The organism is Halocatena salina (assembly GCF_023115355.1).
Lineage (GTDB): Archaea > Halobacteriota > Halobacteria > Halobacteriales > Haloarculaceae > Halocatena > Halocatena salina.
In genome coordinates this window covers 1,711,561-2,527,185 of sequence record NZ_CP096019.1, presented here as the reverse complement: position 1 = coordinate 2,527,185, position 815,625 = coordinate 1,711,561, and the positions used below count along the sequence as shown (strand labels likewise).

835 protein-coding genes, 12 tRNA genes, 1 other RNA gene, 8 pseudogenes and 1 CRISPR repeat array are annotated in these 815,625 nt (G+C 59.0%); of the genes and pseudogenes, 420 read left to right on the top strand and 436 right to left on the bottom strand.

Annotation, left to right across the window (positions count from 1 at the left end):
- Positions 1 to 56: 56 nt before the first annotated feature.
- Positions 57 to 191, top strand: coding sequence for a DUF7128 family protein (locus tag MW046_RS19455; protein ID WP_282190214.1), 135 nt, complete (start codon positions 57 to 59; stop codon positions 189 to 191).
- Positions 192 to 331: 140 nt separating this feature from the next.
- Positions 332 to 438: transfer RNA gene (locus tag MW046_RS12965), tRNA-Glu, on the top strand.
- Between the two features lie 275 nt (positions 439 to 713).
- On the opposite strand, the gene MW046_RS12960 is transcribed toward MW046_RS12965, so the two are convergent.
- The 3 genes from MW046_RS12960 to MW046_RS12950 form a co-directional block, all read right to left on the bottom strand.
- Positions 714 to 965, bottom strand: a complete 252-nt coding sequence (locus MW046_RS12960) for an MTH865 family protein (RefSeq protein WP_247993524.1) — start codon at positions 963 to 965, stop codon at positions 714 to 716.
- Positions 966 to 1,105: 140 nt separating this feature from the next.
- A complete protein-coding gene (locus tag MW046_RS12955; protein WP_247993523.1) occupies positions 1,106 to 1,291 on the bottom strand; it encodes a hypothetical protein in 186 nt (61 codons plus the stop codon).
- Positions 1,292 to 1,378: 87 nt separating this feature from the next.
- A complete protein-coding gene (locus tag MW046_RS12950) occupies positions 1,379 to 1,933 on the bottom strand; it encodes an NUDIX hydrolase (RefSeq protein WP_247993522.1) in 555 nt (184 codons plus the stop codon).
- A gap of 163 nt (positions 1,934 to 2,096) precedes the next feature.
- On the opposite strand from MW046_RS12950, the gene trkA (MW046_RS12945) reads away from it, so the two are divergent.
- Positions 2,097 to 3,425, top strand: a complete 1,329-nt coding sequence (gene trkA / locus MW046_RS12945; protein ID WP_247993521.1) for a Trk system potassium transporter TrkA — start codon at positions 2,097 to 2,099, stop codon at positions 3,423 to 3,425.
- The gene (locus tag MW046_RS12940; protein WP_247993520.1) at positions 3,422 to 4,993 is read left to right on the top strand and encodes a TrkH family potassium uptake protein; all 1,572 of its coding nucleotides are present in this window, start codon (positions 3,422 to 3,424) and stop codon (positions 4,991 to 4,993) included. The genes trkA (MW046_RS12945) and MW046_RS12940 overlap by 4 nt, the downstream gene beginning before the upstream one ends.
- 6 nt (positions 4,994 to 4,999) lie before the next feature.
- Here MW046_RS12940 and MW046_RS12935 read toward each other — a convergent pair whose 3' ends face one another.
- The 5 genes from MW046_RS12935 to MW046_RS12915 all read right to left on the bottom strand — a co-directional run bounded on the left by MW046_RS12935 (position 5,000) and on the right by MW046_RS12915 (position 10,638).
- On the bottom strand, positions 5,000 to 5,740 hold the full coding sequence (locus MW046_RS12935) for a superoxide dismutase (RefSeq protein ID WP_247993519.1): 741 nt from the start codon (positions 5,738 to 5,740) through the stop codon (positions 5,000 to 5,002).
- 105 nt (positions 5,741 to 5,845) lie between these two features.
- Positions 5,846 to 6,685: an ABC transporter permease gene (locus MW046_RS12930; RefSeq protein ID WP_247993518.1), complete on the bottom strand. Its 840-nt coding sequence runs from the start codon at positions 6,683 to 6,685 to the stop codon at positions 5,846 to 5,848.
- The gene (locus MW046_RS12925; RefSeq protein WP_247993517.1) at positions 6,682 to 7,626 is read right to left on the bottom strand and encodes an ABC transporter ATP-binding protein; all 945 of its coding nucleotides are present in this window, start codon (positions 7,624 to 7,626) and stop codon (positions 6,682 to 6,684) included. The genes MW046_RS12930 and MW046_RS12925 overlap by 4 nt, the downstream gene beginning before the upstream one ends.
- A gap of 793 nt (positions 7,627 to 8,419) precedes the next feature.
- Positions 8,420 to 9,487: a D-xylose 1-dehydrogenase Gfo6 gene (gene gfo6 / locus MW046_RS12920; protein ID WP_247993516.1), complete on the bottom strand. Its 1,068-nt coding sequence runs from the start codon at positions 9,485 to 9,487 to the stop codon at positions 8,420 to 8,422.
- Between the two features lie 107 nt (positions 9,488 to 9,594).
- Positions 9,595 to 10,638, bottom strand: coding sequence for a zinc-dependent alcohol dehydrogenase (locus MW046_RS12915; RefSeq protein ID WP_368411335.1), 1,044 nt, complete (start codon positions 10,636 to 10,638; stop codon positions 9,595 to 9,597).
- A gap of 96 nt (positions 10,639 to 10,734) precedes the next feature.
- On the opposite strand from MW046_RS12915, the gene MW046_RS12910 reads away from it, so the two are divergent.
- Entirely contained in the window at positions 10,735 to 11,508 is a 774-nt protein-coding gene (locus MW046_RS12910) for an SDR family NAD(P)-dependent oxidoreductase (protein ID WP_247993514.1), read from the top strand.
- Between the two features lie 32 nt (positions 11,509 to 11,540).
- On the opposite strand, the gene MW046_RS12905 is transcribed toward MW046_RS12910, so the two are convergent.
- The 5 genes from MW046_RS12905 to MW046_RS12885 form a co-directional block, all read right to left on the bottom strand.
- Positions 11,541 to 12,704 carry an ABC transporter ATP-binding protein gene (locus MW046_RS12905; protein WP_247993513.1) on the bottom strand — a complete coding sequence of 388 codons (1,164 nt, stop codon included), beginning with the start codon at positions 12,702 to 12,704 and terminating at the stop codon, positions 11,541 to 11,543.
- Positions 12,705 to 12,739: 35 nt separating this feature from the next.
- A complete protein-coding gene (locus MW046_RS12900) occupies positions 12,740 to 13,666 on the bottom strand; it encodes a carbohydrate ABC transporter permease (RefSeq protein WP_247993512.1) in 927 nt (308 codons plus the stop codon).
- 2 nt (positions 13,667 to 13,668) lie between these two features.
- Positions 13,669 to 14,613, bottom strand: coding sequence for a carbohydrate ABC transporter permease (locus MW046_RS12895; RefSeq protein ID WP_247993511.1), 945 nt, complete (start codon positions 14,611 to 14,613; stop codon positions 13,669 to 13,671).
- Positions 14,614 to 14,651: 38 nt separating this feature from the next.
- Positions 14,652 to 15,962: an ABC transporter substrate-binding protein gene (locus MW046_RS12890; RefSeq protein WP_247993510.1), complete on the bottom strand. Its 1,311-nt coding sequence runs from the start codon at positions 15,960 to 15,962 to the stop codon at positions 14,652 to 14,654.
- 486 nt (positions 15,963 to 16,448) lie between these two features.
- A complete protein-coding gene (locus MW046_RS12885) occupies positions 16,449 to 17,681 on the bottom strand; it encodes a mandelate racemase/muconate lactonizing enzyme family protein (RefSeq protein WP_247993509.1) in 1,233 nt (410 codons plus the stop codon).
- A 371-nt stretch (positions 17,682 to 18,052) separates the two neighbouring features.
- Between MW046_RS12885 and MW046_RS12880 the strand changes: the two genes are divergently transcribed.
- Complete coding sequence (locus MW046_RS12880) at positions 18,053 to 18,808, top strand: IclR family transcriptional regulator (protein WP_247993508.1); 756 nt, start codon at positions 18,053 to 18,055, stop codon at positions 18,806 to 18,808.
- A 157-nt stretch (positions 18,809 to 18,965) separates the two neighbouring features.
- On the opposite strand, the gene MW046_RS12875 is transcribed toward MW046_RS12880, so the two are convergent.
- The 3 genes from MW046_RS12875 to MW046_RS12865 all read right to left on the bottom strand — a co-directional run bounded on the left by MW046_RS12875 (position 18,966) and on the right by MW046_RS12865 (position 21,895).
- Complete coding sequence (locus tag MW046_RS12875) at positions 18,966 to 19,610, bottom strand: halocyanin domain-containing protein (RefSeq protein ID WP_368411334.1); 645 nt, start codon at positions 19,608 to 19,610, stop codon at positions 18,966 to 18,968.
- Positions 19,611 to 20,127: 517 nt separating this feature from the next.
- Positions 20,128 to 20,646 carry an Lrp/AsnC family transcriptional regulator gene (locus MW046_RS12870; RefSeq protein ID WP_247993507.1) on the bottom strand — a complete coding sequence of 173 codons (519 nt, stop codon included), beginning with the start codon at positions 20,644 to 20,646 and terminating at the stop codon, positions 20,128 to 20,130.
- Positions 20,647 to 20,869: 223 nt separating this feature from the next.
- Entirely contained in the window at positions 20,870 to 21,895 is a 1,026-nt protein-coding gene (locus MW046_RS12865; protein ID WP_247993506.1) for a CapA family protein, read from the bottom strand.
- 167 nt (positions 21,896 to 22,062) lie between these two features.
- Here MW046_RS12865 and MW046_RS12860 point away from each other — a divergent pair, with 167 nt between their 5' ends.
- From MW046_RS12860 to MW046_RS12850, 3 genes are all read left to right on the top strand, one after another.
- Entirely contained in the window at positions 22,063 to 22,518 is a 456-nt protein-coding gene (locus MW046_RS12860; RefSeq protein WP_247993505.1) for a YbhB/YbcL family Raf kinase inhibitor-like protein, read from the top strand.
- Positions 22,519 to 22,609: 91 nt separating this feature from the next.
- Positions 22,610 to 24,007, top strand: a complete 1,398-nt coding sequence (locus MW046_RS12855; RefSeq protein ID WP_247993504.1) for a TIGR00341 family protein — start codon at positions 22,610 to 22,612, stop codon at positions 24,005 to 24,007.
- Between the two features lie 234 nt (positions 24,008 to 24,241).
- Entirely contained in the window at positions 24,242 to 25,207 is a 966-nt protein-coding gene (locus MW046_RS12850; RefSeq protein ID WP_247993503.1) for a transcription initiation factor IIB, read from the top strand.
- Between the two features lie 321 nt (positions 25,208 to 25,528).
- On the opposite strand, the gene MW046_RS12845 is transcribed toward MW046_RS12850, so the two are convergent.
- Both MW046_RS12845 and MW046_RS12840 read right to left on the bottom strand, forming a co-directional pair.
- A complete protein-coding gene (locus tag MW046_RS12845; RefSeq protein WP_247993502.1) occupies positions 25,529 to 26,395 on the bottom strand; it encodes a hypothetical protein in 867 nt (288 codons plus the stop codon).
- A 100-nt stretch (positions 26,396 to 26,495) separates the two neighbouring features.
- A complete protein-coding gene (locus MW046_RS12840) occupies positions 26,496 to 28,832 on the bottom strand; it encodes an AAA domain-containing protein (protein WP_247993501.1) in 2,337 nt (778 codons plus the stop codon).
- A gap of 197 nt (positions 28,833 to 29,029) precedes the next feature.
- Between MW046_RS12840 and MW046_RS12835 the strand changes: the two genes are divergently transcribed.
- Entirely contained in the window at positions 29,030 to 29,335 is a 306-nt protein-coding gene (locus MW046_RS12835; protein WP_247993500.1) for a MazG nucleotide pyrophosphohydrolase domain-containing protein, read from the top strand.
- A 1-nt stretch (position 29,336) separates the two neighbouring features.
- Here the strand turns inward: MW046_RS12835 and MW046_RS12830 are convergent, their stop codons facing one another.
- Positions 29,337 to 30,635: a cobyrinic acid a,c-diamide synthase gene (locus MW046_RS12830; protein ID WP_247993499.1), complete on the bottom strand. Its 1,299-nt coding sequence runs from the start codon at positions 30,633 to 30,635 to the stop codon at positions 29,337 to 29,339.
- On the bottom strand, positions 30,632 to 31,633 hold the full coding sequence (gene cobT / locus MW046_RS12825) for a nicotinate mononucleotide-dependent phosphoribosyltransferase CobT (RefSeq protein ID WP_247993498.1): 1,002 nt from the start codon (positions 31,631 to 31,633) through the stop codon (positions 30,632 to 30,634). Before cobT ends, MW046_RS12830 begins: the two co-directional genes overlap by 4 nt.
- A 267-nt stretch (positions 31,634 to 31,900) precedes the next feature.
- Between cobT and MW046_RS12820 the strand changes: the two genes are divergently transcribed.
- The gene (locus MW046_RS12820; protein WP_247993497.1) at positions 31,901 to 32,671 is read left to right on the top strand and encodes a CbiX/SirB N-terminal domain-containing protein; all 771 of its coding nucleotides are present in this window, start codon (positions 31,901 to 31,903) and stop codon (positions 32,669 to 32,671) included.
- A gap of 13 nt (positions 32,672 to 32,684) precedes the next feature.
- On the opposite strand, the gene MW046_RS12815 is transcribed toward MW046_RS12820, so the two are convergent.
- Genes MW046_RS12815 through cobN form a run of 3 tightly spaced genes read right to left on the bottom strand, consistent with a single transcriptional unit; the run spans position 32,685 to position 37,988 of the window.
- Positions 32,685 to 33,452, bottom strand: coding sequence for a cobalt-precorrin-7 (C(5))-methyltransferase (locus tag MW046_RS12815; RefSeq protein ID WP_247993496.1), 768 nt, complete (start codon positions 33,450 to 33,452; stop codon positions 32,685 to 32,687).
- The gene (locus MW046_RS12810; RefSeq protein WP_247993495.1) at positions 33,449 to 34,138 is read right to left on the bottom strand and encodes a precorrin-8X methylmutase; all 690 of its coding nucleotides are present in this window, start codon (positions 34,136 to 34,138) and stop codon (positions 33,449 to 33,451) included. The genes MW046_RS12815 and MW046_RS12810 overlap by 4 nt, the downstream gene beginning before the upstream one ends.
- Entirely contained in the window at positions 34,128 to 37,988 is a 3,861-nt protein-coding gene (gene cobN, locus MW046_RS12805) for a cobaltochelatase subunit CobN (protein ID WP_247993494.1), read from the bottom strand. Before cobN ends, MW046_RS12810 begins: the two co-directional genes overlap by 11 nt.
- Before the next feature lie 34 nt (positions 37,989 to 38,022).
- Here cobN and MW046_RS12800 point away from each other — a divergent pair, with 34 nt between their 5' ends.
- The 7 genes from MW046_RS12800 to MW046_RS12770 all read left to right on the top strand — a co-directional run bounded on the left by MW046_RS12800 (position 38,023) and on the right by MW046_RS12770 (position 43,264).
- Positions 38,023 to 40,089 (top strand): VWA domain-containing protein, encoded by a 2,067-nt coding sequence (locus MW046_RS12800; protein ID WP_247993493.1) that lies wholly within the window; start codon positions 38,023 to 38,025, stop codon positions 40,087 to 40,089.
- A gap of 52 nt (positions 40,090 to 40,141) precedes the next feature.
- Positions 40,142 to 40,324: a CbtB domain-containing protein gene (locus MW046_RS12795; RefSeq protein WP_247993492.1), complete on the top strand. Its 183-nt coding sequence runs from the start codon at positions 40,142 to 40,144 to the stop codon at positions 40,322 to 40,324.
- A gap of 5 nt (positions 40,325 to 40,329) precedes the next feature.
- Positions 40,330 to 41,061, top strand: coding sequence for a CbtA family protein (locus tag MW046_RS12790; protein WP_247993491.1), 732 nt, complete (start codon positions 40,330 to 40,332; stop codon positions 41,059 to 41,061).
- Positions 41,058 to 41,420 (top strand): (2Fe-2S) ferredoxin domain-containing protein, encoded by a 363-nt coding sequence (locus tag MW046_RS12785; RefSeq protein ID WP_247993490.1) that lies wholly within the window; start codon positions 41,058 to 41,060, stop codon positions 41,418 to 41,420. Before MW046_RS12790 ends, MW046_RS12785 begins: the two co-directional genes overlap by 4 nt.
- Before the next feature lie 8 nt (positions 41,421 to 41,428).
- Positions 41,429 to 42,070, top strand: a complete 642-nt coding sequence (locus tag MW046_RS12780) for a methyltransferase family protein (RefSeq protein WP_247993489.1) — start codon at positions 41,429 to 41,431, stop codon at positions 42,068 to 42,070.
- Positions 42,071 to 42,137: 67 nt separating this feature from the next.
- Positions 42,138 to 42,695: a DUF8108 domain-containing protein gene (locus MW046_RS12775; RefSeq protein ID WP_247993488.1), complete on the top strand. Its 558-nt coding sequence runs from the start codon at positions 42,138 to 42,140 to the stop codon at positions 42,693 to 42,695.
- A gap of 68 nt (positions 42,696 to 42,763) precedes the next feature.
- Positions 42,764 to 43,264: a DUF8108 domain-containing protein gene (locus MW046_RS12770; RefSeq protein WP_247993487.1), complete on the top strand. Its 501-nt coding sequence runs from the start codon at positions 42,764 to 42,766 to the stop codon at positions 43,262 to 43,264.
- Between the two features lie 27 nt (positions 43,265 to 43,291).
- On the opposite strand, the gene MW046_RS12765 is transcribed toward MW046_RS12770, so the two are convergent.
- The 11 genes from MW046_RS12765 to cbiT are packed head-to-tail and all read right to left on the bottom strand — an operon-like array spanning position 43,292 to position 52,008.
- Positions 43,292 to 44,509, bottom strand: coding sequence for an outer membrane protein assembly factor BamB family protein (locus MW046_RS12765; protein WP_247993486.1), 1,218 nt, complete (start codon positions 44,507 to 44,509; stop codon positions 43,292 to 43,294).
- A complete protein-coding gene (locus tag MW046_RS12760) occupies positions 44,502 to 44,873 on the bottom strand; it encodes a DUF3209 family protein (protein ID WP_247993485.1) in 372 nt (123 codons plus the stop codon). The genes MW046_RS12765 and MW046_RS12760 overlap by 8 nt, the downstream gene beginning before the upstream one ends.
- Complete coding sequence (locus tag MW046_RS12755) at positions 44,870 to 46,102, bottom strand: CbiX/SirB N-terminal domain-containing protein (RefSeq protein WP_247993484.1); 1,233 nt, start codon at positions 46,100 to 46,102, stop codon at positions 44,870 to 44,872. The genes MW046_RS12760 and MW046_RS12755 overlap by 4 nt, the downstream gene beginning before the upstream one ends.
- Positions 46,099 to 46,827 (bottom strand): cobalamin biosynthesis protein, encoded by a 729-nt coding sequence (locus MW046_RS12750; protein ID WP_247993483.1) that lies wholly within the window; start codon positions 46,825 to 46,827, stop codon positions 46,099 to 46,101. Before MW046_RS12750 ends, MW046_RS12755 begins: the two co-directional genes overlap by 4 nt.
- Positions 46,820 to 47,065: a ferredoxin gene (locus MW046_RS12745; RefSeq protein WP_247993482.1), complete on the bottom strand. Its 246-nt coding sequence runs from the start codon at positions 47,063 to 47,065 to the stop codon at positions 46,820 to 46,822. The genes MW046_RS12750 and MW046_RS12745 overlap by 8 nt, the downstream gene beginning before the upstream one ends.
- Complete coding sequence (gene cobJ / locus MW046_RS12740) at positions 47,055 to 47,981, bottom strand: precorrin-3B C(17)-methyltransferase (protein ID WP_247993481.1); 927 nt, start codon at positions 47,979 to 47,981, stop codon at positions 47,055 to 47,057. The genes MW046_RS12745 and cobJ overlap by 11 nt, the downstream gene beginning before the upstream one ends.
- A 5-nt stretch (positions 47,982 to 47,986) precedes the next feature.
- On the bottom strand, positions 47,987 to 48,856 hold the full coding sequence (locus tag MW046_RS12735; protein ID WP_247993480.1) for a precorrin-3B C(17)-methyltransferase: 870 nt from the start codon (positions 48,854 to 48,856) through the stop codon (positions 47,987 to 47,989).
- Positions 48,857 to 48,862: 6 nt separating this feature from the next.
- Complete coding sequence (gene cbiG, locus MW046_RS12730; protein WP_247993479.1) at positions 48,863 to 49,834, bottom strand: cobalt-precorrin 5A hydrolase; 972 nt, start codon at positions 49,832 to 49,834, stop codon at positions 48,863 to 48,865.
- Positions 49,835 to 49,866: 32 nt separating this feature from the next.
- Positions 49,867 to 50,724 carry a cobalt-precorrin-4/precorrin-4 C(11)-methyltransferase gene (locus MW046_RS12725; RefSeq protein ID WP_247993478.1) on the bottom strand — a complete coding sequence of 286 codons (858 nt, stop codon included), beginning with the start codon at positions 50,722 to 50,724 and terminating at the stop codon, positions 49,867 to 49,869.
- Complete coding sequence (locus MW046_RS12720) at positions 50,717 to 51,445, bottom strand: cobalt-factor II C(20)-methyltransferase (protein WP_247993477.1); 729 nt, start codon at positions 51,443 to 51,445, stop codon at positions 50,717 to 50,719. Before MW046_RS12720 ends, MW046_RS12725 begins: the two co-directional genes overlap by 8 nt.
- Positions 51,442 to 52,008, bottom strand: coding sequence for a precorrin-6Y C5,15-methyltransferase (decarboxylating) subunit CbiT (gene cbiT / locus MW046_RS12715; protein WP_247993476.1), 567 nt, complete (start codon positions 52,006 to 52,008; stop codon positions 51,442 to 51,444). The genes MW046_RS12720 and cbiT overlap by 4 nt, the downstream gene beginning before the upstream one ends.
- A 147-nt stretch (positions 52,009 to 52,155) precedes the next feature.
- Between cbiT and MW046_RS12710 the strand changes: the two genes are divergently transcribed.
- The 3 genes from MW046_RS12710 to MW046_RS12700 all read left to right on the top strand — a co-directional run bounded on the left by MW046_RS12710 (position 52,156) and on the right by MW046_RS12700 (position 55,412).
- Positions 52,156 to 52,971 carry a DUF7839 domain-containing protein gene (locus MW046_RS12710; protein WP_247993475.1) on the top strand — a complete coding sequence of 272 codons (816 nt, stop codon included), beginning with the start codon at positions 52,156 to 52,158 and terminating at the stop codon, positions 52,969 to 52,971.
- A 79-nt stretch (positions 52,972 to 53,050) separates the two neighbouring features.
- The gene (locus tag MW046_RS12705) at positions 53,051 to 54,358 is read left to right on the top strand and encodes an APC family permease (protein WP_247993474.1); all 1,308 of its coding nucleotides are present in this window, start codon (positions 53,051 to 53,053) and stop codon (positions 54,356 to 54,358) included.
- Positions 54,359 to 54,398: 40 nt separating this feature from the next.
- Complete coding sequence (locus MW046_RS12700; protein WP_247993473.1) at positions 54,399 to 55,412, top strand: LLM class flavin-dependent oxidoreductase; 1,014 nt, start codon at positions 54,399 to 54,401, stop codon at positions 55,410 to 55,412.
- Positions 55,413 to 55,433: 21 nt separating this feature from the next.
- Here MW046_RS12700 and MW046_RS12695 read toward each other — a convergent pair whose 3' ends face one another.
- The 3 genes from MW046_RS12695 to gatD are packed head-to-tail and all read right to left on the bottom strand — an operon-like array spanning position 55,434 to position 58,018.
- On the bottom strand, positions 55,434 to 55,817 hold the full coding sequence (locus MW046_RS12695; protein ID WP_247993472.1) for a PaaI family thioesterase: 384 nt from the start codon (positions 55,815 to 55,817) through the stop codon (positions 55,434 to 55,436).
- Between the two features lie 51 nt (positions 55,818 to 55,868).
- Positions 55,869 to 56,786 (bottom strand): GNAT family N-acetyltransferase, encoded by a 918-nt coding sequence (locus MW046_RS12690; RefSeq protein ID WP_247993471.1) that lies wholly within the window; start codon positions 56,784 to 56,786, stop codon positions 55,869 to 55,871.
- Positions 56,777 to 58,018 (bottom strand): Glu-tRNA(Gln) amidotransferase subunit GatD, encoded by a 1,242-nt coding sequence (gatD, locus tag MW046_RS12685; RefSeq protein ID WP_247993470.1) that lies wholly within the window; start codon positions 58,016 to 58,018, stop codon positions 56,777 to 56,779. Before gatD ends, MW046_RS12690 begins: the two co-directional genes overlap by 10 nt.
- A gap of 432 nt (positions 58,019 to 58,450) precedes the next feature.
- Between gatD and MW046_RS12680 the strand changes: the two genes are divergently transcribed.
- A complete protein-coding gene (locus tag MW046_RS12680; RefSeq protein WP_247993469.1) occupies positions 58,451 to 58,906 on the top strand; it encodes a DUF8526 domain-containing protein in 456 nt (151 codons plus the stop codon).
- A gap of 5 nt (positions 58,907 to 58,911) precedes the next feature.
- Here MW046_RS12680 and MW046_RS12675 read toward each other — a convergent pair whose 3' ends face one another.
- The 3 genes from MW046_RS12675 to MW046_RS12665 form a co-directional block, all read right to left on the bottom strand.
- Positions 58,912 to 59,595 carry an ArsR/SmtB family transcription factor gene (locus MW046_RS12675; RefSeq protein ID WP_247993468.1) on the bottom strand — a complete coding sequence of 228 codons (684 nt, stop codon included), beginning with the start codon at positions 59,593 to 59,595 and terminating at the stop codon, positions 58,912 to 58,914.
- A 79-nt stretch (positions 59,596 to 59,674) separates the two neighbouring features.
- Positions 59,675 to 60,562: a RodZ family helix-turn-helix domain-containing protein gene (locus MW046_RS12670; protein ID WP_247993467.1), complete on the bottom strand. Its 888-nt coding sequence runs from the start codon at positions 60,560 to 60,562 to the stop codon at positions 59,675 to 59,677.
- Between the two features lie 90 nt (positions 60,563 to 60,652).
- Positions 60,653 to 61,315 carry a DUF1405 domain-containing protein gene (locus tag MW046_RS12665; protein WP_247993466.1) on the bottom strand — a complete coding sequence of 221 codons (663 nt, stop codon included), beginning with the start codon at positions 61,313 to 61,315 and terminating at the stop codon, positions 60,653 to 60,655.
- Positions 61,316 to 61,454: 139 nt separating this feature from the next.
- Between MW046_RS12665 and MW046_RS12660 the strand changes: the two genes are divergently transcribed.
- The 5 genes from MW046_RS12660 (at position 61,455) to MW046_RS12640 (ending at position 65,355) form a co-directional block, all read left to right on the top strand.
- Complete coding sequence (locus tag MW046_RS12660; protein WP_247994780.1) at positions 61,455 to 61,799, top strand: DUF5802 family protein; 345 nt, start codon at positions 61,455 to 61,457, stop codon at positions 61,797 to 61,799.
- 60 nt (positions 61,800 to 61,859) lie between these two features.
- A complete protein-coding gene (locus MW046_RS12655) occupies positions 61,860 to 62,876 on the top strand; it encodes an N-acetyltransferase DgcN family protein (protein ID WP_247993465.1) in 1,017 nt (338 codons plus the stop codon).
- The gene (locus tag MW046_RS12650; RefSeq protein ID WP_247993464.1) at positions 62,873 to 63,922 is read left to right on the top strand and encodes a dipeptide epimerase; all 1,050 of its coding nucleotides are present in this window, start codon (positions 62,873 to 62,875) and stop codon (positions 63,920 to 63,922) included. Before MW046_RS12655 ends, MW046_RS12650 begins: the two co-directional genes overlap by 4 nt.
- 196 nt (positions 63,923 to 64,118) lie before the next feature.
- A complete protein-coding gene (locus tag MW046_RS12645) occupies positions 64,119 to 64,619 on the top strand; it encodes an HTH domain-containing protein (protein WP_247993463.1) in 501 nt (166 codons plus the stop codon).
- Positions 64,620 to 64,713: 94 nt separating this feature from the next.
- A complete protein-coding gene (locus tag MW046_RS12640) occupies positions 64,714 to 65,355 on the top strand; it encodes a hypothetical protein (protein WP_247993462.1) in 642 nt (213 codons plus the stop codon).
- A gap of 1 nt (position 65,356) precedes the next feature.
- Here the strand turns inward: MW046_RS12640 and MW046_RS19450 are convergent, their stop codons facing one another.
- Positions 65,357 to 65,491 (bottom strand): hypothetical protein, encoded by a 135-nt coding sequence (locus MW046_RS19450; RefSeq protein WP_282190213.1) that lies wholly within the window; start codon positions 65,489 to 65,491, stop codon positions 65,357 to 65,359.
- A gap of 33 nt (positions 65,492 to 65,524) precedes the next feature.
- Complete coding sequence (locus tag MW046_RS12635; protein ID WP_247994779.1) at positions 65,525 to 65,602, bottom strand: hypothetical protein; 78 nt, start codon at positions 65,600 to 65,602, stop codon at positions 65,525 to 65,527.
- Positions 65,603 to 65,712: 110 nt separating this feature from the next.
- Here MW046_RS12635 and thrS point away from each other — a divergent pair, with 110 nt between their 5' ends.
- The gene (thrS, locus tag MW046_RS12630) at positions 65,713 to 67,653 is read left to right on the top strand and encodes a threonine--tRNA ligase (RefSeq protein ID WP_247993461.1); all 1,941 of its coding nucleotides are present in this window, start codon (positions 65,713 to 65,715) and stop codon (positions 67,651 to 67,653) included.
- Positions 67,654 to 67,776: 123 nt separating this feature from the next.
- On the opposite strand, the gene MW046_RS12625 is transcribed toward thrS, so the two are convergent.
- Positions 67,777 to 68,628, bottom strand: a complete 852-nt coding sequence (locus MW046_RS12625) for a PspA/IM30 family protein (protein WP_247993460.1) — start codon at positions 68,626 to 68,628, stop codon at positions 67,777 to 67,779.
- A gap of 53 nt (positions 68,629 to 68,681) precedes the next feature.
- On the opposite strand from MW046_RS12625, the gene MW046_RS12620 reads away from it, so the two are divergent.
- The 4 genes from MW046_RS12620 (at position 68,682) to MW046_RS12605 (ending at position 72,289) form a co-directional block, all read left to right on the top strand.
- Positions 68,682 to 69,314, top strand: coding sequence for an alpha/beta hydrolase (locus MW046_RS12620; protein WP_247993459.1), 633 nt, complete (start codon positions 68,682 to 68,684; stop codon positions 69,312 to 69,314).
- Positions 69,315 to 69,405: 91 nt separating this feature from the next.
- Complete coding sequence (gene pyrG, locus MW046_RS12615; protein WP_247993458.1) at positions 69,406 to 71,052, top strand: glutamine hydrolyzing CTP synthase; 1,647 nt, start codon at positions 69,406 to 69,408, stop codon at positions 71,050 to 71,052.
- Positions 71,052 to 71,969: a glutamine-hydrolyzing GMP synthase gene (guaA, locus tag MW046_RS12610; protein WP_247993457.1), complete on the top strand. Its 918-nt coding sequence runs from the start codon at positions 71,052 to 71,054 to the stop codon at positions 71,967 to 71,969. Before pyrG ends, guaA begins: the two co-directional genes overlap by 1 nt.
- Positions 71,969 to 72,289 (top strand): DUF7126 family protein, encoded by a 321-nt coding sequence (locus tag MW046_RS12605; protein ID WP_247993456.1) that lies wholly within the window; start codon positions 71,969 to 71,971, stop codon positions 72,287 to 72,289. The genes guaA and MW046_RS12605 overlap by 1 nt, the downstream gene beginning before the upstream one ends.
- A gap of 238 nt (positions 72,290 to 72,527) precedes the next feature.
- On the opposite strand, the gene MW046_RS12600 is transcribed toward MW046_RS12605, so the two are convergent.
- Together MW046_RS12600 and MW046_RS12595 are read right to left on the bottom strand one after the other, a co-directional pair.
- Positions 72,528 to 72,674 carry a hypothetical protein gene (locus MW046_RS12600; RefSeq protein WP_247993455.1) on the bottom strand — a complete coding sequence of 49 codons (147 nt, stop codon included), beginning with the start codon at positions 72,672 to 72,674 and terminating at the stop codon, positions 72,528 to 72,530.
- A 13-nt stretch (positions 72,675 to 72,687) separates the two neighbouring features.
- Positions 72,688 to 73,404, bottom strand: coding sequence for an MBL fold metallo-hydrolase (locus tag MW046_RS12595; RefSeq protein WP_247993454.1), 717 nt, complete (start codon positions 73,402 to 73,404; stop codon positions 72,688 to 72,690).
- Between the two features lie 237 nt (positions 73,405 to 73,641).
- Between MW046_RS12595 and MW046_RS12590 the strand changes: the two genes are divergently transcribed.
- Positions 73,642 to 73,824: a hypothetical protein gene (locus MW046_RS12590; RefSeq protein WP_247993453.1), complete on the top strand. Its 183-nt coding sequence runs from the start codon at positions 73,642 to 73,644 to the stop codon at positions 73,822 to 73,824.
- Positions 73,825 to 73,852: 28 nt separating this feature from the next.
- On the opposite strand, the gene MW046_RS12585 is transcribed toward MW046_RS12590, so the two are convergent.
- Positions 73,853 to 74,263 carry an SPW repeat protein gene (locus tag MW046_RS12585; RefSeq protein ID WP_247993452.1) on the bottom strand — a complete coding sequence of 137 codons (411 nt, stop codon included), beginning with the start codon at positions 74,261 to 74,263 and terminating at the stop codon, positions 73,853 to 73,855.
- Positions 74,264 to 74,441: 178 nt separating this feature from the next.
- Positions 74,442 to 75,284 carry an aldo/keto reductase gene (locus tag MW046_RS12580; RefSeq protein ID WP_247993451.1) on the bottom strand — a complete coding sequence of 281 codons (843 nt, stop codon included), beginning with the start codon at positions 75,282 to 75,284 and terminating at the stop codon, positions 74,442 to 74,444.
- Between the two features lie 311 nt (positions 75,285 to 75,595).
- Between MW046_RS12580 and MW046_RS12575 the strand changes: the two are divergent.
- From MW046_RS12575 to MW046_RS12540, 8 genes and pseudogenes are all read left to right on the top strand, one after another.
- A pseudogene (locus tag MW046_RS12575) lies at positions 75,596 to 76,801 on the top strand (LeuA family protein); the annotation flags it as partial.
- Positions 76,802 to 77,069: 268 nt separating this feature from the next.
- A complete protein-coding gene (gene ilvB / locus MW046_RS12570; protein WP_247993450.1) occupies positions 77,070 to 78,842 on the top strand; it encodes a biosynthetic-type acetolactate synthase large subunit in 1,773 nt (590 codons plus the stop codon).
- The gene (ilvN, locus tag MW046_RS12565; protein WP_247993449.1) at positions 78,839 to 79,459 is read left to right on the top strand and encodes an acetolactate synthase small subunit; all 621 of its coding nucleotides are present in this window, start codon (positions 78,839 to 78,841) and stop codon (positions 79,457 to 79,459) included. Before ilvB ends, ilvN begins: the two co-directional genes overlap by 4 nt.
- A gap of 19 nt (positions 79,460 to 79,478) precedes the next feature.
- The gene (ilvC, locus tag MW046_RS12560; RefSeq protein WP_247993448.1) at positions 79,479 to 80,525 is read left to right on the top strand and encodes a ketol-acid reductoisomerase; all 1,047 of its coding nucleotides are present in this window, start codon (positions 79,479 to 79,481) and stop codon (positions 80,523 to 80,525) included.
- Positions 80,526 to 80,533: 8 nt separating this feature from the next.
- Positions 80,534 to 80,821, top strand: coding sequence for a DUF7989 family protein (locus tag MW046_RS12555; RefSeq protein WP_247993447.1), 288 nt, complete (start codon positions 80,534 to 80,536; stop codon positions 80,819 to 80,821).
- The gene (leuC, locus tag MW046_RS12550) at positions 80,818 to 82,239 is read left to right on the top strand and encodes a 3-isopropylmalate dehydratase large subunit (RefSeq protein ID WP_247993446.1); all 1,422 of its coding nucleotides are present in this window, start codon (positions 80,818 to 80,820) and stop codon (positions 82,237 to 82,239) included. Before MW046_RS12555 ends, leuC begins: the two co-directional genes overlap by 4 nt.
- The gene (gene leuD / locus MW046_RS12545; protein WP_247993445.1) at positions 82,236 to 82,868 is read left to right on the top strand and encodes a 3-isopropylmalate dehydratase small subunit; all 633 of its coding nucleotides are present in this window, start codon (positions 82,236 to 82,238) and stop codon (positions 82,866 to 82,868) included. The genes leuC and leuD overlap by 4 nt, the downstream gene beginning before the upstream one ends.
- Positions 82,865 to 83,842 carry an isocitrate/isopropylmalate family dehydrogenase gene (locus MW046_RS12540; protein ID WP_247993444.1) on the top strand — a complete coding sequence of 326 codons (978 nt, stop codon included), beginning with the start codon at positions 82,865 to 82,867 and terminating at the stop codon, positions 83,840 to 83,842. The genes leuD and MW046_RS12540 overlap by 4 nt, the downstream gene beginning before the upstream one ends.
- A gap of 6 nt (positions 83,843 to 83,848) precedes the next feature.
- Here the strand turns inward: MW046_RS12540 and MW046_RS12535 are convergent, their stop codons facing one another.
- The 4 genes from MW046_RS12535 to MW046_RS19570 form a co-directional block, all read right to left on the bottom strand.
- A complete protein-coding gene (locus tag MW046_RS12535; protein WP_247993443.1) occupies positions 83,849 to 84,505 on the bottom strand; it encodes a DUF2238 domain-containing protein in 657 nt (218 codons plus the stop codon).
- A complete protein-coding gene (locus MW046_RS12530) occupies positions 84,502 to 85,086 on the bottom strand; it encodes a hypothetical protein (protein WP_247993442.1) in 585 nt (194 codons plus the stop codon). The genes MW046_RS12535 and MW046_RS12530 overlap by 4 nt, the downstream gene beginning before the upstream one ends.
- Before the next feature lie 92 nt (positions 85,087 to 85,178).
- Entirely contained in the window at positions 85,179 to 85,496 is a 318-nt protein-coding gene (locus MW046_RS12525; protein WP_247993441.1) for a DUF7116 family protein, read from the bottom strand.
- Between the two features lie 106 nt (positions 85,497 to 85,602).
- Entirely contained in the window at positions 85,603 to 85,935 is a 333-nt protein-coding gene (locus tag MW046_RS19570; protein ID WP_368411411.1) for a hypothetical protein, read from the bottom strand.
- Here MW046_RS19570 and MW046_RS12520 point away from each other — a divergent pair.
- From MW046_RS12520 to dpsA, 7 genes are all read left to right on the top strand, one after another.
- Complete coding sequence (locus tag MW046_RS12520; protein WP_247993440.1) at positions 85,934 to 86,077, top strand: hypothetical protein; 144 nt, start codon at positions 85,934 to 85,936, stop codon at positions 86,075 to 86,077. The two genes, MW046_RS19570 and MW046_RS12520, sit on opposite strands and share 2 nt — an antisense overlap.
- A gap of 175 nt (positions 86,078 to 86,252) precedes the next feature.
- Positions 86,253 to 87,362, top strand: coding sequence for a biotin synthase BioB (gene bioB, locus MW046_RS12515; protein ID WP_247993439.1), 1,110 nt, complete (start codon positions 86,253 to 86,255; stop codon positions 87,360 to 87,362).
- 28 nt (positions 87,363 to 87,390) lie between these two features.
- Entirely contained in the window at positions 87,391 to 88,446 is a 1,056-nt protein-coding gene (gene bioU / locus MW046_RS12510; RefSeq protein WP_247993438.1) for a (S)-8-amino-7-oxononanoate synthase BioU, read from the top strand.
- Positions 88,447 to 88,460: 14 nt separating this feature from the next.
- Complete coding sequence (locus tag MW046_RS12505; RefSeq protein WP_247993437.1) at positions 88,461 to 89,693, top strand: aminotransferase class I/II-fold pyridoxal phosphate-dependent enzyme; 1,233 nt, start codon at positions 88,461 to 88,463, stop codon at positions 89,691 to 89,693.
- Positions 89,690 to 90,364 carry a dethiobiotin synthase gene (gene bioD, locus MW046_RS12500; protein ID WP_247993436.1) on the top strand — a complete coding sequence of 225 codons (675 nt, stop codon included), beginning with the start codon at positions 89,690 to 89,692 and terminating at the stop codon, positions 90,362 to 90,364. The genes MW046_RS12505 and bioD overlap by 4 nt, the downstream gene beginning before the upstream one ends.
- Positions 90,365 to 90,462: 98 nt before the next feature.
- Entirely contained in the window at positions 90,463 to 90,948 is a 486-nt protein-coding gene (locus tag MW046_RS12495; RefSeq protein WP_247993435.1) for a hypothetical protein, read from the top strand.
- A 195-nt stretch (positions 90,949 to 91,143) separates the two neighbouring features.
- Positions 91,144 to 91,692 carry a DNA starvation/stationary phase protection protein DpsA gene (gene dpsA / locus MW046_RS12490; RefSeq protein ID WP_247993434.1) on the top strand — a complete coding sequence of 183 codons (549 nt, stop codon included), beginning with the start codon at positions 91,144 to 91,146 and terminating at the stop codon, positions 91,690 to 91,692.
- A gap of 116 nt (positions 91,693 to 91,808) precedes the next feature.
- Here the strand turns inward: dpsA and MW046_RS12485 are convergent, their stop codons facing one another.
- On the bottom strand, positions 91,809 to 91,952 hold the full coding sequence (locus MW046_RS12485) for a hypothetical protein (protein ID WP_247993433.1): 144 nt from the start codon (positions 91,950 to 91,952) through the stop codon (positions 91,809 to 91,811).
- Between the two features lie 45 nt (positions 91,953 to 91,997).
- Positions 91,998 to 92,630, bottom strand: a complete 633-nt coding sequence (locus tag MW046_RS12480) for a DUF7504 family protein (RefSeq protein ID WP_247993432.1) — start codon at positions 92,628 to 92,630, stop codon at positions 91,998 to 92,000.
- Positions 92,631 to 92,732: 102 nt separating this feature from the next.
- Between MW046_RS12480 and MW046_RS12475 the strand changes: the two genes are divergently transcribed.
- The 6 genes from MW046_RS12475 to MW046_RS19445 all read left to right on the top strand — a co-directional run bounded on the left by MW046_RS12475 (position 92,733) and on the right by MW046_RS19445 (position 99,626).
- Positions 92,733 to 93,356 carry a DUF7547 family protein gene (locus MW046_RS12475; RefSeq protein WP_247993431.1) on the top strand — a complete coding sequence of 208 codons (624 nt, stop codon included), beginning with the start codon at positions 92,733 to 92,735 and terminating at the stop codon, positions 93,354 to 93,356.
- A gap of 153 nt (positions 93,357 to 93,509) precedes the next feature.
- The gene (locus MW046_RS12470; protein WP_247993430.1) at positions 93,510 to 94,904 is read left to right on the top strand and encodes an arylsulfotransferase family protein; all 1,395 of its coding nucleotides are present in this window, start codon (positions 93,510 to 93,512) and stop codon (positions 94,902 to 94,904) included.
- A gap of 94 nt (positions 94,905 to 94,998) precedes the next feature.
- Entirely contained in the window at positions 94,999 to 95,973 is a 975-nt protein-coding gene (locus MW046_RS12465; RefSeq protein ID WP_247993429.1) for a TAXI family TRAP transporter solute-binding subunit, read from the top strand.
- A 20-nt stretch (positions 95,974 to 95,993) separates the two neighbouring features.
- Positions 95,994 to 96,509 carry a DUF1850 domain-containing protein gene (locus MW046_RS12460; RefSeq protein ID WP_247993428.1) on the top strand — a complete coding sequence of 172 codons (516 nt, stop codon included), beginning with the start codon at positions 95,994 to 95,996 and terminating at the stop codon, positions 96,507 to 96,509.
- Positions 96,510 to 96,524: 15 nt separating this feature from the next.
- On the top strand, positions 96,525 to 99,230 hold the full coding sequence (locus MW046_RS12455) for a TRAP transporter permease (RefSeq protein WP_247993427.1): 2,706 nt from the start codon (positions 96,525 to 96,527) through the stop codon (positions 99,228 to 99,230).
- 264 nt (positions 99,231 to 99,494) lie between these two features.
- Entirely contained in the window at positions 99,495 to 99,626 is a 132-nt protein-coding gene (locus MW046_RS19445) for a DUF7503 family protein (protein WP_282190212.1), read from the top strand.
- Between the two features lie 33 nt (positions 99,627 to 99,659).
- On the opposite strand, the gene MW046_RS12450 is transcribed toward MW046_RS19445, so the two are convergent.
- Both MW046_RS12450 and MW046_RS12445 read right to left on the bottom strand, forming a co-directional pair.
- The gene (locus tag MW046_RS12450) at positions 99,660 to 101,849 is read right to left on the bottom strand and encodes a CHAT domain-containing protein (RefSeq protein WP_247993426.1); all 2,190 of its coding nucleotides are present in this window, start codon (positions 101,847 to 101,849) and stop codon (positions 99,660 to 99,662) included.
- Positions 101,846 to 102,559 (bottom strand): DUF7504 family protein, encoded by a 714-nt coding sequence (locus MW046_RS12445; protein ID WP_247993425.1) that lies wholly within the window; start codon positions 102,557 to 102,559, stop codon positions 101,846 to 101,848. Before MW046_RS12445 ends, MW046_RS12450 begins: the two co-directional genes overlap by 4 nt.
- Positions 102,560 to 102,707: 148 nt before the next feature.
- On the opposite strand from MW046_RS12445, the gene MW046_RS12440 reads away from it, so the two are divergent.
- Positions 102,708 to 103,778, top strand: coding sequence for a TrmB family transcriptional regulator (locus MW046_RS12440; protein WP_247993424.1), 1,071 nt, complete (start codon positions 102,708 to 102,710; stop codon positions 103,776 to 103,778).
- 24 nt (positions 103,779 to 103,802) lie between these two features.
- Here the strand turns inward: MW046_RS12440 and MW046_RS12435 are convergent, their stop codons facing one another.
- Positions 103,803 to 105,086 (bottom strand): MFS transporter, encoded by a 1,284-nt coding sequence (locus MW046_RS12435; protein WP_247993423.1) that lies wholly within the window; start codon positions 105,084 to 105,086, stop codon positions 103,803 to 103,805.
- A gap of 258 nt (positions 105,087 to 105,344) precedes the next feature.
- Between MW046_RS12435 and MW046_RS12430 the strand changes: the two genes are divergently transcribed.
- The gene (locus MW046_RS12430) at positions 105,345 to 105,704 is read left to right on the top strand and encodes a DUF7475 family protein (protein WP_247993422.1); all 360 of its coding nucleotides are present in this window, start codon (positions 105,345 to 105,347) and stop codon (positions 105,702 to 105,704) included.
- 41 nt (positions 105,705 to 105,745) lie between these two features.
- On the opposite strand, the gene MW046_RS12425 is transcribed toward MW046_RS12430, so the two are convergent.
- Genes MW046_RS12425 through MW046_RS12395 form a run of 7 tightly spaced genes read right to left on the bottom strand, consistent with a single transcriptional unit; the run spans position 105,746 to position 111,488 of the window.
- Entirely contained in the window at positions 105,746 to 106,294 is a 549-nt protein-coding gene (locus MW046_RS12425) for a metal-dependent hydrolase (protein ID WP_247993421.1), read from the bottom strand.
- On the bottom strand, positions 106,294 to 107,151 hold the full coding sequence (locus MW046_RS12420) for a class I SAM-dependent methyltransferase (RefSeq protein ID WP_247993420.1): 858 nt from the start codon (positions 107,149 to 107,151) through the stop codon (positions 106,294 to 106,296). Before MW046_RS12420 ends, MW046_RS12425 begins: the two co-directional genes overlap by 1 nt.
- On the bottom strand, positions 107,118 to 107,519 hold the full coding sequence (locus MW046_RS12415; RefSeq protein WP_247993419.1) for a 6-pyruvoyl trahydropterin synthase family protein: 402 nt from the start codon (positions 107,517 to 107,519) through the stop codon (positions 107,118 to 107,120). The genes MW046_RS12420 and MW046_RS12415 overlap by 34 nt, the downstream gene beginning before the upstream one ends.
- Complete coding sequence (locus MW046_RS12410) at positions 107,516 to 108,514, bottom strand: zinc-dependent alcohol dehydrogenase (RefSeq protein ID WP_247993418.1); 999 nt, start codon at positions 108,512 to 108,514, stop codon at positions 107,516 to 107,518. The genes MW046_RS12415 and MW046_RS12410 overlap by 4 nt, the downstream gene beginning before the upstream one ends.
- On the bottom strand, positions 108,511 to 108,717 hold the full coding sequence (locus MW046_RS12405) for a hypothetical protein (RefSeq protein WP_247993417.1): 207 nt from the start codon (positions 108,715 to 108,717) through the stop codon (positions 108,511 to 108,513). Before MW046_RS12405 ends, MW046_RS12410 begins: the two co-directional genes overlap by 4 nt.
- Positions 108,718 to 108,729: 12 nt before the next feature.
- Positions 108,730 to 109,506 carry a CDP-alcohol phosphatidyltransferase family protein gene (locus MW046_RS12400; protein WP_247993416.1) on the bottom strand — a complete coding sequence of 259 codons (777 nt, stop codon included), beginning with the start codon at positions 109,504 to 109,506 and terminating at the stop codon, positions 108,730 to 108,732.
- The gene (locus MW046_RS12395; protein ID WP_247993415.1) at positions 109,503 to 111,488 is read right to left on the bottom strand and encodes an aldo/keto reductase; all 1,986 of its coding nucleotides are present in this window, start codon (positions 111,486 to 111,488) and stop codon (positions 109,503 to 109,505) included. Before MW046_RS12395 ends, MW046_RS12400 begins: the two co-directional genes overlap by 4 nt.
- Before the next feature lie 73 nt (positions 111,489 to 111,561).
- Between MW046_RS12395 and MW046_RS12390 the strand changes: the two genes are divergently transcribed.
- The gene (locus tag MW046_RS12390) at positions 111,562 to 112,683 is read left to right on the top strand and encodes a glycosyltransferase (RefSeq protein WP_247993414.1); all 1,122 of its coding nucleotides are present in this window, start codon (positions 111,562 to 111,564) and stop codon (positions 112,681 to 112,683) included.
- Between the two features lie 37 nt (positions 112,684 to 112,720).
- Here the strand turns inward: MW046_RS12390 and MW046_RS12385 are convergent, their stop codons facing one another.
- From MW046_RS12385 to MW046_RS12370, 4 genes are all read right to left on the bottom strand, one after another.
- Positions 112,721 to 114,514, bottom strand: a complete 1,794-nt coding sequence (locus MW046_RS12385) for a ribosome biogenesis/translation initiation ATPase RLI (RefSeq protein ID WP_247993413.1) — start codon at positions 114,512 to 114,514, stop codon at positions 112,721 to 112,723.
- Between the two features lie 82 nt (positions 114,515 to 114,596).
- The gene (locus MW046_RS12380; RefSeq protein WP_247993412.1) at positions 114,597 to 114,986 is read right to left on the bottom strand and encodes a DUF2267 domain-containing protein; all 390 of its coding nucleotides are present in this window, start codon (positions 114,984 to 114,986) and stop codon (positions 114,597 to 114,599) included.
- Between the two features lie 72 nt (positions 114,987 to 115,058).
- Positions 115,059 to 115,799 carry a helix-turn-helix domain-containing protein gene (locus MW046_RS12375; RefSeq protein WP_247993411.1) on the bottom strand — a complete coding sequence of 247 codons (741 nt, stop codon included), beginning with the start codon at positions 115,797 to 115,799 and terminating at the stop codon, positions 115,059 to 115,061.
- A 134-nt stretch (positions 115,800 to 115,933) separates the two neighbouring features.
- Complete coding sequence (locus MW046_RS12370; protein WP_247993410.1) at positions 115,934 to 116,611, bottom strand: helix-turn-helix domain-containing protein; 678 nt, start codon at positions 116,609 to 116,611, stop codon at positions 115,934 to 115,936.
- 227 nt (positions 116,612 to 116,838) lie between these two features.
- On the opposite strand from MW046_RS12370, the gene MW046_RS12365 reads away from it, so the two are divergent.
- The 3 genes from MW046_RS12365 (at position 116,839) to MW046_RS12355 (ending at position 120,112) form a co-directional block, all read left to right on the top strand.
- Entirely contained in the window at positions 116,839 to 117,270 is a 432-nt protein-coding gene (locus MW046_RS12365) for a universal stress protein (RefSeq protein ID WP_247993409.1), read from the top strand.
- A 75-nt stretch (positions 117,271 to 117,345) separates the two neighbouring features.
- Positions 117,346 to 118,440: a putative sulfate/molybdate transporter gene (locus tag MW046_RS12360; protein WP_247993408.1), complete on the top strand. Its 1,095-nt coding sequence runs from the start codon at positions 117,346 to 117,348 to the stop codon at positions 118,438 to 118,440.
- A gap of 439 nt (positions 118,441 to 118,879) precedes the next feature.
- Positions 118,880 to 120,112, top strand: a complete 1,233-nt coding sequence (locus tag MW046_RS12355) for a CBS domain-containing protein (protein ID WP_247993407.1) — start codon at positions 118,880 to 118,882, stop codon at positions 120,110 to 120,112.
- A gap of 22 nt (positions 120,113 to 120,134) precedes the next feature.
- Here the strand turns inward: MW046_RS12355 and MW046_RS12350 are convergent, their stop codons facing one another.
- The 4 genes from MW046_RS12350 to MW046_RS12335 form a co-directional block, all read right to left on the bottom strand.
- Positions 120,135 to 120,401: a hypothetical protein gene (locus tag MW046_RS12350; protein WP_247993406.1), complete on the bottom strand. Its 267-nt coding sequence runs from the start codon at positions 120,399 to 120,401 to the stop codon at positions 120,135 to 120,137.
- Positions 120,402 to 120,451: 50 nt separating this feature from the next.
- A complete protein-coding gene (locus MW046_RS12345; RefSeq protein ID WP_247993405.1) occupies positions 120,452 to 120,724 on the bottom strand; it encodes a hypothetical protein in 273 nt (90 codons plus the stop codon).
- A 73-nt stretch (positions 120,725 to 120,797) separates the two neighbouring features.
- Positions 120,798 to 121,337 (bottom strand): hypothetical protein, encoded by a 540-nt coding sequence (locus MW046_RS12340; RefSeq protein ID WP_247993404.1) that lies wholly within the window; start codon positions 121,335 to 121,337, stop codon positions 120,798 to 120,800.
- Between the two features lie 192 nt (positions 121,338 to 121,529).
- Complete coding sequence (locus MW046_RS12335) at positions 121,530 to 121,889, bottom strand: hypothetical protein (RefSeq protein ID WP_247993403.1); 360 nt, start codon at positions 121,887 to 121,889, stop codon at positions 121,530 to 121,532.
- Positions 121,890 to 122,292: 403 nt separating this feature from the next.
- Here MW046_RS12335 and MW046_RS12330 point away from each other — a divergent pair, with 403 nt between their 5' ends.
- Complete coding sequence (locus MW046_RS12330) at positions 122,293 to 122,505, top strand: hypothetical protein (RefSeq protein WP_247993402.1); 213 nt, start codon at positions 122,293 to 122,295, stop codon at positions 122,503 to 122,505.
- A gap of 11 nt (positions 122,506 to 122,516) precedes the next feature.
- Here MW046_RS12330 and MW046_RS12325 read toward each other — a convergent pair whose 3' ends face one another.
- From MW046_RS12325 to MW046_RS12315, 3 genes are all read right to left on the bottom strand, one after another.
- Positions 122,517 to 123,830 (bottom strand): TIGR00341 family protein, encoded by a 1,314-nt coding sequence (locus MW046_RS12325; protein WP_247993401.1) that lies wholly within the window; start codon positions 123,828 to 123,830, stop codon positions 122,517 to 122,519.
- A gap of 55 nt (positions 123,831 to 123,885) precedes the next feature.
- Positions 123,886 to 124,440: a uracil-DNA glycosylase gene (locus tag MW046_RS12320; protein WP_247993400.1), complete on the bottom strand. Its 555-nt coding sequence runs from the start codon at positions 124,438 to 124,440 to the stop codon at positions 123,886 to 123,888.
- 146 nt (positions 124,441 to 124,586) lie between these two features.
- Complete coding sequence (locus MW046_RS12315) at positions 124,587 to 126,152, bottom strand: FAD-dependent oxidoreductase (protein ID WP_247993399.1); 1,566 nt, start codon at positions 126,150 to 126,152, stop codon at positions 124,587 to 124,589.
- Positions 126,153 to 126,406: 254 nt separating this feature from the next.
- Here MW046_RS12315 and MW046_RS12310 point away from each other — a divergent pair, with 254 nt between their 5' ends.
- The 3 genes from MW046_RS12310 (at position 126,407) to MW046_RS12300 (ending at position 129,375) form a co-directional block, all read left to right on the top strand.
- Positions 126,407 to 127,738, top strand: a complete 1,332-nt coding sequence (locus tag MW046_RS12310; protein ID WP_247993398.1) for a cation:proton antiporter — start codon at positions 126,407 to 126,409, stop codon at positions 127,736 to 127,738.
- Between the two features lie 70 nt (positions 127,739 to 127,808).
- Positions 127,809 to 128,087 (top strand): DUF8593 domain-containing protein, encoded by a 279-nt coding sequence (locus tag MW046_RS12305; RefSeq protein ID WP_247993397.1) that lies wholly within the window; start codon positions 127,809 to 127,811, stop codon positions 128,085 to 128,087.
- A 340-nt stretch (positions 128,088 to 128,427) separates the two neighbouring features.
- Positions 128,428 to 129,375, top strand: coding sequence for a TIGR03557 family F420-dependent LLM class oxidoreductase (locus MW046_RS12300; protein ID WP_247993396.1), 948 nt, complete (start codon positions 128,428 to 128,430; stop codon positions 129,373 to 129,375).
- A gap of 39 nt (positions 129,376 to 129,414) precedes the next feature.
- Here the strand turns inward: MW046_RS12300 and MW046_RS12295 are convergent, their stop codons facing one another.
- Positions 129,415 to 130,104: a YqjF family protein gene (locus MW046_RS12295; protein WP_247993395.1), complete on the bottom strand. Its 690-nt coding sequence runs from the start codon at positions 130,102 to 130,104 to the stop codon at positions 129,415 to 129,417.
- Between the two features lie 171 nt (positions 130,105 to 130,275).
- Between MW046_RS12295 and MW046_RS12290 the strand changes: the two genes are divergently transcribed.
- Complete coding sequence (locus tag MW046_RS12290) at positions 130,276 to 130,584, top strand: DUF7553 family protein (RefSeq protein ID WP_247993394.1); 309 nt, start codon at positions 130,276 to 130,278, stop codon at positions 130,582 to 130,584.
- Positions 130,585 to 130,630: 46 nt separating this feature from the next.
- A pseudogene (locus tag MW046_RS12285) lies at positions 130,631 to 130,870 on the top strand (DUF892 family protein); the annotation flags it as partial.
- A gap of 148 nt (positions 130,871 to 131,018) precedes the next feature.
- On the opposite strand, the gene MW046_RS12280 reads toward MW046_RS12285, so the two are convergent.
- Positions 131,019 to 131,354: a DUF5789 family protein gene (locus tag MW046_RS12280; RefSeq protein WP_247993393.1), complete on the bottom strand. Its 336-nt coding sequence runs from the start codon at positions 131,352 to 131,354 to the stop codon at positions 131,019 to 131,021.
- A 107-nt stretch (positions 131,355 to 131,461) separates the two neighbouring features.
- Between MW046_RS12280 and MW046_RS12275 the strand changes: the two genes are divergently transcribed.
- Positions 131,462 to 131,794, top strand: coding sequence for a DUF7130 family rubredoxin-like protein (locus MW046_RS12275; RefSeq protein WP_247993392.1), 333 nt, complete (start codon positions 131,462 to 131,464; stop codon positions 131,792 to 131,794).
- Positions 131,795 to 131,887: 93 nt separating this feature from the next.
- On the top strand, positions 131,888 to 132,307 hold the full coding sequence (locus MW046_RS12270; protein WP_247993391.1) for a CBS domain-containing protein: 420 nt from the start codon (positions 131,888 to 131,890) through the stop codon (positions 132,305 to 132,307).
- A 15-nt stretch (positions 132,308 to 132,322) separates the two neighbouring features.
- Here MW046_RS12270 and MW046_RS12265 read toward each other — a convergent pair whose 3' ends face one another.
- Positions 132,323 to 133,132 carry a succinate dehydrogenase/fumarate reductase iron-sulfur subunit gene (locus tag MW046_RS12265; protein WP_247994777.1) on the bottom strand — a complete coding sequence of 270 codons (810 nt, stop codon included), beginning with the start codon at positions 133,130 to 133,132 and terminating at the stop codon, positions 132,323 to 132,325.
- 215 nt (positions 133,133 to 133,347) lie between these two features.
- Here MW046_RS12265 and MW046_RS12260 point away from each other — a divergent pair, with 215 nt between their 5' ends.
- The 3 genes from MW046_RS12260 (at position 133,348) to MW046_RS12250 (ending at position 136,018) form a co-directional block, all read left to right on the top strand.
- Positions 133,348 to 133,845, top strand: coding sequence for a hypothetical protein (locus MW046_RS12260; protein WP_247993390.1), 498 nt, complete (start codon positions 133,348 to 133,350; stop codon positions 133,843 to 133,845).
- Between the two features lie 492 nt (positions 133,846 to 134,337).
- On the top strand, positions 134,338 to 135,153 hold the full coding sequence (locus MW046_RS12255; RefSeq protein ID WP_247993389.1) for a manganese catalase family protein: 816 nt from the start codon (positions 134,338 to 134,340) through the stop codon (positions 135,151 to 135,153).
- A 1-nt stretch (position 135,154) separates the two neighbouring features.
- A complete protein-coding gene (locus tag MW046_RS12250; protein WP_247993388.1) occupies positions 135,155 to 136,018 on the top strand; it encodes a type 2 periplasmic-binding domain-containing protein in 864 nt (287 codons plus the stop codon).
- A gap of 64 nt (positions 136,019 to 136,082) precedes the next feature.
- Here the strand turns inward: MW046_RS12250 and MW046_RS12245 are convergent, their stop codons facing one another.
- From MW046_RS12245 to MW046_RS12235, 3 genes and pseudogenes are all read right to left on the bottom strand, one after another.
- Positions 136,083 to 136,439 carry a four-helix bundle copper-binding protein gene (locus MW046_RS12245; protein ID WP_247993387.1) on the bottom strand — a complete coding sequence of 119 codons (357 nt, stop codon included), beginning with the start codon at positions 136,437 to 136,439 and terminating at the stop codon, positions 136,083 to 136,085.
- 79 nt (positions 136,440 to 136,518) lie between these two features.
- Positions 136,519 to 137,466 (bottom strand): ring-cleaving dioxygenase, encoded by a 948-nt coding sequence (locus MW046_RS12240; protein ID WP_247993386.1) that lies wholly within the window; start codon positions 137,464 to 137,466, stop codon positions 136,519 to 136,521.
- 133 nt (positions 137,467 to 137,599) lie between these two features.
- Positions 137,600 to 138,263: pseudogene (locus MW046_RS12235) on the bottom strand (alpha/beta hydrolase).
- 921 nt (positions 138,264 to 139,184) lie between these two features.
- On the opposite strand from MW046_RS12235, the gene MW046_RS12230 reads away from it, so the two are divergent.
- The gene (locus MW046_RS12230; RefSeq protein WP_368411331.1) at positions 139,185 to 141,506 is read left to right on the top strand and encodes a glycoside hydrolase family 3 N-terminal domain-containing protein; all 2,322 of its coding nucleotides are present in this window, start codon (positions 139,185 to 139,187) and stop codon (positions 141,504 to 141,506) included.
- 12 nt (positions 141,507 to 141,518) lie between these two features.
- Here MW046_RS12230 and MW046_RS12225 read toward each other — a convergent pair whose 3' ends face one another.
- A complete protein-coding gene (locus MW046_RS12225; RefSeq protein ID WP_247993385.1) occupies positions 141,519 to 142,403 on the bottom strand; it encodes a fumarylacetoacetate hydrolase family protein in 885 nt (294 codons plus the stop codon).
- 148 nt (positions 142,404 to 142,551) lie between these two features.
- Here MW046_RS12225 and MW046_RS12220 point away from each other — a divergent pair, with 148 nt between their 5' ends.
- Positions 142,552 to 143,457, top strand: coding sequence for a HEAT repeat domain-containing protein (locus tag MW046_RS12220; protein ID WP_247993384.1), 906 nt, complete (start codon positions 142,552 to 142,554; stop codon positions 143,455 to 143,457).
- Between the two features lie 21 nt (positions 143,458 to 143,478).
- On the opposite strand, the gene MW046_RS12215 is transcribed toward MW046_RS12220, so the two are convergent.
- Together MW046_RS12215 and MW046_RS12210 are read right to left on the bottom strand one after the other, a co-directional pair.
- Positions 143,479 to 143,712, bottom strand: a complete 234-nt coding sequence (locus tag MW046_RS12215) for a hypothetical protein (RefSeq protein ID WP_247993383.1) — start codon at positions 143,710 to 143,712, stop codon at positions 143,479 to 143,481.
- A 55-nt stretch (positions 143,713 to 143,767) separates the two neighbouring features.
- Positions 143,768 to 145,837, bottom strand: a complete 2,070-nt coding sequence (locus MW046_RS12210) for an alpha-glucuronidase family glycosyl hydrolase (RefSeq protein WP_247993382.1) — start codon at positions 145,835 to 145,837, stop codon at positions 143,768 to 143,770.
- 237 nt (positions 145,838 to 146,074) lie between these two features.
- Between MW046_RS12210 and MW046_RS12205 the strand changes: the two genes are divergently transcribed.
- The 5 genes from MW046_RS12205 (at position 146,075) to MW046_RS12185 (ending at position 152,426) form a co-directional block, all read left to right on the top strand.
- Positions 146,075 to 147,757 carry an ABC transporter substrate-binding protein gene (locus MW046_RS12205; protein ID WP_368411410.1) on the top strand — a complete coding sequence of 561 codons (1,683 nt, stop codon included), beginning with the start codon at positions 146,075 to 146,077 and terminating at the stop codon, positions 147,755 to 147,757.
- A 37-nt stretch (positions 147,758 to 147,794) separates the two neighbouring features.
- Positions 147,795 to 148,793 (top strand): ABC transporter permease, encoded by a 999-nt coding sequence (locus tag MW046_RS12200; protein ID WP_247993380.1) that lies wholly within the window; start codon positions 147,795 to 147,797, stop codon positions 148,791 to 148,793.
- Positions 148,783 to 149,796: an ABC transporter permease gene (locus MW046_RS12195; RefSeq protein WP_247993379.1), complete on the top strand. Its 1,014-nt coding sequence runs from the start codon at positions 148,783 to 148,785 to the stop codon at positions 149,794 to 149,796. Before MW046_RS12200 ends, MW046_RS12195 begins: the two co-directional genes overlap by 11 nt.
- The gene (locus MW046_RS12190) at positions 149,797 to 152,010 is read left to right on the top strand and encodes an ABC transporter ATP-binding protein (protein ID WP_247993378.1); all 2,214 of its coding nucleotides are present in this window, start codon (positions 149,797 to 149,799) and stop codon (positions 152,008 to 152,010) included.
- 65 nt (positions 152,011 to 152,075) lie between these two features.
- On the top strand, positions 152,076 to 152,426 hold the full coding sequence (locus MW046_RS12185) for a hypothetical protein (protein ID WP_247993377.1): 351 nt from the start codon (positions 152,076 to 152,078) through the stop codon (positions 152,424 to 152,426).
- A 27-nt stretch (positions 152,427 to 152,453) separates the two neighbouring features.
- Here the strand turns inward: MW046_RS12185 and gfo6 (MW046_RS12180) are convergent, their stop codons facing one another.
- On the bottom strand, positions 152,454 to 153,545 hold the full coding sequence (gfo6, locus tag MW046_RS12180; RefSeq protein ID WP_247993376.1) for a D-xylose 1-dehydrogenase Gfo6: 1,092 nt from the start codon (positions 153,543 to 153,545) through the stop codon (positions 152,454 to 152,456).
- Between the two features lie 103 nt (positions 153,546 to 153,648).
- Here gfo6 (MW046_RS12180) and xacF point away from each other — a divergent pair, with 103 nt between their 5' ends.
- Positions 153,649 to 155,091: a 2,5-dioxovalerate dehydrogenase gene (gene xacF / locus MW046_RS12175; RefSeq protein ID WP_247993375.1), complete on the top strand. Its 1,443-nt coding sequence runs from the start codon at positions 153,649 to 153,651 to the stop codon at positions 155,089 to 155,091.
- A 231-nt stretch (positions 155,092 to 155,322) separates the two neighbouring features.
- Here xacF and xacR read toward each other — a convergent pair whose 3' ends face one another.
- On the bottom strand, positions 155,323 to 156,078 hold the full coding sequence (xacR, locus tag MW046_RS12170) for an HTH-type transcriptional regulator XacR (RefSeq protein WP_247993374.1): 756 nt from the start codon (positions 156,076 to 156,078) through the stop codon (positions 155,323 to 155,325).
- 382 nt (positions 156,079 to 156,460) lie between these two features.
- A complete protein-coding gene (locus tag MW046_RS12165; protein WP_247993373.1) occupies positions 156,461 to 158,164 on the bottom strand; it encodes a glycosyl hydrolase family 18 protein in 1,704 nt (567 codons plus the stop codon).
- Positions 158,165 to 159,333: 1,169 nt separating this feature from the next.
- Between MW046_RS12165 and MW046_RS12160 the strand changes: the two genes are divergently transcribed.
- The gene (locus tag MW046_RS12160; protein ID WP_247993372.1) at positions 159,334 to 160,647 is read left to right on the top strand and encodes a polysaccharide deacetylase family protein; all 1,314 of its coding nucleotides are present in this window, start codon (positions 159,334 to 159,336) and stop codon (positions 160,645 to 160,647) included.
- A 203-nt stretch (positions 160,648 to 160,850) separates the two neighbouring features.
- On the opposite strand, the gene MW046_RS12155 is transcribed toward MW046_RS12160, so the two are convergent.
- From MW046_RS12155 to MW046_RS12125, 7 genes are all read right to left on the bottom strand, one after another.
- Complete coding sequence (locus MW046_RS12155) at positions 160,851 to 161,132, bottom strand: PadR family transcriptional regulator (protein ID WP_247993371.1); 282 nt, start codon at positions 161,130 to 161,132, stop codon at positions 160,851 to 160,853.
- Between the two features lie 237 nt (positions 161,133 to 161,369).
- Entirely contained in the window at positions 161,370 to 161,519 is a 150-nt protein-coding gene (locus MW046_RS12150) for a DUF7557 family protein (protein WP_247993370.1), read from the bottom strand.
- A 216-nt stretch (positions 161,520 to 161,735) separates the two neighbouring features.
- Positions 161,736 to 162,413, bottom strand: a complete 678-nt coding sequence (phoU, locus tag MW046_RS12145; protein ID WP_247993369.1) for a phosphate signaling complex protein PhoU — start codon at positions 162,411 to 162,413, stop codon at positions 161,736 to 161,738.
- A gap of 5 nt (positions 162,414 to 162,418) precedes the next feature.
- Positions 162,419 to 163,255 (bottom strand): phosphate ABC transporter ATP-binding protein PstB, encoded by an 837-nt coding sequence (pstB, locus tag MW046_RS12140; RefSeq protein ID WP_247993368.1) that lies wholly within the window; start codon positions 163,253 to 163,255, stop codon positions 162,419 to 162,421.
- Positions 163,248 to 164,876: a phosphate ABC transporter permease PstA gene (pstA, locus tag MW046_RS12135; RefSeq protein WP_247993367.1), complete on the bottom strand. Its 1,629-nt coding sequence runs from the start codon at positions 164,874 to 164,876 to the stop codon at positions 163,248 to 163,250. The genes pstB and pstA overlap by 8 nt, the downstream gene beginning before the upstream one ends.
- Complete coding sequence (pstC, locus tag MW046_RS12130; RefSeq protein ID WP_247993366.1) at positions 164,876 to 165,925, bottom strand: phosphate ABC transporter permease subunit PstC; 1,050 nt, start codon at positions 165,923 to 165,925, stop codon at positions 164,876 to 164,878. The genes pstA and pstC overlap by 1 nt, the downstream gene beginning before the upstream one ends.
- A gap of 35 nt (positions 165,926 to 165,960) precedes the next feature.
- A complete protein-coding gene (locus tag MW046_RS12125; protein WP_247993365.1) occupies positions 165,961 to 166,983 on the bottom strand; it encodes a PstS family phosphate ABC transporter substrate-binding protein in 1,023 nt (340 codons plus the stop codon).
- Between the two features lie 353 nt (positions 166,984 to 167,336).
- Between MW046_RS12125 and MW046_RS12120 the strand changes: the two genes are divergently transcribed.
- The 3 genes from MW046_RS12120 (at position 167,337) to MW046_RS12110 (ending at position 169,441) form a co-directional block, all read left to right on the top strand.
- The gene (locus tag MW046_RS12120) at positions 167,337 to 168,302 is read left to right on the top strand and encodes an ABC transporter ATP-binding protein (RefSeq protein ID WP_247993364.1); all 966 of its coding nucleotides are present in this window, start codon (positions 167,337 to 167,339) and stop codon (positions 168,300 to 168,302) included.
- The gene (locus MW046_RS12115; protein WP_247993363.1) at positions 168,299 to 169,087 is read left to right on the top strand and encodes an ABC transporter permease; all 789 of its coding nucleotides are present in this window, start codon (positions 168,299 to 168,301) and stop codon (positions 169,085 to 169,087) included. The genes MW046_RS12120 and MW046_RS12115 overlap by 4 nt, the downstream gene beginning before the upstream one ends.
- A 78-nt stretch (positions 169,088 to 169,165) precedes the next feature.
- Positions 169,166 to 169,441 (top strand): ArsR family transcriptional regulator, encoded by a 276-nt coding sequence (locus tag MW046_RS12110; protein WP_247993362.1) that lies wholly within the window; start codon positions 169,166 to 169,168, stop codon positions 169,439 to 169,441.
- Between the two features lie 76 nt (positions 169,442 to 169,517).
- On the opposite strand, the gene fer is transcribed toward MW046_RS12110, so the two are convergent.
- Entirely contained in the window at positions 169,518 to 170,144 is a 627-nt protein-coding gene (gene fer, locus MW046_RS12105; RefSeq protein ID WP_247993361.1) for a ferredoxin Fer, read from the bottom strand.
- Positions 170,145 to 170,292: 148 nt separating this feature from the next.
- Between fer and MW046_RS12100 the strand changes: the two genes are divergently transcribed.
- The 3 genes from MW046_RS12100 to cofH all read left to right on the top strand — a co-directional run bounded on the left by MW046_RS12100 (position 170,293) and on the right by cofH (position 173,051).
- Positions 170,293 to 170,478, top strand: a complete 186-nt coding sequence (locus MW046_RS12100; protein ID WP_247993360.1) for a hypothetical protein — start codon at positions 170,293 to 170,295, stop codon at positions 170,476 to 170,478.
- A 131-nt stretch (positions 170,479 to 170,609) separates the two neighbouring features.
- Positions 170,610 to 171,584 carry a formyltetrahydrofolate deformylase gene (locus tag MW046_RS12095; protein ID WP_247993359.1) on the top strand — a complete coding sequence of 325 codons (975 nt, stop codon included), beginning with the start codon at positions 170,610 to 170,612 and terminating at the stop codon, positions 171,582 to 171,584.
- A 102-nt stretch (positions 171,585 to 171,686) separates the two neighbouring features.
- Complete coding sequence (cofH, locus tag MW046_RS12090) at positions 171,687 to 173,051, top strand: 7,8-didemethyl-8-hydroxy-5-deazariboflavin synthase subunit CofH (protein WP_247993358.1); 1,365 nt, start codon at positions 171,687 to 171,689, stop codon at positions 173,049 to 173,051.
- 49 nt (positions 173,052 to 173,100) lie between these two features.
- Here the strand turns inward: cofH and MW046_RS12085 are convergent, their stop codons facing one another.
- Both MW046_RS12085 and MW046_RS12080 read right to left on the bottom strand, forming a co-directional pair.
- Complete coding sequence (locus MW046_RS12085) at positions 173,101 to 173,697, bottom strand: rhomboid family intramembrane serine protease (RefSeq protein ID WP_368411330.1); 597 nt, start codon at positions 173,695 to 173,697, stop codon at positions 173,101 to 173,103.
- Positions 173,698 to 173,934: 237 nt separating this feature from the next.
- A complete protein-coding gene (locus tag MW046_RS12080; protein WP_247993357.1) occupies positions 173,935 to 174,081 on the bottom strand; it encodes a hypothetical protein in 147 nt (48 codons plus the stop codon).
- A 244-nt stretch (positions 174,082 to 174,325) separates the two neighbouring features.
- On the opposite strand from MW046_RS12080, the gene MW046_RS12075 reads away from it, so the two are divergent.
- The 6 genes from MW046_RS12075 (at position 174,326) to MW046_RS12050 (ending at position 180,666) form a co-directional block, all read left to right on the top strand.
- Positions 174,326 to 175,321, top strand: coding sequence for a cell surface glycoprotein related protein (locus MW046_RS12075; protein ID WP_247993356.1), 996 nt, complete (start codon positions 174,326 to 174,328; stop codon positions 175,319 to 175,321).
- 122 nt (positions 175,322 to 175,443) lie between these two features.
- The gene (locus MW046_RS12070; protein ID WP_247993355.1) at positions 175,444 to 175,935 is read left to right on the top strand and encodes a GNAT family N-acetyltransferase; all 492 of its coding nucleotides are present in this window, start codon (positions 175,444 to 175,446) and stop codon (positions 175,933 to 175,935) included.
- 313 nt (positions 175,936 to 176,248) lie between these two features.
- A complete protein-coding gene (locus tag MW046_RS12065; RefSeq protein WP_247993354.1) occupies positions 176,249 to 177,010 on the top strand; it encodes an IclR family transcriptional regulator in 762 nt (253 codons plus the stop codon).
- A 74-nt stretch (positions 177,011 to 177,084) separates the two neighbouring features.
- Positions 177,085 to 177,939, top strand: a complete 855-nt coding sequence (locus tag MW046_RS12060) for a fumarylacetoacetate hydrolase family protein (protein ID WP_247993353.1) — start codon at positions 177,085 to 177,087, stop codon at positions 177,937 to 177,939.
- A 27-nt stretch (positions 177,940 to 177,966) separates the two neighbouring features.
- Positions 177,967 to 178,467, top strand: a complete 501-nt coding sequence (locus MW046_RS12055; protein ID WP_247993352.1) for an LUD domain-containing protein — start codon at positions 177,967 to 177,969, stop codon at positions 178,465 to 178,467.
- 33 nt (positions 178,468 to 178,500) lie between these two features.
- Positions 178,501 to 180,666 (top strand): LUD domain-containing protein, encoded by a 2,166-nt coding sequence (locus tag MW046_RS12050; protein ID WP_368411409.1) that lies wholly within the window; start codon positions 178,501 to 178,503, stop codon positions 180,664 to 180,666.
- A gap of 25 nt (positions 180,667 to 180,691) precedes the next feature.
- On the opposite strand, the gene MW046_RS12045 is transcribed toward MW046_RS12050, so the two are convergent.
- The 3 genes from MW046_RS12045 to MW046_RS12035 form a co-directional block, all read right to left on the bottom strand.
- Positions 180,692 to 181,717: an LLM class flavin-dependent oxidoreductase gene (locus tag MW046_RS12045; protein WP_247993350.1), complete on the bottom strand. Its 1,026-nt coding sequence runs from the start codon at positions 181,715 to 181,717 to the stop codon at positions 180,692 to 180,694.
- Positions 181,718 to 181,719: 2 nt separating this feature from the next.
- Positions 181,720 to 182,925 (bottom strand): enolase C-terminal domain-like protein, encoded by a 1,206-nt coding sequence (locus MW046_RS12040; RefSeq protein WP_247993349.1) that lies wholly within the window; start codon positions 182,923 to 182,925, stop codon positions 181,720 to 181,722.
- A gap of 90 nt (positions 182,926 to 183,015) precedes the next feature.
- Positions 183,016 to 183,885, bottom strand: a complete 870-nt coding sequence (locus MW046_RS12035) for an amidohydrolase family protein (RefSeq protein WP_247993348.1) — start codon at positions 183,883 to 183,885, stop codon at positions 183,016 to 183,018.
- Between the two features lie 92 nt (positions 183,886 to 183,977).
- On the opposite strand from MW046_RS12035, the gene MW046_RS12030 reads away from it, so the two are divergent.
- Complete coding sequence (locus MW046_RS12030) at positions 183,978 to 184,280, top strand: L-rhamnose mutarotase (RefSeq protein ID WP_247993347.1); 303 nt, start codon at positions 183,978 to 183,980, stop codon at positions 184,278 to 184,280.
- Between the two features lie 892 nt (positions 184,281 to 185,172).
- Here MW046_RS12030 and MW046_RS12025 read toward each other — a convergent pair.
- Entirely contained in the window at positions 185,173 to 185,814 is a 642-nt protein-coding gene (locus MW046_RS12025) for a helix-turn-helix domain-containing protein (protein WP_247993346.1), read from the bottom strand.
- A gap of 84 nt (positions 185,815 to 185,898) precedes the next feature.
- Here MW046_RS12025 and hutU point away from each other — a divergent pair, with 84 nt between their 5' ends.
- The 4 genes from hutU to hutH are packed head-to-tail and all read left to right on the top strand — an operon-like array spanning position 185,899 to position 191,360.
- Positions 185,899 to 187,665, top strand: a complete 1,767-nt coding sequence (gene hutU / locus MW046_RS12020) for a urocanate hydratase (RefSeq protein ID WP_247993345.1) — start codon at positions 185,899 to 185,901, stop codon at positions 187,663 to 187,665.
- Positions 187,662 to 188,591, top strand: coding sequence for a formimidoylglutamase (hutG, locus tag MW046_RS12015; protein ID WP_247993344.1), 930 nt, complete (start codon positions 187,662 to 187,664; stop codon positions 188,589 to 188,591). The genes hutU and hutG overlap by 4 nt, the downstream gene beginning before the upstream one ends.
- Positions 188,588 to 189,811: an imidazolonepropionase gene (gene hutI, locus MW046_RS12010; RefSeq protein ID WP_247993343.1), complete on the top strand. Its 1,224-nt coding sequence runs from the start codon at positions 188,588 to 188,590 to the stop codon at positions 189,809 to 189,811. Before hutG ends, hutI begins: the two co-directional genes overlap by 4 nt.
- On the top strand, positions 189,801 to 191,360 hold the full coding sequence (hutH, locus tag MW046_RS12005) for a histidine ammonia-lyase (RefSeq protein WP_247993342.1): 1,560 nt from the start codon (positions 189,801 to 189,803) through the stop codon (positions 191,358 to 191,360). Before hutI ends, hutH begins: the two co-directional genes overlap by 11 nt.
- An 11-nt stretch (positions 191,361 to 191,371) precedes the next feature.
- On the opposite strand, the gene MW046_RS12000 is transcribed toward hutH, so the two are convergent.
- Positions 191,372 to 191,722: a PIN domain-containing protein gene (locus MW046_RS12000; RefSeq protein WP_247993341.1), complete on the bottom strand. Its 351-nt coding sequence runs from the start codon at positions 191,720 to 191,722 to the stop codon at positions 191,372 to 191,374.
- Between the two features lie 79 nt (positions 191,723 to 191,801).
- Complete coding sequence (locus MW046_RS11995; protein WP_247993340.1) at positions 191,802 to 191,966, bottom strand: hypothetical protein; 165 nt, start codon at positions 191,964 to 191,966, stop codon at positions 191,802 to 191,804.
- Positions 191,967 to 192,221: 255 nt separating this feature from the next.
- Between MW046_RS11995 and MW046_RS11990 the strand changes: the two genes are divergently transcribed.
- A complete protein-coding gene (locus tag MW046_RS11990; RefSeq protein ID WP_247993339.1) occupies positions 192,222 to 193,517 on the top strand; it encodes an MFS transporter in 1,296 nt (431 codons plus the stop codon).
- 187 nt (positions 193,518 to 193,704) lie between these two features.
- Positions 193,705 to 194,022, top strand: coding sequence for a hypothetical protein (locus MW046_RS11985; protein WP_247993338.1), 318 nt, complete (start codon positions 193,705 to 193,707; stop codon positions 194,020 to 194,022).
- A 75-nt stretch (positions 194,023 to 194,097) separates the two neighbouring features.
- Here the strand turns inward: MW046_RS11985 and MW046_RS11980 are convergent, their stop codons facing one another.
- Positions 194,098 to 194,760 (bottom strand): DUF3054 domain-containing protein, encoded by a 663-nt coding sequence (locus MW046_RS11980; RefSeq protein ID WP_247993337.1) that lies wholly within the window; start codon positions 194,758 to 194,760, stop codon positions 194,098 to 194,100.
- A gap of 25 nt (positions 194,761 to 194,785) precedes the next feature.
- On the opposite strand from MW046_RS11980, the gene MW046_RS11975 reads away from it, so the two are divergent.
- Together MW046_RS11975 and MW046_RS11970 are read left to right on the top strand one after the other, a co-directional pair.
- Entirely contained in the window at positions 194,786 to 196,378 is a 1,593-nt protein-coding gene (locus tag MW046_RS11975; protein ID WP_247993336.1) for a DUF255 domain-containing protein, read from the top strand.
- Between the two features lie 44 nt (positions 196,379 to 196,422).
- Positions 196,423 to 197,226: a TrmB family transcriptional regulator gene (locus tag MW046_RS11970; protein WP_247993335.1), complete on the top strand. Its 804-nt coding sequence runs from the start codon at positions 196,423 to 196,425 to the stop codon at positions 197,224 to 197,226.
- 52 nt (positions 197,227 to 197,278) lie between these two features.
- On the opposite strand, the gene mptA is transcribed toward MW046_RS11970, so the two are convergent.
- Positions 197,279 to 198,214: a GTP cyclohydrolase MptA gene (mptA, locus tag MW046_RS11965; protein ID WP_247993334.1), complete on the bottom strand. Its 936-nt coding sequence runs from the start codon at positions 198,212 to 198,214 to the stop codon at positions 197,279 to 197,281.
- 70 nt (positions 198,215 to 198,284) lie between these two features.
- The gene (locus tag MW046_RS11960; protein WP_247993333.1) at positions 198,285 to 199,103 is read right to left on the bottom strand and encodes an NAD(+)/NADH kinase; all 819 of its coding nucleotides are present in this window, start codon (positions 199,101 to 199,103) and stop codon (positions 198,285 to 198,287) included.
- 167 nt (positions 199,104 to 199,270) lie between these two features.
- Here MW046_RS11960 and MW046_RS11955 point away from each other — a divergent pair, with 167 nt between their 5' ends.
- The 3 genes from MW046_RS11955 to MW046_RS11945 all read left to right on the top strand — a co-directional run bounded on the left by MW046_RS11955 (position 199,271) and on the right by MW046_RS11945 (position 201,546).
- On the top strand, positions 199,271 to 199,684 hold the full coding sequence (locus MW046_RS11955; protein WP_247993332.1) for a hypothetical protein: 414 nt from the start codon (positions 199,271 to 199,273) through the stop codon (positions 199,682 to 199,684).
- A gap of 148 nt (positions 199,685 to 199,832) precedes the next feature.
- On the top strand, positions 199,833 to 200,327 hold the full coding sequence (locus tag MW046_RS11950; protein ID WP_247993331.1) for a cation:proton antiporter regulatory subunit: 495 nt from the start codon (positions 199,833 to 199,835) through the stop codon (positions 200,325 to 200,327).
- A 10-nt stretch (positions 200,328 to 200,337) separates the two neighbouring features.
- Positions 200,338 to 201,546: a cation:proton antiporter gene (locus tag MW046_RS11945; RefSeq protein ID WP_247993330.1), complete on the top strand. Its 1,209-nt coding sequence runs from the start codon at positions 200,338 to 200,340 to the stop codon at positions 201,544 to 201,546.
- Positions 201,547 to 201,567: 21 nt separating this feature from the next.
- Here the strand turns inward: MW046_RS11945 and MW046_RS11940 are convergent, their stop codons facing one another.
- The 5 genes from MW046_RS11940 to MW046_RS11920 form a co-directional block, all read right to left on the bottom strand.
- Entirely contained in the window at positions 201,568 to 202,656 is a 1,089-nt protein-coding gene (locus tag MW046_RS11940; RefSeq protein WP_247993329.1) for a PHA/PHB synthase family protein, read from the bottom strand.
- Between the two features lie 122 nt (positions 202,657 to 202,778).
- Positions 202,779 to 203,666, bottom strand: a complete 888-nt coding sequence (locus MW046_RS11935; protein WP_247994774.1) for a ribonucleotide-diphosphate reductase subunit beta — start codon at positions 203,664 to 203,666, stop codon at positions 202,779 to 202,781.
- 58 nt (positions 203,667 to 203,724) lie between these two features.
- Complete coding sequence (locus MW046_RS11930) at positions 203,725 to 204,375, bottom strand: helix-turn-helix domain-containing protein (RefSeq protein WP_247993328.1); 651 nt, start codon at positions 204,373 to 204,375, stop codon at positions 203,725 to 203,727.
- A gap of 92 nt (positions 204,376 to 204,467) precedes the next feature.
- Positions 204,468 to 204,551: transfer RNA gene (locus MW046_RS11925), tRNA-Ser, on the bottom strand.
- Between the two features lie 42 nt (positions 204,552 to 204,593).
- On the bottom strand, positions 204,594 to 205,355 hold the full coding sequence (locus MW046_RS11920) for a hypothetical protein (protein WP_247993327.1): 762 nt from the start codon (positions 205,353 to 205,355) through the stop codon (positions 204,594 to 204,596).
- Positions 205,356 to 205,413: 58 nt separating this feature from the next.
- Here MW046_RS11920 and MW046_RS11915 point away from each other — a divergent pair, with 58 nt between their 5' ends.
- Positions 205,414 to 205,626: a hypothetical protein gene (locus MW046_RS11915; RefSeq protein ID WP_247993326.1), complete on the top strand. Its 213-nt coding sequence runs from the start codon at positions 205,414 to 205,416 to the stop codon at positions 205,624 to 205,626.
- A 6-nt stretch (positions 205,627 to 205,632) separates the two neighbouring features.
- Here the strand turns inward: MW046_RS11915 and aroC are convergent, their stop codons facing one another.
- Together aroC and MW046_RS11905 are read right to left on the bottom strand one after the other, a co-directional pair.
- Complete coding sequence (gene aroC, locus MW046_RS11910; protein WP_247993325.1) at positions 205,633 to 206,796, bottom strand: chorismate synthase; 1,164 nt, start codon at positions 206,794 to 206,796, stop codon at positions 205,633 to 205,635.
- Positions 206,797 to 206,884: 88 nt separating this feature from the next.
- Positions 206,885 to 207,553, bottom strand: a complete 669-nt coding sequence (locus tag MW046_RS11905) for a sulfite exporter TauE/SafE family protein (RefSeq protein WP_247993324.1) — start codon at positions 207,551 to 207,553, stop codon at positions 206,885 to 206,887.
- 100 nt (positions 207,554 to 207,653) lie between these two features.
- Between MW046_RS11905 and MW046_RS11900 the strand changes: the two genes are divergently transcribed.
- Together MW046_RS11900 and MW046_RS11895 are read left to right on the top strand one after the other, a co-directional pair.
- On the top strand, positions 207,654 to 208,055 hold the full coding sequence (locus MW046_RS11900; RefSeq protein ID WP_247993323.1) for a CopG family ribbon-helix-helix protein: 402 nt from the start codon (positions 207,654 to 207,656) through the stop codon (positions 208,053 to 208,055).
- A 126-nt stretch (positions 208,056 to 208,181) separates the two neighbouring features.
- Complete coding sequence (locus MW046_RS11895) at positions 208,182 to 209,117, top strand: branched-chain amino acid transaminase (protein ID WP_247993322.1); 936 nt, start codon at positions 208,182 to 208,184, stop codon at positions 209,115 to 209,117.
- Positions 209,118 to 209,126: 9 nt separating this feature from the next.
- On the opposite strand, the gene MW046_RS11890 is transcribed toward MW046_RS11895, so the two are convergent.
- Positions 209,127 to 209,723, bottom strand: coding sequence for a GNAT family N-acetyltransferase (locus tag MW046_RS11890; RefSeq protein WP_368411408.1), 597 nt, complete (start codon positions 209,721 to 209,723; stop codon positions 209,127 to 209,129).
- Between the two features lie 169 nt (positions 209,724 to 209,892).
- Between MW046_RS11890 and MW046_RS11885 the strand changes: the two genes are divergently transcribed.
- Positions 209,893 to 210,051, top strand: coding sequence for a hypothetical protein (locus MW046_RS11885; RefSeq protein WP_247993321.1), 159 nt, complete (start codon positions 209,893 to 209,895; stop codon positions 210,049 to 210,051).
- Between the two features lie 142 nt (positions 210,052 to 210,193).
- On the opposite strand, the gene MW046_RS11880 is transcribed toward MW046_RS11885, so the two are convergent.
- The 4 genes from MW046_RS11880 to MW046_RS11865 all read right to left on the bottom strand — a co-directional run bounded on the left by MW046_RS11880 (position 210,194) and on the right by MW046_RS11865 (position 213,311).
- The gene (locus MW046_RS11880; RefSeq protein WP_247993320.1) at positions 210,194 to 210,619 is read right to left on the bottom strand and encodes a type II toxin-antitoxin system VapC family toxin; all 426 of its coding nucleotides are present in this window, start codon (positions 210,617 to 210,619) and stop codon (positions 210,194 to 210,196) included.
- Entirely contained in the window at positions 210,619 to 210,873 is a 255-nt protein-coding gene (locus MW046_RS11875; RefSeq protein ID WP_247993319.1) for an AbrB/MazE/SpoVT family DNA-binding domain-containing protein, read from the bottom strand. The genes MW046_RS11880 and MW046_RS11875 overlap by 1 nt, the downstream gene beginning before the upstream one ends.
- Before the next feature lie 68 nt (positions 210,874 to 210,941).
- A complete protein-coding gene (locus MW046_RS11870) occupies positions 210,942 to 212,117 on the bottom strand; it encodes a M24 family metallopeptidase (protein WP_247993318.1) in 1,176 nt (391 codons plus the stop codon).
- Positions 212,118 to 212,687: 570 nt separating this feature from the next.
- Positions 212,688 to 213,311, bottom strand: a complete 624-nt coding sequence (locus tag MW046_RS11865; RefSeq protein WP_247993317.1) for a helix-turn-helix domain-containing protein — start codon at positions 213,309 to 213,311, stop codon at positions 212,688 to 212,690.
- 160 nt (positions 213,312 to 213,471) lie between these two features.
- On the opposite strand from MW046_RS11865, the gene MW046_RS11860 reads away from it, so the two are divergent.
- Positions 213,472 to 214,860, top strand: a complete 1,389-nt coding sequence (locus MW046_RS11860; RefSeq protein ID WP_247993316.1) for a cytochrome P450 — start codon at positions 213,472 to 213,474, stop codon at positions 214,858 to 214,860.
- Here MW046_RS11860 and MW046_RS11855 read toward each other — a convergent pair.
- Positions 214,849 to 215,304, bottom strand: a complete 456-nt coding sequence (locus MW046_RS11855) for a DUF2240 family protein (RefSeq protein ID WP_247993315.1) — start codon at positions 215,302 to 215,304, stop codon at positions 214,849 to 214,851. The two genes, MW046_RS11860 and MW046_RS11855, sit on opposite strands and share 12 nt — an antisense overlap.
- A 95-nt stretch (positions 215,305 to 215,399) precedes the next feature.
- On the opposite strand from MW046_RS11855, the gene MW046_RS11850 reads away from it, so the two are divergent.
- Complete coding sequence (locus MW046_RS11850) at positions 215,400 to 215,774, top strand: 30S ribosomal protein S8e (RefSeq protein WP_247993314.1); 375 nt, start codon at positions 215,400 to 215,402, stop codon at positions 215,772 to 215,774.
- A 15-nt stretch (positions 215,775 to 215,789) separates the two neighbouring features.
- On the opposite strand, the gene MW046_RS11845 is transcribed toward MW046_RS11850, so the two are convergent.
- Complete coding sequence (locus MW046_RS11845; RefSeq protein WP_247993313.1) at positions 215,790 to 216,785, bottom strand: phosphate signaling complex PhoU family protein; 996 nt, start codon at positions 216,783 to 216,785, stop codon at positions 215,790 to 215,792.
- A 298-nt stretch (positions 216,786 to 217,083) separates the two neighbouring features.
- On the opposite strand from MW046_RS11845, the gene phoU (MW046_RS11840) reads away from it, so the two are divergent.
- The gene (phoU, locus tag MW046_RS11840; RefSeq protein WP_247993312.1) at positions 217,084 to 217,764 is read left to right on the top strand and encodes a phosphate signaling complex protein PhoU; all 681 of its coding nucleotides are present in this window, start codon (positions 217,084 to 217,086) and stop codon (positions 217,762 to 217,764) included.
- Positions 217,765 to 217,779: 15 nt separating this feature from the next.
- Here phoU (MW046_RS11840) and MW046_RS11835 read toward each other — a convergent pair whose 3' ends face one another.
- From MW046_RS11835 to MW046_RS11825, 3 genes are all read right to left on the bottom strand, one after another.
- On the bottom strand, positions 217,780 to 219,606 hold the full coding sequence (locus tag MW046_RS11835; RefSeq protein WP_247993311.1) for a hypothetical protein: 1,827 nt from the start codon (positions 219,604 to 219,606) through the stop codon (positions 217,780 to 217,782).
- Between the two features lie 166 nt (positions 219,607 to 219,772).
- On the bottom strand, positions 219,773 to 221,044 hold the full coding sequence (gene hisD, locus MW046_RS11830) for a histidinol dehydrogenase (protein WP_247993310.1): 1,272 nt from the start codon (positions 221,042 to 221,044) through the stop codon (positions 219,773 to 219,775).
- Positions 221,045 to 221,303: 259 nt separating this feature from the next.
- On the bottom strand, positions 221,304 to 222,008 hold the full coding sequence (locus tag MW046_RS11825) for an SOS response-associated peptidase (protein WP_247993309.1): 705 nt from the start codon (positions 222,006 to 222,008) through the stop codon (positions 221,304 to 221,306).
- Between the two features lie 121 nt (positions 222,009 to 222,129).
- On the opposite strand from MW046_RS11825, the gene MW046_RS11820 reads away from it, so the two are divergent.
- The 3 genes from MW046_RS11820 (at position 222,130) to MW046_RS11810 (ending at position 224,784) form a co-directional block, all read left to right on the top strand.
- Complete coding sequence (locus MW046_RS11820; RefSeq protein ID WP_247993308.1) at positions 222,130 to 222,504, top strand: hypothetical protein; 375 nt, start codon at positions 222,130 to 222,132, stop codon at positions 222,502 to 222,504.
- A gap of 76 nt (positions 222,505 to 222,580) precedes the next feature.
- Complete coding sequence (locus MW046_RS11815; RefSeq protein ID WP_247993307.1) at positions 222,581 to 223,819, top strand: ornithine cyclodeaminase, nickel-pincer nucleotide-dependent; 1,239 nt, start codon at positions 222,581 to 222,583, stop codon at positions 223,817 to 223,819.
- A gap of 101 nt (positions 223,820 to 223,920) precedes the next feature.
- A complete protein-coding gene (locus MW046_RS11810; protein WP_247993306.1) occupies positions 223,921 to 224,784 on the top strand; it encodes a ZIP family metal transporter in 864 nt (287 codons plus the stop codon).
- A gap of 84 nt (positions 224,785 to 224,868) precedes the next feature.
- On the opposite strand, the gene MW046_RS11805 is transcribed toward MW046_RS11810, so the two are convergent.
- The 8 genes from MW046_RS11805 to MW046_RS11770 all read right to left on the bottom strand — a co-directional run bounded on the left by MW046_RS11805 (position 224,869) and on the right by MW046_RS11770 (position 230,442).
- Positions 224,869 to 225,375 carry a hypothetical protein gene (locus MW046_RS11805; protein WP_247993305.1) on the bottom strand — a complete coding sequence of 169 codons (507 nt, stop codon included), beginning with the start codon at positions 225,373 to 225,375 and terminating at the stop codon, positions 224,869 to 224,871.
- A gap of 58 nt (positions 225,376 to 225,433) precedes the next feature.
- Positions 225,434 to 225,760 carry a transcription factor S gene (locus MW046_RS11800; RefSeq protein ID WP_247993304.1) on the bottom strand — a complete coding sequence of 109 codons (327 nt, stop codon included), beginning with the start codon at positions 225,758 to 225,760 and terminating at the stop codon, positions 225,434 to 225,436.
- 41 nt (positions 225,761 to 225,801) lie between these two features.
- Positions 225,802 to 226,761, bottom strand: a complete 960-nt coding sequence (locus tag MW046_RS11795; protein WP_247993303.1) for a beta-ribofuranosylaminobenzene 5'-phosphate synthase family protein — start codon at positions 226,759 to 226,761, stop codon at positions 225,802 to 225,804.
- Positions 226,762 to 226,866: 105 nt separating this feature from the next.
- Positions 226,867 to 227,076 (bottom strand): hypothetical protein, encoded by a 210-nt coding sequence (locus tag MW046_RS11790; RefSeq protein ID WP_247993302.1) that lies wholly within the window; start codon positions 227,074 to 227,076, stop codon positions 226,867 to 226,869.
- A complete protein-coding gene (locus tag MW046_RS11785) occupies positions 227,073 to 228,608 on the bottom strand; it encodes a TrkH family potassium uptake protein (RefSeq protein WP_247993301.1) in 1,536 nt (511 codons plus the stop codon). Before MW046_RS11785 ends, MW046_RS11790 begins: the two co-directional genes overlap by 4 nt.
- Positions 228,609 to 228,708: 100 nt before the next feature.
- Entirely contained in the window at positions 228,709 to 229,410 is a 702-nt protein-coding gene (locus MW046_RS11780; RefSeq protein ID WP_247993300.1) for a potassium channel family protein, read from the bottom strand.
- A gap of 38 nt (positions 229,411 to 229,448) precedes the next feature.
- Positions 229,449 to 229,796: a DUF7975 family protein gene (locus MW046_RS11775; protein WP_247993299.1), complete on the bottom strand. Its 348-nt coding sequence runs from the start codon at positions 229,794 to 229,796 to the stop codon at positions 229,449 to 229,451.
- Positions 229,797 to 229,857: 61 nt separating this feature from the next.
- Positions 229,858 to 230,442 (bottom strand): class I SAM-dependent methyltransferase, encoded by a 585-nt coding sequence (locus MW046_RS11770; protein ID WP_247993298.1) that lies wholly within the window; start codon positions 230,440 to 230,442, stop codon positions 229,858 to 229,860.
- A gap of 72 nt (positions 230,443 to 230,514) precedes the next feature.
- On the opposite strand from MW046_RS11770, the gene MW046_RS11765 reads away from it, so the two are divergent.
- The 6 genes from MW046_RS11765 to MW046_RS11740 all read left to right on the top strand — a co-directional run bounded on the left by MW046_RS11765 (position 230,515) and on the right by MW046_RS11740 (position 234,423).
- Positions 230,515 to 231,156 (top strand): adenylate kinase, encoded by a 642-nt coding sequence (locus MW046_RS11765; protein ID WP_247993297.1) that lies wholly within the window; start codon positions 230,515 to 230,517, stop codon positions 231,154 to 231,156.
- 102 nt (positions 231,157 to 231,258) lie between these two features.
- Entirely contained in the window at positions 231,259 to 232,161 is a 903-nt protein-coding gene (locus tag MW046_RS11760; RefSeq protein ID WP_247993296.1) for a DUF106 domain-containing protein, read from the top strand.
- Positions 232,162 to 232,200: 39 nt separating this feature from the next.
- Positions 232,201 to 232,779, top strand: coding sequence for a (d)CMP kinase (gene cmk / locus MW046_RS11755; protein WP_247993295.1), 579 nt, complete (start codon positions 232,201 to 232,203; stop codon positions 232,777 to 232,779).
- A 4-nt stretch (positions 232,780 to 232,783) separates the two neighbouring features.
- Positions 232,784 to 233,650, top strand: a complete 867-nt coding sequence (locus MW046_RS11750) for an RNA-guided pseudouridylation complex pseudouridine synthase subunit Cbf5 (protein WP_247993294.1) — start codon at positions 232,784 to 232,786, stop codon at positions 233,648 to 233,650.
- Positions 233,651 to 233,738: 88 nt separating this feature from the next.
- A tRNA-Pro gene (locus MW046_RS11745) sits at positions 233,739 to 233,809 on the top strand.
- Between the two features lie 455 nt (positions 233,810 to 234,264).
- A complete protein-coding gene (locus tag MW046_RS11740; protein WP_247993293.1) occupies positions 234,265 to 234,423 on the top strand; it encodes a hypothetical protein in 159 nt (52 codons plus the stop codon).
- A gap of 263 nt (positions 234,424 to 234,686) precedes the next feature.
- Here MW046_RS11740 and MW046_RS11735 read toward each other — a convergent pair whose 3' ends face one another.
- Entirely contained in the window at positions 234,687 to 234,911 is a 225-nt protein-coding gene (locus MW046_RS11735; protein ID WP_247993292.1) for a hypothetical protein, read from the bottom strand.
- Positions 234,912 to 235,074: 163 nt separating this feature from the next.
- Here MW046_RS11735 and MW046_RS11730 point away from each other — a divergent pair, with 163 nt between their 5' ends.
- The 3 genes from MW046_RS11730 to MW046_RS11720 all read left to right on the top strand — a co-directional run bounded on the left by MW046_RS11730 (position 235,075) and on the right by MW046_RS11720 (position 237,464).
- Positions 235,075 to 235,356: a hypothetical protein gene (locus MW046_RS11730; RefSeq protein ID WP_247993291.1), complete on the top strand. Its 282-nt coding sequence runs from the start codon at positions 235,075 to 235,077 to the stop codon at positions 235,354 to 235,356.
- A gap of 604 nt (positions 235,357 to 235,960) precedes the next feature.
- Positions 235,961 to 236,149, top strand: a complete 189-nt coding sequence (locus MW046_RS11725; RefSeq protein ID WP_247993290.1) for a hypothetical protein — start codon at positions 235,961 to 235,963, stop codon at positions 236,147 to 236,149.
- Positions 236,118 to 237,464 (top strand): AI-2E family transporter, encoded by a 1,347-nt coding sequence (locus tag MW046_RS11720; RefSeq protein ID WP_247993289.1) that lies wholly within the window; start codon positions 236,118 to 236,120, stop codon positions 237,462 to 237,464. The genes MW046_RS11725 and MW046_RS11720 overlap by 32 nt, the downstream gene beginning before the upstream one ends.
- Positions 237,465 to 237,493: 29 nt before the next feature.
- Here MW046_RS11720 and ilvD read toward each other — a convergent pair whose 3' ends face one another.
- Positions 237,494 to 239,218 (bottom strand): dihydroxy-acid dehydratase, encoded by a 1,725-nt coding sequence (gene ilvD / locus MW046_RS11715; protein ID WP_247993288.1) that lies wholly within the window; start codon positions 239,216 to 239,218, stop codon positions 237,494 to 237,496.
- Positions 239,219 to 239,412: 194 nt separating this feature from the next.
- Here ilvD and MW046_RS11710 point away from each other — a divergent pair, with 194 nt between their 5' ends.
- The 7 genes from MW046_RS11710 (at position 239,413) to MW046_RS11680 (ending at position 246,012) form a co-directional block, all read left to right on the top strand.
- Positions 239,413 to 240,387, top strand: coding sequence for a glycosyltransferase (locus tag MW046_RS11710; protein ID WP_247993287.1), 975 nt, complete (start codon positions 239,413 to 239,415; stop codon positions 240,385 to 240,387).
- A gap of 152 nt (positions 240,388 to 240,539) precedes the next feature.
- On the top strand, positions 240,540 to 242,054 hold the full coding sequence (locus MW046_RS11705) for a flavodoxin family protein (RefSeq protein WP_247993286.1): 1,515 nt from the start codon (positions 240,540 to 240,542) through the stop codon (positions 242,052 to 242,054).
- Positions 242,055 to 242,081: 27 nt separating this feature from the next.
- A complete protein-coding gene (locus MW046_RS11700) occupies positions 242,082 to 242,795 on the top strand; it encodes a phosphoadenosine phosphosulfate reductase family protein (protein ID WP_247993285.1) in 714 nt (237 codons plus the stop codon).
- 51 nt (positions 242,796 to 242,846) lie between these two features.
- Positions 242,847 to 243,257, top strand: a complete 411-nt coding sequence (locus tag MW046_RS11695; RefSeq protein ID WP_247993284.1) for a hypothetical protein — start codon at positions 242,847 to 242,849, stop codon at positions 243,255 to 243,257.
- Between the two features lie 294 nt (positions 243,258 to 243,551).
- On the top strand, positions 243,552 to 245,027 hold the full coding sequence (locus MW046_RS11690; protein ID WP_247993283.1) for a sodium:solute symporter family transporter: 1,476 nt from the start codon (positions 243,552 to 243,554) through the stop codon (positions 245,025 to 245,027).
- Positions 245,020 to 245,169 (top strand): hypothetical protein, encoded by a 150-nt coding sequence (locus MW046_RS11685; protein WP_247993282.1) that lies wholly within the window; start codon positions 245,020 to 245,022, stop codon positions 245,167 to 245,169. The genes MW046_RS11690 and MW046_RS11685 overlap by 8 nt, the downstream gene beginning before the upstream one ends.
- Before the next feature lie 60 nt (positions 245,170 to 245,229).
- The gene (locus tag MW046_RS11680; RefSeq protein ID WP_247993281.1) at positions 245,230 to 246,012 is read left to right on the top strand and encodes an MBL fold metallo-hydrolase; all 783 of its coding nucleotides are present in this window, start codon (positions 245,230 to 245,232) and stop codon (positions 246,010 to 246,012) included.
- Positions 246,013 to 246,016: 4 nt separating this feature from the next.
- Here the strand turns inward: MW046_RS11680 and MW046_RS11675 are convergent, their stop codons facing one another.
- On the bottom strand, positions 246,017 to 247,090 hold the full coding sequence (locus MW046_RS11675) for an mRNA surveillance protein pelota (protein ID WP_247993280.1): 1,074 nt from the start codon (positions 247,088 to 247,090) through the stop codon (positions 246,017 to 246,019).
- 65 nt (positions 247,091 to 247,155) lie between these two features.
- A complete protein-coding gene (locus tag MW046_RS11670; RefSeq protein ID WP_247993279.1) occupies positions 247,156 to 247,914 on the bottom strand; it encodes a DUF4013 domain-containing protein in 759 nt (252 codons plus the stop codon).
- A gap of 118 nt (positions 247,915 to 248,032) precedes the next feature.
- Between MW046_RS11670 and MW046_RS11665 the strand changes: the two genes are divergently transcribed.
- Positions 248,033 to 248,719 carry a VOC family protein gene (locus tag MW046_RS11665; protein ID WP_247993278.1) on the top strand — a complete coding sequence of 229 codons (687 nt, stop codon included), beginning with the start codon at positions 248,033 to 248,035 and terminating at the stop codon, positions 248,717 to 248,719.
- 83 nt (positions 248,720 to 248,802) lie between these two features.
- Here MW046_RS11665 and MW046_RS11660 read toward each other — a convergent pair whose 3' ends face one another.
- A complete protein-coding gene (locus tag MW046_RS11660) occupies positions 248,803 to 249,090 on the bottom strand; it encodes a DUF5779 family protein (protein WP_247993277.1) in 288 nt (95 codons plus the stop codon).
- 235 nt (positions 249,091 to 249,325) lie between these two features.
- Here MW046_RS11660 and MW046_RS11655 point away from each other — a divergent pair, with 235 nt between their 5' ends.
- A complete protein-coding gene (locus MW046_RS11655; protein ID WP_247993276.1) occupies positions 249,326 to 249,469 on the top strand; it encodes a rubrerythrin-like domain-containing protein in 144 nt (47 codons plus the stop codon).
- 2 nt (positions 249,470 to 249,471) lie between these two features.
- The gene (gene gdhB, locus MW046_RS11650) at positions 249,472 to 250,770 is read left to right on the top strand and encodes a glutamate dehydrogenase GdhB (protein WP_247993275.1); all 1,299 of its coding nucleotides are present in this window, start codon (positions 249,472 to 249,474) and stop codon (positions 250,768 to 250,770) included.
- A gap of 61 nt (positions 250,771 to 250,831) precedes the next feature.
- Here the strand turns inward: gdhB and tuf are convergent, their stop codons facing one another.
- Positions 250,832 to 252,097, bottom strand: coding sequence for a translation elongation factor EF-1 subunit alpha (tuf, locus tag MW046_RS11645; protein WP_247993274.1), 1,266 nt, complete (start codon positions 252,095 to 252,097; stop codon positions 250,832 to 250,834).
- A 183-nt stretch (positions 252,098 to 252,280) separates the two neighbouring features.
- Here tuf and MW046_RS11640 point away from each other — a divergent pair, with 183 nt between their 5' ends.
- The gene (locus tag MW046_RS11640) at positions 252,281 to 252,706 is read left to right on the top strand and encodes an SHOCT domain-containing protein (RefSeq protein ID WP_247993273.1); all 426 of its coding nucleotides are present in this window, start codon (positions 252,281 to 252,283) and stop codon (positions 252,704 to 252,706) included.
- Positions 252,707 to 252,910: 204 nt separating this feature from the next.
- The gene (locus MW046_RS11635) at positions 252,911 to 253,561 is read left to right on the top strand and encodes a DUF7095 family protein (protein ID WP_247993272.1); all 651 of its coding nucleotides are present in this window, start codon (positions 252,911 to 252,913) and stop codon (positions 253,559 to 253,561) included.
- Between the two features lie 57 nt (positions 253,562 to 253,618).
- On the opposite strand, the gene MW046_RS11630 is transcribed toward MW046_RS11635, so the two are convergent.
- A complete protein-coding gene (locus tag MW046_RS11630) occupies positions 253,619 to 254,473 on the bottom strand; it encodes a sulfurtransferase (protein WP_247993271.1) in 855 nt (284 codons plus the stop codon).
- A 235-nt stretch (positions 254,474 to 254,708) separates the two neighbouring features.
- On the opposite strand from MW046_RS11630, the gene MW046_RS11625 reads away from it, so the two are divergent.
- Entirely contained in the window at positions 254,709 to 255,545 is an 837-nt protein-coding gene (locus tag MW046_RS11625) for a sulfurtransferase (protein ID WP_438268190.1), read from the top strand.
- On the opposite strand, the gene MW046_RS11620 is transcribed toward MW046_RS11625, so the two are convergent.
- From MW046_RS11620 to MW046_RS11610, 3 genes are all read right to left on the bottom strand, one after another.
- Positions 255,546 to 255,980, bottom strand: a complete 435-nt coding sequence (locus tag MW046_RS11620) for a hypothetical protein (RefSeq protein WP_247993269.1) — start codon at positions 255,978 to 255,980, stop codon at positions 255,546 to 255,548. It abuts the gene before it with no gap.
- Between the two features lie 115 nt (positions 255,981 to 256,095).
- A complete protein-coding gene (locus MW046_RS11615) occupies positions 256,096 to 258,243 on the bottom strand; it encodes a heterodisulfide reductase-related iron-sulfur binding cluster (protein WP_247993268.1) in 2,148 nt (715 codons plus the stop codon).
- Between the two features lie 95 nt (positions 258,244 to 258,338).
- The gene (locus tag MW046_RS11610) at positions 258,339 to 259,022 is read right to left on the bottom strand and encodes a helix-turn-helix domain-containing protein (protein ID WP_247993267.1); all 684 of its coding nucleotides are present in this window, start codon (positions 259,020 to 259,022) and stop codon (positions 258,339 to 258,341) included.
- 395 nt (positions 259,023 to 259,417) lie between these two features.
- Between MW046_RS11610 and MW046_RS11605 the strand changes: the two genes are divergently transcribed.
- The 3 genes from MW046_RS11605 (at position 259,418) to MW046_RS11595 (ending at position 261,087) form a co-directional block, all read left to right on the top strand.
- Positions 259,418 to 260,014 carry a hypothetical protein gene (locus tag MW046_RS11605; protein WP_247993266.1) on the top strand — a complete coding sequence of 199 codons (597 nt, stop codon included), beginning with the start codon at positions 259,418 to 259,420 and terminating at the stop codon, positions 260,012 to 260,014.
- Between the two features lie 125 nt (positions 260,015 to 260,139).
- Positions 260,140 to 260,385, top strand: a complete 246-nt coding sequence (locus tag MW046_RS11600; protein ID WP_247993265.1) for a hypothetical protein — start codon at positions 260,140 to 260,142, stop codon at positions 260,383 to 260,385.
- 51 nt (positions 260,386 to 260,436) lie between these two features.
- On the top strand, positions 260,437 to 261,087 hold the full coding sequence (locus tag MW046_RS11595) for a CRISPR-associated protein Cas4 (RefSeq protein WP_247993264.1): 651 nt from the start codon (positions 260,437 to 260,439) through the stop codon (positions 261,085 to 261,087).
- Here the strand turns inward: MW046_RS11595 and MW046_RS11590 are convergent.
- From MW046_RS11590 to MW046_RS11580, 3 genes are read right to left on the bottom strand one after another with little or no spacing between them, the layout of a single operon-like run.
- Positions 261,070 to 261,657 (bottom strand): L-threonylcarbamoyladenylate synthase, encoded by a 588-nt coding sequence (locus MW046_RS11590; protein WP_247993263.1) that lies wholly within the window; start codon positions 261,655 to 261,657, stop codon positions 261,070 to 261,072. The genes MW046_RS11595 and MW046_RS11590 overlap by 18 nt on opposite strands.
- The gene (locus MW046_RS11585) at positions 261,654 to 262,166 is read right to left on the bottom strand and encodes a redoxin domain-containing protein (RefSeq protein WP_247993262.1); all 513 of its coding nucleotides are present in this window, start codon (positions 262,164 to 262,166) and stop codon (positions 261,654 to 261,656) included. Before MW046_RS11585 ends, MW046_RS11590 begins: the two co-directional genes overlap by 4 nt.
- A 2-nt stretch (positions 262,167 to 262,168) precedes the next feature.
- Positions 262,169 to 262,438, bottom strand: a complete 270-nt coding sequence (locus tag MW046_RS11580; RefSeq protein WP_247993261.1) for a glutathione S-transferase N-terminal domain-containing protein — start codon at positions 262,436 to 262,438, stop codon at positions 262,169 to 262,171.
- 83 nt (positions 262,439 to 262,521) lie between these two features.
- On the opposite strand from MW046_RS11580, the gene MW046_RS11575 reads away from it, so the two are divergent.
- The 3 genes from MW046_RS11575 to MW046_RS11565 all read left to right on the top strand — a co-directional run bounded on the left by MW046_RS11575 (position 262,522) and on the right by MW046_RS11565 (position 266,224).
- Positions 262,522 to 263,916 carry a hemolysin family protein gene (locus MW046_RS11575; RefSeq protein ID WP_438268189.1) on the top strand — a complete coding sequence of 465 codons (1,395 nt, stop codon included), beginning with the start codon at positions 262,522 to 262,524 and terminating at the stop codon, positions 263,914 to 263,916.
- A gap of 170 nt (positions 263,917 to 264,086) precedes the next feature.
- The gene (locus MW046_RS11570; protein WP_247993259.1) at positions 264,087 to 265,568 is read left to right on the top strand and encodes a TraB/GumN family protein; all 1,482 of its coding nucleotides are present in this window, start codon (positions 264,087 to 264,089) and stop codon (positions 265,566 to 265,568) included.
- Positions 265,568 to 266,224 carry a zinc metalloprotease gene (locus MW046_RS11565; RefSeq protein ID WP_247993258.1) on the top strand — a complete coding sequence of 219 codons (657 nt, stop codon included), beginning with the start codon at positions 265,568 to 265,570 and terminating at the stop codon, positions 266,222 to 266,224. Before MW046_RS11570 ends, MW046_RS11565 begins: the two co-directional genes overlap by 1 nt.
- A gap of 18 nt (positions 266,225 to 266,242) precedes the next feature.
- On the opposite strand, the gene MW046_RS11560 is transcribed toward MW046_RS11565, so the two are convergent.
- On the bottom strand, positions 266,243 to 267,277 hold the full coding sequence (locus tag MW046_RS11560; protein ID WP_247993257.1) for a phosphate signaling complex PhoU family protein: 1,035 nt from the start codon (positions 267,275 to 267,277) through the stop codon (positions 266,243 to 266,245).
- A 108-nt stretch (positions 267,278 to 267,385) separates the two neighbouring features.
- Complete coding sequence (locus tag MW046_RS11555; RefSeq protein ID WP_247994772.1) at positions 267,386 to 268,468, bottom strand: ATP-NAD kinase family protein; 1,083 nt, start codon at positions 268,466 to 268,468, stop codon at positions 267,386 to 267,388.
- A gap of 113 nt (positions 268,469 to 268,581) precedes the next feature.
- Between MW046_RS11555 and MW046_RS19440 the strand changes: the two genes are divergently transcribed.
- Positions 268,582 to 268,713 carry a hypothetical protein gene (locus MW046_RS19440; protein ID WP_282190211.1) on the top strand — a complete coding sequence of 44 codons (132 nt, stop codon included), beginning with the start codon at positions 268,582 to 268,584 and terminating at the stop codon, positions 268,711 to 268,713.
- Here MW046_RS19440 and MW046_RS11550 read toward each other — a convergent pair.
- Positions 268,688 to 269,374, bottom strand: a complete 687-nt coding sequence (locus tag MW046_RS11550) for a competence/damage-inducible protein A (RefSeq protein ID WP_247993256.1) — start codon at positions 269,372 to 269,374, stop codon at positions 268,688 to 268,690. The two genes, MW046_RS19440 and MW046_RS11550, sit on opposite strands and share 26 nt — an antisense overlap.
- A 174-nt stretch (positions 269,375 to 269,548) precedes the next feature.
- Here MW046_RS11550 and MW046_RS11545 point away from each other — a divergent pair, with 174 nt between their 5' ends.
- The gene (locus tag MW046_RS11545) at positions 269,549 to 270,592 is read left to right on the top strand and encodes a CNNM domain-containing protein (RefSeq protein ID WP_247993255.1); all 1,044 of its coding nucleotides are present in this window, start codon (positions 269,549 to 269,551) and stop codon (positions 270,590 to 270,592) included.
- Positions 270,593 to 270,783: 191 nt separating this feature from the next.
- On the opposite strand, the gene argS is transcribed toward MW046_RS11545, so the two are convergent.
- Complete coding sequence (argS, locus tag MW046_RS11540) at positions 270,784 to 272,607, bottom strand: arginine--tRNA ligase (protein ID WP_247993254.1); 1,824 nt, start codon at positions 272,605 to 272,607, stop codon at positions 270,784 to 270,786.
- 130 nt (positions 272,608 to 272,737) lie between these two features.
- Between argS and folP the strand changes: the two genes are divergently transcribed.
- Positions 272,738 to 275,158 (top strand): dihydropteroate synthase, encoded by a 2,421-nt coding sequence (gene folP, locus MW046_RS11535; protein ID WP_247993253.1) that lies wholly within the window; start codon positions 272,738 to 272,740, stop codon positions 275,156 to 275,158.
- A 44-nt stretch (positions 275,159 to 275,202) separates the two neighbouring features.
- Here the strand turns inward: folP and MW046_RS11530 are convergent, their stop codons facing one another.
- Positions 275,203 to 276,630, bottom strand: coding sequence for an aryl-sulfate sulfotransferase (locus MW046_RS11530; protein ID WP_247993252.1), 1,428 nt, complete (start codon positions 276,628 to 276,630; stop codon positions 275,203 to 275,205).
- A 167-nt stretch (positions 276,631 to 276,797) separates the two neighbouring features.
- Here MW046_RS11530 and MW046_RS11525 point away from each other — a divergent pair, with 167 nt between their 5' ends.
- Positions 276,798 to 277,811 carry a lysylphosphatidylglycerol synthase transmembrane domain-containing protein gene (locus MW046_RS11525; RefSeq protein WP_247993251.1) on the top strand — a complete coding sequence of 338 codons (1,014 nt, stop codon included), beginning with the start codon at positions 276,798 to 276,800 and terminating at the stop codon, positions 277,809 to 277,811.
- Between the two features lie 4 nt (positions 277,812 to 277,815).
- Here the strand turns inward: MW046_RS11525 and MW046_RS11520 are convergent, their stop codons facing one another.
- Positions 277,816 to 278,805, bottom strand: a complete 990-nt coding sequence (locus MW046_RS11520) for a TackOD1 domain-containing metal-binding protein (RefSeq protein ID WP_247993250.1) — start codon at positions 278,803 to 278,805, stop codon at positions 277,816 to 277,818.
- 149 nt (positions 278,806 to 278,954) lie between these two features.
- Here MW046_RS11520 and MW046_RS11515 point away from each other — a divergent pair, with 149 nt between their 5' ends.
- Positions 278,955 to 279,971, top strand: a complete 1,017-nt coding sequence (locus MW046_RS11515) for a glycosyltransferase (protein WP_247993249.1) — start codon at positions 278,955 to 278,957, stop codon at positions 279,969 to 279,971.
- 1 nt (position 279,972) lies between these two features.
- On the opposite strand, the gene MW046_RS11510 is transcribed toward MW046_RS11515, so the two are convergent.
- Positions 279,973 to 280,971: a glycosyltransferase gene (locus MW046_RS11510; RefSeq protein ID WP_247993248.1), complete on the bottom strand. Its 999-nt coding sequence runs from the start codon at positions 280,969 to 280,971 to the stop codon at positions 279,973 to 279,975.
- Positions 280,972 to 281,073: 102 nt separating this feature from the next.
- Between MW046_RS11510 and MW046_RS11505 the strand changes: the two genes are divergently transcribed.
- The 4 genes from MW046_RS11505 (at position 281,074) to MW046_RS11490 (ending at position 288,895) form a co-directional block, all read left to right on the top strand.
- Positions 281,074 to 282,609, top strand: coding sequence for a flippase (locus tag MW046_RS11505; RefSeq protein WP_247993247.1), 1,536 nt, complete (start codon positions 281,074 to 281,076; stop codon positions 282,607 to 282,609).
- 51 nt (positions 282,610 to 282,660) lie between these two features.
- Complete coding sequence (locus MW046_RS11500; RefSeq protein ID WP_247993246.1) at positions 282,661 to 283,692, top strand: AIR synthase family protein; 1,032 nt, start codon at positions 282,661 to 282,663, stop codon at positions 283,690 to 283,692.
- Positions 283,689 to 285,056: a bifunctional hydroxymethylpyrimidine kinase/phosphomethylpyrimidine kinase gene (thiD, locus tag MW046_RS11495; protein ID WP_247993245.1), complete on the top strand. Its 1,368-nt coding sequence runs from the start codon at positions 283,689 to 283,691 to the stop codon at positions 285,054 to 285,056. Before MW046_RS11500 ends, thiD begins: the two co-directional genes overlap by 4 nt.
- Before the next feature lie 281 nt (positions 285,057 to 285,337).
- Positions 285,338 to 288,895, top strand: a complete 3,558-nt coding sequence (locus MW046_RS11490) for a HEAT repeat domain-containing protein (protein WP_247993244.1) — start codon at positions 285,338 to 285,340, stop codon at positions 288,893 to 288,895.
- A 66-nt stretch (positions 288,896 to 288,961) separates the two neighbouring features.
- Here the strand turns inward: MW046_RS11490 and psmB are convergent, their stop codons facing one another.
- Together psmB and MW046_RS11480 are read right to left on the bottom strand one after the other, a co-directional pair.
- Positions 288,962 to 289,693, bottom strand: coding sequence for an archaeal proteasome endopeptidase complex subunit beta (gene psmB, locus MW046_RS11485; RefSeq protein WP_247993243.1), 732 nt, complete (start codon positions 289,691 to 289,693; stop codon positions 288,962 to 288,964).
- A gap of 50 nt (positions 289,694 to 289,743) precedes the next feature.
- Positions 289,744 to 289,917, bottom strand: coding sequence for a hypothetical protein (locus MW046_RS11480; protein WP_247993242.1), 174 nt, complete (start codon positions 289,915 to 289,917; stop codon positions 289,744 to 289,746).
- Between the two features lie 413 nt (positions 289,918 to 290,330).
- On the opposite strand from MW046_RS11480, the gene MW046_RS11475 reads away from it, so the two are divergent.
- Positions 290,331 to 290,699 carry a DUF555 domain-containing protein gene (locus MW046_RS11475; protein ID WP_247993241.1) on the top strand — a complete coding sequence of 123 codons (369 nt, stop codon included), beginning with the start codon at positions 290,331 to 290,333 and terminating at the stop codon, positions 290,697 to 290,699.
- Between the two features lie 53 nt (positions 290,700 to 290,752).
- Positions 290,753 to 291,298 carry a CBS domain-containing protein gene (locus MW046_RS11470; protein ID WP_247993240.1) on the top strand — a complete coding sequence of 182 codons (546 nt, stop codon included), beginning with the start codon at positions 290,753 to 290,755 and terminating at the stop codon, positions 291,296 to 291,298.
- A gap of 158 nt (positions 291,299 to 291,456) precedes the next feature.
- Here the strand turns inward: MW046_RS11470 and purM are convergent, their stop codons facing one another.
- The 3 genes from purM to MW046_RS11455 form a co-directional block, all read right to left on the bottom strand.
- Positions 291,457 to 292,470, bottom strand: coding sequence for a phosphoribosylformylglycinamidine cyclo-ligase (gene purM / locus MW046_RS11465; protein ID WP_247993239.1), 1,014 nt, complete (start codon positions 292,468 to 292,470; stop codon positions 291,457 to 291,459).
- A gap of 67 nt (positions 292,471 to 292,537) precedes the next feature.
- The gene (locus MW046_RS11460) at positions 292,538 to 293,647 is read right to left on the bottom strand and encodes a glycosyltransferase (protein WP_247993238.1); all 1,110 of its coding nucleotides are present in this window, start codon (positions 293,645 to 293,647) and stop codon (positions 292,538 to 292,540) included.
- A 26-nt stretch (positions 293,648 to 293,673) separates the two neighbouring features.
- A complete protein-coding gene (locus tag MW046_RS11455; RefSeq protein ID WP_247993237.1) occupies positions 293,674 to 294,726 on the bottom strand; it encodes a glycosyltransferase family 4 protein in 1,053 nt (350 codons plus the stop codon).
- A gap of 135 nt (positions 294,727 to 294,861) precedes the next feature.
- Here MW046_RS11455 and MW046_RS11450 point away from each other — a divergent pair, with 135 nt between their 5' ends.
- From MW046_RS11450 to MW046_RS11440, 3 genes are all read left to right on the top strand, one after another.
- Positions 294,862 to 297,708, top strand: a complete 2,847-nt coding sequence (locus MW046_RS11450) for a bacterio-opsin activator domain-containing protein (RefSeq protein ID WP_247993236.1) — start codon at positions 294,862 to 294,864, stop codon at positions 297,706 to 297,708.
- Positions 297,709 to 297,802: 94 nt separating this feature from the next.
- Positions 297,803 to 299,140 carry a Trk system potassium transporter TrkA gene (gene trkA, locus MW046_RS11445; protein WP_247993235.1) on the top strand — a complete coding sequence of 446 codons (1,338 nt, stop codon included), beginning with the start codon at positions 297,803 to 297,805 and terminating at the stop codon, positions 299,138 to 299,140.
- 83 nt (positions 299,141 to 299,223) lie between these two features.
- On the top strand, positions 299,224 to 300,729 hold the full coding sequence (locus tag MW046_RS11440) for a TrkH family potassium uptake protein (protein ID WP_247993234.1): 1,506 nt from the start codon (positions 299,224 to 299,226) through the stop codon (positions 300,727 to 300,729).
- A gap of 12 nt (positions 300,730 to 300,741) precedes the next feature.
- Here MW046_RS11440 and uvrA read toward each other — a convergent pair whose 3' ends face one another.
- Positions 300,742 to 303,699 (bottom strand): excinuclease ABC subunit UvrA, encoded by a 2,958-nt coding sequence (gene uvrA, locus MW046_RS11435; protein ID WP_247993233.1) that lies wholly within the window; start codon positions 303,697 to 303,699, stop codon positions 300,742 to 300,744.
- A 232-nt stretch (positions 303,700 to 303,931) separates the two neighbouring features.
- Here uvrA and MW046_RS11430 point away from each other — a divergent pair, with 232 nt between their 5' ends.
- Both MW046_RS11430 and MW046_RS11425 read left to right on the top strand, forming a co-directional pair.
- On the top strand, positions 303,932 to 304,522 hold the full coding sequence (locus tag MW046_RS11430; RefSeq protein ID WP_247993232.1) for an LURP-one-related/scramblase family protein: 591 nt from the start codon (positions 303,932 to 303,934) through the stop codon (positions 304,520 to 304,522).
- A gap of 78 nt (positions 304,523 to 304,600) precedes the next feature.
- Positions 304,601 to 304,861 carry a DUF7533 family protein gene (locus MW046_RS11425; RefSeq protein ID WP_247993231.1) on the top strand — a complete coding sequence of 87 codons (261 nt, stop codon included), beginning with the start codon at positions 304,601 to 304,603 and terminating at the stop codon, positions 304,859 to 304,861.
- A 5-nt stretch (positions 304,862 to 304,866) separates the two neighbouring features.
- Here MW046_RS11425 and MW046_RS11420 read toward each other — a convergent pair whose 3' ends face one another.
- Together MW046_RS11420 and MW046_RS11415 are read right to left on the bottom strand one after the other, a co-directional pair.
- Entirely contained in the window at positions 304,867 to 306,696 is a 1,830-nt protein-coding gene (locus MW046_RS11420) for a UvrD-helicase domain-containing protein (protein ID WP_247993230.1), read from the bottom strand.
- Positions 306,697 to 306,758: 62 nt separating this feature from the next.
- A complete protein-coding gene (locus MW046_RS11415) occupies positions 306,759 to 308,138 on the bottom strand; it encodes an NAD-dependent succinate-semialdehyde dehydrogenase (protein ID WP_247993229.1) in 1,380 nt (459 codons plus the stop codon).
- 155 nt (positions 308,139 to 308,293) lie between these two features.
- Between MW046_RS11415 and coxB the strand changes: the two genes are divergently transcribed.
- The 5 genes from coxB (at position 308,294) to MW046_RS11390 (ending at position 313,929) form a co-directional block, all read left to right on the top strand.
- Entirely contained in the window at positions 308,294 to 309,127 is an 834-nt protein-coding gene (gene coxB / locus MW046_RS11410) for a cytochrome c oxidase subunit II (RefSeq protein WP_438268188.1), read from the top strand.
- Complete coding sequence (locus tag MW046_RS11405) at positions 309,124 to 311,634, top strand: cbb3-type cytochrome c oxidase subunit I (RefSeq protein WP_247993227.1); 2,511 nt, start codon at positions 309,124 to 309,126, stop codon at positions 311,632 to 311,634. Before coxB ends, MW046_RS11405 begins: the two co-directional genes overlap by 4 nt.
- Before the next feature lie 4 nt (positions 311,635 to 311,638).
- The gene (locus MW046_RS11400) at positions 311,639 to 311,902 is read left to right on the top strand and encodes a cytochrome C oxidase subunit IV family protein (RefSeq protein WP_247993226.1); all 264 of its coding nucleotides are present in this window, start codon (positions 311,639 to 311,641) and stop codon (positions 311,900 to 311,902) included.
- A 94-nt stretch (positions 311,903 to 311,996) separates the two neighbouring features.
- Entirely contained in the window at positions 311,997 to 312,242 is a 246-nt protein-coding gene (locus MW046_RS11395; protein WP_247993225.1) for a DUF8599 family protein, read from the top strand.
- Positions 312,243 to 312,315: 73 nt separating this feature from the next.
- On the top strand, positions 312,316 to 313,929 hold the full coding sequence (locus MW046_RS11390; protein WP_247993224.1) for an SLC13 family permease: 1,614 nt from the start codon (positions 312,316 to 312,318) through the stop codon (positions 313,927 to 313,929).
- A gap of 10 nt (positions 313,930 to 313,939) precedes the next feature.
- Here the strand turns inward: MW046_RS11390 and MW046_RS11385 are convergent, their stop codons facing one another.
- The 6 genes from MW046_RS11385 to MW046_RS11360 form a co-directional block, all read right to left on the bottom strand.
- Positions 313,940 to 314,284, bottom strand: coding sequence for a DUF7410 domain-containing protein (locus MW046_RS11385; RefSeq protein WP_247993223.1), 345 nt, complete (start codon positions 314,282 to 314,284; stop codon positions 313,940 to 313,942).
- A 2-nt stretch (positions 314,285 to 314,286) separates the two neighbouring features.
- Positions 314,287 to 315,681 (bottom strand): hypothetical protein, encoded by a 1,395-nt coding sequence (locus MW046_RS11380; protein WP_247993222.1) that lies wholly within the window; start codon positions 315,679 to 315,681, stop codon positions 314,287 to 314,289.
- Positions 315,682 to 315,684: 3 nt separating this feature from the next.
- Positions 315,685 to 316,167: a hypothetical protein gene (locus tag MW046_RS11375; RefSeq protein WP_247993221.1), complete on the bottom strand. Its 483-nt coding sequence runs from the start codon at positions 316,165 to 316,167 to the stop codon at positions 315,685 to 315,687.
- A 141-nt stretch (positions 316,168 to 316,308) separates the two neighbouring features.
- On the bottom strand, positions 316,309 to 316,968 hold the full coding sequence (locus MW046_RS11370; RefSeq protein ID WP_247993220.1) for a Yip1 family protein: 660 nt from the start codon (positions 316,966 to 316,968) through the stop codon (positions 316,309 to 316,311).
- Positions 316,969 to 317,045: 77 nt separating this feature from the next.
- Positions 317,046 to 317,630, bottom strand: a complete 585-nt coding sequence (locus MW046_RS11365) for an NUDIX hydrolase (protein WP_247993219.1) — start codon at positions 317,628 to 317,630, stop codon at positions 317,046 to 317,048.
- Positions 317,631 to 317,683: 53 nt separating this feature from the next.
- Complete coding sequence (locus MW046_RS11360; RefSeq protein ID WP_247994771.1) at positions 317,684 to 318,097, bottom strand: Lrp/AsnC family transcriptional regulator; 414 nt, start codon at positions 318,095 to 318,097, stop codon at positions 317,684 to 317,686.
- A 108-nt stretch (positions 318,098 to 318,205) separates the two neighbouring features.
- Here MW046_RS11360 and carA point away from each other — a divergent pair, with 108 nt between their 5' ends.
- Entirely contained in the window at positions 318,206 to 319,270 is a 1,065-nt protein-coding gene (gene carA / locus MW046_RS11355) for a glutamine-hydrolyzing carbamoyl-phosphate synthase small subunit (protein ID WP_247993218.1), read from the top strand.
- Between the two features lie 306 nt (positions 319,271 to 319,576).
- Positions 319,577 to 319,756 carry a hypothetical protein gene (locus tag MW046_RS11350; RefSeq protein ID WP_247993217.1) on the top strand — a complete coding sequence of 60 codons (180 nt, stop codon included), beginning with the start codon at positions 319,577 to 319,579 and terminating at the stop codon, positions 319,754 to 319,756.
- Between the two features lie 525 nt (positions 319,757 to 320,281).
- On the opposite strand, the gene secY is transcribed toward MW046_RS11350, so the two are convergent.
- The 25 genes and pseudogenes from secY to MW046_RS11225 form a co-directional block, all read right to left on the bottom strand.
- Positions 320,282 to 321,754, bottom strand: a complete 1,473-nt coding sequence (gene secY / locus MW046_RS11345) for a preprotein translocase subunit SecY (protein WP_247993216.1) — start codon at positions 321,752 to 321,754, stop codon at positions 320,282 to 320,284.
- Positions 321,754 to 322,245 carry an uL15m family ribosomal protein gene (locus tag MW046_RS11340; protein ID WP_247993215.1) on the bottom strand — a complete coding sequence of 164 codons (492 nt, stop codon included), beginning with the start codon at positions 322,243 to 322,245 and terminating at the stop codon, positions 321,754 to 321,756. Before MW046_RS11340 ends, secY begins: the two co-directional genes overlap by 1 nt.
- The gene (locus tag MW046_RS11335) at positions 322,242 to 322,703 is read right to left on the bottom strand and encodes a 50S ribosomal protein L30 (protein WP_247993214.1); all 462 of its coding nucleotides are present in this window, start codon (positions 322,701 to 322,703) and stop codon (positions 322,242 to 322,244) included. The genes MW046_RS11340 and MW046_RS11335 overlap by 4 nt, the downstream gene beginning before the upstream one ends.
- A complete protein-coding gene (locus MW046_RS11330) occupies positions 322,703 to 323,329 on the bottom strand; it encodes a 30S ribosomal protein S5 (RefSeq protein WP_247993213.1) in 627 nt (208 codons plus the stop codon). Before MW046_RS11330 ends, MW046_RS11335 begins: the two co-directional genes overlap by 1 nt.
- Complete coding sequence (locus MW046_RS11325; protein WP_247993212.1) at positions 323,326 to 323,880, bottom strand: 50S ribosomal protein L18; 555 nt, start codon at positions 323,878 to 323,880, stop codon at positions 323,326 to 323,328. Before MW046_RS11325 ends, MW046_RS11330 begins: the two co-directional genes overlap by 4 nt.
- A gap of 2 nt (positions 323,881 to 323,882) precedes the next feature.
- A complete protein-coding gene (locus MW046_RS11320; RefSeq protein WP_247993211.1) occupies positions 323,883 to 324,326 on the bottom strand; it encodes a 50S ribosomal protein L19e in 444 nt (147 codons plus the stop codon).
- Positions 324,319 to 325,044, bottom strand: a complete 726-nt coding sequence (locus tag MW046_RS11315; RefSeq protein ID WP_247993210.1) for a 50S ribosomal protein L32e — start codon at positions 325,042 to 325,044, stop codon at positions 324,319 to 324,321. The genes MW046_RS11320 and MW046_RS11315 overlap by 8 nt, the downstream gene beginning before the upstream one ends.
- A complete protein-coding gene (locus MW046_RS11310; protein ID WP_247993209.1) occupies positions 325,044 to 325,583 on the bottom strand; it encodes a 50S ribosomal protein L6 in 540 nt (179 codons plus the stop codon). Before MW046_RS11310 ends, MW046_RS11315 begins: the two co-directional genes overlap by 1 nt.
- A gap of 5 nt (positions 325,584 to 325,588) precedes the next feature.
- Positions 325,589 to 325,981, bottom strand: a complete 393-nt coding sequence (locus tag MW046_RS11305; protein WP_247993208.1) for a 30S ribosomal protein S8 — start codon at positions 325,979 to 325,981, stop codon at positions 325,589 to 325,591.
- Between the two features lie 3 nt (positions 325,982 to 325,984).
- Positions 325,985 to 326,173: a 30S ribosomal protein S14 gene (locus tag MW046_RS11300; protein ID WP_247993207.1), complete on the bottom strand. Its 189-nt coding sequence runs from the start codon at positions 326,171 to 326,173 to the stop codon at positions 325,985 to 325,987.
- Positions 326,174 to 326,176: 3 nt separating this feature from the next.
- Positions 326,177 to 326,707 (bottom strand): 50S ribosomal protein L5, encoded by a 531-nt coding sequence (locus MW046_RS11295; RefSeq protein WP_247993206.1) that lies wholly within the window; start codon positions 326,705 to 326,707, stop codon positions 326,177 to 326,179.
- Positions 326,704 to 327,441, bottom strand: a complete 738-nt coding sequence (locus MW046_RS11290) for a 30S ribosomal protein S4e (RefSeq protein WP_247993205.1) — start codon at positions 327,439 to 327,441, stop codon at positions 326,704 to 326,706. Before MW046_RS11290 ends, MW046_RS11295 begins: the two co-directional genes overlap by 4 nt.
- Positions 327,434 to 327,793, bottom strand: coding sequence for a 50S ribosomal protein L24 (rplX, locus tag MW046_RS11285; protein WP_247993204.1), 360 nt, complete (start codon positions 327,791 to 327,793; stop codon positions 327,434 to 327,436). The genes MW046_RS11290 and rplX overlap by 8 nt, the downstream gene beginning before the upstream one ends.
- Positions 327,794 to 327,799: 6 nt before the next feature.
- Positions 327,800 to 328,198: a 50S ribosomal protein L14 gene (locus MW046_RS11280; protein WP_247993203.1), complete on the bottom strand. Its 399-nt coding sequence runs from the start codon at positions 328,196 to 328,198 to the stop codon at positions 327,800 to 327,802.
- 14 nt (positions 328,199 to 328,212) lie between these two features.
- Positions 328,213 to 328,548: pseudogene (locus tag MW046_RS11275) on the bottom strand (30S ribosomal protein S17); the annotation flags it as partial.
- Positions 328,539 to 328,823, bottom strand: a complete 285-nt coding sequence (locus MW046_RS11270; RefSeq protein WP_247993201.1) for a ribonuclease P protein component 1 — start codon at positions 328,821 to 328,823, stop codon at positions 328,539 to 328,541. The gene MW046_RS11270 and the pseudogene MW046_RS11275, both read right to left, overlap by 10 nt.
- 6 nt (positions 328,824 to 328,829) lie before the next feature.
- Positions 328,830 to 329,045: a 50S ribosomal protein L29 gene (rpmC, locus tag MW046_RS11265; protein WP_247993200.1), complete on the bottom strand. Its 216-nt coding sequence runs from the start codon at positions 329,043 to 329,045 to the stop codon at positions 328,830 to 328,832.
- Positions 329,046 to 329,978: a 30S ribosomal protein S3 gene (locus MW046_RS11260; protein WP_247993199.1), complete on the bottom strand. Its 933-nt coding sequence runs from the start codon at positions 329,976 to 329,978 to the stop codon at positions 329,046 to 329,048.
- Positions 329,978 to 330,439, bottom strand: coding sequence for a 50S ribosomal protein L22 (locus MW046_RS11255; protein ID WP_247993198.1), 462 nt, complete (start codon positions 330,437 to 330,439; stop codon positions 329,978 to 329,980). Before MW046_RS11255 ends, MW046_RS11260 begins: the two co-directional genes overlap by 1 nt.
- A 1-nt stretch (position 330,440) precedes the next feature.
- Positions 330,441 to 330,872 carry a 30S ribosomal protein S19 gene (locus MW046_RS11250; RefSeq protein ID WP_247993197.1) on the bottom strand — a complete coding sequence of 144 codons (432 nt, stop codon included), beginning with the start codon at positions 330,870 to 330,872 and terminating at the stop codon, positions 330,441 to 330,443.
- A 5-nt stretch (positions 330,873 to 330,877) separates the two neighbouring features.
- Positions 330,878 to 331,606 carry a 50S ribosomal protein L2 gene (locus tag MW046_RS11245; protein ID WP_247993196.1) on the bottom strand — a complete coding sequence of 243 codons (729 nt, stop codon included), beginning with the start codon at positions 331,604 to 331,606 and terminating at the stop codon, positions 330,878 to 330,880.
- Between the two features lie 2 nt (positions 331,607 to 331,608).
- Positions 331,609 to 331,872, bottom strand: a complete 264-nt coding sequence (locus tag MW046_RS11240; protein ID WP_247993195.1) for a 50S ribosomal protein L23 — start codon at positions 331,870 to 331,872, stop codon at positions 331,609 to 331,611.
- Positions 331,869 to 332,612: a 50S ribosomal protein L4 gene (gene rpl4p, locus MW046_RS11235; RefSeq protein ID WP_247993194.1), complete on the bottom strand. Its 744-nt coding sequence runs from the start codon at positions 332,610 to 332,612 to the stop codon at positions 331,869 to 331,871. Before rpl4p ends, MW046_RS11240 begins: the two co-directional genes overlap by 4 nt.
- Positions 332,609 to 333,625 (bottom strand): 50S ribosomal protein L3, encoded by a 1,017-nt coding sequence (locus MW046_RS11230; protein WP_247993193.1) that lies wholly within the window; start codon positions 333,623 to 333,625, stop codon positions 332,609 to 332,611. Before MW046_RS11230 ends, rpl4p begins: the two co-directional genes overlap by 4 nt.
- Before the next feature lie 10 nt (positions 333,626 to 333,635).
- A complete protein-coding gene (locus MW046_RS11225; RefSeq protein WP_247993192.1) occupies positions 333,636 to 334,574 on the bottom strand; it encodes a putative RNA uridine N3 methyltransferase in 939 nt (312 codons plus the stop codon).
- 196 nt (positions 334,575 to 334,770) lie between these two features.
- Between MW046_RS11225 and MW046_RS11220 the strand changes: the two genes are divergently transcribed.
- Positions 334,771 to 334,841: transfer RNA gene (locus MW046_RS11220), tRNA-Gly, on the top strand.
- Between the two features lie 98 nt (positions 334,842 to 334,939).
- Here the strand turns inward: MW046_RS11220 and MW046_RS11215 are convergent.
- The gene (locus MW046_RS11215; protein WP_247993191.1) at positions 334,940 to 335,758 is read right to left on the bottom strand and encodes a DUF4349 domain-containing protein; all 819 of its coding nucleotides are present in this window, start codon (positions 335,756 to 335,758) and stop codon (positions 334,940 to 334,942) included.
- Between the two features lie 209 nt (positions 335,759 to 335,967).
- Here MW046_RS11215 and MW046_RS11210 point away from each other — a divergent pair, with 209 nt between their 5' ends.
- Genes MW046_RS11210 through MW046_RS11195 form a run of 4 tightly spaced genes read left to right on the top strand, consistent with a single transcriptional unit; the run spans position 335,968 to position 338,471 of the window.
- On the top strand, positions 335,968 to 336,279 hold the full coding sequence (locus tag MW046_RS11210) for an MTH1187 family thiamine-binding protein (protein ID WP_247993190.1): 312 nt from the start codon (positions 335,968 to 335,970) through the stop codon (positions 336,277 to 336,279).
- 50 nt (positions 336,280 to 336,329) lie between these two features.
- Complete coding sequence (gene mch, locus MW046_RS11205; protein WP_247993189.1) at positions 336,330 to 337,298, top strand: methenyltetrahydromethanopterin cyclohydrolase; 969 nt, start codon at positions 336,330 to 336,332, stop codon at positions 337,296 to 337,298.
- The gene (locus tag MW046_RS11200; protein ID WP_247993188.1) at positions 337,295 to 337,768 is read left to right on the top strand and encodes a double winged helix-containing putative transcriptional regulator; all 474 of its coding nucleotides are present in this window, start codon (positions 337,295 to 337,297) and stop codon (positions 337,766 to 337,768) included. Before mch ends, MW046_RS11200 begins: the two co-directional genes overlap by 4 nt.
- A gap of 28 nt (positions 337,769 to 337,796) precedes the next feature.
- Positions 337,797 to 338,471 (top strand): HAD family hydrolase, encoded by a 675-nt coding sequence (locus MW046_RS11195; RefSeq protein ID WP_247993187.1) that lies wholly within the window; start codon positions 337,797 to 337,799, stop codon positions 338,469 to 338,471.
- 38 nt (positions 338,472 to 338,509) lie between these two features.
- Here the strand turns inward: MW046_RS11195 and MW046_RS11190 are convergent, their stop codons facing one another.
- The 5 genes from MW046_RS11190 to MW046_RS11170 form a co-directional block, all read right to left on the bottom strand.
- On the bottom strand, positions 338,510 to 340,498 hold the full coding sequence (locus MW046_RS11190) for an AMP-dependent synthetase/ligase (protein ID WP_247993186.1): 1,989 nt from the start codon (positions 340,496 to 340,498) through the stop codon (positions 338,510 to 338,512).
- A gap of 145 nt (positions 340,499 to 340,643) precedes the next feature.
- A complete protein-coding gene (locus MW046_RS11185) occupies positions 340,644 to 341,492 on the bottom strand; it encodes a helix-turn-helix domain-containing protein (protein WP_247993185.1) in 849 nt (282 codons plus the stop codon).
- Positions 341,493 to 341,772: 280 nt separating this feature from the next.
- Entirely contained in the window at positions 341,773 to 343,374 is a 1,602-nt protein-coding gene (locus MW046_RS11180; protein ID WP_247993184.1) for a GTPBP1 family GTP-binding protein, read from the bottom strand.
- A 65-nt stretch (positions 343,375 to 343,439) separates the two neighbouring features.
- Positions 343,440 to 344,111: a phosphoglycolate phosphatase gene (locus MW046_RS11175; protein WP_247993183.1), complete on the bottom strand. Its 672-nt coding sequence runs from the start codon at positions 344,109 to 344,111 to the stop codon at positions 343,440 to 343,442.
- A gap of 45 nt (positions 344,112 to 344,156) precedes the next feature.
- A complete protein-coding gene (locus MW046_RS11170) occupies positions 344,157 to 344,729 on the bottom strand; it encodes a J domain-containing protein (protein ID WP_247993182.1) in 573 nt (190 codons plus the stop codon).
- 83 nt (positions 344,730 to 344,812) lie between these two features.
- Between MW046_RS11170 and MW046_RS11165 the strand changes: the two genes are divergently transcribed.
- A complete protein-coding gene (locus MW046_RS11165) occupies positions 344,813 to 345,004 on the top strand; it encodes a hypothetical protein (RefSeq protein WP_247993181.1) in 192 nt (63 codons plus the stop codon).
- A gap of 10 nt (positions 345,005 to 345,014) precedes the next feature.
- Here the strand turns inward: MW046_RS11165 and pyrF are convergent, their stop codons facing one another.
- From pyrF to MW046_RS11140, 5 genes are all read right to left on the bottom strand, one after another.
- Entirely contained in the window at positions 345,015 to 345,803 is a 789-nt protein-coding gene (gene pyrF / locus MW046_RS11160; protein ID WP_247993180.1) for an orotidine-5'-phosphate decarboxylase, read from the bottom strand.
- 59 nt (positions 345,804 to 345,862) lie between these two features.
- Positions 345,863 to 346,234 (bottom strand): DUF7993 family protein, encoded by a 372-nt coding sequence (locus tag MW046_RS11155; RefSeq protein ID WP_247993179.1) that lies wholly within the window; start codon positions 346,232 to 346,234, stop codon positions 345,863 to 345,865.
- 36 nt (positions 346,235 to 346,270) lie between these two features.
- Positions 346,271 to 346,984: a hypothetical protein gene (locus MW046_RS11150; RefSeq protein ID WP_247993178.1), complete on the bottom strand. Its 714-nt coding sequence runs from the start codon at positions 346,982 to 346,984 to the stop codon at positions 346,271 to 346,273.
- 68 nt (positions 346,985 to 347,052) lie between these two features.
- Complete coding sequence (locus MW046_RS11145; RefSeq protein ID WP_124955008.1) at positions 347,053 to 347,331, bottom strand: UPF0058 family protein; 279 nt, start codon at positions 347,329 to 347,331, stop codon at positions 347,053 to 347,055.
- 98 nt (positions 347,332 to 347,429) lie between these two features.
- Positions 347,430 to 347,642 (bottom strand): ribbon-helix-helix domain-containing protein, encoded by a 213-nt coding sequence (locus MW046_RS11140; RefSeq protein WP_124955007.1) that lies wholly within the window; start codon positions 347,640 to 347,642, stop codon positions 347,430 to 347,432.
- 200 nt (positions 347,643 to 347,842) lie between these two features.
- On the opposite strand from MW046_RS11140, the gene MW046_RS11135 reads away from it, so the two are divergent.
- From MW046_RS11135 to menD, 3 genes are all read left to right on the top strand, one after another.
- Complete coding sequence (locus tag MW046_RS11135; protein WP_247993177.1) at positions 347,843 to 348,439, top strand: sulfite oxidase-like oxidoreductase; 597 nt, start codon at positions 347,843 to 347,845, stop codon at positions 348,437 to 348,439.
- Between the two features lie 101 nt (positions 348,440 to 348,540).
- Positions 348,541 to 349,902: an isochorismate synthase gene (locus MW046_RS11130; RefSeq protein WP_247993176.1), complete on the top strand. Its 1,362-nt coding sequence runs from the start codon at positions 348,541 to 348,543 to the stop codon at positions 349,900 to 349,902.
- Between the two features lie 14 nt (positions 349,903 to 349,916).
- Positions 349,917 to 351,656: a 2-succinyl-5-enolpyruvyl-6-hydroxy-3-cyclohexene-1-carboxylic-acid synthase gene (menD, locus tag MW046_RS11125; RefSeq protein ID WP_247993175.1), complete on the top strand. Its 1,740-nt coding sequence runs from the start codon at positions 349,917 to 349,919 to the stop codon at positions 351,654 to 351,656.
- 14 nt (positions 351,657 to 351,670) lie between these two features.
- Here menD and MW046_RS11120 read toward each other — a convergent pair whose 3' ends face one another.
- Entirely contained in the window at positions 351,671 to 351,904 is a 234-nt protein-coding gene (locus MW046_RS11120; protein WP_247993174.1) for a DUF8066 domain-containing protein, read from the bottom strand.
- Positions 351,905 to 352,014: 110 nt separating this feature from the next.
- Between MW046_RS11120 and MW046_RS11115 the strand changes: the two genes are divergently transcribed.
- Genes MW046_RS11115 through MW046_RS11095 form a run of 5 tightly spaced genes read left to right on the top strand, consistent with a single transcriptional unit; the run spans position 352,015 to position 357,185 of the window.
- Entirely contained in the window at positions 352,015 to 352,902 is an 888-nt protein-coding gene (locus MW046_RS11115) for a 1,4-dihydroxy-2-naphthoyl-CoA synthase (RefSeq protein WP_247993173.1), read from the top strand.
- 1 nt (position 352,903) lies between these two features.
- Positions 352,904 to 353,833 (top strand): 1,4-dihydroxy-2-naphthoate polyprenyltransferase, encoded by a 930-nt coding sequence (locus MW046_RS11110; RefSeq protein WP_247993172.1) that lies wholly within the window; start codon positions 352,904 to 352,906, stop codon positions 353,831 to 353,833.
- A 4-nt stretch (positions 353,834 to 353,837) separates the two neighbouring features.
- A complete protein-coding gene (locus MW046_RS11105; protein WP_247993171.1) occupies positions 353,838 to 354,944 on the top strand; it encodes a mandelate racemase/muconate lactonizing enzyme family protein in 1,107 nt (368 codons plus the stop codon).
- Positions 354,937 to 356,403 carry a class I adenylate-forming enzyme family protein gene (locus MW046_RS11100; protein WP_247993170.1) on the top strand — a complete coding sequence of 489 codons (1,467 nt, stop codon included), beginning with the start codon at positions 354,937 to 354,939 and terminating at the stop codon, positions 356,401 to 356,403. Before MW046_RS11105 ends, MW046_RS11100 begins: the two co-directional genes overlap by 8 nt.
- A gap of 23 nt (positions 356,404 to 356,426) precedes the next feature.
- Complete coding sequence (locus tag MW046_RS11095) at positions 356,427 to 357,185, top strand: NRDE family protein (RefSeq protein WP_247993169.1); 759 nt, start codon at positions 356,427 to 356,429, stop codon at positions 357,183 to 357,185.
- 44 nt (positions 357,186 to 357,229) lie between these two features.
- On the opposite strand, the gene lipP1 is transcribed toward MW046_RS11095, so the two are convergent.
- Positions 357,230 to 358,168: a LipP1 family hormone-sensitive lipase gene (gene lipP1, locus MW046_RS11090; RefSeq protein ID WP_247993168.1), complete on the bottom strand. Its 939-nt coding sequence runs from the start codon at positions 358,166 to 358,168 to the stop codon at positions 357,230 to 357,232.
- 439 nt (positions 358,169 to 358,607) lie between these two features.
- Between lipP1 and MW046_RS11085 the strand changes: the two genes are divergently transcribed.
- Positions 358,608 to 358,955, top strand: coding sequence for a helix-turn-helix transcriptional regulator (locus MW046_RS11085; protein WP_247993167.1), 348 nt, complete (start codon positions 358,608 to 358,610; stop codon positions 358,953 to 358,955).
- Positions 358,956 to 358,969: 14 nt separating this feature from the next.
- Here the strand turns inward: MW046_RS11085 and MW046_RS11080 are convergent, their stop codons facing one another.
- Entirely contained in the window at positions 358,970 to 359,569 is a 600-nt protein-coding gene (locus MW046_RS11080) for a hypothetical protein (protein ID WP_247993166.1), read from the bottom strand.
- Between the two features lie 34 nt (positions 359,570 to 359,603).
- On the opposite strand from MW046_RS11080, the gene MW046_RS11075 reads away from it, so the two are divergent.
- The 3 genes from MW046_RS11075 to MW046_RS11065 are packed head-to-tail and all read left to right on the top strand — an operon-like array spanning position 359,604 to position 361,551.
- The gene (locus MW046_RS11075) at positions 359,604 to 360,269 is read left to right on the top strand and encodes an SCO family protein (protein WP_247993165.1); all 666 of its coding nucleotides are present in this window, start codon (positions 359,604 to 359,606) and stop codon (positions 360,267 to 360,269) included.
- Between the two features lie 7 nt (positions 360,270 to 360,276).
- Positions 360,277 to 360,840: a TlpA family protein disulfide reductase gene (locus MW046_RS11070; RefSeq protein WP_247993164.1), complete on the top strand. Its 564-nt coding sequence runs from the start codon at positions 360,277 to 360,279 to the stop codon at positions 360,838 to 360,840.
- A gap of 15 nt (positions 360,841 to 360,855) precedes the next feature.
- Positions 360,856 to 361,551, top strand: coding sequence for a cytochrome c biogenesis CcdA family protein (locus MW046_RS11065; protein WP_247993163.1), 696 nt, complete (start codon positions 360,856 to 360,858; stop codon positions 361,549 to 361,551).
- A 532-nt stretch (positions 361,552 to 362,083) separates the two neighbouring features.
- Here the strand turns inward: MW046_RS11065 and MW046_RS11060 are convergent.
- Complete coding sequence (locus MW046_RS11060) at positions 362,084 to 362,824, bottom strand: HFX_2341 family transcriptional regulator domain-containing protein (RefSeq protein WP_247993162.1); 741 nt, start codon at positions 362,822 to 362,824, stop codon at positions 362,084 to 362,086.
- Positions 362,825 to 362,970: 146 nt separating this feature from the next.
- Entirely contained in the window at positions 362,971 to 363,675 is a 705-nt protein-coding gene (locus MW046_RS11055; RefSeq protein WP_247993161.1) for a helix-turn-helix domain-containing protein, read from the bottom strand.
- Between the two features lie 86 nt (positions 363,676 to 363,761).
- Here MW046_RS11055 and radB point away from each other — a divergent pair, with 86 nt between their 5' ends.
- Positions 363,762 to 364,499 carry a DNA repair and recombination protein RadB gene (radB, locus tag MW046_RS11050; RefSeq protein WP_247993160.1) on the top strand — a complete coding sequence of 246 codons (738 nt, stop codon included), beginning with the start codon at positions 363,762 to 363,764 and terminating at the stop codon, positions 364,497 to 364,499.
- A gap of 60 nt (positions 364,500 to 364,559) precedes the next feature.
- On the top strand, positions 364,560 to 365,285 hold the full coding sequence (locus tag MW046_RS11045; RefSeq protein WP_247993159.1) for a hypothetical protein: 726 nt from the start codon (positions 364,560 to 364,562) through the stop codon (positions 365,283 to 365,285).
- A 9-nt stretch (positions 365,286 to 365,294) separates the two neighbouring features.
- Here the strand turns inward: MW046_RS11045 and larC are convergent, their stop codons facing one another.
- Positions 365,295 to 366,656 carry a nickel pincer cofactor biosynthesis protein LarC gene (gene larC, locus MW046_RS11040; protein WP_247993158.1) on the bottom strand — a complete coding sequence of 454 codons (1,362 nt, stop codon included), beginning with the start codon at positions 366,654 to 366,656 and terminating at the stop codon, positions 365,295 to 365,297.
- Positions 366,657 to 366,821: 165 nt separating this feature from the next.
- Between larC and MW046_RS11035 the strand changes: the two genes are divergently transcribed.
- Positions 366,822 to 369,041: a CDC48 family AAA ATPase gene (locus MW046_RS11035; protein WP_247993157.1), complete on the top strand. Its 2,220-nt coding sequence runs from the start codon at positions 366,822 to 366,824 to the stop codon at positions 369,039 to 369,041.
- Here MW046_RS11035 and cas6 read toward each other — a convergent pair whose 3' ends face one another.
- Positions 369,042 to 369,773, bottom strand: a complete 732-nt coding sequence (gene cas6, locus MW046_RS11030) for a CRISPR-associated endoribonuclease Cas6 (RefSeq protein ID WP_247993156.1) — start codon at positions 369,771 to 369,773, stop codon at positions 369,042 to 369,044. It abuts the gene before it with no gap.
- A gap of 55 nt (positions 369,774 to 369,828) precedes the next feature.
- Here cas6 and MW046_RS11025 point away from each other — a divergent pair, with 55 nt between their 5' ends.
- From MW046_RS11025 to MW046_RS10990, 8 genes are all read left to right on the top strand, one after another.
- A complete protein-coding gene (locus MW046_RS11025) occupies positions 369,829 to 371,055 on the top strand; it encodes a TM1812 family CRISPR-associated protein (RefSeq protein WP_247993155.1) in 1,227 nt (408 codons plus the stop codon).
- The gene (gene cas10 / locus MW046_RS11020) at positions 371,052 to 373,508 is read left to right on the top strand and encodes a type III-A CRISPR-associated protein Cas10/Csm1 (protein WP_247993154.1); all 2,457 of its coding nucleotides are present in this window, start codon (positions 371,052 to 371,054) and stop codon (positions 373,506 to 373,508) included. The genes MW046_RS11025 and cas10 overlap by 4 nt, the downstream gene beginning before the upstream one ends.
- 7 nt (positions 373,509 to 373,515) lie before the next feature.
- Positions 373,516 to 373,944, top strand: a complete 429-nt coding sequence (gene csm2, locus MW046_RS11015; RefSeq protein WP_247993153.1) for a type III-A CRISPR-associated protein Csm2 — start codon at positions 373,516 to 373,518, stop codon at positions 373,942 to 373,944.
- Positions 373,941 to 374,696: a type III-A CRISPR-associated RAMP protein Csm3 gene (csm3, locus tag MW046_RS11010; RefSeq protein ID WP_247993152.1), complete on the top strand. Its 756-nt coding sequence runs from the start codon at positions 373,941 to 373,943 to the stop codon at positions 374,694 to 374,696. Before csm2 ends, csm3 begins: the two co-directional genes overlap by 4 nt.
- A 6-nt stretch (positions 374,697 to 374,702) precedes the next feature.
- Complete coding sequence (csm4, locus tag MW046_RS11005) at positions 374,703 to 375,809, top strand: type III-A CRISPR-associated RAMP protein Csm4 (protein WP_247993151.1); 1,107 nt, start codon at positions 374,703 to 374,705, stop codon at positions 375,807 to 375,809.
- Positions 375,806 to 377,119 (top strand): type III-A CRISPR-associated RAMP protein Csm5, encoded by a 1,314-nt coding sequence (gene csm5 / locus MW046_RS11000; protein WP_247993150.1) that lies wholly within the window; start codon positions 375,806 to 375,808, stop codon positions 377,117 to 377,119. The genes csm4 and csm5 overlap by 4 nt, the downstream gene beginning before the upstream one ends.
- Positions 377,120 to 377,879: 760 nt before the next feature.
- Entirely contained in the window at positions 377,880 to 378,119 is a 240-nt protein-coding gene (locus MW046_RS10995) for a hypothetical protein (protein ID WP_247993149.1), read from the top strand.
- A gap of 675 nt (positions 378,120 to 378,794) precedes the next feature.
- Positions 378,795 to 378,962 carry a hypothetical protein gene (locus MW046_RS10990; RefSeq protein WP_247993148.1) on the top strand — a complete coding sequence of 56 codons (168 nt, stop codon included), beginning with the start codon at positions 378,795 to 378,797 and terminating at the stop codon, positions 378,960 to 378,962.
- Between the two features lie 141 nt (positions 378,963 to 379,103).
- On the opposite strand, the gene MW046_RS10985 is transcribed toward MW046_RS10990, so the two are convergent.
- Positions 379,104 to 380,198: a DR2241 family protein gene (locus MW046_RS10985; protein WP_247993147.1), complete on the bottom strand. Its 1,095-nt coding sequence runs from the start codon at positions 380,196 to 380,198 to the stop codon at positions 379,104 to 379,106.
- A gap of 121 nt (positions 380,199 to 380,319) precedes the next feature.
- The gene (locus MW046_RS10980; RefSeq protein ID WP_247993146.1) at positions 380,320 to 381,240 is read right to left on the bottom strand and encodes a CbiX/SirB N-terminal domain-containing protein; all 921 of its coding nucleotides are present in this window, start codon (positions 381,238 to 381,240) and stop codon (positions 380,320 to 380,322) included.
- Between the two features lie 328 nt (positions 381,241 to 381,568).
- On the opposite strand from MW046_RS10980, the gene cysS reads away from it, so the two are divergent.
- Complete coding sequence (cysS, locus tag MW046_RS10975) at positions 381,569 to 383,059, top strand: cysteine--tRNA ligase (RefSeq protein WP_247993145.1); 1,491 nt, start codon at positions 381,569 to 381,571, stop codon at positions 383,057 to 383,059.
- A 95-nt stretch (positions 383,060 to 383,154) separates the two neighbouring features.
- Entirely contained in the window at positions 383,155 to 383,892 is a 738-nt protein-coding gene (locus tag MW046_RS10970) for a DUF6517 family protein (protein WP_247993144.1), read from the top strand.
- Here MW046_RS10970 and MW046_RS10965 read toward each other — a convergent pair whose 3' ends face one another.
- From MW046_RS10965 to MW046_RS10935, 7 genes are all read right to left on the bottom strand, one after another.
- On the bottom strand, positions 383,893 to 385,128 hold the full coding sequence (locus MW046_RS10965; protein ID WP_247993143.1) for a tripartite tricarboxylate transporter permease: 1,236 nt from the start codon (positions 385,126 to 385,128) through the stop codon (positions 383,893 to 383,895).
- Between the two features lie 83 nt (positions 385,129 to 385,211).
- Positions 385,212 to 385,547 carry a 50S ribosomal protein P1 gene (rpl12p, locus tag MW046_RS10960; protein ID WP_247993142.1) on the bottom strand — a complete coding sequence of 112 codons (336 nt, stop codon included), beginning with the start codon at positions 385,545 to 385,547 and terminating at the stop codon, positions 385,212 to 385,214.
- Positions 385,548 to 385,588: 41 nt separating this feature from the next.
- The gene (locus tag MW046_RS10955; RefSeq protein ID WP_247993141.1) at positions 385,589 to 386,635 is read right to left on the bottom strand and encodes a 50S ribosomal protein L10; all 1,047 of its coding nucleotides are present in this window, start codon (positions 386,633 to 386,635) and stop codon (positions 385,589 to 385,591) included.
- A 1-nt stretch (position 386,636) separates the two neighbouring features.
- Complete coding sequence (locus MW046_RS10950) at positions 386,637 to 387,275, bottom strand: 50S ribosomal protein L1 (protein WP_247993140.1); 639 nt, start codon at positions 387,273 to 387,275, stop codon at positions 386,637 to 386,639.
- Between the two features lie 151 nt (positions 387,276 to 387,426).
- A complete protein-coding gene (locus MW046_RS10945) occupies positions 387,427 to 387,912 on the bottom strand; it encodes a 50S ribosomal protein L11 (protein ID WP_247993139.1) in 486 nt (161 codons plus the stop codon).
- 172 nt (positions 387,913 to 388,084) lie between these two features.
- The gene (locus tag MW046_RS10940; RefSeq protein ID WP_247993138.1) at positions 388,085 to 388,285 is read right to left on the bottom strand and encodes a VNG_1110C family protein; all 201 of its coding nucleotides are present in this window, start codon (positions 388,283 to 388,285) and stop codon (positions 388,085 to 388,087) included.
- Positions 388,286 to 388,552: 267 nt separating this feature from the next.
- Positions 388,553 to 389,827 carry a dicarboxylate/amino acid:cation symporter gene (locus tag MW046_RS10935; RefSeq protein ID WP_247993137.1) on the bottom strand — a complete coding sequence of 425 codons (1,275 nt, stop codon included), beginning with the start codon at positions 389,825 to 389,827 and terminating at the stop codon, positions 388,553 to 388,555.
- A 197-nt stretch (positions 389,828 to 390,024) separates the two neighbouring features.
- Between MW046_RS10935 and MW046_RS10930 the strand changes: the two genes are divergently transcribed.
- Both MW046_RS10930 and MW046_RS10925 read left to right on the top strand, forming a co-directional pair.
- The gene (locus MW046_RS10930) at positions 390,025 to 391,134 is read left to right on the top strand and encodes an OBG GTPase family GTP-binding protein (RefSeq protein WP_247993136.1); all 1,110 of its coding nucleotides are present in this window, start codon (positions 390,025 to 390,027) and stop codon (positions 391,132 to 391,134) included.
- Positions 391,131 to 391,556 (top strand): TIGR04206 family protein, encoded by a 426-nt coding sequence (locus MW046_RS10925; protein WP_247993135.1) that lies wholly within the window; start codon positions 391,131 to 391,133, stop codon positions 391,554 to 391,556. The genes MW046_RS10930 and MW046_RS10925 overlap by 4 nt, the downstream gene beginning before the upstream one ends.
- Before the next feature lie 11 nt (positions 391,557 to 391,567).
- On the opposite strand, the gene MW046_RS10920 is transcribed toward MW046_RS10925, so the two are convergent.
- Together MW046_RS10920 and MW046_RS10915 are read right to left on the bottom strand one after the other, a co-directional pair.
- Positions 391,568 to 392,476: a MinD/ParA family ATP-binding protein gene (locus MW046_RS10920; RefSeq protein ID WP_247993134.1), complete on the bottom strand. Its 909-nt coding sequence runs from the start codon at positions 392,474 to 392,476 to the stop codon at positions 391,568 to 391,570.
- A gap of 128 nt (positions 392,477 to 392,604) precedes the next feature.
- Positions 392,605 to 394,041 carry an NCS2 family permease gene (locus tag MW046_RS10915; protein WP_247994770.1) on the bottom strand — a complete coding sequence of 479 codons (1,437 nt, stop codon included), beginning with the start codon at positions 394,039 to 394,041 and terminating at the stop codon, positions 392,605 to 392,607.
- Positions 394,042 to 394,302: 261 nt separating this feature from the next.
- Between MW046_RS10915 and MW046_RS10910 the strand changes: the two genes are divergently transcribed.
- The gene (locus tag MW046_RS10910; protein ID WP_247993133.1) at positions 394,303 to 395,055 is read left to right on the top strand and encodes a VOC family protein; all 753 of its coding nucleotides are present in this window, start codon (positions 394,303 to 394,305) and stop codon (positions 395,053 to 395,055) included.
- Here the strand turns inward: MW046_RS10910 and MW046_RS10905 are convergent.
- Complete coding sequence (locus MW046_RS10905) at positions 395,052 to 396,275, bottom strand: HAD family hydrolase (RefSeq protein ID WP_247993132.1); 1,224 nt, start codon at positions 396,273 to 396,275, stop codon at positions 395,052 to 395,054. The genes MW046_RS10910 and MW046_RS10905 overlap by 4 nt on opposite strands.
- Before the next feature lie 64 nt (positions 396,276 to 396,339).
- Entirely contained in the window at positions 396,340 to 397,389 is a 1,050-nt protein-coding gene (trmB, locus tag MW046_RS10900) for an HTH-type sugar sensing transcriptional regulator TrmB (protein ID WP_247993131.1), read from the bottom strand.
- Positions 397,390 to 397,613: 224 nt separating this feature from the next.
- On the opposite strand from trmB, the gene MW046_RS10895 reads away from it, so the two are divergent.
- Both MW046_RS10895 and ncsA read left to right on the top strand, forming a co-directional pair.
- Positions 397,614 to 398,573 carry a sugar kinase gene (locus MW046_RS10895; RefSeq protein ID WP_247993130.1) on the top strand — a complete coding sequence of 320 codons (960 nt, stop codon included), beginning with the start codon at positions 397,614 to 397,616 and terminating at the stop codon, positions 398,571 to 398,573.
- 61 nt (positions 398,574 to 398,634) lie between these two features.
- Complete coding sequence (gene ncsA / locus MW046_RS10890) at positions 398,635 to 399,624, top strand: tRNA 2-thiolation protein NcsA (protein ID WP_247993129.1); 990 nt, start codon at positions 398,635 to 398,637, stop codon at positions 399,622 to 399,624.
- A 125-nt stretch (positions 399,625 to 399,749) separates the two neighbouring features.
- Here ncsA and ftsZ (MW046_RS10885) read toward each other — a convergent pair whose 3' ends face one another.
- From ftsZ (MW046_RS10885) to MW046_RS10875, 3 genes are all read right to left on the bottom strand, one after another.
- The gene (gene ftsZ / locus MW046_RS10885) at positions 399,750 to 400,913 is read right to left on the bottom strand and encodes a cell division protein FtsZ (protein WP_247993128.1); all 1,164 of its coding nucleotides are present in this window, start codon (positions 400,911 to 400,913) and stop codon (positions 399,750 to 399,752) included.
- Positions 400,914 to 400,915: 2 nt separating this feature from the next.
- Entirely contained in the window at positions 400,916 to 401,095 is a 180-nt protein-coding gene (cdrS, locus tag MW046_RS10880; protein WP_124954958.1) for a transcriptional regulator CdrS, read from the bottom strand.
- A 264-nt stretch (positions 401,096 to 401,359) separates the two neighbouring features.
- Entirely contained in the window at positions 401,360 to 401,911 is a 552-nt protein-coding gene (locus tag MW046_RS10875) for a double zinc ribbon domain-containing protein (protein WP_247993127.1), read from the bottom strand.
- 130 nt (positions 401,912 to 402,041) lie between these two features.
- On the opposite strand from MW046_RS10875, the gene MW046_RS10870 reads away from it, so the two are divergent.
- The 3 genes from MW046_RS10870 to MW046_RS10860 all read left to right on the top strand — a co-directional run bounded on the left by MW046_RS10870 (position 402,042) and on the right by MW046_RS10860 (position 404,871).
- A tRNA-Tyr gene (locus MW046_RS10870) sits at positions 402,042 to 402,115 on the top strand.
- Positions 402,116 to 402,379: 264 nt separating this feature from the next.
- Complete coding sequence (locus MW046_RS10865) at positions 402,380 to 403,921, top strand: outer membrane protein assembly factor BamB family protein (RefSeq protein WP_247993126.1); 1,542 nt, start codon at positions 402,380 to 402,382, stop codon at positions 403,919 to 403,921.
- Positions 403,922 to 404,394: 473 nt separating this feature from the next.
- A complete protein-coding gene (locus MW046_RS10860) occupies positions 404,395 to 404,871 on the top strand; it encodes a metal-dependent hydrolase (RefSeq protein ID WP_247993125.1) in 477 nt (158 codons plus the stop codon).
- A gap of 13 nt (positions 404,872 to 404,884) precedes the next feature.
- Here MW046_RS10860 and MW046_RS10855 read toward each other — a convergent pair whose 3' ends face one another.
- The 5 genes from MW046_RS10855 to MW046_RS10835 all read right to left on the bottom strand — a co-directional run bounded on the left by MW046_RS10855 (position 404,885) and on the right by MW046_RS10835 (position 409,057).
- Positions 404,885 to 405,649, bottom strand: coding sequence for a PHP-associated domain-containing protein (locus tag MW046_RS10855; RefSeq protein ID WP_247993124.1), 765 nt, complete (start codon positions 405,647 to 405,649; stop codon positions 404,885 to 404,887).
- Between the two features lie 80 nt (positions 405,650 to 405,729).
- Entirely contained in the window at positions 405,730 to 406,167 is a 438-nt protein-coding gene (locus MW046_RS10850) for a transcription elongation factor Spt5 (RefSeq protein ID WP_247993123.1), read from the bottom strand.
- A complete protein-coding gene (locus MW046_RS10845) occupies positions 406,167 to 406,340 on the bottom strand; it encodes a protein translocase SEC61 complex subunit gamma (protein WP_247993122.1) in 174 nt (57 codons plus the stop codon). Before MW046_RS10845 ends, MW046_RS10850 begins: the two co-directional genes overlap by 1 nt.
- Before the next feature lie 112 nt (positions 406,341 to 406,452).
- The gene (gene ftsZ, locus MW046_RS10840) at positions 406,453 to 407,634 is read right to left on the bottom strand and encodes a cell division protein FtsZ (protein WP_247993121.1); all 1,182 of its coding nucleotides are present in this window, start codon (positions 407,632 to 407,634) and stop codon (positions 406,453 to 406,455) included.
- 67 nt (positions 407,635 to 407,701) lie between these two features.
- The gene (locus MW046_RS10835; RefSeq protein WP_247993120.1) at positions 407,702 to 409,057 is read right to left on the bottom strand and encodes a D-aminoacyl-tRNA deacylase; all 1,356 of its coding nucleotides are present in this window, start codon (positions 409,055 to 409,057) and stop codon (positions 407,702 to 407,704) included.
- A gap of 83 nt (positions 409,058 to 409,140) precedes the next feature.
- On the opposite strand from MW046_RS10835, the gene MW046_RS10830 reads away from it, so the two are divergent.
- The 5 genes from MW046_RS10830 to MW046_RS10810 all read left to right on the top strand — a co-directional run bounded on the left by MW046_RS10830 (position 409,141) and on the right by MW046_RS10810 (position 413,562).
- The gene (locus MW046_RS10830) at positions 409,141 to 409,932 is read left to right on the top strand and encodes a shikimate dehydrogenase (RefSeq protein WP_247993119.1); all 792 of its coding nucleotides are present in this window, start codon (positions 409,141 to 409,143) and stop codon (positions 409,930 to 409,932) included.
- A gap of 63 nt (positions 409,933 to 409,995) precedes the next feature.
- A complete protein-coding gene (locus MW046_RS10825; protein WP_247993118.1) occupies positions 409,996 to 410,610 on the top strand; it encodes a helix-hairpin-helix domain-containing protein in 615 nt (204 codons plus the stop codon).
- A complete protein-coding gene (pabB, locus tag MW046_RS10820; protein WP_247993117.1) occupies positions 410,610 to 412,067 on the top strand; it encodes an aminodeoxychorismate synthase, component I in 1,458 nt (485 codons plus the stop codon). The genes MW046_RS10825 and pabB overlap by 1 nt, the downstream gene beginning before the upstream one ends.
- A gap of 26 nt (positions 412,068 to 412,093) precedes the next feature.
- Positions 412,094 to 412,711: an anthranilate synthase component II gene (locus tag MW046_RS10815; protein ID WP_247994769.1), complete on the top strand. Its 618-nt coding sequence runs from the start codon at positions 412,094 to 412,096 to the stop codon at positions 412,709 to 412,711.
- Complete coding sequence (locus MW046_RS10810) at positions 412,696 to 413,562, top strand: aminotransferase class IV (protein ID WP_247993116.1); 867 nt, start codon at positions 412,696 to 412,698, stop codon at positions 413,560 to 413,562. Before MW046_RS10815 ends, MW046_RS10810 begins: the two co-directional genes overlap by 16 nt.
- Here the strand turns inward: MW046_RS10810 and MW046_RS10805 are convergent.
- The gene (locus tag MW046_RS10805; RefSeq protein ID WP_247993115.1) at positions 413,556 to 414,635 is read right to left on the bottom strand and encodes a saccharopine dehydrogenase family protein; all 1,080 of its coding nucleotides are present in this window, start codon (positions 414,633 to 414,635) and stop codon (positions 413,556 to 413,558) included. The genes MW046_RS10810 and MW046_RS10805 overlap by 7 nt on opposite strands.
- 202 nt (positions 414,636 to 414,837) lie before the next feature.
- Between MW046_RS10805 and MW046_RS10800 the strand changes: the two genes are divergently transcribed.
- On the top strand, positions 414,838 to 414,993 hold the full coding sequence (locus MW046_RS10800; protein ID WP_247993114.1) for a DUF7559 family protein: 156 nt from the start codon (positions 414,838 to 414,840) through the stop codon (positions 414,991 to 414,993).
- A gap of 46 nt (positions 414,994 to 415,039) precedes the next feature.
- Positions 415,040 to 415,516 (top strand): Hsp20 family protein, encoded by a 477-nt coding sequence (locus MW046_RS10795; RefSeq protein WP_247993113.1) that lies wholly within the window; start codon positions 415,040 to 415,042, stop codon positions 415,514 to 415,516.
- Here the strand turns inward: MW046_RS10795 and MW046_RS10790 are convergent.
- Positions 415,483 to 416,283 (bottom strand): DUF7388 family protein, encoded by an 801-nt coding sequence (locus MW046_RS10790; RefSeq protein WP_247993112.1) that lies wholly within the window; start codon positions 416,281 to 416,283, stop codon positions 415,483 to 415,485. The genes MW046_RS10795 and MW046_RS10790 overlap by 34 nt on opposite strands.
- Positions 416,284 to 416,464: 181 nt before the next feature.
- Here MW046_RS10790 and MW046_RS10785 point away from each other — a divergent pair, with 181 nt between their 5' ends.
- A complete protein-coding gene (locus MW046_RS10785) occupies positions 416,465 to 417,136 on the top strand; it encodes a DNA methyltransferase (protein WP_247993111.1) in 672 nt (223 codons plus the stop codon).
- A gap of 19 nt (positions 417,137 to 417,155) precedes the next feature.
- Here MW046_RS10785 and MW046_RS10780 read toward each other — a convergent pair whose 3' ends face one another.
- The 6 genes from MW046_RS10780 to MW046_RS10755 all read right to left on the bottom strand — a co-directional run bounded on the left by MW046_RS10780 (position 417,156) and on the right by MW046_RS10755 (position 422,651).
- Positions 417,156 to 417,755, bottom strand: coding sequence for an NUDIX hydrolase (locus MW046_RS10780; RefSeq protein ID WP_247993110.1), 600 nt, complete (start codon positions 417,753 to 417,755; stop codon positions 417,156 to 417,158).
- A gap of 91 nt (positions 417,756 to 417,846) precedes the next feature.
- Positions 417,847 to 418,290: a DUF7109 family protein gene (locus tag MW046_RS10775; protein WP_247993109.1), complete on the bottom strand. Its 444-nt coding sequence runs from the start codon at positions 418,288 to 418,290 to the stop codon at positions 417,847 to 417,849.
- On the bottom strand, positions 418,287 to 419,459 hold the full coding sequence (locus tag MW046_RS10770; protein WP_247993108.1) for a glycosyltransferase family protein: 1,173 nt from the start codon (positions 419,457 to 419,459) through the stop codon (positions 418,287 to 418,289). The genes MW046_RS10775 and MW046_RS10770 overlap by 4 nt, the downstream gene beginning before the upstream one ends.
- Positions 419,460 to 419,490: 31 nt before the next feature.
- A complete protein-coding gene (locus MW046_RS10765) occupies positions 419,491 to 420,651 on the bottom strand; it encodes an MFS transporter (protein ID WP_247993107.1) in 1,161 nt (386 codons plus the stop codon).
- A 104-nt stretch (positions 420,652 to 420,755) separates the two neighbouring features.
- Positions 420,756 to 421,847 carry an aldo/keto reductase gene (locus MW046_RS10760; protein ID WP_247993106.1) on the bottom strand — a complete coding sequence of 364 codons (1,092 nt, stop codon included), beginning with the start codon at positions 421,845 to 421,847 and terminating at the stop codon, positions 420,756 to 420,758.
- Positions 421,848 to 422,099: 252 nt separating this feature from the next.
- Positions 422,100 to 422,651 carry a hypothetical protein gene (locus MW046_RS10755; protein WP_247993105.1) on the bottom strand — a complete coding sequence of 184 codons (552 nt, stop codon included), beginning with the start codon at positions 422,649 to 422,651 and terminating at the stop codon, positions 422,100 to 422,102.
- 435 nt (positions 422,652 to 423,086) lie between these two features.
- Between MW046_RS10755 and MW046_RS10750 the strand changes: the two genes are divergently transcribed.
- On the top strand, positions 423,087 to 423,296 hold the full coding sequence (locus MW046_RS10750; protein ID WP_247993104.1) for a hypothetical protein: 210 nt from the start codon (positions 423,087 to 423,089) through the stop codon (positions 423,294 to 423,296).
- Between the two features lie 173 nt (positions 423,297 to 423,469).
- Here the strand turns inward: MW046_RS10750 and MW046_RS10745 are convergent, their stop codons facing one another.
- The 3 genes from MW046_RS10745 to MW046_RS10735 all read right to left on the bottom strand — a co-directional run bounded on the left by MW046_RS10745 (position 423,470) and on the right by MW046_RS10735 (position 425,981).
- Positions 423,470 to 424,396, bottom strand: coding sequence for an NAD-dependent epimerase/dehydratase family protein (locus MW046_RS10745; protein ID WP_247993103.1), 927 nt, complete (start codon positions 424,394 to 424,396; stop codon positions 423,470 to 423,472).
- The gene (locus MW046_RS10740) at positions 424,393 to 424,818 is read right to left on the bottom strand and encodes a DUF5791 family protein (RefSeq protein WP_247993102.1); all 426 of its coding nucleotides are present in this window, start codon (positions 424,816 to 424,818) and stop codon (positions 424,393 to 424,395) included. Before MW046_RS10740 ends, MW046_RS10745 begins: the two co-directional genes overlap by 4 nt.
- 77 nt (positions 424,819 to 424,895) lie before the next feature.
- Entirely contained in the window at positions 424,896 to 425,981 is a 1,086-nt protein-coding gene (locus tag MW046_RS10735) for an NAD-dependent epimerase/dehydratase family protein (protein WP_247993101.1), read from the bottom strand.
- 61 nt (positions 425,982 to 426,042) lie between these two features.
- Here MW046_RS10735 and MW046_RS10730 point away from each other — a divergent pair, with 61 nt between their 5' ends.
- The 3 genes from MW046_RS10730 to MW046_RS10720 are packed head-to-tail and all read left to right on the top strand — an operon-like array spanning position 426,043 to position 428,674.
- The gene (locus MW046_RS10730) at positions 426,043 to 426,951 is read left to right on the top strand and encodes a UbiA prenyltransferase family protein (protein ID WP_247993100.1); all 909 of its coding nucleotides are present in this window, start codon (positions 426,043 to 426,045) and stop codon (positions 426,949 to 426,951) included.
- A gap of 2 nt (positions 426,952 to 426,953) precedes the next feature.
- Positions 426,954 to 427,643: a PHP domain-containing protein gene (locus MW046_RS10725; RefSeq protein ID WP_247993099.1), complete on the top strand. Its 690-nt coding sequence runs from the start codon at positions 426,954 to 426,956 to the stop codon at positions 427,641 to 427,643.
- Positions 427,640 to 428,674, top strand: coding sequence for a lysylphosphatidylglycerol synthase transmembrane domain-containing protein (locus MW046_RS10720; protein WP_247993098.1), 1,035 nt, complete (start codon positions 427,640 to 427,642; stop codon positions 428,672 to 428,674). The genes MW046_RS10725 and MW046_RS10720 overlap by 4 nt, the downstream gene beginning before the upstream one ends.
- Positions 428,675 to 428,691: 17 nt before the next feature.
- Here MW046_RS10720 and MW046_RS10715 read toward each other — a convergent pair whose 3' ends face one another.
- From MW046_RS10715 to MW046_RS10705, 4 genes are all read right to left on the bottom strand, one after another.
- Positions 428,692 to 430,503 carry a phospholipid carrier-dependent glycosyltransferase gene (locus MW046_RS10715; protein WP_247993097.1) on the bottom strand — a complete coding sequence of 604 codons (1,812 nt, stop codon included), beginning with the start codon at positions 430,501 to 430,503 and terminating at the stop codon, positions 428,692 to 428,694.
- A gap of 91 nt (positions 430,504 to 430,594) precedes the next feature.
- A complete protein-coding gene (locus tag MW046_RS10710; protein ID WP_247993096.1) occupies positions 430,595 to 431,938 on the bottom strand; it encodes an alkaline phosphatase family protein in 1,344 nt (447 codons plus the stop codon).
- Positions 431,939 to 431,986: 48 nt separating this feature from the next.
- Positions 431,987 to 432,109, bottom strand: a complete 123-nt coding sequence (locus MW046_RS19435; RefSeq protein WP_282190209.1) for a hypothetical protein — start codon at positions 432,107 to 432,109, stop codon at positions 431,987 to 431,989.
- A 155-nt stretch (positions 432,110 to 432,264) separates the two neighbouring features.
- Positions 432,265 to 432,798, bottom strand: coding sequence for an inorganic diphosphatase (locus MW046_RS10705; RefSeq protein WP_247993095.1), 534 nt, complete (start codon positions 432,796 to 432,798; stop codon positions 432,265 to 432,267).
- 221 nt (positions 432,799 to 433,019) lie between these two features.
- On the opposite strand from MW046_RS10705, the gene MW046_RS10700 reads away from it, so the two are divergent.
- Positions 433,020 to 433,385, top strand: coding sequence for a PadR family transcriptional regulator (locus MW046_RS10700; protein ID WP_247993094.1), 366 nt, complete (start codon positions 433,020 to 433,022; stop codon positions 433,383 to 433,385).
- A gap of 13 nt (positions 433,386 to 433,398) precedes the next feature.
- Here MW046_RS10700 and MW046_RS10695 read toward each other — a convergent pair whose 3' ends face one another.
- Entirely contained in the window at positions 433,399 to 433,920 is a 522-nt protein-coding gene (locus tag MW046_RS10695) for a DUF7108 family protein (protein WP_247993093.1), read from the bottom strand.
- On the bottom strand, positions 433,910 to 434,506 hold the full coding sequence (gene rnhA, locus MW046_RS10690) for a ribonuclease HI (RefSeq protein ID WP_247993092.1): 597 nt from the start codon (positions 434,504 to 434,506) through the stop codon (positions 433,910 to 433,912). The genes MW046_RS10695 and rnhA overlap by 11 nt, the downstream gene beginning before the upstream one ends.
- Positions 434,507 to 434,672: 166 nt before the next feature.
- On the opposite strand from rnhA, the gene MW046_RS10685 reads away from it, so the two are divergent.
- Complete coding sequence (locus MW046_RS10685; RefSeq protein ID WP_124955822.1) at positions 434,673 to 435,629, top strand: transcription initiation factor IIB; 957 nt, start codon at positions 434,673 to 434,675, stop codon at positions 435,627 to 435,629.
- Positions 435,630 to 435,781: 152 nt separating this feature from the next.
- Positions 435,782 to 437,050 (top strand): DNA repair protein NreA, encoded by a 1,269-nt coding sequence (gene nreA, locus MW046_RS10680; RefSeq protein WP_247993091.1) that lies wholly within the window; start codon positions 435,782 to 435,784, stop codon positions 437,048 to 437,050.
- A gap of 12 nt (positions 437,051 to 437,062) precedes the next feature.
- Here nreA and MW046_RS10675 read toward each other — a convergent pair whose 3' ends face one another.
- The gene (locus MW046_RS10675) at positions 437,063 to 437,347 is read right to left on the bottom strand and encodes a DUF5789 family protein (protein WP_247993090.1); all 285 of its coding nucleotides are present in this window, start codon (positions 437,345 to 437,347) and stop codon (positions 437,063 to 437,065) included.
- Positions 437,348 to 437,662: 315 nt separating this feature from the next.
- On the opposite strand from MW046_RS10675, the gene MW046_RS10670 reads away from it, so the two are divergent.
- The 7 genes from MW046_RS10670 (at position 437,663) to MW046_RS10640 (ending at position 444,630) form a co-directional block, all read left to right on the top strand.
- Positions 437,663 to 438,322: a hypothetical protein gene (locus MW046_RS10670; protein ID WP_247993089.1), complete on the top strand. Its 660-nt coding sequence runs from the start codon at positions 437,663 to 437,665 to the stop codon at positions 438,320 to 438,322.
- Positions 438,319 to 439,905: a hypothetical protein gene (locus MW046_RS10665; RefSeq protein ID WP_247993088.1), complete on the top strand. Its 1,587-nt coding sequence runs from the start codon at positions 438,319 to 438,321 to the stop codon at positions 439,903 to 439,905. The genes MW046_RS10670 and MW046_RS10665 overlap by 4 nt, the downstream gene beginning before the upstream one ends.
- Before the next feature lie 58 nt (positions 439,906 to 439,963).
- Entirely contained in the window at positions 439,964 to 440,401 is a 438-nt protein-coding gene (locus MW046_RS10660) for a DUF5788 family protein (protein WP_247993087.1), read from the top strand.
- Positions 440,338 to 442,146, top strand: coding sequence for a DNA polymerase/3'-5' exonuclease PolX (gene polX, locus MW046_RS10655; protein WP_438268173.1), 1,809 nt, complete (start codon positions 440,338 to 440,340; stop codon positions 442,144 to 442,146). The genes MW046_RS10660 and polX overlap by 64 nt, the downstream gene beginning before the upstream one ends.
- Positions 442,143 to 442,580 (top strand): Mut7-C RNAse domain-containing protein, encoded by a 438-nt coding sequence (locus MW046_RS10650; RefSeq protein WP_247993086.1) that lies wholly within the window; start codon positions 442,143 to 442,145, stop codon positions 442,578 to 442,580. Before polX ends, MW046_RS10650 begins: the two co-directional genes overlap by 4 nt.
- A gap of 213 nt (positions 442,581 to 442,793) precedes the next feature.
- The gene (locus tag MW046_RS10645; RefSeq protein ID WP_247993085.1) at positions 442,794 to 443,225 is read left to right on the top strand and encodes a hypothetical protein; all 432 of its coding nucleotides are present in this window, start codon (positions 442,794 to 442,796) and stop codon (positions 443,223 to 443,225) included.
- Positions 443,226 to 443,598: 373 nt separating this feature from the next.
- Positions 443,599 to 444,630: a hypothetical protein gene (locus MW046_RS10640; RefSeq protein WP_247993084.1), complete on the top strand. Its 1,032-nt coding sequence runs from the start codon at positions 443,599 to 443,601 to the stop codon at positions 444,628 to 444,630.
- A gap of 10 nt (positions 444,631 to 444,640) precedes the next feature.
- Here MW046_RS10640 and MW046_RS10635 read toward each other — a convergent pair whose 3' ends face one another.
- Both MW046_RS10635 and lonB read right to left on the bottom strand, forming a co-directional pair.
- Positions 444,641 to 445,447: a CPBP family intramembrane glutamic endopeptidase gene (locus tag MW046_RS10635; RefSeq protein ID WP_247993083.1), complete on the bottom strand. Its 807-nt coding sequence runs from the start codon at positions 445,445 to 445,447 to the stop codon at positions 444,641 to 444,643.
- A gap of 1 nt (position 445,448) precedes the next feature.
- On the bottom strand, positions 445,449 to 447,476 hold the full coding sequence (gene lonB, locus MW046_RS10630; protein WP_247993082.1) for an ATP-dependent protease LonB: 2,028 nt from the start codon (positions 447,474 to 447,476) through the stop codon (positions 445,449 to 445,451).
- A 164-nt stretch (positions 447,477 to 447,640) separates the two neighbouring features.
- Between lonB and MW046_RS10625 the strand changes: the two genes are divergently transcribed.
- Positions 447,641 to 448,156: a nicotinamide-nucleotide adenylyltransferase gene (locus tag MW046_RS10625; RefSeq protein WP_247993081.1), complete on the top strand. Its 516-nt coding sequence runs from the start codon at positions 447,641 to 447,643 to the stop codon at positions 448,154 to 448,156.
- A 65-nt stretch (positions 448,157 to 448,221) separates the two neighbouring features.
- Positions 448,222 to 448,983 carry an SAM hydrolase/SAM-dependent halogenase family protein gene (locus MW046_RS10620; protein ID WP_247993080.1) on the top strand — a complete coding sequence of 254 codons (762 nt, stop codon included), beginning with the start codon at positions 448,222 to 448,224 and terminating at the stop codon, positions 448,981 to 448,983.
- Positions 448,984 to 449,021: 38 nt separating this feature from the next.
- Here the strand turns inward: MW046_RS10620 and thsA are convergent, their stop codons facing one another.
- The 3 genes from thsA to MW046_RS10605 form a co-directional block, all read right to left on the bottom strand.
- Positions 449,022 to 450,593 carry a thermosome subunit alpha gene (gene thsA, locus MW046_RS10615; RefSeq protein ID WP_247993079.1) on the bottom strand — a complete coding sequence of 524 codons (1,572 nt, stop codon included), beginning with the start codon at positions 450,591 to 450,593 and terminating at the stop codon, positions 449,022 to 449,024.
- Positions 450,594 to 450,736: 143 nt separating this feature from the next.
- Positions 450,737 to 451,738, bottom strand: a complete 1,002-nt coding sequence (locus MW046_RS10610; RefSeq protein WP_247993078.1) for a glycosyltransferase family 2 protein — start codon at positions 451,736 to 451,738, stop codon at positions 450,737 to 450,739.
- Between the two features lie 146 nt (positions 451,739 to 451,884).
- On the bottom strand, positions 451,885 to 452,592 hold the full coding sequence (locus MW046_RS10605; protein WP_247993077.1) for a class I SAM-dependent methyltransferase: 708 nt from the start codon (positions 452,590 to 452,592) through the stop codon (positions 451,885 to 451,887).
- 552 nt (positions 452,593 to 453,144) lie between these two features.
- Between MW046_RS10605 and MW046_RS10600 the strand changes: the two genes are divergently transcribed.
- The 3 genes from MW046_RS10600 (at position 453,145) to MW046_RS10590 (ending at position 455,091) form a co-directional block, all read left to right on the top strand.
- Positions 453,145 to 453,417 carry a MarR family transcriptional regulator gene (locus MW046_RS10600; protein WP_247993076.1) on the top strand — a complete coding sequence of 91 codons (273 nt, stop codon included), beginning with the start codon at positions 453,145 to 453,147 and terminating at the stop codon, positions 453,415 to 453,417.
- A gap of 145 nt (positions 453,418 to 453,562) precedes the next feature.
- Positions 453,563 to 454,345, top strand: a complete 783-nt coding sequence (locus tag MW046_RS10595; RefSeq protein WP_247993075.1) for an MBL fold metallo-hydrolase — start codon at positions 453,563 to 453,565, stop codon at positions 454,343 to 454,345.
- A gap of 47 nt (positions 454,346 to 454,392) precedes the next feature.
- Entirely contained in the window at positions 454,393 to 455,091 is a 699-nt protein-coding gene (locus tag MW046_RS10590; RefSeq protein ID WP_247994767.1) for a YkgJ family cysteine cluster protein, read from the top strand.
- Positions 455,092 to 455,106: 15 nt separating this feature from the next.
- Here MW046_RS10590 and MW046_RS10585 read toward each other — a convergent pair whose 3' ends face one another.
- Positions 455,107 to 455,865 (bottom strand): protein sorting system archaetidylserine synthase, encoded by a 759-nt coding sequence (locus MW046_RS10585; RefSeq protein WP_247993074.1) that lies wholly within the window; start codon positions 455,863 to 455,865, stop codon positions 455,107 to 455,109.
- A gap of 177 nt (positions 455,866 to 456,042) precedes the next feature.
- On the opposite strand from MW046_RS10585, the gene MW046_RS10580 reads away from it, so the two are divergent.
- A complete protein-coding gene (locus MW046_RS10580) occupies positions 456,043 to 456,429 on the top strand; it encodes a TRAM domain-containing protein (protein ID WP_247993073.1) in 387 nt (128 codons plus the stop codon).
- 583 nt (positions 456,430 to 457,012) lie between these two features.
- Positions 457,013 to 457,282, top strand: coding sequence for a DUF7123 family protein (locus MW046_RS10575; RefSeq protein WP_247993072.1), 270 nt, complete (start codon positions 457,013 to 457,015; stop codon positions 457,280 to 457,282).
- 9 nt (positions 457,283 to 457,291) lie between these two features.
- On the opposite strand, the gene MW046_RS10570 is transcribed toward MW046_RS10575, so the two are convergent.
- The 10 genes from MW046_RS10570 to MW046_RS10525 all read right to left on the bottom strand — a co-directional run bounded on the left by MW046_RS10570 (position 457,292) and on the right by MW046_RS10525 (position 466,732).
- Positions 457,292 to 457,915 carry a winged helix-turn-helix transcriptional regulator gene (locus MW046_RS10570; protein ID WP_247993071.1) on the bottom strand — a complete coding sequence of 208 codons (624 nt, stop codon included), beginning with the start codon at positions 457,913 to 457,915 and terminating at the stop codon, positions 457,292 to 457,294.
- Between the two features lie 100 nt (positions 457,916 to 458,015).
- The gene (locus MW046_RS10565; RefSeq protein ID WP_247993070.1) at positions 458,016 to 459,146 is read right to left on the bottom strand and encodes an SPFH domain-containing protein; all 1,131 of its coding nucleotides are present in this window, start codon (positions 459,144 to 459,146) and stop codon (positions 458,016 to 458,018) included.
- Positions 459,147 to 459,326: 180 nt separating this feature from the next.
- Positions 459,327 to 459,908 carry an NfeD family protein gene (locus tag MW046_RS10560; RefSeq protein WP_247993069.1) on the bottom strand — a complete coding sequence of 194 codons (582 nt, stop codon included), beginning with the start codon at positions 459,906 to 459,908 and terminating at the stop codon, positions 459,327 to 459,329.
- A gap of 43 nt (positions 459,909 to 459,951) precedes the next feature.
- Complete coding sequence (locus MW046_RS10555; RefSeq protein WP_247993068.1) at positions 459,952 to 460,152, bottom strand: DUF7312 domain-containing protein; 201 nt, start codon at positions 460,150 to 460,152, stop codon at positions 459,952 to 459,954.
- Positions 460,153 to 460,210: 58 nt separating this feature from the next.
- Positions 460,211 to 462,277: a methionine--tRNA ligase gene (gene metG / locus MW046_RS10550; RefSeq protein WP_247993067.1), complete on the bottom strand. Its 2,067-nt coding sequence runs from the start codon at positions 462,275 to 462,277 to the stop codon at positions 460,211 to 460,213.
- Between the two features lie 145 nt (positions 462,278 to 462,422).
- The gene (locus tag MW046_RS10545) at positions 462,423 to 462,992 is read right to left on the bottom strand and encodes a YqaA family protein (protein ID WP_247993066.1); all 570 of its coding nucleotides are present in this window, start codon (positions 462,990 to 462,992) and stop codon (positions 462,423 to 462,425) included.
- 43 nt (positions 462,993 to 463,035) lie between these two features.
- Positions 463,036 to 464,220, bottom strand: coding sequence for a matrixin family metalloprotease (locus MW046_RS10540; RefSeq protein WP_247993065.1), 1,185 nt, complete (start codon positions 464,218 to 464,220; stop codon positions 463,036 to 463,038).
- A 137-nt stretch (positions 464,221 to 464,357) separates the two neighbouring features.
- An RNA gene (gene rnpB / locus MW046_RS10535) (RNase P RNA component) lies at positions 464,358 to 464,669 on the bottom strand.
- A gap of 39 nt (positions 464,670 to 464,708) precedes the next feature.
- Entirely contained in the window at positions 464,709 to 465,503 is a 795-nt protein-coding gene (locus tag MW046_RS10530; RefSeq protein WP_247993064.1) for a hypothetical protein, read from the bottom strand.
- Positions 465,504 to 465,595: 92 nt separating this feature from the next.
- Positions 465,596 to 466,732: a nicotinate phosphoribosyltransferase gene (locus MW046_RS10525; protein ID WP_247993063.1), complete on the bottom strand. Its 1,137-nt coding sequence runs from the start codon at positions 466,730 to 466,732 to the stop codon at positions 465,596 to 465,598.
- A gap of 95 nt (positions 466,733 to 466,827) precedes the next feature.
- Between MW046_RS10525 and MW046_RS10520 the strand changes: the two genes are divergently transcribed.
- A complete protein-coding gene (locus MW046_RS10520; protein WP_247993062.1) occupies positions 466,828 to 467,694 on the top strand; it encodes a DUF5518 domain-containing protein in 867 nt (288 codons plus the stop codon).
- On the opposite strand, the gene arcD is transcribed toward MW046_RS10520, so the two are convergent.
- The 3 genes from arcD to MW046_RS10505 all read right to left on the bottom strand — a co-directional run bounded on the left by arcD (position 467,691) and on the right by MW046_RS10505 (position 472,078).
- Positions 467,691 to 469,163 carry an arginine/ornithine antiporter ArcD gene (gene arcD / locus MW046_RS10515; protein ID WP_247993061.1) on the bottom strand — a complete coding sequence of 491 codons (1,473 nt, stop codon included), beginning with the start codon at positions 469,161 to 469,163 and terminating at the stop codon, positions 467,691 to 467,693. The two genes, MW046_RS10520 and arcD, sit on opposite strands and share 4 nt — an antisense overlap.
- Positions 469,164 to 469,344: 181 nt before the next feature.
- Positions 469,345 to 470,628 carry an Hvo_1808 family surface protein gene (locus MW046_RS10510; protein WP_247993060.1) on the bottom strand — a complete coding sequence of 428 codons (1,284 nt, stop codon included), beginning with the start codon at positions 470,626 to 470,628 and terminating at the stop codon, positions 469,345 to 469,347.
- Positions 470,621 to 472,078 carry an Hvo_1808 family surface protein gene (locus tag MW046_RS10505; RefSeq protein ID WP_247993059.1) on the bottom strand — a complete coding sequence of 486 codons (1,458 nt, stop codon included), beginning with the start codon at positions 472,076 to 472,078 and terminating at the stop codon, positions 470,621 to 470,623. Before MW046_RS10505 ends, MW046_RS10510 begins: the two co-directional genes overlap by 8 nt.
- 74 nt (positions 472,079 to 472,152) lie before the next feature.
- Between MW046_RS10505 and MW046_RS10500 the strand changes: the two genes are divergently transcribed.
- Complete coding sequence (locus MW046_RS10500) at positions 472,153 to 472,725, top strand: cysteine hydrolase family protein (RefSeq protein ID WP_247993058.1); 573 nt, start codon at positions 472,153 to 472,155, stop codon at positions 472,723 to 472,725.
- A 21-nt stretch (positions 472,726 to 472,746) separates the two neighbouring features.
- Here the strand turns inward: MW046_RS10500 and MW046_RS10495 are convergent, their stop codons facing one another.
- Positions 472,747 to 473,193 carry a PaaI family thioesterase gene (locus MW046_RS10495; RefSeq protein ID WP_247993057.1) on the bottom strand — a complete coding sequence of 149 codons (447 nt, stop codon included), beginning with the start codon at positions 473,191 to 473,193 and terminating at the stop codon, positions 472,747 to 472,749.
- Positions 473,194 to 473,371: 178 nt separating this feature from the next.
- On the opposite strand from MW046_RS10495, the gene MW046_RS10490 reads away from it, so the two are divergent.
- The gene (locus MW046_RS10490) at positions 473,372 to 474,385 is read left to right on the top strand and encodes a zinc-dependent alcohol dehydrogenase family protein (RefSeq protein WP_247993056.1); all 1,014 of its coding nucleotides are present in this window, start codon (positions 473,372 to 473,374) and stop codon (positions 474,383 to 474,385) included.
- Between the two features lie 9 nt (positions 474,386 to 474,394).
- On the opposite strand, the gene MW046_RS10485 is transcribed toward MW046_RS10490, so the two are convergent.
- Positions 474,395 to 475,249, bottom strand: a complete 855-nt coding sequence (locus tag MW046_RS10485) for a DUF8155 domain-containing protein (RefSeq protein WP_247993055.1) — start codon at positions 475,247 to 475,249, stop codon at positions 474,395 to 474,397.
- Positions 475,250 to 475,301: 52 nt separating this feature from the next.
- On the opposite strand from MW046_RS10485, the gene MW046_RS10480 reads away from it, so the two are divergent.
- Entirely contained in the window at positions 475,302 to 475,979 is a 678-nt protein-coding gene (locus tag MW046_RS10480; RefSeq protein WP_247993054.1) for a lipoyl protein ligase domain-containing protein, read from the top strand.
- 62 nt (positions 475,980 to 476,041) lie between these two features.
- Positions 476,042 to 477,319: a dihydroorotase gene (locus MW046_RS10475; protein ID WP_247994766.1), complete on the top strand. Its 1,278-nt coding sequence runs from the start codon at positions 476,042 to 476,044 to the stop codon at positions 477,317 to 477,319.
- Between the two features lie 3 nt (positions 477,320 to 477,322).
- On the opposite strand, the gene MW046_RS10470 is transcribed toward MW046_RS10475, so the two are convergent.
- From MW046_RS10470 to MW046_RS10415, 11 genes and pseudogenes are all read right to left on the bottom strand, one after another.
- On the bottom strand, positions 477,323 to 479,032 hold the full coding sequence (locus MW046_RS10470) for a PQQ-dependent sugar dehydrogenase (protein WP_247993053.1): 1,710 nt from the start codon (positions 479,030 to 479,032) through the stop codon (positions 477,323 to 477,325).
- Between the two features lie 142 nt (positions 479,033 to 479,174).
- Positions 479,175 to 479,555, bottom strand: coding sequence for a DUF7268 family protein (locus MW046_RS10465; RefSeq protein ID WP_247993052.1), 381 nt, complete (start codon positions 479,553 to 479,555; stop codon positions 479,175 to 479,177).
- Between the two features lie 6 nt (positions 479,556 to 479,561).
- Positions 479,562 to 480,512, bottom strand: coding sequence for an ABC transporter permease (locus tag MW046_RS10460; protein WP_247993051.1), 951 nt, complete (start codon positions 480,510 to 480,512; stop codon positions 479,562 to 479,564).
- 2 nt (positions 480,513 to 480,514) lie between these two features.
- Entirely contained in the window at positions 480,515 to 481,558 is a 1,044-nt protein-coding gene (locus MW046_RS10455; RefSeq protein WP_247993050.1) for an ABC transporter permease, read from the bottom strand.
- 231 nt (positions 481,559 to 481,789) lie between these two features.
- Positions 481,790 to 483,445 (bottom strand): ABC transporter substrate-binding protein, encoded by a 1,656-nt coding sequence (locus tag MW046_RS10450; protein ID WP_247993049.1) that lies wholly within the window; start codon positions 483,443 to 483,445, stop codon positions 481,790 to 481,792.
- A gap of 53 nt (positions 483,446 to 483,498) precedes the next feature.
- Entirely contained in the window at positions 483,499 to 486,342 is a 2,844-nt protein-coding gene (locus MW046_RS19430) for an ABC transporter ATP-binding protein (RefSeq protein WP_282190208.1), read from the bottom strand.
- Between the two features lie 127 nt (positions 486,343 to 486,469).
- Positions 486,470 to 486,994, bottom strand: a complete 525-nt coding sequence (locus tag MW046_RS10435; RefSeq protein ID WP_247994764.1) for a CinA family protein — start codon at positions 486,992 to 486,994, stop codon at positions 486,470 to 486,472.
- Positions 486,995 to 487,035: 41 nt separating this feature from the next.
- Positions 487,036 to 487,470 (bottom strand): type II toxin-antitoxin system RelE family toxin, encoded by a 435-nt coding sequence (locus MW046_RS10430; protein ID WP_247993048.1) that lies wholly within the window; start codon positions 487,468 to 487,470, stop codon positions 487,036 to 487,038.
- A pseudogene (locus MW046_RS10425) lies at positions 487,467 to 487,751 on the bottom strand (ribbon-helix-helix domain-containing protein). The gene MW046_RS10430 and the pseudogene MW046_RS10425 overlap by 4 nt, the downstream one beginning before the upstream one ends.
- Positions 487,752 to 487,836: 85 nt before the next feature.
- A complete protein-coding gene (locus MW046_RS10420; protein WP_247993046.1) occupies positions 487,837 to 488,592 on the bottom strand; it encodes an alpha/beta fold hydrolase in 756 nt (251 codons plus the stop codon).
- A 45-nt stretch (positions 488,593 to 488,637) separates the two neighbouring features.
- Entirely contained in the window at positions 488,638 to 489,330 is a 693-nt protein-coding gene (locus tag MW046_RS10415; RefSeq protein WP_247993045.1) for a helix-turn-helix domain-containing protein, read from the bottom strand.
- A 174-nt stretch (positions 489,331 to 489,504) separates the two neighbouring features.
- Here MW046_RS10415 and MW046_RS10410 point away from each other — a divergent pair, with 174 nt between their 5' ends.
- Both MW046_RS10410 and MW046_RS10405 read left to right on the top strand, forming a co-directional pair.
- Positions 489,505 to 490,617, top strand: coding sequence for a pyridoxal phosphate-dependent aminotransferase (locus MW046_RS10410; protein WP_247993044.1), 1,113 nt, complete (start codon positions 489,505 to 489,507; stop codon positions 490,615 to 490,617).
- A 44-nt stretch (positions 490,618 to 490,661) separates the two neighbouring features.
- The gene (locus MW046_RS10405) at positions 490,662 to 491,765 is read left to right on the top strand and encodes an ArsA family ATPase (RefSeq protein WP_247993043.1); all 1,104 of its coding nucleotides are present in this window, start codon (positions 490,662 to 490,664) and stop codon (positions 491,763 to 491,765) included.
- Positions 491,766 to 491,879: 114 nt separating this feature from the next.
- Here MW046_RS10405 and MW046_RS10400 read toward each other — a convergent pair whose 3' ends face one another.
- From MW046_RS10400 to MW046_RS10390, 3 genes are all read right to left on the bottom strand, one after another.
- Positions 491,880 to 492,701 carry an SDR family oxidoreductase gene (locus MW046_RS10400; protein ID WP_247993042.1) on the bottom strand — a complete coding sequence of 274 codons (822 nt, stop codon included), beginning with the start codon at positions 492,699 to 492,701 and terminating at the stop codon, positions 491,880 to 491,882.
- 77 nt (positions 492,702 to 492,778) lie between these two features.
- Positions 492,779 to 493,534, bottom strand: coding sequence for an endonuclease V (locus tag MW046_RS10395; protein WP_247993041.1), 756 nt, complete (start codon positions 493,532 to 493,534; stop codon positions 492,779 to 492,781).
- 2 nt (positions 493,535 to 493,536) lie between these two features.
- On the bottom strand, positions 493,537 to 494,424 hold the full coding sequence (locus MW046_RS10390; RefSeq protein ID WP_247993040.1) for a rhomboid family intramembrane serine protease: 888 nt from the start codon (positions 494,422 to 494,424) through the stop codon (positions 493,537 to 493,539).
- A 448-nt stretch (positions 494,425 to 494,872) separates the two neighbouring features.
- Between MW046_RS10390 and MW046_RS10385 the strand changes: the two genes are divergently transcribed.
- A complete protein-coding gene (locus tag MW046_RS10385; protein ID WP_247993039.1) occupies positions 494,873 to 495,094 on the top strand; it encodes a hypothetical protein in 222 nt (73 codons plus the stop codon).
- 95 nt (positions 495,095 to 495,189) lie between these two features.
- Here MW046_RS10385 and MW046_RS10380 read toward each other — a convergent pair whose 3' ends face one another.
- Positions 495,190 to 495,687 (bottom strand): MGMT family protein, encoded by a 498-nt coding sequence (locus tag MW046_RS10380; RefSeq protein ID WP_247993038.1) that lies wholly within the window; start codon positions 495,685 to 495,687, stop codon positions 495,190 to 495,192.
- 93 nt (positions 495,688 to 495,780) lie between these two features.
- Here MW046_RS10380 and trpC point away from each other — a divergent pair, with 93 nt between their 5' ends.
- The 4 genes from trpC to MW046_RS10360 are packed head-to-tail and all read left to right on the top strand — an operon-like array spanning position 495,781 to position 499,444.
- Positions 495,781 to 496,548 (top strand): indole-3-glycerol phosphate synthase, encoded by a 768-nt coding sequence (gene trpC, locus MW046_RS10375; RefSeq protein WP_247993037.1) that lies wholly within the window; start codon positions 495,781 to 495,783, stop codon positions 496,546 to 496,548.
- A complete protein-coding gene (gene trpB / locus MW046_RS10370) occupies positions 496,545 to 497,795 on the top strand; it encodes a tryptophan synthase subunit beta (RefSeq protein ID WP_247993036.1) in 1,251 nt (416 codons plus the stop codon). The genes trpC and trpB overlap by 4 nt, the downstream gene beginning before the upstream one ends.
- Positions 497,788 to 498,621 (top strand): tryptophan synthase subunit alpha, encoded by an 834-nt coding sequence (trpA, locus tag MW046_RS10365; protein WP_247993035.1) that lies wholly within the window; start codon positions 497,788 to 497,790, stop codon positions 498,619 to 498,621. Before trpB ends, trpA begins: the two co-directional genes overlap by 8 nt.
- A 28-nt stretch (positions 498,622 to 498,649) precedes the next feature.
- A complete protein-coding gene (locus tag MW046_RS10360) occupies positions 498,650 to 499,444 on the top strand; it encodes a 2-amino-3,7-dideoxy-D-threo-hept-6-ulosonate synthase (protein WP_247993034.1) in 795 nt (264 codons plus the stop codon).
- Between the two features lie 14 nt (positions 499,445 to 499,458).
- Here the strand turns inward: MW046_RS10360 and MW046_RS10355 are convergent, their stop codons facing one another.
- Positions 499,459 to 500,142, bottom strand: coding sequence for an HAD family hydrolase (locus MW046_RS10355; protein ID WP_247993033.1), 684 nt, complete (start codon positions 500,140 to 500,142; stop codon positions 499,459 to 499,461).
- Between the two features lie 101 nt (positions 500,143 to 500,243).
- Here MW046_RS10355 and MW046_RS10350 point away from each other — a divergent pair, with 101 nt between their 5' ends.
- A complete protein-coding gene (locus MW046_RS10350; RefSeq protein ID WP_247993032.1) occupies positions 500,244 to 501,416 on the top strand; it encodes a 3-dehydroquinate synthase II in 1,173 nt (390 codons plus the stop codon).
- A gap of 6 nt (positions 501,417 to 501,422) precedes the next feature.
- Here MW046_RS10350 and MW046_RS10345 read toward each other — a convergent pair whose 3' ends face one another.
- Both MW046_RS10345 and MW046_RS10340 read right to left on the bottom strand, forming a co-directional pair.
- Positions 501,423 to 502,238 (bottom strand): endonuclease III domain-containing protein, encoded by an 816-nt coding sequence (locus tag MW046_RS10345; RefSeq protein WP_247993031.1) that lies wholly within the window; start codon positions 502,236 to 502,238, stop codon positions 501,423 to 501,425.
- A 29-nt stretch (positions 502,239 to 502,267) separates the two neighbouring features.
- A complete protein-coding gene (locus MW046_RS10340) occupies positions 502,268 to 502,717 on the bottom strand; it encodes a DUF371 domain-containing protein (RefSeq protein ID WP_247993030.1) in 450 nt (149 codons plus the stop codon).
- A 319-nt stretch (positions 502,718 to 503,036) separates the two neighbouring features.
- Between MW046_RS10340 and MW046_RS10335 the strand changes: the two genes are divergently transcribed.
- Positions 503,037 to 503,927 carry a coiled-coil protein gene (locus MW046_RS10335; RefSeq protein WP_247993029.1) on the top strand — a complete coding sequence of 297 codons (891 nt, stop codon included), beginning with the start codon at positions 503,037 to 503,039 and terminating at the stop codon, positions 503,925 to 503,927.
- Between the two features lie 40 nt (positions 503,928 to 503,967).
- On the opposite strand, the gene ygfZ is transcribed toward MW046_RS10335, so the two are convergent.
- The gene (ygfZ, locus tag MW046_RS10330) at positions 503,968 to 505,059 is read right to left on the bottom strand and encodes a CAF17-like 4Fe-4S cluster assembly/insertion protein YgfZ (RefSeq protein ID WP_247993028.1); all 1,092 of its coding nucleotides are present in this window, start codon (positions 505,057 to 505,059) and stop codon (positions 503,968 to 503,970) included.
- Between the two features lie 51 nt (positions 505,060 to 505,110).
- On the bottom strand, positions 505,111 to 505,425 hold the full coding sequence (locus MW046_RS10325) for a DUF6432 family protein (RefSeq protein WP_247993027.1): 315 nt from the start codon (positions 505,423 to 505,425) through the stop codon (positions 505,111 to 505,113).
- Between the two features lie 176 nt (positions 505,426 to 505,601).
- Here MW046_RS10325 and MW046_RS10320 point away from each other — a divergent pair, with 176 nt between their 5' ends.
- Both MW046_RS10320 and MW046_RS10315 read left to right on the top strand, forming a co-directional pair.
- Entirely contained in the window at positions 505,602 to 506,420 is an 819-nt protein-coding gene (locus MW046_RS10320) for a DUF7093 family protein (RefSeq protein WP_247993026.1), read from the top strand.
- 37 nt (positions 506,421 to 506,457) lie between these two features.
- Positions 506,458 to 506,847 carry a DUF5611 family protein gene (locus MW046_RS10315; RefSeq protein ID WP_247993025.1) on the top strand — a complete coding sequence of 130 codons (390 nt, stop codon included), beginning with the start codon at positions 506,458 to 506,460 and terminating at the stop codon, positions 506,845 to 506,847.
- 93 nt (positions 506,848 to 506,940) lie between these two features.
- On the opposite strand, the gene MW046_RS10310 is transcribed toward MW046_RS10315, so the two are convergent.
- The 4 genes from MW046_RS10310 to MW046_RS10295 form a co-directional block, all read right to left on the bottom strand.
- Positions 506,941 to 507,309 carry a cell division protein SepF gene (locus MW046_RS10310; protein WP_247993024.1) on the bottom strand — a complete coding sequence of 123 codons (369 nt, stop codon included), beginning with the start codon at positions 507,307 to 507,309 and terminating at the stop codon, positions 506,941 to 506,943.
- Positions 507,310 to 507,373: 64 nt separating this feature from the next.
- The gene (locus tag MW046_RS10305; protein ID WP_247993023.1) at positions 507,374 to 507,961 is read right to left on the bottom strand and encodes a DUF6663 family protein; all 588 of its coding nucleotides are present in this window, start codon (positions 507,959 to 507,961) and stop codon (positions 507,374 to 507,376) included.
- 45 nt (positions 507,962 to 508,006) lie between these two features.
- Positions 508,007 to 508,357, bottom strand: coding sequence for a YkvA family protein (locus tag MW046_RS10300; RefSeq protein WP_247993022.1), 351 nt, complete (start codon positions 508,355 to 508,357; stop codon positions 508,007 to 508,009).
- Between the two features lie 92 nt (positions 508,358 to 508,449).
- The gene (locus MW046_RS10295) at positions 508,450 to 509,892 is read right to left on the bottom strand and encodes a sugar porter family MFS transporter (RefSeq protein ID WP_247993021.1); all 1,443 of its coding nucleotides are present in this window, start codon (positions 509,890 to 509,892) and stop codon (positions 508,450 to 508,452) included.
- 325 nt (positions 509,893 to 510,217) lie between these two features.
- Between MW046_RS10295 and MW046_RS10290 the strand changes: the two genes are divergently transcribed.
- From MW046_RS10290 to MW046_RS10265, 6 genes are all read left to right on the top strand, one after another.
- Entirely contained in the window at positions 510,218 to 511,126 is a 909-nt protein-coding gene (locus MW046_RS10290; protein ID WP_247993020.1) for a cobalamin-binding protein, read from the top strand.
- Positions 511,127 to 511,204: 78 nt separating this feature from the next.
- A complete protein-coding gene (locus MW046_RS10285; protein WP_438268186.1) occupies positions 511,205 to 511,915 on the top strand; it encodes a helix-turn-helix domain-containing protein in 711 nt (236 codons plus the stop codon).
- Positions 511,916 to 512,004: 89 nt separating this feature from the next.
- Complete coding sequence (locus tag MW046_RS10280; protein WP_247993018.1) at positions 512,005 to 513,951, top strand: ABC transporter substrate-binding protein; 1,947 nt, start codon at positions 512,005 to 512,007, stop codon at positions 513,949 to 513,951.
- Positions 513,948 to 514,940: an ABC transporter permease gene (locus tag MW046_RS10275; RefSeq protein ID WP_247993017.1), complete on the top strand. Its 993-nt coding sequence runs from the start codon at positions 513,948 to 513,950 to the stop codon at positions 514,938 to 514,940. The genes MW046_RS10280 and MW046_RS10275 overlap by 4 nt, the downstream gene beginning before the upstream one ends.
- A complete protein-coding gene (locus MW046_RS10270) occupies positions 514,940 to 515,848 on the top strand; it encodes an ABC transporter permease (protein ID WP_247993016.1) in 909 nt (302 codons plus the stop codon). The genes MW046_RS10275 and MW046_RS10270 overlap by 1 nt, the downstream gene beginning before the upstream one ends.
- Complete coding sequence (locus tag MW046_RS10265) at positions 515,845 to 517,938, top strand: dipeptide ABC transporter ATP-binding protein (RefSeq protein ID WP_247993015.1); 2,094 nt, start codon at positions 515,845 to 515,847, stop codon at positions 517,936 to 517,938. The genes MW046_RS10270 and MW046_RS10265 overlap by 4 nt, the downstream gene beginning before the upstream one ends.
- A gap of 7 nt (positions 517,939 to 517,945) precedes the next feature.
- Here the strand turns inward: MW046_RS10265 and ubaA are convergent, their stop codons facing one another.
- Positions 517,946 to 518,758, bottom strand: a complete 813-nt coding sequence (gene ubaA / locus MW046_RS10260) for an SAMP-activating enzyme E1 (protein WP_247993014.1) — start codon at positions 518,756 to 518,758, stop codon at positions 517,946 to 517,948.
- Between the two features lie 125 nt (positions 518,759 to 518,883).
- Here ubaA and MW046_RS10255 point away from each other — a divergent pair, with 125 nt between their 5' ends.
- On the top strand, positions 518,884 to 519,981 hold the full coding sequence (locus MW046_RS10255; protein WP_247993013.1) for an aminopeptidase: 1,098 nt from the start codon (positions 518,884 to 518,886) through the stop codon (positions 519,979 to 519,981).
- A 125-nt stretch (positions 519,982 to 520,106) separates the two neighbouring features.
- Here the strand turns inward: MW046_RS10255 and MW046_RS10250 are convergent, their stop codons facing one another.
- On the bottom strand, positions 520,107 to 520,493 hold the full coding sequence (locus MW046_RS10250; protein WP_247993012.1) for an Hsp20/alpha crystallin family protein: 387 nt from the start codon (positions 520,491 to 520,493) through the stop codon (positions 520,107 to 520,109).
- A gap of 164 nt (positions 520,494 to 520,657) precedes the next feature.
- Positions 520,658 to 521,671: a type II glyceraldehyde-3-phosphate dehydrogenase gene (locus MW046_RS10245; RefSeq protein ID WP_247993011.1), complete on the bottom strand. Its 1,014-nt coding sequence runs from the start codon at positions 521,669 to 521,671 to the stop codon at positions 520,658 to 520,660.
- 152 nt (positions 521,672 to 521,823) lie between these two features.
- Between MW046_RS10245 and MW046_RS10240 the strand changes: the two genes are divergently transcribed.
- From MW046_RS10240 to MW046_RS10230, 3 genes are all read left to right on the top strand, one after another.
- Entirely contained in the window at positions 521,824 to 522,810 is a 987-nt protein-coding gene (locus tag MW046_RS10240) for an aminopeptidase (protein WP_247993010.1), read from the top strand.
- Positions 522,811 to 522,943: 133 nt separating this feature from the next.
- Positions 522,944 to 523,594 carry an HVO_0476 family zinc finger protein gene (locus MW046_RS10235; protein ID WP_247993009.1) on the top strand — a complete coding sequence of 217 codons (651 nt, stop codon included), beginning with the start codon at positions 522,944 to 522,946 and terminating at the stop codon, positions 523,592 to 523,594.
- Between the two features lie 9 nt (positions 523,595 to 523,603).
- The gene (locus MW046_RS10230; protein ID WP_247993008.1) at positions 523,604 to 524,227 is read left to right on the top strand and encodes a protein-L-isoaspartate(D-aspartate) O-methyltransferase; all 624 of its coding nucleotides are present in this window, start codon (positions 523,604 to 523,606) and stop codon (positions 524,225 to 524,227) included.
- Positions 524,228 to 524,257: 30 nt separating this feature from the next.
- Here the strand turns inward: MW046_RS10230 and MW046_RS10225 are convergent, their stop codons facing one another.
- A complete protein-coding gene (locus MW046_RS10225; protein ID WP_247993007.1) occupies positions 524,258 to 525,652 on the bottom strand; it encodes a DolP-mannose mannosyltransferase in 1,395 nt (464 codons plus the stop codon).
- Between the two features lie 356 nt (positions 525,653 to 526,008).
- Here MW046_RS10225 and MW046_RS10220 point away from each other — a divergent pair, with 356 nt between their 5' ends.
- Complete coding sequence (locus MW046_RS10220; protein WP_247993006.1) at positions 526,009 to 527,541, top strand: aldehyde dehydrogenase family protein; 1,533 nt, start codon at positions 526,009 to 526,011, stop codon at positions 527,539 to 527,541.
- 457 nt (positions 527,542 to 527,998) lie between these two features.
- On the top strand, positions 527,999 to 529,486 hold the full coding sequence (locus tag MW046_RS10215; RefSeq protein ID WP_247993005.1) for an MATE family efflux transporter: 1,488 nt from the start codon (positions 527,999 to 528,001) through the stop codon (positions 529,484 to 529,486).
- Between the two features lie 11 nt (positions 529,487 to 529,497).
- Here MW046_RS10215 and MW046_RS10210 read toward each other — a convergent pair whose 3' ends face one another.
- On the bottom strand, positions 529,498 to 530,295 hold the full coding sequence (locus MW046_RS10210; protein WP_247993004.1) for a carbon-nitrogen family hydrolase: 798 nt from the start codon (positions 530,293 to 530,295) through the stop codon (positions 529,498 to 529,500).
- Between the two features lie 55 nt (positions 530,296 to 530,350).
- Here MW046_RS10210 and MW046_RS10205 point away from each other — a divergent pair, with 55 nt between their 5' ends.
- Positions 530,351 to 530,536 (top strand): hypothetical protein, encoded by a 186-nt coding sequence (locus MW046_RS10205; protein WP_247993003.1) that lies wholly within the window; start codon positions 530,351 to 530,353, stop codon positions 530,534 to 530,536.
- A gap of 23 nt (positions 530,537 to 530,559) precedes the next feature.
- Here the strand turns inward: MW046_RS10205 and MW046_RS10200 are convergent, their stop codons facing one another.
- The 3 genes from MW046_RS10200 to MW046_RS10190 are packed head-to-tail and all read right to left on the bottom strand — an operon-like array spanning position 530,560 to position 531,480.
- Positions 530,560 to 530,988 (bottom strand): SRPBCC family protein, encoded by a 429-nt coding sequence (locus MW046_RS10200; RefSeq protein WP_247993002.1) that lies wholly within the window; start codon positions 530,986 to 530,988, stop codon positions 530,560 to 530,562.
- 33 nt (positions 530,989 to 531,021) lie between these two features.
- Positions 531,022 to 531,246: a DUF7123 family protein gene (locus MW046_RS10195; protein WP_247993001.1), complete on the bottom strand. Its 225-nt coding sequence runs from the start codon at positions 531,244 to 531,246 to the stop codon at positions 531,022 to 531,024.
- Between the two features lie 18 nt (positions 531,247 to 531,264).
- On the bottom strand, positions 531,265 to 531,480 hold the full coding sequence (locus tag MW046_RS10190) for a DUF7525 family protein (RefSeq protein WP_124955998.1): 216 nt from the start codon (positions 531,478 to 531,480) through the stop codon (positions 531,265 to 531,267).
- A 137-nt stretch (positions 531,481 to 531,617) separates the two neighbouring features.
- Between MW046_RS10190 and MW046_RS10185 the strand changes: the two genes are divergently transcribed.
- On the top strand, positions 531,618 to 532,067 hold the full coding sequence (locus MW046_RS10185) for a hypothetical protein (RefSeq protein WP_247993000.1): 450 nt from the start codon (positions 531,618 to 531,620) through the stop codon (positions 532,065 to 532,067).
- 6 nt (positions 532,068 to 532,073) lie between these two features.
- Here the strand turns inward: MW046_RS10185 and MW046_RS10180 are convergent, their stop codons facing one another.
- Complete coding sequence (locus MW046_RS10180; RefSeq protein ID WP_247992999.1) at positions 532,074 to 532,817, bottom strand: DUF2797 domain-containing protein; 744 nt, start codon at positions 532,815 to 532,817, stop codon at positions 532,074 to 532,076.
- A 142-nt stretch (positions 532,818 to 532,959) separates the two neighbouring features.
- Between MW046_RS10180 and MW046_RS10175 the strand changes: the two genes are divergently transcribed.
- From MW046_RS10175 to MW046_RS10160, 4 genes are all read left to right on the top strand, one after another.
- Complete coding sequence (locus MW046_RS10175; protein WP_247992998.1) at positions 532,960 to 533,376, top strand: hypothetical protein; 417 nt, start codon at positions 532,960 to 532,962, stop codon at positions 533,374 to 533,376.
- Between the two features lie 494 nt (positions 533,377 to 533,870).
- Positions 533,871 to 535,421 (top strand): alpha,alpha-trehalose-phosphate synthase (UDP-forming), encoded by a 1,551-nt coding sequence (locus MW046_RS10170; RefSeq protein ID WP_247992997.1) that lies wholly within the window; start codon positions 533,871 to 533,873, stop codon positions 535,419 to 535,421.
- A 6-nt stretch (positions 535,422 to 535,427) separates the two neighbouring features.
- Positions 535,428 to 536,270 carry a trehalose-phosphatase gene (gene otsB / locus MW046_RS10165; protein WP_247992996.1) on the top strand — a complete coding sequence of 281 codons (843 nt, stop codon included), beginning with the start codon at positions 535,428 to 535,430 and terminating at the stop codon, positions 536,268 to 536,270.
- Between the two features lie 160 nt (positions 536,271 to 536,430).
- Positions 536,431 to 537,891: an RtcB family protein gene (locus tag MW046_RS10160; RefSeq protein WP_247992995.1), complete on the top strand. Its 1,461-nt coding sequence runs from the start codon at positions 536,431 to 536,433 to the stop codon at positions 537,889 to 537,891.
- Here the strand turns inward: MW046_RS10160 and MW046_RS10155 are convergent.
- The 4 genes from MW046_RS10155 to MW046_RS10140 form a co-directional block, all read right to left on the bottom strand.
- Entirely contained in the window at positions 537,881 to 538,585 is a 705-nt protein-coding gene (locus MW046_RS10155; RefSeq protein WP_247992994.1) for a class I SAM-dependent methyltransferase, read from the bottom strand. The genes MW046_RS10160 and MW046_RS10155 overlap by 11 nt on opposite strands.
- Positions 538,586 to 538,688: 103 nt before the next feature.
- Positions 538,689 to 540,413 carry an NADH-quinone oxidoreductase subunit D gene (locus MW046_RS10150; protein WP_247992993.1) on the bottom strand — a complete coding sequence of 575 codons (1,725 nt, stop codon included), beginning with the start codon at positions 540,411 to 540,413 and terminating at the stop codon, positions 538,689 to 538,691.
- A gap of 5 nt (positions 540,414 to 540,418) precedes the next feature.
- Entirely contained in the window at positions 540,419 to 540,652 is a 234-nt protein-coding gene (locus MW046_RS10145) for a DUF6684 family protein (protein WP_247992992.1), read from the bottom strand.
- 95 nt (positions 540,653 to 540,747) lie between these two features.
- Positions 540,748 to 541,377 (bottom strand): phosphoribosyltransferase, encoded by a 630-nt coding sequence (locus tag MW046_RS10140; protein WP_247992991.1) that lies wholly within the window; start codon positions 541,375 to 541,377, stop codon positions 540,748 to 540,750.
- A gap of 149 nt (positions 541,378 to 541,526) precedes the next feature.
- Here MW046_RS10140 and MW046_RS10135 point away from each other — a divergent pair, with 149 nt between their 5' ends.
- On the top strand, positions 541,527 to 542,273 hold the full coding sequence (locus MW046_RS10135) for a CPBP family intramembrane glutamic endopeptidase (RefSeq protein ID WP_247992990.1): 747 nt from the start codon (positions 541,527 to 541,529) through the stop codon (positions 542,271 to 542,273).
- 20 nt (positions 542,274 to 542,293) lie between these two features.
- Here MW046_RS10135 and MW046_RS10130 read toward each other — a convergent pair whose 3' ends face one another.
- The 4 genes and pseudogenes from MW046_RS10130 to MW046_RS10115 all read right to left on the bottom strand — a co-directional run.
- Positions 542,294 to 543,799: an MATE family efflux transporter gene (locus tag MW046_RS10130; protein WP_247992989.1), complete on the bottom strand. Its 1,506-nt coding sequence runs from the start codon at positions 543,797 to 543,799 to the stop codon at positions 542,294 to 542,296.
- The gene (locus MW046_RS10125; protein ID WP_247992988.1) at positions 543,796 to 544,074 is read right to left on the bottom strand and encodes a hypothetical protein; all 279 of its coding nucleotides are present in this window, start codon (positions 544,072 to 544,074) and stop codon (positions 543,796 to 543,798) included. The genes MW046_RS10130 and MW046_RS10125 overlap by 4 nt, the downstream gene beginning before the upstream one ends.
- 260 nt (positions 544,075 to 544,334) lie before the next feature.
- Positions 544,335 to 544,871: a tRNA (cytidine(56)-2'-O)-methyltransferase gene (locus tag MW046_RS10120; protein ID WP_247992987.1), complete on the bottom strand. Its 537-nt coding sequence runs from the start codon at positions 544,869 to 544,871 to the stop codon at positions 544,335 to 544,337.
- A 270-nt stretch (positions 544,872 to 545,141) separates the two neighbouring features.
- Positions 545,142 to 545,905: direct repeats of the CRISPR family, unit length 37 nt; unit sequence CTTTCAACTGTGCCAGCAGCGACCAAGGCATTGAAAC.
- A gap of 54 nt (positions 545,906 to 545,959) precedes the next feature.
- Positions 545,960 to 546,187: pseudogene (locus MW046_RS10115) on the bottom strand (helix-turn-helix domain-containing protein); the annotation flags it as partial.
- A gap of 231 nt (positions 546,188 to 546,418) precedes the next feature.
- Between MW046_RS10115 and MW046_RS10110 the strand changes: the two are divergent.
- Both MW046_RS10110 and MW046_RS10105 read left to right on the top strand, forming a co-directional pair.
- Positions 546,419 to 546,982, top strand: a complete 564-nt coding sequence (locus MW046_RS10110; RefSeq protein WP_282190207.1) for an HNH endonuclease — start codon at positions 546,419 to 546,421, stop codon at positions 546,980 to 546,982.
- Positions 546,983 to 547,370: 388 nt separating this feature from the next.
- Positions 547,371 to 547,754 carry a hypothetical protein gene (locus tag MW046_RS10105; protein WP_247992984.1) on the top strand — a complete coding sequence of 128 codons (384 nt, stop codon included), beginning with the start codon at positions 547,371 to 547,373 and terminating at the stop codon, positions 547,752 to 547,754.
- Between the two features lie 132 nt (positions 547,755 to 547,886).
- Here the strand turns inward: MW046_RS10105 and MW046_RS10100 are convergent, their stop codons facing one another.
- Together MW046_RS10100 and MW046_RS10095 are read right to left on the bottom strand one after the other, a co-directional pair.
- Positions 547,887 to 548,501, bottom strand: coding sequence for an SAM-dependent methyltransferase (locus MW046_RS10100; RefSeq protein ID WP_247992983.1), 615 nt, complete (start codon positions 548,499 to 548,501; stop codon positions 547,887 to 547,889).
- A 417-nt stretch (positions 548,502 to 548,918) separates the two neighbouring features.
- Positions 548,919 to 549,578, bottom strand: a complete 660-nt coding sequence (locus MW046_RS10095; protein WP_247992982.1) for a hypothetical protein — start codon at positions 549,576 to 549,578, stop codon at positions 548,919 to 548,921.
- A 203-nt stretch (positions 549,579 to 549,781) separates the two neighbouring features.
- Here MW046_RS10095 and MW046_RS10090 point away from each other — a divergent pair, with 203 nt between their 5' ends.
- The 9 genes from MW046_RS10090 (at position 549,782) to MW046_RS10050 (ending at position 557,414) form a co-directional block, all read left to right on the top strand.
- Positions 549,782 to 550,540, top strand: coding sequence for a CPBP family intramembrane glutamic endopeptidase (locus MW046_RS10090; RefSeq protein ID WP_247992981.1), 759 nt, complete (start codon positions 549,782 to 549,784; stop codon positions 550,538 to 550,540).
- Positions 550,541 to 550,998: 458 nt separating this feature from the next.
- Positions 550,999 to 551,637: a hypothetical protein gene (locus MW046_RS10085; RefSeq protein ID WP_247992980.1), complete on the top strand. Its 639-nt coding sequence runs from the start codon at positions 550,999 to 551,001 to the stop codon at positions 551,635 to 551,637.
- Positions 551,638 to 551,898: 261 nt separating this feature from the next.
- Complete coding sequence (locus tag MW046_RS10080) at positions 551,899 to 552,573, top strand: hypothetical protein (protein WP_247992979.1); 675 nt, start codon at positions 551,899 to 551,901, stop codon at positions 552,571 to 552,573.
- 619 nt (positions 552,574 to 553,192) lie between these two features.
- Positions 553,193 to 553,489 (top strand): toxin-antitoxin system TumE family protein, encoded by a 297-nt coding sequence (locus MW046_RS10075; protein WP_247992978.1) that lies wholly within the window; start codon positions 553,193 to 553,195, stop codon positions 553,487 to 553,489.
- 76 nt (positions 553,490 to 553,565) lie between these two features.
- Positions 553,566 to 553,967 (top strand): HVO_A0114 family putative DNA-binding protein, encoded by a 402-nt coding sequence (locus tag MW046_RS10070; protein WP_247992977.1) that lies wholly within the window; start codon positions 553,566 to 553,568, stop codon positions 553,965 to 553,967.
- Between the two features lie 458 nt (positions 553,968 to 554,425).
- A complete protein-coding gene (locus MW046_RS10065) occupies positions 554,426 to 554,710 on the top strand; it encodes a hypothetical protein (RefSeq protein ID WP_247992976.1) in 285 nt (94 codons plus the stop codon).
- A 99-nt stretch (positions 554,711 to 554,809) separates the two neighbouring features.
- Positions 554,810 to 555,397 (top strand): NADPH-dependent FMN reductase, encoded by a 588-nt coding sequence (locus MW046_RS10060; protein ID WP_247992975.1) that lies wholly within the window; start codon positions 554,810 to 554,812, stop codon positions 555,395 to 555,397.
- Between the two features lie 105 nt (positions 555,398 to 555,502).
- Positions 555,503 to 556,435: an NAD-dependent epimerase/dehydratase family protein gene (locus tag MW046_RS10055; RefSeq protein WP_247992974.1), complete on the top strand. Its 933-nt coding sequence runs from the start codon at positions 555,503 to 555,505 to the stop codon at positions 556,433 to 556,435.
- 58 nt (positions 556,436 to 556,493) lie between these two features.
- The gene (locus tag MW046_RS10050) at positions 556,494 to 557,414 is read left to right on the top strand and encodes a DMT family transporter (protein ID WP_247992973.1); all 921 of its coding nucleotides are present in this window, start codon (positions 556,494 to 556,496) and stop codon (positions 557,412 to 557,414) included.
- A gap of 11 nt (positions 557,415 to 557,425) precedes the next feature.
- Here MW046_RS10050 and MW046_RS10045 read toward each other — a convergent pair whose 3' ends face one another.
- A complete protein-coding gene (locus MW046_RS10045; protein WP_247992972.1) occupies positions 557,426 to 557,758 on the bottom strand; it encodes a BsuPI-related putative proteinase inhibitor in 333 nt (110 codons plus the stop codon).
- 796 nt (positions 557,759 to 558,554) lie between these two features.
- Between MW046_RS10045 and MW046_RS10040 the strand changes: the two genes are divergently transcribed.
- Positions 558,555 to 558,794, top strand: a complete 240-nt coding sequence (locus tag MW046_RS10040; RefSeq protein WP_247992971.1) for a hypothetical protein — start codon at positions 558,555 to 558,557, stop codon at positions 558,792 to 558,794.
- Between the two features lie 7 nt (positions 558,795 to 558,801).
- Here the strand turns inward: MW046_RS10040 and ddh are convergent, their stop codons facing one another.
- The gene (ddh, locus tag MW046_RS10035; RefSeq protein ID WP_247992970.1) at positions 558,802 to 559,719 is read right to left on the bottom strand and encodes a D-2-hydroxyacid dehydrogenase; all 918 of its coding nucleotides are present in this window, start codon (positions 559,717 to 559,719) and stop codon (positions 558,802 to 558,804) included.
- Between the two features lie 324 nt (positions 559,720 to 560,043).
- Here ddh and MW046_RS10030 point away from each other — a divergent pair, with 324 nt between their 5' ends.
- Positions 560,044 to 561,486, top strand: a complete 1,443-nt coding sequence (locus tag MW046_RS10030) for an MATE family efflux transporter (protein ID WP_247992969.1) — start codon at positions 560,044 to 560,046, stop codon at positions 561,484 to 561,486.
- Here MW046_RS10030 and MW046_RS10025 read toward each other — a convergent pair whose 3' ends face one another.
- Together MW046_RS10025 and MW046_RS10020 are read right to left on the bottom strand one after the other, a co-directional pair.
- Entirely contained in the window at positions 561,487 to 563,250 is a 1,764-nt protein-coding gene (locus MW046_RS10025) for an ArnT family glycosyltransferase (protein ID WP_247992968.1), read from the bottom strand.
- 119 nt (positions 563,251 to 563,369) lie between these two features.
- The gene (locus MW046_RS10020; RefSeq protein ID WP_247992967.1) at positions 563,370 to 564,629 is read right to left on the bottom strand and encodes an eIF2B alpha/beta/delta subunit family protein; all 1,260 of its coding nucleotides are present in this window, start codon (positions 564,627 to 564,629) and stop codon (positions 563,370 to 563,372) included.
- Positions 564,630 to 564,735: 106 nt separating this feature from the next.
- On the opposite strand from MW046_RS10020, the gene MW046_RS10015 reads away from it, so the two are divergent.
- Genes MW046_RS10015 through MW046_RS10005 form a run of 3 tightly spaced genes read left to right on the top strand, consistent with a single transcriptional unit; the run spans position 564,736 to position 567,002 of the window.
- On the top strand, positions 564,736 to 565,224 hold the full coding sequence (locus MW046_RS10015) for a metallophosphoesterase family protein (RefSeq protein ID WP_247992966.1): 489 nt from the start codon (positions 564,736 to 564,738) through the stop codon (positions 565,222 to 565,224).
- A 51-nt stretch (positions 565,225 to 565,275) separates the two neighbouring features.
- Positions 565,276 to 566,028, top strand: a complete 753-nt coding sequence (locus MW046_RS10010) for a coenzyme F420-0:L-glutamate ligase (protein ID WP_247992965.1) — start codon at positions 565,276 to 565,278, stop codon at positions 566,026 to 566,028.
- Positions 566,025 to 567,002 (top strand): 5,10-methylenetetrahydromethanopterin reductase, encoded by a 978-nt coding sequence (locus MW046_RS10005; protein WP_247992964.1) that lies wholly within the window; start codon positions 566,025 to 566,027, stop codon positions 567,000 to 567,002. The genes MW046_RS10010 and MW046_RS10005 overlap by 4 nt, the downstream gene beginning before the upstream one ends.
- A gap of 12 nt (positions 567,003 to 567,014) precedes the next feature.
- On the opposite strand, the gene MW046_RS10000 is transcribed toward MW046_RS10005, so the two are convergent.
- On the bottom strand, positions 567,015 to 567,227 hold the full coding sequence (locus tag MW046_RS10000) for a DUF8024 family protein (RefSeq protein ID WP_247992963.1): 213 nt from the start codon (positions 567,225 to 567,227) through the stop codon (positions 567,015 to 567,017).
- 75 nt (positions 567,228 to 567,302) lie between these two features.
- Here MW046_RS10000 and MW046_RS09995 point away from each other — a divergent pair, with 75 nt between their 5' ends.
- Positions 567,303 to 567,521, top strand: a complete 219-nt coding sequence (locus tag MW046_RS09995; RefSeq protein WP_247992962.1) for a DUF7573 domain-containing protein — start codon at positions 567,303 to 567,305, stop codon at positions 567,519 to 567,521.
- Between the two features lie 10 nt (positions 567,522 to 567,531).
- Here MW046_RS09995 and MW046_RS09990 read toward each other — a convergent pair whose 3' ends face one another.
- A complete protein-coding gene (locus tag MW046_RS09990; protein ID WP_247992961.1) occupies positions 567,532 to 568,320 on the bottom strand; it encodes a winged helix-turn-helix transcriptional regulator in 789 nt (262 codons plus the stop codon).
- Positions 568,321 to 568,483: 163 nt separating this feature from the next.
- Here MW046_RS09990 and MW046_RS09985 point away from each other — a divergent pair, with 163 nt between their 5' ends.
- The gene (locus MW046_RS09985) at positions 568,484 to 569,317 is read left to right on the top strand and encodes an HpcH/HpaI aldolase/citrate lyase family protein (protein ID WP_247992960.1); all 834 of its coding nucleotides are present in this window, start codon (positions 568,484 to 568,486) and stop codon (positions 569,315 to 569,317) included.
- 76 nt (positions 569,318 to 569,393) lie between these two features.
- Positions 569,394 to 570,656: a Glu/Leu/Phe/Val family dehydrogenase gene (locus MW046_RS09980; RefSeq protein ID WP_247992959.1), complete on the top strand. Its 1,263-nt coding sequence runs from the start codon at positions 569,394 to 569,396 to the stop codon at positions 570,654 to 570,656.
- A 33-nt stretch (positions 570,657 to 570,689) separates the two neighbouring features.
- Here the strand turns inward: MW046_RS09980 and hmgB are convergent, their stop codons facing one another.
- From hmgB to MW046_RS09965, 3 genes and pseudogenes are all read right to left on the bottom strand, one after another.
- A complete protein-coding gene (gene hmgB, locus MW046_RS09975; RefSeq protein ID WP_247992958.1) occupies positions 570,690 to 572,027 on the bottom strand; it encodes a hydroxymethylglutaryl-CoA synthase in 1,338 nt (445 codons plus the stop codon).
- Positions 572,028 to 572,253: 226 nt separating this feature from the next.
- Positions 572,254 to 572,326: transfer RNA gene (locus tag MW046_RS09970), tRNA-Arg, on the bottom strand.
- Between the two features lie 409 nt (positions 572,327 to 572,735).
- Positions 572,736 to 572,928, bottom strand: a pseudogene (locus tag MW046_RS09965) (twin-arginine translocase TatA/TatE family subunit); the annotation flags it as partial.
- A 155-nt stretch (positions 572,929 to 573,083) separates the two neighbouring features.
- Between MW046_RS09965 and MW046_RS09960 the strand changes: the two are divergent.
- The gene (locus MW046_RS09960) at positions 573,084 to 573,566 is read left to right on the top strand and encodes a redoxin domain-containing protein (protein ID WP_247992957.1); all 483 of its coding nucleotides are present in this window, start codon (positions 573,084 to 573,086) and stop codon (positions 573,564 to 573,566) included.
- Positions 573,567 to 573,602: 36 nt separating this feature from the next.
- On the opposite strand, the gene MW046_RS09955 is transcribed toward MW046_RS09960, so the two are convergent.
- Positions 573,603 to 574,025, bottom strand: coding sequence for a DUF5789 family protein (locus MW046_RS09955; protein WP_247992956.1), 423 nt, complete (start codon positions 574,023 to 574,025; stop codon positions 573,603 to 573,605).
- Positions 574,026 to 574,124: 99 nt separating this feature from the next.
- On the opposite strand from MW046_RS09955, the gene MW046_RS09950 reads away from it, so the two are divergent.
- Positions 574,125 to 574,931: an HD domain-containing protein gene (locus MW046_RS09950; protein WP_247992955.1), complete on the top strand. Its 807-nt coding sequence runs from the start codon at positions 574,125 to 574,127 to the stop codon at positions 574,929 to 574,931.
- 231 nt (positions 574,932 to 575,162) lie between these two features.
- Here the strand turns inward: MW046_RS09950 and MW046_RS09945 are convergent, their stop codons facing one another.
- Complete coding sequence (locus MW046_RS09945) at positions 575,163 to 575,855, bottom strand: hypothetical protein (protein WP_247992954.1); 693 nt, start codon at positions 575,853 to 575,855, stop codon at positions 575,163 to 575,165.
- Positions 575,856 to 576,174: 319 nt separating this feature from the next.
- Here MW046_RS09945 and MW046_RS09940 point away from each other — a divergent pair, with 319 nt between their 5' ends.
- The 3 genes from MW046_RS09940 (at position 576,175) to MW046_RS09930 (ending at position 578,482) form a co-directional block, all read left to right on the top strand.
- Positions 576,175 to 576,786, top strand: coding sequence for a DUF7437 domain-containing protein (locus MW046_RS09940; protein WP_247992953.1), 612 nt, complete (start codon positions 576,175 to 576,177; stop codon positions 576,784 to 576,786).
- Positions 576,783 to 577,361: a PIN domain-containing protein gene (locus MW046_RS09935; protein ID WP_247992952.1), complete on the top strand. Its 579-nt coding sequence runs from the start codon at positions 576,783 to 576,785 to the stop codon at positions 577,359 to 577,361. Before MW046_RS09940 ends, MW046_RS09935 begins: the two co-directional genes overlap by 4 nt.
- A 128-nt stretch (positions 577,362 to 577,489) precedes the next feature.
- The gene (locus MW046_RS09930; protein ID WP_247992951.1) at positions 577,490 to 578,482 is read left to right on the top strand and encodes an aldo/keto reductase; all 993 of its coding nucleotides are present in this window, start codon (positions 577,490 to 577,492) and stop codon (positions 578,480 to 578,482) included.
- Between the two features lie 86 nt (positions 578,483 to 578,568).
- Here MW046_RS09930 and MW046_RS09925 read toward each other — a convergent pair whose 3' ends face one another.
- A complete protein-coding gene (locus tag MW046_RS09925) occupies positions 578,569 to 579,390 on the bottom strand; it encodes an MBL fold metallo-hydrolase (RefSeq protein WP_247992950.1) in 822 nt (273 codons plus the stop codon).
- On the bottom strand, positions 579,390 to 580,820 hold the full coding sequence (locus MW046_RS09920) for an ATP-binding protein (RefSeq protein WP_247992949.1): 1,431 nt from the start codon (positions 580,818 to 580,820) through the stop codon (positions 579,390 to 579,392). The genes MW046_RS09925 and MW046_RS09920 overlap by 1 nt, the downstream gene beginning before the upstream one ends.
- Positions 580,821 to 580,991: 171 nt before the next feature.
- Between MW046_RS09920 and MW046_RS09915 the strand changes: the two genes are divergently transcribed.
- The 4 genes from MW046_RS09915 to MW046_RS09900 all read left to right on the top strand — a co-directional run bounded on the left by MW046_RS09915 (position 580,992) and on the right by MW046_RS09900 (position 585,090).
- Complete coding sequence (locus tag MW046_RS09915; RefSeq protein WP_368411405.1) at positions 580,992 to 582,125, top strand: thiolase family protein; 1,134 nt, start codon at positions 580,992 to 580,994, stop codon at positions 582,123 to 582,125.
- Positions 582,126 to 582,216: 91 nt separating this feature from the next.
- A complete protein-coding gene (locus tag MW046_RS09910; RefSeq protein WP_247992947.1) occupies positions 582,217 to 583,209 on the top strand; it encodes a BtrH N-terminal domain-containing protein in 993 nt (330 codons plus the stop codon).
- A gap of 61 nt (positions 583,210 to 583,270) precedes the next feature.
- Positions 583,271 to 583,537 carry a hypothetical protein gene (locus tag MW046_RS09905; RefSeq protein WP_247992946.1) on the top strand — a complete coding sequence of 89 codons (267 nt, stop codon included), beginning with the start codon at positions 583,271 to 583,273 and terminating at the stop codon, positions 583,535 to 583,537.
- Between the two features lie 65 nt (positions 583,538 to 583,602).
- Positions 583,603 to 585,090 (top strand): glycosyltransferase, encoded by a 1,488-nt coding sequence (locus MW046_RS09900; protein ID WP_247992945.1) that lies wholly within the window; start codon positions 583,603 to 583,605, stop codon positions 585,088 to 585,090.
- A 37-nt stretch (positions 585,091 to 585,127) separates the two neighbouring features.
- Here MW046_RS09900 and MW046_RS09895 read toward each other — a convergent pair whose 3' ends face one another.
- From MW046_RS09895 to MW046_RS09875, 5 genes and pseudogenes are all read right to left on the bottom strand, one after another.
- Positions 585,128 to 585,877 (bottom strand): hypothetical protein, encoded by a 750-nt coding sequence (locus MW046_RS09895; protein ID WP_247992944.1) that lies wholly within the window; start codon positions 585,875 to 585,877, stop codon positions 585,128 to 585,130.
- 147 nt (positions 585,878 to 586,024) lie between these two features.
- Positions 586,025 to 587,752, bottom strand: coding sequence for an asparagine synthetase B family protein (locus MW046_RS09890; protein ID WP_247992943.1), 1,728 nt, complete (start codon positions 587,750 to 587,752; stop codon positions 586,025 to 586,027).
- A 5-nt stretch (positions 587,753 to 587,757) separates the two neighbouring features.
- The gene (locus tag MW046_RS09885) at positions 587,758 to 589,677 is read right to left on the bottom strand and encodes an asparagine synthase-related protein (protein WP_247992942.1); all 1,920 of its coding nucleotides are present in this window, start codon (positions 589,675 to 589,677) and stop codon (positions 587,758 to 587,760) included.
- Between the two features lie 76 nt (positions 589,678 to 589,753).
- Positions 589,754 to 589,909 (bottom strand): hypothetical protein, encoded by a 156-nt coding sequence (locus MW046_RS09880; RefSeq protein ID WP_247992941.1) that lies wholly within the window; start codon positions 589,907 to 589,909, stop codon positions 589,754 to 589,756.
- Between the two features lie 367 nt (positions 589,910 to 590,276).
- Positions 590,277 to 590,657 (bottom strand): annotated as a pseudogene (locus tag MW046_RS09875) (hypothetical protein); the annotation flags it as partial.
- 196 nt (positions 590,658 to 590,853) lie between these two features.
- Here MW046_RS09875 and MW046_RS09870 point away from each other — a divergent pair.
- The 6 genes from MW046_RS09870 to glmS all read left to right on the top strand — a co-directional run bounded on the left by MW046_RS09870 (position 590,854) and on the right by glmS (position 595,805).
- The gene (locus tag MW046_RS09870; RefSeq protein WP_247992939.1) at positions 590,854 to 591,255 is read left to right on the top strand and encodes a fluoride efflux transporter FluC; all 402 of its coding nucleotides are present in this window, start codon (positions 590,854 to 590,856) and stop codon (positions 591,253 to 591,255) included.
- The gene (crcB, locus tag MW046_RS09865) at positions 591,252 to 591,608 is read left to right on the top strand and encodes a fluoride efflux transporter CrcB (protein WP_247992938.1); all 357 of its coding nucleotides are present in this window, start codon (positions 591,252 to 591,254) and stop codon (positions 591,606 to 591,608) included. Before MW046_RS09870 ends, crcB begins: the two co-directional genes overlap by 4 nt.
- Before the next feature lie 44 nt (positions 591,609 to 591,652).
- A complete protein-coding gene (locus MW046_RS09860) occupies positions 591,653 to 591,880 on the top strand; it encodes a DUF8007 family protein (protein WP_497007298.1) in 228 nt (75 codons plus the stop codon).
- A gap of 81 nt (positions 591,881 to 591,961) precedes the next feature.
- On the top strand, positions 591,962 to 592,639 hold the full coding sequence (locus MW046_RS09855; protein ID WP_247992936.1) for a DUF5828 family protein: 678 nt from the start codon (positions 591,962 to 591,964) through the stop codon (positions 592,637 to 592,639).
- A 146-nt stretch (positions 592,640 to 592,785) separates the two neighbouring features.
- Entirely contained in the window at positions 592,786 to 593,973 is a 1,188-nt protein-coding gene (gene glmU / locus MW046_RS09850; protein ID WP_247992935.1) for a bifunctional sugar-1-phosphate nucleotidylyltransferase/acetyltransferase, read from the top strand.
- Complete coding sequence (gene glmS, locus MW046_RS09845) at positions 593,973 to 595,805, top strand: glutamine--fructose-6-phosphate transaminase (isomerizing) (RefSeq protein ID WP_247992934.1); 1,833 nt, start codon at positions 593,973 to 593,975, stop codon at positions 595,803 to 595,805. The genes glmU and glmS overlap by 1 nt, the downstream gene beginning before the upstream one ends.
- 156 nt (positions 595,806 to 595,961) lie before the next feature.
- On the opposite strand, the gene MW046_RS09840 is transcribed toward glmS, so the two are convergent.
- Together MW046_RS09840 and MW046_RS09835 are read right to left on the bottom strand one after the other, a co-directional pair.
- Positions 595,962 to 597,092: a hypothetical protein gene (locus tag MW046_RS09840; protein ID WP_247992933.1), complete on the bottom strand. Its 1,131-nt coding sequence runs from the start codon at positions 597,090 to 597,092 to the stop codon at positions 595,962 to 595,964.
- Positions 597,093 to 597,161: 69 nt separating this feature from the next.
- The gene (locus MW046_RS09835; RefSeq protein ID WP_247992932.1) at positions 597,162 to 597,605 is read right to left on the bottom strand and encodes an NUDIX hydrolase; all 444 of its coding nucleotides are present in this window, start codon (positions 597,603 to 597,605) and stop codon (positions 597,162 to 597,164) included.
- 189 nt (positions 597,606 to 597,794) lie between these two features.
- On the opposite strand from MW046_RS09835, the gene mutS reads away from it, so the two are divergent.
- On the top strand, positions 597,795 to 600,470 hold the full coding sequence (mutS, locus tag MW046_RS09830) for a DNA mismatch repair protein MutS (RefSeq protein WP_247992931.1): 2,676 nt from the start codon (positions 597,795 to 597,797) through the stop codon (positions 600,468 to 600,470).
- A complete protein-coding gene (mutL, locus tag MW046_RS09825; protein ID WP_247992930.1) occupies positions 600,457 to 602,094 on the top strand; it encodes a DNA mismatch repair endonuclease MutL in 1,638 nt (545 codons plus the stop codon). The genes mutS and mutL overlap by 14 nt, the downstream gene beginning before the upstream one ends.
- Positions 602,095 to 602,177: 83 nt before the next feature.
- Here mutL and MW046_RS09820 read toward each other — a convergent pair whose 3' ends face one another.
- From MW046_RS09820 to MW046_RS09805, 4 genes are all read right to left on the bottom strand, one after another.
- Positions 602,178 to 603,488 carry an APC family permease gene (locus MW046_RS09820; RefSeq protein WP_247992929.1) on the bottom strand — a complete coding sequence of 437 codons (1,311 nt, stop codon included), beginning with the start codon at positions 603,486 to 603,488 and terminating at the stop codon, positions 602,178 to 602,180.
- A 116-nt stretch (positions 603,489 to 603,604) separates the two neighbouring features.
- A complete protein-coding gene (locus MW046_RS09815; RefSeq protein WP_247992928.1) occupies positions 603,605 to 604,123 on the bottom strand; it encodes a peptidylprolyl isomerase in 519 nt (172 codons plus the stop codon).
- Positions 604,124 to 604,189: 66 nt separating this feature from the next.
- The gene (locus MW046_RS09810; RefSeq protein WP_247992927.1) at positions 604,190 to 605,248 is read right to left on the bottom strand and encodes an anthranilate phosphoribosyltransferase; all 1,059 of its coding nucleotides are present in this window, start codon (positions 605,246 to 605,248) and stop codon (positions 604,190 to 604,192) included.
- Between the two features lie 83 nt (positions 605,249 to 605,331).
- On the bottom strand, positions 605,332 to 605,850 hold the full coding sequence (locus MW046_RS09805; protein ID WP_247992926.1) for a PH domain-containing protein: 519 nt from the start codon (positions 605,848 to 605,850) through the stop codon (positions 605,332 to 605,334).
- A gap of 262 nt (positions 605,851 to 606,112) precedes the next feature.
- Between MW046_RS09805 and ahbB the strand changes: the two genes are divergently transcribed.
- Entirely contained in the window at positions 606,113 to 607,147 is a 1,035-nt protein-coding gene (gene ahbB, locus MW046_RS09800) for a siroheme decarboxylase subunit beta (RefSeq protein ID WP_247992925.1), read from the top strand.
- Positions 607,148 to 607,186: 39 nt separating this feature from the next.
- Here ahbB and MW046_RS09795 read toward each other — a convergent pair whose 3' ends face one another.
- Positions 607,187 to 607,447 carry a DUF8006 family protein gene (locus MW046_RS09795; protein ID WP_247992924.1) on the bottom strand — a complete coding sequence of 87 codons (261 nt, stop codon included), beginning with the start codon at positions 607,445 to 607,447 and terminating at the stop codon, positions 607,187 to 607,189.
- A gap of 66 nt (positions 607,448 to 607,513) precedes the next feature.
- Positions 607,514 to 607,837 carry a DUF7996 family protein gene (locus tag MW046_RS09790; RefSeq protein WP_247992923.1) on the bottom strand — a complete coding sequence of 108 codons (324 nt, stop codon included), beginning with the start codon at positions 607,835 to 607,837 and terminating at the stop codon, positions 607,514 to 607,516.
- A 94-nt stretch (positions 607,838 to 607,931) separates the two neighbouring features.
- On the opposite strand from MW046_RS09790, the gene MW046_RS09785 reads away from it, so the two are divergent.
- Entirely contained in the window at positions 607,932 to 610,487 is a 2,556-nt protein-coding gene (locus tag MW046_RS09785) for an ATP-dependent DNA helicase (protein WP_247992922.1), read from the top strand.
- Between the two features lies 1 nt (position 610,488).
- On the opposite strand, the gene MW046_RS09780 is transcribed toward MW046_RS09785, so the two are convergent.
- The 3 genes from MW046_RS09780 to MW046_RS09770 all read right to left on the bottom strand — a co-directional run bounded on the left by MW046_RS09780 (position 610,489) and on the right by MW046_RS09770 (position 614,534).
- Complete coding sequence (locus tag MW046_RS09780; protein ID WP_247992921.1) at positions 610,489 to 610,896, bottom strand: acyl-CoA thioesterase; 408 nt, start codon at positions 610,894 to 610,896, stop codon at positions 610,489 to 610,491.
- A 492-nt stretch (positions 610,897 to 611,388) separates the two neighbouring features.
- A complete protein-coding gene (locus MW046_RS09775) occupies positions 611,389 to 612,912 on the bottom strand; it encodes an aldehyde dehydrogenase family protein (protein WP_247992920.1) in 1,524 nt (507 codons plus the stop codon).
- Between the two features lie 68 nt (positions 612,913 to 612,980).
- Entirely contained in the window at positions 612,981 to 614,534 is a 1,554-nt protein-coding gene (locus MW046_RS09770) for an aldehyde dehydrogenase family protein (RefSeq protein WP_247992919.1), read from the bottom strand.
- 208 nt (positions 614,535 to 614,742) lie between these two features.
- On the opposite strand from MW046_RS09770, the gene MW046_RS09765 reads away from it, so the two are divergent.
- Genes MW046_RS09765 through MW046_RS09755 form a run of 3 tightly spaced genes read left to right on the top strand, consistent with a single transcriptional unit; the run spans position 614,743 to position 617,759 of the window.
- Entirely contained in the window at positions 614,743 to 615,495 is a 753-nt protein-coding gene (locus MW046_RS09765; protein WP_247992918.1) for an ABC transporter ATP-binding protein, read from the top strand.
- Entirely contained in the window at positions 615,492 to 617,099 is a 1,608-nt protein-coding gene (locus tag MW046_RS09760; protein WP_247992917.1) for a hypothetical protein, read from the top strand. The genes MW046_RS09765 and MW046_RS09760 overlap by 4 nt, the downstream gene beginning before the upstream one ends.
- A 45-nt stretch (positions 617,100 to 617,144) precedes the next feature.
- Entirely contained in the window at positions 617,145 to 617,759 is a 615-nt protein-coding gene (locus tag MW046_RS09755; RefSeq protein WP_247992916.1) for a DUF8052 family protein, read from the top strand.
- A 176-nt stretch (positions 617,760 to 617,935) separates the two neighbouring features.
- On the opposite strand, the gene MW046_RS09750 is transcribed toward MW046_RS09755, so the two are convergent.
- From MW046_RS09750 to MW046_RS09730, 5 genes are all read right to left on the bottom strand, one after another.
- Positions 617,936 to 619,792, bottom strand: coding sequence for a carbon starvation CstA family protein (locus MW046_RS09750; protein ID WP_247992915.1), 1,857 nt, complete (start codon positions 619,790 to 619,792; stop codon positions 617,936 to 617,938).
- 139 nt (positions 619,793 to 619,931) lie between these two features.
- Positions 619,932 to 620,381, bottom strand: coding sequence for a GtrA family protein (locus tag MW046_RS09745; RefSeq protein ID WP_247992914.1), 450 nt, complete (start codon positions 620,379 to 620,381; stop codon positions 619,932 to 619,934).
- On the bottom strand, positions 620,378 to 622,006 hold the full coding sequence (locus MW046_RS09740; protein WP_247992913.1) for an ArnT family glycosyltransferase: 1,629 nt from the start codon (positions 622,004 to 622,006) through the stop codon (positions 620,378 to 620,380). Before MW046_RS09740 ends, MW046_RS09745 begins: the two co-directional genes overlap by 4 nt.
- A 286-nt stretch (positions 622,007 to 622,292) precedes the next feature.
- Positions 622,293 to 623,240: an ArsA family ATPase gene (locus MW046_RS09735; protein ID WP_247992912.1), complete on the bottom strand. Its 948-nt coding sequence runs from the start codon at positions 623,238 to 623,240 to the stop codon at positions 622,293 to 622,295.
- Complete coding sequence (locus tag MW046_RS09730; protein WP_247992911.1) at positions 623,240 to 623,536, bottom strand: DUF7990 family protein; 297 nt, start codon at positions 623,534 to 623,536, stop codon at positions 623,240 to 623,242. Before MW046_RS09730 ends, MW046_RS09735 begins: the two co-directional genes overlap by 1 nt.
- Before the next feature lie 180 nt (positions 623,537 to 623,716).
- On the opposite strand from MW046_RS09730, the gene upp reads away from it, so the two are divergent.
- Complete coding sequence (gene upp, locus MW046_RS09725) at positions 623,717 to 624,394, top strand: uracil phosphoribosyltransferase (RefSeq protein ID WP_247992910.1); 678 nt, start codon at positions 623,717 to 623,719, stop codon at positions 624,392 to 624,394.
- Between the two features lie 152 nt (positions 624,395 to 624,546).
- Here upp and MW046_RS09720 read toward each other — a convergent pair whose 3' ends face one another.
- From MW046_RS09720 to MW046_RS09710, 3 genes are read right to left on the bottom strand one after another with little or no spacing between them, the layout of a single operon-like run.
- The gene (locus tag MW046_RS09720) at positions 624,547 to 625,200 is read right to left on the bottom strand and encodes an IMPACT family protein (RefSeq protein ID WP_247992909.1); all 654 of its coding nucleotides are present in this window, start codon (positions 625,198 to 625,200) and stop codon (positions 624,547 to 624,549) included.
- On the bottom strand, positions 625,166 to 625,462 hold the full coding sequence (locus MW046_RS09715; RefSeq protein WP_247992908.1) for a DUF424 domain-containing protein: 297 nt from the start codon (positions 625,460 to 625,462) through the stop codon (positions 625,166 to 625,168). The genes MW046_RS09720 and MW046_RS09715 overlap by 35 nt, the downstream gene beginning before the upstream one ends.
- Positions 625,463 to 625,464: 2 nt before the next feature.
- Positions 625,465 to 626,193 (bottom strand): tetratricopeptide repeat protein, encoded by a 729-nt coding sequence (locus MW046_RS09710; protein WP_247992907.1) that lies wholly within the window; start codon positions 626,191 to 626,193, stop codon positions 625,465 to 625,467.
- Positions 626,194 to 626,244: 51 nt separating this feature from the next.
- Between MW046_RS09710 and thpR the strand changes: the two genes are divergently transcribed.
- The 9 genes from thpR to MW046_RS09665 all read left to right on the top strand — a co-directional run bounded on the left by thpR (position 626,245) and on the right by MW046_RS09665 (position 631,035).
- Positions 626,245 to 626,793 (top strand): RNA 2',3'-cyclic phosphodiesterase, encoded by a 549-nt coding sequence (gene thpR, locus MW046_RS09705; protein ID WP_247992906.1) that lies wholly within the window; start codon positions 626,245 to 626,247, stop codon positions 626,791 to 626,793.
- 47 nt (positions 626,794 to 626,840) lie between these two features.
- The gene (locus tag MW046_RS09700; protein ID WP_247992905.1) at positions 626,841 to 626,993 is read left to right on the top strand and encodes a 50S ribosomal protein L39e; all 153 of its coding nucleotides are present in this window, start codon (positions 626,841 to 626,843) and stop codon (positions 626,991 to 626,993) included.
- A 3-nt stretch (positions 626,994 to 626,996) separates the two neighbouring features.
- Entirely contained in the window at positions 626,997 to 627,272 is a 276-nt protein-coding gene (locus MW046_RS09695) for a 50S ribosomal protein L31e (protein WP_247992904.1), read from the top strand.
- 3 nt (positions 627,273 to 627,275) lie between these two features.
- Positions 627,276 to 627,941: a translation initiation factor IF-6 gene (locus MW046_RS09690; protein ID WP_247992903.1), complete on the top strand. Its 666-nt coding sequence runs from the start codon at positions 627,276 to 627,278 to the stop codon at positions 627,939 to 627,941.
- A 35-nt stretch (positions 627,942 to 627,976) separates the two neighbouring features.
- Positions 627,977 to 628,150 (top strand): 50S ribosomal protein L18Ae, encoded by a 174-nt coding sequence (gene rpl18a / locus MW046_RS09685; protein WP_247992902.1) that lies wholly within the window; start codon positions 627,977 to 627,979, stop codon positions 628,148 to 628,150.
- A complete protein-coding gene (gene pfdA, locus MW046_RS09680) occupies positions 628,147 to 628,593 on the top strand; it encodes a prefoldin subunit alpha (RefSeq protein WP_247992901.1) in 447 nt (148 codons plus the stop codon). Before rpl18a ends, pfdA begins: the two co-directional genes overlap by 4 nt.
- Positions 628,594 to 628,603: 10 nt before the next feature.
- Positions 628,604 to 629,716, top strand: a complete 1,113-nt coding sequence (ftsY, locus tag MW046_RS09675) for a signal recognition particle-docking protein FtsY (RefSeq protein WP_247992900.1) — start codon at positions 628,604 to 628,606, stop codon at positions 629,714 to 629,716.
- A 391-nt stretch (positions 629,717 to 630,107) separates the two neighbouring features.
- Positions 630,108 to 630,563, top strand: coding sequence for a zinc ribbon domain-containing protein (locus MW046_RS09670; protein WP_247992899.1), 456 nt, complete (start codon positions 630,108 to 630,110; stop codon positions 630,561 to 630,563).
- 4 nt (positions 630,564 to 630,567) lie between these two features.
- On the top strand, positions 630,568 to 631,035 hold the full coding sequence (locus MW046_RS09665; RefSeq protein WP_247992898.1) for a hypothetical protein: 468 nt from the start codon (positions 630,568 to 630,570) through the stop codon (positions 631,033 to 631,035).
- Positions 631,036 to 631,045: 10 nt separating this feature from the next.
- On the opposite strand, the gene MW046_RS09660 is transcribed toward MW046_RS09665, so the two are convergent.
- Positions 631,046 to 631,116: transfer RNA gene (locus MW046_RS09660), tRNA-Gly, on the bottom strand.
- Positions 631,117 to 631,206: 90 nt separating this feature from the next.
- The gene (locus MW046_RS09655; RefSeq protein WP_247992897.1) at positions 631,207 to 631,848 is read right to left on the bottom strand and encodes a class I SAM-dependent methyltransferase; all 642 of its coding nucleotides are present in this window, start codon (positions 631,846 to 631,848) and stop codon (positions 631,207 to 631,209) included.
- Between the two features lie 104 nt (positions 631,849 to 631,952).
- Between MW046_RS09655 and MW046_RS09650 the strand changes: the two genes are divergently transcribed.
- Positions 631,953 to 632,582 carry a uracil-DNA glycosylase gene (locus MW046_RS09650; RefSeq protein WP_247994763.1) on the top strand — a complete coding sequence of 210 codons (630 nt, stop codon included), beginning with the start codon at positions 631,953 to 631,955 and terminating at the stop codon, positions 632,580 to 632,582.
- Positions 632,583 to 632,591: 9 nt separating this feature from the next.
- Here the strand turns inward: MW046_RS09650 and MW046_RS09645 are convergent, their stop codons facing one another.
- Positions 632,592 to 633,335 carry an SDR family oxidoreductase gene (locus MW046_RS09645; RefSeq protein ID WP_247992896.1) on the bottom strand — a complete coding sequence of 248 codons (744 nt, stop codon included), beginning with the start codon at positions 633,333 to 633,335 and terminating at the stop codon, positions 632,592 to 632,594.
- 172 nt (positions 633,336 to 633,507) lie between these two features.
- Between MW046_RS09645 and MW046_RS09640 the strand changes: the two genes are divergently transcribed.
- Positions 633,508 to 633,840, top strand: coding sequence for a hypothetical protein (locus MW046_RS09640; protein ID WP_247992895.1), 333 nt, complete (start codon positions 633,508 to 633,510; stop codon positions 633,838 to 633,840).
- A gap of 35 nt (positions 633,841 to 633,875) precedes the next feature.
- Here MW046_RS09640 and MW046_RS09635 read toward each other — a convergent pair whose 3' ends face one another.
- Entirely contained in the window at positions 633,876 to 634,271 is a 396-nt protein-coding gene (locus MW046_RS09635; RefSeq protein WP_247992894.1) for a universal stress protein, read from the bottom strand.
- A gap of 72 nt (positions 634,272 to 634,343) precedes the next feature.
- Here MW046_RS09635 and MW046_RS09630 point away from each other — a divergent pair, with 72 nt between their 5' ends.
- The 3 genes from MW046_RS09630 (at position 634,344) to MW046_RS09620 (ending at position 636,468) form a co-directional block, all read left to right on the top strand.
- Positions 634,344 to 634,790 (top strand): HIT family protein, encoded by a 447-nt coding sequence (locus MW046_RS09630; protein ID WP_282190206.1) that lies wholly within the window; start codon positions 634,344 to 634,346, stop codon positions 634,788 to 634,790.
- Between the two features lie 167 nt (positions 634,791 to 634,957).
- A complete protein-coding gene (locus MW046_RS09625) occupies positions 634,958 to 635,359 on the top strand; it encodes a carboxymuconolactone decarboxylase family protein (protein ID WP_247992892.1) in 402 nt (133 codons plus the stop codon).
- Between the two features lie 128 nt (positions 635,360 to 635,487).
- Positions 635,488 to 636,468, top strand: a complete 981-nt coding sequence (locus MW046_RS09620) for an AIR synthase family protein (protein WP_247992891.1) — start codon at positions 635,488 to 635,490, stop codon at positions 636,466 to 636,468.
- Position 636,469: 1 nt separating this feature from the next.
- Here the strand turns inward: MW046_RS09620 and MW046_RS09615 are convergent, their stop codons facing one another.
- Positions 636,470 to 637,567 (bottom strand): DNA topoisomerase IV subunit A, encoded by a 1,098-nt coding sequence (locus tag MW046_RS09615; protein ID WP_247992890.1) that lies wholly within the window; start codon positions 637,565 to 637,567, stop codon positions 636,470 to 636,472.
- Between the two features lie 5 nt (positions 637,568 to 637,572).
- A complete protein-coding gene (locus MW046_RS09610) occupies positions 637,573 to 639,945 on the bottom strand; it encodes a DNA topoisomerase VI subunit B (RefSeq protein ID WP_247992889.1) in 2,373 nt (790 codons plus the stop codon).
- 230 nt (positions 639,946 to 640,175) lie between these two features.
- Here MW046_RS09610 and gyrB point away from each other — a divergent pair, with 230 nt between their 5' ends.
- The 10 genes from gyrB to MW046_RS09560 all read left to right on the top strand — a co-directional run bounded on the left by gyrB (position 640,176) and on the right by MW046_RS09560 (position 653,153).
- Positions 640,176 to 642,092 (top strand): DNA topoisomerase (ATP-hydrolyzing) subunit B, encoded by a 1,917-nt coding sequence (gene gyrB / locus MW046_RS09605; protein ID WP_247992888.1) that lies wholly within the window; start codon positions 640,176 to 640,178, stop codon positions 642,090 to 642,092.
- 93 nt (positions 642,093 to 642,185) lie between these two features.
- A complete protein-coding gene (gyrA, locus tag MW046_RS09600) occupies positions 642,186 to 644,621 on the top strand; it encodes a DNA gyrase subunit A (RefSeq protein WP_282190205.1) in 2,436 nt (811 codons plus the stop codon).
- A 195-nt stretch (positions 644,622 to 644,816) separates the two neighbouring features.
- Positions 644,817 to 645,266 carry a DUF5793 family protein gene (locus MW046_RS09595; protein WP_247992887.1) on the top strand — a complete coding sequence of 150 codons (450 nt, stop codon included), beginning with the start codon at positions 644,817 to 644,819 and terminating at the stop codon, positions 645,264 to 645,266.
- Between the two features lie 157 nt (positions 645,267 to 645,423).
- Positions 645,424 to 646,863, top strand: coding sequence for a phosphohexomutase domain-containing protein (locus MW046_RS09590; RefSeq protein ID WP_247992886.1), 1,440 nt, complete (start codon positions 645,424 to 645,426; stop codon positions 646,861 to 646,863).
- A 67-nt stretch (positions 646,864 to 646,930) separates the two neighbouring features.
- Positions 646,931 to 648,007 carry a BMP family lipoprotein gene (locus MW046_RS09585; protein WP_247992885.1) on the top strand — a complete coding sequence of 359 codons (1,077 nt, stop codon included), beginning with the start codon at positions 646,931 to 646,933 and terminating at the stop codon, positions 648,005 to 648,007.
- A 55-nt stretch (positions 648,008 to 648,062) separates the two neighbouring features.
- Positions 648,063 to 649,601 (top strand): ABC transporter ATP-binding protein, encoded by a 1,539-nt coding sequence (locus MW046_RS09580; RefSeq protein WP_247992884.1) that lies wholly within the window; start codon positions 648,063 to 648,065, stop codon positions 649,599 to 649,601.
- Positions 649,594 to 650,868 carry an ABC transporter permease gene (locus MW046_RS09575; RefSeq protein ID WP_247992883.1) on the top strand — a complete coding sequence of 425 codons (1,275 nt, stop codon included), beginning with the start codon at positions 649,594 to 649,596 and terminating at the stop codon, positions 650,866 to 650,868. Before MW046_RS09580 ends, MW046_RS09575 begins: the two co-directional genes overlap by 8 nt.
- On the top strand, positions 650,861 to 651,856 hold the full coding sequence (locus MW046_RS09570) for an ABC transporter permease (protein WP_247992882.1): 996 nt from the start codon (positions 650,861 to 650,863) through the stop codon (positions 651,854 to 651,856). The genes MW046_RS09575 and MW046_RS09570 overlap by 8 nt, the downstream gene beginning before the upstream one ends.
- A gap of 36 nt (positions 651,857 to 651,892) precedes the next feature.
- Entirely contained in the window at positions 651,893 to 652,291 is a 399-nt protein-coding gene (gene cdd, locus MW046_RS09565; protein WP_247992881.1) for a cytidine deaminase, read from the top strand.
- Between the two features lie 46 nt (positions 652,292 to 652,337).
- Positions 652,338 to 653,153 carry a nucleoside phosphorylase gene (locus tag MW046_RS09560; RefSeq protein WP_247992880.1) on the top strand — a complete coding sequence of 272 codons (816 nt, stop codon included), beginning with the start codon at positions 652,338 to 652,340 and terminating at the stop codon, positions 653,151 to 653,153.
- A gap of 3 nt (positions 653,154 to 653,156) precedes the next feature.
- On the opposite strand, the gene MW046_RS09555 is transcribed toward MW046_RS09560, so the two are convergent.
- From MW046_RS09555 to MW046_RS09540, 4 genes are all read right to left on the bottom strand, one after another.
- Complete coding sequence (locus MW046_RS09555; protein ID WP_247992879.1) at positions 653,157 to 653,909, bottom strand: class I SAM-dependent methyltransferase; 753 nt, start codon at positions 653,907 to 653,909, stop codon at positions 653,157 to 653,159.
- An 84-nt stretch (positions 653,910 to 653,993) separates the two neighbouring features.
- Positions 653,994 to 654,602, bottom strand: a complete 609-nt coding sequence (locus tag MW046_RS09550) for a class I SAM-dependent methyltransferase (RefSeq protein WP_247992878.1) — start codon at positions 654,600 to 654,602, stop codon at positions 653,994 to 653,996.
- Between the two features lie 135 nt (positions 654,603 to 654,737).
- A complete protein-coding gene (locus tag MW046_RS09545; protein WP_247992877.1) occupies positions 654,738 to 655,901 on the bottom strand; it encodes an NAD(P)/FAD-dependent oxidoreductase in 1,164 nt (387 codons plus the stop codon).
- Between the two features lie 180 nt (positions 655,902 to 656,081).
- Positions 656,082 to 656,612, bottom strand: a complete 531-nt coding sequence (locus MW046_RS09540) for an HTH domain-containing protein (RefSeq protein ID WP_247992876.1) — start codon at positions 656,610 to 656,612, stop codon at positions 656,082 to 656,084.
- A 176-nt stretch (positions 656,613 to 656,788) separates the two neighbouring features.
- On the opposite strand from MW046_RS09540, the gene MW046_RS09535 reads away from it, so the two are divergent.
- A complete protein-coding gene (locus MW046_RS09535) occupies positions 656,789 to 657,700 on the top strand; it encodes an NAD-dependent epimerase/dehydratase family protein (protein ID WP_247992875.1) in 912 nt (303 codons plus the stop codon).
- 64 nt (positions 657,701 to 657,764) lie between these two features.
- Entirely contained in the window at positions 657,765 to 658,664 is a 900-nt protein-coding gene (gene rocF / locus MW046_RS09530; RefSeq protein WP_247992874.1) for an arginase, read from the top strand.
- Positions 658,665 to 658,930: 266 nt separating this feature from the next.
- Here rocF and prs read toward each other — a convergent pair whose 3' ends face one another.
- The 3 genes from prs to MW046_RS09515 form a co-directional block, all read right to left on the bottom strand.
- Positions 658,931 to 659,776, bottom strand: coding sequence for a ribose-phosphate diphosphokinase (prs, locus tag MW046_RS09525; RefSeq protein WP_247992873.1), 846 nt, complete (start codon positions 659,774 to 659,776; stop codon positions 658,931 to 658,933).
- Between the two features lie 39 nt (positions 659,777 to 659,815).
- Entirely contained in the window at positions 659,816 to 660,664 is an 849-nt protein-coding gene (locus MW046_RS09520) for an HVO_0234 family beta-propeller protein (RefSeq protein WP_247992872.1), read from the bottom strand.
- Between the two features lie 681 nt (positions 660,665 to 661,345).
- Positions 661,346 to 661,519, bottom strand: coding sequence for a hypothetical protein (locus MW046_RS09515; RefSeq protein WP_247992871.1), 174 nt, complete (start codon positions 661,517 to 661,519; stop codon positions 661,346 to 661,348).
- 2 nt (positions 661,520 to 661,521) lie between these two features.
- Between MW046_RS09515 and MW046_RS09510 the strand changes: the two genes are divergently transcribed.
- Positions 661,522 to 663,732, top strand: a complete 2,211-nt coding sequence (locus MW046_RS09510) for a PAS domain S-box protein (RefSeq protein WP_247992870.1) — start codon at positions 661,522 to 661,524, stop codon at positions 663,730 to 663,732.
- 8 nt (positions 663,733 to 663,740) lie between these two features.
- Here MW046_RS09510 and MW046_RS09505 read toward each other — a convergent pair whose 3' ends face one another.
- Positions 663,741 to 664,616 carry a DUF7351 domain-containing protein gene (locus tag MW046_RS09505; protein ID WP_247992869.1) on the bottom strand — a complete coding sequence of 292 codons (876 nt, stop codon included), beginning with the start codon at positions 664,614 to 664,616 and terminating at the stop codon, positions 663,741 to 663,743.
- Between the two features lie 223 nt (positions 664,617 to 664,839).
- On the opposite strand from MW046_RS09505, the gene MW046_RS09500 reads away from it, so the two are divergent.
- A complete protein-coding gene (locus MW046_RS09500) occupies positions 664,840 to 665,430 on the top strand; it encodes a 50S ribosomal protein L15e (RefSeq protein WP_247992868.1) in 591 nt (196 codons plus the stop codon).
- A 139-nt stretch (positions 665,431 to 665,569) separates the two neighbouring features.
- On the opposite strand, the gene MW046_RS09495 is transcribed toward MW046_RS09500, so the two are convergent.
- The 4 genes from MW046_RS09495 to MW046_RS09480 form a co-directional block, all read right to left on the bottom strand.
- Entirely contained in the window at positions 665,570 to 666,148 is a 579-nt protein-coding gene (locus MW046_RS09495; RefSeq protein WP_247992867.1) for a hypothetical protein, read from the bottom strand.
- A 407-nt stretch (positions 666,149 to 666,555) separates the two neighbouring features.
- Positions 666,556 to 667,518: a transcription initiation factor IIB gene (locus MW046_RS09490; RefSeq protein WP_124954717.1), complete on the bottom strand. Its 963-nt coding sequence runs from the start codon at positions 667,516 to 667,518 to the stop codon at positions 666,556 to 666,558.
- Positions 667,519 to 667,748: 230 nt separating this feature from the next.
- The gene (locus tag MW046_RS09485; protein ID WP_247992866.1) at positions 667,749 to 669,542 is read right to left on the bottom strand and encodes a flippase-like domain-containing protein; all 1,794 of its coding nucleotides are present in this window, start codon (positions 669,540 to 669,542) and stop codon (positions 667,749 to 667,751) included.
- An 85-nt stretch (positions 669,543 to 669,627) separates the two neighbouring features.
- Positions 669,628 to 671,409 carry a radical SAM protein gene (locus MW046_RS09480; RefSeq protein ID WP_247992865.1) on the bottom strand — a complete coding sequence of 594 codons (1,782 nt, stop codon included), beginning with the start codon at positions 671,407 to 671,409 and terminating at the stop codon, positions 669,628 to 669,630.
- Between the two features lie 229 nt (positions 671,410 to 671,638).
- Between MW046_RS09480 and MW046_RS19820 the strand changes: the two genes are divergently transcribed.
- Both MW046_RS19820 and MW046_RS09475 read left to right on the top strand, forming a co-directional pair.
- Positions 671,639 to 672,184: a DUF8231 family protein gene (locus MW046_RS19820; protein ID WP_497007297.1), complete on the top strand. Its 546-nt coding sequence runs from the start codon at positions 671,639 to 671,641 to the stop codon at positions 672,182 to 672,184.
- A 437-nt stretch (positions 672,185 to 672,621) separates the two neighbouring features.
- Positions 672,622 to 673,155 (top strand): hypothetical protein, encoded by a 534-nt coding sequence (locus MW046_RS09475; RefSeq protein ID WP_247992864.1) that lies wholly within the window; start codon positions 672,622 to 672,624, stop codon positions 673,153 to 673,155.
- Between the two features lie 187 nt (positions 673,156 to 673,342).
- Here the strand turns inward: MW046_RS09475 and MW046_RS09470 are convergent, their stop codons facing one another.
- From MW046_RS09470 to MW046_RS09460, 3 genes are all read right to left on the bottom strand, one after another.
- Positions 673,343 to 674,245: an NAD(P)-binding protein gene (locus MW046_RS09470; protein WP_247992863.1), complete on the bottom strand. Its 903-nt coding sequence runs from the start codon at positions 674,243 to 674,245 to the stop codon at positions 673,343 to 673,345.
- A gap of 63 nt (positions 674,246 to 674,308) precedes the next feature.
- On the bottom strand, positions 674,309 to 675,271 hold the full coding sequence (locus tag MW046_RS09465; protein WP_247992862.1) for an ABC transporter ATP-binding protein: 963 nt from the start codon (positions 675,269 to 675,271) through the stop codon (positions 674,309 to 674,311).
- A 129-nt stretch (positions 675,272 to 675,400) separates the two neighbouring features.
- Positions 675,401 to 676,381: a DUF5787 family protein gene (locus MW046_RS09460; RefSeq protein WP_247992861.1), complete on the bottom strand. Its 981-nt coding sequence runs from the start codon at positions 676,379 to 676,381 to the stop codon at positions 675,401 to 675,403.
- A gap of 78 nt (positions 676,382 to 676,459) precedes the next feature.
- Here MW046_RS09460 and MW046_RS09455 point away from each other — a divergent pair, with 78 nt between their 5' ends.
- Positions 676,460 to 676,927, top strand: coding sequence for a hypothetical protein (locus MW046_RS09455; RefSeq protein ID WP_247992860.1), 468 nt, complete (start codon positions 676,460 to 676,462; stop codon positions 676,925 to 676,927).
- Positions 676,928 to 676,935: 8 nt separating this feature from the next.
- On the opposite strand, the gene MW046_RS09450 is transcribed toward MW046_RS09455, so the two are convergent.
- The gene (locus MW046_RS09450) at positions 676,936 to 677,376 is read right to left on the bottom strand and encodes a hypothetical protein (RefSeq protein WP_247992859.1); all 441 of its coding nucleotides are present in this window, start codon (positions 677,374 to 677,376) and stop codon (positions 676,936 to 676,938) included.
- Positions 677,377 to 677,523: 147 nt separating this feature from the next.
- Positions 677,524 to 677,784 (bottom strand): FaeA/PapI family transcriptional regulator, encoded by a 261-nt coding sequence (locus MW046_RS09445; protein ID WP_247992858.1) that lies wholly within the window; start codon positions 677,782 to 677,784, stop codon positions 677,524 to 677,526.
- Between the two features lie 274 nt (positions 677,785 to 678,058).
- On the opposite strand from MW046_RS09445, the gene MW046_RS09440 reads away from it, so the two are divergent.
- From MW046_RS09440 to MW046_RS09405, 8 genes are all read left to right on the top strand, one after another.
- Positions 678,059 to 679,285, top strand: coding sequence for a translation initiation factor IF-2 subunit gamma (locus MW046_RS09440; protein ID WP_247992857.1), 1,227 nt, complete (start codon positions 678,059 to 678,061; stop codon positions 679,283 to 679,285).
- 38 nt (positions 679,286 to 679,323) lie between these two features.
- Positions 679,324 to 679,689 (top strand): type II toxin-antitoxin system VapC family toxin, encoded by a 366-nt coding sequence (locus MW046_RS09435; RefSeq protein WP_247992856.1) that lies wholly within the window; start codon positions 679,324 to 679,326, stop codon positions 679,687 to 679,689.
- Between the two features lie 2 nt (positions 679,690 to 679,691).
- Complete coding sequence (locus tag MW046_RS09430) at positions 679,692 to 680,261, top strand: DNA-directed RNA polymerase (RefSeq protein ID WP_247992855.1); 570 nt, start codon at positions 679,692 to 679,694, stop codon at positions 680,259 to 680,261.
- A gap of 2 nt (positions 680,262 to 680,263) precedes the next feature.
- Entirely contained in the window at positions 680,264 to 680,461 is a 198-nt protein-coding gene (gene spt4 / locus MW046_RS09425) for a transcription elongation factor subunit Spt4 (RefSeq protein ID WP_124956939.1), read from the top strand.
- Position 680,462: 1 nt separating this feature from the next.
- A complete protein-coding gene (locus tag MW046_RS09420) occupies positions 680,463 to 681,011 on the top strand; it encodes a GTP-dependent dephospho-CoA kinase family protein (protein ID WP_247992854.1) in 549 nt (182 codons plus the stop codon).
- Between the two features lie 220 nt (positions 681,012 to 681,231).
- Positions 681,232 to 682,023: a hypothetical protein gene (locus MW046_RS09415; RefSeq protein ID WP_247992853.1), complete on the top strand. Its 792-nt coding sequence runs from the start codon at positions 681,232 to 681,234 to the stop codon at positions 682,021 to 682,023.
- Between the two features lie 577 nt (positions 682,024 to 682,600).
- Entirely contained in the window at positions 682,601 to 683,263 is a 663-nt protein-coding gene (locus MW046_RS09410) for an O-methyltransferase (protein ID WP_247992852.1), read from the top strand.
- Positions 683,264 to 683,363: 100 nt separating this feature from the next.
- Positions 683,364 to 684,518: an acyl-CoA dehydrogenase family protein gene (locus MW046_RS09405; protein WP_247994761.1), complete on the top strand. Its 1,155-nt coding sequence runs from the start codon at positions 683,364 to 683,366 to the stop codon at positions 684,516 to 684,518.
- A gap of 3 nt (positions 684,519 to 684,521) precedes the next feature.
- On the opposite strand, the gene MW046_RS09400 is transcribed toward MW046_RS09405, so the two are convergent.
- Positions 684,522 to 685,706 carry a GNAT family N-acetyltransferase gene (locus MW046_RS09400; protein WP_247992851.1) on the bottom strand — a complete coding sequence of 395 codons (1,185 nt, stop codon included), beginning with the start codon at positions 685,704 to 685,706 and terminating at the stop codon, positions 684,522 to 684,524.
- 197 nt (positions 685,707 to 685,903) lie between these two features.
- On the opposite strand from MW046_RS09400, the gene MW046_RS09395 reads away from it, so the two are divergent.
- Entirely contained in the window at positions 685,904 to 686,116 is a 213-nt protein-coding gene (locus tag MW046_RS09395; RefSeq protein ID WP_247992850.1) for a DUF8106 domain-containing protein, read from the top strand.
- Positions 686,117 to 686,128: 12 nt separating this feature from the next.
- On the opposite strand, the gene MW046_RS09390 is transcribed toward MW046_RS09395, so the two are convergent.
- The 3 genes from MW046_RS09390 to MW046_RS09380 form a co-directional block, all read right to left on the bottom strand.
- A complete protein-coding gene (locus MW046_RS09390; RefSeq protein WP_247992849.1) occupies positions 686,129 to 687,040 on the bottom strand; it encodes a hypothetical protein in 912 nt (303 codons plus the stop codon).
- Positions 687,037 to 688,221 (bottom strand): DNA primase small subunit PriS, encoded by a 1,185-nt coding sequence (gene priS, locus MW046_RS09385; RefSeq protein WP_247992848.1) that lies wholly within the window; start codon positions 688,219 to 688,221, stop codon positions 687,037 to 687,039. The genes MW046_RS09390 and priS overlap by 4 nt, the downstream gene beginning before the upstream one ends.
- A 74-nt stretch (positions 688,222 to 688,295) precedes the next feature.
- On the bottom strand, positions 688,296 to 688,784 hold the full coding sequence (locus tag MW046_RS09380; RefSeq protein WP_247992847.1) for a GNAT family N-acetyltransferase: 489 nt from the start codon (positions 688,782 to 688,784) through the stop codon (positions 688,296 to 688,298).
- Positions 688,785 to 688,902: 118 nt separating this feature from the next.
- On the opposite strand from MW046_RS09380, the gene MW046_RS09375 reads away from it, so the two are divergent.
- Both MW046_RS09375 and MW046_RS09370 read left to right on the top strand, forming a co-directional pair.
- The gene (locus MW046_RS09375) at positions 688,903 to 689,736 is read left to right on the top strand and encodes an eIF2B alpha/beta/delta subunit family protein (RefSeq protein WP_247992846.1); all 834 of its coding nucleotides are present in this window, start codon (positions 688,903 to 688,905) and stop codon (positions 689,734 to 689,736) included.
- A 339-nt stretch (positions 689,737 to 690,075) separates the two neighbouring features.
- Positions 690,076 to 690,510, top strand: a complete 435-nt coding sequence (locus MW046_RS09370; protein ID WP_247992845.1) for an NAD-binding protein — start codon at positions 690,076 to 690,078, stop codon at positions 690,508 to 690,510.
- Positions 690,511 to 690,684: 174 nt separating this feature from the next.
- On the opposite strand, the gene MW046_RS09365 is transcribed toward MW046_RS09370, so the two are convergent.
- Positions 690,685 to 690,759, bottom strand: a tRNA-Val gene (locus tag MW046_RS09365).
- Positions 690,760 to 690,941: 182 nt separating this feature from the next.
- On the opposite strand from MW046_RS09365, the gene trpD reads away from it, so the two are divergent.
- Genes trpD through trpG form a run of 4 tightly spaced genes read left to right on the top strand, consistent with a single transcriptional unit; the run spans position 690,942 to position 694,871 of the window.
- Positions 690,942 to 691,949 carry an anthranilate phosphoribosyltransferase gene (gene trpD, locus MW046_RS09360; RefSeq protein ID WP_247992844.1) on the top strand — a complete coding sequence of 336 codons (1,008 nt, stop codon included), beginning with the start codon at positions 690,942 to 690,944 and terminating at the stop codon, positions 691,947 to 691,949.
- Positions 691,946 to 692,617, top strand: coding sequence for a phosphoribosylanthranilate isomerase (locus MW046_RS09355; protein ID WP_247992843.1), 672 nt, complete (start codon positions 691,946 to 691,948; stop codon positions 692,615 to 692,617). Before trpD ends, MW046_RS09355 begins: the two co-directional genes overlap by 4 nt.
- Positions 692,614 to 694,263: an anthranilate synthase component I gene (trpE, locus tag MW046_RS09350; RefSeq protein ID WP_368411329.1), complete on the top strand. Its 1,650-nt coding sequence runs from the start codon at positions 692,614 to 692,616 to the stop codon at positions 694,261 to 694,263. The genes MW046_RS09355 and trpE overlap by 4 nt, the downstream gene beginning before the upstream one ends.
- Positions 694,260 to 694,871 carry an anthranilate synthase component II gene (trpG, locus tag MW046_RS09345; RefSeq protein WP_247992842.1) on the top strand — a complete coding sequence of 204 codons (612 nt, stop codon included), beginning with the start codon at positions 694,260 to 694,262 and terminating at the stop codon, positions 694,869 to 694,871. Before trpE ends, trpG begins: the two co-directional genes overlap by 4 nt.
- Here the strand turns inward: trpG and MW046_RS09340 are convergent.
- Positions 694,868 to 695,074, bottom strand: a complete 207-nt coding sequence (locus MW046_RS09340; RefSeq protein ID WP_247992841.1) for a DUF7835 family putative zinc beta-ribbon protein — start codon at positions 695,072 to 695,074, stop codon at positions 694,868 to 694,870. The two genes, trpG and MW046_RS09340, sit on opposite strands and share 4 nt — an antisense overlap.
- A gap of 245 nt (positions 695,075 to 695,319) precedes the next feature.
- Between MW046_RS09340 and MW046_RS09335 the strand changes: the two genes are divergently transcribed.
- Both MW046_RS09335 and MW046_RS09330 read left to right on the top strand, forming a co-directional pair.
- Positions 695,320 to 695,859 (top strand): HIT family protein, encoded by a 540-nt coding sequence (locus MW046_RS09335; RefSeq protein ID WP_247992840.1) that lies wholly within the window; start codon positions 695,320 to 695,322, stop codon positions 695,857 to 695,859.
- A gap of 32 nt (positions 695,860 to 695,891) precedes the next feature.
- Entirely contained in the window at positions 695,892 to 696,815 is a 924-nt protein-coding gene (locus MW046_RS09330) for a cation diffusion facilitator family transporter (protein WP_247992839.1), read from the top strand.
- Positions 696,816 to 696,870: 55 nt separating this feature from the next.
- Here the strand turns inward: MW046_RS09330 and MW046_RS09325 are convergent, their stop codons facing one another.
- A complete protein-coding gene (locus MW046_RS09325) occupies positions 696,871 to 698,133 on the bottom strand; it encodes a tRNA (N(6)-L-threonylcarbamoyladenosine(37)-C(2))-methylthiotransferase (protein WP_247992838.1) in 1,263 nt (420 codons plus the stop codon).
- An 88-nt stretch (positions 698,134 to 698,221) separates the two neighbouring features.
- Here MW046_RS09325 and MW046_RS09320 point away from each other — a divergent pair, with 88 nt between their 5' ends.
- The 6 genes from MW046_RS09320 (at position 698,222) to MW046_RS09295 (ending at position 702,951) form a co-directional block, all read left to right on the top strand.
- Positions 698,222 to 698,395, top strand: a complete 174-nt coding sequence (locus MW046_RS09320; RefSeq protein WP_247992837.1) for a DUF7838 family putative zinc beta-ribbon protein — start codon at positions 698,222 to 698,224, stop codon at positions 698,393 to 698,395.
- A 203-nt stretch (positions 698,396 to 698,598) separates the two neighbouring features.
- The gene (locus tag MW046_RS09315) at positions 698,599 to 698,757 is read left to right on the top strand and encodes a DUF7331 family protein (RefSeq protein WP_247992836.1); all 159 of its coding nucleotides are present in this window, start codon (positions 698,599 to 698,601) and stop codon (positions 698,755 to 698,757) included.
- A 79-nt stretch (positions 698,758 to 698,836) separates the two neighbouring features.
- Complete coding sequence (locus tag MW046_RS09310) at positions 698,837 to 700,264, top strand: dihydrolipoyl dehydrogenase family protein (RefSeq protein WP_247992835.1); 1,428 nt, start codon at positions 698,837 to 698,839, stop codon at positions 700,262 to 700,264.
- A gap of 84 nt (positions 700,265 to 700,348) precedes the next feature.
- Entirely contained in the window at positions 700,349 to 701,161 is an 813-nt protein-coding gene (gene dacZ / locus MW046_RS09305; RefSeq protein WP_247992834.1) for a diadenylate cyclase DacZ, read from the top strand.
- Between the two features lies 1 nt (position 701,162).
- Positions 701,163 to 701,948, top strand: a complete 786-nt coding sequence (locus tag MW046_RS09300) for a mechanosensitive ion channel domain-containing protein (RefSeq protein ID WP_247992833.1) — start codon at positions 701,163 to 701,165, stop codon at positions 701,946 to 701,948.
- Between the two features lie 109 nt (positions 701,949 to 702,057).
- Entirely contained in the window at positions 702,058 to 702,951 is an 894-nt protein-coding gene (locus MW046_RS09295) for an alpha/beta fold hydrolase (protein ID WP_247992832.1), read from the top strand.
- 22 nt (positions 702,952 to 702,973) lie between these two features.
- Here MW046_RS09295 and MW046_RS09290 read toward each other — a convergent pair whose 3' ends face one another.
- Positions 702,974 to 703,483, bottom strand: coding sequence for an acyltransferase (locus MW046_RS09290; protein WP_247992831.1), 510 nt, complete (start codon positions 703,481 to 703,483; stop codon positions 702,974 to 702,976).
- 26 nt (positions 703,484 to 703,509) lie between these two features.
- Positions 703,510 to 704,796, bottom strand: a complete 1,287-nt coding sequence (gene purD, locus MW046_RS09285) for a phosphoribosylamine--glycine ligase (RefSeq protein ID WP_247992830.1) — start codon at positions 704,794 to 704,796, stop codon at positions 703,510 to 703,512.
- 327 nt (positions 704,797 to 705,123) lie between these two features.
- On the opposite strand from purD, the gene MW046_RS09280 reads away from it, so the two are divergent.
- The 3 genes from MW046_RS09280 (at position 705,124) to MW046_RS09270 (ending at position 709,591) form a co-directional block, all read left to right on the top strand.
- Positions 705,124 to 705,993: a DUF7351 domain-containing protein gene (locus tag MW046_RS09280; protein WP_247992829.1), complete on the top strand. Its 870-nt coding sequence runs from the start codon at positions 705,124 to 705,126 to the stop codon at positions 705,991 to 705,993.
- 89 nt (positions 705,994 to 706,082) lie between these two features.
- Entirely contained in the window at positions 706,083 to 707,390 is a 1,308-nt protein-coding gene (locus tag MW046_RS09275; protein WP_247992828.1) for an MFS transporter, read from the top strand.
- Between the two features lie 83 nt (positions 707,391 to 707,473).
- The gene (locus tag MW046_RS09270; RefSeq protein WP_247992827.1) at positions 707,474 to 709,591 is read left to right on the top strand and encodes a thioredoxin domain-containing protein; all 2,118 of its coding nucleotides are present in this window, start codon (positions 707,474 to 707,476) and stop codon (positions 709,589 to 709,591) included.
- A 9-nt stretch (positions 709,592 to 709,600) separates the two neighbouring features.
- On the opposite strand, the gene MW046_RS09265 is transcribed toward MW046_RS09270, so the two are convergent.
- Entirely contained in the window at positions 709,601 to 709,960 is a 360-nt protein-coding gene (locus tag MW046_RS09265) for a thioredoxin family protein (RefSeq protein WP_247992826.1), read from the bottom strand.
- Positions 709,961 to 710,134: 174 nt separating this feature from the next.
- Here MW046_RS09265 and MW046_RS09260 point away from each other — a divergent pair, with 174 nt between their 5' ends.
- Genes MW046_RS09260 through MW046_RS09245 form a run of 4 tightly spaced genes read left to right on the top strand, consistent with a single transcriptional unit; the run spans position 710,135 to position 712,196 of the window.
- The gene (locus MW046_RS09260; protein ID WP_247992825.1) at positions 710,135 to 711,064 is read left to right on the top strand and encodes a PLP-dependent cysteine synthase family protein; all 930 of its coding nucleotides are present in this window, start codon (positions 710,135 to 710,137) and stop codon (positions 711,062 to 711,064) included.
- A gap of 58 nt (positions 711,065 to 711,122) precedes the next feature.
- Positions 711,123 to 711,569 carry an acyl-CoA thioesterase gene (locus tag MW046_RS09255; RefSeq protein ID WP_247992824.1) on the top strand — a complete coding sequence of 149 codons (447 nt, stop codon included), beginning with the start codon at positions 711,123 to 711,125 and terminating at the stop codon, positions 711,567 to 711,569.
- A 37-nt stretch (positions 711,570 to 711,606) separates the two neighbouring features.
- Positions 711,607 to 711,807: a ubiquitin-like small modifier protein SAMP2 gene (samp2, locus tag MW046_RS09250; RefSeq protein ID WP_247992823.1), complete on the top strand. Its 201-nt coding sequence runs from the start codon at positions 711,607 to 711,609 to the stop codon at positions 711,805 to 711,807.
- Entirely contained in the window at positions 711,807 to 712,196 is a 390-nt protein-coding gene (locus tag MW046_RS09245; protein WP_368411328.1) for a GNAT family N-acetyltransferase, read from the top strand. The genes samp2 and MW046_RS09245 overlap by 1 nt, the downstream gene beginning before the upstream one ends.
- On the opposite strand, the gene MW046_RS09240 is transcribed toward MW046_RS09245, so the two are convergent.
- From MW046_RS09240 to larB, 4 genes are all read right to left on the bottom strand, one after another.
- The gene (locus MW046_RS09240; protein WP_247992822.1) at positions 712,177 to 713,553 is read right to left on the bottom strand and encodes a phosphoglucomutase/phosphomannomutase family protein; all 1,377 of its coding nucleotides are present in this window, start codon (positions 713,551 to 713,553) and stop codon (positions 712,177 to 712,179) included. The genes MW046_RS09245 and MW046_RS09240 overlap by 20 nt on opposite strands.
- Before the next feature lie 56 nt (positions 713,554 to 713,609).
- Positions 713,610 to 713,903, bottom strand: coding sequence for a GIY-YIG nuclease family protein (locus tag MW046_RS09235; protein ID WP_368411404.1), 294 nt, complete (start codon positions 713,901 to 713,903; stop codon positions 713,610 to 713,612).
- 152 nt (positions 713,904 to 714,055) lie between these two features.
- Entirely contained in the window at positions 714,056 to 714,208 is a 153-nt protein-coding gene (locus tag MW046_RS09230) for a DUF7563 family protein (protein ID WP_247992821.1), read from the bottom strand.
- Positions 714,209 to 714,313: 105 nt separating this feature from the next.
- Positions 714,314 to 715,081: a nickel pincer cofactor biosynthesis protein LarB gene (gene larB / locus MW046_RS09225; RefSeq protein ID WP_247992820.1), complete on the bottom strand. Its 768-nt coding sequence runs from the start codon at positions 715,079 to 715,081 to the stop codon at positions 714,314 to 714,316.
- Between the two features lie 176 nt (positions 715,082 to 715,257).
- Between larB and MW046_RS09220 the strand changes: the two genes are divergently transcribed.
- Entirely contained in the window at positions 715,258 to 715,425 is a 168-nt protein-coding gene (locus MW046_RS09220; protein ID WP_124956230.1) for a DUF1931 family protein, read from the top strand.
- A gap of 50 nt (positions 715,426 to 715,475) precedes the next feature.
- Here the strand turns inward: MW046_RS09220 and rpiA are convergent, their stop codons facing one another.
- The gene (gene rpiA, locus MW046_RS09215) at positions 715,476 to 716,162 is read right to left on the bottom strand and encodes a ribose-5-phosphate isomerase RpiA (protein WP_247992819.1); all 687 of its coding nucleotides are present in this window, start codon (positions 716,160 to 716,162) and stop codon (positions 715,476 to 715,478) included.
- A 159-nt stretch (positions 716,163 to 716,321) separates the two neighbouring features.
- Between rpiA and glmM the strand changes: the two genes are divergently transcribed.
- A complete protein-coding gene (gene glmM / locus MW046_RS09210) occupies positions 716,322 to 717,623 on the top strand; it encodes a phosphoglucosamine mutase (RefSeq protein ID WP_247992818.1) in 1,302 nt (433 codons plus the stop codon).
- On the opposite strand, the gene MW046_RS19725 is transcribed toward glmM, so the two are convergent.
- Positions 717,620 to 717,778, bottom strand: coding sequence for a DUF7563 family protein (locus MW046_RS19725; protein ID WP_438268171.1), 159 nt, complete (start codon positions 717,776 to 717,778; stop codon positions 717,620 to 717,622). The genes glmM and MW046_RS19725 overlap by 4 nt on opposite strands.
- 303 nt (positions 717,779 to 718,081) lie before the next feature.
- On the opposite strand from MW046_RS19725, the gene MW046_RS09205 reads away from it, so the two are divergent.
- Positions 718,082 to 718,963, top strand: coding sequence for a ketopantoate reductase family protein (locus tag MW046_RS09205; RefSeq protein WP_247992817.1), 882 nt, complete (start codon positions 718,082 to 718,084; stop codon positions 718,961 to 718,963).
- A 7-nt stretch (positions 718,964 to 718,970) separates the two neighbouring features.
- Here MW046_RS09205 and MW046_RS09200 read toward each other — a convergent pair whose 3' ends face one another.
- Together MW046_RS09200 and MW046_RS09195 are read right to left on the bottom strand one after the other, a co-directional pair.
- Positions 718,971 to 719,324 (bottom strand): NifU family protein, encoded by a 354-nt coding sequence (locus tag MW046_RS09200; protein ID WP_247992816.1) that lies wholly within the window; start codon positions 719,322 to 719,324, stop codon positions 718,971 to 718,973.
- Positions 719,325 to 719,369: 45 nt separating this feature from the next.
- The gene (locus tag MW046_RS09195; protein ID WP_247992815.1) at positions 719,370 to 719,705 is read right to left on the bottom strand and encodes a DUF5783 family protein; all 336 of its coding nucleotides are present in this window, start codon (positions 719,703 to 719,705) and stop codon (positions 719,370 to 719,372) included.
- A gap of 690 nt (positions 719,706 to 720,395) precedes the next feature.
- Between MW046_RS09195 and rdfA the strand changes: the two genes are divergently transcribed.
- From rdfA to MW046_RS09180, 3 genes are all read left to right on the top strand, one after another.
- Positions 720,396 to 721,079, top strand: a complete 684-nt coding sequence (rdfA, locus tag MW046_RS09190; protein ID WP_247992814.1) for a rod-determining factor RdfA — start codon at positions 720,396 to 720,398, stop codon at positions 721,077 to 721,079.
- 99 nt (positions 721,080 to 721,178) lie between these two features.
- Entirely contained in the window at positions 721,179 to 723,134 is a 1,956-nt protein-coding gene (locus MW046_RS09185) for an archaea-specific SMC-related protein (RefSeq protein ID WP_368411327.1), read from the top strand.
- 131 nt (positions 723,135 to 723,265) lie between these two features.
- Positions 723,266 to 724,417, top strand: coding sequence for a hypothetical protein (locus tag MW046_RS09180; RefSeq protein WP_247992812.1), 1,152 nt, complete (start codon positions 723,266 to 723,268; stop codon positions 724,415 to 724,417).
- Between the two features lie 28 nt (positions 724,418 to 724,445).
- On the opposite strand, the gene solA is transcribed toward MW046_RS09180, so the two are convergent.
- Both solA and MW046_RS09170 read right to left on the bottom strand, forming a co-directional pair.
- Positions 724,446 to 725,576 (bottom strand): N-methyl-L-tryptophan oxidase, encoded by a 1,131-nt coding sequence (solA, locus tag MW046_RS09175; protein ID WP_247992811.1) that lies wholly within the window; start codon positions 725,574 to 725,576, stop codon positions 724,446 to 724,448.
- A 234-nt stretch (positions 725,577 to 725,810) separates the two neighbouring features.
- Complete coding sequence (locus tag MW046_RS09170; RefSeq protein WP_247992810.1) at positions 725,811 to 727,262, bottom strand: sulfatase-like hydrolase/transferase; 1,452 nt, start codon at positions 727,260 to 727,262, stop codon at positions 725,811 to 725,813.
- Positions 727,263 to 727,574: 312 nt separating this feature from the next.
- Here MW046_RS09170 and MW046_RS09165 point away from each other — a divergent pair, with 312 nt between their 5' ends.
- Positions 727,575 to 729,287 (top strand): alkaline phosphatase D family protein, encoded by a 1,713-nt coding sequence (locus tag MW046_RS09165; protein WP_247992809.1) that lies wholly within the window; start codon positions 727,575 to 727,577, stop codon positions 729,285 to 729,287.
- Here the strand turns inward: MW046_RS09165 and recJ are convergent.
- From recJ to MW046_RS09120, 9 genes are all read right to left on the bottom strand, one after another.
- On the bottom strand, positions 729,284 to 730,699 hold the full coding sequence (gene recJ, locus MW046_RS09160) for a RecJ family nuclease (protein WP_247992808.1): 1,416 nt from the start codon (positions 730,697 to 730,699) through the stop codon (positions 729,284 to 729,286). The two genes, MW046_RS09165 and recJ, sit on opposite strands and share 4 nt — an antisense overlap.
- Positions 730,696 to 731,427 (bottom strand): uroporphyrinogen-III synthase, encoded by a 732-nt coding sequence (locus MW046_RS09155; protein ID WP_247992807.1) that lies wholly within the window; start codon positions 731,425 to 731,427, stop codon positions 730,696 to 730,698. Before MW046_RS09155 ends, recJ begins: the two co-directional genes overlap by 4 nt.
- Positions 731,424 to 732,245, bottom strand: a complete 822-nt coding sequence (gene cobA / locus MW046_RS09150) for a uroporphyrinogen-III C-methyltransferase (protein WP_247992806.1) — start codon at positions 732,243 to 732,245, stop codon at positions 731,424 to 731,426. The genes MW046_RS09155 and cobA overlap by 4 nt, the downstream gene beginning before the upstream one ends.
- Positions 732,245 to 733,345 (bottom strand): hydroxymethylbilane synthase, encoded by a 1,101-nt coding sequence (hemC, locus tag MW046_RS09145; RefSeq protein ID WP_247992805.1) that lies wholly within the window; start codon positions 733,343 to 733,345, stop codon positions 732,245 to 732,247. Before hemC ends, cobA begins: the two co-directional genes overlap by 1 nt.
- A 67-nt stretch (positions 733,346 to 733,412) precedes the next feature.
- Positions 733,413 to 734,753 carry a glutamate-1-semialdehyde 2,1-aminomutase gene (gene hemL, locus MW046_RS09140; protein ID WP_247992804.1) on the bottom strand — a complete coding sequence of 447 codons (1,341 nt, stop codon included), beginning with the start codon at positions 734,751 to 734,753 and terminating at the stop codon, positions 733,413 to 733,415.
- A gap of 68 nt (positions 734,754 to 734,821) precedes the next feature.
- Positions 734,822 to 735,811 carry a porphobilinogen synthase gene (gene hemB, locus MW046_RS09135; RefSeq protein WP_247992803.1) on the bottom strand — a complete coding sequence of 330 codons (990 nt, stop codon included), beginning with the start codon at positions 735,809 to 735,811 and terminating at the stop codon, positions 734,822 to 734,824.
- A 58-nt stretch (positions 735,812 to 735,869) separates the two neighbouring features.
- Positions 735,870 to 736,814 carry a hypothetical protein gene (locus MW046_RS09130; RefSeq protein ID WP_247992802.1) on the bottom strand — a complete coding sequence of 315 codons (945 nt, stop codon included), beginning with the start codon at positions 736,812 to 736,814 and terminating at the stop codon, positions 735,870 to 735,872.
- Positions 736,815 to 737,020: 206 nt separating this feature from the next.
- Positions 737,021 to 738,058 (bottom strand): lipid II:glycine glycyltransferase FemX, encoded by a 1,038-nt coding sequence (locus MW046_RS09125; protein ID WP_247992801.1) that lies wholly within the window; start codon positions 738,056 to 738,058, stop codon positions 737,021 to 737,023.
- Positions 738,059 to 738,410: 352 nt separating this feature from the next.
- Positions 738,411 to 739,091: a class I SAM-dependent methyltransferase gene (locus MW046_RS09120; RefSeq protein ID WP_247992800.1), complete on the bottom strand. Its 681-nt coding sequence runs from the start codon at positions 739,089 to 739,091 to the stop codon at positions 738,411 to 738,413.
- Between the two features lie 74 nt (positions 739,092 to 739,165).
- On the opposite strand from MW046_RS09120, the gene MW046_RS09115 reads away from it, so the two are divergent.
- Entirely contained in the window at positions 739,166 to 739,585 is a 420-nt protein-coding gene (locus MW046_RS09115) for a DUF2391 family protein (protein WP_247992799.1), read from the top strand.
- A 92-nt stretch (positions 739,586 to 739,677) separates the two neighbouring features.
- On the top strand, positions 739,678 to 740,205 hold the full coding sequence (pyrE, locus tag MW046_RS09110; RefSeq protein WP_247992798.1) for an orotate phosphoribosyltransferase: 528 nt from the start codon (positions 739,678 to 739,680) through the stop codon (positions 740,203 to 740,205).
- 2 nt (positions 740,206 to 740,207) lie between these two features.
- Here the strand turns inward: pyrE and MW046_RS19565 are convergent, their stop codons facing one another.
- The 3 genes from MW046_RS19565 to MW046_RS19720 all read right to left on the bottom strand — a co-directional run bounded on the left by MW046_RS19565 (position 740,208) and on the right by MW046_RS19720 (position 743,170).
- The gene (locus tag MW046_RS19565; protein ID WP_368411326.1) at positions 740,208 to 740,408 is read right to left on the bottom strand and encodes a FaeA/PapI family transcriptional regulator; all 201 of its coding nucleotides are present in this window, start codon (positions 740,406 to 740,408) and stop codon (positions 740,208 to 740,210) included.
- Between the two features lie 517 nt (positions 740,409 to 740,925).
- On the bottom strand, positions 740,926 to 742,776 hold the full coding sequence (locus MW046_RS09105) for a DUF262 domain-containing protein (RefSeq protein ID WP_247992797.1): 1,851 nt from the start codon (positions 742,774 to 742,776) through the stop codon (positions 740,926 to 740,928).
- 148 nt (positions 742,777 to 742,924) lie between these two features.
- Positions 742,925 to 743,170, bottom strand: a complete 246-nt coding sequence (locus MW046_RS19720) for an AbrB/MazE/SpoVT family DNA-binding domain-containing protein (protein WP_438268185.1) — start codon at positions 743,168 to 743,170, stop codon at positions 742,925 to 742,927.
- 60 nt (positions 743,171 to 743,230) lie between these two features.
- On the opposite strand from MW046_RS19720, the gene MW046_RS09100 reads away from it, so the two are divergent.
- The 4 genes from MW046_RS09100 to MW046_RS09085 all read left to right on the top strand — a co-directional run bounded on the left by MW046_RS09100 (position 743,231) and on the right by MW046_RS09085 (position 746,997).
- Positions 743,231 to 743,944, top strand: coding sequence for a phosphoribosyltransferase family protein (locus tag MW046_RS09100; protein WP_247992796.1), 714 nt, complete (start codon positions 743,231 to 743,233; stop codon positions 743,942 to 743,944).
- Positions 743,945 to 744,031: 87 nt separating this feature from the next.
- The gene (locus MW046_RS09095; protein WP_247992795.1) at positions 744,032 to 745,504 is read left to right on the top strand and encodes an NCS2 family permease; all 1,473 of its coding nucleotides are present in this window, start codon (positions 744,032 to 744,034) and stop codon (positions 745,502 to 745,504) included.
- A gap of 66 nt (positions 745,505 to 745,570) precedes the next feature.
- A complete protein-coding gene (locus tag MW046_RS09090) occupies positions 745,571 to 745,825 on the top strand; it encodes a glutathione S-transferase N-terminal domain-containing protein (protein WP_247992794.1) in 255 nt (84 codons plus the stop codon).
- A 320-nt stretch (positions 745,826 to 746,145) separates the two neighbouring features.
- Positions 746,146 to 746,997: a glycosyltransferase gene (locus tag MW046_RS09085; RefSeq protein ID WP_247992793.1), complete on the top strand. Its 852-nt coding sequence runs from the start codon at positions 746,146 to 746,148 to the stop codon at positions 746,995 to 746,997.
- Between the two features lie 36 nt (positions 746,998 to 747,033).
- On the opposite strand, the gene MW046_RS09080 is transcribed toward MW046_RS09085, so the two are convergent.
- From MW046_RS09080 to MW046_RS09065, 3 genes are all read right to left on the bottom strand, one after another.
- Complete coding sequence (locus MW046_RS09080; protein ID WP_247992792.1) at positions 747,034 to 748,050, bottom strand: histone deacetylase family protein; 1,017 nt, start codon at positions 748,048 to 748,050, stop codon at positions 747,034 to 747,036.
- 247 nt (positions 748,051 to 748,297) lie between these two features.
- A complete protein-coding gene (locus MW046_RS19425) occupies positions 748,298 to 748,732 on the bottom strand; it encodes a histone (protein WP_282190204.1) in 435 nt (144 codons plus the stop codon).
- A gap of 96 nt (positions 748,733 to 748,828) precedes the next feature.
- On the bottom strand, positions 748,829 to 750,271 hold the full coding sequence (locus tag MW046_RS09065) for a single-stranded DNA binding protein (protein WP_247992791.1): 1,443 nt from the start codon (positions 750,269 to 750,271) through the stop codon (positions 748,829 to 748,831).
- A 164-nt stretch (positions 750,272 to 750,435) separates the two neighbouring features.
- On the opposite strand from MW046_RS09065, the gene MW046_RS09060 reads away from it, so the two are divergent.
- The 6 genes from MW046_RS09060 to ribB all read left to right on the top strand — a co-directional run bounded on the left by MW046_RS09060 (position 750,436) and on the right by ribB (position 755,625).
- Positions 750,436 to 750,508, top strand: a tRNA-Arg gene (locus MW046_RS09060).
- A gap of 103 nt (positions 750,509 to 750,611) precedes the next feature.
- Positions 750,612 to 752,696, top strand: coding sequence for a PH domain-containing protein (locus MW046_RS09055; protein WP_247992790.1), 2,085 nt, complete (start codon positions 750,612 to 750,614; stop codon positions 752,694 to 752,696).
- Between the two features lie 54 nt (positions 752,697 to 752,750).
- Positions 752,751 to 753,593, top strand: a complete 843-nt coding sequence (locus MW046_RS09050) for an ATP-grasp domain-containing protein (protein ID WP_247992789.1) — start codon at positions 752,751 to 752,753, stop codon at positions 753,591 to 753,593.
- Positions 753,594 to 753,664: 71 nt separating this feature from the next.
- Entirely contained in the window at positions 753,665 to 754,153 is a 489-nt protein-coding gene (locus MW046_RS09045; RefSeq protein ID WP_247992788.1) for an RNA-binding protein, read from the top strand.
- A gap of 118 nt (positions 754,154 to 754,271) precedes the next feature.
- A complete protein-coding gene (locus MW046_RS09040) occupies positions 754,272 to 754,970 on the top strand; it encodes a DUF120 domain-containing protein (protein WP_247992787.1) in 699 nt (232 codons plus the stop codon).
- On the top strand, positions 754,957 to 755,625 hold the full coding sequence (gene ribB / locus MW046_RS09035) for a 3,4-dihydroxy-2-butanone-4-phosphate synthase (protein WP_247992786.1): 669 nt from the start codon (positions 754,957 to 754,959) through the stop codon (positions 755,623 to 755,625). Before MW046_RS09040 ends, ribB begins: the two co-directional genes overlap by 14 nt.
- Positions 755,626 to 755,725: 100 nt before the next feature.
- On the opposite strand, the gene MW046_RS09030 is transcribed toward ribB, so the two are convergent.
- Both MW046_RS09030 and aroA read right to left on the bottom strand, forming a co-directional pair.
- Positions 755,726 to 756,340 (bottom strand): VOC family protein, encoded by a 615-nt coding sequence (locus tag MW046_RS09030; protein ID WP_247992785.1) that lies wholly within the window; start codon positions 756,338 to 756,340, stop codon positions 755,726 to 755,728.
- Positions 756,337 to 757,620, bottom strand: a complete 1,284-nt coding sequence (gene aroA, locus MW046_RS09025; RefSeq protein ID WP_247992784.1) for a 3-phosphoshikimate 1-carboxyvinyltransferase — start codon at positions 757,618 to 757,620, stop codon at positions 756,337 to 756,339. Before aroA ends, MW046_RS09030 begins: the two co-directional genes overlap by 4 nt.
- Before the next feature lie 217 nt (positions 757,621 to 757,837).
- Between aroA and MW046_RS09020 the strand changes: the two genes are divergently transcribed.
- The 4 genes from MW046_RS09020 (at position 757,838) to MW046_RS09005 (ending at position 760,099) form a co-directional block, all read left to right on the top strand.
- On the top strand, positions 757,838 to 758,047 hold the full coding sequence (locus tag MW046_RS09020) for a hypothetical protein (RefSeq protein ID WP_247992783.1): 210 nt from the start codon (positions 757,838 to 757,840) through the stop codon (positions 758,045 to 758,047).
- Positions 758,048 to 758,050: 3 nt separating this feature from the next.
- Positions 758,051 to 758,929 (top strand): DUF5794 domain-containing protein, encoded by an 879-nt coding sequence (locus MW046_RS09015; RefSeq protein WP_247992782.1) that lies wholly within the window; start codon positions 758,051 to 758,053, stop codon positions 758,927 to 758,929.
- Positions 758,930 to 758,969: 40 nt separating this feature from the next.
- A complete protein-coding gene (locus MW046_RS09010; RefSeq protein ID WP_247992781.1) occupies positions 758,970 to 759,245 on the top strand; it encodes a hypothetical protein in 276 nt (91 codons plus the stop codon).
- A gap of 143 nt (positions 759,246 to 759,388) precedes the next feature.
- Positions 759,389 to 760,099, top strand: a complete 711-nt coding sequence (locus MW046_RS09005) for a phenylalanine--tRNA ligase beta subunit-related protein (protein WP_247992780.1) — start codon at positions 759,389 to 759,391, stop codon at positions 760,097 to 760,099.
- On the opposite strand, the gene MW046_RS09000 is transcribed toward MW046_RS09005, so the two are convergent.
- Positions 760,096 to 761,025: a helix-turn-helix domain-containing protein gene (locus MW046_RS09000; RefSeq protein WP_247992779.1), complete on the bottom strand. Its 930-nt coding sequence runs from the start codon at positions 761,023 to 761,025 to the stop codon at positions 760,096 to 760,098. The two genes, MW046_RS09005 and MW046_RS09000, sit on opposite strands and share 4 nt — an antisense overlap.
- Before the next feature lie 564 nt (positions 761,026 to 761,589).
- On the opposite strand from MW046_RS09000, the gene MW046_RS08995 reads away from it, so the two are divergent.
- The 3 genes from MW046_RS08995 (at position 761,590) to MW046_RS08985 (ending at position 764,383) form a co-directional block, all read left to right on the top strand.
- The gene (locus MW046_RS08995) at positions 761,590 to 762,591 is read left to right on the top strand and encodes a transcription initiation factor IIB (protein WP_247992778.1); all 1,002 of its coding nucleotides are present in this window, start codon (positions 761,590 to 761,592) and stop codon (positions 762,589 to 762,591) included.
- 110 nt (positions 762,592 to 762,701) lie between these two features.
- Entirely contained in the window at positions 762,702 to 763,034 is a 333-nt protein-coding gene (locus MW046_RS08990) for an uS10/mL48 family ribosomal protein (RefSeq protein ID WP_247992777.1), read from the top strand.
- Between the two features lie 59 nt (positions 763,035 to 763,093).
- On the top strand, positions 763,094 to 764,383 hold the full coding sequence (locus tag MW046_RS08985) for an amidohydrolase (protein ID WP_247992776.1): 1,290 nt from the start codon (positions 763,094 to 763,096) through the stop codon (positions 764,381 to 764,383).
- A gap of 40 nt (positions 764,384 to 764,423) precedes the next feature.
- On the opposite strand, the gene MW046_RS08980 is transcribed toward MW046_RS08985, so the two are convergent.
- Genes MW046_RS08980 through MW046_RS08970 form a run of 3 tightly spaced genes read right to left on the bottom strand, consistent with a single transcriptional unit; the run spans position 764,424 to position 767,405 of the window.
- Positions 764,424 to 765,377 (bottom strand): electron transfer flavoprotein subunit alpha/FixB family protein, encoded by a 954-nt coding sequence (locus MW046_RS08980; RefSeq protein ID WP_247992775.1) that lies wholly within the window; start codon positions 765,375 to 765,377, stop codon positions 764,424 to 764,426.
- On the bottom strand, positions 765,374 to 766,168 hold the full coding sequence (locus MW046_RS08975; RefSeq protein WP_247992774.1) for an electron transfer flavoprotein subunit beta/FixA family protein: 795 nt from the start codon (positions 766,166 to 766,168) through the stop codon (positions 765,374 to 765,376). The genes MW046_RS08980 and MW046_RS08975 overlap by 4 nt, the downstream gene beginning before the upstream one ends.
- A gap of 49 nt (positions 766,169 to 766,217) precedes the next feature.
- Positions 766,218 to 767,405, bottom strand: coding sequence for a helix-turn-helix transcriptional regulator (locus tag MW046_RS08970; RefSeq protein ID WP_247992773.1), 1,188 nt, complete (start codon positions 767,403 to 767,405; stop codon positions 766,218 to 766,220).
- A gap of 173 nt (positions 767,406 to 767,578) precedes the next feature.
- Between MW046_RS08970 and MW046_RS08965 the strand changes: the two genes are divergently transcribed.
- Positions 767,579 to 768,814 (top strand): DUF7096 domain-containing protein, encoded by a 1,236-nt coding sequence (locus tag MW046_RS08965; protein ID WP_247992772.1) that lies wholly within the window; start codon positions 767,579 to 767,581, stop codon positions 768,812 to 768,814.
- 85 nt (positions 768,815 to 768,899) lie between these two features.
- Positions 768,900 to 769,358: a type IV pilin N-terminal domain-containing protein gene (locus MW046_RS08960; RefSeq protein ID WP_247992771.1), complete on the top strand. Its 459-nt coding sequence runs from the start codon at positions 768,900 to 768,902 to the stop codon at positions 769,356 to 769,358.
- A 5-nt stretch (positions 769,359 to 769,363) separates the two neighbouring features.
- Here MW046_RS08960 and MW046_RS08955 read toward each other — a convergent pair whose 3' ends face one another.
- Positions 769,364 to 770,017 (bottom strand): methyltransferase domain-containing protein, encoded by a 654-nt coding sequence (locus tag MW046_RS08955; RefSeq protein ID WP_282190230.1) that lies wholly within the window; start codon positions 770,015 to 770,017, stop codon positions 769,364 to 769,366.
- A gap of 107 nt (positions 770,018 to 770,124) precedes the next feature.
- On the opposite strand from MW046_RS08955, the gene ahaH reads away from it, so the two are divergent.
- The 9 genes from ahaH (at position 770,125) to MW046_RS08910 (ending at position 779,646) form a co-directional block, all read left to right on the top strand.
- Positions 770,125 to 770,457 (top strand): ATP synthase archaeal subunit H, encoded by a 333-nt coding sequence (gene ahaH, locus MW046_RS08950; protein WP_247992769.1) that lies wholly within the window; start codon positions 770,125 to 770,127, stop codon positions 770,455 to 770,457.
- Positions 770,444 to 772,687, top strand: coding sequence for a V-type ATP synthase subunit I (locus MW046_RS08945; RefSeq protein ID WP_368411325.1), 2,244 nt, complete (start codon positions 770,444 to 770,446; stop codon positions 772,685 to 772,687). Before ahaH ends, MW046_RS08945 begins: the two co-directional genes overlap by 14 nt.
- A 272-nt stretch (positions 772,688 to 772,959) precedes the next feature.
- Positions 772,960 to 773,226, top strand: coding sequence for an ATP synthase subunit C-like protein (locus MW046_RS08940; RefSeq protein WP_438268170.1), 267 nt, complete (start codon positions 772,960 to 772,962; stop codon positions 773,224 to 773,226).
- 27 nt (positions 773,227 to 773,253) lie between these two features.
- Complete coding sequence (locus MW046_RS08935) at positions 773,254 to 773,856, top strand: V-type ATP synthase subunit E (protein WP_247992766.1); 603 nt, start codon at positions 773,254 to 773,256, stop codon at positions 773,854 to 773,856.
- The gene (locus MW046_RS08930; protein WP_247992765.1) at positions 773,840 to 774,895 is read left to right on the top strand and encodes a V-type ATP synthase subunit C; all 1,056 of its coding nucleotides are present in this window, start codon (positions 773,840 to 773,842) and stop codon (positions 774,893 to 774,895) included. The genes MW046_RS08935 and MW046_RS08930 overlap by 17 nt, the downstream gene beginning before the upstream one ends.
- A complete protein-coding gene (locus tag MW046_RS08925) occupies positions 774,892 to 775,233 on the top strand; it encodes a V-type ATP synthase subunit F (protein WP_247992764.1) in 342 nt (113 codons plus the stop codon). The genes MW046_RS08930 and MW046_RS08925 overlap by 4 nt, the downstream gene beginning before the upstream one ends.
- A 159-nt stretch (positions 775,234 to 775,392) precedes the next feature.
- Entirely contained in the window at positions 775,393 to 777,159 is a 1,767-nt protein-coding gene (locus tag MW046_RS08920; RefSeq protein WP_247992763.1) for an ATP synthase subunit A, read from the top strand.
- A gap of 1 nt (position 777,160) precedes the next feature.
- Entirely contained in the window at positions 777,161 to 778,582 is a 1,422-nt protein-coding gene (locus MW046_RS08915; RefSeq protein WP_247992762.1) for an ATP synthase subunit B, read from the top strand.
- 68 nt (positions 778,583 to 778,650) lie between these two features.
- Complete coding sequence (locus tag MW046_RS08910; protein WP_247992761.1) at positions 778,651 to 779,646, top strand: M48 family metalloprotease; 996 nt, start codon at positions 778,651 to 778,653, stop codon at positions 779,644 to 779,646.
- A 64-nt stretch (positions 779,647 to 779,710) separates the two neighbouring features.
- Here the strand turns inward: MW046_RS08910 and MW046_RS08905 are convergent, their stop codons facing one another.
- The 4 genes from MW046_RS08905 to eif1A form a co-directional block, all read right to left on the bottom strand.
- Complete coding sequence (locus MW046_RS08905) at positions 779,711 to 780,172, bottom strand: MaoC/PaaZ C-terminal domain-containing protein (RefSeq protein WP_247992760.1); 462 nt, start codon at positions 780,170 to 780,172, stop codon at positions 779,711 to 779,713.
- Positions 780,173 to 781,002: 830 nt separating this feature from the next.
- Positions 781,003 to 781,551 (bottom strand): KH domain-containing protein, encoded by a 549-nt coding sequence (locus MW046_RS08900; protein WP_247992759.1) that lies wholly within the window; start codon positions 781,549 to 781,551, stop codon positions 781,003 to 781,005.
- Positions 781,552 to 781,718: 167 nt separating this feature from the next.
- Positions 781,719 to 782,597, bottom strand: coding sequence for a serine/threonine-protein kinase Rio1 (rio1, locus tag MW046_RS08895; RefSeq protein WP_247992758.1), 879 nt, complete (start codon positions 782,595 to 782,597; stop codon positions 781,719 to 781,721).
- Positions 782,598 to 782,764: 167 nt separating this feature from the next.
- Positions 782,765 to 783,055 (bottom strand): translation initiation factor eIF-1A, encoded by a 291-nt coding sequence (eif1A, locus tag MW046_RS08890; RefSeq protein WP_247992757.1) that lies wholly within the window; start codon positions 783,053 to 783,055, stop codon positions 782,765 to 782,767.
- 182 nt (positions 783,056 to 783,237) lie between these two features.
- Between eif1A and MW046_RS08885 the strand changes: the two genes are divergently transcribed.
- On the top strand, positions 783,238 to 784,305 hold the full coding sequence (locus tag MW046_RS08885) for a zinc-dependent alcohol dehydrogenase family protein (protein WP_247994756.1): 1,068 nt from the start codon (positions 783,238 to 783,240) through the stop codon (positions 784,303 to 784,305).
- A 60-nt stretch (positions 784,306 to 784,365) separates the two neighbouring features.
- Entirely contained in the window at positions 784,366 to 784,554 is a 189-nt protein-coding gene (locus MW046_RS08880; protein WP_247992756.1) for a DUF7470 family protein, read from the top strand.
- A gap of 3 nt (positions 784,555 to 784,557) precedes the next feature.
- Here MW046_RS08880 and MW046_RS08875 read toward each other — a convergent pair whose 3' ends face one another.
- The 6 genes from MW046_RS08875 to rnz form a co-directional block, all read right to left on the bottom strand.
- Complete coding sequence (locus MW046_RS08875) at positions 784,558 to 786,552, bottom strand: DUF460 domain-containing protein (RefSeq protein WP_247992755.1); 1,995 nt, start codon at positions 786,550 to 786,552, stop codon at positions 784,558 to 784,560.
- Positions 786,553 to 786,809: 257 nt separating this feature from the next.
- On the bottom strand, positions 786,810 to 789,281 hold the full coding sequence (locus tag MW046_RS08870; protein WP_247992754.1) for a heavy metal translocating P-type ATPase: 2,472 nt from the start codon (positions 789,279 to 789,281) through the stop codon (positions 786,810 to 786,812).
- Between the two features lie 8 nt (positions 789,282 to 789,289).
- Positions 789,290 to 790,102 (bottom strand): sulfite exporter TauE/SafE family protein, encoded by an 813-nt coding sequence (locus MW046_RS08865; protein WP_247994755.1) that lies wholly within the window; start codon positions 790,100 to 790,102, stop codon positions 789,290 to 789,292.
- Positions 790,103 to 790,387: 285 nt separating this feature from the next.
- Positions 790,388 to 790,828 carry a hypothetical protein gene (locus tag MW046_RS08860; RefSeq protein WP_247992753.1) on the bottom strand — a complete coding sequence of 147 codons (441 nt, stop codon included), beginning with the start codon at positions 790,826 to 790,828 and terminating at the stop codon, positions 790,388 to 790,390.
- A 754-nt stretch (positions 790,829 to 791,582) separates the two neighbouring features.
- Positions 791,583 to 792,440 carry a PhzF family phenazine biosynthesis protein gene (locus MW046_RS08855; protein WP_247992752.1) on the bottom strand — a complete coding sequence of 286 codons (858 nt, stop codon included), beginning with the start codon at positions 792,438 to 792,440 and terminating at the stop codon, positions 791,583 to 791,585.
- A 78-nt stretch (positions 792,441 to 792,518) separates the two neighbouring features.
- A complete protein-coding gene (gene rnz / locus MW046_RS08850; RefSeq protein ID WP_247992751.1) occupies positions 792,519 to 793,439 on the bottom strand; it encodes a ribonuclease Z in 921 nt (306 codons plus the stop codon).
- Between the two features lie 114 nt (positions 793,440 to 793,553).
- On the opposite strand from rnz, the gene MW046_RS08845 reads away from it, so the two are divergent.
- Complete coding sequence (locus MW046_RS08845; protein WP_247992750.1) at positions 793,554 to 794,558, top strand: AAA family ATPase; 1,005 nt, start codon at positions 793,554 to 793,556, stop codon at positions 794,556 to 794,558.
- A 34-nt stretch (positions 794,559 to 794,592) separates the two neighbouring features.
- Here MW046_RS08845 and MW046_RS08840 read toward each other — a convergent pair whose 3' ends face one another.
- From MW046_RS08840 to MW046_RS08830, 3 genes are all read right to left on the bottom strand, one after another.
- Positions 794,593 to 795,297, bottom strand: coding sequence for a hypothetical protein (locus MW046_RS08840; RefSeq protein WP_247992749.1), 705 nt, complete (start codon positions 795,295 to 795,297; stop codon positions 794,593 to 794,595).
- A gap of 161 nt (positions 795,298 to 795,458) precedes the next feature.
- Positions 795,459 to 795,533 (bottom strand) — tRNA-Ile (locus MW046_RS08835).
- A 49-nt stretch (positions 795,534 to 795,582) separates the two neighbouring features.
- Entirely contained in the window at positions 795,583 to 796,023 is a 441-nt protein-coding gene (locus MW046_RS08830; protein ID WP_247992748.1) for a MaoC family dehydratase, read from the bottom strand.
- Positions 796,024 to 796,113: 90 nt separating this feature from the next.
- On the opposite strand from MW046_RS08830, the gene MW046_RS08825 reads away from it, so the two are divergent.
- Entirely contained in the window at positions 796,114 to 796,803 is a 690-nt protein-coding gene (locus tag MW046_RS08825; protein ID WP_247992747.1) for a DUF309 domain-containing protein, read from the top strand.
- Positions 796,804 to 796,809: 6 nt separating this feature from the next.
- On the opposite strand, the gene azf is transcribed toward MW046_RS08825, so the two are convergent.
- Both azf and MW046_RS08815 read right to left on the bottom strand, forming a co-directional pair.
- Positions 796,810 to 797,601 (bottom strand): NAD-dependent glucose-6-phosphate dehydrogenase Azf, encoded by a 792-nt coding sequence (gene azf, locus MW046_RS08820; protein ID WP_247992746.1) that lies wholly within the window; start codon positions 797,599 to 797,601, stop codon positions 796,810 to 796,812.
- Positions 797,602 to 797,707: 106 nt separating this feature from the next.
- Complete coding sequence (locus MW046_RS08815) at positions 797,708 to 798,325, bottom strand: translation initiation factor IF-2 subunit beta (protein WP_247992745.1); 618 nt, start codon at positions 798,323 to 798,325, stop codon at positions 797,708 to 797,710.
- 133 nt (positions 798,326 to 798,458) lie between these two features.
- On the opposite strand from MW046_RS08815, the gene MW046_RS08810 reads away from it, so the two are divergent.
- On the top strand, positions 798,459 to 798,794 hold the full coding sequence (locus tag MW046_RS08810; RefSeq protein WP_247992744.1) for a dihydroneopterin aldolase family protein: 336 nt from the start codon (positions 798,459 to 798,461) through the stop codon (positions 798,792 to 798,794).
- Between the two features lie 106 nt (positions 798,795 to 798,900).
- Positions 798,901 to 799,317, top strand: a complete 417-nt coding sequence (locus MW046_RS08805) for a DUF5790 family protein (RefSeq protein WP_247992743.1) — start codon at positions 798,901 to 798,903, stop codon at positions 799,315 to 799,317.
- A gap of 67 nt (positions 799,318 to 799,384) precedes the next feature.
- Here MW046_RS08805 and MW046_RS08800 read toward each other — a convergent pair whose 3' ends face one another.
- Positions 799,385 to 800,113, bottom strand: a complete 729-nt coding sequence (locus tag MW046_RS08800; protein ID WP_247992742.1) for a creatininase family protein — start codon at positions 800,111 to 800,113, stop codon at positions 799,385 to 799,387.
- 196 nt (positions 800,114 to 800,309) lie between these two features.
- Between MW046_RS08800 and MW046_RS08795 the strand changes: the two genes are divergently transcribed.
- The gene (locus tag MW046_RS08795; RefSeq protein ID WP_247992741.1) at positions 800,310 to 800,744 is read left to right on the top strand and encodes a GNAT family N-acetyltransferase; all 435 of its coding nucleotides are present in this window, start codon (positions 800,310 to 800,312) and stop codon (positions 800,742 to 800,744) included.
- A gap of 7 nt (positions 800,745 to 800,751) precedes the next feature.
- On the opposite strand, the gene MW046_RS08790 is transcribed toward MW046_RS08795, so the two are convergent.
- Together MW046_RS08790 and MW046_RS08785 are read right to left on the bottom strand one after the other, a co-directional pair.
- Complete coding sequence (locus MW046_RS08790; RefSeq protein WP_247992740.1) at positions 800,752 to 802,680, bottom strand: ABC transporter ATP-binding protein; 1,929 nt, start codon at positions 802,678 to 802,680, stop codon at positions 800,752 to 800,754.
- A 99-nt stretch (positions 802,681 to 802,779) separates the two neighbouring features.
- The gene (locus tag MW046_RS08785) at positions 802,780 to 803,289 is read right to left on the bottom strand and encodes a DUF192 domain-containing protein (RefSeq protein ID WP_247992739.1); all 510 of its coding nucleotides are present in this window, start codon (positions 803,287 to 803,289) and stop codon (positions 802,780 to 802,782) included.
- A gap of 112 nt (positions 803,290 to 803,401) precedes the next feature.
- On the opposite strand from MW046_RS08785, the gene MW046_RS08780 reads away from it, so the two are divergent.
- From MW046_RS08780 to MW046_RS08770, 3 genes are all read left to right on the top strand, one after another.
- Positions 803,402 to 803,475 (top strand) — tRNA-Val (locus MW046_RS08780).
- Between the two features lie 91 nt (positions 803,476 to 803,566).
- Positions 803,567 to 803,640 (top strand) — tRNA-Phe (locus MW046_RS08775).
- 322 nt (positions 803,641 to 803,962) lie between these two features.
- Complete coding sequence (locus MW046_RS08770; RefSeq protein WP_247992738.1) at positions 803,963 to 804,784, top strand: hypothetical protein; 822 nt, start codon at positions 803,963 to 803,965, stop codon at positions 804,782 to 804,784.
- Between the two features lie 65 nt (positions 804,785 to 804,849).
- Here MW046_RS08770 and MW046_RS08765 read toward each other — a convergent pair whose 3' ends face one another.
- Genes MW046_RS08765 through MW046_RS08750 form a run of 4 tightly spaced genes read right to left on the bottom strand, consistent with a single transcriptional unit; the run spans position 804,850 to position 811,323 of the window.
- Entirely contained in the window at positions 804,850 to 805,572 is a 723-nt protein-coding gene (locus MW046_RS08765; protein WP_247992737.1) for a M48 family metallopeptidase, read from the bottom strand.
- Positions 805,565 to 808,534, bottom strand: a complete 2,970-nt coding sequence (locus tag MW046_RS08760; protein WP_247992736.1) for a type I restriction endonuclease subunit R — start codon at positions 808,532 to 808,534, stop codon at positions 805,565 to 805,567. The genes MW046_RS08765 and MW046_RS08760 overlap by 8 nt, the downstream gene beginning before the upstream one ends.
- Positions 808,527 to 809,834, bottom strand: coding sequence for a restriction endonuclease subunit S (locus MW046_RS08755; RefSeq protein ID WP_247992735.1), 1,308 nt, complete (start codon positions 809,832 to 809,834; stop codon positions 808,527 to 808,529). Before MW046_RS08755 ends, MW046_RS08760 begins: the two co-directional genes overlap by 8 nt.
- Positions 809,827 to 811,323: a type I restriction-modification system subunit M gene (locus MW046_RS08750; RefSeq protein WP_247992734.1), complete on the bottom strand. Its 1,497-nt coding sequence runs from the start codon at positions 811,321 to 811,323 to the stop codon at positions 809,827 to 809,829. The genes MW046_RS08755 and MW046_RS08750 overlap by 8 nt, the downstream gene beginning before the upstream one ends.
- A 111-nt stretch (positions 811,324 to 811,434) precedes the next feature.
- Here MW046_RS08750 and MW046_RS08745 point away from each other — a divergent pair, with 111 nt between their 5' ends.
- On the top strand, positions 811,435 to 812,667 hold the full coding sequence (locus tag MW046_RS08745; protein ID WP_247992733.1) for an MBL fold metallo-hydrolase: 1,233 nt from the start codon (positions 811,435 to 811,437) through the stop codon (positions 812,665 to 812,667).
- 21 nt (positions 812,668 to 812,688) lie between these two features.
- Here the strand turns inward: MW046_RS08745 and MW046_RS08740 are convergent, their stop codons facing one another.
- Complete coding sequence (locus tag MW046_RS08740) at positions 812,689 to 812,922, bottom strand: hypothetical protein (protein WP_247992732.1); 234 nt, start codon at positions 812,920 to 812,922, stop codon at positions 812,689 to 812,691.
- Positions 812,923 to 813,469: 547 nt separating this feature from the next.
- Here MW046_RS08740 and MW046_RS08735 point away from each other — a divergent pair.
- Complete coding sequence (locus MW046_RS08735) at positions 813,470 to 815,092, top strand: BCCT family transporter (RefSeq protein WP_368411324.1); 1,623 nt, start codon at positions 813,470 to 813,472, stop codon at positions 815,090 to 815,092.
- Positions 815,093 to 815,151: 59 nt separating this feature from the next.
- On the opposite strand, the gene MW046_RS08730 is transcribed toward MW046_RS08735, so the two are convergent.
- A complete protein-coding gene (locus MW046_RS08730; protein WP_247992730.1) occupies positions 815,152 to 815,391 on the bottom strand; it encodes a hypothetical protein in 240 nt (79 codons plus the stop codon).
- Positions 815,392 to 815,625: the final 234 nt, after the last annotated feature.

Genomic DNA, 815,625 nt, shown 5'->3' with positions numbered 1-815,625 from the left:
CGTCACTCTAACGCTACCCACGTAACTCCTTTATCGAAGAGCACCAATAGGGATGTATGGTCACACAGGTCGAGCGTGATGATACAACGTGGCACACCTGCGAGGCCTGCGGACTTATGTTCGACAACGAAAGCGAGGCGAAAGAACACGAAAAGCGGTGTGAGTCAGACGAACCGAACTACATACAGTGAAGGCGGCGGTTGACGGCGACCGATACCGTTCGTCATCACGATGCGGGTCGGTAGTGTGCCGTGGTGTAGCGTCCTATAGCAGGAAGAAAACGGAACCATTATACAGGACTCGCCCGGAATACTGAATACACGCGAGGTGGGCTCCGGTAGTGTAGTCCGGCCAATCATATTGCCCTCTCGCCCGTGCTCGCTTTCGGGCGTCGCGGGGGGATAGGCAATGACCGGGGTTCAAATCCCCGCCGGAGCAGTGTTTTTGTAGCTGAGTATACGCCGTGGAATTTCCCCAGTTTCTCAAGGCGACTTTCGCTCACGCAGTTACCCGTCGGTGGTGGGGGTGGAATCCTCGGCGGATGCACAGCAACCACCGAACCCACACTCTCCGCTGCTTTCATTGAGGAGTGCGGCGGTAATACCTTTTGGAGGTTCGGGTTCCATCCGGCAACCGTCGGCAGTTTGTGGCGCATTGTCGGATTCACGCCCGACCTAAACGGCGGGATTCTCTCCTTGAAAGAAGAGAGGATGTCAGAACTGGTCTTGCTCTTCCAGTTGCTCAAGCACGTCGTCGACGAAGTCCTCGGGCGTTTCGTATGGGAAATCTCCACTACCAAGTTTGGTGTTCAGTTCCATGGCCGTCATGGAGAAGTCGCCCGATTCGAACTTCGTCGACGGGCCGCTGGGAAGTGCAGGAACGAGATCCATTGGACTGTTGATCGGGTAGTCGGCACCACTGAACGCGTCGAGCATCTGTTCTCGGAGTTCGTCTTTATCTACCATGATACATTACCAATAAGCGTCGACGCTACCAAAAAGTTGCACGGAACTGTTGCAAAAAGAACCGGAGTTTATTTCTTCAAAAGCTACACGGGTAGCTGACACTAGTCACCAACAGTGGCGTAAACCGGATCGACACGATATTACTCGAACGTCATGTGGTTATTTCGTTTTCTACGTTGATAGGACCGGAAGCTCATCGCCACTCCATCGGTAATAACCGTCTCGTGGCCGGGGCCAGTGGTGGTCTCGGAGACCGCCGCTGGCGCATCGCTGATCTCGGTATCATCGAAGCGATCATAGACGTACGGAACGTCACTTCGTATCATGGGACTGCATTAGAAACAATACCATAAAAAATTTTCCCAGATTCTATAGGATAAGATCCGGTTTCGAAGTCGTCGTTTCTCACTCCGTCAGAACGCGTGTGCTCGCCAGGCGAGGAGATCCTCACGATCCCGGGTATCGTCGGGGAGTTCGGAGAACCAGCGTGCCCGACTGATTTCGCCGTCGGGATCACAGACATCGGGTTCGACCGTGTTCGCTCGGGCTGCGAACACCGGGATGACGCCCCATGTCCGGTAGTTTTCGTAGGTCACTTCCACTCGGGTGAGTGTAGCCAGTCCGTCGTACGTCACGTCGATTCCCGCTTCTTCCGCGAGTTCGCGCCGTGCGGCGTCGTAAAAGGATTCCTCGCCATCGAGTTGTCCGCCCGGGAGTACCCACATATCGACGCCTTCGTGGCGAACGAGAAGGAGCTTTCCAGTAGGTCGGTAGACGATCGTATGCGAACCGTAGGGGGCACCTGATCTGGAGATACGCTCTGCGAGCGTGCGAAATCGTAGTCGATCGACCGTCTTGGTTCGGGTGAATTCGAGCGGCTCGCCGTAGTCTTCTATCAGGTGGTGGTACGCCTTTTCAGCGCTCTGGGCGGCCCGATCGGCGAGAAACCAGAGATCATTGATCGTCATCGTTGTCGATCGCTGCGACACCTGAATTACCGACTATACCACACCCATGCCAATAAACTTCACCGGTAAAGGTATCGGATATGTGTTAAATGCGAAGATGGTCGAATAGCAATCCACTTGGTCGGTCATACATTCGTCTGGATATAGTGGGAGAGGAGTACGTATGCGCGTGATCATCACCGGCGCAGGACAGGTCGGATCGTCGATCGCAGCGAGTCTCGCGGACGACCACGAAGTCATCGTTATCGACACTGACGGTGAACGGGTTGAGGCACTCACCTACTCGCTTGACGTGCTCGCCATCAAGGGCGATGGAACGTCACTCTCGACGCTCAGAGAGACCGATATCGAAACTGCGGATCTGTTCATCGCTAGCACTGACGACGACGAGACGAACGTCGTGGCCTGCGCGACGGCGACAGCGGAGAGCAATCCATTCACCATCGCACGGGTGAAGCAAACGAACTACCTCGAAACGTGGAACCAAACCGGTGGTACGTTCGGTGTCGATTTCATGGTGTGTACCAACCTCCTGACGGCGGAGACGATCGTTCGGGTTATCGGACTGCCAGCCTCCCAAAACGTCGATGTCTTCGCCGATGGTCAGATACTGATGGCCGAATTCCGCGTGCCAAAGGGCAGTCCCGTGGCTGGTCAAACGGTGGCAGAAGTCGACAGATTCGTCGAGTTGACGTTTGCTGGCATTCTTCGGGGGGAGAGCGTGATCATCCCGGAGGGTGAAACAGTCATCAAAGCTGGTGATGAGTTGGTCGTAATCGGGAATCCAGAAAGCACACACGCGTTTGCCGGGACCATCGCTCCCGATCACACCGACGATCGACAGGACATCGTCATCGTCGGTGGCAGCCAGATCGGGGTTGAAACCGCTCGATTGCTCGAAGACCGGGGCCGCCATCCCAGACTGATCGAATACGACCACGACCGGGCACGCGAGCTGGCCGAGGAGCTTGTCGGGACGACGGTGATGGAAAGCGATGCCACCGATCGGGAGTTCCTCGACAGAGAGCACGTGGGCGATGCCGATGCCGTGGTCGCTACCCTCGGCTCCGATGAGAAGAACCTACTCGCGTCGCTGTTGGCAGAGCGGATCGGCGTCGACCGGACGATCGCAGTGGTCGAAACCACCGAATACACCGATCTCTTCGAGGCAGTTGGCGTCGGCGCAGCGGTCAATCCACGCGATGTAACCGCCGAGGAGACCATTCGCTTTACACACGGCACCGAGAAAGTGGCGCTCATCGAACACGGCTGTGCGGAAGTGCTCGAAATCGAGGTTAACGCCGACAGCATCCTCGAAAACCGGCCGATCAGTGAATCGATGGCGGATCTTCCACCTCAGGTCGTCGTGGGAGCGATCGCACGGAACAGTTCGGTCATCACCCCCCGCGGCGACACCGTCATCGAGACCGGTGACCACGTAGTGCTGTTCGCCGAAACGGCCGCCGCCGATAATATCGCAAAAATCATATGAACCGAGACTGGATCGGCAGCTGGGATCGGCTCCGCGTCGATTGGCGTGCGAGCGTCGGTCTCGTCGGTACCGTCGTCAAGTATCTCGCAGGGGCGTTTCTCATTCCGCTCGCTGTCGCGCTGTACTACGGTGAGGACGTTTTGACGTTCATCGCTTCCTTGGTGTTCGCTATCGTTGTCGGGGTGGCACTCGAACGTGCCGATCCCGACCCGGAGCTGGGTGCACGTGAAGGGTTTCTGATGGTAGCGCTCACGTGGCTCGTTGTCGCGTTCGTCGGAATGATGCCGTATCTGATCGCCGGGATCGTCGGCACTGAATCGACGCTTGCACGGCCCGAAAACGCGTTGTTCGAATCGATGAGCGGCTTCACAACCACTGGCGCGACCGTGATGGGAGACATCTCGTTCGATCGTCATTCCCACGCCCTATTGCTCTGGCGACAACTCACCCAATGGCTCGGTGGGATGGGTATCATCGTGCTCGCGGTCGCCATTCTTCCGGAACTATCAGTCGGTGGTGCGCAGCTGATGGATGCAGAGGCTCCCGGACCAGGCATTCAGAAACTCACGCCCCGTATCGCTAAAACCGCACGCGTCCTCTGGATCGCGTATCTAGGATTTACCCTGCTCGAAATGGTGTTGTTGTACGGACTCCATCTCCTCGGACTCGCGCCGAACATGGGACTGTACAACGCCGTTTCCCACGCGCTTACGACACTTCCGACCGGCGGGTTTTCCCCGGAGGCGCGATCGATCGAAGCGTTCTCCGCTGCGGTGCAATGGGTGATCATTCCGTTCATGGTCGTCGCAGGAACGAATTTTGCTCTGTTCTGGCACTGCGTTACGGATGGACCGAAACGACTGCTCAACGATACCGAGTTCCAAGCCTTTACCGGCATCATAGCCGCGCTTACCGCTATCGTCGCTGGACAGCTGTTTTTCGGCATCGGACTCCAAGCCATCCCAGTCGATGGATTCTCGTTTAGCGGCAAGCTCGAAGCCTCGGTTCGACACGCGGCGTTTCAGATCGTTTCGATCGTCACGACGACCGGATACGCCAGCATGGACTTCAACACCTGGAGCGCTCCAGCCAAGTACGTGCTGTTGTTCGGGATGTTCATCGGTGGATCGGCGGGGTCAACTGCTGGCGCGATCAAGGTCGTTCGCTGGGTCGTGGTCCTCAAATCACTCCGCAAAGAGCTGTTTACGACTGTCCATCCCGCGGCGGTCGCACCCGTTCGACTGAACGGTAATCCACTCGATGAACGGACGATCCGAGGCATCTACGCGTTCACTTTGCTGTATCTCGTGTTCTTTTTCGTCGGGGTTGTTCTCGTGATCGCGGACGCGTGGCGGGTTGGTCACTATCTGAGCGCGTTCGAGGCGATGAGTGCTGTCGCCGCTACTTTGGGTAACGTCGGGCCGGGATTCGGTTCGGTTGGGCCAATGAACAGCTATCTCGACTTCCCCCTGACGTCGAAGCTGTTCATGGTGTTTCTGATGTGGATCGGACGGCTCGAAATCCTCCCCGTGCTCGTCTTACTCACACCGGCTTACTGGCGGACGTGAGCGTCATCACTCCCACACGGCCGAGGACGTCACTGCCTCATACCGACTGCGGACGGTCTCCCAATCGACGACATCGAAGAACGCATCCACGTACGCTCCCCGGTCGTTCGTGTACTGAAGGTAGTAGGCGTGTTCCCACACGTCGAGGACGAGCAACGGTGTCGCACCCTGAACCGCGAGATCATTGTGCGCCTCCGCTTGGGTTACTAACAATCGATCCGCCAGATGATCGTAGACGAGCAACCCCCATCCGGAACTTTCCACCTTCTTGGCAGCAGCGCAGAACTCCGCGATAGCCCCGTCAACGGAGCCGAAATCCTCTTGGAGAGCGTCTGCCAACGTCCCCGATGGGCTTCCACCGCCGTCCGGCGACATACTCGTCCAAAAGATCGAATGTAAAACATGACCTGACAAATTGAATGATAGATCTCTTTTTACTGATTTTATATTATCAAATTCGTCTTTCTGTCTCATATCCGCTAGTTTGTCGAGAGCCTCGTTTGCTCCATCGACGTAGCCCTGATGATGTTTGTCGTGATGGAGTCGCATGATCTGCTCGTCGATGGCTGGCTCAAGCGCATCGTAGTCGTAGGGGAGTGACGGAAGCGTATATCGACCGTCGTCCGATGATTCCGACTGTAGTGCGAACGCATCTCCTACGCCGACTGTCGCGATCCCAGCGGTCGCTCCCAGTAGCTGTAACATCGTTCGTCGGGTCGTTCCGTCGTCGTTTGTGGACTCGTACACAGATATTGATCACTGGCCTTCCACAAAAAGATAGTGTTACCGTTCCATATCAACTACATAGTTGATTATTGATATGACAGAAACGTCGTGGTAGCGGTCGAACCGTCACCCGAGATCAGCGCGCTGGAACCGCCAGTATCCCAATAGGGGAGGGACGAGAAGCCATGCCACGAGGATTACCAGCATAAACCAGCCATCAAGGTAAAATGGAGCGTTCGGATCGATCCACGCGTCCTGTCCAGTCTGTTTGGCAACGGAGTCGGGAAACACCAACTGCATCGAATTCATGTACGCGCCGGTCGGGCTGAGCGACCAGACGAGATCCTTGAGGTTCTGTGAGACGGACGTTCCGAGCCGATTGGCAACGAACTCGATGATGGTGTTCGGATTGATCGGGAAGGCGTTCCAGAACACGTTCAGGAAAAACCACACTCCGATGGCCCCACCCATCGCTCTGGATCGAGTGCTAGTGGCAGCGGATAACCCCACAGCAATACTCACGTAGACGACGGCGTACAGCAGCGTCAATCCGACGAAAGCGATGAAATCACCGATGACGACGTCCGAATAGTAGTAGAGCGCTAACGCCAGTCCGACCGCGTAAGCGAATGTGATCGCACCACCAACGACGATCGAGCGGGCGATGAGTTTTCCGAGGACGACGTCACGACGGCTGTTCGGATACGATAGTAGGAATTTGAGATTGCCGCTTTGGCGCTCACCGGCCACTGAGAGATACGCTGCCACGAGTGCGATCAGGGGTACGATGAGGACGGCGATCGCGATCATCGACCACAACGAGAGATACATATCCGGATCCCCCGAGCTACCAGTTCCCCAGAAGAACAACACGGTGAAGGCGAGATACAACAGTCCGATCCCCCGGATGAGGTTGGATCGCCGGACATCTAGGAGGTCCTTCCGGACGACGCCGACGAAGCTCATGCGATCACCTCCGCGGAGGCTTCCGTTTCTCCGGACGCCCCTCGTTCACCGTTGGTGTACTCGTTAAACAGGTCTTCGAGCGACGTCTCCTCGACAACGATCCCGGTGACCGTTGCTACCCGATCTACGCGGCGAATCACGTCTACCTTCGCTTGGGGGGTCGTACAGACGGCATGGAGGTCAGTGCCGTCGATCGTAACATCTGAGACTCCCTCAAGTTGTCCGAGCGAGAGATCCTCGGGCACGGATTCGAGGGTGAGATCGACAATGCCACCCGAACCAGCGTGTTCTCGAAGGTTGTCGATCGTGTCGAGCGCCACGAGAGTTCCCTCGTTCATGATGCCCACCCGGTCACAAACCGCTTCGACTTCCGAGAGAACGTGACTCGAAAAGAAGATGGTCGTTCCCGATTCGGCCTCTGCACGGAGGAGTTCGCGGAACTCCTGAATGCCGTTAGGATCCAGTCCGGACGTCGGCTCGTCGAGAATGAGGAGATCTGGTGATCCGATCAACGCGATTCCCAGCGCGAGCCGCTGGGCCATTCCCTTCGAGAACCCACTCACCGGACGATCCCCGGCGTCGTTCAATCCAACACGATCCAACACGGCGTCGGGATCGTCAGCGGCGTCTTTCATCTGAACACACAGCTCAAGGTGCTCGCGGGCCGTGAGCCGGCCGTACAGCTCTATTCCCTCCGGAAGGACGCCTACCCGGCGTCGGATCGCGTCGGTTTCGTCCTGTGCATCGTATCCAAGCACGGTCGCTGATCCCGATGTCGGACGGTGAAAATCCAGTAGCATGTTGATCGTCGTCGATTTCCCGGCACCGTTCGGTCCGAGAAACCCGAATATCTCTCCTTCCTCGATCCGAAGATTCAACTCTTCAACAGCAGTGACATCTTCGAACTGCTTCGTGAGGGCCGTGGTTTCGATGGCGACCATTCGTATTCTCGACACGAGCACCACGGATGATAAATGTGGTGAAAACGATCGAGCACTACATTGTGACGTTTTGAACGTATCTGACGATATGTTAGTGAATATAATTGTAGTCACATATGCATTGTCATCAGCTAATAATAATGGGATGTCAACCGTTCATAACCATAAACGATTGGTGTACAATTAATTATAATCCGATAGTTGGAGATACGTTATGATGAGAAAAGATAAGAGCGAAGATAAGATACGTCTGTTCCTACAGAAGGCGATTAGACGTATGAACGTACGCTTTGACCGAGTTCATCGTTATCACAAACGTTAATAATGACATTTGGTACTATATATATCCCTAACGATAGAGTATAGTAATTGCACATTGATATCAACTGTATGATGGTAAGGCGAGGGAAAAACGTGCTAGTAGTCGTCCATCATCGTGGTGAGGACTGGTGTTCCTTACATGGGTACTGCTGTAAGCGGGTCGGCGTTCGCGATCATCGCCCAATCGGTGGATCGCTGGTCCGTAGCAACGGTGTTTGACGCCTCAGCCCCTACTGCTCCATCAGCATGTATCCACCATTGTCGGAACAGAGATACAGCACCGTTAACGGTAGGTATGAGCTGAACCCGACGAACGAGCGTAGATAGCATAGTTTTCCACGAATTACTCCGATCTCGGTGCGACCAACTGCTATCAGAAGTTCATCATTGTGGGAATTGTTATAGAGATATCCGTACCATCCATTGGCGGGTCGTTGCTCCGCTCAGGGCCCGTGAGACGCGATGTTGCGTGTTACAGCTCGATCACGTCTCCGGTTTCTCCGGCCTCGTAGATCGCCTCGATGATGCGCATATCCATGAGTCCGTGGCGGCCGTCGGGATAGATATCACCGTCGCTGAGCAGTCTGTCAGAGAAATACTCGAACAGTTCTGTCGTCTCCCGTTCGGCGTCGAACGTTTCGTGGGTCACATCGATCGAGAGATCGTTTCGGGAAAGATGTAATCCACACTCCCCGTGAAAGGCCGGCCTGAGTTCGATCTGTCCGTGCGTTCCGGTGATCGTGAGACGGGTATCCTCGTGAGCGTTCTGACTCGCGGTCGAGACCATCTCACAGTCCTCGAAAGCGAGGAGTGAGGCGGACCGTTCGTCGGGAACATCGTCGAACGCGTCGTGGGTCGAAGCCATTCGGGACTGGACGGCGATGGGGTCGCGGTCCAGCAGAAAGCGCGTCGTGTTGATCGAGTAGATCCCAAGATCCATCACCGTGGTTCCGTACCCGGTTCGGTCGGGATCGAGCCGCCACTGATCCGGGTCTGGAATCATTTCTAACAAAGGCTGGCTGTTGTGGCCGCGGACGGAAACCGGTTCCCCGAGAAATCCGTCTTCGATGAGTTCGCGCGCGCGTTGGACAGCTGGGTCGGTGTGCATCCGGTAGCCGATCATCAGTTCGGTGCCAGCGGCGGCACAGCTTTCGACCATCCGCTGGGCCCGTTCGACCGTGCTCTCCATCGGCTTCTCACAGAGCACGTCCTTTCCGTGTGCAGCCGCCGTTTCGACGTATTCGAGGTGGTACGCGTTCGGAGTTCCGACGTACACAGCGTCGTACGCGTCGGTTGCGACGCCGTCGTGGTACTCCTCGTAGCTGATGCCCCGAGGGACGTCGTTCTCCGCAGCGATTCGCTCGGCTTTGTCCGTAGAACTGCTCACGAGAACAGTCACCTCACCGAGCTCGGAGGCCGCGATCGCGGGCAGGGCGACATCGACGGTCCACCACCCGAGTCCCAACAGCGCGTATCGGACCGTTCCCTCCGTCGTCGACTGCCACCGGCGTGTCTCGTAGCTATCGATCCAATCGATCATCACCGTCCGGTACGGAAACCAACTACTAAAACACGATGCTTGTCGAGGATCGATACGAAACGCCGTCAGTCGTGGCTTCGTGTGATACTCCAGTCATGTGAGAGTGACTACTCCGCGAGTTGAGAGACGTCGAACACCGGTTTACACGTCTCTCCAGCGAGGAACGTCTCGAAGGCGTCATCGGCGTCGAGCAACGAAAACCGATCGTCGACGAACGTCTCACAGTCGACGTCCCCCGAGCGGATGAGCCGGAACGCCCGTTCGAAGTCCTCGTACATCGATGCATACGAACACTGGAGATCGATCTCAGAACGGACGAGCGGCGAGTACGGCATCGTCGTCTCTCCGGTTTGTCCGACGAGAACGATCTGTCCACCCTTTCGGACGGTGTCGACGGCCGACGGCAATCCCGAGGGGTGGCCGGTCGTATCGAACACGACATCGAATCCGACGTGATCGGTCAGCTCGTTGCACCGTTCTTCGAACGCCTCGGACTGGACGTTGATCGTTTCGAGACCCAACCGTTCGGCCAGCGGCAACCGGTACGTCCCATCTTGGTCGACCCCAGAGACGACGACAGTTCCACCCTGTGCGCGTGCTATCTGGGCAGTCAGTAGTCCGATCGGACCTGGCCCCTCGACCAACACCCGGTCACCGGGACTCACACGAGAGTTCTCGATCACTGCCCGGGCACCGATACTCGTTGGTTCGACGACGGCCGCGTGCATCGGATCGACGCCCTCCGGGACGGGATGTAACGCCCGCTCGGGAACCGCGATGAACTGTTCGTACGCTCCATCGTGATCGACGCCCGTAATCACCGCGTTTTGACAGACGTTTTCCTCGCCGATCGAACATTGATAACACTCGCCACATCCCCGAATCGGTCGCTCAACGACACGGTCCCCGACTGAGAACGCAGAAACGTCTTCGCCCGTTTCTACGATTCGCCCGGTGTATTCGTGTCCGATGACGGTCGGCAGTTCCATTCGCTCGAACGCCGATTCGAACTCGTAGATGCCAGCGTCGCTCCCACAGAGCCCTGCGTATTCGACTTCAACGAGCGCCTCGTTGGGGTCCGGCTTCGGTCGTTCTCGATCGACAAGTTCCATCGCACCGTTCGTCCGGCTCACTTTCGCCAATCCACGCATGGACGATGAGTACTGACAGTCCAGTAGTTATAATTCTACGGGATACTGCGAGACTGGTACCGAAACCATGATACGAGTTCCGATCGCACCCCCCGTATGGTTTCGTACGAACACACACCGGTGAGTGTCAGCGACAAGCGGGTCGTTGTCGTCGGTGGGACGAGCGGAATCGGACAGGCTATCGCTCTCGGGTTTGGAAGTGAAGGAGCTGACGTGATCGGGACCAGCCGAAGCGAGGACAAGGTCGATACTACCGCTGCAGCGCTCGAAGAGCGCGGTGTGACCACCACACGGGTCACGTGCGATGTCACCGAGACAGCAACGATCGAGCGGGTTCGTGAGGCGGCGATCGAAGAACTCGGCGGCATCGATGTGGTCGTCGTCTCACAGGGTGCGATCTCCCGGGAATCAGTTCTCGGGATCGATGACGACGACTGGGATCGAGTAACCGACGTCGCACTTGATGGCGTCCGGCGCGTCACACAAACGTTCGCACCCGCGATGACCGACGGCGGTGCCATCATCACTATCTCCTCGCTGACAGCCAGGCTTTCGATGGCGAAACTGCCAGCCTACTCCGCGGCGAAGGGCGGCGTCGAAGCGTTCACACGGGCGGCCGCAAAGGAATTGGCTCCGGAGCTTCGAGTCAACGCGATCGCTCCTGGCTTCGTCATCACGCCACAGAACGAGGAGACCTACGCCGAGGGGACCGAAAAACGCGACCGGATCGATCAGCGCACGCCGCTCAGCCGTGTCGCAGAGCGCGAGGAGATCGTCGGTGGAGCGGTCTTTCTCGCTAGCGATGCGGCGTCGTACATCACTGGCGAGATACTCACGATCGACGGAGGATTCGCCACGAGCGCCCTATAGAGCCGACAAAAGGACAAAATCTCTGTTCGTAATCAGATCTGAACTACCTTCCCTTCGTATTCGAGGCGTCGATTGTGGAGCGCGTCACCGGTCTCCGCATCGAACACGTGTATGGCTTCAGGTGGAATGTGAACGAGGATGTCGCTGTCCGTGTCGATCCGCCGCATTCCGTCAGCGACCGCGATGAGATCATCGGTTTCGCTCGAAGAGTGGGGGAACGTGAGATGGATCACGTTTTCGTTGCCCATCGGCTCTACCACAGTCACGTTCATTTCTGCCGTGTGGTTCTCATGGCTGGCCTCCCCCCGTGTTTCGCCATCAGGATCGTGCAGCTCGATATCTTCGGGCCGGATGCCTAACAGCAGTTCATCGCCGTCGGACCTCCTACCGAGGGCATCCGCGAGCCGGTCGTCGAACGGGTAGGTCAGCTGGTCGGAGACGAACGTCTCGTTCTCGTACGTTCCATCGAGGAAGTTCATCGATGGTTCGCCGATGAACTGGGCAACGAACGTGTTGGTCGGTTCGTGGTACAGTTCGAGGGGCTCCCCGACTTGCTGGAGGACGCCGTCGTTCATCACTACCATCCGATCGGACATCGTCATCGCTTCGGTCTGATCGTGTGTCACGTAGACGGTCGTCACGTCGAGTTGCTCTTGGAGCTGTTGGAGCTCCGTCCGCATCTGAGCGCGGAGCTTCGCATCCAGATTCGACAGCGGCTCGTCCATCAAAAACACCTCCGGATCGCGAACGATCGCCCGCCCGAGCGCCACACGCTGCTGTTGGCCCCCAGATAGCTCCTCGGGACGACGGTCGAGCAGCTCGGAGATGTCGAGCAGTTCCGCGACTTCTTCGACCCGCTGTTTGCGTTCTTCGTCCGTGAAGTCGGGTTCTTCTTCCAACCCGAACTTCATGTTACCGCGAACGGTCATGTGTGGATACAGGGCGTAGTCCTGAAACACCATCGCAACGTCCCTGTTTTGGGGCGTACGATAATTCATCAGGTCTCCGTCGAACTGTATCTGACCCTCTGAAGGCGTTTCCAATCCGGCAATCATCCGGAGCGTCGTCGTCTTGCCACACCCCGACGGACCGACGAGAACGATGAACTCTCCATCCTCGATGTCGACGTTCACGTCATCGACGGCGACAACGTCGTCAAAGCGTTTCGTGAGTGTTTCTATCGTTATGTTAGCCATGTTTACTGTTTGTGTCGTAGATATTCTGAAACCGATTATGCTCCGCCCGTTTGGAGTCCTTTCGCGAACTGTTCGGAAAACGCAATGTACAACACCAGGGTCGGAAGCGCGGCAAGAAACGCCGCAGCCATCCGAAGACCGTAATCGACGCCGGATATCGAGGCACCGATGCCGGACAGCACCAGCGTCATCGTCGCCGCTGTCGCGTTCGCGTACTTGATGATCGTCAACGAGAACAGGAACTCGTTGTAGATCTGCGTGAACTGGTAGATGAACACCACCCCGAACATCGGTTTCGACAGCGGAAGGACGATGTCCTTATAGATGCTCGTGAGGCTTTTGCCGTCGATCTTTGCGGCTTCGATGAACGATGTGGGCATACTCTGGTAGTATCCCCGAAACAGGACCGTGACGATCGGGATTCCGTATGCGATGTGGGTGATCGTCAACGGAACCAACTGCAGATGTCCGGGTTCGACGAGTTTCAACCGTGCGACTGGCTCGAGCATCTCAGCCAACGGGAAGACCTGATACCAGAACTTATCGATCGGAATGATGACCGCCTGGTAGGGCACGAACACGCCGATGAGGAACAACACGAGAATTCCGACCTGTCCCCGCCAGTCGATCATCGTAAGACCGTAAGCGGCCATGCTGGCGAACACGATAGTGATGAGCGTGGCCGGAATCGCCATCACGAGCGAATTGATGATGCTGCCGTATAACTGGTCGAAGGCGGTTCCAACGTTTTCGGCTGTCACTCCGTCGGCACCCGGCGGGAGAAACGGCACCGTCTGGGAGATCGATGCGTCGGTTTTGATCGCTGTCAGGATCCCCGCCTCCAGCGGCGCGAGGAAAAACGCGATGAACAGCGTCACCACGATGTAGATCCCGAGCCGCCGGGCATCCATCCCGTTTACGATTCCTGCAACGTCGATGTCAGCAAGTGATTCTCGTGCCATGGTTAGAGACTCCCCTGTTTGTGCTGGTAGTAGAGATACGGCGAAATGACGCCCAGAGCCATGATCAACAGCATAGTGGCGATCGCTGCTCCATACGCCCACTGGACGTTGTTGAACGCCTCTCGCATCATCAACGTCGCCAGTATGTCAGTGCCTTTCGGTGGCGTGTATCCCCCCGTCAGCGCGTACAGGAAGGTGAACGTCTTCAGCGCGAACACCATCAACACGACCGCCGCGCTCACCGATGCGGCCTTGAGCTGTGGGATGATGACGCGCAGGTAGATCCTGACTGTACTGGCGCCGTCGATCTGTGCGGCTTCGAACTGCGAGCCCGGGATCGATCGTAACCCGGCGAGATACACGATCATCGTGTAGCCGCTGAACTGCCAGATCAACGCGAAGATGATCGCAGCGAGTGAGAACGACGGGTTCCCGAGAAAGTTGATCGGATCGATCCCGAACAATCCAAGCACGACGTTGATGACACCGAACTCGGCGTCGTACATCCACACCCACAGTTTCGCTGTCACGACGAACGAGAGGCTCATCGGAAGCAAGTAGATCATCTGTATCTGTTCTTTGAACCGGAACTGCCTGTCGAGGAGTACCGCGAGGAACAGACCCAACACCAGACAGATTGCCGTGAACGCGACTAACAGAACGAACGTGTTCACGGCAGCCCGATGAACGGAGGGTTCGGATAACGCCTGACTGTACATCTCCAGATCCAGACTCGACCAGTCGACCGGCCCGATCCCGGCGGTGTCGGTTAACGAAATTGCGATGTTGTAGCCGATTCCACCGTAGACGGCGATCCCCATGATCACAAAGGGGATACCCCAGTAGGGAAGCGACCGAACGAAATCCCCATTGAGGACGTATCGGAGCTTCGTCCGCCATCCGACGGAGTCCGCTACCGACTCCCCGGTTGCTTCGTGTGTAGCCATAACAGATTACTTATTGTATGAATTATATTACCTATGAGTCAGTTCGAAACCGCTGATTCGAGGTCACTCGCGGCTGCCTCAACCTTGTAGGGACCCATGAAGTTCACCCGGAACGCCTCTTCACACGCCGTGAGCGTCTGCGGTGTGACCGCCAGTCCGTGTGCGATCGTGGGGGGCAACTGTTTCGCAGACCGGAGATCCTCGTACATCTGCTGAAGGTATTTCGGTAGTTTACTGGGATCCACGTCGGTTCGGAGCGGAACAGACCCCTTGTTCTTATTGAACGTGATCTGAGCTTTTTTCGATCCCACGAACCGGAGCCACTGTTTGGTCAGCTCCGGGGTTGGGTTGTTCGCAGGCGCCACGAACGAATCGAGGTGGAAGACGTACACTCCTTCCGTTCCGGGGAAGGGGATCCAGCCCCAATCCGTCTGATACTCCTGATCATTCCTGCGATACGCGCCGTACAGCCAGTTACCCTGATGGACACAGCCAGCAGTGCCGTTGATGATCTTCTCGTTCGCCTCGGTCATGCTCAGCGTCGAGGCGTTGTCAGGGATGTGGTTCTGGAGGATGTTTTTCGTCGCTTTGAGCGCTGATCGGATTGCGTTCCCGTCGGGATTCCCCTCGATGAAGTTGGTGTACGCCTCCACACCCGACTGACTCAGGAGGATCTGAGCGAACAGTTGGAGATTCGTCCATGGCCCGCTCATTGCCTGAGTCATGGGCACGGCATCGGTGTTCTGTCCGATCGTTTCGAACGCCGAGATCAGTGCATCGATCGAATCCAACGATTCGGGGTCAACCCCTGCCTCTTCGAACACCTGAACGTTGTAAAAGAGGTTGTTCATCCGGTGAGAACCGATCGGTACCGCAGGCATCTTATCGTTGAACGTACACTGCTCGACCGTCGCCTCGTGGATTGTGTCTTTGAGACCGGCCTCCTTCCAAACGTCTTTCTCGACGTTCATGAGGGCACCCTTGTACCGTTCGAGGTGTTTTCCGGGCCAGTTCGCAAACGATCCCATCAGATCATTGTTCTGTAATCTGTTTGCGATGACTGTGTTGAGATTGCTGTTGGCGTCACCTCCAGCACCGTTATAGTCAGTTGATATATCCGGATATTCCTCATTGAATGCTTTTTTGAGAGCATTCATCGCCGCTTGTCCGTCTCCCGAATTCCAGCCGTGGACAACTTCGAGCGTACCGCTTCCGCCACCGTCGTTAGAACCACTCCCCTCGTCCAAACAGCCGGCGATCCCCGTTGTTCCGACAGCACCGAGAGCGGCAAGTGTTTTCAAGTATCGACGTCGATCCCGATCGTCAACGTGGTCGATGTCAGTAGACATGGTACATCACTAAACTGCCTACCGTTCCGTGTCGTTGATCACTATTAAACATTTTCCATGGAGGTAGAATGTCCTTCCCATGGTAACGTCCGTCACAACTACGCGCTACGGGTATTTTACCTTGGAAAATAATATTGAAATATATAAATATATATGATAAATGAGCATCTATTCCAGACATCACTAGCAAGAGCGGAAATGTTATATAGCCACACTAATAAAATATATTTCATTATTCAGTGGGTGGTAATCGTCAGCATTCGAGCGAATAGGCATCATTTTCCGCGTTTTTCTCGAAGAGCCCCATGAAAATATCTCCAAAACGGATCGTTATCGCCAGCATTATGGATCTAATTTCGAATATACCGTACATCATGTTCTTTTGAAGGAAACACAGATCCGGTCGAGCGAGAACGAGGACGGCCGGTAGCGGTTCATCAGTCGGTCACAGACGCCAAACACGATGAGTTTCGGTCGTCGCCAAGCTCAAGCTTCGTCGAACATCGTTTCACCCTCGGCGAGGTGATCAGCGACGGCGTCGAGGTCGAGCGTCAGACCGAGTCCCGGCCGCTCAGGAATGGCCATGTAACCGTCCTGGATGAGGTCGTCCTCCTCGACGAGGTCTTCCCACCAGCCGAGTTCGTAGGAGTGATATTCGAGCGCCAGCGCGTTCGGGATCGCACTCCCCACGTGTGCAGAAGCCATCGTTCCGATCGGTGAGGAAACGTTGTGCATTGCAAGCGGCACGTAGTAGAGATCGGCGAGCGTTGCGATCTTCCGGGTTTCGCGCATTCCACCGACTTTCGGAACGTCGGGAGCGATGATGTCGAGCGCTTCCTCCTCGATAAGGCGGCGTTGGCCGTGCGTCCGGTAGACATTCTCTCCGACGGCGATCGGCGTCCCGGTCGATTGGGTTACGGTTCGTTGCACGTCGTGGTTCTCAGGTGGGACGGGATCTTCGAGCCACCAGACATCGTACGCTTCGAGCCGTCGTGCGAGTCGCCGAGCGCTGCCTGCGGAAAAGGCCCAGTGGCAGTCAAACGCTACATCGGCTCGGTCGCCCACGCGTTCGGTGACTCGTTCGACGATCTCTGCTTTGTGCTCGATCTCCGGCGTTCGAAGGTGACGGTTTGCACGGTCCTTCTCGTGACCGGACGGCACGTCGAGGTCGAACTTCAGCGCATCGTAGCCGAGTTCGTCGACCACCCGTTCGGCTTCCTCAGCGCATGCCTCGGGATCAGCCTCTTCCTCGGTGTGACAGTCACAGTACACCCGAATCGCGTCCCGGTACTTGCCTCCGAGTAACTGATAGGCGGGGACATCCAGTATCTTCCCGACGACATCGTGGAGCGCGAGTTCGATGCCGGAAATGGCGGCGATATCCTTTCCAGCGATCGATCCCTCTCCGGACATCTTCTGCACCATGTGTTCGTACAGCCGGTCGATATCGAGGGGATTTTCGCCGACCACGAAGGGCGTGAGTCGCTCGATAATCTCCGGCAGCGCGCCACCCCAGTACGCTTCACCGTTTCCGACGTGCCCGCTGTCCGTGTACACGCGGACGAGTGTCCAGGGGTAGTTCCCGTCTACGATCACCGTCTGGACATCGGTGATCTCTACATCACGGGGGCCCCGGTCCCGGTGTAATCCCATCGTCTCGCCCGAAAGATCACGCATCGTGTACTCTGCGTTCGGATCTCGCAACTGCCTGTAGTTCATACAACGTGTGAACATCAACGGTCGTTATGAAAACGTTTTCGGGATGAATGAACGGCATCACGTTCGTATCGTTATATTTAGTTTATATTATATATTTTCATACTATTTCATTCGGGAGAATCTATCCGTGGTACAGTGTATGCCGCAAGGAAGGAAATAATTCCCACAATGCTGTTATCGAACGTCATCATCCCGGAACAGAACGTTTCGAGGGGGAGTTCAGCCATCACAGACCGACCGGACAGGAGTCGATATCGAGAGAATTGGCTCGCCGGCGAACACCATCACCGTCGTTAGTGCTCGGAAGCGGCCGCGAATCGGGCACACCGAGATGGCAGTGGATTTATACTTGTTGGTGTGATCAATCCACTATGGGAAAAAATTCGATCAAATCGATCAAGACCACGTTCGAAATCGTGGGAACGATTCAAGAGCGGGGTGGAACGACGTTGACGGAGCTTTCTACGGCGCTCGACATCCCGACGAGCACGGCGTACAACTATCTACAAACGCTCGAAGAGGAGGAGTACGTCGTTTCGGAGGATGGAACCTACCACGTTGGACTTCGGTTTCTAGAGCACGGTGCACACGCCCGGAGTCGTATGAAACTGTTCGATGTCGCCGTCCCGGAAGTTGACAAGCTCGCGGATCAAACCAACGAACTCGCGAATCTGCTCGTGGAAGAACACGGACGAGGGATCTATCTCCATCGCGCCTACGGTGACGAGGCAGTGAAAGTAGAAGCGCACGTCGGTACCCGCGTGTATCTACACAGCACCGCTCTCGGAAAAGCGATCCTCGCCCACCTCCCCGAACAGCGACGGAAAGAGATCTTCGAGCGGCAAGGACTACCTAATCGTACTGACAAAACCGTGACCGATCCCGACAAACTAGCGGATCAGCTACAGCGGATCGAAGACCGCGGCTACGCGTTCGATAATGGGGAACGGATCAAGGGGCTCCGGTGTGTTGCTGCGCCCGTGTTGAGCACCTCGGGACGAGTGCTCGGAGCGGTCAGCGTTTCCGGTCCCGCCAACCGGTTTCGAAAACAACGCTTTCGGGAGGAGTTACCTACCAAGCTACTCGAAGTGGTTAACGTCATCGAACTCAACATCACTCATTCGTAGCCCGCTCACCGTACGATCTGTTTTTAGCCGCTTATCCCATATTGTGGGAACAGCGCCGTTGCCGGGGTTCGATGGGAGTTACAAAGGTAACGCTGTAATGGATTCCCTACGGGAGTCGAGAGATCCAAGACGGCCCCCGCGATCAGTTCTCCTATCATCACCGGCGTCCACCTTTCGTGTGAGCGCTTTCACCGTATTTGAGCAGATAAAAGACGAAGATGAGCGTGGAGGACATCATCAATAGGGCACTGATACCGACGTAGTGAGGTTGGAAGGGGACGCCGAGATCCTCCGGATCGGTTTCCTGCTGTGCGGCCGTCTCCCGCGGAACTGATCCGACAGCAACAGCTCCTTTCATTCCCTGACTCCGGTGAGGTTCACAGTAGTAGTTGATGATTCCATCGGCATCGAACGTCTGGGTGAACGTGGTACCTGCTTGGGCAACCGGACTCCCGCTGGTGAAACTGTCGTCCTCGGCGACGACGTTGTGAGCACCTCCACTTCCGGTCCATTCCCACGTGACTGTCGTACCAGGATCGATGTGGACAGCGACGGGATCAAACGAAAGCCCGCTGTTCGGGTCACCACCGACTGCGATCGTTATCATGCCCTGTCCCGTGAGATCGGCCGTCTGTTCGTCCCAGTATCCCACGTCGTCAAGCCAACCGCCGTAGTCGATCGAACCGCCACCCCCTTCCGTTTGGGCAGTCACCCCTCTGCTACCAGCCGCGCCACCGGCTGCTCCAGCTATCCCGCTGACGAACGCGCGCCGCGACATGCTGTGTTTGGTTTTCTCACCCATGATTATGATTCTCGTCTCCGAATAAAGAATCCTGTGATAGACTGATAGACATAAATTATTGTATTCTATTACGACTGATTCACATGCTGTATTCATGACCCATGCCGATCGAAGTACCCTGCACGCCCGGAATACAATCAAACATTACCTCACCATATCGGTATCAGTGCGCTATTTTTCCGTTTTCGGTGCTTTTCGGACTCTACCAGACGATCACATCACGCCCTCTAACGACGTATCTGACGCGATAGTCGAGACTAGACCACGTTCATCTCATTTCATACTGATCGAATACCATTCGTATATTTTTGTCGATCAGGAATTAGTGATTGACTGCACAGATCAAACCGATCGGTTTACTCAGCGGTGGTGATCATCGATCACGCTGTTGATCGAAAAAGATTGTACAGTTACTTCTATATCTATTCGTTGTTTGCGCTCGATCGAACCGACGCGAGACCGTGGCAAAACCGAGCAGTGGTCGACACGACTGATAACCGAAAGTCCGGGATATAGGTCACTGATCGTATAGGACTTCGAGAATTTCTGCGTCAGTTCTGAATTTCAGGACGTTGTGAACCACCGAATTTCGGATGTTCTGCACTGAATCGCCGTACTCTTTGTAGAAATCATGGATCCATTTCGATTCGGCGCGTCGGTTCGGGAACATCATGATCGACTTCCATTGATATTCGCCGTCTGAGAGGAACATAAACAGGGTGTTAGGAGAGCCACGAATCGCTTCAAGCGCTTCGCGCCACGTTTCTTCGAAATGTTCGGGGTTGAGTTTGAACTCGAACATGCCGAACAGGAAGTATGCGCCATTAGGGATGATCGCCTCCCGAAACACTCCTTCCTCTCGCATTCCCCGAATCGACTCGCTGACCGTCACATGCGAGATGTCGATGTCGTACTTCCGTTCGAGGATGTCCGCAAGTTCGCGTGAGGAGAGCTGTGGATCTTCCGAGAGTTCTCGCAGAATGTATACATCTCGTTCCTTGAAATCCCAGTTCGGTGCATCATCTGGATCGGTCATGCAGTATACTAGTATAATCGTGCTACCTGCGTGTTTCGATGGTTCATTTCGAGAGTGAACGGGAAGTCCACCCCGGGAGACAGAAAAACGGGAGCGGGTCCAGAGAGAGCACGGACAGCAGATAATGACCAGCCGTATGCCATCGACTGACGTGTGGTTCCGTATTCGCTGCCCATATGTAATTGAAAGGATCTATATAATAAGCTTTGTGGATGTAGATTCATTACCGATCGGTTCCAGAGTTTCGCTTCCTATCGAGCGAGATGAGGAGCTCGTCATCTTTCCGTTCGATTCGTGTTCCGAACGGTTCTGAGCGCTCGCGCAGTCGTCTGTGGCTCCAGTTTGTAGCTGTCTCGGATGCGGTGTGGACTGCACACTCGTAGATCTCCGTCGGGATGAGTCGTAACACATCGGGCGTTCCATCCCGCTGGACGTGGAGTTCAAACAGGAAGCCGCGATCGTTCCGAAGCGTTTCGTCGACCGCGTAGTCGTCGACGAAATCGCCGGTGTCGTATAGGATGGGACAGCCGTCGTGGATCTCGATCCCCTGAACGACGTGAGCACTGTGGCCGTGAACGAGCGTTACTCCCTGCTCGATCAGCCAGCGGCCGACGTCCTGAAACGCCGACGACGGTTCAGAGACCATGTTGGGACCCCAGTGAAGCGAAGCGATGAGGAGGTCCGGATTCGTTTTCTTCGCATCGTCTATCGTCGATACGAGGGTTCGGCGACTTTCCGCGTCGTCGAGATCGAACGACACGTACGCGACACCGGGCGAATCGGGACCAGCAGCGTACTCGGGAGTGTTGTCGGTGAACGCGAGAAGAGCGATCTCCGTGCCGTCGATCGACAGCCGTGCTGGCGCGTGGGCTGTTGCTTCCGTTCGACCCGCCCCGGCGTGGGCGATATCGGCACGATCGAGTCGATCGATCGTATCATACAGCGCGTCAACTTCATAATCTAGGGTGTGGTTGTTGGCGAGTGAGACCCAGTCGACACCTGCTCGTTCGAGGGCTGGAACAGCCCAGCGTGGGTCTGCTCGGAAGTGAAAAGGACGATATGTCCGACGCCACGGATGTCCCATCCGCGACAGAACACATTCGAGGTTGATGAACAGTCCATCGAGCGACTGCAACTCATCGAGGAGATCGCCCCATACGGCGTCGACAGAACGCGAGCGCTGTCGGCGGTCGACCAGTCGACCCAACATCACATCGCCCGTAAATCCGAGCCGAAGGGTCGAAGCCATAGCGGTAGTTGTATCGTGGGACACTAACGAGTTTCGTGGATGAAAAAATCGACGCACGGACCGATCTCGGAGGGATTTTTCACCGTGGCAGTCATACTCTTACAAGAGCACCGAAACGACACAAGGGACGTGTAGCTATCCAAACGAGAGGCGACCGATACCACACAATGAGTGTCCTCGAACTCACGAGCCCGGCGTTTGCCGACGGAGCCCCGATTCCAGAAGAGTACAGCTACACGGAACGGAACGTCAATCCACCCCTATCCATCGCTGGCGTTCCAGCCGAAAGCGAATCGCTGGCGCTCATCGTCGACGATCCGGACGCAACGGAGCCAGCGGGAAAGGTCTGGGACCACTGGATAGTATGGAACATCGATCCCGACCGAACCGAAATCCCAACGATGTGGGAGCCGACCGAAGCGACCGAAGGCAGGAACGATTACGGTGAGATCGGCTACGGTGGTCCCAACCCCCCTGACAAACGACACACCTACCGGTTCGAACTCTACGCGCTCGACAGGTCCCTCGATCTTCAGCCCGGGGTGACGAAGGCGGCGGTCGAAGACGCGATAGAGGGACACGTCATAGCACACGCGACGCTCACAGGAACCGCAGCTCCATGACAGTCCGGCAACGATATACTTCGTTCTCGGAGAGATACGCACACCGCTACCACTAACACCATCGCGGGCGAACCAGCAGCGACGGCAAACGATGCGTTTGGTTCAGATGGCAGTTCCCCCCGAGAAACACGATGTCGTTGTGGACCTGCTGGAAGATCGGGAACTCAACTACACCATCGCTGATGAAACTTCCAATCAGGGTGCAGAATCGATCGTCTCCGTCCCTATCGAGACCGGTGATGTCGAAGAGTTTCTCGATTCGTTGCGCGAGGTCGGTATCGAGCAGGGGGGGTATGCGATCATCACTGACGTCGAAGCGATCCTCGGCGAGCGGGAGAGTGGAACGGAACGGACAGCACAACCGGACACGACACCGCCGTTGGAACCCTTCACGAGCAACCGGATCTCGCGAGAAGAACTTCAAGATACAGTGACAGAGATGGCGGTGATAACGCCGAGTTACGTGTTTTTCACCGTTGTAAGTTCCATCGTTGCCTGCACTGGACTACTCACCAACAGTCCCGCCGTGATCGTGGGTAGTATGGTCATTGCACCGCTGCTCGGTCCGGCTGTCGGTGCAAGCGTCGGAAGCATCGTCAACGACGAGCAACTGTTCCGAACGAGCGTCCTTGCTCAGGGTCTCGGACTCGTTCTCGCGGTCGGTAGTGCCACGGTCTTTGCGTATCTCATCAAGTTCACGATCCTGTCGACTGTCGATCTTCACACGATAGACGAAGTGGTCTCGCGCATCAACCCCGGTGCGCTGTCTCTCATCGTTGCCCTCGGCTCCGGTGCGGTTGGGGCGTTCTCCGTCAGTTCCGGAGCCAGCGCACCGCTGGTCGGCGTGATGATCGCAGCGGCCCTGATACCACCCGCAGCGGCGGTTGGGCTCTCGATTGCCTACTGGTCCCCGGTCGTGCTTATCAGCGTTACCGTGCTCTTGATCGTCAACATCCTATCGATCAATTTCGCAAGCCTCGGTGTGCTCTGGATTCGAGGATACCGGCCGACTCACTGGGCCGAACAGGAGATCGCGAAACGAACGACCATGAAACGGATCGGGACGTTACTCATCGGGATATTGATCGTTTCCAGCTTCCTCATTACGACATCTATCAATATAAACCAAAACAATCAATTCGAAGAAGACGTGGATTCGATCGCCGCCGAAAGCGATGTTCGCATACTCTCGATCAATACCTCCTATGAGCTACAGCCGTTCACCCGAACTCCGACAGCTGTTACAGTCCACGCCGAAACCGATTCGAATCGATTCGCCGATCGATTCAGACACCGAATCAAAAACAGGACGGGAGCCGATGTCTCCGTCACCGTCGTTCAGGAAACTGTCGTGACATCGAACGTAACGTCTGGGACACCCACCCCGATGCAACGTTCCCCGGATGAACTCGATCCGGACAAATACCGTGCTGGAAACAACACCCATCGATATCCACTGCCTCGGACCATCTCGTCCCCACCTCGTTGATCCGCAGTCGTGTACGGTGCCGGTTGCAGTAGCACCCCCTATCGATTACGATCACGCTTTCGAGTGAGTCACGGGTTCGCTCTCGGAAATCGTTAGAACTCAATTTTATTTATATCTGTCATAGTAATATTTATATCCTAGTCGCTGATTACTACCACATCGTGATTCAAAACGGTATCAAGGACCGGAAGCGAGGTAGGGAGAAGACAGCGGGTGAACAGCATGGGTGACACGATGACGCGCACGAACGATCGACAGAGTGAACGGGACGATTCCACGTCGGTGACGCAGTCATCGGAGCTGGAGTGTCCGGAGTGTGGCTGTTCGACCGTTTACCGCAATCAAGAGCGAGGTGAACGATGTTGTAAGCGGTGTGGTCTCGTGATCGAGGGCTCGTTGATCGATACGGGTCCGGAGTGGCGTGCGTTCGATGCCTCCGAACGGGAGAAAAAGTCCCGCGTTGGCGCACCGGTGACGCGGACGCTACACGATAAGGGGCTGACGACAGCCATCAGCTGGCAAGACCGGGATGGCAACGGTCGTACGCTCTCTGCGAAGCGACGAGAGCAGATGCGTCGGCTCCGTACGTGGCACGAGCGCGCTCGCACGGCGAACAACAGAGAGCGGAACCTCCAGTTTGCCCTCTCGGAGATCGATCGCATGGCCAGCGCGCTCGGCGTTCCCCAGTCGATACGTGAGATCGCATCAGTGCTCTACCGACGAGCGCTAGACGAGGATCTCGTCCGTGGGCGGTCAATCGAAGGTATCGCCACCGCTACGCTGTATGCCGCCTGCCGACAGGAGGGCGTCCCCCGCAGCCTCGACGAACTGACGGAGGTATCGCGCGTCGACCGATCGGAGATCGCACGAACACACCGCTACGTCGCCCGGGAACTCTCACTCGCATTGGAACCCGCCGACCCACGCCAGTACATCCCGCGGTTCTGCTCGGCGCTCGATCTCTCTGAGGAGATCAAATCGAGGGCGATGGAGATCTGTAGCACCACGGCAAACGAGGGGCTGTTGTCGGGGAAATCACCCACAGGATACGCAGCGGCAGCCATCTACTCGGCGGCACGTCTCTGTGGCGCTGGAACGACCCAAAGCGACATCGCAAGCGTCGCGCAAGTGACCGAGGTTACGATCCGGAAACGATACCACGAACAACTCGACGCCATCGGTTGCACGATCGAAGGCTGACCGAACGCTACGGACGGCCGGCGTAGCTATGACTGATAGAAATCTACAACTGCTAAAACAGGTGTACGGACCTGTCCGAACCGCTGACCATGAAAATGCAGGAATGCCTGATGAGTAGACACGCGGACCGACGCTACAGCCAGTTCGGCCCACGGCCATGATTCACCCGTTGTGTCCTGGATTCATCCTCCCGGTGCGCTCATGCGCCACACTTCTATCCACCGACTACATCACTAAAAAAGTTTCCGAATCCATCTGGTATTTTATTACTATTCGGTCGTGAGGTGTGACATAAATTTCCTCCAATTGATATTTTGTTCCTCAGCAGTCGGAGCCGGACAGATGCGTTCCAAGCGCGTCAGTCACTCGATCGATTTCATTGATCTCGTCGGTGTCACAACGTATCGTCGGACGCCACCACTGTGCGGTGTGGAGATACAGTACGTCCTCAGAACGCGTGTAGCCGGTGAACGACGACCACAGACGGAGTCGACGGGAAAACGCGTGTTCGACGACAAGTCCAGCTTCAGACACCCGGTACGTCCGTCCGTGGGGCCGACCACGATCCGCTACCAAGGCCACTGTGAAGATCATCTGTCCGAGAATAAATCCCCATTCGTAGCCCCCCAGTTCTTCAGCAACGATTCCAGCCGGAACGCACAGACAGCCGACGACGGTGACCGCGTTGACGATTCGACGGCGACGGCGGGGGAGCCACCCTTCCCACTGCGCAGCATCGGTCAGGTCGGACAGTTGGGCGTTCGCATACCGGGTCCGGCTCATCATCATGAGGAGTCCACCGAGAAGCATTCCAGCAACCATTCCCAACAGCGACCAACCTACCACCGAGTCGACTGTCCACGGCGCGACACCAGTCTCGGCTCCCACGATCAGGGACATGAACAACACCCCAGGAGCGGCCCAAAGCGCCCACAAGCGTCTATGACGGCCGATCTCGACGGCAAGCCCGGAGATGCGGGCAGCAGCGCACCCAGCGACGGCCGTCACGACCGCGACGAGGGCGAAGCCACCGAACGTGAACACTGCGATGTCCGTAACACTCTCTGCCAGCGTGATGAGTCCCAGCGGTGCGAGGAGGGCACACGCGTACAGTCCGGCGACCAGTGCGTAGATAGGGTCCGGACGAGAACCGTTTCGTGATGCTCGGGAAACGGTAGTAGATGCCATATGGTATCATTCTCATAGGAATAAAAATGCTTTCTGTAAGGGATCAGTTGGGGCACGAACCGGCCGATGCGATCGGCCGATCGCGTTCACTCAGGTTACATCAATCATGATGTAGTGCGGAGAGATCAAGCAGCGTCGGGTCAACGGACTTCAGTCGGTTCGTGTCGGCAAGCTCGGCGTGTAACGACCGGTAGAGATCGGTGCAGTCGGTCGCCGCCGTCAGCGTCGACCAGTCTCCGATGATACCACAGAACCGCCGGGCACGTGTGAGTGCGACGTTCAGCCGCCGAGGACCGTCCGGACGGCGGTCTAGAAAGCCCAGTTCGCCGGTGGGGTTGCTTCGCACGAGCGAGATGACGATCGCGTCCCGTTCGCCTCCTTGAAACGAGTCGATCGTGTCGACAGTCACGTCGGTTCCCCGAGGAAGATGTGTGGCGAGTAAACTGTTGATGGTGGCAACCTGTGCGGTGTAGGGTGCTATCACGCCGATGTCGTCGTATCCGACGGCTGGAAGCGAGCGGAGTTGACCGACGAGGTAGGTGACCAACTCCGCTTCCGGTTCGTTGTAGAGAGAGTTCTCACGGAGAGACTCGCTGCCACCGATGTCGTATCCCATCAGGCTCGCTCCATTCCCGAGCACGCCGTTCGATTCGGTGACCAGCGGCTCGATGGCGTGTCCTTGACGGAGGCTTCGGTCGTAGAACCGTCGATTCGGGAACCGAGCGATATCACGGTGCATCCGATACTGTGTTCGGAGTTGGATGCCAACACCCTCATAGACACCGCCATCAGCGTACAGATGCTCGAACAGCGACATCCCGAACGCCGAATCGGGGGGTGAGTCAGATGCGCTGAACGGCGGCAGTTGCTTGTGATCGCCGGCGAGGACAACTTTCTCGGCGGCGACCATCGGTATGCACGTCGTGGTACAGGTTGCTTGCGTCGCCTCGTCGATGACCGCCAGATCGAACCGTCCATCGAGACGAGCGGCGCTACTGGCCGTCGTGACAACGACGTCGGGGATCCCCGACACGGAACTATACCAGTCGCTGATAGCCGGATGGGTGGATCGACGGGCGTTGTTTCGCTTGACGGTGAACTCCTCGGTCCCGTGTTGTGCGTGTGCGTGCAACGATCCGTCGTCGACGTCGGTAGAGGTACTATCACCGACGAGAATGTTGTCGATCGCTTGATTCGAGTCGGCACAGACCAACACTCTCTGTCCGGCGGTGGCTGCCCGTCGAACGATCTCCACTAGCGTTCGCGTTTTTCCCGTTCCCGGTGGTCCATGGATGCAAAACAGCGGATCAGCCAACAGCGCGTGCTCGACTGCGAGCTGTTGTTCTTGGTTGAGATCGTCATCGTGTTGGGTGCTTTCTATCGCACCCGTGTCCGAGAACGTAACTGGCACCTGACCGGTCATGAGTCCCCTGAACGTCCGATCCTCGTTCAGTTCGCGGATCGAGTCCGCCTGTCGGTCGTATGGAACGCCGTTCAACAGCAAGGCGAGTCCGAAGCCCCGTCGTTGTTGCCGGAGAAACGAATCCACTTCGTTGACGGCGTCGATCGTCTCCCAATCCACGGTGAGCACCACGTTTCGGTTACGTATCGTATCGACGGTGACAGCGAGGGGAAACGCCGATGGCGAGTGCTCGCGGTTCGGTGGCGAGAGCAACGCCTCGTTTCCCTCGTGGATGCCGAACTCCTGTTGGACGAACCGGTGGGGGAGTTCCGTTCGATCCGCTCGACCGTTCCCATCGGCGTCGTCGCTCGCGTGCTCGGTAGAAAGCGCCGAAGCGACAGCAGCATCGGACAGACGAAACGTGAATCGCTGTCCACGACCGTTTCCTGGATTGTCGAGAGACGGGATCGCAGCCCCACCGTCCTCGTAGATCTCCGTCGGCGATCGGGCATCGAGACGCGTGCGATGCTCGGTACGCCGGGCCTCGCGCTCGCGGTCGACGAACCCCAACAACTGGTCGAAAAACTCATCCGGATCCCCAACCGGGTTTCGAGGCGGTTCCGTGTCCGACAACGGAGAGCTGTAGTACGCTGGCTCGGTTTCGGGAACGTAATCCGAGTGCCAAAACCGGAGTCGACGAGCCAACGGTGTCGCGCCGAACGCCTCGGTCTGCACGAACGCGCGTTCACCGTCTTCCTCGTACACGAATATCTCGCCGTGTATCGGATGGTCGGTGTAAATAACGTACTCGTCGGAGAGGGTGGCGCTCGTCGGTTCGTGGAGCGGCACACAGACATCGTCCTCGTCATCGGGATGGACGAGCGATGGATGGCGTCTCGCGTGCTCGATGACGCCCGCGACTGGAATCGCCTCGTCACCCCGGTCGGCTGGCGTGACCGCTGATGCCGCCGGGCAAACTAACGTCGCGGTTTCGATGCTGAACGCATCGATCGCCGATTCGAAGACGAGCGACATTCACACCCTCCTCCGGCAATACCGACGGGATAGAGACAACGATGAAGATCGAAATTGAACCCTGATTTCCGTCATCCATTCACAGTAGCTGTTATTTTCACAAAATGAGTTTTGATTATATATTGCTTCCGGATCGAGTGCGATCAATTCCCGTACGGGATCGATGGTCCCAAGAATCTGCTCTTCGATCCGCGGTCATGAACGCCCAACAACGACGGGTAGCGTCGTTCATCGAGCGATACGATCTCCACGCACCGCCAGCGTATCGGCTGTTGGATCTCGTCTCGGAGGTCGGGGAAGTGGCAAAGGATGCCAACAGCTCAACGGGCTATGGAACTGCTCCCGGTGAACTCACGCTCAGCGAAGAAGAGATCGGTGACGTGCTGTTCGCGCTGTTCGCGCTCGCTGACAGCCAAGGAATCGACGCGGATAGAGCATTAGAAACAGCCATAGGAAAGTACGAACACCGGTTGACCGACGCGGAAACGCCGTCTTCGGAGTAGTTCACAACCGGTCGACGAACGCGTCGAACGCGCCGCTTTCGGGGTGGACGTGACAGTACGTCCCGAGCGTGTCGTACTCCACCAACCCCTCCCGTCCGTCGTCGATGCCGTCGCCGCGCTCGACGTCGAAGACGAATCGGGCGTCCGAATCCACGTCGGCAGTGGAGTAATGGAACTCGTGGCCTCGCACCGTTTCGCCCCCACTGGCGGTGAGTGTGTCGGTTCGGGCCTGCAACGCGACGTGGTCGAGCGCTTGATACCGATCGTGCATCCGTACGTGGGTCGGAAGGACGCCAGCCATCTCGTGGGTCTCGTCGGCGGCCGTGGTCAGCGTTTCCGAGAGCGCGATCAGCCCGCCACACTCCCCGAACACCGGGAGTCCATCGGCAGCCTGTTCAGCCACCTGTTCGAGGGCGGGGCTGTCCGCCAGCGCCTCGGCGTGTAGCTCGGGGTAGCCACCCGGGAGATAGACGCCGTCACAGTCGGGGAGGTCATCGCCAGCGACCGGCGCGAACGTACACACGTCGGCGCGCGCACGTAGCCGTTCTATCGTCGCCGGATAGCAGAACCGAAACGCCTCGTCCCGAGCAACGGCGATCCGTTTGTCCCGGATTGGCCGCTCGGGTGCCGGATCGGGTAGGGGCGGAGCGCGTGCGACGTCCACGAGCGCGTCGGTCCGGAGCTGTTTTCCGGCGCTTTCGAGCACCTCCTGAGGGAGCGGGGCTTCGTCGCCCATCTGTAACCCGAGGTGGCGGTCAGGGATGGTCAGCTCCTCGCGGGGTGGGATTCGTCCGTAGTAGGTGAGGTCCTCGGGAAGGGCCTCGCGGATCCCGCGCTCGTGGCGACCGCCGTGAGCGCGCTGGGCGATCACACCGGTGACGTCGATATCGCAGTGTATCGTCGACGCGTACCGTTCGAAACCCAGCGCTGTGGCGGCGACGCTTTCCATGCCGGCGCTCGCGTTGACGACGAGCACGACCGGCAGATCAAGCGCCTCAGCGACCATCGCGGTGCTCGATGCATCCCCGTCGTACAGCCCCATCACACCCTCGATGACGCAGAGATCACCCTCTCCCCGGTGGTAGTTTCGCCGAAGTCCATCATCGCCTTGGAGCCATCGGTCAAGCGTCCGCGAGCTCTGACCAGCGACGCGTTCGTGGTGGCTCGGATCGATGAAATCCGGGCCAGCTTTGGCGGGTTGGACCGACGTCCCCGACGTCTCAAGCGCGTGGATGACACAGAGCGTGGCGACTGTCTTCCCGACACCGGAGCGCGTTCCGGCGATAACGACCCCGTTCATCGGTCATTACCCCGGTCGAGGAGCCGATCGTACACCGCGATGACTTGCTCGCGCACGGCCGCCATCGTAGCGTCAGCTCGATCGGCGAGCGCCAGCGCACCTCCCATCCCGACACCCTCTTTGGCCTCGCCAGCGACGTAGGCGTTCATCGCCGGGTGATCGTGGGCGTCGAATCCCGGATCGGTAACCGTTACATCCACCGCCAGATCGTTCGCCAGTTCTTCGATTGCTGCCGACTCGTCTTCGAGGACGAACACCGTCGTGGCAAGCGAAAGCGCGTCGTCGATCCCAAAATGACGAACGAGAGCCGCTGCTGCCGCCATCTGTGTCCCACCAGCGAGCGTTACGTCCGTTCCCGATTCGGTGGCCCCCACGGCGAGCCCCGCTACTGTAGCCAGCACCGGATCCCCGACGCACTTGAGCGTTTTCACCGGTTCTCCAGCGGTGTCGCCGGGTGACAACTCGCTCACATCGAGGGCCATCTCGATCACTGCTTCTTTGAGTGCAAGGGGATTTTCCGGCAGCGACGAGGACACTGTGGGACGCTCGCCGAGCGCAGTGAGCACACCCAACGCGGTGGTCGTCCCCCCGGGAACGGTTTCACCGACCATGAGCCGCTCGTCCGGTAGCTGTCGGCCGAGACGGCGAGCCGTTTCGAACGCCTCGGCTGCACTCGGCAGGGGCGTGGCGTCCCGAACGTCCTGCCCGGGTCCCACGCCGATAGACACCGTGGGCGCGCTCGTGGAGCACGCGAGACCGCTATCGACTGCGAGCCGTTCGAATCCGAGTAGCTCGAACACGGCGCGGGTGACGACTGCGGGCGTTGGACATCCCGAGGGACTCACGGGCACTGTCCGCGTACTCACCGGTTGTCCGTACGTGACGATCTCGAGATCCGCGCTCGGCGTGTGAGCCATCCCCTCCGGCGTGGCACCCGCGGCGCTGATCCCGTCGATCCGTGCCGTCTCCGTGTTTCCCCCTACGAGAACGAACCTCATCGGTCTACCACTCCCACCTCACAGCACAACGGCCGATACGATGTCGATGCATGCCGAAATAACACCAATACAGTATCATTAGAACAAATAAACTTTAATTCTCCGGTGGTCCGAGTCCCGGGACGACACACCAGATACCACAGCCACAACAGTAAATAAAATTTTGATATATTTATTACCAAAAATTATTTGTCACCCCAAGCCAATCATCAAACCAAGCCTATTTGGGCTAGATAAGGTATACTTGTATAACCGCCGAATTCATCAATGTCATCCGAAACGCTCCTACTCATCGGCCGTGAGACGGCGCACACTCCGGAGGTGTTCGAAACACACGCAGATCGTCTCGCCCGGCGTGGTGTCGTCGAAGAGGTGTTCACTACGACCTACGAGAGCGAGCCGGTTCGTGAGCTTCGCAGTCAGCTACGGGAGATTCCGGGCGATCGGGTGTATGCGATACCGATGTGTGTCGCGCACACGTTCGATACGGTAAGGGATCTACCAGCAGCGCTGTCGTTCGTTTCCGGAAGCGTACAGTACTGTGAGCCGATAGGACGGATGCCGGCCGTCACCGACGTGATCGTCGAGCGCGCCACCGAGCAGGTACGCGCTGGCTCTGAGGTGTCGCTGGTCCTGGTCGGGTTCGGGAGCAGTTCGAAACCGTACCACCGCCAGATGGTCGAGTATCACGCGGCGCGGCTCGAGGAGGGGACGGAGTACGGCGAGGTACTGGCCTGTTATCTGGTGCAGGATCCGGCGGTCGAGTGCATCGGATATGAACTCTCAAACGACCGGGCGGTCGCGGTGCCGCTGTTTCTGTCCCGGTGTGAGGCGACCAAGCATCGGATTCCTGAACAGTTGGAATCGGACGGGATCGCGTACGCCGAACCGTTCGGGACCCACCCTCGAATCACGGACGCGATCCACGCGGAGCTCGAAAAACAGCGCGCGTTAGCCGATGATGGCTCGTTCTCGTTCGAAGATCGATTGACCGCCACTCGGCGCCCGGTTGCGACTGACGGAGAAGGTCCGGAGTGACGTGATAAGCGCACTACCCCTCGGCCCGCACGGCGAGTACGGAAAGATCCGAGAACGGCGTGTCGTCAGCGTCCGAGCCACCGGCATGAGCCGCGAGTTCACCGAGCGTCGTCCGCGTGATCGTTTCGTCGTCGTGGGTGAGCCGTTCGAAGACGATCGCAGTGAGCGATCCCGATGCTCCTGCTTCGAGGAGCGTTGCGGCGATATCACCGGGCATCCAGTCGTACGGACGGGGTAATACGAGCAGGTGTCGGTTGCCAACCTGCTCACACAGCCGAGCCAGATCGGGTGTGATCGCCCCGCTTTTGTGGAGAGTGACGAACGTCGTTGTCTCCATGGGAGTTCTCGCGCGGCTAGCGGCCACCTGCAGCGAGGAGATCCCCGGGATGATCCGAACCGCAGAATCGACGGCGGTCTGGACCTTGCCGACGAACTGGTAACCCGAATGGTTGGGATCGCCCATCAACACGGCGGTTCCAGTGGCACCGTTCGCCACCCGCTGGGCGAACAGATCGAGCGTTTCGGCTTCGTTCGCGTAGCCACACGCCAACAATTCGGCGTCGGTACAGTCCCGAACGAACTCGATCACCGTCTCGAAGCCGACGACGACGTCCGCTTGGCTGATCGCGCGCTTGCCACGGGGGGTGAGATACGTCGTATTTCCGGGACCGATACCGACGGCGAACACCGGCGTGGCGTCGTGGCTGCGTTCCGTCTCGGGAGTTGCAGCGGCGACGTTCGCCGGGTCGGGACCGACATCGAGATCGTACCCCGTGGTCATGGCTCCTCGGGGGTGAGATCCACAGCGTCGTCTCTGGCATCGCTTGCGACGTGGATCAACTCGTTGGTCAGCGCCGCCGCAAGTCCGCTTCCCCCACGTCGACCGACGTTTGTGACCGCTGGGACGTTGTGCTCTGCCGTGACCGTTCGGATCCGTTCACGGCTCGTTTCGGCTTTGACGAATCCCACAGGTGTTGCGATCACGACTGCGGGTCGGGTGCCGTTCTCGATGCAGTCGGCGAGCGCGAGCGCCGCCGTCGGTGCGTTTCCGACCACGGCGATCGCTCCCTCGTAGATCCCCTGACGGTCGAGTTCGAGCACCGATGCGGCCGTACGGGTCATCCCGGTCCGTTCGGCCAGCTCGCTGCCGTTGCCGATGGCTTTGTGGACCGGACAGGAATGCCCACGGCCGGTGATGCCCGCTTTGGCCATCGTGATGTCCGTGACGATGGACTGCCCATCGAGCACCGCCCGCGCGCCAGCACGGACGGGATTGCCGGTGAACCGCAGCAGGTGCTGGAACTCCGGGTCACCGGTCGCGTGGACCGCTTTCTGTCGCATGCGATCGGCCAACGTCTCGTCGGGAACGAACTCCCGTACCCGGTCCATGCTGGTCTCGGCGATCTCCATGGCGGATTCAGTAGTGGCACCGAGATCGGCGTACGGTTCAGCGTCCTCAGTCGTCATCGGCGGTCACCTCGCTGGACGCGCGGGCCTCGAGATCGCCATCCACCCGGAGATTGACGTCCCGTATCCGGTCTTCCATCGCGTCGTCGGCCTCGAACAGCCCGCGATCGATCGCTTCCAACAGTGTGTCAGTGATGCTCTCCAAGGCCCACGGGTTCACCTCGTGCAGCCACTGTTGGCGCTCGGGGTCGAGGGCGTACGCTTTCGCTACGTCAGTCCAGAGCCGATCGCTCACGACGCCCGTGGTGGCGTCCCAGCCGAGCACGACATCGACTGTCGTCGACAGATCTCCCGCCCCTTTGTAATCGTGGTCGGTCATGCTGTCGAGCCAGTCGGGATTGAGCACCCGGGCACGCATCGCCTTTCGCACCTTCTCTTCGTTGGTGTACACAGACACGTTGTCGGGGTCGGAGGAGTCGCCAACGTACGACGCCGGCTCATCATCTGCGATCTCGGAGACGGCGGTGATGAATCCACCGTGAAAGGCGTACCAGTCCGAGCTGTCGAACTCGTCCTGTTCTGCGGTGTCTTCGATCTTGACGGTGGCCTCGACGGTTCCGAGCCGGCGCTCGAACGCGTCGTGCGCCTCGGTGACGCGCCCGCGCTTGCCGAGCGCGTACCCACCCCACTGTACGTACACGTCGGCAAGGTCCGCGCTGTCCTCCCAGTTCCCTTCGTCGACGGCCTTGTTCGTTCCCGCGCCGTAGCCGCCGGGTCGCGTGGTGAACACGCGGTGTGTGACGGTTGGATCCTCGATGCCCTGCTCGCGCAGTCGTTCGGTTTCCTGCTCGACGTGTTTTTTGACGTAGTTCATCTCGTGTGGCTCGTCCAGCTCGACCACCGCCTCGACCGCGTCGTGGACAACGCTCGCAGCCTGTGGGAACGCATCCCGGAACAGCCCCGACACTCTGGTGGTCACGTCGATGCGCGGGCGATCCAACTCGGAAAGCGGGATCGGTACCACGCCGTCGATCCGCCCGGCGTCGGTCCACTCCGGTTCGACACCCATCAGCGCGAGCACCTGTGCGATCGTCTCACCACGCGTTCGAACCGTCGGTGTGCCCCACGCGACGACGCCGATCTCCTCGGGATACTCGTCCGCTTGCGAACGGTGTCGTTCGAGGACGCCCTCAGCGACTTCCTTGCCGACACGCCACGCGCTGTTCGCCGGCACTTTCCGCGGATCGAGCGTGTAGAAGTTCCGGGCAGTCGGCAGCAGATCGACGCCACCACGTGTTGGCGCGCCGCTGCCGCCCGGTGGGACGTACTCGCCAGCGAGGGCGTCTGCCGTCCGAGGGATCTCCGCGCTCGCGTCCCGAACGCGCGGCGTCACCTCCTCACAGATGAACGATAGCACCGTCCGAAGGTCCTCGTGTGCTCCAGCGGTCGCTCGTCCGCCGCCGAGTGGTTCGAGATCGACCACGAGGTGATCCATGGTCAGTTCGTCCGGCTCCGTGTCCGTCCCGGCTGTTGGAACGTCGAAACCGTGCTCGGCAAGCGTTTCTACGAGTTCGACACTCGTCTCGTACACCACGTCGGCGGCCTCAGCGTAGGTCATCCCGAGCGTCTCGTCGTACGCGCCGGGATCGTCGAGCATCCGCTCGTACTCGACACCGAGAACACCGGCAACGCTCTTTCGAAGACTCGGTGCCCCCGGGTTTTCGAGCCGGGTGAGTGCGACGAGATACTCGATGAGCCGCTCTCCGTCGGGGGATTCGCCCATCGTGTGCAACCCCATCCGGATCTGCGTCGTTTTCACATCGGTGAGATACTCGTGAATGCGTTCGACGAGTTCGTCGATACCGACGTCGTCGCCCGCTACTGTGCCCTCCGCGAGCGTCGATCCGGCCGCCTCGGGGCCACGAACGTCTGCCATATCGTCTATCTCACCAGCAACACCGAGCTCGACAGCGAGATCCAACTCGTCCACTGTCTCTCGGATGAGACGAGCGAGCTGCTCGCCGTCGTCGGAACGGGCCTCGACCGTGCCAGCCTCTCGGAACTGGTTGGCGAGCGCTTCCAGCTCGGACAGCTCGCCGTACGTGCCGGCAGAGCGCATCACCGGCGTCAGATAGTCCACGATGGCCGCATACGAACGGCGTTTCGCCTGTGTTCCTTCACCGGGATTGTTGATAATGTAGGGGTAGACGTTCGGAAGATCGGAGATCAGCTGGTCGGGAGCGCTCTCGCCGTTCAGCCCAACCGTTTTGCCCGGCAGCCATTCCAAACTCCCATGGGTCCCGAGATGAACGACGGCGTCAGCCTCGAACGCGTTCCGGAGCCACGCATAGAAAGCCACGTAATCGTGTGGCGGCTGGAGATCCGAGTCGTGGTACACCTTCGAGGGATCCATCCCGAACCCACGGGGTGGCTGGACGGTGACGAGTACGTTCCCGAACTCGACGCCCGGAATCGCAAAAGCTCGGTCGGGTTCCGGACCCCATTCCTCGGTGACGTTCTCACGAAACCGCTCGTCCATTCCCGTGAACCACGCGGCGTACTGCTCGGGAGCGACGGTGTCGACGCTCAGCTCGCGTACGTCCTCGGGGGCGACCCATCGGTCATCGAGCGTGAGTTGTGCGGTTAGTGCATCGATGAGCGTTTCTCCGCTGTCCGGACGCGTTCCGCCGAGATCGTAGCCGCGAGCCGCCAGCTCACGGAGTAGATTCACGGTACTCTCAGGACTGTCGAGTCCGAACGCGGTGCCGATGCCGTCGTCGCTCGGAGGATAGTTGTGCAAGATGATGGCGATCCGCCGCTCGGAAGGCGAAGTATGCCGTACTGTCGCCCAGTTGACTGCGAGCCGCGCGGCGTGGTCGACGCGATCTTCGATCGGGAAATGCTGTTTCGGTGCGCTCCCGATGCCGGCCACGTCGTCGGTTCGTTCCTTGCCGCTGATGGGATGGGTGATGATGTTGCCGTCGAACTCCGGTAGTGCGACCGACAGGGCGAGTTCGAACCCCATTACGCCCGTATCGCTTCCCTCGTACCGCTCGCGCGAGCGCATCGTCGTGATCGTCTGAATGACCGGCACACCCAACTGGTCGAGAAACACCTCGTTCGCACCCTCGTCGCTCGCGCTCCGTCCCCGTTCGTCCATCGACAACGAGAACATGAACGACGACAGCACACAATCCACGATCGGCGCGCCCATATCATCGGTGAGCCACGCGTCAGTCACCCACTCGGCGTCGCGTTGCTCGTCGCTATCGGTCGCCGGATTGCAGAAGATTGGGAGGGCATTCGCCCCCTGAGACTCGATCGCGCGCACTTGTGCGTCTACGTACCGGGTGTTCTCGTGGGTCCAGTGAGATTCATAGAACCAGACCGCAACCGTCGGTCGATCCGATGAGAACGTTGCCACGAGTTCCTCGTAGGTCGCGCCCGGGTGGTCCGGATGGTACACGCCTTCCGTGGGAAGCGCAACCGGATCATCGTACGCCCACCCGTCGTCTCCGTACTCGTCGGCCAGAAACCGCGCGCAGTTGGCGATGTTGCTGGTTCCTCCCCGCTCCAGATACGCGTACACCTGATCACGGACCGTCGCCGTGACGCTCGTGTCCTCCACAGCGTAGGCATCACCGGTCGATTTGACGACGAGAGGGATCCCCGCCTCATCCAACCGACCGATCGCGTGGTCGTATCCCGGCATGCTTTCTTCGGCCCCGTGTAACCAGAACACCACTGCCGCCGCGTCCGTCAGTTCCTCCACGAACGCATCGATCGCCGACTCATCGTCGAGATCGCTTTCGGAACGAACGACCAGATCGATGTCCGCCATCCGAGACCCTGCCTGTTGTACTGCCCCTAACTCGTTTTCCGTCGCCGTGTACAAACCGATCGTTGGCATAAGTTTGTTAAACCTCCTTTTCTCTAATACAAGTATGGTTGATTTGTGCGCGGATAAAAAAACTTTGCCCGAGGAAAGTGCGCCGTCGTTCGCCGAGATCGTCGGTCAGGAGGAGTTGAAGGAAGCACTGCTCGCCACCGTGGTGAACGACGGACTGGACGGGCTGTTGATCCGTGGGGAAAAGGGAACGGGAAAATCGACCACAGTGCGGGCGTTGTCCGAGCAACTTCCTTCGCAGTCGGTGATCACGGGCTGTCCGTACGGCTGTCCGCCAGACGTGCCCGAACGCCAATGTGAGGACTGTCGCGAGCGGACCGATCCGGAGACGACCGAGCGGTCGGTGCCCCTCGTGACGCTTCCGTTAGGGGCCACCCGCGAGCGTGTCGTGGGAACGCTGTCGGTGGCGGACGCGCTCGCGGGTGACTACGAGTTCGACGCCGGGGTGCTCGCTCGTGCGAACCGTGGTATCCTGTACATTGACGAGGTGAATCTCCTCAACGACCATCTAGTGGACGTGTTGCTCGATGTCGCCGCGAGCGGTGTCAACCGAGTCGAGCGGGACGGGATGAGTCTCACCCACCCGGCGGAGTTCACGCTCATCGGCACGATGAACCCCGAAGAAGGTGACCTCCGGCCACAGCTACGCGACCGATTTGCGCTCCAAGCAACCGTGACAGCGTGTGACGATCTCGATCAGCGAGTCACGATCATCAACCAGGCGATCGGACAGACGGACAAGGAGGAGAGATCGGCGCTCAACACGACGACGGTTCGGGACCGTGTGCGTACCGCCCGCGACCGCTTTCGAGACGTCTCATTACCCCGACCGATCGCAGAAACGATCGCCGAATGTTGTCGGGAATCGGGCGTCGAAGGGCATCGAGGAGACATCGCCACGGCACACGCTGCCATGACGTTCGCTGCGCTCGATGATCGGACGACAGTAACCGAGTCGGACGTTCAGCGTGCTGTGTCGTTCGCACTACCGCATCGCCTGCGGTCTCGACCGTTTGAGGACGCTCAAGACATCGAAGATGTCATCCAGGAGCAGTTCGACGAGGGAACCGAACCGGAAGATCGTGAAACCGAACCGAGCGAGGACAGTCCCGAGACCGATGCCGAGGCAGACGGAACGATGGACAGCGAATCGGACGACGGAGAACCGACTGCTCCATCACCGACGAAGGCGCGTTCAGACGACCTCTCCGACAGTGATCGATCAGCGGATCCGCACGAGGGAACTGATGGAGATCGAACGGACGAGGGTGATGAAGGTCGAACGGACGAGGGCGATGAAGCCACCCCGATCATTCCCGGTCAGGACCGAGCCGACATCGGTGCCGCCAACGCACCCGATCCGTCCGTTCCCGCCGTGTCCGATGAGGTCGACTCAGTGGATGGTGATCACGTCCGTATTTCTCCGCGCGTCGATGGAGCAGGAAGTCGGGTTCGGACGAGACGAGCGGCATCGACCGATCGTCAGCTTGACGCCGCCGCGTCCGTCCGAGCCGCCGCGTCCCGGGGTGCTCAGTCAGTGGCGTCGCGGGATCTGCGCCACTCGATTCGTCAGTCCGAGACCGCCGCCCTTGTGGTGTTCGTCGTAGACGCTAGCGCGTCGATGCGGCCTGCAATGGCTGTTGCGAAGGCAACCATGCTCGAACTTCTACAGGACACTTACCAACACCGCGATGAAGTCGCGTTCATCACCTTTTCGGGCGAGGATGCTGACGTGTTGCTCCCGCCGACCGACAGTGTCGCGCTCGCTGCCCGCCACCTCAAGGAGCTACCGACTGGGGACCGGACGCCGCTCCCGGCTGGCCTCCACACCGCTAGCGAACTACTCGAACGCGCCGATCCGGATGCGAGCCTCGTCGTAGCGGTCACCGACGGACGGGCGAACGTTCCGCGCGAACGTCCAGTGAGTGAAACGCGCACAGCGGCCACACGACTCGCCGAGACCGGTGCCCACACGCTCATCGTCGACGCTGGCGACGGCTCTGGACTCACGGAAACAATCGCTGAAACGACCGGTGGCGAGCGCGTACCCCTCGACGCGCTGTCGGCCGAACGTGTCGACACCGCCGTCTCAGCGATCGAGTAGCACACTCGAAAGATTTACAATCTGGGTTGATATTATACAAGTATAGTTTACTATGGCGACAGACACCGTTCACGGACGGATCGAACGCGTTCGGATCGAATTCACACTGACCCAGTTGGTGCTGGTGATGGCATCGATCGTCGCAGTCGGGTTCGCATTGTTGTTCGTGCAAGAACCGATGGTTCACGATTCGATGCACAATTTCCGTCACGCAGTCGGGGTTACTTGCCACTGAGCACGATGTTCACTGAATACGTCACTCGGGGGGCAAAGGCGGGGCTAGGCGGCGGCATCGCGCTCGGTCTGTTCATCGCGCTGGTCGGGAACCCGCTCATCGGGTACGCCGAGACGTTCGAACACAGCCACGAACATCCACCGGCGGTTTCGGAACCCGTCACGGCGGTGGTTAGCGTTGTTGGGGGCGTTCTGTTGGGCGTGTTGCTCGGGATCGTCGTGTTCGGCGTCATCTACTATCTCTTAGAGCCGGTGCTTCCCGGTCGTGGCTCCGTCGACATCGACAGTTACCTACTCGGCGGCGCTGGGTTCATCACTGTATCCGGCGCGCCGTGGCTTTTGTTTCCGCCCCAACCGCCGGGCGTGGAGCAGTCGCTCTCGGTCGACGTGCGGATCGCGTGGTACGCCTTCATGATGGGTGTGGGTGCGCTGTCGTGTGGGCTGGCCGGGCACGTGTATCGACGGTTCGCCGATCGGAGCCGGGCGATCGCGGCGTTCGGAACTGTCGCGGCGTTCGGACTGCTCCCGCTGGCTACCGTCGTTGCGCCGACGAATTCGGTCACGGGACCGATCCCAGCCGACTTGGCGACGGTGATACGGGCGATCACTGCGATGGGACAGGTCGGGTTCTGGTTCGTCCTCGCTACTGTCCATGCATGGTTGGTTCGACGCGACCGATCGACCCCTGAGCCGGAGACCGACCCGATCGACGCGCCGTCGATGACCGTCGAGCCATGAACGACCGGACAGCGGACGTTCTGGAGAACGGGTTCACCGATCACGTGTTAGTTTGCACGAACGACCGGGAGTCGGAGTACGCCTGTTGTGCCGATGCTGGCGCGAGCGACGTGTACGAGATGGTCAAAGGCTGGTTGCGCGATCGCGGCGTGTTCTGGTCGCACGTCCACGTTGCCCGAACGAGCTGTCTCGGGCTGTGTAGCGACGGGGGGACGGCGATCGTGATCCATCCACGCAACCGGTGGTACTCGGACGTTCGCCCCGACGACGTGCCCGATCTGCTTCATGAGGAGTTTGGACCTGATGCGTCGCGGCTGGGGATTGGATCGACAGACGAGTCCGGAGCCACGATCGAATAAACCACCTCATGCGTCCGGCTGTAGCGTCTTGGCCATCCGCCACGAACGTCGAAGCGGTGATGATTGCGCTGAACACCACGGTGGCAGCCTTTGCCGTCGGACTAGTCGCATCCGCCGGGATTTTTGCCATCCTGTTGGTAACGCTCACGACCGACCGCCAGCTGTGGCCGCCCGGCGAGAAAACACGGGCGTACTACCTTCATTGGACGCTCGTCTGGCTGTTCAACGGCTCGTTGGTGACCGTCGCCGTGTTGGACTGGAACGCGTGGCTACTGCCTCGCCCCGGAACGCTCTTCGCGGGCGTGGTGCTCGCCGTCGTCGGCACGGCAGTCTTCCTCCGGAGCGCGAGCGTGATGCGATCGGCGGAAATGACAGGCGTGACCGGGGAGCTGTACACAGGGGGGCCGTACGCGTACAGTAGAAATCCTCAGTACGTCGGGATGATCGTCGGGATCGTCGGAGCCGCATTGCTCGTCAATTCTGTGTGGGTAGCCGTGCTCGCGGCGGCCCACATCGGCTGGGTGGTACTGCTGCCCCGCGCCGAAGAACCGCATTTGCGCGCGGCGTACGGCGAGGCCTACGAACAGTACACGGCTCGAGTTCCTCGGTTCGTCGGTGATCACACCGTTCGCATGCTGATCGCCGACTGATCGGACTGATCGTCGGATGAGCAAACGATATTGGGATACCGACCATCAAAGACGAGTGGGTGGAAGAATGTCGAAAAAGTCCTCCAATGTGATCGCGCTCGCGGACACCGTTTCCGATCTGATGTACGGGATTGCTGGGTGGATGCTGGTGGGGCTGGGTGTAGCTGGAATCGTCGGTGCAGTCGGCGGTGTGACCCAGGATCCACGTAGCATCGGTATTGCCGCCGTCGTGTTTCTGCTCTCCGTGTGTTTCATCGTGTTCGGCACGCTCGTAAACCCCCGGTTCCGTCGGCGGCTGAACCGTCGTCATTCCCTCACACGGTTCGGGAGGGTACGGAGCGTCGATCGGCGCGTTCTGTGCGCGACTGAAGGTCAGTCCGAACGGTGTGTGCGATGTAGGACACGGATGACCGAAGGGTTGGTTCGTCGCTATCGTGAGGAGTTCGTCGTCGCTGGCGTTCCGGTGTACACCCGTTCGGAGGGAACGAACCACTACTGCCCGGACTGTGCCACGTCGGAGCTGACGAACTCGACCCATGAACGGGAGCCGCCGAGTAAATCTGTCGAGGAACAAGCGACACTGTCCGACGCTGAAACCGACCACTCCCAAGTCCGTCCACGATAGCGTGCTCGAAAACCCTTCCCGTTCGTCACAAGTTACAAAGTTTCACGTTGTGAATAGCTAGTAGCAGCATGTCGAAACGGCCGTCAAACTGGGAGGCGCTCGCGGCTACTGTGTCTGATCTCCGGAGCATCGTCGCGTGGACGCTGGTGGTGTTCGGTGGAATCGTATTCAGCGGCGCGGTACAGTCACTTGGGCAGTTGGACGGGACTGCTATCAGCTTGTTTTTCGCCACTCTGTGTTTCTTTCTGACAAGTGCATTTATTCATCCCCGATTCGGTCCGCAGCTGACCAAGGAGTACGCACTTACGGAGTTCGGCAGCGTACGGAGCGTCGACCGGCGTGTTCTGTATCCGAACGAAGGCCGATCGGAACGGTGTGCCGAGTGTGATACACAAACGACGAAGGGCGTGATCCGTCGGTATCGTGAGGAGTTCGTCGTCGCTGGCGTTCCGGTGTACACCCGTTCGGAAGGAACGAACCACTACTGTCTAGATTGTGTTTCATCTGAATTCGTTCACGGCGCGACAGCACGGCCACAAACGAGCGAACCAGCGGTCGAACGGTCCTGATGGATCGAGCGGGCGAGTGGGCCACGTTCAGAGCGAGCCGACGAGCAACCGATACGCACCCCGCCGTCGACCCTCATCGTGATACACCACGGGTTCCTCGACGGCTGCAACCGTCTCCCCCTCAAGCGCGACAGCGGTGGCAATGCCCGCGGTTTGGTGGCTGGTTATCGTGCCCGTTGCCACATCGAACGCGCTCAGACCGTGGACACCGGGATCCCGCGTCCGGAACTGCTGTGCGCTCGGAACCACCACCGTGTCAGCGGCGGTGGCGAGTTCGGCCGCAAAGCCGCCGACCGACGTCGACCACTCGCGGATGCCTTCGGGCGAGACGCCGACTGCCGTCTGTTCGTCGGGGTGGAGTACGGCCGTTTCTCGGCCCTCTTCTGGATACGTGTTGCCGGTGACGAACACCGCGCCGTCGTCGGTCGCGTGAACGTGGTTCGGGTACGCGTACACCGTCTCTCCGTCGATCTCCCGCGCAGTGGCGAGATCGATCCGCCACTCCGTGCCACCGGGACCGATCCGGTATCCACGGTAGTCGGCGTGGCTCGTGACCACTGCCCCGGTATCGAGCAGCGACACGTCACCCACCCGTCGCTGGCCGTCTGCCGGCGGATCCCACCGGTACCGGATCGTACCATCTTCGGTGTCAAGTACGACTAGCCCGTGGTGGTGCTCGCCGGGACACCGGTTGTACGCCACGGCCACTCGGCCGTCTCGAACGGCCACGCTGATGGGCGAAGCGTCCGTTTCGTAGGTCCATGCGATCGTGCCATCCGCATCGAACGCGTAGACGACGCTCGAAAACGATCGTCGATCACCATCGCGCTCATACCGCCGGGCTGCGGCGTACACACGATCATCATCGACGGCGAAATCCACGACGAACGGGAGGAAAAACCGCGTTCGCTGTTTCGGTGCTCCCACGTCGGTGGCCGTCGCGTATCGCCAGCGGACGGTTCCTGAATCGAGATCGTACGCACGGATGGCACCGGCCGCTCCGCGCTCCCCGATGACTACGCTGTCCGCAAGCGATGTGATCGACACAACCGCCGCCTCGGAGTCCGGCTCGACCCGCCAGCATTCGCCGAGCGTCCGCCGGTCGGAGGCGACGACGGCACCCATAGCAGTTCCGACCACGACGTACTCGTCAGTCAGGGTGACGGCCGAGCGCCGCCCCATCTGGCGCGATCGTGCGGGGTCGATATCGCCGTCGATATCGACGGTTCGCCACGCGTCACTCATCGATCGGAAAAGCTTCGTGGAGAAGGTCGTGGGCATCACCCAATCCGTCGAGCACGTTTTCCCCATGATCAGTCATGCGAGCGACCGTCTGCTCTGCGTCTCGAACAGCCACCAGCCGCCCCCGGAGATAGCCGTAGGACGGATCGTCGGCGTCGGTGGTAGCGATCTCGCTTTCAAGATTCACGAGTGCTGAATCGAGGTGTCGTTCGATCTCCGCGAGCGTTTCAGCGGTAGCGAGCGCCCCGATTGGACCGTCCATACGGCCATCGAGTTCGCGCTCAGCGTGTTGGCGCGCGCTCTCGTCTTCGGTTCCGAGGACGTTCATCAATCCGAGTCGTAACGCTTCGATTTCATAACAGCTCATGATGTGAGGGTTTGATCGACGAGTTCCGAAACGATACGATCCCGATCGAGATGGGACGAAACGATGCGTTCGGCATCCGCTCTCTCGACGCCGCCGTACCAGATGCCGTCAGGGTAGACGGCCACCATCGGACCCTCGCCACACCGACCGAGACACGACGAGCGAGTGATGAGTGTATCACACGCCTCGGAATCGCGGGCGTGCTGGCGCAACCGTTCCAAGACGGCGGGTGCGCCGTCGGCAGCGCACGTCTGGTTCGTACAGACTGCAACGTGTTTCTCTGGAGCGTCGTGGGCGTGGGGTTGGTCATCGATGTCGTCGCGGTCAGCGTGTTCGGCCTGGTGGGTGAGCGCCCGGAGCATCGCTCTTGCACCACCAACGTCTTCGGTGTAGCCATCGAGTTCGACCTTATACTTACACGTATCACAGGACATCTGGACGCTGTCGGTGCGCGCCTCCTGCCACCGATCGCCGAGCACGTCCAACAGGCGAGAATCAGTACCCAACGGGCCACCCGCGCCGACGGTGACGTACGGATACTCCTCGTCGAAGTCGGCGGTTCGATCTCGAACACGTTGCGTGAGCACGCCGTCACCGAGCATGTACGGGAGTACGACGACGGCGTCAGGACGGTGTTTCACTGTCGCATGAAGCGCATCGGTGAGCTCTGGTTCGGTCACGCCAACGAAACAGGTCTCGACCCGATCGAACGCGCGCCCCTCATACAGGAGGCGCGCCAGCTTTTGAGCGTCGCCGTTGGCATCCGGATCGCTGGATCCCCGAGCACAGAGCACGACGGTGACGGCATCGGTGTCGCGCTCGACGCCGAGCCGACGCTCGACGGCGCTGGCCCGCTCTTCGAGCAGATCGACGATTGCTGGATGGATGCCGAGATGGCTGCCGGTGTGGATGGTCATGTCGGAATGCTTGGCGCGAGCCTGTTCGATCGCCAACGGCACGTCAGCTTTGACGTGGCTCGCTGCGAACAGAGAGAGCTGTACCACCGTGATCGTCGACACCGCAGGAGCCAGTCCCGCGATCGCCTCGGAGATCGACGGTTCCGCGAGTTCGAGAAACCCCGCATCGACCGGAATCCCGAGTCGCCGTTCCAACTCGGCAGCAAGGGTTCGAACCTGTTCGTTCGATCTCTCCCGTCGCGATCCGTGACCGATCAGCAACACGGCTTCGTCCTCGATCGCGGCCGTGGATGGGGGCGTCTCCGTCGTCATCGTTCCGAGAACGAAAGTGAGTCCACACCACCACCCATCGCGCGTTCGACGCTCCGCCGGAGCTTTCGGCGTCTATCGGCCGCGTACAGCTCCGAGTCGTCGCTTCCGGCGTACACCCATCGCGCGAACGCCGCGGGGTCGGCGTCGGATGCAAGTCCGAACCAGTAGCCACCCGAGGAACTTTCGGACAGCTCTGCGGTAGGAATCTCGGGAGCCGCGTCGCCGAGCAGCGACCGAAGCGCTTCGAGCAGCCGTGCATCGTCGTGAACGAACGAGATGCCGACCGACGCAGAGGATTCACGAAAACAGACGGTACCACAGGCTTCGAGCAGTCCCCGCACCAGCTGTTGGCGGTGGTCGTCGAAGCCATCGAACCGACGATTCTCGGGCGCATCGGTTCCGGTCACCACGCCCACGTCAGTGGCGCGCTGGGCGAACGACGGTGACACCGGTATCCGGAGTTCGTACGCCTCTTCGTAGCGAACGACGGTCGCATCGTGGGCTGATTCGTGGGCTGCGACCGTGTGTTCGGTGTGCTCCCTGGCATCAGCGCCGACGATCCCGGCCACCGCGTCGAGTGCAGTTTCGTCGCCGACGCGCACAGTTACCCGATCGGTCGTGACCGTGCCGTCGCCGGCGACCCGACCCCAGAAGTACGCCGTCTCCGGCGTCGATGTGAGATGTCGGTCCGTCAACGGCGTTCTGTCCGAATCCCGATCACGCATCGTCGATCACCGCCACGTCGATGGCGTCGACTGGACACGCACGAGCCGCAAGGCGGGCGTCCTCAAGACGGTCGTCGTTAAAGCTGATACTCATCTTACCCGCCTCATCGGCGTCTCGGGGACCGTCGATCGTCACCAGTCCGTCCGGAGCTTCCTCGAACCGATCGTCACGGACGAGACACGCGAAGATACCCTCACAGGCGGTCCGATCGATCCGAACGCAGTACTCAGTACTCATATTTGGATTCATACCCCCGCGGGGTCACCATGCGGTCGTCCCAGACGTACGTCTCCTCGTTGCCGACGATGATGGTCGTCGTCATGTCGATAAGTTCCGTTTCGCCGAGTGCTTCTAGTTCCGCCAGTTCGACGATCTCCGTTCGTTCGTCCTCGCGGCCTGCGCCGTGAACGATTCCCACGGGCGTCTCCGGATCGCGGTGTTCGGTGAGGATCTCACAGCACCGCACGAAGTTCTCTCGACGCTTGCGACTCCACGGGTTGTAGATGGCGATCGTGAACCCTTCGGCTGCGACGGCGTGAAGCCGTGACTCGATCGTTTCCATCGGCGTCAGGTGATCCGACAGCGAGATGCTGACGCTGTCGTTCACCAACGGCGCACCCACGCGCGCACCACAGGATTGGGCTGCGGGCACGCCCGGCACGACCTCGAAGTCGACCATGCTTGCGGTCGCACCTTTCGATTCGAGGATCTCTAGGGCCAGCCCCGCGAGCGCGTACACGTTCGGGTCGCCGCTCCCGATGATAGTGACATCGTTGCCTGCGAGCGCGCGATCGACCGCCTCCTCCGTGCGGGATACTTCCCCACACATCGGCGTGTCGTACAGCTCGTCGGCCGATTTCGTGATCTCTTCGGGAAGGAGATCGATGTACGTCGTATACCCGACGATGTGCTCGGCGTCCAGGAGGGTAGCGCGGGCGCGCTGGGTCATCCCCTCGGGCTGTCCGGGACCGAGTCCCACCGCGAGCAGCCGACCGGGATCGGCGTCGAACGCTTCGACGGACGATCCGACCCGCTCGTCGGTCGCCGTCCGCTTCGAGCCGCCACACGCCGATTCCGATGTTGCCTCCGATTCTGATGTCGAACCGCCACACGTTCGTTGGTCTGTGCTCGTGTCGGTGTTGTCGCTACTCATAGTTGTTAGAAGTCCTCCACGTCACGCCCGCCGCGCGGGGTGTAGAGGTGTGTTCGATGGTCGTTCTCCCAAACCGTGGTTTCATCAGTGCCGACGAGGATCGACGTTCCCATGCCCCCGACCTCCTCGTCGTGGTCGGTGGCCGCCCCAAGCGTCGTGATGGTGTGGGTCTCACCGTCGACGTTTCGACCGGCGGCACCGCGACCGGCGTCGTTGAAGATACCGACCGGAACGTGGTCGGCGCGCTCCTCTCTGAGGATCCCGATCGCGCGCTGGTAGTTGCGCCAGCAGTTGTACAGCACAATGACAAATCCGCTGATCGCAGCCGCGCGCAGCTTTTCTTCGATCTCGTCCCACCCTCGCCACTTATCAGACAAGGAAACTGTACAGAAATCGTTACTGAGCGGCGCACCGAGATTCGCTGCACCACCAAGAGCAGCCGTCACACCCGGAATTACAGTGATCGGAACGTCGTAGGCATCCTCTTCTTCGGCCATCAGATAGATGAGATCACTTTTTCCGTACACGTTCGGGTCACCACCCGACACGTGAGCGACGGTCTGACCGTCACGCACTCGCTCGAACGCTTCCCGAGCGAGTTCGACCTGCCGACCCATCGAAGAACGGACGATCGTTTGGCGCGTGCCGTCAGACCGAACGACGACCGTCCCCTCGCCCGAATCGGTCGCTGACTCTGTGGCTGGTAACGTCCCATCTTCCCGGAGAAACGCCTGATAGAGGTTCGATGCGATGACACAGTCGGCGCTCGAAATCACCTCCTGAGCGCGTTGGGTCATCGTGTCGGGGAGTCCGGGTCCGATCCCAACGACGTACAGTCGGCCGCGGTCGCTATCGGAGGATTCAACGTCAGTCATGCTTTCTCACCGTCCCACCGCAACCGTCACTGCATCGTCGAAGCGGGCTTTCTCCTTGAGGAGTTCGTGGTTGCGCCCGCCAGCGATGGCCGACGCCTCTGCGATACCGGGCCAACCGATGAGCTCTTTCGATCGGGAGGGACTCGGACCTTCGAACTCTGTGAGCGTCTCCTTCCCGAAGAGCACGATCCCAACATCGACCTCCTGGGCCGCCTCGTACAACCCGGTTTCCTCTTCTTTCCGGGTGGCGGTAGCGACGAATTCGACGTCTTCGAACCCTAGCTCCAACGTTGACAGTGCGGTCTCCCACGCGGTGAGTACCTGCTCTTTTCGGACGCCGGAAACGGTGCCGGTGCCAAGAACCACGCCGTCTTTGTTCGGTTTGAGCACCGTCACGTCGTCATCAACGAGGACGGCACGAGGACCGTCGAGTCGGGCGACCGGTCCGAGTTCGTCGTTCAGAACGGCGAGATTCGTTGCGACCGTCGAATCACCGTTAACGACGTGTGCATCCAGGGCTTTGGCCTTGCTCTCGACGCCTTGCTTGCCGGCAGCCTCGCTCGCGGTTGTCATCGCCGGCACCGCGCCTAACTGCGCGAGATCGTTGGCGACTTGATTCGCGCCGTGGTGGCCGCCCGTGAGCGGGATCGCCCACGTGAGCTGTTCGTCGACGACCACAATGGCCGGATCGTCCCACTTGTCCGCAAGCAGCGGTGCGGCCTTGCGCAACGCAATCCCCGAGGCCATCAACCCGACGAAACAGTCGTATTCGTCCCACTGTTCGGCGAACACCTCGCCGTGGTATTCGATAACGTCAACTCGATCGTAGGCGTCTTCGATCTCCGCCTCGATCGTACGGGCGGTGTCGAGCTTGCGCTCGAAGCTGATGATAGCGATCTCTTCGGCCACCTCGCCGTCCGAATCCGGCGTCGAACAGTGGCTCGATCCATTCGATTCCGTGTTATCGTTCGAACTCATACATACCCATAGTGATCGTTCTCGTCCGTGTGTCAGTCACTAGTCTCTTCTTCTGCGGTGGTGCGGTTGGCCCATTCGCCGTACAGATACGAGCGTTCGTATCCCACTTTCTGCGCTGCGTCACCGATGATGACGAGCGCAGAGGCGCGATAACCGGCCGCTTCCATCCGGTCACCGATGGTAGCGATGGTTCCCTCGATGATGTCCTCGTCGGGCCAGGATGCGTGATAGACGACTGCAACCGGCGTTTCGGGGTCGTGGCCTGCCTCGAGAAGTCGGTCCATCGTATCGCCGATCGCGTGCGTCCCGAGATAGATGCAGGTCGTCACGTCACCCATCCCGACGAACTCGCCGATGTGGTCGTCATCCGGATCGAGCGTTGTCCCCTGCGGTCGGGTGAACGCGACGTGATTCGCCACACCGTTGAGTGTGAGTTGGGTCCGGAGGCTCGCACTGGCCGCAAACGCCGCCGTCACCCCCGGCACGAGATACGTCGGAACGCCTTCGTGTTCGAGGGCATCCATCTGTTCGAGCGCCGCTCCGTAGACGGCGGGATCGCCGCTGTGGAGTCGAACGACCGATCGGCCGGCCTCGTAGGCATCAACCATTAGCGGCACGAGTTCCTCCAGATCCTTTCCGATGCTCGACACCTGTTCGGCATCTGCGCAGTAGGTGGTGAGGAGTTCGCTGTTGACCAACGACCCCGCGTGCACCACGAGATCGGCGGCTTCAACCAGCTCTTTTCCCGTGACTGTGAGCAGTCCTGGATCACCCGGTCCGGCCCCGATGAACGGAATGCCTTCCTGGCGCTCGCCAGCAGTCCGTTCGTGAATGCGGGAATCGCGCTCGGCCGTGGCGGCCGCATCGATGGCTGTTTGCGGATCACTCATCGTGGTTGCCTCCACCGAGATCGGTGGCTCGTGTGTCAGTCCCCTCGAACGCCGCAGTCGGTGGGTCGTCGTCGATCCCGCGTTTTTCGGCGTAGGCGAGTGTGTAGTAATCACGATCGGCGACGGCTTGGGGGTCGTCAGTGACGACGGTCTCACCCGATTCCATGAACAGCCGACGACCGTACACGACGTCGTAGCCGCTCTCGATGAGTCCCTCGTGGGTCGACGGTACGTCGGTGACTTTGAACAGGATCATCCGGTCGGGGCCTGTCGGAGCCACACCACCGGCTGCCTCCCGCAGCGCGAGGCTCGAACCAGCCGTGATCTCGATCCCGAGCGCCGTCGTAAACGCCGTGACGGCGCTCACACCGGGCACGATCTCGATCTCGACCGAGTGAAACGCCTCGAGCGTCCGCCGGAGATGGCCGAACGTCGAATACACGTTGGGATCACCAAGCGTTACGAACGCCGTACAGCCCTCGCGTGCACGCGGGGCGATCTCCCCGGCAGCCGCCTTCCACGCCGTTCGGAGTTCGTCCGCGTCGTGGGTCATCGGGAAAGAGAGATCCGAAATCCGCGTGTCGGGTACGTGTTCGGAAGCGACCGATCGGGAGAGTCGACCGGGCGTGTACACCACGTCGGCCCGCTGGAGTGTCTGCTTGCCGCGTACGGTCACGAGATCCGCACGCCCCGGACCCAACCCGATGCCGTACAGCGTCATCGGCCACCTCTGGTGTCCGGTTCGTCAGTCGCGCCAACCACCATGTACACCGGGTTGTCCGAGTCGAAACTCGTCGCACCGGCCAGCTCGTAGCCGTGGCTCACCTGAAACTGAACGATCTCCTCGATCAACCCTCGCTCGCGGAACGCTTGAACAGCTTCACCCGCGATCTCGAGACGGGAGACGTTCATCACGATCCGGTCGATCCCGGTTTCGACCGCGTGATCGAGCACCGACTCGTAGTTGCGGCTGCCGCCGATGAACAACGCATCCCCGTCCTCCGGTAATCCTGCCGGTGCTTGTGCTTCCCGAAGCGTAACATCACCACGTACGTCGTTTGCAGACAGGTTCTTCCGCGTCACCGCCAACCGGTCGGGCTTGCGTTCGAGTGCGGTGACTCGTCCAGCGCGGCGTGCCGCCTCGATGGTAACGGCACCAGTACACGAACCGACCTCCACGAAATGGTCGGTCGCCGCAAGATCGAGTTTGCTCAACAGCACGGCCCGAACCTCCGCCTTGGTCGGCCCCGCCTTCGCGTCGTGTGGGAGCGATACGCGCGACATCAGCATCTACAACTCACGTGGTACGTAAAACAATTTTGGTTGTAGTAATACAATCGAGTTTGGTTATAACGCCAAACATGCCCGCTGAAGTCAAATTCGACGTTGTTAAAGCAAAAATACTTGAGCTATCGGTGCTGAGAACCACTAATGCCGAAGGACGTTGTGGGGACGGATGATTCCGGCGTTCTCCAGAGCAAACGGAACGCCACCCGATATCAGATCCTGGTACAGGTCGCAGAGCACCAACCAGCAGTAAGCCAACAGGAGATCGCGGATGCGATCGGAATCACGGCGCAGGCAGTGAGTGACTATCTTCGGGATCTAATCGAACAGGGATACGTCAACAAGCAGGGACGTGGTCGGTATGAGATCACCAAAGAGGGTGTCGATTGGCTCATCACCCAGACCGACGAGTTGCGCGGATTCGTCCAGCACGTCTCGGAGGACGTCATCGGGCAGGTCGACATCGAAACAGCGCTTGCGAGGACGGAAATCAGCGAGGGTGAGACCGTGACGCTCACAATGCAGGACGGTGTGTTGCGAGCGGTGGCGGGGGATATCGGGGGTGCAACTGCGGTTGCAGTGACGGAGGCCGATCCGGAACAGGACGTTGGCGTCACGAACTTCGAGGGCGTTCTCGATTACGATCTCGGAACGGTGACGATCGTAGCGGTACCGACGGTGCAAAACGGTGGGAGCATGGCGGTGGATCCGGACGCGATCCACCCGATCGAAGACGAGCACGATCTCGTCGCCGTTGCGGGCACCGAAGCTCTCGCCACGGTCCACCGTGCCAGTATCGATCCGGACATCCGGTTTGGTACCGAAGCGGCCGTCGAGGAAGCCGCAACGAAAGGCCAGTCGGTGCTGTTGCTCGCATCGACGGACGAACTGTCGACGCATACGGACCAGCTCCGCGAGGGGAACATCGGGTACGAAGTGATGGATCTCCGCGAGGAGTGACCTACTCGTCGCACATCCATGTCGGAAGCCTCGTGTGACCACCCAACGTACAAGGCGGAACCCGACCGATAGATACGGGATGGCAGACGAGAAGGTCGGCTTTGGAGAGACGGTGTCTATGGCCATCGGAGGAATGGTCGGTGGGGGAATCTTTGCTGCGCTTGGCATCGTTGCGGCGGCCGCGGATACGCTGACGTGGCTCGCGTTCGTCGTGGCCGGAGTGATCGCCCTCTGTAGTGGGTATTCGTTCGTCCGACTGAACCGCCTGATCGACGGCCGCGGCGGTCCGATGACTTACACCAACCGGCTCACGGGACGGACGACGCTGGCGGGAATGCTCGGATGGACATCCATCATCGGATACATCGGAACGATGGCGCTGTATGCGTTCGCGTTCGGGGGCTACTTCAGCTCGCTTTTCAATCTCACTACATGGGCGGGAATCCCGATCCGATCGGTGGTCTCTTTTCTCGTCGTCGCGGCGTTCGTCGGATTGAACACGGTGGGGGCGCACACCACCGGCCGGCTCGAAGACGTGCTCGTAGGACTGAAACTTCTCGTGTTGCTCGTGTTCGGCATCGCCGGCGTCTATTACGCGGGGACCCACGGCCAGTTGACGACGGGGTTCGCTCATCTGGGGATCGGACCGGTGATCGGAGCCGGCGTCGCGTTCGTCGCTTTCGAGGGGTGGGAGCTGTTGTTCTACGATCAGGACAGCATCCGAAACCCGGAGCGAACCGTCCCCAGAGGTGTATACGTCTCGATCGTCGCTGCCACGGTGTTGTACGTGCTCGTCGGGGTCGTGACCACGAATCTCCTGTCCGCATTGATGATCAAACGCCATGCCGATACGGCGTTGGCGATCGCTGCCGAGCCGTTTTTCGGTGTGACAGGTTTCGTGGTGATTTCGCTCGCGGCGCTGTTTTCCACCGCCAGCGCGCTCAATGCCACGCTGTTCAGTGCCGCGCGACTGTCGAAAAAGATGGTGAGGGACGACTTTCTGCCAAACAGACTGTCGAGCATCGACAACAGTGAGCCGATACGCCCGTTGCTCGTTCTCGGCGCGTTCACGGCTGCGTTGACCAGCCTTGGGACGCTGAACGCGATCAGCTCCTTCGCGTCGCTCGCGTTCATCACGATCTTCGGGGCGACCAGTGCGCTAGCAGTGACACGACGCGATTCGATGATGACGACGCTCGTTCCCGCGGTCGGGATGGTGGGATCAACGTCGGCCGCCATCGCTCTTCTCTATCACCTGTACACCAGCGAGTTTCCCACGTTCGTGTTGGTGATGCTCCTCGTGATCGGCGTGGTCGCCGTCGAATTGCTCTATTTCGAGCGCGACGTGATCGAACCGGAGTTCGAACACGTCGAAAAAGAGATGTAACGCCCCCGGGTTTGATTCGTCTCGGTGTCAGATGAGTGGTATGGAGATCGGAACCGGACTGTTCACCTGTCAACGCCGATCCGACGACGACCGATCGATGAGTGAGATCTACGAGGAGATGTTGGAGCTGGGCCGCGCGATCGACGACGCCGATCTTGCGAGCGCGTGGGTATCAGAACACCACTTCGAATCAGACGGCTATCTTTCGGCGACGATGCCCGCGCTCGGAGCACTGGCCACGGTCACGGAGACCGTCGAAATCGGCTCGTGTGTCGCACTCGCGCCGTTGTACGACCCCGTTCGGCTGGCCGAGGACGCCGCTACGGTCGATCTGCTCGCCGATGGTCGGCTCACGCTCGGGTTGGCGATCGGTTCGAACCCCAGAGAATTCGAGGCGTTCGGCGTGTCGGCAGACGAGCGCGTCGACCGGCTGACCGACGCGATGCAGGTGATACGTTCGTCGTGGTCAGACGGCCCGATCGACTACGAGTCGAAGTTTCACGACGTTGCGCCTGACGTGACCGTCACGCCAAAACCGGATAGGGAGATCCCGATCATGCTGGGCGGAGGATCGAAACCTGCCGTCCGTAGGGCGGCTCGGATCGGTGACGCGTGGTGTGCGCCGTCCGCGCTCTCACTCGAACAGGTACAAACGCGGGTGGATGACATCCGAGAGGTCCGTGAGAAAGAAGACATCGATGGTGAATTCACGATCTACGTGCTCCAACACGGGTTTGTCGGCGATCCGGCCGACGACAAAGCGACGGTGTGGGAGCGGATGAAAGACGGTTATCTCTACCTCCATCGCCGGTACGCCGAGATCTTCTCGGGCGACCCCGTCTCACAGCTCCCGGCCGAACGCCGATCTAAGCTGAAAGATCGAGCCATCTACGGCACCCCCGAGCAGGTCACTGAGGAACTCGAACGGTATCGAGTGGCGCTCGGTGACGACGTCCATTTCATCCTCCGCACGTATCACCCCGGGATCGGGACCGACGTCATGCGCGCGTGTATTGAGCGCCTCGGACGGGACGTCGCCCCGCGGTTTCAGTGACGAGCGCGAGTAGCCTCCGTTTCACCCCGTCTTGTACACGCCGCGCGCGTCTGCGAGGTGTGTATCGTCGTCGGCGAACACGTCCACGTCCACCACGCCGACGTGGCTGCCACACCGGACGACGTCGGCCTCCGCGTACAAGTCGCCGGTTCCGGCGCTCAGATAGTCGATCCGCATGTCGATCGTCGGAACGGGCTGGTCGATAAGCGAGACGAGCGCAGCCCCTCCGACCGTGTCGGCGAGCGTGAACGTCACACCGCCGTGGGCCATGACTCGGTCGGCGTTCCACGACAGTTCGTCGCGCATCTCGATCCATCCTTCGGCGTGGCCGTCGGCGGCGTCGGTCACTTCAACGCCGAGCAGGTCCGCAAACGGCATCTCCTCGAAGAACGATTCGGTGTCCATACCCACCGGTTCGATGACTGATACAATAAAACTGGGTGACGGCTCCGACTCTCACCGGTCGGTCAGGTCGGCAGCGAGAACGAAATCGGGATGATCGCTGACACCAGTACGAAGCCACGCGACATCGGAGACGTGTCGGGGAGTTTCCGGAACGAGTACCCGCGTTCGATCCGCCCCGACCTCGGCAGCGTCGGCTTTGATAGCGCGGAACAACACCCGTGCAGCGTCGATATCGTCCCACGCACCGACACCGTATTCGGCAACAGTTTCGGTCTGACCTGCGTCGGTCTCAGTGCTCCGAACGCCGGTCCGGAAGGTCATAGCACAAACGCCGTCATCGAGCACCGCAACGACGGCGGTTTCTTCGGCCGCCCGTTCGAGATCCGACGGCGTGAGTTCCGAGAGCGCCCACGACTCGACGCGATCGAGTGCCAATCCAGCCAACTGTTCGCGTGCCGAGCTGTCGGTCCAGTAGCGCCATGCCGTGGCGGGGTCGTTCGAAATGTCCAGTTCCGTCTCGTGAGGGTCGGATACCGGATCCGGCTGTGCCCACCGGAACTCGGTGACGGGTTCGAACCCCACAGCCCGCGAGCCGCCCAATCCAGCGACGTTCCATGAAAACACCATGTTCCGACAGACGGTCGCCCCGCGATCGCGCGCCCACTCGAACAGCGCGGCATTAAGGTCAGTACTGATCCCTTCACCCCGGTATGAGGGGTTGACGCGCATGCCTTGGGCCCACGCTTCGTGGGACGACAGCATGACGGCCTGACAGATGCCGGCGATCTCATCGCCAGTATCGGCGACGACCGTCCGCTTTCGGTCTCCGTCGCCCTCGATCCAGCCGTGATAGATCCGAGGGAGGTAGTCCGTCCCCTCCCGGTCGGGCCACGTGTTCCGCGTAAACGCCGCGACGGCCTCGTAGTCGTCGGGTCGGGCCGGTCTGATAGCGATCTGGGTCACGTCCATGGTACCGAGCGTTCGGTCACCTCGCCCGCGATCGGAGTTCGCATCGCTTTAGGGACTGTCGATCGGTTCGCCAGCGTCCACATTAACTTCACCGTCGCCGTCCCAGGGAGGATGTTCTCCCCTTCGATCACGCCTGCATCGAGCAGATCGCGCCCTGTGTCGTACACGCGATCGCAGATCCGTCCGTCCAAACACTGGCTAGTCATCACGACCGTCGTTCCGTCCTCGATCAACGTCTCGATGCGATCGATGAGGTCCGTACGAACGTGGCCCAGCCCCGTTCCTTCGATCACGACGCCAGCTTTCCCCGAACAGACATCGAGAAACGCCTCGTCCATTCCGGGGGTGACCTTGAGGAGTTCCACGTCGGTTTCGAGTTCCGGCGCGATGTCCAGTGTCGTGTCACCTCGCGGCTCGTAGGCCCGCCGGAACGACACCGCCTCAGTGTCGTAGTCGATCACCCCCAGCGGTTCGTTGCCGACCGTCTCGAAGGCGTCGCGCCGTGACGTGTGATTCTTCCGGACGCGGGTCCCCCGGTGAAGCGCGCACGTCGTGTCGTTTTCAGTTTCGTGCATGCAGACGAGCACCTCTGCACAGTCTGATTTTGCCGCTTCGACCGCACAAACGGCGTTCATTACGTTGTCGCTCGACGGTCGATCGGCCGAGCGCTGGCTTCCTGTGAAGACGATCGGAACGGGTGTATCGAGCATGAACGAGAGCGCAGAAGCCGTATACTGCATCGTATCCGTACCGTGCATGACGACCACGCCATCCGCTCCGGCATCGATCTCCTCGTACACTGCCCACGCGAGATCCTGCCACACTCCGGGAGTCATGTTCTCGCTCAGGATGTTCGTGACAACCCGTCCCCGGTAGTTGGCCCGGCCTGCGAGATCCGGCACTGCGCGCAACACGTCCTCGGCGTCGAACTGGGCTGTGACCGCGCCAGTCCGGTAATCCACCGTGGAGGCGATCGTCCCGCCCGTCGAGATCAGAGAGATCGTCGGAAGATCGGGATCGGTTTCCACGGCCGATTCATCGCTACTCGTTCCGGTATCGATGTCGTACACGTCCGGTTCAAGCAGTTCGATACTGCTTTTCTCGCGGTCGATGCCGACGTTGTACCCACCGTCAAGTTTCACGACGACCGTCTCCTCAGTCGAGGAAGGGAGACAGACACCCTCATACACTACATCACCGCGTTCGACCCGAATGCGATCCCCAGAGTCCATGTCGGGTCTACCAACACCGCATACTTCAACCCCACCTTTTTTGCGCTCGGGTGCGCGAAGCGCACCACTCGCCCCGCTCGCGGTGAGTGGACACACTGCTCACCGTCCTACACAGCGCCGCAACCGTCCCCCAGATTCGTAGATTCGTCTAGGGGTATCCGTGCCTGGCTGGGCACTCTCCGCATCAGACACGTCCGTCATGGCGGCCGATCCGTGACATCCTCCGAAGTAACCACGGATCACGTCACTATCGTGCCGTTCGTGGACACGCAGTCGTGCGCCCTCGCCACGACAATGCGCTTGATACAGGGACCGGTAGAGATAGTGTCTGCAGTTCGAAAGTGGCTTGCTACAATGGAAGTTACACTGGCCTCCCGAGAAAACCGGTAGTCCACAAGAAGATCAATATGGCACGGTTCCCTACATGTATGTATGAGTACTGACGAACTCCTCCGCGAGCGCGAGGAGACCGCCTCCCGCTCGGAATCACAGGCCAGTTCTCGGCGCGATCGTTTCGTCTCGAAGATTACCGGCGTGTTTTCCCCGCGGTATTTCCTGCTCGCGCTGGTGGTGCTTTCGATCGGACTGTTCGTACCCTCCTTCATCCCGATCATCTCGGCCCTTCCCGGTGTGGGTCTGGTCGGTCTTTTCGGCGCTGCATTCGCGCTCGGCGGTATCGGGGACACGCGCCAGTACCTCGAAATCGGTGCTGCGGGCGCGGTCGCTGTCGGCGTGAGTGTCCTCTCTCGATACATGACGATCGCTCTTGTCGGCTCTAACGTGACGGAATTCGCTACCGTCGGCTTCGGCGTCGGGATAGTGGTGGCAGTGCTCGGCTACTACTTCGGACGAGACCTCCGTGACGGTGTGACCCGAGACATCGAGTGAACCACTCAGTCCGCGGTGAGCGTCCACGTTCCATCGTTCTGTTCGACGACGCCGTGACGAGCGAGCGACTGGAGCGCATCCTCAACGAGATCCGGGGACGCATCGACCGACCGGCTGATCTGGTCGATTCGCTCCGAACCGTTCGCAAGCGCGGACAACACCTCGGCGTAAAAACGAGCGTCGTCCCCTTCACGGGCCCCGAGCGCAGAGTCCTCGTGAATCCGGCGTGAAATACCGTCCATCACATCCGTCAGCCGACCGTGAACCCACCGTTGAGCCATCGATAGCTCGTTCGAAAGCTCTTCTAACCGTTGTAACTCACGCGTGAGTTCTGTCAATTCTCCCACATGATCCGGGGATGTGATGTCGATGGTGAGGTATCGGCAGCGCGTCATATCTAATCCGCGACTGGCCGAATACGCGCTTTTAGCACCGAACCCGTACGGAGAGACGTTCACTTCCAAGCGGAGGTTCCGAGCGATCGAAAAATACTTTCTACGCTGATCGTCGACGCGGGATTCGACCAGTCCAGCCTGCTCCAGTTTGCGAAGATGGTCGATAACCGCTTTCGGACTGACTCCGAGATATTCGCTGATCTCAGTGACGTAACACGGTTTTCGCGCTAGTAGACGGAGGATGCGCCGACGGTTCTCGTTCCCCAATAGATCGAGCAGCGCGGCGGAATCCATTAACCTGAAGTAAGTGGTTCGACCTGAAAACCGTGACGCTCTCTTCGGGTCTCCTGGATCGACCGACCCCTCGGAATGATCAACCGAGCGGAGTACCGTACGTCGGCCTCATCAACCGATTGTTCTGGAGCGGAGATCCGAGTATCGTTCCCGAGTCGTTCGTCGTCTCGGTTTTCGTCGTGTTATTGCTAGGCTCTTGTGGCGTGCCAGTCGTGTTGTTACCTGGCTCTCGTGGTGTCTCTGTCGTGTTATTGCTAGGCTCTTGTGGTGTGTCAGTCGTGTTGTCACCAGGTTCGCTAGGTGCCTCCGTCGTATTGTCGCCGGGTGCACCCGGTACCTCCGTCGTGTTGTTGCCGGGGGCGGGTGGCGTGTCCGTGGTGGTGTTGTTCGACCCGTTGTCGGTGTCAGGAGGCGTGACCGTCGTGTTGTTATCTGGAATGTTTCCTGGGGTGTGGGACGGACACTGAAGATCCGTCCCATTCGAGGCAACCACGATCTCGGAGTGGTTAGAAACGGTCACGTTACACGCCTCTTTCCGAAGTGCCGAGAGCGTGCTCGAGCTCATGTTCGATTCGTTCGCGGTTTGGCTTGTGTTCCGGACGGACTGTCGAAGCTCCGTAACGTGAGCGTTGAGTGCATCGCTGTACGCCCGGGAGAGAGTTCCGTTCTCGAGCTGTTCTTGTTGAGCGTGAACCGCCGACAGATCTTCTGAGAGCTGTTCTGAGCGCTGTTCGATCAGTGCTGCTTTCTCAGACTCGTTTTCAGCACTTTCGAATGATGCTTCCCACATTTCCCGGTCAACAGTGCTATCAGCTTCCACAGCGCTGACCTGCATGAATGACGACACCGAGTGACCCATCGGGTCGTCGTCCTCCATCTGTGCGCTGCCGTTTGTGGCCGTCCCTGGCATCACACCGACAGCAAGCATTACGGCAGTTAAGAGCACGAGTGTGAGGTGACGATCCATTTAGCTGTTCCACTTTGCCCATACATAAAAGGACAGCTGTCCGTTCGGACTGTTTATGGCCTAAACGATCCGTGATAGCCGCGGTAGAAACTATTCACCGGGTTCAAACCGTTCGAACGATCGGGCTGCGAGCGTGACTGAACAGACTGAGAGCACAACGGTTAGGAGAGGAATAATCACACCAGGGTCAGCGCGCAAAGGTGGGTATAGATCACACCGACCCAACGGCTGACCGAGCAGACACACACCGACATCGGCGAGCCAATAATCGACGAAATCATTGCATAACAGCGCGCCAAGGGCAACCACGAGTGCCCCTCGCGTCGTGGCTCCGTACTGAGGAATGAGGAACGCCTCCACGACGAACAACAGATGGGTGATGATAATGCCGAAGTACGCCCATAGATCGGGATAGTACGAGGAAAACTCGAGATTAAGCACGAGCACCGTCCAGAGACCGTACTTCACGAGCCACACGAACGCAAGCGTGTGGAGATACGCGAGCGGACGGTTCATCGGTGCGTCATCGATCCGACGACCGAGATTCGGTAACAACGTCGTTATCGACAACGCTGCGAGCAACACGGCAGTCGGTGAATCCGCATACAACGGCCATGCAAACGTCGAGACAGCGGGCATCGTCTCGACGTAGTACCGAACGCCGACGAGCACACCCACCACGTTCGCCAGCAACAGCCAGACGAGACTCGGTCCGTTGCCCAGATAATACTGTGCCCACCGCTTTGGGATCATGACCGACTTCCTTCACTCCCAGAATAAAGCGGTGTCGACTTCACCACACGTCGCCACGATCAGATCTGATTGCACGCCAATATAAATCTACTGCCAAACCCTTATTCATGTGAATAGCTAACAAACACCTGTGGAAAGAATGTTCGAACCGTTCTCACGGGCGTACTATCTCGGCCGGTTGTACATAGAGCCACACCAAGGCGACCGGCCGGTGATGCACGACGAGCAACACGAGGCAGTCAACGAGCAGCTGTACGCCACCGGTGCGGGAATCGAGCGCCTCGACAATCCACTAGTTATGAAGCTCGGGAGCCGTCACCTCGCGGTTCACGGGGACGCTGGGGTGCCGGGTCGGACGTTGGCCGTTCCCGAGCCGATGCTTCCCGAGCGGCTGGATACGCCACCGACGCTTCGGGAAGTCCTCTTGGCGAAAGCCGACCGCGCTACACAGCTCGTCGAGATGGGGGTCGCGGCTGGTATCTGACGGCTCAGTCGGCCTACCCGACGTCGGGCCAGTTAACTACGTTCACTGCAAGTGGGATGTATGCGACTCGCGTTACTGGCCCACGGTCGGTTTCCATCGGGGGCCAAAACCGCCCAAGGATTGTTACGGTACGGCGACCACGACATCGTCGCTGTCATCGATCGTGAGACAGCCGGTAGCCGGGTAAGCGACCATCTGACGGACGTACAGGACGCACCGATCGTCGACACCATCGAGGCAGTCCCGGAGATGGACGTCCTCGTCGTTGGGATCGCACCGATCGGTGGAACGTTCGACGAAACGTGGCGTTCGGACATCGCTGGTGCGCTCGCCCGCGGAAGTGACGTGTGGTCCGGCCTGCATCAGTATCTCAGAGACGACGAGGAGTTCGCACAGTTCGCAGCGACACACGACTGTCGGATCTGGGACGTTCGTCGCCCACCGGAGGATCTCACGGTGAGCGACGGCGTGGCTCGTGACATCGACGCGACGGTGGTGCTCACCGTCGGGACGGACTGTTCGGTCGGAAAGATGACCACGACGATGGAGTTGGTCGAGGCCGCCCGCGACCGGGGACTCGACGCGGGAATGGTTCCGACCGGCCAGACGGGCGTGATGCTCGACGGCGACGGCATCGTCATCGACCGCGTCGTGAGCGATTTCGCGGCAGGAGCACTGGAGCGAATGTTACTCGAGCGGGAGCATCACGACTATCTCTTCGTCGAGGGACAAGGCTCGATCGTTCATCCCGCGTATTCGGGGGTAACGAGCAGCATCCTCCACGGCACGATGGCAGATGCCCTTGTTCTCTGTCACGAGGCTGGTCGAGACGTCGTTCACGGATACGAATCGTTCTCTCTTCCTCCAGTATCAGAGATCGCCGATCTGTACCAATCGCTCTCGGGGGCACTCACCCCGTGTTCGGTCGTCGGTGGCGCGCTCAACACGGCAGCACTCAACACGGCGGACGCACGGAAAGCCCTCGAAACCTACGGAAACGCCATCGACGCACCTGCGACCGATCCCATCCGGTTCGGGATCGAAGAGGTCGTAACGGCCATCGAGGAACGACCATGACGCAGAGCGTCGATCTTGAAGCCTCCTTCGAACGCGTTTCGTTGCCCCTCGACCAGCCGTTTACCATCTCACGGGGAACGACCGAAACGACTGAGAACGTCGTCGTTCGGATCGACGACGGCGAACGAACAGGCATCGGCGCGGCAGCACCGGATCCCTACTACGGCGAAACGCCAGCCACCGTGGAATCAGTGCTGCCCGATCTGTTCGATGCCCTCGAAACGGTCGGAGATCCGCTGAACCGGACCGCGATCACGCGAGAGATGGACGACCGCGTTAGGGGCAACGCCGCAGCGAAAGCTGCGGTTTCCATCGCGGTTCACGATCTCGTCGGGAAACGACTCGATCTCCCGTTGTATCGGCTTTTCGGTCTCGATCCATCTCGGTCGATCACCTCCTCGTTCACTGTCGGTCTCGACGATCCACAGACGATGGCCGACAACGCGCGCGATGCCGTCGATGAGGGCTACACGGTGCTGAAAATGAAACTGGGTTCCGACCGTGATCCTGAAATCGTCGAGGCCGTCCGTACCGCTGCCCCCGAGGCACGGATCCGCGTCGACGCCAACGAGGGATGGACGCCCCGAGAAGCGGTCGAAATGAGCAAAACGCTCGCCAAACACGACGTCGAATTCCTCGAACAGCCAGTTGCTGCCACTGACAGCGAGGGCCTCCGGTTCGTCTACGAACACGCTCGCCTCCCGATCGCCGTCGACGAGTCGTGTGTGGTACCATCTGACGTGCCGAACGTGGCCGACCGCTCCGACGTCGTCGTGGTCAAACTCATGAAGTGCGGCGGGCCACTCCAAGCGCTCCGGCTGATACATGCCGCCCGCGCGCACGACCTTGAGGTCATGCTCGGCTGTATGGTCGAGACGAACGCCGTCATCGCCAGCGCGTGCCACCTCACGCCGCTGGTCGACTACGCCGACCTGGATGGATCACTCCTCCTCGCAGAGGACCCCTACGACGGAATTCGGATGTCGGAGGGAACCATCGATCTGTCGACGGTCGACCGACCCGGAACTGGCGTGGAGCCGATATGAAGATAAACGCGAATGATCCACCAGGCCACCGACGTTCCTGTACCCCGTCACGTTAGTAGACCATAGCCACGACTGATACGTATCGACCAGTCCGGTCCTGTAAATATGTACATTTGTAATGTATTGCGGGATGGATTGTCACCGTAGGAAACGTAGCGAACGTTTTTGGTCGTTTACGCCGTGGTGTACAGACAAGATGTCCGACAATGCCAGATCGTCCACGAGAATAGAACTGTACGTTCGGTCACTTTCCTCGGGAACCGGGGTACAAGTGGAGACGATGATCGACCGTCTCGAGGCGTTCAGGACCGATGGGGAGATCGACGACTACACAGTCACGGTGTGGGGTTCGCGGGTAAGCACCGATCCCGCAGTCGCTCGTACGGACGCCGGGGCAACGATCCGAGAGCGAGTCGCCGAGTTCAAACAGTGGGCCACCGAGTGCGGTGCGACGCTCGAAGGCGGGTTCGACCGGGAGACCGTTCATTCGGCGATCACCGGCGAAACCCACGAGTTCATCTCGTTGCCGAGCGTGGCGATGGCCTGCCGGCGCAACGGGGAACTCGAATGGGTCGTCCCGTCCGCTACCGCCGAGGAAGCCCCCCCAACAACACCGATGGACCGGATCAGGACGCTCGCTAATGAGCGACAGGGATCCGAACCGGGCGAGCGTGCCACTATCCCGAGTGACGACTGAGATCGTCCGCTTGCACTTACCTGTGTGCTTTCAAATACATAACGATATACATCCATATCGAAATCATTTATAATCAATACTTTGATGTCCCGGTATGGATGAAACTGCGGCAACGCACCCTCGACGGGGATATCGTCGCATGGTTATTGTTGTCTGGGTAACGATTCTACTGCTTGCTGGACTACTGGGAGGAGGAATACATCTGTTCAGAACCGAAGGAGAGCTGTTTTGGATCATCTTCTCCCTGGAGGCTTCCGTCCTCGTCGTTCTCCCCGTTTTCACGGTCAAGGCGGAACTCCATTTCGTGACCGACCGCTCGGCTGTAGATGTCCGCGAGGAGTTCAAAAACGGTGATCATCCGATAGCCGCGTGGTCGGCCGCGCTCGCTGATGGTGATGGCACCGAAGCCCACGAGAATGGCGTAGCATACAAAACCTCAGCACTGTTTGGGCTGCGGACAGGGACGGTCAGCTACGAGACCGAACAGCAGTCGAACGGCGATCTGCTCGTTCGGACACGAAGGAACGGGAGCGAATCCGTTCGAAACACTGTCTCGATCGAAGCTACCGACGAGGGGGGTGCCATGCTAACCATGGCGGGCGGACCCGTGGATCGAAAACACATCTTCTGGCTGCTTCAGATGGTGGCTCGCGGAAGTTGCGTTCAGGCCTTGTTCGGGGAATTTGGATACGGAATCGTCGATGCGTCGCTGGATGTCGGCGTGCGAAAATCCTGATTCACCACGGACAGTGTCCAGCAAGGCGCTCACGCGAAATTCGGGTGATCGCTAACGTATCGGGAGAGATACCGCGGTTTGGCGGGTTTGTCGCCGACCCATCGAGCACCGTCACGGCGAGGGCGTCTATAGCCAACTCACATTGTCGTCTCGGCCGCGGATCGTTACGTCAAACACCGGATTCTCGAGCCCCCTGATCGCCCACGGCAGCATAATATGGAATCCAGTCAGTTTCTGTCGTGGCGATGTGTTTGCTGGTGGACTCGTTCCGATCGTCGATGTCTGTCCGGAGCTACCCCCTTGGAACCGTTCGCACGGTCTCAACACACTTATCCTCCGTCCTCGGTTTGCTGGTGTATGGACGCAATCACGGTCACGCTTCCGGACGGATCTGAGCTCACCGTCGAGGAGGACGCGACTGTCGCGGACGTCGCCTACGAGATCGGCACCGGTCTCGGGCGCGACACCGTGGCGGGCGTCGTCGACGGAGAGCTCGTGGACGCACAGACGCCGGTTCACGACGGTGCTCGCATCGAGATCGTCACCGAGGACAGTGACGAGTATCTCGATGTGCTCCGGCACTCGGCGGCCCACGTTTTCGCACAGGCATTGCTCCGACTCTACCCCGAGGCGAAGCTCACGATCGGTCCGTGGACTGACGACAAGTTCTACTACGACGTGTACAACGTGGATCTCGACGATGCGGCACTGGAGCAGATCGAAGACGAAGCCAGAGAGATCATCGCGGAAGACATCCCGATCGAGCGCGTCACCCACTCGCGGGAGGAAGCGTTCGAGATCTATCAGGACAACCCGTTCAAACGCGACATCCTCGAAACGGAGGCAGCCGACGAGGATCCGGTGTCGTTCTACGAACAAGCGGAGTTCAAAGACCTCTGTAAAGGACCACACGTCGACTCGACGGGAGAGATCGGCGGGTTCAAGCTGTTGTCGATCTCTTCTGCGTACTGGCGCGGCGAGGAGGACAACGAAAGTCTCACGCGAGTGTACGGAACGGCGTTCGAATCCCAATCGGAACTCGAGTCGTTCCTCGAACAGCGTGAGAAAGCCAAAGAGCGCGACCACCGCAAGATCGGTCAGGAACTCGATCTCTTCTCGGTACCCGACCACTCGCCGGGCTGTGTGCATTACCATCCCAACGGGATGACGATCCGGCGCGAACTCGAAGAGTACGTCCGGAACAAAAACGACGAGCTGGGCTACGAAGAGGTGTGGACGCCCGAACTCAACAAGGCCGAGCTCTGGAAACCGACGGGTCATTACGAAAACTTCACCGAGCAAGGTGAAATGTTCAATTGGGAACAGGACGGCACCGAGTACGGCCTGAAACCGATGAACTGCGCGAACCACGCCCACATCTACAGCCGGGACACCCACTCTTACCGGGACCTCCCGATCCGGTTCTCCGAGTTCGGAACGTGTTATAGAAACGAACAGTCTGGGGAGCTATCAGGTTTGTTCCGGGTTCGTGGATTCACCCAGGACGACGGCCACGCCTTCATCCGCCCCGATCAGATCCGCGGAGAGATCGTCGATGCCATTCAGGTCATCGAGGAGATCTACGGACACGTCGGTTTGGAGGTGGTGTACAAGCTCGAAACCCGTGGGGATAATGCGATCGGCAGCGAGGAGATCTGGACGAACGCCACCGATGCACTCCGGGACTCGCTGGAATCGGAAGATCTCGACTACGACGTGGAGGCGGGCGAAGCCGCCTTCTATGGCCCGAAGATCGGCATCAACGCCAAAGACGCACTCGGTCGGGAGTGGACGATCGGAACGGTACAGTTGGATTTCAACATCCCCGAGCGGTTGGGACTCACCTACATCGGTGAGGACAACGAGGAACACCGACCGGTAATGATCCACCGGGCGTTGTTGGGATCGTTCGAGCGATTCATGGGCGTCATTATCGAACATTTCAACGGTCGATTCCCGCTCTGGCTCGCCCCCGAGCAGGTCCGTATCCTGCCGATCACCGACGACCACATCGAGTACGCTGAGGCCGTCAAAGACGAGTTGGATTCGTTCCGTGTGACGATCGAGGATCGCTCATGGACCGTCGGGAAGAAGATTCAGGCTACCCACGACGACCGTGTTCCCTACATGTTGATCGTCGGTGACGACGAGGAGGCGACCGGGACAGTCTCGGTTCGAGACCGGAAGGAACAACAACGCGACGCTGTCGATGTCGAAGCGTTCCGTGGGTATCTTGAACGAGAACGGGATGAAAAGCTCATCGAACCGGATATCCAACGCGCGTCGTTGAGTGAATAGCGCTCAGTGGACGCCCACTGTGTACTGATCGACGGACGTCGTAGCGAGAATACAATACAATACAATACAATCTCCCATCCATGAGAGCGATCGGCTACCGAATGTATATCGGTAGATGAGGTGTCACTTCGACTTGTCGTCCTGAAGCTCTTCTAGTTCGCTCTCGATCTCGGAGTTCGAGTTAGATGAGGAGTTAGACGAGGAGGAGTTAGACGCGACATCCGTATCCGTCTCAGTCTCGGTCTCGGTCTTCGTGTCGTTGCTTTCGTTTTTGGACTCTTTGCCCATCTCCGAGCGGAGAGTGTCAAGTTCGGCCTCGACTTCGTTGTTGGCCGATATCTCATCGAGTTCGCGTTCGAGGCTGTCTTTGTCAGACAGCGAGCTTTCGAGTGCCCCCGTGTCTTCGAGTTCGTCGAGCGCCGCAGAGCGAGCTTCCATATCCTGAGTGCGCTCTTCGGCGCGGTCGATGGCTTGGGAGACGTTTTCCATCTCGTCGCCTGCCCCGGTCACGGCTTCGGAGACGCGAGCTGATGCTTCGGCAGCCTCGTAGCGGGCCTTCATCGACTCCTTTTTCGTGCGGAACTCCTCGATGCGGTTTTGGAGCTTATTCTTTTTCTCGACGAGCGAATCCTGTGTCTGTTGTAAATCGGCGATCTGTCCCTCGAGATCCTCGATCTGATTCATCTTCTGTTTTTTCTTCTCTAGAGCTTGACGAGCGAGATCCTCCCGATCCTGTTCGACCGCCGTACGTGCCTGCTCATTGTGCTTGTCGACGTTCTCCTCGAGGCGGCGTTTCTGCATTTCGAGGCGTTTTTTCTGTGTGGTGAGATCGGCAATCCCCTCTTTGACCTCCTGTAGCTCGTCTCGCATCTGTTCGTAGGAGTAATCGAGCGTTTCGGAGGGATCTTCAGTGCGATTGAGGAGGGCATTGATCTTCGAACGGATGACGTATGACGTCCGTGAAAGGATTCCCATAGTCGGACTATAACGACCCAGCCTATTAAAGGACATACTCACGAACACAACTTATGACTGACCACAACGGAACCGAAGCGGAGGATTCCTCCACGAACTCGGAGCCTGTTGTTCTGGAAGGCGCGAGAGACGTGCGAGGGACGGTGACTGCTCCAGAGGAACCCACGTGTGTCGTCGCTTGTCCACCCCATCCACAGATGGGTGGAACCCGAACGGATCGCCGGTTGACCGCGGTGACCGACGCGCTCGCTGCCACTGGGATCGCCTCGCTTCGGTTCGATTATGGCGAGTGGGACGAGGGGCGTGGTGAGTACACCGACACGCTGAACGCGATCGCGTGGGCCAGCGAACGGTACGAGCGGGTCGGCGTGTATGGGTTTAGCTTCGGGGGAACGCTCGCACTCGTGGCCGCAGGAAGCGCAGACGTTGACGTGGCGTGTATCTGTGCGCTCGCCCCCGATGCTCGGATCGGGGAGCTGGACGCCGTCGCAGCCCTCGGAACGGTCGGGTGTCCGACGCAGATCATCTACGGCAAACGCGATACGACCGCTGAGTGGGAACCGATCGTAGAGCGAGTGAACGAAACTGGCCACACTGCCCTCGAAATGAGTGCAGACCATTTCTTCGTCGGACAAACCGACAGCATTGCCGAACGAGTGACAACGTTCTTCCAGAACGAGCTGTGAGCGAACACGAATGGGGCATCACGGTGCGCCATCGGTTCACTCATCGGCTCGCGCCCGAAACGGTTTTCACCGACAGTAGCCCACCCACAGTATGCCGACGGAGCCGACAGACTACGACCCAACATTGGGGAATAAGTTTATTTTCGTCACTGGCGGCGTGATGTCTGGGCTCGGCAAGGGGATCACGGCCGCGAGCACCGGCCGACTGCTCGCCAACGCCGGCTTCGATGTCACTGCTGTCAAGATCGACCCGTATCTGAACGTTGACGCGGGAACGATGAACCCCTTTCAACACGGAGAGGTGTACGTGTTAAAAGACGGTGGTGAAGTCGATCTAGATCTGGGGAACTACGAGCGCTTCCTCGACATCGATATGACGTCCGATCACAACATCACGACAGGAAAAACCTACCAGCACGTGATCGAGAAAGAACGTTCCGGAGATTATCTGGGGAAAACGGTCCAGATCATTCCGCACATCACCGACGACATCAAACGCCGGATTCGAGAGGCTGCATCGGGCCACGACGTGTGTATCGTCGAGATCGGTGGAACGGTCGGTGACATCGAGGGGATGCCGTTTCTCGAAGCGATCCGGCAGTTCGTTCACGAGCAACCGCCAGAGGATTTCCTTCTCACGCACGTGACGCTCGTTCCCTACTCGAAAAACGGCGAGCAGAAGACCAAGCCGACCCAACACAGCGTCAAGGAACTCCGAAGCATCGGTCTCCAGCCGGACGTGCTCGTCGGTCGGTGTGACGACCGGCTGTATCCCGAAACGAAAGAAAAGATCGCACTGTTCTGTGACGTGCCGACGCAGGCGGTGTTTTCGAATCCAGACGTCGACGATATCTATCACGTGCCGCTGATGGTCGAAGACGAAGGACTCGACGAGTACGTGATGGAACAGCTTGGACTACAGGAGTCGGCTATACCGAAAGACGAGCGTGACAACGGCTGGCGGGAGATCGTCACCCGCGAGGCCGATGGAGAGGTCAATATTGCTCTCGTCGGGAAATACGCGCTCGAAGATGCTTATCTCTCGGTCCACGAAGCGCTCAAGCACGCCGGACTGGACCACCGCGTCAACGTGAACGTCAGCTGGGTCAACTCCGAGGAGATGAACGCAAAACACAAACAGCGACTCGAATCTGCCGATGGAATCGTCGTTCCCGGTGGCTTCGGCGTTCGAGGCACCCAAGGCAAGATCGACGCGATCCGGTATGCACGCGAAAACGGGGTCCCGTATCTCGGGTTGTGTCTGGGCTTTCAGCTCGCGGTCGTGGAGTACGCCCGCAACGTTCTCGGTCTCGACGCCGCTCATTCTCGGGAGTTCGAGGAGGAGACACCCAACCCCGTGATCGATCTGTTGCCCGATCAGTCGGATCTCGACGAGATGGGTGGAACGATGCGGCTCGGATCCTATGAAACGGAGCTCCAGTCCGACACCCTTGCCGCCCAGCTGTACGATGGGCCGTGTGTCGAGCGCCACCGTCACCGGTATGAGGTGAATCCAAACTACATCGCCCAATTAGAGGAAAACGGGCTGCGCTTTTCGGGCCGTGTCGGCAACCGGATGGAGATCCTCGAACTGCCCGATCATCCGTATTTCCTCGGCACGCAGTTCCATCCGGAGTTCCGGTCTCGACCCGGACGTGCGAGTCCGCCATTCATCGGATTAATCGACGCCGTCATCAAGCAGTGTGAAACCGACCGAGCTGAGGAGGTGGCCCGATAATGGTCGAAACGGACCAATTCATCGAGGACGCCGTCGCCGAAATCCGCGAAGAGATCGGATCGGCGAACGCGATCATCGCCCTGTCGGGTGGTGTGGATTCCTCGGTTGCGGCGGCGCTCGCCCACGAAGCCGTTGGCGACCAGCTCGTCCCAGTGTACGTCGACACAGGACTGATGCGGAAAGGGGAAACCGACGAGATCCGGGAGACGTTCGCGTATATGGACCGTCTCAGGATCGTTTCCGCACAGGATCGGTTTCTCGAAGCATTGACGGGCGTCACCGATCCCGAGGAAAAACGCCACGTGATCGGCGAACAGTTCATTCGCGAGTTCGAGCGTGAAGCTCACAGTAGCGATGCCGAGTATCTCGTCCAAGGGACGATCTATCCCGATCGCATCGAAAGCGATGGCAACATCAAATCCCACCACAACGTCGGTGGTCTGCCCGATGTCGTCGATTTCGAGGGAATCGTCGAACCGGTTCGAGAGCTGTACAAAGACGAAGTTCGAGAGGTAGCCCGTGCGCTTGGTCTCGAATCGGTCGTCTCCGAACGGATGCCGTTCCCCGGTCCGGGTCTCGCCGTTCGTATTATTGGCGAGGTGACTGAAGAAAAGGTCGAAATCGCTAGGGAGGCGACCGCCGTCGTGGAGGACGAACTCGAAGCGTACGAACCGTGGCAGGCGTTCGCGGCTGTGCTCGGCAAGGCGACCGGTGTGAAAGGCGACAACCGGGTTCACGGTCACGTGGTCGCCGTCCGGTCGGTCGAAAGCCGTGATGGGATGACCGCCCGCGCACAGCCGCTAGACTGGGAGGTCCTCCAGCGAATCCAGAGTCGGATCACGGGGACACTCCCGAACGTTTCGCGCGTGTTGTATGACGTTACACACAAACCCCCGGCGACCATCGAGTACGAGTGATGAACGCTGTCGTTATCGGACCCGACGACGAGGGGCTAGGTGACGCACTCGAAGCCGCTGGTGTCGACACCACTCACGCCGAAGGGACGGCCTCGCGCGAGCAACTCCTCGATGCGGACGCCGAAACCGCCGAACTGCTGATCGTAACCGACTCCACGCTTGCGACCTCGATCCCGATCGCAAACGAGATCAACTCCCAACTACGGGTCGTCGTCTACATCCACGACTCGCTCCCCGAGTTCGCGCGCACCTCCGCAGAGCTCATCCTCGATCCCGAACTGATGGATCCCGAAACCGTCGCCGAGGAACTCACCGCCTGATCACCTCGCTACCGAAGGACTCCCGCGTGGCTGGTGGACAGACAGAGCGAGGAGGAAGGGCTCAGTGATCCGGACATTCCTTGCATCGCTCGATCATACGGCCGGTGAACGCAGTCGTGATACTTCCTTGGGGGTTCGCTACTGCTCGGTGTTTGATCGTTCCGAGGACCCACGGGGAACAGTACGACGTTTTTCGTCCGAGTGCTCTCCATCGCTGTCGAACGTGCTTCTCGGGGCATCACTCTGTTCGGGTCCACCCCGCGACCGTCCCAGCGTGTTCGGAGAACGGAATCGTGATCTGGCCCGCACGACCGATCACCGTACCCAGTCGGTACTGAGCGTAGTACGCCTCAGTACTGGCGAGCAGGTCGTGGTCACTCGACACGAGACGCCGCGACTCACGCGATCGATCGGCCGAGTTCGGCCAGTCGGACACTCCCGTTTTTGAGGAACGGCACGCCGTGCCCGACGCCGATCGTCTCGACCGGCGGCTGTCGATCGGCGAGGTCGTGGATGCTGTCGGCGACCTGATCGGCGTCGTAGCTCAGATACCACGGGGATGGCACTAGTTCTCCCTTGCGTTCGATGACGAGATCCCCGAGAAAGCCGATCGAAAGGGACTCACTGAGATACGCCATGTGTCCCGGCGTGTGTCCGGGTGTGTGGTACGCCGTGAAGCTGCCGATCTCATCACCATCCTCGACAGTTTCGATCACGCGGTCACGATCGCGGAGAAACGGACCGACGACGCGGTGTAACACCCCTTTGGGCGTCGACAAGGATGGCCGTTCCCGCCCGGTGAGAAACCCCCGATCTGGCATCCCGAGATACACCGGCACATCGAGGTCCAACCCACCGAGACCGCCCACGTGATCGATATCGTAATGGGTGAGCAACACGCGGTCAATGTCGCTGACAGCGTGTCCCGTCCGTTCGATCTCACGGACGAGCCTCGAGACACCCCACGGCGTTCCCGTGTCAACGAGTGTTACCGTTCCATCGGCGACGAGAAACGCGTTCACACCGATCAGATCGAGCTGCCACGCGGTCGCCGAGCTGCGCCCGGCTGCTTGAGGAGCTTCGCTCCTCTCTGTCTCTGTGAGTTCGAACACCATACAGGTAGTACGGTGCGAAGTATGAAACATCCGATGGTTCACCCGGTGAACAGACCGACATCGATCTACAGCCAATCAGTGGCGATTGATAGCGTAATCGGGTCCACCACTGGATGGATCCAAAACAGTTATTCACACTGTATCACGGAAATACCGTCAGAAATGCAGCGGAAGAGACCGAACACCGATGACGTTTCTATATCTGATATGTTCTGGTGCCTCCCCGTAAGGAGCTGTTTGTTCACCGTCGGGCCGTTCGTTCTTGCGATCGCACAACTAGCGAACAGCGCTTTTAACGGATTGTCGGTGACGTATGCGGTAGCGTTCGCCGCCGTGATGCTCGGCTTTTCGGTGCTTATTACGCGATACCACCTGATCAAATTTCGGCTACAGCGGCTTGAAGCCGCGGTCGAATACTAAGAAACCCACCCACCACGGCAGGGGTGTATCACGTGCCTGTCGCCATCGTTTGCTGGGTTTTGCGCTCCATGTACGTGTTGTATCCCGCTAGGATCACAACGAGCGCGCCGGCGATGATGTCGCTCCAGAGCAACATCATGAGTGAGGTATCCAAGACGAACGGGGCGAGGATCATCCAGAGGCCCAAGATCGTTACCAACCCGGCGCTCGCTACGCTGGCAGACATTCCGTTCATCAGACGATACGTGTTGTATCCCGCGATCAGGAGGATCGAAACGCCGATGACGATGTTGTTCCAGTAGCTCGCTTGACTCATCCCGGTAAACACGAACGACGAAACTGCGATCCACAGCCCGAGTACTGCTGTAACGCCGCTGAACCACTTCATTCCCCGCTCAGTCGTCCCGTCTGGCGTTGTTTGCGCTGCTGTTTTGCTCATTCTACCCCACCAACGATAATGTACATTCGGAGATCGAATAACACTGTCGGCTACCCATCTCCCGATCTACCGACTCCAAACAGCGATCGGGTCCGTAACTGGTTGATCGGAGCACCACGACGATAGTTATCTCGATCGGTCGAACAGGGACGTTCGGAGGAAGTCACCATAGGCAGTGTCATCCGGAACGATACTGACCGAACTGCGACGCGATCATGCTCGAAATCGTCCGGAGTTTGGACGGACGGTGGATCGTCTCCATCTCCTCGTCGGTAAGTTCGAAATCGAACACGTCGAGGTTCGCCGCAAGATGGTCGTGCGAAGATGCCTTCGGAATGGTACACACCATCTCCTGTTGGAGCAGCCACCGAAGCGCGACCTGTGCGCTGGATTTCTCGTATCGCTCGCCGATCTCGTACAACGTTCTGTCCCCGATTACGCTGCCGTGACCGAACGGGCTGTACGCGGTGAGTATCACGTTATGTATCTGGCAGTAATCGAGGAGCTGTGTTTGATCCCAAAACGGGTGGTACTGCACCTGATTGGTGAGAATCGGTATTTCGGAGAGGGTGCGTGCACGGTGGAGTCGATCGATACCGAAGTTGCTCACACCGATGTGTCTAACCTTGCCCCGTTGGTGAAGTTCGTTCATTGCATCGATCGTTTCGGTGAGCGAGGGTCCGGTCGGAAGGCGATCGACGGGCCAATGGATCAACAGGAGATCGAGATACTCCGTATCGAGTTTCGAGAGGCTCTCGTCGGTCGACCGGAGTACGGCGTCGTAACTGTAACTGCCGCGGCCGAGCTTCGTCGTCAGAAACAACGAATCCCGATCGACATCACTCGCACCGATCGCGTCTCCGATTTCGCGCTCGTTGCCGTACACCTGTGCGGTGTCGATGTGTCGGTAGCCGAGATCGATCGCCGACTGCACTGTTTCATAACAGTCCGTCCCCGTCAGCTGCCACGTTCCGAGACCGACTGTCGGAACCGCCTGACCGGCGGCGGTGACGTGTTCCATGTCTCAGATCACGATGCGGACGTAGGAATAGGTACGGATGAACAGCCGTGACCACCGGCGGTTCGGTTGCCATCTCTCCGACACCATATTTTCACGGTGCCATTGTTGATTTTTTCATTTTTGAAACCTGGTGTTGCCAACTGGATGCCCGGAGTCACGAGTGTGTATAAGGTATCAAGATGACCTTGATGACGATTACGTCGTGCGGTCTCTGGATCATCGATCGGATCGCTGGACGCAGAAATCACCGAGAGGGCCACACTTATATTTGGTGTGGGATATTGGACGAATGCACATGAGCGAAAGTACGGAGGACACGTCGGCATCGCCGGCGGGTCGAGTTCTTCCAGGGCACGTTAGATTCAACTTCTGAGATCAGCCACGCACGGATTTTCGATACGACGCTCCGTGATGGGGAGCAGTCACCGCGAACTTCGTTCTCCTATGATGACAAACGGGAGATAGCGGCGCTGCTCGACGAGATGGGAACACACGTCATCGAGGCGGGGTTCCCCGTAAATTCGGACGCGGAGTTCGAATCCGTCCGTGACATTGCAGAGGGTACAGAGACAACAGTGTGTGGATTGGCGCGCGTCGTGGAGGCGGATATCGAGGCAGCACTCGATTCAGGCGTCGAATTGGTGCACGTGTTCGCAAGCACGAGCGACGTGCAGATCCAAGATTCGATGCACTCGACGCGCGAAGAGGTCCGCGAGCGATCCGTGGACGCGGTCGAGCGCGTCTGTGAAGCGGGCGTCGACGTGATGTACTCGCCGATGGACGCCACACGGACGGACGAGGCGTTTCTGACGGAGATCGTCGAGGCCGTCAGCGAGGCGGGGGTCGACTGGATCAACATCCCCGACACCTGTGGGGTAGCGACCCCCGGTCGGTTCGGTGCGTTGATCGACACCGTCTGTACGCACACCGACGCGCAGGTCGACGTGCACACCCACGACGACTTCGGATTGGCCGCTGCGAACGCCGTTGCGGGCTACGAGGCGGGCGCAGCTCAAGCACAGGTCAGCGTGAACGGTATCGGTGAGCGAGCGGGCAACGCCGCATACGAGGAGGTTCTCACCGCGTTATCCTGTCTGTACGATGTCGATACCGGTATCGACACCAGACAGCTAACGGAGCTGTCACGAACGATCGAGGAGAAAAGCGACATCGACGTTCCAGCGAACAAACCAGTCGTCGGGCAAAACGCGTTCGCCCACGAATCGGGGATTCACGCCGCGGGCGTCATCGAAAACTCCGACACGTTCGAGCCGGGGGTGATGACTCCCGAGATGGTCGGCGCAGAACGGGAGCTAGTACTCGGGAAGCATACAGGACAGCATTCGGTTCGTGAACGACTCGAAGCCGAAGGGTTCCAACCGACGGACGAAGAGGTCCGCGAACTCACACGACGCGTCAAGGACACGGGGGCCGCAAAGGAACGGATCACGGTAGAAACACTCCGGGAGTTCGCCCGTGATGTGGGTGTTTCCAACGAGCAGGTGAGAGTAAACTGATGATTCTCACTGCTTGCCACCGCCGACAGCGGCGGCACAATTGCCGGGCACGGAAGATTTATGCATCATCCACGGTATCGTCCGGTAATGACGCTCACAGTCGCCCGATGTACGGCCGTATCGAGCGTCGCGTCTCTCATTATTGTAGGGGCGAACTAGCCCCTACACCACCTCACATTCGACGGTCGCTGCATCGTTTTGGAGCCATCTACCACCAGCAGACAACCACACAGATATGTATGACGAGCGACACGAGAGGTGATTACTGATGAGTGACCACGTCTCGACCGTTCACACGGACGAACAGACTACGACCACGACGGAGGCACAATCGGACGAGGGAGCATCGCCGGTCACGAACGGCGCAGAAGCCGTCGTCGCCGCGCTCAAAAACGCCGGTGTCGAGCATCTGTTTGGCGTGCAAGGCGGCGCGATCATGCCCGTCTACGATGCGTTGCACGCAAAGCAAGAGCAGCTGCGGCACGTCACGATGGCTCACGAGCAAGGAGCAGCCCACGCCGCCGACGCTTACGGACAGCTCACCGGTGAACCGGGCGTCTGTATGGCGACGTCGGGACCGGGTGCGACGAACCTCACGACGGGTCTCGCCGACGCCGACATGGATTCCGATCCGGTGATCGCGCTGACCGGACAGGTTCCCACGGATCTCGTCGGTCACGACGCGTTCCAGGAAACCGACACGGTGGGCGTCACCCGTCCGGTCACGAAAGCGAACTACTTCGCCAGCGACGCTGAGACGGTTGGCGACATGGTCGGTGAGGCGTATACGCTCGCGCGTGAGGGCAGACCCGGGCCGACGCTCGTGGATCTTCCCAAGGATGTAACCAATGGAACGACGGACAGCGTCCCCGTCAGTCCTACGACGCCGGAGTACCACGACATCCCCGAGACTGCAGCCGCGAGCGCCGTCGAGAACGCGGTTCGAGCGCTTTCGAACGCGCGAAAACCGTTGATCCTTTCGGGAGGCGGCGTCATCAAAGGTGATGCGAGCGAGGAGCTTCGGGCGTTCGCCATCGAGCACCGGATCCCTGTGGTGACGACGATGCCCGGGATCGGAAGCTTCCCAGAGGACCACGAACTGGCGCTAGAGTGGGCTGGGATGCATGGAACGGGCTATGCGAACATGGCGATCTCTCACTGTGATTGTCTGCTCGCCATCGGGACCCGGTTCGACGACCGGCTCACGGGCGGGATCGAGACGTTCGCGCCCGAAGCCGAGATCATCCACGTCGACATCGATGCCTCTGAGATCTCGAAAAACGTTCACGCCGACTACCCGCTGATCGGGGATGCGTCGCGCGTCATCGAACAGCTCCAGGCTGCGATGGACGAGGAGCCGGCGGCAGACCAATGGCGCGAGCAGTGCCAAACGTGGAAAGAGGCGTATCCGATGACGTACGCCACACCCGAAGACGAGCCGTTGAAACCCCAGTTCGTCGTGGAGGCGATGGACGAACTCACACCCGAGGACACTATCGTCACCACGGGCGTCGGCCAACACCAGATGTGGGCCGCCCAGTATTGGACGTACACGGAGCCGAACACGTGGATCTCCTCACACGGATTAGGAACGATGGGATACGGGCTGCCCGCGGCCATCGGCGCGAAGGTTGCTGCTCCCGATCGGGACGTCGTCTGTTTCGACGGCGACGGGTCGTTGTTGATGACGATCCAGGAGCTGAGCGTCGCCGTCCGCGAGGGACTCGACATCACCGTGATCGTGTTGAACAACGAGGCCGTCGGGATGGTTCGCCAGTGGCAGGATGCGTTTTTCGATCGGCGACGGATGGCGTCCGAATACCAGTGGGTGCCCGATTTCGCCACGCTGGCCGAGGCGTTCGGCGCGAAGGGCTTTACGGTCCGTGAGTACGAGGCGGTCCCGGACACGCTCGAAGCGGCTCGGGCGTACGACGGGCCGAGCGTCGTGGACGCGTTCATCGATCCGGAGGAGAACGTCTACCCCATGGTGGCCAGCGGCGGTAACAACGCTGAGTTCGCCCTTTCGGAGGATCAACTATGAGTCAAGGACTCGATGGTCCCCATCCCGAAGCCCGAAACATCCCCGAGGGACGACGATCCCCAGAGGGGATCCGGCTCGATCCTCAGAACGGAGCCGATCACGAGCGTCATCGAACCGTTATCTCCGCGCTCGTCCAACACGAGCCGGGAGTGTTGTCGAAGGTGTCGGGGCTGGTGAGCCGGCGACAGTTCAACATCGAGAGCCTCACGGTCGGTTCCACGACGAACCCCGAGACCGCACGCATCACACTCGTCATCGAGGAGTCACCCCCGGGTATCCGGCAGGTCGAGACCCAACTCGAAAAGCTCCTCCCGGTCATTTCGGTGCGCGAACTCGACGACGACGCCGTTCGGCGCGAGCTAGTCGTGCTGAAAGTCCACGGGGAAGAACCGGACAAGGTACACGCCATCACCGAGATGTACAGTGGGACAGTTCTGGACGCCGGGCCGCGGACGATCACCGTCGAGATCACCGGCGACGAGCAGAAGATCGACGACGCGATCGACGCGTTCGCGCAGTTCGGGATCCGGGAGATCGCCCGCACTGGACAGACCGCGCTTGCGCGCGGTGAAATGTGGACCACAGACGCAGAAGAAGAGCGCTACGAACGAACATAGACAGACACGACTGATCACAATGAGTGACTCACACGCAACGATCTACTACACGGAAGACGCGGACAGAAACGCTATCGAGAACAAGACCGTCGCCGTGCTCGGCTTCGGAAGTCAGGGACACGCCCACGCCCAAAACCTGGCCGACAGCGGTATCAACGTCGTCGTCGGGCTTCGGGAAGACTCCGCTTCTCGTGGTGCCGCCGAAGACGCGGGCTTGGAAGTAGCGACGCCTGCGGTCGCCGCCGAAGCGGCCGACATCGTATCGATGCTCGTTCCCGATACCGTTCAGCCGGCGGTGTACGAGGAGATCAAGGACGGTCTCGAAGCGGGCGATACGCTCCAGTTCGCCCATGGGTTCAACATCCATTACGGTCAGATCGAGCCGCCAGCAGATGTCGACGTGACGATGGTCGCCCCGAAAAGCCCCGGACATCTCGTTCGGCGCAACTACGAGAACGGCGAGGGGACCCCCGGATTGCTCGCCATCTACCAGGATTCGACCGGTACCGCAAAGGAAGAGGGACTCGCATACGCCCAAGCCATCGGCTGTGCGCGCGCCGGTGTTGTCGAAACCACGTTCCAAGAGGAGACTGAGACCGATCTGTTCGGCGAGCAAGCCGTTCTCTGCGGTGGCGTAACGAGTCTCGTGAAACACGGCTACGAAACACTCGTCGATGCCGGCTATAGTCCCGAAATGGCGTACTTCGAGTGCATGAACGAGCTGAAACTCATCGTCGACTTGTTGTATGAGGGCGGACTGGGCGGAATGTGGAATTCAGTCTCCGATACGGCCGAATACGGTGGGCTGACGCGGGGCGACCGGATCGTCGACGACCACGTTCGAGAGAACATGGAGGAGACGCTCGAAGACGTCCAAAACGGAGAATTCGCGCGCGAATGGATCGTTGAAAACCGCGCGGGACGACCGAGCTACACCCTCCACCGTCAGGCTGAACAGAACCACGACATCGAGGCGGTCGGTGAAGAACTAAGAGAGCTGTTCGCGTGGAGTGAAGCCACCGAATCCGAAGACAGCGAAACGGACCGATTAACCGCAGACGATTGAAGAGAAAAATGACACGAGAGACGTTAGGAGAGGTAGATCACACGAACCCGTTTACCGAAGAAGTGTTCGGAGCGGTGATGGTGTACCGGCGCGGGCCGGTCGTCGTCACAGACGGTGGAGCAACGGATGGAGACGAGCCGACAACGGACGATCACGACCACGGCTGTGGTCATGAACGCCAACCGTCCACCGAGGAAGCTGGCCCCCGACTCGGCGACATCGATCACACGCCGCCGTATGGAGCAGGGGTCGCCCGCGATCGAATCTACGAGCGTGGCCGGGGCGAGAACGCATGAGCCGCGGAACGCTGTACGATAAGGTGTGGGACCGACACACCGTCACGACGCTACCCAACGGGCAAGACCAGCTGTTCGTTGGACTGCATCTGATCCACGAGGTCACCAGCCCCCAAGCGTTCGGGATGTTACGCGAACGAGACATCGAGGTCGCTCGCCCGGATCTCACACACGCGACCGTCGACCATATCGTTCCGACGGCCGATCAGTCCCGGCCGCTGGGTGACGACGCGGCCGAGGAGATGATGAGCGAGTTGGAACAGAACACCCAGGCAGCGGGTATCGAACTTGACGACCCGACGAGCGGAAACCAAGGCATCGTCCACGTCATCGGACCCGAACAGGGATTGACTCAGCCTGGAATGACGATCGTCTGTGGTGACAGCCACACCTCCACACACGGCGCGTTCGGTGCGCTGGCCTTTGGCATCGGGACGAGCCAGATCCGTGACGTGCTCGCCACCCAGACCATCGCGATGGACAAACAGCAGGTCAGACAGATCCGCATCACTGGCGAGCTGGAAGCGCACGTCGGGGCCAAAGACGTCATTCTGACGATCATCCGCGAACTTGGCACCGACGGCGGCGTCGGGTATGTGTACGAATACGCCGGTGAGGCCATCGAATCCCTCGGAATGGAGGGCCGAATGAGCATCTGTAACATGTCGATCGAGGGGGGTGCCCGGGCGGGCTACGTCAACCCCGACGAGACCACCTACGAATGGCTTCGAGACACCGAAGCGTTCGCGAATGATCCCGAACGGTTCGAGGACCTACGACCGTACTGGGAGTCGATCAGAAGCGACGACGACGCCGAATACGACGACGTGGTCGAGATCGACGGCTCCGAGATCGAGCCATCCGTCACGTGGGGAACCACTCCCGGACAGGTCGTTGGTGTCACCGAACCGATCCCCGACCCGACCGAGCTTCCCGAGGCCAAACGAGAGACGGCCCGGCGCGCACAGGAGCATATGCGGGTCGAACCGGGTGAGACGATGAACGGCTACGAGATCGATGTCGCCTTCCTCGGTTCGTGTACGAACGCGCGGCTGAGCGATCTCCGGGCCGCAGCCAGCCTCCTCGAAGGAAGGACTGTACATCCGGATGTGCGGGCGATGGTCGTCCCCGGCAGCCAGCGCGTCAAAGCCGCTGCAGAAGCCGAAGGACTTGATGAGGTGTTCACCGATGCTGGCTTTGACTGGCGCGGTGCGGGCTGTTCGATGTGTCTCGGTATGAACGAGGATCAACTCGAAGGCGATGAGGCGTGTGCAAGCTCCTCGAACCGAAATTTCGTCGGACGGCAAGGGAGCAAAGACGGTCGCACCGTGCTGATGAGTCCCGTGATGGTCGTGGCCGCGGCCGTTACCGGCGAAGTGACCGACGTACGAACCCTGCCGGAGGTGACCGTCGCATGAGTGGGTCTTCCGACGCGGATTCGGTTCCATCGGTCGACAGCGTTTCCGGAACCGGTGTTCCGATCCGGGGCAACGACATCGACACCGATCAGATCATCCCCGCGCGGTTCATGAAGGTCGTCACCTTCGACGGACTAGGGGAGTTCGCGTTTTTCGATCAGCGGTTCGACGACGCGGACAACCAGAAAGACCACCCGTTCAACGAACGGCGATTTCAGGACGCGTCCGTGTTGGCCGTCAACGCGAACTTTGGCTGTGGCTCCTCTCGCGAGCACGCACCCCAAGCGCTCATGCGGTGGGGGATCGACGCCATCGTCGGCGAAAGCTTCGCGGAGATCTTCGCGGGGAACTGCCTCGCGTTGGGTATTCCGACCGTCACCGCCGACGAGGAGACGATCAGTGAGCTACAGACGACCGTCGAGAACCACCCGGACACCGAGCTGACCGTGAATGTCGAAACGGAGACAGTCTCTTATGAGACGGACGAGCAGTCCACGACCCTTGACGTAGCAGTCGACCCGGCCCAGCGGACCGCCTTGGTCGAGGGGATATGGGACACGACAGCACTGATGAAATCGAACGCACAGGCAATCGAAACGACGGCGGCCGACCTTCCATACGTCCAATGAGCGAAACGATCGCGGTGATTCCAGGCGACGGGATCGGACGGGAGGTGGTTCCGGCAGCGGTGCGTGTGCTCGACGCGCTCGATCTCGGGCTGTCGTTCGTGATGGGTGAGGCCGGTGACGACACGCTTTCGGACACGGGCGAGGCGCTTCCCGACCGTACGGTCGAGTTAGTCGAAGATAGCGACGCGACGTTGTTCGGCGCGGCCGGCGAGACGGCCGCAGACGTTATTTTGCCGCTCCGAGCAGCGGTCGACTCGTTCGCTAACGTCCGACCAGCCCGAGCGTATCCCGGTGTCGACGCCGTGAAACCCGAGACCGATCTCGTGTTCATCCGCGAAAACACTGAAGGCGTCTACTCCGGAATCGAAAGCGAGATCGCGCCGGGCATCACGACGCTCACCCGCGTCGTGACCGATGACGCTTCCCGACGGATCGCTCGCTTTGGCTTCGACTACGCCGTAGAACGCGACGATCCGGTGACGGTCGCTCACAAGGCAAACGTCATGCGCGCCACTGACGGGCAGTTCGTCGAGAGCGTCGCCGACGTCGCAGAGAAACGCGGCGCCGAGTATGAGACGGCGCTGATGGACGCGCTCGCCATGCAGCTCATCATGCACCCAGAAGAATACGGCGTGGTCGTCTGTCCGAACCTCGCAGGTGACATGCTGTCGGATCTCGCCGCCGGACTCGTTGGGGGGCTGGGACTGCTTCCGAGCGCAAACATTGGTGCGGAAAACGCGCTGTTCGAGCCGGTACACGGCAGCGCGCCCGACATCGCTGGCGAGGGGATCGCAAATCCGACCGCGACCGTTCTCAGCACGGCGATGATGCTCGAACACCTCGGCTACGACGACGCCGGGGCACAGGTCAGAACGGCTGTCGAGAAAACGCTCGAACAGGGACCTCACACCCCCGATCTCGGCGGGAGCGCTTCCACCGAAGACGTGGCGAGTGCGATTATCGAGCGGCTCTAAGCCCCCTCATCCACTCCGGTCATCGAACTGTTCGGCGAGGGCACCGACGACGCCGCTGAGATACGCCGTCCCCCAGAGGGCGACCACGATCGCACCGACGGCGTTGAACACGAGATCGAGCATCGTATCCTCGAGGCCGTACTGCGTGAGGATTGGCTCTCCACCGACGACACGAGCCGCTTCGCTGACTACGAATTCGAGAACTTCCCACAGCACGCCGAACGCGAGTACGAACAGAAGCAAGAACACGAACATGAATTTGGACGGGAGATGAATCTTGTCGGTGTGGAGATCGATCGCTCGAACGGTCGCGTACCCGGCGGCGGCGACGACCGACGCCGAAAGTGCGTGTGTGAGATGATCCCACCACCACACCGATCGGTAAAACGAGAGATCAGCGCCCGGAATCCCGACCGTTCCGAGCGCATGAAAGAACACCGCGACAGTGATCCACAACGTGAGCGTAGGGTCCATTGGGATGTCGTAATCGCGCTCCATGAGCGGTGGGAGTTGGGCAACGGCCAGCCCGATGAGGCTGTTGACGATGATGCCGGTGTTTCGGCGGTCGAGACCGATGAAGAACATCCCGACGAGACCGACCTGCATGACCCAGACGAGTCGCCGTTCGAGTCGGTCCCCGAGGTGGAGCGTGGGCCGGTTCATGCTTCACTCACCCACGAACCCTCCGTCTGGCGGAGCCGGCGAAAGTAGAGATCGAAAACGACGCCAGCGAACACTCCTGCGACCGTGGAGGCGACGAACTCGATCATCAACTCCCGTTCGGTGAGCGGGAACGTAATCCCCATGTACACGTCGCCACCCCACCGAACGACTGCCCAAGCACCCGACGCAGCCATCGTAGCGATGACGACAAAGAGGATGGCAAACGTATCGGTCATCGACACGGACGTAAACGCATCGAGTTCGACCGCGATGATCAGGGCAACCGTCGCAACCGAGAGATACGTCGCGACACGACCGGTTCCGGGGATCCCGAACGTTCGTGCCAACAAGGGAAGCGATGCGAGCACGAGCACCTCCCACGGAAGCATCGTCCACACCGAACGGCGCCGAACGGCCGGGATCACGCTGAGCACGGCGACGATCGCCGCAAACCCCGCCCACAAGGGATCCCGTCCGATGTTTACGACGGCAACACCACCGACGAATCCGACCAACAACCACGCGAGTACCGCGTTGATGTGCTTATGTTGAAGAATCCGATCCAGAACAGGAGTATTCATACTCTGATTACCATCGCCATCGATAAATGTGTACGCTTCATCATCTGGTAAAAAACGGTCGTTGAGCGACCGTGGTGGCCACGAACGAGCTGTCAGGCTGAAATTCCTTCGCTCGTTCTCGGGTGATGGATCCGATAACCTCCGGAGTCAGCGAGTTCCATCACCGCCCACTCATAATCGGGGGCACGGGCGAGCAACTCCTCACACAATGACGCCGCCCGATCTTCGGGGGCCACGAAACACCGAAGGTCACCCCGGTTAGGGGTATCATCGGGATCGGACGTCGTAACGTACACGACACGCCATTTCCGCTCAGCCCGGAGTTCGGTCCCAGCGGTGGACACGGTGTACCCCAGATCACTGAAAATCGACCGTGCTTCTTCCAGTAAGGGCGTGCTAATAATCCCCATCTGAGACAACATAGCACACTCTCCAATATAGCTGTACCGGCTAAGTTTATACACGATATAAAATAATTCTACGAATATGTACTACTAGTAATTAGCAAATGACCACTTAATCAATGCATTTAGTAGGTTGAGGAAGCCAGCACTGCAGTGTGTTTTGTCGAACTCCTTGGGGACCGCTGCAGCGCCTTTGAGCCTCGATCTGATCCGGTTCGGATCGTCGTGGGGATGCTCGTTCGCCACGAGTGGGCACGTTCTGTAGTTGGTGTAATAGACGGCGATCGTTTCGCGGAATCGGATCTACACCCAAGCTCAGATTCGCCGCGTCACAGCGTATCTCGGTGCTGTACACCATTGTCCCGACCCCCGTCCCGAACGAGACAGTATCGTTCGGCGAAAACCCCCGACAGTCGACGACCTCTGTAGCCGGAGCGGTTCCAATGACGACGGTCTCGTTCCGGTCGTTGGCCGGGATGATTTCTGCGACGGGCGTTCCGTGGTACCCACCGCACGGCGCACCGGCACCGCATCGATCGGAGCAAGCCGATGAATCACCTCACACCGCGCGGAACAGTTCCGGATAACGATGAACTGTTCGGTACTCGTTGTCGCCGTTACTGTCGTTCCAGTGGCTCAATACGAAATGTGCCTTAACTTATATTTTAATAATTTATTAATATATGATAGTAATGTGTTTTTCTACACTATTTCTGTCCCATGATCACAAACGTTTATAATCTGTTAACCAGTTGTGTCTATGTGGTTAACGAGACTGGTAACCAGACAGTCGACGGCGCTGTGGCGCGCGTACTCGATGGTGAGAGCCTCGACCGGACGGACGGACTCGCGTTGCTCGCCCAGCCAGTCGGGGTGCTGGCAGCGGGGGCTGATCTCGTTCGGTCGCGGTTCAGTGACGGAACTGTCGATGCGTGTAGCATCGTGAACGCCAAAGCAGGGAACTGTGCGGAGGACTGTGGATTCTGTGCCCAATCAGTGCACTTCGACACCGGAATCGACACGTATGGATTTCTCGATCCCGAAGAGATCCTCTCGGCGGCCAAACGCGCCGAACGAGACGGTGCACAGCGGTTCGGTATCGTCGTCGCGGAAAAAGGTGTGAGCAAGGAACGCCGGCCCGAGGAGTGGGAGCAGGTCATCCGGTCGATCCGGTTGGTTCGTGAGGAAACGAGCGTCGAAGTCGATGCGAGCCTCGGCATCCTCACTCGTGAAGAAGCCGACATCCTTGCCGAGGAGGGGCTCAACCATTACAACCACAACATCGAGACCTCTCCACGATATTTCCCGGAGATCATCACTACCCACACCTTCGAGGATCGGGTAAAGACGCTCCGAGTCGCAAAGGAGGCGGGAATGGACCTGTGTGCCGGGGTCATTCTGGGGATGGGCGAAACGCCGACCGATCGGGTTGAGGCCGCCATCGCACTACAGGACGTTGGAGTGTCGTCACTCCCGGTGAACGTTCTCAATCCAGTAGCCGGAACACCGCTCGGTGAGCGTGAGTCCGCACTGATCTCGACGACCGAGCTGATCAAAACGATCGCAGTGTATCGGTTCCTCCATCCCCACGCTCGGGTGCGACTCACCGGTGGTCGAGAGGTGAACCTCGCCCCGGACGAGCAACACCTTCCGTTCGAGGCGGGCGCGGACGGGGTTCTCTCGGGGGATTATCTCACGACAGAGGGTCAATCTCCGGGCGAGGACATCCGGATCATCGAGCGGGCAGGGTTAGAACCCAACCGATCTGTCAACGACTTCGACCCGGCAGCGGTGAAAGACCAGAGCGACAGCTCTCCACGCATCGAGACCGCCGCCGGGACGGCGACCAGCACCGCACAACAGGACGACTGACACGAGAAAACACGACGTTACAATCATGATGGACGACATTACAGTTGCGGTACTCGGAACGGGTGGTATCGGACGACGGGCGCTCGAACTGTCGACTCATAAAGAATGGCTCACGCCGGTTGCGGCGTGTGATCGTCACGGGATCGCGGTCGATCACGAAGGTCTGGACGTGACGGAGCTTCTCGACGCGACGGAGGGCAACATCGCTAGCAGGAACGAGCAGCCAGACGATCCGGCAACCGACGGTGGGATTGCGATCAAACGGAGCGGGGAAGGCGAGGGCGTCGCTGCCTCGATCCAAGGAGACCACACGACAACACCGATCGACGACGTGATCGCAGAAAGTGAACTCATCGACGCGGTGCTCATGGCGTTGCCGAACCTCGAACACGATTTCATTCCGCGTGTCACCGATCAGTTCGTCGACGCTGGGTATGACGGTGTGTTGATCGACGTGCTAAAACGGTCGCGCGTGATCGGGATGCTCGACGAACGGGAGGATCGATTAGTCGATTCGGGGATTACGTTCGTCTGTGGTGCGGGCGCGACGCCCGGATTTCTCACCGGTGGAGCAGCGCTCGCTGCCCAGTCGTTCGTTGACGTGGAGTCAGTCGACATCCGGTGGGGCGTGGGACTCAAATCCGGCTACGAGGACAACCGGGGGACGGTCAGGGAGGACATCGCCCACCTCGATGAGTACGACATCGAAACCGCTAGAGAGATGACCGACGAGGAGATCGAGGCGGTGATCGACGACCACGACGGGATGCTTGAGTTCACCGACATGGAACACGCTGACGACGTGTTGCTCGAACGGGCGGGGATCTGCGATTCGGATGACGTTTCTGTCGGCGGGGTCCTCGACGTTCGCAACGATGCAAAGCCCACGACAACGACCGTGAAAGTGACTGGAACGACGTTTGACGGCGAGCGCGCGACCAACACGTTCCAACTCGGTGATGCGACAAGCATGGAAGCGAACGTGAACGGGCCGGCAATCGGCTACCTGAAAACGGGCGTTCGGATGAACCGAAACGGCGTCTACGGCGTGTTCGGTCCGGCAGAGCTACTGCCGGGATTCTAACTGATGGCCAATCCATGACCAACAACCGGGAGAAACGCTCTCGTCTCGCCGATCGCACCGACCGGGGGTTCGATCTCGAAGCACGGATAGACGGCCGCAAGGAGCGGGGACTTCGACGAGATCTCACCCCGGTCGAATCGGTGAGTGAACGAAGTCGATACGCCGAGGATCCCGGTGCCGATCAACCGGTGTTCGGAAAACGGACGGAGATGATGGTGTTTGCGTCGAACAACTATCTCGGACTAGCCACCGACGAACGCGTCCAACGCGCCGCCAGCTCCGTCGCCGATTCGATCGGAACGGGAGCGGGAGCAAGCCGGCTTGTCACCGGCGATACGCCCGTCCACCGCGCGCTCGAACGGGATCTGGCCGAATCGAAAGGGACCGAACGGGCGCTTGTCTTCTCCTCGGGGTATGCGGCGAACGTCGGCACTATCACGGCGCTCGATCCGGACGTGGTGTTTTCGGACGCGTACAACCACGCGAGCATCGTCGATGGCTGTCGCTTATCCGACGCGGAGATCGTCGTCTACGACCACTGTGACGCCACCGCGCTGGCTGACGCGATGGCCGATCGTGCCCCTGATAGTGATGAATCGTGGCTCGTCGTCACCGATTCGGTGTTCAGCATGGACGGCGACGTCGCTCCACTGGGAGCAGTGTGTAACGTTGCAGAACGGTACGGCGCGTGGGTGATGGTCGACGAAGCCCACGCGACCGGCGTGTTCGAAGATGGTGGCGGGATCGTCCAACGCGAGGGACTCACCGGCAGGGTGCACGTTCAGCTCGGAACACTCTCGAAAGCGCTGGCTGCACAGGGTGGGTTCGTCGCTGCCAGCGGGCCGGTGATCGAACACCTCTCGAACACCGCGCGTTCGTTCGTCTTTTCGACCGGCCTGTCACCGCCCGCCGCGGCCGCGGCACGAACGGCGCTTTCGATCGCCAGAAACGGTTCCCGGCGCACACAGCTGTGGGACAACGTCGAACGGCTCCGTACCGGATTGGAATCGCTCGGCTTCGATGTGTTAGGAACAACACACATCGTCCCAGTGTTGATCGGGAACCGGACCGAGGCGATGGAACTCGCCACCCACCTCGAAGAAGCGGGCATCATCGCGCCTGCCATCCGTCCGCCCACGGTGCCCGACGGGACGAGCCGGATTCGATTGGCACCGATGGCAACCCACACCGAACGCGATGTCGAACAGTGCGTAGCGGCGTTCGAACGAGCGGAGGAAAAACGATGAGGATCGCCGTCGTCGGCACCGGTACAGGCGTCGGAAAGACCATCGTTACTGCCGGCTTGGTGGGTGCACTCCGTGAGCACGGATGCGACGCTCGGGCTGTAAAACCTGCTCAAACGGGCTTTCCCCCTGACGACGATGCGAACGTCATCGCCACGGTCTGTGACGATCCCGATGCCGCCGTCTGTCTCAGATATCTCACGGAACCACTGGCTCCCGCCGTGGCGGCCGAGCGCGAAGGCACCGATCTCTCCTATCAATCGATTCGTGAGGAGACGGTCGCCGCGTTCGAGGACGTCGCTGTCGGCGTTCTCGAAGGGATCGGGGGATTGCGTGTACCACTCACCGACGACCGGGAGGTCGTTGATCTCGTCGCCGATCTCGACTGTTCTGCGGTACTCGTCGCGCGCTCGGGACTTGGCACACTCAATCACACCGCGCTGACGATCGAAGCGCTACAACAGCGCAACGTTCCGGTGCTGGCGGTCGTGCTGAACGAGTACGAGGGCACCACCATCGCGGAACGATCGAATCCGGAGGCGCTGGAATCGATGATCGACGCGCCCGTGCTGACGATGCCATCGGTCGAACGGGACAACCTCATCGACACGGCGAGCGAACGGTTGCTTCCGAACCTCGATCCGCTCGCTGCTCGTGGGGCGCTCGGCCCGTAGCTGCGTTGTCCGTGATCCGCCGGATCGATTCCACAGTAGATCAAACAATCATCTGTTATTTCCGAACACCTTTGTAGAACAGTGACACAGAGTACACCATGAACCGACGCGCGCTTCTCAAAATCATCGGTGGAAGCGCCACGTTCGGACTGGCTGGTTGTATCACTCGACGGAGCAGTAGGGGATCCGAGCAGAACGATTCGGGATCTGACACGGGAGATACCGACACAGCAACTGACGCCGACAGCCCGACTCTCACGAACCGCTCGTTCGATGTGGTCTCCACCGAATGTGGCGCGGGGACAAACGAGAGCAGCGCGTCGTTCGAGACAGCCCGCATCCGCGTTTCTGGAACTATCACCGGGTCGGATTCGTGTTACACGGCAAAGCTGAAACGCGTGGTGAATGAGACGGGGATGCTCACCGTTTCGATACAGTCCTACAAACGCGAGAGCGACAGCCCTTGTTCGATGTGCCTAACGGACATCAAATACGACGCCGTCTTCGAATTCGAAAACGAACCCCCACAGCAGGTCGTCGTCTTACACGACGACACCGAAGTCCTGAACGAATCACGCGAGTAGCCTCTCGGTTCCACTGCTGTGCGATCGATCTCCTCTCGACCGACGAACGAGACCGTGTTATCGCTCTCCCTATCGACGTGAGTTTTCGATGTGTGTGTTACTGGTCGCACTTGTGAAACTGTAGTTTTGGTTAGCCGAAGATTATTTCCTGTCTCACGAAGATTTAAGTGATAGGCGCGAGTACTGCCGAGTGAGATGAGCACACAAGAAGGGCGGATCCGACAGGAAGCGGGAACAGTGACCGAGAACGATCTCCGAATCGATACCGACCGTTCCGAACAGATCATCGATGCACTGAATACGGACCTTGCGAACGCCTACGTCCTGTACCACCAGCTGAAAAAGCATCACTGGGACGCCGAAGGCGCTGAGTTTCGGGACCTCCACCTGTTCCTCGAAGAGGCCTACGAGACGGTGGAGCGAGGAGCCGACGAGATCGCAGAACGCGCCCAGGCGCTCGGTGGCGTGCCGGTCGCTGGCCCGACCACCCAAGCAGAACGGGCCACGGTCTCGTTCGAGGGCGAAGACGTGTACGACCTCCGGCTTTCGCTTGCGAACGACCTCGAGATGTACGGCGACATCATCGAGTCGCTTCGAGATCACATCGAACTTGCGGACAACCTCGGCGATTACGCGACCGGGGAACTGCTGCGAGACATCCTCGTAGAGGTCGAAGAAGACGCTCACCACATCGAACACTACCTCGAGGACGATACGCTGGTCCTCGACGAAGCAACCCACTGACCACTCTCCCCGGTCAGTTCCGTCCGAACCTCGTGACAGCAGTAGCCGCTCCGCTTGTTTTACGGTTTTTTGAGAAAGCTGAGGCTAGGACAGACGGCCGATTCAGAAGTACCGAACTATCGTTCGAGATCGACGGCCAGATCCGTTGCGATCCACGCGTCGTGATTGCCGGATTCGACGAACACCGTTTTCTCGGGCGCAGTCGCGTGTGCGGTAACGATCGCCTCGGCGGATTCCACTGCGGTTTCGGACGTAGCCATTACCGGTGATTAGGCGTGCCTAAATCCAAAAGGGTTTTGGTTAGCCTAGATCCTGAGCCAGCCGGTTTGGATGTCGTCATCGAGGAGGTGCCACCGGTGATTGCCGTCTCGGAGTTCGATGTGTACGTCGAACCAGTCGAGGAGTTCCGAGACGATCGGCTGTTCGGGATCGACGGGAAGATGGAAATGGGCCATACCGTTCGTTTCGTAGATGCGGTCGGTCGTGCTATCGATGAACCGGGTGAGAGCTTCGGATCTGTGGATATCGAGGAGTGGACAAAGCGAGTCGACACAGAGCCGAAGTTCTCCGGAAGACAGTCCGTCAGCATCGTCCTCAAACTCATCGACCGTCTCAGAGACCTCGCGCGCCAACTCGAAGAGATTCACCGGTGAAGGAGAGCACGTTTGGACCGCGCTGCTCCGCGTGGTGTGACGTCGGTCGATGAACCGGTACTGCCGCGGATCGGCCAGTTTCGGACAGCGGGTTTCGATGCCTTCGGTGTCGGTCGCCACGACGATCCGCCACCGGCGTTCTGTTTTGATATCGCCCAGCAACTGCTGGGAGAGGCGGAGATGGGAGCCATCACGGACCGGGCCAGTAATGAGCAAGCTACATCCCTGTCGTTTGAGCGCAGCGAGCGAGCGAGCAAAGGCTCTGGTTGTATTTTCCCCATCCATCCCAATATTGCATAGTATTATCTGTATATATTATAAAGCTTCTGGCAATCTCAACCACCGAATCCCCGACACGTGTTTCACGTCGGAGCCCGGAGTGACAGTATGGACAGACAGGACGAGGATCTCGAAGAACTGCTCGTAGAGCTTTCGACGACGCTCTCGGAGCTACAGGACACCCTCGCCGACGAGCATCAACCCCAATCCCGTCGTCTCCCATCGCCCGGTCGGTTTCTCCGGTTCACCGAAGAGCACACGATCCCGACGCTCATTTCCCTGTTGGAGACGCACATCCGCGCGCTCGAACTCCTCCAAGGGCTGCTCGGGTTGGTCAACGGTCGGGAACAACGGGAAGCGTCTCAACAAAGGGGGGACCGACGCGTTCAGGAGACCGGCCGTCGAACACTCGACGCACTCGACGGCGCCTTGTCGGATCTTCAGGGAGCGCTCCACGGAGAGCCATCGAACGAGGACGCACGGGCGCTTTTGAACGACGCTCGAACACTCAGCGAGGAGATCGATGAACGGCTCACGAACCCGACCGAAACCACTGAAAAAAACGGCACTGAGAAAACCACCGACGATTCGGCTTCGGCGGACGGTGCGATCAGAATCGACGTGAACGAACCCGACACCGATCCAGATTCCGAGGAGGAGATAAGCGTCGACGAGGAGTTAGACACGATAAAACGAGAACTCGACGACGACGAGGACGACGATACCGACTGACCTCACCTGACGGTTGCGTCTGGTACGGACCTCTCGCATCGTCCGGGCACTGTCTTCAGCCCAGCATAATTCACAAAATCCTAATATCTTGCTCGGGAATCGAAACTCGATGGTTTCCCAGACACCGTGGCGACATTCGGGAGTGACTGTACTGTGATCGATCGTTGGCATCCATCACGCCGGGATATCCGATCGGCGCTCTCTCGCAACCGGCTCCGTGCCGTGTTCGTCGTCACACTCCTTTTTTCGACTGCCGTACTCGCTACTGCAGCCTCAAGCGGTGTTTCGACCGCCTCTAAAGAGGCTACACCGAACGCACCGCCGACTGACAACCACACGGTCGTTACCGAGTCGGGGCGGCAAGGGACGATCACCGCCTACGCTCCTAACGGTGAGATCGTATACTACAACAACACTCACACGAAGTACTTCGACGCAGATCCCGTCGCGGAGAATCCGATGGTCGTCGAATACACCGCAACGGATACGATCCACACCGAAGGACCAACGTGCAGTAATCCCCCGTGTGCGAAAAACGTCCTCGAGCGTGTCAACCTCAAGACCGGCGAGGTCGACGTGTTGTATGAACGCTACGACCACCAGGAAACCGCCGGTGAATGGCACGATGCGGATCGGATCAACGAAACACACGTTTTGATCGCCGACATCATTGACGATCAGGTGTTCATCGTTGACACCGAAACGGAAATCGTCGAGTGGCTGTGGGACGCCCAAAGCGACTATCCCGTCGAGGGTGGTGGGCCGTACCCTCACGATTGGGCACACCTCAACGACGTCGAGTACATCGAAGAGGGGACGAACGCGGGACGGGTCATGGTTAGCCTCCGGAACCAAGACCAAGTCGCGTTCATCGATCCCGAGAAGGGACTTATGGAGAACTGGACCCTTGGTGCTGAGGACGACTACGATGTCATGTTCGAACAGCACAACCCCGATTACATTCCCGAATCGAGGGGCGGTCCGGCCGTCGTCGTCGCCGATTCGGAGAACGGACGGATTCAAGAGTTCCAGCGCGAAGACGGCAACTGGACTCAGAGTTGGGAGTGGTCCGACAGACGAATGCAGTGGCCACGAGACGCCGACCGCCTGCCAAACGGTAACACACTCGTCACCGACACCCACGGAAACCGGGTGATGGAGATCGCACCGAACGGAGAGATCGTGTGGCAAGTCGAGTCGACACTGCCCTACGAGGCCGAACGGCTCGAAACGGGTGCCGAAAGCGCGGGGGGAGAGAGCGCAGCAACCCTCGGTTTCGAGTCTCGAACGGCCGACGCCGCTGAAAGTGACGGCGGGGGGTCCAGCCTCCTCGATACGGTCACCGATACCATCCAGTCGAACGTGCCCCACCGGATCACCAACGCGATCTATTTCGTCAGCCCGGTGTGGATGGGTGCTCGCGAGTTCGCTGCCGTCACACTCGGACTCCTCGTGGCACTCACGTGGTTCACGCTCGAAACCAAGTGGCAGCTTCAAAACAGGGGATTCGGATTCCAGCTTCCTCTCTACCGCCATAAAGAGGAGTAGCAGAATCGACAGCGACAGATCCACTCCGGCGACCGCGTACCTAGTTGAGCAAAAGTAGATCAGATATATAGTGATTCAATATATTGTTATAGTAATGTCGTACGAACGACGACGATTCATCGAAATTGCTGGAACTTTCGCGCTCTTTGGGATCGCTGGCTGCCTCGAAGACGAAGCAGGTTCCGGGCCAACCCCAGAGACAGAATCCAAGGAAAACGGCGAGCCGCTCTCCTGGCATGCGGGCGGGACCGCCGGAACGTACTACCCGCTGTCGGGCGACTTCAAGTCGATCGTCGACGCGGAAACGCCCTACTCACTTCAGGTCCAGTCGACGGGCGCCAGTGTCGAGAACGTCGGGAGCCTCCACAGCGAGGACGCCAATTTCGCACTGATCCAAAACGACATCGCGCACTTCGCGCACAACGGAACCGGTCTCGAGGAGTTTCAAGGCCAGTCGATGGAGAACATCCGCGGGGTTGCAACGCTGTACCCAGAAACGATCCACGTCATCAGCCAAGCAGGCTCGGGTCTCGAACGGATTCAAGATCTATCGGGAAAATCGGTCAACACCGGTGATCTCGGCAGCGGAACACAAGTCAACGCGTTGCAGATCCTTGAGACGGCGGGCGTCAAGGAGTTTGACGAGCAGAACACCGACTTCGAGACGGCGGCTAACCAGATTCGCGACGGTGATGTCGACGCCGCGTTCGTCGTCGGGGGTTGGCCCGTCGGTGCTGTCGAGGAGCTCGCAACGACTGAGGACATCGGTCTCGTCGAAATTTCGGGAGGGCTTCGGGAGAACCTCATGAACGAGGCCGAGTGGTTCGCCGAGGACACTGTTCCGGGGGGCACGTACGACGGAATCGAGGAGGACGTTGAGACGGTGTCAGTTCAGGCGATGATCGCCACCCATGAGGCGATGGACGAGGGAACTGTCGAGGCGGTCACGACCGCCATCTTCGACAACCTCGATCAGGTCACTCACAAACAGGAATTCATCAGCGTCGACACCGCCCAGGACGGGATGCCGATCCCGGTCCACCCCGGCGCAGAAGCCTACTTCAACTAATAATCGTCACTACACCATCCATGGATCGGCTGAACAAACATCACATTCCCGTCATCGTTTTCGCTGTGTTGGTAGCAACAGCCGTTGGGGCCTCGTTCGCATCGGCCGAGACGACGCTGGTCGTCGCCGACGCTGATTCCGGTGAGCATCTCCTCGAAGTGCCCGTCAACGATGGCGACGAAGTGGTTCTTTCGTACACACACAGCGTCGAGAAAACTCCTGTTCAGGACGTGTACGTCGTCAACGGGACCGACTTACAGATGGATAAAATGGTGTTTCACTCCTACGGCGCGGGCTTACCGGCGACCGAGCCGGTTGAGCAAACCGACGACGGCTTCGTCGTTCAGGCCAACGAGTCCTACGAGAAGCTCCCGGTCGTGCCCGGTTCGATCGCGGACCACACCCTGATCGTCGGCGACGAGCAGTACGATCTGGTTGAACTGTCGGAGGGATCGATCATTATCTCGCTCACCGACCGATCCATCGGTGATACGCTACCGTTAAATAGTTCGGTCGTACCAGAACATGACATATAATAATCGTTTTCGACTATGAGTGTCGACACATCCAAAGCGGACGATATTTCCGACGAAGAGCAAGAAGAGATCCTCCAGGAGATCGAACATCGCCGCACGCTTCGCGGGGTGGCCCTGGTAGTCATCACACTGATCGCCATTGCGTTTTCCGCGTTCCAGATGTGGATCGCGGCCCGTGGGTACCGATTCGGCGTGGCGTTTCCCTTCGTTGGGGAGTTTCAGATCGCCTCGCTCCAACAACTGCAGGTCAACGCGATTCACGTCACGTTCGCGTTGGTACTCGGGTTTTTGCTCTTTCCCTCGAGTCAAGGCGATGGCTTCGTTTCCCGCCGACTCGGTACGGTAGCACCCGCTGTCAGCGACCAGTTCGGGGCAGACCATCCCCTCGCGCAGCTCACCGATCGGCTGGCTCGTGGCGTTCGTTGGGCAGCCGTCGATTCCTCGTTAACACGTATCACCCCGATCGACATCCTGTTGGCGGTGCTTTCGCTGCTCCCTGCCCACTACATCGTTACCGAGTTCGATGAAATTCGCCGCCTTCCAATTTTCGGCATCCACGCCGCCCGGCCGATTCAGGAGGTCTATCCCGTCTTGGAGCCGATCGTAACGACAGTAGCGGCCGTCGGTCTCCCACTCGATGAAATATCGTACGCGTATCTACTCGGGATACTGGGCATCCTGTTGGTGCTTGAGGCGACCAGACGGGCGCTCGGTGCCTTGCTCATGACACTCGTCGGGCTGTTCATCGTCTACGCCCGCTGGGGCTATCACATCCCGCGTGATTCGGTCCTCGGGGCGCTGTCGATCCCGGTCGAGAGTTGGGGTGACATCGTGTACAACCTCTGGTACACGACCGAGGCAGGCGTGTTTAGCACTCCCGTCTCCGTCAGCGTCAGATTTATCTACATCTTCATCCTCTTCGGTGCCTTCCTCGAAATGAGCGGCGCTGGGAAGTGGTTCATCGACTTGGCGTACTCGCTGACCGGAACCAGAAAGGGCGGTCCCGCCAAGGCCAGCGTCGTCTCTAGTGGGTTCATGGGGATGCTCTCGGGGTCGTCGATCGCCAACACGGTAACGACGGGTGCGTTCACGATCCCGCTGATGAAGCGCTCGGGCTACTCGCCGGAGTTTTCGGGCGCGGTCGAGTCCTCCTCGTCTTCGGGCGGACAGGTGCTACCTCCCGTAATGGGCGCGGCCGCGTTTCTCATCGTGGAGTTCACTGGAACGCCGTACCCGGACGTGATCGTCGCTGCAACGCTGCCAGCTCTAGCGTTCTTCTTTGGGATGTGGGTGATGGTCCACTTCGAGGCTGGAAACGGCGACATCGGTGGTCTTTCACGCGTCGACCTGCCCGATCCCCGCAAACATTTCAGGCAAGGCTGGTTCTACCTACTTCCGCTCGTCCTCCTGCTGTATTTCCTGATCGTCGCCCGATTCTCGATCAACCGGGCTGGCTGGTACACGATCGTGGCCGTGATCGCGCTGATTTCGCTGCTGGCCGCCTACGAGGAGCGTACGCGGCTGCCCCTGGTTGGCGGGATCGTGGGGCTTGCGCTCGCGCAGTGTGTGGCGTACACGGTCTATGGGACCGGACTCCTCACCGCCGGTGAGATCCTCCTCGGAATCGCCGACCCGCCGGGCGGACTGTCTTTCAGTGCTGGAGCGTACGCCGCAGTGTCGGATCTCGGAACGATCACGATTCTCGTGAGTGTACTCGTTCTGCTGGTCTGGCCACAGCGGGACGCACCGTTACTCGAGTTGGACGAACAGGTCGACGCGACGGCACAGGCGAGTGCCGAGCAGATCGGTCGGCCATCGCTCGCAGACACGACGCTGTATCGCTTTGGGACGTTCATCTTCCGATCGATGGAATCGGGGGCCCGGACCGCGACGACCGTCGTCATCGCCGTCGCTGCAGCAGGGGTCATCCCGGGGGTTATCAGCGTCTCCGGGCTCGGACCGAACCTGAATGCGCTCATCCTGACCGTCAGTGGCGAGTCGTTTTTGTTGTTGCTGTTGCTTTCAGGGATCGCAGCCATCATCTTTGGGATGGGAATGCCGACGACCGTCATGTACATCATCCTGATTGCGATGCTCGGCCCGACCCTAGAGGCGTTCGGAATTCCGGCTCTCGGGGCACACCTCTATATCCTGTATTTCGGACTGATGGCCGATGTAACGCCACCGGTCGCCGTCGCTGCATTCGCCGGGGCGGGTGTCGCAAAAGCCGATGAGTTCGCAACGGCGACGAAGGCGTTCTTACTCTCGCTGAACAAGATCCTCGTCCCGTTCGCGTTCGTTTTCTCGCCCGGCATCCTCCTGTTGCGCCAGACAGACAACGGAGCCCGAGTTCTGACGGCATCGGACGTTACGTCACTAAGCTACTTCGTTCCCGAAGTGGTGATACCGATTCTCGGAATGTTCCTCGGGGTGTACGCGTTGGGTGTGACGATCATTGGCCACCAGTACGCGTCCATCGATCGCTTCGAACGGGTGGCGTACGCCATCGCGTCGATCCTGCTGATGGTGCCGGATCTGTCCTTGCTCGTGGCTGATGAGCTGCTCGGTCTGTTCGGACTCCCCGGTCCCGTGACAGCGTTCTACATGACTGGTGGACTCCGATTGGTCGGATTGATCATGCTCGCACTGCTGTCGTTTCGCAACCGCTCGCGGGTGCCCGACGAAGAACCAAAGAACACACCCGCACCGGGCGACGCTTGATTTCCTAAAAAATACAGACGCTGATCGGCGTATCCGTTCCGAAACACGCGGGCCGGCGTAGGGATCGTATTTATCAGTGGGCAGTTACTAATCATCGCCGCCGTCGGATAGGATAGCGTCTGTTCATTATTGTGGTACTGACGAATCCGGTCGATCGATGGTGTCGGCCGCGGCGCCAACGGCACGCGCTATTCTCATCCGACATCTTTTTATTTAAAACAATTAGATAAATATTTTTTCAAGTAGTGAGTTTATAGAATTGCAATGTTCGTAGACACAATCGCGGCGCGCGTGGCAAAGCATCCAAAATTAATGTCTGCACTGTTGACGGTCCTGTTAGTACTCTCACAGAGTGGCGTCGTGATCGCTCGGGAGGCCACCTACCCCGGGCCGTGAACCACTTCGCTGTCGGACCTAACCATCAGTGCGTCATTCGATCGAGTCAAGAGACACCACATCACTCCACATAAACGATCCGTTGATCCGAACGGGAAACCGATCGTGGTGAAGATACTCTTTAATTTCTGATCGGGAAGCGGTGACCGTCGTCATGTGACCACTATTGAGATAAAACGTCTCTTCGTCTATGGCCGGCGCATAGAGCATACCGACCGGTGAGCGAATCGTTGGGTGGCCGTGAATATCCACGAGAAACTCGTCGCCATCTGAGGCGGACGTGATTTCGGCGAGGATTGAGGTACCATCGTGTCGTTTCACGACCGCTCTACTGGGATCGCCCACGATCATATACTGCTGTCCGGTGAGAAAATCCTCACTGATGATATCGAGAACACCACTGAGGCTGAATCCGCCATTGAGTAGTCGTGCGACGGTGCGACCGATCTGGGTGGCCGGTGTGTTACCGATGTTCGCTAGCGTACACAGCCCGCTAACCGCACCGCGTTCCACCAACGCCTTGCCCTGCTCGTAGGAGCGACAGCCGTTGAGAACGAACATCCGGGTATTGACTGTTTCGAGCGTACAAGCGTCCAACCAGCCGTCCTCACACTGGAGTCCGTCTGCGTCGACGTGTCCCACGTAGTGGACGAGATCGTACTCCTCGGCAAACAGCTCTCGAAGATCGGCACAAGACAATTGTTCACGTATTGTTACTTCGAAATCCATTTGCTCCCGTTGTCCGTACAGTTCGGCGACGTCCGATTCGGCCTCCATCCGTACGTCGTTGCTGATCACTGCCACTTCGTACTCAGTCGCTGTGACCTGATCGAATCGGCGCTCGAACGCGGAGAGTATCGGCTTTGTACCCTGCATCGGGTACCCATCTGCAAGCCAGAGCTGGGCGATGCTCTCAGAAGATGGGGGGCTATGGATAACCGATGAACGGGCACTGTCGAAGCTGTTTTCCGAGGAGCGAGTTGGGGATCCCGACCGCACCAGTGGCTCACCAGTTCCACTGCGTGTTTCATCCTCACACGAGGTCGCGTGATCTGCCGCTCGATAGAACGCCTCGATCTCTGGGGAATCCGAAGGAGGCGACCACGGGCAACTCATCGGGAGACACCGGATGGTGCCGAGGCTCGCAACGACGAACGGGAGATATGGAAGATAGTTCCCAACCGGTCGAACGTCGGCGGTCACCGGCCAGCGCGGCACGAGATCTTCGATGAGATCGAACGGGACGGAGAGATACTCCTGCACCTGTTTGGCAAGGGATCGTTCGTGAAGTGTTGCAAAATCGATCGCGATGGTATCCGAGAGGCGTTCTTCGAGTGCTGTGCGTTCCCCGAGTGGAAGCTGATACAGCCCCTCCGTTCGCGTGATGCAATCGAGCGTGAAGACGTGTTTGAGCAGGCGAGCGACGCCGTGTTCGAGTCCCTCGCCGCGATCGAGAGGGATGGTGCTGTCGCCAGCCACGAGGCGCGGAGACTCCCCGGGAATGACGACGGCGTTCAGGTAGTAGGCCAGCGGGGCGACCGGATAGATCGTCTCAAGAGTGGGAGGTACCTCGATGCGGACGCTCGCCGTCTCCTTGGTCCGTTCTAGATCTGTGGCCGCCTGAAAGCACTCACCGCGCTCGAACAGCGGAGGATGACCCCGTAGCGTCGGAAACGACCGCTCACAGGAGGTGGTTTTCAGCGCCGAACCCAGACAGGACAGCGCACGCATGACATCCCGAGGCTGGTCGGTCGTCGTTACCGTGGCCGCCGGTGCGTCGTGAAACGATCGCAGCCCCAACTGAACTGTCTCAGCCCCTCGACAGTCGATGATCCGGCCCCGCTCGTCAGTGTGAGAAATCTCTATCTCGCCCTCAACGCGCAGATACACCTTCAGACCCAACGAAGCGATATCAACAGTGTGCTGCCTTGCTGACAACGAGGCGTGCTCGTGCTTTGCGAGTTCGGCACAGACGAGTCCATCATCTCCCTGAACGAGTACCGGATTGGACTGATTGGTCCAGATCGCAAGCGGAGACAGTTCGTAGGCCACATCCACGGGGAATCGAAACTGAGCACTCGGACAGCGTGCTGGCCGCACACGTCGACTCGTCGAGAGTTGGGCCCGAACCCCCTCGATGTCGTCGACGAGATCGAGCGCTGGCGGCTCAGACCCCGACCGGGGAACGACGCGAACGGCGTCTCTGAGCTCGATTCCGTTCATCGTCGGAGGGGTAGCCAATCGGTCAAATGATCCGTTTCGAGCAGATGCCACTGGTGTTCGACGATCCCATTCGACTCACGAAGTTCGATATGGATGTCGATCGGCGATTTCAACGCAGCGAGCGTTTCAGAATCGGGTGCACCCGGGAGATGAAAGTGGCCCATACCGCGCACCGCTAGGATATCAGTTCGGAGGGCACGGATGAACGTTTCAGTCGCAGAAAGCCCGTCGGTATCCAAGAGAACACAAAGCGTTGCGATGCCGAGCCGAAGCTCCCCCGGTTTCGTCCGGTCGTCTCGAATAGTCTCTCTGACTGAATCGTACAGGATCGCGCCGAGTCCGGTCATCGACCCGGACAAGCCGATATCCGGTTGGGAGTGTTCGAACGCCGGATCGACCGTACCAGCGACATCGCGTACGACATCCGTGTAATCAAGCTCGGTTACGCTCGAATGGGTCGGAGTTATGTTCTCGGGAAGATACTGAGCGTCGAGACCCGGTGTCGCATCCGTAAGCGTCAGGACGCGCTGTCGAGACTCATCACACTCACCGAAGAGCCGACGGGATTGGGCGGCTCGAACCCGTTCATCTACCTGACCAGTCACGAGCACACAACAGCCACGACGTTTGAGCCTCATGAGTGTAGCGGTGAACGATTCCCCAGTACGTGTTGGCTCCGAAACGTTCGGAGTGTTTGAAACGTGTTTCATGATGTCCATAGTATTTCCCATTAAAACATCAACCTATCGGAGCCAAGTAACTATATTCTATGGGTATGAGACGGGAATATATCCGTGTTCGGGACGAACTGGGCCATGCACGTATTTATGTGTATCCCGAAAGAATCTGTGATCGGGAATGGAGACCGACGAACTGATCGCCGTCCTCGAAGATGCTGGGCTGTCTCCATATCAAGCGGACGCGTACGCAACCCTACTGGAGCGGGGATCTGCGGCCGCGAGTGAGATCGCATCGACGAGCGGGGTTCCACAACCTCGAATTTACGACGTGCTCCGCGCGCTTGAGGAGCAAGGATACGTCACGGTGTACGACCGTGATCGGCTGTACGCTCGGGCAAACAGTCCGAACGACGCTCTTGCCGGACTCAAAACGGCCGTCCAGCGGTACGAAGCTGCGATCGAGGAGATCGAAACACGGTATCAGGAACCGGAAGTTACCGATAGTAACGTGAGCCTGGTCCAGCAGTTACGAACGGTGTTCGACCATGCCCGTGACGCCATCGAGACGGCCCACGATCACATTCAGGTGGCAGCTACGCCCAGCCGATTCAGGGCACTGCAGCCGCTGCTGGCGGAGGCCTACGACCGTGGTGTTCATGTGCATCTCTCGCTCTACTCGCCCGCCGACGAAGCGCTTCCGTTCGACAGAGCCGCGTTCGAGGGCGTCTGCACCGAAGTCCGGCGACGCGAACTCTCCGGTCCGTTCCTCGTGTTAGTCGACCGGGAACAGGCGTGTTACGCGACGACGGACCGGCTGACCCAAGAATACGGCGTCCTCGTGGACGATTACACGACGGCGTACGTTTTTCACTGGTATTACCTGACACGGCTTTGGGAGGTGTACGAGACGATTTACACCGATCGGAACGATCAGCCCCCATACTCGTTCGTCGAGATCACCGAATGCATTCGTGCCCTCGAACCCCTCCTCGAAGGGAAAGAACGAATAACGGGACGGATTCGTGGGATCGTCACCGAGTCCGGCCGGGAGTGCCAGCTCACGGGAGAGTTCATCGCCGTGAACTACACAGGGTCTCAGACCGATACGGAGGGTACATCCCTCGTGAAACTCGCTGCTGAGGCACAGATCCACTTCCAAACGGAAGAGACCGTCTACACTGTCGGCGGACGTGGTGCACACCGAGAAGACATCGCTGGCAAACGATTCACGGTCGATCGGATCGATTGATCGCAGTATGCGAATTAAAACGTCTCAGGCGGGCGTCTCGCCCTCGCTGACTGACCGAACGACAGTAGGGAGCAGTCCCGTGACACCAACGAGGAGAACGGTCAGCCCGAGCGCAGGGACGAACGCGACACGCAACGAGGTCGCTTCCGCGATGGCACCGATCACCACCGGACCGACTGCAAATCCGCCGTAGCCTGCCGTCGAAACGGCGGCGATCGCCTGTTCCGTGGGTAGCCCGGAATCGTGGGACGCTGCGAGACTCAGCGCAACCGGCATCATGCCAGCGAGTCCGAGACCCAACACTCCGAACCCGACCACTGTGATCAACGGTCGAGCCACGAGCGTCAGTGCGATCCCGATGGCAGCGACGACCGCCGTAAAGCGGAGGAATCGCTTCGGATTGGCACGTTCGACGGCGTGGTCCGCGAGGAACCGACCGAGCATCATCGTACCGGAAAACGCTGCGAAGCCGAGAGCACCGACAGTTGCGGTGCCACCGGCACTGGTTTCGAGATACACGGCGCTCCAATCGTTGCCGACGCCCTCGATGAACAGCGCACAGAAGCCGATGACACAGAAGCCGATCAGGGTTCGGGATGGCAGTACGACAGTACGTCCCGTTCCTGCGTCAGGGGCTTTCGGAAGCAACCATACGCTCGCTACGAGTCCGGTAACGAGCAGGACGACGCCGACGAGCGTGAAATGCATCCGAACGGAGAGACCGACGCTGGTCGCAACCGCGCCGAATCCTGCACCGACCAATCCACCACCGCTAAAGAGTGCGTGGAAACTCCCCATGATTTGGCCGGGATAGGCCCGTTCGATGCGAACGCCCTGAGCGTTGGCCGCGACATCGGTCACACCCTTTCCGAACCCGAACACGAGCGCCACCCCAACGAGCGTTGCAAGCCCATCGGTAACTGTGATTCCCACGAGTGCGAGGCTATAAACACCGAGTCCGACGCGAATGACGTTTCGACCGCCGTAGTGTGTGACGATAACGCCACTCGTCAGCAGTCCGATGATGCTCCCGAACGCGAGTCCGAGCAATGCGATCCCGATGTCCCCTTCCGAAAGTGCAAGCGAACCACTGACCGCCGGGATACGCACCGCCCATGTCGCAAACACCGCCCCGAGAATGCCAAACACGATCGAATCTGCGAGACGAGCGCGTCGTGGGTGACCGTCGCCCGACCGAGACGGAACCGACTGGCGACTGTCAGAAGCCTGCTCCGTGGACCGCTCAGCGTCGTTCTGTCCATCGAACAGATCTACTACCGAGTCAGGAAGATACGTTCGAAAACTCATCGTCCGACGATCAACGACAGACGCTAATAAGAATTATCAATCCATTTAACAATACCTGTTGTTACACGCGACACCACTCCAGAACAGGACGAGGTCCGTTCGGATCTGGACCTGCGATAGATTGGACAGATATCTATCTCATTCGAGCATCAATAAAATCTTTTATATAATGATATCCGTGAATCAACGCGGTAGATACACGAATGAGCGGTGTTGTGGACGGTCGATTTATTGAGCATCAGTTGATGATATACTACAATGAACCGATCCGAGATCGATACTGAGTCACTCACCACAGCTCATTGGATCGCCATTGGACTCTCGATCATCACCGGTGTAATACATCTAGTGTTAGGTGTGATGTCTTTTCCCGGGGTGTTGCCCGTCACGTTTCTGCTCGCGGGAATGGGCTTTTTCGTGGGGATCGGCCTGCTGTTGTGGGGATACCGCCGTTCGCTCTATGTGATCGGTGTTCCGTTCGTCGCCGTACAGATCGTGTTGTATCTCTGGATCAATCAGCGCTCAGATCCAGCGGTCTCTCCGATCGAGGGTATCGATAAGATCGCTCAGCTCCTTTTGATCGGGGTTCTCGTCGTTCTCTACCGGCGTGACGAGTAGCCGTCCGATCGTCTCCCGTCCGTGACCGGCACAGCGCCGAATTACAGGATCTTCTCGAACTGGTTCGGAAGCCGTTTTCGAACGATCGTGTACGGAAGGGCGAGGATGACCGTCAAAACCGCAATCCACCGTGGCAGCCCATCGAGACACACGGCGACCGGCGTCGAGAACGCCACTGTGAGCAGGAGGTCCTCGGGTGCCCCGTCGTATCGGACGATGTACTGGGCTCGGAGCCACCGCCCACGGAGATGGTCGTAGACGGCGTCCGGATTCGTCCGTTCCCAGGGCCGGAGTTCCTCACCCGCGCCGAGCACGTCGCTCGCCGAATGGACGGCCGCGGCCCCGACCACGACCGCAGCCACGATCGTGATCGGTGACACCACCAGCGCGACCACAGCGAGCGCGATCGCTGGCGGCCAGTACAACACGGGAAAGTGAAGCGTCCGTCGGTGGTCTCCGAACAAGAGATCTACGTCGGGGAAGGCTCCCCCGATCGCTCCTCCAACGGCAGTGCTAGCAGCGAGATCGGGCGCGACGACCGCTACGGGTAGCGATAGGGCCATCCCGACGGCGATATGGGTAAGGACCATCACGGTTCGGGCGTACGGTAGAGGAAATCATACTGGTGGGCGACGTAGCTCAGCGTTCCGGCTTCGAGCTGTCGCCGTCGTGTTTTGAGCCAGTCGTTCGCCTCGGAACGATCGCCGACAGCGGTCTCGACGAAGCCGAGGATCGCAGCGAGAAACGTTCGCTCCTCGCCGGGATACGTCCCATCCCGCGGTCGGACGATCCAATCTGAGGAGGCGACTGAGAGCAGACTGCCATCGCGCTCGCGGAGATGATCGAGCACGTGTCGCCCTGCGTGAGTGTCGCGTCCGGGTCGTTCATCGATGGCGTCGTGATACGCCGCCGTGATCGCTCCGTCGGCTGGGTGATCGGGCTGGAAGATCGTTCGGCCGTCGAACGTGAGTGGTGCGTACACGAGGCTGGACGGTCCAAGAGCGGCTTCGAAGGCGTCGAACGCCACTCGAATCGGGACGAGATCGAGGAACGAGGCCGCAACGAGGAGATCGGCGTTCTCGCCGTCGAACGCCGAGAGGGCATCACCCTGTTCGAATCGGACGACCAACCCCTCGATGCGAAATCCCGAGTCGATCGGCTCGGCGTCGAATTCGGCTATCCGCTGTTTGCGGGCGTGTTCGAGCACTGCCGGCGACCGATCGACACCGCGGTACGTTCCGCCATCGACGCCCCAGTCATGGAGTCGAGCGACCATCGTGCCCGTCCCACACCCGGCCTCGAGGATGCGCGGATCGTCCGGAAGAGCAGCCATCAGGCGCTCTCGAACCCGTGGGGAAAGTGCCCGACGATCGACGGACTGTTTCGAATCGAGATACTGTGGATCGGCGTGATTCATCCGTCGAGAGAGCGGTGGTGGCTCGCCCACGCCGAATCGTCCTCCCAGAGACGGACGACGAGAGCCGTCGGATTCGGCTCGGGGATCTCGTTTTCGACGCGATCACCGAACAACCGGGCAAATCGCTCGACGCTCGGATTGGTTCCCTCGAACTCGGGAAGATCGTTGAGCTTGGCGTCCCGGTATCGTTCTTCAAGATCGTCGAGAACAGCGTTCACGGCGTCGATGTCGACGAGGTAGCCGTACTCATCGAGCGTCGGTCCAGCGAACCGCAGTTCGACGGTGTATCGGTGACTATGAACGTCACCCTCAGCCCCCGGGTCGGGGACAGTGAGATAGTGCTGTGCGACGAAGTCTCGTGTGACCGCGAGTTCGTACGTGTGGTTCGTGTTCGTCATGGGTAAGTCAGAAGCACTTGTAAAGGGGATTCACTCCCCTCGTCGAGCAGTCGGTACGCCGACGGTGCGTCTGTGAACGGAATGCGGTGGGTGATCAACGACGCGACCGGAAGCGTTCGAAGCTGATCGAGCGCGGTGTCGACCCGCCGTGATTTGCTCCAGCGGCCACGAAGCTCGGGTGATAGTGTACTCACCTGACTCGATTCGATGGTGATGCGATCGCGGTGGAAGTTCGTTCCGAGATCGATCGGTGCTTGCTTGATCCCGTACCACGATCCGACGACGACACGGCTATCATACCCCGCCACGGAGATCGCGTCGTCGAGCACCGCCGGTCGACCGGAGAGTTCGTACACGAGATCCATCCCGTCCTCGTTTCTCGTGACTGCTGAGAGATCATTGGGCGCGATGGCCTCGTCAGCACCCATTTTCTGGGCGTGTTCACGTCGATCTGAGAGCGGGTCGACCGCGACGAGTCGCTCTAGGGGAAACGCGGAAAGCACCCCGATCGTACACAGTCCGACGACGCCTGCACCGAAGACGACGACCCGTTCCCCGACGCGCGGACGGCCATCGAGCACGAGCGACGTCGCCGTCTCGACTGCGGGGAGTATTGCCATCGTTTCCCCGGTCAGGTCGTCGGGTACCGAAACGAGGGTATCGGGCTGTGTCGCGAACCGAGACTCGTGGGGATTGAACGCGAAGACGTGCTGGCCGATGCGGTCGTCAGTGACCGCTCGACCGGTCGAGACGATCTCACCGACCGCAGCGTACCCATACCGGAGAGGAAACGAGAGATCACCATCGAGTGCATCGATGGTCTTATCGGCTGGAAGTTCCGTAGGGACCTCTCCGCGATAAACGAGGAGTTCGGTGCCGCAGTTGATGGCCGAAATGCGCGTTTCGACGACTACCTCATCCGCAGCCGGATCGAACGTCGTCGTCCGAAGTTCGGTCTCGTGTGGCGCGGTGAAATAGAGCGACCGCCGATTCATCGGTCATCCCCCAGTGGTGGTCGAGGTATGGGGACGTCAGCCCCCGCTGATGAGCGTTTTACACCGGTTTCGACGGTGACTTGACCGCGAACGGTCCCATCGAGAACCGACCGCCGTAGATAAGGGATGGCGGTGGACGATCCCCAATCGATCTGGAGGATCGGAAACGGGACCACGCAGTTGCCTGTGGTGTTCACACCCACTGTACATCTCGATCAATAATGTTCCTTCTGCCGATCGAGGTAGCCCGCCACGGCGAGATAATCCCGCAGGAACACGAGCAAAGACGGCGGAAGGACGACGATTGCGAGCGTTTCGACCGTCTTGGGTGAAAGGACAGGGGCTAGCGCGACAGTGATGAACACCATCTGTACTCCTGCGAGCGGCCGCCGAACTGCGCTTGGCGGTAATTTTTCGACCGGTTTCCCCTGTCGGTGGCGCAGTCCACGACCAGCCTTGAAGAGATACCGCGCGGCCGAAAGCGACAGATACCAGACGGGCAGCCGACCCCAGAGCACGGCAACGACGGGAGCAACCAGAAAGCCGAGCGTATCAAACGCCATGTCCAGCTTCGTGCCGAGCACCGTCGTTCGCCCCAGAACGCGGGCTGTGAGTCCGTCGGCCCAATCGAGCAGACAGCCCGAGCCGTAGAGCAATGCTGGCACCCACGCCAGAGCTGGTGTCGGTTCGACGACAGCAAATCCAGCAACAGCCGCAAAGGCCGCACCGCGGGTAAGCGTCACTGCGTTTGCGAGCCCGAGTGTGTCGTACACCCCCATCTCCGTATCGACAGGATGGTTCGTGTCGAGATGCTGTTGGAGGAATCGAAGCTCAAAGATCCCGACGATGGTCGTAGGAACGAACCACTGCGTTGCGATAGGGGGTGCCGTAACGAGGGCGACGCCGCCCGCTCCGGCGAGTAGCGCAAACGCAAAGAGGACGACGGCGACGGTCCAATCACGTCGAAGACTGGCTGTAGTGGTCGTCGTCACGGGGATCGGTCGAACTCCGGATCTTCAAGCGTCGCGATCCGTTCGCAGTCCTCGGGAGTGAGTTCGAGCCGAGCAGCCGCGAGGTTCGCAACGATGTGATCACGGTCGATACTAGCCGGGATCGGAACGACGCTGCGCTGGACGTTCCACGCGAGCACGACTGCCGCAGGTGACCGCCCGTGTCGCTCGGCGATGGACGTGAGGATCGGATCGGAAAGGAGTCCCGGCGCGGAGAGAGGAGAGTGGGCCATCACCCTGATGCCTCGCTGGTGACACGCCCGAACGAGTTCGGTCCGGGGACGGTAGGGGTGTGACTCGATCTGTACGACAGCCGGTAGAACGCGAGCCGAACCGACGATGGTCGTCAACTGCTCCACCGAGACGTTACAGACCCCGAGCGTCCGCACGAGTCCGCGATCGTGGAGCCGTTCCATTCGTCGCCACGTCCGAGTCAGTGACACGTCCACCGTCTCCGGCTGCCCATCGTCGTCGGTCGGGAAGGCCATCGCTTCCTGTTCGGTCGGTGGTTTCGTGGCGAGATTCCGCAATGGACCTTGATACGCCCACGCCGTGGGCCAATGAATCATATAACAGTCGAGTGACTCCACGCCGAGCGCGTCGAGACTTCCTTCACAGGCTTCCGCCACGTGACCGTGGTTCGTGTTCCAAACCTTGCTCACGAGAACCAGCCCGCTACGGTCGGGCGCGCCGGGGGCAGCGAGCAACTCGCCGATCCGCGCTTCGTTGCCGTACAGTTCTGCGGAGTCGAACAGCCGATAGCCTGCATCGAGCGCGGTCGTGATGGAGTTCCGTCGGTCGACGTACTCACCATCCCGATAGCGCGAACACCCGAAACCGATCGGTGGCAGTCGGATCCCGGCAGTGCGTTCGCTTCCGTCGAGAACCGACCTATCGTCCGCAACGGGACGAACGGGCGGTGGACGAGGCGTTCGAGACGAGACGGGATGGTCAGCAACCGACACCGGCTCACCCGAGGATGCGGCTGCTTCGATGGCATTGCAGACTGCGACGATATGCCGCCCACGGCGGCCCCCAGTCGTCGGTCGCCGTCCGCGCTCAATGGCGACTGCGAGCCGCTCGGGACCGTCGAGATACCGCTGCTCGCGCCGGGTGAACTGACAGGGTGCGGCGACGTACGTTCGTCCCGAACCCCCGACTGAAACGGTATCAGTCTCGGTATCGAGTGCTCCGCTGTCTGCGAGATAGAGCGAGCCGCCGTCGCCGTGGAGTTCGAGGCTATTGAATTCGCGGCTTCGGTGGGGTGCGTACAGGCTTGCCGTGAGCCGAACCACCAGCCCGGTTGCGAACTCGATGGTCGCCTCCACGTGGGAGGCTCTATCGGGCGACCGTGACGTTCGTGTGGGCCATACGTCGAGCGCGTCTGCGATCCGAACGCGTTCGATGCGGCCGAACCACGCGACGAGAAGCGTCAGCGGATAAACAGCGCCGTCGTACAACGGTCCCGCTTCGAGGAACGAGCCGGGATCGTCGTGCCACTCCGTCACCCGACCGACGTGTGCATGAACGTATCCAAGGCGAACCGTTCCGAGACGTCCGTCACCGAGTAACGATTCGGCGTGGCGCTGAGCACCACCCCTGTGGTTGATCGGAGCACACCCTAGCGCGAGTTCGCGCTGTTCGGCAGTTTCGAGGAGCGCTTGGGCCGCTTCGACGTCGAACGCGAGGGGTTTCTCGCTAAAGACATGTCTATCATCCATTAAACACTGCTTCGTGACGGCCGCGTGAGCGCCGTGGCTCGTGAGATTCACGAGGAGTGGCACAGTCTCGTTGTCGAGCAACTCCTGGAGATCGGCGTAGGGAACTGCCCCGGTGGTGGCAGCGAGTCGAGCGGCTCGATCAACATCCAGATCACAGACTGCTGTCAGTTCGAGTGGTGATTCGGAGAGACCAGCCGCGTAGTCCTCTGCGACCGATCCCGCACCAACAAACGCACACTTCACGACGGACCTTTCGGGTGGAAACGCAAAAAGGTGGAGGGCGTAGAGTTATTGAAAGTCGACACGAATGCCGTATATGGCCCGCGTTGCTGTTCTCCACAACACTCTCGATTTTCATGGTGGAGCTGACGCCGTTTGTCTCGCTGCCTGTGAGGCGCTCCAGACCGACCATGACGTCACACTGGTTACCGTCTCGGAGACGAACCCAGTAGCGCTCGCGGATCGATTTGACGTCTCCGTCGCGGACCTCACCGTCAGGATGCCACCAGTCGCAACGGCGATTTCGAGGACGCTTTCGGCTGGCGTTCCGTGGATCGGTCCACAACTCGCGTTCCGGAGTGTCGTGCTCTACCGCTTTTTTCGATCATTTGCTGACGAATTCGATCTCGCGGTGAGCACGGCAAACGAGTTCTCCCTATCGCTTCCATCGGTCCAGTACGTCCATTATCCCCAGTTCAATCTCCACCGACTCCCCGAGGCTGCTCCGGGCCGTCTGAACCGTCTATGGAGTCGTCTCGCCGGTCCCACGCGTGCCGAGATGGCCGATCACGACGTCACACTGCTTTCGAATTCCTCGTGGACAGCGTCAGTGGTCGACACGATCTACGGCGTCCGGCCGACCGTGTGCTTTCCCCCTGTCGGGCCGATCCCGTGTGACCGTCCGTGGTCGGATCGCGAGGCGGGGATCGTCGTGACCGGGCGACTCGCCCCGGACAAACGAGTGCTCGATGCGATCACGGTGATCGATCGCCTCCGCGAACGAGGATACGATCTTCACCTCCACGTCGTCGGAGCCACACCACGGGCGTACCGAAATTACGCCGAACGGATCACCGCCAAAGCCCGTGAACGACCGTACGTCGTCGTGGAACAGAACGTCACACGCAGCCGGCTCGAACGACTGTTGTGTACACACAGATACGGCCTGAATATGAAGCCAAAAGAGCATTTTGGGATGACTGTCGCCGAGTACGCCATGGCAGGGATGATTGCGTTCGCTCCCGCAAGCGGGGGCCAACAGGAGGTGCTCGACGGTCGTTCCGACCGGCTGTTCGCTTCCCTCGAGGAGGCTGTTACACTCATCGTACGAGCAGTGGAGGCCGACGAGCCTCCCACGTGTTCCACAGGGCGGTTCTGCCGGAAAACGTTCCGGAGATCCCTTCGATCGCACGTCGACAAACTTCTCGAAGCGCAGTGAGACCCGGCAGTTGCAAGCAGTCGTTCAGGTGGGAGATCTACACGACGTAGTAGTTGTCGGACGATTTCTGCTCCCGGTCTTTCTGGCTTCCGGGTTTGTTTGCCCGGGGGCGGCCGGTAGTTGGATCCTTCCGGAAGGTCACGCCCACGGTCTGTAAGAACCGATTTATCCCGTGGTGAACGGGCCGCGGGGACCGACCGATCCCTCGTGTTCCAGGATCACCTTCGAACACCATGGTCTGATCAGAAACGTAGTCGAGGAGGAGCAGATCGTGTTCGATAACGAGGCAGTACACGTTCTCTCGGGTGACGAACTGGCGCAGCGTCGCACCGAACGCCGTTCGCTGCCGGGCGTCGAGATACGCAGACGGCTCGTCTAACAGGTACAGCTGTGCGTCCCGACCGAGCGCGAGCGCGATACTCACTCGCTGTAGCTCACCGCCCGAAAGATCAGACACCGCTCGTTCTGATAATGAATCGAGGTCGAACGACTGCCAAAGATCGGTTTCGTACGGTTGGCTGTGGACACCGAGGTGACTGGCGAACAGTTCTTCTACCGTGCCCTCGAAGGCGGGTTGCAGATACTGGGGTTTGTACGAGACGCTGACGTCAGTGCCGAGCTCGCCCTCATCCGGCGTGAGAATTCCCGCAAGCAGCTTTGCGAACGTCGTTTTTCCCAGCCCGTTTCGACCGAGGATGCCCAGAACCGCCCCCTCACGAAGCGTTCCCGGTTCAATGCGCAACGAAAACGATTCGAACGACGTCTTCAACGTCGGGAACTCGAACGTGTCCGTTCGATGATCGGCGTAACGTGTGGAATCTCGAAGGAAGTCGATGGCCTGTTCTCGGATCCGGACGTTTTCGTCGCGCAAATAGCCTTCGAGAAACTGATTGATCCCGCGTCGAGTCGAAAGCGGCCGCGAGACGACACCGAACCCCGCCGGTTCGCCGTACACCACGTGAACCGTATCGGCAACGACGTCTAGCGTGATGAGGTCGTGATCGACGACGAGCGCCACGGAATCCTCGGTGTACTCCTGTATCGTTCGGGCGACGGTCAGCCGTTGATCGACATCGAGATACGACGACGGTTCGTCGATCAGATACGTATCGGCGTCGGCCACGAGCGTCGCCGCGACCGCAACACGCTGTAACTCTCCACCGGAAACGTTGTCGACGCGCCGGTCAGCGAGCGCACTGAGATCGAGGCGTTCGAGGAGCTCATCGCACGCGCCCCGTTCGTCGCGCTCACCGAGGAGCTCAGCAACGGTCCCGTCGTACTGATCGTGCACCCGATCGATCCGCTGGGGTTTGTACACTGTCCGAACGGCCCCATCCCGGAGCTGTTCGAGATACGTCTGTACGGCCGTGCCGCGAAACTCACGAACGATGGTGTCCCATCCCGGATCGACTGCGGAATCTCCGAGGTTCGGTTTCAACGAGCCGCTGAGTATTCCGAGCGCGGTCGATTTGCCGACACCGTTCGGACCGAGCAAGCCGACAACGCGCCCCTCGGCCGGTCCAGGTAGTTCGTAGAGACGAAACCCGTTGTCCCCGAACTGGTGAACCAACTCACCACGTTCGGCAGGAAGACGAACGATTTCGATCGCGTCGTTCGGGATCTTGTTTGCGACGATCCTGTGTTCCTCGATCACTGCCTCGTCATCGATGTGTAGCTCTCCGTTGTCCGTCAAGTGAAACCCCTCGTCTCGTCCCGCCTGATTCAGGGGATCGTATTTCAGCGCAATGTCTCGAACCTCGTCGGTGACCTTCTCCTGATCGATCACCGCCACGTACTTGTCTTTTTGCGCTGCTGTAGTGGGGTCTCCCATGCGAACGAGTAGTGGACCAGACCACAAGTGAATTTCCGCGGCTCCCGCACACGCAGACGGTCATCGACGCCCAACCGGGCGTTTAATAGTTTTCAGAACTCAACAGCTTGAATAGATTGTCGTATTCGCTCGGAAGTTGGTCTCGAACGTCCCTGAATTCGCTTTCGGGCACGGTGTCCGCGACGACATCGAGAACGACTTGCGCGTAGAAGTTCGCGTCGGACTGGTCCGTTGAGGCACGGTCTGCGACCCGATCGACGAATTCGTCGTAATCGATCCGTTGTTCAGATTGGGCCTCCGTGAGGAACCGGTCGATCTCCATGGGTAGTGGGGCCGCGAGATCCGTCGCTTCGCCCGAACCGAGCCGCTCCCCGAGCGTGGTAAGTGTTGCGCGTGTTATCCTGAGTGCCTCTCCTTGCGAGGCGAGTTTTGCTCGTTGCTGAACCTCGCCGAGGAACGTATCGAAATCCATAATTGTGGTTGTAGGGACGGCCGGTTAGCCATAGTGGTTGATAATGCATGTCGATCGTCCCGGAGGACCGAACTACAGGGACAACGTCGATGAGGGGGCTGTCGGCGAGACGGAGGACGTTTCGATGAGTGTGGATCTGATGAGCGTGTCGTGCCCACGACGCAACCGTTCGGAGAGAGCTTGGTGAGAGACGTTCATCTTATCCGCCAGTTCCTCGAGCCCGATCTCCCGTGGAACGTCGAAATATCCGTCTCGGCACGCCTGGGTGAGAACCGTATGCTGTGCCGGTGTCAGCCCACACTCGACCGCCCGATCGGAATCGAGAGACCGAATCGAATCGATCGTAACGGACAGTTCGTACCGCTCACAGCACTCCATCGCGGTCCGGACGTCCTCACGGGTGGGATAGAGGATTTCGACGGACCATCCCGAACGGACGCCTCGATTGCTGAGCAAGATACCTTGAGATTGGAGGAGGATCTCGATGCAACGGTGAACGTCAGGAGTCCATTCTACCCGGTATAAGTGCCGGTCCTCGGTTCGGCAAAGTTCTTTGGCAGCAAAAACGGTCGGATCGTTCTCCAAGACATCTATCAGATCAGCTTCGTCCGTGTTGGCCCACAACATGGACATATTGGCCGTCTCGCCTGCCGCTGCGAGCGGGGCACACTCGACGGTGAGATCCGGAATCGTACTGAAGGTTTCGTGCAGTGCGAACGCCTCGGTAGGAAGACGTCCACACACGAGGGTACTTTCGTCTCGGTGACCGATCCCAGCGACCCGGGTCGCGTTCCGTTCGGTTCGGATACCCATGACTGTTTGATTGGGTACTACCCCGGTAAGTATTTCCTTGAGTGTCCGTCTATTAATTCAGCCACAACCATAGAATAATAATTGCCCGGAGGATCGGTTGCTCACTGGCCCTTCAGTAGTGAAGGTCCCAGCAGTCATTCCCAGCCCGTCGTTCTCTCGCTTGCCGTGTTAGAGATGAGCGTTTCTCGTACCAGTACGGAGAGACCGCGACGGAGGCGCTGAGACAACGCAGAATCGCTGATGTCCACCGCATCAGCGAGCTCAGTGACGGAACTGTCTCGCGGCACGTTGAAATACCCCCGGCGATACGCCATCGTGATCGCTTCTCGTTGTTTGGCTGATAACGACGATTCGTCGGTCGAGTCGGTCGAACTATGCAGCTGCCGAAGCAACAGCGGAATGCCACTGTCGGTAACGGCCTGATTGAACGCCGTGAGATCCTCGTGGGTCGCAAAGCGAAGCCGGAATCGCCACTCTTCTGTGGTACCCTCGGCTTTGAGCAGGCGGGCATCTGCGTCGATCATGATCTGGATAAGTCCGCCGATCTCCGCTTGCCACTGCACTTCGAACAGCTCTTCGTCGTTCGCTGTCGAAATGATCCGAACGAGTTCAGTTTGGGAATGATCCTGAAGCGCCGTCTGCACCGCCGATCGGTCGTCGTGTGACACCCACAACAACGGCAACGGCTCGGAGCGAAGCGGGACGATTCGTTCAAGGCGTACGGTGAGGTCTTGAAACTCGCTGAACACCTGTCCCAGTTCGAAACTCTCGGCTGGGATCGTGATATCGACGACGATGTTTGTTTCAGTCATGTGTGCCCGAGTATTGCTGTATCGTTGTCATTGATAACAACGGATATAGAAGCTTCGATATTCAAGGGTTATATAAGGAGTGCCGAGCTAACATATCCAGCCGTCAGGGATCGATCGCGTCCGGTATATCATCCATGGCTCCTGTGTGGCCGGTGGATCCTCGGACGTTTCCGTCGATTGCTCACCCAGCGGACAATATTTACGACTCGACGTCGTAACCTCCATCGATGTCCCGGAACATTCTCGTTCCGATCGATAGCTCCGAGCAATCGCGTGAGGCATTGGACTATGCGTTGACAGAACACGCCGAAGACGACATCACTGTCATTCACGTTCTGGATCCTGCCGAGCAGTACGCTTACGGCGGGGTAGAAGGTGGGATGGTGAATCACGAGGCCATTCAAGAGCAACGACGGCAAGAGGCTCAACAGCTGTTGGCGGAGGCGACCGAACAGGCCGACGCCCACGACGTCACCATCGACACCGAGATACAAACCGGATCGACCAAACGCGCCATCGTGGCGTACGCCGACGACCACGGGATGGATCACATCGTCATCGGAAGCCACGGCCGTTCCGGTGCGAGTCGTATTCTCCTCGGAAGCGTCGCCGAAGCGGTTACTCGTCGGTCATCAGTACCCGTTACCATCGTTCGGTAAGCATCGCACAGTGATCTGCTGAACAGTGACGATCCCTGCGCCTCAAGCGTGTGGGACACGGGTGGTGTTCGAACAGTGTCTTTCCTCGATCGGATCGACAATCGACGACTCGCCTTCGGCTCGAACGAGGTCACGGGAGCGATCGGTGATTCGATCACGGTGTTGCCGATCGTCGTTGCCCTCGGACTCGTAACCGGTGTCTCGGTTTCGCACGTGCTGTTGGCCTTCGGCATCTTCCAGATCGTCTGGGGTATCAGATACGGCCTGCCCGTTTCGGTCGAACCGATGAAGGCGTTGGCTGCTCTCGCCATCGCGGGAACGCTCACGTACGCCGAACTCGCCACTGCCGGAATGATACTGGGCGTCGTTCTCCTCGTGATCGGTCTCGGTGGCGTCCTCGCAACTGTCGAACGCTGGATCGGGACGCCAGTCGTCCGAGGCGTGCAGTTCGCGGTCGGGATGCTCCTCGTCGAAACCGGTCTCCAACTCGCTAGCGAAGGGTGGGTTCTCGCTGGTGTGGGATCGCTGATCGTCGTCGTGCTCGTCTGTGCAGGTTCCAAAAACGTGAGCGCGCTCGTCGTCTTGGCCGTCGGGATAGGGATCGCCCTCGGAACGGCCGGCCTGCCAGCTCCCCACTGGCCGGGACCACCGCCAGCGTCGCTCACATTCGGAATCACGTGGGCCACCGTGGATAGCGTGGTTGCGCAGTTGGCGATGACGATCGGGAACGCGGCACTCGCAAGCTCGCTGTTGATCGCCGATCGCTTCGGAGAAGAGATCACGCCCGACGAGCTGTCGACGAGCATGGGAACGACGAATCTTGTGGTGATTCCGATCGGCGGGATCCCGATGTGCCACGGTTGTGATGGGATTGCGGGAAAACACGAGTTCGGGGCACGAACGGGCGGTGCCAACGTCGTCGGCGGGATGTTGTATCTCGGGATCGCCTTCTTCACGACGGCACCGCTGCTACGCGCGTTTCCGCTGGCGATGCTTGGCGTGTTACTCGTGATCGTCGGGACGTCGCTGGCGACGAGCGTCCTTCAGTCAACCAACCGCTCGCTCTCAGTAGCTATCGGTGTGGTGGCCATCGTCGTGAATCTCGGCGTCGCATTCGTCGTTGGGATCCTCGCTCATCTGGCACTGAAACGAACTACCGCCGAAAACTGATTCGTCTGATATCGATGATAGATACGTGATACTAGTCCGTGGCGCTCGGTCACCGATCACGTTTTCAGACGACCAGTCACTACCGCACTCACACTATCGTTATCAAACCATGCCTCGAAGCACCAGATCCACGCAATCATCGCGCGCTATTTAATAGCATAACTATAAATTACGTGTATAATCCACTCCTATTACAAGCGTATGCTTGTAATGGTCGTGCTTGGAAATGTCTGGGTTGATCATGGGAATGATGTCCATTATGCCGGTGTCTCTCACTCCTTATGAATCGAGTGTGGACCGTAGTGATCGGATTGGCGTGAGCTGTCTGCGATCGCGTATTATCGGGACCGAAGGAAGATAGTCCCGCCGATGAGATTACGCGCCACAGCAGTCACTGCAACCACACGACTTTTTTCGTACGATAACACATCTTCTAGCCATGGACATCTCTGAGGCCGTGACGACCGAGCACGCATCGTTCGATCCAGAGACGCGGGTGTCGAAGCTCCGGGGGGCGTTCGACGAGGAGATACTGACGAACGCCATCCTCGTGGAGGGCGAGGAGGTCGAAGGAGTCATTCCACGAAAGGAACTGCTTGATTCCCACCACGACCCAGAAGAGAAGTTACGGACGATCGTTCGGAGTCCCCCACGGGTCAGTCGGACGGAGGATGTCCGCGAAACGGCGCGGTTGATGGTCGAAAGCGAACTGAAACTGTTGCCCGTCTATGAGGGAACACAGTTCTATGGCGTCATTACCGACCATGCCATCCTCAATCTCGTGTTGGAGCATCTAGACGCCCTCAACGTGGAGGACGTCTTCACTCGAGATCTCATCTCGGTCAAACCGGACGATACTCTGGGTCGGGTCATTAACGTGCTCCGTGAAAACGACATCTCTCGCGTGCCGGTGATCGAGGAGACGGAAGCGATCGGTCTCATCAGCGTCTTCGACCTCGTGGAGTTCATCGTGCGGAAGATGGATCGCAACCGGGGTGGCGCGCCCGACGGCTTCGATGGTCACGCCGGCGCGGGATCGTCCTCGGGCTACCGAAGCCATCCCGGCTTCGGTGATCGCTCGGGCGAATCTGCTCGAATGCTTGATCTCCCGGCCCGGGATGTGATGTCGACCCCCGTTTACACCGTTACCCCCGAGACACCGCTCAACGAAGCCGTCGATGAGATACTCGGTACCGAATACTCCTCGTTGGTCGTCACCAACCCGAACGGCACTCCGACCGGCATTATGACGACGACCGACGTTCTGCGCGCGCTGACGGTCGACGAAGAGAGCTACATGGACATCCAAGTGTTCGGTGTCGAACATCTAGAAGGAGGCCTTACTCGCGCTGATATCTCTTCTCGCATCGAGAAGATCGATGAAAAATACCAAAATATGGATATTTTAGAAGCAAACGTCGTTTTTCACGAACACCAAGAGCGCCAGCGTGGCACGCCGTTGTTGCTCGTGACCGTTCGGTTGTTCACCGATCAAGGGCGGTTCGTGGGATCGGCCGAGGAGTACGGTGCCCGCCCGGCCTTCAAGGAAGCGGCCGCTATCGCGGAAGGAAACGCCCTCGAAGACAAATCTCGAAAGCACCCCGGTGAACGACGGAATCGTTCCTCCTCACAGACCAAGAAGCTGCTCAGCTGGTGGCGCACAGCCGAGTAGCAGGTCGATCCGCTCGAACGGATCAAGATGTCCAGACGAGTTCGAGCGACAATTTCGCAGTGCAGATCGGATCGAGGAGCTGTTCGTCCTCGGTTGTGGACTCTGCTTGTGCTGAATCCAAATATCCAGAACAACGGCCTTTATTGAGTATCCGAGAGATCGTCGTGGTCGAACCACACTGTGGACAGTCGAGGAAGAGTTCGTCCTCTCCCTCGTGCAACGCGTCAGGTTCGATCATCATTCGGGCTTTCGTGGACGATTCCTCGTTCTCCAGTGATGTATCTGACATTGCTGTTGGGTGTACGGGAAGCACAAGCAAAAGTCCGAGGGACATCCTGTTTAGGATTCGAGCTTCTCGACGATCTGTTGGGCCTGTTCTTTCGCGCCGTCTTCGTCTACTCCTTCAGTCGGGATCAGCACGCTCTCGACCAGCCAATCGTCGGAATCTGCTGTTTGTCCGGTACGAACTTCGCTTCCTTGTGAAACCGATTCCGCTGCGTTTGCCGCCCAATCCGGAGTCCGTATCGTATCGAACTGATCCGGATCGTTGTATCTGACGTGGTAGTAGTTATCGCTCTCTTCGACCATCTCCGGGGACGGTGTCTCGGGCATAGTCGACTGAAGACGATCTATCGTTGAAAGCATCAGCCTGGTATTTGCAGCGACGGCCGACGGGGAGTCCGATTCATCCCGCGAGCTCGTTCCGGAACTGTCGGAGCATCGCCTCGGGATCGTCTTCTTCGATCGAGAGGGCCTCGCGTAGGTACGCGGTCTCAGCACCGTTTGCGCTGACCACGACGTCGTAGGACTGTTCGAGCGTCTCCAAGGCACGACAGAGCGCAACGACGGACGTCTGGGACTGGGTCGTCAGATCACCATCGAAGTCGTACACGTACACCGTCGCCGGCCCATCGAGACGGTCTCGAAGGAGAGCGAATCGATGATCGTCGAGATGACCGCGTAGAGCGATCGTATCGCCGAATTCATACGCTTGATGGGCCATATTCACCGCTCGTCCCCCGATCGTCACCGTCGATCGATCGGCGGTGAACGTCTCCGAGACACCGGCCGCGATCCGTTCATCGAACGCCTCACGCGAACTGAGATAGTCACCGTGTGCGTCCATAATGCGGTAGTACACGTCGGTGCTGCCGTCAGAAAGCGCGGTAAGATCCCGCTCAACCGGATCGTCGCGGAGCATCTCTGCGAGTTCGGCGTGGCCCATACGGTCACTACGTGGGACGAATACGAAAGCACCGTTTTGGTAGCGTTTCCGGTGGTCGTCACACCCACGCGATCATCGACGAATCGATGTCTATCAGACCCCGTGAACCATCTGTCGGAAACGTCTCACTACGTGATCGTATTATACAACGGAGTGTGCCACAGCGCCGCCGTTCGGAAGAGTTACGTCCCCTTACATACCGACGACGCCGATCGCGTCGGGCGTGACGATACCGAGGATAGCGAGCACGTATAGGATGATCAACGAGGCGACCCACGCGATCAGCGCAATGCCGATCGCGCTGAGCCACCCGCCGGGGTAGCGCCAGTTGATCACGCCAAGATACGCCAGTAGCCCGAGGAGCGGGCCGAGAAATGGGATCCATCCGAGGAAGAAACCCACGATGGCCCACACGACCGAAGCGATGAGTGCTGTAATGATCGCATACGTGAAGCTCTCTGTGTCGGTGATGATCCGTGCACCGATGTAGATGCCAGTTGCTCCGACGAGCAGACTGATCACGAATACGACCAGTGTGTCGATGAACGCCATATATGATTTGACGAGCCTCCGAAAGCTACTCGTTCTGTCTTCCAATACAAGGTCGCGGACCGTCGTGTGTCGTGAGCGGTCGACGATCCGTCGCGGCGGTCGTTCGGGCGACGGGGACGTCAGCGGCCAACGATTTCCGCGTGAACGGCCCTAAGAATGGGGTATCGTTGGATGATCACGCTCGTGTTGAACAACGCCTACACGTGAACTTGTCTTTACAAGCATGCGCTTGTAATGAAATTCACCCCCGTTAGCATCCAGCTACCTCCTGTATCGATCGGGGAGCTGCGGAAATGGCTACACTTGTGGAAGGGTTCACTTCCACCGACACCAATACAAACTTGATCGTCCGTATCATACTTGTAATTGCCCTGCCTGTTCGACAGCAGGGGGAGGGAAACAAATGGCCCAAAACAGTGGTCTTACCCCGGCGGAGAAAACAGGATCGTCAACGACGGTGACGATTATCTGCGATGAATGCCAACGCCGGCAGTCGATCGGACTATCCGCTCCAGCCACCCTCGCCGATCGGCGTCCCGACGGTGTAGTCGAAAGTGTCTGCCCGACGTGCGGGGAGATAACCGTCACCGGATTCCGGTACATTGACGACCAGTGAGCGATCCATGGTCACCGACTGTGGATATCCGGGCGTGATTCAGCGCCCGAGTACTGGTAGTTTTCGAAGCGAACGCGAACGACGACGTTCTCACCGGTCGATTCGGTAATGCGTTTGTCGATCGTTTCTGCCACTCCAGAGGGGTTGTTATCGCCATCCATCCGGCTCACGACGACTGTGATCGTCTCAGGGGAGCTGAACGGACCGGGACCGTTGTACTCGGTTCGTATCGTAACTGGTTCGAGAGACTCGTATTCGGAATCATCGAGGGTCGTCTGCACTTCGTGATTGACTGTTTGTTCGAACGAACTCTGCTGATAGAAGGCTCCTGCCGTGAGAACCGTGAGGACGAGCAAAACGATCCCCGTCGCAACTACTACCCACGTTCCGGCGTCGACCGAAATGAGCCATCCTTGGCGGGGGGGACGATACTGGAACCACCACAGCACGGCGAACGCGCTCGCGTTGATCAGGAGAAGTGTAAGTATCAACAACAGCAGCGAACCGACGGCCAGCCGAGGCGCGCCCCACATGGCGGCAATACCGACGGTCGCAGCCGCAGGGATGAGTGCAGCCGCGATCATTACGCCAACGAGTGACGTAGAGCCTTTGGTCGTCAACGCAAAGGCACCAGCGGCGCCGGAGGCAACGCCGATCAGGACGGTGAGCCAGCTCGGCGCACTCCGGAGGGAGATCAGTTCGACCGTCGAAACGTCTAGCGTGTTCGGCACGATCCCACCGAGCTGTAGACTGACGCTACAAAGCATTGCCCCGAGAATCGCCACCATGAAGCCGAGCGCCTGATTCCGAAGGCTGTGCAACAGCATTTCCCGATCACCGGTGGCAGCACCGACAGTCGTAGTCATCACCGGTCCGATGATCGGGGCGATAACCATCGATCCCACGACGACCGCCGGAGAGTCCATGAGTAGCCCCACGGTTGCGACGATCGCGCTCAGAAAGATCATCACGAGAAACGACCGCAGATCATAGCTGATGTCTCGGGCTTTCGAACGGAGTTCGAGGCGGGTCAACGTGTCGAAATCACTCGCGAACCGATCGAGAAGCGATTCCGTTCTGGGCGTCACCGCTCCTTCGAGGCTTACGATGGTGGTGTACTGGTCCTCGTCGATCCCTACGTCGTACAACTGATCGAAAACGTACCCGATCGCGTCAGTCGGCACCGGAAACTCGATGAGCCACTTGGTGGCATCGGGATCGTTCGTCTGGACCCGCTGTCGGATGTAGTCGATTTCCTCCGCATCGAGGACATCGGTGACGGTGTCGCGTTGGTGATCGGAAACGAGTATCTGAACGAGACGCACACCGAACCGACGACGGGCAACGGGAAAAATGTGCCCTGCGATCGTCCTCGGTATGCTATAAACCTATTTTGTCTGCGGCCAAGCGAAGATCCTCCGCGAGCGCGTCTACAGTGCTTTCATCGTAGAACGACGCTGCTGGGTGGTACGTTGGAACGACGAGGCGACCGGATCGCTCGTAGGCTTGCCCCCGGAGGGCCGAAATCGTCCGATCGGTGTCGAGCAGCTCGCGGGTGGCAAACGTCCCGAGCGGTACCACGACTGTGGGATCGACGCGTTCGAGTTCCACGTCGAGAAGCGGTTTCCATGCGTCGATCTCCGCCCGGCGGGGATTGCGATTTTCCGGTGGTCTAACCTTCACGAGGTTCGTGATGTACGGCTCCGTTCGGTCGAGACCGACGTCGTCGAACATCGAACGGAGTCGCGTCCCCGCCGGTCCGACGAACGGTTCGTTCTGTTTGACTTCCTGTTCACCCGGGGCCTCCCCGACGAAAACGATCTCCGCGTCGAGCGACCCACTGCCCGGAACAAAACGGGATCGGTCGTACTGATCCCCGGGAACGTTCATAAGCGCTTCTTCGAATTCAGTTTCGAAATCGGGTTCCATGGTCATGACGTGGCGAATAACATCGAGAGGAGTGGTCTCTCGACATCATCCATCGTGGATGAATGTGAGCGAGCGGTCGTTATCAATCACCGCCTTTTGCTTTCCGGGACGCTTTTCCACAGCGTTGGGTGTAGTGAGATCGGAGAGGTCATTCATCGTTCGTCCTGCATCAGGTGGTCGTACTGGTCGAGGTTCGCTACTGCCGGTGTGTCGAGGACAGTGCCATCGAGGTCGAAGCGGGATCCATGACACGGACAGTCCCAGGATTTCTCCCCGTCGTTCCACGTGAGAAGACATCCCATGTGGGGACAGATCGCCGAGACGGCGTGGAGCCGTCCCGATTCGTCGCGGTACGCGGCGACGGGATCTCCCTGTTCGGTGAGGACTGTCGCTTCATCCCGATCGAGCTGAGCACGGTCGAGACGAGGGGGACTACCGATTCGATCTCCGATTCGGTGTTTTACAGCGTGGGTATTGTGGGTAAGCAGCCGTCCGAGGGAAGACCCACGGTGGAGTCGTGTCGGCCGATACACCGGGCGATAGGGGTTCTCTCGACCGAGGATCAGATCGCTGAGGAGCCGTCCAGCGACAACACCGTTTGTCATCCCCCAGCCACCGAACCCGGTCGCCACGTACAGATGGCGCATCTGGGGCGCGAGCCGTCCCACGAACGGGACGCGGTCGATGGCGACGTAATCCTGTGTCGCCCACCGGTACTCGATCGAGTCGATGTCGAACCGTTCGCGGGCTTGACGCTCCAAGCGGCGGTAGTGCTGTATCGTGCTGTCTCCGTGACCCGTTCGGTGGTTCTGCCCGCCGATCAGCACCATCGACGCGTTATCAGCGGGCTGTGGCCGCACCGAAAAATACGGCTCCTCGGGATCGTAGTACAGTCCCTCAGGCGGATCAGCAGCGAGGCGCGCACCGATGACATACGAGCGTTTGGGAGTGAGCCGAGCGAAGTACAGGGCAGGATCCCGGATCGGGAAGTGCGTTCCGATCACGACATCGTCAGCGGTCACCTCACCGCGGTCGGTCGTCACGCGACACGGTGAGCCGTCCGTCACGTCTTGGACCGTCGTCTGTTCGAAGACGTGGCTGCCATCGCCCGGGAGGGTTCGTGTGAGTTCGAGCAGATATCGTCGGGGATCGAACCGCGCTTGGTCGGTGAACTCGACGGCTGCTTCCACGTCGTACGGCAGATCCGTCGATTCGACGTAGGAAGCGGGAAGCCCGAGATCACGCGCAGCTTCGACCTCCGCTCGGATCTTCTGGCGCCCGTCTTCGGACTCGGTGTAGGTGTATGCTGGGGTGCGCACGAATTCACAGTCGATGTCGTGCGTTTTGATTGTCGTCTCGACCCTGTCGATTGCCGCCTCGTTGGCACGAGCGTACTGACGGACGTGTTGCTGGCTGACGTGTTCACAGAGGTGGGCGTACAGCAGGCCGTGTAGCGACGTGAGTTTTGCCGTCGTGTGGCCCGTGACTGCACGAAGGATCCGATCGCGCTCGATCAGGGCAACCGACTGACCGGCGTTTCGGAGTTCGTACGCCGTCGTGATGCCCGCAATTCCGCCTCCGATAACGGCAGTGTCGACGCTCACCTCGCCATCAAGTGCTTCATACCCTGTTTCGGGGGTGGTATCGAACCAGATCGGCTCGTGTTGCCCTGCCAGTCCGGTCGGGGGGCTGTCGTCCGGAGCGTTGGTGTCATCCATATCGATCACCGGGTGTTATGACAAAAGTAAATCGACACACTCAGATCAGAAGGTCCTTCACCCGGTAAATACTGGGCGACGTCATCGCAAAGGGTGCGGGGGATCGACTTGACACTGCTTGGTGAACCCTTACTGTGGTTGCCGGTCGAATACAGGTTCATGTCCTACGACGGTGTCCAACCAGCTGGCGTTCTACCACGCGCTATCGGAAGACCAGGCGGGCAATCACTGCGGACGGTCCCACGACGCTAATCATGGCTGTATACGAGATCGTCCTACTCGTGGTCGGTGTCACCCTCCTCGGAGCGGCAGTACTTCCGCGTTTGCTCTCGGAAAAACCGATCTCGTTTCCGCTGCTGTATCTCATCTTTGGGATCGTTCTCTTTTCCGCTCCCATCGATATTCCACCACCAGATCCGATCGCTCACCCACGGATCGCCGAACACCTTACCGAGCTGGTCATCATCATCGCGCTCATGAGCGCCGGATTGAAACTCGACCGGCCGTTCGATTGGCGGAGTTGGATCCCGACGTGGCGGCTATTGGGTATCACGATGCCGCTGACGATCCTGCTCGTTGCCCTCCTTGCATGGTGGTTCCTCGATGTCCATCCCGCCATCGCCATCCTCGTAGGGGCCGTCATCGCACCGACTGATCCCGTGTTGGCTTCGGACGTTCAAGCGACGCCTCCAACCACCCACACCGACGCGGACATCGATCCGGACGAACAAGAGGGATCGATCAGGTTCGCGCTCACCTCAGAGGCGGGATTCAACGACGGGCTGGCCTTTCCGTTCACTAACCTCGCCATCGTGACGGCCGCGACGGCAGCCACCGGATCGACCGGACTCCACCTACCGGTCATCGGAACGATCCATCCGATCGGAGCAAGCAGTTGGCTGATGGAGTGGTTTCTCGTCGACGTCGTGTACCAGATCACCGTGGGGGTCGTCGTCGGGATCACTATCGGGTATCTCACCGCAGTGTTCATCTTTCACCACCCATCGAGTACCGAACTGGCTCGGGTGATGGAGGGAACGGAAGCGCTGGCTGCGACGTTGATCACGTACGGGATAACGGAACTGCTGCACGGGTATGGCTTCATCGCCGTGTTCGTCGGTGCGCTCACGCTGCGCCACTTCGAGTGGAAAGACGACTACTACGTGGCGCTTCACGATTTCGCTGTCGTCGTCGAACGGCTGCTGATGGCAGCGGTGCTGGTCCTGTTCGGGGGTGCACTCACGACAGGCCTACTCGCCCCGCTCAATGTGTTGCAGGTGCTCCTCGCCATTTCGGTCGTACTGATCGTCCGGCCGCTGGCGGGGTTGATCGGGCTGATCGGCGCACCCGACGCGTGGCACGAACGGTTCGTCATCGCGGCGTTCGGGATTCGAGGCATCGGATCATTTTATTACCTCAGTCACGGGATCTACGAGATACAAAAAAAGGAGTTCGCGTTGTTCGCTACCGATCAACTGTGGGCCTTCATCGGTGCTGTCGTGCTCAGCTCGATGCTCATCCACGGTATCACGAGTAGCCCGGTGATAGCGGCGTTGGATCGGTGGCGCGAAGCGCACCAGCCGTAGCTAACGGATCCCTGAAACGCCTGCCAGTTCCTGCGTGGTCGTTACGGTTACGGAGCATAGATCTCAGGGCATGACGAAAGAAACGTCTCCACGGGGCGTGAGATCCGAAGACACGGGGTTGCCGATTATCAATGAGAACGGGGACGAACTCGGCGTTATCCATGGCGTCGTGGCTGAGGACGTGACGATCGACCCCGCCGACACTCTCGATGATGCCACGATGACGACGCTCGGATGGGACGATCGGAACGCCCTGCAAACGCTTCCACGTTCCATGTTAGAGCGCGTTCCATCCGACATCGGGTCGTACGTCACGGTGTTCCGTTTCGAGACGGAGACACACGAATAATCTCCCGAACGATGACCAGCCATGGTCGGCCGAACATTCTTGTAGGGTGCCGTGGTAGGTAACGATGCGATCAGAAGGGACGATCACGCGACACCGATGGTAGACACCGGAGCGATCCGTTCCCGTCGACCCACCCTAGTCCCAGGATCGTGCTCGGCTGTCAGCCACGATCAGCCGTAGTTCCGGCTCTACCGTCTCGTAGAGCAGCTCGGAGAGCCAACCGACGCAGCCGAATTAGCACTTCCCAATCGAAAATGTCACATCCATCCGTTATCGATCTCGACGACGCACAGCCCGCTGACGGTCCGATGGGTTTCATCACGGCTCAGGGTGATCGACCGTGACGAACATCGGATACACGCTCAGTAGCGAGGAACGGGGACCGAACACGCTGGTCGAGAACGCGGTTCGTGCCCAAGAAGCTGGCTTTGGATATGCTCTCATTTCGGACCATTTCCATCCATGGACCTCAACACAAGGAAACGCGCCGTTCGTCTGGAGTGCGCTCGGTGCTATCGCCGAGGCGACCGACGCACTCGATGTCGGAACGGGCGTTACGTGTCCGACCGTGCGAATGCATCCGGCAGTGACGGCTCACGCAGTCGCCACCACGGCAGCGATGTTCGACGGTCGCTTTTTCTTCGGTGTCGGCACGGGCGAGAACCTCAACGAGCACGTCACTGGCGAGCGCTGGCCGCCGTTCGACGTTCGATTGGAGATGCTCATTGAGGCGGTCGAGATCATGCGGAAACTCTGGACCGGCGAGAACGTCACCCACCGAGGGGACCATTACACCGTCGAGAACGCCCGGCTGTTCACGCTCCCAGAAGAACCGCCGCCGATCTACGTCTCTGGGACGGGACCCAAATCGACCCGAGCGGCGAGAGACATCGGCGACGGACTCGTTAGCACCGCTCCCAAAGAGTCACTGGTCGAGACGTTCACGGAAACGAACGATGGCCCGTGCTACGGACAGATGACGGTCTGTTATGCCGAATCGGAGTCCGAAGCCCGTAAAATCGCTCACGAGTGGTGGCCGAACGTCGCACTCACTGGTGAACTCGGACAGCTGCTCCCGACACCAAAACAGTTCGAGCAGGCCGTGGAGATGGTTTCCGAGGATGACGTTGCCGAACTCGTCGCCTGTGGGCCCGATCCGGACGATCACATCGAGATGATCGAAACGTACGCCGATGCGGGTTTCGATCACGTGTACGTTCATCAGGTCGGTCCCGATCAGGAGAGGTTCTTCGATTTCTATGAGAACGAGATCCTTCCGTCGTACTAGTACACCGGTGACCCCCCATTCATTCCCACCCACCGTCTGTTACCAGCGCTTGCTGGGTGTCGTAACCACGTCCACACCGGGGCTGTAGTAACACACTGGTTCGGTGTCAGGAGGGCCGAACCCGTTTGCCCGAAAGAGCGTGTTGTCAGTTGTCTCGACGCTTGCATCGTACAGTATCCACGGCCCATGTTCGACATCGGTGTATCGGATCTGTCCGTCCTGTGACTGGGTGTAAAGGCGGCGACGATCGGTCAGGAACGCACCGAGGGAGTCCAGTTCGGCTGTGAACGAGGAACCAGTCGGTCGGTACGTGACTGCGTAACTCGCTGGGCGGCTGCCCGGATGCCGTCGTCGGCTTCGAAAGCAAATCCCGTTTGTGCTGTAGTCGACGGACATCCGAGCGTAGTAGTACGGCAGACGATGAGTGAGCCGTGCTCCGAATACGGCGAGCACGCTGGGAGCATCAAGACTGAAAAAATAGATGCCGGGTTCACCGTCACAGACGACGTACGTCCGTAGATTCAACTCCGGAAGGTCCATTCCGAGACGCCGTGGAACGCCGAGCGGTCGCGTATCTGTGTTGACGAACGGAACGATCGTCAGCCATCCCGTACCGTCGTATTCATGAACAGCAAACGGCTCCGGTAGGTGACGAGCGAGCAAATCGCGCTCGATGGGCCAGTTAGCAAACAGAACGCGACGCCAGCCGAACGCAAGAGGAATGCTCATCATGCTGAACCACGAGGGGATCGACGCCTCACGGAAACGGATGCCTGACCAATAGTGCTTCAGCTTGCGACTGCGGCGTTCGCGTCGGAATCCTCGGTATGGCGCTCGAACGCACTCAGCAGGGGAATACAGGCCTCGTGACTAAGCCGCCGGTTACCCGAGAAACGAGCGATGATCGATCAGCTATCAGTCGCGCGCCGGTCCGTTCGGCGTGCTCGGGAGACGACCGACAACGCAGCCGTCCGCGAACAGCTCGCTTCGATCGATGAAGGTCTGATGGAACTCACCGAAGAACAAACGACACAGGACACCGATCCAGCGACGGAAGTCGACCGGCTCACGCCGATCGAGGAGAAGCTCGCTGGACTCCTCGATGCGGCCAGCGGCGATACTGAGACCCAAATCGCCGAAGCACGGGATGCGATCGACATCTTCCGACAGGAACACACGGAGTGGGATACGGAGCAACCACGCGACTGAACCCGTCGAGACGCTCGCGGAACTATAGCAACAGACCTCCGAAGACGCATTACGGGACGCTTTCTCGGAACACCGTTCGGAAACAGAAGCGCACGTTCACCGACTCGAAGAGGTGTTTGAGATGATGGAAATAGAACCGGAAGAAAATCTGAATAAAGCGGTCGGTGAACTGATCGAAGACCACGACGGATTCGCCAGCCGAGATCTCGATCAACAAGTTCTCGATCGATTCATCCTCTCGGCCGAACAGAAGACGGAACATTACGAGATCGGAAGCGTGGGATGAGCGTGTCGTAGGCACCGACCTCGGAATGAACGATGTCGCCGAGCTGCTCGAACAGTACCATCAGAAAGAGGAAAACGCCTTGAACACGCTGTCAAATATCAGTGAGGAGTCCCGATCGTCGGAGTGAAACCCCGTCCAAACACGCAAATCACACCGATTCGTCTTCGTTCTGCCGATCGACTTCCGCAGTTTCTTCGGGGGTCGCGCCACCGCGGTCGGAGTACCCTTCACGACCGACCGATTCTTTCGGCATCAGGTTCAGAATCATCTGTCGGACCTCCGAGGGCGACTCGAACGTGTTCTCGCCCATCGGGTCGAACAGATCTCTGAGCGTGATTGGCTCGGCGTTGGTTCGGTCCACCTCGTGGTCGCCGTGTTCTCCGACCAGCTCCTCGACTGTCATCGGATACGACGCTTCCTCAAGGATCGGCATGGTGTCTGTGAAGTCGACACCCCCCTCACGATCGGTATCATCTTCGGGCATATCCTCCCTTGGAGCCGTCGGCTCTATACGTCTTTTCCACGCATATCCAGCGCTTTCAGGAAGCAGCGGGGCAGAGATTTAAGTGACTAGGCGACGAGTAATCGACTATGAATGGGGAAACGCCACCGGAAGGGGAACAACCGGACACTGGAGCCGATGAACAGACACTTGGCGTTGGACAAACGGTGTACACCGAAGACGGCGACCCGATCGGAACGATCCGTGGGATCGGAGAAGGAGGCGTTTTCGTGACCACACGGACTGGTGTCGAGAGTCTGACGGTCGAACACGCCCGCTCCGGTCACGAATTCGGAGAAGGAGAACTGATGTGGCGGTGTACGGAGTGTGGCGAGATGGGACAGATCAAATCGGGACTGCCGGACCAGTGTACGGGGTGTGGTGAACCGAAAGAGGCGTTGATGTACTGGACTGAAGATTGACAGGAGTGTCTCCGTCCGTTCCGAACACGTCGTGGCAGATACAGGCGTGGTACTTAGGCCGGATTGGGAGGATACTGCTAGTGACGCATGCCCGTGAAAGAGATTTCAAACGATCCGGTAACAGCATCGAAAAATGAAGCCGTGAGCGACTGCGCCAAGCGGATGAATCAAGAAAACGTCGGATCACTCGTCGTCGAAGACGAGGGCAAAGTGGTGGGCGTCCTCACCGACCGCCAGATCGCGCTTGCAGCAGGTGACCACCAAGGAGATGTCTCGGCAGTAACCACCGAGGAGATAATGACCGATGGAGTGGTGACGCTGCAAGAAGACGAGGATAGCCTCGCGGCAGCGAGAACGATGGCTGCGGAGGGAGTGAGACGGCTCCCAGTCGTTGATAGCTCCGATTCGCTGGTGGGCATCGTTTCACTGGATGACGTCGTCTCGTTGACCGGCGAACAGTTGGCGGATGCGACTACAGTCATCGAAAAGCAGTCTCCGGGCTACGAACCGTAATCGATTGGGGTCGGCTCACCAGAATTTGAGCGATGTCTTGACCGCCTCACGCTTGAGCTCCTGAATGTGTTGGGTCAGAGGGATGTCTTTCGGACAAACTTCAGTGCAGGAAAACTGGGTTTGACACCGCCACACCCCCACTTCTTCTTCCATCGTTTCGAGTCGTTGCTGTTTGCGGTCCTCACCTTCGCGTTCGTCCATCAGAAATCGGTAAGATTTGTTGATCGCCGCCGGACCGAGATAGTTGCCTCCGGACGCGATGTTACAGGAGGACGTACACGCTCCACACCAGATACAGCGCGTGCTCATCTTGATCTTTTCGCGGTTCTCCGGTCGCTGGCGCTGTTCTTCGAGCGCGTCATCCGGTTTTTGTTCGGTTTGAAAGTACGGATCGACCGCCTTCATCTGGTCGTAGAAATGTTCCATGTCGACGACGAGATCCTTTAGCACCTCCTGATGTGGAAGCGGCTCGACCTGTATCGGTTCTGTAAGTCCCTCGATCTGTGTCCGGCAGCCGAGGCGCTGTCGACCGTTGATGAAAAAGGCATCAGAGCCACAGATCGCCTGCCGACAGGAGTGTCGGAAGGTCAACGACGGATCGAACGTGTCACGGGCGTAGATCAGTGCGTCCAACACCGTCATTCCCTGTTCAAACGGAACGACGAACTCGTCGAAGCGTGGCTCGCGTTTGTCCTCGACATCGGGATCGTAGCGGAACACCCGGAGTCGAACGTGCTCTCCCGACCGATCGCTGATTGTCTCCTCGGATCGTTGAGTCGTCTTCTTTGCCGTTTGTTCCTGTTGAGGAGACCGTTTGGCCCACATTTCACGGGAGGGTATCTTCTCCGAGTCGTCCTGTGAGTCCGTGGTCGTCTCTTTTTGGCTCACGCGTAGCACCCGTAGGATCGTAAGGGGATGTACGACAATAAGTCCCAGTGGTGCTATCGATCATCACGGACATCGGGACGTGGTGCGATCGTGATCCCCGGACCGATAACGCTATCAAACTGGCTGCTGACAGTCATCGGTGACGGAATCTCATGTTTTCGAACGTCCTCGAAGCCGTCGGACAAGATCGATCCGAACAGGCAACACAGACAGCAGCGAGCGGATTCGACGCCATCCGACGGGGAGTGAAAGGCGGAATCATCGGGACCTTCGTGATGACGGCGTTTCGCATACCGATCACGCGCTCGCTGCCCCCAACAGCGAACTTCTGGGCGAAGTACGTCGCCGCGGGTCCGCCCGAGGAGTATACGGTTCAAGGTATCGTGCTCCATCTGTTGTATGGCACTGCGAGCGGGATCGCTTTCATACTGTGTTGTGCTCCCGGCGGAACCGGCTCGGACGTCACCGACGAACAGCAGGGAATCCTTCGAGGGATCGCGTTCGGACTGTTCCTGTCGGTCTTCGGGGAACGGATCGTGTTAAAACGGCTGTTGGACATGGATCTCGAAGCGAACGAACAGCTCATTTTCCACGTGAGTCATATCATCTACGGTCTCACGCTCGGGACGTGGGTCGGATCCAACACGTAGCCATTCCTTACACGGAGAACACAACTCGACCGAACGGTTCCAGTGTCGATCTCCCGTTCGGCGTTGCTCGGATATGCTGCGATCAAGGTCGTCTGAACGAATGTAGTAGCTCTTTCATGGCGCACATCACCGTCAAACCCCCAGACAGCACGCTTGACGGGGCCACCCGGTTCGTCATCGAGTAGGGAATCGTCCGATGGGAGCACTCGCGCCCAACCCACCGCAAGGTTTCACTAGCGGGCGTACGGAACGAGGGAGTTTGTGACCGGCTTAGGATCGGTATCATGACGTAGTATCCGTGCCTGCTTTTACAGGGGTACGAATGTAATGGAAGCGCTACTCGGACGCGACTCGTACTACTGTTTTCTGGCACCGACAGCTACTCGGATCCGAGTTCACTCATATATTTTCTTTTTATTTTTATAATGATTACAAGTGTATGAAGGCAGAATAAATATCGCTACAGGTAGTCACCGATCGTAATGGATACAGATGTTCCACCACAGTAAAGAGCTTCAGTATGAGGTACGCGTCGAAGAGCCGGATCCGGAGTTTGCGAAGATGCTCCAGCAAGCGATCGGTGGTGTCGAGGGAGAGATGCGCGTTGCCCTCCAGTACATGTTTCAGGCGTTTGCAGTTCCTAAAAAGAAACATCAATTCCGGACGATGTTGATGGAGACTGCTGCTGAAGAACTCGGACACATCGAGATGCTTGCAACCGCCGTGGCGAAGAACTTAGAGGGTGCCTCCGAGAAAGACCGCGATCGCGCGAGAGAAGATCCGATCATCGCCACCATGATGGACAGTGGACAGCCCCGACAGGCGCTTTCGGCGGGCCTCCATGCGATGCCGGTCGACAGTAACGGCGTTCCATTCAGCGGCAACTACGTCGTCGCAAGCGGCAATATGGCCGCCGATATGTACGCGAACGTGATGGCCGAATCGACGGGGCGCCTCTTGGCAACCCGCCTGTGGGAGATGACTGACGATCCCGGGATGAAAGATATGCTCTCGTATCTCATCGCCCGGGATACCATGCACCAAAACCAGTGGCGCGTCGTCCTCGAAGAGTGCTTCGAGGAACCCATGCCGATCCCGGGCAGCTTCCCACAAGAAGAAGAAAATCAGAAGTACAACTACGCATTTATGTCTACGTTCTGTGGGGAAAGTGAGGACCCAGAACAGCCATGGACGCAGGGTGAATCTCCCGACGGAAAAGGCGAGTTCTCATTCCTGTCCGAGCAACCCGGCGGCGGAAAACCGGATCTCGAAAAGGTCATCGAAGAAATGTACAACGAAGTGAACTGAGATGCCGTACCAACGCACCTTCTCGGGGCTTTCGCGACGAGACGTTCTCGTCGCGACCGGTGTTGCGGTATCCGGAGTCACGGGCCTGAGCCGCACGGTCAACGGGGAGCCGTCCGCGTCGGTCACCGTCGCGCGAGACCGGACTCTTGCGCCAGTTTCCGAAGATCTCGATGAGACACTTCGACGAAACGACGTCGCTCTGTCGGTCAGTACCGTCAGTACAGAGAAGGGATTCGAGCGGTTTCTCAGTCGTGACGTTGATGTGTTCCACGCGGTTCGTCCGATGCTTCCTGATGAAGCAGCCACGGCTCCAACCGCCGAATACGAGGCGTTCGAGAGCGTTGACGGCACTGCGTTGCTTCGGTCACCGGAGCGATGGCGATCGATGCTCTCAACCGAACAGCTCGACACACTCCGGGGGTCGAACGCGAGCCAAACGTGGACGGAACTCGTTCCGTCCGACGCATCGGTAGATCTGGACCCGCCGGCCGTCGAGTCCGATGGGGCCGACGCGTTCGAGGCGACGAAGCGTCCAGAGACCGTTCTCCCCACCGATAACACGAAGGTCATCGTACGAGGCATCCGCGCGGATCAGTATGCCAAGGGCCATGGCGGACTCGGCTACTACGAGGTACTGAGCGAGGAACTGACGACGGCTGAAAAGAGCACTGATCGGTCATCCGAGTCGCTCGTGGGGCGACTCCGGTACACCTACGTCGACGCCCACGCCGCGAGCGAGGAGGGCGTCGCGTCGTTCATCCAACTCTTTGGAAGGCACGCCCGCCGACGGCTTGCCGGTGTCGTCCCGTTTGCGGACGAAACGACACCGTTGCGAACGTTCGACGACCATCGGTCATCGATGTGACGTCCAGTCGGTAGTGGTTCGCTTCCGACCGGCTCCCGATCGTTCGTCGTTCACCCCATCACCATCAGGCGCTCATCGCGCGACAGCTTTCGGCACAGTCCGGGAGAACCTCCGCACAGACCTGACAGTGGTCGTGGTCGTGACGGCGACATTCGTCGGCGCATTCCTCACACAGGTCAGCACAGATCCCAGCGAGCTCCGAGCTGTAGCCGGAATCGCGGGCCATAAACCGGGCGTGAAGCGACGCGATATCGACGACGTCCCGACAGAGACGGAGACACCGTGCCATTTCCTCGCCGTGGTCCGTACACTCGTCGGCACACCACTCACAGACCTCGGTTGCCTCCTGACACCGTTCGATACATTCTCTCTGTTGGTCGCTCAGGCGGTCGATCTTGGAGACGGTTTCTGCAAGAGCCATTGCATTTTATCAGAGGATGATAAACGGTATCACTACTGTGCCTGCCTTTGCTGTGTCGTCTCGCTGTCGATGGCTGTCGTTAGATCCTCGATGGCGTCTCGAACGACGGGAGGTGTGACTCGATCTCTTCGCGTTCGTGTTCCAGCCACTCCGGAAGCGCAAGATCAGCTCCGAGTTCGTCATCCGTTTGATCGACGGTAAATCCGGGTTCCGTCGTCGCGATCTCGAAGAGAACTCCGCCCGGTTCGCGGAAGTAGATCGACTGGAAGTACGTTCGGTCGATGATCTCAGTGACCCGTAGATTCTGATCAGCCAGATGTTCGCGCCACCGTTCCTGTTCGGTCGTATCCTGAGCTTTGTACGCGACGTGGTGAACGGTGCCGATCCCAGACCGACCGCGTGCTCGATCCGTTTCGAGAAGATCGACGGTTGAACCTGATCCGCTGTCAGTAGCTCGGTATCGGTGTCGTCCATCCTCCTCGGTCTCGAACTCGTAGCCGAGTCCCGTGGTCAGTACATCGGCGGTCGGTTCGATCTCATTAACGGCTAGAGTGACGCTGTTCAACCCGCGTAGTTGGTGTCGTTCCGGAACGGGGCTCGCTTCCCACGGATGAGCGGTAGGGGCGTCGGTTGCGACGAGCGAGAGCGTGATGCCGTCCGGGTCCTCGAACTCGATGACTGTTTCACCGAATCGATCGGTCGGCTCCGTAACGTCGACGCCGTGTGCTTCTAGTCTGTCGATCCAGTAGTCGAGCGACCCCGAGGGAACGGAATACGCCGTGGTCTTCGTTTGTCCTGCGCCGAACTGTCCTGATCGACCTCGGTCACCCCACGGGAAAAACGTGATGTTCGTTCCGGGAGTTCCCTCGCCATCGCCGAAGTAGAAATGGTAGGTGTACGTATCGTCGTGGTTTACTGTCTTTTTTATGAATCTGAGACCGAGCGTTTCGACGTAGAATTCAGCGTTCTCCTGTGGATCGCCAGCGATCGCAGTCACGTGGTGAAGACCGCGCGTGGTCGGTGCCATCACCATCTGATAGGGGAAGAGAGCTATTTATAGCTCAGCTACCCCTCGGAACACCAGGTGACATCACTGTTACTACGTTTCCTAACGAAAAACACCGGCCGTACGCGACTGTCTGGATCGGGTTGCCCCGGCGTCATTCCACGAGCGGAGCGATCATACCGGAAACGTGGTCGATCTCCGTCCCATTGATACCGTGCCCCATTCCCTCGTACAGTCGCTTGGTCACGTCTCCGTTCAACTGTTCGAAGATCGCTGCCGACCGGTGAACTCGCTGTTCGGGAACGTGTGGATCGACGTCGCTACAGCCGAGAAAGATGGGCGTCGATTCGAGGTCTCCGTCGTAGTTCTCGGGCGCAACGGTTTCACCGATGAGACTGCCGCTCAACACCGCGAGACCACCATATCGCGTGGGATTTCGTGCGACGAATTCGCTGCTGAGACAGCCGCCGTGAGAGAATCCGAGCAGAACGACGTGGTCTGGTGGAATGGCACTCTCGTTAGCCCGCTCGACCGCGTCTGCGATCGCCTGCAACCCCGACGTGCGGCCGGATTCGTTCGATTCGACAGGAGCCGTAAACGCGTTCGGATACCATGTTGTGAGCGGCTTGGAGAGCGAGATACGCGACATCCTCGTGTGGGAACTCTTTGGCCATCTGGACGATCTCCCGGGCAGTCGCCTCTCGTCCATGAACTAAGACGATAGCGACGTTAACAGCGTCGAGAGACGCTCCAGCCGTTAGGAGCGGCTGGTCTTGATGTGGTCCGTCACGGGAACGTCTCCGTCGTGATGACCGTATCGGTCTCGAAACGTCGGTGTCCGAGCATCGCCTACCCGTTCTGATGATGGCACGGACTTCAATCCGTCCTTATGGAACGCCTATCAGGGGACAGTTATTTGGTCATCTGTGGTACAGAAAGTAGGAGCATCCAAATACGAAATATGAAATGTCGAAAGAAGACAAATTCTTGGTAGATGCGACAGCGTATTTCAAAGAGTATACAGAAGACATGTAGTGGATGTATCCACGACGTAGGAATCCGTTACGAACACGAACGCATCGGCTACTCACCGGACGGCCGTCCATTGGCCTCCACAATCCATCATAGCTATAGGTATTATCTATCAGTAACTATTAGTTCATCGTTCTCACGCTGATGTCGACGGCGATCCATCGCCGAATCGTCATCCTTCTCGAACGGAGGTAGGCCGGGGAAAGCGTCGTTCTCGGCTCGTGACGGTTCATTCTTCCATGAAGAACGCTTGGATTCACTCAATGGCACGGTCGAAACCGACCCGTTGTGATCACATACCGGAGATCGATGAGTACCGAACTGGGCGAACAGCCATGGAGCCATCAGAGTTCGGGATCGCCAGTTACCAGTTCAGTGTATCGAGCACAGCGGTGAAACCGGTGCGACTAGCACTCTCCATTACAAGAGTACGGTTGTAATTCTACCTGATGCGATCCGAACGACAGCGAGACTGCCATTTTGTTCTGTATTCGAGAATACAAGCAGGAAGCCCGAGAGTGGGCGTGTCCGACGTAGATATATCAGAGTGGTAGATGGTAAAATTAGCGTCGTTTGCGTCTATCGTCACTGAACCACGCTATTCTCATATAGAGAACACCAGGGGAGACGGAAGGGGGGATATCTCCCGTCTTTCACGGTTATCGACACCCGAACCGTTAAGACGTGTGATGGAAAGAACTCTGGTGATGCAACCAGATCCAGACGGTGGGGACAGTCGAACGACCACCGATCGGGTGGAACAGATCCTCGAACGGATGACACTCACGGAAAAAGCGGCACAACTCGGATCGGTGAACGCCGATGCGCTCTTCGACGAGCGTGGTCGCCTCGACGAAACAGCACTCGACGAACACCTCTCGAACGGGATCGGGCACTTGACGCGTCTCGGTGGTGAGGGTGGACTGTCGCCACAGACGGCCGCCGAACGCACGAACGATATACAGGGGTATCTTCAAGAGGAGACCCGTCTCGGCATCCCGGCCATTCCCCACGAGGAGTGTCTGAGCGGTTACATGGGTCCTGAAGGAACGACGTTCCCACAGATGATTGGAGTGGCGAGCACGTGGTCGCCGGATCTTCTCGCGGAGATCACCGACAGCATCCGGAGCCAGTTGGAGGCGATCGGCACTGCACACGCCCTGTCCCCGGTTCTCGACGTGGCGCGTGATCTTCGGTGGGGACGCGTCGAAGAGACGTTCGGCGAGGACCCGTATCTCGTCGCGTCGATGGCGTGTAGCTACGTCGACGGACTCCAGAATGATGGTGATGGGATCTCGGCAACGTTGAAACATTTCGCCGGCCACAGCGTTGGCGCTGGCGGCAAGAATCGGAGTTCGGTGTCACTCGGTCGTCGCGAACTCCGTGAGACCCACTTGTTCCCCTTCGAGGCAGCGGTTCGAACGGCGAATGCCGAATCCGTGATGAACGCCTACCACGACATCGACGGCGTGCCCTGTGCCAGCGATCACTGGTTACTGACCGACGTTCTCCGCGGAGAGTGGGGCTTCGAGGGAACGGTCGTCTCCGACTATTACAGCGTCGAATTCCTCCGGAGCGAGCACGGCGTGGCTGCCGACCGGCAGGAAGCAGGGATCACCGCACTCGAGGCTGGGATCGACGTCGAACTCCCATACACGGACTGCTACGGAGAACATCTCAGTGCTGCCGTCGAGGAAGGCCAGCTTGACGAAGAAACGATCGACCGGGCCGTTCGGCGCGTCCTGCGCATGAAAGCGCGGAAAGGACTGCTCGACGACGCTTCGGTCGATCCCAAGACGGCGAGTGATCCGTTCGGAACCGCGGCGACGGAACTCACCGCGCGGGCGGCGCGCGAATCGATGACGTTGTTGAAGAACGAGGACGACCTGCTCCCCCTTGGAGAGGAGTTGGATACGCTCGCGGTCGTCGGCCCGAAGGCGGACGATCCCCAAGAGCTGATGGGTGATTACGCCTACCCCGCCCACTATCCCGAAGAGGAGATCGACTTCGAGGCGACGACCCCCCTCGATGCCGTCCGCGTCCGGAGTGACGATTGCGGATTCGAGGTGCGCTACGAACGGGGTTGTACAACGACCGGCCACGATACCGACGGGATCGACCGGGCTGTCGACGCTGTGACCGATGCCGATGTCGCCGTTGCGTTCGTCGGTGCTCGCTCTGCCGTGGACTTCTCCGATGCCGAGGGGGACGACGACAGGCCAAGCGTCCCGACGAGCGGTGAGGGCTGCGACGTGGTGGATCTGGGTCTTCCCGGTGTCCAACAGGAACTAGTTGAGCGATGTCACGAGACAGACACGCCGCTCATCGTCGTCGTCGTGAGTGGCAAACCCCACTCGATCGAGTGGATCGCCGAGCGCGTCCCTGCCGTGCTTCAGGCGTGGCTCCCCGGCGAACAGGGCGGGGAGGGGGTCGCAAGCGTGCTGTTCGGTGAACACAACCCCAGTGGCCATCTCCCGGTGTCCATCCCGCGCACCGTCGGACAACTCCCGATCCATTACAGTCGCAAGCCCAACACCGCGACCGAGGAGTACGTCTACACGGGGAGTGATCCGCTGTACGTGTTCGGCCACGGGTTGAGCTACACCGACTTCGAGTACGGTGATCTCTCGCTGTCGACCGACGAGCTTCCACCGACAGGAACGGTGACCGCCGAGATAACCGTCGCGAACACCGGTGATCGATCGGGCCACGACGTAGTACAGTTGTACGCCAGCGCGCAGAATCCAGATCAAGCGCGTCCGGTTCAGGAACTCGTCGGATTCGAACGCGTCCACATCGATGCGGGCGAGGCCAAACGGGTCCGTTTCGAAGTCGACGCCTCACAACTCGCCTACCACGACCGAAATCTCGATCTTGCCGTCGAGGCGGGTCCGTACGAGTTCCGGGTCGGCCATTCGGCAGCCGACATCGTTACGTCAGCCTCGTTCGAGGTGACGGAAACGAAACCCGTGCCGTTGCCCGAACGAACGTACTTCACTAAGACGGGCGTGTCAGGCGCCGAACGCTGAACACCGTCCCGTTCAAACGACGACGGTGTCGTTGACGAGCCGTCCGATACGATCGATGTCGATCGTGATCTGATCCTGCTCGTGGAGCGTGAACGTCTCCGGTGGGACGAGCGCGGTGCCGGTAAGAAGAACGAGCGTTTCTGGGAGGCTGTTGTGCTGTCGCAGATATGTGACCAACTGATCGCAGGTGGTCACCATCTCGCCGGTCGAGGTGGTTTCCTCGTACACCACCTCGTTGTCACGTTCGATGGTGAGCGACATCGTGAGATCGTGGGGGTCTTCGACGGATTCCGGGCTGGCAACACAGGGACCGAGCGAGCAACAGCGATCGTACACTTTCGCTTGGGGCAGGTACAGGGGGTTTTCACCCTCGATGTCCCGGCTCGACACGTCGTTGCCGATCGTGTAGCCGACTACCTCCCCGCGGTGGAGGACGATGCCCAACTCCGGCTCCGGCACGTCCCACTCCGAGTCACCTCGAACGCCGACGGCATCCCCAGGGCCGACGGTCCGCGAGGCTGTCGCCTTCAAGAACAGCTCGGGACGTTCGCTGTCGTACACGTCGATGTACACTTCCGGCTTCCCACTCTCAGCCGTGCGAGCCTGTTCGCTGATCCTGTATGTGACGCCTGCCGCCCACACTTCGTCTGGAATAACTGGCAGAAGAGCATTCCTATCGATCGTGTCGAGATCACGAGATTCGGCGTCGGAGATTCGGCGTCGGGCGATGGCATCGATCGACTGATCGCTGGCGTTCGCCGCGCGCGCGAGTTCAGTGAACGACCCGAGATCGTCCGACGCCGTCGTCAAGTCATACGCGTCGTCATCGTCGTCGATGACGACGAGAGATCCAGAGCGCGACCCATGCTCTCCGTCGGAGAGTCGATAATACCGCATACACGTTGATGCACTGATATCGTTAAAAGAGTATCGCCAACAGATGAGAGCAGACGAATATCACACCACGGCAGGGGTGATTCTCTCGTTGCACTGGCAGAGGAGGGAGATTCCGTACGTATTTACTCCATGCCACATAGATGGTGATATGACCACGGATTCTACCGCACCGCTCGATGAGGTCGATCCTGAGTCGGTTACGCCCGGCGCTGTCGACGAGTCCGACGTGCATGGGGCCCTCGCGTCTTCGGACCCGCTGATCCGACAGCGGGGTGCGAACGTCTGTGAAACGCTCGCAGAGCAGAACGTCGATACCGTGGTGCCATTTCTCGATGCGATCGCATCGCTAGCCGGTGAGGACAACGCCCCGATCGCGCTCCGTGCGATCGGCATCCTCGACGCCGTCGTGGAAGACGACCCACACGCACTCGACAGCAGGGTTTCGGGGCTGATCGATGCACTCGATAGCGACGTGGTCGACGTTCGACTGACCACTGGAACGGTTCTCGGGAAGCTCGTCGTGGAGCGACCGGAGCTGGTCGCGCCACACACGCAGCGGCTGCTCGATTCCCTCGACGACACCGAACCGGATCACACCACGACGGATATTAGCACCGGAACCGACCGTGTGACGCGACAGACGCTTCAACGACACGAGGCAGCCGAGCGGAACCGACTGATCGCCGGGCGGCGAACGCTGATCAACGTCGTCGTCGCAGTCACCGAGACGGAACCACGATCGGTGTTCGACAGCGCCGTCAGCCTCGGTGCGCTGTTGGACGACGTGGATCCTGTCGTTGCCGGGGGCGCTGTCGATGCGCTCGCTGAACTCGCGGCCATCGATCCGACGGTCGTCGCACCTTTCGGAGATCGACTGATCGACTGCCTCGATCGTGAAAGCACCGTCGTCCGTGCGCGGGCCATCCGTGCGCTCGGCTATCTCGGTGACGACGCAGCGATTCCGAAACTGCGAACCGTCGCCGAAACGGCGGCCGACGAAACCGTTCGATCGCTCGCAACGAAGACGGCGAACTTCCTCACCGACACCACATAGTGCGATCGAACGCCCGAACGGTCACTCGTCCATCGCTCGGTTTGTACAGTACCAGAAGGCCGTGCTGAAGAAGACGAAGCCACCGACGACGAGGACAATATCAACGACGAGAACGGGAAACGACGCGTCGCCCGGCCCAACGTACAGGACTGACAGCCCGATGAGCAGCCCACAGGCGATCAAGAGCGCGAGCAGTAGCTTCATCTGTCGACGCTGGGCACAGACGAGATCGAGCAGCACGGAACGGTTCGACATAGAATGAGATCGGTCGGCGACGTGAAAAACACGGCGGTGAGCGGGCGGACAGACGTTACTCGTCTCGGATGCGACCCTGTTCGTCGGGAACACCGGAATACTCATAAAAGTACGACGTGAGAACCGTCCGCCATCGTTTGGCGTGTGCGAGTTGTTCGTCGAACCGCTCTGCGACGTGGCGGTACCGTCGATCGTCGATCGCTCCATCGAGTCCGTGCCACCGTTCTCGAAGTCGTTCGATCTCCTCGACGCCCGCGAAACAGTTGTCGTACAGTCGCTGAACGACCGTCGTTCCGTCAGTCAGCTCGTACTCCCACGGAAGGTGGTGGAAGAAAAGAAGGTACTTCTCGGGGCACGTCCGAACGGAGTTATAGCGGTCTGCGATCGGTGGCGGATACTGCGCGGCGTAGCCGCTCCCGCTTTCGGTCCGATCGACACCGATACCGTCCTCACTCGCGCCGTGGTAGCCGGGCCACTCCTTCGGCGATGGATGATAATGGTTTTCGAGATACTCCTCGCCGTTGTGCATCATGTGCATGAGACCGAGTCCACCGGTTTCGTAGTCAATGCAGGCTTCCCAGGAGTGCTGAAGGATCTCGCTGACGGTGTCCACGACGTCCTCGTCGGTGCCGAACGTCTGGTGGATCCACTCCTCGGTGATCGCCTCAGTGGACCGATCAGGAGACCACACGACACGGCCGAAGGCGTACAGATTCGCTTGAGCGAGGTAGTGTCCCGTCCAGTTGTGGTCTTCCCCGACGTTCCCGACGCCCACGATCCCCGCGCCGTCGTCTTCGAACAGCGACCGAACCGGCGTGTCCTCACCGTCGGCGTAGGTGTCAAATTCGAGTACTTCCTTCCACATCGGGAGGTGGTACGTTGCGTGCACGCCCTGCCCAGTGTACTCCCCAGTGATCTGTAGCTCCAATCCCAGATTCGTCTCCGACATCGCACCAAACAGGGTCGACACTGGCTCACGGGGTTGAAAGTCGACCGGGCCGTTCTTTATCTGAACAGTGACGTTGTCGGCGAACGCCCCATCTAGCGGTTCGAACGTTTCGTACGCCTGCACCGCCCGGTCTTCGTGTGAGCCGTACACGAATGCTCGCCACCAAACCCGTCCGCCATGTGGCTCGAGGGCTGCCGCGATAGCGTTCGCTCCCGCCACGTGATCGCGGTCGTAGTCGTACGGACCGGGCTGACCCTCCGAATCGGCTTTGACCAAGAACCCACCGAAATCCGGGATGAGGTCGTATATCTCGTCGACTTTCTCCCGCCACCACGCTCGAACGTCCGGATTCTCTGGATCCGCGGTGTCGAGACCTCCGACAAGCATCGGAGACGCGAAATTGACCGAGAGATACGTCCGGATTCCGTACCGCCGAAACATCGACGCGAGCCCGGTGAGATCCTCAAGGCGGCGTGATTCGAGCAGCTGCCACCCTTCGAACGCCTCGAACGCGTCGTTTGCGCTCGCTCGTGAGGGCTTGGTCGTATTGACGTTGTTGAGAACGATCCCGTTGATCCCGACCGAGGCGAGCAGACGGGCGTACGCTTCGTATCTCGGCCGGAGATCGGGCAGTCGTTCCCAGTCGAAGATCGACTCTCCACCGTAGCCACGCTCGACCGACCGGTGAAACGGGGTATCCCACTGGTTGAGTACTCGGTGTTCGTACGCCGGTTCCTCGCGGACGGACAACTCCTCGATCGGTTCGCCGATCTGCATCAATCGGAGCAGATGGAACGTTCCGTACACCAATCCTCGATCGGTGGGCGCGGTTACGACGAGACAGTCCATGCCGTCCCAGCTCACCGACCGGATGAGAAACCCTCCGTCGTCGAGATCGTGAACGACATCGACCGGTACCGATTCGGCGATCATCTCCATGTCCGCGGGAGTCCCGATGGCGAGAAATCCCTCGACCGTCGTCGGTGGATGCTGCCAAAGGTGGGGATCGGTTCCGAGCAGTTCGGGGAGTGCCCGCCGCAACTCGTCTCGAACCGCGTTCAGTTCCGGTGCCGTTTCGGCGACGTACGCATGCGTACACCACCGTCGGTACGAATCCAAGCGCTCGCCCTCGACGACACAGCTGTATCGGAGCCAACAATCGTCGTACTGGTTCATCGATCGATCGACCTATCGATGGCGATCTGTAAAACTGTGCTGGTCATTAAAACGTCCGAGTGCGCTGTCGATCCCCGATCGTCCTCGAAGATCCGCTAATCCCGGATCGGTGTCCAACATCGTATCAAAACGTGATGATCATCCACAATGTTTATTATCAACCATGGTTACGTATCCCATGTTATGGAATCTAACAGCGGTTTGAGCGACTACGACGGCATGATTAGCCGTCGTGAAATGTTAGCAGTGGCCGGGGCATCCGGGATGGCGATGCTTTCCGGCTGCGCCGGAGGAAATCAATCCGGTGGCGGTCAGGATACTGCCACGTTTCGAAACGCCTTCACCGGTAATCCGGTCGATCACCACTTCAACACTTCTGGGATCCAAAACTACAGGTGGCCCCCCGGACGGGCAGTCTTTGCACCGTTTTTGAAATACTCGTTTAACGAAGAGAAGTTCCTCCTTGGAGCGCTCAAGGATCTACAGGTCACCGAACAAGAGGCTACGCTCACGTTCCGGGACGATTTAACGTGGGATAACGGCGATGAATGGACGACCGAAGATTTGGACGTACAGCTCCAACTGGCGAAGAAAACCGGGACGTCGCTGTGGGGCTATCTCGATGATTATGAGATCGTCGACGACAAAACGGCGAAACTACTGCTGTCGAACACCACGAACCCTCAGATCATCAAGTTCGAACTCACGAACTTCTTTGTGGATACGAAAAAAGAAACCCACGAGAAATTCCTCGACAAAGATGAGTCCGAGTTTCTACAATGGGCGTGGGAAGATCCCGTCGCAAGCGGGCCGTTCTCGTTCGTGAGCAAAGGCAAGCAGGCGTTCGAATTCGAACCAAATCCGGAGTTTTACAACGCCGATAACATCAACATCGACACGTATCTGCTCCAGAGCTTCGGCGGGAACAGCGCCCAACACCAGGCGTTGAGCACGGCCAAGGAGATCGATGCATCGTCGAGCCTGTTCGTGCCCCCAGAGATAGTCAATGAGTTCCCAGACCACGTTGTGGAGATCAACATTCCGGCCAAATGGGGGTACGGCATCGTGTTCAACCACAATGATCCGCATTTCGGCCAGCGCGCGGTTCGCCAGGCGGTCGCACACGTCATCAATCGCCAAGCGATCGTCGACAACGCCGGGCCGCGGTCGAAGTTCGTCTCCCAGACACCCTGTGGGATCGCGCCCCGCGATCAGGAGTACTGGCTCGGCGACTGGCTGGACGATTTCGAAACGTACGGTCCAAAATCGAGCCAAACTGAGAAAGCGACCACACTACTTGAAGACGCTGGCTACTCCAAACAGAACGGGAAATGGCAGAACTCGGACGGCACGATCGGGGGAGAGTACTACTCTCCCGCGGGCTGGACCGATTGGACGACGATGACCGATACCGTCGTCGACCAGTTGAACAGCTTCGGCTTTGATCTCACGATCAGCACGCTGCCGACGAACGACTGGTTCAGCCACTACTCCAACAGCAACTTCACGATGGGAAGTCTCTACTGGCTACCGGGTGGCTCACGGTCGGCGTTCCCGTACTTCCCGTTGCGCTACCAGCTCTGGGAGGAGGAGATCGGCGGCGGTCACAACTACCGGGAGAAAGCCCAATCCGAACAAACGATCCCCGGGAGAGACGGCGGAGAGATGACGCTTACGCCGTTGGAGGAAACCGAACAGATCGCCCAGCAGCCCAGTGACGAGGGGTCGAGACCGTACGTCCAACGATCGGCCTGGCACAGCCACATCGAACTGCCGTTCCTCGGACTCGTCTCCAAATATGAACAGTCGTGGGTAACGAACGACAACTGGACGGTCGCCGCCGAGGATAGCCCGAACCGAAACGTCAAATGGCCCCAGTTCTGGTGGCCTCACGAAGGCGAACTACAGTACGACGGATGAGTTCACAAACCACAGACCATATCGATCGAAAAACATCATGAACTACTATCTCAGACGAACGCTGCGGATTCCACTCACCGTGTTCGCGGTTGCGACGCTTAGCTTCGGGTTGATCCGTCTGCTCCCTGGTGGCCCGTTCACCCAGTTGCGAGTGCAGCTCCTCCGGCAGGGCGTTCCGGCCGAACAGGTCGACGCACGCATCCAGGCGCTCCAGAACATTCGGCCCGAAGCGCCGCTGTGGCAGCAGTATCTCGATTATCTCGTCGGTGTCGTACAGTTAGATCTGGGGGAATCGATCTCCTATGGAGCTCCCGTTCTCGAAATCATCGCGCGGGCGCTCCCGTGGACGGTGCTTCTGGTCGTCGTTTCGACGGTGCTGATGTTCGTCATCGGCGTGCTGATCGGTGCCGTTCAGGCGTACTGGGAGGGTTCGATCTTTGACACCGTATTTTCGGGAAGTTCGATCTTCTTGATGGCGGTCCCGTACTACATTTTCGCGGTGATCTTCCTGTTTTTCCTAGGGTACCAGTTCCAACTCTTTCCGACCGGGAACGCGGTCGCGCGGACCGTCGAAGCAGGCTTTACGCTCGAGTATTTCACCAGCGTTCTGCACCACGCCGCTCTTCCGATCATCGCGTTCACCATCGGTGGGATCGGATCGACGGCGCTCAACATGCGGAGTAACAGCATTCAGGTGCTCGGCAAGGAGTACGTCGAGGTCGCTCGGCTGCGCGGGCTCTCCGATGGCCGCATCGCCACCCGATACGTTGCCCAGAACGCCATCCTGCCGATGTACACCGGGCTGCTCTTGTTGATCGGGTTTCGCCTAGGGGGAACCGTCGTGCTCGAAGAGATCTTTTCCTATCCCGGACTCGGCTACTACCTGATCGAGGCCGTCAACGCGAACGACTACCCGCTGATGATGGGCTGTTTCCTCGTCATCACGGTCACCCTCGTCGTCGCGGTGTGTGTCGCAGATCTGACGTACGGACTGATCGATCCACGCATCAGCGCAGGTGATACCGATGGCTACTGAGGCCGATTCTACGGACGAGATCGACTGGCGGTCAGAGGCGTCGTCGGTGGAGATGAGCCGCCGCGAACGGCTACGCGAGTTCGGCCGTCGCTGGATCTACGAGCCGGCCGTCATCGCGTGGGCGGATATGCGCACCCGGATCGGGCTCCTCATCCTGAGTGTCTACGGGCTTATGGCGATGGTCGAAGTGTTCGGCCTCTGGCGCAACCCCTCGACCAATCAGGCCGATCCGCTCCTCAAACCCTTCGAGACCATGCAGTTCCCGCTGGGAACGACACAGTCCGGCGTCGACCTGCTGGCTCTGATCATCGATTCGACGCCGTTCATCCTGTTGATGGTGTTGGCGGGCGGCGTGTGGGCGACCGGGATCGCGGTCCTCGTCGGTACAGTCTCCGGGTACAAAGGCGGAACCGTCGACAACATTATCACGTCGATCTCCGATTTCTTCATGGCGATTCCGGGCCTGCCGCTCGTCATCGTGCTCGCGATCACGTTCAAACCGGAAAACCCGATCTTTCTCGGGGTGATCCTCACGATCAACTACTGGGCAGGGTTGGGTCGTTCGATCCGGTCACAGGTGCTCTCGATCCGGGAATCGAGCTACATCGAAGCTGCCCGAACGATGGGAACGAGCACACCGCGCATCCTCCTCAAGGATGTGCTGCCGAACCTCATGCCGTATGTGATGGTCAACTTCGTGCTCGCCGCGCGCTACACCATCTTCGCGTCCGTCGGCTTGTATTTCCTCGGCGTGTTACCGTACACCGGGCAGAACTGGGGCGTCACGCTGAACTACGCGTACGAACGGGGCGGTCTGCTCACCATGGAGGCGTTCCACTGGCTTCTCGTCCCGATCGTCGCCATCGTCGGACTTACGTTCGGACTCATCTTAGTGAGCCAAGGACTCGACCGGGTGTTCAACCCGCAGGTCCGTACCCGTCTCACCGGCGAATCGGAATCGATCGAAGAGGAAAGCGACACGACGACATCGGGGTTGATGTGAATGTCTACTGACAGTGCATACGGAAATCAGACGGCATCAGACGAGGGCAGCGACGATCCGATCCTCGAAATCAACGATACGAGCGTCACCTACGACGATGGGGAGACGTACGTTCTCAACGACGTTACCGTCACCATCGACCGACACGAGGTCCTCGGCATCGTCGGCGAAAGCGGGAGCGGAAAATCGATGTTTGCCTCCGCGTTGCTCGATGCCGTGCCCGATCCGGGAGTGCTCAGCGGACAGATCCGCTATCACCGGGACGACGGATCGACCGTCGACGTGTTGGAATTGAGCGACGAGGAGCTTCGTCAGTTCCGTTGGGAAGAGGTGTCGATGGTGTTTCAGGGCGCGATGAGTTCGTTCAACCCGACGATGAAGATCGGGACCCATTTCACGGAGACACTCCGAACCCACGATAAGAACGTCTCCGAAGGGATGGACTTCGCGCGAGGGCTGCTCGAAAACCTCTATCTCGAACCGGATCGGGTGCTCGATTCGTACCCACACGAGCTGTCGGGCGGGATGCAACAGCGCGCCTTGATCGCCCTGAGCATGGTGTTGAACCCCGAGGTGCTCGTGATGGACGAACCGACGGCCGCGCTCGATCTGTTGATGCAGCGGTCGATCCTCCAACTCCTCGACGACCTCCAAGCGACGTACGATCTGACGATCGTCTTCATCACCCACGATCTCCCGCTGGTCGCGTCGCTCGCCGATCGGATGGCAATCATCTACGCGTTCCAGTTCGCCGAAATCGGTCCACGTGACGATATCATCGGCGACTCAGCCCATCCCTACACGCGGGCGCTGTTGAACGCAACGCCGAACATCGACGCGCCACTGGTGGAGATGCAACCCATCGATGGCGAAGGTCCTGCTCCAGTGAGCGTCCCGTCGGGCTGTCGGTTCCATCCTCGGTGTGACCTTGCAACGGAGAAATGCCGAACCGAGGACCCACCACTCGACGTTCTCGATGAGTTCGGTACCGACCACCGAACGGCATGTCACCACTGGACGGAGGCCCGCGAGGAGATTTCCCTCAACGTCGGAACGACGAGCGATTGGTACGATGCAGGCCAAACGAACGCGGCATCAGACCGGACGCCCGAACGACGGGATACGAGGGCAGATGAGCCACCGCTCCTGTCGCTCACGGACGTCGATGTCCACTTCACGAAAGAGCAGGGACTGCTCGAACGGTTCAGCAGCGATCCCGACACCGTACGAGCAGTCGATGACGTTTCGCTCGACATCCAAGAACAGGACCTCGTCTGTCTCCTCGGCGAAAGCGGCTGTGGCAAAACGACGTTGGGTAAGACGATGATCGGATTGCAACGTCCGACCGGCGGCTCGATCGAATACCGAGGACAGGACATCTGGACGGCGGACACCAGCGACAGCACCATCTCATCCGACGAGATCCGGTCGGCACTCCAGATCATTCACCAGGATCCGGGCAGCGCGCTCAACCCCAACCGGCGTATCGCCGACATCCTTTCGGAACCGCTCCGACACACTCATCCAAACGCCGACATGAACGAGCGACGGAGCCGGATCTACTCGTTGCTCGAACGGGTCGGCATGACGCCGCCGGAGGATTTCATCGACCGGTATCCACATCAGCTGTCCGGCGGCGAAAAACAACGTGTCGCCCTCGCTCGGGCGTTGTTGATGAATCCGAACGCGATCCTCGCCGACGAGGCGATCAGTGCGGTCGATGTCTCGTTGCGCATCGAGATCATGGATCTGATGCTCGAACTACAGTCGGAGTTCGACACCTCATTTCTGTTCATCTCACACGATCTCTCGAACGCACGGTATTTCGCCGAGCACGGCGACGGACGGATCGCCGTGATGTACCTCGGTGAGATCGTCGAGATCGGCTCGGCCGAGCGACTCATTCACGATCCGCGCCATCCCTACACGGAAGTGCTCCGGTGGGCGACGCCGAATTTGGATCTCGATGCCATGGAAGCCGACGATCCGCCCATCAGGAAGATCGATGTGCCGGATCCGGTCGATCCGCCCTCGGGCTGTCGGTTCCACACCCGCTGTCCCGTCGCCCGAGAGGCGTGTCGCAACGAACATCCGGAGCTACAGGAAATCGACGGCGGAGACGGAAGGGCCGCGTGCTTCCGTGAACATCCCGACCACGAGTACTGGGACAGCGAACCCTTGGAGGGTGCCCACCGGCGGAACGATCCGAGCTGACACCGTCGGCTCCCGAGGGAACGAACAGCGACAACGCTATTAGTGAACGGCGACACACCGTACTGATGGCACGGTACGAACCCGAGTGTGTGGACGACACGCTGTTTCTCAGTGCTGACACCGAACGGATCGAGATCGGAACGATCGACGACATCGTGGCCGCGATCGGTGGCGAAACGTACACCATCGAATACGACGAGAAACAACGGACACAGGCGTGGTTGAACACCGACAAGGGAGTCCTTGAGATCGATGTTCGTGAGACGGTAACGACGCTTCCACACACCGAAGAGACGGTTTCAAAACTCCAGCAGTACGACATGGAGACTGACCGGTACGGGCTTCCGACCCGGACGGTCGAGTTCACGAACGAGTTCGTCGACATCCTCGAACAGCAAGGGCGCTCTACCGCGTGAGCGGTGTACTACACCGCTTCGATCCCGCTACGTCACCGAGATTTCACGGCCAGTCTCGGCCGCTTCATAAATAGCTGCGAGTGTCCGCATGTCCACGAGTGCGTGCTCGCCGTCGGGTGACAACGGTTCCTCACGAAGAACCCTGTCGGCGAAATAGTCGAACTCCTCGGTCATCTCATCACCGAACACGTCACGACGACCGTCGTCTATCTCCGCCGTTCTCCCATCGAACGATCGAAGCGTCAGCTGCTGGGGCGATTCGCCGAGGAACGTGGGTTCGAGTCGGAGCTCTCCCTCCGTGCCGACGATCCGTAACTGTCCCGAGCGATACGCGTTCTGGCTGGCCGTACAGGCTGCATACGTCCCATCGTCGAACTGTATCGTAAACGCGGCGTGCTGGTCGGGTACGTCTCGAAACGCCTCGTTTTCCGAGTGCATCTGTGCAGTCACACTCACTGGATCGGCGTCGAGGACGAACCGAGCGGTGTTGAGCGGGTAGATACCGAGATCCATCACCGTCGCGCCGTACCCAGCGAGTTCCGGGTCGAGACGCCACTGGTCGGGCGATCCCGACACCACATCGAGCAACTGTTGGCCCATATGGCCGTGGACGACGACTGGATCACCGATAGCGCCATCCGCGATGAGTTCGCGCAGCCGGCGCACCTGCGGGTCGGTCTGCATCCGGTAGGCGATCATCAGCGGAACATCCTCTGTGGCCGTAACGAGTTCCTCGGCGCGTTGCTGAGTTGCTTCGATCGGTTTCTCACAGAGAACTGCCTTCCCGTGGTCGGCAGCCGCCACAGCGTACGGTAGATGACGTGCGTTTGGCGTACAGATGTAAACGGCGTCGTACTCGTCAGTTGCGTTGCCGGCCACGAACTCTTCGTAGGTGATCGCTGTCTCCAACCGATCCGTCCCGGCCACCACGTCCGCGGCTTTTTCCTGGCTATCGCTGACTGCGACGGTCGTCTCACAGAACGCTGCCGACTCGATGGCCGGAATCGCCTGCTCGCGCGTCCACCACCCGAGACCGACCAAGGCGAGGCGAAGCGTCCCCGACTCCAGCCGTTGCCAGTCTCGGTCTCTCAGACTCCGCAAATAGTCGTCGATCGCCATGCTATTCCAGTTCGAGGCAACCGCCAAAAATGTAGTGGACGGGGGAATGACTGCGCTCGAAAAACCGTAAGAATAGTATGAGTGAACCGAGAATACCCACCTAATGGTGGAGACACGAGAGAATTATATCGACGGCGAGTGGGTTTCGACCGAAACAGACGAGACGATCGACGTAACGAATCCTGCAGATCCGAGTGAGGTCGTCACACAGTATCAACGATCCAGCGCGGCCGACGCGGCGACAGCAGTCGAGGCCGCAGCCGATGCGAAATCGGAGTGGGCAGCCACTCCCGGTCCCGAGCGCGGGAGCATCCTTCGGACGGCTGGAGCGCTCCTCGAAGAGCGCAAATCAGAGCTAACTGATCTCCTGATCGCCGAGGAAGGGAAAGCCCGCCCGGAAGCCGCCGGTGAGGTCCAGCGCGCGATCGACATTTTCTATTACTTCGCAACCAAGGCAGCTGATCTCGGCGGAACGGTGAAGGGTGCGAGCGCCCCCAGTACGAATCTCTACATCCGGAAGGAACCGGTCGGTGTCGCCGCGCTCATCACACCGTGGAACTATCCGATCGCTATCCCAGCGTGGAAGCTTGCGCCCGCGCTCGCTGCGGGTAACAGTGTCGTCATCAAGCCTGCATCACTCGCTCCCGGCGTCGTCATCGAAATGGCGGCAGCACTCGAAGAAGCGGGACTCCCCGACGGTGTGCTCAACGTAGTGACTGGTCCCGGAAGCGAGGTCGGCAACGAGTTCATCGAGAACGAGGACACCGATGTCGTCTCGTTCACCGGCAGCAGTCAGGTCGGTCAGATGGTGTACGACCAAGCGACCGACGCCGGAAAACGCATCCAGACTGAATTAGGCGGGAAAAACCCGACGGTAGTCTCCGCGTCGGCCGACCCAGCAGAGGCCGCCGATATCGTCGCTTCGGGTGGATTCGGAACCACAGGACAGTCCTGTACGGCGTGTTCCCGTGCCATCGTCCACGAAGACGTGTACGACGACTTCGTTTCGGAGCTGGTCGATCGGGCGGAGACCATCGACATCGGTCCCGGCGCTGACCACGAGATGGGTCCACAGGTGAGCGCCGACGAACGGGATTCGACCCTCGAATACGTCGATGTCGCCCAAAACGAAGGAGCGACACTTGCCACAGGTGGCGGCGTTCCGGAGGATCTCGGTGACGGGTATTTCGTAGAGCCGACCGTCTTCACCGACGTCGAACACGACATGCGTATCGCCCAAGAGGAAGTGTTCGGTCCCGTCGTCGCCGTGTTGCAGGTCAAGGACTTCGAAGAAGGGCTCGAAGTAGCTAACGGCGTCGAGTACGGGCTCTCTGCCAGCATCGTCACCGACGATCATACGGAAGCCAACCGGTTCGTCGAGGAGGCAGAAGCGGGCGTCGTGAAGGTCAACGAGAAAACCACTGGTCTCGAACTCCACGTGCCGTTCGGTGGGTTCAAACGTTCGTCCTCGGAAACGTGGCGCGAACAAGGCGACGCCGGATTGGATTTCTACACCATCGAAAAGACCGTCTACGACAACTACTGAGACCATCTAGTCCCTCTGACGTTTTCCCACGTTCAGTACCGCTTCGGTCGCCCATACAGATGTGCGGATAGGGGGAACGCGTGAGATCCAAATTCTGAAATACAGAACGGGTACGCGCCGTGTATCGTCGACGACGCTTCCATAATCACGTATGCATCCAGAGCTACGGACCAAAGCGCCAGAAGACGGATCGAAGCGTCTTCAGTGGCCGTCCAAAATGATAGAACGGCCTCAATAGTTGATGTTGAGTTCGATCACGTTCGCAGCACTAAGCACCTTTTCGGGCAGATCGCCGTGGAGGTCCTCGTCGCTAACGCGACTCGCGGGAGCCGAGACGCTAATCGCACCCAACACCTCTCCCGAGGACGTTCTGACGGGAGCACCGAGACACCGAAGCCCTTCGAGACGCTCACCATCGTCGATAGCGTATCCGCGCTCGCGGATGTCACCGAGCGCCTGAAACAACTCCTCACGCGTGCTGATACTTTTAGGCGTTTTCTGTGAGAGACCGTGTTGATCGAGGATCTCATCGACCCGTGATTCCGGAAGATGAGCGAGAATCGCTTTTCCGAGTGCCGTCGTGTGAAGACGCGTCCGGAGACCAGCGTACGTGTCGAGATCCACGGCATCAGCTCCTTTCGCCCGCATCAGGTAAACGCCCATCCCCTGTTCCTCGATGAGAATATTAGCGAGTTCACCCGTTTCGGCCGCCAACGACTTCACTTCGGGTTCGGCTACCTGGTACAGTTCCATCGACTTACGAATACGGCCGCCGACTTCGAGGAATTTCAAACTGAGCTGATATTCGTCGTCGCTCTGTTGTACGTACCCGTGCTTTTGAAGTGTCGTCAGATGATTGTGGACAGCGCTCTTACCCATATCAAGCCCGTTTGCCAGTTCGGTCACCCCACAGGAACCGTGCTCCATCAACTGTTCGATCAGAGCGAGCGTTTTTTCCGTGGTCCGCACCGGATATTTGGCGTCCATGACTTTTCCTTTAGTATCTTCCCGAATAAACGTTCTGTTCTATAGAACAATACAATCGGAGGAGATGACGAGTTCCCGATCGAAGACAGCCGCGGTTCCAAGTTATAGTATCTAATCAATCAATACGCGAGCTTCGACACACCGGGAGAAGAGCGTCGACAGGACATTTACACCGTACGCTAGCGCCATAGCTGCTGATTCACATGCACCATGCATAGTTATAATTGCATATCGAATCCTCGTATGAACAGAGCTGCGCTTTGGCGGTAGGGTGTTATGACAGTGAGTCAATAAACGCGTTGCAAGGAACGGGATAACGGATAGGATCGACAGACAGGGCGGTCGTGGTCCCATGGCTGTCGCTGATCAGACGTTTGCCGATTTATACGGTTTGATTGATCGTGTCGAGGAGCGTTTCGTTCCAGTCTTGGGCCAGATCCCAGAACATCACACCCTGCATCCCTCGTTCTTTGGCGAAGGAAACCTTTTCCGCAATGGACTGTTCGTCGTCGTAGCTGATGAGCGTGTTCTCCGATTCGTTGATGAGGTACGGTACCTCACCGGGCTGGTGGTAGTGGCGCTCCCAGCCGTCTGCGTCGATGTAGTTCTCTTCGAGATCCCCGAAGTCGAAGGCTCCTGTCGGCTCTGCCCCGTCTTCGAGCAGATGGTGCCACGTTCCTTCCGGAAGCCCGGTGTAGCCTCCGTACAGTTCAGTCCCGTTGAAACCACGGCCATAGAACGGCAGCCCTAACACCAACTCGTCGTGCTCAGCAGGTGGTGCTGGTGGATACTCCCATTGACCCGGCCAGTATCCAGTCTCGCCGTGCTCACCGGCCCACAACGTATCAACAGCGTATTCGACGTAGTACTGGTTGTGATACGTTTGCCCGTACTGTGCGTTCTCTGTGGGGTGAGCGTCACCGTAAATCGGCGCGTTCAGTCCTGCAACATCCATCCACGACCCAGTGAAATCATACGCCATGATCATCGCGTAATCGCAGATTTCACCGATCTCACCGTGTCGAAGTCCGCCAGTGTTCCAGTCCGACCCACCGTTGGCGACGGATAACCAGTACTTCCGCCCGTCTTCCGAACCGGCTGCATCGAGCGCGTCCCGGAGTGTCTTCAGCAGATCGATGTGGGTCTCGTAGTCCTGGTTGCTCCCACATTGACAGTTGCCCTGTTGGCTTCCGGGATGCTCCCAGTCGATGTCAACACCGTCGAGATCGTATTCACGTACGATTTCGACCGATCGCTGTGCGAAGCTCTGGCGCGTGTCCTGACTCGCAGCGATCTCGCTGAAACCCTTCGAATCGGCCCAGCCCCCGATCGAAACGTGGATCCGCGTATCGGAGGCCGGTCCCGACTTCAGTTCCTTGAACGCTTCGAGGTTTTTCCGATCCTGGTCGCTCATGATCGTTGGGATCCCGTTTTGGGCGTCGACGCCGAGGAACGCGTATTTCACGTCAGTGAGTTTGTCCCACGGAACATCCTCTGGGTAGTAATCGTACTCAGATGTGGATTTCCAGCCGGGATAGTAGCCGATAATCTTGAACTCGCTCGTGGTGTCACCGACCGACACCGTCTGTGTGGTCGAATCGGTCGCCCCATCGTCGTCAGTAACGGTGAGGGTAATGGTGTACTCGCCGCTTGCGGCGTAGGTGTGGTCAGTTGATTGCCCCGTTGCAGTGGTATCGTCGCCGAACGTCCATTCATATGACTGAATCGATCCGTCGCTATCGGTCGCATCGCTGGCGTCAAGGGTGACTGACTCGCCCGGCGAGGGCGACGACGGCGTGGCCGTGAACGCAGCCGTCGGCGAAGCGTTTCCACCACCGGGCCCGTCACAGTCGCCGAGTTTCCCCCAGACATCGTCGCTTTCATCCGGTTCGTTGCCACGAGTCCACCACTGGGCCTCCCAAAGTGCACCGCCGGACACCACTCGATCACCGCCGGCATAAGCCGTCGTGGCGTCCCATGTGCTGACGTCGCTACAGTCCGCTGCTGCTGCTGTCGAGCTAATCCCGTACAACACCATGGGAAGCGTCGATACTTTCCGAAGTAGGTCGCGTCGTGAGTCGTTCATCGTCGTGTGTAGTCGTATCTGTCATTCGATTTGCAAACGATACTACTGTGGGTATACAGTCCCCTTGCTCTCCACGCTGATTGGAATAATAACCTATTACTATAAAATAATTTCGGTAATTAAAATATTAATGATATATTGGGCGAAAGGTGTGGGAATGATTCACGAGAGTAGTGGGTAACTGTTTAAAGAGAAGGGCGACTCCGAGCACGAAACGTTCACGAGTGAGAGACGATCGGTACTCCTACAGAGAGAACACCCGAAAGCAGTCAGTTCAAGAGGTTTACTCACAACAGCGATCGCCCGAAGATATCCATCTCGATCCGGGATGGGGGTAGAACGGCTCCCCGAACCGTTCACCGACCGTGAACACCCACTGTCTCGGTCATGGGTCGGAGTTCCCGAACGTATTCATCTCTCGTGAACGGACCTTTGCAGGTGCTCATTACACACATACGTCTGTAATGGATCGAACGCGTCTCAGCACGCGTACGCTATCGGGGTCTGCCTAACACGTTATTGTTAGTGTGTGGCAATGTACTGAACATATCCAAACTGATTTCTGCTATCTGTACGACATCCAGATAAGAACTATCTCCGGTAGCTACATCAGTAAAATAATTCACTCATACGAAAGTAGCTCTCCCGACGAGGAAGTGGCACTAGATGTCGATGTGATACTATCTAGTTATCATGTTCTCCGATAGCCACATGCGGTTTTAGACGATTCTGATAAATGGTGGATACGATACTGTTCGAGCGGTCGGTCCAGTATGAACCAACAGTTTCACCGTTTCTTGCCACGCGGAGCCGGGTCTGGACACATCAACACCACGATAATAAAGAACATGGAACACTGCATCAGATCGAGTTGTTACTTCTAATGATTAGTCTTAGATCATCTCATCCGATATCGAAAGCAGATAGCATCATTTTACAGCGTGGTTCGACCGTCGCTCGCTGTCATCACCGATCTTTTTGGATGTTCAGCAGTCGAACTACTATACAGGGCACGATCAGGACTGGGAAGTGCTGGCAGTCGGTACGACTGGTACGCACATACTGTTTGTTTCACTGGAACAGCAATCGATGCTCATGGATCTGTCGACAGCACGGTAAACGATCGGTGATTCACAAAACATATAGTACGTTGTGCTGGAAGCTATCGTATGGGAAAAGAATCTACTCGCCGTGCATTTCTCACGACGGTTGGTGCCGCTGGAGTAGTGTCGCTAGCCGGGTGTTCCTCTCTTCCGGGCGGAGGTGGGGGGAACGAACCCGCTGATCCCGGGGGAACTAACAACAGCACCAGCAACACCACCACGACCACCACCAACGGTGGTGGCGGAAACGGTGGAAACAACGCACCGGGGCAATCTGTTGTCGACTTCAGTAACGTTCAGGATTGGCAACCCGCCGCAGGGAAGCTGTCGACCACCACTGACGACGTATTCCAAGGGGACCAATCCGTGGTGCTCGAACCGAAAGGGGAGAACGTCGCCAAGATCACCAAAACGTTCTTCTCCGATTCGGGTGGGGAAAGTGCACTCGATCTGTCCAAACACGATCTCTCGCTGGCAGCGAAGATAAAGAAGCCAAATCTGAAACTCCAAGACAGTCGCATGAAAATCGCGGTGAACGTCATCGCACCGGCTGAGAGCGCCATGGTTACAGCGATTCGTCAGTTCCCCCGTGAGCTCGATCAGTGGGTTCGGTTCGATCTCGGCTACACGGACAAAAACGGGAATCCCAAGCTGGGTAACGTGACGAAGATAGAGATTCAGGTCGGACCACGACAGGACGGCAAGAAGTTCAAGGTGTTGGTCGATGATCTTCGGAAGGTCCCCAAGGCGAACAAGGGGAAAGTAATGCTCCAGTTCGACGACGGATTCTACACCACCTACGAGAACGCCTTCCCGATGTTGCAAGAGCGGGGGTGGCCCGGGTCGGCAGCGATCATTCCGGACGCGGTCAATGGCGAGAACTACGTGACCGATCAGCAGATGCGCGAGATGTCGAAAGCAGGATGGGACATCATCGGTCACTACGGCAAAGCCCTGTCAACTATAAATGACGAGGGGCAAAAACAGGCCCTCCAACAAGTCAAACAGTACCTCAAAGTACAGGGGTTCAAGCAAGGAGCGAAACACTTCGTTCTGCCGAACCATCGCTTGAACAACGCGGCACTCAAAAATATCGACGAAATGTTCGAGACAGCGTACCTTCAGGGAGGAAGTCCAAACAACGCGAAGGCCCCGAGTAACCCGTCGTTCATCTCTCGGATAAACGGGGAGTCCATCCGAGGGGCCCGCCGTATCATCGATATGGCCGATGAGTTCAATCAGCTCGCCGTTCTTTACTTCCACGAGATCGGCGACGGCGATGGGTGGCTTCCGAAAGCGGACTTCCAGAAGATCCTCGATCATATCGAGAAGAAAGACGTCGATGTCATTACACCCACACAACTCATCAATAATAAGTGATGTAAATCGGTGATCCATCGGTCCCGTCTCGTGGGTAGCGTCCGCACGATCTTTTGATTTCACCGTCGTGCGCCGGTTCCGGTCGATCTCTACAGACTGCTGCCACTGCCAGATATCGGATGAATATGTGTCTTATGTCGTCAAAATGTAATAGTCAGCGCACAACACACCATCGAAACTACAATAATGTAGCGAGACTCGGTTCAGGCCACGGGATCGACGTACTGCGCTTGCCAGTCAGTACGTGCGTCGATCTCGCGCTGGCCTCGACGCGTAACCGTGTAGTAGTTCGTCCGTCGATCGCGGTGGCCCTTCTCGATCAACCCTTTTCCCACTAACGTATCGAGATTTGGATATAATCGGCCGTGGTGGATTTCCTTCTCATAATACTTTTCGAGTTCGTCTTTGATCGCCAGTCCGTGTGGGTCGTCGCTGCCTGCAATAACGTACAACAGGTCTCGTTGGAAACCAGTCAAGTCATACATATCTATTCATGGCTAAGATATCATATCACATATTTCTTTCCCATAATTGTATAGATATTATTATATGTATTACATAGAGTGCGCCACTCCATAGCCAGCTACTGTTCCCGCTTTCGCGGTCAAGGCAGTATCGGCGGACCAGAGCCGACTGATGGAGTTCGGTGAGACGACTTCGCCTGACGAAAACGACTGACAATCCGCTGTTCGTCCGTGGATCCAGGAACAGGTGATGTTATCTCAGATTTCATCACCCGCTTTAAAAAGAGTCAGCTCAGTCGCCTGGTAGATACTGATGAGTTCGGTGATGATCTCGTCGTAGCTTTCGTCTTCGACCCGAAGCGAATCGAGCTGTTCGATCGTCTCGTTATCGAGTGTGACGTCTGGCATCATTGACCGTTGGGGATGTACTCGGATAAGTACTGTCTACGCACCCACGATAGCGAGACGAACATGACATAGCAGAGAATAGAGAGAGAAATATAAAACTATACGTGCGAAAAATATATCAAAATGAATACTGAATGATCGAGAGACGCATACATTCGATCCTGTAACCACACCGGAGCGCGTGGAGGGTTTAGGATCGATGGAAAGACGATCTGTTCAGTAGATGAGGCGGGGATCGTTCTCGATCATATACAGGGTGCGTGCTGCGATGTTCACTGCGTGATCGGCGATCCGTTCGATGTCACGGATCGTCAATAACACGCGTGACACCTCATCGAGTAACTCCTCGACTGCCCACGGACCATCACCGTCGGCTTCGTGCGTGATGAGATCGCGCACGACAGTCTCATTCGCCCGTTGACAAAGTGCATCGATCCTATCGTCGTCCGTGGCGATCTCCTGGCACGCGTCGGCGGACTGGGTGGCGTAGGCGTCCAGACTTCGATCGAGGAGAGACAGGGCGTCACGGCCAATGTCGTCGACGGCTACTCGGGACGGCCAGTCCTGTCGTACGGCCAACGCGTACTCCCCGAGGTTGGTCGCCAGATCTCCGATCCGCTCTAGATCCGTGATGATCTTGAATGACGCCGAGATAAGCCGCAGGTCGCTCGCAACAGGCTGTTGCAATGCCAACAGCTCGACGCACTGCTGTTCCAACGCGAGATACGTGTCGTTGATCTCCTCGTCGCCCTCGATGACCGTTCGTGCGAGCGTTTCATCGCCAGTAGCAAGACTCGACAGAGCCGAATCGAGACGATCCGTAACGAGTTCGCCCATATCGAGGACGTTCTCCCGGAGTGTTTCGAGCGATTGTTGGTACTGTTCCCGTGTCACGACAGTCACCCGAACTTACCGGTGATGTAGTCCTCAACCCGCTGGCTGTCGGGATCTTCGAAGATCGTATCCGTGTCGTCGTACTCGGCCAGTTCACCGCCCGTGAGAAAGACCGCCGTCTGGTCCGAGATCCGCGCGGCCTGTTGCATGTTGTGGGTGACGATGATCACCGTATACTCTTGGGCTAACGAGTCGATGAGATCCTCGATCTTCGACGTGGCGACGGGATCGAGTGCGCTCGCCGGTTCATCCATCAGGATGATCTCCGGATCGACCGCGAGACAGCGAGCGATACAGAGCCGCTGTTGTTGGCCGCCCGAAAGGGCAAGCGCGCTCTTCTCGAGTTGATCGCTCACTTCTTCGAAGAGTGCTGCTCGCTTGAGTGCCCGTTCGACTCGCTCGTCTAGGTTGTCGGTGCGTCCGTGAATCCTGAGTCCGTAAGCGACGTTGTCGTAGATACTCTTTGGAAACGGGTTCGGATGCTGGAACACCATCCCGACTCGGCGACGCAACGCGACTGGATCGACATCGGGATCGTAGATGTTCGTACCATCGAATCGAAGCTCTCCCTCGATGGTCGCAGCATCGACGAGATCGTTCATCCGATTGATACACCGGAGGAACGTCGATTTTCCACAGCCCGACGGGCCGATGATTGCCGTCACCTGTCGCCGGGGAATCTCCAGATCAACCGTTTGGAGCGCTTGCTCCCCATCGTAGTACACGCTTACGTTTCGAGCTTCGATGATCGTGCGCGTTCCGATCGACTGCTCATCTCCGCCAACTGTGGCTTCAGCGTCGGCGGTCGATGCTCGTGCTTGGGTGGGTTCGTGTTCACTCATGTGTATCCCTGTTGTACCGGTTTCGGAGGATGATCGCTGTGGTGTTCATCACCAACATCAGGACCAATAACACGACGGCGGTAGCCGGAACGATGCCGTGTCTGAATGTTGGATCGACGTTGCTTCGAGCGGCAAAAATCTGGAGCGGAAGGGCAGCCGCACTCGAAAACAGTCCTTCCGGTGGCGTGTACGTCGTGGTAGCGACAGAAATGATGACCAGCGGCGCGGTTTCCCCGATCGCCCGGGCGAGAGCCAAGATCGTGCCGGTCAAGATGCCGGGAAACGCCTCCGGAATGACGACTGTACGCAGCGTCTGCCATCGGCTGGCACCCATCCCGTAAGCGGCTTGGCGCAACGAATCCGGAACCGATCGGAGCGCCTCTTGGGCGGAGACGATCACGATCGGGAGGATGAGAAACCCGAGCGTTCCAGCGGCGGCAACGACGACGCCCGTCCCGAATCCCAACGTGTTCCGGAACAACGCGAGACCCAACAGTCCGTACACGACCGACGGAACCCCAGCGAGGTTCGATATGTTGATCTCTAAGAACGCTGCCAATCGGCCGCGCCACCCGGAGTGGTGGACGTATTCCTCTAGGTACACCGCGGCTCCGACACCGACCGGAAACGCTAGAAGCGACATAAAGCCGACGATCACGATCGAACCGACGAGCTGGGGATAGATGCCCGCCGCCAGTGCATCCTGCCCGTGCCACGAGTTCAACAAGAGCGTCGGCGTGAGATACGTTTCAGGACCCTGTACGCCGAAGCTGCGTTCGAGAACGGCACCGAGAACCACACCGCCGAGGAACACGAACGGTCCCAACATGCCGATCCGACCCTCCGGTTCGTTCACGACAGTGTCGCCGATAACGTAGCCGATCGGGACGACGGCTCCGGAAAACAGCACGACCGGCAACGATGGTTCGATCCCAGTCACGAGCGCACCGACGGCGACAGCGAGCGTTCCGACGACGACGATGGCTCCAGCGAGTGCTGCCTCACGAAGCGACCCCCGACGCGACACGACCGAGACCGTACCCGCTCCAACGGGGAGCGTGACGAAACCCACGTATGCGACCCATCGAGCGACGATGCCGACGATAGGACGGAACACGCCGTACAGACCGGCAGCGAGGGCGATCCCGACAAGGATCGATCCCACCATCGTTGGCCCGGTGTACGTCCGATCTGCGGACTGTCGAGCGTACGCGAGGACGATAACCGGTGGGAGCGCTCCAAACAGCACGTAGAGGAGAACGTCGTACGGATCGAGTGCCTCAGCGACGACGTAACCGAGAAGGCTCACGAGGAGCGAGCCACAGACGACGGCGAACGTTTTCGTGTTCACCGCCCTGACGGGCGGGTGACGGCGGGCGTACAGGGTGAACGCCGCGGTCGGTGTCACGAGTGTACCGAGATAGATGAGATACCACTGGGTCGAGGCGGTCAACGGCTGGAAGGCATCGAACGCGATGTACCCGAACAACACCATCAACGAGACGATACCGACGAGTGTCGCGCCTACGAGCGCGCTCGCAAAGAGACGACCTTTCAGCCGTTCGAGCCGAACGCCAGTCGATCCATGCAGGCTGTCAGCGGATGCTTCATCGGTCGCCATCACTCATACACCTCCCTGAAGCGTCGTCTGACAAGTTCAGCCAGTGCGTTCATCGAAAGTGTAATACAAAACAACGTCAGTCCGAGCGCAAACATCGACTCGTACGTGGGACCGTGACCGAGCGAATCGGCCCCAGCGATCTGTACCATAGCAGCAGTGATCGTCTGACTGGAGTCAGCGAGGTTGGTGAGAACGTTCGGGAAATGAGGCATTTGAGGACTCATTCCCATTGCCATCGTCACGGCCATCGTCTCACCGATCGCGCGCGAGATCGCCAACACGTAGGAGGCGACGATCCCGGAGGTGGCCGCAGGCACGACGATCTTCGTCGAGACATCGAACTTCGTTGATCCCAACCCGTATCCGGCTTGCCGAAGGCTGTCGGGCACCGCTCCCAATGCGTCTTCGCTGATCGAGGACACCATCGGGATAATCATTATCCCGACAACTATGCTCGCAGAGAGAGCATTGAACGTCTGTACTGCAGGGATAGCCAGCGTGAACTCGGGAACGATCGGGAGCCACGAGGGGATCAGCTGGACCGATAACGGAAACAGTTCCTGAAACAGGGGAGTGATGTACACCAGCGCCATGTAGCCGTAGATGACCGTCGGAACACCAGCGAGGATTTCGAGTGCAGGCTTCAGCGCGGAGCGTGCCCGTTCGCTCGCGTATTCGCTCAGATAGATCGCTGCGGCCAAACCGATGGGGAGTGCGATGAGTGCCGAGCAGAGAGTAACGATAAGCGTCCCACTCACCAGCGGAAGTACCCCATAGGCGTTGTCAATGATCGGACTCCACTTCGTGCCGGTGAAAAACGCGATCGGTGAAATCTCTCCCCAAAATACTAGGGCTTGACCGGAAAGCGCGAAAATGATTCCGACGGTTACGAGCACCGTTAGGACCGCACACAAGGCGATGAGCCATCCGTATAGCTTCTCTTTCCGAACGACGAACTCGTTTCGCTGTAACGATTCTGTCCCCGGATCCGACCCGGCTGTGGAGGAACCATCTGCACGCTCTGTCGCTGGGGTCGATCGTTCACTCATCGTTAAAGAAATGATTGTCCAACTTCATGTCGGCGCTAGTTGTGCTTATACTCGCCGTTGCTCCCCGATTCAAGGTTAGCCACGTTGTCATCAACCATCTTTTTGCTGCTCGGAACGTACCCGATATCGTTGGCAACGAAGTCCTCGTCGGCCTGATTGACGTAGAATCGAATGAACTCCTGGAGATGCTTTTTGTCCTGTAGTTTGTTCATATTGGCATAGAAGTACAATGGCCGAGCCAAGGGGTAATTACCGTTCTGTGCGCTCTCCAAACTTGGTTCGACTGGATTGCCACTGCCCTGACCCAGATCGAGTGCTTTCACCGTGTCCGGGTTGTTCGTGTAGTAGGCGAACGGAAGATAGCCCATCGCGTGTTTGTTGCCCTGAATCCCTTGAGCGATGAGATCATCCTCTTCTGTTCCTTCGAAATCATCGCGGATCTTCCCTTCCTCACCGACGACCGTTTCCGTAAAGTAGTCGAACGTGCCTGACGTCGTCGCCGGACCGTACAGATCGAACGGCTGGTCGGGCCACTCGGAGTTGACGTCCGCCCACGTTTTCGGAGCTGAGTCGGGGGACCAGATCTCCTTGAGCGTCTCGATCGTGATCGAGTCCATCCAGTCGTTGTCGTTGTTCACGACGACGGTGAGCGCGTCCTGCGCGATGAAAAACTCAACCGGCTCGAAGCCGTTGTCCCGACACTGCTGTACTTCCTCCTCCGAAATCGGCCGGCTCGCGTTGTTGATGTCGCTGTCGCCCGGAATGAAGACGTTCGTGAACCCCCCAGAGCTCCCATCCCTCGTGAGATTGAAGCTGACCTCTGAGTGATCTGTCTGGAACTGTCGGCTTATCGCCTGAGCGATGGGATACACGGTACTACTCCCGGATATACGAATGTCACCCGACAGCTGTGAGTTCCCATTCTCAGAATCGTTATCGGTGTTCGCTCCGGTGTTATCGGATAAACATCCAGCAAGTGACGTTACACCGATCGCTCCCGATGCCACCAGGAACGTCCGTCGTGACACCGATTTAGGCACGTTTGGATCGTACGCCATCACCAAACTACAAGCAGATCGATCCTAAAGAGGTTTATAATATTGGTACATTCGGGTAAGATATGTATTGAGAACTCTGATACAACGGTATACTATACAATAATATGATGGGAATGAATGATATAGAGTCGACAATAGTGATCTATACTGTCGTTTCCGGCACCACCGAATCCCATGGCTGAACGGTGTTCCGTCGGCGGGTCGTGTATCGAAATAGGAAATCGCATCGTCCGAGTTCAAACCAGATTTTTCGCCTCGTCCGCGCTTTGAGGAAGGAGACGCCGCGCTACCGCTTATCGAAGACACCGGATCGATACAACACGTTTAATCGTTTGCCCGCCGTATATCCGTTCGTGTCGCTTGCCATTTCTACGACGGATCTCGAAAAAAGCTACGGCAGCGTTCGAGCGCTGGATGGGATCTCTCTCTCTGTCGAGCAGGGCGAATTCTTTGGCTTGCTCGGACCTAACGGCGCGGGAAAGACGACGTTCATCAACATCCTCGTCGGACTCGTTCGTAAATCAGGGGGAGAGGCAAGCGTGTTCGGTCACGGCGTACAGACGGAGTACCGGGAAGCCCGCGATCGGATCGGACTCGCACCTCAGGAGTTCAATGTCGACCGATTTTTCCCGATTCGAGAAGTGTTGATTCATAAGGCGGGCTACCACGGTATTACCGGCGAAACGGCAAAAAAACGCGCCGACAGGGCGCTCAAAACGGTTGGAATTTACGACAAGCGCAACACCCGGTTCGACTGGCTATCGGGCGGGATGAAGCGCCGATTCATGCTCGCCAGGGCGCTCGTCTCGGATCCGGATCTGCTCATCCTCGACGAGCCGACTGCCGGTGTGGACGTAGAGCTTCGCCACGACCTCTGGGAGATCATCACTGAGCTCAACGACGAAGGAACCACGATCTTACTGACGACCCACTACATCGAGGAGGCCGAGCGTCTGTGTGATACGGTTGCCATCATGGATGACGGACAGAAGCTCACCGTCGCGAGTCCGGAGTCGTTGATGGAACGGGGAAACGACACGATTCGTCTCCGTCTCGAATCTCCTCCAGCTCGTCTCCCGGAGATCGACGACGAACGCATCCAGGAGATGGATATCGAGGACAGCACCCTCGTGGTGACAGCCCCCAAAGGCGGGGCGGTTGCACCCGCGCTCGTTCGTAGTCTTGATCGGCAGGGATACACCGTGATCGATCTAGATATCTCGCGCACGTCGCTCGAAGAGGTGTTCGTCTCGTTGACCGGCACCGACGATGAACCGACGTCCGATCCAGAGTTAGCCACACCGGAGGGGATGCTATGAGCATCGGTTCGGCCGGACTGCGGACGCTTGTCCACCGGGAGATACTCAGGTTCGTTCGCCGTCCTCGGAACACGTTTCTTCCGCCGGCCATCACGAACTCCCTCTATCTAATCGTGTTCGGCGTGATTCTCGGTGGACGCATCGATGTCGGTGGCGACGTTACGTACATCCATTTCATCCTCCCGGGACTGGTCGTACTCGGCGCGGTCAGCGATGCCTTCCAAAACGCCTCGTTTTCCATTTTCCACGGACGATGGAACAAGTACATCCATGAAGTCCAGACGTCACCTCTTTCTTACACCGAAATGGTGCTCGCGTACGTCGTAGCAAGCGCGCTTCGGGGTACGCTCATCGCCGTGTTGATAACAGGGGTCGGTGTACTGTTCACGAACCTCATTCCGTCGATGACGCCGGTCGAATTCGCACATCCCGTCTACATCGTCGCGTTCGTGTTCGTAATCACGCTGCTGTTCGCGGGATTTGGCGTCATCGGCGGACTGTGGGCCGAGGATTTCGACCACCTGACCGTGATGAATCAGTTCATCATTCGACCGTTGGTGTTTTTCGGCGCGGTCTTCTACCCCTTGAGCGCCTTGTCCTCATTTTGGCAGTCCGTATCACTGCTCAACCCGATGGTGTACATGGTCGAGGGCGTCCGGTTCGCGTTTCTCGACTTCAGCGACATCGGCCCGTTGGTGTCCCTCACCGTGCTCGCAGGAGCGACCGTGATCGTCGTCGCATTCGACGTATGGCTGTTCAAACACGGCTACGGATTGACTGACTGACACTGGTTCCCTGTTCTCCGCCGAGTATGGCCCGAGTACTCAAGTGGCTAGCAGACAAACTATACATCGTGGTATGGAATGGCACCACAATGGGATGAGGTGAGCTTCGTCCTCGCCTCGACGTATCGTGTGACCGTCCTAGAGTATCTGGTGAACCGACCAGCAACGCCGTCACAGCTTGCCGAAGACACGGAGCTGTCCATGTCGCACATCTCACGAGCACTCGGCGAGTTGCGCGAACAAACGCTTGTCGAGTTGCTCGTCTCGGATGACCGGAAGAAAGGCCGGGTGTATGGGATCACCGAACAGGGAACGGATATTTGGGAGACGATCGAAGCCGAAAACCTCGCGTAGCGCAGACCTCTCCGAGAGGTCTGCTCCGGATCGGCTCGCTCCCGCTATCAGCAGGAGCCGCGTCTGTACGGGAACGTCAGTCGTCATAGGCGTCTTCGAACGGACGAGGCGGCAACCGGAGGTCGTCGAGACGTGGGAGGTGTTTGATGTTATAGACGACCTTCATCGTCTCGGTGATCGGGAATCCATTGCACGAAAGACGGATTCCACACTCGAGCATCTCCGAGGGCAGAATGGTGTTGACCGGCATCTCCAGTTCCCCTTCGAGGACGCCGACCGCGCAGTTGGCACACGCCCCGCCGCGGCAGGCGTACGGCCACACGAAGCCGCGGTTCTCGGCCGCTTCGAGTAGTGATTCGTGGGGGTGGACCAGAAACTGCCCGTGGTCAGCCGGTGGTAGATCCACAGCGGTTGCTTTCTCGAACAGGTTTTCGTCGTCGAAGTTCCACCCGTGATCGTCGAGAACTTCGTAGTTGAGATATTCCACCCGAGATGTATCCGTTCGTCCAGCGTTGTCATCGGGATGACCGTCCTCGACGTCCTCACCGGTGAGCATTGTATATGCTGATTGTACCTGCTGAAATTCGCTGATCGATCCACCCTGATCCGGATGGGTCTCCTTCACCCGCTGCCGATACGCACGTTCGACCTCGGCATCGTCGGCGTCCGCGTCGATCTGTAGTACCTCGAACGGGGAGACCATACGGGTTGTAGCGAACCGATAGGGAAAAAGCCTCGATCGAACGAACTGCCCCCATTCCGCCACGAGAACCACCGAACACAGCAGTAGATACGATAATGCATTCGGATAGATAGAAACACATAAAGTTCTATTCGAAGATATTAGAATTATGAGTGATCAGTTAGAGACGATCCTTCCGTACGCGGCAGGTATCGGTGGGTTTGTGGTTTTGGCGTTCATCGCGTTCACCTTCCTCGATGGAACGATGCGGTGGCTGGTGCTCGCTATCGGAGTTATTGATGCTATCATCACTCCAATAGTACTGAAAAAGGGAATGAAAACGGAGACGACCTGATCTTCTCATTGGTGGACCGGCTGTCGTTCGATACCACTACACAGTGGGCGTACTCGACCCGAGACGATGGATTTTTATATCGACAGCCGCCCCTAATATAATAGCACCGGACGATACGAGGTATATTCTCCATGAAAGCACAAGAGTACACAGAGATAACCATCGTTGGCACCGACGACACGGGGCTGATAGCGAATATCACGAATCTCCTCTTCGAACGCGGTATCAACATCGAGAACTTAGATCAAGCCGTTCAAGACGGTCTGTTCCGGATGACGATGCACGTCGACACCACCGGGATGGTCTGTCGGCCGGAAACGCTCCGCGAGGATCTCCACGAACTCGGGGATGATCTGGGCGTAAGCGTACAGATCCGGTTTCCTACGGAGTCGACGGCCAAACGGCTCGGAATACTCGTCACCAAAGAATCCCACTGTTTGGAGGCGATCTTGGAGGCGAAACGAGACGGCGAGCTTGACGCTGAGATCGGGGTCGTCATCGGAAACCATTCCGATCTCGAACACATCGCCACAGCGTACGACGTCCCCTTTTATGACATCGGTGATGAAAGCGGCACGCCCGACGAGGAACGGCTGTTAACGTTGCTCTCGGAGTACGACGTCGATCTCGTGGTTCTAGCGCGGTACATGCGGATCCTCGGTCCCGAGGTCGTGTTTCGCTACGAGCGACAGATCATCAACATCCATCCGTCGTTACTCCCAGCCTTCCCCGGTGCGGAACCGTACAGACAGGCAATCGACGCGGGAGTCAGAATCGCTGGCGTCACTGCACACTACGCAACGACCGATCTCGATCAAGGACCGATCATTACACAACGGGTGTTCGACGTTCCCGACGGCGCTACAGAGACCGATCTCCAACGCCGAGGACAGCCCCTTGAAGCCGACGCCCTCTTGGAGGCGATCAAACTCCACCTCTCCGATTCCATCTACGTGCATCGCGGAACGACCCACCTCCGGAACGGCGTCGATAACGAGTCGGTGCAGCTCGGAACGCCCGAGGAACTGCACAACGTCAATCCGAGTGGACCGATCGATGATCCCGATGATCGGATGGAGCAAAACGTCGAAGCCGAGATGGGGTGACGTGCGCTTCCCTGCTGGGTAGGGGGCGTTGACTGCAGGCCCGTATGTTGTCATTACTGGCTGGAACGAAAGATACTTTGTAGGTCCATCTGATCCAAAAATATGACGAGCGTTTCACCGATTCGGGCGAACGTTCCACGGAATCGGTTTGGCTTTACCCATCGACCGGAAACCGATCAAAGTTTCGAGAACGCGGTAGCGAAAGCCCGTGCAGGCGATCGGCTCACGGTCGCCGACGGCGTCGAGCTTCTCACGACAGGAACGGAGCAAGATGGGATCGATCCCCGTCGGAAGGAGGTGGTCCTCGAAATCGCCGATCGGCGGCGCGAGGAGATCGTCGGCAACGAGGTCACGTTCGTCGCCAATCTCAACAACAACGTCACGACGGCCTGTAACACGGGCTGTCTGTTCTGCAATTTCAAGGATCGGTCGAAGCAGTTTCTGCGGGACAACGACGCCGCACACGACGGATTCACCAAGACACCGGCAGAATCGCGCGCCATCGTCGCTGACGCGCTCGATACAGGGATCTACGAAGTCACCTCCGTCTCGGGGCTGCACCCAGCGTTCGCGCTGGACGAAGAGCACCGCGAAATACTCGAGGGCAACGACCGCGGAGATCTCAACTACAAATCCCCTGAGCGCTATGAGAAGAACCCGGGCACGTACACGGCACAGATGGCAGCGATGTCTGTCGGCGATGTACACCTCCACTCGATGACACCCGAAGAGGCCTACCACGCTCGTCGTGGAACGGAGTGGAACTACGAGGAGGTGTACGGCCGGCTGAAAGCGGCCGGGCTTGACAGTGTACCGGGGACAGCCGCGGAGATCCTCGTCGACGAAGTACGCGATGTCATCTGTCCCGGCAAGATGCGTACCGACGAGTGGATGGACGCGATGGAAGCCGCTGCCGATGTGGGGCTGTCGACGACGGCGACCATCATGTACGGACACGTCGAAAACGAGATGCACCGGATTATGCACCTCGAACGCGTCAGGAACCTTCAAGACCGAACCGGCGTCATCACGGAGTTCGTTCCCCTCTCGTTCATCCACCCCAACACCCCCCTGTACGAGGAGGGAATGATCGACGCCGGAGCGACCACCGAGGAAGACGAACTGATGATCGCTGTTGCTCGCCTGTTTCTCGACAACATCGATCACATTCAGTCTTCGTGGGTCAAATACGGCGATGAGCTGGGACTGAAGATGCTCTCGTGTGGTGCTGATGACTTCATGGGAACCATCCTCTCCGAAGAGATCACAAAGCGCGCTGGCGGCGGCTATGGGGAGGCCCGCTCGTTCCAAAAGTACGTCGAGATGATCACTTCCATCGGACGCGTGCCCGTCGAACGATCGACCGACTACACCGAACGACGGCGGATCAATCCGACAGCTCCACCGTTTGGTCCACAGCTCGGTCCGCGTGCCGACGGAACACCCCTCGTCGAACATTCCCAGTAGGTCGACGGAACGCTCCCGTGCCTCCGACCGCAGTGAGGATCAACTGTTGCTACAACTTCGTTGCGGTCGTCGGGTCCGTGTTCTCGTCTGTGTGGAGCAGCCGCACGCGCCCAGCGAGGAGACCGATGACGAGTCCCGTGAAATGTGCCAACAGCGCCACACCGGGACCAGCAGTGAGGAACGTGACCACGACGGCGATGAGGACAAACACACCTGCTTGAACGCGCTGGCTCAGCCGTGAGAGGACGCCGATGGCCAGTGCGTTCCCCGTGAGTGCGTATCCCAGCAGCGCGAACACCGCACCGCTGGCTCCGATCACGGAAACCGATGGCCCGAACAGCCCCGACACAGTCACTTGGGTGATGCCAGCGAGCGCGCCAGAAACGAGAAAGTACAGGTGAAAGCGTACTGGTGTGGTTATTCGTTCGACAGCGAGTCCAAAGAGGGCGAGTGCGAGCGCGTTCCCGACCAGATGAACGATACCGGCGTGAGCGTAGACGCTCACCACGATGGTCCACGGCGCAACCGAAAGCGGCAGCGAAAGCGCGAACAGACCGTATCCTACATGGAAAAATCCGGCGAGGATTTGAACGAGAAACACCCCGGTCAGGATCTGAAGGGTTTTCAGGGTCGGGCTGTGTGTCACACGCTCTATTCGGGGCTGAATTGTATTACCACTGACGGTTACAAGAGATGTACCTTGCCACGGAACAACGACTGGAACGGTTCAGTCAGTGGAATCGCACGTCAGTATCCAAGGAAATGACAAAAATATTGAAGACGGAGATAACGGAACGGCAGCAAAGAGATATTGATGATGATGTTTTACCTGAATTGAGGCGCTAAGGTCGCTCGGCTTCTATTGGTAGTGAACCGAAACCGGTCAGTCGGGATACCACCCAACGACACAGTCACGACCGGCGAGGATTGGACAACTGTTGGCCGCGAGTAGGTCGAAAGAGCGACAGGGATCGATGTCTCGATCGACGGGATCGACGGTGAGAACACACCGGTATCGACCACGTACCACGACGTTTTCATCGGATCAGCCCCCTCAAAATCGACAATTGACGGGTTGTGTGCGGACAACCCGTTTGAACTCGGATGGTATGAGACCCCTTCCCGTAACGAAAGAAGAGTCCGAACATATCTCGGACGTTCGGTTATCCCTCGATTGACTTAACATCGAACTGATTTCTATGTCGACAGGGTCAGTACCGTTCGTTGTCAACAAGCGCATCTGTTTTTGCATCGGCTGCCGTGGTTCGTTACATGTGTCGTGTTGTCGTTACACGGTCATCTGCCGTCGACAGCGTAGCAATGGACCACGACAGTTTACGACGTGGTCGACGTGGACGCCGCTTGATCCAGCGACGGGGCGACAGATGAACACGCCACGGACCGTGGTCGGCTCAGTCATCGGGCTGGTGGTCGTTGTGGCGGTGGTGGGGACGCCAGCGGTGAGTCAAACAGGGACTCCGGTGATCGTTTTCACACAGGACAACGACTCGATACGGGTCACGCCACTCGGCGACGGCACCCGTTCGGTCGAGGCGTTCTACGATTATCGCTCACCAGCCACCGACCCGGAGGGTCAGTACAGTTCCTACGGAACGGACGACATCCAGATGAATCAGGTCAGTCAACTGTTCGTCTACGACGGGATCGAGGGGCTGAGCCTCGTGTTTCTTCACGACAAACTCAGTGATACCGACGGCGGGGGAGCGGTCATCACGGCCGATCTCTCCGATCTGCCCGAGAACGGCGAGTGGGTCGTCGAAGACGACACGTACGACAACCGCGACGACGTGTTTCGACACAGCCGTCAGTCGAGCCACATCGAGTGGTTCACGAACGGATACCGAACCGACGGAGCGGCGTTCCGGGGTCTGGAACGGGCGAACAACACCATCACGGTCGATATGAGATTCAACGAGGACACCGAGAACTATCCGTTCGAAGAATGGGAAGGTCCGCCCGAACAGAACGAGATCGAGCGCTGGCTCGTCCGTTCGGGTACCGGCGAGACGACCGAGATCGATATGGACGAACCAGTCGAGATCAGTGTGGAATCCGGTGGCCAGACCGAACCGACGACCGAAACACCCGATGAGAACACTCCCCTAGTCAACTCCCATCCACCGACACATCGCTCATCACCCGATGCTACCGGGGGTAGCGGCGTCACCGGAGTGGGATTCGGTGTTGGTCCTGCGATCGTTGCACTCGTTGCGCTCACGGCGTTCGTGCTCGGGCGAGACGATGACTGAGCACGCTGGCGTCGATCCGCTCACACAGGCGGCCTCCGAACGTTTCAGAAAGATCGTCTTCGAGCCAGAATGAGAATCATCCATCGGTATCTTTAAAACGACGATCGACATCCATTACAAAAATGGAATTTCGAACGGCGACGCCCGCGGACGCCGTGGCGGTTCAACGCGTCGCACGGGAAGCGTGGCACGCAGTTCACGCACCCATCATCGGTGTGGACGCCGTCGAAGACATGCTCACAGAATGGTACGACCGAGACGATCTCGAAACGGCCATTCGAGACGACGACGCCACGATGATTCTGGCGGTTGAGGAGGAGGTGATCGGGTTCGCTGAGGGTGGTCCCAGTGAAGACGGTCCAGCCGATGCAGTCGTGGGGCGACTGTACGTCCATCCCGACCGGTGGCGAGCCGGTATCGGTACCGAACTGTTAAGCCGACTGTTCGCGGATCTCCGGGCACGGAACTATGATTCGGTGTGGCTCGCCGTCATGGCCGAAAACGACGTTGCTCACGGGTTCTATGAGAAACACGGGTTCGAGATCTATCAACAACGAACGATCGAACACGTTGGCCATGAAATCGAAGACCGGATACTGGTCCGAGAGCTGTAACGGTCTGTCAAAACAACTGGACGTACCGACAGCAGCGATAATATGACTACAAATATATAGATCATATGAATGGTTAGAAATGAGATGATAGGAGATTCGGGGTACGTGCGATAACAACCATTATCGTAACGACCAGCCATACTACCATTCAACTTGACCTATTATAATAATGTTGATGTAATATCCCAGGAGAGGACATAGAATATGTATATGTATATGTATATCACAGTGATGTCCCAGATATAGGGTGTCTCATCGATCGCCTCCGGTGTCACCGGAACAATTATCATGTATGACTATGAACACGACGTTCATGGCCACGAATGATACATCAGTACAGGCGACGAAAACCACGTTCGAGATCATCGAGACGCTTCACGAACTGAACGGTGCCGGGGTGTCTGAGCTTGCCGGTGAGTTGGGTATGCCGACCAGTACGATACACGATCACTTACAGACGCTCACCGAGATGGAGTACCTTCTCAACGACGACGGAACGTATCACGTGGGTGCCCGGTTTCTTCATCTCGGTGAGAAGTCACGCACCCGGATGAAAGTGTACAACGTCGCCCGGCCACAAGTCGAAGATCTCGCTTCGAAGACGAACGAACACGCGAACCTCATGATCGAGGAGCACGATTGGGGTGTGTTCCTCTACAAAGACCGTGGGGCCGACGCGGTACAACTAGACACGTACGCCGGGATGCGTGTTCCATTGCAGACGACAGCACTCGGAAAGACGATCCTCGCCCATCGATCCAGAGAGGAAGTAGAGGACATTCTCGACCGACAGGGTCTCGTGGCGGTCACTGAGAACACGATCACGGACAGAGACAGCCTGTTCGACACGCTGGAGGACGTTCGAGAGCGGGGCTACGCGTTCGACGACGAGGAACGTGTCGAAGGGATGCGGTGTGTCGCGGCTCCGATCACTGACAGCGATGGTCGTGCCATCGCGGCTATCAGCGTCTCCGGTCCGAAGAGTCGGATGATGGGCGAAACGTTCACCGAGGAGCTGCCGAACTTGGTCCGGCGGAGCGCCAACGTCATCGAAGTCAACCTCACCTATTCTTAATCGTACACCAGCAACCTTCCGTCCGGATTCCGACAGCGAAACTGTTAATTTTCATGTCCTTGTACAGGAGCCCGATGCGATTCACGAGATACGTCGTCGACGGGTCTCCTCAGTGGGGCGTCCAGCAGGACGACACCGTCGTTCCACTTACAGGACTCCGTGAAGACGTTTCGATTTCCCAATTCGGCAACCCGGGGTTTCATCGTGTCGTCACGGAGGGCCTCGACGCAGCCAACGACCGTGCAATCCCCCTCAACAACGTCACGAGACTCGCTCCGATCGCCCGTCCGGGCAAGATCGTCTGTGTGGGACTCAACTACCACGACCACGCCGACGAACAGGACGAGGACGTTCCCGAGCGACCACTGCTGTTCGGAAAGGCTCCGACCGCCGTTACGAACCCCGGTGATCCCATCGTCCACCCATCAGGGATCAAGGAGGTCGACTACGAGGTCGAACTCGGCGTCGTCATTGGGAAAACAGCCAAGGACGTCGACGCTGCCAATGCTCGGGAGTACGTCGCCGGCTACACTGCGGTCAACGACGTGAGCGCGCGCGACGCGCAGTTCGAAGACGAGCAGTTCCTGCGGGGGAAGAGCTACGACACGTTCGCCCCGATGGGACCGACGCTCGTTCCAGACGCGTTTTTCGAGCCGAACGCCGTAGATATCTCCTGTCGCGTCAACGGCGAAACAAGACAAGAATCAAACACGGAGCAGTTCATCTTCGACGTCGATGAACTCATCGAATACATCAGCGCCGCGATGACGCTGCGACCCGGGGACGTCATCTCGACAGGGACCCCCGGTGGCGTCGGGATCTTCCGCGAACCACCGGAGCTACTCGAACCCGGTGACGTAGTGGACATCGAGATCGACGGCATTGGAACGCTCACGAACCCCGTCGTGGCCCAACAGTCCCAAAACTAAATACTCGCGCAGTTCCATTTTCCCTCCATGTCGACCGAACAGCAGCTATTCGCGGAGTCTCTGGAGAGCGTCGGCGTCGAAACGAGGCGCGTTCCACCGGCGGGCGTGACGGACGCGATCGCGGAGTTGCTCGTCGGTGATACCGTCGCGGTTGCGCTTGACCGCGACGACGTTTCCATCCCGGACGCCGTCACCGTCGATCCGACGCCAGCCGAACTTCACGCCGCACAGACGGGTGTGACACCCGCAGCGTTCGCCATCGCTGACTACGGATCGATCGTCCTTCCATCGACGGCAGTTGGAAGCGAACTGGTGAGTTTGTACGTGGATCACCACATTGCGATCGTCGACGAGCAGGACATCGTAGCGGACATGGAACACGCCTTCGACCGATTCGACCGAGAGATGCCGGACGCGTACGGCAGCGCGATCGTCGCTACGGGACCGAGCGCGACGGCAGACATGGGTTCGCTGGTGACGGGCGCTCACGGACCGAGCACCGTCGGCGTCGTCGTCGTGGAGGGCTGATCAGTGTCGGACACAGACCGTCTCCGGGAGATCATGGCCACGGAGGGCGACGCCGTCCGGACGAACACACAGGGATTCAATCAAGGTCGATACGAGTCCGTCGCCGATCTTGACGAGTACGAAACGGTGAAAGACGAGGCCCGGACGATAAAAGAGGACGCCATCGATCGGCTGCCCGAACTGATCGATCAGCTCCGTTCGACCGTCGAGAACAACGGTGGAACGCTGTATCTCGCGGACGACGCCGCAGATGCGAATCGGTACGTTCGAACGGTTGTCGGCGATGGCTCCGAGAAGACAGTTGTCAAGAGCAAGTCGATGACATCGGAGGAGCTAAACGTCAACGAGGCGCTCGAAGCCGACGGACACGACGTCATCGAAACGGATCTCGGCGAGTGGGTGCTGCAGGTGGCCGAGGAGACGCCGTCACACATCGTCGCTCCTGCCATCCACAAATCCCGCGCCGCCATCGCCGAACTGTTCGAGGAGGTGTTTTCACCCACAGAACCGCTCGAAACGGCCGAAGAGCTCACTGTCTTTGCACGAGAGAAGCTCGGTGAGTGGATTCAGGAGGCCGACGTGGGTATGACGGGAGCCAACTTCATCGCTGCCGACACCGGAACCATCGCGCTCGTCACGAGTGAAGGGAACGCGCGCAAAACCGTCGCTGGGACGGACACCCACATCGCGGTCGCGGGTGTCGAGAAGATCGTTCCGACGGTCGAGGATCTACAGCCGTTCGTGGAGTTGATCGGTCGTTCGGGAACCGGTCAAGACATCACCTCCTACGTGTCGTTGTTGACGCCGCCAGTCGAGACGCCGGTGATCGACGACACCGACGAGGAGACGCCGTTGTCGGAGATCGACGACGACCGGGAGTTTCACGTGGTGTTGATCGACAACGGTCGGATGGCGATGCGTGAGGATGACGACCTGCGAGAGACGCTGTACTGCATTCGGTGTTCGGCCTGTTCGAACGTCTGTGCCAACTTCCAGCAGGTCGGTGGACACGCGTTCGGTGGTGAGACGTACTCCGGCGGGATCGCAACCGGCTGGGAGGCCGGTATCGAGGGACTCGACGTCGCTGGGGAGTTCAATGATCTCTGTACCGGCTGTAGCCGCTGTGTCGACGCTTGTCCAGTGAACATCGACATTCCGTGGATCAACACCGTGGTGCGAGACCGGATCAATCAGGGCCACGAAGAGAACTTCGACTTTCTGGTCGACGGACTCACGCCCGATAACGAAGCGGGGAGCCCGCCGCTCCAGAAGCGGTTTTTCGGCAATTTCGAGACGGTCGCACGGCTCGGCTCCACACTGGCACCGGTCTCGAATTGGTTGGCCGAGACGACTGTTTCGCGCCAACTGTTACACCGATTGCTCGGCATCGATCCCCGGCGTGACCTCCCAACGTTCCACCGACGGACGTTGATCGATCGGTTTCAGGATCGTGAAACGACGGTCGACACCCCTCGGCGACGAGCCGTGTTGTATCCGGACCTCTATACGAACCACGTCCAGATCGAGCGCGGAGCCACAGCGGTGCGCGTCCTCGAAGCGCTGGGCGTCGACGTGGCCGTCCCGTCAGTGCCATCGAGTGGACGCGCGCCTCTGTCACAGGGCATGATCACGACAGCACGCAGCCACGCCGAACGCATCAGCGATACCCTCGCACCTTACATCGCCGATGGGCGCGACGTGGTCGTCATCGAACCGAGCGATCTGGCAATGTTTGAGCGGGAGTACGAGCGATTGCTCGATCCGGCAGCCCACGAGCGACTTGCGACCAACAGCTACGAGATCATGGAATACGTCTTCGGCCTGCTGGAAAACGGAGCCGACGACGCGCCGTTACGAGACGGCGACGGGACAGAAGTCGCCTACCACAGCCACTGTCAGCAACGGACTCTCGACGTCGAAGCCCACACCGTCGCCGTGCTCGAACGGTGTGGTTTCGACGTTCTGACCTCCGACGTCGAATGCTGTGGCATGGCGGGTAGCTTCGGGTACAAATCGGAGTACTTCGACGTGAGCATGGCCGTCGGCGACGAGTTGCGCGATCAGTTCACCGCTCCAGAGACCCGCGAGCGAACGGTCGTCGCGAGCGGAACCTCCTGTCTCGAACAGTTGGATTCGCTCCTCGAACGCCGACCGACCCACCCGATCGAACTGCTCGTTGATCGATCACCGACCGAATGAGTCGGGGTCGGAGTCGGAGTCGGAGCTATTGAAACTCGGGAATGACCTCATCCGCGAACAGTTCCATCCCGCTGGTGTCGGGAGCGTCGACGAACCACCCCATGAACTTCTCCACGCCAGCGTTGATTCGCCGTTCGATGGCCGTTGCACACTCCTCGGGCGTGCCGACGATGAAATACTCGTCTGCGTTTTCGCGCGTGATGTCGGGCTGGTCGGTGTACGATTCTTCGAACTGGATCGGCGTCATCAGATCGAGCAGCCGATCCAGCTTCTCCTCATCACGGGTACAGAGGATGTGGCCGTCCCAAGAGTATACGATCTCATCGGGATCCCGATCGACCGTCTCACAGTGTTGTTCGATGACGTCGATCTTGCGTTCGAGGGTGTCGACATCGCCGTTGAACACGTCCGTGTTCCAGATATCGGCGTGTTTGGCGACGAGCTTGAGCGTCACGTCTTCACCCTGACCACCGACGAGGATCGGTGGATGTGGATCCTGTACGGGTCCCGGGGCACAGTAGGCGTCCTCGATACAGTAGTGGTCGCCGTCGAAACGTGCCCCCTCCTTACCGGCGTCCCACAGCTGCTTGATCAACCGAATCGATTCGTCAAGACGCAACAATCGCTCGAAACCGTCGCGGTACTCCCAGCCGTAGGCATCGTACTCGCGTTCGTGCCACCCAGCACCGAGTCCGAGTTCGAGTCGGCCCTCCGAGATGACGTCGAGCGTTGCCGCCATCTTCCCGACCAGCGCGGGGTTGCGGTAGTCGTTACAGAGGACGAGCGAACCGATGTTGATGTCCGTGGTGAAGCCAGCCATCGCCGATAACAGCGTCCAACACTCATACTCGGCGTGATTTCGACCGAGCATGAGGTGGTCGGGAGCCCACGCCGCGTCGAAACCCAGCGTTTCTGCCGTCTCGATTCCCTCCCGCGTCGTTGCCCAGTCGAGTGACTCATACGCCGGTGTGTCACGGTGGGTCGGTTCTGTCCCATCGACCGGCGCACCGGCGAACACGGGCACGTTGTACTCGAAGCTGATGTCGGACATGGTTATTCCACGGCGAACCGTTCGAGCGCTTCGTGGTTAAGCGCGGTGCTCAGCCCCACACCGTCGGGCAACTCGATCACGCCAGCCTCCGCAGCGGGAGGATCCCGGTAGATGGCGTCGGCGTACGTCGAGTCCTTCTCCTCTTGCTGTTCTTTGTACCACTCTGGAATGGGGAAATACTCGGCCATCGGGGCGTTGCTCGACGCTGCGATGAAGTGGAGGTGAGGGTTCGTTCCGGAATGTGGGATGACCGGCACGTCGTGGGCGCTGGCCAGGGCGTCGATGCGACGGAGTTCAGTCAGTCCGCCACATCGATGGACGTCCGGTTGGAGGATATCGACCGCATCGCGTTCGAGAAGTTCCTTGTGGCCCCATCGGGTGAACTCGTGTTCACCGCCCGATATCGGGATGTCGGTCGACGCCCGGACCTCCGCGTAGCCGTCGATGTCGTCGGGAATGACCGGCTCCTCGACCCACGCCAAGTCGTATTTCTCGAGGCGCTTGAGCATCTTCTTGGCGTATCTGACGTTCCATCCCATGTAGGCGTCGGCCGCGAGTTTGATGTCGTCACCGACGGCGTCTCGGACTGTTGCGACGATCTCCTCGTTTTTCTCCATACCGCGCCGTCCGGCTTCGGGACCGTACTGAAAGCGCATCTTCATCGCGTCGAATCCCTGTTCGACGTAGTCGACAGCCTCCCGTTCGAGCGTGTCGAGATCCACCGGGTGGAGATTGCTCGCATAACAAGGGATCTCTTCTGTCACGGGCCCACCGAGCAACTCGTAGACGGGTTTGTCAGCTGCTTTCCCAGCGATGTCCCACAGCGCGAGATCGACGGCACTGATCGCTTCGATGGCAGCACCTTTCCGACCGAACGGGATCGTCGCACGATACATCACGTCCCAGAGCTTTTCTCGTTCGTTTGGATCTTCCCCGACGACGAGTTTCGATAGCGTTTCCTCGACGATCGTGGCGATGGCACCGGTCGCCCAGTTGCCGTGACCGACGCCGGTGATGCCTGCATCGGTTTCCACCTCGACGACGACGTCGCCGACCGGACCCATCCACTTCCGGCGGGCCTGTGGATTGTCGCCTTCGGCGTTGTTGTACTCCTCATAGCCACTCATTACCGTAACGAGTGGGAATTCGACGAACTCACCCCACGATTCTGTACTGACGGCTGTCGCGGAGACATCTGTGATTTCCATTGTGCGCTACCAGTATCGTTCAGTCGGTAGGGCTAAAATCTTTCGTCGATGAAAACTTTCAGCGGAGGGTGAAGCAGCACCGATCGTATCTCAGTTCAGATCGACGAGCCGACGAAAGGCGGTTTCGGTCATCCATTTCCGATCCGTCGGCGAGAGGGTTTCGACCGATCGAAGCCACTCGTGCGATTGGTCGTAGCTTGCGACGTCGCTGACGTTGGGATAGTCGGATCCCCAGACGACGCGCTCGCGGCCGAACGTCTCAAGGAGCCATCGCACGTGATCGTGCATATCCTCGTACGGAAACGTCGTCTCCGAGAGGTGCGGGATCTCAGAAACCTTCACTGCCACGTTGTCGTACGCCGCCAGTTCGGCGAATCGGGCGAACGTTCCGTCTTCAAGGGGTGTCTTCGGACCCGCGTGTGCGAAGTGATCGAACAGATACGTGAGTTCGGGATACGACTCGACGAGTGCTATGGCCTGATCCAACTGGCGGTGGTCACAGAGTATCTGTACGATCGCGTCCGTCTCGAGGGCTGCCTCCCAAAATGCCGTCTCCTCGATCGCGTCTCTGAGCCACGTTACGCTCGGATCGAACGTCTCCCACATCCGATCGTACGGACAGGCCCCGCCGAGTCGGAACCCAAGAACGCCGTCGACTGCCATACACCGACGAAGACGGTCGGCGGCGCCGGCGGCGAACGGATCGAGCATCACGACGCCGTACAGCCGGTCGTGTTCCGTCGTGGCCTGTATCGTGTACCAGTTGTCCACCCACTCACAGATGGGATAGCCGACGACGACGGCGTGCTCGACGCCGGTTCGATCCATGTCAGCCAAAAGCCGATCAGCGGTGTAGACGGTGTGGACAGCGAAGCTATCGACGCGATCCAAGAGCGGGCCGTTCACCCATGGATGCTCCGCACTCGCCGGACCCCATGCATGTGTATGTGTGTCGAACATGCAAGAGACGTGGAACGTCCTCGTACTAAACCTTATCTACAGAGGAAATTCCCCCGAAGAACTAAGAACAGCGCTGTCGAATCGAGAACCGGATGGAGCGAATCGCGTTTCACTACCGCATCGAAGAGGGGCAGCGAGCGGCGTATCGAACCGAACACGAGGACGTGCCGACCGAACTCGAATCGGCGTATCTCGACTCGGCGGCCGGGGTGGAAACGTACAGCGTCTTCGAGAAGGAAGGGCACGTGTTCGGCTACCTGGAAGTCGAGGATCCCGAGGCGATTCGGACGGTCATGGCAGAGAGCAAAGCACAGGCCGATTGGGACGAGGTGATGGCGTCAATCCTCATCGAGGAGTCCGACCCGTGGATGGAGGAAGTGTATCGGATGGTGTGATCGACCAAAAGTACGTTTCCGATGATGGCGGATGCTGTCTCAGTGAACGAGATGTAGCCCTAGAACAGCAGCCCTTGGGATCCGAGTAGATCCCAATGACGTTCTACCGCGTGAAAAGTGGGGTTGTCCGAACCCGGTACTGACGTCTGCGTCTCCGATATCAGCGGGTCATTCGGTGTCATCCGTGTTTCCCGACCGTCTTGTTTCCCTCTCGATCGCGCGTTGGCTTCCCATGAAACCGACTGACCCCACAACCCGTCCGGTAATACCGGATATATCTCATCATACTAGTGTCGCACTGACCCACTCAAAGAGTCGCTTCCGTGTTTGAATCCGCATGTCCGTTACAATAATAATGCTGTAACGGACCCGTTCGTTTGTGCCACATCGACATTAAATCGGATACACACTGGCTTGATCTCGGATCCAGTTATGGAACGCCGATCGTCGATCCAGTGTTAGCGAGCCGTAAACCAGCGCTCTACGGCTCGAATGCGACCGAAAAACAGCTAGAGGACGAACGGCATGGAGATGGCTTTCATCGGTAGGAGAATATCGTGCGTCATCACTGAATTAGTTCTCATATGTCACTTAATGACCGTGCGAGTTTGTAACACGATAGAGAGGCCGCCCATACTATATCTACTGCGTTATATCTATTATAAATAGTATTATATTATTAATAGTATAGTAATATATGTATTATAGGCTATAATATGGCAGTACCCACGAATAGCTGCTGAATCGGCCAATACTAAGATATTCATTTAGACTTTGCTGATCTTGATATGAAAATCTAGTGGGTTGATTCCAAAATAACCAAATTAGTATTATTAGTATTGTGCGATGGCGGTGTGTACACCATTATCCAACATGGTGTTTAGTCCATTAGTTAAATATATTGTATAATTGAATCTATCAGTTTATTCTCGGCTCGCCGAAGATGTTCCTCTGCAGTTCGTCGGTCAACACCGACGCGGTCTGCGATCGCTTGGGTTGTCGTCTCGCGCGGAATTCGGTAGTAGCCGTGTTCGTAGGCTATCGAAAGCGTATCTCGCTGTCGCTCCGTGAGTTCGGGAACGATTCGCTCAAGCGTCGGCGATGGCGATGGCGAGACGATCTCGACAGCGCGTTTGGATTCGACGGTCACCGACACGTTATCGGTCGTGAGATCTCGATAGCACGCGGTGAGTGAACTCGGATCAAGCGCGAGCACGCGACACTGTTTCATCCCCCCTTCGTACCGCAACGGTGGCAACAACAAGCAGTTGTGGCGATCAAAATACGGATCGATCGTCTCCGTTCCGTGTTCGGTTAGACAGCTTTCGGTGACGATGACCGCTGCCGTGTCGTGTGCGATGGAGTCGCTGATCCCAACTGCCGACTCAATCCGACGCAACACCGGCTCGGAAGGACCGACGACCGACAGTAGATCGCGCTGTTCGGTACACCAGAGTTCGATCCGTGCATCCGTCCCAGCCGTCGCATCCGCGTACGCGCCGTCTCCGTCGACGCTGATGATCGCCTCGTGCATATCTACGATACGGCGCCTCTACTAAAAATCCCCCTCCATATGGAGGGTTGATACTCGTATGTCTCAGAACCCTACAACCAACACATGGGAGACGACCCGACCGATGGTTCGATCGGAGAGCCAAGCGAACAGTGGCAAGAGTACCGGGGCGCACCGACAGGAACGGAGATCGAATGTAACGGATGGCGACAGGAGGCTGCGTTGCGGTTGTTGAACAACAATCTCGACCCGGCAGTCGCAGAGCGACCGGAGGATCTCGTGGTGTACGGCGGGACCGGGCGGGCTGCTCGGAGCTGGGACGCCTACGATGCGCTCGTAGACGAACTCCGGGAACTCGGCGATTCGGAGACGCTGTTGGTCCAATCAGGCAAACCCGTCGGACGGTTTCGAACGCACGAACGAGCCCCCCGCGTGTTGATCGCCAACTCGAATCTCGTAGGAAAATGGGACACGTGGGAGCAGTTCCACGAGCTAGAGGCCGATGGATTGATCATGTACGGGCAGATGACGGCCGGATCGTGGGCGTACATCGGAACCCAAGGGATCATCCAAGGCACCTACGAGACGCTCGCGGAGTTGGCCCGTCAGCAGTACGACGGCGATCTCCGGGGACGAATCGTAGCGACAGGTGGACTCGGCGGGATGGGTGGCGCACAGCCGCTTGCCGTGACCATGAACAACGGGGTCTGCATCGCAGCCGAAGTCGATGAAAACCGTATCGATCGACGGATCGACACCGGCTACTGCATGGAGAAAACCGATGATCTCGACACCGCGATCGAACGGGCACGACGCGCCGCCGATGCGGACGAACCGTACAGCGTCGGTGTCCACATGAACGCCGCGGACATGCTCGAAGCGATGGACGATCGGGGATTCGTTCCCGATGTCGTCACTGATCAAACGAGTGCTCACGACGAATTGAACGGCTACTACCCCAGTGGATACACCGTCGAGGAGGCCGATACACTCCGATCGGAAACCCCCGAGGCGTACGTCGAGGCGGCGCTCGACACGATGGAACGACACGTCACTGCCATCCTCAGACTCCAGTCGGAGGGTGCCATCGCCTTCGAGTACGGCAACAACATCCGTGGACAGGTCGACGAACACCGATGGCAAGACGGAGCATTCGAATGGGCCACTGAAACAGAGACGCCACCGACACCGTTCGATTTTCCCGGGTTCGTTCCAGCCTACATCCGTCCGCTGTTCTGTCAGGGAAAAGGACCATTCCGGTGGATAGCGCTGTCGGGAGATCCCGAAGATATCCACAGAACGGATGAGGCGGTGCTCGATCTGTTCCCGGACAAAGAACACCTTCACCGGTGGATCGATCTCGCAGCCGATCAGGTCGAGTTCCAAGGACTGCCGAGTCGGGTGTGTTGGCTCGGCTACCAGACGGATGAGGACGGACGCACCGAACGCGCGCGGTTCGCACTGCGGATCAACGAACTCGTGGCCGACGGCGAGATCGAGGCACCGATCGTCGTGACCCGGGATCATCTGGATGCGGGCAGCGTTGCCAGCCCGAACCGCGAAACCGAAGCCATGCGTGATGGCAGCGATGCGGTCGCCGACTGGCCGATACTGAACGCGCTGTGTAACTGCGCTGCGGGTGCGGACATCGTGAGCGTTCACGACGGTGGGGGCGTTGGCATCGGAAACGCCGTCCACGCCAACAATCACGTGGTACTTGACGGCACCGACCGCGCGGCAGAAACCGCCCGACGCGTGTTCACGACCGATCCCGGTATGGGGGTCATCAGACACGCCGACGCGGGCTATGAAACGGCGGTTGAGGAAGCGACTCGATCGGACGTTCACATCCCAATGGAGACTGAGCGATGACAGGGACTGATCTTACTACCCAGTTCGACTGGCACGGTCCTTCGACGGATCCGAACGACGAACAGTTCGGAGACGTTACCGAAGCGACGACGCTGACCGAGGCAGCCACTTACGAGGCTGTGGTACTCGGTGAACCGACGGACCGGGCCGTCATCGGCCGACAGGGTGCCCAAGAAGGTCCCTCTCACCTCCGTTCGGCACTGAACGGAACGAAAACCCATCATCTCACCCGTGGGACCGTCGGTCCGGTCGGTGATCTCGGAGACGTTCGGTTCTCCGAGTCGGCGGACGTACCGGCCAGACAGCAAACCGTCGCGACGATCACGGAAGACGTTCACGCGCTCGACGCGCGCCCGGTGTTTCTCGGTGGCGATAACTCGCTCACGTATCCCAACGCGCGCCCGCTACTGGCGTCTGGATCGCTCGGGATCGTGAGTTTCGACGCCCATTTCGACTGTCGTTCCGGCGCACCGTCGAGTGGCACGCCGTACCGTCAGCTGTTCGACGACGGACTCGACGCGTTTGCTGTTGTGGGTGCGCGTCACTTCGAGAACACCACCACCTACGCCGAATATCTCGACGGACGAGGCACCGTCGTGACCGCCGAGGAGGTCGGTCAGGACCTACGGGCGGCCGCACGAACTGCCATCGATGCGGTGGCTGACGTAGAGCAACTGTACGTCAGCCTCGATCTCGACGTGTTAGATGTCACGGCCGCTCCGGGGGTGAGCGCGCCAACACCCGGTGGACTCACGACCCGCGAACTGTACCGGCTGCTCGGAACGATCGCAAACGACGACCGCGTCGCGGGATTCGAAGTCGTCGAGTGCGCGCCGCCGCTCGATCGGGGCGATCGAACGGCTGTTGCTGGCGCGCGCGCGATCGCTCACGTTTTGAGCGCATGGACCACGGAGGACACGACATGACACAAACCATCATTCACGAGGCGAGCGAAATCGTCATCGGACCGGGAGAGAACGGTCTCGACCGGGTAGAAGACGGTGCGATCGCAATGGAAGACGGGACGATCGTCGCGGTTGGACCGACCGAGGAAATAACGCGGGCGTATCCGCCGGAAAACGCCGTGCGAGCCATCGACGCGAGCGGGCAAACGGTGATTCCGGGCTTCGTGGATTCACACACCCACGCGCTGTTCGCTGGCGATCGCTCGGATGAGTTCGAAGCGAAGCTCCGCGGTGCGTCCTATCAGGAGATCCTTGAAGAGGGCGGAGGCATCCTCAGAACGGTCCGGGCGACCAGAAACGCGAGCGAAGAGGAACTGCTCGATCGACTGTTAGGGTATCTCGACGTAATGCTCACCCATGGCACCACCACGGTGGAGATAAAATCCGGCTACGGATTGGATTCGGAGACGGAACTCCGGATGCTCTCGGTGATCGAGCGTGCCGACGATACCCATCCGATCGACGTAGTACCGACGTACATGGGTGCCCACGCAGTGCCCGAGAGCTGGACCGCAGACGACTACGTCGAATCGATCATCACCGAACAGCTGCCAGCTATCGAGCGTCAGGGCATTGCCGAATTCTGCGACGTGTTCTGTGAAGCGGACGTGTTCGACGTCGAACAGTCGCGTCGGGTGCTCACCGCTGGGATGGACCACGGACTCACGCCGAAAGTTCACGCCGAAGAGTTCGTTCGACTGGGCGGTGCACAGCTGGCCGCCGAACTCAGTGCGACGAGTGCGGACCATCTCCTACACGCCGAGCAAGCGGACATCGACGCGCTCGAAGCGTCGGGGGTGACACCCGTTTTACTGCCGGGAACCGCGTTTTCACTCGGTGCCGAGTACGCTGATGCACACGCGTTTATAGATCGGGGCGCGTCCGTCGCGCTCGCTTCGGATTTCAATCCCAACTGTCATTCACCGAGCATGGGGTTTGCCGTGGCACTCGGCTGTCTCGGCATGGAGATGACGCCAGCTGAGGCGCTCGGGGCTGCCACACACGGTGGTGCACGCGCGCTCGACCGGGCTGACAGCGGTCTGGGGACGCTCGGTCCGAGTGCACCGGCCGATCTCTGTCTGATCGACGCTCCGAGCCACGTTCATATTCCCTACACGTTCGGTATCAACCTCGTCGAAACCGTACTGAAAGCTGGGGAGGTGGTGATCGATGGTCATTGAACTAGATGGTAATTCACTAACACCTGAGGATGTCGTGTCCGTTGCCCGCGACGACGAACCGGTGGCCGTCGCTGAGGATGCGTGGGAGGCAGTTCGCACGTCGCGCGCCCGCGTCGAGACCGTCGTCACGGAAGAAGAGCCGGTGTACGGGTTGAACACGGGGTTCGGACAGCTTGTCACCGAACGGATCCCCGCAGAGGACCTTTCCCACCTCCAGATGAACTTGCTTCGGAGCCACGCTTCCGGAAGCGGCCGGGAGCTGACACGAGAGGAGATCCGTGCGCTGATGGTGACACGGCTCAACGCGCTGGTGAAAGGCTATTCCGGTGTCCGCGAGCGCGTCATTGCGTATCTCGTGACGCTGTTGAACGAGGAGATCCATCCGGTCGTCAAATCCCGCGGTAGTCTCGGCGCGAGCGGTGATCTCGCCCCGCTCGCACACATGGCGCTCGTGCTCATCGGTGAGGGTCACGCCGTCGTTGATGGGGATCGTCTCTCCGGAACACGAGCACTGGCAGAAGTCGATCTCGAACCACTGTCGCTCCGCGCCAAGGAGGGGTTGGCGCTCATCAACGGGACACAGCTCACCGTCGGTCTTGGGGCACTAGCCGTCGTGGATGCCGAACGGACGATCGACAGCGCTGACGTTGCTGGTGCACTCACGACGGAGGTGACAATGGGGACGACGGCGTCGTGTGATCCCGCGATCCAGAACGTGCGCCCCCATGCTGGCCAGTCGGTCAGCGCGGCGAACGTCCGTGCCCTCACCGCCGGTTCGGAGATCGTCGAGTCCCACCGCAACTGTGACCGTGTGCAAGACGCCTACTCCATCCGGTGTCTGCCCCAGGTCCACGGCGCGGTCCGTGACGCCATCGATCATCTCCGAGACGCGGTGGAAGTGGAACTCAACAGCGCGACGGACAATCCGCTGATCTTCTCGGCCGCCGACACCGACGACCGGGCCAGTGGCACCGAGTCGGTTGGCGTCATCTCGGGGGGCAATTTCCACGGCGAGCCCCTCGCTTTGCGTCTGGATTACGTCCGGACCGCGCTGACGGATCTCGCTGCCATCTGTGAACGCCGCGTCGATCGGATTCTCAATCCGAACATCCAAGCTGAGTATCTACCTCCGTTTCTTACCGAGAACAGCGGACTGCAGTCGGGCTGTATGATCGCCCAGTACACCGCCGCCGCTCTGTTGAACGAGAACCGGTCGTTGGGCGCGGCCTCGACCGACAACACGCCCGTCAGCGGCGGTCAAGAGGATCACGTGAGCATGAGCGCACAGGCCGCGCTCAACGCCCGTCGTGTACTCGAAAACACGGCTCGCGTAGTCGCAGTGGAGTTGCTGTGTGGCACCCAAGCACTCGAATTCGTCGAGGATCTCTCACCCGGTGACGGCACACAACGGGCGTACGACCACGTCCGGGAGCGAGTGGATCCACTCACTAACGACCGTCCGCTCTCAGGGGAAATCGAGACGATCGAACAGTTGGTCCGCTCGGGAGCGCTCACTGCGACTGTCGCCGAACATCTCCACGAGGAGTGAGAACGGCTCGCTCACAGGACGTCGCAGTCCAGATCGGGCACTGATTCGAAACGTTGATCGGTGGTGATGAGGGTTCCCGATTCAGCGCGAACCGTTCCTGCGATGAACGTGTCTGCATCCGGAATCACCTCACCTCGTCGGCGCAGTTCCTGACGAACCCGTGCTGCCTCGCGGGCCGCTTCGAATGTGAACGCAAGCAGTGAAAGCCACGAGAGATGTTTGGCCGCAACTGCTTCCGACTTCCCACTCGCGTACAGTCCTTCGAGGACTTCTGAGAACAGTATCGCCAGTGCATGAAACGGATCGGCGTACGCCTCAAGCTGGGTTGGTACGTCACCACGGTCGTTGAGAACGTCGATCACGACGCTGCTCGATCAGTTCACCCGCCTACTCGGCGTTCTCGTGGATAACGTCACCAGAAATCGAAGATTTCTATCAGGCTCACGAAATCTTTGCTTTCGTGAACGTTCCCACGAACGACCGCCAGTCCGGCTGTGTATCATCCAATATCCGATCGATCGCGTCACTGAAACGCTCATCTGGACGTTTGTACGTCCGCAGCCGATCGCATACATACGACTTCAGACTGACGTTCTTACTACTCATACATTGTGTGTACACAGTGAACGCCGATGAGCGTGTGAGGTGTCAGGCTACTGTGTGGTTGATCTATGGTGTAGTCGATCGGATTGTTCGTCATGGGAACGCTGCTGTCGGGCGTCGGAATGACGGTTGTACTACAGTTGTGAAACGTATCCGTCGTTTCTCGCACCGAAAACGGCAATAATCTCGATAATACTGTTTTAGGGCGTTAACCACGATTGTAGAAACGTTAAAACGGTTCCGTACGGAGATTCACGCGTGAATCACAACGATCGGGCGATCACTGGGTTGGTAATGTTGGGGCATTCGATGGTCCACATCTACGAGTTCGTGTTGCCGGTGTTCATTCCGATCTGGCTGGTGCAGTTCGGGACGACGGAGGCGATCGTGGGAACTGTCGTCGGGATCGGGACGGCGCTGTTCGGTATCGGTGCGCCGCTCGCCGGCGTGTTGACCGATCGTCGCGGTTCGAAACCGCTCATCCTCGCGTCCCTGTTCGGGATGGGTGGGTCGTTCGTGCTGTTGGGTCTGTCTGGAACGATCACCGGTCTCGTCGGTCTCGGCCAGATCACGGCGTTCGGCAGTCAGATGTCGGCGGAGATCCTCGTCGTGACGATCGCGCTCGTCGTGTGGGGGATCGCGGCGAGTCTCTACCATCCTGCGGGGTTGTCGCTCATCACGCGCGGGGTTCACGAGCGCGGGACCGCCTTTGCGTATCATGGGACGGCGGGCAATGTGGGAACGGCCGTCGGTCCGTTTCTCGCCACAGTCCTGCTGTTTTTCCTCGGAGACGAGTGGCGCGTCGTCGCACTGATTTTAGCCCTGCCCGCGCTGGTTGGCGTGGCCGTCGCGCTCCGCATCGACGTAAACGAGATGGCTGCCGTCTCACCGGCCACCGATGGGGGTACGAACCCTGAGAAGACGCCCGGGATCGCTTCATTCTCGGAGTTTGTGACCCAATCGAGAGCGCTACTCGTGGGTGCGTTTCTCGTCGTGTTCTGTCTCATGATGCTGTCGGGGTTGTACTACCGGGGGATACTCACCTTCCTCCCGGCAGTGCTCGGGGAGATCGACACCATCGCACCGGTCAAGTTCTACGGACGAACGATCGAGCCGTCGAACTACCTGTATACGGGCCTACTCACAGCAGGCGTCGGCGGGCAGTACGTGGGGGGGAAACTCACCGATCGGATGCCACTCGAACTCGGATTGGTCGGCGGATACGGGGCGCTCGTACTGCTCGCGCTCCTCTTCCGTCCCGTCGTGGCGATCGGGATCGCTCCGATACTGGTGTTGTTGGCAGCGCTCGGATTCTGTCTCTTTTTCGTCCAGCCGTTCTACCAAGCGACCGTCGCAAAGTACACCCCGGCGTCCTTGCGCGGGCTATCGTATGGATACACGTATCTCGGCGTGTTTGGCGTCGGCGCACTCGGGACCCCCCTCGCTGGTGTCGCGCTCACGTATTTCCCCCCGTGGGCGCTGTTCGTCATCCTCGCTGGAATCGCCGTGGTCGCCAGCGGACTCGGGCTGTTTCTCTACCGACGAAACGGGTGATCTGCCGAACAGTGCTCGTATGAAAGATATACGTCTGTGAGCAGTTGGTTCGACTGACAGCTGGACTGCCATCTATTTCGAAACGGAGAGACAGACCAAACGTTCAGTCGCGTGGTTTGACGAACCCACAATGTATCTGCTATCGCGGATAAACCGAACCACGCGGCTGCAACGCCGTGATCAACCTATGGCACAAGACATAGACATCATTGACATGTTCGACCACCTGTGCTGGTACCTCTGTGACAGCCGGGAGCGATTTGTCCCGCCGGAGGAAACAGCGGCCAAATCACTGGCCGACCGAGACACCAACGAGTTGGAAGAAGCCGAATCCCGAGGTTACCACCGAGGATCGCTGGCACAATTTGATGGCGTCATCGACTTTATCGAGATGTACGACATCGATGTCGAAGCACGCGCCCGCGCGTATGTCGACGAAAGCGACAACGACAGTGACCCGCCAAAATCTCGTAAAGAACTCAAGGCCATTATGGCCGACGAGTAGTGAAAGTACATCTATCGGTTGCAGTTGAGCAGAGGTGGTTTTATCTCACCCACTAGTTCTATGAATTTTCAACAGTCATGAAAGACGAACAGCGAGCACCGTCCGCCATGGGACCAACAACACGAGCCCCACACCGATCGAGACGAACATGAACGTGATGGCGAAGTTTCCGTGGAAGATGGCAGTCGAGCGGAGTCCTTGCCCGATCAGCGCGGCGACGATCCACGCGCCGCCACCGATGAGTGCAGCTCGAAGCGGCGTCTCACGAGCACTCTTGCTGTATGCTCCGAGCACGGGCGCCGCGATCACCCATCCGATGTAAAAGGGGAGTGCGGTGCCAGTGATTCGGCCCGGATTGGCCAGCAGGAAAGCGATGGTGTAGTGGCTGAGTTCACCCGCGAGAACGAACAGTCCGATCAACACGACGTCACCGACCGCTATGGCGAAGGTCGTCGACGATCGCTCGATCCGACCGAGAACGTCGCCTTTCGTAGCGCTCATATCTTCCGCTTCACACCACCACGACTTCACTCGTGCGCTCTGTCTCTCGCTGGTGAATCGTATCGTTTGATCGAGAGTCTCGACTGCGAGCGCGATGTTGTCGGGCCGTCGACGAACTGCCGCCGGCTCCGCCAGTAGATACGCGGAGGGCGACGAGGATGGGATGTGTATGTCTGCCCGGATGAGAAACGGGAACGGGGGGTTGGACAGCACTCTCCCGTGGAACGTAACACCCATTCCTGCCGAAGGTGGACTACTTGACATGGAAACCGATACGCTCATCGAATGGCACGAGTGGGGACCGGCGCCGTTCGAGGAGGCCCGCGCCGCCGATCGTCCGGTGTTGCTCTCTATCTCCGCGCCGTGGTGTGAGTGGTGTGAAACGATGGACGAAGGAGCGTTCTCCAACCCGGCAGTTGCGGCGAACGTTCACGACGATTTCGTACCGATCCGTGTCGATGCGGATCGCCATCCCCGGGTGCGCGACCGCTACACGATGGGCGGATTCCCCTCGACGGTGTTTCTCACGCCGGCGGGTGAGGTGATCACCGGTGCGACGTACCTAGACACCGAAACTCTCCGATCGGTGCTCGAACGCGTCCGCGAATCGTGGACCGACGACGCAGGCCGGATTCCACGGGCGCTCCGGGACACAGAACCCCCCCACGGAGAACTCGATGAGCGTATCGAAGAGCGGATGAACGGACAGCTAGAGGCGGCCTACGACGAGGAGTTCGGTGGCTGGGGTGATAGCGCGAAGTTTCCGCTCCCACGAACGGTGGAATTCGCGCTCAAACGCGACCGCCAGCGTGCGCTACGGACGCTCGAGGCGATTGCCACGCACCTGTACGACACCTACGACGGGGGCTTTTACCGCTACGCCGAAAGCCGGGACTGGAGCGATCTCCATCGGGAGAAGATGCTCGATACCAATGCAGCCGTCTGTCGGGCGTTTACGACCGCGTATCTGTACACCGGTGATGAACAGTACCGCAACCCGGCACGGGGAACGATCGATTATCTCACGACGACGCTCCACACGGGAGCCGCGTTCGCGGGCAGCCAAACCGCGAGCGACTACTACACCCTCGATCCGACCGATCGGGAAGCACGACAGCAGCCCTCTATCGACGAAACAGTGTTTGCAGGCCGCAACGCACTGGCGATCGATGCGTTGTGTCAGTTCTACGCCGTCACCGACGACGAGGGGGCACAACGCTACGCCGAGCGGACGCTCTCGTACGTGCTTGAGGAACTCTTCGAATCGGGGGCGGTTCGTCACTACGAAGATGGAACGAAAGGTCTGCTCGCCGATCAAGCCCGACTGTTGGGTGCGCTGACGACCGCCGCCCAGACGCTCGATCCCAGCTACATCGAGCCGGCAAAAGCCATTGCCGACTGGACGATCGAACAGCGTCGAGATTCGGACGGTCGTTTTCTTGATGGGCCACAGGAGGGACCAGCACTGCTCGATCGACCGCTTCGTCCGCTCGATGCGACCGCCGAACTCGCCGATGCGCTCGTCGATCTCGCCGTCCTCACCGAAACCGAGGCGTACCGCAATGTCGCCCGAACGGCGCTGTCTGCTGTCGCCGGTGCACACGACCGGATGGGGGTGGAAGTGGCAGGATACGCAACTGCTGTCAGCAGACTCATCACGCCGCCGCTCGTGATCGAGGTCGCAGACGATCCCGGCAGTGATCTTCACCGAGCGGCACTCCGTGTCGCCGACCACGAGAAGGTCGTGTACCTCGACGATCCATCGGACGAAACGGCGACTATCATCACCGATGGGGAGCGATCCGATCCTGTAACGTCTCCCGAAGCACTCGTTTCGCTCATTGAAGAGGAGTAAACTCCCGATGTGTTTTTATCGAAGCGGGAAGATGGAACTACGTAATGGCAAACCTTAGAGATTTGGGCCTCTCAGAATACGAGGCTCGTGCCTATAGAGCGCTCTTGCAAACCGGACCGACAACGGCAAAGGAGTTGTCACAAGTTAGCGAAGTTCCGATGGGGCGCATCTACGATGTGTTAAACAGTATCGAGCAGTACAATCTCGTCCGCTCACAGACGGCTTCTCGGCCGAAAAAGTACGTCGCTGTCGAACCGTCGACCGCGCTCGATCGGTTATTGGAAGACAAAAAGCGCGAACTTGCCGAAAAGGAAAACCAGTATGAGGAAATCGTCGACGAACTCACCGCGACCCTCGACAGCAACGAGCCACACGAAGAGACGTTCTGGACGGCCGCGGTCGGTCCCGAAGAGGTTGACGATCTGCTAGTCGAGCGGATCGCTGCCGCTGACGATCGGGTCGTGATGGTTGCCTCGACCGTCTCCGAGCGGTTCGACATCGATTCGATCGGCGAACGAGTCGCTGCCGCGCTCGAAGAAGCGCTCGACCGGGATATCGAGGTGTCGTTGCTCATGCGTCCGGCGCTCGTCGATGACCTTCCATCGTCGGTGGGGAAACGCTATCGCACCAGCTTATCACCTCATCGGAACTTCGACTGTCGGACCAGTGACGACGTCAGCGGCACGTTCACCATCGTGGACGACACCGAAGTCTGTATCGAGGTTCCACACCCACTCCGAGGCTCCGATCGGTTTGCGATGATCAATCTCAAAGACCGGAGCTTTGCCAGTGACGTTCGTGCGGAGTTCGAACCCCGCTGGGAGGAAGCAGAACCGCTCACGTTCTGAGTAGCACCGGCACAATCCGGTAGCAATCGATACCGGGCTTCCCGTTCGGTCCTCAGTCCTGAGTCCCGTTCAGTTCTGCGCGCAGTTCGGCCATGTCCGCGACACGTTCGGCGTGGGCGTTGTGTTGATGGATAGATTCGTCGTTGGACTGCTTCATCGTGATAACGGCGTCGTCCGAGAGGTGAGAGAACCGTTCGGTAACGCCTTCCGCCATCGATCGGACGCAGTCCTCGACGAATTTCGCATCCGCGTGGGCGTCGTAGGTCATGTGGTCTTCGTCCGGGCGTTTTGCGAGGTTGTAGATCCGTGCGCTCATCGAATCGCGGGCCACGTCGATGATGTCGATAACGTCGAGATCGGGTGCTCCTGACGATTCGACGGTGAGCGTCGCGTGTCCGCGCTGGGAGTGGCCGGGTTGCGGGACCGCATCAAGGAACTGCTCGATCGTCTCATCGTCGACGCCGAGATCAAGCAGCGTCTCTCGTGCGCGTGCGGCAGACATGCCCTGTGAACAGGGACAGACGGTCATCCCGGTAACGCGCGCACCGATCTCTTCACGCGTCTCCTCGTCAGTCGCGGTGGCACTGGCGATGATGTCAGCCGTAGATTGGGTGAGCCGATCAGATTCCGGCGTCTGATCGTGAACCACATATCGGGCTTCCATCCGTACTTCCGCCTGTGTGGTGTAGTCGTGCTTTTCGAGGAGTCGCTCAGCCGCAGTCCCACAGACGTCCTCGACACCGGAGGCGGTGTCATCAACAGCGATCTCAAGTGTTTCATCGATGACCTCCATGTTGCGGCTCATATCGGCACCTTTCCGCCATTTGGGAAGGTCGACGAACACCTCGAACTCGGCCATCAACACGATCGGCCGATCACCGTTACGATCGATTTCGACGAGCTTTTCGACACCGGTCACGCCGACGCGATTGAGTCCGATACTCACCGTTGGACTCGACGCCTGCACGTCCGGCAGCTGCTGGCTCATTATCTCATCTGATGGGTTTGGACCGAATAGGGGTTGCGAAAGCAACATCGTGGCTGCCCAGTGATCCCACTCAGTCGAGTTTCCCGAGTGCTGTGAAGAAATCGATCTCGGGACCAGCGATCCGTACCGGTGGCGCGTCCGCCGAGACGGTAATCACGACCGGCGGATCGACTTCCTTGTGGATCCGACCGTCGCTGACGGCGATCGCAGCGGGGGCATCGTCAGCTCGGATCGATACCACGGCGTCGGGATCGACAACCAACGGGGGCATCCCGTCTCTGGCACACATCTCGTTGAGTATCATACCCGACACGTTCGGATGCACCAACGGTCCGCTCTCACTGAGGTTGTACGCGGTGCTGCCAGCTGGGGTAGCAACGAGCACACCATCGGCGTGGCCACCAGTGTACAATGATCCATCGACCCGGACTTCTGTCGTGAGTCCGCCGTTGGGACCGCGATTAGGACCCATGACCGCGATCTCGTTGAGCGCGGGCGGGAGCGTCCATCCGTCCCCCGTCGCGCTCAGTCGAGGAATATCGAGGGTCCGAACGGTGCTATCGCCGGATTCGTGATCTTCGATCATCTCTTGCACAGTCGGCACGGCGTTTTCGGGTGCGGTGGCGTTGAGAAATCCCACTTCACCGAGATTCACACCCATGATGGGGGTCGAACCGATCCAGCGTGCGGCGTAGAGAAACGTGCCGTCGCCCCCGATGCTCACGACGAGATCACACTGGGACATTTCATCGACGGAGATACCGGTCGTACCGAGCGTTTCGCCCGTCGTCTCATCGACGACGACAGAAACGTCCACGGCATCCCGAATATCTCCCGCTAGTGACGCCGCCCGTGGATTGTCTTGTTGCCCAACAATACCGATCTGCATAGTCGAACGTTGGTCGCGGGCCGCAAAAATCCACGTAATCGAACCGATCCGGTGTCCTGTCCCCAGAACATCGTTCACATCCATAGAGACAGTAATCTCATATTTTAGTATAAAATAATAGTATGGGGGGAGAAAAATATTTAAATTAGAATGTTGTATAATATATTATGTCATATCTGTACAGTATTAAAGACGACGAACAGATCGTCGTTCTCGATGAGGAACCACCCGGCGAGCTGTCGATAGCGAGAGGGCTGTTCGTTCCGCGATCGTGTACACAGATGATCGATACATCGAATGTGGATATCACCTCCTCACAGCTGCCTTGCCTCTGTCATATCGAAATAACGAAGACGATCATAAACCGGACTGACAACGGGTTGGATTACGTATTCGCTGATGTAACCGACGTGATCGATTCGAACGTAGCGGTTAGAGATGATGTCACTGTGACACCGAATCAGGAAACGGTTCAAACCGAGCTACCACGGGAGGGCGCTCAGGATGACCGGATTTTCGTCGATGACCGGTTTCAGTCGCAACGAACGAAGGAGATCCGAGAAGAACTACAAGGGATTTGATGTACCATGTAACAGTCGATCGACGGTACCTTGTGGGTGATGGGTCGGATGATCGGCAGGTCCTATTTCGGGACGGACTGTCGTCTTCGTACATCAGGGAGAGCCCAAAGAACGTACTGTTTATCGGACTACGGATACTGAAAGAAGTATGACGGTGTATGAGGCAGAGGTACCAGGGGTTGGTCACAAATTTGAACTCGAGCTTGGCGATGAGGAGCGGCTCATCGTCATCATCCACCACGATGGGAAACGAGAGATCTATCTTCGCCCCGGTAAGAACCAAGACAGCGAGAAACTGTTCAGTCTGACAGGGAAACTGGCCCGGCAACTCGGTTCCATTCTCGAGGGTGCCTACTTCCAACCGGTCGAGATGGACGATATACAGGTTCCGCTGGGAGAAGCCATCATCGAATGGACCGACGTTGATCCGTCGGCACCGTTGATTGGCCAGTCCCTCCAAGAGGCCACCATCCGCGAACGAACGGGCGTCTCCATCATGGCCATTCAGAGGGGTGAGGAAACGATCGCAAATCCACAACCCGATACCACGATCAAAGCCAACGATGTCCTCGTGAGTCTCGGGACCCGCGACGAACAGCAACAGTTCGCGGAGTTAGTCGACAGCGGATCTGACGGTACTTAATACACTATCAATGTCAGATACGTTGCTCTTCGAAATCGGAATCGCACTGACAGGTATCGCGGTCGCTGGCACCGTTGCCAACCGCATCAGTCTCTCGGTTATCCCGGCGTACATCGCTATGGGCATCCTTATCGGTCCGAACGAGCCATCAACGATCGCGGGCATATCGTTAACGCTCGTCGATCAACGGGAGTTCATCGATGTCGTTGCAGAACTCGGGATCGTGTTTTTACTGTTCTTTCTCGGCGTCGAGTTCAGTATTTCGCAACTGCTGAACGACCGACGACGGATCGCAAAGATCGGCAGCATCGACTTCCTCGTCAACTTCAGTCTCGGGATCGGTCTCGGACTAGCGTTTGGCTACTCGCTCCTCGAAACGTTCTTTCTCGCCGGTATCGTCTACATCTCTTCAAGCGCCGTGATTTCGAAATCGCTCATCGAGAGTGGATGGGTCGCGAACGCAGAAAGCGGCCCTATTTTGGGAACGCTCGTGTTCGAGGACATCCTGATCGCGGTTTATCTCGCATTGTTGACCGCGGTTGCGGGTGGGGGCGGGACGGTGATGGACGCCGCTGTTGCGATCGGGGGAGCGTTCGTGTTTCTCGGAGGACTTACACTCATCGCGTGGTACGGCTCCTCGATCGTCGAGCAGGTGTTCGATACCGATTCGGACGAGTTGTTTTTGTTGCGCATACTCGGGATTACGACGCTCATCGCTGGATTCGCGCTCACGCTCGGACTGAGTGAGGCGGTCGCAGCCTTCTTCGTCGGCACCGCGTTCAGCGAGACCGACCACATCGAACGCATCGAATCTGTCGTCACACCCACACGCGACTTCTTTGCTGCCGTCTTTTTCTTCTCGATCGGGCTGACAACCGAAATAACTCTTCTCACCGATCTCATCTGGTTGCTGCTCGCAGCAGTGCTCGTTACGACTGTGGGGAAAGTGATCAGTGGATCGCTGTCGGGACGGATCTATCGCCTCGATCGGCGACGCTCGATGCGCGTCGGCGTCGGGTTAGTGCCTCGTGGGGAGTTCTCCCTCGTAATCGCCACCCTTGCGGCGAGTGTCGGGACCGGCGCACTCGGCGGGGAGATTCCTGTGTTCGCCGTCGGCTACGTGCTCGTCATGAGCGTCGTTGGCACGCTACTCATCCAGAACGCCGATCGCGTTTTCGAAGGGATCACTACCGCCTCAAGGGTCGCACGTCCAGACTGAGACAGCACGAACGCGATCGATTCATGATCGCTGTCCGAACCACGCACAAACCTCCGGCCAAACACTTTCGTGAGAGCGTTCCGAAACTAACAGGCCGATATGACCGGTTGGAAATTCGACGACACGCGTATCAGTGCTGGCAATGACGTCAGTAAATGGCTTGCTCGTCTCCGGTGGAAAGAGGTGGTCGTCGCGGGCGGTGAGTTGCAAAACCGGCATATCGATGTGCGAGAACTCCACGTGCTCATCACCGATCGACAGCTCGTTCCGACAGATCTTGTTCTTCCGACAGATATCTTCGATGAACTGACTGAACGGTTCGGCTGCGACATCAACACCGTCGGCCAGCCAGCGTTCTATCCGGGCGAACGTCGCCACGAACGCGTCGTCGTTGCGGTTGTCGTACAGTCGAGCGAACTTCGAGACGTAATCCGAATTCGGATCACTCAGCGCGAGCGCGAGCAGTTCTGACGGTACGTTTTCGTAGGCCTCCGTGATTTCACGCGGTGAAACCCACGCTTTCTCGTTCCAGCGTTCAAACACGCCACCGGGATCGTCGGTTTCGAAGCACAAGCCAGCGGCTATCAATCCCAGATTCAGGACGGAGTCAGGGTGAAGCGCGGCGTAGATCGCTGCCATCGTGCCCCCTATGCAGTATCCCATCATGTTGATCGACTCCTGTCCCGAACGCTCACGGACCACATCCACACAGTTTCCTATGCACTCATTCACGTACTCATCGAGCGTGAGCCGTCGTTCGCGCGGCGGCTCGTTCCAGCCGATCATGTAAACGTGAAAGCCCGCCTCTAGGAGCCGCTGAACCACCGATCGATCCGGCTGAAGATCGAGGATGAACGGCTTGTTGATCAGCGAGTAGACGAACAGGATCGGAATATCGTGGCAGCTCTCGCGGGGTTCGTAGTGGTGGAGTTCGAAGAGGTGATCGCTGTAAATCACCTCGCTCGGAGTCCGACCCACATCAGTCGCAATGTCTCGAGTGAGCGGTCCCACATCCAGGGTTTCGACTGCTTCGATGGCGGTTGTGAGACGCTGGCGCTGGGCATCGAGCGCCAGCGCGAGCGGATTGGAATGTGAGGAACGGTCGTTCATCGACGCCTCCTCCTTTCGAGTAGTCGTTTGAACGCCTGTTCGCTGGGGGCCCCATCGGGATTGGTCGCATCGAAGGCTGTAATCGTCGTCATCGTGTGTACGAAATCGTCACTCGTCTCGATTCAGTCCGTGAGCGTAGTCAGCTCCTCGACGGTCGGGAGCTGCTGGCTCGCGGTCGTGATCTGGGTCATGCGCTGGTCGTGTTTGTTTCGCGCGTACTCGATGAGGTCAGTCGACGAGATCCCGGGTCCGTCGCGTTCCTGACTCGGAATCGCTGCTGCCACCAATGGCAGGAGATCGCCAATGGTCGACTCTATCACGTCCGGTTGCACGCGTCCGGTTTGAATGAGCTCTGTGAGTTTCGCCATCCCAAAGCCGACGTGGCGGCCCTCATCGCTCCGGATCTGGGTGAGTCCGCCGATCAACCCCGGCAAGTGCGGTAGCGTTGGATGTGTCTCCGCGTCGAACTCGCGTGTCAAACCGTAGTATCCGGTTTGTGCGAGGATCCCCTCGACGGTCAGGTGGTAGTGTGAGTACGCTTTCGCACGGTTCTCGGCGGTGTCCGCCTCAAGCAGCCGACGCATTGCGCGCTCATTACGCGCAAACAGCTCGTCGTACTCCTCGGTGAACCATCGTTCATCGGTCGGGGAAGAGTGGGCGTGCCCGCGAGCGTCTTCAGCCGGATGGATCACTTCACGCCAGTATCGGTCGAAGAAGTCCGAATGTTTGGCCTCCTCATACAGCTGCGTCGTGAGAAACAGCTGATCCTCGAACTCTTCGAGCACGACCGCCAGCGGGGCGAGATCCGTCGTGACGGCGTCTTCACCCGCGCCGAACAACGCGAGTGCGCGTTTGAGCCCCTCGAACGCTGCATCATCGAGTTCGGCAATACCGTCTCGATCCACGGTGAGATCGATCTCGTGAGGGTCCCAGTGTTTCTCGACGGCGTGACGGTAGTATCTGAACGGCCGTGCGTCGGTATCGATCTGCATCGGTGGTATGTCCGACATCACAACCACGAGTACGATCCGAGAGCGGACGAGCGCCCGGCCTAACACGTTGTGGTGTTTATCCGTGCTCATCGAGACGGACGGTGTGGCGGACGAGTCGGTCCAATGCCCGGCGCAGCCGTTCGGAAACCGAGGGTGCGGAGACGTCGAGCTGTTCGCCGATCTCCGCGAGCGAACAGGTTCGGGGAACCGCGAAATAACCCGCCTCGTGCGCAGCGATCAACGTCTCGCGCTGTTTCTGCGTGAGTCCGTACTCGTCGTCGGTGTCCGGTGTTGCTTCGAAGACTCGGTCGAGACGGAATGAAATATCGTGTTCCGTACACGATTCGTAAAACTGGGCGAGCGCTTGCCGGTCGGAAAATCGTGTTCGGGCCTGCCAGCCGCTTGGCGTAATCCTCGCGTCGACCGGAGCAGTATCCAACCGAATGAACTCCGTATAGATGGGTGGCGTTCGTTCGGCTAGCTCCACGCGGTAAAGACGACGCTGCTCGGTCGTTCCGAGCACGCTGTGGGTAGTTCGCTCGGAAGCTTCGAGTGCCGTTTCGAGCGATTCGAACGTCTCGCTCTCGGCCCATAAAACGAGGACCGGACGATTGCGTTCAGAAACGAGAATGTCATCGACCCGGAGAACGACGCTTGGAGCAGCCGCTGCGACGTCTGTCAGCGGCAATCGATCCGAACTCAACTCGAACTCGACGATGAGAACCATATGAGTGGGCGAAACGGATCAGTGCTCATACATACCCCTCCTACAACATGGTAGACGACGAACACGAGCGTCTTATGGCTTCGATCCGACCACGGTGGGGATGGGATTCGAACCCATGAGGCCGTGAGGCCACCTGTTTTCAAGACAGGCGCGTTAGTCCACTCCGCCACCCCACCACGATTGCTTCACTCCCTCCTACCGCCGCCGGTGATTAAATACTAACGGTCGTCGGACCGCTGTAGGTCGGTCCCGTCGGTGGACAGCCCGAAGGCTTCGATCGCTGTTGTCGTGTGTTCTGGAATGATCCGGCCGGCGCGCTGTCGAGCGCGAAGCAGCGCCACGACGTCGAGGAGATCGGAACCGGTTTCGAGGAGCGGGTTCATATCGAGGAAATCCACTTCGTTGCCGGCGTCGATCGCGCGGTCGGTTACCGTCTCAAGGGCGGGAGCGTCGTAGGCGTCGGCGAAGTCGATCGTTTCGGTGAACCCAGCGTAGTACACCCGACCACCGGGCGCAGGACCGAGCACTACCGAGGACCGACGCAGCTTCATCGCGGCGGTGTCGATCAGCTGTCGGAAGAGAAACGGCGCTGTTGGCGTGGTGATGGCGACCGAGTCTGCTTCTTCTCGTTCCAAGAGGTGGGTGGCCGTGTTTCCGGCCCGTCCGGAAAACGTCTGACCGACCTGCCGTTCAAAGCGGACAGACTCCGGTTCTGAGAGGGAACCCGCTATGGCCGCTTTGATCTCATCTTTGGCGTCGTCACCGTCCGCCGCTCCCGATCCGTGGTCGGGAAGAGCGTCTTCCGGGCGGTAGTTGACGAGTAGGTCGCCGCCGCTGGCTTCGACAGCAACGCAAACGTCTTTCAGCATCGCCGTGTAGAGCGTTGTCGCCTCACTCGCAGAAAGCGGTGACGTTGCCGGCAGCTCCGGCAACACGAGATCGTCTCGGGGAGGATCACACAGAACAGCAATCGTGGTCATCTTATAGAGATACTGCGTGTGACGAGACCTTTATACTCCCGGCTTCGAACGCCAATACATGAACTGGACACGATTGCTCGGAGCGGTCGTCGTACTCGTGATTGGGATCACCACGATCGGATCGCTGCTCACGCTCGGCGAGACCGGACTCCAAACCGGACAGTACACCGGACCGACGACGCTCACAACGATACTCGTTGCCGCGATCGTTCTCGGATTGATCGGGTTGGGCGTGCGGTCGAGTCGGTTCCTCTCGAACCCCTACTGGTGAGCTGCCCTACTCGTTTTCCTTCTTGTTTTCGGGACTCTGAGGGTGATATGCGGTGTCGTATTCGCCCGGTTGGTCGTCGAGTCGATCCGGATTGAGGCGACCACCCAACAGCAGGAAATCAACCAGCGTGAGATTCACCATCGCCTCGACGACGGGCACCCCTCGGGGTGGGAGGACGGGATCGTGGCGGCCGATCACCTGAATCTCCTTTTGTTCGCCGGTTTCCCAGTCGACGGTGGTCTGGGGCTTGGGAATCGATGTCGGAGCGTGCAAGGTCACTTCGCCGTAGATGGGTTGACCGGTCGTGATTCCGCCTTGGATGCCTCCATGGTCGTTGCCGACCGGAACGGGATCGCCTGCTTCGTCGGTGGTCCAGTCCTCGTTGCGTTCGCTGCCGGTCCGTTCGCGCGCCGACCGTCCCAATCCGAACTCGAAGCCCGTGGCAGCGGGGACCGCCATCAGCGCTCGCCCCAGCCGCGCCGGTACCGAATCGAACCGGGGCGCGCCCAATCCCCGCGGAACGCCGCGGGTCTCGAAGTAGATCGAGCCACCGATGGAGTCACCTGCCTCTTGGTACTCCTCGATGCGCTCGCGCATCCGTTCGGCAGTTTCGGGATGGGCACACCGCACCGGATTCTCTTCTGTGTGTTCGAGCAGTTGCTCGAACGACACGTCTGGCGCTCGGATCTCACCGATCTGGTTGACGTGGGCTTTCACCTCGATTCCCTCACGTTCGAGGATCTTCCCGGCGATCGCGCCAGCAGCGACCCAGTTAACGGTTTCCCGGGCTGACGAGCGCCCGCCACCCCCCCAGTTGCGCGTGCCGAACTTCGCCGAATAGGTGAAATCCCCGTGACTGGGCCGCGGTGCAGTGACGAACGGCTCGTACTTTCCGGATCTGGAATCTTTGTTCTGGATCGTCATCCCGATCGGTGTTCCCGTCGTGTAGCCGTCCTGGAGACCGCTGTGAATCTCGACAGCGTCCGGTTCATCGCGGCTCGTGGTGATCATCGACTGGCCGGGCTTTCGCCGATCGAGTTCGCGTTGTACGTCTTCTGCCGAGAGGGCAAGCCCTGCCGGACAGCCCGACACTGTCACACCCATCGCCGGCCCGTGGCTTTCGCCGTGGGTCGTCACCCGAAAAAGCCGACCGAACTCGTTTCCGTTCATTGTCCGGATATTGGACCCCCGCCATTTATGCGTTGCATCTGTGGCAAGCGGTGTTCGTATCGACCGGCACAGCTCGGTACGCGATCGCTCACAACACGCCGGCAACGAACCCACAGCCCATGAGGATCAACACGGCCGCCGACATCGTCGGGAGATACTCGGCGTATCGTTCGATCCGCTCCTCGTACCGCTCGAACCCCCCGATCAACAGCAGCGTCAGCGTGAGAAGCGCGACGATCACGGCCACCGCGTACACCATCATCAGTTCGAGACAGTACGTAGAACCCGTACACAGAGCGATGATCTGGAACTCCTCTTCGTGAGCGAACCCGAGCACGAACGCCGCGCTCGTGATCCCCCACAGCCCTCTCGGATCCTCACCCGACAAGCCACCTGTGTCGTGTTGGTGATCGTGGTCGGTGTCACCCGCGTGGTCGTGACTATGATCGTGCGTGTGACCAGCCCGGTACTCGTGAACGCCGAGCAGGATGAGAAGCACGCCGGCGACGTACTGCAGCCAACCGAACTGGGAGACACCACTGTACGTCTTCAACAAGAAGAAAAGTCCGACGACGGCGATAGAACTGACGAGGTGGCCGACACCGATGAGAAGACCCGCAACGAGACCGGAGAGCCAACGGTTGGAACGATCAAGCGCGTACACTGCGGCGATGGGCCAGCCATGACCGGGCTCAGCTCCATGAATAAATCCTAACACCATAGTGCTCACAACTATCGACAGTGACCCCCCGAGCATGAATCACGATCACAGTGTTACCCATAATAATGTTGTTATGATGGTGATGATGATCTCGTAATAACGGGGCTTCCTTTGCCTAGACCTCCAATGATCGTTTATGCGCACGAGCCTGAACATTCCGGAAGAGGATCTCGCAGCATTCGATGCGGTGTGGCGATCGGAGGGGTACGACTCCCGCTCGCGGGCGGTTCGGGAGGCCATACGAGAGTACACCGAAAGCCACGAGCGCTTGGAAGCGACGACGGGCACCGTCGTTGCGCTACTCGCGTTCGATTACGAACACCAGCGCGTCATCGAGCCGCTTCACACCGTTCAGCACGAGTTTCAAGACGTTATCAGCGCGACGAGCCATGCTCATCAGGGCGAGTGGTGTCTGGAGGCGGTGTTCTGTCGGGGAGAGGCCCGGCGGGTCCGTGAACTCGTTTACGCCCTCAGGGATTTCGACGCGGTGGGCCGTGTCAAACTGATGGTGCTCGTGGCCCCAGCGGACAAATCGTAGTTGGGACTGTTGTGACACAGCGAACGGTGATCGACGGTTTGGGTGCTGTAATACGGTATGAACTAGCATATCGGGACGTGGCAAAAACCGCCAACACTCATTACCCCCCCAGACTGAGAGTACGGCATGAGTTTCGCTGAGATGGATGTCGACACGATCTGGATGGACGGGGAGTTCGTCGATTGGAACGACGCCCAGATCCACGTCCTGACCCATGGATTACACTACGGAAGCGGTGTGTTCGAGGGCATCCGATGTTATGACACCGAGAACGGTCCTGCAATCTTCCGGTGGGACGAACACCTCGATCGATTGTACGCGTCCGCAAAACCGTACGATCTCGACATCGACTACAGCCGCAAGGAACTGACGACCGCGACGACGGAACTCATCCGCCGCCAAGGATTGGAATCGTGTTACGTGCGACCGATCGCCTTCTATGGGTATGACAGCCTCGGCGTGAGTCCAGCTGGCTGTCCGACCCAAGTCGCAATCGCCTGTTGGCCGTGGGGGACGTATCTCGGTGAGGAGGCTCTCGAAGAGGGCGTGGACGTGATGATCTCCTCGTGGCGAAAGCACGCCTCCAGCCAGATCCCGACGAACGCCAAAACGACCGGCCTGTACGTGAACAGCATGCTCGCTGGTGAGGAGGCCCGACGCAACGGCTACGTCGAAGCGATCGTCCTCAACAAGGAGGGCAACGTCGCGGAAGGACCGGGCGAGAACGTCTTTCTCGTTCGGGACGGTGAGATCTACACGCCGGGGCTGGCCGAAAGCATTCTCGATGGGATCACCCGACAGACGGTTATCACGCTCGCACGCGAGCGCGGGTACACGGTCCACCACAACGCGGCGATCAGCCGGGGCGAGCTGTACACCGCTGATGAGCTGTTTTTCACCGGGAGCGCCGCGGAGGTCACACCGATCCGGACGGTCGACGACACACAGATCGGTACGGGAACGCGTGGACCGGTCACCGAGGATCTCCAGTCGGCGTTTTTCGATCTGGTCGAACGCCGTGTGGACGACCACGACGAGTGGTTCCACTACGTGAACGAGTGAACGCCGATCTCAGCCGTCGTGGTGAGCTTCGTATTCCGTCTGACTGATCGAAAACCGGTGGTGATCGGCAGGTTCGTCGTACCGGCTGGCGTGGTTGCGCAACAGCCCTTCGTACCGGCCGCCATGTCGGTTGACGTATTTCTCGACGGCTCGGTAGGAGTTCTCGTTATCACTGTGCAGTGGGATCGCCACCACGCCGAGATCTAGCCGGTCAAAGGCGAGTTCGAGGAGGGCGTCGGCGCGCTCGCCGGAGTAGCCACGTCCCCAGAATCGTTTCCGGAGCCAGATCGCCGGCAGTCCGAGATCCTGCTCCCACCGGCACAACAGGCCCGCACTCCCCGCGATCTGACCTGCTCCATCCTCGCCGTCTTTCGGACGAATTACGTACTCTGCACGGGTCCCTTCGTTCCATTCTTCTTCCATGGAAGCGAGGTAGTCGTGGGTGTCTTTCACCGTCTCATGGGGATTCCACGGCAGATACCGCGTGATCTCCTCGATCCCCGGCTCGTGGTGTGAACAGCACTCGTAATACTCGATCACGTCGACAGCGTGGGAAAGCCGGTCGAGGCGGAGCCGCTCGGTCTCGATCGTTTCGGGGAACAGCATCTGTCGGTCGTTTTGATTTCGGTTCACGAGAACGGTGTGGTGTTGTGAAGAGTGTGGCTAAGCGGTCCTATTCTCAGTACGGTTGCCGATCCACGGTCAACGTCTCGTGGCTGCTTCAGTCGATGAGCGTACCGTAACGGAAATGGCACGCTCACGGTAGTCAAAAGTGATGCATTTCAAATTCATCACTGCACTTCTGTTGCGTACGATAGAGATCCATTGTTCCCTATCCGAGATCGGCGTCGATCTCTCCGACGATCCCCGACCCACCCTCCTCACGCAGCTCATAGCCGACTACCACAACGGATTGATCCGAGGCGGTTCCTAGGCCGATCCGACCATTACCCCGTTATGACATAAACTTCCAAATATAAGGTATGAAGATTTCTATATAGACAATCATGATTATCAGGAGGAAAGAGTCCGATGCGGTAATCGGTTAACAGCGATTATATCGTACAGAAGGGGTCTCAGAGGGGATCGCCGGGCGTCTCGAGACGGGTAAGATCCTCAATCGCGTCGAAATCGTCGTCGAACGAGTAGAGATATTCGATCTCTTCACGCTCCATGTACGCCGTGATCGTCGCGTCCCCGAACGCAAGGCTATCGTAGGTCTCGAACAGTTCGACGGCCCGGGTAAAATCCTTCTGTGCCGCGTGGACGATCTCGAATCCAGCGGACTCATGGAGCCGTTCGTACGTCTCGACGGCCGTCTCGTGGTGCTGGCGGGCGTGTATCCAGTTCAAGGTTTCGAGAACGACATAGTTCGTCACCCGCCCGGTCGGGAGGTCGCCGTGGTCAATCCCGCGGGTGATCTCCCGTGCAACGTCGTGGCGGTGGTCGTCGGAATCGGCCATTCCGATGAGAACGCCGGTATCCACGGCTGCAACTACCATCACGCATCCTCCGAAAACGCCGTCTCCTCGTAACCAGCGAGATCGTGGGTCTCACCACCGCCGCCACCCATCGGAACCGGCTCGAAGTCGTCGAACGCACCGTACCGCTGCTTGACGACTGCGACCTTCAGGGATCCCTCCTCATCGATGTCCCAACGAAGCTTATCGCCGGGCTCGATGTCGAGCCGTTGACAGAATGACGCCGGGATCGTAACCATCCTACGATCGCTGACCGTCGTTTCTTCGGTTGACATACTCGACAGTACAAGCTTACTCGTAATACATAGTGCACGAACGGTCGAGTAAACAGTTCAATCGACAGCTACACGACCCGCAGATCCGTCGGATACTCCGTCAGATTCTCATACCCGTCGTCGGTCACGACGAGGAGATCCTCGATTCGGACACCGCCCGTTCCTTGCTCGTACAGTCCCGGCTCGACCGTGACGACGTGCCCGGCTTCGAGTTCCTCACCTTGCTGTGCGAGATGGGGCGCTTCGTGCACGTCAAGTCCGACGCCGTGGCCGGTGCTGTGGTTGAAGCCGTCCGTAGTGGACCTATCGGTTCGAAGCGTCGGATAGCCCTCTGCTTCGAACACGTCACACACGGCGTCGTCAACCGCCTCTCCAGAGACACCCGCTTGCAGGGTGGCAAGCGCCGCCTCGTACGCCTCGTGAGCGAGTTCGTACCACTCCTCGATGCGATCGCTGGGTTCGCCCTTCACGAACGTCCGCGTCATATCCGCGAAGTATCTCGTCCGTTTGTGTCGAGGGAAGATGTCGATGATGATCGGCGCGTTCGCTTCCAGCGGTCCGGACCCCGAATCGTGGCCCCGAGCCGCCGCTGCTCCGGATGCGACGATGCAGTCGCTCATCCCACACTCCTGCTCCAGTAGTGCGATTTCGATCCGTTCGCGCACCGCCTCGCTCGTGAGCACCTCGTTGTCGAGGTGTAACACGCCGTCTTCGACCGCTGCGCGCTCAAGAAGATCCTCGGCGACGGCCATCGCCTCCTCGTTGGCTCGTTGTGTCTCCTCGATGTGTGCTATCTCGCGTTCGCTTTTGACTGCACGGACCGCCGTAAGGACGTACTCCTCGTCCCATACGACGTCAATGCCCTGATCGCGCAGCACGTCGGCGGTGCTGGTTGGAAACGAGGCGGGAACAGTAACCGACTCGATGCCGGCGTCCGCGAGAAAGTCTGCCGTCACGAGCTTTCTGGCGTTTCGCGGATCCATCTTCTCGGCTTTTTCCCAGTAGTCGAATTCAGAAAGCTGTCTGACCGCGTCGGTGTCGCTGTCTGCCTTCGCTCGCGTGTATTCGAGTCCCGAAACGAGCAGCGAAACGTCGCCGTCGGCGTACAGCGTAACGAAGTCGTCCGGTGCGTGGTATCCCGACAGGTAGTACTGATTGCTGTCGTCGCCGTCAGCCTCGATCAGATATCCATCGGTGTTCGTCTGCTCGAGATGGGACGACAATCGCGGATAGGTTGGCGGCATAGCCCGTATATGTTGTGTGGTCGATATTAACGCGTTCGTTCGAGAACTACCCGTCGTCCGTCATACCGCTTCCATTCATCTCCCACGAGGCGACCGCGCTCACGTGGCGCGCGATCATTCACCGGGGTCGACGATCAGTAGTATTGACAGTTTTCTTTCCTGTTCGATAGCTTTTTACTCACGCATTACGATGAGAAGCACGAACGCCGCTTGGCACGCGAAAAGTGTCCGGGTGCAGACACACCCGAACGGCGGTGTTCGAAGGCCGCATTACGCGGAAGGTGAACACCAATGGATCCTAACGACACCGACATAGAGAAAAGTATCGGTTGTGACCAGAACGACGAGCCACCGGCTCGGGAGACGTGCATCAAGCCGTGGTGTGAGGCGGCAGTGAACACCCGGATCAGCAAAGAGGAGGATGGCAGCGTCGAGATCAAACGCTGTGCCAAAGAGCATTTCGTCCGAAAACGCTTGCTCGACGTTGATGGACGGCGTATCGGACGTTCCGGTCGATCCTTGGGCCGTAGGCCTCTCACCCTCGGTTCTACCCGGACGAACGAACCACGCTCATCTCCGCCGGTCTCTACTAGCGGCCCGGGAGACGATCGCGGCTTCCGCCTTCCGGAGCGTGACCGACACCGTGCTTTCCGCACAGCCGAGTTCTGTGGCCAGCTCGGCGAGTGACGCCTCCCGTGGCACCTCGAAGTAGCCCAGATCAAGCGCCGTCCGGAGCACCTCGAACTGACGGTCAGTCAGTGCGCCCGTGGCTCGCGCGTTCGGCCGGTCGTACTCGCCGATCTCCTTGATCGTGACATCGATCTGGCCCGGGATACTGTTCACGAGCGCCCTGAGTGCGTCCCCTTCGCCGATGATAGTCATCTCCATCGCGGCTTCATGATCGTAGACGATCGGCGGCACGACGACGAGTTCGAGGCGAGCGAACGCACGCCGGAGTACCACCTCTTCTTTGCGGGTCTCCTGACAAGCGAACACGTACACCGATTTGCCGTCGATCCGAGTGATACGGTGCCACCGGGTCGAGTCCACCCGCTCGATCGCCGCCACATATCGGTCGACATCGGTCACCTCCGCGTAGAACAGTTCGTACTCTAGGGACGCGTTCGGTTGAACGTTCCACGTCACCACCTCCTCGTACTGAACGACGGTATTCTCACGGATGAACTGCTGCATCGGATGGAGCATCCAATCGGGTTGGTAAAGTCGTAAATCACAGTATTTCACTCTCGAACCAGTTCAATAAACGTGCTGATGGAACTACATTCATTCGATCGGATGAACTCCCTAGCCAGTTCGGCCGAACGCGTTTCTCCCGACGGATCAAAGCGCGAGCATGGGGCCCTCCACAGCCGAAGGACCTGAAGATGAACAGAGCGACGAACTACCTCCCCAACTGGACGGTCTGCCAGTGATCGGCAGCACGCTCGATCTCGCTCGTGATCCGATCGGCTTTTTCGATCACGTGGCCGAGCACGGCGACGTCGTCCGGTATGAAATCGGCGGATCGGATTTCACGATAGTGCTCCATCCCGAGTACGTCGAACAGTTGCTGGTCACGGAGTCGGAATCGGTTCGGAAACTCCGACTCGGTGAGGTCAACGGTGCCAGCAACGAGTTCGCCCCCGAGGGCGTGCTGTTCACCGAGGGCGAGCAGTGGCGCAACCAGCGGATCATGCTCCAAAACGTGTTCACACCAGATCGGATCGAGCGCTACGGCACCACCATGACCGACGTGGCCGCCTGCCATGCCGAATCGTGGGACGATGACGAGGAGCTGGCGATCAACCGCCAGTTTTCGGAGCTGACGCTTGTGATCCTCGCAAAAACGCTGTTCGATCTCACTATCGAGGATCGGGGATCGGGGATCACTGAAGTCGCCAGCGCGCTCAACGAACAGGCAGACTCGAGTTCCCTTTCGACGTACCTCCCCGCATGGATTCCGACCCCGGCACAACGCCGCTACGACCGGGCTATGTCAGAATTCGAAACGACCATTGACGCGGTGATCGAGGAGCGTCGATCGGAGGACGCACGACCGTTATCGGACAGGGACGACCTGCTTTCGTTGTTGCTCACGACGGAAACCCCGAACGGCTACCGTCATTCAGAGAGGGAGCTACGGGACCAGTTGCTGACATTCCTGTTCGCTGGCCATGAAGCCACGTCGCTGGCGCTGACGTACACGGTGCTGTTGGTGACCCAGCATCCAGCGGTAAAAAAGCGACTCCGCGAGGAATGGGACGACGTGCTGGGTGACAGCGATCCGATACCCAGCGACGTTCCAAATCTCACCTACACCGACCACGTTGTACGCGAATCGCTCCGGCTGTACCCTCCCGCGTTCGCCGTCTTCCGCACGGCGACCGAGGACATTGGCCTCGGTAACTACGTGATCCCGGACGGAACGAACATCACGATCCCGCAGTTCCGCCTTCACCGGAATCCACGATTCTACGACGATCCGGAGGCGTTTGATCCCGACCGGTGGACGGATCCACCCGAACGGCCGGAGTACGCCTACTTCCCCTTCGGTGGTGGACCACGCCACTGCATCGGGATGAGGTTTGCGATGATGGAGCTGAAGCTGGTCCTTCCAACGGTGCTTCGTCGCGTGGAGTTCGAGCTGCTGAGCGATTCCGATCCGGAACTCGCACCACAGGCAACGCTGCAACCCGCCGAAGACGTTCGTACCCGCGTCCGAACGATATCGTCACTCCGCTGACTCGGACAGCTCCGCGCGCACTTGCCGAGCCACGTCGCTCACGTCGATCCCGTTTCGGTGAGCGTACAGCACGGCGGCGGCGTCCGTACTGATCCCCAGAGACGCCTGTAGCCCGTTGATCGCGGCGACGGAGTCCTGTTTGGATTCATCGACAGTTTCGAGCGAGTCGAGAATCCGCTCGAACGTCGTTCGTTCGCGGAGGATCGACTCGTCGGGCGAGAATCCATCGGGGATCGTGATCGACTCCGGCGAGAATTCTGCCACTAACTCGCCCTCGTCTCGCCGGAGGAGTCCCTCAACGACGGCGACGTCGACGAGTCGCTTGGCTTGATCCGGTGAGAACCAGTCACGGTCGAGTGACAGCGCGACGACGAACTCGCTTTCCTCGAGACGCGATCGACCGGTCGTTCGAAACGGCGCACCCACGGCGACCTTCAAGCTCATCGCTCGTGTGCCCGGCCGCCGGGAGCCTAACGCTGTCGATCGTCTCTTCGGGTCGGACCGAGGGTTTCAAGTGTGTCTCCGGGCTGGATAGCGGTATGAAAGACCAGGGACGCTCCCCGAAGAAGCGAACCGGTGGCCGTCGACGAACCGTCCGCAAGAAACGCCTCCACCAGCTCGGTCGGTCACCAACCGAAACTCGCGTCGGTGACCAGACGCTCAAGACGATCGACGCGCGCGGAGGAGAGACGAAAGTTCGTGCTATCTCGACGGACACCGCAAACGTCGCGACCGACGACGGAACCATGAGTGCTATGATCGAAACCGTCGTAGAAAACAGCGCCAATCCCAACTACGTCCGCCGAAACATCATCACGAAAGGGGCGATCCTCGAAACTGACGCCGGACGAGCGCGCGTTACCTCTCGGCCCGGACAAACTGGACAGGTCAACGCCGTTCTACTGGACGAGTAATCCGCAATAGTTGTGCTACGGCTTCGGTGCCGCGTTTTGTAGCGCCGTTTCGGCAATGTTCCCTCCGTAGTCGGCACTGCGGGAGAGCGAATCGACGATCAAGCCGAGCAGTTGGGCGGGCTGGGGATCGAGATCACGGATGATGACGTCTGCTTGGCGGGCCAGTGAATCGATCTCCTGAACGTGTTTGCGGGCCTCGTTGCCCAACTCCGTCGCTGCAGTCGCATCTTCTTCTAACAGCGCTTCCATCGCCATTTCGATGGCGCTAGACGCTTCCGATCGAAGATCGAGCATTCCGGTGGCGGCATCCTCGGGAATGTCGTCTAATTCGAGCGTGAGCTCTGCGATCTTGGTCGCGTGATCACCGACACGTTCGAGCTGTCGGGCGCTCGAATGGTAGTCGAAACACGTTTCGCGGGGCAACCCAACCTCAGTTGCGGCGTTGGGATTCCGGAGCACCGACCGAAACACCCGCGACACCATATACCAGAGCCGATCGACGTCGTCGTCGCGTTCGATGACGTCAGTCGCTAGATCGTCGTCGTTTTCGACCAGTGCCGTCACCGCATCCGACAACATACTCAGAGAAACTAACCGCATCCGCGTGATCGCGTTCGTGACCGACAGCTCCGAAGAGTCGAGCAGATCCTGTAAGGAGACCTTCTCGCTCGTCTCACCGATCACTTCCAGTCCGACCAGCCGCTGGGCAGCCTGTCTGATCGCCCGCCGTTGTGCGGCCGTGATACGCGCGGAGGTGAGTGTGATGATATCGAATCCACTCACGTACATCGTCACGACCGTCCGCATCAACTCCGTTTCTTCGAGATCCGTGATGTCGAGTTGGCCCTCGGTTCGCTCTTGGTCCCCCTGAGGCGTCAACAACAACGAGTCGTCCTCCGGGTAGAACTCCACCACGCTCCCCGCCTCGATCTCGTTGTCCGTAGCCCACGATTTCGGAAGTGAAACCGTGTACGTCGACCCGCCAGTGACCTGAACCTTTCGCGTCTCCATACAGACAGTGATGGGCGAATAACAATAAATCATACCATTCCTATATACTTGATCCCATGAAACGGTATCTTACCACATCACCCCCGATGTATCTGGATTGACACCACTATTTTCGGATCAAAAGCAATATCCAATGGTCCACGTTCATTCCAATCACGGGGGATAGCCGTGGTAAACGAAGTAACACCGATAGCTATGTAATACACACAGTGCTATATATGTATAATATATCTATATCGATCTTGTGAGGTAAGCTGCATCCCGGGAGTATATGTTTCCCGATGAAGTGAACCCACTAATGGCACGCCAGGGCTATCAAGAGCAACTCGATCAGCTTCAGGAAGACGTGTTGTACATGAGTGAGGTCGTCACGGAGGCGCTCCGTCAGGGGTTAGATGCGCTCGAACAGAAAGACGAGGACCTCGCATGGCAGGTCATCGATGGTGACGACGAGATCAACGAAATGTACCTCGAACTCGAAGGGAGTTGTATCGATCTGTTCGCGCTTCAACAGCCGGTTGCCGGTGATCTCCGATTTATCGCGTCCTCGTTCAAGATCATCACTGATCTCGAACGTATCGCGGATCTGGCGACCAATCTCGGGGAGTATGCCCTTGAGGCAAAAAGCGACATGTATCCCGAGGTCGATATTCAGGCCATCGGTGATTTCACGCTTGAGATGGTCGAACAAGCCATGACGGCCTATGCCGTCACGGACACCGAAGCGTGTTACGACATCGCCGACCGCGATGACGAACTCGATGCGCTGTGTGAGCGCGCGAGCAGCATCGTCGTCCGAGACCTCATCGAAACGGAGTTCGACGGGCAGAATCGAGAGGAGGACGTCGAAGAGCTCATGCAGGCTGTCTCGCGCCTCCTTCTTACCATTCGTGATCTCGAACGGGTCGGCGACCACGCGGTCAACATCGCCGCGCGTACCCTCTATATGGCCGAGAACAGCGACGAATTGATTTATTGATGAATACTGGTGCTATCAGTGACCACCCGATTGTCGCCACCACTCGATCGCACCGACGCAGGCAAAGGCCGCAAACACGCTACCAAACGCAAAGAGCGCACCCGTTCCGACGTTGATCATGGGACGTTCAGTCGTGGAATCCCCCGCACTGAGTGGCGACGATGACGATTGATTCGGTGCCGTGATCGGTGCAGTAAGCGTCTCGGTCGGGGTGACCGTCGTCGAGTTCGTCGTCTCCGTGATCGTCGTCGGTGTTATGGTGGTTTGTTTGCCAGAGGAGACGTTGAGCGTGCTAATGTCGTTCGAAACGGCGGTCGTTATTTTATAGGAGACCGACTTGTGAAACATCGGAGCGCTCGACGTAGTGGGATGGGGAGCGACTTTGAAAAAGTAGGTTCCGGTCTGGTTGGCAGTGAATGTAAGATCGGAACCTCCGGGTGCACCCGTGATGGTGGTCTCACCGAACGAATGTTCCTGACTGTTGTGAGACTGGGCCGTCGCGTTGGGTCCTCCAACCCACAGCGCCGATTCGAATCCACCTCGGGCGGTTGAAGAGACCGTGATGGTTTGCCCTGCCTGAAGTTCGGTTGCGTACACGTCCCGGTCGTACCCGGTTATAACACCTGCTATCGTCGTATTACCCTCGATGGGAGTCGCTGTGCCGGGCTGTTCGTTTGGATCATGTTTATCGATCTGATCAGTTTCGACGGACAGCGAATAGTTCGTGTTCGGATCCCCGGTCACGCTGATGGTGTACGTTCCGGTCTGGTCGGCGACGACGCCACCGACGGCGGTGGTCGTCCCCGGAGTGGTGCTGTAGGCCCCTCGGGAATCAGCAGGCGTGGCACCGACTTCAGCTCCGCTCGGATCCGAAATGGAAAACGACAACGACTCACTGTGATCGGTTCGGTTTTCGTGCGTGAGTGCGACGCTAAGCCCTTGCCCTTTCGTGAGATCGATAGTGTGAGTGGTCGGTTTCGAATCGGTCGTTCCGCGAATGGGGTTCCCCGGTGTGATCTGACGTGAGCCTGTCGTGTTCGTCTGTTCGGCAGTCGTCGTCGCTTTGAAACTGTAATCGAGAGTTTCGGTTGGTTTGAGATCCGCAGCGAGATGGATGACGTATCGGCCGTCGTCGGGCAGTCGAACGCCGTTGACGGTTCCATCCGACGCCGTATGAATCTTCTCGCCGTCGGGCCCGAACACGGTCACCGGTCCGAGGGAGCCACCGTTGGCGATGGTTTCGAGCGAGAGCGCGTCACCGGCGGTAGCATCCACGGCGAAATACTCCTGATCGTAGTCGGTCATCACGCCGGACACCGTCGATCCCGGAGTGATCGACACTGCCTGTGACTGGTGTTCGTTTGGATCGTGTCGGTCGAGCTTCGTGGTGGACACCGACAGTTCATAGGAGACGGGTCCGGACCGGGAGGAATCCGCTGTGACTTTCACGTAATGTGTCCCGGAGCGCTCGATGACCGCGCCGCTGACCGGCTGCCCATTCGATTCACTGGCATCTCCTCCCTCTGTGGGTTGGATGGGAACGCCATCCGGATCGTACAACGCGACTCCAACCCCCTTTCCGGGGGAGTTAGAGCGTATCTGTGCGGTAAGTCCCTCTCCAGCGGTGAGATCGACAGTGTACCAATCGGCCTCACCAGGAGCAATCTCATCAGTAACTGTGCCGGATGTCTCTATCTCCGTCGCCTGCGAGTGCGTATCACCGGTGTCAGTCGATTCCCCCGTAGCGGTCATCACCGTCGAAACGATGACACCACCAGCGGCTAGGGAAATGATGAGCAGGATGACGATCTCGACCCGTCCGAACGACGATATGTTGACCATATATTCACTGCCCCCTCGGATACCCAAGAGTGGATGGCTCGAAAAGTTGGGATCTACCCACAACATAAAAGCCACCGAATATATACATTATCATTGATCGGCGAATATAAACGTGGAACTGGTCATAGAACGGAACGATAACCCCATGATCCGGATCGTCGTCGGCTCAGTCCTCAAACCGTCGCTCGATGCTCGCTGCGTGGGCTTCTAGTCCTTCGGTTTCGGCGAGTGCCGTGATCGTCGATCGGAGTTCCGAGAGTGCCGTCCGGTCGAGTCGCTGGACGGTCGTCGACCGGAGAAACGTTTCGACCGAGAGTCCACCGGTCACCCGCGCGCGGCCGTTGGTGGGGAGCACGTGGTTCGTGCCAGTGGCGTAATCACCGGCTGCAACCGGCGTGTACGGACCGAGAAAGACGCTTCCTGCGCTGTCGATGCGTTCGAGTAACGCTTCCTCGTCGGCGGCTTGGATCGATAGGTGTTCGGGTGCGTACTCTTCGGCGAACAACACCGCCTCGGAAAGCGATCGGGTGAGAAATACCCCGCTCGCGTCGCCACCAAGCGCTTCGTGAATGATCTCCTCGCGCGTCCGGTTGCTCGCTTGGTCGTCGATAGCGTCGGTGATAGCCGTTGCGAGCGCCGCGTCATCGGTCACGGCGACGACGGCTGCATCGGGATCGTGTTCGGCTTGAGCGATCATGTCCGCCGCGACGAGCGCGGGATCGGCTGTATCGTCTACCACCACCACGAGTTCGCTCGGTCCGGCGAGGACATCGATCTCTACGTCGCCTCGAACCTCGGCTTTCGCGGCGGTAACGAAGCGGTTTCCGGGTCCGACGATCTTCTCAGTCGCCGACACCGTTTCGGTGCCGTAGGCAAGCGCCGCGATGGCCTGTGCACCGCCGCTCTGGTACACCGAATCCGCACCAGCGATGTGGATGGCCGCGAGTGTCGTCGTATCGAGCGTTTCAGCCGGGGGGGTCGCCACGGCGATGTGATCGACACCGGCCACACTGGCAGGAATGATTCCCATGAGTGCACTGGAAGGGTACGATGCCGTTCCGCCGGGCGTGTAGACGCCGACGCGCTCGATCGGCCGGAACCGTCGGCCCAACTCCCGCCCCTCGAACGATCGCCGCCAATCCTCCGGAAGCTGAGTCTCGTGGAACGCCCGGATGTTTTCGGCGGCCGTCTCGATGTGAGTTTTCAGCTCCGGATCGACCTCATCCGCCGCACGGGCAGCCTCGGCAGTGATCTCGATGTTGCCGATCTCACAGCCGTCGAACTCCGTGGCATACGCACGGAGCGCGCTATCGCCCTCCTCGCGCACGCGGTCGATGATCTCACAGGCGGTACCACGGGCGTCGTCGACGCCACCGCTTCGATCGAACAGCGCGCGCCGATCGGCTGGCGACAGCTCCGCTATCTCCTGAACGTCCATACCTCAGCGTTGCTCCCCACCGAAAAAACGGTTCGCTATCCGAACTCGATTTATTTTATACACCTAGAAAAGTACAGATAAAAACATGATGCTAACTGAATAATATTATCAGTACAATACGTGCAACTATGTCATTCACGCCGGCATGGCACGAATTACTGACTCGAATCGATACGGTAGGCGAGGGTGCGACGCAGGGCTCGGTCCACGGTGGAACCGATTTCGAAGAGATGGGGCAAACACATCCGAAACGCCATAGCTACGAGCCGGACGGATCGACCTCTTCGACCACGGCCGGGGAGTCGTTGGCAGGATTGTTTACGGCCGTCGACACCGGGTAGCCACGGAGCACGTCCTCGGGAGTGGGGTCAAGCGCATCGATCCCCACACCGTCTAACCACCCCGACTCTTCGCGTTCTGCGAGAACGACCGGCATCCGGTCGTGGTACTCACTCACAGTATCGTTCGGTTCGCGCGTCAAGACGGTGAACGACACCAACGGCTCGGAAGCACCCACCCCCCTATCACCGTTCGAAAAGTCACTCAAACCCGTTTGTGTGTGAGTCGGGGTCCACGTCTCCCAGAGTCCCGCCAACGCAAACGGCTGGTCATCTGTGCTGGTGATCCGGACGGGTCGTTTGTGCTCACCGTTCATGTCGACCCACTCGTAAAACCCGTCGACTGGCACGAGACACCGACGGTTCCAGTACGCGTCCTGAAACGCCGACGTTTGTGCGACCGTTTCGGATCGGGCGTTGATCAGATTCGTACTCGGTTCGTCCGCCCACGAGGGCACCAGCCCCCACTGTGCTCGCGTGACCGACGTTCGGGTCTCATCGCATACGATCGGAAGTTGCTGTCCGGGCGCCGCGTTGTATCGCGGCTCGAAATCGAACCTCATCTGGACACCGAACCGCTCCTCGATCGTCTCCGGATCGACGAACAGGCTGTATCGACCACACATACCCCTGATAAACCGCCGCACAGCATAAAGACACCACGATATATCGAACACCCCTAGCCGAGAAAATAATGCATTGATGAATATACAATAATTTAAATCGAGTGGCGAACAACGCCTATCCGTGGCTGACGATCCGACGTTCGAGATTCCGGTCCATCCCGAGCGGCGGTACACTAACCGCACGGTCCACTACGAAGGAGACGTTGCGTTCACGCTCACGCCGATGGACGGACGGGCCGGGACAGTGGAGTCGTTGCTCGCCGACGTGCTCGACACCGGTCCGTATCGGTACGGTGACTGGTTCGATCTCCCGATAGCGGTGTTTCTCGTCCACGATGAGGAGACCAGCGACACGTTCCGCGTATCGATCCGTGACGGCACTGTCACGCTCCATGTTCTTCCCGATACGACATCGGCCGGACTCCGGGCGATGTACGATCGGCTCGTCCGGAAGAGCGAGTGTTCGTGGACCGTCGACCGACGCGTAGACGTCTGATCCCAACGGCGTGGCCGAGACAAACACGCTTGATACGAGACACAACCGATATTGTTCGCCTCGTTAATCTGGAGGTATGACAGTCTCTCGCTCGGTCGAGCTAGCGGGTCACATCATCGACTCGGGGACGTTACAGTCGTGTTTCGGTGTGATCATGGACATGGGGGGATCGTTTGAGGTCGAAGAGTTCGACATCGGCCGGTCAAAAACGGAGAAATCCTACGCACGGTTAGTCGTGAGCGCCGACACCGACGACGACCTCCAAACGATCATCCACGAACTCCATCAGAACGGCGCAACACCCATCGATCCACGGGACGCAACGGTCGAACCCGCACCAGCCGATCAGGTCGTCCCGCCTGGGTTTTATTCGACGACCAACCACCCCACGGACATCCGGATCGAGGGTGAATGGTTGGCCGTCGACCGGATCGAAATGGACTGTGCAGTCGTCGTCGAGCGAAACGGTAACGGCCAGCCAGCTCGCGCTCGGGCGAAAGTGTTGAACGCCATCGAGGAAGGGGATCTCGTCGTCACTGGTGAGAGCGGCATCCGGGTCCGTCCGCCCGAGCGCCCTCGGGAACGGTCTGGAGCGTTTGGGTTCATGCAAGGAGGGGTTTCGAGTGAGCGCCCATCCGAATCGACGATCGAGAAGATCGCAGAGGCGATCACACAGACGAAAGCCGAAGATGGGTCGATACTCGCGGTGTGTGGCCCGGCACTCATCCATTCTGGGGCACGCGAAGATCTCGCCCGGCTCGTTCGGAAGGGATACATCGACATGCTGTCGGCTGGCAATGGGTTCGCCGTTCACGACATCGAGCGCGATCTGTACGGGACCTCGCTGGGCATGAACACCGAGACGCTTGATCACCCACGTCGGGGACACAAACACCACATCTACGCGTTGAGCGAAGTGATCCGAGCAGGAAGCATCGAGAACGCCGTCGAGGACGACCTCATCACTTCCGGCGTGATGTACGAATGCGTGGCCAACGACGTGCCGTTCGTTCTTGCGGGATCGATCCGAGACGACGGACCACTGCCCGACACGATCACAGACACCATCGAGGCACAGAACGCCATCCGCGAACAAGCACACGAAGCCGACATGGTGCTCATGCTCTCGACGCTGCTCCACTCCGTTGCCGTCGGTAACTGCCTTCCATCGACGACGCGCGTCGTCTGTGTCGACATCAATCCTGCAACGGTCACACAACTGCTAGACCGGGGCAGCGCTCAAGCCGTCGGGATGGTCACCGACATCGGCACCTTCATCCCGATGCTTGCAGACACCATCCTCGATAGCCAGTAACCGGCTCCCATTCCCGACGGCGTTTCGTTCTCCGCAAAGCATCGGGCATCGGCTGTTCGGAGCGCCAGATTAATAACATTTGAGTTTATTTTATTAATAAGATGGGAATCACGGATTCGATGGGGTTCGACAACCAGTTTGGGCGACCGTCACAGGTTGGGATCGTTGCCGTCGTTGCACTCGTCTGTCTGTCTGGAGTTGGGATAGCAAACGATCAGTGGAAGGTGTTCGTCATCTCCTGGATCGGGTTCATAGCGATGGCGGGGGCGGCCATTCCGGGGTCGCGCACGGAGACGACGAACGCAGGTCAGTTGGTGTGGGGGTATGGGCTTGCCAGCGGTGCGATGATAGCGAGCGCCTCGATCTTCCTCGTCCCCCAAGCCGTCGGGTTTTCCGCTACGGTCGGGGGGATTGGGATCGCTGTCGGGATTCTTCTGGGCTATGGAGCACACACTATCGGTCACCGGCTCTCTCACGTCGAATCGTTCGGAACGGTCGCCGTTCAGCTCAGTGCGCACTCTCTCGCCGGGGGGGCGATCATTGGTCTCGTGTACGCGACGCTTCCAGATCTGGGACTGTTGCTCGGACTCAGCATCGTCTCACACAAGGGACCGGCGGGGTATGCCGCTGCTCGCCGCCTCTCTCGCCGTGGAAACGCCACGTCCGTGCTGCTCGTTCCGGCCGCTGCGGTCGGGTTGGCTGCGCTGCCAGCATCCATGCTGAATCTCCCCGTTTCGATGGCAGGAAACGCTATCATCTCGGGAATCGCCACTGGTATTTTCCTCCATATTGCGATGGACTTTCTTCCCCAGTGTGATACTGGCAGCGAGATCGGGCAAGCGGTCGGGCAAAAGGAGAGCGACGCCGTCCACGCCGAACTCGATCGACTCCGGGTCCACGCCGTCGTGAGTACCGTCCTCGGCTCGGGAGCGGTTGTACTCGCGTGGGCAGTGCTCACCCTGTGACTCGACTCGGGATCAAATCCTGTGACGTTCGCCCATACAATTTGTGAAAGCCAACTCACGTTCGCCTCAGCCGGGGAGGCACGGTCACAGTTCGATTTTGGTCGTCGGGTCGTCGAGTTCCCAGAGGAGGCGAGGGAGAAACGCATCGAGATGATCGATGAGACGGCGTTCGGAGACGTCCAGTCCGTCACAGTGGGAATGCGCTTCCTCTCGGATGCTCACGTGGATATCGCCGTGTTCGACGTGGACTTCGAGCGGAAACACGGAACACCGGGTCGGTTTCCACTCGTGTTCGGCGTGAAGTGCACAAAGACCGTCGTCGCGGAGGAAATAGCAGGCGTGGTCGTCGACGTCGACGTGGTCGTCCCGGTCTTTCTCCTCGCGTCGGACGAAATCCCGACCTCGGAGCTGTTTGACGGGGTCATTGAGCGATTCCCGCTGTGCGAGTTCGTGGAGATCTTTCCCATAGAGGAGTACCCCATGGTGACAACACCACGTACAGTCGGGAACACATTCGAACGTGAGATCCGGATCGAACTCCACGACCGCCTCACAGCCGGGATGGACTTCGATTCGAGTGGGTTCGATCACGGTAGTGACTCAGGGTTCGTGATGGGATACGTTCTTCGTCGTGCGCGTTCGACCGGATTCAACTGTATCCTCGCCAGCGGTGGCCACACTCGGTACATTTGAAAAAGCGCGTCGGTGGCTCGTCGGCCGCGCCGGTTTGCTTGATCGTGTACCACGCCTCATCGTTGTCACACTCCTCGCAGATGACGTCAGCGGTGGGCTTTCCCTCGTCGGCGTCGCCCTCTTCGGTTTCGATCACGTCGTCGAACGTCTGGGTTTCGGTACTGACGAATTCGGCTGCGCGTTCTTCGTCCTTGGTGGTGCGCACACCGCAGTTCGAACAGACCATTTCGTCGGTCTCTGGGTCGGTGTGCATCAACGAACCGCACTCCTCACAGAACTGCATACAGGAACTACCCGTTCGATACTTAAAAACAGCGTGTCGGATCAATCGTATCGTACGCCGTGGTTTCGAGGCTCACTCACGAGCACCTCGCCATCGTTGTCGATCGCTGCCAGCGCATCGGTGGCTGCCGTTCGGGCTGCATCGATCTGATCGACGTCAGCAAGTCCATAAACGACGGGTCCCCACGACGACTGTCCGACGCCAGCAACGGCAGATTCATCGCGTAGTCGTTCGATGAGATCGCCAGCGGGTGGTCGGTACACGCCACCCTGTTCGTCGGCGTACCACGCTCCGTTGAGTCGTCCGACGGCCTCGATCGCGTGGCCGAACTGTTCGATGTTTCCGTCGGCGACGGCGGGGAGCAGCTGATGGGTGAGGACGACGGCAAGTTCCTCTCCGATGGTAGGATCGGCTCGTTCGACGACCGACCGCATCTGTCGATCCTCGCGCTCGCCGTGTTCGCCGGTGATCCCCGTCGGAATCACGAGGACGAACCGCCAATCTGCCGGTAGCGAATGGCGGGCGAGGATGGATGGAACGGTCCACTCCCCCGGCTCGGGCGGTGCGGTGGTGAACAGTTCAGTCGGGTGACCAGCGTCGACGACGAATCCACCGGTCTCGAACGTTCCGACACCGACGCCACTCCGTCCGCCCCGTCCGAGTGCCGGAGCGTGCTCCCGGACGGAAGCATCGATATCGTAAGCGCGAGCGATGGCCGCAAACGTGGCGAGAGCGTGTTGTGTACCGCTTCCAAGACCGACGTGGCGCGGCAGTGCGCGCCGCAGCCGCACACGAGCACCGGACACACCGAGCAACGAAACGGCTCGCTCCGTGGCAGTCTGAACGACTGGGTCAGTATCGATGGTGTCGGCAGGATGGGCTTCAAGGACGACACGTGGCTCTTCGAGTGCTACACCGACGCCGCCGTAGAGGCGTTCATGAGCCAACGAGAGGTTCTGAAAACCGATATGGAGCCGTGCTCCGGTTCGTACCGTCGCCATATCCGTTCCTGTCGAGGCGCGGCTATGCGGGTTTCGACACCGGAGAGGCCTACCACCGTGTCAGAACTGTTCACCGGTGTTGAGACGAGAACGCGACAGCTCGACTCAGGAGCTGATTCCAATCCACAGCAGATACAGCACGAACACGACGATATACCCCGCGGCGAATGCGGTCGTCAGCACTGAGCGGCCGAACAGGGCGATCGCTCCGATCACCAGCGGACCACACAGGATGAGTAGCTCGTAGACACGATCATGGTCACCGTTCCACGGCAGCGACCTGACGAGAGGGAAGTTCGAGGGGATCGGACTCATGGTCGGTCACCTCGCACGAGAACGGCGCGGAGCAACACGAGCACTGGGATGATCTCTAGGCGACCGACCCACATATTGAACACGAGAACGATCTTTCCAAGGAAAGGCATCGTTGAGCCAGTGATGCCGGTCGAAAGTCCGACGTTCCCTTGAGCGCTTACGACCTCGAACACGACGTTTGCGAGGGTAAATCCCTCTCCCGGTGGAATGAGAAGTGACAGAGAGACGACACCCACGGCGAGAAGGACGAACCACAGGAGCGTGATGATGGCTGCCTCCTCAAACTCGCGGGTGAGTTCGATATCCGAGAGGATCCGGCCGTCGATCTCGAACCGACGGATCGCAGACGACGGATAGAAGACATCACTGATCCGGTGTGCCGTCCCCTTTCCGAGGGTAAGTAGTCGGATGAGCTTGATTCCGCCAGCCGTCGATCCCGCTGACGCTCCGACGAACATCCCGAAGGCGACGGTCATCTGGGACAGCGGCGACCACGTCTCACCGATTCCGGCGGTCTGAAATCCAGTACAAGAGGCCGCGGAAACGAACTGGAACAGGCCGAACCGAACCGACTCAAAGAGGGAGTCGTACGTGCCGTACTGGTGTAACAGTCCGATGAGTCCGGCGCTTCCGGCAGTGAAATAGATGAACACCCACCGGGTTTGGAGATCCCGATAGACGTTGTGTAGATCCCCCCGCAGCATGAGATAATGGACCGGAAACGCGATACTCCCGAGAATCATGACGGGAATGAGCACGAATTCGATGATGGGGCTTTGGTAAGTTGCGATGCTGTCGTCCGTAATTGAGAATCCACCGGTCGCCAATCCGGTCATTGCGTGGTTGATGGCATCCCAAATGGGCATGCCAGCCAGCCAGAGTAGCAAAATCGAAAGGAATGTGAACAACAGGAAGATCCACCAGATGGTACGCACTGTCGACACGATGCTCGGATGGATCTTCTTTGAGCGTGCTTCACTCTCGTAGAGGGTCAGCGATCCGCTGCCCGGTCGGGCGAGGATCGCGGTTGTGAGAACGATCACGCCGACGCCACCGACCCATTCGGTGAACGAGCGCCACCACTGGAGCGTGTGTGGAAGCCGATCCTCGTGGGCCGTCATCGTGAGTCCGGTGCCCGTAAATCCACTCATACTCTCGAAAACGCTGTTGGTCGGTCCACGGAACGCTGCCAGCGTCGGTGTATCGACGCTCGCCGGAACGCCCAGCCACGGGGGAGCGAGGTGAACCGTCCACGCTGTGAACAGAAACGGAAGCGACCCGAACAGCGCCACGAGCATCCATCCCAACGCGGCGATCATCATTCCGTGGAGCTTTCCCAGTTCCGTTCGCTCGCCACTGTGAGTGAACGACAGCCCGATGGTGAGTGCCAGACCACCAGAGAGCACGATCCCGGGGATGGCGTAATACTCACCCCAGACGATCGGCACGATGAGCGAAAGGAACATCATTCCGGACAGCGCCTGTAACATGCGGCCTAGATCCGAAAGAACGGTGCGTAACCGTAGAGTCATCTACTCCTCGGTATCCCCGACAGTACCAAATATCTCGTGTTTCTGCCGTTGGTAGTCGTCAGTTCGGTCAACCGTCACCGCTGGGGCGTGACACGGGCTGTCACGATCGATCCACCATTTGCTCATAACCCTCAAAATGCCCGAACAGATCCGTGAGTTCCGGCGTTGCTCCTCGTTCGGAATAGACGGTCACGAGATCTCCGTGTTCGATGTGTGTGTCTCCGAGTGGGGTGATGGGATTGTCGCTGTCTTCCCGGTCGATCGCAACGATGAGCGTATCCTCGGGAATGATCCCCTCGCTGGCTGCTGTCGACAACGTTTTGCCAGCGATCGGCGCCTCGTCACCGACACGAATCTCGAACACTTCAGCGGTCTCTCCGATGTGCATGTAATCGATCACGGACGGACGTTCGACCGACCGAAACAGGTGGTCGGCGATGAGCCGCTGGGGGTTTTGCAGCGTGTTCGCACCGACTCGCTCGAAAACGTTCATGTGATCAGGATCGTGGACGACCGAAACGATGTTCGGTACGCCGAACTCCTCGGCGAGCAAACAGACCATGACGTTGGTCGCGTCCCTGTCGGTCGTCGAAATGATCGCATCTGCGCGCTCGATTCCGGCATCGGTCAGTGTGTCCTGTACCGTCGCGTCGTCGTTGAGAACGAGACAGTCGAAGGCGTTGGCGGCGATCTCGGCACGTTCCCGATCGCGTTCCAATACGACGACCTCGTTACCGGAGCTGGTAGCGATATCGATGAGCTGAGTTCCGATGTCCCCTGCACCAACGACGATGAGATACATGGAAACACTACGACAAAATCGGAGGAAAAGGTGTCGCTCTACACTCGTAGTTCGTACCCCGGTCCGTGCTGGTACACGTCTCGAAAGATCCGTTCGATAAAATCGGCAGTGTGTTTGGGATCCGCGATTGCAGCGATGTGAACGGTTCCTGTCGGTGCCGTCCGGGTGGCTGGCTGTTCGATCTTGAACACCGGAAACGACGCCAACACGGCGTCGAGACGCTCCCGTGCCCCATCACTGACATCGATGGCGATCGTGCGATCGGCGTACTCCAATCGTGCGGTGTCGGTTTCGAACACGACGCGATCACGGTCGTGTTTCCGATGGGCCGCGATCGTCTCGGTGATGAGTGCGAGCCGGTCGCGTTTGGTGTGTGCCTGGGACATGACGTGAACGACGTGGGCCACGGTGAAAAGCTGGCATCCTCCGTCCGGAGTGGCCAAGCAGTCACGCGCACCCAATGCAGTGGATCCACCCGTCCTCGACAGCCACGTGCTCGACCGTGAATCCGGCCTGTGTCACGTGATCGGTGAGTTCGTCCGTCGTGTAAAGGGTGAATCGTCTGGTGTCGTCATCGTACGTGGTACCAGCGACCGTTCCCTCACCTCGCTTGACGGTGAGCGCGAGCGGTCCCGATCGGAGGGCTCGGTGGAACTCCGCGAGTGTCGCGGGCGCGTCCGAGCGAGGAACGTGGAGAAACGACGCACACGCCCACAGCCCATCGATCGATCCGTCCACGACACCCAGCTGTCGCATGTCCATCCGGACAAACCGTCCGGTCGCAGTCTGCTCGCTCGCCAGCCGGAGAAACGCCGGTGTGAGATCGACACCGATCGGATCGTAGCCCCGCTGGGCGAACGTCTCGGTCTCCCAGCCCGGACCACAGCCGACATCGAGCACGCGGTCGCCGTCAACTCCTCCTAGAAACCGATCCAGCAGCGGCTCGACGACGGTTCGGTCGGCATGGCGCTCACAGTACTGCTCGGCAACGGACTCGTACGTGGCGATCGTCGGTGTGACGGACTCGTCCATACCGAACTAACGTACCACACGTTTGAAAGCTGTTTCTTCAAGCTTTTAGGCGCGCGCGTCAGCATCGCATGTATGGACGAACGTCCTCGAATCCTGTTGCTGGGTCCGCCGGGAGCCGGCAAAGGTACACAGAGCGAGAACCTCGTCGACGCCTACGACATTGAACATATTACGACGGGCGATGCGCTGCGCGCGAACAAGGATATGGAGACTGAATACGGCACTCCACGGGAGTTCATGGATGCGGGCGAGCTCGTGCCCGATCCGGTCGTCAACGAGATCGTTGCCGAAGCGGTGTCGAACACCGAGGGGTTCGTGCTGGATGGCTATCCCCGAAACCTCTCACAGGCAGAGTATCTCGACGACATCACCGATCTCGACTGCGTGTTGTTTCTCGCCGTCGACCGTGAGGAACTGCTCCGTCGGCTGACGGGGCGGCGCGTCTGTCCGGAATGTAATAAGACCTACCACGTCGAATTCAACCCCCCAGAGACGGAGGGGGTGTGTGACGCCTGTGGAACCGAGTTGACCCAACGTGACGACGACACCGAAGCCGTCGTGAACGAACGTCTCGACGTGTACGAGGAGAACACGAAACCGGTCGTGGAGTTCTATCGGGATCGGGGCGACCTGATCGAGATCGATGGCGAAGGGTCACCGGAGGACGTCTGGGAGAGCCTTCACCGACAGGTCGAAACGGTCACGACCGAGTGACAGCTTCCCTGTGTCGATCGACACGAAGTCTCGTCCGTACGGGTACGCTACTCTCACCCGAAGAAAGCAGGGTTGATAATGCGGGATATCCTAAGGCCGGTAATGGCACGTGCAGAACAGAAGGTGAATGATCTCCTCGCGGAAGATTCCGGCATGGGCGAGGCACTTTCCACCGTTCTCGCTCAGGCTGATGCGAATGGCGGAACGGTGGAATGGTCTGATGTCAATGGGGAGTTAACGAGCGGTCAGTGGGGGCGCATTATTGAAAAAGGGTTGCTACAAAGCGCCAACGGGAACGGCTTCGCCGTCCAAAACCCCGAAACGGTACGTGCCGCGCTTAACGGTGAATCGGAGTCGAAATCCGCTACCGGACAAATCGATGACGATGAGGAATCCAGTTGGACGACGTATGATAAGCTGGCCGGTATCGGGGCGCTCGGACTGATGGTCGGCTACTGGTTTCCTCCCGTCCTCAACACGATCGGGTCCACGCTCCACACCGTGATCGCTCCGCTCTATCAGTTCCTCCCGTTTTATATCATAGTCCTCCTCTTGGCGGTACTCACCGGACTGTACTCGACGGTGCTCCGGTCGAAGCTGGTCGACACCGAGAAGATGGGAAAGTATCAACAACAGATGCGTGATCTTCAGGAGCGCCAGAAGAAGGCTAGAGAGCGCGGTGATGACGAAGCGCTTCAGCGTCTCCAACAGGAACAGATGGAAGCCATGGGTGATCAGTTGGGAATGTTCAAAGAGCAGTTCCGACCGATGGTGTGGGTCATGCTGCTCACGATTCCCGTGTTCCTCTGGCTACGCTGGATGACCGGAGCTGGGCCGCTGCCGAGTACGGCCCACGTGATCATGCCGTTCGCAGGAGAGGTCAGCTGGAACGACACCGTGCTCATCATGCCGGCGTGGATCATGTGGTATATGATCTGTTCGTTCGGTTCCACGCAGGTCATCATGAAGGGTCTCGATCTCCAGATGACACCGTCCACGAACTAATAAGACAACCTCTTTTAGGTCTACTGCCGGAGATAGAGCATGTTGATCACGGTTTCCGGCCCTGCTGGTGTCGGTAAAAGCACGACTGCTACCGCACTCGCAGACGCACTCGAATACGATCACGTAAGCGGTGGGGATATTTTCCGCTCACTCGCCGACGAGCGGGGAATGAGTCTGCTCGAATTCAACCAACTCGCCGAGGAGGACGACCAGATCGATCGGGATCTCGATCGTCGACTCCGTGAACTCGCTAGCGACCGCGATGCTCTCGTGATCGAATCTCGACTCGCCGGTTGGATGGCGGGTGAACACGCCGATCTCCGGGTGTGGCTTGATGCACCCTCTGCCATCCGTGCGGCCCGGATAGCTGACCGAGAGGGAAAGAGCGTCGAACAGGCTCGCTCCGAGACCCAAGCCCGGGCGGAAAGCGAGGCTCTCCGGTATCGGGAGATCTACGGGATCGATATCGACGATCGTTCGATCTACGATCTCTCGATCAACACCGCACGGCTAGAACCATCGGGGATCGTCGAGACCATCGTGACGTTCATCGAATCGTACAGTCCCGACGGAGACGAGGGCAAAGCCCCGATCGAGGGCGTTACATACGACTTTTGAACCGATGCGCGCAGCGCCCACGGACCGTGATGTCGACGAGCTCCTCTCGTTCGGAGTGGTGAACCTCGACAAGCCGCCCGGTCCCTCCGCCCATCAGGTGGTGGCGTGGCTCCGCGATCGGCTGGGTGTCGACCGAGCCGCTCACGCGGGGACGCTCGATCCGAAGGTAACGGGCTGTCTGCCGGTGTTGACTGGGGATGCGACGCGGATGGCACAGGTGTTTGACGCGAGCGACAAAGCCTACATCGCCGTGCTCGAACTCCACGGACACGCCGAGGATCTTGACGTGCTGTCGGCGTTTGAAGGCCCGATCCTTCAGAAACCACCGCGAAAGAGCGCCGTCAAGCGTCGGCTCCGAACCAGAGCAATCCACCGGTTGGACGTGCTCGAACACGAGGATCGGCGCGCGTTGCTCCGGGTTGAGTGTGAGAGCGGGACGTACATCAGGAAGCTCTGTCACGATCTCGGGTTGGCCGTCGGCACGGGCGCACACATGGGCGATCTCCGCCGGGTAGAGACGGTGCCGTTCGACGACACTGATCTGGTGACGATGCACGATCTCACCGACGCCATGGCGTTCTACGAGGACGGTGACGAGGACCCGATACGGGAAGTCGTCGCCCCCGGTGAGCGGGCGTTAACGCATCTGCCGAGCGTAACGATCGCCCCCAACGCCGCCCGCGAGGTCGCAAACGGCGCGCCGGTGTATGCTCCCGGCGTGATCGACGCCGAGGAGGTCGAGGACGCCGAACAGGGCACGCTCCTCGCGTGTTACACGCCCAACGGAGCGGCTGTCTGTCTCGGTCGGCTGGTCGGTGATCCCGACGCGGAGTCGGGAACGGTGGTCGACACCGAGCGCGTGCTCGTTTAGCGGTATGAATGGAGTGACGGAACTGGCCCACAACGGGAGCAAAGCGAAGGGCTTAATCCCCGATGGGTCATTTATCCATGTACGGCGCGGGACCGTGGGGTAGTGGTATCCTCTGCGCATGGGGTGCGTTGGACCTGAGTTCGAATCTCAGCGGTCCCAGTTTCTAGTGGTGTTCCGATCGGTGGTGAGCGGTGGATATGCGGATTGCTGGTCTCTTCGTGGACCGTTATAACGTTCGTGTACAGCGAGGGTCCACGAAGAGGATGGTCAATGAGACCGATGGAAAAAGCTTTATTGGATCGCTCCACGGATTTTCATCCTCTCTTTCAACTGAGCCAGCAGCGACGAAGGCATTGAAACTCTCCCTCTTCGAGTAGGGGGAGATCACTGGTCTCCTTTCAACTGTACCAGCGGCGGACTAGGCATTGAAATCATCTCAGACTGTGATAGGCCCTCGTGCCACAAGGAAATATTTTTGATACATCAATTATTAGTGTTGCACTCATGACGACCGTCGAAATATTAGAAACGAAAAGCGAACGGTTGTTTCTCTATTTCAGTCGGATCAACGGGCAACTGTTCTCGCTCCTATCAGTGAAGAACAATGTGGGACATTGGACCGGACTATTCAAGATCCGACGCCAATCCAACACCGCGGCGAATACGAATTCGAGATCGTCGAAGGCGGCGCTAACGAGATGTTCATCTTCGTGGAATTAGAGGATGTCATGACGACACTCGTTCCGATCGAAAACGATGACGATCTTCAGTGATTGCAGCAAACAATCCACTCACCGCACCCCTTTAATGGACCCAAAGCAAGTATCAATCGGATATGAGTAAAAAGTGTCCGGAATGCGGTAGCGACGAAACAACGAAATCCAAGGGGTCTGGATATGTGGTAACTGCCAAAACGTCTTTGAATAGACGAAGACGCAAGCGGGATTCAAACCCGCGCTATGTTTCAACTGTACCAGCAGCGATTAAGGCATTGAAACCGCTCGGTATAGCGCCATATCGTTTATGACACGCATCTTTACACTGTGCCAGAGCGGAACGAGGCATCGAAGCCACTTCGTCGGCAGGTGATGCGTAGCCTCACGGGAATCAACCACGCAACACCGACCGGCTCCCATGGGCAAACCAGCACCACGACAAACGTCTGTCCCATCAACACGCGATCACGACTACCACCCGACCGGTGAACTTGATCGCTCACGTATCCATCATCACCGATAGCCGTCGCTCCCACACGGAGCATACGAACCAATCCATCGACACGACCGACACGATGGCCTAGAGTTTTATATCATAACGGGGCAACGATGTGATCGGAGGCCGACCGCGTTACAATCCCACACGGATTGTGTGGGTGCCGGGTGCCCTAACCACCCGACGATGGTCTCCATAGCGACCAGAAGACCATGTTCGATTCTGATCCAAACGACCTTGAAGGTACCGACGTGCTCAAGAGCGAGTCCCAACGCGCCTCGGACAGACGGTCGACGGCCGTCGACGACATCGAAGAGACGATCCTGCGCTACTGCTGGGCCAAAACCGACGAATGCCCGGCGTGTGGCTGTGAGGCCTCGCTCCGCATCGGCGTCGAAACGGAGAGCGAGGAAACCGTGAGTGCTCCGGACTGCCAGCTGTGTGACGCCGTAGTCACAGCGGTCACCGACGGCGTCGAGTTCGATCTCGTCTGACCGGATCCGGACAGTGTTGCTGGTCCTTCGTGGACCTTTATAACGTCCGTGTACAGGGGGGGGTCCACGAAGACGGGTGGCGCTGAGACCGATGGAGAAAGCTTTATTTGGGTTCTCCATGGATTTTCACCCCCTCTTTCAACTGTGCCAGCGGCGACGAAGGCATTGAAACGATCTGTTCGTAATTCGTAGAGACCAGTTGTAATCTTTCAACTGTGCCAGCGGCGACGAAGGCATTGAAACCGTACTCGTGGAGAAACACACTCTGAAAGTCTTCGCTTTCAACTGTGCCAGCGGCGACGATAGGCATTGAAACGAGGACTTGCTTCGAGCCGCCGCCAGTCCGTAGCTTTCAACTGTGCCAGCGGCGACGAAGGCATTGAAACTGCACGAAACGTATGGTGTTATGACGTGTTGATCACTTTCAACTGTGCCAGCAGCGACGAAGGCATTGAAACCATCCAACAGGCCATACACGACATCTCGAGTGTTGCTTTCAACTGTGCCAGCACTGACCAAGGCACTGAAATCTGCCGATCACACCCGATAAACGAATTCATACATACAGATATCAGACACCGAAAACACGGCAGGAAGAGACAGCATGCACGAGTCGGACGAGACGCACTGCTGTCATACCCACCGTACCGGGAGTTCAACAAGACCGAACAGGCCAGCGCGAGCCGTCAACCCGTTGGGAACCATCGACGTGCTGTTGCGGTTGGAGCCCATCGACCTGAACAGCCGGATCAACGCCGTCGGTGGAGCCGACGAGCCGATCGGCAACGAGTGAGCATCTGCCTCCGCGATGCTCACCGAGCCGCGAACAGTCCCTGAAACAGTGTGCCCAGCAACAGCGACGAACCACACGAACGGATCGACAGCGAGAGCTAATCAGCAAGGACAGACACTCAAGTGGGTCCCAGACGACAACCCGATATGGAACGATCAACAACGGCACCAGCAGCTCACCCACGGAGGCGATTCCCGTGAACGGCTTTCTCAACGGCGATCCGAGCCTGCGCCCGTGGTGGGCGCTGGTGATCGTCCTCACCTTGATACTGATCGTCATCGCACACGCCTTCATCGGAACGATCGTGTTCGGGATATTCTTCTACTACGCGATGCGGCCGATCAACCGGCGCATCAGACGCTTCACGAACGCCCGGCGACTCGCAGCCATCACCACCCTGTTTCTCGTGTTCATTCCGATACTCGCCTTTCTCACCTACACGTTCCTCATCGGACTCGAAGGTCTCAACATGGTTCTCACAGATCAGGTCAGGCAAGCGATCACCCCGTACGTCGACGTTTCTCGGCTGCTCGAAGATCCCCAGACAGTGCTCTCGCTGACTGATCAGCTCCGTCAGTCCAGACCTCTTCAGGGGATCTTATCGACCAGCATTGAGGTCGTGCTAGCTATCTCGAACGCGCTCATCCATCTGGCGATGATCCTCGCCATCGTCTACTACTTGCTTCGGGACGGTGCCCGCATCGAGGCGTGGTTTCGAGAGGAAGTCGGCACTGACAGCGCGGCGTACGCGTACGCGAGCGCGGTCGATACGGATCTCGAATCGGTGTACTTCGCCAACGTGATCGCCATCGTGATGATCACGCTCGGCTCCATCGTGTGGTACAACCTGTACAACGCCGTTGCACCGTCTGCGGTGACGATCCCGGTCCCCACGCTGTTGGCGCTGTTGACGGGGATTGCGAGCATCATTCCGATCGTCGTCGGCAAACTCATCTACGTGCCGATCACCGCCTACCTGTTGATCCTCGCAGGACAAACGAACGAGACCCTGCTGGTGTACCCCGCGTTGTTCGTTGCAGTCGCGTTTCTGTTTCTCGACTTCTTGCCCCAAACGTTCATCCAGCCGTACATCGCCGGCCGAAAGATCCACGTGGGGCTGATGATCTTCGCGTACGTGTTCGGAGGGCTGTTCTTTGGCTGGTATGGGCTGTTTCTCGGACCGATCATTCTCGTGTTCTCCTTACAAGCCATTCGGCTCGTCGTCACGGATCTGTTCCGTGGTGGGCCGGTAACACCACGACCCACGGCCGCACGAGATCTGGGATCCGATCCAGCACTCGATGGAGACGAGTAGCGAAGGCGGAGGTCCCGATCGAGCACCGATCACTCCCGCTTCGCTTTGGGGTTAGTGACCGCCCCGTTGGCAGCCGAATCGAACGCCATCCCGTACTTCGCAAGCACACCAGAGGTGTACGCCGGTTCAGGGGTGTCGATCACATCGAGACGACGATCGAGTTCCGCGTCCGAACAGTCGACCGCGATCGTGCGATCAGGGATGTCGATCGTGATGGTGTCGCCGTCCTCGATGGCGGCAATGGGTCCGCCGACGAACGCTTCCGGAGCGACGTGACCGATCATCGGTCCGCGGGTCGCACCGGAAAAACGCCCGTCCGTGAGCAGCGCAACGTCATCCTCGTGACCCTGACCGACGACAGCCGCCGTTACGCCGAGCATTTCGCGCATTCCCGGTCCGCCGCGAGGACCTTCGTTCCGGATGACGATCGTATCCCCGCTCTCGATACCGCCCTCTTGGACGTACGCCATCGCGTCCTCTTCGGTTTCGAAGACCCGAGCGGGACCCTGATGGTGGAACGCGTCGTCGCCGGTAGCCTTTAACACCGCGCCGTCGGGCGCGAGGTTCCCTTTCAAGATCTTGATAGCGCCCTCCTCGGTGAACGGATCGGAAACGGGACGGAGAAAGTCCGCGTCGATCGACTCCTCGGCCGGCAGATCGAGCTGTTCGATCTCCTCGGCGACAGTGCGACCGGTAACAGTCATCGCATCCCCGTGGAGCAGTCCGGCCGACAACAACTGCCGAACGACGATCGGAACGCCACCGATGTCGTGGAGATCTTTCATCACCCGCGTGCCACCGGGCTGGAGGTTGACGATTTTGGGCGTTCGGCGGGAAATTGCGTCGAACTCCTCGATCGACAGATCGATTCCCGCCTCAGCGGCCAGCGCAAGGAGATGAAGCACGGCGTTCGTCGAACCGCCCATCGCTACCTGCACCGCGATCGCGTTCTCGAACGATTCCTTCGAGAGGATCGAAGAGGGCGTTCGGTCGTTGCGAACGGCATCGAGGGCGATCTCGCCCGCCCGTCGTGCGATATCGTATCGCCCCTCGGATTCAGCAGGGGCACTCGCGCTTCCTAACGGAGCAAGACCGAGCGCCTCGCTGATCGACGCCATCGTGTTCGCGGTGAACATCCCGCCACAGGAACCTGCGCCCGGACACGCATCGTGTTCGAGTTCAGCGAGTTCCGTCTCGGACATATCGTCTGACGCCACCGCACCGACTCCCTCGAACACGTTCTGGACGGTTACCTCCCGACCGTCGTGTTCTCCCGGAAGGATCGATCCACCGTACAAGAACACGCTGGGGAGATCGGTACGGATGGCTGCCATCATCATTCCCGGAAGGTTCTTATCACAGCCGGCGACAGTGACGAGTGCGTCCATCCGCTCACCAAACGCGACGAGTTCGACCGAGTCAGCGATCACTTCCCGCGAGACGAGGGAGGCTTTCATTCCTTCGGTCCCCATCGAGATGGCGTCGGAAATCGTGATGGTACCGAACTCGATCGGCATCCCCTCTGCCTGCTCGACTCCTTCGACCGCAGCCTCTGCGACGTCGTCGAGATGGACGTTACACGGCGTGATATCGGCCGCTGGGTTGGCGATTCCGACCATCGGTTCGGAGAAATCCTCGTCGTCGTATCCCATCGCTCGAAACATCGCCCGGTGAGGAGCACGGTCGGGACCCTCCGTTACCTCGTGGCTCGGGAGCTCCGTCGATTTCCCGTACCGGTGGTGTTTGTGATCCATATCGATATCTTCCTCGGCACCGGCTTAACTCCCGTGTGTCAGTCAGATGTTGCTGCCATCACCGTCCCGATGGCGCGACACTGACAATCCACTGCTGTTTAATAATATAAATATAATATAAACAACTTTTTGAACGGCGATCACTGCGGGCGATATCCAAGTCTACTTGAACCTGCTGTAACACAACTCAATCGATGACACCACGAATTGCCGTCGCACACTATCCGGAGGGTGCCGGTCACGCGACGCGGATGCTTGCTGTTGCTTGGGCCTTAGAAGAACGAGGGGCAACCGTTACAGTTGCTAGTGGAGGTCCAGGAACGCGATTCGTTCGGATGAACGGATACGAGCCGTACGTGCCGACCCCAGTAGATTTCATCGACACCCGCCAGTTCGACAGGGGTGGTGTCATCACTAACAGCGTTCCGAACGCGGTTCGTCGGGTGTACGACTTAGCGGGGTGGCTTCGTCGTGAATCACCGGTGGCGGTCGTGACCGACGACATGTTCGCCACGATGGCCGCAACGCTTACTCGAACGCCAGTGTACTATCTTACTCACAACACGCCGGAGCTGTACACGCAACTGCTCGAACGCACAGCGACGACTGTTCTCACGCGATATCACCGACTGGTCGCACGGTCATTTTTTTATCCCGCCGTTTGGGAACCATGTCGCGCCGATCCAAATGGAGTCACCCGCGTTCCGCCGATCGCATTGGAAGGCGACAGCGATACGCCGGAGATCGACGTGTTGATCGTACCGAGCGTTTACTCAAGCGGCGTTACCGCACTCGCGTCGCAGCTCCGAACGAGGGGCCGGAACGTTACACGCGTCGGTGGCTCGGCGTGGGAACCTGTGGCGTCTCTGTTTCCGTATATCGCTTCGGCCACAACCGTCGTCTGCTCGGGATACTCGACGGTGATGGAAGCCGCCGTCGCGGGTACTCCCTGTGTGGTCCGTCCGTTTACCGACGAGCAACGCGGTGTCACTCGGCTCCTGAAAGGAACGGACGGATTTGCGGTCGCCGAAACGAGCCGCGAAGTCACAGAGTGCGTCGTCAATCCCCCACCACTCCCGGAGTTCGAAAACGGAACAGAGATCATCGCAGACCGAGTAATGGCCGAAATCGAACCGGAGTATACCCTTGAATCGACCCGCTCCACGTAACAGATGTAGTGAATCAGAGTCGGTGTCTGGCATTACTCATACGCCGGTGAGAACATTTTGCGTGGGTTCCTTACAAACTCGCAGTAAAAAAACCTGTATTTTCCACATCATTTAACTGATTGGCTGTTTCATCTATAGTAAAGAGAAAAGACATGACGGGTGACATTCATGTGGTCGGGATCGCCGGAAGTATTCGCAACCGAGCGGGAATCGACGACGCTGTCGACGGTGTCGACCGCAACGTATCGACGGAGGATCTCATCGACGGGATCGAGCAGCTCGAACACCGAGATATCTACCACGACGATTTCCTCGGGGAAATAAAACCACACGTTCAGGCATTGACCGATCAGAACGACCGTGTCGTCACGAACAGCGATGCGCTGGTTCTCACGGCTCTGTATGGAGCCAAAGAGATAGCTGACATCGAGTTCCACAAACTCACCAGCTACGCCGGTCTCGATGAGTCGTATGCGGACGTGCATCTCGACCGCGACCGGATGGCACCGCTTGCTGACGCGCTTGAGCGGGCCGACGGGATCGTTCTCGGCAGCCCCGTCTACTTCGGTGACCGGTCATCGTTGATGCATACGTTTCTGAACTTCGCTGCCGACCGTGATCTCCTCTCCGGGAAAGTGGTCGGGACCGTTTCGTGTGGTTCGAAACGCAACGGAGGACAGGAGACGACGAACGTGTACGCCTTGTTCGAGAGTCTCGATCATGGGGCGTACATCGTGGGCAATGGACCCAAAACGTGCCAGTACGGCGGTACCGGCTGGGGTGGTGATATCGGTGACGTCACCACGGACGACTTCGGGCTAGAGACGAGCATGGGAACCGGTCTCCGAGTAAGCAGTGTGGCCCAACTTCGAAACATCGCACACACGGCCGAAGCATCCCGGGTTGCGGAGTCGACCCCCGATCCGTTTCGGATCGGCGTGATACTCACGCGAGACCGCGACGACATCGTGCGGTCGAGCGTGGAACAGACGATTTCTCGGATCGATCCCGTGGGAAACGTGGCGTTCAACGTGATCGATTTCACGGAAGCGTACGTCCAAGCGTGTATCGGATGTGATGTATGTCCGACACCGGCGAAAGTCGAAGCGGTCTCTGACGAAGGGAAAGATTACAAATGTATCATCGATGACGATCTCGACGAAGCTCGGTGGACAGAGGATGATCTTCAACGCCTCCACGGAGAACTAATGCGTAACGACGCGCTGGTGATTGCGGCATACGACGCCGACGCGTCGGGGATCGACGACACTTATCAGACGCTGCTCGAACGAACACGGTATATCCGTCGTGACGACTGGCGGCTTCACAACCTGCCTTTGGCCGCCTACGTCGTCCGACCGCCCCAGAAATCGAGCACCTACCCGATGAAGATCATGACGTCGTGGATGCGCCACAACACGATCGTCCATCCGCCGATCGTCAATACGTCGTTCCGAGCCGATGAAGACGCACCGTTCGACGCCGAGACGGCGAGCGAACTCACAGCCTACTACAACGAGGGGGCGACCGAACAGTTCGCCAGTTTCGTCGAAAAAGCGCGACGACTCCGAGCCGCATCGCAGATAACCGGTACGGACGAGCTGTCCTATAAGGCGACGGGCTATCGGAACAAGATCCTCGATCAGACCGTTTCGACACGAACGTAAAACGAGCTGAGACACCAGTACACCACGATGATCGACATCGACATCGACACCGACATCGACGGTACCGACCTCGACACGAAGATAGAACAGTCTCTAGCGGTGTGTGAGAAAATCAAAGACGGATTCGAGACGCCGGTGTTCGCGTGCAGTTTCGGGAAGGACTCGAACGCAGTCCTCGATCTCGCCGAGCGCGCCGGTCTCGACCTCGGCGGGGACACGACAGCGGCCTTCATGAATCACGGCAACCATTTCGAGGAAACGTGGGCCGTCAAAGACGAACTCGAAGCCGAATACGACTTGGAGTTCGAGAGTTACGAGCCCGAATCGAGCTACGAGGACCTCGTCGCAGAGCACGGTCCCCTCGTGAATCGGCGCAAACCGGAGCTGTGCTGTACGACGCTCAAATCGAAGACGATGGAACGCGTGATCAAGGGCCACGACAGTTGGATCACGGGCTATCGGATCGCCGAAAGCCGAGGGGATGGAGACAGCTACGACTGGCGCGACGAACTCGAATTCTTCGACCGAAAAGACGACATCGTCCGTGTCAACCCCATCGTCCACTGGACGGACGAGGACGTCTGGAACTACCACGACCGAAACGACATCCCCTACAACGATCTCTACGACGAGGGCTTTGACTGTCTCGGGTGCAAGCAGTGCACACTCGACGGCGACGCATTGTTCGCTTACGACAGCCTCCGCCGAGTCGGCGATAGCGACACCGAAGCTAGTGGGTAACGATACGGAATGACTGTGCTACCGAACGAGAACAGCCACCGACCGCTACCGATGTCCGATGATACAACAACCGACATGATAAACAACTCACAGACTCCTGATGCCATAACCAACTGCCTCCTCCAACGGGATCACGGGGACGAGGTCATCCTCTGCCTCGATGAGGATACAGAGATTCCAGTCTCCATCGTTCGATCACTCTATCTCCCGGATTCGGTCCGTGACGGTGTCGCAGGCGGTAGTCTCCGATACCCCGTTCGGACCACCGACCGAACTGTCGAGCGTCTCGGTCTTCCGAGTCCGGAAGGACTCATTAGTGCAGAACAACCCCACGGATCATGGAATCGGCCACGCCTCGGAGTGTACGATCTCGTGACCAGAAACGGCGGTGATGGAAATGAATACGACGATTACGGGGACCTACGACGAAGCTACGAGATAACCGCGATCGACGTGCGCTAGGTTATTTTACTCGTGCGTTTACCGTGCCGAACCAACGATCCGGCATGAACCACGACGCTTCTACCACAGTAACCCTCATAAAGTATACCATATTACATAGTTTTCACAATCGTTACTCTCATAGCACGGATAGTATGCTATCTTGAACTTTCCACCTCTTATAGGCTCTATCAACCACCACTGAACAACTAACAGATATATTATATGATTTCCAACCTAATATCTCTGTGACTGTAAGATATCTCCCAATTAAGGACAGTCTTTATCAGCATTCGAACGGATCGATAAGGTACCATGGCTGAGACAATCACTGGCTATATAATAGTGTCTATATTTTCAGTCATACTACTTTCAGTCGGTCTCTATTCGGCACGAGGTGGACGAATCGCTGATTTCGACGACTATTCCGTCGCCGGGCGGTCTGTGGGATTGGGTCTCGGAATCGGCACGCTCCTCGCGTCGTGGGTGACAGCCAGCACGATCATCGCCGCCCCGCAGATCGCGTACGAACTCGGCTATCTCGGGGCGATTGGCTACGCGATGGGAGGATTGGGACTCATACTCTTTGCCCCGATGGCAAAGCGGCTTCGGCGGATGATGCCGGACGGAACGACAGTGACGGACTTTTTCCTGGAACGGTACGATAAGAAAAACTACTACCTCTTCTTGGTGTTTTTCTTCACATTGGTCTTCATGAACAGCGCACAGCTACCGATCGCAGCGGGAACGCTGTTAGAGGTGGTGTTCGACATTCCATACCACGTCGGGATGCTCATTGCGACGGTGCCAGTGGTGATTTACATTCTTGCTGGTGGGCTTCGGTCGTCGCTGTCGACTGACTATCTACAGACCCTCGGAATCATCATCCTTCTTTTGGTGTTCGTTCCGTTGGTTCTGCTCACCGTCTCTCCGAGCCAGATTGCCAGCGGGATGGCGACATCGGACCCGGACACCGTGTCACTGACGGCCCCTGAGGGGCTGTTATGGACGATTTCGGCGGTCTTTTTCCTCTTTGGATTGATTCTCATGCTCAATTCGTTTTGGCAACGTCTGTTCGCGTTCGACGAAGCGCAGGTGACGAAGGCGTACGTCATCGCCGGCATCTCGTGGGCAGCCATCCCGTTGTTGACAGGTATCTTCGGCTTCGTCGCTAGGGCCCAAGGGATAGCCATCGAAAATATCAATCAGGTAGCACCGTTGATCATTACGAGGCTGTTTTCGCCCGCCGTCGCGGTGGCGTTCGCCGTTCTCGTTTATCTCGCATTTTCGAGCAGCCTCGACACCCGGGTCAACGGCATGGCGGTGTTGTCGGCTCACGAACTGTACTACAAGCATTTCAATCCCACAGCGAGCAACGAACGGATGATACGAGCAGGACAAGTTGCAACCGCAGTGTTCGGCGTGTTCGTCATTGCCATCGGATGGACACAGCCGGCGCTGATAGACATCATCGTGGTGCTGTCGCCGATCAACGCTGCCTACGTTCCGGCGTTCGTGTTGGGAGCGTTCTGGGACAAAACGTCGTCAGACGCGGTGTTCGTCGGTACGTTGTTGGCCTCGATCTTCGGGGTCTACGGAACGTTGGGCCCGTTCATCGGGATGTGGCAATCGCCGACGCTTCCCATCAACACCGAGTACATGACGACGACGATCTGCTTCTGTGTCTCCTCGGGCATTATCGTCGTGGGATCGCTGCTGTTCCCCGAAACGTACGATTTCGACAGACTGGCCCGGATACGATCGAGTGTCAGGGAGGGAGCCGATGATTGACGTCGGAATCGTACTAGCGATAACGGGCGGTGGTACGTTCCTCACGGTGTGGGCGGCCGTTTCGCTGTTGGTGGTGGCGGTGACGTTCGTGATCATGCTTCGGGCGACGTACATCGAGTGGAAAAACGGACAGCTCTGGTGATCGGGCAAGCATTCGATCTGCCAGCGGTACGTTGATTCGTCTCCCGGTGGAACGCCATTCATGCGCGTTACGTTTCTGGGCACTGGAAGCGCGTTGCCCAACGGGAAGCGGTTCCAAACCGGTCTGTTGCTCGAACACGACCGGAACTGTCGGACAACGGATTCCGGTTCCGACGACGGACGATCCGGGCCGCTGCTGGTCGACTGTGGAAGCGGCGTGGTTCACGCCCTCGCTCGAACCGATGTCGGATACGAGGGAATTTCGACCGTGTTGCTCACCCACCACCACCTCGATCACGTGTCAGATCTGCTTGTATTACTCAAAGCACGGTGGCTCGCGGGCACTGACCCGTTAGCGGTCATCGGACCGCCCGGAACGAGCGAGTTACTCGATGAGCTTCTGTCCGTACACGAGTACCTGTACGACAAAGTGGAGATCACCGTTCGAGAGGTCGAACCGGGATCGTTCGCGTGTAGCGGGTTCGACGTGGAAGCGATCGAGACGCGCCACTCGATGGACTGTCTTGCCTACCGATTCGAGGAGGGTGATTCGACATTCACGTTTAGCGGGGATTCGGAGGCGTTCGATGCCCTGGGCGCGTTTGCTGACGGCTCGGACGTGTTGGCACACGACTGTTCGTTTCCCGACGAGATCGACGTGTCGAATCATCCGACACCAACCCAACTCGGAGATAGCCTCGCTGGTCGAACCATCGGACAGGTGTTGCTCACCCATCTGTATCCCCACACCGACGGTCACCACGAGGAGATGCTCGAAGCCATCCAGAGCCACTACGAGGGGGACGTCAAGGTCGCACGGGATGGGCTGTGTATCGAACTGTGAGCGTTCACTCCAACCGGTACCGGAGGATGGCTGCGATCCCACCGAGATTGTGGAGCTGTTCGCCGGGATCGTACTCTCCGGAGAACACCACGATGTCGCCGCCTTTCTGATCGACCGTTTCGAGGAGATCATTGACGTTCCGGTTCCAGTCGCCGTCCCCGCCGCGTTCCTCGCGCAGTCGGTCGTCGACGACGAGCAACGTCTCGATGGCGCCGTATTCGGCGGCCTCCGCGACGCCGTCGATTCCGTAGGTCGCTTTGGCTCCCTGTGCGATCTCTTCCATCAATCGATCGATCAGTTCGGCCTCGCGGGCGATTCGGGTTTCGGCTTGCACGTCCTCAACAGCACCCCGTTTCAACACCTCGTGGACGCCGCGGTCACCGACGGCGCTGGTGTCGACCAGCGTGATCAGCTCTGTAAGATCGCGCGCGTTCTCCTCGATGTACGCGTAGGCATCCTGTTTCGTAAACCCCGGTCCGGCGAGGATGATCGCGTCGACGTCCATTCGGGAGAGCACCGCCGTCAACTCCGCGAACAGTTCCATTCGGGAACGGGCGTATTCGCCTTTCCCCGTCGGACCAGTGAGCGACGTGCGTTCCTCGGCACCGTACTGTGCGACGGTGTGGACGTGGGCAGCCCCCTCCTCAACAGTCGCGATAGCCACATCGGGGTTCTCGCTCGCTTCGACGGCTTCTGTGAGCCGATCGAGTTGGTCCGGTTTCCAGCGTTTCGTGATCTCGATTTCCTCGTTTTCCTCGACGTTCAGCGTGTGGTGAAAGTCGAGTTGGTCCTCCCGAGAACAGTCGACGATCACACCGGAGACACGTAACCGGTTAGCAAAGCGCGCGAACTCGACCGATTCGACTTCGACGGTGGCGTACATGTGCTCGCGCTCGCCGCCCGTGTCCCGGAGCTGGTCGTCGTCGCGTCTGACGCGCCGGTGTGTGTCCCCTCCGACGGCGTCACCGGGTTCGAGCACGTTCGAAAGATGCCACAGGTCGTCAGTGCTCTCGGGCACGACCGTGATCCGCTCGCGCTCGCGCTCGCCCTCCACGTGCTCCCGGTGGGTGATTCGCATACCTGATCTACCGGAGTAATCGGGAAGTGCTTACTGTTCCAATGCGAGCGTGTCTCCATCCTCGCTTACTTCGTGACTGGATCGATCGCTGCCTGGTATCCACGTCCGAGCGCGTACGTCGCGGCTACGGTGGCATAAAACACGACGAACAGCCCCGCGGCGATCGACACGAGGACGACACCCACCCCGCCGAGCACCAGTAGGATCCCAGACCAGAGCACGAATCCGACGAAGAACTCGGACGTGAACATTACGCTCAGGACCGAACGCACCGCGATAGCCGACCGAGCGTGACCGACGTGGGCGAACCGCGCTGTCGCCACTATCGAGGCATACGCGAGTACGACGGCGATCAGTGCGATCGTGAGTCCGGTGATCCGTTCGGCCGGAGAAAGTGCCCCAGTGGCTCCAGTCGGGTCGCCGATAGTCGAATGCGACCCGCCACCGATCACGGCCCAGCCCAGTCCGACGAGCACGGTCCCAAATCCGGCCCAGTAGACGAACACGACGAGACAAAGCTCCAGCCCAGTACAGAGCAGTCCTCTTACCGGCCGAAATGACGGAAGCACAGGATCGACGGTGATCGCCGATCGAAACACCCGAACGTGATAGCCTACGAGAACGACTCCCGAAAGTACCACTACGACCGTGGTGAGAACGACAGCGATCGAGACAGAATCGAAAGCGAGAGACCGTCCCCACGAGCTGAATCGAACCACACCCCTGACTCCAAACTGCACCACTGCGAGCAAGATTCCACCGACACCGACCGTCTTTTGCCACCCTGACCGAGCCGTCGGAAACCCGAGCGCATCACCCAGCATCGTAGTAGTCAGTAGAAAAACACCACGAGGCTTAATGTTTGTACGATCGTCCGCAGTCGCTCAGTTGTATCTGACCGTACCTCCATTAGTATATATTTGTACGATACATACACTAACTATGTCGTGGTCATTACGGTGGCTCGCACTCGAAGTCAAGCAGCTCGACCGATCAGTGGCATTCTACCAGCGACATCTGGATCTCCCTGTTCGCAGCGAACACGAAACGGAGATCGTTCTCGGGGCAGGGACGACAGATATCGTATTTCGGCGGCCGACGTCGGTCCCACGAGGAGGGATACACACCCATTTCGCCGTTTCAACACCGGCCACCGAGTATGACGACTGGTGGGATCGACTCTCGACGCCGTTCGATCTCACTGAAGCCGAGTTCCCGACCGGGAAGTCGTTGTACTTTTACGATCCCGACGGAAACTGCGTGGAGATCGGTCAATCGACCGACGACACTGGTGAGGGAATCACCGGCGTGTTCGAGATCGTACTAGAGGTCGAGGATCTGGATCGCGCCGAGTCGTTCTACGAGGCGATCGGGTTCACGATCGTCGATCGGGGAGATGATCGACGGCGAACGCGTCTTTCGACGGGCGAATTCGACATCGAGCTCTGGGAGCCACAGCTCGGGATCGCCAACGCACGCGGTGGCGTCCATGTGGATTTCGGGATCGAAAGCGGTGATCAGTCACCGACAACCGTGCTCAACCGAGTGGAGTCCCCCCTGAATGTCGAGTCCCTCGAAGACGGCGTTCGCGTGACCGATCCAGACGGACACCGGCTCACACTCCGTTGAGTCACTCCCGATGAACTGATGACGCCCGGAGAACCGGAGCAACGGGGCTGCACACGGCTGGAGGCAGTGACAAACGACGCAGCTCATAGCTGGTCGGTGTCCACGTGAATTCCCGGTGGTGTGATGATGAGAAATCCCCGGAAATGAACGAGATGACCACCCATATCCTTGATCGTGCGAGCGAAATCAGCGGCGAGTTCGTTTAGATCTCCTTCGATAGCGAGGACGAGCACGTATCCGTCCCGAATGGAACCGATCCACTCGCTTGGTGGCGTCGTTCCATCGAGTATTCCGAGAACAACTCGATTCTCGACATCCTCCTCATCTAACTGATCTTCAGCTGCCAACAGATCGAGATCGAACGTGTCCATACCCATCGCTCACAATTCCGAGGTAAAAAACACACCCACTCGGTCCACGTTTCAGCGTCAGTCGATCGGATGGTCGAACGCGGTCGACGGCTCAACCGGTACCTCATATCGGTGGTTAAATAATGAACAAGCTGATTTTCCTCGCACTTAGTTACTCAACTACAGGATATACCCTTATACTCCTTTGATCTATTAGTAGAGAGTTCGTTACAGATCCGGTGCTCTCAGATTTGACATGAAAGAACCAGCCTACGATCCGACCGAGGAACGTCCGTATGAGTGTTTCGAGTGTGGAAACATCGTCACAGCAGTTGCTCATCCCGGTTTGTGTCCGGACTGTGGGGGACAGTTACGGAACCGTCGCTATCCCATCGAGTGACCATGAGCTCCCATCAGGCCACAGGGGATATCGAGAGTGACGACTCCCCACCGGTCGATAGTACGGAATCGGCACTCCAGACGGCACGTCGACAGCTTCGTCACGCAGCTGAACGGCTCGAGATCGATCCGAACGTCGTTCGACGGTTGCGACATCCGGCGAAAGTCCACGAGGTCACGCTCCCGATCGAACGGGACGACGGGACCGTCGAGGTGTTCACCGGCTATCGTGCCCAACACGATAGCGTCAGGGGACCGTATAAAGGTGGACTTCGGTACCACCCAGAGGTGAACAGAGACGAATGTGTCGGGCTTTCCATGTGGATGACGTGGAAATGTGCGGTTATGGATCTCCCTTTTGGCGGCGCCAAAGGGGGTGTTGCGGTCAATCCTAAGGAGCTGAGTGCCAACGAAAAAGAGCGCCTGACGCGGCGGTTCACTCAGGAGATGCGGGACGTGATCGGACCGATGCAAGATATTCCGGCTCCTGATATGGGAACGGATCCCCAAACGATGGCGTGGCTGATGGACGCGTATTCGATGCAGGAAGGCGAAACGATACCGGGGGTGGTCACCGGAAAACCCCCCGTCATCGGTGGAAGTCAGGGGCGACAAGAAGCCCCCGGCCGCAGCGTCGCCGTGATCACCCAAGCCGTTTGTGAGTATTACGATCGTGTACTCGAAGACACCACAGTTGCGATACAGGGGTACGGTAGCGTCGGTGCAAACGCAGCTCGGCTCCTCGATGACAGGGGAGCAAACATCGTCGCTATCAGCGATGTAAACGGAGCGATGTACGATCCGACCGGGATCGATACCCATTCGGTCCCATCACACGACGAGGAGCCAGAAGCCGTCACGAAGTACGCCGAAGAGACGATTTCGAACGAGAAACTGCTCACGCTCGATGTGGACGTCCTCATCCCTGCAGCACTGGGCAACGTCATCACGGAAACGAACGCGAACGCCGTTCGTGCAGACATCGTAGTGGAGGGAGCGAACGGGCCAACGACCTCGACCGCTGATTCCATCCTCAACGAGCGTAATATTCCAGTGATTCCGGATATTCTGGCGAACGCGGGCGGCGTAACCGTCAGCTATTTTGAATGGCTCCAGGACATCAACCGTCAATCGTGGGCGCGCAAGCGGGTCAACGAGGAGCTCGAAGGCGAAATGAAAACTGCATGGATTGCCGTCCGTGATGAATTCGAGTCCCGATCCGTTTCGTGGAGAGATGCTGCATACATCGTAGCCCTCTCACGGATCGCGGAGGCGCACAACGTGCGCGGACTGTGGCCGTAGTTCGCTGTTACAGTTTCGCTCCAGAAACCCCCCTACGGGTGACTCCAACATCGAGCAGGGGTCACTTCTCTTCGACCTCTAGGACCTTGCCAGCGGCGATGGTCTGACCCATGTCGCGGACGGCGAAGCTCCCGAGTTCGGGGATCTCCGACGACGGTTCGAGCGACAGCGGCTTCTGGGGACGAAGCGTCACGACGGCCGCGTCCCCACTTTGGATGTAATCCGGAGATTCCTCTTGGACCTCGCCGCTGGCCGGATCGAGTTTCGTGTCGAGTGATTCGAACGTACAGGCCACTTGTGCCGTGTGGGCGTGGATAACTGGTGTGTATCCAGGGGTGATCACGCTGGGGTGTTGCATGACGACGACCTGTGCTTGGAAGGTGTCGGCGACGGATGGGGGATCGTCGGCCGGGCCACAGACGTCGCCGCGTCGGATGTCGTCTTTGCCGATGCCCCGGACGTTGAACCCGACGTTGTCGCCGGGTTCGGCTTTGGGCACTTCCTCGTGGTGCATCTCGACGGTTTTCACCTCACCGCCCGCATCGCTGGGCTGGAACGTGACGTTCGTATTGGGTTCAAGCACGCCGGTTTCGACGCGGCCGACCGGCACTGTTCCGATCCCCGAGATCGTGTACACGTCCTGCACAGGGAGCCGAAGCGGGGCGTCCGTCGGCGGTTCGACCTCCGGAAGATCGTTGAGTGCGTCGAGAATCGTCTGCCCGTCGTACCACGGCGTGTTGTCCGACAGCTCCGCCACGTTGTCACCCTCGAACGCGGAAATCGGAATGAAGCTCGTATCGGCAGCGGCGAACTGAACCTGTTCAAGGAGCTGTTTCACCTCTTCGATCACGGTCTGATATCGGTTTTCTTCGTAGTCGACGAGATCCATTTTGTTGACAGCGATGACGAGTTCGCCGATACCGAGGGTGCGCGAGAGGAAAACGTGCTCCTGCGTCTGTGGCTGAACACCGTCGTCAGCGGCGACGACGAGCACGGCGTTGTCGGCTTGGCTCGCGCCCGTGATCATGTTCTTCACGAAGTCACGGTGGCCCGGTGTGTCCACGATCGTGAAGTAGTAATCGTCCGTGTCGAACTCCTGATGGGCGATATCGATCGTCAGTCCACGTTCGCGCTCTTCGGCGAGGTTGTCCATCACGTACGCGAACTCGAAGCCGCCTTTGCCTTTCTCCTCTGCTTCTTCTCGATACTGCTCGATCACGTGCTCAGGAACGCTTCCCGTCTCGAACAGCAGCCGACCGACGAGCGTGCTTTTCCCGTGGTCGACGTGACCGATGATCGCTAAATTTTGGTGCGGTTTGTCTGCCATGTGTGTTATCCCCCTCAGTCGCCGTTCGTTCGCCGGTACAGGTGTGCTATTAGGTACCTATTGACTAAAACAGTTGTGCCAGCGAGACGGAAGGGATCAGGCACGAACGCACGGGTCACGATCGCCGTTAGAATCACCTTATGAACCGAAACGAATATCGTGTAAGAAGGACATCTATCATACATGTCATTGGAAAGTCGTATCGAACAGCGTGGACGACGAATCCTCGGCTCGCCGCTCTGGATGGGGATCGTAATTACTGCATTCCTCGTCGCTCCGGTATTCTTCACACCGCAAGTTCCGCTGTGGATGGGACTCGTTTCGCTCACCTCCCTCCTGCCGCTCGTGTTGGGGAGTACGTACCTCGCTGATTATATTTATCGGCGTGTCGTGGATTCGGATTCGACCGATGTCTCGTCTCCGGATTCCCCTGTCACCGAGGAGGATGTCCAGACCCCGATCGAACGGCTTCGGCACGCGTACGCACGAGGCGAGATCGGTGAAGAAGCGTTCGAGCGACGGCTCGAGCGGTTGCTCGAAACCGAAAACATCCACCACCGAATGCGGACCGACGCCACGAGCACGGAAAAGGACCTCATCACGGAGTGATTCACGTTCCCCCGATGCGCGTGAAAGTTCGCTCAAGCGCGGGTTTTGTTTGGGTGATGGCGGTACGGTCGCGGTATGGGGCGTGATCGACCGTCCTGTGAGCGGAATGAGCAACCGTCTCGCCAGCGAGCAGTGATCTTCGCTCATCCGAACGCGAAAAAAGAGGGCGTACGAGTTTTCCACGTCCGGACGGTATCGAAGCGTATGTCACAGTTCACCCGGTCGGAGGCCGTCGACCGCCTCGAACGTCTTGTAGCGTCGGTCGAACGGGAACCGATGCCCGTCCCAGTACGGGAGGTGTGGGTGTATGGAGATCTCGCGCTCGGTATCGATCCCATCGAGCGGCTCAACGTCTATCTCACCAAAGATCTCCTGTTCGATGGGGATGTGAGCCGCGAGACCGAATTCATCGAATCACACGGGATCGAAGGTGTCGGAAAAACCGTCAGCGCCGAGTGGGCAGAAACCAATCCCGAGGCCCTCCGCGCGAACGCGAACGGCCACGCCGCACCCGAACGATGTTTGGCCGCCCACCTCGTCGACGAGGAGCCGATTCATCTCGAAGTGTGTAACACCGGCTTCGAGCAGAACGTCACCCAACGGTTGAAAGGTGCGATCGCGAGAGAGAACTACAAACAGATACTCGATCCGCGTGGCGTTTGTCTGTGGATCGCAGGCACGCGCAGCGATACTGCATTCGAAAAACTCCGAGACGGAGAGCTAGTGTTTCCGACGCTTCCGGATGCTCTTGAGACCCTCGGGATGGAACCCGAAGCTGCCACCGAAGCGGCCGATGCAGTGACTCGCTACCGCGAGCGCCAAACCGGCACGACGGTCCGGGGTGACGTCGTGTGAGCACATCCACGGCCACGCTCAGGTGACTGTCCGACGGCGAAACGGAGAGCGACTGGTTTACGCTCCGCCTTGTTCGATCGGCGCGTCGACGAGGTTGCCCCATTCCGTCCACGAACCGTCGTAGTTGACGGCCTCATCGTAGCCGAGCAGCTCGTGGAGGGCGAACCACGCGATCGAGGACCGTTCACCGATCCGGCAGTAGGCGATGATCTCCTCGTCTTCGATGTCTTCGTCAGCGTACAGTTCGCGCAGCTCCTCGGCGCTTTTGAACCGGCCGTCGTCCTGAACCACAGCCGCCCAGGAAACGTTGCTCGCACCGGGGATGTGGCCTCCACGCTGGGCGGTCTCCTGTAGCCCGGCTGGTGCCAAGATCTCGCCGCTGAACTCTTCGGGGGAACGAACGTCGACCAGCGGAACGCTGTCGTCGAGTGCCGCCTCGACATCGGATCTGTACGCACGAATCGACTCGTCCGGCTCGCTTGCGGTGTAGTCCTGCTCGGAGAAGTCCGGTTCCTCCTCGGTCAAGGGGTAGTCGTTGTCGAGCCAGTAGTCCCGGCCACCGTCGAGCAGACGGACGTCGTCGTGACCGTAGTATTTGAACTGCCAGTACGTGTACGCCGCAAACCAGTTCGAGTTGTCACCGTACAGGACGACCGTCGAATCGTTGCTGATCCCGTGTTCGCCGAGCAACGACTCGAAATCCTCCTTGGACAACAGATCTCGGCGCGTCTGATCTTGCAGTTGGGTCTCCCAGTTGAACCCAATCGCGCCCGGCGCGTGACCGTCGCTGTAGGCCTCGGTGTCTACGTCCACTTCGACGAGTCGATACGCCGGGTCATCGTCCTGAAACGCATCCAGATTATCTTCCACCCAATCAGCAGAAACAAGCACGTCCTTTGCGTAGTCGCTCATGATACAGTTTCACTCGACGCTCAATCGATATATCCGTATTACTGTCGGCTCGTTTCGCCGCTCATTGCTTTTACCGGAAATTTTTTCTGATTGAACAGTGAATATATATTGCTAACATCTCAGCCACCCACAGATAGAGTAGAAGTACGCCAGTGGGCCATTTGTTGCGGCTATATTTGCCTTCAGCTCCGAGCATCTCTGATAGTGAAGATTTCAAGTCGAGACGCACATAGCGATCGACATGGATACACTCGTGGAGTCGGACCGAGTTGCCGCCCGTCTGGACAACCAGGAACGCCAGAGTGGGGCCAAGACGGTGAATGAGGAAAGCGCGCTCCGAATCGTGGACGTTCGGGACGCGTGGGAGTACGACGGCATCGGTCATCTGCCACACGCGGTAAACGTTCCATTCGATTCGTTCCGCTCGGAAGACGCGGGTGAAACCGGAATGCTCCCGGGCGCGGACGCGTTTTCGTCGCTCCTAAGCGAGGTTGGGATCGAAGCGACCGATCGGATCGTCGCGTACGACGACATGCACGGCGTGTTCGCCGCACGGTTTCTGGTCACGTGTGAGCTGTACGGCCATCCGCGCGATCGGTTGCATCTGTTGAACGGTGATTACAGCGCGTGGAGCCGCCAGCACCCGGTAAGCAACGACACCCCCGACACGACACCAACGGAGTATGAGGGGTCGTTCGTTGAGACGGGACCACTCGTGGGATTGGAAACCGTCGAGCAGGCGATGGATGATCCCGACGCGGTACTCATCGACACGCGAGAGCGATCGGAGTTCGAAGCGGGTCACATCCCCGGAGCGGTCCGGCTTGACTGGATGGATCTCGTCGACGAAACGGGGCGGGGAGTACAGCCCGAAACGGAGATCCGATCGACGCTTCGAACGCGAGACATCACCCCTGACCGATCCGTCGTGTTGTACTGCAACACCGCCCGGCGCATCAGCCACACGTACACGGTGCTCCGTCATCTGGGATACGAGCAGCTCGCGTTTTACGAAGGGAGTCTCACCGAATGGAAGCGAGAAGGTGGCCCGCTCGCTACTGGCTCGGAGTGATCACTGCTCTTCGGTGTTCGTTCGTGGTTCGTCGTCCATCGTCCTGCGGGTGTCTGCGAGCAACACCGTGAGCGAGAAACACGTGATGGCACCGAGCACGGTGATTTCGGTGGACAACGAGGGAGCGACGAGGATCCCGTAGCCGAGCGCGTACAATCCGAACGTGAGTGCATCGGTCGTCTCTCCACAGCCGGCGGCAGTCAGTCCGATGAGGAGTAACCCCGAAACGACATAACCATCTAAAAACTGATCTCGGGGAAAATCGGCGATCATCTCCGGCTGCCAAAGGAGGATGGCACACGCGCCGAGAGCGAACACCACCAACCCTCCATGGATCGCGCGACGCTGCTGGCACCACGTTCCCGGATCGTACTGATCGAGGAGTTCGTTGCCAGTGTGTCGCAGACGGCGGAGCCACTGTCGGTGAGGAGCCATACCGACGCTTTTCGAGCCATCACAAAGCCAGTGTCGTCTTGTGCTGTTGCTGCTACTCTCGTAGATTTTCGTAGAATTGGCTGTCAGCCACGCCGATTCGGTGTGGTCCTGATACTCAGTCGTCGGCCGGAGTTGCCGATGAAGCACCGGCGTCGGACGCGGTGACGGTCGAACCGCTGGCGGTGACGGCTTCCGCGAGCAGCTCGGAGAGGCCGACGATCTCGATCTCTTCCTCGAAGCCCCCGGTTTTCCGGCCGTCCTCGTACATCGTCATACACATCGGGCAGGCGACGACGAACTTCTCGACGGCACTGCCGGCGTCGGTGTCTTCGAGTGCTTCCCGCAGGCGTTCCTCGCTGGGTTTCGTTTCTTCTTCGAGATCCATCCAGAGACCGCCACCGCCACCACCACAACAAAAGGAGTTAGCGCGGTTGCGAGGCATCTCGTGCAGTTCACAGCCCGTTTCGCGCACGAGCGAGCGCGGTGCCTCGTACTCGTCGTTGAACCGGCCGAGGTGACACGGATCGTGATAGGTGACCGTGTAATCGAGTTCAGTGCCGATCAGTCCGAGTGCGGGCACGAGTTCCTGAACGACCTGAGTGTAGTGAGACACCTCGACCTCGTTGTCCTCGTTCCAGCCGAACTCCGGATACTCGTTTTTGAACGTGTTGTAGCTGTGGGGATCGGTACAGACGAGGTGGTCGAACTCACAGTCTTCGAACAGCGCCACGTTGTCCTCGACCAACATCTCATACAACCCTTCTTCACCGACACGTCGGATGTCGTTACCGTCGTTTTGCTCATCGTCGTACAGGATCCCGTAGCTCACGTCGGCGTGGTGGAACAGCGTTGCGAGCGATTTCGCGATCTGCTGGTTGCGCTCGTCGTAACTGGGGTAATCGCCGACGTACCAGAGATAGTCGACGGCTTGCTCGCGGGCGTCGGGTACCTCGAAATCTAGATCGTCGACCCAGTCGGGGCGTTTGCGCTCAGGATCGCCGAAGGTGTTTCCGTTCTGGAACACGTTCATCATCGCTTCCTGGACGGTCTCTTTCATCTGGCCGGACTCAGTCAGCCGCCGGTTCATCTCCGTGAACTGGGTCACGTGCTCGATGTCGACCGGACAAGCGTCCATGCAGGCCATACACGCCATACACGAGTCCATCGTCTCGCTGTCGATGACGCTCGTTCCACCGTCGGCGATGATCGGCATCTCTTCGGTTCGGCCCGCGTCACGATCCATCCGGTACTGTTTCAGATCGAGGATGACGTTACGCGGATCGAGCGGACGTCCTGACGCCTTTGCCGGACAGACCGACGAACAGCGCCCACACTTCGTACAGGCGTCGTGATCGAGCAGCTGTTTCCACGAGAAATCGTCGATGTCGCTCGCACCGATTTCGTCGGGCGAGGCGTCGTCTGGGACCCGCGGTAGCCTGACGCCCGCCTTCTCATCGCGCGTGACGACGTTTGCGAAACTGGAAATCATGTGGAACGGTTTGCCGAGCGGGATCGAGGCAATGAACACGAACGCGAGTATCGCGTGGGACCACCACGCCACCGGATACACCGAACGAGCCATCGCTTCGGTCATGCCAGCAAGCTCGAACACGTCTGCGACGAACCAGCCGACGAAGCTCACCGTCTCGAACGCTGGAAAGCCCGTCCCGAGGATGCGGATCCCTTCGACGAGGTAGCCGCCCACGCCCAGCAAAAACAGCATCCAAACCAGATAGGCGTCTTCAAAACCCGTGTGACGATCCCAGAGTCGTTCGTTGCGCGTGATGTATCGCCGGTAGAGCGCGACGGCAAGCCCAACGACGAACAACAGCCCCATCGCGTCCATCACCAAGGAGTACGACAGGTAAAACGCGCCCTCGAAAAACGACTGTTTGGTTCCGAACGCCGCCGTTATCTTCTGATAGATGTCCATGTCGATCGCCAAAATCGTCGTTCCGATGAACAGTGTCAGAAAACCCCAGAAGATGAAGGCGTGCATGAGTCCGCCGACGAAATCCCGGTTGAACTGCTGTTCGTTCGATCCGACGATCTTCGCCGCGCGAACGATTCGCGTGCCTAACTCATCAAGTCGTGCGAACGGATCTTCACTCCCGTGGGCGTACCGCGCGAACCGACGGTACGCGAGCGCCCCGAACACGAGGAGGGCGACGGCCGCGAGGTAGTAAAACACCGCCTCGCCGATCGGCCCGATGAGCCAAAACGTCTCCCGTGTCAGGGTATCCGCCTGCAGCAGGTGTATCATGGATTATGAGCGTAGAAGCAGAAGGTTAAGTCTTATCAACAGTGCATGCGGAGTATAGAGTTGTTTCTGGCGGTTTGGGAACAGTCACCTGCCACTTACTGGGTGGTGTAAACCACGAACCGTTCGATGATCTTTCGCTCGGCTTTTCGGAGATGTTCCGACGCCGTCGCGGTCGAACAGCCCATCTCTCGTGCGATCTCTTCGAGTGATCCCTGACGAGGAAGCTCGTAGTAGCCCGTTTCGAACGCTGTCACGAGCGCTTCGTACTGACGATCGGTCACATCCGGCTCGAACACGCCGTCGTGTCGGTCGTACTCGCCGATTCGGTCGACATCGACGTGAACGCCGTCGGGAACCACATCGAGCACGCTACTGAGCGCCGCAGGCTCTCCGAGAACGGTGAGCTTCGCCGTCCCGTCCCCGAGAAAATCGATCGGTGGCACGACGATGACGCCATCGCTCGTGAACGCATCGAACAGCTGTTCGTCGGTCTCGCTCGGCTCCTGTTTGACGTACGCGTAGAACTCCTCGTTGTCGGTGCCCGTCGCCGCGCGCGCGATCGGAGTCAGCTCATACTCGCGGATCTGTGGCGTCCGATCGAGAGCGCTGGCGTAGGTATCCATCCCACCTTCGACGTAGAACAAGAACGTATCCATCTCGTTTGTCCGATTGCCATGGAGCAACTGGTCTTTCACCATCGCGTCGTCCTCCGTGATGCACTGGTGGACTGGATGGATCATCGACTCCGAGAACCGGAGCGTACACCGGACGTACTTCATCGTGTGGTCGTTTGATCGAAATGCAGATAAATGGATTCGGAATTCGGCAGAAGCCGCTACCACGAGATCGACCAAAGCGCAAGGATCACACGCCACGGACGAACTCGGCACCTACATCCGAAGCGACGGCACCGACCGCCGCGCGTGATTCAAAAATTCGTGATCGCTCGTGTTCGAACCTGCAAGTGCTAGAAGAGATGAGTGAAGCCGACCGGAGGGCGGATGGGCAGCGGTAGCGGTACGGTGGCGATACGGGACGTGATCTACGATCCTGCGAGCGGTGGGCTCTGCTTACCCGAACGGAGAAAGGGGGGTGGACCAAAAAGGTGGGCATCGATCCAATTGAGTGTGCTGGGAACAGATTCAAATAGTCGTGTGCTCTGTGAATACGCCTAATGAACGAAAAAACCGCCGAACTCCGGGACATCTTCATCGATGTGACCGACGACGACACGATAACCGAAAAGCAAGAAGAGACCCGAGGATCGCTCACCGAAGACGAGCGGGAGATTCGAACGAAGCTGCGAGACGCGATCGAACGAATGAACGATCAACTGGCGTTCGAGACCGACCTCTCCACCGATACCTACGAAACGATCGTCCGTGGATTCTACGACGGGGCAGGGGATACCGCACTCGCTGATCGCGTCGACCGCGACCGCGAGACTGTAGTTCAGGCGCGCCATGATCTTCATCTCGTCCGTGACCGAGAAAGCGACGTGGCGTTCGACACGGACGCATTTCGGCGGTTGCGTACTGAGGACCACACCGACGAAGAGATCGCTGACCGCCTCGACGTGCCGGAATCCACTGTCGTGACCTACCGCCGTGTCGCTGAAATAGAAGACAAACGCCGCCGCGTCAACAGCCGGTACACCGACGAATTCGAGGAACTACTCACCGACGCCGACCTCCGTGAACACACAGAAGACGTGGCCGAAACAGGACTCGACGAGGCGACTGAAGGGATGGAAACCGACGTTTCGATGTAGCTCTGTTGTGGCTGCTGTGTGGCTAGTAATATTACGTGAAAACAACTATTGTGGTGGGGTTTTGAGCGTGTGGTATGAAGAAAAAGGGATTCGTTTCATGGCATAATTATGAGAATCATAGGGCCATGAATTTTCTCGGAGCGATGGCGTTCGTGGGTGGGATCGTCTCCGTGGCGTGGGGACTCAGGGACACCCGGACCGACTGGGTCGTCGGGGGGCTGTTGCTCTTTTGTGGTGGTTGTATGGGCATTCCTCGGCTGCGGCGGTGGACCACGAGAGGCCAGCTGTCGAACGTTTCCATCTGGGATAGAATCATCGGCCGCACTCTCTTCATGGTACTATCAGGAATCGGGGCACTGATAGCAGCCTGATACACGTCCTCGTCCGAACGTTCAAATACGGAACGATAGCCACTACGCCGTATGTACGCGTTCACCGATGTTGCACTGGCGGCGTACTGTCCCCGAAAGCTGTACTACCGCTGGCGCGAGGAGACGTACGAGCCACCCGAACACTCTGGTTTCGAACTCGCCTTCCAGTATCCATTGCTGCTCGATCCGGAAACCGCGTTGGACGCCGAACCGATCGCGGTCACGCCGGTAACGTATCGCCGGAACCTGAACTGTTCGCAGGCACGCCTGAGAGCGTTTGAGGCGCTGTGTGAGCCGACAGAACGGGAGGTGTTTCTCACTGGGCGTCGGGTGCGAGGCATCGCCCACAAAGTGCTTGAAACGCCGCTTGCGCCGTCGATCGTTTCCGTGGGCGAACCGCCCGACAGGGGCGTGTGGGAGCCCCACGCGGTACGTGCCGTCGCGGCGGCGAAAGCGCTCGCGTGGGAACGAGAAGAGAGCGTGCAACGGGCGTTCGTAGAGTACGCGACCCACGGCGTGATTCGAGAGATCGAGCTGACACCGCGCCGCGTGGGACAGTATCGCCGTGCGCTGCGGACGGCCGCGAGCATCGACGGACCGCCGCCTCGAACGCGAAACACCGACAAATGCGGATCGTGTGAGTACCGCTCTACGTGTGGGGTCAGAACCAGATCGTTACGATCGCTACTCGGTGGTCGATAGCCACGCTTCGATTTCCTCGGCGAGCGCTCCTCGACGGTGGATCGTTCCTGCTGTGACGTCGACCACAGTACTCTCGGTGCCCGGGGTGGCCCCATCGTCCAACACGAGATCGACGGCGTCTCGAACGTCCGCATCGATCGCCTCGATGCGACGTGCGCTCCCCGCTCCGCTGCGGTTCGCGCTCGTGGCCGTCAGGGGTGCGACTCGGTCGAGCAATGCGAGTGCAGTGGGATGGTCCGGAATCCGGATACCGACTCGATCGTTGCCAGCGGTCAACACGTCAGGAACCACAGCTCTACGTTCGACCACGACAGTGACCGGTCCGGGGAGGAACTCCGCCATGAACGCGCGTTCCCGTTCGCTTGGTCGAGCGTAGTCATCGACGGCGTCGAGATTCGGAACTGCAAGCGAGATGGGTCGATCGCGTGATCGACCTTTCAGCTCGAAAACCTGTTCGACGGCGGCGGGCGTGAGCGCGTCGGCAGCGAGGCCGTAGACGGTTTCAGTCGGATAGATGACGCACGCCGCTTTGCGATCACGGAGAACCCGGGCAGCCTGATCCACAGTCATAGCGCTTTGATCGCCGCCTCGATTTCATCGTAGTCGGGAAACGATGGCCACTCCGATCCGACCCACGCGTACTGGATGATGCCAGACTCGTCGATGAGAAAGGCTGCTGGACGTGGTTCCTCGATACCGGCCATGCCATCGAGATCGTGGGATATCCCGTACCGTTCGGCCACCTCGTTCGATGGGTCAGAAAACAATCTCGCGTCGATGTCCCGAGATTCGATGAGCTGTTTGTGTGCGTACGGCGTCGAGATCGAGAGTCCAACCGTCTGAACCCGGTCGTGGTCGTCGATGTTGCGCTCTCGAAGCTCGTTCCAGAGATACGTTGCTGGGAACGCGCCGTTCATCGGATGAAACAACAACAGCACGGGGCCCGCCTCATACACCGTCGAAAGCGACACGTCTTCCCAGAACTCCTCGTTCACGAGCGGCCGGGTGAAATCCGGTGCCTGTTCGCCGTCAGTGGGATGATCGGCCGGACCGAGATCGACGACATCGAACTCTACCATGCCTACTGCCCTCCGCGTTCACCGTACGTCCGTTCGAGATACTCGACGATGTTTGCGCTTTCGGCCATCGTAACGCCCGTGTTTCGGTCGATGATGGCTGGAACGGTGCGAACGCCAGTCACGCGTTTGACGGCGTTGCGCGCTGAATGCATCGGTTCGATGTAGCGGGAACGGTAATCGACATCCAGTTCAGTGAGCGTTCGGACGACACGCTCACAAAACGGACATGCTTGCAACCGATAGATCGTGATCGGCAGTTCCGATTCGCTCATACCCCTAAATTCGGACGACACGGACTAAACGCTTGGCTTCCATGACAACGCTTAATTTTCCAGACCGTGAAGGGTTGTCGGGAATGGGCCATATTCCAGCAGCCGTGCATGTCTCTACCGTGCCGCCAGACGCCGATATCGTCGAAGCACAGCTAACCCTCCTCGGCGAGTTCACGCTTGGAGCCGACCTCATCGCCGTGCTCGGTGCCGTGAGCATTCTCGGGCTTCTCGGACTATCCGCATTCTTCTCCTCCTCCGAGATCGCCATGTTCTCGCTCGCTTCCCACCGGATCGAAGCGCTTGCCCAAGAGCAAGCCGCAGGACGAACGTTACAGCAGCTCAAAACGGACCCCCACCGGCTCCTCGTAACGATTCTCGTCGGGAACAACCTCGTAAACATCGCGATGTCCTCGCTTGCGACGGGATTGCTCGCTCAACACGTTTCCCAGAGCGTCGCCGTCACCGGCGCAACGATCGGAATCACTGCGCTCGTGCTCCTGTTCGGTGAAAGCGCCCCAAAATCGTACGCCATCGAAAATACCGAATCATGGGCCTTACGCGTGTCGAGACCGCTGAAGCTCGCAGAATACCTGTTGTGGCCGCTCGTCATCACGTTCGATTTCCTTACTCGACTGGTAAACAGAGTAACGGGGGGGCGCGCTGCCATCGAAACCTCGTATGTCACCCGACAAGAAATCGTCGACATCATCGAAACCGGCGAGCGCGAAGGGGTGCTCGACGAAGAGGAACGGGACATCCTCCAGCGAACGCTTCGGTTTAACGACACCATCGCAAAGGAAGTGATGACGCCGCGCCTCGATATGACCGCACTGTCGAAAGACGCCAGCGTCGAAGAGGGGATCGAACGGTGTATCCAAAGCGGTCACGCTCGGCTCCCCGTGTACGACGGTGGGCTCGACAACATCATTGGTGTCGTTCACATCCGTGATCTCGTCCGTGATCGCAACTACGGGGCGTCGGACGAACTCGAACTAGACGATCTCATCCAGCCCGTGTTGCACGTTCCAGAATCGAAAAACGTCGACGAGCTTCTGGGCGAGATGCGCGAAAATCGAATGCACATGGTCGTCGTCATCGACGAGTTCGGCACCACGGAGGGACTCATCACCATGGAGGACGCGGTCGAAGAGATCGTGGGTGAGATCCTCGAAGGCGAAGAAGACCAACCGGTCGAGTTCATCGATGACGACACGGCACTCGTCCGGGGGGAGGTAAACATCGAGGTGGTGAACGAGGCACTCGACATCGATCTTCCCGAAGGCGAGGAGTTCGAAACGATCGCCGGGTTCGTTTTTAACCGAGCGGGCCGGCTCGTCGAACCGGGAGAATCGATCGAATACGACGGGATCACGATCCATGTCGAACAGGTTGACAACACACGCATCATGAAAGCACGGATCGTCCGTGATCCAGAGCGCGACAGAACGACAGAATCAGACCTACACCAAGCAGAATAGTATAAATATTCTATATTTATATTATTTTGACTCGTGTTCGATGGTGTTGTAGTGTCAAGACGGCACCGGCGCGAGGAGACTGATAAGTACCGAGCATTTGGTTGGCAGTCACGCGATCGATCGGTGTTGCTCTCGAAATATTGATTCGTCATGAGCCGGTAGCGCCTTTAATGAGTTCGCGGGCTACGGAGGATGGATCGGTTCACGTCGTGGGCACAGCCCACGTTTCTGAACAAAGCGTCGAGGAAGTCGAGGAAGTGATCGAAGAGGAACGCCCGGATGTCGTCGCCGTCGAGTTGGACGAGGGGCGGTACCGACAGATGAAAGGCGAACAGCCCGACGATCTCGAAGCGGGCGATCTGCTTCACGGGAACACGGTGTTTCAGTTTCTGGCCTACTGGCTGCTGTCGTACGTTCAGTCTCGACTCGGTGACGAGTTCGACATCGATCCCGGTGCGGAGATGATGGCCGCCGTCGAAACGGCAGAAGAGTTCGGACTCGGTGTCGCGCTCGTCGACCGCGACATTCAGGTCACGATTCAACGGTTTTGGGCGCGGCTGTCGGTGCGCGAGAAACTACGGCTCATCAGTGAACTGGGGTATGGTTTGGCGGGTGGACCGGTGTTCGGTCTGTACATCGGCCTTTCGCTCGGGCTGTTCGGTGCCATCATCGCTGAGGCGTTCGGCGGTCCGTTCGTGCTCGCGCCGCTCGGAACGGGACCGCTCGTGAGCGTGTTCGATACCCTCTTCGTTGCGCTTGCTGTGGGATCGATGATCGGACTAGTACTCACCCTCCTGTTCGGGATGGGCGAGGACCCATCCGACACCGAGGAGATCGAGGAGTTCGATCTAGAAGAGCTAACGGACAGGGACGTCGTGACTGCCATGATGGAGGAGTTTCGTCGGTTTTCGCCGGGCGGTGCCGAGGCACTCATCGACGAACGCGATGCGTACATCGCCCACAAACTGGTTGCGCTCCAGGCGTCGGGCAAAGAGGTAGTCGCAGTCGTGGGTGCTGGCCACCGTGCCGGGATCGAGGGGTATCTCGACGCACCGGAAACCCTTCCCCCCATGGAATCGCTCGTCGGTGAACAACAGGGATCACGCTTTTCGTGGTATAAGCTCGTCGGCTATCTCTTCACGCTCGTGTTTCTGGCCTTTTTCGTGCTGATAGCGATGGCAGGAGTCCGAAGCGAGTTCTTTCTCAAACTCGTCGGCGCGTGGTTTCTGTTCAACGGACTGTTAACGTTCACCCTCTCGCGACTGGGTGGTGCTCACTGGTCGAGTGCGACCGTCGGCGGCGCACTGGCGTGGTTGACTTCCCTCAACCCGATGCTTGCGCCCGGCTGGTTCGCGGGCTACGTCGAACTGCGTTACACGTCGGTGAACGTCTCCGACATTTCGACGCTGAACGAAATTCTCGATGATGAGGAAAGCCCGCTCATGGATCTCTTTGCCCGGATGCGCCGAGTGCCACTGTTCAAGCTCATCCTCGTGGTTGCCCTGACGAACGTCGGCAGCATCATCGGAACCTGGCTGTTCGTGATGGCAGTCCCCTACATCGTCGGAGATGTGTCGGTCGTACAACTGATGTTGGAGGGAGCCCAACGAAGTTTCGAGATACTCATGAACGGGCTACGGGGTGTGCTGTAATGTATCGACAACAGAGGGGCGGAGAGATACGGTTTAGCGGGCGTGAGCTTCGCGATCTCGGCGCTGCGTGGCTTGCGCTCGGTATCGCATTCACGTTCTTTTTCCGACGAGATGTAGCGTTCGGATTGCTTGGGGCGACCGGTCAGTTCCCGCTCGACACCGCGGTCGTGACGCTTGTGATAAGCATGGGCACTGTCGGCGTCGGCTTTTTGCTCCACGAACTTGCTCACAAGATCGTCGCCATCCGGTTCGGCCGCGTTGCGGAGTTCCGCGCGGATTATACGATGCTCGCGCTCGCAATCGGGTTGGGGCTTGCGGGCTTTCTGTTTGCCGCCCCCGGTGCGGTCTACCACGCGGGCCGGGAGGTCACGCCTCGACAGAACGGATTGATCGCCGTTGCTGGACCGATCACCAACCTCCTGTTAGCAGCCGTCTTCTTCCCACTCGTCGTGGTCGCCCCAGATGGGGTGTTGTTACAAGCCGGACAGCTCGGCGTCTCAGTCAACTTGATCCTTGCAGCGTTCAACATGCTGCCGTTCGGACCGCTTGACGGTCGCACGGTGATCGGATGGAGCATCCTCGTGTTCGCCCTCGTATTTACCGTTTCCGCTGTGCTCGCCGTCTGGGCGGTACTGTTCGTGGGCTTTGGGCTGTGATCCTTAACGAACGTGAATTCACTTGATCGTGGCGAACTCCGATTGCTCGTTGAGCGCGAGGTTCGTCGCAATTTCCGCGTTTCTGACCGCATACTGGGCGGTCTGCTGGAGGCTTACCAACACTTCTCGTACCCGGAGCAGATCGCGGTTTGGCATCTCGTCGATGTCGTTCAAGATCTCCTGTTCGCGGTCTTTGATCTCGGTAAACAGACGTCGCACGTCGAGCGCCATCTCGTAGTCACGGGTGACCGCACACGTTACTCCCTTTTCGGTGATCTCGTTCACCTGATCCGTGAACTCACGGATACGACGCATCGTCGTGTCGTCGACGCCGAGCGTATGGTCGTCAGCGTCGAGCGCGATCTCTGCGATATCTTCGGCGTTGTCCGCCGTCAGTTCGAGGTTCTTTGCGATCGAGCGATGCCCGATGAGCGCAAATCCATCGTCGAGTTCCAGTGCACGCGTCAGATTTGGATTCTGGTGGGCAGTGAAGATGAGACGGAGTAAGAGAACGAAGATCTTGTTCGCTTGTCGCTCGCGGTTCAACGCGCGCTGTGCGAGGTCGGGATTACCGTGAGCGAGCGCTCGGATCGCTTCGTTTCGCATCGTGCGCCCCGTCGATTCCAACCGTTCGAGGAGGTCAGCAAGGGTGAAATCCTCCGGATCGACCGAACATCGAATCGTGATGCGTTCGGGCGTCTCTTCGATGACACCCAGTCCCATGAGCTGCGTCTCGGCGTTGTACACGGCGTTGATCGTCGTGCTTTCTAACGTCTCATCGCTGTCGGATTCGACTTGAATGATCCGTCGTCCGAGCACGTACTGCGCGAGGATCGCACGCTCGACGGCGTCCGCTTCGAGGCTGTCGGCGTGAATGATCGCCTCCGATTCTTCCTGTTGGACGGACTCGGGCATCACAGCCAACATCCCTTTGCCACCCATCCGAAGGGAGACCTCATCGCCCTTATTCACGTTGTACTCCTTGGCCCACTCGGCGGGTAGCGTCATCGCCAACGTGGAGGGGCCGAGACGTTGGACCTTCCGTGTTTCCATACGGCGATTCGTCTCTCCACACCCTTAAGGATGTCTCAATGTCAGTGAATGCCTCATGAAGTGTATACTGACTCTCGGAAATCCTCTTCGGATATTACTGATACTAATTCACACGATTTCTAGCAATCGGTGTTCGAACCGTCCGACACGGACCTTCTGCCAGCCGCGTAGCTCCTCGTCGAGGTCGGGATCATCGGTGTCCACTCGGAGCACGCCGAGATCGTCGAGTTTGGCGTTCGAAGCGACGACGACGACCTCCGAGTGACGGATCACCGCTGGGGAGAGCTGCTGGTTGCCGCGCCCGAACACGAACCCTTGTCCGCCGATCGGCGAGACAACGACAACGTTGTGCTCACCCAACGCATCGAGGATGTCGGTTTCGCTGCCATCGCACACGAGCAGTTCGCCAGAAGACTCACCGGCTCGCCACACGTCGATGCCGAGTGGCGATCCATCGATTCCAAGCTGGCGTTCGATCGCCCTGACGGTGCTGCCCGGTCCGAACACGTACGTGGTTCCGGGATCAACGTCGGCCGTGAATCCGGCAGCCAGACTGTCGACGCTGCCGCCACCGAGCTGTTTGCTCGGTTGGATCTCCTCGCCCACTGGAACCGAGACGACCGCTTTGAGTTCGGGGTGGACCTCACCGGATCGGTAGCGCTCCTCGTCGATGTCGTTCACTTCGCGTCGTTCGGTCCGGTCGTAGGTGGCGGCGATCCGACCGGCTGCTCGTGGCGTAACCGCAAACACCGAGGAGTAGATTTTCACGCCCGCTGGCACTCCAAGCATGGGCGTGTCACACCCGACAGCCGAGATCGTTTCGGCCACGTCGACGGCGGTGCCGTCACCACCGACGAACAACACGAGATCGACGCCACGGTCGAGAAACGCCGTGACTGCCCGCCGCGTGTCGTCGGCGGTCGTGTCGACCGGTGGGTGATCGACGATGGTCGGCGAAACGTCATCGAGTGCTGCTCGAACCGCCGACGCACCCATCTCACCGCCGACGGTCGTAATGTGATGATCCGGCGCGTGTGATCCAAGCGATTCGAGGGCAGCTCGTGCCCGCTCGGGGGCGCGAGGTTCGGCTCCCCGCGACCGAGCTTGTTCGACCTTGCCGTCGGTCCCCTTCAGCCCGACCCGGCCGCCCATCCCCGCGATCGGATTCACCACCACACCGATATGTCTCACAGCATCATGTACGTCGTGGTAGATGAAAAACGCCTCGAACTCGCCGTATCGGCAGCCATCCAGCGTGTAAACCCGTCGTTTTATTGTTTCTGGGTTCATCCACGGAGATGAATATGAACCTCGTATTACAGTCCACGGCGTATCCCGGACTCGTCAACGGTGCTGGCTATCTGTTGTTTTTCGGGGGACTCATCCTCATCGGCGCGTGGCTTTCATTGCTCACGCGGTCACAACCCGTTCAGTGAGCCATCGGGCGGCCTCGTCTACAGCGCTTTCGTCCTGTCCCCGGATCTTGACTCGGACGTACTCGCCGGGGTAGCTTCCGACTGTCACATCGAACTGGTCTCTGAGCGCTTCGAGTCGGTCGAGCAGCGCGCTTTCCGGTTCGTCGGCGGTCACTGTCGTAACGTGTGTCCGTGGCCCGGAGAAGTCCGCTTCGATCCGTTCAAACATCGCTTTCATCTCCTCGGGAACGCCCGGCAGGACGTACACCGAGTCGAGGATACAGCCCGGTGCAACGCCGACCTCGTTGTGTAACGGCTGTGCACCGGCTGGAAGCTTCGTGGTTCCCGCCGTGAGATCGTTTCGGGCATACCCGCCGTGGGTTTCGAGCCACGACAGCGCATCGTCGTTCGGTTCGAGCGACCGACCGAACGCAGCGGCGACGCCAGCCATCGTGCGGTCGTCGTGGGTCGGTCCCAGCCCGCCCGTGGTGAGGACCACATCGTACTCGGCGTGGTGTTCGTTGACGACGCGGGCGATATCGGCAACACGGTCTGGAACGGTCGTGATCCGCTGGATGTCGACACCCCGAGCCACGAGTTGCTCGGCCAACCATGTGGCATTGGTGTCGATCGTCTCTCCCGCGAGGAGCTCGTCCCCGACTGTGACGATGGCGGCCTGCATACCGAGCGATAGGCGTGGCTCCGTCAAAAACCTAGATGACACGCTCCGTGTGATCGCACACCGTTTCTGACCGATATTACCCTGTGAAACGATAAATGGCAGTGTGCCAGTACCGGGACGCCGGTTATCGGAGCTTCTGTGGATATTTACCTCGCGATTCCATATCTGCGTGTAATGACACCACTTGAGATCAGCCTCCGAGTGGCTGCTGGGATTTTTCTGATCGCAATCAACGCGTATTTCGTTGCGATCGAGTTTGCACTGACACGAGTTCGGCAGTATCCCGAATCCGAGTTCGATACGCCGGGACTCAGACGGGCATGGGAGATGACCAGCGATCTCGAACTGTATTTGACGACGTGCCAGATCTGGATCTCTGGGACGAGTATCGCGTTAGGAATCGTCGCCGAGCCGGGGTTAGCAGCGCTTTTCGAACCGCTCTTCGAGAATACGGTACTTGCGTCTGTCGGCGCTGGTTCGATCCTCGGCTTTTTCCTCATCAATATGCTCCACCTCACACACGGCGAGCAGACGCCGACGTATCTCGGCGTCGAACGCTCGAAGCAAGTCGCCCGGTACGGCGCAACCCCGCTATACTGGTTCGCGTGGTCGATCTCTCCGTTGATCCGGTTTGGGGATTGGGTGGCGAAGGCGACGCTCAAGCTGTTCGGCATCGAGATGACTGGAGCCTGGCTCGAAGCCGAAGAAGACGTGCTTGAGTCGCGCGCACAGCTCCGTAACCGTCTCGGCTCGCTCCTCGATGAGGGTAATCTTCCCGAGGAACGCCGCGAGGAGGTGCTTAATGCGCTTGATGCCGATGAACTTCCCATTAGTGAGATCATGGTTCCAGCTGCGGATATCGTTTCACTTTCAACGAACATGTCTGCCGATGAAAATCTCGAAACGATCCAGAACACCACCCATACCCGCTTTCCCCTCATCGGCGATGAGTTGACCGACTTTCAGGGCATCGTCTATGCCCCGTCGATACTGAACAACTTCGAGGATCTCCAGCAGGGCGATATGACGTTTGCAGACATCGCAGCCCCGCCGATGACGCTCGCTGCGGAGACGAACGCCAGTGACGCGTTTGATCAGTTCCAAGCCGAAGACCAAGAGATCGCCCTCGTCCTCCGTGATGGACGGGTCGTCGGACTTCTCACCGCAACGGATACGCTCGAAGCAGTGATGGGACAACTCGAAGATCCGCTCGACTGAGATGAACCCACTGAACACGCCGTAATACACGGAAGTGAACGGTTCATCGGGGGAACTGAACTGCTCTTCGAACCATTCCCGGAAACGGATCCATCGCGCCGTTGTACTTCGCCGTGTCCGTCACAACACCGTGAACCGAGCCGATCGAGCTGGTGATTCACCACTCGTGATTGCCCTGTCGACCACCGTGCTCACATCTTCCGCAGCATCGGAATTCCGGTGATCTCGAAGGCGGTTTCGAACACCTCGACGGTGGCCGCCACGAGCACGAGCCGCCGGTCGCGTGCCTGTGAGGCATCGAGCACACGGTTCTCGTGGTATAGCTTGTTGAACGTCCGCGCCAGATCCAACAGATACTGTGCCAGCGGTGCGGGATCGTATCGTTCTTCACAGCGTTCCAAGACGAGGGGATAGCGCGCCAACTCGACGGCGAGCTGGTGGTCGAACTCGTTGAACGGCTGGTCGGCGACTGCGCTCGGAGCAGGGATCTCGTCGGCTTCGAGCAGGATGTTCAGCCCGCGCGTCGCCGCGTACTGGACGTACGGACCGGTGTCCCCCTCGAGTGACGTCGCCTGTTCGGTGTCGAAGGTAGTGTTTTTGGTTCGCCGTTTGGCGATGTTCTCGAACCGAACAGTACCCAGCGCAACGCCGGCAGCGATTTCACTCGCTGTCTCGTCCGCCAGCGTGGGATCGTTCTCCTCGACCACCGAACGCGCGTTCTCACGCACTTGATCGAGCACGTCTTCGGCAGTGATGAGCCGTCCCGCACGGGTGGACATGCTCCCCTCGGGAAGGTCGATCAGGCCGTAATCGACGTGTGTGAACCGAACGTCGGTGTAGCCGAGCTTTCTGGCCGCGGCGAACAGCTGCTGGAAATACTCGCGTTGCTCGCTACCGACCACGTACAACAGTTCGTCGTATCCCTGCTCGATGCGGTACGCGATCGTAGCGAGATCCCGGGTGCCGTACGTCGTCGTGCCGTCGCGTTTGGTGATCACGAACGTCTCGTAGTCGTCACTGTCCGCGGGATCGGCGGCGACACGAACGTCGGCCTGTGTGGGGTCCTCGACATCCGCGAGGTCGTCGTCGTAGATCGGAATAACGTACGCACCGTCTTCGGTCTCGACTGCGATCCCGTCGTCGATTGCGGCCTCTCTGATCTGGCTCGTCCAACTTTCAGTCACATAGAAGCTCTCGCCGTGCCACGTGTCGAAATCGACGTCGAGCCGGTCGTAGGTGGCGTCAAACCGGTTCCGGCTCGCTTCGGAAAACCGCTCCCACAGCGCACGCAGCTCCGCGTCACCCGATTCGAGCGCCGCGAAATACTCCCGGCCCGTATCGCGCAGTTGCTCTACGTCGTCCTCCCGGCCTGCTTCTTCGAGCTTGGCCTCCTGACGGCCGTACCGCTGGTACAGTTCCAGCAGATAGTCGATCGGTTTCTCTTCGAACCGATCGGTGTCGTCGGCTTGTTCGAACTCATACAGGAGGTGACCGAACTGCACTCCCCAGTCGCCGATGTGGTTGTCCCGGACGATATCGTACCCCCGCGCCGCGAGTACGTTCCCGAGCACGTCGCCAAGCACCGTGTTCCGGAGGTGTCCGATGTGCATCGGCTTAGCGATGTTCGGTGAAGAAAACTCGAACAGAGCCGACTCGACAGTGTCCTCGACGACGCCGTAGTCGGATCCTTCTTCGAGGATCTGTTCGAGCGTCCGCGTCGTGAACGCCTCGTCGATGTGGAAATTGATGTATCCACCGGCGGTCTCGATGGTATCGATCCCCTCGATAGGTCCACGGTCCCGGAACGCTTCGGCGAGATCCGACGCAATATCGGCTGGTGGTCGACCGAGTTCTGACGCCAGCTGGAACGCGACGGGCGTCGCCAGGAGTCCTTTCTCCTCGTCGGTGTACTCGTTGATCTCGACCGGATCGGTCGTCGCCACCTCTGCACACTCCCACTCTTCGAGTATCGCCGTCATATCCTCGATGATATGATCACGTAGAACCTGCAGCATACACGTAGTGGCGCTTTAGGTGGTAGTGGGTTTCAATCTATGGAAAGTGGCCCACACACCACCGTTTCGTCCGTTCTGATATCGCTGGAGAGTTCGACAGCATAAAGCAGCCGGTCTGGAAACGATCAGTATGGAGTATTACGAGGCCGCGAACTTCCTGTTCGACCTCAAGCGGTACCCATCACGCAAGGGAACGGAGGCGACACGCGCGCTGTTGGCCGCGATGGACGATCCCCACGAGGGACTCACGTGTGTGCAGATCGCGGGATCGAACGGGAAGGGGAGCACCGCACGGATGGTCGAGCGGGTGCTCCGGGAAGCCGGTCTGTCGGTCGGACTGTTCACCTCACCACATCTCACTGACGTGCGAGAGCGGGTCCGGGTGGACGGTCGCAAAATCAGAAAGCAGGCAGTCACGGCGTTCGTCGAGGAGATCCGCGAGTACGTCCTCGATGCGTCGAGTCAGGGATCGGCACCGACGTTTTTCGAGACACAGACGGCACTGGCGTTGTGGGAGTTCGCTCGTCAAGACGTTGACGTCGCCGTACTGGAAGTCGGTATCGGTGGCCAACACGATGCGACGAGCGTCGTCGATCCCGTGGCCAGTGCCGTGACGTCGGTGACGCTCGAACACACGGCACTGCTCGGTGACACGCGAGCGGAAATCGCCCGTGACAAGGCCCACGTCGCCGGGGAGCAACCGCTCGTAACCGGTGAGTCGGGAGCGGTACTGGAGGCGATTCGATCGGTCGCGGGCGATATCCACACCGTTGGATCGGGCAGCGACAACGACGTTCAAGCACGGTATGAGGGACGGGACGGACTGACCGGTGCCGTGACGCTCACCGGGACGGACTGGTCGATCGAGGCGGCGTTGCCCCAACTCGGCGCACACCAAGCAGTGAACGCCGGGATCGCCACAGCACTGTGTCGACAGGTGGCCGACGTCACCGAGCGGACTATCGTTCGCGGACTAGAAACAGCCTTCTGGCCGGGCCGGTTCGAGATCATGAGCCGAGAGCCACTCCTCGTGTTAGACGGGGCGCACAATCCCGGTGGGTGTGCGACGACGGCCGAGACCCTCGAATCGTTCGACTACGAGGAACTCCATCTCGTGTTCGGGGCTCTGAGCGACAAGAACCACACGAAGATGGCCAAGGCACTCCCGGAGGCGACGACGGTGTACGCCTGCGAGCCAGCGATCGACCGCGCGGAGGACGCCGACGCGCTCGCCCGGACGTTCGACGGCAACGTTCGTGTCGTCCGCTCGGTCAGATCGGCAGTCGAATCCGCAGTCGAAGCTGCCGACGCCGAGGACTGTGTGCTCGTGGCGGGATCGCTGTACACCGTGGCACAAGCCCGCCACCGGTGGGTAGGAACCCAAACGCCAAAACGTGTCTCTACCCTCGCGGACGCACGCGCTGCGCTCACCGACGCTGACGTTACACGGGCCGGCATCTGGCGGATGCGTGGCAAAGGCGTCCACCGGGTGGTCGAGCTGCGCGTGCAACCGCGACAGGCCCGGTTTCTCAAAGAAGAGCTGCTCAGCCTCGGTGGGGAGTGTGCGATTTCGGGGTGTTCCTCACACACGCACGAACCCCGGTATTTAGACGTGGTTGCGATGGGGACGCTCGCCCAGTTCAAGCGACTCATCGAAAAGCTCGACGGACAACCCCACGGACTGGCATCGGTCGGGAACGATCTCAAGCGAACGCTCGACATTGGGACCGAAACCGAGAAACGTGGGTATCCGTGGGAGGACCGAGTGGCGGTGATGGGAATCATCAACGTCACCCCCGACAGCTTCTACGACGGTGGAACGTACGACTCGGTCGAGGCTGCCGTCGCCCGAGCCGAAGAGCTGATCGAGGACGGAGCAGACATTCTCGATGTCGGTGGAGAAAGCACCCGACCCGGTGCGGATCCCGTCCCGACCGAGACCGAAATCGAACGCGTCGTGCCCGTTGTCGAACGGCTCGCCGATCACGACGCGCTGGTGTCGGTCGATACGCGCAAGGCAGCGGTGGCCCGAGCGGCACTCGAAGCCGGCGCGGACATCCTCAACGACGTTTCGGGGCTGTCCGATCCCGATATGCGCCACGTGGCAGCCGACTACGACGTGCCAACCGTCGTCATGCACAGCATCGAGGCACCGGTCGATCCCGAGACGGACGTGACGTACGACGACGTGGTTACGGACACCATCGACGAACTCAGCGAGCGCGTGTTGCTCGCCGAAAAAGCTGGGCTTGACCGCGAGCAGATCATCGTCGATCCTGGCATCGGGTTCGGTACGTCGGCAGCCGAAAGCTTCGAACTCCTCGGTCGTATCGGGGAGTTTCACGCGCTTGGCTGTCCCGTGCTCGTTGGCCACTCCCACAAATCGATGTACGAACACGTCGACCGCGCTGCCGGGGATCGACTCCACGCGACCGTCGCAGCGACCGCCATCGCAGCTGAACGCGGAGCCGACATCGTCCGCGTTCACGACGTTAAAGAGAACGTTGCCGCGGTTCGCACCCAGCGAGCGGCATCCGATCCGGACGCTTGAACGCCTTGAGTGAAAGCAGCGAACGGAAAGAACCGTCACAGGGCCTATTTCCAATACAGCAGCCGATCGCCTCGGAGCCAGCCGATAGTGAATTGCCAGAGAAGTCCGAGACCGGCGAAGACGCCACACAGGATGGCAACCAACTCCTGTAACCGCACCCACCCCGGAAAAACGAACCCTGCCCACGACTCGATCGATTGGATGCGGGTGATGAGTGGGTGGGTCGGATCGATGGTGGTGTTATCGCTGTGTGTGAGTCCGGTGGCCGATTCCTCCGGAACACCAAGCCGATCGGCCTCGTACACGATCCCTCGGCTGTCTCGAAGCGAATGCCGCCAGACGACCTGTCCCTCGGAATCGATTTCGAGGACACGGAAGTTTCGTGAATCCGTGACGAGGGTGTTTCCGTTCGGGAGCCGATCCGCATCGCGAGGCCACTGGAGTCCGCGATCTGACGGCCCATCGTACAGCCATTGGAGTTCCTCGGTGTCGGTATCGATCTCCACCACTCGGTGGTTCTCGCTGTCGGCGACGAGTATCGTATCGTTGTCGAGCCGCTGGGGGTTGTGTTGCTGGTTTAGTGTGGACGTGTCACCGGGCTTGCCGATGACGTTTACGATGTCGTTCGTCCGAGGATCGACTTCGAGCACCACATCGAAGTTCCGTATCGAAAGCTGGAAATTCCCGTTTGGAAGCTGATCGATGTCGTTCATGTGGGTCCAATCAGCCTCAGAATGTTCCTGGGGCAGTCCACCGTACTGTTCTTGGAACGCGCTTTCGGTACTGAGGTGATCGGTTGCGTTCCACGACCACGTGATCTCACCATCCCGATTGACGGTGAACGCGCGATTGTTCCCCATATCGATGATCGCTGTCTGGCCGTCGTCGAGCCGATCGGCGTCATGGACCTCGTGATGGGCGATGAACGCGTCGTACCAGTCGTACTCCCACACCACGGTGTTGTCTGCCGGATCCAGTTCAACGACGCGGTTGTGGACACAGCTCTCCTCAGCACCGGACCGGTAGGCCGACGGACAGTCCTCGCCAGTCAGTTCGGTCGCAAACGATAGGAGTATCGTGTCATTGCTGGTCACTTCCGCGTCGAAGACGCGCGAATTGGGTGGATCGTAGCTCCAAATCGTCGTTCCGTTTGGAGCGACGATCAACGCCTCGCCGCTGTTCGTACCGAACCAGTCGTGTGTCTGGACAGTGATCAGCGTATTGCCGGCCGAGAGCGTTCCTGTCGTGTTGTTCTCGAGGGCGTAGCCGGTTTCAGGAGTGGTGTTGCCAATGGACGCGTTCGTCTCCCTCGACGTCGGGGGTGAGCGCTCATCACCCACAGCTCCGAGAATGACGACGACCGCACAGAGGAGAACGATCGCTCCGAGTAAGAGCACGCGCGAGCGGCGATCGACAGGCTCCGACGACGGATCAGGACGCACACGGCTAGGCAACAAGCGTTCTGGCTCCATACCAGAGATCGACCAGTGTCAGCACCTTCTCTATTTCGCCGATAGAAGACAGAGAAGCGTAGAGTACGGAAATATTACAGCTGAATCCCCCACCGTTCCCAGTGGAGCATAGTGGATGGACTAGAGACCGAGATGTTCATTGGCGTGGTCTGGATCTGTATAGTTGTATGCTCAAGGAGAACGCCCGGTCGATCATCGCTGGATTCGTTGGTTCACTGCTCGTTCTCGCAGCGATGTACTGGCTTATCGGCGTCGACCAAACCGTCTCGAAGCTCTCGATGGCCAACACCGGAGTTCTCGTTTTCGTTTTCGTAGGTGCGACCTGTTGGATCATTTCGTGGGGGTTAGCGCTCCGCACTGTACTCGGCGTGCTCGGTTCGACGATTTCCCCGTTGAAATCGACGGCGATCTTCTCGGGCGTTCTGTTTGCGAACAACGTTACGCCGTTCGGGCAGGCGGGTGGCGAGCCGATCAGCGGGCTGTTGATCTCGCGGGCCACCGATCGACGCTACGAAACGGGGCTTGCAGCCATTGCGAGTGTCGATGCGCTCAATTTCATTCCCTCGATCGTTCTCGCGGTGTGTGGCATGGGGTATCTCTTCGTGACCACCACGTTCGTAGGGGATCTCCGGTACGCCGCGGGCACGGTGTTTGCGCTGGCACTGCTGGTTCCGATAGGATTCTATCTGGGATGGCAGTACCGCTACCGGCTCGAACACGCCACGGTTGCCGTGATAACGCCGATAGTGCGGTTCATCCGGCACACGTTGTTACGGCGCAAACCACTCGAAGAGGCAGCAATCGAGCGACGCATCGAGGGGTTTTTCACCGCCATCGAGCGCGTTGGCTCTACCCCTCGGAAACTGGCGTTTGCGCTCGGTCTGTCGTCGCTCGGCTGGATCGCCCAAGCCGTCTGTCTGTGGCTGTCACTGTTCGCACTCGATCACGCCGTGTCCCCGAGCGTCGTGCTCATCGCCGTGCCTCTCGGTGCGATCGCCGGTGTGACGCCACTTCCCGGGGGACTCGGTGGTGTCGATCTTGTGCTCATCGGAATCATCAGTGCGCTCGTAACGATCAACCAACCGACCATTGCGGCCGCAGTCCTCATTCACCGATCCGCGATCTATCTGTTCCCGACGATCGTCGGCGGTGGAATCACGGCCGCGATCGCGAGCCGATAAGACGTCAGTTGAGTTGTCTGCGAACGCTTGATGTGAGACGTTTGAGCATAGAAGAAGAGCCTTCGGCACGTGTTGCAGTGGTGTACTCCCGAGCCAGCGTTCCGTCCTGTTGGTAACTCAACAGTCCGATATCGTGGGTCTGGGCGAGTTCTTCGGCCTGTTCGGTAACTGTTCCAGATGTCGATACGAGTATGGTTCGGGCGTCGACCGGTGTTGCCGCCATATGGAGACGCTCGACGTCTTGCTGATTCGGTCGTTCGTGAACGGCACCGACGACGCGGTCGCCGAGGAGGTCCTCCTCTCCGTACAGATGGACCGGCGTCTCGTTGCTATCGTCTCGGATGTACGCATCCACTTCCACCGTGAATCCCCGATCGTCGAGCATCTCAACCAACGCTTGGCGGGCCGATAGCTGCGTCGTGAGCCACTGCCGTCCGTACTGTTCGAATCCGTAGCTGTAGAGCACCCATTCGATCGCCTTCTGTGGCTCACACACTGACAGACATTCCCGACACCGGAGGGCACCCACCGATCCGGCCCCAGACTCACCACACGTCTGACAGACGTGTCGATGTAACACGTCCATCTGTTCCGGGCGGACAGTGAGCTGACAGTCCGGACAAACGTATTCACCCTCTCCCACCTGAAACTGATTTTTTGGCGCGAGACAACCACACTCGACGTGTTTGTACAGCTCCTGTTCGACTGTGTTCTGGGACCCACACTCCGCACAGACGGTCGTATACATCATCCCATCCCGTCCACACTCGGGGCAAACGTAGGCTTTCTCTCGAAACTCCCGATACAGTATCTCTCGCTGAGCCAGTGACTCTAACACTGAATAGGAATCCCGATCGTTTACATCGAGATGTCGATCCACGTCCGGATAGCTCACTTCCCCATCCTCGTTGATTACCGGTGAAAACTCCTCGACCGTCCCGTCTGCCAACGACTCTAACAGACGAAGTACCCCTGGTGTGGCCATGCGTTTCATTATCCGATAGCTCTCCAACCTATTAACTCCTATTCAATGTCTGTTGGAGACGTTTTGCGATTATTATTATCAAGAAATTATCCCGTATAAAATGGTGTGATTCGTAGCGATCGGCGGGTTTTCCTTGTTCGGACTCGACGCGGGTGGTGATGTGTGGTAAGAGTGAGCCACGGGTGCTTTGGTTCACCCCAGATAAGCCCGAACGGATCAGCGTCGGCCGTCATCGGATCACGGAACGACTCGAAGAGATCGGTTACCGAGTAACACTGCGTGGGACGACGATCGAGACGGTGTTGTCGGCGGTGTGGCATCGGGGACGGTACGACGCGGTGATCGGAACGACGCGGGCGGGTACCATGGCCGGGATGGTTCTGTCAGCTCTCGGTGGGCCACCGCTTATCATCGATCACGTCGATCCGATCAGACAGTTCGAGACCACACATCCGTGGTGGGTGGCCGTTCCTGTGCGGTGGCTCGAACGGATCGCGTTCGCCGTCGCTGCCCACGTACTGTACGTGTACGCCGAAGAGCACGACCGCGTGAGTCAGTTCGCTGAATCGGTTTCGAACACCGACCTTCCAGTCGAGTACGATCGCTTTGCCGATCCGCCTACAGAGCGCGTTGTAACCGCTCATGAGCGGCTTTCATCGCTCGAGGGACGAACGCTCATCTACGTTGGCGGTCTCGAACCCGTCTACCACATCTCCGAGTTGCTCGATGCGATGTCGGTGCTGTCGGCGTGGACGCTCGTCGTGCTCGGCACCGGCTCGCTCGAACCCGAGGTTCGACGCGCGGCGACCGAGCAGTCGAACGTCGTGTATCTCGGCACCGTGCCCCACGAAGACGTGCCGGGATATCTCCACGCCGCCGACGTCGGCGTCTGTCTGGTCGACGACCCACACACGCTGAAGATACTCGAATATGGGGCTGCCGGTCTCCCGGTCGTCCAGCTCGCTGGACGGGCAGAATCGCGTCTCGATGGGCTGGTGACGTTCTGTGACCCAACGCCAGCGGACATCGCTCGCGCCGTTCGATCCGCCGCTTCCTCTCCCACCTCCGAGGAGCTACGCGCGTTCGCCCGACAGTTCGACGTGACCACCGTCGCCGACGACTACGCGAACGCGATCGAGACGGTAACTAGCACATCACCCAGAACGGCCGAATGATTCATCTGTTCAGAACGTCATCCCACGCGTCGAGATACTGGTGGGCCGCGCGCTCGTTGTACTCGGCCATCCGTTCGCTGCTGTCCGTCGACCGATCAGGGCAGGGATCGGACAGCAGTTCACTCACGGCGTCTTCGATTCCGTCCGGGGTTGGTGGACAGAGCCGACCCGCTGTCCCGACTGCCTCAGCGGGACCGCCAGTCGCCCCACAGACGACCGGTAGCCCGGCGGCTTGTGCTTCTAGGACAGCCATCGGAAACGCATCGAGATAGCTGACGTAGACGAACAGATCGGCACCCCCGAGCAGTTGGGGAACATCATCCCGGTGTCCCAGCAGCTCCACGCGATCGCGGTGGGGATACGACGCGACGAAATCGGCTACCGTATCGAACTCCTGTCCATCGCCGGCGACCACGTACCGGAGATCTTCGGTCGCTTCGAAGACGGCACGCAATCCCTCTAGAATCGTCGTGATGCCTCGGGCTTTCTGTGGATATCTGAAATTCGTGACCGTCAGGATCGTCGTCCCCGGATCGTCCGTCGCGGTGGCGTCTTGAAACCGCGCCACGTCGAACGGCCGGTCGACCACCCGGTTCGGACCGATGGCGTAGTACCGACGCATCGCCTCCCGACAGGTCCGGCTCACGAACAGGGTACAGTCAGCGTGGCCAACTACCAGCCTCGTTCTGTGCTCGATCGACTGGTGTCCGATCCAGCTGTGATGACCGTGTGCGTTCGTATAATCGTCCCATCCCCGGATACAGACCACCAACGGCGTTCCGTACACGCGTTTCGTAAGCAGTCCGAGCAGTCCGTTTCGTACCGTTTCGTCGGCTTGGAGCAGATCGTACCGACCGGTCAGTACCCGACCGACACGGCTCGGAATCGACTGCGGCTGTGAGAGCACGTCGATCTCGTAGGCGGGATCGAGCCGTTCGGCGGTGGCCGCGAGCGCCGTCGCGAAATCCCGTTGGGCGTGGAGCAAGGCGATCCGTGGCATTGCTCGGGTATGGGCCGTTCGTCGTGAAACGACCACCGGTTCACCTGATCACACCGACACGGATCCACAACGACTACCACAGGGTGGTGCCTATCGACTGTCGTGTCTTCGGATTCGGACGATGCGCTCACGCGGGTGGCTTCAGGTGGGGGTATCGTACTACTCGGGGTGGTTCTGGAGCTTGGGGTCTCCTTTCTCGCCAAACTCCTCATCGCTCGCGTTCTCGGTCCGGTGAACTACGGCGTGGTTTCGCTGGGCGTCACCACGATGGCCGTCGTCTCGACGCTCGTGTTGCTCGGGCTTCACACGGGCGTTGGCCGGTATCTTCCTCGGTTCGACGATTCCGTCCACCGCCGGGGCGTGGTAGTGTCGGCGTTCCAGATCGCGGTGCCGCTGGCCGTCGCTGCCGGTGGCATCGTCTGCGTGTTTGCGCCGATGATCGCCACCGACGGCTTCGGTGATCCCTCGGTGACGCCAGTCCTCCGCGTGTTCGGCCTCGTGATCCCGCTCGCGGCAGTGATGAAACTCGCCATCGGAACCAGCCGGGGGCTACAGCAGGTGCTCCCGAAGGTGTCCATCCGGAACATCGTGTTGCCGGTCGTACGGTTCACGGCGGTGCTCGTCGTCCTGTTGATGGGCTTTGGCGCGCTCGGGGTGGCGTGGGCCTACGCCATCGCCTACACGGGGGCGATGGGCGTCGGTCTGTACTTCCTGTGGCGAGACACCGATCTGTTCGCTTGGGGGACCCCGGCTACGCCTGTGCGTCGGGAGCTGTTGGCGTTCTCCACGCCGTTGGTGATCTCCACGGCGATGACGTTCGTGTTCTCCGACGTCGATACGTTCATGCTCGGGTACTTCTCTTCGACGGGAGACGTCGGTATCTACAACACGGTGTATCCGCTCGCTCATCTGCTCGTCGTTCCGATGAGTTCGTTCGGGTTCATCGTGATGCCCGTCGTCTCCAAGCTCCACGAACGCGGTGAGCACGACACCGTCCGACAGCTCTACCAAACTACCTCGAAGTGGATCTTCCTCGCGTCGTTTCCGGTGTTCGCTGTCGTCGTACTCTTTCCAACCCACGCGATCGGGCTCACGTTCGGTCCGGCGTACGTGGACGGTTCGCTCGCGCTCGTCGTGCTCGCTGGAGCGTTTTTCACGCACGCGATCGCCGGTCCTAACTTCGATCTGCTCACGTCGATCGGTCGGACACGGCTCATCATGTACGACGACACGCTCGTCGCGCTCCTCAACATCGGACTCAATCTCCTGTTGATTCCCCGGTATTCGTTTCTCGGCGCGGCGATCGCAACTGCTGTTGCCTACGTCCTGATGAACGTCCTGTACTGTCTCCAACTATACCTCGAAACCGGCATTCAGCCGCTAACACCGGCGCACATCCGAACCGCACTCCTCGGGACCACGACGATCGCCGTCCTGTACGGGATCGTTCGAACCCTGTTTACGGTGACGGTGCCCGTTTTCCTCGGAACAGTCACCGTGTTCGGACTGGTGTACCTGCTCGTCGTCGTCCGTGTTGCGATCGAACCACAGGAGATCGAACTCCTGTTGGACTTCGAAGAACGGTTCGATCTGGATCTCAGCGTGTTCAAACAGCTCGTGGGTCGGCTCCGGAGCTGAGCCAACCGTCAAACCGTCCCACCTAACAACCACTCGGTCATACAACCGAGTATGACCGAGCTTGGAAAGATCGATCGGTCGTTTTTCGACGCGTACATCCAGCCGAACCTCGGAGCTGAGCGCGAGGACGTGACGCTCTGGCCCGATCATGGAGTGGATTTCGGAGCGATCGACGTTGATGGGACGGCCGTCGTCATGGCGACCGACCCCGTTTTCATCATGCCATCGCTTGGCATGGAACGCGCGGCGTGGTTCGCGTTTCACATCCTCATGAGCGACGTGGCGATCTCGGGACTCCCACCCAGCCATCTGAGCATCGACTTCAACCTCCCGCCCGACATCACCGACGAGGCGTTTGAGACGGTGTGGACGACGATGGACGCCGAAGCGACCGAGCTGGGTGTGAGCGTTGTCACCGGTCACACTGCCCGGTATGAGGGCTGTAACTACCCGATGGTCGGCGGAGGAACGACCATCGCGGTCGGCGATCACGACGACGTGATTCGGCCCGATGGAGCACGAGTGGGTGATCGTCTCGTGATCACCAACGGTCCCGCCATCGAAGCGACGGGACTACTGTCGATCCAGTTCGAGACGCTCATGCGCGAGGAACTGGACGATGCGACCGTCGATCGGGCGAACGAGCGGTTTTACGACATGAGTCCCGTTCATGACGCGTTGACGGCAGCCAACGCGGGACCGGTGACGGCGATGCACGACGCGACCGAGTGCGGCGTGTACGGCGGTCTGTACGAATTCGCGCGCGCAGCGGGCGTCGGACTCGACGTCGATCGGAGCGCCATCCCGGTCGCTCCGGGTGTCGAAGAGACGTGTGCATTTTTCGACATCGATCCGTGGTCGGCGATCAGCGAGGGCACGCTCATCGCGTCGGTGCGCCCTGAAGGCGTTGATGACGTGCTCGATGCGCTCGAAGCGGAAGACATTCCGGCCGCTGTCGTCGGCAGCGTCGTCGAGGGCAGCGGCGTCGTCGTGGACGGCGAGCCGATCGATCACCCCGAAAAAGATCCGTTCTGGGCGGCGATGGCGGAGTACGCCGCGAAACAGGAGGGAAGCGACGAATGACCCGAACGGACGCACCGACCACCCAGCCGGTCACACTGACGATCGCCGGAAGCGATTCTGGCGGTGGTGCGGGGATCCAAGCCGACCTCAAGACGATGGCCGCCTGTGGGACGTTCGGAACCTCGGTTCTCACGGCGGTCACTGCCCAGAACACCGAAGGAGTCGAATCGTCGTTCGTCGTCCCCACAGCGGAAATCGAGAACCAACTCCGGGCCATCCGCTCGGATTTCGACGTTGCCGCCATCAAAACGGGGATGTTGGCGACGGCCGAGACCGTCGAACTCGTCGCTGAACACGCGCGTTCGTTCGACTGTCCGCTCGTCGTCGATCCGGTGATGGTCGCGACATCGGGCGATCGCCTGCTGGCCGAGGACGCTATGGACGCCTACGACGACCTCATCGCGCACGCGACGCTCGTCACGCCCAACACTGACGAGGTAGCAATGCTCACGGGGATCGAGCCGGAAAACGAGCGTGACATGCGCGAGGCTGGCGAGCAACTGCTCGATCGGGGGTGTGATGCCGCTCTCCTCACCGGTGGTCATCTCCCGACAGACGACGTATGCGACGTGCTCGTCACGCCCGAACGAACTCACACCGTTACTCACCCACGGATCGACACGGTAGCGACACACGGCGCGGGCTGTACACTCTCCAGTGCCATCACTGCCCACCTCGGACGGCAGGCCGAGAGAGACGACATAGATCTCCCTACAGCAGTCGAGGCGTCCACCACGCTTCTCGAACGGGCGATTCGATACCATCATGACGTCGGACACGGGCCGGGAGCGGTCCACCACACGGTCTCGCTGCGCGAACGCGCGGCCAGACAGCCTGTTCAGGAAGCGGTCGCGGCGCTCGTGGATTCGCTCACCGAGGAAAACGTTCGCTCGTTGGTTCCGGAAGTCGGGATGAACGTCGTCGGAGCCACCCCCTACGCGGAGACTATCGAGGAGATTGCCGCCGTCGAAGGACGGATCACGAAGACGATCGGTGGGATACAACCGAACCGAGGCGTGCGCTTTGGCGCGTCGAGTCACATGGCCCGGTTTCTGCTCTCGTTGCGCGAACACGACCCTGCCGTCCGTTTCGGGGTGAACTGCCGGTTCGGAGATGATACCGACGCCGCGCTTGACGCGCTCTCTTGGCCCGTCGGTACGTACGACCGGAGCGAGGAACCGACCGCCGACGTGGAAGGTTCGACCATGGGATGGGGTGCACAGCAGGCGTTCGAATCCGTCGCTGGGACGCCGGTCGCCGTCGTTGACGGCGGTGCTCACGGTAAAGAACCGATCGTGAAACTCCTCGCACGCGACCCTGAGACGTTACTCAACAGGATCACAACGCTCGATGAAGAACTATGAGGAAAATGGGGGAACAGGACGTGGTGGGATACACCATCTCCGGTCTGTACGACAGCGCCGGGGACATCAGTGTGGGTATGCGAGCGTGATACGTCAGCCGCTCCCCCAGTCACAGTACTGCGGATGACAGTAAGTGCCTTCTGGTTACTAAATAGTTATTTGACATTTTAGATCACATATGTAATGATGTAGTGCTATCAAGGAAATGCATCCGGCGACAATTCTTACTCCGTGCGAATCGTATCCCAAACGATTATCACATGTCTCTAATAGTAGGATGTATGGATCCGGAATCCCCCTCCGGTGAATTCACCATCTCCCTCGATCAGATCTACACTAATCCGGACGACGTTGCAGATACGGAAATCTCCTCCCTTGTCTCGATTCTCGACGGCGAAACGGAGATGGAACCGTCCGTAGGTGAGACTGAGCATACAGCACAGTTGCTCGACACCGATCTCGGAGAGACGAATACTCAGCGGCTCATTGCTGCTTCACGGTTGCGGCTGTTTGCCGGTGCTGGCTACCGCGATGCCGTCGCGGCCCACGCAGAAACGATCCTCGCTGGGATGGATGCAGAGGACAACAGCGTTCACGTCCGCCGCCAGGCCGCCCACATCGTGATCACGATCTTCAAGGACGAAAGCGTAGAGATATCGCCAGTGTCGAATGAGTTCATCGAACAGACGGATACACTCATCGAGTTTCTAGAAGACGATCTCCCGTGTGTTCGTCAGGCAGCAGTGTACGCGATCGCAGAGGTCGCAAAGCAGTCACCGGATTCCGCCGCACCCGCCATCGACGCGCTCATCCCGTTGTTGGATGACGAATCGGCTGAGATCGACCGGAGAGTGATAACGGCGATCACTGCGATCGCAGAGAGCACACCGCGGGACGTGACCTCCGCCATTACCCCACTCGTGTCCCTCCTCGAAGGCGACGTACAGATGACGCGAGTGCAAGCGGAGTACGCGCTCAAACTTCTCGTCGAAAACGCGCCATCAGCGGCTCAAACGGCCGTCGATCATCTCGTTCCCCTACTCGACAGCGACAGTTCGTTCGCTCGAAACGCCGCTTTGGAGATCCTCGCCGGAGTCACGCTCACCACACCGGAAGCTGTAGCGCCCGCGGTCAACGAGATCACACCGTTTCTCACCGAAGATTTCTATCGGCAGAAGATCGCAGTGTGCACGCTCTGCGAGATCGCCGAAACGTCCCCTGCGGCGGTCGTCCCTGCCGTCGAAGACGTCGTTCCGTTGCTCGATGCCGAGGATCAGATCGTCAAAAGCGCGGCGGTACACACGATCGTCGCCGTCGCCGAGGAGTCGCCATCAGCCGTCACCGAGGCGTCCGATTCGCTGTTTTCTCTCCTTAACGCCGACGAGCCGAACGTCCAGAAAGCTGCCATCCGTGCAGTCATCGTCATCACGAGCAACGTGCCGGAGGCGGTTGGACCCGTCATCGAGTCACTGCTTTCCCCGCTCGATACCGACGAGTCGTTCGTCCGGGGGCAGGCCGCGCGCACGATCGCAGCACTCACCCAAGGCGAAACCCAACCAGCGGTTCCTGCGGTCGACGCGCTAACGACGCTTTTGAACGCGGACGAATCCGTGGGGCGGAAGCTGGCGGTGCGCGCGATCGTCGAGATCGCGTCTGACGTGCCCGACACCGCTGTGCCAGCGGTCGACCCCTTGTTATTCCTCCTCGATTCGGATCGGCCAGTGGTACAAAAGTACGTGGCGGCAGCGATCATGGTGGTCGCTGCTTCGTCCCCACGGGCGGCAGCACCCGCCGTCACACCCCTCGTCTCACTGCTTGGCGAGGACAACGATGTGGATGGTCTGGTCGTGCGTGCGCTGGCTGAAATCAGCGGCGACGATCCCGAAGCGGTAGTCCCGGCTACACAAGCAGTGATCCCGCTACTCGACGCCGAGCGGGAGTCAGTTCGAACGAATGCGGTACGCGTGATCGCTAGCGTCGCCGAGGAGGCACCGATAACCGTCGTTCCGGCGGTCGAATCGCTCGGCAAACTGCTCGACAGTGACGAGCGACTCATCCAGTGGAAGGCGGTGTGTGCGCTCTGCGATGTCGCCCTCGAATCCCCCGGAGCAGTCGCTCCTGCGATCGAACCGCTCGTGCCGTTTCTTGACAGCGAGTGGACATCCCTCCGGAAGAAAACTGCCACCATCGTGGCCGAGGTGGCCTGCGTATCGCCGTCCGCAGTGGCTCCTGCCGTGGGACCGCTTTCGATGTGTTTGGACGCAGACGAGGCAGCGATCCGACGAAACGGGGCGTGTGCGCTCGCGGAACTGGCTGGTGAGCATCCCGAGACGGCAGTTCAGGCGGTTGATCGGCTCGTGTCACAGATCACTGGAGAGACCGATCAGCAGTACATTCAAGAGTGTGCAGTACGCGCACTCGCGGAGATCGCCACCACGGCTCCCGACGAAGTGGTGCCGGCGATCGACACGTTAGCCGATCTGTACGAGGCTGACTCGATCACGCTCAAGGAGAACGCGCTGTACGCCACCGCCGAAATCGCCACCACGATGCCCGAAGCCGTGATCCCAGTCGTTGACTCACTCATTCCCCACCTCACCGCCGAGGAAGTCCCCGTCCAGAAGGCCGCGATTCGATCGGTCGTGTTGATAGCCAAACACCTCCCGACGACGATGGTTCCGGGTATCGATTCACTGCTCCCCAGATTTGGCGCCGATGAGACACGCGACCAGCGGGCGACAGTGGAGGCGCTCACCGCGATCGCCGCGATTCCCCCGGAGAATTCGGACGGTGAACAGGATCTCGAGGCGGAGCGGGAAAACGCCGTCGCTACCCTCGATCGGTTGCTCGACACCGGTGAGACGCTCGGACGAAAGATCGCGGTGACAGCGTTGGCAGTGATCGCAGAGGATGCGCCCACGACTGCGGGGACCGCGATCGACTCGCTCGTTCCCCTGTTAGGAAACGACGATCCTTACATCAAAGAGCTGGCCGTACAGGCGACCGTGCTGATCGCGTATGGATCGCCCACATCCGCCGTGCCCGCCGTAGACGAACTCATCGACCTGCTCGAAGACGACAACGTCTATCTCCAGCATGGAGCGGTGATCGGTATCGGATGGATCGCTAAAGGATTGCCACCGGCAGCGGTCCCGGCCACCGAAGCTCTGGTGTCCTTTCTGTACAGCCACGAGGAACTCGTCCGGAAGACTGCGGTGTACGCGATTGCCCGGATCGCAGACCACGATCCCGAAGCAGCGTTACCAGCCACTGACGCGCTCGAACACTGTCTTACTGCGGACTGTTCGTACGTCCGAACGCACGCTGTCAGCGCTCTCGAATCGATCGCTCTCGCCCCCGCTGGTGACACGATGCCGCCAATCTGCTCACTGGCGGCGCTCGTCGATGACACCGAATACTCCATCCAGAAACAGGCCGCGCGGGCGACCGCCGCGATCGCAACGACCCAACCGGGCACCGCAGCCCCCGCGGTTGACGTGCTCGCGGGCCACCTCGACGCTGACCGCACCACACAGGAGCTTGCAGTCCGGACGATCATGGAGATCACGAAACACGCGCCGAACGCAGCGGTTTCAGCCGTCGATCCGCTCGTCTCACTGCTCGATACTGACGATCAGATAATACAGAAAAATGCCGTGGCCGCGATCGCTGCGATCGCCGAGGCGACACCCAACGCTGTGGCAGACGTGGTCGAGCAGCTCGTTCCGCTTCTCGACACTGACGATGAGTTTCTCAAAGCAACCACTATGCGAGCGATCATGCCCAACACCGACGCGACGCGGAAACGCTTGAGTGCCCGATCGTCGGAGTCCGAGTGAACGAACACCCTCGCGACGACGCAGCTCACAATCGAAAATCGAGAAGTAAGAACAGCCCGAATCGGGTTACAGGACGTCGTTGAACTCTTTGTGGCCCTGGATCGTAACGCCCTCCTCGGAGATTTCGGCGAGGAAAACGCCGTTACCTGAGCCGGTGTCACGCTCGACTGCAGCCTTGATACCGCTCGCAGCGACCGATTTGGCCTCCTCGACGGAGAGATCGTCGCTGTACTCCCGTTCGAGTGTGCCGTACGCCACAGTGAGTCCGGAACCAGTGACCGTGTAGTCGTCTTCCATCACGCCACCGGCAGGATCGATGGAGTAGACGTGTGTGCCCTCATCGTCGATGCCACCGAGGACGGGATTGATAGCGAAAAACGGACCGCCGCGCGCGTAGTTGCCCGCGATGGTCGAGAGGGCGTGAATCGACATCTCTTCGTCACGGCGCACTTCGTACAGGTTCACTTCCGCACGAATATTGCGGATGAACGACTGGGCACCGCCAACGCTGCCGACGAGTGTCATCGCAGCCTGAGGATGGATCTGTTCGACCTTCTGGACGTTCTTGTTCGATACGAACCGACCACCGAGACTGGCACGCATGTCAGTCGCGATGACGACGCCGTCCGTGGCCGTGATACCGATGGTGGTCGTTCCCGTCTTGTTGACCTTCTCTACATCTGCCTCCGAAACGTCCGGCAGCGAGCCGAGTTCCGGCTCGTAGATCGGCGGTTCGTAATCACGCCGGTCATGGATCGATCCACGCCCCACGCCCTGTGTGAACTGTTGTTCGCGCATTACCACGAGGTACCCGCCGTGTGCTGATAAAAGCACCCCTTCGAACACCGCTACTCCTCGTGGGATGGAGCTACCCGACCGAGCGCCCGATGGAACGGGAACGGAATTCCGACCGCCTGAGCGAGCACCCCCACTGGCAACAGCAGGATACCCGCAACGATGAGTGCTTGATACAGTGCAAACAGGACCTTCGACCGAAACCATTCGAACATGTCCTCATCCATCGGAAGCCGATTGCCCGTATATATACGTTTCGTCGTTTCTGCGCCCTCCAACAGGCTGCCGTCGTGCGGTTTCCGGATGGATATGCCCGAACGGATCGGGGATCCAACGTCTTCGACACGACCGAATCAATCGTGGATGAACCACGAGAGCGACAGAACTGATCGAAATAACGTATGCGCTTCATCGGTGTGACGTGCGCGCGCTTGCCCGTTATTACCGGGTGTAAGCGTTTTACTATCTATTACTAACCAAAATAATGGTATTACATATGAATATTCGCTAGATCATTACCTCATTAATGTTGTTTACATATATACTCATTTAGAATAATAGCCAATATCCCCCATCCAATCAGAATAAAATCACAATATCGAACCACAAAGATCGATACGGTCGAATTCTAAGCGGGGGCATGAGCAACTATCTCGTCGCTGTCGAGGCAGCGTGGCTCGTACGAGACGTGGAAAGTATCGACGACGCGATCGGTGTGGCAGTCAGTGAGGCTGGAAAGCGTCTCAACGAAACCGATATGGATTACGTGGAAGTGGAGATCGGCGCGACGGAGTGTCCGGTGTGCGGTGAGCCGTTCGATTCGGCGTACATCGCTGCCGACACCGCACTCGTGGGACTGGTCCTCGAAATGGACGTGTTCAACGTCGATAGCAAACAGCACGCACAGCGCGTTGCAAAGAGCGAGATCGGCGGTGCGCTCAGAAACGTCCCGCTCAAAGTGATCCATTCCGTCGAACTAGAGTCGGATACCGAGGAAGACACCCAATGAGACGACTCCATCCCATCGACAACACTTTTGTATAACTATTGGTTATCTCGGATATGGAACTTCCGACGCCGGAGGACCTCCGAGAACACCGTAACGAGTTGGATCTCACACAGAGTGAACTCGCCGACATGGCGGAGGTTTCCCAGCCGCTCATCGCTCGCATCGAGGGGGGTGATGTCGATCCCCGGCTTTCGACGCTCGGACGGATCGTCACGGCCCTCAACGAGGCAGGGGGATCGCTCCGCCGAGCAGAAGACATCATGCACAGCCCGGTGGTCGGGATCGCACCCGACGACAGCGTCCGGGAGTCGATCGAACGGATGAGCGAGGAGGGCTATTCACAGCTCCCTGTAATCCGTGACGGCTACCCGGTCGGTATCGTCAGCAACAGCGACATCCGACGCATCAATGATGATGCTTCGCCCGGCGACCTTCCGATCGCGGACGTGATGCGCGAGTCGATCACGACCGTCACGACCGACGCGACGCTCAACGAGATCGACACGCACCTCAACCACCACGACGCGATCATCGTCATCGATAACGGCGAGATGGCCGGCATCATCACCGAAGCCGACGTAGCTGTCCATATGTCGTAGTCGGTTTGCGTGCCACTACCGTTCTGCTGAGGACGGGGAATCGATTTGATGCTGCACGCTCCCGATGTCTCTCGGCTCACTACTGCGATGAATTCACACACCACAGGTGTGATATTCACGGGTGGCAGCCCGGGCTGTCTGGGGTGGCCTCTGTTGAATCAGGAGTTGTTTTCGGGTAGCGTCAGCCCCCGAATCTCGACCTGTCCCGCTTCTGTATCGGTGTTTTCGACCCGGCCAATGATCCGTCCGTCGGTGTTCTTGACGATCGATTCGGCGTCATCAGAGGGGAGTGCGGCGACGAACCCGGTGCCCATGTTGAACGTGCGGTGCATTTCCTCGTCGGTGACGTTGCCTTCCGTTTGGATGAACTCGAAGACCGGTTGATACTCGAAGGGATCAGTGATGACATACCGGAATGCTCCCATCCGAGGAAGGTTCGTCCAGCCGCCACCAGTAACGTGTGCAGCCGCGTGGGTGTCGTGGTTCCACAGCGGATCGAGGAGGTCGGTGTAGATCCGCGTCGGCTCCAACAATGTCTCGCCGATCGTGCGCTGATCGTCACTGACAGGGAACGGGTCGGCGTAGTCGTGTTGCTTCGTGACGGCTTTCCGGGCGAGCGTCAGCCCGTTCGAATGGATGCCGTCGGACGGAAAGCCAACGAGGGCGTCACCAGCCTTCGCGTTGCCGGGAAACACCGCGCCTTTCGGCGCGAGACCGGCACAGGTACCAGCGAGATCGAGTCCACTGACGACCTCGGGCATCACCGCGGTTTCCCCGCCGACGAGTGCGATACCTGCCGTTCGTGCTCCATCAGCCAACCCCGTCCCGATCTGTTCGGCCGTCGCATCGTCCGGTTCGTCGATGGCGAGATAATCCACGAACGCAACCGGTTCGATGCCCGCTGCCACGAGATCGTTCGCGTTCATCGCGATACAGTCGATGCCGACCGTCGAATAATCGTCTACCGCCTCCGCGACGAGCAGTTTCGTCCCGACACCGTCGGTCGCTAAAGCTAAATACCGCTCCCCGATGTCGATCAGCCCCGCATAATCGCTGTCGCCCTCCTGGTCGCTGTGCTCTCCGACAGCACCGAGCAACGCCGCCGTGGCCGCCTCGCTGTCGGCGATGTCCACGCCAGCGTCCGAATACGTCATCCCCTCATCCTCAGCCATATGGCTGAGTGAGAGAGGAGCACCGAAAAAAGCACTGTGATCCCACCTTCCACTTCACTCGCTGGAACTACTGTTCTCTCTCCTCATTGACGCTCTCATACACCGTTTCCAGTTGATCGAGGGAGTGTTCTACGCTGATCGTTTCCCGTCGATCGAGACAGGACTCGACGAGCGATTCGTGCTCTCGCAACGCTCGCTGGATCGCCTGCTTGAAGCCCTCGATATCTTCCGGATCGAAATGGTATCCGGTTTCGCCTGCCGTGATCGTTTCGGCAAGTGCACCGGCATTGATGGCGACAACTGGCGTTCCACACGCGTTGGCTTCGAGCGCGACGAGACCCTCCGTTTCGACCGGACTCGGGAACGCGAACACGTCGAGCGCCGAGTAAAACGCCGGGAGATCCGCGCGGTCGAGAAACCCGAGAAACCGAACGTCAGTGTCGACAGTCGCCGCTCGTGCTTCGAGCTGTGACCGGGCAGGACCGTCACCGCCGAACACGACAGTGACGTCGAGTCCTGCAGTCGCATCGAGGATGTCATCCAACCGCTTTTCGTAACCGTGTCGTCCAGTGTACCCGACCAGCGGCCCATCGGGAAGCCCGAATCGGTCGCGGAACGCCTCGGTATCGACCGGAGCGAACCGTTCGGTGTCGATCCCGTTGGGAACAGTCGTGATCGGTTTCTCGACACGGCTGTCGAGTCGGTCACGAGTACTCTCGCTGGGCACGATGATGTGATCTGCACGGTCGAGAAACCATTCCTCGTACGCGGTCGCCACGCTGACGAGCCGCCCCGAGAGCGCACCGGTGAGATAGGTGGCGTACTCTTCGGCTGGCGTGTGATAGGACATGACGACCGGGAGATCCGCGCGGTTTGCTACCCGAAGTCCGCTGAGGCCCACACCGAACGGCGTGTGTGCGTGAACGATGTCGATATCCGATTTACGAACCGCATCGGGAATTCGAGGAAACCCCATTCGAAACCCTTCGTAAAACGGAAACGGAACGCTTGAAACGGGGTGTTCGCCTGACTGGGGTGTGTGGTCACTCTTTGGATACACGATCTCCATCCGACCACCACGGCGGTGCCAGTGGTCGCGCCACGTCTTGACCGTATACGTTACTCCATTGACTGTTGGGAGATACGTATCTGTGAACGCTGCGACCGTTGGGCGCATCTGGTCGTTCAGAATCGGGGGAATGGCTAAACGGTTGTGACTTCTTGGTAGGCATCGAGCAACTCTTCGGAGACTCGATCGAGGCTGTGCTCGCGGGCGGTCTCTCTCGCGTTCTCACCGAGTCGGTCACGGAGTTCCGGATCCGATGCGAGTTCCGTGAGTGCATCCCGGAACTCATCAATCGTATCGCACATGAGACAGTCCTCGCCGTGGGTGTAATACTCCTCGAAGACGGGGATGTCCCGTAGGACGACCGGCTTTCCACACGCCATCGCTTCGAGTACCACGAGTCCTTGGTTTTCGACCTTCGCGGGAAACAGATACACGTCTCCGGCCGCGAACGCGCCGCGCTTGTCGTCGATCCAGCCGGTGAAGGTGACGTTTTCAGGCGGGTCGCTCGTCCATCGACGCACCGTCGTCGAGGCCTGTGGTCCCGTGTCGTAGGTACCAAACCACGCGAACTCGTGGTCTGTCGCTTGGGCGAGTTCACAGAACGTCGTCACCCCCTTCCGTTCGAACACGCTCCCGAGTGCGAACACGACCATCCCGTCGAGATCGTACCGCTGTCGATACGTCGATCGCAGCGAAGAAAAGCCCGATAAGGCATCGATGTCGATTCCGTTCGTGATCGGACGGATCGGGGCATCGACTGGGTAGGATTCGAGCACCCCCTTTGTGTACTGGCTCGGACAGAGAACGAGATCGGCCTGGGAATAGAACCACCGGAGATACCGTTCGAGCGCCGGTCCGATCGCCGTCGATCCACGAAAGCTTTCGGCGAAATCCTCACGGGTGACGTGGGCATGGAGGACTAACGGTACGTCCTCGTGGCGAGCGTATCGAGCGATCGCCACCGATCCCGGTCCGATCATGTTACAGTGTGCCAAATCGATCGACGCGATCGGCCCATCACCGTCGACTGTGCGTTCGAGCGCCCGCGGGATCGATCCCCCGTTCCACGGCGACGTGACGACCGACACGTCCGTTCGTGCGAGCGCGGCGCGCTGGTGGCTAACGGACGTTTCGATACCGCTCCGATCGAGGCGGGATTCCAGTTCAAGGTGATTGAGAACGCGCACGATCCCAGCAACGCGATCCCGAATAAAAATGGCTACCGACTCGCAACCGTGAGCCTTCGAGGCGGGACGACCACGCTCGTTCGGTCACCGCGTCTCCAGTAGATTGACCCACACGGAGAGGTAAGTATCGACCAGATGGCGTCCTCGACGACTACCCTACCGACGACAGACGTGGTAGTGGTTGGAACAGCCGAGTGGATGGATGATCTCGCGGCGACGCTCACGGCCGTCACTGACGCGTCAATTCGGCGTCTGCGGACGATCGAAGCGACGAGAGAACGCTCCGTTGCCACCTTCGACTGTGTCCTGACCGGATATGAACTCGCCGACGGAACGGGAATCGACTTGCTCCAAGCAGTGGAGACGACCACGCCGATCGTCGTATGCACTGCTTCGGGGAACGAGCAGATCGCCAGCAAGGCGATGGCGGCAGGTGCTGTCGACTATATCGCCGTCTCCGATCCATCGTCCCTTCCAGTGGATGAGCTCATCGAGCGGCTGTCACGGGCCGTACGCGATGCGTGGCGAACGGAAACGCGGCAGGAGCGTTCCCGCCAGTTCGAGGCGGTGTTTCAGAACACACAAACGGCGACGTGGGTGCTCGATCCGGAGGGACGGCTACAGCGAGCAAACAGGACGGCCCTCAAAATGATCGATCCCGATGGATCCACCCTCATCGGAGAACGATTCTGGGATCTCCCCTGGTGGTCGCGGATGGACCGGTCTCAGTTCCCCATCGAGCAGCTCGTTCGCTCGGTCATCGACGATCGGACGACCGAACGGCTCGTCACCACCATTGGCGATGAACGGATCATCGAACTCTCCGCGCTCCCAGTGCAAGCCCCGGAGAACGAGCTTGCTGGTATCGTCGTCGAGGGAGACGACGTCACCGAACGAGCCTCGCTCTACCGGGAGCTTCGTTCCTCCGAGGTGCTTCACCGAGTAACGCTCAACAATATGACCGACACGGTGTTGGTGACTGACGACGACGGAGCGTTCACGTACATCTGTCCGAACGTCCATTTCATCTTCGGCTACACCGCAGCGGAGATCCGTGATTTCGGCACGATCGATGAACTCCTCGGCGAAGACCTGTTCGATCCCGACGAACTCGAAAAATCGGGCGTCTTGAAAAACATCGAGTGTACGACCACGGACAAAGCCGGACAGGAACACACCCTGTTGGTCAACGTTCGGGCCGTTTCGATCCAAGACGGCACTCGGTTGTACAGCTGCCGGGATATCACGAAGCGAAAACAACGTGAGGAGGCATTAGCGACCCTCCAAGAGACGACGCGGGACTTTCTGTACGCCGAGACGCCCCAAGAGATCGCTCATCACATCGTCGATGACGTTCCCAGCGTGCTCGATGTCGAAGCGAGCGCTGTTTATCAGTTCGATCCCGACCGGAACGTGCTCGAACCGATCGCCCAGTCGTCCCCGATGGAACGGCTGAACGGCCCGCTTCCGACGGTGCCGGCCGACGCTGAAACGCTCCCCAGCTACAGCTTCGTCGAGGACGACGCGCTCTTTTTCGAGGACGTACACGACTCGCCTCGCCTCGACAATCAAGCGACCGACGTTCGGAGTGGAGCATACATTCCGCTCGGCGATCACGGCGTCTTTATCGCTGGCTCGTCCGATGTCGGACAGTTCGACGCCGTCACTCGTGAACTTGCCGACCTACTCGCTGCCACGGCTGAGGCCGCCCTCGACCGCATCAGACGGGAACGGCGCTTGCGCGAGCAAGAGCGCGAGCTACAGCATCGAAACACCGAACTCACGGCACTCAACCGGGTCAACGAGATCATTCGAGACATCGATCAGGCGCTCGTCCAAGCGGAAACGCGCGAAGAGATCGAACACGCCGTCTGTCAGCGGCTCACAGCTGAAGACAGGTTCGCATTCGCGTGGATCGGCATCGAGGACGCCGCAACCGGCACGATAACCCCGCGGGCGTGGGCTGGTGTGGAACAGGGCTATCTCGACAGTCTCTCGTTCCCGATCGGTGAGTCAGAAACCGAACCATCGGGCCGGGCGGAGGCCACCCAGACAGTGACACGAATCACGAACGTCGCCGATCGGTTTCGACAGGAGTCGTGGCGAAAAGAGGCATTATCGCGGAACTTCCTTTCGATCCTCAGCGTCCCGATTGCATACGATGATTTCACGTACGGCGTGTTGACTGTGTATGCAGAAACACAGAACGCCTTCGATGAAACCGCTCAAGCGGTGCTCGCAGAACTCGGTGAAACGATCGCTTCCGCGGTGAGCGCCATCGAACGGAAAAATGCACTGCTCACCACGTCGATCACACGGGTTCGGTTCATGGTCGACGATCCACTGTTCGTCCTGACTCGGATCGCACGAATGGCTGGCTGTACACTTACGTATCACGGCGGTGTCAGACAGACGACAGACGGTAGCTATCTCTTCGTCGCTGTCGAGGGCGCGTCGATGGACGCCGTCGAGCGGGCTGCAACGGAGCTAGTCGCTATCGATGACGTCCACCCGATCAACACAGACAACACCGGAGGCGTGCTCCGGATTCGGCTTCCCGATCAATTTCTTGCCTTGGAATTGGCCGATCACGGGGCCATCTTACGACGAGCGTCGGTCGATGCGGATACGACGACGCTCGTGATCGACATTCCCGAGACCATCGACAGCCGCCACATTACTCATCTCGTGACGGATACGTTCAGAAACGTGGAACTTCGATCGAAGCGGACGATCGATCAATCCGCGACGCAGAACGTCTATTCACGATTTCTCGACCGGGTTACCGACAGACAGCTCGAAGTGTTACAAACCGCATACTACAGCGGCTTCTTCGAATCTCCCCGCGAACGAACGGGCGAAGAGATCGCGGAAACGCTTGGCATCTCGCCACCAGCGTTCTACCAGCACATTCGAACCGTCCAACGGAAGCTGTTCACGACGGTGTTCGACGAGCAAGGGCTGCCGTCCGTCCCTTCGTGAACCCATCGGTACGGTATGAAGCGCCAACGAGACGGGGTGCCATAGACATAGAAATCGACTTACCACACAGAAGGGTACTTACTGTATACTCAGTATGCGCGTGCTCGTCATCGGGGCTGGTCAGGTCGGAACGAACATCGCGGCGAGCCTATCATCGACTCACGATGTCATCGTCGTTGATATCGATGAGGATCGGACCGAGCAGTTGGCCTATGATCTCGATGTGCTCACTCTGACAGGCGATGGGACCGACATCGATGTGCTCCGGGAAGCCGACATCGACACGGCCGACATGGTCATCGCCAGTACCGACGACGATGAAATAAATCTGGTGGCGTGTGCCACCGCCAAGACGGAGAGCGACCCGTTCACGATCGCTCGGGTGAAAAGCCACAGATATCTCCGTTCGTGGGAGGGGTCCGAAAGCGCATACGGCGTCGATTTCATGGTGTGCTCGGATCTCCAGACCGCCAAGAACATCGTTGAGGTGGTCGGGCTGCCAGCGGCAGTCAACGTCGGTCCGTTCGCTGGCGGTCTCGTTCAGATGGCCGAGTTCGAGATACTACCGGACAGCCCGATAGCCGGACAGGTTGTCGCTGAGGCCGACCGGTTCGATTCGCTCACGTTTGCCGCCATTTTCCGGGCGGACCGCTTCGAACTCCCCAGTGGAGAGACGCCGATCCGAGCCGGTGATAACGTAGTCGTCATCGGGAGTCCCGAAAGCGTTCAGGAGTTTGCTTCGTCCATCGTCCCGGCCCAGACGCCCGATCGAACCGACGATCTGGTTGTGGTCGGTGGCAGCGAAATCGGCTATCACACCGCCCGCCTGCTCGAACAACGAGGGCTGCACCCAAAGCTCATCGAACAAGACGACGCCCGTGCCCGCGAACTCGCCGAAGAACTGCCGAACACGCTCGTGATGGAACACGACGCCACCGACACGGAGTTTCTCGCCCGCGAGCACATCGATGATGCCGACGCGGTCGTTGCCACGCTCGACAGCGATCAGAAAAATCTACTCCTGTCGGTGCTTGCCAAACGCATCGGGGTCGATCGGATCATCACGGTGGTCGATACCCGTGAGTACATCGAGCTGTTCCAGGAGATCGGCATCGATGTTGCCATCAATCCGCGATTCGTGATGGCCGAAGAGATCACCCGATTCACTCACGAGGGGATCGCAGAGAACATCGCTGTCCTCGAAGAAGATCTGGCCGAAGTGCTGGAATTAGAGATGAGTCCAGACAGCCAGTTGGTCGGTCGGCCTATCCGCGAACTGATCGCGGAGTTGCCCAAGAGCACCGTCATCGGTGCGGTTACCCGCGATCATACGTTCATCACTCCACGGGGTGACACCGTTCTCGAACCCGGTGATCACGTGGTGGTGTTCGTCGAAGCCGATTTCGCCGACGACATCACCGCAATGTCGTGATGATGTGTGATAAAATATATGTATGAAACGCAGCCGGTTGGTGATCCGATAATGATTGTCGCTTCTGTTCCCGAGACGGCACGATGACGGTGCGGATTCGTGTCGATTGGCGGATCAGCCTCGGACTCACGGGGACTGTACTTTCGTATCTCACGATTCCGTTACTGTTTCCCGTGGCGATTGCGCTCTACTACGGAGAGCCGATCGGACCGTTTCTCGTAACCATCGCAGTCACGCTCGTGCTCGCGTTCGGACTGAACACCGTTTCGGTCGAGGGCGATCTGGGTGCTCGTGAAGCATTTCTCGCCGTCTCACTCATCTGGTTGCTCGTTGCGGTCGTCGGGGCGATCCCGTTTCTCGTCGCTGGGGATGGGGTGACTGCTCATCCGGTGAACGCACTGTTCGAGTCGATGAGTGGTATCACGACGACGGGAGCAACAGTCATGCTGGATTTCGACGCTCACACGCGCTCGATCATGATGTGGCGGCAGGTCCAGCAGTGGCTCGGCGGACTCGGTATTCTAATTCTCGCAACGGCGATCCTCTCGGAAGTGGGCGTGGGTGGGGCACAGCTCATGGAATCGGAGACGTGGACCACAACGGTCCACAAGCTCACGCCACGCATCGCCGAAACGGCACGCATCCTTCTCGGCCTGTACGCCGCCATTACCGCGCTCGCAGTGGTCGTATTGTACGTTCTCTTTCTCGTGGGACTGGCCCCCAACATGACGTTGTACAACGCCATCGCCCACGCTCTCACGTCCGTTGCAACGGCGGGATTCTCTCCCGAACCGGCAAGCGCCGGTGCGTTCTCACCCATCGCCCAATGGGTGCTCGTCGCGTGTATGCTTATCGGCGCGACGAGCTTCGGTCTCATCTACGCCGTCCTCACCGAGGCTGAGTTCCAACGCCTCCGCAGCAACGAGGAGCTTCGCTTCTATCTGGGTGGGACCGCCGTCGCGGCAGGACTGGTCGCTGCCGCGCTCACGTTCGATCCGTCGATCGATCCGAACCTCGAACAGACGATCAGACACGCCGTGTTCAACACCGTCTCGATCGTCACGACGACCGGATACGCCAGCACGGACTTCAACCTCTGGTCTCCCGCAGCGAAACACGTGCTGTTTACCTGCATGTTCCTCGGTGGGATGGTCGGGAGCACGACCTGTTCGATCAAAACGCTGCGGTGGCTCGTCGTCCTCAAGGCGTTTTATCGCGAGCTGTTCACTGCTATTCATCCGTCGGCCGTCCGTCCCATCCGCGTCAGCGACGACCCAGTGGACGAGAGTACCGTCCAGGACATCTATGGCTTCGTGTTGCTCAGCCTCGTGCTCGCGTTCGGACTGACTGTCTTCGTCGTGGTCGATGCCGCCCGCGTCGGTCTTCGGGTGTCGGAGTTCGAAGCGATGAGCGCAGCCGCTTCGACGTTTCTCAACATCGGCCCGGCGTTCGGCTCGGCGGGGCCCTACGGGAGCTACCACGCGTTTCCTGCGACGACGAAGACGGCGATGGTCTTACTGATGTGGATCGGTCGTGTCGAGATCATCCCCGTTCTGACGCTGTTCACTCGGGCGTTCTGGCGGTCGTGACAGTGACGCGATTCAGTCGTCGCCTACAGCCGCTCGTATCGTCTCCGTTCGTGGCCCCTCAAGTTCTACGTCCGGGAGGAGATCGCGCAGGTAGCGCCCGGTGTGGGAGTCGTCGCTCCGGGCGACGGTTTCGGGAGATCCCGTCGCCACGAGATCGCCACCGTGTTCCCCACCCTCGGGACCGAGATCGACGATGTGGTCGGCGTTTTTCACGAGATCCAACTCGTGTTCGACGACGACGACCGTGTTGCCTTCATCCACGAGGCGTTGGAGCACATCGATGAGTTTCCGTTCGTCTTCGGGATGCAAGCCGGTCGTCGGTTCGTCGAGGAGATACAGCGTGTCGCCACTGTTCCGTTTACCGAGTTCTTCTGCGAGTTTGACCCGTTGGGCTTCCCCGCCCGATAGCGTCGTGGAAGGCTGTCCGAGTTTCATGTAATCGAGCCCCACATCCCGGAGCAACTGGAGCCGGCGCCCGATGCGAGGATCGTGTTCGAAAAAGTCGTGTGCTTCCTCGACGCTCATATCGAGCACGTCGGCGATGGTCCGATCCTTATACGTCACATCGAGAGTCTCGTCGTTGTACCGTGCCCCCTCACACTCTTCACAGGGAACGTACACATCTGACAGGAAATTCATCTCGATCTTGACGGTTCCCTGTCCGCCACACGCCTCACACCGTCCTCCTTTGACGTTGAAGGAAAACCGACCCTTCTCGTAGCCGCGCTGTTTGGCCAGCGCTGTTTCCGCAAACAGTTCGCGGATGTAGTCGAAAACGCCGGTGTATGTCGCCGGATTCGACCGCGGGGTGCGTCCGATCGGACTCTGATCGATGAGGCGCACCGTTTCAACGAGCTCGACGTTCTCGATGTCGTCGTGATCACCGGGATGGACGTCCGTGTCGTTCATCCGCCGGACGAGACCTTTGTACAACACGTCGTGCAACAGCGTCGATTTTCCCGAGCCGGAAACGCCCGTGATCGTCGTGAGCGTCCCGAGCGGGATCGACACGTCGAGATCTCGGAGGTTGTGCTGGCGTGCGCCACGAACTGTCAGCTGCCCACTCGGATCGCGCCGTGTGTCGGGAACCGGTATCTGTCGCCGGCCCGCGAGATAATCGCCGGTAATGCTCTTTTCAGTCGCCATCACGTCTTCGATATCGCCGTTGACCACGACCTCACCGCCGCGCTTTCCGGGTCCCGGTCCCATGTCGATGACGTTGTCCGCCCGCCGCATGGTTTCGGTGTCGTGCTCGACGACGAGCAGCGTGTTACCCAGATCTCGTAGCTCTTCGAGCGTGTTGAGCAGACGGTCGTTATCGCGTTGGTGCAGGCCGATGGATGGCTCATCGAGCACGTACAGCACGCCGACCAGCCCGGAACCGATCTGGGTTGCCAACCGGATCCGCTGGCTCTCTCCACCGGAGAGCGTCGAGGCCTCCCGATCGAGCGTGAGGTAATCGAGACCGACCTCACACATGAAGCCCAACCGATCGCGGATCTCCTTTAAGATCTCTTCGGCGATGATGCGCTCGCGCTTGGTCAGTTGCGTCTCCCACCCTTCGAACTGGTCGAGCGCGTCGCCGATGCTCATTCGGTTGATCTCCGTGATCGCCGTGTCATTGACCAGCACCGCTCGGCTCGCAGGTTTGAGCCGCGTGCCCTCACACGCTGGGCACGTCGTGGTCGCCATATACTCCTCGATATGCTCGCGCGTGCTCTGGGAGTCGGTTTCGACGTACCGGCGTTCGAGATTCGGAATGATTCCCTCGAACGGCTGTTCCTTCCGCCGGATACCGTTTTTCGTCCGGCGTTTGAAGACGACATCTTCAGTGGTACCGTACAGAAACGCCTGTTGAATTTCTGGCTCGGTCTCTTCGAACGGTGTGTCGAGGCTCACGTCGAAGTGCGCCGCAACCGAATCGAGCCGGGTCTGGTAGTACGAACGGTTGTAGCTCCACGGCTCGAAGACATCGCGCAACGGCTTCGATGGGTCCCGGATCACGAGATCCTCGTCTATCTCTTTGGTCTCGCCGATGCCCTCACATTCCGGACACGCACCGTGAGGGCTGTTAAAAGAGAAGCTCCGCGTTTCGATCTCGGGCAGATCGATCCCGCACCGCGTACACGCAAGCTCCTCGGAGAACTCCGCGACGAGCCGATCCGCGTCGGCAGGCTCAGAGGCCATGTCAGCGTTCGAGAGATCCCCTGTCGAGCGCGCTATTGCGCCCAACTCGGCGTTCTCGGGTGGATCCGGAATGATCACCTTCAACACGCCATCGGCTTCGGTGAGTGCCGTCTCGACGCTGTCGGTGATGCGCGAGCGGGCGTCCTCGGTGATCGTGACGCGATCGACGACGACATCGATCGTGTGATCGAAGTTCTCGTCCAGTTCGGGCGTCTCGACGGTGAGATCGTACTCGGTTCCGTCCACCTCGACACGGGAGTACCCCTCCGAGACGAGTTCCTCGAACAGATCCGCGAACGCACCTTTCTGGTCGCGCACGACGGGCGCAGCGATCTTCGCTCGCGTTCGTTCGGGAAGATCGAACAGCCGACGCACCATAGTCTGTGCGCTCTGCTCGCCGACTTCTTGCCCACACTCCGGACAGTGTGGCGTTCCGATGCGGGCGTACAGCAACCGGAGGTAGTCGTGCAGTTCCGTCACCGTTCCGACGGTCGAGCGCGGGTTGTTGGCGGCGTTTTTCTGATCGATCGAGATCGCAGGAGAAAGTCCCTCGACCGTCTCGACTTGTGGTTTGTCCATCTGCCCGAGGAAGTTCCGGGCGTACGCTGACAGGCTCTCGATGTATCGGCGTTGGCCCTCGGCGTACACCGTCTCGAACGCCAGCGACGACTTGCCCGAGCCAGACAACCCCGTCACCACCGTGAACGACTCGCGAGGAATGGACACATCGATGTCCTTGAGATTGTGCTCTTCGGCTCCTCGGACCTCGATGAACTCACTCATTGTGTTTTGAACGACCCGTTATCGGGAAACGCTGTCGGTCTCGGTTCCGATGCGTGTTCATACGGATCTCGCTCCCGCCACTGTATTGAACGATGCGCTACCGGAGTGAAAGTGAAGGTGAACGAAAGCTGGTGTCGCGCGGATGTCCTCGTTCGCTGGTCGGCCCTACCAGTGCAGACGCGATAGTTACATTTACCACATCAGTTCGAGATCATACCCATAGTGATCGAGTGTGTCAACGGGTACTGATGACGCCATAGAAGGAGTCGAACTGCAAGATTCCGAATACACGGTCGTTCAGTCGTTGGTCCGGAACAAGTACAAGGCATACGACGCGAACGGCGATCTCGTCCTCCAAGGCAAACAGAAGATGTTCAAGCTCAAAGAGGAATTCCCGTTTCTCGACGGTGATGGCAATCCGGCGTTCACCGTCCAAGCGGGCGGAGTTTTCGATGTCGCCGGTAACTACGTGCTCACCGACGACGTGACGGACGAACCGGTGATCGTTCTCGATAAGAACTGGACCATGTTCACCCACCAATGGAAGCTACGCGATCCCGACACCGAGGCGGTCATCGCAACGATCGGATCCGCCAGCAAGATCGTGGACGTGCTTCGCCATCTTCCGTACGTCGGTGGACTGTTCCATCTCATCCCCCACGAATACGAGATCACCGACGCGGAGGAGAACCGCATCGGATCCGTTCAGGGGGAATTCTCGATCAAGGATCGGTACACTGTCACGGTCGACGACGGGTCCGATGTCCCGAGGGAGGCGATCGTTGCGGCTGCGATGGTCATCGACGCGATCGAGGGAAATTGAAACGGATACCGAACGTGGCACTCCGTTCAAGCGGGTTCCATAGACACTTAACGGATAGCTGCCAACATCACTAACAGGATGCCCAAAGGGATCATCGACACGATCACGCTCGCAATCACGGTCGCGTTTGCTCTCCCGGTCGGGATGTTCGGAGTGCAGTTTCTGCTGTCGGAGCAACTCCTACTCGGTAGTGTGTTCATCGGTATCGCCGCGTTGATGATCATCGCCGAGGAGTACATCACGACACCGAGCGATCTACCGGCGATCGCCGCCCAGCGGGTCGTCGGCTCCATCACGACCACGGACGACGGACGGACGGACAACAAAAACGAATCCTGATCGCGTTATTTGGCCGTGACGGGCGGTTCCTGCGCTTCGGCGATGAGTTCTTCGAGCGTGTGGTCTGACGGTCGATCGTTGAGCAACACATCGATGGGAAGCGTCGGAGCACCGTCAACGAGGTTTTCAAGCAGGACAAGCCGCTTGCGTGCACGAGACATCCCGACATAAAAGACGCGTCGTTCGTTGTCGGTCAGGACGGGAACGGGATCGGTGTGTTTCGTGAACTCCTCGACGGTCGGTACCGCCGTAGGGTCCTCGACGGTCGCAACCATCTGTTCGACGACCTTCTCGGTCAGATCGGTTGCGACGAAGACGTGATCGGCTTCACGGCCTTTCGCGCTGTGGATAGTCCCGATCCGAACGCGAGCCCGATCGACGTCCTGGTATGGACCGCCGAAGTACGCTCCCATCGAGCGCTTCTGATAGTTCGTTACCTTGTGCGCCATGTCTGCCGCGCTCGATCGGGTTGGAGCGAAGGGAGCGTACTCTTTGATGAACGACGGCTCGATCTCCAGATCGGTGAGATCGTCGACGTCGCGCGCGTCCTGTCGGTCCTCGATGGCCGTAAACATCTCATCGCGCGATCCGGTACCGAACGCAGCCGAATCGAGCATCTCTGCCAACCGACGGGCTTGGAGTCCAGTGAGTGGTGTCTCGTCGTCGAGCGCTTCGACCGCCCGGATGTAGTCAGCGAGCCGGTCGGTCCACATTCGCTGGTCAGTCATCGTCCGGAACGGAATACCCTGATCGATGAACTCATCCATGAATTGGAACATCTGGTAGCGTGCACGAAAGAGCACCATGACGCTGCCGTCGCTCTCTTCGATCGTCGCGCGAACGTTGCGCATCAGATCGTACATGGAAGGATTGCTCACGGCCTCGACCCGCCCGCCATCCGTTCGGGGTTGGAAGTCCTTTTCTTGGCGTTCGGCGACGTGATCGATCTCGCGGTTGACGACGTTGAGGATCCGGGAGGGCAATCGATACGACGTATCGAGAACGACGTTCTCCCCACCTTCTTCGAGGAGCAACGTCGGATCGGCCCCCTGCCACGCGTACACGACCTGGTCGTCGTCGCCTGCGATGAGCGCTTGGTCCATGTGGGGTTTCCACTCCTCGTAGACGGCGTACTGAAGCGTCGTGATGTCCTGAAACTCGTCGATAACGAGGTAATCGACGGACGGAACGAGCGATCGTTGTTGTACCCGCTCTAGCATGTCGGCGAACCCGACGAGATCGTTCTCACCCTTATACCCCCGCCATGCTCGGATCGTCTGTGGAACGTCGATGCGGTCGTCGTCGCTCGGCCACGTCGGCGTGTACTTGTTTCCTGTCTGGGCGTTGGGATCGATCTCCGGTGGGAGACGAACCGTTTCGACGTCCCACTGGAACGGAACGGCGTGCCACTGTGCGACATCGCGGCTTGTTCGTTGGAGCCACTGGCTCGTCGCGATGATCTTGTTGCCGATCGTCGTCGATCGGGAAGAGCGCCGCCGCGAAGAATCGTACTCGTCCTCATAATCGAGTCCGTACTCCTCACAGAACTCCTGTTTGTCAGATTCGCCCACGACGTCGTTGCGAGAGAGATTCAACAGCTCGTAGGCTTTGGCGTGCATCGTACAAACGTTTCCCTTGAGCGACCGGGGGCTACAGTCGAGACGTTCTGCGAGCCGCTCTCGAACCTCGGCCGCCGCTGCACGGGTGTACGAAACGATGAGGATATCTTCGACCCGTACGCCGGAATCCAGCATTTCGTCGACCCGATCGAGAAGCGCTGTCGTTTTCCCACATCCCGGTCCACCGAACAACCGGGTCACACGCGTCTGAGTCATTGAGGGTGACAAGGCACCCAACAGTATAAGTGACCTGACTCCGACTCGGAAACGTCGTCCGCTCACTCCTGGGCGTCCGCCGATTGGACCCAGACGGTTTTCTCGTTGACGAACGATTTAATGCCGTGTTCGGACAGCTCCCGTCCATATCCGGACTGCTTGACGCCACCGAAGGGAAGTCTGGGATCGGACTTCGTGAGTTCGTTGACGAACACACAGCCGGATTCGATCCGACGTGCGAGTTGCTCACCACGATCGAGATCCTCCGTCCAGATCGAGCCACCCAACCCGTACGTGGAGTCGTTAGCTACCTCGACGGCCGTGTCTTCATCCGGGACGGAGAAAACCGCCGCCGCAGGACCGAACACCTCTTCACGACCCATCGGCGAATCGTGCGGAACGTCAGTCACGACGGTGGGCGGGTAGAAGTACCCTTCCCGGTCGAGAGGCTCACCCCCCGTTTCGAGCGTTCCACCCGCTCTGAGAGTCTGCTGGATCTGTTCGTGGACATCGTCCATGAGATCCTTGCGGGCCTGTGGGCCGATGTCGGTCGATTCGTCCGTCGGATCACCGATAGACAACGACTCTATCTCCGTGATGAACGCATCGACGAACGCGTCGTACACCGCCTCGTGGACGATGAATCGCTTGGCAGCGATACAGGACTGGCCGGAGTTGAGCGTGCGCGCTCGCGTACCGACGCGGGCCGCCGTCTCGACGTCAGCGTCGTCGAGTACGATAAACGGATCGCTACCGCCGAGTTCGAGCACTGAGGGAAGTAGTTCCCGCCCGGCAGCCCCACCGACAGCACGGCCTGCGCGTTCGCTGCCGGTGAGTGTTACCCCCCGGATTCGATCGTCCTCAATGATCCCCTCGATGGCGTCGGAGCCGACGATCAGACTCTGAAAAACGCCCCTGGGATAGCCGGCACGCTCGAACACCCGTTCGATGGCTTTCGCACAGCCCGGAACGTTCGAAGCGTGTTTCAACAGTCCCGTGTTGCCGGCGGTCAGCGCGGGTGCAGCGAACCGAAACACCTGCCAAAACGGGTAGTTCCACGGCATGACCGCGAGCACCGGACCGATCGGCTCGTGGGAAACGAACGTCTTGGCGTGGGGCTCGCTTCGGATCACTTCATCAGCCAGATACGAATCCGCCTGCTCGGCGTAGTGGTCACACACCCATGCGCACTTCTCGATCTCCGCGATCGCCTCCGTGATCGGCTTTCCCATCTCCCGGGTTGCGATTTCGGCGTACTCCATCGTGTTCTCTCGAAGTTCATCCCCAGCCGCCGCCAACAGCCTCCTGCGTTGGGATAACGACCGATCTCGCCACGTCTCATACGTATCGACCGATCGATCGATCGCCGCTTCGATCGCCGTGTCGGTGTGTTCGTCGATCGGATCCAGCACGGCTTCGGTCGCAGGGTTGACGCGTTCCATGGTCTTCGTCACTGTCCGCATTTACTAATGTATTCGCGTCACGTCCTGTACATAACCGCACCGTACCGTCAGTATATGATCAAGAGCTGTCGTCATACCACCGCCGGCAGCGAAATAGATAAGTATCTATGAAATAATCATGATCCGTGCCATCGATGTCCGTGATGCATGGACTCACTAGTCAGGTGGTTACAGTGAACAATCAACATATATATGTCGTCTTACAGACAAACGGACGGACGATTAACGATATTTTCTCGACACTCTTTGGTGTATTCCTCATCTTGGGAACCGTCGTCGGTATCGTCGTTATCTCTTATATGGTGTACAATGCGTACAAGTACCGCGAACGGGACGGTCACGAAGAGCCAATGGCAGATCCGCTCCAGTTGGGAGAGCTACCACAAGGCGGTGGGGACGGGAAGAAACTGGCTATCTCACTCACGATCAGCGCGATCATCGTCGTCGCTCTCATCGGATGGGCGTACGTGTTGCTCGTCGACGTAGAGGCAGGTCCCTCCCCATCTGCGGACCCGCTCGAAGTCGAGGTCGAGGGCATTCAGTTCGCGTGGCAGTATGAGTATCCCAACGGCCATACGACCAACACGCTGCGGGTTCCCGAGGATCGGGCGGTGACGCTCACTGTCACGTCGGGTGACGTATTCCACACCTTTGGGATTCCGGCGTTCGATCTGAAGGCGGACGCGATCCCCGGCCAAACGACCCAGCGGTGGTTCCGTCCCAACGAAACCGGCACCTACCAAGCACAGTGTTTCGAGCTGTGTGGGTCGGGCCATTCCGTGATGGAATCAGACGTGATCGTGATGGAACCGACCGAGTTCGAGCAATGGTACGCGGAAACGGGATCCGGAACCAACACGGCAGCCACAGGCAACCCGTCGGACGCCGGTTCGACCCCGGCTGACCGGACCGCGAACGATAGTTCAGCGGCGTCGATACAGCGCGTCGTCACCACGCTACAACAATGACCGAGGATCAACAGACACACGACGATCATGCAGTACAGTTCGACGGTGACCCGCGTGGCGGGTCGGCAGCCGAGAACACCCCGGTGTCGCAGCTCCGGCGGTTTTTTACGCGGGACGAGCTCCCGCCGATCGGTACGGTACGACACTGGCTACTCACGACGAACCACAAGGACGTGGGCATCCTCTATCTTATCACATCCCTATTCTTTCTCGTGTTCGGTGGCGTTCTGGCGTTGTTGATGCGAATCGAGTTGCTGACGCCGGTCGGAAATATACTGAGTGCAACGGGATACAACCAAGCGGTCTCGACGCACGGACTGATAATGATCTTCTGGTTTCTTTCGCCGTTCGCGTTCGGTTTTGCCAACTACGTGATTCCCCTGCAGATCGGCGCAAAGGATCTCGCGTTTCCACGGCTCAACGCCTTGAGCTACTGGCTATACCTCTTTTCGGGAATACTGCTCGGGATTTCCTTCTTCCAAGGCGGGAGCTTCGAAGGGGGGTGGACGATGTACGCTCCGCTCAACGTCCCGACCTACATGCCGAACATCGGATCGACGACCACCGTGTTGGCGCTAATGTTGTTCGTGATCTCCGTGACGGTGTCGTCGGTGAACTTTCTCACCACCCTCCACAGGATGCGTGCGAAGGGGCTGACGCTGTTTCGGATGCCGCTGTTCACGTGGTCGATCCTGCTGACGGTGTGGATGATGCTGTTCGCGTTCGCAGCACTGCTCGCGGCCCTGTTGATCCTGAGCTCCGATCGGATCCTCGGAACGACGTACTTCACAGCCGAGGGGACGCCCGGGTCGCTGCTCTGGACGCACTTGTTCTGGTTTTTCGGTCATCCGGAGGTGTACATCGTGTTCTTCCCGGCGATAGGTGTGATGGCCGAAACGTTCCAGACGTTCACCGGTCGGCGGCTCGTCGGCCGCAAGTGGTTCATCCTTGCGATGGTACTGGTGGCACTCCAGAGCTTCCTCGTCTGGATGCACCACATGTTTCTCACGAGTATCAATCTCCAGATCAAAACGCTGTTCATGGTGACCACGATCGGTATCTCGCTGCCGTTCGATCTGATGGTGTTTTCACTCATCTACACGATGGTGAAAGGACGGATCCGGTTCACGACGCCGTTCCTGTTCACGTTCGGAGCTCTGTTGGTGTTCATCATCGGCGGGATCACGGGCGTATTTTTGGGGGCTGTCGTGCTCGATTACCAACTGCGAGGGACGTACTGGGTCGTCGCCCACTTCCACTACGTAATGGTGTCCGGAGTGATGGCACTCGTGGGAGGCATATTCTACTGGTATCCGAAGTTTACAGGCCGAATGTACAACAAACGGCTCGGAAAGGCCACATTCGGGATATTTTTCATTGGATTTAATTTGTTGTACTTTCCGATGTTCATCGCTTGGGAAACGCCCCGCCGGGTGTTCGAGTATCCGGCAGCGTTCACCCCATGGCATCAACTCGCTACAGTCGGTGGGTTCTTGCTCGGTATCGCCTTTCTTCTCGTGATCTGGAACTGCTACTGGAGTCTCTGGCGCGGTGAGCCCGTCGACGGTAACCCATGGAAGCATTCGACCACCGCGGAATGGGCCATTCCCTCACCACCGCCACTCGAGAACTTCCCCGGCGTTCCAAACTACGAGAGCGGTTCGTTGGCGTTTCGTGACGACGACACACCGGAGACGTCGACTGACGGCGGGACCACAGTGAGCAGTGACGGTCCTGAGAGCACGACCCCTGACCACCACGACAGCCACGCGAGTCCGTGGCCCTTCTTCATCGGCATCGCGTCGTTGGTGTTTTTCCTCGGGTTGTCGGGCATCACCACTGGCGGGATCTACCCGATCCTCACGGTCCTCGGCGTCGTGTTCGGCGCGGTGTCGATGATCGGGTTCGGGCTGGAATCGTTCTCCGTAACGGAACCAGAACGGGGGGAACGGTGGCCGTTCGAAGGGATCGAAAACGGGAAACTCGGTGTCTGGATCTTCCTCGCCTCGGATGTCGTGCTGTTCGGGGCGTTCATCGGATCGTACGTCTTCCTCCGGGTCGGATACGGCTGGACCGACTGGACGCTCGTCCCCCACGATCCGATTCCGGGACTGATCAACACGTACATTCTGCTGACGAGCAGTTTCTGTATCGTGTTGGCGCTGGTCGCGGCAGAGAAAAACAGCAGATGGGGACTCATCGCCGGCCTGAGCACGACGCTGTTGCTCGGGATCGGCTTTCTGATAAACAAGGGCATCGAGTGGGTCGAACTGTTCCATCAGGGAGTCTGGTTGTCGAGTGACGTTCAGGCCTCGACGTTTTTCCTCACGACTGGACTACACGCGCTGCACGTGATTCTCGGGCTGTTGATACTGGTGTATCTCATCCCGAGAGCCATCAACGGCGCGTACCTGAATGATGAGCGTCCCGTCGAGTACTTCGGACTGTACTGGCACTTCGTCGACATCGTCTGGCTGTTCCTATTCCCACTGTTCTACATAATATAAAACAATGACATCAACAAAACTGTACACCGTGATATACGTCGTGTTGTTCGTGTTCGCGACCGTTCAAGTAGCGATCGAGGGACTCAGCGGTATCGGCTATGAAATCATCGTAGCGGGAATTTTACTGTTGTCAGTGATCAAAGCGGTGTTGGTGGCTGGGTACTATCAGCACCTACTGTACGAGCCACGATCGGTGGTGTACGTCGTGGCCTCCGGCCTCGTGACGGCCATTGCGCTGACCTTCGCGGCGTCGTACTCGATCACCTGATTCCGGATCGGCGTGCCGACCACGTCAGGCGCTACCGCACCTGCAACGCGGGTGACCACGCGTTTTATGATCCGTCCCACATCTCATTCGATCGATGACGGCACCGGGATCGATCGAACCGACTGATCTCTCTCCGCTCGCGTGGCGTTTGCTCCGGATAGCCGCCGGGTACGAACAGCGGGCTGTCGAACGCGAACTGGACGATATCCTACAGGCGCACATTTCGATGCTCGAAAGCGGCTCCCGAGCATTGTCAAATCGGCGACGACAGACGCTCCTCGAACTGTATGCGGCCGAACTCTCACCGGAACAGGTCACCGCTATCGTTGAGCATTTCTGAGCGGAGCCATGGTGATGGACCGTCAACAGATCGAAATAGTTAACTCCATATCTCAATATGGGAGCATGTATCAATGATACGCGGTCGGATCTCGGACGTTCACGGACGGATCGGGGTGTTCGCCATCGCCCTGTTCGGAGCCATGGTCATCGCGGGGTTACCGACGCCGTCCGGTTTGCCGGTGCAGGGACAGTACGCGTTGGCAACGATGTACTTCGCTGGCGTTCTTTGGGTAACCGGCGTGCTCCCACTCGCTGTAACGGCGTTGTCAATACCGATCCTTCTGACCGGGTTCGGCGTGTATCCGAGTTTGGACGAGGCGCTCTCGGGGTTTGCCGATCACGTTATTTTCCTGTTCATCGCGGGCTTCATGCTCGCAAACGCGTTACAAAAATACAACATCGATCGCCGGATCGCGCTGTATCTGATGGTACGGATGGGGACATCTCCCCGATGGTTGATTTTGGCCGTCATGATCGCGACCGCGTTCCTCTCGATGTGGGTGTCGAACACGGCAACGGCAGCGATGATGACGCCGATTGCGCTCGGGGTGCTCACCCAGATCATCGGTCGTGAAGAGATCGCATCGAGAGCCGATCACCGGGAGGAGGAGACCGAACTCGCCACGGATGGAGGACTCGCAGAGATCGGCGATGGGTTTACCAACATCCAGATCGCGATGTTGCTCGGGACGGCTTACGCCGCGAGCGTCGGCGGCGTCGGAACGCTGATCGGAACCCCACCGAACGCCATACTCGCTTCCCAACTTGATGCAATTCTCGGCTACGAAATCGGCTTCGCTCAGTGGTTGATCATCGGTCTCCCGATCGTCGTCGTAACCTTGCCACTCGTGTGGTATTTCCTCACGTATTGGCTGTATCCCCCCGAGATCGACGACGTGGGAGCTGCCCGAGAACAAGCTCGTGAATACCTCCGCGAAGAGGGCACACTCCCCGTCCGGGGGCGGCGCGTAGTGTACATCTTCACGATCACCGCGTTGCTGTGGGTGATCGGTGGACTTGACCGGTTCGTCACCCCGTATCTTCCCGACGTGTGGGCAACAGTGCTGTACGGTGGTGAGGGGACGACCTTCCTCGGCGTCAGCGGGCATCAAGGACTGCTTTATTACGTGATGGTCGGTCTGTACGCTATTCCCGCACTCGTCCTCGCAGACACGATGGAGTGGGAGGAACTCGTCGATATCGACTGGGGTGTTATCTTGCTGTTCGGTGGCGGAATCGCGCTCGCAAACGCCCTCGCAGACAGTGGTGCGACGAAGTGGATCGCTGAAACCGTGTTCGGCGGATTGACCGGCGCACCGATCGTCGTCGTTGTCAGCGCAGTCGTGTTGTTGATCATCTTCCTCACGGAAATGACCTCGAACACCGCAACAGCGACCATCATCATCCCCTTGCTCATCAGTATCGGCGGGGCCTTCGCCGCCACGCTCGGACTGTCACAACTGGCCGCCGGGATCTTCCTCGCCGTCAGCGGTGCGATCGCCGCAAGTTATGCGTTCGCACTACCGGTTGCCACACCGCCCAACGCCATCGTTTTCGGCAGTGGCTATCTCGAACAGCGACACATGATGCGAGCCGGCATCGTCCTCAACCTCCTCATGACGATCGTTCTCACTGGTCTTATCTGGGTGTTGTTCACGTTCGTCTGGCCGGTCGTGCTCTGGTAACGGCCGTCGATCAGCTCCAAACGAACGCGTAGGTGTATGTGAACGCGAAGAAGGTACCGACGAGCGCGCCGATCACTTTCAAGTGAAAGACGAACAACTCGTTTGATTCGGCGTCGTAGGCGCGTTCATAGCGTTCGCGTTGCTCGTCGGTCCATTGCTCTCGGTGACGTTCGCCGAGGTGGAGCACACACAGCTGCTCAGTGGCGAACGGGCGGGTACAGTAGGGACAGCGAGCAGCTGGTGTATCGTCGTCGGGAATCGCCGTCGGGACTCGTTCGTTCGCTCGCTCGGCGATCGATCGTCGGCTGTGCTCGTCGGTTTCGGTCGATCCATCGGGGACGGGTTTTGTTGACATACTCATGTGACGACTGGGGGTCGAACGGACGGTTGGAGAACGATCCACATACCAATCATGGTGTAAGCGATCATCATGAGGATGAAGGGATACTGACTCCGTATTGATTGAAATCTGCCGGTGAAGAGGTCGAACGCAGTGGTGTGGGCCACCCAGACCGCGAGCAGATGTCCACAGAGGATAGACAGCAATTGTAACGGTCCGAACCACGACGGCCGTGGTAGCAGGGTGATCAGACCACCGAACGGCTGTGAGAGAACCCCAGCGAGCACCGCCAACAACCCCAGAACGGAGCCGAGATAGTGCGCGAAGTGGTAGCTCACGGCAATCGGGAGCAGCGAGCGGGCAAACCGCTGTTCGATGACCTGAACGGTGACGTACGTCCGGCCGGTTCGGCGGGCAGACCGTACACCAGCCCGATAGACGAACAGAAACGCCCCGAAGCCACCCCCCATTCCGAGGGCGTACACCATCGCCGGTGGGATGCCGACGGCGATGGCCGCCTGCACTAGCTCGCGCCACAGTGGTGTCGAGACGAGTCCGTCGTAGGTCGTCACCCACAGCACAGCGATGATGAACGTGGGTTCGCCCCGTCCACGCTCACCCTCGGTGAGTTCGCTTCCGGGTATCGTGAGTTCGATACCGGACGACACGCGTTGAAACGGTGCCACGCGCCCGTACGCACGAAAGAGACGGGCGATCGGGTCGACCCACCGAAACCACGCCACTCCATACACCACACCACCGGCGATGGTAAGCAGTGAGTACACGATGATCACGGCCGCAAGCAGTCGTGGCGATGTCGTCACGGGAGTGACCATCGTCAGCCACACCGATCCAAGCAGTCCACCGACGCTTGGCCACACGCCAAGCCGCTGGGGAAGCGATCGGTCGATCGAGACCCAGTCGGTGACGACCGAGGCGATCGTCCGCCACGGATTGAGCGTCGGCCACGTGTTGCCCACGAGATACACTGACATCGTATATCCTGCCCACCAGCCACTCCACACGAACAGAATAGCGAATTCAGAGATCACAGACGATGTTCTAATGGCACAGCCCACGACGATGACGAGCACCACGACGCTCGCCAGCCGGATGGCGCTGCTCAGAAAGCGAGGCACTAGCCATCTAGGAACAAACCATTGCAAGGCAGTAACCGATCGGATCGTCTCGCGGTCGGTAACGAACGAGGTGATAAGAAACGACGCGCCGATGACGCCCCCGCCCGTCGATAGCACCAGCCACCACGGCACCGAAACAGGCTCGCTCGATAGATCCATCGAACCGGTGGCGGCTACGGCAGATCCGACGAACAGCCAGACACCACACGACCAGAGCACACTGCGAACGAGATACGTAGTACCGTCAGAGCAAACCGGACGATCTGTTACCATCGATTACGCGAGAAACACGAGCCGTGTGGCGATCACGACGACGACGAGCAATCCCAGCAGCCACAGCGCCACACCGGTCGCTTCCGCACTCTTGCGGCCGTGGCTCCGCAACGAAAGGTAGATGCCCGAAAAGAGATAGCTACAGAGCAACCCTCCGAGGACGACGACGAGCACCGCACCAATGGCCTGTGGTCCAATGCCTGACGGCGCGTTTCCGGCGATGAAAGCGACTGCACCACCACCGGCGATAGCTACCAATCCAAGAAAACCGATGACCCACCCGATCGGTGTAGCGGACGAACCGACATCAGGCCCGGATTCGGCGGTCGAACGAGGCGTTTCCACGGCAGTCTGTGGAAGGTCTGCCACCGTGGCTTGGCGCGTCGGCTCACCGCGATTGGCTCGAAGACGGATGACGACACCGACGACCGCCACCAGGAACACCCCCATCAGAACGGCGCTCGCTAGATTGGTAGTCACGATCATGGTACTACATCTCGTTGTGAGTCGATCCTTATATTTCTACTGCCGACAAACGATTGTTCCGGTCGTGTGGCCCGAACTGACCGAAAAATATCGCTGTGGTGAGCAAATCGTCGAACCGGAAAAAACGAAATCAGAGCGCTCCTACACGATTCCGTTGATCCGCGTGAGCATGATGAACGCGACGGGAATTCCAGCAGTGATGGCGGCGTCACGCCGGGATAGATCGTGGAGTTTGGCCATCGCGTAGGTCCAGATGACGCCGCTCCACGCCAACAGCGCGAGACCGATGATTCCCGAAGCGAGGAGAATCGGGTCGGACTGGAGTTCGGCGACCGTCTCCTGGGCTGCATAAGGCGACTCTGGAAGTGAAACGCCACCGAACACTGTGTAGGAGGCCACGGCGGCAATCGTCTGATTAACCACCGCTGGAACGTAGCCCCAGCCGGTCAGCGCGATCGTATCAGTAAAAGTCCCAGATCCCTCGAATCCGAAGTGAGCGATCGCATAAAACGCGACCGCATACAACAACCAGCCGGCGAGCGTTTCGATGAACGTCCAGCCGACGGCAATGACCATCGTTCCCGTTGCGAATACGTTCTGGAGGGTTTGGTTGGCGTCCTGTGTCTGGTGATCGACCACCATCGACATGGCCTCTCCGGACAGTTCTGCTCCTGGAGACGCCGCGATCGCCGCCAGAAAAGACGTTGTCATAACTAGTACGATCGGGATGAACCATGACGGTTCCGTAGCTTGTTGGTCGAAAAACGAATCTGGATCGGTGAGTATATCACTCAGTGCCATTACACAAACATCAACTGTATCAGTAATAAACACCGACAATTGTTACTCACCGGAATGTCAGGTGCGCCCTTCGAATATCAATTAAAATCTCTACGCATCGCGATCTCGAACCACGGACAGAGTCGGAGCTGGCGGTACAGCCGGGGATTGTCGTGAAGATGTTCGTACGGAATCCACAGATACCCGCCGACCTCCTCGGGATCGGGATCGAGAGCGGTCGTATCGAGCGTGCATTTCAAGACGGTACACACCTCGTGTTCGATGCCGTTGTTGAGGTAGTATCGCTTGTATTCGAACTTGTCCGTCACCCGGAGATCCTCGTATTGGCTCGGTGTGATTCCGAGTTCCTCTTCGAGTCGTTGTTCGGTCGCTTCGACCTGTGTCTGTCCTCGTTCTGGATGAGAGGCGACAGTGCCGTCCCAGTACGTATCCCACAGGCGTTTGTCGGGGCTGCGCTGTGCGAGGAGGATGTGGCCATCGCCATCGAACACGAGCGCCGTGAACGCTCGATGGCGGATTCCATCACCGGTATGAGCCACTAGCCGGTTGACGACTTCCTGTTCGTTGTCGTCTGCGTCGACGGCAATGACATCCTGTGCTGCGTTCTCGTGGCGGGAGCTATCTCCCGACGCTCCCGACGGGGGGAGATCATCGGTGTGCATACTCAGTCCTCGGTGGTGGTTCATAAGGACTCTTCGACTCGTCGTTCGATACCTCACCCGAGCCGTTCTTCGAGAATCAAGCGGGTTTTGGTGCTTTTGACTTCTTCTAAGGACCGGGCCTTCGTGATGAGATCGTTCACACCTCGGGTGTCCGCAGCGTCAACGACGAGCACGATGTCTTCCTCACCGCTGACCTGCCAGACGAAATCGACCTCGTTCCATTCGGCCATACACTCAGAAACCGCAGTCGTGTCTACATCGACTGCAACGCTGATCTCGACCATCGCCTTTACGTTTCCGGTACGCGTCGACACGGTGAAGCGTTCGATCACGTTCGTGTCTTCTAATCGTTCGACTCGATTGCGAACCGTCCCCTCCGAAGTGCCGACGATCGTTGCAATCTCCGTGTACGGAGTCCGGGCATCGCGTCGGAGGACGTTGAGTATCTCCCGATCGAGACTATCCATTTCCATTGAGGATCATGACTATCGTTCCCACCCACTTGGCGATTACGAAAATCGTAGCCTCGTTTCGAATAGCAATGGTTAAGGCGATAGTCGAATACGTTCTTCGTAATGACGGACGCCTACGTGGCGCTGGAGGGTGAGCGGGTCGTTTCTGCGCGCGCTCGCGCCCCCGGCCGTACGCGCGGCGAACTGGTGTTCACGACAGCTTACACCGGCTACGAGGAGAGCCTCACTGATCCTTCATACGAGGAGCAAGTGCTCACGTTCTCGTATCCACTCATCGGGAACTACGGTGTCCGATCCGAGCGGTTCGAATCGGATCGGGTTCATCCCCGTGCCGTCGTGGCCCGTGAACTCACCGACGATGTGGCGTCGTGGCTAACCGAAGAAGACATCCCTGCGGTTGATCACCTCGACACGCGCGAGTTGGTTATTGGCATCCGCGAGGAAGGCGCAATGCAGTGTGGCGTCGTCGCTGGCGACGACGTCACCCCTGACGACGCGCTCGAAGAGCTCGCACAGTGTGAGGCGATGAGCGATCACACCGACATCGGAGCACAGGTGTCAGTCGATAGTCCGGTGACGTACAACCGCGACGGAGAAGGACCGTCGGTCGCCCTCATCGATTGTGGTGCGAAGGATTCGATCGTCACGTCGTTGATCGACCGCGATGCCACCGTTCACGTGCTCCCCTACGACACGACCGAAGCGACGATCGAGGAGCTGTCTCCTGATCTCCTTTTCGTCTCGAACGGTCCAGGCGATCCGAAGAACTTCGACGCCGCTGGTGATCTCGTCGAAACGTACGCGGGCGAGATCCCGCTGGCTGGCATCTGCTTGGGCCAGCAGGTCATCGCCGATACGCTGGGCGGCGACACGGAGAAAATGACGTTCGGCCACCGGGGCGTCAATCAACCGGTACGGGACCTTCAAACCGGGCAGGTCGTGATGACGACCCAAAATCACGGCTACACTGTCTCCGATCCCGGCGAGCTCGATGTCACACAGATCAACGTCAACGACGACACACCCGAAGGGTTAGACAGCGACGACCTCGACATCAAAACTCGCCAGTACCATCCCGAAGCGAATCCCGGACCACACGATACGCTCGACTTTTTCGATGATGTGCTGGGGATGGTCGATTCGAAACCGACCGTTTCGGCGGACTGACCACCCACTTTTTTTTACGCTCGGGTAGCGGAGCTACCCTCGCGCAAAAAACCTGGACTAAAAAACGCCGCTCGCTGCGCTCGCGGTACTGCGTCTTTTCCGCTTCCGTACCGCCATCGCTCCGCCTCCGCTACCGGTACAATCTCGACAACAACGCCCGATTTCCAGTGGCTCGTTAGTACTCTCCGAACAATCGCTGGAAAAACGGGTTATTGGTGGACTATAATATTTCTGTTCAATAAGTGTATTTATGTGTGGTGGGGAAGTCAACGATAGGCCGTTCACTTCGTTCGCGGAGAGAGCAAGATGACCCTGCCACTGTTTCGGTTCTGGAATCGGCAGGGCGAGTCGGTGAACAGCCCGACCATCGAGAATCGGAAGGTGATTGCGAAAGCCGAATTGTACCAGGTGATCGACGTAGCCGATGGGACCTGGTGTAGACCATGCCGATCCGCCGGTAGTGCCCACGCCACCCAGATCGAGTAAGCGCCAGCTGGGCTTGCTCCACAGCGGGAGGGTACAACGAGTTGCTGAGTATTGTGCGGTTCACGCGTTACTGCGCTGTTGGTGAGACGATCGTGGAATGCTGGTTCGACAACGACGCGGGCTGTGAATTCACGAGCAGCGTGATGGAGACGTGATCCAATCGGTGTTTACTCCCGACGATTCCCGTGAACTAACCGAGATGATCGAGACACTGACACAGCGCGCGCGACCGTCTGTCTGGTCACAATGCTGGTGACCCACTGCCAGTACCGCTAACGCGGCGCTTTCTCTGGGTTTCGTCAGCACTGTCCTGAGCTAGTACGAGTCGTCGACGGGGCTGGCACACCAAACATCGATGATTGACAGGAATCGTAACGCGCGGAGGCGGAACGATGGCGGTGCGGAAGCGGAAAAGACGCAGTACCGCGAGCGCAGCGAGCGGCGTTTTTTAGTCCAGGTTTTTTACGTGAGTGGTGAGCGAAGCTCACCCGAGCGTAAAAAAAGTGGGGATAAAAGAATAGTAGGTCAACCGAACATGTCCCGCATCACGGGATGCATCTCCATCAACTGTTCTTCTGCGATCTCCTCGTACAGCTTGTAGGTGATCGAGACCGTCAAGAGCAGCCCGGTCCCCGAAACGCCGCCGATCGTTCCGAGCATGTTCGCACCGACGGCGAGTAGACCGACTAGCGCCCCGCCGATCACCGTCACTTGGGGAATGTACCGTTCGAGCACCTTCTCCATCACGCCGGGGTTGCGCCGGAAGCCGGGGATCTGCATCCCCGAATCTTGAATCTGTTTTGCGGTGGCTTCCGGACCCATATCCGTCGTCTCGACCCAGAACATGGCGAACAACGCACCGCCGAGCACCATGAACGAGAGGTCGACCCCAATCCGAAGCAGGATCTCTCCGGGCTGTGTCGAGAGCGCTCCAATCCAGTTCTGAGACCGAATCGGAGCGAAATAGTAAAACAACCCACCAGTAGGCTGTAGCCCTGCCTGGGTGGTCTGATACGTTCCCAACCAGTTGGGCATCTGCCCGCCGATCTGTCCGTAGAGGATCCGCCCGATGAACTGGATATTGGCCTGTAGCGCTCGGACGAGGATCATCGGCAGGACGCTCGCGTAGATGAGCTTCACCGGGAAGCGGCCGCGTGCGCCCCGCACCTTGGCGTGGCTCAGGGGAATCTCGACGCGGACGCTCTCGGCGTACACGACGATCACGAAGATCAACACTGTCGTGAACAGCGCAACGATCTGTCCAGGATCCATGAAGATGGCCTCCAATCCCTGTGGGGAGAGCGGTGGGCCGATCGGGATTTCTCCGGTCAGGATCTTAAACCACGCGACGAAAAACCCGGTCCCACTACCTGAACCGAGTCCTGGCCACCGGATCAGACCGCCGATGAGCCGCTGGCTGACGCCAGCGATGATGAACAGCCCGATACCACTCCCGACACCCCACTTGCTGATGACTTCGTCCATGAACAGGACGAGGAGACCGCCGACGAACAGCTGAGCGAAGATCAGCCACTGGACACCGACAACTCCAACGCCGAGCTGCGCGCCGAGCTGTGTATTCGGCTGGATCATTCCCCCCATGAACACCATCGGCAGGCCGGTCAGACAGATCATCACGACCACGAGCAGCTTCTGTAGCCCCTGATAGAGCGCCTGATCGCGCGGGTTCGATGTGTCCAACCCGAGCAGGTTCGCCCCGCCCAACAGCTGCAACACGATGCTCGCGGTCACGATCGGTCCGATCCCCAGATGCAAGACGGTTCCTTGCCCGCCCGCAAGGATCGACCGGAACTGTCCGTAAGGGTCACCACTACCCTGACCACCAGTCCCGAACAGGTAGACGTTCGTGAGGAAGAAATACAGCACGAGCACGCCGGCCGTCCATCCGAGCTTTCGGCGGAACGGGACGTGGCCCTCCGGACGGGCGACGGTCGGCATCCGGGTGAGGACTGGGGCGGCGGTCTCCTTCCAACTCATTATTCCTCGTCCTCGTCCTCTTGGTCCTCCAGTTGGGATTGACGTTTTTCACCGCGCTCGGTGAGGATCGTGCGCCCGCCTTCACTCTCGATGAGTTCGGTCGCGCTGTCGGAGAAGGCGTCGGCAGTCACCGCAAGGGTGGACCGAACCTGTCCGCCACCGAGCACCTTCACTACATCGGTGCCCGTGCTCGTCTCGACGACATCGCGCACGTCGATCGCGTAGCCGTCCTCAGTCTCTTCGGCTGCCCCTTCGGCAGCGTACAGCGGCGCGTTCTCATCGAGCGTTCGAACGTCGATCGTTTCGACGGTCTCTTTGACCTTTTCTGGGCGCTTGAAGCCGTGTTTGCCGACCGATTCGTAGTTGTGAAACTCGTGTTTGGAGCGACCCGCGCGCCCACGTCCGCCACGATGGCCAGCACCACGACGGTTTTTGTGTGTTCCGCCGCTGTGGGTGCGAGAGCCGCGCTGTCGTTTCTTTTTACTAGTCATCGCATCGTTGTGAGGAGGCTGTCGATCTCCTCGGTCGTGTGTTTGCCAAGCTGGCCGCCCTCTTTCGTCGGATGTTTGAGACCGTCGTGACCGCCACGCGGCGGGTGGAGCCGGAGTGTCGGCGAAATACCCTGCTCGCGCAGCGTCGTCTCTTCGCTCATGAGAGCTTCGGCCAGCGAATCGATACTGTCGTATTCGGTGTTCCCGGCGACCCACTCCTCGTCGATCGCGTCACCATCGAGGGACTCGCCACGGGTTGCTAACACCAGCTCGACGGTGTCAACGCTGGGTTGACCGTGTGCGACCCAGTCGTTGACCTTCGTCACCATTCCACGGTAGGTTTCGTTCTCAGGCACGAATGTACAATGATTAACGCGCCCGAGGTTGAGCATCGACATGGTGTCCTCGACACCTTGACTCATGTCGATCTCACCGCGGAGTTGTACAAGCGCTTGCATCACTCGGCCACCTCACGTTGTTCCGGGCGCGGGCCACGGGCTTGGGCCGAATTCTTCAAGGCGTTGTACGTCGCCTTCGAGAGGTTGATCGTCGTCCGAGTGTTGCCGTGGCTTTTGGTCCAGGCGTCCTGAACGCCAGCGAGTTCGAGCACGCTTCCAACGGTCTCACTGGCTGCAAGCCCCAGTCCGAGCGGGGCTGGCATGAGATCGACAGTGACACTGCCAGCCTTTCCGGACGTCTTGCGGGCAAGCGAGTGTGAGCCACCCGCGCGGTCTTCCCACGAACCGCTGCCGCGCTCGACGTTGATGATGTTCAGCTTGGCGATGTCGATCGCCTTCTGGATCGCACCACCGACCTGATCGTCTCGACCCTCGGCGTAGCCGACGTAGCCGTTCCGATTGCCGACGACGACGGCACAACGGAACTTGACCCGGCGACCCGAGTCAGTCATCCGCTGTACCATGTTGATGTCAAGCACGTCGTCCTCGAGATCCGGCAAGAGTTGGTCGACGAGTTCCGGCTCTTTCAACGGCAGTCCCGTCGCAAGCGCCTGATCCATCGAGGTGATGTCACCTTCGGCGACCTGTTTTCCAAGCCGGGTTTGTGGTTCCCAACCGTTACTCATAGCTCATCCTCCAGTCGTTCGCGTACGTCATCGAAGTGTTCCGGAAGCGTCGTTGCATCGAAATCACCGCTATACAGCGGTTCATCGCGGGATTCTGCGTACTCCGCGATGTGTGTACCGCGGGTTCGGTCCCAGTCGGCGAACACCGATTCGCTGTGGGGAATCTCGAGACCAGCGTCGATCGCACCCTCTTGGATCGCAAACACCTTGTTTCCGGGTGTTGCGGTGTTGAGTCCGATGTCGAGCACTGCTCTATCGAGTCCTTCGGCAAGCGCACGCTTGCCGGCGAGCATTCCCGTCAGATACGCCGCCGGGAGGTTCCCTGTCGGAGCCTCCCAGCCAAACGCCTCTAGATCCGAAGAGTGTGCGCTCGCTACTGTCCGATCCCCCTCTGGGCCTGTGCTCACCAGCTGCGCCCTGATGTGCTTGTTGCTCTTGCGAGCAACGAGGCGTGGCTTGCCGGATTTCAACAGGCGCAACCGCTGATGGTAGTTCGTGCGTGCCTCGCGGCGACGCCGCATCGGCACGTTGTATCGTGGTCCGGTTGCCATGATTATGTGTCCTCTTCTATGTATCGTTCGAGATCGCCCACGCTGTCGAATTCGCCACCGCTGGCTCTATCGTACAGCGTGCGGTACTGGGAACGGGAAATTTCTCCCGAATCCCGGAGTTCGCGCAGTCGACGTCGTTGTGCGCGGATGTGACTTTCCCACTCGTTCTTTCGATCCTGCCGTGCGCCAGCTTTCCCCTTCCGGGAGCCGGGTCCCTTCAGGTGACCGTAGGCGCGCTTTTCGTTGCGCTCTCGCACGCGACCCCGAGAGTTCGACGTCTTCTCCCGCTTTTTCTGGATGATGTCGCGGTCGATCAGATCACGGATGTCCTCTCGGGTGATCGCGTCGGCGATCTCGCCCTGTGCTTCGGGATCGAGCCAGACACGGTTTTTCCCGATGTCCAGCTCGTCCGCTGCGAGTCGTTTCTGATTTTTCAGATCACTCATCGTTGACAGCTACCTCCACGTACGTCGGATTGAGTACCCGGATGCCAGCGTCTTCGGCTTTCTCCTCGATGCGCTCCCGTTTTCGCGCGCCGACCGAGGACGCAATGCGGACAGCGTGGGTCTCGCCATCGATTCCCTCCAAATCGTCGGTGTTGAACACCCGTACTTCTTCGAAACCGCTCGGGTGTCGGCCACGCACCGCGGCCGGCGTCCGAAAGCCAGCTTCGACCGTCTGTCCTTTGCCCTTCACGCCCCGACGTTGCTTCGAAAGGTTGCCGCGAGGGCGTCGCCACGACGCGGGTGTCCGCTTTTTCTTGTGATGATCTTGACGGTTGAACTCGGGCGACCCTTCGTTCGCTCGCTGTGCGAGCAGTCGCTCGGTCTCCTCGTCGAGATCCGGGGTTTTGTCCGCGTGACCCCGCGGGCGGAGTTCCGTCTCGGTGGCTTCGTCTGGCTCGGGCTGTTCGCCTTCCTCTTCGATCTCGGCGGTGGTATCCGCTTCGATTTCTAGATCGCCGATGTCGGCTTTGATACGCGCGGCCAGCGCGTTGCCGATGCCGTCGACCTCCGACAGATCATCCTGATCGGCTCGACGCAGATCGTCGACTGATTCGTATCCGGCCTCCTGAAGGGCTTCAGCTTTTGTTTCACCGATGCCGCTCACATCGGTCATCGATCGCGGGTCCGATTCGTCAGTTTCGTCCTCGTGTTCAGCCATCAGGCTTCACCTCGTGTGGGTTTCTGGGTGATGTACACCCCGTCCTGGAAAACACGGGGATCCTTGTCTGTCACGCGTGTCAGCTGTTCGATATCCGCGGCGGTCTGCCCGACGGCCTCGATGTCGGGACCCGAAAGGGTAATCTCCTCACCGTCGACGGCGACGTCAGTGTCGCCGTGGATCGGAGTCCGTCGGTCGGATCGCTCACCAAGGAAGTTCGAGATGATCACATCGCCGCCGTCGACACTCACCTGCATCGGGAAGTGTGAGTACAGCACTTCCATCTCGTAGGTCCATCCCTCGGTCACGCCGTGGATCATGTTCCGGATGTGGCTCTCGAACGTGCCGACGGTCGATTGCGTGTTCGCATCGTTCTCGTCGGTTTCGATCCGTACCGTGCCATCTTCGACGGTGACACGGACGTCTGGATACCACAGCCGTCGCGTCACCGTGCCTTGTGGGCCGTCGATCGTGAGATCGAGATGGTCCAGCGACCCGGTAACGTCGTCCGGTAGTTCGATTTCGGTTTCAACAGTCATGTCCATCAGTAGACGTATGCGATTACTTGGCCACCGATGCCCTGTTTGCGGGCCTCATAGTGGCTCATGATGCCGCTGCTGGTGGTCACGACGAGCGCCCCGTAATCTCGCGCGGGAAGATACCGCTTTTCCCATCTTTCGAACTCGTCGACGCCCGCGGCGTATCGGGGCGTCACGGGACCGCACTCGTTGATTGCACCTTTTAGATCAACCTCGAACTGACCGGCTTTGCCGTCATCGACGTACTGGAAGCCGTCGATGTACCCGAAGTCATAGAACACTTCGAGCACGCTGCCGATGATGTTCGAGGCGGGCGATACCGTGTGGGTGAGATGCCCCACGCCCTCGGCGTTGTCAAGCCCCGAGAGCGCGCTGCTGAGTGGATCGTTGTCCGCCATAGTTTAGCTGTACTTTTTGAATCCCATTTCGCGGGCGATCTCACGGAAACACTGCCGACAAAGCCAGATATCGTACTTTCCGACCAGCCCTTGCTTGCGACCGCAGCGCTGGCACTCCTGAATCTGGTCTGTACGCTTCGTGCCGTGCTCGCCCGTCTCCGGGGTCCGCTCTTGTTGTTCACTTTCGCTCATGAATTACTGTACCTCCAGATCGAACCGGGTTTCGAGGAACGCGATGGCGTCCTCGACGGTAAGCCGGTGGCTAGCTGGGATCTGTCGGTTGACCTTGTCTCGCTTTCGGACCCGATAACCGGGACGGACGAGGTTTACCGTCACGTCCAATCCGTGAATCCCGATGTTCGGATCGTACTCCTGTCCTTCGAAGTTCGTGTGCTCTTCGATGCCAAAGCTGAAGTTCCCCGTCTCGTCGAACTGCGACCGTTCGATATCCACGAACGACAGCGCCGTTTCGAGGAACGCTTCGGCACGGTCACCTCGAAGAGTCACTTTCGCACCGATCGGATCACCTTCACGGATGTTGAAATCCGGAACGGTCTGTTCTGCAACCGTCCGTACCGGTTCTTGGTCGGTGATCTCCGCTAAGATCTCCTCTGCGTCTGCGAGCTTCTGGCCGCCCGTGCCGATGCCCATGTGGACGACGATTTTCTCGACGACCGGCATACGCATCTCGTGGAACTCGTTTGCGACATCGGATTCACTGCTCACGATTCACTCACCTCCGTTTCCTCCGGCGAGTCGGTGTCGTCGGACTCTTGGAGGAAGTTCTCGTCGATGACGACGACGTACTCCTCGACGGTTTCGAAGCCCTCATCGTCCTGATCTACGGTGACGCCGTTGGGCGAACTGCCAGGAGTAACCGAGATCTCCTCGATCGTTCCGATTTCTCCGGCGTGTCGTCCCTTGACGGCCGTGACCAGCGACCCCTTTTCATAGGGGAAATGAGCGAGGATCTCCTCGTCGTCGGTCCCGACAACGATGGAATCGTTCGGGCTGATCGAGGAGTCCTCGGTCAACAACGTCTGACCGTCGTGGAGTCCGATCTGGATCTGACCACCGGAAACATGACGCTTGTTCGTCACTTTTCCAAGCTTCCCGTCCGTGTCTTCGGCGTCGATCGGCGTCAACGCGAGCCGTCCACCCTCATCGGGGAAGACGCGGTAATACTCCTCGCGCTCAATGAATGAGATGATGTCGAACATCCCGACCGGTCGACGTACGTCCGAGGGAACGTCACCGTTGACGAGGACGCTTCCCTGATCGAGCGCGTACGTCGCCTCCTTTTTCGAGTCGGTGTAGCCGAGTACATCTCGAAGCACGATCAACAGCGGGACCCCCTCCTCACCGTGGGGACCCGCGTCGGCTTTGACGGTGTACTGTTGTTCTTTGCGGGCGATCGGCCACGTTTTCGGTACCGAGAGTCGCTTTTGATGCTTACTCATCGTTGTCCTCCGTAAGGCGCGCCTCCCGAACGTCGTCGGACAGGTCGAGGTCGGTTACGCGGAGGTTGCTCGCATCCAACGGACGGGCGATTTCCTCGCCGTCGGCGGTCTCAAGCGTGATATCTTCGACCGTAACGGTCGCATCGCGCAGATTCACGTCAACGACCTCGCCGTCTTCGTCCGCGAAATCACCCCGCATCACCTCGACGGTGTCACCCGAATTGACCCGGACGCTCCGCTGACCGTACTCCTCGCGCAGCTCCGTCGAGAGTGGTGCACGAACCTGTTTGTGACGCTCGTGCAGTGGTGCGCGCCGTTGATTTTGTCGTTGTTTGTGTGGTTGTCGAGTCATGGTTCTCTACACGATCATCGTCGCCGTACTGGCGACACTTCCGAACCGTTCTGCGACCTCCCGTGCGATCGGTCCTTTGATCTCGGTCCCCCGGGGATCGTGATTCTCGTCCACGATGACCGCCGCGTTGTCTTCGAACTTCACGCGGGTCCCGTCGGGGCGTCTGATCGCCTTCCGCTGGCGAATGACGACTGCTTTGAGCACCTGCCGGCGCATCTCCGGGGTCCCCTTGGTAACCGAGACAGTAACGAGATCACCAAGTCCGGCCTTCGGATGGCGGTTTTTCGTGCCACCGTAGCCGTCGACGCTGGTGATCTTCAATTCACGCGCGCCCGTGTTGTCCGCACACGTAACGAGCGAACCCTTTTCTAGACCTTGAGTTACGTCCGCATTGAGCGCACGCATCAGTCCTCACCTCCCTCGGAGGTGACCTCTACGACCACGTGGGATTTCGTCTTCGAGAGCGGTCGCGTTTCGGCTATTTTCACATCATCGCCAGTCGAGAGCGGTTCGAGCACTTCCGGCACGTGGGCCGGAATGCGCGATCGTCGCTTCATCTGGCGGTCGTACTTCGGCACCTTGACCTCGTACTCCCGCTCGACGATGACGGTGCGTTGCATCTCCGTCGAAACGACCTGTCCCTCGATCACTTGTCCGCGAACGGACAAGCTACCGTAGAACGGGCACGTTTCGTAATCGTAGTCCTCCGGATTCTCGGGTTCCGGCGGTTGTGCTACGTCGAGTCCTATTGCCATTGTGAACCTCCAGTGCGTTCGGTGCGTCGGGCCGGGCGGGCGAGTAGACGCTCGCCGTCGACGGTGACGTACTCACCGTCCGGGAGCGCGAACTCGAACGTCACGACGGCCTTTGGCACCTGTCGCGTCCGAGACCCTGCTCTAACGGTGAGGATGTTCGTCGTCTCCATGACGACGGTCCCCTCACACCCGACTAGGGTCGGGTCCGACGACTCGACGACCCGCACGCGCAGGCCGATGAGTTCGTGTCGTGGGAGAGTCTCGGCAGTTAGCATTGTCGTCTATTCGTCTGTTTCGAAGTCGCCTTCCTCTCGCTGGATCGTCTTGATCCGCGCGATCGTCCGGCGGATCTCCTTGATCCGTCCTGGGTTGTCGGGCGCTCCACCCGTCGCTTGGACGGCACGATCGTTGAGCAGTTCCGTCTCGAGATCGTCCAGTGCGTTCTGGCGCTCGGCGGGCGTCATGTCTCGCAACTCTTCGGCGCGGTAGATCGCCATCTACTCTTGCACCTCCTCGTCTTCGCCTTCGTCTTCGTCTTCGTCTTCCATCTCGGACAGCAGCTCCTCGGCTTCGGTTTCGACCTCCTCGTCGAGTTCGTCGAGTTCTTCTTCGATCTCCGTGTCGGACTCCGGTTGCTGAACCTCTTGGTCCGGGACGGCCTCCTCGATTACTTCTTCGGGAACGTCGGTCGATTCCGTCTCGGCTTCTGTCGTCGACGCTTCGGTGATTTCGGCGTCTTCGGCAGCTTGAGCCTCAGCAGCGGTGTCCTCCTCGCCAGCGAGCAACTCCTCAACGCCCTCCTCTTCGGGTTCGACGACGTAGTCGGAAACGTCGACGTCCTCGTGAACTTGGAAGTCGTCGGGTAACTCGGCTTCGGGTGGAATGATCTTCACCGTCACACCGATCGTACCGAGTTTCATCACCGCGACGCTCTGTCCGTCGTCGACGATGTCGTCAGCTGGCTCGCCGTTGTGCTTGATATAGCCACGGTTGAACTTCTCGACGCGAGAGCGAGCACCCGTGACTTTCCCCGAAAGGACGATTTCTGCGCCGAGCGCACCCGAATCCATGATCCGATCGATCGTGGTGTGGCCCGCCTTCCGGAAGTACCACCCGCGTTCGAGCGCGTTTGCAAGCCGATCAGCAACGATCTGGGCGTTCAGATCAGGCTCATCGACCTCCTGAACGTCGATCTGTGGATCGTCGAGATCGAAGCGCTCTTCGAGTTCCGAGGTGATCTTCCGGATGTTCTTTCCGCCCTTCCCGATGACCATTCCGGGCTTTTCGGCTTTCAGAACGATCTGGGTCCCCATCGGGGTCTGAGCGACCTCCATGCCGCCGTATCCCGCTCGATCGAGTTCTTCCTGGAAGAACTCGTTGATCTGGGTCCGCTGGATACCGTTCTCGATGAATTGTTGTTCATCTGCCATTATTCAGTCACCTCACTCAAGACGAGTTCGACATCGACCTGGGGCGTGTTCCATTCGGTCGCGCGACCGAACGCTCGGGGCTGTCGACCGGGACTTTCGCCCACCTTGTGCGCTGCGACGTGATCGATCTCCATCGCCTCGCCGTCGAATCCCTGATGATCGGCGTTCGAAACGCCGTTCTCCAACAGATCGAGGAACGCGTTGGTCGCCTTTTCGGGGTAGCGACCAGCGTCCCAGCCGTCGATGTCCTTTCGATGCCCCACGCCGCTGTTGTGGGATTTGAACGGGACGGATTTCTCACCGGCGATCACGGCTTCGAGGTACTCGATCGCGTCGCCAGCGGTCATTCCTTTGATCTCGCGGGCGATCTCCTTGCTGTGCTTGTGGCTCATGTGACGCTCCCGGAGCATCGCTTTCGCCGTGGTGTCCGGATCCGCGTCGACACTGTAGCTGATTCCCATGTTATTTGAGTGGCACGAACTTCGAGGAGCGTGTCGCGCCGATACCGGCCTGACCGTGCTCGACAGACTGTCGGGTCAGCACGAACTCACCCAAGTAATGACCGAGCATCTCCGGTTCGACGTACACCCGCTCGAACTCCTCGCCGTCGTATACGGCAAACGTCTTTTCGACGAACTCCGGCAGAATCGGCATGTCACGCAGGTGGGTCCGGAGCGGTCGGTTCGCCGACTCCTCAACGTCGCGCTCAGTCGCCTTCTCGAACAGCTTCTGCTGTTCGGTGGTCAGACCGCGTTCGATGGTTCGCCGCTTCCGTGCGGGGAGCAGTTCCGCGAACTCCGAAAGCTCCATCTCCCGGAGTTCTGACAGCGTGTGGCCACGATAGGTAAACTCCTCATCGGAGTCGCGGCCGATCTGGTAGTCCGAATTCGACATGGTTGTTATTTCCCTTTGCCGGTTGTACCGGTACGCCGGGACGCGATGTCACCGACCTTTCGGCCGGGCGGTGCGTCCCCAGAGACGCTTTTCGGTCGACCGGGGTGTTGACGACCACCGCCACCGAACGGGTGATCGACTGCGTTCATCGCTACCCCGCGAACGCGCGGCCACTTGGTGCCACGCGCACGCATCTTGTGGTACTGCTTTCCGGCTTTCACTAGCGGCTTTTCCGTTCGGCCACCGCCTGCGACCACACCGATCGTGGCGCGACAGTCGGGTGACAACCGTCGGACCTCGCCGCTGGGAAGCTGTACGACCGCAGCGTTGCGGTCGTGGGTGAGCAACGTCGCGTTCACGCCCGACGAACGGGCGAATTTGCCGCCGTCACCGGGCTGGCGCTCGACGTTACACACCGGAACGCCCTCCGGGATCTCCCTGAGCGGGAGCGTGTTCCCCTGTGCGATCTCCGCGCTGATACCGATCTGGATCTCCTCGCCGACAGTGATCCCCTCGGGAGCGAGCACGAGTCGCTTGTCGCCGTCCTCGAACTCAACGGCCGCGACGGGCGCAGAGCGCGCCGGATCATGTTCGATATCGACGATCGTCCCGGAGATGACATCATCGTCCGTCTCCTCGTTTCGATGGGAGAGATCCGCTTTGTATCGGTGTGACGGCGCGCGGAACGTCGGTGTCCCGCGACCACGCCGCTGTCCGAGAATGCGTCGTCCCATCGTTAGAACACCCCGATACGTGAAGCGACCTCCTGTGCGTCGTCGTCGTCCGACAGGCGCACAGTGGCCTTTTTCGTTCCATTAGGCGTTACCTGTGTCGTGATGTCCTCAACGGCGATATCGAACTGCTCTGCGAGCGCCGACTTGATTTCCGGCTTCGAGGCGTCGAGAGCGACGACGAACTCCAGTTTGTTCTCGAAGTCCATCTTGTCCATCGCCTTCTCGGTCACGTTCGGATGACGGATGATGTTCGTCGTTGATGTCATCGTTTGTTCACCTCCTCGATCGCGCTTTCGGTGAAGATGGTGAGCCGTCCGGCGTGGCCACCGGGGGCGAGATCTTCAGCGTTGACCTCGCGTGCGGTCGCCACGTCCGCTCCCGCGAGGTTGCGGGCCGCTTTTGATGGCTCCTCACTCGTCACAAAGAGGATCGACTTCGGCCGTTTGTACTTCCGTCCGCGAGTGGTGCCACGGCCAGCACGAACGCTTATGCCGTCCTCGGCGCGCTCGATATCGTCGTGCAGCCCGAGGGTTTCGAGCAGTTCGACGACCGCTTTGGTTTTGACGAGATCCTCGAACTCATCGGTTACGATCACCGGGACGTCGATATCCTCGAACTGGTGGCCTCGCTCGGCGACGAGTTCGGAGTCGGTCGTCGCCGCGAGCGCACTTTCGATCGCGAGGGTGCGCTCTTTGTCGTTGATCTTCTCGCCACGATCCGTTTCGGTTTTCGGGGGGTGTGCCCGTCTACCGCCAACGGTTTGTGGGACGCGCCGACCGACGCTGTTCTGGCGCGGAACGTGGGCCATGCCCCGGCCGCTGCCGAACGATTCTGCCGGGGTGCGCATACCAGCGTGTTCGTCTGCACCGTAATCCTGGGAGCGATTGGCCCGTGCGGCACGCACCGCACGCTCGATGAGGTCGGGACGGTGTGTCGTCTCGAACACGCCGGGAAGTTCGATCTCCCCCGCTTCGTTGCCGTCGAGATCGCGTACTGTTGCGTTCATCCTTGGTCACTCTCCGTAGAGACGTATCGAACCTCCGGATCGAGGCGCGGTTGGTCGTTCGGCCGCACCGCGGGACGAAACCGGATGAGGCGCTGTTTCGGACCGGGCACCGATCCCTTGACGAGGACGTACTCACCATCAACATCGCCGTAGTTGATGAATCCACCCTCCGGCGTCACGTCCTCATCACCGATAGAGATGATGCGCTTGTTGAGTTCAGTCCGCTGGTGATATCCCGTCTGACCTTGCTGTGGGACCGTCGAGCGCACTCGTGAGGGGTTCCACGGACCGAGGTTCCCGATCCGTCGTTTCCACCCTTGTCGGGCGTGTTTGCCCTTGCGCTTTTGGACACCCCAGCGCTTGACGGGTCCTTGCGTCCCGCTTCCCTTGGTAACGCCAGCGATGTCGGCGTACTCGCCCGCTCGGAACACGTCCGAAACGGTGTGTTCGCCGCCATCACCGAGCAGTTCCAAGGCGAACTCAAGACGCTCTTCGAGGGTGCTACCTCCGACGCGCGTCTCCATCACGTCTGGCTTTCGTTTCGGAACGCTCGAAAGCGCTCCCGGCAGGGTGTGGGTGATCAAACGCACACCACCGAGATCGCCCGATTCGAGCGCGTCCCGAACGGTCTGTTCTCGCTGCTGGCCGTCGTCGCGCTCCTCAGGGAGATCGACTGCGCGTGCAAGATCGTCGTGGACCTCATCGGTCCAGATCTCCGTGAGCGGACGCTGGCCGTACGGCGTCGTCTCGTAGGCTCGAACGGCGACCGCGCGCATCGGCGGGGTCTCAACGACCGTTACAGGAACGGTCTCTTCCATCCCCTCCTGTGGGGAATCAGGCTCGTCGTTGATCATCACGACGTGGGACATACCGGCCTTGTAGCCGGCAAACCCCTGTACCCCCACCTGTCCATCGTCGTCGGGCCAGGTGCTGATTCGAGGCACCTCGCTCGAAGCACGGACACGCGGGCTGAAGCCCATCGAGCCTTTTCGTGGTCTGCTTGGCGTTGGCATAGTTCAACACTCACTCCAGATTGAGACAGGCAAGCGTTGCGAACATCGCTTCCTCCGTTCGCACCGTCTCGCTGCCCTGATTCGGAACCGTATTAAGCCAGAGGTCGAACCGGGACCTGTCCGGTCGTGTATCGTCCGACGTGTCTCGCTGGCCGACCGCTGTTGGGTCGATGCCACAGATCTCCGGTAGCCCCCGCTCGGGTGCACCGAATGCGACCGTGTACGTCCGCTTGCCAGTCTCCTTTCGGCCACCAGCACCAGCATCGGTATCGGTATCGGTATCGGTATCGTCGCCCGACTCCGTCGTAGACTCGGTGTCAACTAGCCGCTGGCGAAGATCACCGAGCAACGAGAGCGTGAGGACCTCGCCGTACCGCGATGACGCGATACGGAATCCGCTATCGGAGCGGGCGAGGACTTCGTCTAACTCCGCTTGTTCGACATTCACTCCGGGCGGTTCGTCGTCGACGATCCGCGCACGCAGAGGCTGTCTCGAAGAGATTCTGATAGTAACGCGTTCTCCCTCTTCGACCGTCCGAGATGGCGGTACGAGAAGGGAGATCGGGTGTTGCAGGCCGCAATTGACCCGGACGCGCCCGTCAGATCCGACCTCGGTCACGATTCCCTGTCTTAACGACCCCGAACCGTTCGATCCGGAGCCGGTCTGTGCGACAGCGTGGAGCGGTGGCAACACACCAACGTACTCCAGTTCGTCGCGCCGTCCCCACACCTCCTTTCGAAGGTACGGGGGTGTGGCCGCGTAGGCCAAGACGGTGCGAACGAACCCGCCACCCCACCTCCGTTCCCCCTCCGAATCGGGGTATACGACAAGGCGGTCGACCCGGAACACCGTCGCCGCGCGGGCGACATACCCGAGCTTGCGGGTCGCCTCCCGCTTGTCTCGGGCTTCCCGGACCAGCGATGACGGCACGAGTACAGTTACTGTCATGCCGATTCGCTTCCTCACTGTCCACTAGACTGTGCCCAAGATTCTGGATACGCTCATAAAAGCATAGCGCTTCGACGCAGGGCTGAGACACCAACACACAACAGTATCGTGTTATCCTCTCTTCGAGAATCGGTGACACGACGGCCGTAGTCCGGTACGTTTTTATTGGTGAGCGTTGTGAGTTAGAGTGTCGAGGGCGCTGGTAGTGTAGTGGTATCACGTGACCTTGCCATGGTCACAACCTGGGTTCAAATCCCAGCCAGCGCACTGGTTTCATTTTCCTGTTGGTTCATTACTGTCGTTCGTTTCAAGCGGTGGTATCGCGTCTCTCGCTTGAGTGTGGCTGATCGGGCGTAAGTAAGGCGTTAGTCCCGCCACCGCCGGAGTAAGACGCCGAGACCGACCAGCGGGAGTCCGAACGCGATGAGATATGGGAGGGCGTACGCCGTCCCGACGAGGAGGGCACGCGCCGCAACCACGACGCCGCCGACGGAGCCGAGAAAGGCGTCCACAACGCCCGTCTCATACCACGCACGCGGCGCGTCGTCCGTCGGAACCGGCTCCTCGAGCCTGACGGTGAGGGTCGCGTAGCTAACCCGGTCCTCGAGCGCCTGCTGACGGGCTTCAAGCCGTTCGATCCGCTCTTGGACCGAGGAGAGTCGCTCACCGACCGCGAGCACGTCCTCCGTGTCGTTGGCTTGCTCGTACAGCGTTCGAGTTCGGTTGCGCTGGGCGCGCAGATTCTTCAACCGGGCGTCGAGATCGGCGATTCGATCGGTCACGTCCGTCGTGTTCGTGTGCGATCGGATCACCTCACCCTCTCGCTTGACGCGGTCGAGCGCGACCGTGAAGTTCTTCGCAGGAACGCGGTACACGATCCGACCATTGGTGTGTCGAGTCTCGGTTGAGCCGCTCGTGTACTCGGTCGAGTCACTCACGTAACCGCCCTGCTCGCGGATCACCGCAGTAAGGTTCTGCCGTGCGCTGTCGAAATCCGGGACCTGACTATGAACGGTGCCGTTCCGGATCACAGCGCGCTGGACCGGCGGGTTCGTCTCCGCTGAATCCCCAGACGCACGTTGGTCCTCGGAGCTTGGGGCACCACCTTGGCGCTCCAGCGACGGCTCGCCACTGTCATCGCTCTCGATTCCCGCGAGATCCGTACCGAAACATCCCGTCAACATAACTAGCACCACGAATATAATAATAACACGCTTACGAGTCATATTCCATATCTTAATGACAATAAATAATATTATAAATGTTTTGTGATTGATCGCTCTGTGTTGGGTTCGACAGCGTAGTCAGAGACAAGTGTGTGACAAGTCCGATGAACACGAGCGGTTGTCACGACGCAGTACGCTTACGGCCGTTGGGGGAGTAACGGAGTACCATGTCCGTGATCGCGCTATTGAGTGTCGCTCCGGTACAGGAAGGGAGTATGAGCGAGGAGATAGCCAACGCCGTGGAGGTTCTAGAAGGGTTCGACGTGTCGTACGAGACGAACCCGATGGGGACTGTGATCGAGGCGGAGGATGTGAGCGAACTGTTCGAGGCGGTTGAGGCGGCTCACACGGCCGTCGATGGGGACCGCGTGAGCACCGTGTTGAAGATCGACGACAAACGGACGGTCGATCAATCGGCAAGCGAGAAGGTCGAAAGCGTCGAGCGCCATCTGGGACGGGAAGCGTCGAGCGAGCGGTGAGCCGCGGACGGACCAACAACCGGTTTATCACCCCCACCGAAGGTGTACACATGGAGAGTCTCAATCGGATGGCGACCGAGCTCGTGGACGAGGCCCTCGAATTCACCGACGAGTTGGCGATCGACGCCTACGAACTCGAATCGGGGACGACCGTGCTCGATTTCGGTGTCGAGGCGATCGGCGGGACCGAAGCTGGATTGTTGCTCACAGAGATCCAAACCGCCGGATTGGCAACCGTGAGTTCGTCAATCAGCGAGATTGGCGGAACGCCCAGACCGGTAGTCGATCTCTCGACGGACCACCCTGCGTTCTCGTTGCTCTGCTCGCAGAAGGCGGGATGGGAGCTGTCGATCGGTGATGAATCGGCGTCTGACGCTGATGAGACAGTGTATGAAGGACTCGGGAGTGGTCCTGCCCGTGCACTCGTCGCCACAGAAGAGGAGTTTCGCCAGTTGGCGTACGCCGACGCGTTCGATTTCGCGGTGTTGGCGATCGAATCCGATTCGCTGCCGACGCCGGCTGTCGCGGCCCACGTAGCGACTATGTGCGACACGGAGGCGGGACAGGTGTTTCTTCCCACCGCTTCGACCGCGAGCATCGCGGGGAGTGTAACGATGGCCGCGCGGGCGGGAGAGCTTGCGACGTTCCGGGCGTTCGAACTGGGGTACGACCCGCTCGACATCCTATCGGTGTCGTCACGGGCACCCGTTGCGCCCGTCGCAGAGAGCGAAGAGCGATCGATCGCCCGGACGAACGACGCGCTCGTTTACGGCGGTCAGGTGCATCTTACCGTCGAATCTGACGCCGGATCGGAGCTGTTCTCGAAACTGGTTTCAAGCGCACCCGAAGAATACGGCACTCCCCTCGAAACCGTGTTTGATGAGGTCGACTGGGCGTTCGAAGAGCTTCCAGCGTCGGTGTTCGCACCGGCACAGGTGACCGTCGACGTCGTCGGGGGACCGACCCGGTCGTTCGGCAGCGTGAACGAGGAGATTCTGGTGGAGTCGTTCGGACTGTGAGATTCAAAGTCGTTCCTGAGCTACGGCAGCAGTCGTTCATCGAGACGGCCACACGGACACTCCCACTGGTTCCGAGCAGCGAGGACGACTGCTGTGGACTGCTCATGGCCGACACCGGCATTGACAGTCGTGATGTGGCCCGCGAGTGGATCACGTTCCTGCGTGCGCTCGGACAGGTTGCCGAAGCCGACGGGAAATACTACCAGCGACGAGATCCCGTTGACGACGTCGCGGGCGCCTTCCGGGAACGCGTCTACGCGGCCGAGACGGTGATCCAGACGGTCGAGGACAGCGGGGAGCCACTGGAGACAGCCGAGGTGTTCGAACGCGTGCGCACGGAGATCCCCCAGTGGGAGCGCAACCGCCGCCAAGACTGGGAAGAGGTGTGGTACGAACGCGTGCGTCGACTCCTAGAGTGGGCGGTCGAATTCGGTCACACAGAACGGACCACCGACGGCTATCACAATTGATTTCTTCCCCTCCATTATTGATAAATATATGGCAGCTACACCGGTTGAAGCGTTCACGTTCGATCTCGACGGTACGCTCTGTCGATACCGACAATCCACGGCTGAGGTCCTCGCGCTCGCGTTCGAGCGCACCGATCTCGATCCGTTGTTCACTGCGGCCGCATACCATGAGTCGATGGATCGATACACCGACGGGTGTGATACGATGACTGAGCTCCGCGAACACTGTTTCGCTGATCTCGCGGTGGAAAACGGGCATACCTCCGCGGACGGCCGCCGGGTCGCGCTCGCGTTCGAGGAACTACGCGATCACCGGAACGTCGAACCGATCGACGGCATGCGCGAGACTCTCGATGCGCTCGCGGACTACCCCTTGGCACTTATAACGAACGGACCCCCGGGAACACAGTCAGAAAAACTAGCGGCGCTCGATCTCCGAACGGAGTTCGAACTCGTGATCTACGCGGGTTTTGACGCGCCATCAAAACCCGATCCCGAACCGTTCGTGGACGCGCTCTCTCGACTCGATGTCGATCCCGCCCACGCGGTGCACGTCGGAAACTCACTCGAAGCCGACGTCAGAGGAGCGGACGCAGCTGGGATGCGATCCGCATGGCTCCGAGCTGACGGGATGACACCAACACCACAGCCCCAGTACGTTCTCGATTCACTGACTGATCTCATCCATACGTCGTGGGAGTAATCCGTGACAGCAGAACGGCGATGGAACAGCTACATCCGTTAGTCGTCGGTATCGCCGTAGATCCGCTGGATGCGATCGTCGAACCGCTCGGTGATGTTCCGTCGTTTGAGTTTCATCGAGGAGGTGAGCATGTCGTTTTCCGGTGTCCACTCCAAGGGCACCAGTTCGAACTCCTTGATCCGCTCGTGTTTGGCAAACGACTCGTTCACGCGTTCGATCTCTTCGCCGACCCATCCCCGCACCTGATCGTCGGTGGTGATCGCTTCCTGATCGTCGGGGAGATCGACGTCGTTTTTCTCGGCCCAACGCGTGATCGCCTCGAAGTTCGGCACGACGAGCGCACTGATGAACTTCTGGTCGTCTCCGAGCACCATCACCTGTTCGATGCGGTCGCTGGTGGCAAACGACTCCTCGATCGGTCCCGGCGCGACGTTCTTGCCCGTATCGAGCACGAGCAACTGTTTGAGGCGGTCGTGGTAGATGAGGCTCCCCGTTGCCGTCTGTTCGACGATGTCGCCGGTTCGGAACCATTCGTCGTCCGATTCTGATTCATCGATCGTCGTGAACGCGTCCTCGGTCGCTTCCTCGTTATTCCAGTAGCCGCTCGTGACGTTCGATCCCTGAACGAGCAACTCACCGATGTCCCCGGTGGCTTTCTCTCGTTGGTCGGGACCGACTACGCCCTCATCGAGCGCCACATCGATCCCAGCCAGCGGCGGCCCGAGCGTCCCCGGCTGGATGTCCTCGGGTCGGTTCACGGACACCACGGGGGCCGTTTCGGTGAGACCGTACCCCTCGATGATCGTCAAGCCCATTCCGAGGAACATCTGACAGAGATCCGTTGAGAGGCTTCCGCCACCACTGATCAGCAGCTCAAGATTACCGCCCAGCTGCTCTTTGACGTCACTGTACACCATCTTATCAGCCAGCTTTCGTTTCATCCGGAGCCGCTTCCCCGGATCGGCCGCCTGAGTGTACTCTTGGGCGATGTCGATCGCCCAGTCGAACATCCGTTCTTTGACCGTCGAGCCACGAACCTCCTCGCGCATCGTGTCGTACACCCGCTCGTACACGCGTGGGACGCTCGTTAAGGACGTGGGTTCGACGAGAGACAGATCTTCCGTCACCGTGTCGGGAGATTCGGCGTAGGCGACGGTGCCTCCGACAGCGAAGATCAGGAAATGCCCAGTGGTCCGCTCGAACACGTGGGCGAGTGGGAGAAAGGACAACGCAGTGGTCTCGGGACCGAGCGTCGAAGCGTCGTCGTCCCGGTCCGAACGGGGACCGAGCCGTTTTCTGATCTGATTGATGTTCGCTCGAAAATTTCGGTGAGTGAGCTTCACCCCCTTGGGTTTGCTCGTCGTTCCCGAGGTGTAAATGAGGCTCGCGAGATCGTCGGGTTTGCGACCGATGATCCACGCCTCGTAATCCCCCTCGACGCCGTTTTCGACGCCACGTTCATACAGCTCACCGAGGGTGAGGATGTCGTCCCGGTCGTCGTACCCCGTGATCGTATCCATGACGACGATAAACTCGAGATCCAACTCCGCTTCCATGTCGAGAACTCGCTCTAGCAACTGCTCGTTTTCGACGATGACACCCTTCGCATCGGGATCATCGAGCAGATACGCAACCTGTGACGGCGAGGATTCCGTATACACCGTCGTCACAACCGCACCAGCCGCCAACAGCGCGAGGTCGGTGTGGGCCCACTCCATGCGCGTGTTTGCGAGGATCGCCACCCGATCATCCCGATCGACGCCGATGTCACGGAATCCACCCGCGAGGTTCATCACGATCGAATGCATTTCCTCGTAGGTCAGCTCCCTGTACTCACCCGATGGAGCAGTGTCGATGATATCACGAGCACATAGTGACCGATCGTAGATCCCTCCTTTGTACTGCTGGGCGATCCGATCGGCGTGTCGTGATGCGCTTTCTGCGAACAGTTGGGAAACAGTGTTCGCACCGATAACTTCGTCAGTGTACTCTTGTTCCGCCGCAAGCCAATCGGGTGTGGAATCCATATTCACCATCTACATCACTGCCGGTATATACCCGGCTAAAACGAAAAGCCATACTATTCTCGTTTATGCGATTGCTTGGTGGAGTATCGTCCGTTTCGGTGTCGGATAACAGTGTTCGGATCGTGCAGAAAATCGCCCGGCGTTCCTACGATCGGAAGCGATCCGAGATGGGTGTCTCTGGCCGTTCCGAATCGGGTGCAGAATTTGCACCTTCTTCGGAACGATGCTCGATCGTCTCGCTACTGGCGTTGGTAGCCATGTCTGGAGAGAGACCGAATCCGAGACAAGGGTTTCTGAGACTTTCGCCGATGAGTGTATCGTGCGCTCGCCGGAGTCGTTCCGACAGCGCTTGATGGGAGATGTCGAGGTGTGTTGCGAGCTCGTCGAGCGTGATCTGTCTGGGAACCGTGAAATAGCCGTGTTCGTAGGCCGTTGCGATCGCTTCGTACTGTTGGGCCGTGAGTCCGAGATTGGTCGGACGGGGGGTGTTGCCGTCGTCGTTTTCGATCCCTTGAATGCGTTCAATCGAATAGGTGACATCGTACAGCTGACAGCGATCGCAGGTGCGTCCAAGCGCATCCCGTGTAGGAAACAGCAGTTCGAACGTCCAGCGACTATCATCACCGTATCCATCGAGAAGCACTGTCTCCACATCAAGAAGCACCCGGAACGTCAAACACACGTCGTCACTCCATTCGAACCGATAGAGTCGCCGGCCGTCGGCCTGAAGCAACTCTCGGGCTGATACGACACTCGGGTCGTCTTCCAAGGCGGTATTGAGAGCCGGGTAGTCATCCGTCGTGAGCCACAACAACGGTAATACCGTTTGGTTGCCCGATGCAACGATCTGAACGCACTCGAATGAGAGGTCTGGAACGGCCGAAAACGTTTCTCGGAGCGCGATCTCCTCGGCGGGGAGGTGCGCCGTGACGAGTGTCGCGCGCTCTTTGGGTGCGTTCGGCGACGTGTTATCATTTTGGTATTTCTGAGTCATAATTTGGTTGGCAATCAATCCGAACACGTTACACCGACTCAGTTCCCAGCACGCGGCTCATAACGACGTCACAGCCGATCTCACGACATCAGGTCGTGAGTGCACCGCATTCGGAGCGTGCTCTGTACTCCTTTGTGTGGCTGTAAGCGAATAACGGTTCTCACCATTCTATCAAATCGTCATATACGGCTGTCTTAGTCCGATACGACCCCAAATCGCGCGTGAAACGGCGCGTTATTCGGGTCCAGTTACAGCCGCTTGCCTGCCGAACACAGTAAAATTAACCTTCAGACACGTCAGTGATCGTTCCCACACCTTTGCTCCGACCTTCACGGAACACGAACCGTTGGCCTTCTTCGATCACGTACGGTCTGAATTTGAATCGCACGCGCGCCTGACCGGTGTCGCCTGGAAGCAGTTGGCGATCCGAGGGGTAGAACGCAGCCGCTTCACTCACCGTTTCGACGTGGACGACAGGTTCGTAGCCGTCGTTGATGCGCGTCGGGTGGTTTAACACCATCACTTCAGCATCGAACTCCCTGACTGGTGTCGGATCGGCAGTCCGCGGCAGCAGTACCATCCCGCGTTTGATCGCGCTCTCGTCGATGCCTTTGAGCGCGATCCCGACGATACGACCCGCATCAACCTCGTCGACGCGGTGGTAATGCATCTCTATCGATCGAACTTCGACGTCGCGGAACGAACCATCAGTCATCGGTCCGATCTGAAGCTCGTCGCCTGCGGCGACAGTTCCAGATCGGATCGTTCCGGAGACGACGGCTCCGACACCCGTAACTTTGTACGTGCGATCGATATACATCGAGAACTCGCCGGTCCCGTCTGCGGTTTTGGGCAGCCGCTCGAACAGTTCATCGAGTACAGAGAGACCGTCCATGGTGACAGCACTGGTCGTAACGATAGGCACCACCGTTTCGGAGATTTCCTCGATCGCTGCTTCGACGCCGTGGCGTTCGATCGATAGCGGCGAGCGATCGGCGTCTCGCAACAGCCGCTCAACCGAGCGTTCGACCTCCCGAACGCGGTCCTCGGAGACGATGTCGGCCTTCGTGATGGCAACGACTGTCGGTAGCTCGGTTGCAAGCAGAATGCCGAGGTGTTCACGCGTCGTTTTGGTCGGACCGTCGTCGGCCGCGATCGTCAACAGTCCATAATCGAGCTTCTGGCCGACGAGACCACGAATCGTCGTCCGGAGCCACGGCTCGTGACCCACTGTGTCGACGAACGACACCAATCGGTCTGCGGCTCCGACGACCTGCGCGCGGTCCTGCTTCCGGTGGGGGTTGTCCGTCCGTATCGGCCCGTCTTCATCGAATCCGTAGACGCCATACGACAGATCTGCCGACAGCCCGCGCTCGACCTCGTGGGGTTGAACGTCCAAGAAGCTCCGTCGATCACCGTCACCGTCGTCGGGGCGTCCCGTGACGAGCGATCCGACGAGCGTGCTTTTGCCGTGGTCGACGTGGCCTGCAGTGCCGACCACGATGTGCTCGTCGTCAGTATCGAGCATCGCACCCTCCCGTATCGTGGCGATGCCGACCCGACCCTCATCGCCGACACCCCACGTCTGTACGTCTTCGATGTGCGCTCCGGCTTCCTCGGCGAGCAATGAAAGCACGTCCATCGATTCGGAAAACGTCTCCGGAGCGATACCAGCGAGACCGCCATCGTCAGTCGCACCGACCACATACGTCGCTTTCCCATCACCAGAAAGAACGCGGTGGCGCAGTTGTGCGACGAGACTTTCGAGTCGACCGTCAGCGAGATGTACCTCCCGCGTGAGCCGTTCCTTGAACTCGATGCTGCCGCCCTCCTGCTCTCCGCGCTCAAGTGCTCGATCGAGCGCGGCCCGGTCAGGGGTCATTGATAGCTGCTAACGGTCGATCGAATAAAAGGTTTCCCGCCCGTGGGCCGTGGGAAACCATACGTTCATTCACGGAGTGCTTCGAGCGCTTCGAGCATTCCGTCAGCGTACGTCGCTTCAGTGATGTGATCGGCCGCTGCCTTGGCCGTGTCGTCGCCATTGGCCACGGCGTAGGACACGCCAGCGAGATCGAACATCGCGGCGTCGTTTTCCGAATCACCGATCACCGCAAACGATGACGGATCGATATCCAACCGCGTGCCCACCGTCCGTAACCCCACCCCTTTGTCGACGGTCGGTGCCGTCACGTGGTAGGCATATCCCGTATCGAACACCCGCATTCCCTCATCGGTTGCGATCTCCTCTAGCGGTTCGAGTTGCTGGTCGATGTTGACCGCGAGTTCGGTCTCTCGCCACCGGTTCACGAAATCCACCGATCCCCACCCTAGCGAGTGGCCTTCGTCGGTGTATCGCTTGATCACTCGCTGGGCGCGTTCTCGATCACCGGTGAACTCAAGCAAATCGTCGTCTGCGAGATACACCGCACCCCCGTTTTCCGCGATGATGCGGACGGGAATGCCGACGAACTCACAGAGACCGACCGGATACGGGAGGGCTTTCCCAGTCGCAACGACGACCGGATCGGGCCACGTCCGGAGCGGATCGATCACCCGCGGATCGAGCGACCCGTCAGCGCGTGTCAGTGTGCCGTCGATGTCGATTGCCAATGCTTGCATACTGGACGTAGCTCGTATTCCCCGAAGAAGACGTTGATACGTGGTTCAGTTCGTGAGCCGTTCGTACGCCTCGTTCACTCGTTTGAATGCTTCTTCACTCCCGTTTTCCGTGTCCGGATGAACGTCTTTGACCTTCTCGCGGTAGGCCTCCTTGACCGCTGACTCTTCGACGTCGGGATCGATATCGAGGATATCGTAGGCTTGGGCGTTCGTCAGGCCCGACTGGTTCACGACATCAGCACGGTTGTCTCTCGTCCGGTTGTGCCTGCGGCGGTCGTCCGTCCTTCGTCGCCGACTCCGGCCAAAGCCACCGCGAGTTCGTCCACGCCGAGTCTCTCGGGGACCAGCACCGAATCCACCGCGTTCTGCACGTCCGTCGTTGGAGCGCGCCCGATTCTCGACCGTCCGGTAGAGCCGCCGTGTGAGTCGCCCGGACGCTTGATACCACATGAAATACGCGACCGTACCGAACAGCAACGCGAGGATGCCGACGACCGGGGCGTGAGCGATCGCAGCTAACGCCACTATTACGGCTAACCCCGCAAACACGATCGCAAGCCCCATAACGAGCTGATTACGCTCCACTACCGCCTCGTATTCGCTGATGACCGTTCTCACTTTCGGTTTTTCCAAGTTATATGACATGATCGCAGCGAATGAGCAGCGGTGAGTACTTATCGTGATAGCTGCTACCTAGTCGCATGAGTGTGTCCGGGCTGTGTGAACTGTGTACCCAAAACGAGATCGTCGACGGCTGTGATCGGTGTGGTCGACTCGTCTGTGAGCGCCATTACGACGAGGCGTCGGGGTTCTGTACGGACTGTCTCACGGAGGTCGAACCGACCGACGACGACACACGCCAACCCGACGACGTCGATACGTATCGGGTGTGATACGGCGTTCTCACCGGTGTTGATTCAACCGACGCTTGAGTCGTTTCGCGGCGTTGCCAGCGGCGTCCGCGAACGCTTCGCCCTCACCGGCGAAGATGATGCCCCGCGAGGAATTGACGAGTCCCGCGCCGTCGGCCAGTCCGAACTCGACGGCCGCTTGTGCGTCGCCGCCCTGAGCACCGACGCCGGGAACGAGAAACGGAAGCGCCGGAACCCGAGAACGCAACGCCTCTAGTTCTTCCGGTGCGGTCGCCCCGACGACCAAACCGACGTTGTCGTGCTCATTCCACTCGTCTGCGAGCGTCGCAACCCGCTCGTACACCGTTTCGCCACCGGCGAGTTCCAGCGCTTGGAGATCCGTACCGCCCGTGTTTGACGTCCGACAGAGGAGGAACACTCCCTTGTCAGCCCGGGATAGGAACGGCTCGACGGAGTCTCGGCCCATGTAGGGGTTCGCCGTGATGGCGTCGGCATCGTCGAGTAGCGTGGCGTACTGCCGCGCAGTGTTGCCGATATCCGCCCGTTTGGCGTCGAGCACGACAGGAACGTCCTTTCCGTGGGCGTACGCGATCGTCTCGATGAGCGCTCGCCAGCCCTTGGAATCCTCATAGAAGGCCGCGTTGGGCTTGTAGGCGGCTGCGTGTTCGTGGGTGGCGTCGATGATCCGCCGGTTGAACGCCCATCTGGGTAGCTCGTGGTCGCGCAGGTGATCGGGGAGTCGTCCGGGATCCGGATCCAGCCCGACACAGACAACACTGTCGATCGTGTCGATGCGCTCGCGGAGACGGTCGAAGAACATACCCCGACTTTCGTCGGTGGTGATTAGGGGCTTTCTGTCTCGGGCGGCGCTGCTGTCGGTTATACGGCCGCGGCAACGGCTGGGAGGACGTGTTTGACGGCAGCACCGTCAGAGAGGAACACGAGCAGCCGTGGCGGATCGTCTTTCGGGCGTGCGCGGAGTGGTGTCGATGAGACGGCCGTCGAAACGGCATCAAGCTCGGTTCGGAATTCGAGCCGGAGACGGTCGGGATGCACGAACGCTTCCGCGAGTCGTGTCGCGTCGTCCTCGCGAGTGATGGCGTAGGCGTACGTCCCTGCCTCGCTTGCCTCGGCGTCCGTATCGGCGTCCGTAACGGACAGCACTGACAGCGGACTGTCACTCCGGGCGCTCAGTTCGCTCGACAGCAACTCCCCGATCCGACGACCGTCCGTGATACGTTCTGTAACCATACCGATCTTCTTGGCGGCCGTACTCGCTACACACACTCAAACCATCGGATTTGACCTCCTCCACGCCCCGACCAGCGCCCGGAGCTGTTTGATGCCCGACGACCGAAGAGCAGTCAGGAACCGACGGCGTGCCCCAGTGAGCGCATCCTCGAGTGCAACCGACGCGTCCTCGAAAACACCCACTCCGTGACCGACGAGCACCCGCTCGGGAGCGAACTGCTCCAACACAGTCGGGGGAAACAACCGGGCGAGGAGGAACAGCGCGATCCGTTCTCTGCCCACTGTCCAGTCAGTACCAGTTCCGAGCACGTCGGGCGCGTACAGCGTCCGGTCGGACTGACGGTAGGCGATCCCCTCTTGCCATCCCGGTAGCGGACTGCATCGGTGGACGACGAAGCCGGAACTTCCGAGCGTCTGAGCGTAGCGTTCGATGGGTGCATCGACCCGCTCTGCGACACGATCCATCCACTGAGGAAGATACACCGGCACGTCGTGACGAGCCGCAACGACACCAGCATCCCGTGCATGATAGTTCGACAACACTGCCACGCCCGCAACCGCCCCAAGCTCACCGAGTAACTCGTCTACACCCGGCGCGTCGAGGGGATCGATCACCCACACGTCACCGTCGTTCCCGACGATCGCGTGGCTTGCCCGCACCCCATCCTCTTCGGGATGGGCGATCCAACCGACGCCTCGTTCCCATCGGTCGATCTCCTGATATGACTCCGCATCATGTCTGTGATACATTACGGAGAGTGCTTGCGACGCTACCAAAACCCTGTCGGCCGGCGTGATCGAACGCACGAAAAAGGTGGCTACAATTTCCGCTCGGCGTCGTCCGCGAGCTCCTGCATCCGCTTACCGATCCGTCCCGCGCTCGAAAACTCGTCTTCGCTCATCGCAGTCGCAAGCGCGTTCCCGAGGACGAATACGGCGTGTTTGTGCTCGCTTTTCGATTTGTGAACGTCATCGGGCGAGACATCGAGACCATCGTACGGATCGAACAGCGCGCTGTTGATGCCCTCCTGTCCACGGAAATACTCCATGATAATCACCATCTGCTGGTGTAACTCAAGAAGCTCGTCTTTATGCATGGGTGAAATAAATCGCGTTGTGGGCTTAAACGTTACCTCGAATATTCCCTGGGACACCACCCGTGGAACGATTCACCACCGCTTCGAGAGCCATCATGTCAGAACACGTATTCGTCGTCGTGTCCCATCATCCCGTCGTCTTCGAATCCTTGATCGTCTTCATCCATCGGACCGCTCGTTTTGTACGCCCGTACGCCCGCTGCCAACAGATCCTCGATCGCCTCTTCACGGTTAATGAACTCACCCTGATCGACCAACTGCGTGATCTGCATTTCGAGATGTTCCGGTATCGTGATCTCCATCTTTGGCATAGATATTCGACGGTTTGATAGTCGACTATATAACTCTGACGGGGAATATTCCCCCTACCGCAAAAACTCACCTGCGGTTCGAAAAAATATATTTTTATTATTTGCTTATAATTTTATTAAATAATAACGATCCGAGGATATTTTATTAGTGTCTGGTTCAGATCCGGTGCAGCTACCCGTGTTCGGGACGTATCGACGGTATGGAGTGTACGGATATGACGGAGGTTCATAAGGAGTTCGGTGGTGATCGATTACCTCCGGGGCAACGCGAAACGGAGGCGTTTCCGGTGCTTTCGAAAGACGGTGTTCCTTCGTGGGACCCCGAGACGTGGCAGTTTCACGTAGACGGCGCAGTCAAGCGCGAGCTATCGCTGTCTCTCTCGGAGTTTCGATCGCTTCCCCACGAAACACAGCGGCAGGACTTTCACTGTGTGACGGGGTGGAGCCGCCTCGGCTGTGAGTTCACGGGGGTCAAATTCCCGACGATCGCCGAACGAGCTGGCGTAACTGACGCTGCCGAATCCGTCATGTTCACCGCGCTCGATGGGTATACGACGTCGCTACCGTTGTCTGATTGCTTGCGGGATGACGTGTTGTTCGCGTGGGCACTCGACGGATCGGAACTCTCCGAAGAACACGGTGGGCCGCTTCGGGTGGTAACACCGCACAAGTACGCCTACAAGGGCGCAAAGTGGGTCACCGGCATCGAGTTTCTGACCGACCACGAACGTGGCTACTGGGAAAAACGGGGATATTCGGACACCGCAAACCCGTGGCAGGAGAACAGATACAGTTAGGGAGGTGCCTGACGAGAGCGCTTCGTGTTCTGAGGACGCAGTGAGGCGCAGGAGGCTGTCAAAACGGTACAATTACTGTTCCGGAGGCTATATTTTGCGCAATGAGTCGACTCCGTGGTGGAGAGTCGGTGGCTTCGTTCGAAGGATCCTTAGTGAGCCGCTCGATACCGATCGATCCGCCGTCGTTTCAGGCTGTACTCCAAGCGGCACCCGCACCACGGACGGTGTGGGCTGCACCGAACGACGCCAGCATCGAATCCACTGAGAACGACCGAGACCCGACGATCGTCGGGAGCGGCGCAGCAGCCGTATTACGCGCTGATGGGCCGGCTCGGTTCGAGCGTATTCGGAATCAGGCGGACGCATTGGTCGCTGATAGTGATACAGACACTACATGGGCCGCCCGTCCGCGGCTGTTCGGGGGGTTTGCGTTCCACGATGATCACGAGCCTGCCCCACCATGGACGGGGTTTTCGGGCGCGCAGTTCGTCCTGCCACGGATTCAGATCACGTGGGGCGATGACGCTGCGTGGCTCACCACTAACGCAGTCGGTGACGCACCAGCGCTCGAAACGAGAATCGAACGGGCACACCGGTGGGTTTCATCACTGTCTGCGACCGGGCCGACGGCCGATCCACCAGGAATACACCACCGCGAACGTTTGACCGATCGATCGACGTGGCGAACGGCGGTTACGGCGTCGATCGACCGAATCCGTGCCGGGGAGCTCAGGAAAGTCGTTCTCGCTCAGGCGCTTCGAGCCACTCTGGATGGTGAACTTTCGGTTGCCGATACCCTCTGTCGGCTCCGTGAGTCGTATCCGGACTGTTTCGGGTTTCTCGTGGACGCGACCGACGGGCGATACTTCCTCGGAGCCACGCCAGAACGGCTCGTCTCGCTCCAAGGGCGATCGGTCCATACTGGTGCACTCGCTGGAACGACTGGCCGTGGCAACACCCCTACCGAAGACGACCGGTTGGCCCGCACATTGCGGGAGAGCGAGAAGAACGCCCACGAACACGATCTCGTCGTAAACGCCATTCGAGAACAACTCGATCCGTTCACGAGGCAGATCACCACCGGCGACCGGCGAGTGAGACGGCTTGCGACGGTACAACACCTCGAAACCCCGCTATCAGCTACGCTCGCGCGCGATGAACACGTACTGTCGCTCGTGGAGGCACTCCATCCGACGCCCGCCGTCGGTGGATTGCCACCCGATCGGGCGCTCACCACCATCCGTACGACCGAGCCGTTCGATCGAGGGTGGTACGCTGCTCCAGTCGGATGGTTCGACACCGAAGGAAACGGATCGTTCGCGGTCGCCCTTCGTTCGACCGTTGCAACCCGGGACGTGGCGACGTTGTTCGCAGGGGTTGGCATCGTCTCGGACAGCGATCCCGATGACGAGTGGGACGAGGTGCAACTGAAATACCGGCCTGTGCTCGACGCGCTGCAGTAGTGTGTACATCTAATATGCGCTTTTCAAACCGAAATACTCTGTGGGGAACCGTCATCGCAGATGAGCTTCATAATGCCGGGGTACGAGCCGTGTCGCTCGCGCCGGGCAGCCGGTGTACGCCGTTGACAGTCGCAGTCGCCGAGCACGAGCGGATCGATCCGTACTCACACCTCGATGAGCGCTCGGCAGCCTTTTTCGCGCTCGGACGGGCGAAACACACAGACATCCCGATGCCAGTGGTGTGTACCTCCGGCACGGCAGCGGCGAACTTCCACCCCGCGGTGATCGAGGCCGACGAGGCCCGCGTTCCGATGGTGGTGCTCACGGCCGACCGTCCGCGGGTGCTGCAAGACAGCGGGGCGAATCAGACCGTCGATCAGGAGCGGTTGTACGGGGACGCAGTGCGGACTTACCGAACGCTTCCGGAACCAGCCGTTGACGACCGAAAGCTCAGATCGCTTCGAACGGCCATTGCGCGGGCGGTGGCCACGGCGATGGGTCCGGATCCGGGACCAGTGCATCTCAACGTCCCGTTCGAAAAGCCGCTCGAACCCGTTCCGACTGACGACATTTCGGAGGCGTTCGTCGAAGAGCACCCGCTCGCGGTGTCAGGACGGGATGGACCGTTCGTCGACGTGTCGACCGCTACACCCGCGCCCGATCCCGAAACGATCGTCGCGCTCACGGACGCGATCGAAACCGCCCAGCGCGGCCTGATCGTTACTGGACCCGACAGCCCACTGTCTGGAACGAAGCTGGCCCAGCTCGCAGAAGCGACCGGCTTTCCCGTGCTGGCCGATCCGCTGTCAGGCCATCGGTTCGGTGCGCACGTCGATCGTGTCCCGGTGTGTGGAGGGTATGACTCGTATCTCGACGCGTTCGAAACAGCTCCGGACGTTATCGTTCGGTTCGGCGCGTCACCCACCTCGAAAACGCTGCGCCAGTATCTTCGAGACGCACCAGCCAGACAGATCGTCGTGGATCCAGCAGGCGGGTGGCCGGAGGCATCGTTCACCGCGACCGACCTCCTCACTGCCGATCCCACGCGCTTCGTCGAAGCGATCACCGACCGACTCAGCCGAACGGACGTCAACCGATCATGGCGCGACCGATTCACCCGCACGGAAGCACGCTACTGGTCGCTCATCGGCGAGGAAGCGACCGACTTCGAGGGCGGTATACTGTACGACGTCACGACGCTCGCGCCCGATCCGAGCACGCTGTTCGTCTCGAACAGCATGCCAGTTCGGGATCTCGATCGGTTCGGGAAACCACGCCCGGCGTCGGTCGCCGCGCTCGGAAACCGTGGTGCCAGCGGGATCGACGGAATTACGAGCAGTGCGCTCGGCGCGGCAAGCGCGGGCACCGAACCGTTCGTGCTCGTCATCGGTGATCTCGCGTACTACCACGACATGAACGGACTGCTCGCGGTCGGTCGGTGTGGCGTGGACGCGACGATCGTGCTCGTGAACAACGACGGGGGCGGGATCTTCCACCTCCTCCCGATCGAGGAGTACGATCCACCGTTTACCGACTTCTTCAACACACCCCACGGACTAGATTTCGAACCGACCGGCGATCTGTACGGGCTGGAGTTCGAACGCGTCGATTCGCGCGAGGCGTTCCGAGCGGCGTACCGACGATCGCTCGACAGCGACGGCACGCAGGTGATCGAGATCGGCATCAACGGCGAACAGAGCCACCGCCACCGCGAGCGACTCCACGAACGTGTGACGGAGCACGTTGCAAACTGAGCCGCTGAGCGCGATCACGATCGGTTTCGGTCGGAACCGTTCGGACGGTCCGACGGTCCTCGTTCGACCGCACTGGCAATCCGTTCGACGGCCCGAACGAACCGCAACCCGAGATACAGAACGCCCAGCGAACTTATCAGCGATACGAGCACGATGAGCGTCGACAATGCCTGATTGAAGAACAGCCCGACGAGAAACGCGACGCCAATGCCGATGACGGCCACGACGTACATCCATTCGTCCGTCATTGTTAACTATGCTAGCCATAGCAATTAGCAAATAAACAATTGTTGGTCGTGGTTGGGTGACACCATCAGCGACGAGGAATCTTTTTGCGCCGTCCGTTCCGAGATCCGTCATGGTTTCGGAGCTGTTCGATCCGGAGGTGTGGGAAGAGATCACCACCTTCGACTTTCGGGATATCACGTATCATCGAGCACTCGATCAGGGAACGGTTCGGATCGCATTCGATCGGCCCGGGGTTCGCAACGCGTTCCGTCCGGGGACGGTCGACGAACTGTACACGGCGCTCGATCACGCCAAGCGCCAAACTGACGTGGGCTGTGTGTTGCTCACGGGCAATGGTCCATCACCGAAAGACGGTGGGTGGGCGTTCTGTTCCGGCGGCGACCAGACGATCCGAGGGGAAGACGGCTACCAGTACACGGACGACGAGGACGAAGGGCAGTCGACGGGACGACTCCATATTCTGGAGGTACAGCGACTCATCCGACACATTCCGAAGCCGGTGATCGCCGTCGTGCCGGGGTGGGCGGTGGGCGGGGGCCACAGCCTCCACGTGGTTTGTGACCTGACGATCGCAAGCGACGAGCACGCTCGGTTCAAACAGACCGATCCCGACGTGGCGAGTTTCGACGGCGGCTTTGGATCCGCGTATCTCGCTAATCAGGTCGGGCAGAAAAAGGCCCGCGAGATCTTCTTTCTGGGTAAGGAGTACTCCGCACAGGACGCAGCCGAAATGGGGATGGTCAACGAAGCCGTCGCTCACGAGCAACTGGAAGACACCGCCCTCGAATGGGGAAACACCATCAACGGCAAATCACCAACGGCCATACGGATGCTGAAATACGCGTTCAACCTCGACACCGATGGGATGGTCGGCCAACAGGTGTTTGCCGGTGAGGCGACCCGACTGGCGTATATGACTGACGAGGCACAGGAAGGGCGGGACGCCTTCGTCGAAGGACGGGCGCCAGATTTCTCTGACGTACCGTGGCATTACTAAGATGACCGAAGTGTCGAGTACGAAGGCGTGGCTGATGGCCGCACGACCCCAGACGCTTCCTGCGGGTGCGTCACCCGTGATCGTGGGGACCGGTCTGGCGCTCCAGCGCGACGTGTTCAGCCCGCTGCCAGCGTGTATGGCGCTGCTCGGCGCGCTGCTCATACAGATCGGGACGAACTTCGCAAACGACTACTACGACGCGATGAAGGGCGCTGACACCGACGACCGCGAGGGGTTCACGCGGGTCACCCAATCGGGACTCATCGATCCAGAATCAGTCAAGCGCGCGATGTATCTCACGTTCGTCGCTGCGATCCTCGTCGGCGTGTATCTCGTCTACGTCGGTGGCGCACCGATCGTCGTCGTCGGGCTGTCCTCGATCGTGGCGGGCATCCTCTACACCGGGGGACCCTACCCATACGGGTACCGTGGACTGGGCGATCTCTTCGTGTTCGTCTTTTTCGGGCTAGTGGCCGTCACCGGGACGTACTACGTGCAGGCCGCCGCGACGCTCGCCGCGCCGCTGTCGCTCGGGTTGCCAGAGGGCACCGTTCCGCCCATCGCGGTGGCCGCGAGCCTCCCGGCTGCCGGGTTGTCGACCACGATCCTCGTGGTGAACAACATCCGAGATCGGGAGACTGACGCTGCCACCGGAAAACGAACGCTCGCCGTCATGCTCGGCTATCGGTGGAGCCGCGTAGAATTTCTGGCGATGATGGGGTTGGCCTACGTCGTGCCGATCGGGTTCGTCCTCTCGGGCAACAGCGTAGTGGTGTTGTTACCGCTGCTCACGGCCCCTCTGGCCGTAGCGCTCTCCTCGACCGTGCTCACCGAAACGAGCGGGCCTGCGCTCAACCGCGCGCTCGAAACGACAGGAAAACTGCTTGCAAGCCACTCCGTGCTGTTCGCCGTCGGGCTTGCGCTCGCGTGAGACGATGACGTGTACAGTACGATTCGAACGGTTCGCGGTGGCGCTGTCCGATCCGCTCACGACCGCGAGCGCGACGATCACACGTCGGGAGGGGTTTTTGGTCCGGATCGAAACCGAAACGCGATGTGGGATCGGAGAGGCGACGCCGCTTGACGGCTGGACTGAATCGATCGAAGACTGTCGAGCCGCGCTCGAACGGATCGAAGACGGCTGGACGTTCGAGACGTGTCCATCCAGTCACGCCGTCGATGCGGCGTTCGGGGACGTTCTGCGCTCGGCTCCGGCGGCGCGTCACGGACTCACGCTCGCGTGTCTGGATCTCCGGGCAAAGCGGGCACGACAGCCGCTGTATCGGTATCTCGGTGGTCGGGAACACATCGACTCAGTGCCCGTGAACGCGACGATCGGTGACGGAACGGTGGCCGAAACCGTAACGGCTGCCGAGAACGCGGTCGATCGTGGCTACTCCTGTTTGAAATGTAAGGTTGGCGCGCGCTCGGTCACTGAGGATGTGAGCCGGCTGCGCGCCGTCCGCTCGGCTGTCGGTCCAACGGTTGAGCTTCGTGGCGATGCGAACGGGGCGTGGAGCCGCAAACAAGCCACCACTGCGCTCGAGGCGTTCGAAGACGCGGGTGTGAGCTACGTCGAACAGCCGCTTGCCTCGACGGATATCGAGGGCCACGCCATCCTGCGAACGGAAACCGACATCGGCGTGGCGTTAGATGAGACCGTGCGGACCACATCGATCACACGGGTGCTCGCTGCCCGGGCGGCGGACGTACTGGTAATAAAGCCGATGGTGCTGGGCGGCGTCGACCGGGCGCACGCCACCGCCCGACTGGCGCGAGCGGTGCGAGCCGACGTTACTCCCGTCGTGACGACCACCATCGACGCTGCGTACGCCCGTGCAGGGGCGATCCACGTCGGGGCTGCCATCCCGAACGTGGCCGCGTGTGGACTAGCTACTGGCGAGCTGCTGGACACCGATCTCGCCTGTGGCCCATCGGTTACACGGGGACAGATCGCCGTTCCACAGACGGCTGGCGTCGGTGTCCGTGGCGAAACCGCAACCGGCAACTCCGTCGGACGCTCAAAAGCAACCGATGCGTGATTGGCTCTCCCACCGGGCCGTCGTATCGCCCGATGCGACAGCTCTCATCGCGTCGACGACTGGCGCGAGCGAAACGTACGCCGCGCTCGATGTGGCTGTCGAGGAACTGGCTGCTCGATTGACAGCACTCGCTGTCACCGACGGGACCATCGGGATCGTACTCCACTCCCGATCGGCTGCCGTCCGGATCGTTCATGCCGCAATGCGCGTCGGTGCTGTCGTGATCCCGTTCGACCCCGATGGGACCGAGTCGGAGCTTACAGAGCAGTTCGAGCACGCCGATCCCGACTGTCTCATCTGTGAGCGGGCGACCGAGCAGCTCGTCACTGCCGTCGATCCGTCGGTCCCCGTTCGATCGGTCGATTCGGGCGGAAAGATCCGGGCGCTTGCCGAGGAACCGCAAGCACCGATCGACGTCCACGAGTGGCAGTTCGATGATCCGCTCGTCATGCTGTTCACCTCGGGGACGACCGGACACCCCAAACTCGTCGTACTGACGGTCGGTAACATCTTTATGAGCGCCGTCGCCTCGGCCGATCGGCTCGGCGTGCTTCCGACGGATCGGTGGTGTTCCCCGCTCGGGGTGCATCATATGGGTGGACTCGCACCGATCTACCGAGCAGTGATCGATGGAACCTGTCTCTTGCTCGCCCCGACGGATCCTGAACCGTTGCTCGACGCGCTGACGGAATACGAAGCCACCGGCGTCTCGCTCGTGCCCATCGTGCTCGATCGGCTCCTCGATGCGGGGACGCTTCCCGACTCGCTTCGGAGCGTCCTCCTCGGTGGCGCACCGGCTACTGAAGCACTGATCGGACGATGTGACGATCGGAACATCCCGGTCTGTCCGACGTATGGAATGACCGAAGCTGCCTCTCAGATCACTACCGCCCGGCCAAGCGAGGCGACGGCGACCCCCGGAACCGTCGGGCGGCCGCTGTTTCTGACGGCTGTCACCGTGGTCGATTCCAGCGGTACCCCGGTTCCGGCCGGTGAGCGCGGGGAAATCGTTGTCTCCGGACCTACCGTTACGCCCGGCTACTACGAGGATCCACAAGCGACGGCGGCGGCGTTCTGTGAATACGGGTTTCGAACCGGCGACATCGGCTATCTCGACACGGACCACCGGCTGTGGATAGAAGGACGGGTGGACGACCGCATCGTCACCGGCGGCGAAACCGTCGATCCCAACGAGATCGTTGGGGTGTTGTGTGATCATCCCGCGATCACCGACGCGGCAGTCGTCGGCGTTGCTGACGAAGAGTGGGGCGAACGAATCGGCGTGTTGCTCGAACGATCGGACACCGTCAAAAAGCAGGCGATCGATGCTCACTGTCGATCCCGGTTGTCGAGCCACAAGCGGCCTCGGATCATCGCATTCGGATCGATCCCGAGAACCGCATCGGGAACTATTGACCGCAAAGCGGTTCGCGAACGCTTGACGGCGCGCACGACTTAACGCCACGTCACCTCTGTTGAGGCGTGTGTACTCTCATCATCGCGTGGCAAGTCTTCGAGAAGACACCGATCCTCCTCGGGGCGAATCGAGACGAACTGTACGACCGGCCGTCACACCCACCACGGATCATCGACCGGGACCCGCAGGTGCTCGCACCGATCGACGAGGAAAGCGGTGGCACATGGATCGGGTACAACGAAAACGGGGTGGTGGCCGCCATCACGAACGGTTGGGTCGATGCCGATCTCGACGGCGAGCGGTCTCGTGGGCTACTCGTCCGTGATGCACTCGAACGACAGAACGCGACTGCTGCTTGTCGCACCGTCGAGCGCGAGTTGGACACCCGGACGTACGACGCGTTCAACCTCCTCGTCGCCGACGAGAACAGCGCACTTCTCATCGAATACGACGGGCGACCGTCAGTGTCCACGCTGTCACCGGGCGTCCACGTCGTCATGAACGTCGGATACGACACGGAGTACGCCATTCACTCAGCCCGTCCCGATGCGAGCCGCCAGCAGGCCGAAAACGGCCGCCGACTCTACGAACACCTCCAACCACGACCCGCCGAGTCAGCACAGAGGTGGCACGAGCGTGTCGCGAACGCTCTGTCGGACCACGAATTCGGCGTCTGCATCCACGGCGACGGCTTTGGCACTCGGTCGTCATCACTCATCCGTATCGACAGCGACGGCCGGGATCAGTATGCGTTCGCGGACGGTCCTCCCTGTCGAACCGACTTCGAACGGATCGACGAACAGCTCGCGTCTCGGCAGCACTGAACGGAAATAGGTCGTGTGCTGTTCGTCGGTACACGATCGACCCGTTAGGGATGCAACTCGCGCCGGAGATAGGCGGCGATCTCCTCGATACCGTCGTGGGCGCGGTCGACGATTCCTTCCATGGTGAGAAAGCCGTGGATCATCGACTCGTAGTTGGTGTGGGAGACATCGACGCCGGCATCACGAAGTCGGTCGGCGTACGCGATTCCCTCGTCGCGGAGCGGATCGTATCCACACGTGAGGACGAACGCCGGCGGCAGTTCCGAGAGATCACGCGCCTGAAGCGGGAATGCGAGCGGATTGTGCGCGTCGAACGAGTCTTCGATGTAATGTCCGACGAACCAAACGAGATCCTCGGCCGTGAGGAAATACCCCGACGCGTTCTCAGCGCGTGAATCCATGGGTTCGAAAGAAGCGGTCGACGGGTAGAGAAGGATCTGACGATCGATGGCAACCATACCGCGATCGCGGGCGAGCAGCGACACTGTGGCCGAAAGGTTCCCACCCGCGCTATCGCCAGCAACCGCTAGCCGCGTGCCGTCACCCCCGAACCGGTCGGCGTTGCGTGAGAGCCACCGAGTCGCCGCATAACAGTCTTCAAGCGCCGCTGGCCACGGATGTTCCGGCGCGAGGCGGTACTCGATCGAAACCACAAGACACGACGATTTCTGTGCGAGGAGGCGACAGAGGTTATCGTAGGCATCGACGCTTCCGAGAACGAACCCCCCGCCGTGGAAGAAGGCGACGACAGGAAACGGTCCCTCCCCCTCAGGGATGTACGCTCGGGCCGGTAGATTCCGGTCTTCGGCGTCGATGGTGAAATCCGTCACCTCACCCACAGAAACCGGGTCGTCGCCGGCGAGACCGATCATCGTTTCGAGCTCCTGCCTCGATTCGGAAACGTCCTCCCCCGAGAGCGTGATGTCGTAATCGTTTACGAGTTCGAGAATAACGTCGACTTGGGGATCCAGTTCGCCTCTCACAACGGTTCACCAACCGTGATGGATCGAACTGTGATGTATCTCGTTCTCGTACCGATAGATACCATACACCGACGAGACAGTCACATATCATGAATCCATCGGTTCGTATCTAGTGAATGTCTCCGGCAGGAGGACAACGGTGACACGGAGATCGATCGGGAATGTTCGGTACCACCTCCAGAGCGGTAGTTGACAAAGCAGGTGAACTACCTTACCGCTCGCCTGACGGCTTGCGCTTGAGGGTAGGACTTCCTGCTTCCACAACGCGGCAGATACGGATGTATCCACAGGAGCGAAGCGACCGAGTAGCGCAGTGACATCCTCCCCGTCGTAAATGACGGGATCGCGCAAATCGCGGATCGATTTGCTGGATCCGAGAAATAGGGAGGGGACCTAGCGCCTGCGTTAAGTTAAACCGTCCACAGCCCAAATGCGCATCATGAGCGTTACAGCCGATGAGGACGACCTTTCGGATGACGAACGCGCAGGTCTTGCGCTCATCCGCGAGACGGGCGGAATCCATCAAAGCGATTTCTGGAAAGAACTCGACGTATCGTCCCGAACCGGCAGTCGGATCGTCGAATCGCTAGCCGAACAGGGACTCATTCAGCGCGAGGATGCAGTGTACAACGGACACAACACGTACTATCTCACGCCTGCAACGCGAGATCTGGATTTCTCGTTGCTCATGGCGGGTGATATGCTGTCGCCGTTCGTCGCCGACGACGAAGTAGAGCCGAACAGCGACGCCTTCTCCCAGTGGATCATGAACCTGGCGTATCGGTGATCGACGGGAGTCTACTATCGATCGCCGACGACCGTCACTCGATCCGTTCCGGCGTATCCGTGTTCACTGTTCTCCGAGCGTTCCCACACGAGCTTTCCAACTGACGTATCCCTGTCGAATCCCGTTCCATCGACCCGGAAGTGCAACATGAGAGCGTCGCACCCCTCAGATGCCTCGAAAACGTGCCCATCGTGGACGGGTCGTGTACCCCCGCCGTTCTCGACGGTGTCGGGCGCACCAAACCGGTACCGCACGGCCCGCTCGGTCGGATCGAAAGCAGTCGATGAACCGTCAGTCTCGATCGTCGTGGGGAGCACAGCCACCGGAACGAGCCCGCGACAGCCCCCGGCGATTCGGTTTCGGTCGCTTCCCGGCCGGATGTCGATGGCCAGTTCGTCGGGAAAATGAGCCGCCGCGCGCTGACTCACCAGTCCGATCGTTCCTCCCCCGACTGCGATTCCGAGACCGGTTTTGAGAACGTTTCGCCGACTTCTCACGCGCCCTTGTTCGCGGAACGTCATGAACAGCCGACTGTACTCGGAGTGCTTTTGTAACCGTTCTGGCGCGATCATCGAACGGCAGGAGGCCACTCGTTCGTTCGTGAATCGAACCAAACAGGCCTTATCCCTCGGACCCACCTAGGGAGATATGAAGCGGCGGAGGGTTCTCAAATCGCTCGCAGTCACCGGAACGGGGACATTGGGAGCAGTTGCTGGTTGTCTCGGTGGTGCGTTGGATCCCAATCCGAACGTGACGCTCGACCAGCCCGAGGAATATTCTGATAAATACCCATATCGGAATTGGAACGATCGGCTTCCGGACGTGACGGTTCCGGCACCGACCGACGGGAAGTCGATATCGATCAGGGAAATCGATACGCCGGTTCTCACGACGTTCTTTTTCAGTCACTGTCGAACCGTCTGCCCGCTGCTCGTCGGCGCTCTGCAGAAGGTACAGATGGACTCGATCAAGAACGGATACGCCGATTCGGTCACCTTCGTGCCGATAACGTTCGATCCGGCGCGTGACGACGCCAAACGGCTCGAAGCGTACACCGAAAAGATGAATATCGCCACTGATGTGGACAATTGGAAATTTCTTCGGCCAGAATCAGAACAGCGCGCCAAAGAAGTCATCCAAAAGAAGTTTGGTGTGAAGTTCAAAAAGGATCCGATGGAAAACAACGACGGTTACATGTTCACGCATACGATGGTAGTCGTGCTCGCCAACGCCGACGGCTACGTCGAACGGGCGTACAGAGAGAGATCTCCGAACACAGAGCAGATCATCGACGATCTGAAAAAACTACGGTGAGCCACGGATGGAATCGGACTCGGGAGGGGCCGTCAGTCGCCGACAGCTGTTAGCCGGGCTTAGCGGTGTAGGGATTCTCGGTGCCAGCGCGTGGTTCGGTACTCGAACGCTGTCCGACACCGACGGGTCAGGGCTACCGATCGAGATCAGGACGATCGACGCCCGTGGTTCCACATCGGGAACGAACCGAATACCGGCAGCCGATACCGTGACGGTGATCGATCTGTTCGCAACGTGGTGTGCGCCCTGCATCGAACAGATGGAGGCGTTGACGGCAGTCACCAAAGAGTACGGTGGCGACTCGGCCGTCACGTTCGTTTCCGTGACGAACGAACACGTCGGCGAGACGCTCACCCGTGATGACATCCGTCAGTGGTGGCAGCGACACGGCGGCAACTGGACGGTCGGCCTCGATCCCGAGAGCGATCTCATGTCGGCGCTCAACGCCAGTCGATTGCCGTACGTCGCTATCAGCGACGCCGATGGAACGATCACGTGGCAACACGACGGAGTGACGACGGCGGAAACGCTCCGGTCGAACATCGAAACCGCGCTCGGAAACGATGGGTGATCCCGACCGGTGGTAATGATCGGCTCAGCGACTTTTACCGGTGCGCTCGTGTTCGCGGTAACGGGGGGTATCGCCACCTTCTTCGCACCGTGTGCGTTCCCGCTTTTGCCGGGATACGTCGGCTATTTCCTCCATCACGAGGACACCAGACGAACGGGCGTCGTTTTCCCCGCCGTTCTCGCTGCCACGAGCGCGCTCACCGTTCTCGGTGGGATCGGTGTGGTCGGCTTCACGTTGGGGCGGACGGTGCTCCAACATCTGCCGCTGCTCGAACCGATCGTCGGGATCGCACTGATCGCGTTCGGTGTGCTGTTGCTCAGTGGCCATGCGCCCGAACTCCGGATTCAACTGCCCGAACGTTCCGGCTCCGTGCTCGGATTCGGCCTGTTCGGCGCAGCATACGCCGCCGCCGCAGCGGGGTGTGTCGTTCCGGTCCTCCTCGGTGTCCTGACCCAAGCGCTCGCGTTTCCCCCGCTTCAAGCCACAATCATCTTCGGAGCGTACGCGCTAGCCGTCGCTCTCCCGCTCGTGGGAATGACGTTGCTGGCCACGGTCGGAACCGACGTGTGGCGACAGCTCGGTCACTTTACTGACCACTTCCAAACGATCGCAGCAGTGGCGATGATTCTGGCCGGCATTGGACAGTTGTATCTCTCGGTGGTCGTTCTCGATGTCCTCAGCCTCCTCCCAGCAACTACACTCGTTCGGTGAGCCAGACACTACAACCCTAGAATTAAACAAAAACGGCGTATATGGCGGCGCACGATTCCTATTTGATTGCTCACACGCTCTGTCTCACACGCTCCGTCCCCCGAACGGGGGGACGGTTCCCAGCGAACGGTGATGATGATGCCCCAGCCTAATCCGAACACGAGGGACCGGTAACTGCACGAACGGAAGGCCAAAGCGAGAGGCGGGGATCGCAACCGATCCGATCGCACGGATGTTTGTGAGCCCACGAGCCGATCTCCACAACGGCGTGTTCGATCGATCGGGGATCGACTGAGGCATCATCAACTGAACAATGGATCCACTACTAGTTCAATTCTATCGCGTGACATGAATCGCTATCCATCCTATCGATGGTATTGGTAGCATGAATACTATCGCTACTATCTATATTGATCCCAGTTGTATCGAGGACTCCTCGGGTTCGAGTGTCACTCCGAACGATCACACACGGACGCAAGTCGAATGGCGGAGAACAGAGATGGAAACGCGTCGTCGCTACTCCAGAGAGCGCTCATATCTTGTGTCGGAACGCACGCAGCGCGTTCCGACCGGTATCAGTAAGTGTGACCTGCTTTTGTCGCCCGACCGTGTTCACCTCGATGTAGTGATTTTCTTTGAGTGGATCGATGATGTTGGCGTTGAGCAAGGCGAACTTCGCCTTGTCGTTTGCGGGTTGATTTTCCGAAACGAACGAGAGTTCGTTCTCCTCGGCGTACTCGATGATGTCCTTTTTCTTCGGCGTGTATATCTCGGTCGATTCCGATGCAAGAAAGTCCATCGCTGCCACCTGATCCCTCGTGGGGGACTCGATCGGGTAGGTCGGGAGCACTTCGTCGTCGACGTACCCGTAGCTTTGGCGTTCGGCACGATCGGCGTGGGCGTATCCTTCGGGGTGGACGTAGTACGCCGTCGCGTCGGTCGCCATACACGCGATGGTCGCACCGACCGCCGAGAGTTTCGACCCGCTTGAGACGTTGACGCGAACGATGTCGTCCGCGTGTTCTGAAACCAGCGTGGTGACATCGCCCAACACATCGTACACGTCCATGAGATCGACCGTCCGCGAACGGGGTTCGATGCCCGTCTCGACGAGTTCCTCTTTGAGCGTCTCGTGGTAATCCGGCTTGTCCGCCACCGGTTCGTCGTGTTCGAGGAGATAGATGACGTCAATATCGTACCGACACGCGGGCCCCAACACCCGATCGTACTCGTATCCCAGCGGCGCTATGTGTACCTCATCAATAGTGTTCATACTGTGTAACATGAATTCGTGGTATTAAATCCATTACTCTTCCACGACTGGGGATAGATAGTGTACCGTCTGTCACACGCCAATATTCATACATATTGTTGAAATGTCCGTTGGTGCGATCATGTTGTTATTGTTATGTTTCACAATCACGGCGATATTCGGAGCCGTTCGAGCATTTCGTCCAGTTCGAGCGCTGTCACCGCGAGCGAGTAGCCGTCAACGGCAGCCAGTGCGGTCGCGTGGTCCCACAGTTCCTCGGACGTAAGTCCGTGGAGAACCACGGCAGTCGGCGTCGGTGAAACGACGCGCAACGCGACGAGTGGGGATTCTCCCCGCGTAACGTTGGTGAAGACGAGAACGCGGTTGGTCGATTGGCCGTACAGCCGGTAGAATCCCTCGCTGGAGAGCCGTGTAATGGCTTCGATGGAGTCGATGACGGTGTGGCCAGCGATCGTCGTTCTGTCACCGTCGACTAGCTCCGTGGCCTCGACGGTGTCGTGAAACTCTTCGATCGACGTCGGTGTCGGATACTCTCGCAAGTCGTGGACCACGTCGCCTTCGAACCCGGCCGAAAGCACGCGAGTGTATCGGTGGATGTGTTCGCCGCCGCTCGCCTCGTCGATGTCGAGCAACGCCTCAATGATGCGTCGAACGACCGCGATGCCGGGGCTTTGTCGACGGCCGCTCTCGTAATCGGATACGACGGACGGCGAGACATCGAGCTGTTGTGCGAGCGCGGTTTGGGAGACGCCAAAGTCATCGCGCCACTTGCGAAGCGTGGTTCCTGGATCGTCGCTCAGAACGACCTCTCCGGCCATCCGTCGGGCCAGATCCGCACGCGAATCAGCCATGGTGAATCGGAGCAACGAGTGGGCAAAAGAATGACGACCGACGGACGGACCGTGGACGTTTTTACCCAGCCTCACCTATCAGAGGTGTGAGTTCTACCCCCATCACGACCGGCTGCTCTGCCATCGACGATCTGCTCGGTGGTGGTCTCGGCCGCGGTGCGATCACACAGCTGTACGGTCCGCCTGCCTCGGGGAAGACGAATCTCGCGCTTTCGGCGACGATCGAAACGGCAGCTGCGGGGGAACGCGTCCTGTATATCGACACCGAGGATCTTTCGATCGATCGGCTCGAACAGCTGGCATACGCGCGACTGGATCGCTCCTCGCGCGAAGCTGACGGTCGGACGGAAACGGAATCCGGCCCCGACATCGGTGATCTGACATCACGCGTGATCATTAGCGAAGCTCTCGAGTTTCAAGAACAGGAAGAGGCCGTCAAGGACGCCGAAGAGATCGCTCAAACGGTCGATCTCATCGTACTCGACAGCGCCACCGGCTTCTACCGCCTCGAACGCACCGAACGCGAAGACGGCGACGCGCTTCGAGCAGTCGCCCGGCAGGTCACACATCTGCTGTCGCTCGCCCGCCGGTACGATCTCGCAGTCCTCATCACCAATCAGGTGTTCACCGACCCCGATACGGAACAGGCACAACCGCTCGGCGGACACACACTCATGCACTGGTCTGGTACCGTCATCCGTCTCGAGCGGTTTCGGGGTGGCAACAGACGGGCACTGCTCGAAAAGCACCGATCGAAATCCACCGGCGAGCGCACACGGTTCCGAATCACTGACACGGGGATCGCTGCCACCGAAACACCGTGAGACTGGCGTCCGAAACTGGACGCCAGTAACGGTTTAATCGGACGAGCATCTACTCGATGTGTGATCGTCGTCGCCACATCGGATTTCGAGGTGTACCATGGAGTGGTGAACGAGCTTCGAGACCGGGGCGTGCAGTTCACCACTCGGGAGCCTGAAAGCCCCCTTCCGGAGGCAACAGAGCTGCTCATTACTGGTAGCGAGGACGAGTGGTCCGACGATCTCGGGATCGACATCGTCCGAGCCGACGCTGTGGAGTCACGGGCAGCCGTCGAACGCGCGCTTGCCGTGCTTCGCGGGAGTGGACGGACGATCGTTGGTATCGATCCCGGCGATCGGCCGGGGATCGCCGTGTTCTCCGGCGAGATGATCGTGGCGGCGTTTCACGTTCCGCTTACCGACGTGGCAGAAACGGTCGCTACGGAGATCGAGGGAGCGGTCGATCCGCTCGTTCGTATCGGCGACGGCGCACGGTTGAAGGGCACACGAATCATCGATGAGCTGCCGGACGTGCCGATCGAGCTGGTCGACGAGACGGGAACGACACCCTCACTCGGTACCGGTGCGCGGGGAATGGGGGACGTGCTTGCGGCCGCCAACATCGCCCAGATAACGGGCGATCCGATCCACAGCCGAGAGGTCGAACCGACGCCGGGCGAGCTACAAGCGATCAAACAGCGCTCACGCGAACAGAGCAACGGGGATCGGACCATCGACAAAGCACTCGCACGGCGGGTAGCGCTCGGTGAGCTGAGCATCGAGCAAGCGCTCGAACGACACCGCGACTGACCGTCACCCTCACCTCGCGGTACGGTCCGTTTCGATCGCGTCTTCCGCCCGTCTGAGAACGTCCCGCGTTGGGTGTCCCGTTTCCGACGCAACCGCTGCCGCGTCGTCGTACTCCGCGCTCACGTCGTACACCACTCCGTCGCTATCGCGTGCGATCTTGACCGACACGTCGTACGTCGTGCCCTCGATCTCCACGGTGGCCGTTTCGAACGAGCGGTCCGCGATGAACCGGTGATCGACACCGGTTTCTCGAACGCCGAGCGTTCCCGTCTCTTCGGCCAGCCGCCGAGCGACGCGTTCGGCGTCCTCGGGTTTGGTGATAACCTTCACGAGATGGCCGGGACGGGATTTCTTCATCGTGGCTGGAAGGATCGAAACGTCGCGCGCGCCAGCGTCCGAAAGCGACTCCTGTAGCCCCCCGAGCAGTTCGGGCGTGGCGTCATCGAGGTTCGTTTCGAGTACCCGGATATCATCTCGGATCAGCCTCCCACGCGATCGGCCGACGAGCGCACGAAGCACGTTCGGATGTTCGAGAAACTCGTGACTCCCAGCGCCGTATCCCGACCGTTCGATATCGAGCGTCGGAAGCGTCTCGACGCCGTCGGCGACCTCCGCGAGGATGGCAGCTCCCGTCGGTGTGAGCAGTTCACTGTCGACAGGCCCGCCACACAGCGCCCAGTCGGCCTGTTCGGCGATAGTGGCGACTGCCGGTGTGGGAACGGGATACGTACCGTGACTCATCGAGACCTCCCCCCCGCCGGTTGACAGCGGTGTCGTCACGACGCGCTCGACCCCGAGATCGTCGAACAGGAGCGCTGCCCCCACGATGTCCGCGATCGCGTCGTCAGCGCCGACTTCGTGGAAATGGGTTGCTTCGAGCGACGTGCCGTGAACCGACGCCTCCGCCTCCCCGAGTCGCCGGAAGATCGCCGTCGCAGTCGCCTCGACCGACGACGGTAGCTCCATCGATTCGACGATCTCGGTCACCTCCGGATAGGTCCGCAACGGACCGCCTCCCTCGGCGTGCTCATGCTCATGCACGTGATCGTTGGCGTGCTCATGCTCGTGATCGTGCTCATGCACGTGATCGTTGGCGTGCTCATGGTCATGATCGTGCTCATGCTCGTGATCGTGATCGGGGGCGTGATCGTGACTGTGGTCGTCCCCAGCGTCGTGCTCAGTGGCCGTCCGTCCGACGACAACGCGCGTCGATCGGATTCCGTTTTTCGTCGTCGCTCCAACATCGTATTCGACTGCAAGCGCGTGTTCGACGCGCGTGAGCAGATCGCGGTCAGCTCCTACGGCCAACAGCGCACCCACAATCATATCGCCGCTGGCACCCATCCGACCGTCGAACGCGAGCGTCTGCATACGGATCGATCGTGATCCGCCACGAAAAGCCGTGTGATCCCGACTGGAACGTTCGCGTAGTGCAATTCATGCCGATCGAACGTGATTTCAAACCGATTCATGTCCGTACTGCGAGCAAAAGGGCTATCACTCAGGGGGGCCGATTTCTACTAACCGCGCAGTACCATGAATGAAGTCCAACTGGAGGTGGCAAAGGCGTACCCGAATGATTCGGGACGTGGGATCGCTCGTCTCGACCCGGACACACTGCTTCATTTGAAGCTGAGTCCGGGCGACATCATCGAAATAGAGGGCAGCGATACGACCGCCGCAAAGGTGTGGCGGGCAGACCGGCAAGACTGGAACACCGATACGGTTCGTATCGACGGATTCACTCGACAGAACGCCGATGTTGGGATCGGTGAGCGGGTAAAGATCCGGAAAGCAGAAGCGAACAAGGCCGAGCAGTTGGTCCTCGCGCCGCCGGAGGAAGCGAGCGTGCAGTTCGGCAGCGATGCGGCCGGGATGGTAAAACGCCAGATCATGAAGCGACCGGTCGCCCAGCGAGACATCGTGCCCGTGATGTCGAGTACGAACCATCCGTTTATGCGCTCGCCGGGTCAGGCCATACCCTTGATCGCCGTCGAAACCGAGCCCGAGGGCGTGGTGCTCATCACCGAGGATACGGACGTCGAACTCCGTGAAGAGCCGATCTCGGGGTTCGAAAGCCGCGGTGCTGGAATCACCTACGAGGACATCGGCGGACTCCGAAACGAAATCCAGCGGGTCCGAGAGATGGTCGAGCTTCCGATGAAGCACCCACAGATCTTCAAAAAGCTCGGCATTGAGCCGCCACAGGGAGTACTCCTCCACGGGCCTCCCGGAACGGGGAAAACGCTGCTTGCAAAAGCCGTTGCGAACGAGACCTCCGCGAGTTTCTTCTCCATCGCCGGTCCGGAAATCATCTCGAAATACTACGGCGAGTCCGAACAGCAACTTCGGGAGATCTTCGAGGACGCGAGCGAGGAGTCTCCGGCCATCATCTTCATCGATGAGCTCGACTCGATCGCTCCCAAACGGGAGGACGTCACCGGCGAGGTCGAGCGCAGGGTCGTCGCCCAGCTGTTGACGATGATGGATGGGTTGGAATCGCGCGGGCAGGTCATCGTCATCGGCGCGACCAACCGCGTCGACAGCGTCGATCCGGCGCTTCGCCGCCCCGGTCGGTTCGATCGGGAGATCGAGATCGGGGTGCCCGACGAATCCGGACGGGAAGAGATCCTACAGATCCACACCCGTGGGATGCCGCTTTCGGACGACGTGAACCTCAGCACGCTCGCCGACGAGACCCACGGATTCGTCGGAGCTGATATCGAATCGCTCACGAAAGAGGCCGCCATGAAGGCGCTCCGGCGGTACCTTCCCGAGATCGATCTCGATGAGGAGGATATCCCGCCGAGTCTCATCGATCGGATGATCATCAAGCGCGGTGATTTCCAAGGCGCGCTCAACGAGGTCGATCCCAGCGCGATGCGGGAGGTGCTTGTGGAACTCCCGAAGATCACGTGGGACGACGTGGGCGGACTGAACGATCCGAAAAGTCAGGTCCAAGAGTCGATCGAATGGCCCATGAACAGCCCCGAACGGTTCGAACGGCTCGGTATTTCCCCGCCGTCGGGGGTGTTGCTGTACGGGCCACCCGGTACCGGTAAGACGCTCATGGCCAAGGCGGTGGCAAACGAGACGAACGCCAACTTCATCAGCGTTCGCGGGCCACAGCTCCTCTCGAAGTGGGTCGGTGAATCGGAGAAGGCGATCCGCCAAACGTTCCGGAAAGGGCGGCAGGTCTCGCCGACGGTCATCTTCTTCGACGAACTCGACAGTCTCGCGCCCAACCGCGGGGGAGAGGTCGGCACCAACGTTTCCGAGCGCGTGGTCAACCAACTGCTGACCGAACTCGATGGACTCGAACAGATGGAAGAAGTGATGGTCATCGCTGCGACCAACCGGCCGGATATGATCGATCCCGCGCTCATCCGTTCGGGCCGGTTCGATCGGCTGGTCTACATCGGCGAGCCAGAACTCGAAGGCAGAAAGCAAATCTTCCAGATTCATACCGACGACACGCCGCTTGCCCCCGACGTGAGCCTCCGAGAGCTCGCGGAACTCACGAACGGGTACGTCGGCAGCGACATCGAGAGCATCTGTCGGGAGGCCGCCATCGAAGCGCTTCGGGACGATCCCGAAACTGAAGACGTCGAGATGCGCCACTTCCGCAAGGCGATGGAGTCGGTGCGGCCGACGATCACCGACGACATCCGCGGGTATTACGAACAGATCGAAGACCGGTTCCGGGGCGGTCAGGATATGGTCGAACAACAGGGCGAGCGGATCGGCTTCCAGTGATCACGCGTCGTTGATGAACCCGAACCCGGTCGTGTTCAGCTCACCGAGTCCGGCGCTGTACGCGAGGCGCATCAACCGGTGTTCGGCACGGGTGTGACAGTCGTACTGTAACTCCCACGTCGTTGCGATCGTCTGCACCACCTCATCATCATAGTGTAATGGAATAGCCACTTCCTTTTTCGGGATTAGATCGGTGAAGTACGGACGTTCTGGGGGATCACGGTCGTAGTACTGTCGATATTTCGTGGCGAGATTCCGCTCGATCTCGTTTTGGAACGCCTCCTCGGGATGCTCCAATCGCCAGTACACATCGTCGTACTCTGCGTCGATCCCGTACGATTCACACCGGCTTTCCGGGATCCGAACCACGATCGGCGTGCCGGTTTCGACGGTAGCGTGCTCTTCAGGCGTGATCTCGAACTCCGAGGTGTACTCGACGACGTACCGTTGCTCACCGACCGAAACGGTGTCGTACTCCCTGATGGTCTCTGAGAACTTCCGGATGAGATGCTCGTGGGGGCTGGCGACGAGCCACGTTCGTCGATCGCCCTCGCTCATGTCTGTCGGTGGGAAGATGTTCGAAAAGGTTACGAATTTGAATGGATTCTCTTCATGGACGAACTCGTATCCTGCTTCCGCGAGAATCCGGTATAGAAGGCCTTGGAGTTTAATATGGTAGGCAGAGGTGTACGATTGTCGTTGAGTCGATCGCAGCTTCACGAGACAACGCATAACGTAACGTGAGCCACAGGATTTATTAACTGTATCGACCTTTGATCGGTCACTTATGAATGAGGAAACACTCCTCGTCTCTAGTATGGGGACAGGAGGCAAAGACGGGTATTCTGAGACCGATTACGCGCTTGATGATGACAGTTATTCAACAGAATTCAGCCCGGTCGCACTCTCTGAACTGGTGGAGGTCGATCGTGCACTCGTTGCGAGGACTGAGGAAGCGGCAGATGAGTACGACGAGGAACTGGAACAAGCGTTTGGAGAGGTGAATGTTCCATGCGAATTCGAAGATATATCAGATGTAGAAAATAGAGAAGAAATTGATGCGCTCATGCAAAGATTGATCGAAATGATTCGGGAGCGCGATCCAGATCGAGTGGTACTTGACATCACGTATGGATTCCGCACGCTCCCGATGGTGTTTTTCACGACGATTATGCATCTCGACGCGCTCGATGACATTGAACTCGCCCGGATCTACTACGGGAAGTTTCAGGGTAAAAACGAGGAGTCACCGATTATTGATATGACATATCTCCATACGCTGATGGAGTGGTATCATGCGGTGAATACGTTTAAACGAACGGGGGAGCTTCGACCGATCCATGCGCTTCTTGAAGAGCGTAAAGGGAAACTATATAAAGGTAGTGATAAAATTAATCCAACGAATCTTGACGATTTTGTGAGTGGACTTGGTGGGACTAGTCAGAATCTTGATGGTGGCCTACCGCTCAAGGCTGGAACTGCAGCTCGATCCACTCTCAATGAGATAGAAACGATTGAGGATGGCCAACTTATCGGTCCTGAAGAACGCTTTCTCAACCCGCTTTCAGATTTACTCGAAAGAACCGCTGTCGAGGGGAGTTCTCGAAACTGGAACGAAATATCGCTTGATTTTGATGAGATCCATCGTCAGAGGGAGATCATTAGATTTTATGTCAAGAAAGGCCAATATCGGGTGGCGCTTGAGTGTGCAAGGGAGCTGTTCATCAATCGGGTCATACTGGAAGAAAGAGCAGATCTTGATAACTGGCTCGATGATAACGGGATTCGAGACACTGTAACTGAACAGCTTGGTAAGCAACGCGAAAAGCAAAAGAACACCGACATGGAGATCGCTGCGATCTCGCTCTGGAATCAACTCGGAAATTATCGGAACTGGTACGCCCACTCCGGATTCAAAACGGAGGACAAACCTACGGACACTAAAATCGAGAGCACTCTCTCCGAACTCTGCGAAAAGATCGATGACGATGAATACTGGTCGGAAATCATATGACGGCGTCAGCACCCTCCTACCAGTTGGCGTGTCTGTTCAGTGAGATCGGGCGGCTCCGAAGCCGGACTAACCCCGATCTCGATCACGCCGAGCAGACGGTGACGTTCCTCCGAGAGCGGATCGGTGACGACCGGGCGGCGCGGTTGGTCGAACTGCACCACGCTGATTCGATGCCTCGGGGTATCTCGGAAGATCTTCGTCGAGAGGCGCTCGTGGTGCGAGCAGCGAGTCAACTCGCGTCGGATCATGGGAGTGTCGATACAGACGAGAAGCCGATCCGGCTTCAAAGCGTGTTCAACGCCGTTTCGGAGGATGAGATCAGAGACACGTATCCACTCTCGAAGCTGTCCATCGATCGGGAGACGTTGTTTCCGAAAAGCGCTGGGGACCACTCCCAGACGGCCGAATTTGGGTACGAAAAGCTGTGGAACAGACTCACCGAGGAGATCAAGCAAGGAGACAGCTACGAGACGCTCGTGCACCTCCTCGAAAAGTACACGTGGTGCGTTCCGGCGTTTCCCGACACGCCCGCGCTCTCGCTGTACGACCACCTGCGCACGACGGCCGCTATCGGGGTCGCGCTCTGCCGATCCGACCTCGAAGCCAGCGATATCCGAGCGATTGCGAACGAAACGGAGAGTACGAACGGAGACGGGAAGAGATCGTGTTTCACGCTCGTGAAAGGCGATCTCTCGGGGATTCAGTCGTTTCTCCACCGGATGAAAAACGCCGACGACGCTCAGGACAACATCGCCAAGCGCATGCGCGGCCGGAGCACCCAGCTGTGGCTGCTCACCGAGAGCCTCAGCACGCTGTTTCTCGAGCAGATGGAGCTGCCGAGCACGAGTGTGATCTGGAGCGGCGGCGGGCAGTTCTACGCGGTCGTACCACCGATCGAGACGGACTCGGAGACCGACGCCGTCTCGGAGCAGTTGGCAGAGTTCGAACGAGGGATCAACACCGAACTGTTCGAACGGTTCGCAGGAGAACTCAGCTTCGTGGTGGGTCGCGCCGACGCGGACGGCTCGGCAGACTCGTTTGACGGGCTGTTCGAACGCGTGGCACGCGACAGCGACAGGCGGAAGCTCAGAAAAGGAAAATCGATCGCATCGGTGTATGAAACGCCCATCATCGACGAATGGAACGACGAACCCCGATTCGAGCCGTGTCAGATCTGTGGCGGGGACAAACCTCACGGAGAAGACCGGTGTCACGAGTGTGAAACGCAGGAGGCGATCGGCAAGGAGCTCCCCGACTCGGGGATTCTCCGGCTCGAATTCGAGTCCGATCCGGACAGCAGGGACGACGACCAGTTCCAGTTCGGTCGGGAGCTATCTGATGGTCCCGTCTGCTGGCAGTTCGCGTCCACAGCCGGGACGGCCGATCGAGTGTACTCGGTGAACTCGACCGAACGCCCCGGATCGATCGATCCTTGGGGGTTCGTCTCCGCCGGGACGACCGTGCCCTACGATGGTGGCATCAGTCGCGTCTGGTCGTTCCCCGAACAAGCCCAGCTCGCCAGAAGCGAGGAGGCGTTCAACCACGTGGTGAAGATGGACATCGACGACCTCGGGCAGACGATCTCATCCGCGATGGATCACGGCCCGGCCCGGCTCGGTGCGGTTGGGCGAACGCTGTCGCTGTTCTTCGAGGGCTACCTCAACGAACTTGCCAAGGAATGTTCCTACGTGCACGCTGTCGACCTGTGTTCGGAGTGTGAAAAGCAACTTGAAGAGATGGACGAGCGGACGGTCGAACACCGGCGTGAATGCGAACCGGATGAGGCGTCCTACTACCGATTGACTGACGAACAGGATGTTCCTCACGAGGAGTGTGTCGAGCGCATTCCACCGATCTACATCGGCTTCTCGGGTGGTGACGACCTGTTTTTCGTCGGACCATGGGATGAGGCAGTCGACTTCGGGCGCGAGATCCGAGCGCAGTTAGCGGCGTACTGCTCGGAGACGCTCACCATCAGTGGGGGGTTCTACCGAATGAAACCGAAGTATCCGATCGGACGGGCGATCGAACACGCAGAAGAGCGACTCGAACGCGCGAAATCGTTTCCCGATGGAGCAGGCGAGAAAAACGCCGCATGGCTGTTCGGAGAGACCCAGAGCTGGGTCAGCGATAGCGATCCCAGCATGTTAGATCTGATCGATCTCGGACAAGAGCTAGAGACGTTGATAGCCGACGAAACGCTGTCTCGATCGTTCCTACACACCCTCCTCGAACTGGGGCAGGACATCGATTCAGCGGGCGTGGGACCCGAACCGGTTCCGACTGGTGTCAAGCGGACGTGGACCGTGAAATACGCGCTCGCGCGGCACGTCGCAGGAGAGCAAGAGGATGACCTAACGGATGTGATCGAGGACGGATTAGAAGACGATATCGTGAGATCCCTGTCACAGATCACCGTCCCGATCTCGTGGGCGGCGTTGACAACGAGGTGATCGACTCATGACGACACTGAACAACGCGGACGAAATCAACGACAAGGGCGAATCGTACGGGGAATGTTTCGCAGACGCAGGCATTTCCAAAACGCAGTTACGGAGGATCTATTCACAAATCAAAGACGCAGAACGCGAGTACGAGAACCAGAACGAAGAGCAAGCAAAAGATCAGCTGAAACTTCTCCGACCACTTCTCTTTCGAATGGCCGCTCGTGACGCTGGCTCGGGGAACGAGGGAGAAAACGAAGAAGAGAACGAGTCAGAAGATGAGAACGAAGCCAGTGGGATGGAGATGGTCAAAGATGAGATCTGGTGTCAAATCGAGACGGCTGTGGACGGCGACGGCGATCTAGAGCGATTCTTTCAACTCATGGAGGCGACGGTCGCGTACCATTACTACTACGACACGATGAAGGAGGACGAAGACGAATGAGACTGCTTGGACACGTCGAATTGAACTGCACGCTCACCTGTGAAACAGGGCTTCACATCGGTGATGAAGGGGCACTCGAAATCGGCGGCGTTGATGGCCCTGTCGTGAAAGAGCCGACCGAGGGGTATCCCTACGTTCCAGGTTCCTCGCTCAAAGGAAAGATGCGTTCTCTGCTGGAGTGGCACGAAGGCAAAGTCGATTCTGAGGGAGATACACACGAGTGTGGGGATGCAGACGCCGTTTCGTGTCCTATCTGTCGCGTCTTTGGCACGCCTGCCGATATCGACGCGAATACTGGTCCGACTCGTCTCTCCGTCCGGGACGCGTTTCCGACCGAGGAGACCAAAATTAGATGGGAAGAGGAGTTCGACACCGTACTTCCGTACACGGAGATCAAAACAGAGAACTCGATCAACCGGATCACGGCGGCGGCGAACGTTCGGAGCAACGAGCGCGTTCCGAAAGATTCGGAGTTCGACTGTGAATTCGTCTACGGCGTGTACGATCTCGACGATGGTGGGCAGCCCGACTTAGACAACCTCGCTCTCATCGAGCAGGGGCTTTCCTTGCTCGAAGATTCGTGGCTCGGGGGCAGTGGTTCTCGGGGATACGGATCAGTAACGTTCGATGATCTGAGATACACCGCCCGAACAGCCGACGATTACCGCTCCAGAGGGACTGCATCCGATGAGACGAGGGACAGAGACGAAATGACGCTCGATGAGATACGGGAACTGTTCGAGGACGTATAACGGACGATGAAATCAGTAGTACTCTCTCCTGACGGACCGTTCAGTGAGATTCCTCATTCAGACACGTTGTTCGGAGCGATCTGCTGGGGTATTCGGGACTTGCACGGGAACAAATTCCTCGAAGACGTTCTCGCACAGTTCAAGGCGGGAAAACCGCCGTTTCGGATTTCATCACTGTTTCCGCTGCTCGATGGGAATGACCGGACGTTCCTCCTTGCGAAGCCGCGGCTCCCTCTGCTCCAAGCTGGCTGTGAGGAGATGACCAACGAGCGCCTCGCTGCACTCACGGCGTGGCAGAAGATCAAGTACATCCCCGCTGATCTCTTTTCGATGATCGCACGGGGAACGCTCACTGACGGGGAGCTGTTGGACGGGTTCGATGATGAGACGCTCACCGTCGATGGCGACCGATACGACCGCAAAAACAGCGTGTTGGTTCCGGCTGGTACGGTGGCAGATCAACCGCCGTTCAAGACCGTCGAACGGACGCGCAACGCCGTCAACCGGCTGACTGGTTCGACAGACGGCTCGCTCTTTCACCGCGACGCCGTGTTTTTCCCTGACGATGGCGGGCTTCACGTCTGTGTTGATGGGGATACAGATCTCGTCTTAGATGGGCTTGCGGTCGCTCAGGATCGAGGCATCGGTGGCGATACATCAATTGGACACGGCCAGTTCCGTATCAAGGGCGTCGAATCCGTCGATGTCCCCGAACCCACCGATGAGTGGGTCTGTTCGCTGTCTCTGTGCATTCCCCATCCAGAGGAGATGGAACCGTTTCTTTCGGAGGGATATTACGAACTCGAACCGCGCAAAGGGGTTGTCGAGAACTCGCTTACCTCCCCCGAGAACATCTGGAAAAAGCGCGTGCTCACACTGGCGGAGGGATCGATCCTGCCACGAAAACAGGAACCAAGTGAGCGAGCGGGGAGTGACACACTCACTGACGCCAGCCGTGGGGGTGACTCCAGAACAACCACGACCTCCGTGAAGAACACGTATGGGTACAATCCCATCGTTGCCAACCATCCAGAATACAACGTCCAACAGTACGGCTACGCGCTGCCGGTCGGCATTGACGAGCGCGCTGTCGCTTCGGGTGATCGGGAATGAAGCGGGAGAACGAACTGACGATCGACTTGGAACTGACGGTCAAATCGCCGGTGCATATCGGAACTGGCGACACTCAGGTTGGGAACGAGTATCGGATCGATGGAGCGGACGCGGAGGCCATCGATATACCACGGTACCTTGATGACAATCCCGGCAAGGCCGAAGACGTTATCTCGGTGATGAAAGACGAGATGAGCATGGCTGGCCTGCCCGATGTCGAGGAGTCGTATGCGCGGTATCCACTTCGGGCGTGGGTCGATTCGGAGTCGATTCGGGGGAGTCCAGTTCAGGTAGCGATCAAAGACGGGACCAACACGCCGTACATCCCCGGATCGAGTCTGAAGGGGTGGCTCAGGACCGCACTGGCCTATCGGGTGCTCGATGAGAAGACGAAAGGGTCGTTCCTGAAGAAAGCCATCGCAGACGTAGACGAAGATGAAGATATCACAGCGTTGTTCCGGTCTGAAAGCGGCGATTTGAAGAGTGATCTGCTACGATGTGTGACGATTCGGGACGCCCATCCGGTTTCCGATCCAACGCTTGCGCTCTGTGAAATCGACACGAGACGGTACAAGTCTGCGGAACGGGACGATGAGTCACAAGAAACGGGCGATCCCTCGTGGATGGGGTTTTCTCCGACTTACGCCGAATTCCTGCTCCCAACCGAGAGCCTCGATACTGCAACGCAGGCGACGTTTACGACGGAGATTCAAGTTGATATCGGATTGTTACAACGGCTACTCGGATCTCGTGCCGAGCCAGACGTTACCGTGTTCGGAGATGAGTTGACGAAAGACAGGATTCAGGCGACGATCATCGATGCACTGCAGCGCTTCCAGCAGGGAGTGATTAGTGAAGAACGCAGCATCTTGTTCGGATGGCCTGATTCGGAGAACACTGTAATGGATAACTTTTACGAGGAGCGACTGAAGCGATTCATCAGCGATCCGTCTGAGAAGGATATTCTGTTCCGGGTGGGAGCAAACACCGGTCAGTATTCGAAGACAGTTATGGAAGTGCTACCCGCGAGGACGAAGATTCTGACGAACGTCGATGATACGCTGTCGCACAAGAATGAGACGGACTGCGGTGGCGAACTCTCTATAGAAGACGACGAAACGGATACGCTGTCATGTGAAGAGTGTGGTGAGGTTGTCGAACCAACATTCAGACAGGTAGATCAGTTCCCAAAAACGCGGCGAGGCGTGCAGAGGTTGGAAGCGGATCCTAGCGAGGACACTGATGACTCAACCGAGTGGCAGTACTATCCCCTCGGCTGGATCGAGGCCTCGCTTCGTGGACCTTTATAACGTCCGTGTACAGGGGGGGTCCACGAAGAGGACGGTCGATGAGACCGATGGAGAAAGCTTTATTGGATCGCTCCACGGATTTTCACCCCCTCTTTCAACTGTGCCAGCGGCGACGAAGGCATTGAAACTCCACATTTCATGGTCCATCGAGAATTGAGCATACGCTTTCAACTGTGCCAGCGGCGACGAAGGCATTGAAACTCCAAGAAGACTTGATTCCTTTCCGTGTCGGATGCTCTTTCAACTGTGCCAGCGGCGACGAAGGCATTGAAACACATTGTGATCCAGACGTATACACTGTATTATGCTTTCTTTCAACTGTGCCAACAGCGGGTCAGGCATGAAACTGTACTGGCTGAGGCCTTCTCGGACCAGACGGGCCTCTTTCAACTGTGCCAGCAGCCACCAAGGCATTGAAACAGGCTCAAATCCGTAGCCCTCGACGATTTCCGGATTCTACTGAGCCAAATCAACAGCATCACACCACCCCGACAGCCGTTAGTTCCATCAACACGCGGTCACGACCATCATCCGACCGGAGAACCTGACCGCTCACGTATCCATCGCCACTGGTAGCCATCGCCCCCGATTCGGTCTAACGAACCAATATAACGACACGATCGACACGATGGCCTAGAGTTTTATATCATAACGGGGCAACGATGAGATCGGAGGCCGAACACGAGATAAGCCCCACACGGATTGTGTAGGTGCCGGGTGCTGGAACCACCCGACAATGGTCTCCACTGAAGCAAAGACCATGTTCGATTCTGATCCAAACGACCTTGAAGGTACCGACGTACTCAAGAACGACATCGAAGAGACGATCCTGCGCTACTGCTGGGCCAAAACCGACGAATGTCCGGCGTGTGGCTGTGAGACCTCGCTTCGCATCGGCGTCGAGACGGCAGGCGAGGAGGTGGTGAATGCTCCGGACTGCCAGCTGTGTGATGCCGTAGTCACAGCAGTCACCGACGGCGTCGAGTTCGATCTCGTCTGACCGGATCCGGACAGTAGTGCTGGTCCTTCGTGGACCTTTATAACGTCCGTGTACAGGGGGGGTCCACGAAGAGGACGGTCGATGAGACCGATGGAGAAAGCTTTATTGGAGTTCTCCACGGATTTTCACCCCCTCTTTCAACTGTGCCAGCGGCAACTCAGGCATTGAAACGCGCGTTGCTCTTTCGCTTCGCCCAGAGACCCACCTCTTTCAACTGTGCCAGCGGTGACGAAGGCATTGAAACTCGTTCGTTTCTGCGTTCATAGGGTTTGAGCAGTGCTTTCAACTGTGCCAGCAGCCACCAAGGCATCCAAACGATCCGCCCTCAACCAACACCACCGATCAAGTAGCAAATCAAACAAAAACATCCAGCCACTAGTGACAAAACACTAACAAACAACGCGTGAACGGTAGATCTCCAACGACAGGACACCACAGTCGATGGTGCAATCGTGACGGAAACACCGGTACGAACACGTTTTTGCGGAAGAGGTTGCTGTTTGTGTATGATTTAAGATATCAGATCACATCGTTGTAGATCACATCAGCAATGTGTTGAGACGACCGGAGCAATCATGTCAGTCGAGGTACTGCTGGTGTGACCGAGACACCAATGATGGACAGTGAGTCCAGCTTGCGACACAACAGCAACGAAACGACGATCGAGGGAGAGAGATGACGACCGCCGAGGTTTTGCAAGGTCCGGATGAACGGCTATTCATTCACGTTCACACCGGAGACGTAACGTTACTAACAGAAATCAAAGAGGAGGAGTACGATCTCCTCAAGCAGACAGTTCGGAGTCCTCATCCGCTCCGAAAGCGGCACCCATACGAACAATGATACACGAATGCGCGGAGTGTGGCAGCTACCTCATAAAAGAAACACACGCAGATGGCATCTGGATGTGCGCCGACTGTGGTACCGTGATGCACGAATAACGATCGAAGCGCAGCGAGGAGGTGACGAGTAGCAGCGGGAGTTTCAGTTTTCGGTGTCGTCCTCTGATGTCGGTACTCCTGAGAGCCGTCCGTGCTCATCGAAGCGTTTTGCGCGGAGATATCTGGCGCGGTATCTGTTCGCACCGTCATCGGTGTCGGCTTCCCGGATCTCCTCAGTGCGTCCCTCCGCCACGGCGTCGATGAGCGTTTCCAACTGCTCTTTCTCGCTTGGCGTGAGTTCGAACGTGTATTCACGCGGCTGTTCCCGTTCGAGCAGCGTCAACTTTCGGGCGACGGCGATGACGAGCGAGCACGGTTCTCGACACGGGAACACGCCGTCACCACGAGGGGTATCGAGCGGTTCGTCGTCGGATTCGTCCCACTGCCGGCGCTTGAGACACTGTGAGTCCACACAGCACGCTTCGGTGAGCCATTCGAGTTGGTCACCGCCGAGTTCCTCGATGAGATCGTAGATCCCCGTCTGTCGCTGTGCCGTCTCTCGCCAATGCGACACGTCGAGTTCACCGTGTCGTTCGAGATACCAGTTGTGAACCGTCGCGGGATAAAGGAAATCGATCGTCCGGAGCAGCTCATGACCGCTCAGGTCGGCGAACAGCCAGCCCGTCCGGAGCGTCGGGGCGGTTTTGAGCGGTCGGTAATGCCCATCGTCGTCGTGTTTCGCGATTTCGCGCGCATCAAGGGGATCGTCGTACACCGCCAACTCCGCGCGATCCGTATTCGTATCGTTCTCGTGACGGATCGAATATCGGCGTTGAGCCTCATCTCTATCGAGCGTCGTCGTGATGGAAAGTTCTCCCCACAGACGGGTGAGTCCCCCCTCCGAAAGGGCGTCATACCGTTGTGGAACGGCCAGCCCATCGGCGTGTTCGAGCCACCGAAGATACGTCTGTTCGCTGTCCGTGCGATCGATCCGTGTCCAGTGATACCAGTTGGTAACGTACGCGTTATTGGCTGTCGCAACGTCGGCCAGTTCGGCAGCGTCCAGTCCGGTATGGCGTTCGTCGGGGATGGCAAACGTGTAGGTGCCGTCGTCGACAGTGACCGAGAGACCGTCAAAGGAGACGCCGGTGTCGGCCGCATCTCGAAGCGCCGCGATGTGGGATCGAGAGACCGTCACAGCACCCACCTCATGGGGGTGTCAGAGCACGCTCGACACACCCATCGTGATCGTCGTCGTGGATGTCGTTCCATACGTTCACTCCGTCCTGAGCGGGGTAAACAGCCACGATCCGGATCGCTCACGGCTCTCCGACGACGACATCGCGGGTCTCACGGGTCGATCGTCGTACCCGTTCGATCGCGTCGCTGATCTCTGCTCCGGCATCGCTCGCCCGTTCGAGGATCGCGTCGGCCAACAACGGTTCCGTCCCCACGGCCCCGGAGTACCAGATTCGGGTCTCCCCGACTGTCCCCGGAACGGGGTACTCACCGGGACCGTCGGTTGGAAGGCCCATATCCGCCGGGATGTCCTCCTGTGTGTGAAAGCCGTCAGCGACGAACAAGGGAACGACCACGACGTCTTCGCTCTCGAAATGATCGGTGATATCGTCAACTTCCGGGGATTCATCCATGAACAGTGCCCGGACTTCCTCGAAATCGTGTTGCTCACGGATGCGATCGGCGTGATAGTGGATCGCCTTCGCGCTGTTCTCGTTGCGTTCCGTGCCATGGCCGACGACAGCCAACCCAAAGCCCGGTCCGACGGTCGGATCGTCCGTCACGCTCCGAGCGCGCTGGATGATGACGTCGGCCATCGAATCGTGTGTGCCGACAGGACCACAATAATGCACCGTCGTCCCGGTGTCAGCCGCCTCGTAGGTGGCGTGGTCGGCGCTGGTGCCGTCTGACTCCCACGCCGAGACGTCCCATCCATCGAGACGAAGCTCGCGCGGGATCACCTGCTCGGTGAAATACCCCTCGCTGATAAACAACGGAACCACGAACACCTCATCGGCCTCAACGATACGGAGAACCTCACGAACTGACGGCTCTTCCTTCCAGAACGTCTCTCGAACCACGTCGAACGCCCCCGATTCCCGGATGGTGTCGGCGTGAGCGAACGTCGGCGCACTCGAATCCGGATTCAGATGCGAGCCGTGGGCGACGATGACCAACGCCTGTTTGGTGTCGGTGCCGGATCGGGCGTGGACGCGAGACATACCTCGGCTACGAACGGAGTAGGGTTATCGCCTTCGTTCTGGTTGGCACGAGTCGATTTTCCATCCACGACGAGGACTGATGTCGTGGAGAGTACGAATCAGTATAATTCGAGATGGGGTCACGCAAATCGCTCCGCGATTTGCTGGATTCGAGAAATCCACGATTTCCTTGACGTCCCGTACCGCAGGGTGGGATAGTTGGCAGTCTACGATACGACCTGTTCTCTCGATTTGAACGCCCCACTCTCGCGGTCGAACAAAACCTGCTAGCAGAACAAGCCCCACGGCTCCGACGGCTTGAAAGGCCCCCCTGTGGTACCGGCATGTAATGACGATACGTGTATCGAACACATTAACGGGCGAGCAAGAGGCGTTCGAGTCGGAAGACGACACTGTGCTCCTGTACGTCTGTGGACTCACCACGTCCGACCCTGCCCATCTCGGGCACGCACGGTTGTGGGTTCACGCCGACGTTGTCGACCGGTGGCTCTCCTACCGGGGGTACAACGTGCGTCACGTAGAGAACTTCACCGACGTGAACGAGAAGATCGTCGCCCGCGTCGGTGAGAACGATCTCGGTGAGACGGAGAAAGCGGTCGCCCAAACCTACACCGAGCGCACGATCGAGGACATGCGGTCACTCAATCTCAAGCGGACGGAGGTGTACCCCCGGGTGAGCGAGCACGTCCCGGAGATCGTCGAGCTGATCGAAACACTGATCGATCGGGGATACGCCTACGAATCCAACGGATCAGTGTACTTCGACACGACGCGCTTTGACGACTATGGGGCGCTCTCGAACCAGTCGATCGAGGAGTTACAAGCCCAAGGCCCAGAGGACGAACGGGCAGAAAAGCGCCACCCGACTGATTTCGCGCTCTGGAAGGCAGGAGGTGTCACGCCCGATGAGGTCGAATCACACCGTCATGAGGACGCACATGACGCCGAAACGGCAGCCAAAACCAGTCGTACGTGGGACTCGCCGTGGGGCGAAGGCCGACCGGGGTGGCACATCGAGTGCTCGGCAATGTCGATGAGCCATCTCGACGAGACCATCGACATCCACATGGGTGGACAGGACCTCGTGTTTCCCCACCACGAAAACGAGATCGCCCAGAGTGAGGCGGCGACCGGCGAGCAGTTCGCGCGCTACTGGCTACACGTTCGGCTGCTAGACACCGGCGAAGAGAAGATGAGTTCAAGTCTCGGAAACTTCTCGACCGTTCGGGAAGCGATCGAATCGGTCGGCACGAACAGCGTCCGCACGTTCTTGTTGTCGACCGCTTACAACAGCCGGCAGACGTTTTCTGACGCAACGCTGCATGAGGCAACCGAACGGTGGGACCGTCTCGAACGAGCCTACGACCGTGCAGTCGACGCGCTCGACAGCGCTGAGGCCCTAGCAACGGTCGACGACGAGCAGCTCCGTACTGCCGTTGATGATGCAACCGAATCGTTCGAGTCGGCGATGGACGACGATTTCAACACCCGAGAGGCACTTACTGCGTTGCTCGACATCGCCACGGCCGTCAACCGCCACACGGACGACAGCGAATACGACTACACGGGCCTCAAAGCCGCAGTCGACGCGTTCGAGTGCCTCGGTGGCCACGTGCTCGGACTCGCGTTCGAGGACGACACCGAGGGAAGCGTTACCGTCGCTGCAGAAGCGATCGAGCTTGTCCTCGAACTCCGCGAGGAAGAACGCGCCAACGGCAACTACGAGCGCGCTGATGCACTCCGCGATTCGCTTACGGAACTCGGTGTCGAAGTCGAGGACACCGACGATGGGCCCGAGTTTCGGCTCCCGGATGCGTGATACGTACGGATAACATCGTTCGGCCACAAGTTATTAACCAGCTCGATAGCATCGTTACCATACTCACCATCTGATGAGCTCCGACCACCGTCTCGATGGTCACGCTCGTCGTGACTTCAGGGACTAGTGCTGGGAACAGCGAGCCATCGGAGGCGACCGAAACCCGATTCATGACTATGATACGAGATTCGATTCCGACGTCAAAAACCACGATCACGCTTCTCCTTGTTTGCCTGCTCGCAACGAGCGGCTGTCTCGACGTTCTCACCGGTGAAGAGCCGTATTCGGTCGAGTCGGAGCCAGTCGACGTGAGCGATGACGCGTTGAGTTCGACCGAGTACGAACTCGCTCGCAACGAGTCGCCCACGTTCAACAATTCGGTGAGCGTCGCCGATCAGGAACGATCAGTCGAAGCCACGAGTCACATGCGCGAATACGAACGAAACACCGATCTTGCCGGGACAGAGGTCTCTGTCACCCGGTTCGTAGTGCTTTCGACGCCGAAAGCCGAGATCGGCGGCCAGTCTATGAACCCGATCGGTGACTGGTCAAACAACCAGCTCATCGAGGAGCTGCTCGGAACGTACGAGGGCGTCGATACGCCCGAGTTCGATGGCAACCGCACTGCGTCGGTGCTCGGCGAGGAACGCACGGTTTCGACCTACACGGCGACCGCACAGGTCGTCGAGGAGGTATCGGTACCGGTAACCATCCACGTCGCATCGTTTGCCCATGAAGACGATTACATCACTGTGATCGCCGTTCATCCCGACGATCTCGAAGAGCAACAGCGGATCGATCGGCTGCTTGAGGGACTCGAACATCCGGCGTGACTACAGTCCGAGGATCAGCGGTCCCAACAACACACCCATCAAATGGGCGCGTTGGACGTTGAGCCACACCGGAAACAGTCCAACGACGGTGCTCGCGGCGAACACCCCGATACCCATAAGACCGGCGAATAAATACGAAATGAGACACAACAGTCCGAGTACACCGATCGAAAGCGCCGTGTAGTCGATCGCTCCGACGACCCGGAGATACACGTCGCCAAACAGAATCACGGCAGAAAACCCGATGACAGCCGCGATCACGACTGCGGCGAGCAGGAGGGGAAGGTCGATCGGAACGTTCGCTCGTTCGAGTGCGACTAATACGCCGGTTCTGGGCGTCCCGAGCGAAACGAGAGCGAACAGTGCGAAAATCGTATTGGCAGTGTTAACGCCACTCGTGGCCACGATGAACCCCCGCGCGCCGTATCGACCGGGAACAGAAACCAAGGCGAGTGTTGCGGCGATGGCGCTCGAAACACCGGGAATGTAACCGACGACCGCCCCACACAGCGTTCCGACACCACCGAGACGACCGACGGCCCGATGTGAGAGAGTGACGGTCGCATCCTGTTGTTCGGGGATCCCGTTTCCGTCCATGGCGTCGATCAGTACTGGCGCGCCGAACAATCCCGTGAACAGCGGTGTGAGAACGCTTCCAACCGCTAGTGGCGGATTCGTCGGAAGGTCCAACGCGACCAGACCCAAACCGGCGCTCGCTGCGAACACGAGTGCGCCACCACCGATCCCCCGGCGCGTTCGTTCAGTCCCGAGCAACGCCAGTACGATCACCCCGAGGAGGAGCGACCGATAGGTAGTGATAACGGGGTCTGCGGCCACCATTACCGCCGTGAGCGGAACTGCCAGCGGAACCGCAAGCACCACCGCCAGCCCACTTCCCAGCGCCGACAGACACAGCGCCTCTTCCCCCCGACCCTCCAACACGAGCCGGTGGCCCGGAAGTGCACTCACGGCCATTGCTGGATCCGGAACTCCGAGTGCAAGCGTCGGTGCGATATCGAGAAACGTGTGGACGACGCCCGCGGCCACCATCGCAGCCCCGACGATCGGGGGCGATCCGGGAATCGAGGGCGCAATCGCCGCCAACAGAAACGCCATGTTGTTCGCGTGCAAGCCGGGCACGAGACCGCTTACAATCCCGAACGCACACCCCGCTGCCACGAACGCTAGCAGCGCAGTCGTTCGGTCCGGGGCGACCACTACGGTATCCACCACCATTAGAATCGCTCGGTGCGGTCTCGGACCTAAACGTTCGTCATCACACCATCGTGACAAAAAGGCCGCTGCGTTGTCGATCCGATTCAGCCGAACAGTTGCCCGAGACCCTCACCGCTGGCCTCGTCGTCCTCCTCTTCCTCGGCTTCTTCGGCTGCCTCGTCTTCTTCGGCTTCCTCGGCTTCTTCGGCTTCCTCGGCTTCGGCCTCGGCCCCACCGGCTGCACCTGCACCGCCTGCCGGGACGGCAGCCGCCTGCTCGACTGCCTCCTCGATGTCGACATCCTCGAGCGCGGCGATGAGTGCCTTGACGCGAGATTCCTCGACATCCACGTTCGCGGCGTCGAGTACGTCGGTGACGTTGTCTTCGGTGATCTCTTCGTCCGATTCGTTCAAGATGAGTGCTGCGTAAATGTACTCCATGTTGTGTTTGTTGATAGGTTGGTTAGTCGTGATTCGATCCGCTATCCAAACATCGCGCCGAGTCCTTCGGCACCACCATCGTCGTCGTCATCGGTGTCGTCGGCATCGCTCTCGTCTTCGGCCTCGGCCTCGGCTTCGGCTTCGTCCTGGGACTCCTCGTCGGATTCAGCCGGCTCGGTAGCCGTAGGCGCATCGACGCCACGCAACTCCTCAGGGAGCGCCTCCTCGTCGTCGATGGCTGCGGCAAGCGCACGCATCTGTGCGTCGGCCTTCGAGACGAGATCGTCCGCGATGTCGGGACTTTCGATCGCAGCGAACAGGCCGAGGCTGCGCGCCTCGTTGCTCGCCTTCGAGACCAGCGCGTCCGCGGTTCTGGCCGTCGGGTAGACGGCGTTGACCGAGAGATTGCGTCCGGCAGCGACAGCCGCCTGTACGTCGGCACGGTACTCCTCGACATCGATCGCCAGCTCTTCGGGCTCGAAGAATACGCCCTCCGAATAGACTCCCTGTAGGTCGAGACCGACCTCTTTCGGCTCGATGCCGAGTTCGTTCAACACGTTTGCGAGCTGAGCGCTCACTTCCTCGCCGGCATCGAGAACCGTCGAATCTTCGAGGACCTGAATGGAACCGCTGTCGATGCGAGCGTTGGCACCCACTTGCTGTAACTCGCCTACGAACGGTCCCGGGTCGATACCCGTATCGCCTTCGGGGATCACGATGTCGTTGGGCGCGACCTCGCCCGGATTGATCGGTGCGGGCGTTTTCGACGCCTCGAGTTCTTTGTACAGTCCAAACGGGTTGTCGTTAGTGCCGATGAGACCGACCTGTCCGCTCACGAGATCGGTCAGCTCCTCGAATCCGCCGTCGCTCTCATCGAGCGCTCGGCTGATCAGCGTGTTCCGGCTGACGCGGAGTTCGGCACTGCCGTGGAGATCACGGCGCATCTGCTGGAGTTGCTTGCTCGGAATACCCGCGATGTTCACGACGCCGATGCTTTCATAGCGCTCGATGAGCGCCGCTAGCGCATCGACCTCTTCGCGTTTCCACTCCGGAATGACGTCCGTTTGGTGTTTGGGTTCAGCGGACATTTCAGGCCACCTCCATCGAGGGGCCCATCGTCGTTTTCACGTAGATCGAATCGATGTTGAGTGGGCCTTTCTCCAAGTCCGCCTCCAACCGACGGATGATCACGTCGATGTTGTCAGCGATATCGTCGGGGTCCATCTCTGCGGATCCGACGAGGGTGTGGAACGTGCGCCGCTCGCCGCTACGAAGCTGGACGGTGTTTTTCATCCGATCCACGACTTCGACGACGTCGTCGTCGGGTTGAAGCGGCGTCGGCATCTTCCCTCGTGGACCGAGCACGGTCCCGAGATACCGACCGATATCCTGCATCATGCTCGCCTCCGCGACGAAGAAATCCGTCTCGCTGGCGAGGTCCTTCGCGGCGTCAGTATCGTCACCGAGATCTGACAACTCGTCGTTGTCGAGTACCTCATCGGCAACGTCTTCGGCACGAAGGGCTGTTTCGCCCTCAGCGAACACGACGATACGAGTCTCTTGTCCCGTTCCGCGCGGAAGAACGACACCTTCGTCGACGCGGTTGTTCGGGTCATTAAGATCCAGATCGCGCAGATTAATAGCGAGGTCTACCGATTCGCGGAAATTCCGCGGTGGAGCTTCCTCGATCGCGCGAGAAACTGCGTTCTCTAATTCCTGATTTGCCATTGTTCACCTCCGTAGTCCGCCAGTGGCTGCTACGGCGTGAAACAGGCGCGTAACCTGCCTCACTTCTATCCACTACGATCACGAACTTAAGCACGTCGAAGTGGACATCCACGGCGCAGACGACCGAGACGGAGCGATCGAAGGACTACGGTTACGCGCTAGCCGTCTCGAAGCGGTCGTCGTACTCACCGTCATCGAGGCGTTGTTTGAACGTTCGAGCGTTCTCTCCATCGACGGTGACGCCGAGCGAGACACACGTACCCGCGATCTCCTTGGCCGCGCTTTTGGTGTCGTACGCCAACAGATCCGACTGTTTTTGCTCCGCGATCTGTTTTAACTGTTCGACGGAAATGTCGGCGACGAACTCCGATTGTGGACGACCGCTTCCGGTTTCGAAGTCGAGTTCGTCTTTGATCAGTGCCGCCGTCGGTGGGACACCGACATCGATCTCGAAACTACCATCGTCCTCATAGGAGACAGTAACGGGGACCTCGGTTCCGTCGAACGCCTCAGTCTGGTTGTTGATGTCGCTGACGACTGCTTGTACGTCGACCGGTGTCGGGCCAAGCTCCGGGCCAAGGGGTTGGCCAGGCGTTGCCTGCCCACCGGCGACGAGTACCTCGATCGTTCCAGCCATACCCTGAACCACCGCCTTTGTCGGTTTAAACCTTGCCAAGAAGGATTCTCCAAGACATCGATAATTCGACAGACAGGGTTACAGCGAGTTCATGAACCGAGGAGGACACACGAACCAACATACGAATATCGCGTGTGCTTAACGGACCGGCTTTTCATTTTCATTTTCATTTTCATGCGACCGCCACACCCTGCCGAGTAAGCCAGTCGCTTGCCTCCCGAATCTCTACCGGACTGCCGATGATCCGCGTTTTTGTCTCTTCTTCGACGAACGAAAGCACGAACCGTCGGTTGAGTTCCGAACGGAGACCCGCTAACGTTTCTGTCGGCAGAATGATCTGTGTGCTGTCACGAAAGCTATCTATGTCGATCATCGTTCCGGGCTGTCCTCGTTGCGTGAACGGTTATCCATACGGCGTTCGATCGGTCGTCGATATCGGAGGGTTCAATCACTATTGGAATGTTTCTGGATTCACTAAAGTGAATCTTTCGGATGATAGGCGGCCTAATCTTGACTCCATTCCGACTGTGTATATTCCGGCCGACATTGGGTTATGTAGGACCGATGGTAGGCGTTCACACGATAAAAGCACTTCGAGATAGAACACGACAACACGCCGTATCGTTGGGGTTCGGGCAAGTCAGGAGTCCCACGCACCACTCGACAGATCGATCGCGTCGTTCCACTTCGCCACAAGTGCCGTGACGGCGAGATCGCCGGTAATGTTGTTCATCGTTCGGAGGCGGTCGAGCAGCGGATCGATACCAGCAATCATTGCGACCGCCGAGAGCGGGAGACCGACCTGAGAAAACACCACGGACATCATAACGAGGCTCGCACCGGGGACGCCAGCCGTTCCGACACTAGCTAACAGAGCCGTGAGCAGGATGCTCAGCTGTTGAGCGATCGTCAGATGGACATCGACGATGTTTGCGGTGAAGATGGCCGCGATACCGAGATACATCGCCGTCCCATCCATGTTGATCGTCGCTCCGAGGGGCAGCGAGAAGCTGTAGATACCTTCATTGATCTTTAGATTTTCGTCAGCGTTAGACATCGTCACTGGAAGCGTGCCTGTAGACGAGCGAATGCTGAGCGCGGTGAGCATTGCGTCCTTGCAACCACGGAGGAAGGCAAGCGGCGACTGGCCGAGCAGCAAGGTCACGATGAGCAGCAGATAAACCACTCCGATCTGTATCCCGACCGCCGCTGTGAGCGTCGCCACGAGCATGAGCAGGTCTACGATCGCTCCTGCCCCGGTCTGGCCAAACAGCGCAGCCATCAACGCGAACACGCCGATGACGCCGTACTCCATGACACCCCACACGACCTTGAACATCACTTCCGCACCTGCTTCGATGATGTCGAACAGCATCTCGATCCCGTTGTGGACGTCGGATCCTTCCTCGACCTCTTCACGGACGGCCGTCATACCGATTCCGAACACCAACGAGAAGGTGATCACGCCGAGAATGTTCCCCTCGGCCATCGCGCCGATCGGATTCTCGGGAACGACACCCAACAACACCTCTGTCAGCGGGGGTGCTTCCTCGGGGGAGACGGAACCCTCGGCAAGCTGTAATCCGACGCCGGGATCCAAGAAATTGCTGACGAGCAGTCCAACGGCGATAGCGATCGACGTGGTCAACAGATACACGACGACCACTTGGCTCCCGATCTTTCCGAGGTTCGACGGCGAAAGCTGCCGAGAGGCCATCACGATCGTGAAGACGACGATCGGAACGATGATCATCTTCAACAGTCGAACGAACAAGTCACCGAGCGGTTGTAGCACCGTGGCTCGCTGTCCGACGAGAAGCCCAACGACCGATCCCAACACGAAGGCAGCTGCGATCCGGTAGACGAGCTGTACGGATCGATATCGCTGCCACAGCTGTGAGATAGTAGTTGCCATACACGCCATAATTACAGTATCCGAAATATATAGCTTGCTAAACTATATATTAGTGTAATTATTTGCCAATCGGAGTGTGTGAACACGGACATCGACAGCGATTATCACAGAAACGGCGATTCGAGCGGATGCTGGTGTGCGATCGACGCCAGGGCCAACGAACAGTTTTTTCGCCGTTCATCTCGGATCGGTAGCTGATGGGTCTTGAGGAGGAGATCGAGGAGCTTGAAGCAGAAATAGCCAACACTCCGTACAACAAATCTACCGAGGCCCACATCGGCCGTCTGAAATCTAAGCTCGCACAGAAAAAGGAGACGCTTGAAAACCGTTCGTCTGCCGGTGGCGGTGAAGGATACGCCGTCGAAAAAACCGGAGATGCAACGGTTGCCCTCGTCGGATTTCCGAGTGTGGGGAAATCGACGTTGCTCAACGCACTCACGAACGCGGACAGCGAAACTGGCTCGTACGAATTCACCACGCTCGATGTGAATCCGGGTATGCTCGAATACAGGGGGGCCAACATCCAGTTGCTCGATGTTCCAGGGCTGATCGAGGGGGCAGCTGGCGGTCGGGGTGGTGGCAAAGAGGTGTTGTCTGTCGTTCGGACCGCCGATCTGGTGTTGTACGTGCTGTCGGTGTTCGAGATCGAACAGTACGCTCGTCTCAGCGGGGAGCTGTACGCGAACAAGATCCGTCTCGATCAGCAGCCGCCGAGCATGAGCATCACGAAAAAACACAAAGGCGGTATCAACGTGACCACTAGCGGTGACGTCGGACTCGACGAGTCGACGATCGCGGAGATGCTCCGCGAACACGGCTACGTCAACGCTGACGTAACGTTACGCGAGGAAATCTCCGTGGATCAGCTGATCGACGGGTTGATGGACAATCGGATCTATCTTCCCTCGCTCGTCGCGGTCAACAAGGCTGATCTCATCGATCGCGACTATCTCGACACCGTCAACAAGGAGCTGCGCGAGCACGGACTCGATCCTGAAGAGACCATCTTCATCAGTGCGCAAGAAGAGAAGGGACTTGAGAGCTTGAAAGAGTCCATTTATGAGACGATCGGGCTGATCCGTGTGTATATGGACAAACCCGGGCGTGGCGTCGATTACGAGGAGCCGCTCGTTCTTCGAGCGGGCGACACTGTCGAGGATGCGTGTGAAAAACTCGGCGGTGACTTCCACGACCGATTCCGTTTCGCTCGCGTGTCCGGTCCGAGTGCGAAACACGACGAGCAACAGGTAGGGTTGGACCACGAACTCGAAGACGAGGACGTGTTGCGCCTCATCGTCCGGCGATGAACCCGCGACAGCGGGTGATGGTCGTTGTGGTGCTGGGAGTGCTCCCGTGGACAGTGATCACGGCTCCACAGAGTGTGACGCTCGTGTTCCCGTTCGGGTTGGTCGGGGTGGAGTCCGGACATCTGGTTTTGGTTCACGAGTATCTACGGTTCACAGGCGGACAGGTCGCGCCGTTCCTCCGTGCGTGGCCGATCGGCGTGGTGCTGTATGCGGGGGCGCTCGTGAGCGCCGTCGGGGGCGTATTCGGAATCGAGGACGTCCGGTTGACCACCGGGCTGTTGGTCGTGACAGCTGTGAGCCAACTTCCGCTGCTCGCGGGGGGCACCCGTCGAATGGGGTATCTGGCGCTGCCCGTGGGCGTCGTGCTCATGGTCGTCGTGGCGTGGTGGGTGTACTGGCCGCTCGTGAGTTCACCCAGTTGATCGCTGAATGTTCACTTCACCATTCCCGTAAACCATCCCGGAACGTCGTCCGATGCAGTCTCTTCGGTGTCGTCCAGCGTGTCATCGGTGTCTGGTGACTGATCCGCATCGGTGGACTCCTCCGGTGGGTGGGGAGCACGAGTCCGTCCGGCGGTTCCACCGACTCCGCCAGCGTCGACTTCGGTCTCGGTGAGGACAACCGGCGTGAGAACCATCGCAGGGCAGTTCTGAACGCGATCTGTTGTGTCCGTGCCATCGAGAAGTCGAACGGCTAACTGGCGATACGCCCGCAAAACGTCCCGCGGAAAGGCGTCGAATGGGGGGATCGTCGTCATCTGCGATACGTTCATTCTATTTGTTACCTCTCCATCAGTGAGACCGTTGCAAGTCCGGGAAACGACTGCTCCTTTGATCGTGCCACCGAGTCGGTTTGCAAAGCGGATCGTCTTCCGGGCGTCGACAACGGCGACTTCAGTAGGTGTCGTAACGACGATGGTTTGATCGGCGAGCTTCAACGGAATCGCTGTGTCCCGAGTGAGTCCGGTACCCGTATCGAGGATGAGCGAATCGTAATCCGGAGCCAGAGACTTGACCACGTCTTCGAGCCGGTCCGGATCCGCGTTCCCATAGTCCTCAAGGGACGGGGAGCCGGGATAGATATCGAGACGGCCGGAACCATCATCGTTCACCACGTGCTTGATACACGATTCCGCGATCGATGCCGTATCCGCGAGCACTTCGTGGACGGTTGGTTCGTGGGAGAAACCCAAGAGTCCCTGTAAGTCGGACATCGCAAGATCGGCATCGATAAGTCCGACGACTCGACCGGTCGCTCGAAGTGTTGCACCGAGATTAACTGCAGTCGTCGTCTTTCCGACACCCCCCTTCCCACCAGCAATAGCGTACACGGTTGCAGGCATTGATAGCGATAACCAACTCCAACGTCATGAAAATTAACATGACGTATAAGTAACTTTCCTATCGATATCTGAATGGAGTAAATAGGATTATATAGCGATGGAATCGCTGGAGAGCGCGGTTGGCGTGCTTACACGACCGTTTGCAGTACACCACTCGTCCGGACGGCGAAGTAGACGACGAACACGGCGGCGAGCGCCCACTGCCCCGCGTGAACGTCTCTCCATTGGCCTTCTGCCACTTTCATTGCGGGATAGATGATGATCGCCGCTGCGATGCCATAGGCGATCGAGTACGTTAGCGGCATGATGATGATGGACATTCCGGCCGGGACGGAGTGTGATAGTTGATCCCAGTTGATCGCGGTCACGTTCCGAAGCAACATCAGCGCGACCACCACCAGCGCGATGTGGGAGGCGTACAGCGGTATTGCCGCCGCCAAGGGGACGATCGCTAGCGAGACCAACAACAGCACACCGACGACGAGTGCCGTGAGTCCCGTTCGACCGCCTTCCTGAACGCCCGTCGCGGACTCGATGTACGTCGTCACCGTCGAGGAACCGAGCATACCTCCGACCGTCGTTCCGACCGCGTCGGCCATCAACGGCTTGTCGATATCCGGCAGGTTCCCGTCCTCATCAAGGAAGCCGGCCATCTGTGAGACGCCGGTGATCGTCCCAGCCGTGTCGAAAAAATCCACGAAGAAGAACGTGAACACGATCAACGAGAACGCGAAGGCATCCACGTTCCCGAACCCATCGACGAACGCGCCCAAAAGCGGCGTGATATCGTACGTCGGGTTGGGGATTTTTGGCGTGAGGGTACCCGATCCGACGAGTCCAACCATTTCAGCGCCATAGCCCGCGAAGGTCGTCGTGAGGATCCCGATGATGATGGCTCCTTTGACTCGTCTCACATGCAACATAAGAGTGAAGACTAGTCCAAGTACCGACAGGAGTGCGATCGGATCGGACGCGATGTTACCGAGAGTGACGAGGGTTGCGGAATCGTCAACCACCACGTGCATCTCCTGCAACCCAATGACCGCCAAAAAGAGACCGATACCTGTCCCGACGGAGAACTTTACCGGAGTAGGGAACAATCGAACGATGTACTTTCGAGCACCGACGAGCGTTAACAGGATGAACAGAACGCCCTCCGTCACGACGGCAGCCAACGCTGTTTCCCAAGGGACACCCATGGCACCGACCACCGTGTAGGCGAAAAAGGCGTTGAGTCCCAATCCAGGGGCTTGGGCGAACGGTCTGTTCGCATAGAACGCCATCACGAGGATGGCTATCGCGGCCACGAGAATCGTGACTACAGCTAGCATCTGGCGGACCTCGCCCGGTGTGTAGCCGTTGAGGACGATGCCGGGCTTCTCGCCCGACTCTCCCGCTAACACAGCCGGATTCACGACCACGACGTACGACATCGTCAGAAACGTCGTGAGTCCGGCCAAAAGCTCCCGTGTGAGCGTCGTGCCGTGCTTATCGAACCCGAAGTAGCTCGCCAGCCAGCCGGTCTGTTGAGTCCCGTCAGGATCGCTTCCAGCTTGATCGTCCATTGCTGATCTATCAGCCATCAGTGTCCGGCGATCTCATTCCCATAATGTTATGTTTTATGGATTATAGTCGGTAAAATCACTGTCATCGGTCCGTCCTACAGAGACGGTAATTCCCATCGGAACGACTCGAACAGTCCTGATCCGATGTCGACCAATCGATGGGCTGGCAGAACGCTCCGTCATCGGTTCCCGTTCGAGAGCGTATGAAGTCAGCTTCAGACTTTACAACGCTTTTTATTCTTGCCGCCAATACCTGCTGGTATGACCGGCGTACTCGATCACGTGATGATGCGCGTCGAAGATCTAGACACCTCCCTCGATTGGTACAACACTCATCTCGGATACGAGGAAACGGGCCGGTGGGAGGCCGATACGTTCACCAACGTGTATCTCGCGCCGCCCGACCGCCACGAGGAGGAGGCGAAGCTAGAACTCACGTACAACCACGACGACCGAACGTATGAGATGGGGGATGCGTGGGGCCACATTGCGGTGCGCGTCGACGACGTGTACGACGCCTACGAGCAGTTGATGGACGAAGGCGTCGAAGACTATCGAGATCCCGACTCCTGTGGCGGGCAGTACGCGTTCGTGAAAGATCCCGACGGCCACGAGATCGAGATCGTCGAGCGCGAGCAGGGCGCTCGCTGGGGATTGGATCACACGATGGTGCGCGTCGAGGACGCTGACGCCGCGATCGGGTGGTATTCACGAAAGCTCGATTACGATCTGGTTCGTCGCTCGGAGAACGAGGATTTCGCGCTGTATTTCATGAAGCCAGACGCTGCCGAACAAGCGATGTCGGTGGAACTCACGTACAACTACGACGGGAGCAGCTACGAGTTGGGCGATGCGTGGGGCCATCTTGCCGTCCGCGCGGACGATCTTCAGGACGATTGGAAGACACTCATGGAACGCCACGCCGAGAACTACCGCGATCCCGAAAGCTGTGACAACCGGTACGCGTTCACGAAAACGAACGACAGCCACGAGATCGAGATCTTAGAACCTTAATCGATCCCTGCGATCCGGTTGAGAGCGTAGACGATCCGCAACATGGAGGCGCTGTCGTTGCGCTCGAACACGAGTTCGTCCGTGCTAAGAACATGCTCGGAGACGACGCGAGAGGCGTGGTCCGGCGCGGCAGCGATCCCACAGTCGTTGGCTTCGACCCACTCCATGACGCGGAGATCGCTTTTCGAATCCCCCATCACGAGCGCGAACGGATCATCGAGACCGAGCACGTCGAACGCCGTTCGAACACCAGCCGGTTTGTCTAACTCTAGGCTCCCCATTTCGGCGGCGTCACCCTTGTAATAGGCGATGTCGATCCGCTCGAAGATCGATTCGGCCGTTTCGGGGAGGGTCGAGGGATCGACCTCAGGAACACCGCCATGGCGTTCGAGCACTCCCCGGATTTCGGGATCACGGGCCGCGTAGTACGCACGTGTCATCTTCTCGTCGACGCTGTCGACGGTCTCAGCGAGCAGATCGAGGAGGTGACACAACGCATCGTCGATCACCGACACCGCTCGGTCGCTCCCCGTCTGAAAATTCGGCTTGAGCGTGATGTTGAACTCGTTGCCTTGGAGGTGACAGCCGCGCTTGATCGGCTCGGGCGCGTCCGAAAGCGCTCCCGATCGCACGCCGTCGAACACGGCTCTGATCTCTTCGTCCAATCCCTCATACAGCAGCGTCTTCGTGTCTTCCCCGTACCCGGGAGTGAACACACCGTTACCCGCCTCGTAAACAACGCTCAATCGCCCGGAATGGACGGTCTCATTGCCCAATCCCTGGGTGATGAACCCCTTAACGTTCTCTAGGGTCTGACCGGTACAGATGACGACCGGAATCCCCTCCTCTTGAAGTTGGGTGAGCAGATACAGCGTTTCGCGGGGGATCTCGTTGTCAGTACGACCCGCCGACCGGAGCGTCTCGTCAACGTCCAACACCAGGACGTTCACTGCCTGGCCGTACTTGGTGTTGAGATCCAACGCCGTAAACGCCTCATCCCGCGAGGCATGGGCAGCGATGTCGGCGAACGTCTCGCCGGCTGGAAACGCTCGGCGGATTGCCCTGCGATTTTGGTCGAGTTCGTCGCTGATTTCCTGCCAGAGTTCCAACGCGACACGCGATCCGAGCGCTGGAAAGAGATCCACGAGCGTCTGGTACTCTCGAAGCGTTGCGGTGTCGAACTCGTCGTACAGCCGGTAGAGGCTGTTGTAGCGATTCATGGTGGATTCCTCGGCTGGCGCACGTAAATCATCGTGGGCCTCGGTGTACCCTGCGGAGACGGTTTTATCGCGTGATCGGTTTGGTGTCGATGTGAATCTCGTGGGCTTCGATGTCTTCGAGCGCGGCGACTCGCCCACCCACCGTAACCGAACCGTCGTCGGCGTCGAGTGTGAGTGTAGCGACCTCACCGGTTGGTTCGACGGCAACGTCGGCGATGGTACCGTGTACGGTCCGACTGTCGCCGGTTTTGACGTCTCGACCCTCGACGTGGGCGTAAAACTCCCGGTCGAGATCGCTGAGATCCTTCAGACAGCGGCGAATGGACGCGTATCGACGGGGAAACGGTCGTTCGTGACCGTCCTCAGTGAGGGGTGTGGCCGTCGTCCACAACACCGTGTTGTAAAAGCCAGTGACGAGAAAGCCCAGCGCCGACCGGTTGAAGATGACGCCGTAATGCTCGGTGTCGCTCGTGAGCGCGCTTTGGGTGGCGTACACCGATCGCGTCCCGTCTGCGACGGCCATTACCGGCGTCGTTATCCCCCGTCGCGCCCGTGCACTCGTCGAAACCTGCGTGTAATCGTACTCCTCAGGCGATGGTGCCGAGGCCGCAGGCGTCACGAGCAGTTCGACGGCGACACCCGTCTCACACACCTCCGACAACAGATCTTCATACCGGGACAACAGCTCCGGCGTGAGCGAGAGCACGAGTTCGTACTCCGCGCTTTCGATCACCGTCTCTAAATACCGAAGGATACTCGGGCGGGACTTTACCAGTGATACCGCTTCAGTCTCACGCGACGGCGTGGTGTAGCGGTCGGCCAACCCATCAACCATCTCCTCAAGCGAAGCTTGAATCGTCGGAAAGACTTCGTCGGGATCGAGCGCCACGACCCGCATCGGTCGGGATTCGCGCAGTTCGACCATCCCCCGGTCGCTCAATTTTCGCACCGTATCGTACACCCGAGGCTGAGGGATAGAGGTGTGCTCAGCGATTTCACTCGCCGTCAGTTCACCGTGGTCAAGCACCGCCAGATACGCCTCGATCTCGTATTCCCCGAAATCAAATCGGTCACCGACGCGCTCCATCCGGTGCCGAAGATCGTCCGAATCCATTACCGGCTATTTTCGATCAACGAATAAAATATTTACTGAATGATGAAGTAATTCATCATAATTCGGAAATCAATTGTGTCGGCCCACCGAGCCTATCACACCGTTCGTTGGTAGAAACATTACTCTACTGGTGGATATCGAATCGTTCCGTGGTCAGTGGCCGAACGAAACGAAAGTATTTACTGTTGTATGAGTGGTATCTTCCGAGAACGGACTGACACACGATGGAGACCCAGACAGACGTACTTACGCTCGGGGAGACGATGGTGTTGTTGAATCCACACGAATCCGGCCCGTTGCGCCACACCATGGATTTCAGAAAGCGGATCGGAGGGGCCGAAAGCAACGTGGCGATCGGACTCGCGCGCTTAGAGCATCAGGCGGCATGGGTGAGTCGACTCGGAGCGGACCCCCACGGGCAGTACGTCCGTGATACGATCCGGGGCGCAGGCGTCGACACCCAGTACGTCACGTTCGATTCGAAAGCTCCCACCGGAATCATGTTCAAAGAACGCCGTGAACTGGGCGAAAGCGGTGTCTTCTACTACCGGGATGACTCTGCGGCGAGTCGGATGACGCCGGACGACTTACCGGATGACGCCCTCGCCGACGCGAAATACCTCCATTTGACGGGGATCACACCAGCGTTGAGTGACTCCTGTCAGAAGCTCATCCAAGATGCCATTCACCGAGCCAACCAGCACGATCTGACCGTCTCCTTCGATCCGAACCTCCGATTCAAACTCTGGGATCCAGCGGAAATGCGTGAAACGCTTCTCCCACTAATCGAGGAGTGTGATGTCGTTCTGCCCGGTATCGAAGAGGGTGAGGTGTTGCTCGACACCGAAGACCCAGAAACCATCGCCGAGGAGTTCCGTGCACTGGGAGCAACGGAAGTGATCGTCAAGCTCGGTGCCGATGGGGCGTTCGTCGCGTCGGATTCCGTCGCCCAACGGGTCGGTGCCTACGAAGTCGACCGCGTCGTCGATCCCATCGGTGCTGGCGATGGGTTCGCCGCAGGCTATCTCTCCGGACGGCTCGATGGGTTATCTCCCCATCGTGCGACCGATCGCGCCACCGCGGTTGGCGCGCTTGCGACCACCGTTACCGGTGACATCGAAGGGCTACCGACCCGATCCGAGCTGGCGCAGTTCACGAACGACCGAGCGGACCGACTGCGCTAATATCCAGCGTTCGGAAGGCTAGTCACAACAGCGTTATTTTCCCAAGTCCGTAAGTCCGCGTATGGAGTGCGATAAATGCGGGGAGCCGGCGGTCCTACACGCCGAGTACTCCGGGCTGCATCTCTGTGAGGACCATTTCATTCGCTCGGTCGAAAAGCGCGTCAGACGACGGATTCGAGAGGATGCGCTCGTTAGCTCGGAGGCGACACCCGAGGATCCCGAGACGTGGGTGATCGGTCTCTCCGGCGGGAAAGACAGTGTCGTTCTTACACGCCTACTTTATGAGACGTTCGCCAACGATCCACGGATCGAACTCCTCGCGCTCACGATCCATGAAGGAATCGAGGGATACCGGGACGCGTCGGTCGATGCGTGTATCGAACTGACCGAAAACATGGAGATCCGCCACGAAATCGTCGCCTACGAGGAGGAATTCGATCTCAGGATGGACGAGGTGGCCGAAACGGATCCGGAAAACATGGCTCCCTGTGCGTACTGTGGTGTGTTCCGTCGGGATATCCTCACTCGGTACGCCAAAGAGTACGGGGCGGATAAACTTCTCACGGGTCACAACCTCGACGACGAAGCCCAAACCGCGCTCATGAACGTTCTTGAGGGCGATGTCACACAGATCGCAAAACACTTCGATGCCAGCCTCGGGCCGTTCGAGGAGACCAGCGGCGACGACCGGCAACCACGCACCGAAAACGAGACGTTCGTCCCCCGCGCGAAACCACTCCGAGACGTTCCCGAAAAAGAGATCGCGCTGTTCGCACACCTTGAGGATCTCCCCGTTCACATGGCCGAATGTCCCCACGCGAGCGAGGCGTATCGCGGCGAGATACAACAGCTCTTGCTCGAACTCGAAGAGAACCATCCGGGCACGCGCCACTCCATTATGGCTGGCTACGAAGACCTCGCCGAGATCGCTGCTGAACAGTATCGGCAGGACTCCTTACCCGACACCACCGACTGCGAACGGTGTGGCGCGGCGACGACTAACCGCCTCTGCCGAAAATGCCAACTCGTCGAATCGATCCACGCAGCCTGAAATCACACCGGTGGGACGAAGCGATTCATAACATACCATGATACTTGGATAGGTATAGTATATATCTAGCATATAATGAAAATTAATGTCGCAAACGGTGGCCTCACCGACCATTACTCCATCATTTATCTAATAACGTCGAGACCGTTGTTAGTTTCAACAGAATCCTGTCCGCCATCGGACTGGGCACTACCGTAGTTAGCTTCCGACTCGGTGTCTACCCGATCAAGTGCTGCACGGCGAGAAGCGTCTGCCTGCTTTTGAGTCGTCGGGCCGAGAATTTGTGCGCTCTGTACGCCCGTCATGATCGCCATTACGCGAACTTTGCCCTTGTACTCCTGTTGGATTCGTGCGCCCCAAATGACGTTTGCATCGGCCTCGAGTCGCTCGGTGATCCGTTGGGCAATCCCTTCGGCCTCTTTGAGCGTGAGATCGGGACCGCCAGTGATGTGGACCAATCCTCCCGTCGCTCCCCGGTAATCGACATCGAGAAGAGGATGGCTCATCGCGTCTCGAACGACCTCTTCGGTTTTGTTCTTGTCTTGTGTTTCTCCAACGAGCATGACCGCAACGCCCCCTTGTCCCATGATGGCGGTCATGTCCGCGTAATCGAGGTTGATGAGCGACGGTTGGGTGATCGTCTCTGAGATCCCCTTGACCGTCTCGGCGATGATCTGATCCATTACGGAAAATGCCTTGCCGATCGGAAGGTTCGGAACGTAATCGAGCAATCGATTGTTGTCTAAAACGATGATCGAATCCGCCTCGTTGCGGAGTTGTTCGAGTCCTTCTTCGGCTTTCACGGTTCGCGCCCGCTCGACGTTGAACGGGGTCGAAACCATGCCGACGACGATCGCTCCAAGTTCTTTTGCGATTTTTGAAATGACGGGTGCAGCACCCGTTCCCGTTCCGCCGCCCATGCCAGCCGTAACGAACACGAGATCGGCACCCGAAAGCACGTCTTTGATCGTTCCCCGTGCCATCTCGGTCGCCCGCTCTCCCATTGAGGGATCACCGCCAGCACCGAGACCTTGGGTCAGCGTCTTCCCGACGAGTACTTTCGTGTCGGCTTCGATCATCTGGAGATGTTGTTTGTCCGTGTTGATCGCAACCGTGTCAGCGCCGTCAACGCCGATGTTGTAAAGCCGGTTGACGGTGTTGTTGCCAGCACCGCCAGCACCGACGACCACAATACGAGGATCGCCAAACTCGTCGATGTTGTCCGCGTTAGCTGCTTTGCGTTGTTCGTCTTCGGCGTGTTCGAGCGCGTCGTTGACGAGTTCTTGCATCGTCAGACACGCGCCCACTGACGCTTGCTCTCCCGTCGCTGACGCTCTGTGTTCTCTTCGTTAATCATGTCTCGAACAGCCGATCGAATCGCCTCGCTCCGATTGGGAAATTCTCCCGTCTCGACCAGTTGTTCGACTGCTTCGATCTGTTGTTTTGGAATCCGTAGTGTCACACGCTCCATGGTTTTCCCCTTTTTCCGGTAAGACGAGTATGGGCGATAGTCCGCCTTGCGTCTTACACGGCGAAACCGCCCGAATGCGGCCGTATCATCACGCATGCGCAGCCGTGTAAGACGGTCGTCTTACGCAGGTGTGTTCATACTCGCCGGTGTAATAAATCTTTGCCCCATGTATGACATCAATGGATACAATATCATAGATGGACCTTTCGGGGCGTGTCGCGGGGATTTATAGCGTATACAGGCGTTCATAACGAGCATCACAAACTACGATCGTTCGAGATCAGTCTCAGATGGGGTACGACGGCCGCAAACGGGGCAAAACGACCATTTCGTGTCAATATCAGCTCCGCACTCACAGACATCGTCTTGAGTGGATTTTTCTCCGCAATTCGGACAGTACACGTGTGATTCGGGGTGTGTCTCGCCACAATGAGAGCACTGAGTTCGTTCTGTCGCTGTATCCGTCGACGTTGAGGTGTGCGTCTTACACCGCTCAGAATCCGCAGGGGATTCGTCGGTGACAGCTGTCTGTGGCTCCCCCTCGACAGAGATGTTCACGTTGATATCTTTGGGTTCGGACCGTGTAAACGTCCCATCCTCTCGTTCGCTGATGAGTTCGTCCACACGCTCTCGGATCACGTGATCCACCCAGCGTTCGTCCTCAAATTCTACTGGGAGGTCCGACGGTTCGGAGTCGCTCATATGCGTGTTGAGATAGGTACGAAGCGCTTCGCGCATGATCGCGCTTTTGGAGGCTTCGAACTCCTCCAACTGCGCGATCAGTTCGTCGTCAGCGCGAAACGTGATCTTGCTCATCGGAGAAGAGTTGATTGCCGATCCATATCAACGTTCGTGCAGCGTCAGACAGCTGTCGGGGACACGGGATACGGACGAGATCATTCTGAACAGAAAGCGTTAAATGATGAATGCACATACGAAAGAGTGACCGCTCTTAGCTCAGTCTGGCAGAGCAGTCGACTGTAGATCGACTTGTCCCCCGTTCAAATCGGGGAGAGCGGATTTCTTTGTTTCCGAATCCGTGAGCGGAGCGAGCGTGATGAGGGGTCAAATCGTCTCGATCCGATTTGAGCCAGTCAGTCGCAGCGCGAACGGAGGGAGTGACCGTCTGACGCGGTTCAAATCGGGGAGAGCGGACTCATTCTTCTAGCGATTCACAGTCGACTGTAGATCGACTTGTCCCCCGTCCCCGCGAGCAAAGCGAGCGGGGGGATCGACGAGTGGCCAGAAAGCATATTCTAGACCCCCAATAATCGGTTTTTATCGATGAAATTACAAAGGATATCAATCAACCGACGATCGTTTCTTTCCGGAGCGGCTGCCGCCGTCGTTGGTACCGGTGTGACACTCGGGACGAGCGATCCGATACGGGCGCAGTCGGAACCGACGGGCGAAGAGCACTGGACCCACCCTACTGGGAACGCGGCTTCTACCGCTTTCAACAGGGGCGGCGTCGGGCCGACTGGGGACGTTTCGGTCGCGTGGGAAGGTGGCGCTGGTGGGTACCATAGTGATGTGAGTGTGAAAGCGGTCGTCGACGGGACGGTGTACGTCACTGATGGTTCGCTGGGCGCACTCGATGCAGAGGACGGGACGGAGCTGTGGGAGTTCAGGGCCGAAATCCCCGACAGAGAATTCTCCGATACTCCAGCGGCAGCCATCGAGAGTGCTACGGTGATGGACGGGGTCGTGTACGCACCGGTTCGCATCGGTGCCTACGATTCGGAGAACATATACCGCACAGAGCACACAGCGGTGGTCGCGGTCGATGCGGAAACCGGCGACAAACTGTGGCGACGTGATGCGCCGGTAGCCGGTATGTTTTCCACAACGACAGCGGTCGATGGGTCGCTTTTCGTGCGTGGTCCGGATCTCGGCGGTGGCAAGGGCCGATTCGTGTATGCACTCGACGCAAACGATGGGTCCGTGCGTTGGCGCCAGTCCATAGAGGTGGAATCGTGGGACAATTCCCCGTCAATCGTCGCCGATGGATCGGTGTTCATTGCGCCAGCCAACGGCGTCAACGCCTACGACGCGGCTACCGGTGATCTCGTCTGGGAAGCACTCCCTCGCGTGAAAGACCTCTCGGTGGCGATGGTGTCGGATAGCACCCTGTTCGTGAGCGAAAGCACCGAACCGGGAGCGACGATCATCGCGCTCGAGGCAGCGTCGGGAGACGAGCAGTGGAAAACGTCCTACAGCGGGGACGTCAAGGTGGATATCGGTACAGTAGACATGGAACGGCTGTACGTATCCATGAACGAAGACGCCGACGTCATCGCCCTCGATCGAACCGACGGGAGCGAAGCCTGGCGGGCGACTATACCCCAACCACCGATCCCTCCGGAAGAACCACCCGCAAAGCCGATTCCAGCTCGCGGCATGGCCCGCGTGGGGGGGCTGTTGTACATCGGGGGTGCCGCACTCCAGCCGAGCGATGGGTCGATCGTCTGGAAACAAGGAGTCGAAGAACCGTGGATCGCCGGGTATTGGTTGGACGCCGTTGCCGGGGGGCGGGTGTATCTCAGCGGCGATAGTCTGGTCGTGATGGAAGGGACCGAAACCCAGACGAAGACACAAACGCCACAGTCAGACACCGAGCAAACAGACGACCGAATCGAGACGACCCTCAATACACCGGACACGACGACCCAGAAACACGACGGGACAACCCAACGACCGGACGAAACGACGCCACGGCCGGAACCGAACCGAACCAACACAACTGTCACTGACGGACCGGGCTTTGGCGTGGTAACTACCGTCGCAGGCGGCGGTGTGGGTGCGTGGCAGTTTTTCACCAACTGAATAACAACCGATCCGGTGCGTGTCGACGGCTACAACTATTCGATCGGGAACAGATCCCCAAGACGAGAAGCGACCCCCGGCTACGGCACGCCTGATCGACGTCGCCGCAGTGACATTTCCAGATAGTATGGGTTAGGAACGAACATAGTTCCAATTCTGGAGATGGTGGATAGAACCGATCAATAGGGTGTTCCAGCATCCATTTCTTACAGACAAATGATACTTGGTGAGAGTCAATATCCATTTACTTATATGTATTAGTGGTAGTTTCATGTGGATATTTCATAGACTAAAACACTTAACAGTGTATTTCCTGAATAGCACAGGACCGACGCATCCCGTGATTTTAGCTTTGATTGAGGGCGCTAAGCCCCTTCCTTAACCGCGAGCGCAGCGAGCGGCGGGGAGGAGATACAGTCGCTCGGAACGGGAAACGGAAACTGTTTCTGCGCTGGTTCGAAATTCAACCAGTTATGAACAAGCGCGGACACGTACTCAACGGATTGTTGCTCGGTGTCGGTGTCGGGTTCATCCTCGCACCAGCGGGAGACGTCGGCACGCTCAGAACCATCGTGGCGGTAGCAGTGCCGATCACGCTCGGGGCGTTGGTTCCGGACATCGACACGGAGTTCGGCCGTCATCGGAAGACGCTACACAACCTACCTGTGTTGGGACTGTTCATCGCATTTCCGGCAGTTTTCAGCAACCTCCACTACGTCTGGATCGGCGTGTTGACCCACTACGTGCTGGATATGGTCGGTAGTAAACGGGGTATCGCGCTGTTCTATCCCTACACACAGGAGTATGGGTTTCCGACCGGCGTGGCAACCAAAAGTGAGTACACGAACCTCGTTACGTTGTTCATCACGGGAAGCGAGCTGCTCGTGGGATCAGCCATCGTGTATGGTCTCGGATGGTACGGGTGGCCGTTGACGCCGTTACCCGCGTGATCGACCAGACAGCTCAGTAGACGCGGACATCCTCGAACCGATCCTCGTAGGCGATGTGTCCGGGGTGTGTCGGTTCGGTCCCAGAGAGAAGCGTCCGGTCGATCTTGCTCCAGGTGTTCTCGTACAGGAGATGAGCGAATTCGATCCCACACCGAACGTCGTGCTCGAACCCCGATCGGTGGAACGTTCGACGCGGTGCGTGGTCTTTCAACGCCGCCGCGAGGTCGTCGACATCGTCGATCGGCTCCTCGAAGGTGGTCCACGTCTCTCCGATCGTTCCGGGGAGATGGGCGTACGAGGAAGCAAATCCGGGGAGACCGGTTTCACTGGCGATCGTCTGGGCGCGTTCGTTGTGGATGGTCAGATGTTTCGGATTGTACGTTTCGACTGCGTGAACGTCGTACTGGCGGATATCTGTGACGTCGAGGCTGACGGTGAGAAACTCCGGATGTGGAGCCAACACCGCTGCTTCTTGGCGATGAAGCTCCGCCATGACCCCGGAAAGAGTAATGAAATCCGGAACTGACTCCGTCAATCCGACAGCAAGGACGTGTTTTCGGTCGTGCCAGGCGCCCGTGAAGATCTCCCGGGCGGGAAAAACGGTGAGTTCCTCATCGGAGAACGCCTCTGCTTTCGCTTGGATGGCCGGGAGACGAGTAAAATGTGGTGCGTAGACGATCGCATCAAGGCCACGAACTTTGGCTCGCTCGACGATCGACTCGTCCAAAACCTTCACGTGCATATCGATACGTACGCCCTCCCCGACCTCTCGTCCCATCACGATGGCGAATACTCACAGTCGATTGATAACGATGCCGTTCCATTCGAACAGTGACGAACCGACGTCGAACGTCGTAGCTACCGATCCTCGCTATCGAGGACACGAATCTGATCGCCACGGACAGTCACCGGAATCGGGACTGTCGCCTCATACAGCTCGACAGTAACTTGATCCTTGCTTTCGTCGATGCGCTGGACCTGCGCTTTCTCGCCTTTGAACGGTCCTGCAATGAGCTCCACGATGTCGCCTTCCGCGATCCCCTCGACGTCGGGTTTGGGCGACAGGAAATGTTCGACCTCCACGATCGAGGATTCACCTTCGACCAGCCCCCGGGCGTGGGGGATCTCATCGAGGATACGATCGAACACGCTGGCATCTTCAGCCTCGACCATCACGTAGCTTGTGAGCGAATCAGGCGCGAGCGCCGCGTGGACCGACGATTCCTCGCGGTTCATGATCATGTCGGCAACGGTGCGCTCCTGACTCGCAGTCGTTTTGACAGCGTAAATCGACATCAGACACCACCTGGAAGGAACTGCATGATGACGAAGATGACGAATCCGAGAAGTCCGACGAGCATGATCCCCGCACCTGCGACGAGCGATATTTGAGTAAACTCGTCTCGATCTGGGGTGCTAGCGAGCTTGAGCACCCGAATGTACGAGGAGAGATCTGTTGGGATGTTCATGATCGGATCTTACGGATGGTCGTTTTTCTATCTTTCTACCGCGCTACCCGAGCAGAACACGATCGAACGAGACCGAGAAAGAGAATGATGACCCGATCGAGGACGACAGCGTCTATTCGATGTAGTCGATGGAGTCAGTGGTCGACGACCGAGACCGGGCTTCTCGGTCGGCTTCACTCCGACCGTAAATTTGGGGAGATTCCACGCCGGTCACGACGACCATCGTTTCCATTCGCTGTTCGAACTCGGTATCGACCGATGCACCCCAGATGATACGGGCATCGTTGTCGATGCGCTCGTAGATCTCTTCTACGACGCCTTCCGCTTCCTCGATGCTCATACCGGGACCGCCAACGACGTTGATGAGTGCGCTGGTGGCATTCGAAAACTCCACGTCGAGTAGCGGCGAGCGAAGCGCAGACCGGATCGAATCGCGCGCCTTGTTCTCCGATTCGGATTCGCCGAGTCCGATCATTGCCACCCCACCGTTTTCCATGATCGCTTTCACGTCGGCAAAATCCACGTTTACGAGGCCCGGTTTGGTGATGAGTTCGGTCATCCCTTTCACCGAGCGCATCAACACGCGATCACAGATCTTGAACGCGTCTTGAAGTGGTAGGTTCGGCGCGTATTCGAGCAGACGGTCGTTCGGAATGACGATGACCGTATCGGCGACCGATCGCAGCCGTTCCAACCCGGCGTCGGCGTTCGACCGACGGCGCTTGCCCTCCGCCGTAAAGGGAATGGTAACGACCGCGATGGTGAGCGCACCGGCCTCCTGAGCGGCTTCCGCGACAACTGGTGCCGATCCCGTCCCCGTTCCACCGCCGAGTCCTGCGGTGATGAAAACCATATCCGAATTCCCGATGGCGGCATCGATGTCGTCTTTGTTCTCAAGGGCGGCCTGCTCACCGATCTGAGGAACGGAACCAGCACCACGACCGCCGGTTTGCTTGCGACCAATGAGGATCTTCGAGTCCGCAGTCACCTGTTCTGAGAGGTGTTGAGCGTCAGTGTTGGTGGCAATGAGGGTCGCGCCGTGGATACCCTCTTCTGCCATCCGGGTGACGGTGTTGCCACCGGCCCCACCACACCCAAAAACCGCGATATTAGTTTCTAATTCGCTAACAATATCCGCGAGCTCGTCATCGGTCATCGTACCGGACGTGGCGGCAGTGGTGGCCTCGGTTGCAGTTCCATCAACCTCGGACCCGTTCTCCTGCTGGGAGTTGTTCCCTCCGGCCTCCGGCTCACCCTCGGCCTCGTTGATCGCGTCCTCGATGATCGAGTCCATACGTGCGTTGGATAACAGCAACGTCGGATAACTATCTTTCGCCACCGGTATGACGTGTGTCAGACAATCATATAGATGAAAACATATGCGTCTTTCGTTCACGAACGTCGGCCGGTGTTATGATCGTATCGTCGATCTCGACGGTCTGACCGTTCGAGAGTCGTCCGAACGCCGGACCTTCTGGAACACCGTACTGTCGCGCCAAAGTAGGGGAAAACGCGTCTTCATGGGCAATGACATTTTCCCCGTCGCGTTCGACGTCGTATTTACGTTGGAGAATCGTTATGAACGCTTCCGTAAGGTGGTTTCGATCTACCGTCGAGGGAAGGACGACGATACGGTCGAGTTTCGTCCCGTTTTCTGTCGTGGTGACGGCGACAGCGCGAGAACGAACCATCGAGAGGGTTCGCTCGTGGTTGATCCCGTTCGCTGCCGCGAGGAGATCGGCAGGGATCTCGATTCGTGACAGTTCGTCGTGGTCGGTAGGATCAAACTCGCCGGAGACGGCATCGGTCGATGGACAGCGATCACCGAACCTGAGACCGTCCGTGATGGGGCGAACGGACCGTTCGAGGTGGTTCACGAGGGCAAGCGGTATGCCATCGGTTTCTCGCACCCACGTTTCACTGACGGTCCGGTAGCCGAGTTCCTCGATCGTTCGTTCGAGTGCTGGATCGTCCTCGACCAGTGCGTAGGTCGTTCCGCTGCGTTCGAACGCCCGTTTGAGGACCGAACGGTGCTTCTCGGGTGCTCCCATCGCCGCAAGCGCCCAGTCGACGCCGACGTGGCCCACGGACCACTCGGTGTCTCGAACGACGCGCTCGAACCGAGGGACGTAATGGCCACCTCCGAATCCGACGAGCGTTTTCTCGGCGTTCGGATCGACCGATCGCAACGCGAGGATGGCCCGTGCGACGGCTTGCGCACCCTCGGGATCGTTCCATTGTCGTTCGTCGCTTCCAAGTTCCACGAACAGGGAGGGAGTCGTGAGTTCGGTCGGACCGTGGTGGGTTCCTTCCAGTCCGACGTCGTATCCGTCGGGAGCGTGTTCGGTGAGTGCGGCGAGCACCGTCGACTGGGCGTTGGGTGCGGCCTGTGCTAACGATCGATCGTGCCCACCGAACTCGGCCGGGCCGAAGTTCCCGGTGGGATGGGCGGTCAGCAGTGGTCCCGTCTCGCCAGCGTGTCGAGAGGCAAAGACCAGCAGATCGATATCGGAAAACACGCTGTCGACGCCGTCGAGATGGAGGTGTAACTCCTCGAATTCCCGGAGTTCGACTCCGTCGAGCCGGTACACCGTTCCACCACCGTCGGCGTCCGACCGCGAGGCGTCGTGCTCCTCGCGCCACGATTCGAGCGTACGGAGCTGCTCACCGATGTGGACACTCGCACGGTCGGCTCGGCTGAGAACGATTCCGATCACACCCACAGTCGGCGGTCACACGAGTAAAGCCCATCGAGACGAGAGACCGGCTAGCTAATGTCCGCCCAGCGTGAACCCGGGCTATGAACGTCTTCGGACTCATCGGCAACCCGGTTGGCCATTCACTGTCGCCGCCCATGCACGAGCGCGCCTACGAGACCCTCGGAATGGACGCGCGATACGTCACGTTCGAACCCGACCCGGACGCGCTCGAACGCGCGATTAGGGGGGCGCAAGCGCTGGGTATCGAGGGGTTCAACGTCACGATCCCGTTCAAACAGGACGTGCTCTCGGTCGTCGACCCCGATCCCCTCGCTGCCCGCATCGGAGCGGTCAACACGATCGATCTCACCACTAACACCGGTTACAACACCGACGCCGTGGGAGCAGTCCGGGCGTTACGTGCTCACGACGTGACGTTGTCCGGGACGGCTGTCGTCGTCGGTGCGGGCGGGGCCGGGCGTGCCGTCGCGTTCGGTCTCGCGGATGCGGGTATGGCCGTACGAATAGCCAACCGAACAGCCGAACGGGCACACGAACTCGCCCGAGCGGTGCCGGACGCCTCGGGCCACGATCTCAGCTCGCTGCCGGAGCTGCTTTCCGACGCCGACGTGCTCGTTAACGCCACGAGCGTCGGGATGGACGAAGACGCCACACCGGTCCCAGCGGCGGCACTCCACTCGGATCTCGCGGTACTGGATGCGGTGTACACGCCGCTCGAAACGCGGCTTCTCAGAGAGGCAGCCGCTATCGGCGCGACGACTATCGACGGCGGATGGATGTTGCTTTATCAGGGTGCGGCGGCGTTCGAACACTGGACCGGCCACGACGCACCGATCGATGCCATGAACGACGCACTCCGATCAGAGTTGTAGCGTCGAAAGCGAACGCGACGGATCAGGTGCGTCTTTAAGTACTGCGACTCACTATCACCGCCCATGAACCTGCTCGATAAGATCAAATCGATTCTCAATATGGGAAACGAAGAATCGAAACCCGCGGACACAACTGCTACGTCCGACGTTTCATCGTACGAATCGAACAGTTCCGACCCTAGTGGTAACGGGACAGTTGACAAGAAATCCGACGCCGAACCGACCGGCGCTCCATCCGAAACCGACTCCACGAGGGTTCCCAACGTGGAAAAAGCCGAGACAGACACGGACATCTCCGCGAACCACACGGACGACGGTGAAACGGAGGCGGCCACAGCTGTCGAAGCTGAATCGAAAACGAAGGACACTGAACCAGAAACGGATAGCACCCAGCCAGAAACGGATAACAACGAACCGGAAACTGAGGATACTGAACCGCAAACCGACGACGGCGGATCACCCTCGGAAACCAATGGAGCCTCGACCGCCGAAGTGGTCGAGTCCGAACCGGTCGATGTGATCAAGGGCGTGGGAACCACGTACGCCGAACGATTGGGTGAAGCGGGGATCGAGACGGTAGACGAACTTGCGGCGGCCGATCCGGAGGCGATCGCCGGCGAGACCGACATCTCCGCCAAGCGGATCGAGCGCTGGGTGGGTCGCGCAGAGCATCGGTAATGAGTACAGTCGTGACCGATCGAGCGGCGTTCCGTCGATCCGCGCGGCCGGACGTGCGTGTCCCGGTCGAAGTCCGTGTGTCCGTCGATGATCCGTTTCTCGCCTATCGCCGTGCCCGTGACGGCGATTGTGGGGTGTATTTGGAAACGACGGGCGGGCAGGACGGCTGGGGTTATTTCGCCGTCGATCCGATCGATCAGGTGACTGTCGGCTCCGGCCGATCGGGCGCACTCGAAACGCTCGTCGACCGACTCGAGGAGGAAACACTCGTTCGGGGGGACTGTGAGATTCCGTATCCGTGTGGGGCGTTCGGCTGGCTGTCCTACGATATCGCCCGTGAACTCGAATCGATTCCGACGAGTACGACTGACGATCGTCAACTCCCGCGGCTCGAAATCGGCGTTTACGATCGGGTGGCGGCGTGGACGACTGACGACGGGAAGCCATCCGAGCTGCGTGTCACGGCCTGCCCACACGTTGGACCCGACGAACGGCCCGAAGCTGCCTACCGCCGCGGGCGAAGCCGGGCGCTCGAACTCATACGAGCGATCGAGACGGGTGATCCGACGGTCGAATCGCCACCAGTTCGATCGGAGACACCCACCACCAAGTTCGAAAGCGACTGCGGACGGGCAGCGTTCACAGAGCGCGTCGAACGAGTCAAAGAACACGTGCGAGAGGGTGAAACGTTCCAAGCGAACGTTTCACAACGGTTGTCCGCACCTGCGATCGTCCATCCGGTCGAGACGTACGCCGCACTCCGGCGTGTCAACCCGGCACCGTATTCAGGGCTGCTCGAATTCCCAAGCTGTGATCTCGTGAGTGCAAGCCCGGAACTCCTATTAGAGCGAGAGGGTGATCGGCTGCGAACGGAACCGATCGCCGGTACCCGGCCGCGCGGTGAAACACCGGCGGAAGACCGAGCGCTCGAAGCCGAACTCCGATCGGACGAGAAAGAGCGGGCTGAACACGCGATGCTCGTGGATCTCGAACGCAACGATCTCGGCAAGGTGAGCGAGTACGGCAGCGTTACCGTGAGCGACTACCGACGAATTGATAAGTATTCTGAAGTGATGCACCTCGTGTCGGTCGTCGACGGCCGACTCCGTGAGGACTGCGATCTGGCGGACGCGATCGCAGCGGTGTTTCCGGGAGGAACGATCACCGGGGCACCCAAACCCACGACGATGGCGATCATCGACGACGTAGAAGCGACCCGCAGGGGACCGTACACGGGAAGCATCGGGGCGTTCGGCTTCGATGGGCGAGCGACGCTGAACATCGTCATCCGGACGCTCGTCCGGCATGAAACGGAGTACCACCTCCGCGTCGGCGCGGGCGTCGTCCACGACTCGGACCCCGAACGCGAGTACGAGGAAACGCTGGCGAAAGCCCGCGCGTTGATCGCCGCAATCGATGAAGCGATCGATTCGACACACAGATTCACCGTCCAGTGAACGACTACACCGATGACGTTACAACGATGATTCTCGTGATCGACAACTACGATTCGTTCGTTTACAACCTCGTCCAGTACGTCGGGACGTCGCTTGCTGTGATCGATCCCGACGAAGGAAACGAGAAGTCGGTCGTCGTGCGCCGCAACGACGAGATCGACAGTGCCGGCATTCAGACGCTCGATCCCGACGGCATCGTCGTGTCACCGGGGCCGGGAACACCCGAGGAGGCAGGCGTCTCCATGCCCGTGTTCGGCGAGTTGTCCTATCCGACACTGGGCGTCTGTTTGGGTCACCAAGCGCTGTGCGCTGCCGCTGGAGTGAGTGTAGATCACGCGCGTGCTGTCGTTCATGGGAAACCCTCGACAATCAAACACGACGGGATGGGCGTGTTTGCTGGACTTCCCGAGCGGATCGAAGTCGGACGGTACCACTCGCTCGCCGTGACCGACGAGCTTCCGGCCTGTCTGATCGAGACCGCTCGCACCGACGACGGTCACGTCGTCATGGGCGTCCGACACCGCGACAAACCACACGCAGGCGTCCAGTTCCATCCGGAGAGCATCCTGACCGACGCGGGATACCGGATGATCGAAACGTTCTGTCGGATCTGTCTGGAGTCGAACCCATGTACTATCACGTAAACGGGAAACTGGTCGCCAGCGAGGACGCGACGGTGAGCGTGCGCGATCGCGGATTTCGGTACGGGGATGGGGCATTCGAAACGATACGGGCCTACGGAGGAGAACTGTTCGCGTGGACGGCCCACCGACAGCGGCTGACAACCACCTGTGAGACGCTCGGAATGGCCGACGCGGTGCCTGACGATCTCGGTGAACGGATCGATGCTACGCTCGAAGCGAACGGTCTCGCTGACGCCTACGTCCGAGTATCGGTGACGCGGGGGGTCCAACCGGGAAAGCTGACGCCCGGTCACGAGGTCGATCCGACTGTCGTCGTCGTCGTCAAGGAACTCCCGCGGAGTGGCCGAGACGGGACCTCCGTCTGGGAAGAGTACGCGACCGTTCAGTCGGTAGGAACCCGCCGGATTCCCGACGACGCGGTGCCGGTCGACGCGAAGACCCACAACTATCTCAATGGAATCCTCGCCCGAGTCGAACTCCGACGCGCAGCGACCGACAGCTACCAGCCCGACGAAGCACTGCTCCGAGACGCTGACGGCTACGTCGCCGAGGGGGCAACGAGCAATCTCTTTTTCGTCGAGGGAGGCACGCTCAAAACGCCACGGGAAGGGACGATCCTACCGGGTATCACCCGGAACATCGTTCTCGAACTCGCTGAAGATGAGACGTTTCCGGTCGAAACCGGCCGGTACACGCTCGATGACGTTCGATCGGCCGACGAGGCGTTTCTCACGAACACGACGTGGGAACTCCGACCGATCGAGCGGATCGACGGGATCGATGTCGGAGACGGGCCGATAACGAACCTGCTCGCGCGGCTGTACGACGGTATCGTCGAACGGTACTACTGAACCTGCGCCGACCGAGGGACCATCGCGTCGCGTCTGACGACATCGTCGAACTCCATAACGTACTCCGGACCGAACGCGGTAGCGGGCGTTTGGAATCCGTCTGCTGGCTCACCATCGAGCGTGCGCACCACACTCTCGACTGCCGTTTTGGCGGTCAACGCGTATCCGTTCGGGGTTCTGAGGCGCGCGACACGCGTCTTTCCACTCTCCTCGTCAGTCACTTCTCCCCAGAGCCGGGTCTCCCCGTACCGGCGTTGTTCCGCACTCGGTCCGTCGATCAGCCGGTCGACGAGCGATTCGAGACCGCTTTTGACCGGAGGCGTGTTCATCACCGGACGCAGATACCGAGTAAGCTGGGTTCCACGGATGGCCCACGATGGCAACGCCATGTAAAACTCGATGTTCGGAACTCCTGTCGAGTGATACGCCGTAGAAACGTCGCCCCACGGGATCGTGACCGCCGTCCGTTCCCCCGATCCGAAATCGATCGTTCGGGCATTCCATCCCGCTGGAACGGTTCGTATCTCTCCGTCCGTGCGAATGGCCCCACCCGAAAGCATTCCATCGATCATGGTTCGGGCGGTGCCCGGGGACGGAGTGCCGAGGCTCTCGAACCCGAGGGCGAGCTTCGATGGCTGTGAAACTGCATCGTGGAGGTGAACGGCGAGACAGTCCGAGGGAACCACGTCGAAACCCACCCCCGGAAGGACGGTCACACCGGCGTCAGTGGCCTGCTCATCACGAGCGGCGATCGATTCGAACACTTCGATCTCACCCGTGATGTCCAGATAATCCGTGTCCGTTTCCAAACACGCATCGAGGAGTGGCTCGTGAGTGTGAACGAACGGGCCAGCGCAGTTGAGAACGACGTCGACCGTCGACAACTGCTGTTTGACGATCTCGGGGCGCTGGAGATCGAACGTCCGGTATGTGAGTCCCCACTCCGACGCTTGTGCCTCCAGTTCGGAGAGATTCCGTCCGGCGAGTACTGGCTCTATCCCCCGTTCCATCGCGGTCGCAACCACGAGGCGACCGGTGTAACCGTACGAACCGTACACGAGAAGGTTGCTCATATGTTCATCTCTTCGACCAGAACCATAATCTACCCGCCGACCACGACGAATGTTGCTGTGATAGAAAGTAATTGAATTATAATCTTTAATAAATGGTATACAATATGTAAATAAACGATAGATAGTATTGGTGAATCAAAACAGGTGTGGTGATATTCTGACGGCCACGATATTGATTAGTGCTGGCAGTGTAGCCAATGGTATGCCAGAAACAGTTGAAGCCAAATGCACGAACGGGGAGTGTGAACTAGACATGGTAGAATTACACTACACTTACGATATGAATGAGGAAACGACTGTCGGCGATTTCGTCTGTCCGTACTGTCGTTCTGATACGCTGGAAGAGATCGTCGTTTGATAGATCATACCAAATCGATAAACGCGCGCGCACCATACTGTAAGATATGTTACGGAGACTTGGCGAACGCATCGAACGGACGGTGTTGGCGGGGGTCGGTCGTGCGACGAGCCAACTCCAAGAGCGTACGCCGCTGTCGGTCGATCTGCTAGAAAGCGAGAAGAGCTACCTCGCGGAGTTCGACGCGCCTGGCGTGGCAGCCGAGGACATCGACGTGCGACTGGTCGAAACGGAGCTTCAGGTCAAACTCCATCGAACGCGCGATCTCGACGAATCGATCGATCTGCTGTTGCGCGGTCGGGGACTGCGTCGTTCCGGGTCAGTGTCCCTGCCGTCGTCGTCCGTCGATGCGGCGGCAGCGTCGGCGACGCTCACGTCCTCGGGGACGCTCCGGATTCGAATCCCGAAAACCGAACCGGGATCGGCGGCGGAGCCGATCCGGATCGAAACGGCCAGTGAAGACGACAGCGAGACGGACACCGACGATGATCAGTCCAGTCCGTCGAGTCCGGCGGCTGGATAGCCGACGACCGTATCGACTCCAGCCGCATAGAGCGCATCGATCCGCTGACGGATCGTCTTTCGGTCTCCAACGAGCGCGAACTCCTGAGCTGCAGTGAGAAGGCGGTCACGAACTGCCCCCCTCGCGTGGCGGTCGGTTGCCGGCTCGTCCGACCGTTCGGCCAACGACTTTCGAACCGTGCGGCGGCGAGCGACGTATCCACCAACTGCGTCGAGAATCTCGTCTTCTTCGCTCGAAAGAACGGTCGGGGCATACACCGAAACATCACCATCGTAACCGGCCGCCCGCAGCGCTCGAATCGATGGACGTGTCTCTTGGGTGAGCAGTTCGTACTGAACACCACCGGCCGCAAGCGCGATCCGCTTGATGCCCGCAGTGCCGACCCACGGTCGAAGAGCAGTTGCCGAATCGAGAGCTTCCCGGAGACGCGGCGCGACCGCTCGGCGCTGCTCCGTGTCGCTCAGATACGCTGCGTGTCCGGCGACGAAGATGCGCCCCACGTCCGCTGGAATCCACTCGACCAGCGAGTCGTCCCCGAGCGGATCGAACCCGTCGGCGCGGACGGGCGTCGTGAGATAGACGGAGCCTCGGTCGGCAAGCGCACGGAGTTCGTCCGCGCTCGGGAGATGCTCACGGCCCTCATAATCGATCACCACCGTGTCGACGGAGAGATCATCGACGCGGGTCACGTCACACTCGGTGGGCTTCAGCGCTATCGCATCGAAGCCGACGCGAGCGAACGGCTGTTGGGACTGTTGTGTCGTCACGATACCACCTCCTTCGAAATGAGATTACAGACGATGCGGAACACGATCAGCCGTGAAAACGACCATACCGACACCTAGCTCGGACGGCGCAAAAGCGTGACGTTCCGGGCGAGCGTTACGGTGCTGTCGGCCGTGACTTATCCATCAGCATATTTACTATTGATTGCACGTACACAGCCACATGGACACGTATCTCGCCCTCGAATACGGCCACCGCGAGGAACTACCGGATGAATACGTGAACGAGGTTCGAACGCCCGACGCCCTCGTGGCCCATTTCGTCAAGGCGTTCACCGATCCCGGCGATCGGGTGATCGACATCTTCGCCGGATACGGGACGACACTCACGGTGGCCGAACATCTCGATCGCGTGCCGTTCGGGATCGAATACGAGGCCGACCGCGTTGCCCACATCCAAGACCGGATCTCGACGCCGACGCACGTCCGACACGGATCAGTCCTCGATCTGGAGCCGTCGTGGTTCCCACCGTGTGAGTGCTGTTTCACCTCGCCGCCGTTCATGACGCAGACGATGGAGGAGAACCCGTTCGAGAACTACGCGGGTCGGAGTACGTACGAAGAGTACCTCGCGGACATCGAAACGGCGTTCACCCGTCTTGGGTCCGTGCTGGCCCCCGGTGGGCACGTCGTCGTCGACGTCGCGAACATGAAACACGACGGAACGGTGACGCCGCTCGCGTGGGACATCGCCGATCGGGTGTCGAACGTCTTCGAGTTCGAGGGTGAGGTCGTCGTCACGTGGGAGGGTGAGAGCCCGATCGGACGGGACGGACGCTTTGGCTACGGCTACGATCACACGTACTGTCACGTGTTCAGGAACTCCGAACCGTAACAAACCTGTTCCCGTCGGATCACACCGGAAATTCGGCGTCAGGATCGACGCGGCGGTCGGGTTCGGGTGGACGTTCCCAGTCGGTAACGAGTTCAAGGAACTGCACGAGAATTCGGGCAGTCGCGCCCCAGACGGTGTATCCGTTCACGCGGAAGTAATGGAGCCGGATGTCTCCATAGTAGGGATGATCACGCCGTTCGGAGTCGTAGTTGGAGTAGTCAGTGAGCGCGTCGATCGAGAGTCGAACGATCTCGGCCACTTCGCGCTCGTCGGGGAGATACGTCCGATCCGGAATTCGAGCCACGTGAGGGCACACCGAGTACCGGGTGACCGTTCGTATACAATCGAGCTGACCGATCACGTCCGCTTCCGTCTGTCGGAGACCGATCTCTTCGTGGGCCTCTCTGAGGGCCGTTTCTCGGAGTGATGAGTCGTAGGATTCCCGCCCACCGCCGGGAAAACTCATCTGTCCGGGATGCTCGCTGAGATAGGCAGCGCGTTCGGTGAACAACAGCTCCGGACTCCCATCCAGCGCGATGACCGGGACGAGCACCGCCGCTTCGCGCTCCTCGGTACACACCACGATCGGATCGTGGTCACCGACTCGTGCCAAGTCCATGCATACATCACTCATCCAATGGATTTATCTTTCGCGGTGAGTGCTGAATCTGCTCGCATTCCGGATGTGTCACACCCGGCTCTCGAACGGATCACTGCTCGGGTAGCCGGTTCCGGACCTGTCCCAGATCGACCGCCCCCCACGCTTCGAGATCGTAGCTCACGTCCCGAAAATGGGCGATTCGACGGTCGTCACCGCCAGCAACGGCGCGCGCCGTCTCCCCGCGAAACCGTTTCTCGACCGATTGAGCCAGTTGTTCCCGATCGATCGACCGGGGCTCGATCGACATGATGTGAGGGAGGTCGGTCGCCCCGGGTGGAATCACCGGAAAGGCCGTCGGGCCGACTGCTAGCCCGCCCTCGCACTCCACGAGGTGGTAGGACGTGACGGCGCTGTCGATGAGCGCCCCATTAGGTGGATCCTCGCCGCGTTTGAACGCGAGTTCTACGAGGGCGTCGTTGAGCTCGTTCCGTGTGAGGACGCCAAACAGGTCGACGATTCCAGCGAGTTCATCGGCAGAGAGTTCGAGCGTCATCTGTCGGTGTCGAGATCGATGCGGTCGGCATCAACATCACCGTTGCTATAACGATGCGCCGACATGCTCGCGCCAGCGTCGACGAGATCAGCGATATCGTCCTGTGAGGCGGTTCGGACCGCCGCTGAGTCGATCGGAGTGTCCGTCCACGCGGGTAGACGAGCGTCGGCTGTCGGGGAGGTCACTGCTGGTAGATACGCATCGATCTGGTCGCGTTCTGACTCACTGTCGTAGTCCAATCCATTGAACGCTGCATCTGTGGCATACTGATCGATGAGCCTGTCTGCTGCTTCCTGGTACTGCTCCCGTAGCGATTCGTAGTCGAAAGTGACCCCGTCGGCTTCCAGCACCGAAAACAGCGACGCACCGACATCGACGCTCATGTCGCCCAGTCCGTGTGGACCATCGACCGATCGGTGGTCGTGTTTGTGAACACCGAGATCGATCTGGGCAGTGCCCTCGAATCCGGCGTGCTCGAACGCGGTGCCCAGTGCCCCGACTTCCAATCCCCAACCGGGAGGCACCCGCAACCGACGCGCAAGTCGAGCCGTCATCGCCATCTCTCCGGCCAGCGCGTACCGGAACGCATCGAGATACGAAACGATCGGAGCTCCAGACAGCTGAGACAGCGCACGAATGAGCGGCGCATAGAAGAGTCGAAACAGCCGTCCGTACAACCGGTTTCGCTCGATACGCGCGTAATACCCCTTGACGAACGAATAGTCTCGTTCGAGCGGGAACAACAGCCGGTTGACGTGGCCGTGTGAGTACGTTTCGACGTCCGCGTCGTGGACGACGGTGTACTCCGTATCGCTTGCGACCCCGAGCGCGAGCCATACGTCCCGACCCTTGCCGCCAGTGTCACTGAAACCAGCCTCGGTGAGCAGTTCGTTCACGCGCGGACCGTTGCACCAGATCGTCTCAGTGGAAACGTCATAGCCAGCTAGCCAGTCGTGAATCGACGCGACAGCGGGCGCATCAGCGCGCAACGCGATCACGACACGAGCAGGAGCCACGTCTTCGAGCGTCCGTAAGATGCGGTCTGTAGCGTGACTCGTGTGAGCGTGACCGGTCATCGGGATGACGACGCTCGCCCGATCAGTCGGCGCGTCGGGAACGGTGTCGGTAAAATCGTGTAATGTCGTTATCCGCTCCTGAACGTACTCCATCAGCGAAACTAATGAGACGAGGGGAAAAGACTCATCGATCGACTGGGAACGACTCCGTTCGACGATCAGTAGGGAACCCACCAACCAGATACACCACTACGAACACTGATAAGACGAGTCCGACGACACCAGCAAACCCCCGAAAGACGGGATCGAATCCGTAGCCAGCGTCGACGAGCGCGCCGAGCACGGAGCTCCCAGGGGCCTGAACCAGCATCATCCCACCACTGTAAACCGCATACGCGCTGGCCCGGCTCTCATCGGGGAGCGACGAGAGCAAGAGCGTGTCAATAGTTGGGAACAAGCAGTGAATAACGTAGCCGAGCACCGCACTCACGACGAACAGCGCGAGGTAGCCCGACACGACAGTGAGCACGAGGAGACAGCACACGAACGCACCACAGACGGCGAACATGAGCGGTGCGTTGGGAAGACGTTGGGCGAGATAGCCGGTAATCAGAAACGCGGGGATGCCAGCACCGAACAGCACCGTCAACAGCCCTTGTGCCGCCGGCTGTGAGAGCGACTTCGCTGTGATCAGATACGTGACGTAGAAGTTGAACACGCCCTGCCAAACGAATCCAGTCACACCGACGAACACGACGCCGACGAGGATGAGCCGCCATTGGCGGCGCGCTGCACGGACGAAATGGCGATCTGCCGCGCCTGCCGCGGGGAGGTCAGTCATCGAGATGATCACGAGGAGGACGACCGTCGTGAGTCCGCCCACGACGGCGAGCAATGAGAACGCGAGTCGCCACGATCCGAAAAGTATTACGCCGCCAACAAAGGGTGCCGCGACGACTGCTGCGACTTGGCTCGACATCCCATGGATGCCGATCATATCCCCGACGCGATCCGGGAAGAGTTCAGTTACCAGCGGGTTCGCGGCGATGAAATACGTACCACTCGAAACGCCCAAACAGAACGCCCCCACCATCAGCCACTCGATACTACTCGCAACTGCGGAGAGTCCGCCTGCCGCCGTGAGGACGGTCCCGGCTGCAAGCACCACGTAGTGGCGAGGAACGCGCGTGAGGAGATAGCCAACGGGGAGACGAGGGCTCGCGCTGCCGATCCACACGAGCGTTGCGAGCAGTCCGACGGTCGCGTCCGTCGCGCCGAACGTCGCTTTCAACGGCTCAAGTAGCGGCGAGAACAGTACCCGTGCCAGATTGACTAGAAATACCATCGAACACAACGTACCGAACAAATGACGGCGTGTCACGAACGTGGATTCGAGTCGATGGGTATCAACCCTCGTGAATCAGTTCTCGAGTGGGACTCTGTAGCGTATTATTCGAACGTAGCGTCGAACGCCTGTGCACCCATCGGTTCGAACGTCCCGGCAGCGACGTTTTCATCCACGTGGTCGGTCGTGCGCATGCCGACGAGTGCGCTTGTCACGCCGGGGGCGCTCCGCGCGAAGTTGATGGCTCGCTGTACAGCGCTGTCGCCGTTCAGCGTGGCGGCCACGGCGTCCGGAATCGCTCCCGGTCGGGTTAGATTGCCTTGTCCGATGGAGGCGCTCGTGAACACGTTCAACCCGGCGTCGTGGGCGAACCGAAGCGCACTTTTCGCTCCCTCACTCGATTCGTGTGATTCGACGGTGAACGCATCGGCCATGTGGACGTTGAACGGAAGCTGAACCGCTCGGAAGTGTGTGGCGTCGGTCCCCGCTCGGTCGGAGGCGTTCCGGGCGCGTTCGACGATTTCGGGCAGCGAGAGGTAGCTGTCGTGCCCCTGTGGAACGCGAAAGCACTCCCACGTTGCGACTCCATAGTGGCGGATGTGCCCTGCCAGTGCACGCTCTTCGAGCCGAGTGAACGTTTCCTCCAGTTGGTCGTACACCTGTTCTCTGGGCGTCGTTTCGAGCTGTGTCTCGGGGTTGTGGACGTAGTACAAGTCGATGGTGTCGACGCCGAGATTGTCGAGCGACCGGTCGAGCTGGTCGTCGATGAACGAGGGGTGAATGCAGTGGATGCCGCGAGCCAGCTCCTCGGAGTCGATGATGTCGGGGTCGAGATACTCCCGTCGGATGTACGCCCGGGGATCGTCGGGCCGGGATCTGTCGAACGGGATGAACCCGCCTTTCGTCGCCACGAACACGCTGTCACGGTCGGTTTCGGCGTTTTGAATCGCCCGGCCGACCACCCGTTCGCTGCGCTGGTGGCGATAGTTTATCGCCGTGTCCACGACGTTGACGCCGTTCTCGATCGACCGACCGACGGCGTCGTGGTAAGCCCGATCGGCCGCATCGGTCGGGTCGCCCAGATACGTTCCTACACCGATACTCGACACTACGCAGTCTGACAACCGTCGGAAGTACGTGCGGGCGAAGTCGGGAAAGCGATCCCGGTAGGCCCACGTCGCCGTGTTCGTCGCCATACTCCTCGTTCGTGATGCTGCGTCTTACTGTTACCGCGACCCGACACTCCGCGAGCGCCGTCCACCACCTTTTTTCCGCTCGGGTGGCCGGAGGCCACCCTCACGCAAAAAATCTGCATTGCAAGAGCGAAGCTCTTGCAGGCTCCCACTCGCTTCGCTCGCGGGAAGACCAAAAAAAGCCGCTCGCTACCGCTCGCGGGGGGTGACCTTGCCCGCCTCCGCGACCGCTCCGCCTTCGCCGCCTTTGTGTTCTCAGTCGTCGGCGTGGACGGCTGGCGGCGCATCCACGACACGAGCCACGTCGGGGTAGCAAGCCCGTAATCCATCGAGATCACCACGGTGACGATAATGGCAGTACTCCGCCAGCGTTGTGACTAACGCGGCTGGGGCACTCGTTGCGGCGGGTTGCTCGGTTATCGCAGTCGGGTCCTGGTCGTCCTCGGGCGTGTACACCGACTGCACGACGGTGCCGTCGCGCTGTTCGTGGTAGCGCACCCGACCGCCGTTCTCGAACCACCCGGTGACGACCAGCTCTTTTGCCGCGTTGTAGCGCGTGATGTTCGCAATCCCGGGTAAATCATCGTACTCCATTTGTGACCGACCGAGTCCGGCCGTCGCTAGAATCTCCTCGATCTGGGTGGCGTGCGCACAGCCCGTACTGCGACAGGGCTTGCACCAGATACCGTTTCCCACGTCCATCACGTAGTACAACTCAGCTTTCGAGATCGTCGCTCGATCGTCGAGGGTCGAGATGTTCATCGACTCGCCAAGCCGATCCCAGAACTGAAACACTGGTAACGTCATCGACGACCCTCCAGCAGTGGACACCCCACCCGATGCGCGTACCGCGACCGAATCGGACGCCCACAGTTCCGACACCGCTGTCGCTGTTCATATTCTTGATACGATTCGACACCGTTACATGTCTCTGCTTCGTTCCCAATCATGGGTTGTCGCTTCTGGTGAGAACCCTAGCGTCGGGTGCTAGGTCCACCCGGCGCGTTCAACATGAACGCACACGCCCCACGGCGCACGCAAGCGTTCTCATTTACTCTTCGTTACCCCTTCACACATAAAGGTACTGATGGAATGAAAATGTTATGTCATACTAACAATTAATCCCATCAGCAGTTGCGTGATGGATTGTAGTGAGTATCGAGATCGGACTGGCACCCCCGTTTGTCGTTGCCATCCTCATCATACAGAAAGGGCTGATGAAATGAATATCGTTACAATTCATTGTCAGAACCATCTACGGAAGGATCGGATCGCCAGCCCGACCGGGACCAGACCGCGATGGCTACCATCGAACTCACGAACAGCAGACCGCCGAGCACGCTCATCCTGGTCGTGAGCGACGTGATCTCGGTGAGCGCGATGATCCCCGGCTGTTCACGCTCACCAGCGTCGTTGACGCGCTTGAGGCGGCGTAACGCTGGGTCAGGGTAACGAACGTGGTCATGGGAGTATCCAAGCAGTCACTCGATCTTGGCGAACCGAGCAAACACCGCATCTGGAACTGGATTACAATACGCGAACGCCTCGTCGTGGCTATTCTCGGCACTACTGCGTAGGCAGAGAGAATCATCTCTCGTTCAACCCAATGAACCATCAGTAACGGTTCAGTTCTCGTCCCGATACCGTTCGATCGCGTTCTGATAGCCTTCCTGATACGTTGGATACGCAAACTCATACCCCAGCTCCCGAACCAGATCGTTCGAGCAGCGTTTGCTCGTTTCGATACGACGCTTCGCGGGCGTCGAAAGATCCTCATCAGCCAAGCGCTCGGCTTTGGTCTGCGTGGGGGGCTGTTCGACGCCACACTGGTCTGCAAGCCACGCCGAAGACGCCCATTTGTCAACCGGTTCGTCGTCGACCGCGAGCAACGTTTCAGGCGTCCCCTCGGTGAGCGCGAACCGAACGATCCCGGCCGCATCCGCTCGATGAATCATGTTCAGATACCCCTCCGTGACCGGACCGTCGAGATACCGGTTGAGGCGGTACCGATCGGGACCGTACAGCCCGGCGAACCTGACGACAGTGCCATCGATCCCGTGCTCTGCGGCGTACTCGCGGGCGACCCGTTCGGCATTTGCAAGCACACGAGTTTTTTCGGTCGTCGGTTCGGTCGGTGTAGCTTCGTCCACCCACCCGCCGTCGTGGTCGCCGTACACGCCGGTGCTCGACGTGTACACCAACTGTTCGGGCGGATGCTCGCGCGCGCTGAAGTGCTCGATGACTGTTTTCAATCCCTCGACGTACACCGACCGGGCAGCGTCCGCGTCTCGCCCGCCCGAGCTGGCGCTGAACACGAGTGCATCCACGTCGGGGACGGCGGTGAGCGCGTCAGCATCGGTGACGTCGGCCTGAACTGCCTGTGCGCCCGTCGCTTCGATCGCTTCGATGCCCTGCTGGCTCCGACGAACTCCGATCACGTCGTGATCGGTCGGCTGACGAGGAAGAGAGATCACGTCCCTCTGGTAGCCAGCTTGCAGCTGGCGGCACAGTTCGAGACCGACGTAGCCACAGCCGAGAACAGCGACTCTCATGCCTTACGCGCCTCAATCGTCCCATAAAGAAGCGCGAACTCTCCGAGCGTCATGGCGGTTCGGCCCTCGACCTTCTGTTGAATCGCCCGTGCCTCAATCTGCCCGTCGATCTGGCTTTCGAGCGTCTCGACGTCCAACACCGCCGTCGTCATTCCCATGAGGAGCGCATCCCGAGCCTCGATTTCGATGGTTTCGGCGTCGGGCGCGTCATCGCGCAACGAGAAGACGGCCGCTGCCTCCGTCAAGGGGATCTCATCGCCGCCAGCAGCGATCGCATCGATCCGCTCGCGATCGATCTCCGTGCGTTGGGTTGCCGTGTCCGGTCCGATCGATTCGATGATCCCCCGAAGCTCCGATTCGTACTGCTGTTTGAGCGCTGTCGGGGATAGCGATCCGGGATCTTGCACGACGTCCTGAATCATGCTCGGGCGTACACACTCCCTACAAGTGTGTTTGTTGTTTGGAAGCGGTTCGTGGTGGTCGTGGTGGGATCTGAGGATCAGAACGCTTGAAACGCGCGTTTGACCAGCGCGAGCGCGCCCTGATCCCACGCGACGCGGTGATCGACCCCGGTGTCGGTCGTGCCATCGGGTTCGTACTGGTCGAGATACCAATCGTACGTGTCAATCAACGCCTCGGTGTTCGAATACGCCGGTTCCCAGCCGAGATTTTGGAGTTTCTCGACAGACACGTACGAATCGTGGTGGGCCGTCTCGTAGATCCACGGGTACAACGGTGACAGGTTCAGTTCGTTCAACAGTCTGAGTGTGGCCACCGTCAGCAACGCAGGCGTCCCAACCACGCGTTTGCCAGTCCCGGCGTGGTCGATGAGCGCCTGAAAGTCCGATTTCATCGTGCCGTACTCCGTCGCGCCGACGTTGAACGTCCCATCGGCGCGCTCGGCATCGGCGGTCGCCACGAGTTCGATGGCTCGAACGAGGTCATGAACGTGCAACAGCTGATACTCGTTGTGCCCCCACCCCACCAGCGGGATGTTCGCTTCGTCCTCAACCCAATCGAACAGTACTTGAAACACACCGAGACGCTGGGGACCAATGAACGTCTTGGGCCGGAGAATCGGGACACACAGCCCGCGACGACGGAAATCATCACACAGCTTTTCAGCCTCTACTTTCGCGTTCCCATACGGACCGACGCCGTCAAGCGGCGAAGATTCGGTGATCGGATGTTCCTCGTGGACGCCGTACACGGCCGTCGAGGAGATGTACACGACCCGATCGACTCCCGCCTCTTGGGCCGCCCACAGCACCGATCGCGTTCCATCGATGGTAACCGAACGGATCGTCTCATCGTCCCACAACGGCAAGGCCGCCGCCGCGTGAACGACGACATCCGGTTCAACCCTGTCGATCACCGCACGAACCGCATCCTCCTCTCGAACGTCACCCTCGACGTACTCAATATCAGACACGTCGTCCGACTCGGTAAACGGAACACGATCGAACGCCACAACATCCCACCCATTATCATCAAAGTATTGGCACATGTGGAGTCCGAGGAAACCAGTTCCGCCAGTGACCAACACTGGGTCGTGTGATTGATCCGTTTCAGAGTTCGTTTCCATAGAATATGGAATTTGCGCCGTGGCCCTTTTTGATTGTGGCCTGCGTAATTCGCTGTCATCAATGTCCAATCGATCGATTACCTCCCAATCGGCAAACACGATACGGGGGTTACTCCGCGAGCTTCGACCCCATCAATGGTACAAGCAGAGCGTTCTGTTGTTGGGATTACTGTTCTCGCGAAACCTGTTTTCGATCCCAGCGTGGCGGAGTGTCGCGGGTGCGATCGTGGCATTCACCGCGGTAGCAGGAGCGGTATATGTGATCAACGACATCTGTGACCGAGAAGAGGACCGCAACCATCCCGAAAAGCGACACCGTCCGATCGCGAGCGGGCAGCTCTCGGTACCGGTCGCAGGGACGTTTGCGGTCGGACTGCTGTTCGGGGGGCTTCTCGTAGGATACATCATCGATGGGTGGGTGTTGCTCGTGCTCGTGGGGTATCTCGGTCAAAACGTGATCTATTCGATGTTCCTCAAAGAGGTGGTGTTAGTGGACGTGCTTACGGTCGGGATCGGATTCGTTCTCCGAGCAGCAGCGGGCGTCGTCGCCATCGGCGTGTATCTCAGTCCGTGGCTGATCCTCTGTACGTTTCTGTTGGCGCTCGTCCTCTCGGTCGGGAAACGTCGTCACGAACTCGAAACCGTTTCGAATCCTGATTCGACCCGGGAGTCACTGGGAGTGTACACGAACGAGGAACTCGATCAGTTGCTGGTCGTGACGATGGCGGTGTTGTTGATGACGTACGCGTTATACACGTTCTTCCACGCCGAAACGCCGATGATGTTCGCGCTGCCGTTCGTCTTTTATGGCGTGTTTCGGTACCATCATCTCACCCACACGACGGCGGTCGCCGGTCGTCCGGAGTATCTACTGACCGATCGCCCGATGTTTCTCACGTTGCTGGTGTGGTTACTCATCACGGTTGGCGTGCTGTATCAGGTGCCGGTTCACATCATGGAGCTGCTCTAATGATGCGCAAATACGATCTGCAGGTACACACGGATGCCTCTCCCTGTTCGAACGCGACACCCCAAGCCGTGGTCGAGGCGGCTGTCGACCGCGGACTCGATGGGATCGCCGTGACGAACCACGACACGCTCGCAGGTGTCGACGCCGTTCGTACAGCAGCACCCCTGGAACTGACGGTGATCCCCGGTGTCGAGGTGACGACAAGCCAAGGCCATCTCCTCGCGTTAGGGGTGGAGACCCCGCCAGCCCCAGACGATCCACTCTCCGTCATCGAGCACGTTCACGAACAGGGCGGCGTGGCGATCCTCTCACACCCCTTCGATCGACTGCGAGAAGAGTACACCACCGATCTCGACGCCATCGCTGACGCCGTCGATGCGGTCGAAGTCAGTAACTCCCGCTGTCTCCTCTCGCGGGATAACGATCGGGCACAGACGTTCGCCCAGACCCACGGACTGCCGGCGACCGGCGGAAGCGACGCCCACTTTCCAATGGAGATCGGTCGGGCACACACCGTAATCGACGGCAACCGACCGCTCCTCGACGTGCTCAGAGACGGTTCCACGACGGCCCTTTCATCCCGTGGCCACGGCGGATACGTTTCGGGACATATCGCAACGAAGCTACATCAGCTGCGGGTCTCGGTGGATCGAACGATCGGATTCGCAGCTCACCGCGAGCACGAACGATGAACCGGATCGTTCGCTTCTGGGCAGACATCGTCTCCGATCATGGGGTGTGGCTGACGGCACTCGGGTCACTCGTGGTGTTTTTCGTGTTGTTCCTGTTCGGGGATGCGAACGCAGTCGTGATGGCGCTTCTCGACGTAGATCTGAGTGCCGTGAGTGGGATGCTCGGTCTCGTGGTCGTGGGCTACGGCGTTCGGTTTCTGAAATGGGAGTACTACCTCCGCACCCTCGGGATCGAAATCTCGATCCGTGACAGCGCACTCGTGTTCTTCAGCGGATTGATGCTCGTCGTCACGCCCGGAAAGGTAGGCGAACTGTGGAAAGCGTGGTTCCTCAGAGACCTCAAAGGAGTATCCGTAGGGCGGACTGTGCCAGCGGTCGGGGCAGAACGGATCACGGATCTCCTCGCTCTGAGTAGCTTTGCTGCACTGGCCGTCCTGTTGTACCAGCGGTCGGTCGTCGTACTGGTCGGAATCGTCGTCGTCGTTCTCGGGGGACTGTTACTCCTCCAATGGCGGTGGCTCTGTCTGAAAGCGCTCTCGTGGTGTCAACGACTACCGGTAGTCGGCTCGTACGTGACGGAGCTGACGACGCTGTACGAGCGGACGTACGCGTTGTTCCGTCCGCGGCCACTGGGGATTGCGATGGGGCTGAGTCTGCTGGCGTGGGGACTCGAAGGGCTGGCATTCTGGGTCCTTCTCGAGGGGTTCGGTGTCAGCGCCGATCCGATACTCGGACTGTCTGTTTTCGGTCTCGGGTCGATCGTGGGAGCGGTGAGTTTCCTCCCCGGTGGGGTCGGAGCCACCGAAACCAGTATGGTTGGAACCCTCATCGCCGTCGGTTACGATCGACCGGTCGCCGTCGGATCGACGGTCCTCGTACGCGTCGGAACACTGTGGTTTGGTGCGTTCGTCGGGGGGATCGTCTTCACCACGTATCGACTGTGGACCGAGCGACGCACAGACACCGATCCCAAACCGAGTCCGAATCCGAACACCACCCACCCGGACGATCCCTCCGACCGAAACGAGTAAGCCGTACCGGGAACGCCTCAGATACCGTCGCTTCGGCTGCGGGCGTTCGCCCGGCGTTCGATCGAAGACAGGGCACCACGCTCGGAATCGTGTTCGTAGTGAATCCGTACGATCACAGTCTCGGAGTTGCTGGTGGTGGTGATGGAAACCGCTTTGGGTACGCTGTCGAGCCGGACGGGGTGCTCGCTGTGTACGATCAGCTCCCGACCAGGATGGACCAGTTTGAGCCACGCCCGAGTAGCCTGTGCCCCGGGATATACGATCGATTTTACTTGGGGAAACGACTCGTCCTGTTCTGCGATCCCGTTTGGCAGCCCGTGGATGTGGAGGCTGGTGGTCCCGTTTCGATCTCCGACGTCCGCCGCGAGTCCGTCGAGCACCATTCGGTTTACGTCCCCTGTTGTTTCCCACCCATCGTAGGAATGAAACAGGGGCGAGGCGGAGATCTGGGGAACGAGAAGCAACAGAACGATGCCGACGAGCACAGCGTTTTCATCGAGCATTCGATCGCTAGTCCGGAGCGCTCGGAGCGCGCTGATCGATATCACCGCGAGGATCGCCATCGCAGGAACGATCGAAGCGTAGCCCGTTCGGAGCAGATATCGACCGTCTTGGGCGTACACCACCAGCGGAACGGCAAACCATGCGATGAAAAACGAGACCGTCCGGAGATCGATCCGGTCTCTCGTTGCGGGGTGTGCACCGATTATCCATAGCCCACCGAGGAGACACGTCACTACGAGAAGCAAGCCGGTAATGGTGTGGAGACGGGAATACGGTGTTGGCGTAAACTCAGGTAGCAGCGCAACGAGCGGATCGAGTTCGGCCAGACCGAGCGACATCCCGATCAGGACACAACCCCCCACGAAGGGAACGACGAGTGGAAACCAGTTCGCTCCGACATGACCATCAATGACTGACGCGACAACGCCGATGAGGACGAACGCAAGGAGACAGCCCATGAGGAGCACCACACCGGTCCACAGCCACCCGACCGCGAGGTCGCTGCCGAAAACATCGATCGGATACGCGATCGAAACGAGATACGCCACCACGACGCTGCTTACGTCCGAGAGCTTACCATCGATGCCGTGGTATCCACCGATTCCCCCCAACACGGTGACCCGAACCGCGATATACGCGACCGTCACGACTCCGAACGGAACGGTGGCCCGAACCGAGCGCCATAGCGTGTCGTACGGATCGCTGTCGACGCCTTGAAGCGCCGTCCAGACGAATACTAACGCGGGAACGACGAGTGCAGGCTCCTTGGACCCGAGTGCGAGCACATACGATACGAGCGCCCCACCGACGTACAGAAACGACGACCGCCGTGTCGTCTCACGGCGTTGACTTTTGACGAACAGCGATAGCGAGCCGAGAAGGAAGATCAACATGAGGATGTCGTGGCGACGAGGAGTCGCCGGTACGATCTCGGCAGCGAGCGGATGGAGCGCGAACAACACGGCCGTCAGCTCCCCGACAACCCTATCGTCTGTCAGGTCTCCAACCACGAGTGCGACCAACACTACTGCGATCCCTTGGAGGAGGAGATTCGTGAGATGATACCCGAACGGATCGACTCCCCATACCCAGTAATCGAACGAGTACGTGAGGCTAGCAAGCGGTCGATAGAACAGTCCGAGTTCCGGAAACGCCGTTTCGTGCATCAACGGCTGTGTGAATATCTCGTACAGGTCGTTCCAGCTCCGGATCCGACTGGAAAGGATCAGCTTCGGAGCGTCGACCGCCACGAACCAGTATCCGAGCGATCCGAGATGCGTACTGATCGCTATTAAAAAGATCCCGATCCGGCGCGAGTGATTCATCTACCACGTGTTCATCGCTACCACTGTTAAATCCGTATGATGACTTTCGAATACGAAGTTGGAACGGCAAGCAGTGGCTACAAAGCAGCGTTCAGACGAGGCTCGCTCCGTCGAAGGTGGTTCGGTCGTACTCGATCTCCATCAGATCGAGCACCGTCGGCGCGATGTCAAACAGGTCGACATCGTTGATGCGCGCGGTTGGATCGTCGACGAACAGACACGCGTTTTCGAAGCTGTGCATCCCGTTTCTGGGTCCCACATCGAAGACATCGCTGCCGTCTTTGAACCCGGCTTTGAGATCGAACCCGTGGTTGGGGATCACGACGAGATCCGGCGCGATGTCGTCATGGTCGCCACGGAACGCGTCGTCGTTCGTGACGATACGGTCTGCGACTGGTGTTCCGTCCGGGCCTTCGAGATCCTCGATCATGTCGATAAGCTCCTCACGAGTCTCCTCATACTCCGATTCGGGCACGCTTCCGCGGGGTTCGCGTCCGTCGAGATTGATGTACATTCGACCCGGAATAAGCGAGTAGGCCCGCGTATCATCAGTGATGTCGGACAGGTCGCTGTGATCGTCAGTGCGGTAATCGAGCCATCCCTGCTCGCGCAGCCACGTGTTGAGATGGACCTCATAATCCTCGCTCGTGAATCCGTGGTCGCTTGCGACGACCAACGTCGTGTCGTCGTCGAGAAGAGCACGGAGACGGCCGATATACTCATCAACTTTCCGGTAGAATTCCATGAACGCCTCGCGGTTCTCCCCATCCTGCTCGTAATCTTTGAACAGGAAGTGGTTGACCCGATCGGTGGTCATGAAGACCCCAAAGAAGAGATCCCAGTCGTCTTCCTCAATGTACTGTTTGAACGCCTCGAAGCGTGCATCGATGGTCTCGTGAGCGTCGGCCATGAACTCCGATTTATCGTCCTGGTGACCGAGCTTCGCATTGACGTCGATGCGGTAGTCGTTTTCCGCTAATGACTGACCGAGATCGTCGGGGTAAGCGGCTTTCTCGACGCCGGGAGACAGAAAGCCGGACACCATCCGTTGGACGTTCCGCTGGGGTGGGAACGTGACCGGGACGTTCATCACAGTCGCGTCCCGGTCGGCGGACGTGACGCGATCCCACAACCGGGTCGCTTGGACGTCTCGGCCCATCGGCACGTACGTCTCGTATGATCCGACCTCTCGGTCCTGAAAACCGTACACGCCTGTCTCACCGGGGTTGACACCCGTCGTCAGCGACGGCCAACAGGCGCTTGACTCAGGGGGAACGATGCTGTCGATCGGTCCCGCTGCGCCGTCGTCCGCCATCGCTGTCAAATTCGGAAAATCATCCGGATTGTCGGCGATGAGGCTGTACGGCACGCCGTCGATACCGATGAACGCAACTCGCGGTCCGTCATCACCACGAAGTCGATCGAACAGTCCCATACCGGCGATTGCGTGAGGAACACACAAGAACCTTCTTTTCCCCGCCGATTACGCCCCCAACGACCGGCCGACAGCTGTCGATTCCTCACTCACCTCACGCTCGGAATCGGTATCGACGTTCTCCGGGACGACGGTCAAATGGTCGATACCGATGGGTACACGCCGTTTCATTTCGTTCGTTCGTACGGGCGCGAGGGACAAATAATTACCCATGATCATAACGCATGGTGCCGAACAGCCGTATGCCCGGTGGACATCCGTCGCTCTTCGGGCGAACTGCTGCGGGCAGAATGGACCACGAGAAGGGAACACCGTCCCCAGGCCGTTTACGCGAACCGTTCTTGATACAGTTCCTGTGCGTGTTCGATCGCGTCGAGTGCAGCCTGTTTGTCCTCCCAACCGAGTGTTTCGACCTCCTTCCCTTCCTCGAGATTCTTATACGTTGCGAAGAACTCGTCTATCTCGTCTCGGGTTTGTTGGGGGATGTCCGTAAGCGATTGAATGTGATCGTACCGGGGGTCCTCCGTCGGCACGGCGATGACCTTATCGTCCTGTTCGCCGTCGTCGTCCATCTTCATGAGGGCGACCGGACGGGCTTCGATCACACAGCCCGGGAACGTCGCGTCTTCGACGAGCACGAGCACGTCGAACGGATCCTCGTCGTCGTAGTACGAACGGGGAATAAACCCATAATCGGATGGATAATGTACGTTACTGTGGAGCACCCGGTCGAGTACGACGCCCGGAACGTCTTTGTCGTACTCGTATTTGTTCCGTTCGCCTTTCAGACACTCGATCACAGCGTAAATCGTTTCTGGCGGGTTCGGTCCGGTTTCGAGATCCTCCCACAGGTTCGTCATCGCCCACACTGGGAAGGGTGACACAAAATTTCTTTCGACATACGTCTCGTTTGTGGAATAATATGCAATATTGTTTTAGACAGAAAAAATCCATTATCACTTAATAGTATCGGGTATGACCGGTAGTTTATACAAACAACATCCGTGCAGTGGCGTTCCTGCACAAATACTCGATTGATGGTTGAAAAGTTTTAAATAGAGTGGTGACATTTGTATAGGTCATGTCAGAGGCACAGTCAGTCTCCGGCGTATCGCGCATCGAACGCGACCTGACCGCATTTCAGCAGAACATCCTCGTGATCCTTTCGGAGGAGGCACGGTACGGGCTTGCGATCAAGCGCGAACTAGAGCAGTACTACGGTTCGGAAGTCAACCACGGGCGTCTGTATCCGAACCTGGACGATCTGGTGGAGATGGGCCTAGTGGAAAAAAGCGAACTCGACAAACGCACGAACCAGTACGCGTTGACACAGGCTGGTCACGACGCCGTCATCGATCAGCTGTCGTGGGTGTTCTCGCGGTTCGCCACGACCAAGAGCCGAGCCGACGAGATTCGGGCACTCGTCGACGAAGCACAACAGGAGTAGATCGGAATGGCGCTCACTCTCGGGCAAGATCGAGCGCCAAATCCACTGACTCTTCAATAACCGTACGCTGTTTTTTTGTGGGCCAGACGTTACGTGGATAGTACTCCGTGAGGAACTCCTCGCGCATGGCTTCCGTGGTGTGTTCGAGCGCCATCGCGTAGTGGTTACTCATGAACTCGGCAAACGCCGCGGCGTTAGCACCGTGGACATCGCCGTAGCGCTCGGTGACGTGCGCTGCGATGTCGCGGTTGTGCCGGTGGACATCCTCCCACTCGTCGGCCGGGGCTTCGAGTGGTCGTTCGACCGCGCGATCGGTGTCGTCGATCCGTTCAGTCTGGACCGTTCCGTCTGCAACCCAGTCATCGGGAAAACAGACCAGTGTCGCGTCCGTGTTGCGTTCGCGAGCAACGTAGCCGTGGCGCGCCAAGAGGTCGTCACGCTTTGTCCGCGCGGCGCTGGCTTCGTCCGTATCGATAGCTGCGCGCGCCAGGCGGGTCAGCCGCTCTGCCTCGTCGGCGACGTCGTCAGGAAGCATCGTCGAGTGCCTCGTTGACGAGCGCGTCGGCACGTTCGTTAACCTCTCGAGGAACGTGAGAAAGAGACCAGTCATCGAACGCTTCGAGTAGCTCCCGCACGCGAACCCGTCGTTCCCGTAGACCCGGATCGTTCACCGACCACTGACCGGTCACTTGTTTCACCACCAGTTCCGAATCTCCGCGGATCTCGACCGTATCGAACCCATAGTCGGCGGCAACGGACACCGCACGGATGAGTGCGTCGTACTCAGCACGGTTGTTCGTGGTCTCCCCAATGCATTCACCGTCCTCCGAAACGATGCCCTCGTCCGTGAGGACAACCCATCCGATCGCCGCCGGACCGGGATTGCCGCGCGATCCCCCATCGAAGTACACGTGCGCCCGTCCCCCCGCTTCACGCAACACCGCGACTAACCGTTCCGGAGACGATCCCTGTACGAGAACCTTCTCCTCGTAGGCGACCGCAGTCGCGCCGTGGTGTTCGGCTCGCCAGCGCTCGTGGTCGGTGTTGCCCGGTTCGACAGCGATCTCCGCCGCCTGAAGACGCTCACGGGCAACGCTGGGGTCACATTCGATGACCGGCATACGTTCGGATCACCCTGGAACTGATAAGTGGCTTCCGATCGGTCGGATCGGGTGACGGCCGACTGCACCCTCCTTGCGTGCGTCATTTTCGGACCAGAGAGATGCGGCAGATAACTCCGTGTTACGGAAGATCTAAGTGCGCTGACCGAGGTAGTATAAAAATGCGATGACACGGTCCACCCGTACGCGGGAGCGCGAGCAGGAAACGGAACACGAAACAGAACGCACGCGAGAATGTCCCGAATGCGGGTCCGACCACCTGGTCAAGAGTTCGGATCGTGGTGAGCTCATTTGTGATGATTGTGGACTCGTCATCGAAGAGGAGAAGATCGATCCCGGGCCGGAGTGGCGCGCGTTCAACCACCAAGAGCGTCAGAAGAAGTCCCGTGTCGGTGCGCCAACGACCCAGACGATGCACGACAAGGGGTTGACGACCACCATCGACTGGAAAGACAAAGACGCCTACGGGCGATCGATTTCCTCGAAAAAGCGTAGCCAAATGCATCGCTTGCGCAAGTGGCAAGAGCGCATCCGAACCAAGGATGCAGGGGAGCGAAACCTTCAGTTCGCGCTCTCGGAGATCGACCGCATGGCGAGCGCACTCGGCGTTCCGCGGTCAGTTCGAGAGGTCGCGTCTGTCATCTATCGGCGCGCGTTGAAAGACGATCTCATCCGTGGGCGATCGATCGAGGGCGTCGCTACCTCCGCGCTGTATGCGGCTTGTCGCAAAGAAGGGATTCCTCGGAGTCTCGAGGAGATATCGGAGGTGTCTCGTGTCGAACGCAAGGAGATCGGACGCACGTATCGGTACATTTCCCAAGAACTCGCGTTGGAGATGGAGCCGGTCGATCCGAAGAAGTACGTCCCCCGATTTTGCTCGGAACTCGATCTCTCCGAAGAAGTCAAAGCAAAAGCAAACGAGATCATCACTACCACCGCAGAGGAAGGGTTACTGTCGGGAAAGTCCCCGACGGGATACGCCGCCGCAGCGATTTATGCTGCCTCTCTGCTCTGTAACGAGAAGAAAACCCAGCGTGAAGTTGCCGATGTCGCACAGGTGACGGAGGTTACGATTCGCAATCGGTATCAAGAGCAGATCGAAGCGATGGGTATTCACAGCTAACTATCGACGACGGTTACACCGTGACCACGAAACGCCCGCGATCACTGCGCTCCCGTACTCATCGTAGGGCATCCAGTGGTTCGCACTGGGCTGTGATGCCACGCATCCCGTTTTGCTGAAGGTTCAAGCCGTCCCAGCACCAAGAACGAGCGATGCGGCTTGAGGAGTTCATCGAGGGCCTCGAACACGACGAGGAGCACCACAAACGCCAGCTGGCACAGGAAAAGTCCTACGCCATCACGGAGTACCTCACGGACGTCGAACGACAGATCGATGAGACGCTGCAGGGTGATTCGCTGTTCGGAAGCACTGCTCCGTCGATTTTCGTCGGCCGGTCGGGCTATCCACGCGTCTCTGCGGGAGTGCTAGCTCCGGTTGCGCCGGATGTCTCTGCCACCGACTACGTCACTAGCGGAGAGTGGTACCGACAGGGAGTCACCATCGACGATGTGTTTCAGGCCCGAGCCGGACTGCTCAACTCCACACAACCGACTGACATCCACGTGGCCGATGAATGGGACGGATTTACGGGCGTTCGCCGGGAGGTAGCCATCGCAGACCGTCCGGTCGACGTGGAGGTCGATCTCGAAACCACGCCCACACTCGACATGGCGGTCGATCGCGTAGCGACGCCACGCGGGCCGCGAGCACACGCGAGTGACGCCCAACTCACGGAGAACCCCCATGTCCCGCGTGCAGTCGAGAAGACGCTTTCAGACGACGACTGGCGTGCAGAGGGAGCGATGACGTATCTGTACAACCGTGGATTCGACGTGTACGACATCAACACCATCCTGTCGGCGGGCGCACTCGGACAGCGACGAAACCGTACACTGGTTCCGACGCGGTGGTCGATCACCGCCGTCGACGATACTGTCTCCCAGTTCCTGCGCGGATCGCTTCGGAACGCCGCGACCATCGACGCGGTGGAAGTACGGCGGGCCGAGTATCTCGGCAACCAGTTTTGGGTAATCCTCGCACCCGGTAACTGGGAGTTCGAACTCGTAGAGATGAAATCCCCCGGAAGCGTCTGGAGTCCCGGCCGTGAGGGCTACTGGGTCGCAAGCGATTATGAGGGCTTTGGGGGACGAACCCAATATGTCGAGGAGACTTCCGGCGCGTACTACGCCGCCCGCCTCGCGGTGCTCGAACACCTCACAGAACGCGACCGCCAAGCAAAGGCGCTCGTCCTCCGGGATGTCACGGACGAATACTGGGGTCCTGTGGGCGTCTGGTTGATCCGAGAGACTGTCCGGGACGCCGTCTCCTCGGAGTCAGCTACAGCTCAATCGTTCCATGGCGCCATCGCCCAACTACAAGAACAGCTACCGATCGAGAGCTCGGAGCTACGGCGCAACTCCGAGCTGGTTGCGGGCGTTCAGAGTGATCTCTCTGCGTTTCTCGAGCGAAACGGGCGGTGAGCACGCAGGCACTTACTCCTCGGTCGGCACCGGACCGGTACCGATCACCGCACGGACGGCGTTCGTGAGATCTTGCTCCCGTGGGAAGTACGTTTCTTCGGACGCTTCGAGTACGTCCGCAAGCTCGCGTGGACCGTCGGGCGTGCGGATGACGGAATCTCCTTCACGGCGGATGGCGTCACTCTTCGGGATGCCATAATGCAACCGCGAGGTGATACGCGCCAGCGGTGCCCCCTCGACCGGTTCGCTCTCGCCGAGTTCTACGACCGGCCCGGACTCCTCGTCCTCTTCAGCCATGGACGATCATCCGGCCGGTTTCGGATTAACCCTGTCGGTTGCTCTCGGTCGATCGGATGATCACTGTCTCGGTGTGCTATGGCAGTCCGATCGACAGACCTCCGTCGTCGTATTTTCATCAGATATCAGTAAGAATTATTAACCACTGGTTTGTTGCAATCACATATGGACGACGAGCCGTCAATGTCCCCGAGTACGGCGTATGATAGAGCAAAAGAAAACTCCGATAGAGCTAGCAATGCCATCCAAGCATTGTTTGATTACGTAGAGACAGGAATAGACGCTAGATTTGCTGCATCATCGCTAGAGTCGGTTGTGAAGTATTCCCCGAAGGCGTTTGAGGGTGAGACAGACAGATTCCTGACCGGCCTCGAAGCAGCTGAGGAAAGTCGCGTCCGGCGTGACTTGGCAGGGGCAGTCACCAAGTTAGTTGAACAGCAGGCCATTCCACTCGAAGACGCTGGCCCGGCGTTGACCGAAGCGACCCGCATCCGGGATGAAGAACACTGGGATGACCGTCCCAAAAACGAACTCGCGGTCGTTCGGAAAGGTGTGATCGGATGGGTGGAGCTAGCGGCAGTAGGTGAGACAGTTCCGGGGATCGTCGTCAAACGGGCACTTACTGCTGCTGATTTCGGACATCGCAGCACCCTTTACAGAACGATTGACCTGTTGCAGGCAGCTATCGAATCAGGGAGTCCGGAAACGGAGATGGCGTTTGAGGGACTCGTGGATATCACCACGGCTGACGAGCAAACGATCATCGCAGATACGACTCTTGCGATTGCGAATCTCGTTCTGAGCGGGGATGTGCCCGATAAGGATACTGCTCGTACGGTCATCACCGACAACGCTGCTGTCGTTCGAGAAGAATATCCAATCATCGAAGAAATCCCTGACGATCATCCGAGAGCCGTTGAAGCACGCGAAAATCAGCAGCTCGTGGAACAAGCACACGAAAAACTCACAGCATGAGCGACGATCCTGATCCCTGTCAGAGCTGCTCGAAACTCAAGCATCAGTTCGAATCGTCAGCGAACGTATCTCGTCTGAATTCGATTCTAGGTGTTATCAAAACTCCATTTGTAAAGACAGGAGAATTATCTGATAAAATTCACTCATCGAAATTCATCGAAGAGATCTGTGCGAATCCAGGTTGCAGTGAAGGGCAGGGATTGCTTCAAGATAAGCTTAATGAGATTAGTGAAGGGAGTGAAAGTGGATGGAATCAGATTGACGAAGATGATATCGATCTGTTAGAGCAGTTCAGTGAAGGTGCGCTAGATCTCGTCGATGAGAATGGAATCGAGTGGGAAGATGGCCAGAGGAGATCAGAGTGGGCAGGAATCGAAGACAAGATCGATGAGTTAGACGAGTCGTTCACCGAACAAGCTCCTGAGGATATCGCCCTGTGGGGGGTAGAAAACGCTCCGAGTCCGGGAATCAAGAAGATTCCCCGTATTGCGGAGGCGCTTAGCAATCTTCATGAAACACGAATTGAAATAAAACGTGAACAGATCCAAGAGCAGATAGATGGGATAGCAACGTATGAAGAGTTGGAGGAGATTAAAGGAGAATCGTATAACAAGGAGATTACGGCTGGTCTCGAACAGACCAAAGGAAACGTCAGGGAACTCAACGAGATTCGGGAAAGACTCGGAACGTACAGGAACGATGCGGAATTTGATCCCCTTGAAGACCTGAGCGAAAATGAGAATAAAAGCTGGCAAGCACAGAAAGCAGAGTTGATAACGGAGTACAAGCAGTTGCAGCAGCTCAAAGAGATCGAAGAGCAGAGACAACCTCATGTAGATGAGGAATGGTACGACGAACAATACGGGTACCGAGAACCGTTGATTGAAGAGCGAATACCATTCGACGTCGAGAAAAACGACGGCATCGCCGAGGATCTTCCCGAGGAAAGCGCAACCACCGAGAATGAAGGAGATGAGAACGAGCAGGAACAATCCGATGAGCTGCAGCAAGTGAAACAAGAAAAACAGAGTCTGGAGAAGTCCCTCCAACAAGAACGAGACGAAAAACAGAGGCTGAGAGGCGAAAATGAAGAGCTGAGAGACAAGAATCAAGACCTACAAGACGACCTTCAGGCAGTAAGAGACGAACACACCACGTTACAGGAGAAGATCCAGACGTCTTCAGAGGAGCACCAGCAACAAGGGATCGAGACGAACACTACGGATCCCCAGAACGACTCCAGCGACCGGTCCACTAACTCCCCAGTAGCGACGGCGACGGCCAAGCTGCGTGGGGGACTGGCAAAGTCGACTGGCGCAGTACGAAAAGTGGGGGCAAAGCTGCGGGGACGGCTGTCAAGAACCCCTGACAAGCCCTATCCGGCACAGCACGCCACGAACATCCATACCACGGCAGCTGACACAAACACGTCGTCCACCCAGACACGTGACGAGCAACAGGAGCGATCAGCAACGAACGACCGTACAACGAACAGAGCCACAGAGCAGAACAGAACCAACGGCCACGAGCGGACTAATCGACGAGACAGCAAGCGAAACGAACCGGATCGAGGGCTGTTCTGACACTGGTCACGCACTGACTCCACACGATTCTTTTGTATCCCAGGGACGAACGTCCGATATGAAACCGTACGAGCGAAAGCAGTTACTCGAGCGGGTCGAGCGCGAGGGCGCGACGGTCGGTGCGTCGATTCCGGAGACGATCGACGTACAAGGCAAAGAGATCGCACTGCAGGAGTTCATCTTCGAAACCAAGCGACGGAACACCATCCCACCCGACGACCGGGAGCGAGTCGAACGGTTGAAGAAGAACCTCCGGCGCGAGCGTCGCCAACGCGTCCAACGCATCGAAGACGACGACATCAGTTTCGAGACCGGCGAGCGGTTGGTTGAGAGCGTCATCGGTATCGACCGGGCGTTGTCGGCGCTCGAACGTCTCGAACCGGTCGACATCGAACAGGAGATCGCAACGAAAAAGACTGCCGACAGAAAGCGGTGGTCGAACTTCCTGAAGCGAGCACTCGGGAGAGAAGACAGCAGCTCACGGGGGCGACGATGACGATCCGCAACGAGGAACTCGCAACGCAGTTCGAAGAACTCGCCGATCTCCTCGAAGCCCAAGACGTGGAGTACAAACCGATCGCCTACCGTCGTGCAGCGGATAACATCCGGGAGTATCCCGAGAACGTCACCGCACTCGCCAAACAAGAGGGTGCAGCCGCCGTTGAACGGATCGATCGTGTCGGCGAGGCCATTGCCTCGAAAGTCGTAGAATATGCCAAGAGCGGCGAGATAGACGAATTGGAAGAAAAGCGGGCAGAGCTGCCGGTGAACATGAAGACGTTGACGAGCGTCGAAGGCATCGGACCCAAAACGGTGGGCAGCCTGTACGAAGCACTCGACGTACGAACGCTCGACGATCTCGAAACGGCAGCGAAAAACGAGGAAATTCGAACAGTGTCGGGTTTCGGGCCCAAAACGGAGGCGAACATCCTCGACAACATCGACTTCGCCCGCCAGTCACAGGACCGACAGCTCCTCAGCGACGCCGTGCCGATCGGGGAGGCGATCGTCGATCATCTCACCCAGACGGCTGCGGTCGAACGCTGTGAAGTGGCGGGATCGTTGCGGCGGTGGCGGCCCACTATCGGTGATGTCGACACGCTCGTGGCGAGCACGGATCCACAAGCGGTGGTCGACGCGTTCACCGACTGGCCCGACACAGGGCGGGTGATCGAAGCCGGAACGGGCAAAGCCAGCGTCAGAACAAACGGTGTCCGCGTCGATCTCCGCGTCGTCGATCCGTCGGAGTTCGGGGCTGCCCTCCAGTATTTCACCGGAAGCAAGGACCACAACGTCGAGCTTCGCAACCGCGCGATCGAGCGCGGTTTGAAGGTGAACGAGTACGGCGTCTTCGACATCTCCGAGACGGACGATCCGGATGCGGGCCAACGCGTCGGCGACCGGATCGGCGGCAAGACCGAAACGGACGTGTACGACGCACTCGATCTCCCTCCGATCCCCCCAGAACTGCGGGAAGGACGGGGAGAGATCGATGCAGCAGCAGCGAACGAACTGCCGGATCTCGTAACCCTCGATGCGATCCGTGGTGATTTCCACCTCCACACCGACTGGTCAGATGGACGAAACAGCATCGAGGAGATGGTTGCGGCGGCAACCGACCGAGGATACGAGTACATCTGCATCACCGACCACGCCGAGGGCCCCGGAATGGTCGGCGGAGTCGGTCTCTCCGACCGACAGCTCGAAACACAACTCTCAGAGCTCCGTGCGGTGGGAGACGACGCAGAGATCGATGTGTTCGCTGGCGTCGAGGCGAACATCGATTCCGATGGCCGTCTGTCCGTGGATGAGGGGCTACTTGAACAGCTGGACTGTGTCGTCGCCTCACCACACGCCGCACTCGATGGCGACGGCACCGACCGACTCATCGCGGCTGCCGAACATCCTGCAGTCGACATCGTTGGCCATCCGACTGGTCGCCAACTCAATCGGAGATCCGGACTCGACATCGACGTGCCAGCACTGGCCGACGCGGCCGCGAAAGCCGGAACAGCATTAGAAATCAACGCTAACCCCCGTCGGCTCGATCTCCAAGGAAGTGCGGTGCAAGCCGCGCTCGAACAGGGAGCGACTATCACGATCGACACCGACGCCCACAGACCGGAAAGTTACGACTACATCCAGTATGGGGTTCATACCGCTCGACGCGGCTGGGCCGAACCGAGCGACGTGCTCACCATGTGGCCCGCAGAGGACGTTCGAGCGTTTCTCGACGGATGAATCAACGACGGCTGCTGCTCGACGTGATGTGTGGTGGACTGCGAAGCTACCTTCGGATGTGTGGTCACGACACTAGCTACGCACTCGATTATGACGTTGAAGCCGACGACCGACTGATCGCTATCGCCCGAACCGAAGATCGCACGCTCATCACCCGTGATCGACAGCTCGCCACGCGAACCGACACCGCGATCCTGCTCGAAAGCACAGACACGGAAGAACAACTCCGAACGCTGCAAAACGCGGGTATCAGACTCACACTCATCGAACCGACGCGCTGTAGTCGATGTAACGGTCGTCTCGAACCTACTTCCGATTCACGACCAGACGACGTTCCTGAGGAGCGACGCGTCTGGAGGTGTGAAAACTGCGGACAGTGGTTCTGGAAAGGAAGTCATTGGAATCGCGTCCGAACAACTCTCCAATCTATATGATACAAAATAGTTATTTATTAATTAAAGTTGCGTAGTGAGATATTATCAAATCCTAGCCTACAATGGCACTTAGTAGGTAACGACGTCTCGATGTAGTCGAACAACCAATGAACATATCTCAACCCACATCACTCTCTAATATGATAGGTCTGGATCAAATGGATACTTGACTGTAGATAAGGTATATACTCACTCACCTATCAGTCTTAAGTGATGCCCATTTGGAGGATCTCCCTCGTAGGATTTTTGTTCGGGAGGTCGTGGGATCGCTCTCGGCGCATGCTTCTAGCAGGGATCATCGCCTCGATTATTCTCGGGGTGGTCGGAACGGTCGTCCCATTAGGGGTACTCGTCTTCGTCCGGTCGGATATTGCTGGTTGGGTTGCTATCCTCGTCCTCCTCGGAACGGCTGGTGGGATCGCCTACACCAACGCAGGCTACGTAGTAGTGGTTGTGATTCAACTCCTCTTGCTGATAGGGCTGTTTACCAGCGGTGGAGTAGCAACGTTTCCCGGGGCAAACACTGGTGAATATCTCCAGCTTTTGCTTTGGTTTTCGGCTGTATTCGCTCTTGTCTCCGGTTCCATCGGCTACACGATCGGTTGGATGCTGCGGAACGTTCGATGGACCGATCGCACGGGCTGAACCGATCGTTAGATCGCGCCGTTAGATGTGTATTATCAACACACTATATCAAAATATTTATCCTATCTCACACGGACTAATATACAACACGATACCGACATGTATCGACTATCCTCATCCTCAACTATATTACTGTATTACCAGTGCGCCCTCATTGGGTACGGCATCGAAACCGACGTAGATACTATTATATCATACTTTGAACCTATAATGAAACTTCGACAATCTATTTTACGAATGTGAAAGTATACCGATTTGGATGATGTTAGATGACTATAGCCGCCCATCGACCGATAAGATCCATACTGAAACCCAGCCGGGAATGAGCCGTCGTCGTTTGTTATCTTCTCTTCTTGGTGTCGGATTCACACAGATGTCAGCCAAATACATCACTCAGGAGGACATCGATGGGGCAGCTTCGGATGAGGTACCTATCGTCATCGGGTTTCACAGTGATAATCCGTTTGACGAGCCGACGGCTCACAAACGGTACGTCCCCGCCGACTGGTACAACGATTTCCTTCACGCCACACGAATGAAACACCGGGTTGAGCAATCGCTCGGAGCGATGCCAGGCGTCGTCAGTATCGGTGTTAGTCCGGGAGAACGAGGGGGGGACAACTCCCGATTGATCGTTCGATTACAGGACAGCGACGTACGGACGATGATGGGAGAGATTCCGACCCACGTCGAAGGCGTCAAGATCGATGTCGAATCTGTATCGGGTTTTGAATCGATCAGCTGTACCGATACCCTTCGAAACTGGAGTTCATCCACCGCCGCGATTCGGGGCGGATACGAGGTACGGGGAAACTCAAACGCGCCGATCGGATCCGTGGGTGCTCCTGCATTCAAAAACGGTAAGCGGTATCTCGCTACGTGCCAGCACATCTTCTCGGGAAACGACGCGACAGGGTCGACGCTCAAACACCCCGATGGAACCTCTCTTGGCACGGTGAAACACACAAAATGTAAAGAAGATTATGCTATGGTCAAACTCCACGGGAGGTACCGAATCGAACGCGCCATTCGGTATTCGGGGTACAACGGCATCAGTGGGCATTTCTCCTACGATGGTCTGGGTCATCTCAAGAGTCGCGGAGTGAATACACAAAAAGTGGGCCGAACGACGTGCCGGACAAGTTTTTCGAAGATACAAACCACCGCTGAAACGATCTACACCGCCCCCGGCTGTCTTCCGAAACCGTATTCGGTGTTTCACAAGGACAACAGCTCCGGTAACGATCTAAAACGCGGCGACAGCGGTTCTATTAGTTTTTATGAATCTCCAAATAATTCAAATAAATGTTGGTTAGTTAGTTTTATAAATTATGAAGATGGGAAAACGAATGATGTGTTCGGGATCGGCATTTACCGGCTCGCCGACTTCGGGTATAATTTTTGATGATCGTGGGTTATCCCCACTCGATGTCCAGCATCCCACTGATGAGGAATTCGAGCGCGTTGATGAGGTAATGTGCGATAATAACGACGAGAAGGCTGTTCGTGAGAACAAAAATGCCGGCTAACCCGAAGCCGAGCACGCCCGTGACGAGAACACCGATCCGGCCTTGTGCGCCGTGACCGACCGCGAACGCGATCGAGGATCCCACGGCAAGGAGCCACGGCGAAATGGAAAACCCCGTACTGAGAGCGCCGATCAGCGCGCCCCGGAACAGGAGTTCTTCGAATCCGGCGATGATGGGAAGGACGCCACCCAACAGGATGAGCCATCCCGTGGTCGTTTCGGGGGTGAGATGCTCCCGGAGACGGTGGTCGTACTCGTGGTCGAGTGCCGTCGCACACGCAGCACCGAGAGCGTTGATAGCGTACAGACCGATTCCCGTGATGATCCCGACACCGAACGCGACGCCACCGAAGCTTTTGGGGTCGGCGGTGTCGACGCCGAGAGCTGCCATCGGAACCGACGTAAACCACACGCCAGCGAGAAGAAGAACCCCAAACAACCCTTGTGACAGTCCGACGTTGAGCAACACGGTCACAGGGGAGAGCCGTTCCGTTGGGGATGGTCGCCGTTCGGGCGTCGGAGTAGTGTCCTGATCCTGCTCTGTGGAATGATTGGTCGGTTCGGCGTTGTAGTCACTATGGGGCGATCGGTCGTCGACAAATCCGCTAACAGCATCCTGTGAAAGACGAGCAAGTACTAACAATAGTGCGAGGACGACGCCAACGATTCCGGCGAACGCCGTCCAGTCGGTCACGCTACTGTGGGCTTGGGCTGCCCGGACCGGCTGTCGATCCGGAGTCGAGGGCCTGTCCTGTGATGCTCTTGAGACGATCGACGAGCGAATCTTTCTCCGGTTCTCCGACGAGTGCGATGTCGAGTACCTCGCTGATGTGGGAGACGGGAACGATATCGACCATCTCCTCATATTCGTCTTCGATCATCACGTCCTGTTCGTTCGCAGCAGGAATGATCACCGTATCGAGACCGGATTTGGCTGCGGCTTCGATCTTGTGGGTGACGCCACCGACGGGGAGCACATCACCCCGAACCGACAGTGATCCGGTCATTGCAACGCTCTGATCGACTGGAATGTCCTCAAGAGCGCTGATGACGGCTGCAGCCATGGTAACGCTTGCTGAATCGCCTTCGACGCCCTCGTAGGACTGGACGTACTGGATGTGGATATCCTTCTTGGTGATGTCCTCATCCGAGAACTTCTTGATGATCGCCGAAACGTTTTGGACGGCTTCTTTGGCGATATCTTGGAGATTGCCCGTGGCAATCACCTCGCCTGGTCCTTGGGACGGTGCGATTTCGGCCATCACGGGCATCACGATACCCGAATCCTCGCCCATCACTGCAAGGCCGTTGACTCGGCCGCCGACGTCGCCGCGGGCGACGGTCATATCGTAATCCTTGCGCTTCTCAATGTAGTCATCGGCGAGCTGTTGCTCGATCGAGCGCGAACGTCCTTTCGCTTCGAGGACGTGATCTCTCGTCGTTAGATCCACGTCGGAAGCGCGGGCGATATCACCGGCGACTCGGATGAGTCCGCCGAGCGTCCGGAGTTCGAGCGTCAGGTGGCCTTTCCGTCCGGCACGACGCTGTGCTTCGAGGATGACTTCTTTGGCTGCGTCACGGGTGAAGTGGGGCAGTCGCCCGTCCTTTTGGACTTCCTGGGCGATAAAGCGGGTGTACTTGCGCCGCATCTCGGGCGTGTCCTCGATGGTGTCGTCCATGTACACCTCGTATCCGTATCCTTTGATACGGTTTCTGAGTGCGGGGTGCATGTTCTCCATCGCATCGAGGTTCCCGGCGGCGACCATGATGAAGTTCGTTGGCACTGGCTCGGTCTGGACCATCGCCCCCGAGGACCGGTCCGACTGGCCAGTGATCGAGAACTCGCCTTCCTGAATCGCGGTCATCAGCTTCTGCTGAGACCGGATGTCGAGGGTGTTGATCTCGTCGACGAATAACACGCCCTTGTTAGACTTGTGGATCGCACCGGGTTCGACGCGGTCGTGGCTGGGCGTCTCCATGCCACCGGACTGGAACGGGTCGTGTCGAACGTCCCCGAGCAGTGCACCGGCGTGAGCGCCCGTTGCGTCCTCGAACGGGGCGGTCTGTTTGTCGGCGTTGTTCACGAGCAGATTGGGGATCATCGCATCGCTTCCCCGACTGCTGTACCGGAAGAGGAAATAAATGACCCCTGCAGCGAGAATGCCGAGTAGGAATTGGCCCCGTATGAGCGCGTAGCCGAAGACGACCACAATGAGGATCCACATGAGGAACGACCGCATCTGATTGTGTTTCCTAGCCTCCTCCTTGTGAGCGTCAATGATCTGTTCGCCCTTTCCTGCTGGAACCGTGCGGATCTTTGGCTCGTTCCCGTCGTCAGGGTTGTGATACACCAAGATGTCCTGAAGCTCTTCCCGTGGGAGGAGCTGGCTCATCGCCTTGGCTAACATCGACTTGCCCGTCCCGGGTGACCCGATCATCATCACGTGACGGCGCTGTTTGGCCGCTTTCAAGACGATGTCTCGGGCGCGATCCTGCCCGATCACCTGATCGACGAGTCGGTCGGGCACCTCAATGTCGGCGGTGGTGTCGATCGTCAGTCCGCCGAGGAGACCACCCGTCGCTCCGTCGTCGATCTTGTCGTCATCGATCTGCTCCTGACCGAGTTCTGTAACGGTCTCGGCGGAGCGTTCTCCCGACGTGGACAGCGAATCGTCTGCCCCCTCCTGTCCCGGGAGAGCCTCGTCTGGGTTGTTGTCGCTCATAGAACCGTGCTCTCATCGTATACGATGAGATGTTTACTGATATACTTTCTCCCCTTGAGACCGAAACCAGCGGCTGAAACCGCCAGCAGGGAGCTAACATGACAATAGATAGACGGCAATCCACAGACCACTGGCCTTATTACAAAACCGGTAAAGATCTACGTATGCGTGGGTTCTTCATTGGGCGGTTTCAGCCCTTCCATGAGGGGCACCAGACGATGGTCGAGCAGATCGCCCACGATGTGGACGAACTCGTGCTCGGTATCGGGAGTGCGGATCAATCACACACGATGAACGATCCGTTCACCCCCGGTGAGCGCATCATGATGATCACCAAGACGCTCGAATCGCTCGATCTCACTACCTACGCCGTTCCGATCGAGGATTTGAATCGTAATGCGGTGTGGGTGAGTCACGTCCAAAGTATGTCTCCCCACTTCGATGTCGCGTATTCGAACAACCCGCTCGTCGTCCGATTGTTCGAAGAGGCTGGTATGGAGGTCCGTTCGACACCGATGATCAGGCGCGAGGAACTCGAAGGGTCCCGGGTCCGGGATCGAATGCGTCGTGGCGAGGAGTGGAAACATCTCGTTCCCGATCCAGCGGTCGAAATCATCGAAGAGATCGACGGCGTCAGCCGGATCCAGCAGGTCAGCGACTCCGACGCGAACGGATCCTAACCCGGCCACGTTCCAGCAGGTCGTTCGAACGGGTGGCATTTGTCGTCGGACGGTCAACGTAACGTATGATCACGCTTGCGTCGGATTTCGGTGCACCGTACCCCGCTGCGATGCGGGGCGTCATCGCCAGCGATTGTGATGCTCGGATGGTCGATATCACTCACCAGTTCCCTCGCCAAGACGTACGAACAGCGGCGTTTTGGCTCCGGGAGGTGCTTCCCTACTACCCGCCAGCTGTCCACTGTGCAGTCGTCGATCCCGGCGTCGGCACCGATCGTTCGGCGCTCCTCGTCCGTGCAGGCGAACACGCGCTCGTCGGTCCGGACAACGGCCTGTTGGTTCCAGCCGCCCGTCGGCTGGCCGACGCCGTAGAGCTATTCGAGTGGAGCTACGACGACCCCGGCAGTGCGACGTTTCACGGACGGGACGTGTTCGCACCGGCAGCGGCGGCGGTTCACGATGTCGGCGTCGCTGCGATCGAATCCCTCGATCGCGCCACGCCAACACCGGAATACGTCGATCTCTCGTTTCCCGAGCCGACGATCGACAAGCCGAACGGACACGCGGTCGGAGAGGTGCTCGTCGTGGACGGCTTTGGGAACGCGATCACGAACGTACCCGGGACCGTCTGTGCCTCGTCGGTAGGAGGACCGATCGCCGTGAACGGCGAACGCATCCCCTTCGAACGATCATACGCTGCGCTCGATCCGGGTGACCGACTGGTCACCGTTGGGAGCCACGGCAACCTCGAACTCGCGGTGAATCAAGGCCGTGGCGAAGACGCCTTCGGTGTCACTACCGGTACGGGCGTCAGATTCGAATGGTAAATCGGTGAGAAAACGTCAGAAAAGGCCGGATAGCGCCGTTAGCTCGAGGAGATCACGTCGTCAATACGAGTGATCATCGTCGCGGCTTCGGTGGCGCTCTCGATGGCTTCGCGTTTGACCGCGACGGGGTCGAGGGTGCCAGCTTCGAGGGGATCGGCGACACGACCAGTCTGGCCTTCGGCGATGATGCCAGCGGTGCCCTCGCTGTCGTAGGTCGACCGGAGTTCGACGAGCGCGTCGATCGGATCCATTCCGGCGTTGGTCGCGAGCGTGCGTGGGAGCACATCGAGCGCGTCAGCGAACGCCTCGACGGCCAGCTGTTTGCGACCCGTGATCGAGGCTGCCTCTTCGCGGATGCCGTCTGCGATGGCGATTTCGATCGCGCCCGCACCGGGAACGACACCGCCCTGTTCGATCGCAGCAGTGACGACATCAAGCCCGTCAGAAAGCGCGCGTTCGAGTTCGTCAGCGACGTGTTCGGTGCCACCGCGGACGAAGACGGTGACCGATTCCGCTTTGCTGCCACCCTCGATGAACGCGAGTTCCTCGTCCCCGAACTTTTCGACGCGAACGAGTTCGGCGTGGCCGAAGTCGTCGGTTTCGAGATCGTCGAGCGTTCCGACGAACCGAGCGTCCGTCGCACGGGAGATCGATTCGGCTTCGTCGTCGTCGACACCGTCGAACGCGAGTATGCCCTCGTTGGCGAGTGCGGAGGCGACACGATCGTCGACGTCGCCGGTAACGAACGCCACGTCGATGTCGCTTTCGGCGAGCGTGTCGGCGTACTCTTGGAGTTCGCTCTCTTCTGCGTCGAGTGCGGCGTTGAGTTGATCGACGCTGGTAACGTTGTATTCGGCGTCGATGTTGCTCTCGCTCACTTCGAGATCGAGATCGAGCACCGCGATGTTGGCCGACTCGACGCGGCGAGGCATGTTCTCGTGGAGCGGTTCCTCTTCGGAGATAATACCCTCGACAAGCGCCGTCGCTGAAGAGGAAGCCCCGGTTTGAGTTCGAACCCGAACGCTGTCCCGGTCGACGCCATCGGATTCGACCCGACGGATGGCTTCAACGACGGTTTCTGCGAGCGGACGGGCACCGATGTCGCCAGTTCCTTTACCGGTCATACTCGTCACGGCAACGTTCTCAAGGAGATCGTCGTCGACGGATCCCTCGAGTACTTGCTCGTCGATCGTCTCCTGGGCGATGCGCGCGGCCTCGTGGTAGCCCTCGACGATCGACGTGGGGTGAACATCGTCGTCGAGGAGGTCCTCGGCCCGGGAGAGCAGTTCTCCGGCGAGCACGGCGGCAGTCGTGGTTCCGTCGCCGACTTCCTCTTCCTGTGTGGTCGAGACCTCGACGATCATCTGCGCAGCAGGATGTTCGATGTCCATCTCCTCTAAGATGGTCGCGCCGTCGTTCGTGATGACGACGTCGCCCGAGTCGGATACGAGCATCTTGTCCATCCCACGCGGTCCGAGCGTCGACTGAACCGAGTTACTCACTGCCTTGCCAGCAGTGATGTTCGAGGACTGTGCGTCCTCGCCCTGGGTGCGTTCGGTGTCCTCTGCCAGAATGAACATCGGTTGGCCTCGTTGGGCGGGTTGTGACATAATCATAGAGACATGGATTGCGATTCTATATAATTGTTTCTGTCTCGATCGAGGGAATCGGGTACAGGAACGTCATGACGAATGTTATCACAGGTTGTGATATCGTTTTATTCGACGTGTTGATCGAACGCCACTGCGCTGAGTCACTGGTCCCGTCGGTCGTACACGGCGACAGCCCGGTCGGCACGCGTCGAGACGCCGTTGGGGTTGCGCTGTGGCGAGCGATCTCGGAGCCGGGCGATAAAACCGTCTTTTAGGCCGCCAGCTGCGCCAGTTACGATGTTCCGACCGTTAGTAAGCCAGTCAGACGGGCGTGTGTTACCGCGTGCGATGGAGGTGAGCGCAGTTTTGACGTCGGCAGCCGTATGGCGGGCGACACGCCAGAGCGACCGGAAACCGTAGTTCTTCACCAGCCGATACGTGAGCGACCGATACCGCCAGTCCCACTCCCGTGCGGCCACATCAGTGGCGTGACAGCGAGGCCGGAACCCGGGGGTGTCGGCTTTGTGGTTCTCGGTGGTGTGTCGAGGATGGGCGTCTTGTCGAACGCTGAAAGTCGGTTCCCAAACCACGTTGTAACCGAGGTGTGCGAGGCGATGAGCACTGTCTCGGGCGCTACCCATGGCGAGCGACTCGTCGAAGCCGTCGATCGCTTCGAGGGCGTCCCGCCGAAACGCGACGTTACCGCCGTCGAAATACGTCACTCGTGTACCATTGATCGTTCGACGATCGACAGTGTCCGAACGCACACCACCACACTGGGACCGATGCACCGGTCCCGTGATGACGGCAGGCAACAGCGGCCCGTGACCGCTGGCGCGGTGGGCCGTGGCGACGTGATCGAACGCGGTTCGGATCGCATCGATCCAGCGTTCTTCGACGATCAACCAGTAATCGAGAAAAGCGATAACAGTGCCAGTAGCACGGTCGATACCCGCGTTTCGAGCCACATTGATGTTCCGCTCACCGATCTCCACGAGCACGTCGACGTCGTCACGACGACGGACCATCCCGGTCGTCCCATCCACGCTCGGACCGTTGGCGACGATGATCTCCGCCGACGATACGTGTTCCGAAAGCGCATCGAGACACCGCACGAGGTGTTCGCGGCCGTTGAGTGTGGGCACGACCACCGAAAGTTCCATACCGGGGCTACTAACCGCCGGGCGATAAAACGATTGGGTGGACACAGGGGGGTGAGTTCGCGTGGCTCGTCGTCGTTCCCAGAGGAAGATCATACGGGAAGACGTTCACACCGAGCGCGCAACGACCGCCGGGATCGATCGGAGCGTCACTGGACCGTTGCGTTCCAGTAGGACACCGACGCGAAAAGGTCTCCGATCGACGTTTCTCCGACGGTCGTGTCGGCATCCCGAAAGCTCGATGCGATCTCATCAGGGATCTGGCGATAAAAGCCGTACGGAAGGACGAAATCGTGCGCCTCATCGATGAGAGTGAGATCCGCTCCCCTGAGAAGGCGATCGACCTCGGATTCCGAATAGAGCCGTGACCCCATCGGCAGCAACCAGTTGTAAACTGTACGCGTACTGTAGCGGTTGAACGTGTCGAAAAAGACTTGATCGCGGGAAACGCGACTCATCTCTCGCAGGAACGACGCCGGTGTCTCTGCGAGATGGAAAAATCGGATCGCAAACACCGCATCGAAATGGTTGTCGGGAAACGGAAGCCGAGCAGCGTCTCCTCGGAGGAACTCGATGGAGTCACCGACACCGTTGTTTCTGACTTTCTGCCGGCCCTGTTGAAGCATGGCATTGGAGATGTCCAACCCGATGATCTCCCCGCTGCGGTCTGCGAGCATCGTCGTGAATCGACCGGTTCCACAAGCGATTTCGAGAATTCGCTTGTCCTCGACGGGGGATACGGCATCGAGAACGGCCTGCTTTTCTCGCTCATCGATGAGGCGTCCACCGCGGGAAAACCGCTTTGTGTCGTAATCCTCGGCGATATCTTTCGCCTGATACCACTCCTGGCCCTTCACACTACCCCCAACAATTCATTCTGGAAATAAAACGATACTGGATTAGAGCGCATGGTGTCAGCACACCACGTTTATGACTGCTCTAGCAGGACACGAACGAGATCTCGGCGTTCAGGATATCCACACGATTTCGGGGTCGATTCGGAGACACACCCATTCGCCGTTTCCGCGCTGCGGTCAACTACCCCACCCGACACGTCTTCGGCGCGTTGAAAACTCCCGTTTGGTTCGTACACCGATGAGCGAGTTCGTTGGCGGGCGGACGAACGTTTTCCTGTCAAAGATAGCACGGAACTGTTCGGAGAACACCACAGGACGAATACGAGATCGGTCGAGAAAAGATACGGCGAGCACAAAATGCCGCGTGAGACGATCAAAAACGGATTGTCACGCCGGGGGTGGTGTCGAATCCCGATTCACTTGCTCCTGTAGGTTGCGGCAATACCTGTCTGAAATCTATGTATAAGGGTGACAATCACACATTGGAGTATTCGTATTGTTTTGTGGAGGTTATAGCGAAGATTTACAATCTCGTTCCTCCGAGAGCCGGATATGAGTACGAATGCGGAGAATCAACCGGCGGAAACCTTTCTCACCGATCCGGACTTTCGGGACCGGTTGCGCGACCTCCCGCCGAGCGCCAAGCTCGTTGCGAAAGTGCTAGACGATGAATCACCCCTCTCACAAGGCCAGCTCGCCAAGGAGTCGCTGCTTCCGGACCGGACCGTTCGATACGCGCTGAACCGGCTGGAAGATGCCGACCTCGTGGAATCTCGATACAGCTTCCACGACGCACGCAAACAAGTGTATTTCCTCATCGATTGAAGGATTCGTTCTCGTAGGATTCCGGGGACTGAACGGTGTTAACATCTCTGAGGTTTACCTGTATCTTTTCGTCGGTCGTAGTTTCGACCCGTAGAGATGGTTTGGTGTCCGTGAGAATTTTTTCGGTGGTGACGTACGGCCCGGTATGAACGTTTCGAGAGTTCCGGTGTCGGACGAGGTGGCCAAGACGCCGAGCGGGTCGACGAACGCCTACTTGGTGGGTGTAGACGGTGCACTGCTGGTCGACCCGGGGGGAGAAAGCGACGAACTCGACGCGGCCGTCGCCGATCGTTCCGTCGATCACATCGCAGTCACACACCATCACCCGGACCACATTGCTGGCGTCAGTCGGTACGCCGCGGAAACAGGAGCGACGGTGTGGGCACGCCGAGGACGGGAGCGGTCGTTTGAGTCTGCGACTGGGGTAGCGCCCGATCGAACGTTTCGTGGCGACACGACCATCGAAATCGGTGCGGGCTGCGTTCGTGTGCTCGAAACCCCCGGTCACGCGTCCGAACACGTGTCGTTTGTGGTCGGCGAGCAGTATCTTGTTGGGGATCTGGTGCTGGCGTCGGGTAGCGTCGTCGTCGGTGCACCCGAGGGAGATATGCGCGCTTATCTCGGATCGTTGCGGCGCGTCTATGCTCGGGATCCCTCGGTGTTGTATCCCGGCCACGGTTCAGTGATCGACGCGCCACAGGCGACAGTACGACGGCTCATCGATCACCGACGCGAGCGCGAGCACCGCGTTCTCGGGGCTATTGAAGCCGGTGCGGCGTCGATTCCGGAAATCACGGACGCCGCATACGAGAAAGACGTGTCCGACGTTCGTGAGCTGGCAGAGGCGACGGTCGAAGCCCATCTCGAAAAGCTCGCCGTCGAGAAGAAGGTCGTATGGGACGGCACACGCGCATCACTTCCGGCGTGACCGACACCGAAGAACGGACGTTTCTCCGCGGCGAAGAAACGGTTTGTATGGCCGATTCGGACAGTACAGACGCCGATGGCCCTCCCGATCTCGAACGTGAGCTGGAGCGGGCACGCACGCTCGACACCGAAGCGTTGGCCGACGCCATCGAATCCATCGGCTTTGCGTGTACGCGGTGTGGGGAGTGCTGTACCGCCCACGGCGCAGGCGACGACCACGAAGAACACACTGCTACCGTCTTCCCCGACGAGGTCCGTGAGCTACAGAACGCGACTGACGGTGGATGGCGTGATGTTGCCCGCCCGATTCCCTACGGTCTGACAGACGGTCCCGATGGACCTGAAGGCGAGACGTTCGAGTGGGCGCTCCAAACCGACGGCTGTGGTGACTGTGCGTTTTATGCTGAAGATGAGAACGGAACCGGTGCGTGTACCGTCCACGCCGACCGACCGCTCATCTGTCAGACGTATCCGTTCAGCCTCGCACTCGGCGGAACGAACCAACCGATGGGCGAGCCGGTAGAACAGGAAGAACTCGTTCGTGCCCACGACTGTGAGGGTCTCGGCCGTGAAATCAGCCGCGAAGACGCCAAAGCGCTCGCTGCCACGCTGAAACGCCGTGCTATCCGAGAGATCGAAGAAACCATCGCCGTCAGTGAATCCTACGAACCGACCGCCCCCGGCAGGGGTGAGATCGTCGTTCACGATTCTGAGGGTGCCAAACACCCCGACGGAACACGGTTGTGAATCCTGTGTATCGACTCACTTCGTGATCCCCCGACTTCGATACGAGACTGGACCCAACACGAGATACGCGAGCGCCGCGAGAAGCAACAGGCGAGCGAACCACAGCTGAAGTCCTTCGGGAGCAATGACGACGATCGCTTGAACGGTTCCGGCACCGAACGCATCGCGTGCGCGCAGTCCCGGATACGGTGTTTGAATTACCATCAGATACGCCAACACACCCATCACGGCCAGCAACAGGACGGCGCTGTCAAAACCCGCGAGATACGCGACGGCGAGGATCGTCGCCGCGAGCGTGTTGGGGACCCCACCGCGAAACGACTCGGCAGCATCCGTCACCGTATACACCGCCGTTCGGAGAACCGATGACACCACGAACACCGACGTAATGAGGACTGCACCGACGAAGTGGAGCGTCGGCTCCGTACCCGACCCGGTCTCGATCCACTCCACCCACGTGACGCCGAAGACGAACAACGCCGGTGCGACGCCAAAGGAGATGACATCCGCGATCGAATCCATCAACGCACCCACTGCCGACCCGGATCCGGATCCTCGACGGGCGAGCACGCCGTCAAGTCCATCGGCGATCGCTCCGAGAAGGATCAATCGAGCCGTGAGTTCCAACCCGAGAGGATACCCAAACGCTCGCGCGAGAGGATTCTCAGCCACCATCGAGAGCGGAACCGTAAGGATCGCCCCGAACCCGGCCACGATGTTCAGTACCGTCACTCTATCAGCGGTCCCTAACCGACAGAGCGGGTGGAGTCGCACACTATCGATGACCGCTACCGCATAATATACTTTCCGCAATCATACATGGAGATAATACAATGACGATACTATTTTGTTGTGATATTATGTATCAGTTCGTCTTTGCAGTGGGAGATGTCGTTCTGAGGCGATACCTTCTTTACTCAGTGCCCGTGACATCGCGTTCAGAGGTTTATCATGGAAATCTCAGAAAAGCTCCTGTGTCTGTTTAGCGCCGAAGTGTCTACCAACGGCGAGACGTACACCGTCGAGATTCCCCGGCGTGAGATCGAGACCGGTTCGGTTGAGCCGGGGGAAACCTATCGTGTCGCGCTTATTTCGGCGGATGAGGAACGTCAATCATCGGCGACGACTTCTACAGTGTCGGACCAGCCTCAACCACCCGTCGAGACTGGTGAGATCCGGTACGTCGAAATCGAGGATCTGGGCAAACAAGGCGACGGTATCGCGCGCGTCGAACGGGGATATGTGATCATCGTTCCCGACTCGGAGGTCGGTGAACGGGTAAAGGTCGAGATCACGGAGGTCAAGCCGAACTTCGCTGTCGGAGAGATAATCGAGTGATCGCTGGTACGCCGTCGGTCCGCACCGGGCCCGAGAGCAATCCGAGCCGCTGGTCAATCCTGCTGCGTTCCGTTTCGGCTCCGTCGTGGTTCGAGAGTGAATTTCAGTTCTTCGCCCGCGTCGGGGGACGGAAACGCGCTCACAAATCGAAGGTTTGTGGCATGTGAACGAGTTTAGTGAGCGCACCAGTAGACGTGTGGTGAATGGTGAGAAGCTGAACGGCGAGAGTCACCAGCCTATTGCCGAAGACTGATTGCAAAGAGTCCACATCAAAGCCCCATCGCTAGAAATGGAAGATTTCGAAAGTTTCTGGTTAGCAATCAGAACTCCAATGCAGTTCTGATGACATCACCGAGCGAAGCTCGGTTAGCAACCAGGCTTTGCCTGACGACACCCTCAGAAGCGAGCGGAGTATCCCGCAAGCGAGCAGGGTGGGGTGGTTTACGAGGGTGTTTCCCGGCCGTACCAGCCCCCCATTCATAGCCCCCACTATCGGAGTATTGTTCGAAGAAAACCGCGGTACTGAACGGCGTTACCCCACTGTACCAAACTCACTATATGTCGTTCTCTCTTGGGTCAATGCATGAGTGCCAGCACTCCATCAGCGATAGATCTGACGGAGAAACAACAACGAATCTTACGCTATCTCCGAGAGAACGCAACGACAAAAACGTATTTCAAGTCCCGACTCATTGGCAGCGAGCTCGGTTTGAGTGCCAAGGAGGTCGGAGCAAACATGCAGTCGGTACAAGAAGCAACACTCGATCTCACGATCGAAAAGTGGGGATATTCGTCGGGAACCACGTGGAAGGTGACGATGTCGACGACAAATCCGTCCGTCGCTCGGGGGTGAGCAGCGACGTTACGGCGAACTGGGCGGATCGTACTGGATCAGTGAATCCGCATCCACAGCGAGAGCGACCGCATCCTCACCGAACGAATCGGCGTACTGAACGAGAAGAGTGAGCATGGTTTCTGGACGTTCGACGGCGTAACCGTTCTCGCGCGATAACAAGGCTGCCGCTTCGAGTTCTTTTGCGTACTTGCTCACTGTCGGCCGCGAGACGTCGAGCGTGTGGGCGATGTCGCTCGCGGTCGCATTGGGATCACGAAGGAGGACGATGAACATCCCGCGAGCCGTCTCGCGCCGGAGATAGCCCAACGCCACTTTTTCATACTCGCTGAACCTGTTGGCCTCGACGTATCGACGATACTCCCCGTCACGGAAGCTCTCGATGGCGTGAGAATCGACGAGGCGTCGAAGATGGTGTTGGGTTTCACCAGTACCCAACGAGAGATCATCACGGATCTTCGAGAAGTGTGCACCCGGTGTAGTCGAGAGATAGCCGACGATAGCATCACGGACATCGCTCGACGAACTGCTATCGACGAGTCGGGAGAGCGGACCAGCAGCCCCCAGCGCCGCAAATCGCCGGAGGGTCGCACGTTTCTCCGTATCGACCGACTCACTCGACTCATCAACCATTACGTACCTATTGGAGTTGCTATGTAAAATAACTTGTCGGTTCGTGGCGGTCAATAAAGAGATCGAACTGCCGACCACTATCGCCGCTTGGAATGGATCATCAGCTCTTTTCGGTTTCTAGTTCCGTGTCGGCCTCGGTATCCATCTCTTCGATCACTTCGTTGGAATCCTTGATGTCGGGGGTATCCTCACCCTCTCTGATGGCCTCTGCTTCTTCATCGATCCCTTCGATATCCATCTCAGCAGTTTCGTCGATCTGGCCGATCATCTCGTCGATATCGTCGAGCCCGAGTAGCTCACGGGTTTCGGCGTCGAAGTCGAGGCTATCGAGTTCGGCAGCATCCTCGGCCACGTCACTCCCCGAAAGATGCTTGCCGTACCGACCCACCAGCGAGGTCAGCTCTTGGGGCAGGAGGTAAGTGGTGGATTCGCTCTGACCGATGTCCGCAAGCGTCTCCATTCCTTTGTCGATGACTGCCCGTTCGCCCATCGACTCGGCGGATTTAGCGCGAAGCACTGTCGACAGCGCATCACCCTGTGCTTCCAAGATCTGGGCTTCCTTCTCACCTTGTGCTCGAATGATGTTCGACTGCTTGTCACCTTGTGCCGTCTCGACTGCGCTACGCCGTTCACCCTGTGCTTCGAGGATCATCGCGCGGCGACGACGCTCTGCTGAGGTCTGTTGTTCCATCGCTTGTTGAACCTCGGGGGTAGGGTTCACTTCACGGACCTCGACACTCTCAACACGCACACCCCACTCGTCGGTCGGTTCGTCGAGTTCTGCACGGATGCGCCCGTTGATCTCCTGGCGTTTGTTCAGGGTGTCGTCGAGATCCATGTCCCCGATCACCGCCCGCAGTGTCGTTTGAGCGAGGTTCGACACTGCGCGCTTGTAATCATCGACTTCGAGAAACGCCTTCTTCGCATCCATTACCTTGATATAAACGACGGCGTCGGCCGTAACGGGTGAGTTGTCCCGTGTGATCGCCTCTTGCCGAGGAACGTCCAGTGTTTGGGTCCGCATATCGAATGGATACGTCGCTGAGACGAACGGCGGTACGAAGGTGAGTCCCGGATCGAGCAGCTTCCGGTACTCACCGAGCACGGTCAGTGCGCGTTTCTCGTAGGGTTTTACGATCTCGACCGACTGGGCAACGGCAAAGATCAGAATCAACAGCAGCGCTAAAACTACGATCGGTACGACGCTTCCCTGTAGCGGGAGGGCAAACATGCAAAGAACTTGGGATAGTACCACTAAAAATGTTTCCGTTACAAGATGAATTACTTACATAATTTCAACCAGAGAAACAATATCACCGGCAAACGCTACTTTTTGTTCAGCTTCAGCGTAATCCATTGCAACACGACAGACAGCTGCTAAAACGAGTCCACTACTAGTGGAGTGAGATCACTACGACGCAGTGTCGGGTTCACGCTCGTCGTTTCGGGGTTCGGAATCCAGATTGAGTTCCCGGTCGATCTCGTCTTCGATGACCGAGAGGGCTTCGACGGTGATAACGTTCCCGCCGCCGGGATCAATGACGATGACTTCCTCACCGGCAGGGATCTCACCGCCGAGCGTTCGGGCCTGGTAGTAGGGATTGAAGCCGCCGCTTTCGAGTTTTACTTCACCGCTAGTCCCGGAGACGTGTTTGGTGACGTACCCTGTTTTTCCTTTGAGGGCGTCTGAATCACTTGTACGCCCGCTTCCTTTTCCACCGTAGATATCCATCTCCTTGTAGAAATACAGGGAGACACCGCCGGCAACGAGGACGGTGAGCGCCATCCCGATCAGCATCGGGATCATGCCGACGAATCCACTCAGTGCGATTCCGACGAGTCCAGCGACCAAGAGGGCGATACCGACGACGATGAAGTGTGCACCGGGCGCGAGTGCTTCGGCTATCAGGAGTCCAGCACCGGCGAGCAACAGCAACACCGGCAACGTAAGTGAAACCCCCTCGACAATGGGCTGTAAGACGATCGCCTCCATGCGTGGTGTTTGGTCTATCGATATGTTAACCCTTCGGGGGAACTCAGATGAAACCAGCCAGCATCAACAACAAAACGGCCGTCACGAGTGCTCCTAACGTGACGAATACTGCGCCTTCGATCGATGGGGAGCCGGGTTCGGGGTCCGCAGATCGGAGGGCTTCGATCTCCTCGTCGATCGAATTGGGCGTCTCGTCCTCGCCGACATCGTCGACAGCGAATCGATACTCCCGTTCGTCATCCATACCAGGGGGTACTTTCCGGTCTCATAAGTCGGTACCGAACGGCTCTTGATCGAGTAGCTCACTTGATCGACGTTCCGGGGGGCGTCTCACCGTGAGTGGTGAGAAGGTCCGCCTCTTCGCCAGCAGCCAGCACCATCCCGTCGCTCTCGACGCCGAACAGCTCTGCTTTCTCCAAGTTGGCAAGGAGCACGACGCGGGTTCCGGGAAGTTCCTCAACGTCATGGAGCTGGCGGAGACCAGCGACTACCTGACGGGTCTCGTGACCGATGTCGACCGCGAGCTTCACGAGCTTGTCCGCTCCTTCGATCGGTTCTGCGTCCGTGATACGACCGACGCGGAGATCGAGTGCTTGGAACTGCTCGAAGCTGATTCGGTCTTCGGAAAGCGGTTCGAGCGCCGTTTCGGCGTCGGTGGCCTCGTCCTCATCCGTGGGGTCGTCCACCTCGGGCTGTGCCTGTCGGTCCTCAAGCCGTTGAGTGAGGGTGTCGACCCGCTCGTCCTCGATCGGCTCGAACAGTTCGGTCGGTTCGTCGAACTGCTCTGACGGTGCCACAAGCGCCGTGTCGAGCGTGGCGTCGTGAACGCTTCCCGCCTCATCGAGCTGTTTCCAGATCCGAGTTGCAGTTTGGGGAGCAGTCGGTTCGAGAAGCACGGCGATCGCTTTGGCGAGTTGGACACAGCCACGGATGACCGTCGCAGCCCGCTCGGGATCCTCGTCGGTGAGCTTCCACGGCTCGTTACGCTGGATGTACTCGTTCCCGAAGCGTGCCAGTTCGACCGGGACGGTTCCGATCTCTCGGATGGAGTAGTCGTTGACCCCCTCTTGGAACGATCCAAGCGCCGTTTCGATTCGGTCGGCGACCGGCTGGGGGCATGGAACGTCAGGCGTCCCTCCGTAGTTGCGGTAGGCGAACAACAACGACCGATAGATGAAGTTGCCGAGCGTGCCGAGTAGTTCGCTGTTCACGCGCTCTTGGAACCGGTCCCACGAGAAATCGAGATCCTGCTGGAAGCCGCTGTGGGTCGTGATGTAATACCGGAGGAGATCCGGATCGAACCCTTCATCGAGATACTCACGCGCCCACACCGCTCGGTTGCGGCTCGTAGAAAAGCCCTCACCGTTCAGCGTGACGAACCCGGACGCCATCACCGCACGCGGTTCCGTATATCCGACAGCATGGAGCATCGCGGGCCAGAAAACGGTGTGGTGTTGGATGATATCCGGTCCGATGACGTGGACGATCTCACCGTCGTCCCTCCAGGTGGTCTCCCAGTCGTAAACGTCCGCTCCAACGCGATCGGTGTACTGCTTCGTGGAGGCGATGTACTCGATCGGAGCGTCCACCCAGACGTACAACACGAGATCGGTTTCCTCGTCGGGATAGTCGATTCCCCAGTCGAGATCGCGGGTGATACACCAGTCTTTGAGTTCGCCCTCGATCCACTCTCGGGGCTGGTTTCGTGCGTTATCGGTGCCTTCGAGGCGGTCGATGAACGCCTGAAGATACTCCTGTAGCTCCGAAAGCCGGAAGAACTTGTGTTCCCGGGTGCGATATTCCGCCGGATTTCCAGTGATGACGCTGGTCGGCTCTTCGATCTCACCCGGTTCAAGGTGACGGCCACACCCCTCATCACACTCGTCACCGCGAGCGGTCGAACCACAGTACGGACACGTCCCTTCGACGTACCGGTCGGGAAGCGGTTGTTCTTCGGTCGGATCCCACGCGACCTCGATGGCTTTCTCGGTGACGTATCCCTTCTTGTCTAGGGTGTGGACGATCTCTTGGGTGAGTTTGACGTTCGTCGGCTGATGTGTGTGGCCGTAGTTGTCGAAATCGACGTTGAATCGCTCAAACGTCTCCTCGTACTGCTCATGGTATCGGAGCGCGAACTCCTCGGGTGGGACACCCTCCTGTTCGGCTTCGACGGCGATCGGCGTTCCGTGCATGTCCGAACCACACACATACGCCGTCTGCTGTCCGAGCGTTTCGAGTGCACGAGCGAACACGTCGGCGCTGAGGTTGCCGCGCAGATGGCCGATATGGAGATCACCGTTCGCATACGGCAACCCACACGTCACGACTGCTGGTCGATCCGTCGGAAACGGATCGTGGGATCGGTTCATACCGTGTGCAGCCTTCCGAGCGGTGTAAATCCGCCGATCATCTCGCCCGGATCACCCCAGTTTCCGATCAGTGGCTGTGACACCTCACAGCCATCCTTACCGAAACAGCGTCGGCCACACCGCGGCACGGTCGCCAGCACGCCACTCAGAAAACCAAAAAGACGATTTCGATCCCAGCAAGCCAGATGACCAGTCTGCCGACGCTTCCAACGAACGTCGCCACGGCGAACTTGATATAATCTTGTTCGATTACGGTGAACGCGTAAATCGAAATGGTGTCGGGAAAGCCGGGGATACAGAGCACGCCAGCCAGCCCGATATAGCCGTACCGTCGAACGATCTGAACCGTTTTTCGCTGAGAGATACCGACGATGTCGATACCGGTGCGCTCTACTGCTCGTATCACCGGTCCCGAGTGGATCGCTCTGTCACCGATGTTGAGCGCGAAGACGCTTCCGAGTGCTTTACCGGTCCCACTCACAACGACGATGAGAGCCATCGTTATCCACTCGGGAACACCCAAGTTGAGTGGTGCAGCGAGCACGATCTCGCTAGGAAACGGGAGCACGACCGCGATGAGAAACGAATAGACGAAGATGAGTACCAGTCCGAACGGACCGACCGCGTGCTTGACGGCGCGTTTCAGTTCCCAGGATCCGCTTTCCACTACCAAGGGAAACAGGGGGAATGACGGATCCAACAACTCCGCGATCACGAGAACGACTTCAGAACAGTTGACCCTAAGTGTTCCGAGTGAGCTACGTCCACCAGCGAGAACTGCGCTCTTGTTGGGGTGTGGTGCTTTGAAGGGGATACGGGAAGTCGCTCACGTGGTCGAATCCAAACGCGTTTTCACCGAGTCGGTTGCCGACGTGCCACGCGATGGTCTCGGTGTCGAGACCGGTGAGTACGATCCTGACGTGGTGGTACTGTTCTAAGGCATCGTCGTTATCCGGATCGTACCCCGATGGAATGCTACACGATCCGGTGTTCAGATCCGAACACGGCGATTCATCCGAAAATTGGATCCGGATGTCAGCGGCGTTCGGGTCGGACACCCGTTTGAACGAAACTCGGTTGGGTACAGTTCCGTCAGCACCTCGCTCGTAGTAATCAAGGGCAGCATCGATCTGTTCGTTGACGGCGTTTCGCTCCTGAGGAGGAATCCCAGACTCGTCGACAGCGACGGTGAGCGTGGAGTGGTCCCACGGAAGCGCGCGCTCGGTCACGTTGGGCTGAGGAAGCGTAGTCAAGTCGGACTTCGCTGCCATGATCTTTTTGGGCCGGTCACCGTGGTCCAATCCGAGGGTGTGCCCGAGTTCGTGAATGAGGAGCTGCCTCGTCGAATCGTCGGTGTATCCACCCTTGATCTGCACGTTCACAGGGCGGTTGACGTCACCCGGTGAGGTGATGTAGGGAGCACAGCCCTCGACACGCTGTTTGACGCCGCATTCCTCGATGGAGGAAACGAACGACACAGCGATATCTGGATTCTGTGCGTTCTTCTTCAATTCGTAATCTATTTTGTATCCCGCATACTGCTGGCTGTTCTGTTCCCAGTACGCCAGGGCATCCTCGACGAGCGGTATGAGTTCGCGGTCGGTGTTCAGTTCGCTGTCGACCGCGACCGTCAGGGTCTGCTTCTGCCACGGATTGTCACTCGATGGAACAGCGTTCTCATCGTTGCCTGACGCGGTATCACTGCCCGTGGCGTTTGTGGTGGTACCGTTCGAGGGTGTTTCGTTGTTCGCTGCCGCAGATCCGGAGCCGGGGCTGTCGTTCGACTGCCCGGACGGCGTCTCGACCTGCGTGCTCGTCTGCACCGTTTCATTTTCATCAGTTGACACATTCTGTGGATCCGGCGTGTTCGTTCCGAACGGTCCACTCGCACAGCCGGCGAGTACGACCATAGCGAGCACAAAAATGACGAGGCGTCGAGTCATCTGTATCATGATCGGACACCAAGAAAAAGACATTTTTGGTTATGATTACACAACTGGTAACCAGGTCATATCCGATATGTATTCATGTTTATTTTATGCACTAGGATGAATTGGTGGAATAAAATATTCGAGTCTGTGGCTGTGAGCCGTAAGCCCCCTTCTGTTCTATCCAGCATTCGGCTGAGCGCCCGCGGTGTGTGTCCGGGCTACCATTCTGTCGCGGGCTTGCACCGGTGAGGGTTCGCCGTTCCATCCGTTCTCCACCATCGGTCCTCGGTGGGTTAACGTGCTCTCGTTACCTCAAGCGTCGCACACCTCATCGGTCCGGTGGAGGGGTCTCGTTTCTGTTCCAGAGCCGACGGTCTCCCGTCCCGGGTTTGCACCCGGTCACCTGCCCGGACGGTGGGGGGACTTTCCTCACATCGTGCGGAAGCCGGGCACCCACTGCCACAGAGAGGGTAGACGACGATACGGGGTAAGTCGTTCGGTCACTGCCCGGCGGCGATCGGATCGGTTTCGGTCCGCTCGGATCGATGTTCGACGACGAACGGGGACGTACCACAGCCGTCGCTTTCGACCTTCGGAAGCATTCCCACGCGATTGACGTGCTCTCGATACGCCGCTGTGGACGTTACCGTCACGACATGAAAGCCTTCCTCAGGAACGTCGTACCCGAGATGTCCGGCGATCTGGCTCCACCAACTGTCAGGCACCGCGTAGCGCGATTCGGACTCTCCCTCGTACACGAGGTGCGCCTCGTCGTTCTCAACCATCCTCTCGAGATTCTCCAACAGTTTTTCATCGGTCTGGAGCAACTGCTGAACCTCCTCGTTCGTGAAGTCGAACGCTAATCCAGTAGCACCGGCACCCTCCGATCGCCCGGTCACTTCGTACTCGTCACGGAGGTGTGGTGGGGTCAGGAATTTTGGCCGTCCAAACGAGTAAACAGCCTGTGCTACGAGTGAAAACAGGAGCATCGGAGCCAGCATAAAAGCACCAATAGTCGAAAGGGTGGGCCGCAGCCCGGAAACACCCATCGAGTGTAACACGACTTCAGAGCTTGTCAAAAATCCCCACACGGCGAGACAGAACAACGATGCCCCGAATATCGGGAACGTTCGATCGGTCACAGCGAAATCAGCAAGGTGGTATGAACGCTTGACGATGGGAATCGGCGGGGCGGACTTCTCCCCGTTCCAGACGGCCCGAATCCGAACGGGAAGCCAGAGCAGTCCGAGGAGTCCAATCACCAGTACGGTCACTGGACCGATCAGGCTCGCCATCATTCCTGACGTTATATCATACTAATCTATAGTTTGTGTTGTATCCATTGGACGGTTCTCGTTTCCATCCCATCAAATCTCGCCGGTTTAGGTCAGTCGTCGGTACCGAATCCAACGCGTTCGGCGTCGGCCAGCGCCCGCTCGGCGGCGGCGTCGATGTCGAACTCACGGACGATCTCACCGTCTCGAACCAGTGGTTTCAACAACGACTCGTCCGACGATGACTCGGACGCGGGTCGGACGCGGTGAGCGCCCTCTTCGGTTCGGTACACGTCCTTGCGTCCGGATAGCTTCCCGCGTTTCGCTATCGGTTCGCCATCGATCTCGATGATGTCCAGCGCGAAGTCCACCGGATCGGCGTTGCTGACGTAGCCACCCACGCCGAAGCCGTCGGCGACATCCCGTAGCTCCCGGAGATCTGCGGGTCCGAGTCCGCCGCTGAGAAACACATCGATATCCTCGAACCCTTCGGCATCGAGTCGCCACCGAACCTCTCGAGCAATGTGACGGAAGTCCCCGCGTCGAGAGCTGGGTGTATCGATCCGGACGCCATCGAGATCGATCGTCTCGGCCGCCCTGAGCACCTCGTCGGTCTCATCAGAGAAGGTGTCACACAGCGCGATCCGTGGCACGTCCTCACTGACGGCCGCGTCGAACGCGTTCCACGCCGTCTCCTGTTCGCCCGTCCCGAAACAGAGCACGAGCGCGTGAGGCATCGTTCCGCTGGCTTCCCGGCCCAACAACTCGCCAGCAGCGACGTGTGAGAAGCCATCGAACCCTGCGACGAGCGCAGCCCGTTCGACGACCGCGGCCATCGATGGATGGACGTGACGCGCCCCGAAACTCAACAGTTGGGAGTCAGGGGCTACACGCCGGGCATGGAGCGCGTTCGTGGCGATTCCACTCGCATGAGAGATAAACCCGAGCAACGTGGTTTCGAGCCGCGCGAACTCGGTGTATCGCCCCTCGATCCGCATGACTGGCCCGCCATCGAACAGCTGCCCTTCCCGGAGCGCATCCACGTCGATGGAGCGTTCGGCGAGAAGTTCCGCCGCGTCCTCGACGCCGGCGAACAGCTCGAACTCCCCGGTCGGGAACTGATCAGCGGTAACCTCGGCAACGACGTGTGGATCCACGTCGGCGTCGGCCAGCGTCGTGAGCGTCCGGTCGAAGTAGGCGTCCGTCGCCCGACCCTCGCGGATCGCAGACGGGGGGACGATGTCGAACATACTCGCCCTTCTCGTGGCAACGCGAAAAAGCAGACGGGTTCACCACGATGGAAATGTTTATTGTTATTTGGTTTTAGATATAAAAATACATATTTATGGCCCTGCTTGCGCCCCTCCGTAAAGCACAGACAGACGACTCGTTGCGGTTTGCGATCCTCCTTGGTCTAGCGACGATCCCGTTCACCCTCCTCCTCTCGTCGGGATCGGTGTCGATATCAAGTGGCGGCGTCGTGATCGGTAGCTCTATCTCGGGGGAGCCGTTGCTTCTGGCCGGACTGCTCGTTGGATACTACTACAGCAACCGATCGACCGAGAGCCGCCGCGCCGGACTGTGGACCGGTCTCGTCGGATCGATCGCAACGGTGCTCGTTTTCGTAGTTACCATGCTCCCCTCGATCGCGGACGCGTCGCTGGAGATGACTGCCGTCGCTGTCGTCTTGATACCGATCGCCATCGCCATCGGCGCCGGTCTCTCTGCGTTGATAACGATGATCGTCGCGGTGATCACTGATCGGGTGACGACGCGGCTCCGGAACCGTAACAGATCGGACACGGGTGAAACCCCCGAGCCCGCTGCGTCCTCAAACTGGTGGCGAGCAGTTCCCGTCTACGCGCTCCTCGCACCGATCGTATTGCTCTCCGTGTGGTTGGAAAGCCTCGACAGCGGTGTTGGGGTCGTCACGTTCCTCGGGCTACTGATCCTCGTGCCGTTGTCGATCGTCGCGCTTGTGGCGTTGTTCATCGACGCGACCGAACCCAGAACGGACTGGATCCCCTCCGTAGGAATCTACGTCGGGATTCCGATCGCCTTGTACGCGCTTGTGTATTTGGCGTCCGCCAGTCAGGGACGGATGGAACCGTCCGGCGATGCGTGGTACGGGTTTATTGTCGCGCTCTGGATAGTCGCCGCTGTCTATCTCGCTGACAGATACCGCCACATTGGCACGCTGCAGTTCCGTTAGTCGTCGTCGGTCGTCGTGGCTCCGGTGGCTTGTCCGGGGTCCGCTTCCGCCGGTGACTGCGTGCTATGCATCCGCCATCCGGTGACACCCATCACGAGTAGTATCGCTGGCGAGAGAAATCCGAGGAAGTAGTACGGTGCGTACGCGAGCGTCGGAACGCCGAGCACGCCAGCCATGTAGACACCACCAGCGTTCCACGGGATCAACGCGCTGGTGACGGTGCCACTCGACTCGACGGCACGCGAGAGGTTCCGTGACTCGAGATCGAAGTCCTCATACAGCCCTCGCAGCGTCATACCGGGAACGACGATGCTCATGTACTGCTCGGCAGCGAGCGCGTTCATCGCCACAGCCGAGACGGCGGTGCCGGCGGTCAAGCCAGCAACGCTTTCGATGAGCCGACCGATGTGGTGGGCGAGCACCGCGAGCACGCCCGTCCGTTCCAACAGCCCACCGAGCGCGAGCGCCGCGACGACGATCGTGATCGTCCACGTCGATCCCATGAGACCGCCGCTGGCGAGCAGTTCGTTGACCAGTTCAGCACCTGTCTGGGGGTCGGTTCCGGACTGTGCGATCTCCCACGCCGCCGTGAACGACACGCCTTGAACGAGGATCGTCGTCCCGACGCCGAAGAACACGCCTGAGACGAGTGAGGGAAGCGCCGGGATGCCGAAAAGCGCAAGCCCGAACGCCACGAGCAACGGCAGAAACACGACTGGATGCAAGGAGTACGAACCAGCGATCGCGGTTTGGATCGTCTCGATCCGTCCGGCGGGAATAGATCCCTGCGCAGCGAGTCCAAGAGACGCGTAGGCGAGTAGCGAAATCCCAAACGCCAGCGTGGTCCCGACGCGCATGGTGCGGACGTGCGTCATCAGATCGGTGTTCGTCACCGCGGCCGCGAGGTTCGTCGTGTCCGACAACGGTGAGAGCTTATCACCGGTGTACGCCCCCGTAAGCAGCGCTCCAGCAGCCATTGGAAGCGGAACCCCCAACCCTTGGGCGATCCCCATGAACGCGACGCCGATCGTTCCGGCTGTCGTCCACGAGGAACCGACGGCGAACGCCACCACCAGCCCTAACACGGCGGTTGCGGGGAGGAACACCGACGGTGATAGCAGCTCCAACCCGTAGTAGATCAGTGCTGGGATCGTTCCCGCCGACATCCACGTGGCGATCAGGGTGTAGATCACGAACAGGATCAGTATCGCCTGCATCCCCATCTGGAGGGCGTCGACGAGTCCCTCATACTGTGTATCCCATGGCACACCGATCCAGTATCGACCGACCAATCCGGTCAGAACGATCGCCCACAACAACGGGAGATGTGGGTCGAGATCCAACAGAACCGCCCCGATGCTCAAGAAGACGAGCATACCGATCACCGGAATCGACGCCTGAAGCAAGGATGGCCGCCGTTCCGGCGGTAAATCGTCGTAACTCAACGGTTCGAACGAAAGGGATGCCATTGCCCCTGATATCACTTGGAGGAATTTGAATCTGTATATTCATTACTACCAAGTATCTGGCGGGTCGTCGCGCGGACGAGGGACGTACCACTGCTGGCATGGTACGAACGGAAAGCGATCGCAGCACAGGCCTATTCACGCCCGCCGTGAACGACAGGATTCTCTCGCTGTTTAAAGATAGTCAGTGAATTCGATCGAGTTCGTCGGCTGTGGGAGCATTCACGATGGTTACGGTTCGGCCCTCGCGGGTCACCCGGAACGCGTCGGCGTAGGGATCGGATTCGGGAAGACGGTGCGTTCCGTCGACGGCGCTGGCGTTGTGTTGCTCAAGGAGCCGTTCGTATCCGTCTACGAACTGTTTTGCGTCCCGTTCCGTGTCCCATTTCGTTTTCCAGACGTAGCCGTTCTGCCCGTCCGTGTTGTTGTAGGGAACGAGCCGGTCACCAGCCCACCCCGTAGACATCGGATGGGAGTAGTTTTCTCGACCGTTCTGCGGAGCCGGGATGACGCCGTTGGTCCGAAACATCGTGTATATCGACGCTTCGCCGACCGTTTCGGTCCCGGGCGAAGCAGTAAATCGCTGCCACTGCTCGGCTGAACGATCAGCTATCCGGACGGATTCGGGACTTTCGTCCGGGTATCGCGTCGGGTGGATGATTTGCTCGGTACTTTCGGGAAGCGATTCGTAGGCGTCGTTGACCGTTTCCCATCCTCCGCGCTCGGAGAGCGCCTCAATGAACGCCGGCCCTTTGACGTAGGGCATGCTGATCGTCGTGTACACACCCTGATTTCGGTCGGAGCGGTCGGAGGGCTGTACCGGTCGTGGAAGACACGACCACGATCCTTCACACCGGCGTCGATACTCGTATTCCACTGCGTTTGCATCACCTTCGATCAATCCGTTAGTCGCAAGCTGTGCATCCTGCGTCTCGTCGCGGACGTTGAGGGTGAGCTGTTGGTCCTGAAGGGCGTGTGTGAGTTCGTGTGCAAGGGTGTAGGGATCGATACGAGGGGTATCGCTGTCGCTCACGATGACGATATCCTCCTCGGAGTAGTACCCAAGCACAGAGCCACGGTACACGTCCGAGATGGCTTCCGTCGCGTTCGTGGATTCGTCGACGAGAAACAGCGCTTCCCACACCTGTTCGGTCCACTCGGTCTCGTTCGTCGATGAAAGCCCGAACTGGTTGCGTTGCTCGCGGTACTCGGCACGGGAAATGACGCGGACAGAAACATCACGGTCGAACTCCAACCCTCGAATCACCTCGATACGAGCCATCGTTCGATGGACAACGCTCTCGCGTTCGGACTCGTTGAGACCGTCATCGGTGGTCACGTCCAGTTCGTCGGTCGCGCTGTATCCGCCCTCCTGTCCGAGATCGTCTCCCGTCCCGAAGGGGGTGGAACAGCCAGCGATCACTGTGGACAGCGTGAGGACGAGGAGAGCTATTTGCCGGTCATCCATTGGACGCCTCCGATCGAACGTCGCCGAGATCCTCAGTCGTGGGTGCGTTCACGATGACGACCGTCGAATCGGTCACCGTTAGCGAGAACGCATCCGCAAAGGGACCGTCCTCAATGACCCACGTTCCGTCACCGGTTTTCGTTCCACCCCAATGGCTGAGAAGCGCTCGGTATGCATCTGCAAATTCCGAGGCGTTCTGTGAGGAGTCCCAGTTCGATTTCCAGACGTACCCCGTCTTGTCGTTTTTCTCGTACACGTGGAGCCGATCCCCGTTCCATCCCGTCGTGGCTGAGAGGCTGTAGTTGAGGGAGTTCGAACTTCCATCCCCACTGGGGTTCAAAATCGCCTTTCGAGAGACGACTTCGGATCGGTTGTACGAATCGAACGCCGTTTGGGCGAACATCACGGTCATCGCCGACTGACCGAGAACGGCGTGATCCGGGCGTGTCGCGCCTCGTTTCTCGGGATCTAGATGGACCCGATCCCAGCCGTTTCGGTTCCGGTCCGTAAGAGAAACCGACGCCGGACGGTCAGTGTCGTACGTTTCGGGATGGATCACCTGCTCGGTCGTTTCAGGTGGCTCCGAAAACAGTTCGTCGACCCGATCCCATCCGCCTTGACGCTGATTGGCGGTGACGAACTCCAGCCCCTCGGCGTACGGGAAGTAATCGAGTAGATAGACGCCCCAGTTGTCCGGTGGCGACGTGCTGCCACCCGACTCGGCGTTCGGGAGACAGTTCCACTCACCGGAACAGAGCGACATGTATCGTTGTTGAACGAGGTTCGCCTCGCCTTCGATCAGTCCGTTGACCGCATTGTACTCGTCTCGTGTCGTTTTGTTGTACGATGAGAGATTGAAATGCTGGTCTTGAAGGGCGTGCGTAAGTTCATGAGCGAGTGTCTTTTCACCGTCGAGCGTCGGCGTTTCGCTGTCGCTCACGATCACGATCGACTCCTCGTCGTTGCTGTAGTAGCCCAGAACGTTTTCCCCGCGGCTGGTGCTTTGGGTGCTGAGTGAATTAGTCCCTTCACCGACAAGAAACATCGCTTCGAATTTCGCGTTATCGAACTGCTGGAACGACTCCGATACGTTCGCCGTTTCTTGTCCCTGTTTGAACTCGGATCGAGACCGGATATCGACCGAAACGTCCTGTTTGAAATCCGTTCCACGAACGAGTTCCACGCGGGCCATGGCTCTCGAAACGACGGCCTCCCGTTCGCTTTCGTTGAGACCGTCGGTAGCTTCGATCGAGAGCGTTTGATTGTGGGTGTAGCCGTTGTGGCGACCGATGTCGGGATCGTCAGTCCCACCCGGCGCGGTCAGAGTGCCCTGACTGTTCGGCGCAGAGGGAGCCGTTTCGGTCGGGGACGAATCTGTTCCGAGGGTCGGCATGGAGCCACACCCAGCGAGAACGACCATAACGAGAAGCATCACCGGACGGAATCGCATATCTAACCGTGAGTGGCAACCGGGAAAAACACCACGGAAGAAACGTTTTGCCTCCTGCTCATCAATCTTCAGCCATGCAGTTTGATCCCGAGACGACCGCAGCGGTGGTCGTCGACATGCAAAATGGATTTTGTCACCCGGATGGGAGCCTGTACGCCCCCGACAGCGAAGCGGCCATCGATCCCGTTCGTGAGGTCGTCGAACTGGCGCGCGCCGTGGGTGCACAGGTGATTTACACCCGTGATGTCCACACAGACGAACAGTTCGAGGACACCCACTACTACGACGAGTTCGACCGGTGGGGCGAGCACCTGCTCGAAGGAACGTGGGAGACCGAGATCGTCGAGGGACTTCCCGTGGAACCCGACGATCACGTCGTCACAAAACACACTTACGACGCGTTCTATCGCACCGATCTCGAAGGGTTTCTGGATACCCACGGCATTCGGGATCTGCTCATCTGTGGGACGCTCGCCAACGTTTGTGTGCTGCATACCGCCGGTAGTGCCGGTCTTCGGGATTTCCGCCCCGTCGTCGTCGAGGATGCAGTCGGTTCCATCGAGGACCATCACCGCGAGTACGCGCTCGAACACGCTGATTGGTTGTTTGGAGAGGTCAAACCGATCGACGCGATCGAATTCGCGTAATGGCGCTGTCGGGTCGGTCAGCTACCCCTGAAACAGACGATAGGCTCCTTGGCCGACAGCAACAGGGTGGGTTTCGTCGTCGGGGGTCTGGCTTTCGACGGTCACCCGGCTGATTCCGACGGAGTTGCCGGCTCGGATGACCTCGGCGCGGGCGGTGAGATCACCGGCCGCCCGCCGGAGGTAGTTGACGTTGAGGTTGATCGTGGCCACGCCACCACCGAGTGGGTTGTCGAGATGGGGTCGAAGCGCCACTCCGCCGGCGGTGTCGACGAGCGTGGCCGCGATGCCGCCGTGCATCGTCGGGGGTTCGGTCGGATTGGTGAGCTTCTCGTCGAAGGGAATGGTGAGCGTCATGCTGTCGTGTGTAAACTCATCGACCGTCACGCCGAGCCACGAGAGATAGCCGTGGTTCTGCTCGATGAACTGCTGCACCATCGCAACGACATCGTCCGGAAATTCCTCGGACATGCCCCTGCTCACGGATGAGTAGGCTTGTACTCACCGATCACCGTCGAAATTGACGGCGGATTCGGACGAAATCCTGCCACACCGACCGTAATGGGACACCTGTATCTGTCGACTCCGGTGGGACACGTCGGTGAACCGAAGAAGGATGTATCGATGTATCGAAAAACAGAACAGAACGATGAAAGCCTACGAAGTGCAAGAGACCGATCCCGACTACGAGGGAGTCGTCCAGATCGAGCGCGAACAGCCGACACCAGCCGCTGATGGGGCGCTTGTCCGTATTCATGCCTGTTCGCTCAACTACCGCGATCTCGCCATCGCAAACGCCGATCTCGTCTATCCCGGCGCGAATCTCCCGGTAATCCCGCTGTCCGATGGCGCTGGCGAGGTCGTCGCGGTCGGTGAGGACGTGTCCCGGCTCTCTGTGGGAGACCGCGTCGCAACGCCGTTCGCGCCCGACTGGATCGATGGGGAGGGCACGCCCGAACAGCTATCCCGATCGACAGGTGGATCCATCGATGGGGCGCTGGCCGAATACGTGACGTTTCCTGCCGAAAGCGTTGCTCTCCTCCCAGATCATCTCTCCTACGAGCAGGGCGCAACGCTCTCGTGTGCGGGGCTGACAGCGTGGCGGGCACTCGTCGAGGACGGCGATCTCAGTGCTGGAGAGTCCGTTCTCGCGCTCGGGACGGGCGGCGTGTCGACGTTCGCGTTGCAGTTCGCCACAATGCACGGTGCTACTGCGGTCGTCACCTCTTCGAGCGACGAGAAGCTCGAACGAGCCAGCGAACTCGGTGCTGAGGAAACCATCAACTACGAATCGACGCCCGAATGGGGCGAGACCGTCCACCAGCGCACTGATGGCGTCGATCACGTCATCGAGGTCGGTGGAGCAGGAACCTTGGCGCAGTCGTTGCAAGCGGCCAGCGCCAACGGCCACATCCATCTCATCGGCGTGCTCAGTGATCCCGGGAGCGGCGTCGATCCCACTCCTATGATCCACAAATCGCTCACAGTCACTGGAGTGAGCGTCGGAAGCCGAGCGATGTTCGACCGGATGAACGACGCCATTGCCGCGACGGGCATGGAGCCGATCGTCGACCGCGTGTTCGACTTCGAAGATATCCGGGAGGCGTACCGGTACGTCGACCGCGGCGAACACCACGGCAAGGTCGTCGTTTCGGTCGAATGATTCCCAGTTTCAGTCAGCGTGTCGAATTCCGATGGTGATGTGCTCGCCCACTTCGAACCGAGCGTCGGGACAGATCAGCTTGACGCCGAACGAATCGCGGGACAAAAAGAACGACAGTCCCGTAATCGGGGTTCCGTTGGCCCGGAGCTCGATATCGTCCCACTGCACGCTCCGGCCGTCAGCACTGCCGACGTGTGCGCTAGCCACCGAGACGTCCTCGGTGGTCCCGTCCGAGACAGTCACATCCACGCCGAGGCGTCCACCGCCGGCGTAGTGGGGACAGCCGCCATCAAGCACGCTGGAACCGGTGTCCGATCCCGCGTCCACACCAACAAAGCACGCACCCGGATCGGGATGTTCGGGTCGGTCGAGAACGACGTACGTCTCCCCGCGCTCAACGACGCGACCGGTGCCATCCCACGCGAGCGCACGGAGGGGGACATCGACGTCGATCGGAAGCGATCCCGACGCCCGGTAGGGATCGGCGTCAGGCGGACGAAAGCCTAGATGGATGTGGTCGTCGACCCACGGATCGAAAAATCCGGCGCGAACGAACGTGCCGATCGGATCGCCGACAGCGACGAAATTGCCCGGTTCGATCGCCGGATCGACGTGAAGCAACCGGGCGATCGACGCACCCGTATCGAGGAGTAGCAGGTGATCATGGGCCGAGGTGTACGGCGTTTCTGGAGCACGTACGCGCTGTGTATCGAGCACCGTTCCCGCCACGGGGCTGTGCGCAGTCGTTTCGCCGGGCTGGGGGTAGAGATCGATCGCGCACCCGCTGTCATGAGCCGTGTACGGCGAATTGTACAACGAGAAGCGCTGGTACTCCATCAGCACATCACTACCGAGGGTCGGCATACGTCCGAGGCTTCGAGCGCGAACCTTTAGCCCCGTCGCTCGAAGAACCCGTATGCGCGTGCTCCGCGGTCGAGGCGATACGATCGAGGACGATCGCTCGTACACTCGTGAACTACTCGAAACCACGCGTGAAACTGGCGAGTCAGGAGTTCGGGTGTGGCGACCCCCACGACAGATCGCCTTTGGCCGGCGTGACACTCGTGAAAGCGGGTACGAAACCGCCCGAGCGGCCGCGAGCGACCACGACTATCCACCAACCGAACGCCCGGTCGGGGGACGGGCAGTCGCCTACACGGGATCGACGGTCGCGTTCGCGCAGTCCAAACGGATCGACGACATCCGAACCGGGCTGCAATCTCGGTATTCGGCCGCGACGACCGACATCCAGGTGGCGCTGTCCCGGCTGGGTGTCGATGCAGCACCCGGTGAACCGGACGACTCGTTCTGTCCGGGCAGCCACTCGCTCCAAGCGACGGGAAAGATCGTCGGGATCGCCCAACGCGTTCAAAAAGGGGTCGCGTTGGTCGCCGGGATCGTTATCGTCCGTGACCACGCCGCGATCGCGGCGGTGCTCGAAGACGTCTACGACGCGCTCGGATTGCCGTTCGATCCCGACAGCGTCGGCAGCGTCGACCGTGCTGACGGTCCGAGTGATCCTCAGGCTGTCATCCACGAGATCGAACAGTCGCTCGTCGATGACGATCCCACGATCGAACGGCTACGGCTATGAGAGACAGCGAGACGGTCGGCGTCGATCGCCGCAGTGAAGTCACTCATGAGGGTATCGAGCGTATGCTCATCGAAACTGCCACGCTCGCCGATGGTCGCGTCCGAGACGTTCGTGTCACGGACGGACGGATCGAGACGATCGATTCGTCACTGTCCCCGCAGGCCGACGAGACCGTTCGGAACGGGGAGGGGAAGCTTCTCTTACCGGGCATGATCGACACCCACGTCCATTTCCGAGAGCCGGGCGCATCCCACAAGGAGACGTGGACGACCGGGAGTAAAAGCGCGGCAGCGGGCGGCGTGACGACTGTGGTCGATCAACCGAACACCGATCCACCGACGACAACCCCCCAAGCGTTCGAAGAGAAACGAGAACTCGCGCAGGCGTCGTACGTCGATTTCGGACTCAACGGCGGGGTGACACCGGACTGGTCCCCGGCTCTCCTCGAAGAGCCGTTGTTCGCGCTGGGCGAGGTGTTTCTGGCGGATTCGACGGGGAATATGGGAATCGACACCGATCTCTTCGAAACCGCTCTCCAAGCGGCCACCGAGCACGACATCACCGTCACCGTCCACGCCGAGGACGCGACTCAGTTCGAGGCGTCCGCCAGAGAGCGATCCGACGCCGACGCATGGAGCGCCTACCGAACACCCGACGCCGAGATCGCTGCCGTCGAGCATGCGTGTGACATCGGGACCGCCCTCGACACGCAGGTCCACATCGCCCACACCAGCACCCCGGCGGGCATCGATCGGGCCACCGCCGCGGGGATGACGTGTGAAGTGACGCCCCATCACCTGTTTCTCAGCAGAAACGATCTCGACGAACTGGGCACGTTTGGACGGATGAACCCCCCACTCCGGAGCGAGGACCGCCGACAGGCGGTGTACGATCGGGTGGCCGATGGCACTGTCGACCTGATCGCCACTGACCACGCACCCCACACGCGCGCCGAGAAGGAGACCAGCATCTGGGACGCCCCGAGCGGGGTTCCCGGCGTGGAAACCGCACTGCCGCTCCTTCTCGAAGAAGCCCGAGCGGGCCGACTCGGCTACGAACGGGTTCGTGATCTCACCGCCACGAACCCGGCCCGGCTGTTCGAGTTGCCACGAAAAGGACGGATCGAAGCGGGGCGAGACGCCGATCTCGTACTCGTCGATCCGGACGAAACGCAGGAGATCACCGCCGACCGCCTCCATTCGAACTGCGAATGGACTCCCTTCGAAGGACGGCGAGGAGTCTTCCCCGAGTGGACGATGGTCAGGGGACGGATCGTCTACGAAAACGGCGACTTCGGAGCGCGCGTTGGACGGAACGTACGCGATCGAACCGCCCCGTAGGCGCTACTCGGTCGGAACGATCTTCTGTACCGTACCGGTCTCACCGTCGACGGTCCCTTGCTCGTTCGTCAGGACGTACAGCTCGCCGTCGTGGTCGCGCCCGAACGCGAGGACGTACCGATCGAACGACTCTACGACGAGTCGCTCCATCGACCACTGTTCGGTATCGTCTGCTGGGCGCGAGGCGGCGAACAGCCCGCCGTTCGCGTCGCCGAAGACGTACGTGTCCGTGAGTTCGGGGATGGTGTCGTTCGAGTAGACGTACCCGCCGATGACGGAGATCCCGATCGACTCCCCGTCGTGGCGGTGTGGATACTCGATCACGGGATCGATCAGCGATTCCCCACCACGAACGTCCGAGGATGTCTCAGTCGGACAGTTCTCGGGCGGCGTTTCGGGACTGTCAGTACTGAAACAGCGCGAACCCTCTTTGACGTTCCAGCCGTAGTTCCCACCGCTCTCGACGATATTGATCTCCTCAAAGCGTTCTTGCCCGACATCCGCAACGAACAGCTCGCCGTCGGTAAACGACAACCGCCACGGATTGCGAAATCCCCACGCGTACTGTTCGTCGAAACCCTCCCGTCCGACGAGTGGGTTATCATCGGGGATCGAGTACGGCTTGCCACACTGTGTGTCATCGACGTCGAGACGAAGGATACTCCCGAGCAGATTTTCGGTAACGTCCTGACCGTTGCCACCGTCGTTGCCCGCATACCAATCGTCGACGTGGCCCAGACCCGTATCATCGCCGTCACCCCCATCGCCGACCGGAACGTAGAGATAGCCGTCCGGGCCGAACGCGATGTCACCGGCGTTATGATTGAACTGGGGCTGCGGTATTTCGAGCAGCACACGCTCGGTCTCGGAATCGGCCCGACGGAGGTCTGTGGTCGCTCGAAACTCCGAGAGGACGAACGTGTGATCGTAGTTCTCAGGAGCTCCGTCCCGTAGAGGGGCGCTGTAGCGCACGTAGAACCGGCGATTGGACTCGAATTCGGGGTGGAATGCGAGTCCGAGCAGGCCGCGTTCATCGTAACCGTTCACACCGACGTTCACGAGCCGATCACTGATGTCCATGAACGGCTCGTTTTCTACGCCATCAGGACCATGTACGTAGATCTGACCGGTCTGATCCGTGATGAACCGCCTGTCTCGTTGTTCCTCAGCAACAACGAAGTTCGTCGGCGAGACCAACCCCTCGGCGACCGTCTCCAACTCCACGGAGGGACCCTCCGGAATGAACGGTTCGTCACCGTCGTCTGGATCCCCATCGCCGATCTGTATCGCACCCCGCATCGATGCGGGATGCACCGAACAGTAGTATTCGGCCATCTCCTCGGTCGCCTCGAATTCGAGCGTCAGCGTCGCCCCTTGTTCGTCGACGATTTCCGTTCCGACGATTTCCTCCTCGTTCGCATCGAGGATGACGAAATCGTGGGGCAGTCCGTCGACGTTCTCCCAGACGATCGTGTACGTTTGTCCAACCGATAGCTCCAATGTCGGATTCGTCTCCCCGTCGATGGACGACGGCGTACGCCCCTCCCAGCCGGGAGTTACGCCGCCGAATTCGAAAGACGGAGTGTCCTGTGCAACCGCGATCCCGCCACCCCCGATGAGTGCTCCAGTCGCCCCAACAGCCTTGAGAAACGCTCGTCGGGTCTCGACCGGCAACGACATCCTCTCATATTGGTTATCACCTATCTCGTCCATGAATATTACTAACCAATATAGTATAATAAAAGTTATCTTAGATATGATTTTAGCATTTATTGTTAAACGATAGTAACAGGTTCGATACGGTAGCGATGCCAGCGGGCACAACAGGAACGGTGTCGGGAACCATCGACCGGGCTTACGCCCACAGTGAGGACACTACGATCACGCCGACCATTCCACCGAAGCCGAAGCCACCGATTCGGGCCATCGCTCGTCGGGAATCGGCTTCAGACCAGTTCATTCCGGTGTCGAGATACCGTTGGGCGTTTTCGACGCTCGAGCCTGCGAGTACCGAACCTGACCAGCCCAGTAGTCCGAATCCGAAACAGAGCGCTCCGAGCGAGAACGCCTGCGTACTCACGAAGGCCAGATCGTACGGGGTGGCGAGCAAGAGGCCTATGACTCCGAGAACAGCGAGCACACCGCCCCCGAGGGCGGCCGAGCCGATCAGACGGACGCGGGCGCGTATCCACGGCCACAACATCTGGTTCGCGCGTAACCAAGGGATTCGACCCATCGATACTCAGTCGATGGCGTCGCGCATCCGGGGATCGAGCGCGTCACGCATGCCGTCACCCAAGAGGTTGAACCCGAGAACGGTCAGCGCGAGGAACAGACCGGGGAAAAATGCCCACCACCACGCGCTGTGGAGTCCGTGGTCGACGCCGTTCGAGAGCATCCAGCCCCACGATGGCGTGCCAGCCTCGGCTCCGAAGCCCAAAAACGACAGCGCCGCGAGATCGATGATCGCCAACCCGAAGTTGAGCGTGCTCTGGACGGTGACCGGTGCGAGACAGTTCGGCACGACGTGGCGCACGAGTACCCGGAAATCCTTCGCTCCGAGCGCGACCGTAGCGTCGATGTACTCGTCTTCCATCACTTTGAGCGCAGCACCGCGGACGACACGGGAAAACCGTGGCGTGTACACGAGCACCAGTGCGATCACGGCGTTTTCGAGACCGGTACCGAAGATAGCGACCAACGCGAGCGCCAGCAACAACGATGGGAATGCGAGCAGTATGTCCATCGTCCGCATGATGACGTTGTCAACGATGTTGCCGTAGTAAGCGGCAAGAATCCCCAAACCAACACCCAGGATCGTCGACGCGCCGACCGTGATGGTTCCCCATTTCAGGGCGAGCCACGCGCCATACATCACGCGCGGGAAGATGCTCCGTGCCTGTCCGTCTAGCCCGAACGGATACCGTAGGCTGGGCGGTGCTTTAGCCATGCCCGAGTTGCCACTGAGGTTCGAGAGAGTGATCGCTTGGTACTGGCCATCGGTCAACGGCGGAAGGCCGCCGATAAACACCCGGGCGTAGATTGCGAGGCCAGTGATCGTGGCGATGATGAGCAGACCCACGATGGCCAGCCGATTCGATGCGAGCTCCGAGAGAAACTGTGAATCCCGAAGCCGGGCCAATAGACCGCGAATCCCTCGTTGTCGTCTGTTCGTGTGTGTGTGTGTGCTCATTGTTACTGTTGGATGCGTGGATCGAGATAGGAGTACGTGATGTCGACACCGAGGTTAACGAGCGTGAACAGCAGGGCAAACACTAACACAGTACCCTGCACAACAGGATAATCGCCGACGTCGATCGCGTCGACGAGTACCATACCGATCCCCTCGATGCCAAACACCGTTTCGGTCAACACCGCGCCACCGAGCAACGTTCCGAACTGGATTCCGATCACCGTGATAACCGGGATGAACGCGTTTTTCAGCCCGTGTTTCAGGATCGTTATCCGTTCGCCCTGCCCTTTCGCGCGAGCCGTCCGGATGTAATCCTGCCGGATGATTTCGAGCATGGACGACCGCATCATCCGCGAGATCAGCGCCATCGAATAAAATCCGATGACTGACGCTGGAAGTACGAGGTGTTTTACAGCAGACATGAACGCGTCGTACCGAGCGAGCAACAGCGTGTCGATGGTAATTAATCCCGTACGTGGAAGTTCGTGCCCGAAGAAAAGCCACGTATCACTAAGGAAGAACTCCTGAGAGATCCGGCCATTCGTCGGGAAGATTCCGAGCGTCACTGAAAACAGGATGATAACGATCGGTCCACTCCAGAAGATCGGGACGCTGATCCCGGTCAATGCGCCGATTCTCGTGATGTGGTCCGTGATCGAATCCTGTTTGATGGCGCTGAGAACGCCGAGCGGGAGACCGAGCAGGATTCCGAGCAGCTGACCGTACACCGCGAGTTCGATCGTGGTCGGGATGCTGTTTTTCAGAATCGACATCACCGACTGATTTGGTTTGAGTACGTACGACTCCCCGAGTTTGAGTTGTGCTGTCTCGACCAAAAATCGACCGTATTGGACCCAAATGGGATCGTTGAGTCCTGTCTCCTGCCTGATCATTTCCACCTGCTCCTGGGTAGCACGCTGTCCGGCCATTACCCGTGCCGGATCACCAGGGCTGATGTGGAGCACGGCGAAAACGAGCGTTGCAACTCCCAGAAGAACTGGAACCAACAGCAGGAGCCGCTTTACAACGAACCATTTCGAAGCCATCTACCTGTAGGCGGGGGCGAGTGTTGAAAAAACCCACTATTTACGTCCAATCAGACGGGAGTATTACACGAACCCGAGGAGAAAGTCCACGGTTGTAGCCGTAGGATCGACCGCTACGCCCACGTTCGACGGCCGGGAGCCGCCAGAGATACGCCACTCAAACAGTTGTGTGATCGATCAGTAGACGCATCCGACAGTCCCGACACAGTGGGAGTTCACCGATCCGAATCGTTACTCGACAGAGACGGTTCGCAGGAACGGTCCGCCGACGGCCGACGTGTTGAACCCGGAGACGCTGTCGGAAACGCCACGCAGCACGTTCGTGTGATCGAGGAACACCCACGGAGCTTCGTCGTGTGCGAGTTTGCCGACTTCCTTGTACAGTCCCTCTCGTGTCTGAACGCTGTCAGTAATGGTCCGGGCTTCTTCGACCGAGGACATGAACTCCTCGTTGGCCCACCCACTCGCGTTAGTGGTTTGGTATCCGTCGGTGTCGAAGCTTACCCAGTCTTGACCGTCGGGACTCTCCACAGCGGGGTGGAGCAGGGAATAGTAGAAGTTGTCCGGATCACCGTTGTCGGTGTTCCAACCCAGGAAACAGGCGTCGTGTTTCCCCGTTTGGGTGTATTCCAGATACGGCTCCCACGACATTTGGTTGATCTCCGCGTTGATCCCGATAGTGGTGAGATCCGAACTGACCTGCTCTGCGGTCTGTACCGGTGAGGGGATGTACGGTCGGGGGTTTTTGAACACCGCAAGCTCTAGGTCGAACCCGCCGCCGTAGCCAGCCTCTTCTAACAACGTCTTTGCTTTCTGTGGATCGTGAGGATACGGATCGATATTTTCGTTGTAGCCCATTACCGACTCCGGGATCGGCTGGCTGGACTGGGTTGCCAACCCGGAGAAGATCTCCTCAACGATGACCTTCGTGTTGACAGCGTAGTTCATCGCCTGTCGGACAGCTTTCTCGCGGAACGGTTCCATCCGTTCCATGTTGAGCGCGAGATAGCCGACGTTGAGACCGACTTTCTGCTGTATGGACACACCATCGTTGTTTTTGATCCGGTCGACGCCTTCCGGATCGATCCCATCGATGATGTGGGCCTCGTTGTTGAGAAGTTGAGAAACCCGCGTCGAGTTCTCATCTGTAGCATCGAAAATGACGCGTTTGACTTCCGGCCCGTCGTTCCAGTAGTTTTCGTTGGCCGTTAAACGGATGCGTCGGCCGTTCTGCTCGTATTGATCCAGCGTGAACGGCCCAGTACCGATCGCGGTCGTGCTGAAGTCGGTCCCGCTTTCGATCTCCGATTTCGGAAGGACGCCGCCGGCGAAGATCGCTAAATTACGGAAGAATGGTGCGAACTTCTTTGTGGACTCTATTTCGAGTTCGTAATCACCCACGACCGACACCGATTCGACTTGTCCGAACGTGATGTTTGCGTATGATGATACGTTCTTCTCTCCGATGTAATAGTCGTACTCCGGATCGGCGAGCCGACGGTAGGTTGCCTCGAAGTCCTGTGCGGTGAACTCGTCCCCGTTGTGGAATTTCACGCCCTCACGCAACGTGAGCGAGGCCGTTGTTCCGTTGAGGTTGTACTCCGTAGCCAGACTTCCCGTAATCTGGTTCTGTCCCGGTTTGAAATCGACGAGCTTGTCGTAGATCTGGTTTGTGACCTTTACATCTTCACCGCTCGTCGTGATGTGGAAATCGAGCGTCGAGTTTCCAGCACCCCGACTGTACGTGAGTGTTCCCGAGGGCCCATCACCGCTGTTAGAACCGGTGTCGTTGGGAGAACCGGTGCAACCAGCCACTGACACGGTCGCCACTGTGGCTCCAGCTGCTTTTAGAAACGTCCGTCGACTGTGAGTGCCATCCGCTTCCATACCCACACAGCGTGAATGACCAAATATAAGTCTGCCGAATTGGACAATAGAATTTAACGTCGATCTATGTCTGGTTGATTATATAAGTGGCAGGCTGCGGGATGGGGCTCTTTTTGGAGAACGGGAGGGGTGCGTTCGCAGACGCTCTCAAAGCGTTGTCTGAGGACGTCCTGTGCTTCTCGCCATTTCCCATCGTCGATGAGATCGATGGCCCACGCGATGGTCATTCTGTTCTCACCAGTCAGATTCTCGTCAAATATGAGATCGACGAGCTGTTGTGCCGAAGCGTCGTCCGTCACGGTTGAACTGTCGGGCGTTTCGATGTTGGCACCCCCATCGGTGACGAATCCTTCCTCCTGGATGGACTCGAGATCGATCGATTTCTCCTCGACGCGCTGTCGGAAGTGCATTACCTCTCGGTAGGCATCCTGATTGATGTCGATGCTCTCGGGAGGGATGACGGAAGGGCAACGCGTTCGGAACGAACAGCCGGATGGGGGATCGACAGGACTCGGAACGCCACCTTCGAGAAGGATGCGCTCCGATTCTCGGGTCGGGTCTGGAACGGGAATTGCTGACAACAACGCCTCAGTATACGGATGTTTCGGGTCGGAAAACAGCTCATCGGTGCCGGCGATTTCCACGATGTCTCCGAGATACATCACCGCAACGCGATCACAAATATGGCGCACTACCGACAGGTCGTGTGCGATGAACAAGTAGGTGAGTCCGAATTCCTGTTGGAGATCTTCGAGGAGATTGATGATCTGTGCCTGGACGCTCACATCGAGCGCGCTCACCGGCTCGTCACAGACGATGAAGTCTGGATCGACGGCGAGCGCTCGCGCGATGCCGACACGCTGTCGCTGGCCGCCCGATAGTTCGTGGGGATATCGGTCGCGTTGGGTCGGATCGAGACCGACTTCCCCCAGTAGCTCGGTAATACGGGCATCTCGGAGGTCCCGTTTCGATCGGTCGATCTCGATCGAGAGCGTTAATCCCCTGTCTCGTTCGCTGATACGGATGTCGATATCCTCTTTCGAGAGGACCTCCGTCCGGAGTTCGAGCGAGCCGACCGCTTGATCCCGGATCGTCACGGCGATGTCGCTCTCCTCGCGTTCGACCAGTTCTCCGAGCAGCGACTCGGTGCCGGTCAGCTCGACGTCTTTGCCACCGAACACGTTGGCCGAAACGTCGAATTCGGGTTGGTCGTGGATTTCGAGCGGTTCGGCGATCGTTCTCCCGACGGTCTGGCGAGGATCGAGGCTCGACAGCGGATCCTGAAAGATCATCTGCATGTCTTGGCGTTTCTCTCGCAGTTCCGATCGGTTCAGATCATTGAGCACGTCGCCCGTAAACAGGACTGTTCCGTCGGTCGGTTCGGTCAGCTGCAAGATAGATCGGCCAGTCGTTGACTTTCCACAGCCAGATTCACCGACCAATCCCAAGGTTTCGCCTTCGTACACGTCGAGATCGACGTCATCGACGGCTTTGACGGTGCCTTCCCCGAACAGTTTGCCCAGAATCCCGTCGGCCCGCGAGAAATGCTTCGTCAGTCCTCGAGCCGACACCAACGGATCCTCGTCGGTATCGACCTCGTGGCTGGACGTGGCGCTGACTCCTTCCGGACGGTACCGACTGGTGTCATAGTCGGGGAGGATGCATTTCGCGCGATGATCGATCGACTCTGGTCCATGCTGGAGATACGGAATCTCACCCTCCTCACATTCGGGCTTTGACCACGGACACCGGGACGCGAAGTAACACCCATTGGGCATATTGATGAGATCCGGGACGTTGCCCTCGATAGGCGTGAGCCGATCCGTCCCTTCGTGAGGGATCGATTCGAGGAGCGTATAGGTGTACGGGTGAGAGGGGTTGGTGAAGATCTCCTCGACGGGACCCTCTTCGATGATCTCGCCAGCGTACATGACCGCAACACGGTCACACGTTTCGGCGACGACCCCGAGATCGTGTGTAATGAACAGTACGGACATCCCGAGCTCGTCTTGGAGATCGTTGATGAGGTCGAGAATCTGGGCCTGGATGGTGACGTCGAGCGCCGTCGTCGGCTCGTCAGCGATGAGAAGCTTCGGACGACAGGCGAGCGCGATGGCAACGAGCACGCGCTGGCGCATTCCACCGGAGAACTCGTGTGGGTATTCGTCGATTCGCTGAGCGGGTTCGGGGATCCCTACCTCCGCGAGCAACTCGATCGTTTCCTCCCGGAGTTCCTCGCTCATCCGCCCGGGAATGAGAGATTCACCGATAGCGTTGAGCCATGTGTCGTCTTTTTTTCCGCCATAACGGTGGAGCATAAGACTCTCTGCGACCTGTTCACCCACCGTGAGGGCGGGGTTGAGCGAGGTCATCGGATCCTGAAACACCATTCCGATATCCCCCCCACGAACGTCGCGTAACACCGGTTCGGGCGCGGCCACGAGGTCGACGTATCCCTCTTCGATGTAGAGGTAGCCGTCGTCGTCGTCTCCACGAACGATCGCCTCGGGATGCAACCGCGTGAGCGACCCGAGTGCATCGGCTCGGTCCGGGATAGTGACGTCGGGTGGAACAGCCGATCTGTCGATGTGGCCGTCGTTGATGTAGATGAACCCGTCGTGACGCCCGGTGACGATCTGATCGGAATACTGCTGTGCGACGCGCCTAACCACCTCTGGATCGTGAAATTCGATCTGTCCGTCAACGATCTCCCCGGGCGAATCGACCAGATCCATCGCCGAAAGGGCAGTGACGGACTTTCCCGATCCGCTTTCCCCGACGAGACCGACAGTCTCCCCCTCACGGACCGTGAGGTCGATCCCGTCAACCGCTTTCACCACACCACGATCGGTGTCGAACTGCGTTTTAACGCCTGACAGAGAGAGTAAATCGGGCACAGTTGGAAGCTGTATGTATAGGACAGTTAAATCGTTTAGGAATTGTGGATGTGTCACGAACTGCCGGAAGACGTGGCAACGATGGCGTTCGCAACGGTCATTCCACCGTTGTGTTCGTGAACGTTCGCTATCCGTTCTCGCTCGTGATCCGATCACACAGATCGGTCAGCGTTTGCCGTGCGAACCGTTCTTTGCGCTCGGTTCGTGCGTCGACATCGTCGATCAGATGTCGTTCGACGGTGGTTTTCGAGGCGTTCGAACCCCACGGTGCGGCGTTGGCGACGGCCACGTAGACGGTACCGACGGGCTTGTCATCAGTACCGCCCTCCGGTCCCGCGATACCGGTGGTTGCGAGTCCCCACGTCGTGCCGGCGGTGTCACGGATGGCTTGAGCCATCTGGCGGGCAACCGATTCGCTCACTGCACCGTCTGCGTCGAGCGATTCGCGCGAAACGGCGAGTAGTTCCCGTTTGGCTTCGTAGGAGTACGTCACGACCGTACGGTCGAAATAGTCGCTCGATCCGGGGACATCCGTGAGCAGCGAGCCGACCAATCCGCCAGTGCAAGATTCGGCCACCGCCACCGTGGCGTCCGCCTCTCGGAGCGCGGTCCCCACGCGGCGTTCGATCGGGTTTTCGGTGTCGTTGTCCAGGGACATACCGCTATGCAGACGGTGCACGCCAATGTATCCACTCACTGCTCGCTCTGGTCGCTCGTCACGATCGACAGCGGGATCCACGACCACGCACCCGACGCCGTTACCGTCGTCGATGTCGATACAGTCGTCCCAGTACCGTAGCTGTCACCGACACTCGGTTCCCTGCAAATGTCCGTTTCAATCGTCACAGTGTACGCGCCATCACGGCGTTTGATACGCGCAATGACCGTTTCCTTGCACTCACGGTCAAACGTGATCGAGAACCGGAATCCTCCAACTCGTACCTTTCTGTATGGACTGTTTTTCAATCGCTCACCGTAATCAGGAAGATCGCGCCACGGAGGGTTACAGATGTTCTCCAGTTTGGTGACGATCTGCTGTCGGTCCGTACGTTCAAGAGCGGCGAGATCCCCCTCCGCCGTCGAGGTAAACCGCCACGACCACTCGTCGGTATCGTCCCTGTCAGTCATCCCTCAGGGATTTCAAGATCGAATCGATCGAGGATATCAGCGCGGGAGATCGTTTCTTCGTTACGGATCTCGCGCTCCGCGAGAGCAAGCGCGAACAGTTCGTCTCGATCAAAGGTCGAGTGCTCCGTTGCGTCGTGGAGGACAGTCGGATGTACTCCGACCGAGAATTGAATCCTCGTCCCTGCCACGTGTCATCTATTTGTTCGAGAAAACTGTTCGGTCACACGAACGTTGATCTGTACGAGGGTGTCACTGCTATCAGTGGCCGATGCGTTTGACATACATTTGTAATATGATAGCTATACATACAGATGTAGCACCGCCAAAACGGATCGCTGTTCGACGGTTAGCTACTCCGGGATGCCGTTATTTCTCCACGAACGCCGTGATCGTCGCCGCCACTCGTTCGGGATCGGTCACGATCCCCTGATGGCCCATGCCCTCCAGTTCGACCAGTCGGCTGTTCGGGAGTCGCTCGTGGAGCGTTCGGACGCCGTCCCGGAGATGCGCGGGACCGTCCTCGCTCAGCAACAACAGCGTCGGGACGGAGAGATCGAGCGTATCATCCAGCCGGTACCGTTCGATCGCCCGGTTCTGCCGAACGGCGATCTCGGCGTGGTCCAGCATTTCGGGGGTGAGTAAATGATCGACGCGCTCCAATCCCGTGGCTTTCCGGAGATACAGCGCCATCGCTCGGCGTCGTTCTCCCGCCTCAAGCAGCGTCTCCATCTCCGCCGCGAGCGTCGCGTCGTCCCTGTGGTTCCCGACGAGCAGCGCCGGCTCGTACAGGACGAGCCGCTCGACTGGCGTCGTTCGTGCCGCCTCCAGCGCACAGAGTCCGCCAAAGGAGTGGCCGAACAGGGTCGCAGCGCCGTCGATCGTCTCCACGACCGCGCTGATGTCGTCGCTCTCTCGACCGAGACTGTACGCCGCTGTATCGCCACTCGGTCCGTGCCCGCGTCGGTACGGTGCGACGACGGTGGTGTCTGTGACCAGCTGCGGGCGGAGATGGGTCCAGAGGCTCTCCCCGAGTCCACCGCCGTGGACGAGCACGAGCGGCGGTCCCGTGCCGGCTTCTCGGTAGGTGATCTCCGTGCCATCAACTGAGGTGACTGTCTGCATCGGTGGACAATGGTCGGAGTCCTGTCGGAGTAAGTCGTCCTCTCATCAGTGAGGGCTTTTATCCTCGACAGGGGAGTGTTCGATGAGCCGCGTCTGTGCTCGCCGCAAGCGTTCCGACAGCGACGACGCGGAGATCCCCAGCGCGGTGGCGACCTCGGTGAGCGTCGCAGTCCGGGGGATCTCGAAATAACCCATCTCGTAGGCGGTGTGCAGGGCCTCGCGCTGGCGGTCGGTCATCCTCGGCGGTTCGTTTCGATCTTCCTCCAGCGTGGACTCCGTGAGGCGGTGGACGGAGAACGCGGCGGCGTTTTCGCGCCAGAACGCACAGTATTCGCGGAATGCCGTCCGGTCGGCGAACCACCGCTGTTGGACCCATCCCTCCGGAGTGACGGCGATCCGCTCGACGATCGATTCGTTGTCCGACAGCGCCCGAAGCTGGGCTGGCTGGGAGACGGTGGTTCCGAGCTGTTCTTCCATGGAAGCCGCTGGCAGCAGCTGATACGCTCGGGTGGTCTGCCCCCGAGCAATCAGGGAGTAGGAACGAACGAACGCCGACGCCTCGAACGCTCGTTCTAGCTCCTCGAACGCCCCGCCCGTGGCCCGAACGACAAAGGGCGGGGGACCGGCCTGATTCGGCTGTCCCACGGTCAGCTCGATCGTCATTCCGGGAACAGCGGTCGCAACGTCGGTGAGCGGGAGCTGCTGGTATGTGATCTGGTATTCGGCGATGAGACCCATCCCACCGAACGTAACCGACGACAGAAATATACACGTATTGATAGGACATCAACGCCTACCAGCACCACTCGGATGACGACTCGACCACGAACCCACTCACGGCGTGTGACACGTTCGGTGTACTGCGTTCGTTCGCATCGAAAGGGACAGAAACGGCGATACACGAGGAGAGGTATGGAGTACGATCGGCCGCTGTTCTACCACGTCATGGAGTACGCGGCGGCATCCGAGCGCGACACCGTGGACATGGTGAGCGGCAACCCGGACTGGGGTCCGCCGGACGCGCTCCGGGAGGGCCTCATCGAGTACGCGAGCGGCGATCCCGGACAGTTCCAGTATCCCCCGAGCGAAGGGCTCTCACCGCTTCGCGAAGAGATCGCCGACCGTCGAGGTGTCGAGAAAGAACGGGTCATCGTCACTAACGGCGCTGGCGAGGCCAACCACCTCTCGATGGCGACCGGACTGGAGCACCATTCAGGTAGTGAAGTGCTGTTGGCCGATCCCGTCTACCCCTACTACGCCGGTCGGAGTCAGCTGCTGGGGGCAACGCCGACGTTCGTCCCGGCGGAACGGACGGGACAGCTCGATCCGGACCGAGTGCGCGAGGCGGCGAGCGAGGAGACGGCGCTGATCGTCGTGAACACCCCGAACAATCCGACAGGAGCAGTGTACGATCCGGACGTGATGACCGACCTCATCGCCATTGGAGAAGCGAACGACGCGCTGGTGGTGAGCGACGAGGTGTACGACCATTTCGACTACACGGGCACGTTCGAGAGCGCGCTGTCGATCGACTCCGAGCACCGGGTCGTGACGAACTCCTTTTCGAAATCTCTAGGCGTCACCGGACTCCGCGTCGGATACGCTGTCCTCCCAGAGCGGCTGGTCGAGGCGGTTCGAACCCGCCACATGCTCACGAACGTCGCTGGCAGCCGTCCCGCCCAGCGCGCCGTCTACCAGGCTCTCCGGGACACTGACCGCTCGTACTACGAACGAAACCGCGAGCGACTGCGCGACCGGATCGAAACGTTCACCGAGGCACTCGATGCGATCGGGGCGGAGTACGCCCGTCCTGACGGTGGCTTTTACGTTCTCGCGCGGTTCGACAGCGTTCCCGGTACGCTCGAAAACACGAAGCGGCTCATCGACGAGGCGGGCGTCGCTGGCATGCCCGGCGAGGCGTTCGGACGGACGCGAGCGGACTGGTTCCGATTTGCGCTCCTCACGCAACGGGTTGACGACGCGGCCACCCGACTCGAAGCCTTCGTTTCCGACAAACAGCTGTGAGAGAAGATCGACGGCTACACAAGTTGGGACGGGATAATCCGAGTATGAGCGACATCGAGGTTGAGGCAGTCGACTCCATCGAAACTATCGATGAGGAGGCGACGGTGGACGGAACCACCGTTCCATCGGGAGTCGACGCGCCGGAGTACGTTCTGTATGGGGGTAAGGGTGGGGTCGGGAAAACGACGTGTGCAGCCGCAACGGCACTCGCAAGCGCGAACGGCGGTACACCGACGCTGATCGTTTCGACCGATCCAGCACATTCGCTATCGGACATCCTCCAACTCCCGATCCCAAACGAACCGGCACGGATCAGCGAGGAACATCCGTTGTACGGCGTCGAGATTGATCCCGAAGCGAACGACGGACAGAACGGTGCAACTCTCGATGGGCTGTTCGATGGACTGAACGGACAGGGATTCGGGTTCGGAATGGGAATGGGAATGGACGGGACCCCCGACGACACCGGGCCGATCGACCGGGAGCCCGTCGATTCAGGACCGATGTTCCCCGGTGCGGATGAGACGGCCGCTGTGCAGCTGTTGCTCGAATATTTTGACGATCCTCGATTCGATCGCGTCGTCGTCGACACCGCACCCACCGGTCATACGCTTCGGTTGCTGGCTCTCCCCGATCTCATGGACTCGATGGTTGGTCGTTTTCTCTCGCTGCGCGAACGGATGCGGGGCGCACTCGGCTCGTTCCCAGGACCGTTCGGTGATTCGAACGCCAGCGACGGCATGGATCAGTTAGAAGCGTTCAGCGACCGGATCGAACACCTCCGATCCGTTCTTCAGGATCCCGATCGCACGGAGTTCCGGGTGGTTATGACCCCACAACAACTGAGCGTCATCGAATCCCAACGGCTACTCGATCGGCTTGAAGAGTTCGGGATCGCCACGGGAACGGTCGTCGTCAATCGTGTTACAGAAAACGTCGAACGTCTCTCAGATATTGATACCAGTGACGTCGTGACGCCGAACGTCGATGACTGTACGTTCTGTCAACACCGATGGGAGAGCCAACAGGAAGCGCTCCAGCGTGCTCAGTCGGTGTTTCGAGGCCGGGAGATCAAGCGCGTTCCGTTGTTCGCTTCCGAAATTCGTGGCCCTTCGATGCTTCGACTGGTCGCGGCGTGTCTAGATTGATCGTGGCATCGGTCGTCGGACGAACGATCCCCGGAGGTCGATCACTTCGTCGCCCAACGACGACGATCGGCGGCCCAATGTCGGTTTCGAGGCGGTCGAATCAGTGGTGGCGGGTTACAGCACCCGAAGGAGCTGCCGATACACCCAATCACGGACACCGTCCGGAAGGAACCGTGTTTTGAGCGCTAGGGTCCCAAACGATCCAGCCGGATATCGCGCGTCAGGGTTCGGCGACACGCCGGCTTCGAGGATCGTCTCCGCAACCGTTTCGGGCGGAACAGCAACGGGAGATTGACCACCGAACATCTCGGTGTCCTCATAAAACGTGTAGACGGCGTCGTAGGTGTCGGACTGATCGAGCTTCGAGAGTTCGGAGTCTGCCCGGTCAGCGAACTCGGTCGAAACGGGACCGGCTTGGACGAGTGAGACAGCAACGCCGTCGTCCTCGACTTCGGACCGAAGCGCGTCGCTCAGCGCCTCGAGTGCGTGCTTGGAAGCGCTGTACACGCCCATACCGGGGACGGAAACACGTCCGACGACGCTCGAAACGTTGACGATCGTTCCGGTGCCGTGCTCTCGCATCGACGGAAGCACAGCGCGGACGAGCCGGTGAGGGCCGTACACGTTCACGTCGAACTGGGCGTCCAGCAACTCCGTTGGAACGTCCTCAACCGGACCGAACTGTCCGTAGCCAGCGTTGTTCACGAGACAGTCGATCTGCCCCTGTTCGTCGAGAATCCGATCGACGACGGCCGTGATCGAATCCTCGTCGGTCACGTCGAGCGGTGCGGTTTCACACCCCACGTCCGCGAGCGATTCGATGTCTTCTGTGTTTCGCGCGGTCGCGTACACCGTCCATTCCTCTTCGAGAAACGCTGTTGCGGTCGCACGGCCGACACCGGACGAACAGCCGGTGATGAGTACCGTCTTGTCCATATACTGTACTCTCCGTGCGGCCCTACGTAACTGCCGTTTTCGGTTCGGCGATCAGAAAACGAAAACGTGCCGACCGGTCACTCGATCACTTCTTTGGCCTCGTCGGCAGCGGCGTCGGCCAGCCGAGTCGGTTCGGGAAGCTTATACTCACCTCGACACCGGTCGATGATCGCCGTGGCGGTGTCAGCGCTCAGCCGGTGGCCGGGGCTGACGTACACCGGATTGATGCGGTGGCTGTTGGGGTACTGACGGGTTTGGAGCGCGTGGCCCACCGTGGTGCCGTCCGGTGCACTCATCTCGTCGTCGGCGACGATCTCGACACGCTCGCCCGCAGCGAGCGCATCTGTCGAGACCACCGGTTGCCCACACAGCAGCGTTTTGGCCACTCCGATCGCCGGTAGATCCAGCGCCACACCGATGTGAACGGCTAATCCCGCTTCCCGGAAATGGATCCGTCCACTGCCGTCGAACACGATGACGTCCGGCTCCGTGGTCAGCGTCTCGAACGCTTCGAGGATCGAGCCGCCCTCCCGAAACGAGAGCAATCCCGGAACGTACGGAAATTCGATCGAGGACGTGGTGTAGGTGCGGGCGACGACCTCCTCACCGCGGGTGAGGACGATCGCGCTCACGATCCGGTCGTCGAGAAACGCCTGATCCACGCCAGCAACGATCGGCGTCTCCGGCGTCGGTGTGTCGACCGTGACAGTCGTGGGATCGAAGTCGATCGCGTCCTCGAAAACGGCCGTCCGCGCGATGTCGCGCTGGAGCGCCTCCATCTGTGTCCGGTTCATCGACGGATCGGGACGGAACCGCTCTCGAATCCCGGACATCGTCAGAACGGGCCACGTGGACCACGACCCGGCCCACCCGGACCCCGGCCGCCACCGAGTTGGAGCTGCCCGGGAGCGCTCATTCCCTGTGATTTCACGCGTTGGCCGTACGCCACCCCGATGAGCAGCCCCGCGAGGTGAGCACCGTGTGCGATGCCACCCGCCGCCCCACCGATCATTCCGAGCGTCGACAGTGCGGCGTACCCGATCGTGAGCACCCACAGCGGCATCGGAATGATACCGTACAGCCGCACCTGAAGCTCCGGATTCAGAACAGTGAGTACGCCCATAACGGCCATGATGGCACCGCTCGCGCCCAGCAACGGCCTAATAGGACCGGCAAGATAGCCGATAGCGATTTGGGCGAACCCGGCAGCGATGCCGCTACCGAGAAACAGCACGACGAACTTCTTCGATCCGATCTTCCGCTCGACGATCGGCCCGAAGAAGAACAACACGATGCCGTTGAACAGGAGGTGAAAGAAGCCGCCGTGAGAGAAGATCGACGTGATCCACGTCCAGACGTACAACGGATTGGCGGGGTTCAGCGTGAACAGCGCGTACCACAGTTGGGCAGTGAGGACCGTTTCTGAAATCTCCTGTATGAGAAAGACCACCGCCATGATCGCGAGAAACACGAACGTCATGTTTCCCCGGAAGTAGCTCAACAGCTCGCCTGTCCCCGCGAGCCGCGTTCGTAACGTCGATTCTGACTCGTTCACGCTGTCGTCGAACCCGCTGTCGAAGACACCGCCCGGACTGTCCCAGTCCTGCAATCCAGAACAGTTGTGACTCTCGGGAAGCCGGTGATCTCCGCAGTACGTCCCACCGCAGTGACGACAGCGATAGGGCATACTTACTTGCTTCCCACAATTATCACACGTCGGCATTACCCCGAGATACGGGACAGCCAACAAAGGGGTTTGGGATGAAGACAGTACCGTTGGCCCGTCCCTTCGACGCTCAGGATCACAACGCGGACGGATCCGATCGTAACTGGCACGCAGACACGACGGTGTGTCGAAAAACAGTGACGTTCTAACGGCCCCACTCGGCCAATAATGATATAACACCAACCAATTTGTTACTGTACGAAATGTAGAATTAGTTGGGTAACAATCATCTTTTTCGGTTTCGATAAACGCTGTAATCCATCGCGTAATTGTGGGATTATCAACAAGAACTGTATCATATCCGTCTATACCTACTCTCAATAGTAACGCTTATAACATATGTGTTGGAACGTATTTCGTACTGGGATACAGCCATGGTCCGGCTCCGTTTGCGATCAATCGCGGTGGCCGATCGCCAACGTGGCAGCGATCCCAGACGATACCCATGAAACGAGCATTCCGTGTTGCGCTGGTCGCGTTCGTGCTGTTGGGCACGATCGTGGGAGCCGGCGCGACGCCCGCGATGGCGAGCAGTACAGACGTCACCTACGACGACGACAACTGTGGCGAAGACAACGACGGCATCGACATCGATGACTCCGGCAACGTCATCATCGACAACGGCGAAGACAACGACTTCCTGGACCTCGGCTTGGATGTCCTGTAAGGTGTAGGAGGCCCCACTGTCGTATCGCCAGCGCAGATTTCTCACCCTCTCTATCGGGAGCCGGTTTCGATGCGTGTCTATCGAAATAGTGACGGCTACAGCCCTTCTATCGCCCGTAGTCGGCGTTGGATCGCTGTCGGAGCGCCGCTTGGCGTGTCACGGACGCGGTGATCGGGAATCACTAGCGGCACGGGATTGGCTCGCAGCGCGTTCCGGACGGTTTCGTGGTCATCCGCATCGAGTCCGCTGGTTCGAGCGAGTTGCTCGACATCGACGGACTGTCCGTACGGTATCTTCCGGGTCGATTCGAGTACCGCTCGATGTTCCGTCGGCACCGTCAATCCCGTGTCGATGTCTTCGAAGGAGTCCTCCCGACCGTTCAGATACGCGAAGATTCGATCGAGCAGCGGGTGCTCGTCCGGTGGCTGAGACGCCGGTGACTCGGAGGAATCACCGTTCTCCGGTAACCGGATCTGATCCGATGACTCGGGAAACTCCACGGAGATCACTCGACCACCGACCACGCCGATCTGAACGTACCGATCGAGATGAGCCGATTCGCGGACATAAATCCCTGCTCCCTCCTCGTCCATACCGACTGTACACCGAACAGTGGCTTGAACGATTCGATCAAGCGAATCGAGGACGCAAGCCTTATGTACAGATAAGTGCATTAGCGTACAATAATGGATGATGGAACGGCAGTAGAAAGCAGTGATCTCGCCCCTGCGGTGGCGTCTATTCTGGCTGATGCACGCGAACGATCGGTGTCGGGCGAGCGGGTCTCCGTTCGTCCTCGATCACTTCCCGATCGGCTCGATGCGGTCGGAAACGATCGTGTTCCGGTCATCGCCGAGGTGAAGCCGACGAGTCCGACGACGGACGGCACACGCACGGACGATCCCGTCGCACTCGCCCAGCGAATGGTATCCGGTGGGGCGGCGGCCCTATCGGTGCTGACCGAGCCGGATCATTTCGGTGGCTCGACCGAGACGCTCGCGCGGATTCGGTCTGCGGTCGATGTGCCGGTGCTTCGGAAGGATTTCATCGTGCGGGAAGCACAGTTAGACGCCGTCGAAGCCGATGTAGTGTTGCTGATCGCTCGGTTCGTGGATAATCTCCCGAAACTGCTCGCAGCTGCCCGTGACCGTGGGTTTCAGGTACTCGTCGAGGTACACACCGAGTCCGAACTGGATCGGGCGATCGACGCGGGGGCGAGGATCATCGGGATCAACAACCGAGATCTGGCTCGTCTCGAAGTTGCGTTGGAGACGTTCGAACGGTTGTCCCCCAGTGTGCCCGACAGTGTGACGCTGATCGCCGAAAGCGGCATCACGACACCGGCAGACGCCGCACGGATGCGCCGGGCGGGCGCAGACGGGCTGTTGATCGGCAGCGCCATCATGGACGGCGACGTGGAGACGAACACACAGCGGTTGACGACACGAGCATGAGCGAAACGTTCGGACGATACGGCGGGCAGTACGTTCCAGAGGCGTTGATGCCGGCACTCGAAGAGTTGACCGACGCCTACCGGCGGTACGTGTTGGACAACGAAGACGGGTTCATGGACGAGTTTCGCGAGCGATTGCGCACGTTCGGCGGGCGACCGACCCCACTCCAACACGCCGAAAAGCTTTCCGAGCGGTACGGAACGTCGGTGTATCTCAAACGGGAGGACCTCGTCCACGGCGGTGCCCACAAACTCAACAACGCGCTCGGACAGGTGTTACTAGCCAAATACATGGGCAAAGAGCGGATCATCGCGGAGACGGGCGCGGGCCAACACGGCACCGCGACGGCGATGGCGGCCGCCCATCTCGACATGCCGTGTGAGATATACATGGGACGGACGGACACGAACCGTCAACGCCCAAACGTCTTCAGAATGCGACTCAACGACGCCGAGGTGACGCCCGTCGATGTCGGTCGGGGCACGCTTAAAGAAGCGATCAGCCAAGCGCTGCGGGATTGGGCACACAGCGTCGAAACCACCCACTACGTGATCGGTTCGGTCGTGGGACCCCACCCGTTCCCGCAGTTGGTAGACGAATTCCAAGCGGTGATCTCCGCGGAGATTCGAGAGCAGCTCCACGAACAGACGGGAACGCTTCCCAACAGCGTCGTCGCGTGTGCGGGTGGTGGCTCCAACGCCATGGGAACGTTCCATCACTTCGTGGACGAAGAATCGGTCGACCTGTACGCGATCGAGGCGGGTGGCTCCTCGCTCGATGTCGATGAGGAACGCGGCGTGGCTCCCAACTCCGCGTCGCTCACGACCGGCACCGAGGGCGTGCTTCACGGTGCGCGTACCCGCGTGCTTCAGGACAGCGACGGACAGATCATGGAAAGCCACAGCGTATCGGCCGGATTGGACTACGCTGGCGTCGGTCCCGAACTCGCGCATCTCGTCGAAACGGGACGGGTCACACCCGAGTCCGTAGACGACCGAACCGCACTGGCAGGCTTCCACCGGCTCTCTCAAGCAGAGGGGATCATCCCTGCTCTCGAAACCGCCCACGCCGTCGGGTGGCTCGAAGAGGCGACGCCGGAACAGTTGGGAGAGCAGGTGGTGCTCACGGTGTCGGGCCGTGGCGACAAGGATCTCGAAACGGTTCTCGAAGAGACCGCCACACACGACGTTCCGGCAGCCCCCGAAATGGACGTGTTTTCGACCACGGGAGGTGATCGGAATGAGTGAAAGCGATATCACCGCAGCGTTCGAGGACAGACCGGCGTTCGTCCCGTATCTCACGGCGGGCGATCCGACGTTCGAATCGTCGATCGAATACGTCGAGGCGCTGGCACGCGGCGGGGCAGACGTTATTGAGCTCGGTCTCCCGTTCAGTGAGCCGATCGCGGAGGGGCCGACGATTCAACAGGCGATCGTTCGGTCGCTGGAGAGCGGGATGACGCCCGAACGCTTTTTCGAGTTCGTCGAAACGCTCGGCGTGGACGTGCCGCTCGTCTGTATGACGTACTACAACCTCATCTACCAGTATGGAGATGCAGAGGGTCCACGGCCGTTCGTCGAGCGCGCGGCTGCGGCTGGGATCGACGGCCTGATAGTACCGGATCTTCCGGTCGAGGAAGCCACACCCCTGCGAACGGCGTGTGATGCGCACGGAGTAGATCTCATCTTTATCGTGGCACCGACGACCACCGACGAACGCCTCACGCCCCTGCTCGAACACAGCTCGGGGTACGTGTACGTTCAGGCGCGCCTCGGCGTGACGGGAGCGCGAAGCGACGTGAGTGATCGCACGAGCTACAGCCTCGATCGACTGGAGGGATCGGATCTCCCCGCTGCGGTCGGCTTTGGCATCTCGACGGGCGAGCAGGCGGGCGAAATCGTGGCTGCGGGTGCCGACGGCATCATCGTCGGGAGCGCGCTTGTTGACATCGTTGCGGAGGGGTATGAGGACGATCTGACGACCGAAGAAACCGCCGAGCGTCTCGAAGCGAAAGCGAGAGAACTCACCACCGGAATCATCGAACAAGGACGGCCACGATCGGAACGGCTTTGAACGAGGCCTGGTAGACAGTAACATGATCATGACTACAGGAGTACGAGCACGTCTCGAACGGATCGGTACAGGAGGACGATACGTAATCGTCCCGATGGATCACGGTATCACACTCGGGGCCATCACTGGTCTCGAACGAATCGAACGGACGATCGATGCGGTCACCAGCGGGGGTGCTGACAGCGTTCTCACCCAAAAAGGGATCGCCGAGCGCGTCCACGGCAACACGAACGGCGCGGGGTACATCGTTCACCTCAATGGGTCGACTGTTTCCGGACCCGACACGAACGACAAACGCATCACGGGGACCGTGAAAGCCGCGATACGGCGCGGCGCTGATGCGGTGTCGATGCATATCAACGTGGGCAGCGACCACGAGCCAAAACAGATCGAGGATCTCGCGGAAATCACCGAGCGCGCAGCGGAATTCGGCCTACCCGTACTGGCGATGACCTACGCCCGCGGGCCGGGTGTCGACGAACACGACGCCGACGCGCTCGCTCACGCGGTTCGGCTCGGGGAGGAGCTCGGGGCCGATCTCGTCAAAACGGCCTACAGCGGTGATCCAAACAGCTTCGAACAGGTAACCGACGCCACCTCGTTGCCGGTCGTCATTGCCGGAGGCAAACCCGAATCGGATTACGAATCGTTGCAAGCGGTCCGTGGAGCGATGGACGCCGGGGCAGCAGGCGTCTCGATGGGACGTACCGTCTTCCAACACGACGATCCCGAGGCCATCACGCGCGCTGTGGTGGACGTCGTTCACGAGGACCGCACCGCAGAGAAAGCGCTACAACGAGCAGGGCTAACGATCGAAGCGTAACGACACTTGTCGGCTCACCGGTATCGATCGAGTGCGCCCGGAAGCTGTGAGACGCCATCGAGCGTTATCGTCGGTGAATCGATCCCGGCGATCGCATCGGTTCGGAGCGACGTGGCGTGTGGCACCCACACCGATTCGAGTCCAGCAGCGTGGGCACCGGCAACGTCACTCCCGATCGAATCACCGACGTGCACCGCATCCCGAGGGCGAACGTTGAGAGGAGACAACGCCCGTTCGAACGGCTCCGTCGCTGGCTTTGCCGGCCGGCCCGGCTCTGAAAACACCGTCACGTCGAACGAATCGTCGATCCCGAGCGTTTCGAGTTTCGTCCGTTGGGTGGCCCGTCCGCCGTTGGTCACGAGACCGACCCGGTACTCCGCTGCGATCGTTTCGAGCGTCGTCCGTGCCCCCGACCGAAACCGCACGTTGGTCGGATCTGGCTCCTCGTAGGCAGCAACGAGATCGTCAGCGATGCTCATGGCCTTCTCTTTTTCCCGGGCGATCGAACGAAACAGCCGCCGTCGAAACTCGTCGGCGCTGTCTGCGTCGATTTCCCCCATCCAACGACGCATATCCCCCACCCCGAAGAACGGCTCGATCCCAGCGCGCTCGAACGCACTCGCCAAGCGCTCGTCGGTCGGTCGTAGCTGCTCGCAGATCGTCCCGTCGAGATCGAACAACACCGTCGTAATCGCCATTTGTAATTCTATCTCCTCTCTGTGTAAAAATCTATCGTCGGGGGCTTCACGACCAGTTACGATTCACCATGCTCAATAGGGTTCATGTCTACCATCCGGTCATGACACGTGCCGTCTGGCTCAAAGCGGACGATGAGGTCGGAGATTGGGAGGCCCGACGCAAACGGATCACGACGGGATTAGAAGCCGGCGTCGACTGGGTGCTCGTCGAGAAAGAAGACGTACAGCGTGTTCGAGAGCTGGGCACGGTGAACGTCGCGGCGCTTGGCACAGACAGCGCCCCCGTGACCGATTCCGAGGTGGAACCAACCGAGGACGAACGTCCCGACGCGCTCATCGCTGGGAAGAACAGCGAGGGCGATGGAACGCTGGATCTGCCGGGGGAACACTCCGGATCGGCGGATATCTCCCTGTTACAGCGAGCGGACGACCCGACGAACGGGGCGTTCGTCCGTATCCACAGCGAGGAGTACGAATCGTTCGCGGAAACCGCGGCCGAACACGCCGAGTACACGCTCGTCATCGGAGAGGACTGGACGATCATCCCGCTCGAAAATCTCATCGCCCGCATCGGCGAGGAGACGACGCTCATCGCGGGGGTACAGACAGCGGACGAGGCCCAAACGGCCTTCGAGACGCTCGAACAGGGTGCGGATGGCGTGTTGCTCGACACCGACGATCCCGACGAGATCCGGCAGACGGTCGAAGTCCGGGACGCTATCGGGCGCGAGACGCTGGATCTCAAATCAGCGAGCGTGACCGATATCGAGCAGATTGGCTCGGCTGATCGGGTGTGTGTCGACACGGGAAGCCTCTTCGAACACGAGGAAGGGCTGCTCGTCGGGAGCATGAGCCGAGGACTGTTCTTCGTTCACGCCGAAACCGCCGACTCACCCTATGTAGCATCTCGTCCGTTCCGAGTGAACGCGGGAGCGGTTCACGCGTATGCCCGGACGCCCGACGGCACAACAAAATACCTCTCGGAGCTTGGCAGCGGTGATACGGTGCAGATCGTCGACACCGAGGGCAACACCCGTGAGGCCGTGGTCGGTCGCGCGAAGATCGAGCGCCGACCGATGTTTCGCATCCAGGCCGAGGTTGAGGGCGACGTGATCGAAACGCTGCTTCAGAACGCAGAAACCATCAAGGTCGCCACGCCGGATGGACGGAAATCGGTCACCGATCTCGATGCCGGCGACGAAGTGCTCGTGTACCACGAGGACACCGCGCGCCACTTCGGGGAAGCCGTCGAGGAGACCATCATCGAAAAGTAACAGCAGTTACTCCGTATCGGTCGGCGCGTCGGCGGGATCGACAACCTCGCCGGAGTCGGGATTCACACCCACGCGGTCGCAGATATCTCCGAGTGGACACGCCTCGGGGCCGTCCAGACAGGCGGGTTTTCGAGCCGTGCAGTACTCCCGCCCGAACTGAATGCTGGCGGTGTGCCCGAAGCCGCATTTCGCCGCCGGTATCGTTTCTTCGAGTACGGCACGGACGGCTTCGTGGTCGCCATCTGGAGGCGCGATGCCGAGCCGCCGGTAGATGCGGTGAACATGGGTGTCGACCGGAAACACGCCGTCGTGACCGCTGGCGAACAACAGCACACAATCGGCTGTTTTCGGTCCCACACCCTTCATGTCGAGCAACGCGTCCCGAACGTCGTCGTAGGAACCATCCCGCACGAATGAATCGAACGCCTCGGTGTCGCCGTACTCTTCGCGCACCCGTGTTGCGATCCGGATGATCGTTTTGGACTTCTGATTCTGTAGTCCCGCAGAGGAAATCGTCTCCGCCAGCACCGAGTGGTCGGCATTCGCAAGCGCAGTGGCGAGACCGCCGTCGCCGTACCGATCCATGAGTGCGTCGTGAGCGGGTTGGCTCGCCGCGTCGCTCGTATTCTGGCTGAGGATCGTCCGGATGAGACACTCGAAGGCGTCTTGCCCGCCGTACGTTTTCTGCCAGTAGCGTTCACCGAGTCGGTCCACGACCATCTCGGCTGGCGTCGTTGGAGCATCCGCTCCGGACTCGAACAGCCGGGATCGGCTCCCACCCGACTGGCCACCGCTGATGTTCGTCGCAGGCTCGTCGGTCATACACACACTCAGAACGACAGCCACAAACCCTATTCGACCTCGAACGTCACGCGCAACTCGGCTCCGGACGCGAGCGCCCTGACCAGCGCACGGTCGATCCCCTCCGCCGCCGTATCCGCACCGACCATCACGGTGCGGTCATCGACGTACTCGCTGGTCCGGAGCACCATACTCCGATCGCTCTCGAAGGTGAGATCGGGATGGCCGTGACCGGTCACCGTCTGCTTGTGGTCGCCAGCGACGAACGTCGCGGTGATCGTCGCCGTCGATTCTCGACACGCTGTCACGAACGCGTCTTTGAAGTCGGCCGGCACTCGATCCGCCTCAACCGCTACGATGCAGTCACCCGCTGGCGTGAGCCAATCGTCGCTCGTCACTTCCAGCGTGCTCGCGTGTTCGGCCGTCACGTGCTCGTGACCACGTCCACGAACGGTCTCCGAACCGGAAGCGGAGTCGTGTGTCGTGTCTCGATCGCTCATCAACACCACAGCACATCCCGATCACCTTCATCCGTTCGTTTCTACTGAGAAGACGTTCGAATGATTTATATGTCACCGCTCAACCGTGCTAGCCGTTACCGGGCTTGAAACCCCTGTGTACGGGGGTTTTACCGGTTTTTGCTGGAGAAAGGTTTAAGTAGATCGTATTTGTATTGGCTAGTACCAGAACGCCGCTAGCGTTTCGAGGGGCATCGTTTGGCGACTAGAATGAAACGGAACACTGCTTATTCGACGGTTGTTACCCACGCTCGGCCTCTGCTATCGCTAGTGGCGGTAATGGACAGTACTCAAACCAATCATGGCACAGTCAATCGATAAATCCAAGAACGTAGATCTCACAGACGACGAACTCGAAAACAAGTCCAAAGGAGAGTTGATCAAGCGTGCAGGTCAACTCCGAGATCGACGTAACGAGCTTAACCAGAAAGCCTCGGAGCGCGCGTCCAAACGAGACGAACTGAACGCCAAAACCCGCGAAAAGGTCGACGAGGCTCAACACCACCGCGAAAAACGCGACGAACTAAACTCGGAGGTGCAAGAGCACAAACAGAAACGAAACGAGCTGAACGCGAAGGCGAACGAGCTGTTCTCGAAGGTCGATCAGACCAAATCCGAGCTTGATCTCGACGACGGAGAGAGCTTAGAACAGCTCGAAGAGGAGATCGAACAGCTCGAATTCCGTCAACAGACGGAAGTGCTCTCCTCGGAAGACGAACGGGAACTCATCGAGAAGATCGAGTCCAAACGAGATCAGTACCAGGAACGAAAGGAAAAACTCGATCAGGGCGGTGACATCGAGGAACTACGTGAAGAGGCAAAGGAGATCCGCTCAGAAGCGAGCACCCACCACCAGAAGGTGACCGAACTGGCTGACAAAGCCCAAGAACATCACAACCAGATGATCGCGGCCTACCGGGAAGCCGACGACATCCGTGATGAGGCCGACGAGGCCCACGAACGGTTCGTGGAGGCCCAAGAGTCAGCAGACCGCCACCACGAGGATTTCGTTCGGGTGCAAAAACGCCTGCGCGAACTCGACAAGGAAGAAGAACAAGAGCGTCGGGACGAACGCGCACAGAAACGCGAAGAAGCCCGCGCAGAAGCCGAAGACATCTATCAGAAGTTCAAGGAAGGCGAAACCCTCGACACCGAGGACCTGATGAAGCTCCAAAAATCGGGCCTGCTATAACGCCGATTCCACACGTCGCATTCGTTTTAAAAGACATCATCTAGTGTCCGTCACCCTCGTAGCTTGGGAGCCGCGGCGATCGGCTGCTCCCCGCTACGAACGGCAGGTCGACGACCGAAGCGGCACAGTCGGCTGGAGTGTCGACGGTCAGGTGTGTCGTTTCCACAGTAAAATCGATGTACGCGAGCGCGATCGGATCGTCTTTCATCGGACTTCGAGCCGCCCGCGTTATCTCGCCGACGACGGTATCTCCGGCACGAACCGCCGCGCTCGACTTCGGAACCTCCTCGAGAGCGAGTCCGACGAGTCGCTGTGAGGGTTGCCCGTGGTTTTCGACGCGAGCGACGACCTCCTGTCCGACGTAACAGCCCTTCTCGGGATCGATCGCAGTGTGGACGCCAGCGACGTTCGGGATGACACCCGCAAGCTCCGTGTCGAACAGCGGCGTGCCGGCTTCGAGCGTGAGCGTGTTCCACGTCGTGTAGCCGAAGGGAGCGGCGTTCAGGCCGTGGTTGACGAGCGTGTCGAATACCCGATCTGCGTCTGCCGTCTCGCAGATGATCTCGTACCCTTCCTCGCCTGCCAGTCCGTCGCCCGCGATGACAGTAACGCCGACATCACCCATCGTTCCTCGCACGAACGAGAGCGGCCGCTCGGGCACACTGGGACCGGTCAACACTGACGCGACTTTTTCGGTCGCTTTCGGTCCATGGACGCCGAACACGACGAGATCTTCGACGAAACGGATATCCACGTCGTCGATAAACACCTTCGATTGCCATTCTTCCACGAGCGGACGTGCCCGATCCAACGGGAGAAACAACAGCAGCCGATCGTCCGCGTTGTACACGTACAGTTCCGTTTCGATCGCTCCTTGTGGATCGAGCACTAGGGCGTAACAACCGGCTCCGTCGTCGCGGGGGACGCTGTTCGAGACGACGTTGTCGACGTAGCTGATTCGGTCGTCACCGATGATTTCGACGATGCCATATCCGCGTTCGATGACACCTACGACGTTTCGAACGGCGCGATGGCTCCGGTCGGGACGTCCGTAATCGGCGACGACGCGGGCACCGTTGTGTTCGGTGAACGTCGCACCGTGATCGGCGTGAATCGACTCAAGAACAGTCATGCTGAAAAATCGATTCCGAACCCAAATGAACGGCCCGATCGAACGTGCGGCTCACAACCAGTTTCGGAGGCTGTCTGGGACCTGTTCACGTAAGTGATCGAACAATGATTGAGTGTGGTCGTTTTCCTGTTCGTCTGGGATCACGCGATCGACGGGCGTGATCACAAGCTGATCGTCAGTGCGTTCGGCATCGATCAGTCCGTCGTCGTTGAGGGACGAAAGCGCCGCTTCGAGCACGTCGATCTCGACGTCGACCCGGGAACGAAGTTCGAGGACGGTCATGCCGTCGTCCGATCGCTCAACGAGGGCATCGAGGACCGCGACTTCGGTTTCGTTGCGGGTACGAAACTCCCGCTTCGCTCGCATGCGTACACGTATTACCGGGTTGCTATTAACAGTAGTGTAGGCGGTCGATCTCCTCCCTTCCTTACCAGTCATATTCTCGAACGACATCCTGAAGAAGAAGAAGAATCAGCGCCTCTATGTAGGTAACTTCATATCGAGGGGGAGCCTTTATGGATAAAGCGTGACAAAAACCACCAATGGGGCTCAAATGTTCGTTTCTTGGTCATCAGTTCGAGGAGCCCGGACTCGTTAACGAGCGTGAACATCGGGGCGACGACGTTATCGATATCAAACGGCGGGTGATGGTCTGCTCGATCTGCGGAGAGCGACGGGTGCTCGCAGAACGAAAAGAGATAACGAAACAGACGTTTGACGAGGGAGAACACGAGGGTGATGCTATCGACGACCCGTCCGAAACGGTCGATGATCCCGATCCAGAAGCCGACGATCCAGACCCAGAACAAACGGCAGAGTCGACAGGGATCGACGACGAGGACTCGGAAGCATCCGGATTTGCCGGTGTCGACATCGTCAACGACGGCTCGTCCGAAACGAACGGAGCGCCCTCGGAGGAACGCCGCGACGACGGCGTGATTCTCTCTGAAAATGATATGACATCCCGATCATCATCGAACTGGTCGACGCGATCGGATGATCGTCTCGGAGATTCGTGGCATCCCGCAACGAAAACGCCAGTCCATCGACAGGAAAACGGAGAGTCCTCGAATTCCATCACCGCTGCGACGGACGACGGAGAGATCCTCGCGTCGGCATCTACCGGTGCGACAGAAAGTGATACCGTCAGTCGAACGTCGGCTGAGACGATAGAAGACGAATCCACGACAGACACGCAACAGAACTCATCAGAGTTTAATGAAGAAATGATAATCTGTTCGACGTGTGGGTTTTCGGTTATCGCAGCGAATTCACCGTTTCGATCCGGAGATATCTGTCCGCAATGCCACGACGCGTATCTAACAGATCGTGCGTCGAGTTGTCACCGATCCACGGAGTGAACGGAACGCCTAAACCCGTTCTCGTTAACGTCAATCCATGCGCGAGTATAAGATGCGCCGGGGAGAGCATCTTGAAGATCGTATCCCGGATATGAAAGCCACAGTAGAGGAATATTTCGGCCCTATCACGGGGACCGAGACGTATAAGGATAGCGAGCTGTACGTGATCGGAGAGCCGGACAATCCGGTGTTCGACCGTATCATTGCTGGACGGCTCGAATTCAACAGTAAGAAGGACAAGCTCGTGGTCGAGTTCGAAGAGCGACCGACTGAGGACCTCATCGAGGAAGGGAACATCGACGCGGCGCAAGACGCTGTCGCCACGAAAAACGAGTTCCTACTGGAAGCCACGGGACGAGACGCCAAAAGCCGGCGCGACTCGATGAAACGGGCGGTCGAAGACAGCGACGAGCCGGATCTTTCCTGACACCAAATCGAAAGCGAAGAGACGCGATCTGACTCGTTCACGCGATAGGATCGAGATAGTACAGGGGGGAACGGGATGACTTCCTGGAAGCAGTCAGTGGCTTAGCTTTTTACGACTGATACCGACCCCGCTCGGGGCGATGATGAGTTGGTCGTCGTCTTTCTGAACGATATCGCCGCCGACTTCGTTTGCGACCTGTTTGAGTTCGTCGGTGATGTGCTCCATCGCCCGGTCCTTCGTGGAGTGACGCGTGAGATCGGCGATGACGATATCACCGTCGTAGATTGCGTCTTTGATGACGATCACGTCCTGTTTGCTACTTAGCTTAGCGACGTGGATATTCGTCTCGGCGTCCGGTACTTTCGTTTCGAAATCGTCGAAATCGAGCTCGACGTAATCGTCCGTCGTGTGCTGATGGCTATGACCCCCTCCTTCGCTCAACAGTTTATCCATGAACCCCATAAAACGTGGAGTGCTCGGTGAGCGTATAGTTCTTACGCTGGATGACGGTTGACGGAGGCGTGCGTCAGCACGAATCAAACGTGTATGTGTCCCGCATGGTCTCTGCGAGGAGACCGTCCGGTTCGAGAACGATGTGAACGACGACACAGGGTAGTTCCCGGGGATCCAAGCAGAAGACAGCGTACGGTGGTTCGCTCGCGGTAATGGGTTCGAGGAGGGGATCGAGCGGTTTGATCCCATCGCGGAACTCGCTGAACAACTCCCGCTCACCAGCTTGTTCTGCGAAGGTGTAGAGAACGCCCTTGACGGCCCCATCGGTCCCCCGAGTGAGACGGGAGTGCATCGGATCGCCATCGGAAACGGTCTCGTGCCAACACGCTCGTGCGGCCTCGAAGATGTTGGTTGCATCGCTGGCGAAGGAAACGGTCGTCTCGGTTTCGATCGTTACCGACGCAAACCGTGGTCGATCAGTCGACCAATCGATCGTCGCGGCGACTGTGTTTCCTTGTTCGATCGTGTCGATCGTGCTGGCTCGTTCCTCGGGATAGCCTCGTTTGCTGACGTACACCGGGTCCGCGGTCGTCGTATCGAGTAACAGAAATTCCTCGGAGGAACGAGGACTGCAGAGCACGCGGTAGATCCCATCGGACATCACCGCGTGTACGCTGGGGCTGTTCGAGTGTCTGTCGACTGAACGTCAGACGACGCCGAGTGAAACGAGTACGATACCCACGAGCACCACCACGAGGAGAAACGTGAATCCACCAGCAACGAGGAGGTGTGAGCTGGCAGCTTGGCGGTGTTCTTCGACGATTTCCCGTGGGACGAGTTGGTAGACGGCGTGGCGGCCGAGGAGTCCGATCACCACGTCGTCGGTCCATCCCACGACGGGAACGAGATCCGATAACAGATCGACCGGCGACAGCACGTACGCCGCCGTGAGTGCTACAGCGAAAAGTATACGCTTTCGGTTCGGCGTTCGTCGGTCAAGGGCCACACGCACCAGCGTGTACGCCTCGGTGAGCGCCGTTACTGTGGGCCGTGCCATGCTGGTGTCGTAGGGTGTCCGCGTGTTTATACGATCGGAAGACTGTGGTCCGCTGCGACGACAGAGCGATCGAAATCAGCGGCCGTGGCCGTTCACTCGGAGTACTGCTCTGGTTCCCGATCGGAAACGTCGATATCCGTGTCGCTACTGACGGTGGTGCTTTCGTGGAGGTCCGCTTCGATCTCCTCAAGGGAACGCCCCATCGTCTCGGGCACCTTGAGGTAGATGAACACGAATGCCAGAACACAGAACGCACCGAGAATCCAGAACGACCAGCTCTCTCCGATCTGCTCCATCAACGAGAGGAAGGTCAATCCAACGAGGAAGTTTGCTCCCCAGTTGAAGACGCTGGCGACGCCCTCGGCGGTGCCACGGATCCGAAGCGGGTAGATCTCCGAGATCAGCAGCCAGAACACTGGTCCGAGGCTGATCGCGTAAAAGGCGACGTAGAGAAGCATACTCCCGAGCGTCACGTAGCCGACGATGCCCGACAGTCCCGGGAGGAAGAAACCAAGCCCCAGTATGGCGAGCATGACGGTCATCCCGCCAGTACCCACGAGCAACAACGGTCGTCGGCCGACGCGATCGACCAGCATGATGGCGACGACCGTCATTGCCACGTTGACGACGCCGACACCGATGGTTCCGGAGATCGAGGCGATATCACCGAATCCGATGTTGTTGAGGATCGTCGGCGCGTAGTAGATGATCGTGTTGATACCACTGAACTGCTGGATAACCGCCAAACCGACGCCGACGACGAGCGCTGGGCGAACCCACGGCTCCAGTAGATCCGAGAGATCGCCTTGCTCCTCAATCTCGCTGACCTCACTGATCCGCTCGATCTCCTCATCAACCTCGTCTTTCGCACGGATGCGAGTGAGGACGGACCGAGCGGTATCGATCTCTCCGTGTTCGACGAGCCAGCGCGGGCTCTCGGGGATGTAGTACACCCCAAGCCCGAGAACGGCTGCCGGAATCGCGCCGAAGGCGAACATCCAGCGCCACCCGATCACGCCGAGAAATTCGGGGGCAAAGGCGTAGTTGACGAGGTACGCCATCAGGATGCCGATCGTGATCATCAACTGCTGGAGAAACCCGAGCGAACCTCGGATGTCCGGTGGGGCCGTCTCGGAGATCACCAGCGGTCCGACGACCGATGCAACGCCGACGGCAACGCCCTCAATGATCCGCCAAGCGATCAGCCACTCGACGGTCGGTGAGAAGGCCATCCCGAACGAGCCGATGAAAAACACAGCCGCGCCCGCGAGCGTTAGTCGCCGTCGGCCGAACCGGTCAGCCAATTGACCACCGGTTGCCGCACCGATCATCGCTCCCACGAGCACACTGCTGGTGACTACACCTTCGAGGAACGGCGACAGCGCGAACGACTGGTTGATGTACAACAGCGCCCCCGAGATGACGCCGACGTCGAACCCGAACAGCAACCCGTTGAGCGCGGCGATAGCAGCGATGACGTAGACGAAGTTACTGTGGTCCTTATCAGCGTTGAACAGCGTACTCGCTACGCTCATCGTTCACCCACAAGCTGGACGCTCACGCTCGATTTCCTGTACAATCGGTTTTGATCGGCCCGTATCACATCACGATATGTGAACGGTGGACTCGATCTCATCACTCAAATGGGTATCACTCGCCGAGTAAATTGTTATCGATACGGACAGACCGACGAATCACCACTAGGTCGTCAGTAGCGTACCGACAAGTCTTTGTACTATTGATGTCAGCCGTGACTAGTTCGACGTGGCAACTCGTTCCGACGATCGGCACCTAGCCAGCGAGCGGTAGGATCGGTCAGTGGGAGCAGACGTTTACCGTCTCGGAGGACGAATCAGTAGCATGCGTGTCGTGACGCTGCTTCCCTCTGCGACGGAGATCGTTTACGCGCTCGGGATTTCACCGGTCGCGGTGTCACACGAGTGTGATCATCCGCCTGCGGCGCGATCGAAACCGGTCGTCAATCACGCCCGGATCGATGCGACGGCGAGTAGCGCCGTGATCGATCAACAGGTGCTACAGGCCGAGCGCAACGGGGGCGTCTACGAGATCGATCTCGACGTGCTCGCAGCAGCCGATCCGGATCTTATCGTCACACAGGGTTTGTGTGACGTGTGTGCCGTCGATCAGGTGCTCGTGGAAGAGGCCGTCAGTGAGTTGGATCTGGACTGTGAGATCCTCACCACGGACCCACACAGCCTCGGGGACATTCGATCGGACATCGAGCGCATCGGCGGGGCAGTGGGACGGTCCGAGCGGGCGGTCGAGGTAATCGAAGCGTTCGACAGCCGCATCGAGTCGGTTCGGGACGCTGTCACGGAGATCGACGAGCGACCCCAAGTTGTGGTGCTCGACTGGTTGGATCCCCTCATGACCGCTGGCCACTGGGTGCCCGAGATGGTGTCGATCGCTGGCGGCCGGACGCCCTTCGATGCCGAGGCGTCGATCCCCCGGGAGTGGGACGAGATCCGTGCGGTCGATCCCGACGTACTCGTCGTCGCCCCGTGTGGATTCGACCTCGAACAGACAGCCGAAAACAGCACTGATCTCACCGAACGCGAAGGCTGGTCGGAACTGACCGCCGTCGCTGCTGGTCGGGTGTACGCCATCGACGGCCACGAGCACATGAACCGTCCGGGGGTCCGCATCGCCGAATCACTCGAACAGCTCGCCGGCGTGATCCATCCCCAACGGATCGGCCCGCCATCGAAGGAAGCCGCACGATCGTTCGATCGGCTCATCGAGCAGTGATCGACAGTGTGTGTCGGTCGTTCGAATCGCCTATTTCATAGGTATGCGTCGATAACACGGCTCGACAGGGTGAGGACTATTTTACGGATTGCATTTCGGACACGGCCGACGGGGATCATTGAGGGGGTCGGTGAGACGATCGATGACGTTCGCAGTATCGAACTCGACAACGCGTTTTACGTGGAAGACGGCACCTGGATCGAATCGCTAACGATCGGTTCGGAATCACAGTTCGACATCGAAGCCGTCGTCGAACGCCTCTCGGGAGTTCGGCTCTTTCACCACAGGGTCGTCCCGACAGGACCGACAGCAGCAGGTATAGAGCGTGTTACGATTATCGCTAATGAATCATATCCATTTATTTTAGGGCTAGTGTTACGACAAGAAGCCATTCCGAACCGGATCACGTACCGGGACAAAGAGTTTCGAGTCGTTGCGACGGTCCGCGATTGGGAGCAGTTTCGATCCATGGCAGACGATATCGACCACAAACTAGGAAAGTTCGAACTCCAGCAAGTAACAGAGATAAAAAACGTCGGTGAACCACTCGACAGCGGTCGTCTTTCGGAAACGGTGGTGACGAAACTGACCACAGAGCAGATCGAAATCCTCGAAACGGCCTACAATACGGGGTATTTCGAAGTGCCTCGACGAGCAGATGGAACGGAAGTCGCTGATCGATTGGGCATCAGCCAGTCGAATTTCAGCGAACGGCTTCGAACAGCCGAGAACCATCTTCTCGAACTGCTTTTTGGTACTAACGCGTATCACTCGGAATTCACCGAGTGACGAGACGGTAATCCCTTATAAAGAACGATGATCATCACGCTCTTTCGGGATAACATGCTTTGTGTCATCCCCGATAGAGGGCATGTCCCATGACAATCAAGGACACATCAAGCGACGTGTCGACGTCTCAGGAGTCGATACGTCGCCTCTCTCGGCGACAGTACCTTCGTGCTTCACTTCTTGCAGGGGTGAGCGCGATCGCTGGCTGTAACCGCGCCACGAGCAATATACAGCCGCACGCACCGGGGAACGTTTCCGAAAGCGTCCCAACGAAGTACTGGCACGACTGGCCAACGATCGACGCCGGCACACCACCGCTCGAGTACACCGCTCGCGTGGGTGCACCGTTGGATCCGGTGACGGTGGAGTATTCGAGCGAAGACGATCCATGGATGCGCGAACACGCCTTGTTGTTCGAGCGAGCGCTCGACAGTCTTGGTGTCCCATCGAAGCTGATCGATCGCCCGTTGAACCAGCTGTACGCCCAAAGTTGGGATACAGCAGGACTCGAAAACGTGATTTCGATGAGTTCACAGGGACCGGACCCCCAGCGCGGACTCGATCCGAATCCGTTTTTGATGCGACTCCACAAGGCCAACCCCTCGAACTACACCAACTACTGGCACCCGACGATAAACGAACTGTTAGACACCCAGCGCCAGCTCACCGGCGAACCGAAACGCCGCGAGAAGCTGGTCGGTCGCATTCAACGGCTTTTTGCCGCGGATGTCGGTGATATCATCACTCTCTTTCCGAACGTAATCACCGCGGCAAACACCGAAAAATGGAACGGCTACGTCCCGACGCCGGGCAACGGGTACACCGGTGACGCGTTCCAATGGACGGAGGTAAATCTTCAGCCCAAAACGGACGACACCGCCTACGTAAAGGGGGTAACGACGTCAATGAACTCACTCAACCTCCCGTGGGCGGCGGGGGGAGACGAAGAGTTGCGACTGAAGTTCATTTATGACAGCTTGTTCGATGCGTCACCGAATCTCGATATCATCCCGGCACTCGGAACTGATGCCGAAGTCACGGGTGACGAAACAGTCGAGGTGAAACTCCGAGAGGGAGTCACCTGGCACGACGGAACACCGTTTACGGCGGAGGATGTGAAATTCTCGACGGAATTTTACATCGAAGAGAATTCGACGAGCCAAGCGACGTTCTACAAACCGATCGAGAGCGTCGACGTGCTGTCGTCTCATCGAGTGCGGTTCAATCTGAAGTGGCCCGACGCGTCGTTTACCACCCAACGACTGGTTCGGAGTGCGATCATCCCGAAACATCGGTGGGAAGCCATCGACTCGCCCGCACAGCACAATCCAACCGAGCCGATCGGAACGGGACCGTTCAAATTCGTGCGGTGGAATCAAGGGACGCGTTTCGAACTCGAACGCAACGATGAACATTGGATGTTCGACGACGACTGGCGTGCCACCGCGCTCGGAGAGCACGCGACCCGGGGACGGGGGATCGAGCGCATCATCTGGATCAACGTCGGCAACGTCGATGCGATACTCGGGGCACTCACACAGGGTCAACTCGACGCTGTGGGGTCGACACTCTCGAACGCACAAGCTGACCGTGTGGCAGCCAGCGACGCCATTGAAAAGCTCTCGACGGAGAGCTTCGCACCCGTCGCTGTCAAGCTCATGCACTCGTGTCCGTTGATTCGTGACAAGGAGTTCCGGATCGCACTTTCGATGGCTGTAGACAACCGTTCGTTCATCGAGGACGTCCTTCGCAGTGAAGCCACGCTTCCAGAGGGAGAAAACTACATCTCAGAACTGGTATCGCCGTGGTACACGCCCGAGACGCACCACTACCGCCACGACCCGACGGAAGCTCGACGGATCCTCGAACGAGCTGGCTACCTGTGGGGAGACGACGACACGCTTCATTTCCCGAACGAAGATGGGTGGGCAGCGTTCCTCGAACGAATTCGAAACGGGAACACGCACAAACGACGCGAAGAACTCAGGCAGCCGGATTTCTCGAAGCGAGCACAGACCACGGAGGGCCAATCATGAGCGATTTCAGACGATTCCTTGCGAAACGTCTCGCCGTATCGGCACTGTTGACGCTCATTTCGGTCACGATCATTTTCTTCGTGCTACGGCTGCTACCGGGGAGTCCGTTCGAGACGCTCATCACGACTGGCAACCTCAGCCCCGAACAAGCCGAGGAGGTGTTCGCCCTCTATGGACTCGACAAACCGCTCTGGCAGCAGTATCTAGTGTATCTCAAAAACCTCCTGACGTTTCAGTTCGGATATTCGATACTCCAGAGCCGACCGGTGTGGGCGATCCTCGGTCCGAAGCTGGCGAACACGCTCGTCCTGCTCGTTCCCGCGCTCGTGACGACAGCCATCGTGAGCACGGCTGTCGGGATGTACGCCGGATGGAATCGAGGATCGACCGCCGAAACGGCGAGCATCGCAGTAACGACGTTTCTGCGATCGACGCCCGTGTTCATCACCGCGATCTTCTTTCTGATCGCGTTCTCCTACACGCTCGGGATGGTGCCAGCGTTCGGAATGCGGCGCGTGACAGCGACACCGAACGGGCTTTTGGATACGTATCTCTCGATCGATTTCCTCCATCATTATCTCCTCCCGTTTACAGTGACAGTGCTGTATTACAGCGGTGATTTCCTCCTGTTGGCCCGCAACGGCGTCGTCGAAAAGAAGGGATCGGAATTTCTCAAACTCCACCGAGCGAAAGGACTGACCGAAAACGAGCAGCTCGTTCGGGCCGGTCGCAACTCGTTGTTGCCGGTGGTGACGTACTTCGCACTCCGGCTCGGAATGATCTTCCAAGGGCTGATCCTCCTCGAAGTCGTGTTCGGCTGGGACGGCATCGGTCGAGCGCTCGTATTGGCCATCGAACAGCAGGATTATCCGCTCGTTCAGGCAGCGGTGTTCATCATGGCATTGGCAGTCATCATCATGAACCTCTTGGCAGACGTACTGTGTGCGTATCTCGATCCGACGGTGAATGCAAACGGAGGTGCCGTCTGATGAGCACCGGATCGATTTCGATCGGAGAACGGATCATCAGTCGTACCGAAAGCGTGTGGTCCCACCTCCGATTTCTCGCAGAGGATCGACTGGCCTGTGCCGGACTCATTACCCTCGGTGTGTTCGTCTTTCTCGGCGTGACCGGGCCAACGATCGCACCCTACCACCCGATCGAGGACTACGTTCGAACCACTCAGGGCGACATCGTGCGGTTGGCCCCCCCAAGCACTGATACCCCCCTCGGAACGACCGAGTACGGAAAAGACGTGCTCAGTCAGTTTCTGGCTGGTGCACAGCCGACGCTCATCGTCGGCCTGCTAGGTGGTGTCGGAACCGGTGCCCTCGGGTTTCTCGTCGGACTCGTGAGCGGCTACTTCGGCGGGTGGGTGGATGAGCTACTCATGCGACTGACCGACCTCACGTTCTCACTTCCGTTCATGCCGATGGCGCTGTTGTTGCTCACGTTTATCACCCCGAACGTGTGGCTCATCACTGCCATCATCGTCTCATTTCTCTGGAAAATGCCCGCTCGCGTCGTCCGATCGGAGGTGCTGTCGACGCGCGAGCGGACGTTCGTGAAATCGGCCCGGGCGAGTGGAGCCAGCCACCTCCGGACCATGTTCCTCCACATCGCGCCGAACGTGTTGCCGATCGGCTTTCTGTACACAGCCTACGGCGTAGCGTGGGCGATCGCTGCTCAGGCGAGCCTCGCGTTCTTGGGATTCGGAGATCCAACCACGACCAGTTGGGGGCGAATGCTTCGAATGGTGTTCGAATCGGGAACGATCCGAATCGCGTGGTGGTGGGTGTTGCCCCCGGCAATCGGCATCGCTGCTGTGACCACCTCGGTCTTCTTCATCGGCCGAGCGTACGAAGAAATGATCAATCCGGAGATACAAAACCAATGACGTCGGAACAGCCATTACTCGAAGTCGACGATTTACACGTCAGGTACAGTACGACCGATGAGGACGTTTACGCCGTAAACGGCGTTTCGTTCAGCATTGATACGGGCATCAACTACGGGCTTGCGGGTGAGAGTGGCTCGGGAAAGTCGACGGCTGCAGAGGCTGTTCTCGGGTTGTTGCCGGAGAACGGCGCGATCGATCGGGGTGAGATCCGATTCAAGGGAGAAAACCTCCTCGAACTGTCCGAGGCCGAACGCCGTGATGTGCTCTGGGAAGAAATCGCATACATCCCACAGAGCGCGATGGATTCACTCGATCCCGTCATGACGACCGGCGATCAAATACGACAGGCCATCGAGAAACACCGCAACATCTCGGAGGCGAACGCCCGAGAACGGGTCCGGGAACTGTTCGATATGGTCGGTCTCGATCCCGACCGGACCGAGGAGTATCCACACGAGTTCTCCGGTGGAATGCGCCAACGGGTGACGATCGCAATGGCGTTGGCGCTCGAACCAGATCTTATCATTGCCGACGAGCCGACGACAGGCCTAGATGCCATCGTTCAGGACAAAATCCTCGATACGATGCTCGACATCCAAACGCAGATCGACAGCTCGCTGTTGTTGATCACACACGAAATCGGCGTCATCGCAGAGACGTGTGCGGAACTGTCCCTGCTCTACGGTGGGAAAGTGATGGAACAAGGGAGCGTCGATAACGTGTTGATCAACCCGACGAACCCCTACACGATGGGTCTCAAAAACTCCTTTCCGGAGATCGAGGGGGCTGACAACCCGGTTTCCATTCCGGGATCGCCACCGAATCTCAGCCGAGCACCGTCGGCGTGTGCGTTCACCGATCGGTGTCCGTTTTCCACCGAGGACTGCGAACAGTCCCATCCCGATCTGACGAAGCTCCCCAACCGGACCCACCGATCCGCCTGTCATCACGTCGAACAGGCAGCACAGATGCGACGTGACGCGACGAAACCGGAGACGTGGGGGGTCGCTGTCGATACGGAAAGCGAAACCGAGAGTGGGGATGTCATCCTCGAAGCCGACGATCTGCGGACGTGGTACGAACAGAGTCAGTCGCTAGTGAGCAAGGTCCGCGGGGAAGACCCGACCTACGTCCGTGCGGTCGATGGGGTGTCGCTGTCAGTCCATCGATCGGAGATCCTCGGTATCGCGGGAGAGAGCGGCTGTGGAAAGTCGACGCTCGGCGAAACGATGGCGCTGCTCACCGCACCGACCGGCGGAGAGCTCACCTTCGACGGGAAATCGTACGAACACTACCGAAACGGAAATATGAAGGAGTTCCGCCGAAAGCTTCAGATCATCTTTCAGGACCCGTTCGATTCGTTGAATCCACGCCAACCTGTTCGTAAACTCGTCGGAGAACCGCTCACGATACACGACTACCGAACCGACGAACGGACGACAGCGATCACGGAAACGCTCGAAACGGTCGGTCTCCCAACAACCACGTCGTTTCTCGACCAATACCCCCACGAGCTATCGGGCGGCCAGCGCCAGCGCGTCGCCATCGCCAGGGCGCTCGTCCTCGATCCGGACTTTCTCATCTGCGATGAGCCGGCCTCGATGCTGGACGTCTCGCTCAAGGTCAACCTCTTGAATCTGCTTCGACAGCTGTCCAATGCGGAGGATATCGGCATCGTCTACATCTCTCACGATCTCGCAAGCTTGGCCGAGGTGTCCGACCGGCTTGCCATCATGTATCTGGGACGTATCGTCGAGCAGGGAGCGGTCGACAGTGTGATACGACAGCCGAAACATCCCTACACGAACTCGCTGCTGTCAGCCGCGCCGGAGAAAGATCCGTCCGTCGAGCGCCAACGGGTGCTCTTGGAAGGACAACCACCCACACCCGTGGAACTCCCGAACGGGTGTGTGTTCGCACCCCGGTGTCCAAAAGCCACCACGGAGTGTCACAGCGAGGAACCGGCCGCCGCCGCGGCTGGCGATGAGAACCATCTGGCAGCGTGTTACTTTCCCGAAGGCGAGAGCAATCCGAATCCGACCGGTGTCGAGAATTCATCGACCGACACGGAAAGCGTGAGCGACTGAATTGCGCTCACTCTGACACCGAGCACGTTTCGGTGTATGCCACGTTCTCGATGGAATCGATGCCGTCCGCACCACAGACCGGACAGTCAGGGTTTCGTTCGAAGGGGACCGTTTCGAACGACAGCGACGAGGCGTCGTAGGTCAGAAGCCGTCCCGTGAGCGTCTCGCCGTGATCGAGCGCGAGTTTGATCGCCTCAGTAGCCTGAATACAGCCGACCGTTCCGGGAAGCACGCCGAGTACGCCAGCGGTCGCACAGTCAGGGACCGCGCCAGCTGGCGGGGCTTCGGGAAACAGACACCGGTAACACGGTCCAGTAGGACGGATCGTCGTGGCTTGTCCCTCAAAGCGGAGGATCGCCCCGTGAGTGAGCGGAATCCCTGCGAGCACGCAGGCGTCATTGAGGAGATACCGGGTTTGGAAGTTGTCCGAGCCGTCGACGACGATGTCGTAGCCATCGATGAGCGACCGGACGTTGTCCTTCGTAACTCGCGTTTCGTGTGTTTCGACGGTCACGTCGGGAGCGTGGCGGTCGACGAACGCCGCAGCGCTGTCGACTTTCGGACGGCCGATGTCGTCCACGCCATGGATGACTTGGCGTTGGAGATTCGATCGTTCGACCACGTCGTCGTCAGCGATGCCGAGTGTGCCGATTCCGGCCGCAGCGAGATATTCGATGACCGGCGAGCCGAGACCCCCCGCCCCGATACACAACACGCGCGTTTCGAGCAGCTGTTGCTGTCCCGCCGGGCCGACATCGTCCATGATGATGTGCCGGGAGTAGCGATCGAGTTGCGTGGCATCGAGTTCGAGGGCAGCCATAGATCAGTGTTGGTGTGCTGGGCGATAAACACCCGGATGAGAACCGTGTATCTCGATACTCACGAACGGCTAGATGATTAGCTAGATCCCACAGCGTTTAGGATCGGTGCAAGCCACGAGTGAGCATGGACGAACGCATCCACGAACACGCCCGAATACTCAGCGATTGGAGCGCCGACATCGGGTCCGGAGACAACGTCGTGATGAGCGTCGAGGACGGTGCCCACGAGCTGGCGGTCGCGGTTGCCGAGCAGGTGGGCAAGCGGAACGCAAACCTGTTGACGACGTACGCTTCCGGGGAGATCGATCGCGCGTATCTGCGGGCACACAGCGAGGAGTTCGACGCCGATCCAGCACACGCGAAGTCACTGTATGAGAACGCGGACGTCGTACTGGCGCTGAATGCCGGCCACAACGCGAACACGCTGACAGACGTCCCACACGACACCAAGCAGGCTTACGACACGGCCACCCAAGACGTTCGGGAAGCCCGGCTCGATACGGATTGGGTAAAAACGATACATCCGACGCGGGCACTCGCCCAACAGGCCGGAATGGCCTACGAGACCTACCAAGACTTCGTGTACGACGCGATCATTCGTGATTGGGAACGCCTCGCAGCGGAGATGGACCGTCTGAAACGACGCCTCGACGCCGGGAGCGAGCTGTCAATCCGGACGGCTGCGGGGACCGACGTCACCATGTCGATCGAGGATCGGCTCGCGGTGAACAGCGCTGCCTCCGTCCGGTATGATTCGCACAACCTTCCCTCCGGAGAGGTGTTCACCGCGCCGACCGACACGGACGGAACGGTGGTGTTTGATCTTCCGCTCACCTACTACGGCGAGCGACTCGAACGTGTGACGCTCACGTTCGAAGACGGGCGTGTCGTGGACTACGCGGGAGACAACGAGGACGTGTTAGAAGAGATCCTCACGACGGACGACGGCGCAAAACGACTCGGTGAGCTCGGCATCGGAATGAACCGCGGCATCGATCGGTTTACGAACAACATACTGTTCGACGAGAAGATGGGCGACACTGTCCACATGGCGCTCGGTCGAGCGTACGATGCGTGTCTGCCCGATGGCCGATCAGGCAACCAAAGCGCCGTCCACGTGGATATGATCGCCGACATGAGCACCGATGCCACTATCGAAATCGACGGCGAGGTCATCCAACGAAACGGAACGTTCCAGTGGGAAGACGGCTTCGAGACGTGACCTGCGTGGGTTCGAACACTACTGCTATCGGACTACCGTCGGACGGGTCACAGTAGGTGTTCGTCAGTCGAAAACGGACGGTTGCAAGGCCCGCAGGACTTCTGTTCGTTTACTCTGGAGGGAAATCAATTCAAGTCGATGTCGGCCGATGAATCGTTGCGTTCGAACGTGATTTCGAGGATACTGTTGTTGAAGGTGGCTTTCGCGGAGTGTTCGTCGACGGTCACCGGCAGTCGAAGCTGATCTTCGTACTCGCGGTGGTCGGTCACAGCGTTGATCGTGAGAGTTTTCCCGTCACATTTGATGTCGATAGCGTCCTTCTCGATTCCCGGAAGGTCAGCAACGACATACACGTTGTCATCGTCCGTTTGGGTAGTGACGTGAACATCGTTTCCAAAGCCGGACTCACCGCTCTGGACGCGCATCTCGAAGTTGTTGCCCATCATCTCGTCCATCATACGACTAAGCTCGTTGAAGATGTCATCGAACGGGTCCCGGTCGCGCGATCCCATGAATAAAGCTCAAGCTCTGTGTGATCAAAAGCCTTCTGAACGCGCCACTTTGATCCTATCATAATAAAATTCTGTCGATGTCCATCTCCTTCGGCTGATGATAGAATATACAATCAGATAAGATTCATGTGTGCGTGCCAAACGTCAGCCGACGGCTGAGCGCGTCACAAGCCGATGCCGAGCGTTTCGTTCGTCGTCGCAATGCTTTCGCTAGCGTCTGCGGTTTCGGTGACAGCACGGATGGCGTCGATGTTCTCCGGGACGACATCGCTCTCCTGGTGAATGGCTTCAAAGAGGTAGAGATCGTCGCCTTCCATGCTGATCGATTCCTCCCAAATGCAGTTTTCCCAGACGTCTCCCCGCGGTCGTCCGGCGTCGTGAGCGAACTCCTTGAGTTTGCCTGCGCCGTCGATGGCCATCGATTCGGGGACGAGAAACAGTCGGGATTCCTCGCGCAGAAGGTCGCGCACGTCGGCCGCCGTCGGAGAGGATTCGAGTGTGACGTTGACGCTGTGGACGTGCATGAGCGTCGCGGGAACTTTCATCCCTAGCGTATCGATGTCGAGATCAGGAAACACGGTGTTCACGTCCGGGCCGTGATGGGAGGGAATCGTGATTGGGTTCGGAAGGATGTCGTTGATGGGCCCACGAGAGGTTTGACCGGGATCGCCACCGCGCCGGACGAGCGTAACGCGGGCTTTCTCGACGCCGTACCGCTCTTGCAGGGGGGCAAGCAGCCGGGAGAGCCCGGTCGTGTTACAGGAGACGACGCGAACGTGGGACGCGCCCGCAGCGGCGCTGTAGTTTCCACGGGCGTTGAAACTCACGTCCACGAGATCGGCGTCTTCGCCACCTTGGTACAGCGCCGGCGTGTCGAACGATTCATACATCGACTTGTTGTCCGCACCGATCCCGGAGGGACAGGCGTCGACAACGACGTCGCTTTCCGCGACCAGATCGGTGACCGAACCGGCGAGATCGATGCCAGCCTCCTCGAACAGTTCGATCCGCTCCTCGACGGCGGCGTACAGCGGGTACTCCTTCCGAACGGCGGCTTGGGCTTCGAAGTTGGGACGGGTTTTAGCCACCCCAGCGAGTTCCATATCCGGCTGCTGTGTCACTGCGTCCGCGACGCGTTTCCCGATCGTTCCATACCCGTTGACTCCGACCGTGATCATACGTGTTGGTGCACCACCGACGACGGTAAACGTTTCGAGGTCATCGGGGGCTCTTGGGGCGATTTACTCGCATCTGAGTGATCTCTCACGGTCGATGACAAAGGGATCCTTCGAAGGCAACACCTAATCCGTACTCCCGCCAGGAAACGAATATGGCCGAGTCAACCATCGATAGCGAGTCATCCGAGTTAGCCGTTCCAGCTGAAACAGCGGTCGACCAGTGCATGGGACTGGAACGTAGCGAGAGCTGTGTGATCGTGACTGACGCGAAACGCGAGCCGATCGGAGAGGCGTTGTACCGGGCCGCCCGGGAGAGAACGGAGAACGCGACGATCCTCCGATACCCACCGGGTGACCAACACGGTGAAGAGCCTCCCGAACCAGTGGCAGCGGCCATGCGTGACGGCGACGTAGTGCTCGCACCGACCACCAAAAGTCTAAGCCACACACGGGCGCGCACGGATGCAACCGACGCTGGTGGGCGGGTTGCCACCCTGCCCGGGATCACTGAAGAGGTGTTTACGACCGGACTAGACGCCGATTACGAGGCGATCGAGCACCACAGTCACGCGGTGTTCGAACAGGTAGGCGATGCCTCGGAGATCCGCGTGACGGCTCCCGCCGGCACTGACATCACGTTCGCAGTGGCAGGTCGTGAGTGGCGACAGGACACTGGCATCGTCCACCAACCGGGCGAGATGTCGAACTTACCGGCCGGAGAGACGTTCATCAGTCCCGAATCGGCAAACGGAACGTTCGTCGTCGATGGGACGATGCGACCGTACGGGCTGCTCGAATCCGATCGAACACTCACGTTCGAGGTTGAGGACGGCTATGTCACCTCGATCAGCGACGATCGGATCCGCGAGCAGGTCGAAACGGCTGCCGAGGAGGTCGGACAGGACGCGTACAACCTCGCGGAGTTGGGGATCGGTACGAACGTCGCCGTCACTGAGCTGATCGGCTCGGTGTTGCTCGATGAAAAGGCCGCCGGCACCGTCCACATCGCCATCGGCGACGATGCCGGTATCGGTGGGGACACCGACGCCCCGTTGCATCTCGACGGCATCATTCGCAAGCCGACGGTGCACGCCGACGGGGAGCTGGTGGAACTGCCCGCTCCGCGGTCGAGCGAGTGACTGCTCGTCACGTCTCTGGTGACGAGCCGAGCCAGCGCCGACCAGCCCACGAGACACACAGCGATCTGCGCTACGCTTCCCCACGGATCGGGTGGGACGAACGTCCTTTATCTCTGTAGCGAGTACCGACGATATGAGCGATTCGACGCCAACCCACGTGCCGACGCCGTGTCCAGCCTGCTCTCCGGACGTGGCGACGGCCCACGAGCTGCTCTCACCGGGCAGTCAGGCGACCGTCAGATGCACTGAATGCGATCACGTTCACAAGACGCGGATCGAGGAGGACGACACCGTCGAGCGGGACGTGATCGTCTCCCAAGGAGGGGAATCGTTTCACACCCACGTGGACGCCCCAGCGTCCGAAGAGATCGCTGTCGGTGAAGAGTTCATCGTCGACACCGAGGAGATGCTCATGACGGTCCGGATCACGGCGCTCGAACTGCCAGACAAACGGGTCGAACGCACGTCCGTGGAGGCGGTGCAGACGATTTGGACGCGGGCGGTCGACAACGTATCCGTATCCATCACGCTGAATCCAACCGACGGCAGCCACGACCAGACGCGTAGCATCGATGCACTTGTGCCCGGCGATGAGGAGTTTACCGTCGGAGCGACCGAAGAGTTGGGCGATGAGGAGTTCACGATCAAGTCGATCAAGCTCCGGGACGATGCGGCCGGTTACGACCACCAGCAACTCGATTTTGCGGCCGACACTGCGACCGCGAAGGACATTCAGCGCGTGTACGCCGACGACGAATCGAGTGCCGCGTGGTCAGGGTGGTAAAACGGAACGATGACCCGTGAAAACGATCGTGAACGGCTCGTGGAGGTTCTCTCCCGAAGCGAACGCATCCATCGAGAGTCAGTGCTCGAAGCTATTGGGGCTGTGCCACGCCACGAGTTCGTTCCCGACAGCCACACACAGCAGGCCTACCACGACCGGCCACTCCCGATCGGCCACGGTCAGACGATCAGTGCACCACACATGGTCGCCATCATGACCGATCGATTGGCGCTCTCGCCGGAAGACCGAGTGCTCGAAATCGGTACGGGGTGTGGGTATCACGCCGCCGTCGTCGCCGAGATCGTCGATACCACCGTCTACAGTGTCGAGTTTCAGCCTGAACTCGCTGAGTCGGCCCAACGACAGCTCGATCGCTTGGGCTACGACGTCACTGTTACAGCTGGCGACGGACACGACGGCTGGCCGGAACACGCGCCCTACGACGCTGCGTATCTGACGTGCGCCACCCCGGAACTCCCAGACCCGATCGTCGAACAGATCGCTACTGGTGGGCGTATCGTCGCACCGGTTGGAACGGGACGACAGCAGCTTCTCATCGCCGAGAAAGAATCGGACGGATCGCTGACTCGCAGGACTGACGGCTACGTCCAGTTCGTCCCGATGCGGGGATGAGGGGTGAGTGCTGTCCACCTAACCCGAATCTCACGGGATGAGTGAACGAATCATGCTGTCGATCGAATACTGTCCACACACCTGATCGGACAACGAACCTCCCATCAAACGGACGAACGTCCGTTCATCACCGGCGCGTCGGATATGGCACGTGTCGATAGAACTGGTGTGCCAGTAAACCGTTGCCACGCGTTTATAGGACGCCTCCGGTTGTGTCACCCATCGCCACCCGTAGAACGCAGTAACCGCGTCAGTCAAAAACGCGACGATTCCGATGACGACGATTCCCACCACGAAGAGCTGCCGGAAGCGACGGTTGTTCAGTTGCGCGATGAGCAAACCGACGCCGACAGAAGCGAATCCGACCCACATCGTGGAATCGGTCAAGCCGCGACCGTCCACGACCATGGCTTGGATCGAAAACACGCCCACTACGATGGCGACCCAAACGTCGACGTCGGGAACACTCAGTTCCGACACTTCCGTGGTGCTCGCTCGAAACCGGCGCTGGATCGGATACAGCAGCGCACCAACCGTCCCGACGAGCAGCACACAAAAACCCTCCCAGCCGAGATAAGAGATCAACCGAGTGACGTGTGAGAAAGTCCCAGTCGGTTCTCGAACCGGTCGAACCACGAACGGAAGTAACACGACTTCCACGAGGATCGCACGGAGTGCTGGAATCCCATTGAGGGCAAACGGAGCGAGTGTGACGGTCGTGATGATGGCACCCCCTGCGAGCACGCGTTTAAGGGCTGTACGACCACTCCGGTGAGCGATCCCGACCGCAAAGAGAGGGAAAACGAGACCGAACTGCCACAACGCAGGGGCACAAGCAGCAGCAAGCCCTGCCCACAGCCACCGCTGGCGGGAGAGCCAGCGAACGGACAACAAGCCAGCAACCAGAGCCATGGTTTTCGGACGAAATCCACCGATTCCAGCCATATAGAAAATAGGACACGTCAGTGGAACGAATCCCGCGGCCAGTGCAGCCAGCCGATCGTCCGTGATATCGTCAACGAGATCGGTGATGAGAAACAGCGCAACTAGCGTCATACCTAACGTGAGGAGTACACTCGCGGTATGGAGGACCAACGCATCGAGATATCCGAACCCAGGACTGCCTAGGAAGTGAATACCCGTCGCTAAAATACCGGGAATAAGATGGACGAGTGGCGGCTTGATGTCGAATAGATCGACGTACGGTATCCGTCCAGTAGCAAGGAACTGGCCGCCGAGTTCGAACGTGATCGGATCCGGTGCCCCTGAGGGACGGCCGGTGATCGGGAGTGCTGTGACGAACAGCCATAGATGCACGGCAACATAGACGAGCGTGAGAATCACGTACCGATGACGAAGAACGAACCGACCGATCCGAGCGGAACTCGTCGCTCGATCGTGAATTATCTCCCAATCACAAACCATTCATGACCCGATAGATATGTCTGTGTTTTAAGCCTCCCGGTTTTTCATCAGATTTGATAATAATATATCATCAATTTATTTCATAATATAGTGAGGGAAACGTTTGTATCGTCGATTACGAGACCAACCGGGCACGGTTATCGAGGCGCTCATGTGTTCGGTATTCCTGTTCTTCGATGGCCCCACACATTTTCGCAGCCTCTTCATCCGTGAGGATACCAGCCAGATCCAGCAGCGATCGCTCACCCGCCAGCCGAGATACTTGGGTATTTCGGGGAACGAATCACACGAGAGAAAACGACGTCGCCCGAATTTCATCCGGGGAGTTTTTACCCGGGTGGTGCAAGTATTGCCACATGAGCCAACAGGTAGAAGTACACGAACACTACATCAACGGCGAGTTCGTCGAGGGAGCGGGTGAGGAGACGTTCGAATCGTCGAACCCAGCGAGCGGTGAGACGCTCGGAACGTTCCAGCGGGGAACGGAAACTGACGTCGAGCGCGCCGTCGCGGCGGCAGAAGAGGCGTTCGAGGAGTGGCGTGATCTCTCCCACATCGACCGCGCGGAGTATCTCTGGGAGATCTACCACGAACTCAAAGAGCGGACGGAAGAGCTCGGCGAGATCGTGACCGAGGAGTGTGGCAAGGAGATCTCGGAAGGGAAAGCCGACGTGGTTGAGGCCGCTCACATGGTCGAATGGGCGGCTGGAGACGCGCGTCACCCACACGGCGACGTGGTTCCGAGCGAGATTCCGAGCAAGGATGCCTACATGCGTCGCAAGCCGGTGGGCGTCGTCGGCTGTATCACGCCGTGGAACTTCCCGGTGGCCATTCCCTTTTGGCACATGGCCGTCGCACTCGTGGAGGGCAACACCGTCGTCTGGAAGCCCGCCGAGCAGACACCGCTGTGTGGACAGGTCATCGCGGAGCTGTTCGAATCGACGGGGATTCCCGACGGCGTGTTCAACATGGTGCAAGGGTACGGCGACGCCGGTGCGGAGATCGTCGACTCTCCGACCGTGGATACGGTGTTGTTCACCGGTAGCGCAGAGGTGGGCCACGAGATCGCCGGCACGGTCGCCTCCCGGCCGGGAACGACGTGTGCGTGTGAAATGGGCGGGAAAAACGCGGTGCTCATCACTGACGAAGCTGATCTCGACGTGGCCGTCCACTCGGCCGTGATGTCCTCGTTCAAAACGACGGGCCAGCGGTGTGTGTCGAGCGAGCGACTCATCGTCCACGAGGACGTGTACGACGAGTTCAAAGACCGGTTCGTAGAACTGGCCGAACGCGTCGCCGTCGGCGATCCGCTCGATCCGAACACGTTCATGGGACCGCTCATCGAACAGCGACAGGTCGAACGGTTCCACGAGTACAACGCCCTCGCACGCGAGGAGGGTGCGAACGTGCTCGTCGATCGGGCAGAGCTCGACGACGAGGAGGTCCCCGACGGACACGAGAGTGGAAACTGGGTCGGTCCGTTCGTCTACGAGATCGACTACGACGACGCGGGTGAGACGCGGTGTATCCGTGAAGAGGTGTTTGCACCTCACGTCGCACTCATGAAATACTCCGGTGACATCGAGCGCGGCGTCGAGATCCAAAACGACACGCCCTACGGATTAGCCGGATCGATCATCTCTGAGGACTACCGACAAATCAACTACTACCGAGATCACGCCGAACTCGGACTGGCGTACGGCAATCTCCCGTGTATCGGCGCGGAAGTGCACCTTCCCTTCGGCGGCGTGAAAAAATCGGGCAACGGCTACCCGAGTGCGCGCGAAGTCATCGAGGCGGTCACCGAACGAACCGCATGGACGCTCAACAACTCCACGGACATCGAGATGGCACAGGGACTCTCGGCGGACATCACGACAGACGAGTAAACGCCATCGAGCGATCTACCGCGAGCGATGAAGACGGAACGACCGAGACGAGGAAACCGCTGAGATGAGGCCGGCATCACAGCGGTACCGGGCGATGAGGGAGGTGAGTTGTCCATTGCCGGTCTGACGAGAAAAGCGCCGTCCCGGCATTCGAATCTTCTTTCGAACGATAATAAGCATTCTCACTGGGACATATCAATCGGTGGTTCACCGCCGATACTGTGTTGGTGTGACACACCCACGGAACGTATTTGTCCGCCCGAGCAGTCGGTGAAAACCATGCTGGCTGGGAGGCCAGTCGGAGTAGAAGTATGATACTTATCGAAGGCATTTCAACGACAGGGAAACCCACAGACACGACGAGCGCAGCGACACGACTGCCGTCGCCACCATCGTATCAATTTCACTATCCATCGAGACGGTCCGAGACGAGGCGCGGTCGGGAGATCGTAGGCACGTGAGCACACTCGATGAACTTCGTCGTCTGTTCGTCGACCCGACAGACGACCTCGATCTGACCGCAGGGCCGGTCGGTAAGCCGTTGTTGTATCTCTCCGCACCGATCATCGTCACGAACCTGTTGCAGACGGCGTACAATCTCGCGGACACCTTTTGGCTCGGGCAGTACAGCACGACCGCGCTCGCGGCGATCAGCTTCGCGTTCCCGATGGTGTTTCTGTTGTTCTCACTCGCACTCGGCGTATCCGTCGCCGGGAGCGTGCTCGTCGCCCAACACATCGGTGCCGACCAGGAGGACAACGCCGAATACGCCGCCTCCCAGACAGTAACGTTCTCGCTGATCGCGTCGGTGCTGTTGGGTGGCATCGGTTACGTCTTCGTGGACGAGTATCTCGTGGTGTTAGGAGCGACAGACAGCGTGATTCCCCCGGCGACGGCGTACATGAAAACCATCTCGCTTGGCTTGTTCGCCATGTTCGGTTTCGCGGTGTTCATCTCGCTGATGCGTGGGTACGGCGACACCGTGACGCCGATGCTCGTGATGTTCGGATCGGTCGTACTCAACATCGTACTCGATCCGATCCTCATCTTCGGTTTCGCCGATAACCCGCTGTTCGGTCATCTTGGGCTGAACGGCGTCGAGTCCGTGGCGCGTTCCCTGACCGGCTTCACGGGATCGGGGATCGAGGGTGCGGCGATCGCGACGGTGTTCTCGCGGCTGCTCGCGTTCGTGGTTGGGTTGGCGATCATGTTCCGGGGAGAACGCGGTGTCGAGATCCATCTCCGGCAGATGATACCGGATCTGGGCTACGGTCGTCAGTTCGTCGATCTCGGCGTTCCGGCGTCAGTCGAAGGAACGGGGGTCGCGCTGTCGACCAACGTGTTGTTGTTCATCCTCGCAGCGTATCCCGAATCGGTTGTGGCCGCCTACGGCATCGGAACGCGGGTGTTTTCGGTGGTCTTCTTGCCAGCGATCGCTTTTTCTCAGGGAATCGAGACGATGACCGGACAGAACATCGGCGCTGGAAAACACGACCGCGCCGAGCGCACGAACCATTACGGTGCGCGCGTGATGGCGGTCGTGCTCACCGTGTTGGGTGTGGTCGCCTTTTTCAGGGCGCGCTCGATCGCCGCCGTATTCACTACGGATACCACCGTGATCGACGCGACGGCGACGTTCATGCAGCTAACAGCGCTCACGTTCGGGGGGACTGGCGTACGACGAGCGTATCTGGGTGGCTTCCGGGGGGCTGGCAAAACCCTCACTGCCGCGGTGATCACTGTAGCCGTGGTCGGGATACAGCTCCCGCTGGCGTGGCTCGGTTCGATCATCCTCGGCACACACGGGATCTGGCTCTCGTTTGCTGTTGCAAACGTTTTCGGGGCCCTCCTCGCCTTCGTCTGGTTCCAGCACACCACGCGCAGCGACAGTCTGAGCGAACAGTACGAGAAAACGACTGTCACCGAACCGGCCACGGACGATTGAACGGTCCTTCATCACAGCCGCCGGTCATCGAGCGCGGGGAACTCTGCTCGAACCGAGTCGATGCGGTCGGAATCGACGGCGGCGGTAACGAGCGTCGGATCGTCGCCCGAGCTGGCAAGCACGGTGCCCCACGGGTCATAGACGGTCGAGCGGCCGAGCAGTGTGGCATCCTCGAACTCTCCAGTGCCGTTTGTGGCGGCTACATAACAGAGGTTTTCGACCGCCCGTGCCCGCGCGAGCAGTTCCCAGTGTTCGACTCGGGGATAGGGCCACGCGCTCGGGACGAGCACGAGGGTCACGCCAGCGTCCAGAAGCGACCGGTACAGCTCGGGAAACCGAAGGTCATAGCAGGTGGTGAGTCCAACGGTAAAGCCCTCGAAGGAGACGGTCGGAAGCTGTTCACCGGGAACGAGAAGCTCTGACTCTCGGGAGTCGTACCCAAACAGATGGCGTTTCCGATACACCGCTTTCCGTGTTCCATCCCGGTCGAAGAAGACGGCCGTGTTTGCCAACCCCTCTGCGGCTGGTCCCCCATCCGTTTCGGTGAGATCCTCGATAATGGTACCAGCTACCACCGCGATGTTGTTCTCTCGAGCCGCCGCAGATAGCCGAGAGAGCGTCGGTCCCGACAGTCCCTCGGCGTGCTCGGTGTAGGCGGAAAAGGAGAAGTAACCGACGTTGAACGCCTCCGGAAGGCAGACGAGATCGACGCCGAGAGCAGCGGCATCGGCGATAGCAGCCTCGGCCCGGTCGACGTTGCCCGCAACATCGCCCGGCTCGATCCGTAGCTGTGCGAGTGCGATCTTCATCTACGGGAAATCATTTGCCCGAAGACATATACCAACCGGTGGGGAACACCGGGATATGCCGAGTCACCAGAGCAAAGGGGTACAGTTCGTGGGCGGCTTCCTCGCGTCGGTGATGGTCGCATACTGGCTCTCTAGGCGCGATGGAGGCGAAAAGAAGGTTAAGGCCCAGATCTACGGTGCCATCGGCAACGCCATCGGGCTGTTCGTCGGCTACAAACTGGCCGAGCGAGACGGGCAGTAGTGCCGTCCGTGGCAGATCGAGCGTTACCCAGAGTGATTCAGATCAGCGTACAGCGCGTCTCGGAGGTTGCGTAGCTCGTCCTCGAGATTACCTTTGAAAAAGCGTTCGACGCCGGGGAGCTTGCCGTCGACGATGAACCGGTTGGTAAGTTGTGAGCCGTCCTCAGTGGCTTCGAGACGATGCTCACCCACGACGTGGACAGCGGAGGAACGGCCGACGAATCGGACGTAGGTAGGAGGATCACGGTCCGTTTCTTCGGTTTCGACCGAGATGGTGCGATTGAGAAGCGGCAGCGGAAGTTCGATCTGCCAAACCGCAGTCCTATCGCCGGTTTCTTCGAACCCGTCGACCACGCTGATAGCCCGGGCGCGCTTTTCCGGGTCGGCGATGAAATTCCATACAGTCTCGGGGGATGCGCTCACGTCAAACGTCTGCTCTACCCGGACGGTCATATCTCTGTTTCGCCAGTCGGGATAAAAAGTCCACTACTCCGGCGTAACCCGCCATGTGGTCGATCGTGCGCGCCCCCATTTCTCGATCTCGACGTCCTCAGCGGTATCAGCGAGCCGTGGCAGGCGCGCACCGACCTGTTTAGAAGACAAGCCGAGCTGATCAGCAATACGCTTGGCGCGGAAATATCGCTTACCCGACTCGACACTCTCGTGGAGGTAATCGAGAATGCGCTGATCTTCATCATTCAGTGTTCCCATACACGGTAAATAGACGCTCTACGGATTAATGATTTCGGACGATCCATACACGTGAAGGACGACGATGAGAACGGTACCCGAAAGCATCGCTCCCGCAAATCCCCAGCCTGCAAGCAGTTGTTGCTCTGTAAGACCCATTGTGAGCATCACGAGCGCCCCGATGAGACCGAGCACACCGAACAGCATCGCCACCCCAGTACGCATGTCAGTGTCGACGGTCGCTGTCTTCGCCATACCCATCCGAGGGTGCCGGGTAAATAAAATTCCCGCGATTCGTCACTAGCCGTGATCACGATCAGCTGTCCGATCCACGGCTGATCGGATCGATACCGAGACACCATCCTTTTGTGAACCGGGACAGAAACTGTGTCATGGCCGATAACGAAGAACAACCGGACGAATCCAGGAGTGAGGAACCGACCGAGGACCCCGCCGCTGAGAGTGAGAACGCCCCCGAAAGTGAAGAGGGAGACGAGGAGGAAAAAACGTTCCGTGAGCGCGTCGAGGAGATCAGACAGCGCCGCGAGGAAGAAGGCGAGGAAGGCGACGAGCGACCCCAAGAGCCGTTCGGGGGCGGCGGTCCCGGCGGCATGGGTGGCGGCGGGAACCCGTTTGCACAGATGATGGGCGGTATGATGGGCGGTGGCGGTCCCGGCGGCATGGGCGGTATGGGCGGTGGTCCCAGCGGTGGACCAGGCGCTCAGGGACCCGGTTCCGAAGGCAACGAGGAGCTCGTCCGTGAGGTCCGCAAGGTCCGCGACGAACTCCACGATGCGCGCCGCGAACTCGAACGCATCGCGGACGCCTTAGAAGACCAGTAAAAGCCGTCAAAACGCCGACAGCGCGCTCTGGAGATGCCGATTGTTCGTACGTTCAGTGAGTTCGTACCCCACGAGATCCCGAAGATCGACCGCGTACGTTCCCTCGTCTCGATCGAGCACGAGGATCCGTCCTTTCGTTCCGCGTACCACCCCTCGAAGAAGCGTTTCCGGTACCGGCTGCGATCGGAGGGCAAGCCCATATTCGAACTCGAACGTCTCGATGGGATCGTACGCCGCGAGTAGTTCGGTCCACGCCGAATCCGAAACCGAGCGACCGAGACCGGCGATCTTCTCGGGCACACGGACCCGATCGGGGAGATCGGCAGCGATTTCCTGTTCGATCTCGCGGGCGATACGTCCGTTCGAAACGGTTCGAACGTGAGCAGCCCGGTCTGCGCCTTGCTCGTGGAGTCGAGTCCGGAGTCGGTCGCGCTTGGTCACACCGACCTTGAACGTTGACGGCGCGAATGCGGCAAGATACACCGCGTGCGTGTCATAGCAGTCCATCTCCGCTTTCAGGCACGTACCGGTACAGCGCGCACAAACCCACGTCCGTTCGTGGATCTCACAGTACGGTGCCGATGACGCCTCACACGCCGTGTGGCCCGTAGCCGTGACCGTTCCGGCACAATGGCGCTCACCCAGCGTGTAGTCGAGTTCGACGCCTGAATCGAGTACAAGCGACTTGACCGACCCGGCACTCGCCACCTGAAGCGTCCCGGCATCCGAGCGATACCCGACGACTTGCACACTGCTCCCACACGTTCCCGCGATAAAGCCCTTCCGTGTAGCCAGTTACGCCGCGATTGTTCGTCTTCCGATGTCTACTGGTATGTCATAACAGGCACACGCAGGCATAGATCCTATTAGTGTACAATGAGTTTCATATGATATGTGGCCACCCCCAGACAGGGTAGACGGTCCTCTCAACGGACAAGCACGGGAGGAAACGATTCCGATTCCCTGTGAGAGCGGTCGAATCACGATCCGAGTGAGCAAGACGGCCACCCCATCGCTCGCGATCGATGTCGGATCACGGTGGAAAGTCGCGTACACGCTCGAACTGGACGGGATGGCTCGGACGGAGACGGTAGGATACGCATCGACGTACGACGATGCGGTATCGGCGGTCCGCTCATACCTCTCTGCCATTCGATCAGCTCGGGCTGAGCGCGGCCGTCTTGATGCCCTCGACGTGAAATCACGGCTCGATACGCTTGCCCCATCCCGGTCGACGCCGATGATTACTGGTGCCGAGGAGTACCGACAGAACGATGACCGTCGGTTCCCACCACCAGACCAACTGTAGTTCGGTCCCGATCAGCACTACTTCTCGTCTCCACAGCAGTGTGGTCTCGTCAACCACCGGATCAGTTCGTGGGCTACTACCGGGAGCAGCCAAGAGACCAGTGATCCGTGCAGAGAATGAAACTAATAAAGAGATGGCATGATAGTACAAGCTATCGGTATGTTGTAGAAAATAAACAGTATTGCAACACGTATTGTCGCTCGTTCGGATGCGCTACGGTAAGCGGGTATCGGCGTCTATCATTCGGATGGTGAGTAACACCAGTTTCACCGATATCGACCGATACCGGAGATAACACAGGGTATGTGCAACAGAATCTATAGGCACATTGAACTGTGAGAGATCGGTCGATATCGATTCACGAGCAAACGGCCCGCCCGAACGGTACACGAAAAAGACGTTCAAAGACCGGTAGAAACGGTCGTTCGTGTTGTGGTCGCATACGCAGGCGAAGGGCCTACCTTGGCTCATAGTGTAGGATCAATAGCACAATCATGTCCAACGACTGGCGGTCGGCGACAGGCATATCATCACACCAGATCTCACAAACGAAAGGAAAAGAGGGGTCAGAGATCGCTACATCCCTCTCGAACGACACGGTGATCGTCGTTTCGAATCGCCAGCCATACCGCCACCGGTATCAGCAAAACGGGGAAGGCGAATCGACGATCACGGTCGATCGTCCCACGGGTGGACTCACTGCTGGATTGGATCCGGTCATGCAGCGTCTCAACGGCACGTGGATCGCGTGGGGAGACGGCGGGGCAGACCGAGACACGACAGACGAGGATGGGAAGCTTTCGGTTCCGCCGGAAGACCCTCAATACACGCTACAGCGACTGTGGCTTAGCGACTCGGACGTAAATGGCTACTACTATGGATACAGCAATCGTGCTCTGTGGCCGTTGTGCCACCTCGCAATGGGAAACACGGAGTTCGATAGCGAGCAGTGGCGACAGTATCGTGCGGTAAACCGAAAGTTCGCGGACCAGGTGCTCGAACACACGACCGACGATTCGGTAATATGGTTTCAGGACTATCATCTTGCGTGTGCCCCCCAGCTCGTCCGTTCACAGTGTTCGTCTGACCAGTTCATTCTCCATTTCTGGCACATTCCATGGCCACCAGTCGACGCGTTTCGGGCGTGTCCACAACACCAGGAGCTGCTCGAAGGGTTACTCGGAAACGATCTCATCGGATTTCACGTCTCTCAGTACTGTCAGAATTTCTTAGAGTGCGTCGAGACGCTGGTCGAACACGCCGACGTCGACTACGACAGCGGACGGATTTGTCACGGAGGACGTGAGACGGTCGTGAAAGCGTTCCCGATGGGCGTCGACGCAGACACGATCAAACGACAGAGCACGAACGTCCCAGAATCGATGTGGCAGGAGTTCAAAAACGAGTTCGGGTTGGCATCGGATCTCCGGGTCGTCCTCGGTGTAGACCGATTGGATTACACAAAGGGCATTCCCGAACGGCTCCAAGCGCTCGAACATCTCTGGGCAGAACGGCCCGAGTGGCGGGGTGACTTCACCTACGTTCAAAAGGGATCGGAAAGCCGGTCCGAAATCCCGGCGTATCAGCAGCTTCAAGACCGCGTCAGCACCATTATCGATCGGATCAACGCTCGCTTTGGCTCGGACGACTGGCAACCGGTGATCATGATCGGAGAGAAACTCCCGAGAGACACGTTGTGTGGTTTGTACCGCTACAGCGACGTTGCCCTCGTGAGTCCGCTTCGGGACGGCATGAATCTCGTTGCCCAAGAGTACGTCGCCTCACAGATCGACGACGACGGCGTCCTCGTGTTGAGCGAACTCGCCGGGTCTCACGAACGACTGGGTGACGCGGTGATCTCGGTCAATCCCTACGACACCGAAGCTCACGCCGACGCGATCGAACAGGCGATCACGATGCCCGAAGCCGAACGACGACACAGATCGCGTCGCCTCCGACGAAAAGTACACAACAACGACATCAATGCGTGGCTACACGACATGTTCGACACTGTCGATCAGCTCCGAGGAAATACGGGGTCGTAACGACGGATGGAGGATTCTACGGACGGACACCACGACACAGCCCCGTCGGTTCCCCGACTACTCGACGAGGTCGACCGGCTGGGCCAGCGGTTCGCAACCGCCGAGGCACAACGGCTGTTTCTCGGCCTCGATTTCGACGGGACGCTCGCGCCCCACGTTGACGATCCATCGGCCGCCCAACCGACGGCCGAAAATCAACAGGTGGTACAAGCACTCAGCCGACTGGAACGGATCGACATCGCGGTGATCAGCGGGCGCGCGTTAGACGACGTGCGCGATCGCGTAGGGGTTGCCGGCGTCGAGTACGCCGGCAACCACGGACTCGAACTCGACGGCGTATCCCCCCTGTCGGATCCCGACGCGATCCGATCGAAGATCCAGACTGTCTGTAACCGCCTCGAAACGGAGATCGATCACGAGGGCTGTGAGATCGAGAACAAAGAAATCACAGCCACGGTTCACTACCGGCGGGTCGACGACGAGAGGACCACAGCCCGGATCCGATCCATCGTCGATACCGTCGTCGAAGACGGCGGCGGTCTCCGGTGTACGCGGGGGGCAAACATCGTGGAGATACGGCCAGCGATCGACTGGGACAAAGGCGAAGCTGTTCGGTGGTTCCTCCAACGCTATTCCGAGGAGTGCCTCCCGATGTACATCGGCGACGATACGACTGATGAGGACGTGTTTCGCGCCATCGCACCCGAGGGAATCGGCGTTCACGTCGGCACCGACGAGACGGCAGCCACCTACCGAGTAGACGGCGTCGGGGAGGTGACGACGGTGCTACAGTGGCTCGCGGACACCGGTATGGACGAGTTGGTTGGAAAGGGCGACTCGAGTCCCTGAGAGACCCGACAAAATTTCTGATCTGGGTAAAGTGCCTGAACGAGACCAGCAATCCGGGCGATTCGTTCACGAGTACCCGCCCAATGAGTTACACCACCTACAAGAAACTTCGATCACAACGCTATTCTATGCCACGGCCCTAGCTATCACGGATCACATCATGCGCACCTACGAGACCAACAGCATCACGCTCGAAGAGGTGCGGGACAACGTGTGGGAAATTCCACGAACCGGCGACATGAACACACCCGCACGGGTACTGGCCAGCGAGTCGCTGCTAGAGGAGATCAGCGGCGACAGAACACTCCAACAACTGAAAAACACGACAGAGCTGCCGGGGATCGCCAAATACGCCGTCTGTATGCCTGACGGCCATCAGGGGTACGGCTTTCCGGTCGGTGGCGTCGCGGGCATCGACGCGGAAACCGGCTGTCTCTCGCCCGGAGCTGTGGGGTATGATATAAATTGCGGTGTGAGAATGATGCGGACGAACCTCACCTACGAGGATCTCAAGGGATCAGAGCCGGAACTGGTCGAGACGCTTTTCGAGTCGGTCCCCTGTGGCCTCGGTGGTGGCGGCGTGCTCGAAAAAGACCGTGAGACCGTAGAGGAGATTCTCGCCGACGGCGTGGAGTGGGCGCTCAATGCCGGCTACGCGGTTGAGGAGGACCTCCGACGGTGTGAGGACGAGGGGAGACGGACCGACGCGGATCCGGACGCGGTCTCACAGGAGGCCAAAGACCGGGGGAAATCCCAGATCGGAAGCCTCGGCAGCGGAAACCACTTCCTCGAAGTACAGCGCGTGACCGACGTGTTCGATTCGGAGATCGGCGATACGTACGGATTGAAACCGGAGCAGATCGTCGTGCTCATCCACACCGGAAGCCGTGGATTGGGCCATCAAGTGTGCACCGACTACCTCGACGCGATCGAACAGAGTCACTCCGAGTTACTCGAATCACTCCCGGACACCGAGCTGGCGGCCGCGCCGGCGGGCAGCGAACTCGCGGCATCGTACTACGCCGCGATGTGTGCGGCGATCAACTTCGCGTGGGTCAACCGACAGGTGGTGATGCACCGAACCCGAGAGGTGTTCGAGGAGGTGTTCGGTCGGTCGTGGGAGAACATGGAAATGGAACTGCTGTACGACGTTGCCCACAACAGCGCGAAGCTCGAATCCCACGATATCGACGGTGAAAAACGCGAGCTGTACGTCCACCGCAAGGGATCGACGCGGGCGTTTCCGGCGGGCCGTGAAGAGGTCCCCGAGACGTACCGGTCAGTCGGCCAACCCGTGCTCATTCCCGGGAGCATGGGAGCTGGGAGCTACGTCCTGTGTGGCGGTGAAGCCGCGATGACCGAGACGTTCGGATCGACCGCACACGGTGCCGGGCGGGTGATGAGCCGAACGCAAGCGAAACAGGAGTTCTGGGGCGGTGACGTACAACAGGAGCTACAAGACCAACAACACGTCTACGTGAAAGCCGATAGCGGTGCCACGGTCGCGGAAGAGGCCCCTGACGTGTACAAAGATGTAGACGAGGTGGTCGCAGTCTCCGAGGCGCTGGGAATCGGTGATCCCATCGCACGGACGTTTCCTGTCTGTAACATCAAGGGGTAGTGGACAACGCCTGTTTCTTATACTGAACGATGTACAGCACATGAAACTGTTTGAAACGAGCGAGAACCCGATCGAGGAGTACGAACGCCGCATGAAGCGGCAGCCGTCGGGTGTAGCTGGTCGGTCCCGGGAAGCTGTGGAACGCGGTGATCGACCAGTCGAACGTGCTCGCAGTGGTCAACAACTGTGAAAGTCGCCCCCATTCGTATTCGGTGGGAAACGCATCGATGTCGGTCGAATCGTGTCCGTTCATCCGCAACCACAGCTCGTGAAACCAAAACGGAGTCAGATCCGAAACCTGTGCGTAGTAATGGAGTGGATTAGGAACGAGAATGAGGACTGACCCTCCCGGTTTGAGGATCCGATCGATCTCGGTCAAGACGTCCCACGGCTGAGCGAGGTGTTCGAACACCATCTCCGTGAACACGAGATCGAAGCTCTCCTCTTCGAACGGGATCGTAGCCGCATCGCCTTGGATCTTCGACTCGGTGTCGTTGCGTGATAATCCTTGGCGATCGACATCGAACGCGATAAGCTCACTCTCATCGGGGAGGTTGGATCGTTTACTCTCCCTATCACGGCCGGAACCGAGGTGTAAGGCCCGAGACGGGGAAAGTGAGGAAAGTAGTTGATCATACACACGGTGACAGTTCCGTTGCTCCGGCCCGATAACCGTCTCGATGGATCGGTTCATCCCGACGACGGAATCCCTGAGACGCGATAACATTTGGATGGCCGAACCGCACGAGAGATGAAGAGTGTTGTGGATATATGTTAAATAATAATGATTTATACTATCACCTGTCAACGCTTCCGAGCACGAGGTCGAGGCTCCCGAGGGAAGCGATCAGATCAGGGACGTACTCGCCTTCGGCCATCTCGGGAAGCGCAGACAGGTTGTGAAAGCACGGACTGCGGATTTTGAACCGCGCGGGGGTGTCGGTACCGTCGCTGCGGATGTAGATGCCGAGTTCGCCTTTGGCGGATTCGACGGCGCGGTAGATTTCGGTGTCCGGGTCGGGCTTGAGCGTCCGGGGAACGTTGCTCTGGATTTGGCGGTCGTCTTCGGGCCACTCTTCGAGGAGATCGACACACTGACGAATAATGTTGGCGCTCTCTTCGACCTCGCGGAGGCGAACCAACACGCGCGCGTAGTTGTCACACCCATCCTCGGTGACGACGTTCCAATCGAGGCGGTCGTAGTAACCGTACGGATCGTCACGCCGGAGATCGTAGTCGACACCCGATCCTCGTGCGACCGGGCCGGTACAGCCGTACTGTTTGGCCATCTCCGGTTCGAGGATCCCCGTGTCCACACACCGGATCTGAAACACCTCGTTGCGCGGCAGGAGGTTGTGATACTCCTCTAAGGTCGCCGGTAGTTGATCGAGGAAATCTCTGATTTTCCTGAAAAACTCCTCGCGGGGTTCAGGCAAATCCCATGCCACGCCACCGAGTCGGAAGTAATAGAACATCATCCGCTGGCCAGTGAGATCCTCGAGGATGTTCTGAACGAGTTCACGATCTCGGAACGCGTACTGAAAGATCGCCGTGAAATCCCCGTACACGTCGAGCGCGAACGTACCGACAGCGAGAAAGTGACCCAACATGCGCCCGAACTCGGTCGCCATAGTGCGTAACACCTGAGCGTACTCGGGCACGTCGAGATCAGCGATCTCCTCGATCGGTCGCGCAACGGCCCACTCATTGGGAAGATTGGCCGTATAATCCCACCGATTGGAGTAGGGAATGATCTTGTGTCGGTAGGTCCCTTGCTGGCACATCTGTTCTTCACACCGGTGAAGATAGCCGATATCGGGATTGACGTCGGCGACTTGTTCGCCGTCGAGCGTCGTTTCGAGGTGGAGCACGCCGTGAGTCGCCGGATGATGGGGACCGATGTTGAGGAGCATCGTTTCGGTTTCACCGGCCGTCGGTGTGTCGTCCACCGTCGCGTCGACCGGGCCTGTTTCGGCGACCTGATCGCTTTCGACCGCTCGACGGTCGGCCTCGAGAGGATTGACGTGTTCACTCAGCGTAACGATCTGGTGGCGCTCTTGGTCGTAATCGAGTCTCAGGGGGTGTCCTTGCCACGTTTCGGGCAACAGGATCCGACGCAGATTCGGATGCTCTCCGTACTCGATGCCGACCAGATCGTACGCCTCTCGTTCGTGCCAGTTCGCAGTTTGATACACTGGAGTCGCCGTCTGGCTCACCGGCTTGTCCTTCGGCGTCGGGACGACAACGCTCAGTTCTCGCGTCGCCTCATCGAAGCTTCGAAGGTGATAGATCGACTCGAAACGGTCGTCGTACTCTTGGGCGGTCAGACACGAACAGTGGTCGAACCCCGCCTCATCCCGGAGGGTGAACAGCACATCCTGCACCTCGTCCGGACGGATGACGACCGCCTCGGTGTTGTGGTGTTCCTCGCGCTCGATCACGTGCTCGCCCAACAGCTCCACGATCGCGTCGTAATCGGTGGTTGGTGTGTCGTCGGTAGTGGGAACGGTATCAGAACTCATGGTAGTCAGTCGGTTTGCTCCTCTTCGCGCTCGATCGTTCGCCCGGCAGCGTAGGTAAGAAGTAATAGAAATACGAAAGGAATGATGAGCAGGAAGAGGGACATACCGAGCATAAACGTGTTTTTGAGATACGGATCGTACAGAGCGAACAGGATGAAAAAGAAAACGAGCATGAGCAACGGGATTATATTCACGGTAACGTCGAGAACCGTCTGCCGGTCGAGCAAGTACTTACTCATGGGAGGACATCGTATGTGATCCGTGGGCAAACGGCTATGGGTGGTATATTCAAGCCCGGGCGGATTCCAGCAACACCATCGATACAGAACCCCGATCACGACTTGTCCAGATACGTCATCGCTTGTTCGTCCTGAACCTGATCGAATCGGTCGTAGAACTGTCCGACGGCTCGAAAGTTCCTCGGCGTTTCGAGACAGACGACTTCGTCAACCATCGAACGCAGTTCGTCGATCGTTTGGGGGGAGCCGACGGGCACCGCTAGCACGATCCGATCGGCCCCGACGTTGGTGACGCGTTCGATACAAGCACGGACGGTTGCCCCCGTGGCGACCCCGTCGTCGACGATGACCACCGCTTTCCCCTCGATCGTCGGCAGTTCTCGATCACCGCGGTACCGCTGTGCCTTCTCGCGCGCGGCGCTCGCCATCTCCGTCCGTTCAGCTTCGAGATACGCGGTATCGATATCAAGCGTCCCGATCGCGTCCTCGTTGAGCCACACGCTGCCGTCGCTGGCTACGGCTCCGATCGCGTACTCCGGGTTGTGCGGCGCACCGATCTTCTTGGCGACGACGACATCAAGGGGACGATCAAGCGTGTCAGCCACTGCACGACCCAACGGTAGCCCGCCCCTCGGAATCGCAAGCACGATATCGCCCGCAACACCCCGTTCGATCAGCTCTGTGCCGAGTCGGCGGCCTGCCTCCGTTCGATCGGCAAAGCTCATACCGTAGCTTCGTTTCCGATCGGTAAGTATACTCGTTTTCATAATAATTAATACCTATATACATTCCGTCCTCCACGGGGAGTTTCGAAGCGGATAGGAGCACGTATCGATGGACGTATTCGATCCGCTCTCGAAGCTAATAGTGAACAATGGTACCAAACAACATTTATCATTGGGTCGGTACGTACGACCGACTCCGATCCATTGGTGTGGTGGTGCTCCTCGTTATCAGCGCCCTGCTGCTTGCGGGAGTGGCCGTGGTACCGTTGTTATTCGCACTGTCGGCAGTCGGAATCGCTTCGAACAGCGTCGTCGGCTACGTCGTCCTGCTCGTCGAACAGCAGTTCGTGTTCGCCCTCGTGACCGTGGTGTATGCGATCTACACCGATCCAGATCTCATCGCTGTTCGACGGCCAACGGGTTGGAGTATCGGCTGGGTCGTCGTGGGTGTGGGGTTGCTGTTAGGTATCGCACAGCTCGTTAGCATATTGTTCCACTACGGCGGCATCATGGGGGGAACCAACCAGATCGAACGGTTCGCTCGTGTACGTCCACAACTGTTGCTGTATCTGATACCGCTTGCGATCGTGCTGATCGGACCGGGAGAGGAACTGCTGTTTCGTGGAGCGGTTCAGGGACGGCTTCGCCGGTCGTTTTCGGCGCTTCCGGCGATCGGGCTGGCAAGCGCGCTGTTCGGACTCGTGCACGTTCCGGCAGTGGTCGCAAGCAGTCCCGTTGGTGTCGGGAGCTACGTCCTCACCACTTTCGTTCTCGGGGTGGTACTCGGAGGGTTGTACGAGCATACGGACAATCTCCTCGTCCCGGCGCTCGCGCACGGTGTGTACAACGCAATCCTGTTCGGCACCCTGTACGTGTCGCTCACCGGTATCGGATAGCGAGGAAACGATCACTCAAATCAGTCGTCCGTCGATGCGTGTTCAGTGCTCGGGACATCGCTCCCGAACTCCGAGTCGGTGAGGTCCGCCTCGCGCCACGTGCCCCGCTTGAACCAGAGATACGCGATGACGCCGCCCGCGATGTTGGAGACAGGGAAGGCGATCCAGAGCCCGGTGGCGTCGAGTGCGAGTACGTTGGTTCCGATCCACGCGACCGGCAGCCGAACGATCCCGAGCGCTATGAGCGAGATGACCGCAGCAATCAACGTCTTACCAGCCCCGCGGAGCCCGCCGGTGTACGCCCGCATGACGCCGATGAACCCGAACGTCGGTGCCGCATACCGAAGGAAGGTCGCGGTCGCATCGACGACAGCGGGATCGTTCGTGAAGACGGCGGCGACCGGGGCGGCAGCCAGCCACACGATGACGCCGAACGCAGTGAGACCGATCAGCATGATCCGCGAACCGAAATGGTTGGTTTCGGCCGCTCTGTCCTGTTTCTTCGCGCCGATGTTCTGGCCGGTCATCGTCTCGATGCCCTGTGAGAGGGCGAGTGCCGGTAAGAAGATCACCGAGAACACCCGCGTGCCGATACCATAGGCGGCAACGACGGTCTCGGGAAACGCAGCGATGATGAACATCAGCAGATTGATCGAAAGCGAACGGGTAGTTCCCTCGATCGAGGCCGGGACGCCGATGTCGAACACCCGACGGGCGAACGAAAGGTTTGGCGTCATCTGGGAGAGCCGGATCTGCACACCACGCGTTCCACGGAACATGATCCACAGACCGACCACGAACGCGAGGACACGGGAGAACACCGTCGCAATAGCAGCACCCTCAATGCCCGATCCGGCGTAGCCCGTCAGCTCGAACAGCCACGTTTCGAGACCGCGCATACCGAGATAACCGAACAACGGATTGCTCTCGAAGCCAAAGATGAGAAGCGGATCGAGCACGATGTTGAGTACGACTGATCCGAACATCACGAGCATCGGCGTGATCGTGTCGCCATACCCCCGCATCAGCGAGATGAACACCGCAAACCCGAAGACTGCGACCAGTCCAGCCGAGAACACCTGCATGTAGCCGGTCGCTTGGGCCGCAATGTCCGGCGCGGCCCCGAGGAGGGCGAGGAAGTCCTCAACGAGGAAGTACCCGGCGCCTCCAAGAACGAGTGACGCGACGACCGCGTAGGTGATCGTCTGGGAGGCGGCGTATTCGGCTTTCCGTTCCTCACCAGCACCGATGTGTTGGGCGACGAGCACACTGCCAGCTACCGAAAGACCCAGTGCCAACGAGATCAGCAAGAAGACGATCGGAAACGCGAAGCTGATCGCCGCGAGCGCGGTCGTGCTGTACTGCCCGAGCCAAAAGGTGTCCGCGAGATTGTACGCGGTCTGAAAGAGGTTCGTGATGATGATCGGCAAAGAGAGATAGAACAGTGGCCAGCCGATACCACCGCCGGTCAGATCGAACTCATCTTTGGACTTGAACACCTTGTTGAACACCGATCGAATACTCACTTCGAGATCACCTCCACAGCCACGGGATCGCTACCCATGTGAGACCGTCCAGCACTGAACGACAGCCGATAGGCGTTGCCGGTGGGATAGGAAACACCCGCGCTGTCGCTCCGGCCGATTCCTCGTCCGAGGGATGCAAGCGAGAACTCACATTCCTCGGGGGTAACCCAACTCTCGGTCGATTCGTCTGCGTCGATACGGAGCGCCCTTCGCCGGCGTGTGGACCACGCCAGGTTGGCCACCCCTTCGAGTTCGTCAGTCGTCTCGTCAGTCATGTATTATTAGTAAGTAGAAACTGACCGTCCAGTCAGCCCGTATCATAACTGACTGTCCAGTCAGTTAAATAGCTGTTGGAATAGAATGATATCCCCTGTTGTTAGTTCCCGTGAAAGTATGTCCTCCGAGAGGTCGTCGCGTACGGAAAATGATAGCTAGCGTGATTGGTCGTTTCCAGCGGGTCCGACAGCTTGCGTCGGTTACCGGCTCCGGGATCCGGATCGAGCGCCGTAAGAGACCGTGTTCATGGTCGGAGCGCTCACTCGGCGTCGGAGGTAGGGACGACCTTCTTGCCGGTTTCTTTTGGAATCACGCGCCGGTCGGCGTCGGTCCACTCCTGTTCGAGTTCGCGGCCGTCGAACAGCCGATCGAGGAAGACGGCGAGTCCGGCGACCTCAGAATGGGGTTGGTTGGTGACGGCGACGTTGAAGTCCGCCCGGTCGTACACGTCGAAGGGGACCTTTTCGGCTCCCACGACGACGAGCAGCGGGTCGGTCGTCGCTCGGAGGTCGTCCTCGACGGACTGGACCGGCAGCCCGTACATCGTCAAATGCGCGATCGTTCCCTCGAAGCTGCTCACCAGCCGCTTTGGGTTGTCAGTCGTTTCGACGGTGAACGGGCCGCCGAACCGGTCGGTGATGTCGGTGATGGTGTCCCGGGAGTGGGAGGCGTCCGTCGAGAGCACCACCCGGTCGGCTCCGAGCGCCCGGGCGGTGAGACCGACGTGGGTGGTCATCCGGTCGTCGCGCCCCGGTCGGTGCCCGAGCCGGAGCACGGTTACCTCGCGTTCGAACATACCGCGCCTAACGCCGGGACGGGTTAGGCGGTTTCGCTGTCCGGTTGTGTTCTCGGCGGTAGGCGATCGGTGGCTATACCCCGATGGGCAGCGATGCTGTGGGTAGAGGCGCGCTGCTCCCGGCGGGACTGAATCCGGATGCGGAACGTGTTGCCGTTATCCTTCGTGGACCTTTATAAGATCCGTGTACAGGGGGAGTCCACGAAGACGGTGGGCGATGAGACCGATGGAGAAAGCTTTATTGGATCGCTCCACGGATTTTTACCCCCTCTTTCAACTGTGCCAGCAGCGACCAAGGCATTGAAACGGATCTTCGGATCGCCCGAACCGCTAATGGCCGTCACTTTCAACTGTGCCAGCAGCGACCAAGGCATTGAAACAGTTATGACGGCTCTGCGCTCTCTGAACTCCGTCGCTTTCAACTGTGCCAGCAGCGACCAAGGCATTGAAACACCTCCACGTTGCTGTCGCGGATCGATGGATTTGTGCTTTCAACTGTGCCAGCAGCGACCAAGGCATTGAAACTGCAATCGTCCGCGCTGCCGTATCCGTATCAACGCTTTCAACTGTGCCAGCAGCGACCAAGGCATTGAAACATCGACTCTGGGAGATCGCTGAAGAAAACCTCGTGTCTTTCAACTGTGCCAGCAGCGACCAAGGCATTGAAACGAAATTTCAGGCAACTACTACCAGTCAACAGGAACAGCTTTCAACTGTGCCAGCAGCGACCAAGGCATTGAAACCGCCCATCTCCACCTTCGACCATGATCTCGACGACCCTTTCAACTGTGCCAGCGGCGACCAAGGCATTGAAACGCCTGTGAATCTATGATTTATCCAGAGGATAGAGATCTTTCAACTGTGCCAGCGGCGACCAAGGCATTGAAACGACTCAGATAACTACTGAGCGAGGAATTGGTCATCCTTTCAACTGTGCCAGCGGCGACCAAGGCATTGAAACGGAGCATTCGGGCTTCTCTGAGGTCCACTTGGCTGGCTTTCAACTGTGCCAGCAGCCATGAAGGCACTGAAACTCGATAGACCTTGTAGAGAACGTGCTTCCGAGATGAAAATATGAAAATAGTCTTCTACTCGCGTTCGTCCACGCGGGCGTCCGGCTCGCCGTCTTCGTTGAGGGCGTCGAGCAGTTTCCATTCGAACTCTGCGATCGCCTGCGCGGCCTCGCTGTCCTTGTTGATCTTGTACATCGTGCTGTTGCCAGCGTCGCGCGTGATCTTGATGAGTCCGTAGTCGAGCAGCGTGTCGATGTGGTCGTAGAACGTCGATCGTTCGATACCGGCCATGCGCGCGATGTCGCTAGCGGTGAGGTCCTAGGTGTGGTCTCCGAGCATGACGGCCAAGATTTTGACTTTGAAGCGATTCCCGAGGACTTCCTCAAATGCTGTTCCTTCGGCGTAACACTCGGTTTCCATAGATCATGATACGTTCCGACGAATATAAGCATTCAAGGTGTTGTTTGAGAACAACAGAGATCATTCCTCAATCCCACAATTCTCTTATACATCTATGGCTCGTTTGACTAATCGATGAGATTCCGAAGTAAGGAGGGGCGAAAGATCCGAAATCAGATTGTTGAACGGGGTGGGTATAAATGCCGGATATGTTTCGAAGATGGTGTGAAACTGGATGTTCACCATATTATCCCTCGTGTGGAAGGTGGCTCTCACGAACCGGAGAATTTGGTCACGTTATGCGTTGGCTGCCACCGAAAGATGGAACGAAAAGATGAGAAGAAGCAACATCGCCTGTTGAATCAAGCAGAGCCGGAAAATAATCCTCTTGAATTCGGTCTGAGTGCATCTGAACTCCTTTCACTGAAAGCAAACGACGAACTCAAGCTGGACATCGTGGAAAAGCTCGCACGAGAAAAGGTCACGGGAAGCCACTCGAAGCAAGTGGCCACCGTGAAAAACTGGTTCAAATCGTCGGACCAAGACCGCTTCGAGGACTTAATCCGCGAGTTAGGCCGCGACACAGACGCGCCAGTCATCGCGGTTGGTGGCGGCGCACGAGACACCGTGAAGTTGACGAGCATCCCGGACGCGAAAGAGTGGTTGAAGGACCGTGGCCGGGACCTGTGGTGGCTCTAAGATAGAGCCAAGGTGCCCCCGGCCACCTTATTCTACGTTCGTCGTGCAGAAGTTTGTTCTGTTGAGTCCGCTGCTGTTATCTTTCAACTGTATCCACACCCACCGAAACGTCCAGACTGACCGCTCCGTCTCCGCTCTCGAAGCTAGACACGCTCGTAACCATCCCAGATCCGACTATCACCCGGCGACGAGTATTAATCTGCTCCGATAGCACGACGAATATGACAAATAGCTATCCGATACGATCGACGCACGACCACGAGGCGGCGTGAACCGGAGGATCCGATCGACAGCGACCCGATTCCAGAGTAACGACACGCCCGATGAAGATCACTACGACGACAGTACGAACGCGATACCTAGTGTTTTATAATATGACAGGACAACGATGAGATCGGAGGCTGCACGCGTTACAGTACCCACACGGATCGTGTGGGGCCGGGTGCTCAGGACACCCGGAGATGGTCTCCACATAGAGGCAAAGACCATGTACGATTCTAACCCAAACGACCTTGAAGGTACCGACGCGCTCACGAGCAGAGAGGAACGAAGTTCCGCAAGCAGACGGTCTGCGACCGTCGATGATATCGAAGAGACGATCCTGCGTTACTGCTGGGCGAAGACCGACGAATGCCCGGCGTGTGGCTGTGACTCGGCGCTCCGCATCGGTGTCGAAACTGAGAACGAGGAAGCCGTGAGTGCTCCGGACTGCCAGCTGTGTGATGCTGTAGTCCGGACGATCGCCGACGGCGTCGACTTCGACCTCACCTGAGCCGATCCCGAAGACGGACAGGAGTGGTTCCCTCCACGAATTTTCATCCCATCTGTGGGCCGGAGGATTACGGCAGTAGACACACAGTACGTAATTTATGTATCAGATGTCAAAGGGACAGGTACAGACCATCTAGTTCGGTTTCCGTACGAATAGTATCTCGGCCGCGTGTTGGTGTGATTCTCCAGACGATTCGTCGTCAAAGATCACCTCTTCAAACTCGATGACGTTCCAATCCTGATAGTACTCCATCAGCTCACCTCGTGCGTAGAAGTATTCGTTTTCTGTCCAGTCCGGCGCTGTCGGAACATCGGGGTGGTCGACGAACGCGAACAGAGCATGAACACCCACAGAAGCCGTCTTCTGCTTGAAATGGTCGAACTGACGTTCCCGATTCTCGGGGCGAATATACTGAATCGCACCAGCCGAGTAAACCACGTCAACCGTTTCTGGGAGGGTGGCGTCGTTTGCATCCGCTTCAATAGTCTGAATGCTCTCCCCGCGCTGCTCTGCGAGGCGTTCGGCCTTCAGCAACCCGTTGGGAGAAACCTCCAGCGCGTACACACTCCATCCGTGTTCAGCGAAAAACACCGCGTCCCGACCTTCGCCAGCACCAATGTCGATCGCCGTGACACCAGATTCGGTTTCTGGAGCGAGTTCCACCGTCTTTTTGGCCATCTCGTTTGGCTCCGTACCCCAGTAGTACTCCTCCTGTCCGTACATTCGCTCTCGGTTGGCGAACTCCATAACCGAACGGGTCCTTCAGTGAACGTAATTATACCGATTAGGTCGCGGACTACCTAACCGCTGTTGCAGCGACACAGGCGTCGAGTTACTGAGATCTTCAACAGAGCCATTGCTGCCCATCGTTGTGTTATCGACCGAATGCAACGGTGGTGGGATCGCCGTGTACCGATCTCGAATACTGGTTTCCCGTTATCCTGTGGGATGGTCGCCACAGTCCGTTTGTCTGACTCGGCGGCGATGCAGGACTCAGGGATCTACAGAACTCAAAGCAGAGTGCCTCCCTGTCTCACAAATCACGGAGCGATTTGCTGGATACTAGGGCGTCATAGAACAATTCACAAGGCCCGGTATCCCTCGCTCTGATCTGTTTCACCGTCGGTCACAATAGTGAGAGGTCGTTGCGCCGCAAGTGACACTTCACATTTGCTCCCAAACAGTTCGAAGAGATCTCCGTGGATCCTCATAAAGAGCTCGCACCATTGGGACAACGTCGTATTTCACCGAACGAAGGCCAACGATAAGTAGTCCCACCGCCAGAACGCCCGCACCCACGATCCCAGGGATGCTTCCGAGGCCGTTCGTGAAATCCGGTGCAATAACAGCGAGGAAGCTGACAAATATCAGTAGTGCGAGACCGATCTTCAGCAGCACGTCAGAGAGCCGTTTCCATCGGGTTGGCTGATATTGGGACGCGATTTCGTCCTCGAATTCGCATCGCCAGTCGGCGCGTGTCCGCAGTGTGAGAGCGCTGTCATCGGTTCGATCTCGGTCCCGTTCACGCGCCAATTGGAGGATCTTATCCCGATCGAGTTCATGAACGGTGCGAATCCGTTCCAGAGTCCGATATGCATCGGCAAGCCCCCGGCGGATGTGGTCTTCCTGACGATCCTTGAATGCCAGTTCGAACTGCCGGTCAGGGAGTTCCGCTAAGAGTTCGTAATCTTCGATACCAGCGTTGAGTCGCTGTCGGATCCTCTGTTGGTCACGTCGACGTTTCGCCGCATCCACGTCGTCGAAATTCCGCCCGAGACGGTCGCGCTGAGCCGGTGTAAGCAGAGAACTCGATCGGTCTGTCACAGGTTTTCGCTGGCTTTTCACTCACTTGACTCTACTGTCTCAGCGAGGGCAGTCCTGTCTGTACGGTCGTCCACCCGGTTACGGGTTGGAGGAAGACGGTGTACAGGGAAACGAGATCACTCCATGGACGGCGTCACACCCTCAAAAAATGGCGACAAAGGTCTACAGGTAATATGTAGGCACGGAGGGTTGCCAAGACACGAATGTCGAATACACTCCGCGACAGACTGCGGTTGAGTCGCACCGACGACAACCAGCAGACCACACGACTCCGTGCACTTGTGGAAGCACTCGGGCTGACAGTCGGTGGTGCAGTGTTCAGCTTCCTCGTCTTCTTGATTTACCGACCGACGGTGATAGGGATGCTAGAGCCTGTGTCCCCAAATTTCTCCTCCCTAGCCGTGTCGAAAGCAACGCAGATCGGATTCTTTCTGTTCGTGGGGGGCTACGTGTTTCTCACAGGCCGGTGGGACCGCCTCCAGTTCAGTCGTCCGAGCGTCCGTGATCTCGTGTGGGTCGTTCTGGGGACTGTCGGGTTGGAGATCGCTGCCGAAGGGACGACTTGGGTTTTGACGACTATGAGCATACCAATCGATCCGATAACTGGGAGTATGGATGTCGGGTTAATGACGTGGCCGTCACTCGCACCGTTCGTCTTTCTCGGGTTGTATCTCCTTCCAGCGATGGCCGAAGAACAATTCTTCCGCGGATTCATCCAAGAACGCCTGCTCGATGGATTCCATCCGGTGACGGCGATCGTCCTCAGTTCAGTCTGCTTCACCCTCGCACACGGACTGTACGGACTCGGCGGCGGTGCTGCGTTCCTTGTTCCGTACTTCGCGTACCTGTTTCCACAGGGTATCGTGTTCTGCACGGTCTATGACCGAACACAGGGTGTCCTCGTCGTGGCGACGGTACACGCGCTCTCGTGGACGAATCTGACCCTGCTACCGTTTCTCTAATCCTCTCCGATGAGGTTGAAGACGGGAAGGTAGCGTTATAGAGGAGTTCCCCGTATTGATCGTGCTGCCTGAATCGCTTATCCTCATAGTTGTTGACATTTTTCAACTGTGCCAGCAACTAGCACGGCCATGGTGGCTATCACTCCCGAAGACGAGCCAAGCCAATATCACATCGTATCAATAATAAAATCTACATTATCGAATTTATTTTTTAATATACAATACTATTATAGACATAGGAGGTGAGAAAACGTCTGGAGGAGAGTGCATGACGAACTTCTGTGCCAGCTGCAACGTCAAGCTGGAAAACGAAGACATCGAAGACGGCAAGCGGATGGGCATGTGCCCGTACTGCGGCGATAAACCGTTCAAATACATTTGAATTAATATATCACAATAAGTAATCTGCGTTACCGATTTCGAATTTTATTTCATCAATCAGATGTGAACTAAGAAGTATGGCGACCAATCAGGCGATCGGACAGATCGATCTCACGTCCACCCAGCGGGTGGCAGTCGCGGACTTTCTCAGCTATTTCGAGGGGATCGAAGACGACAGGGAGCCGCTTCGGTTGGCGTTGGTTCTGGCTGGTGAGAAGCCGGGGACGATCGTTTCGACGGAGCCGTGGAGGTGTCTGGCTCGCTCCCCGATCGATTTTTTTGACCGGTTAGGTCTTGCATACGGGCGCGTTGCGCCATCGTCGTCGTGGTATGTGGCGCGGGACCCCTTGCGAATCAGCTATCTGCCCGAAAAAGTGCACGATCGCCCGGAGTATCATCGTCGGTTGGGGTGGTTTTTTGGCTATCCACGGGCGGCGATCGACCATTTTATCGAACAGGAACTCTCCGACCGAACGCGGCCAGCAGAGTTCATCGCGAGTGGACAATTTTCCGCGTACGAACTGGCGTTTTCCCAGTTCGTCTTCCACGTCCCGGTCGATTCCGTCCACGGCTACGAGCGGGCCATCGAACAGGGGAAGGCCAACCGTGATCTGTTGCTCGAACTCGCCGACCGATGGGAGCTACCGGCGCTCGAACACCAAACCGAGATCGTCTATCGCTTTCTCGTCGATCAACTGCACCGCGCGACTCGCTGAAACAGTAGTAATTATAAAATATTACTCACACTATCCGAGTGTATCTTTCGACTGTACCAGTATCGACTAAGGACCTGAGACACACCGACGAAATCGACAACGATGTCCGCTGGCAGGAGGGACGGTGATCGATTTGCCGAACACGAGCACCGAGCATCGTCGAGTGTCATCTCACCACTTCCATGACCCCGTGAGCAGTCCACGCGAGTCGAAAGGACCTAACCACCATCTATATTCACCAAGAGACATTATAGAAAATATATGCTCGTTCCGTCACCAGTCCCGCCATGCGCGGAAACCCTGACGGAGAGACAGCGATGCGAGTTGGGTCGGTATTTCGAGCGACACGCCGAAAACGACGCGTGTTACCGTGATCCATTGTTGCTTGCGCTCGTGGTGGCTGGCGACAAGCCAGCGGCGGAGATCTCTGCCACAGAGTTCGCCTTTCCGGAGCATCCTTGGACACCTCATCGAGGACTGATAGCGCTGTGCGAGCTGTTCGAGCTATCGTATCGGCGGATCGGACAGGGAACCGGAAACGACTGGTTCATCGCCCCGACGGACGGTCGTTTAGATCTGCTGCCATCGAGCGAGAAAGCCGACCGTAATCGGGCGTGGCACCGCCGCTTAGGCGTCGTTCTCGGCTACCCTCCCGAAGCGATCGACTTTTTCATTGACACCGATGGAACGGAGCGAACGCGACCGCGTGATCTCCTCAAACGTGGCGTGTTCAGTCCGGAGGAACTGGCGTACACGCGGTTCGTCTTCTACATCCACGACGATTCGATCAACGGCTACGAGCGCGCCATCGAGACAGGCCGAGCCGTTCGGGCGCGATTCACGGAACTGGCTGAGATGTGGCATCTCCCCGCGCTCGCGGCCATCGCAGACGATGTCTTCGAGGAAGCGAAACACACCGTCACGTCATCTCAGTAAGTCAGTATCGTAACTTCTCTTCACACCGCTTGCAAATGTTTTCGCCGTTCCTGTGTGGCTCGATCTCCGTCCAAAAACCACAGTTGTGACATTGCACTTCCTTCCCCATATATGCATATAGTTTTAGAATAAAATAAAAGTCTGAGGAAATTAAAGTGGTGGATGGGTCGCTGTAGTCGATACGAACGCAGTGGGCGGGCGTTCTCCGCCTGCCAGCGGGTGATTGCCGTCGTACTCCGGTCGGCTAGTCCGGCGGTGATTTAGGGTCGGAGTACCATCCACAGACGAAAATACTGTATCGGACCACGTGCATCATCTGGGTGTGGGACTCGGTGGGAGGTCACCTGTTGCGGAACGTGTTGCCGTTATCCTTCGTGGACCTTTATAAAGTTCGTGTACAGGGGGGGTCCACGAAGACGGTGGGCGATGAGACCGATGGAGAAAGCTTTATTGGACCTCTGGACAGATTTCCACCCCCTCTTTCAACTGTGCCAGCACCGACGAAGGCATTGAAACGCGATAGACCTTGTAGGGAACGTTGCTTCCGAGATGGTGCACCGTTATATGTTGGGCCTTACCCCAACACTATAGATGTTGGGCCTATTACCAACATATGCAGATGGCAGATGAGAGTGATGTAGTCAAAGAACAAACGACCTACAAGGACGGGATGGTTCGGTCGATTACCATGCGACCGACCGAGTCCGATACCTATCCCTGTGGGTGGAAATACCGCCTGCACTTTGGCGATACTAATGGCAACACGATTCTGCGGTACGATAACTCACACGAACTCGAAAAAGGCCATGAACGTCACACTACAGACGGTGTCGAAATCATTGACTTTCCAGGGATGATGGTCCTCCACGACCGATTCCTCCGGGAAGTTGATGAATGGTGGGAACAAAACGAATAATGACCCACTAAGTCAGTTGGCCATCTGCACGCGCACAGAACAATGAAACAGCGTGATGAAGTAAAAGAAACCGGCAATGACAGACACACTGATCGTTCGGGTCGGGGAAGACGACCGAACACGACAAGAGACCCGTGAATGGATTGCAGCAGTTGAACGAGGGGAGGATGTCGAACCTCACCGAGTCCTCAATATCGAACGTGAAGAGGATGTTGCACGCATCCTGAGCGCGGTGAATCTCGAACTTCTCCGGACTATCTCGGAGGAAGAACCATCAAGCATCCGTGAGACGGCTGAACTCGTCGAACGGGATGTTAAAGAAGTCCATCGGAATACGAACGAGTTGGAAACGCTCGGGCTTATCCAGTTCGAGCAAGATGGGCGCTCCAAACGGCCGGTCGTCCCGTACGACGACATCCGGCTTGACATCGATCTCTCCGGAGATCATGAAAACAATCGCAACCACGCGGTTGCGTGAACTGTCTTTTTTCGCCATCGAGTCCGCCACCGTTATCTCTCAACTGTATCAACACCCACCGAAACACCCAGACTGACCGCTCCGGATTTGCTCTCGAAGCTGTTGCTCTCGAAGTTGTCGCGCTCGTGGCCACACCAAAGCCGACCACCGTCCAGACGAGCATGAACTTACCTCGACAGCATGACGAATATGACAAATAGCTATCCGATACGATCGACGTACGATCACGAGGCGGCGTGAACCGGAGAACCCGATCGACATCGATACGATCCCAGAGTAACGACGCTCACGATGAAGATCACTACGACGACAGTACGAACGCGATACCTAGTGTTTTATAATATGACGGGACAACGATGAGATCGGAGGCTGAACACGAGTAAGTTCCACACGGGTCACCGTGTGGGACCCGGGTGCAGGAACACCCGGTAAAGGTCTCCAATCGCAGGCTGAAGACCATGTACGATTCTAACCCAAACGACCTTGAAGGTACCGACGCGCTCACGAGCAGAGAGGAACGAAGTTCCGCAAGCAGACGGTCGCAGACCGTCGACGATATCGAAGAGACGATCCTGCGCTACTGCTGGGCCAAGACCGACGAGTGCCCGGCGTGTGGCTGTGACTCGGCGCTCCGCATCGGTGTCGAAACTGAGAACGAGGAGACCGTGGCAGCCCCGGACTGCCAGTTGTGTGATGCTGTAGTCCGGACGATCGCCGACGGCGTCGACTTCGACCTCACCTGACCCGGCTCCCCACGGGCGGCCGCCAACGGTCCTGTAACCTCCCTTCCAAAATATTGTTTCAGGGAACGTTTTACTGATTTGATCACCTACTCGATAGCGATGACTGGCACACAGCCCCGCGTCGTCGCCCTCTGTGGGAGCCTCCGGGATGAGAGCCGGACTCGGATCGCCCTCCATCGGGTGCTGTCGGCGACAGCCGGGGCCGGCGGAACGACGACGCTGCTAGATCTCCGTGCTCTGGAGCTACCGATGTTGAACGCCGAGACCGAGGCTGGAAGCGAGGACACCGAACGCCTCACGGCGACGATCGCTGAAGCGGACAGCGTGGTGCTTGGCACGCCGAACTACCACGGCTCCTATTCGGGAGCACTGAAAAACGCCCTCGATCACTGTGGGCGCGAAGAGCTGGCGGACACGACCGTCGGGTTGCTCGAGGTGGCCGGAGGGGAGTTTCCGGGGACGGCGCTCGCCCACCTCCGGGCGGTCTGTCGGACGCTGCACGCGTGGACCCTGCCGACAGAGGTGGCGATCCCCGAGTCCCCTACACGGATCACCGACGACGACGTTCAGGACCCGGAGGTAGCCGACCGGCTCGACCGACTGGGCCGGGAACTCGTGGCCTACGCTGACGTCGCTCAGGTTCCAGGCCGCACCCGAGCGGACCCGACGCCACAGACGAGTGACTGACCAATAATCAGCAGCCCTGATCGATACCACCGTAATCGTATCGGCTGTTCGAACAGAGCTGCTACGTATCGGAATACACTTACTGTGATCGCTACCACACCCGGTATGGATCTCAGCGGAAAGCGCCTCGTCGTCACTGGTGGCGCAGGACTGATCGGCTCGGTGCTTGCCGAACGGCTCGCCGACGACAACGACGTGCTCGTGGTCGATGACCTATCAAACGGCGTTAGCGAATCAGTGCCCGACGCCGCGACGTTCATGGAGGGCGATCTGACCGATCCGGCGGTCGTCGCTGACGTCATCACCCCCGATGTCGACGCGGTGTTTCATCTCGCAGCCGCCGACAAATACGTCGACACCGACGAGCCACGCGAACAGTTCGAGACCAACAGCCGGATGACCCACACCATCCTCGAACGGATGCAGGAAGTCGGCGTCTCGAACGTCGCGTTTACCTCCTCGTGTACGGTGTACGGAGAAGCGGGCGAGCCGACACCCGAAACGTACGGTCCGCTCGAACCGATCAGCGTCTACGGCGCGACCAAACTCGGTGAAGAGGCACTGCTCTCGGTGTACGGCCACACCCACGATTTCACCGTCTGGACGTTCCGGTTTGCCAACATCGTCGGTCCCCGGTTCGGTGCTGGCGTCGTGCCCGATTTTGTCGAGAAGCTGACTGAAGATCCAGAGACGCTCACCATCCTCGGGAACGGCAAACAGACGAAATCCTACATGCACGTCACCGAGTGCGTCGACGCGATGTGCCACGTAGTCGAACACACCGACGAGCCGGTCAACACGTTCAACCTCGCAACGCAGTCGACAACATCGGTCGACCGCATCGCGGACATCGTGAGCGAGGAGATGGGTCTCGATCCTGACTACGAGTACACCGGTGGCGAGCGCGGCTGGGAGGGCGACGTGTCGACCGTGTTGCTTCCGATCGATGAACTGCTCAATCTGGGCTGGGAGAACGAACTATCGAGCGATGAATCCGTTCGGAAGGTCGCTCGGCAGTTGATCGATCGACAGGAGTGAAACCGCCGAGCAATACGAATCCTGTATCTGAGGGTGTTCGAAAACTTCGGTTTCAGTAATGGGTGATCGCTCGACGCAGCATGTTCGGAGTGAGACGAACACCAAGCGCTATCTCCTCGCCCCGCTGCTCGCAGCCGCGCTGTGGGGTGGGATGTACGTCGTCAGCAAATGGGGATTCGGGGCGATTCCGCCGTTGACGCTGGCGTTCGTCCGCGTCGTTCTCGGCGCGGCAACGCTGTTCGTGCTCGTTCGGCTCACGAAGCCCCAACGGTCGTTCAGCCGGGTGGAATGGTATCGGTTCGGAGTGCTCGCCGTTTGGGTCGCAGTGACGATGGCAACACAGTTTCTCGGTACGGCACTCACGACCGCGAGCCAAGGTGCGCTGTTGACAGTGTTGACCCCGGTTTTCACGTTGGTACTGGCAGTGAGTCTTCTCGATGAGTCGCTGACTCGTCAGAAGCTGTTCGGGATGGCTCTCGCAACGGTCGGCACGGTGATCGTCGTCGGTGATCGGTACGGTGTCAGCGTCGCCGGTGGGCAACTCCACGGGATCGGGCTGTTGTTGCTTGCAAGCCTCGGCTGGGCGGCGTACACGGTGTACGGCAAGCCGCTGGTGCGTCGGTACTCCGCACTGGAGACGGCGACCTATTCGACGATCCTCGCAGTGCCCTTGATGACTGTTTTGGTGCCGATCGAGCTGGCGTCAGTCTCGATCGATCCGGTCGGGGTTCTGGAACAGCCGACAGTACTCGGAGCGGTGGTGTATCTCGGCGTTTTCAGCACGGCTCTCGCGTGGTATCTCTGGTACAAAGGGTTGGAGTACGTCGACGCCGGCACGGTTGCGGTATTTTTCTTTGCCCAGCCGGTCGTCGGCGTCGCGTTCGGCGTCGTCTTTCTGGGCGAGGCAGTCAGCCCGCTGTTCGTGATCGGCGGCATCGTGATGGCGCTGGGGATCTCCGTCGTCAGCAGCGCGCGGTGAGCATCATGAGCTTATGGGATCGAAAACGAGGCTGCCGCCGCACACGATTCGTCTGAAGTCAGTTCCGCGCGAGCGGTGTAGGTGCCGGGGGCGGGATCGTCCCACGCGGCTTCGAACGTTTCGGTATCGCCCGGCGTCAGGGTGAGATCGCTGAGGACTTGGGCGAACATCCGCCCCTCGCTCCACCGCCAGCGTTCTTGTTGTGTGGCGTCGTCCGATACGACGAAATCAGCCTTGCAAGCATCGCTAAATTCGAGCGTGACCGGCTCGTCGCCCCCGTTCCGTACCGTGAAGGTGAACTGAACCGGCTGGTCGGCGTCGACTGTGAGCTGTCCGTCGAGCATGGGAGCTATATTTTTCTCCACACAAATAATTCGATGGGTACCTAACCCCGACAGGGTCGTGGGAATTCCTTTCAACTGTGCCAGCGGCGACGAAGGCATTGCAACTTGGGCCAGGATCTCCGCGACAGCCACGATATCGTTCCTTTCAACTGTGCCAGCAGCGACGAAGGCATTGCAACGATATCGTCCTCGAGGTAGATCGAGACATTGTCCTCTTTCAACTGTGCCAGCGGCGACGAAGGCATTGCAACGCATGGAGGGTTGCGATATTGTCAATATTGTTGTCGTCTTTCAACTGTGCTAGCGGCGACGAAGGCATTGCAACGACTTGCTCGATCAGCTCCGAATCTCGCCCATGACTTTCAACTGTGCCAGCGGCGACGAAGGCATTGCAACTCATGGATAGTTGTTCCTCGGCGCATTGGATACGTTTCTTTCAACTGTGCCAGCAGCCACCAAGGCATTGAAGCGGATCACTGTCACCGTCTACTGCTAGTATACCGACTGTTCAGCTGCGCCACCCACCAAGGCATCTAAATCTAACCCAACCAGTCACATCCACACCCATCCGACCAAACGTATCAGTTCTGCCGCCACACCCAACCGAGAGCCGCCGCTCTCGAAACTCCAGACAAGCCAACCCAGCGACACGATTCAACCAATAGCCTAGAGTTTTATACCATAACGGAGCAAGAATCAGATCGGAGGCCGCACACGCTGAAAGTACCCACACGGATTGTGTGGGTGCCGGGTGCCACTACCACCCGACTGTGGTCTCCGTAACGCAATCGAGACCATGTTCGATTCTGATCCAAACGACCTTGAAGGTATCGCTGATATCAACGACGGCATCGAGCAAGCCATCCTGCTGTACGGTTGGCGTCGGGCGGACTCGTGTCCGGCGTGTGACTGTGAGTCATCGCTCCTGATCGGCGTGGAGACGGGCGATGAGTCGGCCGTCGCGGTGCCCGACTGTCCGTTGTGCGACGCGATCATGCGGGACGTGGCGGACGACATCGAGATCGGGTTACAGTAGCGACCGATCACACCACCCGATCCGACAGCGACTCGCCGTTTTCGAGGCGCTCGGCGTTGGCAACCACCAGCTTCCCGACAGATTCGTGATACGTGTTCGACAGTGCGCCGACGTGGGGCGTGACGATCACGTCGTCGTACTCCCACAGCGGCGAGTCGGCCGGAAGTGGCTCCTCGGCGTGGGCGTCGAGACCCGCGCCGGCGATCTCGTTCCCATCGAGCGCGTCGAGCAACGCGTCCTCCGCGACAACCCCACCCCGAGCGACGTTGATGAGATACGCGTCATCATCCATCGCCGCGAACACGTCAGCGTCGATCATCGCCTCAGTATCCTCGGTCAACGGCACACACAGCACCACGAACCGAGCGCCAGCCACCGCGTCGTGGAGTTCGTCCGGACGGAACAGCTCATCAACTCCCGGCACGGGTTTGGGCTCTCGGCGGACGCCACGAACCGTCATCCCGAGCGCGTCGGCCCGGAGTGCCACGCCCTCGCCAAGCGTACCGAGTCCCACCACACAGACCGTCTCGTCTTGCACCGTGAACGTCGCGTCGTACGGCTCGACTTCCCAGCTGTTTGCGTGTTGGCGATCCCGATACCGGTGGAGTCGGCGGGCGAACGACAGCAGCATCCCCAGCACCGTCTCCCCGATGGTCGTGGCGTGAATCCCCGGGCTGTTGGTGAGCGCCGTTCCCGTCTCGGCGTATCGTTCGAACGGAAACGCATCGACACCGGCGCGGATGCAGTGCACCCACGGCGCATCGAGCAATACATCTTCGTGGCCGAACGTGACGACACAGTCGTATTCTTCGACTGAGCTGCCCGCTTCGAGCACCGCACACTGGTGGCCGTGCGATTCGAGAAATCCGGCGATCCGTTCGGGGTCGAAGCTGAACGCGATGGAGTCGTGAACGCCGATCTGCATAGGTGATCAGTCAGTGCGCGCGTACAAAACACCGCCGGAGCCGACGCTCCCGGACCGGGATCACAGTTGAGAAATGGTGGCTCGGTCGTTTCGAAACCCTCATCACAAGGGGCTCAGCGGGGGTAACGCCTCGTCATCACCACCGTGACGGAGTAGAACACCCGGTACCAAAAGACCTCGTTGGTTCTGTCCGATCCACGGAGATACTTCCACACCGAGACCATCAGTAATTACCATTCAGATAGCTTGTGAGACGTTCTCTGGCTGTAGGTTCCGGTTGCAGAAGCGTTTTTGGGCTGACTGTTGTAGCACCAACTGGTTTCTGTGGGACGTATTCCGAATCCGATTCGACTCGTGGTGTACTGGGTAGGTCTCGCACTCGTTCGTGCGGGCGTGATCGAGCGTGGTAGAGCACGGCGCACGACGGAGTTGGCGTGGCCACGTATCGTTACTGGCGTGGCTCGGATGTCGAAAAACGCGGTCGACGTGGCGATGGTCGGCATTGCCGTCGGGACGGCGGGGATCGCTGGTGTCGGATTCGCGTCACCGTACTGGGGGATCGCGTTCGCGCTGGGTGGTGGTGTCGCCAGCGGAACGATCGCGCTCGTCTCCCAGCGATACGGCGCTGACGCGTCGTCGGGGATCGGGCAGGCCGTTCGATCCAGCGTTACGATCGTACTCGCGCTCACGATCCCAGTCGCAATCGTCTTTTGGACGTTTGCCGAGACGTTCATCGGGTTATTGAGCAACGATCCGGCAACGATCGCGCTGGGTGCGGAGTACTTGCAGGTCGTCGCCCTCGGCGTGCCGTTCGCCGGACTGAACCTCATCGGAAGCCGCACGCTCGTCGGTGCCGACGACGCGTGGACACCGATGGTCATCCGAGCAGGCGGGGCAGTGTTGAACATCGGGACCAATGCGGTGTTGATCTTCGGTCTCAGTCTCGGTGTAACCGGTGCAGCGATCGGCACGGTGCTGGCGAACATCGTCGTCACGGCGACGTTCACGACGGGACTGGTGGTGGGATACCTTCCAGGCATTGGCGAGCTGCCCGTGAGCGTTTCACCCCGGAGCTCCTACTACGATGGCCCAACGGTGCGACAGCTAGTGAAAATCGGATCGCCGATGGTCGGGAAGAACCTCGCGTGGCGGTTGGGCGAATTCCCGCTGATGGCGATCGTCGGGATGTTCGGGACCACAGTCGTCGCGGCCTTCGTCGTCGCCCAGCGGGTTCGAGACTTGATGAACACCCCCGGATGGGGATTCAGCCTCGCTTCGAGCAGTCTCGTGGGCCAACAGCTCGGACAGGGCGACGAACAGACGGCCGAAGCGTACGGATACGACGTGATGCAGTTTGGAACCGCGGTGTATGTGGTTTCCTCGGCGATCGTACTCGTCTTCGCCGAACCGATCGCAACCGTGTTCGTCGGCAGTCCCACCGATCCGTCGCTTCCGGTTGCAGTGTGGTTGATCTACGCTACATGCATCGGAATCGTGTTCCGTGGCCTTTCGCGGACGGCGACGGGACCGCTGCGGGCGAGTGGAGACACGCGCTGGCCGTTTTACGGGCAGGTACTCGGCTACACGATCGCCATCCCGCTGGCGTACGTGGGAGCGGTCACGCCGCTTGGGTTACTCGGTCTCGGTCTCGCCCTCATCACGGAGATGTTCGTGCCCGCGGTCGTCAACTACTATCGGTTTTCGGCAGGCAAGTGGAAAGAGATCAGCCGCTCACACCGGCCGTCAGCCAGCCCTAGCAGCGATTGATCAGCACGGACCGGTCCGATGGAGAACGACCGTGAACTGATCGGGACCGAGATCCTGCTCGTCGCCGTACTGTGGAACCCGTGGAACGAGGCCGACCCAAAGGGCATCCCGAACCGATCCGGGTGACGAAGGATTGGCTGCGTAGTCGTCCGGTCGTCGTCCGAACTCCGCGGCGATCTCGTAGTTTCGTGATCCATTGAGCAGTGAACGGATGTACGCCGCCCGAGAGGGGTTGGTACGGCCGGGGGTCTCCGGATTGAGGAAGTAGAGATCCCTGTAGCCGAGTTGAAGATACTCCGGACACCGCGCATCAGCGTTGTCATCATTGTTCTGGGCGCGAGCGTTGGGGTGGTGGACCGTCATACCGTGGGGCACTGCGATATCGTGCATGTCAGCCCGATACACCTCCATCGATGCGTTCTCGGAGGCGTTCCGATCAAGCCACGTCGTCGCGTCGTCCATCGGCTGGGTAGCGTAGCCCAGATCCCCGACAACGGCGTACGCGCCGCCCGTCACGAGGAGGACGGCGAGGATGGGACGGGCGAGCCGCTGGGATCGAGCGAACAGACGCGATACCGTCACCCCCACCAGAATCGCCAGCATTGGAAACGTCGGGAGGAGATGGTGCACGCGGAAGTTCTGCCACGAGGAAAAGAGCACCAGATACGAACCGATGCCTCCCAACAACAGTAATACACCGCTGGTTTCGATCGATCGATCGCGCAGCCGCAAAACACTCCCGAGAACGCCGAGAACGCTGGCAATCGACAGCGGGAGTCCGAGTCCGTTGGCGTAGCTCCGAAGATACCACCACCAGATCGGTGCAGTCGGTCCGTGGGACTGCTCCGATCGCCCCATTCCTTGTGTGATTCGTTCGATGAGTGGATCGAATCCTGAGACGAACACGGATGGAAAGCCGAGAACGATCGTTACCGCACCCAGCCCGGCACCGGCCACGATCGTTTTCGGACGGACGAGTGTAGCCCATCGGTCTTCGACGTGACGTGCACGCAGGAAAAACGCCAGACCGAGCAGGACGACGAGCGGAGCTGCCGTGAACTTGAACGCGATGGCGATGCCGCCGACCACACACCCGGCCAGATACACCGCTTCGTCGCCGGTGTCGATGTATCTGAGCGCGAGATACAACGTGAGTAATATGAAAAACAACGAAGGAACGTCCTCGCCACCTTCGTGAGCCACGACGAGAAAGCCGAACGTGATCGTCAGCATCGTCGCAGCCAGCCGACCAGACATTCGATCGCGGAGAAGCGTCCCAATCCGGTAGGTGAGATACACCGAACCGACGGCGAACACCACTGATGTGAGCCGAACGAGTGACAAACACACCATCCAGAACCATTCGGGAACCGTGTTCCATACCGGCCAGTAACCGAACGTTGCAGTGGGACTGTCGAACGCGAGGACCACGTCGGATGTGCCGAAAAGGACCGTGAGCAGTACGACCGGAAACAGTACGATGGCATAGAGGTAGAACGTCGCGCCGTACGGTCGACCCCATTCGATGCCCGTCCTGAACGAGTCGATACTCGGATCGGAGAACACCGTGCCGTAGGCGACGAGCACGTCCAAGACGCGGGCACGTTCGTCCCGTGTAGCAAAGTTGGGAATTCGGTGCCAAAACCAAAACCCGGTGAGAAAAACCGATACTACCAGTATGTAACGGAGATACGGATCCACCCGGAGGTCACGGACGAATTGGCGTTTCGCCCGGACCGGTAACTCCCTGAAGGACCGAAGCATACAGCCGGTTTACCCATACTGTATAAAACAAGTTTCGGAACGGATGTGTGTTCGATAATTCACTGTAGGAGAGTTAGTTATTTCCTGTAACTATGAAATTATGAAACTGTAATGTGGATCTACTTGTCCCAAGTAGTGTACTCGCGGTGACGCGTTGCGGTGTGTTCGATGTCGGCCACCGATTGTGGGCCGTTCTCGGTGACGACTGTGAGCAGGTCGGCAGGTGTTACGTCGAAGGTGGGCGCACACACGTCGGCATCCGCGGTTCCGTCGTAGACGGTCGCTTCGTTGTCTCCCGGATCGGTGGGCTGATCCAGTGGTGGATCAGCCCGTTGCTGCTCGGGATGGATCTTATCTTCGGTCGTCACGACGTACGCCGGGATTCGCTCGTATGCGGTGGCAATCGCAGCTGTGCGCGTTCCGACCTTGTTCACGACGCGGCCATCAGCCAGTACGGTGTCCGCGCCGAGAAGTACGGCATCCACGCCCACGGTCGAAAGCGTGTGGGCGATCGCTCCATCGGGAAAGAGTGTCACATCGGCCGTCGTCGAGAGCGATTCCGCGGTCGTGATCCCTTCGCCACCGGGACGTGACACAGCGACATAGACGGTCAGATCCGGCCCGAGTCGTTCGAGCGTCCGCCGGACAGTGCCAGACCGGGAAAGCGTGAGGACAGTTGGCTCTTCGGGCAGCTGATCGACGCCGGCCGCCGCGACCCGCTCGCGTGCGGAACGTGCTCGATCGATTGCGTGTTCAGCGGCGGCCAACACCGATCCATCCTCGCTGGCGTCGTACATTGCCCGGTTGATGCGGTTGGCGACGACCGACATGTTCGGACGCGCCGTTTGCAACTGACGCGCGAGCGCGGGAAGCGATCTATCGGTGGTCCCGTACGCTTTAGCACTGGCCGTATCCCGGAGTAGTTCGAGCGCACGCAGCGAGAGGTACTCCGCGCCGTGTTTGTCGTCCGTAGCGATGGTGTCGACCGTCGGAGCCACTCGTTCGTAAGCCGTCCAGAGACCGGGTACCGTCTCACGGCGGTGGATCTCGACGGGAGACACCCACTCGTACTCGGCGATCTCTTCGTTCGGATCGACAGTCGGACTGTCACAGTCGAACAGATACGGATGAACGATCCACTCGGTGTCGTAGCGGTCATCAACGACCGATAGCGGCTCCCCAGACCGCACGAGCCGGGCAGACGTGAGACCGGTTTCTTCGTCGATCTCATTGTGGGCTTGCTTGGAGGGCATTCCCTCGGCGTACCCCGACACGCCGCCCCATAGACCCGAATACGAACCGACGGTATCGCTGCGCCGGAGCAACAGTATCGACGCACGGTACCGGAGGAAACACGTCACGACGTGGGTGTTGTCCATACACATCGTTCGCTCCCGGAACCTATCAACACACCTCACGACCACCGACAGGCGCGAATGAGCCGTGGCCGGGGGATTTATGTGCACAGGTGGATGTTTCGCACGCATGCGTGTTGCAATCCTCAGCGATACACACATCCCTTCACGCGCGCGAAGGCTTCCGGACTGGGTGGGTGAGGAGATCGAACGGGCCGACCACACCATCCACGCGGGTGATTTCGACTCACCCGACGCGTTCGGCTCGATCGAGGAGTTGACTGATTCGTTGACCGCAGTCGGCGGGAACATGGACCGACGCCTCGATCTCCCGGCGGTCGAGACTGTCGATCTCGGTGGAGTCCGATTCGTCGTTACTCACGGAACTGGATCGATCGAGGAGTACGAAACGCGGGTCGCCACGACAGTGACGGAACACGCAGACGGACCGACGGTCGGCGTGTGTGGCCACACCCATCAGCTCATGGACACGACCGTCGAAGGTGTGCGGCTGTTGAATCCGGGGAGCGCAACGGGAGCTTCACCGGCGTCGAAACCGTCGATGCTTGTCGCCGACGTGGACGATGGAGCGGTAAAAGTAACGGTTCAGGAGGGGTGAGAAGCTCCGGTATCGCGTCCGTTTATACCCGCGCCGTCCGTTCGGCGTGACATGAACGTGTTTGCGGTGCCCGATCTCCCGGAGGTTCGAGCCGGTGACGATCTCGGGGTGATGATCGACGAACGCGTCGACGTACGGGCCGACGACGTTATCTGCGTTGCGAGCACCGTCGTTTCGAAGGCTAACGGGCGCACAGTCGATCTCAAGGACGTGACGGCCGGGCCTCGGGCCATCGAGATCGCTGAGCGGATCGCAGCCCTGACTGACGAGGAGAAAGACCCTCGGTTCGCACAGGTCGTACTGGATGAGTCCACAGATCTCCTGTTGAGCGCGCCGTTTTTGCTCACACGAACGCCGTTCGGCCACATCACTGTCAACGCCGGGATCGATCGCTCGAACGTGCCCGATGCGGATCTGGTGTTGCTTCCGTCCGATCCGAGCGCGAACGCCGAGGCGCTTTCGTCAACGCTCGGCGCGCCGGTCATCGTCACCGACACGTGTGGGCGACCGTTCCGGCATGGCCAGCGCGGTGTGGCGATCGGATGGGCAGGACTGCCAGCCAGCCGCGACTGGCGCGGTGAGCACGACCGGGACGGCCACGAACTCGAAGTGACCGTTGAGGCGATCGTCGACGAACTCGCGGCGGCGGCGAACCTCCTGAGCGGTGAAGGCGACGGTGGCACGCCCGCCGTCGTGATTCGTGACTTCGAGTTCGGCGACCACGGTGGCAGCAACCAACTGTTTCGGGCGTACGACGGTGATCTCGTCAGGCAAGCACTCGAAGAATGGGAGTACCGAGGATGATCGGGATCGAACTCACACCCGAACATCCCGTCGATCGCGTCGTCGAATTGGGCACCGCTGCCGAACGGGTTGGCTTCGACACTGTGTTTACGAGTTGTCACTACAACAACCGCGATCCGTTCGTCGTTCTCACACGACTCGCTAATGAAACCGAGACGATCCGACTGGGACCGGGCGTAATGAATCCCTATGAGATCCATCCGGTCAGGCTCGCTTCTACGATGGGAACTCTCTCTGAAGCTAGCGACGGCCGGGCCGTCCTGGGCGTTGGAGCGGGCGATCGCTCGACGCTTCGGAATCTCGGGCTGGCGGACCAGCGAGGACTACGTTCGGTGTTAGAGACGATCAAAGTCACACAGCAACTCTGGAGGGGAGAGCGTGTTGACCACGAGGGAACGTTTCGGGCGCGGGACGCGCAGTTGAACTACACCGCCGAGAAAAGCCCGGTGTACGTCGGCGGCGAGGGACCACACATGTGCCGGATGGCCGCAAAACACGCCGACGGACTGTTGTTCAACGGTTCACACCCAGACGACGTTGCGTGGGCGCGCGAACAGGTCGAACATGGATTGGACGACCGCCCAGCCGACCGCGGTGCGTTCGACTTCGCGGCGTACACGAGCGTGTCGATCGCCCGTGACGCCGATGCGGCGCGCGAGGCTGCCCGGCCCCCCGTCGCGTTCATCACGGCAGGCGCACCCGAGTCGGTACTGGACCGCCACGGGATCGACGCGGAACGTGCGGCGACGATCGGTGAGTCCATCAGTGAGGGCGCGTTTTCGACGGCGTTCGAAGCAGTGACGGGGTCGATGATCGAGGCGTTCTGTATCGCTGGGACGCCCGAAACGGTCACTCGACGACTGAATGCCGTGTTCGATCACGTCGATAGCATCGTCGTCTCGGCTCCGCTCGGGCCGGATCTCGACACCGCGATCGAACTCGCTAAGACGGCCGTCGATCAAGCCGACAGGTAACGCACACACTGACTACTGATACTCACGGCCACGCGGCGAGGCCGACACCACTGGAGAGACGATCGCTCCTGCGGTGAGATAGCCCATGATCAGTACTGAGAAGCCGATCAGGACCGCACCACAGAGCACCAACACCGCCTGTGGAACGCTCGCTTCCAGGATGGTCGCGAACGCTTGCACCATCTCGGGGATGCTTTCGAGCAGTTCCGGAAGGATACGTGCCATACTGATACGTTCGCCCGGGAGTACTTGTGCGTGTCTGTCCGCCAACGCTATTGACGATCGGAGATACCGGTCAGTATGGAGGATCGATCGTTGTCGGACTTCCAAACTGAGAAGCCACGATATGACGCCGAGGCAGCGGCCGAAACGACAGTTGCGGGTATCGAGTTGACTATGGACTGGACCCCCGAGGGAGCAGCCTGTTCTGACTGTGGTGAGAACGTACAGCGGCGGTGGCGCGACGCGGACGGTGATAGCGACCAGTTGGTGTGTATTGCGTGTAAACAGTGGGCGTGATCACGCCGGTTCAGTCGGCGTTGGTGGGTGCAAGCTCCGTCTCGCCGAGCGTCGCATCGATCTTGATTCCATCGGCGAGGCTCGTCACCACCGAGTTTCCGGCCCGTTCTTGCTCGATGAGATCATCCTCCGCGAGCCGATCGAGGTGGTACGAGACCGTTCCCGGAGCGCGATCGAGATCCTCAGCGAGAGCCGAAACCGCCGCCGGTTCGAGTCGAGCGATCGAATCGAGTACTCGGGCAGTCGCGTCGTCGTTCATGGCGGCTTCCAACGCCGGGTCGTCGCTTCCGACCGGATAGAACCGGTGTTTCCCACCGTCTGCATCACCGACGATGAGCCCCTCGTCCTCGAGGATGCGGACGTGATACCGAACCGTTGAACGGGAGGCAGAGACCTGTTCGCTCACCTCCGAGATGTAGGTTCCCGGCGACTGCTCGATGATGCCGTACACCCGACTACGAACATCGTTTTCCAGCGGATCCGAGTTGTCATACCGACTGTACCGGAGCAACACCGTCCACAGCGGCGGAACGGTGTTGCCATTCCCCGAGAGTTCGTGGACGAGAAGTGATGGCTGATCGATCACCGAACCAACCCGATCATCAGTGGTAACCGTTTTCGGACCGAAATGCTCGATATCGAGCGTGGGCAACGTACACGATCCCATCCGCTCTGTTGTATCGTCGTCCTGGGCGGGCGCTATTGACGCGAGCGCGATCCCACTCGATCCCAACACGAGTAGGAGTACGAGCGTCATCACTGTAATTCGAGAAACGGTGACCGATTTTGTTCCAATCATTCCAATCCACCAAATAATAACCGTTAACGGTGCCTCTATCCGGTGATCACACTTCTGGCTTGTAGCTTTGTTGGTATCGGTAGAGTACGCAGGAGTATGTGGTGGCAAAATCCAGCAGGATGAACTCTGTGGATTCAAGACCGTCCGTTTCCATAGGAGGAGCATGCCCCGACGAAGCGTGCTGTTTTCCCCGGGTGATCGACCGGAGCTGATGCGAAAAGCGCCTCAATCGGGCGCGGATATCGTCGTGTTCGATCTCGAAGACGCCGTTGGGCCGGAGCACAAATCCGTCGGTCGTGAGGCGGTCGCTTCCGTGGTGACGGATCCGACGTTCGATCCCGACTGTGCGGTGTGTGTCCGTGTCACCAGCAACGCGAAGGAGGATCTCACGAGACTCGCCGAGAATTCGGTTCGGTTGGATCTCCTCATGCTCCCAAAAACCGAAACCTCAACCGATGTGACCGAACTCGCCGCGACGAGTTCGGAGTTCGGAATCGACGTCCCCGTATGCGCGCTGTGTGAAACCGCACAGGGCGTCCTCAATGCCCCGGAGATAGCTGCCGCCGAGCCGACAGCTGCGATCGCGTTCGGCGCGGAAGATCTCGCGGCCGACATCGGTGCGAATCGGACCGACGAGGGAACAGAGGTGTTGTACGCCCGCGAGCACGTGGTCCTCGCAGCGAGTGCAGCGGGCGTCGACGCGATCGATACCGTGTTTACCGACATCGGCGACACCGAAGGACTCGCGACAGCGACCGAAACCGCCCGCGATCTGGGCTACACGGGTAAAATGGCGATTCATCCCGACCAAGTTTCGGTGATAAACGACGCCTTCACCCCGAGTGACGAACAGATCGAGTGGGCGCAGCGGGTGCTCGACGCATACGACGAACGCGAGGGAGGCGTCTTTCGCCTCGACGACGAAATGATCGACGCGCCACTCGTCGCTCGGGCCGAGAACATTCTCGAACGTACACCTCACAGTCAGCGCGGCTAACGCGTGATCTGAACGTTCGACGTATGGATATCTCCTGATTCGACACGTTTAACGGCTGAGTTGCTAAGGTAGAACCATGCCGGGATCTACGAATCCCTTCTCGAGTCTTCAAGAGCAGGTGGACGACGCTGGTGCGTACGTATCCGGAATCGACGAAGACGTTCTCAAACGGTTGAAACACCCAGAGCGTGTTCTCGAAACGAATCTCACGGTCGAGATGGACGATGGGAGCCTCGAAGTCTTCAAAGCTTTCCGGTCGCAGTTCAACGGCGACCGAGGACCGTACAAGGGTGGGATTCGATACCACCCGGGCGTCACTCGAGATGAAGTGAAGGCCTTGTCGGGGTGGATGGTGTACAAGTGTGCGGTGGTCGATATTCCCTACGGCGGTGGAAAAGGCGGCATCGTCATCGATCCGGAAGAGTACTCCGAGACCGAATTAGAGCGCATTACTCGCTCGTTTGCCTCGGAGTTGCGGCCGCTCATCGGGGAAGACAAGGACATTCCAGCTCCGGACGTCAACACGGGCCAACGGGAGATGAACTGGATCAAAGACAGTTATGAGATGCTCGAAGGAACCACTGAGCCGGGGGTCGTCACTGGAAAGGCGCTCGACAGCGGTGGCAGTGAGGGCCGCGTCGAGGCGACCGGGCGCTCGACGATGCTCGCCGCCCGAGAAGCATTCTCGTATCTCGACCGGGACATCAGTGACGCCACTGTCGCCGTGCAGGGCTATGGCAACGCGGGAGCGATCACCGCACAACTCCTCTCTGAGGAACTGGATGCGTCCATCGTCGCCGTGTCAGACTCGAGCGGAGGGATCTACAACGCGGATGGACTTGACGCCACCGCGGTCAAAGATTTCAAACACGAAACGGGCAGTGTCGCTGGCTATGAGGGGGCGACCGACGAGCTCACCAACGGTGAGCTGTTGACGCTCGATGTCGATTTGCTCGTGCCAGCCGCACTCGAAAACGCCATCGATGCTGACATCGCGTCCGATGTCCAAGCGGACGTCATCGCGGAAGCCGCGAACGGTCCGATCACGCCGGACGCCGACGACGTACTCGCCGAACGCGACGTCATCGTGCTCCCGGACATCCTCACGAATGCAGGCGGTGTCACAGTTTCGTACTTCGAGTGGGTGCAGAACAGACAGCGCTTTTACTGGACCGAACAACGGGTTAACGACGAACTCGAACGGATCATCACGGAATCGTTCGACAGCATCGTATCGGCCTACGAAGAAAAGGATCTCCCGACCTTCCGGGTCGCCGCCTACGTCGTAGCGCTCGAACGCGTCGCCCGTGCGTTCGAACAGGCCGGAAGCTGGCCGTAATCGAGTTGGCAGACGCAGCGAACACGCAGTGCGTTACACGAACCGGTACTGTCGCTCACCCATCCGTCCCCAACCGTCGAACACGAACTCGTTTTTGGGCGTCGTGAACTCCTCAGTGTCGTCTGCGCTGATGTCGTGGTTGTGAACGTCGTGGATGTGTTCGTACTCTTCGAACGTGATGTCGTGGCGCGCTTCGAGCTGTTCGTCGATGGTGAGCATGGCAATCTCGTCTTTCCAGCCGGGCTGGACCGTTTCCGTGTGGGTTTCCGCCTGAGCACCGCTGCCGTAGGAGGCGACGAGCAGGCGTTTTCCGGTCAGGTCCCGTCCCGTTTCGAGCGCGTGTTTGAGTGCGCTCGCACGCGCGATGTGGACAGAACCCGTGTACCAGTTGCCGACGTACCGAGAGATGTCGAGCGTTGGCTCGATAACGCGTTCGTACCACTCGCGGTAGTTCTCAGTACCTTTTAGCTTGTCAGTGTACTCACTCACGGCGTCGAGATACGCCTCCTCGTCGTCGAACGCTTCCATTCGGGGCTGGCGTCCGATTTCGCTGGCGAGTTCCTCTTCGATGTCCGTATCGCGGATCACGTGGCGATAGCCCAACAGCCCGGCCTTCCGGACCATTCCCGGGAACGGCGTGTGGAACGGGATGTACGCGAAATCATCCGGGTGCATGCGGCCAGCGACGGACGCATAATCGGAAAGCGCCTCTCGCATCCGGGCGAGATACACCTGTACGCTGCGCTTACCGTCCACGCTCGGGAACTGTTGGTTCGGCTTGAGAAAGTCCGTCTCGTCCGCGCTGCCGTACCCCTGCTGGGGGCTTAGCTCCACGAGCGATGGGTCCTCGCTGATGAGCATCGCCACCGCGCCGGCGCCCTGAGTCGCTTCGCCCGCGTCACCCCGGGCGTACAGCGCCGTGTCCGTGGCGATCACGAGCGCCGACCGGCCGCGGTTGCGTCCCGCACGGATCCAGTTGTACGCATCGTTCAAACTCTGGGTTCCGGCGATACAGGCGAACTTCCGCTCCCCCTTGTTGGCGTGGTGAAACGTGGTGTCGAACACCTGTTCCAAACAGCCCGCGATGTACGTCGAGACGGGTTTCGAGTTGTCGAACGCGCTTTCGGTCGCCACATCGATCCGTCCGATGTCCGCTGGCGTGTGACCGGTTCGTTCGAGCAGCCGATAGGCAGCGTTGGCCCCCATCGTCACGATGTCCTCATACGAATCAGGGAACGAACTCGTATACAACCCGAGTCCTTTTCGGTACTTATCCGGATCCTCATCGTGGGCGGGAGCGAACGTTTCCGCCAGATCTAGGCACAACTTACCAGTGTGAATTTCGATCGCGTCGATCCCGACACTAACCATATCCCTCCCAATGAACGGCTACCATAAGTGTTTGACGACAGAAACTTCGTCGATCGTCGAACTCCATATCGTGGGAGTGACAACTCGTGTGAGGTACTAGTAGCGATCGCCTACACGGGTGTGACGGGATTCGAACCTCAGTCACATGTTCCAGTTCGCTGTGCTCGCGGGCCTGCGTACTCCCTACTTCGAATCCCGTTCCGGTTCGCTCACTGCGTTCGCTGCACGGGCGTGACGGGATTCGAACCCGCGATCGAGAGGTTAGGAACCTCTCGCCTTGTCCACTAGGCCACACGCCCCCAACCAATCGTCGTGTAGGGGGTGAAAAACGATTACGAATGCGGACGCTCAAGGGAGACCCTGTCACGACGGGCGTGATGTTCCCGGTACGCTCTGTGTCCCGAACGATCGGGACAGGAATGGCCGCGAGTAGTGATTTTGATTATCGTCGATCTCGCTCTCGTCCTGCTTCGGTCGAGGTGCCCCATCCAGCGTTCGATTGGCCCGAACGCTGGTTCTGGTTTTGGGTGCGCTGATTCTGGTTTTGGGTGCGCTGGGGTTGACCTTGTTGGGGTTGACCTTGTTGGGGTTGCCCCTGTGCGTTCGCCTGTTCGAACCCGCCTTCGTTACTAAACGAGTCGTTGGTATCGTTGCTGAACGACTCGTCTTTATCCTTGTCGAACGAGTCGTCGTCTTTGTGCGAATCGCTCCCTCGCATTTCCTGGAGTTCGTCCTCGATCTCCTCTCGACCTTTTTTGAACTCACCCATCGCCTGACCACTCGAACGCGCTAGTTTGGGGAGTTTGTTGGCTCCGAACAGCAAGACTACGATGAGCAGGATGACGATCATCTCCGGCCCGCCAGGAAGCCCCGGGAACAGGGGTACTAAGCTGGTTGGCATCACTACTACACGGTTGTGAATTCCGAACTATAGGCCTTTTGCTCGTCCATTAAACAGTCCACATGATTCACCGGCGGGTATACACAGTGAGAACGGCCGAACAGCAAGACACTAGGACGGGAGGTATTTACACCTGTCAGTTGTAGCCCGACGTGATGCCAGAAACTGGCGATACTGCACCTGATTTCACTGCACCGCTCGCAAACGGTGACGTCGATTCGATCACGCTTTCCGAGACGCTTGAAGCCGAAGGCGGACCGATCGTGCTCGCCTTTTTCCCCGGTGCGTTTACGAGCGTCTGCTCACACGAGATGTCTACGTTCAACGACCGACTCGAAGAGTTCACGAACGCTGGTGGAGAGGTGTACGGCGTGAGCGTCGACTCGCCGTTCGCACAGAACGCCTTCCGGGATGAGTTGGGCTTGGAATTCGAACTCATCAGCGACGCCAACGACGAACTCGTCGAGGCCTACGACGTGTCGATGGACTTCGATAACCTCGGTGTGTACGGGGTGGCAAAGCGTTCCGTGTTCGTTATCGATTCCGATGGCGAGATTACATACACGTGGGTCAGCGACGATCCCGGCGTCGAACCTGACTACGAGGAAGTCGAAGACGCCGTCCGAGCGGCGGAATAGACGTTCGAGCCAGCCGATCGGAACCAAAATCGTTCGTTACCGCTGGCGTTCGTTCTCGTTCTCGTTCGTTTCCTCGTCGTACTGATTGACAGCGTCGACAGCGTCGATATCGCGCTCGACGTTGTATTCTTCCATTCCCGCTGCTTCGCCCGTGATTTCGCTATAGACGGCTTCTCTGACCTCCGTCGGTGTCTCGTACTGCTCATCGGCGAGGCGGTCGAAGACGCTCCCCAACGATTCGGTCTCGTTGGCGAGATCGATCGTCTCGTCGCCGTATTCGGTCGCAAGCTCCTCGCTCGAAACGGGATATTTGAACTCCTCAAACCGCCCCTCCAGCTGACGAGACGCGTGTTCGGCGTGTTCTGCGCGCTCTCGACGACGATTCTCGGCGGATTCTTGCACCCGTTCCGGATCCGGGTCGGACGTCTCTCGGTCCGGTGTCCGTTCGTCGTCGGTCATCAGTACATGTACTGACGACAGCATCAAAACCGTGGTGCCAGCAACTGCCACTGAGTATCAACGAGAATTCTTTTCGTTTTTGCGGACGGGTAGACTACTATGGCAGACGACCTGCTGGATAACGGCGGACGCACGTACGATCCGGAGGCTGACCACGCGTTTCCCGACGAACGGGTAAACGCGATCCTCGAGTACGTGGACGACGATGAGGAGATCGCCGCGTATCTCGACGCCCAAAACGTCAATCCAGTCCAGCGAAAGGGGTACAACGACCACGGGTCGAAACACGTCAGTATCGTCCGCAATCGCGCGCTCTGTCTGTACGATCTTCTGAAAGCCGGCGGGGTGGCGTTCAATGGAGCGCGACAGCAGGGTCTCGACGAAGCCGACGAGCCGGTGATCATCGGATTGGCGGCCGTGCTGCACGACATCGGGCACATCGTCCACCGCGACAGCCACGCCTACTACTCCATCCCGCTGGCTGCGGACGTACTCGATCGCATCCTCCCGGCGTTTTACGACACCGAGGCGCGTATTCGCATCAAAGGCGAGATCCTACACGCCATCCTCTGTCACCACACCGTCGAAGAGCCGCTTACCACCGAGGCCGGCGTGATGCGGGTTGCGGACGCGCTGGACATGGAACGCGGCCGCTCGCGGATGCCGTACAGACAGGGTGGCCGGGGCATCGATACCCTCTCTAGTCAGGCCATCACGCAGGTGGCGCTGTTGGAAGGTGATGAATTTCCGGTGCTCGTCGAGATCACCATGACCGACGCCGCCGGCGTCTATCAGGTGGACGAACTCCTGAAATCCAAGCTGAACGGTTCGGGACTCGAGGAGCACATCCGTATCGTCGCCATGAACACCCGTGAGGACGATCTGCTCGAACGGATTGAGCTCTAAAACCACCTTTTTTCCGCTCGGGTGGCTGCGCCACCACTCGCCTAGCGAGCCGGTCGCTCACTTCGTTCGCGCTGCGACTCGCTGGTTCCCACTCGCTGGCGCTCGCGGGAACGCAAAAAATCTGGACCAAAAAAGCCGCTCGCTGGCGCTCGCGGTGCCGGGTCTTGCCCGCCCCGCTCCGCGACCGCGACCGCCCCGCGACCGCCTCCGCCTCCACCGACTCTGTTGTACTCAATCGTCAGCGTGGACGGCTGGCGGCTCGCTCACGACACGAGCCACGTCGGGATACTGCTGTCTCAATCCGTCGAGATCGCCGCGCTGGCGATAGTGGCAGTACTCCGCCAGCATCCCTACCAACGCGGCTGGCACACTCGTCGCGTCGGGTTGTTCGGTTATCGCAGTCGGATCCTGCTCGTCCTCGGGCGTGTACACCGACTGGACGACCGTTCCGTCGCGCTGTTCGTGGTAGCGGACCTGGCCGCCGTTCCCGAACCACCCGGTGGTGACCAGCTCCCCGGTCGCCTCGTAGCGCGTGATGTTCGCAATGCCGGGCAGGTCGTCGTAGTTCACTTGTGACCGACCGAGTCCGGCGGTTGCTAAGATCTCCTCGATCTGCGTGGCGTGTGCACAGCCCGTGCTCCGACAGGGTTTGCACCACGTTCCTGTGCCCACGTCCACGACGTAGTACAGCTCAGCCTTCGAGATCGTCGCTCGATCATCGAGGGTCGAGATGTTCACCGACTCGCCCAGTCGATCCCAGAACTGAAACACCGGCAACGTCATTTCCTTCCCCCCGCGAACGAAGTGAGCGGCCTTTTTTCGCCCACGTTTTTTGCGTGAGGGTGAGCGAAGCTCACCCGAGCGGAAAAAAGGTGGAGGGTCATCGACGACCCTCCAGCAGTGGACAGCCAACACGGTGCTCATACTGCGACCGAACCGGACGCCCGCACCGAAGACACCGCTGGCGCTGTTTGGTTTTCCGATATGATTTCTGATACGATTCGACACCGTTACATGTCTCTGATTCGTTCCCAATCATGGGTTCTTGCATCACAGAGGACCCAGCGTCGGGTGTTCACGGCACCCGGCGCGCTTTCCGAACGCGCGCAACACGTGGCTGCGCCCTCCATTTCGTTTTGGCACCTCCATTACTTATAAAGTTATTTATTTATCCCACATCATTCACTGCGAGAAACAGCTGGCTCGTCGGAACGCTTAATACGAGATCTATAGAATATAGATTATGGCTGGCAACGTCACTTCCTCCCCAACGCGGTCGAATCCGATCGCCACGATTCGCTCGCTCGCGGCACTGATCGAGCCGGATCACCGTGCGCGCGTCTATACGGCGCTTTTGCTTGCTGAAGACGGTGAGCTAACCCCACAGGAGATCTGTGATTCTACCGCGGTTCCACGCGCAACGATCTATGACGATCTTAGTTGGTTGGTGGAGGAGGGGCTCGCCGCGCGTAGTGAGACTGGACGACCACATCGTTATCAAGCGACGCCACAAGCCTTGTCGCTGTCACCATGGCAGACGATGGGACCACGTGAGCGAACGTACTATCTTGCTCTCGTAGTCGCAGTCGCTCGAAAGGCAGAGAACCAGACAGTAGAAACGTTCATCGATCGCCACGGCGTCGAAACGCTAGCGGACGCGATCGAGTACACGCTTACTCGACTCAAGGGACAAACGACACTGCGATCGATGGCCCGAGAACTCGATCTGCCAGTGGTTGAGACCGAATCGATCTTTCAGGCGATCGTTGGTATCCTCAGCGACCTGAACCAGAGTCACATCACACCCCAATTACTTGATATTCCACTCGATGCAGCGGATACCAGAGCAGAATGACGACGGTCGAAGTTGATGATGAACGCGTTGGTCACGTTGCAGATACGGGTGTGTTCGTCTGGATCGGCGGACCACAACCCGACAGACCGGGTCCGTCGAAGTTCGAGACGTTCAAACAGCTCGCTGCGACCGAGGGAATCGTGTTCACGATCTCGCAGCAGGCTCACGAGGAGCTCACCGAAAACACTGATTCGGATTATGAGATGCGGGGATCGTTCATCGAGACAGCGATCGAAGATGGTTGGGTCACGGTCGCTGAGCCGCTGGATTTCACCATTGGTCCCGTCTCAACCGTCCTGAACCGAGCCGAGCAGTTGATCACCCAACGTGACAAACACCACCAGACGGCAGCCGACGCGCGAGCGGATGCCTCTTTACTTGCGATCGCCACACAGCTGATCGAAACAGAGCAGACCGATCAGTGTATCATCTACACGACCGACAAAGCCCAAAGCGAGACAGCGATGGATCTCCTTGGGGAGCGGTACGACGATCGGATCGTCGTCGAGTACTGTGTTCCACATCTCGATAATGGAATCGCAGTCGAGGAATTTCGTCGACTCTGGCGGGAATGATCCCAATCAACGACGTGGACCGCCGGACAGATAGCGGGCAACACGAGCACACGAGTCTATCCACCCCGACACCGGCAAGCGGTGCCCCGGCTCGCAGTGTTTTTGGTCGATCGACCGAACCGTTCGGCATGGAGACGCGTAAACTCGGCAGCACGGACATCGACGCGACGGCCATCGGACTCGGAACGTGGAACGTCGGGCCGGTGTGGGGCGACGTGAGCGACACCCAGATCAGAGACGCCATCCACACCGCGATCGATGCGGGAATCACGTTCATCGACACCGCGGAAGTGTACGGCGACGGTCGCGCCGAACGGCTCATCGGGGAGGTACTCACAGAGCGAGACGACGCCGAGGTGATCGATGTCGTGACGAAAGCCAAACCGGATCCTGATGGTGGCCACTCACCCGAGGGGCTTCGTGAGTCCGTCACCGGATCGATCGACCGGCTCGGGGTGGACAGCCTCGATCTCGTCCAGTTGCACTGCCCGGATACGTCCGCGTTCTACGATCCCGCGGTGTTCGACGCGCTCGAAGCCCTCCGCGCGGAGGGGTTGATCGACCACGCTGGCGTCAGCGTCGAACTCGTCGAGCAGGCACAGAAGGCCATCGAATACGACGTGGTCGAGTCGGTGCAAATCATCTTCAACCCGCTCCGGCTGCGCCCCCGCGAACGGCTGTTCGAGGCGGCCCAACGCCACGACGTAGGGATCATCGTTCGGGTGCCACTCGCCTCGGGGCTGCTCGCCGACGCGTTCGATGAGACGACCGACTTCCCTGAAGGCGACCATCGCCGTGTAGCGATCGAGGACGGCGTTGCGGCTGGGGTTGGCGCGAAAGGCGGCGAAACGTTCGCCGGAGTCCCCTTCGACGCCGGTATCGCAGCGGTCGAGGACCTCCGTCCGCACGTTCCGAGCGAGTTGTCGATGGCGCAGTTCACACTCCGGTGGATCCTCGATCACGAGGCCGTCACGACCGTGATCCCGGGATCGACCTCGCCGTCCCACATCGAAGAGAACGCCGACGCCGCCGACTATCCGGAGCTTTCGCACCAAACCCACGGCGCGGTCACGGACGCGTACGACGAACACGTCCGCGAACACGTTCACCACCGGTGGTGAATCACTGTGTCGGGGGTGTGCGGTTGGGGTGAGTGACCGGCTCGCCAGGCGAGTGGTGGCGAAGCTACCCGAGCGCAAAAAAGTGGTTAGAGCACGTACCGCTCGCCGTCGACGGCGGCGTGTTCACCGAACGCCTCTTCGGGCATCGGGAAGTGTGAAATGTGAACGAGACGGGTTCGGGCGGCGTTCAGTTCCTCGGCAAGCGAGAGCGCCCCCTCCATCGTCATGTGCTTGGTTCCGACGGTTCGCGGAACGCCCGCGTCGTTTTCGTGGCGGCCCCCGAGTGGATGGTGTTCACAGAGCCGCGCCGGAACGATGGCGTCGGCGAGCAGCAGATCCGGATCGGCGAGTTGGTCCCGAGTGGCATCGGGAATAGCGAAGTTAGTATCGCCGGTGATGGAGAGCTTCGCTCCTGTCTCATCCTTGATCGTCAGCCCATAACAGAGAAACGGCGGATGTTCGACCGGCAGGAGCGTCACGGTGAACCCACAGGTCTCGAACGGTTCGAGTGGCGGTTGAGGACACACGTCGATCCGATCGAGGTAGTCATACTTTCGATCGATCGTTTCAGCGACACTCTCACCAGTGGTCGGGTCGGTTTCGTTTGCCGCGTACACCGGGAGCGATTCGAACAGCCGGTAGGCGTTGCCCAGTCCGTCCAAATGGTCGAAATGGATATGCGTGATGACGATCGCGTCCGGAAGCGCCACCTCATCGCGGAGCAGTTGATACCGAACGTCGGGACTCGTGTCCACGAGCAGCGACTCACCCGTCGCCTCGTTCTCGACGTGGATCGAAAACCGGGTGCGCTCGACGTCCCGATCGACGGCTGCTTGGCACGTCGCACACTCACAGCCCGGTGTCGGTGTGCCCGTGGTGTCGCCAGTCCCGAGCAGTGTGACTCGCATCAGTCGCCGTTGGAGCTGTGGTCGTGGACGTGATCATGATCGTGGCCGCCGTTGGGTGCACCCGAGCCGGCGATGAGCGCGTCGGCGTCACCGTTGATCATGTCCATATTCTTGAGGTTGTCACGTTCCTCGAAGCCCTCGACGGCAGTGAGGAGATCGTTCTGTGTAAGTGTCGTGCGTTCTTCCGTGAGCGCGTTCAACACGGCTTCTCGAAGCACCAACCGGAGATCGCTGCCGGTCAACCCTTCAGTCTTGTCCGCGAGTTCCACGGGATCGAAGTTCTCGATATCCATCTTCCGCGTAATGACCCGGAGAATGTCCGCCCGCATCGGAGAATCGGGCTTTGGGAAGTTGACGATCTCGTCGAACCGCCGCCACGCGGCAGCGTCGAGCTGGTCGGGATGGTTCGTCGCGCCGATGAGCAACACGTCGTCTCGGATGAGACTGACTTCGTCGATGGATTTGAGCAGCGTGTTCACGGCGCGTTTGATCGCGGCGTGCTCGTCGCTAGAGCGCGTTTTCGCCACGAAATCGAACTCGTCCATGAAAAAGATACACGGTGCGAGTCGCTTTGCCACCTCGAACGCCTTGTCGACGTTTTTGGCAGTCTCACCGAGATACTGGCTCGTGATCATCGAGAGTTTGACCTCTACGAACGGCAGCTCGAGACCGTGAGCTAGCGCCCGAGCGACCGACGTTTTGCCGGTTCCCGGTGGGCCAACGAGCAGCAGCTTCCCGATCTCTCGCAACCCGATTTCTGCGAGATATTCGCGATGCTCGATCGCTTTCACGATCTTCTGAATCTCGGCCTCCTGATCCGTCGTGAGCACGAGGTCGTCGAGCGTCATCTCCATCTCTTGGGGGGCACGAACCTCGACGAGATCGAGCATCTCCTCGTCCTCCTCGTCGAACACCTGTTCGAGCAGGCTATCGATCCACACCCGATCGGCGTGGATCGGACGGTTCATCGAGCGTGCCGCCTCGTAATCGACGTTTTCGACGTCCGACTCGAAATATCCCGCGAGCGTCGGATTGGTCATGAGACGGTCCGCATCGGTTCGTTTGAGATACCACTGCTCTGCCATCTCAACGTCGCTGAAGGAGAGTTCCCCCGTGAACTCCTCACGCTGGGTGAACAACAGCTCGGAGACGGTATCCCACGGATGAGCGATTCCCGTCGCCTCGGAGATCCGAGTATCGGTAACGGTCAGAGGTCGTTGGATACTGCCAGGAGCACGACGGTCACCGGCTCCCGAAGCGTCTTCCGGTGTCGAGTTCTCAGCGTCGGCATCCGAATCGGCGGTAGCGGCAGTGCGCCAGAACGCACGACGGTATGACGGTGGAAGATCGCCCGGGTCACGATCGGTGTCCTCGTTGTAGACGCGGGCGGTAAGCATGAGTTCTATGACGTCAAGCGCCGGGCCAGTCATTCCCCAAACAGTTGTCGCGGAACGCGTATAAGACCGTCGGAGTGTGCTTACATCGCAAAATATGGTATGTGAACACACAGGAATAAACCACGGGACGGTGGAACCGTAAACAGGGTGTAGAAAGTTGTTAGTAGGCTGTTTTAACACGACGAAGCGTAATGTGAGGGTATGGTGGAGACGACACCAGTCGTAGTGAAGGCGTACCGTACCCCACAGGGAAAAGAAGACGGTGTGTTTGCCGATGTTCGGAGCGAAGATCTCTCGATTCCACTCATCAACGAGATTCTCACGGAGACCGGACTGTCCGGTGAGGACGTCGACGATCTGATGTGGGGCTGTGCCCAACAGCGCAGCGAACAGGGTAACAATCTCGCGCGTGTCATCACGCTGTTGTCCGATCTCGGGGAGAACGTTCCGGGAACGACGATCAACCGATGGTGTGCGTCGTCGGCTCAGTCGATCATCAGCGCGAGCGACGCGATCCGTGCCGGGCAGCGCGACGTGATCATCGCCGGTGGCGTCGAGAACATGTCTCGGGTGAAGATGGGCCAGAACAGCCAGAACGTCCATCCCCGTATGAACGACGAGTACAACGTCGCACAGCTCCAGATGGGGATGACGGCCGAAGAAGTCGCCGAGCGCTTCGACGTCTCCCGGGAGACTCAAGACGAGTACGCCGCTCGGTCCCAACAGCGAGCGTGTGCGGCGACCGAGGAAGGTCGGTTCGACGACGAGATCATTCCGATCGAAACGGAAGACGAAACGATCACCGAAGACGAGGGACTCCGGCCGGGGACGACCGCTGACAAACTGGCGGAGTTGCCGACGGTGTTCAAAGCAGACGGAACGGTCACGCCCGGCAACGCTTCTCAGGTTTCGGACGGCGCGGCCGCCCTGCTGGTCACGAGCAAAGCGTTCGCGAACGATCACGGTCTCGACATCATGGCCGAGATCGGTGCCAACAACGTCGCAGGCGTCGATCCCACCGTGATGGGTATCGGTCCGGTGCCCGCCGTCGAAGGCATGCTCGAACGCAACGGCCGTTCGATCGAGGAGTACGGATTGGTCGAGTTGAACGAGGCCTTTGCCAGCCAGACCGTCTACTGTCAGCAACAACTCGGCATCGACGACGACATCTTCAACGTCAACGGCGGCGCGATCGCCATCGGTCACCCGCTGGGCGCCAGCGGCGCGCGGTTGCCTGTCACTCTTCTCCACGAGATGGAAAAGCGTGGAACTGAGCGCGGGATCGCCACCGAATGCGTCGGGTTCGGACAGGGTGCTGCGATCGAGTTCAGTCGGTAACAACTCCGCTGATACCCACTCCCAAGACGCATGAAATAAAGCGTCGGCTGTGGACCGAACTGGTTGTGTACTCCCGAGTCGTAACCCGATCATGCAGCTTTCAGGCTACGACCACAGCCCCGGACGCCACTGCGGATCGGTGTCGCTCCGGAACCTTTCGGAGTTTTATGGCTGGGGTTTTGATGAGCCGACCTGTTTCGGGCTTGCGAGCGGGCTAGGATTCACGTTCTTCGAACTGTCGATGGATCCCCATCGTGCGTTTTTCGGCCGGCCCTTCACACTCGAACGCGCGTTCATGCAGCGGCTCGGCGTCGACTACACCGAACGCGAGGGCGAGAAGTGGGAAACAGCGTGGAGCGCCGTGCAGTCCCATCTGGAGGCAGGGCGACCCGTGCTGTTGTTCCTCGACATTTACGATCTGGATTACTTCGGGACGGACACCCATTTCGCACCCCACGCCGTGCTCGCGGTGGGCTACGACGACACCCACGTTCTCCTTTCGGACAGTGAGTTTCCTACATTGCAGTCGCTGCCGCTTGCTAGCCTGCGGTCGGCGTGGCGCTGTGATCCCGTCGTACCAATGAGTAACCGATATCTGGTCGTCACCGATGCGGATCCCGTGGATTTCGACTTTGAGAACGCTGTTCGGGAAGCGACACACTGGACGGCTTGCTCTATGATCGATCCCGAAAGGCGTTCCAACGAATTAGGTCGAGGACGGCACGGACTCCCTGCCATCCGGGCGCTCGCGGCGGAGTTACCGACGTGGCTGTCGTTACCCGATCCGTCGTGGACGACGCGCTTTGCCTACCAGAACGTCGAACGCCGGGGCACCGGTGGCGGCGCGTTTCGCGGACTCCAACGGGACTTCTTCGAACGCGTCGATCATCCGTTCGGAAGCGACGTGACCGAACGGATGGCCGCCATCGCCGACGACTGGACCGAGGTCGGAACCATCCTGAAAGAGGCGAGCGAAGCCGACGACGACGGACTTCGGGACGGATTGGAGGAAGCAGCCACCGAGCTCGAGACGATCGCCGACCGCGAAAAAGCGCTGTACGAGACGATCCGCTCGATGGAGTGACCCACGTCTGTAACCCAACACCAACCATAATGTATATATAATTACATATACTGCTATTGGCATGGACACGAAACGCGTTCGACGCTCCCTCCTCGGTCGTGGCGTGGTGCTGTTGTTCGCCGTGTTGTTCTATCTGTTCGCTGTTGTGGCGACGGGGACCGGTCGCATGCTCGCTCGATCCGCGGCAGAACCCGCCCACACAACGCGGCTTCGATATCTCGGTGCGGGTGCGCTCGTGCTCGCGGTCGGCGGTGGACTGTGTGCGTCAGGGTTCGGCGTGGTCGGTGTGGATGTGGCCGCTCGTCGGATACGTTCGGGATCGGTGTAGACGCACAGTGAGATGAAGCCATCTTTATACACTATATAGGTGTATTGAGAAAGACGATCTAATCGATGCAACCCACGATCGCAGTCGCTCATTATCCGGAAGGTGCCGGACACGCGACACGGATGCTGGCAGTCGGAACGGAACTCGAGAAGCTGGGAGCCAACGTGTTGATGGCTGGTGGCGGAAACGGCTCCGAGTTCGTCAAGCTCAACGGATACGACGAGTTTGAACCGACGACCGTCAACTACATCGACACGTATCAGGGCGGATCGATGAGCCACGTCCTCACCGAGAGCGTTCCTGGGAGTGTCAGAAGGGTAGCCGATTACGTCGACTGGCTCCACCGGATGGATCCTGACGCCCTGGTGACCGACGACATGTTCGCAGCGATGGCGGCACAGAAAGCTGGCGTTCCCCTGTACGTCGTGAAACACGACATGCCCGGGTTGTATCAGGATCCGCTCGAACGGGCAGGGGCGTTCTTCCACACGAGATTCCAGCTCGCCACGGCGCGTGAGTTCTTCTATCCGGTTGTGTGTCCGTCTTCGGAGATCGATCCCACCGGGGTGACACGCGTTCCACCGATCGCGCTCGACGGTGAGCGGGATCCGATCGACGCTGGCGATGTCGTCTGTGTTCCGAGTCAGTACTCCGATTTCGACCGGATCGCTGTCCAACTCCGACGACAGGGCTATGACGTGTTGAACGTCGGTGCCGACGACTGGGACGCGGTCCCGTCGTTGTTGCCGTACATCCGAGGAGCCGACGCGGTCGTCTGCTCGGGCTACTCGACGATCATGGACGCAGCCGTCGCGGGCACCCCCTGCGTGATTCACCCCGAAACCACCGAACAACAAGCCGTCGCGGAGTGGATCGATCGGAGCGACGTGACCGGCTTCACGGTCGCCAACGACGCTATCGACGTGCTCACAGCGGTGCAATCGCCACCGGAACCGCCCACCTACGCCAACGGCGGGAGTGAGATCGCAACGGCGGTGATCGAGGATCTACAGGAATCGGATACCCGATCCACACCCTCCGATCGAGCGGTCTCGGAACCCGACAGCGAGCAGCAGTCCTGGTCGACACCCCAAACGAACGCATCCGTCGAATCGGTCCACTCGCAGTTGCTGGCACGCGGCAAACAGGTGATCGGCGCGACGATCGGTGCCGTTGGACTAGCGGGACTCGTTGCACAGCGAGTTACCGCACACAACAGCTACACTGCGATCGAGCGATCACTACCCACCTACGCCGGTACCGTCGGTGAGCCGTTTCTCATTGGGAGCGTGCTAGTGTTCCTGCTCGGAATGATCGGCGCACGGTCGAACGCTGGCATTAGTTCGTCGGTGGTTCTCGCCAGCGGTCCCGTCGTCGGGTGGGCGATCACACACTGGACAGTGCCCACGACGGCACCACAGTATGCAGTGACGTTTCCGCTCGAAATGGCGCTCCTCTACGGCGGAACGTTCGGAACTCTGGGCTACCTTGTGGGTCGCTCGCTCGGACGACTGCCGGGGAAGAACAGAACGAGATCGGGATCAGTACGGTGATGTTTCTTTGCACGAGGCGACGGGATAACGTGGGAAATCATCGATCGTCGTTCACATCTGAGAGCGTCCGCGTCAATCGAGTGATTCGGGACCACATCGACTGTCCGAGTTCCTGAATGGTGATCTCCTCGTCGCTCGCCGACCCGGAGAAGTCGGGTTGCACACCCAACAACACGGCTGCGACGCCGATTTCCAATCCGATCACCGCCATCAACAGCATCACTGTCACCGAAACATCGCTCGTCACGGAGCCGCCCTGTATCACTGCCACGAACAGCCCCGAAACCAAGAGCACACCACCCCCGCCGCGCAACAGGGTATCGACCATCGACTCCGATCGACCGCGGTGGAGACCGTACACCAACATCACCCCACCGGCGAAATGCAGCACGAACGCCCAGAGCCACGCTGGCAGTACAGCGCCATCGGCCGGTTGGAGCTGTGATGGAAGCAGATGTATCGACAGCACTCCCTCGATCACCAACAGACAGAGACGGAGCCACGCCGTCAACACGCCGTCGTACAACTGCGCGATACCACCCAACACCGAAGCCTCGATCTCGAACAGGGTCGTACCGAGCGATAGCCACGTCGACGAGCCTGTGAGCTCACCAATCACGAACAACAGAAACACCGGAACGAGTGCGACGGTAGCGAAGCTCACGAAGATGGTCGCAAACGGCCTTCGAACCCGCCATAGGACGGTTGCGGTAACGTACAGTGCTGGCAACAGCGCCACGACCGCAACGGGCCGTTCTAACACGAGTTCGGTGGTTGTCTCGAACATTGGATGGAGGTATCTGGAGAGTTTCCAGAAGTGGAGCTACACGTGGTAGCATAAAAGATTTTGTGGCATTCAGACACAGCACCCCATGCATCCGACACCCATGCCGACTGTTCAGCTGACTAGCCGACAGTGCCGGCAGACCGGGCGTTACTGCTCGTCTTCGTCGCCTCGCCACCAGCGGGCATCGTTGACGCGGAGCTTGAGTCGGGCAGGCAGTTGTCTGACGGCGTACTCCTCGGGGAACAGCTCCTCATCCATCGCGTACTGTTGGTACACTTCGTCTCGATCCGGCCACGCCGGTTCGAACGATTCGAGGAACGGGAGCTTCCGGCGCAAGAAACGCTCGATCTGATTCAAACGAACGGAAGATAGCGGTTGACTCTGCGGTCGATGTTTGAGAATATCCTCATCGATCCGTTCGACCGCCTTCCGGAACGTTTCGTACCGTCGATATTTGGGCGGCGTCATGAGGTGCCATTCGAGGAGTTCACTGTCGACGGCAACGAACGCCTCGAAATAGTTGTCCGCGAGATGAGCGTGGGTCGGCAACACCGGCTGGTTTTTGATGATGAGAAGGTCCATGGCATTGTGGACCGAATCGGTGCGCTCCCAACAGGTCGATAGCTCCGTGTGGAGCTGTTCGGAGAGAAATTCGTAGGGAGAATCCAACGAGAAATCCACGTCGAAAATCCCAGAGACAGCCTCCTCAACGGCCTGACTCTCTTTGGGGAAGAATCCGAGCGTGTCAAGGAGCGACTCGATGGGATTTGGATTCGGAGCCAGTTCCGAGGACGGAAGCTTCGTCCCGAACAGCTCGAAACCATCGCGTTCGAGGAAATATCCCTTGAGCAGCGTATCGAACAACGTACCGTGATACACCGTCTGCATCTCGAAGGCGTCGTCGAAGCCAGCCTGATGGATGTGAAGCGCTTCCTTGATCCCTTGACTGTACCGGCTCTTTCCGTCGATCGGCATCAGATATCGTTTGTCTGGCGTCAACACCGTGTGTGGGATGTCGTATTGGACCGCGAGCTTCCGCGCGACCGTGACCTCCCGGGAGTTCGAATTCCCGATCGTGTAGCAGTGATCGATGTCCGGTATCTCTGTGAGGAAAATCCGCGAATCGTGTCCCCCCGAAAGGAGCACACCCTTCGGGCCGGGAAGGGTCGAACGACGATCGACCGCCCGAAGCAGCCGCTCGGTAAGCTCACCGACGTAATCGAACGGTTTGGGATCGTAGACGAACCGGGAAAGCGACCCGACGGAATCGGCGGTCAGATAGCCGTCGAAGGGGACCCGATCGATGCCCGTTATGAGGGTCCGTTCACCGAGGACGGTGCCGAGATGAATGTATTCGAGCAGCGACGAGCGGCAGTATTCGATCGGCTCCATGCGACCGGCCAACGCTGATAAGTCCGTCGTGAAAAGCCGCTGTCCGTCTGCATCAGTGTAAAAGCATTCCCACGATCGGATCGGATCCGTGGAGACGAACGCCTCACCGTCGTATTCGACCACGGCGAGATACGATCCGTTGATGTCCGAAAGGGCGTCCCGTCCGTTCTCGACGTATCGGTCGAACAGCCACCGAGCGAGGTTGTCGTGGGAAGGAGTGGTGTCCCGGGTGTGCGGATAGATCTCCCCCCAGAGTAAACAGAGGCCACGATCGCCGGAATAGCTCGCGCTCCGTCCGGGAACGCCGAGACCGGGGTCACGAATGCCGACGGTGACGGACTCCCCAGTGAGGATCTCATCGAAATCGTCAGCGGATCGGTGGCGTTCGAATGTAGATCGGGATCCAAACACCCCGAACAGCTCCTTGTTCATTCGTCGGCTCGAAGCAACTGATTCATCGTGGGTTCTGAGCGTTGGTGTCATCGCAGTTATCCCTCTGGGGTGGTCGAACTAGGTTCGATAACGGAATCGGGATTCGCGTCCGTGTTCGTGTCGTCATTGGCGGTGTACACCGCATCTGTGACATTCGTCTTGAGAAGCGTTAACAGCGAGTAGAGGATCGGTGTGTTGTCGGCACCGTCGAGGTGGTCCTGGTAGCACTCCCAGGCGCCTTCGAGATCGAGAAACGGTAGAGCGGCGAGCGTCGATTCGTGGGTGCGCAAGGTTTCGGTCGTGAACGATTGGGTCCGAATGAGTTCGGTCCTGTTCGGCCACGGCGTGTGATCGAGATGTGGTTCCGGAACATCGTCGTCAGCGATGTGCTTCCACCAAAACCCGTGAATGTTCTTCCCAAGATAGTCTATCGGGAAATGATATTTGACGGGAACGCCGGTGTGGGCGTGGGGAATTTCGGCGAGCGTCGGCTCGATTTCCGTGATCGCTTCGTTGACGAAGTTGCGCCGGAGGAAGTACTTGACGGGGATCCGTTGTTGGAGATCCACGATCCGATTGTCCAGAAACGGCGTTCGGTACGGTCGCATGTGCGCGAGACTCTCCGAAAAGATGGCGTCCGTATCCGCACCGATCGGATAGAAACTGCCATACAGCGCCAGATCGCGCAGGCTGTCGTACCGAACGCCGTGGCTGACGACTCCCTCGTCGTCGGCGTGAATGTTAGACCGTATGATAGACGACAACGACTGATCGTCGATCCCGGAGAAATACGGCAGCGGCTCGACCGCTTCGTTCACCTGTGCAGAGACGTACTCGTCGATCGAATCAATCGACTGTGCGATCGGTAGCGTGAGATTACCCAGAGAGTTCAACGAAAGCGTCCGGGTTTCGAGCGGACCGCCGCCGAGCAGCATGTCGGCGTACAACCCGGAGACGAGCACGTCAACCTCCTCGGCAATTTCTTCGTGGAAGCCGAGGAAGTACGCCTGATCGAACCAGCCACTGAAGTTCGACAGCGGCGGCGCACAATCGAGCAGTTGGGCGTCGTACTCCGGATCTCGTTCCAACAGTTCGAACGTGTTCCCCGTCGCCTGTGCCGACCGTTTGGCGGTTTTCGCCTCACGGCTCATCCAGTCGGCGTTGTGAAACGCCGTGACCGGTTGGTCGATCGCACCCAGCGCGAGCCGGGAATCGCTCCCACCGCTCAACAACAGTCCGTACGAAAGATCGTCGTCGGTCCACTCCTCGAACACCTGCTGGATCGTCTCGGTGAACCGATCACGGAAGTACGAAAACGGCTTGTCGATCGGGTCGTGGCTTGGCGACCAGTACGTCTCCGTCGTCATCTCCAAGTCGTCGAGATCGATGGAGACGATCGATCCTGGCGGCAGTTGTCGCACACCCTTGATCGGTGTCTCGACGCCGAACACGCGTCTGAGTTCCAGATACTCGTATAGGTACGGCAACTCGAACTCAGGATCGAGATCGGGGTGGGAAACGAGTGATTGGGACTGCGACGAGACGAGAAGCGTCTCCTCGGTGGGACGGGCGTAGTACAACGGTCGGGTTGCGAACCGGTCGGTGACTAACGACAGTTCCTTCGTCGCCTGATCGTAAACAACGAGGGCGAAGTTTCCATTCAGTCCTTCGACAAAGCGCATTCCGAACAGCTCGTACAGTCGAGCACAGAAGGCTGCGCTTCCGTCGGGAGGGCCGTTCCGGGGGGCGTAGTTGCCTTCAGAACCGTAGCCGTACACGTCACCCCACACCCAGATCAGAACATCCTCACCGGCCACCGCCGGTTGTTCGCCCGCGAGCAGCGTATGCAGCGATGCACGGAGTTCGAACCGATCGTCACGGTAGGTGATCGATGCCTCCGCATCGTCCCAACCGATGGCGTTGGCCATCGCGTCCGGCAACGATCCCGCACCGATCACACTACACAGTCCGACCATGGTCACTCACCACTCCTGAGAGACGGCCGATCGTTCGGGCATGAGTACATACAGCACCGGGGATCGAACACCAGTATCACGACTGACACCCCCAATAGCGGCGTATCGACGCGGTCGCGGCGGGAATCGACCCACCACCGGCGACGCTCGCCATAGTGCCTGTGTTCGTCCCGGCAGTCGAGCGCGGGTGACACCGTTCGACGACGCCGATGGATCGAACCTGTCGCGTCAATGGTTGCCGTTCCCGATTCGGGCCACGAGAAACGTTCATTAACGGCGCGTATGCCTGGACATCACTTCAACCCACCTTTTTGGTCCGCCACCTTTTTTCTGGGAGGGTGCGCTCTGCGCACCTCCCACAAAAAACGTGGGCGAAAAAAAGCCGTGAGCGAAGCTCGCGGTGCTGCGGGTTATATCCGTCACCGCACCGCCGCCGCGACCGCTACCGCCTCCGCTACTTCGGGATAACGCCGCTAGAAGCCGTCGGAATCGCCGCCTGGCGGCGTCAAAGTCGCTTTCAGCGGTTCGTATGCCTCCTCCGATCAACACGACTGCACGACGCTCAAACCGGGGAAGACATTCGCATGAGTCGTCATGATAAGCACGAGCGTACGAATCCCAGCCGTATCCGACATCGTAAGAAAATCGCGTGTGGAGAGCCGATCCAGCGGGGTGTCGGTCGTGAGCGCACGTTTCCCTTCCGGTGACAGCGGCCAGTTCGATTCCGGATGGTTGATGTAGTACAGCGTGACCGACTCCGGATACGTCTCGGTGGCGACGACATTGATCTCCTGTAACTCGTTCAATCTGTTACGAACCGTAGCCTTACTGACCTCCGGCTTGACGCGGGCTTGGAGCTGTCGGATCGAAAAGAACGGCCGTTCGGCATCAAGCATCGTCTCGACCACGTGCTCTTGGGTTAATGTGTTTCTGAGGTTGCGGTCGATACGTCCATCGATCCAGTTCGGAATGGCGGCCACGGTAGTTCGTCTTCTGTCAGGAACCCATATAAAAATAGAAGCAGATTTCACGGCCGCGAACCGCCGATTAGCGACCGCAAAACGGCGTGTTGGGGAATCGAGTCCACACCGGGGTGCATATCCCTACACAGTTCGGACCGTCGGCCGAGAACAACAGCTCCGTCGGTCTTCATGACTGACGAACCCAGGAACGACGATGGCGACAGCAAACGAGCATCCACTGGTTCGGTTAGAAACGGCCGCGCTCATCGGGATCGGCGGCTTCGCCGGATCGAACCTCCGGTATTTCCTTGATGGGGTTGCGCCGGGACCACAAGCGATGGGAACGCTACTGGTGAACGCGGCGGGCAGCATCGCGTTGGGATTCATCCTCTATGAAGCGATGTACAGCGGGCTCCTCGGGGAACGAACACGGCTGGTCGCCGCGACCGGCTTTCTCTCCTCGTTTACCACCTACAGCACGTTCGCCGTCCAAACGGCGCTACTCGAATCGCCGCTGTGGATGGTTCTGAACGTGTTCGCCAACTACGCGCTCGGGTTTGCTGGTGTGCTGGTCGGCCGCCAACTGGCGCGAACGATCGAGGGGAGCGACGGATGACCCGGATCGATCCGGCGCACATCGTCGGCACGGGCGGGGCGCTGGGGGCGCTGTTGCGGTATCTCCTCGGCCAGTGGATCGACGCCGACGCGTTCCCGGTGGCCACGATCGCCGTCAACGTCATCGGCAGCTTCGTACTCGCCGCGCTCACGTTTGCCGGCTCGTCGGAAACGGTGGTGTTGTTGCTGGGAACCGGCGCGTGTGGTTCGTTCACGACGTTTTCGTCGTTTTCCGTCCAAACGGTCCGCCTCTGGGAGACCGGCGACCGGAACCGGGCGCTGATCAACGCCGTCGGAACGTTGCTCGGAGCAACCGTAGCGATCGGACTCGCGTGGCTAGCAGTAGGGCGGTAGTAACGAACCGCGTTGATCGGGTGATTCATGTTCCCCGACTGCCAATGACACCCATGGATGGATCGAAGACCGAATCGTGTGGCCGGTGTGCCCTAACGAGCGTGGTCGATATGACCGAAGGTTCAAAAGACGGTGGCTCGTCGCCGTTCGAGGGCGACCGGATCGAACTTACCGACGACCAACTCCGTACGGCATCGCTTCCGATGGTGCTGGCCGGTCGAGTGAAACGACGCATCGACGAGGTGGGACACGCGATCATCCACGGTCGGTAGTAACTGGATAGCACGGTGTATCGGTGTTTCGAAGGGCTAACGGAGAAGTTTTTGCCGTTGCACACCTATCGCCGAACGCAGATGGAAGAAAGCGTGACCGGGTTTATCGACCGGGGGACGTGGGGCGACATCGTCGAATTCGGAGAGCGCATCACGCGGGCGCTCAGAGATAACGACGTTTCTGGCTCCGAATTCGAAGAGTGGGACGAATGGCGACCGAAAAGTCACGAGCGCTTGGACGACGACGTGAACGAGAAAACCGCTCGACAGGCAAGCGTCGACGAAAGCGCTGGAGAAAAAGCCGGGCAACAGCCCGACGACGACATCAAAACGGCAGGAGAGAAGCTCACGGAATCGTATAAAAAACTCGATGAAGACACCGACGAAGCGGTCGACAAGTGGAACGAATCGATCGATTACGTCGCACGCGCGGCCGACTCGGCAGGACGGAAGGCGATCCGTGCGGTCGAAGGGGCTGTGTACAAAAACGTCATGACCCAACTCGCGCCGTACTACTTCGATAACGACATCGTCAGCGCGAATCTCCAGCAGGTTGCTGACGACCGACCGACCTACCGACTGGAAGTGAACATCAACGACGACGACCTCCGGATCCGCGTCTCGAACGCGTTGGCCGACTACGAACAGTCCGTCGATCGATGGCACGTCGACTGTGAAAAGGACACTGAAGCGCTCGAAACCGTCGAAGGGGGGACCGTCACCGACAACGGCGTGGATTCCCATCCGACGACGAACTGAAGCGCTTGAGACGACAGCCGCAGTATTTGTTATAACGATCTTACAGTGGACAACTATAGCGATCGATGATTTGTATCTGTGTGATTACCCTATTAGTCACGGACAAAGTCAGAACATTCACAACACTGGGGACTGTGGCGTTGGTTATGCCAACTGACACCGCTGTGGTTCTCGCGGCGGGAGAGGGGACCCGTCTGCGTCCGCTGACCCGAAACCGTCCAAAACCGATGTTACCAGCCGGCAACCGTCCAATTCTCGAATACGTTCTAGACGCGCTCATCGAGGCCGGAATCGAACGCATCTGTTTGGTCGTCGGTTACAAACGCAGTCGGGTCCAGGAGCATTTCGGACCCACCTACCGGGACGTTCCGATCGAGTACGTCGTCCAGTCCAAGCAGTTGGGAAGCGGGCACGCGCTCCAACAGGTAGAGGAAAAGCTCGACGGATCGTTCGTGGTAGTAAACGGCGACCGGGTGATCGAGCCGTCGATCGTGACCGATGTGCTCGAAGCTTCCGAAACCGCCGACGCGGCGACGCTCGCGGTGCTCGAACGACCGGCCGCAAACCGGTATGGGGCGGTCGTCATGCGCGATTCGACCATCGTAGAGCTGATCGAGAAACCGGATGATGAGTATCGGCTCGTCAACGGTGGCGTGTACGTGTTCGATCAACGCATCTTCGACGCACTGTCGGAGGCGACCCGCCGGAGCGGGAGCCTGCTGTTGACCGATGCGGTCGATCTACTGATCTATGAGGCGACCGTTCGAGGCGTTCGGACCGAAGGGCTGTGGGCCGACGCGACGTATCCGTGGGATCTCCTTACCGTTTCGCGCGCATTGCTCGAACGCGGACTCATCGACGGCGATCACCCAGAAACGGACGTGTGGGTGGCAGACAGCGCGATCATCAACGAAAACGCGACGCTTCAACCGCCGGTCGTCATCGGTCCGGACTGTGAACTGGGACCCGGCTCGGTCGTCGGTCCAAACGTAGCGTTGGGTCGGAACGTGACGATCGGGGCGAACACGACGGTCGAGTCAAGCGTCATAGACACGGATACGCGAATCGGTGCGGGGAGTACCTTACTCGACTGCGTGACCGGTCAGGACGTAGCGCTCGGAGCGGGAACGATCGTTCCCGGTGGGCCGGCAGACGTCCAGATCAACGAGAGTCTGTTCCGGGACGAACATCTCGGTGCGGTGTTCGCGGATCGGGTGCAGTCCGGTGGGGGTGTCCGTTGTAAGCCGGGCGCGCTCGTCGGGACGAACGCCCGGATCGGCACCGGCGTCGTCGTCGATGGACACGTCCCCGAGCGGGCGGAGGTGGTTCGCTGATGTGTGGGATCATCGGCTGTGCTGGCCGGGGCGGTGAAACGCTCGACACACTGATGCATGGGCTTTCGAAGCTCGAATACCGGGGGTACGATTCGGCTGGCGTCGCACTCTCGAACGAGGAACTCAGCGTTCGCCGAAAGGCAGGAACGCTCGATGCGCTGCGCTCTTCGCTTTCGTCTCAGACGTTGTTGGATGGCGACGACAGCACGGTCGAAGGCGACGGGCTACACGATAACCCGGTCGGGATCGGGCACACGCGATGGAGCACCCACGGCCCACCGACGGACGACAACGCTCACCCCCACCGGGACTGTACGGGTCGCGTTGCAGTCATCCACAACGGGATCATCGAAAACTACCAGGAACTCAGAGACGAGTTGGCGGCCGAGGGCCACGAGTTCCACAGCGACACGGACACGGAGGTTGTCCCTCACCTGATCGAAACCGCGCTCGACACCGGAATGGCCCCCGAGGAAGCCGTCCGCTCCGCGGTTTCGAGACTGGAGGGGGCGTACGCGATCTGCGCCGTTATCGCTGGCGTCGACCGGGTCTTTGCCGCACGTAACGACTCGCCGCTCGTGCTCGGGATCAGCGAGGAGGCGTATTTCCTCGCAAGCGACGTTCCGGCGTTCCGGGAGTTCACCGATCAGGTCGTCTACCTCGATGATGGCGAGTTCGCCGTGATCAATAAAAACGGCTGGCGGGTGACCGACGTCGACGGCACTGTGGTCGAAAAATCGATCAACACGATCGAGTGGGATCCCGAGGAGACGGGCAAAAGCGGCTACGACCATTACATGCTGAAAGAGATCCACGAACAGCCGCGCGCACTGCGCCAGTGTCTTCAGGGACGAGTCGATGAACTCGGTGGAGAAGTGCTTCTCGACGAACTCGGTGCGCTCGATCCGGACACCGTCCAGTTCGTCGCGTGTGGAACGTCCTATCACGCCGCGTTGTACGGCGCACAGCTGTTCCGGTCGATCGGAATCCCTGCCCAAGCGTTCATCGCGAGCGAGTACGCCACCAGCGTTCCACCCATCGAGAACGATCTGGTCATCGGCGTCACCCAGAGCGGTGAAACCGCTGACACACTGAGCGCGCTTCGGGAAGCCCGCCATCGCGGTGCGAAAACCCTCGCGGTCACGAACGTCGTCGGATCGACGGCGGCACGTGAGTGTGACGAGGCGCTGTACATCCGTGCCGGACCGGAAATCGGTGTCGCAGCGACCAAAACGTTCGCCTCACAGCTGATCACGCTCTCGTTGCTAACGCTCCATCTGAACGGATCGGAGGACGACCGCGACGTCATCGCTGGCCTGCGTGATCTCCCGAGCAACGTTCAGGCCATTCTCGACGACACGAACGCCCGAGAGATCGCAGAGGAATACCACGATTCGGACGCCTACTTCTTCATCGGCCGTGGGCTGCATCATCCGGTCGCGCTCGAAGGCGCATTGAAGTTCAAGGAGATCAGCTACGAACACGCCGAAGGGTTCCCCGCCGGAGAACTCAAACACGGACCGCTCGCGCTCGTCACTGAAAACACGCCCGTGTTCGCCGTGGTCACCGGCGACGGTGAGCAAGCCCGGAAAACGATCGGCAACGTCAAGGAAGTCGAAGCCCGCGACGCACCGGTGATCGCTGTCACCGACGGCGCATCCGATGTCGAACGCTACGCCGATCACGTCCTCGAAATCCCCGAGAGCACACCGCGGACCGCCGCGTTGCTAGCGAACGTCCAGCTCCAACTCGTCTCCTACCACGCCGCCGCGTTGCTCGACCGACCCATCGACAAACCCCGGAACCTCGCCAAAAGCGTCACTGTCGAGTGAGCGGTAGGGTATCGCGGTGCGTATCGTACTGTAGCAACGATATTTTTCGGCTGTGAACCGGGGACGGTCGTCGTGCCCGCAATCGCATTCTCGGCAGACCGCGAATACAGTTCACCCGTATCGATGGACTGTCCGTGATCGAATACTGACAGTGATTTATCGTGATCGTAGCACCTCAGTCAAGCGCATGAGCGTATCGAACACCGTAAAATCTGATTCCGGCGTGTGTCGTGACTGGCCGCTGTCACGCGGACAGCCGACGTCGGGATCGTCGGGGACCGTGGGACCGTAGTGGTTGTTCGGTCCCACGCGAAGCCGACGGAACGGTTCGTCTATTCCCTGACGGACGGCCTCGCCGCGGTTACCGGATGGTTCACGCTCGTGGGCGAACCAGTTCCGATCGACAGTCGACTGTTCGGCTGGGATCCCACGAACGTCCACTGCCTCTTGGGGGCGGCCTAACGAATCGTGAGTATAGGCGAACGTATTGTACTGAATTGTCACTTCCTTTCCGGCGAGGAGATCGTCCTCACACGATACGTTTTCGGACAGCCGGTGCATGTCGAAGGCGTGTGAGACGGGCGTCGGTCCGATGAGGTTGTACTGGGCCACAAAGCCGTTCGTGTCGTAGCCAAAGCCGGTGATCGCGTGTCTGTTGGCGTCAAAATGCGTGTGTTCGATCCGACTCCAGCCGTTATAGATCTCGATGCCGTAGCCGAGCGTCTCCATTCGGTTGTGGTGGATAGCGTTGTGGTGAGCAAAGCCGTCCGTGGGTTGCTCGCGCGCTCCGAACGCGATCGCGGCGTGTGGCCATCCGAACAGCTCGCAGTTGTCGACCTCGGCGGTGTCGCCGAACAGATGAACCCCGCAGCTGTACGCCGCTGTCGCGTCGGAAAATTCCTCTCGTGGATCGAAGTAGTCGGTTCGAGGACCACGGAGCCGGAGTCCTGTCACGCGGACGCCCGCAGCACGCGAACGAAACAGCCAGCGGGGGAGGCTGTCAGTGTACACCAATCCACCGTCAGAACCGTTCCGGCCGCGTCCCGAGGCGAGCGTAACGTCCTTCCCGAGTGAAATGCTCGACTCACCAGTGAGATCGATCTCCGCGTCATCAGCGACGTAGACGACGATACCGGACGATCCATCGAGCGCCGCGAGCAGGTCAGTCCGCGAATCGACGATCCGGTCGGCTCGCCCCGGATCCACCCCCTGCTCGTACGTCTCGCCGCCGCCAACGACCGAGGCGGCGGTCGTCACCGGGCGTGGCGTGCTCGCGTTGTTGTTCACCCGATCACGTTCGAGTCACTGAACTGTAAGCCGTTTGGCCGTGGTGGGCGGGAATGACGATCTCACCGGCTACCATCCGAGTTCGAGCCGTCGTCGTTCGGCTTTTTCGACGCTTCGGCGCGTCCACGGCTGTGTGTCCGGGTGGCTCGTGATCTCCTTGGCCGACATCCACTGTACCGACGCGATTTCCTCGGGTTCGGCGGCGACCGCTGTGCCGCTCTCGTACTGACAGAGAAAGACGACGTTCACCACCGGCGTGCCGTCGTCGGTGTGAAACTGGTGGCTCTCGACGTAGGCCATCTCCCCCACCTCGACTGTCGTTTCCTCTCTGATTTCCCGGCGAACGGTCGCCTGTAAAACGTCGCCGTCGGTCTCGGCGTCGACCGTGCCGCCGATCAAACTGAGTTCGCCGGCGGCATGCTCTTCCTCGTGGGAGCGCATTCCGAGGAGATACGCGCTGCCGTTGCTCACGGCTCCCTCGACGTTGCAAACGTACGCCCGATCGTCGCTCATAGTAGAGGGAGCAAGCACTTATCAAAATGATTTATGTATGTATGGTATTCGTTAGCAATATTTTGTTCGCTCGGTTGCGCTTGTTGGCACCTACTCAGCGACGTTCGGAGCGCGTCGGTGTCGAGGGATGTCCCACGTTCCAAGAAGAAGTCCCGGAAGGCTAAATGGTTGGATCGTCGGGAGTAAGGTATGCAAGGGACGGGAGCGCCAGCGAAGATGGCCGAGAATCGGGAGGATCTCACCCCGATGATGAGCCAGTATTTCGAGCTGTGTGCCGAGTTCGATGAGTCGCTCGTGTTGTTTCAGGTCGGTGATTTCTACGAGACGTTCTGTGAGGCCGCCCAGATCAGCGCGCGGCTGTTAGAGATCACGCTCACCAAACGGGAGGACTCCTCGGGATCGTACCCAATGTCGGGGATCCCGATCGACAACGCAGCCTCTTACATCGAGACGCTGCTCGATGCTGGCTACCGGGTCGCCATCGCGGATCAGGTCCAAGACCCCTCCGAAGCGTCGGGCGTGGTCGATCGGGCGGTCACGCGGGTCATCACGCCGGGAACGGTGCTAGATGAGGAACTGCTCGCCGACGAATCGAACAACTACCTCGCCTGTCTGACCGGGCCGACCGACGCCGGTTCGTCGACGCACGCCGTGGCGTTTCTAGATCTCTCGACCGGCGAGTTCCGGGTCACGAGTGGGGAGCAGACCACGGTGCAAGACGAACTCGACCGCCTCGATCCGTCGGAAGTGATCACGGGACCTGAGACCGGGGCGTTCACCATCGCAGGGATGGAAACGACGTTTCGTGAACGGGCGTTCGATATCGGCGCTGCCGAGGAGCGCGTCGGGGCGTACGTTCCATCGCCAGATGCTGTGCTCGATTCGACGACCGAATGTCGGGCGTGTGGCGCGTTGCTCGCGTACGCGGAGTACACCCAAGGCGAGACTACGGGCGGGCTCGATTACATCACGCGGATCACTCGCTACGAGCCGGCGGCGTCGATGCGGCTGGACGCGACTGCGCTGGAGGGACTCGAGTTGTTCGAAAACCGCGACGGCGGCGACGAACACACTTTGCTGGGCGTATTGGATGAAACCGCGTGTGCGCTCGGGCGGCGAACCCTTACCCATTGGCTGCGCCGTCCGCTGCTCGATCGCACGGCCATCAAGCGCCGACACAACGCCGTCGAAGAGCTGTGCGATCGGTCGTTGCTCAGAGACGAGTTGCGAGAGTTGCTGTACGACGTGTACGACATCGAGCGGCTGATCACCCGCGTGTCGCGCGGCCGGGCGAACGCCCGCGATCTCCGATCGCTCAAATCGACACTGGACGTGGTGCCGGAACTCAAAGAAGTGCTTGCGGACGCAGAACGCACCCCGCTCGTCGAACGTCGTGAGGCACTCGACGAGCTCGGTGACGTTCGGAACCTCATCGACCGAGCTATTCGATCGGAGCCACCGATCGAAGTGACCGAGGGCGACGTTATTCGGGAGGGGTACGACGAGGAACTCGACGCGCTACGGGCGACCGAGCGCGACGGTCGGGAATGGGTGGCCGATCTCGAAGCCCACGAGCGGGAACGCACCGGCATCGATTCGTTGAAAGTCGGATACAACGAGGTACACGGCTACTACATCGAAGTCACGAACCCCAATCTCGATCGGGTCCCCGAAGAGTACACCCGCCGACAGACGCTGAAAAACGCAGAGCGCTTCTACACGCCAGAACTCAAACGACGAGAAGACGAGATCATCGGCGCAGCCGAGCGCGCCGACGAGTTGGAATACCAGCTGTTCACCCGTATCCGGTCGGAGATCGCCGAGGAGGCCGAACGCGTCCAACACGTGGCATCAGTGCTCGCGGAGCTCGACGTGCTCGCCACGCTCGCATATGTCGCGTGCGAGCGCGGCTACACCCGGCCCACGCTCATCGACGATGGGACTGGTATCGACATCGACGCCGGTCGCCACCCCGTTGTGGAGACGACCCAACCGTCGTTCGTTCCGAACGACACCGATCTTACCGACGAACGGATCGCCGTCATCACTGGTCCGAACATGAGCGGCAAATCCACGTATATGCGTCAGGTTGCGCTCGTCGTTGTCCTCGCGCAGATGGGGAGTTTCGTACCCGCCGACGAAGCGCGACTGCCCGTGATCGACCGTGTGTTCACCCGCGTCGGCGCGAGCGACGACATTGCTGGGGGACAGTCGACGTTCATGCGCGAGATGACCGAGCTGTCCGATATCCTCCACGACGCGACCGAGCGCTCGCTCGTGTTGCTCGATGAGGTCGGTCGGGGGACGAGCACCGCCGATGGGCGTGCGATCGCGTGGGCCGTCACCGAGTTCATCCACGACGAGATCGACGCGATGACTCTCTTTGCCACACACTATCACGACCTCACGGCGATCGCCGACCGTCGATCGGACGTGATGAATCTCCATTTCACCGTCGACCGGAGCGGCGAAGAGATGACGTTTCTGCATACGGCGGTCCCGGGGGCGTCGGAAGCTTCCTATGGGGTCGAGGTAGCGCGGCTCGCAGGAGTCCCAGAGCCAGTGATCGAACGGTCGCGGACACTGCTTTCGGAGGGCATTCCACGGAGCCAACGCCAGTCCCAAGACACGGACACCGAGCGCATAGAGCGGTCTAACGGCCACGATCGGCAGTCCACGATCACGGAGACCGACAGAGATTCCCCTGTTCGTACCCTCACTTCGAGTGAGAACGGACATGGTTCGGAAGAGACACTACAGCGGATCGAATCGGACATTCGTGAGCTTTCGATCGCGGATATGACGCCACTCGAAGCGCTCACGAGGCTCAACGATTTCCAGCGGCGAATCGATGACAGTCGTTAGAACACTCGATACTGACACCATCGAACGCATTGCAGCGGGTGAGGTGGTCACTCGTCCGGCAAACGTCGTCACCGAGCTCGTAGAAAACGCGCTCGATGCGGCTGCGACTCGGATATCGATCACTGTCGAGAACGGCGGACTCGACCGGATCCAAGTGAGCGACGACGGTCATGGGATGGACGAAGCCGACGCCGCGCTGGCCGTCGAGCGCCACACGACGAGCAAGATCGAAGACGCCTCGGATGTCGACAGCGTCGAGACGCTGGGATTTCGCGGCGAAGCGCTTCCGAGCATCGCCGCCGTCGCCCGCCTCGAACTGACGACCAAACCGTCCGGCTCCGTCGGCGGAACGCGTGTCACCGTCGATGAGGACAAGACGGTCGAACCGGCTGGGCATGGCGTCGGAACCACCGTCGAGGTGACGGAACTGTTCGCTCGGCTTCCCGCGCGGCGGGCGGCACTCGGGTCGTCCACACAGGAGTTCAGCCACATCAGCCGGGCTGTCTCCCGATACGCGCTCTGTCACCCCGACGTACGGTTCCGGCTCGTGCACGATGGGAACACGGTCCTGTCCACGCCGGGAACCGGGCGCACGGACGCCATCCTTTCAGTGTACGATCGGTCGGTCGCCGGACAGAGTACCGAGTTCGCCTCCGAACACGAAACGAACGAGGGCGTGCTCCGCGTTGAGGGATCGCTCGTCTATCCAGCCGTGACGCGATCGAAGCCGACACACGTCTACACCGCCGTCAACGGTCGCGCACTCTCCGAGACGACGATCCGGAACGCAACGATCGCGGGCTACGGCAGTCTCCTCGCTTCCGATCGATATCCGATCGCCGTCGTCGGCGTCACTCTCCCCCCTGAATGCGTCGACGTGAACGTCCACCCCGCCAAAGAATCCGTCCGGTTCACCGACGAGCAACGGGTGGCGACTGCCGTCGAGCGGGCGGTTTCGGAGACACTCTCCGGAACGGATCTTTCGCGGTCAGCCGAGTTTTCGTTCGATGACAGCTCGATCGACACCGAACGCCCAGCGACGTTCGAAGACGTTTCCGTCATCGGGCAGTTCCGTGAGCTGTATCTGCTCTGTGAGGACGGCGACGATCTGTTGGTGCTCGACCAACACGCGGCTCACGAGCGGATTACCTACGAGCGGCTCCGAGAACGGGCGGGCGAGACGATCGAATCGGTCGCGCTCGATCCGCCCCAGACGCTTTCGCTGACGCCGACGGAAGCCACGACAGTCGAGGAACACCACGACGCCATCGAGGCGCTTGGCTTTCACGTCGAGCCGTTCGGGAACACCACGTACCGAGTGACCGAACTGCCCGCGCCGCTCGGCCGGGTCACCGACGGCGATGCGGTCCACGACGTGCTCGATGCGTTCCTCGCTGGTGAGGAGCCCGAGGATCCACGCGATGCGCTGCTGGCCGAACTCGCCTGTCACCCCTCCCTGCGCGCCGGTGATACGGTTTCCACCGAGGAGGCTGCCACTCTCATCGAGCAACTCGGCGCGTGCGAACAGCCCTACGCGTGTCCGCACGGCAGACCTACCGTGCTCTCGATCGACGAGGCGACGCTGGCCCGGAGCTTCGAGCGATCGGACATCCGGTTCGAGTGAGCGGGAGCGAGACGTTCGATCGGCCCACTGAAACCGATCGATCCGAACTCTGTACTGGACCCACCATCTACCCCACGAAAGCCTCACAGTTTCTTCTTGGCGGTTCGGAGTCCGTCCTCAATCGATTCTCGCTCGAAGTAGAGGATTTCTACCGCAAGCACGGCGGTTGCGAGGAGAACGACCGCGTTGAACACCGCGTGTTCTTTCGTGTACAGGTAATACACCATGGAGGGGAGGAAGACGAGCGAGCCGACGAACCCGACTATCGGAACGTACCGGTTGGCATCGAGGGATTCCCGCTCTCGAACCGCGAGGAAGTTCATGGCACCGAACACCACGATAAACGAAAGCGAGGCGAAGGAGGTGATACCTTCGAGACTCCCGTAGATGGTGAAAAGAATGGTGAGACCGCCGATGATGAGCACCGTCCGCGCCGGGGCACCGCTCTTGTCCGCGTCGCCGAACTGGTCCGGTAACAACCCATCGGTCAACATGTTCTTTGCGTAGAGTGCACTGCTGAACAGCGTCGCGTTGATCGCGCTAGCCGTCGAAAAGAGGGCCGAGAGGCCGACCAGGGCCACCCCGACTGGCGGCATGAACTCCCCGGCGGCGATCATCAATGCGACATCGGCCTGGTTTTTCACGACCTGCTGGGGGAGGAGATTCGTCGTTGTGATCGCGACCAGCACGTAGATGAGGACGGCGACCGACAACGCGACGTACGTGGCTGTTCCGAGCGTCTCGTTTGAATCTTCGATCATCTCCTGATCGTAGAACAACAGTTGCCACCCTTCGTAGGAGACGAAGGTGACGGCAGCCCCGATCAGGGGGCTGAATCCGGGATCGGTGGTTCCCAGGGTAAGCGACCGTTGCTGAGCGGCGAACCAGACACCCCAAAAGCCGAAGACGAGGATGATCGCCACCTTCAACACGACGAGAACGTCCTCCGCGATACCCGTCTCCCGCACACCAAGGAGGTTCAGCCCAATGAAAACCAGGACGACCAGCGTCGAGAGAACGGGTCGTAGCTGAATCCCCATGACGCGCGCTACAGGGAGCATGTGCTGGCTGAAAGCACCGAACGCGTAGCCGTACATCGCCATCGTGCCGATGTATCCGATGAGGAGAGTCCAGCCGACCATTCCGGCCACGGTGGCGTTCCCCCAGTAGGATTCGATGAAGGTGACCGAAGCGCCGTCATCGTCCAGATTCCGGTTCAGATGGATGTAGGAGTATCCCGCACAGAGGGCGATGAGACCGGCGAAGAGGTAGGCAGTCCACGCTGCCGGCCCGGCGATCGACACGACGACGCCGAGGGCGGCGTAGATCCCACCGCCGACGACCCCTCCGACCATCATCGAGACCGTCTCGCTGAGGCCGAATTTATTGCCCATGGCGTCAATTGGACGGAGAACCGCAAAACCGTTGGGCGAGAAACGAGACGTCCCGATCCGCACCGGTCGAAACGGTGAGCTCTGATGACCCGATTCAATCACCGAGACGGCCGTTCTTACCGGTGAATCGTGACGGATTCGAGCACCACGTCCTCAACCGGTCGGTCCTGGCTGTCGGTCTCGACTGAGCCGATTTCGTTGACAACGTCCAGCCCGTCGGTCACTGAACCGAACACGGAGTGTTTGTCGTCGAGATGGGGTTGGGCGTCGAGCGTGATGAAAAACTGCGAGCCGTTGGTGTTCGGCCCGGAGTTGGCCATCGACACGGTGCCCGGCCCGTCGTGGGACAGTTCCTCGTGGAACTCATCGTCAAACTGGTAGCCGGGCCCCCCTCGACCCGTGCCGGTCGGATCCCCGCCCTGAATCATGAAGCCCTCGATGATGCGGTGAAAGAGCACGTCATCGTACAACGGCTCACCCTGTTTCGTCTCGCCGGTCTCGGGATCGGTCCATTCTTTCTCGCCGGTAGCAAGCCCAACGAAGTTCTCCACGGTGCGCGGGGCGCGTTCTTCGAACAACTCGATCTCGATGGTTCCGTGGTTCGTGTGCAGTCGGGCGTGCGGATTGTCACTCATGCGTATCGGTCGTTGCCCGGCACGGGGAAAAGACTCCCGGTCGGTGAGTTGACAACCGGTGTCGACTCAGAACGCTTTGAGCATCTCCAGGGTCTCCGCGGCACGTCCGTCGTCGATCGCCTCACGGGCCATGACGAGTCCTTCATCGATGGTGTCAGCGTCATCGCGGGCGTAGATCCTGAGCGCGGCGTTGAGCGCGATCGCATCGGCGAACTCGTCGGTGCGATCGCCGGTCAACACTGCTTCGGTGATCCGGGCGGAGTCGGCAGCGACATCCGGAACGGCGAGATCGTCGCTGGTCATGTCCATCCCGTACTCAGCGGTTTCGATCTCGAAATCTTCGAGTTCGCCGTCGGTCGAGACGGCCACTTTGGTCGAACCGGGCCGAATATCGTCGTACCCCTCCATCCCTTGGAACATGACGATCCGATCGACGTCGTACTGTTCGCTGGCGGCGAACGTGTCGATGATGCGTTTGGCGTAGGGAAGATGGTAGAAACTCCCGAGATGGGCGTTCGCGCGCGCGGGGTTGGCGAGCGTTTCGATCGTGTTGACGAACGTTCGAACGCCCATCTGCTCGCGCCGATCGCCAAGGGCGTGCACGGCGGGGTTGGCGTGGGGCTGATAGTAGAATCCAAAGCCGATGTCGTCGGTCATCGCGGCGCTCTCTTCGGGGCAGAACGCCGTTCGTACGCCGAGTTCTTCGAGCACGTGCTTGTAGGCACACGCCTTCTGTGTCGGGACGCGCTCTCCGCTGTGGACGACGACTGGCGTCCCCGCCGCGCCAGCGACGACACCCGCGCCGACGCCGAGCAGCGCCGAGGTGTTTTTCCCGTCGTAGTTCGCGCCACAGTCGAGTGGGTCACAAGAAGGGACTCCGAACGAGACCGATTCCTCAGCCATCACGTCGATGTAGGCCGCAAGCTCTTTGGGCGTGTTCCGTTTCCATCGGTTGGCCAACCAGAACGCGCCCAACGTCGTCGGATCCGGGGTGCCATTGAGGATGCGACGGAACGCCTCCATGGCCTGTTCTCTGGTCATATCCTCCGTCGACTTGGGACCCGATCCGATTATTTCCGTCATGAGTCGTTTGAGCGGCCACTCTCCGCGTGTTGATTCAACCATGATCTGGCTTCGTACCCCCTGTGCAAAAACATCTCGTTCGACCGATCGATTCCCGATGATATCGGCCGCCGTCGCGGATCGAATCACGCCGTCTGGCGCTGATCGTCAGGCTGTGGTCGAACGTTGTCGAGATACTCGGTGATCAATCCATTTACATATTCCGGGTTCGGAACGTTTGTGAGGACGAGATCCGATCCGCCGGTCCCAGCCGTATCGATCTGGATATGCCCGTAGCCCAGAAATCGCTCGGGGAGCGATTGCGTGTAGGACGTGTTCTGAATACGGTCGAGACGAATGTTCACGACGTTGCGAGAGATGATTCCCGTTTTCTTATACACCTCCTCGGCCGTCAGAACGTACTGAACGCTCCGGTAGTTCACATACGTCACTCCAGCGGTGAAAAGACCCAGACCGATAGGGACAAGCGAGAGAAGCTGTATTACTCCCTCGAAGAGGATCCCAACCCCGATACCGACGGCGATGAGGATGAGCCCAACGACGAACGTACCACCGACCGACCGCAAACTCGGATGCCCACTCCACACGAGCTGTTCACCCTCGGTGAGGGTGACCCACGACGGTGCGTCTGAGTTTCCCTGCATGTACTAGTACTATGTTTTGGAACAACTTGTCAGTATCCCTTATCTGGATGAGAATAGCTAGTTCGAATAGAGATAGTTGATATCCGTCCGCCGATCGGGAATGAATGCACAGAAAACAGCTTAAATGATCTAAATGACAGTAACGATTCTCCGAGTAACGATTCCAGAGATATATCTATACCGACCATATCTAATACAGATGATGTAAGGTGCGTCGGTCGGAACCGATAAACGGTAAACGATGACGTGCTTATTCGGGTTAATGAGCGCGTTGGAGAACGACTGGCGGGCATCTCTCGATGCCGTCGACGCGGAACTCATCGACGGGTACCAGAGTGGTGTTCCTGTCGAACGCCGGCCGTTCCGTTCGATCGGCGACACGCTCGGTATCAGCGAGACAGAGGCGTTGTCTCGGGTCCAACACCTCCGGGAAGCGGGCGTGTTCCGTCGGTTCGGGGCGGTGTTGAATCCGCCAGTGATCGGGAGTTCGACGCTCGCAGCGGTGCAGGCACCTGAAGACCGGTTCGGTGAGATCGCCACGATGATCAACCAGTACCAGCAGGTGAACCACAACTATCGCCGGGATCACGAATGGAACATGTGGTTCGTTATCACTGCTGCAACTCAGGAACGGCGCGATCGGATCATCGAGGAGATCGCCGCGGAGACCGGTGACGTGCTCGTGCTACCGCTGGTGACCGATTACTACATCGATCTCGAATTTCCTGTCGTGAACGCCGATCGTTTCGCTCGGGAGAGTCTTGGCCAGACAACTGTGACTGCGACACAGGTCAGTGAGAACGCCACCGCCGACCTTTCAACGCTCGACCGGCGGCTCCTCGTAGCGATTCAAGACGGACTTCCACTCACGAGAACGCCGTACAGCGATGTTGCGGAGACGATCAACGCCAGCACGGAGACGGTCGTTGCGAGCATCGACCGCCTGCTCGAAAACGGCTGTATCAAACGGATCGGGTGTGTCGTGAATCACGTCGTAACCGGCTTCGACAACAACTGTATGGTTGTTTGGGACGTTCCCGCCGAGTCACTCGACACCTACGGCGAGCGGGTCGGTGCGCTCCCCTACGTGACGCTCTGTTATCACCGACCGCGCCGTCCCGAACTGAACTGGCCGTACACCCTGTTTACGATGATCCACGGCCGGGACGCTGCTGCCGTCGAAGAACGTATCGACGAATTGGCGAATGAACATCTTCCAGTCGAACACGAACGGCTCTATTCGACTGAAACGTTGAAACAAACCGGTGCGCGCTACGAGTCCCTTCTCAGAGACTGACACCACGACAGCAATACCGGACGAAATGACGAAACGGATTCATTTTCCGGTGACGATTACCATTGGTCCGAGGAAGACCAGTCCGATACCGACGAGTTTCAAAACGACCTGACCGCCGAGCAAGCTGAGCGGCGTGATCAAAAACAGGAGACCGAACGCACCGAGATGCAGTCCCGTAATGGTCTTGCTCCGGAGCGGCAGGGTTCCGAGCAGTCCGAGCACGAACACGAGCACGAGTACGTGGCCGATGTTGTACTGGAGCAGGAAATTGTCGATTGCCTGTAGTGGGAGCGCGAACATCCTTATCCTTCATTCACGAGGGTGCGGATTTCAAGCTTCCGTTACTCGTTGCTTGGACGCCATCCATCAGTACCGTTTGGAGAAATCGATCGGTCGCACCAACAGATACCACAGTACGAAGATCGTAAGACCATACCCCATGATCCACATGACGTCAGCGGAACCGGCTGGGCCGACCCGGTCAAGAGCGTACACCATCACGCCAGTTACGACGATACCGATCACAGCGATGGCCCCCGTGATCAGGACCATCCGCGGGAGATCGCGCTCCGTGTCGGAAGTGAGCACGGAGTCAGAACCGGAGCCGGAACCGGAGCCAGAACCGGAACTGGAACCGGAATCTCGCCGTTCGTTCGTATTGGCGTTCGTCTGCTCGCTGGACCCGTCCATACTGAGGATACATCCTCCGACCGTGTGAAACTCCCGATTGTGCGCGCGTTCCAGAGCCAGCAGTTTATAGTCGGTGACGCAGGAACCACATGTAGTGAGCGACACTGGCGAGCGGACGGTTTCCCGACGATCCATCGATGCCGCGTGGGCCGATCTGTTTCCCTTCGATCCGTACCCCCAACAGACGGACGGCGTAGAGCACGTGTTGTCGGTGTGTCGGGACGGTGGGTATCTACTCCTCGAAGGAGCGTGTGGAACGGGTAAAACCCTCATCGCGCTTGTCGCCGGGACGCAACTGCTCGAAGAGGAGCGGGTTGACCGCGTGATGGCGGTAACACCGGTCAAACAGCAACTGAAACAGTTTGTCACCGATCTGGAAGCCATCAATGAGCATCGCACCGAGCGCGACCCCATCGCCGGCTTGGTGATGGTGGGCAAACGCGACATGCTTCCCTACGCCCGTGTCGGAACGCTTCCCGGAGACGGCAGCGTTCAGGCGGTATCGAGTGAGCTCCGCGAGACGACGGCGGCACTCATCCGCCGTGATGCAACCCACGAGCTTGCCGTTCAGCAGGGAGACCTAGACGGACGGCTCGATGTCTGTTCGGTTCCGGACTGTGATCGGCTCTCGTACGCATCCGAGGAGTGTCCTGACCATCGGAACGACCGCGAGGAGGACACTTCGTGGTACGATCCGGTTCGTGCAGCAGCGCTCTGTCACCTCGCCTCGTCGATGGACGGCCCGCGTCTGGAAACCGCTGGCGTGAGCGCCCCCTATCCGGAATCCCCTCCCCATACGCGTGATGTCCTCGTCGATCCCGAGACCACCGGAGCTGACGCTGGTCACTTCGATCCGTTTTATGCGCGCTTTTTCGCGAACGAAGAGTGGGTACCGTTCGGTTTCGGCGAAAGCAAAACGAACGTGCTCACCAGCGACACCATCGTTCGGGCCGCAGTTTCGCGGGGGATGTGCCCGCACGAGGCGATGGCTTCGCTGATGGAAGTCGCGGACGTGCTGGTCGGAAACTACAACCACGCGTTCGATCCCGTGACCCGCCAGCTCACCGACGAGAAAGCCGGTGTCCTCGACTCAGGAACGATGCTCGTCGTCGACGAGGCGCACATGCTCGAAGAGCGAGTGCGGGACCTCCTGTCGGAGACGCTCGGAGTGCATTCGCTCCGAACGGCCCACAAGGACATCGCATTGGCCCGTGAGTATCTCTCGGGGACGGGGGGCGAGCCGGGAGCCGATCCGAGCGCGCACCGACGCGAGGCCCAGTCCGTGCTTTCGGAGTTCAATGGGATCGATCAGACGTCGCTTCGAGTGGGACAGGAGTTCATCGAATGGCTTCTCAGTGCGATGGACGATGAGGTGACCGCGCTGCTACGCGAGGAGTACACCGATTGGCAGCGCCAGTTTCGGGAGGGATCACTTCCGGAGATCGATCACGAGATCCCGCTGCGTGATCCCCACGTCGTCGAATCCGATCGGCTCACCGACGCAGCCAGCAACGCGTTCGACGGCACTGTCTGGCGAGAAATGAAGTCCATCGGCGCTGCCGTGGCCGCCGTACACGACAACGACAGCCAGACGGATCGCACGCCGGTCGCCGATGGAGCGGGACGGTTTCTCGAACAGTGGGGAACTGCTAATGACGGAACGTACTTCCGGGAGATCGAACTCGAATACGCACCGAAACCGACCGAAGATACGACGTTGCCCGACTGGGCGACCGCGTACAACAGTGCGCTGTCGCTGTACAACTGCATTCCACACGAACCGCTCGCGGACGTGTTCGGCGATCTCGCTGGTGGTGTGCTCATGTCCGCAACGCTCGAACCGTTCGACGTGTACAAGCGTGTGAGTGGTCTCGACCGACTGTCCGACGTGCCAGACGGGACAGAAGAGACCGAGGATACATGCCGGGTGGCGACGGCGAGCTACGGCCTGTCGTTTCCCCCCGAGAATCGAGCGAGTTGGATCGTGGATCTGCCGCCGTTCACCTACCGGAACCGGGGAGATCCAGTAACAGACTACGAGGAGATGACCGATGCTCGGCGAGCACACGCCGGTGCCATCGTGACGATCGCCCGCAGTCCGGGCAACGTGTTACTCTGTCTTCCCTCGTATGCCGAAGCGGAGTGGGCAGTCGAATACCTCACGGACACCGTTTCAAAGCCCGTGTTACGCGATCGATCGACCGAGAGCGACGTGACCGACGCGATGCTCGATCGGTTTTTCCGGGACGACGAGACCGATCGAGTGCTCGTCACGAGCGCACGCGGAACGGTCACCGAGGGCGTCGACTACAAGGGCCACCGGCTCCATACGGCTGCCGTCGTCGGGGTGCCGTACGCCAACACCGCAACCCCGCGCATGAAAGCCGTGATGAACGCCTACGATCAGGAGTTCGACGCCGAGGGGTTCGAGTACGCGGTCCAAATCCCTGCTGTGCGGAAAGCACGCCAAGCGATCGGACGTGTGCTGCGGGGCCACGACGAGGTGGGAACGCGACTGCTCCTCGATCGGCGCTATCGTCCCGACGCACCACGTTCGGTTTCCACACTCTTATCGGCCGATCGCACCGAATTTTCCACCGTCAGCCCCGATATGCTCGAGTTCGCGCTCGATCAGTTCTGGGGCCGATAGCTCACAGAGCGGGTTCGAAGGATGTGATCCGATCGCGCCACGCCGATGGGATCGGCCGGGGGTCGCCGTCCTCGTCGACAGTTACCATCACCGACTCTCCGGTAGCCGCGATGCCGTCGCTCGTCCGGAGTTCGAACTCCATCGGGATGCTCGAGTCGTTCAGTTCCGTCGTCCGCACCGTGACCGCGACCGACTCATCAGACAGCGTCACCGGTCGCTGGTAGTCGATCGAGAGATGAGCGATGACGACACGACTGTCGTCAGCTGCCTTCTCAAGGACGTGGTCGAGATACGTTAACCGGGCCTGTTCGATGTACGTGCCATACACGGCGTTGTTGACGTGGTTTTCCGGATCGAGATCCCGATACCGCACGGCGATTTCTGTCGTGAACGGCTCCGTCTGACTCATCACCGCCATCTACGCCACCGGAACGGATGGAGCTATCGATCCGGGAGATCGTCTCTGTGCATGTTTCACGCAGTCACAACGGCGTGAAACACACCCACAGTGACCGACGAAGAAATCCTCGCTTCGTTCGCTACTGCTGATCGACCGTTCCAAACGGCAACAGACATCCCTGAATTGGGGCTGGACCGCTCACAGGCCCACCGGCGATTACAACGATTAGCCGATATTGGATCATTCGAAAATCGAAAATCGGCAGCCGCGCGGTTGTCTGGTGGAAGTCAAAAAGCACGACGATGAGTCATCCCCCGATATTTCTGGTGGCGATCCGGACGACAAATTCTGAAATCATGCTGTCATGTTCGTAAGCGAACCGACCGACGTAGCTGTAAACGTAGACAAGTATTTATACTGTGAATAGAGGAAACGAGCCGTGATAGAGCGGCTCCGACGGCGTTATTCGTCGATACCGGCGCGTTCTATGCTTGGTTCATCTCACAACGAGATATCGATGCTTTTGGTTTGGGTGTACTGTTCGAGCGTTTCCCGACCGCGCTCTCGGCCGATCCCCGACTGTTTGTAGCCGCCAAACGGCATGCCGGTCGGGAAGTCGTTGTACTGGTTGACCCACACCGTGCCGGCTTCGAGATCCCGAGCCGTGTGGTTTGCCTGTTCGATGTCGCTGGTGATGACACCCGAGGCGAGTCCGTACTCCACGTCGTTTGCCAGCTCGATCATCTCCTCGTAGCTCTCCCACGAGAACACTTCAAGCACGGGACCGAAGATCTCCTCTTGGACGGCCTCGTGGTCGTGGTCGATGTCGGCGATGAGCGTCGGTTCGACGAAACAGCCCTCGGACAGCGCGTCCGCCTCGGGCACGCCGCCGCCGGTCAGGATCGAGGCACCATCCTCGCGGGCTTTCTCGACGTACGACAACGTTCGATCGCGCTGTTCTGCAGAGACTTTCGGTCCGAGTCGGGTCGAATCGAGCAACGGATCACCGACGGTGAGATCCTCTGCGGCTGCGACCAGCCGATCCATGAACTCGGATTCGATCTCTTCGTGGATGAACAGCCGCGAGCCTGCGGTACAACATTCTCCCGTGTTGTAGAAGATGGCCAGCACAGTCGATTGAACGGCCGTTTCCAGATCTGCGTCCGGGTACACGATGATGGGACTCTTGCCACCGAGTTCGAGCGTCACGTCGGTCACCGTTTCGGCAGCGTTTTTCATCACCTGCTTGCCCACCGCCGTCGAGCCGGTGAACGCGAGCTTTCGGACGCCCGAGTGACTCGTGAGTGGTTCACCGGCGTCGGAACCGTAGCCGGGAACGACGTTCACGACGCCCGCCGGAAGCGCGTCGTCGATCTCTGCCATCAGCTTCAACGCCGAGAGGGGCGTCTGTTCGGCCGGTTTCAACACCACCGTGTTACCGGCTGCCAATGCGGGGGCGAGTTTCCACGCCGCCATCAACAGCGGAAAGTTCCACGGAATGATCGCACCGACCACTCCGTACGGCTCTTTCACCGTCGTCACCCGCCGGGAGCCATCGGTCGGAACAGTTTCTCCCTCCGAATCGCGTGCGATCCCCGCGAAATACCGGAAATGTTCAGCCGCCAGATACGCATCACCACGGGCCTCCGTGATCGGCTTCCCGTTGTCGAGCACATCAAGGCGCGCGAACGCGTCCAGTTCGCTTTCGATCCGGTCGGCGATCGTTTCGAGTAGCCGCTGGCGTTTTGCTGGCGACACGCTTTCCCACTCCTCGAACGCTTCTTGGGCCGCACTCACCGCCCGGTCGACGTCCGCCGCGTTCCCCGCCGAAACCTCGGCGAGCAGCTCGCCCGTGGTCGGATCGTGCGTTTCGAGCGTTGCCCCAGAGGCGCTCTCGACCCATTCACCACCAATGTACAGTCCGAGTTGGTCCGGGATGACCTCTTGGGCCGCCTCGGCGTGTCGCTCGTGGATGGCACGCTGCTCGTTTTGAGAACCAGATTCCGGTTCGGATTCGGATGCCATACCCCAACGCTACGAACGCCACACCATAAACGTGCGTGTATATTAACAGTATTCTGATTGTATATCGCTCAGCCGAGCCGTGGGAGCTTCCCGTGGTTGAGCACCACGGTTTTCGTCTGTCGGTAGCTTTCGAACGCCTCTTTGTCGAGTTCGCGCCCGAGACCGGACTGTTTGTAGCCGCCGTGGGGTACGTTGTCGAACAGGTCGTTGTACGTGTTGATCCACACGGTACCGGCTTCGAGCGCATCGGCGGTTTCGTGGGCCGTGTCGAGATCCGTCGTCCAAACGGCCGAGGCGAGTCCGTATTCGGTGTCGTTCGCCAGCTCGATCATCTCTTCGCGGTCGGTCCATTCGATCACGCTCACCACGGGACCGAACACCTCATCGCACGCGACAGTGTCGTCGTTTTCCACGTCAGTGAGCACCGTCGGTTCGAAAACGGGGGCGCCCGCGAGATCGGGGGCCTCTGGTGTGCCACCACCCACAGCGACGGTGGCTCCTTCTTCGACAGCGGTGTCGACGTAGTTTTGCACGCGGTCGAGGTGGGCGTGGTCGACCAACGGACCGATATCCGTCATGGGGGCCAGCGGATCACCGACGGTGAGCCGCTCCATTTCCTCGGTGAATCGTTCGAGGAACTCCTCGTGAACGTCAGTATGAACGAACAGCCGCGAGCCTGCGGTACACTGCTCGCCCTGATTGAAAAACGAACCGATGAGCGCACCCTCGACTGCGTCGTCGAGATTGGCGTCGGGAAAGACGATGTTCGGGTTGTTTCCCCCGAGTTCGAGCGAGACCGCCTTGAGGTTCGACGTTGCACCTTCCATCACGCTCTTGCCTGCTGCCGTCGAGCCGGTCATCGACAGCTTCCGAATCTCCGGATGGTTCGTGATCCGCGCACCCACGTCGGGACCGGTTCCGGGCACGACGTTTACCGTGCCGTCCGGAAGGTGGTCGTTCATCACGCCCGCCACTTCGAGCGTCGAGAGCACCGCTCGCGGTGACGGTTTGAACACGATGGTGTTGCCCGCCGCGAGCGCCGGACCCATCTTCCAGGCGACGAACATCGAGGGGAAGTTCCACGCGCTGATCTGTCCGACCACACCGTACGGCTCACGGCTGGTGTACGCGAGCTTGTTGGATGCGCTCGATGGTCGACGACCCTCGTCGGCCGTTCGGGCAAGGCCCGCGAAATAGCGAAACTGCGAGATCATGATCGTCGCATCGACGAACAAGGAATGTTGATTGGCCTTACCCATCTCTAAGGAGTCGATCCGTGCGATCTCCTGTTTGCGTTTCTCCAGCGCGTCGGCAATGTCGTCCAAGGCGTCGGCGCGCTGCATGGGATTGTAGCTCCCCCACGTCTCGTTGAACGCTTCTTGAGCGGCTGTGACCGCCCGGTCGACGTCCTGAGCGGTGCCACGCCAGTACGTTGCTAGCGTCTCGCCGGTCGTCGCATCGATCGCCGCACACTCCTCCCCGTCCTCGCTTTCGACCCACTCCCCACCGATCAACTGCCCGTACGGCTCGTCGGACAAAACGGTGTCCGCGATCTCCAGATGGCGCTCTCGAACGTCCTCGGATACGGTTCCACGCTCACTGTCGAAATTGTCCCGTTGCATGGTGTGATCACCCATCCGACTGCTTGCCACACCCATGATCGTTACCCACATATAATTTCGTGAACGTTAACAAACTCGCTGGTCGTGTCGTACATCTCAGACGTGTCATGAGTGTTGACCGGAAGCGCTTCGAAGCAGGATGCCTGTCGTCGCAGATCATTCTCATCGTCTGAGTGTTTTTATTAGTGACTGGAACATATCCGAGGTTATGTCGTCTCCGAACGCGATCGACGCAGAGGCCCTCACGAAACAGTACGGTTCGACGCGGGCCGTTGACGCTCTCGACCTTTCGATTCCACCGGGAACGGTGTACGGATTTCTGGGACCGAATGGAGCCGGAAAAACGACAACGATTCGGATGTTGGTGACGCTGCTCCAGCCAACCGGTGGAACGGCCGCCATCGACGGACAGCCCATCACCGACCGCGATCGAGTAGTATCACGACTGGGATATCTGCCCGAGTCACCGCCGTTGTACGAGGAGCTGACGGGCCGCGAGCAGTTGGAGTACATCGCAGGACTGCGAGACATGTCCGACGACCACGCCACAGAGCGCATCGACGAGCTGTTGGAGCTGTTTTCGCTCACGAGCGACGCGAACAAACGCATCAACACCTACTCGAAAGGGATGAAACAGAAGACGGGGATCATTCAGGCCATTTTGCACGATCCGCCGGTCGTGTTTCTCGACGAGCCGACCAGCGGTCTCGATCCCCGTGCGGCGCGCACGGTTCGGGACACGATCGCTGATCTCGCGGCCGGAGAGACGACAGTGTTCCTCTCGACGCACATCCTGCCTGTGGTCGATGAGATCGCCGACACGGTGGGGGTGCTGTACGATGGTGACCTGGTAGCCGAGGGACCACCCGAGAATCTCAAACAGCGGGTCGGATCGGGTGGATCGCTCGAAGACGCGTTTCTCGCCGTGACTGACGGGGATGACCTCGTCGGGGGGCGATGATCCGATCCGCGCCGGCGATTCGCCCTGTACGGCGAGTGTACCGGATCGCTCGGACCGATCTCTGCAATCGAAAGCGATCGATCGAAGGATCGAATCAGGTCATCGCCCTCGGGATCGCGGGACTGTTTGGTGTATTGGTGGGGTTCATGGCCATCATCGGTCTGTTCGTGGCTGGCAGAGCCATGGGTGATACAGCCATGTTGGGTCCTGCGCGCAGTGTGGGAGCGGGCGTGTTCGGAATGACGGCTGTGATGGCTACCGTGCGCGTAGCACAAGGGTTGGGACTGCCCTCCGAAGCAGACGGGTTGTTGACGACCGTCCCCCACCGCGAGGCCGTCGCCGGATATCTTCTCGCGGAGATCACCGTGCTGTTGGGCGTTCCTGCGCCGTTCGTGATCGTCGGCGCGATCTCCTTCGGGATCGGCGCAGGATCGGCTGTAAGCGTCGTTCTCGTAGCAGTTTCCCTGTTGTCGGTCAGCGTGCTCGGCGTCCTCTGTGGGACCGGTCTCGGAACCGGTGTGCGGGTACTCATCGCGCGCTCGCCCGTGGTGGCTCGCTTGCGAGGAGCGATCGGCATCGCCCTCATGATCGCTTACTTTTGGGTGCTGTTCACCGGATCGACCGAATCGGTGTTCGAGCCGTTCTTAGCCGTGGTCGGGGCGTCGCCAGTCGGTTGGTACGGCGATCTCGCGCTGCTCGCGGTCCAAGAGACGAATAGCGTCCGTTCCATCGGCGCGATCGGTGTCACGCTCGTCGGGATTCCTGGAAGCGGTGCGGTTTGTGGGCTGCTCGCGGGACAGCTCTGGTATCGCCGTTCGGTGACACCGAACGCGGCGAGTGGCTCCACGAAGATGGGCACCGTCCCGATCGCCGGCGTTTCTCTCTCCGTTCCGATGCGTCATGTGATTCATAAAACGTGGCTCAGAGCACGCCGGGCACCGCTTCGGCTGGCGTACGCCGGGTACCCGTTGTTTTTGTTGGTTCCTGCCCTCGAAGACATCACACAGCTGAGCGTTCCCGCCTCACTTCCGGGGGTGATCGCCTTCTACGGCGCGTGGGCGACAGGCGCGACGTTCACGTTGAATCCGATCGGGGATGAGGAAGCGGTGTTACCGATCACGCTTACGACGCCCGTCCGTGGGCGCTCGTTCATCGGTGCGCTCTGTCTCGCTGGACTGTTGATCGGGCTGCCGGCGACCGTTCTCGCCGTCGTCCTCACCGGGATGATCGCATCACCACCGCTTTCGCCCGTCGAATTCGTTGGTGTTGTGGTCACGGCGGTCGTGCTCCCCCTTACCGCGACCACGATCGCCGTCGGCGCTGGCACCGCCTTCCCCCGCCTCGAACCCGCTATGATAACCCGTTCACGAGAGGCTGTCGTTCCGAGCCTCTTTGCGTTCACGTTCTTCTCACTGGTGTTCGGACTCGTCAGCCTCCCCGCATTGTTGGTCCTCACCCCCACAACACGCCACGTCCTCAGTGGCACCAGCGAACCCGTTCTACTCGCTGGCGGCATCGGTCTTACTGTCGTGTTTGGTGGCGTCACAGGGGCTGTCGCCTTCTCTCGGGCCACGACGGCATTCGAGGACTATTACTATAAGTAATTCCATTTTCCGTGATATTTTGTGTACTGGCAGCAATGTTCGTGTATGACACGCGACTCCGTGCGTCGGTCGTCCGAGTCCACCGGCGACGCAGACGCGTCGGAGGACAACGCTGCGTACCTAAATCGGGTAGCCGACCGCTTGGAACACAGCTACGATCTCGACTGGGAGCGTCACGTTCACGGCGAATCGTTCGAGCTGTACGGCCGCTTGCGGATCGAGCACCGAAAACAGTTTCTCCATCCCTCGATCACCTACGCCGATCACGGTTCCCACGAACACCTGTTCGTCCGGCGAACGTCGCCAGTGAAACGCGCCGATCTCGATCGACTCGTCGAATTGGGACATACGCTTGCTGAAGAGTGGATCGATCCGGACGAAACCCATTACAGCACGGAGTTCACGTTCGTGCTCATCGCACCCGAGATCACTGATGCTGTCCGCGCGTTCGTCGACGGCTTCCGGGATCGAACGCTGCTCAAACTCGGATTTTACGGGCATTACGAGGTAAACCTCGTGGTCGTCGCCCCCGAACGACAGGAGTTCGTGGCGAGCACGAACGCGGAGATCGAAGCGGCGTTCGCACCCTGGGACAGGCAAGAACCCAACCCAGAACCGGGAGGGTGGTTCGACCGGTTGGTCGGTCGACTCCGGTCGTGATCGTCCCCAAACAGAGAGAAACGATATAAGAACTGGTCGTGTTACGGGACATATGGGTACACACGAACGATCATCATCGGATGAACCGAACGAGGACGACGGTGAAGTGAACGAGCGGCTAGACAGGCTGCTCCGTCTGATCACATATCTCCCTTAAATCGAGAGGAGCCGCTCGATCAGTCGTCGGCAGGCTCTTGGGTTTCCCGTCCAGTCAGTGAATCCAGACCTCTGGCGCTCAGGACGTTGTCGTATCCCATTTTCATCACCGAGATGGCGAGTGCGACGAGCACCAGCGCGAGGATACTCTGGAACACCAGCGACGCCAATTCGAGACCGGTCGCCCCGGTTTCGAGGATGGTTTGGGGGTTTTTGATGAAGGCGATCCACAGCAGGGCCACGATCGTGATGACCAGCATGATGGCCATCGGGACACCCGTGCTGAGGAGTTGTTTGCTGTCGTCCCAGTTGACGAGCCACACGGTTGCCGCCAGTAACGCGAGAGCCGCGAGCGTCTGGTTTGCCCCACCGAACAGCGGCCAGAGGCTACTCCACGTCCCACTCGCGATAAGCACGTAGGCCAGCACGCCCTGGACGAAGAAAGCGTTAGTGTACCGATTCACCGCGAGCCGCTCAAGACGGCTCGTCAGCTTGCTTTCGCCCGACGTGTCGGACGTTCCGACGATCTCCTCCATCATGTACCGTCCAAGTCGGATCGCGGTGTCGGTGCTCGTCAACAGAAAACTCACGAACACCAGCCCGATGAACGTCGTTCCGTACTCCAACGGGATCCCGAAGCTGTGCAGCATCACTGCCCCGCCAAGCGGGAAGTTCGCCATCGCACCGGCGAGTCCGGCGTCGAATTCCGTCGCGCCGACGATCATCAACGCGGCGATCGCCGTGGTGGCGAGCACTCCTTCGCCGAGCATCGCTCCATACCCGATCGACCGAGCGTCACTCTCCTTGTTGAGCTGCTTTGCGGTCGTCCCGGAAGAGACCAGCGAGTGAAAGCCGCTGACCGTTCCACACGCGATCACGACGAATAGGAACGGGAAGATCGGACCGATAGCCGGGCTGTAAAAGCCGAGGAACGCCGGGAGCTGGGAGTCGAGAGTGTACGTAGCTCCCTCATAGGAAACCGGTTCGAACAGCCCCAACAGCGTTCCGGCGATCGCGGCGAGCACCATCCCGCCAACGCCGGTGTACAGCAGAAACGACGAGAGATAATCGCGGGGTTGGAGCAACATCCACACCGGGAGTACGGCCGCAATGGCGGCGTAAATGATGATCACCGGTGCCCATGCTGCTGCGTTCTCTCCGAGTGACGACGCTAGGGGCAACCACGACCCGCCCTCACCGAACAGGACGATCACCTCCGGGGCGAGATCTCCCGTGGCGAACAGCGCGATCGGGTACTGAATCCCGATCCAGACGCTCACGAACACGGCCGACACGAATGCGACCGTTCCCGGGATGAACGGTAAATCGAGCTGGTAGAGATAGACGCCGAACACTAGCGCGAGTCCGATGTACAACACGCTGGCGGTCGCCGCGCTCGGATACTCGTCGAAGATAGTGGCGACCACGTACGCAAACACCGCGAGCACGAGAATAAGAGTCAAAAATGCGAACCACAACAACATGTTCTTGCTGCGCTCGCCGACGTACTCACCGATGATGTAGCCGATCGAACGGCCATCGTGGCGCAAGCTCGCGCTCAACGACATGAAATCGTGTACAGCACCGAACAACGGATTGCCGATGGCGACCCACAACACTGCGGGCAACCATCCGAACGCCGCTCCCGCAGTGATCGGTCCGATGATCGGCGCACCCCCCGCGATGCTGGAGTAGTGGTGTCCGAGTAACACCGATTTTTTCGCCGGAACGTATTCCTGTCCGTCGTCGTGTTTGTGTGCCGGTGTCTCCTCTTCGTCGTCCAACTCTACGAATCCCGCGAGGTACTTCGAATAGCTGAGGTATCCAACGCTGTACAGCACCAACACCGTGACGATAAGCCAGAGTACTTGTACCATGGGTCTGCATATCTATGGCGATCTAGTCAATATAAACGTTCTTGTCGAACCTCATGATCGTATCATCTCTCATACATCCAGTCGGAGTATGAGGGTGCCACGACGACTCTGCCCGAAACGTCAGTCCGCAATCGAAACATCAGGTTCGGTGAACCTGCCACGTGATAGTCGATTCTAGTGTGTAATTAAGTATGAATCCGGTACCGATACCGATGATATTGGCTAATAGATACCAAACATCAAACATCTGGTTGAGAATCATCAGTACGGATACACCGACGCCAGTGCCGACGAGTCGGACGAGATGGGAACGGGCCAAACGAGTGCCGATCCAACGGTTCTGGGAGGTAGGAGTTTCCGCGAAGGTCCAAAACTCGTTAAGAACGAACATTGCCGTGATCGAGGCTTCCTTTCCTCCGAGCGCAGCGAGCACGAGCGGCGGCTGCCAGACTTCCATCAGTACGGCAAGAACAGCGTTATCGATGAACATGCCGAGCAGACCAACAAGGAGGAACTGGCCGAAACGACCGCTTAGCCACACCGACGTTCCCATCTCTAGTAGAAGTGCTCCGAGGCGGCTGTTGGTCACGATATCGTAGCACCCCGACCGGGTTCTAGTGGGCGGAACGACGGCTGTGCGTGAGAGGTAGCACTGGTTCGATTCAGCCTGACGAGCACGTACGGTCCGAAATATTCCGAGGACATCGACCCGACACGGCTGTGCATCCGGTCGATCCGTGCTGTCTCGGATTCGTTGATGAGCACGTACTCGATAGTCGGGTCTGTGTTGATCCCGTCGATCGTGGCCGAGCGCAACGGTCGCTCGGCGTGGAACACGAACGCATAGATCGAGATGTCGGCACTGGAATGAACGTACACCGGCGTATCGGGCGGTGTCATCGAATGCAGTCCGTTTGCGAGTCGTTCCTGTTGTTCGGAGGCGCGCCAACCGGTGTCATCAAACGGAACTTGAACGAGGACAACTACGATCAACGATGCAATGAATACGCGCTTGCCAACAGTGAGATACCGGGCATCGATCCAGCCCGACAGGGAGACCGCTCCGACCCACTGGTTGCGATAGACGACGGCGATGTGAACACCGAGAACACCGATCGCTACACTCGCCCGAGCAGCTGACTCGGGAATCGTCGGTATTACCGGTGTCATAGCGAGCGTCTCACCGACTAACTCCGTTCGCATTACAGTCATCCATCCACCGACTGCAAGCCCGGCTGCCTCCGGTCCGGATCGAAGCCCACGATCGACGAGACGGCCACAGAGCAGTCCCATCGGGACGACCATCGGCATGAGATACCATCTGTGATTGCCGGTCGGAAGGAAAAAGGCGAAGACAACGAGCGCCCACCAGCAGATGAACACCGTTTCCGTCGTTTGACGGGAACGGCCACGGCGAAGCATCACACCGAGCGGGACGGTCACGAGCGCGGGCAAAAACAGAAACCACCACGGCGCAAAAAGGACAGGTGCAGTACGGAAGTATGGGAAGTTCATGAAGCCGAACGTGCCGGTATGGGTGACCTTCTCGCCAGCCACACGATTGAAAACTTGCTCATAAAACATCGACACCAACATTCCATCGTGGAGCAACTCGACGACTGCAAACCACGAGAACGGAACAAGGACTGCCAGAGTGACACCGAAAAGCGCCCCACGAGAGAGAAACGCCCGCCAGTGGACGAAGACCAGCGGAAGCACGATGAACGCGAATATCCCAGCGTTAAATCCCTTGGTGAGAACGGCAACGCCGACGGCCAGTCCGGCCACGGAGAAAAGACGCGTTCGGGAGCCGTCGCGTCGAACCCCTAGAAACAGCGCATACACAGCGAGCGTCCCAAAAAGGAGCATGGGAACGTCCATGGCTGCACTCCGACCGCCATGGTAGTTGTCGAACACCATCGTAGCCGAGAGCACCACCACAGCAGCGACGAAGCCGGCGTTGCGTGAGTAGATCGTCCGCCCGATCCGGTAGGTGAGCACAGCAAGCAGTAAGGTACAAACGACGGCTGGCAGCCGTCCAGCCGTGGGCGAGACACCGAACAGTTCCATCGAAACAGCCTGTAGCCAGATCGCAAACGGTGGCTTGAGTAAAAACGGCTGCACACCAACGATCTCAGATCCCGACCAACCGTTGTAGGGAACGTGCGGTACTACCCAATAGCCTCGCTCGACGGCGAAACGGGCGGCTGTCATGTACGCCGTCTCATCCCACAAGGAAACTGGCCTGTCGAGTCTGTGAAAATAAGCAAAACCCCAGCCGATGACGATCAGGAAAACGTACCACACATCGCTACGATCACCTACTCTACGACCAGTAGAGATGAATCTATGTAGTAAGTTCATATTTCACTGTATTTCTATAGCACTTCTTCTGAGAGATAATGATGAATGTTTTGTGTTTTCACTTCTGCCGACAGAACTAAGAGGATGGCCCGCACTCGGACAGTTAGTTATCTAGACGGGAACTACGCGACGTTTTCTACCGTTCAACCGACAGGCCACTCGCAACGTCATCGAGCAGGTCGCCCTTGATCTCACCGGCTCGTGTTTGGATGGTAGCGACGACGGGCGGTGCCAACGTCCGGATGGTGTCGAGACGTTCGCGTTCGGTGGCACAGCGTTGACGGAGGAACTGTCCACCTTGTCCCTGTTCGTCATCGTCGGGTTGGGGTGTGAGACGATTGACGATCAGACCCGAAACGGGGAGATCGTGATCGGTGAGATCTTCGATCGTACGCCGTGTTTCGCGAATGGAGAGTTCGTCGGGGGTGAGTACGAGATAGAACGTCGCCGAATCCCGGAGCATCCGCCCGGCGAACTCGAATCGATCCTTTCGCTCTCGAAGCCTGGCGATGATGGGGTCGGTTTCGGCTTTCCGCCTCGCTTCTCGGTCGCCGATCGCCGCCTTCTCGAACAGATCGATGCTCCGGGTTCGCTTCTCGATGAGCCGCTCGATCCACCCATCGAGGGCGTCGGGAAGCGACAGCAGCCGGAGGGTCCCTCCCGTCGGGGCGGTGTCGAAGACGATGCGGTCGTACGCCTCGGCGTCGGCCATCACGTCGATGAACCGGTCGAACAGTGCGGCCTCGTAGGCACCGGGTGTTCGGTGGGCGAGTTCGATCTGTCGATCGATCGCGTTGACCATCGAGGCGCTCACGTGGTCGTCCAACGCCCGTTTGGTTTCCTGTAGATGCTCATCGATCTCCGCTGTGGGATCGATCTCCATCGCAGAGAGATCCTCGTACCCCTCGACAGGAGTGGGCTCGTCACCGAACTCCTGTTCGAACACGTCGCTCGTGCTGTGTGCCGGATCCGTCGACACTACCAGCGTTCTAACGCCCGCCTGACTACACTGTAGGGCGTACGCCGAGGCAACCGTCGTCTTGCCAACCCCGCCTTTTCCCCCGAAGAAAACGAACGATCCCATCAGAAGTGGTACTGTTGGCCCTTTCGTTCGAGCAGCGACTCACGATCCCACAACCGCCGCTCCCATCCCTCGAACTCCCCGGCCAGATACGGCAGGAGTTCTGCGGTGTAGTAAGCGATCGGACTCGGGATTCCGAAGGCGTCCGGAAAACACGCGAGCAAAAACGTGTCCTCGACGTCTTCCGCCTCCTTTTCGATCAGCTCGTACGCCGGATGCTCGATCATCCCGTGGTACAATCCGTGTGCCCACTCCACGAGGTGCTGATAGTATCGCTCGATTCGATCCGCGAGTGTCATGTGCTCACGGTCGCCGACCGGACGGGAAAAGCATGTCGGCGTGGGAAGGCGGAACCATGCATGTTCTATTTTGTATATCTTTCGCCGGCGGAGGATAGCAAGCGCCCTCACTGCGGTTGTCGCCGCTGTAGACGGATCGGATTCACCCTCTTTATCACTGTCGCTATCCGGAATAGAGATATGGCCATCGAAGACCGAGATAACGTCCACGTCATCACACACGCGCTGGCGCGGGACACGCTGTCGACGCTTCGTGACACGAGCACGGCGCAAGTGTCGTTCCGGAAGGGACTCGTCAAACTCGGGCGCGTCTGTGGATACGAGATCATCGACGGTGCGATGGAGACGGAGTACGTTCCGGTGACGACGCCGCTCACGGAGATCACCGGTGAGCGACTCACTGGACTCGACGACGTGGTGATCATCAACGTGCTTCGCGCGGCAACGCCGTTCGTCGAAGGACTGTTGAAGGCGTTTCCGAGCGCGCGACAGGGGATCATCAGCGCCGGGCGCGACGAGCAAGCTGGGATGGACGAGGATGGCACGTTTCCCATCTCCATCGATTACGTGAAGCTACCGGACATCAATCCCGAGGACACCGTGATCGTCGCGGACCCGATGCTCGCAACGGGCAGTACGATGTGTGCCGTTCTCGAAGAGGTGCTTGACAACCAACCCGATCCCGAAAACCTGTTCGTGCTCTCGGCTGTGAGCGCGCCCGATGGCGTGTTGCGCGTCGACGAGGCTGTTCCCACGGCAACGCTTCTCACCGTCGCTCTAGACGACCACCTCGACGAAGACGGCTACATCGTCCCCGGTCTCGGTGACGCCGGTGACCGGGCGTTCGGAACCGATTGACGCTGTCAATACGACCGGTTACCCCTTCGTTTCGGGTGGAAAAGGAACCTCAATGATCAGCATATGATTTTTGGATAGAAAACAGAGCAGCCCGTACGACCGTCGGGAGTTTCCGAAAATGGAGCCACCTCCTTATTCGTCTCGGTTCTCGATCAGTCGATCTTCGCACGGCCGCTCGTTGCGCTTTGGAGCCGATCGCACAAGTCGTCGCTGTCGGCGACTGGCACCCGCACGTCGAACGCAACCTGCTCCTCGTAGGTGGCCTCAAACTCGACGCCGGCGCTTTCGAGCGTTCCGCGTACCGTTCCCGAATCGTCGTAGTCGACGGTGACGAGGAGTTCCTCGTGAGGGACGGTGTCGATGGTGCCTGCCGCGTCGATCGCTTGGGTGGTTACCCGGGAATACGCACGGACAAGTCCACCGACGCCAAGCTCAGTACCGCCGAAATGTCGCGTTACGACCACGGCCGCATTTTCTAGCTCTTGGCCCTGTAGCACATTCAACACCGGCTTTCCAGCCGATCCAGACGGCTCCCCGTCGTCGCTCGAATACTCCCTAAGCAATCGGCGTTCCGTCCCCGTGTGGACGCGGTAGGCCGGGACGTTGTGGGTGGCGTCGGAATGATTCTCTCGGATGGTTTCGACGAACGTTTCGGCGGCGACCTGCCCCGTTACAGGCGATGCGTGGCCGATAAACTCCGAGCCTTGAATAGAAACGACGGCTGTTCCCCGTCCGGCCAACGTGCGATACGCTTTGGTGGTGTCCATGCTGTTACAGTCGCAACAGCTGTGCGTGTCGCGTGCCATCGAAATCGAGCACTGACGCTTCGTCGATGATCCCGTGTTCGATGGCGATCGTCACGGCACGGGTGCCGACGATATTGGCGATCGTCGCCCGCGAGAGCGCCTCGATCACGGCGTCTTCGTCAGCGGTTCGGGCATCATCGGCGTAAAACTCCGCGTCGACCGTGAGCGTCGCTTGCTCGTTTTCAAACGTGTCTCCGACGACGTCGGTGTCACACACCGCAACGAGCAATCCCCGATCCGTTTCGTGCTGTGTGAGTAACATCCTCACTCCATCATCCGACTCTCTGCTTGTTGGCGTATCTCTTCGGCTTGAGCGGCGACTTCTTCGGCCTCCTCGTCCTTTCCAAGCTCTTCAAGCGCCGTGGCCTTCTCTTCGAGGATGTCGGCGTTTCTGAATCCGAGACGAAGTGCGTTGTTGAAACAGTCGACGGCGTCCTCGGCGAGACCACGTTCCGCGAGGAAAAAGCCACGGTTGTACCACGCTTGGCCGAACCGGGGATCGAGTTCGACCGCGCGTTCTGAGTGGGAAAGTGCCTGCTCGGACCGGCCAGATTCCCAGAGCGCGTAGGCGAGATTGGTTTCCGCAGTCGCAGCGTGTTCGCTCTCCTCGTCGATCCGGAGCGCTTCCTGATACGCGCCGATCGCCGCGTCGTACTCCTCCAGTTGCGCGTGGGCAGCCCCCTTGTTCACTCGTGCCTCCTGTTTGAGGCGATCATCATCGGTCAGACGGGCGACGCGCTCGAACGTCTCGGTCGCCTGCTCGTACCGATTGATCTGCGTGTATTCGATGCCGATCTCGATGAGCCGTTCCACGTCGATGTCGTCCTGTGGTAGCTGGCCCACGTCGAGATTGTCTGTGAGCACCCGTGAATCCACGGGATCGACCTGACTCGGATCGATGTCGAACTCGGGTTCGAGATCGAACCCCTCGTAGGGATCGTCAAACCCCTCACCTTCGGAGAATCGGTGGGACGGATCACCGTCGTCAGCCATGCTCGTGGTAGGTAACAAGCACGGTTAAGCGCTGCGCCACGAAAACCGAGTATGCGCCTGTTCATCAGCATCGACCTCGACACGGTCGACGAACTCCAAGCGGCACAAGCCCCGTTCGAGGCTCTCAGTGGGATCCGTACCGTCGATCCCGAGCAGGTCCATTTCACCCTCAAGTTCATCGGTGAGATGGATGAACAGCGGCTCCCGGACCTGCAAACGGCGCTCTCGGAGGCAATCGCTGACGCAGGAGTCCAGCCGTTCGATGTGGCAGTTGGGGGGTATGGGGCGTTTCCGAGTCACGACTACATCAACGTCATATGGGTCGGCGTCCGAGACGGGAACCGCCAGTTCCACCACCTTCACGACGCGATCGAACAGCGGACGGTCGATCTCGGCGTCGAACCAGCCGATCACTCGTTTACGCCACACGCGACGATCGCGCGCATGGATCACGCCGCGGAGAAAACACGCGTCCAAACCGTGCTTAAAGAGCGGGATCCGGACGTTGGATCGACACACGTGTCGGCCGTTGAACTCATAGAAAGCAGACGGACACCTTCGGGACCCCAGTACCGAACCGTACACACCGTCGGGCTGTAGAGCCAAAGGAACAACCATTTAACTACCGCCGCGGAAATACCGATAATATGGGCAAGAAATCGAAGGCCAAGAAAAAGCGGCTAGCGAAGCTAGAGCGCCAAAACACCCGCGTTCCCGCGTGGGTGATGATGAAAACGGACCGCGACGTCATGCAGAACCCGAAACGTCGCAGTTGGCGGCGAGGGAACACCGACGAGTAACCCATGAGTGCGAACGATTTCGAAGAGCGGGTTGTCACAGTACCGCTGCGCGATGTGCTCGCGGAAGCAAAGCACAAACGGGCCGATAAGGCGATGAGCCTCATCCGCGCCCACCTCGCCAAACAGTTCGCCGTCGACGAAAGCGCCATTCGGCTTGATCCGTCGATCAACGAGACGGTGTGGTCTCGTGGGCGCAAGAATCCGCCGCGGAAGCTCCGGGTTCGTGCGGCACGATTCGACGAGGAAGGCGAACAGATCGTCGAGGCCGAAACCGCTTAAGCTGTGCTTCGCGCGACCCTTGCGGGCTCTTCGTACGTCGGGGTGTTTGCTGTCGCCACCGACGACTGTCTTTTCATTCGGCCCAACGTCGAGGACGATCTCCGAACAGCGTTTGCCGAGGAGCTTGGCGTTCCAGCCGTCGAGACCACTATCGGGGGTTCGGGAACCGTCGGCGCGCTCCTAACCGGCAACGAAAACGGACTCCTCGTGAGCAACCGCATCCGTGAAACCGAACTCCAACGCATCCGTTCGGTCGTGGACCGCCCTGTGACGGAGCTACCCGGAACCATCAACGCGGCAGGAAACGTCGTGCTCGCAAACGACAACGGTGCGTACGTCCATCCCGATCTCTCCGATGCGGCGGTTGACACCGTCTCTGATGCCCTCGCCGTGCCTGTCGAGCGTGGTGAGCTTGCGGGGGTTCGGACCGTTGGAACCGCCGCCGTCGTAACGAACGTGGGCGTACTCTGTCACCCCAAGGTAACCGACGGTGAACTCGACTTCCTTGAGGATCTACTCGGCGTGCGGGCCGACATCGGGACGATCAATTACGGTGCGCCATTAGTCGGTTCGGGGTTGATAGCCAACACCAACGGTTACGTCGCTGGGCAGGATTCGACCGGTCCGGAACTCGGCCGAATCGAGGACGCACTTGGCTATATCGACTAGCAACATTCTTCCCCCTTGCAGCCACACGAGTGTATATGAGTGAGTTCACCGTTAGTGGGCGCTTCCAAACACGAGGAGGATACCAACAGTTCGAACGAACGGTCACCGCCGAAAACGAAGACGTTGCGATCGAACACACCTACGCCGATTTCGGCTCCGAGCACGGATTGAAACGCACCCAAGTCGACATCGAGGGGGTTACCCAATGAGTGCTGGCGGTGGAGGACTGCGACAGCTCCAAGAACAGCTTCAGGCCATCGACGAGGAGGTTGCAGCCCTCAAAGAGGATATCGAGGAGCTACAAACCGAGAAAGCCGAGGCGAACGAAGCGATCGACGCGCTCGACCGACTCGAAACCGACGACATCGTGCAGGTACCACTCGGTGGTGACGCGTACGTCCGCGCGGAGATACAGAATGTCGACGAGATCGTCGTGTCGCTTGGGGGAGGATACGCCGCCGAACGCGACCGCGAGGGGGCAGTCGAGAGCCTCGAACACAAAAAGAACGCTCTCGACGATCGCATCAGCTCGATTCAGTCGGAGATCAGCGAGCTTGAGTCGGAAAGCGACGAACTCGAACAGCAGGCCCAGCAGATGCAACAGCAACAGCTCCAACAGATGCAACAGCAGTTCCAACAATCAGACGAATAGGCGATGATGTATGTTCGAGGGACTCAAGGAAACACTCGATCGGTTCAAAGACGATGTGGAAGAACAAGCCGAAAGCGTCGACGCGGAGACCGAAGCTGACACCGATGTCGATACGGTAGAGGAAAAACGGGACCAAGACCAAAAACGAGAAGATCCAGCGCCCCCGGATCGAGACCCGTCTGAGGACCCCGAAACGGTCGAGGAAGACGACCGTGAGGTTTCCGTCGGCTTCGGCAAGCGAGCCAAGGCGTTCGCAACGGGAGGAGTCATCATCCAGCCCGAACATCTCGACGAACCGCTTGAGACCCTCGAACTATCGTTGCTTTCCAGTGACGTGGAGATGGGTGTTGCCGAGGAGATCCTCGCAGGGATCCGTGAGAACCTCGAAGGCACAGTCAGGGCACAGGTACAGTCGACGGATATGGTCCTCGAATCGGCCCTCAAAGAGGCTCTGTTCGACGTGATCAGTGTCGGCCAGTTCGACTTCGATCAGCACGTCGCCGAGACCGACAAGCCGCTCGTCATGGTGTTCACTGGGGTCAACGGCGTCGGAAAGACGACGACCATTGCGAAGCTCGCGCGCTATTTCGAACGACACGGATATTCGGCGGTGCTCGCAAACGGCGACACCTATCGGGCGGGGGCGAACGAACAGCTCCGTGAGCACGCCGACGCGCTCGATAAGAAGTTCATCGCCCACGAACAGGGCGGCGATCCGACGGCCGTCCTCTACGACGCGGTCGAATACGCACGCGCAAACGACGTGGATATCGTCCTCGGGGACACCGCCGGACGGCTCCACACCAGCAACGATCTGATGGCCCAACTCGAAAAGATCGATCGTGTCGTCGATCCAGACATGACTCTGTTCGTAGACGAGGCCGTCGCCGGACAGGACGCCGTCCAACGCGCATCCGAATTCAACGACGCGGCCGAGATCGACGGCGCGATCCTCACCAAAGCGGACGCCGATCCACAAGGCGGTGCGGCGATCTCCATCGCTCACGTCACCGGAAAGCCGATCCTCTTTCTCGGCGTTGGACAGGAGTACGACGATCTCGAACGGTTCGATCCCGAACAGATCACCGATCGCCTCCTCGAAGGCGACGTCGAAGACCGCTGACTGACCGTTTGATTCCTCAGATGAAACGGTTCGGAACGACAAATGACCCCTCTGGAACAGGAGCATGTTGTACTGGCCGAAAATACTATTGATAGGAGCGATAACCAGGCCAGGTAGCCAGTCACCTGTCGTGCCCCGACTTAGCAGGTTCGGCTGGCTACCTTCTAATCGTTATTTCGTATCTGATGAGCATCTGCTCTACTGAATAGGATCGAAATGTTGTTCTTCCGTGGATAGTAATAACACTTCGTGTCATGTCAAGAGAAGATGATGACTTCCTCATGACTTAACGATGAAAAATATATCAAATATATAGTAGAATGGGTAACGAATTCCATTGCGTATGAACACTCAGATAAAGTACAACCACCCATGTATTTCTAGTAGCAAAATGGTAAACGACGATCGAACGGAGATAGCCACTACGGACGAGTTAGAGACGGACGTAGCAACTGATGACGAGAAAGCGATAGCAGGTCCAAACGAGGTGTACTGTATGGACTGTGGGCAGACAATCAAAGAAGCGGCCGAAATATGCCCACACTGCGGTATCAAACAGAACAAACTCGAGACCGGTGATCGCGCTGACAGCGACAGTACCATGACCGCTCGGCGGCAGTACGAACTCGAAAGCATCGCCGGTAAGAGTACGCTCTTGGGAGCGCTCCTCGGTCTGCTTGCCCCCCCAGTGGGGTACGTGTACGTCGGTAAGTGGGGATGGGCACTCGTCAACTTCCTCACCCTCAACTACTTTCTGTTGGGATTCATACTCGTTCCCTTGCACATTTTGAGGATCATTTCGGACGCCAAAGGCGAACTTCGGATTGCTGGCATTGGAAGCTACTGAAGCGATGAGCCCACGATCCAAAGCGAGCGATGAAGTGTTCTGTCGCTCGTGTGGAGAGCCTATCGAACGGACTACTGAGATATGCCACCACTGTGGTGTCCGGAACGCGGCGTGGATGCCATCAGAAACTAGAGAGATAAGAGCACACGATCCCGAACAGCACGACACGATCATCTCGGGAAACTGGTGGTGCGTGATCGTCGTTGGAATGGCGCTTCAGGCGTACACAGGGATGTACGACGCGAACGTGCTGTTCGGGGAAACAGCTGTCTTTGCGGGGTGGGTGCTTCCGCCGATCGGGCTGTTCGTCGACGCTATGTACGTGCGAGCAAACAGCCGGTGGGACCCGAGCATCGGGTGGACCGTTGGGGGATGTCTCCCGTTCGTCGCACTCATCGTCGGGATGTTCTACTTCTACCGGCGGCGGCGGGCGTTGCGCACACTGACCCGACCGATTTCACAGGATCAATGAACGAAAAAGATGCGCCGACCGGGATTTGAACCCGGGCTATGGGCTTGGAAGGCCCATGTCCTACCACTAGACTACCGGCGCATAGCGGTCGTCACTGAGGACATCTATGGGTGAGGGCACGGTCACTGATAAATATGCCCATCCACGACGACGGGCGGTATCGTCACACGTTCAGTCTTCGGCAGCACCGAGGACCGCATAGCAGTTTCCGTTGCTGGTGAACAGTTCCTGTACGTTGCCAGCGCTGTCACGGACGTCTCGTTCGAACTCCTCTGGGTCGTAGATGTGGTAGAACCGATCGACAGTCTCACCGTTGGGGAGCGTCCAATCGACCGTCGTATCGAAGCCCATGGTCGCCTCGAACGTGGGATGGGTGGTGCTCCAGACGCTCACCAGCGCTCGTCCCGACGGCGTGAGCACGCGGGCGAGTTCGTCGAGGCTCCGGAGCCGCAGGGTGCGCGTCGGAAGGTGGTGGAGCGCCGCGATGTACACCGCGAGATCGACGCTCCCCGAACGAAGCGGAAGGTCGGCAGCGTCGGTTTGTATCAGCTCGATGGTTCGGTCACCAGTTCGGTTTCGAGCCGTCTCGAGGATCGATCGACTCAGATCAGCACAGACAACGGTATCGACATGTGGGACCAGTAGCTCGGCGTGTCGGCCGTTGCCACAACCGAGATCGAGCGCGAGCGAGCCAGCGGATCTCTCGGTCTCCGTCTCGATGAACCGCTCGACGTCGGACCACGCGTGGGCACGGGTCTGGGCGAAATGCTCCGCAATACGGTCGTACGTTCGGCGTACCTCCCGACGGCTCATGCACGCAGGTACGGAATTTCGAGGCAAAAGCCCACGGCTTTACTGGGGCTGGTGTGATCGTGGGAACCCGACAGGCTCACGCTGGCACCGCCGGTAGTCCACTCATGGCCGAGTTTCCCGACTCCGACCAGCAGAACCGGCTCGCAGAGACGTGTACGCGGTGCTCGGCGCTGACCGCATCGCGCGAACGTATCTCGTGGGGCGTCGGTCCACGAGACGCTGATCTCGTGGTGATCGGCGAAGCACCGGGCGCAGGAACACCGGAGGCCGACCGCTGGAAAGGCGGTAATTGGACTGGAATGGCGTACACAGCCCGCCATTCCGGGCGAAAGATCCGCGAGATGATGACCGCAATCGGCTATGCTGACGCGTATTATACGAACGCCGTCAAATGTTTTCCAAGCGACGGGGCGGGATCGAACCGCGAACCGACCGCCGAGGAACGCGCGAACTGTCGGCCGTATCTCCGCCAAGAGATCGAACAGATCGCCCCAAGCTGTGTCATTGCAACCGGAAAACACGCGACACAGTCGTTGCTTGCCGTGGAAGGACGAACGATCGATGGCTTTCTCGACTCGGTTCTCGAACCGATCGGCTGTCCGACACTGGGTCGGCCTGTGCTCCCGCTACTCCATCCGTCTTATCAGTCCGTGTGGCTCTCGCGGCTCGGATACACCCACGAGTCGTATCTCGACGCCGTTCGGGAGGCGATCGAATCGATCACAGAACGGTGAACCGAACGATCAGACGAGGAGATCACCTCCATCGACGCGGATCACGGTGCCCGTCGTGTGAGGATTCAGTACAGCGAACAGGACCGCGTCGGCGACGTCTTCGGGTTCTCCGATTCGATGGGCAGGAAGCGCGCGGGCCACGGTTTGGCGAGTATCGTCGGCGAGACCGATCGTATCGACCCGACCGGGGCTAACAGCGTTGACACGGACTGGACCGGTTTCGACGGCGAGATACTTCATCAGCGTTTCGAGCGCCGCGTTCGCGATGCCGGCGGCGGAAAACTGTACTGCCGGTCGTTGTGCCGTGGTCCCGGTGACGAACGTCACGGAGCCGTCATCGCCGAGCTGTTCTACCCCGTGTTTGGCGGCGTAGTACGACCGCCAAAACACCGAGTCGAGCATCGCACGGAACGTTTCGGTGTCGGTCTCCGTGACACCGCCTGTGGGTCTGACGCTACCAGCACACACGAGGTGATCGAATTGGGTTGTACCGAGAAACGTTTCGACCGCCGCCTCGTTCGTGCTTTCGAGTTCTCGTTCGTCGATCCGTGCGCGGTCCAGTGGAGCCGATTCCGGTTCGGTGTCTGCCTCCTGTGAGGACGTCCCCCTGAGTGGGTCGTCTGGACGGCCCGTAATGAGCGCCTCACCCCCCTGATCAGCGATGGCTCGCGCCGTTGCGAGACCGACGCTCGAGTAGCCATCGATGACAACGACACGTTCATTCGTCAATGTGGTCCCGGCTGCGGCGTGCATACGACTGTCTATCGTGGAGAAGGATACTGATTATTCGGGTAGGATTCAGCGGATTCCCATCTTTCGAGGGTATTTCACTCCGGTCGAAACGAGCAGCATCGAAGATCACTCTCGCACCATATATTATACAGTAATTAGAAGAATTTTTAATGGTTTCGGGAGATATAAACACATGGTTCGGTCCCGAACGCCATCCGACACTCAAACGACAGCATCCGTGATTCTGCTAGGGGTCGTTCCGGCTTTGATCGATCGAATAGATCCTCCGATTGGGATCTCAAAAGCGGAACAGCTGTTGTGTTCGAGTGGGTTCAACATCGGCTCGCTCGTGGTGCTCGGGTTGGGCATGATCTCGGCGTACTTCCTGTTGAAAGCTGTCGTTCGAGCGGTCAACCGACAGATACGGGGAGGGTTGTATTCGCTCGTCGCTGCGGTCCTCCCGCTCTGTGTTCCAACGTTTTTGACCGCGCTCGGCGTCGATACCACGTGTCTGTTACCGTGGTGAACGATCGTGGAATCGGGAATCGAACCCCTGAACGGCTACTGTTGTTCCGTGTGACAGACCAGTACCGGGCGGGTGGTACTGAGAATAACCCCTTGTGTGACGCTGCCGAAGACTGCTTTTCCGGTGGGTGTTCGTTTCCGTCCCGCGATACAGATTCGCTTTGCGTCGATTTCCTCTGCCGTTTCGAGGATCACCGTCGTCGGGTCTCCCTCGATGCGCGTGAGATCGGTCTCGATGCCGGCGTCCTCAAGGATGTTTTGGGCCAGCGTGATGGCAGACATCTCTTCGAGCGGCGTCGGGTCCTCGTCGGTGGTTACGTGGAGGAGCGTTGCGTGGATGTCCGTGGCGTTCGTCGGTTGGTCGACGACGGTCTCTGCCTGAGTTCGTGCGCGCGATTCGTTCCCATCGACTGTGAGTAAATATTCGTACATACGTACTCTCGGGGTACGCGCGCTCATTAAGGTGAGGACCGGCGGAAGCTGGTTGCGGGAAACATACTTGAGGTGGGCAGGAGATGGACAGCTATGAGCGATGACTGTATCTTTTGTTCCATTGTAGCCGGTGAACTTCCCAGCCACACCGTGTACGAGACCGAAGAAACGCTCGCGTTCCTAGATGCGAACCCGCTGGCTCCCGGTCACGTGCTCGTGATTCCCAAAGCACACCACGAGCGGTTGGACGAACTCCCCGAGGAACTGGCAAGTACAGTACTCGAAACGCTGTATCAGCTGGTGTCGCCGGTCGAAACGGCGGTCGAGGCGGATGGGACGACCGTCGCGTTCAACAACGGATCGGCCGCGGGCCAGGAGGTACCACACGTCCACGGTCACATCATCCCTCGCTTCGAATCGGATGACGGAGGGCCGATTCACGCGGTCGCCGGCTCGCCACCGAACCTGAGTGACGACGAACTCGAAACGATCGCGGATACCATCGCAGACCGAACGTAACCAGCGAGGTGACAGACGAAACAGCGATGTGACGGATAATCCCCTGTATGCGTATGTATAATGTGATAAATGATATTGTACGACACGACGCAGTTTTAACTGCGCTCACTCCGCTGACGAAGGATGGGAGAGACGAGATGTTCCAGGTGAGCGCGAGAGGGACACTGATGGTTTCAGACAATACCCGGAACGAAATCGAGCAGTACCTCGGTCAGGTACCGAGCTGGATGAGGGCGCTCGCAGAGCCCGCTAGCGATCACAGTTGGGGTGTCGTTCGTGATCTGGAGTTTGGAGATACGGAGCTCACCCAGCGCGAGAAAGAACTCGTCGGACTCGGAGCAGCGACCGCGATGAACTGCCCGTACTGCATCCACTTCCATACAGAAGGAGCGAAGATGGAAGACGTCACAGAAGAAGAGCTAAGAGAAGCGACGAACGTCGCTGCCAACGTACAGTATTTCTCGTCGATACTCCACGGGGCGGAAGTCGACTACGAGGAATTCGTCGACGAAACGACGGAGATCGTCGATCACATCGAAACTCAGCGAACAGCAGTAGGCGACGACTGAAGACGCGTTTCGATCCGAATGGACTGGTGGGCGATGCTGGTCGCACCGAATGAATTGCTGTTGCTCATCTCTCTTTTCCCATCCGCTCAGACAACAGCTTTTGGTCGGACCATCGCCAGTGATCGGACATGGTCGGGAAAGTTCCACCCGAGACGTTAGAACAGTTGGTGTTCACGCGGCTCGGAGGCTCGGATCCGGCGGTGGTGCAGGGGCCAGCGTACGGTGAGGACACCGCGGCGCTTCGCGTGGATAAGGCGGGAGATGAGGAGCTGCTGGTCGTCAACTCGGATCCGATCTCGCTGGCCATCGATCGCGTCGGAACCCTTGGGGTGACGGTCGCGTGCAACGACATCGCTGCTTCGGGAGGGACACCGCGGTGGCTGACGAACGTGTGTATTCTTCCCGACGACGGCGACCGGGAGCTGGATCGGATCACCCGCCAGATCGACGACGCCGCGGCGACGATGGGTGTACAGGTGATCGGTGGCCATGCGGAGTACTCCACGGAGCTGTCCCGGCCATTACTGTCGATGACGTGTCTCGGGACGACGGATCGCTACGTCTCCTCCTCGGGAGCCAGTGCTGGGGACGTGATCCTCATGGCCGGGAGCGCTGGCATCGAGGGCACTGCCATCCTCGCCTCGGATTTCCGCGAGGAACTCGATGGGCAGGTCGAGAACGACGTGCTCACCGCTGCGACGGCGTACTACGACGAGCTGTCCGTTTTAGAGAGCGCATCGGCACTGGCTTCCTACGCGACGGCCATGCACGACCCGACCGAAGGTGGCGTGCTCACCGGACTCATCGAGATGGCTACCTCCTCATCGGCCACGTTCGCGGTCGAGCGATCGACGATCCCCGTTCGCTCGGAGACCGAAGCGCTCTGTGACGCGTTAGGCGTCGATCCGCTCCGTATCTTCGGCTCGGGGGCGCTGTTGGCGACGGTTCCCGGTTCAGAACGGGACGCAGCGCTCGAAGCACTGGAAGCGAGCGACGTTACAGGCGCCGTCATCGGTCGCGTCGACGCCCCGGAGGAGCCGGGGGTCGTCCTCGACGGCGAACCGATCGCCACGCCCGTTGAAGACGATCTGTACGAACTCTGGGAGTGAGTTACAATACGTCCATCTCTCCGAGTCGCGTCGGAAGGTAGGTTTCAGTAACGAAATCGAGTCCGCGAGAGGCCAATGCCTGCTGTTCGGCCTTCTTGTTGATGTCGAGTTGGCGCTCGATCTGCTCGACCCAGTACTCGGATTGGAAGCGTGGATCTTCGAGTTCGTTTTCCAGCGCGTTCACGTCCGAATCCGACAGCGGATCCGTCGGAAGATCGTACTCGACGATGTCGGTGGGTTGAATGCCGATGAACCGCGCGTTGGGGGTCGCCAGATACTCTGAGAGATGGGCGCTTTTGATACTCCCGTACGCGACGGAGGCAAAGATGCGATACGACCACGGGTCGCCGTCAGTGAACACCACCACCGGGAGATCCAACTCGTCGTGGAGGCGACGGGTGATTCGGCGCGTTGCCCGGGCTGGCTGACCCTTGAGATGAACGATGATCGTGTTGTGCTCCTCGTCGAACCCGTTTTCGACGAGTCGATCGCGCATCCCACCAGTCTCGACGCAGAGGATGAAATCCGCGTCGTTGTCGAGAAACTCGATCGTGTCAGGATTGTTGGGGATCTGATATCCGCCTTCGCCGACGTCCTCCTGACAGTGGATGTCGCGCTCACCGCGGCGGGTCTGCTCGCGGAGATGAAGCGGTCCCATCAGCGTCGCGCCCGACTCCTCCGGGCGCATGTGGAAATCCTCTCGAGTGACATCAGAGACGATCTCGAGATCCTCGATGAGCTGATTGGACTCGTCTTGACTGGAAAACTGTGCCGTCTCGTGGTCCCAGGACTCGCTTAGGTAGTACAACTCACGAAGGGTCGACGATCGGTCCTCGTCCAGCTGTTGGGCGAGGAAATCGATGACGTAGATCGCTTTGAGGAGCTTTTTCGCGCCCGTAACCGTGTTGGCCGAACGCGTGGAATGTCGGTCACCGTACACCCACACGTCCTTGTCGTCATCGTACTCGATGTTCGATTTCGTACGGGTTGGAATCTGCATCGAGGGGACCTCTCCCCCGGCAAACTGATCGTAAAACTCCGCCGCGAGATCGAGAAGGCGATCGCGGGCGTCGGCATCTATTTCGGTGTTGGTGCTCATAGTCGTTAGGCGTTGATGGAGAGCTTTTCAGGTTCGATTCCTTCGACAGAGATGTCGAACGATGCGTTTCCGTTCACGTCGTACTCGATGGCGGCTTGTTCACCACTTCGGACGCTGGGATCCCATTTGACGAACCACTCGCCATCCATCTCGACGACTGTCGCGTTCTCGATATCGCCGGGATCGACGCTCACGATGTCCGTCAACGCCAATTCAGCGACGCTATCGGAGTGGTTCGTGACGACGAGTCGAACGCCGTCGTTTTCGACCGTCCGCTCGACGAGGACGTTGTTCATGATGCGGGCGAGTGAATCCTCAATGGCGAGTGATTCGCGTTCGGTCATATCAGCGAGTTTGTCGGCCATCGTCGGCAAGATGTCGGCGATCACGTTCCGTTTGCGCTGGCGCTGTTCGAGCGTTCGGCGCTTTTTGAGATACCGCTTGAGTTCCCGTGCCGCCGATCGGAGCGCCAGTTCGATCTCGCGTTCGATCTCTGGAACGTTCGCGATGGCGTCTTTGGATTCGCTGGTAAACGGGACGTTCGTGGAAGCGACGTGTATCATCACCACAGCCGGGCCGTTCGGTGTTCCGCTACCGCCGGGCTGGTCCAACTCGTAGTTGCGCCAGTTGATGTCCTGAATCACATCCGAGGTGGCACACGCGCCCCGTTGGTAGACGAGCGGAACCCGATTGGCGAACCGGAGTACATCGATTCGGCCCTCGCTTTTGATCTCGCCGCCGTACGCGATTCCAGCTTCCACGATGAACGGATCTCCACCGTGGACTTCCGCGTCGCGCGTCGTCGAGGCGTAGAAATCCGCGTTGAACTCCTTTCGGAGTCCTTCCTCAACCAGCGTCTCGGTGATCGGAGCGAGACAGTCCGTCGGCGGGGCGAGAATATCGGTTTCGCGCATCGCTTCGAGCAGTGAACTCGCGGTGTCGCGGTCGCTTGCGACTGCCCGCACTTCGGGGGGATCGTCGGGGATGCTCCGACAAACCGACCAGATACCGGAAACCACGTTCTCCTGTGCAGTCTCGCCGAACGCCGTTCCGTCGTGGGTTTCGGTCTGTTCTGCTGCACGAGCGACGAACGACGCCACCGTCTCTTTTCGTAGTCGGTGGCGCTCTACATCCTCGAACTTCACGGCGATGCGCCGGGCCATCCCTTCTATCGTCTCCGTGTCTTTTCGGCTCGTGGTCGTTTCGTCCACGATCCGGTAGAGATCCGATTCGATATCGTCGGTCAACACGGACCACACTGCCCCAACGGTGGTTTTCCGTGCAGCCGTGCCGAACGTCGCACCGGATTCGGATTTGACGTGTTCGGCTGCGTTCGCCACGATGTCGACGAGTTCGTGATGTGCAATCCGGTCGCGTTCAGTGATCGCCGTTCCGACGCGCTGGGCGAACGCGGCTGTCGCTTCGTCGCTTTTGTTCGTCACCGCGTCGGTGACTGCCGTCTCGATCGCCGACCGCTCCGGTGATCGCCACGACAGCTCTCGTCCGAAATGACGATCGACGAACGCGGTGATGATCGAGTCTGCGGTCTTCTGTCCCACACGAGTGAACTCGTCTTGCAAAAATCCGGAGATAGAGTACGAATCTGTCTCGTCCAGTAGTTTGATGAGCGAACCAAGTTCGATACCGTGGGGGTGGGGACGGATCTCCTCGGTTTCTGCGGGCAGCTGGTCGGTCACACGTTCGAACTTCAGCCGCTCGCGTGGCTCCTCGAACTCGATGCGAGCGTGGGGATTGACCACTGCCGTGTGTTTGATGTAATCGTGGAGCTGCTGGCGGGCGCGCATGTTGGCTTCCATCTCCAGTTCAATGCGCGTCCCATGGGGTCGATCCCACGTCGTCGTCGTATCGACGGAGATCTCCGGCTCGTTCGTGTCCGTATCGATGATCAACTCGAAATACTGAGCCGCCGAATCCCCTTCCGTTCGGGAGGTGACCATCGCCGGTTTGCCGCTCGTGAGCTGGGAGTACAACACAGCTGCGGAGATCCCGATTCCCTGCTGTCCTCGCTTCTGTTCCCGAACGTGAAACCGCGATCCGTACAGCAGTTTCCCGAACACTTTCGGAAGCTGTTCTTTCGTGATTCCCGGACCGTTGTCCTCAACGATGACCCGATAGTAATCACCTTCCTCCCTGATTCCCACGTAGATATCGGGGAGAATTCCTGCCTCTTCGGTTGCATCGAGCGCGTTATCTACTGCCTCCTTGACAGCCGTGACCAATCCTCTGGCCCCGCTGTCGAATCCGAGCATATGCTTATTCTTCTCGAAGAACTCGGCGATCGAGATGGAGCGCTGGCTCTCCGCCAACTCCTCGGCGACGTTAGTGCGCCCCCCGAGCTCCGATTGATACGATGTCATGCTAGCCGGGCGTACTGCATCAGGGGTTAAAACAGCCGCGACACCAGAGTGAAAGTGAAAATGGCAGGGAGAGACAGCTTGCTATCCGGTCACGCACCACAGAGCGTGAAGATAGGTAGTTAGAGAAAAACCGAATCAGAATGTCTGATTCGATTTATCAGTATTCGGTAGTCCTCGCGCGCGTGCGAGGGTTTTATAGGCAAAACGGTGTTAGCTGGAGTAAGTAGTTTATGTCGAAGAACTCTGAATACGGGGCCGTCGATATCCAAGTTCTCGAAGGGCTTGAAGCCGTTCGAAAGCGGCCCGCAATGTACATCGGGTCGACCGACTCGCGCGGATTACACCATCTCGTTCACGAAGTCGTCGACAACGCGATCGACGAGGCGCTCGCGGGGTACTGCGATTCGATCGAGGTGACAGTTCACGACGACAACTCCGTTACGGTCGCCGACGACGGGCGAGGGATCCCCGTGGACGAGCACCCTGAATACGAGCGGCCGGCGCTCGAAGTGATCATGACGGTGCTCCATGCAGGAGGGAAGTTCGACAGCAAGTCCTACCAGGTTTCTGGAGGACTCCACGGCGTCGGAGTCAGCGTCGTCAACGCGCTTTCGAAACGTCTCGAAGTCGAGGTCAAACGCGATGGCGGCGTATGGACGCACGCGTTCGACCGGGGAGAACCGGACATCGAGGCCTTCGAACGGGTCCGTGATCTCGATCCTGACGAAGATACGGGAACGCGGATTCGATTTTGGCCCGACGAAGAGATATTCGAAACGGTCACGTTCTCTTATTCGAAGCTCGAAAACCGGTTGCGTGAACTGGCGTTTCTCAACTCCGGTGTCGAAATCACGATCCGAAGCGAACCGGAAGACCGTGAAGCGACGTTCACCTACGAGGGCGGGATCCGCGAGTTCGTCGCGTACCTCAACGAAACCCGATCGGTGTTGCACGACGACATCATCTACTTCACGACCGAAAAACAGGATGTCCACGCCGAGGTGGCGATACAAGCGACCGACGACGTTCAAGGGTCGATTCACGCCTTTGCGAACAATATCAACACGCGAGACGGCGGAACACACCTCACCGGGTTCAAAACGGCGCTCACGCGGGTCGTAAACGAGTACGCCAGTAGTAACGGCTTTCTCGACGACATCGACGGTAATCTCAAAGGCGAAGACATCCGGGAGGGACTGACGGCTGTCATTTCAGTCAAACACCCAGATCCGCAGTTCGAGGGCCAAACCAAGACGAAGCTCGGAAACAGCGAAGTGCGGGGCATCTTAGAAAGCGCCGTTCACCAGCAGTTCGGAACGTATCTCGAAGAACATCCGGACACGGCCGCCAGTATCGTGGACAAGGCCGTCGAGGCGGCCAAAGCCCGTATCGCTGCAAAAAAGGCAGAGGAGCTTACCCGCCGGAAGAGCGCGCTAGCAACCACGTCACTCCCCGGAAAGCTCGCGGACTGCCAGACACAGGACCCATCGGAAGCGGAACTGTTCGTCGTGGAAGGCGACAGTGCTGGTGGGAGCGCCAAACAGGCGAGAGATCCGGAGCGTCAGGCCATTCTTCCGTTGTTCGGAAAGATCCTCAACGCCGAGAAACGACGGCTCGATCGGGTGCTCGAAAACGAGAAGATCCGAAGTCTCATCACCGCTATCGGAACCGGCATCGGAGAGGAGTTCGATTTGGACGGCATACGATACGGCAAGATAGTGATAATGACGGATGCGGACGTCGACGGTGCCCACATTCGGACGTTGTATCTGACGTTCCTCTACCGGCACATGCGGCCGCTGATCGAGGAGGGACACGTCTATGCGGCACAGCCACCGTTGTATCGGATTCGGAACAATGGTGAAACGCACGACGCGATGACTGAAGCCGAGCGTGAACAGATCGTTGCTGATGTGTGTGGGGGATCTCCGGATCAGGTCCAGCGGTTCAAGGGACTGGGTGAGATGAATCCCGAACAGCTGTGGGAGACGACTATGAACCCCGAAAACCGGATTTTAAAACGGATCACGGTGGACGATGCGGCCGCAGCCGATCGGATGTTCTCGGTGTTGATGGGAGAAGCGGTAGAGCCACGTAAGCAGTTCATCAAGGAGCATTCGACCGAAGCTGAATGGGTCGATATCTGATCGGTCAATCGGAGAGTTACACAATGACGAACGCCACGACACACGCGATCGCACCGATAGTCGACTACGCGGAGTACGAACGGAAAGTAAACAATGAGTTCTGATCTGCCCGAAGACCCGATCACCGATCACGACCAGTTACAGACGGTCCGAATCGAAGAGGAGATGGAACAGAGTTACATCGATTATGCGATGAGCGTCATCGCAGGGCGTGCGCTGCCAGACGTGCGCGACGGTCTCAAACCCGTCCAAAAGCGGATCCTGTACGCGATGGAGGAATCCGGAATAACGTCGAACGCTGGCCACCGAAAATGTTCGAACATCGTCGGAGATACGATGGGGAAATACCACCCCCATGGGGACAGTTCGATCTACGACGCACTGGCCCGGATGGCCCAAGAGTTCTCGCTACGCTATCCGCTGGTCGATGGCCAAGGAAACTTCGGTTCTGTTGACGGCGATCCACCGGCCGCGATGCGGTACACCGAGGCTCGGATGAGTCCGATCGGAGAGGAGATGCTCGCTGACATCGATTCGGACACCGTCGATTTCCAACCGAACTACGACGATCGGCTCGAAGAGCCGATCGTGCTCCCCTCTGCGCTGCCGAACCTGTTGTTGAACGGTTCATCGGGAATCGCCGTCGGAATGAGCACGAACATTCCACCCCACAACCTCGGGGAGATCGTCGACGGTCTCATCCACCGCATCGACAATCCAGACAGCACGATCTCCGAACTGATAGAGTACGTCAAGGGCCCGGATTTCCCGACGGGAGCGAACATCGTCGGCCGATCGGGAATCTACGACGCCTACACGACGGGGCGAGGAAAAATTCGGCTGCGCGCCGCCATGGAGATCGACGAAGAACGGGGACAGATCGTCGTAACCGAGCTTCCGTACCAAGAGAACAAAGCCCGGCGCATAAAACGCATTGCCGACGACGTCAACGACGGAACGATCGAGGGAATCAGGGACATCCGCGACGAATCCGATCGGGACGGTGTGCGCATCGTCATCGAACTCAAGCGTGGTGCAAACCCGGACGTGGTCAGAAATCAGCTGGTGAAACACCACCTCGAACAGACGTTTAGTATCATCATGCTCGCGCTGGTCGACGGCCAGCCGAGGATTTTGGACCTACCGGCGATGCTCGATGCGTTCTTAGAACATCGCCGCGAAGTGGTGCGCCGTCGGACCCAACACAAGTTGGACAACGCCACGGAACGCGCGCACGTACTCGAAGGCCGACTGTTAGCGCTCGACAACGCCGAGAAGGTGGTCGAAGTGATTCACAGCGCGTCGGACCGATCGGAAGCGAAAGCGACGTTGCAAACGACGTTCGATTTCACGGAGCGACAGGCCGATCACATCGTCCGGATGCAGCTGGGCAGCCTCACCTCTTTGGAAACCGAAGAGATCGAATCGGAATACGACTCGCTCACCGAACAGATCGAGCGCTTCGAGACCATCCTTTCGGAGGAGAGCGAGCTGCTGGGGGTTATCAAATCCGAACTCCACGATCTCAAAGCGAAGTACGACGACGATCGGCGCACGACCATCATCGAGGACGCCGGCACGGTGAGTCACGAGGATCTAATCCCCCAAGAGGAATCGATCGTAGTGTTGACCGAATCGAACTACGTGAAACGAATGGCGCTGTCGACGTTCGACGCCCAACACCGGGGTGGAAAGGGCATCATCGGAACGAAACTCAAAGACGGAGACCGGGTAAGTGCGGTGTTCCACGCCAACACCCACGATTATTTGCTGTGTTTCACCACCAATGGACAGGTGTACCAGCTGAAAACGTACGAGCTTCCCGAGATGAGCCGGACGGCCCGCGGGAAATCGGCGGTGAACGTGCTCGATCTCGATCCCGACGAAGACGTGACGGCCATCGTCAACACCGAGGAGTTCAACGGCGATCGCTCGCTCACGATGGTCACGAAAAACGGCTACATCAAACGCACACCCACGACCGAGTTCAACAATATTCTCTCGACAGGAATCCGTGCCGTATCCCTCGAATCCGACGACGAACTCGTCGACGTCGTGGTGACGAACGGCACGACAGACGTGCTCATCGGCACCGAGCAGGGCCGATCGATTCGATTCAGCGAGGAAGACGTGCGGCCGATGGGACGGGCCGCACGGGGTGTCAACGGGATCGAACTCGTCGGCGACGATAGGGTCGCCGGGCTTGTGGCCATCCGTGACGAAGACGCCACCTTGCTGACGGTCACAGAGCACGGCTACGGAAAGCGCACGCCGATCGAAGAGTACCGAGCCCAATCACGCTACGGTAAAGGCCTCGTCGACATCAAAACCACCGACCGAAACGGAGTCGTCGTTGCACTCGAAACCGTCAGTGACGATGAAGATCTCGTCCTCATGAGCGACCAGGGACAGATCATGCGGACACACGCGGATGAAGTGTCCAGGCAGGGACGGAACACGATGGGCGTGCAGGTGATGTCTCCCGACGACCAAGACCGAGTTGCGACCGTCGACGTCGTCCCCCTGTGAGTGACGGTGGGAAATATTAATCCCCAACCGAGTAATTGCCGAACTCAGAAGTGAAAAAACTTTATCAGGTGTCGAAATCTTAAATACAGATGGTGAAGGAACATAGAGATGTATCCGATATCGCAAATATAAATGTCAAGTTTCTGCCATGGGCGTTACGTTCATGGTACCTGATGTCATAGCTTGATACGGATGATGCGAGATTATTTCGCTCTCGATGTCACCACCGGGGACAGATCGAAACCCCAGATCACCGTCAGCTTCGATGGGCCATCCGAGCAGTTCATGGAACAGTTGGGTGCGGACACCGGGACGACTCCGTCACTCGACTCCGACCGCCTTGAGGTATCATACCGAATGCGCGACGGTTCGATGGCTCCGGGGACGTCGGGAGTGTTCGCTGTGACCGACCGCATCACAGGCGATTTCATCCTCGAATGCAACGCCGATGCCGGAACGATCGACCGTCTCGTCACCGCCGCACGGGAACACGACGATTCGACGACAGACGGCCAGTATCAGTTCACACTCACGATCAACGACCGCGAGGTGCTTTCTTGTGATCGGGATCTCTTTCTCGTCTACAGCACCGACGGCGAACTCCTCCGTCAACACAGTCTCATCCCCAGCGGTGTGGAGCTGTGAACTAAGTAGCGAGCGCTTGCAACCAACCAGATCCGGAATGCTCGGGCAGTCGAGCCGACAACCGTTCTTTTACATATTCAACTATGAGTTGTTATATCCCGATATCGGCATCGTTGGGCAACGTCATTCGTAAGTATCGGCCACGCTGATAGCCGGTATGGGTCTGTTCGGAACCGCTGGAATCCGGGGTGACGCTCGGGAGAGTGTCACGCCGTCGCTGGCGCTCGCAGTCGGACAAGCTGTCGGACAGAAAGCAACGGAAGTTGTCATCGCTCGAGATGGTCGTGAGACCGGGACAGCACTGGCTGGGGCAGTCGAGTCGGGGGTAACGAGTGGGGGCGCGCGGGCGTTGCGCGCTGGACAGCTCCCGACGCCCGCACTGGCGTACGCTTCCCGTGGCCGGCACGGGGTGATGCTCACTGCGAGCCACAACCCTCCGCCCGACAATGGGATCAAGCTCTTTGTCGATGGCGAGGAGTTCGACGCCGAGCGGGAAGCACGGATCGAAGAACACGTCGACGACGGGCCCACACCGGTCGAGTGGGACGAATGGGGGGCGACCGAACGCTTGGAAGCGCTGTCAACCTATCGGCAAGCGGTGGTCGAGTACGCACGAGCCGTTGGAATCGACGCGCGTTCCTACGCTGAGCGTGCGACCGGATCGACGGAGATCAACCTGAACGGACTAACGGTCGTCGTCGACTGCGCCAACGGGATGGCCTCGCTTGCGACGCCACAGGTGCTCCGCGAGCTGGGGGCGCACGTCGTGGCGTTGAACGCAAACGTCGATGGGCATTTCCCCGGCCGACCGAGTAAACCGACACCGGTCACGTTGTCCGATCTTCGGGAGTTCGTCGAAGGGTACGAGGATCCGGTCGTGGGAATCGGTCACGATGGCGATGCCGATCGGATCGTCATCGTCGACGGCACCGGGGCAGTCGTCCACGAGGACACGGTGCTTGCCATCCTCGCCGAGCACTACGTCCGCGCGAGCGATGCCAGCGATCCGGTCGTCGTGACGACGCCCAACGCCTCCGATCGGATCGACGAGCGCGTCGAGGCGGTCGGTGGACGGACCGAGCGGGTCCGGCTCGGATATCTCCACGACGGCATCGCCACCGTCCACGAGGAAAGTGGCTCTGTCGTCTTCGCCGGCGAGCCGTGGAAACACATTCATCCCGGGTTTGGATCGTGGATCGACGGCGTGACCAGCGCCGCCGTCGTATCAGTGCTCGTCGCCACCGCTGCTGAGGATCCGGACGATCCCCAAGTCGAAGGGGGACAGAACGGACTGGCTGTGTTGCGAGATCCCATCACCGAGCGCCCATACCGGAAGGAGAACGTCACCTGTCCTGACGGATACAAGAGTCAGGCGATGGAACGAGTCCCACAGCGGCTTTCTGAGCAGTTCCCCGCGGCAACGATAAACGAAGAACACGGCGTCCGCTTGGCGTTCGACGACGGAGCATGGACACTCGTCCGACCGAGCGGCACGGAGCCGTACATCCGGGTGTACGCCGAGAGCACAGGGGTCGACGAGTTGGTCGACACCGTTACTAGCGTGGTCGACCGGGCGGTGAACGATGCTCGTGATTGAGAGCTCAGAAAGGAAGCGACGTTTTTAACCCGGTAAAGTTGTGAATGATCTGTAGTGTTCTATAGTCATGGACAGACGTACCTTTGTGAAGACACTCGGAGTGACAAGTATCGCGGGGCTTGCGGGCTGTACCGGGGGTCCGACGGAAAACGATGGGGATACGGAGAACACCGACGGAGGATCGGCTTCCGTCGCAGTGGTGTACGCCACCGGCGGTCTCGGTGATGGCTCGTTCAACGACCAGGCACAGACTGGTCTCGAACGTGCTAAAGAGGAGCTTTCGATCCAGACCGAACACTCCCAGCCGTCGGATACGTCCGAATTCTCGCGGTTCCAGAGCCAGTACGCCCAATCGACATCTCCAGATTACGATCTCGTCTGCTGCATCGGTTCGCTGCAGGGAGACCCGCTGTCGGACACCGCACCGCAATTTCCAGACCAGCAGTTCATGCTTGTCGATGCGAACGTCGACGAGCCGAACGTCGAGAGCTACCAGTTCCGCGAAGAAGAAGGCTCTTTTCAGGTGGGCCACCTTGCCGGGCTACTCACGACCGATGGACTGTCGACGGGCGCGGCGTCAACGACCGACGCGACGAGCGTCGGTTTCATCGGCGGGAAGGAAAACCCGCTCATAAAGAAGTTCGAAGCGGGTTTCAAAGCTGGCGTCGCCTACACCGATGACTCCATCGACATCACGAGTAATTACATCGGCTCATTCAATGACGTTACTCGTGGAAAAGAGGCAGCGTTGACTCAGTACAACAACGGTGTCGACATCATTTATCACGCCTCGGGCAACACCGGAACCGGCGTCTTCCAGGCCGCACAGGAGGCAGGCCGGTATGCGATCGGAGTCGACAGCGACCAGTCGAAGACTGAATCCAAATACGCCGATCACATCCTCGCCAGTATGGTCAAATACGTCAACATCGCCATGTTCGACGCCATCGAGGGTGTGGTCGAAGAGTCCTTCGAAGGCGGAACGGCGACCGAGCTGGGGTTAGAACAAGAAGGGGTGAAGACGGTGTACGGCGAGGCGATCGGCTCGGAGATCCCAGACGAAATCAAATCGAAACTCGAAACCTCGAAAGAACAGATCGTGTCGGGTGAGATTTCCATCCCGACGGATCCATCTAACGTCTAATAATTCAGATGATGGTTCGTGTCTCTGGACGAGCGGTACACCACCAGATAGATAGATGACGCCGGCCGTTTCCCTCGATGGAATCACGAAACGTTTCCCGGGTGTTCTCGCTAACGACGACGTCGATCTCACCGTCGAACGTGGGACGGTTCACGCGCTCCTCGGTGAGAACGGTGCCGGAAAGACGACGCTGATGAACGTTCTGTATGGGCTGTACGAGCCGACCGCGGGACAGATCGTCGTAGACGGCACCGAGCGATCGTTCCAGACGCCACAGGACGCGATCGATGCGGGGATCGGAATGATCCACCAGCATTTCATGCTCGTCGATTCGATGACTGTCGCTGAAAACGTGACACTCGGGGCAGAGCCCCGGAAATGGGGCGGAATGGCGATCGACCGCGACCAAGCCCGTCAGGACGTTGCCCATCTCTGTGATCGATTCGGGCTCGATGTCGATCCCGAGGCCCGGATCTCGGAGTTGAGCGTCGGAGTCCAACAGCGTACCGAGATCCTGAAGGCGCTGTACCGGGGAACCGACGTTCTCATTCTGGACGAGCCGACGGCAGTGTTGACACCTCAAGAGGTCGAAGAACTCCTCTCGGTGTTCGAACTGCTGACCGAGCAGGACAAAACGATTATTTTCATCACGCACAAGCTCGGTGAGGCGATGCGGGCCGCCGACGAGATCACCGTGCTCCGCGACGGTCGAAACGTCGGCACGGTCGACGCCGAGGAAACCACACGCGAGGAGCTGGCGGAGTTGATGGTCGGTCGAGAGGTGTTGTTGGAAATCGAAACGTCACCCCCCGACCCGGGAGAAGTGGCCCTGTCGGTCGACGATCTCACGGTTGTGAACGAACAAGAGATCGATGTAGTTTCCGATGTGTCTTTTGCCGTCCGGCGGGGTGAGGTGTTCGGAATCGCTGGCGTGGACGGCAATGGACAGAGCGAGCTGATCGAAGCCATCACCGGCTTGCGGTATCCCCAAGCCGGGACGATCGGGTTCAACGGCCGAGAGATCACCGACGACTCCCGCCGAGAGCGCATCGATCAGGGCATGGCGTACATTCCTGCTGATAGACATGAACGAGGAGTAGTGATGGAGTTCGATCTGGTCGAGAACGGGTTGTTAGGGAGCCAACACGGCGAAGTGTTTGCGAACAACGGACGGATCGATTGGTCACACACCCGCGAGCATACGGAAACGATCATCGAGGAGTACGACGTGCAACCGCCCGATCCGGACGCTACAGTGTCGTCGCTTTCCGGTGGCAATCAGCAGAAGTTCATCGTCGGTCGAGAGTTCGCTCGTGATCCGCGGCTCGTCGTTGCTGCTCACCCCACTCGTGGCGTGGACATCGGATCGACGGAATTCATCCACGAGCGGCTGTTGGAACTCCGCAACGCGGGCGTTGGGGTGTTGCTCGTCTCCTCGAAGCTAGAGGAAGTTCGGGGGCTGTCCGACCGGTTGGCGGTGATGTACGAGGGCGAGTTCGTGGACACCGTCGATCCCGGAGCCGTCACCGAAGAGGAACTCGGACTGTTGATGGCTGGCGAACAGCCGGAACGTGAGGTGCACGCCGATGAGTGATGTGCTCTCACGAGCGAAAGAACGGCTACGAGCTGTCCTCGAACGATCTGCTCGGCTGTCGGCGGTCGAGCGGATCTTGATCAGCACGGCAGCGCTCGTTCTCGCGGTGCTCGTCGGTGCGGTGCTCATTCTCGTTTCAGGACGGATGACGACGTGTACGACCGCAGCAGCGACGTATTTCGGTGTCGGATTCTGTTACGATCCGGTCACGGTGTTCGACCGGTTGTTCTTCGGGGCGTTAGGCGATCCGATGAACCCGCTGTTTCGGCCGTTTCAGGGCGAATTCGCCCCGCCGTTCCGGAAGGGGTGGAGTCCGTTTAACGCGGCGATGGCGGTGACGCTGCGGGAAACGACTGTACTCGTGTTGACCGGGTTGTCGGTGGCGCTTGCGTTCCGGTCGGGCGTGTTCAACATCGGAACACAGGGACAACTCGTCGCTGGCGCACTCGCAAGCGCGCTGGGACTGCTCGTGTTGGCGCCACTCGTTCCCGGTGGCGTGATGGGGACGGTCCTGCTCGTTCCCACCGGACTGGGCATCGGCGCGGTCGCTGGTGGGCTGTACGGAGCCATCCCCGGCGTTCTCAAAGCATACGCCGACGCCAACGAGGTGATCACAACCATCATGCTCAACTTCGTCGCTGCGCAGTTCGCCCTGTATCTCGTCTCGAACCATTTCCAACGGCCCGACAGTCAGGTGGTCGAGACGGTTCCGCTTCCCGACGGCGCGACGATCCCGTCAGTCGTGTTCGACCCCCGAATGAAATTCTCCCTGTTTGCGCTCGCCATTGCGATCGGGTTCGGCGGTGTGATCTACTATCTGTTGAGATACACTACGCTGGGGTACGATCTCCGCACGAGTGGACTCCAACCCACCGGAGCCGAGTACGGCGGCGTCAAAACCAAACGGACCATCGTTGCGAGCCTAACGCTCTCGGGGGCGCTGGGCGGTCTCGGCGGCGCGATGTACGTCATGATGATTCTCGGTAATTTCCAGACCGGCGTGCCGTCCTACGGGTTCGACGGCATCACGGTCGCCATCCTCGCCGGCAACAACCCGTTGGGCGTCTTGTTCGCAGCGCCGTTGTTTGGAATCATCAAAAGCGGAGCGATCGTCATCGACACCTCCACATCGATGCCACCACAGCTCGTGGACGTGTTGCGTGGGCTGATCGTTCTGTTCGTTGCGATGCCGGAGTTCTTCCGGATGATCGGTCGGCGGACGATCGCAGAGAAACCGAACCCGGACGGAGGTGAGGAGGATGCGTGAACTGGTGTCGATCGGGAGACGACGCGGGACGCTCGTGTGGATCGTGGTGCTCGCCCTCGTTGGGGTCTCCCTATCCGGGTTCGTGAACAAAGGCACGGTGAGTTCGACGCTCCGGCTATCCGTGCCGATCGCGTTCGCTGCGCTCGGCGGGATCTTCGCCGAAAAAAGCGGCGTCATCAACATCGGATTGGAGGGTCATCTCATTATTTCCGCGTTCGTGGGGATCTATGCGACGGATCTCACCGGCAACGTCTGGATCGGGTTCGTGTCTGGCGTACTTGCGAGTACACTGCTCGCTGCGGTGTTTGCGGTCGTCTGTCTCGAATTTCGTGCGGATCAGATCATCGCAGGGCTTGCGGTGTGGTTCGTGGCGCTCGGTCTCGCGCCGTTTCTGTCCACGGTGATCTACGGCAGCGTGAACGCCGACAGCGCGAGCTTCGCTCCGATCACGATCCCAGGACTGTCGAAGCTTCCCGGGGTTGGTGCGCTGTTCGATGCCGCGCCGCCGGTGTATCTGATGTTCCTCGCGGTCGGCGGATCGTGGTACGTTCTCAACCGTACCGCGTTCGGACGGTGGGTACACGCGAGTGGAGAGAACCCCCAAGCGCTGGACACGGCTGGCGTGAGCGTCAGGCGGGTTCGGTACGTGAGTGTGCTCCTGTCGGGAGTGTTGGCTGGCATCGGCGGCGCGAGTCTCTCGCTCAGTCTGGGGGAATTCAGCGGCAACGGTCAAACGATGGTCGACGGCCGGGGGTTCATCGCCATCGTCGTGTATCTGTTGGGCAACTACAACCCGATCGGAGCTTTCCTCTCGACAACCCTGTTCGCTGGGTTGCAGACGGTCCAGATCCAACTCCAATCGGGATATCTCCCGAGTTCGTTGGTCCAAACGATCCCTTATCTCACCGTCATCGTCGTGCTCGCAGTCGTGGGCCGAACGCGCACCCCCGACGCCGCGGGCGATCACTACGAATCGGGCGAGGAGTAGGACAACCACTTCACTCCTCCCCGCGTCCGTCTCGGTATGAACGATTCCGATCTGATCGAGCAGGCCGAAACGGCGCTCGCGTCGGCGTACGTTCCCTACTCCGAATACCGCGTCGGCGCGGCGATCGAAACCGATGACGGAACCGTGTTCACGGGATGTAACATCGAGACCGCCAACTACTCGAACTCGTTGCACGCCGAAGAGATCGCGGTAGGCACCGCCGTTGCTGCGGGACACCGAGCGTTCACACGGCTCGCCGTCGTCTCCAGTGCGCGCGACGGCGTGACGCCCTGTGGGATGTGTCGTCAGACGTTGGCCGAGTTCTGCAACGAGGAGCTACGGATCCTCTGTGCCGTCGAAGAGGACATCGAGGAGTACACGCTGGGTACGCTGCTACCAGCAGCGATTTCTCGGGATACGCTCGAAAACGCGTGACTAGAGGGACCGAAACGGTTGACAGGAACGGGCCCCCACGGGTGGTATGGCAGACGAGACAGACGCCGTCCAGTATCATCTCGAAGTCGGACCGAACGACGTTGCCGAAACCGTTCTCCTGCCGGGAGATACCGAGCGCGTCGACCGAATCTCTGCCGAGTGGGATGATGCAGAAGAGAGAGCGAACCACCGCGAGTATCGCACCGTCACCGGGACGTACGACGGAACGCCGATCTCCGTCACGTCGACCGGGATCGGGAGTCCGTCCGCAGCCATCGCTGTCGAGGAACTCGCCGCGGTCGGTGTCGAGACGTTCATCCGGGTGGGATCGTGTGGAACGATTCAACCCGACGTGGAGATCGGCGATCTCATCATCACGAACGGCGTGGTGCGACGAGAAGGAACCAGTACCGAATACGTCCGGGAAACTTACCCCGCCGTGGCCGACCACGAGGTCGTGACTGCGCTCGTGGCCGCCGCCGAACGGCTGGGGTACGATTACCACGTGGGCGTGACCGCCAGCACCGATAGCTTCTATGCGGGTCAGGGACGCGAGGGGTTCGACGGGTTCCAATCACCCGAAGGACGGGCGCTGTACGAGGAACTACGGGACGTGAACGTATTGAACTTCGAGATGGAAGCCAGCGCGATCTGTACGCTCGCATCAATCTACGGACTTCGTGCAGGAGCGGTCTGTACCGTCTACGCCGATCGGACGAACGAGGAGTTCCGTGTCGAGGGCCAATCACGGGCCGCCAAAACCGCCACGCTCGCAACCGCACTCCTGGCGAAGATGGACGAGACAAAGCGGGCGGTCGGAGCCGATCGGTGGCACGCCGGGCTGAGTCTCGATCTCGACTGATCGCTACTTGGTGGCGACGATCACGAGGTGAGCGGCGTTCTCGTCGTAGGGATCCCCATCCAGATTTCCGTACACCGATACGTCCTCAAACCCCACCCGCTGTAGCAGGGTGGTCAGTTCGTACGCCGAGTACAGCCGGTGAGAAACGGTGAACTCCTGTACCGCCTCGTCTGTCACGACGATCCATCGGTTTTCCATCCAACTCCAGTTGTCAGTGATCTCGTGTTCTTCGAGGAAGTAGGTGCCATCTCGTTCATCCCACGTTCGTTGCTCGAATTTCCCTGCGAGCGTTTCCTTGCTCGTTAGGCTCATGAAGAGTGTCCCACCCGGTCGAAGCGAGTCATAAAAGTTCCGTGCGGTGCGCTCGTCGTCGGCCCGATCTTCGAAATAGCCAAAGGAGGTGTACAGGTTGATGATCGCATCGAACTCGTTCGGTCGGGAAACGTCCCGCATGTCCTCGTGGATGAACTCAGTGCGCTCCGACACGCCCCGCTCTCGCGCTCGTTCGCTCGCCCGCGACAGGTAGGAAGCGGTCGCATCGACGCCGGTGACGCGAAATCCACGATCGGCGAGTTCGACGGCGTGTCGTCCGACGCCACACGGAACGTCTCCAACCACGCCATCGTCGGGAAGGTCGAGCAGAGAGAGCAGGTGATCGATCTGAGCTGGTGCTTTCTCGATCACCTCGGGAGCGAACACGTAGCCTTCGAACGTATCCCAAAACGCCTCGTCCTCGTGCCACACAGACTGGGCCATACCGTAGATTCGTTCCACGGCGGATATACAACTGCGATCTGACACAGACACCTGTCTGATCAAAACACCGAGACAGATCCGTACTCACCCATTAGTCACGACCGCACAGATCGCCCGGTCGCGCTCGTGGAGTTCGACCGACTCGAATCCGGCCGACAGAAGGGTATCCACGAGCTCATCCGGGGGCTGTTTCGCGTGGTGGGTGAACCCGAAAGCGGCCCTTCCATCAGGGATCAGAACGCGCTGTAGCTCATCGAGTCCGGCGTGCACGTCGGGCCACAGCTGCATCGAGTTGATCGAAAACGCCGTTTCGAAGCTGTCGGTCTCGAACGGTAGCTCGGACGCTCGGCCGTGTCGGAGATCGACGCTGCCCGCCGCGACGGCTGTGGCGTTCCGTTCACGAGCCATCCGAACCATCAACGCCGAGTGATCGACGCCGGCGACGTATCCCTCGGGAGCGGCTCGTGTGGCCATCTGGATCCCATCCCCCGGTCCGAACCCGATTTCGAGCACCCGGTCGGTCGGACGGATCGAGAGCTGCTCTACTACCCACTCGATCGTCACGTCCTTTCGGCCAGCCATCATCCACCCACCGAGCCGTCCCAACAGTCCCCTCGGTTGCCCGAACACCCGGTACAATAGCCGCTCGGTAAGCGTCCTATCGGCAGGCGTGTCTTCCGAACCGTGAGCCATGGCACACAATACGGGACGGAGAACCGAAAACCCGTTACCGTCCTGTAGTACCGAGCTGCCGTCCTCGGAATCCGACCGCTCGTACACGACAGATATCGAGTGAACAGACCGTAGATGGAGATCTCCCGGGAGTGTTCACATGTCCGGCCACGCTTTCGCGGCGCGTTTGACGCTGGTGATCTTGTTGATCCAGCGCGTAGCGATCGCTTTCTTCAGGGTTTCAGCGGCGACACCGCCGAACGTATCGATCGGCGAACCAATCACGTTATTTGCGACTGCCGCGTCACCCACGGAGATGACGGTCCCTTTGTCTTCGTAGGTCCACGTTGTGAGCGGTTGATCGCGCATCGTTTTCCGGACGTTCTCTCCGACGACCTCCGCCGCCTGCCACGCCGCCTGTGCAGTGGGTGGAGCCGCGTCGCCGTCGACTTGATCGACGAGAGCGGTGTCGCCGATGGCGAACACGCGGTCGTCGCTCGTCTGAAACGTCGAGGACGCGTGCAGCCGGTGGCTGCGGTCGTCTTTCTCTAGATCGATCTCTTCGGTGCAGTCCTGACCAGTGATGCCGCCGGTCCAGAGCAACACATCGTAGTCAAGTTCCGTCTCCTCGCCGATGTACACCGTGTCCTCATCAACCTCGGTGATGAATTCGCCGGTCTTGATGTCAATTCCCCGGTCGGAAAGCATCTTCGTGAGCTTGCCCTGTACCTCGGGATCGCCCGGTGGGTAAACGCTGTCTAATCCCTCGACAAGGTAAATGTCCAAGGGTGCCCGGTACTGATCGCGGAACATCGCGATCTCACCCGCGCTCTGGATGCCGGACAACCCGGCTCCACCAACCACGACCGACGCAGGATCAGTTCTAGAGGCCTCCTTGGCAGCCGACTTGATGTCGTCATGGATCGACAGCGCATCACGGAGGCTTTTCAACGTGTGGGAGTGTCGTTCCAATCCATCGATGCCGAAAAACGCGGTTCGAGAACCGATACCGACCACACAGTAGTCGTACTCGACTGTCGAGCCGTCATCGAGATGGACCGTGCGCTCGTCCGTGTCGAGCGTCGTTACCGTCCCCTGAATGAACTCCGTATCACTGCTTTTGATCTCGTTGATCGGGATCGAGACCTTTCGTTGAAGCTCCGGATCGCGGATACAGCGGTGTACTTCGTGGAGAACGAGATGGTGATCGACATCCGATATCCACGTGATATCTGCCCGATTGCTGACCTCCTGTTCTAAACTCTTGATCGCGCCCGCACCGGCATACCCAGAACCGAGGACGACAACGTCTTCCGTCATGTGACAAGGTCTGCTTTCCTGAGATACAAAGGCTTTGAAACGCATTTGTGAATTCGACCCGTGTATGGTTCTCACGATACAGTCGATATCGTCGATAGACGGACGAAGCCGTCGCTCACTGTCGTACCATCTCGGACGATAGTAGCGGGGACTGTCACCGAGTCTGAGTCTGAGTCCGAATCAGTGTTCCGGCTCGCTCGCTGGGGCCTCCATCATCGATGTCGAGACGATCAGAACGTTGTTGGTCTCGTCTTTGCCGTCAACTGTGCCTTCGATCTGGAGCTTCGATCGGGGGGTTGGCCCGATAACCACGTCGTCACCGTCGTGGAACTGTTTGATGGAACCGTGAAGACGGATCTCCGCTCGACAAAGGTCGGGATGATGAACGCTCGTTAGATCGATCTCCTGAACGTTCGCGTCGACGTGCTCGCCGTTGTGAAACAGCGGTACGTTCGCTGGCTCGTCAAGATCCTGTACACCGAGGGCTTCGTAGGCGTTGGCTGTCGGCTTGTACCCCCCTTTCGGTCCAGGAACACCCTCGACGAGCTGGAGCGCCTTGAGACTCTGCATCTGATTACGAATGGTTCCGGGGTTTCGATTGACCCCATCGGCGATGTCCTCGCCTTTGACGGCCCGCTCGCTCTGTCCATACAGGTTGATCAACTCCCGAAGGATGTCTTTTTGGCTGGTCGTGAGCTCGATTGACGACATGCTGGACAATTTGATACCGCCTTTGATAAGTCTCGCGGTGATCTAACACCGTCGTTCCGCGCACTGTTTCGTTCCACACCCGCTCGGTGATGCTCATCCACCACCTGTTATGATCATTGTTCTCGTGATCGAAACCATACCGATGCCCCTTTGGCACGATACGACAGCATTGAACCATGGAAGGACACCGCGTTCTCATTACGGGTGGTGCAGGATTTATCGGTTCAAATCTCGCCAATCAGCTTGTCGACTCGAACGACGTTATCGTAGTCGACGACCTGTATCTCGGAACCCCCGAAAATCTCGATCCATCGATCGAATTCCACGAGGCGAGCGTGCTCGACGAGGATCTGCCTGCCGATGTCGACGTGTTGTTTCACCTCGCGGCGCTTTCTTCGCGGAACATGCACGAAGACCAACCCCGACGCGGCGTCCGTGTCAACGTCGAGGGCTTCGTGAATACAGTCGAACAGGTCCGAGAACACGGGTGTGATACGGTGGTGTACGCGTCGACATCGTCGATCTATGGGAGTCAAACAGAGCCATCGTGTGAGGAAATGGCCGTCGAGGCCCAGACCGGCTACGAAGCGTCCAAGCTCGCCCGCGAGCGGTACGCCGAATACTACTCGAACCAGTACGGAATGTCGATGGCGGGGCTTCGGTTCTTTTCGGTTTATCAAGGATACGGGGGCGCAGAGAAACACAAAGGCGAATACGCCAACACTGTCGCGCAGTTCGCGGACGATCTGGCGAACGGACGCGCCCCAGAGTTGTACGGCGACGGCTCACAGACCCGGGATTTCACCCACGTCGAAGACATCGTCCGCGGAATCGAACTCGCCGCCGAGCACCGACTCGATGGGATCTACAACCTCGGAACCGGCGAGAGCTACGATTTCAACACCGTGATCGAACTACTCAATGAGGCGCTCGGAACCGACATCGATCCAGTCTACGTCGAAACGCCGTTCGATGACTACGTTCACGATACGCTCGCCGACAGCACGAAGATGTCCGAGGCGACCGACTGGGAACCACAGATCAGTTTCGAAGAGGGGATCGAACGCGTCTGTGAGCCGTACACGTGAGTGGGCGATACACCAGCACTGATCGATCGAGACTCATTTATCACGTACACGAATAGCGCAACACATGCCACGACCGATTCGTGCCATTGGTGTCCCGATGGACCTCGGAGCGGACCGGCGGGGTGTCGACATGGGCCCGTCGGCGCTTCGGTACGCCGGACTGGCCGATGCGCTCACTGATCTCGACTATTCCTACACAGATACCGGTGATCTCGACGTAACACACCCCGAGTTGGGAAATCCTGACAGCGTCGAACCGTCGACCGGGCGGGCGAAATATCTCGCTGAGATCCGGGAACTGTGTGTCGATCTCGAAGCGACGGTTGCCGAAACGATCGCCGAGGGCGCGGTGCCGCTCGTACTCGGCGGGGATCACTCGATCGCCATTGGCTCCGTTCGCGGAAGCGCACGCACCGGCGATATCGGCATGGTGTGGTTCGATGCCCACGGCGATTTCAACACTCCCGAAACCACCCCGAGCGGTAACGTCCATGGCATGCCGCTGGCCGCCGTGCTGGGACACGGCAGCTTCGCAACCCTCGACTGGGCACCTGCGTCCATCGATCCCGAAAACGTCGCACTCGTCGGGATCCGGAACCTCGATGACGACGAACGCAAAGCCCTCCGGGACAGCGGCGTGACGATATTCACCATGAGCGACATCGACGAACGCGGCGCGACGGCCGTTACTGAAGAGGCGCTTTCTATCGCCGACGCACCCGATGGCATCCACGTCAGTCTCGATCTGGATTGGCTCGATCCCCGGGAAGCCCCCGGCGTTGGAACGCCCGTTCGTGGCGGTGTTACCTATCGGGAAGCCCACGCCGCGATGGAAACGATCGAAGAGACGAACCTCCGCTCGATCGAACTCGTCGAAGTAAATCCCATTCTCGATGACCACAACCAAACGGCCGAGCTTGCCGTCGAACTCGTCACCAGCGCACTCGGTAAAACCATCCTTTGAGAACCGTCCCCACTACAAAACTTATAGTTTTAATTTTACATTCTATTATAAAGAATAGAAAATATTAAACTGCAATGGATATAGAATAGAAATGCATGGCAGCGAAATGTGATGCATGCGGTGGAACGATTCAGGGATCGGAATCAAGCTGTTCGACACACGGTAGCAAATACCACTCGGGGTGTTCGTGTCCACGGTGTTAGCGAGTAGCCGGTAGCACGGTGTACCGACGAGAGCACGGATCGTTTCGCAGGCTAAAGGACGTCTCACAGCACATCAGCGATCGCCGGGGCGACGCTGACAGTAGTGGCACTCCGTTCGATGGTATCGGTACCGAAGACGGCTTCGACACCAGCGTCGGCGAGTTTGGTCCGAGCGTTGTCGGCGAGCATCGGATGGACACAGGCCGCAAACACGCGGGCTACGTCGTCTGCTCGCAGGTGATCGATCGCCTTGCTCATCGTGGATCCGGTGGCGATGATGTCGTCGGTGACGATCACGTCCCGATCAGTCACATCGGTTTCACTCGGATGGAGTTCGACCGAGCCGGTGTCACGATCGCGGCTCTTCTCGAAGTAGTCGGTGGTCCCAATGCCGTAGGCGTCCCGAACGGTGCCAGCGAGATCGGTCGCTCCCTCGTCGGGGGCAAGAAACAGTGGCTCCGTGAGATCGTCGGGGAGCGGGTCGGCGAGCATGTGTGCGCCGTCAACGACGTCACACGGGACGTCGAAAAAGTCCCGAACGTGGGGTTCATGGGGGGTGACGGTGATCACCCGATCCGTGCCCGTCGAGATGGCTCGTGCGACGGCCCGCGCAGAAACGGGCTCTCCCTCCACAAACGCCTCGTCTTGCCGGGCGTAGCCCATGTAAGGGAGCACGGTGATGACGTCCTCTGCGAATCGGCTAGCGATCTCCTGTAGTTGCAGGAGTTCGATGTGGGCCTCGCTACAGACAGTCGAGCAGACGATGACGGCTCGGTCGTCTTTCGACTCGACACGAACCTTGAACTCCCCATCAGCAAAACGGGTCGTCTGAGGAACAGCGAGCGAGTCGTTCGTCTGGGCTGCGAGTGCAGCTGCAAGGGACTGTGCTGTCGATCCGGGGAGTATCATGTTTGTGGAGTACAGAGCGGCAGTTAAACCGGTTTTCGTTCACGGCACTACGAGTCCACAGACGTCCGGGAGGCCGATCGATCGCGCACGCCATTCCCCTTCGGATTCGACGAGAAACGTCCCATCGACTGTCACCGCGTACGTCGATTCGCCGTAAGCGATGTCTGCGATCCGTTCGGTGGTCGGAATCGCCGCCCGCTCCCACTGTTCGTTCGATCCCGTCCGTCTCGAACGGACGAACAACCCGTCGTCAGTCCCGACGTGAATGCGGACACCGTCGCTTGCGACGCAGTGCACTGGCTTTTCGAATACGAGTTTCCATCCGTTTTCGAGCCGGTACAGCCCGGTCGTCGTCCCAGCGAGCGGTGTCCCTGTCACGGAAACGTCCCGAACGGTTTCTAGACCGGCTGGTGAGAGCGTTTTGCCCTCGATACGGTACACCCCTACATCGGTCGCGACCAACTGATCGGCGAACGCACTGACCGCAGGAACGTCGTGTTCGGTTCCTCTTACCCGGAGATCATGCCACGTTCCCTCGGTGTACCGCGCAATCCGAGCCGAACTGGCAGCGACGAGTCCATCGTGAAAACCGACCGCGGTCGGTGGGCACTGTCTAGGTGCTTGCTGAGCGGTGTTTCCCGTCTTTGAACCGAATCCTGTCGAGACGAACTCCTCATCCCGCCAGATGAGCACATCCGCATCAGTCCCTACCGCTATCTGTCCCCCTGAGGTCGCGATGTCGCCACCGGTACACCGATGAACCAACTCGAACCCGCCAACGAGACCACCGGAACACTCGACGTGAGCGATACCGATCCCCGTGGCGACGAACGCATCGGTCTTACCAGTCGATGCATCGTACACTCGCTTTTCTTCGATACTACTCATACATACGGTCACGAACCCGACTGCCGTACCGATTCCGATAGAGATATCGACATACCTACGAGAACGATCCCGAAACGAACGGGGATCGTCAGTAACACTGACCGATACGGCGATTTCTTACTTAATTTTATAATAAGAAGAAAATAACGAATGGTGATACTTTCGCCGTAATGCCGTAAGTGATTTTACGTCCGGCTTGGAATCGAAACGTCGTGTGAGTGGGACTCGCTGCCGTATTTCACCCGTCGAACCGTCTATTTACACGAGGACTGGAGAAAGCGTCCTCGGCGTTAGCCGTCGGATGGATCTGAGGGCTCGGATCCCTCCCGAACGCTATTGTCCCCTGGTAGCACGTTCAAATGAAGCCGGCTCTGCTCTCATCGTCGAACGGACGACGGACACGGGAACTGTCGCCACAGGTAGGCAGTCTGGAACCGCACGAGTTCGTTCGAATACTACGGCGACGGTAGCAGTACCCTCGATGTCGACGCAGAACGAAACGACGCAGCGACGTGTGCGGTCTGCGGATCGGTCGAGACTCAGCGAGTTCACAACAGTTCGCGTCGTTGTTCCGAATGTGGCCAGACCGCAAACACCGGTCGCATGGATATCGAACGTGTTTGACGATCGCTACTCTCGACACCGGTCTTCGACCATGGAGATACCGGCTGGTCGGCATCGTCAGGACGCTTGCGTTCTGGGGAGTAGCCAAACGCCGTGGGTCTGGCAACACAGCCCGCAAGCTGCCTCTTCGATCCCAGCGAGATCGCGTTCGCTCTGCGAGAACAGGTTACCGACCACAAACCCGATCTCGGCGTCCGGGAGTCCCATCCCGTTAGGGGTGAGGGATATCAACGATGGGTAAGTCGATAGGCGTTCTCATCGTCGACGACGATCCCGTAGCGGCAAACGCGACAGCGCTCTCACTCGAACGCATCGACGAGGGGATCAGCACAACCACGGCGACAGCAACTGGGCGACTTCCAGAAACCATCGCCGCGAGCCGGATCGATTGCCTCGTCTGTGCACACGACCGATCGGGCATCGACGCTATCACGGTTCTCGAACGGATACGACGCGATCATGGGTCCCTCGATGTTCCATTCGTTCTGTTCACCGAGATCGAATCGACCGAGCTGCTCCGTCGGGCGATCACTGCTGGTGTCACCGAGTACGTGAAACACACACCGGAGAACGACTGTTATAGGGAACTTGCTGAGCAGATTCGAAGGGCAGTACCGAACCGTCACGATCCACCCGATCGACAGCAACACCGGGAAGCTTCGAGGACGAGCGGACAGCTCTCCCCGATGGACGACATCAACCTCCGTCGACTCGCCGAATCGAATTTGATCGGGGTGTTTCTCACCTGCGATTTCGAATTCGAGTACGTCAACGAAGAGCTGGCGGAGATATTCGGATATTCGAGAACGGAACTGGTGACCAAGCTGTCGGTTCAGGATCTCGTGTATGAGGACGATCGTCCCCACTTCATCGAACACCTCCAACGACGGGAGTGGAACCTCATCGACGATCCGCTGCACACGTTTCGTGGGGTCCGAAAGGACGGAACGCTGATCCACGTCGAGGTTCGCAGCGACCGGATCAACACGACGGACACCTCCGCAGTACTCGGTCTCCTCACTGACGTTACCCCCCGCAAACGCCGGGAAAAGGAGCTGAAACGGTATCGATCGCTCGTGAACACTGCCGGTGACATCGTGTACGCGTTGGACGCCAACGGACGGTTCACGTTCGTCAACGACATGGGACTCCATCTGACGGGCTATTCCCGTGAGGAGATCATCGGTCAACACGCCTCGTTAGTACTCGACGATCAGGCGATCGCCGACGGTAAAGCTCACATCCAAGAGCTGCTCGAAAACGACGCCAAAACCCGAATGAGTAAATCCTACGAGATCGCTCTGACGACAGCCGACGGGGCGACCATACCGTGTGAAACGAACATCACGATCCTCACCCACAACGGAACGTTCAACGGAACTGTCGGTGTCGTTAGAGACGTTTCCAAACAACAGGAGCTCAAGGCGGATCTGCGACACGAGCGCGATCAGTTCGCTGCGCTGTTCGAGAACATCACAGAGCCGACCGTTCAATACGTCATGAAAAACAGTACGCCGCACGTCGAGGCGGTCAACACGGCGTTCGAGAACGTGTTTGGCTACTCTCAAGAGGAGATCGTCGGTCGATCGATCGATGACGTCATTCTCCCGAACGGCCAAGAAACCCAAGCGAACGCGCTCAACAAGCACGTCAGCCGGGGCAAGCAGATCGAAGTGGAGGTGACTCGAAAGACGAAAGACGATCTTCGGACGTTCCGGCTCTCGACCGCCCAGATGTCCGTCGATGTCGATCCGATTCGGGGGTATGCGATCTATCAGGACGTTACAGAACGGAAACGCCGCCAAAACGAACTCGAACGGCAGAACAAGCAGCTCGAAGAGTTCGCCAGCGTAGTGTCCCACGATCTCAGGCAACCCCTCGGTATCGCATCGGGGAAGCTCAGCATCGTTCAAGAACGCCACGATTCACGTCATTTGGACGACATTGGTGACGCACTACAACGGATGGAATCGCTCATTGAAAACGTGTTGACACTCGCACGGCAGGGAAAGATCGTCAGCACGCCGACGCCGACCGACCTCTCTACTGTCGTACGAAAGGCGTGGGAGATCGCGGGCAGCGAACAGGGAGATCTCGTCATCGAGGGACCACTCGCGGAAATCGACGCCGACAGCCAGCGCCTACAGGAGTTGTTCGAAAACCTATTCCGGAACGCGATCGAGCACTGTCGACCGGACGTCGTCGTCACCGTCGGTATGCTCGGAACTACCGGATTCTACGTCGAAGACGACGGGCCGGGGATCCCTCCCACAAAACAGGAGCGGGTGTTCGATCGGGGCTACTCGACCGCCGAGAACGGTACCGGACTCGGTCTCGTCATCGTTCAAACGATCGTCGAAGCACACGGCTGGTCGATCAGCGTCACAGAAGGTCGGACCGGTGGCGCACGCTTTGAAATCGAAGAACGCTCACCGCTTCAGTGAGCGTACGATCACGACCGATCGACGCGGCAGACTGTTAGATCCGCATCGAGATCGATCGAGAGCGTTTCGTCGTCGAGAGGGATCGTGACACGCAACTGCCATGGATCCTCTGCGAGTACGGTCGTTCGATCGTCGCTGACACACCATTCGAACCGCCAGTACGGAGTACTGGAAAGATCGATACCGTGGTCTTTGTGGAACGCGACGACGTCGGACTGATCAAGTAGACTTAATCCGATCGCGGAACAGAGGTCGTGATTGCACTGCGCACAGACGTGTTCGGCGCGCAGACCGACACCTAAACAACACGAACCCTCTCGAACGATCGTCGTCTCCATCCGGCCAGCGCACGCCGGACAGACCCCATCAGCAGCCAAACAGTAGACGTGACGAACGCGCTGGTCGAAGGCGACGAGTAGTTCGTCCCGGGACCGATCGTTGAGTCCACCCGGCGGAAACGGGTACGTGCCGTGGCCCCGTCCACACTCCGGGCAGCCGATCGAGAGCTGTTCGTCCTCATACCGCGCTCGCAATGACGACCCACACCGGGTACACGGCGCATCGACGATGAACGGTTCGACGTGGGGATGCTCGTTGAACGATCCCGAAAGCACCGCCTGAACGACGCGCTCGCCAGCGCTCCGGAGATCATACCCCCGATCAGTTCGAGCAACGAACTGTCCCGTGAGTTTATCGAGGTGATAGTTGAACTGTGCGCTGTCACGCATTCCGACCTGCTTGCGGAGCCGAGAGAACCGTACCGGCCGATCGTCGGCGGCCCACAGCGCTTTGAGAATCGAAAGCCGCGTCTCGTTACCCACGATCGAAAACGCCTCTGCCGGTGCAAGCCGATCCTCGCTTACCTGAATGTCTGCTCTGCTCATGATACCAGTATTATTGTTCTACTTGCTAAAATGTTCTCTCAAGCAGATTTCTGTAACTAGGATTGCAATACGACAGTAGCAGTGGTTCGAAGCTGCTAAGTGCGAACCGAGCGAAACATCGGTATCTCGCTGGCTGTGACGGGCACCAGTGGGCACCTGTTCGAACAGGTCGGGATGTGACCGCGGTGGCGGTTGAACCATACGACGCCCGTCGGTGATCGAAATGGCACGGAGTTTCTACTCACACATCCGTGAGGCATGGCAATCCCCTGATGATGGGAAGCTGGCGGAGCTACAGTGGCAACGCCAGCAAGAATGGCGCGAACAGGGCGCGATCGAGCGAATCGAACGCCCGACTCGACTCGATAAGGCTCGTTCGCTTGGCTACAAAGCAAAACAGGGCGTCGTCGTTGTGCGGGTGAGCGTCCGCAAAGGAGGCGCTCGCAAACAACGGTTTACCGCTGGTCGGCGCTCGAAACGACAGGGTGTCAACCCGATCACGCGCAGGAAGAACCTCCAGCGCATCGCAGAAGAGCGTGCACAACGCAAACATCGGAACCTACGAACGCTCAACTCTTACTGGGTGGGTGAAGACGGTTCACAGAAATGGTTCGAGGTAATCCTGCTCGATCCGGAACACGGCGCGATCCAATCCGACGACGATCTCAGTTGGATCTGTGACGATACACAGAAGAGCCGCGCGTTCCACGGAACGACCAGCGCAGGCCAGCGCGGGCGCGGACTCGGACAACGCGGCAAAGGGTCCGAACACACCCGTCCGAGTATCCGGAGCGACGACGGAAGAGGCAAGTAAGACACCCAACGCTATCGATATTGTTTTTAATAATTGTTTTACATCTAATCCGACAGCACCGGCTTACGGCAACGGTTTCAATAAATACTGGCCGTCAGAAAATGTCGAACACTGGGTAGTAGTGTTGCAAATTCACCTGTTAGTACATCTGCTGTCGATACGTCCCATCCGATGGTTTGCCGAGAATGCCGGACGAATCGACAGTATCCGTTATCTTACTCGCCGTATCCTCGACGTCGGACGCATCGCTATTGGCGCGTGCGCTATCGAGGACGTTGGTCGGATCCATGATGTTGATAGTATCGGTTCCGGTGAACGATTTTCCGGACACTGTCTCGCCTTTCACTTCGACGGACATGGTTTGGCCCGGTTTCAGATCGTGGTTCGTTATCATGTCGAACACACTGACGAGGGCACCAGCAGCGTCGTCGTTGGCCTGGTACATCTGGACGTTCGAGGTCGGTGTCCCATCGACCAGGACGGTCAACGTCTCGATCTCGTCGGTAGCAAGCTCCGTGAACGAGAGCGAGAGAAATTTGTTGGCCGGTACGAGGTCATCAGCGGTGAGGTCGAGTGGCATCTTCGCAGTCGTGGATGAGGATTCCGCAGCCGCACTGGTACTAAACGTACCGATCCCGGCAGTGGCAGCTCCTGTCACTCCGAGTAGTTGTAAGAACGTTCGTCGTGTGTTATCGTTTGATTGTTCGTTTCCAACCATTATCGTTAGCTGTTACACCCATCAGTATGGTATTTCGATAGGGTAAAAACCCTTTTTGTTATGATGTATTACCCGGACGGATTATTTTACGTCCATATACAATTATATGAAATTGGTATGCAAAACGGAGTCAGATAAACAGCCGTCTAAGCGCCTCTACCCGTAGTATAACGCATGGTATGCGAAAACATTAATCATCAAATAGAGAACTATATCTTCAAAAAAGAGTCACCACCGACGTTTTATGATAAATATCTGTTCGATATAGGATGGTAAAATCCGTTTCTGGCCATTATTACACATACTTATCAATTACTTTTCTGTATTGACCATATTGAAGATGATATTATTTCGAAGTCGCAACAGCTATCGAGGGATGGCTGAAAGAAGTCCCGACGATGGAAGTATTACGCCGGTAGATCCTGCTCAGCTTCAAGTAGTTCGTGATACCGATTACGGATCGTGACTTCGGAGATATCAGCGACTTCGCTGACAGCCGCCTGTGTCGTCTTCTCGTTCGTGAGGAGGGCAGCAGCATACACCGCAGCGGCAGCCAATCCGACCGGGCTTTTCCCCGAATGAACGCCCTGTTCTTTGGCGCTACGAAGGAGTTGGCGCGCCCGATTTTCGGCCTCATCAGAGAGACCGAGCGACGATGCAAAACGTGGCACGTAACTTTCCGGATCGGCAGGTTTGACTTCGAGACCGAGCTCCCGGACGACGTACCGGTAGGTGCGCGCGATCTCACTCTTCTCGACCCGGGATACGTCGGATATCTCATCAAGACTCCGGGGAACCCCTGCCTGCCGTGCAGCGGCGTACACCGCGGACGTAGCGACGCCCTCGATCGAGCGCCCCGGCAGAAGGTTCTCATCCAGCGCGCGCCGGTAGATCACTGACGCGGTCTCGCGGACGGTTTCGGGCAGACCGAGAGCCGAACTCATGCGGTCAATCTCACCCAATGCCTGTTTCAGGTTGCGCTCTTTGGAGTCCCGTGTCCGGAACCGCTCGTTCCACTTGCGCAGCCGCTGCATTTTCGCGCGTTGGCGCGATCCAAGCGAGTTGCCGTAGGCGTCCTTATCCCGCCAGTCGATGTTGGTCGACAACCCCTTGTCGTGCATCATGTTGGTTGTCGGGGCCCCAACGCGGGACTTCTTGTCCTTCTCTGTGGCGTCAAACGCCCGCCACTCTGGTCCACGGTCGATCTCGTCAGTCTCGACGACGAGCCCACACTCTATACAAACCGTCTCACCGTGTTCGCTGTCCGTTGCGAGTTTGCCACCACACTCCGGACAGTTTACCGTCTCTCCTGTGTCCTCCGTCTCCTGTTCCTCTGTACGTTCTCGGATTCGCGTGTTCGAATCGCTCATGATGAGGGCGGGTGCTATCCGGGCAGACCACTCCCCGAAACCCCCGGATGTCCGCTCAGTACTTTTATGTTCGGTCGAAACCTTCTTAACCGTTCCGGTATCTACTGTACGGGATATACACTCGCTACGACGGAACAGGAGTTCATTTGTTCCTCCATTAACCCTCAATACCGACCGAATCGGGGGAACGATACTCCGCGCTCACAGCCACACGTCAGGGCTGATCGGGATTAATCCGTTTCGCTCGGTTGGATGTCCCGGCTCTCCTTGACGGCGGTGGTGAGCGAAACGTTCAACACGAGCGTCGAGACGATGCCACCGACCACAGTCATGATGTTTTTGATGGCGTGATCGACCATCGCCGCTGCTGCTGCTGTCGGACCAGCAACTGGTGTGAACACGACGACGATGATCGAAAACGCCCCTTCGTACAGCCCGACGCCGTTGGGTGAGAGAGGGAGTACCTTCGCGAGATTGCCGACGCTCACGGCGAAAAATCCGACCGAGATGAACGTCATCAACGCGAGGTCGATATCGAAGGCGGCAAAGACGAACAACGCCGTCACGACATCAAGTGTCCAGATGGCGATACTACTTGCAGCGACCTGAACGAACGCGGCGGGAGAACTGGTCACGGTTTGGATGTCGCCAGCAAACCGTTCGACTGCGCTTGCCACGTAGTCGGCGTAGGTATCGGAACTGACAGCCGTGATCGCGGATCGGACGTAGTTCCGATCGGACCGCGCACTCAGAATGATAGCAAACGTAGCGAGGATCGCCGCCACGCCGACCCCGAGCGCGACGATGAGCGCGGTGCGACCGCTTTCCGATCCGGTTTGGGAGACCGAACCGAGCTGCCACACGTCGACGTTCGAAACGGCTAGTCCGAGGAACACGACCGTCGAGAGGACAGTGATCGTGAGGAGATCGAACACGCGCTCGACGGCGAGCGAGGCGAATCCGGAGGCGTATGGGATCCCTCGGCGCATCTTCACCACATACGCACGAACGGCGTCACCGATCCGCGCCGGGATGACGAGATTGCCGGTCTGACTGATGAACACCGCTCCCGTGAGAAACCACGTGTTTTCGGTGTATCCTTGCTCTCTGAGGATGTCGCGGTAACGCATTCCTCGCAGCGGCCACGAGAGGAGATACACGACCGCTCCGCCGGCGAGATACCACGGATTCGCCCGCTGTATCTCGTCGATGACTGCTCTCGGATCGATGTAAACAGACATGAGAGCGATGGCTACGATGACGAGCAACGCGCCGCCCGCGATCGTCACCCCTCGTGTGATGCGGGGTTGGACGGTGAACGTCCACCAACACCGGAGGATCTGGCTTCCCATCCCGAGCAAGTCTCGGACGAGATCGACTTTCGTGTCCTCGACGGGCTCCCAATCGACGGCGAACTCCTTGACGCGGTATCCCTGTCGTTGAGCGTGGACCAACACCTCAGTGTCCCAAAACCAGTGTTCGTCCTCGACAGCATCGAGCACGGAAAGCAGCGCCGTTCGATCGAAGGCTTTGAAACCACACTGATGATCCCGGAGTTCGGAGCCGAGCAACTGTCTGACGAGCCAGTTAAATCCTCGACTCGGAAAACTGCGTTTGATTGGACGGTCGGCAACCGATCCCGGAATCCACCGAGAACCGGTCGCGACATCGTACTCTCCGGAGCGAACGCTCTCGATCAATTCCCGAAGATGGGACATATCCGTTGCGAGATCGGTGTCGAAATAGACGAGGGTCTCTCCCTCCGAGCGGCGAAACGCGTATTCGAGCGCTCGACCGCGACCGAGACGGCTATCGCTGTGAACGTGCCGGACGGCGTCCGTCTCTTCGGCGATGCGCGTTGCTATTTCCGGCGTGGCATCATCACAACCGTCCTCTGCGACGATCACCTCGTAGCTCCCCTCTGGGAGAAACGAGGCGAGCGTATCGAGTGTCGTCTGAACCGTCCGCTCGATCCTCGACTCCTCGTTGTACGCGGGGAGGACGACACTCACCTCAACACTCATTGCTGTGTGGTGCAGCACACTTCCTAAAGAGCGTTCCGCATTAGATTCAAAACGGTTGCGTAGGTATGATGTCGTTCTGTGACGTTCAGGATGACGTTCCTTCGCCGGCTCGATCGACTGTCGTGAAATCGTGAATATCGACGTCGAGTTCTCCGGTGGCGTCATCGATCGAGGAGTATGGCCGGTTCACGACGATCGTTCCGGCTCGGCTCCGTCCGACACCCGGAACCGCGGTCAGCTCATCCATCGAAGCGCTGTTGAGATCGAGTGGATATGGAACGCCGGTGACCGATCGGTAGCCATGGTCCGTGACGGCGACGTCGATCGAACGACCCAACGGACGTTCACCCGGCACTGCGACGAGCAGCGGATACGTTCCGAGCTGGCGACCGAACGTCTTCCCGTCTTTGTGATACTCCAAATGGACGTCCGGCAGACGGGTCCCTCGGGGGGCGACCCGTTCGAGCATCGGATTGTCGATCTCCTCGCGCACCGTCTGTTTGTACTGCTTGAACTGCCGTTTGTGGTCGTGGGCGATCTCAGCGCCCGTATCGCTCATGTCGGTGCCATCGAAGGCCATCACCTGCCGGATGTTCACCCGTCTGACCATCAGTCCCGCGTCGTACACCTCATGGAGAAAGTTCAGATTGTGCTCGTACGTTTCCTCGCGCTCGCCTTTCAGCCCGTGGAGAAGGTTGATACCGGGGAGCAGTTTCGGCAGGCGTTTGGCTCGTGTCCCGTGCGTTGGACCGTCGCCGGGCGATTCGCCGGGTCGCCAGCCGCCGGCCTCGTTCACGATCTTCACTGCTTGGAAGCATTCTTCGGCGCTCACGTTGAGGTTGTTCTCCTCCTGTACGACCGGATCGGCGCTTTCGAGCCCGAACGCGGCTGTATCCCCCGGCGTGTTGTGCTCAGCGATGATCCGAATCCCCTCCCGAGCCAGTTCGGGCCAGTTCACGATCGTGATCGGGTTCATATTGTCGAGGTGGATCGTTCTCGGGCCGTCGTCGGGGATCGCCGCACGGATCCCGCCGTACAGCGAACGGAGCGCGTCGGGATTGGGCCGTTCGCCGTCGCCGCCGTACGCGAGGATATCGGCTTGCCGTCCCAGCCGGAAGTGGCGCACCCCGTGGTCGGCGAGTGCCTTAACTTCGCTCACGACGGTTTCGGGCGGGCGGAACGTCGGGTTTCCGTACAGCGGCTCCGTGCAGAACGAACAGCGGTACGGACAGCCACGCCCGGTTTCGAGCTCCGCGATGAGATAGTCGGGGTGGTTGGGGTGGCTTTCGACGACGAACGCGCCCTTGCTGGCCCAGCGAGTGACCTCCTCGGTCTCTCGGATGCGGTTGCCAAAGCCCTCCAGCCCGTTCGTGACGAGATCGTAGGCAGCGGCCTCGATGTCGCCTTTCGCAACGAAATCGTAGTCGAGATCGTCGCGTTCGGTGTCGGTTGCCCCTTCGTTTTGGGATCCGACACCGAACCGGACCGGGCCACCGACGAGGGTCGTGCCGGTCGCGGTCCACGCCATCCGGCGGACTTCCTCCGGTTCCGCCGGTGTCCCGCCCACGTAGTTTCCGGGGACGGTCATGCCGCCGACGTAGATGAACAGATCGGCGGTCTCGATGTCCTCGCGGCGGGACGGATCCTCCCGGAGCGCGTCGATGGTGTGGTAGGTGATCCGTTCTTTCGGAACACCGGCGTCGACGAGCGCGCCAGCAGTGTAGCGCGGATACGTAGAAATGTACGGCGGAACGCCGAAATGCGCCGGCTCGTCGACGTAGCCGTCCACGATCGTCACGTCGAGTGTCGCCGGACTACGTCCGACTGCTTGAGGGGCATCGTGTCCCTCTGTCGCCGGGTCGGTCATACGAAGACGGAGAACGTCAGCGCGTAAAACGGTGTTCCGTTGGGGCTGGCTTTGCCTCCCAGTTCACTTCGTTTGCTGTACGTGAGAAAACATCGTAGAACGACACCGCTAAATCGAGATTGAACGGAGCGGAGTCCCTCTTGACGGTATGAGCTATAACAACAAGTGAGATATGAAAACGATAAATGCAATCGTCATTATTATGTGTACCTTATGTTTCTATTGAGATATGCAACGTCGAGCAGTTGCTTTGTATGGCCTGTTTCTCATCGTAGTTGTGGTGGGAAGTGGTATCACGATGGCTGTCAACACTGCCACGACAGTCCCCGTGAGTGACTCTCCAGAGTATTCTCTACAGAAAGGTGATAACTTTTCGGTTAACGGTCAACAGTATACAGTCTCAGATATATCCACATCCACGGACGATAGTGGAAATGTTTTGCGCTCAGCATCCTTTAAAAGCCCGGGGAGTGGAGAATCGATTGGTTTCTCTGATTCTGATTCGATCACTATGTTGGTAATACGTAGTGGCTTACCGACAACGGTCTCGTACACGCCTAGCACAGATACTGTAACGTTGGGTGGTAACGAGTATGGTGCCTATTATCCAAATAACAATTCTGTGAAACTGATGACCAGTGAAGTTCATAGTCAGGAACTTTCCTCGACTAACGCTCTCAACGAGCGATTTCGTGGATTGTGGGCTGTCATAACTCTCAGCTTGCTAACTGCTATTATAATTTTTGGACTCTCATATCTTCCGCGCAGGGGATAGTCGATCTATTGGTTGATGTATAGTGGTTCTATAAAGGGAAGAGATTCTTCGGAGGTGATGAATATCACCTTATATCCGAGATCGGTGTGTGGTGATATCTTGGGGATGCAGGTCTCCTGTACGGCCTTAAAGAAAATGTTGCTATATTATAATAACCTCATTTCATCAGTACCTTTATATGTGATGGAGTAACGAACGATAAATGGGAACGCCAGCCACGAGACGGGGCGCGTTCATTGAAACGCGCCGGGTGTAGAGGCACCCGACGCTGGGGTTCTCGCTAGAGGAAAACCCATGATTGGGAACGAAGCAGAGACATGTAACGGTGTCGAATCGTATCAGAAAACCAAACAGCGCCAGCGGTGTCGGAACTGTGGGCGGCCGGTTCGGTCGCGGTACGCACATCGGGTTGATTGCCCCCTATTGGAGGGCCGTCGATGACGTTGCCAGTGTTTCAGTTTTGGGATCGGCTGGGTGAGTCGGTAAACCTCTCGACGATCTCGAAAGCGGAGCTGTACCACGTCGTGGACGTGGGGACAGGAACGTGGTGTAGACCGTGCCGGAGTACAGGCTGTCCCCATGCGACGCAGATCGAGGAGATACTGGCGACCGCCGGGCTTGGCCGATCACAACTGGAGTACGACGACCTGCCCAGTATTGCGAACGTTACGCGCTACGACGCGGCAAAAGAGTTGGTCGTCGCCGGGTGGTTCGAGAACGGCGGCCGAGTGCGGTATCACGAACAGCGTGATGGCACCGTCGTGCAGTCGGTGTTCACACCCGAAAACGATCGAGAGCCAGCCGAGGTGACTGAACAGTCCGAGGCGGGGAGTGCACCCGCCGCGTTGGTCACAACGTTGGCGGCGTACTGCCACTATCGCCAGCGCGGCGATCTCGATAGCCTGCGCCAGCAGTATCCAGAGGTCGCGCGTATCGCTGGCGAGGCTCCAGTCGTCCACGCAGACGACTAAAAACAACAGAGTCAGCGGTTGTGGAGGCGGAGCGTACAGGTTACTCCCCGCGAGCGTCAGCGAGCGGCTTTTTTTGGTCTTCCCGCGAGCGAAGCGAGTGGGAGCCTGCAAGAGCTTCGCTCTTGCAATGCAGATTTTTTGCGGGAGTGGTGGCCGAAGGCCACCCGAGCGCAAAAAAGGTGGGTGCTCAGGCTTCGAGCTGTTCGTGATCCTGTTTTTGTTTTGGGTCCTGTTGTTGTGGGTCCTCTCCGAGCACGTGTTCACGGAGCAGTGTGGTTCCGTCGGCCATTCGCTGTTCCCGTTCTGCGTCCGAGAGCTGGAAATCCAGCCGTTCCTCGGTGACCGCCTCGGTGACACGCTCGCGTCGCTCCTCGGAGATGGATTTGTCGTCTGGAATCGTCTCTTCGACCCAGTCGTCGATGTGCTGTCGCCACGACTCATCTCCGTACGTGCCGCCTTCGACCTGCCAGTCCCAGTACTGGGCGACCTCCTCCCAAAAGCCGTTTGCCAAGCGACGGTCCTCGATCAGTGATTTGGCGACGCGGGCACCGTGGCCCGCGCTGATGAGCACCTGATGGGGGCTGCCCGACAGCCAGCCAGCGACGTACAGCCCATCGATCGCCGTTCGTCCAGTCGCCTCCTCACAGTCGACGGGATGGGTGCCCGACTCGTGAAACTCCCCGCCATCGAGTTCGCTCAGATAGTCCGCGTTGTACGCCGAGGCGGCGATCACCGAGGAGGCAGTGAGATCACAGCCGTCCTGAGTGCGTAGCCGAAATCCGTCCGTATCAGCGTCTCGCTCGACCGACACGACGAAATCATCGACGATCTCACTGCCTTCGTACTGGGCGTGCGCGCGCCCGAGTTCGAGAAACGCCGCTGGATCGATACCGAGAAAGCCGAGATAGTTCCCGATGCTGTAACAGCGGTGGATCGCGGACGGTCCGCGGTCGAACACGACCGTCTCGAACCCATACCGGGCGGTGAACACGGCCGCAGCCAGCCCGGAGGCACCGCCGCCGACGATCGCCACGTCGTATTCATCTGTGCTTGGTTCGTCCGATTTCTGGCCAGTGGGTTGTGTGCTCATCGTGACAAGATGCTACCGAACGGCGATACGAAGCCGACAACGCGGTGTGGTGTTCGATACATACTACTCGGTGATGGATCGTTTCGGGAGGATCTGGGGATCGGGTCCGTAGGTGACGGCGGCGTCGATCTTGAAGACGTCCGCCAGCAACTCCTCGGTCACTACCTCCCGTGGCGGTCCCCAATCGTAGACGGCACCGTCATCGAGCGCGATGAGATAATCCGCAAACCGAGCCGCCTGTGCGATGTCGTGGAGCACGATCGCTACGGTTACCCCTTCGGTCTCGTTGAGTCGACTGATCGTCTCCATCACGCGAAGCTGGTGGTGGAGATCGAGAAACGTGGTCGGTTCATCGAGCAACAGCGTATCGGTTTCCTGAGCGAGCACCATGGCGATCCACGCGAGCTGTTTTTGCCCACCACTGAGGTTTCCGATCTCCGTCTCTCGGAGGTGTTCGACACCGGCCAGATCAAGCGCTCGATCGATCGCCTCGCGGTCGCTGTCACTGACGGCATCGAAAAAGCCACGGTGGGGATACCGCCCGTGAGCGACGAGATCACCCACCGTCAAACTCTCGGGCGACTCGTTCTCTTGGGAAAGATGGCCGAGCGCACGCGCTAGCTCCTTGCTTCCGTACTGCTGGATCTCACGTCCGTTCAACACGACTGAGCCGCTATCTGGCGCGAGATGATCGGACAGCGCTTTCAACAGCGTGCTTTTGCCGCTCCCGTTGGGACCGACCAGCGCCGTGATCGCTCCCTCGGGAACGTCGATGCGGTCACACTCCACTACGGGACCGTCGCTCGTCGGATACGAAATAGATAGATCCTTGCCATGAAGCGCGCTTTCGGTATCATCCACACCGGTGTGATACGCTCCGTCCCTGTTCTCGTTCGGTTCCGTGACCCCACCCACGTGTTCTGTATCGGACATCAAATCACCGTCTGGAACTCCGTTTCGTGCATCGGTTTCCCGGATCCCGTGGTTCGTGAGCCGCGTGCCCGACGCCGTCGAGGTCCCGCCCATCGCACCGTGCCGTGCGGTTGGGTGACACAGCCGTTTCGATCACCATTCGGTCTCTGTTTTTGGATAGCCTAAACTACCTCAAAGAGCTTTCGGAACGTATACGAAAACATACCTAACAGACGACTGCGTTTACCGCTGATTCGTTCGAAAGTGAGCGAGCGAGGACTGAGTAGTGGCAGTTCCCGGTGGATTCCGAACCCACGGCGAGTGTCGATCTCGCAGCGATCTCAGATCGACATCGGAATCGGCGGATGGAGGGGAATTACAAGCATCTGATGGCCGGACGATCCGTCGTTGCCGGGTGCAGTAGGGAACGCCGTCGACACTCGCGCTCTCGTTGCTCGCGGGGGGCACTGTCCAGTTCTCCACGTGGGGACACGAGGGAAATTCGACGCGCCACCCCTTGCCGTAAGCACGTTCGGCGAGCTGTCGTCTGAGGCGAGCAGTTTCGTCGGCGTTCACCACGGCGATGTCAGTGCGGGAGGGGTGTCGTTCGAGAGGCTCAATGCCACTATCGATCGAGAGCCGTTCAGGTGCACGGATGACGTCGCGTTCGCCAGTGTCGGGATCGAACCGCCAGACGCCCACCTCCGAAGGGATACGGTTCAGATGCGCGCCGGTGACGTGGGATCGGGTTGCGAGGATCACTTCGTCACAAACCGCGAGGCTAACGTCAGTCCGGAGCTGTCGAGCCAACTCGCCCGGTCGATCGAGATCGGGTTTGTTCTCGATGGCTCGTAGCGTCCCGAACCAGTCGGGATAGCGCGCGGTTTGGCGGACGTGCGTCCGCCCGCTTCGTCGCTCGTGCTCGAAAAAGCCGATCTCGATGGCGCGCTCCGTGGCCCGACGGGCGCGATCGGGGTGACAGTCGAAACAGTCCTTCCAGTATCGAAAGCGACCGACGCCCACGTCGGCGGTGATGGCCGCTTCGGGGATGGATTCAGCGGTGATCGTCGTGCGGGCGTCGAACTCCGGGCCGGGCGTGACGGTGAGAATGTCGACGACTCGACGACCGCGCGTACTCGCTCCGAGCTGTCGGCTCACGATCAGCGGTGGATCACCGCCTTCAAGCATGCCACAGAGAACCATCTCGAACCCGAACTCGCGCACAGTAGGCGTTGGAGTGGAACAAGCAAAAGCCGCACGTCGTGACAAAATATTTGAGCATCAAAATGATAATTTCGAACTGTGGCTGTCCCAGAAGTCCCCGTGTTCAGTGAAGAACAACGGTTCGAGCCGTGTATCTCCATGCTGATCGTCGTAGCCGGAGTGCCAGTACCGGTCGTGTTGAGCGTCGAAATGGGTGTTCGGGGGGTGTTGCTCGGAACCGTGGTCGCTTTGGCTCCGCTCGCGTTGTTCGTTCCCGCGCGGCTCACGGCTGAAGTGACAGAGAGCGGTCTCTCGGTTCAGTTGTTCCCGTTTCATCTCCGGGCACGATGGGTTCCGTTTTCGGAGATCGAATCGGTCGAACAGGTCCAGCTCTCGGCAAGCAGCTACGGCGTGGGGTGGACGCGTGCGGGGTGGACGTACACCGTCGCTGGAACCGACGGAGTCAGAATTCGACGGGACGATCGAGACCTGTTCGTGGGAACACAACGCCCAGAGGAACTGATGACGGCGCTACAGCGATTCGACCGCGACGGATGGAGTGAGTGACTTGCTCATCACACCCGAAACTGCGCTTCGAACCGCCGGAATACCCGTCGATAGCCGTCGTTAGTCACGAACGCGTATGAGAGCGCCGCTACCACGCTCCACGTTCCCAGAAAAGTGATTGCTTTCAACGGGCTCTGGCGCGGGGAGATTTCCGTGGGTCCAGTGGGCTGAAACGCGATGGAGAGCAGTATTATAAAGAACCCGGAAACGAGCTTCGTTGTGAGACAGAACACCCAGAAGCGACGGCGAGAGACCGACGGATACCGGAGAACGACGAGGTTCGCAACGATCACGGGGACGTACAGATCGAACGCCGTCGGACCCAACCAGTACGGGACCGCTGCCCACGCCGCCATTCCTACTAGCCGCTGGAGAAAGATTTCGATCACGTTGTTCATCGCAAACCAGAGGGCAATCGAATATTCGGCGACGCGAGCTGTCGTTCCCACGCCACTGCGATCTCCACGATTGCGATTATGATTTTCGGTTGGTATCTACAGGTACTATCGCGCCTACTATACCCACAGAGACGATGATAGAATCACGACAAACGGCTTGTTCGTCACACAATCGATACAGAAAACGGCGTCAGCGAACTACTCGGTATACCAGACATCACCGAGTGCTATTTCTCGTTTACTGATAGTGCCCTGCCGTTCCAACTCGTTCAATCGAAGTCGGGCCGTCTCCCGCACACAGCCAACGTGTTCGGCAACTTCCCGTGTTCCGATCGGCTCATGGGCTTGTACCACCGCGACGAAGTCATCATCAGAAAACTGTCTGTTGGTCGGCTCACGATCCCACTGCGTGCATGATTGTAGATGGATGGTGGCGCATCCATCCAGCTTGGTCGCCACGACACCCAGAGGCCATGTGTTTGTGCTTCACAAACACTGATGCGGATCGGACCGGAAACAGAGACCGACGATCATCGCGTGGAAGTGAGTGATTGCGCACTCTGTGATCACGTGATACAGCACGTCGCAGGGGGGACTAACATCAGATGGGGACTCACAATCCCCTCTGTGGCATGTGTCTCATTCGAGAGTGTACACCGCAGAGACAGAAGACGGTTCGAAGAACAGCAGGTTTATGCTCACGACGGAGAGATATAACCGTATTACTATCGAGATGACAAGGGAACACCGACAACCGGAGGTGAACATCGGTCTCGTCGGCCACGTCGACCACGGCAAAACGACGCTGGTGCAGGCGCTCAGCGGCGAGTGGACCGACCAGCATTCCGAGGAGATGAAACGCGGGATATCGATTCGGCTCGGCTACGCCGACGCCACGTTCCGTCGGTGCCCCGATACGGACGCGCCGGAGTGTTACACCGTCGAGGAGACGTGTCCGGACGGGTCCGAAAGCGAGGTAGTCCGAACGGTCTCGTTCGTCGACGCGCCCGGTCACGAGACGCTGATGGCGACGATGCTCTCGGGGGCAGCGATGATGGACGGGGCGGTGCTCGTCATCGGGGCGAACGAACCGGTTCCCCAAGCCCAGACGGCAGAGCATCTGATGGCTTTGGACATCATCGGGATCGAGAACATCGTGATCGCCCAAAACAAGATCGATCTCGTCGACAACGAGATCGCACGCGAGAACTACCAGCAGATCACTGATTTCGTCGAAGGCACCGTCGCAGAAGACGCGCCCGTTGTGCCGATCTCCGCCCAACGGGGCGTCAACATGGATCTGCTGATGCAGGCGATCGAAGAGGAGATACCGACGCCCGAAACCGCACCGGACACCGATCCGCAGATACAGGTGGCCCGGAGTTTCGACATCAACCGACCGGGAACGACGTTCGACGAGTTGATGGGCGGGGTTCTGGGCGGGAGTCTCGTTCGGGGACGACTGCACACCGGCGACGAGATCGAACTCCGCCCCGGTCGGGAGTTCGAAGAGGAGGGACAGTCCGAATACCGACCGATCACGACGACGATCCGGTCGCTACAAGCAGGCGACGATCTGCTCGAAGAGGTAGGCCCCGGCGGACTCCTCGGTGTCGGAACCGGTCTCGATCCGTCGCTCACGAAGGGCGATGCACTCGCCGGACAGGTCGCCGGACCGCCCGGTACGCTGCCGCCGACGTGGGATTCCTTTACGATCGAAGTCGAGTTACTCGAACGGCTCGTCGGGGGAGACGAGATCGAGCCGATCAACACCGGCGAGCCGCTGATGCTCACCGTCGGAACGGCAACGACGGTTGGCGCAGTGACGAGTGCACGGGAATCGGAATGTGAAGTGAATCTCAAACGACCCGTGTGTGCCCAGCCGGGTGCGAAAATCGCCATTAACAGACGGGTGGGAACCCGCTGGCGGCTCATCGGTATCGGAACGCTCGTCGGCTAACACGGACACGGGATAGAATGACAACGTACAGGTAAACAATGGATCGGGTTGCGATGGACACCAACGCATTGATGATGCCAGTCGAAAGCGACGTTCGTGTGTTCGAGCAGCTCGACCGATTGCTCGGGGAGTACGAGCTCATCACGCCACGAGCAGTTATCGACGAGCTCGACTCGCTCGCGTCGGGCCACGGGACGGAAGCGACGGCGGCCACCGTCGGGCGGGATCTCGCCGAGCGCTGTGCCGTCGTCGACACCGAGGCGTCGTATGCCGACGACGCGCTCGTGGAACTCGCAGATCGCGGGGCGTGTGAGTATGTAGTCACGAACGATGGGCCTCTCCGTGACCGACTCTCCGTCGGAGCAATCTGTTTGAGGGGCCAGAACAAACTTGATATTCAATAAACATGTACAAACGGGTTAGACTACGTGATACAGTCGAGGTGCCGCCGAAACACCTCGCAGACGTGTCGGAGACGTTGGTCAAGCGGCTGTTGCAGGACAAACTCGAAGGACGAATGGACGAAGACGTCGGGAGTGTCGTCAGCATCGTAGACGTCGTGGAAGTCGGCGAAGGAACCGTGCTTCCAAACCAGCCGGGCGTCTATTACGAAGCGGTGTTCGATGCCGTCACGTTCGATCCACAGATGCAGGAAGTGGTCGATGGGGAGGTCGTGGAAGTTGTCAACTTTGGAACATTCATCGGGATCGGACCGGTCGACGGTCTGTTACACGTCTCCCAGATCTCAGATGAGTATCTATCGTTCGACGAGGAGAACCAGCAGCTCGCATCCCGAGAATCGAACAGCACGCTCGGGGTGGGTGACTCGGTGCGGACACGCATCGTAACCAAGAGCATCGACGAGCGCAATCCACGGGACAGCAAGATCGGCTTGACGGCCAAACAACCGGGTCTAGGCAAGCTCGGATGGCTCCGGGAGCAGAGGGAAAACGAGCCGACAGCAGCGGGTGAATAACCGTGGCGAACAAACGATTGGCGTGTCGTGAATGCCATTTTGTGAACGATCCGGACGCACAGACGTGTACCGCCTGTGGGTCGAGCAGCCTTACCGAGGATTGGGCCGGATACGTGGTGATCGCCCATCCCGAACGGAGCGAGGTTGCCGAAGAGATGAACGTCACCCGGCCGGGGGCGTACGCGCTAAAGGTCCGCTAACGTGCTTACCCTTCCTCGATCGCTCCGGGCAGAGTTGAAAGAACCGCTCGGTCCGGTGTACACCGATCCACAGGCGTTGTTCGAGGCCAGTGGCACACCGATCGTCGCCGTCGGCGACGTCGTTACCGAGCATCTGCTCTCGGTAGCCACTCCTGCCGTAGCGCTCGTCGACGGGCAAACGAAGCGAACACCGCTCGATACGCCGGTTGATCTCACACCGTTCGATCGCAAACATGCGGTCGAGAACCCTGCTGCGACGCTGTCACGGGAGCTGTTGGAAACGCTCGCGCAAGCCATCGATGCCAACGAGCGGACCGTGATCGTCGTCGATGGAGAAGAGGACCTCGCCACACTGCCCGCGATCGTCGCAGCACCCCCCGGTGCCAGCGTCGTCTACGGCCAACCCGATGTGGGAATGGTTCTGGCAACCGTCGACGAGCGGAGACAGTCCACCGTCCGTGAGCTGCTCACACGAATGGACGGCGACCACGAAGCTGCATTGCGGTTGCTTGGGAGTCCGGACACGAGTGACGACTGTGAACTGCAGTGAGAACGAGCCGTATATCATACGACCGAACGGAGTTGTCCCACGCCGTTCACTATCAAACAGATAAAGTACCCCCCTGCCGTTATGCAACTCGTCACTAGCGATCGCGGGTACCCAGCCAGCCCCCCTCGGGCTGGAACGACACCCACCGACATCAGTTGGTCGGTGTGGTCCGATCACAACTAGATACGATGGGTGCCCGCGATTGCGGAGTCGACAACCCATGATACGGATAGAACTCGACCGAATTCATCTCGAACTACTGTTGCTTGCAGCCCTGATCGCCGCGTTTGCTGGTGTCGTGTTCGAGCCGACGGTGCGGTACGGTGTGAACGTGGTACCGCTCGGGGCGCTTGGGGTAGTCGGGATGATCGGACTCATCGTACTCGTCCATCGTCGATTCACTGATGGCGACCGGAACCGAGTTCGCGGAATGGTGTGGCTCGCGATCGTCGGTGCGCTCCTCGGAGCGACGGTATCTTCGGTCGTTGTCGGAACCGTTCGGTCGATGGCGCTGGCTGCTGCTGGCGTCGGTGCGATGTTTTTCGCTATCGGAACGCAGTTCAGTATCGTCATCAAAAGCCGTGAAGCAGCCGCACGGGACGCCCTCGAGGAGGTACTCGACGACGAAAACGTCTTCGTGGCGTCCGAACAGGCACGGACGAACGGCAGAACGGACCGACGACGGTCCGATTTCGAATCGACACACACGTCCGAGACGGCAACGTCCACGTTCGGTTCCGATGCCGCAAGCGAATCGGACACGGCACGGACGGCCCGATCCGAATCCGACCGCGGTGACGACGTCCAAACGGACGAACGCGAGGTGGAGTCCGACGAGACGGAGGAGGCGACCGAAAGCGACGACGAACAGACGGACACCTCGGAGGACGAACGCGACGTCGAACGGACCGACGATCCGGGATCGGAACACTGGGCACAGTCCACAGCCGACGACTCCGGGCCGATCCCGGTCATCCGATCGGTCACGTCGACCGAGTCGTCCGAAGAGTGACTCGCTGGAGAATCGATTCGTTCGAATCGCTCGGATCGATCCGGATCGGAACCGATCGATGAAACCGCTTTTAGCTTTGATTGAGAGCGGTACGTCCCTTTCTCAGTGAGTGCCGAAGGAGTAAACAGGAAGGAGATACATCGCCGCACGGAATTCTCACACGTTCTTCGAGATATTACTACTTCTGCGATCAAGAGCAGTAATAAGACCCTCATCACGTCGCGTCCGGCGTTGGCAACGTCGTTCGAAAGACGCGACGCGTTTTTCGTGATCTCACAAGAACGACGCTTGCGCGGACCTCGTAGAGTCCGCTCCACCCAGTGACGAAACGGTGACGACGTTTCGAACCACGACAAAAAGCGTGCGTTGGACGTGTGGCCCGACTGTTGACCCGAACGTCTGTAGGGATCCGGACCGCTACGCCGTCCTCCCGACGGGTGCAAGTCCCGTCGAAGAACCAGAAAGCCCACCTCAACGAACGCCAAGCGCCTGAGTAGGCTGGGGGAGTTCACTACAACAGGATAGCCAGTGAGCGTCTCGGCCGTGTGTTTTTATGCACGCCGTCCGATCACCCATCATGGATCAGACCATTTCCGACCGAGTGACGCGATTCGCAACTGCTGTCGGTCCCGAGCCAGACGAGGTGATCGAAGAGATGGACGCTCACGCCGAGGAACGTGACTTTCCGCACGTCGGTCCCGCCGTCGGCGGGTGGCTGTCATTGCTCGTGCGGACGACCGGCGCGGAGTCAGTGTTCGAGTTCGGATCGGGCTTTGGCTACTCGGCGTACTGGTTCGCTCGGGAACTGCCGAGCGATGGAGAGGTCGTCCTCACCGATCTTGATCCGGACAATCTCGATCAGGCCCGCGAGTACCTCGATCGCGGGGGACATCTCGATCAGGTGACCATCGAGGTAGGCGACGCGATCGACACCGTGAGGCAGTACGATGGACCGTTCGACATCGTCCTTATCGACAACGAGAAATACCGTTACCGCGAGGCGTTCGAGGCGGTCCGTGAGAAGGTTTCATCGGGTGGGCTGATCGTCGTGGACAACGCCATGACGTCCGCTTCAATCGAGTTCGATGCGCTTGTGGAGCTGGTCGATGGAGCGGACATCGAGGCAAACCAGAGCACTCGCGGAGTCGCTGACTACTTGCACACGATCGACGACGACGACGCGTTCGAAACTGCACTGCTCCCGCTTGGAGAAGGGGTTGCGGTGAGTCACAAACGATAGCTGGGAAACTGGACCGACCGGACCGTCCGTTTAACGCGTTTTCCTCGGTCGTGCGTTCCACGATCTACTTCACCATCGAACGTGAAGATACCACATGGCGATGGAGTTGTTAGACGACAGCGTGGTACCTGAGCACGCACAGCCGGTCAAACAGCAAGCGCGCGAGTTCGCAACCGAGGAGATCGAGCCGGTTGCGGAGGAGTATTTCCGTAGCGGTGAGTATCCATGGGAGGTACTAGAGGCGGGAATGGACGCTGGACTGGTCGCCCAGGACATCGGCGAGGAGTACGGGGGACGAGGATTCGACCTCCAACAGCTCCTTGCGATCGCAGAAGAGCTGTATCGCGCTGACGCCGGGATCGGTCTGACGCTGATGCTGGCTTCGTTTGGGGCCGAGATCCTCGAAGGTCACGGGACCGAACAGCAAAAGGAGGAGTTCCTCCGACCGGTCGCAGAGAATTCACAGATCACGGGGCTTGCGGTGTCCGAACCCGAAAGCGGGAGCGATCTGGCGGGGATGCGGACGACCGCCACCAAAGAAGGCGACGAATACGTTCTGGACGGTGAGAAATACTGGATCGGTAACGGCGTCGAAGCCGACTGGGTAACGCTGTACGCCAAAACGGGCGACGATGAACAGAACAGATACGGCAACTACTCGCTGTTCATCGTCCCGACCGACACGGCGGGCTATGAGGCAGAGCACATTCCCGAAAAGATGGCGATGCGGGCGTCGAAACAAGCCCACATCACGCTCGATGGCTGTCGGATTCCGGTCGAGAACCGCATCGGTCCGGAAGGCAGCGGTTTTTACATCCTTGCGGAGTTTTTCAACCATGGCCGCATCGCGGTCGGCGGCCATGGACTCGGGCTTGCGGCAGCAGCGATCGAAGAGGCGTGGGCGTTCGTCCACGACCGTGAAGCGTTCGGACGGGACATCAGCGACTTCCAATCCGTCCAACACACGCTCGCGGAGATGCGAACGGAGTTCGAGGCTGCACGAGCACTCAACTGGCGTGCCGCCCGGAAGGTCGAAAACCAAGAGCAGTCGGGCTTTTGGGCCGCGATGGCCAAAACCAAATCCACTGAAACGGCTACCATGTGTGCCGAACAAGGGATGCAGCTTCACGGTGGTCGATCGATCCTTACCGATCGGCGGATCGCACGCGTCTACCGCGATGTCCGCGTGCCAGTTATCTACGAGGGGGCAAACGAGGTCCAGCGCAATCTCATCTACAGCCAATCACCGAGGTAACGATCAGAACCATTCCCGGAGATACGGGTTCGTCTCGGGGAACAGCGCTGTCAGGGTTTCGAGATCCGTCCGTGATGCACGCAGTCCGCCAGCCCGTGTCGCTCGTTCGACGCCACGGTACCCCACGACGATTCGTGAGAGCGTGGCGATATCGACCGTCACGTCGGGGCTATCACCCGTCACCGTACACGTCGGCTCGCCGCCCTCGACGGCGAGCCGAAACCGCCGGTCGTTCCACTCCGCAATCCCGTCGATTACCTCCAACACCACCGATCCGTCGGCGGGATAGGACAGAGACGACAGCGCACGCTTTACGTCTACGATACGAATCATCGCGCCGGGGCAAATCTCGATCTCGACGGCGGACGGATCATCCACGAGATCTGACACCAGCACGTCGTTGGTGTCGATCGTGACCCGGTCGACCTGTGAGTCGTGGTACCGACAGAATCGCAACAGTTCGGTGTACGCCTCGGTGTCGAGCGCGCCGAGTTCGTCGACTGCCATCGTTCGCTGGTCGTCGTCGTCGATGGTGTACACCAGATAGCCCCGAAGCTCGCCGTCGCGCTTCCAGCCGACGACGTAGGGGTCGGTCCGCCAATCGAACACCCGCTTTCGCCACCATTCTTCGGACCGGTTCATGGCCAACGTGTGGTCGTTTCCGTTCTGATACACCCGATCCAGTGCTGCCCAACGGTCGGCTTCGAGATCGACGAAGTCACTGTGAACAGGGGGATCGATGCGATCTACGAACCCGAGCGCGGCCGGTCCACACGCGATCGATATCCGATCCGAACAGCGACCCCATCCGAGCTTTCTGTAAAAGGAATGGTTGAACGGCCACAACGCGGCGAAATTCACGTCGCGATCACGGTACTCCCGAAGCGATTCGGACAGCAGCCGTCGGCTGTATCCGTTCCGACGGTGTTTCGGAGGGGTCGATACCTCAGCGACTCCGGCGACATCGCGGTACGCACCCCGGAGCCAAAGCGCGTGCCAGTAGTGCGCGACCGTGCTCACGAGTTCCTCGTCGGCGTACAGCCCTCGTTCCTCGGCGATCGTCGACCATTCGGGCGCATCGTCTCTCGATTCGGTCGGTTCGTACGTTTCTGCTGGCGAAAACGCGTAGTGGAGAAGACGGGTGTACTCCTCGTATTCCGCCTCTGAGATCGGTCGGTACTCGGGCATACCAGTGACTGCGACCCCACGGACATAACTCCCGTTGCTCTCCCAACACTCTCGTTGGTCCGTCGACCGAACGAGACGGTTCCCCGGCGTGCTCGGTGTCCGGTCAAGACAGATTCGTGTGTTACAGTCCCTCTAGCTCCGTAGATCGCCTACCAGTGCCACCAGACCTATGGCCTCGCTCGGCGTAGCAGCTACTGATGACCACCACGTTCCATCACCGCCCACGATCGGAGGGGACACAGCAACCCACAGGACACAAATCAGTACTCATCTGTCCCACCTGTGGGCACGAAAGTCCCCTCACTGGCGATTGGCACATCGCTGAGACCGCAACCGAGGACGGACAGCGACGGGTGTACGACTGTCCCGTCTGCTGGACCACCGTCATCGCACAGCCACAACTGGACTGACGCCGCCGTGCGCTATCTTTCTTCGAGCCGAGTCGCCGCGTCGTGATCGATGAGCGGTTGGGCGTTCGGCTCCGGAAGCGTGACGATATCGTCCGTCGACAGCTCGTACGCGCGGTCGTCGACACAGAGGATTTCGCCCACGTCGTTCGTGATTCGAACCGTCACCCGATCCACATCCGGATGCTCCGGCTCGGATTCGCTCGCGGTCACCGGTTCGTCGGAAGCGTCACTAGCCGGTCGTGCGTGGACGGGAACATCTCCAGCATCCTCGCTCGTCGTCTCGGGAGGCGGCTGCCGGGTCGACTCGACAGCGACTGGCTTGCTGGCGTCGGTCGTCGTTTCAGTGACGCTGGCAGCGCTCGGCGCATCACCGGAAACATCGGCAGCAGTAGGAGCGTCCGTACTCGTATCATCAGCCGACGTATCCGGCTCGTCATCCGGTGATTCGAACATCTCGCCGCTGGAAGGATCGCCAGACGACGTCGTTTCGGATTCAGGATCAGTCGAGGAGGCACCGGAATTACGCTCTGGGGGAGCGTTTGCCAGCACCTCATCGAGCACCCGCGTCCTGTTCGATTCGATGGTAGAAACGAGGCTGTCGAAGGCGGATCGTTCTTCGCGGGTGAGACCTTCCACGTCAGCAGCCATGCCAGCAGCTTCGAGACTGGCTTGTTTGACGAGTTTCCCGATGCGGCGCTCGTAAATCGCTTCGACGGTCCGTTCTGCGGTGTCGATCTCGTCCGTGAGCCGCTGAACGTCGGTCGAATCGAACGGGTCAGCGGCCTCCGCTGCAACCTGCTCGCGCTCCTCGCGCAACTGACGAATGAACCGTCCAGCGTCCTCATAAAACGTATCGTGAAGCTGCTGGAGGCTATCTATCTGTCGCTCACGGCTCTGCACGGATTGTAACTCATCGAGGTTCATTCTGGTGCCTTCTCAGCGCGTCCTCGGGCCATCAGGAACACGCCAACTGACTCCTGCACAGTATCATTGCCTGCTTGGATATTATGTCTTTTCCCACCTAGCTGGACCGCCTGCTCGGTCTTCGATTCGATCGTGATCTCGGCGTCCTCGAACGTGCTCGGAACCGCATCGACGAGTGGGTCGAACGCCTCGATTTCCTCGTGGGCCAGCGGAGTAACGAGAAGCCCACTCCCGCCGTGGAGGCTGCCCGGAAGCCGGATCAATCGGTTGACGTCGGTCGTTACCGGCTCGTCGATCGGAACCGACTCCTCATCGACGGCCCGTTCGAACAGCCGTTGGGCGAGTCGGTGAATGAATTTTCCAGCGTCTAAATTGCCGTTGGCGATCTCTTCACTCCGCTCCGTCATCGTTCGGTACAGTTTCCCGGCTCCTTTCTCGCCGATGCCATCGAACGCTCGTAACTGTTCGACGGCATCGGATCGTTCGGCGGCTTGGACCGATTCAGTCACGCTCACGAGCCGATCGTGAACGCGGCGACCCCAGCCACCCTCGGTCTTGAGGATGCGTTTTTCGACGGGGTTTTTGGTTCCCATTCCTGCCACCGTTTCGACGCGTGTAAGCTGGTCGATGTCGTCGATCCCCTCACCTATAACGTATTCGACGATCTCCCGGCGTGCGTCACGATCGAGCGTCCGAACGTCGTCTTCCCGGACGTGAACGTGGTACCCCCGGCTCCCCGAGAACACGACCGACGTCCGTTCGGGATCGAACCCGAAATCGCCGTGCAGAAAGTCGAGCAGTCGCAACAAGGCGTCTTTACACGTACTGAGCATCTCGGCGTACGTGTCGGTCTCGGGATCGACGTTCGGGAGATGATCGCTGTCGAGGTCGAACACGAGATCCGATCCGCGCCACCCCTTGTCCTCCATCGAGTGCGTGCCCGGATCGTCGTACTGTCCAGCCGAGAAGTAGACGTGACGGGGACACGTATCGACGAGAAACGCAGAAAGGTCACCGAGATCGAGGAGCGCTTTGTGCCGGACCATCGTGGTTCCCGGGCCGGCCGTGAACGGGATGAATCCCCACTCGCGTGCGCTCGCCGCGGGCGGTAACGCGATGTCCGACCGTCGGTAGTGGTCCCCGAATCGCCCACGAAGATATTCACGCGTGCGCTCGTTCATGCCCCGGATATCGACGGGCACCCGGCAAGAAGCTCACGCATTCCGTGTCCCGGTGAGCAAGCAGGGAGTGATGGTTACAATCCGACGAACCGAGAGATCTTATCCGCCAATCCGTCCTCTCCGAGCCGGAGGTAGTAGGCGTCGCCGCCGTCCTCATAATAACTGCTCACGCGCCGCTCGATCTCGAAACCGAGATGTTCGTAGAACTGGAGAGCGCTCTCGTTGGTCGTTCGGGCGTGACAGCTCACGCCGTTGTAGTTTTCCGCAACCGTACCGATCAAGCGCCGCCCGAACCCGTCGCCACGGAATTCGGAGGCGACGGCAAGAAAGAGGATGTATCCATCGCGTCGGACGGCCGCAAACCCGATGAGCGTCTCGGATTCACCCTCCGTCTCCGTAACGTAACAGTAGACAGTCGAGCGACGGTATGCATCGGCGAAAAATCCGTGGCGCTGTTTGAGGACCCCCTCCGCCCGACGGATCTGTTCTTTTAGCTCCCACGCAGCCTCTCCGTATGTGTCCTGACCGGGGCGGACGGTGCAACGCTCGACGTTAACGCTCACTGCCTCTCGTTACCGTTGGAGCAAATATAACTCCACCGGGCTATCCCTCCTCATCACTGACAATTATTGCCAGCGAGGAGCCAGAAGTTCTTTGTCATGAACTGCGAAGCTATGCAGTATGATAGACGAGACGGTCGATGAGATACGCGAGATGCAAACACACAGTTCGTCCGTCGTCGCCATCAAGGCCGCACGGGCGCTCGAAACGCTCACCGAGCGCGACGTTGCGACGGTTGAGGAGTTCATCCGCGATCTCGAACGCAACAGCAGTACGCTTAGACGCGCGAACCCCTCACATGCGACGTTACACACCACCCAGCGAACCATCGTCGACACCGTCGTCGAGAGCGATCCAGATACCGTCGAGGCGGCAAAACGCCACACGACCGAGGCGGTACGATCGGTGATCGATCGGGTCGAAACCGCAAAGCGAGAGGCCGCAGAAAACGGTGCGGAACGCCTTCAGGATGGGATGACGATTCTCACACACGACTACTCTTCGACGGTGCTCGAAGCGATCGAGCGTGCGGCCAGTGAAGGCACCCATCTCGAAGTGTACGTTACCGAGGCGCGTCCTCGCTATCTCGGGCGGAAAACTGCCCGCGTGCTCGCCGCCATCGACCGCGTCGAACCCCACTTGATCGTCGACAGCGCGTGTGGCACCGTCCTATCCGACGTCGATCGCGTCGTCTTTGGCATGGACTGCATCGTCGACGACACGTTGTACAATCGCGTCGGGACGTTCCCGATCTCCGCGACGGCTGCTCAGCTCGACGTACCCGTCTGGGTCGTCGGATCGGGGGCGAAGATCATCGAGAACGGCTTCGTCTTCGAAAACGAACACCGCCCGACGAGCGAGGTGATGCTCGAACCCGCCGAGGGCTTCATCATCGACAACCCTGCCTACGACGCCACGCCCACATCGCTCCTCAGAGAAGTCATCACTGATTGAGCCGTACTTTCAGGTTTGGTGGTTGCTCGGGGTTCGCTTCTCCAGTCGATCGTCGGTCGAGAATGACGATCGGGCGCGCTCGACCGGAAGCCGAAGATCACCGGTATCACTCGACGACCACCTCGGGGAGTTTTCGTGACAGTGATGGTCTTACCGGCCGGTCGGACGATGTCGTTGGAACAAGGAGTATACGAACGAATTGATCAATATCGACATTGTTGACTCACGTCTTAGGAATATTATCACTATTTTTATCACGTTACGTGACGATTCCTACGGTATGTGTTGGCAACCAATCACCCAAGTGATCCGGCTTCCACCGGATTCTCCATCTCGGTCATGCATATCGTGATTATCGGTGGAAGCGCCGTCGGACAGACTCTCGCCGAGCGCCTCCACACGGATCGTAACGAGGTGGTGTTCGTCGATGAGAACGCCCATGCCAGTGAGCAGGCCGAAAAACGCGGCATCGACACGCATCTTATCGAGGACATCCGCTCAGTGATATCGGTCGATAGCCTAGATGTCGACGGTACGTCGATCATCATCGTCGCTACCGAGCGCGATAGCACCAATCTACTCATCGCACAACTCGTCCGCAATCAGTTCGGGGTTCGTCGACTCATCGTTCGGGTGAACGATCCGCGGAACTGGTCGATGTTCACCGACCTCGGTTTCGACGCCGTCTGCTCAACGGGCGTTCTGGCGACCGCGCTGGCCGAGGTTGTCGGTGCAGGCCCACGCATGGACGTACTCCACGAAGACGATACATGATCTCCTCTCCCCACGGACCAATGGTCACCGGGAGCCCCGACCTGTGGGACTGCTGCGCTCGGTTCTGGGACTGACGTGCTTCGACGTTCGCTCAGCGCTACGCGCTTCGCTGCACGTCTTACCGCCGGCCTCCATTGACAAATATACAAAAAATAAAACAAAAAACAAACTGTATGGGTTCGGGCGGATTTGAACCGCCGGCCTCCTCCATGTCAAGGAGGTGTCATAACCAGTCTAGACCACGAACCCGTTTTAGCTTACACTTCCCTGTACTGGAGAGGGATACTTGAACCTTTCCGAATCCCGCCGCCCGATCGGACGGGATCGATGCCGCACGGAACAGTGTGAGTTAATATCACACATTACCGACAGTATTAAGGCAATGTACATATTTGGACAAAGCAAGACAATATCGATCATCAGTGGTCATTATGAACACCTACATCGAGCGTGTGACTGACGGCGAGGATCTGACACAGAAGGAGGCTCGGTCGGTAGCGAGCGCCGTGTTCGAGGACGCGACGGCGACACAGATCGGTGCGTTGCTGGCCGGACTACGGTCGAAAGGTGAGACGGAGGCCGAAATCGCGGGGTTTGCGGAGGGAATGCGGGGGGTTGCCCATACGATCTCTCCCGATCGGACACCGCTGGTGGACACGTGTGGAACGGGGGGCGACGATCACGACACGATCAACGTCTCGACGACCAGCGCCATCGTCGCCGGTGGTGCGGGCGTTCCGGTCGCCAAGCACGGCAACTACTCCGTTTCCTCCTCATCTGGAAGCACGGACGTACTCGAAGCGCTTTGCGTACCAGCAGCCGCCGAACCGGCCACCGTCGAACGGTTGATCGAAGATCACGGCATCGGTTTCATGCACGCGCCGGTGTTCCATCCGGCGATGAAGGCGGTGATCGGGCCGCGGCGGGAGCTGGGTATGCGGACGATTTTCAACGTGCTCGGGCCGCTGACGAACCCCGCGGGGGCGGACGCCCAAGTCGTCGGGGTGTACGATCCGGAGTTGGTAGGAACGCTGGCGCATGCGCTCACCAGACTCCCGGTCGAGCGGGCGCTTGTGGTTCACGGGCCCGGACTGGACGAAATCGCTATCCACGGGAAAACACGGGTGGCAGAGGTTACGGGCGAGGAGACCGAGGAGTACACGCTCACGCCCGGCGATATCGGTCTTGACCGAGCACCGATCGAACGAGTCGCAGGCGGAACCCCAGAGGAGAACGCGGAACTACTCCGAGAGATCGTCACTGGCGAACGCACCGGCCCAAAACGCGATATCGTGCTCGCAAACGCCGGGGCAGCCATCTACGTCTCGGGAGAAGCGGACAGCATCGAGGCGGGCGTCCACCGCGCTCGGGAAGCGATCGAGTCAGGATCTGCCCAGTCGGTGCTCGAAGAACTCCGGTCGGTCTCAGTCGCCCAATGACGACCACGAACAGCCGAACGCGGGTGAAGATCTGTGGACTCACGACGGCCACCGATCGGGATCTCGCGGTTACAGCCGGTGCGGACGCCGTGGGATTCATCAATGACGTCCCGGTGGAAACCCCACGTGAGATTTCCGCGGAGACGGCCGCGACGTTGGTCGAGACGACGCCTCCGTTCGTGAGTACGGTGCTCGTGACGATGCCCGAGGACGTGAGCGACGCCCTCGAACAGATCGATCGCATCGGTCCGGACGCGGTGCAAGTTCATGGGCTGCCCCCATCAGCCGTCGCTGCGCTCGGCGATGAGACGGACGTGTCGATGATCGCTGCGGTGACAGCGACCGAGAGCCCCGACTACGATCCAGTGGCCGACGCGTTGGTCGTCGATTCGCTCGACGACGTCGGTGCCGGCGGAACCGGTGAAACACACGACTGGGAACGCGCCCGCGATCGGGTCGAGGCGCTCGATTCGCCCGTCGTGCTCGCCGGGGGTCTCACCCCCGACAACGTCGGTGACGCGATCGAGACGGTCGCTCCCTACGGGGTCGACGTCGCCAGCGGCGTCGAACGCGGTAGCGGACGCAAAGATCCCGCTGCGGTGTGGTCGTTTCTCGAACGGGTCAGAACACGAACCGACAGACCGAAACCGACTGATCCAAAGACATGACCGACCCACGATCCGTTACCGATGAAGCGGGAGTGATGCTCGACTGCTCGCGAGAGGAGTTCATCGAATGGACGACCGATCAGGGTGACCCTGTCGTGGCCCGCGTGGCAGCATCACTCGATGTTGACGTCTCTTCGTTGCTGGCGTATGCGACGTTGAATGACCATGGAGAGTACGGCTTTTTGCTCGAAAGCGCGGAAAAGGTGCCGTCGAGTGATCCCGACGGAGCGTTTGCACCCGCCACAGAAGTCGACGACAGACACGCCCGCTACTCGTTCGTCGGGTACGATCCGGCTGCTGTTATCACCGCAAGCGGCGCGGATGTGACCGTCGATCTGTTGGACGATCGCTATACAGGGCTGCTCGATCCTGATCCGACGGGAACGGACGTTCTCGACAGGCTCAGCGCTGTCCTACCGGACGTGAGATTGTGTGGATTCCCGGACCGATCCCGGCGACGGTTGGACGGCGGGTTGGTCGGGGTGCTCGCCTACGACGCAGTGTACGATCTCTTCCTGTCGGAGCTGGACTACGACCGTCCCGAAACGCGAGTGCCCGATGCGGCGTTCGTCCTGAGTGATTCGACGCTCGTGTTCGATCAGTGCACTGACAGCCTTGAGCTCGTATTCACGCCGGTGGTGCGTCCTGATGAGGACGCGAACGCGCTGTACACCGCGCTTCGTTCGGAAGCAACCCGAGTGACTCGGCAGCTGCGGACGGCCGATGATATCGAGACCGGCGGCGTCGAACGTGTGGACTCATGTGCGGGGAGCAAGACGACGTACGAACGGGCTGTACGGAAGGCCAAAGAACACGTGCTCGATGGAGACATCTATCAGGGCGTCATCTCTCGACGGCGAGACGTTTCGGGTGAGATCGATCCTCTCGGGCTGTACAGCGCGCTCAGAGAGATCAATCCATCACCGTACATGTATGTGCTCGATCGAGGTGACAGCACGATCGTCGGCGCTAGTCCGGAAACGCTCGTGTCGGTCCAACACGAGACAGTGGCGATGTATCCGCTCGCGGGAACGTGTGATCGTGGGGATAGCCCCGTCGAGGATCGGCGGCTGGCGGGTGAGATGCTTGCTGATGAAAAGGAGCGCGCAGAGCACACGATGCTCGTGGATCTGGCTCGCAACGACGTTCGGCGTGTGAGCAAGCCGGGCAGCGTGTCGGTCGAAGAGTTCATGAACGTCTTCAAATACAGCCACGTCCAGCACATCGAGAGCACTGTCACCGGAACGCTCGCCGAGGACGCGAATGCGTTCGATGCGACGCGCGCGGCCTTCCCCGCCGGAACGCTGACTGGGGCTCCGAAGATCCGTGCGATGGAGCTCATCGACGCACTCGAGTCACAACCGCGTGGCGTCTACGGTGGTGGACTCGGGTACTACTCGTGGAATGGTGACGCGGATCTGGCGATCGTCATCCGAACCGCGACGATCGAACAGGCGGGCAACGACACCGGGGCGTCGGAGGACCGCATCACGGTCCAAGCGGGCGCTGGAATCGTCGCCGACAGCGATCCGACCGCCGAATACGAAGAGACCGAACAGAAGATGAACGGCGTACTGACTGCACTCGAAGCGATCGAAGCCGAGACGACTGAATCACGCCAACCGGAACGAGAGCCACCACGATGACGACCCAACGACCAGCAGAAACGGGAAAGCACGTCTGTTTCATCGATAATTTCGATTCGTTCACGTACAATCTCGTCGAGTACGTGAGCCAGTACGCGACCACCGAGGTGGTTCGTAACACCGCCTCGCTCGAAGACATCCGTGCACTCGAACCGGATGCGATCGTGCTCAGTCCCGGCCCAGGACACCCAAAAAACGACCGAGACGTCGGCGTCACGCTCGACGTTCTCACTGAATTGAGCACCACCGTGTCGACGCTCGGTATCTGTCTCGGACTGGAAGCCGCTGTGTACGCCTACGACGGCACGGTCGATCACGCACCCCAACCGATCCACGGCAAAGCGGTCCCAGTCGAACACGACGAGAAGGGCGTATTCGAGGGACTTCCCAATCCGATCCGCGGCGGACGCTATCACTCACTCGTTGCCACGGACGTACCAGCGTGTTTCGAAGTGACAGCCACCACGGAAGTAGCCCATGAAACAGCCGATCTAGTGATGGGTGTTCGTCACCGCGAGCACCCGATCAGCTGCGTCCAGTTCCATCCCGAAAGCGTGCTTACGAACGCGGGCCACGAGATCGTCCGGAATTTCCTCAGAACGGTTTAGGCGTTGTTCATCCGAAGCGACGTTTCCGAACCACAGATCTGACAGACGCTAACGCGATACGGTTCACGAGAAAACTGCGCGTTTTCTGGCTTGCTGCTCTCAGTGAGGATCTTGACAGATACGTCGTGAGGCGTTTCGCGTCCGCACGCCGAACACATCTCGTGGACATCCGCCTGCTTCGACTGCTGCTTGGAGGCTTTCATCGATCACTGCTACCAGACTAACGGGTATAAAAACCCATTTCCGTTGGGGGTAGTTCACATCGATTTTCGCATTACGGAAGCCGATTTTGGTGGTAATCGTTCTAGTTCCGTTGAGAGCGTTTAGAACCGTTTCTAAAACGGTCTGACGGAAAACGGATCCGAATGGGCCATTATGTTTAAATAGGCATGGGTATCTCGCAAGAACGGTACGCTATGCTTAACGGCTCGTGGGACGGAAAACGGTCATGGAACAGGTGTTCGCGCCGTGGCGAATCGAATGGGTCGAGCGAGACGAGGACGAAGACGGCGGCTGTGTCTTCTGTGAACTCCCGACGGCCGAACAGGACCGGGAGAGTCGGATCGTCGCTCGGAGCGAGCACGCGTACGTGTTGCTCAACAACTATCCGTACAATCCGGGTCACGTGATGGTCATCCCGGAGACACACACGGGTGAGTACGGTGAGCTATCGGATTCGGTGTTGCTCGACCACGCCCGGTTGAAACAGCGGACGCTCGCCGCACTCGAACAAACCTTCGATCCGGACGGATTCAACATGGGGTGTAACCTCGGCCACGGAGCTGGCGGTTCGATCAGTGACCATCTCCACACCCATGTCGTACCCCGGTGGGAAGAGGATACGAACTTCATGCCCGTCATCGGCGATACGAAAGTCATCGTCGAGGCCATCGAGAACACCTACGACCGTCTGTACGAGGCGTTCACCACACAGAACGGGACCGATACCACCGGTGCGGGCGCGGTCGGGATCGAACGAAGAGAGTGAACGACGGTCGAACTAGATGACACATACGGACGATGAATCGAACCACAGCCCTTCGACGCGTCGGACTCCTCGTGTTGGGAGTCAACGCTATCCTCGTGGTAGCTAAGGGTGGGGTGTATCTTGCGACGGGATCGATCGCAGTCGGGTCGGAAGCGGTAAACAGTCTCGCTGATGGGGTGTACAGTCTCGTCGTCGTTTGGGGCTTGTACGTGACGACACAGCCACCGGATCCCGACCACCCTCACGGACACGAGCGGATCGAGCCGTTCGTCTCGTTGTTCGTCGCGCTCGGAATCCTCATCGCTGGAGTCGCCGTGCTCTACAACGCAGTCCAGTCCATCGAAACGGGAGCTGTCGCTGTCGGTGGACTGCCCGCGATCGCCGTGCTTGGAGGGGCTGCAGGCGTGAAATACCTTCTCTATCGGTACTGCCTCCGGATGAGCCGAACGTACCACTCTCCAGCCATCGAAGCAACGGCGCTGGACAATCGCGCCGACGTTCTCACCGCACTCGCGGCATTGATCGGGGTTCTCGGCGCGAGCGTCGGCTGGCCGGTGCTCGACCCGGTGGCTGGGGCTGTCGTTTCCCTTGGGATCATGTATACGGGCATCGAGATCGTGGTCGACAACGTCGGCTATCTCATCGGAGTCGCACCACCCGAGGAACTCCGTGAGGAGATCATCGACCGGGCACTCTCACACCCCGATGTCCACGGGGTTCACGACGTCGTACCACACCACGTGGGACCCGAGGTTGACGTGAGCCTCCATCTCGAAATAGAAGGAAATCGGTCGCTCACCGACGCCCACGACATCGAAACCGACGTCGTCGAATCGATTCGGGATATCCCCGAAGTCGACGACGTGTTCGTGCATCTCGACCCGAAGGAACTCGGTGAGTGGAAGGACACCGATGACAGCTATACTGACGGAACTGATACGAACGGAATAGAGTGATGGAAACGGTTGGATAACCGTTGTGTGAGCGGAACGATCGAAACGGCCGAAACGATCACTCGGAAACGCAAACGGAAACGGGTTCGCCAAAGCAGTACACCGTTTCGGCGCTGGTGATCTCAACCGTCACGAACTCGCCCGGTTGGATATCGTGCTCGGTGGCGTTTTTGATGATGACCTGTCGGTAGGCTTCGTCGTAACATTTCACCGAATCGCCCGTGCCCTGCTCGACGACGAGCACCTCGTGGCGTTCTCCCACCATGTCGCGGTAGGCGTCGCCGACGATCTCCATTTTCTCTTCGACCATCTCCGAAGAGCGTTCTTTCTTGATCGTACCGCCGAGACCCTTACGCTGTGCGGCGTCGGTCCCGGGACGTTTGGAAAAGCGTGTCACGTTGATCTTTTCGGGACGGACCTCGCGCAACAACGCGAGACTCTGCCTGTAGTCGGCGTCGGTTTCGCTCGGGAAGCCGACGATGAAGTCCGTCGAGAGCGTCCAGTGGTCGAGCGCCGAATCGAACGTTTCGACCACTTCGACGAACTCCTGAACCTGATGCTGGCGGCGCATGTCACCGAGAACGTCGTTGCTACCCGACTGAACGGGAGCGTGGATGAAGTTGTACAGCTTCTCGTTGTTGGCGAACACCGAAGCGAGTTCATCGCGGATGCCGTGTAGTCCCTTGGGGTTGGCCATTCCGACGCGAACGCGAAAGTCAGCGTCGATGTCACAGATCCGTTCGAGCAGGGTGTGGAGCTTGCGTTCGCCCGTATCCCATCCGTACACCCCTGTGTCCTGCCCCGTGATACGGAGTTCTTTGGCTCCCGCGTGAACGAGCGCACGGGCTTTCTCGACGTTCTCCTCGACCGGCGGACTGTCGATCTTCCCGGTAGCTTTCTTGGTGATACAGTAGGAACAGTCGCTCATACAGCCCCGGGCGATCGGGAGGATTCCTACCACGCCGTCCAACACCGGTTCCGTGCCCGGTGTCGTCGTCGGACACTCACCGTTTCGAATGGCAGTCGGAACCGCATCCCAGTGGAGCACCTCCGCGTCGATGCCCTCGAACAGCTCACCTTGAGCGAGCGCCATACAGCCCGTGACGATGAGATCTGCCGTCTCCGATTCGAGCTCTTTGGCCCGCGTCAGCATGTTGCGCTCGGTTTTCTCGACAACGGTACACGTGTTGAGGATCGCAACGTCGGCCTCCTCGGGACCGTCAACCGGGTGATGTCCCCCATCGCGGAGCAGCCGCTCGATCTGGCGGCTCTCACCACGGTTGGCCGTGCAACCGTACGTCTCGATGTGGTAGCGGGCCATCGCTATCGTCAGTTCCGGCTCGTAGCGGGAAAAACACGACGCTTCATCACGTGGAAAGCGTGAAGTGGACGGTCCAACAAGAGAAACTATGAGTCTGGAAATCGAACATTACTGCCCGTCTTGTGAGGAAACACACAACTTCTACCGAACGGCGAGTACGCTCGTCCAACTGGGCGAGAAAACGAAGTGGAGATGCCCGGAGTGTGGGTACGGGTTCGTGAAGATCGACGACATCGAATCTGATACCCGCACCACGGCCTGAGATAAACGAAGTAATTCCTCCATACCACGATACGGCTCCTGTATAACACAAAGCGAGTCGGAAGCGAAAGTCGCCCGCTCAAATAATTTTGTGTAGTGCTATCAATTAACATTATACCCCCATTAACCTTCCGGTTACTGAAAGCTTATATTATCTTGTGGTATACTAGGACATGGAAACAATCCGCCCGGCACGACAGGACAATGAGTACACGAACATACGACGGCACGAACGGCGATGACACCGAGCAGGACTGTATCGTTCTCGAACTCGAAGACGGTGAGGTAGTGATATACGACCCGAACAACCACCGCGCGTGGATACAATCCGATGTGGCGGTGGAGATCAGTTCCCAGGTGTAGGATAGTGCGTTGACACTCCCCCGCTGCTGGTTGGCCATCCCCCGGTATAACTAAACGCCTGGCAGTGTCCTCTTTCTGTGTGACACACGTCCTCATCATCGGGGCCTACGGAAGTGCCGGGGTAGCCGTCGCAAACGCGCTCGCGGACGCCGACGTTCGACTCACGCTTGTGGACGACGACGAGCCCGGTGGACTCTGTATTCTCCGGGGATGTATGCCGTCGAAAGAGGTGTTATCTGCGGCTGCCCACCGGTTTCAGGCTCGTCACGACGACCGTCTCTCAGCGTCGATACCGTCCGTGGCGCTCGAGCGGACCGTCGAAACCAAAGACGAACACGTAGCGGAGTTCGGTGCACACCGACGCGAAGCTGTTCGGAAACTCACGGACCAAACGGGAGTCGAGTTCATCCACGATACAGCGCAGTTCGTCGACGACCACACAGTAGCGGTCGGCGAAAGAGAGATCACACCGGATTACGTCGTCGTTGCCACGGGTTCGAAACCATCGATCCCAGAGCTACCGGGGATTGACGACGTCGAATTCATGACTAGTGCGGACGTACTCGATGCGACCGGGTTCCCCGATTCAGGAATCGTGATGGGGTTTGGTGCTGTCGGAATCGAGCTGGTTCCGTATCTGGCCGAAGCGGGTGATGTCGATCTGACGGTGATCGAACACGACGATCGTCCGCTGGACGGCCACGACGCGCTGTTCGGAGACGAGCTCCTATCGCTGTATCGTGAGAAGTTCGATGTCGATATCCGAACGAACACGCGCGAAAGAGCACTCGAAACGACCGAACAGGGCGTTCGGCTGACTGTCGAGGAGGGGGGCACGACACGGACGATCGATGCCGAGGAGCTGTTCGTGTTCACGGGTCGACAGCCCGCACTCGACGGACTCAGGCTCGAACGGACGGCGATCGAACCGAGCGGAGAGTGGGTTCAAGACACGATGCAAACCCGCGATGACGAGCGCACGTTTGTCGTTGGGGACGCGAACGACAGAGAACCGATCCTCCATGTGGCCAAAGAACAGGGACACAGAGCGGCTGACAACATCCTTCGGCATCGGGACGGTCGGAGTCTGCGATCCTACGAGAACGTGACTCATCGAGTGGTGTTTGCCGGGCTCGGCGTGTATCCGATCGTCCGCGTCGGACACACTGCAGCGTCGGCCCGCACGGCTAACATCGAGCACATCACAGTCGACCGGCACGCCAACGATGACGGCGTTTTCACCACAAAAGACGCGCCAGAAGGACTCGCGCGACTCGTCGTCAACACCGATGGCACGGTGCTCGGCTACCAAGGACTTCACTATCACGCCGACGTGATGGCGAAGACGATGCAGATCGTCATCGAAAACGAGATGGATGTCGAGAACATCCCCGACCGCGCCTATCATCCGACCACACCCGAAATTCTCGATGGACTCCTTCGAGAGGCAAAACAACTGTTGTCCGAACGAGAAACCGACGCCACGGAGCCGACGAACGGACGCTGAGAGGGGTGTGGCTCGTGAAGACGTGGCAGAATCGGCCGGAAAGGTTTTCCTGTATCGCGCCTCCATCAACAGTAGAGACACAGTATGTCTGGACTGGGGGGGGTAGTGACGGATCTCGTCGCGGATATCGATGCCGTGTTTTTGTTCTCCCCGAGCACCGCTGACTACGAAACGATCGTCGATGAGTCCGACGTACCGGTCATCGTGGTGGCAGTGGAGAACACGGTTGGAGCGGAGCTATTCATCGAGTTACCGATCGAGTTTAACGACATCAAAGAGCGGATCCGATTCGGGATGGAAGGAGGGATCGATCAAGAGTACATCGACACGGGTACGATCATTCTCTGTGCGATGAATCTCTTTGATGATGGCATCGATTCAGTGATCCGTATTCGAGCAGGAGAGTTCACACACACAGGCATCTACGATCTGTTCGTTAACTCCCGGGCTGAGCCATCGGTCATCCGAAACGTGTTGGAGGTCGTGATCGGACTCGGAAAGAAAGGCCAGAAAGGCAAACCAGTCGGAGCATTGTTCGTAGTCGGTGACGCCGGAAAGGTGATGAACAAATCGCGGTCTCTGTCGTACAATCCCTTCGAGAAATCACACGTACACGTCGGGGATCCGATCGTCGACGTGATGTTGAAGGAATTTTCGCGGCTGGACGGCGCCTTCGTGATCTCTGATTCCGGAAAGATCGTCTCTGCCTATCGGTATCTCGAACCGGCTGCGGAGGGCGTCGACATTCCGAAAGGGTTGGGCACGCGCCACATGGCTGCGGGTGCGATCACCCGTGATACGAACGCCATCGCTATCGTATTATCCGAAAGCGATGGGTTAGTGCGTGCATTTTCGGGTGGGGAGCTGATATTCGAGCTTGATCCGGAGGCATATTAAAATGGCAGAAATAGCGCAGATAGTGGATGGGTTTTTGAGAGATCTCTCGAATTCGATCCTTCCGCTCGTGGTGTTCGTCACCGGCGTGTTGGTCGCTATCATCATCGGTCGACTCAGCCGACGACTTTTCATCGCGGCCGAGGTTCCCGAGGGGGTCGAAGGAACACGATTCGAGCGGACAGTCAATCGGCTCGGAACGTCGACGATCGGGCTGCTGTCGGGGCTCATCACGCTGTTTCTCATCGCGCTCGCGGTCGGACTGACGCTGAGCATCGGTGGCGTACTCGATACGAGGTACTATCTCGAACTGCTTCGAGGATATCTGTTGCAGGTGTTTGTCGCCGCGCTGGTCGTGATCATCGGTCTCATCGTCGGCGACAAAGCCGAAGTCGAGATCAAACAGTCGCTTCAGGACGTAAAGCTCACCGAGGTGTCACTGCTCCCATCTGCGGTCAAATACAGCATTCTCTTTGTCGCCTCGCTCATCGCGCTCGCACAACTCAGAATCGAAACCGGTGCACTGCTTGTCGTTCTTGGTGGCTATCTGCTCGGCATCATCGTATTGGGAGGACTCGCATTCAAAGATCTCCTCGCTGCGGGGGCTGCCGGTGTGTTCCTCATCTTTTCGGAGCCATATTCGATCGGTGACACGGTCAACATCGACGACCATCGCGGCATCGTACAGGAGGTGGGGCTGTTCGCAACCCACATCGAGAGCGACGAGGAGGAGTTCATCCTCCCGAACCACCTCGTGCTCCGTTCTGGGATCGTACGAATCAGGTCCTAGTCTCGCTTTCGACCGTAGGATCAGGAACGATTCACGGCGTGCTTATTCTGACAGACTCCACCGAGGTATTTTGTGCGTCATTCCCGAATTTCGATCGTTCGAGCACACCATGACCGCACGGAAGTCCCCAGCCGACGCCCTTCCGGACGTTCCCTCGGCCGAAGCAGCGATTCGGTCGGTCGACGGCGTGGAGCTACACGTCGTCACAGCCGGTGAGACTGACGCGGAGCTCATCGTGTTCTTACATGGGTTTCCGGAGTTCTGGTACCAGTGGTCGGAGTACATCAAGCCGTTCGTGAATTCGGGATACCGGGTACTCGTTCCCGACCAACGCGGCTACAACCTGAGCGAGAAACCCACCGGTGTCCGTCCCTACCGGCTGTCTCGGCTTTCGGCGGACGTCGCTGCGCTCCTCGAAACGGAGGGGCGCGAGTCCGCTCACATCATCGGACACGACTGGGGAGCGGCCGTGGCATGGGATCTGGCGCTTCGTCGTCCCGAGATCGTCGACCGTCTCGGCATCGTCAACGTGCCCCATCCCGCGGTGTTCGTTGATACGCTGCGTTCGAGCCTCATACAGCTGTTCAAAAGCAGCTACATCTTTCAGTTCCAGATTCCTCGTCTTCCCGAGTGGTACGTGAAACGAGCCGACTTCGAGCCGTGGGTGAGCGCGATGCGGGACGGATCGCAGCCGGGAACGTTCACCGAGGAAGCGTTCGACCGATACCGCCGTGCGTGGACACAGGCAGGCGCGCCGACCGCGATGATCAACTGGTACCGAGCCCTCCGGTACCGGCCGACGGTCCCTGACAAGCGGGTCACGGTTCCGACGCGGATCGTGTGGGGCGAGAACGATCAGGCGCTCGTGCCCGAGATGGCCGAACGGAGCCTCGGTTACTGCGAACACGGAGATCTCAAACGGTTTCCCCACGCCACCCACTGGATCACTCACGAGCATCCGGATCGGGTCACTGCACTCCTGTTGGACCATTTCGAGCAGTGAGCGGTACAGCGCAGCCAAAAAGTCACGCTCGTGACTGTTCGGTCGCGGGCACACCGGCCACGGTCGTGTCGGGAGGGACGTCGTCGGTCACCAGCGAGTTGGCAGCCACTCGCGCACCCGCACCGATCGTCACTCCAGGAAGCACGATTGCACCCGCACCGATCATCGCTCCTTCCTGAACGACGACTGCACCGGTTCGATACTCCTCTTGGAGGAACTCATGGCAGAGGAGTGTGGCGTCATACCCGATGATGGCGTGGTCCTCAACAGTGATGAGTTCGGGCCAGAACACGTCCGGCGTCGACTCTAAGCCCCACGAAACACCTTGCCCCACGGTAACACCCGTGAGTCCCAGCAGATAGTTCTTCAGCCGCAGGCTTGGGGAGTGGCGCGCGAGGACGATGAGGGCGTAGTTGAACGCGATCCGCAACGGATGTTTGGCGCTGGGCCACCGCCATAGGGAGTTGTGTGCTCCCGGTGTCGGGTGTCTGTCGAGACGGTCGTGACGAGTGGGGTCTGTGTCGTCGGGCATGAACGGTAAGAGCGGGGTGGTGAGAACTACCGGAGTGTTTCGATGTGGTCGATGCGCTGTTGGACCAACTCGGGGGTCCCGATGTCGTGTCTAACGTGCAGTCCCTTCTCACCGGCCACAGCTAACGCCTCCTCTGCGATCTCTTCGGCGGTTTCGATGTTCTCAGCCCGACCGACGACCGCGAAGGCACGAGAGGTAGTGGTGTAGATTCCGTCGTCCCGCTCGTCGACGCTAGCGTAGAACAACAAGGCCTCACCCGCGCTGTCTTCGTCGATCGTGATCTCAGCACCCGCACTGGGATCGGTCGGATAACCCGCCGGAACGGCGTATTTACACACCGTTGCCTGCTGTGTGAAGGTCAGTTCTGGGAGCGGCTCGCCGTCGCGGGCGGCTTTGAGCACGTCGAGCAACGGGGTTTCGAGCACCGGAAGGGTGTTCATCGCTTCGGGATCGCCGAACCGAGCATTGAACTCCACGACCTTCACTCCCTCCGCAGTGAGCATGAACTGCCCGTACAGCGTCCCTTTGTACCCTTTGAGGGCGTCAACGACTTGATCGATGATCGAGACAGCGTCCGCGTAGTCCTTGGCCGTCATAAACGGGAGCAGATCATCCTCAGCGGAGTAGCTCCCCATCCCGCCGGTGTTGGGTCCTTCGTCTCCTTCGTAGGCGCGTTTGTGGTCCTGCACAGCGGGCGAAACCCGAAACTCCCCGTTGGCAACGAACGCTTGGACGGTGAACTCCTCGCCGACCAAGCGCTCTTCGAGCACCACTCGGGTATACTCCGATTCCCGGAGGTAGGCTTTTGCCTCCTCTTTCGTTATCTGGTCGCCGGTCACACGCACCCCCTTCCCACCCGTGAGTCCAGCGGGTTTGACCGCGAGATCGCCGTCGTAGCTGTCGATGTACTCACACGCCGCGTCCATCTCCTCAAACGTCGCAAAGTCCGGACAGCCCGGAATGTCGTGTTCGGCCATGAACCGCCGCTGAAACGCCTTGTCCGTCTCGATTCGCGCCTCGGTTTCGCGGGGACCGAACGCGTACACCCCTGCCTCCTCAAGAGCGTCTACGACGCCAGATTCCAGCGGTGCCTCGGGGCCGATCACCGCCAGCGTCGCGTTGATCTCCGTCGCGTAGGTGACAACCGCCGTTGGGTGGGTCTCATCCAGTGTTTTGAATCCTGCCGCGAGCCGAGCGATGCCGGGATTGCGGTTCGACGCACAGGCGTACAAGGTGACGTCGGAATCGGTCAGCGCGCGAGCGATCGCGTGCTCTCGCCCGCCGCCGCCGACGAGTAGAACGGTCTCGTCCATGACCGAGTGAGCGGGGCACGGCGATGTAAGCGTTGCCCATCCACTTTTTTTACGAGAGGGTGGCGAAGCTACCTTGCAAAAAACCTGCATTGCAAGAGCTTCGCTCTTGCAGGCTTCCACTCGCTGTCACTGGGCTGCGCCCGGTTGCTTGAGGAACTTCGTTCCTCTCTGCGCTCGCGGGAAGACTAAAAAAAGCCGCTCGCTACCGCTCGCGGTGAGTGACCTGTCCGCTCCGCCACCGCTACCGCCGTCGCAATCGACGGATAGAACGGTCTCGCCTATGACAGGATGGGTAGGATCTATCTCCAGTTATGATTATGTTCAACAATGTCAGATTCGACCGAGCAGGACGTAACTGAGCGGCTCCCCCCAGAAGATGTCTTTTCGATTCTCGGCAATGAGACGCGGATCGACATCATTCAAGCGCTCTGGCAGGCCGAAAACACTCCTGTATCGTTCTCGGAACTGCAAGACCGCGCTGCCGTTGCTGACAGCGGTCAGTTCAACTACCACCTCGGGAAGCTCGTCGGGACGTTCGTCCAACGCGATGAGGAAGGGTACGGACTCACCTACGCCGGGCGGCGGATCATCGGCGCAATACTCGATGGAACCTACACGAAGCGCGTCGAAATCGATCCGTTCGAAATCGGTACATCGTGTTCCGCCTGTGGGTCGTCACTCGAAGCGAGCTACGAAAACGATCAGTTCGTCGTCTGTTGTCCGAACTGTACGGAAGCGGTGTTGCGGTTCGCGTTCCCGCCGGGAGTGCTTGATGGTCGTCCTCGCAAAGAATTCGCTGAAACGGCCAGCCGCTGGATCCGGGCACAGCTCTCGTTCACTGTGAACGGTGTTTGCCCGAACTGTGCTGGAGCCATCACCCACTCGATCACGAGAGATCCCGAGTACCACAACCGAGAGATCGGTCTCGAATACGACTGCGAACGGTGTCAACACCACGCCACCGCTACCGTCGGGTTGCACCTCAGCTACCACCCCGCCGTCATCGCATTGTACGACGACCATGGCATCGATCTCAACGAGGAGTTCCTGCAGAGCTACGTCTACAACGTTGACCAGTACACGACCGTGCGTTCGAACAACCCGTTGCGAATCAGCGTCACTGTCTCGCTCCTAGGTGATGAACTCGAACTGATCGTTGATGAAGATCTGAACGTCGTTGAACGGTATCGCAAATAAGAATTCAGACAGAAACAGGCTTCGGCTCGACAGTTTACAGAAGTGATTTTCTGCTAACACTTATTCTGGGCTGTTTCCTGCTCGTTGGCATGGGATGGGTTCGACGACGTTTCAGCGGATCTGGTTTCAGTGGTCTCGCCACCAACACGAACTTTCTGCGACTGTTCTCTGGACGAGTCACTACTGACACCGGTGATAGCCTGTATTTCATCGGGACGATGTGGCTCGTTGGGGAGCTGACGGGTTCAGCGTTCTACACAGGACTTGCCACTGCGCTCGTGCGGGCACCCGACCTCCTCAGCGTTTTCATCGGGCCACTCGTGGACCGCTGGCGATTGCGTCGGTTACTCCTGAGCACCCAGCTCATCAACGGTATCGGCGTGCTGGTTGTGCCTATCGCCGCCGTGGTGGATCGTCTCTCAGTCTGGCTCGTGCTCTTCCTCATTCCCGTATTGTATTTCGTCAACGGGTTCGTTTACCCGGCACAGAACGCGGCACTCCCACAGATCGTTGCGGAAGATGAACTCACACAGGCAAACTCACTCTTCTCGACGTCTGTTCGAACGGTCGATATGGTCGCCAACGCCGTCGCTGGCGTGCTCATCGCTGTCATCGGGGCAGTCCCTCTGTTTGTCATTAACTCGATCACGTTCGCCGTTGCGGCACTCCTGTTCGTCGGTGTCACCGTTCCGAAGACGCCACGGAACAACGGGAAGAATGAGATCAAGGACGAGAGCGATGAGAACGATGAGGGGTACATCGCCGAGTTCCGAAAGGGAATCGACTACGTACACGGCTCTGTCCTACAAGCGATGCTGTTCGGGATGATGGTGAGCAATTTCGCGGCGACAGCACTGACTGCACTCCTGCCGATCGTTGCGGATTCACTCGCTGGGCCTACAGCGTACGGTCTGCTCGTGGCGGCGATGGGGGCGGGAAGCCTCGTTGGGGCAGGTGGGGCGTTTCTCATCGAGAAGTTCCCCATCGGCTGGGTAGCGATCGCTTCGCACGTGTGCTCTGGGTCACTGTTGCTCACAGCAGTCACCGCGCCTGGCGTCTGGCCAACCGGTGCAGTGCTGTTCATGGCCGCAGTGCCACTGGGTACGTTCAACGTGTTGTTCTTCTCGATGGTGCAATCCGCGCTTGACGACGCACTCCTCGGTCGTGTTACATCACTCATGCGAACAGTGCTGTCGGGAATAGCGCCTGTCGGTGGAGTACTCGGTGGAGCGATCGCTAGCGTCGTCGGCAGCGCGGTGGCGCTGTATGGGATCGGTGGGATGATAGCTGTCGTCGGAGTGTACTACTTGCTTCATCCACGACTCCGGTCACTCCCGTCAGTAGCTGAGGCTGACGAGACAGTGCTCGGTGTTCACACCGATCGAAAAGAGCGGTGACACCCGGATCGATCGAAGAGTTCGTTTCGGATACGTAGAAGTCTAAAGCAGCCATTCTTTAGTGTCGCACCGCTACGTGGGATATGACTGATCCCACTCGACGCAACCGCCTCGATGAGGAGCAGAGTCCGTATCTCCAACAGCACGCGGACAATCCGGTGCACTGGCAGCCATGGGATGATGACGCGCTCGCAGCAGCCAAAGAGCGCGATGTTCCGATCTTCCTGTCGATCGGCTATTCGGCGTGTCACTGGTGTCACGTGATGGAAGACGAAAGCTTCCAAAACGAGTCAGTCGCGTCGGTGTTGAACGAACATTTCGTTCCGATCAAGGTCGACCGCGAGGAGCGGCCGGATCTTGACAGCATCTACCAGACGATCTGTCAGCTCGTCACCGGTGGCGGCGGGTGGCCGTTGTCGGTGTGGCTCACACCGGATGGTAAGCCGTTTTACGTCGGGACGTACTTCCCGCCCAAGGCGCGTGGACGAGTTCCGGGCTTTCGAGATCTCCTCGAAAACATCACCGGCTCGTGGACCGATCCCGATCAGCGCGAGGAGATGGAAACCCGGGCCGAGCAGTGGACCGACGCGATCGCAGGAGAGCTAGAGGAAGTTCCGGACCAACCCGGAAAAGCGCCCGAAGCCGACGTGCTCGAGTCGACTGCACAGCGGGTCGTCAAAAGCGCCGACAGGGAGTACGGTGGGTTCGGCTCCGGACAGAAGTTCCCCCAGACGGGTCGGATCCGGGCACTGTTGCGCGCGGCCGACCGAACCGGGGAGAAAGCGTACCGAGCGGTAGCAGAGGAAACCTTAGATGCGATGATCCGAGGCGGGCTGTTCGACCACGTTGGCGGGGGATTCCACCGGTACACCACGGATAGGGAATGGGTAGTTCCTCACTTCGAGAAGATGTTGTACGACAACGCCGAGATCACGCGGGCGTTGCTCGCCGGCTACCAGCTCACTGGCTACGACCGGTACGTTCGTGCTGCCCGAGAGACGCTTTCGTTCGTCGAACGGGAGCTTACCCATCCCGACGGCGGGTTTTACGCCACGCTGGACGCCCAAAGCGACGGAGAGGAAGGAGCGTTTTACGTCTGGACGCCCGAGGAGATCGACACTGCAGTGGACGATGATACGGCCGCTGACCTGTTCTGTGACCGATACGGCGTGACCGAATCCGGGAATTTCGAGGACGGGAACACCGTTCTCACCGTCCAAACCGGCATCGACGAACTCGCCGAGACGTACGATCGCTCGGCCGAGGACGTCGAGTCATCACTGGAGACGGCCCGCAAACAGCTGTTCGAGCACCGTGGGCAGCGACCCAACCCCGGACGAGACGAGAAAGTGCTAGCAGGCTGGAACGGACTGATGATCTCCGCGTTCGCAGAGGGCGCGCTGGTCCGTCCCGGCGCGGGGCTCGCCGACACCGCAGAGCGTGCGCTCTCGTTCGTCCGGTCTCAGCTCTGGGATGAGAAAGAACGCCGGTTGGCGCGCCGGGAGAAAGACGGTGATGTGAGCGGTGACGGCTACCTCGAGGATTACGCGTTTCTCGGACGAGGGGCGCTACATCTGTACGAGACGACGGGTTCGGTCGAGGCGCTCGGGTTTGCGATCGACCTCGCAACAGCCATCGAGCGGGAGTTTTGGGACGAGACGGAGCGCACCCTGTATTTCACTCCCGAAAGCGGCGAATCGATGATCGCCCGGCCACAGGAGTTGTCCGACCAGTCGACGCCGTCGAGCGCGGGGGTTGCCACGTCGCTGTTGCTCGCCCTCGACCAGTTCGTCTCTCACGACCGATTCGGATCGATCGCCGAGACAGTGCTGTCGACTCACGCCGAGACGATCGAGTCGGATCCGCTCCGGTGTCTCTCGCTCGCGCTGGCTGCGGACGAACACGCGGCTGGGCCGATCGAACTCACGGTTGCGGCCGAGGAACTCCCGCCGTCGTTCCGCGAACAGCTGGCAACGACCTATCTCTCGCGTCGGATCGTCGCACCGCGGCCGCCGACGACCGACGGTGTCGCCGAATGGGTCGAAGAGCTGGGTCTCGACGAGATCCCACCGATCTGGGCCGGACGGGACCAACAGGCGGACGAGCCGACGGCGTATCTCTGTAAGAATTTCACCTGTTCGCCGCCGAAAACCGACATTGCCGAGGCGCTCGCGTGGCGGTCTGACACACAGGGAACGTGAAAAAGCGGCTCACGAATCAAGCTGTTCTGCCAGATACGCCGCTGCAGGAACGTCTTCGCTCTCGACGAACCGGGCCACCTCGTCGCCACCGCGCTCGACGACGATCGTCGGAATGTACTCGATGTCGTACGCCTCGACGCCAGGACCTTGCTTGTCACGGTCGACCGCGACGTGTTCGATGCGGTCGTCTTCGACGTCAGCCGCCTCGAGCGCCGCGCCGAAATCGGGGAGCTGTGACCGACAGTCCTTGCACCAATCACCACCCCAGATCGTGTACGTCACGTCGTCGTGCTCACGCAGGACCGTGACCGTCTCTTCGTGGGCATCCGCATCCCAAACGGGATTCGGCGCCATCGTTTCGAGTGCCATATCCGGGCTATTCGGGTGAGCGACTTAACGAACGCGCTCGCACCAGTATCGGCCGGTGACCAACGCATCTCAAGGTGTGGGTCACGAAGGCCACGCCACTGTGTGCCGTCAGTCCGTCCACGATAGATCTGTTCGGTTCGCCACGTCTTTAGCGTCCCATCGGGAACGGAACGTATGAACGATTCCGTCCTCGACACCATCGGATCGCCGCTGGTAGAAGTCCATTCTCCGCCGGGATCGACGATCGGGGCGAAGCTCGAATCGAAAAACCCCGCAGGCAGCGCAAAGGATCGCCCGGCATTGGGGATGGTCGAACGAGCGGAAGCAGAAGGGATGATATCGCCGGGCGATCGGCTCGTCGAGCCGACGAGCGGCAACACCGGGATCGGTCTCGCGGTCGTCACTGCCGCCAAGGGGTACGATCTCACGATCGTCATGCCGGATTCGAAATCACCCGAACGCCGACGAATCATGCGAGCATACGGTGCCGACCTCGATCTCGTGGACGGCGACATCAGCGACGCGAAAGATCGCGCCGATCACCTCACCGAAGAGGGGATGGTGCAGCTGCGACAGTTCGAGAACCCGGCGAATACGGAGGCACACTACCGGACAACCGGGGATGAAATCCTCCACCAAGTGGAAGACCGGACGATCGACGCGTTCGTTGCGGGCGTCGGAACCGGTGGGACGATCACCGGCGTCGGTCGCCGACTGCGCGAAGCGTTTCCCGAGATGGAGGTCGTCGCCGTCGAACCCGAGGCCAATGCGGTGCTCTCGACCGGTGAATCGGGTGAAGACTCGTTTCAGGGGATGGGTCCGGGGTTCGTGAGTGACAATCTGGATCTGGATCTCGTCGATTCGATCGAGACGGTTTCGATCGACACCGCAGAAGCCGAATGTCGACAGCTCGCGAGAGAGGAGGGACTGCTCGTCGGACAGTCCAGCGGGGCAGCGAACGTCGCGGCCAAACGGGTCGCCACCCGGCTCGCAGACGAGAACGATACGCCCGACGACCCACTCGTCGTGACGGTGTTTCCGGACAGCGGCGAACGATACATGTCGACAGGGATGTTCGATGCCCAGACCGACCGTGAGGGGTGATAGTCGTTCTGGGTGGACACCATCAGAGCCTTGCCTGCCAGCGGTGTAAAGACAAACGATGCCAGATCTGCTGGATACGCACATGGAAAACCGGTGGATGATCCAGCCCAATCACGCCAACATCCTCGAAACCGCCCACGGGGGCCACGTGTTGAAATGGATGGACGAGATCGGTGCGATGGCGGCCATGCGGTTTTCAAAGGAATCGTGTGTGACCGCCCACATCAATCACGTCGATTTCCAACGGCCGATCATGGTGGGCGATCTCGCGCTCATCGAAGCGTACGTGTACGACGTTGGACGGACGAGTATGCGCGTGCGGCTGCGGGCGTACCGGGAAGATCCCCAGACGGGAACGCAAGAACAGACCACCGAATCGTATTTCGTCTACGTTGCGATCGATGAGGACCGGGAGCCGACATCGGTGCCCGAACTCACCGTTTCGACCGAGCGCGGGAAGCGGCTCCAAGAGGCCGCACTCAACGGCGAGAGCAGAGACGAGTGAACGCCACGCTCAAGCGTTCGCGGACGAACACACGAGTATGCGCGTCACGGCCGAGATCGTGGGGAGTGAAACACAGGAGCTCGAACTCGGAGCCAACGCAACATACGGCGATCTCCTCGGTGCAGTCGGGTTGAGTCCACACGAGGCCACCGTCCTCGTCGACGGACGACCGGTCCCCGACGACGGTGCCATCGACGCCGAACACGTCCGCGTGCTCCGGCTCATCAAAGGTGGCTAGTGACTGATCACATCGCGCCGCAGTTCGACGTTCGCCCCGCCAGAGCCGAGGCGCTTCCGACGGTGATGGCGATTCTCGACGCTGCGTTGCTCGATATCGCCGTGGAAACGGTCAGAGACAGGCTCTCGTCGGGAGCCGTTCTGGTCGCCACCGAGGAGGAGCGGATTCTCGGGACGGTGGTACTGGACGACACCCACATCGAGGCGATCGCGGTGCGTCCGAACCGACGCGGACAGGGGATCGGGACGGCGCTCGTCGACGCCGCGAGCACGCGCGGGCGACTTACCGCCGCGTTCCGTCCGGGTGTGAGCGAGTTCTACGAGTCGTTGGGCTTCGACATCGAACGGACGGGCGATCGATGGCGAGGCGTTAAACCAGCGGCTCGGTGAGATCCTCCCCGGCCACCAACAGTTCGTTGACGCGCGCGTCCGAATCCGCTTCGGCGTACACGCGGAGCTTCGGCTCGGTGCCGCTCGGTCTGACGAGCAGCCACGAGCCGTCTTCGAGGTTGATTTTGAAGCCGTCGCTCGTCCCGATCGATTCCACTGCCGTCCCGGCAACGCGGTCGGGAATGACGTTTTCCAGTTCGGAAAGCACGCCGGATTTTCGATCGTCGGGACAGGCGACGCTCAGCCGATCTTGATGGATCTCGCCGTACGTCTCGGTGATGTCGTCAGCACGGTCGTCGAGCGGTCGCTCAGCGTGGGCGGCGGCCGTCAACAGCGCGAGCAAGACGCCGTCTTTGTTCCGGAGGTGGGGCGTGAGACCGAAGCCACCGCTCTCTTCGCCACCGATGATCGCGTCGTGCTCTGCCATCGCATCCGCAACCCACTTGAATCCGACCGGCGTCTCGATCACGCGTTCGCCGTGGGCGGCACCGATGCGATCGATGAGATGCGTGGTCGACACCGTTCGAACCGCCGGGCCGGACGACGTTTCGAGGAGATACTCGTACAACACCGCGTAGTAGAGGTTCGGGTCGAGATAGCCCCGATCGGGGGTGATGACGGCGATCCGATCGGCGTCGCCATCGTTGGCGATGCCAAGCGACGCGGGACCGGCGGTAACGCGTTCGGTGAGGGATTCGAGCCGGTCGGCGCTCGGTTCGGGCGGTGTCCCCCCAAACGTCGGATCGCGCTCACACCGGAGCCGATCGACAGCCGCACCGGTCTCAGCTAACAACGCGTCGGTGACGCCGCGACCGCTGCCGTACATCGCGTCGTAGGCGATCGTCGTTCCCTCTAGATCGAGGTGAGAATCCACGAATGCGAAGGCGTGCTGTCCGTACGCGGTCGTGAACGTATCGTCGTGTCGATCACCGCGTTCGGAGACCGCCACTGCGGTCGGGTCTGCCAACTGGTCGCTCAGTTCGTCAGTCACAGACGGCAACGCGGGTGCTCCGTCCGGCGGAAGGAACTTGATGCCGTTATACTCCGGTGGATTGTGGCTCGCCGTGATCATCACGCCGCCATCGAGATCACGGTCAGTGATCGTCCACGCGAGCACCGGCGTCGGACAGTCGCGTTCGCTGACGATCACGTCGATCCCGTTGTCGGTGAGCACGTCGGCGACCGCGTCCGCAAAGTCACGCGACCCATCACGAGCGTCGTATCCCACCGCAACCGTTCCCGTTTCGATCTGGGTTGCGATCGCTTGGGCGACGATCCGCACCCGAGGCTCGGTAAACGTATCGAGTGTATCACGCCAACCGTCAGTGCCGAACACGATCTGATCTTCGGGGTCCATACTCGGCTCTCCAACGGCACGAATAAAAACCTCCCCCACTCGATCCGGGGAAGCCGTCAGTCGATGAGCTGTTCCTTGTCGTCGTGGGAGAGCTGTTTGATCTCATGTTCTCGGGACATGGCGGCCGACCGGGTTTCGTACGCCTCGGTGTGGACGACCGTCAACGGGCCACGACCACGGGTGTATTTCGCACCGTCGCCGGCTCGGTGTTGTTCGAGCCTGCGGTTCACATCGGTTGTGTACCCAGTGTACAACGACCCATCCCCACAGCGCAGCACGTACACGTAATGCACACCGAACGGATACGACTGAATCCAAGAAATCCGTTGGGGTCGACCATCCAAACCCATCATATCAACGATGAGATGTCGTGAACAGTTACCCGTACAGGCCCGCAAAATCCCCCAAAATTCGGGTTTGGGCTGGTCAGCAAGAACTATCATATTCTTGCCGTTTCAGCCGCGAGAGTGTGTCAAGCTCAAACGACGGTTCGATGATAGCCTCATCGGATATTTCCGGCGCGGTCCCGGGATACCTCTGCGATCCCCGCGTTCGCCGAACAGTTAGGACACGCCAAGATCGTCCCACTCTCATCAGCGAAGACGCGGGCAAAGCGTCCGGAGACGTGCGCGCCACAGTGGTCGCACTTGGCCATTGTTATACCGACACGGTGTGTGTCAGCAGTACCCTTTTGATATTCAACACCTATATATCCTCGTAATTTCGATAGTTCATATCAGAGAATACAACGAGAGTACGATCAGTCGCTACGAGCGGTATCGAATCCGCGCGCGATGAGACCGGCTTGCGCGCCAGCGGTGAATCCAGCATCGATGTTCACGACAGTGATCGGGGTACACGACTGGAGCATCCCAGAAAGCGCGGCTCGGCCGTCGCCACCGTAGCCGTACCCGTTTGAAACGGGGAGACCGATCAGTGGCACATCGACCAATCCCGCAAGCACGGTTGGAAGCGCGCCCTCCCGACCCGCAGCGACGATGAGGACGTCTTGGGACCGACACAGTTCGAGTCGGTCGATCAGTCGAGCGATACCAGCAACGCCGACATCGTCGATCCGTGTCAGGTGTGCCCCCATCTCGCTCACGATGGTTGCCGCCTCCCCGGCCGGTCCGGCGTCGGACGTCCCGGCGGTAACGATCCCGACGTCCGCGTCGAGAGTGGGTGGATCGAACGACGGCCCGTGGATGACGAGCGTCTCCGAGCGGTCCGTGTGATCGATAGTGGCCTCTGGGTGTGCTTGGGCGAGGCGGTCCTCGATCGCAGCTGCGGTCGGGGAATCGACGCGAGTGACGATTGCCCGATCGGTCGTCTCGACCGCGAGCGCAGCCATCGATGCGGTTTCTTCGGGCGTCTTGCCAGCCGCGAGTATCACTTCGGGAACGCCGGTACGAGACCCGCGCGCGGCATCGAATCGTCCCGTTTCCCCCGTTGCGTAGCCAGCCAGTTCTGCCTCCGCTTGTTCGATCGATAACTCGCCCGCGGCGACGGACTCCAGTAGCTCACGCATATTCCATCTCAGGCCCGGAAACACACCTAGGCATCGACTCCGAGATGTATTCTCCATATTGTCATATGAAATATACTTTGATTCCTATCTACTGTGACCAGAAAATGCCGTCATCACCACAGAGAGGTTCCGTATTTGAGAAAGTTTATAAAGGAAGTCCGTGAAGGGGTTTCTGTATGGCAGATCTAATCGTCAAAGCCGCCGTAAAGGACGCGCTTAATGAGATGAACGTGGCGTCGGATTTCTACGACGCGCTCGACGAGGAGGTCCAGGATCTCCTCGACGACGCTGCACGTCGTGCACAGGAGAACGATCGTAAGACAGTCCAGCCTCGCGACCTGTAAGGTCGCGGTATCGTACGGTACTGCACCGTATCGTTTTCCTCAGTCGTGAATCACACGGAGTGGATAGTAACGTCGTCGCTCGAACCGATGTGAATCTCCGTAGCCACGTCGGTAAAGATCCCGTGTTCGACGATGCCGGGAATCGCAGACAGCGATGTTGCAAGCGACTTCGGGGTTTCGATCGGTCCGAACGCACAGTCGAAGACGAGATTTCCGTTGTCGGTGACGACGGGACCATCCTTTCTCCGTGCGGTTCGTAAGGTGGGATCGCCGTCTCGTTTGCGAATCGCGCGTTCGACCGTCGAGATGGCATCAGGAAGCAGTTCGACTGGAACGGGGTGATCAAGCGTGTCGGTGAGTTTGGTGTCGTCAGCGACGATGAGACAGCGCGTTGCGCTCGTGTCGACGATTTTTTCGCGCGCGTGGGCTGCGCCACCGCCTTTCACCAACGCGCCATCGAGTCGCAGTTGATCCGCGCCATCGATAGCGATATCCGGACGTGCTTCCTCGAGCGTGCAGAGGGGAATCCCGACCTCGCGGGCAAGGCTGCGAGACTGATACGATGTCGGAACGCCGTGGATCTCCATCCCGGCCGTGACCTTCTCGCCGAGCGCTCGGATCGCGTGGGCCGCCGTGCTGCCCGTTCCGAGACCGACGACCATGCCGCTCTCTACCTGTTGGGCTGCTGACTCCCCGGCGCGGCGCTTTGCCTCGTCGGTACCGTCCGATGCTTTCATGACCGCCAGTTTCGGGCGACGGCTGAAAAACCATCACCTTCGTCTGCAGAGACCCTTCGAACATCGCTGTCGGGGGTGAAACCGCTGGGTGAACGAAGCACACCGAACGCAAAAAAGAGGGATCGCAGCCGTTTTCATCACGAGCGTTGAGGGACGAGCATGTTCGGAACGAGCGGTATTCGTGGTCCTGTCGGAGAGGAGGTGACCGCAGAGCTTGCGCTCGCGATCGGGCGGGCAGTCGGCGTCGACGCGGACCGGATCGTGATGGGCCGGGATCCACGCGAAAGCGGACGGATTCTAGCGGATGCGTTCGCCGCCGGGGCGCGCGAAGTCGGTGCGGATGTCGTGGACCTCGCGTTGGCGGCAACGCCGACCGTCGCCCGTGCTGTCGGTTGGTACGACGCCGATGCTGGCTGTTCGATCACCGCTTCTCACAACCCGCCGGAGGACAACGGACTGAAACTCTGGCAGCCGGACGGACAAGCGTTCGGTGCAGAGCTACGCGAGACGGTCGAAGCGCGCGTGCGTGATGGCGTCGCTTCGGAACTCCGGGGATGGGACGAGCAAGGGAGCTACACCACGGCCGACGCGACCGAACGCCACGTCAAAGCGCTCGTCGACGCCACGACGCTCGACACCCCGCCCCACGTCGTCGTCGATCTCGGCAATGGAGCCGGGGGCGTCACCGTCGACGCCCTCGTCGAGTTGGGGTGTCACGTCGAAACGCTTAATGCACAGCCCGACGGCAGATTTCCCGGTCGGCCGAGCGAACCGACCGCTGAGACTCTCTCTACCCTCTGTGCGACCGTATCGGAAACCGACGCTGACCTCGGTATTGCCCATGATGGCGACGCCGACCGGATGATGGCTGTCGACGGAACGGGGCAGTTCGTTCCCAAAGACGCTTTACTCGGGCTGTTGGCGGCGACGTCGACCGACGACGGGGATCGGGTTGCCGTACCCGTCGATACGAGTCTCGCCGTCGAGGACCACCTCGACACCCAAGGGGTCGGAGTCGAGCACACGCCCGTCGGCGATGTATACGTCGCGTCGGCGGTCGGCGACGGCGTTCCTTTCGGTGGTGAACCCAGTGGCGCATGGATCTGGCCCGAACAGACCCGTTGTCCCGACGGACCACTCGCAGCCTGTCGGCTCGTCGAACTTGCTGCCGAGCAACCGATCGAACAGCGCATCGAGGCGATCCCGAGCTATCCGATCCGACGCACGAACGTCGAAACCAACGACAAAGCAGAAACCATGGCCGCAGTCCGCGAGCGAGTGCACACCGAGTACGATGAAACGGCCGTAACGACCCTCGATGGTGTCCGGGTGGATCTCGGCGATGCGTGGTTTCTCGTCCGCGCGAGCGGAACGCAGCCACTCGTTCGAATCACAGCAGAAGCACGAGACGAACGGCAGGCACAAACGGCTCTCAAGCGTGCTACAGAATTAGTAAATTAAGTTCGTCGCGTCGAACGAGCCTCTCGTACGCTTGCTCCGTCCCGGATCTTATCCTCACAGTTCGGACAGACCCGGGGATTCTGGACGCCAATTGGGGTGAACACGCGTGCATACGCTCGGGTGACAAATGCACCACAATTCTGGCATTCCGGCATACGACGTAGAATACGATCGCGTTTTACATAACGGTGGTGTGGTAGGTATGAACACGCTACTCGGTCGGAAGCCTGTACTCGACCGGTACGGACGATCACTCAAAGATCGTGTATCGATAATACAGTAGATATAAATCTCAATTTTATTATCGTACAAAGTTCGTGCTCGTGAAGTACGACGAATCAAACGCATTGAGACAACAATACTGTTTCATACATGATGATTTAGTTCGAACGCGAGTTTGGAGGTTGGGAACCACATGAGACCGATATCCTGAGGACAGACGTGGTGTAACAGGGGATATGAAGATCCTCGTCTTCGGTGCGGGAAGCCTCGGGAGCCTCATCGGGGGGATGCTCGCCCGAGTACACGACGTGACGATGGTCGGCCGGAAGCCACACATGAGGTCGGTACGCGACGGGGGGTTGGTCGTGGAAGGAAAAATGGATGTCAGGGTGACGCCGAACGCCCGGACGACAGTGCCCGCGAGTGCGAGCGTCGATCTCGCGATCGTGACCGTTAAATCATTCGACACGTCCCAAGCGGCACGAGCACTCGTGAGGTGTGAGCCACACGCCGTACTGTCGCTCCAAAACGGACTCGGTAACGAGAGGATCCTCTCGGAGCACCTTGACGGCGTTCTTGCCGGGACGTGTACGTATGGAGCAACGTATGAACCGGGCCGTGTACGGTGTACTGGTGTGGGTGAGATCGTGCTCGGGCCACCGGACGGCGGACGATCGAAGCACGCCGATCGAGTTGCCAGCGCGTTCGAGGCGGCTGGACTCATAGCAACGGTGGCCGAGGATATGCCCCGACGGCTCTGGGAGAAGCTCGCGGTCAACACGGGGATCAACGCGCCGACTGCACTCGCACGAATCAAAAACGGGGAGCTGGATGCAGGACCAGCGACCGAGATCGCCGAAACAGCCGCGAGAGAGACGGCTCACGCCGCTCGACAGGAAGGGATCGACCTCACCGGTGATGAAGTCGTCGAAGCCGTCAGACGCGTCATCGACGCGACAGCCGATAACACGTCCTCGATGCTCCAAGATGTGCGCTCAGAACGGCCGACGGAGATCGACGCCATCAACGGATACGTCGCCGAGTACGACGACACACCGGTGAACACGACGCTCGCCGGACTGCTCCGGGCGTGGGAACACGAACGAGGGTTGCGATGATTGCGGGTTAGAAGGGTGCCTGCGGTCCTTCGTCGCTCTCGTCGTCGCGGGTCATTTCACCGGGGAACGACGGTGAAGTCGAATGATCGCCACCGCCGCCCATCCCGGTTTCGGCGTTGACCGTCGTGATCTCGGGGATTTCGGACACCATCCGGCTTTTGATTGCCTGGATGGTCATCGGAGAGATGCCACAGCCACTACACGCGCCACCGAGCGCGACGGTTACTTCGCCCGCTTCGGCGTCGAGATGCTGGATCGCTGCGCTCCCGCCGTGCATCTGGATCTGGGGGAAATTCCGGCGCAGGAAGTTGGTCACTTCCTCTCGGAGTTCGTCGTCCGACCGCTGGGTTTCCGTGCTCATAGTGATCGGTAGCGGCTGAGTACGCTTATGGTTTTTCACGCCGTTTCATTTTTCGTGTTGGTCTTCCGTCGGCTCGAGATCGAACACGGCCGCTAGTTCCCGACGGAGTTCCGTGACGTATCGGTCGAGAACGCGATCGACCTTGTCGTCAGATACGACGACACCGCTCACCCGCTCGGTAGGATCCTCCGGTAGCTCGATAGTGAACCCGTCGTCGTAGAACGGTTCGGACTCATTGAGCACCTGCTGGTCGATGGCGTGAATCAACTGTGAGTCGTACTGCTCGTTCATCGTCTCGAACGCGCGCTTGTACGCCTCCTGTAGCTCCGGGAAGTAGTGGACGTACTTGTCCTCGAACCGCTCGGGATCGAACTCGGTCATGTGTGATCATTGCTCGAAACCGGTAAAAGTCGGGCGATCCATCCGGATGAATCGTATGCTGATATACCGAACCGAGAACGACAAATCGAGCCAAACTCGTGACGAACGTAGCGCACGTTGAACGTCCCATCAGTCGTGTCTCGAATCACCTGAGACGAGGCGTTCCAGCGGTGGCCGATACCGACGGACTGGTGGTACGCCGTTCGAGATGCTTCTGTATCGATCGGTACGTCGCCTACATATATACAGTAATCAATCGTATAAACGTGGTAAATAGTTTTGGACAACGAGCAGGGAATGCCGGCTCGGTCGCGTCGAGACGAGCGAAGCTGAAAGGGACTATCGGTGGGAGTTACCGCTATTAGTAATACATCCAATACGAACGGAGTTCGAATTCAATATTTTATGTTTATTCCCTCTATGGTATAGCAGAAACATATAAGAGTAGATATGATCCTAGTGCACACGAGGTATCGTTCGGGCGAGAAGAAAGCACTCAAGCGTGACGTGGTAGCGACCCGCACTCACTCACAGCATATGACAGATACGGCAAGCGGGAAGTGGTATTCACACCCACGGCCGAGAAACGGGACGTCGGAGAGATACACCCCCGTGTAGTCGAATATCGGGCCGAACAGTGACGCTAAGAAATGAACACTTATTCGTATTGAGGACGTTACGGTGACTAGAATGAACGATCAAGGGGATGGGACCGAGTCTGATGATAAAGAATCAGACCAGTCACATACCACCAGTAAAGTCGGTCGCGTTCTGGTCGAGTACGACTTGGACGGTCTCGGACAGACGATGGAGGCACGATGGACGGGCAACAGCGAGGAGCGATACAGCCTCCGCGAGCTCGCAGACTGGTTGAACAAACACCTCCTCGAAGTAGCGATGACGCGGGCTGGTCGTCAACCGATCGATGGCGAGGTTGATAACGTGTATCGGTTGCTCACGGGTGATGACGTCAGCAGTGGTGTCCGCACACAGGCCCGGAACGACCTGAAACGCGATGGGGTCGCGATCGATAAGCTCGAACGAGATTTCGTCTCCCATCAGGCAGTCCACACGTATCTCACGAAATACCGGGGTGCGCGCCACTCAGCACCGGCGACTGACGACAACGACCGGATCGAAAGCGTTACACAGGCGATCCAACGCCTCTCTCACCGAACGCTCCGTGTCACCGAGGACAACCTCTCGACGCTCGAAAACACCGACCGTCTCAAGATCGGCGACTTCGACGTTCTCGTTGACGTGACTGTAACCTGTCAGGACTGTGGAACCAGATACAGTGTTGTAGAACTCCTCGAACGGGGGCACTGTGACTGTGTATCAACGGATGATAATACCGTCGAATCGCTCGATTGAGCTAGCCGTTACGAAATTACATCTGTAACCCCGAGACAGACGTTCTCGTCATCTACGAGTCTGAGGAGTTAAATAGGTGGCTCTCTGAGGAATACATATATGGGAGCATCGCAGATTGGAACGGAAAAGATGCAGCTCTCCGTAGAGAACATCGGCGGTATCGACAGCACGACCGTCGAGTTCACACCAGGAGTCACTGCACTCGCCGGTCGAAACGCAACTAATCGTACATCGTTGTTGCAGGCAATCATGGCTGCCTTCGGAAGCGATCGCGTCTCGTTGAAGGGTGACGCGACCGAGGGAGCAGTCGAGATGACGATCGGTGATGAAACGTACAACCGGACGTTAGAGCGCCATAACGGAACGATCATCACCGGTGGGGATCCGTACCTCGATGACACAGAGCTGGCAGATCTGTTCGCGTTTCTGTTGGAGTCGAACGAGGCCAGACAAGCAGTCGCTCGGAGTGAGGATCTTCGAGAACTTATCATGCGGCCTGTGGATACGGACGCGATTCAAGCTGAAATCAAGCAACTCGAAGCCGAGCAGCGCAAGATCGAAACCGAGCTATCGGATCTCGACGCGCTCGCGGACCAGCTCGTCGAGCTGGAAGACCGCCGGACATCGCTCACCCAACAGATCTCGGAGAAACAGGACGCCCTCGAAGCGAAAGAGGAGGAACTAGCAGAAGCCGACGCAGACGTCGAGGACAGTCGGGCCGACAAACGCGAGCTGGAGGCGGCGCTTGACGAGCTTCACGACGCGCGAGCATCCTTAGACGACACCCGGTACGAACTAGACACCCAGCGCGAAAGCCTCCAAGCCCTGCAAAAAGAGCGATCGGAGCTTCAAACGGAACTCGAAGAGCTTCCAGGAACGCCCGTCGGGGATATCGAGGAGATCGAGACGGAGATCGGACGGCTGCGCGATCGTCTACGATCGATCGATACCACAGTCAACGAACTACAGACGATCATCCAGTTCAACGAGGAAATGCTCGACGGGACGAGCCGCGAGATCGTCGACTCGCTTCGAGGTGAAAGCGACACCGAGGCGGAAGCACTCACCGATCAGCTGGTTGCAGACACCGAGAGCGTCGTCTGTTGGACGTGTGGGAGCGAGGTCCCGAAATCGGAGATCGAAGAGACGCTCGATCGGCTCCAGCAGTTCCGGTCGGAACGGTTCGAAGAGCGAAACTCGCTCCGAAACGAGATCAGCCAACTACAGGAGGAGAAGAACACGCTCGAAGAACACCAGCGCGAACGCGATCGGCTCGAACGACGGCTCGAACAGATCGACACGGAACTCGAACGCCGCGAGACGAGGATCGAAGAGCTGCAATCGGAGCGTGATGAACTGGAATCGGAGATCGAACGGCTCGAAGACAACGTCGAGGACCTTCAAGAGGAGGATTACAGCGACATTCTCGATCTTCATAAGGAAGCGAACCAACTCGAGTTCGAGCTTGGCCGGATACAGAGCCAGCGCGAATCCGTCGAGTCCGAGATCGACGACATCGAAGCGCGGGTCGAACAGCGCGACGAACTCAAACAGCGACAGGAGACGGTACAAGAGAATCTCGCCGATCTCCGAACGCGCATCCAGCAGATCGAGAAACAGGCGATCGAACAGTTCAACGACCACATGGAAACCGTGTTGGATCTGCTCGAATACGCCAATCTCGAACGCATCTGGATCGAACGAACCGAACACGAAGTCACCAAGGGACGGCGAACCGTCTCCGAGCGGACGTTCGATCTCCACGTCATTCGTAGCACTGAATCGGGAACTGCTTACGAGGACACCGTCGATCACCTCTCGGAAAGTGAACGGGAGGTCACAGGACTGGTGTTTGCCCTCGCGGGCTATCTCGTCCACGAAGTGCACGAATCGGTCCCGATCATGCTACTGGATTCCCTCGAGGCGATCGACTCCGATCGCATCGCTGCGCTCATCGAGTACGTTGCCGACTACGCCGAGTTCCTCGTCGTCGCGCTGCTCCCCGAAGATGCGGCTGCCGTCGATCAGGAGTACCAACGCGTGACCGAGATATAACGGAAAACGACAGAATCAATTGTACATTTCTACACGAAGATCACCTATCACAACTTATTTCTTACATATTAGATGATCTAGGCGGTCGGGAAAGGGGATAGCTTATACTCCGTGGCGCAGGTGGCGTTGGTATGGGTGACGGAGAGCCTGCAGGGTCGTCGACCGTGAGCCAGACCCGACGGGAAGTGCTCGCGTTGACAGCGGGGATCACGGGGGGGGTGTTCTCCAGTGGATGTCTTTCGATCGCGGGCGTCAAACAGTCGGAGCCACTGGGCTTTATCGCTCGGGGCGGGCGGGTCAGACGAGCGGACGCGACCCACGTGGTCGAGACGGTATCAGACCTTCGTGGGGCACTTTCGACGCCGGGTGCGACAGTCTGGCTACCGAACGGAACCGATCTCCGTTTGGACGATTCGGTGTCGATGCCACTTTCGATCGCAGCGAACGTCACGATCGCCAGCGATCGCGGACTCGATGGTCCGGGGGCACAGATCACGGTGCCAGCTACCGCACCGACTGTCTTTCGATCCCCTGAGTCGGGAATCAGAGTGACGGGACTGCGGGTAGTCGGTCCCGAAACGGAGTATTTCGATCCGCGGTCGAAGTCTCGGCCGGCGTCATCGTACTATGCGCGGGCGTTCGAATTCACCGGCGACGATATCGAAATCGACCACTGCGAGCTGGCAGGTTGGACACACGCTGCGGTCAGTTTTGGAACCGGAGAGACACCGACCGGCTCACACGTCCACCACAACGCGATTCATCACAACCAGATGGACACCCTCGGCTACGGACTCGATCTCCGCAACGGTATCCATCTGATCGAATGGAACTACTTCGATTACAACCGGCATGCGGTGGCTGCGTTCGGACACCGGGAAAACGGATACGAAGCCCGATTCAATGTGGTCGGTCCGCACGCTGTCAGACACGCCTTCGACATGCATCGGCTCAGCCAAAACCTCGATGATCACACCGGACCGTTGGCAGGGAAGTATCTGCGCGTTCACCACACCGTGTTCGAGACGACGAATTCGGCCGCCGTCGTGCTCCGAGGGGAACCGAGGGCCAACTCGTGGGTCCGAGACAGTTGGTGTGAGGCGGTACCGCTGCTCGAACGCCACGGTCGCGAGTCGATCATCCAGCAGAGCCGGGGCAACGGACGGTTTCAGGTAGAAAACAACGACTTCGGCCCCCGAGCGACCGACCGCGGACGGAAGTGGCTCCGAAAGCACGCCGCCGAACACGAAACCGAGACAGTGTCCGACCCGCTGTCAGTGTAGCCCGGTGGGCTCTGTAGCCCGGTGTGGCTCAGTCGAACCGGTCGATGGCGAACGGATCGATCGGGTGGTCCGTTCGTCCCTCGACAGCGAGATCAGTGAGGATTTCACCGATCACGCTGGCGAACTTGAAGCCGTGTCCGGAAAAGCCCGCACCCACGACGATGGACTCGTAATCAGGATGAGTGTCGAGAAGGAAATCCTCGTCGGGGGTGTTAGTGAACATACATGTCGAGAGACCCATCGTTGGTCCGGCTCCGCTCGGGACGTATTCCTCGGCGAACTCACGGAGGAGTCGTTCGTCCTCTCGGTCGGGTTCGCGGGCCAGTTCGACCGGTGGTCCGGTCTCCCCACGGTGGTTGAACTTCCCGAGTTTGAATCCCGGTCTCTCGTAGGCCGGAAAACCGTAGTAGTGATCGTCATCGACCTCACAGACGAACACCGGAAAGTTCTCTGGGCAAAACCGTTCGGGGAGGTCGGGCTGGAACCAGCCCAACACCTGCCGTTCAGGTTGGAGCAGATGGGAGAACGAGGGAAGAAACTGGCTGGTCCACGCGCCCGCAGTGACGATCATACGGTCGGCCGCGTACTCCCGCCGGTCGGTTCGAACGCTGACGCCTGACTCGCTTGCGGTCCACTCCTCGACAGCCTCTCTTGCCCGAACTGTTCCACCGTGGGCGTGGGCATCCTGCACGTGGGCAACGATGCACTGTTCACAGTGAAGAAAACCACCGTCGGACTGGTACACTGCCCGGTGGGTATCCGGGAGCTCGTAGCCGAACCGCTCGTTCAACTCCGAGCTGGAGAGATCCTCATGAGGAATGTCGTGGACCGCACACGAGCGTTTCGAGTCGGCGTACACGCCCACCTCGGGCGGACCGATGTCGAGGCTGCCGACGCGGTGGAGGAGTTGACGCGGGTGCTCCTTTTCGAGCGCGGCCCACCGATCGAGCGCCCGATCGACTAGCGGAACGTACGCCGGATCCTCGTACTGGGGCCGCCGGATGATACGGGTAATCCCGTGGGAGGATCCCATCGCGTGCGGGATATCGTACCGTTCGAGACCGACGACGTCGTAGCCTCGCCGGGCGAGCTGGGAGACCGTCGCGCTTCCCATGCCACCCACTCCGACGACCACCACGTCACAGTTGGTCACAGCCATCAGCGTGGATCACGACACCAGATGTGATAAAGGATGGTTACACGAGAAGCGCACATGACGATAGAGGACAAACATCCATCAGTACCCACGGCGATCGGGACGAGGAGTTGATCACGACGGTCAAGAACGCCACCACCGTGAAGAGCGCCACGAGGCCGTGCGCGAGCTGACAAAGCGCAACATCGAGCGCCATCGAGAGATCTACGGCCGGCCAGCGTGACAATAGCGAAGTAATCAGAGATAGCCCAGTTGCTGAAGTTGGTCTTCGACCGAGTCATCGAATGTGAGATCCTGCGTGTCGGCGACAGCTTGCCGTTTGTACGCCATCAGTTCCTCCTCGAACAGTGCTGTCGCTCGTTGAGTTGGCGCTGCGTCGTCAGTGATCTGTCGCTGCCAGGACGGACGATCAGCGTCGAGTTCGTACGCATAACACTCCTCTAGTGAATTCCATTGGCGTTTCGTATCCTCGTGATACACACACCGAATCATTCGGTTCCAGTGAGCGTACTCGTCGTCGGTAAACTCCCGGTCCCACGTCGGATTCGTTCCGAGCAGCCCGACGGTTTCGGCCGGGATCTGCTCTGCGGTGAGGTCGTTCTCGAAGGGTTCCTCGTGAGCGAGCCGAACAAGGAGTTCACCGAGTTCGAGATGAGAGAAAAACTCCGAAACGGTGTCGGGGTAGCCAGCCGGTGGGTTGACGATTTCACAGGGCGTATGCATGATCCCCTCAGTCATGCTGCCGGTGTGATGAAAGAGACTGTCATCGGCCTCGTATCCGAGATTGTGACCGTGATCGGAGACGATGACGAACGACGTTTCACGGTCGGTAACGCGCTGGATGCTGTCGATCAGATCGGCGACCACCCGATCGAGATACTCGACAGCAGCACCGTACAGCTGCCGATAGTTGCGTGTGTACGCCTCTGTCGCTGATTCATCCTTGTTCAGCTCCCACTTGTCGAACTCGTTCGAACTCCAGTCGTTTGGCACGGAGTGTATGGACTGATCGAACTGAATCAGATTCCGAAGTGGCGTGTGAGCATCCATCAGATTCGCAAACAGAAACAACGGTTCCTCGTCCGCCCGAGCATGATTGCGAGCCGTGTGTGCGATGTTTTGCGCGCCATCGTCGACGACTTCCGGAACGGGGAGCTGTTTCACCGTCGGACCGATTTGGGACCAGACGCCGTTGGCGAGGCTTTTCACCGATCGATCGTGGTCGAAACAGGCCCGAAGAAAGTCGAGATACCGTTTTATGGCGCTCGACCCGTCGTCTCTCGATAGGAATTCCTTGACTGCTAATCCCTCCGTGAACAGGCTTTCATGGATGTGTGACCCGATAGAGAAGTCCGAAAACGCATCGAAATGTGAGTCGAATCCGAACGCGCGGTTCATATAGGAGTTCGCGCTCAATCCGATCGTTCGATACTCCGGCAGGTCACCAAGGAACGTCTCCGCACGGTCGATCGTCGAGAAGCTGAACGACGAGTCGAAGCTTTCGGCGTGAACGCCGTGTGTATGTGGTAACTGCCCCGTGAAGATGCTCGTATGGCTCGGCACGCTCCACGAACTCGCGGCGCGAGCCTGTTCGAAAGAAGTCCCCGACGCCGAACGGAGCCGGGTCGCCTGCTCATCGAAAACGTCCTTCCGAACCGTGTCGAGAACAATGAGTACAACATTGCGCATGCGTAATCACCCCTCCACCCACTCCCTTCGAGACCGATCAGTTTGGGATCGCTCCTCTAGCACACCAAACGTGTCCATGGAGGATGTGCAATGGCTGAGATGACTTATTAGTAAGTGTAAGACCGACAGCTGCGAGCGCTCATTCATATCGCGCTATACGGTGTATCAGTCAACCTCTTGGAACGTTAGTCGGTTGCGTATGAACGAGACAACAAACACAGATACCCCCCTGTATCGACGCTTGCACAAACAGTCCCGTACTTAGACGTCGTACCACACTATTTTTAGTTACCGAATACATAGTATAAATGAATGAGTAGTCAAGATGATAATGACGAACGTCGTATCGGACGTCGGACGTTTCTGCAAGGAACGACGTTGATGGCCGCCGTTAGCGGGGTCGCGTCGGTGTTCGGTGATAACGGGGTTGCGCTTCCGGTCGACACCGTACAGCCCACGGATCGGTCGGTGTTCACGGCCGACACCGAGCGCACGGACGCTGTGTTTCCCCAGTCAATAGCGAGTGGGGGACCGACGCCGGAGGGGGTCCTTCTATGGACGCGGATCGCGCCCGGCGAGTACCAAGGAGGGCCGGTCGCCGTCGAGGTCGGACGGGACGACTCCTTCTCCGACCCGGTCCACCGGGGGATCGTGGAGCCAGAGGCAATTACGGCCGACCACGACCACACGGTGACGGTCGATCTCGACGGAAAGCTGTCGCCCGACAGCGAATACACCTACCGATTCATCCACGACGGAACGGCCAGCCGAACCGGACGCTGTCGGACGCTGCCCGATCCGAACACAGCGACCGATAGCGTCCGGTTCGCGGTGTTGACGTGTCAAGATTACCAGAACGGATATTACGGAGCGTACAGCCACGTTGCCGAGGAGGACGTGGATTTCCTGATTCACCTCGGGGATTTCATCTACGAATCGGCTGACGGCCAGTACAGTTCCCCTGTGAGCAACACGTACCCAGACCGCGAGCTTGAACTGCCGAGTGGTCATGATCTCGCTCACACGCGCGCGGACTACCGGTATCTGTACAACACGTACCGATCCGATCCACACCTCCAGCGCGCGCTCGAACGTCATACGCTGATCGCCGGTTGGGACGACCACGAAGTGGCGGACAACCGGTACTGGGATTACGACACCGATAGCCCGCGACTCCCTGCACATCCCAAGGGGGACGATCCCGACGCAGCGACGCGGATCACTGCCGCAGCCATCACGGCATGGGTCGAGCAAATACCCGCCCGAATCGACTACGAACCGGCCGACGAAGGGACTCCCGATCTCCACGAGCGATTCCGGTTGCAGCGACAGTTCAGATTCGGTGATCTCGTGACGCTCGTCCTCACCGACGAGCGACTGTTTCGTGATCCACCACCAGCGTTCGCCAACGGAGACGCCTCGGGACGAACGATGCTCGGAGACGACCAGCGACAGTGGTTTTTGAACACGATCGACGACGACGAGGCGCAGTGGACCGTGTGGGGAAACGAGGTGCTGACGATGCCGCTCGAAATGGGAACGGGAGCGGTCGGTTCCTACCTCAACCGGGATGCGTGGGATGGGTACCGCGACGAATACCGGACGATCATGCGCCGGCTCGCCCAGAACGGAACGTCGAATTTCATCACCTTAACCGGCGATCTCCACACCGCGATGGCCGGATACCAACGAACGGGATACGACCTCTTCGGCGACAACGAACGGGTCGGCGTCGAGCTCATGACGCCTGCCGTCACGAGCGTAAATCTCTCGGAGATCGTACCGGGGATCGACGAGTTTGATCAGTTCGATATCACCGAGCGGGCGGTGACCACCTTGAATCCCCACATCGAGTTTTTCGACAGCAGCATCTGGGGGTATTCGATCGTGGAGTTCACCGAAGAGGCGTGTACGTACACGGTGTACAGCGTCGATAAGAGCACGAAGGAATCGGCTACCAAACGACGGCACAAAACACTCCGCGTTCCGGACGGGACGACCGAGATCGAGCCGGTCGAGCACTAACCGTCGAGTTGCTCGCCGACGATCCGATCGGCGCGATCGATGAACGCCGCTTGTTGTCCAGTGGGAATCGTCGCTCCAGCTGCGACGTCGTGGCCACCGCCGTCACCGCCGACGGCGCTGCCAGCGCGTTGCATAACGACCGAGAGATCAAGTCCTCGGTCGACGAGTGCGTGGCTCCCGCGAGCGGACACCTTCGTTTCCGTCTCGCTTTTCTCAGCAAAGGCAACGATCGGCCGGTCACGGTCGACGTTCTCGGCGCCAAGCGCCATTCCTGCGACGATTCCCACGATGGTCTCACGGATCTGCGTCCCGGCGTCGAACCACTGGACGTGGTTCTCTGTGGTGACACCCTCAGTTTTCATCAACTGCAACCCATCAGAGATGTTCCGGCGGTGGGTCTCCAACAGCGTGCGTGCCCGGTCGAGCGCTGATTCACGGTTCCCGAGACAGACGGCAAGTCCAACGTCCGCTCTGTCGTATCGTGCCGTCGCGTTGAGTAGCGTCGAAAACTCGCTGGCGTCTCGGAGTTCAGTACCGATGGGTTCGGCCACCAACGTGTACGTCGTGGCGACGAGATCTTCGATGGAGTCCGGCCCTACGCCTCGCTTGAGGGCACATTCGACGAGCGCACTCACCACGGTTTGGCGCTCCTCACCCGACAGATCGACCCACGTTCGCCACTCACCGTTCCGTTTCAGATCGATCGCCAACCCCGAGAGCAACTCGACGCTCCCGCGCTGATCGTTGGTGATACCCGGGATGTACACCGCGTTCGAGTATTCGAGCAGCTTGGGAAGCGGTCGGGTCTGTCGGCCGTACAGCGCGAGATCGGGCTGTTCGTCCAGTACTCCCGCCTCGACGCCCTCCTCAACGATCGCGCGGTTCGCCCCCGTGAGTTCGCCGTCGGTGGCCTGCATATCTCCCACTGCGCCGACGACCGCGAGCGAAGCGAGATCCCGGTTGTCGGTGTCGCCAGTTTCGAGCGCCCGCGCAAGGGTGTAGCTCGCGCCCGCACCCGAGAGTTCGCTCGCCCCATCGATCCCCACCAACAGCGGATTCAGGTGATACTCGGTCTCGGCGTTGGCAGGTTGGTGGTGGTCGGCGATTACCGGCGTGAACGCGTCATCATACTCCGCGATGATATCGAGCTGCCCGCTGCCGAAGTCGGTGAACAGCACCGTGTCGTGCCCGGTCGCCGCGATCGTGGCGATCGCCTCGGCGTCGAGTTGGTTTTCGAACGCCGTTTCGAAGGGGATTCCCGCCCGTTCGAGAGCGCGCGCGGTGATCGCCGCGCTGGTGAGTCCATCGGCGTCGATGTGGGAAACGAGCAACACCTCCGAAGCGTCGCGCAGTCGCGTTGCACACGCGAGCGCGCAGTCGTCGAGCTCCGGGATGGGTGTGGGCGTCGTCATACGCGTTCGCTCATCCGCTCGATGACGGTTCTGGCCAACGTTTCGAAGTCGGCACGATCGGAGACGACATCCACATCGATCCCAGCGTCCTCGGCGGTCTGGTGGGTCGGTGGGCCGATCGCGCCGACGACCGCGCCTGCAAGTCCATCGATCGCCTCTGCTTGCAGCCCACGCTCGGCCGCAGCTTCGAGGAAGTGTTCGACGGTAAGCGAAGAAGTGAACAGCACAGCGTCGATCTCGCCGGTCGCAGCCAGTTCGGTCGAGACGCCCGATCGTGGGGGCCTGGTGAGTCGATACAGTACCGTTTCATGGACGTACGCACCAGCATCTTCGAGTCCGTCGGTGAGCACCGGTGAGCCGTGATCGCTTCTGGCCACGTCAACGCGCGCTCCATCAACACGGTCCGAAAGCGCATCGACCATCCCCGAAGACGTGAATCGATCGGGAACGATGTCGACCGAGTAACCGTGAGCACGGAGGCTGTCGGCGGTGCTTGATCCGATCGCACAGACGACCCCCGACGGCGTCCAGTCGGCTTGAGCAGCGAGTTCGACCCCTGTTTTGCTCGTGAGCACCGTATAGTCGGCGTCCGCTCGCGGGACTGCATCGGTCGACTCGACAGCGAGCATCGGGTCGGGGATCGGCTCGGTTCCCAACTCCTCCAACAGCTCGACTGCGCGCGTCAGGCGGTCGTCGTCCGGACGGAACACCCCGACTGAGACCGTCATCGCCCATCACCTTCGGACGTTCGGTTGGACGGATCGTTTCGCAAGAACTCACGCACCTGCTGGCGCGTGGCAGCGACCGAACCGATGACGGTGATCGCCGGGGGTTCGATCCCATCCCGATCGCGCGCATCGACAGCGGTTTCGAGCGTGCCACACGCGATCCGTTGGGTCGGCCACGTGGCGCATTCGACGAGTGCAACTGGGGTATCCGGAGCCATCCCCGCTTCGAGCAGCGCATCAGTGTACTCCGGAAGCTTGCCGACACCCATCAACACAACGATCGTTCCACCAGTGGCTGCGAGCGCCGCCCAATCGACCGCAGAGTCGTCTTTGGTCGGATCCTCGTGGCCAGTTACGAACGAGACTGACGAGGCGTGATCGCGGTGGGTGAGTGGAACACCGGCCACGCCCGGTCCAGCGACGGCAGAGCTGACGCCGGGCACGACCTCAAACGGAACGCTGTGTGATGCGAGATACACCGCTTCCTCGCCCCCACGACCGAACACGAACGGATCACCGCCTTTGAGTCGCACGACCGTCTTGCCCTCTCTGGCGAGTTCTACCATCCGCTGGTTCGTGTACTCTTGAGTGGTGCGCTCGCCTCCGGCGCGCTTGCCGACGTCCTCACACGCCTCTGATGGGAGCTGATCGAGTATTTCCGGTCCGGGAAGCTTGTCGTGAAGGATCACGTCAGCCGACTCGACGAGGCGTCTGGCTTTGACGGTCATGAGGTCGGGATCGCCCGGGCCGCTCCCGACGAGATACACTCGGCCGATCGAATCGTCCGGATCGGACACAGAGGAGAGATCAGTGGTCATCATTCCTCTCGAGATGGAGACGGCGGAGTGTCCCGTTTGGCTCGTTCGATGAGTCGTGCAGCGCCGCGCTCGCGGAGATCGGCCGCAAACTCCCGTGCTGCCGACGGGTGATCTTCGACCGGCAGATCCCGCGTTTCCGCGATCTCTTCGGTACCGTCGCGGCTAAGCACGCGAACCACAGTGTTGACGTTTCCTCCTCGGAGCCGGGCGTAGACGCCGATCGGAGCGACACAGCCCCCACCGAGTTCCGAGAGAATCGACCGCTCGACAGTCGACGTGATCCGCGTGGGGGGGTGATCGAGCGCGTTGTGCATCGTCTCGGCGTCCTCTTCGAGGGCGGTGACGGCGATCACTCCCTGAGCAGGTGCCGGGACGAACTCTGCTGGAGACAACTGGTGGTAGTCGATGTGGTGGGCGATACCGGACCGTTGAAGCCCGGCTTCCGCGAGTACGATCGCGTCGTACTCGGTATCTACCTCGCGTTCGAGCGCGCGCTGCTCGATCGGTGACAGCGATTCGAACCACTCCTGTGGGTCGTCCTCAGCCTCGTCCTCATCCTCGGAGTCGGACTCTGATTCCGATTCCGATTCGAGCCGATGCTCGTGTTCGCGTTGGAGCGCCGGGGCGAGCAGCTTTTCGACGCGCGTATCGACGTTACCCCTGAGCGGTTTCACTGTCAGATCGGGACGGGTAGCCAGCAGTTGGGCCGTTCGCCGGAGGCTCGACGTGCCGACGACCGCCTCGGAAGGAAGTTCCGAAAGCGACTGATTCCCGGGCGTGAGAAGCACGTCGTTCGGCGGTGCACGCTCTGGCAGTCCGGCGACGACGAGCTCCTCGGGAACTTCCGTCGGCATGTCCTTCATCGAATGGACGGCACCGTCGAGTTCACCGGCCATCACCTTTTCATCGAGGCTACGGACGAACGCGCCCGTTCGTCCCAGCCGATGGATCAGCTCGTCTTGAATCTGATCTCCCCTCGTCTCAACCGCAACGAGTTCGACCGACCGCCGACGAGTTTCGAGCGCGGATTTCACCGCGTTCGCCTGCCGGCGCGCGAGCGACGACCCCCGCGTCGCTAGCCGGACCGTGCGTGTGCTCATTGTGTGTTCATACTCCGATTCCGGGCGTGAAAAGGAGTTCTATGCTGGACGATGTCGAATTCTGTTGTCACTCGAAGAATGCTTTGTACGCTTCGAGTGTATCTTCGATATCCGCTTCGGTGTGGGCGTAGCTGACGAACTGGCTTTCGAACTGGTTCGGTGTAAGGAAAACACCCTGGTCTTTCATCGCCGGCCAGAACAGCCGTTCCCATCGGTCGGTTTCGCCACGGCGCACGTCGGCACCGCTTTTCGGACACTCAGAGAAACGGGGACACGACCGGTCCTGTCGGCAGCCGTCCGTGCAATCACCGGCCTGCACCGGAGAGTCGGCCCGCGTGAAGACGGTTTTGAACATACTGTCGGTACCGACGACGGTGTACTCCGGGGCACGGTCGGCGAGGATGTCCCGGATACCGCTCCGAAGCTGCCCACCCAGCGCGTTAACGTGATCGTACACGTCGTTTTCGGCCACGAATTCGAGGGTAGCCAGCCCCGCCGCCATCGTGACGGGGTGACCCGAGAACGTACCGGACTGGAACACGTCGCCAGAGGGCGTGAACTGTTCGATGATCTCGGTTCGGCCGCCGATCGCACCGACCGGAAAGCCCCCACCGACGATCTTTCCGAACGTCGTGATGTCGGGCATCACGCCGAGTTTCCCCTGTGCACACTGGAGACCACCGACACGAAAGCCGGTGATGACCTCATCGAAGATGAGCAACGCCCCGATCCCATCACACAGTTCCCGCAACGTCTGATGGTAGTCGTCGGTGGGTGCGACGATGCCGGTGTTGCCGAGGATCGGCTCCGTGATGACAGCCGCAACGTCATCGCCGTGCTCCGAGAGCACCGCACGGAGTCGCTCCTCGTCGTTGAACGGCACGGGCAGCGTGTGCTGGGTGAACGATTCCGGAATTCCCGGCGTCGAGGGAGTCGGATCGTCGGCGTCGCCCTCCACCAGCGTTGAGGGCTGTGCCCCGTGGTAGCCGCTCGAAATGACGACGATCTTCTCTCGACCCGTGTAGCCCCGCGCCAACCGAATCGCCGATACGGTTGCTTCGGTCCCGCTGTTGACGAACCGAACCATCTCGACGCTGGGCACGTTCCGGGTGACGAACTCCGCCAGATCGACTTCGATCTCGGTCGGTGCGCCGTACATCGGTCCGTCGCTCGCCGTCGACTGGATCGCTGCCTGCACAGGTTCGGGCAAGGAGTGACCGAGCAACAACGGCCCGTACCCCATCACGTAGTCGACGTATCGGTTGCCGTCCGCGTCGATGACGTGGGCACCGTCGCCGCGTTGGACGAAAAACGGGTACGGCTGGATCGCACGCACCGAGGAGTTCACGCCTCCCGGAATCACCGAGAGGGCGCGATCGTACAGCGTCCGAGAACGCTCGTGGTTCATGGACAGGCGTTCGTCCGGCCGCCGCAAAGGTGTTACTGGATGCTTCGCCACGAAAACGAGAACCGACGTTACTCTGCGAGCTGGTCAGCGATCGATTCGGCGAAGTAGGTGAGGATCAGGTCGGCACCGGCGCGTTTGATCGAGAGCAGCGACTCGTAGGCGACCGCATCGAGATCGAGCCAGCCCTGCTCGGCAGCGGCGTGGAGCATGGCGTACTCGCCGCTGACGTTGTAGGCTGCCACGGGCTGGTCGAAGTTCTCACGCACCGCGCTGACGATGTCGAGGTAGGGAAGCGCGGGCTTGACCATCAGCATGTCCGCGCCCTGTTCGACGTCGGGGGCGACCTCTCGGGTGACTTCGCGCGCGTTGGCGGGATCCATCTGGTAGTGGCGTCGGTCGCCAAAGGACGGCGCGCCGTCGGCAGCGTCTCGGAACGGGCCGTAGAAGGCGCTCTCGTATTTCGCCGCGTAGCTCATGATCGGTACCGATTCGAAGCCCGTCTCATCCAATGCCTCGCGGATCGCGCCAACCATGCCGTCGGTCATGCTGCTCGGGGCGACCATGTGAGCACCGGCCTCGGCGTGTGACACCGCGATCCGTGCGAGTCGGTCGAGCGTCGCGTCGTTCTCAACCGTCAGTTCGGGCGATTCACGGGCGTTCGCTTCGAGGATGCCACAGTGGCCGTGGTCGGTGTACTCACACATGCAGACATCAGTGATCACGGTGGCGTCAGTTTCACGAGTGATGTCCCGGACCGCGCGCTGAACGACGCCGTCTTCGGCCCACGCGCGAGAACCGTCGGCGTCTTTCGACTCGGGGATACCGAACAGGATGATCGTCTCCACGCCGGTGTCAAGCACCTCCTCGGCGCGATCGACGGCCGCAGCGACCGGAACGCGCTCGTGACCGGGCATCGAGGGGATCGGCGCGCGTTCGTCGGTAGTCGCATCGACGAACACGGGCGCGATGAGATCACTCGGAGACAAGGTGGTCTCGCTGACGATCTCTCGAATCCCATCTCTGCGGAGACGGCGAGGGCGTTGTGTGAGTGGGTCCATACGGAGGCTTCTTGATCCAACACAAAGCCAGTGTCGGCTTGGAACGCGTAGACTGCGATCAGGTGTAGCCGAGTGCGGCGAGCTGTTCGTCCACGCGGCTGTCACTGATCGTCTGTCGTCCCGGTGGCTCGTATTCCGGGTCGTACGTGTGCTCGTCGGTTGCCGACGCCTCAACCCACGGAACGCGCTTTAACACCGGTGCGGGAACCCACGGTGGATGGCCGTAGATCCCCCACTCGCCCAGACAGTTCGCGTGATCGGCGGTGATGGCAACGTCGGCGTCGAGATTGTCGATCAGGAGGGCCACGTCTTCGAGAACGTGTTCGAGGTTGTCCCGGTAGGCGCGCCAGATCTCCGTTCGTGAGACCCGTCCGTCGCGGTAGTGGTTCCAGACGTTCTTGCTGCCGCCGGCGTCAACCCCGATCTGATCGCCTTCGAACCCATCGGACCAATCCGCGTCGATGAACGGACTATGGGGTTGGAGATACCAGACGATCATGCGCTCGGTGTCGTCGGTTCGACGCCGCCAGTGGTGGATCGCCGAATCGGTTACCGGACGGGGCAACACCGTCCCTTCCTCGTCGGACCAGGCGTGTTTCCAGATCTCATCGAGGGCGGCCCAGTCCTCGGCGCGAACGCAGTCATCTCGCGTCCAGGCGTTGGCGGCGATCAGCATCGTTTCTGCCATCTCGTCGGCATACTGTGGCTGGGTGTGTCGCTGTAGCCACTCATAAGATGCGCTGGCTGCGCTGTAGGTCGGCGACACTGACTGGAGACAGTCCCATTCCGACGCGATCTCCGCCATGAGATCGTATCGACACGCATCGAGGATGACGAGTACCTCCCACTCGCGTTCCCAGACAGGGGTACCGAAGTTCATCCGCTTGCCGAGCCGACGCCCGCCGCCAATGAGAAACTCGATCGCCGAGCGCGTCGTCGCCCGGCGAATGCCGTGCTCGTTGTACCGCTGTTTCGTGTTCTGTATCCAGTCGTTGAGGGTCATGACTACGAATAGCAGTTTGACATCCGCCGGTACCGTTCCTGTAGCTCACAGGGATGTATTTACCTTACTACTACGTAAACCGCCTCGGGGTAGTCCTGAGGCACTCGCCTTGCTCATCTGTAGACAGCATACGTCGTATGAGTGGTCCGAGCCAGACAGTTGTATCAGTAAACAGATCAATTACCGAACGCGTCAGCGTCCGATCCTCACCGCGATGGGAAACTGGGAAGTCGATTCGAGAGAAGTTGGCGTACTCCGACTGCAGCTTGCATCAAGCGCGTCTGACGAGTGATCACGTGATACTGCTCCGGCGTCGGATTGAACTTCGATTTATACCGGCAGAGACGTGGATTGTTGGCCCCTACTAGATCGTACCGGGTGATGTCCCGATCTTTTGCATCACACATGATTCGCCAATCGAGGATATCGTTGGCTGGGAGGGATCCATCGGTTTTCGCCCCACCCTGCCACCGATAAATGGTGGTGCCGTGTTCGAGTGTGATCATTCCACCAACGATGTTATCGGCTACTCGAACGGTGTACACCCGCATCATTCCGTCGGGCAACTGGTCGTACAGCTGTTGAACGAACCGAGGCGTGAGTGAATACGACTCGCCCTGTTCCGTGTGCCGGGTTCGAATCCGTTCGATGATCGGCTTAATGCCTGCTATGCCGCCCTGTCCGATCGCGAGAGATTCGCCGGTCGCCGCGTCACTGTCGCGGATGGTGCTCCGCGCATCACGGCTGAAGCCCATCAGAATTTCTTCTTTGTCGGGACTGAGATCCATGATGTACGTGTAGGAGGGAGAAACGTCGTACCCTCGCCAGATGAACGGCCGAGAATCATCGTACTGAACGACGGTTCGGATGTCGATATAATCCGGATCGATCTCGGTACTGATCCAATCAAGACACGATTCCACGAACCGCTTTTGACGGCGTTCTTTTTTCCTCTGTTTGAGCTTCTCGACGTTGAGAAACGCAGGACCCAGGGTGAACACTTCGAGTTCTGGCGGGGAAACCACCAGTCGAAACGGTCCCCTAGTCTGCTCAAACACCGGCAAGACGCCGACCGGCTCTTGGCCTTTAAAGCCAACGAGAGTGTGAACCGGAGCACTGGCTTCCTTTGCAAGGAGATCGAGAACACCGTACCGATGAAACGGCGTCGCTATCGGTGATTGCTCGACGTACCGGTTCCATTCGTCCGCGCGATCATCCTCGAACGCGTCGATCTCAATACCCATTGCTCCGAATCCCCGAAAGCCCACTCAAACGATCGATCCACCCATCGACACCCCGGTGCCGATGACGATGAGAATAGAGTTCATTTCGCCATCTCATTTGACTGTTGATATAATATTGGGATTTTATCTTCGAATTCCTATAAGTACAGCTGCTATGTTGATATACCGAAGAGATTGTGGTGAATACGAAAGATTCAGTGGACGTTCTGCGTCTTTGACCTACTACTGGTGGATCTACGTGCATATATAGTCATATCTGACCACACCCTATATATAAAACCCTAGCTGTCCAATTCAATAAATGTTATATGAAATACCATATAACATACCATACAGTAGTGGGTACAAAGCGTTATGGTACCACACCGACGGTGAGCAGCGTGCCGTAGTCGCGGTAGCGTTCGACCATCGCCTCGCGTGTGTCCCACTCCTCGGTCGGGAACTCCCGTTCGGGCGGGATGTCGATCTCCCTGTCGGGGATGGTGTCTTGTTCTGCGACGTGAAGCCCAGCGTCTCGAAACGCCGCCCGGTACTGATCGCGGGACCACCGCGTCATCTCCACGCTGATAAACTCCTGCCACTGGTGTGAATGGACGTTCTCTTCGTAGAAGTTCACCGCACAGTAGAAGGTGCCGCCGGGACGGAGGATGCGCCGGAGCTCCGCAAGGGTACGGTGGGGATCGGTGGCGTAGTAGAACGCTTCCATCGACCAAACGTGGTCGATGCTGTCGGTCTCAAAAGGGAGGGCATTGAAATCACCGCCGACGTAGCCGATCGCCGGATCGTCGGTGTACGAACGGGCGTTGACCACCATCTCGGGGGAGCCATCCAGACCGTACGCGCGCGCTACCGCGCCGGTCTCCCGGAGCGCTCGGCTGGCGTAACCGCTGCCACAGCCGAGATCGAGCACTACGTCGCCCAATTCGACCGGCATCCGTGCGAGGGCGTGTTTTGCCGTGTGCCAGTGGCGTTTTTCCATCCCTTTGTCCCGGCCATCGGCCGCCCACGCGTCGAACTCCTCTCGAACACCCATGGCGCGGATTCGAACGCTGTGGACAAAACTCGTTCGACACAGCGTATTTCCCCACCCGCGAAATAGTGATACTGATGCGTGCACCTCGGTTCAAAGCCGCCGACACGGCCCAACAGCTGATCGGTGGCTTCCTGCTGGCCGGTCCCTTCGTCGTTACTGAAGAGGTGTGGCTGCTCGCTCACTCAATGAGCTGGATTCAGGGACTCCTCACGGCCGTGATCGTCGGGACGATCGGCTATATAGCGCTGTACGGCGCGGCCACCGAGCGTGATCCTGAACGGGAATCGGATGTCGGTGGCGTGCCGCTCCGATTCGTCTCGCTCATGCTCGTCTCCTTCGGCTCGGTGTTGGTGCTCGCGCTGCTGTTCGATGCGCCATCAGTGTTTCTCGACCACATCCCGCCCGAACAGCGCGTTCCCACGACGGCAAAGGCGCTCTGTCTCGGTGCGATGTTCAGCGTCGTCGGTGCGGCGACCGCGGACACGGTGTTTTGATCGGGACGAGCGTGAGAATCTCACCCGAACCCCTCCGTTTCGACTGGAACCCACTCGGTCAACTTAACACGACACCAGTCTCACTCCACCGTATGGCCACGAAGAAATCAAAGCTCATCACGGCGCTCAAAGCAGCCGATGCAGTGCAGTTCGGGACGTTCGAGCTGTCACACGGTGGAACGAGCGATTACTACGTCGATAAGTATCTCTTCGAGACCGAACCGCGCTGTTTGAACCTCATCGCGAGCGGGTTCGCAGAGCGCATCGGAGCGGAAAAACCGGCCGGGGTTGCGCTGGGTGCGGTGCCCCTCGTCGCAGCGACGGCGATGAAAGCCGAGTGTCCGTACGTCATCGTCCGAAAGAAAGCCAAAGAGTACGGGACGGGCAACCGCATCGAGGGCCGCCTCACGGAAGACGAAGAGGTCGTCGTCATCGAGGATATCGCCACCACGGGCCAGAGCGCGCTTGACGCGGTCGAGGCGCTCAGAGACGCCGGAGCCGTCGTGAACCGCGTGCTCGTCGTCGTCGACCGCGAGGAAGGCGCGACCGAACAGCTCGAAGCGGCGGGAACCGAGCTGGAGGCGCTCGTTACGGCGTCGGAGCTGTTGGACGGATCGTAACGCTACTCAAGAAACCAAATGTGACTTCCACGGATCATTTTCCGCTCTATATCGCCGTTTTCATGTAGTTTTAGAAGTCTGATCCTCGCGTTCTCTCGGGTACAACCGACGTGATCGGCGACTTCCGGCGTACTCGCCGGTTCGTTCGCTCGAACAGCATCGATGTATTCATCGTCACCGAATTTCCGGTTTCTCTCGGGCATACAAGTGAGAGATAGGCCAACGAATTAGTCCTTTCTCCTCTATGCAAAAGTATAAGTGATGATCATCCAATGAAGTACTCGGAACCGGCCGAATCATCGTGCCGGAATGTCGTTGGAAACCAGAGGGTGCCACAACACCCTCCGAAAGGTCGTTCCATCGCAGCGACAGAACCACAGTAAATTCTGAACCAAGCGAACTTGAAGGTATCGGCGTGAAAGATGGTGTTGAACAGGCAATTCTATTGCATAGCTGGGCACAAACGGGTAAATGTCCCAAATGTGAGTGTACGTCTTCGCTGCTCATCGGTCCTGAAACGAAATCCGAAGATAGGCTCGTAGAAGTGGTAGACTGCGAAATCTGCGATGCAGTGATGCACGAAATAGTCGGTCAGATCGATTGGAAGAACACATTCTAATCTCGAAGTAGTTCTCGTAGCCATCTTCTCGTTTTGAAATCTGTATAGATGCTATGGGAGAACGTTCTACTAAAATGAATTAGTAGTCGAGAGATATCAGCCTACGAGCTATCGAACAACTCTTCTATTTTGTTAGACATCTCAATAATTTCAGAAACGATCAGTTCTTTGCGCAGGTTGAGAAAATCTTCGAACTGAGCAACAGTATACAGATCTTGATTATCATCTTGAGGAATATAGTGTCGGTTTAGTTGTGATTCATGTCGACTCTGAAGCCACTCATTGTATGGACGATCTGCTTTCTCAGCATTTTCTTCTGGCGTAAGCAATTGGAGATTGAGAATACTATCTCGGAGTGAATCATACCGTTTTGCTTGGGTAACATTCATATCATAGTCTTCTATCAAATTCCTTTCAGTTAATTCACTTCTAGGAAAGATATGATCGATTTCGAATGTCTCGTGCTCACTAGCTGGATCAGGGAAGTACAGCAGTGAAAGAAATATTTTAGCATGTCTGTCACGATACTTGAGACTCTGAAGCATCTCTCGCGCTTCCTCCTCAAGGAATGTGATTGGTTTCCCCATTGCAAGTACTTCATGATGGAGGCTTTCAAGCGGAAACACACCGCGTGGCGCAGCCTCAATAGCATCTTGTGTAACTGTCATCACCTGATGTCCTGACTGTGTATAACTTCCCTTCAGGAGGGTAGTCGAAAGCCAGTAGAAAATCTTTGCTCTCGTTTTCCGACCCTGTTTAGATTCCCAGCTTAAGTTATAATTTTTATTTAAATAGAAGAAATAAACTATTGGGATAATTGCCACAGTTGAGGAGACAGAACGTCCATCTAATCCATAACTCTTGATTAAATCTAATGCCTTAAAAAATGACCCCTCAAATTCATCCTCTTCGAAGGTAGATTTCATCTCTTGTAGATTATCGGATGAAAATGCCTGCATATCGTATTTACTTCGCAAACCAGTCGCTACAAGGAGACTACGCAAGACAAAATTGGTGGCAAAATTGAAATTAGAATTTGGATAATAGTTATTGAGTTTATCAACTAACGTGGTAACCTTTTTTCTAGCATCAGTTGGATTATTACTTTTTGACCACTCTGCTGTCGCTACGGACAGCATCATCTCTTCTTTGCTTAATTGCGTCCCGCCATCATTCGCTCTAATAAAGATATCGAGTATATCATCATTATGTTTCGCCCCCAATTCATAATAGTTGATTATATTCCGTTCGTGGAAAGTTTGCCAAAGGTCGTTGAGGTTTCGTTGAATATTTGACCTCTCAATTCCATCAATTCCGACCATCTCAAGTTCATTCATGATTTCATCAGTTCTCTCATACGCATCATCTCGTGACTCGATATCTAGAATATCACCAACAAAAAACCAGTATTCAGTCTCTGAGTGAGAGGGCTTGGGTTCTTTGAATTCCAACATATATTTCAATCCGAATTCATTGTCCATGACTGTCGCATTATCAAACAACAAATTCATATACAGCTTTTTACGATCCCAAGAATCAGGCTTTTTCTTGCGTTGGTTATAGCCACGATCTGTAAGACTTCCCTTAAGTCCAATATAGAAAGACGAAAGTCGTTGTTGGCCATCAAGCACTAGCGTCAATTTATTAGGGAGACCTTCGCTGTACTCATCTCGAACTTTTGGATTGCGAAAGTCCCTATCGTCAAATTCAGCAGGATATACACCTTCAGTAATGTAATGTTTGATGAATTCATATTTGATACGTTCTTTTGCAACTTTACCCCTAACGTTCCAAAAGAGGAACGAACCAATCGGGTAGCCCCTAATAACTGAATCGAATAGCTGAATAATTTGATCTGTATTCCAGACAAATTCACGTTGAATACCAGGTAGGAAAAACTGATTATTAATGTCGGGAATAATATTCGCAATTTGCATCGATTGATAGGTCATAGCCTACATCGAGTTATGCCATTTATAAAAATTTTGTCCATTTCTCTATGAGCATTATTGTTGGAGTATAATCATTTATGGCTCCGAAATCAATATTCATGGCACCGGCTGCTCGGTCCCAACAAATCATACTTTTAAGTCCGAATAACTATTCCCGTGAAACACGAGGCCGGAGTACGACAAAACCACCCTCAACATCGATGTCGACGTAATCGCCAGGTGTGAGATCCGATCGTTCGCGAACCGATTTCGGGGTCGTGACGCCCCTTTGCTCTCGATTTACTGGGTATCGAAACGGGTGTCCATACCACTGCTCGATTCTACTACGGGAGAATCGGGCAAAATCGTCACGACGCCACGGGAACGACCCTTGCACTAATTTACTCACGACCATGCTCATATTCTGGGATATCCAAATCGAAGTATCCATACCTGTGCATTGGAGAATGAGGATATGAACAGGGCGGAGAAAGCGACCCTCCAGTTACGGGCGGTTGCAGTGTTGCGGACGCTCAAAGAGACGCGAACGTACGAGGAGCTAGCTGAAACGACCGGCTTTCCGGCAGGCGATCTGAACCGGTACGTCAACGGACACGTCCTGCCGGGCACAGAACGCGCCCGGCAACTGCTGGCGGACATCGGTCCCCAAGCGCTCGCCGACGAACTCGAACGACACATCGCGTTCGACGACGCGGGATACATCGATAATTCGGCGCTCGTGTTCGATCAGACGTTTCTCGACCTCACCGCGCCCGTAGCCGCAGAGGCGTTCGACTTCGACCAGCCAGACGTCGTGTTAACCGCCGCAACCGACGGAATCACGCTCGGATCGGCGATGGCGCGGTACTTCGACGCCCGCATCGCCTACGCGAAAAAAACCAAAGAAACCGCCGTCGAAGAGTTCATCGAGGCACGATCTCGACTCGCCAGCGGGATCGAACTCACGTATTATCTGCCCGAACACGCGCTCGAACCGGACCAACGGGTGCTCGTCGTCGACGATCTGATCCGGTCGGGAGAAACCCAAGAACTCCTGTTGGACATCGCGTCCATCGCGGAAGCCTCCGTCGTCGGCGTGTTCACCCTCATCGCAGTCGGCGACGATGGGATCGAGATCGCCCGCCAACGAACCGATGCACCTGTCGAATCACTACTAACGCTCGAATAGCACACCTATCCATGATCGTGTATATTTCTATCGGAAGTCGATAGAAATACTTAATTACGCTGTTTCGATTATGCTCATTCGTGTAAGATGGCACCGATCGATGGGATCTCATCGCTCTTCGGACTCGAGGAGCACGACACCGACCTCCGGACCGAGATCGTCGCCGGGCTGACGACGTTTTTGACGATGTCGTACATCGTCGTGGTGAACCCGCAGATCATGGGACAGGTGATAGATGTCGGTACCCGGAGCGACGCGCAGATCGTACAGATGCTCACAGTAGTGACGATCCTGTCGGCAGCGGTTGCGACGTTCGTGATGGGGGTGTACGCCAACCGTCCGTTCGCGTTGGCACCGGGACTCGGGTTGAACGCGTTTTTCGCGTTCACAGTCGTCGGGACGCTCGGTGTCCCGTGGCGGACGGCGCTCGCAGCGATCGTCGTAGAAGGCGTGATCTTCGGAGTGTTGACCCTGATCGGCGCGCGCAAATACGTGATCGAGCTGTTTCCGAAACCGGTGAAACTCGCGGTCGGTGCAGGAATCGGACTGTACCTCGCTATCATCGGGTTACAAGCGATGCGGGTTACCGCTGGTGATGCGAGCACGTTCGTGTCGCTCAACCCGGTGTTTGCGACCGATCCAGTGGCGATCATTTCCGTCGTCGGGCTGTTCGTGACGTTCGCGTTGCACGCACGCGGGATTCGAGGCTCGATCGTTCTCGGTGTACTTGGGACGACGGTGATGAGCTACCTCGCGGCTGCACTCGGATACAACGCTGTCCCCGCGAAAAACGCGCCACAAGGAACGACGCTGAGCAGCGACGCGGTGCTCGATCCCATCTCGGTGTCGACACTGTCGTCCGATCCCCTGTCGGCGTTCAGCTACACCAGCGGTGGCTACGACATCACCCCCCTGATCGGTGCGTTTCTCGAAGGATTGGCCGACATCGATTCGCTCGCGTTCGCGCTGATCGTGTTCACGTTCTTCTTCGTGGACTTCTTCGACACGGCAGGGACGTTAACGGGCGTCTCTCAAGCCGCTGGCTTCCTCGATGAGGACGGCAACGTCCCCGAGATCGACAAGCCACTGTTGGCCGACGCGATCGGCACGACTGTAGGTGGTATCCTCGGCACGTCGACGGTAACGACGTACATCGAATCGGCGACCGGCGTCGAGGAAGGCGGACGGACTGGTCTGACTGCAGTCGTCGTCGCTGGACTGTTTCTCGCATCGCTGGCGATCGTTCCGTTGGCCTCGGCGATCCCGATGCACGCCTCTCACATCGCGCTCGTCGTCGTTGCGGTTCTCATGCTCCGAGGCATCGTGGACATCCAGTGGGACGATTTTACCCACGCCGTGCCGGCGGCACTAACGCTACTCGTAATGCCCTTTACGTTCTCGATCGCCTATGGCATCGCGGCAGGGATCATCGCCTACCCGGTCGTAAAGGCCGCTGGCGGCGAGTGGGCTGACGTCAGACCGGGGCAGATGGCGCTGCTCATGGTTTTCGTCCTCTATTTCTACGTTCGTACGAGCGGACTCCTCACACACCTTATATAAATATATTGATTGTTTCTGAGGTGTATCGGCGGTGTTTTATTACCGGCCCCGAACGTAACCACACCGATGTCATCGATCGAGCTCTACGAACTGGAGGGGTGTCCGTTCTGTGCGACAGTCACACAGAAATTAGAGGAGCTTGGACTCGATTACGAATCACACATGGTACCTCGATCCCATGCAGAACGCGACGAAGTCAAGGAAGTGAGCGGGCAAACCGGTGTGCCCGTGCTCGTCGACCACGAGCACGGCGTCGAAGGACTGCCGGAGTCGAGCGATATCATCGCGTATCTCGAAGAAACCTACGGCGAACAAGCATAGTTCGAAGGCGACCGAGTGGTAGAACTGCCTCTCTAGAAGAGCAACGTAACACACCGCGAAAGTAACGAATCGGAGTGTTCATCCGCGGACTATCTGTCAGTAGACAATACGGTGTCGGTACCGAGCACAAGCCATCAGCCTCGGATCGGGAACACTCAACGTCTCAATAGCGATCGATAGCCCGACGGTCCGTGTTGCTACTACGATATCCAGCGATATGAATTCTCCACACCATTCTTGATATTAATATATTAGTATGTGGAGATATGATAGCACAAGTTTCATATTTAGCGGTCCGTGATAGTTCTCGAAGAGTGCCGATGAGCCGATCATCAAACGTAGATATTTCGCCCTTTTCCGTTCTCTTGCCGGTGTACGCTGGCGACGATCCCGACCATTTCGATACAGCGATTACGAGCATCGCAGAGCAGACGCTCGTTCCGGACGAGATCCTGGTCGTTCGGGACGGGCCTGTGCCCGAGCCGCTCGAAACCGTTATTCGAACGTGGAAAGACGACTACGAAAAGACGTTCAGGGTCCACGAGATCGAAACCAACCAAGGACTGGGTAATGCCTTGCGGGAAGGGATGCAGGAGTGTTCCCACGAGTACGTCGCCAGGATGGATGCCGACGACGTCAGCGTCCCGGATCGATTCGAGAGTCAAATGAAGTTTCTCCACAACAACCCAGATATCGACGTTGTTGGAGGATATCTCGCCGAATTCGACACCGATCCCGACGAAACACACGCAAAACGGACGGTACCATGTCGTCACGACGAGATAGAAAAGCGAGCCAAGTTCCGGAGTCCGATGAACCACGCTACGGTGCTGTTCCGTCGGGAATCAGTGATGGAAGTAGGGAACTATCGGGCTGTGTCTCGGATGGAAGATTACGATCTGTGGGTCCGGATGCTCATGAACGGTGCCCGGTTCTGGAACGTGCCTGAAGTCCTGTTAAAGATGCGAGCCGGAGACGAACTGTACGACCGTCGGAAAGGCTACGAGTACGCTCGACGGGAGTTCGAACAGCAATGTGGCTGGTACCGACGAGGATTCATCGGTGCATCCGAGTTCACGTTCAACGTCCTCACCCGTGTTGGGATCCGGTTCGCACCCAATTCGGTCAGAAAATACGTGTACACTCGCTTCAGAAATCAGACCGGCAATTGAACGGTAGAGCGACCCACGGGCGTTTCGAAGGCGCTTTCAATCAGCCCAGTCGGCGGCATCGAACAGCTGTTCGCGCGCCGTGTCGACGACCGTTCGGCCGCTTTCGCTGACAGGTTCATCCGGTTCGACTGGCTCGCGCCCGTCACACACGTCGTTGATCATGCGGACACCGTCCGAAAGCGATTCAAGTCCGTAGCCACCTTCGAGCACGAACGCGAGAGCGGCATCGAGACGGTCCGAGAGCGCGCGACACCGGGCGGTGAGCACCCCGTATCCCTCCGTCGAGACCCGCATGCGAGAGATCGGATCGCGTTCGTGAGCGTCGAAGCCCGCACTCACGATAAGGAGGTCCGGATCGAACCGCTCTAAGGCCGGTATAATGGCTTCTTCGAAGGCATACAGGTAGACAGCGTCGTCGCTTCCCGGTGGAAGCGGAAGATTGAGCGTTCGGCCTGCACCCGCATCGACACCGGTTTCTTCGACTGTTCCAGTACCGGGATACAACCCCTGTTCGTGTAACGAGGCATAAAACACGTCGTCGCGATCATAAAAGATGTCGTTGGTGCCGTTGCCGTGGTGAACGTCCCAATCGATGATCGCTACCCGGTCGATGCGCTCTAATGCTGTCTCGGTTGCGATCGCGGCGTTGTTGAAAAAGCAAAATCCCATCGCATCGTCGGCGATGGCGTGGTGTCCCGGGGGACGACCGATCGAAAACGGTGTTTCGCGCCCCGACGCCCCATCAAGTGCCGTCTCGGTGGCCCACACGGCAATACCCGCACTCGCAAGCGCGGCGTCCCACGTCTCCGAAACGGCGACCGTATCAGCATCCCACTGTCCACCACCGTCGGCACAGAACTCCCGTACTTGTTCGACGTAGCCGGGATCGTGGACCGTGGTCACGATCTCCGGAGACACCGACTCGGGAGTGACGTACTCAACGCCGTGCTCGTGCGATAAGACGCGACGGATCGCGCGGATCCGATCCGGTGATTCGGGATGACGCGCTCCGGTATCGTGTAAGAGGCATTGTTCACGGTGGCCGAACTTCATACGTAGCTCGACCCGATTCGTCTGCTCGTGGTGCGCCGCTCAGACAGCCGGGTCATGGCCGGAGAGGCCACGTCAAGCTGTCCACTGCGGGAAGGGAACGCGTTCGATGCGGTGGATGTAGAGCCGTCGGTACGACTCACCGCGATTCGATCGCAGTGGTGTGTCGTATGCTGTGCCTGCGGGTGAGCGAGTCGTGGGCGGAAACCCGCCGAGGGAACGCCCACGACTGTAGTCGTGGGAAGCATTACTAGAAGTGCTGTTCGACGTCGAAATACAGTTCGACGTCCTCGGATTTGATCGTCCGACGACCGGCGTGACGGGCGAACGCCGCCGCCGCCGCGGCGATCGCAGTCGCATACGATTCGAGGCGTGCTGCCAACGCGACGCGGGCGTCCATCGAAACGCGGTACCGATCGTCGATATCGAGGCGGGCGATACGATCGACGGGAGCGATCGGAAGGTCGACGGTGCTTCGATCAGCCGATTCGACGCCGAAATCCTCCGTCATTAACGTCTTTCGACCGTTTTCGGTCGCTCGTTCGGCAGCATCAACCGCCAACGCTGCACCGTGTGTTTGAATACGACGGGCCAGAACCTCGGCTGCGTCGGCGCTCACCCGGAGATTTCCAGCGTTCCGACGGATAACAGCGTCTACCGGGGCAAACGGTAGCTCGACGCTCATAGCCACATACCCGGCTGTCGCAGGCTTAAACGTTCCGCGTTAGCTGACAGCGGAAGAGATCCCGGAACCAGCGTGGTATCGCTGGCGTGGAGGTCGTCATAGGACATCGTCAGCGTCGAGCGTGCCGTCTCTGATCCGGCCGTGAACAGTGATCTCCTCTCCAAGATGCACATCCACATCGGTTGCGACCGAAATGGTCGTCTGTCCGTCATCGAGAATCACCGGGTCACCAGTTTGAACGACAGTCCCAGTGAACTCCTGCCGTTCGGTGCTCGTCTGGTGCTCAGTAGTACTGGCAGCGGTCTCCCCGTCAGTGAACGCGACGAGGGAACCACTTCCCGTCTCCGCTCGGTCGTCCGCCCCCGACGAAGTAGCTCCTGTCGTGTCCGTCGTGTTCGCAGCATCCCCACTTGACGCGTCGTCGTCCAACACCGTGACCGTCGATCGCCATCCGGCCGAGGCTTCTATGGAATCCTTCCACCCGTCTTCGATCTCGACGCCCGCAAACAACGCCTCATCCCCCGGTGCGATATCGATATCGGCCTTCTCACCCCAGAGCGCGACGCGGATGTCGGCCGTCTGATCCTGAACGCGGACGTTTCGGACCTGTCCCTCGCTTCCATCATCGCGCTCAAACGTTCGCTTTGAATCGGTCGACCGGATGACGCCGGCGATGTCGGCCGTTTGTCCGACCTCAAGCGACTCGATCGACGCCGCATCGAGAACGAACTCGACTTCCTCGTCGATCGGTTCGACGGTGCCACCGTTTCCGACGTGGAGTTCGAGCTGTCCATCGCGCTCGCTCACGGAGCCATCGATGATCTCGATCGATGTTCCAGACGAGAGATCGTCAACGCTGTCGGCCTGTTCGTCCCACAATGCGACGCGAACGTGTCCCGACTCATCACCGATCAGGAGGTTCGAAACGCGACCGTCGCTTCCATCGTCTCGGGTGAACGTACGCACTGGTTCCGTGGCGAGCACTCGCGCCGTAAGCGTCACGTCGTACTGGTCCATCGAAAGACCCTCGATGGTGGTCTCAGGATCGACAGACACGTCGATCTCGGTGTCGGGTGCGGGTTCGATGCGACTCGCGCTCACCTCGATCCCGGAGTAGCCATCTGTCGGCCGACCTTTGATTCGAAGCACCTGCTCACAGGCTAGTTCCTCGGCGGCCGCGATCGCGCGATCATCCCACAACGAAACGCGAATCCGGCCGGTTTCGTCAGCAACCTCGATGTTCAACACGTGGCCGTCGTCCTGATCGTCGTCGCTGCCATCGGTGCCGTCGCGTTCGAACGTTCGGAGCTCGCCGACGGACGTCACCTTACCGACGAACGCTACCTCCGTCGGACCCGGATCGATCGCCGCGATCGAGTTCGGCTGGCTGTCGGAAACCTCATGGACGACGATCTGTGCGGCGGTTTCCGTGTCGACGAGACCGGCCATCTCTTCGGTCTTTGCCTCGACAGCGTCCCGAAACGCCTCCTGACTGACGTCGGGATCTAGTTCCTCGTAGAGATCCTCGATCTGGCTCATTACGCTGAATATGGTAACACGGCCGCTAAGCACTGTCGGTTAGACGATTCCGTCCACATACGCTGTGTGGCTCCCGTTTCCCGTTTCAATGTTCGGACCCGAAACGATGGATGACGAGTTCGAATCGCAACGGCTTTAGGGGAATACACGAAAGAGAGGGATGAGTCCTGATAGGGTAGTGGACTATCCTCTTGGCTTGCGGAGCCAGGGACCGGAGTTCAAATCTCCGTCAGGACGTGTTTCTGATGACCACTAGTAGTGAAGTATCTACGAAGTAGATACATTGTTGATACGATACCATCCACAGTGTTAAATGATGACGTGATCGTTTTTCTATATAATGGCCGGTAGGAAAGACAGCACGAAATGCAGTGAAGCGGCAGTACACGAGTCCGTGACTGAACACCGGTTGACCGAGCGTAAGTTCGGCGTTCTTATGGGGTATCTGTACACCCAGCCACTCATCGAGTACCTTACTGACGACGAACAGCCCCATTTCATCCTTGATAGAGCCGGAAATATCTCGCTTTCCGGCCCAGATATCCCAGCGAAACCGGAAATGACAGCAGCCGGTACCGTAAAGCATCTCATCACCGATCAGCGCTGGCTGGTCGTCGCCGGAAATAAGAACGGCGATGAAACGCTTAGTGTGCCACTCCAGGATATCACAGGGATTTCCGTCGAGACTGACTTGCTGTCACACGACGTTTCATTCACGACTGAACAGTTTCGGCTGGATGCTCCGATCGCAAAAACGCACGAAAGTGACATAGTTCAAACCCTACAAGAATGGCTCGTCGCGAACACGGCAGCCACAGGGACGGGGTTACAGCAGCTCGTAGCCGATGAGGAGCCTGAGACGACAGCATCACTGGACGTTGGCGAACTCATCGACAACGCTCTCCACGACTCAGTGACCGAACAACGACTGACCGAACTCGAGTTCGGGCTACTCACAGGGAAGTTGTACACCAAACCCCTCATCGATTACCTCGGTGAGAACGAACAACCGCACTTCCTCTTTTCGCCAGGACTGTCCGATGGGAAAATCGATCTCGTAGGATCGTCAGCTCCGACGCCCCCAAAACAAGCGGGGACGAACACAACGATGCATCTCATCACCGATCAGCGCTGGCTGGTCGTCGCCGGAAACGAAAACGGCGATGAGACGCTCAGTATACCACTCCAGGATATCACTGGTCTCGCTGTGAAAACAGAGCCGTGGACGAATATAGTCTCGTTCACGACCGATCGGTTTCGCTTTGAAGCACCGATCAAGATCGATGAAGAGGATCTCGAGGGGCTACATCGATGGTTGGTCGTGAACACCGGCGTTGATGGGACCGGACTAAAACCAGTCGATCAGCCGGAAAAAACCACTGCCGGAGCCGATCCGGACGGAATCACGGCTCTCATCGACGTCGCCACCCACAGCTCCGTGACTGAACCCCGACTGACCAAGCTAAAAACCGGACTCCTCACACGGGATTTCTACACGAAGCCGCTCATCGACTATCTCCGAGAGGATGAACAACCGCACTTCATCCTTGATACGGACATGACCACTGTCTCACTCGAAGGAGCCTACGCACCGAGAGTACCGGAACACAACGCAGCCGGTACCGTAAAGCATCTCATCACCGATCAGCGCTGGCTGGTCGTCGCTGGAAACAAGAACGGGGATCAGACACTGACCGTCTCACTTTCTGCGATAAATGGGGTCGAACGAGAGGACAGAACGATCGAAGTGACGACCGATCAGTTCCTCCTCAAAGCTCCGATCGCGATCCGTGAGGAAAACGAGCTGCGATCGATAGAACGGTTTCTTATCGCGAACACAGCAGCCGATGGCAGCGGACTAAAAGAGATCGAACACAGCCTTGAAGTCCACATGGACGCCGAGCCACAAGGATCGTGGGTGACGGAATCACGAATCACGAAGCTGGGAAACGTGTTGGAAACGGGGGAGGCCGTTCACTACATGTTTCGTGGTAGTTCACTCGATATCGAAGGCGGTGGCCCCGAGGATAAATCCTCACTGACCGGCGTTTTCACGGCGATCACCGACAAGCGAATCGCTATCAACGTCTCACAGTTTCTCGGTGACGACGAGCGTTATATTCCGTATTCCTCGATCATTTCGTGTGATCTCGATACAGGGGTGGCCTTGCGATATGTAACGATTAGCACTATGAATCTCACGTATAAGATTGGCGTGTCACAGCCCAGCGACAGCGAATTGCGCGAGGCACTCCAATTCATTCGGAAAAAAGCAACAGCAGCGAAAGACGCAGCCAACGAGACCGGTCGGTCAGATCCAGATCCAACCGAACAGCTCAAGAACATCAAGGAACTCCACGACGAAGGCGTGCTCTCCGATGAGGAGTTCAACGAGAAAAAACGACAGCTGTTGGATCGGATCTGAGACCGCACATTCATCGGACACAGGATTTTCCTCGGTGCATCGCTGGGATACGGTATGCTCCGCCTCGCGGTCACGACCAACGCCCAGACGTACGAACGCATCCGCGAGCCACTGGCCGAGCGGGAAATCGCTGTCGATCACGTACAGGCTGATGAACGGGTGCTAGATCCGAGTTCGACACCGTTCGGATCGTTCGATGTCGGGCTCGTGTATCCGACTCGTCTGCCGGAGGGCGGCGTCGTGGATGCCTTCCTCGGAGTGCCGTGGGTTAACGATCGAGAGGCGATGCTTCGATCCAGACACAAAGCTGAAACCATCGCACGCCTCCAGCAAGCAGGGATCCCGACACCGAAGACAGTAGCGGTGTCGAATCCGGTCGACCGGTCGACACTAGCGTCGGTGTTCGATCGGTTCGATCCGCCCATTGTGATAAAACCGAACTCAGCCACTCGCGGCGCAGGTGTCACGACAGCCACTGATCTCGATGCGTTTCTCGGCGTCGTGGACTACCTTGATCTCCTCCACGAACACCGCACTACGGCCGACAAGTCGTTTCTCGTACAGGAGTACCTGCCCGAGGCTCGGGACTACCGAGCGATGGTCATCGACGGCGAATACGCGGGCGCGGTCGAACGCCGCCATCCCGATCAGAACCGGTGGAAACACAACGTCCACCAAGGCGCGCGAGCAGAAGGGATTGAACTGCCGGAGGAGTACCGCCACATCGCGGAACGAACGGCAAGCGCGCTCAACATCCCGTATCTCGGTGTGGATCTGCTCGTGAGCGACGGCCACCCCTACGTCACCGAAACCAACGCTCGGCCAACGATCGACGAGCGGTCGAAATACGAACCGGGGTTTTACGACGCACTCGCCACCCTCATCCGAAAGCAGTAGCTCGACACCTCCGACGACCGTCAGCTGCCCAGTAAGCTAAACGTAAAGGTCTCATGCCGTAACAGCCGTATATGGAGGTCAAATCACGCCATCATCTCCGGAGTGATGCGATCGAGCGCATCGAAACGAACCTCGCCGACTCGCTCGGCGTCGATATCGAGGGAGAAACGTTCGAACACGTCGAATTCACTGACAGCGAGACGGAGCTGGTGCTCGTCAACGACGATCCGCTCATCACCTACTTCGGCGCGAATGGCTCCGAACCGTTTCTCACCGTTCGTGGTGCCAACGCCTACCCACCACAACGGCGCGTCGTGACCGTCGACGCCGGCGCAGTCTCGTTCGTCTCGGACGGAGCAGACGTGATGCGTCCCGGTATCGCCGACGCCGACACGACGATCGACGCCGGGGATCTCGTCGTCATCACCGAACAGTCTCACGGCAAAGCCCTCGCTATCGGCCGATCACGGGTCGAGGGCACTGAACTACAGGGCGACAGCGGCAAAGTCGTCGATTCGCTACACCACGTCGGCGACGAACTGTACAACGTGACCCTGTAAGGACCATCGAACTCACGACGCACCGGCTAACAACGCATCACAACGCACGCTCCGTTCCAAATATGAGACGCATACCATATTCGGTACGCTTATCAGCGATGGCTACGGACGGTGAGACATGGCAGAATCGACTGGAGTAGCAGCGGGGGCAGACGAACGGGAGGTGTTGAAGCTGCTCGCACTCGATGGTGCGTTGGCCGGTCGTGCACGGGTGACGTGTTCAGAGCTTGGCGACCGGCTCGGGGTATCGACCCAGACGGTGTCGCGCCGGCTCCAACGGCTCGAAGACGCGACGTTGATCGAGCGACGGATCGTTTCCGATGGACAGGTGGTGGAGACGACCGAAGCAGGCGAGCGCGTGCTGCGAGGAGAGTACGCCGACTACCGCCGGCTGTTCGAACACGGCCAAGAGATCGAACTCACGGGAACGGTAACGGGAGGAATGGGCGAAGGAAGCCACTACATCTCACTGCCCGGATACATGCGTCAGTTCGAATCGAAGCTCGGGTACACGCCGTTTGCAGGGACGCTAAACGTCGAACTGAACGAAGAAAGCGTTCACACCCGAGCGGGGGTGGAGTCGATCGAGCCGATCCGAATCGAAGGCTGGGAAAACGACGATCGGACGTACGGACCGGCGTTCTGTTGGTCTGCGAGCGTCGAAGCTGACGGTCAGATGTACGAGTCGGCCCACGTCATCGCGCCGGAACGGACACACCACGCTGACGACCAGCTCGAAGTCATCGCCCCTGACAAACTACGCGACGTACTGTCGATAGACGACGGCGACACACTCACCACGTATGTCGAAAAGTGAACCAGATACACACCACGCTGTCGAGGACGTTGTGAACGCGTTCGGCCGTGGTGAGCCGGTGTTGATCCACGATGCGGCTGATCGAGAGGGTGAGACAGATCTCGTGTATCCAGCAGGGGCAGTCACACCGAGCGCAGTCGCTCGAATGCGCAACGATGCGGGAGGACTGGTGTGCGTTGCGCTCTCCGATGCAGTTTGTGAGACGTTCGGTCTGCCGTTCGCGCAGGATATCATCGACCATCCCGTGGGAACGGATCCGGAGCTGGAGTACGACGATCGGTCCTCGTTCTCGCTCACGGTGAACCACCGCGATACGTACACCGGGATCACCGACGCCGACCGATCGCTGACGATTACCCAGCTCGCGGCAGCCACCGAATCGCCCGAGTCGTTCGATTTTGCCCACCAGTTCCACGCACCGGGCCACGTTCATCTGCTCCGTGCCGCGCCGGAGTTGCTGTCTGACAGACAAGGACACACTGAATTCGGGGTTGCACTGGCCCAAGCCGCAGGACAGCCTCCCGCAGTCGTCGTCTGTGAAATGCTCGACGACGATACCGGTACCGAACGCTCGCCAGCCAGTGCGCGGGCGTACGCACGACACCACGACCTCGTCTACGTCGAGGGAAGTGATCTCATCGATCGGCTCACCTGAAGTCCCTATCCTTCCCGGTCAGTCCCGGCTTGCAGTCAGTCCAGTAGCGGCGAACGGTACCAGTTGCTCGTTCGGATGAATAGACGGGGCCGGTGTCGACTCATTCGAACCGCTCGGGGCGGTGCGTCCACGCCGGTGCAGGACCGTACAGTCGGCCATCAGTCGCTTCGGTGTAGGGCATCGATTCGGGCGCTTCGAGCAGTTCGAGGTACAGTCCCCACTCTACCCGGCAGTAAACGTAGGTCAGCCCTGCTGTTGGGCCGTCCTCGTTGGTGTGTGGGCCATCGAGCACCGTAACGTCGGGACGATCAGCCAGCGCAGAGACGGCTGCGTCGATATCCCCGACCTGTAGCGCGAGATGCATCGCACCGACATCGGCGTTGTTCGTGGGCGTCTCGTTCTGGTCGGGCGCGTCCCACTCGAACAGTTCGAGGTTCATCGTCGGTCCACAGCGCACCATCGCCAGCGAAGCTGTAGCGTCGGGATGGACATCCAACCGTCGCTCCAGCGAATCTCCATCGGGATCGCCGAACGGTCCCTTTCGATACAGCTCCTCACAGCCGAGCGCATCCACGAAAAACGCCAGAGCCTCATCCAGATCCGGAACGGTCAGCCCAATGTGGTGAACGTTTCTCGCCGTCGGAAGGTGTTCGTCGGTCACGTCACGTCGATCGGGTGGCTGCAAAATAACCGTGGCGTCCGTCAGCCCGATCACCGACGAACGTCCACACCGACTCCATCGAGCACGTCGAAGAAATCGGGGAACGAAACGTCGACGTGTTCTGCGCCCTCGATCGTCGTCTCGCCCTCTGCGAACAGTCCTGCGATCGACAGCGCCATGATGATGCGGTGGTCGTCGTAGCCAGCGACGCGTGCCCCTCGAAGCGTCGAGTCACCGCCGTGGATGGTGAGCGCATCGTGTTCCTCAGTGACGCGGACGCCCAGTTTCTCCAATTCGCTCGCCATGGCCGCCACGCGATCAGTTTCCTTATACCGGACGTGTTCACAGTTCACGATCTGTGTCTCACCCGTCGCGGCCGCGCCGAGAACTGCGACTGTCGGAAGGAGATCGGGCGTGTCGCCCACGTCGACCGTAACGCCGGAAAGCGCCGACCGGGAGACGCTGATACGTCCCTCTGTCCGATCCCAGTTGATGTCTGTACCCATCCGTTCGAGGATCTCCACGATGGCCACGTCGCCTTGCGCACTCGGAACCAGACCCTCCACGACGAACGACCCATCAGCGGCCACTGCTCCCGCTGCGAGGAGGTATGACGCAGAGGAGAAATCTCCCGGAACGGTGTACTCACCGTCTTCCGGTCGGTAAGCCTGTCCACCCGGTACCGAAAAGCCCGTTTCGGTTCGGTCGGTGTCGACACCGAACGCTGCGAGCAGTTCCTGCGTGATGGTGACGTAGGGGGCGGATTTGAGCTCGGTTTCAAGATCGATCGTGATGCCCTCGGCGGTCACCGCACCAGCCATCAGCAACGCAGTAACGTACTGGGAGGATACGTCCCCCGGAATCGAAACGACGTCGCCGTTGATCGGGCCACGGATCACCAGCGGCGCTTGGCCGTTGCTACGGGTACTTTCAGCACGCCCACCGAGCTGGTCGATCGCATCGAGCAGCGGTCCCTGCGGCCGGGAGCGGAGCGACCGATCGCCGGTGATGACCGTCATTCCGTCAGCCAGCGCCGCCGTTGCCGTGATTAATCGCGTCGTCGTTCCGCTGTTGCCACAGTCGATGACGTCTGTTGGAACGGCCGGACGACCGTCGAAACCGGTGATGGTTACCGACTCGTCGGTGACGTCCACGGCACCACCGTACTGCTCAACGGCTCGCATCGTCGCCCGTGTATCAGCACTCATGAGTGGTCGACGGACCGTTGCACTGTCGGCATATCCCGATGCGAGAATCGCCCGGTGGGTGTAGCTCTTCGACGGCGGTGCACGAACGCGGCCCGACACCGAAGAGCGTGAGATCGTTACGTCCATGCTCGTCGCTTGTTCCCCTGCGATATACGATTTGGGAGTCGTACACACGATTTCGAGATCACGAACGACTATATTCACAGATATTTCTGTACGTGTAGACAGAAACGATTGAAATAGGGTGAATTACAACACAAATAGACGAGTCTGATCGAAATGCGTGTTGAATGGGTCCGCGTCTCACACAACGTTTATGATACAAACGGCAATTATTACGCCTATGGACGCTAAACGTCCCATCGCAGATTGCATCGGAAACGATTGTTCTGGATTCAGTATGTTCCGATTTGCGACAGGGATGTTTATCGATCCAACAGGGACACGATCCGATACAGTGCGATTCGACGCGTTCTCCAACGCGACGGCTCGCTTGCGCCCCCGGTATCGTGACGGACACGCCCTGGCCAGTGGTCACGGCTACCGAATCTAATAAATGAGTACGTCACGTCATCCGATCGCGCTTCGTTTAGAACGCCACGTGGGGCCCGGTACGAGGCTGTTGACGACCGTTCTGGCGTTGCCGCTCGTAGACGGGATCTTTCCTGCCCTCGTCATCGCTGGCGCAGTCAACACGATACCGGGTATTCTCGAGGTCGGACTGCTCGTGTTCGGAGGCAGTGCGACGCTGTCGGTCGTACTCGCCGAGATGGATGGAACGCGCCGCGAACAGGTTACGTCGATTCTGCTGGTCGGAACGGGCATCATCATCCTCGCAGCCGTCGAAGCCGCACTCGCGCCAACGATCAAATCACTGCTCGTTCTCAAAACGTTCGAGCGGTTTGCAGCACTGGTAATCCTCGCTATCGCCGCGAAAACAGCCAGCGCCACCGTCGGAGAATACCTCCCGAGTCCGGGCGTCATCATCGGCCTTGGACTGCTCGCAAGCCTCGATCCCGGAAACGCCGAGCTGATGTTCACGACCGATACCATGTTGATCGCTCGGAGTGTCGCGGCAGCCGTCGTCGGCGTCGGGTTCACGCTTGGAGTGGCGCTTGCCGGTAACACCCTGCGTAAACACGTCTCACTCGACTACTTCCGCTTCGGTAGCGCAGTCGCTCTCGGGGTGCTCTCGTTGTCAGTGTTGGGCGTTATCTCCGATCAGATCCCGCTTGCACTGGCAGTATTGGGCGTTACAGCGCTGTTCTCTCTCGATCCGAACGCAGAGCAGGAAGTGATCCAGCCCATCAAGAACGACATCGATGAAAACACCGAAACGCCGGACGGCAGAGGACCCGATCCCGGAACCGGATCGAAACCAGACGCGGAAACCGAACCGGAACGACCATCCGAACCGGACGCCCCATGGATATAGCACCGGCAAGCGGTGTAGGATGGAATGAGAAACTGGAGTGGTGAGCCGGAACCGTCGCAAAGGGAGAGCGCATCACCTCACTGAAGACGAACTCGATCGACGACTCCCACAGGCAGACGGCCACGAGATCGTCCGCCGACCCATTTTCATCAAGAACTCCCCCATGGATGATACACTGGAGGAGCCGCCACCCACATCGGAAACTCAGCTTCGACCGGGAACCGGTGGGCGTGCCGTTGGAACGTCGAACGAGCATCGGAACACGACAGTGAAAGCCGGGACTGACGCCGATAGTAGGCGGAATCCTAGTGTGTGAGACAACTTCCAGCACAGGGTAGCTATGGGTTTTGGATATGGTAATTTTACTATAATAACGAAGTGAGTAAATAAAGATAAGTATTATCTAGTAACCTACCAAAATATATAATTGATAGTAAATCAAACAGAGAGATCGAAACGATGGATCGAATTGTTGTCACAGAAGACGTTCGACAAATAGGGATCAAAAATCCGGTCGGATGCCTCATCAATGGGCTTGATGTCCGGTCTGAGGCGACCAAGCTCGACGAACATGTTACAGAACTTGAAAGAAAAATAGACACGAAATCGGAGGAAATACTTAGCAGAAAAGAAGTTACTTCATACCATGATGTTTTCGAAGCGGTCGGACATCCGGGACAGGAGCCAGCCGGCGAACAGCTCATACGACTCATAGAAGAGCAAGGGTTGAACCGTCACAACAACGTGGTCGATGCGTACAATATCGCTAGCGCCGAGCGGGGGATGGGACTGGGAATGCACGACGTGACGGCGCTGTCGGGGGACGTGTACGTCCACCGGGCCAGTGGCGGCGAGCGCATCCTTCCGATCTTCCACGAAAAGCCGGTACAGGCCACCGCTGGCGACGTGCTTCACGAGGTCGACGGACAGATACTCGGGATCCTCGGTCCAGTCGATCGGGATGCAGGCGCATACCGGGTTACTGAAGCGACCGAACAGGCGCTACTGCTATCGCTGGGCAACGAAGAGACCTCCGAGGAAGACAACCGGGCGGTGTGTCGGCGCGCTTACGACCTGATCTGTGAAACATGTCCGGACGCCACGCTGACGTTCCTCGATGTCGTCACCCAGGACGCTGCCGACGCCGACTCAGTTGCCGCTTCTCCTTAAATCGGATCCGCCTCCTCCCAGAGGGTCTCAAACGACTGCATCGCGTTCGTAAGATGGTCGTTGTCCATGATCGTGACCCCCTGTACATCGAGTGATGGAGAGATAACATATCCGACACGGCCGTCTGCGTACAAGTAATCTTGTTCGGTGAGAAAATCATACAACACCGGGTCTTCGCTTTCGAGATCGTCCTCTGCAAGGTCGTACATACCGCAGCCAGTAAACAGCGGAGAGTCCGTTACACGAAAGCTACAGTTAGATCGGACAATGCCCTCGCTGTTGGTTTGTTCGATGAGGAGCCGACGGAACTGTTCGATCTGCGATGGCCAATCCGTCGTGGGGGTATCCGCGAGCAGATACTGATACTCTCGTCCTTGACTCAGGTTATTAGCAACAGTTTTAAAGAAGCTACCCGGTGTCTTCGGGCAGTCGTCCTGAAGATTGTAATGCAGCGTCTGGAGCATCAGCCGCGTCGTTTGGCTGTGCCGTTCGAGGGATGTCAACTCGGTGTCTGCGATGATTCCCGCGTACAGGCGTCGGCTTGGATTCTCTTCGAGATACTGCTCGATCTCCGTATCCAGCATCTGCGAGAGCCGACGACCCACGTGGGCCACGAGAGCCGTATGCTGAGCCGTTCGAACCTGCACGTCCTGTAAGGATTGATCCATATACCGTACGACTGGATCGGGGTCCATCTGGTCACCCTCCTCGTCTTCACCGAGTACGAGATAATCGAGACTCACGTCCAACGCCGTGGCGAGTGCAACGAGCTTCTCCAAACTGGGACGTGTCTCACCTTTCCGATACTGTGTGATCGATGACGACGAAACACCTACTTCATTCGCAATTTCAGCATTACTTTCATCTGTGATGGCTAGAAGTTCGGATAACTTCTCTTCTATTTTGATTTCAAATTGATCTTGCATAGCTATGCTTAATTACTCATAGCTATGAAAACGTTTGGGAATAATAGGAATTATTGTAAATGAATAAAACCAATGAGAGGTAAACAATGGACGACATATAAGTATATAGAGACTGTTCATAGGTAGTATGGTGAGTGATTAGGACAGTAAAAGATCATATCAGCAATCAGTCTGTAGAGCGTTAGATCTGAGGATATCCGCCGTAATAACACTCAACGTACCGTTCTACATGAACTACAACGGCCAGCGACAAACGTCCAACAGTAAACCATCATTCGACCAATGTGATAACAAAGATGTTTGAAATGAATGTATGTAGCAACACCGATCAACCAGACTGGAAGATAAGTCCATCCCATTGGACAGCGTTGAGGCAGGAACTATGACAATAATTGAGAACGATCATTCGAAAAAGATGATTTTTCACCGATACAGCAACCACGACGATGGTCGATCAACGAGAACGGCTTGCAAACCATACACGAATCACCGATTCAGGTTGAGAAGAACGCCGATCGATACGGCATCGTTTGGGTGGTTTAATAGCCGTCAGATGATGATCGAATGGAGCGGCGTCGAAGTACGAACAGCATCGTCATGGAATCACACTGTCGACCGACAGGCACCGAAACCGGCTGTTTCATCAGTATGAATCTCGCCACCCCAACTCAGCAATCGTGTCCTCACTGCGGCGCGACAGTTGTCGCCGATCCGCGCCGTGGAGAAACGGTGTGTACCGAATGTGGCACCGTTCTCGAAGAAGAGGCCGTAGACCACGGACCGGAGTGGACAGCCTACAACTCGCGTGAGTATGCGGAAGTCGCGCGCACCGGCGGACCGACATCGATGACGATGCACGACAAAGGGTTGTCGACGTTCATCAGCGATCGGGATCGGGACGCTTCCGGACGGCAGCTCAGCGCGCGCAAGCGAAACCAGATGCGACGGCTTCGAACGTGGAACGAGCGGTGTCGGACGCGGGATGCCACGGAGCGCAACCTCAAACAGGCGTTTACGGAGATCAATCGGATGGCGAGTGCACTCGGACTACCCCAGTCCGTTCGAGAGACCGCGAGCGTCATCTATCGACGGGCACTCGATGAGGGGTTGTTGGTCGGGCGGTCGATCGAAGGTGTCGCGGCCGCAGGCGTGTACGCGGCAGCCCGTCAGGAAAGCATTCCCCGCACGCTCGACGAAGTGACGACGGTCGCCCGTGTCGACCGCAATCGGATCGCACGGGCCTATCGAACCGTCGGTGGAGAGTTAGGGCTGGCGATCGAGCCGGCCGATCCGACGGCGTTTCTGCCTCGCTTTGCGTCGGGCGTAGACTGCTCCGAAACAGTCCATCGACAAGCCCACGATCTGCTCGAATCCGTCGCTGGCACCACGTATACGAGCGGCAAGAATCCAGCAGGGTTGGCTGCTGCTGCGCTGTACGCCAGCGCCTGCCTGACCGGTGAGCGGATCACTCAACAGGAGATCAGCAGCGTTGCCGATATCACGAGCATGACGATCCGTACTCACTACCGAGATCTGATCGAGCATGCCCAAGTCGAGAAGGACTGATCGATGGTCGCTGGACGTCGCAGCGCCAAATCGTCGGTAACGCTGATGGAGTAATCGATGAGAAACGATCAATGGGTGTGTTTTTATCGTTCGCGCCGGGAGTCACGGCTATGACTTTCGTTACGACACTTCGGTTCACGAGCGGCGACCGCCATGTGCTCGACTCGGTCGTGAATGACATCAAACAGACGGCACGACGAAAGGGAGTAGAACTGAAAGGTCCCCACTCGAAGCCACCGGAAGATCTCCGGGTTCCACAGTCGAAATGTCCCGGACGAGATTCAAAGGAGTTCCGTCCGTGGCGATACACGATCTACACGCGAACGATACACATCCTCGGACACGGGGAGTTCGCCCGCGATACAGCAGCTCGTGATTTTCCCGATGACATCTACGTCGAAGCCGATGTCGACCGCATCACTGGCGGTGGAGCCGACACGTAGCTACAGAGCGTTGTCCACGCGCCCGTTTTATATCCATTCGAGACGACCAGCAAGACGAGATGTCTCACCCAGACACGACGTTCGATCGGCTCGTGTCGCTGCGTCGGGAGCTTCACCGTCACCCAGAACCTGCATGGCGGGAGTTCTACACGACGAGCCGCATTGTCGATGAGCTAGAAGCGATCGGAGTGGACGAGCTGCTCGTCGGTTCGGAGTTTATCGATCCCGAAACACGCATCGGTGTTCCCGAACGGGCGGAGATCGATCGGTGGTACGAAACAGCCCAGCAAGCGGGCGCACGCGAGGACGTCCTCGACCGAACGGAAGGCGGAGTTACCGGCGCGTTGGCTGTCGTTCGAGCGGGCGATGGGCCGACGGTCGGACTTCGGGTCGACATCGACGGCCTCCCACGAACGGAAAGCAAGTCGGAAGATCACGTTCCTGCGGCCGAGGGCTTTCGATCCGAGACCGACGCGATGCACGCGTGTGGTCACGATGCACACGTCACGTTCGGAATCGGCGTCATCGAGTCCATCGTGAACGGATCGGCGTTCGAGGGAACACTGAAGGTCGTTTTCCAACCCGCAGAGGAGGTCATCGGCGGCGGGAAAGCGGTAGCCGAAAGCGGCCAGTTGGACGACTGCGACCACCTGCTTGCTGTCCACATCGGTCTCGATCATCCGACGGGCGAAGTCGTGGCCGGGATCGATGGATTTCTCGCAGTGCACCATTTCGAGGCGACGTTCACCGGCAAATCAGCCCACGCCGGTAGTCATCCCAACGAGGGAACCAACGCCATCCAAGCGGTAGCGGCCGCCGTGGAGAACCTCTATGCCATCCCGCGCCACGAGGACGGAGCGACGCGCGTCAACGCCGGAGTCGTCGAGGGCGGCAGCGCACCGAACATCATTCCCGAAACGGCTCGGTTCGAAGGCGAGGTACGTGGAGAGACGACCGAGCTCAAAAGCTACATGCGCGAGCACGCCACCCGCGTGATCGAGAACGCCGCCGGGATGCATGGCTGTGGGGTCGACATCGACGCCGTAGGTGATGCTCCGAGCGCGAAAAGCGACGACGTGATCGTGGATGTCGTCGAACACGTGGCAACCGAGACCGACGGAGTCGAGACCGTGTTGCGCCGCGACGATCTCGGTGGCAGCGAGGACGCGACCTACCTCATGCAACGCGTCCAAGACAACGGGGGCACGGCGGGCTACGTCGGCATCGGTACCGACCATCCTGGCGGCCACCATACCGCTACGTTCGACGTGGACGAGTCCTCGTTACGGATCGGTGTGGACGTATTGGCCGAATCGATCCAGAAGCTGGCTGGGGACGGCGGGAGCTAAGAGAACGATCCAGCATACAAAGGGATCAAACCGAGTCGTTCTACTCCAACGCGTCGATGAGCTCTGGGACGACGTCGAAGAGGTCGTCGACGATGGCGTAATCGGCCAGATCCATGATCGGCGCGTTCGGGTCGGTGTTGATGGCGACGATCGTATCCGAACCTTTCATGCCAGCGACGTGCTGGACGGCGCCAGAAATACCGATGGCGAGATACACGTCGGGCGTGACGACCTTCCCGGACTGACCGACCTGTCGGTTTTTCGGCAGCCAGCCGTTGTCCACGATCGGGCGCGAAGACGACAGCGTGGCGTCGGTCGCCTCGACCAGTTCCTCGATGAGCGGGAGGTTGTCCTCTTCCTCGATGCCTCGACCGATCGAAACGAGAAACTCGGCTTCGGAGATATCCACGTCGCCACCGGCAACCTCTTCGAAGCCAGTGACGGTGGATTTGACGGCGCTCTCGTCGATGTCGGCGTCGAATGCGACCACGTCGGCGTCACCATCGGCGTCGGTCGCTTCCCACTCGGCGGGACGGATCGACACCGCAACGGTGTCGTCATCGACGGCAACGGTCGTTTCGACCTTCGAGCCGTACATCTCGCGGGTGACTTCCGTCGTCCCATCGCGAGCGATGTCGACGGCGTCAGTGACCAGCGGAACGTCAAGCCGGGAGGCGATGGCGGGTGCGTAATCCAGCCCGTTGACGGAGTTGGGAAGCAACAACGTCGACGGCTCGATCTCCTCGAACAGCTGTTCGGTGACTTGGGTGTAGATGTCGTGGTTGAACTCCTCACCTGCGTCGACAGTGTGAATGACGGAAACACCGTCGAGATTCAACTCATCAGCGAACGCATCGACATCGCCACCGATCACCGCGAGATGCAGCTCCCCGCCCTGATCGGCAGCGAGCTGACGTCCGACGGTAACGAGTTCGAAGCTCACGTCCCGAAGCTCGCCCTGACGGTGTTCGGCGACAGCAAGCACGTCGCTCATCCCTCGACCACCCCCACGTCTTGGAGGAGATCAGCGAGTTCACCAGCGGTGTCCTCGGAGCTGCCCTCGAAGACGACGGCCTCGCCCTCGCTTTCGGGTTCGTACATCTCAGTGCGCTGCAAGGGAGATTCGAGCACTCCCGCGTCCAAACCGAGATCTGAGAGCGTCTGTACGTCGAGGGGTTTACTTTGGGCCTGTCGGATCCCACGGAGACTCGCATACCGTGGCTCGTTGATACCGGTCTGGATCGTCAACACCGAGGGAAGCTGAATCTCGGTGAGTTCTTCGATCCCACCTTCTAGTTCTCGGTGGACGTTCGCAACCCCCTCCTCGGCGTCGAGATCGAGCGCGTTGACGACCGCGCCCCACTCGAATCCGATCGTTTCGGCCAGCGCAACGCCTGTCGCACCGAAGCTGTCGTCACCAGCCTGAACACCGGTAAAGACGAGATCCGGCTCTTCCTGTTCGACGACCGCCGCGAGAACGTCGGCTTTCGTCGCCGGATCGAGGACATCCGTAGCGGCGACATCGTCGTCCCAGACGCGGATCGCTCGGTCAACACCCTTTGCAAGCGCCATTCGGATCGTCTCCTCGGCGCGTTCTGGACCGATCGTGACGGAGACTACCTCGACGTCCTCCCCGTCCTCTTTGATCTGGACTGCCTCTTCGATGGCGTACTCGTCCCATTCGTTGAGGTCGTATTCCAGATAGCGGTCATCGATGTCGAGGCCGTCGATATCGAAATCGTCCTCGGCCTCGGCCACCTCCTTAACGGTGACGAGTATCTTCATAGACACTACACACTCGCCACCGTTTCGTGTTAAACGTTTAGGAACGATTCTAATCGTTCCCCGCGTGGTCAGGATCAGAGCCGGCATCCCAACCGGGACCGTGGTTCGGCAGACTGATCAGATTCTCGCGTCCGATCCGCAACTTCTCGATGCGGTTGTCCTCATCCATCGCGGAGAGCAGCTGTGAGACTTTGGCGTCCGACCAGTCGGTTTCGGTGACGATCGTCGCCTGTCGCATCCGACCGCCGTTGTTTTGGAGCAGGCGCTCGACGCGCTCTTCATCGCTCAGCAGTTCGACATCGACAGGGTCAGCGGTGGAACCGAGATCGGAATCTGAATCTGAATCTGAATCTGAATCGACAACGGGACCCATCACTGGCGCGCCAGCCGTCCCGGTCTCGTGGTCGGTCGTCGAACGAGGGGGATCCGTTTCGCTCCGTTCTGGGGACCCGGTGACGCCATCGGAGAGGCGGTCTAACAGTGTTTGCCGCCGTGAATACGCAAACAGCCCGATCGATCCCATCACGACGAGAGCGACGAACGTGGGGACGCTAACAGGAGGATTGCCAATCCAATGGTTCCCTCCGCCGTTAGGACCTTGGTAGCTCTGTTTGCGGTAGGAAATATCGAACTGTTCGAACGTTCGTGGACCTTTGAACACCCATGCGTTGTTCTCGACCCTGTCGACGTTCGTCCCCCCCTGTAGCTCGTAGCCCTGGGAGACACTAACCACAAGCCGTTCGTCCGCGGTGAGACTCGGAAGCCACGGACGATCGCCAGCAGTGAATGATTCGTTTAAGCTAACGACCCCATTGCTCTCCGGCGGAACGGCGAAGTTCGTCCACGTGAAATTCCGGTAGAAAATTCCCGTGTTCCCATGGCGAGCGGTGTCGTTCGCAACATCGACGATCTGCATCGATCGATTCGACTCGTTGCCGACTGCGCGCGCTGCTCGTTTGAAAGTGATCAAAGAATCAACAGCATTGAAGCTACTACCACCACCTTTCTCGTACGTTCGTGCCGTTTTATTGAACGCTGCCGACTGGTTTTGCGTTTCGATCGGAACAGTTCGGATCACGGAAACGTCCGCGTTTCCGTCCGGAAGGACACGGATCACGATAGTCTCATCCGAATCGTTAACCGAGACAGGGACTGTAGTGGCCGATCCTACAGCTATGTGGCCCATAAAGCACGCCGATACTGCTATGAGGAGGACAGCGATGGCCACAGTCCGCATACAAATCTGTGAACGCTGCGGTAGGAAAACACTTACTGTCGGTTTTCGGCGGACGAGAAACCGATGCTATCAATCGACCGGTGGGGCAGATGTTCGGGAATAACGACGAACAGAAAGCTTCACCACAGACGTATCACAGATGTTTTTGTTCTTCCCTATTGTATATGGGTTCGATGCGTTCCTCCCGGATTCCCGTTGTAGGGATGATCGTACTTCTCACGCTCGCAGGGATACCTCCATCGGTGACCGCTCCCCTACCGTCGGATCAATCACAGAACGGTGCTGGAACGGTCAAACACACTGTCAACGGTGAGCTGTCGTATCTGTCGATAAACGGGTCGATCAAGCGCAACGACACCGTGACTCTGTCGCAGGACGTTGGTAGCGCCGTTGCGTTGGATACGATCAGGTTTGAACAAGAATACGCACTCACACGGATCGAAGCTGCTGACAAAAACGCGACCAACGAAACGGCGTTCGCTACCAACGAAATCGAAACGGTCGAAACACGGACCAAGGAGCTTCGAGAACGGCAGAACGATACAGTACAAGCGTACAACGCCGGGGAGCTGACCTCGGAGACGTTTCTCCGTGAACTGGCGCTGATCGCGACCGAAGCACGACGGACACAGGTACTAGCCGACTATCTCACTAATGCGGAAAATGACTCGCTCGCTCGCCAAGCGAACGATATTAAACAGGAATTATTCATGTTCCAAGGACCCGTTCGGACCAGAGTCCGATCGGCACTCGACGGCGATTCGAGCGCTCCAAACCGGTTTTTCGTTCGAACGTCCTCGGAGGGAGTGGTACTCGCAACGATCGACGAAAGTGACGGGGAAGCAACGTACGTGCGGGAAGCGTATCTCGACGGAGCGCGGAGCCGACCGGATGGTCCAAAAAATCTCAATGCGACGTATATGAGAGAGAAAGTGACCGAGCAGTACGGGATCAGTAAGGATTACATACAGGAGGAACTCGGGGTAACGTCGTTTTACCAGTATCGACTGTATCCCCCGGAGTACGCTTCGGAAGCCGGGATCAAACACTACGTCGATCGGGGGTCTGGAAACGTGGTTTTCGAACACCAAAAGGTCACGATCGAAGAGGAGCGAACGGTCGAGCACGAATCCCAAATGAGCCGGAACGAGGAGCTCGCACTCACACGAAAGACGACGTTCCCGGGGGGATACATGTACGTTCGCCTCACCCACCCGGATGAAGGAGAGCCACTCAACGGGACAGTCTCCGTCGACGGTCGAACGGTCGGCACGACAGATGAGGGCTCGCTGCTCATGCTCCAGCCGCCGAACGGAAGCACGATCACCGGCACTGTCGGTACCGAAAACGTCTCGGTCACCGTTGAGAACGACAACCGACAGCCACCGGCACCAGCCGAAAACCCGTGACGACGCCGGGAAACAGCACGGTTTGTCCACTCGAATTTCGATCGCTCGCGTAGATTTATCAACAAAGAGGTGACCAGCGAGTCGTGTGTCCGATCGTGGCGCGTCTACCGTCGTTGGGATCATCGTCCTCGTGGGGATCACGGTCGTGTTGGCCGGGGCGTTCGGCGCGATGGTACTCACACAAGCCCCAGCATCGGAGTCCCAGCAAGCGGTATTCGCGCTCACCGCCGACAGCGCAACCCAAACGATCACGCTCACCCACGAGAGCGGGGCCGACCTCACTCCGGAGACGCTCCGGTTGACGATCGCTGTCGACGGCGAGCCGATCGCTCACCAACCGCCGGTTCCGTTTTTCGCCGCGAAAGGATTCATCGGCGGCCCGACCGGCCCATTCAACAGCGCATACGAAGGTAACTGGACGGCAGGACAGTCCGCGAGTCTCCGGCTTGCGAGCACCAACACCCGATTTCGGCCGGGCACGGCGGTGAACGTTCGTCTGTACGCCGAAGACCGGTTGGTGGCGTCGCTCAAAACCCGCGCGTAGCAGCGTCACGGCGTTGCAACCGTGGTAATGGCGATTTCGGGACTGTGGGAGGGACCCATGAGGTGGTGTTCGAACTCCTCGAAACCCGCGCTCTGGAACATACGGTCGGCTTCGGATTCGTCATAAAAGAGCATGATCGCGTCGGCGAGTTTTTGAAACAGCGTTCGGGAGGGGTAGTTTGGACCGACGATGAGCACGCGTCCATCGGGTTTGACGACCCGCCGACACTCTTTGAGCGCCTCGACCGGTTTGGGCCAGTACTCGATCGAGCCGGACGACCAAACGATGTCGAACGTCGAATCAGCGAATGGAAGCCGTTCCGCGTCACCGCGATAGAATCGAACTGATCCCTGAGCTCCGAACTTCTGTTTCGCCTGTTCGAGTTGGTGAGTGCTCTGGTCGAGACCGTGGATCCGTTCGGTGTGTTCGAACAAACCTTCTGTCGCAAACCCCGTCCCACACCCCACGTCGAGCACGCTGTCCTCAGAGTCGATGTCGAGCAATTCGATGGCTTCGGTGCGCATCTCTTCGGTCCAGATGAACGCGTTCACCTCGTCGTACACCTTCGAGAGATACTTGTAAAATATCCGTGCACGAGCCTTGTGTTCGAGGATTCCCATACGATGGACTTGCTCGCACACCGCCATAACAGTGCGGATCGAGCACACTCTCAGAAATCGTTCCCTGTCGGGGGTATCAGTCAGTATACACGGACTACTTCGCAACGCCCAAATAGCCGCTAATCCAATCTCCTCACGATATAAGTATGGCCAGACCCGAGGTTCTGGATCGAATCAAGGAGGCCGAGGACGATGTCGATGAAATCGTGGCCGAGGCAGAAGCCGACCGCGAGGAAATCATCGCCGAGGCGCACGAACGAGCCGATGAGATACGCTCGGAAGCCGAACAGAAAGCGGACGAGCTGGCCGAACAGCGGCTCAGCGACGCCCGAGCGGAGATCGAACGCGAACGCGAATCGATCATAGAGCAAGGAGAATCCGAGCGTGAGGCCCTCGAAGCGAACGCGAGCGAGCACAAAGAGGAAGTAACCGAGGAGATCCTCACGACGTTCGAAGAGACCGTCCATGCTCAGACCTGAGCGAATGAGCCGGGTATCGGTGACCGGCTCTACCCAAGTGATGGACGAAGTGATCGAAACTATCCACGGAATGCGTCTGCTCCACCTCACCGACTACGATGGGACGTGGAAGGGTTTCGACCCGGGTGATCCGATCGAAGGAGCAGACGAAGCGTCCGAGAAGCTCGTCACCGTCCGGTCGCTACAGAGCATTCTCGACATGGACGAGGACGCCGATGCATCCGACCGTGTCGTCACCACCGACGCGCTGGAGAACGAACTCGAATCCATCAGGCAGTCGGTCAACGAACTCGACGACCAGCGGAGCGATCTGACCGACCAGCTGCGGGCGATCGAGGATCGCATCGAAATGATGGAGCCGTTCGCCACGCTGGGCATCGATCTCGATCTACTGTCCGGGTACGATTCGCTTTCGGTTGCGGTCGGTGAGGGCGATCCGACGGCGATCGAAGCCGCGCTAACGGAATCGGACATCACGGAGTTCGAGTTGTTCGAGGAAAACGGCGTCGTCGCCGTGTTCGCGCGCGTCGACGACGGAGTACCACGGGATACAAGCAGCGAAGAGCAAAACGCCGCGAGCGGTCGGACGTCGTCCGGCAGCCTTGAAGACCAGCTCGTAGGCACCTCGTTTTCCACCTACGACATCCCGGATGCGGACAGCGACCCGGAGCAGTACATCGAAGAGCTGCGACACGAGCGCCAACAGCTCGAATCCGAACTCGGGACGGTCGAAGACCAGCTCGATGAGATGCGAGCAGAACACGGCGACTTCCTGTTCGCAGCTGAAGAGGCACTGACCATCGACGTACAGCGCCAAGAAGCACCGTTGTCATTCGCGACGACCGAGAACGCGTTCGTTTCGGAAGGCTGGATACCCACCGAGCGATTCGGCGAGTTCGTCGAGACGCTTCACAGTGCTGTCGGGGACCACGTGGAGATCGACGAGCTCGAACGCGCGTCGTACAACGGTGACGGCCACCTCATCGACCGCGAGGACGTTGGGGGCACCCCCGACAGAGCCGATCCAACTACCGCCGTCGAAGGGAGCGAACAGGTCGCCCCCGATGGCGGTAGCGAGCAGTCGATGAGTAAGAGCGAGCCGCCCGTGGTACAAGACAACCCCGGACCGGTTTCGTCGTTCGAGGCGCTCGTCGACGCCTACGCCCGGCCGAAATACTCCGAATTCGACCCGTCGATCATCGTGTTCCTCACGTTCCCGACCCTGTTCGGGTTCATGATCGGTGATCTCGGGTACGGACTGCTGTACGCCGCGATCGGGCTGGCCATCGTCTCGAAGTCCGACGGCGTCGTTGCCGATCTCGGCCGGATCGCGCTGTGGGCCGGTGGGTTTACGGCGCTGTTCGGCATCCTGTACGGCGAGTTCTTCGGCTTGCACCAGCTCGGAGACGTTCTCTGGAAGGGCAAGCCACCGCTTCACAAGGGACTGATCCCAGCCTACGGCGAGTTCGCCGATCTGTGGCTGGTGTTGAGCCTCCTCATCGGGATGGTTCACATGACGTTCGGCTACGTGTTCGACTTCTATGAGCATCTCAGTCACGGCGCAAGCGACGCCATCCGCGAGAGCGGCTCGTGGCTGTTGATGCTGTTCGGGCTGTGGGTGTGGATCTTCGCCGGTACACCACCGGCCAACGTCGTGCCCGGATTCCTCTTCGGACCGGAATCGGTGTTCAACGGTAATCCAGTTTCGCTCGGATTCACTGGATTCTCCGAAACGATCGGAATGCTCGGAGGGGGTGCCTTCCTCATTGGGGTGGCGTTGGCCGCCACCACCGAGATCGCAGAGTTCATCGAGGCGGTGTTCCTGAAGGTGCTGTCCGACGTGCTTTCCTACACCCGGATCACGGCGGTGTTGCTCGCAAAAGCGGGGATGGCGTTTGCCGTCAACCTCCTCGTGTTCGGTGCTTACGAACACCACGGCGAGTACCACTTCCTCTTTTTCAGCGAGAAGACGCCCGGTGAAGTCCCTGCCGAAGAGATGATCTTCGCCGGACTTCTCAACGGCTCCGGCGTCGAGTTACTCCTCGGAGCGGTCGGTGGAGTGATCATCTTCGTGGCTGGACACCTCCTCGTGCTCGCGCTCGGGGTGACCAGTGCCGGACTCCAGTCCATCCGTCTCGAATGGGTGGAGTTCTTCCAGAAATTCTACGAAGGCGGCGGTGAGGAATACTCCCCGTTCGGGCACGTCCGTCGGTTCACGAGCAAGGAGTAAGCTACCTCGGTCGTCGTTTTAATTTGTGAATTTTGTTCCGATCGCTCGGAGTGGGAGCTAACTCTGTGTTTTTTCGTGTTATCCCGACGGGGGAACGAGACCCAGAAAAATATGACACGCACCCATATTTTCCGCTATAACCTTATGAATTATGGACTCGGCACTGATTACCACGATATCGGAGAAAATCGTTTGAGAAGCTTTATGGGTACAGTATAATTAGACCCAACCGTTCGGATACGAGCGAACCCAAGAGAATCCACTAAACCATGATGGAACTCCAACTCACCGCAGCGTTTCTCAATGCTATGGTACTGCAAGCAGGTGAATCTGCCGCCGCGATCCCACCCGCAACGGGTGCAGCGATCGGTTTCGGACTCGCAGCAATCGGGGCTGGCTACGCCGAGCGTAGCATCGGATCGGCAGCCGTCGGTGCGATCGCCGAAGACAGAGGCATGCTCGGGTACGGTGTCCTCCTGACGGTTATTCCGGAGACGATCGTCATTTTCGGACTCGTCGTCGTCTTCCTCCTCCAATAACCGCACCCGACTTTCCCTATCGATAACATGAGCCTTGATACGGTCGTAGAGGACATTCGAGAGGAAGCCCGCGCGCGTGCAGACGATATACGCGAAGAGGCAGAGGAGGAGGCCCAGTCGATCATCGCAGAGGCCGAGTCGGAGGCCGAAGAGATCGTCGAACAGCGCGAGCGCGAGGTCGAACGAACGATCGAACAAGAACGAGAACAGCGCCTTTCAAGCGCCAAACTCGAAGCGAAACAACAGCGCCTCGAAGCACGTCGTACCATCCTTGAGTCGGTTCGAGCATCGATCGAGTCGGAACTCACAACGCTCGAAGCGAGTCGAGAAGAGCTGACCCACACGCTGCTCGACGACGCCGCCGAAGAGTTCGACGGCGACGCGGCCGTCGACGTGTACGGCCGCGACGACGACGCCGAGCTGATCAAGTCGATCCTCGAAGACGAAGGGTACGACGGATTCACCTACGCTGGCGAGTACGACTGTCTCGGTGGCGTGGTCGTCGAAAGCGACAGTTCACGGGTCCGTGTGAACAACACGTTCGATTCCGTGTTCGAGGACGTTTGGGACGACAATCTGCGCGAGGTGAGCGAGCGGTTATTCGAAGCAAAGAATGAACACGACGGTTGATACGGCGAACTACGGTTACGTCACGGCGCGCGTTCGGGTCCGCCGGGCGGCCCTGTTCGATGAGGACGATTACCGCAAGCTCGTTCGCATGGGTCCGGGAGAGATCGCCCGGTTCATGGAAGAAACTGAGTACGAAACCGAGATGAACGCGCTCGGATCGCGTCACGACGGCGTCGATCTCATCGAGTACGCGCTCAACCGCAACTTAGCGAAGCACTTCGATGATCTGCTCACGTTCGCGGGCGGAGAGCTGTACGACAACATCGCGAGGTATCTCCGGAAGTTCGACGCGTGGAACGTAAAGACGGTCATTCGCGGTGTGTACACTGACGCCGGACAACAGACGATCGCGGACGATCTGATCCGTGCCGGGGCGTTCTCCGATGAGCTGTTGGATCAGCTCACGGAAGCGGGTTCGATCGAGATGGTGGTCGAGCAGCTGTCTAACACCATCTTCGGACCAGCGCTCGAAGAGGCCTACGCCGACTATGAAGAAATGGACGTGCTCGTCCCGCTCGAAAACGCGATCGATCGCGCGTTCTACTCGGATCTGCTCGGTGACGTTCCGGAAAACCCCTCGGAGCCGACGGCGCTGTACGTTCAGTTGTTGCGCGCTGAGATCGACTTCCGAAACATCCGCAACGCACTCCGGCTCGCGCGCAGCGGTGCGGACATCGATCCCAGCGAGTATTTCATCTCCGGTGGGCAGTTGTTCGAGGAGTCCGAGCTGGCACAGCTCACGACCAACGTGGGACAGCTCACGGAGTACCTTCGTCAAAGTTCCTACAGGAGTGATCTAGAGAATGCGCTCGACGACCTCGAAGAAGCGGACAGCCTCATCGAGTTCGAACGGGCTCTTGATCGGGCGCTGTTGGAGTACACGGACGCGCTAACGAACCGGTATCATCTGTCGATCTGTCCGGTAATCGCGTACATCCGTGCCAAAGAGCGCGAAGTCGATAACATCAGAGCGATCGCGCGCGGCAAGGAGGCAGGACTAACGGACGAAGAGATCGAAGAAGAACTGGTGATCGTATGAGCCACCAGGACACCAACGCAAGTCAGGAGATCGGCGTCATCGGAAGCCAAGAGTTCACCACCGGGTTCCGACTGGCCGGTGTTCGTCGATTCGAAACCGTTCCGGAAGAACAGAAATCTGAGGGTCTCGACGACGCTGTCGAGACGATGGTGAACGACGAGGACATCGGGATCATCGTGATGCACGACGAGGATCTCTCGTACCTTTCCAGACAGTTACGAACCGAGGTCGAAACGAGCGTCGATCCCGTGCTCGTCACGCTGGGTGGCGGGGCCGGGAGCGGTGGACTCCGCGAGCAGATCAAGCGAGCGATCGGTATCGACCTCATGGATGAGTAACGACGAGAGCGACAGGACCACAGGTACTGGAAGCCTAGATGGGACACGGCCCGGACAGCCCGGTCATCGTCGCTCGATGCGACACCACTGACCCTATCGAAGGCACCGATCATCAACGGAATCGATCACACACAGTCAATCCACGCGAACCAACAAACCATGAGTCAGGCAACACAGGAGCAGACCGTCAGCGATGACGGCGTTATCGAAAGCGTGAGCGGTCCAGTCGTGACCGCCACGGACCTCGACGCCCGGATGAACGACGTCGTGTACGTCGGTGAAGAAGGGCTAATGGGCGAGGTTATCGAGATCGAAGGCAACATAACGACGATTCAGGTGTATGAGGAAACCTCGGCCGTATCCCCCGGCGAGCCGGTGACGAACACTGGCGAGCCGTTGACGGTGGATCTCGGACCGGGAATGCTCGACACCATCTACGACGGCGTCCAACGGCCCCTCGACGTGCTCGAAGACCAAATGGGCGCGTTCCTCGACCGCGGGGTTGATGCGCCCGGTATCGACCTCGAAAAAACGTGGGAGTTCACACCGTCGGTCGAAGTCGGTGACGAGGTCGGACCCGGCGACGTCGTCGGAACGGTCGACGAGACGATCAGCATCGAGCACAAGGTGCTCGTTCCCCCGGATTTCGAGGGCGGTGAAGTCGAATCGATCGAAGCGGGATCGTTCACCGTCACGGAGGCGGTCACCACGCTCGATTCGGGTGAGGAGGTCACGATGCACCAAGAATGGCCGGTGCGTGAGGCTCGCCCGACCGTCGAAAAACAGACACCCACCACGCCGCTGGTGTCGGGCCAACGAATCCTCGATGGGCTGTTCCCGCTGGCGAAAGGCGGGACGGCCGCGATCCCGGGACCCTTCGGCTCGGGGAAAACCGTCACCCAACAGTCGCTGGCGAAGTTCGCAGACGCCGACATCGTGGTCTACGTCGGCTGTGGGGAGCGGGGCAACGAGATGACCGAGGTCATCGACGACTTCCCCGAGCTACCGGACCCCCAGACCGGCAACCCCCTGATGGCCCGGACGTGCCTTATCGCTAACACCTCGAACATGCCCGTCGCGGCCCGGGAATCATGTGTGTACACCGGCATCACCATCGCGGAGTACTACCGCGACATGGGGTACGACGTGGCGCTGATGGCGGATTCGACCTCGCGGTGGGCTGAAGCCATGCGTGAGATCAGCTCGCGGCTCGAAGAAATGCCCGGCGAGGAGGGCTATCCCGCGTATCTCGCCGCGCGTTTGTCAGCGTTCTACGAGCGTGCTGGCTACTTCGAGAACGTGAACGGCTCCGAGGGATCCATCTCGGTGATCGGGGCGGTTTCCCCGCCCGGTGGTGACTTCTCAGAACCCGTCACACAGAACACGCTGCGCATCGTCAAGACGTTCTGGGCGCTCGATGCTGATCTCGCAGAGCGTCGTCACTTCCCGGCGATCAACTGGGACGAATCGTACTCGCTGTACCGCAGTCAGTTGGATCCGTGGTTTGAGAACGAGATCGCGGACGACTGGTCGGAGACGCGTCAGTGGGCGATCAACACGCTGGACGAGGAATCGGAACTTCAAGAGATCGTCCAGCTCGTCGGAAAGGACGCACTGCCGGAAGACCAGCAGCTTACCCTCGAGGTGGCTCGTTACCTCCGAGAAGCATGGCTCCAGCAGAACGCGTTCCACGACGTGGACCGGTACTGTCCGCCGGAGAAAACCTACCAGATCCTCACGGCGATCAAGGCGTTCAACGACGAGGCGTTTGAGGCGCTGGACGCCGGGGTGCCCGTCGACGAGATCACCTCAGTCGACGCGGTCCCGCGTTTGAATCGTATCGCAACCACTCCCGACGAGGAGGCCGCGGAGTTCGTCTCCGACCTCACCGACGAGATCACGAGCCAACTTCGAGAGAAATACTGACATGAAAGAGTATCAAACGATCACGGAGATCAGCGGTCCGCTGGTGTTCGTAGAGACGGACGAACCGATCGGCTACGATGAGATGGTCGAGATCGAAACACCGTCCGGTGAGACCCGCCGCGGACAGGTGCTCGAAGCAGCCAGCGATCACGTAGCGATTCAGGTGTTCGAGGGGACTGACGGCATCGATCGAGATTCGTCAGTTCGCTTTTTGGGTGAGACGCTTAAAATGCCCGTCACCGAGGATCTTCTCGGTCGGGTGCTCGATGGCTCCGGACAGCCGATCGACGGTGGGCCGGACATCGTTCCCGACGAACGTCACGACATCATCGGTTCCGCGATCAACCCGACCGCGCGGGAGTACCCTGAGGAGTTCATCCAGACGGGAGTTTCAGCGATCGACGGCATGAACACGCTTGTTCGCGGCCAGAAGCTGCCGATCTTCTCGGCATCAGGGCTGCCACACAACGAGCTGGCGCTCCAGATCGCCCGACAGGCGACCGTGCCAGAAGAGGCCGCTGACGAAGACGAGGAAGAATCGGAGTTCGCCGTGGTGTTCGGCGCGATGGGGATCACCGCAGAGGAGGCAAACGAGTTCATGGACGACTTCGAGCGCACGGGTGCGCTGGAACGCTCGGTGGTGTTCATGAATCTGGCCGACGATCCGGCAGTCGAGCGGACGATCACGCCGCGTCTGGTGTTGACGACCGCGGAGTATCTCGCCTTCGAGAAGGATTACCACGTGCTCGTCATCCTGACGGACATGACCAACTACTGCGAAGCGCTGCGTGAGATCGGCGCGGCCCGCGAGGAGGTTCCCGGTCGTCGTGGCTATCCGGGATACATGTACACTGATCTGGCGGAGCTGTACGAGCGCGCCGGCCGCATCGACGGCCGGGAGGGATCGGTAACCCAGATCCCGATTCTGACGATGCCCGGTGACGACGAGACCCATCCGATCCCGGATCTGACCGGCTACATCACGGAGGGACAGATCTACATCGATCGGGATCTCCAGTCACAGGATATCAGCCCACCGATCAACGTGTTACCCAGCCTCTCGCGGCTGATGGACGACGGGATCGGAGAGGGGCTCACGCGCGAAGATCACGCGGACGTTTCCGATCAGTTGTATGCGGCCTACGCGGAGGGTGAGGATCTGCGCGATCTCGTGAACATCGTTGGCCGCGAGGCGCTGTCAGAAAGCGACAACCAGTATCTCGACTTCGCCGAACGGTTCGAAACCGAGTTCGTCGATCAAGGGTTCACTACTGATCGGGACATCGACGAGACGCTCGATATCGCGTGGGATCTGCTGTCGATGCTCCCTCGGTCCGAACTCAACCGGATCGGCGAGGACCTCCTCGAAGAGTACTACACTGACGACGAAGAGCAAGAACCAGTCGAAGCCACTGCGGACTAACCTAACGCACAGTCGTTTCCGATCTCCGTTTCCGATCTACTTTAGTTGATGAGTGATACTATTAGAATATGGAATGGTCTCGTGATCGAGGACTCGTCCTCCGGATGGCGGTGACGCTCGCGCTGCTCGGCGTCGTGGCGTGTGTCTTTTTCGGTATCGTGTACGGAGTCGTGGTCGTGTTCCTCCTCGGGATCGAAGTACACGGACTACTTCCAGCCGGAAGCAGCGTCTGGCTCGGTTTCCTCGTAACTGGACTCGTAGTCGGTCCCATTGTGTACTGGGAGTACGCCCGCGATCCGCTCGCGCTCCGGTTCGTCAAGACAGTTCCCCGACAGCCGGTATCGGAACGGCCGGACTTACTCCAACGAACCGTCGAACAGCTGGCCCACCACGCTGATCTTCCCGTCCCGACGGTGGTCGTTGCGGAATCGGAATTCCCAACGGCGTACACGAGCGGGCTGACGCCCGACCGGGCGACGATTGTCGTTACGAGCGCCCTCCTCGACACGCTCGACGCAACAGAGCGACGAGCGGTGCTCGCCCACGAACTCGCCCACATCAAACACCGCGACGTGGCGGTTATGACCGTTGCATCCGTGCCACTCGAAATGGCACGATCGATCAAGGGATGGGCAGACAGCAAACGGTACCGGTCGGGAGGAGCAAGCGCGTGGTACGTCGTTTCTGGTGTGTTTTGGATGCTCGGACGGCTCCTGATCCGAGCGCTCTCGCGCTACCGGGAGTTGGCAGCGGATCGAGGGGCCGTCACGCTCACCGGTTCCCCTGTGGCGTTAGCCAGTGCCATCACGAAACTCAGCAAACAACGCGGAGACATCCCCTCCGAAGATTTCCGGAGAAAACGGGGATCAAGCGAAGCGTTTTCGATCGTTCCCATCGACACTCCGGTCCGCGAACCCGTACGGATCGGGCCACGTGGTGAAAGACTGCCGCTCCACCACTGGTATATGTATTCTGTTCGGAAGCTAACGGCGTCCCTGACCAATACTCATCCACCGCTCGACTACCGCTTGGAACGGCTCCGAGAGATCGAAACGGAGCTGTAGAGGAGATCACAACCGTTCACGATCACGAGAAACATCCGCCCGTGAAATGGTCGGCTCGATACCGCTACTCCTGTCGTTTGAATAGGAACTTCATATCTCCCGCGAACACCTGTTCGTCGTCCTGGTTTCTGACGTCAGAATCGATGACCACCAGTCCGGCGTCGTTCCGGCTCTCCAGTTCGCGCCGATCGGTCACCTCAAACGTCGCCGTGAGCGTGTCACCGATAGTGACCGGGTTCGGGACGTCCATGTAGTTCATGCCCAGAAACGCGATCACGGTTCGTTCGACGAACCCACACCGTTGGACCAGCCCCGTGGCGATGATAAACGTCATCGGTCCGTGAGCAATGCGCTCGCCGTACGGTCCCTCCTCGGCATATTCGGCGTTCGTGTGGAGTTCGGTCCAATCGCCGGTGAGCATCGAATGCATCACGAAATCCGACTCGGTGATCGTCCGGCCCGCGCTCTCGAACGTCGTCCCCTCCGTCATCTCTTCGAAGTAATGGGGTTCGTAACTGTACGGCATAGCTCTATATCAAAACTCAACGATAAGTATGTATCGGACAGTAGAGCTCTGCGCGGCTCGTCAGCGTTACAGTTGGCCCTCGCCGGAAGTGACGAGATTGATGCAGACAGAAGAGGGCAGGCAAGCTGACGAACACGACCGCGAGCCACTGACCGAGAGCTCCTGATCGTCGGTCGCTGTGTAACCACTTGCTATGGCACCTAAAACAGCTCGACGTATATCTCATGGATAGCTGGGAATCTCTTCGGTTATCTCGGTCGAGAGCTGAATTCCTCGCGACGAAAAGATGGTGAGTAAATAGTAGTAATTATATGTTTATCGTACCTAAACTATATGTGAGCTCCCCATACGAAAGTCCGGTGCTGAGATATGGAATAGGTCTCAGTAGCGCTGCGATACTTGTGATCTTCGCGTTGTATTTTTTTGAAGGAACAGCGAGACTGATCGTATTAGGAATGGCAGTCATCGAAGCCGTGCTTATCCCACAATTCTTGAAGATGGCTGCCAATGAGTCGGTACAGTGAGGGACTCGTTCGAAGCTCCTGACTGTGTTTTGGTACCGCAGAATGGTGTGGTGGTGTACCGGAACTGATCGTGAACCACGGTATTCAGGGACGTCTTCGAGAGACCGAACGGAATCGGAGAGATCCAAGAGTGGCGGACGTTCGTTGAGCGTGATGGAACAACGTGGTCTTACTCGCTCTACCGTCCACTGTCGACGGTGACGTCCGGAAGCGTGTTCACACCAAGATCACGTGCCGGACGAAAACGTCACTCGAGCACGCCAGCGTGGAGTAAAGTCGGGCTGGAACCGCAGCAGGGGGTGGTTACTATCCGGTGTACTCGTGGTAACTGAGTTCGTGTTGTTTCATTTCGGTGCGCCGGCGTTCGAGGAACGCATACACCGAACCGTGCGGTGCCCCATCGAGGATCATCTCGGCGGCGCGACGGACGGCTTTCACCTCCTTGGGACGGCCGATGATACCGAGCGTCGTACCGTAGATGACGACCGACGCACCGGTGAGTTCCTCCATCAGTTCGCGTGTACGCCCGTCCTCACCGATGAGCCGACCCTTCTGTCGGCGAAGATCGTTCTTGTTTCGCGAAGCGGCGTCGATATCAACGACCTCGAACATCATCACGTCATTGTCGAGCAGTCGCAGGGCCTCCTTGGGACGGAACCCCCGTCCGATCGCCTTGACGATCTCCGGTCCCTTCAACCCGAGTACCGGGTCTCCGACTGTCTCGACGGCGACCGAACCGGTTTCTGAATCGATGTCGAGCCGAACCTCGGCCTTCGACTCGATCTCCCGCATCGTTTCACCGCCCTCACCGACGAGCACGCCGATGCGGTCCTGCGGAATCGTCACGTGCTGCATAGTTGTTGTAGTAGGGGATCACGTTTTAACCATTCGGTGGAATTACTGGCGCGGTGTGTCTTTGTACTTGTTTGCTGTCAGAGTAGTTACCAGCATCATACATGATGGAGAATATTATATCCGCGTGCTGGGACTGATCGGCTGCTCCCGAATCGAGATCAGAGAGGTCAGTCGTACGCCGTGAACGGGGCGGCGTCAGGAGTCTCCTCGTCGTGGACGACGTGCTCTAACAGTTCGTCGCCAGTCACGTCCACACCGAGCTGTGAGAAAAAGCGCGCGACGTTTTGACAGTCCCGTTTGAGGAACTCCCGGCTGTTTGGATGGTGGATAGTCACTGCCTGTCCCAGATCGATGACGTACAGCTCGCTGTCGTGAATGACGATGTTGTACTCGCTCAAATCGCCGTGTACCAGTCCGGCAGCGTACAGCCGTCGGGTGTATTCCCGGACGACTTCGTAGGCAGTCTGTGGATTCTCGATCTCTACCTCCGCGAGCCGCAGCGCTCGCGTATCGTTGCCGGCGTACTCCATTACCAGTACGTTGCGCTCGGTCGTGATCGGCTCCGGGACGCGCACGCCAGCTTCGTACGCCCGTTGTAAGTTCGAAAATTCTTTTTTCACCCACGACAGCACGACTTTTTTCTTATCGTTTCCGATCCCGGAAAACCGAGGATCGCCGTCGAGATACGCCCGCATCTGTTGGAAATCACTCGCATTGATGCGATAGATTTTGACCGCGACCGTCCTCGAATCCACCCGTGCGGTGTACACCGACGCTTCCTTGCCCGTCGAAACCGGTCCTCCAAAGGCGTCGATGTAGCCGTCCTGAACGAGTTTGTAGATCGCTGCAAACGTTGCGTCGTCGAACACCGACGCCTCCACTTTGAACTGATCGGCGTCCTTGATGCGTTTACGGAACGAAAGAAACTCCCGGTCTTGTTTCCGGGCGATACGATCGGACTCCGTGTCCGATACGTCGATTTCCTCCCACTCATCGCCAGGAGCACCGCTCATCTCCGTGTCGAGGAGCCCATATTCATCAGTCATGCGTTACCTCCCCCCTGTTCGACGAAACGGTGGTAAAAAGCCGGGGTAAGTGTCTCCGATAAACGCAGCGAATGGGAGCCAGTGAGAACACGGTTCCCTCACGAGGCTCGTTTACGCGATCAGCGCTCGTACACACCCGAGCGCGACAAAATGGGTGGAAAGTCATATTACATTTCCTGAATATGACCCTCCCGGCGGAGTTGATCGGCGTCTTGTTTGTCGTAGCGCCACGCGACATCGGCCTTTTCGTCCTGCCAATCCCACGGCTCGACGAGTACGACGTCATCTTCTCGGATCCAGATGCGTTTTTGCATCCGTCCCGGAATACGTGCCGTGCGTTCTTTTCCGTCCATACAGCGTACTCGCACTCGGTTCGCGCCAAGCATGTTCGTCACGACTGCAAACACTTCGTCCTCGTCAGGCATTCGCAAACTCTTGTGGCTCTCACTATCGCTCATGTTCCGTCTTTCGGCTGGCGGACGGTTAAGTCTCTCCCATCGCAGGGATCCCATTCATCGGACGGTCGCACCACACCACGTGTCAGAACGAGAGATACAGAAAAGGGCATGCCCGTGAAGATCCGGTGTATGATATACTACACCAATGATTTATACTGATGTAACTGATGAGTACAGTTAGAATGAGAGCAGTGGTCTTTCAAGGCCCGGAAGAACCGATGACGGTCGAAGATGTCGATCGTCCAGAGTGTGATGACGACGGGATCGTCGTCGAAACCGAGGCCTGTGGTGTCTGTCGCTCGGATTGGCACGCATGGAAAGGCGATTGGGATTGGCTCGGGTTGATGATGACGCCCGGCCTGATCTTCGGCCACGAACCGTGTGGCACTGTCGTCGAAGTCGGCGAAGAAGTCGAGAGCATCCGGGAGGGAGACCGCGTTACTGCCCCATTCAACATGAGCGATGGTACCTGCCGCCACTGTATGAGCGGTCGAGCGAACATCTGTGAACGATCCGTTCCGATGGGCTTTCTGGATTTTCAGCCCGGTGCGTACGCAGAGGAGTTCCCGGTGCGCGTCGCCGATCAGAACGCGATCACGGTGCCGGACGGACTCGATCCGGTCGACATCGCCGGACTCGGCTGTCGGTTTGCGACCGCATTTCACGGCGTTGCACACCGGGTAGACGTCGAACCCGGTGACACGGTTGCAGTGCATGGGTGTGGTGGTGTCGGTCTGTCAGCCATCATGACCGCGAACGCACTCGGGGGTCGGGTCATCGCCGTCGATCTCGACGACCGAAGTCTCGAAATGGCTGAACAGGTCGGCGCAGAAGAGACGATCAACGCCACCGAAGTCAAGGATGTGCCACAAACGGTCAAATCGTTCACGCCGAGTAGCCGCGGCGTGGAGGTGAGCGTCGACGCGCTGGGCATCACAGAAACGTGCCGGAACTCAGTTAACTCGCTCTGTAAAGGCGGGCAGCACCTCCAAATCGGGATGACCACTGCAGATGAAGGAGGAGAGGTACCGTTGCCAGTCGATATGATGGTCCAAGACGAGCGGGAGTTTTACGGGTCGTACGGAATGCCGCCACACGAATACGACGAGATATTCAGCATGATGGAATCCGGAGCGATCGATCCCGGACAGATCGTCAACGAAACGATCTCGCTGGATGAAGTCCCGGAGAAGGTCGCCTCAATGGACGAATTCGACACCGTCGGAATCCCTGTCTGTAACGAATTCTGAGACGGGCACTGGCACGGGCGTATCTGAGGGTTTATGGCGTGTTCGCCTGTTAGCGTGGATATGATCGATCGACTCGGTCGTATCGGAATCGTCGGGGTGATTATCATCGTTGCCGGACTGGCACTCACGGCACTTGTCGATCCTCTGATCGCTGGAGGAATCGCACTCGTACTTGTGGGAACGGCACTCGTCGTTCGGGGTGTGATCGGCTACGCGCTCGAGGCGATGGGAATGAGTGGGATGCTGTGAGTGTCAACCACTGGTCGGTTCACCGCGTTCCGGTTCGTGGTTCGCGCGGTGTTCGCTGATGAGCTTGTCAACGAGTTCCGACTTTTGGGATCGTCTGCGATCGCGGGCGCGTTCGTGCCATTCGTCGACGGCGGCCGATATCTCCCGTTCGCGCGCAACCGCTAGCTCGTCGATCTCTTGGATAGTCACCACCTCGGCGGGCGCGATCGGGATGTCGTGATCGAACAGCACCTCATCAGCGACATCGCTCAATCCGCCTTGTCGGAGGACGAGACGGGGTTCACAGTCGGCCAGCCGTTGTGCAGTGCTTTTTCCCGCTCCGCTAGCGTCCCGAAGGAGGATCACGTCGTCAGGGATCAGTCCGTACTGCTCGTCCGCGCGCTCGATCGCCCGCATGGTGAACTGATCGACGGTTTTCACCGGGACGAGACCCTGTTTCTCTTCAGAGACGTCTGCGAAATTAGAATGATCGATCTTCCAGAGCTCTTTGAGCCGTTCGAGTTTGCTATCGAGAGTGTCGATTTCCTCGCTTTGGCGTTCGATCGTCTGCTGGTGCTGTTCTGTTTTGCGCTCAAGTCGCGTGACCGCTTCGTTTTTACGGGCTTTCCGCCGTTCAGCGCGCCGGGCATCGCTCAGTTCTCGTTCGTACTCCGCGATGCGCTCGTCTTTCGAGTCGATCGTCTCTTCGAGCGTTTCGATGTGTGATTCGAGCCGCTCGATGCGTTCGTTCAGCCGTTTGATCTCTTTCTCTTCGGGCGAGCGTTCGGGGGACTCGTCGGTCGTATCCGTATCCGAAGATCCTTCGTCGTCTGTGAGATCGGCAACGACGGTTTCGACCGATTCCTCGCCTGCAACCACCCGTGCAGTAACCGCTCCTCGATCCAATCGTGCCGGGATCTTCTGCGCGATCCGTTCGAACTGATCTTCGTGGTCGTCGAACGCAAACAGCGCTGCGGCCATCGCGTCCCGTTCGTGGTCGTTGTCGTAGCTGTTCTCCCGCGTTCGGTGTTGTTTGCGATCGATAGGGAGATCTCGTTCAGGCGTCCACGCGGCGGCGTCGAAGCTCCGACGGATCTTTTCGACCGTCTCAGGGATCGGAGTCACGTCGGCAGCCACGACGATCGGCCGCCCGCGCTCGATGATCCATTCGATGACGTCAGCGGTGTCGCCGGTGCGCGTCGAGGACACGTCCAACACGGTGCCCCCGAGTCCGACGATAGCGATGCCGGTCGTCGTTCCGGGATCGATTCCGACGAGAACGTGGTCCCGTCGCTTGGCAAGCGGCTGGTACTCGATGCCATCGCGTCGTTCTCGTTCGATCTCGATGCGAACGTCGCCTGAACGCATCCGCGAGACGGGAAGCTCGTCGGGACGGCTCTCGACGGTGAACACCGCCCGGGAGAGACCGCCGTACTTCTCGGTTCGGTCCACCTCGAAATCGAGTCCGGCGTCTCGTAGGTCCGATTCGACATCCCGAGCAGTGGTTTTGACCGCGCCGTGAATCCGTCGGGTGTACCGATCCTCACTCCAGCCACCGTTGCCGGTCGATCGGCCGCGGGCGACCTTGACGGTCGTCGTATCTGAGAACGCACGCACCTCCTGTCCGACGTTTGCAGCCGCGAGACGCGCGGCGGCCTCTGCTTCCTTCATCGGCTTTTTCCCGTAGGGAACGCCGTGTCTGGAGGCGACCCGAGAGAGCGGTTCGGGTCGTTGGGCACCGGTGACCTGTACCAGCTTCGTTCCGGCCGGAAGCTCACGGAGCAACCGAACGAGGGCGTCTTTGTCCGCCGCCAGCTCGTAGGTGTTGTCCGTCGCAACGATGGCCGGCTCCTCGCGGTCGATCAGCCGGCGGAGTTTTCGAAACGACACCACATCACGGTCGATCTGTTCGCCGTCGAACGCGACGACAGCATACGAGGGCGCATCACCACGCACGTCGCCACTCTGGATGTCGACCCCGAACACGACCGCGTCGAGTGCACTCGCGCGGGTATTCACACCGTTCGCTATGCACACGGCGGACATAAATCCATGGCGCGACGCAACACTCGAATTTTAACGGGTCCCCATCCCGTTGGCCCGAGAAAACGCTAGCGTTCTCGTATCCGAACGTTACGAGTTCAGACAGACAGTCTTGGACCCGAATCCAGATCAGATTTCAACGAGTGTGTTCAATAACAAACTACGTTGGACCGAAACGCTCCTCGAAACGGCTTCGAACGCCGATCAGTAGATTTTCGTACCACCCACACCCTTCACGCTGGCTGTGAGTCCACGTCGTATCCCGACACCTCACCATCCGAGACCGCTCGATCATCGCTCCGTTCGGGGATGAGCCGTCGTTTCGAGTTGTAGACGACAAGCAGGCTGCTCACCGCCATGGCAGCGGCGGCAAGCAGCGGCGTGATCAGTCCGGCGATGGCGATCGGGATGGCGACCGCGTTGTACAGTCCAGCCCAAACGAGATTGTGTTTGATCCGCTGGCGGGTCGCGCTGGCCAGCTCGAAGATCGTCGGAACCGACGTCAATTGATCGTCCATGATGACCGCATCGGCGGCGTCGATCGCCAGCTCGGTGCCGCTGGCCACGGCGATCCCCAGATCAGCGCTGGCTAACGCAGGGGCGTCGTTGGTGCCGTCGCCGACCATCGTCGTCGTACCCCGCTCACACAGCCCGCCGACGATGGCCCGCTTCGATTCCGGACGCACACCAGCAAAGAGGTGATCGACCGAATCGTGCTCACCGAAGCGCCGCGCCAGCCGCTCGTCGTCACCTGTCAACACGACGATCTCCCGATCGTCCTCGGCCAACTCGCTCACGACCATCTCCCAGTCATTACGTGGGGTGTCGTGCACGGTGATAACGCCGCGAACGGTGCCGTTCCAGCCGACTGCTGTGGGATGGACGCCCGACTGATAGGCCGTCTCGACGGCGTCCTGTACGGTATCGGGAATCGTCCACTCCTTGGTATCGAAGGTGTCGGGATGACCTACGACCACGCACACGTCGTCGACGAGGGCAGAGACTGCGCGTTCATCGCGCTCGAACCCGCTGACCGACCGGTCGGGCGTCGGAGGCGCTGCCTCGTCGATCGCCGCGGCGAGTGGATGGCTCGCCCGACGTTCGACGGCAGCCGCTCGGGCGAGGATCTCCGATGGCTGCTCACCGATCACGTCAGCAACGCTCATTTCGCCCGTGGTGAGCGTGCCCGTCTTGTCGAACACGACGATGTCCGAATCGTCGATCCGTTCGAGAACGGAGTCGTTGAGGACGAGAATGCCGTCCGATGAGGCGTCACGAGTTCCGGCCGACAGCGCAAGTGGGGTTGCAATCCCGAGCGAACACGGGCAGGAGATCACCAGCACCGACACCCCGATCATCACGGCCGTGCTAACGGGAGCACCACTCAGCAACCACCCCCCGGTGGTACCGGCCGCCAGCAAGAGGACGAGGGGAACGAACACGACCGCAAACCGATTGACGAGTCGTTGTGTTCCCGAATCGCTGCTTTTGGTGTTCCAGAGGAGTTCGATGAGCCGATCGATCGTGCTGGTTCCGTCGGGACCAACTTCGAGAACCACTGTGCTGTCAGTCAGCACTGACCCGCCGAGCACACGGTCGCCGACGGTCTTGGTTTGCGGGATCGACTCGCCCGTGATGAGCGATTCATCGACGGCGGCCGTCCCGTCGACGATCGTTCCATCGATCGGTACGCGTTCGCCGGGTTTGACGAGCAGCCGATCGCCGGCCGTACACGCCTCCACGGAGATCGTTTCGGTGGTTCCATCCTCGGCAAGGCGGTGGGCATCAGTCACCCGGGATTCAGTGAGAGAGGATCGGTTCCCCAGCGCCGTTCGTTTGATCCGTGACTCGACGTGATTCCCGACGGTCACGACAACGAGCACCATGACCGCAACGTCGAAATAGGGATGACGACCGCCCATCACGTACGTCGCTATCGAGTAGAGATAAGCTGCCCCAACCGCGATCGAGACGAGCACGTCCATGTTAGGTTGGCCGACGCGAAGACTCACGTACGCGCCTCGGAAGATCGGATAGCCCAGTCCGAGCACGATGAGCGTGCTCCACACCGCGAGCGGAGCGAACACCATCGACGCCATGGTTCCCCCATAGAGAAAGCTCTCCTGGTAGATCCCGAGGTTCACCGGATAGATGAACAGCAAATACGGGAACATCACCGGCATAGCAAGTATCACCGAAATGATCGCGCGGTACCGACCGAACTCCAGTCGATTTCTGAGCGAGCTATCCTCCTCGTCGGGCGCGCTGGCGTGATACCCGAGCCGACTCACGGCGTCCGACAGCGATGCTTCCTCGATCGTGTCTGGATCGTACACCAAACGGACCATCTCGGTCGCATAGCTCGCTTCTGCTTCGTAGATGCCGTCGGTTTCCGTCGCGAGCAGTTCGATGAACCCCTCACAGGTTTTACAGTGCATTCCATCGACCGAACGGTACGCTGTCTCCGCATCGTCTGCACCGGACGGAACGGACGAACCAGTCGAGTCCGCAGCAACGCGTTCTCTGATATCGTCGACCGACACCGGAATCGAATCCGCAGCCTCTTCGGACTCCGATTCAGTGTCATCGATCAGTCGGGCGATTTCCCGACAGCCCCGACAGCAAAACCGCTCCGTTCCGTCCGCGGTCTCCTCAGTGATTGGCTGGCCGTCGATTTGTAGATCACACAGTGAACAGGTTGACATGATTGGTGTCAGTGCATCATCTGATCGAGTGGTTGATAGAACGGGATATCAGGCATCGGGAGTTCGATGCCAAAACGCATGAATCCCATCGTGAGTAACACGTAGCCCAGCGCCACGAACAGCACCCCGAGACCTCGGTGAACGACCTGTCGCTGCCGGGAGCTCACTGATTGAATGAGTGTGCCATAGAGGAACACGGTGGGGACAGTGCCGAGACCGAGCGCACCGAGTGCGAGCGCGCCGTACACCGGTGATCCCTGCGCGAAGGCGTACAGGAAAGCAGGATACAGCAGCATACACGGTAACAGCCCGTGAAGCGCACCGAGACCGACGATACCGACGCCGTTTACCCATCGATCGATCCGGGTGGAGATGAGCGTGTAACTCCGGGCGAACAGCGAACCGACACCGGCTTTCGAAACGACCGCTTCGACAGAACCTTGCCGGTAGCCCCCCAGCCGTGTCGCCCCCATGACGATGATCATGCCACCGACGAGGACGCCGACACCGCCCTGTACGGGGGTGATCACGCCCGCGAGGCTGACGGTTTCGTACAACAGCGCGCCGAGCAATCCGAACACGAAACCCAGCGTCGCGTATCCAACCGTCCGCCCGAGATTGAACAACGCGTGTTGGCGGACTTCATACGACGTGAGCGCGCCCTCCCATCGGTCGTCCGTCTCCATTCGCTCGGCGTACGTCGTCACGAGCGGGCCACACATGCCGAGACAGTGCGCTCCGCCGAACAACCCGATCGAAAGGAACACGAGAAGATCGTATTCTCCGCCAACGCTCACCGCGGGAAGCACACCGGGTCCCATCGCTAGAGATTGACCGACGACATCACCAGAATGCAACGCGTTCTGGTTAGCAGCCAGAAGTCGAAGGCCACTGGCGACAGCGAGGGACAGCGGGGTCATTGATTTTGTGGACGTAGGAACGAGTCGCAATTACGCGTTGTGGTTCAACACCCACTTTTTTTGCGGGAGGGTGCGCCTTGCGCACCCTCCCGCAAAAAACCTGGACTAAAAAAAGCCGCGAGCTTCGCTCGCGGTGAGTGACCTGCCCGCACCGCTCCGCGACCGCCTCCGCCGACTCTGTTATTCTCAGTCGTCTGCGTGGACAGCTGGCGGTTCACCGACGACGCATGCGACCTCGGGATACTGCTGGCGCAAGCCATCGAGATCCCCATGCTGGCGATAGTGACAGTACGCCGCCAGCGTCGTGACGAACGTGGCGGGCGCACTCGTTGCGTCCGGTTGTTCAGTCATCTCGGCTGGCTCTCGATCGCTTTTGGGTGTATACACCGACTGGACGATGGTGCCGTCATGCTGTTCGTGGTAGCGCACGCGGCCACCGTTCTCGAACCAGCCAGCGACGACCAGCTCCTTTGCCGCGTCGTAGCGCGTGACGTTCGCAATACCGGGGAGGTCGTCGTACTCCATTTGTGACTGGCCAAGCCCGGCCGTTGCCAGTATCTCCTCGATCTGCGTGGCGTGCGCAGCCCGTACTCCGACAGGGCCGACACCACGTTCCTGTCTCCACATCCACAACGTGGTACAGCTCAGCCTTCGAGATTTTCCCCCGATCCGCCACGGTCGAGAGGTTCACCGACTCGCCAAGCCGATCCCAAAACTGAAATACCGGCAACGTCATCTCGTTTGCCCCACGAGCGCAGTTCCCGCGAGCGTAGCGAAGCGGAGCGAGCGGCTTTTTTTGGTCCTCTCAGATGGACGAAGTCCATCTGGGAGCCTGCAAGAGCTTCGCTCTTGCAATGCAGATTTTTTGCGGGAGGGTGGCGCAGCCACCCGAGCGGAAAATAGGTGTCTGGTCACGTTTCTGATACGATTCGACACCGTTACATGTCTCTGCTTCGTTCCCAGTCATGGGTGTCTCTTGCCGCTGAGAACCCCAGCGTCGGGTGCCTCTTACACCCGGCGCGTTTCAACGAATGCGCACGCCAACGGGCGCACTGGCGTTCTCATTTACTCTTCGTTACCCCATCACGTATAAAGGTACTGATGGAATCAGTAATGTTATTTTGTACTAACAACTGTTTCACCGACGGTTACGTCGTGTCGCACTCGAAACGATCGTCGGACGGACGTTCCCTCGACTTAATTCACAATCGTTTCTGAGCAGAGGTAGTAAGCGGTGCGGAGCGTTGCGGAGGCGGTCGCGGAGCGGTGCGGAGGCGGGAGATGCAAGTGTAGTCACCGCGAGCGCAGCGAGCGGCTTTTTTTAGTCCAGGTTTTTTACGGGAGGGTGCGCCTTGCGCACCCTCCCGTAAAAAAAGTGGGTTTACAGCAACTCACCGGTAGCGACCCGAACGACTGAGCCGCCGACTTCGATGCTGTGTTCGTCCGCGCGCAGATGGAGCAACGACGGGCGACCCATCTCATAGCCCTGTTCGACGCGGAGCGCCACGTCGTCAGTCCCCTGTTCGACCAGATAGCCCGCGAGACAGCCGTTTGCACTACCCGTAGCAGGGTCTTCTGGCACGCCGTGATAGGGAGCGAACATCCGTGCTGCGAGATCGTTGTCGTCGTTGCGTGGCTCATCACAGAAGATGAACACGTTCTTTGCGTCCCTCGATTCGACGAGTGCGTCGTAGGCCGACCGGTCGATGGTGGCGGCTTCGAGCGCACTGCGGTCGGTGAGGGGTACGACGATCGTCGGAAGCCCCGTCGAGACGATCTGAACAGGCTGGTCAGCCGACAGCTCGTTAGTAGACAGCGACAACGCAGCCGCAACCGGTTCTCGATCCAACTGCTCACCGAACTCGGGTTGCTGTTGGCGCATCCAGAGCGTCTCCCGCTCGCCGTCGTGCTCGCTCCGAACCGGAATCGTTCCGACCGGAAGATCAAGGGCGATCTCAGCGTCTCGATCACCATCTTCCGCGGTTCGCTCTCGGAGAACGGCTGCCGTTCCCAGCGTCGGATGGCCAGCAAAGGGGATCTCTTCGGTGGGGGTGAAAATACGCACGTCGTACCCACCGTTGGCGTCAAACGATTCGATGAACGTGGTCTCGGAGTAGTCCATCTCCGCGGCGATCCGTTGCATCGTCTTACTGGACAGCTCACCACGGCTTTCGACCACTGCGAGTTGGTTACCGGCGTATCGGCGCTGGGTAAACACGTCTACGATGTGAAAACGCATACGAAGATTGCTCACCGGATCAGGAAAAGCGTTGATAGCCAATGGGAAGTAGTGTCACACCCCACGACCGGACAGCATTCACTCATCGGGAAACGGAACCTCGATCTCTTGGCCGTCGTCGGGAACGAACGTCTCGCCGTCGAACGCCTCACGGGCCTCGTGTTCGAGTCTATCGACGGCACCGCCGTAGCGGGTCGAGACGTGAACGAGCGCGAGCCGTTTCGCGCCGGCTCGGCTAGCTACGTCTGCTGCCTCTCGGGCGGTGGCGTGATGAGTCTGTTGGGCGCGGGCAGCGTTATCGTCGGCGAACGTCGCGTCGTGAATCAACAGATCGGCGTCTCTAGCCTCCGAAACAGTCACATCCGTCGGTCGGGTGTCCCCCGTGTAGACGAGCCGACGACCGGGACGAGGCGGACCGACGACCTGTTCAGGATGGACGACCGTTCCGTCCTCCAGTTCGACCGAGTTGCCGCTGTGAAGTTCCCCGAACTTCGGGCCGACGGGCACGCCGAGCGCTTCCGCCGTTTCACGGTCGAAGCGCCCCTTTCGCTCGTCTTCGATCAGTGCGTAGCCGACCGACTGGGTGCGGTGGTTGGTTCTGAACGCACGGATCTCGTACTCTTCACCGCGGACGACGACCGATCCAGGACGAGCTTCGTGGACGGACACCGGATACGCGGGATCCGTGCCAGCAACCCCGAGCAACGACTCGATAGCGGGTTTCGTTCCGGGCGGCGTGTGGACCGCGAGCGGTGATTCACGGTCGTTGAAATCCCACGTCTGACACAACCCCGGAAGACCAAGAATATGATCACCGTGGAGATGCGTGAGAAACACGTGTGACACGTCGAATCCCGTTTGATATCGCATCATCTGGCGCTGGGTCCCCTCACCACAGTCGAAGAGAAACCGCTCGCCCGACCGTCGAACCAGTATCGCGCTGGTGTTGCGCTCGGCCGAGGGAATCGCTCCGCTCGTCCCGAGAAACGTCACGTACATACATCTACTGGCCCTGCCCGCCGGATAGCCGCTTCGAAACGCAAAAACCGAACGCCGACCGTCCCGCGATCGAGGAATCGACCGATTCTTACCCGTTTGGATCGAGGGATGGATATGGACGCGCCGCTGTGGATCGAGACCCACCAGCCTACCATCGAATCGCTTCCACAGCAGCAGGTGCGTGATGAACTGTCTCGTGTCGTCGACGAACCGATGAATCTCATCCTCGCTGGACCCAAGGGGGCCGGGAAGACCGCTGCCGTTCGGGCGCTCGCCGCCGAAACCCACGAAGATCCTGCCAACGATCTCATCGAGATCAACGTTGACGACGTGTTCTCTCGGACGAAAACGGAGATCAAAAACGATCCACGGTTCGCGCCGTTTCTCACCGGACGAAGCCGACTCTCGAAACGGGAGATGATCAACCACGTGCTCAAAGAGTCGGCAGGGTATGCCCCCGTCACGGGAACCTACAAGACGATCCTCCTCGATAACGCCGAATCGATCCGCGAGGATTTCCAACAGGCGTTGCGTCGGATCATGGAACAGCACCACCGCACCACCCAGTTCGTCATCACCACTCGTCAGCCCGCAACGCTGATCGGGCCGCTTCGATCGCGGTGTTTCACCGTTCCTGTGCGTGCGCCGACACACGACGAGATCGTGACGGTGCTGGACAAGATGCTTGACGCCGAAGGTGTCGAATACGACGGCGACGGTGTCGAGTACGTTGCTGGCTACGCCAGCGGTGATCTTCGCCGGGCCATCCTCGGTGCTCAAACCACCTTCGAGGAACACGGCGAAGTAACCATGACGGCAGCCTACGAAGCGCTCGGGGAAGTGTTACTCACAGACACCGTCGAAGAAATGCTCAGCGCCGCTGAAGACGGGCAGTTCACTGACGCACGAAACGCGCTCGATGACCTCCTCATTGAGGACGGTTACAGCGGTACGGAGGTGCTGTCGGACGTGCTGTCGGTCGCGCGCTCGCGATACTCGGGGCAAAAACGCGCCGAGATCCACCGTCTCGCCGGGGAAGTGGACGCAGAGCTTACCGAAGGAACGAACGACCGACTCCATCTCGCGCGACTACTGGCCGAACTCGGGCGGAACGGATAGCTCCCAACGACGTGGGCTGCCACACCGATTCGGTTCACTCGGACTCGTATTTCACGGTTTTGGTCCAGGTGTTGATCTGTTCATCCTGGCCGGAGTCTTTGTCCATCAGTTGGACGGTCACTTGGAGTGGTCCTTGTTTGTACCGTTGGAGATCTGATGGTTCGATACCGATCGTATATGCCCCGTTTGGAGACGGGGTAAGCACATCCGTCTGTCCGAACGGTTGCCCGTTGATTTTGACTGAGAGATACGGATCTCCGTTACCGTCTGGATCTCTGTCTGGCAGCCGTGTATCAGCCTTGACCGTGATGTTGAAATCAGAGACGTACCCGTTGCCGTTCCGATCGGTGGTATCCACGATGCTCAACCCTCCTGAGGCAGCCGTCCGGGTTGCTTCCGTGGTCGTGGTCGTTTGCGTCGTTGGCGTGGGGGACGGTGTTGCTGTCTCTGTTGGCTGTGTCGTCGTTTGGGTCGTCATCTGCGTCGTCTGTGTCGTGGTGTCGGGAACCTGCTCGGTCGTCGTCGGTGTTTGCTTCGGAGCAGGCGTCGACGCACTGCTACTCTCATCGCCAGTGTCCGATAACGCGTCAGTGCCGGGGAGGTTGATCCCTGCTGCGATCACAGCCCCGATCAACAGAAACAGCACCCCTGCACCGATGAGCACAACTTGTAATATCCGTTGACTCTGGTTGCTCGTGGTGTCTCTTTCTCTTCCCCGTGGACCTCGTCGTCGGCTCATTCGGTTTCCTTTTGGACTCATCCCGTATCAGCGCATCGTTGCTTAGCCAGTCATAAACGGGACGCAAACAGCGATCGCTACGTGCCAGTCCGTATGGAGCTACGAATGAATATAATCGGGGGCGGGAGATGGGAGATGCGTCGGCGTCGGGTCCGTGGGAATGGGCCCTGCCGGATTCGAACCAGCGATCAATCCGTTATGAGCGGATCGCTTTGACCAGACTAAGCTAAGGGCCCTCTGGATGGTTGTTTTCGGTCTGATGTCTTTAACGCTACGGTGCTAGCGCTACTCCACTCGCCTCTGATAGAGCACGCGCCCGGTCATGCCCATGACCTCGGTGTCGCCAGCGAAGACAGTCGTACGTGATCGAATGAGCCCGAGATCATCATCCCACGGCTCTTTATCCATGACTTCGGTCCGTACCGAAAGCGTGTCTCCGGGACGAACGGGTTCGTTCCATCGCAACTCATCGACGCCGACGGCTCCCATCGCGCGCGAATCGTCTGGACTGTTATCGACGAGCATCCGCATCGTCATCGCTGCGGTGTGCCACCCACTGGCGACGAGTTCACCGAAGATCGACTCTTCGGCGGCGGACTCATCAACGTGGAACGGTTGGGGATCGTACTGCTCGGCGAACGAGACGATCTCCTCTTTTTCGACGGTGTAGCTGCCGAACTCCCGTGTTGTGCCGATCTCGATGTCTTCGTAATACCCGGACAGCATACCTGATTTCCGGTGAGCAAATGGATAACGCTGCTGTGTCGATCCCGTGTCGGCGGGACGGTTTTGCGTTCACGAGACCAATCGGAGCACATGGACCCCGACTCAACGGTAGACGACGAGCTAGACGGGACGACGGACACGAGACCGGAACTGGCGGAGGACTTCGACGCGCATCTCCGGGCTGGAGCGGCGATCTACAACGCCGGGGAGTTCCACGCGGCCCACGACGCGTGGGAATCGGTGTGGCTCCGGTTAGAGTCGGGTCCCGACCGAGATCTACTCAACGGACTGATCCAGTACACCGCGGCGGTGTACCACGCCGATCAACGCAACTGGGAGGGTACGACAGGGCTTGCACGAAGCGGACACGAGTACCTCACCGGACTGGGATCGACCCACCACGCGGTGGCACTCGATCCACTCCGTGAATACCTCACGGCGTTGGAACGGGATCCAGAACGCATCGAGCGTCAGCCACCAACAAAGATCGTCGTGGCTGGTGAACGAGTGCGGCTCGAAGCGCTCCCGTTCGGAGCGCTCGCCATCGCGGCGCGCGTGCTTACAGAAGAGCACGAGGGGGATACAACACTGATCGAGCGCGCGATCGAGTATGGTCGGGCCGATCTCGAAGCGGGACAAGCGACGAGTCCGTTCGTTACGCTTCTTGTCGATATCCTTCGGAGCGACGGTATCACACGCGACACCGCACGCCAACGGTTATCTGAGCACGTTCGTCGTCGAACGACCAAGGAATCGGACGTGAAAGGCCTGTTCGAGTGAGAGGGGTTAACTCCGGGGTTCGAGTTCGGCGTGGTCGGCGGAGTTGTCCTGAGGGCTGTAGCCGAGTCGTTCGCGAGCGCGATCGATCGAGTAGTATTTGCGGTCGTTGTCGGAGATACCGTACACGATCTCATAATCGACATCAGCAGTGATACAGCAGTCAAATAGGTGAGCGCAGTCCCGGTAGGAGAGCCACATTGCTTGTCCACGCTCGTAGTCGATGGGGGGATGATCTTTGGTGAGATTGCCGATTCGGACACAGATGACGCTCAGATCGTGCTCATCGTGGAAAAACCGGCCGATGATCTCACCCGTAGCTTTGCTCACGCCGTACCGGTTCGATGGCCGGGGGAGTTCCGTCCCATCGAGCCTGTAATCATCACTACTCCGGTAGATATCGGGTTTGCGCTCGGTTTCATAATGCCCGACGACGTGGTTCGAAGAGGCGAAAATGACCTTCTCGACGCCAGCATCGAGTGCAGCCTCGAAGATGGTGTGCGTTCCATCGATGTTGTTCGTCAGCACACTGTCCCATGCGGCTTCCGGACGGGGATCGCCGGCGAGATGAACCACGACATCGATACCGGTCATCGACTCGCGGACGCGACTGGCATCGGAGAGATCGGCCGCGATGTACTCGTGATTCGTAACGTCGTACTCCAGATCGGAACTAGTGCCCGTCTCCGTGGGAGGCGGCTCCCGATCGAGCAATCGCCAGTCATACTTCTGTCCGAGACCACCGAGGATGGCACCCCCAACCCGACCCGCGGCCCCTGTGAGCAACACCGACGTAGCCATTCACACGACAAAAGGAGGGTTAACAGTAAGAATCGTGCGGTTTGAGTGGCTGCTACAGAACGTGAAACATTCACGAGAGAGTCAGTAGCGAACGAATCGAGCTATATCAGTTCGATACCAACCGTGCGAACGCGAGCGAGCCAGAGATGTTCTCGATGTAGGCATCGACGACATCACCTTCGTTGGCCCCCGGCACGAACACCGTATACTCTCCGCGCTCGGCGACCCCATCACCCTTTCGTCCAGTGCTGACGATCTCAAGCGTGTAGGTGTTGCCTTCCTCGATCGCATCGCGCTGTTGGGTTTGAGTTGTGCTCCGGCGGCGTTTCGAAACCGGACGGAACGCGCCACAGGCGTCACACCTGAGCATCGGCGTACCATCCTCGGTCACGAGACGGGTATCGGGTAGTCCACACTCCGCACAGAGGACGTACACGTCGACATAAGAGTCGATCGCCGAATCGAAATCGGAACCCGAAAAGGTGCCGTTGTATCGGCCTACGCCGTCGTCGAGTTTGCCGTTCGTCCCGAGATCGCGTTGGATGAACCGGTGAAGATGATCCGGCGATCGAGACACCGTCTCGGCGATATCTTCGAGATTCGTCAACCGAGTGAACGCACCGTCTTTCTGTGCGCTGGCATTGGGTACCGAAAGACGTTCACCCTCTGATTGGATGTCCGGAACCGCATCCATGGCTCTATCGAGGCTCGATTCGTAATCCATACATGATAGAAGGACCTTGAGCCGTAAACCCGTTGCGAGATACACCGCCACATGGGGGGTATGATTCGAATCAAGCTCGCATCCGGTGGATCAAAATCGGGCGGCATTTAGTGACGGGAATACGAACCCCCCTATGGACCCGACGGACCGCGAAACGGCCTGTTTCGAGGCAGGCGTGAAATTCGGGGCGCTCTATCATCAGTTCGCCGGCACCCCGGTTAGTGCCAAGAACGCGGACAGTCTTGAAACCGCGATCGAGGAAAGCATCGAAAACCAACCCGGCTGTAGCGCTGTGTCGGTCGACATTCACACCGACAAGCTCGAAACCACCCGTGGGTACACGGAACTCACCGGGGAGTACATGGACGTCACGCTCCGTATCGAGTACGCCGACTGTATCGTCCACGCCGAAATGGAGATGGAAGACGGCTACCCCCTCATGCGCGTCGTCGACATCGTCGAGGAGTAGCTGACCCTGATCCACGATCACTTACCGACAACTGGATAGAACGGTCTTTTATTTCACTTTCGGTCTCGGGCGGGCGTTTATACTCACCCGGAATAAACCGCCTACCATGAGTCAAACGACCCTCGACGACGACGAGCTGTTCGGAGAGGCAGCGAACGAAATCCGGACCGACGTGGAGTCGAGTTTAGCGACGGCCCGGGAAGCACTCCCCGACACCGAATCGATCTGGACCGTCGAGGCCGACAACAGCCTTGGAGTGCTCAATGCCCTTCACTCATCGCTTGAGACGGGTGACGCCACGACACACCTACGAGACGCCAAGAAGTGGTATACGATGGGCAAACGGGCGAATGCGTTCGACGACGCTGACGATCTCGATGCGGAGATCGAACAGCTCGAAACCATCGTCGAGGATCTCGAAACCGCACACGAGCAAGTCGGTGATCTCACACGCACGATTCCGGAGTTACGAAACATGCTCGAATCGGTCGATACCGACGAGGAACGCGACGAGTCGGATTAGAAACGAGTGTGCCGGGTGATCGATCCGGCTGGGACGACTGAAATCCCGAGCATAGCGGATCGAGCCATTACCAGCGTTCGGGCTGAGTAAGCCCGCGTACCGATACCGTCTCGATCAGTTCGACGAGCGCGTCGGCAGCTTCGTCTAACAGCTCCGCGCCGAGTGTGCCATCCCCCCGCGAGGGATCACCAACGACGCCATTTTCAGTGAATTCCGCGGAATCGTACGCGAGGTTCGTTCCGGACTGCCACTCACCCCAGTGGTCGGTACCGTTTTCCGTCGCTTCCTGAAGTCGATCGTCGTGTATGAGTTCCGACTGGAGGTGACTGATGAGAGAGGTTTCGAGCGTTCCGCCATGTCCCATTCGACCGGAAACGGCTTCGAACCACGTGAACGGAACTACGTATGCGGCGTTGTGTCGAGAGATCGCAGCACAGCACTCCCGAAGCGCATCCACATTGCCACCGTGGCCGTTGACGACGACGACACGGTTGAAACCGTGATGGATGAGGCTCTCGATCGTCTCTCGAACGTATCGCCGGAACGTCTCTTCTGTGACCCACAGTGTGCCGTTGAAATGCCGGTGCTCCTCCGCTACCCCGACCGGAATCGTCGGCCCCACCACGAGATCGCCGTCGTAGTGCTCATCCGCGGTCTCGGCGACGGCGGATGCGATCACCGTGTCCGTCCCGAGCGGTGCGTGTGGACCGTGCTGTTCGGTCGAGCCGACGGGAAGCAACGCGAGATCGGTGTCGGCATTCTCGACATCTGTCCAGGTGCTCTCCGAAAGCTGCATATCACCCCAAGGGGGCACAATAGATTTAAACGAACGGGACAGCCGTCCCCCGGAATGGTCGTTTCCTAACAGTATCTTTCATATATTTGGTGTGCTTGGTAGATCATCGATCGTTTGCCTGCGTCCAAAAGCTGTTCGTCGGTCGCTATTGCGGAGAACGATACCGGTTAATGACGATCTCCCCTCCGCACAATGGATGGCCGAAACGGACATTCAGGAACTAGTAACCGAAGCGGAGTGGCGATCGGCGTTCCCGGTGATGCGACAACTACGGACCCATCTCGATGAAGAAGCGTATCTCGATTACGTACGACAGATGACGGCAGAGGGCTACCGGCTGTTCGCCCGCCTGGTAGACGGCGAGATCGTCGCGCTCGCCGGAATTGAGATCCAAGTGAACATGTATTATGGTCGTCACGTATGGGTGTGTGAACTCGTCACTGATAGTGATCACCGGTCGTCGGGCCACGGACTGGCACTGTTGCGGTTCGTAGAAGAGTGGGCCGACGAGCAAGGGTGTGAACTCGTCGCGCTGTCCTCTGGCGTGCAGAGAACAGATGCACACCGGTTCTACGAAGAGCGGGCCGACATGGAACGGGCGAGCTACGTGTACAAACAGCCGTTGCGATGAGAATCAGTCAGTCGTCGGCTCCGGTTTGAGCCTGTCGCTCCGTGGCCCGATCGATGAACTCCTGTGGGAGATCGTCGATCTCGCCCGCTTGGACTCCCCAGAGATGGGCGTACAGCCCATCGGTGTCGATCAGGTGCTCGTGTGTGCCTCGTTCGACGACCCGTCCGTCTTCGAGGACGAGAATGCCGTCAGCGTCTTTGATCGTCGAGAGCCGGTGTGCGATGGCGAAGGTGGTCCGGTCTGCCGTGAGCCGATCGAGGCTGCGCTGGATGAGCATCTCGGTTTCGGTGTCGACGTCGCTGGTCGCCTCGTCGAGCACGAGTATCTCTGGGTCTTTGAGGATCGCTCGCGCGATGGAGATGCGCTGGCGCTGGCCGCCCGAGAGTTTCACACCACGTTCACCGACCATGGTGTCGTAGCCCTCCGGAAGGTTCGTGATGAACTCGTGGGCTTCTGCGGCCTTTGCGGCCGCCTCGATCTCCTCATCGCTCGCATCGAACGCTCCATATGCGATGTTCTCACCCACCGAGCCGTAGAACAGGAACGTGTCCTGACTCACATAGCCCACGTGTCGGCGGAGACTCGGGATGGTCACATCCCGAATGTCCTGGTCGTCGATTCGGATCGCACCCTCGTTGACGTCGTACATCCGGAGTAGGAGCTTCAACACGGTTGACTTTCCCGCGCCCGTCGGTCCGACCAACGCGACCGTCTCGCCGCCATCGACCGTGAGCGAAACGTCTTCGACGATCGTCTCCTCGTCGTAGCCGAACGTCACGTCGTCGTACTCGACAGCACCGTCTGAGATGGTGAGTTCCTCGGCCTCGGGATCCTCAACGATCCGGCTCGGCTCGTCCATCAACCCGAAAATCCGGGCTGAAGAGGCGTACGCGCGCTGGTACATGTTGATGATCTGTCCGAATTGGGCCATCGGCCAGATGAACCGCTGGGTGTAGAGGATGAACACGACGAACTCGCCTGCCAGGAGTTCTCCGGTGAACGGACCGGGAGCCGTTCCCGTCGTCTGATAAGAGAACACCCAGTATCCCCCGACGGCGAACGTGAGCACAAAACCGATCCCGGCGATCACCCGCAGTCCGGGGAAGAACTTGATTCGGGTTTCGATAGCGTCCCAGTTCGCATCGAAGTAGTCCTGTGACACGTCATCGACCCGGTCGGATTCGTAGCCTTCAGTGTTAGTGGTTTTGATCACCTGAATGCCACCGAGATTGTTTTCGAGCCGGGAGTTGACCTGCCCGACCGATGATCGTACCTCAGCGTATTTCGGTTGGATCGTCTGTACGAACTTGTAGGTGAAGACGGCGATGAGGGGCACCGGGAGCAGTGCGATCAGTGCGAGTTGCCAGTTGCTGGCGAGGAGGATCACGCCGATCCCGACGACCATCACCGACAGCCGAAACACGGAGTTCATGCCGTCGTTGAGGAACTTCTCGAGACGGTTGACGTCGTTCGAGAGCACGGACATCAGTTCACCGGTCTGTTTGTCCGCGAAAAAGTCCATGTTCAGCCGCTGCATCTTGTCGTAGGTGTCCGTCCGGACGTCGTGTTGGATGTTCTGGGCGAACGCGTTCCATCCCCAGTTGCGCGTCCAGTGAAACGCCGCACCACCGAAAAAGGAGACGGCGATGAGGGACGCCAACAGGACGAGCTGATCGGATTCGGTCGTCGGTAGCCACGCTTGTGGCACGATCCAGAGGGAAAACGCCTTCTCGTCGTAGAAGATCGCATCGACCGCAAGACCGAGCAACAACGGCGGAAGTAGATCGAGGATCCGTGCAACGATGCTAGCGCTCACACCACTCGCGAACGCGATCGGGTTTTTACGGCCATACTCCGCAAACAACCGCCTCATCGGACTCGTCGCGTTCTCCCGTTGCTCCTCAAACGGGTCATCTTCGTCGGCGGTATGTTCCATTCATTACGATACAATCGGATTCTGCAAAAGACTTAGTGGAAGCTGTCAACACACCACGTATACCCGTGTTCGCAGTTCACAGCGATCGGTGGATTCGTTCTATTCGTTCTCGATCCGAACTCGATCGCCGACCTCGACGTCCCGTTCGGTCGTCCAGTGGTGGTTCACTTCCAGCACGTACTGGCCGTAGCCGGGGTATTGATACTCGTTGCCGTCAGCTCCCTCGGGCGGTTTCGGCGCGTGGTGAATCGACGTGATCCGATCGTCCGCCCCGATGTAGACGATGTCAATGGGGAAACTCATCTCTCGCATCACGTAAGTGTGGTTCTGGGCGGCGTCGTAGGTGAACAGCATTCCTTCGTCTCGGGGAAGGTGTTCCGTGTCGCTCAGACCGATGTATCGTTTGTGGGTGGTGTCGGCGACGCGGGCGTCGACGCTACCGAGACGGGTCCCGTTCTCGTCGTGGATCGTCACCGTGGCGTGGTCGTAGCTGTCCGGTGACGGTGCTGGGATCGGAAGCGAGATCACGCCAGCGCTTACGAGGACAAGGACGAGGAGTAGCCACACGAGGAACACGCCGAGATAGTTCCGGACCCGTCGGGAGACCATTCGAGCGAGGTTGGACTGGGAAGAACTAAACAGTCCCGACAGGGGCACAGTGAACAGCGGGCGACCGGCGAACGGAAAGTGTTATTCGGATCGGGGATGTGTGTTCGGGTGTGGGTCCGTGGTCTAGTGGTTTATGACGCGTCCCTTACAAGGACGAGATCGGTGGTTCGACTCCGCCCGGACCCATGAGTACTGAGGGGGAAAGCGCCGTCCACTTCCGTGGGTTGGCCGAGCGTTTCGAAACGCTTTTTCAACTCCTCGTCGTTGCTCAGTATGAGCCGCCTTAGCTCAGACTGGGAGAGCACTCGACTGAAGATCGAGCTGTCCCCGGTTCAAATCCGGGAGGCGGCATACGCTTCCACTTTTTATGTCGTCGGGGTTCCTCGCTCGCTACGCTCGCTGCGGGAACTACCCCTCGTAAAAACGTGGGGAAAAACCTCCCGGACGCTCCCTTCGGTCGCATCCGGTGAAACCGCAGTTCATTTCGTTCATCGCGAGACACCGGCACTCAACCGAAGATTGAGCTGTTCCCGTTCCCGCGAGCGGGAAATCGAAAGACGCCGGAAGCGAGGGTTATGCTCGACACAGATAAGACAGCAAAACAGACTACACCACTATATTCACTTTCTTGTGATTCAGTAAATTATATGGATAGATAGCATGTATTATCCATATGGCCGAAATTAAGATGTATTTTGGGGAGATACAGACAGATGAATCACTGCCGCCGCTGGATATTATCGCTGAACAGGTTAAAAAGAGCGGACTGATCGAACAAGAGGGAAGGCAATTAGGAATACAGGAAAAATCTGATAGAGATGAATATTATAAATCTGATGATTATTTCTTTGTACGCTATGTCCAAGAAGTATCTGAAAATCATCCGAAAATTGATGGAGGAAGGATTCAGATCGGTAAAAATACCCCCGCTCGCATGATGAGATTTTTACTGACTCAAGACGGTAAATATGCATGTGAGTCTACATCTCAAGTTGAAGATAGCGATGCTCTAGAATATCTTATCGGAAAATACTCGCTCAAAATTGACTTTGAGTGTGGCCGTAAAAACAAATTTGAGCCAAAACGGATAGAACAATTCTATGATAAGGCATGGAAGGTACGTGGGCTGAAACTGAAAAGAAAAAATGGTATTGTAGACGATGTAGATCTTGATACTGATATAGGGAGCCACGTCAAGAATGCCAGTAATGTAGCTGTTCGAGCTGAATTCAGTACTGAGCAGCAAGATGAGGACCTCCAACGAGCAGACATCATTGACGAGCTCGTTAAATTATTTGATATTTATGAAGTGAGAAGAAAAGATAGTTCAGGAAATATTCATACAATATTCCATAATGGGAAATATAATATCCGCTACCCATCCAAATTGGATATCCAGCAGCAGAGCAAAGAGATCCACGACGTCTTGTTATCAATGACAGATGGGTCTGTTCAGAAATCTACTAATAGTCAAGCCAAGCTACAATCATTTTAAACCCAAATTATATTCTGTAGTGGTATAGCAACGGAGTACGACAAAGAGATGTCGGTTCGAAACCCTCACAGATCACCATTGCTAAAAATCAACTGCGCACTGTTCTCTTCGAGCCAGTGGGCCTTGGCTTTGTAGTCCGGAACGTACTCCTCAACGGTCCGCCAGAACGTCCGTCCATGATGCTGTTCGAGTAGATGCGCGAGTTCGTGAACGACGAGATAATCGATGACAGCCGGAGGCGCCATGATGAGCCGCCAGTTCAAGCTGATCGTGCCTCCCGTCGAACAGCTCCCCCACCGGGTGCGCTGGTTTCGTAGTTCGATCGTCTCGTAGCCAACGTCCATCTGTTCTGCGTACTGGTCGACGCGGTCTGTGAGGTAGTCACGCGCTCGGCTTCGATAGAAGTTTTCCAGTGCCTGCTCAACCGACGACTGCTCGACAGCACTCACCCGGAGTCGAATCGATGTCTGTGTCAGTTCGTGACTCTGGCGCGACTCGATGACAAGTTCCCGATCATCTCCGAGGACGGGAAAGCACTCGCCTGCCTCGAACGTGCGATCAGGAGCCTGTTCTCGATAGTTGTCGTAGCGTCGTTGCTTGTCGATAACCCACGCCGCGTTTTCCTCAAGCAACGCCATCGGCTGAACCTCCTCTGATACGGGAACGACGACCGTAATCCCGTGTATATCCACGTCTATCCGGGGTTCTGTGGCATCAGCGCTATGACACACGTTGTACTCGACGGTGGTTCCCAACAGATCGATCGTCCGACGGTGGGATTCAGCCATGGTTCTCGATGCAGTAGTTTCGCATCGCCCCCACGAATCCATCGTGGTCTCGTATCAAGTGTCCTAGGTCGTAGTCCTTGACCAGTACGTCCAACAGAATCCGCTCGATTTCCGCGATCGTCTGTTGGTTGGTCTTCCAGCCGTGATACTCCCGGTCAACGCGTTCGCGGAACTGTGAGACGACCGTTTCGGCAACGGCTTTGGCTTGCTCCTCGGAGTCGATTGCGTCGGGCGTCTCTTCGGTCAAATGCGTGTAGATAGCGAATTCAGCGTCGTCCATTCCCTGCTCTTTGGCGTCTTCATTTACACCGAGAACCTCCTCTTCGACCGATTTTAGCGCCGCAACCGTCTCGGGATCACCGATGTCGTCGTCTTGCCATCGTTCCACGATGTCAGTCACGCGCTCGCTCAGACGCTTGTAACGTGGGTTCTGGTTCTCACGTGGATGCAGATGTTCGCGGGTTGCGTGGGCGATCTGTGACGCCTTCACACCGGGATTATCCAGTCCCTCTACGTCTTCGAGATACTCCTCGCCGAGTTTGTACGTCGGAAAATCTCGTTTGATCTTTTCGATCTCGACGTTTTCGCTGACGATCTCGCGGGTCTTCTCCCGCATGTCCTTCTCGGGAGCGTCGTCGCCCGCCGTCGTTCGTTCGAACGCGACGTGTATCCGGCTGAGCCACTTGTACTCTCGCTGGACGCCTTCGTTGATGAGTCGTTTGTCCGGTGCAACGGCCTCATAGAGGTTCTGGAGCCGACGGAACCCTTGTTTGAACGTGCGGCGTTCTGGGTGGGTGCTGATGCGCTCGACGGCTGCTGAGGCGACCTCTTGGGTGTCCTCTTTCGGGATGTCCTCAAAGATCTCCATGACGCTCGCTAACTGGTCAACAAGGTCATCGTACAGCTCATCCGTATCACGGGCGGCGTAGGCTTTCGTTTCGGCGTCGTAATCCAACGCCTCGTCTATGTTCTTAAAGACGCCTTGGAAATCGACGATCTCGCCGTTTCCCTTGCCCTCGGCGGGGCGGTTCGTTCGAGCGATCGCCTGCATGAGGGTGTGGTTTTTGATGTTGCGGTCCAGATAGATCGTCTTCAGAATCGGCGCGTCGAACCCCGTCAACAGCATGTCGTGGACCACCAACAGTTTCGGCGTCTCTTCGTCTGCCTTCTCGCCCGTCTGTTTGAACGCCGTGATGATGTCGTCACGTTCCTCGGAATCGGTGTGGAACTTCTGGATCAACTCAGGATCGTCGTTAGTCGACGTGTAGAGTACTTTCACCTCGTTCTCGTTCCGACGTTCGATGAGACGTTTGCCGTACATGGCCGCCGATCGACGGCTCGGTGTGACGACCATCCCTTTCCAGCCGTTCGGTGCGACGTGGTCGTCGTAGTGGCGGTCGATCTCCTCGACAACGCGGTCAACACGAGGCCCGATTTCGGCGAGTTCGGTGGCGGTGACCTCCTCGCGGATGAGCGCGTGTTTCTCATCGGTCGAGAGGCCCTGAAACGCCTGTTCGAACGTCTCATCGAGACCCGACTCGTCGATGTTCCATCCCATTTCGTGACGGAGTGTGAAATAGACGGGAAGGATCAGCTCGTCGTCAATGCCCTGCTTGATCGAGTACCGGTGAAGGTAGTCCTCACCCTCGGGAGAGAATTCGCGGAACGTGTTGCGGTCCGCGTGGCGTTCGCCCTCCCTGACCGGCGTGCCGGTAAAGCCGAAGTGATAGCAGTCGGGAAGTGCGGCATCGAGACGGCTGCCGAGGTCGGCCTCCATGAACCGGTGGGCCTCATCGCTCATGACGATCACCTCGTCGTTGTCCTGCTGATCCGGCGTAACGCCTTGGAACTTTTGGATGGTCGTGAGGACGAGTTCGCTCTCGCCGTCCTCGATGAGGCGTTCGAGGTGATCGATGCTCTCGGCTTTGGTCCACTGTTCGAGCGAGAGGTTTCCCAGTTGGTTTTCCATCTGTCTTTCGAGTTTCTCCGTGTCCACGATGAGGAACACCTGCGGGTTGTCGACGGCGTTTCCTGATAACAGGTTGTCAGCAGCGTACAGCATCGTAAAGGATTTTCCGGAGCCTTGGGTGTGCCAGATGAGACCGCGTTTGTGCTCGCCCGTCCGGACGCGGTCGAGGATCGCATTGACCGTGTTGTACTGCATGTACCGCGGGATGATCTTCGCGTCGCCGCCGGATCGTCGTTCGTAGAAGACGAAGTTCTTCAGCAGGTCGAGCACGGTGTCGGGGGCACACAGGGCGTTGACCGCCTGTTTCATCTCGTTCACGGTGTCGGTCTCGGGTGCGTCGTTCCACGGTTCGTAGAACGCTTTGGGTGCCCCGACCGCGCCGTATCTGAGTTCCATCGTGTCGGCGGCGACGTTGAACAGGCCGGGCACGAACAGCCGTGGAACGTCTGTCTCGTAGTCGTGGAGGTCGCTCACCGCGTCGTGCCAGTCGTTGTCCTGTGTCAATCCTTTCAGCTCCATCGTCACCAGCGGGATCCCGTTGACGAACAGGCTCACGTCCGGGCGGATGGTCGTTTCTCTGGAGACCGAGAACTGATTGACGGCGTGAAAGCGGTTGTTGTCGTGCTCTTCGTGGTCAATCAGGTCGATGTATTCGGTTTTCGTCGTGCCGTCCGCTTGCGTGACCGAGAACGGTTTGCCCTTGGTGAGCAGGCGGTGGAACGCCCGATTGGCGTCCATCAGATGCTCGGTATCGAGGTCACGTTTCAGCGAGTCGGTGAACCGCTCGGCGTCGTTCTCGGAAATGTCGTTGATCATGGTGAGCTGTTCTTCGAGGAGATCCCAGTAGATCACGTCGTGGCGCTTGCGGCCGTAGGCGTCATCGAGAACGGTTGCGCCGTGGCCGCCGTCCTGTCCGTGTGTTTCCCAGCCGAGATCAGAGAGCCACCGCAGTAATGAGCGTTCGATACCACTTTCGGAAGGAATACTAACCATATCGTTGTATTTCGTCCGGTATCGCTATGGATGTGTCGGCAGTTTGGACTTTCCCCGAGAGGAGATCCTGCATGAGGGCCTTCTTGAGGCGTTGAAGTCGTTCTAAGTATTTATTAGAATGAATCTCATAGTTCTGTATGTTTTTGAGTGTATTGGATATTCCTCGTTGTTCTTCTAACGGTGGGACAGATATCATAAGATTATATAATTCACTACTGGTTACAGAATCGAACGTACTTCCAATAGCGATCGATTTCACATACCGCTCGCGTCGTCGGAGATGGTGATACAGATATTCGGGGAGAAGTGAATCACCAGCCGATATCCCAGCTAATCCCCGACCGATACAGCATTCCCTATCGGCTATGTTCACCTGTCCAACATACGTTCCCCTAACAGTCATTAGCACATCGTTAGCTTCAGCGATTTTAATGGGATCAGAACACCATCGGTTATGGGTTGGACTTCGGAGACCAAATTCATTGTTCGCTTGGAAGAAGGGAAGCCCTTGGCCGTGTTCGTTATAATATTCTGACTTGGGTGATGATCCCATCGTAATTTCACATGCTTCACCCATTGGGCGATCATCCCAATGGATAGGAGTCTCACCTAGTGTTGATGATTCCTCATGCTCACAGTCCAAATGATATCCTGAAAACAATCTCTGGGAAAGACCCTGTTCAACACACTTTGTTTGTTCGATTACCTCCTCCGTCTTCTGAATCGCTTGGTCAATGTTGTGGAGTATGGTGGCGATTTTGCGCTGTTCTTCGAGGGTTGGGATAGAAATCCGATGTTTCTTGAGATCACCAATTTTCACCGCTGGATAACCAGATCCAGCGACATAAGCATCCATTTGAGAGAAAAACCGATGAGAAAGGATTTCTTGGATTAAGAATAAAGGATTCAGATTGCCACCTGTTCGGAGTACACCGAAACCGGAGGAGCAGATATTACCATCATGCTTGTCAGTGACAAAGCCATGACTTTCCTGCTTTGGTCGAACGGTGCCAACAAGAATATCACCCTTCTGAACCCGCCGCTGTGCCCGGCTCGGGGCCTCATCAAGAGCAGTGGTTTTACTCTCTAACAGCCTACCACTCGAAGCTTCTGAAAGAGAGATATACTCAAACGTCTCTGATGACCAATCGTCTTCAGTGAAGCTATCCGGATTGATATCAGCCACATCATTCAACCGTTCAACACCCCAATTTTCAGGAATTTTTCCGATAGGAGTTTCTACCCGGTCGACAGAGTATTCAACATCGACAAACTCATCCAGCGTAGCGTCCTCACTCATAGTTCAACGCCTCCATGTGCTGGTCCATCCGCGCCTCGATCTCGGCTCGCTCCTCTTGCAGTTCCCGCAACTTTCCAAGCTCCTCCTCGACATCGATCTCCTCTTCGGGTTCGGTCGTATCGACGTACAGCGCGATGTTCAGGTTGTAATCATTCTCCCGGATCTCCTCCAGTGGAACCGTCCGACTCACCCGCTCCTCGGTCGTCCACTCCCGGAAGTTCTCGACGATGTGAGCGACACCCTCATCAGTCAGCTCGTTCTGGTTCGACAGTTCATCGTAAAACGCCTCGGCGGCGGCGTGGATGAACTGCACTTCGTCCGCCCGCTCTTCGGGCTTGTCGGTGTTCAACACGAGGATCGCGGAGGGGATCGAGTTGTTCTGAAAGAGGTTCTCGGGCAGTCCGACGATCGCCTCGACCAGATCCGATTCGAGCATCGGCTTCCGATACCGCTTCTCGTGCTTGCGGAACAGCACACCATGCGGAATCACGATCGCCGCCTTGCCCCCCGTCCCATCCGTCGCGGGCGTTTTCAGCTGCTCCGCCATGTGCATAATGAAGGCGTAATCACCGCGATCCGCGCGGGGGAGCTTCTCATGCCAGTCGAATCGCCCCCACGGATCGTCTTGCAGCTCGCTTTTAGCCCAGTCGGAGGAAAACGGGAAGTTCGCCAGCACGCGATCGAAGCGGGTGAGTTCCTCCCCGTCCGTAAATTGGGGATTCGATAAGGAATCCTCGCGCTCGATCGTGCCGTTCAACCCGTGGATCGAGAGATTCATCGTAGCGATCGCGGCGATATCGGGGTTGATCTCCTGACCGGTGAACGTCAACTTCGCAGGATCGCCGCCCTGCTCGTTGTGGTAGTACTCCGCCGCCTCAATGAGCATCCCACCCGATCCCACGGTCGGATCGTGGACCGTATCGCCGTCCGCAAAGTCGTCCACCAACCGAACGCAGAGGCGGACGATGTGGGGCGGTGTGAAAAACTGCCCACCGGATTTGCCCTCTGCCTCCGCGAAGTGGCGCACCAGATCCATGTACGCCTCCCCGAGCATGTCCGGCGGCACGCTCTCGCGGTCGAGATCGTGTTTCGAGAGATGCTCGATCAGCTTCCCGAGCCGGTCGTCATCCAACGCGTCGGCGTCGATGTAGTCCGCCCGGAACACGCCCGCAAGCTCGGCGTTCTGTTGGGTAAGCGCGTCAAACGCCTCGTTCAGCGCTTGATCAACGTTGTCGCTGACCGACCGGAGATCGGCCCACCGATACCCCTCCGGAACGACGGGAATGTCGTATAAGTTCTCCCGACCGGCGAACTCCTTGCCGTACTCCTCGACGTGCTCCGAGTACTGCGTTTCGAACTCATCGGAGATCGACTTGTAGTAAACCAGCGGCAGAATGTACTCCTTGTAGTCCGTCGGATCGACGGCGTCACGGATGATGTCGGCACACTTAAATAAATGAGATTCAAGTTCATCCAACGAGAGAGTCATACCCGACCTGTTTCGAGCGATCATGATATAGGCTGCGGTACTACGTCGACATCACCGATTGAGCACCGCGAGCCGGTGGAGGCAAACGGCTGTAGTGCGATACACCGCACGATGGAACTCCGGTTTCTGGGCGGTGCTCGTGAGGTGGGACGGAGCGCGGTGCTCGTCAACGACACGCTGTTGCTCGATTATGGGATGATGAACGACACGCCACCACGCTTTCCGGTCGGCTCGGTCGCGCCCGAGGCAGTGGTGCTCTCCCACGGCCACCTCGATCACGTGGGGGCGCTACCGTCGCTGCTGTCGGGCACCGACCGCCCCGCGATCCACTGGACACCTCCCACCCGCGAGCTGACCCACCTGCTCGCCCGAGACACGCTGAAACTCCACGGCGGAACGTACGACTGCCCGTTCACAGAGGAGGAGGTCCGCCGAATGCGAGAGGTCTCGACCGCCCATGCGTATGGAGAGCCGTTTGAGGCCGCCGGACACGAGATCACGCTGTACGACGCGGGTCACATCCCCGGCAGTGCCCACGTTCTCGTCGACGACGGGGAGACACGCCTGCTGTACACCGGCGATTTTCACACCGACGACCAACGGCTGGTTGCCGGCACGACCGCCCGTCCCGAGGCGGACGTAGTGATCTGTGAGAGCACGTACGCCGACGTAAAACACACCGACCGAACCGAACTGGAACGCCAGTTCGTCGAAAGTGTCCGAACGACCGTCTGGAACGGCGGAACGGTCGTCGTCCCGGTGTTTGCGATCGGACGGACACAGGAACTGAGCATGATCTGTACGGCCAATGACATCGACTGTCACGTGGATGGAATGGGCACCCGTGTGACGGAGCTGTTCAGCCAGTATCCGAACTACCTCCGAGATCCGGACGCGTTTCGGCGCGCAAAATCCGCCATCAGAACTGTCTCCGACGGCGACGAACAGCGCAGACGCATTGCGGATACGAACACGACGATACTCACGACTGCTGGCATGGTGACCGGAGGCCCGGTGATGACGTACCTCCCAGCGATCCGGTCGGATCCCACGAACGCGGTCGCGCTCACCGGCTACCAAGTCGAGGGAACGCCGGGCCGGGAGCTACTCGAAACCGGACGAGCAGAGATCGACGGACGCGTACTACCCGTGAGTGCCCGCGTGAAATCGTTCGATTTCTCGGCACATGCGGATCGAAACGGACTGTTCGAATTCCTCGAATCGTATCGAAACACGACAGTCCTCCTCAATCACGGCGACGACTGCGTCTCGTTTGCGACCGAACTCCGGACGGACGGCTATGACGCGAGCGCACCGACGCTAAACGATCGGATCGTCGTGTAAAAAATGGATCTACTTGTAACGCTACCCAGAGATGCTGGAGAGGAGAGCTATGTTGGAGTCGTCAACCTGAACGCCCAAGACGTTCGTGCTGATGTTGTTCAGGGTGTCGTCGATGTCGACGAGATCATTGTCGTTGACGACCGTCGTCTCTCCACTGTTGATATCGGTCTCTGCGGCCGCAGCGGTACCCATGCCACCTGCGACGAGACTCAACAACAAGACAGCGGTCAATGCCGTGCGAAGTTTCGATGTCATGATTAGTCTATACTGAGGTACGCTCAATTCTTAACAACATGTACGACATTCACTATTGTCATCAGTATCCAATGTGCATCAACGTTCATTTGTAACGTTGTCTCGAAGACAGACCACTCTCTGGCTGTCTCGGCGAGTATTACGTTGTGATGCGTCGTCGATCGGACCTACATTCTCCATTGTTACTATTGGATGTGAATGACGTATCGTTCGATACCCCAGTATCGCAGTACATCACGGAGTGGAGTATAAAACGTATCGAAGGGACAAACGTCGATCTGATCGATAGGCGCGATACAGATTTCGAGTCGATGAGGAGGGACGCTTTTTGCCTCCGAGCGTACCTTGAACCGATCAGGTGACACGTTGACATCCGTCGAGAGAAAAGCTCTTACTTTGGATCATAGGAGCAACGAGCTTTTCAGTGACAATCGATTGGGTTGGATGTACATTGGTGTATGAACCGAAACACCGATAGCAGTAGCGACAGCAATGTTCGTGATCGTTCGAGAAGCAGTGAGCGAGCGGTTTCGACGAATAACCGATAATGGGATCGTGGTACATTTTGGGTCTAGAAGAGACCTCAAGATCTGAACGAGTACTGTTCGGTGTAACGATGACCGTGATGCTAGCGTTGGGAGCCGTCGGGCTGCTCGCTCCGACGTTTCTGAGCGACGTACTCACCGACACTCAAAGCTGGATACTCACGTATTTCGAGTGGTGGTTCATTCTGCTTGGATTCGTGCTACTGATCGGTACAGTGATGTTTATGGCCTCGAAATACGGCCAGATCCGTATCGGTGGCCCGGACACCGAACCGGAATTCGGTCTGTTTTCATGGGTGTCGATGGTGTTTACGGTTGGCTTTGGCGCGTCCATTCTCATCTGGGGCGTCGCCGAGCCGATCCAGATCGTCAAATCACCGCCCTCGCCCGCACCGGTTGAAGGTGCGACCACCGAGTCAATGGCGCTGGCGTTCATGTTCATCCACGAAGTGTTTCCCGGGCTAGCGATGTGGTATCTCCCCGTTGCGATGGCGTTCGGGATCACCGTATACACGCACGGTGTCAGCGAATACAAGATCAGCTCGATGCTCACCGGCATTCGTGGCTGGAAGTGGCTACCCGATTGGCTCACTGACATAGAGGGTTCGAGATCCGTTGTTTATTGGGTCATCGATGCGGCGGCACTCATCGCCATCATCGGCGGGATCGCAACAACGCTTGGATTCAGCGCACAGACGATGTCTGCCATCATTGGGCGTGTCTTCGGGTTCGAAGCGGCGGCCTTGACCTACGCGGTCTTTGGACTCATCGGGATCATCTTCCTCCTAGACGTCTGGCTCGGGCTTCGTTCGGGGATCCGCAACGCTGCCCGCGTGACCGTCGTGTGCATCGCGCTTGCAATGGCGCTGCTCGTCGTGGTCGGACCGACCCTCTACATGTTCGAGTTGGGCCTAGACGCAACGGGGGTTTGGCTCAGCGAGATGTTCCGACTGACGCTGTACACCGCACCGAGCGGCAGCGCCAACGGGGCGGCCGGGCTGACCGGATTCTGGTGGGCCTGGTGGGCCGCATGGAGCATCTTCGTGGGGAGCTTCGTTGCGCGCGTCTCGAAGGGTCGAACACTGCGGGAGATGTTCGCCGTACTCGTGGTGGTTCCTACAGTTTTCACGTGGATTCAACACTCGCTCATCGGTGGGTGGGTGCTCGCACCCGGTAATCAGGAACCGATCGCTCAGGCGATAGAAACCAGCGAGCCAGCTGCGATCGCTACAGCCCTCAACATCACGCCATACGGAACGGTGTTGGCGGTGTTGTTCTGTTTCGTCATCGCGGGCTACATCATCACCTCGCTCGATTCAGCCGTGTACATGCTGTCTGCGATCACGCTCGGCACCGAAGAACCCAACCCACGAAATCGTGCGTGGTGGGGAGCACTGCTGGCCGTCTTCGGCATGATATCGCTCAGACTCGAAGAGTTCAGTGCTATCGAATCGCTGTCTGTGACGATGGCGCTCCCATTCTCGCTGTTCCTCCTCGTGATCCTCTATGGCAGCTACCGCGTCGCTCGACAGTACACTGGAGACGAAGACACTGCCGAATCGACCACAGTAATACCACGCTCTCACCGGTCTGACGCCGATTCGGGAGTGACAACCGACGACTAGGCCAGTATGGCCGACATCGCTCAGACAACCGTCGCGATGGCATCTCCGTCGAACGTCGATTACTCCCAAATGACGTCGGTATCGCCCTCGTGGCCGTGGACGGCTTGTACGTCGTTGATGTCATCGTAGACGCTAACGCTACCGACGTCGGTGATCCACGCGACGACACATTTCCCGTTGGGCGGTGGAAACTGCACGCCGTAAGCGACGATTCCAGTGCCGGATACGCCCGAGGCGTCTGTGTGGCGATACAGCGCGAACTTCCGAAACTCCGGAGATTGTGAGAACGGATCAGGCATACACGCTCCCTTCCGATACCATACCCCGAACTGACGGCCCAACACCCAAGCCCTTTGCGTTGTGGCGTACAGAAACGTGACTTAGGTCGTGGTTGTACGATTCACTCCAACCGGTGGCTCCAAACTAACTCTTCCATCGTTTCTGTGCTATCGTCACTGTAGAGAAGTGTGACCGTCGGCGTTCCTATGTTCTCGATGTCAGTGTACCGTGTCATGATTGATCTGCACCGAATG

Bases quoted from the DNA above. Each gene is read 5' to 3' on its own strand.
- MW046_RS11595 (WP_247993264.1), top strand. From the start codon at position 260,437: ATGTACGCGTTCACCGATGTTGCACTGGCGGCGTACTGTCCCCGAAAG.
- MW046_RS12425 (WP_247993421.1), bottom strand. From the start codon at position 106,294: ATGGTCCTTACCCATATCGCCGTCGGGATGGCCCTATCGCTACCCGTA.
- MW046_RS12955 (WP_247993523.1), bottom strand. From the start codon at position 1,291: ATGATACGAAGTGACGTTCCGTACGTCTATGATCGCTTCGATGATACC.
- MW046_RS10135 (WP_247992990.1), top strand. From the start codon at position 541,527: ATGGTACCAAACAACATTTATCATTGGGTCGGTACGTACGACCGACTC.
- MW046_RS11560 (WP_247993257.1), bottom strand. From the start codon at position 267,277: ATGGAAACACGGAAGGTCCAACGTCTCGGCCCCTCCACGTTGGCGATG.
- MW046_RS08970 (WP_247992773.1), bottom strand. From the start codon at position 767,405: ATGCGGACTGTGGCCATCGCTGTCCTCCTCATAGCAGTATCGGCGTGC.
- csm2 (WP_247993153.1), top strand. From the start codon at position 373,516: ATGACGACACTGAACAACGCGGACGAAATCAACGACAAGGGCGAATCG.
- MW046_RS09185 (WP_368411327.1), top strand. From the start codon at position 721,179: ATGGGAGCATCGCAGATTGGAACGGAAAAGATGCAGCTCTCCGTAGAG.
- MW046_RS12690 (WP_247993471.1), bottom strand. From the start codon at position 56,786: ATGGACGTGACCCAGATCGCTATCAGACCGGCCCGACCCGACGACTAC.
- MW046_RS09415 (WP_247992853.1), top strand. From the start codon at position 681,232: ATGATACGGATAGAACTCGACCGAATTCATCTCGAACTACTGTTGCTT.
- MW046_RS10055 (WP_247992974.1), top strand. From the start codon at position 555,503: ATGGATCTCAGCGGAAAGCGCCTCGTCGTCACTGGTGGCGCAGGACTG.
- MW046_RS12670 (WP_247993467.1), bottom strand. From the start codon at position 60,562: ATGGATCGTCACCTCACACTCGTGCTCTTAACTGCCGTAATGCTTGCT.
- MW046_RS12445 (WP_247993425.1), bottom strand. From the start codon at position 102,559: ATGAAACACGTTTCAAACACTCCGAACGTTTCGGAGCCAACACGTACT.
- MW046_RS08865 (WP_247994755.1), bottom strand. From the start codon at position 790,102: ATGGGACCCGGTGTGCTTCCCGCGGTGAGCGTTGGCGGAGAATACGAT.
- MW046_RS10015 (WP_247992966.1), top strand. From the start codon at position 564,736: ATGCGTGTTGCAATCCTCAGCGATACACACATCCCTTCACGCGCGCGA.
- MW046_RS10270 (WP_247993016.1), top strand. From the start codon at position 514,940: ATGAGCACCGGATCGATTTCGATCGGAGAACGGATCATCAGTCGTACC.
- gdhB (WP_247993275.1), top strand. From the start codon at position 249,472: ATGAGCTCCCATCAGGCCACAGGGGATATCGAGAGTGACGACTCCCCA.
- MW046_RS11760 (WP_247993296.1), top strand. From the start codon at position 231,259: ATGGCACGTGCAGAACAGAAGGTGAATGATCTCCTCGCGGAAGATTCC.
- MW046_RS10640 (WP_247993084.1), top strand. From the start codon at position 443,599: ATGTCAGCCAAATACATCACTCAGGAGGACATCGATGGGGCAGCTTCG.
- hutH (WP_247993342.1), top strand. From the start codon at position 189,801: ATGGTCATTGAACTAGATGGTAATTCACTAACACCTGAGGATGTCGTG.
- MW046_RS11930 (WP_247993328.1), bottom strand. From the start codon at position 204,375: ATGGTTCTCATCGTCGAGTTCGAGTTGAGTTCGGATCGATTGCCGCTG.
- trkA (WP_247993521.1), top strand. From the start codon at position 2,097: ATGCGCGTGATCATCACCGGCGCAGGACAGGTCGGATCGTCGATCGCA.
- MW046_RS10010 (WP_247992965.1), top strand. From the start codon at position 565,276: ATGAACGTGTTTGCGGTGCCCGATCTCCCGGAGGTTCGAGCCGGTGAC.
- MW046_RS10740 (WP_247993102.1), bottom strand. From the start codon at position 424,818: ATGATTCAGGACGTCGTGCAAGATCCCGGATCGCTATCCCCGACAGCG.
- MW046_RS11290 (WP_247993205.1), bottom strand. From the start codon at position 327,441: ATGAGTAAGCATCAAAAGCGACTCTCGGTACCGAAAACGTGGCCGATC.
- MW046_RS09870 (WP_247992939.1), top strand. From the start codon at position 590,854: ATGGCGACAGCAAACGAGCATCCACTGGTTCGGTTAGAAACGGCCGCG.
- MW046_RS09535 (WP_247992875.1), top strand. From the start codon at position 656,789: ATGGAAGGACACCGCGTTCTCATTACGGGTGGTGCAGGATTTATCGGT.
- MW046_RS09640 (WP_247992895.1), top strand. From the start codon at position 633,508: ATGGTTCGGTCCCGAACGCCATCCGACACTCAAACGACAGCATCCGTG.
- MW046_RS09125 (WP_247992801.1), bottom strand. From the start codon at position 738,058: ATGGGTATTGAGATCGACGCGTTCGAGGATGATCGCGCGGACGAATGG.
- MW046_RS12665 (WP_247993466.1), bottom strand. From the start codon at position 61,315: ATGATCCCAAAGCGGTGGGCACAGTATTATCTGGGCAACGGACCGAGT.
- MW046_RS10920 (WP_247993134.1), bottom strand. From the start codon at position 392,476: ATGCCTGCAACCGTGTACGCTATTGCTGGTGGGAAGGGGGGTGTCGGA.
- MW046_RS11880 (WP_247993320.1), bottom strand. From the start codon at position 210,619: ATGGTAGTTGCAGCCGTGGATACCGGCGTTCTCATCGGAATGGCCGAT.
- MW046_RS11425 (WP_247993231.1), top strand. From the start codon at position 304,601: ATGCCCAAAGGGATCATCGACACGATCACGCTCGCAATCACGGTCGCG.
- MW046_RS10905 (WP_247993132.1), bottom strand. From the start codon at position 396,275: ATGAATCGCTACAACAGCCTCTACCGGCTGTACGACGAGTTCGACACC.
- MW046_RS10300 (WP_247993022.1), bottom strand. From the start codon at position 508,357: ATGGCACGGCCCACAGTAACGGCGCTCACCGAGGCGTACACGCTGGTG.
- MW046_RS10170 (WP_247992997.1), top strand. From the start codon at position 533,871: ATGTCCAACGACTGGCGGTCGGCGACAGGCATATCATCACACCAGATC.
- MW046_RS10140 (WP_247992991.1), bottom strand. From the start codon at position 541,377: ATGAGCTTTGCCGATCGAACGGAGGCAGGCCGCCGACTCGGCACAGAG.
- MW046_RS19455 (WP_282190214.1), top strand. From the start codon at position 57: ATGGTCACACAGGTCGAGCGTGATGATACAACGTGGCACACCTGCGAG.
- otsB (WP_247992996.1), top strand. From the start codon at position 535,428: ATGGAGGATTCTACGGACGGACACCACGACACAGCCCCGTCGGTTCCC.
- MW046_RS09955 (WP_247992956.1), bottom strand. From the start codon at position 574,025: ATGACCGACGACGAACGGACACCGGACCGAGAGACGTCCGACCCGGAT.
- MW046_RS10815 (WP_247994769.1), top strand. From the start codon at position 412,094: ATGATTCTCGTGATCGACAACTACGATTCGTTCGTTTACAACCTCGTC.
- MW046_RS11350 (WP_247993217.1), top strand. From the start codon at position 319,577: ATGACCCTGCCACTGTTTCGGTTCTGGAATCGGCAGGGCGAGTCGGTG.
- MW046_RS12200 (WP_247993380.1), top strand. From the start codon at position 147,795: ATGAACTACTATCTCAGACGAACGCTGCGGATTCCACTCACCGTGTTC.
- MW046_RS08810 (WP_247992744.1), top strand. From the start codon at position 798,459: ATGGACCCGACGGACCGCGAAACGGCCTGTTTCGAGGCAGGCGTGAAA.
- MW046_RS09620 (WP_247992891.1), top strand. From the start codon at position 635,488: ATGGTCGGGAAAGTTCCACCCGAGACGTTAGAACAGTTGGTGTTCACG.
- MW046_RS11705 (WP_247993286.1), top strand. From the start codon at position 240,540: ATGACGGGTGACATTCATGTGGTCGGGATCGCCGGAAGTATTCGCAAC.
- MW046_RS12555 (WP_247993447.1), top strand. From the start codon at position 80,534: ATGACACGAGAGACGTTAGGAGAGGTAGATCACACGAACCCGTTTACC.
- MW046_RS09440 (WP_247992857.1), top strand. From the start codon at position 678,059: ATGACAAGGGAACACCGACAACCGGAGGTGAACATCGGTCTCGTCGGC.
- MW046_RS10995 (WP_247993149.1), top strand. From the start codon at position 377,880: ATGTTCGATTCTGATCCAAACGACCTTGAAGGTACCGACGTACTCAAG.
- MW046_RS11960 (WP_247993333.1), bottom strand. From the start codon at position 199,103: ATGCAGATCGGTATTGTTGGGCAACAAGACAATCCACGGGCGGCGTCA.
- MW046_RS12745 (WP_247993482.1), bottom strand. From the start codon at position 47,065: ATGAGTACTGAGTACTGCGTTCGGATCGATCGGACCGCCTGTGAGGGT.
- MW046_RS12370 (WP_247993410.1), bottom strand. From the start codon at position 116,611: ATGACTGAAACAAACATCGTCGTCGATATCACGATCCCAGCCGAGAGT.
- MW046_RS10145 (WP_247992992.1), bottom strand. From the start codon at position 540,652: ATGAGTAAGTACTTGCTCGACCGGCAGACGGTTCTCGACGTTACCGTG.
- MW046_RS10060 (WP_247992975.1), top strand. From the start codon at position 554,810: ATGACTGGCACACAGCCCCGCGTCGTCGCCCTCTGTGGGAGCCTCCGG.
- dacZ (WP_247992834.1), top strand. From the start codon at position 700,349: ATGTCTGGACTGGGGGGGGTAGTGACGGATCTCGTCGCGGATATCGAT.
- MW046_RS09220 (WP_124956230.1), top strand. From the start codon at position 715,258: ATGGCAGATCTAATCGTCAAAGCCGCCGTAAAGGACGCGCTTAATGAG.
- MW046_RS12225 (WP_247993385.1), bottom strand. From the start codon at position 142,403: ATGCGGTATTATCGACTCTCCGACGGAGAGCATGGGTCGCGCTCTGGA.
- MW046_RS10110 (WP_282190207.1), top strand. From the start codon at position 546,419: ATGAGATTCCGAAGTAAGGAGGGGCGAAAGATCCGAAATCAGATTGTT.
- MW046_RS11905 (WP_247993324.1), bottom strand. From the start codon at position 207,553: ATGCTCGGGGGGTCACTGTCGATAGTTGTGAGCACTATGGTGTTAGGA.
- MW046_RS10470 (WP_247993053.1), bottom strand. From the start codon at position 479,032: ATGGACGAGATAGGTGATAACCAATATGAGAGGATGTCGTTGCCGGTC.
- MW046_RS09270 (WP_247992827.1), top strand. From the start codon at position 707,474: ATGACTGATCCCACTCGACGCAACCGCCTCGATGAGGAGCAGAGTCCG.
- MW046_RS11660 (WP_247993277.1), bottom strand. From the start codon at position 249,090: ATGGACACGTTCGATCTCGATCTGTTGGCAGCTGAAGATCAGTTAGAT.
- MW046_RS09615 (WP_247992890.1), bottom strand. From the start codon at position 637,567: ATGAGCACCAACACCGAAATAGATGCCGACGCCCGCGATCGCCTTCTC.
- MW046_RS12050 (WP_368411409.1), top strand. From the start codon at position 178,501: ATGGCCACGGAGGGCGACGCCGTCCGGACGAACACACAGGGATTCAAT.
- MW046_RS12815 (WP_247993496.1), bottom strand. From the start codon at position 33,452: ATGACCACGGGGTACGATCTCGATGTCGGTCCCGACCCGGCGAACGTC.
- MW046_RS09995 (WP_247992962.1), top strand. From the start codon at position 567,303: ATGGAGGATCGATCGTTGTCGGACTTCCAAACTGAGAAGCCACGATAT.
- MW046_RS11210 (WP_247993190.1), top strand. From the start codon at position 335,968: ATGTCCGTGATCGCGCTATTGAGTGTCGCTCCGGTACAGGAAGGGAGT.
- MW046_RS09050 (WP_247992789.1), top strand. From the start codon at position 752,751: ATGCTCCGCCTCGCGGTCACGACCAACGCCCAGACGTACGAACGCATC.
- larB (WP_247992820.1), bottom strand. From the start codon at position 715,081: ATGCGTGAGCTACTGGAGTCCGTCGCCGCGGGCGAGTTATCGATCGAA.
- MW046_RS10340 (WP_247993030.1), bottom strand. From the start codon at position 502,717: ATGAGCGATCGAGACACGACACACGACTCCGCTTCCGGTTCGGAGACC.
- menD (WP_247993175.1), top strand. From the start codon at position 349,917: ATGCGCTTTTCAAACCGAAATACTCTGTGGGGAACCGTCATCGCAGAT.
- MW046_RS09180 (WP_247992812.1), top strand. From the start codon at position 723,266: ATGGGTGACGGAGAGCCTGCAGGGTCGTCGACCGTGAGCCAGACCCGA.
- MW046_RS09960 (WP_247992957.1), top strand. From the start codon at position 573,084: ATGCCAGAAACTGGCGATACTGCACCTGATTTCACTGCACCGCTCGCA.
- MW046_RS10155 (WP_247992994.1), bottom strand. From the start codon at position 538,585: ATGAACCGATCCATCGAGACGGTTATCGGGCCGGAGCAACGGAACTGT.
- MW046_RS11150 (WP_247993178.1), bottom strand. From the start codon at position 346,984: ATGTATCACAGACATGATGCGGAGTCATATCAGGAGATCGACCGATGG.
- trpE (WP_368411329.1), top strand. From the start codon at position 692,614: ATGACCGACCCACGATCCGTTACCGATGAAGCGGGAGTGATGCTCGAC.
- gatD (WP_247993470.1), bottom strand. From the start codon at position 58,018: ATGGACTCTGGGGATCGCATTCGGGTCGAACGCGGTGATGTAGTGTAT.
- MW046_RS10530 (WP_247993064.1), bottom strand. From the start codon at position 465,503: ATGGCGAGCCTGATCGGTCCAGTGACCGTACTGGTGATTGGACTCCTC.
- secY (WP_247993216.1), bottom strand. From the start codon at position 321,754: ATGAGTTGGAAGGAGACCGCCGCCCCAGTCCTCACCCGGATGCCGACC.
- MW046_RS10865 (WP_247993126.1), top strand. From the start codon at position 402,380: ATGAAATTACAAAGGATATCAATCAACCGACGATCGTTTCTTTCCGGA.
- MW046_RS08930 (WP_247992765.1), top strand. From the start codon at position 773,840: ATGAACACGACGGTTGATACGGCGAACTACGGTTACGTCACGGCGCGC.
- bioD (WP_247993436.1), top strand. From the start codon at position 89,690: ATGAGGATCGCCGTCGTCGGCACCGGTACAGGCGTCGGAAAGACCATC.
- MW046_RS08765 (WP_247992737.1), bottom strand. From the start codon at position 805,572: ATGGCTGAATCCCACCGTCGGACGATCGATCTGTTGGGAACCACCGTC.
- MW046_RS08975 (WP_247992774.1), bottom strand. From the start codon at position 766,168: ATGAAGATACTCGTCACCGTTAAGGAGGTGGCCGAGGCCGAGGACGAT.
- MW046_RS11055 (WP_247993161.1), bottom strand. From the start codon at position 363,675: ATGGCTGATTCGCGTGCGGATCTGGCCCGACGGATGGCCGGAGAGGTC.
- MW046_RS09645 (WP_247992896.1), bottom strand. From the start codon at position 633,335: ATGCACGCCGCAGCCGGGACCACATTGACGAATGAACGTGTCGTTGTC.
- uvrA (WP_247993233.1), bottom strand. From the start codon at position 303,699: ATGAGTGAGTTCATCGAGGTCCGAGGAGCCGAAGAGCACAATCTCAAG.
- MW046_RS10390 (WP_247993040.1), bottom strand. From the start codon at position 494,424: ATGCCGACGTGTGATAATTGTGGGAAGCAAGTAAGTATGCCCTATCGC.
- MW046_RS12065 (WP_247993354.1), top strand. From the start codon at position 176,249: ATGGCCACGAATGATACATCAGTACAGGCGACGAAAACCACGTTCGAG.
- MW046_RS12355 (WP_247993407.1), top strand. From the start codon at position 118,880: ATGGACATCTCTGAGGCCGTGACGACCGAGCACGCATCGTTCGATCCA.
- MW046_RS08915 (WP_247992762.1), top strand. From the start codon at position 777,161: ATGAAAGAGTATCAAACGATCACGGAGATCAGCGGTCCGCTGGTGTTC.
- MW046_RS10600 (WP_247993076.1), top strand. From the start codon at position 453,145: ATGAGTACGAATGCGGAGAATCAACCGGCGGAAACCTTTCTCACCGAT.
- MW046_RS10205 (WP_247993003.1), top strand. From the start codon at position 530,351: ATGCCGAGTCACCAGAGCAAAGGGGTACAGTTCGTGGGCGGCTTCCTC.
- ftsY (WP_247992900.1), top strand. From the start codon at position 628,604: ATGTTCGAGGGACTCAAGGAAACACTCGATCGGTTCAAAGACGATGTG.
- hmgB (WP_247992958.1), bottom strand. From the start codon at position 572,027: ATGGTTAGTGTCGGGATCGACGCGATCGAAATTCACACTGGTAAGTTG.
- MW046_RS08790 (WP_247992740.1), bottom strand. From the start codon at position 802,680: ATGGAACATACCGCCGACGAAGATGACCCGTTTGAGGAGCAACGGGAG.
- MW046_RS12810 (WP_247993495.1), bottom strand. From the start codon at position 34,138: ATGACGACTGAGGACGCTGAACCGTACGCCGATCTCGGTGCCACTACT.
- MW046_RS11950 (WP_247993331.1), top strand. From the start codon at position 199,833: ATGACGGTGTATGAGGCAGAGGTACCAGGGGTTGGTCACAAATTTGAA.
- MW046_RS12940 (WP_247993520.1), top strand. From the start codon at position 3,422: ATGAACCGAGACTGGATCGGCAGCTGGGATCGGCTCCGCGTCGATTGG.
- MW046_RS09300 (WP_247992833.1), top strand. From the start codon at position 701,163: ATGGCAGAAATAGCGCAGATAGTGGATGGGTTTTTGAGAGATCTCTCG.
- gyrB (WP_247992888.1), top strand. From the start codon at position 640,176: ATGTCGAAGAACTCTGAATACGGGGCCGTCGATATCCAAGTTCTCGAA.
- MW046_RS10875 (WP_247993127.1), bottom strand. From the start codon at position 401,911: ATGAGCAAGATCACGTTTCGCGCTGACGACGAACTGATCGCGCAGTTG.
- rnz (WP_247992751.1), bottom strand. From the start codon at position 793,439: ATGTACGTGACGTTTCTCGGGACGAGCGGAGCGATTCCCTCGGCCGAG.
- MW046_RS12750 (WP_247993483.1), bottom strand. From the start codon at position 46,827: ATGCGTGATCGGGATTCGGACAGAACGCCGTTGACGGACCGACATCTC.
- MW046_RS10335 (WP_247993029.1), top strand. From the start codon at position 503,037: ATGGCACAGTCAATCGATAAATCCAAGAACGTAGATCTCACAGACGAC.
- MW046_RS09815 (WP_247992928.1), bottom strand. From the start codon at position 604,123: ATGAGTGACAATCCGCACGCCCGACTGCACACGAACCACGGAACCATC.
- MW046_RS10525 (WP_247993063.1), bottom strand. From the start codon at position 466,732: ATGTTCGACATCGTCCCCCCGTCTGCGATCCGCGAGGGTCGGGCGACG.
- MW046_RS12290 (WP_247993394.1), top strand. From the start codon at position 130,276: ATGATCGATCAGCTATCAGTCGCGCGCCGGTCCGTTCGGCGTGCTCGG.
- MW046_RS12465 (WP_247993429.1), top strand. From the start codon at position 94,999: ATGTCGTACGAACGACGACGATTCATCGAAATTGCTGGAACTTTCGCG.
- MW046_RS19565 (WP_368411326.1), bottom strand. From the start codon at position 740,408: ATGCCCGAGAGAAACCGGAAATTCGGTGACGATGAATACATCGATGCT.
- MW046_RS12900 (WP_247993512.1), bottom strand. From the start codon at position 13,666: ATGGCACGAGAATCACTTGCTGACATCGACGTTGCAGGAATCGTAAAC.
- MW046_RS12530 (WP_247993442.1), bottom strand. From the start codon at position 85,086: ATGAATACTCCTGTTCTGGATCGGATTCTTCAACATAAGCACATCAAC.
- MW046_RS10125 (WP_247992988.1), bottom strand. From the start codon at position 544,074: ATGACTGACGAGACGACTGACGAACTCGAAGGGGTGGCCAACCTGGCG.
- MW046_RS09950 (WP_247992955.1), top strand. From the start codon at position 574,125: ATGGCAGACGACCTGCTGGATAACGGCGGACGCACGTACGATCCGGAG.
- MW046_RS09650 (WP_247994763.1), top strand. From the start codon at position 631,953: ATGGCCGAGTTTCCCGACTCCGACCAGCAGAACCGGCTCGCAGAGACG.
- MW046_RS12125 (WP_247993365.1), bottom strand. From the start codon at position 166,983: ATGGCGTACGATCCAAACGTGCCTAAATCGGTGTCACGACGGACGTTC.
- MW046_RS11750 (WP_247993294.1), top strand. From the start codon at position 232,784: ATGCGCGCAGCGCCCACGGACCGTGATGTCGACGAGCTCCTCTCGTTC.
- MW046_RS11035 (WP_247993157.1), top strand. From the start codon at position 366,822: ATGAATGAAGTCCAACTGGAGGTGGCAAAGGCGTACCCGAATGATTCG.
- MW046_RS12245 (WP_247993387.1), bottom strand. From the start codon at position 136,439: ATGGCTCTTGCAGAAACCGTCTCCAAGATCGACCGCCTGAGCGACCAA.
- hutG (WP_247993344.1), top strand. From the start codon at position 187,662: ATGACAGGGACTGATCTTACTACCCAGTTCGACTGGCACGGTCCTTCG.
- MW046_RS12385 (WP_247993413.1), bottom strand. From the start codon at position 114,514: ATGGGAGACCCCACTACAGCAGCGCAAAAAGACAAGTACGTGGCGGTG.
- MW046_RS11995 (WP_247993340.1), bottom strand. From the start codon at position 191,966: ATGAGTAGTAAGAACGTCAGTCTGAAGTCGTATGTATGCGATCGGCTG.
- hutU (WP_247993345.1), top strand. From the start codon at position 185,899: ATGGGAGACGACCCGACCGATGGTTCGATCGGAGAGCCAAGCGAACAG.
- xacF (WP_247993375.1), top strand. From the start codon at position 153,649: ATGGTGGAGACACGAGAGAATTATATCGACGGCGAGTGGGTTTCGACC.
- MW046_RS09005 (WP_247992780.1), top strand. From the start codon at position 759,389: ATGGATCGAATTGTTGTCACAGAAGACGTTCGACAAATAGGGATCAAA.
- MW046_RS11530 (WP_247993252.1), bottom strand. From the start codon at position 276,630: ATGGAGCCAGAACGCTTGTTGCCTAGCCGTGTGCGTCCTGATCCGTCG.
- MW046_RS10555 (WP_247993068.1), bottom strand. From the start codon at position 460,152: ATGGATGACGAACGGGAGTATCGATTCGCTGTCGACGATGTCGGCGAG.
- MW046_RS09795 (WP_247992924.1), bottom strand. From the start codon at position 607,447: ATGTTCGCGCTCCCACTACAGGCAATCGACAATTTCCTGCTCCAGTAC.
- MW046_RS09730 (WP_247992911.1), bottom strand. From the start codon at position 623,536: ATGACACTCGCGGATCGAATCGAGCGATACTATCAGCACCTCGTGGAG.
- MW046_RS12800 (WP_247993493.1), top strand. From the start codon at position 38,023: ATGGTTGATTTGTGCGCGGATAAAAAAACTTTGCCCGAGGAAAGTGCG.
- MW046_RS10805 (WP_247993115.1), bottom strand. From the start codon at position 414,635: ATGAGCAACCTTCTCGTGTACGGTTCGTACGGTTACACCGGTCGCCTC.
- MW046_RS10930 (WP_247993136.1), top strand. From the start codon at position 390,025: ATGGGTCTTGAGGAGGAGATCGAGGAGCTTGAAGCAGAAATAGCCAAC.
- MW046_RS11710 (WP_247993287.1), top strand. From the start codon at position 239,413: ATGACACCACGAATTGCCGTCGCACACTATCCGGAGGGTGCCGGTCAC.
- crcB (WP_247992938.1), top strand. From the start codon at position 591,252: ATGACCCGGATCGATCCGGCGCACATCGTCGGCACGGGCGGGGCGCTG.
- MW046_RS11640 (WP_247993273.1), top strand. From the start codon at position 252,281: ATGTCATTGGAAAGTCGTATCGAACAGCGTGGACGACGAATCCTCGGC.
- MW046_RS10700 (WP_247993094.1), top strand. From the start codon at position 433,020: ATGTCAGAGGCACAGTCAGTCTCCGGCGTATCGCGCATCGAACGCGAC.
- nreA (WP_247993091.1), top strand. From the start codon at position 435,782: ATGCGGCTTGAGGAGTTCATCGAGGGCCTCGAACACGACGAGGAGCAC.
- cobN (WP_247993494.1), bottom strand. From the start codon at position 37,988: ATGCCAACGATCGGTTTGTACACGGCGACGGAAAACGAGTTAGGGGCA.
- MW046_RS12485 (WP_247993433.1), bottom strand. From the start codon at position 91,952: ATGGCTACGTCCGAAACCGCAGTGGAATCCGCCGAGGCGATCGTTACC.
- MW046_RS11970 (WP_247993335.1), top strand. From the start codon at position 196,423: ATGGCAAACCTTAGAGATTTGGGCCTCTCAGAATACGAGGCTCGTGCC.
- MW046_RS11890 (WP_368411408.1), bottom strand. From the start codon at position 209,723: ATGCTGTTCCCCGAAACGATCGAGACCGAGCGGCTCCGCCTCGACCGG.
- MW046_RS10610 (WP_247993078.1), bottom strand. From the start codon at position 451,738: ATGGAACTTTCGGTGGTCGTGCCCACACTCAACGGCCGCGAACACCTC.
- ilvB (WP_247993450.1), top strand. From the start codon at position 77,070: ATGAGTGACCACGTCTCGACCGTTCACACGGACGAACAGACTACGACC.
- MW046_RS09890 (WP_247992943.1), bottom strand. From the start codon at position 587,752: ATGACACCAACGCTCAGAACCCACGATGAATCAGTTGCTTCGAGCCGA.
- MW046_RS12950 (WP_247993522.1), bottom strand. From the start codon at position 1,933: ATGACGATCAATGATCTCTGGTTTCTCGCCGATCGGGCCGCCCAGAGC.
- MW046_RS12895 (WP_247993511.1), bottom strand. From the start codon at position 14,613: ATGGCTACACACGAAGCAACCGGGGAGTCGGTAGCGGACTCCGTCGGA.
- hutI (WP_247993343.1), top strand. From the start codon at position 188,588: ATGACACAAACCATCATTCACGAGGCGAGCGAAATCGTCATCGGACCG.
- MW046_RS09985 (WP_247992960.1), top strand. From the start codon at position 568,484: ATGCCCCGACGAAGCGTGCTGTTTTCCCCGGGTGATCGACCGGAGCTG.
- MW046_RS10520 (WP_247993062.1), top strand. From the start codon at position 466,828: ATGGCCCTGCTTGCGCCCCTCCGTAAAGCACAGACAGACGACTCGTTG.
- MW046_RS10460 (WP_247993051.1), bottom strand. From the start codon at position 480,512: ATGAGCACACACACACACACGAACAGACGACAACGAGGGATTCGCGGT.
- MW046_RS11155 (WP_247993179.1), bottom strand. From the start codon at position 346,234: ATGGTTACAGAACGTATCACGGACGGTCGTCGGATCGGGGAGTTGCTG.
- MW046_RS12275 (WP_247993392.1), top strand. From the start codon at position 131,462: ATGAATGGGGAAACGCCACCGGAAGGGGAACAACCGGACACTGGAGCC.
- csm5 (WP_247993150.1), top strand. From the start codon at position 375,806: ATGAAGCGGGAGAACGAACTGACGATCGACTTGGAACTGACGGTCAAA.
- MW046_RS12365 (WP_247993409.1), top strand. From the start codon at position 116,839: ATGTCCCGGAACATTCTCGTTCCGATCGATAGCTCCGAGCAATCGCGT.
- MW046_RS09155 (WP_247992807.1), bottom strand. From the start codon at position 731,427: ATGACGGTCTCAGTCGGGGTGTTCCGTCCGGACGACGACCGCCTGACG.
- MW046_RS10910 (WP_247993133.1), top strand. From the start codon at position 394,303: ATGACCGGCGTACTCGATCACGTGATGATGCGCGTCGAAGATCTAGAC.
- cobJ (WP_247993481.1), bottom strand. From the start codon at position 47,981: ATGAGTAGCGACAACACCGACACGAGCACAGACCAACGAACGTGTGGC.
- MW046_RS09080 (WP_247992792.1), bottom strand. From the start codon at position 748,050: ATGAAGTTCGGCCACCGTGAACAATGCCTCTTACACGATACCGGAGCG.
- MW046_RS11795 (WP_247993303.1), bottom strand. From the start codon at position 226,761: ATGGCGACGGTACGAACCGGAGCACGGCTCCATATCGGTTTTCAGAAC.
- MW046_RS12240 (WP_247993386.1), bottom strand. From the start codon at position 137,466: ATGGCACCGACCACGCGCGGTCTTCACCACGTGACTGCGATCGCTGGC.
- pyrG (WP_247993458.1), top strand. From the start codon at position 69,406: ATGCCGACGGAGCCGACAGACTACGACCCAACATTGGGGAATAAGTTT.
- MW046_RS09590 (WP_247992886.1), top strand. From the start codon at position 645,424: ATGGGTCTGTTCGGAACCGCTGGAATCCGGGGTGACGCTCGGGAGAGT.
- MW046_RS10665 (WP_247993088.1), top strand. From the start codon at position 438,319: ATGAGCGACGATCCTGATCCCTGTCAGAGCTGCTCGAAACTCAAGCAT.
- MW046_RS09775 (WP_247992920.1), bottom strand. From the start codon at position 612,912: ATGGCATCCGAATCCGAACCGGAATCTGGTTCTCAAAACGAGCAGCGT.
- MW046_RS10695 (WP_247993093.1), bottom strand. From the start codon at position 433,920: ATGCTTCCTGACGACGTCGCCGACGAGGCAGAGCGGCTGACCCGCCTG.
- mch (WP_247993189.1), top strand. From the start codon at position 336,330: ATGGAGAGTCTCAATCGGATGGCGACCGAGCTCGTGGACGAGGCCCTC.
- MW046_RS10160 (WP_247992995.1), top strand. From the start codon at position 536,431: ATGCGCACCTACGAGACCAACAGCATCACGCTCGAAGAGGTGCGGGAC.
- MW046_RS10040 (WP_247992971.1), top strand. From the start codon at position 558,555: ATGTTCGATTCTGATCCAAACGACCTTGAAGGTATCGCTGATATCAAC.
- argS (WP_247993254.1), bottom strand. From the start codon at position 272,607: ATGCTGCAGGTTCTACGTGATCATATCATCGAGGATATGACGGCGATA.
- MW046_RS10915 (WP_247994770.1), bottom strand. From the start codon at position 394,041: ATGGACGATCAAGCTGGAAGCGATCCTGACGGGACTCAACAGACCGGC.
- hemL (WP_247992804.1), bottom strand. From the start codon at position 734,753: ATGAACCACGAGCGTTCTCGGACGCTGTACGATCGCGCCCTCTCGGTG.
- MW046_RS10235 (WP_247993009.1), top strand. From the start codon at position 522,944: ATGAGCGATTCGACGCCAACCCACGTGCCGACGCCGTGTCCAGCCTGC.
- MW046_RS11780 (WP_247993300.1), bottom strand. From the start codon at position 229,410: ATGTATCTCATCGTCGTTGGTGCAGGGGACATCGGAACTCAGCTCATC.
- MW046_RS11735 (WP_247993292.1), bottom strand. From the start codon at position 234,911: ATGCTCCGTGTGGGAGCGACGGCTATCGGTGATGATGGATACGTGAGC.
- MW046_RS09495 (WP_247992867.1), bottom strand. From the start codon at position 666,148: ATGGTTGGAAACGAACAATCAAACGATAACACACGACGAACGTTCTTA.
- MW046_RS11280 (WP_247993203.1), bottom strand. From the start codon at position 328,198: ATGCGTGCGCTCAATGCGGACGTAACTCAAGGTCTAGAAAAGGGTTCG.
- trpG (WP_247992842.1), top strand. From the start codon at position 694,260: ATGACGACCCAACGACCAGCAGAAACGGGAAAGCACGTCTGTTTCATC.
- MW046_RS11620 (WP_247993269.1), bottom strand. From the start codon at position 255,980: ATGGCTCCTCACCGACAGTGGCTCCGCCGTCTGCGACACACTGGCAAC.
- MW046_RS12820 (WP_247993497.1), top strand. From the start codon at position 31,901: ATGTCATCCGAAACGCTCCTACTCATCGGCCGTGAGACGGCGCACACT.
- ftsZ (WP_247993128.1), bottom strand. From the start codon at position 400,913: ATGCAAGAACTCGTCAACGACGCGCTCGAACACGCCGAAGACGAACAA.
- MW046_RS09790 (WP_247992923.1), bottom strand. From the start codon at position 607,837: ATGGACGGGTCCAGCGAGCAGACGAACGCCAATACGAACGAACGGCGA.
- MW046_RS12645 (WP_247993463.1), top strand. From the start codon at position 64,119: ATGTCCGACAATGCCAGATCGTCCACGAGAATAGAACTGTACGTTCGG.
- MW046_RS09655 (WP_247992897.1), bottom strand. From the start codon at position 631,848: ATGAGCCGTCGGGAGGTACGCCGAACGTACGACCGTATTGCGGAGCAT.
- ahbB (WP_247992925.1), top strand. From the start codon at position 606,113: ATGAGCGCGTTGGAGAACGACTGGCGGGCATCTCTCGATGCCGTCGAC.
- trpC (WP_247993037.1), top strand. From the start codon at position 495,781: ATGGATGATGGAACGGCAGTAGAAAGCAGTGATCTCGCCCCTGCGGTG.
- trpA (WP_247993035.1), top strand. From the start codon at position 497,788: ATGAGTGAAAGCGATATCACCGCAGCGTTCGAGGACAGACCGGCGTTC.
- MW046_RS11800 (WP_247993304.1), bottom strand. From the start codon at position 225,760: ATGCAGTTCTGTGAGGAGTGCGGTTCGTTGATGCACACCGACCCAGAG.
- MW046_RS08785 (WP_247992739.1), bottom strand. From the start codon at position 803,289: ATGGTCTCCCGACGGGTCCGGAACTATCTCGGCGTGTTCCTCGTGTGG.
- MW046_RS10720 (WP_247993098.1), top strand. From the start codon at position 427,640: ATGAACCGGATCGTTCGCTTCTGGGCAGACATCGTCTCCGATCATGGG.
- MW046_RS09835 (WP_247992932.1), bottom strand. From the start codon at position 597,605: ATGAGCGACGATCGGGCGTACGTTTGCAACGTCGAGGGAGCCGTGAGC.
- MW046_RS12430 (WP_247993422.1), top strand. From the start codon at position 105,345: ATGAACCGATCCGAGATCGATACTGAGTCACTCACCACAGCTCATTGG.
- thsA (WP_247993079.1), bottom strand. From the start codon at position 450,593: ATGTCACAACCCGCCCAACGAGGCCAACCGATGTTCATTCTGGCAGAG.
- ribB (WP_247992786.1), top strand. From the start codon at position 754,957: ATGTCGAAAAGTGAACCAGATACACACCACGCTGTCGAGGACGTTGTG.
- MW046_RS10290 (WP_247993020.1), top strand. From the start codon at position 510,218: ATGCGTGTCGTGACGCTGCTTCCCTCTGCGACGGAGATCGTTTACGCG.
- MW046_RS12595 (WP_247993454.1), bottom strand. From the start codon at position 73,404: ATGGTGTTCGAACTCACAGAGACAGAGAGGAGCGAAGCTCCTCAAGCA.
- ncsA (WP_247993129.1), top strand. From the start codon at position 398,635: ATGGAGTGCGATAAATGCGGGGAGCCGGCGGTCCTACACGCCGAGTAC.
- MW046_RS12755 (WP_247993484.1), bottom strand. From the start codon at position 46,102: ATGACGACGGAGACGCCCCCATCCACGGCCGCGATCGAGGACGAAGCC.
- MW046_RS11115 (WP_247993173.1), top strand. From the start codon at position 352,015: ATGGTTTCGGAGCTGTTCGATCCGGAGGTGTGGGAAGAGATCACCACC.
- MW046_RS10785 (WP_247993111.1), top strand. From the start codon at position 416,465: ATGGACACGTATCTCGCCCTCGAATACGGCCACCGCGAGGAACTACCG.
- cofH (WP_247993358.1), top strand. From the start codon at position 171,687: ATGACGAGCGTTTCACCGATTCGGGCGAACGTTCCACGGAATCGGTTT.
- MW046_RS10380 (WP_247993038.1), bottom strand. From the start codon at position 495,687: ATGGACGAGGAGGGAGCAGGGATTTATGTCCGCGAATCGGCTCATCTC.
- arcD (WP_247993061.1), bottom strand. From the start codon at position 469,163: ATGGCATCCCTTTCGTTCGAACCGTTGAGTTACGACGATTTACCGCCG.
- cmk (WP_247993295.1), top strand. From the start codon at position 232,201: ATGTTGATCACGGTTTCCGGCCCTGCTGGTGTCGGTAAAAGCACGACT.
- MW046_RS11665 (WP_247993278.1), top strand. From the start codon at position 248,033: ATGTCGTGGTCATTACGGTGGCTCGCACTCGAAGTCAAGCAGCTCGAC.
- cbiT (WP_247993476.1), bottom strand. From the start codon at position 52,008: ATGTCGCGCGTATCGCTCCCACACGACGCGAAGGCGGGGCCGACCAAG.
- thrS (WP_247993461.1), top strand. From the start codon at position 65,713: ATGGACGCAATCACGGTCACGCTTCCGGACGGATCTGAGCTCACCGTC.
- MW046_RS12305 (WP_247993397.1), top strand. From the start codon at position 127,809: ATGACGAAAGAAACGTCTCCACGGGGCGTGAGATCCGAAGACACGGGG.
- MW046_RS10280 (WP_247993018.1), top strand. From the start codon at position 512,005: ATGACAATCAAGGACACATCAAGCGACGTGTCGACGTCTCAGGAGTCG.
- MW046_RS11335 (WP_247993214.1), bottom strand. From the start codon at position 322,703: ATGCAAGCGCTTGTACAACTCCGCGGTGAGATCGACATGAGTCAAGGT.
- MW046_RS11825 (WP_247993309.1), bottom strand. From the start codon at position 222,008: ATGTGTGGTCGATACAGCCTGTTCGTCGATCCGGAGACGATCGAGGAG.
- pstA (WP_247993367.1), bottom strand. From the start codon at position 164,876: ATGGCGACCGATGAAGCATCCGCTGACAGCCTGCATGGATCGACTGGC.
- MW046_RS12435 (WP_247993423.1), bottom strand. From the start codon at position 105,086: ATGAGTTTTCGAACGTATCTTCCTGACTCGGTAGTAGATCTGTTCGAT.
- MW046_RS10220 (WP_247993006.1), top strand. From the start codon at position 526,009: ATGAGCCAACAGGTAGAAGTACACGAACACTACATCAACGGCGAGTTC.
- MW046_RS08940 (WP_438268170.1), top strand. From the start codon at position 772,960: ATGGAACTCCAACTCACCGCAGCGTTTCTCAATGCTATGGTACTGCAA.
- MW046_RS11630 (WP_247993271.1), bottom strand. From the start codon at position 254,473: ATGAGCGACTACGCAAAGGACGTGCTTGTTTCTGCTGATTGGGTGGAA.
- MW046_RS09755 (WP_247992916.1), top strand. From the start codon at position 617,145: ATGACACGCGACTCCGTGCGTCGGTCGTCCGAGTCCACCGGCGACGCA.
- MW046_RS10305 (WP_247993023.1), bottom strand. From the start codon at position 507,961: ATGTCCGATGGGATCTACCGCGTGCTCTGCAGTCCTCGTTCCTCCGAG.
- MW046_RS11545 (WP_247993255.1), top strand. From the start codon at position 269,549: ATGACACCACTTGAGATCAGCCTCCGAGTGGCTGCTGGGATTTTTCTG.
- MW046_RS10625 (WP_247993081.1), top strand. From the start codon at position 447,641: ATGCGTGGGTTCTTCATTGGGCGGTTTCAGCCCTTCCATGAGGGGCAC.
- MW046_RS10570 (WP_247993071.1), bottom strand. From the start codon at position 457,915: ATGGTTGATGAGTCGAGTGAGTCGGTCGATACGGAGAAACGTGCGACC.
- MW046_RS09500 (WP_247992868.1), top strand. From the start codon at position 664,840: ATGGCACGGAGTTTCTACTCACACATCCGTGAGGCATGGCAATCCCCT.
- carA (WP_247993218.1), top strand. From the start codon at position 318,206: ATGACGGACGCCTACGTGGCGCTGGAGGGTGAGCGGGTCGTTTCTGCG.
- MW046_RS09095 (WP_247992795.1), top strand. From the start codon at position 744,032: ATGGCACCGATCGATGGGATCTCATCGCTCTTCGGACTCGAGGAGCAC.
- MW046_RS11405 (WP_247993227.1), top strand. From the start codon at position 309,124: ATGACCGAGGATCAACAGACACACGACGATCATGCAGTACAGTTCGAC.
- MW046_RS09090 (WP_247992794.1), top strand. From the start codon at position 745,571: ATGTCATCGATCGAGCTCTACGAACTGGAGGGGTGTCCGTTCTGTGCG.
- MW046_RS10955 (WP_247993141.1), bottom strand. From the start codon at position 386,635: ATGTCCGCTGAACCCAAACACCAAACGGACGTCATTCCGGAGTGGAAA.
- MW046_RS10190 (WP_124955998.1), bottom strand. From the start codon at position 531,480: ATGGCGAAGACAGCGACCGTCGACACTGACATGCGTACTGGGGTGGCG.
- MW046_RS09430 (WP_247992855.1), top strand. From the start codon at position 679,692: ATGTACAAACGGGTTAGACTACGTGATACAGTCGAGGTGCCGCCGAAA.
- MW046_RS09905 (WP_247992946.1), top strand. From the start codon at position 583,271: ATGGACACGAAACGCGTTCGACGCTCCCTCCTCGGTCGTGGCGTGGTG.
- MW046_RS10565 (WP_247993070.1), bottom strand. From the start codon at position 459,146: ATGTTTGCCCTCCCGCTACAGGGAAGCGTCGTACCGATCGTAGTTTTA.
- MW046_RS11470 (WP_247993240.1), top strand. From the start codon at position 290,753: ATGGAACTTCCGACGCCGGAGGACCTCCGAGAACACCGTAACGAGTTG.
- MW046_RS10715 (WP_247993097.1), bottom strand. From the start codon at position 430,503: ATGAATCACTCGCGCCGGATCGGGATCTTTTTAATAGCGATCAGTACG.
- MW046_RS09340 (WP_247992841.1), bottom strand. From the start codon at position 695,074: ATGAAAGCCTCCAAGCAGCAGTCGAAGCAGGCGGATGTCCACGAGATG.
- MW046_RS10480 (WP_247993054.1), top strand. From the start codon at position 475,302: ATGCGCGTGCTCCGCGGTCGAGGCGATACGATCGAGGACGATCGCTCG.
- MW046_RS10320 (WP_247993026.1), top strand. From the start codon at position 505,602: ATGGGGCTCAAATGTTCGTTTCTTGGTCATCAGTTCGAGGAGCCCGGA.
- MW046_RS11525 (WP_247993251.1), top strand. From the start codon at position 276,798: ATGCTCAAGGAGAACGCCCGGTCGATCATCGCTGGATTCGTTGGTTCA.
- bioU (WP_247993438.1), top strand. From the start codon at position 87,391: ATGGACGACATTACAGTTGCGGTACTCGGAACGGGTGGTATCGGACGA.
- MW046_RS11955 (WP_247993332.1), top strand. From the start codon at position 199,271: ATGTCATATCTGTACAGTATTAAAGACGACGAACAGATCGTCGTTCTC.
- MW046_RS12230 (WP_368411331.1), top strand. From the start codon at position 139,185: ATGCAACCAGATCCAGACGGTGGGGACAGTCGAACGACCACCGATCGG.
- MW046_RS09710 (WP_247992907.1), bottom strand. From the start codon at position 626,193: ATGGCTGACGACGGTGATCCGTCCCACCGATTCTCCGAAGGTGAGGGG.
- MW046_RS10050 (WP_247992973.1), top strand. From the start codon at position 556,494: ATGGGTGATCGCTCGACGCAGCATGTTCGGAGTGAGACGAACACCAAG.
- MW046_RS09290 (WP_247992831.1), bottom strand. From the start codon at position 703,483: ATGCCCGACGACACAGACCCCACTCGTCACGACCGTCTCGACAGACAC.
- MW046_RS09105 (WP_247992797.1), bottom strand. From the start codon at position 742,776: ATGACCTATCAATCGATGCAAATTGCGAATATTATTCCCGACATTAAT.
- MW046_RS11850 (WP_247993314.1), top strand. From the start codon at position 215,400: ATGAAAGACCAGGGACGCTCCCCGAAGAAGCGAACCGGTGGCCGTCGA.
- priS (WP_247992848.1), bottom strand. From the start codon at position 688,221: ATGAACGAGCGCACGCGTGAATATCTTCGTGGGCGATTCGGGGACCAC.
- MW046_RS11985 (WP_247993338.1), top strand. From the start codon at position 193,705: ATGGCACAAGACATAGACATCATTGACATGTTCGACCACCTGTGCTGG.
- MW046_RS10830 (WP_247993119.1), top strand. From the start codon at position 409,141: ATGAACGTCTTCGGACTCATCGGCAACCCGGTTGGCCATTCACTGTCG.
- MW046_RS12380 (WP_247993412.1), bottom strand. From the start codon at position 114,986: ATGGATTTCGATACGTTCCTCGGCGAGGTTCAGCAACGAGCAAAACTC.
- MW046_RS12925 (WP_247993517.1), bottom strand. From the start codon at position 7,626: ATGGTCGCCATCGAAACCACGGCCCTCACGAAGCAGTTCGAAGATGTC.
- MW046_RS12155 (WP_247993371.1), bottom strand. From the start codon at position 161,132: ATGTATGACTTGACTGGTTTCCAACGAGACCTGTTGTACGTTATTGCA.
- MW046_RS09570 (WP_247992882.1), top strand. From the start codon at position 650,861: ATGCGTGAACTGGTGTCGATCGGGAGACGACGCGGGACGCTCGTGTGG.
- rpiA (WP_247992819.1), bottom strand. From the start codon at position 716,162: ATGAAAGCATCGGACGGTACCGACGAGGCAAAGCGCCGCGCCGGGGAG.
- thpR (WP_247992906.1), top strand. From the start codon at position 626,245: ATGCGCCTGTTCATCAGCATCGACCTCGACACGGTCGACGAACTCCAA.
- MW046_RS12455 (WP_247993427.1), top strand. From the start codon at position 96,525: ATGAGTGTCGACACATCCAAAGCGGACGATATTTCCGACGAAGAGCAA.
- MW046_RS10660 (WP_247993087.1), top strand. From the start codon at position 439,964: ATGAAACCGTACGAGCGAAAGCAGTTACTCGAGCGGGTCGAGCGCGAG.
- MW046_RS09165 (WP_247992809.1), top strand. From the start codon at position 727,575: ATGAGTAGTCAAGATGATAATGACGAACGTCGTATCGGACGTCGGACG.
- MW046_RS09895 (WP_247992944.1), bottom strand. From the start codon at position 585,877: ATGTTCGAGACAACCACCGAACTCGTGTTAGAACGGCCCGTTGCGGTC.
- MW046_RS12070 (WP_247993355.1), top strand. From the start codon at position 175,444: ATGGAATTTCGAACGGCGACGCCCGCGGACGCCGTGGCGGTTCAACGC.
- metG (WP_247993067.1), bottom strand. From the start codon at position 462,277: ATGAACCGATCCCACGATCCGTTTCCGACGGATCGACCAGCAGTCGTG.
- MW046_RS11195 (WP_247993187.1), top strand. From the start codon at position 337,797: ATGGCAGCTACACCGGTTGAAGCGTTCACGTTCGATCTCGACGGTACG.
- MW046_RS09740 (WP_247992913.1), bottom strand. From the start codon at position 622,006: ATGACAGCCGCCCGTTTCGCCGTCGAGCGAGGCTATTGGGTAGTACCG.
- MW046_RS12620 (WP_247993459.1), top strand. From the start codon at position 68,682: ATGACTGACCACAACGGAACCGAAGCGGAGGATTCCTCCACGAACTCG.
- MW046_RS12585 (WP_247993452.1), bottom strand. From the start codon at position 74,263: ATGAGCAAAACAGCAGCGCAAACAACGCCAGACGGGACGACTGAGCGG.
- MW046_RS12660 (WP_247994780.1), top strand. From the start codon at position 61,455: ATGTTCGAACCGTTCTCACGGGCGTACTATCTCGGCCGGTTGTACATA.
- MW046_RS10725 (WP_247993099.1), top strand. From the start codon at position 426,954: ATGCGCAAATACGATCTGCAGGTACACACGGATGCCTCTCCCTGTTCG.
- MW046_RS11190 (WP_247993186.1), bottom strand. From the start codon at position 340,498: ATGGATTCCACACCCGATTGGCTTGCGGCGGAACAAGAGTACACTGAC.
- MW046_RS09205 (WP_247992817.1), top strand. From the start codon at position 718,082: ATGAAGATCCTCGTCTTCGGTGCGGGAAGCCTCGGGAGCCTCATCGGG.
- pabB (WP_247993117.1), top strand. From the start codon at position 410,610: ATGAGTACAGTCGTGACCGATCGAGCGGCGTTCCGTCGATCCGCGCGG.
- MW046_RS10765 (WP_247993107.1), bottom strand. From the start codon at position 420,651: ATGGTATTTCTAGTCAATCTGGCACGGGTACTGTTCTCGCCGCTACTT.
- MW046_RS10580 (WP_247993073.1), top strand. From the start codon at position 456,043: ATGGAAATCTCAGAAAAGCTCCTGTGTCTGTTTAGCGCCGAAGTGTCT.
- MW046_RS11810 (WP_247993306.1), top strand. From the start codon at position 223,921: ATGGGAATCACGGATTCGATGGGGTTCGACAACCAGTTTGGGCGACCG.
- MW046_RS11180 (WP_247993184.1), bottom strand. From the start codon at position 343,374: ATGACCCCTGACCGGGCCGCGCTCGATCGAGCACTTGAGCGCGGAGAG.
- MW046_RS12855 (WP_247993504.1), top strand. From the start codon at position 22,610: ATGCGTTTGGTTCAGATGGCAGTTCCCCCCGAGAAACACGATGTCGTT.
- MW046_RS08885 (WP_247994756.1), top strand. From the start codon at position 783,238: ATGAGAGCAGTGGTCTTTCAAGGCCCGGAAGAACCGATGACGGTCGAA.
- MW046_RS10895 (WP_247993130.1), top strand. From the start codon at position 397,614: ATGGAGACCCAGACAGACGTACTTACGCTCGGGGAGACGATGGTGTTG.
- MW046_RS11935 (WP_247994774.1), bottom strand. From the start codon at position 203,666: ATGTCGGACATACCACCGATGCAGATCGATACCGACGCACGGCCGTTC.
- MW046_RS11460 (WP_247993238.1), bottom strand. From the start codon at position 293,647: ATGCGCCCAACGGTCGCAGCGTTCACAGATACGTATCTCCCAACAGTC.
- MW046_RS11565 (WP_247993258.1), top strand. From the start codon at position 265,568: ATGTATCGACAACAGAGGGGCGGAGAGATACGGTTTAGCGGGCGTGAG.
- MW046_RS10855 (WP_247993124.1), bottom strand. From the start codon at position 405,649: ATGGGACGAGAGGTCGGGGAGGGCGTACGTATCGATATGCACGTGAAG.
- MW046_RS10295 (WP_247993021.1), bottom strand. From the start codon at position 509,892: ATGAGCGTAGCGAGTACGCTGTTCAACGCTGATAAGGACCACAGTAAC.
- MW046_RS11670 (WP_247993279.1), bottom strand. From the start codon at position 247,914: ATGCTGGGTGATGCGCTCGGGTTTCCGACGGCTCGGTCAGGGTGGCAA.
- rpl12p (WP_247993142.1), bottom strand. From the start codon at position 385,547: ATGGAGTACATTTACGCAGCACTCATCTTGAACGAATCGGACGAAGAG.
- tuf (WP_247993274.1), bottom strand. From the start codon at position 252,097: ATGGCAGACAAACCGCACCAAAATTTAGCGATCATCGGTCACGTCGAC.
- MW046_RS08800 (WP_247992742.1), bottom strand. From the start codon at position 800,113: ATGCAGCTTTCGGAGAGCACCTGGACAGATGTCGAGAATGCCGACACC.
- MW046_RS11700 (WP_247993285.1), top strand. From the start codon at position 242,082: ATGATCGACATCGACATCGACACCGACATCGACGGTACCGACCTCGAC.
- MW046_RS10780 (WP_247993110.1), bottom strand. From the start codon at position 417,755: ATGGACTTGGCACGAGTCGGTGACCACGATCCGATCGTGGTGTGTACC.
- MW046_RS10860 (WP_247993125.1), top strand. From the start codon at position 404,395: ATGAACAAGCGCGGACACGTACTCAACGGATTGTTGCTCGGTGTCGGT.
- MW046_RS10100 (WP_247992983.1), bottom strand. From the start codon at position 548,501: ATGGAGTTCGCCAACCGAGAGCGAATGTACGGACAGGAGGAGTACTAC.
- MW046_RS10620 (WP_247993080.1), top strand. From the start codon at position 448,222: ATGATCACGCTTGCGTCGGATTTCGGTGCACCGTACCCCGCTGCGATG.
- glmU (WP_247992935.1), top strand. From the start codon at position 592,786: ATGCCAACTGACACCGCTGTGGTTCTCGCGGCGGGAGAGGGGACCCGT.
- MW046_RS11730 (WP_247993291.1), top strand. From the start codon at position 235,075: ATGTTCGATTCTGATCCAAACGACCTTGAAGGTACCGACGTGCTCAAG.
- MW046_RS11845 (WP_247993313.1), bottom strand. From the start codon at position 216,785: ATGGAGACGCGAAAGGTTCAGGTCACTGGCGGGTCGACGTACACGGTT.
- MW046_RS08995 (WP_247992778.1), top strand. From the start codon at position 761,590: ATGGAGCGGCGTCGAAGTACGAACAGCATCGTCATGGAATCACACTGT.
- MW046_RS12760 (WP_247993485.1), bottom strand. From the start codon at position 44,873: ATGAGCTGTTATGAAATCGAAGCGTTACGACTCGGATTGATGAACGTC.
- MW046_RS10965 (WP_247993143.1), bottom strand. From the start codon at position 385,128: ATGGTGGTGGATACCGTAGTGGTCGCCCCGGACCGAACGACTGCGCTG.
- rnhA (WP_247993092.1), bottom strand. From the start codon at position 434,506: ATGCCGGTCATCGAATGTGACCCCAGCGTTGCCCGTGAGCGTCTTCAG.
- MW046_RS11765 (WP_247993297.1), top strand. From the start codon at position 230,515: ATGGACGAACGTCCTCGAATCCTGTTGCTGGGTCCGCCGGGAGCCGGC.
- MW046_RS09000 (WP_247992779.1), bottom strand. From the start codon at position 761,025: ATGCAAGATCAATTTGAAATCAAAATAGAAGAGAAGTTATCCGAACTT.
- MW046_RS12960 (WP_247993524.1), bottom strand. From the start codon at position 965: ATGGTAGATAAAGACGAACTCCGAGAACAGATGCTCGACGCGTTCAGT.
- MW046_RS08910 (WP_247992761.1), top strand. From the start codon at position 778,651: ATGGAATGGTCTCGTGATCGAGGACTCGTCCTCCGGATGGCGGTGACG.
- MW046_RS10970 (WP_247993144.1), top strand. From the start codon at position 383,155: ATGGTCACGCTCGTCGTGACTTCAGGGACTAGTGCTGGGAACAGCGAG.
- MW046_RS10250 (WP_247993012.1), bottom strand. From the start codon at position 520,493: ATGGGATCGCGCGACCGGGACCCGTTCGATGACATCTTCAACGAGCTT.
- MW046_RS12655 (WP_247993465.1), top strand. From the start codon at position 61,860: ATGCGACTCGCGTTACTGGCCCACGGTCGGTTTCCATCGGGGGCCAAA.
- MW046_RS10810 (WP_247993116.1), top strand. From the start codon at position 412,696: ATGTACTATCACGTAAACGGGAAACTGGTCGCCAGCGAGGACGCGACG.
- MW046_RS11585 (WP_247993262.1), bottom strand. From the start codon at position 262,166: ATGGTAGAGTTCGATGTCGTCGATCTCGGTCCGGCCGATCATCCCACT.
- MW046_RS10490 (WP_247993056.1), top strand. From the start codon at position 473,372: ATGAAAGCCTACGAAGTGCAAGAGACCGATCCCGACTACGAGGGAGTC.
- MW046_RS10175 (WP_247992998.1), top strand. From the start codon at position 532,960: ATGTGGCCACCCCCAGACAGGGTAGACGGTCCTCTCAACGGACAAGCA.
- MW046_RS09920 (WP_247992949.1), bottom strand. From the start codon at position 580,820: ATGACTGGCCCGGCGCTTGACGTCATAGAACTCATGCTTACCGCCCGC.
- MW046_RS10745 (WP_247993103.1), bottom strand. From the start codon at position 424,396: ATGAGAGTCGCTGTTCTCGGCTGTGGCTACGTCGGTCTCGAACTGTGC.
- MW046_RS12625 (WP_247993460.1), bottom strand. From the start codon at position 68,628: ATGGGAATCCTTTCACGGACGTCATACGTCATCCGTTCGAAGATCAAT.
- MW046_RS12770 (WP_247993487.1), top strand. From the start codon at position 42,764: ATGTCGAAACGGCCGTCAAACTGGGAGGCGCTCGCGGCTACTGTGTCT.
- MW046_RS11370 (WP_247993220.1), bottom strand. From the start codon at position 316,968: ATGGCACTGAGTGATATACTCACCGATCCAGATTCGTTTTTCGACCAA.
- MW046_RS09195 (WP_247992815.1), bottom strand. From the start codon at position 719,705: ATGACCGAGTTCGATCCCGAGCGGTTCGAGGACAAGTACGTCCACTAC.
- recJ (WP_247992808.1), bottom strand. From the start codon at position 730,699: ATGACGACGCCCACACCCATCCCGGAGCTCGACGACTGCGCGCTCGCG.
- MW046_RS12060 (WP_247993353.1), top strand. From the start codon at position 177,085: ATGCGATTCACGAGATACGTCGTCGACGGGTCTCCTCAGTGGGGCGTC.
- MW046_RS09265 (WP_247992826.1), bottom strand. From the start codon at position 709,960: ATGGCACTCGAAACGATGGCGCCGAATCCCGTTTGGGATGCGGATGCC.
- hemC (WP_247992805.1), bottom strand. From the start codon at position 733,345: ATGAGCACACGCACGGTCCGGCTAGCGACGCGGGGGTCGTCGCTCGCG.
- MW046_RS11340 (WP_247993215.1), bottom strand. From the start codon at position 322,245: ATGACTAGTAAAAAGAAACGACAGCGCGGCTCTCGCACCCACAGCGGC.
- rdfA (WP_247992814.1), top strand. From the start codon at position 720,396: ATGAACGATCAAGGGGATGGGACCGAGTCTGATGATAAAGAATCAGAC.
- MW046_RS10400 (WP_247993042.1), bottom strand. From the start codon at position 492,701: ATGGACAAGACGGTACTCATCACCGGCTGTTCGTCCGGTGTCGGCCGT.
- samp2 (WP_247992823.1), top strand. From the start codon at position 711,607: ATGCGCGTCACGGCCGAGATCGTGGGGAGTGAAACACAGGAGCTCGAA.
- MW046_RS12720 (WP_247993477.1), bottom strand. From the start codon at position 51,445: ATGACGCTGTACGGCATCGGGTTGGGTCCGGGGCGTGCGGATCTCGTG.
- MW046_RS11580 (WP_247993261.1), bottom strand. From the start codon at position 262,438: ATGAGCGAATCGGAACTGCCGATCACGATCTATCGGTTGCAAGCATGT.
- eif1A (WP_247992757.1), bottom strand. From the start codon at position 783,055: ATGAGCGATAGTGAGAGCCACAAGAGTTTGCGAATGCCTGACGAGGAC.
- MW046_RS10595 (WP_247993075.1), top strand. From the start codon at position 453,563: ATGAACGTTTCGAGAGTTCCGGTGTCGGACGAGGTGGCCAAGACGCCG.
- MW046_RS11120 (WP_247993174.1), bottom strand. From the start codon at position 351,904: ATGACGGACGAATGGATGTACGTCGTGGCCGTCATCGGCATTGGCGTC.
- MW046_RS12260 (WP_247993390.1), top strand. From the start codon at position 133,348: ATGTTTTCGAACGTCCTCGAAGCCGTCGGACAAGATCGATCCGAACAG.
- MW046_RS09715 (WP_247992908.1), bottom strand. From the start codon at position 625,462: ATGTTACTCACACAGCACGAAACGGATCGGGGATTGCTCGTTGCGGTG.
- MW046_RS11185 (WP_247993185.1), bottom strand. From the start codon at position 341,492: ATGACTCAGAAATACCAAAATGATAACACGTCGCCGAACGCACCCAAA.
- MW046_RS12345 (WP_247993405.1), bottom strand. From the start codon at position 120,724: ATGCCCGAGACACCGTCCCCGGAGATGGTCGAAGAGAGCGATAACTAC.
- MW046_RS08760 (WP_247992736.1), bottom strand. From the start codon at position 808,534: ATGGTTAGTATTCCTTCCGAAAGTGGTATCGAACGCTCATTACTGCGG.
- MW046_RS12580 (WP_247993451.1), bottom strand. From the start codon at position 75,284: ATGGAACACGTCACCGCCGCCGGTCAGGCGGTTCCGACAGTCGGTCTC.
- MW046_RS11230 (WP_247993193.1), bottom strand. From the start codon at position 333,625: ATGCCAACGCCAAGCAGACCACGAAAAGGCTCGATGGGCTTCAGCCCG.
- psmB (WP_247993243.1), bottom strand. From the start codon at position 289,693: ATGCGCGAACAACAGTTCACACAGGGCGTGGGGCGTGGATCGATCCAT.
- MW046_RS11550 (WP_247993256.1), bottom strand. From the start codon at position 269,374: ATGCAGGCCGCCATCGTCACAGTCGGGGACGAGCTCCTCGCGGGAGAG.
- MW046_RS19720 (WP_438268185.1), bottom strand. From the start codon at position 743,170: ATGGTCGTGAGTAAATTAGTGCAAGGGTCGTTCCCGTGGCGTCGTGAC.
- MW046_RS09395 (WP_247992850.1), top strand. From the start codon at position 685,904: ATGACCACCACGTTCCATCACCGCCCACGATCGGAGGGGACACAGCAA.
- MW046_RS11260 (WP_247993199.1), bottom strand. From the start codon at position 329,978: ATGGCAGATGAACAACAATTCATCGAGAACGGTATCCAGCGGACCCAG.
- MW046_RS12680 (WP_247993469.1), top strand. From the start codon at position 58,451: ATGAGTACTGACGAACTCCTCCGCGAGCGCGAGGAGACCGCCTCCCGC.
- MW046_RS08770 (WP_247992738.1), top strand. From the start codon at position 803,963: ATGGCCGAAATTAAGATGTATTTTGGGGAGATACAGACAGATGAATCA.
- MW046_RS09055 (WP_247992790.1), top strand. From the start codon at position 750,612: ATGGCCGGTAGGAAAGACAGCACGAAATGCAGTGAAGCGGCAGTACAC.
- hemB (WP_247992803.1), bottom strand. From the start codon at position 735,811: ATGGACCCACTCACACAACGCCCTCGCCGTCTCCGCAGAGATGGGATT.
- MW046_RS10275 (WP_247993017.1), top strand. From the start codon at position 513,948: ATGAGCGATTTCAGACGATTCCTTGCGAAACGTCTCGCCGTATCGGCA.
- MW046_RS11815 (WP_247993307.1), top strand. From the start codon at position 222,581: ATGACAGTCTCTCGCTCGGTCGAGCTAGCGGGTCACATCATCGACTCG.
- MW046_RS09115 (WP_247992799.1), top strand. From the start codon at position 739,166: ATGCGTGCACCTCGGTTCAAAGCCGCCGACACGGCCCAACAGCTGATC.
- MW046_RS12450 (WP_247993426.1), bottom strand. From the start codon at position 101,849: ATGAACGGAATCGAGCTCAGAGACGCCGTTCGCGTCGTTCCCCGGTCG.
- MW046_RS12205 (WP_368411410.1), top strand. From the start codon at position 146,075: ATGTTAGCAGTGGCCGGGGCATCCGGGATGGCGATGCTTTCCGGCTGC.
- MW046_RS09765 (WP_247992918.1), top strand. From the start codon at position 614,743: ATGTCGTCTCCGAACGCGATCGACGCAGAGGCCCTCACGAAACAGTAC.
- MW046_RS12250 (WP_247993388.1), top strand. From the start codon at position 135,155: ATGCCGTACCAACGCACCTTCTCGGGGCTTTCGCGACGAGACGTTCTC.
- MW046_RS10560 (WP_247993069.1), bottom strand. From the start codon at position 459,908: ATGGAGGCGATCGTCTTACAGCCCATTGTCGAGGGGGTTTCACTTACG.
- MW046_RS11440 (WP_247993234.1), top strand. From the start codon at position 299,224: ATGACGGTGCGGATTCGTGTCGATTGGCGGATCAGCCTCGGACTCACG.
- MW046_RS10650 (WP_247993086.1), top strand. From the start codon at position 442,143: ATGAATCAACGACGGCTGCTGCTCGACGTGATGTGTGGTGGACTGCGA.
- MW046_RS12835 (WP_247993500.1), top strand. From the start codon at position 29,030: ATGAACGCCCAACAACGACGGGTAGCGTCGTTCATCGAGCGATACGAT.
- MW046_RS09670 (WP_247992899.1), top strand. From the start codon at position 630,108: ATGGTAAACGACGATCGAACGGAGATAGCCACTACGGACGAGTTAGAG.
- MW046_RS19440 (WP_282190211.1), top strand. From the start codon at position 268,582: ATGAACCTCGTATTACAGTCCACGGCGTATCCCGGACTCGTCAACGGT.
- MW046_RS10760 (WP_247993106.1), bottom strand. From the start codon at position 421,847: ATGGCGACGAACACGGCGACGTGGGCCTACCGGGATCGCTTTCCCGAC.
- MW046_RS08925 (WP_247992764.1), top strand. From the start codon at position 774,892: ATGAGCCACCAGGACACCAACGCAAGTCAGGAGATCGGCGTCATCGGA.
- MW046_RS19435 (WP_282190209.1), bottom strand. From the start codon at position 432,109: ATGAAACGGCGTGTACCCATCGGTATCGACCATTTGACCGTCGTCCCG.
- MW046_RS09355 (WP_247992843.1), top strand. From the start codon at position 691,946: ATGACGACCACGAACAGCCGAACGCGGGTGAAGATCTGTGGACTCACG.
- MW046_RS11895 (WP_247993322.1), top strand. From the start codon at position 208,182: ATGAGTTTCGCTGAGATGGATGTCGACACGATCTGGATGGACGGGGAG.
- MW046_RS08905 (WP_247992760.1), bottom strand. From the start codon at position 780,172: ATGCCGTACAGTTACGAACCCCATTACTTCGAAGAGATGACGGAGGGG.
- MW046_RS10450 (WP_247993049.1), bottom strand. From the start codon at position 483,445: ATGGAAGCGGATGGCACTCACAGTCGACGGACGTTTCTAAAAGCAGCT.
- MW046_RS19725 (WP_438268171.1), bottom strand. From the start codon at position 717,778: ATGCCGGAATGCCAGAATTGTGGTGCATTTGTCACCCGAGCGTATGCA.
- MW046_RS09260 (WP_247992825.1), top strand. From the start codon at position 710,135: ATGAACGATTCCGTCCTCGACACCATCGGATCGCCGCTGGTAGAAGTC.
- MW046_RS10755 (WP_247993105.1), bottom strand. From the start codon at position 422,651: ATGACGTTACCAGTGTTTCAGTTCTGGGATCGGCTTGGCGAGTCGATG.
- MW046_RS11655 (WP_247993276.1), top strand. From the start codon at position 249,326: ATGAAAGAACCAGCCTACGATCCGACCGAGGAACGTCCGTATGAGTGT.
- MW046_RS11215 (WP_247993191.1), bottom strand. From the start codon at position 335,758: ATGTTGACGGGATGTTTCGGTACGGATCTCGCGGGAATCGAGAGCGAT.
- folP (WP_247993253.1), top strand. From the start codon at position 272,738: ATGGAGTATTACGAGGCCGCGAACTTCCTGTTCGACCTCAAGCGGTAC.
- MW046_RS12480 (WP_247993432.1), bottom strand. From the start codon at position 92,630: ATGGATGGGGAAAATACAACCAGAGCCTTTGCTCGCTCGCTCGCTGCG.
- MW046_RS11165 (WP_247993181.1), top strand. From the start codon at position 344,813: ATGAGTGTGTCCGGGCTGTGTGAACTGTGTACCCAAAACGAGATCGTC.
- MW046_RS09335 (WP_247992840.1), top strand. From the start codon at position 695,320: ATGGAACAGGTGTTCGCGCCGTGGCGAATCGAATGGGTCGAGCGAGAC.
- cas6 (WP_247993156.1), bottom strand. From the start codon at position 369,773: ATGCGTTGTCTCGTGAAGCTGCGATCGACTCAACGACAATCGTACACC.
- MW046_RS10935 (WP_247993137.1), bottom strand. From the start codon at position 389,827: ATGGCAACTACTATCTCACAGCTGTGGCAGCGATATCGATCCGTACAG.
- MW046_RS11480 (WP_247993242.1), bottom strand. From the start codon at position 289,917: ATGGATGAGGACATGTTCGAATGGTTTCGGTCGAAGGTCCTGTTTGCA.
- MW046_RS11790 (WP_247993302.1), bottom strand. From the start codon at position 227,076: ATGAGTCCGATCCCCTCGAACTTCCCTCTCGTCAGGTCGCTGCCGTGG.
- MW046_RS11330 (WP_247993213.1), bottom strand. From the start codon at position 323,329: ATGAGTAACGGTTGGGAACCACAAACCCGGCTTGGAAAACAGGTCGCC.
- MW046_RS19820 (WP_497007297.1), top strand. From the start codon at position 671,639: ATGCAACGTCGAGCAGTTGCTTTGTATGGCCTGTTTCTCATCGTAGTT.
- MW046_RS08830 (WP_247992748.1), bottom strand. From the start codon at position 796,023: ATGCTGTCCGGGTATTACGAAGACATCGAGATCGGCACAACACGGGAG.
- aroA (WP_247992784.1), bottom strand. From the start codon at position 757,620: ATGGACGTAACGATCTCACGCTCTTCGGTGTCGGGCCGCGTTCGTGCA.
- MW046_RS12700 (WP_247993473.1), top strand. From the start codon at position 54,399: ATGGAGATCGGAACCGGACTGTTCACCTGTCAACGCCGATCCGACGAC.
- MW046_RS08945 (WP_368411325.1), top strand. From the start codon at position 770,444: ATGCTCAGACCTGAGCGAATGAGCCGGGTATCGGTGACCGGCTCTACC.
- MW046_RS09860 (WP_497007298.1), top strand. From the start codon at position 591,653: ATGACACCCATGGATGGATCGAAGACCGAATCGTGTGGCCGGTGTGCC.
- MW046_RS09490 (WP_124954717.1), bottom strand. From the start codon at position 667,518: ATGAGCGATTCGAACACGCGAATCCGAGAACGTACAGAGGAACAGGAG.
- MW046_RS11980 (WP_247993337.1), bottom strand. From the start codon at position 194,760: ATGGGTGTTACGTTCCACGGGAGAGTGCTGTCCAACCCCCCGTTCCCG.
- MW046_RS10410 (WP_247993044.1), top strand. From the start codon at position 489,505: ATGGAGTACGATCGGCCGCTGTTCTACCACGTCATGGAGTACGCGGCG.
- MW046_RS09045 (WP_247992788.1), top strand. From the start codon at position 753,665: ATGGAGGTCAAATCACGCCATCATCTCCGGAGTGATGCGATCGAGCGC.
- MW046_RS10000 (WP_247992963.1), bottom strand. From the start codon at position 567,227: ATGGCACGTATCCTTCCGGAACTGCTCGAAAGCATCCCCGAGATGGTG.
- MW046_RS10730 (WP_247993100.1), top strand. From the start codon at position 426,043: ATGTCCAATCGATCGATTACCTCCCAATCGGCAAACACGATACGGGGG.
- MW046_RS11575 (WP_438268189.1), top strand. From the start codon at position 262,522: ATGGGCCATATTCCAGCAGCCGTGCATGTCTCTACCGTGCCGCCAGAC.
- MW046_RS10360 (WP_247993034.1), top strand. From the start codon at position 498,650: ATGACTACAGGAGTACGAGCACGTCTCGAACGGATCGGTACAGGAGGA.
- MW046_RS09580 (WP_247992884.1), top strand. From the start codon at position 648,063: ATGACGCCGGCCGTTTCCCTCGATGGAATCACGAAACGTTTCCCGGGT.
- MW046_RS09720 (WP_247992909.1), bottom strand. From the start codon at position 625,200: ATGGCACGCGACACGCACAGCTGTTGCGACTGTAACAGCATGGACACC.
- MW046_RS12710 (WP_247993475.1), top strand. From the start codon at position 52,156: ATGCCGAAGGACGTTGTGGGGACGGATGATTCCGGCGTTCTCCAGAGC.
- MW046_RS11570 (WP_247993259.1), top strand. From the start codon at position 264,087: ATGAGTTCGCGGGCTACGGAGGATGGATCGGTTCACGTCGTGGGCACA.
- azf (WP_247992746.1), bottom strand. From the start codon at position 797,601: ATGGCTACGTCGGTGTTGCTCACAGGGGCCGCGGGTCGGGTTGGGGGT.
- MW046_RS12865 (WP_247993506.1), bottom strand. From the start codon at position 21,895: ATGGCTTCGACCCTTCGGCTCGGATTTACGGGCGATGTGATGTTGGGT.
- MW046_RS11775 (WP_247993299.1), bottom strand. From the start codon at position 229,796: ATGTCCCAGGCACACACCAAACGCGACCGGCTCGCACTCATCACCGAG.
- MW046_RS12675 (WP_247993468.1), bottom strand. From the start codon at position 59,595: ATGGATTCCGCCGCGCTGCTCGATCTATTGGGGAACGAGAACCGTCGG.
- MW046_RS12830 (WP_247993499.1), bottom strand. From the start codon at position 30,635: ATGAACGGGGTCGTTATCGCCGGAACGCGCTCCGGTGTCGGGAAGACA.
- MW046_RS09980 (WP_247992959.1), top strand. From the start codon at position 569,394: ATGCCGGGATCTACGAATCCCTTCTCGAGTCTTCAAGAGCAGGTGGAC.
- MW046_RS09475 (WP_247992864.1), top strand. From the start codon at position 672,622: ATGACGTTGCCAGTGTTTCAGTTTTGGGATCGGCTGGGTGAGTCGGTA.
- MW046_RS08985 (WP_247992776.1), top strand. From the start codon at position 763,094: ATGTCTCACCCAGACACGACGTTCGATCGGCTCGTGTCGCTGCGTCGG.
- MW046_RS12785 (WP_247993490.1), top strand. From the start codon at position 41,058: ATGAACGACCGGACAGCGGACGTTCTGGAGAACGGGTTCACCGATCAC.
- ahaH (WP_247992769.1), top strand. From the start codon at position 770,125: ATGGCCAGACCCGAGGTTCTGGATCGAATCAAGGAGGCCGAGGACGAT.
- MW046_RS12850 (WP_247993503.1), top strand. From the start codon at position 24,242: ATGACGCGCACGAACGATCGACAGAGTGAACGGGACGATTCCACGTCG.
- MW046_RS11725 (WP_247993290.1), top strand. From the start codon at position 235,961: ATGCACGAGTCGGACGAGACGCACTGCTGTCATACCCACCGTACCGGG.
- MW046_RS12040 (WP_247993349.1), bottom strand. From the start codon at position 182,925: ATGGAAATCACAGATGTCTCCGCGACAGCCGTCAGTACAGAATCGTGG.
- MW046_RS10685 (WP_124955822.1), top strand. From the start codon at position 434,673: ATGACACGGTCCACCCGTACGCGGGAGCGCGAGCAGGAAACGGAACAC.
- MW046_RS11690 (WP_247993283.1), top strand. From the start codon at position 243,552: ATGGCTGAGACAATCACTGGCTATATAATAGTGTCTATATTTTCAGTC.
- MW046_RS09885 (WP_247992942.1), bottom strand. From the start codon at position 589,677: ATGGTCGGACTGTGTAGTGTGATCGGTGCGGGATCGTTGCCGGACGCG.
- MW046_RS08845 (WP_247992750.1), top strand. From the start codon at position 793,554: ATGGACGCGCCGCTGTGGATCGAGACCCACCAGCCTACCATCGAATCG.
- MW046_RS09015 (WP_247992782.1), top strand. From the start codon at position 758,051: ATGAGTACGTCACGTCATCCGATCGCGCTTCGTTTAGAACGCCACGTG.
- MW046_RS10085 (WP_247992980.1), top strand. From the start codon at position 550,999: ATGGCGACCAATCAGGCGATCGGACAGATCGATCTCACGTCCACCCAG.
- cobT (WP_247993498.1), bottom strand. From the start codon at position 31,633: ATGAGGTTCGTTCTCGTAGGGGGAAACACGGAGACGGCACGGATCGAC.
- MW046_RS11380 (WP_247993222.1), bottom strand. From the start codon at position 315,681: ATGGTAACAGATCGTCCGGTTTGCTCTGACGGTACTACGTATCTCGTT.
- MW046_RS09940 (WP_247992953.1), top strand. From the start codon at position 576,175: ATGGCTGGCAACGTCACTTCCTCCCCAACGCGGTCGAATCCGATCGCC.
- MW046_RS09520 (WP_247992872.1), bottom strand. From the start codon at position 660,664: ATGAGTAGTATCGAAGAAAAGCGAGTGTACGATGCATCGACTGGTAAG.
- MW046_RS11105 (WP_247993171.1), top strand. From the start codon at position 353,838: ATGACGTGTACAGTACGATTCGAACGGTTCGCGGTGGCGCTGTCCGAT.
- MW046_RS09560 (WP_247992880.1), top strand. From the start codon at position 652,338: ATGGCAGACGAGACAGACGCCGTCCAGTATCATCTCGAAGTCGGACCG.
- MW046_RS12315 (WP_247993399.1), bottom strand. From the start codon at position 126,152: ATGGATGACACCAACGCTCCGGACGACAGCCCCCCGACCGGACTGGCA.
- MW046_RS11110 (WP_247993172.1), top strand. From the start codon at position 352,904: ATGACCGAAGTGTCGAGTACGAAGGCGTGGCTGATGGCCGCACGACCC.
- leuD (WP_247993445.1), top strand. From the start codon at position 82,236: ATGAGTGGGTCTTCCGACGCGGATTCGGTTCCATCGGTCGACAGCGTT.
- MW046_RS09545 (WP_247992877.1), bottom strand. From the start codon at position 655,901: ATGACGGAAGACGTTGTCGTCCTCGGTTCTGGGTATGCCGGTGCGGGC.
- MW046_RS12280 (WP_247993393.1), bottom strand. From the start codon at position 131,354: ATGCCCGAAGATGATACCGATCGTGAGGGGGGTGTCGACTTCACAGAC.
- rio1 (WP_247992758.1), bottom strand. From the start codon at position 782,597: ATGACTGATGAATATGGGCTCCTCGACACGGAGATGAGCGGTGCTCCT.
- MW046_RS11945 (WP_247993330.1), top strand. From the start codon at position 200,338: ATGTCAGATACGTTGCTCTTCGAAATCGGAATCGCACTGACAGGTATC.
- MW046_RS10495 (WP_247993057.1), bottom strand. From the start codon at position 473,193: ATGTCCGAGGAATTTCCGGACGATGTCGTTGCGATGGTGCAGCAGTTC.
- MW046_RS12705 (WP_247993474.1), top strand. From the start codon at position 53,051: ATGGCAGACGAGAAGGTCGGCTTTGGAGAGACGGTGTCTATGGCCATC.
- MW046_RS11600 (WP_247993265.1), top strand. From the start codon at position 260,140: ATGAATTTTCTCGGAGCGATGGCGTTCGTGGGTGGGATCGTCTCCGTG.
- MW046_RS12390 (WP_247993414.1), top strand. From the start codon at position 111,562: ATGGCCCGCGTTGCTGTTCTCCACAACACTCTCGATTTTCATGGTGGA.
- MW046_RS12195 (WP_247993379.1), top strand. From the start codon at position 148,783: ATGGCTACTGAGGCCGATTCTACGGACGAGATCGACTGGCGGTCAGAG.
- lonB (WP_247993082.1), bottom strand. From the start codon at position 447,476: ATGAGCGACAACAACCCAGACGAGGCTCTCCCGGGACAGGAGGGGGCA.
- MW046_RS11835 (WP_247993311.1), bottom strand. From the start codon at position 219,606: ATGGTCAACATATCGTCGTTCGGACGGGTCGAGATCGTCATCCTGCTC.
- dpsA (WP_247993434.1), top strand. From the start codon at position 91,144: ATGAGCACACAAGAAGGGCGGATCCGACAGGAAGCGGGAACAGTGACC.
- purM (WP_247993239.1), bottom strand. From the start codon at position 292,470: ATGGCTGAGGATGAGGGGATGACGTATTCGGACGCTGGCGTGGACATC.
- MW046_RS10575 (WP_247993072.1), top strand. From the start codon at position 457,013: ATGAGTGCCAGCACTCCATCAGCGATAGATCTGACGGAGAAACAACAA.
- mutS (WP_247992931.1), top strand. From the start codon at position 597,795: ATGCAAGGGACGGGAGCGCCAGCGAAGATGGCCGAGAATCGGGAGGAT.
- MW046_RS09130 (WP_247992802.1), bottom strand. From the start codon at position 736,814: ATGACCCTCAACGACTGGATACAGAACACGAAACAGCGGTACAACGAG.
- trmB (WP_247993131.1), bottom strand. From the start codon at position 397,389: ATGGATTCGGACGATCTTCGGCACCGGATGGAGCGCGTCGGTGACCGA.
- MW046_RS11225 (WP_247993192.1), bottom strand. From the start codon at position 334,574: ATGACAGTAACTGTACTCGTGCCGTCATCGCTGGTCCGGGAAGCCCGA.
- MW046_RS12220 (WP_247993384.1), top strand. From the start codon at position 142,552: ATGACCACGGATTCTACCGCACCGCTCGATGAGGTCGATCCTGAGTCG.
- MW046_RS11375 (WP_247993221.1), bottom strand. From the start codon at position 316,167: ATGATCGTGACTACCAATCTAGCGAGCGCCGTTCTGATGGGGGTGTTC.
- mptA (WP_247993334.1), bottom strand. From the start codon at position 198,214: ATGAGCCAGCAGCTGCCGGACGTGCAGGCGTCGAGTCCAACGGTGAGT.
- MW046_RS12780 (WP_247993489.1), top strand. From the start codon at position 41,429: ATGCGTCCGGCTGTAGCGTCTTGGCCATCCGCCACGAACGTCGAAGCG.
- MW046_RS12150 (WP_247993370.1), bottom strand. From the start codon at position 161,519: ATGCCAGACGTCACACTCGATAACGAGACGATCGAACAGCTCGATTCG.
- MW046_RS08860 (WP_247992753.1), bottom strand. From the start codon at position 790,828: ATGTGGAGACAGGAACGTGGTGTCGGCCCTGTCGGAGTACGGGCTGCG.
- MW046_RS09700 (WP_247992905.1), top strand. From the start codon at position 626,841: ATGGGCAAGAAATCGAAGGCCAAGAAAAAGCGGCTAGCGAAGCTAGAG.
- MW046_RS11245 (WP_247993196.1), bottom strand. From the start codon at position 331,606: ATGGGACGACGCATTCTCGGACAGCGGCGTGGTCGCGGGACACCGACG.
- MW046_RS12165 (WP_247993373.1), bottom strand. From the start codon at position 158,164: ATGAACGACTCACGACGCGACCTACTTCGGAAAGTATCGACGCTTCCC.
- cdd (WP_247992881.1), top strand. From the start codon at position 651,893: ATGAACGATTCCGATCTGATCGAGCAGGCCGAAACGGCGCTCGCGTCG.
- MW046_RS11070 (WP_247993164.1), top strand. From the start codon at position 360,277: ATGGAATCGGACTCGGGAGGGGCCGTCAGTCGCCGACAGCTGTTAGCC.
- MW046_RS08900 (WP_247992759.1), bottom strand. From the start codon at position 781,551: ATGCAGCACGTGACGATTCCGCAGGACCGCATCGGCGTGCTCGTCGGT.
- fer (WP_247993361.1), bottom strand. From the start codon at position 170,144: ATGGTCTCCCCGTTCGAGGTACTACAGATCGACGCGGACGCCGACGAT.
- MW046_RS11300 (WP_247993207.1), bottom strand. From the start codon at position 326,173: ATGAGCGAAAGTGAACAACAAGAGCGGACCCCGGAGACGGGCGAGCAC.
- MW046_RS09695 (WP_247992904.1), top strand. From the start codon at position 626,997: ATGAGTGCGAACGATTTCGAAGAGCGGGTTGTCACAGTACCGCTGCGC.
- MW046_RS12875 (WP_368411334.1), bottom strand. From the start codon at position 19,610: ATGGGTGAGAAAACCAAACACAGCATGTCGCGGCGCGCGTTCGTCAGC.
- hisD (WP_247993310.1), bottom strand. From the start codon at position 221,044: ATGGACGTTCAGGAGATAGCGGAGCTGTCGCCAGCCGATCGGCGCGCG.
- MW046_RS09410 (WP_247992852.1), top strand. From the start codon at position 682,601: ATGGATCAGACCATTTCCGACCGAGTGACGCGATTCGCAACTGCTGTC.
- MW046_RS11065 (WP_247993163.1), top strand. From the start codon at position 360,856: ATGATCGGCTCAGCGACTTTTACCGGTGCGCTCGTGTTCGCGGTAACG.
- MW046_RS09935 (WP_247992952.1), top strand. From the start codon at position 576,783: ATGACGACGGTCGAAGTTGATGATGAACGCGTTGGTCACGTTGCAGAT.
- prs (WP_247992873.1), bottom strand. From the start codon at position 659,776: ATGATACTCCCCGGATCGACAGCACAGTCCCTTGCAGCTGCACTCGCA.
- MW046_RS08745 (WP_247992733.1), top strand. From the start codon at position 811,435: ATGGAACTCCGGTTTCTGGGCGGTGCTCGTGAGGTGGGACGGAGCGCG.
- MW046_RS10120 (WP_247992987.1), bottom strand. From the start codon at position 544,871: ATGTTCGAACGCGAGGTAACCGTGCTCCGGCTCGGGCACCGACCGGGG.
- MW046_RS12845 (WP_247993502.1), bottom strand. From the start codon at position 26,395: ATGGCATCTACTACCGTTTCCCGAGCATCACGAAACGGTTCTCGTCCG.
- cdrS (WP_124954958.1), bottom strand. From the start codon at position 401,095: ATGGAGCGTGTGACACTACGGATTCCAAAACAACAGATCGAAGCAGTC.
- MW046_RS12265 (WP_247994777.1), bottom strand. From the start codon at position 133,132: ATGTGGGCCAAACGGTCTCCTCAACAGGAACAAACGGCAAAGAAGACG.
- MW046_RS12885 (WP_247993509.1), bottom strand. From the start codon at position 17,681: ATGAACTACAGGCAGTTGCGAGATCCGAACGCAGAGTACACGATGCGT.
- MW046_RS11865 (WP_247993317.1), bottom strand. From the start codon at position 213,311: ATGCAGCAGTTCATCCGTGAGAATACCGTCGTTCAGTACGAGGAGGTG.
- trkA (WP_247993235.1), top strand. From the start codon at position 297,803: ATGCGCGTGCTCGTCATCGGGGCTGGTCAGGTCGGAACGAACATCGCG.
- MW046_RS12795 (WP_247993492.1), top strand. From the start codon at position 40,142: ATGGCGACAGACACCGTTCACGGACGGATCGAACGCGTTCGGATCGAA.
- MW046_RS09820 (WP_247992929.1), bottom strand. From the start codon at position 603,488: ATGGGCAATAAATTCGGCCTCAGCGAGACGGTCTCGATGATGGTCGGA.
- cbiG (WP_247993479.1), bottom strand. From the start codon at position 49,834: ATGAGTTCGAACGATAACACGGAATCGAATGGATCGAGCCACTGTTCG.
- MW046_RS08740 (WP_247992732.1), bottom strand. From the start codon at position 812,922: ATGACATCGAAACTTCGCACGGCATTGACCGCTGTCTTGTTGTTGAGT.
- MW046_RS08730 (WP_247992730.1), bottom strand. From the start codon at position 815,391: ATGCCTGATCCGTTCTCACAATCTCCGGAGTTTCGGAAGTTCGCGCTG.
- MW046_RS10350 (WP_247993032.1), top strand. From the start codon at position 500,244: ATGACACGTGCCGTCTGGCTCAAAGCGGACGATGAGGTCGGAGATTGG.
- pstC (WP_247993366.1), bottom strand. From the start codon at position 165,925: ATGAGTGAACGATCGACCCCAGCGACAGAGCGTGCAGATGGTTCCTCC.
- MW046_RS08855 (WP_247992752.1), bottom strand. From the start codon at position 792,440: ATGCGTTTTCACATCGTAGACGTGTTTACCCAGCGCCGATACGCCGGT.
- MW046_RS11270 (WP_247993201.1), bottom strand. From the start codon at position 328,823: ATGCTAACTGCCGAGACTCTCCCACGACACGAACTCATCGGCCTGCGC.
- ygfZ (WP_247993028.1), bottom strand. From the start codon at position 505,059: ATGACTGTTCTTGAGTCGATTCACGCCGATCACGGTGCGACGTTCACC.
- cas10 (WP_247993154.1), top strand. From the start codon at position 371,052: ATGACGGCGTCAGCACCCTCCTACCAGTTGGCGTGTCTGTTCAGTGAG.
- leuC (WP_247993446.1), top strand. From the start codon at position 80,818: ATGAGCCGCGGAACGCTGTACGATAAGGTGTGGGACCGACACACCGTC.
- MW046_RS12095 (WP_247993359.1), top strand. From the start codon at position 170,610: ATGAAAGCACAAGAGTACACAGAGATAACCATCGTTGGCACCGACGAC.
- MW046_RS11915 (WP_247993326.1), top strand. From the start codon at position 205,414: ATGAACTGGACACGATTGCTCGGAGCGGTCGTCGTACTCGTGATTGGG.
- xacR (WP_247993374.1), bottom strand. From the start codon at position 156,078: ATGGACGCCAAATATCCGGTGCGGACCACGGAAAAAACGCTCGCTCTG.
- MW046_RS12110 (WP_247993362.1), top strand. From the start codon at position 169,166: ATGGCACCACAATGGGATGAGGTGAGCTTCGTCCTCGCCTCGACGTAT.
- MW046_RS10430 (WP_247993048.1), bottom strand. From the start codon at position 487,470: ATGACTGACAGGGACGATACCGACGAGTGGTCGTGGCGGTTTACCTCG.
- MW046_RS09320 (WP_247992837.1), top strand. From the start codon at position 698,222: ATGAGTCTGGAAATCGAACATTACTGCCCGTCTTGTGAGGAAACACAC.
- MW046_RS12190 (WP_247993378.1), top strand. From the start codon at position 149,797: ATGTCTACTGACAGTGCATACGGAAATCAGACGGCATCAGACGAGGGC.
- MW046_RS12350 (WP_247993406.1), bottom strand. From the start codon at position 120,401: ATGTCAGATACATCACTGGAGAACGAGGAATCGTCCACGAAAGCCCGA.
- MW046_RS11450 (WP_247993236.1), top strand. From the start codon at position 294,862: ATGGCGTCCTCGACGACTACCCTACCGACGACAGACGTGGTAGTGGTT.
- MW046_RS12335 (WP_247993403.1), bottom strand. From the start codon at position 121,889: ATGGCGTTCATCGACACACTGGTCGTATTCGTGATCAGTCTGCTCGTC.
- MW046_RS09240 (WP_247992822.1), bottom strand. From the start codon at position 713,553: ATGGACCCCGAAGATCAGATCGTGTTCGGCACTGACGGTTGGCGTGAT.
- MW046_RS10255 (WP_247993013.1), top strand. From the start codon at position 518,884: ATGGACGAACGCATCCACGAACACGCCCGAATACTCAGCGATTGGAGC.
- csm4 (WP_247993151.1), top strand. From the start codon at position 374,703: ATGAAATCAGTAGTACTCTCTCCTGACGGACCGTTCAGTGAGATTCCT.
- trpD (WP_247992844.1), top strand. From the start codon at position 690,942: ATGAACACCTACATCGAGCGTGTGACTGACGGCGAGGATCTGACACAG.
- MW046_RS12650 (WP_247993464.1), top strand. From the start codon at position 62,873: ATGACGCAGAGCGTCGATCTTGAAGCCTCCTTCGAACGCGTTTCGTTG.
- MW046_RS10415 (WP_247993045.1), bottom strand. From the start codon at position 489,330: ATGGGTCTCATCGCCGAATACCAGATCACATACCAGCAGCTCCCGCTC.
- larC (WP_247993158.1), bottom strand. From the start codon at position 366,656: ATGCAGACGCTCGCGTTCGACGGTCGGATGGGTGCCAGCGGCGATATG.
- purD (WP_247992830.1), bottom strand. From the start codon at position 704,796: ATGGACGAGACCGTTCTACTCGTCGGCGGCGGCGGGCGAGAGCACGCG.
- MW046_RS10200 (WP_247993002.1), bottom strand. From the start codon at position 530,988: ATGACCGTCCGGGTAGAGCAGACGTTTGACGTGAGCGCATCCCCCGAG.
- csm3 (WP_247993152.1), top strand. From the start codon at position 373,941: ATGAGACTGCTTGGACACGTCGAATTGAACTGCACGCTCACCTGTGAA.
- MW046_RS11310 (WP_247993209.1), bottom strand. From the start codon at position 325,583: ATGACTGTTGAAACCGAAATCGAACTACCGGACGACGTTACCGGGTCG.
- pyrE (WP_247992798.1), top strand. From the start codon at position 739,678: ATGGCCACGAAGAAATCAAAGCTCATCACGGCGCTCAAAGCAGCCGAT.
- MW046_RS10385 (WP_247993039.1), top strand. From the start codon at position 494,873: ATGAAACGAGCATTCCGTGTTGCGCTGGTCGCGTTCGTGCTGTTGGGC.
- MW046_RS12055 (WP_247993352.1), top strand. From the start codon at position 177,967: ATGTCGACCGAACAGCAGCTATTCGCGGAGTCTCTGGAGAGCGTCGGC.
- MW046_RS12695 (WP_247993472.1), bottom strand. From the start codon at position 55,817: ATGGACACCGAATCGTTCTTCGAGGAGATGCCGTTTGCGGACCTGCTC.
- MW046_RS12505 (WP_247993437.1), top strand. From the start codon at position 88,461: ATGACCAACAACCGGGAGAAACGCTCTCGTCTCGCCGATCGCACCGAC.
- MW046_RS09465 (WP_247992862.1), bottom strand. From the start codon at position 675,271: ATGGGCGGGACCTCGACGGCGTCGGGCACGCGGCTCACGAACCACGGG.
- MW046_RS12640 (WP_247993462.1), top strand. From the start codon at position 64,714: ATGGATGAAACTGCGGCAACGCACCCTCGACGGGGATATCGTCGCATG.
- cobA (WP_247992806.1), bottom strand. From the start codon at position 732,245: ATGACCACTGATCTCTCCTCTGTGTCCGATCCGGACGATTCGATCGGC.
- MW046_RS08805 (WP_247992743.1), top strand. From the start codon at position 798,901: ATGAGTCAAACGACCCTCGACGACGACGAGCTGTTCGGAGAGGCAGCG.
- MW046_RS10945 (WP_247993139.1), bottom strand. From the start codon at position 387,912: ATGGCTGGAACGATCGAGGTACTCGTCGCCGGTGGGCAGGCAACGCCT.
- MW046_RS11940 (WP_247993329.1), bottom strand. From the start codon at position 202,656: ATGAACGACCGTTCCTCACATTCCAATCCGCTCGCGCTGGCGCTCGAT.
- MW046_RS12535 (WP_247993443.1), bottom strand. From the start codon at position 84,505: ATGAACCGGCCCACGCTCCACCTCGGGGACCGACTCGAACGGCGACTC.
- MW046_RS09390 (WP_247992849.1), bottom strand. From the start codon at position 687,040: ATGAACCTCGATGAGTTACAATCCGTGCAGAGCCGTGAGCGACAGATA.
- MW046_RS11605 (WP_247993266.1), top strand. From the start codon at position 259,418: ATGAACGAAAAAACCGCCGAACTCCGGGACATCTTCATCGATGTGACC.
- glmM (WP_247992818.1), top strand. From the start codon at position 716,322: ATGTTCGGAACGAGCGGTATTCGTGGTCCTGTCGGAGAGGAGGTGACC.
- MW046_RS11395 (WP_247993225.1), top strand. From the start codon at position 311,997: ATGACGGCACCGGGATCGATCGAACCGACTGATCTCTCTCCGCTCGCG.
- MW046_RS09750 (WP_247992915.1), bottom strand. From the start codon at position 619,792: ATGGTACAAGTACTCTGGCTTATCGTCACGGTGTTGGTGCTGTACAGC.
- MW046_RS11175 (WP_247993183.1), bottom strand. From the start codon at position 344,111: ATGCAAGCATTGGCAATCGACATCGACGGCACACTGACACGCGCTGAC.
- MW046_RS11490 (WP_247993244.1), top strand. From the start codon at position 285,338: ATGGATCCGGAATCCCCCTCCGGTGAATTCACCATCTCCCTCGATCAG.
- MW046_RS08965 (WP_247992772.1), top strand. From the start codon at position 767,579: ATGCGTTCCTCCCGGATTCCCGTTGTAGGGATGATCGTACTTCTCACG.
- MW046_RS11145 (WP_124955008.1), bottom strand. From the start codon at position 347,331: ATGCATAAAGACGAGCTTCTTGAGTTACACCAGCAGATGGTGATTATC.
- MW046_RS12415 (WP_247993419.1), bottom strand. From the start codon at position 107,519: ATGACGAACACGAACCACACGTACGAACTCGCGGTCACACGAGACTTC.
- MW046_RS10195 (WP_247993001.1), bottom strand. From the start codon at position 531,246: ATGGGAACACTGAATGATGAAGATCAGCGCATTCTCGATTACCTCCAC.
- MW046_RS11875 (WP_247993319.1), bottom strand. From the start codon at position 210,873: ATGTCAACCGAAGAAACGACGGTCAGCGATCGTAGGATGGTTACGATC.
- MW046_RS12765 (WP_247993486.1), bottom strand. From the start codon at position 44,509: ATGAGTGACGCGTGGCGAACCGTCGATATCGACGGCGATATCGACCCC.
- MW046_RS09295 (WP_247992832.1), top strand. From the start codon at position 702,058: ATGACCGCACGGAAGTCCCCAGCCGACGCCCTTCCGGACGTTCCCTCG.
- MW046_RS09855 (WP_247992936.1), top strand. From the start codon at position 591,962: ATGGAAGAAAGCGTGACCGGGTTTATCGACCGGGGGACGTGGGGCGAC.
- gfo6 (WP_247993516.1), bottom strand. From the start codon at position 9,487: ATGATCGATTGGATCGATAGCTACGAGACACGCCGGTGGCAGTCGACG.
- MW046_RS12115 (WP_247993363.1), top strand. From the start codon at position 168,299: ATGAGCATCGGTTCGGCCGGACTGCGGACGCTTGTCCACCGGGAGATA.
- MW046_RS12870 (WP_247993507.1), bottom strand. From the start codon at position 20,646: ATGACCGATCCAGATGATGCACCGAACTGGGATTTCAAGGAACGAGAT.
- MW046_RS19445 (WP_282190212.1), top strand. From the start codon at position 99,495: ATGTTCGTAGACACAATCGCGGCGCGCGTGGCAAAGCATCCAAAATTA.
- MW046_RS09760 (WP_247992917.1), top strand. From the start codon at position 615,492: ATGATCCGATCCGCGCCGGCGATTCGCCCTGTACGGCGAGTGTACCGG.
- ilvN (WP_247993449.1), top strand. From the start codon at position 78,839: ATGAGTCAAGGACTCGATGGTCCCCATCCCGAAGCCCGAAACATCCCC.
- MW046_RS09275 (WP_247992828.1), top strand. From the start codon at position 706,083: ATGGGATGGGTTCGACGACGTTTCAGCGGATCTGGTTTCAGTGGTCTC.
- pstB (WP_247993368.1), bottom strand. From the start codon at position 163,255: ATGAGTGAACACGAACCCACCCAAGCACGAGCATCGACCGCCGACGCT.
- MW046_RS09200 (WP_247992816.1), bottom strand. From the start codon at position 719,324: ATGAGCACGGAAACCCAGCGGTCGGACGACGAACTCCGAGAGGAAGTG.
- MW046_RS12520 (WP_247993440.1), top strand. From the start codon at position 85,934: ATGACGACGGTCTCGTTCCGGTCGTTGGCCGGGATGATTTCTGCGACG.
- MW046_RS11520 (WP_247993250.1), bottom strand. From the start codon at position 278,805: ATGAAACGCATGGCCACACCAGGGGTACTTCGTCTGTTAGAGTCGTTG.
- MW046_RS10005 (WP_247992964.1), top strand. From the start codon at position 566,025: ATGATCGGGATCGAACTCACACCCGAACATCCCGTCGATCGCGTCGTC.
- MW046_RS09315 (WP_247992836.1), top strand. From the start codon at position 698,599: ATGAGTACACGAACATACGACGGCACGAACGGCGATGACACCGAGCAG.
- ddh (WP_247992970.1), bottom strand. From the start codon at position 559,719: ATGCAGATCGGCGTTCACGACTCCATCGCGTTCAGCTTCGACCCCGAA.
- MW046_RS10225 (WP_247993007.1), bottom strand. From the start codon at position 525,652: ATGGTTTGTGATTGGGAGATAATTCACGATCGAGCGACGAGTTCCGCT.
- MW046_RS09325 (WP_247992838.1), bottom strand. From the start codon at position 698,133: ATGGCCCGCTACCACATCGAGACGTACGGTTGCACGGCCAACCGTGGT.
- MW046_RS11130 (WP_247993176.1), top strand. From the start codon at position 348,541: ATGAGTCGACTCCGTGGTGGAGAGTCGGTGGCTTCGTTCGAAGGATCC.
- MW046_RS09945 (WP_247992954.1), bottom strand. From the start codon at position 575,855: ATGAGCACCGTGTTGGCTGTCCACTGCTGGAGGGTCGTCGATGACCCT.
- MW046_RS12460 (WP_247993428.1), top strand. From the start codon at position 95,994: ATGGATCGGCTGAACAAACATCACATTCCCGTCATCGTTTTCGCTGTG.
- MW046_RS11305 (WP_247993208.1), bottom strand. From the start codon at position 325,981: ATGGCGGACAACGATCCACTCAGCAGCGCGCTCTCGGGGCTTGACAAC.
- MW046_RS11385 (WP_247993223.1), bottom strand. From the start codon at position 314,284: ATGTCAACAAAACCCGTCCCCGATGGATCGACCGAAACCGACGAGCAC.
- MW046_RS10240 (WP_247993010.1), top strand. From the start codon at position 521,824: ATGGCCGAGTCAACCATCGATAGCGAGTCATCCGAGTTAGCCGTTCCA.
- MW046_RS09505 (WP_247992869.1), bottom strand. From the start codon at position 664,616: ATGAGCAGAGCAGACATTCAGGTAAGCGAGGATCGGCTTGCACCGGCA.
- MW046_RS12030 (WP_247993347.1), top strand. From the start codon at position 183,978: ATGGAGCGAATCGCGTTTCACTACCGCATCGAAGAGGGGCAGCGAGCG.
- MW046_RS09280 (WP_247992829.1), top strand. From the start codon at position 705,124: ATGTCAGATTCGACCGAGCAGGACGTAACTGAGCGGCTCCCCCCAGAA.
- MW046_RS10795 (WP_247993113.1), top strand. From the start codon at position 415,040: ATGTTACGGAGACTTGGCGAACGCATCGAACGGACGGTGTTGGCGGGG.
- MW046_RS11785 (WP_247993301.1), bottom strand. From the start codon at position 228,608: ATGACTCTACGGTTACGCACCGTTCTTTCGGATCTAGGCCGCATGTTA.
- MW046_RS12495 (WP_247993435.1), top strand. From the start codon at position 90,463: ATGAACCGACGCGCGCTTCTCAAAATCATCGGTGGAAGCGCCACGTTC.
- MW046_RS11250 (WP_247993197.1), bottom strand. From the start codon at position 330,872: ATGTCGAATTCGGACTACCAGATCGGCCGCGACTCCGATGAGGAGTTT.
- MW046_RS11420 (WP_247993230.1), bottom strand. From the start codon at position 306,696: ATGACTCAGACGCGTGTGACCCGGTTGTTCGGTGGACCGGGATGTGGG.
- MW046_RS12310 (WP_247993398.1), top strand. From the start codon at position 126,407: ATGGCTGTATACGAGATCGTCCTACTCGTGGTCGGTGTCACCCTCCTC.
- MW046_RS11685 (WP_247993282.1), top strand. From the start codon at position 245,020: ATGATTGACGTCGGAATCGTACTAGCGATAACGGGCGGTGGTACGTTC.
- MW046_RS11860 (WP_247993316.1), top strand. From the start codon at position 213,472: ATGGGGCCCTCCACAGCCGAAGGACCTGAAGATGAACAGAGCGACGAA.
- ilvD (WP_247993288.1), bottom strand. From the start codon at position 239,218: ATGGATCACAAACACCACCGGTACGGGAAATCGACGGAGCTCCCGAGC.
- solA (WP_247992811.1), bottom strand. From the start codon at position 725,576: ATGGCTGTGACCAACTGTGACGTGGTGGTCGTCGGAGTGGGTGGCATG.
- trpB (WP_247993036.1), top strand. From the start codon at position 496,545: ATGAGCGAAACGTTCGGACGATACGGCGGGCAGTACGTTCCAGAGGCG.
- MW046_RS10950 (WP_247993140.1), bottom strand. From the start codon at position 387,275: ATGGCAAATCAGGAATTAGAGAACGCAGTTTCTCGCGCGATCGAGGAA.
- MW046_RS12035 (WP_247993348.1), bottom strand. From the start codon at position 183,885: ATGTTCGACACACATACACATGCATGGGGTCCGGCGAGTGCGGAGCAT.
- MW046_RS10465 (WP_247993052.1), bottom strand. From the start codon at position 479,555: ATGGGTCGAATCCCTTGGTTACGCGCGAACCAGATGTTGTGGCCGTGG.
- MW046_RS09555 (WP_247992879.1), bottom strand. From the start codon at position 653,909: ATGGCCCAGTCTGTGTGGCACGAGGACGAGGCGTTTTGGGATACGTTC.
- MW046_RS09910 (WP_247992947.1), top strand. From the start codon at position 582,217: ATGCAGCTTTCAGGCTACGACCACAGCCCCGGACGCCACTGCGGATCG.
- MW046_RS11975 (WP_247993336.1), top strand. From the start codon at position 194,786: ATGGAAACCGATACGCTCATCGAATGGCACGAGTGGGGACCGGCGCCG.
- MW046_RS12440 (WP_247993424.1), top strand. From the start codon at position 102,708: ATGGAGACCGACGAACTGATCGCCGTCCTCGAAGATGCTGGGCTGTCT.
- MW046_RS09925 (WP_247992950.1), bottom strand. From the start codon at position 579,390: ATGCGAGTCACACTGCTCGGGACTGGCGACACCACGGGCACACCGACA.
- MW046_RS11885 (WP_247993321.1), top strand. From the start codon at position 209,893: ATGCATTTCAAATTCATCACTGCACTTCTGTTGCGTACGATAGAGATC.
- MW046_RS11855 (WP_247993315.1), bottom strand. From the start codon at position 215,304: ATGAGCTTGAAGGTCGCCGTGGGTGCGCCGTTTCGAACGACCGGTCGA.
- MW046_RS10105 (WP_247992984.1), top strand. From the start codon at position 547,371: ATGAGATCGGAGGCTGCACGCGTTACAGTACCCACACGGATCGTGTGG.
- MW046_RS11360 (WP_247994771.1), bottom strand. From the start codon at position 318,097: ATGGATAGTCTCGATCGGGAGATACTCAACGTCCTCCGACGCGATGCC.
- MW046_RS10505 (WP_247993059.1), bottom strand. From the start codon at position 472,078: ATGCGATTCCGTCCGGTGATGCTTCTCGTTATGGTCGTTCTCGCTGGG.
- MW046_RS10825 (WP_247993118.1), top strand. From the start codon at position 409,996: ATGAACCTGCTCGATAAGATCAAATCGATTCTCAATATGGGAAACGAA.
- pyrF (WP_247993180.1), bottom strand. From the start codon at position 345,803: ATGTTCTTCGACCGTCTCCGCGAGCGCATCGACACGATCGACAGTGTT.
- MW046_RS11770 (WP_247993298.1), bottom strand. From the start codon at position 230,442: ATGGACGAGTCCGTCACACCGACGATCGCCACGTACGAGTCCGTTGCC.
- MW046_RS11075 (WP_247993165.1), top strand. From the start codon at position 359,604: ATGAAGCGGCGGAGGGTTCTCAAATCGCTCGCAGTCACCGGAACGGGG.
- MW046_RS10045 (WP_247992972.1), bottom strand. From the start codon at position 557,758: ATGCTCGACGGACAGCTCACAGTCGACGCCGACCAGCCGGTTCAGTTC.
- MW046_RS09435 (WP_247992856.1), top strand. From the start codon at position 679,324: ATGGATCGGGTTGCGATGGACACCAACGCATTGATGATGCCAGTCGAA.
- MW046_RS12725 (WP_247993478.1), bottom strand. From the start codon at position 50,724: ATGAGTGATCCGCAAACAGCCATCGATGCGGCCGCCACGGCCGAGCGC.
- MW046_RS12330 (WP_247993402.1), top strand. From the start codon at position 122,293: ATGGCCCAAAACAGTGGTCTTACCCCGGCGGAGAAAACAGGATCGTCA.
- cysS (WP_247993145.1), top strand. From the start codon at position 381,569: ATGACGATACGTGTATCGAACACATTAACGGGCGAGCAAGAGGCGTTC.
- MW046_RS19425 (WP_282190204.1), bottom strand. From the start codon at position 748,732: ATGAGCGTCGAGCTACCGTTTGCCCCGGTAGACGCTGTTATCCGTCGG.
- MW046_RS11590 (WP_247993263.1), bottom strand. From the start codon at position 261,657: ATGACTGTGGATCAGGCTGCCCGGGTTCTCCGTGATCGCAAAGCGGCG.
- MW046_RS10325 (WP_247993027.1), bottom strand. From the start codon at position 505,425: ATGCGAGCGAAGCGGGAGTTTCGTACCCGCAACGAAACCGAAGTCGCG.
- MW046_RS10990 (WP_247993148.1), top strand. From the start codon at position 378,795: ATGACGACCGCCGAGGTTTTGCAAGGTCCGGATGAACGGCTATTCATT.
- MW046_RS10590 (WP_247994767.1), top strand. From the start codon at position 454,393: ATGGCCGATTCGGACAGTACAGACGCCGATGGCCCTCCCGATCTCGAA.
- MW046_RS10345 (WP_247993031.1), bottom strand. From the start codon at position 502,238: ATGACCGACGAGCCTGCGACGAACATCAGCGGTGGCCAGTCGGGTGGG.
- MW046_RS12910 (WP_247993514.1), top strand. From the start codon at position 10,735: ATGGTTTCGTACGAACACACACCGGTGAGTGTCAGCGACAAGCGGGTC.
- MW046_RS12295 (WP_247993395.1), bottom strand. From the start codon at position 130,104: ATGAGCATTCCTCTTGCGTTCGGCTGGCGTCGCGTTCTGTTTGCTAAC.
- MW046_RS12375 (WP_247993411.1), bottom strand. From the start codon at position 115,799: ATGGGTATCCGAACCGAACGGAACGCGACCCGGGTCGCTGGGATCGGT.
- MW046_RS09510 (WP_247992870.1), top strand. From the start codon at position 661,522: ATGGGTAAGTCGATAGGCGTTCTCATCGTCGACGACGATCCCGTAGCG.
- ilvC (WP_247993448.1), top strand. From the start codon at position 79,479: ATGAGTGACTCACACGCAACGATCTACTACACGGAAGACGCGGACAGA.
- MW046_RS09470 (WP_247992863.1), bottom strand. From the start codon at position 674,245: ATGAGCACACAACCCACTGGCCAGAAATCGGACGAACCAAGCACAGAT.
- MW046_RS11675 (WP_247993280.1), bottom strand. From the start codon at position 247,090: ATGCGAATCACCCACCGGGAGCACGTGGAGGGCGAGCGCGAGCGCGAG.
- MW046_RS09930 (WP_247992951.1), top strand. From the start codon at position 577,490: ATGGAGACGCGTAAACTCGGCAGCACGGACATCGACGCGACGGCCATC.
- MW046_RS08935 (WP_247992766.1), top strand. From the start codon at position 773,254: ATGAGCCTTGATACGGTCGTAGAGGACATTCGAGAGGAAGCCCGCGCG.
- MW046_RS09065 (WP_247992791.1), bottom strand. From the start codon at position 750,271: ATGAGCCAGATCGAGGATCTCTACGAGGAACTAGATCCCGACGTCAGT.
- MW046_RS10710 (WP_247993096.1), bottom strand. From the start codon at position 431,938: ATGGGACTGTTCGATCGACTTCGTGGTGATGACGGACCGCGAGTTGCG.
- MW046_RS08840 (WP_247992749.1), bottom strand. From the start codon at position 795,297: ATGAGCCGACGACGAGGTCCACGGGGAAGAGAAAGAGACACCACGAGC.
- MW046_RS08825 (WP_247992747.1), top strand. From the start codon at position 796,114: ATGGACCCCGACTCAACGGTAGACGACGAGCTAGACGGGACGACGGAC.
- MW046_RS08755 (WP_247992735.1), bottom strand. From the start codon at position 809,834: ATGAGTGAGGACGCTACGCTGGATGAGTTTGTCGATGTTGAATACTCT.
- rpl4p (WP_247993194.1), bottom strand. From the start codon at position 332,612: ATGAACGCAACAGTACGCGATCTCGACGGCAACGAAGCGGGGGAGATC.
- MW046_RS08880 (WP_247992756.1), top strand. From the start codon at position 784,366: ATGATCGATCGACTCGGTCGTATCGGAATCGTCGGGGTGATTATCATC.
- MW046_RS09595 (WP_247992887.1), top strand. From the start codon at position 644,817: ATGCGAGATTATTTCGCTCTCGATGTCACCACCGGGGACAGATCGAAA.
- MW046_RS11325 (WP_247993212.1), bottom strand. From the start codon at position 323,880: ATGGCAACCGGACCACGATACAACGTGCCGATGCGGCGTCGCCGCGAG.
- MW046_RS11320 (WP_247993211.1), bottom strand. From the start codon at position 324,326: ATGAGTGATCTGAAAAATCAGAAACGACTCGCAGCGGACGAGCTGGAC.
- MW046_RS09625 (WP_247992892.1), top strand. From the start codon at position 634,958: ATGGTTTCAGACAATACCCGGAACGAAATCGAGCAGTACCTCGGTCAG.
- MW046_RS12340 (WP_247993404.1), bottom strand. From the start codon at position 121,337: ATGGGCCACGCCGAACTCGCAGAGATGCTCCGCGACGATCCGGTTGAG.
- MW046_RS12045 (WP_247993350.1), bottom strand. From the start codon at position 181,717: ATGTCCGACATCAGCTTCGAGTACAACGTGCCCGTGTTCGCCGGTGCG.
- MW046_RS11615 (WP_247993268.1), bottom strand. From the start codon at position 258,243: ATGATACACCTGCTGCAGGCGGATACCCTGACACGGGAGACGTTTTGG.
- MW046_RS08750 (WP_247992734.1), bottom strand. From the start codon at position 811,323: ATGACTCTCTCGTTGGATGAACTTGAATCTCATTTATTTAAGTGTGCC.
- MW046_RS10025 (WP_247992968.1), bottom strand. From the start codon at position 563,250: ATGCTTCGGTCCTTCAGGGAGTTACCGGTCCGGGCGAAACGCCAATTC.
- MW046_RS11475 (WP_247993241.1), top strand. From the start codon at position 290,331: ATGAGCAACTATCTCGTCGCTGTCGAGGCAGCGTGGCTCGTACGAGAC.
- MW046_RS10845 (WP_247993122.1), bottom strand. From the start codon at position 406,340: ATGAACATCCCAACAGATCTCTCCTCGTACATTCGGGTGCTCAAGCTC.
- MW046_RS10475 (WP_247994766.1), top strand. From the start codon at position 476,042: ATGCTCATCGAAACTGCCACGCTCGCCGATGGTCGCGTCCGAGACGTT.
- MW046_RS09610 (WP_247992889.1), bottom strand. From the start codon at position 639,945: ATGACATCGTATCAATCGGAGCTCGGGGGGCGCACTAACGTCGCCGAG.
- MW046_RS12525 (WP_247993441.1), bottom strand. From the start codon at position 85,496: ATGGGGATTATTAGCACGCCCTTACTGGAAGAAGCACGGTCGATTTTC.
- MW046_RS09085 (WP_247992793.1), top strand. From the start codon at position 746,146: ATGAGCCGATCATCAAACGTAGATATTTCGCCCTTTTCCGTTCTCTTG.
- MW046_RS11870 (WP_247993318.1), bottom strand. From the start codon at position 212,117: ATGCCGCCAACCTATCCGCGATTGTCGTCCCATCTCGAGCAGACGAAC.
- MW046_RS12930 (WP_247993518.1), bottom strand. From the start codon at position 6,685: ATGAGCTTCGTCGGCGTCGTCCGGAAGGACCTCCTAGATGTCCGGCGA.
- MW046_RS11140 (WP_124955007.1), bottom strand. From the start codon at position 347,642: ATGCCAAAGATGGAGATCACGATACCGGAACATCTCGAAATGCAGATC.
- MW046_RS10210 (WP_247993004.1), bottom strand. From the start codon at position 530,295: ATGAAGATCGCACTCGCACAGCTACGGATCGAGCCGGGCGATGTTGCG.
- MW046_RS09550 (WP_247992878.1), bottom strand. From the start codon at position 654,602: ATGGCTCACGGTTCGGAAGACACGCCTGCCGATAGGACGCTTACCGAG.
- MW046_RS10925 (WP_247993135.1), top strand. From the start codon at position 391,131: ATGAACCCGCGACAGCGGGTGATGGTCGTTGTGGTGCTGGGAGTGCTC.
- MW046_RS09170 (WP_247992810.1), bottom strand. From the start codon at position 727,262: ATGCGCAATGTTGTACTCATTGTTCTCGACACGGTTCGGAAGGACGTT.
- MW046_RS12775 (WP_247993488.1), top strand. From the start codon at position 42,138: ATGTCGAAAAAGTCCTCCAATGTGATCGCGCTCGCGGACACCGTTTCC.
- MW046_RS09400 (WP_247992851.1), bottom strand. From the start codon at position 685,706: ATGCCCGAGTACCGACCGATCTCAGAGGCGGAATACGAGGAGTACACC.
- MW046_RS10265 (WP_247993015.1), top strand. From the start codon at position 515,845: ATGACGTCGGAACAGCCATTACTCGAAGTCGACGATTTACACGTCAGG.
- MW046_RS12210 (WP_247993382.1), bottom strand. From the start codon at position 145,837: ATGAACCAGTACGACGATTGTTGGCTCCGATACAGCTGTGTCGTCGAG.
- rpl18a (WP_247992902.1), top strand. From the start codon at position 627,977: ATGAGTGAGTTCACCGTTAGTGGGCGCTTCCAAACACGAGGAGGATAC.
- coxB (WP_438268188.1), top strand. From the start codon at position 308,294: ATGTCCGTGATGCATGGACTCACTAGTCAGGTGGTTACAGTGAACAAT.
- MW046_RS11255 (WP_247993198.1), bottom strand. From the start codon at position 330,439: ATGGGAATCAGCTACAGTGTCGACGCGGATCCGGACACCACGGCGAAA.
- MW046_RS11390 (WP_247993224.1), top strand. From the start codon at position 312,316: ATGATACGCGGTCGGATCTCGGACGTTCACGGACGGATCGGGGTGTTC.
- MW046_RS11900 (WP_247993323.1), top strand. From the start codon at position 207,654: ATGCGCACGAGCCTGAACATTCCGGAAGAGGATCTCGCAGCATTCGAT.
- rpmC (WP_247993200.1), bottom strand. From the start codon at position 329,045: ATGGCGATCTACCGCGCCGAAGAGTTGCGAGACATGACGCCCGCCGAG.
- MW046_RS09635 (WP_247992894.1), bottom strand. From the start codon at position 634,271: ATGTACGAATATTTACTCACAGTCGATGGGAACGAATCGCGCGCACGA.
- MW046_RS10020 (WP_247992967.1), bottom strand. From the start codon at position 564,629: ATGGACAACACCCACGTCGTGACGTGTTTCCTCCGGTACCGTGCGTCG.
- MW046_RS10420 (WP_247993046.1), bottom strand. From the start codon at position 488,592: ATGCAGACAGTCACCTCAGTTGATGGCACGGAGATCACCTACCGAGAA.
- upp (WP_247992910.1), top strand. From the start codon at position 623,717: ATGGCCATCGAAGACCGAGATAACGTCCACGTCATCACACACGCGCTG.
- MW046_RS10675 (WP_247993090.1), bottom strand. From the start codon at position 437,347: ATGGCTGAAGAGGACGAGGAGTCCGGGCCGGTCGTAGAACTCGGCGAG.
- mutL (WP_247992930.1), top strand. From the start codon at position 600,457: ATGACAGTCGTTAGAACACTCGATACTGACACCATCGAACGCATTGCA.
- MW046_RS10185 (WP_247993000.1), top strand. From the start codon at position 531,618: ATGGCCGATAACGAAGAACAACCGGACGAATCCAGGAGTGAGGAACCG.
- MW046_RS10850 (WP_247993123.1), bottom strand. From the start codon at position 406,167: ATGTCGATTTACGCTGTCAAAACGACTGCGAGTCAGGAGCGCACCGTT.
- MW046_RS12605 (WP_247993456.1), top strand. From the start codon at position 71,969: ATGAACGCTGTCGTTATCGGACCCGACGACGAGGGGCTAGGTGACGCA.
- MW046_RS11365 (WP_247993219.1), bottom strand. From the start codon at position 317,630: ATGCACACCGATGATCTCCCCCCGTCGGGAGCGTCGGGAGATAGCTCC.
- MW046_RS09780 (WP_247992921.1), bottom strand. From the start codon at position 610,896: ATGAGTCAGACGGAGCCGTTCACGACAGAAATCGCCGTGCGGTATCGG.
- ubaA (WP_247993014.1), bottom strand. From the start codon at position 518,758: ATGGCTGCCCTCGAACTCGATGCCACGCAACTCGATCGCTACTCCCGG.
- MW046_RS10775 (WP_247993109.1), bottom strand. From the start codon at position 418,290: ATGACGCTCGAACTCTCTGCCGATGAACTCGCTGGAATCGTCGACCTG.
- rocF (WP_247992874.1), top strand. From the start codon at position 657,765: ATGCCACGACCGATTCGTGCCATTGGTGTCCCGATGGACCTCGGAGCG.
- MW046_RS10705 (WP_247993095.1), bottom strand. From the start codon at position 432,798: ATGACGAACCTGTGGGAGGATCTCGAAACCGGACCGAACCCGCCAGAA.
- MW046_RS08990 (WP_247992777.1), top strand. From the start codon at position 762,702: ATGACTTTCGTTACGACACTTCGGTTCACGAGCGGCGACCGCCATGTG.
- MW046_RS09370 (WP_247992845.1), top strand. From the start codon at position 690,076: ATGCATATCGTGATTATCGGTGGAAGCGCCGTCGGACAGACTCTCGCC.
- MW046_RS09330 (WP_247992839.1), top strand. From the start codon at position 695,892: ATGAATCGAACCACAGCCCTTCGACGCGTCGGACTCCTCGTGTTGGGA.
- MW046_RS11400 (WP_247993226.1), top strand. From the start codon at position 311,639: ATGACATCAACAAAACTGTACACCGTGATATACGTCGTGTTGTTCGTG.
- MW046_RS12905 (WP_247993513.1), bottom strand. From the start codon at position 12,704: ATGGCTAACATAACGATAGAAACACTCACGAAACGCTTTGACGACGTT.
- MW046_RS11695 (WP_247993284.1), top strand. From the start codon at position 242,847: ATGTCCGATGATACAACAACCGACATGATAAACAACTCACAGACTCCT.
- MW046_RS10405 (WP_247993043.1), top strand. From the start codon at position 490,662: ATGAGCGACATCGAGGTTGAGGCAGTCGACTCCATCGAAACTATCGAT.
- MW046_RS09810 (WP_247992927.1), bottom strand. From the start codon at position 605,248: ATGGTTGAATCAACACGCGGAGAGTGGCCGCTCAAACGACTCATGACG.
- MW046_RS10315 (WP_247993025.1), top strand. From the start codon at position 506,458: ATGCGCGAGTATAAGATGCGCCGGGGAGAGCATCTTGAAGATCGTATC.
- rplX (WP_247993204.1), bottom strand. From the start codon at position 327,793: ATGACTCGACAACCACACAAACAACGACAAAATCAACGGCGCGCACCA.
- MW046_RS08980 (WP_247992775.1), bottom strand. From the start codon at position 765,377: ATGAGCGACGTGCTTGCTGTCGCCGAACACCGTCAGGGCGAGCTTCGG.
- MW046_RS08815 (WP_247992745.1), bottom strand. From the start codon at position 798,325: ATGGATTACGAATCGAGCCTCGATAGAGCCATGGATGCGGTTCCGGAC.
- MW046_RS09485 (WP_247992866.1), bottom strand. From the start codon at position 669,542: ATGAGTGTTGAGGTGAGTGTCGTCCTCCCCGCGTACAACGAGGAGTCG.
- MW046_RS12735 (WP_247993480.1), bottom strand. From the start codon at position 48,856: ATGACTGACGTTGAATCCTCCGATAGCGACCGCGGCCGACTGTACGTC.
- thiD (WP_247993245.1), top strand. From the start codon at position 283,689: ATGACCCGAACGGACGCACCGACCACCCAGCCGGTCACACTGACGATC.
- MW046_RS08795 (WP_247992741.1), top strand. From the start codon at position 800,310: ATGGCCGAAACGGACATTCAGGAACTAGTAACCGAAGCGGAGTGGCGA.
- MW046_RS09900 (WP_247992945.1), top strand. From the start codon at position 583,603: ATGCAACCCACGATCGCAGTCGCTCATTATCCGGAAGGTGCCGGACAC.
- MW046_RS12840 (WP_247993501.1), bottom strand. From the start codon at position 28,832: ATGTCGCTCGTCTTCGAATCGGCGATCGATGCGTTCAGCATCGAAACC.
- MW046_RS10800 (WP_247993114.1), top strand. From the start codon at position 414,838: ATGCCAGAAACAGTTGAAGCCAAATGCACGAACGGGGAGTGTGAACTA.
- MW046_RS09040 (WP_247992787.1), top strand. From the start codon at position 754,272: ATGGCAGAATCGACTGGAGTAGCAGCGGGGGCAGACGAACGGGAGGTG.
- MW046_RS12160 (WP_247993372.1), top strand. From the start codon at position 159,334: ATGGGAAAAGAATCTACTCGCCGTGCATTTCTCACGACGGTTGGTGCC.
- MW046_RS09235 (WP_368411404.1), bottom strand. From the start codon at position 713,903: ATGGGTTTGGATGGTCGACCCCAACGGATTTCTTGGATTCAGTCGTAT.
- MW046_RS11680 (WP_247993281.1), top strand. From the start codon at position 245,230: ATGCGCGTTACGTTTCTGGGCACTGGAAGCGCGTTGCCCAACGGGAAG.
- MW046_RS08870 (WP_247992754.1), bottom strand. From the start codon at position 789,281: ATGTCAACCTGTTCACTGTGTGATCTACAAATCGACGGCCAGCCAATC.
- MW046_RS09540 (WP_247992876.1), bottom strand. From the start codon at position 656,612: ATGTCGTCAATCGAGCTCACGACCAGCCAAAAAGACATCCTTCGGGAG.
- MW046_RS12540 (WP_247993444.1), top strand. From the start codon at position 82,865: ATGAGCGAAACGATCGCGGTGATTCCAGGCGACGGGATCGGACGGGAG.
- glmS (WP_247992934.1), top strand. From the start codon at position 593,973: ATGTGTGGGATCATCGGCTGTGCTGGCCGGGGCGGTGAAACGCTCGAC.
- MW046_RS11500 (WP_247993246.1), top strand. From the start codon at position 282,661: ATGACCGAGCTTGGAAAGATCGATCGGTCGTTTTTCGACGCGTACATC.
- MW046_RS11510 (WP_247993248.1), bottom strand. From the start codon at position 280,971: ATGCCACGGATCGCCTTGCTCCACGCCCAACGGGATTTCGCGACGGCG.
- MW046_RS10070 (WP_247992977.1), top strand. From the start codon at position 553,566: ATGACAGACACACTGATCGTTCGGGTCGGGGAAGACGACCGAACACGA.
- MW046_RS10770 (WP_247993108.1), bottom strand. From the start codon at position 419,459: ATGGAGTACGTTCAGGAGCGGATAACGACATTACACGATTTTACCGAC.
- MW046_RS11515 (WP_247993249.1), top strand. From the start codon at position 278,955: ATGTGTGGTAAGAGTGAGCCACGGGTGCTTTGGTTCACCCCAGATAAG.
- MW046_RS12790 (WP_247993491.1), top strand. From the start codon at position 40,330: ATGTTCACTGAATACGTCACTCGGGGGGCAAAGGCGGGGCTAGGCGGC.
- MW046_RS12320 (WP_247993400.1), bottom strand. From the start codon at position 124,440: ATGACCATGGAACCCGATTTCGAAACTGAATTCGAAGAAGCGCTTATG.
- MW046_RS11025 (WP_247993155.1), top strand. From the start codon at position 369,829: ATGAATGAGGAAACACTCCTCGTCTCTAGTATGGGGACAGGAGGCAAA.
- MW046_RS12880 (WP_247993508.1), top strand. From the start codon at position 18,053: ATGGGAAAAAATTCGATCAAATCGATCAAGACCACGTTCGAAATCGTG.
- MW046_RS09585 (WP_247992885.1), top strand. From the start codon at position 646,931: ATGGACAGACGTACCTTTGTGAAGACACTCGGAGTGACAAGTATCGCG.
- MW046_RS12890 (WP_247993510.1), bottom strand. From the start codon at position 15,962: ATGTCTACTGACATCGACCACGTTGACGATCGGGATCGACGTCGATAC.
- MW046_RS09375 (WP_247992846.1), top strand. From the start codon at position 688,903: ATGATAGACGAGACGGTCGATGAGATACGCGAGATGCAAACACACAGT.
- MW046_RS11135 (WP_247993177.1), top strand. From the start codon at position 347,843: ATGGAGTGTACGGATATGACGGAGGTTCATAAGGAGTTCGGTGGTGAT.
- gyrA (WP_282190205.1), top strand. From the start codon at position 642,186: ATGAGTTCTGATCTGCCCGAAGACCCGATCACCGATCACGACCAGTTA.
- MW046_RS12860 (WP_247993505.1), top strand. From the start codon at position 22,063: ATGAGTGTCCTCGAACTCACGAGCCCGGCGTTTGCCGACGGAGCCCCG.
- MW046_RS10080 (WP_247992979.1), top strand. From the start codon at position 551,899: ATGCTCGTTCCGTCACCAGTCCCGCCATGCGCGGAAACCCTGACGGAG.
- MW046_RS12410 (WP_247993418.1), bottom strand. From the start codon at position 108,514: ATGAATCGGCGGTCGCTCTATTTCACCGCGCCACACGAGACCGAACTT.
- MW046_RS10510 (WP_247993060.1), bottom strand. From the start codon at position 470,628: ATGGATGACCGGCAAATAGCTCTCCTCGTCCTCACGCTGTCCACAGTG.
- MW046_RS11060 (WP_247993162.1), bottom strand. From the start codon at position 362,824: ATGAACACTATTGATGAGGTACACATAGCGCCGCTGGGATACGAGTAC.
- MW046_RS10075 (WP_247992978.1), top strand. From the start codon at position 553,193: ATGGCAGATGAGAGTGATGTAGTCAAAGAACAAACGACCTACAAGGAC.
- MW046_RS12185 (WP_247993377.1), top strand. From the start codon at position 152,076: ATGGCACGGTACGAACCCGAGTGTGTGGACGACACGCTGTTTCTCAGT.
- MW046_RS10310 (WP_247993024.1), bottom strand. From the start codon at position 507,309: ATGGGGTTCATGGATAAACTGTTGAGCGAAGGAGGGGGTCATAGCCAT.
- MW046_RS09255 (WP_247992824.1), top strand. From the start codon at position 711,123: ATGCCAGATCTGCTGGATACGCACATGGAAAACCGGTGGATGATCCAG.
- MW046_RS11610 (WP_247993267.1), bottom strand. From the start codon at position 259,022: ATGAAGTACGTCCGGTGTACGCTCCGGTTCTCGGAGTCGATGATCCAT.
- MW046_RS12255 (WP_247993389.1), top strand. From the start codon at position 134,338: ATGTTCCACCACAGTAAAGAGCTTCAGTATGAGGTACGCGTCGAAGAG.
- MW046_RS09805 (WP_247992926.1), bottom strand. From the start codon at position 605,850: ATGCAGGGAAACTCAGACGCACCGTCGTGGGTCACCCTCACCGAGGGT.
- MW046_RS09480 (WP_247992865.1), bottom strand. From the start codon at position 671,409: ATGACCGACCCGGCGACAGAGGGACACGATGCCCCTCAAGCAGTCGGA.
- MW046_RS12100 (WP_247993360.1), top strand. From the start codon at position 170,293: ATGAGTGATCAGTTAGAGACGATCCTTCCGTACGCGGCAGGTATCGGT.
- MW046_RS09230 (WP_247992821.1), bottom strand. From the start codon at position 714,208: ATGGCCAAGTGCGACCACTGTGGCGCGCACGTCTCCGGACGCTTTGCC.
- MW046_RS10090 (WP_247992981.1), top strand. From the start codon at position 549,782: ATGTCGAATACACTCCGCGACAGACTGCGGTTGAGTCGCACCGACGAC.
- MW046_RS10500 (WP_247993058.1), top strand. From the start codon at position 472,153: ATGCAGTTTGATCCCGAGACGACCGCAGCGGTGGTCGTCGACATGCAA.
- MW046_RS09120 (WP_247992800.1), bottom strand. From the start codon at position 739,091: ATGGGTGTTCGAGAGGAGTTCGACGCGTGGGCGGCCGATGGCCGGGAC.
- MW046_RS11240 (WP_247993195.1), bottom strand. From the start codon at position 331,872: ATGACATCAACGACGAACATCATCCGTCATCCGAACGTGACCGAGAAG.
- MW046_RS09100 (WP_247992796.1), top strand. From the start codon at position 743,231: ATGAACAGGGCGGAGAAAGCGACCCTCCAGTTACGGGCGGTTGCAGTG.
- MW046_RS10455 (WP_247993050.1), bottom strand. From the start codon at position 481,558: ATGGCTTCGAAATGGTTCGTTGTAAAGCGGCTCCTGCTGTTGGTTCCA.
- MW046_RS08920 (WP_247992763.1), top strand. From the start codon at position 775,393: ATGAGTCAGGCAACACAGGAGCAGACCGTCAGCGATGACGGCGTTATC.
- MW046_RS11415 (WP_247993229.1), bottom strand. From the start codon at position 308,138: ATGGAACGCGTCAACCCTGCGACCGAAGCCGTGCTGGATCCGATCGAC.
- MW046_RS09735 (WP_247992912.1), bottom strand. From the start codon at position 623,240: ATGGGATCGTTCGTTTTCTTCGGGGGAAAAGGCGGGGTTGGCAAGACG.
- MW046_RS08735 (WP_368411324.1), top strand. From the start codon at position 813,470: ATGGGATCGTGGTACATTTTGGGTCTAGAAGAGACCTCAAGATCTGAA.
- MW046_RS11635 (WP_247993272.1), top strand. From the start codon at position 252,911: ATGTCACAGTTCACCCGGTCGGAGGCCGTCGACCGCCTCGAACGTCTT.
- aroC (WP_247993325.1), bottom strand. From the start codon at position 206,796: ATGAACGGAAACGAGTTCGGTCGGCTTTTTCGGGTGACGACCCACGGC.
- pfdA (WP_247992901.1), top strand. From the start codon at position 628,147: ATGAGTGCTGGCGGTGGAGGACTGCGACAGCTCCAAGAACAGCTTCAG.
- MW046_RS11100 (WP_247993170.1), top strand. From the start codon at position 354,937: ATGCGTGATTGGCTCTCCCACCGGGCCGTCGTATCGCCCGATGCGACA.
- MW046_RS10980 (WP_247993146.1), bottom strand. From the start codon at position 381,240: ATGTCTCGCGTCCACGCCCGATCCGGCACCGACACCAAACAGGCGTTG.
- MW046_RS09020 (WP_247992783.1), top strand. From the start codon at position 757,838: ATGGACGCTAAACGTCCCATCGCAGATTGCATCGGAAACGATTGTTCT.
- MW046_RS09665 (WP_247992898.1), top strand. From the start codon at position 630,568: ATGAGCCCACGATCCAAAGCGAGCGATGAAGTGTTCTGTCGCTCGTGT.
- phoU (WP_247993312.1), top strand. From the start codon at position 217,084: ATGGCACGCCAGGGCTATCAAGAGCAACTCGATCAGCTTCAGGAAGAC.
- MW046_RS12475 (WP_247993431.1), top strand. From the start codon at position 92,733: ATGGACAGACAGGACGAGGATCTCGAAGAACTGCTCGTAGAGCTTTCG.
- MW046_RS11085 (WP_247993167.1), top strand. From the start codon at position 358,608: ATGAGCGTTACAGCCGATGAGGACGACCTTTCGGATGACGAACGCGCA.
- MW046_RS10645 (WP_247993085.1), top strand. From the start codon at position 442,794: ATGCCCATTTGGAGGATCTCCCTCGTAGGATTTTTGTTCGGGAGGTCG.
- MW046_RS10940 (WP_247993138.1), bottom strand. From the start codon at position 388,285: ATGATCGACATAGATAGCTTTCGTGACAGCACACAGATCATTCTGCCG.
- MW046_RS10485 (WP_247993055.1), bottom strand. From the start codon at position 475,249: ATGCCGACCCTCGGTAGTGATGTGCTGATGGAGTACCAGCGCTTCTCG.
- MW046_RS11920 (WP_247993327.1), bottom strand. From the start codon at position 205,355: ATGACCACGATTGCTGTTCTGTGTGATCCTCCCCGAGACGATCTCGTG.
- MW046_RS12025 (WP_247993346.1), bottom strand. From the start codon at position 185,814: ATGCACGAGGCGATCATCAGCGTCGACGGAGACGGCGCGTACGCGGAT.
- MW046_RS10065 (WP_247992976.1), top strand. From the start codon at position 554,426: ATGTACGATTCTAACCCAAACGACCTTGAAGGTACCGACGCGCTCACG.
- MW046_RS10355 (WP_247993033.1), bottom strand. From the start codon at position 500,142: ATGGCGATTACGACGGTGTTGTTCGATCTCGACGGGACGATCTGCGAG.
- MW046_RS11315 (WP_247993210.1), bottom strand. From the start codon at position 325,044: ATGGCTGAACACGAGGACGAAACTGACGAATCGGACCCGCGATCGATG.
- guaA (WP_247993457.1), top strand. From the start codon at position 71,052: ATGGTCGAAACGGACCAATTCATCGAGGACGCCGTCGCCGAAATCCGC.
- MW046_RS10245 (WP_247993011.1), bottom strand. From the start codon at position 521,671: ATGATCACGGTCGGAGTCAACGGGTATGGAACGATCGGGAAACGCGTC.
- MW046_RS10230 (WP_247993008.1), top strand. From the start codon at position 523,604: ATGACCCGTGAAAACGATCGTGAACGGCTCGTGGAGGTTCTCTCCCGA.
- MW046_RS09770 (WP_247992919.1), bottom strand. From the start codon at position 614,534: ATGCAACGGGACAATTTCGACAGTGAGCGTGGAACCGTATCCGAGGAC.
- MW046_RS10395 (WP_247993041.1), bottom strand. From the start codon at position 493,534: ATGTCCGGGATTCGAGAGCGGTTCCGTCCCGATCCGTCGATGAACCGG.
- MW046_RS09575 (WP_247992883.1), top strand. From the start codon at position 649,594: ATGAGTGATGTGCTCTCACGAGCGAAAGAACGGCTACGAGCTGTCCTC.
- MW046_RS09405 (WP_247994761.1), top strand. From the start codon at position 683,364: ATGGAGTTGTTAGACGACAGCGTGGTACCTGAGCACGCACAGCCGGTC.
- ftsZ (WP_247993121.1), bottom strand. From the start codon at position 407,634: ATGGACTCGATCATCGAGGACGCGATCAACGAGGCCGAGGGTGAGCCG.
- MW046_RS12215 (WP_247993383.1), bottom strand. From the start codon at position 143,712: ATGTCGAACCGTTCCGTGCTGCTCGATCTCGTCTGTGCCCAGCGTCGA.
- MW046_RS10735 (WP_247993101.1), bottom strand. From the start codon at position 425,981: ATGGAAACGAACTCTGAAACGGATCAATCACACGACCCAGTGTTGGTC.
- MW046_RS10150 (WP_247992993.1), bottom strand. From the start codon at position 540,413: ATGAGTTCTGATACCGTTCCCACTACCGACGACACACCAACCACCGAT.
- MW046_RS09990 (WP_247992961.1), bottom strand. From the start codon at position 568,320: ATGATTGGAACAAAATCGGTCACCGTTTCTCGAATTACAGTGATGACG.
- gfo6 (WP_247993376.1), bottom strand. From the start codon at position 153,545: ATGGCGATCGACGACTATTTGCGGAGTCTGAGAGACCGAGACTGGCAA.
- MW046_RS10540 (WP_247993065.1), bottom strand. From the start codon at position 464,220: ATGACTCGACGCCTCGTCATTTTTGTGCTCGCTATGGTCGTACTCGCC.
- MW046_RS12915 (WP_368411335.1), bottom strand. From the start codon at position 10,638: ATGCGTGGATTGGCGAAAGTGAGCCGGACGAACGGTGCGATGGAACTT.